Below are 890,199 nucleotides of genomic sequence, written 5' to 3' on the forward strand. Positions count from 1 at the left end.
AAAAGGGCCGGAAGCAATATCGCTATCACCCCGATTTTCGCGCCGCGCGCGAGGATGAGAAATACAATCTCTGCGCCGCCTTCGGCCGCGGGCTCCCCAAGCTGCGGGAGCGGGTCGAGGCTGATCTGAAGCTGCGGGGCCATCCAAAGGAGAAGACGATCGCCGCGATCGTCAAGCTGCTGGACATCGCGCACCTGCGCATCGGCAATGAGACTTACGCCAAGAGCAACAAGAGCTTCGGCGTCACCACATTGCGCGATCGCCACGCCCAGATCCGTGGCAGCACGCTGAAGCTGCAGTACAAGGCCAAATCCGGCAAGCTGCGGATGCTGACCATTACCGACGGCAGCCTCGCCCGCTTCGTGAAGCGCTGTCAGGATCTGCCCGGGCAGAAGCTGTTCCAGTATATCGATGATTGCGGCGAGGCACGCCCGATCACATCCTCGGACGTCAACGCCTACATCAAGGAAGCGATGGGTGAGGATTTCACCGCCAAGCACTTCCGCACCTGGGGAGCGAGCGTGATTGCTTTTGAAACCTTGGCGCATGCGAAGAAGGACATCAGCCTGAAGACGCTGCTCGCGCCGGTTACGGAGCGCTTGGGCAACACGCCCGCGATCGCCAGGAAGTCTTATGTTCATCCCGCGCTGATCGCCTTGATCAAGGATGGGCAGGAAGCGTTCCGCACAAGCTTGAACCTGCCGCGCACCACGCGCTGGCTCAGCCGGGCCGAACGCGGCTTGATCGCCTTTCTAGAAACGGGCGAGAACGGCAGCACGCAACAGGCGGCGTGACTTCCCGTCTCCACGCGGCGCCGTCGCGTGCGACGCTGACGCCCGCCGGATGCAGCACGCGCACTTTCAATCGCGCTCGACATGGCGACATGTCCTGGCGCACTGCCCAGTGAAATCATCGTAGAAGGATCGGATGACAGCCAAGAACAGCGCGGCACCATTGCCGAAAATCTCTTCCGACGACGTTCAACAGCAGATCTCCGCATTCTGGAATTCCAGTGTCGAGTGGTTCAGCGCGCACTGGCTGCAGATCGCGATCGCCCTGGCGATCGGCACCACCATCGCGCTCGCTCTCCTGTGGCTTCGCGGCCTGGGCCCCCGGCTGGCCCGTCGATCGCACACGGGCATGGGCTGGTCGGCCGTGTTCGGGCGTGCGATCGCGCGCACCAGCACCTTCTTCATCGTGATGGTCGCCGCGCAGCTGGTAACTGGTTATGCCGATCCGCCTGCCATCGTGGCGAAAACGATCAACTTCCTCTTCACACTGGCGGCGGTGTTCCAGGCGGCGACCTGGGCACGTGAGCTGATCCTTGGCGCGATCGAGCATCGCACCCGTGCCGAGAATTATTCCGGCGAAGCGCTGATGAACGCCATGGGTCTCATTCGCCTGCTGGTCACCATCGCCGTGTTCGCGATTGCACTGGTCGTCGTGCTGGACAACCTGGGCGTGAACGTCACGGGCCTAGTCGCTGGCCTTGGCGTCGGCGGCATTGCCATTGGTCTGGCGGCGCAAGGCATCTTCGCCGATCTGTTCGCCGCGCTGGCGATCATCTTTGATCGACCGTTCCGTCGCGGCGATGCGATCACTTACGATGCAAGCTCCGGCACCGTCGAGGAAATCGGCCTCAAGTCCACCCGTATCCGGGGGATCAACGGGGAGCAGCGGATCATTTCGAACCGCAACCTCCTCGACAAGGAGATCATCAACAACACGCAGCGGGAACGTCGGCGGACCAAGCTGCCCATCGGCGTGGCTTATGAAACCGATCGCGACGTGCTGAACCGGCTTCCGGAGATATTGAAGGAAGAGGTTGAGCAGAACGGCCAGGTGTTCGTGCGCGCCGGCTTTGTCGCCTTTGGTGCGTCGTCGGTCGACTTTGAACTCGAATTCGATACGCCGGCGGCGGACTATCAGACCGCTTATGATGCGCGGCATGCCGTTGGCCTCGCCATTTACCGCCGCTTCGATGCGGAAGGGGTATCAATCCCCTATCCCACGCAGACGACCTACACCGCCGCGCCCGATGGTGAGCTCATCATGCCCTATCCTGACGTGCAGGCGGTGCATGAAGTGTCGCCCCAGGCAGCGCAGCGGCGCTGATCTCCCCCATCAATGCAGCAGGGTGTGAAGCAGGTGAATGGCCTCGGTCTCCCTCTTCACACCCAGCTTGGCGAATAAAGATCGCAAGTGACTGCGCAGGGTTTCCCGGGTGATGGCGCGCGCGGCGCATATTGCATCCCTTGCGCGGCCAAGGCGAAGCATCACGGCAATCTCCGCTTCCGCGACGGTCAGCCCGTACGTCTCGCGAAGGAGAGCGACATGCGCCGCGTTGTCCGCGCCGGGATGGTTGACGATCAGGATCGCATAGGGCGCAAATCCCATGTTCCACTCGCGTGCGGGCAGGCGGTGGATCTTCAAGGTCAACGCGCCGGCGGGGTCAGGAGCTGCCACGCTGGTGGCAGCCAGCCGCCCCGTCATGACGTCATTCGTCGCCTTCGCCAGCAGGCGCTGAACCGCGGGCGACGGTGATGCGACATGACCATCGACCAGCATGAGCGTACCATTGGCGAGAAGATCTTCGGCCGCCCGGCTCGTCCCGCGCACGGCCATGGAGCGATCCAGCACGAAGCACGCGATGCTCATCGCCTCCAGTGCGCCGGCGACCAGTTTATAGCCCTCCCGCTCCAGCCCCAGCTGGAGCGCAACCGCAGCTCCCGCGGACGAACACACGCTCGCAAACAGGGCGCGCGTCTCCGTGGTTGTGGCCCCGTTCCGCTGGGACCGGAGTAAAGCGAAGCCGACAAGGCCATCCGGTTCGACGATCAGGTTGGTCTGGCAGCCAAAGGGGATCCGAAGATCACTGCAGAGATCGAGATAGGCATCATCGACCAGCCGTGGCTTGATTGCGTCGTAGCTCTCTTCCCAGGCGATGGTGCGCAATGACTGGGAAACGCCGGTCGCCACGCGATAGTTGGTCGACGGGGTTATAAGTTCCGCGCGATCGGCCAGCGCGTGGGCGGCAGCGTCCATGTCGCTGACCCAATTGAATCCCAGGGAAAAGTTCGGACCGACCCCAATGAGTTGGGCGTGGTCCGATCCCGTTTGCTCTGCCAGTTCTTGCAGGACATCAAGCCAACGTCCGGGCTCAATTGCTGCCCCCAGGAACTGATCCGCCAATCTCGATGGCTTTGCCACACGCCCCGCCCCCGGTTGTTTTCACCGATGGTTAACTTAGCGGCGGTGGCAAGGAAAGCGGCGCTGCCAATCTGTTGCGCCCCGGCAAACTATTTGTGGTTGAAGATTCGGTTCATGAATGCATTGGCCGCTTCACCAATGGCGTCTGCCACGCGACTTGCATCAGTGCCGCCCGCGCCTGGCGCGCCGCAGGCGGAATCTGGCTTTGCCGCGGGCTCGGCATGGCGGTTCTGGCGAGCCGCAGCCGCGGCGGCGACCGTCGCGGCCATCGCCAGGCCGGAAGCGAGCGCCTGACGGCCAGCCGGACTGTTGGCCTTTTCGATCAGGGCTTCACCGGCGCGACGTGCCTCCTTCGGCACTTTGACACCACCGATCTCCTTCGGGATTCGAAAGCCGCTCTTCTTGCCCTTTTTCGCCATCGCCGTCCTGCCACAAGGTGTATGGGCAATATAATACACGCTTCAGACCGTTCAATAGTCCCGGATCTTGCCCCGGGCTGCCTTGACGGTGCTTCTGCCCTTCTTTTCGTCGAGCCGCTTCGCCTTGGCCGCGCGGCTCGGCTTGGTCTTCACGCGGCGCGCCTCGCGTTCCTCCGCTTTGACGAGCAATTCGGCCAGACGCTCGCGCGCATCGGTGCGATTGGCTTCCTGAGTGCGAAAGCGCCGCGCGGTGATCACCAGCGTTCCCGATGTCGTCAACCGAGATCCCGCCAGCAGCTTTAGCCGCCTGTAGGTTTCCGGATGCAGTCCAAGACGAAAGACATCGACGCGTAGCTGGCATGCCGTGGCCACCTTGTTGACATTCTGTCCACCGGGCCCGGAGGCGGCGAGGAAGCGCTCCTCCAGCGCCTCCTCGGGCACGTCAATCATCGAAGCCCACATCCCTGAACCGCGCGGGCCATGGCGCCTGCGCAGCGGCATCCGACTTGCCGGGACGCGGCACGATCAGCTCCGCCGCATGCAGCATCATGCCGGAACGGTGCGCACGTCCGTAAACCGGATCGCCAAGCACCGGCACGCCGAGACCTTCGGCCGCATGGACCCGGATCTGGTGCGTCCGCCCGGTCGCCGGACGAAACTCGACCAGCGCTTGCCCGTCCTGCACCTTGATCAGGCGCCATGCGGTGCGCGCCGCCTTGCCCCCCGGATCGTGGCGCATTCGCCAGCCCTGTTCCGCCGTGGATGTCTTCGCAAGCGGCATGTCGATCTCGCCCGCCTCGCCGCCGCCCGGCACGCCGTCCAGAATGGCGAGGTATCGCTTGATTACGGCGCCGCTTTCGAACGCCTGCTGGAACCGGGCATGCGCCTTGGGATTGCGCGACAGGAGCAGGCAACCGCTCGTATCCCGATCCAGTCGGTGGACGGGTTGCGGCCACCGGCGAAAACCAAAGGTGAGGTTCGAAAGATGATTTTCGAGGCTGATCGCGCCGTCGCGCGGCCGATCGACCGGCAGGCCCGCCGGCTTGTCGATGATCAACGCCTCGCCATCGAGGAACAGCACCTGATCTCCAATCATGCCGCTGCCCTTGCCATCACCAGCGTCCGGAGGCCAGAGTGACAAGGATGCGTCGTCACATTCCGCTCCTCATCCTCTTTGCCGCCACCCCCGTTCAGGCACAATTGTGCAACGGCGTCAGCGTCTCCATCGGCAAGGATGGGCGGGCGCTCGGCCATTTACCCTATGGCGATGCCGCGCCGGGAACATTGGCCGCCGCGCCCGCCTATCTTGCCGTGGGGCCATGCCGGTTGCGGCCTGAAGTGATCGCTGATCTGCAGCGGTTGATTGCCGCGGCGGCCGGCGACCCTGCGGTACAGGGCCGCCTGTACGCCTTTTCCTGCCACCGCTCGCTGTCGCATCAGCAGAGCACCTTCTGTCGTACGCGCGAAAGCGAAAGCGGGGTCGACCGGGCGATCTCGGCCGCTCCTCCCGGCCATAGCGAACATGCAACCGGCTATGCGCTGGATTTCACCGTCCGTCCGGCAGATGGCTGCCCCGACGCCGAAGCCTGCATGGCCGCCAAGCCGGCGTTCCGCTGGCTCGCTGCCAATGCAGCGCGCTACGGTTTCGAGATGTCGTTCCCGGCCAGCAACAAGCAGGGCGTGAAGTGGGAACCGTGGCACTGGCGCTGGGTAGGCGTGTCTCGCGCGGCGCCCGGGGCGGCGCGTGCGCGTTTCCTGTTCGCACGCGCGCGCCGGGACTTCGCTGCCAATCCTGCGGTCGATCCGGCGCCAGTGATCGTCCCGCCCGCCGTCGTCCCCACGCTTGCGCCCGCACCTGCCGAGGAGCCGACAAAAGGCAAACGCAAGAAAAAGGACCGGCGCCGCGATCGCAGCGATCGCTGATCGCAGTTATCGTCCGAGGAGGTGGTCCGTCACACCGCCTCTCACGGACGAAACGATCGGCCTCGGCCCATCCTCATACAGGTGAGCCGCGGCCGATCGATCGAGGCATCGGGGATCAGGCGGTCAGCTTGGCCGCCGTTTCGGCAATCCGCTTGCCCTGATAGCGGGCACCGCCCAGGTCGATATCGCTGGGCTGCCGGCTGCCATCGCCGCCGGCGAGAGTCGTTGCGCCATAAGGCGAGCCGCCATGGATCGCTTCCATGGTCATCTGGCCATGATAACCATAATCGAGGCCGACCACCGTCATGCCGAAATGAAGCAGGTTGGTGATGATCGAGAACAGCGTCACTTCCTGGCCGCCATGCTGGCTGCCGGTCGAGGTGAAGGCGCCGCCCACCTTGCCGTTCAGCGCACCACGCGCCCACAGACCACCGGCCTGGTCAAGGAACGCCGCCATCTGGCTCGGCATGCGCCCGAACCGCGTCGGCGCGCCGATGATGATCGCGTCGTAATCGGCCAGCGCATTGACGCCTTCGATCTGAGGGTGAGTTTCATCAACCCGAAAGCCTGCTGCAGCGGCAACTTCCTTGGGCGCCGTTTCCGGCACGCGGCGTACATCCACCTGGGCGCCGGTCTCACGCGCGCCTTCGGCCACGGCCTCGGCCATCGTCGCCAGGTGGCCGTAGGATGAGTAATAGAGAACAAGAACCTTCGTCATCGCGCATCTCCGTTGATTGGCCCTCTCGGGCGAAATGTTGGTCCGTCGCCGCGCCGCCCTCAACAGGCGGCGCGGTATCGATCACTCTGCGTCGACAAGGACGAGTTCGGCGTCCTCGGCGGCCAGGATGTCATAAGATCCGCCCTCCAGGGCGACGCCGTCACGGGTCGACACGGCCTTGCCGTTCACGGTCACGGCACCGGTCGCGGCGACGAGATAAGCGTGGCGACCTTCACCGACGACATGAGTGACGCGCTCGCCCTTCTTCAGCGTCGCGCCCAGCACCCGCGCATCGGCGCGGATCGGCAGCGCATCATTGTCCTCAGCGAACCCGCTCGCCAGCGTGACGAAGCGCCCAGAGCGGTCGCCCTTGGGAAACGGCTTCGCACCCCAGCTTGGGCTGCCGCCGCTGCTGCGCGGATGGATCCAGATCTGGAACAGCGTCGTGGGCTCGCTTTCCAGATTGTATTCGGCGTGGCGAACGCCGGAGCCGGCGCTCATCACCTGAACGTCGCCTGCGCCGGTGCGCCCCCGATTGCCCATCGAATCCTGATGCGTGATCGCACCGCTGCGAACATAGGTGATGATCTCCATGTCGCTGTGCGGATGCGGTGGGAAGCCGGCCTGCGGCGCGATCGTGTCGTCGTTCCAGACGCGGATCGCGCCCCAGCCCATGCGGGCCGGATCATGATAGCTCGCAAAGCTGAAATGATGTCGCGCATCCAGCCACCCGTGATCGGCATGCCCAAGGCTGGCGAACGGTCTGACGTCGATGTCGTTGCGGGTGTCGGTCATGATAAACCTCCGTGTGTTGAAGCGAAGGTAGGATCACAGCCGATCCACATAAACAGAAACGATTGAAACTGATTGTTTCTAGTAATAAGCTGCGCTCGGCATCAACAACAAGAGTCGCCGCCATGCGCCTTCCGGACCTCGAAGCCTGGGCCATCTTCGCCACCGTGGCCGAGCACCGCTCCTTCACCGGCGCTGCCGAGGCGCTCGGGCTGAGCAAGGCGACCATCTCCAAGGCGATTTCGCGGCTCGAGGCGGATCTTGGCCAGTCGCTGTTTCACCGCACCTCGCGTCGACTGGCGCTGACGGAGGCCGGCCGCCCCCTCGCGGAACATGCCGCCATGATCCTTGCTTCGGCCCATGCCGCGGAAGAAGCCGCGCGCGACGGGGCGCTGGATCCGGTGGGCAGGATCCGGCTTGCCGCACCCATGACCTTCGGCGTCAGCAATGTCGCTCCGCTTCTCACCCGCTTTCTTGGCGATCATCCCGGCATCGAGGTGGAACTGCATCTCTCCGACGCCCGCGTCGATATCGTCGCTGAGGGATTCGATGTGGCACTGCGCATCGCGGACCTGCCGGACAGCTCGCTTCGGGCGCGGCGCCTGTGCTCGATCCAATCCTATATGGTCGCTGCGCCCTCCTATCTGGAACGTCACGGCATCCCGACGCACCCTGGCCAGCTCGGCGAACACCAGCTGCTCGGCTATACCAATCTGGTCGGGCCGTGGCGCTTTCGCGGGCCGGGCGGCGCGGAAATTTCCGTCAAGGCGCAGGGCCCGCTCGCCGCCAACAGCGGAGAGGCACTGGTGCCGGCGCTGGTCGGCGGCCTGGGGATCGCTCGCCTTCCCGCCTTCATCCTCGGCAGCGCGCTGACCGATGGATCGGTGGTGGAGCTGATGCCCGACTGGCGGCCCGAACCGATCGGCCTGCACCTCCTGACCCCGCCCAGCCCGCTGCGCCCCGCCCGTGTGGAAGCGCTCATCGCTTACCTCAGCGATCATCTGCGGGACTGAGCGGCCGGATCAGAACCGTGCCGACAGCGTGATGCCATAGGTGCGCGGATCACCGGGCTGGCCCACGATCAGGCCGGTCGATCCCGATTGTGTCGCCAGCAGCTCGAAATAGTCTTCGTCAAAGGCGTTGCGCAGCCATGCGAAGACATTCAGCCCGTCATCGTTCTTGAAGCCCAGCCGGAAGTTCGACAGCGCATAGCCATCCACCCAGGTGTAGCGCGACGGCGACGGGTTGGACGAGAAGCGCGAACGATAGCTGCCGTCATAGCCGATATACACCTGCCCCGAGACGCCGCCGAGCTCGGTGGGAATGCCGTATTCAGCACCATAGCTGAACGCCCATTTCGACACGCCAGGCAGCACCTGGCCGGAAATGTCGCAAGACTGCGGGCTGATCCCGCCCGGCGTACCCGGCGCACTTGCCGCCTGCCCCGCCGCAGCGGTCGTGCCGCCCGACAGTTCCGGCGGGCACGGCGCATCCACGAAGCGGACGTATTTCGCGTCCGTATAGGCGCCATTGAGGTACAGGTTCAGGTTCTCGACCGGGCGGAACGCGCTGTCCACCTCCACGCCGCGCGTGCGCACCTTGCCGGCATTGGCCAGATAGCCGCGAAGTACGCCCACCTGCTGGTTGTTCACCGTGGCCTGATAATCATCGATCTCGGTCCAGAATGCCGCGATGTTCACCGTCGCGCGGCGATCCCAGAATTGGGTCTTCAGCCCCAGTTCGAAGTGATTCACAGTCTCCGGATCGATCGACTGAACCGCCAGGATCGGATTGTTGGCGCCGTCGAGCGGCAGGCCGGAAAGGTTGATGCCGCCTGACTTGTAGCTGTGCGCATAAGTGGCGTAATAATTGATATCCGGTGCGAATTCATAAGCGACGGTGATGTCGCCCGAGATATTCCAATTGTCGAACTCGGGACTGTAGCTTTGCGGAGCCAGCACGCCGCGCTGATCGTTGGTCAGCGTAGTACTGCCGCTGCCATTGGTAACGGTGGCAACGTAATCGCCCTCCTTCTTGTCGTAATTTACCCGGAGGCCCGGCGCGATCTCCAGCTTCTCCGTCGGTCGCCAGGTCAGCTTGCCGAATAGTGCCGCCGAGGTGTTCTTGAACCCGATCTCGTTGCGCGAGGTAAGCCCGTTCAACACCGCCGGGTTGCAGGCCGCCGCCGTGGCCGTCGCGCAGCCATTCGGGCCGAAGGGCGGGTTGCCGGGATTGAGCAGGAAGCGGCTCGCCGCCGGACCCTGCACCTGCAACCCCTGTGTATCCACCGTCTGGTAGAAGTAGAAGGCGCCGACGGTGTAATCCACTGCTCCCTTGGTGTCCGAGGCGAAGCGCAGCTCTTGCGTGAACTGACTCTGCTGCGACGGGTTGGCCGACACGGTCGTTATCGGAAGGCCAATGAAGTCTCGGTCGTTGGACGGATTCCAGTGCCAGAAGCGCCACGCCGTCACCGATGTCAGCGTTCCCGCGCCTAGGTTCCAGTTGGCCAGCGCTGATGCGCCTCCCAATTCCTGCTTCGCCTGAAGGTCGGTGTCCACGTCCGTTCGCCGGTCGAACGGATCGGTTGATGGCGGCGCATAACCGAAGGCTGCGGCGAGCGCCGCATATTGGCGCGAAAGCGGGCGCTGGGTGGCGCCGACGCGTGCATAATATTGCACACAGCAATTGGGGTTCTGCCGATTGTAGTCGGCATAGAGCGTCACATCGAAATTCGGCGCCGCCTGGAACAACATCTGGCCGCGCAGACTGATCTTGTCCTGGCTGTTCTGCCACTCGCGCTGCAGCGTGTTGTAGATCGTGCCGCGACGGGTGGTGAGCGAACCAGAAACACGCGCGGCGACCACATCGTCCACCAACGGCCCGGATAGCGAGAACTTGCCCTGGAAGAACTCGTAATTGCCCCCTGTCACTTCCGCGCGCGCTTCCGTCTCGAAGCTTGGCTTGCGCGTGGTGATGTTGATCGCGCCGGCCGTCGTGTTCTTGCCGTACAGCGTGCCCTGCGGACCGCGCAGGATCTCGATCCGCTCCGTGTCGGTAAAGTCGAACGTCGCCGAGGCGATGCGGCTGTAATAGACTTGGTCGACATAGATGCCGACGCCTTGTTCGATCCCGTCGTTGGTCAGGCCGAACGGCGCGCCCAGACCGCGCACGTTGGCGGCGGAATTGCGCGGGTTGGTGGAATAGAATTGCAGGGAGGGCTGAAGCTGCGTCAGGCGGTTGACGTTGTACGCGCCCGTTTCCGCCAATGCGGTGCCGCCGATGACGGACATGGCGATCGGCACGTCTTGCACGGTTTCTGCCCTGCGCCGGGCCGTTACGACGATATCGCCTCCGGCCTGTTGCGCCGGCCCCAATCGGCCAATCTCGTCGGCAGGCTCCCCATTCTGCCCGTCGGGCGCCTGGCTGGCCGGATCGGCTGGCACTCCGCTTGGTGATTGGACCGGCTGATCGCCAGCTGGCGCCACCGCGGCCTGAGCGAGAATGAAGGCAAGCGTTATCGACATGATCCACCCCTATTTAGATCATGCACCTTCTCCCATCGATTAAGTAGGTAATCAATACTCCATCAGCTTAGGGGATTTTGATTCGGGCCTCTTGAAAAGTCACTTGACCGCACCAGATTTCTTTGCGTGCGGCGCCGCGTACGGGCCGCACAGCCGGTGACGTGGCACTATGCACGCCGCCGCTTTTCAACTCGCTCACTGGAGGAATTGAAGATGCGTCTGGATCTCACCCCCTATCGCCGTTCGACCATCGGCTTCGATCGCCTGTTCGACCTCATCGAGGCGAATAGCCGTTCGTCGACCGAGAACTATCCGCCCTTCAATCTCGAGCGTCTGGCCGAGGATCGCTACCGCATCACGCTTGCCGTGGCGGGCTTCTCGCGCGACGAGATCGAGATCACTGCGCAGCAGAACCTTCTGCTTGTCGCGGGCAAGAAGGACGACAAGGCGACCGGCCCGAACTTCCTGCATGTCGGCATTGCGACCCGCAGCTTTGAGCGCCGTTTCGAACTCGCTGATTTCGTGTTCGTTGAGGATGCCCGGCTGAACGACGGTCTGCTCGTGATCGATCTGGTACGCGAAGTGCCTGAGGCGATGAAGCCGAAGAGCATCTCGATCAAGTCCGGCCAGAAGCCGACCGTGGTCGAGGACAAGCGTGACGAGAACGAGGCACAAGCCGCCTAACTGCTCGGCGCCTCTTTGCTCCCTTTCGAGGCGTCGTGGGGCGTCCGGGCCAGTGGCCCGGGCGCCTTCATTTTAGAAGCGAAAGTTGCCCCGGACGCACCTACCAGGGGCATGATCCTGGAGCCGGCTTCACTTGCCCCGGTCAGATAACGTCGTGGCTGATGCGCCGCTCGCGCTCCACTCGTCCGGCATCGCCATGGCAAGCGCGGCGACGTGCATCGCCTGAACGATGCCGCCCGTTCGGGCGATCGCCATAGCCTCTTTCACGGGAAGCGCGATCAGGCGCAGCCGCTCGGTCGGCTCGTCCTTGGGCTTCGCCAGCTGCCGAACGCCCCTGGCGAGCAGGGCGTAGCAGCGGTTGGACTGATTGGCCGGGTTCGGCGCCAGCGTTGCGACAAGCGTCCACTCGCCGCCACCATAGCCCGTTTCCTCCAGCAGCTCGCGCTGCCCGGCGGCGATCGGGTCGGCATCGTCGGGATCGACGGCACCGGTCGGCAGCTCGCGACTCGTGATGCCCCAGCCATGCCGATACTGGTCGACCAGCAGCAGCCGATCGTCTTCATCGACGGCGATCACGATCGCCCAGTCGGGATGTTCGGTGACGAAGAAGGGCGCAATCCGCACGCCCTCTTCCGTCACGCAATCGTCCGCGCGCACCCGCAGCCACGGATCATCGATCACGCGCCGGGAGGATTCGACCCGCCAGGGCGGCAGGTCGCCCTCCGATGGCTCAGACAAGCCGGCTCTGCTTGACGGCGGCGCCGATGAAGCTGGCGAACAGCGGGTGCGGATCGAACGGCTTGGACTTCAGTTCGGGGTGAAACTGTACGCCGACGAACCACGGGTGATCGGGCCGCTCCACGATTTCCGGCAGCGTTCCGTCGGGTGACATGCCCGAGAAGACGAGCCCGCCCTTCTCCAGCGCTTCCTTGTACCCGGTATTCACTTCGTAGCGGTGACGGTGACGTTCATGGATCGTCGTGTCGCCATAGATCGAGGCAACCACGCTGTTGCCGTCCAGCTTAGCCTCATAGGCGCCAAGCCGCATGGTCCCGCCCAGATCGCCTTCCGCCTCGCGCTTCTCCAGCCCGTCGCGACCCATCCATTCGGTGATCAGGCCGACAACCGGCTCCGGCGTGGGGCCGAACTCGGTCGACGAGGCGTTCTCGATGCCAGCGAGATCACGCGCACCCTCGACGCACGCCATCTGCATACCAAAGCAGATGCCGAAATAGGGGATCTCCCGCTCACGCGCGAAACGGACGCTGGCGATCTTGCCTTCCGCGCCCCGCTCGCCGAACGCACCCGGTACCAGGATTGCGTCGCACGGTTCGAGCTGCGCCGCGATCTCCGCATCGTCATTCTCGAACAGCTCGGCGTCGATCCAGCGGATGTTGACCTTCACCTTGTTGGCGATGCCGCCATGGACCAGCGCTTCGTTGAGCGACTTGTAGGCGTCCTGCAGGCCGACATATTTGCCCACCACGCCGACCGTCACTTCACCTTCCGGATTGGTCAGGCGATCGACGATCTGCTCCCAGCGGGTGAGATCCGGCGGCGAGGACGGAGTGATTCCGAATGCGCGCAGCACTTCCGAATCGAGCCCCTCGCCATGATATTGCAGCGGCACGGCATAGATGCTCTTCGCATCCAGCGCGGGGATGACCGCGGTCTCGGGCACGTTGCAGAACAGCGCGATCTTGGCGCGTTCGGACGGCGGAAGCGGCTGTTCGCAGCGGCAGACGAGAACGTCAGGCTGCACGCCCAGCGCCGCCAGCTCGCGCACGGAATGCTGCGTCGGCTTGGTCTTCAGCTCGCCCGCAGCGGCGATATAGGGCACCAGCGTCACGTGCACGCTGATCGCATTGCCGCGGCCGACTTCGTTCTTCAGCTGCCGGATCGCTTCGATAAAGGGCAGCGATTCGATGTCGCCCACCGTTCCGCCGATCTCGCACAGCACGAAATCCAGGTCGTCGGTCTGGTCCCGGGCGAATGCCTTGATGGCGTCCGTCACGTGCGGGATCACCTGCACCGTCGCGCCCAGATAATCGCCGCGCCGTTCGCGCTGAATGATCTGCTGGTAGATCCAGCCCGACGTGACATTGTCGCTCTGCCGCGCCGCGACGCCGGTGAAGCGTTCATAATGGCCCAGGTCGAGATCCGTCTCCGCCCCGTCGTCGGTCACATAGACTTCGCCATGCTGGTACGGGCTCATCGTGCCCGGATCGACGTTCAGATAAGGATCGAACTTGCGGATTCGCACGCGATATCCGCGTGCTTGCAGGAGAGCCGCGAGGCTCGCCGCCATGAGACCCTTGCCAAGCGAGGAGACCACGCCGCCGGTGATGAAAATGAACCGCGCCATGGGAATATCGGATTACCCTCGAACAAGCATGATAGACAAGCGCCCGCGTACACGCGGGCGCAACGAAACCGGCGAACCGGAGTGAATTAACGGGCGAGCGGAACGCCGTTGTCGGCCGGCGCGGTCTGGTTCGCCGCTGCTGCAGCTGCCGCCGCCTCCGCACCGGAAAGTGCCGCGTCATCGGCCTGCGGCTGCGGCGCCGTCTGGCTCACCGGCGCCGTCCGCTCCAGCGAGGTGTCGACATTGGTGCCCCCGCGCGTCGCCGCCAACACGGCCAGCGCGATCGACAGGACAACGAAGAGTCCGGCAAGCACGGAAGTCGCGCGCGTCAGGAAATCGGCGGCGCCGCGGGCCGACATCAGGCCAGAAGGGCTGCCGCTGCTGGTCAGGCCGCCGCCTTCCGACCGCTGCATCAGGATCACCGTAACGAGTGCGGCTGCGATGATCGCCTGAACGACGAGAAGGAAGGTGAACATGCTGGACCCGATATGATGCCGACCCTGCCGGCGGATGCGCGCACATAGGGCGCAGCGGCCCGGCGATCAACCATTGGTCGATTTCGTGACAGTACTGAAACCAGCCGGGCAGGTGGACGTTATCTGACGCGAATGGCACGCATCAGCGGCCGTGTTTTCCGGATGACGCATCGTGGCAAGCTTGGCGAATTCCGATCTGAGTTCATGGATGAACACCCTGGTGGACTATGTCCGCTCGGGGGAGCCAGATCTCACCAATCGGCAAATGGCATTGTTGCTGGTGGTTTATCTGAAACCGGGGCCCCATACGGTGCGCGGCCTGGCCCGCATATTGAACGTTTCCAAGCCGGTCGTGACACGCGCCTTGAACAGACTTGGTGCGCTCGGCTATCTGCGCCGCCAACGCGATGATAGCGACAAGCGCAACATCTTCGTCGCGCGCACTTCCGAAGGGGCAAATTTTCTTGAGGAGTTCGGCCAGTTTCTCGGCGACGGCGACCAGCCCGTCCCCGCTCGTGCCACCGCATAAGACGTTCGCGCTTGTCGGAAGATCGCGCGTGCTTGATCCAACGCGTCATGCGGTACGCGGCGACCTAGCAGACGTCCGCCTCGCCGATCAGGTATTCGCGCCGCATTACGCCGCCCCCCTGTCCCGCACCGTTGCGGCTGCCGCGCCCATGCACGCGACCCGCGCTGCCAATTCAGACGTATTGGCAACCCTGTCACCCGGCGACTTGTTCGAGCTTCTGGATGTCACAGGCGAGCTGGCCTGGGGCGTCGCGCCGGCAACAGGCCTGGTCGGTTACGTCCGGGCAGACGCGCTTCGTGTTGATGGCACCGCGAAGCTCGGAGACAAGGCATGACGGCCGGCATCTTCATCGATGGCGCGGCGGGCACCACCGGGCTGGAGATTCGCGAGCGGCTGGAACAGCGCACGGACCTGACGTTGGTGACGCTGCCAGAAGAGAAAAGGAAGGACGCCGGCGCTCGGCGCGACGCTATCAACGCTGCCGACGTCGTCATTCTCTGCCTTCCCGATGATGCCGCGCGTGAGGCCGTGGCGCTGATCGACAATCCCGAGACCCGCGTGATCGATGCGTCGAGCGCGTTCCGCGTCGCGGATGGCTGGACCTATGGCTTTCCCGAACTCGGCTTCGACGTCGCAGGGGCCGCGCGCGTGTCGAACCCGGGCTGCTATCCCACGGGCTTTCTGGCGCTGGTGGCACCGCTTGTTCGCGCCGGCGTGCTGCCCGCCGACTGGCCCTTCACCGTCAATGCCGTGTCCGGCTACTCCGGTGGCGGCAAGGCGCTGATCGCCCGATTTGACGAGCAGCCTGATCTTGCCTTCCGCGGATATGGCTATTCGCTGGGCCACAAGCATGTGCCGGAAATGCAGCGCCACGCCGGATTGGTTCACCCGCCCCTGTTCGCGCCATCCGTCACTCGGGCGTTCCGCGGCATGATCGTTGAGGTGCCCGTTCCGCTCGCCGCCGTGCCGACCGCGCCCACGCGCGCGGCGATGCTGGACGTGCTGCACGCCACGTTCGATACGGCACCCTTGGTCACCGTTCACGATGACCAGCCGGACGAACTGATCATGAGCGCCCACGCCGCGCCCAACGATCGCCTCGACCTGTGGGTCTTTGCCGATCCCGATGGCCGCCAGGCGCGTCTGGTTGCGATGCTGGACAATCTCGGCAAGGGCGCGTCCGGGGCTGCGGTGCAGAACCTGAACCTGATGATCGGCGCCGATCCACTCGCCGGTCTGGTCTACTGACCGGGCAAACGACGTGATCCGCCGGCTTCGATAGCCGCAGCGACAAGCCAGAAGGAGGAGCCCCCATGCAGCGCAATCCCGTGGGCAAATTACTGTTGTTCGGCGCGACGGGCGATCTGGCCCAGCGCATGTTGCTGCCGTCGCTCTACGGGCTTCATGCCGACAAGCTGCTGCCGGACGGACTGACCATCACTGGCACCGCCCGGTCCGACCATGACGACGAGAGCTTTCGTGCCTTCGCGAAGGATGCGCTGGAAGAGTTTCTTCCCAAGGACCGCAAGGATCCGGATGCGATCCAGTCCTTCCTGGCACGCCTTCAATACCAGGCGCTCGATGCGACTACGCTGGAAGGCTATGACGCGCTCGCCGCGAAGGTCGGGGATGTCTCCGGCGGGCTGGCTATCTTCCTCTCCACCGCGCCGTCGCTGTTCGAACAGGTGATCCGCGGGTTGGAAAGTGCGGGTCTCGCCGGTGAGACGGTGCGCATCGGGCTGGAAAAGCCGCTCGGCTACGATCTCGCCTCCAGCCGCGAGATCAACGATTGTGTCGCCACCGCCTTTCCGGAAGACCGTACTTTCCGCATCGATCACTATCTCGGCAAGGAGACGGTGCAGAACATTCTCGCGCTGCGCTTCGGCAACTCCTTCTTCGAGCCGGTGTGGAATGCGCAGGGGATCGACAATGTCCAGATCACCGTCAGCGAGACGGTCGGGCTGGAGGATCGCGCAGGCTATTACGATGGGGCGGGCGCGCTCCGCGACATGGTGGCAAACCATATCCTGCAGCTCGTCGCGCTGATCGCGATGGAGCCGCCGGCGCGCTATGACGTGACCGAGATCCGCGACGAGAAGGCCAAGGTTTTCCGCTCGCTGCGGCAGCTGAAGCCGGAGGAAGTGCCGCAGAACAGCGTGATCGGTCAATATGTCGGCGGCGCGGTGAAGGGTGAGATCGTCAAGGGCTATGACGAGGAGCTCGGCAAGGATTCGAACACCGAAACCTTCGTGGCGCTGAAGGCGCATGTCGATAATTGGCGCTGGCAGGGCGTGCCCTTCTACCTGCGCACCGGCAAGCGGATGCCGACCCGTCGCAGCGAGATCGCGATCCAGTTCAAGCCGGTGCCGCACTCCATGTTCTCGGGGCGCGGCGGATTGCTGCAGCCCAACATGCTGGTGATCCGCCTCCAGCCCGAGGAATATATCCAGCTGCTGGTGATGGCGAAGGAGCCGGGCCTTGATCGTGAGGGCATACGCCTGCGCGAAGTGCCGCTGAACCTCAGCCTGGACGCCGAATTTGCCGGCAAGCGCCGCCGCATCGCCTATGAGCGCCTGCTGCTGGACCTTATCGAGGGCGATCAGACGTTGTTCGTCCGCCGCGATGAGGTGGAGGCGCAATGGACCTGGATCGACGCCATCCGCGAAGGCTGGAAGGCGAACGATATGAAGCCGAAGCATTACAGCGCCGGCACCTGGGGTCCGGCCGCCTCGATCGCGTTGACCGAGCGCGATGGCGTGACCTGGCAGGACGATTGATGGTCTCCCTCTCCCCGCTGGCGGGGAGAGGGTGGCCGACCCCGGCGAAAGCCGGGGGAGGTCGGGAGAGGAGCAGTGTCGGAGCGCGACGCTCGTAACTGCCCCTCTCCCCGACCCTCTCCCCGCAAGCGGGCAGAGGGAGAAAGGAAATGGAATGAGCGACGAAATCGAGTGGTGGGAATATGATGACGCGGCGGAAATGGCGGAGGCTGTCGCCGGCGATGTGCAGTTCATCATCGAAAGCGCGATTGATGCGCGCGGCGCTGCGGTTATCGCACTGCCGGGCGGCAAGACCCCTGTGCCAATCTATCAGAAGCTCGCCGGCGCGAAGCTTGACTGGAAGCGCGTGACGATCCTGCCGACCGATGAGCGCGTCGTGCCGCTCGGCGATCCGCTCAGCAACGTCACGATGATCGGCAAGACCTTCATTCCCAAGGGCGCGCGCGTCATCCCGATCGTCCCGCAGGCGACCGCCGACTATAAGGCTGCCGGCCGCTCGGCGGACGCGCTGATGCAGGACCTGCACTGGCCGCTCGACCTCTGCTTGCTCGGTGTCGGTGGCGACGGCCATACCGCATCGATCTTCCCCGGCCCGGACTTCGACGAGGCGCTGAACGGCCCACGCGAACGCCGCGCGCTCGGCGTCATGCCGGAGCCGCTGCCAGAGGAAGCGCCCGTCCCCCGCGTCACGCTGTCGCGCGCCGGCATCATCTCGGCCAAGGCGCTGATGATCGCCGTCACCGGCGCGAAGAAGCGCAAGGTGCTGGAAGATGCCATCGCCCAGGGTGCCGGATCGCCATATCCGATCGGCCGCGTGCTGGCCGACGCCGAATTGCCGGTGGATATTCACTGGGCGGAGTGACCTAGCCGATCTGTGTCTTCCCTCCCCGTTCGGGCTGAGCCTGTCGAAGCCCGTGTCCGGAACACGCCCTTCGACAAGCTCAGGGCGAACGGAGTAGAGTATCCTTATGCCGTTGCACTCTGTCGTCTCCGCCGTCACCGATCGCGTCATCGCTCGCTCGCGCGAGGGCCGCACGCGCTACCTCGACCTGCTAACCCGGGAGCGGGACCAGTGGATCGGCCGCCCGATGCTCGGCTGCGCGAACCTTGCGCACGCTTATGCCGGCACGGAGGAGGACCGCCCTGCGATGAAGGCAGGCGGCGGCATGAACATCGGCATCGTCACGGCCTATAACGACATGCTCTCCGCCCATGCGGTCTATTACCGTTACCCTGAACAGATGAAGGTCTGGGCGCGCGAGGTCGGCGCGACCGCGCAGGTCGCTGGCGGCGTGCCGGCGATGTGCGACGGCGTGACGCAAGGCTATGCGGGAATGGAGCTGTCGCTGTTCAGTCGCGACACGATCGCCCTCTCCACTGCCATCGCGCTCAGCCACGGCACGTTTGAAGGCGCTTTGCTGCTCGGCATCTGCGACAAGATCGTTCCCGGCCTCCTCATGGGGGCGCTCCGCTTCGGCCACCTCCCCATGCTGCTGGTGCCTGGCGGCCCGATGCCTTCGGGCCTGTCGAACAAGGCCAAGGCCGCCGTGCGCGAGCGCTACGCCACCGGCGACGCGGACCGGGAGGAGCTGCTCGACAGCGAGATCGCCGCCTATCACACGCAGGGCACCTGCACCTTCTTTGGCACCGCCAATACCAACCAGATGATGATGGAGGTGATGGGGCTCCACGTTCCCAACGCCGCCTTCGTCAATCCGGGTACGAAGCTGCGCCAGGCACTGACCCGCGCCGCCGTTCACCGCGTCGCCGAGCTTGGCTGGCGCGGTAACGACTATCGCCCGATCGGCCATTGCGTCGACGAGCGCGCGATCGTGAACGCGGCCGTCGGCTTGCTCGCGACCGGCGGCTCGACCAACCATTTGCTTCACCTCCCCGCCATCGCCCGCGCCGCTGGGATCATCATCGACTGGGAGGATCTCGATCGCCTCTCCAGCGCCGTGCCGCTCATCGCGCGTGTCTATCCCAATGGCGCCGCCGACGTGAACGGCTTTGAGGAAGCAGGCGGCATGGCGTTCGTCATCCGCGAGTTGATCGCGAGCGGGCACCTCCATGGCGACATCCTCACCGCCGGCAGCCAGTCGCTCACCGATGCCTCGGCGAAGCCGACACTTGATGGCGACGCCCTCGTCTGGCGCGATCCCGGCCCGAGCGGCGACGACACGATCCTGCGCACTCCCGCTGATCCCTTCTCGCCCGATGGCGGCATGCGCATCCTCGCCGGCAACATCGGCCGCGCCTGCATCAAGGTTTCGGCGGTGGAGCAGGACCGCTGGATCGTGGAGGCTCCTGCCGCGGTCTTCTCCGACCAGGCAGAGGTGCTTGCGGCATTCCAGGCTGGTGAACTCGATCGCGACGTGGTCGTCGTGGTCCGCTTCCAGGGCCCGCGTGCCAACGGCATGCCGGAACTGCACAAGCTCACCCCGCCGCTCGGCGTGCTGCAGAACAAGGGCTTTCGCGTTGCGCTCGTCACTGACGGCCGCATGTCCGGCGCGTCGGGCAAGGTGCCGGCGGCGATCCACGTCTCGCCCGAGGCGCTCGGTGGCGGGCCGATCGGCCTGATCCGCGACGGCGACCTCATCCGCGTCGATGCGGAGGCCGGCACGCTGGAGGCACTGGTCGACGCGGCTGTATGGGCCGCACGCGCACCCGCCGACGCACCGCCACCCGCCGACGGCTTCGGCCGCGAGCTGTTCGGCATGTTCCGCGGACTCGCCGACGAGGCGGAACGCGGCGCAAGCGCGGTGCTGGCAGGCGCTGGATTGTAGAGAAGCGAACGCCCTCTCCCCTGCCGGGGGGAGGACAGGGAGAGGGGCAGTCAAAAGCCTCTGAACGCATGGGCCGGATGCGAGGGGCTGCCCCTCTCCCCGGCCCTCTCCCCTGATGGGGAGGGGGAGTAGAAGATGGAAGTCGTATCAGTAGACATCGGCGGCACGCACGCCCGCTTTGCCATTGCGGAGGTCGAGAACGGCCGCGTCGTCTCGCTCGGCGAGCCGGTCACGCTCAAGACGGCCGAGCATGCCAGCCTGCAAACCGCGTGGCAGGCGTTCGAGAAGAAGCTCGATCGACCCGTTCCTAAGGCGGCTGCCATCGCGGTCGCCTCGCCGATCACCGGCGATGTCATCCGCTTGACCAACAATCCCTGGGTGATCCGCCCGTCGCTCATTCCCGAGCGGCTGGGGGCCGAGACTTACACGATCATCAACGACTTCGGCGCCATCGGCCACGCCGTCGCACAATTGCCGGAGAGCGATTTTGACCATCTCTGCGGTCCGGACACGCCAATCCCGGCAAAGGGCGTGACCACCATTTGTGGTCCCGGCACCGGGCTCGGCGTCGCTCAGGTGTTGAAGACCAACGGCAGCTATCACGTCCTCCCCACGGAGGGCGGGCACGTCGATTACGCCCCGCTCGATCCCATCGAAGACGCAATCCTGAAGCGCCTCCGCCGCACCTTCACGCGCGTCTCGACGGAGCGGATCTGCGCTGGCCCGGGGATCGTCGCCATCTATGAAACGCTGGCCGAGATGGAGGGCCGCTCGGTTCCGACCCGCGAGGACAAGGCGATCTGGACCGAGGCGCTGGAGGGCACGGACTCGATCGCGCTCGCCGCGCTCGATCGCTTCTGCCTCGCGCTTGGCGCGACCGCCGGCGATCTCGCGCTGGCGCATGGCGCCAATGGCGTGGTGATCGCCGGTGGTCTCGGACTGCGCATCAAGGACAAGCTGATCCGTTCCGGCTTCGACCAGCGCTTCGTCGCCAAGGGCCGTTTCCAGTCGATGATGGCCGGCATTCCGGTCAAGCTCATCACCCACCCGCAGCCGGGCCTCTTCGGCGCCGCCGCTGCCTTCGCCCAGGAGCATACGGCATGACCACCATTGCCGATATCATGCGGACCAGCCCGGTCATCCCCGTACTCGTCATCGATGACGTGGCCAGCGCCCGCCCGATGGCGGAGGCGTTGGTCGCCGGCGGGCTGCGTGTTCTTGAAGTCACCCTGCGCACCCCTGCCGCCCTCGACGCCATCCGCGAGATGAAAAAGGTTTCGGGCGCGATCGTTGGCGCGGGCACGGTCGTCTCCGGCGAGCAGTTCAGTCAGGTCATGGACGCGGGCGCCGAGTTCATCGTGTCGCCCGGCCTTACGGAGCGACTGGCCGAGCCCATCATCGCCAGCGGCGTACCCTTCCTTCCCGGTGTCGCCACGGCGGGCGACATCATGCGCGGCCTTGATCTGGGGCTCACCCACTTCAAGTTCTTCCCCGCCGAAACCTCCGGCGGGCTGAAGGCGCTGAAGGCGCTCGCCGCGCCCTTCCACCAATGCCGCTTCTGCCCCACTGGCGGGATCACCGAGGCAAGCGCGCCCGATTGGCTGGCCTTCGCACCGGTGCTGTGCGTCGGCGGGAGCTGGGTCGCGGGCGGTACGCCGACAGAGATCGAGGCAAAGGCGCGAGCAGCGGCGGCGCTGCGGGCGTAAGAAGTTCTACGTCGTCCCGGCGCGAGGCCGGGACGACAAGGTGATCAAAGCAACGTCAATCAAATACGTCCTGCCGGGCTGGTCCTGGCGTCCGGTCTTCCGAATAATCAAAGGTCTGAAAGACAAAGACTCTGAATGCCGGGACGAGCCCGGCATGACGTAGCGCCAAAAGCCTACTCCGCCGCCTCGCTCGTGATCAGCTTGGTCAGCGGCCGCGCGCCTTGTTCGCTCACCGGCGGCGCCTCGATGCTCTTGCCCGCCGTGTCGATCTTCAGCGCCTCGAAGCGCCGAGCCTGCGTCAGCACCTGCGATTCCAGGCTGCCGACGAACTGGTTGTACGCGCCCATCGCCGTGTCGAGGTTCTTGCCGAGTTTCGCGACATGCCCGCCCATCACCGACAGGCGCGCATACAGATCCTTGCCGAGCTGCGCGATCTCACGTGCCTGTTCCGCCAGCAGTTCCTGCCGCCACACCGCCGCCACCGTGCGGGCGATCGCGATCAGGTTGGTCGGCGTGGCCAGCAGCACTCGCCGCTCGAAGGCATAATCCCAAAGGCCCGCATCATGCTCCAGCGCGGCGGAGAGGAAATGCTCGCCCGGCACGAACATGATCACATAATCGGGCGCATCGTCGAACTGGCTCCAGTAATTCTTGGCGCCCAGCCCGTTGACGTGCGCGCGCATCGCCGCGGCATGCGCCGTCAGCCCCGCTACGCGCTCGGCCTCATCCACTGCGCCGAACGCATCCTGATAAGCGTTCAGCGAAACCTTGGCGTCGATCACCAGCGACTTGCCGCCTGGAATGCGCACGATCACGTCGGGCCGCAGCCGCCCGCCTTCGCCATCCGCCACCGACACTTCGGTCGCGAAATCGGCGTGTTCGGAAAGGCCGCAGCTTTCCAGCACGTTGCGCAACTGCTGCTCGCCCCAGCGGCCCCGCGCCTTGGGTGCATTGCGCAGCGCGTTGACCAGCTTGGCGGCCTCGCTGCGCACGCTCTCCTGGCCAACGCGCATTTGCTCGATCTGGCCGCGCAACTCGCCAAAGGCGTCGCGCCGCTCGGCCTCCACCTTCGCCACGCCATCCTCGTACTTCTGAAGCCGCTCGCTCACCGGCTGAAGCATCGCCCGCAGGTTCGCGCCTGCCACTTGCTCCGATTCGCGAAACCGCTCGTCCGCCCGTTGCAGGAAGCGGTCCTGCGCCTCGGCCAGCAGCTTCTGCCCCACCTGGCTGAACTGCGCAGCCAGCGCGTCTTTCGCCTCGCGCAGCTCGCTTAGCCGCGCATCGAAGCCGCGCGCCTCGGCCTCCAGTCGCGCGATATCCGCACGCGCAGCATCCCGATCGAAGCGAAGGTCGGACAGTTCCTGCCGCAAGCCATCGGCCGCCTTCGCCCTTTCCTCGGCGCCGGCCAGGTCGACGATCGCCTTCTTGAACTCATCGGCGCGCGCATCGCGCTCGGCCCGGATCGCCGCCATGCCTCGCTGCGCCAGCCACCAGCCGACCGCCAGCCCGAGCAGCAATGCGACCACGACGAACAATGCTGCAATCGGCTCCACGCTTCCTCCTCATGAGAACGAAGCGCGAACCTAACCCCCGCCGGCGTGCGGGGCAAGCATTGTCAGGCGGCGTTCTTGCGCGCCTTGGCCAGCTTCTTGAGCAGCATGTCGCGCTTCAGCCGAGTGATGTGGTCGATGAAGAGCACGCCGTTCAGGTGATCGATCTCATGCTGCATGCAGGTGGCGAGCAGACCGCTCATCTCCTCCTCATGCCGCTGTCCATCGAGATCCAGCCAGGCCACCCGGCAGCGCGCCGGGCGCTCCACCTCGGCATATTGCTCCGGGATCGACAGGCAGCCTTCCTGATAGCGCGACAGCTCGTCGGAAACCCACAGGATCTCCGGATTGACGTACGTCACGGGGTTGCGGACTGCCTCGGGCTTTTCCTCGTCCTCGGTCTCGCGTTCCTGCAGGTCGATCACCACCACTCGGCGGGCAACGCCCACCTGGATGGCGGCAAGGCCGATGCCGTGTGCGGCGTACATGGTTTCCGTCATGTCGGCGGAAAGCTGGCGGACCTCCGCGTCAATCGCGGCAACGGGCTCGCACATCAGGCGAAGGCGGGGATCGGGGATCTCGACAATGGGAAGAACGGCCATTGCGAGCAGATATTGGCACCTCCCCGCCGAATCAAGCGGCAGGCGACGGCCTGTCCTCCCCTCAGTTCTCAGGCGACAGGGCGGCGCGCGCGCAGCGCCTGCGCCAATGTTCCCTCGTCCAGGTAATCCAGCTCGCCACCGACCGGCAGGCCATGCGCCAGCTGCGTGATCCGCACCGGAAAGCGCTCCAGCCGCTCCACGATATAGTGCGCGGTGGTCTGCCCCTCCAGCGTCGCGTTCATCGCCAGGACCACTTCGTCCACGCCGCCGCCCTCAACGCGCTGCACCAGCCGATCGATCGACAGATCCTCCGGCCGCACGCCCTCCAGCGCCGACAACCGGCCGCCCAGCACGTGAAACCGGCCGGGAAAGAGCCGCGATCGATCCAGCGCCCACAGGTCCGCCACTTCCTCCACGACGCACAGCGATCGCGCATCGCGGCGCGGGTCGGTGCAGATCGCGCATGGATCGGTCGTGTCCACATTGCCGCAGGTCGAGCAGGTCGCCAGCCGCTCCTCCACCGCCTGCAGGGCGGCGAGCAGCGGCACCAGCGCGCCCTCGCGTTTCTTCATGAGGTGCAGCACCGCCCGCCGCGCCGAACGTGGGCCCAGGCCGGGCAGCCGCGCCAGCGCGCCCGTCAGCGCCTCGATCTCCTGCGATGCCATCGCGGGAACAGATAGGGGGTTGCGCCGGGCCGCGCCAGCGCGTTGAAGCGCGGCCCATGCGGATCGTCTTCATGGGAACGCCCGAGTTCGCGGTGCCGGCGCTCGACGCGCTCGCCGCTGCGGGGCATCAGATCGTCGCGGCTTACAGCCAGCCGCCCCGCCCAGGCGGCCGGCGCGGTCGTGCGCTGGTCCCCTCACCCGTGCATCAGCGCGCGGAAGCGCTGGGCATCGAAGTCCGCACGCCGGTGTCGCTGAAGAACGCCGAGGCGCAGGCGGCGTTCGCCGCACTGGACGCGGACGTGGCAGTGGTCGCCGCCTATGGCCTGATCCTTCCCCGCCCGATCCTGGATGCGCCGCGTCACGGCTGCCTCAACCTTCACGGCTCGCTCCTCCCGCGATGGCGCGGCGCCGCCCCGATCCAGCGTGCGATCCTTGCCGGCGATGCGGAGACCGGCGTCGGCATCATGCAGATGGAGGCAGGGCTGGATACCGGCCCCGTCCGGCTGGAAGGCCGCACGCCAATCGCCGGCAAGACCGCCGGTGAACTGACGGCCGAACTCGCCAGCTTGGGCGCCCGCCTGATGGTGGACGTGCTGGCCGATCTCGACAGCCACCCGCCGGTGCCGCAGCCCGATGAAGGCGTCACCTATGCGGCCAAGATCACCAAGGATGAGATGCGCCTCGATTTCGCGCAGGACGCCGCCGCGGCCGAGCGCCAGATCCGCGCCTTCAACCCGCCAGGCGCCTGGCTGGAGGTGAACGGCGAACGTCTGCGCATCCTCGCAGCCGAGGTACTTGCCGACTCACCCGTCCCCGTTCGGGCTGAACCTGTCAACGCCCATGGGGCCGAAGCGCGCCCCCTTCGACAGAGCTCAGGACAGGCTTCGACAAGCGCAGGGCGAACGGAACAGGAAGGCAGCACCCCGGTCGCGGGCACCGTTCTCGACGACCGCTTCACCATCGCCTGTGCCGCTGGCGTCATCCGCCCTGCCTATGTCCAGCGCGCGGGCCGCGGTGTCATGACGGTAGACGAGCTGCTGCGCGGCTTTCCCATCCCGCTCGGCACCCGCCTGTGACTCGCTTCGCGCTGACGGTGGAATTCGACGGCCGCCCCTTCATGGGCTGGCAGCGGCAGGATCACGGCCCCAGCGTCCAGCAGGCAATCGAGGACGCTGCTTTCGCCGTCACGGGAGAGCGCACAGCCGTTCATGCCGCCGGCCGCACCGATGCCGGCGTCCACGGCGCCGCGATGCGCGCGCATCTCGACATCGAAAAGCCGATTACCGCCTTCCGCCTTGGCGAGGCATTGAACGCGCGCCTGCGCCCTAATCCCGTCGCGATCCTCGCGTGCGAGGAGGTGCCGGGCGATTGGCACGCCCGCTTTTCCTGCCTGGGTCGCGCCTACGAATATCGCATCGTCAACCGCCGTGCCCCGCTCACCTGGGAAAAGGGCCTCGCCTGGCAGGTCGCCCAGCCGCTCGATGCCGCCGCCATGCATGAAGCCGCGCAGCTGCTGGTCGGCCGCCATGACTTCACCACCTTCCGCTCGGCCCATTGCCAATCGGCCAGCCCGCTGAAGTCGCTCGACGTTCTAAGCGTCGCAAGGTCCGGCGACCGCGTATCCGTCGTGGCGGAGGCAAGGTCGTTCCTCCACCATCAGGTCCGCTCGATGGTCGGCTGCCTCGCGTTGGTTGGTCTCGGCCGCTGGTCGATTGCCGACATGGCCGACGCCCTAGCCGCCGCCGACCGCACCCGCCTCGGCCTGAACGCCCCACCCGACGGCCTGTTCTTCATGCGCGCTCGCTACCCGGACTGAGCGACTCCCAACCGGCTTGAACAGTGAAAGCCGTTCGTACTGAGCTTGTCGAAGTACGTGTTCAAGGTGACTGCACTCAAGGCACGCCCTTCGACAAGCTCAGGGCGAACGGATAGAGAAGCTCAAAGCCCTCACCCCGTTCAATACGCCAGCGCACATCCATCGGCTCGCATCTCGCTCGCCGCGGCATAGACTCGCGTGTCGCCATCCATGCGGTGCTCGACGCATTCGTACCGGCCGAAGCCCCCGTCTGGATTACCGAGCTGCCAGCCGATCTCGGCCAGCCGCTTGCGGGTGGCGTCCGGCACGCCGCTTTCCAGCCGCAGCCGGCCTGCCACGCCCAGATCCGGATCATCCTCGCCCATCGACTGCGACGATCCTTCATGGTGCCAGCGTGGTGAATCGCCGGCGGACTGGATTTCCAGCCCATAGTCGACGCGATTGACGATGATCTGCGTCTGCCCCTGCGGCTGCATGTCCCCGCCCATCACGCCAAAGCTCATCCACGGATCGCCGCCGCGTGTGGCGAAGCCCGGGATGATCGTCTGGAACGGTCGCTTGCCCGGCGCATAGATGTTCGGGTGCCCATCCTTCAGGCTGAACAATTGCCCACGGTCCTGGAACATGAAGCCGAGCCCATCGGCCACCAGCCCCGATCCCATGCCGCGGAAGTTGGACTGGATCATCGACACCATCATCCCGTCCTTGTCGGCACAGGAAAAATAGGTCGTGTCGCCCTTGCTTGGCGCCTGCCCCGGATAGACCGGCGTCAGGATGCGGTCAGGCCGGATGAGCTTGGCGCGCTGCGCGGCATATTCCTTGGAGATCAGCCAGTCGACCGGCACCTTGGAGAACTTCGGATCGGCATAGAAGCGCGCGCGATCCTCATAGGCGAGGCGCTTGGCTTCGGCCTGCAGATGGATCGACAGTGCCGATTGGAAGCCCGCTCCCTTCAGGTCGAAATGCTCCAGGATATTGAGCATCTGCAGCGTTGCGATGCCCTGCGTGTTGGCGCCCAGCGCGTGCACGGTGGTGCCGCGATAATCGGTGCGGTTCGGCTCGATCCATTCGGAGCGGTGCGCCGCCAGATCCTCATACCGCAGCCAGCCGCCGATCTTCTTGAAATAGCGATCGATCGTGCGCGCGAGATCGCCGGTGTAGAAGGCGTCCCGACCGCCTTGCGCGATGACGCGATAGGTGCGGGCAAGATCGGGATTGCGAAACACCTGCCCCGCCTTCGGGCCTTTGCCGTCCGCCATGCCCCAGGTCTTCAGCGCATTGGCCGTTTCCTCCACGCCGTTTCCGGGACGCGCGAAATTCGCCATGCTGCGGCGGATGTAATAGGCGATGATGTCGGGCACCGGCGTCCCCGCCTCCGCCATGGCGATTGCCGGCTCGAACAGCGTCGCCCAGGGCAGCTTGCCGTAGCGCTGGTGCATGGTCCACCAGCCGTCCACCGTTCCGGGCACCGACACGGTAATCGCGCCCAGCGGCGGCAGAACGCCGTTCTTCGCGCGCGACCGCACGGTTTCCAGCGACAGTCCGCGCGGGCTTGCGCCCGATCCGGCCAGCCCTACCACCTTCTTCTGCTTCGGGTCCCAGATCATCGCATAGACATCGCCACCGATGCCGTTCGCGGTCGGCTCCAGCAGGCCGAGGCACGCATTCATGGCAATGGCTGCGTCTACGGCCGATCCGCCACGCTTCAGGATGTCGATGCCGGCTTGGGTGGCGAACGGATGCGCCGTGCCTGCCGCGCCATTCATCCCGTAAACCGCCGTGCGCGAGGCGAAGCTTGCCCCCACCGGCCGATCGCCGCCATGCACGTCTGGTCGGATGAACCGGTCCTCGCCGGCTGCCCAATGCCCCGGCAGGTCCGCGCCCTTCGCCGTTGCCGGCTGTGGTGCTCCGCCCTGCCCTGGACCCTCGTTGCCCTGCGCGCCGCCGCCCGTTCCCTGCTGCGCCCTCGCAAGCGTTGGCGCCATGGCAAGCGCGGGCAAGGTGGCGACAAAGGTCCGACGACGCATGAAAGGGCTCCTGTTTCAGGCCCTTGTTGCGGCAAAACCGGCCAGCGACAAGCGCGCGATCACCGGTCGTGCCGCGCGGGCCTGGCGCGTCACGCCGTCGACTTTCCATTTTTGGCGGATGGGACGGACGACCGTCATCCAAAATGAATCAGCAGAAAGCCGCCATCCGTTGCTCCAGCCGGTCGGCCACGGACCGGCGGATCGGCTGCCCTTCGCGCACCTTGCGCCATGTGTTGTAGCTGATGCCGAACTGACGCATCAGCACCTCGTCGGTCTGCCCGGCGATCTCTCGCTTCATCAGCGACACTGCCCGTTCATCGACCGGGCGCATCCCGGCCTTTGCCCCGGGCGGGGCGATGTTCAACTCCATCGTGGCGACCCTCGTCTTCGTCCTGTGATCCCTGGCCTGCGCAGCCGGCATCAGGATCATGCCGTTCGACATGCTTGCCGAACTGCGACCAAGCGTCGCGGTGGCCGGCCACCCCCTCACCGCCTCCAACAGGCTTTCCGACCATAAAAATGAGTTCCGTTGGAGAACGCAACCATTAAATTCGTTCGTTTTGATCTTTGTTTGGCGAGTTTGCGCTGCCTTTGGAATGATGATTGCTCGTTTGAACTAAGCGGACGTGAATGGCACCGCGGCTACTGCTTCTTCAATCCCGGCGCACCATCACCAAAGGCCCTGCGCCGGCGCCCCGAAGCAGCTGAAATGCAGCAAGGATCGCATCTCCACCTGCGGCACAAGCTTGCGATTTAGCGGCAAAAAATTGCGGTCACGGCCACATTGTGTAAACTTTCCCGCGGCGACGGAGCCATCCAGGGGGCCAGATGACGGAAAAGACCAGGATCGACGCGTTCGACACGCGTATCCTCAAGATACTGACGAACAACGGGCGCATCTCATGGCGTGAACTTGCCACCGAGATCGGTCTATCTCTCACGCCGACGCTCCGCCGTGTTCGCCGTCTGGAAAGTGATGGCTTCATTCTCGGCTATACGACACGGTTGAATGAACGTCGTTTAAGCGGCGCGATAGAGGCGATGATTTCGGTAACGCTTGATCGTCAGTCGGATGAAGCGCTGTCGATATTCGAACGCAGTATCCAAGATGTTGAGGAAGTCACCGACTGCTATCAAATGACTGGGGATTACGACTATCTGCTTCGCGTGGTGGTCAACGATCTCGATCATTTTCAGGTCATGCTCGGCACGCTGTCCCGCATTCCCATGCTCTCGCGAATCAACTCAAGCTTCGTGCTCAAGACGGTCCTGAGGCGCACGGCCAAGGTCACATGACTTCGGCCCCGTCGCCAGCGCCGTAGCCGGTTCTGCTTACCCCCCGTAACGGCGCCACCCTCGCTACGCCCGTCCTCCCGCGAACTCGTGGCTTGGTATCTTTGCACTAACCCGGGCAAATCGCCCGGCTCTGTCGCAGATGGGTCGCGACAACGCCGCGGCCGTACACATTGCGCCCGGCCGGTGCCCCGCTGGAACGAACCCGCTCTCTCGGGCAATGCACGGTCATGACGCTCACCGATCTCGCCACGCGCACCTATAATCATAGTTTCCGGCTCGATCCGATCGTGCGCAGCCTGCTCGACACCGACTTCTACAAGCTGCTGATGCTGCAACTCATCCAGTCGCGGCACGCCGCAACCCAGGTCACATTCTCGCTGATCAACCGCACCCGCTCGGTGCGTCTGGCCGAGGTGATCGACGAGGCCGAGCTGCGCGAGCAGCTGGATCACGCACGTTCGCTGCGCTTCACGAAAAAGGAACTGATCTGGCTGGCCGGGAACACCTTCTACGGCGTGGAGCGGATGTTCCGTCCCGACTTCCTCGCGTGGCTGGCGGAGTTCCAGCTCCCGGAATATGAGCTGCGCACCGTCGACGGGCAGTTCGAACTCACTTTTTCCGGCCCTTGGGCCGCCACCACCATGTGGGAAATTCCCGCCCTCTCGATCGTCAATGAACTCCGGTCCCGCGCGGCGCTGAGGCATCGCGGGCGCTTCGCACTTGATGTTCTTTACGCCCGGGCAAAGGCGCGCCTGTGGCAGAAGGTCGAGCAGTTGCAGCAGCTCCCGGACCTTGCATTGTCCGATTTCGGCACCCGCCGGCGCCATGGCTTTCTCTGGCAACGCTGGTGCGTGGAAGCGCTGAAGGAGGGACTTGGCAGCCGCTTCATCGGCACGTCCAATGTCCTGCTCGCCATGGACGCCGATCTGGAAGCGATCGGAACCAATGCCCATGAACTGCCCATGGTCGCGGCGGCGCAGGCTGAAGGCGATGAGGAACTGCGCCGTGCGCCCTATCGCGTGCTTGAGGAATGGCAGGAGGATTATGCCGGCAACCTGTTGATCGTCCTGCCGGATACTTTTGGCACGACATCCTTTCTGCAGGCCGCTCCGCCCTGGGTCGCGAACTGGACGGGTTTCCGGCCCGACAGCGCACCCCCGATCGAGGCGGGCGAGCAGATTATCCGCTGGTGGCGGGACATGGGTCAGGACCCCCGCGGCAAGCTGCTGATCTTCTCGGACGGCATGGACGTCGATTCGATCACGGCGACCTACCGGCACTTCCACGGCCGCGTGAGGATGAGCTTCGGCTGGGGCACGAACCTCACCAACGATTTCCGCGGCTGCGATCCGCAGGGGGATGCGGCGCTCGCCCCGCTGTCGCTGGTGTGCAAGGTGTCGCGGGTGAATGGCCGGCCAGCAGTGAAGCTGTCCGACAATCCGGAGAAGGCGACCGGCGATCCGGTGGCAATCGCCCGATATCTGCGCGTGTTCGGAGATGCCGGGCGAGTGGCGCAAGCGGTGCGGGTCTAAAGCCACCCGAACCGCCCACCCCGAGCGAGCGACGGGGTCAGAAGCTGCGCGGCATCCCCAGCACATGCTCCCCGACGAAGCTCAGGATCAGGTTCGAGCTGATCGGCGCCACCTGATAGAGACGCGTCTCGCGGAACTTGCGCTCGACATCATAATCCGCCGCAAAGCCAAATCCGCCGTGCGTCTGCAGACATGCATTGGCCGCCTTCCATGACGATTCCGCCGCCAGGTGCTTCGCCATGTTCGCCTCCGCCCCGCATGGCTGGTGCGCGTCGAACAGCCGGCACGCCTCATAGCGCATCAGGTCCGCCGCACGCACTTCCATGTACGCCTGCGCGATCGGGAACTGCACACCCTGGTTCTTGGCGATCGGCCGGTCGAACACCACCCTCTCGGACCCATATTGCACCGCTCGCTCGACGAACCAGTATCCGTCGCCGATACATTCCGCCGCGATCAGCGCGCGCTCCGCGTTGAGCCCGTCCAGGATGTAGCGGAATCCCTTGCCCTCTTCCCCGATCAGGCTCTCGGCCGGCAGCTCCAGATCGTCGAAGAAGACTTCATTGGTCTCGTGATTGACCATGTTGCGGATCGGCCGGATCTCCATGCCCTTGCCGATCGCCGCCTGAAGATCGACCAGGAAGATCGACAGGCCATCCGCCTTCTTCTTCACTTGGTCGAGCGGCGCGGTGCGCGCGAGGAGGATCATCAGATCGGAATGCTGGATGCGGCTGATCCACACCTTCTGCCCGTTCACGACGTAAGTGTCGCCGCGGCGCTCGGCGCGGGTCTTCAGCTCGGTCGTATTCGTGCCGGTGGTCGGCTCGGTCACCGCCATGGATTGCAGGCGGAGCGCGCCGCTCGCGATATCGGGCAGGAACCGCTGCTTCTGTTCGGCCGATCCGTGCCGCAGCAGCGTGTTCATGTTGTACATCTGACCATGGCAGGCACCCGAATTGCCGCCGGCCCGATTGATCTCCTCCATGATGATCGACGCTTCGGTGAGGCCGAGCCCGGCGCCGCCATAGCTTTCGGGGATCAGCGCGGCCATCCAGCCTGCCTTGGTCAGCGCCTCGACGAACGCTTCGGGATAGGCCCGCGCCTCGTCGACCTCCCGAAAATAGCTGTCGCCGAACTCGCGAACCAGCGCGCGCACGGCATCGCGGATCTCGGGAAAATCGTTGCGGGCGGCGGGGATCATGCGCGGGCCTTTCTGAGCGAAGGAGCGTGTTTGTGGTCAAGCGCGGCGATCTCATCGGCAAGCGACTGCAGCCCGGAGACGAGATCGTGATATTCGGCGTCGCTGCGCGAGCCGGCGAAGATGGAGGCGGATACGCACAGGGTCGATCCATCGTCGGGCAGGCTCACCGCCACCGATGTGATGCCCGCGTAGCTCAATCCGTCATCCACGCCATAGCCCAGCCGGACCGCCTCGGCGACTTGCGCGGCATATGTGGCGAAGTCGATTGGTCGCTGCCATCGCACTGCGGCGAAGCGCCGGGCGAGCTCGTCGCGCCCGGTCCGCTGCGCCGCCGCCAGCGCGCGACCAACGGCGCCGCTGCCGATCGGCTGGCGCTGCCCTTCCTCCATATGGATGCGCGTGGCGGCAACGCTCTGCCCCAGCGCCACCAGTTGCAGCCGATCCCGCCCGACAACGCGCCACAGCCCAACAGGGGCGTGCCAGGCGCGCGCCGCCCGCTCGAGCACCGGCCGCGCGCGGGTGATCAGGCGGTTCGCGCGATCAAGGTCGCCCGCGGCGATGTCCGACCAGGGTGGCTGAAGTGCGTATCTCTTCCCCTCGCCCAGCGACAGCACGCCTTCGCCCACCAAGGTCCGCAGCAGGCCCAGGCAGCTCGACGGGCTGATCCCGCAGCTTTGCGCCACTTCGGACAGGGTCATCGCGCCGCCATCGGCCAATGTGCGCACGATCGCGAACGCATGGACGACGGAAGGCACCGGTGAGCTCATGACCCATCCATAAACTTCATCTGACTGAAACCGCAATGCGCCATCTTGAAATCATACCGGCACCGCCGTAACCCCTGCCGGACAAGGATCAGGAGGCGGAGCGTGGGCATTCTCGACGGAAAGGTCGTCGCAATCACCGGCGCGGGGCGCGGCATCGGCCGTGAAATCGCATTGTTGTGCGCTGCGGAGGGTGCCGCGGTCGTGGTCAACGACCCGGGCGTCGGCGGCGGCGGTGAAGGCGGCGAAAGCGGCCCCGCCGAGCAGACGGTCGCGGATATTGTGGCCGCCGACGGACAGGCGCACGCCAATCTCGCCAGCGTGTCCGATCCGGCGGCGGCGGCGACGATCGTCGAGGATGCGGTGAAGCGTTTCGGCCGGATCGATGCGGTCGTGAACAATGCCGGCATTCTGCGTGACACCATCTGGCACAAGATGAGCCATGAGGATTGGCGCGCCGTGATTGACGTGCACCTTCACGGTGCGTTCAACGTGTCCAAAGCGGCGACGCCCTATTTTCGCGAGCAGCAGTCGGGCAGCTTTATCCACTTCACCTCGACCAGCGGCCTGATCGGCAACATCGGTCAGGCGAATTACTCCGCGGCGAAGCTGGCGATCGTCGGCCTGTCGCAATCGATCGCGCTCGACATGGCGCGCGTCGGCGTCCGGTCGAACTGCATTGCCCCCTTCGCATGGAGCCGCATGACCGCCTCCATCCCGGCCGAAACGCCCGAGGCGAAGGAGCGCGTCGCCCGGCTTCAGACGATGAGCGCGGACAAGATCGCCCCACTGGTCGCCTTCCTCGCGTCCGATGCGTCGAAGGATGTCAGCAACCAGATCTTCGCCGTGCGCAAGAACGAGATCGTGCTCTTCAACAAGCCGCGTCCGGTGCGCTCCATGGTCAAGCTGGAAGGCTGGAGCGCCCAGGCAATTGCCGATGAGCTGATCCCATCCTTCCGCCCCAGCTTCGCGCGTGCCGACGAGGTATCGGCTCACGTCTTCCCCTACGATCCGATCTGAGGACCAAGCCCATGTCCACCCTGAACCCCGGCATGGATGCCGAAACGTTCGAGCAGTTCATCGACCAGTTGCGCCGCTATGTGCGCGATCGGCTGATCCCTTCCGAAAAGGAGATCCTGGATACCGATCGGATCCCGGATGAGATCCTGGGCGAGATGCGCGACATGGGCCTCTTCGCCCTCACCATCCCCGAAGAATATGGCGGGGCTGGGATGAACACCTATCAATACACCCAGACGATCCGCGAACTCGCTTATGCCATGCCGTGCTTCCGATCGATCATCTCGATCACGGTCGGCATGGTCAATTCGGCGCTCCGCAATGGCGGTACGGAGCAGCAGAAGGCCGAATGGCTGCCCAAGATGGCGGCCGGCATGATCGTGTCCTTCGGCCTGACCGAGCCGGGCTCGGGCAGCGATTCAGCCGGGATGCAGACCATGGCAGTGCGGTCGGGCAACGGCTGGGTGCTGAACGGCACGAAGCGGTACATCACCAACGCGCCCGACGCCGAGATGGCGGTGATCATGGCGCGCACGTCGAAGGAGGCGCTGCCCAAGAACGCACACGTCTCCGCCTTTATCGTGCCGATGAACACGCCGGGCGTCAGCGTCGGCAAGTCGGACAAGAAGATGGGCCAGGCCGGCACGCATATCGCGGACATCATCCTGGAAGACGTGCACCTGCCCGCCGAGGCGCTGCTCGGCCTAGACGAAGGCAAGGGCTTCGTCACCGCGATGAAGAGCCTCGACAATGGCCGCCTGTCCGTCGCCGCCGCCTCCATGGGCTATGCCCGCCGCGCGGTGGATTCCGCGCTCCGCTACGCCACCGAGCGCAAGGCGTTCGGGGAGCCGATCGCGAACTTCCAGTTGATCCAGCAGATGCTCGCCGAAAGCGAGATCGAGCTCTACGCATCGGAAACCATGCTGGAGGATTGCTCGCGTTTGGTTGACGCTGGCCGGCCGGTTCTGCGCAAGGCAGCGGCGACCAAGGTGTTCGCGTCGGAGGCCTGCGGCCGGATCGTCGATCGCGTGGTGCAGATCTACGGCGGCGCTGGCTATCTCGCCGAATATGATGCGGAGCGTTTCTTCCGCGATGCGCGCGTCTATCGCATCTACGAGGGCACGACGCAGATCCTGCAGCTCCAGATCGCCAAGCACATGCTACGCGAGTTCAACGCCGGGGTGAACTGATCCATGTATAACCTCCTCCCCGGCCTGACCGTGATCGAGGCGTCGTCCTTCGTCGCCTCGCCCACCGCGGGGCTCTATCTGGCGCAGATGGGGGCGGAGGTGATCCGCGTGGACCAGATCGGCGGCGGCCCCGACTTTCGCCGCTGGCCCGTCACGCAGAACGGCGACTCGCTCTATTGGGAAAACCTCAATCGGGCGAAGAAGAGCCTGGCGCTCGATCTCGGCCGACCGGAAGGGCGCGAGCTGTTGCAGGCGTTGGTGCGCGCCACCGGCCAGTTCGTCACCAACTTTCCGGTGAAGGGCTTCCTGTCGCACGAAACGCTTGCCGAAGGTCGCCCCGATCTCATCACCGTGCGCGTGATGGGCTGGGCGGACGGCAGCCCGGCGCTCGATTACACCGTCAACAATGCGGTCGGCTATCCCATGCTGACCGGTGCGGGGCCGGATCCGGTCAATCATGTGCTGCCCGCGTGGGATCTGCTGACCGGCGCCTATGCCGCTTTCGCGCTGATGGCGGCGCTGCGGCGGCGGGATGCGACCGGCGAAGGCGGAGAGATCCGCATCCCGCTGTCGGATGTCGCGATCGGCACGGTGGCGAACCTTGGCGGCATTGCCGAGGTGATGGACACCGGCACCGATCGCCCGCGGCTCGGCAACACCGTTTTCGGCCTGTTCGGGCGCGATTTCACCACCCGCGATGGCAAGCGCACGATGATCGTCGTCGTCACGCACCGCCAATGGGCGAACCTGATCGCCGCTCTGGGTCTCGGCGACGCCATCGCACAGGTGGAGGCGCAGCGCGGCGTCAGCTTCGCCAAGGATGACGGCCTCCGCTTTACCCACCGGGATGCGCTGTTCCCGCTGTTCGAGGCCGCGATCGCCGCGCGCGATCATGCGGAGCTCGCCGCTGCCCTCGACGCGGGCGGCATCGTCCACTCCGCTTATGGCACCATGGCCGATGCCGTGCGCGATCCACGCCTCGTCACCGAAAACCCGATCTTCGGCACGGCCGATGATCCCAGTGGCACGCGCTATCCCGCCGTGGGTGCGTTCGCGACGCTGCCGGCCGAGCAGCGCCGCCCCCCTGCCCCCGCCCCGCGCAACGGCCAGCACAGCGAACAGGTGCTCGCCGAGACGCTTGGCCTGTCATCGGGCGAGATCGGCCGCCTCTTCGACGCGGGCATTGCCGGAAGTTCTGATCGCTAAAAGAAAAGTGATTGTTTTGATCCGGGCGGAGCGGTTGCGCCGCCACGCGAACAGGTCAATCACTATGACCTGTTTTCGCAAAAAGAGTTGTTCGTGACCAAGCACTTCCTTCTCGCGCTCGTCGCCACTTCCGCCCTCACCTCTCCGCTTGCCGCCCAAGACAAACCCGACGCAAAGCAGCCCCCCGCCCGCCCTCATGCCGAGGTGGTGAAGGCCGAGGCCGAAGCCGCCTGGGCCAAGGCGCCGGTAGAGGAAACCGAAACGCGCTCCCGCGACAGCGTCACCATCAATGGGAAGCGGTACAATTACATCGCTTCCGCCGGCACGCTGACGACGCGCGACAATGAAGGGAAGCCGACCGCTTCCATGTTCTACACCGCCTACACGCTGGACGGGACGAAACCGGGTACGAAGCGACCGATCACCTTTCTGTTCAACGGCGGTCCCGGCTCGCCGTCCTTCTGGCTGCGCATGGGTTCGTTCGCGCCGATCCGCATCCGCACCACCAATCCCGAATTCGTCCGCCCCGCGCCTTACGACGTCGGTCCCAATCCGGATTCGCTGCTCGACAAGACCGACCTTGTCTTCCTCGACGCGATCGGCTCCGGCTATTCGCGCCCGCTCGGCGATGCCAAGCCGGGTGATTTCTACGGCGTCGACGAGGACGTCGATGTCTTCGCCCGCGCGATCATGCGCTATGTCACCAAATACGGCCGTTGGATGAGCCCGAAGTTCGTTCTGGGCGAAAGCTACGGCACCCTGCGCGCCGGCGCGCTTGCCTATCAGCTTCAGGACCGCGGCATGGCGCTGAACGGCGTGATGCTGCTCAGCTCGATCATGAACTACGGCTATCGCCAGCCGGGTCTCGATCAGGTCTATCTCAACTACCTGCCCAGCTACGCTGCCACCGCATGGTACCATAACCGTCTGCAGAACCGTCCCGCCGACGTCGCCACCGTCGTCGCACAGGCCCGCGCCTTTGCCACCGGGCCGTATATGAGCGCGCTCGCCAAGGGTCAGCTGATCTCCCCGCAGGAGCGTGACCAGGTCGCCGAGCAGATGAGCCAGCTGATCGGTATCAGCCCCGGATATATCAAGCAGAACAATCTTCGCATCGATCTGGCGCGCTTCCGCAAGGAGCTGCTGCGCGGCTCCAATCGCACCGTCGGCCGCTTCGACTCACGATATCTCGGGATCGACAGCGACGCCGCCGGCGAGCGCCCCGAGACCGATGCATCGTCCGATGCGATTTCGGGTGCGTACATCGCCTCCTTCCAGGATTACCTGCACGCAACGCTCGGCTACCAGACGGAGCTGCCCTACCGCCTGTCCGCCCGCGACGGCGCCGGCTTCAAGTGGAACTGGGCGCACAAGGCACCGGGCGGCGGCTATGGCAGCCAGAACAATCCCAACACGGCGGTGGATCTCGCTGCCGCGATGCGCACCAATCCCTATCTGAAGGTGCTGTCGCTCAACGGTTATTACGACATGGCGACGCCGTTCTTCGGAACGGAAAACGATCTTGGTCACATGATGCTGGAGCCGGCACTTCAGGCGAACCTGAAATATACCTACTATCCCGCCGGTCACATGACCTATCTGAATCCGGATGCGCTCCGCCAGATGAAGCAGGATCTCGCGGGTTGGTATGACGAGGCGGTCAGCGATGCGCGCTATTCCACCCCGCCCGTCGCACCCATGGCTCAGGCAGCCACCGGTCCCGGCGAGACGCCGAACTGAACACCAGCGGCAGCGCGCGAACTTGGCGCGCTGCCGTCCGGCTTCCTGTCTCAGGGATCGCGCGAACTCGGCTACGGTTCGGCGCGTCACCCGTCTCTTGAATGATGGCGAACCGGCAGGCTACGAAAGCAGCCGGACACGCGAACACCCCGGTCGGGGAAGATCGTCGCGGCTGACCGGGGAGGCGCGCATTGTTCCAGAAGAATCAAGTCGTTCACGTCCCCATCGGCCCCGGTCACGCTGAACGCGGTGCAAGCCGCGCCGGATACGCATCATGAAAAATCTGAAGAAAACCGAAGGCGAAGTCGCCGTCTCGACCACCCCGCTTCCGGGGCGCGGCGATCTGCCCGCGCGCGATCTGTTGCTTCAGGCCGCCAGCGAGTTGATGATCGAACTCGGCACGCCGGATGTCTCGCTTCACGCCATTGCGCGGCGCGCGGGCGTCACCGCGCCGCTGGTGAAATATTATTTCGGCGGCAAGGAGGGCTTGCTGCTGGCGCTGGTGGAACGCGACACCGCCCGTTCCCTCGCGCAACTGGAGGGGCTGCACGCCACCAATCTCGATCCGCTCGCCAAGCTGAAGCTGCACATCAGCGGGATCGCGCGCACCTACAGCCGCTATCCCTACCTTGTCGGGCTGCTCAACCATCTGTTGCGCGAGTCGCGGACAAAAGCCTCCGAGCGTATCAAGACAAGCTTCGTCACCCCGCTGATTGAGGCGCAACGCCGGCTGGTTCAGGAAGGGATCGCCGCCGGACAGCTTCGCCCGATCGATCCAGACAAACTCTATTACATCATCGTCGGCGCGTGCAATTACCTGTTCTCGTCCCGCCTCGTCTTCGCGAACATCATGGGCGATCATCTGAGCGGCCCCGAGTTTGAACGGGAGTTCGCCGCCACGGTGATCGACGTCATCCTGAACGGTGTCCGGGCCTGACGCGGCGGTTTGCGCCACTCGTTCATGGCACCGTCGAGGTTCGGTACAGGAGGCGCTGAGGTGAAGGTTCACCGTTACGTCATTGATCTCGAATGGACCGGCAACACGGGCCAGGGCACCCGAAGCCTGTCCGCCTATGAACGTAGCCACCGCATCTCCGCTGGCGCAAAGCCGCCGATCGCCGGATCGTCCGATCCGTCCTTTCGCGGCGATCCGCGATGCTGGAACCCGGAGGAGCTGCTGGTCGCGTCCGTTTCGGCATGCCACGAACTTTGGTATCTGGGGCTGTGCGCCGACGCTGGCGTGATCGTCCACGGCTATACGGATCAGCCGGAGGGGATCATGGTCGAGGAAGCCGGCGGCGCCGGCCAATTTCAGTCGGTTACCCTACGCCCGCAGGTCGTCATTGCCGCATCGTCGGATGCGGTGCTCGCCGCCGCGCTGCATGAACGGGCGCATGCGATGTGTTTCATCGCACGCTCGGTGAATTTTCCCGTCAGCATTGAGCCCAGCATCACCAGCGCAATCGCCAGCGGCTGACCGCCACCGCTTCCAAGCGGTTCGGCGCATTCAGCCGGGATCACGCACGCCTGAGCCGCCGGCGCGCGCCTCACCGTCAAGGCGCCCGGTTGATCCCGCAGGATCACCGGCGCGCCATGCCGACCCGTCTCAGTCCTTCTTGGCGGACAGGTGCTTGCTGAGATGCTTGTTCATCTCGAACATGCTCACCGACTTCTTGCCGAAGATCTTCTCCAGCTTATCGTCCGCGTTGATCTGGCGCCGGTCCTTGGCGTCCTGAAGATCGTTCTTCTTGATATAGTCCCACACCTTGCTGACGACTTCGCTGCGCGGCAGGTCATTCTTGCCGACGATCTCTGCGAGTTCAGGCGAGGGAGTGACCGGCGCGGTGATGCCGCCGCGTGCGCCGCCGGCCGGCTTGCCAGTGGCCTTCACCTTCTTTTCCGCCGCCTTGGTCTCGTCCTTGCCACGCTTTTCTGCCGTCCGCGCCATGGGTCTCTCCTCTATCTGCCCGGATCCTAGCATCGGATAGCCGGCAATCCAGCGTGTTTAAGCGTCATGGCTTGGCGAAGTTCCGCAACACGGCTGCAATCGGCTGCAGATATTGTCCTGAACCGCTGGCTCGATTGCTCGTTTGCCGATCATGGCGCTGCTTCCTGCCGCTTCTGTCCAGCCCGCTCCCCCGCTCGAATGGCGGCCGCGCCGGCTGCTCCTCACGCGCGCGGCGCGTGACTTCGAACATGGGCGCGGCATCGCCGAACGCGCAGCGCGCCTCGGCGTCGAAATTGTTGAGCTCGCCGGCGATCGACTCGCACTTGATCTCCCGCCTGATCCGCGCCGTGCCTATGCTGCGGCAAAGGCGACGCTGGCTGTGGTCGTCGCGCCGCCATCCAAGCGCCGCCTCCAACCGATCGCGCCCAGCGCCGACTGGCGGGTCGACCTGGCCGAGGGGTGCCCGGCGCATTGCAGCTATTGCTATCTCGCCGGCTCGCTGAAGGGGCCGCCGATTACCCGCGTCTACGCCAACGTGGAAGAGATACTCGCCGGCCTGCCTGCATATCTCGGGCAAGGCACGGTCACATCGCGTAGCAGGGCACGCGCGATCGAGGGCACCACCTATGAGGCGTCCTGCTACACCGATCCGCTGGCGCTGGAGCCGCTGACCGGCTCGCTCTCGGCGGCGATACGCTGGTTCGGCCAGTGGGACGCGCCGGCCCAGCTTCGCTTCACCACCAAATTCGCGGACGTCGCGCCCCTGCTCGCGCTCGACCACAATGGCCGCACGCGGATGCGGGCATCAATCAATCCCCGAGCCTTCGCCCGTTTCGAAGGGGGCACCGCGCCGGTGGCATCGCGGCTCGAGGCGCTCGGCCGGATGGCGCGCGCCGGTTATCCTGTCGGTCTCACCATTGCCCCGATCATCGCTGCGGATGGCTGGCAGGACGCCTATGGCGCGCTGATTGACGACGCTGCCGCCGCGCTCGCCGACATCCCCTCGCTCGATCTTACCATCGAACTGATCACCCACCGCTTCACCAGCGGGTCCAAGGCGGTGCTGCAAAGCTGGTATCCCGGCGCGGCGCTCGACATGAGCGATGACCGGCGCGTGACCAAGCGGACGAAGTTCGGCGGCGAGAAGCAGGTCTACGACACGGCGACGATGCGGCTGCTCCGCACCTTCTTCGAGGATCGCATCGCCCGTGCCCTGCCGGCAGCCCGGATCCTCTATTGGACATGACGACCTTCTTCACCGCCGACACGCATTTCGGCGATCACCGCACCATCAACATCTGGCGGCGTCCGTTCGCCAGCGTGGCCGAGATGAACGCGCTGCTGATCGAGCGCTGGAACGCCACCGTGGCCCCGAACGATATCGTCTGGCACCTGGGCGATGTGGCGCGGCGGGCGGCCGATGTGCCGGATCTGCTCGCCGCATTGAACGGCACCAAGCACCTCATCCGCGGCAACAACGATCCGGACGGCACTTTGCAATCGGCCGGCTGGGCAAGCACGGCCGATTATGCCGAGCTGGTCGTGGACGAACACCGGCTCGTTCTCTGCCACTATCCCTTTCGCTCCTGGAACGGCCAGCATCGTGGCGCCCTCAACCTTCACGGCCACAGCCACGGGCGGCTCGCGCCGATGCGTCGCCAGTTCGATGTCGGGGTCGACGTTCATGATTTCGCGCCGGTCACGCTCGGCGATCTGCTGGCAAAGCCCGACCGGCGGGAACGCGGCGGCAGTCCGCCCGTTCGAGCCACCTCATCATAACGGACCTCTCTCCTGGAATGTCTCAATCCCCTGATGCGGAAACCACCGCCTTGCCGCCGTTCGGCGAACTGCCGCCCTCGCCGATGAGCATCGCGGAAACCGCAGCAGGGGTCGCGCCGCTGCTCGCCGCGCATGACGTGATCGTTGCCGTGGCGGACGAGACACGCGCCCTGGCGCTGACCCGGATGCTGGCAGCGATGATGCCGGACGCGCATGTCCTGTTCTGCCCGGGGACGGATGCCCTGCCCGGCGACGATGCCCCGCCCTCACCCGCCAATGTCGGCCAGCGCGTCTCCGCGCTTCGCGCCATCCGCCAGAACAGCGCCGGAAAGAACCGCGCCCGTATCGCCCTTGTCACCTCGGGCGAGGCGCTCGCCCGCGCCTATCCCCCGCCAGCGGCGTTCGATGCCAAGCCCCCGTCCGTCGCGGTTGGTGAGCCATGCGATCTCGCCCAATTGCACGACGAACTGATCGCGCTCGGCTATATCGTCGACGAGCGGGTGGACGAGCCAGGTGAGGTCGCCCTGCGCGGGCAAGTGCTCGACATTTTCCCCGCGGACGCGGAATCGCCGCTCCGCATCGAGGTGGCGGACGGCGTCATTGCCAGCCTGCGCTTCTACGATCCCTCCGACCAGCGCAGCATCGAGGATGTGGATAGCCATGAGCTAGGGCGCGTGGCCGAACCGCCGCTCGATGGGCAGCGGGTGACGTTGCTGGATCATCTACCCAAGGCGGTGATCGTCATCACCGATCGCGCGGACGAACGTCGCCGGCGCCTGCTCGCGCTCAGCAGCGATGCGGCAAAGCGCAAGAGCCGGCGCGCGGCGCAAGACATCGTGGACGACGCCGCCTGGCAAAAGGCGCTGGACGGGCGCGAAACGCAGGGGCTGGATCAGCAGGGCGAGCCGCCCGCCCGCTTCGTCGAACAACGCGGGCCGCTAGCAGCTTTCGCAAAGGAGGCAAAACAGGTTCTCGCCGCGGGCGATCGCGTCGTCCTGATCGGCGGCGAGCGCGACCTGCGCTTCCTGACACGGCGGATCGAGAAGCGGCTGGACATTGCCGCCCTCGCCGCCAGCGACTGGTCCGAGATCCTGTCGTCGCCAAAGGGCACTTTCTGCACCCTTACCGCGCCGGCGGATCGCGGCTTTCGCCGGGACGGCATCTTCGCCATCGCTGCCGCCGATCTGCTCGGCAGCCGGGCGGAGCGCGAGGATGGCGCCGCACATCGCGTCGATCTGTCGTTCGTGCAGGGGGCCGAGATCCGCGTCGGTGACACCGTCATTCACGAGGATCACGGCATCGGCGTCGTAGCCGGGATCGAGGCGCTGCCGAATGGCGACGGCACGGGCGGCGATACGATCAAGCTGACCTATGCCAAGGACGCCGTTCGCCTGGTGCCCGTGGCGGAGGCGGATCGGCTGTGGCGCTATGGCGCGGAGGATGATGCCGTCACGCTCGATACGCTGGATGGCCGAACCTGGCACGAACGGCGCGGCAAGATTGCTGAGGCCATCGCCGATACCGCGCGCCAGCTCACCGCCCTGGCGGCCGAACGCGAAACCCATAGCGCGCCCGTGCTCGATCCCGCGCCCGCCGCCTATGAGCGGTTCGCCGCCGGCTTCCCCTTTTCGGAAACCGCCGATCAGCTGACCGCGATCGAGGCCGTGCGCAGCGATCTTGCCTCGGGAAAGCCGATGGATCGCCTCATCATCGGCGATGTCGGCTTCGGCAAGACGGAGGTGGCGTTGCGCGCCGCCGCCATCGCCGCCCTCGCTGGCAAGCAAGTGGCGCTGGCCGCGCCCACCACCGTCCTCGCGCGGCAGCATCTCGAAAGCTTCACCGCGCGCTTCGAGGACGCCGGCATCGCCGTCGCCGGTCTCTCTCGCCTGACGAGCGATGCGGAAAAAAAGCGGGTGAAGGCCGGCCTGGCGGACGGCAGCATTCAGGTGGTGATCGGAACCGGCGCGGTCGCCGGCAAGGGCGTGAAATACAAGGATCTCGCCCTCGTCATCATCGATGAGGAGCAGCGCTTCGGCGCCGCCGACAAGAACAAGCTTCAGGATCTCTCCGCCGGCCACATCCTGACGCTGTCGGCAACGCCTATCCCGCGCACGCTGCAATCGGCGCTGGTCGGGTTGCGGCAATTGTCGGTGATCGCCACCCCGCCCGCCCGGCGCCAGCCGATCCGCACCGCCGTCTCCGACTTCTCGCCCGATACGCTGCGCGGCGCCCTGCTGCGCGAGCGCGCGCGCGGCGGTCAGAGCTTCGTCGTCGTGCCCCGCATCTCGGACATGGCGCCGCTGGCCGAACAGCTCGGCAAACTGGTGCCGGAGCTCGAGCTGCTGCAGGCCCATGGCAAGATGCCAGCCGCCGAGATCGACGAGACCATGGTCCGCTTCGGTCGCGGTGATGGCGACGTGCTGCTCGCCACCAACATCATTGAGGCGGGGCTGGACGTGCCGCGCGCCAATACCATGGCGATCGTCCACGCCGATCGCTTCGGCCTGTCGCAGCTTCACCAGCTGCGCGGCCGCGTCGGGCGCGGGCACCGCCGCGGCCAGGTACTGCTGTTCACCGATGCCGATGACGCCATTTCACCGCGCACGCTGAAGCGGCTGCGCACGCTGGAGGCGTTCGATCGGCTGGGCGCCGGCTTTGCGATCAGCGCGCGCGATCTCGACATGCGCGGTGCCGGCGACCTGCTGGGCGATACGCAGGCCGGGCATATGCGGCTGATCGGTGTGGAGCTGTATCAGCAATTGCTGGAAGATGCGCTGCGCACGGAGCGCGGCGAGACCGTGGAACGCTGGACGCCGGAATTGCAGCTCGGGCTGGAAGGACGCCTCCCGCCCGAATGGATCCCGGAAGAGGATCTGCGCATCACTCTCTACGCCCGCCTCGGCCGGCTGCGCAGCGATGCGGAGCTGGACGCCTTTGAGGCAGAACTGGAGGACCGGTTCGGCGAGCTTCCGGAGGATGCGGCCCTGCTCATGTCGATCGCCCGCGTGCGGGAGCGTGCGCGCGGGCTAAACATCGCCCGGATCGATGCCGGGCCCGCCGCCATCGCCCTGACGCCGCGCAACGGCAGCAAGGGCGCGGCGCAGATCGATGGTCTGGTCGAAAAGGACGGACGCTTCCTGCTCAAGGAAGCGCTGGAAGAGCCATCCGCCCGGCTGGAACGGCTGGCGGCGCTACTCGGGTAGCACCGCCCCGCACTGCACCGTTTCAGGTTGCCCCCCTCACGGGTTGCCCTTGCCTCCATGGGCGCCGACGACGGTTCCGGTGGAGAAGCTTACGTCATCGGCCGCCAGCGTGACGTATAGTGAGGCAAGCTCGGCCGGCTGCCCGGCCCGGCCCAGCGGCGTGTCCTGTCCAAACTCGCCCATCTTGCCCGGCAACTGGCCGCCCGCCACCTGAAGCGGCGTCCACACCGGGCCTGGCGACACGGCATTCACCCGAATGCCCTTCTTCGCCAGCTGCTTCGCCATGCCCTTGGTCAGGTTCAGGATCGCCGCCTTGGTGCTGGCATAATCGATCAGCTCCTCGCCAGGATCATAGGAGTTCACCGACACGGTGTTGATGATCACGCCGCCAGGCGGCAGTGCGGGGATCGCTGCCTTGCTGAAGCGAAAGACATGGTAGACGTTCGTTTCATAGGTGCGGACGAACTGCTCGTCCGAAATCTCCATGATGTCGGCCTTGCTCTGCTGATAAGCGGCATTGTTGACCAGAATGTCCAGCCCGCCCAGCGCGGCGATCGCCTTGCGCACCGTCTCCTCGCACGCCTTTTGCGTCCGGATGTCCGCCGGCAGCAGCACGGCCTTGCGCCCGGCCTGTTCGATCAGCGCCTTCACCTCGCGCGCGTCCGGCTCTTCCGTGGGATAATAGTTGATCGCGACATCTGCCCCCTCGCGGGCAAAGGCGATCGCCGCGGCGCGGCCGATCCCGCTGTCGCCGCCGGTGATCAGCGCGCGCCGTCCGGCCAGCTTGCCCGATCCGCGATAGCTTGTTTCCCCATGGTCGGGGCGCGGGTTCATCTTGCTGGCGAGCGCTGGCCATGGCTGCCGCTGCTCGGGGAAGGGTTCCCGGCGATAGCGGGTGCGCGGATCGCTCAGCATCGGGCGCCCTCCCGCCTGCCCCTGTGCCGCGGCGGGCGTGGACGCCGCCGCCAGCCCGAGAACCGCGCCGCCCAGCAGGCCGCGTCGCGAGCTTTCGAATTCACTCATCCACCATCTCCACCATGAATATCGGTTCAGGTGAGGGACGCACCGACGCTGCCGGCGTTCCGGCCGGCCGGACGCAAGACGATAATTATCCTGTGATGATGGGCACATGGCGCTCCGCGCTCGACTTCGCGGGGCGATCGGCGGAAAGGGCAGCAGCCCTTGCTTACCACAACCAACGAGACTGCTGTGTCCGATCGTATCGCATCCGCCGCTCTCCGCTCCCGCGTCACTGACGCCGACACCGCCGCCGCGCTGATCCAGCCGGGCGAGACGGTCGGCATGAGCGGCTTCACCGGTTCTGGCTACCCCAAGGCGGTGCCGCAGGCGCTTGCCCGTCGCATGGCGGCGGAACGTGCCGGCGGACGTCCGTTCCGCGTCAATCTGTGGACCGGCGCTTCGACCGGCCCGGAGCTGGATGGCGCCCTTGCGGCCGTGGATGGCGTCGCCCAGCGGCTTCCCTATTCGTCCGATCCCGTGGCGCGGGAAAAGATCAACCGCGGCGAGATCGACTATCTCGACATGCATCTCAGCCAGGTCGCACCAATGGCGTGGGAAGGGGTGATCGGCACGCTCGACACGGCGGTGGTGGAGATCACCGGCATCAAGGCCGATGGTTCGCTGATCCCCTCCTCCTCGATCGGCAACAACAAGACGTGGCTCGATCGCGCCAAGCGCGTGATTCTGGAGGTCAATCGCTGGCAGAACCCGGCGCTGGAGGGCGCGCACGACATTTACTACGGCACGCGCCTGCCGCCGGAGCGCGTTCCCATTCCTCTGGTCCGCCCGGATGATCGCATCGGCTCTCCCTATCTCTCCTGCGATCCGGACAAGATCGTTGCGATCGTCGAAACGGATGCGCCGGACCGCAACCTTCCCTTCGCCGCGCCGGACGACACCGCGCTCGCGATTGCCGGCCACATCATCGAATTCCTCAGTCATGAGGTGAAGCGCGGCCGCCTTCCGGCCTCGCTGCTCCCGATCCAGTCGGGCGTGGGCAATATCGCCAATGCCGTGCTTTCCGGGCTGGTCGACGCGCCGTTCGATCCGATGACCGCCTATACGGAGGTGATCCAGGACGGGATGCTGGACCTGCTCGACGCGGGCAAGCTTCGCATGGCCTCGGCCACGGCCTTTTCGCTCAGCCCGGCGGCCGCCGATCGCCTCAATGCGAACATGGCCTCTTATGCCAGCCGCATGATCCTGCGCCCGCAGGAAATCAGCAATCATCCCGAACTCGTCCGCCGGCTCGGCTGCATCGCGATGAACGGCCTGATCGAGGCCGACATCTATGGCAACGTCAATTCCACGTTGGTCATGGGCTCGCGCATCCAGAATGGTATCGGCGGCTCGGGTGATTTCGCCCGCAACGCCTATGTCTCGATCTTCATGACGCCTTCGACGGCCAAGGGCGGCCGCATCTCCGCCATCGTGCCGCAGGCGAGCCATGTCGATCACATCATGCAGGACGTGCAGGTGATCGTCACCGAACAGGGCCTGGCCGATCTGCGCGGCCTCAGCCCGCGGCAGCGCGCCGCGGTGGTGATCGAGCGCTGCGCGCACCCGAGCTATCGCCCGCTGCTCGCCGATTATGCCGCGCGCGCACGGGGCGGCGCTTATGGCCTGCATGCGCCCGCACTGCCGGGCGAGGCGCTGTCCTGGCATCAGCGCTTCATGGAAACAGGCACCATGCTTCCCGCCTGACCCATACGGGCCTCCCGCCAAGGGGTGGCGACACCGCAGGGGAAGTACCTACTCGGTCGCTCCACAGAGCGCGTCATCCCGGCCTTGTGCCGGGATCGACCGTTCCGCCAATCCACGGCCGGAAATTGGCGGAACGATAGATGCCGATAAGGCTCGGCAGCAGCTCACCCGTCGCCCTACCTTCTTCTCGCCCCGCCCGGCGACGTGACGCGAACCAGCCGGTTCAGCTCCTAGCCCTTCTTCAGCGCGTCCGGCTTGTGAACCGCTTCCTTGCCCGACTTGTCGCTCTTCACGCGATATTGCGGATCGTCCTTTGACGCCTTGGCCGTATGACCACCGGCCTTGGTGGTGCTCGTCTCCTTGCGCACCACCTTGCCGGAAGTCTCGCCCTGCGGCGTGTCCCACTTCACATGGTCGCCGGCTTTCAGGTTCTTTGTCATGACACGCTCTCCGATGCGGACGTTGCCGCCCGGCTCCGAACGCGCCGATCGATCGCCCGGTTGCGCGGCCGCCACGCCCATCGGCAAAGATCGCTCGCGGGAACGTCATCGCTGCCAACTTGTTCGATCAGAACGATGAAAGGGAGGGATGATGCCAGCAACGAGCCCCACGACGACACCGGCGGAACGCGGTCGCCAGGCCCCTACCCCTTGGGCCATCCCCCCGCGCGGCTGGAAGGATGTCGTGCTGCGCAGCTGGCGGGAATCGGGGCAGGACAACATCAGCCTCGTCGCGTCCGGGGTCGCATTCTGCGGCATCCTCGCGATGGTGCCAATGCTCGGCGCCATTGTGCTCAGCTACGGGCTGGTCGCGACACCCGAGACGGTGATGAACAATGTCCGCTCGCTCACCTCGCTGATGCCGGCAGACGCCGCTCGGCTGATCGGCGAGCAGCTCGCCAATGTCGTCTCCACCTCCGATGGCAAGAAGGGATTCGGCCTGCTCATTGCGCTTGGCATCGCTCTCTACGGCGCGATGAAGGGCGCCACGGCGATCATCACCGCGCTCAACATCGCTTATGATGAGGAAGAAACGCGCGGCTTCGTGAAGCTGAACCTCATCGCGCTGGCGATCACCGCCGGCGGCGTTCTGGTGGCGGTGCTGGCGGTGGTCGCGATCGCCGCCATGGGATCGCTGAAGCACCTGTTTCCCACGCTGCCCGCGCCGGTGCTCGTCCTGAGCAACATCATTTCCCATCTGGTCATGGCCGCCGTGGGTGCCGCCGCCGCGGCGACGCTATATCGCTTCGCCCCCAATCGCGAAGGCGCCAAATGGGTCTGGCTCACCCCCGGGTCGGTCTTCGCGGCGCTTTCCTGGGTCCTGATGACATTGGGCTTCGGCATCTATGTCGCCAATTTCGGCAGCTATGACGCCACTTATGGCTCGCTTGGCGCGGCGGTGGTTCTGCTCACCTGGCTGTACCTGTCGGCCTATGTCCTGCTGCTGGGGGCGGAGTTCAACTGCGAGCTGGAGCGCCAGACCGCGCAGGATACGACCACCGGCGCGGCCCAGCCGATGGGCACGCGCGGCGCCTATGCCGCTGATACCGTGGCGAGCGGGCCGGAACCGCAGTCGAAGCCGGCATTGGGCAGCACCACGCGCACCCCGGCCAGCGATCCCCATCCCGCCACCGGGCCGGCGAGGACCGGCCTTGCCGTCAGCAGCAATCTCGATCGGGCGCTCCGCATCGGCTCCATCGGCAAGGTCGGGCTGCTCCCCTCGCTTTTCGCCACGCTTGGCCTGACCATGATGGGCAAGCGGAACAGGACGGCGCTCGGCATCACCTTCATGGCCGCGGCCGGCGGGCTGAAGTGGCTCAGCCGCCCCGACGCGCGGTCCACGACGTCGACGCGGGGATAAGCGCCCCCGCCGCGAGTCCGGCAGGGTCAGTCGGCGTGAGACGCCACGATCGCGCGGCTGACATCGCCCATCAACCGCATCCGGCTCGGGATCGACTGGCGCGTGCTCGCGATCATGACGGCCACCGCATAACGGTGGCCATTGGGGGCGACGAGCAGCCCCACGTCGTTATAGCCGGTCGACAGGCTGCCCAGATCCTGCCCGGTCCCGGTCTTGTGCGCCAGCGTCCAGCCAGGCCGAAGCCCCGATTTCAGCCGCAGCGGCCCGGTCCGGCTGGCCCGCATCAGCGACAACAGCTTGTCGGTCGAGGCCGGGCTGAGCAGCTTCCCCTGCGCCAGCAGCGCAATGCCCAGCGTCACGCCGTTGGCCGACGCGCCATCTTCGGGATCGGCCAGGTACCGGTCCAGCGCCCGGCGCCGCGCCTCATAGCTCATTGCCGCCCGCGCCTGGAGAAAGCCCCAGCCCCCCGCCCATTCCGGCCGCCAGGTCAGCCCGGCCGTGCGCGCCTGCAGCAGCCGTTCGCCGGGGCCGAACGTCACCCCGGCGACATCCTTGTCATCCAGCATCCTCCGAACCGCCTCCGGCCCGCCCACGCGCCACAGCAGCACGTCGTTCGCCGTATTGTCGCTCCGCGTCATGGCGCCCTGCAGCAAGGCGCCAACCGTGGTTCGATACCCGTCACTGTCCACCAGCGGTCTGATCGGCTGGTGAAACACGGTGAGGTCAGATTTGCGCACCGTAACAGGATCGCTCAGGCTCATTCGTCCCCGATCAACCGCATCCATGACGGTGATGCCGACCCACAATTTGCTCACGCTCTGCTGCGGGCGCGGCTTGTCCCCGGCCCAATCGACCGTCCAGCCTTCGTCGATGTCCCGAACCGAGATCCCCACGTCGCCGCTGAAACCGCGCCCCAGCGCCTGGACGGCGTTCAGCAGCGCGGCTGGCGGTTGCGGGCGCGCTACCGACACGCGCGGCGGCGGCGGCGGCGCTGGTTGGCGAACGGTAACGGGCTTTGCAGCGGGCGCCGAGACGGGCGGCGCGGCAGGAACACAGGCGGCGATGACACTCAGCGCGGCGATCGCGCTGAGCCGGCGGACGAACGTGGCGGACATGTTACTCCCTTTGCCCACCTGCTAAGCGCCAGAGCCTGCAGGAGAAAGGCCGCCGGCTCAGCCTGTCGCGATTAGGCCGTCATCCATCGCAGAAGCTAAAGCGGCGCTCGCGAGCCACGCGCGGGTGTCGACAGGGGTGAGCGCCGTCAGCGCCGCTCCAGCACCAGCGACTGCACCGCGCGCGCAAATGGGCCACGCACGTCCGACAGCCGCGTCATCGCCAAACCGGCGCCATCATCACCGGCCCAGGTTTCCGCATCCGAAAACAACCACTCACCCACGGGCGCGCGGGCGAAGTTGACGGTCAAATCCGCATTGATGAACGTCCACTCGTCAAACGGCAGAACCGGCGCGATACCGTTGGAGAAATCGGCCACCGCCATCGCCCGCGCCACGGGGGACAACGGCTCTCCCTCGATCAGGGCGCGATGCTGGCGGAACCACACCTGCCCCGGGCCGAGCTGACGAAAGCCGCCCCGGATCCGTCGCAGGTCGAAATTGGCACCAAAGTTCACCGCGCCGGGCAAGCTGTCCCGAAACTGGTCATCTTCCGCCACGTTCTCGGGTGAACCGGCGACCTCCGGCATGGCGGCACCCGCCGGAACGGGCTCTTCCGCCATCCGCACGCGCAACACATTCGCGCGGGTGACTTCCTTGCCGTCGTGCAGCAATTTGACCTGTAAGAGCTGAATCTTGCGCCCGTCGCGGATCACCTCGGTTGCGATATCAAGCCGCGCCACGGGGACGGGCCGCAACAGCTCAACCGTCACGCGTGCGACCCGCATCGGCGCTGCCGTCGGCACCTGCTCGGCCGCCCAGGCGACCAGCGCGGAGGGCGCGCCACCGTGCTGCAATTGCGGATGCCACGGGCCGGCCGCATAGGCCGTCGCGAAAAATCCGCTTCCCTGTTTCACGAAGATGGCGTCGTTCACTCGCGCATGTCCTCTTTCCTGGGCGCTTCTCACCTACTGGCTGGACGCGCGCGTGCAACGCGCATTCGACCGACGCCTTTCCTGGTGGCGCGGGTCCGTTGTCAGATTCGCGCGTTGCCACCGCCTCGGTCCGCCGCGCACACCGCCCTTGGTGCACCGCACAAGATAACGCTCACTTAGCGGACAAAGTGTCCGTTATGGCTCGCCTCTAGGTGCAGAACTGTGTTGCGAGGCTTTCAGCGTTGCGACATCTGGCTCGAGTCACGCCCTAGATGGTTCCAACGCGCGCCGAATGATATCAGCGCGGCTGTTCTCTTCAGGGAAGCGCAAAAAAGTATAACGGGTATGAGAATTCTGAAGCTCACCATTACGTAAACGCGAGCAACATGGACCCTGTCACGTCGTGTCAGCAATAAAGCCTGACTCGACAGTATCTTTTCATTACTAAGTCCAATACCGTGTAACCCCGTACTTCCCGGCTGGGGTTTCATTCTGTAGGAAGAGTTATGACTGACAGGCCAGACGACGACAGCACCCTCTTGGCAACTGAGCTAACCATCGCATGGCTGGCCAATCCGAACACGCGCGTAAACCCGGACGATGTGCCCGGGGTTCTTGCGTCAATGTATGAAGCAGTGCGCACCTTGGGTAAGACGTCAGCTCCCGATGAAGGTGACGCCGCCGACACCCCTGAATACAAGCCTGCCGTCAGTGTCCGGAAATCCCTGGCCGATCCGGACTTCATCGTTTCGCTGATCGACGGGAAGAAGTATCGCAGCCTGCGCCGCCACTTGAACGCGCATGGTCTCTCTCCGGAAGATTATCGCCAGCGTTATGGGCTGAAGCCTGATTACCCGATGGTCGCGCCGGGTTATTCCGCCGCCCGTCGTGATGTGGCGAAGAAGCTTGGTCTGGGCCGCAAGCCGGGGACGAAGATCAACAAGTCACCCGATCAGCAGGCGTCTACCCGGCGCGGACGCAAGCCGAAGGGCGAAGAGGCCGGCGGCGAGGAATGATTTCGTCGTGATCGGGCCGAAATCGATCTTTCGGCCCGATCGACTTCTCAGGCACCGGATTATGGTTGTTCAGTCCGCCTGACGAGCGACAGGTCGTAGCCAAGCTCGCGCGCTCGCGTTTCCAGCATCGCGATCACCGACGCGTCCGGATGGCGCGCTCGGGTCAGCGCCCAAAGGTAACGTCCCGAAGGTTCGCCCACGATCGACCAGTCATAGCGGTCGCCATGATCCAGCACCCAATAATCACCTTGGAACGGGCCGAAGAAGGATACCTTCAGCTTGGCATTGCTCGCTGTGTCCACGACTTTTGCTTTGCCGGTTGATGATTTTTCCTTGCCGTTAATACCGCCCTGCCGCCCGCGATTGACCACGCGGATCGTTCCGTCACCATTGCGCGCATAATCGGCCGTTACAGCGTCCATTCCTCTCTGGAACGACGCCTCATAGCGAAACTGTTCATACCAGCGGCCAAGATACCGCTGTAAATCCACCGGCTTGGCGGGCTCGGGGACGGATCTGTTACCGACCGGGCCAGCACGTTGTATTGCCACGTATGCCGCTATCAGCGCCGGAACGCCGATCGCTGCGGCGGCAATGACGACCTTTCTCATCATCCTTCCTTATCTGTCGCTCCGGACACCTTCCCGGCGATGCGGCAATCCAACGCGCGAATGGCTCGCAACGTTGCTGTTGACGCCTCCCTGATGCTGGGTGACGCTACGGCATGGATCTGACGCTCTCCCCCGCCGAACAGGCGTTCGCCGCTGAAATCCGCCGCTTCTTCAGGGAAGAATATCCGCAGGACGTTCTCGCGCTGCTGCGCGACGGGCGAAAGCTGACGCGGGAAGATCACGTCCGATCGCAACAGGCGCTCAACGCCAGGGGCTGGCTCGGCGTCGGCTGGCCGGCGGAACATGGCGGGCCGGGCTGGTCCCCGGTTCAGCGTTACCTGTTCGAACAGGAGCTCGAACTGGCGGGCGCCCCGTCGATCATCCCGATGGCGGTGATCTATATCGGCCCGATCATCTGCGCATTCGGAACGCCGGAACAGCAGGCGCGCTGGCTGCCGGACATCCTGAACTCGCGCGCCATGTGGGCGCAGGGCTATTCGGAGCCTGAATCCGGGTCCGACCTTGCATCCCTGCGGATGAGCGCGGTGCGCGACGGCGGCGATTATGTGCTGAACGGCACGAAGATCTGGACGTCCGGCGCGCATTGGGCGGATTGGATCTTCTGCCTCGTGCGCACGGAGAAATGCGAGCGCAAGCAGGACGGCATTTCGATGATCTGCGCCGACATGCGCACACCGGGCATCACCGTTCATCCGATCATCTCCATCGACGGTTCGCACGAGCTTAATCGCGTGGAGTTTGAAAATGTGCGCGTGCCGGCGGCGAACATGATCGGGGAGGCTGGCAAGGGCTGGCATTACGCCAATGTGCTGCTTGCCGCAGAGCGCGTGTCCTATGCGCATATCGGCCGCAAACGCGCCGATCTGGCCGAGCTGCGCCGCGTGGCGGCAACCATGCCCGGCAGTTTCGCCGACACCATGGCGCAGGAGCCGTTGTTTGCGCGCCGCGTGGCGCTGGCGGAGATCCGCCTGAACGCCGTCGAGCTCTCCGTCCTGCGCGTCCTGTGCGGGGAGGCCGCGCCCGCCGCCGTTTCCGCCTTGAAAATCGCCTGTACCGAACTGGCGCAGGAGATCACCGAATTGTGGGTCGAGCTGGCCGGACGCGACCGCGCCGTGGTCGCCGATCGCACTGCCGCGGACTGGCGGGGGACGGCGCCGGAGGTCGCCGGCTTCGCCGTGCCGCGCACCGCATCCTATCTCTTCGAGCGGGCGCAGACGATCTACGGCGGCGCGACCGAGATCCAGAAGACGATCGTCTGGAAGGCGCTCGACCGCGCCAATGCCGCGCTCGCCTGACCCGGCCGGCCCGTCACTCATCCGATCCGATTGGAACAATGATGATCAAGATGATCTTCTGCCTTCGCCGCCGGGCAGAGCTCAGTCAGGCGGCGTTCCAGGCCTATTGGCGCGATCGCCACGCGCCCTTGGTGGCGGAGGTCGCGCCGTTGCTGCGCATCCGGCGCTATGTGCAAAGCCACAGCTTCGATGACCCGCAACTTGCAGGGCCGGTGGCGGCGCGCGGGGCCATTGTGCCGCCTTATGACGGCGTCGCCGAACTATACTGGGACAGTATCGAGGATCTCACCGCCGTGAACGACAGCAAGGAAGCGCGCGAGGCCGGCCGCCGGCTGCTGGAGGATGAACGCAACTTCATCGACCTGTCGCAGTCGCCCTTGTTCTGGGTCCGCGAAAACCACGTCATCTGACCGGGCGAAAGAACCGGCTGTTACAAGCATCAGGAGAGGCGGCATGGATTTCAGCTTCACGCCCGAACAGGAACAATTGCGCGCCTCGCTGGCCGCCTATCTGCGCAGCCATCACGATTTCACCACGCGCCAGGCCGGCGTTGCTTCCGACGATGGCCGCACCCCTGCGATCTGGCACGATTTCGCCGACCGGCTCGGCCTGTTCGCCCTCGCCGGTCCCGATGCGCCGGATCCGTTCGATCTGCTGGTCGTGATGCAGGAGCTCGGCGTTGCTCTGGTGGCCGAGCCGTTCCTCGAAACGGCGGTCACCAGCGCGACGCTGCTGCGCGAAAGCGGCACGCCCGCCGCGGCTGCCCTGTTGCAGCGGATCACGGCCGGAGACGCCGTGGTCGCCTTCGCCGATGGCGAGCGAAATGGTCGCCTCGCCGCCGCCCCGGCGCTGACGCGCGCTTCACCCTTTGCCGGCGGCTGGCATCTGCACGGCGCCAAATCCATGGTCATGGCCGCGCCCTGGGCCACCACCTTGCTGGTCAGCGCCGCGACGCCCGAAGGCGCGGCAGTCTTCGCGGTGGAGCCGGGCAGCGCCGGTGTCACCCTCCACCCCTATCGCACCATTGACGGTCGGCGCGCGGCGGACATCCACTTCGCCGATGCGGTGGTGACGGCGGAACAGATGATCGCTCCGCCGGCCACGGCGCCAGCCGCGATCGACGCCGCCACTGACGCAACCATCGTCGCCCTCGCCGCGGAGGCGCTCGGCGTGCTTCGCCGGATCCTTGACGACACGATCGCCTACACCCGCGAGCGCCGGCAGTTCGGTCAGGCGATCGCGGGCTTCCAGGCACTCCAGCACCGCATGGTCGACATGTTCATGAAGATCGAGGCGGCCACCTCCGCCACCTACCTTGCGACGATGAAGCTCCACGCGCCGGCCCGCGAGCGCGCGCTGGCGATCTCGGGTGCCAAGGTGCTTGTCGGCGAGGCGTGCCGGTTCGTCGGCCAGAATGGCGTCCAGCTTCACGGCGGCATGGGCATGACGGAGGAACTGGCCGTCGGCCATTACTTCAAGCGCGCCACCGTGATCGAGGGGCTGTTCGGCACCAGTGACGATCACCTCGCCCGCTACATGTCCGTCGCTGCCACGCCGTCAGCACCGGAGGGCGTGGCCGCCGCCTGATCGCGGCGCGCGATGGCCGCGAACCGTGTTCTACCGCGCTTCGGCCAGGCCGAATGCAGGCTCAGCCCGCTCTCGCGCCCGCCACCTTCCGGCGCGACGGCAGCGACGCCAGCTCGCCGGCGCCGCCCGCGGCTGACGGCATCTCGCCGTGGCTTTGCCGCTTGGCCCGGTGCAGCGCCATGTCGGCTTCTTCCAATAGGTCGGCGAGCGTGCCGTCATGATCGTCGGATGTCGCCATGCCGATGCTCGCGCCGACATGCACGTTCTGGCCCTCCACCAGATAGCCGTGGCCGGCGATTGCGTCGCTGATCCGCTCCTTCAGCTCCAGCGCCTCGTCGCGCCCGATATTCTCGGCGACCAGCACGAATTCATCCCCGCCGATCCGCGCCACGCGCACCTTGCTGCCGCCAATCTCCTGCAGCCGCTTGCCCACCGCGACCAGCACCGCATCGCCGGCCTTGTGCCCCAGCGTGTCGTTGATGGTCTTGAACCAGTCGAGATCCAGGTACAGCACCATCAGCCCGGCTTCGGCCCGCCCTGCCCGCTCTTCGGCCCAGCGTGACAGGCCGTTGCGGTTCAACAGGCCGGTGAGCGGGTCGTGCCGCGCGTGATGGTCGTTGATCATTTCGGCGCGCATCGTGCGCACCAGCAGCCGGTTCAGCTGAAAGGCTGCCGAGCTCATGCTGACGAGATAAAAGGGGATCTGGAACAGCGCCAGCAGCAGGATCGGCTGGCCGGAAAAGATCGCGGCGATCGCGCACGGCCCCAGGCTGAGCGCGATCATGACGGCGACAAGCCGCGGCGCAGCGAAGTTGCGGAAGCAGATCCCGCCCACCATCGCCGCCGCCGACAGGCAGGCGAGCGTCGCCGCAACCCAGTCGCCGCTCAGCACGCACATGAAGGTGCCGTAACCGACGCTCGCGGCCCACAATACGGCCAGCGAGATATAAAGGTCGGTCGGGCCCCGTCTTCCCTCCCGAACGGCCTTGCGTCCGAAGTAGAGCGTGGGCAGGCGAAGCGCCGCCAGCAGCACTTCCATCGCAACCCACAGATAAGCGGCCGGCGTCTGCATCCGCACGGCGACCAGCGCGGACACCGCAATGGTGTTCAGCACCCCACCGGCGAAGATCGGCAAGGTATTGTACAGGCTGCGCAGCAGCGTGAGGCGCGTGCCGTCGGGAATATCGCCACCCGGATCCACCAGCCAACGCGTCAGGGACCATGCGGGCAATTCGCGCCCAAGGCCTGAACGTCCGTTCATATGCAGATCCGCAACATCGATTTCCCCCTGTGCGGTTCTGTACAAGATCATCGTTAAGGGAAAGTACCGAAGGGCGGGCGCGAGCCTGCACAAATCGAAAACTCACCGTTGACGATCTTACCGACAACCGCTATTTACAGCATTGTCAGTAGGGAGTCACTACCATGGCCGCTAAGCTTCCCCCTTTTCCCGGCAGCACCGGTCGGCGCGACTGGAACACGGCGTTTGACGCGATCAAGAAGCTGCTGAACAACGGCGATGATACCGTCCAGGTCTTCCGCATCATGCGCGCCCTGAATGTCGGCAGCACGGAATCGGGCTATGCAAGGTTGCTCGGCACCGAAGAAGGCGGGCGGATCGCCCGCGAACAGGCCGAACTGGCGGAGCGTTTCTCTGACCGCACCTGGGTCAACGGGTTCGCACCGGGAACGGTGGGCGCCGCCTATCGCGACTTCCTCGACAGCACCGGCTATTCGGCGGACGGGCTCGTCGCGGTCAGCCGCGAAGGCAACGACAATGTCGAGATCGACCATCCGTACGCCTGGTTCGGCCGGCGCACGCGCGACATTCACGATATCTGGCACGTCCTCACCGGCTACAAGGCGGACGAAAGCCTTGGCGAGGCGGCGCTGGTCGCCTTCAGCTACGCGCAGGTTGGCGGTGCCGGCTGGGCGTTCATCGGCTCGGCGGCAGCGCTGAAGAGCCTGCGCGTCACCAAGGGCACGCTGTTCGCCCGTGCGGTCGCAGAGGGCTATCAGCGTGGCAAGGCGGCCAAGTGGCTGGCTGGCGAGGACTATATCAAGCTCATGGATGAGCCGCTCGGCGCCGCGCGCAAGCGTCTCGGCCTGACGGAGCCGGTGCTGTACAAGCGGGCACAGGCGGAGCTTGGCGAGGAGATGGCGTCCTATCTCAGCCAGCGTCGCGATGACGCGATCGAGGCGCAGCCGCTCGCTGCCTGATGTCTTCGGGAGGGGAGATCGGCTTCCCTCCCGCCTCGTTACCCGGCCGCCGCTCTGCGGCAGCTACAGGCTCACCTCCCGCACAGGGGGTCGGACGTTCGGGAAGCCGAGATGGCGGGATCGCCCGCCTCATCATGAACGACGGGCCTTGTCCGGCAGAGCGGTTCGCCCCTGCCGCTTTGCGGGTCGCCGAATGCGCCCGACGGCTCCGGCGTTCTTCAATGCTTCTGCCGCCGCGGCATCCACCAGTCTCCCGCGATCCGGTCAGCGATCCGGTATCGCTCCGCTTCTTCCAGAAGACGCATGGCCTTGCCCAGGCTGCGCGCCTCCCGGGCGCGGCGTTCCAGGTCTTCCCAGCGTTCAGCCACAAAACCTCTCCACTTCGCATCCGTACTGGTCATTGTTCACGACCAAGCCGGTCCAAATCGAGATGCGTGCGACGAATTGTCGACGTTCTTGCACACGATTATCAAACGCCCGATGCTTGCAGCGGTGCCAACCACATCACGTGTTCTACGCTTCGAACAGCGACGGATCTTGGCGCGGCATTCCGATTGTTTGCTCGCTCCAATGCCGCTCCGACCAGGTCATGCCTCTGAATTTACAGGGCGAAGCGTCTCGAACGGGCACTATCGCTGGCACCGGCCCACTTCCGCCCGGCTTTGACCCGCACTACAGCCGCCGCCGATGATCCGCCGGCTCGTGCTGACCAATGTTCGCAATCACGCGACACTCACGCTTTTGCCCGGGCCGGGTTTTGTCCTGCTCACGGGGCCGAACGGCGCCGGCAAGACAAATGTGCTGGAGGCGGTGTCGCTGCTCGCGCCCGGCCGGGGCTTGCGCCGCGCGAGCCTCGCAGATGTCGCCCGCCGCGAGTCGCCCGGCGGCTTCGGCATTGCCGCGGCGCTTGATGACGCCACCGACATTGCCACGGGCACGCTGGCGAGCGCGCCGGAACGCCGCGTGGTGCGCATCAACGGGGCGACCGCCGCCGCCAATGCGCTCGCCGAATGGCTGTCCGTTCTCTGGCTCACCCCCGCCATGGATCGCCTGTTCGTGGAGCCCGCGGGCGAGCGGCGCCGCTTTCTGGACCGGCTGACGCTTGCGCTCGCGCCGGCTCATGCGACCGAGACGAGCCGGTATGAGGCGGCCATGCGCGCGCGCAACAAGCTGCTGGCGGAGCCCTATCCCGATCGCGAATGGCTGTCCGCGCTGGAAGCGCAGATGGCGCAGCATGGTGCCGCCGTCGCCGCCGCGCGGGCCGAGACGGTGGCGGCCCTCTCCACCCGGCTCGATCAGGCATCGGACGCGGACTTCCCGCGCGCCGCGCTGGCGCTTGAGGGCGGAGGCGAAGATGCCGACTCGCTGCTCGCCGCCCTGCGCGCCGGGCGCCAGCGCGATGCCGCCGCCGGCCGGACGCTCGTCGGGCCGCACCGCGCCGACCTACAGGTACGCCATCTCGACAAGCACATTCCGGCGGCACAGGCCTCCACCGGCGAACAGAAGGCGCTGCTGCTGGCGATCGTGCTGGCTCACGCCGAACTCATCGGGGAGCGGCGGGGGCAGAAGCCGATCCTGCTTCTGGACGAGGTCGCCGCTCACCTCGATCCGGCGCGGCGGGCGGCATTGTTCGCCCGGCTCGCTGGACATGCGCAGGTCTGGATGACCGGCACGGAGCCAGCCCTGTTCGCCGCCATTGGCGAGGACGCGACCCGCCTCGCCCTCGGCTGAGCACGCACCGGCGCGCCGGTCGCAAAGCGGCTGGACGGGCCGGCTGGCGGCGCTACGATCCGGGAATGGAGAGAGAAGCACGGCGACCGGCAAATGCCGGCGAGTGGCGACGCGGCTGGCCAGTGGTCGCCGCGGCCATGATCGGCATCGGGACCGGGCCGGGGCTGTTCCAGAACCTGTCCAGCCTGTTCATCGTCGGCCCGATCGCGGAGTTCGGCTGGAGCCGCGGCGATATCGCCACCGCTGCCGGCCTTGGCCTTCTGGGCGGGCTGGCCGTTCCCTTTCTCGGCCGGCTGGCGGACCGGATCGGCGCCCGCGCGATCATCCTGCTGGCGATGATCCTTCTCGGGCTGGTCTACGCCGGCATGGCGTCCCTCGGCGGGCCGCTGTGGCAATATCAGCTGCTGATCTTCGGCCTCGCGCTCACCGTCCCCGGCACCAGCGCCATCGTCTACGGCAAGCTGATCGCGCAGCGCTTCCACGCGCATCGCGGCATCGCGCTTGGCGTCGCCACGTCCGGCATCTCCGTCTCCTCGCTCGCGCTCGCGCCGGTTCTGGGCTCGGTGATCACCGCCTACGGCTGGCGCGCCGGCTTTCTCGCGCTCGGCGCCATCGTCTGCGCCCTTGCGCTTCCCGCCGTCCTCCTCCTGCTCCGCCGCGAGCATATCCATACCACGCGGCCCGATCCGGGCGAGACCGCCCCGGCTCAGGTCGAGGGCGTCACCGGGGCGGAGGCGCGCCGCGACAGCCGCTACTGGCGACTGGCGCTCACCGCCGCGCTGATCAACGTCGCCAGCGTCGGCCTGGTCACGTCGCTGGTGCCCTTCGGCATGGATCGCGGCCTTGGCGCGACCGACGCTTCGCTGCTGGTGACCAGCTTTGCCGCAAGCCAGGTGGTCGGCCGGCTCGTGATGGGCGCGCTGGTCGATCGCTTCCGCCCGCAGCTGATCGCCGCCGCCTTCGCCACCGTCTCGGCCCTCGCCTTCGTGGTCTTGCAGACCGCCACGCCGGGCCTCGCGCTGCTGGTGGCTGCCGTGTTCTTCGCGGGGCTGATGAACGGCGCGGAGCATGATCTGCTGCCCTTCCTCGCTGCCCGCCTGTTCGGCCTGCGCGCTTATGGCGAGGTCTATGGCCTTCTCGTGATGGTCTCGCTGTTCGGCACGGCGACGGGCGTCACCGCCTTCGGCCGGCTCCACGATGCTACCGGCAATTACGATGCGGCGCTGGCGATGGCCGCCGCTGCGCTGGCCGGGGCCGCGCTCCTGTTCCTCACCTTGCGCGAACGCCCGCTCCCCCACGTTCAGGTTCAGGCGCACCCGGCGTAAGCGCCTGCTCCCCCGGCCCTGGCGCACGCGCAGCCCGTGTGCGCCCCTCCTCAATCGTCCCGGGCGCAGCCGGCGAACAGGACGCGCGGCGCCGGTGCCTGAGGCGGCATCCGGCAGGAACGGAGAAGGCGCGAACCCTCCCATTTCGCTTCCGTTACACCGCTGCCATGCCTATATACTCGTCATGGCAGATCAGCAGAATTCCAACGATTACGGCGCCTCCTCGATCAAGGTGCTGAAGGGCCTCGACGCCGTCCGCAAGCGTCCCGGCATGTATATCGGCGATACCGACGACGGCTCGGGCCTCCACCACATGGTGTTCGAGGTTTCGGACAATGCGATCGACGAGGCGCTGGCCGGCCATTGCGACCGGATCGACATCACGCTGAACGCCGACGGCTCGGTCAGCGTCACGGACAACGGCCGCGGCATTCCCACCGGTATCCACCCGGAAGAAGGCGTCTCGGCGGCCGAGGTCATCATGACCCAGCTCCACGCCGGCGGTAAGTTCGAGAACACCTCGGACGACAATGCCTATAAGGTCTCCGGCGGCCTCCACGGCGTCGGCGTCTCGGTGGTCAACGCGCTCTCCGAATTCCTGGACCTGACGATCTGGCGCGACGGCGAGGAGCATTACATGCGCTTCGCCCATGGCGATGCGGTCGCCCCGCTCAAAGTCGTCGGCCCGGCGGAGGGCAAGAAGGGCACGCGCGTCACCTTCCTCCCCTCCCCCGCCACGTTCAAGATCACCGAGTTCGACTTCGACAAGCTCGAACACCGCTATCGCGAGCTCGCCTTCCTCAACTCCGGCGTCCGCCTGTTCCTCACCGACGCCCGCCACGAGGAGCCGAAGACGGTTGAGCTCTATTACGAGGGCGGCATCGCGGCGTTCGTGAAGTGGCTCGATCGCACCAAGGCGGCGCTCTTCCCGGAACCGATCGCGATCGCCGGCCAGCGCGACGATATCGGCATCGACGTCGCGCTGCAGTGGAATGATTCCTACTACGAGAACGTTCTCTGCTTCACCAACAACATCCCGCAGCGGGACGGCGGCACCCACCTCGCCGCCTTCCGCTCGGCGCTGACCCGCACGCTCAACGCCTATGCCGACAAGTCGGGCATGCTGAAGAAGGAGAAGGTCAGCCTCACCGGCGACGACATGCGCGAAGGCCTCACCGCGATCGTCTCGGTCAAGCTGCCCGATCCGAAATTCTCCTCGCAGACCAAGGACAAGCTCGTCTCGTCCGAGGTCCGCCAGCCGCTCGAAAGCCTGCTTGCTGACAAGATGGCCGACTGGCTGGAGGAAAACCCGCAGAACGCACGCCAGATCATCCAGAAGGTGATCGACGCCGCCGCCGCGCGCGAGGCCGCGCGCAAGGCGCGTGACGCCAGCCGCAAGACGGTGATGGGCGCGATCGGCGGCCTGCCCGGCAAGCTGCACGACTGCCGTGAGAAGGATCCCGCCAAGTCCGAACTGTTCATCGTGGAGGGCGATTCGGCCGGCGGCTCGGCCAAGTCGGGCCGCAACAGCGAATATCAGGCGATCCTCCCGATCCGCGGCAAGATCCTGAACGTCGAGCGCGCGCGCACCGATCGCATGCTCTCGTCGAAGGAGATCATCTCGCTGATCCAGGCGATGGGCACCGGCATCGGCCGCGACGAGTTCAATCTCGAAAAGCTCCGCTATCACAAGATCGTCATCATGACGGACGCGGACGTCGACGGCGCGCATATCCGCACGTTGCTGCTGACCTTCTTCTACCGCCAGATGCCCGATCTGATCAGCGCCGGGCATCTCTATATCGCGCAGCCGCCGCTCTATAAGGCGACGCGCGGCAAGGCCGTGGAATATCTGAAGGACGAGGGCGCGCTGGACGATTACCTCGTCCGCAACGGCGCCGGCGGCACCACGCTCGACGGCATCGGCACCGGCGAGCCCTTGTTCAACCTCGTCGACCACGCCCGCCGCATGCGCACGCTGATGCGCTACGTGCCGCGCCGCTACGATCCGGTGATCATCGAGACGTTGGCGCTCGGCGGCGCGCTCGACCCGCAGATCGCGCCGGAAGAACGCGCCGCCCGCCTCGCCGAGGTGACGCGCCGGCTCGACCAGGGCGATCCCGAGGCGCGCTGGACGGCGCAGATGACCAGCGAGGGCGGCTTCCACTTCCAGCGCTTCTGGCGCGGCGTGACCGATCATCACATCGTCGAGGCGGCCTTCGTCTCCTCGGCCGAGGCGCGCAAGCTCCACACCCTCGCCGCCGAGCACGCCGACCTTTACGTGCACGCGCGCAAGCTCGTGTCGCTGAAGCAGGCCGACCGCGCCGAGGAACCCACTCCCGCCACCACGCTGGACGGCGCGATCGAGGGCAATGAGGCGGACGGAGACGACGATGGCGCGCTGGTGATCGGCAAGGGCGAAACCCTTGTCGCCCGCCCGTCACAGCTGCTGGAAGCCATCCTCGCCGCCGGCCGCAAGGGCCTCGCCATCCAGCGCTACAAGGGCCTGGGCGAAATGAACGCCGAGCAACTCTGGGAAACCACCCTCGACCCCAACAACCGCTCGATGCTGAAGGTAGCGATCGACCAGGCCGACGTCGCCGACGAGATCTTCACCCGGCTGATGGGCGATGTCGTGGAACCCCGGCGGGAGTTCATTCAGGAGAATGCGCTGAGCGTGGCGAACTTGGACGTTTGATAGGATGCGGGGCGGCTGGGCCGCCCCGCATTGAAACAGATCATCGACCAGAAGAGCAAGAGCGTCCTCTAAGCTACTATGCGGCTACAGGGGCGGGCATCCCGTTCCACTCTCGCCTGTCTACCGGACTTAGGTCGAATACCGCGGCGCTGCTGCCGTCGACAGCGGCGGCACCGGTCCTTGAGTGGCTCACGACAGTCGCAATCCCCCTGCTTCAAGGGGCCGGGCTGGTGGCGCTACTCGCCGAACCGGGGGCGCTCGCGCCCACGCGGGCGAGTTAAACGGTCTAGAGCCCACCGCCCCTGCCGGCAGCCCGTCGCCTCACCCCAACACCAAGCCAACCAGCACTCCCCCACCACAACACGCCCCACGGGGCGCCTGTCCTACAAGCACACCCCCATGGCATGATGCACCCAGGTCGTGGTCCTCTCGCCGCGTCCGCAGCGAAGGCGGGCAAAGTTGATACGTCGCGCGCGAAAAACACCTTTCTGTGCGCCATCTTTGTCAACTTTGGCGCGCCCGCGGCGTCAAGCGCGCGCCGGCGCAGCACGGTTCGTCCGCGCCACCGGCGAAGAAAGGCACGAACCGCTACGCGACGCGCACGGGCGCTGGCCGTCCTCCGCCCCGCGCGCGTCAGGCGAGGGAGAGGATCAGCAGCGGCGCGCAGCTCAGGCCGACGTACAAAGCGAACCGGCCCCAGCCGCAGGTCGGCGCGCTGAACAGCTGGTGGAGCGGCAAGCGCGCGATCATGCCCGGCGCTCCGCCATCGGCTGCGCACGCGTTGCGGCGGCGGGCGTCGCCTCGGCCTGCGCCAGGCCATGCTGCTGGCCCACCGCCTCGCCCACGATCAGCAGCGTCGGATCGGTATCGCTCACCGTTTCGACCAGGAAGGACAGCGCGGAGAGGCGGCCGCGCAGCACGCGCTCGGTGGGAAGCGAGGCGTTCACCACCACCAGCACCGGGGTCGCCGGGTCGCGCCCGGCCGCGATCAACTGGCGCATCACCGTGCCGGCGGCGGTGCGGCCCATATAGATGGCGAGCGTCGCGTCCGGCGTGGCCAGCGCCTGCCAGTCCATGTCGAGCGGCGCATCGGCGCGGGCGTGCGCCGTCACGAAGGTCAGCCGCCGGGCAAGGCCGCGCAGCGTCAGCGGCGCGGTGGCGGCCGCTGCGGCGGCGCTGGCGGCGGTGATGCCGGGGCAGATGCGCACCGGGATGCCGGCGCGGGCGCTAGCCGAAAGCTCCTCCGCCGTGCGCGCGAAGATCGCCGGGTCCCCGCCCTTCAGCCGCACCACCCGCTGGCCGCTCCTGGCCGCCTCCACGATCAGCGTGTCGATCGTCGCCTGGTCCTTGGAATGCCGGCCCGATCTCTTGCCGACGCTCACCCGCTTTGCGCCGGGCGGGATCAGGTCCAGGATCGCCGGGCCCACCAGGGCGTCGTGGAACACGATCTCGGCGGCGGCGATCAGGCGTTCGGCCTTGCGCGTCAGCAGCTCGGGGTCGCCGGGGCCTGCGCCGACCAGCCAGATCGTGCCGGGCGGGAAGTCGTCATGCGGCATGGGTATTCTCCGACTGGAGGAGGCGCGCGAGCGCCGGGCGGCAGGATCCGCAATTGGTGCCGGCGCCGATCGCCGCGCCGACGGCTGCTACGTCGGTAAGCTGGCGCTCGCGAATGGCGGCAAGGATGGTGCGAAGGCCAAGGTCGAAGCAGGTGCACACGATCGGCCCCCGGTCGACCGTCACGCCGGCGGGCCGCCCTGCCAGCAGCGCGGCTGCGGCAGCTGGCGGTGCTTCGCCCAGCTGCTTGATCAGCCAGTCGCGGGTCGGCAGCTCGCCCCGCTCGGTCACGAACAGCGCGGCGGCAAGGCGCCCGTCCGCCAGGATCGCTATCCGCCGCGTGCCGCGGGCATGGTCCACCGCCTCCACCCGCTCGCCGCCGGGCAGGAAGCGATCGAGCCGCGCCGGATCACCATCTCCGGCCAGTTCCCACAAGCTCCCCGCCGCCACCGTGATGCGGGTTGCCCACAGGCAGTCGAACGGGCGCGCCGGCTCGCCCGCGAACAGGGCAAAGCCGCGCCACCGCGTCGCCACCGGCGCGATCGTGGCGGGCGTGGACTTGAACCCCGGCTGCCCCGATTCCGGATCGGTCAGCGGACGCGGCAGCATCCCGGTCCGCCCGCCGCTGGAGGTGTGGTCGGTCCAGTGGATCGGCACGAACAGCTCGCCCGGGCGCTGGGCGTCGCTGATGGTGGCGCGATAGAGGCTCTCCCCCTGCGGCGTCGCCACGCGCGCCAGGGCGCCATCGCAAATGCCGATCCGCGCCGCATCGTCGGGGTGGATCTCCACCAGCGGCTCGGCGCGGTGGCGGGCGAGCTTGGGGGCAAGGCCGGTGCGCGTCATCGTGTGCCAGTGATCGCGATAGCGGCCGGTATTGAGCGTCAGCGGCCACTGGCTCAGCGGCTGAGCGATCGGCTTCTGCGCCACCGGCACCAGCCGCGCGCGCCCATCGGGCGTGGGAAAATGGCCATCGGCAAACGGCGTTCCGCCCCATCGGAACGGCGCCATCTCGTCGTAGCCGGCATTGCCGCCGCCGCCCTGCCCCGGCAGGGCGAACAGCCGCGCACCGTCATTCCGGTAGTTCGCCAGCCGGACATGCTCACGCCAGATGTCGGCGGGCCGATCATAGGCGAAGGCGGATTTCCAGCCCATCCGCCGTCCCACTTCCTTGACGATCCACCAATCGGGCCTTGCCTCTCCGGGCAGCGGGAACAGCGCGCGCTGGCGGCTGATCATCCGCTCCGAATTGGTCACCGTCCCGTCTTTCTCCCCCCAGCCCGCCGCGGGCAGCCGGACATGGGCAAAGCCGCCAGTATCGGTCTTTTCCATCACGTCCGACACGACGACGAACGGGCAGGTGGCGAGCGCGTCGCGCACCCGCGCCGCATCCGGCATCGACACCGCCGGGTTCGTCGCCATGATCCACAGCGCCTTGATCCGACCTTCGCCCACCGCGCGAAACAGATCCACCGCCTTCAATCCCGGCTTCTCGGCGATCGCGGGCGAACTCCAGAAACGCTGCACCAGCGCCCGGTTCTCCGGCGCGAAGTCCATATGCGCGGCAAGCGTGCTCGCCAGCCCGCCAACTTCGCGCCCGCCCATCGCGTTGGGTTGGCCGGTGATCGAGAAAGGCGCAGCGCCGGGCTTGCCGATCCGCCCCGTCGCCAGATGCAGGTTGAGGATCGCATTCACTTGATCGGTGCCCGCCAGCGACTGGTTGATGCCCTGGCTGAACATGGTGACAGTGCGCGGCGTCCCCGCGAACAGCTCGTAGAAGCGCCGCACCTCCGCCGCCGGCACATCGCACGCACGCGCCACCGACCACAGGTCGAAGCTTTCCAGCCCCGCCCAGAAGTCCGCCGGAACAGCGACGTGATCGGCCAGAAAGGCTTGGTCGAGCACGCCTTGGTCGCGGCACCACGCCAGCGCGCCGTTCATCAACGCGACGTCGCTGCCTGGCCGGATTGGCAGGTGCAGATCCGCCTGCTCCGCCGTCTCGGTGCGGCGCGGATCGATCACCACCAGCTTTGCGCCCGCCTCGCAGCGTGCACGGATCCGCTGATACACGATCGGATGGCACCAGGCGGTGTTCGACCCCACCAGCACGATCAGGTCCGCCGCGTCCAGATCGTCATAGCTGGCGGGCACCACATCCTCGCCAAAGGCACGCACATGGCCGGCCACTGCGCTGGACATGCACAGCCGCGAATTGGTGTCGATGTTCGCCGATCCGATAAAGCCCTTCATCAGCTTGTTGGCGACGTAATAATCTTCTGTCAGCAGCTGACCCGAGACGTAGAAGGCAACGCTGTTCGGCCCGTGCTGCGCGATCGTGTCGCGAAAGCGCTTGGCGACAAGGTCCAGCGCCTTGTCCCAGGAGGCGCGCTTGCTGCCGATCGTCGGATGGAGCAGCCGTCCCTCCAGTCCCACGGTCTCGCCCAGATGCGTGCCCTTGGAGCACAGCCGCCCGCGATTGGCGGGATGATCGGCATCACCCGCGATCCGCACGGCCCGCTCGCCGGTCACCGTTGCGCTGATCCCACAACCCACACCGCAATAAGCGCAAGTGGTGCGGATCGCCGAAAGCCCACTCCCCTCCGGGGAAAGGGTTGGGAGAGGGGCAGTCACGAGCGACACCGTATCGGACTGCCCCTCTCCCCAGATGGCAGAGGGAGATCGGCCTCCACCGTCACGCCGCCGCCTTCAGCGTGCTGGCGCGGCAGATCAGCACGCGCCCGCCCGTCACCTTCACCGGCACCACCGGCGTGCAGCCCTTGTCCTCGCCCAGCGCCTCGCCGGTCGACAGGCTGATCCGCCAGTTGTGCAGCGGGCACGCCACCGCCCCGCCGTGCACAATCCCCTGGCTTAGTCGCCCATGCTTGTGCGGGCAGCGATCGAGCAGCGCGAACACCTTCCCCTCGCCGGTGCGGAACACCGCGATGTCGTCGCCGCCCGCCACCTGCACCGTCCGGCTGCCGCGCACCGGAATTTCGTCGACCCAGCCGATATCGAGCCACTCGCCGGTCATGCCATTTCCTCCTGCTTCACCGGGATGGGCTGAAAGCGCGCCATGGGCGCATGCTGCTCACGCTGCGCGCCCTCGACGCGCGCCGCCCAGGGATCGTCCTGCATGAATTGTTGCGAGAAGAAGAACCGCCGCGCGAGCTCGGCCCGCGGCTCCGCATCGGGCAACAGCCGCTCCTGGATGTGCGCCAGCCCGACGCGCTCGATCCATGGCGCGGTGCGCTCCAGATAGCGCGCCTCCTCGCGGTACAGCTGGATAAAGGCGGCGCACATCTCCATCGCCTCCGCCTCGGTCGCGACCTTGCAGAGGAGGTCGGTCGCACGAACCTTGATCCCGCCATTGCCGCCGACGTGAAGCTCGTAACCGCTATCGACGCACACCACGCCAAAGTCCTTGATCGTCGCCTCGGCGCAATTGCGCGGGCAGCCGCTCACCGCGATCTTGAACTTGTGCGGCATCCAGCTGCCCCAGGTGGCGCGCTCGATCTTCACGCCCAGCCCCGTCGAATCCTGCGTGCCGAAGCGGCACCATTCGCTACCGACACAGGTCTTCACCGTGCGCAGCGACTTGCCGTAGGCGTGGCCGGATACCATCCCGGCAGCGTTCAGATCGGCCCAGACGGCGGGCAGATCCTCCTTGCGGATCCCGAAGATGTCGAGCCGCTGGCCGCCCGTCACCTTCACCATCGGCGCGTTGAACTTCTCCACCACGTCGGCGATCGCGCGCAGCTCGCGCGGGTTCGTCAGGCCACCCCACATGCGGGGCACGACTGAATAGGTGCCGTCCTTCTGAATGTTGGCATGCATCCGCTCGTTGACGAAGCGGCTCTGCTGATCGTCGACATATTCGCCCGGCAGTGCGCAGAGCAGATAATAATTGAGCGCCGGCCGGCAGGACGAGCATCCGTCGGGCGTGGTCCAGTGCAGCTTCTGCATGACTTCGGGGATCGACCGCATCCCCTGCGCCACGATCTCGCGGCGCACGTCGTCATGGCCGAAGCTGGTGCATTTGCACATCGTCTTCGGCCCGGCTTCCACTTCCCCGCCGAGTGTCAGCGACAGCAAAGTCTCGACCAGCCCGGTGCACGATCCGCAGCTCGCCGATGCCTTGCACCCCGATCGCACCGCATCCAGGCTGTGCGCGCCCTTGCCGATGCACGCGACCACCTGCCCCTTGGAAACGCCGTTGCAGCCGCAGATTTCCGCATCATCGGAAAGCACCGCAACGGCTGCCTTAGGGTCCGCCTGCCCACCTCCGGAGGCAAAGGCCTGGCCGAAGATCAGCGCGTCGCGAATATCGGCGACGCTCTCGCCCCGGCGCAGCAGGTCGAAATACCAGTTTCCGTCCACCGTATCGCCATAGAGCACTGCCCCGACGATCCGGTCCTCCTTCACGACCACGCGCTTGTAGATGCCACGGCTCGCATCGCGCAGCACGATGTCCTCCGCACCGTCGCCGCCGCCGAAATCCCCGGCGGAGAAGACGTCGAGCCCCGCGACCTTCAGCTTGGTCGAGGTCGGCGCCGGCCGGTATCCGCTGGGCGCCTCGACCAGCCCGTCGGCCAGCGCGCGGCACATGTCCCACAGCGGCGCGACCAGGCCATAGACTTGACCCTGATGCTCCACACACTCGCCCACCGCCAGGATCGCGGGGTCAGACGTCACCATGTGATCGTCCACCTTGATCCCGCGGCCCACCTCCAGCCCCGCCTCACGTGCCAGCGCCACCGATGGCCGGATGCCGACCGCCATCACCACCAGATCGGCCGGGATCTCCGTCCCGTCCTTCAGCCGCACCGCCTCTACCCTTCCGTCGCCGACGATCTCGGCGGTATCCGCGCCGGTCAGGATCGTCTGCCCGCGCGCCTCCAGCGCGGTCTTGAGCAGCCACCCGGCGGCTTCGTCCAGCTGCCGCTCCATCAGCGTCGGCATCAGGTGGATCACCGTCACTTTCATGCCGCGCAGGCTCAGGCCATGCGCCGCCTCCAGGCCCAGCAGGCCTCCGCCGATCACCACCGCGCTCCCGCCCTTCGCTGCGGCGGCAAGCATTGCATCCACGTCGTTCATGTCGCGAAAGCTGATCACGCCCGGCAGGTCCTTGCCCGGCACCGGGATGATGAAGGGATCGGAGCCGGTCGCGATCAGCAGCCGGTCATAATCCATCACGATCCCGCCGCGCGACGTGACGATCTGCGCCTCTCGGTCGATCGCAATCACCGGATCGCCGGACACCAGGGTGATGCCGTGATCATCATACCAGTCACGGCCGTTGATCACGATGTCGTCGAAGGTCTTCTCCCCCGCCAGCACCGGCGAGAGCATGATGCGATTGTAATTGACCAAGGGCTCGGCGCCGAAGATCGTCACGCGATAACGCGCGGGATCGCGGGCGAGCAGTTCCTCCACCGCGCGGCATCCCGCCATGCCATTGCCAACGACGATCAAGTGCGGCCGCGTGTCGGCCTCCGCAATGCGGATCGGTTCGTGTTTCATCGCAGGGTCCAGTCCAGTTGAAGCCAGAATTTGCTGGTGTCGGTGAACAGCCGGTCGGCGTTGAAGGCGGCGTAGCGAACGCTGGCGGTCGTCCGCCCCAGCTTCGCTTGCGCCAGCAGATCGATCTCGTCGCCATAGCGGCGCACCATCCGGTCGCTCTCGAACCGGTGATAGGTCGCGCCGACGCTCACCGCCTTCAGCGCCCCGATCGCCTTCCAGCCCCAGCCGGCGGAAGCGTAGAGATCGCGCACGCCATCTGGCGGGGTCGTCAGGAACTTGTCGGCCCAACCCTGAAACTTGAACGCGGTGGCAAGCGGCGTCTGAAAGCTGGTCAGCGCCGTGCCGCGATCCGCGCCCAGCACTTCATAGCCAGCGCCCAGCCGTGGCCCGTTCAGGTCCACCGCGACATCGGCCAGCCAGTAATCGGCCTGATAGTTGTTGGGATTGCGCTGCCAGTCCGACTGCCGCGCCCAGCTGGCCTGGTAGCTCAGCTTCGCCGGCCCGATCGGCTGCGTTCCGACCAGCCGCACGCCATAGGTCTGGCTGGACAGGCGATAGCCCTGCACCGCCGCCTCGTCCTGATCGACCAGATAGGCAAAGCCGGTCAGTGTTCCGACAGGCGAGGTCCAGGCGAGGTTCGCCAGCACATTGTCGCCCGACACCGCCTGCTGCCGCGCGCCCCCGCCATCCACGCCCCAGATCGTGCGTACGCTCCAGACGTAGCTGAGGTCGGCCTTCAGCCCGGCGAGCGGCGTCACCTCGGCGCGAACCGCGTCGAACGTCTGGCCGTTGTTGCGAAACGCGATGGCGCCGACGAAGCGCTCGTCGTCCAGCGCGATCCGCTGACGCCCCACGGTGATCGTCGCCGGCGCGCTGCGATACTGGAGCTGCGCCCGGTACAGCGCCACGTTCTGCGGGTCGGCGATCAGCGGGCGCCGTGTCGCACTGCCGCTGAGCCCGTCATAATAATCGCCCGAGATCGCGAGGTTGCCCTGCGCCTCGGCGAGCGCCGACCAGCGCCGTTCGCTCACCTGAGCCCCGGCGCGGACGCGGGCGGTAAAGGCGTTCGCGTTCTCGGGCAGGCCATCCTGATCGGCATGTTCGTAGCGCAGCCTGGCCTCGGCCAGCGGCGCGATCGTCTGCGCCGCGGCCGGACTCGCCAGAAACGGCAGGAGGGCGAGCGCCGCGCGCATCAGATCCGCACGCCTTCCGCCGCACCCCAGCGCGCGCGCCAACCGGTCTTGACCAGCGCCAGGCCGATCAGCGCCGCCAGCGCAAGCCCGGCGAAGATCAGGAAGCCGGGGGCGAAGCTGCCCGTCCACTGCTTGGCGAGGCCCAGCGAAGAGGCGAGATAGAACCCGCCCACGCCGCCTGCCATGCCGACCAGCCCGGTCATCACGCCAATCTCCGCCGCGAACCGCTGCGGCACCAGCTGGAACACCGCGCCGTTGCCGACGCCCAGCGCCAGCATCGCGATCACGAAGCAGGCGAGCGCCGCAGTGAAGGTCACCGACAGGCTCACCCCCACCAGCGCCAGGGCAGCGAGCGCGAACACAGCGGTCAGCGCCTTCACCCCGCCGATCGCGTCGGCCAGCGCCCCGCCCATCGGCCGAACCAGCGACCCTGCGAACACGCACGCCGCGGTGGCATAGCCGGCCTGGATCGTCGTCAGCCCGAACCGGTCGGTGAAGTAGATCGGCAGGCTGGCGGCCAGCCCGACGAAGCCGCCGAAGGTGACCGAGTAGAAGCCCATCAGCCACCAGGCATCACCCTGCTTCAGCGGGCTGAGATATTCCTTGAAGCTTTTCGGCGCAGGCGCACCCGGCGGGTCCTTCGCCATCGCCATATAGGCGACGAACACAATCGTCAGCGGGATGCAGGCGAGCCCCAGCACCGCATTCCAGCCGAACATCTTGGCCAGTGCCGGCGCGAACAGCGCTGCCAGCACCGTTCCCGAATTGCCCATGCCGGCCAGGCCCATCGCCTTGCCCTGATGCTCGGGCGGGTACCAGCGGCTGGCGAGCGGCAGCGCGATGGCGAAGCTTGCCCCGGCAAACCCGAGGATCACGCCCAGCACCAGCGTTCCGGCAAACGTCGTGACCCCCATCGCCCAGGCCGCGAACAGCCCCGCGATCACGATCAACTGGCTGATCGCGCCCGACCGCTTCGGCCCGATCCGGTCCACCAGCAGGCCGTTGACGACCCTGAGCGCCGCGCCCGCCAGCGTTGGCACCGCCACCATCAGCCCCTTTTGCGCCGGGCTGAGCGCCAGCGCCTTGGCGATGTCGGGCGCCAGCGGCCCCAGCAGCACCCACACCATGAACGCCAGGTCGAAATAGAGGAAAGCGGCGATCAGCGTCGGCGTATGCCCGCTTGACCAGAACCCGCCATCGCTTTGCTTCTTTGCCTCCCAGAACGCCGTCGCCATCGCCCGTTCTCCAAACGAAAAAAGCCGCCAGAACGGCGACCCTTTCGGGTGCGTCCTGGCGGCTTCGTTGCCTAAGTGCGGATACGGGCGTCTGCCCATCCGCCAGCGAAACCTCCCCGGCGCTGGAGAGGCGTGTCGCTGTTATCTCGTGCCCGGCATCATTGCCGAACGATTGACAAGCTGCCTGATTCGCTCGCTTGGCACAAGCCCCTTTCGCAACCGCAGCACATCACGGCAGCGTTGCTAGATAGCCTGCGATATCGTCCGGGTCGAAAGCGCGCCCATCGAAGAAGCGGTCACTGCCAAGCACGAGCCGGCCCTGCGTCGATCCCGCGCCGATCGGTTCATGCAGCGCGCCTTCCAGCTTCGAACTGGCGTTGGGCAGCGGCGCGTTCGATCCGGCGAGCGCGGCGCGATACAGGTCCGGGCGAAACACCGATTGCGCCCGGGCCGCATCCTCCTCGCTGAACGCCATCCCGTCCCAGCGGACCATCTGCGCGTACAGCCACGCCGCCTGGCTGCGCCACGGGAAGTTCGCCGCCTCGCGATGCTGGAACATGAAATCGGGATAATGAACCGGCGTTCCGCCCGGTATCAGGCGAATGCGATCGGTGATTGCGCGCAGGACCGCATCCACCGGTGCGTCGAGATATTCGGGCCGCGCAAGCAACGCCGCGCTGTCCGCCACGGTTTCGGGGCGGACGAAATGCTCCGCCGCCGCATGGAGCGCGCGAGTCAGCGCCGCGACGGCGTCAGCGCGCGCCTCGGCCACTTCTGCGCGCAGTGCCAGCACCTTCTCCACCCCGCGCCGCCAGATCTGCGCGGTGGCGAGCGCGATCCGGCCCACTCCGCGATCCACCGCGATCGAGTTCCACGGCTCGCCGACGCAAATGCCGTCCACCTCGCCCGCGGCCAGCGCATCGGCAGCGAACGGCGGGCTCGTCACGGAAATCGCCACGTCCTCGTCCGGCCGTATCCCAACCCCTGCGAGCCAGTAGCGCAGCATGTAATTGTGGCTGGAATAACGGTGCACCACGCCAAAGCGCAGCGGTCGCCCTGCAGCACGCCGCTCCGCCGCCACCGCCTTCAGCGCCGCCCCGATCACCATCGGATCGCCCAGCCGATCGCCCAGCCCGCATGCCTCGCCCAAGGCGGTCGAAAAGGTGATCGCATTGCCGTTCAGCCCGAGCACGAACGGCACGGTCATCGGCACGGCGGGACGATCACGCCCCAGCGCGGTTGCGATCGCCAGCGGCGCGAGCAGATGCGCCGCGTCCGTATGACCGTAAAGCAGCCGGTCGCGCACGGTGGCCCAGGTCATGTCGCGCACCGGTTCGATTGCGACGCCCTCGGCCGCGGCAAAGCCCAGTTCGTGCGCCAGGATCGGCAGCGCCGCGTCCACCAGCGGAAGGAAGCCGATGCGGAACGTCTCGCTCATGACAGATCCCCCATCAGCGCCTCGCTTGTCACGATCGCCTCCGCCACTTCGGCAATGCGACGGTTCGATTTCATCGCATGGCCACGCAGCAGCGCGTAGGCGGCTGGCTCGTCCAGCCCGCGCCGCTTCATCAGGATCGCCTTGGCGCGATCGATCGTCTGCCGGTCGGCCAGCGCCGATTTCGCTTCCGCCAGCTCGGTCTGAAGCCGCGAGAACGCCTGGAAGCGCCGCACCGCTAGGTCGAGCACCGGCTTGATCCGCTGCCGCGCCAGCCCGTCGACGACATAGGCCGATACGCCCGCATCCACCGCCGCCATGGTCGCCTGCGCGTCCGACTGGTCGACGAACATCGCGATTGGCCGGTCCAGCGCACGCGACATGGCAAAGAAATCCTCGAGCAGGTCGCGGCTCGGATTCTCGAGGTTGATCAGCACCACTTCGGGTGCGCTTGCCTCGATCTGCGCCACCAGCGGCCCCGTGGGATCAATGACGACCAGATCGTCCAGCCCGGCGTCGCGCAGCCCTTCGGAAATGATCGCCGCCCGCGTCGTGCTCGTGTCGATGATCGCGATCCTCACGAATTTGGTCGTTACAGGATCGGTGATGCGCTCGCCAGTGGCTGGCCGGCCGCGGTCTCCGCCGCAATGTCCAGGAACCGCGCCAGCGTGGCCGGCACATAATCCTGGCGCCAGGCTATGCCCGTCTCCAGAACCGGCGGCGCATCGCGCAGGTCGGCATAGCGCACGCCCGTCCGCGCCAGGTTGCGCAGCGACGCGGGCACCAGAGAAATGCCCATGCCCGCTGAGACCAGGCTGATGATCGTCTGCATCTGAATGGCCTCCTGCACGATGCGCGGCGTGCCGCGCCACGCGGCATGATAGCCGGTCACCAGATCGTGAAATGCCGGCGCCACCCGGCGCGGAAAGATGATGAGCGGTTGGCCGACCACCGTCTCCGCCGAAACATGGCCGTCCACCAGGGTGATCCGTCCATCCGCGATCCAGGCTTCCGGAATGGCCGCGATCAAGGGCTCTGACACAAGCTGGCGATAGGCGAGGCCCGGCGGCAACACGCGGTCCGCCGGCGCGATGATGATCCCGGCGTGCCCCTTTCCGTCACGAAGCGCGGTGATCTGCACATCGCTCGTCGCCTCCGTCAGCGCGATCTCGATGTCGGGAAAGAGCGCGGCGTAGCGCCGCACCAGCATGGGAAGGATGCTGTAATCCGCCGTGCTGACGAACGATAGCTCCAGCCGGCCGGCCTCCCCCTCCCGCAGCCGCCGGGCGATCTCGGGCAGGCCGTTCACCCGCTCCAGCGCCGCCTCCACATGGGGCAGCCACTGCGCCCCGAATGGCGTCAGCGCCACGCTCCGCTTCGTTCGGGCGAACAGCGCCGCGCCAAGTTCACGCTCCAGCGCCTGGATCGATTGGCTGAGCGGCGGCTGCGTCATCCCCAGCCGTTCCGCCGCACGGCCGAAGTGCAGCGTCTCGGCCACCGCCGTGAAATGGCGAAGCTGGCGAAGGTCCATGTGATATGCTCTCCGACCTAGAACGAGCGGATTAGGATATTTCCCATCCTAGCGTAACTGGCCTATCCTGCGCGCTGATTAACTGCCGAGACCTGTGCCATGCCCGCTTATCGTTCCCGCACCACCACCCACGGCCGCAACATGGCGGGTGCCCGCGGCCTGTGGCGCGCCACCGGCATGAAGGACAGCGACTTCGGCAAGCCGATCATCGCGGTGGTCAACAGCTTCACCCAGTTCGTGCCGGGCCACGTCCATCTGAAGGATCTCGGCCAGCTTGTCGCGCGGGAGATCGAGGCGGCGGGCGGCGTTGCGAAGGAATTCAACACCATCGCGGTCGATGACGGGATCGCCATGGGCCATGATGGCATGCTCTACAGCCTGCCCAGCCGCGATCTGATCGCGGACAGCGTCGAATATATGGTGAACGCGCACTGCGCCGATGCGATGGTCTGCATCTCCAATTGCGACAAGATCACGCCGGGCATGCTGATGGCGGCGCTGCGCCTCAACGTGCCCGCGATCTTCGTCTCGGGCGGGCCGATGGAGGCCGGCAAGGCCGACATTCGCGGCCAGACGGTGGCGCTCGATCTGGTCGACGCCATGGTGGTCGCCGCGGACGAAAGCTACACCGACGAAGAGGTGAAGGTGATCGAGCGGTCGGCGTGTCCGACCTGCGGTTCCTGTTCGGGCATGTTCACCGCCAACAGCATGAATTGCCTGACGGAGGCGCTCGGCCTGTCGCTGCCCGGCAACGGCTCGGTGCTGGCGACCCATGCCGATCGCGAGCAGCTGTTCCGTGAGGCCGGGCACACCATCGTCGATCTCGCGCGCCGCTGGTATGAACAGGATGATGCCTCGGCGCTGCCGCGCTCGATCGCCAGCTTCGCCGCGTTCGAAAATGCCATGAGCCTCGACATCGCGATGGGCGGCTCGACCAACACGGTGCTTCACCTGCTCGCCGCCGCCTATGAGGGTGAGGTCCCCTTCACCATGGCCGATATCGACCGCCTGTCGCGCCGCGTGCCGTGCCTGTGCAAAGTCGCGCCCGCCAAGCAGGACGTGCACATGGAGGATGTGCACCGTGCCGGCGGCATCATGGCGATCCTTGGACAGCTCGATCGCGCGGGCCTGCTCGATACCAGCCTGCCGACCGTGCACGCCCCCACGCTCGGCGCGGCGCTCGACCGCTGGGACATCAGCCGCACCACCAGCGACAGCGTGCGCCAGTTCTTCAGCGCCGCACCCGGCGGCGCGCGCACGACCCAGGCGTTCAGCCAGAGCAACCGCTGGAAGGAGCTCGACACCGATCGCACCGCCGGGGTGATCCGCGATGCCGAGCATCCTTTCTCAAAGGACGGCGGCCTGGCGGTACTCTACGGCAATCTCGCACCCGAAGGCTGCATCGTGAAAACGGCCGGCGTGGATGAAAGCATCCTCACCTTCCACGGCACGGCGCGCGTTTACGAAAGCCAGGATGCGGCAGTCGCCGGCATTCTCGGCAATGAGGTGAAGGCGGGCGACGTGGTGGTGATCCGCTACGAAGGGCCAAAGGGCGGACCGGGGATGCAGGAGATGCTCTATCCGACCAGCTATCTGAAGTCGAAGGGCCTGGGGAAGGCGTGCGCCCTCATCACCGACGGGCGCTTTTCCGGCGGCACCTCCGGCCTGTCGATCGGCCATGTTTCGCCCGAGGCGGCGGAGGGCGGGCTCATCGCGCTGGTCGAAACGGGCGATCCGATCATCATCGACATCCCCAATCGCGGGGTCCGGCTCGACATCGATCACGCAACGCTCGCCGCCCGCCGTGAGGCGATGGAGGCCCGCGGAAAGGCCGCCTGGAAGCCTTTCGGCCGCAAGCGCCACATTTCCCCCGCCCTACGCGCCTATGCCGCCCTCACCACCAACGCCGCCCGCGGCGCAGTACGCGACGTCGCCCAGATCGAGCGGGATTGACCAGCCAACCGGCTGCCACCCCGGCTCGCCGCCTCAACGCGGGCCGGCTGCGGTCAGCACCGCCGTGTTCCCCTGCCGCGAGGATGCCGGGCGCGCCAAGCCATTGGCGCCCGGCAGCCATTGGCTGAGATCACGGTTCAGCAACACCTCGAGCGCCTCGACCTCGGGCGCGTAATAATCGCGAAGCCGCGCGCGCAAATCGGCTGTCATCGGCGGATAGGCCATCGGCTTGGCCAGCAGGCCCCGCACGCTCTCGAACATGCGGGTTCCACGCAGCGGCTTCACCAGGTTCTTCGCCGGCTGCGCCAGGCGGCGGATCGCCAGCGGCAGCAGCGGCGCGGCGCCATCGTTGACCTTGCCTGCCGCCGGCGCGCGCCCCTCATTCATTGGTGACAGGCCAAGGTGGCGACACGTGTCGTCAAGCACCTGGGCCGGCGTCGCGCGGACGTCCTCGAACAGGAACACCAGCATCTGCCGCCGGTCGAACAGCGACAGCCACCGGCGCAGGTGCGTGCCGTAGAGCCCGTTATCCAGGAACCGGCGGAAGGTGGCAGTCGCCGGGTTGAGATACTCTTCCGGACCGCCGCGGATCGTGCCGCGCCGGTAGAGCATGCAATAATCCGAATAGGCACGGTCCACCGGATCCCTCAGCTGCGCGATCAGCGGAATGGCCGGCAGGACGCGCGCGATGCGCTCCGCCGCATGCGGGTCGGCCAGGTAATCGGCGGATTTCTCGCCTACCAGCTGGCCCGGCCGCGCCTCGGTGAAGAACTCGGCATACCAGTCCGGCCCGCGCTCGAACTCGCGGCTGAAATAATGCGGCTCGGGATCAGGCAGATAGACGTCGGGATGGTTCTGGATCTGCACGTTCAGCCAGGTGGTGGCGGCTTTCACCGCACCCACGATCATGAAATCCGGCACCTTGGTCCGGCCTGCCTGGTCGTTCATCGCACTCTTCCTTCGCCTGTCACCCGCCGGGCCGCAGCGATCCGCCTCGGTCAAAGAAATGCCTGACCTTTGGCGATCACCGGATCCGCCTTGCTCTTCGCCTTTGCGCGCTGCGCAATCCGCTTGATCAGCCCGTCCCACCGGGTGATGATCCGTTCGGGCATGAAGCGCTCCATCGCCTGTTTGCCCGCTGCCCCCATTTGTTCGCGCAGCAGCGGATCGGCCATGGCGACGGCCAGTTGCTCAGCCAGCCCCTCCACGTCCTGATCCGGCGCCAGCAGGCCGGTGCGGCCATGGTCTATCATCTCGGCTGGGCCCCATGGGCAATCGAACGCGACGGTTGGAATGCCCGCCGCCATCGCCTCGCCCACCACGATGCCCCATCCTTCATAGCGGGAGGAGAGAACGAACAGGTCCGCCTCCTTCGTCCAGCCGCCCGGCTCGCGGGTCACGCCCGGGAAGCTGACGCGCATCTCGAGCCCCAGCGCCGCACGCTGCTGTTCCAGCGCGGCGCGCAATGGCCCCTCGCCCCAGATGGTCAGCCGCCAGTCGGGAAAGCGCGGCGCAAGCCGGGCGAACGCCTGCAACAGCAGATCGAAGCCCTTCTGCTCCACCAGCCGCCCCACCGCGACGAGATTGCGCCCGTTGGCGTCGAACGTGCGAACGCTCCCCCTCGCCACCGCGTGATTGGGAATGACCATGTCGGTCCGCTGCGGCGTGGGGCTGAAATAGGATGCCGCGCCCCGTGTCATTGTGACGAGCGCGTCCGATCGCGCATAGGCGTATCGGCGAATGGCGCTCCATGTCGCGCCCACCTTCTGCCGATCGGGATTGTTCCGCTCGGACACGATCACCGGAATGCCCAGCGCATCGGCGGCCAGCGACGTGAGCACGTTGGTTCTGGTCAGAAAGGAAACCACCACCTCGGGCCGATGGTCGCTCAATTCGCTCTTCAACAGCCGATATCGCCGCAGCATTCCCAGGCTGCGGCCGATCAGGTTTCGAGGCGGCGGCGCCTTCCCCAGGTTGATCAGGCGAACGTCGGGGTTCAGCGCGTAATAAGGCTGTTCGTCGAACGGCTGGAAACAGGCGAGCCGGACCTGCACGCCCTGATTGACATAATGATTAGCCAGCATCGACACGACATGCTCGGATCCGCCGGCGCCGAGGCCCGGCATGACGAAGGTCAGCCGCGATAGTACGAAACTGTCCGATCGACTGATCGGCGCCTTGATGAGCAGCACGGATCGCACTGCTTATGCTCGATTCGTGGTCGATGCGTTGACCCTCAGTTCCGCCCGCCAGCAGCAATGATCATCGATCTCATGACATGATGCGGGCATGGCCGGTGTTGTCCTGCGGAGGCACCCTCAAGTGCGCTGGTGGTCGATCGTCTTCATAGCGGCCGGTCCGGAACGGGCGTATTGCGCAACGGAGTAACGTGTTCGAAACTAAATTGCCTGCCGATCGGCACCCGTTGGCGCGGCTAATCCGGACGTATGCGTCGCTGAGAGATTTTGGTTATGCCAAGCGCTTGGTTGGCAGTGCACGACGCTAAGTGGCGATGCCGCAACATCCCGTTGGAGTATAACCTTTGGGATGAGGGCACGGATGATCGCGACCGGCCTGTCCCGCCACTCGCTTATCGCAGATGCGCCCGTTTGACGGATTGATGCGCCCCTTTGACGGATTTCACCGTCACCGCCGTCCGCGCCGGACCCGCTGACGTGAGGACACCGATCGGCGCGGCAGGAAAAGTGTGGCTCATCAACAGCATTCGTGAGGAAATCGACGGCGGCGCGCGGCACGCAGGCCGCTGTCGCGCGTTCCCCCGCGATGCCGCCCTTGAGCCCGTCGCCACCCGCCGCATCCGCCCCCTTCCCGCACCTGTCGACCGCTGCTCCGATCACCCGCGACGCACGGCTGCAATTCGTTGATGCGGCGCTCGACGGGACGTGGCGTCGCGGCTGGGCCGAGCGCCCACCGCTCGATCCGGCCGCTCTGATCCGCAAGGCGACGGACAAGGTTGGCGAGGCGCCGGACCAGCACGGCGATCGCGCATGGCGGGATCGGCTAGAGCTGCTCTGCGCCGATCTGGAGCAGGTCGCGGACCTCACTCCCCTGGGGCGCACGATTGCGCACGGCCAGCTTGTTGCCGCGCTCTGCAATCGCATCCGCTTCCAGGCGCTCTGGCGGGCGCGTCCTCAGATTGCGGAACAGCCGATCGTCGCCCCGATCATCATCGTCGGGCAGATGCGGTCTGGCACGACGCGGATGCAGCGCCTGCTCGCCTGTGATCCCCGGCTGGCCTTCACGCGCTTTTACGAAAGCTGGAACCCGCTGCCGCGCACCGGCGACCGCGGCTGGATGGATGATCGCAAGCTGCGCGGCTGGCTGGGCACGCTTACCGTCCGGCTGCTCAACCCTTCGTTCGACACAATCCATCCGACGCGCTGGGACGCGGCCGATGAAGAGATCGGGCTCCAGAGCGTCTCGATCTTCGGCTCGGCGTTCGAGGCGCAATGGCGCGTGCCGGGCTATACCGCAGCGCTCGAGGCGGACGACGGGATCGCCGCTTATGCGGAATTCCGCCGCCTCCTTCAGACGATTGCCTGGCTTCGCCGCGACACCGGCTTGCGCCCCTGGATCCTCAAGGTGCCGCAGTTCAGCCAGGATCTCGCCGCCGTGCTTCGCACCTTCCCCGATGCGCGCCTGATCTGCCTCAGCCGCGATCCGCAGCAGGTAATCGCCTCCTCGGCTTCGCTGGTCCGCAATCAGATGGCGATCCAGTCCGCCTCTGCCGATCCCGCCTGGATCGGGCGGGAATGGACGCGCAAGGTCGCGCTGCGCGCGCAGCGCATGGCCTCAGCCCGGTCAGGCAGTCACGCGCCTCAGGTGGACGTCGCCTTTGATGATGTGGAGCAGGACTGGCGCGGCGAAATCCGGCGCGTGTACCGGATGCTCGGCCTCTCGCTACCGACTGAGGTCCTCGCCCGAATGCAGGATTACGCCTGCCGGACACGCACGGGAAGCCACGCCCGCCACCGCTATCGCGCCGAAGACTTCGGCCTGGCGCAGCATCATACGACCCCAGCCACCTTTGATGCCTCGCGCTGCGCGGTCCTCGCATGCGGGCAGACGCATCCCTGCGCCCTCCACCCGGCTTGACTCACGCCGCCTCCCGTTTCGGCATTCGCTCCCGGAACTAGCGCGCGGCCTCGATCCGCGGCTAGGCTGCCCGCCGATAACAGCACAGGAGAGCGGACCATGCCCTATTCACCCTTTGACCTCAGCGGGCGTGTCGCGCTGATCACCGGCGGCAATGGCGGGATCGGCATCGGCATGGCGGATGCGCTGGCCCAGGCCGGGGCGGACGTAGTGATCTGGGGCAACAATCCGGCGAAGAACGCTGCCGCGCAGGACCGCCTGTCCGCGTACGGCACTCGCATTCTGATCGAACGGGTCGATGTGGCGGACGAGGCGGCGGTGGACGCCGGGGTGGCCCGCGCCGTGGACATGATGGGCCGGCTCGATTTTGTCGCCGCCAACGCCGGCGTCGGGGAGGGCGCCGACAGCTTCGACACGATGACGACCGAGCTGTGGCGCCGGGTGATGGCGGTGAACCTCGATGGCGTGTTCTGGACTCTGCGTGCTGCGGCACGCCACATGGTCGCACGGGCGAAGGATGGCGATCTCGGCGGCTCGCTGCTCGCCACCTCATCCACTTCGGCCGTGCATGGCGCGCCCCGCAACCAGGCCTATGCCGCTACAAAGGGCGCACTGCTGCCGATGATGCGCGGGCTGGCGGTGGAATATGCCCGCTACGGCATTCGCGCCAATGCCATCCTGCCGGGCTGGATCGCGACGGACATGACCTCGCGCGCGCAGGGCAATGATCGTTTCAACGAAAAGGTCATCTCCCGCGTGCCGATGCGCCGCTGGGGCGAGCCGGAGGATTTCGGCGGCCTTGCCGTCTATCTCGCCTCGGATGCGTCGAGCTTCCACACCGGAGACACCTTCACGATCGACGGCGGCTATACCATTTTCTGATCGCCAATCGCCGCTGCCCGGCAGCACGGCCGATCGTCTCCGTATTCAGGCCGAAATGCGCCGGCCCCGCACCGAAGCCAGGCCGCCTTGCTCCGCTGCGCACCACCACGCGGCCGGTGCGCGGGAGGGTGGCGAGCGAGCGCGTCATCCCCTACATGCCGGCGCATGACCGAAATCACCGTCGCCGCGCTTCAGCTCGCTTTCTCCGCTGACATGGATGCGAACATCGCCAACGTGTCCCGCCTCGTGCGCGAAGCCGCCGGCAAGGGCGCTCAGGTGATCCTGCCGCCCGAGCTTTTCGAAGGCGAATACTTCTGCCGTGTCGAGGATGAAGGCCTGTTCGCCAACGCCCGGCCGACGGCGGAGCATCCTGCGGTACTTGCCATGCAGTCGCTGGCATCGGAGCTAAAGGTCTCTATTCCCACCAGCTTCTTCGAGGCGGATGGACCGCACCATTATAACAGCCTCGCCATGATCGGCCCTGACGGCGCGATCCAGGGCGTTTATCGCAAGAGCCACATTCCCGATGGCCCAGGCTATGAGGAGAAGTTCTACTTCCGCCCGGGCAACACGGGGTTCAAGGTCTGGGACGGCCCGGCCAAGCTTGGCGTCGGCATCTGCTGGGACCAATGGTATCCGGAAACCGCCCGGGCGATGATGCTGATGGGCGCACAGGTGCTCTTCTATCCCACCGCCATCGGCAGCGAGCCGCACGACACCTCGCTCGACACCGCCCGCCTGTGGCGCCGCGCCATGGTTGGTCATGCCGTGTCGAATGTCGTGCCGGTGGTCGCCGCCAACCGCATCGGGACGGAACACGGCCAGACCTTCTACGGCACCAGCTTCATCTGCGATGAGCGCGGGGACATTGTGGCAGAGCTGGGGCGCGACGAGGAAGGCGTGATCACGGCGACTCTCGATCTTGATCGCGTCAAGCGTCACCGCGCCGCCTTCGGCTTTTTCCGCGATCGCCGGCCCGAGCTTTACGGACGGCTTACGGCCGACATCTAAGATTGCGCCTCAGCTTTGTCGGCTGAGGCTCGCGGCCAGTTCCACATGCGTTGACCAGCGGAACTGGCCGACTGGCTGGATCCAGTCGATCCGCCATCCGCCTTCAACCATCATCTTAACATCACGCGCGAAGCTGCTCGGATTGCAGGAAACGTAGGCAACGCGCGGCACGCGTGAGCTGGCGAGCGCCTGCGCCTGTTCCTTTGCACCGGCCCGTGGCGGATCAATCACGATCGCGGCGAAGCGGTCCAACTCGGCCGGCGTCAGAGGGCGGCGATACAGGTCGCGATGTTCGGTGAAGATCGGCCGCTGCGCACGGGCGGCCCCCGCCTTCAGCGACATGATCGCCTCCCGCCCCGCTTCCGCTGCATAGACGCGGCCCGGCATGGCAAAGGCAAAGGTGCCAAGGCCGGCAAACAGATCCGCCACGACCGGCGCGTCCTTCACCACGGCCTGCACCGCCTGCACCAGCGCTGCCTCGCCCTCACGCGTTGCCTGCAGGAACGAGGCCGGCGGCAGCGGCACTGGATTGCCGCTCAGCGTCACCGTCACCCCTTCGGGTTCCCAGCGCACTTCCGGCCCATAGCCCTCATCGAAGGCCATGCGCGCCAGCCGATTGGCCTCGGCGAAGGCAGTGATCGCCTCGGCTGCGGCCAGCCCCTCGGGCAATATGCCGTTGACCAGAAGATCCACACCCTGATCTGCCAGCGTCAGGTGCAAGTCCAGCCGCCGCTTGGGCCGCAGCACGTGGATCAGCCGTCGCAGCGGCGCCACCAGCGCGAAAAGCTCGGGCGCCAGCACATGGCATTCTGCCAGATCAACGATCGCGTGGCTCTTCTCGACCGCGAAGCCAACGCGTCCTGACGGCTCCGCATGGAGCGTCGCACGCCGACGCGTGCGCGGCGGAGACAGGGCCGGCTCCCGGATCTCCGCCGACAGCCCCTGCCCTGCCAGCGCGCCAGCGATCCGATCGACGATGAACTGGCTCCAGGCGGTATCGTCGAGATGCTGCAACTGGCAGCCGCCGCATTCGGGAAAGTGCCGGCAGGGCGGCACCTGATGGTGTGGCCCGGCCTCGATGGCGCCGTCCGCGCGCACTTGATCCCCCGGTGCGGCGAACGGCACGTGCCGCCCATCGCCAGTCACACCTTCGCCGCGCGCAGCGACACGCAGGATCGTGGAAGCCTCGGTCACAAACAAGCTCCAACGGCTGCAGGTAGATGGGCGATCAGATCATCGGCGATAAAGCTTGGACCGCTTAACCGTGCTGCTTCAGCATGTAACCACACGCCGTTCACAGCAGCAGTGAAGATGTCCGCACCGCCGGCAAGCTGCGCCGCCACCACGCCGGACAGGACATCGCCGGTGCCAGCGGTCGCTAGCCAGCTTGGTGCATGCGCATGGACGGCAACACGGCCGTCCGGAGCGGCAATCACGGTATCAGGCCCCTTGAAAACAATGACGGCATTGGCTCGGCGCGCCGCCTCCTGCGCACGAGAGATCTTGCTTCCCCCCGTCTCGCCAAACATCCGGCTGAACTCGCCCTGGTGCGGCGTCAGGATTGTCGGGACTGCGGCGGGCGCGTCGCTCAGAAGGTGAAGCGCGTCGCCGTCGATGACGAGCGGGCGCCCGCACGATAGCGCCACGTCCAGGCGTTCGCGCGCCTGTTCGTCCCGGCCCAGACCGGGCCCGACGATCACCGCCCCCACCCTTTGGTCGGACAGACTGTCCTCGCGCAATCGCTGCCGGACAATTGCATGCGGCAAGCGATCGGTGGCGCTGCCGAGCAGCCGGACATAGCCGGCCCCGCTCCGGCTTGCGCCCATCGCCGCCAGCGCCGCGGCGCCCGGCATCCGTCCCGCGATCACCGCAACAAGGCCACGCGAATATTTGTGCGCGTCGCGTCCCGGTACATGAAGCACCGGCGCGTCCGCCACCCTCACCGCGCTCTCGACGGGAACCCCGATATTCAGAAGCCGCACCTCCCCGCACAAGGCAGCGGAAGGCTGCAACACATGCGCCGGCTTCACCGCACCTAGCGCAAGGGTGAGGCTCACTGGCGGCAGGTCGGTAAGAATGGCACCGTCATCGGTGGAGACGCCGCTTGGCACATCGATCGCGATCGGCAATCGCGCCGCGTCGATCAGCTTAGCCAGCGCCGCCGCCACCTCCCCGCCGAGCGGTCTGCTCATGCCGATCCCGATCAGGGCGTCGACCAGGATCGGAGCGGGCGCGCTGTCGGTCAGACGCTCGACCGGCCCGCTCCAGCCGGCACGCGCGGCCGCCGCAGCTTCCGTCCCCGGATCGGCGATTGCCGTGACCCGGACGGCCTGCCCTGTGCGGCGAAGCGCCGTCGCCACCACATAGCCGTCACCGCCATTGTTTCCTGGCCCGCAAGCCACCAGAATCTCGGCACCGGCCGCCAGCCGCCGCACCTGCTCCGCGACTGCCTCTCCCGCTCGCGTCATCAGCGCCTGTGCCGGCGTGCCGCTGGCCATCACCGCCGCCTCTGCCGCGCGCATCTCGCGCACGGACAGGATCGGCTGGCCATCAATCCTGATCATTTGCCCATGTCGCTTCGAAGCGCGGGCAGGCGATAATGATCGTTCCCGATCGTCACTTCGATTTCATCCTGATCCACCAGCGTCACCTCGGCGGGCTCCGCGCCATCCGCCGCCGCCACTCCACGGCCGTCCTGCGTCACCAACAGCCGGCGAAAACCGCCATCGGGATGCCGCATCGTCAACACCAGCCCATGATCCGTGCGCGTTCGGTCGACGCTGCACACCCGCGTGAAGTCGGTCGCGCCGCCGGGCGCACATTCGACCCATTCGTCGTCCACGGCATCGCGCTCGGAACTGGCGTTCACCTCAGCCATTGCCTGCCCCTGGGTCACCGCCTGCTCACACGCACCCGCGGTCAGCAGCAGTGACAGGGCGAGCATCCGCACGGGAATGTCCGATACAGCCGTCCCGGCCTGGGCCTGCTCGCTCACGTCCCGATCCGATATCCCGCCGCCGTGCCGCATCGCATGAGCCTCCTGCCAGCCACCAAGGCGCCCCGCCAGAGTGGCGATCGGAAACCGGCCGTCAAGCGAGCGCGTCGAGCGCCTTCTCCACGCCGTCCAGCGTGAACGGCTTCTGCAGGATCGGCCGCCCGCGAAACTCTTCCGCGATCATGTCGTCCGCACCGCCGGTCGCGAACACGAATGGCACCTGCCGTTCGGCCAGCGCGGCTGCGATCGGCCAGCTCTTTTCGCCACCACGCAGATTGACGTCGAGGATCGCGCAATCGAACCCGCCCGCCTCCACCAGAGGAAGCGCCGTCTCCACGCAGTCAGCCGTTCCGGCACACTGGCGGTCGAGCACGTCGAGAAAATCCTCGAGCATCATGGCGATAAGCGGCTCATCCTCGACGAGCAGGACGCGGTTGGTCATGCCGCGCCCTTAGAGGTAACACACTGATCCCGCAACGGTCCGCAATTCAGGCAGCTAGCCTGTTATTCGCGCTGGCCGAATGCATCGCGTGCCGCCTCGGCCAGTTGCTGGACAGAGAAGGGCTTTGGAATGAACGCCACATTCTCCAGATCGATCGATCGGCGCAGCTGTTCCTCCGCATAGCCGGACATGAACAGGATCGGCAGGTCCGGGTAACGCAGGCGGATCCGCCGGGCCATGGTCGGCCCGTCCATCGCCGGCATCACCACATCGCTGACCAGAAGGTCGGGGCGCGGGTTCTTCTCGATCAGCTCGAGCGCCACTTCGCCATTCTCGGCGGTCAGAACGGTATAGCCCTGCCGCGTCAGCGCGCGCTCCGCCACTGCGCGGACCATATCCTCGTCTTCGACCAGCAGCACCGTGCCCGTGCCCCAGACATCAGCGGGTCGTTTTTTCGCGACAACGTTGCGCGGTGGCACGACTTCGCCTGTCGCGTGGACCGGCAGGTAGATGGTGAAGGTCGCACCAAGGCCGGGCTTGGAATCGGCGAAGATATAGCCGCCGGACTGTTTGACGATGCCGTAGACGGTGGAAAGGCCAAGCCCGGTTCCCTTGCCGACCTCCTTGGTAGTGAAGAACGGCTCGAATATCTTGGGCAGCACGTCCAGCGGGATGCCCGATCCCGTGTCCGAAATTTCGAGCGCGGTATATTCGCCTACCGGCATGATATCCGGCCCGCGGCGGCGGATCTCATTGATGGTGGCCGAGCGGGTCTGGATCGTCAGCTTGCCGCCACCGTGCGGATATTTGGCCAGCATCGCATCCCGGGCATTGACCGCAAGATTGACGACCACTTGCTCAAGCTGGCCCGGATCGGCGCGCACCGGCCCCAGGTCGCGCCCGTGTCGCACCTCCAGCGTCACCGTCTCGCCCAGGAGCCGCTTCAACAGGTTCGACACTTCGGAAACCACGTCCGGCAGTTGCAGGATCTGCGGGCGCAAGGTCTGTTGGCGGGAGAAAGCCAGCAACTGCCGGGTCAGCCCGGCTGCGCGGTTGGAGTTGTTCCGGATCTGCTGGATATCGTCATAATCGCTGTCGCCCGGCGAGTGGCGCATCAGCATCAGGTCGCAATGGCCGATGATGGCGGTCAGGATGTTGTTGAAATCATGCGCCACGCCGCCGGCTAGCTGGCCCACGGCCTGCATCTTGGTCGCCTGCGCCACCTCGCGTTTCAGCCGCGTTTCCTCGCCATTGTCCTTGAGGCTCAGCACGACGGATGCGTCGCCAAGTCCCCGCGCGCCGGCAATCGACAGCACCACGGGCTCTTCGGGATGGTCGCGCAGACGGACGGCCATGTCCGCCACATGCGCCGCCCCGCCCCCGGCAAACCGGCGCACGGCATCCGCCACGGCCGCCTTGTCTTCCCGCACGACGAGATCGCCGGGATAGAGTGGCGGCGCATTCCGGTCGACCGACGCTGCCCGAACAAAGGCATCGTTCATCTCGATGAACCGGCCGTCGCGATCGACCAGCGCGATACCCAGCGGCATCAACTGCACCAATGTGCGAATATGCGCCGCCGCGCCATTGCCGTAGCTGACCGGCGTTTCATCTTCGTCCAGCAGCGCGACCAGGATGGGGGCGCCTTCCACATCGGCGAACGGCACCTGCACGAGGCGCAATGGATTGCCGTCCATCCCCTCCCGCTCGAACCGGATCAGCCCCCGACTGTCGGTCGCCAGGAACCGGGCGAAGTCCGCGCCTTCGGCCGGCGCATCCGCATGGCCCATCGCGCGCGCGCGCAACACCGGGTCCGCGGCAAGGACGCGCCCGTCGGTGGTCAGCAGGGCCGCCATGATGCCCGATCCCGCCAGCCGTTTCCCCAGCGCGCCGGACAGCGCCTCCGCCAGCGCTCGGCTGCCATCGGATTCGATTGCCGAAGCCGCTCGCCATACCAGCAGATCCTGTTGCTGGCCGGTGCGTGACACGTCGATGGCGATGGCGCGCCCGGCCACCTCGGCATGGTCGACACGCGCGCGCCCATCGCGCCATGCGGCGCGCCCCGCCGCGGCAAGGGCCCCTACCCCCGCTTCGCCGATCGGCAGGCCCGGCGGCGTCGGAAGGCCGGCAAACATCTGTTCGAACCGGTCGTTGGCACAGACGAGCCGGCCGGCACGGTCAGTGACCGCAATCGCGTCTGAGCTCTCATCGGCCAGGGCGCGCACCAATTGCCAGTCGATTTCGGGAACGGGCGACGGCGCGATCGGCGCCAGCGCCCGCCAAGCGACTGCCGCCCCGCCGACCACGATCCCTGCTGCCAGGAATCCGATCGCCACCACGGGATCCCCCAGCAGCCACAGGATGAAGACGGCGGCGGTGAGGCCCGCCGCCATGGCGATCCCCAGCGCCCCTTCGGAGGACAAGCGGTGAGCACGAAGGAAAGGAAGCGTCGCCATTCAACGGCCCTTTATCCCCGCCGCACGCGCGTCAAGCGTCGTGCGGCGGGGAAGCGATCACCAGATGCGAACGCGCTGCTCGTCGTTGAGATACAGCTTCTGCCCCGGCCGCGCGCCGAAGGCCTCGTACCAGGTATCAACATTGCGAACGATATTGGCGCGCTGCATGCCCGGCGAATGCGGGTCGGACAGCAGGATCTGCCGCAGGATCGGATCGCGATATTTTGTCCGCCATACCTGGCCATAGCCCAGGTAGAAACGCTGCGCGCCGGTGGTGCCGTCGATCACCGGCGCCTTCTTGCCGCCGAGCGACAGCCGATAGGCGTCATAGGAAACGATGATGCCCGCCAGATCGGCGATATTTTCGCCCAGCGTCAGCGCGCCCTGAACATGCTGCCCGGGCAGAGGCTCATATGCGTCATATTGCGCCACCAGACGATCGGTGAACGTCTTGAAGCGGGCGACATCCTGTTCGGTCCACCAGTCCGCCAGCTTGCCGGTCGGATCATATTTGCGCCCCTGATCGTCGAAGTGATGGCTGATCTCATGGCCGATCACGGCACCGATCGCGCCATAGTTCACCGCCGGATCGGCCTTGGGATCGAAGAACGGCGGCTGCAGGATGGCGGCCGGGAACACGATCTCGTTCATCGTCGGATTGGCATAAGCGTTGATGGTCATGGGAGTCATGAACCATTCGCCGCGATCGATCGGCTGGCCGATCTTGTTGAGATTGCGCTGGAACTCGAATTCATTTCCCCGCGCCACGTTGCCGACCAGGTCGTCGCGGCGGATCTCCAGGCCGGCATAGTCGCGCCACTTGTCCGGATAGCCGATCTTGGGGGTGAAAGCCGCCAGCTTGGCCAGCGCCTTTTGCTTGGTCTCAGGCGCCATCCATTCCAGGTTCTTCAGCCGCTCGCCCATGGCGGCGATGATGTTGCGCACCAGCGCATCGGCCGCGGCCTTGGACTCCGGCGGGAAATACCGCGCCACATAAGCCTGCCCCAGATCCTCGCCGAGCTGGCTGCTGACAAGATCAACGCCCCGCTTCCACCGTGCCTGCTGCTCGGGCGCCCCGGTCAGCTCCGTGCCATAGAAGGCGAAGCGGGTCTGGTCGAAGTCCGTGGAAAGATAACGGGCATAGGTCGACAGGGTGCGCAGCAGCAGATGATCCTTCAGCACCGGCAACGGTGCCTCAGCCCATGCCTTGGCCTCGCCCACGAAGGCGGTCGGCTGCGCCACGATCAGCGGCGCCTCGGCGGGAATGCCAGCCGCCTGGAAGAAGCTGGTCCAGTCATAGCCTGGCGCGCGGGCGACAAGCTCCGCGAACGTCATCTTGTTATAGATCTTGTCCGCATCGCGGCTGTCAACGCGGGTCCAATGCGCCTCGGCGATCGTCTTCTCGAGCTGCATCACCGCCGCCGCGCGAGCATCGGCGTTCGGCTCCCCGGCAAGTGTCAGCATTTTCGCCAGATAGGCCTGATACGCCGTTCGCGTGGCCGCCAGCTTGGCATCGTCCTTCAGATAGTAATCGCGATCCGGCAGACCGAGCCCGGCCTGGTTGAAGAAGACCGCATAGGTTTCCGGGTCCTTGTCGTCCTGATTGACGAACAGCGCGAAAAGGGAGTCGACGCCCCGCCGCGCCATTCGGCCGGCTTCCGCCGCCAGCGCTTCCTTGGTCGGAGCGGCCTTGATCGCCGTCATCCACGGCTTAACTGGCGTCACGCCCTTGGCATTCACCGCCGCTTCGTCAAGGAAGCTGGCGTAGAAATCGCCCGACTTGCTGCCGGCCTTCGCCTTCTGCTCGTCCAGGATTGTGCGGGTCTGCTCACGCGACAGGTCCTGCAGGCGGTGAAACATGCCATAGGACGAGCGATCGGCCGGGATCTCCGTGTTCTTCTGCCACGTGCCGTTCGCATAGGCATAGAAGTCATCGCCCGGCGGAACGCTGGTATCGCGTCCAGCCATGTCGAACCCGAATGTTCCAAGCGCCGGCCCGGTGCGCTCGGCCGCCTTGGCGGAGGCAGCGGCAGCATCGCCGGCGGGCGCCTTGGCCCCGCGGGGCGCCGCGGTCTGCGCCAGGGCGGCGGCGGCGGTGGTAGAAAGAATCGCAGCAATCAGAAACGACGGACGCATGAATTGGCCTTCGCGTAAGTGAAGGCACGTGTTTTATATAGTTAAGACGCCTCGTCAATGTGGTCCCGCCGATGACGATGGCGCCATTTTCGAGCAATCCACAGTCTCCAGCCCAGCGCCGAAAGACCATAACCCGCCAGCGACAGAACTGCCGTCACGATCAACAGTCCCAACGCCGTCGCCGGCGCAGCATCCGACATCAGCCACTGCATCCATCCGGATTGCGCGGCATCCTGCGCCGCCTTGCTCACCGGATCGCCGGGCAATGCCTGGTCCAGATGCAGCGCCCATTTGCCGATCCAATAAGCCAGCACCCAGAGCGGGGGCGTGGTGACGGGATTGGTGATGAAGGTCGTCAATGCCGCCGCCGGGATATTGGCGCGGGAGGGCAGCGCCAGCATCGCGGAAAAGGGGATCTGCGCCACCGGAAACAGGATACCCGTCACCATGCCCAGCGCCACGCCGCGCGGCACGGAGCGCCGGGTGAATCGCCACAGTTCCGGCGCCAGCACGCGATGTGCCACCGGGCGGAGCAGCCGGCTTTTTTCCAGCGATTCGCGGGTCGGCAGATTGCGATGGCACCACGCCGCGAGACGCTGCCAGATGGTCAGCGCACGCGTCGTCATCAGCCGCGCTCGCGCATCAGGCGGCCGGCCTCACGCTTCCAGTCGCGCTCCTTGATGGCGTCACGCTTGTCGTGCGCCTTTCTGCCCTTCGCCAACGCCAACTCCACCTTCGCCCGCCCCTGGCTGTTGAAGTAGATCATCAGGGGCACCAGCGTCATACCTTCGCGCGCCACCGCGCCGTGAAGCTTTCTAACTTCGCGCTCATGAAGCAGGAGTTTACGGGGCCGCTTGGGTTCGTGGTTGAAGCGGTTGCCGTGGCTGAACTCGGGAATGTTGGAATTCACCAGCCAGACGCCGCCGTCGCTCACTTCGGCATAGCTTTCGGCAATGGATCCCTCGCCGAACCGCAGGCTCTTCACCTCCGTGCCGGTCAGCACGATCCCCGCTTCATAGGTGGTGTCGATCGAATAATCGAAACGCGCGCGGCGGTTTTCGGCGACGATCTTCTTCTTGTCGAAGGTGGCTGGCTTGGGACGTGGCATGGACGGGGCGATGTAGGCGGTCGAGCGCCTCGTGGAAAGGCTGGGTGTTCAGCGTTTCTTGCCGCCGATCGGGATGCGAAGGCGGATCATCGCCCGATTGATCGGTGCGCCCTGGGCATCGCGCGCTTGCTCCACTTCCGCCGCAACCGTGCCGACCCCGGCAATCGCCGCCTCCGCCTTTGGCGGTGCGCGCTCGGCAACGAAGCGCTCGGGCAAAGGCTTCAGGCGGAACCGGTCATTCGGTCGCGCACAGACGACGATTTCCGCGCCCGGCTCCGGCGTCGGACAAGGTCGCTCGTCGGCACGGCGGGCGGGAACGGATGCCGGCGGACCAGCAACCTGCAGCGCGAGCATCCACCAACCGGGCACCCTGGTCCCCCGACGATTACCGCCGAAAGCTGGCGACAGATTGTGTCGGGATCATGGCTCGCTCAGCTGCCCTGCACGGCCTTCGATCGACCAGCGATCAGCTTGCGCACTGCCTGTACCGCCACGAACATTGCCGTGACCGCTCCGAGACCCGCCCAAACATATTCGCCATTCAGGGAACAGGCCATCAGCATTGCGGCGAAACCAAAGGAAAGCGCCAATCGCCCCCATGACAGGCTGGCAAGCGCGGTGCGCCTGGCTTCAGCACGCGTCCGGCTTGGTCCCACCACCGCCCTTCTCTCGAAGCGGCGGGCCGGCGATCGCCAAAGCCACCACCAGCCGAGGACATACAACCCGATGATTGTTCCGGCCCCTGCCCAGATCAGAAAGTCGGACGGAGCAGTGTCGAACTGAGGAACAGCAAACGCCATCACGGCGGCAACGGCAAACAGGCCTGCCAGCATCGCCCAGGACACCCACTGCACGCCGCGAAGAAAGGTGGCGAGTTCCTCGTCGCGTTCCTTCTCCGTCACGCGAACCGGAGCGGCCGTCGGCGCCGTGCGAAAGAGGTAGCCGCCCGCATCAGGTTCAAAGCGTTTGAGAAATGCCTCTTGCGCCTGTTTCGCGGAGCGCCTGAAGATCATTGCGTGAGGCCGGCCCTCTGCAATCCAGCATCGACGGCAGCGCGGCTCAGCTCGCCGGGCCAGGTCATCGGCAGGCGCAACGCGTTCGGGAAATCGGGGCGGACCTTGGTCATGGCATACTTCACCGGGCCCGGAGAGGCGTCGGTGAACAGCGACGTATGAAGCGCGAACAGCCGATCGTGCAGCGCCAGCGCCTCCGGGCCGGTGCCCGCCGCCTGGAACTCGGCGCACAGCCGCGGCGCCACATTGGCCGTCACCGAGATGCAGCCCACCCCGCCCAGAGCGTTGAACGCCAGCGCGAGATCGTCATTGCCGGAAAGCTGGCAGAAGCCGTCGCCAAGCGCGGCGCGATGCTGCGATACGCGCTGCAACACGCCCGACGCGTCCTTCACGCCCACGAACACCTTGGGATAGGCCTCGACGATGCGGATCAGCGTTTCGGGCAGGATGTCAGTCACGGTGCGCGCCGGCACGTTGTAAAGCACCACCGGCAGGCCCGCGGTGGGCGCCAGCGCGGCGAAATGCTGGAAGATCCCTTCCTGAGAGGGCCGGTTGTAATAAGGCGGCACCATCAGCGCGGCGTCCGCGCCGGCTTCCTTTGCCGCCGCGATGTTCGCCGCCGCCACCCGCGTGTCGTTCGATCCGGCGCCAGCGATCACCGGCACGCGCCCACGCACCTGCTCCACGCAGATCTTCACGATGGCGAACTGCTCGTCCTTGGTCAGCGTCGCCGCCTCCCCGGTCGTCCCGCAGGGAACGAGCGCCGTTGAGCCCTCGCTGATCTGCCATTCGATCAGCTCGCGATAGGCGTGCTCGACGAACCGGCCGTCGGCGTCGAACGGCGTGACGAGCGCCGGAATCGATCCGGAAAACATGTGTTGCTCCTGAAACGGGGTGTGGTGCGTTGGGTCGTTCAGGACAGATACGGGTAGCCCGGCTATTCTGTCCACAATGGTGACTGGATTGAGGGCAGGGGCATTGATCGCACTGGCATTGGGTATGGGGGCGGCGCTGCTCGTCGCTCAGGATCAGGACGAGGCTGCGCGGACGCGGTCCGCCAATGTGATGGCACAGGGGCAACCCGCCGCCATGCCGCAGGCGACCAGCAATTCGGATCTGGCCGCCGCGCTCGCGCAGTGGCGCGCATTGCAGCAGACCGATTCGCTGCCGTTCGACAGCTATGCCGGCTTCCTGATGGCGCATCCGGGCTGGCCCAACGAAGCCGCCAACCGGCGCGCGGCCGAGCGGCAGGCGGGCAATGGCTATGCCTCGCCTGCGAATGTCGCTGCCTTCTTCCGCCGCTACCCCCCACTCACCGCGGCTGGCGCGGTGGCACAGGCCAGGGCGCTGCAGGCGACGGGCGCGACCGCCGAGGCCTATGAGGCGGCGCGCAATGCCTGGCGTCGCGGCGCGCTGGCGCCCACCGATGAATCCATGATCCTGACGGGCTTCGCCGGTGCATTGCGGCCAGAAGATCACGATGCGCGCATGGACGCCTTGCTGTGGCAGGGATCGACCAGCAATGCCGCGCGTCAGATCGCGTTCACCTCCCCTGCCCGCCGCGCATTGTTCGAGGCGCGGCTCGCCTTCCGCACTGATGCGGAGCGCGCCTCCAGCCTTGCCGCCGCGAACGACGCCGCTGGCGCGTCCGACGCTGGCTATATCGCCGACAAGGCGACCTGGCTGCGCAACAATGGCGCGAGTGCCAGCGCCCGCTCCTGGCTGGCGCGCGCGCGGCAGCCCGGCATGGCGCGCCCCGGCGATGTGGAGGAATTCTACGAGGTCCTGCTCACCAATGCGCGCGCGGCCTCGTCCGACAATCAGCACCAGCTCGCCTATGACATCGCCCGGCAGGTGGACGACGCCTACCCCGCCGGCACCGACGTCTCGAAGAAGCCCTATGGTGAGCGTGATGATTACACGAGCCTCGTATGGCTCGCCGGGCAGACCGCGCTGAAGCAGCTGAGGCGACCGGCGGACGCGATGACGATGTTCGATCGTTATGGTCGCGGCAGCCAATCGCCGCAGACCCGGGCGAAGGGCTTCTATTGGGCCGGCCGCGCCGCGGAAGCGGCCGGGCGCACGACCGATGCCACCGCCTTCTTCAATCGCGCCGCCGGTTATCGCGATCAATTCTACGGCCAGCTGTCGCTCGAACATTTGCGCCGGCCGCTCTCGGCACCGCGCGATGTCACGGCGCCGGCGATCGACCCGACAACGCGGCAAGCTTTCTTCGGCCAGGAAACGGTCCGAGCGGCGCAGTTCCTCGGCTCCATTGGCCAGTATCAGGATCAGACCGCCTTTGTGCGGACCATCGCCGCCAATGTCGAAAGCGATGCCGATCACTTCCTCGCCGAAGAGCTGTCGCGCTCGCTGCGCCGGCCGGACCTCGCCGTGATCGTTGGCCGCAAGGCGATGCAGAACGACCAGACGGAATATAGCGCCATCGCCTTCCCCACTGTGTCGGTGCCGCCGGGGTACGACAGCCAGTGGACCATGATCCATGCGATCGCGCGGCAGGAAAGCCAGTTCGACCGCGCCGCCATCTCCTCCGCCGGCGCGCGCGGGCTAATGCAGCTGATGCCCGGCACGGCGCGCGAACAGGCGGGCAAGATGGGCCTCCCCTATGATGCGCCGCGCCTGCTCACCGACACCAGCTACAATACGCAGCTCGGCTCCAGCTATTTTCAGCGGATCTTCGGCATCTATGGCAGCTATCCGCTGGCGATCGCCGCCTACAACGCCGGGCCGGGCAATGTGAACAAGTGGCTGCGCGCCAATGGCGATCCGCGCACCGGCGCGATCGACATGGTCGAGTGGATCGAGGCGATACCTTACATGGAGACGCGCAACTATGTGCAGCGCGTGCTGGAAAATGCGGTGGTCTATGATTTGCTGAACCCGCCGCGCGCGAAGAGCCGGGGCCCGGCGAACCTCAGCTGGTATCTGGGGCGCAATCGCGCGGGATGATGGGCTGACCTCTCCGTTCTCACGACGGGGAGGTCGCGGAGCCGGCGCCGGTTGGCTAAGGGCCGCTGATGGATCGCCCGAACTACATCACCCCGGCCGGCTATGCGGCATTGCGGGCCGAATATGACCTGCTTTTCGCCACTGAGCGCCCGGCGCTGGTCGAAACCATCGCCTGGGCGGCCGGAAACGGCGACCGTTCCGAGAACGGGGACTATATCTACGGGCGCAAGCGGCTGCGGGAGATCGACCGGCGGCTGGGCTTCCTGTCGCGGCGGATGAAGGCGGCCAAGGTGGTCGATCCGGCACAGGCGCCCGACCGCACCCGCGTCTTCTTCGGCGCCACCGTCACCATTGCCGATGAGGATGACAACCACCGCGAGCTGACCTTGGTGGGCGATGACGAGGCGGATGCCGGCAAGGGGCTGATCGGCTGGAACGCGCCCCTCGCCCGTGCGCTGCGCGGCGCGGCGATCGGTGACCTGCGCCGCGTGGCACTGCCCGCCGGCGAAAGGGAATATGAGGTGATTGCCATCACTTATCCCGCAGCCTGACGAAACCTCTGCCCCTGCCCCCTCGTTGTTTCGGGCACGAAGGAGATCGATCATGGCAGAGAATAGCCGCACCACCACCGCCCGCGATCATGACGACAAGGACGTGATCGAAGGGATGATCCCGGCCGGCGAGGCACAGACCGGCACCAGCGGCGGTGCGCTGGCCCGCGACATCGGCTCGAAGGCGGATCTGAAGCAGGTGGACGACCCGGACGGCACTACCCGCGCCACCAAACAGGATGACATCGACGCCGATGTCGCGCTGCCCAGCGACCGGCGCGGCAGCAACGGCTGATTGACGCCGGCGCCCCCAGCGCCGATGGCGCTGGGGCATGGCGAGCGACGACACCCCCACCCGCAACATCGCGCTGCTGATCGACGCGGACAATGCCAGCTGGCACGCGATCGACCCGGTGCTCACCGTTCTTGCCGAACTCGGCACGGTCAACATCCGCCGCGTTTACGGCAATTGGTCCAAGCCGGCGCTGAGCGGCTGGCGCGAGATGACGATCAAGCACGGCATTGAGCCGCAGCAGCAGTTCGACATCACCAAGGGCAAGAACGCCACCGACATGAAGATGACCATCGATGCGATGGACCTTCTGTTCCGCGGGCGGGTCGAGGGCTTTGGCATCATGTCCTCGGACTCGGACTTCATGCCTCTGGCGACGCGGCTGCGGCAGGATGGCCTGCCCGTTTATGGCTTCGGCCAAGCCAAGACACCCGAAGGCTTCAAGCGCGCCTGCACCCGCTTCATCGACGTCGACAAGCTGATGGCGGCGGAGGCGGACGAAGCCAAGCAGACCCCGCCTCCGGCTCCTCCCCCGGTAAAGGATCCGCCCACCGGAGCCGCGTCCAGCGCGCGAAGCAAGGAACCGGAACCGGCTTCCCCGCCGGTGCCGGCTGCAACGCAAGAGCCGGCGGCGCCGGCCGCCCCTGCGTCCATCGACGAGGAACTGGTGAAGCTTCTGATCGACGCTTATTCCGCGGTTAAGCGCGATGAAAAAGGCTTCGTCAGCCTGTCCGCCATGGGGCAGCTTGCGGCGAACCGCTCAAGCTTTGACGTGCGCAACTATGGCTACAAGCGCCTGTCGGACTTGATTGCCGCCGTCCCCAATTTCAATACCGAGCGGCGTGAAGACGGCCGCGTTTTCGTGCGTAGGGTGCGTTGATGAAGAACAAGATCGCTTATCTCCTGCCGCTGATCGCCATCTCGGCTGCCGAACCACCCCGGACCGATCCGGCCAAGCTGTCGGCGATGGTGAAGGAGCTCGCCTCCGACCCGTTTGGTGGCCGTGCCCCCGGTACAGATGGCGAGAAGAAGACGATCGAGTGGGCGATCGCCCGTTTCAAGGCACTGGGGCTGGAGCCGGGCGGGCCGGACGGCGCCTGGACGCAGAAAGTGCCGCTGATCCACACTCGCCTGGGCGACGGACCGGTGATGTTCGGCGCGACCAAGCTTGTTCAGGGCACCGACGTGGCGCTGACCACGGTTCGCCCGGATGCTGCGGTCTCGATCGCAGACGCGCCGCTCGTCTTCGTCGGCTACGGCGTCAGCGCGCCCGAAGCGCAGTGGGATGATTTCAAGGGCGTGGACCTGAAGGGCAAGATCGCCGTCTTCCTTGTCAACGATCCCGACTTCGAGGCACCCGCCGGGGTCGATGCCAAGGGCCGCTTCGGCGACAAGCGCATGACCTATTACGGTCGCTGGACCTACAAGTACGAAGAGGCGGCACGTCGCGGCGCAGTTGGTGCGCTGATCGTCCACGACACCGCCGGCGCAGGCTATCCCTGGTCGACCGCCAACGCCTCAAACGGCGAGAATTACGATATCGTCCGCGGCCCCGAGGACCAGCGTATCGCCCTGCAGGGCTGGCTGTCCGCCGAAGCTGCCGATCGCCTGTTCACCGCCGAAAAGCTGGATCTCGCCGCGCTGCGCTTGCAGGCCCGCTCCGCCGCCTTCAAGCCCGTCCCGCTCAAGGCGCGCTTCACGGCGCAGCTCCCGGTGGCGGTCGATCGGATCGAGAGCGCCAATGTCATCGCCAAGATCCCTGGCCGGGTAAAGCCGGCCGAGACCGTGCAGTTCGCCGCGCATTGGGACGCCTATGGCGAAGGCCCGCCCGATGCGCAGGGCCGCACCATCCGCCCCGGCGCGAATGACGATGCGCTCGGCGTTGCCGGGGTGATGGAGCTCGCCCGGCTGTTCAAGGCTGGCCCTGCGCCCGACCGCACGCTCGTCTTCGCCTTGTGGACCGCCGAGGAACGCGGCCTGCTCGGCTCCGAATGGTTTGCCACCCGCCCCACCGCGCCGCTGGAAAAGACCGTCGCCAACCTGACGCTCGACATTCTTCAGACAGCCGGTGAGGCGAAGGACGTGATCCTGGTCGGCGCCGGCCAATCCTCGCTCGAGGATCTGCTGACCGACGCGGCGCGCGCGCAGAACCGCGTCGTCACGCCGGAGACCGCCAGCGAGCGCGGCCTCTTCTACCGCGCAGACCACTTTTCGGTCGTGCGCCGCGGCGTTCCCGCGCTGCAGCTGATGGCACTCGGCGGCGCGAGCGACATGCGCGTCGGCGGGCGGGAAGCGGGGCAGAAGTGGCTCGACGCCTACATGGCCTGCTATCACAAGACCTGCGACGCTTGGGCGCCGGACTGGAACTTCACCGGCGCGGCGCAGGATGTCGACCTGTTCCACACGATGGGCCAGCGGCTCTCCAAGGCAGGAGTCTGGCCCGAATGGCGCCCCGCATCGGAATTCCGCGCCATCCGCGCCAAGAGCGCCGATCAGCGCCAATAGCCAACACAGCTAGATCTCATCCACCCCGGTTGAAGCGCCTCGCCGGCGAAGGCCGCTCTGCATCGAGATGAGTTGACCAAACTCTAATGAAAAGGCCCGCCGCGGCATCAGCCGGGCGGGCCTTTTCCTTGATCCACCGTCACCCCGGCCAGCCAGGGTGACGATCAGGCCGGATCAGCGCGTCAGCTTCTTGTAGGCTAGGCGCGTCGGGCGGTCTGCCGCGTCGCCCATGCGGCGGCGCTTGTCCTCCTCATACGCCTCGAAATTGCCCTCGAACCATTCGACGTGGCTGTTGCCCTCAAACGCCAGAATGTGCGTGCACAGGCGATCAAGGAAGAAGCGATCGTGGCTGATCACCACGGCGCAGCCCGCGAAGCTCTCCAGCGCCTCTTCCAAGGCACGCAGCGTTTCCACGTCCAAGTCGTTGGTCGGTTCGTCGAGCAGCAGGACGTTGCCGCCCTCCTTCAGCATCTTGGCGATGTGCACGCGGTTGCGCTCACCGCCGGACAGCTGGCCGACCTTCTTCTGCTGGTCCTGGCCCTTGAAGTTGAACGCGCCGACATAAGCGCGCGTGCCCAGCTCCTGCTTGCCGAAACGAAAAATGTCGAGACCGTCGGAGATTTCCTCCCAGACGTTCTTGTTCGGATCCAGCGCGTCGCGGCTCTGGTCGACATAGCCGAGTTTTACCGTCTGGCCGACCTCGATCGTGCCGCCATCCGGCTGTTCCTGCCCGGTGATCAGCTTGAACAGGGTCGACTTGCCGGCGCCATTCGGGCCGATGACGCCAACGATGCCGCCAGGCGGGAGCATGAAGTCGAGATCCTCGAACAACAGCTTGTCGCCATAGGCCTTGGTCAGCCCCTTGGCCTCGATCACCTTGCCGCCGAGGCGCTCGGGAATCTGGATCAGGATCTGCGCCTTGCCGATTGCGCGGTTTTCCTGCTTCTCCACCAGCTCGTCAAAGGCGCGGATACGCGCCTTGCTCTTGGTCTGGCGCGCCTTGGGGGTCTGGCGCATCCAGGCGAGTTCGTCCGCGATCGCCTTCTGGCGGCCGGCCTCCTCGCGCTCTTCCTGCTCCAGCCGCTTGGCCTTCTTCTCCAGATAACCGGAGTAGTTCGACTCGTAGGTGTAATAACGCCCGCGATCCAGCTCGAGCACCCAGTTCACGACATTGTCGAGGAAGTAACGGTCGTGCGTCACCAGGATGACGTTGCCGGTATATTCCTTCAGGAAGTTCTCCAGCCAGCTCACGCTTTCGGCGTCGAGGTGGTTGGTCGGCTCGTCGAGCAGCAGGATGTCCGGCTTTTCCAGCAGCAGGCGGACCAGCGCCACGCGGCGCTTCTCACCGCCCGACAGGTTCGTGACCGGAGAATCGGACGGTGGGCAGCGCATCGCCTCCATCGCCTGCTCCAGCTGCGAATCGAGGCTCCAGCCGTCGGCCGCGTCGATTTTCGCCTGAAGGTCGCCCATCTCCTCCATCAGCGCGTCGAAATCGGTGTCGTCCTTGGGATCGCCCATTTCGGCCGAGATGGCATTAAACCGATCGATCATGCCAACGATCGGGCCCGCACCCATGCGCACATTCTCGATCACCGTCTTGTCCGGATCGAGCTGCGGCTCCTGCGGCAGATAGCCGACCTTAACGCCTTCCGCGGCCCAGGCCTCGCCCTGATATTCGGTGTCGATCCCGCCCATGATCTTCATCAGCGTCGACTTGCCCGACCCGTTCGGGCCGATGATCGCGATCTTCGCGCCCGGCAGGAACTGCAGGTGAATGTTGTTGAGCACCGGCTTGTTGGCGCCCGGGAAGGTCTTGGTCAGACCCTTCATGACGTAGGTATACTGGACGGCCATGGGTCGCCTGTCGCTCCGTAGACTGGAATGGCTGAGAATTGTGGGCGGGCATGTAATGATGCGACAGGCCGTTGGCAAACTTGGCGCGGCAACTTACGCGAGCTTCATGATCAGCCGCCTCACCCTCGCCGCCGCCCTTCTCGCCACTTCAGCGCCCGTCCTGGCCCAGCGCGCCGCACCGCCGGCGCCCGTTCGGGTGGATCCGCAGGTCGCCGCCCTGCGCGATGCCGCGCTGAAGGACGACGTGGCCTATGACATTGTCGAGGGCATGACGACGGAGGTGGGCCAGCGCCTCGCCGGAACGGAGGCGGAGGCGCGCGCGCGGGTCTGGAGCGCCGCAAAGCTGAAGGCACTTGGCTTCAAGAACGTCCGCATCGAAACCTATCGCATGCCCGTATGGATGCGCGGCGAGGAGCGCGGCGAGATCGTGGCGCCTGTTCCGCAGAAGCTTCATCTCGCGGCGCTCGGCAATTCCGGCGCCACACCAGCAACTGGCCTAGAGGCCGATGTCGTGATCTTCGCGAGCTATGGCGATCTCGCCGCCGCGCCGGACGGCAGCCTTGCGGGCAAGATCGCCTATGTCGGCAATGCGATGATGAAGACGCAGGACGGCTCAAGCTATGGCCAGGCCGGTGTCGCCCGCTTCGCTGGCCCGGCCCTCGCCGCCAGGAAGGGCGCGGCCGCCATCGTGATCCGCTCGATCGGGACGGATACGCATCGTCTGCCGCACACCGGCACGACCAATTTCCCCGAAGGCACCACGGCCATTCCCGCCGCCGCTCTGTCGGTGCCCGATGCCAAGCTGATCGAGGCCCTGGCGAAACGTGGCAAGCCGATCCGCATGAAGCTGCTGCTGACGCCCCGCCAGGTTGGTGAGCAGGAATCCGGCAATGTCATCGCCGAAGTCCCGGGCAGCGATCCGAACGCCGGCATTGTCCTTGTCGGCGGCCATCTCGACAGCTGGGATCTCGCGACTGGCGCGATTGACGACGCCAGCGGCGTGGCGATCACCGCCGCCGCAGCGAAGCGGATCCTCGACAGCGGCAAGCGCCCCCGCCGCACCATCCGCGTGGTCTGGTTCGGCGCGGAGGAAGTCGGCGGCTTTGGCGGACGCGATTATGCCGCGCGGCACGGTCAGGAGCGCCACGCCCTTGCCGCCGAAAGCGATTTCGGCGCGGACAAGGTCTGGCGGCTGGGCGTGACTTTGCCCGATACGGCCAAGCCAATGGGCGACCGTCTCGCCGCGGCGCTGGCGCCGCTCGGGATCGTGCGCGGCAATGGGCCGGGCGGCAGCGGCGCCGACATCGGGCCCACCGTGGCGCTTGGCGTCGCCGGCGTTGACCTGAACCAGTCCGGTCTCGACTATTTCGATACGCACCACACCCCCGATGACACGCTTGACCGGGTCGATCCCGAGAATCTGCGCCAGAATGTCGCCGCGTGGACGGCGATGCTGGCCGTTGTGGCCAATGCGCCGGAGGAAATCGGGCCGGTTGAGCGGCAAAAACGCTGAAACGGTTCGTCGCGAACCTTGCTGTGAGATGAATTTCCGATTGACCCACCGGATTGGTGCGGTATTTGCCGGGGCTCGCGACGGCAAACGGGTCGGCCGCGAAACGAATTAATGCTTGGGAGCATTCGAATGAAGAAGATCGTTCTGATCGCTGCCGCCGCCGGCCTGATGTCCGTGGCTGCTTGCTCGAAGTCGCCGGAGGCCGCCGCGGTCGAGAACAACGCCGACATGATGGCCGACAACATGGAAATGATGGCGGACAACCTGGAGGATCTGGCTGACAACTCGGCGAATGCCGTTGCTGCCGAGGGCCTCGAGAACGCTGCCGACAACATGGAAGACGCTGCGGACAACGTCCGTGACGTCGCCGAAGAGCGTGCAGACAACCTCCAGTAAGGCGGTTGCGGGCTGAATAGGCCCGTTCTTCTGAAGAAACAGGCGCTCCTGCCGTTGGCGGGGGCGCCTTTTCTTTTCCAACAGTTCCCGCGCGATTGGCATTGCCGGCAACGCCCGCAGCTTATAGTCAGTCGCGACGCGGGGGCCTGTAGCTCAACGGTTAGAGCTGGCCGCTCATAACGGCTAGGTTGCGGGTTCGAGTCCTGCCGGGCCCACCGCGTCTTCACTTGCGCAAGGCCGCAACAACGCCTAGCGAACGCGAGCGTCGGGGAGTGGCGCAGTCTGGTAGCGCGCCTGCTTTGGGAGCAGGATGTCGCAGGTTCGAATCCTGTCTCCCCGACCATCCGCATCTAAGTCTCTGATTTCGTGTCTTAACGACGGCGATTAGGGACGGTTGTACCCCCGACTGTACCCCTCGCTGTACCCCCTGGGGTGGCGGAATGGGTTTCTCGAACGTGGCGCTGCGCGGCAGCAGCTACTGGTGGCGGAAAAAAATGACGGTCGCCGGCGTGCAGTTAACGCTGGCGTTACCGATCGGCGCAATGAGCTACAAAGACGCGCGGGTTATCGCCTTGCGCCTGGGTTCGGCCGCGGAAGCGTTGCGCATGGGATATGGTCAGTCGTCGTCGGGCGTCAGCCCCGATCAGCTCAAGCGGGTGTTCAGCGACGCCCTGCGCTGGCAATTGCAGCGCATCCTTGAGGATCAGGGCGGTAGCCAAACTCCTGCGGGTGATCATGCCACGATGAACTCGCTTTACGCTGAGGCATGGCGCTTCCTGTCCAGACACGGGATTGCGGCGAAATGGACGCTCGACGAGTATAACCGCTTGGTCGATTCGGGGTGGAGCCCCGCCAGTGCGAAGTCGATCGGCGACCTGGTGTTCAATCTCCAGACCGGAGTGCCTGTCTCGCACGTCCAGATGGATGCCTACGTCACCACCTTTGGGATCGCGGCGACAGACGGCAATTTGGATAAGATGCGGCGAACGGTGTGCGCTGCCAATGCTGCGGCTTGTCGCGAGGCAACCGCGCACCTGTCGTTGGACGCGGATGTCGCCGCCGACTGGATTGACGACGCGTTGATGGATGACGCGCCGTTCGCGTGGGAGACGCCGTCAGCGCCTGCCGAGCCATCCCCGCACCTTGTGCCAATGGCGACCGATGCGTCAGAACCAGCGCATACGTCTCCCATCCCTGATCCAGTCAAGCCGAAGAAGCGCCTGCTTGATGCCGCCGAAGAGTGCATCGCCGCCTACGAGCGGGAGAAAGCGTGGAGCGCAGATACGATGAAGCAGGTGCGCACTGCCATCCGCCTCTTCGATTATGCCTGCGGCGGAGACGTGCACATCGAGGACATCGGGCAGCGGCACGTCTCCGCGTTCATCGAGCTCTGCCAAAAGCTGCCGAACCGCTGGGGGCGGACGAAGGCGGAACAGGCGGGCGGCATCGCTGCCAGCCTGGAACGCGCGACGACCATGCCCGCGGATGAGCTCGGGACGTCGCAGGATACCATCAACAAGCACCTCACCTGGATAACGTCCGTCCTGAAGCACGCCGCGGGTGCAACCGAGGCGGAAGGTCATCGCCCTGCCCAGCCGATCACGTTCGAAACCGCTCGTCAGGGTGTGGGCAAGAAGAACCGCAAAGCGCGAAAGCGAGACCGCGACAAGCGCATCAACTGGACCAAGGAAGAGGTACGGCGGCTCTTATCCGCCCCCATGTGGACGGGATCTGCCGCTATCGACAAGCGCTTCGAATCCGGCGACCAGATCATCCACGACGCCTGGTACTGGTTGCCGTTGATGCTACCGCTCTATGGTGGCCGCAGTTCGGAACTGGCTGGATTGGCGTTGACTGAGGTTCACGAAGACGAGCCAATCCCATATCTTCAAATCGATTATACCGAGGACCGCGCGCTCAAGAACGTCCAATCGGTTCGCAAGCTGCCGATCCACCCTGAACTTATCCGCTTGGGCTTTATCGATTACATTCGAGAGATTCGTGCGGCCAAATGCAAAATGCTTTTTCCCGAGATGGACTCGCCTAACGCGAAGACCTTCGCCAGCACCTTTTACAAGAGCATCTTTGAGCCGTGGCGAACATGGGCGTTCCCGGAAGGAACATCAGCGCGTCGCCGGGTGCGTGGCGCATGGAAGGACAAGGACGTCCACAGCTTTCGTGGAACTGCAACGTCGATGCTAAAGGGCGTGGTCCAGGACAGTGTGCGCTGCGACATCTTCGGCCATGAGGGCGACACGGAAACGGCTCGCACTTACGACGAAGAGGCGGAACTCTCGATCAAGCTGGACGCGCTGAACTTCACCACACCCTTCACGCAACATATAACCGCGAACCTGCCGATACGGATCAGGCCGAAGGACCGGCTCCGCCATGGCGTGCGCGCACCAAGACAGAAGAGTCGACTCGGGCGACCGGAGGTCTAACGGCCTTCGAGCATCAATGCGGAGTGCCCGAATGGTCGAGGCGGCCGACATAGGCCGGCCGCCCGTTTGCTCACGCCGCCAGCGCCAGGTCGTTGATCTCGACCTGACCGGTGACATCGACCCCCCGTTCCACCAGGCGCCGGAGCCGCGTTTCGGCCCGAGCGATCCCCTCGTCTGTATCGGCCGGCTTCTTGTCCACGTGGATGATCTCGCCCGGCGCGAGACGGAAGCCGCCGCGCACATGCGGCTGCGGCAGGATCACCGCGCGCGACCCCGTGCGCGGCAACCACAAGCGGCAGTCGACCTGCGACCAGCAGATGTTGCCGCGCGCGACGATGATTGAAAGGTCGGTCATGCGGACGCTGTCGCCTGTCCCCTCGAAGGCAAGGTGCAGCATGTCGACGTTCGTCTGCTTGGCGATCTGGCCAAGCTGGACACGCGCCGATAGATCGAGCGCACTGCCAGCGAGGATCGCCACCGACGGCTTCAAACGGCGGCTGCCGAGCAGCATCGAGGAAACGGCGGCGACGTGGGCGCGGATGATGTCGTTGTGATCGTTGGTCATTGGCTTCTTCCATTTTCGTCCCCACCATCGGGGACACCTTCACCCACCCTCCCCTTCGCCCCCGGCAGGTGGCGGGAGCCTTCACGCGGCTCCCGCCTTCGCTTCAGCGTCCGCGGAACTGCGGCGCCCAGGCTTCGTGGAATCCCTGCCACTCCCGCTGGAAGCTGGTCTGCGCGTCCTTGGCGGTGAGATCGCGGTGCAATTCCGCCCATCCCGACGCCCGGTGAACCCGCGCGAGCACGATGCAATGCGCATGCGGGCGCCGCGCCGACAGCTCGTCGCCCGGGCTGTGCACCACGGTCATGCTGGTTAGCCGCCGCTCCAGCGCGAGGTGCTGAAGCGCATAGGCACCCACCAGCGACAGGATGTCGGCTGCCTGCCAATCGTGCGCGAAGCGCATCGTCAGTACGACCGCCAGCAGCTTCTGGTGCGGCTTGATCTTCGCGTCATAGCTGTGGAAGATCTGCTCGAGCGCGTCCGGCTCGAGCGCCACACCGGGCGCCGGCACCACCCGGCTGGTCGTGCAGGTGATCGGCCACAGACCATCCGGTCCCCATGCGGCGTCGACAGGTCGGCTAGGTTGCAACTTGGCCCGCGCCAAGTCAGCGGTGAGGTTGCGTTTCCCTTTTGCCTTGGGACGTAGCAGCGCCAGACCAAAGTCGGGCATGGAGCCGAGCGGATCGTCGTAGAGCATCGTGTCCACGGCGGCCGGGCTGATCCACGCAAGCGGGGCGCCCATCACAGCTCCCCCCACACCGCGGCGAGATAGGCATCGCCTCGCAGCAGCCCCGCGGCGAGATCATGGTCGCTGTAAGTCGGCGGCTCGATCCTGGCACGGAGCCGTCCCCCATTCAGCTGATAGAAGACCTCGACTTCCTCGGTCTCGGCGGGATCGGCCACCAGCCACGGCTCGTTGTAGCGCGACAGCCACAGACGGCGACCATGATGCCAGTGGTTGCCGTCGCCCCGCCAGTGCCCGACCGCGCAGTACAGCGTTCGCGTGCCTTCGGTCGACGCCTTGACGACAAGCGCATCACAGCGCGCTTCGCGCATAGCGCGGCCGACCAGCCGCAGATCGCCGCAGGACGGCTCGATCGACGGCACCAGCAACAGCTCGGCCTGCGTGACATGGAGGTAATTGCGAAATCCCGGCGGCAGGAGCAGCGACGACGATCGGTCGATGGTCCAGGCGGCCAGATCCGCCAGGGCAAGCGCGCCGGAGAGCACGCGGGCCTGGGCGAGCTCGTGCTCGCGGGTAACGATAAACATGGTAGGTCCTTCATCTGCGCGAAGGGCGGCGGGCTGCACGCCGCCCCCGCGCACGATCATTTCGCCTTCACGGCACAGCCGCAGGCTTTCTCCAAACCTTTTACGGCCGGCCCGGCCGCCCCGCCCTCCTCGTATTCGAGGTTCGCGCAGCATCGCGTTCAGCGTTCCTGACCGCGCTTGCTGCTCACCGATGGCGTTGCGTCGACAGCAGGCCCTTTCGGTCTCGCGATCTGAGCGCCCGCTCTTTTGCTCTCGCCTTCGGCGAGTGCAAGGAGGCGGCCCTTTACCCTGCCGGCATCCTGGACCCGATCGCTTGCCTGCGGCGCCGCCGTCGGAGCGGCATTCGTCCCCAATACTGATCGCGAGCCGGCTTCGACTTGCTCGTTCGCCTGCGTATCCGCCATGCCGTCGATCAGGCGATCGCGAACGCCGAGCGTAGTAGCGATGCGGTAGATGCGCGCCATCACCTCCGGCGCGGCGCGCGCCACGATCGGCCCATCTGTGCGCATCAGCGACAGCTTGAGCGCCGCCCGAAGCGCGTCGTCGCTGTCGATCTTGACTGAGATGCGTGGTCCTTTCTCGACGAACGCCGGCGGTTCGCGCCGACGCGCATAACGGACACCGCCGGGCATAAGCTGCGGATAATAGCCGTCGATCGGCTCCTGCAGGTCGATGTGCGGCGGCGGCGTCGACTTGTGCTCCAGAGTTGCGTTCTGTTCGAATCGCCCAGGAACGCTGGATCTCCGAAGAACACCAATCTTGGCCGCATCAGGCCTAATGCTTGGGGATTGCGGCACGCCTTCGTTCCCGCCCGCAAGGGCGCGCAACTGCCGGATCCCGGCTGGCCTCCCTTCCGTCGTTGTTAGCGCTTTAGCCGACGACAGCGCCGGGATCGTCGCCAACGCCGGTATGCGTTGCACCGACATCGCCGCACCGTCGACAGTGTCCGCGAGCTTGGCCCAGTTGGCGTGCATCGCGGCGACCAGACGCTGCATCTTACGCCTCCATGTCGCGAACGACGGCATCCGTTTGCGCGCTAAGGATGCAAGCTCAACCCGACGACGATCATGCAACAAGTCGAGCTGCGGCCGGCGAACGGTTTCGTCGTAGCGAGCGTAGAAAGGGCGACGCTGATCGGCCTCCAACTGCTCCGCTTCTGCTCGGCGCTGCGCCATCAACCGGCTGCGTAGCTTTCGCTCATCGAGCTTATAGCGCTGCTCGATCGCGACACGTTCGCGCGCCTTACGCGCTTCGTGGGCGGCGTGACGTTCCCGCTCTTCTTCGTAGCGTATCTGCTGCCCGGTACGCGCTTGCGCTGCTGGCGACGGTGACACCGTACGGCGCTCCCACCAGTCCGCGAACACTGGCGTTTCGGGATCGCGCCGCTTGTCGAGCGCTGACATGCCATATTTCACCGTTCCGGTATCGAACGCCGATGCGGCAACGGCGTTCTGCTCATTGGCGAGATCGTGGACGACGATGCCGCGCAGACGCGGGCCGCTTTTCGATGGTGCAAACACGGGCCGCACGCCGAGGCCAAGGGCCACAAGGATTCTCTCGCGCTGATCCCAATTAGGCGCGTCCAGCGCGGCACGAACCTGCACTGCGCGATCAACCAGGCTGTCTCCGACCCGTTCGACACGATGTTGCTGCTGACGATCGGACGCTGGCACCTTGCCCTTCTTGCCCTCCTCGCGCGCTGTACGGGCATCTTCGGGCGTCGCCAATTGTCGCAAGCCATGCTGCTTCTCGAAGTCGCGGCAAAGGTGCTGCAACCGAAGCAGGGCGTGCGCGTCATATGATTTCGACTTGAACTCCCCCGGCGCCATCTGCACCATCTGGTCGACCGACAATGCACGCGGACCGAGTTCGGGAAACGACGCATCTGCGACGCGGAAGTGCAGCTTGGGTGTTTGCCCGGTGTTGGCGCTTACAGCGCACCAGAACACGTGGATGTGATCGTACGGCTTGTCGTGGTGCCGAACGACGACACGGTGATGCCCGGCCATCCCGAACTCCGCTTCCGCCTCGTCGACCAACTGGAGCCAAAGGGCATCGGTGAGCTTCCCGTCTTCGATCGCGGCGGAGAACGTGACGTGCTTGACCGGCTTTTTACACCGGCTGCTCAGCCTGGCGATCATCTCCATCTGCGCGATGTGGCTGTCGAGCGGCACGCCTAACGGTTCGAGCACATCGTGGGCGCGATCCTCTACCAGGTAGCGCTTCAGCCCTGCAAAGTCGCTGCCGGCCATGACCTTCGGGATCATCGCCAGTTCTCCATCTGAGTCCTGATCGCGACGATCTCGTCATACGCATGACGGAAGTCGCCCTCAGCCTTCTGAAGCTGCGACAACGTGCCCGACGATGCAGCCCGATCGTCAGCACGGGCGCGAAGTTGGTTTATCGAACGGGCGATCTGGTTGAGGTTGTTGCCGATGGCCGCGATTTGTTGGGTCAGTTCGCGCGTCGGTATGATCCTGCTGTGATCATAGGCGATCAGGCGGCGCAGCACGTCGGCCTTGCCGCAGCCCGATGCCGCGGCGATCTCCTCCAGCCGCTGCGCTTCCTCGGGCGACCAGCGGATGGTGTACATCACCTGGCGCTGGCGTGTTTCGCTGCCACGTTGTCCCGGCATTTCATTCTCCTCGGGCGAACGGCACGAAGGGGCCCGGGGTGTCCCCGGCGAGGAAGGCCAGCGATGCCGTTCTGCGACAAAGCGACAGCGCCAGAGCAGGACGGCCCGAACCGCCCGAAGGGCGGTGCGGTATTCGCTGGCCAGCCCTCGCTACCTGCTTCCTTTTTTCCGTTCTGCTGCTTCCTGCGCGGGTGCGACGCTGGAGCGTCGCAAGCCCGGCAGTTTACGTTTCGACGTGTTGGCGCGAGCAGCGGTTGCACGCGACCGTGCGCCGCTGCTCGCGTTTGTAGCGACCGCTAAGCGCCGTCGGTCACCTGCTCGGCGCCCCGCTTGCGGCGTCGCGGCGGCACCACGACACCAGTCTCGACTGCCGCCGCAGCGCGTCGCGACTTTCGGGTTGTATTAAACGCCGAGCGGAGCTGACGCTCACTCGCGCCAATCTCTTCCAGCCACTTCGTGACCTTGTCGTTGCGCAGCAGCTGATTGATCGAGACGACCTCGCCGTCCTTCATCAGCCCCTCAACGAAGGCAGTGACGAGATGGATCGGCGACACGGCCTTGTACTGGCGCGCAAGTTCCTCACCGAACTCGCGCGCGACCTTCATCGTATAGAAGGCCGGTTCTTTGGCGTCGCCCGTGACGGGCGCAACGCTGTCCTTGTCCATTGTAATTCTCCCGTGATCAGATTTGGCCGATGCACGACCAGGATCACGGAGCGGCCCACGCCTCCGGCGGATGGCGATTGAACGACACGACCGGCCGCACGCGGCGGCGAAGATCGAACGCGGTTCGTGCGTGAGACAGCGCGTGAGTGCGACGGACGATCGCGCGCTCGAACAGCACCAGCACAACGCCGAGCAGCGTCGCGATGATGGATCGAAGGGCGGACAGAACGACGCTCATGATTGAAATGATGGAACGATTATGGACGTCGAGCAAGTGCGGATTCGCGGCGTGGCCTTGACAATCAAGAGCGAGCACCGAAGCGTATTTGTTACGCCGTTTAACTGACTTGGTCATCAAGCCCTAGCAATGTCAGTGCCGTGCACGCATCGACCCGGATCGATGCCGGTTAGCCCACCTCGAATAGGTCCAGGCGCCCGCGCGCCCACGGCGCGCCGTCGTCCCTTCCTGCGCCTGACCGTCAGGCCCTCCTCCCGGTAGAGCCGCTGTGTCTTCTTGCGGTTGATTGTGACGCCATCGCGTCGCAGCAGGATGTGCAGCCGCCGATAGCCGAACCGGCGACGCTGGCCGGCAAGCTCGCGCAGTCGCGTCCGCAGACCTTCGTCCCCGTCTCAGCACGAGCGGTAGCGCATACTCGTCCGGTCGCCCCCAATCACGGCGCAGGCGCGCCGCTCGCTCATCCCGAACCCAGCCTGCAACCGCGCGACCGCCTCCCGCTTGGCGGCCACGCTCACCACTTTTTTGTCAGCAGGTCTTTCAACCCCGCGTTGTCCAGCATGGCCTCGGCCAGCAGCCGCTTGACCCTGCCGTTCTCGTCTTCCAGCGCTCGTAGCCGCTTCGCCTCGGACACCTCCAGGCCGCCATACTTGGCCTTCCAGGCGTAGTAGGTCGCGCTCGACATCCCGTACTTGCGGCACAGCTCCGTCACCACCGCGCCCGCCTCAGCCTCCTTCAGGATGCCGATGATCTGCTCTTCCGAAAACTGCTTCCGATTCAATCCGCCCGTCCCTTCAATGGGCCGGTCTCTAGTTCCAGGTGGATGAAGAAATGGGGGTCACGTCACAGCGCTAAGCAAAGACGGAATGATCGACAATAACCATAACGTAGAACCGATGATCGGCACATCAGCCATGCCAGTCTGATTCTTGAGCCGATAGACCGGTGAGGTGTATGCGATCGTGAGTCTGCTGATCCGGAGTAACGGCCAAAGCACTTACATGAATGACCATTGCTGCGGTGCATCATAGCAAGTAGCCTGACGCTTGTCCTTAATCCGAGCATCGGAAATCATCATGCCGACCGCCCGACCTCGAATCTTGTGCATCCATCAGGGCGGCGAGCTGTACGGCTCGGACCGCAGTTTTCTTCAATCGGTCCAGGCCTTGCGGCAGGGCTGGCCCGACGCGACGATCGACGTGTTACTTGCAACGGATGGGCCGCTGCACGATCCGCTATCAGCGGTGAGCGACACGGTGCGAGTGCGCGATCTGTGCGTGCTGCGGCTGGCAAACCCAATTGCGACGGGGCTCAAATCCAGCGTTGCCTTACCCTATTACCTCGGCCGGGCCGCCGCGGATCTCGCGCGAGCCGATCTCGCCTACGTCAACACGACCGTAATTGCCGATTACATGCTCGCGGGACGAGTGGCGCCGCACAAGACGGTGATCCACGCGCGCGAGATCCCGAAGACCAAAGCTATGCCCGTTGTCCGCTCGCTGGTGCGCGCGAGCGGTGCGCGCGTGATCTTCAATTCGCAAGCGACGCGCGACGCGCTCGCGCTTCCGCTGACCCAGCCGCAGGTCGTGATCCACAACGGCGTGGACGCCATCGCGGACGCACGCCTGCCCGATCTGCCGAGCGCCTTCACGCCAGACCGTCCTCTGCGCATCGCGTTGTTGGGGCGAATCAACGACTGGAAGGGGCAAGATCTGTTGGTGGACGCAATCGCACGCCTGCCGCGCGACGCGCAGGTACGTTTGCGCGCGCGGATCGTCGGCAGCACCTTTCAGAATGTAAGCGCGCCGGTGGAGGCCCTGGAGCAGGCGATCGCCGCCGGCGGGCTGGCGGACGTGGTGGCGCTGGAGCCGTTCCGCGACGAACCGGGCGAAGTGTATCGCTGGGCAGACATCTGCGTCGTGCCATCTCGCCTGCCCGAGCCGTTCGGACGCGTCGCGATCGAGGCCATGTCTTATGCCCGTCCGGTGATTGCGGCGGCTCATGGCGGGCTGGTGGAGATCGTGGAGCACGGGCGGTCGGGCTGGCTGGTCGCGCCCAACGACGCCGATTCGCTGGCCGCGGCCCTCGCGGAAGCAATCGATGACAGCGGCGCGGTTGCACAGCGTAGCCACGGTGCGCTGGAACGGTTTGCCGGTCATTTCTCGGCCGCGACGATGAGCAGCCGCCTACAGGACGTGCTGGGTGGTTGGATCCCGCGACTTTGTACGTCGGCCGCGGCATGATCGCGCGCGATGCGCTGGTGCTGTCGGCCGCAACGCTGAACTTGGCCGCCGCGCCGCCCGACATGCTCGCAACGCCCACGCCGGTACTGGCACAAGCGTATGCCAATTATAAGTTCGCTGGCCCTGCTCCGCTGCCGCTGCGCGAGGCACGGCAGGATTGGGATGGCTTGCGCGCCCGAGTGGCACGCGAGCCCGCGGTAGCACGCTGGGTCGCAGCCCGCCAGCGCGCGCTTGATTCGTGGATGGCACTTCCGCGGGACGATGCAGCATGGATCGCTGGCTGGGGCCACGACCTAATCGATCCCCAGACTGGGCGGCCTCTGCATTGGATGTACGACATGCCTGAGCCACCACGGGGTAGCGCGGCAGCGGACAAACTCCACGGCGCCTGGGTGTATAATCGCCGATCGAATAACATTCGTGCCACCCAGGAAGCAGCGCGGCTGTGGCGGCTGACGGGCGACACGCGCTATCGCAACTGGGCAGCGGCCCAGCTGGATTTCTATGCCGCCAATTACATGCGCTGGCCGGAACGGCTGAAGTATAAGGCCTACTCCCGCATGATGGGCCAAAGCTTGGACGAAGCGACCAACGGCATCATGCTGGCGGATGCCATGCAATTGCTGGGCAATCTCGTGGCGCCGGACCGGCGCCGGCAGTGGCATGAGGAATTGTTCGCGCCATTGCTCGCCAACCTGGAACGGTCCAATCTGGGCCGCAATAACATTTCCGTCTGGCAGGCGAGCGCTGCTGCGGTGCTGGCGATGGCGCTGGACAACAAGGCGGCGCTGGATCGTGCGCTCAATGCCGAGAACGGCGTGCGCGCGATGTTGCGCAAAGGTGTGCAGGCCGATTTCACCTGGTTTGAACCATCTCTGGGCTATACGAATTACACGCTACGCGCACTCTCTGCGCTGTTCTTGCAGGCAAGCCTGAACGGACGCGGCGACAATTTCGTACGCGAGCGTTTGCTTACGCAGGATATGATTGCCTCGTTGCTAGCAGTGCGGTTCGCGGACAAATCGGTGCCGGCGCTGGGCGACACCTCCATTCGGCAGGCCGGCGTTGATCCCGGTTTGCTGGCGCTCAGCCAACAGACGATGCCGCTGCGTGTGGGTGAATTGCCGCTTTCATGGGAGACACTGCTTGATCCGGTGAAGTCAGCGCGATTGCCGGAGGAAACGGCATCACGCGTATGGAAAGCAGCGCAATTCGCGATGCTGCGCGCTGGCGGGACCGAGTTGTTCACCCATTGGGGACAGCGCAATGCCAGCCATGCGCAGCAGGATGCCCTGTCATGGGAAGCCCACATCGGCGGCACCACAGTAACACGACCCGCTGGCGTTGCGAATTACGGCTCACGCCTGTTCCTTACCTATCTGCGCACCGCAGCGGCGCACAACATGCCGGTGATCAATGGCGCAGGCCAGCAGAAGCCCGGCCCAGGCAGGCTTATCGCGCACGACACCAACGTGCTGACGGCACAGGCGAGCGGTTTCGCAGCGGGCGCGCAAGTGACGCGCCGCGTGATGGCGAGCGCGGCTACCGTCGAGACAAGAACGAATATTCGCCCGCAAGGCGGCGGCAATCAGCGGCTGGGCGAAATCTTCCACACTCAATGTGACGTAACGCCCGAATTACCGCTCCGGCCCTCCGCCGTCCCGAAAGGCGACGGGTTCAACTGGTGGCAAGAGACGCGCGCGTCTGAACCATCGACCAACTGGCGCGCGATGCTGACCTGCGACGGCGTGAAGGTCGGGTTAGTGTGGCACGCCGATAGGGTGGGCCGTGTGCGTGTGTCACGCGGCCCCGATGCGACAGGCGCGCTAAACCGAACTGCGCTTTATTTCGAGACGGATGCGCCGGCGCTAACGACGATGTTACGGCTCACTCGGAGGTAGTGCCAGCACCTCGGCAATCGCGGAGGGGCCGAAAACACGCTGCATCATTGCCGCGCGATCCGTTCCCCCACCGCCTGCGCGGGCTTCTGTCACCGCGGCAACCGTCGCAGCCGCAAACGTCTCCGCTTTGTCGGCGACAGTCAGTTGTGCGACGACATCGGCAGGCAGGCCGCGCGCGCCTTTGGAAGTGGTGACGACTGGGCGGCCTGTCGCCAGCATGTCTACCGTTTTTATGTTGACGCCGCTACCATGCAAAATTGGGTTCAGCATGACGCGCGCGCCGGCGAACAACGCAGCGGCTTCGGGCGGATCGGCCACCAGCGGGATACTCAGCTTCGCCAACCGATCCGCCAGCGCTTTGCCGGGGCCGCGCCCGGCAATGGTCAGCGTCACGTCCGGCAGGACAGAGACGACCCGCGGGTGAACGTGGGCAAGATACCAGTCTAGCCCTTTGAGGTTGTTTGGCGACGATAGGCTCCCCAGGAACAGTAGGTCCACCGTTCGCGCAACCTCCGGCCCGTCCGCCACTGCGAGAATCGCAGGATCGGCAAGCGGCGGCAGCCAGCGTCCGTTGGTTAGGCCGGTGTCGCGCCAATACCCAAGATCGTCGGCGGAAATGTCGTGGAACAACGTCGCATCGCGCATCAGCGCACGCTCGAACCGCTTCATGCCCAGCACATTGGCGGCAATCAGGAGCCTGCTCTTACCTGTAGCGAGGCGGGCTTGTTCCGCTAAATAGCGATGCTCGACATTGTGAGAGCGGTACAGCAGCGGCACCCCCAGTTGCTCGGCCAGCCAGCGGCCGAGTGCGCCCGCATGGATGCCGTCCACCCAGACCGCGTCTAGGGCGTGCATGCGCGCGCTAATGCGGGCGAGCAGCGCTGCCCGAGCCTCGGCGGACGGCCAACGGCCCGCCACCTGCGACGGGAAACGCAACATATTGGCGACGCGGCGTGCGCCGCGGTCCACTCGCAAAACATCTAGCGATGCCGTTATCGCGCGCGCCTGCGCCAGCTCAGTTTCGCCAAGTACTGGGTCCAGCCGTCCGCCGGTCCACGAAATCGCGTGAACTTCATGCCCCAGCGCGCGCATTGCGACGAGGCGGCGCGAAATGTCCGAGCGCATGCCGTTGTTAGGTGGGAAGGGAAATTCTTGAAGGAGGGCTAATAGGCGCATGGTCAGCTCGGCACCTTTACCCGGCCGGTCAGCGCATTGAAGGCGCCGATGGCGCGACCCGTACGGCCCTTGACCAGCGCACGGCCCGCTTCGTCGAGGATGCCGAGGGTAACCTGTGGCAACTGCCCGGCCGCGAAACGGCGCGCGGCGCGCAGGCGGCTGCGGTAAAGGAAGCCGACCGAGCGGGCCGAAATGCCGTCCGGCGTGGAACCGGCGGACGACCCGACCTTATGGTACACGCGGCTGGCGAGTGCCAGCCCGGCGCGGAAGGCCGGCCGGCCGCGCAACACCCAATCGGCCTCCTCATAATAAAGGAAATAGCTTTCCTCCATTAGCCTGACCGATCGGAGGAAGGTCCCGGTCGCCAGCATGGACGCGCCGATGGGATACAGCAGTTCGTGCGCGCGCAGTGGATCGGCGGCGACCGCTGCATCCACCGCATCGGCGCGCCGGCCCTTCCCCAAATGCCGTCCGCGGAATGTGCGCAAATCGAGCGCTCCAGCATAGGCCTGCAACGTGTCGGGGCGGTGATATTCGATCATGGTGGAACCGATCAGGCCCAAGCCCGGATCGGCCGTCGACGCATTTACCAGATGCTTCAATGCGTCGGCCGGGACCACCGTGTCGTTGTTGAGCAGCCAAGCATGGTCAATCCCACGCGCTAGTGCCCAACGCAGCCCGACATTGTTACCGCCCGCAAAGCCCAGATTGCCGCCTGTATCGACGAGAACCAATTCCGCGGCATCGTCATCGTCGCCCGCTTCGGCTGCTCCACGATCGAGCGTTTTGACCCCGCGCGGTAAGCGCGGCGCCGCGAGCGGAACCGGACTTGCCGGGTCGACCGCAACGAATGCGTCGCCCCGCGCCCACGCAGCGATCCGTTCCAGCGAGCCGTCGCGCGAGCCGTTGTCGCATACGACGATCCGATACGCGGCATAATCCAGCGCCAGGCAGCTCTGGATGCAGGCAATCGTGTCCTGCCAGCCGTTCCAGTTGACCAAGACGATAGCGACCGACGGCGCGGTCATGCCAGTCGCTTTCCACGCGAGCGGCGGAACGTACCCCATAAGTTGCGCAGCAGCTCCTTGGGCGATGTCTTCGCGGAAAGGCGCGACAGTGCCAGATGGGCGTAACGCGGACCTTGTCGCCGCGCCGCCCATACTGCGGCGGAGCGCGCCAGCGCGTTGCGCTTGCGCGTGACCTGATAGGGCTGCATGCGCGCAATCTCGCTAACGTCCAGCGGATCGACGGCGATTGCGCCACGTGCTTCTGCCGCTGCGATCAGCCGGACGCCGGCCTCCGTGCGAGCAACGATCAGGCTGCGGCCATCGCGCTCCTCGAAATCGGGATAGCCATCTTTGCCGTACCACGCATCCGCGCAGGCCACGTCGGCAAATTCGCCGGTTCCGTCAGGGCAGATCTTGCAACGGAACTGAAGGTGCTTGTTAAGGATGCGGCCCCAGCTGGCCTCATAGGTCATGCTTTCTTCACTGCCGTCACGGCGGCGGGCGCGGGCGAGGCCGGGCCAGCCGTCGCCGCGATATTGGAACTGGGCGACATCATCGTGCTCGACGCCAAGCGCATCCAGCACCGCTTGGGTGCCGCGGCGGCTGGGCACCCCGGCACAGAAAAAGGCAAGCTTGTAGGGTATCAGCGCGTCGATCCTAGGATCGCGCTTCGCCATGCGGCGCAGCGTGGCGACATCGCACGGCTTGCCGATGAAGGCGAATGGACGACCGGCGGCTAAATATGTTTCCAGATCGGCCAGGGGCGAGGAAGGCGCGTACCGAGAGCCGGCGGCGGCGATGACCTCTTCGCGCGAGCCTCGGCGCGTTGTCACATTACCGATGGCATCAGCCGGGTCGGCACCGGTTGCCAGAACGAAATCGATCTCACCCGTTTCCAGTAGATGGATCGTCAAGGCGGACAGCACCCCACCCGAGGAGCCGCGGAAGCGAACCTGCGGATCTGTGGCGTAGCCGGTGGCCAGCCGCCGGATCGGCCCCCAGAGATCGTGATAATCGGGACTAGTCGCGTCATGCGCGAGCGCACGGCCAGCGCAGACAGCGTCCAGCGTTTCGCGCTGCGCGGCGTTGAGCGGCACGGGGCGCGGGCGCAGATATCCCTCAGCGCTCATCGCAATTTCCAAGCCGGGCGCCCGGATCGCCGCGACGCAACCGCCACAGCCGAAACATAGGCCATTGTCGAGGATGCCGGGCAAGTCAGCCATGCGATGCTACTTCTTGCAGAATCGCCGCCAGCCTAGCCTCATATTGGTCCAGCCGTTCCCGAGCCATCGAAAGCCCGGGCTCAATCGCGGCAGCAAGCGCCGCGCGATCCTCATAGCCCTGCACCACCGTGGCAAAAGCAGCGTCGGTGTCCAACGCGCGGCCATCAACGTAATGGGGATAGCCGAGCGTGCCGAACAAGCCGTTGAACTTGCGGCTATAGGCGATCGGCACCACCGGAACCTGCGCCGAGAAAGCACCGATGCATGCATGCATCCGGCCGCCGACGACGAAGTCCAGCCCAGACATATAACCTTTGGCCGCACTGGCACTGGCGAAATCGGGCGGCACCACCAGCTGGGGATATCGCGAGGTCAGCTCAGGGATCACGGTGCGATCGTCGTCATTGCCGTCAAAAGCGACCACATGGGGGATCAGGTGAACCTCGGTATCCGGCTTGGCCGACCAATGCTCGATGAGGCGATGGGTAAGCGCAGGGTAATCGATGGTTAGCCCGAACTCGTTCGCGCGCCGATAGCCACCGCGGTACAGTAGACCCGAAACGTTCATGCCCAAGCGGCGCTTCACGCCGTCGCGCGGGCGCCGGTCAAAGGGAAGGCGGAAGGCAACGTCGATGAACTCACCCGTCTCAGTCGTCAGCTTACAGCCGCGCAGAAAGTCGGACGATAGCGAATCGCGGGCATATACGGCCCGCGCACGGTTCATGATCGCGGTGGCGACGCGTCGGCGCCAGGGCGTGTCGAACGGTCCCATGGTCTGCGGCGCGAGCACCAAAGGCTTGCCAAGTGCAAGCGCCGCCATTTTCGTGCCCGCATGAAAGGCGAAGCGCTTGCCGCCGTAAATATCGGTCCAGCTGTCGCCCTCACCTATATCGACCACCACATCTGCGGTGCGCAACACCTTCAGGAAATCCGAGCGACCGGTGGCGATCGCCTTCGGGCTGGGCATCGGGCCAATGGTGACATCCGGATCGATGGTGGTGGGATCGACGCGATTGACCGCACACAGGGTGGTGAAGCGCACCTCCCGGCCGATGCGCGCCGCCGCGCCACGAAGGATGGCAATGTTGGAGCGGGTCAACGCATCAACGCCTAGATTACCATGACCGATTGCGTGCCACGGCAGCGCGACGTGTATAGGGATGGTCATGCCTGTGCAGCTCGCTTGCGGGCGGCGAAATGCGCCGCAGGATCGAAGATGAGGCCGGGTTGCTCGCGCGCCATGACGCGCAGCTCGTCGGGAGTCTTTTCCCACCATCGCGTTTGCTCGATGGCGGCGATGGTGGCCGCGTCGAAGCGCATCCGCAGGAGGCGCGCCGGATTGCCACCGACGATGGCGTAAGCCGGCACAGGCCGCGTCACCACCGCGCCAGCCGCGATGGCGGCACCGCGCCCCACCTCGCGAACACTCGGGAGCAGGACCGCATTGTGGCCGATCCACACGTCGTCGCCGATCGTCATCGGCACGGGTTCGATCATGCTGCGGTCCACGACGCCGAGCGTTTCGTTGTAGAGATAGGCAGTCAGGCCGATAAAGTCGACGCCGTGGTTACGCAGGTAGATTTGCGTGCTGGAGGCGAAGGAGCAATATCGCCCGACCGTAACGCCGGACGGCACGCGAGATAGGTCGAAGCAGCCGTAACTATAGAGGCCAACATGGACGCCGTGGGCGGCGAACCGCGCCCGCAGCGGCTCGCTGGTGAGCTGTTCCTGCTGCGTCAGTTGACGACGCAAACGTCGACGTAATTTGGTGACGATCGACATGGTCACATCCTTCCGGCAAGCAGCGCGAGCAGTAATGCCGTTAGCGGCAAACCGACGAGGCTGGCTATCACCGCGGTGTCGCGTCGATCACTACGCAAAAGGCTCAATCCGAGTACGGCGAAATTGACGGCACCGATCAGCGCTAGTAGCCATGCCGCGACGCGCAGATGAGCGCCAGGCAGCAGCAGCACCGTGGCCACGACGAACGCGGCGGCTGCGGCTATCTGACTAACGATGCGCGGCGTAATGCGGTTGAGCGCAACCAACTGAATACCGAAGCCCGCGGCGGCGAAGCGCAGCAGCGCGTACGCCCCGAAGCCTGCCCACAGCGGTTGTAATGAGGCGTAGCGATCACCGTATAAGTGTGTCGTGATCAGCGGGCCGACAAAGGTGAATGCCAGCCCGGCGACGAGCGCCAGCCCTGCAAACTCAATCGTTACGCGCCGCGACAGGCGGCGGAACGGCTTGAGTTCGGGCTGGGCCGCGGCGCTCGAGAGGGCCGGCATGTAAACGGTGGAGAGCACCACGGCGAACGGCACGATCACCTGCACCAGCCGCGCACCCGCCTGGTAAACGCCCATTTCATAGGAGCTCAGCAGAAGCGCGAACAACAGGACGTCGATTTGACTGGTCAGTACGGTAAGGATATTATCTACGGCATAGTTCGCACTGGCGTGCAGCGTGGCGCGCATCTCCGCGACGCTGCGACCCATGCCTGCCAGAGGCCCCAGCCAGCATCGAAGGCGCCATTGCACCGCCGCGAGATAGAACAGGCGCGTGGCGAGGAAAACGCCCGCCGCCGCGCTGACGCTGCCGGTCCATGCGGCAACCCCGCCAGTGCCGAGCAACATCACGACGCTGGTAGAAACGACCAGTGCAGCCTCCACCTCGAACCGGCGGTGCGCGCGCGCGACCACCATGGACAGGTCCGCGAAGGAGTAGGCGAGCGTGCCCATAAAGACGCAGGCATAGATCGGCAGCTGGGTGACCGGGACCGCAAACGCGGCGGCAATGATCGCCACGAGGAGCGCCGCCAGTGCGAGCAACACCTTCACAGCCAGCGCATCACCGACGATACGCCCCGCGTCGGGCGGTGCGATCGACGCCCGGCGTAGCGCGGACGTGGCAAGCCCATAGTCTGTCGCGAGAGACACGAACGTGGCATAGGCCATGGCCGTGGCAATGACGCCAAACTGCGTCGGCCCCAGATAGCGAGCAAGCACCACGAAGGTCAGCAGTCCCAGCCCCATGCGAGCTATGGTCGCGACCAGCATCATTGCCTTGTCGCGCTGCCGTGTTCCTGTGTCGTATGACGGGTTAGCCGTTGCCGAGGAAGTCATGTGGCATTTCGCTGACACAGAAACGCGAATCTGATTTGCTCAATGGCGCTGCGCACGGCCCCCTGCCTTCCCCAATTCCGTAGTTTTTTAATTGATGAGTTGTGCATTGCAAGGTGAAGCTCGGCGTCTCGCCTATTCACGAATCGAACTTACGCGGGCCGCCGCCGACTTGCTGAGCCGCCGGGAGGCCATTCTCCCAGAATAAGAAATGAAATAACCGAGAGATAGGAAGACCAAGACCAAAGCATCGTCGATCGCGATGACTGACAAACCTAAGGCGCAACCGGCAATCAGCGCCGCAAAGGACGCCAAAAGGCCGCGTTGCCATGATTGTCGCTCACGAAGCGCCAGGAGTAGGCCGTGCAGCGTTATGACCACCAACATTATAGTATAAAGCGTGACGCCAGCATATCCGCTATCAACGGCGGCAACCACATAGGCGCTGTCCACGGTGATAATATCGTTGCGGCCTTCTACTCCTGCATATTGCCCGGCCATGCCGCTTCCATAGCCGCCAAGTGGTCGACTTTGCAGCGCGGAACCTGCCAGTTCCATCTGCAGCTCACGTATCTCTGTGCTGCCCGACTCTCGAGAGTTTGTGCCCGTGGTAAGCGCCATAACACGATCCAGCACGAACGGCGAGCTGACTAGCGCCAACATAGTAAACGCCATGAAGCCCAGTGTGCGGCCTTTGTTGCGCACGTCCAGTGTGTAAGCGCCGAAAAACATGCCTAGCGCCACGCCCAAAACGAGGAACGGCGAGCGCGATTGACAAATTATGATGCCGATCCCGATACACGGCAGAAGCATTACACCAGCGAGGCGCCACCGTCTCGAACCGTTTAATGCAAAGGCGACCGCTAGCGGGGCAAGCATCGCCATTACCTGCCCATACACGATGGGATGGGCAAAAACCGCTTTGATGCGAAAACTGTTCGCATCAGACGACGCCGCATTGATCCCGCTGAGGACCTTCTCGTCTGCCGCCGAGAAGGTGCTGAGCCCAACAAGATCAAGGAACGGCGTACCAGTCGCGAACTCTGCCAAACCGGCAATAGTGGCGACGAATGCGCTGATAATCAGCACGTACGGAAAGGCGCGATAAGTGGGCGCGTCGCTCATGAAGATGGCGCCGATCAGCAGCCATGATGCCGCGAACACAATATCGTTTAGCGTCAGCCACAACGACAAGCCGGGATCAATGCCGTTGGCGTCGCAGATCAGCCGCCAACCATAATATGCCCCTACCGCTGTAAGCGGCACGATAGTTCGCGGCAAGCCTCGTAATAGGGTTGGCTGCCAAGCTGAGATGAAGACAAATAGGAAGAGGCCATAGGCGAGCAGGATAAGCGTGATGAGCGTGAACCCGCTGACACCCCGTCCCGCGAGGCTTATATAAAAATATCGCGGCCAAACGATCGCGATGATGACGCCGAGAAGGAAAAGCAAACGGGCAGTCGTACGCATCACATGTTTTCCCTGCGTCGCCTGTCCGGAGCCGCTACGTTCGTGACCCCTTATCGGCAAGGTTTGGCCACGGCCATGGAGTTCCTAGCCCCGGAGGGACACTCAACCCTTTGAAAGCAATGTTTCATACTGCGCCAGTACCTGTTCCCAGGTGAACTCCTCTGCCCAGCGTGCGCGGGCAGCAGCGCGCAATTCGTCGCGATATTCGGCGTTGCCGACCAGGCGTGCGATGTGCGCGGCACATTGAGCTTCACCTTCAAAGAATAGCCCAGCCTTGCCGATCACCCAGCGGTTGAATGAATTATCATGCGCAATCACTGCGTTACCGGCCCCCAACGCTTCCACCAGCGAAGGATTGGTTCCGCCGACGCGGTGGCCGTGAAGATAGGCAATGGAGTAGAGCCGCAGCGCCGCCAGCAATGGTTTATCGTAAACCGCGCCGGGAAAGACTACTTCGTCGCTGGCGGCATCCTGCACCGCAACAAGATAAGGATGGCTCCGGCCGTACGTCCCCAAAACTGCTAACTTGGCTCCGCGAGGCGCGGCGGAGAAGGCGCGCACGATTTCCAGTACTGAATTCTCCGGCACCGGTCGCGCGATCAGGGTAAAGAAGCGGTCCGGCTCAAGTCCTAATGGCGCCAGCAGCGACGCATCCGCCTTCGTCACCAGATCACCACCATAGGGGATCATGGTGATCTGATCAGTGTGTACTCGCGTTGCAAGATGCTTCGCGATCACCGGATGGTCGGCGATCAGATGGGTGCCCGCCTTCGCTGCCAAACGTTCGTTAGCCCAAAGGAAAGCACGCGCGGCAAAGCCGTACTTGTCGCGCTTCCATTCCAGTCCGTCCATGTTGATGAAATTGGTGCGTCCCCGCATCCGCAGCCAGGTGGAAAGAAAACCCGTGTTATAGCCAAGCGTCAGGATGGTGCCCGGCACTTTCTCGACATCAGCAATGCACTTCATATCGAACTCGATCGTGCTTACCGACCCACTCCGTTTCACCGGAATGTGAATGCGACTAATTCCTTCCCATATGTCTTGCTCGCGTTTTCCGCTATCGCTTCCCTGACAATAGACGGTGATGTTCCATCCACGATCGCGTAGAAATATAACGAGACGTTCGGCAAAGGTCTCGAAGCCGCCATGCGCTGCCGGAACCCCTCTAATGCCGAGAATCACAAGATTACGTCCCTCGTCTTTCAGCATTAGAGATCCCTTGTGCTTTTCCGGCGCGTATAAGCTTTAGATTTCGAAGCCCAACGACCGGCGATCGCTGACGGCTGATAAGGTCACCTTCGATGGCGACGCGTGCGTTACCAACGCGCGAAATCATCGTCCACTCTGCTGCATTGCAAAATAGAGTCTGTGTTTGAATTCGTATGTGTAGACAAAGCTGAGCCTAACAGCGGCGTATGGAGGCACGTTACGTTGCTGTACACCCTCACGGCTCCGAAGATTGATGCGGATGCGCCCGAATTAATGACCGTCCACAGCGTTGAGGATCGCACGCCCATACGCCGTCTTCTTGAACCGCTCGCCGGCTGCCCGCGCCTCGTCCTTGCCGATAAAGCCTTGCAGATAGGCGATTTCCTCCAGGCACGCGATCTGGATGCCCTGGCGGTGCTGCAGCGTGCGGACGAACTCGCTCGCTTCGAGCAGGCTGTCATGCGTGCCGGTATCGAGCCAGGCATAACCGCGCCCCATCTGCTCGACGAAGAGGTCGCCGGCCTCCATGTAGAGGCGGTTGAGGTCGGTGATTTCTAGCTCGCCGCGTGCGCTCGGCTTGAGGTTGCGGGCGTATTCCACGACGCGATTGTCGTAAAAATACAGGCCGGTAACCGCATGGTTCGACTTGGGATTTTCGGGCTTTTCCTCCAGGCTGACCGCACGGCCATCTTCGGCGAGTTCGACCACGCCATAGCGCTCGGGATCCTCGACGCGGTAGCTGAACACCGTCGCGCCCTGGGTGCGGTTCACCGCGCTCGCGAGCAGGTCGGTGAGATGCGCGCCGAAGAAGATGTTGTCGCCCAGCACCAGCGCGACATTGTCGTCGCCGATGAAGTCCGCACCGATGGTGAAGGCCTGCGCCAGCCCCTCGGGCTTGGGCTGTTCGGCGTAGCTGATCTGGAGCCCCAGCGCGCTGCCGTCGGCGAACAAGCGCTTGTAATTGTCCAGATATTCCGGGCTGGAGATGATCAGTACCTCGCGGATGCCGGCGAGCATCAGCACCGACAGCGGGTAATAGATCATCGGCTTGTCATAGACCGGCAGCAGCTGCTTGTTCACCGCCAGCGTCGCCGGGTGAAGCCGCGTGCCCGAACCGCCCGCGAGAATGATGCCCTTCATGAGCGGTTCTCCATTTGGGTGTCTCCGATCAGTTCGTCGAGAATGTCGCTCAATGCGTCCTGCCACGGACGCGGCTGGATGCCGTAAGCCGCGCCGATCGCGGCATGGCTGAGCAGCGAATTGGCCGGGCGGCGTGCCGGTGTCGGATAGTCGCTGGTGGGGATGCCCTTCACCTCGGCCGATGCCCCGCCGCGGTCTGCGCTCTGCGCGAAGATCTCGCGCGCGAAGCCCGCCCAGGTGGTCGGCCCGGCATTGGAGAAGTGGAACGTGCCGGTCGGCGCGGCCTCGTCCTCAACTAGCCGGACAGTGATCGTCATCAGCGCCTGAGCCAGATCCGCAGCGCTGGTCGGCGTGCCGTGCTGGTCCTCGACCACCGTCAGCATGTCGCGCTCGGCGCCGACGCGCAGCATGGTCTTCACGAAATTGTTGCCGTGCGCCGAGACGACCCAGGCCGTCCGCACGATCACATGCCGCGCACCCGAGGTGCGCACCGCCAGCTCGCCGCCTAGCTTCGACGCGCCGTATACGCCGAGCGGCGCGACGGGATCGTCGACCTCCCACGCGCCCTGCTTGTCGCCGGCGAAGACATAGTCGGTCGACACCTGGACCAGTGGGATGTTTGCCTTGGCGCACGCCTCGCCGAACGCGGCGGGGGCCATGGCGTTGACCGCCCAGGCGGCGACGACGTCGCTCTCCGCCTTGTCGACCGCGGTATAGGCCGCGCCGTTGATCACCGCGGCCCATTCGCGCCCATTGTGTCCGGCTGCCACCTTGGCGGCGATCGCGGCGGTGTCGGTCAGGTCGAGGTCGGCGACGTCGATCGCGACGACCTCATAGCCGTCGGGCCAGGCGCACCGCTGCAGCTCGGTGCCGAGCTGGCCGTTCCCGCCGGTGACGAGGATCGCCTTCATGCGGCCACGCCGCGGCGCTGCGCCGCACCGCGCTCGACGATCGGGCGCCACCAGGCCTCGTTGTCGAGATACCAGCGCACCGTCTTCTCGATGCCGGTCTCGAACGTCTCCTCAGGCCGCCAGCCAAGCTCCTGCTCGATCCGTGTCGCGTCGATCGCATAGCGCTTGTCGTGCCCCGGGCGGTCGGCGACCGAGGTGATCTGGTCGGCGTACGGCTTACCGTCGGCGCGTGGGCGAAGCTGGTCGAGGATCGCGCAGATGGTGTGCACCACCTCGATATTCTGCTTCTCGTTGAACCCGCCGACATTGTACGTCCGGCCGAGCTCCCCGCGCTCGAACACCGCCTGAAGCGCGCGGACATGATCCTCGACGAACAGCCAGTCGCGCACCTGATCGCCCTTGCCGTAAACCGGCAGCGGCTCGCCATCCAAGGCCTTGGCGATCATCAGCGGCACCAGCTTCTCGGGGAAGTGGTACGGGCCATAGTTGTTCGAGCAATTGGTGATCAGCACCGGCAGCCCGAAGGTATGGCCCCAGGCGCTGACGAGGTGGTCGCTGCCCGCCTTGCTGGCCGAATAGGGCGAGCGCGGATCGTAGGGCGTGTCCTCGGTGAATAGGCCTTCCTCACCCAGCGAGCCGTATACTTCGTCGGTGGAGATATGGTGGAAGCGGAACCGCTCCTTGGTGTCGCCTTCGAGGCTTTGCCAATAGCCGCGCGCCTCGGCCAGCATCGTATAGGTGCCGACGACATTGGTCTGGATGAACGCGGCCGGCCCGTCGATCGAGCGGTCGACATGGCTTTCCGCGGCGAGGTGCGTGATGACGTCGGGCTGGAACTCGGCGATCGCGGCGCGGACCGCCTCGGCGTCACAGATGTCGCCCTGGACGAAGCGATAGCGGTTGCTGTTCGCCACCCGCTCGACCGTCGACAGCGTGCCGGCATAGGTCAGCTTGTCGAAATTGAGCACCTCGTATTCGGTGTTCTCGATGAGGTGCCGGACGAGCGCCGAGCCGATGAAGCCGGCCCCGCCGGTGACGAAGATACGCATGGAGTGTTTGGTCCTTCAGGCGAGCGGGGCGAGCGGGTTGCCGTCATAGGGGAAGGGGCTGTCGAAATCAGCGAGGCCCGGCAGTTTGCGATCCTTTTCCGACAATTCGAGCATCGTGCCGGCGGGGATCGGCCAGTCGATCCCGACCGAATCCCAGCGGATCCCGCCATCATGGTCGGGCGCATAGGTGTCCGAACATTTGTACGTCACCTCGCAATCCGCCTCCAGCGTCACGAAGCCGTGCGCGAAGCCGATCGGAATGAACAGCTGATGCCCGTTTTCGGCGGTGAGTTCGGCGCCGACCCACTGGCCGTAGGTCGGCGAGCCCTTGCGCACGTCCACCGCGACGTCGAAGATCTGCCCGCGGATGCAGCGCACCAGCTTGTCCTGGCCCCGAGGCAGCGTCTGGAAATGCAGGCCACGCAAGGTGAACGCGGGCACGGACAGTGAGTGATTGTCCTGCACGAACCGGCACGTGATGCCGAGCGCGGCGAAGGCGGGTTCCGAATACACTTCGGTGAACCAGCCACGGGCATCCTCGAAGCGCCTTAGGGTTATGAGCTTTGGGGACGACATAACACGCTTCTTAGCCTCTATATTGCAGCGCCGCAAACAATCTGCTGCAATTAAGGACACTAAATGGTTCACGCTCAGCTTGATGGCATGACCCATCTACGCACGATACAGCTAGCAGAAAGCAAAAAACGCTTAATATGATATTTAAGGGTAGTTACACTTCGTGACAAGTCGAACTAAAACGCGAGCTTTTGAGGCGCGGTCAGCGTGAAGGGTCAACTGGTCTAAGCCAAGGTCATCATCAGCACCTCGCTCTTTGCAGTGATGGCGGCAGCAAAGTGCCTCGCCGCGGATTAAGCGGTGGCCCTCAAGCTTAGATATATGGCGATGGGCATACTATCAGTGATTTTTTGGTGCGCCGCCAGTTATATACCGCGCTTCGTAGCTTCACGTTCTGGTTGGCAGGCAACCTTCTCAAGTAATCGTCACACCCCGCCGGTCTACTCCGGCGGCTGCGACCCAAATTCCGCCGTATCTCCAGATTTACGAGCAGATTTGCTGGGGCGGCAGGATTCGAACCTGCGAATGCCGGTACCAAAAACCGGTGCCTTACCGCTTGGCGACGCCCCACCGGAGCGCGCGCTTATATGACTCGCCGCCGATAACTTAACCATTGATAGCGTTCGCTTCGTTCGGCGTGCCGTCTCCGGCGCAGAGGGATCTGCGCTAAGCCGCGACGGGGTGAGACCGACCAGGACGGCAGCGAGGCAGGCAACGATCGACAATCTCACCCCATGCCTTCCAGAACGCATACCTGAAGCTGGGGACCACCAAAGCTCTGCTAATCGTCGAAGAAAGGGTTTTCGATGCCGCAACCGCCTAACCATCCAGTAGCGCTTGCTTACTTGTACCCCTGCTTGTACCCCTCACTGTGCAACACGCAGACAGACGGGTTGTGCGGTGACGCGAAATCAATGACTTAGCGCGCGATGTTAATAGGTCTGGAATCCTGTCTCCCCGACCATTCGGCGCCGTTTCAGCCGCAACCGCTCGTCGCGGATCTCACCCTGCCGCCTGCAGCACCTCGGCCAGTGTCGCCGGCGCATAGCCCAGGCGATCGAGCTCCTCGAACATCACCTTCCACCATGTCCAGAACCGCGACAGGTCGTTCGCGTCGCGAACGTAGGGCGTGTGTCCGGGCACCAGGCTCGGCGAGTGGAAAGATAAGGTGAGCAGGCGCAGATCGTCGCGCGCCGCCATGCGCACCGCCGCGCAGGCCTCCCCGATCGATACACCTTCGGGCGTAAGCGGCACGCGGGAGAGCAGCCGCGTCCTCGCCAGCAGGCCGGGGCCGCGCGGTACGTGGTCAGCAACCCGCTGCCAGCGGCGCCCGGCCGCGCGGAGCGCTCCCGTATAGACCGTGGTCAGCGGCAGTTCGATCAACGGCTTGCTCGTCGCGCAGCGGAACGCACCGGGGCCGATCGCGGAGAAGTCTGGCCCGCCTTGCGCGCTGTAATCATGATGGGATCGCACGGAGGTATCGAGCCGGAATCCCCTGCTCGCCAGCAATTCGAGCGTGTGTGGACCCAGGCCATAGCGTCCGGCGCGGAATGCCAGCGGCGCTTGACCGAATGCCTCTGTGATCGTGCGGGTTAGCACATCCAGCTTCGCGGCCTCGAGTGCGGGTGGCAGATTGCCGGCAAAGGAGAGACGCGCGCTGATCTCCTCGTCATGCGGCGGGTTGACCCATGGGTGCAGCTGCGCACCAATGGCCGAACGGCCATCCGCGATCAGGGTTCGCAGGATCTCTGCCGCGCGTGCATCCGCCGCGACAGGATGGTCGCACAGATAGCAGGGATAGACGCCGCGGCTGCCGAATCGCCGGTGCATGTCCGGCAAGGCGGCGATCGCCTGGACCGATCGCCCCTCGCGCGAGAAGGGTGCGCCCCAGTCGAATTCCTCTTCGGTATCGACAAAGACGATGAACCGCTTGCCGAAGGTGGCCGGCCAGCGGATCTGCTGGTCAGGCGCGGGCGGCGGCATGCGCCAGCCCGCCGCGCCGCCCACCCGCATGGTCAGTTTGCGATCGCTTGCCCCATCGCCCCGATGGCGGCGGGAAGCGTGACCGTCACGTGATCGGGCGCCAGCGTCAGCCGGCCGCCCAGTTGCGAGGCAAGACTGAACGACAGGCGAAGCGCAAAGCCGGTGCCGAGCAGCGGTGCGCCGGGCATCTGGCTTTCGCCCTCCACGTCCAGGTTCAACAGGCGATCCGCAGGCAGGCTGGCGAGCGCCTGTGGGTAGGTCATGCTGACCGATGCCTCCGCCAGTCCGTTCCACGAAACGGACACGGCGATCACTTCCCCGCCCTGCGCCGCCGACACCAGGGTGGCGATCAAGCGGCCAAGCAGGCGCTCGGTCGCGCGCTCGTCGCAGGCGAGCGCAGGCGTTCCATCGATCGGCGCCAGATCCACCGTGCAGTCGCGCAAGGCCGCCAATCCCTGAACGTCGGCGGTGATGCGCTGGAGCAGGCGGCCCAGATCCACCACGTCGGGCCGCAGCTCAAGCGCGTGGCCCTCGATCCGCGCGGCGAGGTCGAGATCCTCGATCGCCGCCACCAGATCCGCGGCGAGCACACGTATCGCCGCGGCCCGCTCGCGATACGGAGGCGCCACCGGCCCTAGCAGCTGCGTCTCGATCAGTTCGGAAAAGCCGGCGATCGCGTTGGTCGGCGTACGCAGTTCGTGCACCAGCCGTCTCAGCCCCTCGGCGTTGCCGCGGTCGGCGACCGGTGCGGCGGTCTGATCGATACGCGGCCGGTGCGCCGCGCCCTGATAGCCGATGAACTGGCCACCCGCAGGGTCGAAAAGCGGCACGCCGGAAATGCGCCATTCGCCCGCGACACGCTCTCCCCCGTCCAGCACCAGCCGGGCATTGGTGAAGCCGGTGCGCCCTCGAAACGCGCCAAGCACGATGCCATCAACCTGGGCGCCTTCCCCGGCCTGGTTCGACACCAGCCGCAAGCCGATCAGCGCTCCTCGCGGCGCGCCATCGGTCCAGCGGATCGTCCCGTCCGCATCGGTCTGGAAACGAAAGTGGTCGATCGCGGGCGCGGCAGTAACGGGCGCCGGCACGGCACGCTGCTGCTGAAAGTTCGCGATCCGGTCGACCAGCTCGGCAATGTCGAACCCGCCCGTGCCGGTGAGTTGCCGATCGGTCGCAGAGAGTTCCACCGGATCCGCTGCGTTTTCCAGCCCCGGAGCCGCCGGCGCCGGATCGGCAGCATCCCGGGCCTCGTCCACTACCGGAATCGCCGAAGGCGCGGGCGTATAGGCCAAAGTGAAGTCGGTGGAGCCGAAGCTCGCCAGCGCGCGCTCCACGTCGGTGCCCAGATCCTCCCGCCGCCGAAGCGCGGCACGGCCGCTCGGCCCCAGTTGCGGGATCAGCGAAATCCATTGCGCCGATGACAAGCGCGCAGCACGCAGCGCGGCAGACGCAACGCCCGGCTCGTCCTCGGCAAACAGGGCGATCAGCGCTTCGGGCGGCTGTCCCAGCGCAAGGCTGCGCGCCACGGCGGCGCGTACGTTCACCGGCACCTGATCGCGCAGCAGGCGCAATCGGCCAAGCGTTTCCTCATCCGCTGCCACGCGCCCGCGTGCGATCAGGTCCGCGAGCTGCCGAAAGGTCGCCTGCGCGCCAAAGGCAGTCGTCGCGTCCGCGGCCAGCACCGTCTTGAGGCTATCGTCGAACCGCACCTACTGCCCTATTCTCTGCTGCGATCAGACCGCTTGCCGGCATCGCTGGTAGCCGACCCATACTACCGGGAAAACAAATGAATCGTCACCAAGGTGGCATTCAGACAATTGCGTTGCCGCGCAACTATCCTATAGGTGCGGCCATGTTCGTGAATGAATTGCTGCGCGCAGCCGGGGTTTTCTGTGCTTGACCGGATCGATCGACAGATCCTCGCCCTCTTGCAGGAAGATGGCCGGATGACCAACGTCGATCTGGCGGAACGGGTCGGGCTGACGGCGCCGCCCTGTCTGCGCCGGGTCCGGTCGCTGGAACAGGCTGGCGTGATCCGCGGCTATCACGCGGATTGCGAGCCGGCGATGCTGGGCTTCCCCATCACCGTCTTCGCCATGGTCAGCCTGCGCAGCCAGGCCGAACACGATCTTGCCGCCTTCGAGCGCCATGTGGCGGAGATACCGGAGGTCCGGGAATGCCACATGCTGAACGGCGAAATCGACTTCATCTTGAAGATCGTCGCGTCCGATCTCGAATCATTCCAGCGCATTCTCACCACGCATCTGACCGCCGCGCCCAATGTCGCCAGCGTGAAATCGTCGCTGACGATCCGCACTGCCAAATCCGCGCCCGGCGTGCCGATCGTCGTCGGCAACGACTAGGCCTCACCTAACCAGCTTCCAACCGCCCCCCGGTTAGGGCGGTCATAACGCCACTGTCCTGGCTGGCGCGCATTCTCGTGGAGGCGCGCGCCAGACCGCGCGCCTCCGACGATCAACATCGTTGAACGGTAACTCGCGCTGAAAGCCTGCTCCGGCCCGACTCAAAGAAAAGGGGCAGCCGAAGCCGCCCCTCCCCTTTCACCATTGGCTGATCGCTCAGGCCGCCGGCGGATTGTCGAGATACAGCGTCCAGAAGGATGCGATCTCGGATCGCGGCGCGGCCTTCACCTCGGCAAAGGCGGTCTTTGCCGCTGCCTTGTCGCCCGACCGCGCCAGCGCGATGCCCAGGTGCGTGTTGACGATGTCGGCGTCCACGCCGCCCTTCTGCAGCGCCACGCGATACATCTCGATCGCCTTGGCCCAATTGCCCATGCCGAGATACGCATCGCCCGTGTTGAGCGCGATGCGGCCATTGGCGCCGGCCTTCGCCTTGGCTTCCACCGGGGCGAGCGAGCCTTCGCTGGCGATGCCCTGCGTGGCGAGGCGCATCAGGTCGTTGGCCGACTGGCTGCTGGCCGGGATCTTGCCGGCGGCCTTGCCCTCTTCCAGCACCGTCTTGGTCTCGTGCGGAAGGCCAAGGTCGTGAGTCCACTGCGCATAGGCTTCATAGTCGTACTGATCGGCCAGCGACTTGCTGGCGCGCATCAGGCGATACACGTCGACCTTCTGGCTCTTGTCCAGCGTCACGGCGCTCTGCTGCGTCATGCCATAGGTGACGAGGCCATCGCGCCAGTTCTGCGCCGTCGGATAAGCGACCAGCCACTTCTTGATCCAGTTGGCGGTCTGCGGGCCCATGCGCTTCTTGTTGGTCTGCGCGATGGCGTACTTGTACAGGTCTTCGCTCGGCTTCTGGCCGGCCGCGACCTGCGCGTCGATCGCCTTCTCCAGCTCGGCCGTGCCGCCAGCGACGTCGCCCGAGTCCATCTTCAGCTTGACCATCTGCAGCGGCAGGTTCGGGTCGTTATAGCCGAGCTGCTGCGCGCGCTGGAAATAGTTGATCGCGCCGGCGCTGTCCTTGGCGTTCGCCGCCATCACGCCAAGCTGGTAATTATACTTCGCCACGTCGACCGCAGGGGTCTTGGGATTGGCGATCAGCGCTTCCAGCGGTGCCTTCAAGCCCTGGTCGCTGACCTGCTGGTTGGTCGCGCGCGCGTCCTGCAGCTTGGTTGCTTCCGCCTGCAGCTGAAGCGCGGCGACGATGTAGCGGTCGTCATCCGTCTTGGCCGCTGCCTGCGCGGCGGTCAGCTGGGTGGAGGCGGTAGCGAAATCCTTCGCCGCAATCGCCTTCTGGGCGCCGGCGGCGGCATTCTGCACGTCCTTGCTGAGCTTCAGGGACGGCGCCTTCTGCTCTTCCTTGTTCTTCTGGGCCATCGCCGGCGGCGAAACGGCGATGCCTGCCGCGCCAGCCATCAACGCGGCCGCGAAGGCAACGCGGGAAATGCTCTTCATGGAAACTGCTCTCCTCTTCGGGCGTGAACACTTGAACTCGCGCTTAGTGCCCTCGCGCCGCTCCATCAAGGAAAGGCGCTGAACGGACATTGAACGTAACCATCTGCGCGCCTAGCCCGTTTTCATGAAAACGGTAATCATCGGCGCCTCGGGCGGAATTGGTGGCGCGCTGGCGGATGCGCTGGCGGAAGAGGGCTCGGCGGTGCAGCGCCTCGCGCGCCCTCAGCTCGACGTGACGGACGAATCCTCCATCGCGCGCGCTGCCGCAGCCGCCGGCACGCCCGATCTCGTCGTGGTGGCCACCGGCCTGCTTCATGATGGCGACCACGGACCGGAAAAGGCGCTGCGCGATCTCGATCCCGAATGGCTCGCGCGGCAATATGCGGTGAATGCCATCGGCCCCGCGCTCGTGGCGAAGCACTTCCTGCCGATCATGCCGCGCACCGGGCGCTCGATCTTCGCCGTGCTCTCCGCGCGCGTGGGCAGCATTTCCGACAACCGGCTTGGGGGCTGGTATGGCTATCGCGCGAGCAAGGCGGCGCTGAACCAGTTCGTCCGTACCCTGGCGGTGGAGGACAAGCGCCGCAACGATCGCGGCATCGTCGTGGCGCTGCATCCCGGCACCGTCGATACGAAGCTGTCGCGGCCGTTCCAGCAACAGGGTCGCGATCTGTTCAAGCCGGATCGCGCAGCCGTTCAGTTGCTCGACGTTCTCGACGGACTGAAGCCGCAGGACAGTGGAAAGCTGTTCGGCTGGGACGGCCTGGAAATCGCGCCCTAGGCCGCTTGCCGAAGGCCATAACCCCTCACGCGCGCGCAAGCACGCGCGCGTGACATTTGGGTTGCAGCCTCCTAGAGCGGATCGATCACGAAACCCACAGTGAAAGTAGCGTTTTGACCGACGAGACCGTCCTCGCCGACCCATCGGACATTGCCCCGATCTCGATCGTCGAGGAAATGAAGACCAGCTATCTCGATTACGCGATGAGCGTGATCGTGGCACGCGCGCTCCCCGACGTTCGCGACGGGTTGAAGCCGGTGCACCGGCGCATCCTCTATTCGGCGAACGAAAGCGGTTTCACCTACAACCGGCCCTATCGCAAGTCGGCGCGCATCGTCGGTGACGTGATCGGTAAATATCACCCCCACGGCGATACCGCGATCTATGACGCTTTGGCGCGCATGACGCAGGATTGGTCGATGCGCGCGCCGCTGATCGACGGCCAGGGCAACTTCGGCTCGATGGATCCCGATCCGCCCGCCGCGATGCGTTACACCGAGGCGCGCCTCGCCCGCGTCGCCGATTACCTGCTCGACGATCTCGACAAGGACACCGTCGATTTCCAACCGAACTATGACGGCTCGGAAAGCGAGCCCTCGGTTCTCCCGGCGCGCTTCCCCAACCTGCTCGTCAACGGCGCTGGCGGCATCGCGGTCGGCATGGCGACCAACATCCCGCCGCACAATCTCGGCGAGGTGATCGACGCCTGCCTCGCGTACCTCGACCGCGCGGTGAACGGCGGCGAGCCGCTCACCACCGAGGAGCTGATGGAGATCGTGCCGGGTCCGGACTTTCCGACCGGCGCCGTCATCCTCGGCCGTGCCGGCGCGCGAAGTGCGTACGAGACGGGGCGTGGCTCGATCATCGTCCGCTCGCGCTACAAGATCGAGGAAGGCCGCGGCGACCGTCGCTCGATCGTCCTCACGGAAATTCCGTACCAGCAGGGCAAGAACGCGCTGGTCGAGAAGATCGCCGAAGCCGCCAAGGACAAGCGGATCGAGGGCATCGGGGACGTCCGCGACGAATCGAACCGTGAAGGCGTGCGCGTTGTCATCGAGCTGAAGCGCGATGCGACGCCCGAAGTGGTGCTGAACCAGCTGTGGCGCCACACGCCCGCGCAGGGCAGCTTCCCCGCCAACATGCTGGCGATCCGCGGCGGCCGCCCGGAAATGTTGGGCCTGCGCGACATTATCGCCGCCTTTGTCCAGTTCCGCGAGCAGGTGATCACGCGCCGCTCGAAATTCGAGCTGGCGAAGGCGCGCGACCGGGCGCACATCTTGCTGGGCCTCGTCATTGCGGTCACCAACCTCGATGAGGTCGTCCGCATCATCCGCGGCTCCGCCTCGCCGGCCGAGGCGCGCGCCGCGCTCATGGCGCGCGAATGGCCGATCGCGGAGATCGCCGGCTATATCAAGCTGGTCGAGGCGGTCGAGACCGAGATCACCGGCGACACCTATCGCCTCACCGAAATCCAGGTCCGCGCGATCCTCGACCTGCGCCTCCACCGCCTCACCGCGCTGGGCCGCGACGAGATCGGCGATGAGCTGAAGACGCTGGCGGATTCGATCGCCGAGCTGCTCGCCATCCTCGCCGACCGGGTGAAGCTCTATGCGGTGATGCGCGAGGAATTCACCGAGATTCGCACCCTCTTCGCCACGCCGCGCCGGACCGAGATCGCCGCCGCCGCCGACGGGATCGACGACGAGGATCTGATCGAGCGCGAGGACATGGTCGTCACCGTGACCATGCAGGGCTATATCAAGCGCACGCCGCTGGAGGCGTTCCGCGCCCAGGCGCGCGGCGGCAAGGGCCGCAGCGGCATGGCGACCAAGGACGAGGATGCCGTCACCAGCCTGTTCGTCACCTCGACGCACACGCCCGTGCTGTTCTTCTCCACGTTGGGCCGCGTCTATCGCATGAAGGTGTGGCGCCTGCCCGAAGGCAGCGCGAACACCCGCGGGCGCCCGATGATCAACCTTCTGCCGCTCCAGCCGGGCGAGACGATCTCCACCGTCCTGCCGCTGCCGGAGGACGAGGCGGAATGGGGCAAGCTCCACGTCATGTTCGCAACCGCGCGCGGCAGCGTGCGTCGCAACGCGATGGATGCCTTCACTAACGTCCCCTCGAACGGCAAGATCGCCATGAAGTTCGAGGGCGACGATGCCGATGATCGCCTGATCGGCGTCGCGCTGCTGGAAGAGAATGACGACGTCCTGCTGGCGACCCGCCAGGGCAAGGCGATCCGCTTCCCGGGTGATGACGTGCGCGAGTTCCAGAGCCGCAACTCCACCGGCGTGCGCGGTATGCGCCTCGCCTCCGGCGACGAGGTGATCTCGCTCTCGATCCTGCACCGCACCGGCGCTCTGCAGGAGGAGCGCGAGGAATATCTGCGCTTCGCCCCCTGGAAGGCGACCGAGCGCGAAGGCGAGCCGCAAATGCCGATGGATCGGTTCGAGCATCTGCGCGCGCGCGAACAGTTCATCCTCACCGTCTGCGCCAACGGCTATGGCAAATTGTCCTCGGCGTTCGAATATCGCCGCACCGGTCGCGGTGGGCAGGGTATCACCAACATCGACAACATCGGCCGCAACGGCCCGGTCGTCGCCAGCTTCCCCGCAAGCAAGAACGACCAGCTCATGCTCGTCACCGATCAGGCCAAGATGATCCGCATGCCTCTCGCGAGCCTGCGCGTCATTGGCCGCGGCTCGGCCGGCGTTCGCCTGTTCAACGTGGCGGATGACGAACATGTCGTCGGCTGCGCGCGCATCGACGAAGAGCCCGAGCCCGAGAATGCCGCCGAGGAAGCGGTGGCCGCGGAACTCTCCGGCCCGGAAACCGCTCCCGATACCGGCGCAACAATCGGCGATGACGCCGCCGCCGGCCCGGAGGATGGACAATGAGCAAGCCGATGACTGCCTATAAGGTGCTGACTGGCGAACAGATGGCCGCGCTGGAACGCGACGGCACGTTCGCCGGCGCGCCGGTCGATGTGCAGGACGGCTATGTTCACCTGTCCACCGCCGCGCAGCTCACCGAGACGGTCGACAAGCATTTCGCGGGGCAGGATGATCTGCACGTCGCCGCGGTGGACCTCGAGGCGCTTGGCGAGAAGATCCGCTGGGAGGAGAGCCGTGGTGGCCAGCTCTTCCCGCACCTCTACGGTGCGCTCACCCTCGACACGTTGATCGCCTACAGCCCGCTGGAGCGCGAGGACGACGGCACCGTTCGCCTCCCCGTCACTGGCTGACCGGCACGCACGCACACCACCGGCGGTATGCGTGCGGTCGCCCGGGGCCAGTCATCCCATCAGCCAGGCCCTCACCCGTCCCTCCAGCACCGCCATCGGCAGCGCGCCGCCGGAAATGACGAAATCGTTGAACGCGCGCAGGTCGAAGGCCGGCCGTCGCTGTGCCTCGTCGCGGAGGCGGGTGATCGTCGTATGCCCGATCATATAGCCGCAGGCCTGTCCCGGCATGACGATATACCGGTCCACCTCGCCCTGCGCCCCTGACCGCGACGCGAAGCTGTTCTCGTACAGATAGTCGACCGCTCGCGCGCGGTCCCAACCCCGCAGGTGAATGCCGGTATCCAGCACCAGGCGCGCCGCGCGCCACAGGTGACTGAGGAGGTAGCCGATCCGTCCTTCCGGATTGTCCCGGTACATGCCCAGTTCGTCCGCCACCTGTTCGGCATACAGGCCCCATCCCTCGGCGAACCCGCTGAAGAACCACCCTCGCCGATACAGCGGCAGTTCGCCCGATTCGAACTGGAGGCCGTTTTGAAACAGGTGCCCGGGCGCAGCCTCATGAAAGGCAAGCGTGGGCAGCGTATAGCGCGGCCAGTCCGCCGTATCGCGCAGGTTGATGTAGAAGACGCCGGGCCTGCTACCATCCGGCGCGCCCGGCTGCGCGATGCCGAACGGCAAGCCCTCCTCCATCTCCGCGGCGAGCCGGCGAAATTCATAGCCGGTCTTTGGCATGTGATTGAACGCCTGTGGCAATCGCGTCTTCACCGCGTCCAGCTGATCGTTGAGGTAGGCGATCACCGCGGCGCGCCCGGCATCTGTGTTGGGGAAGGCTTGGCCGGGCGATGCGGCAAGCGCAGTGGCACGTTCCTTGATGGTGCCTCTCGACATGCCCTGCTTTCTGAACGCCTCCTCGATCTGCGCGCGGATGTTCGCCACCAGGTCCAGCCCCGTCCGGTGCACCTCGTCTGCCGACAGGGTCGACGTGGTCTGATAGCGCAGACAGGCGTCGTAATAGGCCCGCCCGTCAGGCAGCCTCCCGACGCCGGCCTGGTCGACCGCACGCGGAAGAACGGACTGAAGCATCGCAACCTGCCGCGCCAGCGCAGGACGGATCTGGCGGGTGAAGATCGCCTGCGCGCGCTCGGCATAGCCGCTCAACCCCTTGGCGACGGCGCGCGTGCCGATCGAGCGGACCAGGCCTTCGTCCGACGGATCCACGTCGCGCACCTTGCTCAGGATCGCAATGGTCTGCTCCACCACGAAGGTCGGCGCCACGATCCCACCGGCCGCATTGCGCCGCACGTGATCGGTTTCCGCGTCGAGCACGGCAGCAAGCTGCCCCATGCGGGCGATAAAGGCCTCCGCGTCGGCACGATCGTTCACAGGATGCACGTCGCGAAGGAATTGCGCCGTATCCATGTAATTGGTGCCCAGCGGCGTCGGGCCGTAGGGCCCGGGCACGCTGATCGAGTCACTGTGATAGGGGAAGGCGTTCACCGCGGCGCGCGATTCGATCTGGAAGATCGTCACTTCGCGCTCCAGCCGCTGCTCGGGGGACAAGCCCGCTTCCGCAATCGCCTTCAGCTCACGCAGCTGTCGCTGTTCCAGATGGTTGATTGCCTCAGCGCCGGACGCGCTATGATCGTGCAGGCGGGCGCGCAGCGATGCTCGTGAGCCAGTGTCGATACCCATGAAGGTCGCGAGTTCTGGACTGAGCGACAGGCTCTCTTCAAACTGCCGTGCAAGCAGCTCGGACAAGTCCAACCCGGCGCGAGGCTGCGCCATCGCCGGCATTCCCGCGATAAGCGCCCCCGCGCCCGCGCCGACGACCACGTCTCTGCGGCTGATGATCCTCGTCATGTTTCCCCCTCCCCCAAGTCAGGGAAACTGTGCCAAGTCGCTCGGCATGGGTCCATGGCGGCGTGCGCGCGCGTCTCCCACTACGGCACAGGGTCACGCGAACAGATCGATCACCTCGGCCCCCTCGCCCTCCGCCTGCAACAGCAACGTCCGGTGGCAGTGGCACGGATCCCGCTCGTAACAGAGCAGCGCGGATGGCTTTTCCGCCGCCAGATCGCGCATCTGGGCCGCCGCCACCTGCGTCTCCGGAAGGGCAAGCTGCGCGTCGTACACCGCGCGCAGCGTCGCGACATCGCCCTTCTTCGCCGCATCGCGCCCGCGCTTGGGGGTGCCGAGCGCCTTCAGGTGCACGTAATCGATTCCCGCGGCTTTCAGGGAGGCGGCGAGGATCGATTTGGAGAAACCCGGTCGCCGGGAAAGCGGCAGCGCCCTGACGTCGATCACCCGTTCGACGCCTGCGTGGCGCAGGGCGGCGATGAACGCGTCCATCGTCACGCCTTCATAACCGATGGTGAAGATCGCCACGCGCCCGCTCCGGCGACGAGTCAGGAGCTATGGTCGGCGATGATCCGCCAGCCTTCCTTGCGTCGCTCGAACAGCAGGGTCGTCAGCCCGCTCTGCGCATCGCCGCTCGTCGGGGTCAGCGACCAGCGCGCCACCAGCAGCATGTGGACGTTGCTGATCGTCCGCCAGGCGACGGGCTGGAATGCCAATCGCCCGCGGCTGTTCGATCCATCGGCGAAGCTCTTGGCGTAGCGGCTGGCGATCGCCTCTTTGCCGCGCGCCAGCTCCTTGCCGGAGGAATAAATGGCGTCATCGGCATAGACGGCCATGAAGCGTTCCAGCGAACCGCTGTTCCATCCGCCGGCACTGGCCGCCATCTCCGCCTCGATCGCTGCTTGCGGCGTCATGGCAGCGGCCGCCGTCGCCGCTATGGCGACCGGCGCCAGCAGTGCATGGATCATGCGCGATTCTCCTCCACCAGCGCCGCCAGGGCCCGCTCATCGAGCGGCCCCGCGCACAGGAAGCCCTGATAGAGCGTACACCCCTCCGCGGCGAGCAAATCACGCTCTGCGGCATTCTCCACGCCCTCCGCGATCGTCTGCAAGCCAAGCGCGCTGGCGATGGCCAGGATCCCGCGCACCACCGCGCGGGCGCGCGGCGCGCCCGTGATGTCCGTGGTCAGGCTGCGATCGACCTTCAGATAATCCAGCGGCAGTGCTTTCAGATAGGCAAGGCTGGAATAGCCAGTGCCGAAATCGTCGATGGCAACCCGAAGCCCCTTGGCGCGCAGCTGTTCCAAGCGTTCGGCAGCGAGTGGCAGGTCCGTGACGAAGCCGCTTTCGGTCACTTCCGCCGTCACCCGGCCGGGGGCAATCCTGGCGCGCTCCACAAGGTCGAGGAAGTGGCACACGAAATCCGATCGCGCCAGATCCGCCGCGGTCACGTTCACGGCCACGCGCAGGCTGGCGAGCGGACCCTGCCACGCCGCCGCCCGCGTCAATGCTAGCGATTGAATATGCTCCGACAGGGCGAGCCCCAGCCCCGCGCGATCCGCGGCCGAAAAAAGGGTGTTGGCCCCCAGCACGCCGTGGATGGGATGCTCCCAGCGCGCCAGCGCCTCGACGCCGGTTATTCGGCCGCTATCCAGCATGACCTGCGGCTGGAACAGGATGTCGATCTCGCGGCGATCGATGGCGCGGTGCAGGTCAGCCGCCAGGTCCAGCCCCGCCGCGGTTCGGCGGCACGGCGCGAAGCGGACATTGGCCCCGTCGCCCACCGCCGCCATCGTCAGCGCCTCACTGGCGCGTGCGACAAGCGATCGTGCTGATTCGCCAGTGTCCCGATGCGCAACACCGATGCGTGCGCCGAGCCGGGCCTCTGCCCGGCCAAGCGTGAAGCCGCGGGCAAGCGCGCCTTCGATGGCGGCGACACGCGCGCGTGCTTCCTCACCGCTTTCCCGCACGGCGACGACGAAGCGGGCGCCCTGATCGCGTTCGATTACTGCGGCCGCGGGCAGCACAGCCGCCAGCCGCGCCGCCGCCTCGCGCAAGAGCTGATCACCGGCCTCGCGCCCGAATGCGGCGTTTACCGTATCGAAGCGGGTAATCGCGACCACTGCCACGGTCGCGGGTGCGGCCGGATCGCCGGCGCCAAGGAACCGCGCCACCGCGCCCTCCGCCATCTCGCCCGCCCGCCGCATCCGTCCCGTGCCGCGCAGACGCCGCGCATATCGGCCGGCAAACCGCAGGGCGAGCGCCAGTGATCCGGTCGCCGCCTCGCTCAGCCAGACATGGGTGGCCCCCGCATCATAGGCCGCCGCGGCGCCGGTTTCGTCGACCACGATCGCCAGCAGCGCCTGCCGCGCGCTTGCCGCAACCGCCTCTGCCTCGGCGACCGGACGCGGATCGGCGCGCGCATCCACCAGCAGCACCTCGGCCCATTCGGCACCGGTACGCGTGTTCGCCGTCGCCACCAGGGGAGCAAGCGCCTCGCTGCCCTCGGCCAATGCTATTTCCACGATCTCGCCCGTCATCATGCCCACACTTGGGACCGTATGAGCGGCCGGGTCAGGCAGCAACTACGGAGCTGCCCTTGCCGCTGGCCTCTTCAGCCCCTAGCTGTTCCGTTATGGGAGCTACGCCCGACGCCTCCGCCCTTGTTGACGGTTTTGGCCGGGCGATCCGCTATTTGCGGATCTCGGTCACCGACCGCTGCGATCTTCGCTGCCGTTACTGCATGGCGGAAAAGATGACTTTCCTGCCGCGCAGCAAGCTGCTGGCGCTGGAAGAAATTGCGATCATCGCAGAACGGTTCATCGATTTCGGGGTGCGCAAGATCCGCCTGTCGGGCGGCGAGCCGCTTGTCCGGCGCGATGTGGTGGAGCTGGTGCAGCGTCTGGGCAGCCGTGTCGGGCACGGCCTGGACGAGCTGACCATGACTACGAACGCGACGCGCCTTGCCGATCATGCCGAGGCGCTGGCCGATGCTGGCATCCGCCGCCTGAACGTCAGCCTCGACAGCCGCGATCCTGCCTCGTTCCGCTACATCACCCGGCATGGCGACGTGGATCAGGTGCTCGGCGGCATCGCCGCCGCCAAGCGCGCCGGGCTGGCCGTCAAGATCAACATGGTCGCGTTGAAGGGGCTGAACGAGGACGAGATCGCCCCCATGCTCGATTGGTGCATCGGTGAGGGGCATGATCTGACGCTGATCGAAACCATGCCGCTTGGCGCCATCGATGAAGATCGTACCGACCGCTTCGTGCCGCTTACCGCCGTTTTCGATCGGTTGTCGGCAAGCCATCGACTTGAACGCGACGTGGTCGGCACCGGCGGCCCAGCGCGCTATTGGCGGGTGAATGGCAGCCGCACCCGGCTTGGCCTCATCTCGCCGCTTACGGCCAATTTCTGCGACGGCTGCAACCGCGTCCGCCTGACCACGGAGGGCCGGCTTTATTCGTGCCTCGGCCATGACGATCAGGTCGACCTCAAGGCGGCTTTGCGCGATGGCGGCGTGGCGGCGCTTGATGAGGCCATCCGTCTCGGCATCGCCGGCAAGCCGGCGCGGCATGATTTCCGCATCGAGCGCGGCGCCACACCGGCGGTTTCCCGACACATGAGCGTGACGGGCGGATGAGCGGTTATCAGCGGCGGGCATTGGTCGCCTCGCCAACCGCCCAGGCCCAGGCCGCTCGCGCCAGCCTTGCCGATGCGTGGGACTGGTGCACCATCGAGGAGGCCGATGTCGTCATCGCGCTCGGCGGTGACGGCTTCATGCTGCAAACGCTGCACACGCTGCTGGACATGCGGCGCGCCAATGTGCCCGTGTTCGGCATGAACCTCGGCACCGTCGGCTTTCTGATGAACGAATGGCGCCAGCATGATCTGGAAGAGCGTCTTTCCAACGCCCGCGCCTTCAAGGTGACGCCGCTGCTGATGACCGCGACGGGCATCGACGGCCGTGTCCATACGATCCCCGCGATCAACGAGGTCTCCCTGCTTCGCGAGACCCGGCAGACGGCGAAGCTGGAGGTGCGGGTCAACGACCGCGTCGTGCTGGAGGAGCTCGCCTGCGACGGCATCCTCGTGGCGACTCCGGCGGGTTCGACGGCTTACAACCTGTCCGCCCACGGTCCGATCCTGCCGCTCGGCTCCGCGATGATCGCGCTGACCCCGATCAGCGCCTTTCGCCCGCGGCGCTGGCGCGGCGCCATCCTGCCCGACAAGGCGCGGGTCGCCCTGCGCGTGCTCGATCCCGGCAAGCGCCCGGTCTCGGCGGTCGCAGACCAGCGCGAGATCCGTGACGTGGCGCAGGTGGACATCTCGATCGATCGCGCGCGTGAACTGACGCTGCTGTTCGATCCCGAACATGCGTTGGACGATCGGATTACAATGGAACAGTTCGTCGCTTGATCGCAGGCCCCGCGCGCCAGAGCCATGGGCGCGCCGATCAGGCCATAACCGGCCGAAAACTTCCGGGATCGGCCCGATAGCGGCCGTACGCACGCCTCCCCTGCCCATCCGAAGGCCGGAAGGAATGGGAATAGCGCGTCCAGATTGGAAGGTCCCTGGCTCCCCGAGTTGGATTCGAACCAACGGCCGCTCGATTAACAGTCGAGAGCTCTACCGCTGAGCTATCGGGGAACGCTGCGGGAGGCGCGTCTTTAGCCGGTATTTTTGGCGGTGCAAGCCCCGAAAATGAAAAAGGGGACGGCCAGCGGCCATCCCCTTCCTTTTTCGCGCGCTGGCGCGGGTTCAGGCGGCGTCGAAGCGACGGCCGGCCTCTTCCCAGTTCACCAGATCCCACCAGGCCTTCAGATAGCCGGGGCGGTCGTTCTTGTAGGTGAGGTAATAAGCGTGCTCCCACACGTCATTGCCCAGGATCGGCGTGCCCTTGTCCTTGGCATCGTCCATCAGCGGATTGTCCTGGTTCGGGGTCGAGGTGACCTTCAGCGCGCCGGACGAATCCTTGATCACCCATGCCCAGCCCGAGCCGAACTGGCCCGCGCCCTTGGTGTTGAAGTCTTCCTTCAGCTTGTCGAGCCCGCCATAGGCGTCGATCGCGTCCTTCAGCGCGCCGGTCGGCTGGCCGCTCTTCGACGGGCTTGTCATGATCTTCCAGAAGAAGTCGTGGTTCCAGTAACCACCGCCATTGTTGCGCACCAGCGGCGGCAGCGACGAGATCTGGCCCAGGATCTCCTCGATCGACTTGCCTTCCAGCTTCGGATCGGCGGCAACGCCCTCGTTCAGCTTGGCGGTATAGGCTGCATGGTGCTTGTCATGGTGGAAGGTCATCGTCTCCTTGGAGATGACCGGCTCCAGCGCGTCATAGTCGTAGGGCAGCGGCGGAAGTTCGAATGCCATGATGGGATCCTCCTTGTGGGGCTCGCGAAAGGAACGCGACGTCGCCCAAATGGCTCCGGCACGCTCGTTACGCAACCGGTGCGATCGGAAGTACGTCGGCCCGCCTGCAAGGCGTGCGCGAACGAGCTCCCACCCCGGTCCGGGCTAACCCGCCGCCCCGATCAGATCGTGTCGCCGAAGCGCATGGCGCAGTTGGTCGTAGCTTAGCCCCAGCGCATCCGCTGTCGCCCGCTGATTGTAGCGGTTGTCCGCCAGGGCGCGCGTCAGCAGTTCCTTTTCGAACAGCGCCACGCGGCTCTTGAAGTCGGACGGGCCGACGTCGCACGCCGCCACCTCGTCCCCCTCGCTCGTCGCGGCGCGCTGCTCCGGTGGCGCAGGAGCCAACGGCGCCGATGCCGCGACGGGAGCCGCCGCAGCCGGCGCACCGGTACTGCCCGGTCGATATGGCGACTGGAAGGGGTCGAACTCGATCGCCTCGATCGGCCCGTCGCGTTCCCAACGGTAGACTGCGCGCTCCACCACGTTGCGCAGCTCGCGCACATTGCCCGGCCAGCGATAATCGCGCAGCGCGTCCTGCGCCGGTGGCGAAAAGCCGTGCCAGCGATCCCAGCCCATTTCCGCCGCCATCCGCCGGCCGAAATGGTCGGCCAGGATCAGGATATCGCTTTTGCGCGCGCGCAGCGGCGGCAGCGTCACCACCTCGAACGACAACCGGTCCAGAAGGTCGGCGCGAAACTCGTGCCGGTCCACCTTGTCGGGAAGATGCTCGTTGGTCGCCGCGACGATCCGCACGTCCACGCGGAGCGGTCGGGAGGCGCCGATCCGAGTCACCTCGCCATATTCCACCGCGCGCAACAAGCGCTCCTGCGCGCCCATGGAGAGCGTGCCGAGCTCGTCGAGGAACAATGTGCCCCCGTCGGCCTCCTCGAAGCGACCGGCCCGCGTCTTGGTGGCACCGGTGAAGGCGCCCGATTCATGGCCGAACAGTTCCGCCTCGATCAGCGTTTCGGGCAGCGCCGCACAATTCATCACAACCAGCGGCTGGTCCCATCGCGGGCTGAGCCGGTGAAGCCGCTCGGCCACCAGTTCCTTGCCGGTTCCGCGCTCCCCAATCACCAGCACCGGCCGATCCAGCGCTGCTGCACGGCTGGCACGCTCCAGCGCGTCGAGGAACGCGCCCGACTGGCCGATAACCTGACTTGTCCGCTCCGCCATCGCCTGTCGCCCCGTTCACCTAAGCTTTGGCGCATCTCGCCAATGCTTGGCAAGACGTGTCTGACCCTCACAAATCACGCCGACGACCTGGCCATGCCAGGCTGATTTGGCCTTAAGTGCTTGTAGCAAGCCGACTTCTCTCGAACGCACCGGCGCACCCCAGCCATTCGCTTATGGTCGAAACAAAATTGGCACGCCCCATGCAAAGCAGTCGGCATAACCGCCCAGAGCGGTGGAAATCACCAGGTTCAGCAAGGAGACCCGCCATGACCCAGTTCGCACAGCTCGGCCGCAACATCGCCGCCATCGCCTTCGCCGTCGTGTTCAGCACCACCATGGTGATCGGCGCCGTCGGCCCGGCGGGCGGGGCCGCCCCCATCGTTCGCGCGGTGGCGTGAACGGCGCCGCCGGGGCGGGTCTTCCCTCGCTTCGCCCCGGCGGCAAGCCTATAAAAGGGCATCACCAGGAGTTTCGTTGATGGGCATCTTTTCCCGCACCCGCGACATTGTCGCCGCCAACATGGCGGAGCTGCTCGAAAAGGCAGAAGATCCGGCCAAGATGATCCGCATGATCATCCTGGAGATGGAGGAGACGCTGGTCGAGGTGCGCGCTTCCGCTGCACGGACGATCGCCGACATCAAGGAGATGCGGCGCCACATGACCAAGCTTTCGGAGATCGAGGCGAACTGGACGGAAAAGGCGGAACTCGCCTTGTCCAAGGATCGCGAGGATCTTGCCAAGGCGGCACTCATGGAGCGCCAGAAGGCGACGGACATGATCGAGCAGCTTCGGGCAGAGGTGGCGGTTCTCGATGATACGCTCCGCGGCTCGGAAGAGGACATCGCCAAGCTGCAGAACAAGCTGCGCGAGGCCCGCACCCGGCAGAACAACATCGCGACGCGGCTGGAGAGCGCCAACAACCGCTCCCGCCTGCGCGAGATGTGGAACGGCCCGCGGACGCACGACGCCTTCAGCCGCTTCGAGATGCTGGAACGCAAGGTGGACGAGGCGGAGGGGCGCGCCGATGCGCTTGGCCTGGGTGCCCTGCCCAAGAGCCTGGACGAGGAAATCGCCGAGCTGAAGGCCGCCGACAAGATCGATGCCGAGCTCGCCGCGCTGAAAGCGCGCCTGAAAAAGGATAATTGAGATGGAAGAGGTATTCGTACCTGTCCTTGTCGTCGGCATCCTCTTCATCGGGTTGCCGTGGCTGATCATGCACTATGTGACCAAGTGGAAGCAGGCGCCCGGGTCGATGACGACCGAGGATGAGGCTTTGCTCGATGAGCTCCACTCGCTCGCCCGCCGGCTGGAGGATCGGGTCAATACGGTGGAGCGCATCGTCGCCGCCGACAATCCCGATTTCCGCCCCGGCATCGCCGATTATCGTTCGGAACCCGATTACCGGCTTGAAGACCGGAACCTGAGGAGGAACTGATGGCCGACAACAGCCGCACCAAATTCTACCTCAACCGCCAGGATCGCAAGTGGAAGGGCGTCTGCGCCGGGATCGCCGACTATACCGGGATCGAGGTGCTTTGGGTTCGCATCGGCATGATCCTGCTGACCCTCGCCGGCGGCTTCCCCTGGACGCTCATCGCTTATCTGCTGATCGGCTGGATGGCGAGCGATCGCCCCGCGGATCTCTACGGATCGCCGGAAGACGCGAAATTCTGGCAGAATGTGCGCTCCAATCCGAAGCGCACCACGGCTGAAGTCCGCTCCAAGTTTCGCGAACTCGATCGCCGCCTGGCGGATATCGAAACTCATTACACCAGCCGCAATACGCAGCTTGCCGACGAGATCGAGCGCCTGCGCTGATCGATAGCAGCCTTCGGGAGAGGCACCATGGATTTCCACGGACCGTTCTTCGTACTCGCCATCATCGCGATTTCATGCGGGGCCTGGCTGATCAACAACTGGATCCGCGCGAAGCATGGCTATTCGATCAGCGACGATTGGGGCCGCAACATCGGCAAGGAAACGCCGGAAGCCGCCCGCAAGGTCGAGTTGCTGACGAACGAGAATGAGCGGCTCACCGGCATGGTGAGCCGGCTGGAGGAGCGGATCGCAGTGCTCGAACGCATCGCCACCGACCCCGCCACCCGCACCGCGCACGAGATCGAACAGCTGCGCAACCGCTGAGAGGAAAGGATTGCCATGACCGCTGCCGAAAAGATCCAGTTCTTCTCCGCCCTTGCGCCGGTGATCGCCACAGTGGGCGTCGCGGGGATGTTCGGATGGGTCGCCACCACCTGGATGCGCATCAGGAACGGTTATCCGCTCGATGGCCAATGGGGTCAGGCATACCCGAAGCGGGATGACGAGACGATCGAGCGGGTGAAGCTGCTGACACAGGAAAACGGTCAGCTTCGCGCCGAGCTGGGCGCGATCAAGGACCGGCTCCAGAACGTCGAGCGCATCGTCACCGACAGCGGCCACATGGTCGCGCAGGAAATCGAGCAACTGCGCACCCGCGCGAACTGAGGAGCAGGCACATGGGCAAATACGGCTTCGTCCTCATGTTCTTCATGATCGTTGTCGGCCTGCCAGTGATCTTCGGCGTCGCCTCCGACATGTTCCGCCGCTGGCTGAAGCACAAGGAGCGGATGGCGGAAGCGCTGAATGCGCAGACGGCAGAGAAAGCGGCGCAATATGCCGCACATACCGAGCGGCTGGAGCAACGGGTGCGGGTGCTGGAGCGGATCGTCACCGACAAGGGGATCCATGTCGCGGACCAGATCGAACAGCTGCGTGATCTTCCCCCGGCCAATCGCCCCAACTGACCCGAACTTTCGATAAGCAAGAGGATCTGAAATGCCCTGGTCTATCGTCTTCATGATCCTCGGGATCGTGCTGATCACCTCGCTGGCGCGGGTGTCCAAGGAGAAGTACCGCGCCATGGGCCGGGTCGGCGAAGGCGAGGCGCTGCCCCACGACGTGGTCGCCGCCCGCGACGAGATCCGGCAGCTGCGCGAGCGCGTGGCGGTGCTGGAACGGGTCATCACCGACAACCACGGCAGCGTCGATCTGAGCCGTCAGATCGAAGAACTGCGCGACCGCTAACGTCCGAACAAGGGAGCAGACATCATGTCCGACCCGAGCTTCTATCTCATCATGGCAACCGCCGCGCTCGCCGGCCTGGCGATGCTGATCTCTGCGGGGCTTGCCGGCTGGCGCGGCTGGCTCCGGCTGAAGGAGCAGGAACTGCGCCAGGATGCCGACGCGCGCACGCCGGTGCCGACCAGCGCCAGCGCCCGCATCGAGATCGCTGACCTGCGCGAACGGATCCGCAAGCTGGAGGCGATCGCCGCCGGGGTGGACCTCTGATCCACCCGCCAAGCCCGCATCTGGTTGCCGCCTCTCGGGCAAGCGGCTAGTCGCAAAGGCGATGCCAGAGACCTCGCCCGACCTCGCCGATATCCGCGACGAATATGAGTTCCTCGACGCCGACGATCGCTACCGCCTTCTCATCGATCTCGGCCGCGCGCTGGAGCCGATGCCAGCGGCGCTGAAGACCGATGCAACGCTGGTGCGCGGCTGCTCCGCTTCCGTCTGGGTCTATCCCACCCGCAGCGATGACGGCACGCTCCACTTCCTGGCCGACAGCAATGCGGCAATTACCAAGGGGATTATCGCCCTGGTCCTGAAAACGGTGCAGGACCGCGCCCCCGCCGACATCGCCGCCACCGACATCGCCGCCGCGCTCGCGCCCTTCGACCTCAAAAACCAGCTCAGCTCCAACCGGACTCAGGGCATTCCCAACATGATCGCGCTGATCCGCGAGACGGCGGCGCGTTACCTGTAACTGCCGTAAGAGCATGATCCTGCCAGTCTGATCCGTCTCCCCGGCAAAGGTCGGGGCTCAGTTGCGGAACAGAGCTGGCCCGCGAAGCGGCTGTTGCCAATTCTTTCCTCGCTGGCTCCCGGTCTTCGCCGTGGAGGTGTTTCCAGAAGCCTGCCTCGATCACACTCTAGCGCGCAGCTTCCGCGGTCAGCCGCCGGGCCAGCGCACGCTCTGACGCGGCACCATAGGCACGGCACGCGCCCGGCCGCGTCAGGAACCGCTCGGTCGCGCCATCCTGATCGGCATGGGCGCTGATCAGGATATCGCAGGGGATCGTCCGCATGACCTCGTGGCTGCGCCGAAAGCCCGCCACGACCGTCTCACCGGCCGCTGAGGTGTAGCGATATCCATCGGCGGACACCGGGTTCAGGCTGGAGGCAAAGACCAGCGACTTGCAGTTCTTCCCCTCGCACGACTGCCAGCTCCAGCTCATGCTGCCGGCCGTATGCCCCGGCGTCGCGCGCGCGGTGATCGCCACATTGCCCAGCCTCAGCACCTCGCCGTCGCTCATCGCCCGCACCGTTGCGAGATCCGGTGTCACCGCCGGAAAGCGACTATCATAGCCAAGTTGCGGATCATCCGCGGCCAGGCGCCCGGTTCGCAGCCCTTCTGCACCCCGCGCGCTCGCCACCACCGTGGCGCCGGTATCCCGCGCCAGCGCCGCAATGCCGCCGGCATGGTCGAAATGCGGCTCCGTGCTGAGAATATATTTGATGTCGCGCGGCCTGAAGCCGAGCCGGGAAACATTGGCGAGGATTGCCGGCGCCGCTTGCGGCAGCGCGCCGTCGATCAGGATCAGCCCCTTGCCCGTATCGATCAGCGCCACGCTGAGCCCGCCGAAGCCAACAAGATAGCTATTGCCGAACACCCTGATGGGGGGCCGCGGCGCCAGCCAGGTCGACTCTCGCTCGACAGCCAGCGGGCGCGTGAGCGGGTCGTCCCGCCCCTGCGCCGCCGCCGTGCACAGGAGGGCGGCCGACGCTGATATGACGCTGCGGATGAACATGATCGCATCTCCTTCGCCGCGACCATGATCCGCCCCGGCCGGCGCCACAAACGGTCTTAGCTCGACAGAGGCTTGAGAAAATTCGATGACAGCGCATGGATCGCGCCCAATTGCCGCTCAACGCCCTGCGCGCCTTCGATGCGGCCGCGCGGCATCTGAACTTTACCCGCGCCGCAATCGAGCTGTGCGTCACGCCAAGCGCGGTCAGCCATCATGTGGCGCAGCTTGAGCAACGGCTCTCGACCCGCCTGTTCAACCGGCTCCCCCGTGGCTTGGCGCTGACCGACGACGGCCATGCGCTGGTCCCGGTGGTCGCCGATGCGTTCGACAAGGTGGCGGCAACGCTGGATCGCTATTCAGGCGGCCGTTTTCAGCAGGCGCTGAACATCGGCGTGGTCGGCACCTTTGCCACCGGCTGGCTGCTGGAGCGACTGGACGGCTTCACCGCATCGCATCCGCACATCGACCTTCGCGTTTCGATCAACAACAATCGGGTCGACCTTGCCGGCGAGGCGCTGCACTTCGCCATCCGCTTCGGCGATGGCGCCTGGCACGGCACACACGCCGAACCGCTGCTCGATGCGCCGCTCGCCCCATTGTGCACGCCGGCCCTGGCGCAGCGGCTGCATTCCGCATCGGATCTGACGCGCGAGACGCTTTTGCGCTCGTATCGCGTGAACGAATGGGCCGGCTGGTTCGCGGCTGCCGGTGTCGCAGCCCCGGCCCCGCGCGGCGCGATGTTCGACAGTTCGGCGGTCATGGTCGCCGCGGCGGCGTCCGGCCTGGGGGTCGCGCTCGCGCCGCCCGCGATGTTCACTCGCGATCTCGCATCCGAGCGGCTAGTGCAGCCCTTCGCCACCACGGTCGACGCCGGCCGCTACTGGCTGACCCACCTTTTGTCGCGAAAGCTCGACCCCGCCATGCAGGCGTTCCGCGACTGGCTGCTCGCCGAGGCCCCGCGCTGACGTCGCTACCCGCCCGGGCTCTGCCTAGCCCAGTCGTTCCGTCAACAGCGCCACGTCTGCCCCTGCCGGCACCACCAGCCATTCGTCGGGGCGCCGCGTGTCGATCACCACCACCGCATTCTTCGGGCAGATGCCGAGGCACTTCACCTCCGCCACTCCCATGTTCGCCTTGCGTCCCTTGCCGAAGCCGGGCTCGCGCCGCAGCGCCTTGGCTAGCCGGTCACGCCCCTTCGGGCCAAAGCCGCCATCCACCTTCTTCGAACATTTGGCGCAGACCAGCACCGCGCCGCGCCACTGCGCCCTCGCCTTCTTCAAGCCGGCTTCCAGGTCCGCCGCTCCTCGGCGGCACGCAGCACCTCATAGGCGGCCTGGATCGCCTGAAAGCGCTTGGCCGCGTCCTTGTCGCCCGGCCGCACATCGGGATGGTTGGTCTTCGCCAGCCGCCGCCAGGCAAGCCGCACATCCTCGAACGTGGCGTCCGTTTCCAGCTCCAGCACCTCCAGCGCGCGCATCTCGTCGCGCGAGCGGCTGCCGTCGCCTGACCCAGCCCAGCTCTGATAGCGCGACTGTTCATAGCCTGAGGCATCGCGCCGCTCGGCCTGCTCGCGCGCGGCCGCCTCTTCGGCGTCCAGCCCTTCGAAGTAGTTCCAGCCGCGATTATATTCGGCCGCATGCGCCTGGCAGAAATACCAGCGCTCCGGGCTGTTGGGCGATTTGGGCGCCGGGCAATTCCCCGGCTCCTCGCAGCCGTGCCGGTCGCACAGCCGCACCTTGGTCGCCTCGCGCGCTGCGCCATATTCGCGCCAGCGGGGAAAGCCCCAGTCATTGGATCGGGAAGAACGCGCCATTCCCCGCCATCTAGCGATTGTAGGCCCGCGGTTAAAGGTGACACCAGAGGGCCTGTAAGCCGGGTTCTGTCCACCCTTTCGGGATGGGCGACCATTCCTCTTGGCGCGCCGTTGCCGACGCGCTCCAGCAACCAACCCGGGCAGCAGGTGGGAACACACCCCGGAGCTTTCGCCCCATGCCGCCCCTATTCGGTCTTGCTCCCGGTGGGGTTTGCCATGCCGCCGCCGTTACCGGAAGCGCGGTGCGCTTTTACCGCACCCTTTCACCCTTGCCCGGCCGAAGCCTTCATCCGAAGATTGGGCGGTCTGCTCTCTGTGGCACTTTCCCTGGGGTCACCCCCGGCGGGCGTTACCCGCCACCGTTGTTCCATGGAGCCCGGACTTTCCTCGGCGCGGCATAAGCCACGACGCGGCCGCCCGGCCCTCTGGTGTGGGCACGGGCTGTAGCGTGACGGCGGCGGAATGCAAACGGGCGGTTGTGCGACGGCGGATCTTTGAGTGGCAAGCGAACGCCCAGGTCTTGCGCCAACTTGAAGCGCCTCCCCGCCATCTCAGCCCTGCTTGCCGCCACGGCGACGCCGACCGGCCGCAACCTCGATTGAGGTTGGGAAAGAGCATGCAGAGTCCAGCCATTCTTGTGATGTTCATCCCATACGGGTTAGGCGAGCCCCCAATGGATTATTTGGGCAAGACGATGACAATGCGTTCGAACCTCGGCTGGAGCCTGCTCGGCGGAATGGCACTTGCCATGTCCGGCTGCGCCACGCCGCCCGCTCCCGCGCCGCTGCCACCCATTATCCAGGCGCCCCCTCCGCCGCCGCCTACGATGCCGGCCGGTGGCTATATCGGCATGAAGAGCGCGACCAAGCGCGCCGACGGCAAGTATGTCACGCCCAATCTGGACAATACCGATCAGGCCGCCGTCTGGCACTTACGCAACGCGTTGAACGTCGCCGCGCTCGGCTGCGACCAGGCAGGTGGCGGAGTCCTCGAGCATTATAATGCGTGGCTCAGGACGCGCGCCGCCGTGATCGACCGCTACTACCAGGCCTATATTCGCGAATGGCAGGCGCCCGGTTGGTGGGACTGGCAGCGTGTCTATGACGACAATCAGACGCGCATCTACAATTTCTATGCGCAGCCGGCGATGCGGGCGGCCTTTTGCGCCGTGGCACGCGAGGAGGTCGCGCAGGTCGCCCAGGTCGCCGATGATGATCTGCCGACCTTCGCCAGAGCGGCGCTGCTGCGCCTCGACCGCCCGTTTGTCGAATTCTATGCGGCTTATGACGCCTGGCGTGATTATTATCAGCCAGCCCCGCCATTGGTAGTCCCGCCACCGGTGGTGCAAGCCAGCGAAATACCCGTCGTGGTACCGCCACCCGTGGCGCAAGCCAGCGAGATACCCGTCGTGGTACCGCCACCCGTGGTGCAAGCCAGCGAAATACCCGTTGCGGTGACCCCGCCGGCCGCCGCCGAGACGCTGAGCGAAATTGAGCCGGTCGCGGCCGACACCGAGACACCGCCGACTCTCGCACCCGGCGACCCCCCGATCCCCGCGCCTCCCTCACCCCTCTGATAGGCCGCCGATTTCGGCACGTCAGTGGCCAGAAGGAAGCGCGGATCCGTCGATCATAACGGCGCCCCGTTGGCCGGGTGCGTGCTCCCGATCTGCGCCCCCGCACCACATGCTTTCCTCCGGCTCCATCTGCCAGCTTTCGTGGCCGTTTCGGACGGCCAAAATGGGTGGTAAGCGGACTGGCGGCTGCGGAGCGGGGGGAAAATAATTGGCCATAGGCTAAGATGCTAGCCGGGTAGAAGGCATCGATAAGTCGTTTACGACTGCGCGTAGTGTGCGGTTTGGGGCAGCGTTCGTCTGTGGGTCACATCCCAAGTCAGCAACGTAGATGTGATCAAGGCCGGGGCCAATCCAGCGGATCGAGATCATACCAGCATCGGTAACCTGCGGCGTGTCGGGCGGACAATTCTCCGATAGGAACCGCTTAGACGTTTCAGCCGTCGGACCCGAAGTAGGCTTGAACGCTGCGATACGGTCCAGCAATTGATCGTAGACAATACGATCGATCTTGAACGACGAAGGTGATTGCCCTTCCTTCTCGACGTGAACGACAGGCTCTCCGCTGCCATCCGCGTCTACTGCGACGCTCAAACCAGAGGTTCGCACTTCTACACTGGTGACCTGCGCGTTCGTCTTATCCGATCCGCACGCGGCGACGATTGCCGCTAGAACACAAATAACCAATGGCCGCATTTGGGAAGTATGCGGATGTGCCCGAATGGCGGCAAGTGGGCGGGAGCGGAATGTCGCAGATCGGTGGGCTTGGGTGGTTAGCGGTCGTTCCGATTTCTTGGATGGCCGAGAGCGGCGGCGGCTCCTGTGAGACACCCATCAAGCGCCTCGCGTTCGCGCGGGCTGAACGGCTCACCACGGCGGGAGTAAGCTCGTATCAGCCGCCGGCTCCCCTCGTCTGAAACATCGACGATGACGTGACGGACCGGATTGTCGAAACGCGCCGCTCGTCCTCCCGTGTCAGGCGGCTTCCGGTGACGCAGAGTGAGTCCGCCACCCCAATTCTGTCCAAGACACCAGTTAACCCAATCAAGCCGCTTCGATGTTGAGCCAGTGAACGCGAGACGGGAGGGAGCAGGATCTGCCGGTGCGCTGTGCCACGGAAGGAAGAACAGGATCGTGAAGAGGAGCAGCCCGCCCGCAACGAACCACGGCGTTGCCTGGTTAAACGGCACTGGTCCGCGAAACGCATAAGGGTCGGGCCGCATCGCTTGACGATACCATCGCGCTATACCCGCGCAACGTCTGCTTTTGGGCGGAAGCTGCCACCCGAACAATGTCATCCCCGCGAAGGTGGGGATCCATAAACTTTGTCTTCGCGAGAGATCCACACGTCACGTTCACGGATTCCCGCCTACCGGGGAATGACGGCACGCATCAGTCGCACCCGACCAGGTGCCCTCCAGAACTCGAAGCAGAAACTTTCCTCAATCATCCCCCTGCGGCTTCGGTAACAGCAGCGCGAGGAGGATCATCCGGCATTCCGCATCGATCTCGCCATCGATCAGTTCCGGGCGGAAGCGCCGCTGAAAGGCGATGATCGCCGCCATCTTGTCGCTCACGTCATAGCCGAAGCGCTCCAGCGCCAGCAGGAACGCGGCCTCCCCCCACATTGGGTCCATCAGGTTCTTCGTCGGCCGCGGCAGCGCCAGCCGCAGGCGCGCCAGTCTGCCCCAGGGGAACAGCTCGCCCGGATCGCGCTTCCTCGCCGGGGCGATGTCCGAATGCGCCACGATGTTGCCGCGCGTGATCTCGTACCGGTCCTTGATCTCGTGGACCAGGCGGATCACCGCATCGACCTGCGCGTCGGGAAAGGCGCGATAGCCGAACTCATGCCCGGGATTGACGATCTCGATCCCGATCGAGGCGGAATTGACGTCCTCGATGTCGCGCCAGTGCGAGCGGCCGGCATGCCAGGCGCGCTTTTCCTCCGGTACCAGCCGCGCCACCGTGCCGTCCTCGTCGACCACATAATGCGCTGAAACCTTCGCTTCAGGATCGCGCAGCCGGGCAAGCGCCGACGCCGCATCCACCATGCCGGTGTAGTGAAGCACGATCATCGTGATCGGCAGCTTACGGTCGTCGAAATTCGGCGATGGCGCCTCGATTGGCGTCATGGTTACTCCTGCGGCCCCGCGGTAGGTTGGCCGACCCTAGCACCGCAGGCTGCCGCCCGGCTATGGCTATGCCGATCCGCCCCCGTCGGTCAGTTCATAGAGGCCGCGAAACCTCTTGCTCGGCGCGAAGCGGCTTGACTGGCCGATCACCGTCTCACCCGCGCCAAGCATCAGCAGGCCGCCCGGCCGCAGGCTCCGCGCGATCGCGTCGAGCACGCGCGGGCGCAGATCCGGCGCGAGGTAGAACAGGACGTTGCGGCAGAAGATGCCGTCGAACCCGCCGGCGGGCGGTGGGTCCAGCACCAGGTTGCTGCGCCGCCAGATGATCCGGCGGACCAGTTCCTGCTGCGCCACCCAGTCCGAGCCATCCTGTTCGAACCAGCGCAGCATCCGCCGGATCGGCAGCCCGCGCTGGATCTCGAACTGCGAATAGCGGCCGCTTCGGGCGCGGCTGATCGCCAGCGCCGACACATCGGTCGCGACCAGCTCGTGCACGACGTCGCGCTCCCGGAGCGCCATTGCCAGCGACAGCGGCTCCTGCCCGGTCGAACAGCCGGCGCACCAGATCCGCGGCGTGCCGGTCGCGACGGCGGTGATCGCCTCGGCCGCCGCCTCGATGGCGCCAGCGTCGCGGAAGAAGGATGTTTCCTGGTTCAGCAGCGCATCGACGATCCGGTCGGCCAGCGCGGTATCGCTGCCATCGCGTACAACCGCCATCAGCTCGTCGATCGAGCCCGCGCCGCGTTCGGCGGCGATCGGCTTCAGCGCCGTATCGATCCGCCACGCGCGGTTGGCGGCGATCCGCTGCCCGGTGCGCGCTTCCAGCAGCGCGGCGAGCGCGGCGAGCGTGATGGCGCTTGCCTCGCCCTGCCCAGGGAGCGGTGCGGGAACCGGTGCGGGGCGGGCGCCACGGTTGCCGATCACAGCGCGGCGCTCTGCTGGCTGGCGATGAAGCGCCCGATCGCCTCCGGCGTCTGCACGGCATGGGCAAGACCCGCCGCCGCCACGGCGCCCGGCATGCCCCACACCACGGAGCTTGCCTGATCCTGCACGATCACCGTGCCACCCGCGGCGCGCACGCGCCTTGCCCCGGCAAGGCCATCGCGCCCCATGCCGCTGAGCACCACCGCCAGCAGGCGCGGCCCGAAGCAATCGGCGAAGGTTTCGAACATCGGATCGACGGATGGCATGTTGCCGTTCGCCACCACGGCGCGGCTCAGCCGGATCGCAGTTCGTCCGCCCGGCAACGGCGTCGCCGTGACATGCGCGTTGCCTGGCGCGACCAGGATCGCGCCTTCGCCAAGCACCATGTCGTCCGCCGCCACGTCGCACCTGCGCCCGGTTGCGGCCGCCACCTGCCCAGCGAAATAAGGGATGAAGCCGGCCGGCAGATGCTGCGTAATCACGATTGGCTTGCGGAACCTGGTCGGAAGCGCCTGCAACAGGCTGTTCAGCGCATGGATGCCGCCTGTCGAGGCGCCGATCGCGACCACGTCGAAGTCATGCGGCGCGGTCGGCTGCGGCGCCGGGGCCCGCACCACCGGCTCCGACCGTTCTGCAAGGCGCACGAGCTTTTCCGCCAGCGCCGCCGCAAAGCCGCCGGAGGTGACGCTTCGTCCGGGCTTGACCAGCGTATCCGCCGCCCCCAGCGCCAGCGCCTCGATCGTCGCGGCCGCCCCTTCGCCTGCCGCCGATGAGACCACCAGCACCTTGGCGCCCGCTCCCGCGGCGATGATGTCCGGAAGCCCGGCCAGGCCATGAACGCCTGGCATTTCGAGGTCCAGCAGGATGACGTCCACCGTTTCCGCCGCCAGGAACCGCAAGGCGCTGGCGATGTCCGCCACCGCAGCGGCAACCCGGCACGCGGCCGAGTCCTCCACCATCCGCGTCAGCACGGCGCGCGCGACCGCCGAATCGTCGACGATCAGCACGTGCGGGCGTGCGCTCGCCGGCGCCGCTGACAGGGCCTGGGGCCGTGACATGGCGTTCAGGCGACGCCGACGATCTGGAGCTTGCTCGCCAGTGTCTCGCGGTCGAACGGCTTCATGACATATTCGTCCGCCCCCGCCTCGATCGCTGCGCGGATATGGGCCATACCGTTTTCCGTGGTGCAGAACACCACCTTGGGGCGCGGCGAAATGTCGGTTTCGCGAAGCGCGCGCAGGAAATCCATGCCGCTCATCACCGGCATGTTCCAGTCCAGCAGGATTACGTCGGGCGTGCTGGAGAAACAGGCGTCAAGCGCCTCCTGACCGTCACCCGCTTCGGACACGGAGAACTCCAGGCCCTCCAGGATGTGTCGCGCAACCTTTCGGATCACCTTCGAATCGTCAACGACGAGACACGACCTCATTTTTGAACCTCATCATTGCCTGTCCCATCCATTATGGCGGGAAAAGCGTAAGAACGGTGTTAACCGGCCGCGACAATCGTCCCGATGAGGCGGGCGATATCGATCACCAGTAGCGGCTCGCCCCCACGCTCGGCCGATCCGGTCGTCACTTCCGCCCAGCGATGGCCAAGCGAGAGGCCCGGCGGCACTGCCTCCACCTCCAGCGGCGCCACGTCCTCCAACGTGTCGACCAGCACGGCATGATGGTGGCCATCGACCACGGTGATGATCGCGCGGCGCGCATCGTCGGCCGGGGGCGGCAAGTCCAGCAACCGCCAGGTATCGATCACCGTCACCACCCGGCTGCGCAGCGCGGTCAGCCCGCGTACCGCCGGATGCGCGCGCGGCGCGTCGATGATCACCGAGATATCCACCACCGAATCCACCGCATCGGCCGGAACCGCGATCGCGCGGCCGCCGACATGCGCCAGCAGGTGAAGCGTGTCGGTCATCGCGCCGCTCCTGCCTTCAGCGCACTGGCCAGCGCGGCCGAATCCAGCAGCGGCCATCCGGTGTTCGGATCCCGCGCCAGCCTCACCACCTGCCCGCTCGCCGGAACATCGTCGCCGATCCCCAGCGTCACCGTTGCGCGCTCACCCGGTGCCAGTTGGCGCGCCACGCGATAGCCCGCGGCTTCGATCAACGGGCTCAGCATCGCCTCCATCCACGCGCTGTCCGCCCCCTGCATCAGGCAGATCGGCGGCGATCCCGCGGTCGACGCCCGTGGCACGGCGATGTGCAGCGGATCCATGACTTCGATCGGCTCACCGTCGATCACCAGAATGCCGCTAACGCCAGGATCCGCCGATGGCAGGAGCTCCTCGGTGAAGGTGACGATGTCGAGCGCCCGCCGCACCAGATAGCCGGTCGCTGTGTCGGCACCCGGCAGCATCAGCACGGCGAGTTCCCCGTCCGTCGGCGGCTGGTCGGCGTCCACGGACAAAGCCACCAGATCCTCGCGCGCGGTCGCCCACCATCGACCGCCCGCGTGGCGGAGGGATGCCGCGTGCACCGCCTCGATACGCTCCACTGCTACAAGCGGAATCATGCGCCGATGCCCGTCAAGCGCCTCGAACAACAATGCCGAGGTGCCTTCCGCCACCGGCTCCTCCGGCTCCGCCTCCACTTCCACGGCGCGCTCGAAGGAAACGCCGGCAGCCGCCGCCACGCCTGCGCAATCCAGCAGCAGCAGCGGCACGCCCGTATCCGGCAGCATCTGCCCGGCATAAAGACCGGCCGCCATCACCGCCGGCGCAACCGGCTTCACCACCAGTTCCTGCGTGTCGTCCACGCTGTCCACGCCTAGCGCGAAGCTGCCGCTGGACAGATTCACGATCATCAGCATGTCGCCCGGGCCGTCGCTTGTCCCCAGCACCTCGCCCAGCTGCACCACCGGCAGGCGGCGACCACGCACCGTTGCCAGTAGGGCGTCGCCCACCGTGTCGATCCGCACGGCTTCGGACTGAACCGCCAGAATTTCCTCAACCGCCTGCCGGGGCACGGCATAGCGGCTATCGCCTGCGCCGATGATGACGGCTGACAGGATGGCCAGCGTCAGCGGCACCTCGATCGTCGTCGTCAGACCACGGCCGGGGATGTTGTGCAGCCGGATGCTGCCGCCGATCTGTTCGACGTTGGTGCGAACCACGTCCATCCCGACGCCGCGTCCCGACGTCGCCGTCACGTCGTCACGCGTCGACAATCCGGGCTCGAAAATCAGGTCGAGGCGCGCCCGCTCGCTCAACGCGTTCAATTCTGCCGCGCGCGCCGGCTCCTGCTCGATGCGCTTTTTCACCAGCCGGGCGGTATCGATGCCGCGCCCGTCGTCGCATATCTCGACAATGATCCGATTGCCCGACTGCCGGGCAACGATGGACAACCGCCCCGTTTCCGCCTTCCCGGCGCGCCGCCGTGCCTCGGGTGCCTCGATGCCATGGTCGATCGCGTTGCGCACGATATGCACCAGCGGATCACGCAGCAGCTCAATCATCTCGCGATCAAGCTCGACCTCCGCGCCATCGATGGACAGCGACACCTGCTTGCCCAGCGTGCCTGCCGTGTCGCGCACCAGCCGCGGCAAGGCGGAAAAGAGCGATTCGATCGCCTGCATCCGGGTCCGGGTGACGGTGTCACGCAGTTCCGATACGGTCAGCGACAGGCGGTCAATGGCGCTCTCGAGCGACGGATCGCTGCTTTCGCGCAGTCGGCGGGCAAGCTCGTTGCGCGCCAGAACCATTTCCGACACGCCGTTCATCATCCGGTCGAGCAGGTCGACCGACAGGCGTATGCTGCGCGTCGCAGCGCGTGGTGCGGTCACGTTTGCGGCATTGGCGGTCACCAGCTTCAGCGGCGCCGCGGCCGACTTTCCCTCGAGCGCCGCGAGCAGCAGTTCCTCGCCGCTGTCATCCAGCCCGGCACCCGCATCGATCGCCTCGACGATCTCCCCGATCCGATCGATGATCGCGAGTACCGCCGATACGAGCTGCGGATCGGGAGACCGCTCACCCGACCGCACCGTCTGAAGCACGTCCTCTGCCGCATGGCTAAGCCGTGCGAGCCTCGGCAGGTCCAGAAAGCCGCAACTGCCCTTTACGGTGTGAACGAAACGGAAAATGGCGTCGAGCCGCGCCCGGTCGGACGGATCGGCCTCCCACGCGACGATCTCGCCCGACAGGGCGCCGAGCGTCTCGCGCGTTTCCGCGATGAATTCCTGCAGCAGATCGTCCATTGCCCGCCGGCCATGGACCGGAACGGGTAAATGCCTGGTTTACTGTGGACGCATCGTAGCGCCGAACAGCAGCACATTCTCCGCCGGGGCGCTGATCATCACGCGCCCGTCCGCCGCCTTTACCATTTCGTGCACCAGAAAGGCCGCCGCCGCGCGCGGCGTGATCGCGTCCGATGCCCGCCCCTCGACCAGCGTGGATCGCAGTTCTTCGTCCAGGGTGATGCGCGGGCCTTCCACCTTCAGGACGATTTCGATCGCCGCGTCATTCGTCTCGCTGCCGATGTCCAGCGTGCCGCCACGCACCAGCGAGTCGCCGGCGATCATCGCCAGGTTCAGCAGCACCTTGATCGCCGTCTTGGGCAGCATCGGCTCTTCCACCAGCCAATTGACCTGAAGCCGCTTGGTTTCGCCGAACAATCCCTCGATCGCCTGTTGCGCCTCGCGCGTATCAACCGCCTCGCCGAAGCCACCGGCCGCGCCAAAGGCCAGCCGGAAGAATTTCAGCTTGGCCGCAGACGTCCGCGCGCTTTCCGCCAGCAGTTCCATGCACCGCTCGCGCATCGCCGGATCGGTCTCGTCGGCGAGCAGCTCCAGCCCGTTGTTGAGCGCCCCGATCGGCGACAGCAGATCGTGGCACAAGCGCGAGCAGAGGAGGCTTGCGAACTCAACGGGATCGATCGTCATCACTGCTCCATGACTCACCCGAGTCTAGGGCGCAATGGCGAGCGCGACCGGATCAAAGCGGCCGTGCACCGCTCCGTCGCTTGATGCCCGCCACGCGGTCAGGTCCGATCCTGCCACGATCAGCCAAAAGGCACCATCGGCCGCCGCCTGGACGGCATCGGTGGCCGATGGTGCGGCGATGCCGGACGGGTGGGAGTGGTAATGACCGATGACCTGCGGCCCGCCTGCCCGTGCCCGGCGCAGCGCGCGGAACAGGGCGGCAGGATCGATCTCAAAATGAGTAGCCGGTGTTGGATGGACGTTCGCGCATGGCTCAATGGCGTCCACGTCGTTATCATTGCCCAGAAGCAGCCCGCAGGTTTCGACCGGAAAACGCATCGTTTCCGCAATGATCCGGGCAGCCAGCGATCTTGAAATCCGGAGCGTCATATCCATCTACTACACCTAATGGACCGGGGGGTTTCCGTCATTCAAGCGATCATCGCTCCAGCTGCCGATGGCTGGCGGCTGGATCGCGCCCTTGCGGATGCCGTGCCTACCCTCTCGCGCGAGCGGCTCAAGGTTTTGATCAACGCCGGTCATGTCGAACGGGATGGCGTGCTGGTGCGTGATCCGGCGAAGCGCGCATCGGCGGGCGAGGTGTTCGCCGTCGCCGTGCCCGCGCCCGCGCCGGCGCACAACGAGGCGCAGGACATTCCGCTCGTCGTCGCCTTTGAGGACGATCATCTGATCGTGATCGACAAGCCCGCCGGGCTCGTCGTCCATCCCGCGGCCGGCAATCTCGATGGTACCCTGGTGAACGCGCTGCTGCATCATTGCGGCGGTTCGCTTTCGGGGATCGGGGGCGTGGCGCGGCCGGGGATCGTCCATCGGATCGACAAGGATACGTCCGGTCTGATGGTGGCCGCCAAGACCGACCGCGCGCACGAAGGGCTGGCGAAGCAGTTCGCGGCGCACTCGATCGACCGCCGCTACAAGGCAATCGTCGGCGGCTATCCCGTGCCGCCCGCCGGCACCGTGGATGCGCCCCTCGCCCGCTCGCCGCATAACCGCAAGAAGGTGGCGATCGTCGCGAACGGCAAGCGTGCCGTCACGCATTACCGCACCGAACATCGGCTGCGGGAGGCTGCGCTGGTCGAATGCCGGCTGGAGACCGGCCGCACCCATCAAGTGCGCGTCCACATGGCCTCGATCGGCCACGCCTTGCTGGGCGACCCGGTCTATGGTAGAACAAAACAAGCTCACAAGCGTCAACTTGATGAACTTTCATTCTGCCGACAGGCGCTTCATGCCGCCCGGCTCGGCTTCGTTCATCCGATCACAAGTGTCGCTTTGTCGTTCGAAAGCGTGATGCCTGCAGACATGCAGGAACTGTTCAGTCAACTCGACGTATAGGGTGAAAGCGCCTCGCTGTTGCGCGACAGGCGTTTCCCCGGAAAGGGAGATTGTAATACCATGGCAAGCGGCAACGTCCCTGCGACGATCCCCGCACTCGGCGGCGAGCAGAGCCTCAACCGCTATCTCGCCGAGATCAAGAAGTTCCCGATTCTGGCGCCCGAGCAGGAATATATGCTCGCTAAGCGTTTCCAGGAGCATGGCGATCCGGAGGCCGCGGCGCAGCTCGTCACCAGCCACCTGCGTCTCGTTGCCAAGATCGCGATGGGCTATCGCGGCTATGGCCTGCCGGTGTCCGAGCTGATCAGCGAGGGCAACATCGGCCTGATGCAGGGGGTGAAGAAGTTCGAGCCCGATCGCGGCTTCCGCCTCGCCACCTATGCAATGTGGTGGATCCGCGCGTCGATCCAGGAATTCATCCTGCGCTCGTGGAGCCTCGTGAAGATGGGCACCACCGCCGCGCAGAAGAAGCTCTTCTTCAACCTGCGCCGCATGAAGGCCCGGCTCGACGCGTTCGAGGACGGCGATCTCACGCCGGAGAACGTGCAGAAGATCGCCACCGATCTCGGCGTGACCGAGGCGGATGTGGTCAGCATGAATCGTCGCATGGCGATGGGCGGCGATACGTCGCTCAACGTCTCGATGCGCGAGGATGGCGAAGGTCAGTGGCAGGATTGGTTGCAGGATGATTCGCCCCTGCAGGATCAGGTGGTCGCCGAGGCACAGGAAGCCGACGTGCGCCACGACATGCTGGTTAGCGCGATGGACAACCTCAACGATCGCGAAAAGCACATCCTGACCGAACGGCGCCTGACCGACGATCCCAAGACGCTGGAGGAACTGAGCCAGGTCTATGGCGTCAGCCGCGAACGGGTTCGCCAGATCGAGGTGCGCGCCTTTGAGAAGCTGCAAAAGGCGATGATGAAGATCGCAGGCGAAAAGCGCCTTCTGACCGCCTGAGGATCGACAACCGTGCTTCGAATCGGCGAAGCACGGTGCGGTCCGGTGCGAACCCAGATGCGGACGGGGCATTGATGCCGCACTCGCCGCATCTGTGATCCTGTCCTAAGACCCTTATCATGTGGCGGGACATCAAGCAGCTTTATGCCGACAGCGCGGCGTTCGCGCAGGCATTGCCGATCCTCTTTTCCATCCCAATGCTCATCGAATTCGCGCAGCACGTGGTGGAGATCGACATCGGCTTTTACCGTCACGGCCTCACCGCCGCCGCCGCCTTCGATCAGCGGCGCCTCGCACTGGGCTTTGCGAAGGTGCTGGCGCTTCTGCTTCCCGGTTATTGGTTCGTACGCTTCATCGCGTCACGCCGCGACGCCGGTTTTGCGAAGCGGATCGAGCGTCCTGCGGCCACTCTGTTCGCGGTGCAATTCGGCCTCCAGGCCATGTTTCAGTGGCTGGCGCTGTTCGGCCCGCCATTCGGCATAACGTTGGGGCTCGGACCGCGACTGTCGAACTACGCGCAGCTGGCAGCCACGATCGGGGTCAGCGTCATCGGCGTTTATCTCAGCGCCTGGCTCGTCGCCTGGCCACTCGGCAATCCCCGGATCGGCCCGTTGCGGTCGATCGCCATCATGGCGGGCAGCTTTTGGCGAACGGTCGGTTATATGGTGGCGGGTACAGTGCCGCTGATGTCGCTCCACTATCTGCTCGGCTACGGTGCGCTCGGCAGGCCTGAGCCGCTAGTCTGGGCGATGATGGCTGTTGACGCGCTGGTGGTCGGGGTGCTCGCGCTCACCACAAGTGGCGCGGTGTACCTTGGCGCTCGTCATGCGTCCGAACGCCGGAATGTCGACCTAACAGGGCGAGCAAAGGCCGCTGAGTTCGGACGTTGATCAGCGGCGATGTTCTCGGAAATAATGATCGCCTGGTACGCAGCAGGGTGCGACCCCGAAGGGTGACACGGCGTTGAGCACAGGCGCAATTGCTGCCATTCGCAGTGGTTCGGCGCGACAGGCGATGCGCTGAGGAAGAGGATTGATCGTGGCGTTCGGCGATATTGTTCAAGGCAGCCTGCAGGACTTTGTCAACATCGACCGCTTCGACACGGAATTGTGCGTCTTCATCCATATTCCAAAAACCGCAGGCTCGTCGCTCTCCACGGAACTGGATCGCATGCGACCACCCTATCACAACATCCATCGCAAATACTTCTACGGTGACACCGTCACGTTTTCGCGCATTGAGGATGAAATCGCAGCGGTGATCGACAGCGGTGCTCTTGCCGACGCACGATCCTGTTCGGGCCACTTTTCCTGGACGCTCGCCGCACCGATTCGCGCCGCACGACCTGATGCGCGTGCCTTTACCTTCCTGCGGGATCCAGTGAAGCGGGTGATATCGGACTATCGATATTCACGGACTCCGACCCACCCGACCTACAAGGAGACGATCGAGCGTTTCCCTACCATCGAGAGCTATATCGAAGCGCCCGAAACCCAGGACAAGATGGCCCGCTTCCTCATGCCCGGCGATGTTCGCACGCCTCATGAGATCGATACCTTCATCAGCACCAATTATGCTTTCGTCGGTCTGCTCGAAATGTATCCGCTATCCTTTAACATCCTGTCCCTCCTGCTCGGACATGATCGGATGCCGTCCGAGCACAAGCGCAAGACGGAAAACACCGTCGACAATGCGGTGGATGAGACGCCTCGCCTTCGCGCGATGATCGCGGAATGCAATCAGCGGGATACAGTCTTGTACGACATTGTTCGCCACAAGTTGCTCACGGTGCGGGATGATTGGCGCGCTATGCGGGAGCAGAGCCGCCCCGCGGCCTGATCCCTTTCCTATTCAGCCAGCGCTCTGTATCGCAAACCTGACGGGCCCAGCGGGGCGATACCGGCGAGTTTATCATGGGTTTGATACGTTTCGATCCGTCGTCCGATTACGTGATCTTCTTCGCCAGCATGCTGGTTCTGCTGATCGTCACCACCATCGCGCTTGAGCGGGCCTCCCCCAGCCGTCGAAAGGCACGGCGCCGCGTTCGCCGTGGGCATGGCGATCAGGTCGGCGAGCTCATCGACTGATCAGCGACCTTCCTGCCGCCCCGACGCAGTCCGCCGACATCTCCGCTCCGACCGCTCGCCTGGCACGGATCGAGACGATCGATGCCGTGCGTGGTGTTGCGGTGATGGGCATCCTCCTGCTCAACATCGTCAGCTTCGCCCTGCCGCGCTACGCCTATGTGGATCCGACCTTCTATGGCGGGGCCACCGGGGCGAACTGGTGGGCCTGGGCCGCGACCTTCGTGATCGCCGATGGTAAGATGCGCGGGCTCTTCACGATGTTGTTCGGGGCCTCGACCGTCATGATTGCGGAGCGCACGCTGGCGCGGCGCCGTTCACCGGTGCAACGCCATTATGCGCGCATGATCAGCCTGTTCGCGATCGGCATGGTCCACGCCTATCTGATCTGGTCGGGCGACATTCTGGTGCTCTACGCGCTGTGTGGAAGCATCGTGTTCGTCGCATGGAGGTGGGACACCTCACGTCTCCTCGCCATCGCAGCTCTGCTGATGGCGTGGCAACTGGCCAACGGCGCGCTGGATTTTGCCGCGGCCCGTTACTTTCAGGAGCGCGCAGCAGCTTCCGACGCACCGGCCTCCGTTCGCGCCGAATGGGCTAAGTATCGCAGCGGTCTGGATCAGCTGCGCGCGGATCGGTCGGCCGAGTTGCAGGCATTCCGTGGCGGCTGGGGTGACGTGCTGCCGATGCGGATCGCCATGACGGCAGAGGCGCAACGGACGGCGCTCCCCCGCACGATGCCTGAGACGATCGCCTTCATGCTGCTGGGCATGGTCCTTTTTCGCAGCGGCTTCTTCAGCGGCCTCTGGGCAAGCGCGGCGTACCGATCCGTTCTCCTGTTCGGATATGGTATCTGTCTGCCGTTATATCTGCCGCTCATTCAGTGGATCGATGGCACCGCGTTTGACCCCATCACATTGCTGCTTTCGGAGCCGCTCCACCTTGTTCTCCTGCGCCCCGGTGTCACGCTGGCCCACGCTGCCCTCATCATCCACTTCGCCCAGCTAAAATCTGGGCGCCGGATCGTCGCAGCGCTAGTCGCAGTGGGTCGCACCGCATTCAGCAACTATCTGGGCTCCAGCCTCATCGGCACATTTCTATTCTGCGGGTATGGGCTAGGCTGGTTCGGTGAGCTTGATCGCTGGCAGCTCTACCCGGTCGTTCTTGGTATTTGGGTATTGATGCTTCTCTGGTCGCCCTGGTGGCTTCGGCGGTTTTCGTTCGGTCCCTTCGAGTGGCTCTGGAGGTCGATGTCGGAGGCCCGCTGGCAAGCAAATCGCAATTGATCGCACGTCCTGTTGCGAACCACCCGCAAAAGCTCTTGCGAGCTCCTCGCACTAGCGGTAGGTGATGAGACGCAAGAAGGAGTGGTTCATGGTTGTCTGCGTTTGCAACGCCATTCGGGAATGCCAGGTTCGTGAAGCCGCCCGCGCTGGATCTACAACTGCCTGCCAGGCTTACCAATCACTCGGACGTCAGCCAAAATGCGGCCAATGCACGCCGTTTGCGCGAGCGATTATCGATGAAGAGCGTGCTGCTGCGTAACACTCGCAGCTTCTAAAATCGGCAGAAATCCGCCGTTTTTTCATTGCTAAGCCACGGTTCGCCACGGTAAAGACGTGGCTAACACGGAGGCATTGCAATGAAGGGCGACGCGCGCGTCATCGAGTTTCTGAACGAGACGCTGAAGAATGAACTGACGGCAATCAACCAATATTGGTTGCACTACCGCCTGCTTGAGCATTGGGGCATCAAGAAGCTCGCCGAATACGAGCGGCACGAATCCATCGACGAAATGAAGCACGCCGATTGGCTGGCGGAGCGCATCCTGTTCCTGGACGGCCTTCCGAACTTTCAGCTGCTCGGCCGCCTGCGCATCGGCGAAACGGTGGAGGAAGTGCTCAAGGCTGATCTCGCAATGGAGATCGAGGCCGTTGCACAACTCAAGGCCGCGATTACCTATTGCGAAGAGGTCAAGGACTTTGTCAGTCGCGACCTGTTCACGCGCATCCTCCTCAGCGAGGAAGAGCATGTCGATACGCTAGAACGGCAGTTCGAGATGATCGAGCGCATGGGCCTGCCCAATTACATTCAGCTCAACGCCGAGGCGGACAAGCCGCACGGCTGATATCGGATCTTCGCGCGGGCGTGAACGGCACGTCCGCGCGGAGCCGCCAATACGGCACCATCAAGCGCTCCTCGTCAGCCGCGGCCGAACCCGCCAGGCACGGGGCGTCTTCCAAAACCGGTAACGGGCCGACGAACCGGCGTCGGATCTGCTTCGCGGTCCAGCGCCGCCAGCGTGCTTGTAAACAGCGGCCGCAACTCGATCACATCTTCCAGCACCGCCTCCGGCGTGTCGCGGCTCTCCACCAGGTCCCGGGCCATGAATTCGATCTTTTCGGCCAAATCGGCCAGCGGAAAGGCGCCGAACTGACGCGCCTCTCCTTTCAGTGTATGAGCCGGAATCACGAGCCCCGCCGCATTGCCAGCGCGCAGCGCGTCCTCGATGGCAGCCACCGACTTTGTGCCATCCTCGCGAAAGTAACCGAGTATCCGGGGCAGATCAGCGCCAAGCTCCCCCTTGGTCTTTGCGAACGATGGCCAGTCCACCAGAGTGCTACCTTCGAACGACACGATCTTGCCCCCACAGCAGGTCACGAAGCAGCCGGACGCTTCCCCTTCACCAGCCTAACAGGCCATTGGTAAACAATAGATAATCAAGAACCGCCAAATGGATTTTTCGGCGCGCGAAGCGTCAATCGGATTGGAACTGCACCGAAGCCCAGATCGCGACGTAGCGAATTGACCAGATAGCGCTCATAGCTGGCGGGCAATTGATCGACCCGCGTGCCGAATACTACGAAGCTCGGCGGCCGCGACTTAACTTGTGTCACATAGCGCATCTTGATTCGCTTGCCGCCCGGCGCTGGCGGAGGGTTCGCCTCGATGGCGCGCTCAAACCAGCGATTAAGCTCGCCGGTCGGCACCCGGCGCGACCATGCCTCCCGCGTCTCGAAAGCCGCGGACAGCAACTGATCGATGCCGCGTCCGGTCATGGCGGAGACAGTGATCAGGGGCACGCCCTTCACCTGGCTAAGTCCGTCGCCCAGCGCCGCCTTGACGCCGTTGAACAGCGAAGACGGGTCCTGCGCCACATCCCACTTGTTCAGCGCGATGATCAGCGCCCGGCCTTCCTCCAGCACCCGATCGGCAATGCGCAGATCCTGCGATTCGAGGCCCAGAGTGGCGTCGAGCAGCAGCACGACGACTTCCGCGAAGTCGACAGCGTGCAACGCGTCCGCGACCGACAGCTTCTCCAGCTTGTCCTGAACCTTGGCCCGCTTGCGCATACCCGCGGTATCGATCAGGCGCACCGGGCGGCCCTGCCATTCCCAATCGATCGCGATCGAATCACGCGTGATCCCCGCCTCCGGGCCGGTGATCATGCGGTCCTCGCCAAGCATGCGATTGACCAGCGTCGACTTGCCGGCATTAGGACGCCCCACGATCGCAAGCTTCAGCGGCGCGGCGAGGTCGTCCTCGGCGCCGGCATCGAGCGCGCCTTCATCCTCGCGCTCGAGATAGGGCAGTAGCGCCTCGAACAGGTCGCCCATGCCCTCGCCATGCTCCGCGGAAAGCTGCACCGGATCGCCGAAGCCCAGTGCCATCGCCTCCAGAATACCTTGCTCGCCCGCGCGTCCTTCGGCCTTGTTGGCGACAAGAACGATTGGCGTGGTGGAGCCACGCAACCATCGCGCGATCTCCTCGTCCAGCGGCACCACGCCAGCGCGCGCATCGACCATGAACAGCGCCACGTCCGCCGCGGCTACCGCCGCTTCCGTCTGGAGCCGCATCCGGCCCGGAAGGGAATGGGCGTCATGATCCTCATAGCCGGCCGTATCGACGATCCGAAAATCCAGACCGAGCAGGTTGGCGTCGCCCTCGCGGCGATCACGCGTGACGCCGGGCCGGTCATCGACCAGCGCGAGCTTTTTTCCGACTAGGCGGTTGAACAGCGTCGACTTGCCGACATTGGGTCGGCCAACGATTGCGACGGTGGGAAGGCGTGTCATCGCGTGCCCCTACAACTCCCGCCGCAGTAGCGAAAGCAGGATCGCCCGAATTCGCGTGACCGCGGGTAAGGAGCGCGGCGCCACGCTCACGGCGTGGCGCACCGTCCATGTCAACGATAGGCTGACAACTTCCCGTCCTGATCGAGCACATAAAGCGTCTGGTTGGCCACGACCGGCGGCAGCGTGAACGATTTTGCTGCTTCCATCGTCACCTGCACGCTGCCGTCGGCGGGCGATGCGGCGACCAGCTCACCGCGCGAATTGGTCAGCCACAATCTGTCGCCGGCGAGCACCGGCCCGTACCAGGTATAGGCGCCCTTCCTCTTCTCGACGTTGCGATAGGCCTGCAACTGCCCAATCCAGCGAACCTTGCCATTTGCGCGAGACAGGCAGACCAGCCGCGCATCATCCGTGATGATGAACAGCCATTCGCCCGCCAGCCATGGCGTGCTGATGCTGGCGAAATTCTGCTCCCACAGGCGCTGGCCGGTCGCGATCTCTACCGCCACCATGCGACCGCCCTGCCCCACGGCATAGGCCCGGCCGTCCTCGATCACCGGATCAGCGTCGATGTCCGCCAGACTGGAAACGGAGGTCGAGATGCTCGTACGCGACAGGGCATCCTGCCACAGCGTGCGACCGTTTTCGTAGCGATATGCATTCAGCTCGCCCGAGGAGAAGCCGGCGACAATTGTGCCTGCGGCGGCAGCCGGCGCGGCAACGCCGAACACGCCCTGCGTTTCCACGCTGGCCGTGCCGGTCCACACCACCTTGCCGTCATTCTGGTCGAGCGCGAACAACTGATTGTCCTGGCTCAGCACGTATACCTGGCCGTTTGCCACGGTGGGCGCGCCGCGCAGCGGACCGCCAGGCTTCACCCGCCAGGCAATCGCTCCGTCCGCCACGTTGAGCGCAACAACGTCGCCCAGGCCATCCGTGGCATATACCTTGCCCGCATCATAGCTGACGCCGCCGCCAAAGCGCGCCGCCTCATTCTCCTCGCTCTCCGACAAGGCAACGGTCCACTGCGCCGCCCCCGTGTCCGCTGAGAAGGCATGGAGCCGCGCATCGACGTCGACCACGAAGACGCGCCCTTCCGCCACCACCGGCGCAGCGCCAAGCTGCTGGCGATTGGATCCGCCATCGACGCTTGCCGTCCACAACCGTGCCGGCGACCCGCCAAGCGCCAGATGGCCCATCGACTTGGCCGCGTTACCGCCTGGCTGGGACCATTCCGGATTGGCCACGGCAGCCGGCAGAAGGACCTGCACGCCGGCAAGCGAAGGGTCGACCTCTGCGGCATTTTCCGCTGCAAGGATGGGCACCCGATTACCCACCGTTGGCGTCTTCTTCGGGTCAGACTTGAATACGCCGCAGGCGCTGAGCCCCATCAACGCGGCAAGCGCAACAGGTGCGGCAATCGACTTCTTCATTGCTTGCTCACGTCCTCTTTCGTACCCGCGTCCGCCGGTACGGCATCGACGCCCAGTACGCCTGCCATCTGAACCGCGCGTTGACGAATTGACGGCGGCACCTGCTCGGCCTGGGCGATCTGCCCGAACAGCCGCCCCGCCAGATCCCGTCGGCCCTGCTTCAGATAGGCGAGCGCCACCAGTTCGCCGGCGCTGCCGAAATAGGCGTTCTCGGGCACGGCGACGCCGCGCAGGCGGGCCACGACCTGATCGGGCTTGATCGTGTCATATTCGGCCATGGTCTGGCGGACGAGCGCGAGCTGACGGAATGGTTCCGCCAGCGACTGATCGGCCGCGATCGCGCCAAACTTGGCAGCTGCGCCCTTCAAATCGTTTTTCTGGAGCAGCAGATCAGCCTGGGTGAACAGCGCCACGGCGCGATAGCCGCTCGAGTCCGACTTGGTCAGTTCGGCAATCTGGGGCGCGGCCTTTTCCGTCTGACCGGCAGCCAAATTGTCCCACACCAGCTGCAACTGCTCGCCCTCGCGGCCGGCCGCCTCGCGCTGCTGGTGTTGCCAGTAGAGATAACCGGCGAAGATCGCCAGGCCGAGCGCCACCAGCGCGGCGATCGCCAGGCCCCAGCGACGCCACAAGGCGGCCGCCTGCTCCTTGCGCAGTTCCTCGTCGACTTCGCGCAGGAACGCTTCGTTATTTTGCGGCGTTAGCGCCACGGCTTACTCCAACTTGGCGGGAAGGCGGCGGACCTTAGTCGCGCACGCGAGAAAACGAAAGCGGCTCACGCCTTGGGGGCGTAGGTCTGCTCCGCGGTGGGAAAGGAGCGGGCCCGCACATCCTCGGCATAGGTCGCCGCGCGCTCCGCGATATAGCCCGCCATGTCGCCATAGCGTTTGACGAAACGCGGTACGCGCTCGAACATGCCCAACATGTCTTCGGCCACCAGCACCTGGCCGTCGCATTGCGCCGACGCGCCGATACCGATCGTCGGCACGTCGATGGTGCGCGTGATCTCGATCGCGATGGGCTCCACCACGCCCTCGATCACCACGGAAAAAGCGCCCGCCCCGGCCACGGCTTGAGCGTCGCTGATAATCTTCTGCGCCTCGGCTTCCGATCGCCCCCGCGCGCCATAGCCGCCGAGCGCATTCACCGCCTGCGGCGTCAGACCGACATGCCCCATAACCGGAATGCCGCGCTCGGACAGGAAGGCGACGGTGGGCGCCATCGCCACTCCTCCCTCCAGCTTCACTGCCGCCCCGCCGGTCTGCTTCAGCAGCCACGCCGCGCTTTCGAACGCCTTTTCCGGGCTGGCTTCGTAACTGCCAAAGGGCATGTCCACGACCACCATGGAATGATAGCTGCCCCGCACCACCGCCGCGCCATGCGCCGCCATCATGTCCAGCGTGACCGGCACGGTCGATGGAAGTCCGTAGATCACCTGGCCTAGGCTGTCCCCCACCAGCAGCATGTCGCAATGCGGATCCAGGATCTGGGCCGTACGCACCGTATATGCCGTCAGCATCACGAGCGGCTCCTTGCCCTTGCGCTGGCGCACGGCCGGAACGGTCACTCGCTTCATCGGAGCAGCGACTGGTGTCGCGCGACTGGTCGAGCTGTCGATGGTGAAGGTGGTGGACATGCACAGGCGCTTAGCCGGTTCGGGCGAGACGATCCAGCCGCTCCCCGCGCAGCGCGCGCCGGCCCGCTCGCGTCCACGCGGTCCGCTCCCCCCAGCCGCAGCAGCGGCAGCGCAATCTTCTGCGGCAGGCAACGTTACTGATCCAGGTTACTGCGATTGCAGCAAAAACGGCGCTGCGCGAGAAAACTTCCGCGCAACTCACGGGTTCTTCTCCGCACGCAACATGGGGCTCGGCGGAGACTTCAGATTGTCGAAATCGGCCAACCGACCCGTTCGATGGGTCCAAGCAATGCTCAACTGGGAGCCGAAATGCGCATTCACCATCTGAATTGCGGCACCGACTGCCCACTCGGAGGCGCCCTGTTTGACGGGCGAAGCATCGGTCCGCTCGGCCAGATAGTTTGCCACTGCCTGCTCATCGAAACGGACACGCATGGTCTGTTGCTGGTCGATACCGGCTATGGACTTCGCGATGTAGCGCACCCGCATCGTCGCCCGGCGCCGCGCATCACTCTTCCTTGGCGTCTGATGCTCAACATCCGCCTGCATGAGCGAGAAACCGCGATCCGCCAGATTGAGGCCTTGGGCCACCGCGCATCGGACGTGCGGCATATCGTGGTGACTCACCTCGATTTTGATCACGCTGGCGGCCTTGAGGATTTCCCCAACGCAACCGTTCACGTGATGCAGCGGGAATATGACGACGCGACCGGCCCCCATACCGGCTTGGTAGCCCGCAACTGCTGGCGGACGCGGCAGCTTAACGATGTCGCGAACTGGCGCCGTTACGGCGCGCGCGGTGAGCCATGGTTCGGCTTCGATGCGGTGCGCGACCTGGAGGGCTTGCCGCCGGAGATCCTGCTTGTTCCCCTGCCCGGCCATACCTGGGGCCATGCCGGCGTCGCGGTTCGGCAGGATGAAGGTCGCTGGCTGCTCCACGCCGGCGACGCTTATTTCTACCGGGGCGAGATGCGCTCGGCCCGGCGCAAGTGCACACCGGGCCTGCGCGCCTACCAGCGCCTCATGGAAGTCGACGCCGACAGCCGAATGGGAAACCAGGCGCGGCTTCGCGCGCTGTCTGTGGAGCGCCGCGACGAGGTTACGATCACCTGCACGCACGATCCGGTCGAGCTGGAACGATGCCAGGCGGGCAATCCGCTGTGACGCAGCAAAACTCTTCAGCAAAGGAGCCGAGAAGTATGGCAAGCCGAGATGTTCTGCAGGAATTGTTCGTTACCGGGCTGAAGAACGCCCATGCCGTGGAGAAACAGGCGCTATCGATCATGACGCCCCAGGTGACCCGGATCGAGAATTATCCCGAGGTGGCCGACCGCCTTCGGCTGCACATCGAAGAAACCAATGGGCAGATCGCGCGGCTGGACGAAATCCTGGCCGAGTTCGACAGCAGCGGATCCGCGCTGAAGGACATGGGCCTCAGCATGTCGGGCAGCATGGCGGCGCTTGCGCATACCGTCGCTGGCGACGAGATCGTCAAGAACAGCTTCGCCAACTACGCCTTCGAGCATTTTGAAATCGCAGCATACAAGTCACTGCTGGTGATGGCGGAGGACGGCGGCTTCGCAAGGGCGATGCCCCTGCTCAAGCAATCGCTTGGCGAGGAGGAAGCGATGGCGCGCTGGATCGACGAACATCTGCCGGTCGTCACCCGCCGCTACGCCACCCTCTATGCCGAGGGCGGCTCTGCCAAGGCAAAGGTCTGATCCGTCACCGTCTGGGAAGCATAGAAAAAGGACCGGGCAATTCCTCGCCCGGTCCTCTGTTCTTTCGGTCAGATCGCGGCCGGATCAGACCCGCATCGGCATTAGCACATAGAGCGCCGGTGCCTTGTCATTCTCCCGGATCAGCGTCGGGGCTGCCGCATCGGCCAGATGCACCTCCACCAGATCGCCGTCGATCTGGCCCAGGATGTCCAGCAGGTAACGGCTGTTGAACCCGATCTCGAACGGTGCCGCGACATATTCGCCCGGCACTTCTTCGGCGGCCGTGCCGTTTTCCGGGCTGGTCACCGAAAGCGTGATCTTGTCGCGGTCGAGCGCCATCTTCACGGCGCGTGTCTTTTCGGTGGCGATGGTCGACACTCGATCGACGCCCTCCATGAAGGCGGACGGATCGAGCCTCAGGATTTTGTCGTTGCCGGTCGGAATGACGCGGCTGTAATCCGGGAAGGTGCCGTCGATCAGCTTCGAGGTCAGGATCGCCTGCCCAAGGTCGAAACGGATCTTGGTACTGCTCAGCGACACGCCCACCGAACCGTCGATCTCGTCCAGCAGCTTGCGCAGTTCGGCGACGCACTTACGCGGCACGATCACGTCGGGCATGTTCTCCGCGCCTTCCGGCCGCGGCAATGTAACGCGGGCCAGTCGGTGGCCGTCAGTCGCAGCCGCTTTCAGCACCGGCTGCGAGCCGCCGTCCTCGGACACGTGCAGGAAGATGCCGTTCAGATAATAGCGCGTCTCTTCGGTTGAGATCGCGAAGCGCGTCTTGTCGATGATCTGCTTCAGCGCTTCGGCCGGCATTTCGAACTGCGTCGGCAGTTCTCCTTCCGCGATCACCGGGAAGTCGTCGCGCGGCAGCGTGCCAAGCGAAAATCGCGCCCGACCGGCTACGATCGTCATTCGGCCTTCCGCCGCGGTGAGCGATACCTGCGCGCCCTCCGGCAGCTTGCGGGCGATATCGAACAGGGTGTGCGCCGACACGGTCGTCGCGCCCGGCTGATCGACCGCCGCGGCCACGCTTTCGTTGATCTGCAGATCCAGATCGGTCGCCATCAGGCGAAGCGATCCTTCGGCCGTCGCCTCGATCAACACGTTGGACAAAATCGGAATGGTGTTGCGGCGTTCCACCACCGATTGGACATGGCTCAGCCCCTTCAGGAGCGTTGCGCGTTCGATCGTCGCCTTCATCACTTCATCCCCCGGCCCGCCGGATTCGACCAGGGGCAACTCGCCTGTTTCCTAGCCAAACAGAAAGGGCCGGAGCAAGCGCCCCGACCCTCCTTTTCGCCAGATAGTTGTATCTGCCGCTCAGAAGCGGAAGCCAACACCTGCTGCCACCTGGTGACGGTCGGTGTCCACGCCGAACGTGCCGGTGCTGGCGCCATTCGGGTAGTTCAGGCGGGCGTCGCCATAGTTCGAATAGCGGTATTCGAGCTTGGCATAGGTGTTCGGCGTGAGCGACTGCTCGACGCCCGCACCCAGGCGATAACCGTCCAGGTTGAAGTTACGGCCGGTCTCGGTCGTCGTGTCGTTGCGCGTCAGGTCGAGACGGGCATTGGTATAGCCCACCTTGCCGTACACCAGCGTGCGCGGGGTCGCGAGGAAGCCGATGCGGGCACCGGCGTACAGATCGCGGCCCGCCTTCACGCGGCCATAGCCGAAATCACTGGGATCGTTCGGATCATTGTCGACGCGGCCGGTCGAGCCGGTGATTTCACCCTCGATGCCGACGACAAGATTGTTGAACGCCACATCATAGCCGATCTCGCCGCCATACAGGAATCCGTCGCTGCCCTGGTCTCCGTTGATCATCGAGTCTTCGGTTTCGCCCGGACGCAGGCCATCATAACCGAGGATCACGCCAGCGCGCGGGCCGGTGAACGGCCCGGCATCCTGCGCCGCCGCAGGAACAGCAAGAGCGGTGGTGGCGGCAAGCGTCGCCAGGATGAGGTTACGCATAATCAAACTCCATCTACTGTCCGCCATCAACCTCGGCGGGCAGGGCGGAAATGGGCGATCCGCCGGGATGTTGCATGAACGTCAGATAAACGGGCATTTTCGTTGTTTTTGCGCCACACTGCCTTGAACTCGGCAGCTGCTGGCCTATCGCGCGCAGCACGGTTTTGGAGCATTCGCTTCACATCGCCGGCGCACGCCCGCAATTTGACCGGCTTACCGATCCTCGATCAGCCCGCGCTGAACTCGTCGAAATACCCGTCCCAAGCAGGTGATCCGACAAGCCCAGCACGAACGAAGGCGGCGGCTCAGAAGCGCACGCCAACACCTGCCATCAGTTGATGGCGATCGGCATCGATGTCAGCGCCGTTCTGATCACCGTAGTGGGAGTAACGATACTCACCCCTTACGAAAAAGCGCGGCGAGATCGCATATTCCAGGCCCGCACCGAGGCGAAAGCCGTCTAGATTCTCGGAATCACGTGTGGCTTCCGTAGCACTGTTGTAGCGCGTCGTGACCCGTGCGTTCGTGTACCCGGCCTTGGCATAGGCCATCAGCTTCGGAGAGATCACATAACCGGCGCGAACACCGATGTAGAAATCACGACCGGCATCGGATCGCAGCCGGTCGCCGGCGGTAAGCACGTCACGGCTGCGATCGCGCACCGTCGAGTCCGTGATCTCGCCTTCCACGCCAAGCCGCGTCCGGCCCAGTGCAGCATCATAGCCGGCCGCCGCGCCATAAACGAACCCGTCATCGCCCTCACCGCCGCTGGAGATGTTGTCGTAACCGCCCAGCGCTTCGAGGCGGAAGCCGCTGAAGTCCGGCTTGTCCTGTGCGGCGCACGGGTTGGCCATCATCGCTGCAATGGTCGCGGTGGAGATAAGCAGAAGGCGCATCGAGGTTCCCTTTCTTTGTCGAACAACCGCCGGGTGGCGGCCTCGCCCCGCTTCCTTCCTTAGTCTCCACCGCGCCTGACACCCGGCCGCGCCGAAAGCCGTTGCTTTCGCGCCCGCAGCGACCAATGACGCACCCATGACGATGAGTCCTTTCGAGCGACGCGGTCGCGATTTCGTCGCCCGGCACGGCGAAACCGTCTTCAACGCCGCCCGCCGGCTGCAAGGCGACGCGCCTCACACTCCGCTCACCCGCGCCGGTTTCGCGCAGGCGGAAGAGATGGGACGCGCCTTGCGCGATTACTTAGGGCCCAAGCCGAAGCTCACCATGTGGGCATCCTCCGCGGGACGCGCCTTGCAGACGCTGGCGATCATCGCCGAGCATCTTGAGCTCGACTGGCACGACGCGCGGCACGATGATCGCCTGATCGAGATCGGCATGGGCGCGTGGGGCGGCCGATATTATGCCGACGTCATCGGCGAAGTAGGCCCCGTAGTGGACGAGCGCGGCCTCTTGCGGTGTGCGCCTGACGGTGAACGGTATGAAGCGATCGCGGCACGCGTCTCGGGGTGGCTGGGTGACACGCAAGACGACGATGGTGACCGCCTGGTCATCATGCATGGCATTTCCAGCCGCGTGATGCGCGGCGTGATGACCGGCGCGCCGGTCGATCCATGCGGCGCCCCAGTTCTTCCGGCGCATCCGCAAGGCACGGTAACTATGATTGAGCGCGGACGCGAAACGGTGGTGCACCTCGGCACCGGCTACGCCCCGGCCTGACCTCTTGCCGTTCGTCTGGTCGTTCGTCTGGGGGTTGGCCACTTTGCTCGCCGGGGATCGCGCGACGGTCGGCGTCTATGGTGCCTGGGGCGCCTTTCGTCAGGGGCAGCCGGCGCGCTGCTACGCTATCACTGCTCCGATCCGCGCGCGATCCGATGGCTTCGCGAGCGTCGCCGCGCGGTTCGGGCGCACCGGGCGACCGGCGATCTACATCCGCCTGTCCCGCCCCCGGGCGCAGGCGGCGCCGGTCACGCTTTCCATCGGGGATCGCCGCTTCACCCTCTCTGGTAATGCGGGCGCGGCTTGGGCAGCGGACGCCGCCACCGATCGTGCGATTATCTCTGCGATGCGCGGCGGACGCAGCATGAGCATTTCAGCCGTCAGCTTGCGCGGACGCCCTTTTGCGGACAGCTATGCCTTGGGCGGAGCGGCGACCGCGATTGACGCCGCCACGCTGGAATGCCGCCCGCGCTGACACCAGCCGATTTGCGCCGATCCATTGCCGTGGATGGCTGGAAATCGCCGGCATTTTCCACTATGTGCACGCGATGCAGACAGTGTCGGCCGCTCCCATGCCCATCCCGGGGCACATCGATCCCGTGCCCGTGGCACGCGCGATAACGCCGCGCGCGGACGGCCGCGTGGACCTTGTCGGTCTCTCCAAGACAGAGCTGCGGGAGGCGCTCGCCGCCGCCGGGCTGGAGTCCAAGCAGGCGAAGCTGCGCGCCAAGCAGATCTGGCACTGGATCTACAATCGGGGTGCCACGGACTTTTCGGTGATGACCGACATTGCCAAGGCGCAGCATCCTTGGCTGACGGAACGGTTCGTGATCGGCCGCCCGCAAGTGGTGGAGGCGCAGGTTTCCTCTGATGGTACCCGCAAGTGGCTGCTCCGCTCGGACGATGGGCAGGACTTTGAGATGGTGTTCATCCCCGATGCCGATCGGGGCACCTTGTGCGTGTCGAGCCAGGTCGGGTGTACGCTGAACTGCACCTTCTGCCACACCGGCACGATGAAGCTGGTCCGCAACCTGACCGCCGGCGAAATCGTCGGCCAGGTCATGCTGGCGCGCGATGGCCTCGGCGAATGGCCCAGCCAGCCCGAGGGCCGCATGCTCACCAACATCGTGATGATGGGCATGGGCGAGCCGCTCTATAATTTCGAGAACGTCCGTGACGCGCTGTCCGTGGTGATGGACGGCGACGGTCTCGCCTTGTCGAAGCGCCGCATCACCCTGTCCACCTCTGGCGTCGTGCCGATGATGGCGCGCGCCGGCGCGGAGATTGGGGTCAACCTTGCCGTCTCCCTCCATGCGGTCACCAAGCCGGTCCGTGATGAGATCGTGCCGCTCAACCGCAAATACGGCATCGAGGAACTGCTGCAGGCTTGTGCCGACTATCCCGGCGCCAACAACGCGCGGCGCATTACGTTTGAATATGTGATGCTGAAGGACAAGAATGATTCGGACGACGACGCTCGTGAGCTCGTCCGCCTGCTGCGCCACTACAAGCTGCCGGCGAAGGTGAACCTGATCCCATTCAATCCCTGGCCCGGCGCGAATTATGAATGCTCCACGCCGGAGCGGATCCGTTCCTTTTCGAACATCGTGTTCGAGGCCGGCATCTCCGCGCCTGTTCGCACCCCGCGGGGTCGTGACATTGACGCCGCCTGCGGTCAGCTGAAGACCGCTGCGGAACGCAAGAGCCGCGCTCAAATGGATCGCGAAGCCGCCGCGGCGGAGGCATGATCTCTGTCCCCCTCCCGGTTGCGTGAGGGGTTAGGAGAGAGTCTGTCGCGCAGGTCCTGGCAAGGACAAGCCCTCCTCCCGCCCTTCGCGAAAGCGGGAGGGGAGCCCTAGTCAGTCCTTCTTCTCTCCCCTAGGCGTCAGCTGCCCGGGGGTGATGAACCCGATCGGCTGGATCGACGCCGCGTCCTGCTTCAGCTTGGCCGCAATCTGCTCGTAGTCGCGCTCCATTTCCGACGTAACGCTCGCACGCGACTCCTCCAGCGCGGCGAGGAAGTGCGATTGACGCACTTCCTTCGTCTGAAGTGATTCGCGCAGCGCGATCATACCGGCGCGCCGCACCACATCCTCCAGATCCGCGCCCGTGAAGCGATCGGTGCGCTCGGCGATCACATCCAGGTCGACATCATCGGCCAGTGGCATCTTCTGCGTCTGAATGGCCAAAATCCGACGGCGCCCGGCGGCATTCGGCACCCCGACATAGATCAGCTCGTCAAAGCGTCCCGGCCGCAGCAGCGCAGGATCGACCAGATTGGGCCGGTTGGTCGCCCCGATCACGACCACGGACTGCAATTCCTCCAGCCCGTCCATCTCGGCGAGGATCGTGTTCACCACCCGCTCGGTCACCTGCGGCTCGCCAAGGCCGCCGCCACGCGCCGGCACCAGCGAGTCGAGCTCGTCGATGAAGATCACCGTTGGCGCCACCTGCCGTGCTCTGGCGAATAGCCGCGTGATCTGCTGCTCGCTCTCGCCATACCATTTCGACAGAAGGTCACTCGATTTGGTGGCGATGAAGTTCGCCTCCGCCTCGCGCGCCACCGCCTTGGCGAGCAGGGTCTTGCCCGTGCCCGGAGGCCCATACAGCAGGAAGCCCTTCGCCGGCCGAATGCCGAGACGCCGGAACGCATCCGGGTCCTTTAGCGGCAGCTCGACGCCTTCCTTGAGCCGCATCTGCGCATCGTCCAGCCCGCCAACATCCTCCCAGCGAACGGTCGGCGCCTGCACCATCACCTCGCGCATGGCACTCGGCTGGACACGCTTCAGCGCCTCCATGAAATCCTCGCGCGTCACCGCCAACGTATCGAGCACCTCGGGCGGGATCGTGCGCTCCTCCAGGTTCAGCCGCGGCATGATCCGTCGCACCGCCTCGATCGCTGCCTCACGCGTCAGCGCCGCCAGATCTGCGCCGACAAAACCAAACGTGGTCCGCGCCAGTTCGTTCAGGTCGACCTTGTCGCCCAGCGGCATACCGCGCGTGTGGATGCCCAAAATTTCCCGGCGCCCGCGCTCGTCGGGCACGCCGACAATAATCTCGCGATCAAATCGGCCTGGCCGGCGCAGCGCCTCATCGATCGCCTCTGGACGATTGGTCGCGGCGATCACGACCAGGTTCGCGCGCGCCTCCAGCCCGTCCATCAGCGTCAGCAGCTGCGCGACAACGCGCTTCTCGGCCTCACCCGACACCTGCCCGCGTTTGGGCGCGATCGAGTCGATCTCGTCGATGAAGACGATCGACGGCGCAGACTTGGACGCTTCCTCGAATACCTGGCGCAGCCGCCCTTCGGATTCGCCATAGGCCGAGCCCATGATCTCCGGGCCGTTGATCAGGAAGAATTGCGCGTCGCTCTCGTTCGCGACCGCGCGGGCAAGCCGCGTCTTGCCGGTGCCGGGCGGGCCATGCAGCAGCACGCCCTTGGGCGGATCGACGCCCAGCCGCTGGAACAGCTCGGGATAGCGCAGCGGCAGTTCGACCATCTCGCGCAGCTGATCGATCGTCGCTGCCATGCCGCCGATATCGTCATACGTGACGTCGGCGCGCCGTGCGTCGTTCGGCTCCTCATATTCGGGACGAAGCTCAACCTCGGTATTCTCGTCGATGTGGACGATACCCTTGGGCGCAGCAGATACGACGACAAGGCGGATCTCCTGCAGCGCATAGGCGGGCGCGTTGACGAACTGCTGCATGCCCGGCGGCATGTTCGCCACGCGCTGGTGGCCGGCGGTCGCCACCACGTCACCTTGCGCCAGCGGCCGGCCAATGAAGGTGCGCTTCAGCGCCACGGTGGAGCCCTGAAGCCGGAGGTTCTGCGCCGCCGGTGCGAAGACGACGCGAGTCGCCGGATTCGACTCCGCCTTGCGCACTTCCACGAAGTCGCCGGAGCCAACGCCCGCATTTGCGCGCTGCAAACCGTCAATGCGGACGATCGCTAGCCCCTCATCCTCCTGATAGGGACCAACGGCCCGTGCCGGCGTCGTTTTCTTGCCGATGATCTCAATCACATCGCCTTCGGTCAGCCCGAGCGATGCCATGAAGGCGCGTGGCAGGTGTGCGATGCCTCTTCCGCTGTCTTCCGGCCGCGCGTTAGCGACCTGCAGCTTCTGGGTCGTAGCGGGTTCGCCATCGGCCAATGCGCTTCTCCTTTGTGCGTCGAGGCTGATAGATAAAGGCGCGACGCGCGTTTTGGAGGGGGGCAGGACCGCTTTCCGGTGCTCGCTGGCCATATTCCGAAGGGCGCTTGTATTCTCGTGTGTTCTCGTCGGGCGACCCCGACCGAGGAGAGCGGCTTGCGGCTCCTACGTTTCGTTCGTCGGTCCAGCAGAGGTGACGACGCCGATCCTGCTATGGAACGGACAAAAAAAGGGGCCGGTCACGTGGACCGGCCCTGAAAGTTTTTAGGAGAGGATGCCTGAAAGGCACGCCTGATTTGGTTGATGCCGCCCCATTGTGCAAGTGCGAAGAAACGCACCACAATTGCATTTTCTGCAAATGTGGTTATCGCTATCATCGCTGATGGGCATCGAACGATCCGGTGCTCGGCGAAGGATCACTACTCCCATGCGCCGACTGCCGCCGCTGACCGCAATCGAGGCATTCGTTGCCGTCGCGCGGCTTGGATCGGTCAAGGCGGCTGCGGAGGAACTCGCGCTGTCTGCCCCGGCGCTCAGCCGTCGATTGCAGACGCTGGAACGTTTTCTCGGCCGGCCGCTGTTCGATCGTCGTCACCAGGCCATGGTCCTGAACGGCGACGGCGATCGTCTGCTGGCGCAGATCGCGCCGCTTCTCGATCAACTGTCCGACGCCGTCGAATCCATGACCAGCGCGGCGGAGGTCCTTCGGCTCCGGCTCGGCGTGTTGCCGCTGTTCGCCTCTCAGCGCCTTTTCCCACGACTGGCGGAATTGCGCTCCGCTCACCCAGAACTGCACCTCGACATCGATACCGGCGCCCATGGCATGGCGCGGCTGGGCGAAGGGTTGGACGCCGTGATCGCCCTGGCGCGCGATGTCGATCCTGGCCTCTATGCACGGCGACTGGACCGAAACATGGTCTATGTGATCGGTGCCCGATCATTGATCGAGCGGTCTGATCCCATCATCCATCCGCAGCAGCTCGCAACGCTCACCGCGCTCGTTCACCGCGAAATGCCGGATACGTTCGTCGCCTGGCGAACCGCTGCCGGCTTGCACGATATCGAGCCGCTTGCCGTCGACCATTTCGATTCCGGCGCGCTGATGCTGGAGGCCGCGGCTCAGGGCCTGGGCGTTGCCTTCATGCATGAAAGCCATTTTCTGGACGCCGGCGATCCCCGCCTCGTCCGGCTCTTCGATGTCGAGGTGGAAAGTCCGTACAGCTATTGGTTCGTCTGCCGCCCGCGCGCGCTGCAACTAAAGCAAGTGCGCATCTTCCGCGACTGGCTGATCACCACGCTGGGGTCCGAGGCGGTCTGACGATTGGGCGTCTCGACGCCCGTGAGAATGCTCTTGATGTACCGGTTGTGCGGGACGCCCGTGTCGTAACTGGCGCCCCGCGATCAACCTGGAATGCTTTCCGCTCAGGAAGCGCGCATGGTCACGATCTTGCCCGGCTGGCGCGGCGGCTCACCCTTGGGCAGCGCGTCGATAAGCTCCATGCCGCCGGTCACTTCACCCCAGACGGTGTACTGGCCATCAAGGAACCGCGCATCGTCGAAGCAGATGAAGAACTGCGAATTGGCGCTGTTCGGATCATTGGTCCGCGCCATGGAGCAGACGCCGCGCACGTGCGGCTCCTTGGAAAACTCCTGGCGAAGATTCGGCTTGTCGGACCCGTGCATGCCGGTGCCGGTCGGATCGCCGCCCTGCGCCATGAAGCCCGGGATCACGCGGTGAAACACGACGCCGTCGTAAAAGCCCTCATTCGCAAGCTCGGCGATGCGGTTGACGTGCTCGGGCGCCAGATCGGGGCGCAGCTTGATTGTGACGTCGCCGTCGTCCAGCGTCATCACCAGCGTGCTATACGTATCAGCCATGGCAGGCTCCTTCCGGGTCATCGGGAATGCGGCGCCCTACTCGCGCCCCGGCATGAACGCAAATCGCCACGGTTGGCACCGACAGACTGGCCGGCTAGAGGCGCGACAAGAGCAGGCAGCCGGTTGGGAGGCGGGCGATGAGCGATACCGAACTCCGCGGCGATGACCGTATCGAAGAAGGCGAGCGCCAGCTCGACGAGGATGATCGGCTGAAGCCGGAATTCGTCAACGCGGTGCTGGAGGCGGTCGAGGCTGGCCAGAGGGAGGAAGCCAAGCGGCTCGTCGAACCGCTTCACCCCGCAGATATCGCCGACCTGTTCGAGCTTACCCCGGAGGATCAGCGCGCACCGCTGGCTGCCGCGGTAGCCGACCTGCTCGACGGCGACGTGTTCGCCGAAATGAACGATTACGTTCGCGAACAGCTGATCGATGCGCTGGACGCACGTCAGGTCGCGGACATCGCCTCCGAACTCGATACCGACGACGCGGTCGCGATCATCGAGGATCTCGACGCCGAGGACCAGCGCGAGGTGCTCCGGGCGATGGAGCCCGATGATCGCGCCGCGATCGAAGAGGCGCTGAGCTATCCGGAGGAATCTGCCGGCCGTCTGATGCAGCGCGAGCTGATCGCGGTGCCCGAGCATTGGACCGTTGGCGACACGATCGATTACCTGCGCGGCCATGAGGAGCTGACCACCGACTTCTGGGAGGTTTTCGTGGTCGACCCGGCGCACAAGCCGGTTGGCACCTGTGCCCTCTCCTGGATCCTGCGCACGCCCCGCTCCGTCTCCATGTCGGACGTCATGAAACGGGAGCAGACGCTGATCCCGGTCGACATGGATCAGGAAGAAGTCGCGCTTCGCTTTCAGAAATATGCGCTGATCTCCGCCGCCGTGACCGATGGTTCCGGCCGCCTTGTCGGCATGATCACCGTCGACGATATCGTTCACATCATCCAGGAAGAAGCGGGCGAGGACGCGCTGCTGCTGTCGGGGGCCGGCGAAGGCGACATCAACGAACCGGTGATGGACAGCTACAAGGCACGCGTGCGCTGGCTGATCGCCAACCTGTTCACCGCATTGCTCGCCTCGTTCATCATTTCGCGCTTCGAGACCACGATTCAGCGGATGGTGGCGCTGGCGACGTTGATGCCGATCGTTGCGGGGGTCGGCGGCAATGCCGGTACGCAGACGCTGGCCGTCACCGTCCGCGCCATGGCGACTAATCAGTTGACGCAGTCGAACACCGCGCGCGCGATCGTGCGTGAAATCCGGGTCGCGTTGCTCAACGGCGTAACGGTGGCGCTGGTAATCGGAACCGGTGTGGCCGTCATCTTCGCGAACCCGATGCTGGGCGGCGTGATCGCCGCGGCGATGATGACCAACATCCTCGTCGCCGGTCTTGCGGGCGTCCTAGTGCCGGTGATGCTGGAACGGCTGAACGCGGACCCCGCCGTCTCGTCATCCGTGTTCGTGACGATGACAACCGACTCGATCGGCTTTCTGGCGTTCCTTGGTCTCGCGACTGCCTCTGGCCTCGTCGGCTGAGGCTCCCCACATGGCGGCTTCCATGCCGTCCCAAACTGAAGCTCCGCCCCCTCTGCCGCCGCTGCACATCACGAAGGTCGCCTTCGGCCACACCAGTGTCGATCTTCTCGCGTACCGCCTGAAGGAGCGCGGCGCCGACGGGCCTTTGTTCCTTACCACGCGCTACCTGCCCAAGCGGCACGAGGAAATCGCCGGCCGCGGCTCGCTCTTCTGGATCATCAAGCATCAGCTCGTCGCGCGCTCGCCGATCCTGTCGTTCGGTGAAGCGGAGGGCGGCCGAGTCGCGATCCACATCGACCCTGCGATCCGGCTGGTCGCCGCTCGGCCCAAGCGCGCGCATCAGGGGTGGCGCTATCTGGAGCATGCGGACGCACCGGCGGACCTGGGTGGCGACGGTACCGGCATGGCCGCGCTGCCGCCGGCCTTGCTCGGCAGGCTAGCCGAGCTCGGCCTGATTTAGATTAGCGTGCCGACCACATCCATGAAGCGCGACAGGCTGATCGGTTTCGACACATAAGCTTCGGCCCCGGCTGCGCGAATGCGCTCCTCGTCATCGCGCCCGGCATAGGCGGTCACCGCCATCACCGGGATAGACTGCAGGTCGCCGTCCTTTTTCAGCTCCAGGATCAGCTCATACCCGGTCACATGCGGCATCTGGATGTCCATGATGATCAGATCCGGTGAAAGCTCCCGGGCGCGCGACACGGCTTCCCGGCCATCGCGTACCGGTTCGGCGGCATATTCGTGCGCGCGGAGCAGGTCACAGAACAGCTTGAGGTTCAGTTCGTTGTCCTCGACAACGAGCACCTTCTTTGCCACGCGCGGTCATCCCCCCGATCTTGGCAGGCGAAGATAGGCAATGAATCGAGGCGTTTCAAACGAAGAACCGGCCGACGCGCTCGCCCTTCGCGCTCTTGCCTGGACGCTGTCCGATCCGGATCGCGCCGGGCGGCTGCTGTCGCTGACCGGGCTCGACCCGGATGATCTGCGCGCGCGGCTGACCGATTCGGCCGTGCTCGCCGCCTGTCTCCAGTTCCTGGAGGCGCACGAGCCCGATCTTGTCGCCTGCGCACAATCGCTCGACGTCCGGCCGGAGGCGCTGGTACGCGCTCGTCACCAATTGGAGTCGTTATGACCACAGGATCCGCCCGCCCGCTGCTCATCTCGGATTGTGATGAGGTGCTGCTGCACATGGTGCGGCACTTCGGAACCTGGCTAGACGAAGCGCATGAGATCGATTTCCAGCCGACCAGCTGGGAGCTGGGCCGCAACATGCGTCGTCGGCACGACGGTGCTGTTCCCTCCCGCGAGGAAATGATGGGTTTTCTCGACGGCTTCTTCCCGGGGGAAATGCACCGGCAGACTTTAGTGCCCCACGCGCGGGAAGCGTTGGCGCGCATCGCGGAGGTGGCAGACATTGTGATCCTGACCAACCTTCAGGATCAATGCCGCAGCCATCGAATCGATCAGCTCGCCGCCTTCGGCATCGAACATCGCGTGGAATGCAATCAGGGGCCAAAGGGCGGCCCGGTCGCCGCTCTCGTTGCGGAGCATGGCAATCCGGTCACCGTCTTCATCGATGATCTGCCCATGCATCATCAGTCGGTGGCGGAGCATGCGCCGGAGGTACACCGGCTGCACATGGTGGCAGAGCCGACCCTTGCGCCCGGCGTGCCCCCCGCCCCCGCGGCTCATGCCCGCATTGACGCATGGCCGGAGGCGCTCGCCTGGATCACGGATCGCTTCGCGGCAGGACAACCAGCGCAGCATTGACCCGCGCTGATCGCTGGTGTTGAAACTGCGCGCATGACTGACCGTATCGATCAAAAGCTCGCGGAGCTCGGCCTTACCCTGCCGACCGCCGCCGCCCCTGTTGCCACCTATGTCCCGGCCGTCGAGGCCGGAGGTCTTCTTCATGTCTCCGGGCAGCTCCCGTTCCGCGATGGCAAGGTCGTCACTGGCCAGCTCGGTGGCGATCTGGACGTTGCCGCCGGTCAGGAAGCGGCCAAGCTGTGCGCGCTGATGGTCGTCGCACAGACGAAGGCGGCACTCGGCGATCTCTCGCGCGTCGCACGCATCGTGAAGCTCGGCGTTTTCGTGAACTCGGCTGTCGGCTTCGGTGATCAGCCTGAGGTCGCCAATGGTGCGTCGGACCTGATGGTCGCGCTGTTCGACGATGCGGGCAAGCATGCCCGCGCTGCGGTGGGTGTCGCCGCTCTGCCGCGCAATGCCGCGGTCGAGGTGGATGCCATCATCGCGGTGGCGGGCTGAACTTCATTGCCGCTCCGCCGTTCGGCTTGAGCATGCGCTTTCCTGATCTCCGCTCACCATCCATCTCGCGTCCGTCGAATGGTGGTGAGTGGCGATCCACAGACCTTTTCGTTACCGGCGCCGCACCGCTCCCACATCGTCCAAGCCGGAGAGCGCGTCGATGGACATGAACGTCACCGCCCGTGTGGCAACCGGCGTCCGAGAGGTTCCCGCGCATCTGTGGGATGCCTGCGCGGGCGCCGCCAACCCCTTTGTCAGCCACGCCTTCCTTTCCGCGCTGGAGGAATCGGGAAGTGTCGGCGGCCGCACCGGGTGGCAGCCAGTTCCCGTGATCGTGGATGGTGCGGACGGCGCCCCCGTCGCAATCGCCCCGGCCTATGCAAAGTCGCACAGTCAGGGCGAATATGTCTTCGATCACGCCTGGGCGGACGCGTGGGAGCGTGCAGGCGGCGCCTATTATCCGAAGCTTCAGATCGCCGCTCCTTTTACGCCCGTGCCCGGCCCTCGCCTGCTGCTGCGCGATCCCGCGGCCGCCCCGGCGCTGATCGCCGCGCTGGAGGCTATGACCGACCAGCACGATCTGTCCTCCGCCCACGCCACCTTCGTGTTACCGGAGGAAGTGCCCGCTTTTGAGGCTGCCGGCTGGCTGATCCGCGAGGGCACGCAATTCCACTGGCGCAATGACGGGTTCGGCACGTTCGACGATTTCCTCGCCACCCTCGCCAGCCGCAAGCGGAAGGCGATTCGCAAGGAGCGCGCGGCGGCCGTCCAGGGGCTGGAGATCCGCCATCTGACCGGCGCGGAGATCGGCGCTCGCGAGTGGGACGCCTTCTGGACCTTCTACCAGGATACCGGCAGCCGCAAATGGGGCCGGCCCTATCTCACGCGGTCCTTCTTTCCCCTGCTAGGCGAGCGCATGGGTGATCGCCTGCTGCTGATCCTGGCGTATCGGAACGGTGAGCCGATCGCTGGCGCACTGAACCTGATCGGCGCGGATTCACTCTATGGCCGCTATTGGGGCGCGACCGAGGAGGTCCCGTTCCTCCATTTCGAGCTTTGCTATTATCAGGCCATCGACGCTGCGATCGCGCGCGGCCTCACGACGGTGGAGGCCGGCGCCCAGGGCGAGCACAAGCTCACCCGCGGCTATGCGCCAATTTCCACCTGGTCGGCGCACTACATCCCCAATCCGGGCTTCCGCCGTGCGGTGGCCGACTTTCTCGTGCGCGAACGCGCAGCGGTCGAGATGGACCAGCAGTTCCTCGAGCGGCTCACCCCCTTTCGCAAGGGAGATTGAGGCTAGCGAACAGGTTCGCGATCCGGCAGCGGCTGCAGGCCTGGGCCGGTCGTGGGCACCACTTTCGGCGGCACGATCTTGCCCGCGAGTTGGAACGACACGCCGATCACGGCGGCGTGGTTCATGTTCGCCTGGCCGTTCACCTGCCGCTGCCGCTGATTGAGGTAGCCAAGCTCGAACGCCGTGGTCGACGACACCGGATATTGTACCCCGATAAAGGTCCAAAGGTCATCATATCCCTTGCGCGCACCCCAGTCCGCGTCGGTGAGGTTCCAATAGAGCTCGGCCGAAACCACCCCTACCGGACCGCCGCTCTCCTTCCGGGTCAGCGGCGTGGCGAGAAGGATTTGTTGCGCGACGCGCAGGTTCCAGTCCTTGCCGGTCGATCTCTGGCGCTGCTCCACCCTGGTCTGCGCGCGAATACCCAACCGCCCGATCACTCCCAATCGATAGGACGCCTGCTGAAAGAAGCGGCTCTCATGCAGGTCGTGCGGCAGCCGTGCACCATCGATAAAGGCGTAAAGATAACCGCCGGACAGGATCAGCGACTCGCTCTTCCGCCATGAAACGATTGGGGGGATGATGGTTATCGGCGCAGTCGCAGCATTGCGTGTAGAGAAACGCGGCTGCATTTCCGCGGTCAGGAACACATCGTCCGCAATCGGGGCGGTGACCTGCACGCTGCCCCAGATCTGCCCCCCGTGGTTGGTGTCGGCTTCTGCAGCCGTCGAAAGGCACATCAACACCGCCGCTCCCGCGGCCACGCTTCCCTTCAAAGTGCGACCCTCCCCTTTGAGGGTCTGAACACATGATTGAAGAAGAAGTGCCGCGTCGCAGCAAATATTTTGCGGCGCAGCGCTCTCGTGCGGCTGCTACGATCTTGGCGGTGGCGGAAGTTGCAGCTGGCGTTCGCGAATCCGCCGGGCGCGCAGTTCCAGGAACCAACGCGGATACAGCTCCTCGTCGGTGATCTGCGGCGTCGGCCGGCTTCGGTTCACCGTCAGCAGCGCGCTTGCTCCGGTGGGAGACCGCCAGATCCGGTCCAGATCGCTGGCATAGCGCGGATTGAACGGCGGCGTGCGGATCAGCCAGACATAATCAAACGCCTCTCGCGGGAAGCGCGCGATGGAAAAGTCGATCGGCTTCCACCATTCGCGCGGGCACCAGCCAGGCGTCACGATCTCCGACGAATCATGCGCGAACATGCCGGCCGTCTTGTATCTTGCCGTCAGCAGTTGCGCGCCCGGCATGGACCATTGATCGTTGGTATAGGCCAGCCGCCGTACCAGCGCGATGGCGGGCAGATGTTCCAGACGGCTCATCTTCCATTCGTTGCGGCAGTTCGTTCCCACGAAGGACACCAGGCGCGCGCCCTCGGGCACCTTGTCCAGCGCGGCGAGTTCAGTGTCGTAATCGCGATCAAACAGCCAGAAGCTGGCGGCCGTGCCCGCCGTTCGCGCCAGGAAGAAACTCATGCCCAGCAGGGCGACGACACCGGCGTGGCGAACGGTCATGCCGACCCGCGGCCGGATCGCGATCAAGGCGAAGGCGACGACGAATGGCGCAAGACGCATGTCGGCATAGGCCGAGCCGAATACGATCCGTGGCAGCAGCAGATAGACTGCTGCGAGAAACAGCGCGGACAGGACGAGGTTGCGAGAATATTCGATCGCCGGGTCGCGCACGGCCCGAAACAGCACCAGCAGGAACACGGCGGTCGACGCCACATCCCAGAACTCCCACCGGTCGCGCAGGACCATCATCACCCAGGCGACCTTCGCCTGCCAGTTGAACCAGTCGGCCGTCTGGCCGGTAACATGGTCACCGGAACGCCAGAAGATCATCAGCACCATCGGCAGCGCCAGCGGGACGCAGCCCAGGCCCGCGCGGATCCAGCTTTCGACCCAATGACCCGATCCCGCATCCTTGCGCGCATCATGCTGGCGGATCATCTCGGCCGAGAAGGCGAGTACGCCCAGCACCCCCCAGCCGAAGGTGTGGCACAACCACAGCAGGCATGAGAGCGGCACGAAGACGATTGCGCGCAGGCCGATCCGGCGCAGACGCGCCATGCGCAACCACAAGGCGAAGAGGCAGAGCGCCACGCCCATCGACAGGGAGAAGTTCACGAATCCGAACTGGAACGGATAGCTATAGGCCAGCGGCAGCGCGAACATTGCGGTGGGCGGGATGCGTCCATGAACCTCGCGTGCGATCCACAGCAACCCTGCGGCGGTCAGCGCGGGAATCGTCATCACGATCAGCTTGACGCCAAGCTCCAGCCCGAACAGCGCGGCAAACGGCACCACCAGAAGGTCGATGCCCAGATTGCCGATCAGCGACCATTCGAAATTATACCAGTCGGCAAGCCACGGCGCCTGGTCCAGCGGCGTCAGCTGCACGCGATACCGCCCCATATGCCCGGGCAGGTCGACCAGCGGCGGAATCTCCGGCCACAGCAGCGGAACGATGGAGATCAGCGTGGCAAGCGCGACAAAGGTACGCGTCTGCCACCAACGAAGGGGCGCCCCCGATTGGTCCATCAAACCGTCTTACGGGCGGGGTGTCGCCAAGGGCAAGGGCCGAATGACACGCCATGCCTGCGCCGGCCCGCGAACCACAACTGGCTCCAGCCACGCAAACCGCTCGCCACGCTCCAGCCGCGCCCACAAGCCGTCGGGGAAGCGTTCGCGATAGTGATCAAGCTCGCCCAGCCCCGGGCACACCACCAGATAGTCCGCTTTGCTGGCGAAGATGATCTGCCGCGCCTGTGATGGCGTACCCGTGAAGGTGCGGATGATCAGCGTCATCGGCTCGGGAGAGCGATGATAGCCTGCACCAATCGCGCGGTGGTGAGTTGTGGAAACAATCTCCGGTCCGATGTCGACCGGTGAGAACAGCAGGCTCGGCGGCAGTTCGGCCACCGGCCTGATGTCGCTTATCTGCGCGCACGTCTGCCCGGCGTCTCTCAGCCGTGAAATCTCCTGCCACGCCGGGTCGCTGCTTCGGCTCCAAGCTAAGCCAGCAATGGCGAGGTAACCGGGCGAGGCAATGATCAACGCTGCCGCCGTTGCCACTACCTGCAGACCGACATTGGACAGTTGGCGGGCACGGATCAGCAAGGCCAGCAGCATAGCGGCGACGCCCGGTACTGCCAGTGCATTGGCCGTTGCTCCCGCACGATCGACGAACACCGTTACAGCGGTGGCCGCAACAAGCAGGACGAGCAATATTGCCCAACGTGGCCTGCACTCATCATCCGCCTTGCCCAGGCCTGCGGCGGTGGCGACCACTCCGACCACCGGCACTGCCATGGTCACGAACGCCTGGTAAAATGGCTGCTCCCAGACCGGTCGGCCCTCCAGAACGTTCAGATACCAGAATTCATAGGCGAGTGGCGGAAGCGTCGCGAACGGTCCGGCAAGGCACTGCGGTGCATAAAGGAACAGCACAGCGCCGGTCAGCCCGCCTGCGGCTGCAAGCGCCGCTAGGCGGAAGATCAACGCCGATCGTCCCGCGACCATCGCGATCGTGGTGCTCAAAGCAGCAAAGCTCAACGTCACCAGCCATGCCGGCGACATTGCATCGCAAGCCGTCGCGAAAAACCCCGGTCCTCGCGTCAGCAGGTGGAGAAGAACTGCGCCTCCTGCCAGGCTCCACATCAGCGCCAGCAAGAACGGCTTCCGCTCAGGCTGCCAGGCCCAGGCCGCCGCGGCAACGCCGGCGATGCTCACCGCTATGGGCAGGCCTTCAATAGAAATCGTCAGCAGTGCAGCCAGCGCCATCCCGGCAAGCGCGCCATTTCTCCATGTCGGTCGACGGAGAAGACAGAGGATCGCCCCTAGTGTCAGGACGATCTGCCAACCATGATGATCGATGCGCAACGGTCGCAGTTGGATCATCAACGGCAGGGTCAAAGGCGTGATCAAAGCGGCATAGCGTGCCGCTTCGAAGCCAGCGGTGCGGCGCGTAATCTGGGCGAGGAGCAGCATGGTTGCCAGCAGCGTCAGCAGCGGCACGACCGTCACCGTCAGCCGGATTGCCACCGGCTCCCCCAGCAAAGGCGTCGTAGCCACCAGCATCGCCGCTAGCGGAAGATCGACTAGGCGAGACCAGTGCATGGGAAAGGCACCGTGATTGAACCGGTGCTGCGCAACGTCCCACCAGCTCTGCCCGGCAAGCCAGTCGCGCACTTCCAGCAGCCGCATCGCATCATCTGGATCGTTGAAGCGAAGGATCAGAATGTCCTTCGCACCGATCATCACGAAGATAATCGCAGCGATCGCCCATGCCACAAGGACCGGCCGCAGTATGCCGGCATCGGCCACTCTGGTAGCGGCCGCGCCGCTCTGCGGCGCGCTAGACAAAGCCCGTTTCATCGCGTCCCCCGCGCCTCAACGCGTCATCTTTTCATTTCGAGAACGCCCACGCGGGACAGTCGAGCGCTCTGCCGTTGGCTTCGCCCCTCGCCGTCCCTCGCTTCAGGCCGCCTTCAGCCGCTCCGGCACCGCGCGCAGGCTGCCCAGCGCCGCTTGCTCTCCCTCGCGCCCGCTCTCGTGATATTCGGCGTCCTCGTTCACCGCCCAGATATCGTACACGCGCGCGCCGGCCTCAATGTTGCGGACCGTCAGCATGGCGGTCATCATCGCATGATCCTGGTTGTTGTAACGGTGCATGCCGTTGCGCCCGACGCAGTGAAGCGTCGGGTAGCGCGCCTCGATCTCCTGCCGCATCATCTCGACGTTGGCGGCATAATGTTCGTCATATACCGGATAGGCCTTTTCCTGTCGCACGACCGTGCCGCCGACGATCTGGTCCTCGCGGCACAGGCCGAGCTGCGCCATCTCGCGCGTTGCAAGCGCGACCAGTTCGTCGTCGCTGGACGCCCACAGCCCGTCCCCCTCGAAGCAGAAATATTCCAGGCCAACACACGCCAAGTCGGGATCCGGCACCATCTCCGGCGACCAGGAGCGGAAGTTCTGGACCCGCCCCACCTTCACCTTGGAATCATGGATGTAGATCCAATTGTCTGGAAAGAGATCCGGCGAGCGGATCATCAGCGCCACGGTCAGGAAGTCACGATATTTGAGGTTCGCGGCTTCTGGCAGCGTCGCCGGCAGCGGATGGAGCCGGCTCGCCAGTTCGCGCATCGGCGCGGATGAAATCACATGAGCGGCGCGAATTGTTACCGGCTCGCCGTCCTGATCGATCGCCGTGACCGTCCATTGCTGCGTCACGTCGTTGAAGGCGAGCTGCTTCAGCTTGTGCCCCATCAGCACGCCATTGCCATGACCGATCACCAGATCACGCGCGGCTTCCCACATCATGCCCGGGCCAAGCCGCGGATAGCGGAAGCTTTCCAGCAGCGTCTTCACCGCCATGCCGTCGTTCGGGCGCTTGTTGAGGCCGAGGCTACGCTTCAGCCCGTCCTTCACCGCGCCCCAAAGCGACAGGCCCTTGATCCGTTGCGCCGCCCAGTCCGCGCTCATCTCGTCACACGGCATGCCCCACACCTTCTCGGTGTAGGTCTTGAAGAAGATCGAATACAGCTTCCAGCCGAACGCATTGACCGTCCAGTCCTCGAAGCTTTTCACCTTGCGGTTCGGCAGCAGCTTCGCCTTGGCGAAGCTCGCCATGCACAGTGCCGAACGGAAGATGCCGAGGTTCCACAGCGCCTCGAACGCGCGCAGCGGATAGCTGTAGAACTTGCCCTCGTAATAGATCCGGCTCATTCGCGGCCGCTCGATAAAGTCGTTCGGAAGGATCTCGTTCCAGAGATCGACCACTTCCTGGGACTTCGAAAAGAAGCGATGCCCGCCGATGTCGAAGCGGTACCCATTATGCTCGACCGTGCGGCTGATCCCGCCGACATAACGCGGATCTTTCTCGATCACCGTTACTGAATAGCCGGCCTTGCCGAGCAGATACGCTGCCGTGAGGCCCGCCGGCCCTGCGCCGATGATCGCAACGTCAACCGCGCCGTTCGTATTCGCCATCTGTGTGCAGCCCCATAGCAGTGCGTATCGTGCAATGCCGGAGGATGGTTGAGCTGTGGTTAACGACGACGAGAACTGCTGGCAGGTTCAGCAACTTGCCAAACCTGTTTCATCGCTCCCGGCCTTTGATGCCTCAGCGGCTCGCCAGGTGCTGCAACGCCGGCCGATCGCGACCGTATACGTCGGAAACATATTTCACCCCACCCCCATCGGGACTGGCGGTAAAATACATCAGATAGACCGGGACCGGCTCTGGCACCGGCACGTGCTGCTCCGGCGCGGAACTGTCCGGTTTCAGCGGCTGGTTGAACAGCCATTCGCCCAGCCGCCCCGCATCCTCCAGCCGCACGCACCCGTTGGAAAAGTGCCGATCCGGCTTGGAAAACAGCTTCTTCTGCGGCGTATCGTGCAGGTAGATGCCAAGGTCGTTCGGGAACATGAACTTCACCGAACCCATTGAATTGCCCCGACCGGGAAGCTCGCGCACACGGGGCTCGACCGTTCCTGCCTCCACGCCCCGCCAGTCGATGGTCGATGCGGGGATCACGCGCGCCTCCGCAGTCCAGTCGGACAGCGCCTCATACCCCTGCCGCTCCAGCGATACGCCCGCCAGCACCTTGGGCGCGATTCGCTTGCGCACCAGATCGACCGGCACGTTCCAATAAGGATTGAGCGTGGCGTAACGCACCATGCCGGCCATCATCGGCGTCTGCGTCTCGGGCGTGCCGGCCACGACCCGCATCGTCCCCTGCTCGGCACCGCTGTCATAATACCAAAGCCTGGCGGCGGCGGCATCGACAACGATGTGGCGGGTCCAGGCGTCGGGTAGCAGGCGCGCGCGCTCAAGGTTCAGCCGCAGGATATCCCGCCGATCCACGATTCGCCGTCCCGAGCCGCCGTTGAGCGCCGTGATCGTCCGAGCGCCGGCGATCCCGTCGACCGGCAGCCCGTGCGCGGATTGAAACCGTCGCACCCGCGCGCGCAGCGCATCGTCATACTGGTCGCCGTCCGGCAGACCCAGCCGCGCCCGCAACAGCAGCACCCGCTCGCCAGTCATGCCGGGTTTCAAAAGCGGTCCGCCAGGCACCCGCACATTCGCGTCGCCCATGTCAGGATCGGCACTCAGCAACGCCTCGCGAAGCTGCGTGTAGAGCGGGCTCATCCAGCCAAGGTTGCGAACATAGTCCAGCGTGGACTTGGCCAGCGCAGCGCGGCGCAGAATGGCATCCGGTTTGGCTCGGGTCGGCTCCAGCGAGTCCTCGAGGTAGCTGATCTCGATCCGCGTCTCGCGCATGTCGCGCACCAGATCCGCCAGCGCGCCGCTCAGCGCGAGTTCGAGATGGGCAAGCGCGCGAAGGTCACCGCCTTCCGCCGCTTCGATGTATCGCCGCAGGCGATCCGGCGAATATCGATCCGGATCCAGGCCATCCACCTCAACCGTCTCGATCACGTCGACCAGCGCCCTCGCTTGTGGACCGGGCGCTTCTCCGACGATCCACAGCGGCCAATAGCCGCGTGCGCGATAGAATTCCTTCAGCTTTCCGCCGACCTGCTGGCGGATCTCCTGCGCGACCGCGTTGCCCTCGGCGGTCTTTTCAACGTCTTCCTGCGCGGCGGCGACACCTGGAAGTGCCGCCGTCGACGCAAGCAGGATGAGTGAGAGTGCCAGCCGGCCCGCGCGCCGGGCCGGCGCGCCGCGGCCGGCCAGCAACTTCAGCCTCGCTCGCCGCGCGGCGTGGGCGGCGGCGGGGGTGGCGGCGGCGTGGGGCACGGCGGCGCGGTGAAGGGGACGTAGGTGCCGTCCGGCGTGTAATAGCCGTCGACCATCCCGTCGCCGTCGCGGTCGGCAGCCACGGTTCCGGCCAGCGCACCGGGGCCAAGCGGCGGAGCCGGCGCTACCACTTCTTCCCGGTTGTTTGCACAAGCGGTGAGCACGGTCGCGCCGAGCAGCAGCGCGCCGATTGTTGCACCCTTCATCGCAATCTCCCTCGAACTAGGGGCCTTGAGCCGCCCCAGGCGAAAGAAGAACGCCGATCGAGGCAGGATCGTTCCTGAAGGGCAACGATCGGGCGGCGCGGGATGCGCCGCCGTGGAAACGGGGGCGGCTGATCGGCCTGCCCTTCCGGCCCCAGCGCCCCCATCATCCCGGCCGCGCGCCGGAACGACGGGTGACGCCATGCGATGAGTTAATCCCGGTCGCGACGGCCCAGCAGGCGCAGGCGAAGCGCGTTCAGCTTGATGAAGCCAGCCGCGTCGCGCTGGTCATAGGCGCCCTGGTCGTCCTCGAACGTCACGACCTTTTCGCTGTACAGCGAATGGGGCGACTTGCGGCCGACCACGCCGACATTGCCCTTGTAGAGCTTCAGCCGCACGGTACCGGTAACCTTCTCCTGGCTGTAATCAACGGCCGCCTGCAGCATCTCGCGCTCGGGCGAGAACCAGAAGCCGTTATAGACCAGCTCGGCATAGCGCACTGCCAGCTCGTCTTTCAGATGCGCCGCGCCGCGATCCAGCGTCAGCTGCTCGATCCCGCGATGCGCCAGGTGATAGATCGTGCCGCCCGGCGTCTCGTACATGCCGCGGCTCTTCATGCCGACGAAGCGGTTCTCGACCAGGTCGAGGCGGCCGATGCCATGCTTGCGGCCAAGCTCGTTCAGCTTGGCAAGCAGCGTCGCGGGCGAGCAGCCCTCGCCGTTCAGCGCCACGCCGTCGCCGCGCTCGAAATCGATGGTGATATATTCCGGCGCGTCGGGCGCATCCTCCGGGTTCACCGTGCGAGAATAGACGTAATCGGGCACTTCCTCCCACGGATCCTCCAGCACCTTGCCCTCGGACGAGGTGTGCAGAAGGTTCGCGTCGGTCGAGAATGGCGATTCGCCGCGCTTGTCCTTGGTCACCATGATCTGGTTCTGCTCGGCGAACTCGATCAGGCGGGTGCGGCTGGTGAGATCCCATTCGCGCCACGGCGCGATTACCTTGATGTCGGGCGCAAGCGCGTAATAACCCAGCTCGAAGCGGACCTGGTCGTTGCCCTTGCCGGTCGCGCCATGGCTGACGGCATCGGCACCCACCTGGCGCGCGATCTCGATCTGGCGCTTGGCGATCAGCGGCCGCGCGATGGAGGTGCCGAGAAGATACAGCCCCTCGTACATCGCATTGGCCCGCATCATCGGGAACACGTAGTCCTTGACGAACTCCTCGCGCAGATCGTCGATGAAGATATGTTCCGGCTTCACGCCGGCCTGCTCCGCCTTGCGACGCGCCGGTTCCAATTCCTCGCCCTGGCCGAGGTCGGCGGTGAACGTCACGACTTCGCAGTTGTAGGTCTGCTGCAGCCATTTCAGGATGACGCTGGTGTCGAGACCGCCTGAATAGGCGAGGACGACCCGGTTAATGCCGGCATCGCCGGCGGGGCGCTTGATGGAGGAGTCGGTCATGGCGCGCGCGTCTAGGATTAGTTGAAGCGCCCGACAAGGCTTACGGGGTCAGCCGTTGATCACCCGCGGTTATGGCCAGGCGCCATGTGCGCCTAATCTCCCTTCAGATCACCGGATCGTCAAAGGCGGCGACTTCCTGTTCATCGGGCTCGCGCAGCGCGAACCAGCAGTAGATGAACAGCGCGACGCACCCGATCCCCGCCACCAGATACGGCAGCGAATGCCACACCTCGTACAGCCCCACGCCGATCGAGGGCCCCAGCACGAAGCTTGCGCCGTTTATGCTGGTCACCTTGCCCGCAACCGAGCCCTGCGCTTGCGGCCCGACCGCCAGACTCGACCCCGCGGTGAAGCCCGGCCGCGTGAACCCGAAGCCCAGGCTGGCCAGCGCATAAGCGGTCGCGATGCCATAAAGCGAGCTGGCCAGCCCGGTAAGCGCCGTGCCCGCCGCCGCCAGCACCAGCCCGACGAGTACCAGCGCCCGCGGCGCGAGGTTCAGCGTCGGGATGATTCCCCATTGCGCCAGCAGCGCAGTGCCCGCCCCCATCATCAGCACGATCCCGGTGGGCTCCAGGGCAAGCGCCGGCGGCAGGTTGAGCCGATCGATCACCAGAAAGCCGATCGCCTGCCCGGTCATCGCCTGTGCATGGCCCATCACCAGCCCGGCAATCATCCAGGTGCGGATACGGCGGTCGAAATAGCTGATCTTTGCGCCGCCTTTTGGCTCGGTGGCGCTGCGCACGCTGGCGCCCGTCCCCTGCCCGCCGATGGACGGATAGCCGGTCGTGCCGCCGTGGGTTCCCCCGGCCATGGCACGGTCGTCGGGCAGCATCGCCCGGATCGTCAGGAACATGGCGACACCGAACAGGGTGAAGACGAATGCCGGCCCGGCCAGGCCGACCTCGATCTCGCCGATACTGCCCAGGATCAGATAGGGTGCGATTGCCGGCCCCAGGATGGTGCCTAGGCCGAAGGCGCTGGCAATCAGCGTAAGGGCGCGGGTTCGCTCCTCCCGCGTGGTGTCGCCGGCCACCATCGCCTGCACGGCCGGCGGCGCGGCCGAACCGAAGGTGCCGTAGATCAGGCGCCCCATGATGAAGAGGATGAATGCCGCCGTTCCGCTGATCCAGCCATTGATCCCGGCCGCCAGGAAGACACCGCATGTGGCAAGGCTGATGCAGAAACCGCCCATGCCCAGCAGGATCATCATGCGCCGGCCATGCCGGTCGGACCGGTTGGCCCAGAATGGCGCGGCGATCACCCAGAGCAGCGCCGATACGGAAAATGCCGCGGCGACCGCACTGTCGGCCACGCCCAGCGATCGGCCCAGCGCGGGCAACACTGATTGCAGCGCCGTGTTACCGGCGGCGATGGTCAGCATGACCATGAACATCAGGGCGAATCGTTTGTCGAAAGTCCGGCGTGGCCGTTTGCGCCGTCTCGCGGCGCTCCTCTCCTGTGCCGGATTCACTGTCATGGAACTTCGATTAGGCGCTTGGGGGCCGCGCGCAACCCCGCTATGGCAACTCTCTTGCTCGTGCCGCGTTCGGCATGGTTACGATCTTTCGGGGAGTTGTTGTTCCTTCATGTCAAGCTCCACCAGTGCGGCCCGCCGCGTGAAAACCCGCGCCAATGGCGTGCCCAAGCCGTGGCAGATGTTCTTCTCCGGCTTTCTGAAGCACCCCGTGATGGTGGGGTCCGTCATCCCCTCGTCGGCAAAGCTGATCGACAAGATGCTGGCGCCCGTGGACTGGGCAAATTGCAAGCTGTTCGTGGAATATGGGCCGGGCGTGGGCACCTTCTGCCGCCCGATCCTCGAACGGATGGCGCCGGACGCCTCGCTCATCGCGATCGACACCAATGTGGATTTCATCCGCTATCTCAATCACACCATCTCGGATTCGCGGTTTGAGGCGGTGCATGGTTCGGCGGCCGACGTGGAGACGATCGTGGCTGATCGTGGCCACGAATCGGCCGATTACGTCCTGTCGGGTCTCCCCTTCTCAACGCTGCCGCCCGGCGTCGGCCCGGCGATCGCTGCGGCCACGCACCGCGTCATCCGTCCGGACGGCGCCTTTCTGGTCTATCAGTTCAGCCCCAAGGTCCGCGACTTCCTGTCGCCGCACTTCGCGCGCATCGATCACGACATGGAATGGTGGAACGTACCGCCGGCCCAGCTCTACTGGTGCTGGAAAGACTGAACCGATCTCGGGCCGGCCACAGCCGGCCCTCCGCGCGAAATGCTCGCCAACGACTTACCGGCAGCCCAGGCCCGCATCGCGCCTTGATGGTCCGCCAGCGCTCCCGTGCGTCTGCAGCCGCTTCCGACGGCAGGAAAGCACCGCAAGGTCCTCGGCGTCATGGTCGCGCAGCAATGCGAGGCCCGCTCCAAGCCACACCGTGACGCCGGGCTCCTCCCGGCATCCAGGTGTCAGCACGCCCCCGCCATTTACGATGCGGAACAGCTCGGGTTCTGAGCCTGCAAGCACCGCTTGAAGTGCGCGCACCCGCGCCTGCCACAACGGGTATGACAGACGACCCTCACATGAGCCAAAAACCGTCCCAGGCGGCGGCGCCGCGACATCATCTGAAAACCAAAAAGCCCCGCAGGTCATCAAGACCGCGGGGCTTGTATATGGTGGGCGCGACAGGGATTGAACCTGTGACCCCACCCGTGTGAAGGGTGTGCTCTACCGCTGAGCTACGCGCCCGGTTGAAACCGGAAGCGGGCCTTTAGGGGGCGCTGCACCCCCTGTCCAGCCCGGATCGAAATTTATCAGTTAAGCGAATCCTTCAGCACCTTGCCCGCCTTGAACTTCGGCTGGCTGGATGCCTTGATCGTCATCGGCTCGCCCGTCCGCGGATTGCGGCCGGTGGATGCCTTGCGCTTGGTCACCGCAAAGGTGCCGAAGCCCACGAGACGCACTTCATCGCCCTTCTTCAACTGCGCGCTGATCGTATCGAACACGGCTTCGACGGCCCGGGTCGCATCGTTCTTTGCGAGCCCAGACACATTCGCAACCGCCGCGATCAACTCCTGCTTATTCATGCAACGACCCCCGTTTCGCTGTGCGGATATTCAAAAAAGTGGATTCGGCCGCGCAGGGCCGGTCGTACCAGTAAGACGGCTGGCCGGTTCAGTGTCAAACGAAACCACGGCGGCTGCGATGAACCGCCGTGGTTACCGTTACCTTACAAGTCGATAGACTTAATGATGAAGCTCGCCGCCGGCCGGTGCGATCGGCGCCGGAGGCTGTGCCGCCAGCTCGTCCGCATCGGTCCAGTCGATCGCCTCCAGCGGATCGGTAAGCGCCAGGCGAAGCACCTCGTCGACATGCGTGACAGGCACGATCTTCAGGCCGTCCTTGATGTTCTGCGGAATGTCCGCGAGATCCTTCTCGTTTTCCTGCGGAATGAGCACGGTGGTGATCCCGCCGCGCAGTGCCGCGAGCAGTTTTTCCTTCAGCCCGCCGATCGGCAGCACGCGGCCGCGCAGCGTTACCTCGCCGGTCATCGCCACCTCGCGCTTCACTGGCACGCCGGTCAGCGTGGAGACGATGCAGGTGACAAGGCCGATACCCGCCGACGGCCCGTCCTTCGGCACTGCGCCCTCGGGCAGGTGAACGTGGACGTCCTTGCGATGGAACAGGCTGGGCTTGATCCCATAGGACGGCGCGCGCGCCTTGATAAAGCTCATCGCCGTTTCCGCCGATTCCTTCATCACGTCGCCCAGCTTGCCGGTCAGCTTGATCGCGCCCTTGCCGGGCACCGTGACGCTTTCGATCGTCAGCAGTTCGCCGCCCACCTCGGTCCAGGCGAGGCCAGTGACGGCGCCGATCTGGTTTTCCTCTTCGGACAGGCCATGGCGGAACTTCTGCACGCCCGCGAACTCGTGGAGGTTCTCCGGCGTGATCGTGACGCTGGTCGCCTTGCCTTCCAGGATCTGGCGCAGCGCCTTGCGGGCGAGCTTGGCGATCTCGCGCTCCAGCGTACGTACGCCGGCCTCACGGGTGTAGCGCTGGATCAGCGCGCGCAGGCCCTCGGGCGTCAGCGTGAACTCGCCGTCTTTCAGCCCATGCGCCTCGACCTGCTTGGCGATCAAATGCCGCTCGGCGATCTCCACCTTCTCGTCCTCGGTGTAGCCTTCGAGCCGGATGATCTCCATGCGGTCGAGCAACGGCTGCGGCAGGTTCAGCGTGTTCGCAGTGCACACGAACATCACGTCGCTGAGATCGATGTCGATCTCCAGATAGTGATCGTTGAACTTGCTGTTCTGCTCCGGGTCCAGCACCTCGAGCAGCGCGCTCGCCGGATCGCCGCGAAAATCCTGCCCCAGCTTGTCGATCTCATCGAGCAGGAACAACGGGTTCGCGGCGCCCGCCTTGCGCAGGTTCGTCACGATCTTGCCCGGCAGCGAGCCGATATAGGTGCGCCGGTGGCCACGAATCTCGGCCTCGTCGCGCACGCCGCCCAGCGACTGGCGAATGAACTCGCGCCCGGTCGCCTTCGCGATCGACTTGCCCAGCGAGGTCTTGCCCACGCCCGGCGGGCCGACGAGGCACAGGATCGGCCCCTTCAGCTTGTTGGTGCGCGCCTGAACCGCGAGATATTCGACGATCCGGTCCTTCACCTTCTCCAGCGCATAATGATCCTCGTCGAGGATCGCCTGCGCGGCGGCGATGTCCTTTTTCAGCTTGCTCTTCTTGCCCCACGGCAGGCCGAGCAGCACGTCGAGATAATTGCGCACGACGGTCGCCTCGGCGCTCATCGGTGCCATGGTCTTCAGCTTCTTGAGCTCGGCGGTCGCCTTGGTACGTGCTTCCTTCGAAAGCTTGAGAGTCGCGATCTTCTGGGTCAGCTCGGCGACCTCGTCGCCCTCGCCTTCCTCACCCTCGTTGCCCAGCTCGCGCTGAATCGCCTTCAGCTGCTCGTTGAGATAATATTCGCGCTGCGTCTTCTCCATCTGGCGCTTGACGCGGCTCTTGATCTTCTTCTCGACCTGAAGGACGCCCAGCTCGCCCTCCATAAAGGCGAACACCATCTCCAGCCGCCGCGCCGGATCGGTTTCGATCAGCAGCGATTGCTTGTCGGCCACCTTGATCGAGATATTGCCCGCCACGGCATCGGCCAGGCGCGAGGCATCCTCAATCTCACCCAATTGCGAGGCGGTTTCCGCGGGCAGCTTGCGATTGAGCTTGGCATAATTTTCGAACTGGTCGATCACCGAACGCATCAGCGCGGAAATCTCGGTGCTTTCCGCCGTGACCTCCTCGATCGAGGTTACTTCGGTGGTCATGTAGGTGCCGGCATCCACCAGCCCGCCGAGCCGTCCGCGCTGCTTGCCCTCCACCAGCACGCGTACCGTGCCGTCGGGCAGCTTCAGCAGCTGCAGCACGGTTGCCGTCACGCCGATGTCGTAAAGATCGTCTGCCTTGGGATCGTCTTCGGCCGGGTCGAGCTGCGCGACGAGGAAGATCTCCTTGTCGGCAGCCATGGCCGCTTCAAGCGCCGCCACGGACTTGTCGCGCCCGACGAACAGCGGCACGATCATGTGCGGAAACACCACGATGTCACGCAGCGGAAGAACGGGGAAGGTCTGGGTCATGAACACTCCGGTGCCGCTTCGAACAGGCGGCATGCTTCTTTTATATGGGGTGCGCGGCGTTTCCATCAATCATCGCGCAATGATCATGGAGCAAAGCGCCCATTGATCGCATTTTAGGACCACATGATCTCTCCATCCCTGTGGCTGGCCGCCCTGCTCCTCCCCCCGGTATCGGCGCCCGGTCCGGCCGGCCTGCCACAAAAGGGCGAGCCGCCACTCACCGCACAGACGCAGATCTCCGGCGGCCCGCGCCCATCGGAGCAAACGGGCGTGACCTTTGACCATGCCGACCTGTCGATCGAGGTACGCCCGAAGCAGCGGCGGATCGAGGGATCGGCCACCCTGTCCTTCACCGCGCGCGCGCCGCTCGCCCGTCTCGTCATCGATCTGGACCGGAACCTGCCGGTGTCCGCCATCGCCATCGACGGGCAAGCGCTGCCAAAACGCGCCTGGTCGAACCCCGATGGGCAGTTAACCATCGCGCTTCCCCGCCCGCTCGCCGCGGGCGAGAAGGTCAGCGCCCGGATCGACTATGCCGGCACGCCGCATGTCGCGGTCAATCCGCCCTGGGCCGATGGCATGGTCTGGAGCACCACCGCCGATGGCAAGCCATGGGTGGCCAGCACGACCGAGGGCTATGGCTGCGATCTGCTATGGCCCTGCCTCGATTTCCCTTCGGGCGAGCCGCGCGCCGTCGATCTGCACATTATCGTGCCGGCCGGGCTTAAGGCGCCTTCCAACGGTCGCCTCACCGGCGTCGAAACCTTTCCCGATGGCCGCACCCGCTGGAATTGGCAGGCGCGCCAGCCCAACACCTACGCCATCTCGCTGGCGGTCGGACCCTTCGAGGAGATCACTGGCACCTATCAGAGCCGCTACGGCAACAAGATTCCGCTCCACTATTGGCATCTGCCCGGCAAGGAAGAGCAGGCGCGCGCGCTCTTCGCCGAATTCGCCCCTACCCTCGATTTCTTCGAAGAGATGATCGGCCCCTATCCCTTTGCGGACGAGAAGCTCGGCGTGGTCGAGACGCCGCACATGGGCATGGAGCACCAGACCATCAACGCTTACGGCAACAAATACGCCAAGGCGCCGGAGGGGTTCGACTGGCTGTTCCAGCACGAATTGAGCCACGAATGGTTCGCCAATCAGATGACGGTGGCGAACTGGGACGATTACTGGCTCCACGAGGGGTTCGCGCAATATATGCAGCCGCTCTACGGCCAGTGGCGCGAAGGCGACGCGCGCTACCTCGTCATGCTGGAAGCACAGCGCAATCGCATCACCAACATCGCGCCCGTGGTGCGCGACAAGCTGCTGACCGAGGAAGAGGTGTACGAGCCCACCAAGGGCGGCGCGGGCACCGACATCTATTTCAAAGGCGCCTGGACGCTCCACACGCTCCGTTGGCTGATCGGCGACCGTGCCTTCTTCGCCGCCACGCGCCGCCTCGTCTATGGCCGCCCCGATCCCCAGCCCGGCAACTTCACGCCGCGCTACGCCTCCACGCGCGAGTTCGAGGCGTTGGTCAGGGAGGAGGCCGGCCGCGATCTCGACTGGTTCTTCAACGCCTATCTACGCCGCGCCGCTTTGCCCGAACTGGTGGAGACACGCCAAGGCGACCAGCTCACGCTGGAATGGCGCGCCGGCGGCCCGTTCGCGATGCCGATCGAGGTGAAGGTCGGCGACCGCATCGAAAGGCTGACCATGGATGGCGGCCGCGGCGTGCTGACCATACCCGCCGGCGCCCATGTCGTGATCGACCCAATGGCCCGCGTCCTGCGGCGATCGGTCGCGGTGGAACAATTGCAGGCGTGGCAGGCCCGACAGACAGCGGCCGCTCGCCCATAACATTCATCAATCCGCAGAGACACCGACAACGGGGACCGCCGCATCCCGTACAATTCAACCGCGTGTGACGAGAGCAGCGGCAGTGCAAAAGCTATTGCTTAGCTTCGCGCGACTTCGACAGTATTTTGCGCAGATTGGCAATTTGGGTGGATATCTCAGGCTCGCCACAGATTGCTCGATCGAATGGGTTCGGCGCATGCAGGCGAATACATGCTGATGCCACCTGTTGCCGCGGAATCATGTCGAGCGGTTCGACGCTCGCATCGCCACGCCTGATCACCGTGCGCAGCTTGGAAAGGTAGCCATTCCAGCCACGTTTCTCATCGATCCGCGTAAGCATTTCCTCAGCCTCGCGCCTCAAGCGTTCCGCCTTGCCAAACTGCTTCATCTGACGGGCGGCATTCGCAGCGCGCGCCTGAAGCCATACCCTGTCTGTGGTGGCAACCGTGGCATCCAGCGCACGCACTTCGCTGATGAACGTGTCCTGGTACCGCTCCAGGCGCGGATCGCCCGTCTCGCCATCCTCTCCGGCCAACTCGCCTGGCGACACTTGCCAGATAGCGGAAAGGAGCAATCCGAGCGCCTGCGGCTTGGGCCGGCCCAGTGCCGTCGCGAGCCAGTAGGCACGATAATAGGTCGTATCGGCTTCGACCAAGCGTTTGTACTCGCCATTTGTTATTAGGCCAGCGAGCTTCTGTGTCTCTGCTTCTGAAAACTTGTCGAACGCGATTAGTTTATTGCTCGGGCATTCAGGAACAGGAAGCGGAAACGGCAGATAGCTGTATGGCCGACCATCGGGTCGCTCGCCGTAAGTGCTGTACATCGACGGCTGCCATGCGGCGAATTGCTCGCCGCCTACTGGACAAGTCATGTACTCCGGACCGCCATGAAGCGGCGGAACTGGCGCGGGCGGCGCGGCTGGAACAGCTTGCAGGAGCAATGCGATCGACAGCAACCTTCACCTCTTCGTCCGTACCTTCCGGCGGAGGTATGCCGTCACTTGCACCGGCACAACGCCGTCCCGCGCATGATCATCGCCACAGCCGCTCTTCCCACTTCACGCCGGTCCGCCGCCCCGCTTTTACCTCATCCGCCGCAACCCGCTGACTGGTCCGGAAGCGTGACATGCTTTCCCGAGCAAAGCCGCGAAGCCGATGCGCCTCGTCTAACAGCCCTCACCCGAACAACCGCTTCAGGCTCCGTTCCAGCATCACGAACTGCCACAGCGTCCGCCCATGCTCCTCGCGCCCGGCGCGGTGCGTCTCCGCCAGTGACCGCAGCACTTCCATGTCGAACCAGCCCGTGTCGGCAAGCACGCGCGATCGAGACAGCGCCGCCGCTTCCCCGGCTAGCGGCCCGCGAAACCAGTCGCTCACCGGCGTGACGAAGCCCATCTTGGGGCGATAGAGGATGTCGCGCGGCAGATAGCGTTCCATGGCTTTCTTCATCAGCCACTTGCCCTCGCCGTGCCGCAGCCGCATCGATGCGGGCAGGCGGGCGGCGAAGGACACCAGCCTATAGTCGAGCAGCGGCTCGCGCGCCTCCAGGCTCACCGCCATGCTGGTCCGGTCGGTTTTCGCCAATATGTCGCCGGGCAGCCAGATCTTCATGTCGGCATATTGTGCCCGATCGATCGGGTCGCGCGCCGGCGCATCGCGCATCGCCGCAACATAGCGGTCCTCGGCGCGATGCCCGTTCAGCGCGCGCCGAGCGGCATCGTTGAACAGCCGTGCGCGCAGCGCGGGCGTGGTCACACCGACCGACCGGGCATAGGCCTCCGCGCCATCGTCGGCGAGCGCCAGCAGCGTTGTCTTCGCCCGCAGCGGGCGCGGCGCCCAGTCGGCTTTGGGATAAAGGTCGCCCAGCGTGCCGAACACCTGGCTGCGGAATCGTACCGGCAACAGCGCGCGCACCCGCTCCTCCGCCGCCTGGAAGCGGTAGCGACGATAGCCGGCCATGATCTCATCCGCGCCATCGCCCGACAGCGCCACCGTCACCCTTTCGCGGGCGAGCGCGCAGACCTGATAGGTGGCCAGCGCCGACGCATCGGCAAACGGTTCGTCGAAAGCGGCGACCACGCGATCGATGAGGCCGAAATTCTCCGCATCCACCACACGCGTGTCATGATCCGTCCGGAACCGCTCCGCGACCGCTGCGGCATAGGCCCGTTCGTCATGGCCGGCTTCCGCAAAACCGATCGTGCAGGTGCGCACCGCCTGCGGGCTCGCCTCCGCCATCAGCGCGACCACCGCGGAACTATCGACGCCGCCGGACAAGAAGGCACCAAGCGGCACATCGGCCACCAATCGCGACCGCACGGCTTCGCGCATATGGGCGATCAGCTCTTCTTCCAATGACTTGGCGGAGCCTTTTGCCCGGTCGGCGAAGGACACGTCCCACCATTTCACTGGCGCCGGCACCGGCTTGCCGCGCTGCACCAGGAGGTAATGGCCGGCCGGCAGCTTGCTCACCCCCGCCACGATGCAGGCATCGTCCGGCACATAGCCGAACGCGAGATAGTCCTCGATCGCGCGCAGATCCGGCACTCGCCGCATCAGAGGGTGTGCCAGCAAGCCCTTGAGCTCGGAAGAGAAAGCCAAAGCTCCATCGGCCAACCGCGTATAGTGCAGCGGCTTCACGCCCATCCGGTCGCGCGCCATGAACAACTGCTGAGTGCGGGCATCATGGATGACGAAGGCGAACATGCCGTTCAGCCGTTCCAGCATCCCCGGCCCCCAGGCAGCCCAGGCGGCAAGCAGCACCTCCGTGTCGCCTTCTGTCCGAAAGACCCATCCTTTTGCGCCAAGTTCGGCCCGTAGTTCACGATAATTGTAGATGCAGCCATTGAAGAGCACGGAGCACGCGCCCGTCTCGTCATGCATCGGCTGGGGGGATCCCTCCACGTCGATGATTGACAGCCGCCGATGCCCAAGCCCGACGCCCGGCGCCGTCCACACGCCTTCCCCGTCCGGCCCGCGCACCGCCATTGCCTCCGTCATCGCGCGGATGCGTGCCGGATCCACCGGCTTGGGCGTCTCGGGATAGTAAAGGCCGGCCAGCCCGCACATCAGCGCATGATCTCGGCTGATACGCGGTCCAGCGCGCCGAGGTCCGCCCGGAACCGTGCCACCGCCCTCCTCGCATCATGGCCCGGCCGCTCTTCGGCGGAGAGATGCAGCGCCACCGCCCCCGGCTCCCCGCCGAGCAGCCGTGCCTTCAGCGTCGCCAGCTTGACCCTGACCGGGGCGCTCGTCACCGTCCCGTCCACGCGATACCAGGTCACCACGACCCGCTGCACCGGCCCGGGCGCCGTGATCCGCATCGCCGTTCCCCCGTCAATCGCCGGCGAGGACGCCACTCGCACCCAGCGGTCGCCCTCCCGCAGCACGCCCGTGCCATAGGAGATCACTTCCCTTCCCTCCTCCTGCCGCGCAAAGACAGCGACGGCGAGGTCCACTGCGTCGCCTCGATCATTGACATAGCGGCCGATCAGCCGGTGATCCGCGCTGGGATAGAATGGCGCCCATGGCGCGCGCGTGCTGAGCGGCGCGCGGCTCCAACCGGGCACCGCTGGCAGTTGAAGCTGCTGCGGCAAAGACTGCACACGCCCCCCGATCGCGGCCGCCCAGGAGACGAACAACGCCGGCGTTACGACGCACAGCAAGGCTGGATGGATCGGCCCAATGCGATGCTGCGGCGGAGCGGAAAAGCGGGCGGGATCGAAGGCCGCGTCATCGGGCGCGCGATCAAACCACCCCCACGCAACCGCCATCACCGCCGCCATGACCACGGCGAAGAACAGCCAGCCATAAACGAGGTGATCAAAGCCGGTCGCCGCCTCCAGCCCTAGAAATTGCGCTGCCCAGATGGTGCCGAACGCGCGTATGCCATTGGCGAGTATCGGCACCACAAGGGCAGCCGCCAGAAAGATCCCGCGTCGTCGCCATGAGCGGAAACAGGTGTTGGCCACCAGCGCACCAAATGCCAGCATCGACAGCACGAACTTGGAGCCGGAACATGCCTCGGCAACCTCGAAATAATAGGGCCCGGCATGGATCAGCACGCCTTCCACCGCTGCTGGCACGCCGGCGAGGTGGAGCAGCGGCATGACCATCGCCACCGTCACCTGCTGTAGCGGGGGCTCCAGCCATGCGCCGAACGGCACCGCAAAGAACGCGTAAGACAGCGGAAATAGCAGCGCGCGCGCAACATGCGGCCCCAGGATTGCCACCACGCTGCCCTGCAAGACGATCAGCACGCCGAAGTGCCGCGCACCCGCCACCCCGGCCGCTTCGCCCAGCAACCACCCGAACCCGCCCGCCGCAACCAAGGCAAGCCCCGGCCACCAGGCAGCGGGGTTCATCGCGCCGAGTTCGCGCCGCCGTATCCACACCAGCCAGCCGACCACCGGCAGGATAAACAGGCAATGGCCGTAGGTCGTGCTGGTCCACCACATCCGCACCAGATCGGCGACGTCACGGTGGAACAGCGCCAGGACGCACAAGCATGAAGCGCCAAGCGCGGCCAGATGAACGCGCCATCCAGCGGCGACCTCGTCAGCGCTTCGAAGCTGCACCGCAGGAGTCACTGGGCGCGATCCGCCAGACACAGGCCCAGCATGGCATCCAGCGGAGCAAGCCGCGCCTCCCAAGCGTAACGCTTGATCACCTGTTGCCGGGCCGCTGCGCCAAGGGCCGTCGCACCCGCCGGATCGTGCAGGAGCGCCGCAACGCAGTCTGCGAATTCCTTCGCGCCCGCCGCGGTCCGGATCGTCCCGGCATGATCGATCCCCTCGGCAGCGGCGTGGCTGGCGACCACCGGCCGGGCCATGGCCATGGCTTCCAGAACCTTGTTCTGCACGCCGCGGGCCAGGTGCAGCGGGGCGACCACCACATCCGCCGCCGCAAGCCAGCCGCGAACATCCGCGACCTCTCCCGTGACCGTCACTTGCGCACCCGCCAGAGCGCGGACCGCCGCTGTCGGCGCTCGCCCGACAATCGCGAAATGAGCGTTCGGCAACAGCGGCAGCACCGATTGCGCGAACCAGCTCACTGCATCCACGTTCGGCCGGTAATCCATCTGGCCGGTGAAGACGATCAACGGCCGTGCACATTGGACCGGAGCTGCGACGCCGGGATCATAATGGACGGTATCGATGCCGTTCTCCAGCACGCGACTTCCCGGCAACAGCGCTGCTTCCGGCGCGCTGACAAACAGAGAGGCAGACGCCCGCGCACTCACTGCCCGCTCATACGCGCCCAGCAGCCGTGCCTCGCGCCGCATCATCCAGCGCATCGGTCCGCTCGCATCCTCGGCATAGGCGGCGAACTTGGCCGAATCCAGATCAACGAAATCCATCACGATCCTGGGTCCGGGCACCGGGGCATATTGCGCCATCTGCCCGGAAAAGACGTACATCGCATCAATCTGATGGCGGGACAGAACATCCGTCACCGCCTCGCTCACGCGCCGATCGGCGAAGGCGGTCAGCGACACTGGCTTCTGCAGCGCCAGCGCTTCCGCCGCGGCACGAAGCTGGGGCTTGCTGCGCCTCACCAATGTGCAGGTTTCGACCATCGCGCGATGCTCGTCCGTCACCGCCGCATCATCATCGACGAACGAGATCAAATGAATGCGGGCCCGCGCCGCCAGATATTTGAGCACATTGAAACTGCGGATCCGGTCTCCGCGATCTGGCGGAAATGGCGCACGATGCGCCAGAAACAGGATATCCACGTCAGCCCAGCCCTCGGCTGATCCATGGACCGACAAGGTTGGCGACCGGCAACGGCAGCTTCTTCCAGCTACGCACCATCATCGCATATTTGGGGTTCTGCGGATTTACCTCGCGCACGGGTCCGTCAGACCATTTGGCGTAGCGCAGCGGCGTGCCCAGAAAGCCCCAGTTCTTTTTGAATGCGGCTGGCCCCGTGCCCGTCTTTGATCGCCCGAAATCGAAGTGTGTGCAGCCTCGTCCGCGTGCGTGCGTCATCAGCGCGAAGTACATCCGATCGTTGGCGCGCAGGTGACGCGCGGCCGCAACGCCGCCGCCCCAATAAGGAAACACCGTTCCCCCGAAATAAAGACTGAGGACGCTCGCGACCGCACGACCCTGGTGCCGCACCGTCAGAATATCCGCGTCCATCATCTCCAATACCGATCGGAACAGCGATCGCGGAAAGACCGGCGTTCCCAGGTTCCGGACCGATTCCGCATAGACGCGGTAATGCTCGTCGGCCAGGGCCAGCCCCCCGGTCACGACCTCCAGATCGGCGGACAGGGCCTTGCGCACCTCGGCCCGCTGCTTGCGCGGGACGGCGAGAAGCTCGGCACCCTCGTCCTCCGCCAGCGGCCGGACAAAGCCGAGATAGGTGTCTTCATCCACGGTCCAGCCGGCAGGCACCGGTCCGCCGCGCAATTCCACTGCGGGATAGCCGATCGCGCGCGCCGCGGCCGCCAGCGGCTCGACCCCTTCGCCCAGCACGCCGCCATCCACCGCGAAACCGGCCGAAACGAGCGCCGCACCGAAGAGGGGCGAACGCATCTCGCTGAGCGGCAGATAACCGACGATGTCGCCGGCGCGCTCCGCCACCAGAAAGCGCCCCCGCGGCCCACAGCCACGCTCCACCGCGCGCGTCCATGCGGTCAGGTGGAAGGGCGTGGCTTCGGGATGATTGGCAACGAACGCATCGATGCGAGCGTCCTCCGCCACTGCTTCACGAACGACCACTTCTCCGCCCGCAGCGGCAGGCGTCTTCACCCGCGCCGCTCCTGCATTGCCACCGCATCGACTCGGCCCCAGCTATGTCGCTTCAACAGGCCGCGCAGCTTGCCGCTCATCGCCCCCAACCGGCTGTAATGCCGCAGCCGGGACCGCATCGGCGCGTTGGAGACCCGTGGCTGGTCGGGATCCACCTCCCAGGGATGAAAATAGAACATGCCGCCATGGCCCGCGCCATTCGCCTGGCGCACCGCGAGATCGGTCAGTGCCGCGGGCAGCAGGCGAAAGAATCCGCCACCCACCGCCATCCGCCGCCGTCCGAGCTCGGCGACCGACACGGGCAATTCGATCATGTCGCTGTCGGATAGCGGCTGCCACGCGAATCGCGGGCTTTCGCGCCATCCGTAATGATCATGAGCGACGGGCGCGACGCTGGAGGAGTAAAGATACCCCTCTTCGGCAAGAACCGCGTGCGCCCAGGGGGTTCGCGTATCGATCGAGAAACTCGGCGCGCGATATCCGGTGACGGCAACGCCGCCCGCATCCTCCAGGGCGGCGCGCGCACGGCCGAGATCGGCGCGAAACTCTGCCGCGCTCATGGTGAAGACGCGCTGATGATCCCAGCCATGGCTCGCAATTTCATGGCCCGCGTCCACGATCCGGCGGATCAGCGCAGGGTGTCTGTGGGCCACCCAGCCCAGCGTGAAGAATGTCGCGGTCACGCCAAATTCGGCGAACAGATCCAGTACGGCGCTGGTATTGGTGACGACCCGGCTTTGCAGATCGCCCCACGACTGCTTGTCGATCGTGTTCTCGAACGCGCCGACCTGAAACCATTCCTCCACGTCCACCGACATGCCATTGATGATCGGCGCCGCGTTTGCGACATTTTCGCTACCGGGAACGATCATCAGGCCGCAGCGCCGCGCACCGCCTCCAAGCTGCCGCGCGGTGCCGGCGCGTCGCTTTCCACCCAGTCGACCAGCAGCGTCAGCATGCGGCGAAGCGCGGCATCCTGCTCCTTCACCTGCTGCTCGAGCCGGGCGATGCGACCGAGCAGTTCGGGATCGGATCCGGCCGGCGAACCGCCCTCCGTGGAACGCGACGGTTCCGGTGCAGCCTTCGGCACGGCGCGCACTGTCGGCGTAATGCCGGAGGCGCTGGGCAGATCCTTGGCGGCGTCCGCCCGCACGGCGTTGACCAGCGCAGCGTCGATCACCTTGGCATCGGTGATGGCGGCATGTAGCAGCACCCGCCCCATCAGCTGGTTCAGGCGACGCGGAACGCCGCCGCTCGCGCGGTGCAGGACAGGGAAGACATTGTCCGCGAAGCTCGGTTCGCCCTGCCACCCGGCGATGCCGAGCCGGTGCGTGACGTAGCTCGCCACTTCATCGGGTCCCATCGGCTCCAGATGATGAATGGCGATCACGCGCTGGCGCAGCTGCTCCAGCCTGTCCGATCCGTTCAGCCGTTCGCGAAACTCCGGCTGGCCGAGAAGGGATATTTGCAGCAGCGCTCGCCCGCCCGCCTGAAAGTTGGAAAGCATGCGCAGCTCTTCCAACGCCGACACGGGCAGCGCCTGCGCCTCATCCACGATCAGCAGGGTACGGCGGCCCGTGCGCGCGACGGCGTGAAGCCCGCGCTCCACCAGCGTCAGCAACTCCGCCTTGGATCGACCCGCCGGCTCGATGTTCAGCCCGGTTGCGACGACCCGCAGCAGGTCGTCGCCCTCGATCGCGGTCGAGACGATGGTGATGACGTTGAGGTTCGCCGGATCGATCTGGGCTGTGACATGGCCCACCAGCGTCGTCTTGCCCGCGCCGATGTCACCAGTGATGACGATAAAGCCTTCGCCCTGGGCCAGACCATAGCCGAGATAGGCCATTGCCTTCCGATGCGTGGCCGAATCGAACCAGTAACGCGGATCGGGCGTCAGCTGGAACGGCCGTTCGGTCAGGCCAAAATGTTCCTCATACATGCCGGGCGACCCCTTAGATTGCTGTCCGGTTAGAACGTGTAACGCGCGCCAAGCAGCGCCTGCGCCGACCATTGGCTATCAAAACCTTCTTGATCGAAGGTATAAAGGCCGAGCGACGCGACGGTGCCCAAACGGCCGAATTGGTGGGAATAGGTGCCGGTCGCGCCAAGATTGAACACGCCATTGGCCAGCGGCAGGCCGCTGTCATAGTAATTCGCGAAGAGGTTGGCGTCGACTTGCGACACCCGGCTCAATGCCCGCGACCAGAACAGCTGGGCGTAATAGCTCTCGTCGGTGACGCCGAGGGCGACGGTGCCGGGCGCGACATCCGGCGTGTTCAGCCGCCGATTGGCATATCCAAGGCCCAGACCATAAGCGGTGCGCCCACGCGTCGCGGAAATGACCCCGTCGACGCCGCGCGCTCTGTAGCTTGCGGTCGAGATCGACTGAAAGACGTTGTTCAGGCATCCCCCGGCATCGGCCCCGCCGGCCCCAGGATTGCCGCCGAAAATGCAGCCGTTGAACTGTTGCCCGAAGGGGTTGGCCGTGCCCTGGAATGCGGTTGGCAAGGTGCGGAGACCATCGCGCAGCTGCCGCCCGAACGTTTCGATCCCATCATAGACGACGATCTGCAGCCCACTGTCACGGGCGAGCTGCCAGTTCAGCGAACCAAAATAGGTCTCGCCGCCATAGCGGTAGCCGGCGTTTGCCTGCAGTTCGAAGCGCGGACTCGGACGCCAGATGACGCCTGCGTCATAAATCAGTCCGTCCGTATTGTAGGCGATCCGTTCCGGCGAGGCAGGGTCGGTGACGAACCGTCCGTTATCGTCCACCACCGGGTTGCCGCTGGCATCAAGCAGCGCATCGCGCTGGGAAGCCGTGATTTTTTCGTATCCCGCACCTGCGCGCAGAGCGACAGTGCGGCTCACCGGCATGGTCACGTCGCCGCGCGCGTAAAAACCCTCGTACGTCTGATCTAACTGCCCAGCTTCCTCACGCTCATACGCGCCGCTGACCGTTACCCCCACGGGCAGCACGGCGCCCACCGGCACGCCAGCGGATGCCTGGGCCAGCACGCTCTTCGAATCGTCGAAATAGTCGAGCCGCTGCTGGCCGGCTGCCAAGCCCGTCGACACCGGCGCTTCTACCTTGGTGTAGCCGCCGAACGCCGCGGCGGCGATCTCCACCGGCCCCGCCCTGGTGGTGAGACTGGGGCCGGCGTAGACCGAATATACCTGGGTCACATTGTCGACATTGCCAACGAAGCTGCCCGGCGCCGTCCCCCGAATGTCGGCCCGCGCTCGGGTCGCGACGGCACCACCTTCAACCGTAAATCCCGGCGCAAGCGTTGCTGATGCGCGAGCCAGGCCGGTATGCACATTGTCGTCGGCGATGCGGTCGTCCCACTGGATCCGGCGCTCGTAGCGGTAGCTTACCTGCCCTTCGACACGCCGCCCGCTGATCCCGGCATCGATGCCCACCGCCACCTGCGAATAGGTCAGCACCTCGTCGTTGCTGAGACCCACGTCGAGAACCTGCGCAACCTCGATATAAGGTGCGACGTAGCGATCGCGTGCCTGGACGCTGGTCGCAGCAAGAAGCATCACCAACGTGACGCTGCAACCCAGTGCCCTCTCTTGAAGCCTCAGCACGCTGCCTTCCTAACCGTAATAGCTTCCGAACCGGCCGCGGCCGGGCTCGTAGGATCGTGAATTCAGTACCAGGCTGATCTGCTCGCAACCGTCCAAAAGATTGACCGCCTCACGGATCTCCGCCTCGGTCGTCCGGTCCGCCCGCACGACCAGCATCACCTGTCCGACAAGCAGCGCCAGGACAGATGCGGGCGACGCGGCGAGCGCGGGCGGCGTGTCGAAGACGATGATGCGGCGCGGATCGTTCGCCAGCAGGCGCTCCACCACCTCCCGCGTACGCGCGCTCGCGAGCAACTCGGTATCCGAGTGGCTGCGTTTGCCCGCCGGGAGAAGTGACAATTGCGGCACGTCGGTGCGCACCACGAATTGTTCGGGATCAAGGCTCCGATCGGCAAGTATGTCGAGAAAGCCGGTAGAATCGTCCAGGCCCAGCGTCGCCATGACGTTCGGCTTCGCGAAATCGCCGTCGATCAGCAGCACCTCGACGTCGCGCTCTGCCGCCAGACTGATCGCAAGATTGATCGCGCAGAAGGTCTTACCCTCGCCCGGCTTTGCGGACCCGACGAGAATGGTCCGCGAACGCTCGCCCGCAGGCCCGGACGCGAGCGCGCGGGCGCCCAGAAGAAGCTGACGCTTCACCAGGCGGAATTCTTCCGCGAGCGCACCGATCGGCGCGCCGGGAACCAGCATGCCCTTTTCCGCCAGCATGGCCCGATCAACATGCGCGATCCCGTCAAGGAAGAGCACCGGATCTTCTTCGGGCTCCGCGCCAGCCCGCAACTCCGATGGGATCGCCATCAGGGTCGCGGCGGCTTCGCGCGACAGCGTTTCCGCGCCTTCCGGCGCCGGCGGCGCAGCCGCGATCAGGTCGAACGCAGGATCGTCTGCCGCCGCCTCGCTCTCCGTACGACCGAAATCTTTTGCAGGAGGCACCGGGGCTGTATCCGCCGCCATGCCGTCGATCTGCTGCTCCGGAGCATATGCCAGTGCCTGTACGACTGGTGCGGATTCCGCGATCTCGGGAGCGGAAACCTGCGCCGTATCGGGCGCGTCCCGCCGTCGCAGGTGCGCCCCGAAGTCATAGACCCGAGCCGCACGCTCGATGAGCGACTCATCATGCTTCTTGTCGGCGTTCGTCATGCTGCAAGACCCCGCTGAAGCATTTCGACGCCAAGCAGCGCCACATAGCCAACGGCGAGCGCCCCTACCCCACCGATGAACACTTTCAATTGCTTCTGCCGCAGCTCCGCTTGCTGACGCGTCAGCATTTCACCGATGGAGCCGATGACCGGCATCCCGGACATTTTTTCGAGCCGCTGGGCGGTCGGAAAGGTCGCCTGGACTTTGGACATGGCGAAGGCGCTTCCGATGCCACCGAGGATCCCGGCGATCAGCACGCCGGTCAGCAACAGCGGCCGGTTGGGCGCAGAGGGTGTGCGCGGCTGCGTTGGCGGATCGATCACGCTGAACTTGACCGCGTCGGTCTGCGACTGCGCCTGGCTGCGCAGGTTCACCTGCTCACGCTGCGCGAGAAGGCGGTCATATTGATCCTTCAGCACGGTATAATTACGCTCGATCTCGCCCTGCTGTGCGGCAACCTCCGGGTCCTCCGACAGCTTGGCCGACAACGTGTCGAGATCGGCCTGGAGCTGCTGCTTGCGCATCCGCAGCGCCGCGACATTCGCCTGCCGGTCGGCCAGCATCGACTGCAGCGAAAGATAGGCGGGATTGGGCACGCCGCCGGAAGCTGCACCCGAGGGCTCGCTCCGCACCGCGGCCTGCGCCTGGGTCAGCTGCGCCTTGAGGGCGATCACGTCGGGGTGATTGTCCGTATATCCTCGGCCGCGCGCGTCGGCGAGCTGCCCCTGGATCGCCGCCAGGCGGGCTCGCGCTGGCCCAACGCCCGCCGTGCCAGCCGCGCCAGCGATGCTTTGCGGCGTTGCCGCAAGCTGCCCCTGCAGCGCTGACAGGCTGGAGCTTGCCGCTGCCAGATCCCCGTCGACCTGGCTCATCTGCGCACGGGCCGCGCCGATCCGGTCGCTGACTGATCCGGTGCCGGGTAGCGATCCAAGATAGCGATTCTGGAAATCTGCCCGCTTCGCCTCCGCATCCTGCAGCTTGGCGCCCAGCGACTGCAACTGCCCGTCCAGGAACTGAAGCGTCTGGGTGCTCTGCGCGCGATCGTCCGACAGGTTCGTCTCGACGAAGATGTCGATCAGCTTCTGCGTAATGCTGGAGGCGAGCTTCGGCGTGGCCGCCGTGCTGACGATCTCAAAGAGATTGTCCTGCTGGGCGGTGATCTTGATCGCATTCTGCAGGCCCGCCGCCCGGTCGGCGACCTCCTGATCGGTGGAGGCGGTCTTCGCCAGATCGGTGCCGCGGACGACCTTTTGCAGGTTCACCGAAGAGGTGAGCGTCTGGCGAACGGTATCGATGTCACGCTGCTGATCGCCCATCGCGCTGGCATCGCCAACGGACGGCAGGACCGATCGCATCTGCACGAACACGCGCGCGCGGCTTTCATACCGGCTGGGAATCTGGCTGACGGCCAGCCAGCCAAGCAGGCAAATGGCCCAGGCGACGCCGAGCGCCAACCAGCGCCGGGTCCACACGGCATGAACCGCGATCCTGACCTCTTCGTACAGCCCGGTCACCAGCGCGCCTTCAGAACATGCTCTCGGGGATGATGATCACATCACCCGGTTCCAGCCGAACGTTCGCCTTCGAGTCGCCGTCCTTGAGCAAGCGATTGATGTTGAGCTGATATTCAGCCTGTTTGCCGGTGGCGCGATCATATCGGATCAGGCGCGCGCGGTTCCCGGCTGCATATTCGTTCAATCCCCCGACAGCGATCATCGCATCAAGCAGGGTCATGTTCGCGCGATAGGGCAGCGCTGCCGGCTTTTCCGTCGCGCCAACGATGCGCACCTGCTGGCTGTACGTGCCGGAGAAGCTGTCCACGATGACGCTGACGATCGGATCCTTGATATATTCCCGCAGCGCGAGCTTCATGTCGTCGGCGAGCATTGCCGGCGTCTTGCCGACGGCGGGCATGTCGTTGACGAGCGGGGTCGTGATGCGCCCGTCCGGCCGCACCTGCACCTTCGCGGACAGTTCCGGATTGCGCCACACGAAGACCTGGAGAGAATCGAGCGGGCCGATGATATATTCGTCACCCGGCTGTTCGCGCTGAGCGACGAACGCCGCTGGCGGCAATTCCGGTCGGTTGCTCGCGACGCTCGCGCATCCGGCCAGCATCGTCATAGCGAGCAGGGCTGCAGGCAAGGAAATGTACCCTCGCGATACGCGCATCAAATAACCTCCGTCAGGCGCAAACCATCGGTACAGGGAGGGTTATCCCCTACCGGTTTCTGCCAACTTCCTCTTGAAAGTAAGAGGTGAAGATAGCGTTAGGAGCGCCGAACAACCACCTCGGTGGGGGACGGGTGTCCCAAAAAGGCACTGGGGCTGGCCGTTGCGCCATACGCCCCCGCCAGAAAGATCGCGATCACATCGCCTACGTCTGCCGTTGGCAGGGCCACGCGATCTGCCAGCCGGTCGAGCGGGGTGCACAAGCATCCGACCACCGACACCTCATCCTGCGCTGTCGCTCCCAGCCGCTGGGCAACCGCAACCGGATAGTTTCGGCGCACGACCGTGCCGAAATTCCCGCTGGCAGCCAGTTGATGGTGAAGGCCACCGTCGACGATCAGGAAGGTTTCGCCGCGGCTGTCCTTTCGATCCACGATCCGCGTCAGGTAGACACCGGATTCAGCGACCAGCCACCGCCCCAGTTCGATGGCAAACGACGTGCCGGCCAAAGCAAGCGATGAAGCACGGATGTTCTCCGCCAGCGCATTGCCAATCGCATGGAGATCGATCGGCAAGTCGCCCGCGAAATAGGGCACGCCGAACCCGCCGCCCAGATTGACCAAAGGTGGCCGGTGCCCAGCTTCAACGCTCAGGCGCTCCGCCAGCATCAGCGTTGCCGCCTGCGTCTCGATCAACGCCTGGCTGTCCAACGCCTGGCTTCCGGCGAAGATGTGGAATCCCCGCCAATCGGCACCGGCGCGAACGACCTCCTTGACCAGCGCGGCCGCGCGCTCGGCATCGACGCCAAAGGGTGACGGTCGCCCGCCCATCTTCATGCCGGAGCCTTTGAGCTCCATGTCGGGATTGACCCTCACCGCCAGTCGCGGCGCGATGCCTAACCGGTCCCCGATGATGATCGCGCGAGCCGCTTCGCCCTCGGACTCGACGTTCAGCGTGGCGCCGGCGGCGATGGCGGCCTCGAGCTCAGCATCGCGCTTGCCTGGCCCCGCAAAGCTGATCGCGTGAGCGGGCTTAACCGCACATGCCTTCTGCAATTCGCCCGCGGACGCGACATCAAGTCCGTCGACCAGAGGTGCAACCACCTCCAGCAATCCGGGATGCGGGTTCGCCTTGATGGCATAATGAAGGTCGACTGCCGGGAACGCCGCGCGGAACGCATCGACCCGCGCCGCCACGATCGCCGGATCATAGACGAATAACGGCGAGCCGAACTCGGCGACCCAGGCGCTCGTAGCACGCCCGCCGATGATCAGCTCGCCGGTCTGCGTGGCGAACTCCGGCGGCAAGGGGCCGAACGGCTTGCTCATTCTTTTGGGTCCTGCGCCAGTGTCGTCCGCTCGCCATTTTGGTCGTGAACAAAGGCGCGAATGGCCGCGCGGTCCAGCTTGCCGTTGGCATTGCGCGGCAACGTCTGGAGCCAGTGGAACCGGGCAGGCTGCATGAAATTCGGCAGGTCGCGCCGCAATCGATCGCGCAGGCCACTTTCCCGTGCTTGATCCCCTCGCAGCACCAGCACAACGGCCTGGCCCAGACGCGTATCCGGCACGCCGACCGCGACCGCTTCCGCCGCCTCGCCGCCCGCCATCACCGCTTCCTCGAGTTCCCCGGGGCTGATCCGATTGCCCGCTGACTTGATCATCTCATCGTCTCGCCCGACGAAACGCAGCAGGCCATTTTTCTCCAGGATCGCACTGTCGCCGGACCAGACAGCGGTCCCCCCATATTGTGAAAAGGCCGGAGCAGGCCGAAACCGCTGCGCAGTACGCTCCGGATCCTGCCAATAGCCCTGCGCCACCAACGGCCCTGCATGGACCAGTTCGCCTGGCTCGCCGACCGCCGCTCGCGCACCGGTCGCGTCAACGATCATCACCTCGGCGTGCGGGATTTCCTGTCCGATCGACTCCGGGTGGAAGTCGACCAGGGCCGGATCGAGGAACGTTGACCGGAAGGCTTCGGTAAGGCCGTACATTGGATATAAATCCGCTTCAGGGAACCGCTGCCGCAAGGCGCGAACCATGCGAATGGTCAGCGCGCCGCCGGAATTCGTAAGGCGGCGCAGCCGGTTAGCGGCCGCGTCGGGCCAGTCCGTTTCGAGCAGTTGCACCCACAGCGGCGGCACGCCGGCAAGCGTTGTCGCGCCCACGCGCTCCACCGCTTTCACCACGTCGCGCGGCGTCAAATAATCTAGCGGGGCAACCGATGCGCCCGCGAGCCAAGTGGAGAACAATTGGTTCTGACCATAGTCGAAGCTAAGCGGCAACACGCCCAGAACAACATCATCGGCTGCAAGGCGCAGATAATGCGCGACACTGTTCGCCCCGAGCCAAAGGTTCGCATGGCTGAGCATGACGCCCTTCGGCCGCCCCGTGGACCCCGACGTGTAGAGAATGGCGGCAAGAGCGCTCGTGTCGCCCCCTGATCGCGGAAGATTGTCTCCAACCCCGGCGGCATGGTGAACGGCCACCTGGGCTACATCCTGCGGCTCCAGCGTCGCTGCGCGTGCAGGCTGGGTCAAAAGCAACCGCGCCCCGCTGTCTGCCAGGATATGGGCGACTTGAGCCCGCTTCAACAAAGGGTTGACGGGAACATGGATCAGCCCTGCCCGCGCCGCCGCCAGCGGCATCAGGCAAGCCTCCCTCGTTTTCGGAAGCCACGTGGCCACGCGGTCGCCAGCCGCCAGCCCCTGTCCTGCAAGCCGCTGTCCTGCCAGCCAGCCCGCCAGCCTGCCGACCTGCTCCTCGGCATCGGCATAGGTCAGCACGCCCGCACGATCGACCAGCGCCGGGGCACTGCCGTCGCCCATCAGGACATGATCTATTCGCCGGGGCGTCTCATCAACCGCAACCATCAGCCTGTCATAGCGCCGGGGCGTTGCGGATTTCATCCCCCCGGCTTAACGGCACTTAAGAATTTTGAGGGGACGCAGGTGATTCCGGAAGGCAAACCCGAAGTCGACGCAACCGTTCGCGCCGTGCTCAAGGACGTACTTGCCCTGTCTGACGAGCGTGTCTCGGCCTTTGATGATTCGACGCCGTTGTTCGGTGCGCTTCCGGAACTCGACTCCATGGCGGTCGCCGGCGTTCTGACCGAGATCGAAGATCGGCTCGGGATCGTTATCGATGATGATGAGGTCGATGGGGATATGCTCGAGACCTTTGGCGCTCTCACCACCTTTGCCGCCAGCAAGTCGCTGGTCTGAGCCATGGCGGGCGCGCCCGGCCCGCGCATCGATTATTATGATTGGGCCGGCGGACGCGAAATGATGCTCTGCTTCGGCCCGGAAAGCGGGCCGCGCGTGATGGCCGCATTGCCGCTGTTCGAAGAAGGCAACCGGACTCGCGCCGCTTTGGTCGACGTGCTTCGACAATTGGCGGCACGCGGGATCGGCGCTGCCCTCGCGGACCTGCCGGGCACCGGTGAAAGCCCCATCGAAACGAAAGATGCCGCCCTTCAGACCTGGAGAGACGCGTTTGCGGCCGCCTGCCGGCACGTGAGAGATCCGGTGCATATTTGTGCCTGGCGCAGCGGTGCGTTGGTCGACGGTGACGCTGATGCTGCCTCGCGCTGGTATCTGTCACCTCAAACAGGTGAGGGATTGGTCCGCGAACTGACGCGTGTGCGAGCATTGGCCGGCAGCGCCGACGTGGCAGGCAACATAGTGTCGGACGAGATGTTCGCGGCGCTGGCATCGGCGCAGCCCATGACGAGCGGCCCGCTTCGGGTGGTGCGCCTCGACAGTGACACCAAGGCGGCGGACCGGAAATTGGCCGGTCGGGCGCTATGGCGGGGCAGCGAGCCAAGTACCGACGCTGCTCTACAAAGCCTTGTCGCGGACGATCTTTTCGCCTGGATCAAAGCTCAGCCCGGATGATGATCTTCGTCATCGATCCGCGTCGCGGATGACCCGTAGATGACCGCTCGCCGTCACATCGCCTTTCCCGTTGCCGAAGAAATGCTCTTCGGCACGCTGGACCAAGCCATGGGTGGGACCGGTTTGCTGATCGTCACCGGCGGGAACGAGATCAGGGCTGGCGCCCATCGCGGCATGGCGCTTCTCGCGAGACGCCTCGCAACCACGGGAACGCCGGTGTTCCGTTATGACCGTCGCGGTGTGGGCGACTCGGGTGGGCGGAACGGCGGTTTCGAAAGCGCGCGCGAGGACCTTCTTGCCGCCGCCGCCATATTTCGGGCGAACGCGCCACAGGTGAAGCGCCTGGTCGGCTTCGGCAATTGCGACGCCGCGACCTGCCTCGCCTGGTGGGGTCGGGAAGCAGGCTGCGACGCGGTGATCCTCGCCAACCCCTGGGTCGTGGAGGGCAGCTCGACCCTTCCCCCGCGCGCCGCGATCAAGGCACACTATCTTTCTCAGTTGCGAAGCCCCTCCGCCTGGAAGCGGATTGCGACACGCGGCCTCTCGCCGCGCAAACTCATCGCCGGATTGCACAGGCTCGCTGTCCCCGAGATCGAAGAGGATCTTACCACTCGCACCATGCGGGCGATCACGGATTGGCACGGAGACGCAACGATCATTCTGGCCGAAAGCGATGGAACCGCCGTCGCCTATGCCGATGCGGCGCGGCGCGCGGGGATTGCCCCGCGCACCGTCACCATTCCCACCGGGTCACACAGCTTCGCTCGGCCGGAGGATGGCGAGGCCCTGGAGCACGCCATCCGGACCGTTCTTAGCGAGCTTTGATAAAGGCTCGCACGTCAGCGGAAAGCTTCCGCAAATCCTCATCGCGAACGTACATCATGTGGCCGGCATTGTACCAATGCCAGGTGATCCGGCCGTCGTTCGGAATCCCGGTCCGGCTGAGCGAATATTCAGCGCCGAAGAACGGCGTTGCGAAGTCGTAATAGCCCTGGCCGACGAACACGCGCAGCCCACTGTTCTCTCGCATGGCCCGGCCGATGTAAGGCGCGACGTTGACATATCCCGCCCCGCCGCGCGGGCCGCCGATCTGCCAGTCCCAGTCCCGAACGCCGCCGATCGACACATAGGTTAGGTCCGGCGAATATTTCAGCGTTTCGCGGGCATAAGCATTCATCGCTGCGGTATAGGCACCATCGATCGCGTAGAAGCTCGGATCATTGTCCGGCTCCTCACCGGCATTGTCGTAATCCTTGCCCAGGTATCGCGTGTCGAGACGACCGATCGTCTGCCCACGATCGCGCAATAGCTCCTTGTAGAAACGACCAGGCGCAAGCCGCAGATCGGCGCGCGCGAGATAGTCCTGCGACACCCCGGTGTAGCGCGAGAGCTGCGGCAGGACCGCCTGCCGTTCCTCGGCGCTCAGCGCATTCCCCTTCAGCAGGGCTGCGGCATATGGGCCGATGGCAAACGCCTTCGCCTCTGCAACGAACTGTTCCACCGTCGCCGGACGATCGGCAACCTTGTTGTGATACCAGGCCGTGGCCGCCATCGATGGCAGGTTGGTGATGTAGCCGATCTCGTTGCCCGGCGTATCTGCCGCCGCGCTCAGATCCAGAATCGAAGAGATGAGGATGATCCCGTTCACCGAAACATCGGTGTAGGTTCCTTCAAGCTCGTTGATGACGGCGGCGGACCGGGTCGTGCCGTAGCTTTCACCGCCGATGAACTTCGGGGCGTTCCAGCGTCCATGCTCGTTCAGCCACAGCCGGATGAAGGCCGCCATGGACTTGGCATCCTTGGTAACACCCCAATAATCCTTCGGATCGGTCTTCCCAAGTGCGCGGCTGAAGCCGGTGCCTACCGGATCGATGAAGACGATATCGGTAACGTCCAGCAGCGAATCGACATTGTCGACGATCGGATAGGGCGGCGCGCCATCGTCGCGCGCGTCCGACGGAATTACCACGCGCTTGGGCCCGAAAGCGCCCATATGCAGCCACAGCGACCCGGAGCCTGGCCCGCCATTCCACAGGAAGGTCACCGGCCGTTTCGGATCGACCGGCCCCTCCTTGATATAGCTGTAAGACGTGATGGCAGCGAGCGGCTTGCCATCCTTGTCCTTCAGGTACGTTTCACCGGCGATCGCACGATAGTTGATGCGCGTGCCACCGAAAGTTCCGCTGTGGCGGGTGATAGAAACTACCGGCGGCGGGATCACCGCATCATCGGCGCGTTCAGTCTTGGTCTCGGGCCTATTTTGTGCGGCAAGCGGCGCGGCAATGGCGGCGGTAACCGCCAGTACGAATTTCAGCTTCAAGCAACCCCCCAGATGTCTGTCGTGCCGGGCATCTTGCGATCCCCAACGATGCGCACCGTTGTGCACTCTGGCGTTTGCGACACCAGCGTCAACGGAACAAGCCCGGCCCGACGAATTGGGAACTTATTCGGCTGCCTCCGCCATCTTCTCGAAATCGGCTTCCGCCAGGAAGCGCTCCGCATCCAGCGCGGCCATGCAGCCGGTACCCGCTGCCGTGACGGCCTGACGATAGACCTTGTCCATCACGTCGCCGCACGCAAAAACGCCGGGAACGCTGGTCCGCGTGGAGCCGGTCTCGACCTTGATGTAATGGTCCTCATCAAGCTCCAGATGGCCACGGAACAACTCGGTTGCCGGGTGGTGGCCAATCGCGACGAAACCGCCCTCGACGTCCAGTCGGGAATGCTCGCCCGTCACAGTGTCGCGCAGGTCAAGTGCGACGAGCCCGGCATTGCCGCCGCCGTCGACGAACTCCCGAACTTCCTTGTTCCACAGAACCGTGACGTTCGGGTGAGCAAACAACCGTTCCTGCAAAATCCTTTCTGCACGCAGGCTGTCGCGGCGATGGATCAGCGTCACGTCATCGGAGTGGTTGGTCAGATACAATGCCTCCTCGACCGCGGTATTGCCGCCGCCGATCACCGCGACCTTTTTCCCGCGATAGAAGAAGCCATCGCACGTCGCGCAGGCGGAAACGCCCTTGCCCTTCATCGCCTCTTCGCTGGGCAGGCCCAGCCACTTCGCCTGCGCGCCGGTGGCCACGACCAGCACGTCGCCCTCGTAAACGTCGCCGCCGTCGCCGGTGAGGCGGAAAGGCCGGCGCGTCAGATCAACCGCGACGATCGTGTCCCACATCAATTGCGTGCCGACATGTTCGGCCTGCTTCTGCATCTGCTCCATCAACCACGGACCCTGGATCACATCCGCGAAGCCCGGATAGTTTTCCACGTCGGTCGTGGTCATCAGCTGACCGCCGGGCTGGATGCCCTGAACCAGAATCGGCTTCATCCCGGCGCGCGCACCATAGATGGCTGCGGAAAGTCCAGCCGGGCCGGACCCGAGGATGAGCATGCGAGTCGAATGTGTCGTCATGCGCCCGATGTAGGATGCGCGGTGGATCAAGGGAACCATTCGGCCAGGGCCCGCTTGCGAGCTCCGGGGCGGACGGGCATGTCCGAAGGCCGACACAGACTCGTGCTTCCGAAATCCTCCATCTGCCCGGAGGAGAGACAAAGGCTGCAATGACCGACTTCAGCTCCTTCCTCGCACCCGATCTGGGCCAGCCAGCACGCCTCATTCATGTCGTCCATCCGGATGATTTTGCCGAGTGGCTGGCACAGCAACCCGCCCGCAGCCGAACCGCCGTTGCCGCCAGCAAGGTGACGGGAAAGGCCGGCAACCGCGCCATTCTCCCCGGTGACACGGCGGAGGACTGGTCGATGCTGCTGGTCTGCAACGAAGCGGAAAGTTCGCCTTGGCGGATCGCATCCCTTGGCGATGGCCTGCCGGAGGGCACCTATCGCCTTGCAGCGGGAGAGCCCGGTGCCGCCATGCTGGGGTGGGCGCTCGCACAACACAAATTCACGCGCTACCGCACGACCGAACCACACGGCCCGCGCGTGCTGCTGTCCGGCGAACCGGCTCGTATCGAAGAGATCGTCCGCCTTGCCGAGGCGACCGCGTGGGTCCGTGACCTTGTCGACACAGGCGCGTCGGACCTTGGCCCGGCCGAACTCGAGGCAGTGGTAGAGGCGCTGGCGAAGAAGCATGGCGCTGCGTTCAGCTGCATCAGGGGTGACGCACTCGCCGAAGGCTATCCCATGATTCATGCCGTGGGGCAGGCCGCAGTGAAGAGCCGTGCCCCGCGGCTGATCGAACTTGAATGGGGCAATCCGGCGCATCCCCGGATCGCTCTGGTCGGCAAGGGCGTGTGCTTCGATTCGGGCGGCCTCGATATCAAGCCGTCCTCCGCCATGCGGCTGATGAAGAAGGACATGGGCGGCGCCGCGCACATGATCGCGCTGGCCAGCCTCGTCATGGCCGCCAAGCTGAAGGTGAGGCTGCACCTCCTGATCCCGGCAGTGGAAAACGCGATTGCCGGCGATGCCTTCCGACCCGGAGACGTGTTGCGCACGCGGCAGGGGCTGACCGTGGAAAACACCAACACCGACGCCGAAGGTCGCCTGATCCTGGCCGATGCGCTCACCAAAGCGGCCGAAAGTGCGCCGGAACTGATCCTCGACTATGCCACCCTGACCGGCGCGGCGCGCGTCGCTCTCGGACCGGATCTGCCGCCGGTCTTTGCCAATGACGATGGCCTGGCTGCGGATTTCCTGGAGGCGGCCGCGGCATCCCATGATCCGATGTGGCAATTGCCGCTGTGGGACGGATATGAGGACATGCTGAAGTCGGACATCGCGGACATGGTCAATGCGCCGGACGGCGGCTTTGCCGGTGCCGTCACCGCCGCATTGTTCCTCCGCCGCTTCGTCCCGAAGCAGATCGCCTGGGCTCATGTCGATACTTTCGCGTGGCGCCCCGCCGCCAAGCCGGGTCGGCCAAAAGGCGGCGAGGCACTTGGCCTTCGGGCAGCCTGGGGCGTGCTGAAGAAGCGCTACGGCTGAGGTTCGCGCCGTGGTAGGTTGCCGGACCGCCGAATGGGCCAGGAGACAACCATGCGAAATCTTCTGCTTTGCCTTTCCTTCGCTACCGCCAGTCCTGCGTTTGCCCAGGATGAATCAAGCCTGCGCCGGGCCGATGCCGCGCAGCATGAGGCAGCTCGTACCCGCAACGCCGATGCGCTGGCAGCGATGATGCACCCGATGTTTCAGGTGAACTCCCCGGAAGGGGAGATGTGGTCGCGAGAGAAAACGGTGAGCATGTGGCGCGACGGCGGTATCGGTCACGATCGGTTTGACCGCTTCGTGGAGACCACTTCGCTGGACGGAAACGTCGGCGTGGTCGCCGGGCGGGAGATCGTTCAACCCTCGGCAAACAGCGTCGCGGGCAAGCGCCGCGCCGACGGCGGGCGCGCCGTGGAACGCCGCTTCACCAACGTCTGGCTGTGGAAGGACGGCCAGTGGTGGTTCTTCGCTCGTCACGCCAATGAGCGGCCTTTCGTCGGATCGAAGCCACCAGCGGGCCGCTGAGCCACGGTCGGGCCTCGCCGTCGAGATTGGCAAGCTTAAAGTTCCGAATGCGCCCATAAGTTGCGCGCCATCTTCATCAGCTGAAGCCAACCCGGGCATCGGATCGCCGTATTCCGTTCAGCGATCCGATGCTTGAGCCTGTGATTGGATCAGCGGATGGCGGCCGTGATGATCGGGCCGAACTTCGCCGCCGTCAGGCTCGCGCCGCCCACAAGCGCGCCATCAACCTCCGCCGCGTGGAGCAGGCCGGCTGCATTCTCCGCCGTGACCGAACCGCCATACAGCAGACGAATGCCGCTGCCGCCGTCCGCCCCGAGCGCCTCCACCAAGGCACCGCGGATAGCCGCGTGCATCGCCTCCACGTCTTCAACCGTGGCGACCTTTCCAGTGCCGATCGCCCAGATCGGCTCGTAGGCGATCGCCAGCCATTGCCCGTCCGCGTCCGCCGGAAGAGACGCAAGGACCTGCGCCGTCACGACTTTTCCCGCTTCACCGGCTTCCCGCTGCTCCAGCGTCTCGCCCACGCACAGGATCGCGTCCAGGCCATGGCGGTGGCAGGCTTCCGCCTTTGCCTTCACATCGGCATTCGTCTCGCCCTGCGCTTGGCGGCGTTCCGAATGACCCACGATGGAGAAAGCGGCGCCGGCCTCCTTGATCATCGCAGCGGAGACGCAGCCGGTGTGCGGGCCGCTGTCGGCGCCGTGAACATCCTCGGCACCGATCGGAAATTCAGCACGCTGCGCAGCGGGTTGGATCAGGGTGGCGGGCACTGCGACAGCAACATCAACACGCGGGTCGATCGAATTCGCGATGGCGTCAAGCTCAGCCAGGGCCGCGAGATTGCCGTTCATTTTCCAGTTCCCAGCCACGAACTTGCGACGCATGCTCTCTCCCCCTTGTCGGTTGCGCCGTTGCGGTAACGAAGAGCCGCCCTTAAAGCGAGCGCCGTTCAACGGATTGGCGCTGCATGCTCGGGTTCTTTCGACGTATCATTCATTCGCGCTTCGGCATCATCATCACGATGGGCGTGCTGGGCGTCATCGCCCTGGCGTTCGCGCTGGGCGACATCACTGGCCTGCAAAGCGCCGGGGTCAGCGGCGCCACCGTCGCCAAGGTCGGTGGGGAGAGCGTTTCCGAGACCGATCTGACGCGCCGGGTGCAGGATGAACTGCGCGGTGCGCAGCAGCGCAATCCTTCCGTCGACATGAGCCAGCTTTTGGCCGCCGGCGGCGTGGAAAGCGTATTGGATCGGATGCTGAACGGCCTCGCGCTGCAGGAATTCGGCGAAGATCAGGACATGGTGGTAAGCCGTGCCCTGGTCGGCAGCGAATTGCGCAACATCCCCGCGCTTCAAGGGCCGACCGGCAAGTTCGACCAGACGATCTATGAGCAGGTGCTGGCCCGCAACCGCCTGACCGATGCGCAGGTGCAAGCCGATATCGCCCGCGAAACCATGGTGCAGTTCCTGCTTCGCCCGCAGATGGGCGCCAGCCAGGTTCCGCAGTCGCTGGCCCTCCCCTTCGCCTCGCTGATGCTGGAGCGTCGCGCGGGTCAGGTGGCGCTGATCCCTGCGTCCGCCCTCACTGCTGGCGGCGCGCCGACCGACGCGGAAATTCAGGATTGGTACAAGCGCAACGTTTCGCGATATTCGCTGCCAGAGCGCCGCGTAGCCCGCTACGCGATCGTGACGCCCGAAACGGTGAAGGCGCGCGCCATCCCGACCGATGCGGAAGTCGCCGCTGCCTTCAACGGCGACAAGGCGCGCTGGGCCGCCCGCGAGACCCGCTCGGTTTCGATCGTTACCGTGCTTGATCAGAAGGCAGCCGCCGCACTCGCGGACAAGATTCGTGCTGGCACCTCCGTGGCGGACGCGGCACGCGCCGCCGGCCTGGAGGCACGCCGGCTTGAGGCCCAGGACAAGCAGGCGCTGACCAAGGCAACCTCCGGTGCTATCGCCGAGGCCCTGTTCGGCGCGCAGCGTGGCGGCGTGATCGGCCCGGTGCGCGGACCGATCGGCTTTGTGGTCGGCAAGGTGGATGCCGTTGCGCAGGTGGCCGGCAAGTCTCTGGCCGAAGCGCGCCCGACCATTGTCGAGGAATTGACCCAGAAGAAGACCGCAGACGCCCTCGCCTCCATCCGTGACGGTCTGGAGGATGCGATCGCCGACAATGCCAACTTCTCCGAACTCGTTGCCGATCAGAAGCTGACGGCGCTGACCACGCCCGCGCTGACGGCAACGGGCGGCGACCCGGAAAAGCCGGCGGCTCAGCCAGATCCCGCGCTGCTGCCGATCCTGTCCGCCGCGTTCCAGTCCGAGGAAGGCGATGATCCTCAGGTAGTGCAAACGGCGGCCGATGGCAGCTTCGCGATCGTCGCGCTGGACCGGATCGTCCGCGCGGCACCGCGCCCGCTCGCTGCCGTGCGTGATCAGGTGGCGCAGGACTTTGCCGCCGATCGCGCCCGCCGTGCAGCCCGTACCGCGGCCAGCAAGGCGCTCGCCGCGATCAACGAGGGTACGGCAATTGACAAGGCGCTCGCCGATGCCGGCGCACGTGGCGGCAAGGTTGAGCGGGTGGTAGCAGCCCGTTCGCAGGTGAACGCGGACCCACGCGGCCCCAATCCGGTGCTGGCGCTGATGTTCAGCATGAAGGGCGGAACGGCCAAGATGCTGGAATCACCGACCGGTAATGGCTGGCTGATCGTGAAACTGGAGCAGATCACACCGGGCGACGCCGCCAAGATGCCGCAGGTCCTCGCCGCGACACGCCAGGACCTGGGCCGTGTGGTGGGCGGCGAATATGCTCAGCAATTCACCGAGGCCGTGAAGAAGGCGATGAACGCCAGTCGGAATCCCGATGCGATTGCCCGTGTGAAGGCCAGCCTCGCCGGCCAAGGTGGTTCCAATCCGTAACGCTGCCGCCCGTCAGGCGCTCGCGCAGGGGCGCCCGGCGCTGATATGGCGGCGCCGGATCGCGGATACTGAGACGCCGGTCGCGGCGGCGCTCAAGCTGATCGAACCGGGCCGCGGCGACTTCCTGCTGGAATCGGTTGAGGGTGGTGCGGTGCGGGGGCGGCACAGCCTGATCGGGCTTGCCCCGGACCTCGTGTTCCGCGCGCAAGGCAGTCGCGCCGCCATCAACCGCAGCTGGCTCGCCGATCGCGAGGCGTTCGAGCCTTGCGAAGCGCCGACACTAGCGGCGTTGCGCGATCTGGTCGCTTCTTGCCGCATGGACGTGCCGGAGGAGCTGCCTCGGGCGCTGGCGTGCCTGGTCGGCTATTTCGGCTATGAGACCATCGGCCTTGTCGAGGATCTCCCCGCGCCCAAGTCCGATCCTTTGGGGCTGCCGGACATGATGTTCGTGCGGCCAACGGTGATCCTGGTCTTCGATCGCCTTGCCGATGCCTTGTTCCTTGTCGCGCCGGTATGGCCGGACTCGAGCCGGACGGAGGATGCGATCGTCGCGGCTGCGGAGGATCGGCTCGACGCAATCGAAGCACGCTTGGAGAAGACCGCGCTGCCGCCGCGCGTGCGCGGTGAACCAGCAGATATCGCGCTGACTCCCGTGCTGCCCGAGGGCCGATATGGCGAAATGGTCAGGGCGGCGAAGGAGTATATCGTCGCGGGCGATATCTTTCAGGTCGTGCTTGCCCAGCGATTTACCACACCGTTCGCATTGCCGCCGTTTGAACTCTACCGCGCGTTGCGGCGGATCAATCCCTCGCCTTTCCTCTATCACCTCGACCTGCCTGGTTTTGCGCTGACGGGTTCGAGCCCCGAGATCCTGGTCCGAGTGCGCGATGGTGAAGTGACGATCCGGCCAATTGCCGGAACACGGCCGCGCGGAAAGACGGCGAGCGAGGATGAGGCAAACCGGAACAGCCTGCTTGCCGATCCGAAGGAGCGGGCGGAGCATCTGATGCTGCTGGATCTCGGCCGCAACGACGTTGGCCGCGTCGCCGCCGCAGGGTCTGTCATTGTGACGGACAGCTATACCGTCGAATTCTACAGCCACGTGATGCACATCGTATCGAACGTGGTCGGCCGGCTCGATCCGAAGCGCGATGCCATCGACGCCCTCTTCGCCGGCTTCCCGGCTGGAACGGTGAGCGGCGCGCCCAAGGTGCGGGCGTGCCAGATCATCGCCGAATTGGAAGGCGAGAAGCGCGGCGCCTATGCCGGCGGCGTGGGCTATTTTTCCCCTGACGGATCGATGGACTCCTGCATCGTGCTGCGCACCGCCGTCGTGAAGGATGGCACCATGCATGTTCAGGCGGGTGCCGGCATCGTCGCAGATAGCGACCCAGCCTATGAGCAGCGCGAGTGCGAAGCCAAGTCCGGCGCGCTTCTCGCCGCCGCCCGGGAGGCAATAGCGCAGGCGAGTGCTGGCGGATTCGGGCAGTGAATGCCCCCACCCACCAGCTGCTGATCTACGACCTGGCGCCTGATTATCTCAGCCGGCGCGGACAGTTTCGCGAGGAGCACCTGCGGCTGGCTTGGGAAGCGGCGGACCGAGGTGGATTGGTGCTGGGCGGGGCAGTTGGCGATCCCGTGGAATCGGCGCTGCTGCTATTTCGAGATCGCGCTAGCGCGGAAGCGTTCGCCGCGGCCGACCCCTATGTCTCGCAGGGGTTGGTCCGCTCATGGCGTGTCCAGCCCTGGCTCACCGTGGTGGGGGCCGATGCCGCCACGCCGCTGCGCCCCGGCACGGACGTGTAACGACCCTTTTCCCAGCGCCGTACCGTCGATAGGCTACTCCGATGCGCTTTCTTCCGCTTCTCGCCCTGCCCGTCGCGCTTGCGACTGCACCGCCCGCTTCGGCCCAGATCACCCAGCCCCTGGCCACTCCCGCCAACCCAGCGCCGGCTCCCGCGTCCTGGCCAACGAGGGAAGGCGACGTCACCCTGCCTTCGTTTCGGTTCAACACGGGCGAGACCATGGATGTGCGGATCCACTACACAACACTGGGCTCACCCCGGCGCGGCGCCGATGGGCGGATCGAAAATGCCGTGATGGTGCTTCACGGCACCGGAGGATCAGGCAAGCAGTTCCTGTCGCCGCAATTCGCCGACGAACTTTACGGCCCCGGCCAGCCTTTCGACATTCGCACGCATTATGTGATCCTGCCGGACAATATCGGGCATGGCGCTTCTTCCAAGCCATCCGATGGCAAGCGCATGGCCTTTCCCAAATATGATTATATCGACATGGTCGCGGCGCAGAAGGCCATGCTGGAGAAGCTGGGGGTCACGCGGCTGAACGTGATCCTGGGCACGAGCATGGGCTGCATGCATGCGTTCGTCTGGGGCGAGACCTTTCCCGGCTTTGCGGAGCGGCTCGCGCCCTTCGCCTGCCTGCCGGTACCCATTGCGGGGATGAACCGCATGTGGCGCAAGCTTCTGATCGATGCGATCCAGGCCGATCCGGCGTGGAACGGCGGCAATTATACCAGCCAGCCGGAGCAGGGCCTGCGCACCGCGGCGAGCCTGTCCATCATCGCAGGCTCGAACCCGTTGGCGCTGCAGACGCAATATCCCACCCGCGCCGCGGCCGAGACGTTCCTGGCACAGGCGTTCGCCCGCAACAGCGCCGGCCGAGACGCCAACGACTATATCTATCAGGTGGATGCGTCCCGAAATTACGATCCGTCACCGGCGCTGGAGAAGATCAAGGTACCGGTGCTTTGGATCAACTCGGAAGACGATTTCATCAATCCCGCTGGTTATGGCATCACCGAACCAGCCGCCAAGCGCATGCCGCGAGCCACGTTCCGGCTGATCAAGGCGACCCCGGAGACGAAGGGGCACGGCACGCATACTTGGGCGAAGTTTTGGAAGGCCGATCTTGCCCGGCTGATGGCGGCGCCGGCCGGCGAGCCGTAAGTCTGACCATATCAGCCCTCCACCCAGATGCAGCTCTGAGCGGTTCCCACTTACCCTGATCCGCTCGTTCTGAGCCAGTCTAAGACCGTGTTAGCGCTGGGGTTCTTCCTCCACGTCGATGTCGGTGCGGGTTTCCGGCGCCCCGGCCTCCTGCTCCCGGCGCGCCTGCTGCCGCTCCGCCGCCCACGCCTGGCCGGCCGCGACGCCGCATCCGGTCGCGCCGCCGGCACCCACCGGCGAGCAGGTATTCGGCAGGCCGCCGGCAACGCGCCCGACGCGGTCAACCGTCGCCGCGCGGTTCACCCAGCTCTGATTCTGCGCCGGCACTTCCGGTGGGCGACGCAATTGCTTGGGCACGCGAAACTGCTCGTTCGGATCGAGCCGGCTGCACACCACGATCTCGTCCGCTGCCGCCGTCGGGCATTTCTCATCCCCGGTTAGCGTCACCTGCCGAATCCGCTGCGGCGGCTGCCCGCTTTCCGCCTGCGACTGGGCCATGGCACTTGCGGGAACCATCGCCGCGAACACGGCAGCGGGCAGAACGAGAGAGCGAAACATGGAAGGCGACCTCCTGGGCAATCACACAACGATCGCAGCCGCGGCTTTTATCCCGCGTGAACGTCGCGTTCGCGCCTAGGCGAAATTACGCTCGCGCAACAGTCGTTGCGGGACGCGGGGGTTGCGCTATTGACCAGGCACATGATCCTGGTCGTCGACAATTACGACAGCTTCACCTGGAACCTGGTCCATTACCTCATGGAGCTGGGCGCCGAGGTACGCGTCGAGCGCAACGATGCGCTGACCGCGGCGGAGGCGCTGGCCTCCAATGCGACCGGCTTTCTTGTGTCCCCGGGGCCTTGCACCCCCAATGAGGCGGGAATCAGCCTTGATCTCGTGGCGGCCTGCGCGGAGGCGCGCCGCCCTTTGCTGGGCGTTTGCCTCGGGCACCAGGCGATCGGGCAGCATTTTGGTGGGCGCGTCGTGCGTGGCGGGCTGATGCACGGAAAGACGAGCCCGATCGAGCATGATTCGACAGGTGTCTTCGCCGGCCTGCCAAGCCCCTTCACGGCGACGCGCTATCACTCGCTCGTGGTGGAGGATGTGCCGGAGGTGCTGGTTCCCAATGCCGTGGCGGCGGACGGATCGGTAATGGGGCTGCGGCACCGCGAGTTGCCAATCCACGGCGTTCAGTTCCATCCCGAAAGCATCGCGACGGAGCATGGCCATGACCTGCTGGCGAATTTCGTCGCCCTGACCGGGGTTAAGGCGGGATCATGACCACCATCTCCCTGTTGCCCAACCCTTCCAGCCCCTTGTCGCGCGAGAGCGCGGCGCAGGCGTTCAGCGACATTCTGGACGGGCGCGCGACCGAGGAGGCGATCGCACGTTTCCTCATCGACCTGTCCGACCGCGGCGAGACATCGATCGAGATCGCCGAGGCGGCGCGCGCATTGCGGGACCGGCTGATCCCGATCAGTGCCCCGGCGGGTGCGATCGACGTATGCGGCACCGGTGGCGACGGGCACCACACGCTGAACGTGTCGACGGCCGTCAGCCTGGTGGTGGCCTCCTGCGGCGTGCCCGTGGCGAAACATGGCAACAGAGCGGCCTCTTCCAAGGCTGGTGCGGCCGACACACTGGAGGCGCTTGGCCTCGACATGGAGCGGGCAGGCGCGCTTGCCGAAGAAACGCTCAACGAACTGGGCATCTGCTTCCTGTTTGCAGCGAACCATCATCCCGCGATGAAGCGGATCACGCCGATCCGCCGGCAGATCGGCAAGCGCACGATCTTCAATCTAATGGGGCCGCTCGCCAACCCGGCGCATGTCACGCGGCAGCTGATCGGCATCGCCAGACCCGATTACGCGCCCGTCTATGCCGATGCGCTGGAGCAGCTAGGGACCGAAGCGGCATTGGTGGTTTCGGGAGAGGAAGGGCTGGACGAAGTATCGGGCGCGGGTCCGACCATCGCGGTCGCCATCGGCGCGGTACAGCTCGGCAATCGGATCGAACCGGAGGACGCCGGGGTCCGGCGCCATCCCATACACGCGATCCGCGGCGGCGATCCGGCGCACAATGCAACTGCGCTTCGGCAATTGCTGACCGGTACGCAAGGTGCCTATCGCGATGCAGTGCTGCTCAACGCCGCTGTCGCACTGACGCTGGTTGGTGAGCCGCTGGAAAGCGGCGCGCGCCGGGCGGCCGAGGCGATCGACAGCGGCGCTGCCAACGATTTGCTGAACCGCTGGATCGCCTGGGCATGACGATCCTGGATCGCATCCTCGCCACCAAGCGCGACGAAGTGGCGGCTCGGCGTAGCACGCGCTCCATCGCCGACCTCGACGCGCTTGCCCGCGAACAGACGGCGCCGCGCGGGTTCAAGGCAGCGCTGGACCGGGTTCGCCAGCAGGATCAGGCTGCGCCCAGTCCGCACTATGCGCTGATTGCCGAGATCAAGAAGGCCAGCCCGTCCAAGGGGCTGATCCGCGCCGATTTCGACCCGCCGGCGCATGCCCGCGCCTATGCCGAGGGTGGCGCGACCTGCCTGTCCGTGCTGACCGATCACGCGTACTTCCAGGGACATGAGGATTATCTGGTCGCCGCCCGCGCCGCGTGCGACCTGCCGGTCATTCGCAAGGATTTCCTGGTCGATCCCTGGCAGGTCGCCGAGGCGCGCGCGATCGGAGCAGATGCGATCCTCATCATCATGGCGGCGCTGGACGACGGCGCCGCCGCGGAGATCGAGGCAGCGGCGATCGAACGCGAGATGGATGTGCTGGTCGAAGTGCATGATGCGGCGGAGCTGGAGCGCGCGCTGGCGCTTCGCTCACGCCTGATCGGCGTGAACAATCGCGACCTGCGCGATTTTTCGGTCAGCTTCGACCGCACCTACGAACTGGTCGGACGCGCGCCCGCGGGCTGCACCTTTGTCGCGGAAAGCGGGCTGAACACGCGCGCCGATCTCGACGCGATGGCGGAGCATGATGTGCGCTGCTTCCTGATCGGCGAATCGCTGATGCGCCAGCCGGATGTCGCCGCCGCCACGCGCGCGCTGATTGCATGACGCGGCTCACGCATCTGGACGAGGCGGGCGCCGCGCGCATGGTGGATGTTGGCGGCAAGAACGAAACCGCGCGCGAGGCGGTGGCGGAGGGGCGTATCGCCATGTCCGCGGAGGCTGCGCAGGCGATCGCACAGGGGGCGGTGGCAAAGGGAGATGTTCTGGCCGTGGCCCGTGTTGCCGGGATCATGGCCGCCAAGCGGACCAGCGAGCTGATCCCGTTGTGCCACCCCCTGCCCCTGTCGAAGGTTACGATCGATCTGACCGTGGAGGCGGAAGGCGTCTCGGCTACCGCCACTGTCGCGACCACCGGCCGCACCGGCGTGGAGATGGAGGCGCTGACCGCCGTCTCGACCGCGCTGCTGACGATCTACGACATGGCCAAGGCGCTCGACAAGCGCATGACCATTGGCGGCGTGCGCCTGCTAGCCAAGCGTGGCGGGAAATCCGGCGACTTCGTCGCTTGAGCGGACACGCGCCGGGAAGCTTCTTCCCACCTCATGATGATCGCGGCGATCAGGCTGTTACTTGCGCCGCCGATCTGCCACTCGTTCGCGCATGAGTGACTTGCTTCCCGTCGCCGAAGCGCAGGCGCGCCTGCTTGCAGACAGCCCGGCGGTTTCGGCCGAGAGGCTGCCCATCACGCAGGCCTTCGGCCGCTGGGCGGCAGCCCCGATCACCGCCCGGCGAACGCAGCCCGCGCATGATCTGTCGGCGATGGACGGTTATGCGCTGCGCTTCGATGATCTACCGGGGCCTTGGCGCGTTATCGGGGAAAGTGCCGCCGGCCGGCCGTTCACCGGTTCGGTCGCGTCGGGCGAAGCAGTGCGGATCTTCACCGGCGCTGTAATGCCGGATGGCGCGGACACGGTGCTGATACAGGAAGAAGCCGGCCGCGAGGGTGAGCGGCTGATCCTCGGCGGCGAAGGGCCGCTGCGCCGGAGGGGCAATGTCCGGCGCCAGGGCCTCGACTTTACGGAAGGAGACACATTGGTCGCGGCGGGCGAGCGGTTGACGCCGGCGCGGCTGGCGGTGGCAGCGACCGGAGGCGCGGGCGACGTGGCGGTGCGGCGCCGCGTCCGTGTGGCAATCGCAGCGACCGGAGACGAACTGGTCGAGCCGGGCACGCCGTTCACGCCGAACGTGCTGCCGGAATCGAACCGGCTGCTGCTGCGCGCGCTGCTCGCTGACCTGCCGGTCGAGATCATCGATCTTGGCATTCTGCCGGATCGGCTTGAGGTGCTGCGCGATGCGTTCACCGGGGTTCAGGCGGACCTTCTGGTCACCACGGGCGGCGCCTCCGTCGGCGATCACGACCTGGTGCAGCCAGCCCTGCGTGCGGCGGGCGCCACGATCGATTTCTGGCGCATCGCGCTGCGCCCCGGCAAGCCGCTGATGGCTGGACGGCTGGGCGACATGGCGGTGCTCGGCCTGCCCGGCAATCCTGTTTCCGCGTTCGTGACGACCATCCTCTTCGTCAAGCCGCTGGTGGCCCATCTGGCCGGCGCGGCTAGGCCCTTCCCCATCACCACCCATGCCGTTCTTGGGGAGGACATCGCCGCGAATGGCCCGCGGACCGATTACATGCGGGCCGAATTCCGCGGCGGAGAGGCATTCGTGGCCAGCATTCAGGATAGTTCGATGCTGCTGACCCTGGCACGCGCAGGTTGCCTGATCATACGCCCTCCCCATGACCCGGCCCGACAGCGCGGCGAATCGGCGGAAATCCTGATGATCGCTTGACGCCACCTTTATCGTTCCTTAAAGGTTCCTCGTCTGTTCGCGGCGGAGGCGATGCGATGCTTACCAGGAAACAGCACGAGCTGATCTGTTTCATCAATGACCGGCTGGCCGAGACCGGCGTGTCCCCTTCGTTCGAGGAAATGAAGGAGGCGCTGGACCTCAAGTCCAAGTCCGGCGTGCATCGCCTGATCTCGGCGCTGGAGGAACGCGGCTTTCTGAAGCGTCTGCCCAATCGGGCCCGCGCGCTGGAAGTGCTGAAGATGCCGGAGCGGTCGGAGGCGAAGCCCTCGCCGGCGCCTGCCTCCACGCGGCGCATCGTGCCGGAGCCCGCCAACGACGTGGTGGAGGTGCCGCTGCATGGCCGGATCGCCGCCGGTGTTCCGATCGAGGCCATCGAGGGGGCGAGCACATTGCCGGTTCCCGCTGCCTTGCTGGGATCCGGCGAGCATTTCGCTTTGGAAGTTGCCGGCGACTCGATGGTCGAGGCCGGCATTCTTGACGGTGACTTCGCCCTGATCCGCAAGCAGGACGTGGCGCGTGACGGGGAAATCGTCGTGGCGCTGATTGAGGATAGCGAGGCGACGTTGAAGTATTTCCGGCGCGAGGGGGCGATGATCCGGCTGGATCCGGCCAACCGCTCCTATGATCCGCAGCGCTATGCGCCCGCCCAGGTGCGGGTGCAGGGCAAGCTCGCCGGGATACTGCGCCGCTACTCCTGATCCGGGTGGGATCCGGATGGCGTATGGAGACGAACGTCGGACCGGTCGAAACTCAGCGCGCGTGCTGACCGATGAGGGTCAGACCGAACGGGTGACAATCAGCGCGGGCGCTCTGCATTGATTGCTGCCAGCACCCACGGGTGAGTATCGCCGGCCCGGTGGACGGTACGGACATCCGCCGCCTCAAGCGTGATCGCCACGCCGCCTGTTTGAGCCAGCACTGCCCGGTCAAGGCGCAACCATCGAGGTGTGCAGCCACGCGGTAGCCAGCGCTCGCTGATGACGATGTCCGCCGATCGACAGGCGTCCAGCATGTCAGCGATCGGCACCAGATAGCTGCTTCTGGTCGCCAGGATCCGCCATCGCCGCCCTCCCCGCAACAGATCCGATCGGCACAGGTCCCGGCTGCATGCGGCATCGGCCTGATCCGACAGGGTGACGGGCTCTTCCTCTGCGCCCCCGGTCTCGGCCAGCATGTCGCGCGCATAATCGCCCACCCTGTCGCGTAGCAGCGCGATGCGTCCGCCGGGCAGTCGAAGCGCCACATGCCTGCCGTCTCCGGTGACCAATATATCGGGCGGCGGCGTGATCCCGGTCCAAAGCACACCGAACGCGATGGGAAGGAGGCCGAGGATACGCCAATCGGTTCGCCACAGCGCCAGCCACAAACCGCCAGCCACGATCAGCGCAAAGGCGGGGACGGGCATCACAGGGAGTGCGGTCGTAGCGCCGGGTGCCTGGGCGGTGACGTGAGCAATGAAGAGCAGCAGCGTCAGCGCTTGCCCGGCCAGCCACCAGAACGGCTCGCCCAGATGGAGCGCGTCGAGCAACAGGGCGGTTGCCTCAAGCGGCATGATCACGAAGGTCGTCAGCGGGATGGCGACCATATTGGCCAGAGCACCGTAAACGCCAGCCTTGTGGAAGTGAAAGACAGCGATCGGCATGAGCGCGATCTCCACCACGAGCCCGGTGAGCAGCAGCGAGCCGCCGCCGCGCAACAGTCGGCCGGGCCAGCCGTCTTCACGTGGCGCGAACCAGGCGCGTAGGCGGGGATGCTCGGCAAGCGCGATGATGGCGGTGACCGCAGCGAAGGAGAGTTGAAAGCTCGGGCCGGCAAGCGCCTCCGGCCACAGCAGCAGCACCACCATCGCGCCCGCAGCGACCAGCCGCAACGTCAGCGCCTCTCGCCCCAGCGCCATGGCGGCTAGCACCAGGAGGGCCGCAATGCAGCTTCGAACGGTGGGTACTTCGCCGCCGGTCAGCCAGGTGTAGCCGAGCGCCGCTGCTGCGCCGGCGGCGGCAGCGATCAGCGGCACCCGGCCGGTCAGCGCAAGCCGCATGTTGAGCGCCAGAAGGCGGCTGACCAGCAGCATGGTCAGCCCGACCGCCGCCGTGATGTGAAGCCCGCTGACCGACAGGAGGTGCGCCAGACCCGATGCCCGCATCGCCTCCTGATCCGGTTCAGCGATGCCGCCGGTGTCCCCCGTGGCGAGTGCGGCCGCGATGCCCCCTGCACTGCCGGCGAGGCGGGCCTGGATGTGCTGGGCCAAACGGGTACGCACCGGCGTTTGAGAGTTACCCCCTGACATCACCGTCACTGGCCCGAGCGTGCGACCGGTGGCGCCGATGCCCTCGAACCAGGCGACGCGGGCGAAATCATAGGCGCCGGGCACGGCGGGCGGCGGCGGCGGCATCAGGCGCGCGCGCAACGCCACGACCGCGTTGGGCGCCAGGTTCGCCGGCGCATCCCGATCCGCCACGTTCACCCGAATGCGTGTCGGCGCATGGAGCGGAGCGGCGTTTATCCATTGCAGGTCCGTCAGTCGCAGCCGCACCAGCCCGCGGGCTGGCAGTTGATCAATCTTTTCCACCCGAGCGGTCAGGCGGGCGATCGCCGGTCGCTGGAGCACGGGGGCGGCGGCGCGGTCCGCCTTTGTCCAGATCAAGGCGACGCCGATCGAGAAGGCGATGGATGCCGTGGCGATGGCGCGCCCGCCTCTTCCGCCACGCCCCACCGCCAGCGCCAGCAGCGCAGCCGAAAGGCCGGCGAGCAGCGCCACCCGCCACAGGCGGCTGTCGGGAAGGATGAACCAGGCGGCAACCCCTGCCCCGAGCATGACGGGCAACCAGAGCGGCAGCTGGTCACGCTCCGCCTCCAGGCGCTTCTCCAGCCATGCGAGCGCCGTTTGAAGCGCCGAAAGGTGCGTGCTAGGGGGCTGCGCGGCAGTTGTCGCCATGATCGTTTTCCAGCCTGGGAGCTAGCGCGCTTGAGCGCAACCACAGATACCGGCACGCCTGCTGTCGTAACCCGCTTTGCCCCGTCGCCGACGGGCTTTCTTCATCTGGGCGGCGCGCGTACTGCGCTGTTCAACCTGCTTTACGCGCGCCATCATGGCGGCCGCTTTCTGCTGCGGATCGAGAATACCGACCGCGCACGATCGACCCAGCCGGCAATCGAGGCGATCCTTTCCGGCATGCGTTGGCTTGGCCTCGATTGGGATGGCGAGGAGGTGTATCAATCCACCCGCGCCGCTCGTCACGCGGAAGTGGCAGAGGCGATGATCGCCGCCGGCGCCGCGTACCGCTGCTACATGACGCCGGAGGAAATCGACGCGATGCGCGCCGAAGCGCAGGCGAAGAAGCAGCCGCTGCGCATCCGCTCGCCGTGGCGCGATCGCGAGAACAACGACGCCGACGCTTCTTACGTCGTCCGCCTCAAGGCACCGACCGAAGGTGCGACGACGATCGAGGATCGCGTGCAGGGCAGCGTCACCGTGCAGAATGCCGAGCTGGACGACCTTGTCCTGCTGCGTTCCGACGGCACGCCGACGTACATGCTGGCGGTGGTTGTCGACGATCATGACATGGGCGTTACCCACATCATCCGCGGCGATGACCATCTCAACAATGCCTTCCGGCAGCTCCCCATCATCAAGGCGATGGGATGGCCGGAGCCGGTCTATGCCCACATCCCACTGATTCATGGCAGCGACGGCGCAAAGCTGTCGAAGCGGCACGGTGCCGTGGGGATCGAGGCTTATCGCGACGAGCTGGGCATCCTTCCCGAGGCGCTGGACAATTATCTCCTGCGTCTTGGCTGGGGCCATGGCGACAATGAGATCATCAGCCGCGACCAGGCGATCGAGTGGTTCGATCTGGGCAGCGTGGGCAAGTCACCCTCGCGGTTCGACCTGAAAAAGCTCGAAAACCTGAACGGCCATTACATCCGCAGTGCTGACGACGAACGGTTGGCGGCGCTGGTGTGCGGCCACCTCGGGCTTTCGCAGGACGACGATCGTCGATCGGTGATGGTCGCCGCCATGCCGGCGCTCAAGCCGCGAGCTGCAAACCTCAACGAACTGGCGGACGGCGCTCGCTTCCTTCTCGTCACTCGCCCGCTCGACATCGCCGCCGATGCGGAGCCGCTGCTTGCCGGCGATGCGCGCGTGACCTTGGCAAAGGTTCATGCTGCGCTTGACGCGGTGGCCAAGTGGGATACGGAGGCGCTTGAAGAAGCGGTGCGGCAGGTTGCCGAAGCGCAGGGCTTGAAGCTCGGCCAGGTCGCCCAGCCGCTCCGTGCCGCACTCACCGGCCGCCGGACCTCGCCCGGAATCTTCGACGTGCTCGCTCTGCTTGGCCGGGACGAAAGTCTCGCCCGCATCGCCGATCATGCCGCTGATCAAACGGCCGCCCAGGGGAAGGACCAAAACAATGACTGACGCCAAGCTGTCCCTCACGGATAAGGACTTCGGCTATCCGGTGCTGTCGGGCAGCGTGGGCCCGGATGTGATCGACATCCGCAAGCTCTACGGCCAGACCGGCGCGTTCACCTACGATCCGGGCTTCACCTCGACGGCTTCGTGCCAGTCGAAGCTGACCTATATCGACGGTGACGAAGGTGTCCTCCTTCACCGCGGCTATGCGATCGGCGATCTCGCCGAGAAGTCGAGCTTCATGGAGGTCGCCTATCTCCTGCTGAACGGCGAGCTGCCCAAGGGCGACGAGCTGAACAAGTTCGAGAACACGATTACCCGCCACACGATGGTCCACGAGCAGCTCGCGACCTTCTTCCGTGGTTTCCGTCGCGATGCCCATCCGATGGCGATCCTATGCGGTGTCGTTGGCGCGCTTTCCGCATTTTACCACGACTCGACCGACATCCACGATCCCACGCAGCGCATGATCGCGTCGCACCGGCTGATCGCCAAGATGCCGACGATCGCGGCGATGGCTTATAAGTATAGCGTCGGTCAGCCCTTCCAGTATCCGGACAACTCGCTGAGCTACACCGGTAATTTCCTGAAGATGACCTTCGGCGTGCCGGCCGAGCCCTATGAGGTAAATCCGGCGGTCGAGAAGGCGATGGACCGGATCTTCATCCTCCACGCCGATCACGAGCAGAACGCCTCGACCTCGACCGTGCGTCTCGCCGGCTCGTCGGGCGCCAATCCGTTCGCGTGCATCGCGGCGGGCATCGCCTGTCTGTGGGGCCCGGCGCATGGCGGCGCCAACGAAGCAGCGCTCAACATGCTGCAGGAGATCGGCACGCCGGATCGCATTCCGGAGTTCATCGCGCGCGCCAAGGACAAGAACGATCCGTTCCGTCTGATGGGCTTCGGCCACCGCGTGTACAAGAATTACGATCCGCGCGCGACGGTGATGCAGAAGACGGTGCGCGAGGTGTTCGACGCGCTGAAGGTCAACGATCCGCTGTTCGAAACCGCGCTGCGGCTGGAAGAACTGGCGCTCAGCGACGACTACTTCATCGAGAAGAAGCTGTTCCCGAACGTCGACTTCTATTCGGGCGTGATCCTGTCGGCGATCGGCTTCCCGACGTCGATGTTCACCGTTCTGTTCGCCCTTGCGCGCACCGTCGGCTGGGTCGCGCAGTGGAACGAGATGATCACCGATCCGGACCAGAAGATCGGCCGTCCGCGCCAGCTCTACACTGGCCCGACCGCCCGCGACTACGTCTCGCTCAACGAGCGCTGAGGTGCGGCGCTGGCGCCCGGTGCTGATCGCGCTGGGCGCCGCGCTTGCCCTGGTCGGCCTGCTCTTCATCGGCCAGGGGCTGGGATATATCGGTTGGCCGCGATCGAGCTTCATGCTCGACCAGAGAGTTTGGGCCGATCGCGGCGCCGGGGTCGCGGTGATCGGACTTTTCATGATTCTTATTGCACGGCGGGCGCGCTGAGGCCCGATCCGCAATATCTGAATATCAGAACGGCAGCTCCAAGGCCTTGAGCGTAAGCAGGCCTGGACCGTCGTTGCTCATTTCGACTTCTTGACGCTTAGATGCGGCTTCAACGCTTGAAGACGTAACTCACGCCGAACGTGAGCAGCAGCGCATCATAATCATAGGCGTCACGATCCGCATCGCGGCGCTGATAAGAAGCATCGAGGCGCAGCCGGACACGCGAACGTAGATAGTCGAAACGCAGTGTGGCCGAGTCGATCGAGTCGTTGCTGATCGCCAAGCCCGGCTGGATCGCTGTTATCTCGAAATCGCGCGCTCGCCGCGACAGGGACGCGGTAGCGCGGAGCAGCGGTGACACGGCATAGGTGACCAGGCCGCCATAGCTGGTCTTGCGAACGAAGTTGGCGAAGAACCCCGGCGTCGATTCAATTGCCCGTTCGGTAGCCAGCGCCAGCATCAGCCGGTCACCAGCACGCAGCGACGCCGACAGGTTCCACGTCAGGCCATCGAACCGCTCGCTCGATCCGAGGGAAGCTGGAAGCGCCGCATCAGCGTAGCTGAGTGACCCGACGAGCTGCAATTGCGCGCCGAGCCGGCGATCGAAGCGAAGTCCGGCGCTGGTGAGCTGGAACCGGTCGCCGCCAAGCAGGCCATTTGCCGGACGTTGATCATATTCGAAATCGAGCCGCTCGACATAAGCCGTGATGATGCCGACACGTGGATTGACGTAGCTCAGCCCGGTGCCTGCGCCCGTGATCTCCACATTCTGAGCCCTGCGCCGCGACGCACTATTGTCGATCGTGGTGTAGCGGACGAAGCCGGTCGGGCGAATTCCAAGGTCCGGCCCGCAGGTAAGCGCAGCAGCCGCATCCGCCCTGGTCTGCACGTTCACCGTCGATGCGACCGACGCGAGTGGGTCGATCGCAAGATCAGCAAGATCGCTTTGCCGCCGAACATAGCCGAGTTCCGGATTTAGTGCGCAAATCGCGAACGGCAGCTTTGCTCCGAATGCCGCATCCACGCGTTCGCGATTCAACCGGTCGTTGCGCACATATGCCTCGTAACCAAGGCTGGCACGCGCCGTGAAAAGGGCCTGCCCGCTCGGCAGCGCCAAATCGACCGCCAACGTGGGCGAGAGGCGAATGTCCTCTTTTTCAACCCCCCGCCGCAGGGCAGCGGCTTCATTTCCCCGAGCAACGTTGGTGTCGTACAGCAGATCGTTCGAAACTGAGAGGGTGAATGCCCGGGCAGGCGCCTCAAACGTGCGGCCGCGATCAACCTCCACCTGTGCTGCAGCGCCGGTGGGGAGGGCGGCGGCCAGTGCGGCGATGAGCCTCGATTGCCAGCCGGAAGCGAGGGTCACGCGCTTTGCTCCGCCGCTGCCATCGCACGTCGGCCGCGCGTCCGCCGTTGCAGCACCCGCCGCATCGTGCCGAGGAAGTTATGCCCGGAATCCCATAAGCGCCCCAGCCGAGCCGCTGCAAAGATATCGAGACTGCGCATGATCGGCACCGGCTGGAACGATGCGCGCACTGCGGCCGTACGGGCAGCGATCATGCGTTTGCGCTGCGCCTGGGCCGGTTGCATCCACTCCACCTCTTCGATCGCGAGCGGCGCCGTTTCGATCGCGCCGGCCGCCTCGGCAGACCGCAGCAATGCTTCCCCTGCTGGTGTGCGGGTGATGATGAGGCTGCGCCCGTCCTGCTCCTCGAACGTGGGATATCCGGCCGCATCGCCGTACCACGCATCCGCACAGGCGATGTCCGCCACGCCGCCGACCGCATCGGGGCAGATCTTGCATCGGAACTGCACTTGCCGGCTGAGGTGCCTGCCCCAGCTATCGGCATAGGACATTTCTCCCGACCTGCCGTCCGCCGTGCGTGCAACGGTCAGCCCCGGCCACCCTTGTCCTCGATAGCGGAATTCGGTGACCTCCTCCGGCGCAAGGCCCATGAAGCGCAGGATCTCGTCCGTCCCGGCGCTGCCCGGCAGGCCGCCACAGAAGAACGAGAGTATGATCGGCACATGGCTGGCGACCCGCGTGTCATAGCGGCCGAGCTGGCGGAGCGCGGACACGTCGCAAGGCTTTCCAACAAAGGCGAAGCGCCCGCCCTCGGACAGCGCCTGCTCGATCGCCACCAAGGGGGATGAGGAGGCATAGCGAGAACCAGCCCCCGCAAGCACCTCTGCCCGCGAGGAAGACCACCGGATCCGGTTGCCAGTGGGCCGCGACGGATCCGCCTCGACATGGAGCACGCGATCGACCTGGCCGGTATCCAGCGCGTGGATCAACAGCGCCGAAAGCGCGCCGCCCGACGCTCCGGCGAAACGGGTTTGCGGATCGCTTGCGGCGCCCGTCAGCACTTGTCGCCATGATCCCCAGAACGGATGCCGCTTGGCCGTTTGCGGCCAGGGCGACACGATCCTGCCGGGACAGGATCCCGCGATCCGCGCCTCCGCACCGCGGGTGATCGGGCGATGTTGGCGCGGCCGGGCGAAGCCGCGGTCGGAAATCATCGTAATCGCGCCCGCCGACACGCCTGCGCACAGGCCGCAGCCAGTGCACAGATCGGCCGCCAGAACACGCGCGACGGTTGGAGAGACGGTCTTCACGTCCGCGCACCCACCGCGGTAAATGTGGTGCGCAGAACGTCGCGATAGCCTTGCAGCAGGCTGCGGACCCGCGCCATTCCCGCCGCTTCGGCCGTTGCCAAGGCATGTCGGTCAGTGAGCGAGCGCAGCACCAGGGCGATCGCCTGGTCTTCGTTCATCCCGCTCACCGGGATCATGGTATCGTAATCAAGCAGCCCGAACAGCCCACCGAATTTGCGGCTATAGGCCACCGGGACGACCGGCACGCCGGATGAAAATGCCGCGATACACGCATGCATTCGCGCCCCGATCAGCAGATCAAGGCTTGAGATGTGACTTTTCGCCGCTGACGGCGTGGCGAAGTTCGGCACGCGGATTGCGGCCGGGAACTCGGCAGCGAGACGATCGCACAAGGCACCGTCATCATCCGAAGGGTCCCTGTTGCTGGTGGCATGGGGAACAAGGTGAACCTCCACGTCATCGCGCGAACACAGATCGGTGAGCAGGCGACGGGTGAAGCGCGCATAATCATAGCCGAGTCCGAAGCGGTTGCTGCCCTGCTCTGCTTCGGTGAACAGCAGACCGGAGGGGTTCACGCCGATGCGAAGCAGCGGCCCGCCGCGCAAGTGCGACCGGTCCTCGAACGGAAGCTCGAACGCGACATCGACGGCAAGATGCACGTCGGTGCCCGGCGCCATCCGACGGGCAACGTCGCGGGAAAGCTCGTCGCGCGCAAAGATGGCACGGCTGCGCCCCATGACGAAGGACGCGGCCCGCGAATAGGCGCGCTTTGTGAAAGGGCCGATCGTCTGCGGCGATAAGATCAGCGGCTTGCCGCGGGCGAGGGCGAGCAGCTTGCTGATCAGGAGAAAGGAAAAGCGGCGCGGCCCATAGATATCGGCAAAGCTGTCCCCTGCCCCGATATCCAGAACGCAATCAACATCCGCCATCGCCCGCCAGAGGGCGCCACCGGGGCGAAGCGCCCGCCAGTCGATCGGCACACAGCGCGCCCCCGGCAGAGGAATGACCGGCTGAGCTTCATCCCGCGCACCCATGATCACGAAGCGCGGGGAGAGGCCAATCTCCTCCGCCACCTGCGCCGCGATTGTCAGATTGGCCACGGTGAGCGCACCGACACCAAGGTTGCCGGAATTCAGTGAGTGCCAGAGCAGACCAATCGTAATCGGCCGCCCTTCATGCGCCGCCTCACGTTGGTTCGCGCCAACTGTCGCCCGGCCATGCATCGCTGTGCGCCCCCGTCACCTGGCGCGGGGCAGCGGCTCGTGCCGCGGCTATCTCGCGCTCTGGTGCACGTGTTTGCCGAAAGTCCGGCGCAGATGTTCGGATTACAACCGCTTTCGACCAATCTCGCGCCGAGCAGCGGGCAGACGTGGCCGACAACGTCAGGTCAGCCCGTCCAAACAGGCGCTCGGGATCAGTCTGCTGACGAAGGCGCCACCATCATTCCCACTCGATCGTGCCCGGCGGCTTGGACGTATAATCGTAGGTCACGCGGTTGATGCCCTTGACCTCGTTGACGATGCGCGTCGCCACCCGCGGCAGGAAACCACCGGGAAACTCAAACGCCTGCGCCGTCATGCCGTCCGTCGATGTCACGGCCCGCAACGCCAGCACGCTGTCATAGGTCCGGCCGTCGCCCATCACGCCGACCGACCGAACGGGGAGCAGCACGGCGAAGGCCTGCCAGATGGCATCGTACAGGCCGGCGTTGCGGATCTCTTCGAGATAGATCGCGTCCGCCTTGCGGAGAATGTCGCAGCGTTCGCGCGTCACCTCGCCGGGAATGCGGATCGCAAGGCCGGGCCCGGGGAACGGATGGCGGCCAACGAAAACATCGGGCAGGCCGAGCTCGCGTCCGAGTTCGCGGACCTCATCCTTGAACAGCTCGCGCAGCGGCTCGACGAGCTTCATGTTCATGCGCTCGGGCAGCCCGCCCACATTGTGGTGGCTCTTGATCGTCACCGAAGGCCCGCCGGTGAAGCTGACGCTTTCGATCACATCCGGGTAAAGCGTCCCCTGCGCGAGGAACTCTGCACCACCGATCTTGCGCGCTTCGTCCTCGAACACTTCGATGAATGTCTTGCCGATGAACTTCCGCTTGGCCTCGGGATCGGTCACGCCGGCGAGGCCGCTCAGGAACAACGTCTCGGCGTTCACGTGGACCAGCGGAATGTTGTAATGACCGCGGAAGAGGCTGACGACCTGCTCGGCCTCACCACTGCGCATCAGGCCGTGATCGACAAATACGCAAGTCAGCTGATCGCCGATCGCCTCATGGATCAGCACCGCGGCCACGGCCGAGTCGACCCCGCCGGACAAGCCGCAGATCACCCTGCCCTTGCCGACCTGCGCGCGGATCTCGGCGATCTTGGTCTCGCGGAACTCCGCCATGGTCCAGTCACCGGTCAGGCCGCAGACATGGCGCGCGAAGTTCTTGATCAGCTTCGCGCCGTCCGGCGTGTGGACCACCTCAGGATGGAACTGCATGCCATAATACCGACGCTGCTCATCGGCCGTGATGGCAAAGGGCGCGCCCGCCGAGGATGCAACGGGAGCGAAACCGGGCGCCAGATCGGCCACATGATCCCCGTGGCTCATCCACACCTGGTGCCGTTCACCTTCGCGCCACAGGCCGTCGAACAAGCCGCAGGCCGTATCCACCTGGACGAACGCTTCACCGAACTCGCCGGAATAACCCTTCTCAACCCGTCCGCCGAGCTGAGTGTTCATCACCTGCTGGCCGTAACAGATGCCGAGCAGAGGCACACCGCTGTCGAACACCGCCTGCGGCGCGCGCGGGCTTCCTTCGTCAACTACCGAAGCTGGGCCGCCGGAGAGAATCACGCCTTTTGGCTGCATCCGCTCGAAGGCCTCGGCGGCGGACTGGAACGGCGCGATCTCGCTGTACACGCCTGCTTCGCGCACGCGCCGGGCGATCAGCTGCGTGACCTGGCTGCCAAAGTCGATGATGAGGATGCTGTCGGAGTGTTCCATGGCGGGCCTGTAGCGGCGCGGAGCGATTCCCGGAAGGGGCAGCGTGCGCCTCCTTCACCGTCCCCTGTGAAGCCAGACATGCGAAAGGGGCCGCCCCGTTTCCGAAGCGACCCCTTTCCTGTTTACGACGCGACGCTCAGGCGGCTTCGTCGAAATCCTCGTCGTTCATTACCGGACCGGAGTCCTGGCCCTTGGCGGACACGTCGCGATCCACGAACTCGATGATCGCCATCGGCGACGCGTCCGACGCGCGGATGCCGGCCTTGATGACGCGGGTGTAACCACCGTTGCGATCGGCGTAGCGCGGCGCCAGCACGTCGAACAGCTTCACCAGCTGTGCATCGTCAAGCAGACGGGCATGGGCGAGACGGCGGTTCGACAGGCCGCCCTTCTTGCCCAAAGTAATCAGCTTCTCGATGTACGGGCGAAGCTCCTTCGCCTTGGCGAGCGTGGTGGTGATCTGCTCATGCTTGATGAGCGCGGCCGACATGTTGCGGAACAGGGCGGCGCGATGCGCGGAAGTACGCTGAAGCTTACGACCGCCTACACGATGGCGCATGGTATTTCCTTCTCGTTCGTCAGGGGGCCGTTTGACGGAACCCCAAGCCGGGTGGGACGCGCGGGCCACCCAAATATCGTCACTCCGGCCTCAAGCCGAAGTCCCGCTTAACCTTTAGCCGGGTGGCGCCGCGACCAAGCCGCGCCGCCAATCAGGCTCGACATCGCCGAGCCACCGGCCAGGCCAGCTTCGCCCCCGGCGCAGCATTGCTGCACCGGGGATGAAATCAGCCCATGATTTCCTGCTCGAGCTTCTTGGCCATTTCCTCGATGTTTTCCGGCGGCCAGCCCGGGATTTCCATCCCCAGCCGCAGCCCCATCGAAGACAGCACTTCCTTGATTTCGTTCAAGGACTTGCGGCCGAAGTTCGGTGTACGCAGCATCTCGGCCTCGGTCTTGCCGACAAGATCGCCGATATAGATGATGTTGTCGTTCTTGAGGCAGTTCGCCGAACGGACCGACAGCTCCAGCTCGTCAACCTTCTTGAGCAGGTAACGATTGATCTGCTGCGTGTCGCTCGCCGGCTCGGCTCCTGCCGCGGGAGCAGCAACGCCAACCGGCGCAGAGCGCGTGACGGCCGAGTCGTCGAAGTGCACGAACAGCGCCAGCTGGTCCTGAAGAATGCGGCCGGCATAGCCAAGCGCGTCTTCCGGCGTCACTGTGCCGTCGGTCTCGACCGTCAGCGTCAGCTTGTCATAGTCGAGGTCCTGGCCAACGCGGGTCGGATCGACCTTGTAGCTGACCTGGCGCACCGGCGAATACAGTGCGTCGACCGGGATGAGGCCGATCGGTGCGTCTGCCGGACGGTTCACCGTCGCGGGCACATAACCCTTGCCGGTGTCGGCGGTCAGTTCCATGTTGAACGTCGCGCCCTCGTCGAGGTGGCAGATCACCAGCTCCGGGTTCATCACTTCGATGTCGCCAGAGACTGCGATATCGCCAGCCTTCACCTCTGCCGGGCCAGTAGCCGACAGCTGCAGACGCTTCGGGCCCTCGCCCTGCATCTTGAGCGCAATCTGCTTCACGTTCAGGACGATGTCGGTGACGTCCTCGCGAACACCCGCCAGGCTCGAGAACTCGTGCAGCACGTTCTCGATCTTGATCGACGTGACGGCCGCGCCCTGCAGGCTCGACAGCAGCACGCGACGCAGCGCGTTGCCGAGCGTCAGGCCAAAGCCACGCTCCAGCGGCTCGGCAACGAAGGTCGCCTTGCGCTTGCCATCGCCGCCCTTCTTCTCGAGCGCGTTGGGCTTCTTAAGTTCCTGCCAGTTCTTTGCGTTGACGGACAAGGCTCGTGTCCCCTGATGTTGGGCCAGTCGTGGGGCGCGACCAGCCGGGAAAATAAAGGGCACCCCGACTCGTCAGCCGGGGGCCAGAAATCATCAGACGCGGCGGCGCTTCGACGGACGCACACCATTGTGCGGGATCGAGGTCACGTCGCGGATCGACGTGATCTGAAAACCAACCGCCTGCAGCGCGCGAAGCGCCGACTCGCGGCCCGAACCCGGACCCTTCACCTCGACCTCAAGGGTACGAACGCCGTGCTCGGCGGCCTTCTTGCCGGCGTCCTCGGCGGCGACCTGGGCGGCATAAGGGGTCGACTTACGCGAACCTTTGAAGCCCATCATGCCGGCCGACGACCAGCTGATCGCATTACCCTGCGCGTCGGTGATCGTGATCATGGTGTTGTTGAAGCTGGCGTTGACGTGCGCCACGCCTGCGGTGATGTTCTTGCGCTCGCGACGGCGAATACGCTGCGGTGCCTGTGCCATTTGGTAATCCTGACCTTTGTTTCAAGCGGAGGCCGGGAGGCGTGACGCCTGCGACCGGCCCTCGACCGAAGAGAAAGCGTGAACGCTTACTTCTTCTTGCCTGCGATCGGCTTCGCCTTGCCCTTGCGGGTGCGCGCGTTGGTGTGCGTGCGCTGGCCGCGGACCGGCAGGCCCTTGCGGTGGCGCAGGCCACGATAGCAAGCGAGGTCCATCAGACGCTTGATGTTCATCGCGGTTTCGCGACGCAGGTCACCCTCAACGGTGTAGCCGGCGTCGATGGCTTCACGAATCTGCAGCACTTCCTGATCGGTCAGGTCCTGCACGCGGCGCTCCGGCGCGATCGAAAGCTTTTCGGTGAGTTCCTTGGCCTTTGCCGGGCCAATGCCGTGAATGTACTGCAGCGCAATCAGGACGCGCTTGTTGGTCGGGATGTTGACACCCGCGATACGTGCCATGAAACTTTTCTCCTCGTGCTCCACGGGGTGCGGCATGGTTCACGCACCCCATCTCCTCGCAAGATTTCCACCACGCAGGAAAGCGGCAAGCGCGCAAGACGCTGCCGGTACCCGATTGATGGAAGGGCGGTCAACTAAGCAGGCGCAAACGCGATGTCAAGCGTCCGGTTCCGTCTCGCTGTCGGACGTTTGCCTCACCGCAACGACTTGAGCGCAGCCGCCTTCAACCGCTGCAACTGCAAGGTCAGAACCTGATCTACGAGCGGCGCCAGCTTCTCCGATCCGGCGCGCAGATGTCCGCTGACGAGATAGGTCATCTTGACCTGCGTTGTCCCCGTCTCCTGGGCGAGCAGCTCGAACGTGAGCACGCCCGTGACGGCCTCGGCCTGGAGCGGACCCAGTCCGCCTTGCAACCGCAGAACCTGGGAGGGCTGGATATAGATGACCCGGGCGTGCTCGACACTTCCACTGCCCGGCAGCCGCTCGCAAAAACAGCCGCCGGCTTGCGCGCCCAGACTGAGGTTTGCCGAGTCGCCGGAATAGGTGTGCTCGGGCTCCCACCAGAGCGCCGGCGACTGCAATGTCGCCCACACCCGCTCCGCAGGGGCGGCAATGGACACGACAGCGGCCGTCTCAAAGCCGCCCGGATGAACCGCGATCACATCGCCTCGCGCCTGCCCCGCGGCCGTGGACAGCGCCGCGGCCGCAATCGCGCACCCGAGTCTCGTCTGCATCCTCGTCCCTCCCGATGCACGGGATATACCGGACGACGTTATCTACCGTCGAGGATCGCCTCGATCGACCGGGTCACTTCGGCGATGTCCGCCATGCCGTCGACGCGGCGCACCAGCCCGCGCGCCTCGTAGATCGGCAGAATCGGCGCGGTCTTGGCGCGATATTCCGCCATGCGGGTGCGGACCGTTTCCTCATTGTCGTCGGGGCGACGCTTGAACTCATGCGCGCCACATATGTCGCAAGTGTCCGCGACCTTCGGCTGCTTGAACGTGTCGTGATAGCCCGCGCCGCAATTGGCGCAGGTGAAACGACCAACAATCCGCTCCACCAGCGCATCTTCATCGACGGCGAGCTCGATCACATGGTCGAGCGTACGGGACCGCTCCTCGAGCAGAAGGTCAAGCGCATCGGCCTGCGCTGCCGTGCGCGGATAGCCATCGAAGATCGCGCCTTCACCCTGCACCAGGCGATCGAGATTCTCCCCGATCAACGCCGAGACGATCGCGTCGGAGACGAGCTCGCCCGCATCCATGACGGCCTTCGCCTGGAGACCGACCGGTGTGCCGGCCTTCACCGCAGCCCGCAACATGTCCCCGGTCGACAGCTGAACCATGCCGCGCTCCGCGACCAACCGTTCGGACTGAGTCCCCTTGCCCGCCCCCGGCGGCCCCAGAAGAATGATGTTCACGCGAAAACGCCTCCCCTGTGTGTGTTGTCGGCCCGCCTCAGCGCAGCCGGCCACCCTTCAGTTTCGCCTTCTTGATGAGATCGCCATATTGATGCGCCAGCAGATGCGACTGGATCTGCGTGACCGTGTCCATGGTGACGTTCACGACGATCAGCAGGCTCGTCCCGCCGAGATAGAACGGGATGGACAGCGCCGACACCAGATATTCCGGCAGTAGACAGATCACCGCCAGATAGGCCGCGCCGATCACCGTGATACGGGTGAGGACGTAATCGAAATACTGCTCGGTGTTCTTGCCCGGACGGATGCCCGGGATGAACCCGCCGTAGCGCTTCAGATTCTCCGCGGTCTCTTCCGGGTTGAACACGACCGCGGTGTAGAAGAACGAGAAGAAGATGATGCCGGCACCGTAGAGCAGCATGTACAGCGGGCTGCCGTGCTGGAGCCACTGATTGAGCGAGATGATCGTATCGCCCCACCAGCTCTCGCCCGACACGCGATTGCCGGCGAACTGCGTGATCGTCAGCGGAAGCAGCAACAGCGAGGAGGCGAAGATCGGCGGGATCACGCCGGCCGTGTTGATCTTCAGCGGCAGGTGGCTCCGGTCCGCCTGCACCCCGCGCGCGGTCTGACGCTTGGGATATTGGATCAGGATGCGGCGCTGCGCGCGCTCCATGAAGCAGATGAAGAGGATCAGACCGACCACCGCCAGGATGATCGCGATCACCACCGCCGGGCTCATCGAGCCGGTGCGGCCACCTTCGAGGAGGTTGACGAGCGTCGTGGGCAGGTGCGCAACGATGCCGGCCATGATGATCAGCGAAATGCCGTTGCCGATCCCGCGGCTGGTGATCTGCTCACCGATCCACATCAGGAACATGGTGCCGCCGATCAGCGAGATCACCGCAGCAACGCGGAACAGCATGCCTGGCTCGACAACCGCGCCCCCAGCCTCAAGGCCGGTCGCAATCACATAACCCTGGATCGCCGTCAGCAGCACCGTGCCGTAGCGCGTGTACTGGTTCAGCTTCTTGCGCCCGCTCTCGCCTTCCTTCTTAATCGCGGCGAGCTGCGGCGACAGCGAGGTCGCGAGCTGCACGACGATCGACGCCGTGATGTACGGCATCACGCCGAGCGCGATCAGCGAGGCACGCTCCAGCGCGCCGCCCGAGAAGGTGTTGAAGAAATCAAGCACGCCGCCCTTGGTCTGCTGCGCCAGCGCGGCAAGCCCGGTCGGGTCAATGCCGGGCAACGGCACGTAGCTGAGCAGACGGAAGACGATCAGCGCACCGATCGTGAACCACAGCCTCTTCTTGAGATCGGTGGCCTGCGCGAACTTCGCGAGGCTGAGATTTTGCGCCATCTGGTCGGCTGCGGATGCCATAATAGCCTTGGGCCTTGGTCTGAAACAGAAACGGCGGAGAAGGTGCTGATGCCCCCGCCCCGCCGCTCATATAGTCGCGCTCGAAGGCTTGTCTAACCCACCGAGCAATTTCCGCTCCGGCAATGCCAGGAGCCCAGTCGCGAGCGGCCCGTAACTGGACCCCGGCGGTGGCCGGGGTGGCAGCTACGATTACTTGCCCTGCTTGGCGGCCTTGTCGGCGAGCCGCGCCTCGCGCGCCTTGCCCTTCTTCGCGGCAGCCTTTTCGGCAGCAGGAACAACCTCGATCACCGAGACGGAGCCACCCGCCTTCTCGATCGCCTCACGGGCGCTGGCAGACACGCCGGCGACGGTGAAGTTCAGCTTGGCCGTCAGCTCGCCCTTGCCGAGCACGCGCACGCCATTCTTGCCACCGCGTGCGAGGCCAGCGGCCTTGAGCGCTGCGTGATCGACGTCCGTTGCCGTCAGCTTGCCCGAATCGACAGCCTTCTGGATCGCGACGAGGTTCACCTCGGCGTAGTCCTTGGCGAAGATGTTGTTGAAGCCACGCTTCGGCAGGCGCATGTGAAGCGGCATCTGGCCACCCTCGAAGCCCGCGATGGACACGCCCTCACGGCTCTTCTGGCCCTTCTGGCCGCGACCACCGGTCTTGCCCTTGCCAGAGCCGATACCGCGACCGACGCGGATCTTGCGATGACGGGCGCCTTCGTTGTCCCGCAGTTCGTTCAGTTTCATGTGTGCACTCGCTTTCGCTGTTTTCGCGCTGAATAAAGGAAGGGGGGCCGATAGCCCCCCATCCGCATTTTGTCACTAGTCAGGTGAGGACGTTCAGTCCTGAACCTCGACCATGTGCTGCACCTTCCGGATCATGCCACGAACCTCGGGGGAATCCTCGAGCTCCGCAACCCGGTGCATCTTGTTGAGGCCCAGGCCGATCAGCGTCGCGCGCTGATCCTTGGTACGACGGATCGGCGATCCGGTCTGCTTGACCTTGATGGTTGCCATGTCGGCTTACTCCGTGACGGCCGCGGCTTCGGCAGCGGCGGTCTGCGCATCAGCGCCATGGCCGCGACCGAGCAGGTCGGCGATCTTCTTGCCACGACGCTGCGCAACCGACTTCGGCGAAGTCTGGCTGTTCAGCGCCTCGAAGGTGGCGCGGATCATGTTGTACGGGTTCGACGTGCCGATCGACTTGGTCACCACGTCGGCGACGCCCAGCGATTCGAAAATCGCACGCATCGGACCGCCGGCGATGATGCCGGTACCCTGCGGCGCCGAGCGAACGGTTACGCGGCCTGCACCGAAATGGCCATTGCCATCATGGTGCAGCGTGCGGCCTTCCTTCAGCGGAACGCGAACCATTGCCTTCTTGGCAGCGGCCGTGGCCTTGGAAATCGCTTCCGGCACTTCGCGCGCCTTGCCGTGGCCGAAGCCCACGCGGCCCTTGCCGTCACCAACGACGACCAGCGCTGCGAAGCCGAAGCGCTTACCGCCCTTCACCGTCTTGGACACGCGGTTGATGTGAACGAGCTTCTCGATCAGCTCTTCACCGCCCTCGTCCCGGTTGCGGTCATCACGACGGCCACGGCCGCCATCACGTCCGCCGCGACCACCACGGTCACCGCCACGGCCGCGACCACCGCGACCGCGCGGAGCCTCACCGGCACCGGCATTCGCCTCAGGCGCCGTCGCCTGCACTTCGGTGTTGTTCTCGTCAGCCATGTCTTAGAACTCCAGTCCGGCTTCGCGCGCGGCTTCCGCCAGCGCCTTCACCCGGCCGTGAAAGAGGAAGCCGCCACGATCGAACACGACCTGCGTGACGCCAGCCGCCTTCGCGGCCTCGGCGATACGCTTGCCCACGGCCGAGGCCGCATCGACGTTCGACGTCGCGCCCTCGTGGCCCTGCAGGGTCGAGGCGGAGGCGACGGTGCGACCCTGCGCATCGTCGATCACCTGGGCATAGATGTGCTTGCCCGAACGATGAACCGACAGGCGCGGACGCCCACCGCTGCGCGCACGAAGCGCCGTACGGTTGCGGCGACGCCGCTTCTCGAAAAGCGAAAGGCCCTTGCTCACTTCTTCTTTCCTTCCTTACGGAAGATGAACTCGCCGTCGTACTTGATGCCCTTACCCTTGTACGGCTCGGGCTTGCGCCAGCGGCGGATCTCGGCGGCCAGCTGGCCCACCTTCTGCTTGTCGGCGCCCGAGATCTCGACCGTGGTCTGATCCGGGGTCTTCACCTCGATGCCTTCCGGCACGTCGATGTCTACATCGTGGCTGTAGCCGAGCTGAAGCTTCAGCTTCCGGCCCTGCGCCGAGGCGCGATAGCCGACGCCGGTGATGACCAGCTTCTTGGTGAAGCCCTCGGTCACGCCGGTAACCAGGTTCTGCACCAGCGTGCGCTGCATGCCCCAGAAGGAGCGCGCCTGCTTGGAGTCGTTCGCCGGCTGAACCGAAATACCATCGGACTGGATGTCGTAGGTGATCAGGTCCGACATGGTCAGCGAAAGGGCGCCCTTGGGCCCCTTCACCGACAGCTGGTTGCCAGAAACGGTGGCGGTGACGCCAGCCGGAACCGGAACCGCCTTTTTACCAATGCGGCTCATCAGAACACCTCCGCCAGCACTTCGCCGCCGACGTTCTGCTCACGTGCTTCCGCATCGGAAAGCACGCCGCGCGGCGTCGAGACGATGGTGATGCCCAGGCCATTCATCACGCGCGGCAGGTCCTGCGACCCGCTGTAGATGCGACGACCAGGCTTCGAGACGCGGGCGACATGCTTGATCGCCGGCTGGCCCTCGAAATACTTCAGCTCGATACGGACGCCCTTCACGGGGCCCAGATCTTCCTCGCTATAGCCACGAATGTAGCCTTCGCGCTGAAGCACGTCGAGCACGCGGGTCCGCAGCTTGGAAGCCGGCGATACGACGCTGTCCTTGCGCGCGCGCTGGCCATTGCGGATGCGGGTGAGCAGGTCACCCAGGGGATCGGTCACTGCCATCTTCGTGATCCTTACCAGCTCGACTTCGTCAGACCCGGGATCAGGCCCTTGTTGGCCAGATCACGCAGCATCACGCGGGCGAGGCGGAACTTGCGGTAGTAAGCGCGCGGACGACCGGTGATCTCGCAACGGTTGCGGACGCGGGTCGGGTTCGCGTTGCGGGGCAGCTCGGCCATCTTGAGCCGCGCGATGAGACGCTCGGTCTCATCCAGCGACTTGTCGTTCGCCTGCGCCTTCAGCTTCGCATACTTGCCGGCATATTGCTTCACGAGCTTCTTGCGACGCTCGTTCTTGTTCACGGAACTCAGTTTCGCCATGGACTTAAGCTCTCTCGTTCAATTCGTTGCCAAGGGGCTCACGCCGCCTTCTTCTCTTCATCCGCCTCATCCCGCGGGAACGGGAAGCCGAACAGACGAAGCAGCTCGCGCGCTTCCTCGTCGGTCTTGGCGGTCGTGGTGACGATCACGTCCATGCCGCGCACCTTGTCGATGCGGTCATAGTTGATCTCCGGGAACACGATCTGTTCCTTCAGGCCGCAGGCATAGTTGCCACGACCATCGAAGCTCTTCGGGTTCAGGCCGCGGAAGTCGCGAACACGCGGCAGCGCGATCGTGATAAAGCGGTCGAGGAACTCGTACATGCGCTCGCGGCGAAGGGTTACCTTCACGCCGATCGGCATGCCTTCACGCAGCTTGAACTGCGCGATCGACTTCTTCGCCTTGGTGATCACCGGCTTCTGACCAGCGATCAGCTCCATCTCGGACGCAGCCTGCTCGACGCGCTTCTTGTCCTGGGTCGCCTCACCGACGCCCATGTTCAGCACGATCTTCTCGATCCGCGGGATCTCGAGCACGTTCTTGTAGCCGAACTTCTCGACCATCGCCTTGACGATCGTCTCGTCATACTGCTTGCGCAGGCGGGGCGTGTAGCCATCAGCCATCGATCTTCTCCCCGGTCTTGACCGCAACACGAACCTTCTTGCCGTCCTGCGTCTCGAAACGGACGCGCGTCGGCTTGCCATCGGCAGTGACGTGAGCGACCTTCGAGATGTGCAGCGGCGCTTCAAAGCGGTTTAGGCCGCCCTGCGGGTTCATCTGCGACGGCTTGGTGTGACGGGTTGCGACGTTCACGCCGGCGACGACAACCTTGCCGTCCTTCGGCATGGCGGCGGTCACGGTGCCGGTCTTGCCCTTGTCCTTGCCGGACAGAACGATGACCTGATCACCCTTCTTGATCTTTGCGGCGGCCATTACAGCACCTCCGGAGCCAGCGAGATGATCTTCATGTGCTTCTTGCCGCGAAGCTCACGCACCACCGGGCCAAAGATACGGGTGCCGATCGGCTCCTCGTTCTTGTTGACCAGCACAGCGGCGTTCGAATCGAAACGGATGGTCGAACCGTCCGCACGATGAATGTCCTTGGCGGTGCGAACGATGACGGCGCGGTGCACGTCACCCTTCTTCACCTTGCCGCGCGGCTGCGCTTCCTTGATCGACACGACAATGATGTCGCCGACGCTGGCCGTGCGGCGCTTGGAACCACCAAGCACCTTGATGCACTGAACCCGCTTCGCACCGCTGTTGTCAGCGACGTCGAGATTGGACTGCATCTGGATCATTGATCCGCTTCCTTCTCGCTATGGGGTGGATACCGACCCAACCCCGCCTTAAAAAAATGACCCCGGCCGCGGCTCAGCGCGTCCAGGGGGAGCGGCCCGTTAGCCGCTCCACAGGAAAAAGGCAAGGCCCCGCGGGGCTGCACCTTTACCTGCTCTCGATCGCCCCTGCCCCTCGACTGGTCTCCGGCTTTACCCGGACCCTGGCCGATACTGACAAAAGCGCCCTGGTCTTCGACCCGGGCCTGCGGCTTACGCCGAGGCCGGCTCGTCGATCTCGACCCGCTCCGGCGTCGCATGGGTGTTGACCCGATCGACGACCTTCCAGGTCTTCAGCTTGGAGATCGGCGCGGTCTCTTCGATGCGCACGGTCTCGCCCTGCTTGTACTCGTTCGCCTCGTCATGGGCGTGGTACTTCTTCGAACGGCGGATGATCTTGCCGTAGAGCGGGTGCTTCACCTTACGCTCAACGTTCACCACCACCGTCTTGTCGCCCTTGTCGGAGACGATCAGCCCGGTCAGCACGCGCTTCGGCATGGCTGTGGTCCTCTTACTTGCCGGCGGCAGCGGAACGCTGCGCCTGCAGGGTCTTGATGCGGGCGATGTCCTTGCGGACCTCGCGCACGCGGCTCGGCTTCTCGAGCTGGTTGGTCGCCGCCTGGAAGCGCAGGTTGAACTGCTCGCGCTTCAGGTTGCCCAGCTGTTCGGACAGTTGGTCGTCCGACTGGCCGTTGAAATCGGTCTTGTTTGCCATCTCACTCGCCTCCGAGGTGCGACGTGTCGCCGAGGCGCGCCACGACCTTGGTCTTGATGGGGAGCTTCATTGCCGCGCGCTCGAACGCCTCGGCAGCGAGCGGCCCCGGAACGCCGTCCAGCTCGAACAGGATACGGCCCGGCTTGACGCGTGCCGCCCAGAACTCCGGCGAGCCCTTACCCGAGCCCATGCGGACTTCGGCCGGCTTGCCCGACACGGGCACGTCCGGGAACACGCGGATCCAGAGGCGACCCTGACGCTTGATGTGACGCGTGATCGCGCGGCGAGCCGCCTCGATCTGACGCGCGGTGATGCGCTCCGGCTCCATTGCCTTCAGGCCATAGGACCCGAAGTTGAGCGCGGTACCGCCCTTGGCGTCGCCGCTGATGCGGCCCTTGAACGCCTTGCGGAACTTGGTGCGCTTTGGTTGCAGCACTTCTTCTACTCCTTAGCGGCGGTCATCGCGCGCAGGGCGCACGCCGGAGGTCTGGGCCTCCATCATCAGGCGATCGGTCGCCGTCGGATCATGGCCCAGGATCTCACCCTTGAAGATCCAGACCTTGACGCCGCACACGCCATAAGCGGTGTGGGCCTGCGCCTCGGCATAGTCCATGTTCGCGCGCAGCGTGTGCAGCGGAACGCGGCCTTCGCGATAGCTTTCCGAGCGTGCGATCTCGGCGCCGCCGAGACGGCCACCGCAAGCAACGCGGATGCCATCGGCACCCAGGCGCATCGCGGACTGAACCGCGCGCTTCATGGCGCGACGGAACGCGATACGGCGCTCCAGCTGATCGGCAATGCCCTGCGCGACGAGCTTCGCGTCGACTTCCGGCTTGCGGATCTCGACGATGTTCAGCGAAACGTCCGAGCTGGTCATCGCGCCGAGCGTCTTGCGCAGCTTCTCGATGTCCGAGCCCTTCTTGCCGATGATCACGCCCGGGCGCGCGGCGAAGATGGAGATGCGGCACAGCTTGGCCGGACGCTCGATCACCACCTTGGAGATCGCGGCCTGCGGCAGCGTCTTCAGGATGTACTGACGGATCTTCAGATCCTCCAGCAGCAGGCGACCATAGTCGGCGCCGTCGGCGTACCAGCGGCTGTCCCAGGTGCGGTTGATCTGCAGGCGCAGACCGATCGGGTTGCTCTTGTGACCCATTAGGCTTCTTCCTGCTCGCGCACGACGATCCGCAGCCGCGAGAACGGCTTCAGGATACGGGTGGACTTGCCGCGGCCGCGCGTGGCGAACCGCTTCATGGTGATCGACTTGCCGACCGAGGCCTCGGCGACGACGAGTGCGTCAACGTCGAGGTTGTGGTTGTTCTCGGCGTTGGCGATGGCCGAAGCCAGCACCTTGCGCGCGTCAACCGCCATCGCCTTCTTGGAGAAGGCGAGGATGTTCATCGCGTCAGCAGCCGAACGACCGCGGATCAGGCCAGCGACCAGATTCAGCTTCTGCGCCGAACCACGGATCTGCGTGCCGACCGAGAGCGCTTCCTTCTCGCCGACCTTGCGGGGGGACTGAGGCTTGCTCATCAGCGCTTGCCCTTCTTGTCAGCGGCGTGACCCGGGAAGTAGCGCGTCGGCGCAAACTCACCCAGCTTCATGCCAACCATCTCTTCGTTCACCGACACCGGCACGAACTTGCGGCCATTGTAGACGTTGAACGTCAGGCCGACGAACTGCGGGAGGATCGTCGAACGACGCGACCAGGTCTTGATCGGACCTGCGCGGGTGCCCTGATCCTGCGCCACCTCTGCCTTCTTCAGCAGATGAAGGTCCACGAACGGACCCTTCCAGACGGAGCGAGCCATTACTTCTTCCTCGCGTGACGGCTGCGGATGATCATCTTGTCCGTCGCCTTGTTGTGGCGGGTGCGCGCACCCTTCGTCGGCTTGCCCCACGGGGTGACCGGGTGACGGCCGCCCGAGGTGCGGCCTTCACCGCCGCCGTGCGGGTGGTCGACCGGGTTCTTCGCGACGCCACGGGTCAGCGGACGCTTGCCCATCCAGCGGGTACGACCCGCCTTGCCGAAGTTCTGGTTCTGGTTGTCGGGGTTCGACACCGCGCCAACCGTGGCCATGCAATCGCTGCGGATGTAGCGCTGCTCGCCCGAGTTCAGGCGAACGATCACCAGCCCGCGATCACGACCAACGACCTGCACATAGGTGCCAGCCGAACGCGCGATCTGACCGCCCTTGCCCGGCTTCATCTCCACGTTGTGGACGATGGTGCCGACCGGCACCTGGCCCAGCTCCATGGCATTGCCCGGCTTCACGTCGGTCTTCTTGCCGGCAACGATCTTGTCACCGACACCAAGGCGCTGCGGCGCGATGATATAGGCCTGCTCGCCATCGGCATAGCTCACCAGCGCGATGAACGCGGTGCGGTTCGGGTCATACTCGAGCCGCTCCACCGTCGCCTCGGCGTCCCACTTGCGACGCTTGAAGTCGATGTAGCGATACTTCTGCTTGTGGCCGCCCGCGATGCCGCGGCTGGTCACGTGACCCTTGTTGTTGCGACCGCCGCTCTTGCGCTTGCCCTCGGTCAGCGCCTTTACCGGCGCGCCCTTGTGCAGACCCGAACGGTCGATCAGCACCAGCCCGCGCATGGCGGGGCTGGTCGGGTTATAATGCTTGAGTGCCATCTTACTTGGCCCCCTCGGTGACGTCGATCGACTGCCCGTCCTTGAGCGTGACGATCGCCTTCTTCATGTCCGACCGGAAATAGGGCTTGCCCTTCCAGCGCTTCGTCTTGCCCTTCTGGACGATGGTGTTCACGCCAACGACGCTGACGTCGAAGATCGCTTCAACCGCCGCCTTGATCTCCGGCTTGGACGCGCCCGGCGCGACCTTGAACACAACCGCGTTCTGCTCGGAGAGAAGGGTCGACTTCTCGGTGATGTGCGGCGCGACGATCACGTCATAGTGACGGTTGTCGATCGCCTTCTGCTGCTTAGCCATTGAAGCGAGCCTCCAGCTTCTCGACCGCAGCGCGGGTCAGCACCAGCGTATCGGCCTTGATGATGTCATAGACATTGGCGCCAACCGCCGGCAGCAGGTCCACGCCCGGCAGGTTGTAGCCTGCGCGGAAACCCTCAGCCGTCTCGGCGTCGATGACGAGCGTGCGCTTGCCAACGTTCAGCGTCTCGAAATGGCCCTTCAGCTCCTTGGTCTTGGAGACCTGGAAGCCGTCCAGAACGATCAGCGAGCCAGCCTTGGCATGGCTCGAAAGAGCCATCTTGAGGCCGAGCGCACGAACCTTCTTGTTCAGACCCGGGTTGAAGTCACGAACGCGCGCACCGTGAGCCTTACCACCGCCGATGAAGACGGGAGCGCGGCGATCACCGTGACGGGCCACACCGCCGCCCTTCTGGCGACCAAGCTTCTTGCCCGAGCGGGCGACGTCCGAGCGCTCGCGCGTGCCACGGGCAGTGCCGCGACGCTTCTCGAGCTGCCAGGTTACGACGCGGTGCAGGATGTCGGCGCGCGGCTCGAGGCCGAAGACCTCGTCCGACAGCTCGACGTCCGCCGCTTCATTCCCGGCGAAGGAGGAAACCTTGACCTTCACGTTCAGCCCTCCTGGCCGTCGGTCGCTTCGGGTGCCGGAGCAGCCGCTGCGTTGTTGCTATTGGCAGCCTTCAGGCCGGCCGGACGCGGCGCGTCGGCATGCGGCTTCAGCTTCACGGCGTCCTTGACGAACAGCCAGCCGCCCTTCGAGCCAGGGACCGAGCCCTTGACGAAGATCAGGCCGCGCTCGACGTCGGTGCCGACGATCTCGAGGTTCTGCTGGGTGCGGTTCTTGTCACCCATGTGGCCGGCCATCTTCTTGTTCTTGAAGACGCGACCCGGATCCTGGCGGTTACCGGTCGAACCGTGCGAACGGTGGGACACCGACACGCCGTGCGTTGCACGCAGACCGCCGAAGTTCCAGCGCTTCATGGCGCCGGCAAAACCCTTACCCTGGGTACGACCCTGGATATCGACGAACTGGCCAGCAACGAAGTGATCGGCCGAAATCTCCGCGCCGACGTCGAGGAGGTTTTCCTCGGTCACGCGGAACTCATGGACGATCGCCTTCGGCTCAACTTCGGCCTTGCCGAAGTGGCCGCGCTGCGGCTTGGCGACATTCTTTGCCTTGGCGACACCTGCACCAAGCTGCACGGCCGTATAGCCGTCACGTTCTGTTTCGCGGCGAGAGACGACCTGAAGCCCTTCCAGCTGCAGGACGGTGACCGGCACGTGGCGGCCGTCGTCCTGGAACAGGCGGGTCATGCCCATCTTCTTCGCGATCACGCCGGTACGCATGATCCGTAGCTCCTCAACAGAGGCACCCATGGGCCCATCCCACAGGTGCTTGTGACGCCCCCTTCAAGGGAGCATCCCATTTCCAACCCGGTATAAGCGAAGCGTGCCCCCGTCCCGGGCTGGTCGCCCCTTGGTAGAGGCAGACGGGAGACGCTGTCCCAGCCATCGGGATGGCTGGCGGTATCTCTTGCTCTAGGTGCCCTTCTCGGGTCCTACGCGTTTCCATACCTGCGGAAACGACAAACCCGCGGGACTCACGTCAACCGCGGGAGGCTGGCCATTACGCCAGCTTGATCTCGACGTCAACGCCTGCCGCGAGGTCGAGCTTCATCAGCGCGTCGACCGTCTGCGGGGTGGGCTGAACGATGTCCAGCATGCGCTTGTAGGTGCGCACCTCGAACTGCTCGCGGCTCTTCTTGTCCACGTGCGGGCCACGGTTGACCGTGAACTTCTCGATTCGCGTCGGAAGCGGGATCGGACCACGAATAAGGGCACCGGTACGTCGGGCGGTGTCGGCGATGTCGCCGGTCGCCTGGTCGAGCACACGATGATCGAACGCCTTCAGGCGAATGCGGATGTTGCTGTCCATAATCCCTACCGATGCGAAAGAGCGGGCCACGTGAACGCGGCTCTTGCTGTTCGTGAAAACTTGCGAAGGCGCGGCCAATAACCGCGCTCTCATAAAAAGGCAACCGCCCGACACACCTATTGGCGTGCCGGGCGGCAGCTTTGCGGCGAACCGCAGATCTTAGGAAAAGATCTTACTTGGTGATGCCGCTGACGACACCGGCGCCGACGGTACGGCCACCCTCGCGGATCGTGAAGCGCTGGCCCACGTCCATGGCGATCGGCGCGATCAGCTTGATGCCGAGAGCGACGTTGTCGCCCGGCATGACCATCTCGGTGCCCTCAGGCAGCTCGACGGTGCCGGTCACGTCGGTCGTGCGGAAGTAGAACTGCGGACGGTAGTTGGCGAAGAACGGCGTGTGACGGCCGCCCTCTTCCTTCGACAGCACGTACACTTCCGACGAGAAGTCGGTGTGCGGCTTGATCGAGCCCGGCTTGCAGAGCACCTGGCCACGCTCCACCTCGTCGCGAGCGACGCCGCGGATCAGCGCGCCGACGTTGTCGCCGGCCTGGCCCTGGTCGAGCAGCTTGCGGAACATTTCCACGCCGGTGACGGTCGTCTTGCGGACTTCCGGGTGGATGCCGACGATCTCGACTTCCTCACCAACCTTGATGATGCCGGTCTCGACGCGGCCCGTAACCACCGTACCGCGACCCGAGATCGAGAACACGTCCTCGATCGGCATCATGAACGGCTTGTCGAGCGGACGCTCCGGCTGCGGGATGTAGTCGTCAACGGCCTGCATCAGCTCGAGAACGGCGTCCTTGCCGAGCTTGTCGTCCGAACCCGAGAGCGCGGCGGTTGCCGAACCCTTGATGATCGGAATGTCGTCGCCCGGGAACTCGTACGAGGACAGCAGCTCGCGAACTTCCAGCTCGACCAGCTCGAGGATTTCCTCGTCGTCGACCAGGTCGACCTTGTTCATGAACACGACCATCGCCGGCACGCCGACCTGACGGGCGAGCAGGATGTGCTCGCGGGTCTGCGGCATCGGGCCATCGGTTGCCGACACGACGAGGATCGCGCCGTCCATCTGCGCCGCGCCGGTGATCATGTTCTTCACATAGTCGGCGTGACCCGGGCAGTCGACGTGCGCATAGTGGCGGTTGCCGGTCTCATACTCGACGTGCGCGGTCGAGATGGTGATGCCGCGGGCGCGCTCTTCCGGCGCCTTGTCGATGTTCTCAAAGTCGACCTTTTCCGACAGACCCTGGTCAGCCAGAACCTTGGTGATCGCTGCGGTCAGCGAGGTCTTGCCATGGTCGACGTGACCGATGGTGCCGATGTTCAGGTGCGGCTTGGTCCGCTCAAACTTAGCCTTAGCCATTGTTGTCCTACCTTCTGGATTTCCACTTGAGCCGCACGAGGACTCGCCGTGAAGGCGGCCCCATAGCGGCTGAATTGCGGTTTCGCAAACCCTCTCCGCCACCCGACGACGCCGGATGGCGGAGAAACGGGTCAGGCCATCTTGGCCTTCACTTCGTCAGCAACGTTCTGCGGCACTTCATCATAGTGCGAGAACTGCATCGAGTAGCTGGCGCGACCCTGGGTGAAGGAGCGCAGCTGATTGACGTAGCCGAACATGTTCGCGAGCGGCACCATCGCCGTCACCGCCTGCGCGTTGCCGCGCGTGTCGGTGCCCTGGATCTGGCCACGACGCGAGTTCATGTCGCCGATCACGTCGCCGAGATAATCTTCCGGCGTCACGACCTCGACCTTCATCACCGGCTCCAGCAGGGTGATACCCGCCTTGGCCGCCGCTTCGCGCATCGCGCCGCGGGCACAGATTTCGAAGGCCAGCGCCGACGAGTCGACGTCGTGGTACGCGCCGTCGGTCAGGTGAACCTCGAAGTCGATGATCGGGAAGCCGATCAGGTGACCCGTTTCCGCGGTCTCCTTGAAGCCCTTCTCCACCGACGGGATGTACTCGCGCGGAATGTTGCCGCCCTTGATCTCGTCGAAGAACTGGTAGCCCGAACCGCGCTCACCCGGCACCAACGTCGCCTTCACGCGGCCGAACTGGCCGGAGCCGCCCGACTGCTTCTTGTGCGTATAGTCGATGTCGACCTTCTTCTTGAGGTATTCGCGATAAGCCACCTGCGGCGCACCGACGTTTGCCTCAACCTTGAACTCGCGCTTCATGCGATCGACGAGGATCTCGAGGTGAAGCTCGCCCATCCCCTTGATGATCGTCTGGCCCGATTCGTGATCGGTCGACACGCGGAACGACGGATCCTCGGCGGCCAGACGATTGAGCGCGATGCCCATCTTCTCCTGGTCGGCCTTGGTCTTCGGCTCCACCGACAGCTCGATGACGGGCTCGGGAAACTCCATGCGCTCAAGGATGATCGGCTTGGCCGGATCGCACAGCGTATCGCCGGTCGTGGTCTCCTTGAGGCCCGCGATCGCGACGATGTCGCCAGCGCGCGCTTCCTCGATGTCCTCACGCGAGTTCGCGTGCATCAGGAGCATACGGCCGATCTTTTCCTTCTTGTCCTTCACCGAGTTCAGATAGCTGCCCTTGGTGAGGACGCCCGAGTAGATGCGGGCGAAGGTGAGCGAACCGACGAACGGGTCGTTCATGATCTTGAACGCCAGCGCCGAGAACGGTGCCTCGTCCGAAGACGGACGCTCGTCCGGCGTCTCGCCGTCGAGCTTCACGCCCTTGATGGCGGGAACGTCGAGCGGGCTCGGCAGGAAGTCGACAACCGCGTCAAGCAGGGGTTGCACGCCCTTGTTCTTGAACGCCGAGCCGCAGACCACCGGCACGAAGGACATGTTCAGCGTGCCCTTGCGGATCAGCTTCTTGAGCTCGGCCGCGGTCGGCTCGGTGCCCTCGAGATACGCCTCCATCGCCGCATCGTCCTGCTCGACGGCCAGCTCGATCAGGTCGCTGCGATACTTCGCCGCCTTCTCGGCCATGTCGTCAGGGATCGGCTGATATTCGAACTTCGCGCCCAGCGATTCCTCGAGCCAGATGATCGCGCGGTTCTCGACCAGGTCGACCAGGCCCTTGAAGCCGCCTTCCATGCCGATCGGCAAATACAGGACGGCCGGCTTCGCGCCGAGACGATCGATGATCGACTGCACGCAGAAGTAGAAATCGGCACCGGTACGGTCCAGCTTGTTGACGAAGCACATGCGCGGCACGCCGTACTTGTCAGCCTGGCGCCACACCGTCTCGGACTGCGGCTCCACGCCGGCAACGCCGTCGAAGCATGCCACAGCGCCGTCGAGCACGCGCAGCGAACGCTCGACTTCGATCGTGAAGTCGACGTGGCCCGGGGTGTCGATGATGTTGATCAGGTGCTCGGGGCCCTTGCCCTCTTCGGCCTTCCACTTGCAGGTGGTGGCAGCCGACGTGATCGTAATGCCGCGCTCCTGCTCCTGCTCCATCCAGTCCATCGTCGCGGTGCCTTCATGCACTTCGCCGATCTTGTAGGACTTGCCGGTGTAGTAGAGGATGCGCTCGGTCGTCGTCGTCTTGCCGGCGTCGATGTGCGCCATGATGCCGATGTTGCGATAGAGTTCGAGCGGATGGCTGCGGGCCATGTCGGGCTTTCCTTAGCGATGTGGGGAGCAGGCCCTCGGCCGGCTCCCCACGATATAGTTCAGGTGCGTTGCGCTTCCAAGACGGAAGCCGCAGCCATTACCAGCGGTAGTGGCTGAAGGCGCGGTTCGCTTCGGCCATGCGGTGCGTGTCCTCGCGCTTCTTCACCGCGTTGCCGCGGTTGTTCGAAGCGTCGAGCAGCTCGCCCGACAGACGCGCATCCATGGTGTTCTCGCTGCGGCCGCGGGCCGCGGCGATCAGCCAGCGGATCGCCAGTGCCTGCGCGCGCTCCGGACGAACCTCGACCGGCACCTGATAGGTCGCACCACCGACACGGCGGCTGCGGACCTCGATGCCCGGCTTGATGTTGTTCAGCGCGTCATGAAACACGCCCAGCGGGTCACGCTTGGCGCGGGTCTCGACGGTGGTCAGCGCGGAATAGACGATTCCTTCCGCGACGGACTTCTTGCCGTCCAGCATCACCGAATTCATGAACTTCGACAGAACCTCATCCCCGTAAACGGGATCAGGCAGGATTTCCCGCTTCTCGGGACGACGACGACGTGCCATCTGATATCTTCCTTCTAAACTTCAGCCGTATTGGTCGAACGTAAAAAGCCGACCGGCTTACTTCGGACGCTTCGCGCCGTACTTGGAACGGGACTGGCGACGGTCCTTGACGCCCTGCGTGTCGAGCACGCCGCGCAGCACGTGGTAGCGCACGCCCGGAAGGTCGCGCACACGGCCGCCGCGGATCAGCACCACCGAGTGCTCCTGCAGGTTGTGGCCTTCACCCGGGATGTAGCTGATGACTTCGCGCTGGTTGGTCAGGCGAACCTTGGCCACCTTGCGGAGTGCCGAGTTCGGCTTCTTCGGGGTCGTCGTATAGACACGGGTGCAGACGCCGCGCTTCTGCGGGTTCTGCTCCATCGCAGGGACCTTGCTCTTGGCCTTCTGCGGTTCGCGGCCCTTGCGGACCAGCTGGTTGATCGTCGGCATTGAAGCCTTCACCTTTCGTCTAGGTTACTTTGCTGGAGCCCTGACAGCACTTGGAATACGAAAAGGACCTTGGGGCGGCCGCATGTCAGCCTCCCGGGTCCTCTAAGCATCCAGCAATGTTCAAGCTTGCCCGGACGGGCGGACCCGACGCGAACGGGGGCGCCTATACGCGGGGAGTCGCGGAGGGTCAATGGTGAGGACGGGGCACCTCCCACTCTCGTTCGCCCCGATCAACGCTGAGCGACGTGCCACACCCAGAAGCGCTTGCTGCCCATGCCTTGACGGCGCTCATCTCAAACGGAAGGGTTCAGCGCTCAGCCGATCGTCGTCAGCAGCGTCTTCTCGAACCGGGCGGCATCCTCCACCTGCGGCGAATGGCCAAGGCCCTCCAGGCGAATCAGCGTGCCCCTGGGCATCTTGCGCACGGCATCCGGCGCGACCAGCGGGATCGCTTTCAGGAACTGCTGCAGCGAGGCCGGCGCCTGGGCACGGCCGAACGCCGTCTTGTCCAGCGTGCCGACGATCACGGTCGTTGCCGGCTTGATGCGATAAAGCTCGTGCGCGACCGGCTGGGTGCGGATCATTTCGCTGGTCTTCGCCTGGGCAAGCGCCACCGTGTCTCGCCCCTGCCCCGCATACATGCCCGCGAGCATCCACACCCAGCGATCGTACGGCGCCTTCCAAGTGTCGTGATAATAGTTCTTCTGCTGATACGCCTTGATCGAGGCGTAGCTGGTCTTCTTCTCGCCCGCCCAGAGCGTATCCACATCGGTGTAGGGCACGCCCTCTTCGGAGCGGTCGACCAGCCCCAGGGGGTTGACCAGCACCAGGCGATCCACCGCTTCCGGGAACATGATGGCATAGCGCATCGCCAGCATGCCGCCCATCGAGTGGCCGACCACCGTCGCCCTGGCAACACCGCGTGAGGCGAGCAGGCGCTTGGTGTGCGTTGCCAGCATGGCGAAGCTGTATTGCGCCGCGCGCGGCTTGGAGGATTTGCAGAAGCCGATCTGGTCGGGGATGATCACGCGATAGCCCGCGCCGGTCAGCGCACGCGCCGTCGAGCCCCAGGTGGCGCCGCAGAAGTTCTTGCCATGCAGCAGCACGACGGTGCGTCCGTTGGGTCGCTGCGCCGCCAGATCCATGAACGCCATGGTCGCGGGCTGGCCCGCCACGTCAACGGTCATCGTCTGCACCGGCCAGGGATAAGTGAAGCGCTCGAGATTGGGACCGAAATCGGGTTCGGGAGGGGTCGCGCCCATCAGCATCGCCGCGCCCGCCAATGCACCGATCACCTGCCATGCCCGCATCGTTTCGCGCCCCCTTTGCTCAAGCTTTACGCCCGTTAACCACGTTTTGCGGCTGGTGCTATGGCTTGAGCGGGTCGTGGCCCCAATTCATAAGTGAATAGCGCCAGTTGCTATGCTCCTTGTCCTCTTCCGGGCCACCCTGCGCCATGTGGCGGTGAACATAGCCCACCACCTTCTTCATGTGCGCATAATCATCGTCGGTCAGATCGGCCTTTTTGGTGCGCTTGATCGCGACGATCCTGCGGCCAGAGGCATGGCCGACGCTTTCACCCTCACCCTGCCCGTCCTCGCCCTTCCAGCCGACGCGCTTGGACTCCGCCGTGTCGAGAAATTTCTCGATCTCGGCCGGCGGCATGTTCACCGCCTCGTTGAAATCCTTGTAGATCTGCTCGCGATCATTGTCGGCCATCGGCATGCTCCTTCACGCCGATGAACCGACGAGGACAGCTCCGGGTTCAGTCGACCCGCGCGCCGCCCTTGATCACGGCAACCGGGCGCTCCAGCACGGTCACGTCGGCGAGGGGATCGCCGGCCACCGCCACCATGTCGCCGTAGCGGCCGATCGCAATCGCACCGACGTCTCTGCTGCGGCCGAGCGCCTCGGCAGCGGTGACGGTGGCAGCGCGGATCGCCTGGAGCGGCGTCATGCCATATTGGACCATGACGCGGAACTGCTTGCCGGCATCCTTGTGCGGCATGACGCCAGCGTCGGTGCCGAACACCATCTTCACGCCGGCCGCATTGGCCTTGCGGAAATTGTCGCGCTGGATCTGCGCCACTTCGCGATCCTTGCGAAGATTGTCCTCCAGCACGCCATTCTTCGCGCCTTCGGCCTGGGTATATTCGGTGTTGTAGATGTCCATCGACAGATAGGCGCCGCGCTCCTTGGCAAGGCGGATGCCTTCGTCGTCGATCAGGCTGGCGTGCTCGATCGTGTCGATGCCGGCGCGGATCGCGGCCTTGATCCCAGCGGCGCCATGCGCATGCGCGGCGGTCTTCAGCCCCCATTGATGCGCCTCGTCCGCGATCGCGCGCAATTCGCCCTCGGACAGCTGCTGCTGGCCAGGCTCGGTATTGTGGCTGAACACACCGCCGGTTGCGCAGACCTTGATCACCTCGGCGCCATATTTGCGCTGCTGACGAACGTGGGTGCGCAGCTCATCGGGCGTGTCGCCGACCGCCTTGCCGCGCTGGTTGAAGCTGGGCGGAAAGAACGTGCTGTCGCAATGCCCACCTGTCGCCGACAGGGCATGCGCCGCGGGCACGATGCGCGGGCCGATCATCAGCCCCTCCTCGATTGCCTGCTTGTAGGCGACGTCGTTGAAATTCTCCGAGCCGACGTTGCGCACGGAGGTGAAGCCGGCGCGCAGCATCGCCGCCGCATTGCCGACGCCCTGCACTGCCCAGAAATTGTCGGTGAACTGCAGCCCCGTATAGCCACCGTATAGCGGCGTGCTGTCGAGATGGACGTGCATGTCGATAAGGCCGGGGACAAGCGTCACGTCGCCGAGGTCGAGGCGCTTGGCATCCGCCGGCGGCGTGCCACCGATGGCGGTGATGCGCCCATCAGTGACGGTGATCATCGGTCGCTGGACGATGGCCCCCTTCTCGACATCAAGCATCCGGGCGGCGGTCACAACCACCGTCTCGGCGGCAGCAGGAACGGCCGCCATGACAGCAGCGGCGGCAAGCAGCATCGACTTCAAAGAACACCCCCCATGGCGTCCATGACGCGGTGATACTCACTCGCGGCGCGGACGATATCAACGAAGAACCCGATCCACATCGCCATCAGCAACGCGGTGGAAACCAGATAGGCGAAGAAGCGCCATTGCACCTTCTTCGGCCCGATGTGGATAAAGCTGTGGATAACCCGTGCAAGAACGAACAGCCATGCAAGCGTCACCTGAATGTAGTTGGCCTGCGCGGTAAGGATCAGCAGCGGAACCAGCGCAAAATAGAGCACCGGCATCTCGAACAGATTGGCCAGATTGTTCGCCGGCATCTCGACCGGCCGGAAGTAGCGCAGCGCCGCCTCGCCGTTCACGAAATCGTCAGCCCGCGGCGGGTTGCGACGCATATGGCTCATGCGCTGGAAGAAGAGCGTGAACCATACGGCGAAGACCAGCGCCACCAATGCAAATGTCGGCCAGAGAATGTCGAGTATCGCCATATTTCGCCCCCTTTGGTGCTGAAGCATGGCGCGGATTGGGGGCGCGGGGAAGAGGCTCGTGCCGTTGATCAGGGTCGTGCGGGGCGGCCGCGCCAAACGCCACGCCGTTCCGTCCTTGCGCCGGGATCCAAGGTACCGCCCAGCCCGGAGGTCGTGTGAGACCCTGCCCTCACCTCCCCGTCATGCCGGCCCCCTCATGCCGGCCTTGTGCCGGCATCCAGCGTTCGGCGAACACCCCCATAATCTGATGTGCGGACGGCTGGGTGCCAGGACGAGCCCGGCATGACGATCGTGGCTTGGCGATGTCGTGCGACTTGGTGAAGCTGGCGCCCACAGAACTTCGCGTTCCGGCCCACCACCGGCACGACGCTGCCACGCTTACTTAAGCGGGACGATCACCTCGTCAGGGTGCGCGACGTTCAGTTCGCGGCGCACCAGTTCATCGACCATGTCTGGATTGGCATGGCGCGGATCGAGCAGGGCGACGCGGTTGCGCAGCTTCTCGCGCTTATGGTCGAGCGCCGCATAATAGAGCTCACGCTTCGCCACTTGGCGCTTGTAATCCCCGAACGCTAGCAGGCCGTTCGCGCCAAGCACCTCATAGCCGCCGAAGAAGGCCATCACCAGCAACGCCGCCGCCGGCCATGCGGCCCGCTTGAGGACGGCGGGAAAGGATGAGGGCTTGCGGCGGTTCACTCTTAGATTCTCGCCGAAAGCCCCCGTGAATTCAAGGGATTTCAGCGCGTGCGCAGCACATCCCGGCCAGCATAGGCAGCAACCGTTCCCAGCTCCTCCTCGATGCGGATGAGCTGGTTGTATTTCGCGAGCCGGTCCGACCGCGCGAGGCTGCCCGTCTTGATCTGCCCGCAATTCGTGGCCACCGCGAGATCGGCGATCGTCGCATCCTCGGTCTCGCCCGAACGATGGCTCATTACGGCGGTATAGCCGGCGCGCTCGGCGACCCGGATCGCCTCAAGCGTTTCGGACAAGGTACCGATCTGATTGACCTTCACCAGTAGCGAATTGGCGAGCCCACGCGAGATGCCGTCCCGCAGGCGCGCCGGGTTGGTCACGAACAGATCGTCGCCGACCAGCTGGACCTTGCCGCCCACTGCATCGGTCAGCGCCTTCCAGCCCTCGAAATCGTCTTCCGCCATGCCGTCCTCGATCGAAAGGATCGGATAGCGCGCGACCAGGTCGGCGAGATAATCGGCCATGGCGCCCGGTTCGAGCGTGAGGTTCTCGCCGGAAATGACGTACTTGCCGTCCTTGAAGAACTCGGTTGCGGCGCAATCGAGCGCCAGCATGACGTCCTCACCCGGGGTGTAACCAGCCTTTTCGATCGACTGCATGATGAAGTCGAGCGCGTCGGTGGTGCTGGCCAGGTTCGGCGCAAAGCCACCCTCGTCGCCCACAGCCGTCGCGAGGCCCTTTTCGTGCAGGCCCTTCTTCAGCGTGTGAAAGATTTCCGAACCGCAGCGAACCGCCTCAAGGATGCTGTCCGCACCCACCGGCATGATCATGAATTCCTGAAAGTCGATCGGATTGTCAGCATGTTCGCCGCCATTGATGATATTCATCATCGGCACCGGCAGGACATGCGCGCCGACCCCGCCGACGTAGCGATAGAGCGGCAGGCCACGCGCGTCCGCCGCCGCCTTCGCCACCGCCAGGCTGACGCCCAGGATCGCATTGGCGCCCAGCCGCCCCTTGTTCTCGGTGCCGTCCAGCTCGATCAGCGCAGCGTCGATCTCGATCTGGTCCTCGGCCTCAAGCCCGCGGATGGTGTCGGCAATCTCACCGTTCACCGCCTCGACCGCATTGTCCACGCCCTTGCCGAGCCAGCGGCTCTTGTCGCCATCACGCTTCTCGACCGCTTCGTGTGCGCCGGTCGATGCGCCCGACGGCACGGCTGCCCGACCGAAGCTGCCGTCCTCCAGGAACACGTCGACTTCCACCGTGGGATTACCGCGGCTGTCGATGATCTGACGGCCCTGCAGGTCGATGATTGCGGTCACGTAATGATCCTTCTACGATGGCGAAGACGGGTTCGCCATGCCCGATAACGAGCCCGGAGCGCTGCGGCAATTCGGGATGGAACCCCGATGCGCACAGCGGGGTTTTCCCGATCGATCAAGGAAGGATTCTTCGATGGCCGACGACACCCCCAAGCCAATGACCGACAAGGACGTCGCGCCCGTGGTCGCCGATCCGTTTGCTGCGACGGACGCGCTCCAACCGAGTGACCCGCTGAAAGGCAAGGACAGCGACGCCGGCGATCCACTGGCAAACCCTTCGACCGCCAGCACGAGCGCCGGCGGCGGGAGCAGCGGCCAGACGGGCGGCACCACCAACGACGGTGGATCAACGTCCGCTCGCCAGGCGCTCAGCGACGGCATCGTCAAGCTGAAGAGCGAAGCCGGCGATCGCGCGCGCACCTATGCCGATCAGGGCAAGACCAAGGCGACGGGCGCGCTCGACCAGCTGGTGTCGATGCTCCACGATGCCGCCGGTCAGGTCGATGAAAAGCTGGGCGAGCAATATGGGCAATATGCCCGCAGCGCTGCCGAGCAGGTGCAGGGTTTTTCGTCCTCGCTGAACGACCGCAGCGTTGAGGAGCTGCTGGACGACGCCCGTGATCTCGTGCGCAAGAGCCCGGCGGCGGCGCTTGGCGTCGCGGCAGCGGTGGGCTTTGTGGCGGCCCGCCTTGTCTCTTCCGGGCTCGACCATCGCGACAAGGCATAAACCTGATGTTGCTGGAAAGAGCCGGCGCACAGGACACGGGTATCAGCCAGCTTGTATCGCAGCTCGCTGGCGACGCGAAGGAGGCGGCGCAGGCTGAGGTCGCGTTGGTCAAGGCGCGCGCCGGCTTTGCCGTTACGCGCTACAAATGGGCTGCGGTATATTTCGGCGCGGCCGGCGTGCTGGCATTTGCCGGGCTCATCGCGCTGTTGGTGGGCCTCATCATGTCACTGGCCACCCTGATTGGTCCGGGATGGGCCACGTTGGCAGTGGTGCTGGGCGTATTCGGCATTGCGGGCGTGCTCGGCCTGCTGGGCAAGGCGCAACTGGCGCGGAAGGTGAGGTCTTGAGCAGCGATCCGCAGGCGGCAACCGTCGCCCTGGCAGAGCAGCGGGCGGCCGCCGCGCGCGAGCGACTGACGGACAGCCTCGCTACCTTGCAGGCGCGCCTCAGCCCGCGCGTTGTGGCGCGCGACGCCGTCGAAAACCTTCAGGAAAGCGGGGAGAAGGTGCTGCGTGCCGGTGTTCAGCGCGCCCGAGCTCATCCGGATCACATGGTCTGGGGTGCCGCGCTGGTGATCGCCTGGCTCGCCCGTCGACAAATTGCGGCAGCGCTTGGCCGAAAGCGGCCGAAACAGGCCGAAACCGCCGCGCAGCTAGCGCGTTCAATCCCCGGTGACTGGCCGCAGATGGCCGAGAGGAACAACAGATGACCGACGCTCATAACAAGACAGCCGGCACGAACGGCGGCAACGACCAGCAGGAAACGCTGCGCGACCGCGCGACTCACGCTTATGAGAACGCCGTCGCGCGCGCCGGAGAGACCGCCGATCACTCGCGCGAGGCAGTGCGCGACGCCGCCCACCAGGCGGGTGACTTCGTGGAAAGCAACCCCCTAGGCGTCCTGGCGGGCGGTCTCGCACTCGGTGCCCTGGTCGGTGCACTGCTGCCCCGCAGCGAGCGCGAAAAGCAGCTGCTAGCGCCCGTCGGCAAGAAGGTCGGCATGGCTGCGGTTGCGGCGTTTGCGGCCGCCAAGGAAGCCGGAAAGGGCGAGCTCGAAGAGCTTGGCCTGACCAAGGACGGCGCGCAGGAGAAGGCAAAGTCGCTGCTCCAGGGCGTCGCTACGGCAGCGTCGCATGCCGGTAGTGCGGCGGCAGAGGCCGGACGCGAGCATATCAAAACGGCGCATTGAAGGGTTCAAACCCGGGCGCCTAGACAGTAAGGGAGCCGCCATGAGCAAGCTTCACCTCGTCTTCGGCGGTCGGGTTTCCGACCCACGCACCCTTGATTTCGCCGATCTGAAATCGATCGACATCGTGGGTGTGTTTCCAGATTTCGCGTCGGCTGAAAAGGCATGGCGCGCTGCCGCGCAGCGCACCGTCGATGACGCGGAAATGAAGTATGTGGTGGTGCACCTGCACCGCCTGCTCGAACCGGACCTGCTGAAGCCCGCTGCTCAGTAAGTTCGGCTCAGAAGGCGCCGTTCGCCTCGCGGCGAACAACGCGCCCTACGGCTCACACCTAACATCCCGGCCCAGGGCCGGGATGCACATTCTGAAGAAACCTGCCGCCTCTCCGACGGGCAATGATCGCTGCGGCGGACCGCGGCCTCAGATGAACTCGATCTTTGAGACGACGTAATAGCGGTCGCCAGCCGGCACCGACACCTCCACCTCGTCCTCGACGCTACGCCCGATCAGCGCGCGCCCCATGGGGGAGTTGTAGCTGATCCGCCCGGACTTGGCATCCGCCTCGGTCTGACCGACGATCTGATACTTGATCGGCTTGTCGTCCTCATCGAGCAGCGTGACGGTCGCGCCGAATACCACCTTGTCACCGGACAGGTCGCGCGGATCAATGATTTGCGCACGCGACAGCTTGTCCTCGATATCGGCGATGGTCGCCTCGATCTGGCCCTGCCGCTCCTTGGCGGCATGATATTCGGCGTTCTCGGACAAATCGCCATGGGCACGTGCTTCCTCGATCGCATCTACGATCTGAGGCCGTTCGATCTTCAGCCGTTTCAGTTCTGCATTCAGCTTCTCATAGCCTTCCTGCAGCATCGGCATCTTCTCGACGGTCGCCATCGCGCCTTATCCTTCGTCCAAACCTTGAACCCCGAGCGACCCTTCCGGGTCGCTTCGCACGTCGTCGTAAATTGTCGGGGGTCAATTGTGCGGTTGCGAATAATAGGATTGAAGCGGCCGTACTTCAAGGTTTCGCGTGGCAGATCCAATTGCCTTGGCCGCCTGCAGGCTGGCCTGCGCGGTCGTGAAGTAGGGGATCTTCTGGTTTACCGCAGATGCACGGATCGGCTGGGAGTCCTTCAGGCTCTGCCACCCTTCCGTCGTGTTGAAGATCAAGCCGATATCGCCGTCCTTGATCCGGTCAACGATGTGCGGCCGACCCTGCGCGACCTTGTTCACCAGTTCCACCGGCAGCCCAGCGCGCTGCAGGTGATCGGCGGTGCCGCCCGTCGCGACGATGGTGAAGCCGGCATCGACCAGCTCACGGATCGCCGGGACAATTGCCGCCTTGTCGCCGTCCTTCACGCTGACGAACACGGCGCCGCTGGTCGGCAGCACGTTGCCGGCGGCAAGCTGTGACTTGGCAAAGGCGGTCGTGAAATCGCGATCGATCCCCATCACTTCGCCGGTGGACTTCATTTCCGGCGAGAGCACCGGATCGATCCCGGGGAAGCGGTTGAACGGGAACACCGCTTCCTTCACCGCGACATAATCGATGTGGCGGTCGATCCGCGGCAGATCCTTCAGCTTCTCGCCGGCCATTACGCGCGCGGCGATCTTGGCGATGGGCGCGCCGATTGCCTTGGCGACGAACGGCACCGTTCGGCTGGCGCGCGGGTTCACCTCGATGAGGTAAACCTTGCCGTCCTTCACCGCGAACTGGATGTTCATCAGGCCGCGCACGCCAAGGCCACGCGCCAGCGCCTCTGCCTGACGCTCGATCTCGGCAATGATCTCGGCCGGCAGCGAATAGGGCGGGATCGAACAGGCGCTGTCGCCCGAGTGCACGCCGGCTTCCTCGATATGCTGCAGCACGCCAGCCACCACGACATCGTCGCCGTCGCAGATCGCGTCCACGTCCACCTCGATGGCATCGCGCAGATACTGGTCGATCAGCACCGGCGCGTCGCCCGACACCTGCACCGCGGTCTGGATATAATCCTCCAGCTGCTGCGGCCCGTCTACGATCTCCATCGCGCGCCCGCCCAGCACGAAGCTGGGCCGCATCAGCACCGGATAGCCGACGCGCTCGGCCACGGTCAGCGCTTCCTCGCGGCTCCGGGCGATGCCGTTCTTGGGCTGGAGCAGGCGAAGCCTGTCGACCAGCGCAGCGAACTGCTCGCGATCTTCCGCCAGGTCGATCGCGGAGGGCGACGTGCCAAGGATCGGGATCCCCGCCGCCTCGATCGCGCGTGCCAGATTGAGCGGCGTCTGCCCGCCGAACTGCACGATCACGCCGACCAGCTCGCCCTTCGACTGTTCGACATGCAGGATTTCCAGAACGTCTTCGGCCGTCAGCGGCTCGAAATAGAGCCGATCCGACGTGTCATAATCGGTGCTAACCGTCTCCGGATTGCAATTTACCATGATCGTCTCGAAGCCCGCATCCGCCAGCGCGAAACAGGCGTGGCAGCAGCAATAGTCGAATTCGATCCCCTGCCCGATCCGGTTCGGCCCGCCGCCCAGGATCACGATCTTGCGCCGTTCGGACGGCAGCGCCTCGTTTTCCGGCTCGCCGAAGGTCGGCGCCTCATAGGTCGAGTACATGTACGGCGTCTTGGCGTCGAATTCCGCCGCGCAGGTGTCGATGCGCTTGAAGACGGGGCGCACGCCGAGCTTGTGGCGATGCTCGCGCACCTCCTGCTCAGTCACGCCGCCCGTCATGGCCTTCACCGCCTCGTGGATGAGGCCGGACCCTTGCGCGATACCGCGGCGCATGCCCCGGAGGTTGGCGGACTGAAGTGCAAGCCAGGCCAGGCGCTTGTCGGAAAAGCCCATCGCCTTCAGGCGGCGCATGCCAGCCGAATCGATCGGCAGGCCGTTGCGGCAAACCTCTTCCTCCGCCCGCACGATCTCTTCGATCCGCTCCAGGAACCAAGGATCGTATTTGGCGATCGCGTGCACCTCGGCGACGGTGAAGCCCTCCCGCAGCGCCTGGGCGGCGACGAGCAGGCGGTCGGGCGAAGCCACGGCAAGCGCCGCCTCGATCTCGGCTCGCGGCGCACCAACCAGCCGCTCGACACGGTCGAAGCCGCTGAGGCCCGTCTCCAGACCGCGCAGCGCCTTCTGCATCGATTCCTGGATGTTGCGCCCGATCGCCATCACTTCGCCGACGCTCTTCATCGCGGTCGAGAGCACGGCCTCCGCGCCCTTGAACTTCTCGAAGGCAAAGCGCGGAATCTTGGTGACGACATAATCGATCGTCGGCTCGAACGACGCTGGCGTCGCCCCGGTGATGTCATTCTCGATCTCGTCGAGCGTATAGCCTACCGCCAGCTTCGCCGCGACCTTGGCGATCGGGAAGCCGGTTGCCTTGGACGCCAGCGCCGAGGACCGCGACACGCGCGGGTTCATCTCGATCACGATGAGGCGGCCGTCCTTCGGATTGACCGCGAACTGGACGTTCGACCCGCCCGTCTCCACGCCGATCTCGCGCAGCACCGCGATGCTGGCGTTGCGCATGATCTGATATTCCTTGTCGGTCAGCGTCAGCGCCGGCGCGACGGTGATCGAATCGCCCGTGTGGACGCCCATCGGATCGACATTCTCGATCGAGCAGATGATGATGCAATTGTCCGCGCGGTCGCGGACCACCTCCATCTCATACTCCTTCCAGCCGAGCAGCGACTCCTCGATCAGCACCTCGGTGGTCGGCGAGGCATCCAACCCCTTGCGCACGATCTCCAGGAATTCCTCGCGGTTATACGCGACGCCGCCGCCGGTGCCGCCCAAAGTGAACGACGGCCGGATGATCGCCGGCAGCCCGGTGACCTCGAGTCCGGCGAGCGCCTCCGCCTCGGTATGCGCGACTACCGAACGGGCGCTTTCCAGCCCGATCTTGTCCATCGCATCGCGGAACTTCTGCCGATCCTCGGCCTTGTCGATCGCCTCCGCATCGGCGCCGATCATGGTAACGCCGAACTTCTCCAGCGTGCCGTCGCGGAACAGCGCCAGTGCGGTGTTCAGCGCGGTCTGGCCACCCATCGTCGGGAGGACGGCGTCGGGCCGCTCCTTTTCGATGATCTTTGCCACGATCTCCGGCGTGATCGGCTCCACATAGGTGGCGTCGGCGAGCTCGGGATCGGTCATGATCGTCGCCGGGTTCGAATTGACCAGGACGATGCGATAGCCCTCTTCCTTCAGGGCCTTGATCGCCTGCGTGCCCGAATAATCGAACTCGCACGCCTGGCCGATCACGATCGGACCCGCGCCAATGACGAGGATGGAGGAGATGTCGGTGCGCTTGGGCATTATGTCTCTCTTGGTCCTACTCGGCCGCCCCTGCCCCGGCGCCGATCGGCGTCAGGCTGGCTCCCGAAATCTTCTTCACTTCGGCGGCGATGCAAGCGGCGGCACGTTCGGCAGCCGCCACTGGCATGTCGCCCGGCAATTCCATCGTCACGTCAGAGGCGGAGGTCGCTCTCAGCCGCGCTCCGTCCACCCCGCAGGTGTTGGGGATCGACGAAAGCCGCGCTTGCAACTGGTGCTGGTTCGCCGGAGCCGCCTGCGAACAGCCGGCCAAGGCGAGGATCAGCACCGGGGCGGCAAGCCGGCCCGGCCCGATCACCGCAGCGATCCGACAAACCGCTCGAACAGATAGAAGCTGTCCTGCGGCCCTGGGCTTGCCTCGGGATGGTATTGCACGCTGAACGCGGGCTTGTCGGTCAGCTCCAATCCGGCGTTGCTGCCGTCGAACAGCGAGACGTGCGTCTCACGCGCATTGGCCGGCAGGCTGTCGCGCTCGACCGCAAAACCGTGGTTCATGCTGGTGATCTCGACCGCGCCGTCGGCGAGGCGCTTGACGGGATGATTCGCACCGCGGTGGCCCTGGAACATCTTGGTCGTGCGCGCGCCAACCGCGAGGCCGAGCAGCTGGTGGCCGAGGCAGATGCCGAACATGGGCTTCCCGGTATCGAGCAGCTTCTGGATCACCGGCACGGCATATTCACCGGTCGCAGCAGGATCGCCTGGACCGTTCGACAGGAAGATGCCGTCGGGGTTCAGCGCCATGATCGCGTCGTAATCGGTCTCGGCCGGTACCACGGATACCTTCGCCCCGGCCTGCACCAGATTGCGGAAGATGTTGTGCTTGCTACCGTAATCGATCGCGACGACATGGGGGCGGTGCTCCCGGGCACGTGCTTCGACAGGCTCAGCACGAACGGAGTTAAGAGGATCATCCTTCTCCTCCGTTTGTCCTGAGCTTGTCGAAGAGCGTGTTTCATAACCGAACCCCAGCCGCCAGATGCCGCCGCTGCGATCCTCACCCCACGTACCGTGCGTCTCGCGGGTCACTGCCTTGGCGAGGTCCATGCCCTCCAGCCCCGGCCATTCGCGCGCCATCGCCAGCAGCAGATCAAGGTCAAACTTGCCCTCCGCCGAGTGCGCGATCACGCCGTTGGGTGCGCCGCCACTGCGGATCCGCCGCGTCAGCGCGCGCGTGTCGATTCCGGCCAAGCCAATGCGCGCGTGACGCTTCATCCAGCCGGACAGGTTCTCCGCCGCACGGAAGTTTGACGGCGCGGTCGGATCCTCGCGCACGATCATGCCCAGAGCGTGCGGCTCGTCCGCTTCCACATCATCGGGATTCGCGCCGACGTTGCCGATATGCGGAAAGGTGAAGGTGATGATCTGACCGGCGAAGCTCGGATCGGTCATGATCTCCTGATAGCCGGTCATGGCGGTGTGAAAGCACACCTCGCCGACGGCCTGACCCTCAGCGCCAAAGCCATGGCCCCACAATACGTCGCCCGATGCGAGAACGAGGACGCCGGTGGCGCCATCGGGTTGAGGCGCGTGCGAGGGCTTGGCGTCGGCCATGGGGGCGGGCACTCCTGGGTAAGCGGCGATGTACGTTAAGAGCGGCGCGCTAAACCCCACCCTCGGCCACGTCAATCTGATATGGGCGGGCGCACCATGATTCGAGACGATATCAAGCAAGCCCAGATCGCCGCCATGAAGGCCGGCGACAAGGAAACCCGCGCCGCGATCGGCCTGATCCAAGCCGCGATCAAGAATCGCGACATCGAGGCCCGCACCGCCACCCAGGCGCCCGACGACGATTCGCTGGTCGTGGAGGTGCTCCAGAAAATGAAGAAGCAGCGGATCGAATCGATTCAGATGTTCCGCAGCGGCGGCCGCGAGGAACTGGCGGCGGCGGAAGAAGCGGAGGTCGCGGTGATCGACCGCTTCCTGCCCAAGCAAATGGACGAGGCGGAAACGTCGGCGGCGATCGAGGCGATCAAGGCGGAAATCGGCGCTTCGGGAATGAAGGACATGGGCCGGGTGATGGCCGAGCTGAAAGCGCGACACGGAAACGTCCTGGATATGTCCAAGGCAAGCGGGTTGGTGAAGGCGGCGTTGGCTTGAGGGTGGGTTAGCGTCTGGGACACGTGCTTCCGACAGGCTCAGCACGAACGGGTTTCTTTTGGCGTCCCACCTCCTTGTCGTGCGCTCCTCTCCCCGTTCGCCCTGAGCTTGTCGAAGGGCGTGTTCCACGCGCCGCCCTCTCGACCGGTCCAACACTATCTGGCAGACAGGCGGGATGCCGTTCTGGGCCTACCTGCTCCGCTGTTCGGACGGCAGCTTCTATGCTGGGCATACGGATGCATTGGAGCACCGCATCGGCCAGCATCAGATCGGGCGTGGCAGCGACTATACGGCGCGACGGCAGCCCGTTTCGCTGGTGTGGTGTCAGGATTTCCCCTCGCGGCTTGAGGCCGAGCGCCGCATCAAGGGATGGTCTCGGGCGAAGAAGGAAGCGCTCATCGCTGGAGATTGGGAACGGGTGTCGCAACTGGCTGTGGCGTATGGGGCACGTCCTTCGACAGGCTCAGGACGAACGGAATTAGATTTGGCAGCCCCCTCGCCCGTTCGTCCTGAGCTTGTCGAAGGACGTGCCAAGCAGACCGAACAACCATGTCCCTGACCCCCGCCTTCCTCGACGAGCTCCGCGCGCGCACGTCGCTCAGCACGCTGATCGGCAAGACTACCAAGCTCACCAAGGCCGGGCGCGAGTATAAGGGCTGCTGCCCGTTCCATAACGAGAAGACCCCGTCGTTCTACGTCAACGACGACAAGGGCTTCTACCATTGCTTCGGCTGCTCGGCGCATGGCGACGCGATCCGCTGGATGACCGATCAGCGCGGTCTGCCGTTCATCGATGCGGTGAAGGAACTGGCGCAGGCCGCTGGCATGGAGATGCCCGCGCAGGACAGGCGCGCCGCCGAGCGGGCGGAGCGGGCGCAGTCGCTGCATGATGTGATGGCGGCGGCGGCCGATTGGTTTCGCCAGCAGCTCGACGGACTCGAAGGCGCGCCCGCGCGCGACCTGCTGGAGCGGCGCGGTATCTCCGACGCGACGAAACGCAATTTCGGCTTCGGCTTCGCCCCCGACGCCCGCGGCAAGCTGCGCACCGCGCTCAAGCAGTTCGGCGATGCCATGCTGATCGAGGCCGGGCTGCTCATCAGTGTCGAAGGCAAGGAGCCGTATGATCGCTTTCGCGGCCGCCTGATGATCCCGATCCGCGATGCGCGAGGGCGTGTGATCGCCTTCGGCGGGCGGATCATCGGCGATGGGGAGCCGAAATATCTGAACTCCCCCGACACCCCGCTCTTCGACAAGGGACGGACGCTCTACAACCTCGATCGCGCCCTGCCTGCCGCGCGCAAGGCCGACCGGGTGTTCGTGGTCGAGGGGTATATGGATGCGATCGCCCTGGCACAGGCGGGGATCGGCGAAGTGGTCGCGCCGCTCGGCACCGCGCTGACCGAGCATCAGCTTGAACGACTGTGGCGGATCGCCGACGTGCCGACCCTTTGCCTGGACGGCGACAATGCCGGACAGAAGGCGGCGATGCGGGCGGCTCACCGGGCCCTGCCGTTGCTCGCGCCCGGCCGCAGCCTGCAATTCGTGACCTTACCCGACGGGCAGGATCCGGACGACCTGATCCGGGCAAAGGGCGCGGGCGCCCTCGAGGCGCTCGTCCGGGAGGCGTCGCCGCTGGTCGATCGCCTGTGGGCGCACGAGCTCGCCGCAGAACCGCTCACCACGCCCGAGCAGCGCGCCGGCTTTCGCGCGCGCATGGGTGAGCTTGCCAAGACGATCGGCGATCCGGTGGTGCGATCGGAATATCACGCCGAATTTCGCCGCCGATATGACGAACAATTCGGCAATCAGCGCCGTCCTTTCGAGCGCGGCCGCTCCTTCGAGCCGCGCCAGCCGTTCGTGCCGCGCCGCCCGGGGCAGAAATGGACGCCGCCTCCCGCCCCCGTCACCGAAGATGCCAAGGCGCTCCATGCTGCCGGCAATATCGATCGTGTTCTCGCCAAGGCCGTTCTGGCTGGGCTGATCCGCCACCCCGTGGAGATTGCCCGCCATATGGAGGTGCTGGGATCGCTTCGCATGGCGGACGGCGCACTTGGACGGCTGTTCGAAGCTGTGGTCGATGTCGCCTTGGAGGATCGGGAGCTTGATAGCAGCCGCCTTGTCACCATATTGGCCGACAGTGGCTTCGAGGCGGTCGCTCGCGACCTGCTGAGAGCAGATAGAATGCCCTATTCCTTCACGCAGCCGACGGGGGATGTGACGCGCGCCAGGGAAGACCTTGACGAAGCGATCGCGATCCTTGTCGCCCGGCCTGAGGTGGATGCGGCACTGGCTGATGCAACGTCCGCCATGCAGGCGCGCTTCACTGACGAGGCGTTTGAACGGCAGGTGGCGTTGTTGAGAGAGAAACAGGCGCTGGAGCTTCGGCTTGCAAATCTCGTTCAGTCGAACGAAGACGCCCGCGCTTTTGATTCCGAGGACGATTGATGGCGAAGGTTAACGGTAGCGGTGCAGATGAAGGCGCAGAAGTGGCCGATGCCCCGCTGATCGACCTCAATGACGCGGACATCAAGAAGATGATCGCCCGTGCGAAGAAGCGCGGGTACATCACCTACGAACAGCTGAACGCCGCTTTGCCGCAGGATCAGATGTCGAGCGACCAGCTCGAGGACATCATGTCCGCGCTCAACGAAATGGGCGTGAACATCGTCGAGAACGAGGAACAGGGCGAGGACGGCGAGGAACAGGAGCAGGCCGAGGACGAGGTCGAAGCCGTCGACGGCGAGCCGGACAATGCGCCGGTTCCTGAAAAGAAGAAGGAAACGGTCGACCGCACCGACGATCCGGTGCGCATGTACCTGCGCGAGATGGGCGCGGTGGAGCTGCTGTCGCGCGAGGGCGAGATCGCCATCGCCAAGCGGATCGAGGCCGGCCGCGACACGATGATCATGGGGCTGTGCGAATCGCCGATCACCTTCAACGCGATCATCGACTGGTCCACCCAGCTCAACGAAGGCACGATGCAGTTGCGGGAGATCCTCGATCTCGATGCGATGCTTTCCAAGGGGCCGTCGGCCGAGCAGGTCGAGGGCGCCGAGGAAGACGATAACGGGGAGATCAGCGAAAAGACCGCCGGCGCCAGCTTCAAGGAAGAAGACGAGCCCGAGGAAGCGTCATCGGACGATGACGACGACATGACCGAGCGCCGCGCGCCGCGGCCGTCAGACGATGAGGAAGAGGACAACACCCTCAGCCTCGCGCAGATGGAGGAAACGCTCAAGCCGATGGCGCTTGAGAAGTTCGCCAACATCACGTCGATCTACAAGAAGTTCTCCAAGATGCAGCAGGGCCGGCTCGACGCCATGGGCGGCGGCACCGAGCTGACCACGGCCGACGAGCGCAAGTATCAGAAGCTGCGCGAGGAACTGACTGCGGAAGTCGAAAGCGTTCAGTTCCACAACGCGAAGATCGAATATCTCGTCGATCAGCTCTACAGCTACAACCGTCGCCTCACCGCTCTGGGCGGGCAGATGCTGCGTTTGGCGGAGCGCCACAAGGTCAGCCGCAAGGATTTCCTTGATCGCTACATGGGCCATGAGCTGGACGATACGTTCCTCGCCACGGTCAACGGGCTCGACAAGAAGTGGACCGCCTTTGCCACCAACGAGGCGGGCACGGTGGAGCGCATCCGGACTGAGATCGCCGAGATATCGCAGCAGACCGGCATGGCGCTTGGCGAGTTCCGTCGCATCGTCAACATGGTTCAGAAGGGCGAGCGCGAGGCGCGCATCGCCAAGAAGGAAATGGTCGAGGCCAACCTGCGCCTCGTGATCTCCATCGCCAAGAAGTACACCAACCGCGGCCTGCAGTTCCTGGACCTCATCCAGGAGGGCAACATTGGCCTGATGAAGGCGGTGGATAAGTTTGAGTATCGCCGCGGCTACAAGTTCTCGACCTATGCGACGTGGTGGATCCGCCAGGCGATCACGCGCTCGATCGCCGATCAGGCGCGCACCATCCGTATCCCGGTGCACATGATCGAGACGATCAACAAACTGGTCCGCACCAGCCGCCAGTTCCTGCACGAGCAGGGCCGCGAGCCCACGCCCGAGGAAATGGCGGAGCGCCTCTCCATGCCGCTGGAGAAGGTGCGCAAGGTGATGAAGATCGCCAAGGAGCCGATCTCTCTCGAAACGCCAATTGGCGACGAGGAGGATTCGCACCTGGGTGACTTCATTGAGGACAAGAATGCCGTCATCCCGGTGGATGCCGCGATCCAGGCGAACCTCAAGGAGACGGTTACGCGCGTGCTGGCGTCGCTCACTCCGCGTGAAGAGCGCGTGCTGCGCATGCGTTTCGGCATCGGCATGAACACCGATCACACGCTGGAGGAAGTAGGCCAGCAGTTCTCGGTCACGCGCGAGCGTATCCGCCAAATTGAGGCAAAGGCGCTGCGCAAGCTGAAGCACCCGAGCCGCAGTCGGAAGATGCGCAGCTTCCTCGATCAGTAAGTCTGCCTCTGAAAGCGTTTAGATAGGCGGGAAGAGCAATCTTCCCGCCTTTTTTCGTCACCGGCGCCGTCAGCGGATGACCAGGAGTGGCGCCGTCACAAGCGGTTGGCTTGTGGCGCGACGGCTGGAGTGGGAGCTCGCCGCCGCGCCACGTGCACACCGGTTCAGTGGAGGGGACCATCTCCACTCGAACCGGACCGAACCGTCCAAAGGACGCTTTCGGTGGCAGTGAAAGCGGCGGACCGGCGGGGGACGAGAGCGGGTCGGCGCGTTCACTGGCAAGGAGAACGGGTAAACCGCTCTCCCATGCAGAATTATTCGTCGCGAAACCTTACGATTTGACGGCGCGGCGGTGCCGGCCAATATCAGCAAATACGTAAAACTTAGTCAGCGAAGTATCTCGGCGCTGACGAGATATCTGCACCGTTTTGGCAGCGATCTCGCATTTACGTTCCCTGCTCATGCCAATTCGGCATGATCTACTTGTCCGGCACGATTCGGTCCCACAATCTGTAACCATGGCCAAACACGCTTCTCAAACCGCCGGGATCGAACAGCAGGTGACGGCGTCGGATCTCGTCCGCCACTTCGGGATCTGGCAGGATCGGGCGACGCGCGCGCCTGTATACATCCTTCACCGTGGACGGCCACGACTGGTCCTGACCTCGCTGGACGTCATGGATGCGCTATGTGCGCCCCATACCAGCAAGCCTGTCAACGGCAGCCACCTCAAGACGTTGCTGGAAGCCGTTGCCGAGATGATCGTCCTGCTTGGGCCGGATTACAATGTGGTCGGCGCCAGTCGCGGTGCCCGCGGGTATTTCGGTGACTTGGTGGAGAATGGCGCACCGTTGACCGGCCTGTGCGCGCCTTCCGACGAGGCACTGCATACGGCCGTGATGCGTGTTTCCGAGTCTGGCCTGTCCGAAACGGTCGAATGTCGCTCCGCCCGATTTCCCGATCGCCTGTTGGCCTTCACCATCAACAGCGGCCCCGGCGGCAGCGTTCTGCAGGTTCAGGACGCGACGGCGCTGGAGGAGCGCCAGCATTGGCGCGACCGGCACGAGTCCCTCTTCCGGGCCAGCGAGGCTGCCGGGGGTGCGGCGGCGATCGTCAACCTGCGTGGCCGCATCGATTATGCCTCACCAAAGCTGGCGTCCCTCACCGGCGCAACCGTGGAGGCGCTAACGGCAGCCCGCCTCGTCTCGCTCGTCACCGTGGGAGATCGCAGCCGGCTGGGCGATGCGTTTGAGGCGGCGATCGATCAGCGATCACCGCAATCGCTGGAGGGCTCCGTCCTTGTCGGCGGTGCCGCCTTGCGCCGTGTCATGATCGGCCTAGCGCCGCTGCTCAGCGCCGGCCATGTCGTGGGGGTGACGGTCGTGATGAACGCCTCGGAAGCTTAATGAGCTGTTAACCTTGTTGTGACACCCACCGGTCCGGACTTCACCGGGAGGGCAATGAAGCGTGGCGTCGAATGCGGGAGTTGAAGGCAATCGCTGGTCGCTCGATCAAATCGTGGATCGAGAAGGAACGCTGTCCTGCAATCATGCCGTTGCGATCTGCACCTCTAGCGTCGCGACGCGGGATCTTGCGGATGCCGTCCATGCCTTGTGCCAGCTTCACGGATCTCCGCCGGGGATTGTCGAGCTGGCGTCGCGGGCGGACAGCGCAGCTTCGGCTATCCCCTGGCTGGCGGAGGCTGCGGCCGTTTTGGACCAGGAACGCAACCTTCTGATCACCCTTACGGCCGCAGTGGGGCCGATCCCGTCCACGCCGCGTCATGCGCAATCGGAAGCGGCGATCAGCGCACAGCGTCACGCCCTGGGCATATTGGCGCAATCGAGCCGTGCGGGCTGCGCAATCGGAGCCGCATTGGCTCTGCTTCTGGAATGGCATGCAATCCGGCAGATATTGGCGGCCGCGGCCCGGCGGACCGGCGTCGCTCTGTTGCCGCACAACCTGCCCACCCGTGACGCGCTTGTCGTCGCTGCACAGAGCATCGCCACCAATCCTGCGCACGGTCGTGCGCTCGCCTTTGGCGCCGAGCAACTCGCGCTGCAGCATCATGGGCTCTGGCAATTGCTTGCGGCCCGTGCGGAGGCACGCAACGCGCTTTGATAGCGTTCGACGGCAAGCTGCTTGCACCTGCCGAAATTTTCCCGCATCCCAAACCGGATATTCGAACGAGACGGGATGAGGGCATGAAGCGTTTCGAAGGCACGCAGAGCTATGTCGCGACTGACGATCTGAAGGTCGCGGTAAATGCCGCCGTCATGCTGCGACGGCCGCTGCTGGTGAAGGGCGAGCCGGGCACGGGCAAGACCGTACTCGCTTACGAAATCGCCAAGGCGACCGGCGCGCCGCTGATCGAGTGGAACGTGAAGTCCACCACCAAGGCACAGCAGGGCCTGTACGAATATGATGCTGTCGCCCGTCTGCGTGACGGTCAGCTCGGCGACGAGCGCGTTCACGACATCTCCAACTACATTCGGAAGGGCAAGTTGTGGGAAGCGTTCACCGCGCCGCAGCTTCCCGTCCTGCTGATCGACGAAATCGACAAGGCCGATATCGAATTCCCAAACGACCTGTTGCAAGAACTCGATCGCATGGAATTCCACGTCTACGAGACGAAGGAGACCGTGCGAGCCGCCGAGCGGCCGATCGTTGTCATTACCTCGAACAACGAAAAGGAGCTTCCCGACGCTTTCCTGCGCCGTTGCTTCTTCCACTATATCAAGTTCCCGGATCGCGAGACGATGCAGGCCATCGTCGATGTCCACTTCCCCGGGATCCAGCGCATGCTCGTAAGCAAGGCGATGGATATCTTCTACGAGGTTCGGGACGTGCCGGGGCTGAAGAAGAAGCCGTCGACCAGTGAGCTGCTCGACTGGCTGAAGCTGCTCCTGCACGAGGATATGCCGCTTGAGGTGCTGCAGAATCGCGATCCGACGAAGGCAATTCCGCCGCTGCATGGCGCGCTGCTGAAGAATGAGCAGGACGTGATGCTGTTCGAACGGCTCGCATTCATGGCCAAGCGACAGGCGAACAAGGGCTGAGCCGCTGCGCCGATGATCGCTAGGGCTCTGCCGCTGCGATCATCGGTGATCACATAGGCAATGGGTGGCGGGCGCCATTCCTGCCCGCCTCGAACTTTCCTATGGTGGTCGCCACTCGCGCCGCTACACAAGCCTGTGTTTCTGGCCTTGCTCCTTGCCGCTGCCACCGCCGCAGCGCCCCTGCCCCCCATCTCGCCCGCCGCGCAGCCGCGGGGGAGCTCGGCGCTGGCGCCGGATGCCGAAAGCCGCTGGGTTCCCTTCGATCTTACCCCTGGCAACCAGCTGCGCTTTTCCGTCGAGATCGACGGGCGCGCCGCCACCGCCATCCTTGACACCGGCGTCAGCTATTCGGTGCTGTCGCGCCGCTTTGCGGAACGAGCGGCGCTGAAGGTTACCTCCGGTGGCAGCGCCACCGCGATCGGCGGCATCGTGTCGATCGGCTGGACGGCCACGCGGAAGGTAAGCTTCGGTAGCCTGACGCGACAGGGCGGTGGCCTGGCCGTGGCCACCCTCCCCGCGCTGGCGACCGGTAGCGCGGAGCCGGTCGACCTTCTCGTCGGCCGTGATCTCATCGAGAAATTCGCACTCGATCTCGACTATGCCGGCCGCCGCTTCCGCCTGTTGCCCAGTGGGCGGATGCCATTCCGCGGGTTCACGGCACCTTTGACGATCTCCCGCGATCGCCTGGTCTATGTCAGCGCGCTCAGCCTTGGCGCCGCTCATCTTCAGCCGATGATTGTGGATACAGGCGACGGATCATCCGTCACCGTCACCGATGCGGGATGGACAGCGGCGAAGATCGCCGGGGTACGCACCACCACCACCATTTCCTTCGGCCTGGGAGGAACGGTCACCAGCACCATTGGGATCGTGCCAACGCTCCGTCTCGGTGAGCTGACGGCGCGCAACGTGGAGGTGCGGGTAGAGCCCGCCGGGGGTTTTTCCGAGACGATCCAGTCAGCCGGAAGGATCGGATCGGGCTTCCTCCAGAACTATCGCGTGCTTCTGGATCCGGCCGCGCGTCGCATGATCCTGGCGCCGGGAGCCACCGCTGATCGGCCGCCCCTGCGCTCCACCAGCGGCTTGCTGGTCGGAATCGATCGTGATCGTCTGCGCGTCCTCCACGTCATGCGCGGCGGCCCTGCGGAGCGGGATGGCTGGTCGGCGGGGGAGACGATCTGCGCGATCGACGGTCAGCCGATCCCGCGTGATTACGCGACCAACCCCCTTGCCACCTGGTCCGCGGGCACACCGGGCCGCATGGTCCGGCTGCGCTTGTGCGATGGCCCGGAGCGGCAACTGACGCTGCAGCATTTTTACTGACCTGGCCGCCGCTCGCCCTCACTGGCGAAACGCCCGGTTGAACTGATCGATCAGCGGCTTCACCAGATAGCTCATCAGCGTGCGCCGCTGGGTCTGCATATAGGTTTCCACCGGCATGCCGGCCTTCAGGGTCAACCCGCCCAGCTTGCGCACCTCGGCTTCCGGCACGCGCAGACGTATCTGATAAAAGGGCGCACCGGTCCTCTCGTCGCTCTTTCGATCCGCGCCGATGTAGAAAACATGCCCCTTCAGCTCCGGCGTGGTCTGGGCGCTGAATGCGGAAAAGCGCATCCTTGCCTCCTGCCCGACGTGAAGCTGGTCGATGTCGGTGGGATTCACCGCGACATTCACGATCAACGGCTCGAAATCAGGCACGATCTCCATGATTGTTTCGGCCGGAGGCACTACGCCGCCGATCGTTTGATAAGCCAGATTGTCGACCACGCCATCATAGGGCGCGCGCAGCAGCGAGCGTTCGGACGCATCGCTCGCGGCAATGGATCGCACGCGTTGATCGCCAAGCTGCGTCACGACGCCAGCCAGCTCCTGCCCAGCCTGCACGCGGGCGTTGCGTTCCGCCTCGATGGCCGACTGGCGCAGTTCCGCGATACGGGCTCGCTTTTCCGCGATCCGCGCGCGCAGCGCCGCAATGCTCCCGTTCAGCTCGGCCGCCGTCCGTTCGAGCTGGTTGACCCGTGCCACCGTGACGAGCTGGCGGGCGTATAGGCCGCGTAGCGCCTCCAGTTCCGGAGTGAGAAAGGTGCGCTGGTTCTCCGCGCCCTGCAGCTGTGCGCCGGTCGCCGCGACATCCTGCTGCGCCTGATAGATCCTCTCGCGAATGGCGTCCTGCTCCGTCGCGCGAAGCGATCTACGCGCGGCGAACAGACGATCGGCCTCCGCCATGGCCATCCGGGCTGAGCCCTCGCCGCTGGCGACAAGCGCCTGCGGATAATGGATCGCCGCGGCTCCGTCGCGCTCCGCGGTCAAGCGCGCCTGCGCCGCCAGTAATTGCTCCAGCGACTGGCCTAGAGTCGCCGCACTGTCGCCGCTCACGCGATTGTCAAAGCGCATGACCGGCTGGCCCTTGCGGACCCGGTCCCCCTCTCGGACGTACAATTGCGCGATCACGCCGCCGCTCGGATGCGCCACCCGCTTGACGCTGGATTCAACTGATAGCCGGCCGTTGCCGATCACGGCCCCGGTCACCCTGATCACCGACGTCATCATTGCGATAATCAGAACCAGCACCAAAATCAGGATCACCGCCTGGCGCAGGCTGCGATCAAGCGCCCGTTGCGGATCATGCGAAGCAGTCGGTTCGAACAGCGACGATCCGGATAGATCCAGGGCGATTTCTCCTGACATGGCCATCACTCCACCAGCGGCGCATCGGCCAGCGTTTCCCGGGGCTCGGCAAAGACTGACACGCTCGCCAGGCGTTCCGCCTCGCGCCGCTGTCGCTCGACCATCTTTCCGCGCACCTCTTCCGTCGTGCCAAATTCGAGCACGCCGCCATGCCGCAAAACAAGAACGTGGCTGGCACTATCGATGATCGACGCCGCATCTCCCGTAACGATCGTCACGGCGCCTCGCGCCCGCAGGCGGGCGAGGCAGCGGCGCAGTGCGAGATGGCCGTCATTGTCCTGAAAAGAGGCTGGATTATCCAGCAACACGAGAAAGGGCTCGCCAAACAGCGCGCGCGCCCAAGCGATCCGTTGCTGCAGCGACAGCGCCAGCGGCAGCGCCCCCGGCTCAGCGATCATCGTGTCATAACCATCGGGCAAGCGGACGATATCGTCATGCACGCCGGCCACCTGCGCCGCGCGGATGATGGCCTCGCCAGGTTCGGACCCGAAGCCCGAGATGTTCTGCGCGACGGTGCCCCGCAGCAATCCGGGAAGCTGCGGGAGATAGCCAACATGCTGGCGCAGCGCAGCGCGGTCCCACTGGTTCAACGCCGCACCGTCCAGCCGGACATCGCCGGACGCATTGGGGATCTGACCGACTAGCGCTTCCAACAGCGTCGACTTCCCGCCTGCCGCCGGCCCGATCACCGCCACCACATCGCCGGCCGTGGCATTGAACGTCACGTCTTGAAGCGTCAGTCGCCGCGTTCCGGCTACCGGCACGGTAAGGCCGCTCACATCAAGCTCTCGCGCCGGTCGGGGCAACGCGACCATGGCGGTGGCGGCATTGGGTTCCGCCTCCGCCGCGAGCAAAACCTTCCACTCCGGCGCTGCGAACATCAAGGTCGGAAGATGAGCCGCGAGGCGACGCAGCGGCTGAAAGACAAGACACGTCATCAGCAATGTGACGGCAAGCCCGCCGATGCTCGCGGCGTCGCTGGCAACGATTGACGTTGCCGCCGCCGCCGAACCGGCGAGGGAGAAGCCGGCCAGAAGATTGATGGCGCCAAGCGCCCGTCCCTCCGCCGCAGCAGTCTCGGCATCTGACAGCGCGACCGTGCGTCGGTGGGAGCTCGCGACCGCCATCGCCCGCTCGTACAATCCGAGCTGCCCGAGATGTCGGCGATTGGTCGACACGATCAACGCCGCGCCATCGCGCGTACGGCGAGCCACATCGAGCCGGCCGAAGCGTCTGACGGCATTCGCCTCGATCGACAGGATGGCTAGGCCGAGAACAGCTCCGACCAGCGGGATTGCCGCTATCCAGCCGCCGATCAGGGCCAGGCCGCCGATCACGAGCGGGATTGCCGCAGCATCGACGAAAGCCGCCGCGCCGCCGCGGAGGAGAGCCTCGCGCAGAGCATCCTGCTCAATGTGGTTCAGTCGTTCTCCGGCCGCGTCACAGGCCGCGGCCAAGGCCGCGAGCGCCTGTCGTCTTGTCTGCAAGACATACGCGTGACCAATCACGAGCACGCCTGCCATGGCCGCCAGCCCCGCCAACGTCTCTCCGCTCCTTCCAGGAAGCGCGACGTCCAGCAGCAGCATCACGTACAGACAATAGCCTGCCAGGATCACCCACATCGCCAGGGTAAGCAGGGCCACCGACATGGCGGCGGTTCGGCCTGACGCGCGAACGGTCTGGCTGCTCCGGGCGCTTCCGGTCAGGACGGGCTTCAGCAGCCGCGACATGCATGATCCTTCGCTATCCCGCGCCTCAAGATCGGGCTTGGTCGCGGGCTGTGACAATGCGAAGAGGGACGCCACACAAATGCAGCGCCCCTCCCGCCGGGGGACCTGATTGTGACTTAAACGGGCGAGAGCTCGCTCACGAAGGCGTTGTAACCCTGGCTGATGCGGATGGTCTGCGTACACCCAGCGCCATTGTCGAAGCTGATCATCAGGAGATCCGCCCCGACGTTGCCGGTGAAGGTGATGCGCCCTCCCGAGGCCTCACATGCGGCGGCAAGCCCGGCAAAGCTGGAGATGATCGCCGAGTCACCAGCGGCAAAGCCGTTCAGGCCAGCCGCGTCCGTGCCGAAAAGGCCATTGTACTTGCCGAAGACGAGCAGGTCGCCATCAGCGAAGTTCAGATCGTAGATCGCGTCTACATCCGTCGGATCTGTCAGACTGCCGATCTGGTCGCCAAAGAACCGGAACTGATCGCCACCAGCGCCGCCCCAAAGCTTGTCTTCGCCCGCGCCGCCGATCAGAATGTCAGCGGTTTTACCACCACGAAGAACGTCATTGCCGTCCCCACAGGTGACCATTGATCCGGAAACGGATGCCCGCAGATCATCGTCTGTAGCATCGTTTCCAGCGACATAATCCACCATGTTACCCTCCTGAACCATTAACGTGAACGGCCTTCCCGCTCGAGGACGCGGCACCTACCGAGTCTTCAACAACACTACGCCGTTGAGTTAAATGCCGACCAGAGAGGGACGTATCGATAACGGACGCAACACTTCGTCAATTACGCTTCCTGACGTTTTCTGGGACGATATTTGATGTATGTTCCCTATTTTGCTTGTGTTCCTTGGAGAATACTGTCCGGCTGCGGACCGTAGGATAGGGCTCGTCCATCCCGCAGCGTCAGAACATTGTCCACCGCCACCAGAACGGAGGGTCGGTGTGCCACCAGCACCACGATGGCCCCTCGCGCTTTGACGGAGCGGATCGCTTGGATCAGCGCTGCCTCACCGACCGAATCCAGGTTCGCATTGGGCTCGTCGAGGAGGATCAGGAACGGGTCGCCATAAAGCGCGCGGGCGAGCGCAATTCGCTGCCGCTGCCCTCCTGACAGTCTCCTGCCGTCGATCCCGACCTCCGTATTGTAACCGTCGGGTAGCGCCTGGATCATGTCTCCAACGCCAGCCTGCTCGGCGGCAGCGATGATCCGCTCCGGGGTGCTGGACGGATCGAAGCGGGCGATGTTCTGGGCGATGGTCCCGGGAAGGAGCTCCACGCTCTGGGGAAGATAGCCGATACCGCGGCCAAGCACTTGGCGCGGCCATTGGGACATCATCGCCCCGTCCAGCCGCACCGCGCCGCTGAGCGGCGGGAGGCTTCCCGCCAGCCCGCGCAATAGCGTCGACTTGCCCGAGCCGCTCGGCCCCAGGATCGCTACGGCTTCACCGGCATAGGCGAGAAAGCTGATGCTCCACACCAGCGGCTTGTCGCTGCCAGGCGGCGCTAGGGTCAGGGCTTCGGCGGAAAGCGACTGCGATGGCGGGGGCAGCATCTGGACAGGCTGCCGTTCTCCATCGAACGCCATGATGTCGCCCAGTCGCCGCCAGCTCTGGCGGGCAGCGACAAAGCCGCGCCAGTTCGCGATGGTCGCCTCGATCGGCGCCAGCGCGCGCGAGGACAGGATCGAGCTGGCGAAAATGACGCCGCCGCTCGCCTCTCCACTCAGCACCAGCAACGCGCCGACGGTCAGCACGCCTGATTGCAGGAAGAGGCGGAACATCCGGCTGGCGGTGACCAGAGCGCTGGCCTTGCCGCTCATCGTCACCTGCGCGTCGCGATAGGCTCCGTTGGCCTCGCGCCAGATGCCTTGCAATTGCCCCTGCATTCCCATGGCGTGGATCGCCTCGGCATGACGGCGGCTGGTATCAATGGCTTGCTGGCGATTCCGGTTCAGCCGGACAAGCTCCGCCATGGTTGCCTGGGTGGCGCGTTCAGACAGCAGCGTCAGCGCGATCAGCACCCCCGCCCCCAGCAGCACCGTTGCCCCTAGCCATGGATGCAGCAGGAACAGCACGCCAACGAAGAACAGCACCCATGGCAGGTCGACCAGTGCGACGGGTCCCGGCCCGCCCAAAAAGCCGCGAACCTGATCGATGTCCCGGATCGGTTGTCCCGGATCCTGCGCCGGATAAAGCCGGGCCAGCGTGACCACCACGTCGTGCGCCTTTGCTTCCAGCTGCAGGTCCACGCTGCTCGCCAGATGGATCAGCAATTGCCCGCGCAAGGCATCGAGCAGGCCCTGGAACACGTAAGCCGCGATGACCATCAGCAGCAGCCCGATCAGCGTCGGTATGCTTCTGCCGGGGATAACGAAGTCGTAGACCAGCATCATGTAAAGCGAACCGGCAAGCAGCAACACGTTCAGAAATGCGCTGACGATCCCTATGCCCAGAAAGGTCCGGCGTAGCAGCGGCATGATTGGCGCGAGTCGATGATCGGAACCGCCGGCGAAGTTGCTCTTCATCATGTTTCGCCGAAATCCGCAGCAAGGTTCACGTGCACACTGATTGCGCTTGCACCAGTGATAAACGCCCGGAACGGATCTCCGGGCAAGATACGCTGCCAGCAGTGCCGCCATTTCGGACACTTCTATTCACATCCAGGCAACCGAAGGCGCTATGCCGTTACGGCAATGATCGCCGACGAACGAAGCAGGTTCGCGCGATACTTCGGGGGAGTAAAGTCACCGTGCTTCGTCTGCTCACATCTATTGGTGATATTGCACCCTGGGCCTCCACCCTGCATCGCCGTGATGGCGACGGCGATCGCAGGGGTTTGCGACTTGCCTTGTGCGCGTCAGGCGGCGGTCATGTTCGGCAGCTACTGGATCTCGAGGATGTTTGGCGCCCGCACGACTTCTTCTTTGTCACGGAAGATCTTGCGCTTGGCCGCTCCATCGCCGATCAATATTCGACACACTTTGTTTCCCATTATGCTCTCGGCCAGGCACGTCTTGGCGCCCCCTTTCGGATGCTGCTGGCCGCCATCCGAAATCTCCTTCAGTCGTTCCTGATCGTCATGCGCCAGCGGCCGGATGTGGTTCTGACGACCGGCGCTGGCTCCATGTTCTTTGTTCTGCTTTTCGCGCGACTGGCGGGCGCGAAGGTCGTCCTTGTCGACAGCTTTGCCCGTTTCCGGGCGCCCTCCGCCTTTGCGCGTATCGCCGGTCCGCTGGCCCATGTGCGCGTGTCGCAATCGGCCGCCGCTGCCGATCAATGGAAGGCGACCAAGACGTTCGACCCGCTTCATGTGCTGACTGGCGAGCGGCCCGTAAAAGAGCCTCTGGTCTTCGCCACCGTCGGAGCGACCCTTCCTTTCGACCGGCTGGTGCGCATGGTGGAAGATGCCAAGCGCGAGGGCGTCCTGCCGGAGCGGGTCATCCTCCAGATCGGCGAGTCAGCCTATGAGCCGCGCGGCGTCGAGGAGGTACACGCCTCCATTCCGTTCGGTGAGGTGAAGGACATTTTGCACCGGGCTGACATCGTCGTCTGCCACGGCGGAACGGGGTCGTTGATCACGGCGCTGCAAAACGGTTGCCGGGTCGTTGCCGTGCCTCGCCTGTTCGACCTTGGCGAACATTATGACGACCACCAATTGGAGGTCACTTCCGCCTTTGCGGAGCGCGGGCTTCTCGCCGTGGTGGATCAGGATCAGGATTTCGCCACGGCGCTCGCCAAGGTTCGTGCAACCACGCCGGTGATGGCGACGACAGAGCCGGCTGCCCTTCGCGAATATCTGGGCGGCCTTCTCGCGCGCTGGTCACCGCGACCCCGGCGCTCTGCCGACGCGGTGTTCAGTTCCGAGGTGCAGCGTAGCTAGTCAGAGCGCCCACGGCTGCGCTTTTCGCGCGCCACAGCGAGCGCGCGGCTGCAACCGAGTCCGATCCCAAGCCCTCCAATCGCCCTTGCGCCAGGCGGGTAAGGCCGAATGCGGCCACCGCCACCGGAAGTATGCAAGCTGCGCCTATTGTTACCACCGGAACGGTAACCAGAGCAGACAATGGGCGCTGACGAGCGGGCGCTGCCAGACGCGCAAGGTCCTTCATCAGGCCGGTGCTTGCTTGCTGTTCCATCAAGTCCACCGATGAGCGAATGCCCGCCGTCGCGCAACATCGTAGTTTCACAGGGGAGCTTTGTGACGGTTCGGTGATGATTTCGTTCCTGAGCTCTCCCCGACGAGGGCGAAACCTTTGCACGGCCCACTCCTTCATGCCGGACGTGCCGGCCTCCAAAGCGCCGCAGACCTCAGTACTGGCGTTTTTGGGATAATGGACTTTAGCATGAGCCCTTGCTGAGCAACGCGGCAGGCGACCTGTGGTGACGTGAAAGCATTCACAAAGGCTCCACAAGAAGGCTTCAGAGAGACGCACTCCCCTAGATTGCCCCCGACAATCGCCAGAGCTGTAAATCGGGTGACGGTCCACCCCGCGAGGAGCGCCCCAGACTACGCCGCCGCGCCGCCGCCCTCGCGCCGCAGACGCCGCTCCACACTATGCGCCGAAAAAGCCTCGCCGCACCGCCAGCGACCGCAACTCCTCTTCGCGCCCGGGTGCCAGCTTCGCCATGCGCTCCTGAAAACCTGCCACGATCGCCTCCCCCGCCCGGTCAGGTGTTCCTGCGTCAAACGGCGGCGCCGGATCATATTCTAGGCTCAGCTGAACGGCCTGGGCATGCGTCTCCCCCCGGATCAGCGCGGTGAGCGAAAGCGCGAAATCGATTCCGGCCGTCACGCCGGCGCCGGTTACCCGGTTGCGATCGATCACTACCCGCTCCGCCACCGGAGTCGCGCCGAACAGGGGAAGCATGTCCCGCCACGCCCAATGCGATGTGGCGCGATATCCCTGCAGCAGTCCCGCTGCACCAAGGATTAGCGACCCTGTACAGACGCTGGTCACCCAATCGGCGTCGGCGCCGATCTGCTTCACCCAATTCATCGCGTCGTCATCCGCGATGACAGCGTTCACCTCGATACCGCCGGGAACGCAGAGGATATCGGCTGATTGAACCGTATCGAATGTTGCCGTCGGCACGATGGCGAAGCCGGCATCCGTCATCACCGGATCGATCGTGCGCCAGACAAGATCCAGTCTAGCGTCACCGCCTAGGCGGGCCAGCACCTGAGCCGGTCCGGTCAGGTCAAGCTGGGTGATCGAGGGAAACAGCAGGAATGCAATGCGCATCGGGCCTCTCCTTGCCGGAAGTGACATGCCCAGGCGCGCGGCAGCAAGGCCGTGCTCCCCTGCGGTGCTCCGCATTTGCGCCAGTCACACGGCCCGCCGCCAGAATAAGCGTGTGGGACCGCTCTGATCAATAGCCCGGTTGGGCGGAACTGCCTGCCTACTCCGCAGCTCCCCCGTTCGCGACGCACGGCGTTGCCAACTCGTCCGCCGCGTGGCGCCGATCAATAGGGGCTGAGGTCGGGTGTGGCCGCCTTGTCGCGCGCCTGCGATTCGGTCTTTGCCCGCCGGGCATTCTGCACGAAGCACCCCGTGCCGCCGCCGGCTCCAACGGTCGTACAGGTGCCGATACCGACATTCCCGACATCCTGGTTGCCCTTCTCACGCGCCGCCCAGCTTTCGTTCTCGGGCGTGATCTCCAGCGTCCGCACTTCCTTGGGAATACGAAACTGCTCCTGGGCACTGCGCCGCTGGCACACGACGATCTCTTCGCCGTTGCTATTCGTGGGGCAGCGTTCATTCCCGTAGAGTACCACCACGCCATTCACTGGAGCGTTGCGGGAAGTTTCGGCCGAAATCGTCTGACGGCTGGAGCGCGGCGCACCCGGCAGCGCCACCGGCTTCGACGGGGGTGGCAGGATCACGACCTTGGACGGGGGCACCACCGCCTGACTCGCTTCCTGCGCCGAAAGGGGAGCCGCCATGGCCAGCATGGCGAGCACCGATGATCCGATCAATCGCATGCGGTTCATCCTCTCAGATCCGCTTGGCCGTCGCGATCGCAACCCGACAGCCAAGCCGGATCGCCGCCGACAGCAGCGGATAGGCCGGCGCATCCTCCGCGCCGCTGGCAAGCGCCGTATCGCGATGTTCCAGCTCCTCGGCCTGGAATTCGGCGATTGCGGCACTGAGTTCAGGCTCTTCCGCGCCAAGCTCCACCAGCTGATCGGCGTAGTGCTTGTCGATCTCCGTTTCGACAGCGGCGGTGCAGGCCATCGCTGCCTCCGGCCCGATCGCTGCGGTAACGGCGCCCAGCGCAAATCCGGCCACGTCCCAGAAGGGCTGGAGCAAGGTGGGCCGCACGCCGCGTTCTGCCATCAGGCGATCGAAATATTGGCGATGCCGCTCTTCCTGCAGCGCCATGCCGGCGATCTCGCGTGCCAGCGGTGATCGGTGTCCCATGATGGCAAGCTGGCCGGCATAGATGCGCGTGGCCCCATATTCGCCTGCCTGATCGACGCGGATCATGGACTTGGTGTCATGGCGGCGGTCGCCCGGTTTCCAGTTCATCGCACCCTTCCGATCAGCCACAGGATCGCCGCCGCGCCGCCCAGCGACAGGATCGCGTTATACCCGGCCAGAGAAACGCCCAGCAAAGTCCATTGTGCCGCATCGCACCGGATGACGGGCGCCGCGAGCAACCGCCGGAGCATCTCGTCGGTCGATACGCCATCGCCGGTCGCCATGGTGGAGCAGGCGGTGATGCCCTGCCACCAATGATATTCGACGCCGGCGTGGAACACGCCGATCAGGCCGGAGACGGCGATCAACGCCGCCGCCACGATGATCATCGTCACCTTGCTGGATCGGCCCGGCACGATGAAGGCGAAGCCAGCGGCCAGCACCGCGGCATAATGCGGCCAGCGTTGCCAATGGCACATCTCGCACGGCACCAGGCCGCCGATCAGTTGCGATCCCCAGGCTCCGGCGAGTAGCAGCAATGGCAGCAGCAGCGCGATGAACCGCGCGCGTGATTGGGTCGAGCTCACTTGGCGGCAAGATCCTTCTTCATCGATGCCGTCACCGCCGCCACCTGCGTCGGCCCACCCAGTCGGGCGACCGTCTTCAGCGCATACCAGAGCTGGAAGTCGTCGATGCCGTCCTTTTCCAGCGACTCCGCCGTGGCGGCGAAGCGCGGATCATCCTTGGTATCCTCTTCAAGGATGCGGTCGTCGGCCTTCACTTCGTTGATCAGATGGCGCCGCAGGTCCGCCTCGCGGAACACCGGGCGGGACTTGTAATCGGGATCGCTGATCTGCGGCACGGCGAGATCGGGCTCAATACCGCCTTCCTGCACCGATCGGCCCGATGGCGTGTAGTAACGCGCGGTGGTCAGCCGCAGCGCGGTGGTCGGCCCGAGCTGGAGCAGCGTCTGCACCGATCCCTTGCCGAAGGTGCGCTCGCCCATCACGAGCCCGCGGTGATGATCCTGGATCGCGCCGGCAACGATTTCGGAAGCGGATGCGGTGCCGCTGTCGGTCAGCACGATGATCGGCAGACCATGCGCCATGTCGCCGGGCTTGGCGTAATAACGCTCGACGTCGCCCTTTTCGCGGCCGCGCTGCGAAACGACCTCGCCGCTTTCTAGGAACACGTCCGCCACTTCGATCGCCTGAGTCAGCAGGCCGCCGCCGTTGGAGCGCAGATCCACCACATAGCCGAGCGGCCGATGGCCCAGCGACTTTTCAATCGCGATCATCGCCGCGCGCGTGTCGGCACCGGTCGTTTCGGAGAAGGTGTTGATGTTGACGTAGCCGACGTCGCCCTTCACCTCCCATTTCACCGGCCGCTGCACGATCAGCTCGCGTACCAGCGAAAGCTCGATCGGCTTGTCGCGGCCCGGCCGCACGATGGTGATGTTCAGCTTCGATCCCGGCTTGCCGCGCATCTGCGCCACCGCCTCGTCCAGCGTGCCGCCGTAGATTAGCTTGCCATTTATGTGAGTGATATAGTCGCCGGTCTTCACCCCGGCCCGCCATGCCGGCGAATCCTCCTGCGGCGCGATCACCTTCACCGCGCCATCCTCCAGCGAGACGGTCAGGCCCAGCCCGCCGTAATTGCCCTCCGTCTGGATGCGCAGATTCTCGAAGTCGGATGCGTCGACATAGCCGGAATGCGGATCGAGCGCCGCCAGCATGCCGTCGATCGCGCCCTTGATCAGCTGCTCGTCGGTCACCCGGTCGACATAGTCCGCCTTGACGCGATTATACACGTCCATGAAGCGTTCCATCTCGCGATAGGCGCTGGCGTCCACGGCGGCCATTGCGCCGGTGGTAAGCGGCGCCAGCGCGAGCGTCGCGGCCAGAGCAGTGGCGGATAGCAGCGGAAACTTCATGTGGGTCACGTCCTCGGGCGAACCGGATTGATCGCCTTTAGCGGCTTTCGCGTGGCCGATCAAAGCGCAGGCGACGTGAACGGGGGCTGAGCGGGCAAGATCCATCTGTCGCCTCCCGAATTTGAGGCGAAAACACGGTCACCCGATTAGCGCCGTCATGTCGATAGGCCGGCCCTGTCGCCGCAATTCGACCGTCACCAGCGGCTCGCCGTCCACCGGCGCCCGCCCGACCGGCTCGCCCGCCGCCACATAGGCACCGCGCTTCACGAGTGCCTGGCCGATGCCGGTGACCACGCTGTTCCAGCCCTGCCCATGGTCGATGATGACGATCGTTCGATAGTTGCGGAACGGCCGCGAAAGGATCACCCGGCCCGCCGCCGGCGCCATTACGGTCGCTCCGCTCCCCACGGCGAAGGTCAGCCCGCGCGATCGCACGCCATTGTCGGACACCTCACCAAAGCCCGTCACCAACCGCCCGCCAACCGGCAGACGATAGGCCGGCGCGCGCGCTTCCGGAGCGATGATAGAACGCGGCGGTCCGGGCAGCGCGACCAGCTCTTCCAGCGTCGCTTGAGTCTGACCGATCGCCGCCATACGGTCGATGATATCGCGCGCTTCCTCGCCCAGCGCGATCGCACGGTCGGATTGCGCCAGCGCGTCGCGGTTGAGCTGCACCGCCGCACTCGCATGGCGCGCGCGCACCGCCGCCAGCGCGCGGCGTTCGGTCACGAGATCGCGCCGGCTCTGTTCCAGCCCGCTCGCCGCCTGCGCCGCCGCCGTCCGCAACTGCCGGCTTTGGACCAGCTCCTCCCGCAGCCCGGCCGTTTCGCGCCGGATCGCGGGCAAGGTGCTGCCCAGCACCGCACGAATATGGACCAGATCCCTCACCGACCCCGGCTGGACGATCGCCGCCGCGACCGGCCGGCGTGCCAATGAGGATAGCGCCGCCACCAGCCGTGCGACAGGCGCCTGTCGTTCACCCAATGCGGCACGCTGCCGCTGCAGCAGTTCCTCCACGATGGCGACGCGCGCCCGCGCCGCGGCGACGGTTGCCTCCGCCCGGTCGATCCGCGCGCCCACGGCGGCTTCCTCCGCCTGCGCCTTGCCCACTGCGTCACGTTCGGCCTCGGCCTGCCGCTGAAGATCGGACGCGCGCGCGGCGGCCTGCACCGCCTCCGCCTTGGCCGCCTTCAGCCGCGACCGCTCGATCGACAGCGCGTCGGGCGCCGTCGTCGCGCTGGCGAGCAGCATCGCCGCGCCCGTGAGCATCGCTGTCCGCCCCACCCGCATCGCGGATCAGCCTTCGCGATGATAGGGGTGATTGGCAAGGATGGAGGTGGCGCGGAACAATTGTTCCGCCAGCATGGCGCGCGCCATCATATGCGGCCAGGTCGCCCGGCCGAACGACAGCAGCAGGTCCGCGCCCGCCCGCTCGGCATCGTCAAAGCCATCGGCAGCGCCGATCATGAAGCGCGCCTCGCGCACGCCATCATCGCGCCACCGCTCCATTATGCGGGCGAATTCCACCGAGGACAGCACCTTGCCGGTCTCGTCCAGCATGATGCGCCGCGTCGCGGGCGCGATCTCCGGCATCTTGCCGCCGCGATCGGGCAATTCGGTCACGCGGGTCGGCCAGGCAATCCGCTTAAGATAGCGGTCCACCAGTTCGGCTTCGGGCGAACGACCGATCCGCCCGCGCGCCACGATATGCAGGATCAGATCAGGCGTTCCCGGGGGACGGCACGGCCGGCGCGTCACCGAACGACCACATGCGCTCCAAATTGTAGAAGGAGCGGACTTCGGGTCGGAACAGGTGGACGATCACGTCGCCGGCGTCGATCAGCACCCAGTCGGCGGTCGGCAGACCCTCGATCCGCGGCGACTTGCCCGTCTCGCCCTTGATCTTCTCGGCCAGCTTCTGCGCCATGGAGGCGACCTGCCGGGTCGATCGACCGCTGGCGATCACCATGTGATCGGCGATCGATGACTTTCCCGCGAGCGGGATCGAGATGGTGTCGGCGGCCTGGTCATCGTCCAGACTGTCGAGGACAAGCTTATGCAATGCGGCGACGCTGTCAGCGTCGGTCGATCGATAGGCGTTGGCGGAAGCGGGCAAGTTCACTCCTGGGTGAAAGGTCTGGCTGCTGATATGGGAAGCGCATGGCGCTCATGCCAGGCAGGATCTGCGGCGCGAAGCTGCGTCGCGGATGTCGGGTCAGGGCGGAAACGTAACAGCACCAGGGCTGGAACACTCCACTCAGTCCAGTTCTTCGCCTGGCGTGCGGGCCTCTGGAAGCGCCGCAGCCAACCCATCGCGGGTGCCGCGCGGGCAGCAGCATCATAGCCTGGACGCGCGATCACCGCAATCGGAACCGTACGGGCGATCCGTCGCCACGCGCGCCAGCGGTGAAACTGGCCCAGATTGTCCGCGCCCATCACCCACAGGAAACGATGCCGGGGATAGCGGCGCACCAGCGCGGCCAACGTGTCCACGGTGTAACGCGTGCCGAGCCGCGATTCGATGTCGGTCGGCCGAATTCGGGCGGCGCGCGCGATGCGGCGGGCCGAGGCGAGTCGCGAAGCCAGCGGCGCCATGCCCGCGGCGGGCTTCAGCGGATTGCCCGGCGACACCAGCCACCACATTTCGTCGAGATCCAGCGCCTCGATCGCCGCCAAGCTGATCCCGCGATGCCCCTTGTGCGCCGGGTTGAACGAACCGCCGAGCAGGCCGATGCGATGCGGGCGGCGGCTCATGGGCGAAGCCCTCGCCACGCTTCGTCATCCCGAACGTGATCCGGGGTCCGATTCTCCGCAGGCGCTGCCGCTCGCGCCGCCTGCATCACCGTTCGAGGCACCATGGATCCCGGATCAAGTCCGGGATGACGGAGGAGGCAAGGCCCTCCTCCACCCGGTCTCGCCACGTAGCGGATCGTACGCCTGGGAAACTCTGCTCCATATAGACCTGCAACAGGTTGAAGAATCCGCCAAGCAGGCCGATGCGATACGGGCGGCGGCTCATGGGCGCCCCCCTCGCCAAACTTCGTCATCCCGGACTTGATCCGGGATCCAATTCTCCGCAAGCGCTGCCGCTCGCGCCTCCTGCCCCACCGCTCGGGGCGCCTTGGATACCGGATCAAGTCCGGCTGCGGAGAAGGCAAGGCCACGCTCCAACCGCTTTCGCCACGTAGCGGCTTGTCGACTTCAGAAACTCTGCTCCGCATATACCCGCGACAGATCGCCGCCCCAGGCGCCGTTGTAACGATCAAGCAACTGCTCCGCCGGTACCTTGCCCAGCCTCACGATCTCGCGCAGCGGATCGAGGAAGCCGGTCTCGTCGTCGCCGGCGCCATTGACCCGCGCGCGCGCCGCCAGGCCGCGGCCGGCAATATCCAGCACCTCGCCCGCGATATCGCGCAGCGTGCCGCGCCCCGGCACCGGCGCATCAAGGCCCAGCCGGGGCGCAGCGTCACGTAGCGCCTGACGCTCGTCGATCGTCCAATGCTTCACAAGGTCCCACGCTGCATCCAGCGCACCCTGATCATAGAGCAGCCCCACCCAAAAGGCCGGCAGCGCGCAGATGCGGTTCCACGGCCCACCGTCCGCGCCGCGCATCTCCAGGAATGTCTTGAGCCGCACTTCGGGGAAGGCGGTGGAAAGGTGATCGTTCCAGTCGTCCAGCGTCGGCAGCTCGCCCGGCAGGACCGACAGTTCGCCCTTCAGGAAATCGCGGAAGCTGAGCCCCGCGGCATCAATGTACCGCCCGTCGCGGTAAACGAAGTACATCGGCACATCGAGCATATAGTCGGCATAGCGTTCGTACCCGAAGCCATCCTCGAACACGAATGGCAGCATTCCCGTGCGCGCCGGATCAGTGTCCGACCAGATGTGGCTGCGATAGCTGAGGAAGCCGTTCGGCTTGCCTTCGGTGAAGGGCGAATTGGCGAACAGCGCCGTCGCCAGCGGCTGCAGCGCCAGGCCAACGCGGAACTTCTGCGCCATGTCCGCCTCGCTGGCATAATCCAGGTTCACCTGGATCGTGCAGGTGCGCAGCATCATGTCGAGGCCCATGCTGCCGACCCGCGGCATATGGCGCAGCATGATGGCGTAGCGGCCCTTGGGCATGATCGGCAGCTCGCTCCGCGCCTTGTCCGGCCACATGCCAAGGCCCAGAAAGCCGATGCCCAGCTTCTCGCCCGCGGCCTTCACCTGATCGAGGTGGCGTCCCGTTTCCGCACAGGTCTGATGCAGATTGTCGAGCGGCGCACCCGAAAGCTCGAACTGCCCCGCTGGCTCCAGGCTGACCGAGCCGTCCGCGCCGGTCAGCGCGATCAGGTTGCCGCCCTCTTCTACCGGCTTCCAGCCATGCTGCTGCAATTCGATCAGTAACGCGCGAATACCGCCCGGCTCGCCCCAGCTCGGCGCATGATGATCGGCGCGGGAATACACGAACTTCTCGTGCTCGGTGCCGATCCGCCAGCGTTCCTTCGGCTTCTCGCCTCGCGCGAAACTGGCAATCAGCTGCTCACGCGACTCGATGACAGGCGAGTTGCTGTCCGAAACGGTTTTCGTCGTCATGGCGCGCCCTTAATGGGGGATTGCTGGCGGGGCTAGATGCTGTGGAGCAGCGCCGGATCACCAGTCGCCGGCGTTCGCCATCCAGATCGCGACAGCCGCGGCCGCGGCGGTATCCGCCCGCAGGATGCGCGGCCCCAGCCCCATGCCAACGGCCTGCGGCAGCGCGCGAATGGCCGCGCGCTCGCCATCGTCGAAGCCACCTTCCGGGCCGATCAGGATCGCCGCCGGGCCAGGCTTCATCACCTCGCGCGCCGGCGTGCCGCCAAGCTCGTCTGCGAAGTAAAGCACGCGGTCGCCCGACCAGTCCCGCAGCAATGCCGAAAGCTTCACCGGCTCCGCCACCTGCGGCAGGGCGGTACGCCCGCATTGCTCCGCCGCCTCGATCATATGAGCGCGCAGCCGCTCCACCTTGGGACGATCCACCACCGTCCGATGCGTGATGACGGGAACAAGGCGTGCCACGCCCAGTTCGCACGCTTTCTCCGCCATCCAATCGACGCGTCCTTTTTTCAGCGGCGCGGCGACCAGCCACAGGTCGGGCACCGCTTCGCGCTCCGCTAGCTTTTCCGTGACGTCCACCGTCACATCGCGCCGGCCCGCCTGCGCGACCGTCGCCAGCCATTCGCCCGAGACATCGTCGAACAGGCGCACCGGATCGCCCGCCTTCACCCGCATCACACCGGCCAGGTAATGCGCCTGTGGTCCGTCGATGCGCAGCGGCCCCGCGACCAGCGGCTCCTCCACGAACAGGCGGGGTGTCGAGCGGGGCGGCCAGGCGGGAGTGGCGATCATGGGCGTGGGCCTTTACGCCGCCCGCGCGCGATCAGCCAGCGCGCGATGAGAAACAGGATCAACCCGAAAAACGCGATCAGCAGCACGATCCCCGTCACCACCCCCGCTACGCGGAGGATGGCGTAGAAGAGCGCCTCCACGAAGCGGCCGATGGCGACGGACAGGTGGATCATTCAGCGCACACGTCGCCACGTCTGCGATTTGCACCCGAAGTTCGCGAAGAGGCACCCGGTGCCGACGATCGTGTTGCGGTCGACCTGCTCGATCGTGCCGTCGAACGTCTGCCCGATATCAGGTACATAGACCTGACCGTACCACAGCCCGTCCTCGCCCTCGCGGAAATCATGGAACAACTGCGTGCCGACAAGCTGGTCCGTCCCGCCGGCTGCGGCATCCGCCCTCGCCTTCGCGCTTGCCTGTGTCACCGTGCCGCAAAGCCCTCGGCCGCAGCGGGCCACCTTGATCCGCACGCTGTCCGCCGCGTTACGCCACAGTCCCTCCCACCCGCCGGTGCGCTGGGCGCTGGCGGGTACGGCGATGAGCATGATGGCGGCAGGGACAAGAAGGCGCATTGCTGACATGGTCCTTGCTGAACTCCCCTGGCGTGAAATGCTTCCACGTCGGGCGTACGTGCTTCGCGCCCAGAACGGCCTTGTCGATTGGCCATAGCAAAGCGCTGTGGCGAAACCACGGCAGCGACGGTACGCAGGCCGGGTGACGCCCGCTCCCGATATCACGCCCGACAGCGAACACCGTGGCCTTGTCGCCGCTTTGCCCGCCAGCATCCGCCCGTTCGCCTTGCTTGCTCGCTTCGATCGACCGATCGGCTGGTGGCTGCTGTTCTGGCCCGGTGCCTGGGCGGTCGCCTTGGCGGGCAGCGCCGTGGAGCGCTGGACCTTGATCATCTGGTTGCTGGTCGGCAGCATCGCCATGCGCGGTGCGGGGTGCGTCTATAACGACATCGTCGATCGCGATCTTGATGCCAGTGTCGCGCGCACCCGCTCGCGCCCGATCGCCTCGGGCGCAGTGTCGGTGAAAGCCGCCTGGCTCTGGCTGCTCGTCCTGTGCCTCATCGGCCTTATCGTCCTGCTCCAGCTTCGCCTCGATACCGCCATCCTCGCGATCGCAAGCCTCGCGCTGGTCGCCGCCTATCCGTTCATGAAGCGCATCACGTGGTGGCCGCAGGCGTGGCTCGGCCTCGTCTTCTCCTGGGCCGCACTGGTCGGCTGGCTGGAAAGCTGGGGCACGCTCACGGCGGCCGGCCTGCTTCTCTATGGCGGTACGATCTTCTGGGTCATCGGCTATGATACGATTTATGCGTTGCAGGATCGGGAGGATGATGCGCTGATCGGCGTGCGCTCCTCCGCCCTGCGCATGGGCCGCCATGTCCGCGGCGGCACATTCATCTGCTATGCGCTCGCGCTGTTGCTCTGGGCCGCCGCCTTCTGGCTGCACCGCCCCGATCCACTGGTCTGGCTCGCGCTCCTCCCGATGGCGCTCCATCTTGTCTGGCAAGTTGCCACGCTGCGGCCGGATGACGGCGCCGGCGCCCTCGCCCGCTTTCGCGCCAACCGCTTTGCCGGGCTGCTGATGTTCCTCGGCTGCGTGGTCGTGGGAACGCCTTTGTAAGGATCTGGCCGAAAGCGGCCGATTTTCTCCGCAGCCAGGCCGAAAGTTGCACACTAGCAACCGGAGCATCCGCCCCCTAAGTCGTTTCCATGCTGACCCCGACCCAGGCGCAGGATCGCGCCGCAGATATCGTCGCTCGCGCCAAGAAGGCCGGCGTCGACGCCGCAGATGCCGTTTTCGCCGCTGACGCTTCCACCGAAATCTCCGTCCGCTTGGGCAAGCTGGAGGATGTGGGCCGCTCCGAAAGCGAGGATCTGGGCCTGCGCGTATTCATTGGCCAGCGTTCGGCCAGCGTCTCCACGTCCGATCTTTCTTCCGAGGCGCTGGACGCCCTGGTCGAGCGCGCCGTCGCCATGGCGCGTGAGGCGCCGGAGGATCAATGGGCCGGGCTCGCGCCGCAGGACCGGTTGATGCACGGCGCCCCGCCGCTGCTGGATCTCGACGATGGCGGCGAAGTGGCGCCGGCCGACCTGCGCGAGGCTGCGATGGCAGCCGAGGAGGCGGCCCGCGCCGTCCGCGGTGTCACCAACAGCGAGGGCGGCGGCGCCAGCGCCTCCCGCAGCGTGTGGGCGCTCGCCACCAGTCACGGGTTCAGCGGCGCTTATTCGGCCACCGGCTATGGCATATCCGCCAGCGTGATCGCGGGTGAAGGCAGCGGGATGCAGCGCGATTACGGCTTCCATTCCGCGCGCCATCGCAATCGGCTGGATGCGCCGGATGCGGTCGGCACCCTGGCAGGCGAGCGCGCGGTCGCGCGGCTCAATCCCGCCCGCATGGAAAGCGCAGCGCTGCCGGTGGTGTTCGATCCGCGCGTCGGCGCCGGGCTCCTCGGTCATCTTACCGGAGCGATATCGGGTCAGGCGATCACGCGGCGCACCTCCTTCCTGCTCGATTCGCTCGGCAGCGCGGTCTTCGCGAGCGGCATCACCATCTCCGATGATCCGCACCGCCCACACGGGCTTCGCTCCCGCCCCTTCGATGGCGAGGGCCTGCCCGTTTCGCCCTGCGCCGTGGTGGAGGATGGCGTGTTGCAGACGTGGTTGCTCGACAGCGCCTCTGCCCGCCAGCTTGGCATGGCACCGACGGGCCATGCCGCGCGCGGCGTGGGCGGCGCGCCGGGTGTCAGCACCAGCAATTTCTACATGCACCCCGGCCATGTTCCGGTGGCGACCCTGATCGGAGACATCGCACGCGGGGTGTATGTCACTGAACTGATCGGCCAGGGCGTGAACGGTGTCACGGGCGATTACAGCCGAGGCGCCGCCGGCTTCCTGATCGAGAATGGCGAAATCACAGCGCCGATTGCCGAGTTCACGATCGCCGGTAATCTCAGGGACATGTTCGCTAATCTGACCCCGGCGAACGATCTCGAGTTCCGCTATGGCACGAACGTGCCAACGGTTCGGATCGATGGGATGACCGTCGCCGGTGGATGATCTGGCGAACTCGGTCGCGAAGATCGCGCGCGAGGCGGGGCAACTCGCCATGGCGCGCTTTCGCACCGATTTCGCTCGTTGGGAAAAGGTGCCGGGAAGCCCGGTGTGCGAGGTTGATCTCGCCGTCGACCAGATGCTGCGGCAGCGCCTGTCCGCGCTCCTGCCCGATGCCGGCTGGCTTTCGGAGGAAACGGCCGACAATCCTGAGCGACTGTCACGCCATCGCATCTGGGTGGTCGACCCGATCGACGGCACGCGCGACTATATTCGTGGACGCGCTGGCTGGGCAGTATCGGTCGCGCTGGTCGAAGATGGTCGCCCCGTCATCGGCGTTCTCGATGCGCCCGTACGCGATGAGGTGTGGCAAGCCGCTGCCGGTCACGGCGCGACGCTCAACGGGCGGCCACTCATCGCCAGTCAACGCGATGCCTTCGCCGGCGCCCGCGTTCCCACGGACGCGCTGCCCAAAGCCGACCGGGATCTGACCATGGTCGAAAAGCCAAACTCCATCGCGCTGCGCATGGCGATGGTGGCGGATAATCGCGCGGACCTTGTCGCTACGCTGCGCTGGGGCAATGAATGGGACATTGCGGCGGCCGCCCTGATCGCGATCGAAGCAGGCGGCGCCGTCACCGACGCGCTCGGCGCGCGCCTCGCCTTCAACAAGCCCGACCCCTGCGCCTTTGGCGTGATTACCAGCAGCCGCGGCATCCACCAGGCGGCGCTGGACCGGCTATCGGTCCGCGCCCGCGCGATCCTTGAGCCGGTGCCCGGCACCTGAGCCGGCGCGGGCGGCAGGCCCGCGCCGAGCCCTCATTTCTGGCAGGCCACCACCGTGGCGATCACGCTCAGCGTGTCCTGCGGATCGCGAACGCGCACGGTATCCAGCCCAAGCTCTTTTGCCGGATAGTCGTTTCCACCCGGGAAGATCGCGTCGCCGACGAACATCATGGCGTCCAGCGGAATGCCGCTCTCGTCGCGCAACCGCTTGAGGCCATAGGCCTTGTCCACGCCCTCCTGCGTGATGTCGATCGACGTTGCCCCGCCCATATTGATCGACAGGCCCGGCAGGCGCTTCTTGAGATCGGCCTGGATCACCTTGCGCTTCGCGAAATCGGGATCCCACACTTCCTTGGCATGGATCGGCGCCTGTTGGCCGAGCGCGGAAAAGGTGATCTGGCTGCCACGGTCCTCGATCCGTTCGCCCCAGGTCTGTTCGGGAACGAAGCCCGTGGCTTCCAGCGACTCGTCGAACGCCGTCAGGATCTGCTGCTTCTGCTCGTCGGAGAACAGTTCGGCATATACTGTGCCCCACTGGCCCTCGCGAAAGGTGTACAGCTTGGTGCCGGTCGTCGGCATCAGCCACAGGCGGGAGCGATCCGCGTGGTCGGGCAGCCGGCTGGCGACCTGCTTGTCGAACTGCGGCCAGTCCCCACCCGAAATTACCGCGACGTGCGCGACAGTCAGCAGATCGGCCAGTGCTTCGCCCATATCGGGCTGGATCGCCTGCTTGCTCTCGGCCAACGTACCATCGAGATCGAACGCCACCAGTTGCTTCACATCATTCTCCCCAAAATGAATTTGTCGATCGCATGAGCCACGCCGTCCGCATCGTTGGCGAGCGTCACATCCGCCGCCTGCGCCTTCACGTCGTCGGGCGCATTGTCCATGGCAATCGCCCGCCCGGCGCGCTCGAACATGGCAAGGTCGTTCGCCTGATCACCGATCGCGATCGTACGATCGAGCCGCACGCCAAGCGCATCGGCCAGCCGCGCGATTCCCTCTCCCTTGTTCGCCGTCGTTGCCGTTATATCGAGATAATAGGTCTGTGATTTGACGATCGTTGCTGCCCCGTCGTGCGCTGCCACGATCCGATCGCGCAGCGCATCGAGCACCGCCGGTTCATCGCAGACGAAGGTGATCTTGTCGGCACGGTCGAGCAGGTTGGAAAAGCCGCTGCAAATCCTGGGTTCCTGGTTGGACGCACGTCGCTCGCTCGGCACATGCGATCCCGTGTCCGATGTGGCGAACCATTGGTCGTCAGCGAAGACCCAGATGTCCACTGGCTCATTCTGCGCCAACGCCAGAGCACCGCGCGCGACCGCTTCGTCGACAAAATGGCGGCACAGGATCTCACCACCGCGGCGAAACACGAGGCCGCCGTTGAACGCGCCCATCGGCACGTCCAGCGACAGCTCCTCGGCGAGCGGCGCGAGCCCGGACATTGGCCGCGCGCTGATGATGGTGAAGCCGAAACCCGCCGCCTGCAGGCGCTGCACCGCCTGCAGCGTGCCGGGTGTCAGGCGTTTCTCTTTGTCGACCAGCGTGCCGTCGACGTCGCTGATAACCAGCGTCACGCAAGCGCGCTCATTGCGGGATCTCGACATGGCCGCCGAAGCCGTAGCGCATCGCCGACAGCAGCTTGTCCCCGAACATTTCGTCGATTCGGCTGCGATAGCGCGCGAACAGCGCCGTGGTGAGCACCGCCACGGGCGTCGCCTGCTCCATCGCCGCCTCGATCGTCCAGCGGCCTTCGCCGGAATCGGCGACCTTGCCGGAGAATTGCTCCAGCTGGCGGACCTGCGCCAGCGCAGACGCGGTGAGATCAAGCAACCAGGACGAGATCACCGAGCCTCGCCGCCACACTTCGGAAATCTCGGCGAGGTTGAAGTCAAACCTTTCGTCTTCCGGTAGATGCGGGACGTTGCGCCCCCACAGGACGTCGAAGCCTTCGGCATAGGCCTGCATCAGGCCATATTCGATGCCATTGTGCACCATCTTTACGAAATGGCCGGCCCCGGCGCGGCCAGCATGGATATAGCCCTTTTCCGCACGCGGATCGCATGCTTCGGATCGGTTGGGGGTGCGTCCCACGCTGCCGATGCCGGGTGCCAACGTGTCGAAGATCGGGTCCAGCAAGTCGACCGTCTCCTTGTCGCCCCCGATCATCATGCAATAGCCGCGCTCCAGCCCCCAGACGCCACCGGAAGTGCCCACATCGACATAGTGGACGCCCTTTTCGGCCAGCGACTTGGCGCGCCGCACATCGTCCTTCCAGAAGGTGTTGCCGCCATCGATGATGATATCGCCCTCGGCGCATTGCTGGCCGCACAGCACTTCGATCGTCTCCTCGGTCGGTGCGCCCGCGGGCAGCATGACCCAGTAGATCGCCGGCGCATCCAGCTTGCTCTTCATGTCGACCAGCGAATCGGCGCCGATCGCCCCCTCGCCCGCCAAATCCGTCACTGCATCGCTATTGCGGTCCCACACGACCACTTCATGGCCACCACGCATCAGCCGACGCGCGATGTTGCCGCCCATGCGGCCGAGGCCGATGATGCCGATCTTCATACTTTCAGGCTCCACGTGAAGTTGCCATCGGGGCTGATCCTGCCGAAAGGCGCGCCGCAAGCAACATGGCTCGTGGCACGCTCTTCGTCAGGTGAAAGGCGAACGGTGGAGGGCGGGCTTCCGTTCCGAAGCCAAATCAAGCGTCAGCGGGATGCTTTGCCTGAATGGAGCCGAGCAGATCGTCGAACGACTTGCTGAAGGAGGCCACACCCTCTTCGACCAGCCGCTCGGTTACGCCCGCAAGATCGAGCCCAAGCCGCTCGGCATCGGCCAGCACCTTGCGCGCACCCTCAACGTCCTGCGTCAGCGAGACGGCCGAGGTGCCGCGCTCGCGAAAGGCATCCATCGTCTTGGGCGGCATGGTATTCACCGTATCCGGCCCGATCAGCGTGTCGACATATAGCGTATCGGGATAGTCCGGGTTCTTCGTGCCGGTCGATGCCCAGAGCAGCCGCTGGGGCTGCGCACCCTTGGCCGCCAGCGCCTGCCAGCGATCCGAGGCGATGAAGTCCTGATACCAGGCGTAAGCGAGCTTGGCGTTGGCGATCGCCACCTTGCCCTTCAGCGCCTTGGCCTCCTCGCCGCCAGTGCCACCGTCGATCGCCTTGTCGATCTCATTGTCGATGCGGCTGATGAAGAAGCTGGCAACGCTGGCAATCTGGTCGACCGGCTCACCGCGCTCGACGCGCTGCTCCAGCCCCTCGACATAGGCCATCGCCACCGCCTCATAAGATTGCTGCGAGAACAGCAGCGTCACGTTGACGTTGATGCCCTTTGCAATGGTGGCCGCGATCGCGGGCACGCCGGCGGGCGTTCCCGGGATCTTGATCATCAGATTGGGGCGGTTAACCGCCTTCCACAGCTTCTCCGCCTCCGCGATCGTGCCGTCGGTGTCGTTCGCGAGATACGGCGAGACTTCCAGGCTGACATAACCGTCCTTGCCGTTCAGCCGGTCGTATACCGGCCGCAGCGTGTCGGCCGCCGCCTTGATGTCCTGAATGGCGAGATGCTCGTAGCGGTCCATCGCCGCCGCCGCCGGGTGCGCCTTGTCGAACGCGGCAAGCGTCGCGTCATACGCGGTGCCCTCGCCCATCGCCTTCTGGAAAATCGTAGGGTTGGAGGTGACGCCAGTCACGCCATCCTCGGCGACCAGCTTTTCCAGGCCGCCGTCCTCCAGGAACTTGCGATCGACGAAGTCGAGCCACACGGCCGTACCGAGGTTCGCGAGATCGTTGAGCTTGCCCATCTGTCCTGTCTCCGTCCGTTCGTGTCGAGCGAAGTCGAGACACGTTGGCGTATGATAACGCCGGCCCGTCCGATCCCGATCCTTGACTTCGCTCGGATCGGACGGGGGTGTCCTTAGCAGTTAGGCAGCCATCACCGACTTCGCCACCTTCACCACGTTATCGGCGGTGAAGCCGAACTTGTCGGCAAGCTTCGCAATCGGCGCGGAAGCGCCGAAGGTCGACATGGTGATCGTCTTACCGGCAAGTCCGACGTAGCGATCCCAGCCGATCTCGCCCGCCATCTCGATCGCAACACGCGCGGTAATTGCCTTGGGCAGCACGCTTTCCTTGTACGCGTCGCTCTGCTTCTCGTACCGGTACCAGCTCGGCATCGAGACAACGCGGCTCTTCACACCTTCCGCAACCAGCTTCTCATGCGCCTCAATCGCCAGGCCAACCTCACTGCCCGTAGCAAGCAGGATCACGTCGGGCGTGCCCCCATTCTCCATGGCGCTGTCAGCCAGGACATAGCCGCCCTGCTTCACGCCATCGGCACTGGCATATTTCGACCTGTCGAGCGTCGGCAGGGCCTGGCGCGACAGCACCAGTGCGGCAGGCTGCTTAGGCGTCTCGACGATTGCCCGCCATGCCGCCGCCACCTCGTTCGCATCGCCCGGACGGAACATGTCCAGCCCTGGGGTGGCGCGCATCATCGCCAGCATTTCGATCGGCTGGTGAGTCGGCCCGTCCTCGCCCACACCGATTGAATCGTGCGTGAAGATCCAGGTGGTGCCGAGCTCCATCAGCGCCGACAGGCGCACCGGCGGGCGCATATAGTCCAGGAAGACGAGGAAGGTGCTGCCATAGGAACGCAGCCCCGACAGCGCCATGCCGACCGCCACCGAGCCCATCGCGTGTTCGCGCACGCCGAAGTGGAAGTTGCGACCGGCGTAGTCGCTTGCAGAGAAGCTCGCCTCGCCCTTGATGTCGGTCTTGGTCGACGGCGCGAGATCGGCCGAACCGCCGATCAGCCACGGCATTGTCTTGGCGATGGCGTTCAGCACCTTGCCGCCGGCATCGCGGCTGGCGAGGCCCTTGGCATCTGCCTCGAAAGTCGGGATCTCCGCGTCCCAGCCATCGGGCAGCGTACCGTTGATGATGGCATCGACTTCCTTGGCCAGATCGGCATGGTCGGTGCGATACTTCTGAAGCGTCGCCTCCCACGCCTCGCGCAGCGGCACGCCGCGGCCGGCGACCGCCTGCTCGAACCGCTGTTGCACCCCCTCCGGCACGTAGAAGCTCTTGTCCGCCGGCCAACCATAGGCTTCCTTGGTCAGGCGAACGTTGTCTTCGCCCAGCGCTTCGCCATGCGCCTTCTCGCTGCCGGCCCGCGGCGAGCCCCAGCCGATCACCGACTTGACGATGATCAGCGTCGGCTTGTCACTGGTGGCGCGGAACTCTTCAAATGCCTTGGTCAGCGCCGCGACGTCGTTCGCGTCGTCCACATGGATGACGTGCCAGCCATAAGCCTCGAAGCGCTTTCCCACATCCTCGTCGAAAGCGAGATCGGTGTCGCCCTCGATCGAGATCTGGTTGCTGTCATAGATCCAGCACAGGTTCGACAGCTTCAGATGGCCAGCGAGGCTCGCGGCTTCCGAAGCGACGCCCTCCATCATGTCGCCGTCGCCGCACAGCGAATAGACGTCGTGATCGAACAGCGTGAAACCGGGCTTGTTGTAACGTGCCGCCATCCACCGCTCGGCGATCGCCATGCCGACCGAATTGCCGCAGCCCTGGCCAAGCGGGCCGGTAGTCGTCTCCACGCCGACCGTGTGGCTATATTCCGGGTGACCCGGCGTCTTGGAGCCGAGTTGGCGAAAGGCCTTGATATCGTCCAGACTGACGGCGGGCGCGCCGTCCGGCTGCTTTACGCCGGCTAGGTGCAGCAGCGAGTAAAGCAGCATGGAGGCATGACCGACCGACAGAACGAAGCGGTCGCGGTTCGGCCAGTTCGCCTGTGCCGGATCATAGCGCAGGAACTTGGTCCAGAGCGTGTGGCCGACCGGGGCCAGCGCCATCGGCGTTCCGGGATGGCCGGAATTTGCCGCCTGCACCGCATCCATCGACAGCGTACGGATCGTGTCGATCTCCAGGCGCTCTGGCGTGCCGTCCTCATGAACGTTCGCGGGATTGGCGGTGTCGGTCATCGGGGGCCTCGCTGATATGGGATCGAACGCCCGGGCGTGTGCCCGGTTGCCGAGTCGCGGCCCCTCTAGTCGCTCCATTCGCCGCGTTCCAGTCGCGCGACGATTCTACACTTCGTGCAGCGACCATACAGGTTCGTCGCGTCAGCTTTGTCAGCGGCAGCTTGGGAGAGGCATTTCGTGGATCCGGTCATCAGCATCGCCAGCATCATCGCCATGCTGTTCGCCGCGGCCGGGCTGATCGTCACCTTGCAACCGGGAAGCGTGCACTGGCGCTGGCTGGCCATTGCGGCTGGCCTGATCCTGCTCAACGATCTGCTTCTGACCAACGCCTATGGCCTAGTCCCGGATGTGTTGCCGGGTCGCTGGAACTGGCAGGGAAAGGCGCTGGCGCTTCTCGCCACCCTGGCGATCGCCGCATTGCCCGGACTCGGCTGGCGGAAGGCAGGAATTACGCTGCACCAGGTGTCTGGCAGCCTACGCGCCGCCGTCCCCGTGGCGCTCACTTATTGCGCCTTCTTCCTCGCCATTGCACCCCTCTTCCCCGACGATCCACCCAATGGCGAGACAATCGCTTTTCAGCTGACCATGCCGGGCCTGGAAGAAGAGCTTTTCTATCGCGGCCTGCTCCTGCTCGCGCTCGACCGCGCCTTTACGGCGCGCAAGCGGCTGATGGGCGTCGACTGGGGCTGGGGCGCAATTGTCTCCTGCACGCTGTTCGGCCTCACCCACGCCTTTGGCTATGCCAACGGCAGCTTCAGTTTCGATCCGATCTACATGACCCTCACCGCCGTGCCGTCACTGATCGCCGTGTGGCTGCGCCTGCGGACGGGAAGCGTGCTGATCCCGGTGCTGCTGCACAACTTCGGGAATGCGATCGGCCTGATGGCTTAGATCGCAGAAGGCGCCTTTTTGCTAAGTTCGCGATTGTGGAAACGTCAGAAAAAGCTACCGCGGCAGCGATGCAATCGGATTTTCGATGATTAGGGCCGCCGAGGACGGGTGCGCGGAGCATGCTCTAGTTGGATGCGCGACGTACATTGCCATTTCCACTCTAGCGTTCGGCGGCTTGATACAGCCAATTACGGTTTCTTTCTTCGCCGCGAGATTATCTGCGCCGTATTGGCCGTTAATAGTGCTTGCGTGCTTGTCGATGGGTTTGGCGGCACTTTTCCTACCGTCCAGACTCTCGATACTGCGCATTCCTGGTTTTTTGACGGTTTCCCTGTTTGGTTCCCTTTTCCTTGTCGGGATCTATGTTGATCATCGTAGGAACCAATCTTTCATAGCCTTTCACGCCGATCACTCTTTTCAAAGGACGTTTCTCCAGTCTGTGCGCGATGCTTCATCCGGACTTCAACTCTCGATACACGGCGGCGCAATGAAGAATTGCGTTCCATTTGGGTACAGCTATCGAAGGATGAATTTTTATCGTCTCCCTCCTAATGTAGCAGTCAATGTTCTTCCGCGCGATTGGCTTGCGAGGTGCCGTATCGTCAGGAGATGACGTCTTCTTTGTCTATCTTGAATTTGAGTTACCCGCCTCAGCCGATGATTGAACGTAAACTACTCTGGCTCGATTTATTTGTTGATGCCTGGTCCGGCCTGAAGATCATTTATAAGCACGCACGATCGGACCTGGCTCTTAAGCACTCGCTGTTCTGACCTGATATGCTTTGGCGTTTCTGCCGCGATGCCAAGATCCGTCTTTGAGGTGTTAAGTGAGACCCTCATGAATCTAGCGCTATTATCGATACTGCCGGGGTCGGGAGTGGGTTGGTCGGTCCTGTCGATCTACGTCCAATGTTCGTAGACCTCCCACTCACCTTTGTTTTGGAGGCGGTTTGGTTCTTTTGGCGGGCGCGAAAGAAGGCATGTTAATGGCGGTCCTGCGCTTTAGAGCATCCGCTCCCCGTCCACCTGAGCCATTGGTAGCCATTCAAGGTCCGACGATACGAACCGCCCGCTCCAACTTCGAAACACGGCCGTCGCTTGCAACGTAAGCGGCATCAACCTCATCAAGAAACAGCCCATGGCCAAGGACGCCGGGTATGGCGGCGATCGATACCGCCAGTCGCCGCGGATCGCTGAGATCGCGAAAGCGGCAATCCGCCACTAGGTTTTCATTGTCCGTCAGATAGTCCGGACGCACCGTTACCGCCGCGCCGAGCGCCTCCAGCTGCGCGACAACGAAGCCGCGCGCGAATGGCAGCACTTCCACCGGCACCTTTGCGGCACCGATCGCATCGACCCGTTTCGTTCCGTCTGCGATCACTACGAAGCGCCGTGCCGCCGCCGCAACCGCTTTCTCCCGCAGCATTGCGCCGCCGGCACCCTTGATTGCCCAGAGCCGCGCGTCGATCTCGTCCGCGCCGTCGATGGCGAGGTCTACCGACGTGCATGCCGCAAAGTCGATGACCGGAATGCCTGCCGCGCGCGCCGCTCTCGCGGTCGCCTCGCTGGTCGCGACTGCCCGGATATCAAGCCCGCCCGCAGTCCGCCGGGCCAGTGCCGCAATGGCAAAGGCCGCGGTGGAGCCGGTGCCCAGGCCGACGACCATGCCGTCGCTGACCTCCTGCACCGCCGCCTCCGCGGCCAGCCTCTTGTCATCATCCGTGCTCATGCTGCGTCATAACGCAGGCAGGCACGGATGGGCCAACGGCGTGTCAGCCGTACTTCTGCTCCGCCCACCACGGGAAAAAGTCCGGCATGTTGCTCGACACCTTGTCCGGATAGGCCGGCGTGCGCTTCTCGAGAAACGAGGTGACGCCTTCCTTCGCATCGCCCGAGCGGCCGCGCGACAGGATTGCACGGCTGTCGATCTTGTGCGCGTCCATCGGATGCTGGAAGCCAAGGCCGCGCCACAGCATCTGGCGCGTCAGCGCGACCGAGACCGGTGCCGTATTGTCCGCGATCTCGCGCGCCAGTGCGTTCGCGACGGCCAGCAGCTCGCCGCCCGGCACCACCTGCTTCACCAGCCCGCCGTTCAGCGCTTCCTGCGCGTCGAACACCCGGCCGGAATAGCACCATTCCAGCGCCTGGCTGATGCCAACGACGCGCGGCAGGAAGAAGCTGGACGCCGCCTCCGGTACGATGCCGCGGCGGGCGAAGACGAAGCCGAACCGTGCCGTGTCGCTGGCGATGCGAATGTCCATCGGCAGCTGCATGGTGGAACCGACACCGACGGCGGCGCCGTTCACCGCCGCGATCACCGGCTTCAGGCATTCGAAGATGCGCAGCGTCAGGCGACCACCACCGTCGCGCGCCTCTTCCATCTCATAGGTCAGGCCACCCTGCCCGCTGCCATGATCCGGACGATCGGAGCGCTTGTCATAGTCGAACGTCTTGGCCCCTGCCGACAGGTCGGCGCCGGCGCAAAACGCGCGGCCAGCCCCCGTCACGATCACGCAGCGCACGTCATCGTCCGCGTCAATCTTGTCGAACGCGTCGATCATCTCGGCCATCATCGTGCCGGTGAACGCGTTCAACTTGTCCGGTCGGTTCAGCGTGATCGTCGCGACACCGTCCTTCAGGTCATAGATGATCTGCTCGTACGCCAAGCTGCCTCTCCTTGTCGTGCCGCCCCTCCGGCAGCTCCGATGTGACCATAACATTATTTATGGTGGCGGAGGCAAGCGAGTCGCGCGCCTGGCAGTGCCGTAGCGGCATTTTCGAAGTTCGGGTTCGCTCCAGACGCTCTTGTCCCCCAGCGGTTTCCATTACGCGGTCAACAAGGGTTGCAGCGGCCGCGCCCTCGCGCCTACAGGTGCGCTGCACCCGCGAACGGGGTGCGGAAGCCAAGGGGAGTCTTCGTGACCGCAGACGAGATGAAGGCCGCGATCGGCAAGGAAAGCGTTTCCGAATGGGTCGAGGTAACCCAGGAGATGATCAACAAGTTCGCCGACGCGACGGGTGACCACCAGTTCATCCACATTGATCCGGAACGCGCCAAGCAGACGCCGTTCGGCACCACCATCGCCCATGGCTTCCTGACGCTGTCGCTGCTGCCGCTTCTGTCGGCGAAGAATCCGAACATGCCGCGTCTCGATGGCGTGAAGATGGGCGTGAACTATGGCGGCAACAAGGTTCGCTTTCTTGCGCCGGTCCCCTCGGGCTCGCGCGTGCGCGGCCGTTCCAAGCTTACCGAATTTGATGAAAAGCGCCCCGGCCAGTACCAGTTCACCACCGAAACCACGATCGAGATCGAAGGCAGCGAGAAACCGGCAATGATCGCCGAGTGGATCACGCAGGTCTTCACCTGATCCCTCTTACTCGCCGCCCTCCCCGGGAAGCGCCGCCCGCATCCACGGGCGGCCCGGCAACCAACCATACCCAAGGACAATAAACATGCGTTCCGCCGTCATCGTCTCCACCGCCCGCACCCCGATCGGCCGTGCCTATCGCGGCGCCTTCAACAACACGCTGTCCCCCACCCTCGCCAGCCATGCGCTCAAGGCCGCCGTGGAGCGCGCCGGGATTGACGGCGCCGAGGTCCAGGACGTGATCATGGGCTCCGCGCTTCAGCAGGGCGCACAGGCGACCAACATTGCGCGCACCTCGCTGCTCCGCGCCGGCCTCCCCGTGTCCGTCTCCGGCATGTCGCTTGATCGCCAGTGCGCCTCCGGCCTGATGGCGATCGCCACCGCCGCGAAGCAGATCATGGTCGACAACATGGACGTGGCGATCGGTGCCGGCGTCGACAGCATCAGCATCGTCCAGACGCCGCAGATGCGTGTGCAGCCCGACCCGGAGCTGGTCGCAATGCACAAGGACATCTACATGCCGATGCTGCAGACCGCCGAAGTGGTGGCCAAGCGCTACGGCATCAGCCGCGACGTGCAGGACGAATATGGCTTCCAGTCGCAGCAGCGCACCGCCGCCGCCCAGGCAGCCGGCAAGTTCGACGACGAAATCGTCGCCGTCACCGCCAGCATGGCGATCACCGACAAGGAGACAAAGGAAGTCTCCTACAAGGAAGTGACGCTGGCGAAGGACGAGGGCAATCGCCCGGACACGACTCTGGAGGGCCTGAAGTCGCTGAAGCCGGTGCTCGGCCCCGATCTGAACATCACGGCAGGCAATGCCTCGCAGCTCTCCGATGGCGCCTCGGCCAGCGTGCTGATGGACGAGAAGCTCGCGGAGAAGAAGGGCCTTACCCCGCTTGGCCGCTATGTCGGCATGGCGGTCGCTGGCACCGAGCCGGACGAGATGGGTATCGGCCCGGTCTTCGCCATCCCGAAGCTGCTCGAGCGCTTCAACCTCAAGATGGACGATATCGGCCTTTGGGAGCTGAACGAGGCGTTCGCGGTGCAGGTGCTGTATTGCCGTGACAAGCTGGGCATCCCCAACGAACTGCTGAATGTCAACGGCGGCGCGATCTCGATCGGCCATCCTTATGGCATGTCGGGCGCACGCATGACCGGCCACGCGCTGATCGAGGGCAAGCGTCGCGGCGCGAAATTTGTCGTCGTCACGATGTGCGTCGGCGGCGGCATGGGCGCAGCGGGCCTCTTCGAGGTTCTCTGACCGTCTGTTTTCCCGGCGCGGGTCTGCCGCCGGCCTGGCACATGAAGGAAAGCTCCGGTCGCGCAGGCGGCCGGGGCTTTTTTTTTCCGAGCTCCCCGTCGACGGTCGGACCTGCCTAAGTGGCCGATCATCAGGCGGTTGGCGCCATCAACGCAACCAACCACCGCCGCCCTCGTTCTCCAGCCAAATCCAAAGCAGGAGACGATGACATGGCCGATCACGACAGCCCGCAGGAAGTTGCTGAGACGTTCCTCCGCAAGCTGGAAGAAAGTCCGTTCGTGATGATCGGGCTGATGGACGGCGAACATTCAGAGCCGATGAACGTCAAACTTGACGAGACTCAGCCCAACACTCTGTTCATCTTCTCCGCTCACGACAATCGCATTGCCAAGGGCGGCAAGGCGATGGCGCAATTCGTCGGCAAGGGTCATGATTTCTTCGCCTGCCTTGCCGGTCAGGTGTCTCAGGAAACCGATCAGGCGACCTTTGATCGTCTCTGGGACAACCGCGTGGAGGCATGGTTCCCGAACGGCAAGGCGGATGCCCGGCTGAACCGCTTCGATGTCTCGTCCGCCGAACTGTGGGAGACGGATGTCGCGCTGAGCGGCCGGGTTAAGATGCTGTTCGGCGGCACCATCGACGCGTCCGAATCGTCCAGCCATGCCAAGGTGGGCTCGATCGGCTGATTATCTGGCCAGGGCTTCCGCTTGGCAGCAAGCGGAAGCCTTGCTCTCGAGAAAAGACCAGGCGTTTGCGTGATCAATTTCGTCACGCCGGACTTGTGCCAGCATCTCAGGTGCGGATCAGCGCAAGATGTTGAGTGATGGAACACCGAAGCCTGACATCAGGCGGCACTTCGCAAGAGCCTGATTGCACCCGCGCCACGGCGGTTTTGTGCAGGGTCCAAAGCTCCGCGACTTAACAGCTCGGCGTCAGCGGCAACGTACACGCCGAGACAAGCCGGAGAAATTGTTTTGGGCGTGCTGACGCGCCGCCGTCGAGAACTGGGCAAACTGATATGTCGACCTGCCTTCGGGGCGAGCTTTCTCGCCCAGGTGACGTCGCGCAACGCTCGGAAGCCGCAGAAATGCTCCGCCTATTCTCGTGTATGCGGCCTCAGCGGTCAGCCTCTCTTCGCTACTGCCTCAATCGTGCGCCGCGATCCACTCCTCGACTACGGGCGCGATCCGCTCGCGCCACTTGGATCCGTTGAAGATCCCGTAGTGGCCGACACCCTCGGCCATGTAGTAACGCTTCTTGTCCGCCGGCAGATTGCTCGCCAGCGTCAGCGCCGCCTTCGTCTGGCCCAGTCCGGAAATGTCGTCCCGCTCACCTTCTACGGCAAGAATGCCGATGTCGGTGATCGCCGCAGGATCGACCGGAACGCCGCGGTGGGTCATGGTGCCGCTCGGGAGCGCATGGGTCTGGAAGACCTTGTCGATCGTCTGCAGGTAATATTCCGCCGTCATGTCGCAGACGGATCGATATTCATCGTAGAAATCCTTGGTCGCGTCTGCGCTTTCGCCGTCGCCCCGCACCAGATGTTTGAACATCTCCCAATGGCTCATCATGTGATTGCCAAGGTTCATCGACATGAAGCCGGTGAGCTGCAGGAAGCCGGGGTACACCTGCCGTCCGGCGCCTGGGTACATGGCGGGAACCGTCGCGATCACATTCTGCTCAAACCAGGAATGCGGCCGCTCGGTCGCCAGTTGGTTGACCGCGGTCGGCGCCTCTCGCGTATCCACCGGCCCGCCCATCATCGTCAGCGTCCGTGGCCGGCATGGATGCTGCCTCGCGCTCATCAGGCAGGCAGCGGCATAGGACGGCACTGATGGCTGGCAGACCGCCAGCATGTGCGCGCCCGCGCCGATCGTCTCCAAAAATTCGATAAGATAATCAATATAGTCATCAAGATCGAAGCTACCCTCCGCCACCGGCACCAGCTTCGCATCGGCCCAATCGGTGATGTACACGTCGGCAAACGGCAGCATCCGCTCTACCGTGCCGCGCAACAGGGTCGCGAAGTGGCCCGACATTGGCGCCACGATGAGCAGCCGGGGCCCACCCTCAATCCCCTCGCGCACGAAGCGCTTCAATTGGCCGAAAGGCTTATGGAGCACCACTTCCTCACGCACCGGAATGGTTCGGCCGTCGACCTCGACATGATCGAGTCCAAAGCTCGGTTTTCCGCGCGGTGCCGCAGCATGAGCAAACACCTCAAGCGCCGACGCGATGATCTGCCCGCCACCGAAATAGGTGAACGGGTTTGCCGGATTCTGCAACATGCCTGCGCCAAAATTGGCCATTGCACTTGCCGTTGCGAGCAGTGAGCGTTGGAACTCATAGGCATCGTAGAGCATCGGGTATCCTGTAGCGCAGGAGGATGACGGCATCATATAAGTATTGTGCACCTGCACAACGAGGCGCGTTGGCGATTACTTCATGACGGTGGCGATTGAGCCACACTTCACCCGCTGCTAGGGCCGCCCGCATGGCCAGCAACGCGGCGGTAGAGCCGCCTTCAACGCGCCGGATCGGCAATCTCGCTCTCGTCTGGCGCCATGCAAAGCGATACCCAGCGCAGATCGCTGCCGCCTGGACGGCGCTTGCGATCACCTCAGCCGCAACGATCGCGATCCCCTACAGCTTCAAACGCGTGATTGATCGCGGTTTCGGGGCGAACACGGGCGAGGCGGTCGCCGGCGCGTTTCATTACATGCTGATGATCGTGGCCGTGCTCGCGATCGGCACGGCGGTGCGCTTCTACTTCGTGTCCTGGCTTGGCGAGCGGGTGGTGGCCGACATTCGCCGCAGCGTGCAGCGCCACCTCCTGAGCCTCAGCCCGCGCTTTTTCGAAGAGAACCGCCCCTCGGAGATCGCCAGCCGCATGACGGCGGACACAGCTCAGATCGAAATGGTGGTGGGCACCACCGTATCAGTGGCCCTGCGCAACGCCTTCACCGGCCTTGGTGGCCTTGTCTATCTGTTCGCCATCTCGCCGAAGCTTGCCGGCCTGTTGTGCCTCGGCATTCCGCTGATCATCCTGCCGATCATGCTGCTTGGCCGGCGGGTGCGCAATTACTCGCGCACCTCGCAGGATCGTGTCGCCGATGTCGGCGCCATGGTCACCGAGACACTGGGGGCGATGAAGATTGTTCAGGCGTTCGGGCAGGAGCGCCGCGAGGCGGAGCGGTTTGCCGGCGCGGTGGAGGCGACCATGAGCGCGGCCGAGCGTCGTATCCTGCTGCGCGCCATCATGACCGCGATCGTGATCGGCCTCGTCTTCGGTTCAATCACGCTGGTGTTGTGGGAAGGTGCGACGGACGTGGCTGCGGGGCGGCTTTCCGGCGGTTCGATCGCTGCCTTCGTGCTGACCGGCGGTATTGTTGCCGGGGCCTTTGGCGCGTTGACGGAAGTCTATGGCGAGCTGCTGCGCGGCGCCGGCGCTGCCAGCCGGTTGGCCGAACTGCTGTCGGAGAAGCCCGAGATCGCCGCACCCGCCCGCCCACGTACTCTGCCGGAGCCGGCGCGCGGTGCGGTGACGTTCGAGCATGTCGAATTCCGGTATCCGACGCGGCCCGATACCGCCGCGCTGCACGACTTCTCGCTTCAGATCGCCCCGGGAGAAACAGTGGCGCTGGTCGGGCCGTCGGGCGCGGGTAAGACGACCCTGTTCCAGCTGCTCCAGCGCTTTTACGATCCCGCCGAGGGGCGTCTTGCGATCGACGGCGTGGACCTGCGCGAGGCGGACCCGGCGGCCGTGCGCGCGCGAATCGCCATGGTGCCGCAAGAAACGGTGATCTTCGCCGCGTCGGCCCGCGACAATCTGCGTTACGGCCGATGGAAGGCCGATGACGATGCATTGTGGGCCGCCGCAGATGCAGCGAATGCCGCCAGCTTCCTTCGCGATCTGCCGGATGGCCTCGACACCTTCCTCGGCGAGGGCGGCGCGCGACTGTCAGGGGGCCAGCGTCAGCGGGTGGCGATCGCCCGCGCGCTGCTGCGTGATGCGCCGATCCTGCTGCTCGACGAGGCGACCAGCGCGCTTGATGCCGAAAGCGAGCGACTGGTGCAAGAAGCGCTCGAGCGCTTGATGGCCGATCGTACGACGCTGGTGATCGCGCATCGCCTGGCAACAGTACGCGCGGCTGACCGGATCGTGGTAATGGATGGCGGACGGATCGTCGAACAAGGCGATCACGCGGCGCTGATGGCACGCAGCGGGCTCTATGCCCGACTTGCCAGCCTTCAGTTCAGCGAAGCGGCATAGGAGACGGAAGTGATGGCGAGCGAGTTCGACGTGATCGTCTATGGCGCAACGGGCTACACCGGGCGCCTCGTGGCGGAGTATATCGCCCACGCCTATCCCACCGGCGTTCGCTGGGCGATGGCCGGCCGCTCGCTCAGCAAGCTGCAGGACGTGCGCGCCGAGATGGGGATCAGCGCCGACCTGCCGCTCATCACCGCCAACTCGAATGACCCCGCCTCACTGCGCGCCATGTGCGAGCGGACCACCGTGGTGATTTCCACCGTCGGCCCCTATCAGCTTTACGGCAGCGATCTGGTTGCCGCCTGTGCCGCCACCGGCACCGCTTATGTCGATCTATGTGGCGAGCCGGGCTGGATGCGCCGCTTGATCGATGCGCATCATGAGGAGGCAAAGCGCACCGGCGCGCGCATCGTCTTCTCCTGCGGATTCGACTCCATTCCCTTCGACCTCGGCGTACTGACACTGCAGGAGGCCGCGATCGCCCGGTTCGGCCAACCCGCGCCGCGAGTGAAGGGTCGCGTTCGCGTGATGAAGGGCGGCTTCTCCGGTGGCACCGCCGCCAGCCTCAAGGCGACGTTGGCCGCCGCGGCGAAGGATCCGTCGCTCGTCCCGCTGCTCGCCAGCCCGTTTGCGCTCACGCCAGGGCACAGCGGGCCTCATCAGCCGACCGGCATGATTCCGGAGTTCGACTCCACCATCAACTGCTGGGTCGCACCCTTTGTCATGGCGCCGATCAACACCAAGAACGTGCACCGAACCAATTTCCTGCTCGGCGGCCGCTACGGCGATGATTTCGTGTATGACGAGATGATGGTTGCCGGGCTGGGCGACATGGGCAAGGCAGCCGCGGAAGCCATCGCCAAGCTCAACCCGTTCGCCGGTGATAGCGGCCCCAAGCCAGGCGAGGGTCCCACCAAGGAAGAGCGCGAGAACGGTCATTACGACGTGCTCTTCATCGGCTTGATGCCGGACGGCACGCGCATCGATGCAGTGGTGACGGGGGATCGCGACCCCGGCTATGGCTCAACCAGCAAGATGCTCGCTGAAAGCGCGCTGTGTCTGGTGCAGGATGTTGCGGGTGATGGCGGCATCTGGACACCCGGTGCCCTGATGGGCCCCGCACTGCGCAGCCGGCTGGAGAAGAACGCCGGCCTCACCTTCACCGCCTGCTGAGTATCGGCGGTTCGATTAAGTGCGACGCGGACTCAGGTACAACTGCTCGGGGATCCTTGCCGGGCCAAGCTTATAGACTGCCGCTTTTCGCCTGTGACGCTATTTTGGCGAGGGAGGCGTTCCAAATGTCAGTGACGAGGCTCGCGACCCCGATCATCGTCCAATCGCGATCGCACCCGCCGCTGCAAAGCCGGCTACAGCGATCGCGCCCAGCACGCGTGCCAGCTCTTCCTTGCGGAAATTGATGAGCGCACGCTCGTCCAGCCAATAGCGCCCCTCACTCTCCGTCACAACGGCGCCGAACTTCACCATTCTCGCCAGCAGCCGGCGATCGCCACGCGCGGTCGGCATGTAGGTAGTCGCATTCGCAGGCTTGATGGCACCGGCCCGGCGAAGGCGCTCAACGATCCGGTTCTGCGAGCGCGTCGAATAGCGCTCCGCCGCGCGCATCACGATATTCGCCACCTTACTTCCTCCGCCCCTGATGCCTGATGTTGCCCGGCCGCCCGCGTCGCTTTAGCACCCGCGGCGCGCGTGCTTCGCGCTCGCCGCGCCGCGCCGGGCGCGCGCCCTTACCTTCCGGCAGTTCGAAGCGCAGCGCACCTGAGACCGGGTTTGAATCCGCCAGCCGGAGCTTCAAACGCTGGCCGAGCACATATTCGTCGCCACTGGTTTCGCCCACCAGACGCATGGCGGCCTCATCATAGCGGAAATACTCGCCGCCCAGGTCGCTCACCGGCATCAGGCCGTCGCCACCGACCCCCTCGACCGTGGCGAAGAAGCCGAAGTTTTGTACGCCGGTGATCCGCGCATCAACGATCTCGCCCACCCGCTCGGCGAGGAAGGCCGCGACATAGCGGTCGATCGTCTCGCGCTCGGCCTCCATCGCACGGCGTTCCAGCTTGCTGATCGTCTCGCCCAGCCGCTCGAAATCCTCATCGCCGTTCAGCCCGCCCGGACCGAGACCATAGGAACTGGTCAGCGCGCGATGGACCAGCAAGTCCGCATAGCGGCGGATGGGCGAGGTGAAATGGGCGTAGGAACCGAGCGACAGGCCGAAGTGGCCGTGATTGCCAGGGCCATAATAAGCCTGCGTCTGTGTACGCAGCACCTGCTCCATCACTTGGGGACGGAAATCCGCGTCGCCTACCCGCTCGAGAATGTTATTGAAGGTGGCGGGCTTGATCACCTGCCCCAGTGCGAAGGGAATATCGAAGGTCTCGAGATAATCCTTCAGCGCTGCCAGCTTCGCGCGTGTCGGCGGCTCGTGCACGCGGTACATCACCGGCGCCTTCTTGGCCTCCAGCGCCTTGGCCGCCGCGACATTGGCGGCGATCATATAATCTTCCACCAGCCGATGCGCGTCCAGCCGCTCGCGGGGCGCCACTGATAGCAGCCGCCCCTTTTCGTCCAGCGCGACCTGCCGCTCCGGCAGGTCGAGTCCCAGCGGCTCCCGCTTGTCGCGCGCCTGGGCCAGAGCGCTCCAGCAACCCCATAGATTATGCAGCGCCGCCATCAAATGCTCAGGCAACGCGGCAGTGTCGGCATCCCCGTCGATCGCAGCCTGCGCATCCTCATAAGCGATGTTACTCGCGATCCGCACCACCGCGCGCGTGAAGCGCCAGGATTTCAGCGCGCCATTTTTGGTGATCTGAAGGTGGCAAGCCATGGCCGCGCGATCCTCGTCCTCCTTCAAGGAGCAGACATCAGCGGACAGCACTTCAGGCAGCATCGGCACGACGCGATCCGGAAAATAGACCGAATTGCCACGGCGTCGTGCCTCACGATCAAGTGCGGAGCCTGCGCGCACGTAGAAGCTCACGTCCGCGATCGCGACCACCGCACGCCAGCCATCGGGATTGCCGGGATCATCATCCGGCGCGGCCCAGATCGCGTCATCATGGTCGCGCGCATCGGCGGGATCGATCGCCACAATCGGCAGGTGCGTCAGGTCCTCGCGTCCGTCCCCCAGCGGCTGACGCGCGACCCGCGCCGCCTCGTCCAGCGTCTCCTGATCGAACACATGCGAGATCTCGTGCCGATGTATCGCGATCAGCGAGAAGCTACGCGGGGCGAACGGATCGCCCAGTCGCTCCACCACCCGCGCCGTGATCCGCGGCGGGCGGCCCGCCCGTTCCGCCAGCACGAGATCGCCGGGCTGTGCCCCGCCAGCGTCTGAAACGGCATATTCACGCCGCTCCTTCTTTTCCACGCCTTGCAGCCACAGCCGATCGCCCTCGCCGCGCAGTACGCCGATCATCTGCTCCGCCGCTGGCGCCAGCGCCTTAATCGGATGAGCGATCCAGCCGCTGCCAGCTTCTTCCGTCCGCGCCAGCACCCGCGTGCCGACGCCGATCTCCCCGCGGCGGCGCTCCCGCACCCGTACCCGCGGCGGCGGCGTCTCGGCTTCCCACTTTTCCGGCGTGGCCCAGATGTTGCCGCCGTCATCCACGTCCACCACGCGAAGCACGGTAACCTTGGGCAGCCCGCCCATCTTGTGAAAGGCGCGGCCAGGGGCGCTGTCGATCAGGCCCTCGTCGCTCATGTCCTTCAACAAGGCCTTGAGGCCGATCTTCTCCTGCGCCGTCAACCCGAACGCGCGCGCGATCTCGCGCTTGCCGGCCGGGACATCGCTGGTCGCGATGAAGTCGAGGATCTGCTGGCGGCTCGGCAGCCCGGCCTTTGGTTTGCGCATCATCGACAGATAGGGGCTTGCAGGCGCCCCGTCACCCGCCCGCTCGCCCGCAAGCGCCTAAGCGTCGATCGCTTCCTCATCCATGCGCGCCGCATTCTCCTGAATGAAGGCGAAGCGGTGCGCCGGGTTGGTGCCCATCAGCCGGTCGACCAGGTCCTTCACGCCAGCCCGCTCCTCATATTCCTGCGGCAGGGTGATGCGGATCAGGCTGCGGCTCGCAGTGTCCATCGTCGTTTCGCGCAACTGCGCCGGGTTCATTTCGCCCAGTCCCTTGAACCGGGCAACTTCCACCTTCTTGCCCTTGAACACCGTCGCTTCGATCTCGGCGCGGTGCGCATCGTCGCGCGCATACAGCGACTTGGCGCCGACCGTCAGGCGATAGAGCGGCGGCTGCGCGAGATACAGATGCCCACGGCGAACCAGATCCGGCATCTCCTGAAAGAAGAACGTCATCAGCAGCGTCGCAATATGTGCGCCGTCGACATCCGCGTCGGTCATGATGACGACCCGCTCATACCGCAAATTGTCGGGCCTGCATTCTTTGCGGGTCCCACATCCCAGCGCCTGGATCAGATCGGCGATTTCCTGGTTCGCCAGGATCTTGGCGCTGGTCGCGCTGGCGACATTCAGGATCTTGCCGCGGATCGGCAGGATCGCCTGCGTCTTGCGATCGCGCGCCTGCTTGGCGCTCCCGCCGGCGCTATCGCCTTCCACGATGAACAGCTCGGTGCCTTCGTTGCTGTCGGTGGAACAATCGGTCAGCTTGCCTGGCAGGCGCAGCTTGCGTGAGGAGGTAGCGGTTTTGCGCTTCACCTCACGCTCTGCCTTGCGCCGCAGCCGCTCGTCCATCCGCTCCAGCACATAGCCGAGCAGCGCACGCCCACGATCCATATTCTGGCTCAGCCAGTGATCAAAATGGTCACGAACGGCCTTTTCCACGAGCCCTGCGGCCTCGGGCGACGTCAGCCTGTCCTTGGTCTGTGACTGGAACTGCGGATCGCGAATGAAGACGCTGAGCATCAATTCGCTGCCGACCATCACGTCGTCCGCGGTCAGTTCCTTGGCGCGCTTGTTGTTCACCAGATCGCCAAACGATCGCAGCCCGCGCACCAGCGCCTGTCGAAGGCCCTGCTCGTGCGTGCCGCCGTCAGGCGTCGGGATGGTGTTGCAGTACCAGCTGTAGCTGCCGTCTGACCACAGGGGCCAGGCAACCGCCCATTCGACCCGCCCCGCCTCGTCGTGGAACTCCTGCGACCCGGAGAAGAAGTCAGCCGTCGCACACTCGCGGCCACCGACCTGTTCGCGCAGGTGATCGGCAAGCCCACCGGGGAACTGAAAAACGGCTTCGGCCGGCGTATCGTCGCTGATCAGCTCCGGCGCGCATTTCCACCGGATCTCGACTCCGGCGAACAGATAGGCCTTTGATCGCGCCAGTCGGTACAGCCGCGCAGGCTTGAACAGGAGGTCCGGGCCGAAAATCTCCGTATCCGGCACAAAACTCACCAAAGTGCCTCGGCGATTGGGCGCTGCGCCTACCGTTTCCAGCCTGCCAAGCGTCTTTCCCTGGCTGAACTTCTGCCGGTAGAGCTGGCGATCACGCGCGACTTCCACCACCGTGTCGGAGGAAAGCGCATTCACGACGGAGATGCCCACGCCGTGCAGACCGCCGCTGGTTGCATAGGCCTTGCCGGTGAATTTGCCGCCGGAATGCAGGGTGGAAAGGATCACCTCCAGCGCGCTCTTGTCCGGAAACTTCGGGTGCGGATCGACCGGAATACCGCGGCCATTGTCCACGATCGTCAATCGGTTACCGGCTGATAGCGTGACTTCGATGCGGGTGGCATGGCCCGCCACCGCCTCATCCATGGCATTGTCCAGCACCTCGGCCGCGAGGTGATGCAGCGCGCGCTCGTCGGTGCCGCCGACATACATGCCCGGCCGCCGTCGCACCGGCTCCAGCCCCTCAAGCACCTCGATGGAAGATGCGTCGTAATCGGCGGAAGTCACTGGAGCGCGGAACAGATCTGGATCAGCCATACCCCCATATAGCAGCGCACCGCCGCATCGCGAGGTATTGAATGCCGCCCATGTGAGCGCAGCGCCGCCCCACACCTAGCGCTCGGAACCACTTACAAAAAAAGCCACACCAAACCCGCGGTCTGGTGTGGCCTGATCTGCAAACAGAATTTGTGAGCGTCAGCGCATCCGCGGCCCGCCGAACGGAAGTGGAGCCGCACGACGATCACGCCGCGGCAACTGCGCCTGATAGGCGTGACCGCAATGTTCCACGCAATAAGGGAAACCCGGGTTCACCTTATCGCCGCAGAAGTGGAAGTCAGGCTCGCCCGGGTGTCCGAGCGGCCATTTGCACACCTTGTCGCTCAGATCGAGGAGACTGGTCTTTCCCGCGATCTCCGGTGACGGCTTCGCCGGCACGAGACGACGCGGCGGCGCCGGCGCGATCGGTGGCTGCTGCTCACCTGGCGCCTGACGCACGAAACCGCCCGGCCCGACAGACCGAACCATGCGCTGCGACTCAGCGGGCCGCTCCGGCTCCAGCGGAGTCGTGATGGTGATCGGCTTGGGCGCCGACACTTGCGTGACCGCCGGCGGACTTGCCGGCGCAGCAACTGGCGGCGGCGGCGGCGCGGGCGGTGGCGGCGCAGGCGGAGCGCTTACCTGTTCTGCTGCGGGAGCAGGAGCAGGAGCAGCCGCCGATGCGGCTTTCGCCTCCGCGTCCTTCGGAACGACAGGTGACGGGCGCGACTGCAGGCCCAAGCGATGCGCCTTGCCGATCACCGCATTGCGGCTGACCCCGCCCAGCGCCTCCGCGATCTGGCTGGCGGTCTGCCCGCCTTCCCACATCTTGCGCAGTGTATCGATCCGTTCCTCGGTCCAGGACATGGGCCTTGTCGTTCCTTCACTTCTTACGCCGGTTGCAGCAAGCGGCGGCAGCGACTACGCGATCAAGCGATGAGCAGCCACCCCCCAATTGGCCAACAATCCGGCGGCCAGGACAATTCCTTGGTCAGGAACGCGCCAGGCGTCCCGTCAATTCGGAACGTCAATTGGGGCGGCCTGAAGACCTTATATGTGAAGGAGGTGCGTCGCTTCTTCAAGGTCCAGCTGCAAACGATCTGGGCGCCGGCGATCACCACGCTGCTCTATCTCGTTATATTTACCGTCGCCCTGGGCGCCCGCGGAGAGGTGCACCTTGGCGGAGCGATGGTTCCCTTCGCCGACTTTGTGGCTCCTGGTCTCATCGTCATGGGCATGCTGAACAATGCCTTTGCGAATGCCAGTTTTTCGCTGCTCGTCGGCAAGATCCAGGGCACGATCGTCGATTATCTGATGCCTCCGCTGTCCACGGCCGAACTGCTGGTGGCGCTTACCGGCGGAGCGGTGACGCGTGCGTTCCTGGTTGGGCTGACGGTGTGGCTCGCGATGGCGCTCTGGCCGGGCGTAAACGTCGTCCCCGCCCATCTCGTTGCCGTCATCTGGTTTGGTCTGCTTGGCTCCGTCTTCCTGGCGCTGATCGGTGTGCTCACCTCGATTTGGGCGGAGAAGTTCGACCACGCAGCCGCGGTGACGAATTTCGTCGTTGCGCCGCTGACCTTGCTGTCGGGCACCTTCTATTCGGTGGATCGACTGTCGCCAGTGTTCCAGGCGATCAGCCATGCCAATCCCTTTTTCTACATCATCTCGGGCTTCCGCTATGGCTTTCTCGGCATCGCGGACTCACCCGTCGTCCTCGGCAGCGCAGTGGTGCTCGCGCTCGACGTCGCGCTTGGCGTTCTATGCTATGTGCTGTTGCGTCGCGGGTGGCGCCTGAAGAATTAAGGCGCCATCGCCCGCGGTGCGGTCGGCTTGGTCAAAACCCGTCCGGCATCGTCACAGGGCCGACGACACGCACATATTCGCGGATCGCATACCGATCGGTCATGCCGGCGATGTAATCCGCGATATGTCGGCTGAAGGCAGGCTCCTCGTTGGGGAGGCTTGCACGCCACTCAAGCGGCAGCGTCTCGGGGTCATCATGAAAGGCCGCGAACAGGCCGGCCACGATCTGATGCGCCGCCGCCGCAGCCTCTAGCTGCTTGGGATGGTGATAAAGGTTCGCGTACATAAAGCGTTTCAGGTCGCGCTCGGCGATGCGCATCGCATCCGAGAAAGCCACCAAGGCCTGACCGGCGTTGCGAACGTCACAAACCGTGCGCACCTTCGACAAAGCGATACGGCGCCTGGTCTCCTCAAGCAGATCGTTCACCATCACGCCAATCTGGCTGCGGACGAGCTCCCTCGCCTGTCGTCGCTCGCTGACGTCGGGAAACAAGCTTCGCACACGATCCCAACCCTCGCAAACAAGCGGAACCGTGAGCAATTGATCGACGCACAGGAGCCCGGCTCGCAATCCATCGTCGATGTCGTGATTGTCGTAGGCGATATCATCGGCCAGCGCTGCAACCTGCGCTTCCAGGCTGGCGTAGGTGCCTAGCTCCAGCTCCGCTTCGCAATCAGCCTCTGCCAAGGCCCAGCCAGGATGACGTGCGGGACCGTTGTGCTTGGCCAGCCCCTCCAGCGTCTCCCAGGTCAGGTTCAAGCCGTCGAAGCGCGGATAGGCCCGCTCGATGCGCATCAACGTCCGCAGCGTATGGCCGTTATGGTCAAAGCCGCCCGCCCCGGCCATGGCAGCTTTCAGTGCATCTTCGCCGGCGTGACCGAAGGGGGGATGGCCAATATCGTGGGCCAGGCACAGCGCTTCCGTCAGATCCTCATTCAGACCGAGCGTGCGCGCGATTGTTCGCCCGATCTGCGCAACTTCAAGGCTGTGGGTCAGCCTGACACGAAAATGGTCGCCGTCCGGGGCGAGAAACACCTGTGTCTTGTGCCTGAGGCGACGGAAGGCGATCGAGTGAATGATGCGGTCGCGGTCGCGCTGGTAAGCGTCGCGCGGACCACGCTCGCCTTGCCCGCCGGACTTGCTTTGTTCTTCGTAGAGGCGACCTTTGCTATGCGCCGGGACAGAAGCCCAAGGCGCAAGCGTCGTCACTTTGCCGGCAACCTCACCATCTTCTGCCCGCTCTCACTGGTGAATGAGAACGCGGAAACCCCTTGCTTGGAGAGCGTGTTGATGAACTCGCGCGCTTCCCCATCAGTCTTGAACGGACCCGTCACCAGCCGGTTCGTAAACCGAAGAGGCGTCGTATAGGCGGCCTTGCCCTTCAACGCCGGCGCCTTCTCCTGAGCGGCGGCCCAAGCTTTGGGAAGATCTTCCTTGTTCGCACCGCCAGCGACCTGCACCCAAATCCGCGACGGATCCGCCTTGGCGGCTTTGGCAGCCTCAGCCGCTTTCTTCGCCTCGGCGGCCCTTTTCTCGTCAGCCTGCTTCTTGGCGGCAGCTGCTTTCGCATCGGCAGCCTTGCGCTTCGGATCGACCGACGATCTTTCCTGTTCGCTGCCGGACTTGCTGTCGCGAGCGGCGTTTGAGGCCAGCTTGGTGCCGCCAGCCTTGGGCTCGGGCTTGTTCTGAGCAGCAACGGTCTCGGTTGACGAAGCCCGCCGGGCGCGGGTCGCTTCTTCGGCTCGCTCCTGCTGAGCGAGCCGCTCCGCCTCGGCCGCCTTGCGCGCCGTTTCTGCCGCGGCGATGCTGCTCGCCGTGGCAACCGTTCCGCCGGGACTCGGCACGTCCGCTGCTGACGGCCGGGTCATCGGCTCTGGTTGACGAATGGGCGCCACACCCAATTCGGCGCCCGGGATAGAGATGCCGGCCATGATCCGGGCGAGGATCGTATCTTCGGTGAGCGCTGGGCCTGACGATCCGGTCCTTGCCGTCGGCGAAGAGGTCACCACCTCCGTTCGCGGAGCGACACTGGGGTTTGCCGATGATGGCACCACAGATTCGACGCTTGGAGCAGTCGCGGCGACGATCGAGGCTGCGGGCGCGGAACCCGTGGCTTGCGCGGCCGACAGCGGCACGGCGGCGGCGGGCGTCGATGATGCTACAGTCGGCGCGGGCGGGTTGGTCGATTCACGTACTGCGGCCAGTGTATCGCCAGCCGGCGTGGCCATCCTGTCCTGCGCGCGTGATTGGGCAAGACCCGCTGATGGAAGCGGGGTTCCAACCCGCGAAGATGCCGACGGCGTGCTAGCTGTGCTGACCGACGCCGCGCCGCCCGTCCGATTGGCCGTATCATCTGCCGCCCCAGGCACGGACTGCACCACCGCCCTGGGCGGAGCGAAAGCAACACCGGCATAGCGGGGTGGCTGAAACGCGGTTGGCTCATTAACGGGCTGTCGCACGGCAGTCGCCATCGGCGGCTGGCCAACAGCGGTTGCAACAGGCGGCTGTGGCACCACCGGCGCGGTGACGGCAGCGGCCGTGCGCGTGTCACTCCGGCCCGCCCGGCGCGCCCGCTGCTCGGCACGTGCTGCCTCGCGCCGCCTGCTCGCCTCGCTCCGCGCGCTTCCGCGATCTGCAGCCGGAGGTGGCGCGCTGGGCGTAGCGACGGCGGCGGTCTGAACCGGGCGGTCCGGCTCGGGTGCCAAGGGTGGCAAGGCGGGCACCATCCGCGCGTCGGCAAGCCGCTGCGGCGTGGGGCGCAGTTCGCCAAAATGAACGGCGAAGGCCCGATCTGCCGCCGGCAAGGTCGCGAGCCGGGTGAAGAAGGGAGCCAGCGCGGCGCCCATTCCCTGTGGCATCATCGTGCCGGCGATCTTCTGCGCGCCCGGCACGTCACCCGTCATCGCGAGTACGAATGCTCGGACCCGCCAGGCGCTGCGATCATTGCCGCGCACCTGATCGTCGATGATCTCGAGCGCCTCTTTTTGCTTGCCGGAAATCCCGAGAGAAAGGGCGTAGCGACGCTGCACCTCTTCCGTCCCGCCCGACCGCAACGCCACACGATAATCGCGCTGGGCGCGCTCCTGTTCGCCGATCAGATCATAGGCCAGGCCACGATCACCGGCGAAGGTACGCGGGTCGAGCCCGTATCCGACCGCCTGATCGAAGTAGCGCAGCGCCTCACCGGGGCGCTCCTGGGTCACAAGGATGCGCGCCATCCCCGCCTTAACCCTGCCATTCATGGGATCGACGTTCTCGGCGCGCTTCAACAGGGAAGCGGCAGCATTGACGTCACCAAGCTTGAGCGACAGCTCGGCAGCCTCGATCAAGGCGGCAAGATCGCGCGGATTGGCGCCGAGCCGCCGCATCGCTCCCGCAAGCGCATCAGCGTCCGGCGTCGGACGCGGCACCATCGGCGCTTGCTGGCCAGGATAGCTCTGCGCGAATGCGCCCGGCGCACCGACAAGCGCGGCCGCAAGGATCAAGGGACGGGCGATCAACATGGATGTTCGCGTTAAGACGAGGCGGGATTAACCAGCAATGATCATGGCGCGCCGACGCGCCGAGCCGCACGCGGCGGCCGACGAACGCCGGCCGCCGTCGCTCACCTCTTGCTTACTGATTGTTCTGACGGTGCAAAAAACGAGGGATGTCGAGTGCATCCTTGTTTTCTTCTTCCGCACCACGCTGTGCTCCGCGGGAGGCATTCTGCATCCGTTCGAACAGCGTGCCGCCAAGCTTCACGCGCGGCTGCGGAGGCACCTCGGCGCCGCCCTCCCCGCCCGACAGCCAGCGGCGCCGGGGTGCTTCGGCAGACTCGTCGTCGCCAAAAACCCGCGGCTCTTCCGGCTGTGCCGGCTTGGAAGCCGCGTTTGCCGATTGCGGTGCCGGCACCATCGTGTCGCTGCCGAGCAGCAGCTCGTCGCCTGGCGCTTCCTCGACTTCACGCGCGGCAGCCGTCGGCTGAACGCTCGGCGCGGCGCCGGGAGCAGGCACACCGGCGGACATTGCGCCGGCTGCCGCGCCCGTGGGCTGCGGGCTCGGCACGGGTGTCGCCGGCGCAGCGGGCGCCGGTGCGGCGGCGGCAGGTGCAGGAGCTGCAGGGGCGGCTTCGACGCGGCGAGGCGCGGAGAAGCTGAAGGCGCGAGCAGGTTCGGCGGCGGGTGCCTCCGTACGCTCCACGGCCTCTATACCCGTTGCCACCACCGACACACGAATGCGTCCTTCCAGCTCCGGATTGAACGCGGAGCCCCAGATGATGTTGGCTTCCGGATCGACCAGCTCGCGAATGTGATTTGCGGCTTCGTCCACCTCGAGCAGGCGCATGTCCTCGCCGCCGGTGATGGAGATGATCACACCCTTCGCGCCCTGCATGGACACGCCATCCAGCAACGGATTCGCGATCGCCTTCTGAGCCGCGATCAGCGCACGGTCATCGCCGTCTGCCTCACCCGTGCCCATCATGGCCTTGCCCATCTCCTGCATCACCGAACGCACGTCGGCGAAATCGAGATTGATGAGGCCCGGCATGACCATCAGGTCGGTGATGCCGCGAACACCTTGCTGCAGCACTTCGTCGGCGAGCTCGAACGCCTGCTTGAACGTGGTGTTGGCGTTGGCGATCAGGAAAAGGTTCTGGTTCGGAATAACGATCAGCGTGTCGACGAACTTCTGCAGTTCCTCGATGCCCTGCTCGGCCGAATTGCCGCGGCGCTTGCCTTCGAAAGCGAACGGCTTCGTCACCACGCCAACGGTCAGGATGCCCATGTCGCGCGCGGCCTTGGCGATGACCGGTGCGGCGCCCGTGCCGGTGCCGCCGCCCATGCCCGCCGCGATGAAGCACATGTGTGCGCCTTCGAGCAGCTTGGACACCTGATCGATGGTTTCCTCGGCCGCCGCGCGACCGATCTCCGGACGACTGCCAGCGCCCAGGCCCTGGGTGATCTTCGCACCCAGCTGAATCTTCTGGGGCGCTATCGACTGCTTCAGCGCCTGCGCATCAGTGTTGGCGACGAGAAACTCGACGCCCTGCACGTCCGCCCGCATCATGTTGGCGATTGCGTTGCCGCCAGCACCGCCGACGCCGATCACCGCAATCTTCGGGGTAAGTTCGTCAACGTCCGGCGCAATGAATTCGATGCCCATCGCCAATTTACTCCGTCATTTCGGGCACGAAACACTGGCCCGCCATCGCCATTAAACTTAGTGCAACATTGAAACGCCCGGTGCCAGCCGAAAAGCGGCTCCGCCCGATCAATAATTTGCCTTCGCCGCCTGAAACAAACGCCTGAGCGCGGTCAGACCCTTTTGTCGCACGACCATCTGCTGCTGCGGCACCAGACCGCGAAGATCCACCGGATCGGACGCGGCAAAAAAGGCAAGTCCCGCCAGTGTCGCAAAGCCGGGTCCGCCGTGCGCGTCGGGAAGCCCCGTCAGCCCGCGCGGCCGACCGACCCGAACGGATCGCCCGAGCACCTGCTGCGCATAGTCCGCGATGCCCTTCAACTCGGCACCGCCGCCCGTCAACACTACCTGACGGCCGACCGCGCCTTCGAACTTCAGCTCCTGCAGCGCCGCTTGCACTTCATTGATCAGATGCTCCAGCCGAGTGCGGATTACGCTGATCAACGCCGCCTTCGTGATCTGCATGGGATCGGCATCGTCGTCCGCCCGCCCCGGACGGATCGCGATCATCTCGTGATTGTCGCGCGGTGACGCATTCGCCGAACCGTGGAAGCACTTCATCCGTTCGGCCTGGCCCCGAGTAGTGCCGAATGCGGACGCAATGTCATCCGTGATGTCGCACGAGCCGATCGGAATGGATTTAAGACCGACAAGCATGCCGCCGGCAAAAAGGGACACGTTGGTGATGCCAGCGCCAATCTCCACGAGTGCGACGCCGAGATCGCGCTCCTCCTCGCTGAGGCAGGCCAGTCCCGTCGCAACCGGCGACGCGATGATCGACTTTACCTCCAGATGGGCAGAACGGACCGTCAGGTCGAGGTTGCGAACCGGCGAACCGTCAGCGGCGATCACATGAATGTGAACGCCCAGCCGGTCGGCATGGAGACCCAGTGGCTTCTTCACGCCCGTCAGCCCGTCGAGCGTGTAAAGCGCCGGCTGCGCATGCAGCACCATGCGCCCCTGCGGATCGATGGCCTGGCGCCCTTCCTGCAGCAAAGCATCAATATCCTGCTGCTCGATACGATGGCCGTTCAATTCGACTTCAATGAAGGCTTCATCGCTGACCAGCCCACCGGCAGAAAAGCCTGCCCAGACATTCTCGATGTTGAAGCCAGCAATCCGCTCGGCCTGAGCCACTGCCTCGCGCACGGCCAGTTCGGTGAGCGCCATGTCGGCGATATAGCCGCGCTTCACGCCCTTTGATTCGCGCTGGCCCGTTCCCAGCACGATCAGCTCGCCGCCATCGCCCCGCTGCGCGATCATCGCAGACACCTTGGACGTGCCGATATCCAGCGCGGTGATGATTCCTTCCGGTGCTGCCTTTGCCATGCCCCTGTTCCCTGTTCCTGCCCCGTGCGCCGTCTCAGACTTCGTCTATTCTCGCAAAGCGAGCACTTTGCGTCGCCGCTCCCGCCCCAGTCGCCGGGACCGCTTGTTCCATGTCCGCGCCCGGCTTGCGCGCCACCAGCTTGGCAGGATCGCGCATGTCGAAGCGCAGCCATCCCTTTCCAAGCAGCGAACGGGCGCCGTCGAGCTCCGCAAACTTGACCAAAGCTGCGGCAGCATTGTCCTGTGGCAGAGCCAATGTCTCGCCCGTGTCGAACGTGATGTCCCAGCGGCGGTTGCCCACCCAGGCGGCCGCCTTGATCCGCGGCTTCAGTGCCGGCGCAGCGGCCAGCAGCCGTTGGTACGCGGCCTCCTGCCGATCGGCGCCCGGACCGATAACCAGTGGCAGATTGGGCATGCGGCTGGGGTCGACTGGCTCCAGCGGCACGCCCTTCGCGTCAATCAGCGTCAACGCACCGCCATTCTGCCAGATCGCCGCTGGCTCACGCTCCACGATATGGATGAGCAGCCGATCCGGAAGACGACGCGACACATAGGCATCGGCGATCCAGCCATAAGCCAGAAGACGCTGGCGGATCAGTTCGAGATCCACCCGCAGCATGGCCTTGGGCTGTTCCTCCAGCGCAACGGCGTACACGGTCTCACGGTTCATCCGCTTGATGCCCGTGATATCGACCTGTTCGACACGCAGCCCGATCTGCCCGGTCGTGTCCGCAAGAGCCGTACCGATCGCCGCTGGAACGCCGAGCCAGGATGCCGTGCCGAGCACCACCGCCCCGCCGATGCCAAGGATCGACCAGGTAACCGCACGGCGAACCGCCGCCTCACTGACCGGCATTGCCGCAAGCAGGCGATCACCCAGCGACTTCTTCGGTGCCGTGCGGCGCACCGTCGGTCGCCGCTGCGGCGCGCCACGGGCTACTGAGCGGCTCATTTGTCGTCCCTCAGCGCTTCATCGACGATCGCCTGAACCAGTTCGGGATAGGTGATGCCCAGATACCGGGCTTGTTCAGGAACAAGGCTAAGCGGAGTCATGCCGGGCTGCGTATTCACCTCTAGAAGAAAGAGCCCCTCGACGCCTCGCTCATCGTCCCACCGGAAGTCGGCTCGACTGCTTCCCTTGCAGCCAAGCAGCTGATGCGCCCGCAACGCCAGCGTCTTGCACGCTTCCGCGATGTCGTCCGGGATGGGCGCTGGGAAAATGTGGTCAGTCAGGCCGTCAGTATATTTCGCGTCATAGTCGTACCAGCCCGACTTGGGACGAAGCTCCGTGACGCCCAGCGCTCGGTCACCCAGCACCGCAGTCGTCAGCTCGCGGCCACGCACATACGGCTCGGCGAGAAGCTGGTCGAACTCCTGCCAAGGCCCTGCCGCGTCCTTGTTGATCGGATTGCCGTAATTGCCTTCATCGGTAACGATCGCGACGCCGACCGACGACCCCTCGTTCACCGGCTTCAGCACATAGGGACGCGCCAGCGGATCGCCCTTGTACAGATCCTGCGTGCTGACAATCCGCCCGCCGGGCATGGGTATGCCGTGTGGCACCAACGCTTGCTTCGTCAGCACCTTGTCGATGGCGATCACCGAGGTTGCGAGCCCGCTATGAGTGTAGCGCAGGCCCATGATGTCCATCAGCCCCTGGATCGAGCCGTCCTCACCGGGGGTGCCGTGCAGGGAATTGAAGACGAGGTCTGGCTCCGCAGCGGCGAGCTTGGCCGCAATGTCGCGGTCCATGTCGATCCGAGTGACGCGGTGTCCCAAGGACTCCAGCGCATCCGCGATCCCGGCTCCGGATGAAAGCGACACGGCGCGTTCGGCCGACCAGCCGCCCATCAGAACGACGATGTGAAGCCCGCTCGCCTGCTCAGCCACGCTCACCTCCAAGGATTGCGACCGGCGCAAGGACAAGCAGGCTGCACGGGATCTCGTCAGCGCAAGCTGCAACCACGCGCCGGCAAACCGTGGCAGCTGTTGCAACGCGGATCACGAGGCAACTCCCACGCGCTGGATCTCCCACTCAAGCGTCACCCCGCTTTTCTCCTTCACGCGCGATCGCACGTCTTCGCCCAGTGCTTCGATGTCCGCGCTCGTCGCGCTGCCGAGATTGAGCAGAAAGTTCGTGTGCTTCTCGCTGACCTGCGCATCGCCGCGGCGAAGCCCGCGGCATCCTGCTTGGTCGACCAGCTCCCAGGCCTTGTGGCCGGGCGGGTTCTTGAACGTCGACCCGCCCGTCTTGGAGCGCAGCGGTTGGGACGCTTCCCGACTGGCAGCGATACGATCCATTTCCGCCTTTATGGCATCGGGCTCGCCCGGCCGACCGCGGAACGTGGCGCTTACGACGATCGCGTCTGCCGGCAGCTCGGAGTGTCGGTACGTGTAGCCGAGCGCGTCTGCCGAAAGCTTCCGCATTTCGCCGTCGCGAAAGACAACGGTGCATTCGACCAGCACGTCGGCCGTCTCGCTGCCATAGGCACCGCCATTCATTCGGACGAACCCGCCCACGGTGCCGGGGATGGAGCGCAGAAATTCAACGCCGGCAATACCCGCGTCACGCGCAGCGGACGATACAAGGATGCCGCTCGCGCCGCCTCCGCAGCGGAGCGTCGTCGCATCAAGCCGTTCAACGGTGGCGAATGGTTTGCCGAGCCGCACCACGACGCCTGGCACGCCGCCATCCCGCACGATCAGGTTCGAACCGAGGCCAAGCGCCATCACGGGGATGGACGGATCGAGACGCTCCAGAAATCCAGAAAGATCATCCGCATCGGCCGGCTCAAACAGCCATTGCGCCACGCCACCCGACTTGAACCAAACCAACGGCGCGAGCGGCGCCGCCGTCGTCAGGCGACCGCGAGTGGAAGGAACGGCCACTGCGTTCATCGGCGCGCCTCGATGGAAGGCGCCAGGCCCGCAGCCCATTTCGTGATGTCGCCCGCTCCCAGGCAGACGATCTGGTCCTGCGCCCGAACGTCCCTGGCCAGCGCTGCAGCGAGCTCGTCCGCACTTCCCACCGATGCCACCGAACGATGCCCGCGGCGCTTCAGCCCCTCAACCAACGCGTCGGCGTCGACCCCTGGCACCGGAGCCTCGCCCGCCGCGTAAACGGGAGTTACAAACACCTGATCCGCGTCGTTGAAGGCGCCCTGGAAATCATCCATCAGATTGCCCAGGCGCGAATAGCGATGCGGCTGGACGACGGCGATAACGCGTCCTTGCGCCGACTCCCGCGCCGCGGCCAGCACGGCGCGGATCTCGACCGGATGGTGGCCATAATCGTCGATAATCACGGCACCCGCAACTTCCCCGACCTTGGTGAAGCGCCGCTTAACCCCGCCAAACTTCTGAAAGCCCTGCTGGATCGTCGCGTCATCGATGCCGAGTTCCAACGCCACGCCGATCGCGGCCAGGGCGTTCTGCACATTGTGCCGCCCGGGCATCGGCAGATCGATATTCTCGATCGAGCGAACCGTTCCGTCCCGATGACGGATAAGCGCCTCGAAACGGTTGCCGCCCGGATAGGGCGCAACGTTGACGCCGCGCACGTCAGCACTGGCGGCAAAGCCGTAGGTGACGATCCGACGGTCGCGAACGCGCGGGATCAGCGCCTGCACCTCCGGATGATCGAGGCACAGCAATGCCGCACCATAGAAGGGTACGTTCTCAACGAACTCGACATAGGCATCCTTCGCCTTTTCGAAGCTGCCGTAATGGTCGAGGTGCTCAGGATCGATGTTGGTGACGACGGCGATCGTCCCATCAAGGCGAAGGAAGCTGCCATCGCTTTCGTCCGCCTCCACGACCATCCAGTCGCTGTCACCAAGGCGGGCGTTCGAGCCGTAGCTATTGATGATGCCGCCATTGATCACCGTGGGATCCACGCCGCCGGCGTCGAGCAGCGCCGCCACCATCGACGTGGTCGTGGTCTTCCCATGGGTACCCGCGACAGCAACGGTGGATTTGAGGCGCATCAGCTCGGCCAGCATCTCGGCACGCCGCACCACCGGGATCCGCTGGTTGAGGGCCGCTTCCACCTCGGGATTGCCGCGCTTCACCGCGGTGGAGATCACCACCACGGCCACGCCGTCTACGTTCGAGGCGTCATGCCCGATCGTCACCTTGATGCCGCGTGCGCGCAGGCCCTCAACGACATAGCCCTCCGCCACGTCCGAGCCCTGCACGCTATAGCCAAGATTGTGCATCACCTCGGCGATGCCGGACATGCCGATGCCGCCAATGCCGACGAAGTGGATCGTGCCGATATCCGTCGCGACGCCCCTCACGCAAAGGCCTCCTTCGGCTTGGACACGCCCACCGGCAGCTTCGCAACGGGCGCATCGAGACTTTCGACCAGATCGGCCAGGTCGCGTGCCGCTTCGGGCTTTCCGCAGGCGCGAGCGCGGCCGGCCGCATTCTCGAGCGCCGCGGGATCAAGCCCCAGCTTCTGCATCTGCTTGGCAAGCTCGCTGGGCGTAAAGGCGGTCTGAGGGATCGTGCGCGCACCACCCGCGGCCGTAATCTCGCGCGCATTGGCCGTTTGGTGGTCGTCCGTGGCCCCGGGCAGCGGCACCAGGATCGCCGGTCGGCCGGCTGCCGTCAGCTCGGATATGGTCGACGCGCCCGCCCTTGCGATCACAAGGTGCGCCCATCCGAGTTGCTCAGGCAGATCGGGCAAGTAGGTCGCGAGATCGGCAGCAATCTCGAGCTCCGCATATTTCGCCCGCGCCGCATCGATGTCCTCGATGCGTGCCTGATGCGTCACCTGCAGCCTCCGCCGAAACGCGATCGGCAGCATAGCGAGACCCTCCGGTACTACCTTCGACAGGATGTTGGCGCCCTGCGAACCGCCGGTAACCAGAACGCGGAAGATGCCGTCTTCCTCCAGCAGCGGATAAGGTCGGGCTCGCAGCGCCAGCACGGCGTCCCGAACGGGATTGCCGACATGGTGGGCCTTTCCGACGTGCTTCTGCTTCAGCCGCTCGGTCTGGGCATAGGAAGTGGCGATTGCGTCCACGCGCCCCGCCACCAACCGGTTGACCCGCCCGAGAACGGCATTCTGCTCGTGCACGGCCGTCGGGATCTTTTCCGCGAAAGCGGCCGCCAGCGCGGGGAATGCCGGATAGCCGCCAAAGCCGATCACGGCCGCCGGCTTGAACGTACGATACAGTTCACGCGCCATCGCACGGCCGCGCCACATCTCACGCGCGGCCCGCGTCCAGCCGAGCGGACCGCCTGCCAGCCGACCGGCCGGAAGGACATGGGTCTGCACGCCATCGAACAGTCCGGGAAAACGGACGCCGCGCTCGTCACTGACCAACGCAACCCGATGACCCCGGCGCATCAACTCTTCCGCCAGGGCGGCCGCCGGAACCATGTGCCCACCGGTCCCGCCCGCGGCGAGCACAAAATGCCGAGCGCGGCTCATGCGGCGCTCCCCCAGCGGGCAACATAGGGGCTGCGCAACAGGAACGGATTGCGGCGCGTGAAGGTAAGCAAAAGGCCCATGCCGATCGACAACGCGATCATCGACGAACCACCATAACTGATGAACGGCAAAGTCATCCCCTTGGACGGCGCCAGACCCGTGTTCACGGCCATCGAAATCAGCGCCTGCAACCCGAACTGCGTTGCCAACCCCGAAGCCGCCAGCAACTTGAAGCTATCCTGCTCGTCCAGCATCTTCACGTAAACACGCGCGACAATGGCAAGAAACAGCACGGCGATCACCATACAGGCGATCAGGCCGAACTCCTCGCCGATGACGGAGAAAATGTAATCGGTATGCGCCTCCGGCAAACCGAACTTCGATGTCCCGGCGCCGGGCCCGGTTCCCGTCCAGCCCCCAGAGGTGAGCGTGCGGTGCGCCGCATCCGTCTGGAAATGCGCGCCTTCCGCTTCGTTCGGATCGCGAAAGAGGAAGCTGTCGATGCGGGTACGTGCGGTGCCATAGAACATATAGGCGGCGCCCACTCCGATCGGCGCCATGGCGAAGAAGGCTGCCAGCGTCTTGGTCGGCGTACCAGCGATCACCAGCAGGGCCATCCAGACAAGACCGAACACCATGGTCTGCCCGAAATCGGGTTGAAGCATCAGCAACGCCCCAACTGTGGCCGTCATGCCGAAGGTGATCGCCGTGAGCGGCAGCCCTTCTTCCTTGGTGCGCAATGACAGCAGCCACGCAACGGTAACGATGAAGCACGGTTTCAGGAACTCGGACGGCTGAAACTGCGACACGCCGATGCCCAGCCAGCGCTTGGCCCCGTTCACCTCCACGCCGATGCCCGGGATCAGCACCAGCAGGAGCATGAAACCGAACAGGCCCGCCCCGATGACGGCGGCGCGACGCGCGAGGTTCACCGGCACCATCGAGATGCCGATCAGCACGGGCAGCGACACGGCAACCCACATCACCTGCCGCCAGAAATAATAGAGTGGCGGAAGCTTCAGTTGCTCACCCGAATAACGCATTGCCGTTGCCGGCGATGCTGCCGCCACGGATAGAAGGCCCACTGCGATCAGTGCGAATGTCAGCAGCAGCAGCACACGATCCGTGTCCCAGAACCAAGTGCCGAGTGGCGAGCGATCGCCACGACCGCCCCGGTCCTTGAGGCGCCCGCGCAGACCCTGAGTGGTCGCGTGATCCGTCAAGACAGTTCCCCCACTGCTTCGCGAAACGCCTGCCCGCGATGCTCATAATCGCGGAACTGATCGAACGAAGCCGCCGCCGGGGACAGCAGGACGACATCGCCGGGCCGTGCCTGCCGAGCCGCGCTCTCCACCGCCGCCGCCAGCGTGCCCGATTCCTCTACCGCCACCTGTTCCGCCAGCACTCGAGCGAACACTGGCCCGGCAGCGCCAATGGTGTAGGCGCGCGCGACATGGGCAAGGTGCGGCAGGCAGGCATCCAGATCATCGCCCTTCGCCTTGCCCCCGACGATCCAGTGCACACGATCAAACGCCGCAAGCGCAGGCGCGGCGCTTTCCGGGTTCGTCGCCTTGCTGTCGTTGATGAACGCCACCCCATTCACCTCTGCCACCTTTTCCATTCGGTGTGGCAGGCCGGTGAAGCTTTCCAGCGCGCGATCGATCGCCTGCTCGTCCACGCCAAGCGCACGAACGGCGGCAATGGCGGCGAGCGCGTTCTGGGCGTTGTGCGGCCCCTGCAGCGAGGGCCAGCGGGACTGATCCATGCAGACGCCGGGCGCGATCTTGGTGAGGTGTTCTCCGCGCGTAGACAAGGAGCGGGCGATCTGCGCGGAGGATGCATCCCCGATCCCGATCACCGCATCGTGCGTTGCCGACTGCATGGCAAACAGCCTGGCCTTTGACGCAGCATAGGCTTCGAAGCCGTCGTAGCGATCGAGATGATCGGGGGTGATGTTGAGCAGCACGGCGACGTCGCAATCCAGCCCGTACGTAAGATCGATCTGGTAGCTCGAAAGCTCCAGCACATAGACGCCGATGCCCTTGTCGTTCGGGAGCAGGGGCTCCTGACCAAGGATGGGAAGGCCGATGTTTCCGCCCATGCGCACGGGGCGGCCCGACGCTTCCACGATGTGCGCGATCAGCGCCGTCGTCGTCGACTTTCCGTTGGTGCCGGTAATACCGACCACCTTGTGCGGCGGGAGATGCGCCCGGGCCTCGGCGAACAGCTCGATGTCGCCGATGATCGGCACGCCCGCCGCGCGCGCCTGCGCGGCGATCGGATGGGTGTTCAACGGAACGCCCGGCGAGACGACCAGGCCTGCAGCGCCGCCGAGATCCAGCGTGGTGATGTCGTGTATGATGACCCCGTCGATCTCCTCCGCCCGCTCCCGCGCGGCGGGATCGCTATCCCAGGCGACCACATGCGCACCGGCCGCGGCAAGCGCGCGCGTCGTTGCCAGGCCGGAGCGTGCCAGCCCCAGCACGGCATAGCGTTTGCCGGCCCAGGCGGGAGAGATGATCACCGCAGCTTCAACGTCGACAGGCCGGCGAGCGCCAGCACCAGGCTGATGATCCAGAAACGGATCACCACCGTCGGCTCGCTCCAGCCAAGCTGCTCGAAATGGTGGTGGATCGGCGCCATGCGGAACACGCGCTTGCCGGTGCGCTTGTACCAGAACACCTGGATGATGACGCTCATGGCCTCCACCACGAACAGGCCACCGATGATGCCAAGAACGATTTCATGGTGCGCCACAACCGCGATGGTGCCCAGCGCTCCGCCCAGTGCGAGGCTGCCCGTATCACCCATGAAGACGGCGGCCGGCGGAGCATTATACCACAGGAACGCGAGGCCCGCGCCGATCATGGCGCCGCAGAAGATCGCCAGGTCCCCGGCCCTGCCCACATGCGGAATACCGAGATAATCGGCGAATTTCACGTTGCCGGCCAGGTACACGATCAGCATAAACGCCACCGATGCGATGATCACCGGCATCGTCGCCAGGCCATCCAAGCCATCGGTCAGGTTTACAGCATTGCCAAAGGCGACGATCGTGAAGGCGGCAAAGACCGGAAAGAACCAGCCGAGCTCCAGATAGACCTGGTTCGTGAACGGCAGATAGAGCCCCGTCCCGTTCTCATAGCTGATGATCCAAGCGGCAATGCCAGCGATGGCAAATTCCAGGAGGAGACGAACCCGCCCCGGCACGCCCGCCGTGCTGGCCTTGCGCACCTTGTCGTAATCATCGAGGAACCCGATCGCGCCGAAACCCAGGGTGACGAAAAGGCACGCCCAGACGAACGGATTGCGCAAATCCATCCAAATCAGGACCGACAGCGCCAGACTGGTGAGGATCATCAGCCCGCCCATCGTTGGCGTTCCACGCTTTGCCAGATGCGTCTGCGGGCCATCCGCGCGGATCGGCTGCCCCTTGCCCTGGCGGACCCGCAACCACCCGATGAACTTGGGGCCGATGATCAGGCCGATGAACAACGCCGTCGCGATCGCCCCGCCGGTGCGAAACGACAGATACCGGATAAGATTGAATATACCCGGGAAACCGAGCTGCTCGGCGATCCAGTACAACACTATGCCATGCCCCCGGCGAGCGCCGCGATCACGCGCGACAGCCCGACCCCGTTTGATCCCTTGACGAGTACCGCATCACCCGGCGCGAGCATTCCGGGAAGAACCTCCAGCGCCGCTGCGGCGGTGGGCACATGGACGAATTCCAGCCGCCCCTCAAGCGCTTGTGCAAGCGGCGTCATCGCTTCGCCGACAAGCAGCGCCACTTCGACGTGCGCCGCCTCAAGCGGCTCCTTCAATGCTGCGTGATAGTCCGGGGATGAAGCGCCCAGCTCCCGCATTTCGCCCAGCACAGCGACATGCCGGCCGGGTTCGGCGGCCAAGACCGAGAGTGTCGCCGCCATGGATGCCGGATTGGCGTTATAACTTTCATCGATCACCAGCGCCTGGCCCTGCTTGACCGGCGCGACGAAGCGCGCCCCGCGGCCGGGCAGGCCGCCCAGATCGGCAAGGGCGAGCCCCGCAAGCCCGAGGTCGCCGCCGACTGCATCCACGGCCGCGAGAACCGCCAGGGCGTTCGAAACCCAATGCGCGCCGGGCTGGCCGACGGTGAAGCTCAGCTCCCGCTCGCCCACCTTTGCGGAGACGAAGGTGCCTCCGGTGCGGACGGGCATGGTCTCGATCGGGCGAACGTCCGCCTCACGTGCCGTACCGAACGTCATGATTCGTGCGGCATATGGTTTTGCTGCGGCAATCAGGCGATCGCGATGAGGGCTGTCATAGGGCACGATCGCAATGCCGCCGGGCTCCAGCCCGCGAAAGATCTCCCCCTTTGCGTCGGCAATCGCGCTTTCATCGGGGAAGAATTCGGTGTGCGCCGGTGCGATCGCGGTGACGATCGCGACATGCGGACGCACCAGGGTGGTCAGGTGCGCAAGCTCGCCCGGGTGGTTCATCCCCATCTCGAGCACGCCATACCGGGTCGAAGCCGGCATCCGCGCAAGGCTGAGCGGGACGCCGGTGTGGTTGTTGTAGCTTTTGACGGAACGGTGCGTGGAACCGGGCGCGCTTCGATCCAGCGCCGCGAACAACGCCTCCTTGGTTGAGGTCTTGCCAACCGATCCGGTCACACCGATGATCTTTGCGTCCGTGCGCGCACGGGCCGCACGACCGAGATCCTCGAGCGCGACAAAGGTGTCCGCCACCTGCACGTGCGGCCCGGCAGCCTGGTCCGAGACAAGGGCTCCGGCGGCGCCCTGCGCATAGGCCTGCTCAAGGAAGCAGTGACCGTCCGTGGCCTCGCCGCGCAGGGCAATGAACAGGTCGCCCGGGCCGACTTCGCGGGAGTCGAATGCAACGCCCTTTACGTCAAAGTCGGCCGAGACATGACCGTGAGTGGCGGCGGCGATCGCGTCGGAGGTCCAGAGATATGGCATGGGGGTCTATAGCACCGGCAACGAGGCGATCGCACGCGGATCGCGGTGGAACTTGCGCATAATCTGCCAAGCGGCAGCGAACGTCACCCGCAACCGGCAGTAGCCGGGTGCCGCCCCGAGATGGAGCGCAGGATGGCGTCGCGCGCGCTGCTTCAACGCAGCCCGCTCACAGTCTCGCCCGTCACCAGTTCATATCGCAGGCCGAGGGTACGCCGCTCGCGGGGCGGCTTTGCACCTTCGCTGACGATAGGCTTCGACGGCACAACGAACTTACGCTTCACCTGCCACCTCCCTGGCTACATTGACGTCATCGAACGGGAGCACCAGATCGCCGACGATCTGCCCCTGTTCGTGCCCCTTCCCGGCGATCAGCACGATATCGTCTGCGTTCGCCTCCCGAACCGCGCGCCGGAGCGCCTCGCGCCGATCCCCGCATTCAATGGCGCCCGGCGCGCCCTTCAGGATCTCGGCGCGGATCGCCGCCGGCTGCTCGCTGCGGGGGTTATCGTCAGTCACGATTGCGAGATCCGCATGTGCGGCCGCGATCTGCCCCATCGGCTCCCGCTTTCCCTGGTCACGGTCCCCGCCGGCACCAAACACTAGGATGAGACGGCCGGCCACATGGGGCCGCAGCGCGGCGATGGCCGCCTCCAGCGCATCGGGCGTGTGCGCGTAATCGACATAGACCGGCGCGCCGCTCGGCGCGATTACCGCGCGCTCCAGCCGCCCGCGCACCGGCTGCAACCGTGCAAGCCCGGCGATCGTCTGGGCAGTGTCGCCGCCCGTGGCGATCACTAGGCCCGCCGCAATCATCGCATTGGCGGCCTGATAGGCACCGATCAGCGGCAGGGTGACGCGATGTTCCACTCCCCCGGCCAGGATCACCAGGCCTTGCCCCAGCAACGTCGGGTCGCGTGAAATCAACCGTAGGTCGTCCCCGTGCTCGCCAACCGTCAGCAGGCCGTTGCGACGGGCGCGCGCCAGATCGACGACGCGTTCCGAATGCGGATCGTCCACCCACACGACCACCGTGCCGTCGGGCGCGAGGACTTCGGAGAAGAGGCGCAGCTTGGCGGTGAAATATGCCGCCATGTCACCGTGATAGTCGAGATGATCACGACTGAGATTGGTGAACGCCGCAGCCGAGACGTGGAGCCCTTCCGTGCGGTACTGGGTCAGTCCGTGGCTGGATGCCTCGAACGCGAGATGGGTGACGCCCTCACGCGCGAGTCCGGCGACATTGGACAGGAAGGTGACCACGTCCGGCGTCGTCAGCCCGGTACCTACCCGTTCATCGGACGTGGTGACGCCCAAGGTGCCGATCGACGCTGCTGAATGGCCCGCCATTCGCCAGAGCTGGCGGGCGAGCTCAACGGTGGAGGTCTTGCCGTTCGTGCCGGTCACCGCCACGCACGTGGCGGGAAACGGCGCAAAGAAGCGCGCCGCCAGATCAGCAAAGCAGGCGCGCGGATTGTCTGCCGCGATGTGCGCGGCGCCCTTCACCTCGGCCTCGTGCCGGGCCACCACGGCAATTGCACCGGCGGCGATCGCCGCGGGGATGAAGTCTTCGCCGTTGACCCGTGCGCCCTCGAACGCACCGAACACATTACCCGGCGCGACCTTGCGATGATCGATCGCAAAGCCGGTCACCGTTGCCACTTCGCCGTTCCCGGTGAGCTCGCCGAGCTTCATTCGGCATCCACCTTCTTGTTGCCGGGCGCGTGCCAGAGCAGGCTTTGCAGCTCGCGAACATCGATGTCCCGCTGCGCGTCCGGAATGACCCCCAGCATCGCGCCGGTACGGCTGATGACGCGGCTGACGACTGGCGCGGCGGTATAGGCAGCCGTGGTCTGGAAAAGGTTTGCCTCCACGCGCTTCGGGCTGTCCATCATGGTGAGCACGACATAGCGCGGTGCATCCATCGGGAAGGCCGCGGCAAAGGTCGAGACGTTGCGGTTGTGCGCATAGCCGCCCTTTTCGGCCGCTTCGGCGGTGCCCGTCTTGCCGCCGACGCGATAGCCGGGTGCCTCTGCCTTTCGCCCGGTCCCGTCCGTCACAATCAGACGGAGCAGCTGCCGCATGCGGGCACTGGTCGTCTCGCTGATCACCCGGCGGCCCTTCGGGGCCGCGCCAGGTGCGACTTTCAGCAGAGTCGTCGGCCGCCAGACGCCGCCATTGACCAACGTCGCATAGGCATTGGCAAGGTGAAGCGGCGTCACGGCGATGCCATGCCCATAAGCCGTCGTCATCACCGTGGTGCGGGCCCAGAAGTGCGGCCACAGCGGGCGCCCTTTCTCGACCAGCTCGATATCGGGCTTGGTATCGAAGCCGAGCTTGCGGAACATGATCTGCATCCGCTCGGCGCCGATCTCATCCGCAATGCGCGCGGTGGCTATGTTGGACGAGTGGATCAGCGTTTCGGGGATGTTGAGCCAGCGGTTCTGCGCATGGTCGTCCTTGATCCGGAAACGACCCACCTGCAGCGGGGCGGTGGCATCGAAACGCCGAGACATGTCCGTGACCACGCCATTGTCGATGGCGGTCGCCATGGCGATCGGCTTGAAGGCAGAGCCCAGCTCGTACACGCTTTGGGTGACGGTATTCCGAAGCTGCTCGATCCCGGCCATGCCGACCCGGTTGGGATTGAACAGGGGCAGCGACACCATCGCGATCACTTCGCCGGTATCGACGTCGAGCACCACGCCGGCGGCGGCGCGCGCCTGCATGCTCGCCATCGATTGGCCAAGCTCGCTTTCCATCGCCGCCTGAACGCGGCTGTCGATCGACAGGATCACTGGCTTACCGGACATGGCCGGGTTCAGGAGGCGCTCGTCCAGCGCCCGCTCCATGCCCAGCCGGCCATGAACGGTCGGATCCTTCCGTGTCGTGCCGATGTAGCCGAGCACATGCGCCGCCAGGGTGGATTGCGGGTACAGGCGCTGCGTTTCGCGATCGAACACGATGCCTGGCTCACCGATGGCATTCACCGCCTGAACCAGCGCCGGAGACGCCCGGCGGTTCAGGTAGGTGAAGTTCACGTCCTTGGTGATCAGGCGATAGAAATGATGCTGGTCGCCGATATCCGGCATCAGGTCGGCCAGCTTCTTCGCAATATCGCTGCGGTCGCCCAGCAAGCGACGCGGATGGACACCGATCGTCCACGCGTCGATCGTTCGTGCGAGTTGCTGCCCATTGCGATCAACGATGTCGCCGCGCGGCGCCGTGCTGATGGCGGCGGTCCGCTGCGGTCCGCCATCGAAGGCCAGCATCGCCAGGCGCGCGATCACCAGCAGGATCGCCGCCCCGAACAGCAGCAATAGCACCATGAGGCGCATGTGCTGGGTCGCAAGCAGCGCCTGGCGCTGTTCGCTTACGCGCGCTGGGCGCGCTGCCCGGGCGACCATTGTGGTCAACGCAAGCGGCCCCGCTCGCTGCGAGCGCCGCTCATCAGATCACCAAGCGTCGCGTCGCTGAGCAGCGACTTGTCCAGCATCGCGACCGCGTGCGCCTTGCGGATGGAAGCGGTCGGCGCACCCGCTGCGGTCACTGACGCCTTGATGATCGCGGGACGAGCCGGCTCCGTCACCGCAGCCATCACCTTGACCGCCGAAGGGCGCGGAGCGGCGGGCCTGGCGGCGACCTGAACCAGAGTAGCCGTCGATGCGGCGGGCATCTCCTCAACTACGGCGGGCGCGATCTCAGCAGGGCGAGCAGGAACGATCAGCTGAGCGGTCTGAACGTCACCCTCGCCTCCTCCGGGCAGCAACGATCCCGGGCGGAAGCTGATGGCGGCAAGCTGCGCTTCGTCGCGCACGAACTGCGAGGCGGTCGGCGCGACCAGCGCCAGCGTATCGCCGTTCCAGCGCTCGAGCTGGGCGAGATTTGACCGCACGTCGAACTCCGTCTCGAGCGCGCGGATATCGCGCTCCGCCGAGCTGATCTTGGCGTCGATCTGCGCCAGCCGCTTTCGCTCAGCGGCCACCTGCAGGCTGACGAGATAGAAGCTCAGCGACACGATCACCACGCCGCCGAACCACCCAAGTCCTTTCAGTCGATACGCCGCCGTCATTTACTCGTCTCCACTCGCAGCCCGCCCCGCCACATCTATTTCGTTTTCGCCCCATGCCGGCGCAGCCGTCCGGCGCGCCGCCCGCAGGGTCGCGGATCGGGCACGCGGATTGCGCGCCACCTCCGCCGCCGTCGGACGCACCGCCCGCCCGAGAACCTCAAATGTCGGCTGGCGCGTATCCACGGCCGCCGGCCGATGACGCGATCCCGCCGGCGTTCCGCCGCTCCGCTCGCGAAGGAAACGCTTGATCATGCGGTCCTCCAGCGAGTGAAAGCTGACGACCGCCAGCCGCCCGCCCGGCGCGAGCGCCCGCTCCGCTGCGGCCAGCCCGGCCGCCAGCTCATCAAGCTCGCGGTTCACATGAATGCGCACCGCCTGAAAAGCGCGGGTCGCCGGATCCTTCTTGTCATGCGGCCGATGGCCCAGAGCCTTGCGTACCACGCGGGCGAAATCGCCAGTCGTCGTTAGCGGCCGTGCCGCCACGATCGCGCGCGCCACCCGCCGCGACTTCGGCTCCTCGCCATAGCGCCACAGCACGTCCGCGATGTCCGCCTCATCGGCATTGTTGAGGAAGTCGGCGGCGCTTTCCCCTTCCTGGCTCATCCGCATGTCCAGCGGACCGTCCTGCTGGAACGAGAAGCCGCGCGCCGCCTGGTCGAGGTGCATGGACGACACGCCGATATCCATCGTGATACCGTCCACCGGCGCTGCGCCACGCGCGGCCAGCTCCCGATCCAGCCGGGAGAACTCCGATGCCACGAGGATCAGGCCAGCCTCGGACGTTTCCAGCTCGCGCCCTGCCGAGATCGCGTCAGGATCGCGATCAAAGGCGAACACGCGCGCGCCGAGCCCCAGCAATGCGCGGGTATATCCCCCGGCACCAAAGGTGGCATCGACCATGGTTTCGCCAGGCGCAGGGGCGAGCGCCGTCAGCACTTCCTCCAGCAGGACCGGGATGTGAGGCGCGCCGCTCACAGCGCGATGCCCTTGTCGCGGCACATGATGGTCGCGTGACGCTTCACCATCTCGTCGACGCCATCGTGCGCGATCAGCGCACGGGGATCCCAGATCATGAAGCTTTCATAATCGCCCAGGAAGAACGCGATGTCGCTGATGGTCGCCAGTTCGCGCTCGGCCGCGGGCAGGATGAAGCGGCCGCTGCCATCGAACGGCACAGGCTCGACCGACGCGCCGCGCATGCGGGGCGCGTAATAAGCAGCGGAGCCGGTGTGCGTGCCGGCCTCGTTCTGGCGCTGGATCAGCTGGTTCTTGGCGAATTCGATATAGCCGCGATCATGCGCGATCAGGCAGGGGAAATCGGGGTGGACCCCAACCAACACGGTGCCGCCATCCTTGCCGTCAGGCCGGGGCGCATTCTGGGCGAGGGCCGCCCGTAGGGTGCTGGGAATGGCGACACGGCCCTTGTCATCGACAAGGCCGACCCCCTTCCCAAGATAATCCACCCGTTCCGACACGCCCACCTCGCACAAGGCGCGCAAGAGACCCTGTCCCGAAAAGCGGCCTTCACCGCCCTCCGGCTGTCGCAACTTGCAGACAACAGTGGTCCTGCCCCTCTGTCGCTAAACAAGTACCAGCGACCGTCGGGGATGGGAAGGGAAATTCGGGGAAAATCGGGGAAACGAACTCAGCCTGGCGAGAATCTTCCACTCTCGGCCAGACAGTTTGCCCAGCGTTCATGATCAGTTCCGCCGGCAGCGAACGAAAACTCGGCCAAACAGCGCCGGAACGGGGCGCCCGCCCATGATTTCCCCGAGCATCCCTGAATCATTGCGGCATCTCGGCGGGAGCAGGAGTCGGCTCAGCGGTGCTCGGGGCCACGCCGAGCTGTGCAAGTGGCTCGTTGTCGGCGTCGTCGATCGGCGAGGTCGTGTTGACGGCCGTCATGTTGGCGACCTCGGCCGCGCTGGTCGCGGCCGAGGCAGGCTGCTGACGGTTCGCGGCGCTGAACAGCGCGCTGGCCAAGCCGATCAGAAGGATCACAGCGGCGAGGCCGACCATGCCGACCCGAACGCGCTGCATCGCCTGGCTGGAGGTTGCGCCTTGCTTCATCACGTGCCGCGACTCTAACGCGGGGTCACGCACTTGTCGAATTTTGCTTGTCAAGACCGTGCCGACGCCAATCCCTTCGACTCGCGCCAGGTGGGGTTGTAGAGCGTGGACAGGTACCGAAAGCCGGTGTCGCACAGGATCGTGGCCACTCTCTTGCCGGGCCCCAATGCCTTGGCGAGGCGGACCGCGCCGGCGACGTTGATCCCGGATGACAGCCCAAGGCAGAGCCCCTCCTCCGACAGCAGTCGGTCGACCCACTCCAGGCCCTCGGCATCCGAAATCCGGAATTGTGTGTCGATCGGCGCACCCTCGAGGTTCGCGGTGATGCGCCCCTGACCGATGCCCTCGGCAACGGACGAGCCCTCGCTCTTCAACTCGCCATGGGCATAATATTCGTAAAGCGCCGCGCCATGCGGATCGCTGAGCGCGATCGTGATGCCTTCATCCTTTTCCTTGAGGCCGAGCCCAACCCCGGCAATGGTGCCACCAGTACCCGCGGCACAGGTGAAGCCGTCGATCCGTCCGTCCATCTGCGCCCAGATCTCCTCTGCCGTACCGACGATATGAGCGCGGCGATTGGCGATATTGTCGAACTGGTTAGCCCAGACGGCGCCGGGCGTTTCCTCCGCGATGCGGCGGGACTGGTGCACGAAATGACAGGGGCTGGAATAAGGCGCCGCCGGCACCGTTACGAGCTCGGCGCCGAGCGCCCGCAGTGTCTCCATCTTTTCCTTGGATTGCGTGTCCGGCATCACGATAATGGTGCGATAACCCTTGGCGTTCGCCACCAGCGCCAGGCCAATGCCGGTATTGCCGGCCGTCCCTTCCACAATAGTACCGCCGGGCTGAAGAGCGCCACGCGCCTCCGCATCCTCGACGATGAATAGCGCCGCGCGGTCCTTCACGCTGGCGCCGGGATTAGCAAACTCACACTTGCCGAAGATGTCGCAACCTGTTGCCTCACTAGGCCCCTTGAGGCGGACGAGCGGTGTGTGACCAATGAGCGAAAGCGTATCTGGAGCAGTGTGCATGATCTATAGATGGCCCGGCGGGCTCGACCCGGCAACCGCAGCTTGCTCTTTGCGACCCGATAGTCTTGCTACTCACACCTGCATCGGACGGTATTCAATCACTTACGCACGATTGTCAGGCAAGCCGCCCAGGTCGAGAGGCGAAGAAGCGTGACGTTGAAATCCTCTTTCCCGCCCGTCGTCGCGCCCGATGCCCGCGTACTCGTTCTTGGCAGCCTTCCGGGCGAACGAAGCTTGGCCGAACGCCGTTACTATGCACATCCCCAAAATCAGTTCTGGGACCTCATGGGACCGGTCGTGCGCCTCGACCTCACGATGATGGGCTATGAGGCGAGGCTCGACGCGCTCCGGGCGGCGGGCATCGCCTTGTGGGACGTCGTCGCGCGCGCCCGGCGGATCGGCAGCACGGACGCGACGATCCGGGACGCGGCTGCGAACGACCTTCCGGGCTTGCTTGATCGGCTGCCAGAACTGCGCGCGGTCGCCTTCAATGGCGGAAAAGCGCTGTCGCTGGGCCGACCTTTGATCGCGGAGCGGGGTCTTGCGGTGCTTGCCCTGCCCTCGTCCAGTCCGCTCCACACGATCGGGCGCACCGCCAAACAGCCGGCATGGGACGCGATCGCCGCCTACCTCGACTGAAAATGCTCGAGAAACGCATCGGCATATAGCGTTGACCACAACCTGCGGCGGCGCCGGATAACTGCAGAAGCTGACGAGACGCGCTCCGCTCACCCTCCGAAGGGCTCGACCCGCCGAGTGTGGCTTGCGCGGAACCGGTACGCGGCGGCCTCGTTGCCATGTTGAACAATCACGAGGAGTGACCATGCACCGTTACGCATTTCTGCTGCTTGCTGCGGCCACGCCGCTTGCCGCCAATGCGCAGGACACCCAGGCACCCGCCCCTGCCGCTCCTGCAACCGCCGCGGCAGCCCCGGCGGCCGGCGCTGCGCCCACGGTCGGCGCCACCATCTATGACGCGCAGGGCGGCACCGTCGGCACCGTCGCCTCCACGGACGGCACCAATGCGGTGGTCGACACGGGCACCGTCAAGGCGGCAATTCCGCTCAGCTCTTTCGGAAAAGGGCCCAATGGTCCGGTACTTGCCATGACCAAGGCAGAGCTGGAAGCGGCAGCTGGACAGGGCGCCGCGCAGGCCGCGCAGAGCTTCCAGTCGCAGCTGACGACGGGCGCCACCGTATACGGCGTGGCCGGCACGTCGCTCGGGACGATCAAGGCCGTGGAAGCGGAATTCGTGACGCTCACCACGGCGAAGGGCGACGCCCGGCTGCCGATCGGATCGTTCGGCCCGGGCCCCAAGGGCGTGACGATCGGCATGACCGCCGCGCAGCTTGACGCGGCAATGGCCCCCAAATGAACGAACGGCCGCGGGGCAGATCAGCCCCGCGGCCTTATTCTACGGCCTGCTTTCAGAGCAAAACAGGCCGGAACCGGAGATTTACGGCCAGCATTGTCGGACGTCGCGCGTTCGGGAAGGCGCGGCGCCGTCAGTCAGTGCCTCAGGCGACCGCTTTTGCCTCTTCCAGCGCCACGCGCACTGCCGACAGCGCCTCATCGGCCTTGTCACCATCCGGGCCGCCGCCCTGCGCCATGTCGGGCCGCCCGCCGCCGCCGTGGCCACCGACCGCCGCCACGGCGCGCTTCACCAGATCGACCGCATTGTAGGTAGCGACCAGATCATCCGTGACGCCAACCGCGACGGTCGCGCGGCCATCGTTCACCGCGACCAGCGCCGCGACACCCGAGCCGATCCGCTTCTTGGCATCGTCCACAGCGCCGCGCAGACCCTTGGCCTCGAAGCCGTTCAGCACTTGGCCGACAAATGCCACGCCGCCGACACTTTCCGGACCGGCCGGCGCACCACCGGCGCCGCCGCCCATCGCCAATGCCTTCTTGGCCTCGGCAAGCTCACGCTCCAGCCGGCGCTTCTCCTCCAGCAGCGACGCGACGCGGCCCGGCACCTCATCAGGCGTGGTACGCAGCGCAGACGCGGCCTCGCGCAGCTTGTCGTCGCGAGCCGAGAGATAGGCACGCGCGGCCTCGCCGGTCAGCGCCTCGACCCGGCGGACGCCAGACGAAACCGCACCTTCGCCGATCACCTTGAACAGGCCGATGTCGCCCAGCGCATTGACATGGGTGCCGCCGCAAAGCTCGATCGAATAGGTTTCGCCGCCATCCGCGGTGCCCATCGACACGACGCGAACCTCGTCGCCGTACTTTTCGCCGAACAGCGCCATCGCGCCCATCGCGATCGCATCGTCCGGCGTCATCAGCCGGGTGGTGACGGCGCCGTTCTGGCGGATCTTGGCGTTCACCGCAGCTTCGGCATCGGCCAGTTCCTCGGCGCTCATCGCACTTGAATGGCTGACGTCGAAACGCAGGCGATCGGGCGCAACAAGCGAGCCCTTCTGCGCGACATGGGTGCCGAGCCGCTTGCGCAAAGCCTCATGCAGCAGGTGAGTGGCGGAATGGTTGGCGCGGATCGCGGCGCGGCGGGCGACGTCGATCGCGAGCTTCACCGTATCGCCGACCTTGATCTCGCCGGCGCTGAGCGTCGCGTGATGGACCCAGAGCTTGCCGAGCTGCTTGGACGTATCGCGCACTTCGGCAGCCAGGCCATTGTCGCTGCCGATCGTGCCGGCATCACCGACCTGCCCGCCACTTTCGCCATAAAAGGGCGTCTGGTTGACGATCACGTCGACCTCGTCGCCGGCCGCCGCCTTCTGCACCCGCGTGCCATCCTTGACGAGCGCAAGCACCACGCCCTCGCCCACATCGCTGGCATAGCCGGTGAACTCGGTCGCGCCGACTTCCTCGGCAAGGTCGAACCACAATTCGTCGGACGCCTTGGCACCCGAACCCTTCCACGCAGCACGAGCGGCGCGCTTCTGCTCGGCCATGGCGGCGTCAAAGCCGAGCCGGTCGACGCCGAACGACTGGGCGCGCAGCGCGTCTTCCGTCAGATCATAGGGGAAGCCGAAGGTGTCGTAGAGCTTGAACGCGGTTTCGCCCGGCAGCACGTCGCCCGGCTTCATGCCCGCCGTCGCCTCGTCGAGCAGCTTCAGGCCCTTGTCGAGCGTCTGGCGGAAGCGCGTTTCCTCCTGCTGCAACGTCGCCTCGATCAGCGGCTGGGCGCGGACGAGTTCAGGGTAAGCGGCGCCCATCTCGGCGACCAGCGCCGGCACCAGGCGGTGCATCAACGGCTCCTTGGCGCCGAGCAGATGCGCATGGCGCATCGCGCGGCGCATGATGCGACGAAGAACGTAGCCGCGACCGTCGTTGGCCGGCAGCACGCCATCGGCGACGAGGAAGCCGGACGTGCGCAGGTGATCGGCGATCACGCGGTGGCTCGCCTGATTGTCCCCGGTCGTCGGCGTATGGGTCAGCGCCCCCGACGCGGCGATCAGCGCCTTGAACGTGTCCGTATCATAATTGTCGTGCACGCCCTGCATGACGGCTGCGATCCGCTCCAGCCCCATGCCGGTGTCGATGGACGGGCGCGGCAGATCGCCGACGATCGTGTCGGCTTCCTGCAGGAATTGCATGAAGACGAGGTTCCACACCTCGACGAAGCGGTCGCCATCCTCGTCCGGCGAGCCGGGAGGGCCACCAGGGATATGATCGCCATGATCGTAGAAGATTTCACTGCACGGCCCGCACGGACCATCCGAGCCCATCGCCCAGAAATTGTCCTTGGTCGGGATGCGAATGATGCGGTGATCGGGAAGACCGGCGATCTTCTTCCACAAATCGAATGCCTGATCGTCGGTGTGATAGACGGTTGCGGTCAGCTTATCGGCGGGGAGCCCCCATTCCTTGGTCAGCAGCGTCCAGGCGTGGGTGATCGCCTGTTCCTTGAAGTAATCGCCGAACGAGAAATTGCCGAGCATCTCGAAGAAGGTGTGATGCCGGGCGGTATAGCCGACATTGTCGAGATCATTGTGCTTGCCGCCCGCGCGCACGCACTTCTGCGCGCTGACCGCGGTGGAATAAGGGCGGGTCTCGAGCCCGGTGAAGACATTCTTGAACGGCACCATGCCCGCGTTGACGAACATCAACGTGGGATCGTTCTGCGGCACCAGGGGCGCCGAGGGCACGATGCTGTGCCCGGCCGAGCCGAAGTAATCGAGGAAGCTGCGGCGGATGTCATTCGTCGAGGTCATGACCCGCGACTTAATAGGGGATGCGCGCGGTGACTAGCGTTTGTGTTCGGGCGGGATGTCGTGCGCGCGTGGTTGGGGCAGATGACGGTGCTGCCCTTCTCCCTAGGCCGTCACGGATGCGCGGCTCAGCCCTTGGCCGCGGCGCCTAGGATCGGGGCATCGACTGCTGACGCTGCCCAACCCGACAGACATCATGCTCGAGCCGCCGCATCGTGGTGGTGGAATAGGCGACATCGTCCTCGGCATCGCATTGCGTGCCAGCCTTGTTCCGAAACTGGCCCCGGCCTTCGCCGGGGAGGCGGATCAAACTGGCTGGATCACGCAGTAGCGGCACGGTGGACGCTGAACGCACTCAGCATGACGCCATATTGTGGGATGGGCCGCTCAGCCTTCGGCGGCGCCGCCCGCGATCGGGGGCAGCGTCTGTTGATGCTGAACCACCCGCCAGACATCATGCTCCAGCCGCCGCATCGTGGTGGTGCAATAAGCGACATAATCCTCGCCATCGCGGTGAGCCGCTGCCTTGTATGCGATGGTGATCAGCCCTTCCTGCGGGCGCATCACCTGCTGTTCGCTGAAGTCGACATCCGACCAGCGGGGTGTATTCGCCACCGCCTCGATCGCGGCGTCTGACTTGTACACGAAGGGTTGCGCCGGCAGCACCATGACGCATTCATCATCGACCAGCTCGCGATAGACATCCGCGTCGCCGGTCCACAGGCTCTTCTCGAAGCTCCAGATGCGTGCGTCTTCCATGGTCCGTCATCTCCTCTTGGCCCAAGAGCGAAGCGCCGCCGCGATCGTTCCCTGCACGATGATCAGCGGGCGGCTGGCCCGGCCGTTCCGCTTGCGGCACAAGCGAACGCATGTCCCTTTTTGCCTTTATCGGTGCGGCCGTGGCGGAGATTGCCGGCTGCTTCAGCTTCTGGGCATGGCTGAGGCTCGATCGGTCGCCGTGGTGGCTGGTGCCCGGTGTCGCCGCCCTGTGCCTCTTCGCCTATCTGCTGACGCTGGTGGATGCCGATCACGCCGGCCGCACCTATGCCATTTACGGCGGCGTCTATATCGCCACGGCATTGGTGTGGCTCTGGCTGGCGGAGGGCGTGCGGCCGGATCGCTGGGACTTGACCGGTGCCGGTATCTGCCTGGTCGGTGCGGCGACCATCCTGTGGGGGCCGCGCAGCTAGAGCCAGATTCACCTGATCCGGACCAGCGCCCCGGCCTCCGCTGGGGCGCCGGCATTGCTTGTTTCAACTCAGGTAAATTTGGCAACAGCGGTCTGTGACGGCGGGAGCAGGGCCGTAAAGTGCGGCGCTGTCGCCACATATCGGCCGTTTTGGCAAGGCGATCGCGACGCCATCGGTGCTGCGCGATTGATGCGCGGGCTTGACCTAGCCCCGGCAATCCCCTTCACCGTGCAAAACAGCCGTCGCCGTCCGCCGCATGCCTGCCGAAGAGCCGCATCCTTCCCGAAGGAGCGCCGACAGGGTGCAATCCAGGGATGCGGCGGTTCCACGATGACGGAGCATACATGGCCAAGCGGCTGACCCTGTATATCATGATCGGCCTGGTGGCGGGAATCGTGCTCGGCCTGTCGCTGAACGGGCTGATCGACGATGGCTCGCCGGCCGCCGCCGCCCGGCTGAGCGAGATCGCCGGCTATTTCTCGATCGTCACGGCGGTGTTCCTGCGGCTGATCAAGATGATCATCGCGCCTCTGGTCTTCGCGACCCTCGTGGCGGGCATCGCGCATATGGGCGACACCGCGGCGCTGGGGCGGATCGGCATCCGCGCGGTCGGTTGGTTCATCTGTGCCAGCCTGGTCAGCCTCACGCTCGGCCTGTTCCTCGTGAACCTGTTTCAGCCGGGCGTCGGCCTCGATTTCCCGATCCCGCCGGTGACCGAGGCAAGCGGGGTGGAAAAGGCGGCCTTCAACCTGAAGGACTTCTTCACCCACGTCTTCCCCGCTTCCGGCATCGACGCGATGGCGAAGAATGAGATTCTCCAGATCGTGATCTTCTCGATCTTCATCGGCGTCGCCATCACGGCGGTGGGCGAGAAGGCCGCGCCGCTGGTGCGCGGGATCGAGGCGCTGGTGCAGGTGATGCTGACCGTCACCAATTATGTCATGCGCTTGGCACCCCTCGCGGTGTTCGCCGCGGTGACCGGCACGTTGGCCGAGCGCGGACCGTCGATCATCGGCAATCTCGCCTATTTCATGGGCACCTTCTACCTTGGCATGATCATCCTGTGGCTGCTGCTGATCGGCATTTGCTACGTGATCGTTGGCCGCCGCACGACCTTGCTGGTGCGCTATGTGCGCGAGCCGCTGCTGCTCGCCTTCTCCACCGCGTCGTCCGAAGCGGCCTATCCGCGCACGCTGGAGGCGCTGGACAAGTTCGGCGTGCCGCCGCGCATTGCCAGCTTCGTGCTGCCGCTGGGATATAGCTTCAACCTCGACGGCTCGATGATCTACATGACCTTCGCGACGATCTTCATCGCGCAGGCCTATGGCATCGATCTCAGCCTCGGGCAGGAGATCACCATGCTGCTGGTGCTGATGATCACCAGCAAGGGGATCGCCGGCGTGCCGCGCGCCAGCCTGGTGGTGATTGCGGCAACGCTTGGCTTTTTCAACATCCCGGAGGCCGGGCTGCTGCTGATCCTGGGGATCGACCATTTCCTCGACATGGGCCGTTCCGCCACCAACGTCGTCGGCAATGCGGTGGCGAGCGCGGTGATCGCGAAATGGGAGGGCAAGCTCGATCCGCTCGAGCCGGATGCCATCGAGGGCCCCGCCGCGCCGAGCGGGCATGGCCCGGCGCATGCCACGGACAGCCTGCACGACACGCCGTCGCTCGGCACGGCCGACCGGCACGCCTGAGCGGGTGCGATATGCCGGGGTGAAACGGGCGCGGCAGGCGACGGCGGCGGGCGCCTGACGAGCGCCGCGCCCTTCCCTCCCGCGCGCGTCAGGCCCTTCGCGGCTCAGGCATAATCATACAGTCCTCCCGCGCGCAGCGCCGCCTGATAGGCCGGGCGAGCGTGGACCTTTTCCAGCCAGGCAATCGTCGCGGGACGGGAGGCATTCAGGCCGGCACGAGTGCGTGCCGCCTCCAGCGGAAAGCTCATCATCACGTCTGCCGCGGTGAGCGCATCGCCGGCGAACCATTGATGCCTGGACAGATGCGCCTCCACGAAATCGAGATGGGTCTCGATCCAGGGGCGGATCCGCTTCTGCGCCGTCTTGCCGAACAAGGGCACGCGGCTGAGCACCAGGGTGACGAGCAGCGGCGGCATCAGCGAGCCTTCGGCATAGTGAAGCCAGTAGCGGTAATCGAGCGCCGCCGTCCGGTTCGCCGGCGCACCGAGCCGACCGTCGGCCTTGTCGACCAGATATTCGACGATCGCGCCTGTTTCCGCGATCACGCGCCCGCCATCGCCGCTGTCCTCGATCACCGGAGACTTGCCGAGCGGATGCACCTTGCGAAGCTCCGGCGGGGCGAGCATCGTCTTCTTGTCGCGTTCGTAGCGGCGCACTTCATAGGGGAGCGCCAGTTCCTCCAGCATCCACAGCACCCGCTGCGACCGAGAATTTTCCAGATGGTGAACGATGATCATGTGGCTTTCCCCCGCGCGTGCGCCGTGACGATCCAGGCAGCGGCGGGAAAGTCCAGCACCTCCCCCGTCACCTGTTCGGCAAGCACAACGCGCAACCGCTCCAGCAGTGCCGGGCGGTCGGCATCAGCGGCTTCGGCAAGCGCGCGGGACACGGGGCCGATGCGCCGGAAGAAATCGGCAGCATCGCCGGCGGCGTCCCGCCCCTCGCCGGCACGATAAAGATAATCGGTGGGCGTCAGCGCCACATCGACGAAGCCGGCGTCCAGCAGCAGCCGTTCCACCCGATCAGGATCGGCAAAGGCAAAGGGACCGGGAGCGTAGCCGATCGGTGAATCGAGCCGGCCGCCGATTGCCGCGATGGTGCGCGAGGCCCAGGGGTTCTCTGCCGCGCCACGGAAGCAGGAGAAGACCAGAGGCGCTCCCGGGCTCAGGGCCGCCGCAATGCCGCGGAAGGCGGCGGCGGGATCATCGAAGAACATGACGCCGTGACGCGAGACGGCCAGGTCAAACGGGGCATGGGCATCCAGCGCCTGCGGCACCATGCCGGTGGCGAAGCGCAGATTATCCAGCCCATGCTGCGCCGCCCGCTCCTGCGCCACGGCAATCAGGGCGGCGGAAAGATCGACACCCAGGATGTCGAGTCCAGGGCGTGCCGCAGCCAAGGCGAGGCTGGTGACCCCGGCGCCGCAGCCCAGATCGACGGCATGGCCGGTTTCGGGAGCGAGGGCGAGGATAGCGGCGTCAAGCTGGCGCGAGAGCGCGGCGAAGCTGCGATCCGTACGGCGCCACTCGGCGGCCCAGACGTCGCCGACACGAGTCTGCCAGTCAGGAGCGGCGGTCATGAACATGGTCCTTTCATTGTCGAAACGGATGTGCCGTGCCGACTGGCAAAGGGAAAGGGCAGCGACGGTGACGCGGATGTCGTGGCTGTCGGGCATCGTGGGAGCGCGCCCATCCCGATGGGCCGGCTTGTAAGGCCCGCGGCGTCCAGGAGCGCGGACGAGATCAGTCCTTTGCGCATGCGTGGCCAAAAAGAATGGCTGCGGAATAGCTTGCGAAGATCGCATGTGGTCGGACCAGCGCGTGCGGTCTGCCATTTGGTGGATCTTATGATCCGGGGAAATCGGCGCAGGGCGCCAGAGCCCGCTGACGGCGGAGAACGGGACGCCCACCCGCGTTATCGCGCAAATGCGCGCGGGATCGGTCGAGTCTCCGCCACTTTCTTACGTGGGCAAGGGTTCTCCGCCGCAGATCCTCAGCGGCCTTGGGGATGGCGGGCCAAGCCCGACATGAGGAGGTGGGATCTGCAACGTCGCGCCTACGAGGGCGGTGATTTAGATCTGATGCTTCGGACGTCGCGCCTGCTCTTTTGTAGCAACGCACCGCGATGCGGCCTGCTGATGAGAGGGCCCGCAACAAACAAAGGGCCGATCACCTGACGGTGACCGACCCTTCATGATGTCTGCCGCGGGCGGCGGATCAGATGTCGTCGTCTTCCGACGGACCAGCCATCAGCTCCTCGCTGAGGCCTTCCTGGCGCATGCGGATGGACCGCTCCAGACGCTCTGCGACTTCCTTGTTCTCCCGCAGGTAATTCTTCGCATTCTCCCGGCCCTGGCCGATGCGGATCGAATCATAGCTGAACCAGGAACCGGACTTTTCGACGAGCCCGGCCTTCACGCCAAGGTCGATGACCTCGCCGAGCTTGGAAATGCCTTCGCCGAACATGATGTCGAACTCGACCTGCTTGAACGGCGGCGCGACCTTGTTCTTCACCACCTTCACGCGGGTCTGGTTGCCGGTCGCCTCGTCACGATCCTTGATCGAGCCGGTGCGGCGCACGTCGAGACGCACGGAGGCGTAGAACTTCAGCGCATTGCCGCCGGTCGTGGTCTCGGGCGAGCCGTACATCACACCGATCTTCATGCGGATCTGGTTGATGAAGATGACGAGGCAGCGCGAACGGCTGATCGTGCCGGTCAGCTTGCGCAGCGCCTGGCTCATCAGGCGGGCCTGGAGGCCGACGTGGCTGTCGCCCATCTCACCCTCGATTTCCGCACGCGGCACCAGCGCGGCGACCGAGTCGACCACCAGCACGTCGATGGCGTTGGAGCGCACCAGCGTGTCGACGATTTCCAGCGCCTGCTCGCCGGTGTCGGGCTGGGAAACGATCAGCTCATCAATGTCGACGCCAAGCTTCTTGGCATAGCTGGGATCAAGCGCGTGTTCCGCGTCGACGAACGCGGCCATGCCGCCCGCCTTCTGCGCCTCAGCAATGGCGTGTAGCGCGAGCGTGGTCTTGCCCGAGGATTCCGGGCCGAAGATCTCGACAATACGGCCGCGCGGCAAGCCGCCGACGCCAAGCGCAATGTCCAGCCCGAGGCTGCCGGTCGACACCACCTCGACCTTCATCGCCTCCTTCTGGCCCAGCTTCATTGCCGAGCCCTTGCCGAACGCGCGATCAATCTGCGCGAGGGCGGCGTCGAGCGCCTTTTGACGATCCGAGTTCGCGCTTGCCATGTTGTTCGGGATCACCTTCAGATTGGCGGCCATTGATAAGCCCTTTCGCTAAAGCAAGCGCGCGAACCGTTCAACGCGTGAACGCCATGTATTACCTTTGTTCCGATGGAACAAGAGTGGAACAGAGGTATTTTGTTGGACGAAGCGCTTTAGCTAGGGTTTGATCCAGCCAGATTGATCCGCCTCCCCGACGAAGGCAGGGGCCCAGTTGCGCGACAAAGCTGGCGGGCACACCGGATTTTGCCAACGCTTTCCCACCTAGCCCCCGGCCTTCGCCGGGGAGGTGCCTCCAGGAGCCTGGGTCAATCCCTAGACATGCCCCCGACGCCATCGGCCTGCAAAGCATGAGCAGTCATGTACGCTGAGCAGTGGATCCCGGCACAACGCCGGCACGACACAGCTGGCGGGCGCTATAGGCGTCGCACAGGCCTCGCACATGGCGTGGGTGACGAGCCCCCAGCCGACGTCAGGGCGCGCTAGCGACCGTGGTGGTCGATGCGGGGGATACGGCGGCATTGGCAGCAACCGTGTTCCCCGCCGGGCGATTGGCGATGCGGATCGCCGGATCGCCCTTCATGCCAGGAAAACGCGGCCACATGCCCTGCGCGAGTGCAGCGCGGCTGACCGACTGCTTGCGCCCGGTCTGCCCCTCATACATCCAGTAATTGCGCATGACGGTGACGACATAGCCACGCGTCTCCCAATAAGGGATGCTTTCGATGTAAAGCAGCGGATCGCCATTGTCGCGAACCAGCGAGTTCCACTCGCCGACCGGCTTCGGCCCGGCATTATAGGCAGCGATCACCTTGGGCAGCAGGCCCTGGGTCAGCCCCATGTCACGCAGTTTTTCCAGGTGCCGCTGACCGATGTCGATATTGGTCGACGGGCGGGTCAGCGCCGACTTGTCGACCGATATGCCGCGCTCGCGCATGTAATCGGTCGCGGCGGCGGGCATGATCTGCATCAGGCCATAAGCGCCGGCCGGCGACACCACCTTGTTGCGGAAGCCCGATTCCTGCAGCGTATGGGCGTAGACCAGTGCCTTGTCGATCCGCCAGCCGGTGTCGGGCGTCCAGTTCGGCGTGGGATAACGCGTCTCCGCCGTGGCGACGAAACCCTGCGGGCAGTTATGCGCAAGCCAGACCACGCTCGCCGGCAGGTTCATCTGCTCCGTCACGCGCATCAGGCTGGCGAACTCCGTCGCCGGGCCGATCTTCGCCTGCTGACGGATCACCTGATCGGCGGCCTCGGTTTCGCCGATCTCCGCCAGTGCCGCCGCGACGCGTACATTCGGCCGACGCTCCAGGTTCGCCCAGTCGCTGGTCACCTTCTGCGGCTTGACCGCCGCGGTCTGCATGCCGAGCGACTGGCGCGCCAGCTGGCCGTAGAAGGTCTCGCCATATTGCGCCGCACTCTTCAGCCGCGCCTCGATCCGGTCCGGACGGCCGCAGGTCATGTCTGCGCGGCTCGCCCAGTAGAGGCCGGCGGCGCGCATGTCGGTATCGCCGGCACTGGCCGAGACGGACTGGAAGCCCTCCGCCGCAGCGGCGCAATCATTCTGCCGCCAGGCCGCGAGCGCGGAGGTCCAGCGCGCATGGGTGGCCCAATCGCCCTGCCCTGCGGCCGCCTTGTCTCCCAGGCGACGCGCATCGCCGTCCAGCCCCTGAAGGAAATAGATCCACGCCACGCGCGATTGCCATTCGGTGGTCGCTTCGGGCGTCAGGCCGCCGGTGGACTCGAGCAGGGCCTCGGCCTCCCGCCCCATGTCGCCTTTCACATACGGCTGCATGCGATCGGCGAGGTCGGCGGCGATCGCATCGCTGCGGGTGGCCTTGGCACGAACGCGGATCGGGGCGCCGTCCTGCCAGATGAGCCGCTGATGCACGGGAAGCTGCGGCAGCTCCGCGGCACCGCGCACCTTGGCAAGGCGGGCAATCGCCTCCGCCTGCGGCAGTTCCGGCGCCTCGGTCAGGAGGCGGACGAGCGGGTCGAGCTCGATACGGGGCGAGCCCTTGGCCGTGTAGAGCTCGGCGCGGGCGTAGCTGTGCAAGGGCCCGGGCGCCATTGCGTCCAGCCCGATCTGAGCGTCCTGCCAGCGCTCTTCGCGGATGGCGGCGAAGACCGCGCGATACTGGGTACGCTGCTCGGCGGTGAGCTGCGAAGGGAGCGAGGGCATGGCCGAAGTGGCGGCACCACGCGCCGCCGACGGCTCGGCAGCAGCCACCGCCGGCGTCATGGCAGCGATGGACACGGCGGCAAGCAACACCCGGTTCACTTCAATCCCCCCATCAACATCTGCAAATCTTTCCAAGCCTCGGCCTTCAGGGCGGGGCGCTCCAACAGCATGCGCGGATGGAAGCTCGCCACGACCTCGCCCTGACTGTCCTTCTTATGGTTAAGCGCGTGCAAACGTCCGCGCGCCTGCATCACATTCGCCGACAGAATGGCACGGCTCGCCGCATCACCCATCACGAGCAGCCGCCGCGGCGCCGCAAGAGCGACGTGATGGCGCGCGATGTCCGCGAGCTGGCTCTCCATGTCCCGCGGCAGACGACCGGCTGCCGGACGGGCGGCACACAGGCTGGCGAGATGGACATCGGCGCGGCTGCGACCGATCGCCGCCAGCATGCGGTCGAACAGGCGACCGGCAGCTCCGCCGAGCAGCGAATCAGACGAATCGCGCTCGGGGCAGTCGATCAGGATCATGATGTCGGCGTCCGCCGGGCCGGTCGCCGGGATCAGTGGCACGCCCCAGCCTGCCTCCGGCGCAGCGCTGCCCGTGCGCCATGTCAGCAGCTCGGCAATGGCGGCCGGCATCGCGACGTTCGGCGACGGCGCCGCCTCGCCCGCGCGGGCCGCCGGGGCGAGTGATGCGAGGGCGGGCGATAGCGGGGCGAGCGGGGCCACGAGCTCCGCCGGCTCGGGCGTGAGCCAGTCGAACGGTTCGTCGCCAACCAGCACGTCCACGCCGGCATCGCGCCACCATTCCATTGCGCTTGCCGCGGCTTGCCGCCATTCGATGTTCTGGTCTGCCCCCATATATCGGCGACTAAGCCTTATGGTTGACGTGGCGGTCAATTCGCTCGACAGCCGTGAAAGACGGAACGTTGCCGGCATGCGCCCGAACGCGGGGGCGATGGGCGGGTTGGCAGATGGAGAGAGTAATGAGCGAACGCGAGTCGATGCCGTATGATGTTGTGATCGTGGGTGCGGGGCCGGCGGGCCTCAGCGCGGCGATCCGGCTGAAACAGCTCGCGGCGGAGAAAGAGGCCGACATTTCGGTCTGCGTGCTTGAAAAGGGCAGCGAGGTCGGCGCGCACATCCTGTCGGGCGCGGTGATCGATCCGCGCAGCCTGGACGAGCTGCTCCCCAACTGGCGCGAGGACGGCTGCCCGCTGGCCGAAGTGCCGGTGACTCAGAACATCCACTGGGTGCTGACGAAGGGCGGCAAGTTCAACCTCCCCCACCTGTGGACCCCGCCGTTCCTGCACAACAAGGGCACCTATACCGGCAGCCTGGGCAATCTGTGCCGCTGGCTGGCCGGCAAGGCCGAAGAGCTGGGCGTCGAGATCTTCCCGGGCTTCGCCGCGGCCGAGATCCTGTTCAACGAGGATGGCAGCGTGAAGGGCGTCGCCACCGGAGACATGGGCGTGGCGCGCGACGGCACGCACAAGCCCGACTATCAGCCGGGCCTCGAGCTGCACGCCAAATACACCTTCTTCTCCGAAGGTTGCCGCGGGCACCTGTCTAAGGAGCTGATGCGCATCTTCGACCTGCGCGCCGATTGCGACCCGCAATCCTATGGCCTTGGCATCAAGGAACTGTGGGACATCGACCCCGCGCTGCACGAACCGGGCAAGGTGATCCACACGCAGGGCTGGCCGCTCAGCGAGAGCGAGACAAACGGCGGCGGCTGGATCTATCACCAGGCGAACGGACAGGTCAGCCTCGGCCTCGTCACCTGGCTGAACTATTCCAACCCCTACGTCTTCCCGTTCGCCGAGATGCAGCGGTGGAAGACACACCCGGAGATTGCCGCGCTGCTGAAGGGCGGCAAGCGCGTCAGCTATGGCGCCCGCGCGATCTCGGATGGCGGGCTCCAGTCGATCCCCAAGCTCGTGTTCCCGGGCGGCGCGCTGATCGGTGACAGCGCGGGCTTCCTTAACGTTCCGCGGATCAAGGGCACGCACACGGCAATGAAGAGCGGCATGATGGCCGCCGACGCTGCTGCGGATGCGATCCTGTCGCAGCGCCAGAGCGACGAGCTGACCGCCTATCCCGCCGCCTTCGACGCCTCATGGGTGAAGAAGGAGCTGTCGATTGTCCGCAACGTCGCGCCGCTGGTGAAGAAGTTCGGTGACTTCATGGGCTCGGGCATTGCCGGCATCGCGATGTGGATGGAGCATTTCGGCCTGAAATGGCCGTTCACCATGAAGCAGCATGCCGACCACGAGACGCTGTGGCGCAAGGATCTGGCGAAAAAGATCGACTATCCCAAGCCCGATGGCGTGCTGACCTTCGATCGCCTGTCCTCGGTGTTCCTGTCGAACACCAATCATGAGGAGGATCAGCCGATCCACCTGACGCTGAAGGATCCCAATGTCCCGGTCGAATACGACCTGCCGCTCTATGACGAGCCGGCACAGCGTTACTGCCCCGCCGGCGTGTACGAGATCGTTGGCGAGGAAACGGGCGATCCGAAGTTCGTGATCAACGCGCAGAACTGCGTCCACTGCAAGACCTGCGACATCAAGGACCCGACGCAGAACATCAACTGGGTAGTGCCCGAGGGCGGCGGTGGCCCGAATTATCCGAACATGTAAGCTGACCGGCGCGGCGGCGGCCGGGCTGGCGCTGGGCCTGGCGTCGATGCCCGCCCGGGCTTCGACGCCGGACCTGCTCGCCTATATGCAAGCCCGCGCGGCGGATGGCGACGGGGCGGCACAGGTGGCCGCCGGTCGCTACGCCGATGCGCTAGCCGCAACGCCGGGCGACGCTGGCGTCGCGGCCTATGCCTATCGTCAGGCGATCGCGGCCGGCGACCTGAAGCTAGCACTCGACGCGGCGGTGACGCTGGGGACGGCGGCGCCGGCAGATGCCGATCTGCTGATCCTCGCCAGCGCGGCCGCGCACGACGATCTGGCAGCGGCGCAAGCGGCGATCGGGCGCCTGCGCACCGGGCAGCTCGCCGTTCTGGCGCAGCCGCTTGCCGCCTGGCTGGCCTTCGCGCGCGGCGAGGATCCGCTGCCGCTGCTCGCCGCGGCGCGCGAAGACACGGTGGCGCGCCGCTTTGCCAGCGAGACGCGGGCCCTGATCCTCATCGCGCAGGGCCATGACGGCGAGGGGCTGGCGACACTCCGCGCCGTGCTGGGTACCGGCCAAGCAAGCGAAGACATCAGGATCATCGCGGCGCGGCTGCTGATCGGCATGGGAAAGGTGGCGGATGCGCGCACCCTGCTGACCGGGGACGCCGCGCCGATCGCGGCGCTGCGCGCACAGCCCGGCACAGGCAGCAAGCCGTCGCTGGGCTTCGGCATGTCCGCGCTCCTCACCCGCGTGGTGACGGACCTGATCGTCGGGCCGCCCGGCCCGCTGCCACTCGCCATGGCGCAGGCGGCCGCCATCGCCGATCCGGCCAACGATCGCGCACGTCTGCTGCTCGGCTATGCGCTTGGCCGCGCCGGTGAGACGAACCGGGCGCTCGCCACGTTGGCGACGATCGGCGACGACAGCCCCTATGCCCAGGCGGCGCGCGGCGGGCGGATCCAGATACTCGCCGGCGCCGACCGCACGGACGAGGCGCTGACCGACGCCGCCGTACTGGCGAAGAGCGGAAATCCCGCCGCTTTGCAGCGCTACGCCGATCTGCTGATGAGCGCCGACCGGCCGGCCGAGGCCGCCCCCGTTTATCGCCGCATCATCGATCAGGCGAAGGGAGCGGCCGACTGGTCCGTCTGGCTGCAATATGGCGCCGCGCTGGACGAAGCGGGCGACTGGCCGCGTGCGCATCGCGCGCTGCAGGAAGCGGTGCGGCTCGCACCGGAGGAGCCGCTGGCGCTCAACTATCTGGGATATGCGCAGATCGTGCATGGCGAGCCGGTCGGCCCGGCGCAGGCGCTGCTGGAGAAGGCGAGTCGGCTGAAGCCAGAGGATGCCGCGATCACCGACTCGCTGGGCTGGGCTTATTATCTTTCCGGGGAGCCGAAGCGCGCATTGCCGCTGATCGAGCGTGCCGCCGCTGCCTCGCCAACCGATATCGAGGTGAATGAGCATCTTGGCGACGTCTACTGGGCCATCGGGCGACGCTTTGCCGCCCGTTACGCCTGGCGCGCCGCGAAGGTGGCGGCGGACACGGAGAGCGCCGAGCGACTGTCCGCCAAGATCGCCAACGGGCCAGCGCCGCGCCCATGACCCTTCAAACTGCGATCGTGGAGCCGGCCCCGGCCAAGCTGAACCTTGCGCTGCATGTGCGCCGGCGCCGTGCCGACGGCTATCACGACATCGAAACCCTGTTCGCATTTTGCCGTGACGGGGATCAGGTGACGCTGGTGGATGGCGCGGCGGACCGGTTCCGCATCACCGGGCCATTCGCTGCGGCGCTGGGCGGCTCGGCAGCCGGAGGCGCTTCGCCCGCTTCCGCCGACGACAATCTGGTGGTTCGCGCGCTGCAAGCGTTTCGCGCCGTTTTCGCCGTGGACCAGCCGCATGACATCACGCTGGAAAAGAACCTGCCCGTCGCATCTGGGATCGGCGGTGGATCCGCGGATGCGGCGGCCACGCTTCGGGCGCTTGCCCGGCGGCATGGCATCCCCACAGATGACCCGCGTCTGGTAGACATCGCCGCCGGTTTAGGCGCCGACGTACCGGCATGTCTGTCCGGCCAAACGGCTTTCGGCACGGGCAAGGGCGACGCGCTGGTGCCACTGGGTTGCTGGCAGGGAACACCCGTCCTGCTGGTCAATCCAGGAGTCGGCGTATCAACCGCCGCCGTTTTTCGCGGATGGGACGGCGTGGATCGTGGGGCGCTCGATCCAAACAGGCCCGAGAACGGCCGCAACGATCTGGAACCCCCTGCCCGCACGGTGGCGCCAGTGATAGCAGACGTCGTGGCGTTGCTGGAAACGCAGCCGGGCGTGACGCTGGCGCGCATGTCGGGCTCGGGCGCGACCTGCTTCGCGCTGTTCGAAGAGGCGGCGGATCGCGACGCCGCCGGCCGCGCCGTAACGGCAACATGTGCGGATTGGTGGCAGCTGGCGACGACGCTGGCATGATCACGCTGGACCGAATGGGCGCCGTCACCCGCCTGACGATGAACCGCCCGGAACGCCGCAATGCCATGGGCACCGCGCATTGGCTGGCCTTCGCCGAAGCGGTGGCACAGGTGCCGCGCGATGCGGCGGTGGTGCTGCTCAGATCCGCAGTGCCGGGCACATTCTCGGCCGGCGCCGATCTTAAGGAGATTGCCGGGCTGGCCGATGCGCCCGAGGATCGCGCGCCGTTCCGTCTGGCCCTGCGCGCCGCCGCCGACGCGCTAGTGGATCTGCCCATGCCGGTCGTCGCTTCAATCGAGGGTGGGTGCCATGGCGCCGGCTTCGCGCTGGCGCTGGCGGCGGACCTGCGGATTGCCAGCCCGGCGGCGCGCTTCGCCATCCCGCCCGCGAGGCTCGGCATCGGCTATCCCGCAGAGGATCTTGGCCGTTTGAGCGCCCTGGTCGGCCCGGGACAGGCCGCGCGGCTGCTGTTCACCGCCGAGACGATCGATGCGACCGAGGCGCATCGCATCGGGCTGGTGGAAGCGATCGGCGACGGGGCGGTGGTGGCGGACGCGATCGCCGCCAATGATCCGGCCGCACTCGTCACGCTGAAGGCAATGCTGCGCGATCCTGCCGATCCCAAGCATGGCCGAGCCTTTGAGGACAGTTTCGGCAGCGCGCGTTTCCGCAGCGGGACGCAACGCTATCGTTGATCGCGAGCGGCGGCCGCGCGATATCATGACCATGCCGATCGATCAGTCCCTGCCGTTCATCCCAGTCCGCATTGCCGTGCTGACCGTATCCGACACACGCGGGCTGGCGGAGGACCGATCCGGCGACGCGCTTGTGGCGCGATTGTCGGATGCGGGGCATGTGCTCGCCGATCGCCAGATCCTGCGCGACGACACCGACATGATCGTTGCTCGGCTGCATGCGTGGATCGAGGACGAGTCGGTCGATTGCGTGATCACCACCGGCGGAACCGGCGTCACCGGCCGCGACGTGACTCCCGAGGCGGTGGAGCGAGTGGCGGACAAGATGATCCCGGGCTTTGGCGAATTGTTCCGCTGGCTATCCTATCAGACGATCGGCACCTCCACCGTGCAATCACGCGCCTGCGCCTGCGTAGCGCGCGGCACCTATATTTTCGCGCTGCCGGGATCGACCGGCGCGGTGAAGGATGGCTGGGACGGGATCTTGCGCGATCAGCTCGACAGCCGGCACCGGCCCTGCAACTTCGTGGAACTGATGCCGCGGCTGATGGAACGATAGAGCGCGCGCCGCTTGCTGCGCGACTCGGCGCGCAACGGCTGGACGATCTCACTTCCTGAAGAGCCTGACACGCCCTCATCGATGAGGAAGGCTCTCACGGCTTTGATCTCTGGTCGGGGCGACAGGATTCGAACCTGCGACCCCCACACCCCCAGTGTGATGCGCTACCAGGCTGCGCTACGCCCCGACCGAGACGCGCGCCCCTACGCGGCGCGCGCCCAATATGCAAGCGGCGATCAGATCAGCTTGCGCCAATGCTGCCCGTCCCAGGCGTCGATCGACATGGCGCTGGGCGAATGATCGCGCAGCGCACGGCCGAATGCCTTCTGGTGATCGGCCTGGCCGTGAGCGGCGAGCGCCTCGGGGCTGGCCCAGCGCTCGGCGACGCGCACCAGATCGGGGTCGGCCGCGTCAAAGGCGAAGCTATATTCCTCGCATCCCTCCTCGGTGCGCACCTTTGCCGCATGTTCGGCCATCAGGTTCGCGGCCTTGGCGCCCTCGCCGGCGCCCAGCTTGATCGTGCCCATCACCAGGATCGTCATTCACCTCTCCTCTTCACCGTGCCCGTTCGACATGAACTGTCATGGGCCAGTCGACACCTCACGTACCTGCGCCGGCGAGTTGCGCCAAGGGCGCAGCGATGTTAGCGGCGCAGGCTTCCTGTGGGGCTCGTTTCCGGGCGCCATGACCCATGTGCACGCAAGGACGGCATGTTCATTTCCCCAGCTTATGCCCAGACGGCGAGCGGCGCCGGAGCGCAGGGGGGCCTCGCCGGCTTCCTCAGCCTCGCGCCCCTCGTTCTCGTCTTCATCGTCTTCTATTTCCTGATGATCCGCCCGCAACAGCGCCGGATGAAGGCGCTGCAGAATGCCGTCGCCGCCGTGAAGAAGGGCGACACGGTCGTCACTGCCGGCGGTGTGGTCGGCAAGGTGACCAAGGTCGAGGAACAGTTCGTCGAGGTCGAGATTGCGCCGAACACCCGCATCAAGGTCGTCAAGGCGACGCTCGCCGAGGTGACGGCGCTCGGCTCCAAGCCGGCGAACGACTAAGAACTGGGCCGCCAACATGCTCGATTTCCCGCGCTGGAAGGTCGCCTCGATCTGGCTCACGATCGCCGTGCTGTGCGCGCTGGCCATCCCCAGCCTGATCCCGCAGCGCATCACCGATCAATGGGGTGTCAACCTGCCCCGCATCAATTTGGGGCTCGACCTCGCCGGCGGCAGCTATCTGCTGCTGGAGGCGGACGTGAACGACGTTGCGTCCAATCGCCTGGAGGCGATGCGCGAGCAGGTGCAGACGGAAATGCGCCGACAGGATCCGCGGATCGAGATCGGTGACATCTCGACGCGTGGCGGCCGGCTGTCCTTCCTGCTGCGCGATCCCTCGCAGGTCGATGCCGCACGCGAACGGCTGCTCGCTATCACCGGCGGCGGCGTCGGCATGACCGGCCAGCGCGAGTGGGACATCCAGGTGGTTGATACCAGCCGGCTGGTGCTCACCCCCACCCAGGTCGGCCTGAACCAGGCGGTGGACACCGCCATGGGCGATGCGACGGAAGTGGTCCGCCGCCGAATCGACGAACTGGGCACGCGCGAGCCGACGATCATTCGTCAGGGTTCGAACCGCATCGTGGTGCAGGTTCCCGGCCTGCAGAACCCGCAGGCGCTGAAGGACCTTCTGGGCAAGACCGCGAAGCTCGAGTTCAAGCTGGTCGACGAGACGGCGACGCCGCAGCAGCTGGCGAGCAAGCAGGCGCCGGCCGGCAGCCAGATCCTCGCCTATCCCACCAATCCAAGCGGCATTCCGCTGATCGCCGTGAAGCGCTCCGCCATCATCTCGGGCGACCAGCTCAGCGATGCGCGGATGGAATTCAGCCAGCAGACCAACGAGCCGCAGGTCGCCATCACCTTCGACAGCCAGGGCGGGCGCAAGTTCGCGCGAGTGACGCAGGAGAATGTGAACAAGCCGTTCGCCATCATCCTCGACAATCAGGTGATCTCCGCCCCGAACATCAACGAGCCAATCACCGGCGGGCGGGCGCAGATCTCCGGCAGCTTCACGACGGAAAGCGCCAATGCGCTGGCGATCGCGCTGCGTTCGGGCAAGCTTCCGGTGGCGCTGAAGGTCGTGGAGGAATCGACCGTCGGCCCGGACCTGGGCGAAGAGTCGATCCGCGCCGGCATCCTGGCCTCCGCCGTGGCGGTGGCGCTGGTCGTCGCCTTCATGCTCGTCACTTATGGCCGCTTCGGCGTCTATGCGAACCTCGCCGTGGTCATCAACGTGTTCGTCATCGTCGGCGTGCTTGCGCTGATCGGCGGCACGCTGACCCTGCCGGGCATCGCGGGCTTCGTGCTGACGATCGGCACCGCGGTGGACGCCAACGTGCTGATCAACGAGCGCATTCGCGAGGAGCGGCATCGTGGCCGCTCGGTGGTGCAGGCGGTTGAACTGGGCTATTCCGAAGCCAGCCGCACGATCTTCGAGGCGAACATGACGCACGCGATCTCTGGCATCATCATGTTCCTGCTCGGCTCCGGCCCCGTGAAGGGCTTTGCCGTCGTGCTGCTGATCGGCATCGCCACCAGCGTGTTCACGGCCGTGCTGTTCACCCGCATGCTGACAGCAGGCTGGCTGCGCCGCACCAAGCCGAAGACGATCAACATATGATCGCCCTGCCGACCGCCTCCCTTGTCCCTGCAGACGCAGGGACCCCTGATTCCCGACGCGCGGCCCCCGTTCAGGGCCTGACGCGTCGCGCTTCCCGCCGCGGCGGGAATGACGGAAGATTGCCATGCGCCTGCTGAAACTCGTCCCTGACCATACCAACATCGATTTCGTCCGGCTGCGCGGCTGGGCGTTCGGGCTCACGCTGATCCTGTCGGTGCTCGCCATCGGGATCACCTTCGCCAAAGGCCTGAACTTCGGCGTCGACTTCGAAGGCGGGCTGATGATCGAGGAACGGTTCGCATCGCCGCCGGATCTCGATCGCCTACGCGAGGTGGTAGATGCGCAGGGGCTGGGCGAAGCGTCGCTCCAGCAGTTCGGCGATCCGCGCACCCTCACCATTCGCCTCCCCGTTCAGGAGGGCGCGGACGAGGGCGCAACCAACGCCGCCGTGAAGAAGGTGGAGACGGCCATCTCCCAGGCGTTCCCGGGCGCGACGTTCAACCGTTATTCCACCATTTCCGGCAAGGTCTCGGGCGAGCTGATCCGCAACGGCGTGCTCGCCGTGGTGCTGGCCGTGCTGGGCATCGGCCTGTTCGCGATCGTTCGCTTCGAATGGCAGTTCGGCGTTTCCACCATCGCAGCGATCGTGCACGACCTGCTGATGACGCTGGGTTTCTTCGCGCTGACGCAGTTCGAATTCGACCTGAACATCGTGGCCGCGGTGCTGACCATCATCGGCTATTCGATCAACGACAAGATCGTCATCGACGATCGCATCCGCGAGAACATGCGCCGCTATCGCAAGATGGACATGCGCGAGATCGTGAACCTGTCGGTCAACGAAACGCTGCCGCGCACGGTGATGACCTCCGTCACCATTCTGCTGGCGCTGGGCGCGCTGCTGTTCCTGGGCGGCCATGTGCTGCGCGGCTTCACCGCGGCGATGATCCTGGGCATCGTGGTCGGCACCTATTCGTCGATCTATGTTTCATCCTCGCTGCTCATCACCCTTGGCCTGCGCGCAAACCCGGCGCCGGAGAAGGTCACCCGCGGCGGCATCGACAATGCCGAGCGGATCGTACCCCGCGGGGAGTGACGCGGCCGTGAAGATCAACCGCGATCGCGATGCCGGCGGACCGGTCGTTCGCGGTTTCACGCGCACCGGCTTTCGCCTGGACGATGCGACGGTGCTCGATGCGGTGCTGATGACCGTGAGCGAGGCGCAGACCTGGACGCCGCCCGCCCTGTCGGATCTGGACGAGGCAGCGCTCGCGGCTATCCTGACCCCTGCGCCGGAGTTCATTCTGATCGGTACCGGCGCCACCCTCGCCCGCCCGCCACGCGCGCTGGTGAATGCTCTTGAAGCGCGCGGTATCGGGGTGGAGGCGATGGACAGCCGCGCCGCCGCCAAGGCGTGGGGCGTGCTGCGCAGCGAAGGGCGGCAGATAGCCGCAGCGCTCTATCCGCTTGGCGGCTGAGAGCGGCCGCCCACTGGCTCTTCGCATAGCGAAAGCGTCCGAAGGACGGCTTGCCCCCGACTAGAGCCAGTCCCTTCCCCCGCCCCGCCAATAGCCCTACCCCCAGACTGAGGGAGAAAGAGGCGATGGCGACCGACAAGGGGACCGTATCTTTTATCGTTGATCAGCTGTCCGGGGCCGGTGATGTCACTGCGAAGCCGATGTTCGGCGAATATGGCCTTTATTGCGCCGGCAAGCTGGTGGCGCTGATCTGCGACGGGCAGCTCTTCATCAAACCAACGCCGGGTGGGCGGGCTTTAGTGCAGGAGTGCATGGAAGCAGCGCCGTATCCTGGAGCCAAGGCTTGCCTGCTGATCGATCTCGAGCTTTGGGACGATCGCGACCTGCTGGCGGCGCTGGTCGAGGTCACCGCGGCGGAGCTGCCGGCTACCAAGAAGCGGGCGCCTCGCAAGGCCAAGTCGGCGTAGCGAGCGCCCCACCCCCCGTCCGGAGGAGGGGCGCCGTGCGTCAGGCTGCCGCAGGCCGGCGGGCGAAGATGCCGAAGCCGGCGATCACGGCGTAGCAGATCACCGGCAGCACCAGGGCGAACGCCAGGCTGCCGGAGGCATCGGCGAGCGAGCCATAGAGCGGCGGGACCACAGCGCCGCCGACGATGGCGGTCGCGATCACGCCCGAACCCTCGGCAGCGCGTTTCCCCAGCCCTTCCGAAGCGAGGCTGAAGATGGTCGGGAACATGATCGAGTTCGCAAGCCCGACCGCGATCAAGGCCCAGCCGGCCGCCACACCGCCCATGTTCGCCGAGAACAGGATCAGCGCAATTGCCGCAGCCCCTGCCGTCGCCAGCACCTTACCCGGCGAAACGACGCGCAGGATGCCGGAGCCGATGAAGCGGCCCAGCAAGGCGCCACCCCAATAGAAGGGGACGTAATTGCCCGCAGTCTCAAGCGGGACGTTCCACACGGTCGGCTGCGCCAGATAGACCACCAGGTTCGACCCGATCGCCACCTCCGCGCCGACATACAGGAAGATGCAGGCGACGCCGAAGGCGAAGCGCGGGCGCGAAAGCAACGTCAGCGCATGGAAGATCGAGCCGGTTTGGTCCTGCTCCTCCTGAAGCCGGTTACGGCGTGTCCAGACCACTCCGGCGATGACGAGCAACGCCACTGCAAGGCCGATATAGGTGTGGACGATCGCCCGCGAGGCCTCGATCCGATAGGCGTCGAGCGCCGGGCCGCTGAGCGTCGCCGCACTGACGCCGGCGAGGCTGCCGAGGATCAGCGTGGAGCCGACGCGCGGGAAAATGGTGGTGCCAAGCGAATTGAACGCCTGGGCGAAGGTCAGGCGGCTGTGCGCTGTGCGAGGTGGCCCCAGCAGTGAAATCAGCGGATTCGCAACGACCTGGACCACCGTGATCCCAGCGCCCAGCACGAACAATGCCAGCAGGAACATGGCAAAGGTGGCAGAGCTCGACGCCGGGATGAAGAGCAGGCAGCCGACGGTCATCAGGACCAGGCCGAGCGTCGCGGTGCGCATATATCCTGCCCGCCGAACTACCGCCGCGGCCGGAAGCGAAAACAGCAGATACGCCAGGAAGAACGCGGAATTGACCAGATTTGCCTGGGCGTGGCTGAGGGTGAAGAGCTCCTGCAGCTTCGGCATCACGATATCGTTCAGGCTGGTGATGCCGCCGAAGATGAAGAACAGCGCGAACACGAACCATCGCAGATCGGGCGCATCGACATAGGTGCCGTCCGCTCCTGCCGTTTCCTGAGCCGCGTTGTTGGCGTTGGTCGCGCCCTGGGCAAATGCCATCAAGAAAATCCCTTTTCGAGAACGCATAAGCGTTTACCTCGAAAAGCTCGCGGGGCAACGCGTCAGGCGTGGCGCGCGTACCACCATTGCACGGTAGCGGGAAACGGGGTCCAGACACCCGTCCTGATCCCGGCGTAGCGCAGCGCATCACCGATCCACGCATTGCAGGTGTGGAACGCCGTATAGCGGCCTTGTGCTTGATAAAAGGCGTCATTGCCGAAGTAGCCGAGGTAGCGCCTGCCGCCCCGGACTAGCGATGCCTGAACATAGGCAGCAAGACGGCGATATTCGGCCGGGCGGACGATCAGGCGGCGCACCGTCCGGTCCGACGCCGGCGCCGGCACGTGATCGACATGCACCAGCGTGTCATTGCTGCCCCAAGCCGCAGCCAGCACCGTGCGGAACCTGAGATCGGCCCAGGTCGGCGTTTCAAGATAAAAGTCCCGCTCGCCCCAGCCAACGGCAATATGATCATGGCCGGCATAGCGGCCATCCCTCAGGTCACTGCCGGGGAAGATCGGCCGCCAGTCAACGCCAGCCGCTCGCTTGGGCATGACGAGTCCGACATGAATGCCGTTCGACTCCACGAACAACGTCACGCCTTGCTCCGGCTCGCTCCAGGCCTTGTTCGAGGGGATTGCGCCAACGATCCACCCGGTGATCGGATAGGCAGCGATGAGGCTGAGAAAGGTTGCGGCGATGTCGAGAAAGCGGGAACGGCGCACCGTCTTAGCGTAGCAGCGGGATGGCTCCGGAGCCATGACGGCATGGCGATGGAAGTTTCGCAGAGGTTTCGTCCTGCCGAAGGTACTTCTGCCTCGAGAAATCAGCGCGATTTCGGGGCCGGGCAAGCACGATCCTTCCCGGAAGGCCGCTCAGCAAAAAGGCCGCGTCCCGGTGGGCGCGGCCTCGATGTTCTCGCAGTGACCAGAAGCTCAGTTCGGGCGGCCGATCCCCGCGATGGTGCGGTTGATCAAAGTCCGGTCCGCATCGGCGCCGTGACGTTCGGCAATCAATGCCGCGGCAGCGCTGGCAGCCGCGGCAGCCGTCTTCGCACGAACCTCTGCCAGCGCGGCGCGCTCGGCAGCGGCGATCTTGTCCTCGGCCATCTTCGCACGGCGCATCACCAGCTCGTCGGCATCCGACTTCGCCTTGGCAATGATCACTTCGGCCTCGTGATTGGCCTGCGCGGCCATCTCGCCGGCGGTCTTCTCCGCGTCGGCGATCTTGCGCGCATATTCATCACGAAGCGCTTCAGCCTCGGCGCGAAGCGTCTTGGCTTCGTGGAGCTGGCGGCGGATGTCGGCAATCTGACGATCCAGCCCGCCGACGATCAGTGCCGGCACCTTCTTCCAGATTAGGATCGCGAACAGCACGATCATCGCCAGCGACACCCAGACGGTGCCGTTCAGACCAAGCAGCTCCGGATCGACATGGTGGTCCGGCCCGCCCTCCGCGACGCTGGTGCTCAGCGCCTCGGTGCCTTCGGCGCTCATGCCTTCTGCCTCTGCGGCATGCGCGAGGTTCTGCGCCACCTGGGCAGAGCCGCCAGCCGCGGCAGTCAGGATGATGAACTCAGCCATGTGCCATCGCCGCTTTCACAGCGCCCCTTGCTTCGTCCGCCGACACCTGCACGCCCGAAACGCGCGCCACGATGTCCTGCGTGGCTTCCGCCGCAACCGCCTCGATCTCGTCGAGCGCGCGCTGCGTGGCTGCCTTGATATCCGCCTCAGCCGCCGCAATCCGATCAGCCTGCTGCTGGCCAGCAGCGTTCAGCGTCTCTTCGCTTGCCTTGGCAGCACGCTGGCGTGCCTCCGCGACGAGCGCCTGAGCCTTCTCGCGATTGGCCTGGTCGCGCACGCGCCAGTCCGCCTCAACCTTGTCGGCTTGGTCGCGCGCCGCGGAAGCGGCAGCAAGATCCGCAGCGATCGAGTGATCGCGCGCATCGATCGTCTTCTGCACCTTGGGCAGCATGCCGCGACCCACGATGAAGAACACGGCACCGAAGGTGACGACCAGCCAGAACAGCTGGGACGCCCAGGTTGCGGCAAGTTGGGAGATCTGAGGCATCTTGAACCCTTAACCTCCCGTCCGTTCGCACCTTGCCGGCCCGAACACCGCACCACGCGGGGCGGAATGGGCCGGGGCCGCGCGAACGGCGGAGGATCCGTATCGTGTTAGGCGACGAAAACCAGGATCATCGCGACAACGAACGAGAGCAGACCGAGAAGCTCGGCACCGGCGAAACCGATGAAGAGACGGCCCTGCTGTGCGTCGGCCGCACCCGGGTTGCGCAGCGCGCCCTCGAGGAACTTGCCGAAGACGTTGCCCACACCGAGCGAGGCGAGGCCCGCACCCACAGCGGCCAGACCGGCGCCGAGCAGCTTTGCGGCTTCTGCGTCCATTTCAGTAACTCCCTATCAAAATCAAAAGGTTGGATTGAACAATACGAGACTTAGTGCAGATTGACCGCGTCGTTCAGGTAGAGCGAGGTCAACAGCGCGAAGACATAGGCCTGGATCCCGGCGACCAGCAGCTCCAGCGCGGAGATGCCGACCATCAGGCCGAAGGAGGGAATACCGACCAGCAGGCCGATTCCGGCACCGGCATTGCCAGCGTTGATCACGAAGCCCGCCAGCACCTTCAGCAGCACGTGGCCGGCCGTCATCGCGACGAACAGTCGCAGACCAAGGCTGAACGGGCGCACCATGAACGAGACGAACTCGATCAGCGGGATGACCGGCAGCAGCCACCAGGGCGTGCCATGCGGCACGAAGAGGCTGAAGAAGTGCAGGCCGTGACGCCAGAAGCCAACCACCAGAACGATCGCGAACGAGAGGATCGCGAGAATGCCGGTGATGGTGAAATGGCTGGTGAAGGTGAACGGATGAACGCCGACCACACCCAGCGGCAGGAGGCCAAGGACGTTGGCGAACAGGATGAACATGAACAGCGAGAAGACGTAGGGAACGTAACGCTTTCCCTCCGGCCCGATATTCGATGCCAGCATGTTGTCGATGAAGCGGACCACGCTTTCGACCATCACCTGACCACGGGTGGGGATAAGCTTGCCCTTGGTGCCGAGCGCCATGAAGGCAATCAAGCCCACCGCAGCCACCGCCATCCACATCGCCGAATTGGTGAAGGCGATGTTGTAGCCGGCAATCTGCCAGTCCTGGGTGCCGAACAACGGCTCAACCAGGAACTGGTGCATCGGATCGATCTTGCCGCCGCCTTCCGCCACGCCTGTTTCCCTTAACGAAAGCGCCCGATTACTTCGGGCGCTGGCTAGAAATCCGAATGATGTTTCTGAACGCGACGATCGTCCCGAGGGCGAGCATCACGAGCAGACCCCAGGGCTGCGTGCCCGCGAATCGGTCGATCACCCAACCGATCAGCGCGCCGCCGACCATCCCGCCGATCAGTTCGGCCAAGACGCGGTTTCCGAGGCGATAACCGCCGTCGGATTCCGCCTTGCCCGCCCCTGTCCGGTGCGCCTCGTCCGCTTGCGCCGCCTTCAGCCGCTCATCGAGCGAGGTGAGACGTGCATCGGTGCCGAGGGTGTCTGGTCCGGGCTCGTTTTCTGCCATCCAAGCATCCCCCAGTGTTTTTGGGCAGGCGCAAGGAAGCCAAGTGGCGAGCCCGCCAAGGCACGGCTCGGTTAGCCGGGGGGTCGGGGGGTGTCAACACTCCCGCAACCTCGTGTTCATGTTGCCGAAACATGGGAAAGGCTTCGCGAGCGTCGCGGCGGTGGCCCACTCCTTCCGGGCTTGTGCCGGTGTTCGGCGCGCCTTCAACTCGCCAGGCGCGACTGTGGAACAGGCGAGATGCCGGCGCCTAGCCGGCATGCCCGCGACGGCGTTAACAGGCGCTCTGACTGATGGAAATCAAACGCACCGCGGGTCGCGAGTCGGCGCGCCGGCACCGCGAGTCGCCCATTCCCCCGACGGGGTGCGATACTTTTCTCCGGACGCCGTCTGCTGGATAAGATTGCAGCCGCTGGTGAAGGCCAATTGCTCCACGGTCGCGCCCGACGCCTGCGCCTTTTGCGTATAGGCCGCCTTGCGCTGAATGTTGATCGCGTTGACCAGCGCGCGCAGGTCCGCCGAGCCGGCCCCCACCACGCCGAGATAGCCGTCCGGCTGCTCGCCCACCTGCCCCGCGGCACGCGCGGCGGCATAGGCCGGATCACGCTGCGCGAACGCGGCGGCCGACACGCCCGTCAGCGCTATCGCCGCAGCTGCCATCACCATCGTTTTCGTACGCATCGTCAAAAGATCCCCGGGTTCTGCTTGATCAGCGACTTGGCCTCGTTGTCGAGGCGATACACCACTTCCTGCGTGACGCTGATGTTGAGGTTGATCACGATCGGCTTGTCCGGCGCGGCGACGTTGACGCATCCGCCTGTCACCACACCCAGTCCGATCGCCAGCCTCTTCATCATCACCACCAACGTCGTGCGCCCCTGATGCTTCGTCAATGTTTCGCTCCTGGCATAATATCGCTTGCGGGCGGCTGAATGGTTGGCGGTGAGGCGCGCTTGTTCTGTTCCTCGAGCAACGCGGGCAGGTTGCGGTCGATCAGGCGCTTGGGATCATAGAAGCTGGCGGCCGAATCGATCAGGCCGCGGAAGGGTGCCTTGATGCGGACGTTGAACACGAACGGCAGCTTCTGGAGGCGGCGGACGAGGAAGTTGGACTTGGCCCCCTCCCCCTGGCTGACGCCGGCGAAGCGCACCTCGGTCACCATCTCGCCGGCGAGCGGCCCGTTCATGACGATCTGCAGGTTGCGGTAGCGCAGTGAGCGGAGCGCCTGGAAGGCGATGTTGCCCCAGGTGCCAAGATCCTTTTCCGTCAACTCGCCGAGATAGGCGAGGCTGCCGCCGCCTTCGCGCACGACGAGCGTGCCATTCTCGATCCGGCCTCCCGATTGATCGAACACCATCGGCAGCTCGCCATCGAACACGCCGGTCGCGTCGAGGTTCTTGAAGTCGAACTGCGTGAGGAACTGGCGCGCCTCGGCACCGTCGACGCGAAAGGTCATGCGGCGTTCCTGCGGCGATGAGAAGTCGAGCAGGGTCGGCTGAAGCGTCAGCGTGCCACCCGCAAAGGGCCAGCGGCCGCCGTTGACGCGAATCTTCAGGTCGCGGAGCAGCTGGTACTCGATCCGACCGTCGGTGACGGCGACGCCGGGATTGATCTCCGCGACCGTGGCAATCTGGTTGGGAGCGGATTCGAGGCCCAGCAGGTCGGTGAAGCGCACCTCGCCCTTGACGCCGGTGACCGGGCCGAAGGCGGCGGCGAGATCGAGCTTTTCGGTGCCGAAGGTGCCAGTAGAGGTAACCCCTCTTGGCGACCAGGCGATATCGCCCTTCCCGGCGACACGGCCCTTCACGTCAGCGATGACGCCGAACGTGAGCCGCGTGAGCTCCTCAGGCTGGAAACCATCGCCGAAGGTGATGCCGGGAACGGCGAGGTGCGCGGCGCCTTCCCCGCTGGCAAGCGCGTGGCGAATGGTGACATCGGCGACCTTCACGCTCTTGGCGGGTTCGTAGAGCGTGCCCTTGGCGGTGATCGCATTCCCGGCGAGGGTGAGCGCCACGGCACGCGCCGCCAGCGTGTTGAAGCGCGGGCTGTCCGCCGCGTCGTTCACCGCAAGTGCGCCACCGAGTGTGAGCGCGCCACCTTGAAAACGCCAATCGCCAGCGGCGTCGGAAAGGAGCAACGGCACGTTGCCGATCTGCCCAGCACCGCCCGCGAAGGTGCCGGCGATCGCGCCCCGCGCGACACGGCCGTCCAGGCTGGCGAAGTCGAGGCGGGTTACGCTGGCCGGTCGGCCGATCCGGGCGGTGACATCGCCGAGTGCAAAGGCAGCGGCGGCATGGCGCCACTCCACGCTGCGACTGGCGAGAGCGAGTGGCGATCCGCCCAGCGTACCGTCCAGCTTGACGCCGGCGGCGCGGACGCCGCCGCCGATCCGGCCACGATCGAAGCTGAACATGGCGCCATCGATCGGGCAGAGGGTCACTGCCGTATTCGCCAGTGCCAGGCCCGAGAGTGTCAGCCTGTGGACGCTCGCCGGAACGCAGGTCGAGTTCGCCGACACCCGACCATTATCTACACGCAGGGTGAGCGGCAGGCGCATCGTGTCGATCGCGCCACCGCTCAGCGGACCCGATAGCGTCGCGACGGTGGCGAGCCGCACGCTCCCCGCGGGAGTGGCGGTGAAGCGCATGGGGGTCAGCGCAAGACTTGCGCCCTTCGCTGCGTAGCGGGCGATCGTCGCAGTGCCCTCGACCTGGCCACCGGGGTGTGACTGGGTGAGTGCGATACGGCCGGTGGGTAGCCCGCCGCCGCCGAAGCGCAGCGTGCCATCGGCGCGAAATCCGCCCCGCTCACCCAGAATCAGTCCGGCACCCTCGCCGAAGCTGGCGGAGGCGCCTGTTGCGGCCCGCACCGTCGCGCTGCGCATTGTTATGAGCGGGCGGTCGCCGGCGGTGCCGAGCGCGAGGTCGGCGCCCAGATCGAACCGCTCCGCCGCTTGCGCCAGCGCCGTGGCGGCAGCGCCGGCGAGCGGCTCCAGCGGCGTGCCCGCTGCGCTTGCCGCTGCGCTGACCACGCGGGCACGGGCGGGCGCCGACACAGCCATGTCGCTGGCGTCGACCCGCCCCGCGGCCAGTGCACGTCCGGCGGCGACCCGCCAGGTGCCGGAAAAGGCGAGCGTCTTGGCGCCTATACCGCTCGCTGCCATTCTCTCGCCGCGCAGTTGCGCCTCGCCTTGAGTGCGCTTGGCCGACCCTTCGAACCCGATCCGCCCGCCGAGCGCCGCCAGCCTCGCCCCAGGCGCGACGACCGCCGCCGTCTGCAGCGCAGCCGACCCCTGCCATTGGTCCAGCGCCGGGCTCAGCGCGACGTCGATGCGCGCTTCGGGACGGGCGACGCGGGTGTCACCGCAAGCGAGCGCGGCGAGGCGAACGGGGCCGGCGATCCGCGGGGCGGCATCGCGCACCGTAAGCTTCAGAAAGGCGGTTGGGCGGCGGGTGGTGCAGCTGCCAACAGACAGGTCGCCGCTGACCGCCGCGAGCGTGCCGCGGAAGCCATCATCGAGCCGGCCCCGGCCCGAAAGGCGCAGGCCGACGACGCCTAACGGCGTGGTGAGGCGCATGCGCGCATCGTTCACGGACAGGTCGATCGCCGGGAGCGCGAAGGGCTTCCCCGACGGTGCCGGCAGCAGCCGATCGAGTGCGCCGAGCGAGACTTTCCCGTCGACCAGCGCGCCGCGCAGCCGCACGCGGCCGGCGCGCACCGCCGTGACACGCGGGCGACCGGCGATCGAAAGGCGCGTCTCGACCCAATCGGCGACGAGATCGGGGTTGGCGGGATCGCCGATCACCACGTTCGTCAGTCGCTGGCGCTGAAAGCCGAGATCCTCGATTGCGTAACGTGCGGGAACGCCGCTGGCAGCCAGACTGCGGTCAATAAATCGGCTGGCGATCGGCACACGGGCAGACCACAGGGCTAGCAGGGCAGCGATGATGAGCAGCGCCAGGATCAGCAGCACACGCGCGAGGCGGCGGCGGCGTGGGCTCCGGTCCTCCTGTGCGGCTGTCACCTTGCTCCTTCCGGTGCGCGAAAGAGCGGTCTCTCTAAGGAGGAAGCGCAGTGGTTGGAAGCCTCACCCCCCGTCGTCACGCCGGACTTGTCCCGTCATCGCGCACGCGTGATTTCAATTGTTGCACCCTCGAGCACGGGCGCGAGCGACAGCGCCGGTGGAGAGTTCGGTTCCGGAGCGAGGCCGGGATGACGAGGCCCAAGAGCTGATTGCACCCGCCACCCTCCCCGCCTAGCCTAAGCCGCATGGCCGACAGCGATCCCGCCGCCACCGACAATCACGGCCATCGCGCGCGGCTGCGGGAGCGCTTGCTGCGGGGTGGTGGCGAGGCGCTGCTCGATCATGAGCTCATCGAATATCTGCTGGCCCTGGCCATCCCGCGCCGCGACACCAAGCCGCTCGCCAAGGCATTGCTGCTCGAGTTCGGCGGGATCGGGGGTCTGCTGACCGCCGATGCCGAGGCGCTGATGCGCGTCTCCGGCATGGGCGAAACGAGTGCGGCGGCGATAAAGATCGCCCAGGCTGCGGCGATCCGGCTGGTGCAGGCGGAGGTGGCGGCGCGTCCGGTGCTGGGCAATTGGCAGGCCCTGCTCGATTACCTGCGCGCCGACATGGCGCATCACGTGATCGAGCGGGTGCGGGTGCTGCATCTCAACAGCCGAAACATGCTGATCCGTGACGAGGTGATGAGCGAAGGCTCGATCGACCAGGCGCAGGTGCACGTGCGCGAGGTGATCCGGCGGGCCATCGACCTGGGTTCGGCAGCGATCATCCTGGTGCACAATCACCCCTCGGGCGATCCCTCGCCGAGCCGGGCGGATATCGAGGTAACCAAGGCGATTGTCGATGCGGGCAAAGGGCTTGGCATAGCGGTGCACGACCATCTGATCGTCGGAACCAGCGGGCATGTGAGCCTGCGGGCGAAGGGGCTGATGTAGCGCCACCTCGTCATCCCGGGCCTATCCCGGCATCACGGTTTCGCGCGCCTCGCGCCATTGATTTCGCGGATGGCTGGACCCCGGCACATGGCCGGGGTGACGAAATGCTCGGCTCAACGCTGCGCGTTCTTTTCCGCTTTTTCCTCCGCCGCGGTCTTCGGTTCCGCCATCTGCGGCGGTTCTGAGGTCATCATCGAGCCTTCGAGCGCGATATCGAGCTTGGCATCCTCGTCGAGCGGGTTGCCGTCTTCATCGGTCTTGGCAAGCGGATCGGTCTGGGCGGGGTTGAGCGGGGGATTGGGCATGATCGTCTCCTTTCACGCATCAACGGTCGGGCCGACCGGCCCGTTCCGGTCATTTCGCGTGATAGAAATCGTACACCTGCTGCGCGACGCCCGCGCTGACGCCGGGTGCCTTTTGCAAATCGGCAAGACTGGCGTTGCGTACCGCACGTGCGGTGCCGAAGTGCATCAGCAGCGCCTTCTTGCGTGCCGGGCCGATGCCGGGCACCTCGTCGAGCGGGCTCGCCCCGATCGCCTTGGCGCGCTTCTCCCGATGCGCGCCGATGACGAAGCGGTGGACCTCGTCGCGCAGCCGCTGGAGGTAGAATAGCACGGGCGAATTGACGGGCAGCGTCAGCTCGCGCCCGTCCATCAGGTGAAACACCTCCCGCCCCTCGCGGCCGTGATGCGGGCCCTTGGCGACGCCGACCAGGCACACGTCCTCGATGCCGAGATCCTCCAGCACCGCCTTGGCGGCGTTCAGCTGCCCCCGCCCGCCGTCGAGCAGGACGAGATCGGGCCAGGTGTCGCCGTCGCGATCGGGATCCTCCTCCATGGCGCGGGCGAAGCGGCGGGTGAGCACTTCGCGCATCATCGCGAAATCGTCGTCGGTCGCCGCCTGCTTGATGTTGAACTTGCGATACTGGCCCTTGCGGAAGCCCTCCGGTCCGGCGACGACCATCGCGCCGACCGCATTGCTGCCCTGGATGTGGCTGTTGTCGTACACCTCGATCCGCTGCGGCGGCTCGGCAAGTTCGAACAGGTCGGCGACCTCGCGGTTGAGCTTCGCCTGAGTGGTGCTTTCCGCCAGCCGCCGCTCCAGCGCTTCCTTGGCGTTGCGGCAGGCCTGCTCCATCAGCCGCTTGCGCGTGCCGCGCTGCGGCACCTCGATCGCGACCTTGCGCCCCGCGAGCGTCGTCAGCGCTTCCATCAGCACCTCCACGTCGGGCAACGCCCGATCCACCAGCACCGTGCGCGGGGGTGGCACTTCCTCATAGAATTGCGTCAGGAACAGGGTCAGCACCTCCTCCTCGCTCACCTCTGCGGTATGCGCGGGGAAGAAGCTGCGATGGCCCCAATTCTGCCCGCCACGGATGAAGAAGGCCTGGATGCCGATCACGCCTTCATGGCTGGCGAGCGCGAAGATGTCCGCGTCCCCCACCCCTTCGGCGTTGATGAACTGCGTACCCTGAATGAAGGTGAGCGCGCGCAGCCGGTCGCGCAGGATCGCGGCCAGTTCGAAGTCCATCGCCTCCGCCGCCGCCTGCATCTGCGCGCCGAGCTTTGCCTGCACGTCGGTGGTCTTGCCGGCGAGAAACTTCTTCGAATCCGCCACCAGCTCGTCATAGCCCGCCTTGTCGATGCGGCCGACGCAAGGCGCCGAGCAGCGCTTGATCTGGTACAGCAGGCACGGCCGATCACGCGTCTTGAAGAAACCGTCGGTGCAGCTCCTGAGCAGGAACAGCTTTTGCAGCGCGTTCAGCGTATTGTTGACGCTGCCGGCGCTGGCAAAGGGGCCGTAATAATCGCCCTTGGCGCGGCGCGCGCCGCGATGCTTCTGGATGCGCGGATAATCATGGTCCTGCCGTAACAGGATGAACGGGAACGACTTATCATCGCGAAGGAGAACGTTGTAGGGCGGGCGGTAACGCTTGATCAGCTGCGCCTCGAGCAGCAGCGCCTCCGCCTCGTTGTTGGTGGTGACGATCGTCATCGACCGGGTCTGCGACACCATGCGCTGAAGCCGCTTCGACAGGTTCTTGACCTGCGTGTAATTGGTCACCCGGCTCTTCAGCGCGCGCGCCTTGCCCACGTAGAGCACGTCGCCCTTGGCATCCTGCATCCGGTACACGCCGGGCTTCAGCGGCAGCGTGCGAACGACATTCCGGATCGCCGCCACGCCCGCCTCCAGATCGGGCTGGTCGCTGCCGCGGATCGCGAACGTGGCTTTTTCTTCGTTGAACCGGTCGGGGGGGCCGTAGGAACCTTGCATCGTGCGCGCGATCTAGGGCCTGGCGGCCGATATTTGAATGTCCTGCCTTCTCCGTTGGTCCCGAGCATAGTCAGGGGAAGGTCCGCAGAGGGTGATTGGAGGCTTGTTCCTCGACTTCGATCGGAACGAACGGCGACTGGTGGGAACGCGCTGGCCTTTGCGCGTGTTGAGCGGGCATGACCCAGAAACGCGACAGCAGCGGCCGCTTCAAGGCCGATCACACCCAACGCAACGTCGTCATCGGCACGGCGACGGCGATCGGCGCGATCGCAACGGGCCTTGCCAGCGCGATCCACTTCGGCCTGTTCGACCGCTTCTTCGCGCCTCAGGACGGGCACAAGGTGCCGGATCTGGAGGGCGACAAGCACCCGGGACCGCACGACCGCGCCGTGGACCATTTCCGCCCCGATCCCACTGCGCCGGTGCCCGCATCGGAACGTGAGGCGCTGCGCCCGGCTACCGGCCCGGCTCCGGGCTTTTCGGCAAACCGTGGTGACCTGCGGAGCGAGCCGTCGGCTTAGTTCCTGCGGGCGAGCCGAGCCTGTCGAAGCTCGCATCCGACATCTCGGCACGAACGGCGGATGATGAGCGCAGGCGTTTCCCGGTCGTGCGGGACCTCTGCAAATCTTTTCGGTCGCGTCACAAGCTACGTCATCCCGGCCTTGTGCCGGGATCCACCGTTTCGCAGGACCGACAGCTTAAGGTCTGCGGCACGGGGAATGCCGGGACAAGCCCTGCATGACGATCTTACTTGCCGGGCGCCTTTACGCCGCCATTCCGGTCGAACGCCTTCACCCCGCCGATCCACGTCTGCTCCACGCGCGTGCCGCGCAGCGCCGCCGGATCTGCCGTCAGCGGATCCCGATCGACGATGATGAAGTCCGCCTTCTGGCCAGGCGCCAGATTGCCAAACTTCTGCTCCGCGAAGCCCGCATAGGCAGCGCCGCCGGTGAACGCCCACCAGGCCTGTTCGCGCGATACCGCCTCTTCCGGACGCCACCCGCCCGGCGGTTGCCCCTTTGCATCCTGGCGCGTGAACGCGGCTGCCCAGCCGTCCCATGGATCGGGCTTCTCGACCGGAAAGTCGGAGCCGAAGGCGAGCTTGCCGCCGTTCGCCAGCACCGATTTCCACGCATAGGCACCCGCCAGCCGCGCCGGCCCTAGCCGCGCCTCCGCCATGGTGCGATCGCCCGTCTGGTGCGTCGGCTGCATCGAGGCGATCGTGCCGAACTGCCCGACGCTCTTGAGATCCGCCGGATCGAACACCTGCGCATGTTCGATCCGCCAGCGGCGATCGCCGGTATAGGTCGCGCTCAGCACCTGAATGGCATCGAGCACCTGGGCATTGGCCTTGTCGCCGATCGCATGAACGGCGAGCTGGAAGTTATCCATCGCCGCACGGCTCATCTGGTTCTGCAGCTGGGTGTCTGAAAGGAAGCTCAGGCCCCTTTCGCCCGGCGCATCGGCATAAGGCGCCTTAAGCGCCGCGCCGCGCGAGCCGAGCGCGCCGTCAAGGTAGATCTTCACCCCGCCCATGCGCAGCCGATCATCGTAAAGCCATGGCGTCGGCCCCTTGCCGCCGATCCGGCTCGCCGTCTCCACGCCCGCACCGTAGCTCATGATGCGCACCCGCAGCGCGCCAATGTCGGCCATGCGGCGATAGCTGAGCCAGTCATCGATAGTCGTGCCCATATCGGCCACCGCAGTGATGCCGTTCGACAGCAGCTTCTGCTGCGCCTCCAGGAAAGCCGCGTCGCGCTCCTTGGGCAGCGGCTGCGGCACCGCGCGTTCGATCAGCTGCATGGCGGCGTCGACGAAAACGCCCGCCGGCGCATTGCCGGCCTTTTCGATCCGGCCACCCGGCGGGGCAGCGGTCGCGGCCGTCACACCCGCCTCGCGCATTGCCATGCTGTTCGCCCAGCCGGCATGGCCATCCGCCCGCTCCAGCCACACCGCATGGCCGGGAGCGACATCGTCCAGGTCCGCCGCAGTGGGAAAGCGCCCGAGGCCCCACGCCTCCTGGTTCCAGCCGCGCCCGGTGATCCACTTGCGATCGGGATTCGCCTGAACATAGGCGATGATCATCGCCTTGGCCTCGTTCAGCGAACGGGCGCCGGACAGGTCCAGCGACAGCGCGCCGAAGCCCAGGCCCATGACATGGCCATGGGCATCGATGAACCCGGGCAGCAGCGTCTTGCCGCCCATGTCGATCCGCCAATCGTAGAGCGGCTTGCCGGCATTTTTCTTCAATTCGCGGCGACTGAGCTTCGGCGGCTCCTCACCCGGGGGCACCAGCCGCGTGACCTTGCCAGCCTGATCGATCAGCACCGCCTTGAAGCGGATCACCCGGCCGTCCGCGGTCGGCGCCAGACCGTTGACGTTGTCGACAATGCCATCCGCGGTGGCCGGCGAGGCGAGGAGCGCGGTGGCGAGGAGGAAGGCGCGCTTCATCGCGGCAGCCTCCGCACCAGCGCGCTGGTATCCTGGCGGCCACCCTCCATCTTCTGCACCTCGGCGTAGAATTGATCCACCAGCGCCGCCACCGGCAGCACCGATCCGTTCCGCTTCGCTTCGTCGAGCGCGAGGCCCAGATCCTTGCGCATCCAGTCGATCGCGAAACCGAAGTTGAACTCGTCCTTCGCCATGGTCGGCCAGCGGTTCACCATCTGCCAGCTTTGCGCCGCGCCGCCGGAAATCGCCTCGAAGACCTTGTCGAGATCGAGCTTGCTCGCCTGTGCGAAGCGCAACGCTTCGGACAAGCCCTGGAGCACGCCGGCGATGCAGATCTGGTTCACCATCTTGGTCTGCTGGCCGGCGCCGGCGCCGCCGACATGGACGATGCGCGCGGCATAGGCCTCCATCACCGGCTGCGCCTTGGCCATCGCGTCCGCGCTGCCGCCGCACATGATCGACAGCTGGCCCTTCTCGGCGCCCGCCTGTCCGCCCGACACCGGCGCATCCACCGCCAATGCGCGGCTTTCGGCCAAGCGCCGGGCGATGTCCGCTGAAACCGTGGTGTGGTCGATGAAGACGGCGTCATCGCGCATCGCGGCAAAGGCACCGTCATCGCCGAACGTCACCTCGGCAAGGTCCGCATCATTGCCGACGCACGTCACCACGGCATCCGCCCCGCGCGCCGCCTCCGCCGGCGTATCCGCCACGGGAAGGCCGGTCGCCTCCGCTTTTGCACGGGTTCGATTGTAAACGGTCACGTGATGGCCAGCCCGCGCGAGATGCCCGGCCATGGGGGCGCCCATCACGCCAGTGCCGATGAATGCGATCTTCATAACCCAAGCGGATAGGGGCAGTTTGCACGCGGCGCCAGATGCTCCTAGGACGCGGCATCGAACCTGGATCAGTGATCCCGTTCGGGCCGAGCCGTCGAAGCCCTGCCCTTCTTCGCCGAAGAACAGACAGCCGTTCGACAGCCTCGGTGCGAGCGGCTTGGGACCTTGGCTTATGGCGACTGCGGCACAACCGACGACAACCGAAACTCTCCCCGTCTCGATCGAGGACGTCCGTGCCGCCCACGCCCGAATCCGCGATTCGATCGTGCGCACGCCGACGCTGGTCAGCAAGACGCTGTCCACGCTGGCCGGCGCGACCATCTATCTGAAGTTCGAAAACCTGCAGTTCACCGCCGCGTACAAGGAGCGTGGCGCGCTGAATACGCTGCTGCTGCTCGACGCGGAGGCCAAGGCGCGCGGCGTCATTGCCGCCTCCGCCGGCAATCATGCGCAGGGCCTCGCCTATCACGCCAACAGGCTGGGCGTGCCGGCCACGATTGTGATGCCTACCACCACCCCGACGGTGAAGGTGGTGCAGACCGAGGGCCACGGCGCCAGTGTCGTGCTTCACGGCGCGACTTTCGACGAGGCTTACGCCCATGCCCGCGTGCTGGAGGCGGAGCGCGGCTATACCTTCGTCCACCCGTTCGATGATCCGCGCGTGATCGCGGGCCAGGGCACGGTGGCGATCGAGATGCTGGACGAGGTGCCGGCGATCGACACTTTGGTGGTTCCGATCGGCGGCGGCGGGCTCATTTCCGGCATGTCGACCGTGGCGCGGGCGGCCGATCACCCAATCGAAGTGATCGGCGTCCAGGCTGAGCTGTTCCCCTCCATGTACAACAAGCTGCGGCATACCGACCTGCCCTGCGCTGGCGATACGCTGGCGGAAGGTATCGCGGTGAAGCAGCCTGGCGGCCTTACCGCGCAGATGGTGGAAGCGCTGGTCGACGACATCGTGCTCGTCACCGAACGGAGCTTGGAGGAATCGGTCAGCCTGCTGCTCCAGATCGAGAAGACCGTGGTTGAAGGCGCCGGCGCGGCGGGCCTTGCGGCGGTGCTGGCCAACAAGGAGCGGTTCGCCGGCAAAACGGTGGGCATCGTCCTTTGCGGCGGCAATATCGATACCCGGCTCCTCGCCAACGTGCTGCTGCGCGATCTTGCCCGATCCGGCCGTCTTGCTCGGCTGCGCATCCGCCTGCAGGATCAGCCCGGCGCGCTCTACAATGTCGCCCGCATCTTCGATCAGGAGCGGGTCAACATCCTCGAGCTCGCGCATCAGCGGATCTTCACCAACCTTCCGGCGAAGGGACTGAGCCTGGACGTGGAGTGCGAAACGCGGGATCGCGCGCATCTCGATCGCCTGCTCTCCGCGCTAGATACCGCGGGCTACAAGGTGAGCCTGATCGAGCTCGCCTGATCAAGCTTGCCTGATCGGGCAGCCGGTTTGCCCCAATTCGGGTCAAACCGGCCAGGTGGAAATTTCTGGCTAGGCCTCTGCCTCCGAAAACCGCATGCAACATCGTGGCGGCGGCTTTTCAGCCATCACGTCAGGATCCATATTCGTGACGGGGACGCGATCAACCAGCGCGTCGGTCTGGGGATGTGCCGGCGGTGACTGCGCCTTTTCGTTTTCCGCGTTTTTTCGTGACCAGTCCGGCGCCCTGCCCGTATCTGCCCGGGCGGCAGGAACGGAAGGTATTCACCGAACTATCCGGTCCGCATGCCATTGAACTGAACGATGCGCTCGGCCGCATCGGCTTTCGCCGCAGCCAGTCGGTCGCCTATCGTCCCTCCTGCGTCGGCTGCACCGCCTGCGTGTCCGTCCGGGTCGTAACCAACGAGTTCGAGTCCAATAGCTCGCAGCGCAAGCTGGTCCGCCGCAACGACGATCTGGAAATCACCGCCTGTCGGCCATGGGCCACGGAGGAGCAGTTCCAGCTGCTGCGCCGCTATCTTTCCCATCGCCATCCCAGCGGCGGCATGGCGGGCATGGAGGAGCAGGATTATGCCGACATGGTCGAGCATTCGCCGGTCAATTCGGTGGTGGTCGAATATCGTGAACCGGCCGTCGGCGACCGTCCGGGCCGCCTGATCGGCGCGTGCCTGACCGACCGTCAGGCGGACGGGCTGTCGATGATCTACAGCTTCTTCGATGCGGAGCCCGGCGCGCGATCAGGCCTCGGCAATCTCATCATCCTTGATCACATCCTGCGCGCCCGCGCGGCCGGCCTGCCCTATGTCTATCTTGGCTATTGGGTGAAAGGCGCGGCGCGCATGGCGTACAAAACCCGCTATCGTCCACTTGAAAAACTGGGGCCGCAGGGCTGGACGCTGATGGCCGATGAGGACCTCGCCCCCGCGATCGAGACGAGCGAGCTCGCCTGAACGCGCCGATCAATCGTCGCTCTGCACCGTAACGTCGACCTCCAGCCGCTCCGCCCCTTCGCCAAGGCGCGATCCGGCGACAGGGGCGGCACCGGCGGCATCCAACGCGACCGCCACGCGGACATGATGCTCCTCCGGCGACAGGCCGAGCGACGGGTCGAAGGCGATCCAGCCAAGATCGTCGACATGCGCCTCTGCCCAGCCGTGCGGGGTCGGCCGGTGATCGCCCGCCAGATCGCAATAGCCCGAGACATAGCGCGCAGGCGCCCCTGCGGACCGCGCAGCAGCGATGAATACCTGAGCCATGTCGCGCGGGGTCAGTGCCTCCAGGGCGAAGGCGTCAGCGGCCGTGCGGCCTGGAACAGGGCGCCCGTGATCATCGGCGAAGCGCGCCCGCACAGCACGGTTCAGCCGGTGCAGGGCCGCAATGTCACGTCCGCCACCCTCTTTCGCAGCGAATTGGGCGATGGCCGCGTCGGACGCCGTTGATGGCGTTGTGCGCAGGAAGAAGCGCGGCGGCAGCAGTTCCGCGGCGCCGTGCAACACGCCGCTGGACGAACTCGTCACCACTTCACCGGAAACGGTCAGCTCGATCCGCTCGATCGCACCCTCGCAATAAAGCATCGTCGTGGCATTGCCGAAACCGTCACGGTGCCGGGTCATGCGCGAATCGCAGTCCACCGTGACATGCCATTCGGCAACCGTCTGATCATGCGTGTCGCCGGGCGTCATGCGCAGCAATTGCACGATCCTGCCCTGCGGCGCGGTGAAGGCGTAAACCGTGCGATGATCGATGGTCAGCCGCATCAGTGGAACTTGAACTGGCGCGCTATGGCCGCGTGAAGCTGATCGTTCTCGGCGATCAGCGCCTGCAGATGCTGGTGCAGGCCGGATACGATCACGTCGCTGGCACGCGTCTTGGTCGCGCGGGCGTGCCGGCTACGCGCCATGCGATCCGCCTCGCCATTGGTGCCCGTCCGCTTCGCCAATTGCGTCAGCACTTCCGTCACCTCCTCGATCGCGCCCGCCACGCTGCGCGGCAGTTCGCTGCGTGACAACAGCAGGTCGATGACATGAGCCGGGACCAGCCCGTCATTGTAGAGCCAGCGATAGGCGGTGACTGCAGAGACCGTCTGGAGAATGGTTGTCCACTGATCCCGGTCAACGGTGCCGCCGACTTGCTCGCCTTTGGGCAGCAGCAGGTGATATTTGACGTCAAGAAGCCGCGCGGTGTCGTCCACGCGTTCGGTCGCTTGGCCCAGGCGGATGAACAAGGTGGTCTGGTTGCGCAACATGCGATGCAGCGCCCCCTCGAACCCGCGGGTTTCCGCCTTTACCGCATCGACAAGCGCGAGCGTGCGATCGGGATCAGCACGATTGACCCGCTTGTCGAACACCAGCCAGGCGCCGTTGATCGCCGACCAGGATTCGCGCGTCAGCGCCGTTCGCACGGCTCGCGCGTTCATCCGCGCCATGTCCAGGCAGCGAACGATCGAGCCCGGGTTTGAAGAATCGCTCGTCAGAAACCGCGACACCGCCTCTCGCGTCAGGCTCGCGCCGGTCGCCTTGAACGCCGCTTCCGTGTCCGTCACCGTCAATGCGGACAGCCATGCCGCTTCCCCAGCGGGCCGGGCGGAGAGAACATCAAGGCGGATCGTCGCCTCGACCAGCCTCGCGATGAAGTCGGCGCGTTCGATGTAGCGACCCAGCCAGTAGAGCGAAGACGCAGTCCGGCTCAGCATCGGCCAGCACCGACAGCAAGGGGCACGGGCGAAGCGGGCTGCTCGGGATGCGGGTAAGCGACGCCGGCAGTATGCGCGCGGGAGCCACTCACAGGCTCTGCTCCTGCGTCATCCCGTTCTCGCCCATTGTCTGCGTCTGCCTGTTGCCGCCATCGAGCAGCACGAAACTGTCCTTCGTGCCGCCGCCCTGCGAGGAATTCACCACCAGCGACCCTTCGCGCAGGGCCACGCGGGTCAGGCCGCCGGGCACCACCTGAACGCCCTTCGCCCCGCTGAGCACGAAGGGACGAAAGTCGACATGTCGCGGCGCCACGCCGGCCTCGACCAGGGTCGGCACCGTGGAAAGCGCCAGCGTCGGCTGCGCGATGTAGCGATGCGGCTCCGCCTCCAGCACCTCGCGGAATTTCGCGATTTCGCCCTTGGACGCGGTCGGCCCCACCAGCATGCCATAACCGCCCGAACCATCGACCAGCTTCACCACCAGTTCGTCCAGGTGATCGAGCGTATAGCGCAACGCTTCCGGTTCCCGGCAGCGCCACGTCTCCACGTTGGGCAGCTTGGCCTCGCTTCCCGAATAGAAGCGGACAATCTCCGGCATGTAGCTGTAGATCGCTTTGTCGTCCGCGATGCCGTTGCCGGGCGCGTTGATGATGGCGACGTTCCCGGCGGCATAAGCTGCGATCAGCCCCGGCACGCCCAGCATCGAATCGGGTCGGAATACGAGCGGGTCGAGGAAATCGTCATCCACCCGCCGGTAGATGACGTCGACTTTAACCCGGCCGGCGATCGTGCGCATGTAAACCACGTCGTCGTCCACAACGAGATCGGCCGCCTCGACCAGTTCGACGCCCATCGAGTCCGCGAGGAAGCTGTGCTCATAGTAAGCGGAATTATAATGGCCCGGCGTCAGCACGACGCAGGTGGGGTTCTGGCCGCAACCGCGCGGACTGACCGAGCGCATCGTCTCGAGCAGCCGATCCGGATAGCTGTCCACCGCCGCCACGCGAAACTGACCGAACAGCTCCGGGCATAGCCGAACCATCGCCTCCCGGTTTTCCAGCATGTAGCTGACGCCCGATGGCGTTCGCGCATTGTCTTCCAGGACGAAGAACTCGTCCGGGCCGGTACGAACCAGATCGATGCCGCAGATGTGCGCCCAAATGCCGTGGGGCGGACGGATGCCAACGATTTCCGGCCGAAACTGCGGATTGAGGAAGATGAGATCCTCCGGCAGCACCCCCGCCTTCAGGATTTCCTGCGCGCCGTAGATATCGTCCAGAAAAGCGTTGATCGCCTCTACGCGCTGAACCAGCCCTTCAGACAACCGAGCCCATTCGTCGGCCAGAAAGACGCGCGGGACGATATCGAACGGGATGATGCGCTCGCTTGCATCATTGTCCCCGTACACGGCGAAGGTGATGCCGAGCTGCCGAAACGTGGCTTCGGCTGCCTCCTGTCGGCGGCGCAGTTCGTCAGCCGGCGTATCGGCGAGCCATTGGGCCAGGCTTGCAAGTTCAGGGCGGCTCCCGCCGCCTGTGCCCATGATCTCGTCGAAAGCCCGAATCCCCATCAGACGGTTAACGCCTCATCGATCGTTTCGGATGCATGCTGCTGTAGATTGTTGCAGCGCACAAGCATCTACCATCCAAAAGCGTTGCGCCGGCGTTTTTTGGATGAACGGTAGATCGTCCGGAAGAGGCAGGCGACGCCCGTGGGCGCCGCCCGCGTCGACGGTCAGTCGGCGTATTTCACTGAACAGCCATAAGGGCGCGCCTCTGGCACGGACACCTTCTTGCCGGCCTTCACCTCGGTCAGCGCCACCAGCAGGTGATTGCGGGCGCCGGGGATGTCCGCCTTGTCCGCGGTGGGTTTGTCGTCGATCCCGCCCTGGTAGACGAGTTTGCCCGACGCATCGATGAGATACATGTGCGGCGTGGTCTTTGCGCCATAGCCTTTGCCGACCCGGCCCTGCGGATCGAGGAGGTACGCCGTCGGCTGCGCCTTTTCCCGTGCGACGAACGCCTTGGCTTCCGCGCCGTTCATATGTCCTTGCTTGCCCGGCGCCCCAGAATTGATCGTCAGCCAGACGGCGCCCATGGAGCGCGCCTTGGCCTGGGCAGCCTGCATGTTGCCGCTGTCATAGTGTTTCTGGACATAGGGGCAGCCGGGGTTGTTCCACTCCAGCACCACCGGCTTTCCCCGAAACTGCGAAAGCGTCACGGCCTGACCGTTCGCATCGACGAGGCGGAAATTGCCGGCCGGCTGACCCGTGACCTGATCGGCGCTGGCCGGGATTGCCGCCATGGCGGCGATGGTGAATGGGATAAGCAGACGCATCCTACCTCTCCTCAGTTCGTCATGCCCCCTCCGGCAGAGCCGCGAGCATGCCGCTGGTCAGCAATTGCGGCAAGACCTTTGGCCGATCCGCGCCCTGCGGGTACCACAGATAAAGCGGCACGCCGGCGCGGTTGTGGGCTTCGATGAACCGGCCGAGCACCGGGTCGCCATCCGTCCAGTCACCGACCAGCACCGCAACCTTGCCTTCGGCAAAGGCCTGTCGCGCGGCGTCAGTCTCGATCGCCGCCTTTTCATTGACCTTGCAGGTGAGGCACCAGTCGGCGGTAAAATAGGCGAAGACCGGCCGCCCTTCAGCGCGCAGTGCAGCCAGTCGCTGCTCGCTGAACGGCTCGGCGCCGGCAAGCTCCATCGGCGCCGCGTCGGCCGGCGCTTGCGGGCGGACCAGCACGACCGCCAAGGTTGCGAGCGCCAGCGCGGGCATTGCTGGCCACCATGTGCGCTCCCGGCCGGATTGTTGCCGCCGACCGGTCCACCACAGGCCGAAAGCGGCCAATAAGGTCGCTGCGAGGCCCAAGGTCATGCCGTTCACGCCCGCCTGCCGGCCGAGCACCCATGCCAGCGCCAGCGCCGTCACGAACATCGGCACCGACAATATCCGGCGCAGCCGCGCCATCCACGGCCCCGGCTTCGGCAAACGGCGGCGCCATGCCGGGATGAAGCCGATCGCGAGGAATGGCAAGGCAATGCCCAGCCCCAGCCCGGCAAAGATCAGCAATGCGGCAAGCGGCGGCAGCACCAACGCCGCACCCAGGGCCGCGCCCATGAAGGGCCCGGTACACGGCGTCGCGACGAACGCCGCCAGCGCACCCGTGGCAAAGGCACCGCCAGTGCCGGCATGGCTGGCGAAGCGCGGCGTGGGCAGTTCGAATAGACCGGCGAGGTTCAGGGCGATGCCGCTCACGAGCAACAGCAGGACGCCGATGACCCGCGGGTCCTGGAGCTGGAACGCCCAACCGACGGTCGCCCCGCCCGCCCGCAGCGCCAGCAACAATCCGCCCAACGCAAGGCACACCAACACCACGCCTGCCGTATAGGCCAGCGCCTCCCGCCGCGCGGCGCCTTCCGTCTCGCCCGAGCGCGCCAGACCAAGCGCCTTGAGGCTCAGGATCGGGAAGACGCACGGCATCACGTTCAGCAGCAAACCGCCTAGTACGGCGCCGACAAAGGCGAGCATCGCACCGCCAAGAGGAAATTCCTCGCCCGCAGTGCTGGCGGCAGCGGAGACGGTGCCTGGCGCCGCGGTGAGCAGAAATCCCTGCCCCCCACCGGTCGCCAGCACGCCTTTGATGGCGCCTGTCGCGGGGCTAGTGGCGGCCTTGCTGGTGAGAATGATGCGGTCACCATCGCGCACCGCATTCTGGGGTGCGGCATAGTCCACGGCGCCGCCCGCGAGTGGATAAAAGTAGATGTCCTTGGCCTCGGCACCGGCAGGAAAAGGCACGGCCAGTCGAAACTGGCCATTGGCCGACTGCCATGTCGCCGCGGCACCGAGCGCCCGCGGCAGCTTCTGTCGCCACGCGTCGAAGCGCGCGCGCGTTGTCTCCTCGCCGGCACCGTCACCCACGGTGAGCTCGGTCGAGAGCGTCTGGGTCTCCGGCACGCAGATCTCGGTCGTGCATACGAGATAGTCGATCTTTACCGCGATCGGCAGGCGGGTACCGGGCGCGAGCCCAGGCGGGATCGTGAGGTCCACGAGCTGGGCGAACGGCGCCTCATAGACATAGTTCATCAGGCCGCCGACGATCAGCCGTTGCGGCACGGGGTAACGCAGCGCACCGGCGCGCACCCCTTTCGGGAGCGTCCACTTCAGCTGCGTTTCCACTCCGGCATCGCCAGGGTTCTGCCAATAGCCATGCCAATGCGGCTCAGGCCGCGAGTCGAACGCCAGCGTCACCGTGCTGCCCGCCGCCGGACGCACATTTTCGGCGACCAGATCGATGGCGACATGCCGCGTCTGCGCCGCGCTGAGCGGCGACAGCAATGCCATCACCGCGAAAAGAAACGCCGTTACCCACGCTTGCCTAGCCGCCATGGCACAGACATACCGCGCCCGCTCCCGCTTTGCATCAAGGTCCGTCATGAAAGCTTTGCTCGCCTCCTTGCTCGCCTCCATCGCGCTGCCGCTCTCCGTCGCACCCGCCGCCGCGCAGGAGGCTGCGCTGGAGTCGACGCAACCTGCGGCGCCGGCCGTGCCCACGACGCCGAGCACGCCGCCCAAGCTGATCATCGCGATTTCAGTGGATCAGTTCTCCGCCGACCTCTTTGCGCAATATCGCAATCGGTTCACCGACGGCTTTGCCCGCTTGCTGCAAGGCGCAGTGTTCCCCTCGGGCTATCAGAGCCACGCGAACACCGAGACCTGCCCGGGCCATTCCACCATCCTGACCGGCATGCGCCCCGCGCATACCGGCATCGTCGCCAACAACTGGATCAACCAGAAGGCCCCGCGCGCCGACAAGGAGGTCTATTGCGCCGAGGACGAGCGGATCCCCGGCACCGATCACTCCACCTACAAGCCTTCTGATCTGCACCTGAAGGTGCCGACGCTGGGCGAGATGATGAAGGCCGCCAATCCGGCAAGCCGAGTCGTGTCCGTCGCAGGCAAGGATCGCGCGGCGATCATGATGGGTGGGCACAAGATTGACGAAGTGTGGTTCTGGGGCGGCAACGATTTCGTCTCCTATGACGGACGACCAGTTCCTCCGGCGGTTCAGCGCGGCCGGGAGGCTGTGGCCAAGCTGATCGCCCAGCCGCAGGAGCCGCTTCCCGTTCCCGCCTTCTGCCGCCCGCTGATGCAGCCGATCGAAGTCGGTGGCCAGACGATCGGCAATGGCCGGTTCGCGCGCGCTGCCGGTGACACACGGGCCTTCCGGGCATCGCCCGCGCTGGACGGCGCGGTCTTCGCGATTGCCGCCGGGCTGATCCAGGACATGAAACTGGGTCAGGGCAGCGCGCCAGACATCATCTCGATCGGTGCCTCAGCAACCGATTATGTCGGTCACGGTTTTGGCCCGGGCGGCGGCGAGATGTGCCTGCAGATGGCAGAGCTCGACAAGACGCTTGGCGGCTTCTTCGCAGTTCTCGACTCTTGGGGCCTCGACTATCAGGTCGTGCTGACCGCGGATCATGGCGGCCACGACATGACCGAGCGGCAACAACAGCGTGCCATGCCGGGTGAAAGCCGCGTCTCGGCCGATCTTTCGGTGAAGGCGATCGGAGAGGCGATCGGCAAGCAGCTCGGCATCGCCGGCCCGGTCCTGCTCGGCTCGGAGGGCGATATCTACGTTGCCGATTCGGTGCCGGCAAACCGGCGTCAGGCAGTTATCGCCGAAACGGTAAAGCGGCTGCGCGCCTTTCCGCAGGTTGCTGCGGTCCTGACGCGCGAGGAGATCACCGCGGCAGCCATTCCGGCCACCCCACCGGAGACCTGGACGCTCGCTCAGCGCGCGCACGCCTCTTATGATCCGGAACGCTCCGGCGACCTCCTGCTCATGCTGAAGCCGCGTGTGGTAGGAATCGCGAAGCCCGGGCCAGGCTATGTCGCGACGCACGGCAGCCCGTGGGATTATGATCGGCGCGTTCCGATCCTGTTCTGGCGCAAGGGCATGGTCGGCTTCGAACAGCCGCAATCAATCGAAACGGTGGATATCGCACCCACCCTCGCGGCGACGATCAATCTGCCGGTTCAGGGGCTCGACGGACGATGCCTCGATCTTGACAGCGGGCCGGGCGACACCTGTCGCTGATCTGATCCGATGAGCGGCGCGCGCTGATCATCTACATACAACCATTTACGAGATAACCCGCATGGTAGACGGCGACGCCGTTTGCTATGCGGTTCGTTGGGTGTCGGTTGTACTGAATCGGTGGACGCACACGGCGAGCGTCACCTAGGGTCCGTCCACTCCTGAAATAGTGGACATTCTCCTCAAAAGAGCGGACGCTCGCCAAGCTGGATCAGCCGAGGCGTCGTATCATGCGAACCGCGGACCTGAAGACGGCGAGCGACGCTGACTGGGCAGAAGCGCACCGCCGCGAGAAGATCATCCGCCCACTAGCTGCCCTGGCCCGCGTCCCGGGCAACGCAGCCGCCGAAGCGCTGGATCATCTCGGGCTCGGTCGCGCCCGTTTTCACGAACTTCTCCAGCTTTATCGGGCGTCGCCAGTCGCCGCCTCGCTGTTGCCGCGCCCACGGGGCCGGGAGAGGGGAGAGCAGCGGCTTTCATCTGCTGCCGAGCAGTTGATCTCCCGAGGCATCGCGGAGTGTTACCTCACCCTCGAGAAGCCAAGTGTCCAGGCGCTCCGCCGCTGGCTCCGACATGAGGGGCAGAAGATCGGGCTGAAGGTGCCCAGCACCAAGGCGATCCAAGCGCGATTGGACAGACTGGCTCCCAAGACCGTCATGGCGCGCAGGCAAGGGTCGAAGGCCGCTGCTGACAAATGGGAGCCGACGCGAGGCGTGTTGAACGCCAGCTACGCGCTGGAGCTCGTCCAATCGGACCACACGCTGGTCGACGTGATCGTCGTCGACGATCTGTATCGCAAGCCAATCGGTCGGCCGTGGCTCACCCTGATGGTTGATATCGCGAGCCGCACGGTACCGGGGTTCCACCTCGATATGCTCGCACCCTCGGCCGTGTCGGTCGGCATGTGCATGCGTCAAGCCGTTCTCCCCAAGGCCGATTGGTTGGCCGAGCGCGGCATGAAGGCACCTTGGGACAATCAGGGTCTCATGGATCGGCTGCATCTCGACAATGCACGCGAGCACCGCTCCGATGCTTTGAAACGTGGTTGCCGTGCCCACTCGATATCGATCGAATACCGCCCGGTGCGTCGCCCGCACTTCGGTGGCCACATCGAGCGGCTGATCGGGACGGTGATGGGCACCGTCCATCTTCTGCCCGGCACTACCTTCTCCAATGTCGCGGAGCGCGGCGATTATGACTCCGAGGGTGAAGCGTGCATGACGCTGGGCGAGTTGGAGGTCTGGCTCGCCGCGCAGATCATCGGTCCATACCACGCCGAACGGCACCGCGGGATCGGCATACCGCCGGCGCTCGCTTGGGCCGAGGCGATGGACCGCCGACCGGAGCTGGGCCGCCTGCCGGTGGATCGCGCCACGTTCCTGTTTGACTTCCTGCCTTGCGAGCTGCGTGCAGTGACCCCGCACGGCATCGAGCTGTTCCACACGCATTATTGGCATGATGCGCTGTCGTGCTGGTACACGCGATCCGGGCAGACGATGCCAGTCCGCTGGGATCCGCGCGACCTTTCCCGCATCTGGCTCGAGCTGCCGCACGGTGAGCACCTCGAGGTGCCCTACCGCGACTTGCGGCGTCCCGCGATCACCCGCTGGGAACAGAGGGAGGCGGTTCGCGCCTTGCGCGAGCGCGGCCAGCAGGCCGTAGACGAGACGCTGATCTTTCAGGCGGTAGAGACGCAGCGGCTGATCGTCGCGGAAGCGGCTCACAAGACCAAGGCAGCACGGCTCGCACTTCAGAAGACTAAGGCGGCGCTGAATGACGCGCGCCGGGCCAGGAGCAGCGGCAAGCTCCCGCTCGAGCAGGGTAAACCTGCCACTCTGCCAAGGTCGACAGATAATGGGGCGAGTGATCGGCAGGCGCTTCCATATCTGGTGGAGGAGATGCCCCGGTGAGCGATCTGTCCCATCTCGCCGAGGGGTACCGCGAGCGCGCGATGTGGGCCGACAAGGAGCGGATCGCCTGGATCCGAATGGATCGGTGGCTCGGCTTTCCCAAAGCAGAGGTCGTGCGCAAGACCTTGGACGGTATGCTGCGCTACCCGCCGCGCACCCGTATGCCGTGTCTGCTGATCTACGGGCAGACGGGGATGGGCAAATCTCGCATCGTCGAGCGCTTCGAGGCAGAAAACCCGAGGGGCTTCAACGAGGCGACAGGCACGGCGACGATCCCGGTTGTGGCCGTTCAGCTGCCGCCGCAGCCGACCGATGGCGAGTTCTACGGCGAGGTTCTCGAGAAACTCGGCGCCGGCTTTGCGGGTCGCGGCGATGTTCAGCGAGCCCGGCAGCTCACTCGCCGGCTCATGGGGCAGGTGGGGGCTCGGATGCTGATCCTGGACGAGATCAACCACATGCTGGCCTGCACGCCGCGCCAGCAGCGTGTCTTCCTCAACACGCTTCGCTATCTAGCCAACGACCTGCAGATCCCGCTCGTCTGCACCGGCAACCACGAGGCGCGCGCGGCGCTGCTCACGGATGCGGCACTGGCCGAGCGGTTCGACGCGGTCGAGCTTGTCCGGTGGCAGAACGACGAGCCGTTTCGGCTGCTGATGGTCACGCTCGCTGCGATCCTCCCTTTACGCAAGCCATCTCAGCTGGAGGAAGAGCGATGCCGCACCGCCATCCTCGACCTCAGCGATGGGAACACCGGCCGCATCTTCCGGCTCGCCGAAACGCTGGCCGTACGAGCGATCGAGAACGGCACCGAGCGGATCGAGGTAGGAGACCTCGACGCCGACGATCTCGTGCTCCCCTCCGTCAGCATGAAGGCGTTGGCTCAGCGCCGCGGCCGCGGGCGAGCGAAGGCGGCGGTCGCTTGAGCCGTGGCTGGGTTGGCGCTGCCGATCGCGCCCCGTCCTCGTCCCGACGAGTTGCCGTCGTCCTGGCTCGGGCGGACCGCGGCCTGCTACGATGTATCGGTCGCCGAGTTCCGGCAGGTGCTATGGACGGCCGGTCCGAGCATGAAAGCGCGGCCGGATGTCGAGTGGGATCCGCACGAGGCGGAAAGCGTCGCAGCCGGTCTGCGGGTCGCGTTGGAGGTCGTGCTCAGCCTCGGGCTCAAGCGCCGCTGGCGGGGGCTCGCGGTGGACTGGTTGCCAAGCACTGACGGCTCCGGCCGAGCGCGAGGTGATCTCGATCTGGCCTGGTGCCACCATTGCCTTGCCGAAGCGCACGAGGCTGGCGGAGCTTATCTCGAAGCGGAGGCGGCGCTGCCGCTCGTCTTCTGTCATCGTCATGGCGCTTGGCGTCAGGATTATTGTCGGCGCTGTCGGCCAAAGCACGCGCCGCGGTTCACCTGGCCGAGCAGCATCGAGTTCGTGTGCGGAGACTGCGGCACGCCGCTCAGGGCGAGCCGCTGGGAGCAGCCGACACCAGCGGCTTATTTCGAGCCGGAGGAGACGGCCGCGGCGCTTCCAATCCTACTTGCGTTCGACGGGGAGGTTCGTAACGCGTTGCTCGGCCATCCCGCATGCTTGCCAGGGATGGAGCCTGTGCCCGCCCGCCAGTTCCTCACCGTGCTGCGCGATCTTACCCGAGCGCTGCTGGCGCCAAGCGCCCTCAAGACCAGTTACATCAACCTGTTCGACTGCCCCTTGCTTCCGATCATGCCGGAGCACAAACCGCACACATGGGGCGAACAGCCTTATTATGAGCTTTCGCCATCCGGTCGAGCTCACGTTCTGAGCGCGGTGGCAGCGCTCCTCGCCGACGAGCCCGTCAGCCGCCTGATGTCGGGCGCACATCTGCCTTTCCGCGAGCGCCTCACGCTGGAAAAGCTGCTCAACTATGTGCCTCGCTGGGTACAGGCATTGCTGATCCGAAGCAGTGCGGGCTGGCCTGCGCGCCTGCGCGTCCGCGTCGATGCCCATCAGCGACAAACGGGTATGGACGCGAACGACGTTCTGGCGCAGTTTAATGCGTGGCGGGCCGAGCGCGAGCAACGGCAACGCGAACGCACGTCGCTGATCGGGTAGTTTCGGCGGCGATAGGGCAGTAAGTCCCTCCAGCAACACGCTAATCAGCCAGTTCGATAATATGTATTATGTAAAGTCGAGGGAATTTTCCTGAGGCTTTCTTTGTTCCCGATCCCTCTGAATGAGGATGCGTTACCTCACACTCCGCTATATCCTGGCTCTGTCTGCATCGCGGACAAGAACGGATGCATCGGCGCGCGTTCACGCTTTAACTATGATTTGGTTCCGGCGCTTCCCTCAAGTTTTGGGTTCGCCTAAACTGGAAGCAGGCCGTGCAGTGGTTAGCCCGTTGAGATCACCGGACGAGCCATCCCGAATGAACGCCTCTCTCGCCATCAGCATGCCCGAGTTGAACATGGCCGAGCGCACCCGGGCGTTCGCATGGGACCGCACGCCCCTGGGTCCGCGCAGCACTTGGCCGGCGGCCCTTCGCATCTCGGTCGATGCCATGCTTGCCTCGCTCCATCCCATGTGCCTGATCTGGGGGTCGGAGCGCATCCTGCTCTACAACGACGGTTATGCCCCCATCCTGGGCAGCCGGCACCCCGACGCGCTTGGTTACCCGACCGCGGAGGTATGGCCCGAACTATGGCCTGACCTGGAGCCGCTGATCGAGGGGGTGTTCCGGGGCGAAAGCGTCGCCTTCCGGGATCAGCCGCTCACCATGACCCGCAACGGGTTCACGGAGGAGACGTGGTACGACTTCGCCTACTCGCCCGTCTGGGACGACGAAGGCGAGGTCGCGGGCCTGATGAACATCACCTCCGACAGCACCGCGCGCGTGAAGGCGAAGCGCGAGCGCGACGCCGCGACCGCCGAGGCGCAGGAAGCGGCGGTGTTCATGCGCAGCGTGCTGGCCGCCTCGACCGACTGCATCAAGGTCGTGGAGCTGGACGGCACGCTCTCCTTCATGAGCGAAGGCGGCATGAAGACGATGGAGGTCAGCGACTTCAACGCCGTCGCCGGATGCCCCTGACCGAACTTCCTCAAGGAAGGCGGACCCGCCTACGCGAAGGAGGCGATCGAGGCAGCCAAGCGGGGCGAAACCACGCACTTCGAGGCGCCGGCCGATACCTACCTCGGCACCGCCAAGCATTGGTCCATCTCGGTATCGCCCATTCCCGGGCTGGATGGGGAGACCGCCCGCATCCTGTCGGTGTCGCGCGACCACACCGCCCTGGAGCAGGTGCGCCAGCAGCAGCAGCTCCTCAATGGCGAGCTGGCGCACCGCATCAAGAACATCCTGACAATGGTGCAGTCGATCGCCAGCCAGACGATGCGCGACGCGCCCTCGCCGGAGGAGGCATCGGCCGACTTCGCTCCCGCCTCGCCTCCTTGGGGCGTGCGACCGACGTGCTGACCGCATCGTCATGGCAGGAGGCTGGGCTGCACGAGGTGCTGGATGCCGGCCTGACGGCGGTCGCCGGGCAACGCGACCGGATAAAGATGGAAGGCCCGCGCATCCGGTTGAACTCCCAAGCCGCTCTGGCGTTGACCTTGGCCCTGCATGAATTGGCGACCAACGCCACTAAGTATGGAGCGTTGAGCAACGAGACGGGCACGGTGATGATCCAGTGGCAAGTGAGGGATGAGGAAGGTGGCCCCCACTTCTCCTTCCTCTGGCAGGAGCAGGGCGGTCCGCCGGTGTCGGCGCCGACCCGCCGGGGGTTCGGCTCCCGCATGATCGAACGCTCGCTACGTGGCTATTTCCGGGGCGATACCACGTTGAGCTACCCGGTATCTAGCGCCGAGTTCCGGATCGAAGCGCCGCTGGCAGGTGCCGGCGAGGCGATCGGCGCATGACCATCGAGCAAGCCGAGCGGGCGCGAGCCATCCTGATCATGGAGGACGAGGCGTTCATCCGCTACGACCTTGTGGACTTCTTCGAGGATCGCGGCTTCGAGGCCGAGAATGCCGACCAGGCGATTGCGCTGCTGGAAGCGAACGCCACGATCTGGATCGTGCTAACCGACGTTGCCATGCCCGGATCGATGGATGGCATGAAGCTCGGCCACTATGTCCGCGACCGCTATCCCCCGACATTGCTGGTGGTGGTGTCCGGCATCGTGAAGGTGCACCCGTCCGAGCTGCCGACGCGGGCGGCGTTCATTCCCAAGCCTTTCGATTTACGATCGATCCTACGCACGATCGACCGTTTAGCGGCGTAATGGAAAGTGAAGGGGCTTGCTGCTGCCTCCATGGCGACAGCGTCCGTGGATATTCCTGGCGCATCCATTCGGTTATGACACCAACCAAGCGGCGGTGGTTCTCCGAGAATGATGCGTTTCTGCGGCTCGTTTCCGGCGAGCAGCTTCACAGGCGTATTTTGGTAGTTTGGAGGAAATGGCGCTTGCACACCAAGCTGAACCCGCAGGTGCCTTCCTGCGCTATCGGGTCATCCCTGCTCGTTGAAAGATGCTCTCGATGCTGCGGGTCAAGGCGCCTGGCCACTGTTTGCTCGATATTGCCAACTCCACGACGATCTCCGGCCAATGTGCCAAGATTGGGGTACGCATTGGGATCGAGCGAGCCGACCGCTTCAGGCTGCCAGACAGCGATCGGCCGCGCGCTTCGTCCGCCAGCTTTGCAGCAGTTCGATCTGTCTCGTGTGCACCTCGTCGATAGATGGCGGCTCGGCCTGACAGATCGCATCGTCCGCAATGATCTGAGGTTCTGATCCGGAAGCCTCATCGCGGCTCGCGTGATCCATGAGTGCGCGCAGCATCTGCCGCCCCCTTACCACGCGGCTCTTGATTGTGCCGACAGGAACCTGCTCGATCGTGGCCGCTTCTTCGTAGCTCAAGCCCTCGATTCCAACGAATTGAATGCACCGCTGCTGCTCGGGCGTCAGGCGTGGCCACAGGCGGCGAACATCGCTCAACGTCACGACCGACTCCTGGTTTGACGCCACCGGAACGTCGTTGAGTTCGGCAGTCTCGCCCACTTGTACCGTGCGTCGACGACGTACATGCGACAGAAACGAATTGCGAAGAATACGGAAGGTCCACGCCTTCATGTTCGTACCGGCTTCAAATGATGCGCGGCTGCGCCACGCCTTCAGCACGGTTTCCTGAACAAGATCCTGTGCAGCATCAGGATTTCTGGCTAGCGATCGTGCATAGCTTGCCAGCATGGGCATCAGGTTGCTCAATGCAGCGCCGAAATCAGCCCAGTCCTCGGCAAGTGGATGTTGTTCGTAGTCCGGCTGTTCCACACGCAAGGCCCTCGTTCGATCTAACCAGGGTGCGGTTTATACACCAGCCGGTTTACTTATAGAGAACACCCCCTCCCCCTGGATTGTTCCGTCGTTCACAGATGAAGCTCGAGGGGCGGTCTCAGCGCGCGCTAGACGGAAGGCAGAAACCGTGAATCCGTCACATCGGGCGATGGCAGGTCAGCGCCTCCGCCTGCTCGCGAACCAGGCCCAGCTTGCGGGCAATACCGCTGACGCCATCAATATCGTGCCGACAACATCATGGTCACGCTGAAGGATCGCGCCGGCGACCAGCATTCCGGCAGACAGGACGTTGGGATCGGCGCGCCGGAGCGAGGCCGGGGGTGAGACTGCGCGTTTGTGCAACTCGATCGGCAGCGCGCCCGACCGTGCGACACGCTCCGCGAAGGTCACCAAATCGGGGGATACCGCGGCCAGCCGGCCAAGGCTTGTCGCCAGCCGCCGTCCGCCCCGCTTGAGTCCGGCCGGGCCGATCCGCTCGCGCAGAAGTTCGCGCGCGATCGGCGCGGCGCGCGCGGCGATGTCGAAGCCGGGATCGAGCCGTCGCACGAACCCTTCGGCGATCAACAGGGTGCGCAGCAGCAGGGCGAGATCGGGCGGCAGCGCCAGCCGGTAGGTTCGCAGCAGCGCGAATACACGGCCGAAGATGTCGGCTAGCTCGATCTGCTGGAGTACCGCCCCGCGGAATCGCCCAGTGAGCGCGTCGAGGTCGCGGGCCAGCGCCTGACGATCGACATCGGTTTCGCCGGACCATTGCAGCAGCACGTCCGTGACCGACCGCGTATCCTCGCTTGCGATCGCAAGGATGAGCGTGACGACCTCGTTCCTCCGGGCGGGGCTGAGCACGCCGACCGCGCCGAAGTCGATGAACGCGAGCGAGCGATCGGCAAGGACAAAGACGTTGCCGGGATGGGGGTCCGCGTGGAACCGGCCGTTGAAGATGATCATCCGCAGCACGGCATCCGCGTAGCGGCCGGCGACCTCCACGCCCCCCTCCTGCGCCCCGTCGATAATCTCGCGGACTGGCACGCCGTTGAGCCGCTCCTGCACGTTGATCCGGCGCCCGACCTGATCCCAGTAGAAGGCGGGCGTGCGGACGCCGAGCGGCTGCAGGAAGGCCCCGATGCTCTCGCAGGCTGCCGCTTCGGCACTGAGGTCCATTTCCTGCGACAGACTCTCCGCGAAAAACCGGAGCAGGTCGTCAGGTTTGAGGCGCCGTATCTCCGGCGAGTGCCTCGCGGCAAGCCGCGCGATGCGGCGGAGCAGCCGAAGGTCGGCATCGACTCGTTCCGCGATCCCCGGCCGGCGTATCTTGACTACGACTTCGGTTCCGTCGCGAAGGGTGGCGGCATGAACCTGCGCGATCGACGCCGCGGCGATCGGGTCGCGGCCGAAGCTCGCAAACACGTCCTCGATCGGGGAGCCGAGCGCGGCCAGGATCGTCGGCTCCAGCGCCTCGAACGGCAGCGGTGTCACGCGATCCTGCAGCGTTGCCAGCGCACGCACCCATTCCGGCCCTAGCAGGTCTTCACGGGTCGCGAGCACCTGCCCCAGCTTCACCGCGACAGGTCCAAGGTCCCGCAGCAGCGCGACGACCCGCTCGGGCGTACAGACGTCTGCCGGCTGCTCCGAGCGACCTGGCAGCAGACCCAGGCGAGCGGCCAAGCCGTTCAGCCCGTGGCGGCCCATGATCTGGATGAGTTCGGCAAGGCGCGCGCGCTCACCGAGTTGAGGCTCGTCGTCGTTGACGAGCATCACATGGTCCCTTTGTCGACGTGCCGCGGACGGCAGCCGTCGAGAAACAGATCAATCACGCGCAAGATACGTTCGCGAGCTGCATCGTCGTACGCGGGAGGAGACAGCCCGAGCGCCGCGCGGCGCATGGGCGCGACGACGACGAGCGTGACGAACTGCTCGGCAGCGAACACCGGGTCCGCCAGCGACAGCTCGCCCTTGGCATCGGCATGGGCGAGGATGGAGGCCACCCATTGGACAGCCCGCTGATAGCCGAAGTCGTGGATGTTCGCCGCGAGCGCAGGAAAACGCACCGCTTGGGCAATGACGACGCGTTCCATCGAGGCGATCCGAGGCGTCAGGAGCCACTCGAGCAGGCGATCGGCGATGACGCGAAGGCGCGATGCAATGTCGGGTTCGTCGCTGCCGGAGGGTTCGAGCGCGCGCAGCTGCGTATCGATCTCGTCCAGGATGACAGCCTCGAACACGCGAGCCTTGCTGCCGAACCGCGCGTACAGGGTTCGCTTGGAGATGCGCGCCTGTTCGGCGATCATGTCGGCACTGGCGCCGTCGAAACCGTGCTGGAAAAACAGCTCGCGGGCGCTCTTGAGGATATGCGAAGTCAGTCGGAGCGCGTCCTCGGTCGTCGGTCTGCCCATCTTCCCTGGGCGCCGGCTCTTCTTCTCGTCATCGCTCAATCTCGTTCTCCTGGAGCGAGGGTAGCGCGATCCGGACCCGTTGACGAGGATCACGCCGGGACGGTCGGTTCCTCGCCTGCCAGCCCGCTCTCCGACCAGAGTTGTCCTATCGTGTCGCGGTCGATCACTGCCGCGACCCCGGCTTGTAGGTCGGGAGGGACGGTGCACCCACACCCAGCCCTTCCTGATCGAGGCGAACGGCCGTATCTCTGACAGCGCCTGCCTTCTTCCTTGCTGAACGAACGGTTTCACGCAGTTGGGCCTCTTTCACGGTCGCGCTGCGGATCGTGGGTCGAACAGCCTCGACGCGAGCCGTGAGACGCACGGCTCCGCCACGGGCATTCAGCAACGCACGGTTCGCCCTGGCGAGGACGGTTGCGCGGCTTTCTACCACAGCGCTCCCCAACCGTTCGGCGCTTTCGCCGGATCGCTGCAAGGCGTCCCCCAGGGCCACGACACGCCCGCGGGCGCCGGTAAGCGCGTCAGATGCCGCTCCAGCCTTGTCTGCCCAGCCTGCGGAACTCTCCGCGAGCGCCGCCAGCCGATCGCTGGCCCGCTGCTGTTGGGCGGCATCGAGGTTGCGCGACACGGAGTCGACTGTCCGGCTGATCTTGTCCACGAGCGCGACTGGATCCCCTCCCCCGCCAAGAAGCCCACCCTCCTTGGCGGGGATGATGGGAAGCTCACCGACCCTCGTCGCGACGATCGGGGATGCACCGGACTTTGCGCCGTCGAGACTGATGTTGGCCGTCCCTGCCAGTGCGGATCGCGCGATCGTTGCCTTGACACCTGTGACGATGGGGGTTCCCGGTTCGAGGCTGATGGTGACGAGAACCGCTGAGGGATCAGCTCCGTCAAACCGTATGGACGTGACATGGCCCGCCGGGACGCCCGAGAACGTCACTGGTGATCCCTTTTCCAGGCCGGCGACGCTCCCGGTGAAACGGATGAGATACGGGTTTCCGTCTCCACTTCGCGCATCGAAAAGCCAAAGGGTGAAGACGAGAAGCGTGCTCAGCAGAAGGCCGGTGACCGCGAGCACAAGGAATTTGTTGGATCGCGTTTCCATCGCAGGATGCAGACGTTAAGGCGAAGAAGTTTGTAAGTAAACCGTACCGTTTTCCTGTGCTTGGCTTGTGGACGCGGCGGGGAACAGGAATCGTCTGGGCAGGGAGGGGTTTTATGGTTGGAGACTTGAGCTTGCGACCGGGCGACATACCGTGGGGCAATCGGCTGGGCCTTGAGCTCGTTTCGATCGGCGACGGGCTCAGTTCGCTCCGGGTCGATTGGCACGCGGAGCTGGCGGACGAGGAGGAGGCGCTCGCGACCGGTGTGTTGACGAGCCTCATCGATCAGGCCTGCGGCGTTGCCGTGATGTCTCGATTGGGCAGACGGCTGGCGATCTCCACCCTTAACCTGAAGGTGGACCATGTGCGATCCGCCGAGGCGAGATGCCCCGCGACGGCGTGGGCTCACTGCTACGACGCGACCGAGCACCGTGCGTTCGTACGCGCCGAAGTCTGGGATACAGATCCGTCTCACCTGATCGCGACTGCCCAAGGCGTCTTTTCGATCAATCGGGCTGTCGCCCCATGAACGAAGGCGCGATCGGGGCCAGTACCGGGCGGAACGGCTTTGCGAAGCTACTCGGTACCATGATGACGCAAAGCGGTGAAACGTTCACGCTGATCCCCACGGAGGAGCTTGTCGGGAATCCCATTCTGCCCGCCTTGCATGGAGGCGCGATCGCGTCCTTTCTTGAGCTGGCCGCACAGCTTGCTCTCTCCCGCACACTCTCGCCAGGGCAGTCCTGCCGGCTGATCAGCATGAACCTTCAATTTCTCGCCCCGGTCAGACTGGGCGCAGTCAGCACGACGCCGACGCTGGTGCGCGTAGGGCGTCGTGTCGCAGTGGTGCATGCCGAAGGCGTCGAGCGAAACGGAACCGGAAAACTGTGCCTTGCGCAGCTGGAATTCGCCGTCGGACAATCCTCCGGAGACGAGGATCACACCCGACATTCCTGATTGGTTCAGCGGGCCGATCTCCAGAGAGCAAGGATGCTTCTGAGCGCCGTCGCGAAGGCGAGCGGCTCATCCAGCATCAGGTGATGGCGCGCGTTGGGCACCGCGACGATCGGGATCGCGCCGGCTCCCAGTTCGCGCAGATATGCCGCGGAATCCCTGCCGAAGAGCGCGCTGTGCTCGCCGTAGATGATTGCCAGCCGACCGGGCGCCGCGGCGACACGGCGACCCATCGTCATCCATTCGTCCGCCGAGTTGCCGCGCGCGAACACCGCGGGCGAGAACTTCCACGTCCACGCGTCCCCGTCCCGCCGGAGCGAATGATAGGCCATGTAGTCCATCAGGAACGGCTCACCCGCGGGCTGTGGCGGCGCGAGCACGTAGCGCGCGCGTGCGGTCGGGTAATCGGGATACCGGCTGGCGGGCTTGTTCGGGTCGCCCGAGCCGGGGCTGCCGCGTCCGCCACGCCAGTAGGCGGCAAGCGCCTCCGGCCGCATGATCATCAGGTCGCAGATGATCGCGCCCGCGAACCGTTCGGCCGCGATCGTCATCGCGGTCACCGCGACCCCCGCGCCGAAGCTGTGGCCGATGATCACGGGCGGCGCAGCACCGTCGAACAGCCCGGTCGCCTCCGCCACCGCGATCATCTCGCGCCCGCGGCCGTCACCATCGATCCCCACGCGCGCGTCGCTGTCGCCCATGCCCGCAAGATCATAGGCGACCACATGGTAGTCCGCGGCGAGCAACGGCGCGATAAACGCCCAGCAGCGCGCATGGGCAAGAAAGCCGTGCGCCATGAGCACGCCCGGCTTTGCGCGGTCGCCCCAGCGCAGGTAGTGGATCTGCGCGCCCTCTACGGTGACGAAGCCTTCTTCCCGCGGAACGGCCAGCGCATCGACGAACCAGTCCGGCAGGTGCGACCCGTCCTCGGCCCATATCGGGTCGATGTCCGACGATCCGGTAGCCTCGGCGGCGCTCATGCCGACAGCCGGAAACCGCTATAGCCCGCCTCGGCGACCGCATCGCAGATCTCGGCATAGCCGACCACAGACGGATAGTTGAGTAGCTGACGCGGTTTGCCTGGGATGTTCGCTCCCATGTACCAGGAATCGGCCCTGGGAAAGAGCGTCATGGCGGCGATCTCGTCGATGTGGCGCGCCCATGCCGCGTGCGCGTCCGGCTCGGCCTCGAAGCGGGACCACCCGCCCGTGCGCAGATGCTCGAGGAACCGGACGACCCAGTCACCCTGCACCTCCGCGGCAGTCGGACCATTGGAGAAGCCGGACGGGCTCTGCGGGCCGTAGAGGAACACCATGTTAGGGAAGCCCGAAACCGCGTAGCCGAGATGCGTGCGTGCGCCTTCGCCCCACGCGTGCGCCAGCGTCGCCCCGCCGCGCCCGCGAATGTCCATCTGCATCAGCCCTCCCGTCACTGCGTCGAAACCGGTCGCGAGCACCAGGACGTCGTGTCGGCGCTCACCGACGCTCGTGGCTATGCCGTCGGGCAGGATCCGTTCGATCGGCTCTTCCCGCAGGTCGACGAGTTCGACGTTCGGCTGGTTGAAGATGTCGTAATAAGTCTGCTCGAGCGACGGCCGCTTGACCCCGAACGGATGCGGCGGGTCGCTGGGTGCGAGCTTCTCCTGCAACGCTGGGTCGGTGATCCGCTCGCGCACCTTGTCTCGCCAGAAATCGTAGGCCAGCCGGTTGGCGCGCTCGTCCACCAGGATGTCGGCGTAGTTGCCGACCCAATAGTGGAAGCCGCCCGCCGCCCACAGCCGCTCGAACGCCGCGGTGCGCTCCTCGCTTGACACCTCGAGCGCGGACTGGTCGAGCCGCAGGATCTCGAACCCGCCGCTGCTCAGTCGGCGTTGACGGAAGATCTCGGGGTAACCGGGCTTGGCCTGCTCCTGCTCAGCCGCGGTCAATGGGCGCTGGCGCATCGGCAGAGCCAGTATAGGTGTGCGCTGGTAGATCGTCAGCTGCGCAGCCTCGCGTGCCGCCTCCTGAGCGACCTGCACACCGCTCGCGCCGGTCCCGATGATCGCGACGCGCTTGCCGCCAAAGTCGATGCCCTCCTGCGGCCAGTGGGCGGTGTGGTGGGCCGGGCCGGCAAAGCTGTCGAGTCCCGAAAGTGACGGGATGTACGCCTTGGCCGCAAAGCCGGTACACGGTAGCAGATAGCGGGTGGTCAGCCGCTCTCCATCGGCGAGTTCCACTCGCCAGAAGCCGGCATGTTCGTCGAACACGGCGGAGCGCATCCTGACGCCGAGCGTCATTGCAGGCCAGAGGTCGAGAACGTCGCAGGCATGTCGGAAATAGCGACGCAACTCGCGCCAGCCTGGGAAGCGTTCCGACCAGGTCCAGTCGCGCCACACCCGCTCGTCCGAGAACTCGTAGATCGGAACATGCGAATCGACTCGCGCGCCAGGGTAGCAGTTCCAGTACCAGATGCCGCCCGGCTCCGCCGCCGCATCCACCAGCCGAACGTTGAAGCCGTTCTCGCGCAACTTCCCGAGCAGGTAGATCCCGCTGAAGCCCGCGCCGATCACCAGCGCGTCGATGTCGGGCACGCCCGTCATCGCGCAGCGACTGCCGCGACGGCGATGTCGGTCGCCGCCTTGTAATCCGCCTTGCCGTTCGGCGCGCGCAGCGGTCGGTCCGTGACGACGATCGCTTTGGGCGTCTTGTAGCCGGCGAGCGCGGCGCGCACGTGAGCGCGCACCGCCGCCTCGTCTACTGTCGCCCCCGGTGCGGCATGGACCACCGCCGTCACCGCCTGGCCCCATTTCTCGTCGGGCACGCCGACCACAAGCGCGTCCGCGACCGCTGGATGCGTCTTCAGCACCTCCTCCACCTCTTCCGGATAGACCTTCTCACCCGCCGTGTTGATGCACACGCTGCCGCGCCCGAGCAGCGTCAGCGTCCCGTCCGCGGCAACGGTGCACCAGTCGCCAGGCATCGAGTAACGGACGCCGTTGATGGTGCGGAACGTCTTCGCGCTTTTCTCCGGATCCTTGTAGTAGCCGATCGGGATCGCGCCCTTACGCGCGATGAAACCGGGCGTGCCGCTGCCCGGCACGACCGGCCGGTCATGCTCGTCGAACACGTCGCACAGCCCGCCGATGGTGAAGCGTGCGGTCGCCGTCTCGCCCGCCGCGCTGGTGACCGACAGGCCGAACCCCAGCCCTTCCGACGCGCCGAAGCTGTCCATCAGCACGACTTGCGGGATGTGCCGGATCAACCCAGCCTTCACCTCGCGGCTCCACATCACCCCGGATGAAACGATCGTGACGAGGCTGGACGTGTCGTAGCGCCCGGGCGCGGCATCCAGCGCGGCCAGCATCGGCTTGGCGAAGGCGTCGCCGACGATCGCGATCGATTCGACGCGGTCGCGATCGACCGACCGCCACAGCTCGTCGGCATCGAACGATTCACCGCCGAGCGTCACGATGCAGCCGCCGCTCATCAGCGTGCCGATGGACGTGATGAAGCCGGTGCCGTGCATCATCGGGCAGGCGGGCATCGTACGCCGGCCCGGTCCGTCGCGCGCGGTCAGCGCCGCGGTTTCTGCAAGGTCGGCGGGCGTCGGCCCCATCAGCCGCTGCGCGTCGAGTTGCGCCTCGCGCATGTCGGTGTGCCGCCACATCACGCCCTTCGGCATCCCCGTCGTGCCGCCGGTGTAGATGAACAACTCGTCGTCGGGCGAGCGCGCGATGCCGAGCGGCGCGCCGTCGCCCTCCCGCGCGAGCGCCTCGTAGGGCAGCGCGAACGAGGCGCGCTCCGCCTCAGGACCGATCTCCACGAAGGTATGCACCTTGCCGAGCCGGCCGTGCAGCTCCTCGATGCAGGCGCGGAACTCGGCGCTGTAGACCACGACCTCGCTGTCGCTGTCGTCGAAGATGTAGAACACCTCGTCGGGCCGATAGCGGTAGTTGATGTTGACGTGGGTCAGGCGTCCCTTGAAGCACGCCGCCATCAGCTCGCCGTATTCGGGCCGGTTGCGCATATAGAAGGCGACCTTGGCGCCCGGTCCCGCGCCCCGCGCACGCAGCGCCCGCGCGATGTTGTTTGAACGGCGCGCCATCTCGGGCCAGGTGATGACCCGGTCGCCGTGGATCAGCGCGGGGGCGTCGTGGGGCATTACGGGCTCGATCGCGTCGAGGATGTCGCCCAGGTTCCACTGCGTCATGCCTGCTGCTCCTCGTCTCAGGCGGCGCGTTTGCCCCAGCCCTGCAGCGCGGCCGCCTCCGCGCGCACGATCTCCGGCCCGCCGAGCAACTGCCGGTCGAAGCCGATGCGCTTGAACCAGTAATGGAGGCCGAGCAGGTCGGTGAACCCCATCCCGCCGTGGACCTCCGTGGCGGTACGCGCGACGAATCGGCCCACCTCCCCGGTGTGAGACTTGGCATGACATGCCATCAGCAAAGCCTCATCCGGGACCGCGTCGAACGCATGCGCCGCGTACCAGACGAGCGATCGGCACGGCTCCAGCCGCGCCGCCATCTCGGCGCACATGTGCTTGACCGCCTGGAAGCTGCCGATGACGCGCCCGAACTGCTCGCGCTCCCCGGCATAATCGACCGCCCGCGCGATCATCACGTCGCCCGCGCCCACGCTGTCCGCCGCGAGCAGCACGCGGCCCGCGGCGACAAGCCGGTTGGCGGTCCCGCCGTCGTCCTCGCCGAGCGGCTCGGCCGCGACGCCGTCGAGCCGCAACTCTCCCACCGACCGCGTGAGGTCGATCGTGGACAGCGGAAGGCGTTCGAGCCCGTCCGCCTCGCCGGCGACCAGATGCAATTGGCCGCCCTGGTCGGCGATGACAAAGGCATCGGCGTCGGCGCTGTCGAGCACGAACAGCGCGGAGCCGCTGAGCGTGCCGTCCGCGGCCGTGACGCCGCCGCCGTCGCGACGGTTGACGACCTCGGTCAGCCCGACGCCGAAGCGCGCGCTGCCGTCGGCAATGCGCGGCAGCCAGCGCGCCTGCTGCGCCGGCGTGCCGGCAAGCCGCAGCGCAAGCGGGGCGAGGACGCAGCGCGCCACGAACGGCACCGGCGCCACCGCTGCGCCGAGCGCCTCCGCCACTACTAAGGCATCGAGCAGGCCCAGGCCGAGGCCGCCGTGCTCCTCGGGCACCATGATGCCGGAAAGGCCAAGCTCGGACAGCGCCGCCACCACCGCCGCACTGACGGCATGGCCGCCCTCCGCGACCTCGCGGACGTGATCGAGCGGGCAATGTTCGCGCAGCAGCCGATCGACCGCGTCGCGCAGCATCCGCTGCTCGGGGGAAAGACCGAAATCCATCTATGCCGCCCCCGCCTTGGGTGCGCGCGCGTGCTCCAGCTTCGGCTCGCGCGGCATGCCGAGCCCCCGCTCGGCGATGATGTTCTTCTGGATCTGCGCGGTGCCGCCGCCGATGATGAGGCCGAGCTGGAACATGTAGTTCCACTGCCAGCTTCCGCCCGCCCGCTCGCGCCGGCTGCCGCCGTACAGCAGGCCGAGCTCCCCCATGGCGTCGATCGCCAGCGCCGAGATCTGGTGCGCCAGTTCGCACGACTGGAGCTTGACGATCAGCTTGGCGAGGCCGCCGGGTTCGCCCTTCAGCGAATTGGACAGCAGCCGCAGGCCGTTGAACTTCATCGCCGCGACTTCGGCCTGCAGCGCCACCAGCCGGTCGCACAATGCCGCGTTGTCGATCGCGCGCACGCCGTCGATCCGTTCATCGTGCATCAGCTGCACGAGCGCGGCGAGGCGATTCTCCAGCGCCGCCGGGTCGCCCAGCATGCCACGCTCGTAACCGAGCGTGGCGTTGGCCACCATCCAGCCCTGCCCGCGCTGGCCGACGATCTGGTCCACGGGCACGCGCACGTCGGTGAAGAAGGTTTCGTTGAACTCGGCGTGGCCCGTCATCGTGCGCAGCGGGCGCACCTCGATCCCGGGTGTTTTCATGGAGAAGATGAGGTAGCTGATCCCCGCATGCTTGGGCGCGTCCGCTTCCGTCCGCACGAGGCAGAAGATCATGTCCGCCTGATGCGCGGTGCTGGTCCAGATCTTCTGCCCGTTGATGACGAACTCGCCGTTCTCCTCGCGCGCGCTGGTGCGCAGCGCCGCCAGATCAGAGCCCGCGCCCGGTTCCGAATACCCCTGGCACCAGACGATCTCGCCGCGCAGCGTCGGCGCGATCCAGCGGCGCTTCTGCTCCTCCGTGCCGAGCTCGAGCAGCGTCGGAACGAGCATCGAGATGCCCTGGTTCGACAGCCCGCCCGGCACGCCCGCCGCGGCGAACTCCTCGGCGATGATGCGCGAGGTGAGGATGTCGGGTTCGGCGCCGAAGCCGCCATATTCGCGCGGAATGGTGCGCGCGGTGTAGCCGTGTTCGAGCAGCAGCTGCTGCCACGCGACCGCGTCCGCCCGGGCGCGCTGCGCCGCGCCGGGCGCGGCCGGGGCACGGTGGCGGTTCTCGGCGATGAACGCGCGCAGCTCATCGCGGAACGCCTCGTATTCCGGGCCGTAACTCAGGTCCATCGGTTCACGCTCCTGCAGCTGGTGTGAAGACGGGCAGCCGAAACCCGTCGCCGATCGTTTCGAAGGCCAGCGCCACCGGCATGTCGAGCGCGAGCGTGGCAGGGTCGGCGCCGGTCAGCCGGGTCGCCATGCGGACGCCCTCGTCCAGCTCGACCACCGCCGCTACATACGGCACGTCGGCCGCGAAGGCGGGGTGAAGCGCCTGGTGCGTCACCGTCCAGGAAAACAGCCGCCCGCGCCCGCTGCTCGGCTCCCAGGCGAACGACGGCGAGCCGCAGCGCGCGCACATGTAGCGGGGCAGGTGGCGCCACGTCCGGCACTCGCCGCACCGTTGGAAATGGAGCGTGCCGCCCTGGCAGCGCTGCCAGAACTCCTGCTCTACCGGATCCTGCGGGTGCGGCAACGGCTTGGGCGGCGAGACGGCGGGTGCCCGCAGCTTGGGCGCAATGTCGTCGTCGTTCATGCGAACCTCCGCAGGATGGCGATGCTGCCGTCGCCCAGGTCGCCCCAGCCGGTGACGAGCCCCGTCTGTGCTCCCGGCACCTGGCGCTCGCCGCAGTCGTGCCGCAGCTGGCGCACGGCCTCGACGACGTGGTTGAGCCCCCACACGTGCGCCTCGCTCAGCAGCCCGCCATGGGTGTTGAGCGGAAAGCGCCCGCCGAGCTCGATCTGCCCGTCACGCACGAAGTCGAGCGCGCCGCCCGGCTCGCAATAGCCCATCGCCTCCAGCTGGAGCAGCACGACGTAGGTGAAGCAGTCGTAGACCTGGAGGAAATCCATCTCCTCGCGGCGCACACCGGCCATTTCGAAGGCCTTGGGCGCGGCGTAGCTCAGCCCGATCTTGAACGGATCCGGGCGCGAGGGGATATCGTCCGCGGGATAGGGATGCCCCTCGGCGGCGCCTGCGATTGTGACGGGCACATGCGGCATGTCGCGCGCGCGGTCGGTGCGCGAGACGACGACCGCGCACGCGCCGTCGGTCTCGAGGCAGCAGTCGTAGAGCCGGAACGGCTCCGACACCATCCGGGCGTCGTGGTAGGTTTCCCAGTCGAGCGGCCGGCCGTAGGTGAACGCCTTCGGATTGAGTTGCGCATGCCGTCGGCACGCCATCGCCACCGCCCCCATGGCTTCCGGACCGACGCCGTGGAGCTGCGAATGCCGGGTCGCCAGCCAGGCATACATCTGCACCGGCAGGAACACGCCATAGGGCATGTAATACCCGCGGATCGTGTTGGTCAGCGTGTTCATGTTCATCGGCCGCGTGGGCGGAGCGCCCGGCTTGGGCCGCAGCGCGGAGAAGCCGTTCCAGCCGAGCGTGACGAGCACGTGGTCGCACAGCCCCGCCGCGATCGCGATCGCCGCATGCTGGAGCGCGGTCGTCGGACTCGCGCCGCCCATGTGGACGGTCGCGGCGTAGCGCAGCACGTCGTTGCCGAGGTTCGCCGCCAGTTCCTCCGACGTGGTGTAGATGGGCGGCGGCACCATGCCGTCGATGTCGGACGGGCGCAGCCCCGCGTCCGCGATCGCGCGCCGCGACGCCTCCAGCATCATGTCCACCGCGGTGCGCTCGGTGCCCTTGACGTAATCGGTTTCCCCGACGCCGGTGATCGCCGCCTTGTCCGAGAAGGTCATATCTGTCCCTCCTGTACCAGCCGCGACCCTCAGCGGAGGCCCGCCGCGCGGCCGAGCGCGCGCTCGGCATCGGCGACGAGGTCGCGCATCACCTCGGCGGCGGGGCGCACGGCGTGGATCAGCCCCATGCCCTGCCCGGCGAAGCCCGGGATGATGTCCTTGCGCTTCGCACGGATGCCCGACGCCATCACCGGACCGGCGATCATCGACTGGTATGGCATCGGCAGCGGCTCCTTGCCCGCCGCCACCCAGGCGTCGGCCCACTTGCTGCGGATCATGCGGGCAGGCTTGCCCGTGATCGAGCGGCTTACCACGGTATCGGCATCGCCGCTGTCGACGATCGCTTCCTTCTGGAAGTCCTCGATCCCTGCCTCCTCCGTCGCAAGGAACGCGGTGCCGACCCAGGCGCCCTCGGCGCCCAGCATGAAGGCCGCGGCCACACCGCGCCCGTCGGAGATGCCGCCAGCGCCGAGCACCGGCACCCGGTCCCCCACGGCATCGACGACCTGCGGGATGAGCGAGATGGTGCCGATCGGCGAATTATGCCCGCCGCCGTCGTGCCCCTGCGCCACGATCACGTCGATGCCCGACTCCACCACCTGCAGCGCGTGCTTCACCTTGCCGACGACCGCCATGACGACCGTGCCGTTGGCGTGGAGTCGATCCATCCACGGCCCCGGATTGCCGAGCCCCGCCGCGTAGACGGGCACCTTCTCCTCGACGACGACCTCCATCTGGGCCTCGAAGAACTCCTTGGAGAACAGCGCCGCGCCGCCGTTTGCCGCACCCTCCGTGACGGCGCGGCCGGAATCACGCGCGACGATCTCCAGCCCCTCGCGCTCCATGAAGTCGCGCGTGAACGCCTGATAGTCGGCGAGCACCGCGCGCGGGTCCGCCGGCGCGGCCCCGGTTTGCGGCGCCGAGCCGCGCCGCACCGAGGCGGGCAGGAGCGTGTCGACGCCGAACGGCTTGTCGGTCAGCGCGCGCGTTTCGCGGATCCACGCGCGGAGCTGCTCGGGTGAGCACGCTGCCGCGCCGAGCACGCCCAGCCCGCCCGCGTTGGACACCGCCGCCGCCAGTCGCGGGACGCTTGCCCCGCCCATGCCGGCCAGGACGATCGGATAGTCGATGCCGAGCATCCCGCAGATTCGGCTGTTCAGGGCCATTGTCCGTCTCTCCCACATCGTTCTCGTTGCTGATCTACTCCGGCGGCTACGCCTCGAACGCCTGGGTCCAGCGCACCTTCTGATCCATCAGGTCGGGGCTGCGCCGCCCGAGATACTCCGCCGATCCCTCGACGAGCCGTTCCATCTCGCGCCGCGCCGTGACCGCGTCGCGCAGCCGCACCGCATGGACGACGCGCGCGAGGCGACGAACCTGGTTCTCGCGCTCGTGCTCGGAATAGCCGAGCTGGCGCGAAAGGTCGCGGGTCAGCAGATGCAGCGCGGACGTGAGCAACCCGAACAGCGGATTGCCGCTCGCCCATGCCAGAAGGTCGTGGAAGCGCCGGTTGGTTTCCTCGAACAGCATCGATTCCACCTGCTGCTCGAGATCGGCGAAGCAGCTTGCCAGCGCCATCAGATCCGCCGCCGTTGCGCGCCGGGCAGCGTGAGAGGCCGCCCGCGGGGCCAGCGCCTCGCGCAGCTCGATCAGCGCGCGCAGGTCGGTGCCGACGAAGTGCAGTACGAGCGCAAGCGAACTCGTGAAATCGCCAATCTGCGGCCGCGCGACCACCGGCCCGCCGCCTCGACCGGGCTGCAGGTGGAGCACGCCCTGCAGTTCCAGAAAACGCAGCGCCTCACGCAATGTGGCGCGGGCGACTTCGTACCGCGCGAGCATGTCGTGCTCCGGAGGCAGCCGGTCGCCGACCTGGCGTGCGTCGGCCTCGATGTCGTGCACGATCGCCTGCGCCACGCGAAGCGCGCGCTTGCCCCTTGCGAACGAGAGCGCCTCGCCCTGCTCATCCACGTCCGGCATCAATGAATCCTTATCATGGTTTTATGTTGCTCCACTGCTTTATCTTTGTCCAGCGGCAAATTGCTGCCGTCGCCGGCTTGCAAGGCTATTAAAAGGGTATAATGTTAAAGCGCGGGAGGGGAATTGATGACCGACAACGCAGCCTGGATGGAAACCGATGGATATATCGCCATCATCCATCTCAACCGACCCGCGGCGCGCAACGCGCTTGATCCGCAGATGCTGGTGGAACTGGCCGACTGCTGGAGCAGGGTGCGCGACGCCGCCGAGATCCGCGTCGCGGTCGTGACCGGCACCGGCGACGCCTTCTGCTCGGGTGCCGACCTCGGCCGCCTTATCCCGCTCGTCAGCGGCGGGCGACCGCCGGAGGACGAGTGGGATCGCCGCGTGCTCGCTGACCGCGATATTCTCGGCACCGCGCTGCTGCGCACATTTGACGTCGTCAAGCCGGTGATCGCCGCCATCAACGGGCATGCGATCGCAGGCGGCATGGAACTGGTCCAGGGTACAGATCTCAGGATCGCATCGAGCGCCGCGCGCTTCGGCGTGCAGGAGGTCAAATGGGCGATCTTCCCGGGCGGGGGATCGACGGTGCGACTGCCGCGCCAGCTTCCCTTTGCGCGCGCGATGGAATTGCTGCTCACCGGCGATCTGATCGATGCCGGAACCGCGCTCGACTATGGCTTCCTCAACCGCGTCGTTGCGCCGGAGGAGGTGCTGCCTGCGGCGCTCGACTTCGCGCGACGGATCGCCGCCAACGGCCCGATCGCGGTGCAGGCGATCCGCGCGTCGGCGCGCGCCTGTATCGGGCGGCCGGAGAGCGAAGGCATGAACCTCGAGTCGGGCTTCGCCGCGCCGGTGTTCCGAACTGAAGACGCGCGCGAAGGTCCGCGCGCCTTCATGGAAAAGCGTACACCCGTTTTCAAGGGACGTTGAGATGGTTGACGAGGCATCCTCGGGTATCGCGAACGGGCTGGCGGGCGCCGCATTGCAAGGCGCGCTCTCGATCGCGCCGTTCCACGCCTGGCTCGGGCTTCGCGTCGAGGACGTGACAGACGGTGTCCTTCACCTCAGCATGCCGTGGCGCGACGAGATCGTATCGAATCCGCGGATCCCGTCCGTGCATGGCGGCGTGCTCGCCAGCCTGATCGATCTCGCCGGCATGTATGTCCTGCTGACGAGGACGCGTGCGGTCAGCGCCACCGCGTCGCTCCACGTCGATTATCACCGTCCGGCAAGCGGCGGCCCGCTTCACATCCACGCGCGCGTCGTGAAGATAGGACGGACGCTGTCGGTCGCGGACAGCGAGGTGCGCTCGCCCGACGACGTGCTGCTCGCCAGCGGTCGCGGTTCGTATCTCATGCGGGACGGCGGCATCGCGACATGACCGTGCAGAGAATAGGAGAGATCATGAGCATCGAGACCGCGTCGGCGGACGCCAGGCGCACTCCGGCCGAGCCGCGACCGGCCGGCACCATCCTGCTGCTGCGGGATGTGCCCGAATATCAGGTGCTCATGGTGCGACGACACCACCAGATCGATTTCGCCTCGGGAGCGCTGGTGTTCCCGGGAGGCAAGATGCACCCCGGTGACGACGATCCGCGCTGGCGCGATCACGTAACCGGGTGGGACGAAATCGACGCGACCCAGCGCGCGCTGCGCATCGGCGCCATCCGCGAGGCGTTCGAGGAAGCGGGGATCCTGCTGGCCAACTATCCCGACGGCCGCGGCTTCTCCAGTGTATGCGACGCCGAGGCCCGCCGGAAGGTCGATACCGGGGAACTCGCCTTCCTCGATGTCGTCGCCGGATTGGGGGTGAAGCTCTCGCTGACCGCCCTGACCGTTTTCGCCCGCTGGATCACTCCAGAAATGATGCCGAAGCGGTTCGACACCTGGTTCTACGCTGCCCCCGCTCCGGCCGACCAGGTCGCGATCTGCGACGGACATGAAACGGTCGATGCCGAGTGGATCGCGCCAGAGTCGGTCCTGGACCTCGCCCGAAGCGGCGCCCGAACCGTGATCTTCCCCACCTTGATGAACGTGAAGCTGCTGGCCGAGGCCGAGAGCGCAGCGGATTGCCTCGCCCGAGCGGAGGCACGTCCGCTGGTCACCGTGCTCCCGCAGATCGAGACACGGGACGGAGAGCGCGTTCTGACCATTCCGCTCGATGCTGGCTATGGTGAAGTCACACAGAGTTTGACTGAGCTCAGGGCCTGACATCCCAGGTTCCGACTATTGCAGAACCTCCCCATGCCGCTCTGGCAAAACAGAGCGGCCTTTTCTTGGGACTTTGGCCTGACACCTGGAAGTTGCCGAAGGCCGACGTTTCGCGTCGGCTGGCGCCCGGCCAGATCGAGATCAGGATCTGCACATACCGACCGTCACATCTTGGGTGGCGGCGAGACACAATTCGAACGTGGTTTGGCCAGCGTCGGATTAGCTTCCCGACGCGACTCATTCGGGCGTCATATGTGCGACGCCCGGAATGTCTGTAGCGTTACTCTCGAGCTCCGACTATGCTACGGTTCGGTTTACATTTGACGGGACGGCAGGGTGGCTGACGATCGGGCTGAGAACCACGAAAACAAAGTGAGACATGACGACCCGGACGCGAATTTTCACCCAGAATCCAGGTCGGAGGACGGTTCCGAGGAGATGAATGGCGAAAAGAAGCCGTCGCTTCTCGAGCGCTACCCCATCATTCGCTACGTCCTCATCGCCGCGCTTGTCGCCGGCATCATCGCGGCTATCGTTTGGTACATGAATTACCGCGCGAGCGGCCAGTTCCTGCAGTCGACCAACAACGCCTATGTGCGCGCGGACTTCGTGACCGTCTCGCCGAAGGTGGGCGGCTATGTCGAGCGTGTTCTCGTCGCCGACAACCAGCCTGTCCGTCGCGGTCAGCTGCTCGCCGTGCTCGATCCTCGCGACTACCGCGCCAATGTCGAAGAGGCGCAAGCCCAGATCGCCGCAGCCGGCGCCAACATCACCACTGCGCGCCGGACACTTGATGAGCAACAGGCCACGGTCGCCCAGGCGGCCGCCCAGGTCGCGAGCGCCGAGGCTGCCGCCGCAGCGGCAGAGAACGAGGTAAGACGCTACGAACCGCTCACCCGGACAGGGGCGGAATCGCGTGAGCGGCTGGCAAGCCTGGTGCTTCAGCGTGACCGGGCTGCCGCGGAGCTGCGCGCGCAGCGAGCGGCCTACCTCGCCGCCCGTCGCAGTGTTGCAACCCAAGCGGCTCGCATCGGTCAGGCGGAGGCGCAGCGTGGCACCGCGCAGGCGCAGCTTGCGCGCGCCTCGACGGACCTCGGGGCCGTCGAGATCCGCAGCAGCATCGACGGCGTTGTCGCCGACAAGGCCGTCCGGGCTGGGCAATATGTCCAGCCGGCGACCCGGCTGATGTCGGTGGTGCCAGTCGATCAACTCTACATCGAGGCGAACTTCAAGGAAACTCAGGTCGCGCTGATGCGCGTCGGGCAGCCCGTGACCATCAAGGTGGATGCACTGGACGGTGCCGAACTGCGAGGCCGGGTCGCCAGTTTTTCTCCGGGGACGGGCGCGCAGTTTTCACTCATCCCGCCCGAGAACGCGACCGGGAACTTCACCAAGATTGTCCAGCGCGTGCCCGTGCGGATCAGCATCGAGGCGGGTCCGGAGGCGCGGCGGGTGCTGCGTCCCGGACTGTCGGTGGAGGTGACGGTCGACACGATCGGCGCCAAGGGAAGCCGGGAACGAATCAAGCAGGAAACCGAGCGGCTGAAGCGCGGCGAGACGCAGGGCGCGCGCTGATGGCGGCGGAACGCGCCGGCCTGCGCGACTGGCTTGCCGTCGCTGCAGGCACGATCGGGTCGTTCATGGCGCTTCTCGACATCTCGATCGTCAATGCGGCCCTGCCCACAATCCAGGGCGAAATCGGCGCGAGCGGCACCGAGGGCACCTGGGTCGCGACCTCCTATCTCGTGGCGGAGATCGTCATGATCCCGCTAAGCCCCTTCCTGGTGCGCCTGTTCGGTCTGCGCAACTTCCTGCTGGGCGCGGCGATCAGCTTCACCGGCTTTTCCGTCGTGTGCGGCATCTCGACGACGCTGCCGATGATGATCGCTGGCCGTGTGGGCCAGGGCTTTACCGGTGGTGCGCTGATTCCGACTGCCATGACCATCATCGCGACGCGGCTGCCCCCGTCACAGCAGCCGATCGGCACCGCCGCGTTCGGCGGCACCGCGATCCTCGGCCCGGTGCTCGGGCCGATCATCGGTGGTTGGCTCACCGACAATTACAGCTGGCATTATGCCTTCTTCCTCAACGTGCCGGTCTGTGCCGGGCTCGTCCTGCTCCTGCTGTTCGGGCTCAAGCACGAGAAGCTGCGGCTCGACCAGCTGCGCCATGCCGACTGGTTCGGGATCGCGGGGCTCGCGATCGGCTTGGGAGCGCTCACCGTCATGCTGGAGGAGGGACAGCGCGAGATGTGGTTCGAGTCCGCGATGATCGTGAAGCTCGCGATCGCAACGGTGTTCGGCTTTGCGCTCATCACGATCGGACAGGTCCGCTCCGCGCATCCGGTTCTCAAGCTGTCGCTGATCTTCAGCCGGTCGTTCGGCAGCGTCTTCGTCCTCAGCCTTGTCATCGGCGTCGTGCTCTACGGCGTGACCTTCCTGATCCCGCAATTCCTCTCGTCGATGGCGGATTACAGCGCCCTGCAATCGGGCAAGGTGGTCTTCGTCTCCGGCATCCCTGCCCTGATGCTGATGCCGTTCCTGCCGCTCGCGTTCAAATATCTCGATGTCCGGCTGGCTGTCTTCGTCGGGATGACGCTGATCGGCGTCAGTTGCGCCATGGATTGGCACCTCACCGCACAATCGGCGGGGGGCGATCTGAGGGATTCCCAGCTCGTCCGCGGCTTCGGGCAGATCTTCGCCATGATGTTCCTTAACCAGGCCGCGATCAGCGCCGTGGCGCCCGAGGATGCCGGCGACGCGTCCGCGCTGTTCAACGCGGGACGGAACCTTGGCGGATCGATCGGCCTCGCCCTGATGGCGACCCTCCAGGACCGGCAGACTTTCCTGCATTTCAATCGGCTAGGGGAGACGGTGTCGGCCAACGCGGCGACCACGCAGGAGTGGTTCGCGAAGGCCATGTCCATGCCGTCCGGCGAAGCGGGCGCCTATAGGCAGCTTGCCGGGCAGCTCCTCGAGCAAGCTACCGTCATGGCCTATAACGATCTGTTTTTCGCGCTCGGCGTCGCGATTGCGATCACTACCCCGCTGGCGCTGTTCCTCCGCCCGATCTCCTCCGACACGCAGATGGCGATGCACTGATGAAGCGACTTAGCTGGGCCATTCTGCCCGCCCTCCTGACCGGCTGCGTCGTCGGACCCAATTATGGAGGCCCGCCGGGCGTCGCGAGCGGCGAGCGTCCCGGAACGACATTTCGCCGCGCAGATCAGGTAGTCACGTCACCGCAAGCCCCTGTTGCGCGCTGGTGGGAAGGCATGGGCGATCTGCAGCTCACGACGCTGATCAACCGCGCGCTTGCCTCAAATCCCGACGTGGCGATCGCGGAGGCGCGCATCCGCAAGGCGCGCGCCAGCTTGCGCGAACAGCGCGCGAACCAGCTGCCCACCGTCTCGGCGTCGGGCACTGCGATCGTCGCCGATCTTCCCGCAGGCTCGCTCGCGCTGCCGACGCAGGGCGAGCAATCCGATCGTATCAGGGCCGAATTCTACAATGCCGGCCTTGATGCGTCGTGGGAGATCGATCTCTTCGGCGGACGGCGCCGCGCGGCCGAAGGTGCCGAGGCCCAGGCTCAGGCGGCCGAAGCCAATAGAGCTGATGCGCAAGTTCGTCTCTCGGCGGAGGTGGCCCAGAACTATGTGACCTTGCGCGAACTCCAGCAGCGCCTGATCCTGGCGCGCCGCTCCGCGCAGCTTCAGCAGCGATCACTCGCCCTGCTGCAACAGCGCGAGCAGCGCGGCGCCTCATCGCGCGACGAGGTGGTGCGTCTGAAGACCGAGCTGACTCGCACGGAGGCGGGACTGTTGCCGCTTGAGGGACAGATCGCGACCACGCTGGACCAGCTTGCCCTGCTCACCGGCGACGAGCCCGGTGCGCACGACGCGGCGCTCTCCGCGCCCGCTCCGATTCCGATGATCCCCGGGACTGTCGCGATCGGCGATCCCGCCGCCATGCTTCGGCGCCGCCCAGACATTCGCGCGGCCGAGCGGCAGCTGGCGGCATCGAACGCAAAGATTGGCGTCAACATTGCCCGGCAGTTCCCTTCGGTCAGTATCATGGGCATCATCGGCCTGGGTGGTCCCAATATTGCCGATGCGGTCGATCCTGACAGCGTAGCGGGTCTGCTGCTGCCGCGGATCAGCTGGAGCTTCCTTGACTTCGGCCGCAATCGTGCCCGGGTCGAACAGGCGCGGGCCGACCGTGACGAGGCTGAAGCACAATATCGGAAGGCTGTTCTCGGCGCGCTGTCCGATGCGGAAACCAGCCTGACCCGCTTCGGCAATCAGCGACGTAACCTGTTTTCGAGCATCGCGAGCCGGGATGGTTCCAGGCAGTCGGCGACCTACGCCAAGCAGCGATACGAGCAGGGGGCGATCCCGCTGACCACATCCATCGAGGCCGAACGCGCGGCGCTGGCTGCTGATCAGTCGGTCCTGGAAGCGACGGGTGAACTTGATCGTGCATTCATCGCCTTGCAGAAGGCGATAGGACTGGGATGGAGCCAGCAGTGACGGTCTTGCAGCCATGCCAGGGAGGGGCCTGACCGCGTGACGGCGCCGCTTCTGCCGCCACCTGCCCAGTATCTGCGTGATGACGCGATCAGGGGAGGGATGGACCTGATGTTCTTTGCTCACCGATCCCATCTGGCTCATGTCGATACCGAGCTGGCTAAGCAGAACCTCGGGCGGGCACACCACCGCGTTCTTTATTTCTTGGGGAGGCATCCCGAAATTTCCGTCAGCGAACTCCTGGACGTTCTAAGCGTCACCAAGCAATCGCTTGGCAGGGTCATGAGGGACCTCATGGATCGCGGGCTCGTCTCCGGACGGGTCGGGGAGCGCGATCGTCGTCAGAAGCTGCTTTCTTTGACCGATAAGGGACGAGCGCTAGAAAACGCGCTTTTCGAGCATCTCAGGAGCAACATGGCGAACGCTTACCAAGCGGCAGGAGAAACAGCCGTCACGGGCTACTGGATTGTTATGCAGCAGCTCATGCGCGCCGAAGCACGGGAGCAATTCCGCCGGCTGCACTCCAGACAGTGATCGCCGCAAACAGATGCCGGACCAGGTCGAAGGGGGGCTTCATCGACCTGGCCCGGCCGGTTTCACCTATCCTGCAAGCCCGGAGGGGGTAAGGGACTTGCCAGTGGTGAGCTCGTTCTCCAGCACCGGGACCGCAGTGCCGGCGACCTGCTGCAGCGCCGGATCGGTTCCATCCTGCGCGTAACCCTTGTGCACGGCCCATGCGGCCTGCTGGACCTGCGCGGACTGGGTCAGATACAGATTGTCGAACGCGCTTTTGGGCGCCTTCTGGAGCAGCTTGAGCAGGGCGGCTCGGTCGGCGGACAGGCTCGAGGGCGGCGCCTTTATCGTGCGCTGATCGTTCTTCAGCGCCGCAAGTAGCGCCTGGTGGCTGCTCTGCGTTTCCGCCAGCACGCGCTTGGCATAGGCCTTGACGTCATCCCGCTGCGCGCGTGTCGCGGCGAGCTGCGCGGCCTTGATCTGGTAAAGGTTGGCGTCGGCCGCCGCGAGCACGTAATTGGGTCCGCTCTGGCTCGCGATCGGCGAAACGCCGACGTCGGCGCTGGTCATCGTTCCCGAAGTGGCGGGCGAAACGGCCTGCGCCAACACTGGTATCGGCGCCAGGGTGAGCAACGCAGCCACTATCGCAGTCTTCATTGAGATCCTCCATTGGTGTTGTGAGGCGTTGACCGAAATCAACGAGCTGAACGATAAGGAAACGGAACGGTTCCCTTTCTCTAAACTCGTTTGGTGAACCCACTGGATGGATGGCCGCTCGGACGGCTGGAGGTGCGCGGCGATGAAGAACACGACGGCCAGGGGGACCGTTCCCGCGCCGGCAGCGTCAAAAGCTGAAGCGCCAGGCCGGACTGCCGGGTCCTTCTTGCGCAGGAGCGAAGTCTCGAGTGCCTCGATCGCATCCGTCCTGCTCTGCGTCGCCTGCCTCGCTGGCTGCGACCGAACGCCTCGCCAGGCGCCGCCGCGAGCGACGGACACGATCAACGTGCCACCGCAGACGTCCACCGTCGATGTGCCGATCGTCGCGGACCTGGACAAGCTGGCCCGAAGCCTCGAACAGGCGATTCCACGTCGCCTCTGGTCGATCGACAAGCCGGGGCAGACCTGCCTTCCGCCGAAGAAGGTCAAGATCCTCTTCGCGAAGATAAAGACGCCCGCCATCCAGTGCCGCATCACCGGCACCGTCGTCCGAGGGCCGCTGGTGCTGGAGGGCTCGGGAAAAACGATCATTGTCACCATGCCGCTTCACGCCGCGATCAGCGCGCGCGACGTGGGAGGCGTACTCAGCCGGGAAACGGCCGAGGCGGACGCCCGCGTCCGGGCTGTGATCAGGCTCGACATCGCCCGCGACTGGTCGCCGCGCGGCACGGTGTCGATCGCCTACGACTGGACCGACGAGCCCCACGTCGACTTCCTTGGCCAGCGCATCGAGTTCACCAGCAAGGCTGACGCCAAGCTCGCCGGCGTCGTCGCGCGCCTGGAGCGTTCGCTGCCGCAGGAACTCGGCAGATTGCAGCTGCGCGAGCAGGTCGCGCAGGTCTGGGGGTCGGCGTTCACCTCCGTCCAACTGAACCGGGCGAACCCGCCGGTGTGGATGCGGATCACGCCCCGGCAGTTGAGCTACGGAGGCTACACCATCTCGCGCAACCGGGTGAACCTGGCTCTAGGGCTGACGGCAGTTACGGAGACGTTCGTCGGCGACCGGCCACCTGATCCGCAGCGCCGGCCGCTCCCCGACATGACGCGCACGCAGCCCGGACCCGGCCGCATCCTGTTCGCCATACCCGTCATCGCCGACTATCGTCAGCTGGAGCCGGTCCTCGCCAAGGCATTGGTGAAGCGGTCGCGCCGCCCCTTCGAAGTGCCCGGTGTCGGGGCCGTGCGCGCGCAGTTCCACCAAGTGACCATCTACGGCACGACGGGCGGCAAGATCGCAGTCGGGCTTCGCTTCAGCGCGGCAGCCGAAGGCGGGGAGCCTTCGCGGGGCACGATCTGGCTTACCGCCACGCCGCGCAACGCCGTCAACGATCGCCGTGTCGCGTTCGACGATCTCACCGTCGCCAGTGTGACCGACTCGGTCCGGACAAGCCTGCTGCTGAAGCTTGCCAACACTCCCGGCATATCTGGCACTGTGTCAGCCGCGCTGACCCAGAATTTCGAAAAGGATTTCGACAAGCTGTTCGGCAAGATCACCCGTGCGATCGACGAGAAGCGTATCGGCGACCTGATCGTGCGCGCCCGCATCACGGACGTGCGGACGGGCCAGCTGAAGGCGGCGGGGCAAGGCGTCTACCTGCCGGTATGGGGGCGCGGCACGGCCACGATCGGCCTTGCGCCACGGCGGGCCGGAAATTGAGATCTCTGCTGCAGCCTTGACGCCTGCTTGATCGTCCCAGCGGCAACGCTGCAGCCTCTTTCGATCTTGGCAGAACTATTCAAAGGTCAAATCAAATCATCCGGCTCTGTCTCACGGTATCGTCGGACGCGCATCGCTCTGCTTGGTCGCCCGGTGGAGGGCTGTGACGCGCTTGACTTGTGCGATGCTGCAACCCGCCAGCGCCGCCGTTTTCGCTATGCTCATCCCAGCCTCACGAAGTGAGACGATGCGGCGATGATGGGCCAAGTCTGGTTTTCGACCGGTGTAGCGTCCCTCCCGCTTGGCGATCGCTATGCCTTCCCGCTGCCGCTCGCGGCGCAGTTCGTAATCATCGCGAGCGGTCTGAAGCGCAACCCTCAGTAACATGTCTTGAATTGCCTCTAGGACGATGCGCGTCACCCCGCCATTGTCCTCGGCAAGATCGGTAAGATCCACGATTCCTGGTACGGCTAGCCTCGCTCCCTTGTCGCGGATAGCGGTGACGAGCCTCTCCGCCTCAGCCAGCGGCAGGCGACTGATCCGATCGATCTTTTCGGCGATAACCACTTCGCCCATTTGCAGGTCGGCTATCATGCGAAGCAACTCGGGCCTGTCAGGACGCGCGCCGGAAGCCTTCTCGCGATAAACAGCTGCGACATAATACCCCGCGGCACGCGAGGACACGACCATCGCCTCTTGTCGTTCAAGATCCTGCTCGTCGGTGCTGACGCGCAGGTACACGCGAGCAGCGCGGACTGTCGTACTCATGTTGGCTCCGTTGGGTATACCCAATTGCGCCACCGCTGCGATCACCGGCTCTGAATAGCAAGCGCGGATCCTGTCGAGCCTAGCTCAGCAAGCCAAGCCTAAGTGGCTACCGCACGCAGACATGAACGGCCACCGATCACCAAACGCGTCGAAAGGTCCTGCTTCGTGCTATCCCTGTGCGCCGGTATTCGGTAAGGGATGGTGATTGGGTCAGCTAAGCAAGTTTGGTGCAGATGGAAGCACAGAGAGTTAAGATTGTAGACGGTGGTAAACTCGTGATTCCGGCGGCTATGCGCCGTGAGCTCGGGATCACCACGGGTGACACCGTTCTCGTCGATGTGGATGATGGCGAGTTGCGGGTACGATCCGTGCCTAAGGCACTTGAACGTGCTCGCGCCATCCTGCGCAAGTATGTGCCTGCTGGGGTCGGGTTGGCTGACGAGCTGATTGCGGAGCGTCGGCGTGAGGCGGAGCGTGAGTAGCAAAGTCGTACTCGACGCCTCCGCCCTGCTCTGCCTTCTGAACGATGAACCCGGGGCGGATCGGATAGTCGACGTGCTCACCCGTAGCATCATCGGAACGACCAACCTCGCCGAGGTCGTCTCCAAGCTCCGGGACCGAGGACTGCCGCTCGACGAGGTGCGTGAGGCGCTTGGCGGGCTGCACCTCGATGTCCGGCCGCTCACTCCTGCCCAAGCGCTCATCGTAGGCGACCTTCGGCCAGCGACGAAGGCGCTTGGCCTGTCGCTTGGCGACCGGGCATGCCTTGCTTTGGCGATCGACCTGCAAGCCGAGATGCTCACAACGGACGGCCCACTTGCGAGCGCCGAGGTCGGCATCAGCATCACCAATGTGCGACCGCTTGCAGAGTAGTCGCAGATTCGTACTTTTGGGTACTGTTCGGCAGGTTGCCATGCTGTCCGCAATCTAACCAGACGAAACAATAAGAACGTCTAAAGAAGATGGCAGAACCGATGAACGAGAAGCAGGCGCGACAACTCCTACGAACGGCTAACGAGGATGAGCCAGTCCTGCTGACGCCCGCCATTCTACAGAAGCTCGACCTGAGCGATGTTCAGGACGGCTGCGGGTTTCAGGTTGGTCAGATCAAGGGTGGTGTCCACCACTTAGATTGGAACGGAGCCGTCCACCGGCGCGGTAGTGCTCTGGTTGGGGAGGCCGATCATACATGGACACGGAAATATTGGTACTCGCCTATTGGTCTCGAGCAATACCTCGACCTGGTTAGGCGAGCGGTCGAGGCCCGGCAGAAATCTTCCGGCGACACCGAGGTGTCCTACCAAGACGATGACGGCGCATATGTGGCGTTGCGCTTCGAGATTGCGACGGCAGAGACGAACCTTTCTAAGGCTTACCTTGCGGTCCGCAGGGTCGCAGAGCAAGTAGAGGAGGCCGCTTCGGATGCAGCAGACGAGGTAGGGAAGCGCATCGCTGAGGTGGCGGCGCGCCTTTCCGGTTGGGGAAGCCTGACTCTCGACGCGCTGGTAGATGCGGTGGAGAACGCGTCGAACAATCAAGCTAAGGGTCGCTCGCTTGAAGAGCTATGCGCTCGCCTTTTCGAAACCGTGGCGGGGATGACCGTTACCCAGCGCATCCTCACGGAGACCGAGGAGATCGACATCTCCCTCATCAACGGCAGCGATGAGGCCCGGTTGAAACGTGAAGGAGCAATCATCCTTGCCGAGTGTAAGAACTGGTCAGGCAAATGCGGGAAGAACGAATTCGTTGTGTTTCGATCGAAGCTTGAGAACCGCGCTCAACGAGCGACTCTCGGCTTCTTGATTTCATGGAACGGGTTCGCCGAGACGGTCACGAAGGAGATGCTGAGGGGAAGCCGCGAAGACTTACTAATCGTGCCGCTAGCGGGGGATGACCTTCGTCGGGCTGTACGTGACAGCGACTTCACCAAAGTCATGCTCCGAGCATGGGACGCGGCGGTCGCTATGTAGCGGTATCTAGGCCGACACTCCCGCGTATCGACCGTCGGGCGCGACTGAACACATCGAACGGCTTAACGTCCGCCGTATCAGGCGCAAATCCACCATTTTGGGATGCCTTCAGAAGAGGCGGTTTCGTCCACTGTTTCGGGGAAACCTACATTGGGGATGAGATGCGTGTCGCATCCAGGGCCCCCGACCCAGCGTCCGACGACCCAAGAACATTCAGGATCGCAGCATCGAACGCCGGCCGAAGCTTTCGGAGAGGTGTTATGAGGTCGATCATGACCACTGCGGCCTGTGCCGCGCTATGCTTTGCCGTGCCCCCGGCGCTCCACGCCCAGGGCCAGACTTCACCAGACGTTGTCTATGCGCCCAACGTCGGACCGCATCATTTGACATTGGTTCAATGGTCGGGCCGCGTGAGCCAGGAGATTGAAAGCCAACTTCAATATCCCCGCATTCCGACCCCAGAAGAGGCGGGGAGCGGGATCGTTCACGTCAAATTCCGCTGCAGCCCTAGCGGTGCTGCCGATCAGGCTACTGTGATGAAGTCGTCCGGCTCCGGCTGGCTGGATCAGGCCGCGCTTCGTGCCGTGAAGCGGCTGAAGAACCTGCACCCGCTCGCCACCGGCGCGAACCCGGATCAGAAATATGTCGCGCTTATCCTATTCTCCACGTCTCCGCGAGAACACGCACGGCAACTGGCCATGATCAACGAAGAAGCGAAACAGCGTAATGCATGGTTCAAGGGCGGCACGCAGACCGCCAGCATCATGCTGGCGCCCGACGAGAGTTGAGAGGCAAGGCTGGGCGCTGGCGGTGGCAATGCCGTCGCGCCCTGTCCTGGCGGCTTATTGAAAGCAGTGAGTTTGCATCCGTCAGGGGCGGCGCACTTCGTATGCCCGTATGCCGGTGCCAAGACGATTGGCGCCGACGGCGAGTTGTTCACCACTGACGTTTGCAATGAATGCAGGGCTCTTTTCCTGGTTCGGCGCGAGACGCGCGTCATTGTCGTCGATCTTGAGCCCGGCGGACGAATATTTACGCTGCTCGGCCGCGACAACGATAAGACCGCTCCAGTTTTCCTTCTGCGTTCCCTGAACGAACGTGTTGCGCGCGATCTCGCCCGTGGCGCCTTCCGGCAGGTCGATCATGTAATTGGTGCGGCTTCCCGCTGAATCGTCGAAGCTATTGTCGGTGATCGTCACCTGCGGCACGCGTAGCTTCACATAGTGGCCACCGCGGCCTCGCTCGAAGCGGGAATTGGTGATCGTCACGCCGCCGCTGTTGGCGAGATAGATGGAATGGGCGCAATCCTCCGTCTCGTGGCATTGGCCAAGCCCGGAGAAGGTCGAGCGATCGACCGTGACACGGCTCGCGTCCTCCGTACCGCCCAGGATGCCTTCCTGGCTGTCGAGGAACATGGCGTTGCGGACGGTCAGATCACCGATCTCGATACGGATGCCCGCCCCATTTCCGTCAGGCACGCGAATGCCACGGAACACCAGCCCGTCCACGACCGAGCCGTTGCCGCGAAGGACCAGGGCGGCCTTGTCCTCGCACGCTCCTTCAAAGATTGCCGTTCCGGCTTGTCGCGCCTTGAAGGTGATCCGCCCTGCCTGCTGCACCGCGCATTCGCGATAAACACCCGGTGCGATCAAGACGGTGAAATCCTGGCCACGATTGGCCTGCAACGCCTCGTCGAGGGTCGCAAAACCCTCCCCGCTTTCCTGCACGACGAACGGCGCCGCCCCGTTCTGTCCGCTCACCGGTACGGCGGCGATCGCGACAGCGAGAAAGACGGGGGCAAAACGCATGGGGAGGAATCCTTTCATGCCCTCCTGACGCGGCGAACCCGGGCGCGAAAGTGTCAAACGCTCCATCTCTCGGCCGAACTGCTCGGAACGGGCTACCGAGGCCACCTATTGTCCCGTCGCGGCACGCTTCCACTGCGTCGCGTTTCCTGTTGCAACTGACTTAATCGGGCCGCACAAGCGTGACGAAACACGTCCATTAGGCGGAGAGGCACAATGCAAAGCTATCTGAAGCATTATATCGATGGCGCCTGGGTCGACAGCGAAGGTGGCAAGCGCCACGAGGTCATCGATCCCGCCACCGAGCAGGCAACCACCGAGATCACGCTGGGCACGGAAGCCGACGTCAACAAGGCAGTCGCCGCCGCCAAGAAAGCCTTCAAGACCTGGGCGGATTCCTCAGTGGAAGATCGCATCGCCCTGCTGGAGCGGATCATCGCGCTCTACAAGAAGCGCATTCCCGATCTCGCCGCTGCCACCAGCCGCGAAATGGGTGCCCCCATCTCATTCGCAAACATGGCGCAGGCGCCGGCTGGCCTCGGACATTTCATGGGCACGCTGGCCGCGCTCAAGGAGTTCACCTTTTCCGAACAGGCGGGCAAGGGCGCGCGCGTGGTGCATGAGCCGATCGGCGTCGTTGCCATGATCACGCCGTGGAACTGGCCGCTGAACCAGATCTGCGCGAAGGTCGCGCCTGCACTTGCCGCCGGCAACACCATGATCCTGAAGCCGTCTGAAGAAGCGCCGACCAACGCGATGATTTTTGCCGAGATCCTGGACGAGGCCGGCGTGCCCGCTGGCGTGTTCAACCTCGTCAATGGCGATGGTCCAACGGTTGGCGCGGCTCTCTCGGCGCACAAAGACGTCGACATGGTGAGCTTCACGGGTTCGACCCGTGCGGGCATCGCGGTGGCGACCGCCGCTGCCGCAACCGTCAAGCGCGTCCATCAGGAGCTCGGCGGCAAGGCGCCGAACGTCGTTCTGGAAGGCGCGAAGCTGGGCGAAGTGCTGCCCCCGACGCTGGCCGGCGTGATCGCCAACACCGGCCAGAGCTGCATCGCGCCAACCCGCCTGCTGGTTCACAAGAATCAGGTGAACGAGGCCGAAGAGGTCGTGAAGGCCATCATGGAAGCGACTCAGGTGGACACCCCCGAGAAGGAGGGTGCACACATTGGACCGGTCGTGAACAAGGCCCAGTTCGAGAAGATCCAGACCCTGATTCAATCCGCACTCGACGAGGGCGCACGGCTCGTCACCGGCGGCGTTGGGCGCCCGGATGGGCGCAACGCGGGCTATTACGTGAAGCCGACGGTTCTCGCCGGCGTCACGCCGGAAATGCGGATCTACCGCGAGGAAACGTTCGGGCCGGTCGCCACCATCACCACCTATGAGGATACGGAACAGGCGGTGGAGATGGCGAACGATACCGATTACGGCCTTTCCGCCACGATTTCAGGCGACCCGGCCGAGGCGGCGAAGATCGCTGGCAAGCTACGCGCGGGACTCGTGACCATCAACTCCTGGGGCCCCAACGGCGCGACGCCATTCGGCGGCTACAAATCCTCCGGCAACGGTCGCGAGGGCGGGAAATGGGGACTGACAGACTTCATGGAAGTGAAGACCATCGTCGGCGAAAACGCCGCCTGATTGGAAAACCAACAGCGGGCGCCCTGAAGAGGGCGCCCGTTTTCATAAGGGGAGAGGGAAAATGATCGTTAGCGTTCTGTATCCGAACCACGACGGCGCCAAGTTCGACGCCGGCTATTACAAGGCGAAGCATGCCGAACTGGCACGCGAGATCTGGAACCCCGACCGGGTGGAACTGATCGAAGGGCAGGCCCCGGGCGGCGGCGCTGCGCCGTTCGCGTTGATCGCCCATTTCCACTTCGCATCGCCCGAGGCGATGGGACAGGCCATGGCCAATCCGCGGATCGGCGAGCTTCAGGCGGATGTGCCGAACTTTACGGACATCACCCCGACGATCATGGTCGGCCGCACGCTCTGATCTGATGACGGCACGCGCGCGCCTCACCACAGGCGTCGCGCGGCCCTGTGCAGGTGCGCCGCGCTCTTCAGCGCTCGTGTCAGGTTCCTTGCGAGCGCGTCCCGCACCTGAGAAGCGGCGAGTTCGCTTCACTCCGGCTTCGATATCGCCAACCGAGCACCTCGGACCAGTTCTGCGAAACCCAGGGCACGGTCGGTCGCGAACGCTTACGAGCAGTTAGAGTGAACTCAGCAGTGGGTGCTCAACGGCGTCTCGCCGGGAGAGAAGTTGTTCGCGGCACGTAGGTCGACAAGCTCAGTGCCGACGAAGGCCAGGATCCAAATCGATCCAGAATAATCACAGCGCCGACCATACGAACGCCAGGTCCAGCTAAGATCTTATCGTCGGGGCAATCCGCAGCCCCGACTCGGCGCAACATCCGAACCTAACGGCCGCTGTGCGGCGGCAAGGCAGATCGCATATTCCGACGAGAGCACTAAAGGGATCTAGCCGGCGCCGCTATCCGCAGCGCCGGATCAGCACTCTTTTAGATCAGCGGCCAGCGGGAGCTTCGGCGCCAGGAATCGCCGCCCCGGGAGCACCGCCCATAATCTGCTGCTGCTGCAGCTGGCGAAGCACCGCCTCCGGCAGGAAGTCGATCAGTTCGACATCGAAGACGAGCGTCGAGTTTCCGGGGATCGGCCCCTTCGTCTCGGCACCATAGCCGAGCTCCGGCTTGATCCAGAAGCGGTACTTGGCGCCCTTCGGCATGAGCTTCAGCCCTTCGGAGAAGCCCTTCACGACGCCGGTTACGGGAAACGGCGTCGGCTGCTGCGACTTGTCGAAGGTGGTGCCGTCAAGCAGCTTGCCTTCGTACATCACCAGCGCAACGTCGGTATCGGTCGGCTTCGGGCCAGACCCAGCCTCCAGCACCCGATATTGCAGGCCGGAAGCCGTCGTCACCACGCCAGCCGCACGCGCATTACGCGTCAGGAAATCGTCACCCTGAACTGCGAGCGCCGCCGCCGCCACAACCGCGGCGATGATGCCGGCGATCAGCCAAAGGACATAGCTGCGCTTGACCGGCGCGATCGGAACGGCGGTGACGGACGACATGGCGATCCCTCGGTCATGACCAGGCGCGAATCACCGCGCCTGGATTGCAGCGAATGTTGATAAAGTTGATGCAGACGCGCGGGTCTTACCGTGCGCCGTCACGCTCCGCACGCTTGCGCTCCAGCTTGCGGGCGCGGCGAACGGCAGCGGCACGCTCACGTGCGCGCTTTTCCGACGGCTTCTCGTAATGCCGGCGCAGCTTCATCTCGCGATACACGCCTTCACGCTGCAGCTTCTTCTTGAGCGCGCGCAGGGCTTGGTCGACGTTGTTGTCGCGAACGATGATCTGCATAAAACCGACACTTCTCCGAGATCTGAAACAGCCCGATTCCGCAAAACGGAAACGGCGGCAGCGAGCGTAGCCCGCGCCGTGAACCCGCTGCGTCTACCACTCCGCCGGTGTCCGCGCAACCCGCCGCGCTGTGGCGATTGCGTCACAGCACGCGCCACGCCTTTGCGCGCAGGCGTGGCGGCGGTAGAGCGCGCTTCATGACGACGCTTTCGCTCTACGACAGCCTTTCGCGCTCGCTGCGCGCATTCAAGCCCCTCGACCCGGCGAAGGGCGTACGAGTCTATTCCTGCGGGCCAACCGTCTACAATTATGCCCATGTCGGCAATCTGCGCGCCTATGTCTTCACGGACACGCTGTCGCGCGTGCTGACGTGGAAGGGTTATGACCTCACCCATGTCATCAACATCACCGATGTCGGGCACCTCACCTCCGACGCGGATGCCGGCGATGACAAAATGGAGGCCGCGGCCAAGCGCGCCGGCAAGGACATCTGGGCGATCGCGCGCCATTACACCGATGCGTTCAAGCAGAATCTGGCGGATCTCAACATCCGCAATCCCACACATCTGCCGTTGGCGACCGATCACATCGCCGAGATGATCGACTTCGCCGCGCAGATCGAGGCGAAGCATTGCTACCGTCTCGACAGCGGCCTGTATTTCGACGTGACCACCGTTCCCGAATACGGGCGGCTCGCCCGATCGGCGGATGATACCGGCGAGAGCCGGATCGATCCGGTCGCCGGCAAGCGTCACGCCCAGGATTTCGCTATCTGGCGCACGTCGGCGCCAGGTGAAAATCGACAGATGGAGTGGGACTCGCCCTGGGGTCGCGGTGCGCCCGGCTGGCACCTGGAATGCTCCGTCATGAGCAAGAAATATCTCGGCGAATCATTCGACATCCACACCGGTGGCATCGACCACCGCGAAATCCATCATCCCAACGAGATCGCGCAGAACCAGGCGCATTGCGGCTGCGCCGATAGCGGCGCCGCTTTTTGGATGCACAACAACTTCCTGGTCGAGCGCGCCGGCAAGATGAGCAAGTCGTCGGGCGAGTTCCTGACGCTACAGGCGGTGATCGACCGCGGGTTCCACCCCCTGTCCTACCGTATGCTGTGCTTGCAGGCGCATTATCGCAGCGAGCTGGAGTTCTCCTGGGAAAATCTGGCCGCCGCTCAGGTGCGGCTGAAGCGACTCGTGCAGGCGGTGGAAGGCCTTCGTTCCCGAGCGGATGCGCCGGCAAAAGGCTCCGCAGCAGGGTACCGCGAACAGCTCGATACCGCCGTCTCGGACGATCTCAACACGCCAAAGGCGCTGCCGGTGCTTGATGCCCTGATTGCGGACAAGAAGGTGTCGCCGGCAGACCGGCTTTCCGCGTTGACCGATTTCATCGAGATACTGGGCTTACCGCTCGACACGATCACGCGCGAAGATCTTCGCGTCCGACCGGCTTCCGCCGCCATCGACGAGGCTGCGATCATGAGCAGGCTGGCCGAGCGGCAGGACGCCCGCGCGCGAAAGGATTTCGCCGCTTCCGACGCGATTCGCGACGAACTCGCCGCGGCCGGCGTCGAGGTGATGGACGGCGACCCGATCGGTTGGGACTGGCGCACCACCGCGACCTGACACGCGACAGCGCGAACGCACGAGCAGTTAGCGCAGCGGTGCATCCCGCTGCGCCAGGATTGGCGGGACGTAAGGCTGTTCGCCCTTGGGAATGGCCGCCGCAGCGGCTTCGATCGCTGCGATCCGGCGCCTTGTGGCGGGATGCGTCCGGCTCCGGAACAGCCCTCCGTCGATGTCGCCGCCATGCTCCCGCCAGAAGCGGGCGGCCGAGGCGGGATCATAGCCGGCATTGTGGAGGAGGACGACGCCAAGCGCGTCGGCCTCAAGCTCCACCGCCTGACCAAGCTGTGCATTGCGCCCGAGTTCGCCGAGCAGCCCGCCCTGCACGCCGGCAGCTTCAAGGCGGACACGATGCTTCAGGATGACATGCGCCAGCTCATGGGCGACGATGACGGCGGTTTCTTCATCACGGTACCGTTCGAAAAACCGCACTCCGATCTGAATGACCTTGCCGTCTGACTGGGCAGTCATCTTCGGCCCCAGCACCACCTCGAACCGGCCGCGACAGCCTCGGGGAGCCGTCATCTCTATCTCGTGGCGACTGCCATTCCGAACCAACGTCGCGCTAACCGGGCTTTCCTGTCGCTCCAGCACGTCGAGCGCAGCGTCGCGGTCCGCGCTGGACGGCGGCGGCGCGTTTGCGACGAGTGGCTCCGATCCAAGGGCGGCCAGCCCGTCATTGGCGCGGATGCCGGCCGCCGCTGCCGGGGAGCCGGGCACCACTCCCTCCACCGAAATGGGCAAAGGGAAGCCGAACACCTGGCGCGCGGCGCCCTGTGACGCGGCGTCATATTGGGTGCGGGCGTGTAGAACCATGCCGCTTGCCGGCACGGTATCCCGGCACAGCCTCGCGTTCGACGTGACCAGCCGATGCGCGATGGTGGCCAGGCGCAGGTCGATGGCGCGCAGCGCCTCCAGGCTGGCGGTGTCAGGTTCGGCAGGTGCGGCGGGGGCCGAAGCGGCGAGAGCAATGGAAAGAAGAGCGATCACATCAACCCGATAGGCGAGCCGGGCACGCCGCGCTATCAATCGTGGTCATGAAGGCCGTTTTACCCGCAATCGCCCGTCCGCTGCTCGAACCGCAGCTTCCGTCGGATCTGGAGATCTCTTGGTGGTCGAGCCCGGCCGATGCAAAGGCGATGATCGCCGATGCCGAGATTGCCTGGGTCGACATGCAGCCGACAAAGCTGACTGAAGAGACACTGCGCGCCGCCGGAGACGGGCTGAAGTGGGTTTCGACCATTTACGCCGGCTTGGACGCCTTCCCCTTGGACGTGCTGCGCGCGCGTGGGGCGACGCTCACTAACGGCGTGGGCATCAACGCCATTGCAGTGGCCGAATATGCCGTACTGGGCGTGCTCGCAGCCGCCAAACGCCTGGATGAGGTGATCCGCGCGCAGGACCGGGCCGAGTGGCTGCGCGATTCGCCGGGCAAGATCGAGCTCGCCGATACGAAAGCCATCGTCATCGGATATGGTGCGATCGGCCGTCTGATCGGTGAGCGACTGTCGGCGTTCGGCGTCGAGGTCACGGGCGTGACCCGTTCCGGCAGCAATGGCACGCTTACCCCCGACAAGTGGCGGACGCAGCTTGGCGCATTCGATTGGGTGATACTCGCAGCTCCCTCCACTGGAGAGACCAAGTCAATGATTGGTGAGCCCGAGCTTGCGGCGATGAAGCCGGGCGCGTGGCTGATCAACATCGCGCGCGGCGACATGATCGATGATGATGCCCTGTTGTCAGCATTGCGCGACGGGAAGATTGGCGGTGCGTTCCTCGACCCGACCAATCCGGAACCGCTACCGTCCGATCACCCCTTGTGGACGGCTCCGAATTGCATGATTTCCATGCATCTGTCCGGACGCAGCCAGACCAAGATGTTCCAGCGCGCTGGAGCCATGTTCCTGCGCAACCTGGCCGCATACCGTGCTGGGCGGCCGATGGAGAATGTCGCGGATCTCGACCGCGGCTATTGATCAGCCGATCAGACCATCGTCATCGGCCGCAAGCACGCGGCCCATGGCATCAAACAGATTGTCCATTGCGACCGGCTTGAAGATCACCTCGTCAGCGCCAGCGGCGAGGCAGCGCTCGCGCAGATCGATCGCCGTATCAGCGGTAACAACGATGATGGGAACGCGCGCCTTCTGATCCGAGCGGGCGCGGATGTGGCGAATCGCCGTAATCCCATCCATGCCGGGCATTCGAAGATCGACCAGGAGCATGTCGAACTCCTGATCGTCCAGCAGCCGCAGCCCTTCCTCTGCGCTTTCCGCCTCGATCATGTCCGCCCCGGCCACGTTAAGCATGTCGCGGACGACACGGCGGTTCATCCTATCGTCCTCAATAAACAGGACGTTCATGGCCGCAGGCCAGACAGGCAGGCTAATCGTTCCATTGCCACCGTGATTATTGTCTCAAGCGGCGCGGGAAACAAGAGCCGAGACGTTAGGTTCGTCGCTAAACACGGCCTGGACTAGCGCTTCTTTGCCAATCGGCTTGGTGATGAAGCGAGACACGCCTGCTTCGGCCAGCCGCGTCTGTTCAAGCGGCTCCAGACGCGGCCCGAGCAACGCGATCCGTGCGTCCGGCGCTGCCTCAGTCAGCGCACGCACAGCCGCCACCATGTCATCGCTCGCGCGCAGGGTCTGATCATCCAGAAGCAGCGTTGCGGGCTGCTGGGCTTGCAGCGCGTCCCGGGCCTCATCGGCAGTGGCGGCGAAGGTCACTGCCCCGCCTACGGGCGACAACAACGCCTTGAACATGGCCCGCGTGATCGGATTGCGATCCAGAACCAGCACGCCTGCGCCCGACACCGCTTCCGCTTCATCCGCGATGGCCGGTTCATAGGGCAGGTCAAGCACGAACGTTGCGCCATCACCCTCTGCGCTGACAACCGTCACGTCTCCGCCCATCGCGCGGGAGAGATTGCGGCAGATCGACAGGCCGAGCCCGGTGCCGCCGAACTGGCGAGTCGTTCCGGCATCCGCCTGACGAAACGCCTCGAAGATAATCTCGTGCTTGTCCGGCGCGATCCCGATGCCCGTATCTGCGACAACCAACCGCCACCGATCGTCCACAATGCTGGCAGATACGCTGACATGACCGCTCGCGGTGAACTTCACCGCATTGGAGAGCAGGTTGAAAACGATCTGCCTGAGGCGCGTGGCATCTGCCATCGCGCAAGCCGGCGCGTTTGCCAGATCAAGGGAGAAGCCGATCCCCTTGGCACGTGCCTGATCCTCCCAAATCCGCGCTGCGTCCAATATCGTGCGCTTGATGTCGGTCGGCGCTTCCTCGATCGTCATCCGTCCGGTTTCGATCTTCGCCACATCCAGAATGTCATCGACCAAAGCGCGCATCGTCATGCCCGCACCATGAACGACGGACAGTCGATCGCGGGTCGGCAGGTCGGTTTCCGGATCAGCGAGCATCACCTGCGTCATGCCAAGGATGCCATTCAGCGGCGTGCGAATCTCATGACTGGTGGTTGCCAGAAACTCGGTCTTTGCTGCCAAAGCCTTGCCCAGCGCCGTGTTGGTGCGCGCCAAGGCGTTGCGGCTCCGCCGGATCGTGACGATGCCAATCACGAGCATGGCGATGATGAGCAACGTGCCCAGAAACAGCCATTGCTGAGTGCGGGCGCGGGACCGCTCCAGCTCAACCGTCTTTTGCAGATCGGCCGCCTTCAGTTGCGCAATGCGCAGATCCTGATTGGCAAAGTCGAACTGCGCGTTGGCGATGGCTGCGCTGTTGGACCGGGCGGTCGCCGTTGCCTGATCGTCCAGCCGCTTCAGCGCCGCGAGATGCTGAACCGCAAGGTCACTGCGGCCAAGCTTGGCATATATCTCATAAGCAACCTCGTGCGACGAGCGATCCGGTGGCAAAGTGTTCTCTAGATCCTTGCCGCTGAACCGTTCGGCGATCAGGCGCTCGGCCCTGTCGATGTTCCCACGTTCAAAGGCCGACTGGGCTGCAAGTGTGATAAAGCCGTCGCGATGCGCCGCCGCCTCCGGCTTGCTGGATAGGGCAAGCCCCTCGGCTATCGTCCGATCCGCGGCCGCCAGATCGCCCTTGGCGAGTAGAACCTCCGAGATATTGATCAGAACCTGGGCCTGCAGTGCCGGGCTCTTCATGTCCCGCGCAAAGACCAGTGCCTTGCGCAGTTCGGATTCGGCGCGGCTAAGGCGATTAAGCTCTCGCAGCGCCATACCACGGCCGTTGTGGATCGCGAGCGACAGGCCCGGATCGGCGCGGTAGGCGGCCATCGCCTCGTCGTAGTAGCGGAGCGCTCCCTCATAGTCGTTGCCAGTGGCATGGACCAAGGCGATCATTATCAGAGATTTGGCGCGACTCCTTGTGTCGCCAAGGTCTCGAAAATAATCATGAGCGCGGCGAAGGTCGGAAAGTGCGCGACCGATCTGCCCGGTCGCGTAAAGCACTCCTCCCTCTGAAAGCAGAATATCCGCATGCAGTTGGGTTCCGGGTGCGATTTTTTCCGCTGTGCGACGGGCACTCGACAGTGCCTCGGCCGCTCGCTGCGGTTCCATGACGCGGCTGTGCGCCTCCCCCATCAGCCATAGCGCGGTTGCTTCCATTTGAAGCGAGCGTGCGCGGCGCGCGTACCCCAGTGCAGATCGAGCCTCCGCGACAGCAGCTGCTGGGTCGGTCAACATGCGCGCCTTCACTGCGGCCGCAAGAGCCTCGAACCTTGGATCATTGATCCGGGAGGCAGGCGCTGCTGCAGCGAGAACCAGCGGCACCGCGATAAGAAGCAGGCAACTCCGCCAGATAGTGATCACCCGCGCTTCCAAGCGGTAGCCAAGGTGTTGAAGGTCGCGCGACTGTCTTGCGACACGAAGTGATGCCGATCTTCATCCAGGAAGGAGGTAAGCGCCTCCAGCGAGATCGGGCGACTGATCAGAAAGCCTTGAACCATATCGCATCCCATGACGGTCAAGAGCGCAAGCGCCGCATGAGTTTCTACGCCTTCCGCCACCACCTCCATCTCGAGTGCATGCGCGAGATCGATCGTGGAGCGTACGATTAGCGGGTCGCGGTTCGAGCTCGTCAACTGGGTGACGAACAGCTTGTCGATCTTCAGCTCACGGGCGGGCAGTTGCTTCAGATAGGCCAGACTTGAGAGACCGGCGCCGTAATCGTCGATCGCGATGACGATCCCGATATCGGCAAATCGCTGAAGGTTGGCGATGGCCGAAGCAGGATCACGGATGACCGACGTTTCGGTGACCTCAAAGCCAAGCTTCGCATCCGCCTCGGCAACCATGTGACACGCGGCGTCCACAAATGCCTGATCGCCGAGCAACTGGCCCGAAATGTTGATGAAGATGCGCAAATCGTGTCCGGCGGCAAGCAGTCGACGCTGGTCCTTGATCGCGCGCTCGATGGTCCAGATCGTGAGCTGATCGATGAGACCGCCATCTTCCGCGACGCCGATGAAGTCCCCCGGCAGGATCAGCCCGCGCGACGGATGCTGCCACCGCACCAACGCCTCAGCGCTGCCGATCTCCTGCCGCCGCACGTGGATCTTTGGCTGATAGGCAAGGAACAACTGGTCCTCGGCGATGGCGAGTTTCAGTTCTCGGGAGAGCGACCTGCTTTCGCGCGCGTCAAGCCCCGCCACATCATGTCGGACGGGCATGTGCGCCGCGCGCGCCTCGGCAAGTGCGGCCTCGGCCTCCTCGACTAGACGCACTTCATCGAGATGCGCCGCAGGTCCTGCCGCTGCCCCGAAACAGATCTCGAGCGCGTAGATCTCCCCATCCAGAACGAACTGCTCCTCGCAAGCGCCCCGAAGCAGGTCCAGCGTCTGGTCAAGTTCACCCGCGTCCGCCCCTTCGAACGCAAGCTCCAAGGTGGTTCGGCCAACCACCGTCAACCGCACGTCCGGCGCCGCTTGGGACAGTCGGGACGAGACGTCGGCGACTAGCAGGTCGCTACGTGCGCAACCCAGATAACGGCGAACCGCGGCGAAGTTCGCGATTTCCGCCAGGATAAGGAATCGCCAGGCCGGCCGCTGCGCCACTGCGGCGGATAAGCTCGTCAGCGAGCCGCGCCGCACGACGGGAGCCTTCACGGGATTGATGCCGGAACCGACCATATTGGTTCGAATACTAGGCAGGTTTGAAGATACCCTTAATTCACCGTTCGGCAATGCGGCAGCAGTGCTTCCCTTAATAAACTCTCTTGAAAGTTGGTAAAGGGAACGTTAACTACAAACCCGCGTCCGGTGGACGTGAAAACTAGGGAGTTCAAGATGCTCGCTTTCATTCTCGCCCTGATCTACGGCGGTTCGGACATTAAGCCCTGGTAAAGGGTGCCGACCACCCAAAGAGCGCGGACAAGGCTGCGGCTAGGCGGCGTTTTTCCGAGCAACACGGGTGGGTTCGCCGAGTAAATCAGTTAAAAGTTCAACGTTGCTGCCGCGCAGCTACCGAGAACAGAAAACCCCCGCTCCAGATGCTGGACGGGGGTTTTCTTTCGAGCCTTACAGCCGGCCAAGCTCGGAAGAGCAGATGAATCAGGCCAAGCTGCGCGCCACCGCTTCATTGACGATCTTTCCAGCGCGCACGTTAAGACCAGCACCCAGACCCGGATCTTCTTCGCACGCAGCGATGCCTTTATCGGCAAGCGCCAGACCATAAGGCAACGTCGCGTTGTTCAAGGCATGACTGGATGTCAGCGGCACAGCACCTGGCATGTTCGCCACACAATAGTGAATTACGCCGTCCACTTCATACGTGGGACTGGCGTGTGTGGTGGCATGACTGGTTTCAAAGCAACCACCCTGATCGATGGCGACATCGACCAGCACCGCCCGCTGCTTCATACTGCTCAGCATGTCACGCGTAACAAGTTTCGGAGCGGATGCCCCGGGGATCAGCACCGCCCCGATCACCGCATCGGCTTGCGCGATCTCCTGCTCGATCGCCTCTAACGTCGAAAAGCGAGTCCGGATTCGCCCCTGAAACAATTCGTCCAGTTCCCGCAGGCGGGGCAGCGACCGATCGATCACCGTTACGCTTGCGCCCAGCCCCACCGCCATTCGCGCCGCATGGGTTCCGACCACTCCGCCGCCAAGCACGACGACTTCGGCCGGCGACACGCCCGGTACGCCGCCGAGCAGAACGCCGCGCCCGCCATTAGGGGCCATCAGCGCCGATCCAGCTGCCTCAATCGCCAAGCGGCCCGCAACTTCGCTCATCGGCGCGAGCAGCGGCAGCCCACCGCCGCGATCGGTCACCGTTTCATAAGCCACGGCGGTGACGCCTGAGGCCATCAGGCCTTTGGCCTGCTCCGGATCGGGCGCCAGGTGCAGATAGGTGAAGAGGATCTGATCCTCCCGAAGCTGGATCCACTCGCTTGGCTGCGGCTCCTTTACCTTCACGATCATCTGTGCGGTCGCGAAGACCTCCTGCGCCGTCGGTACGATGGTGGCGCCGGCCTGCTTATAAACCGAATCGTCCGCCGCAATGCCGGCGCCCGCTCCCGTCTCGACCAGCACCTGATGGCCACGGGCCACATATTCGCGAACGGCGCCTGGAGTAAGCCCGACTCGATATTCGTGATCCTTGATTTCCTTCGGCACGCCGACGCGCATGCGGATCTCCTTGTCATAAATCAGACCATCAAAAGGTAAGACGGGCCACAACGCCAACGGGGGAAGCTGCCGTTCCGGCAACCTCCCCCGCGTGGTTCATCTACCGTGAACCGCCAGCCCCGACCGCGGCTGCTTCAGCAGCCGCCTCAGGCCCAGCCACAAACGCCTTAGATGTCGTCGCCAAGCGCGCCCTTGACCTTGCCCATGAACTGCTGGCCCTTGCCCTTCATCTCCTGGCCGGCGCCTTCCGCTTCCAGGCGATCGTCGGCTGCCGTGCGGGTGGCCGGATCCTTATCCGCCATCGCCTGCTTGGTCTTGCCGACAGCCTCGTTCACATTGCCCTTAATCTTGTCGACCAACTCACCCATGATGTCCTCCGTTTTACCCTGAAGGAACGGGGTGGCGCACGCGATGTTCCCTCACGCCCGGGGATGGGCGGCGCGATAGACGTCCAGTAAATGTGCCGCATCCACGGCAGTGTAGATCTGCGTCGATCCAAGGCTTGCGTGGCCGAGCAGTTCCTGAAGTGAGCGCAGGTCGGCGCCCCTTCCCAGGAGATGGGTGGCAAAGGAATGCCGCAGAGCGTGCGGCGTGGTGCGATCCGAAAGGCCAAGGTTCGCCCGTGCAGCCCGCACCGCGGCGCGCACCACGCCGGGCGACAATGGCCCGCCGCGAACGCCGCGAAAAAGTGGCGCGTGACGTTCGATCGGCCATGGCGCGGTCGCCGCATAAGTCTCAAGCGCTTCGCGGACCTGGGGCAGCAGCGGCACGATCCGGACCTTGCCGCGCTTGCCGGTCACGGTGATCGTCTCGCCGAGCGGCAGGGCGGCACCCGTCAGCGACAGGGCTTCGCCGATACGAAGCCCGGCACCATAGAGCAGCAGCAGCAACGCCCAGTCGCGCTTGCCCGCCCATTCAAGCCGCGCGCCATCGCTAACCTCCTCGGCAAGGGCGACGACCTCATGCGGCGCAATCGGACGGGGCACACCCTTGCGGACGCGTGGTCCTTTCAGTCGTGGAGCACTTCCCTCGCCATTCGCCCACTCGAGGAAATCGCGCACTGCAGAAAGCTCCCGTGCGGCCGAGGCGTTGCCCAGACCATCGCCCCGCCGATGCGCCAGATATGCCCGCAGATCAGCCGGGGTCACCGTGGCCAAAACAGCACGATCGACCGGTCCACCTGCATGGCGACACATGAACGACAGGAACCGCACGGCACTCGCGCGATAGGCGCGTACGGTGTGCTCGGATCGGCGCAGGGTGCGGGAGAGATGCGCGGCGTACAAGATGGGCAAGTCATCCACCCGCCTCTTCTATCACCGGCTTCCCTCCGAGTCGCCTGCGCCCCATATGCGTATCCGCATGTCCCGTGCTCGCGTTCTCGTCCTCAATTCCGCGCTTGGCCCACTCGACTATCGCGTGCCCCATGGCATGTCGGTGGAGCCGGGCTCGATCGTCGTTGCGCCGCTTGGTCCACGTCAATTGATGGGCGTGGTGTGGGAGCCGGAGCGACTGCCTTCGGACGCCGAGGTCGGCGACAACCGGTTGCGCAACCTGCTGGCAGTCGCAGATGCGCCGCCACTCCGCCCAGCGCTGCGACGGCTCATCGAATGGACGGCGGACTATTATCTCGCGCCACCCGCCTCGGTTGCCCGCATGGCGCTATCCTCGACATCCGCACTGGAAGGATCGCGTCACGTCGTCGAGTATCGCGCGACCGGGCACGTACCGGCACGCATGACGGCGCAACGCGAGCAGGCATTGGAACGGATCGGCGATCGCCAGGGTCTGATCCGCGAACTCGCTGCCATCGCTGACGTATCGGACAGCGTGATTCGCGGGCTGGTGAAAGCGGGCGCGATCGAGAGCGTCGAGGTGGACATCGACAGCCCCTATCCGCTGCCCCGCGCAGAACATGCGCCGCCGATCCTGTCTGAAGATCAACGCGCAGCCGCTGACGTACTCATCGCCGATGTCGCTGCCCGGGCCTTTCGTCCCACGCTGCTCGACGGCGTCACAGGATCCGGCAAGACCGAAGTCTATTTCGAAGCAGTGGCGGAGGCGCTTCGCCAGGATCAGCAGGTGCTGGTGCTGCTGCCGGAGATCGCGCTTACCGAACCGTTTCTCAAACGCTTTCACGACCGCTTCGGCTGCGAGCCGGTGGCCTGGCACTCGGGGCTCCGGTCGACGCAGCGGCGGCGCGCCTGGCGGGCGATCGCCAGCGGGGAAGCACGAGTGACGGTGGGCGCGCGCTCGGCGCTGTTCCTGCCTTATGCCAGGCTCGGGCTGATCGTCGTCGACGAGGCGCACGAGACCAGCTTCAAGCAGGAAGACGGCGTTCACTATCATGCCCGCGATGTCGCGGTGATGCGGGGCAAGTTCGAAAACTGCCCCGTCATTCTCGCCTCCGCCACGCCGGCGATCGAGACCCGCCAGCAGGTGACGCTCGGCAATTACAATGAGGTCAAGCTGCCCGGGCGTTTCGGCCCGGCCGAGATGCCCGCGATCGAGGCGCTCGATCTCCTCGAGCACAAGCCGGATCGCGGCCGGTGGCTGGCGCCGCCACTCGTCGCAGCCTTGGAGGAGACCCTTGCGAGGGGTGAACAGTCGCTGCTCTTCCTCAACCGTCGCGGCTATGCGCCACTGACGCTGTGCCGGCATTGCGGTCACCGTTTTCAATGCCCGAATTGCACCGCGTGGATGGTCGAGCATCGGTTGACTCGCCGTCTCGCCTGCCACCATTGCGGGCATATCGAGCCTGTTCCGCGTGCCTGCCCGGAGTGCAGCGAGGAGGACAGCCTTGTCGCCTGCGGCCCCGGCGTGGAACGGATTGCCGATGAAGCGACCGCGCTGTTTCCCGAGGCGCGCGTCGCGGTCGTCACCTCAGATACGATCTGGTCACCGGCAAAGGCGGCGGAGTTCGTCGGCCGGATGGAAGCCGGGGCAATCGACATCGTTGTCGGGACGCAGCTCGTAACCAAAGGCTACCATTTCCCCAACCTGACGTTGGTCGGGGTGGTGGATGCCGATCTCGGGCTGGAAGGCGGCGACCTGCGCGCGGCCGAACGAACCTTTCAACAAATTCGGCAGGTTTCCGGTCGCGCTGGCCGCGGCGAAAAGCCTGGCCGCGTGTTCATCCAAACGCACTCGCCCGGCGCACAGGTGATGCAGGCGCTCGTCACTGGCGATTCGGAAGCTTTTTATGAAGCGGAGACCGACGCCCGGCGCGATGCGGGCGCGCCGCCTTTTGGTCGATATGCAGCGCTCATCATTTCCAGTGAGGATCAGGCTGCGGCCCAGGAAACCGCTCGCCTGATCGGGCGAAGCGCGCCTGAAGTTGAAGGCATGCATGTTTATGGTCCGGCACCGGCGCCGCTGGCCATGTTGCGCGGGCGGCACCGCTTTCGCCTGTTGGTTCATGCCCGGCGCGCACTGGACGTGCAGGAGGTCATTCGCGGCTGGTTGGGTGCGATCGACTGGCCGTCTAAGGTGCGTGTCGCGGTGGACGTGGACCCCTACAGCTTTCTTTGACCGTGTTAGCGCGATGGGCGCTTTCGATTGCAGCCCGTTGGTTCACCGACGCTGGACGCGGAACATCCGCACCTGTCGCAGGTGCTTCCCGTCAACCTCGCGGCCGGCGGAGCACGATGTAGAGCGCGCCTTGTCCGCCATGTCGCGGATGGGCGCCGCGGACGGCCGCGATCGATCCCGCGTGACGCGATCCGCCCAGCCAGTCCCCGATCGCTGCACGGATTGCCCCTCGCGCATGCGGACGTTCGCTTTCCGGCCGGGGAGGCTTGCCCGTCACCAGCAGGATCACGCGATCACCACGGGCGATCGAGCGGGCGAGCGCGCCGTCCAGAAGGTCATGCGCAGAGTGCAATGTGTGCCCGTGGAGGTCGATCGTCGCATCCGGCGTCACCAGCCCGCGACTGAGCTTCTTGTCCCAGCCGCCGTCCAGCGTGATGCCCGGCACCGCTTTGGCCGGCGGCTCAGCTCGCTTCTTCGGCTGCGGCACCGGCCGCAGCGCAGCCTGAGTGGAGGAACGCTTCGCAGGCTCGCTGGTCGGTACCGGCCTGGGCACGGTGGCCGCCACCGCGCGTAGCGGACGGACCGTGGCCATCACCCGCGCCCAGAGCGCGGCTTCGTCGGGATTAAGGCCGCGCGACACCAAGCCGAGCCAGCGTGCCGCTGGGCACCAGCAGGAAGGCGGTGCCACGGGCGCTCATTCCACCTGCAATGGCGCGCGCCTCGTCGCCAGCGCCCCAGAAGGTGTCGAAGCGATTGGTGCCCTTGATCGCGCCGCCAGTGTCCTGCGCCACCCACAGCCCGGTTGCGTCCGTGCGGTCCATCGACAGGAACACCGGCGCGCCCAGCGGCACGAAGCGCGTGTCTGCCGCCACCGTCGCGCGATCCGAAACCGGCAAGCCCATCGCGCCGAGCGGCGGTCCGTCGAGCACGCGGAAAAAGACGTAGCTCTTGTTTTCGCGCATGATCGCCCGGCCTTTTTCGGGGTGGGCGTGAAGCCAGGCGACGATGCCTTGCATGCTCGCCTCGCCGCGTCCGATCAGACCACGATCGAGCATCAGCTTGCCAATGCCAGTGTAGTCGCGGCCGTTCTGGCTGTCATAGCCAATCCGCAGGACATCGCCGTCAGGCATGCGGACGAGCCCCGAGCCCTGCACCTGAAGGAAGAAAAGCTCTACCGGATCAACGGCATAGCCAAGCACGCGGGCCTTGCCGGTGAGCGCGCCTTCCTCGATCATGGTGCGGTCGTAATAAGGCACGAAGCTTGCCCCCTCGACCCGGCCGCGGATTTTCTTGCCCTTCAGATCGGTCGAGAACTGACCGAGGTCCACGTCCACCAGATCGCTCGGACGAGCATAGATCGGTGCGTAACCGGAGCGAAATGAGCGCGATCCGGCGATTTCCGGAATATAATAGCCAGTCGCGAACGCTTTCCCGTCGCCCACCTGCACCGTTTCGAACCAGCGGGTGAAGAACGCCCGCGCGTCCCCGCCGCGCGCCGCCGCGTCACAGGCCGGCTTCCAATCGGCCCCGCGGGTCAGCCCGGTCGGATCAGGGCGGCGCACCAGCGATGGGCAACTGATCCGAAAGGCAGCCAGCGCACGTTCGGCGGCATCGCCAGTGATCGGCAGACTGGAGACAGACGGTCCGGATACCAGGCCGGCGGTGACAGCGGTGACGGCGCCGGCAACGGCCGCGCTGGGCACAGGAGCGATTGGTGTGTCAGGCGTCGGCTGACGAACCGGGCCGGCCGGCCGTGTCGGTACAGCCGGCCGCGGAGCCGTTCCAATCCCGGAGGGCGACGGCGGCACCACCGTGCCGACACATGCGGATAACGAGAGCGCCGCAGCCAGCGCTATCCCCCCACGACGAAGCATCATTCCCCCGATCTTCAAGCCGCGCCCGATCTCAAGCCTGGCCGACCTTCAAGCCCTGACGATCAAGCCTTGATGGTCAAGCCTCGTCGGTATCCGACAGCTTCCAATTTGGATCGCTGCTACGCAGGGTACGGGCAAAGGTCCACACGTCATGGGTTTCAACCGCATCGCTGGTGGAGCCAGCGATGACATTGCCCTCCGCGTCGCGCGTGACGGCGGCGATCAGCGCATCGAAGCGCACCGTAATGCGGGCATCCTTCCCCTGAAGCGACGCACCAGTGATGACGGCGCGCTCGATCGAGACCAGCCGATTGTCCAGCACGTCGCCCGTCTCGTTACGCTGCGCAATGGCTTCGCCGAAGGCACGGCCCACATCCGGGGAAACAAGGTCGCGGAGCGCCTCTTCATCGCCCTTCCAAAATGATTCCAGGATCATTCGATAGGCACCCTGTGCGCCATCCATGAACCGCGCGACATCAAAGCCCGGCTCGACGGCAATGATCGCGCGGACGCCCGGCTCGGCATTGCCCTCGAACGGCTTTACTACCGGCTCACGCGGCTCACTGGTCTTCTCCACCGCACGCGGCAGCGGAGCCGGCACGGGCCGCTCCTCCGCGGGCTTGGGCAACGGTTCATGCCCCGTACGCTTGCCCAGCACCGAATACAGCCGGAGCGCAAGAAACGCGGCAACCATCGCGAGAAGGACTATATAGAACACCCGGCCTCCGATACGCTAAGGTTCCAACATAGTCGCCAACGCCCGACGTTTCAAATGGGTGCGGGTGCCCCTTGGCAGCGGCGTTGAAACCGGTCGGGTCGCCTGCTAGGCGCCCACGCATCGTGCGCGGCCCATGCCGCGCCCTTCTCCCTCAAGGAACGACGACATGGACGAGCAGGATACTGGCGCCGGTTTCGGGACCACGCCGCAGCCGAACGGCGAAGATACGACGCCGGCGGTCGGCCTGATCTCGCAATATGTGAAGGACCTGTCGTTCGAGAACCCGAACGCCCCGGCGGTCTTCCAGAACCAGCAGGGTCCGGAAATCAACGTGCAGTTCGATATCGCCGCCAATCAAGTGGGCGAGGACGCACATGAGGTAACGCTGAAGATCGAGGTCCGCGCCGAGACGCAGGGCCGCGTCACCTTCCTGGTCGAGTTGGCCTATGCCGGCCTGTTCGGCGTGCGCAACGTGCCGCTGGACGCGCTCCAGCCGTTCCTGCTGGGCGAGGCGCCGCGCCTCCTCTTCCCGTTCGCGCGCCGCGTAGTGGCGGACACGATCCGCGACGGCGGCTTCCCGCCGCTGCTGCTGGAGCCGATCGACTTCAACGCGCTCTACCTGCAGCAAGCCGAGCAGCGCGATGCGCAGCTGCAGGCCGGGAATTTCGGTCAGGCCTGAGGGCGGGTTCCACTTACTTGTAAGCCGAACGGTTCCTCCCCCCGTTCGGGCCGAGCCTGTCGAAGTCCGTGTTCCGGACACGCCCTTCGACAAGCTCAGGGCGAACGGGGATCCTGGTGAACGGGGCGTAGCAAGATGAATCTCACCCGCGCGCTTGGTTCGGTCGGTGGGCTGACGCTTGCCAGCCGCGTGCTCGCGCTGGCGCGCGATACGCTGCAGGCGAGCTATGTCGGTGCGGGGTTCGCCTCCGACGCATTCTTCGTCGCATTCCGCCTGCCCAACATGTTCCGCGCGCTGTTCGCGGAGGGTGCGTTCAACGCCGCGTTCATCCCCCTCTTCAACAAGAAAATCGCCGAGGGCGGCGGGGCAGAAGGCGGCGGCACGGCGGCCGGGATCGACTTCGCCGAGCGCGCCCTTGCCCTACTCTTCCCGGTGCTGGCGGTGTTCACCGCGGCGATGCTGGCCGCGGCGTGGCCGATCACCTGGGGCCTGTCCGGCGGGTTCGAGCGGCAGCATCCGAGCGCGGCGCAATTCGCCTTTGCCGTCACGCTATCGCGCATCACCATCCCCTATCTTCTGCTGATCTCGCTTGCCTCGCTGCTGGGCGCGATCCTCAACTCGCTCGGGCGCTTCTGGGTCAACGCGGCGGCGCCGATCCTGCTCAACGTCGCGATGGTCGGCGGGCTGCTGTTCTTCCACGGCGCGGACCCATATGAGACGGCGCGGTCGCAGGCGGTGGCGGTCACTGTCGGCGGGGCGATGCAACTCGCGTGGCTGTGGTGGGCATGCCGGCGCGCGGGCGTGAGCCTGAAGCTGCGCATGCCGCGGCTCGACGACGACGTGCGGCGCCTGCTGAAGCTGATCGTGCCGGCGGCGACCGGCGCGGGGGCGGCGCAAATCAACCTCGCCATCTCCACCGCGCTTGCCGGCGGGCTGCTGTCCGCCGGGTCGATCTCGGCGATCTATTACGCCGACCGGCTCAACCAGCTGCCGCTGGGCATGATCGGCATCGGGCTCGGCACCATCCTGCTCCCCGTCATCTCGCGCCAGCTGGCCGAGGGGCGCGAAGCGGAGGCGGTGGAAACGCAGAACCGCGGGCTGGAGCTGGCGCTGTTCCTCACCCTGCCCGCCACCGCCGCCTTCGTCTTCGCGGCCGAGCCGATCGTGCGCGGGCTGTTCCAGCATGGCGCGTTCGATGCGTCGGACACGACGCGCGCGGCGCTGGCGCTCTCCGCCTTTTCGATCGGCCTGCCCAGCTATGTGCTGGTCAAGGTGCTGACGCCGGGCTTCTACGCGCGGGCCGACACTGCGACGCCAGTGCGGCTGGCCTTGTGGTCTGTGGCGGTCAACCTGGTCGGCAACCTGATCCTGATCCCCCTGCTCGGCCGCTACGGCATCGGGCAGATGGGGCCACCGCTCGCCACTGCGCTAGCCTCGACGATCAACGTCGCCTCGCTCTACCTCGTGCTGGCACGGCGCGGGCATCTGGCGCTCGACGCACAGGTGCGCCGCCGCGTGCCACGGTTGGCGTTGGCCGCCGCAATGATGGGCGCGACCCTGCTCCTGATCGCGCCGCCAATCGACCCGTTTATGACCGGCTCGCTGCCGGTGCGCGCCGCGGCGCTCTGCGCGCTGGTCGGCGCGGGCGTGGCGGTCTATGGCATCGCCTGCGTGGTGACCGGCGCCTACCGGCTGTCGGACCTGCGCGCCCTCCTGCGTCGCAAGAAAGCAAGCTGATCATTATGCGCGTCATTTCCGGCATCAAGCCCACCGGCAACCTGCACCTCGGCAATTATCTCGGCGCGGTGAAGCAGTGGGTGGCGATGCAGGAGGAGATCTTGGGCCAGGGCGGCGAGACGATGTATTTCATCGCCGACCTCCACGGCCTGACCGAGTTCATCGCGCCGGCCGAGCTGCGCGCCAACACGATCGAGATGACCGCGACCCTGGTGGCGGCGGGGATCGATCCGGAGCGCTCGATCCTGTTCAACCAGACGCGCGTGCCGGCGCATAGCGAGCTGGCGTGGCTGCTAAACAATGTGGCGCGGGTCGGCTGGCTGAACCGGATGACGCAGTTCAAGGACAAGGCGGGGAAGAACCGCGAGGGCGCGTCGGTCGGGCTGTATGACTATCCAGTGCTGATGGCGGCGGACGTGCTGCTGTATAACGGCACGCATGTGCCGGTGGGCGAGGACCAGAAGCAGCATCTGGAGCTGGCGCGCGATATCGCGACGAAGTTCAACCAGGATTATGGCGTGGAGCTGTTCACCCAGCCCGAGCCGCTAATCAGCAAGGCCGCACCGCGGATCATGAGCCTGCGCGATGCGTCGGCCAAGATGTCCAAGAGCAACCCGTCCGAGCAATCGGTGGTGAAGCTGGTCGATTCGAACGACGCCATCGCGGAAAAATTCCGCAAGGCGAAGACCGATCCCGACGCGCTGCCCGATACGTGGGAGGCGCTGGACGGTCGCCCGGAGGCAAAGAACCTCGTGACCATCTTCGCCGCATTGGCGGATCGCACGCCGGAAGACGTGGTGGCTGAGTTCGCCGGTCAGGGCTTCGGACAGTTCAAGCCTGCGCTCGCCGATCTGGCGGTGGCCAAGCTCGGCCCGATCCGCGACGAGATGCTCCGCCTGCTGAACGACCGCGGCGCGATCGATGCGATCCTCGCCCGCGGCGCGGAAAAGGCCCGCGATCTCGCCGCGCCGGTGCTGGCCGAGGCGCAGAAGGCGATGGGGCTGCTGGCCTGACTGGTATCCAGCGGCCGGGGTTTTCGCCGTGGTCGCGGATCCGGTGACGATTGCCGATGGTAACCCTTTGTGTAACGCTGACGCCTTGCCAGCGTGAGTTCGAGCCATTCTAGACGCCCTTCGCCGACTTGGCCGATCAAAGCGCCCGCCCGCCACCGCCCGGGGTGAACGCATCTATGCGATCGGCGACGTGCACGGCTGCGTCGACCTGCTGAACGCGCTGTGGGCGCGGATCGTGGCGCATCAGGCCAGCTTGCCGGCCGTACCGACTACGCACGTCGTGTTCCTTGGCGATATCGTGGATCGTGGGCCGGATTCGCGCGGCGCGCTGGAGTGGCTGGATCGCAAGCGCCATGAGGTGCCGCGCATCACCACGCTGCTCGGCAACCATGAGGAAATGCTGCTGCGGACGTGCGACCGCGATCCGATGACCTTTGCCAATTGGCTGCGGAACGGTGGCACTCAGGCGGCGGCCAGCTTCGGCTTGCCCCCCTTCGACGGCGCGGATGCCGGCGCCTATATCGAGGAAGTGCGCGCCGCCGTGTCGCCGGAGTGGCTGGAGTGGATCCGCCGCTGGCCGCTGACGGCAGTGTCAGGCGACTATTTCTTCTGCCATGCCGGCATCCGCCCGGGGGTTGCTCTGCGCAAGCAGCAACGCCGCGACCTGCTGTGGATCCGCGAGGAGTTCCTGGACGATCCGCGCGATCATGGCGCCGTGATCGTGCACGGGCACACGATCTCGCCGCGCGTGGAAGTGCTGCCCAATCGCATTGGAGTCGATACCGGCGCCTATGCCAGCGGCGTTCTCAGCGCCGTTTATCTTGAAGGCACGACCGTCGAGGTGATCGCGACGGACCAGTGAGCGTTCTCAGGCGCGTTCCAGCACATGATAGCCGATTTTCGGCTTCATTGCGGCCTTCACCAGTTCGATGCCGACTTTTTTCGCGCCCCGCACCAGCCCCTGCGCATCGCCGGTTTGCACCGAGATGCTCCGCCGACGGACTTCGCTGACCTTCCTCAGTCCGTTGTGCGCCGCGAGCCAGTCGATCGTCTTTTCGGAAAAGGCGTTGAGATGCTCCAGCGGCTGGATTGACGCGAACGCTTCGACCTCGCCCGGGATGGCCTTGGCGCCGCCGCTGGCGAACATGGCCTCGGTCGGAAGCCCCTTGCTCTTGAGCAATTGCTCCAGCTTGCCGCGATAGGGGATCGCGGCCTTGAACAGCCCGCCCGCCGCCACCGCCCGCGCCAGCCGCGCGAAATCGCGACCCGGATGGACGAGATGCTCCAGCACCTGTTCGGTATGGACCAGATCGAAGGTCATGCGATCCACATCCTCGTCTTCGATCACCTCGAGGCCGAGCGTGCGCGCAAGCTGCTTCTTGTCGTCGCCGATCTCCGTCACATAGACGGTCGCGCCCATGCCGCGCGCCACGCGCGCCCAGCGGCCCTGGCCGACGCCGAAATCGAGCATGGTGATGTCGGCTGGGTGCTTGCCGATCCGCTCGAACAAAACGGTGAACTCACCCGCGATGCGGTGGAACTCGTCCAGGGTGAGCAAACCGCGCTCATATTCGTCCAGAAAGCCAGGAGAGATCATCTGCGTGTAGATGACCTCCAGCATCGCATCATTGGGCGTCTGCACCTGAAACAGGAGATCGCAGGTGGCGCACTTGTCGACCTCGAATGGCACGCCGGCGAGCAGCGACCAATCGATCACCCCCTGCCGGCCAAAGTTCGATTGCACCAGCGCACGAACCGGATCCTCGTCATAGCGAGCGGTGTAGATCCGATGCGTATCGGTTCCCGCGCAAACCGGGCAGGCGCTGCGGGAAGTGAAACCGGGTGTCGCGGTCGGCTGTAGCATGGAAAGGCCGGCCTCCTTTGGGGAATGGTTCGCGTACAGCGTCGCGCACGCGCGCTGTCAAGGAAGCGCTGTCCCTTGCGCGGGCATCGCACGCAACTGGCGCCGCGCGGCACGCCGGACGAGCACCAGATCGACCAGCCATCCAAGTGCCATCGCCGCGATCGTCCACACTGGCGCCAGGAACACCAACGCAATCGCAACGGCCGCCACATTCACCAGCGAGGACCAGATCACCGCCCGCGCCAGCTGACGAAAGCCGCCGGCCGCCTGAACCATGATGTTGGCGGGAACCTGCAGCAGGATCAGCAAGGTGATCGACATCCAGGACAGGGCCGCCGTGCGGATGACGCCCAGATCATAACTGGCGGGAAAAACCAGCTGCGGTGCGAAGCGCAGGATGCCGAGTGCCAGCACCACCATGGCGAACCATGCCAGCATCAACACCCAGAAGAACAACCGCATGGTGCGGCGCAACTCCGCCGTATCACCCGCTGCGATCAGCCGCGCCATCTGTGGCCGTTCATATTCGCCAAGAGCGTTTTGCACCACATTGAGCGGACGGAGCAGCAGGGCCGCGCCCGCCAGCGGCGCCATCGCCGCCGCTCCGGCTCCAAGGGTGACCAGATAGACGTGCGTGTTGGCGGCGGCCTCCGATGCCAGGACGCCAAGCAGCGCCCAGCGCGACTGATGGCGCCATATGCCTTGATAGACGTGCCACGATTGGCGGCCGGGCCAGGTAAACAATCGCGACAGGTAAGGCGTGCCGAACGCCAGGAGGCTCAGCGCCGCGCCGAGCGCCAGCGCGCCGTAGCAGGCCGTTTCCGGCTGCAGACGGACGACATAGGCCGCCCCGCCGAACGCCACCAGCGTCAGCGCGCCATAGCTGATATCTGAAAGTGCGGTGCGCCCTGCGCGATCATTCGCATAGGCCCATGCCCGGCCCACCCACCGCAGGATCATCAGCGCGGTATAGATACCGTAGCAGAGCGCCGCCGGCGTCGGCAGCGCCATGAAACTCGCCAGAATGCCAAAGCCAATGCCGGCAACTGCTGCCGTGATCATTGCAGCGCTAAGGATCGAGGCGGCAGCATGGCTGCGCTCCTGCTCGCCCGGCGCGGCAATGGTCTGAAGCGGTGCCCCGAAAAGCGCCATCGCCAGCGCGACGGTGAACTGCGCCGCGACGAACAGGAACGTGAAGGTGCCGAACGCCGCCGGTGTTTCCAGCCGAAGCATCGCGAAGGACAGCAGGAAATGCGTTCCGGCAAGCACAACCGGTCCAATCCCCGCAAGCAGGTATCGGCGGAACCTCAGAAGATACCATGTGCCGGCATTCGTCGACGAGGGGCTGGCCACCAATGCTCCTTACCCGAACCGGCGAACCCGGGTGGTGGCGAATGCGATCGTCCCAATCAAGGGCCTTAGCAACAAAGCGTTACCCACCCTGCTGTTGCAGATACCAAGGATTTGACGCAAATCTCCCGCGCGACACCGGGGGGCGTCGTGCACGAGCGGGGCTAAGGGAACAGAAAAAAATGGCGCGGCGGTTCATCGTTCACGTGGGCGCGCCCAAAACAGGTACGTCGGCGTTCCAGGAGTGGGCCGTTGCCAATCGCGCGGCACTGATTGAAGCCGGATTCTTCTATCCCGAGACCGGCGCCACGCATCGGGGCAATCATGCGGCGCTGGTCAGCGCACTCGGCGGCGCGATCGAGGACGAGAAGCGCCGCGCTCACCTCTTCCGCCTGTTCGAACGTGAGCTTCAACCGCACCCGGACGCCGCCGTAATCCTTTCCGCCGAAACGATGACGACGCTGCGCTTCCTACCCAACATGCCGCGGCTGAACCGCGCGCTTGGCGAATACGGCGACGAAGCAACGGTGGTGCTGGTCGTGCGGGATCAGGTGGAGTGGCGCAATTCCTGCTATGCTCAAGCGCGCGAGATGATGACACGGCTGCCGCGCTTTCGCGACTATGTCGCGGTCGGCAAGCATGGCCCACGTGGCGGCAACTGGGATTTCCTGGAGGAAAAATACCGCGAGGCCGGGTTCGACTTCGCAACCCTCGCCTTTGACAAGCGCGTGCGTGACCGTGGCATCGTTAACGCAATGACATCGCTTCCCTGCCTTGCAGGCCTGGCCGGCATTGCCGGTGGCGACCGGACCGAGACCAATCCCAGCGCGGGCGCTTTCGCGTTGCTGGTGGCCGAGCAACTTCGCACCGCGCTGGGTGAACAGGCTACCGCCCTGCCGATGCATATCCGGCAGAAACTGGCCGCCATGATCGCCAAACACGCCCACGACCGACCGCAGATGCGGTTCAACGGGTTCGACACGGCCATGGCGGAGGAGATGCGCGCCATGTATCGTGACGGCAATGACGCCTTCGCCCAGCGTCATTTCGGCGCTTCATGGGATGAATTATTTCCGCCCAAGCCGATCCAATATGTTTCGCGCGATGCCCTCGACGAGCTGGATGCGCCCGATCGTCGCGAGATCAGCATCATCGCCGGCCAAGTCATGATCGAGGCGCTGGAGTCCGGGCTCCTGCACCTTTCCGCCAACCCTCCTGCTAATACCTGAACGGAGCTGACCGATGCTGGTCACTAACACATCCGCCATTGCGGATCTTCTCGCCTGCCCGATCTGCGGGGGCAATCTCCGGATGGACGCCGGCGAGCAGCTCCGCTGCGAAGAAGAACGCTGCCGTCATCGGCAGTCCTCCTTTCCCAGGCTCGGCGGCAAGGACGTATTGATCGACTTTGACGACAGCGTGCTTGATCGCGAGACGACGCTCGCCAGCGGCGCCACCAGCGTGGTCGGCCGTGGTCGATGGCGGGCGCTGCTCAGCCGCGTGATCGACGGTTCGAACCGTTATACCTCCACGCTGGCCAACATGATGATCGAAGGGGTGCAGAAAGACGCCACCCGCCGCCGCCCGGTGATCGTGGTGATGGGTGCGGGAGAGATCGGACATGGCTCCGAACCGCTGTACGCGTCGCCCGACGCGGACATCATCGCGTTCGACATCTATGCGTCCCCGAACATCACCTTTGTGGCGGATGCCCATGCGATCCCGCTGCGCGATGGCGTGGCGGATGGCGTCTGGATTCAGGGTGTCCTGGAACTGGTGGTCGATCCACGCAAGGTTGTGGCGGAGGCAGGCCGCATCCTGAAGCCGGGAGGCCTGATGTTCACCGACACGGCCTTCATGTGGCCGGTCTGCGAACAGGCCTATGACTTCAATCGCTGGTCCCCTAGCGGACTGCGCTGGCTGTTCCGCAACTTCGATGTGCTGGCCGCCGGACAATCTACCGGGCCGGGCACCATGACGGTGCTGGCGATCCGCTATCTGTTCCAGTCTTTGCTGCGCAGCACCAAGTTGGGACAGATCGCTGCTTTCCCGTTCGTGTGGATCAGGCTGCTGGATTACCTCTGCGGCGACCGGCGGGCGCTGGACGCTTCCGTGGGGATGTTCATTTTCGGGCGAAAACGCGAGCAGCCGATCGGGATCGATGATCTACTAAGCTATTATGATCAGCAGCCGAAGCTCAAGAAGAGCATGCGCAAACTGGCGCGCGATCCTGTTGCCCGTCAGACGCTGCTGAATGCTGCAGCGCAACCTGAACTCAGATCAGCGCGGGAATAGCGATCAAGAGCCACAGGAGCGTAGCAAGGCCCAGCCAGATCCCAAGGTTCCAAGTCTCGACGGCCCGTTCCGCAGTGAAACGCGGGCGACTGAAGCGTCGGGCCTCGTCTTTATAGGACATCACGAAACGAACCTGCTTCCTATCCTTGTTCATCGATACCGCCCCAACATCCTTCAACCATTCTAGGAGCGATTTCCCCTCGGCGTTCGAACGCGCCGAATATTTTCGCGCCAGTCCAAGATTAGCAGCGCTGACCAGCGGGTCATTGGCTCTTCCGGCGCACCGAACGCTCGCTGCGCCATCCTCTCCAACTATCTGGGTTTACGCCCTTCTTGTCGTATTAGTACGCGCAAAGGGAACTTCTGTTCCGCTGGCGTTCATCAGTGGCTATCGGCGGCTTTTTTGAACCAAAATGGATACGTGTTTTGCGCTTGACCAAGGCGTCGCGCCAAGCAATGCAATGTCACACAAGAAGAGACGGTCGGCGGGGGGCAAGTGCCGGATGGCTGCCGTTCCGAAAGTGCTTCTCAGGGGGAACAGCAAAGGAGGGCATGTTATTCCATGTCCGACATCTTTTCGTCGCAGGATTGGCTCAGGCCAGTAGAAACGGACACCGCGCCCAGTGAGGACAAGCGGTCCAAGCGACTGTTTTTTTATGCCGCTTTGCTGACGGGTGATATTCTTTCACTCGGAACTGGCTTTGCGATCGGGCGCACGCTCGCCGATGTTCGCGGATTGCCGGCGGAAAGCTTCGGCCTGGTTGCGGCGGTATTGCCGATTTATCTCCTGCTGGAGTCGCGCGCCTATTCGGCCACGACGCTGGAACGCTGGCGCTCGTCTGCGTGGATCGCCTTCGCCAATCTATCGACCGCGTTCCTCATCACCATCTTTGTCGCCTTCCTGCTGAAGGAAGTGTCTCCGATCTCGCGGCTTAGCACCGGCTTCAGCTTCGTCTTCTCGGCGACGCTGCTCCTGCTGACCCGCAGCCTGATCGGTTTGTGGAGCGAGCGCGTGTTTCGCGGCGCCGCTCTCAGCCGCATGCTGATCATCGACGGCGTCAACATTCCCTTGCCAGAGGGGCTGAAGATCGTCTCCAGCGAGCCCGTCGAAAAGACGGAGACCACCATTCATCCGTTGGCGCTGGATCGCCTCGCCCGGCAGCTGAAGGGCATCGACGAAGTTTATGTCGCTTGCCCGCCCTCGCGCCGCGCGAATTGGGCAATGGTGCTCAAGGGAACCAGTGTGAAGGCGCAGCTTCTCGTGCCCGAACTGGATACGATCGGCGTTATCGGGAACAAGCACTTCGCCGGGATCGCTTCGGTGCTGGTTTCCGGCGGTGGACTGAAGCTGCGCGAACGCCTCCTCAAACGTATGCTGGATCTGATGATCGCCGCCCCGGCGCTGCTGTTTCTGGCGCCGCTGCTACTGCTCGTCGCGCTGCTGGTGAAACTGGACAGCCGCGGCCCGGTGCTGTTTGTCCAGACCCGCGTGGGCAAGGGTAACCACCTGTTCGCCATGTACAAGTTCCGGAGCATGCGTCAGTCGGATTGCGACAGCGACGGCAACGTCTCCACCATGCGCAACGATGATCGCGTCACGCGGATCGGCAAGTTCATTCGGGCAACGAGCATCGACGAACTGCCGCAGCTGCTCAACATCGTACGCGGCGACATGAGCTTTGTCGGCCCGCGCCCGCATGCTATCGGCTCGCTGGCCGGCGACAAGCTCTTCTGGGAAGTCGATCAGCGCTATCACCATCGCCATGTCTGCAAACCGGGGCTGACCGGGCTTGCACAGGTACGCGGTTTTCGCGGCGCGACTCACCGGCGCGAGGATCTGGTGAACCGGCTCGACGCTGACCTTGAATATGTGAACGGTTGGAGCCTGATGCGCGACGTGATGATCCTTTTCGCCACGTTGAAAGTGGTGGTTCACCGCAACGCCTTTTAAGCGGCGCTCAGTAGTCCGCCAGCAATCGCGCTGCGATCCGTCTCCAATCGAGGCGGGTAGCCGCAGTTTCAGTCGCCCCCTTGCTCAGCCGCTCGCGAAGCGCACGGTCATCGGCGGCGAGCGCCAGTGCGGCAGCGAGCGCGCCTGGCTCGTCGGGCGGCACGAGCAGGCCGTTGCTGCCATGCTCCACGAGATCGACCAGCCCGCCGACCTCTGAGGCGATCACGAAACGTCCGCTCGCGAAGGCGGCCGCCAGCACGCCGCTCTGGCTTGCCTCCTTATAGGGAAGCACGACGCAGCTCGCCGCACCGATCATCTCGATCAACGATGCGGCCGGCACGAACATGTTCCTGACCGTTACGCCCGGCAGCCGGTGCAACCGCGGCTCCAATCGATCCATTTCCGGACCCATCCCCGCAATGTCGACCCGAATGCTCCGCCCCGAGCGCGACAGATGCTCAAGCGCCTCTGCCAGCGTATCCAGCCCCTTGTACGCCTCCATGCGTCCAAACATGAGCACGCGGCAGTCATCCGGCAGCGCGTGCGGCTCAGGCGGCGGCAGGAGGACGCCGTGTTCGGTCAGCCGGACCCGATCGTCCGCCCGATCCGTGCCGAGATACGCCCGCTGATACTGATCCGCACAGGCCGGCCCATGCAGGAACAGTCGATCGACGCGTGCCCGCGTGAAGCGGCGCAGCGGCGCCAGGCGCGCCGCAACCCGTGCGTCCCGGCCGGCGTGGGGCACGGGATCATGGATGGTGAGGGCGGTTCGCGTGGCCTTCCCGGTGGCCATCATTGTCGCCCCCGCGAAAGCCGCCTTGATGAAGCCGGACGGTTCCTGCCAATGCAGGACGTCTGGGCGAAAGCGGCGAATGGTCCAGAGTAGCCGGGTCAGTTCGGCCGCCGAAGCAAAGCCATTGTGCCTGATCGAGAGCCGGGGATGCGAAGGCATGTTCCGCCCGGCGAACTCTCCGCCAAGCACATCCGTGTTGAGTATCAGCAGCATTTCGGCATGATCCGCCAGTGCCACCGACAAGCGCAGCGCATATTCCTCGAAATGCGGCGCGACCATCACGATGCGGCGGGGCTTTTGCATCAGCAGCCTTGCCGATTGCGGCTCGCCAGCGTCTCTTCGGCGGACGAGATCACCTGTTCCGCGCACACCTGCCATCCGTAATCGGCGCGGACGGCACGCGCCGCCGTCCTGCCTTCCTGCCGCAATGCCTCGCACGAACGCGCCGCCAGCCACGCCGCGGCGTCCTCCACCGTGCTGTCGTGCGCTACATGGCCACCGTACAGTTCCACCATGGACCGCGCCCCAGCCATGTCACCGACGACCGGGACAACGCCCATGGCAAGCGCCTCCAGCACGATCAGCGGAAAGCTGTCGAGCGTCGAGAGATGCGCCAGAACGTCCGCTTGGCTCAGCCGGTGGATCAGCTCCGCTTCATCGACCCATTCGACCAGCTCGACGGCATCATCCAGCTGGTGCGCGGCGATGGCGCCGCGCAGGGCGGCCATGGTGCGGGCGTCCGAGCGCCCGATGATCTGCGCCGATACGGCGATGCCTTTCTCGCGAAGAGCGGCACAAAGCGCCACCGCGCGAAAGGTCCCCTTCCCTTCCGACAAACGACCGGCATGGACCAGTCGCAGCACCTGCCCACTGCGGTCCGGCAATGGTGTTGCAAGGCAAGCGGGAGGAAGGAAGGTGCGGACCAGTGATCGCGGCACGCCATCAGGAAGCGTGATCTCGCTCTCCTGCTCGACAAACAGGAGCGCCAGGCGATCCGCGCCGCGCAGCAGGGCGCGGCAGGTGCCGCGCAAGGTGGGAACGCGCTGCAACCGTGCATTTGCGCCAAGATGCGGCGTAACCATCACCGGCAGGCCAAGCGCGCGCGCCTGCCACAGAAATGCGAGGTCCGCGATCGCGCTCCACTGCAGCCAGACCAGATCGATGTTCGCGCCGGTCGCTCGCGGTAGGACGCCAAGGCGTCCGGCGGCGCGGGGCAACTGCCGCGGCGTTAGATAGGCCGTGTCGGTCGTCTGCCACTCCGCCGTCCAGCCGGCATCCGCCGCGTTCACCGCCTCCGTCGCGCGGGAGCAATAGGATTCCAGCCCGCCCCAATGCGCGTGCGAGCCCCCCAGCACCAGCATACGCCGCATCCCTGCCATCCCCCTTGGCAGCGCCGGCTCAACGTTGCCGAGCGAGCGGCAAGGTCACGCGGGGCGCTCTCCCGCCCGCCACATCGCTGGCGGTGGCCATCCACAACCATGCCAGAGCGATCAGCAGGAACACCTGGCTCAGCGAATCCCGATCGAACAGCATGGACTCGGTCAAATTGTGGCCGAGGCAGAAGATGAAGGCCGCAGCGGCAAGCGGCCGCACGGGATGATCCCCGCCGCGCAGCAGCCGCTGCGTCGGCCAGACCAAAGTGGCAAAGAGCACCAGCAGCGTGCCCGGCAGACCGATCTGCACCAGCAGATCGAGATAGCCGTTATGGCCCTGGCTGATCTCCGTCACCCAGCCCTTGGCATATTGGAAGATCGGCCCTGTAGGCCCCAAGTCCCAGAAGGAGCCATAGCCGGCGCCGAACAGCGGGTAATCAGCATAAAAGCGGATCAGGGCGGTCCAGATCTGAGTGCGTCCGGTGAAGCCGGCCGGGTCGGTCAGCATTTCCAAATAGGGGCTGTTATCGATCGCCATGCTGACGAAGAGCAAGGCGGGAATGGCGAGCAGCACCCATGCGATCCCTGCTGGGGCCAACCGCTGCCGCCCCTTCGTCTGCGCCAGCCAGGTAAACAGGCCACCTACGACCAGGCTTGCCACCACCATGATTTGCGACGTCTGGGAATCGGACAGGTAGAGGAACACGGCACTTGCCGCGATCACGCCGATCCGCAGCGCCAGGTGCACTCGCTCCGCATAAAAGGCGAACAGCAGGATCGTCATGGCACAGGTCAGACCAGCGTAGTTCTTCTGGATCATGATCCCACGCCAGTCGCCGGAGAGATCTCCGTCGAGCCCATTCGGATTTACCGGGTGTATGCCCAAGGAAGGATCGGTCAGCGCCACCACGAAATTCGCCACCAGCGTGATCACCAACGCGCCCCGCACCAGCAGCACCGATCGTTCCAGATCGAGCTTTCGAACCAGCGCAAAGGTGGACCAAAGCACCAAGGAAGTGAGCACCAGCCGCCGCAGCCCCACCGCAGGCTCGATTGCCCAGACGAGGCTGAGCCAGCACCAGCCGATCGCCACCAACAGCGGCCATGGCACAACCAGCAGGCGCTCCGGCCGCCGCCACGGCTCCAGCGCGATGAGCGACGCCAGCGCGATCAGGAGGTATCCCGCCATGCGGATCTGGCTTTGCAGGCCGTAATTCTCGCTGGTCATCGAGGGGCCGAGGATCGTCAACGCCAACAACGCGGTGAAGCCCGCGGTGGCGATCCAATCCGTCCAGGCCCGCGCCTCCGCCGTCCGGGCGTTCAGCGGTTTTCGGCGGCGGCGCGCGAGCAAGGGTGCGGCATGATCCGGCGGTTGAACGGCGTCAGACAAGACGAGAGCCCTTTGCTGCGAACAAGCGGTGCTGCTCGCCGATGAACGTCGCAACGGCGCTGCGCAAGCGATCCCGCTCCGGCAGGTCGCTCACCGGCTCGGGCATGGGCAGGCGCTGCGCCACCAACGCGGCCAGTTCCGCTTCATCGCAGGCGCAATGAATGCCCGGCCGTCCGCTCAGTGCGCGCACCGTAGCGAGCTGATGGTCATTGCGATGCTCATCCAATGCGCCAAGGCGCGGGAAGAGGATCAGCGGCTTGCGATGCTTCTGCGCCATCACGATCGTGCCGATGCCGGCGTGCGACACGATACGCGTACATTGCTGTACCAACCGCTCGAACTCGATCGGGCCGACCACCTGCTGCGATCGCATGTGGACCGGGTGGTAGGCGCCGCGACCCGTCTGGGCAAATACCGGCTCGTCCAGCGCGGGTGCCAGGCCATCCATGATCCGCACGAAGCGATCAAAGGGCAATTGCGTCCCCACCGTCACCAGGATCACAGAAGCGCGCCCTTATATTCGCGGGAGGCGGTCTCCAGGTGTTTCCACTGCGTGTACCAGCGGGTCGCGAACGGACGCGCCAAGGCGCCGCTGAGCGACGGCCGGTCCGACGCCGCGATGCTGTCGATCCACACCGTTCGCGCGCCCGTGAGCCGACCGAAGATCAGGCAGAACAGGCCCGGCAGCGCCCCGGTGGTCACCACCACATGGGGGCGTAGGCGCCAGACAAGCCGGGCCGAAGCGATCATTGAAGACAAGGCCAGCCGCGGCTCGTCGCGGTTGGCATCCGGCAGCAGATGCACCTTTTCCACCCCGTCGCGAACGGCAAGCTCGCGATTGGTCGTCGCGAACACGACCCGCCCTTCGCTCAGCGCCGGACGCAGAAGCATCAGTTCTTCCCAATGCCCGCCGCCGGAGGCGATTGCGAGCACCGTGAATTGGGATGGCTGTCTATTCGACACCGACCGTACTTCTGCCCCCGACCGGCGCCCAACGCACCCAGATTGTGATCCCTGCCCTCGACACAATTTGAGGGCGCATTAAGCTCCAGATGGGTACGCGAGCGATCATGCTATCGCAAGCGCGGCGGTATGGGTGTGCGGTCCGTCGCTGATCTGAATCGAGCGGCTTCGCACAGGTCTCCATGCCGCATTTGGTGAACAGGGCGCAGGTATTCTTCGATGCAGGTAGTGAAGGATTTCTGGCGCTGCGGCATCGTGGCCGCCGATGCGATCAGCATCGCGCAAGCCGGCACGCTCGATATCGCGCAGATACGCTGGCTGCCGAACCGCTCCAGTCTCCGCTATCTGGCCGATCCGTTTGGCCTGTGGCGGGAGGGACGGCTGCATATCTTCGCCGAAAGCTTCAGCTACCGCACGGGGCTTGGCGAGATCGACGTTCTGGTGCTCGACGAGGATTTCTCCATCCTGGACCAGCAGGTCATTCTCCGAGAGCCTTGGCACCTTTCCTACCCCTTCGTCTTCGAAGCGGACGGCGAGACCTGGATACTGCCCGAAGCGCATGAATCCGGCGCTCTGTGGCTCTATCGGGCGGTAGATTTCCCGTTCCGGTGGGAGCGGACAAAGCAGATCGCGTTGGATCATGTCCCGTTGGATGCATCGTTGATCCGGCACGAAGGACACTGGTGGTTGTTCTATGCGCCGGCAGATCCGCCCGCGGGGCGCTTGACCAGCCTGTGCGCGGCCCATGCGCAGCAGCTGGATGGACCGTGGCACCCCCATGCGGCCAATCCGATCCTGATCGACGACGGGGGGCTTCGCCCGGGCGGTACTCCATTTGTCATGCAGGACATGGTTCACCTGCCGGTGCAGCGGTGTGAGGGCAGCTATGGCACCGGCCTGCGCCTGCTCCGCTTTGATCAACTGACGCCCGCGCGCACGGCAACCAGCTTTGCCGGCGCGCTCGCCGCGCCAGCCGTGGCGGCACCGTTCATCCATGGCTGTCATACACTGTCAGCTGCGGGTCCCGTGTCACTGATCGATGTGAAACAGATGCGCTTTTCCGCACCCGCGCTTGCCGCCTGGCCGGAGCGCTGGCTCCGGCGCAGGCAGGCACGAACGAGCGTTCAGTTCGCCTGATAGTAATCAGAATATTGCTTGGAGTAGTAATATAGCCCGCCCACCGCCTGGGCCGACGGATCGACCTGCGTGTAGAGCGCGCCGACCGGATTGCTCCCGTCGCTACGCAGCCAGTTCAGCGATGAAACCGCCGCTGCCACAGGGGTGCTGTTCCACTTGATCACCAGCGTGGTGGCATCGGCAAGCACCGCAAGAAAACGTCCGTCCGCCAGACCCATCAGCGGCGGGAGGTCGAGCACGATCTGGTCGTACCGTTCCCGCAACGCGGCCAGAAGCTGCTCCATACGGCCCTCTCCGAAGAGGTTCTCGGCCGAGAAATACGGGCTCAGCACGAGGATCTGATCAAGGTTCGGCACATCACCGGGATGGATCGCTTCGTCGACGCTTGCCTCGCCATGCAGCACTTCAACAAGGCCAACGGCGGGCACCGGCGTGCGCACGATCTGGCGCACGGCAGCACGGCGGATGTCGCATTCCACCAGCAGCGTCTTGGCGCCAGCGGTCGCCAACGTCCGGGCGAAGGCTACGGCGGACGTCGTCTTGCCCTCTGCTGGGAGGGATGAGGTGATTGCGATCACCTTCGGGGAACGGGTTCCCTTCACCCCCAACACCGCCGCCCGAGCAATGCGATAGGATTCGGCGAACATGGACGTCGGCCGCTCCAGCATCAGATCGGCCGGGTTCTGGCCCTTGGACACCTTGGGCACCACGGCAAGCACCGGAATGCCGAGTTGGTCCTGCACCTCCTCCACCGAGCGGAAGCCGCCGCTGGTCATCTCCATCACCGCAATGGTGCCCGCGCCCGCCGCCAGCGCCACGAGAAGCGACAGGGCGTAGAGCAGCGGCTTGTTCGGCGAGGTCGGCCGGGGCTGCGGCTCGGCCCGGTCGATCACCTCGGCCTGGGCGATGGACAGACGAGCGGCCTGTGCACTCTCCAGCGACATCTGCGACATCTTGTCGTACAGCGCCCGCTTGGCCGCCGCTTCTCGCTCCAGGCTTGCGGCCGTTACCGAATCGCGCGCGCTGCGCTCACGCTCACGCTCCAGCTGCGTCAGCGATCCGCGCAGACTGTCTGCGCGCGCTTCCGCGGCAGACGCCGTCGCCTGCAGCGCGCCGACGACGCGTCGCGCCTCCGCCTGGATCTGGGCATCGAGCGCGGCGAGCTGATCGCGAACGCGGATGCTCTCCGGGTGACGCTCGCCATAGCGCGCCTCCACCTCGCCGCGGCTGCGCAACACCTCTGCCCGCTGACGACGCAGGTCGGCAATGACAGCCGATCCCAGAACTTCGGAAACGGCGTCCAGCCCGCCACGGGCGACCTGCGAGCGGGCGGCCGCAAGGTTCGATCGCGCCGCAGCCGCATCCGACTCGGCTGTGGCGAGGCTGCTGGCAAGCGGCGCCACCTGCTGATCGTTGATCGTGCCGACAGTGCTGTTCGCAACGCTGCTTTCCACGATGCCGGCGCGCGCGCGATAGTCCGCGGCGCGTGCTTCGGCTTCGCTTGCCTGCTTACCCAATTCCTCAAGCCGCTGCTGGAACCATTCGCTCTGGCGCTCGGCAGTGCCCACCTTGTTGGTGGTGCGGCTCTCGATATAGCCGTCCGCGAAAGCGTTCGCGAGCTTCGCTGCCTTCAGCGAATCGACGGACGTGAAGCGCACGTTCAGAACGTAGGTCAGCTTCTCGCGATCGACCTGGAGATGCGACAGAACGGCCGCGGCCAGCGCGTTCTCGCGCGTTTCCGTGGTGCCGATGTTACCGATGTTCCCCTCAATCTCCTTGGTGAACTCCGGATCCCCTGACAGCCCGTAGGCGCGGACGATCGAGCGGGCGAGATCGAGCGAGCGGATCGCCGTCACCTCCGTTTCGATCGCCTCCGGCGTCAGTTCGGCGCGGGTCGCCTGCGCGTTATTGGCAAGGGGGTTGCGTGACGGATCCAGCCGCACCTTGGCCGTGGACGTATATTTCGGCGTCATGAAGGACACGGCGAGCACGCCCACCAGGAACACGGCGGCCGCTACCGCCGCCAGAACCTTCCAGCGCCGGCGGATCGTGTCGCGCACGACGCTGATGACGTCTGCCAGGCGCGCCTCATATTCGTCGGCTTCGTGTCTGACTTCCATGCTCGTCTGGCCTCGGTCTTGAGCCGGTGCGGCTCGAAGGGTTGTTACATGTGGTAGGTGAGACCCGCCTCGAGCCGTCCCTCTCCGGCGTCATTGCCGGCCTGAACGCCGCGTGCATCCCGCTTGGAGTAGCTCAGCGCCCCCTCCAGCGTCATGCGGCGGGAGATCAGGTAACGGGCGCGCGTGGCGAGCCGATAGGTCGAATTCTTGCGGTCTTCGTTGATATACGTCTGCAGGGCATATTGCCCTTCGGCGGACAGGATCAGGTTGTTGAGCAGCTCATAGTCGCCGCCCAGCGTGATCCGATTGTCCCAGAACGGTCGCGGGGTCAGGTTGCCGAAGGTGGAATCCTCCACCGTGCGTCGTGCCCCTGTGGTGATGGTGAGTCGCTCTGACGGGAACAGTTCCACGCGAGCTTCCGCAACCGGACCATTGACGCTGTCAATGCCAGACGTGCGATAATCGCGAATGCTGTAGCCCAGGCTGACCGTCCCGCGCATGCGTCCCGCAAGGTCGATGTTGAGGCCGCCGATCGCGCGCACCGCGTTCGAGTCCAGCGTACCGGCGCTCGCGATGTCGCCGTCGAACGCCGTGCCAATATAGCCGACCTGCGCGAACAGGGAGACGCTGGGCGTACGGGCATATTCGAACTGCCCGGTGATCCGGCTGACGTTGCGGTTACGGTTCTCCTGGTCTCGCAGTGCGCCGTCGGTGAGCCGGACGGGGGCGAAGCGGAAATCCGAGTAATCCGCCACCACGAAGCTGCGCACCCGGCCGCTCGTATATTCGCCGCGCACTGACAGAAAGTCGCGGCGGAAGCGTGAAAGCGCCGCTACGTTCGAGGCGACTTCGCCTGAAAACTGGTTCTCGAAGCTCTGCGACGCGTTCGCCTCGGCAGTGATGGTGAAGGCGCGGCCCAGTTCCACTTCGCTACGTGCGCCGAGATTCCATTGCCGCTCATTGCGCCTGCTCTCGCCGACATAATTGCGGAGGAGCGCCGAGCCATTGAGTTGCAGCGAGTGGCGGGACCAGATCGACGCGACTCGCAGCGATGGCTCGAGCGAGGCGTAAGGCGCCTCCACTTCATTCTGCTGCGTCAGATAGGCATTGCTGGTCACGCCCGCGCTGGTTTCCAGGCGCGGAAAGAACATCAGCCCGCCGACATGGACCCCGGTGGGCGTATAGGAAGGGCGAGGCCGTGCCTCCACGCTGACGTTGCGGTCGCGATCAAAGCCTTGGGGAATGGCAGACTGGATGATCAGACCATCCTGCGCGTGCGCAACGGCGGGTGCGCCGGCAACCGCAAAGGCCGCCAGCGCAAGCGCGGGACGCTGACGCGCCACAGCCGTATCGCGCTTTCTCGACACCCCCCGGTCAGACCTTAGAAGAACCGCTCACCAATCCGGATCGTGTCGCCGGGATAGACGATCAGTTCCGGCGTGAGGCGATAATTCATTTCTGAGGTTTCGCCCTGCCGGCGGATTCGAACCACGTCCCGGTTGGCGCGCGGTGTGAAGCCTTTGGCCAGCGCCACCGCGTTCATGGCGGTCAGGCCGGTCACGTAAGGATATTGTCCCGGTGTCGAGACCTCGCCCAGAATGTAGAAGGGGCGGAAGACAACAACTTCCATCGCGACCTTGGGATCACGCAGATAGCCGTCAGCGAATCGCGTGCGGGCGTCAGCCGCGATCGCCGCCACCGGCTTGTTCAGCGCGGGAACATTGCCGATCAGCGGTAAGGAGACGGTGCCGTCCGGGTTCACCCAGAACTCGCCCGTCAGGTTCGGCTCGTTATAGACCGTCACCTTCAGCTTGTCGCCAACACCAAGGCGATAGTCGTTCACGGCTGACGCCGTCGCTACATAGCGGTCTCCCGAGGAGAGAACGGGTCCGTCGCCCTTCTCAGCGCAGGCAGAGAACAGGAAGGTAATCGCAAGCAGGAACGCCGGGCGCAGGAGCATGAAGCCTCGAGAAGTTGGAGACGGCGGAGTTTTGCTTGGCATGTCCCGGCAAGGGACGCAATGTGCGTACGCCATTCGAACGTTCTAACGGCATCGTTAACCAATCACCGTTGCAGCTAATCCTCAATAGTCGCGCGACACGCGAATGTTGGCGCTCTGCCGTCCAAGCGTGGAAATGCTGGACAGGAGGGACAGCCATCTCGTCACCTGAAATTCGACGCGGGTGGCGGAATAGCCCTGCCCGTCCGTGACGATCTCTGCATACAGGCGTCGCGAAACATATTTGCCTGCCGCCACCGACGTGCCCTGCCCGGTTTGCGGGTCAGCCGGCAGGATCCGCAATCGATCAAGACCGGCGGCGCGCCGCACCACATTGATCGGGTTCAATCCGCCGGAGCCGTCCTGCAACGCCGCCACCGCGGCGGCGAGCTGCAACGCCTCTGGCGCCGACAGGTTGGTGATCGACGTGCCGAACAACAATCGTGACAGCAGCTCGTCCTGCGGCAAGGCGGGCGTGCTGGCAAAGGTGATTTCCGGTTTCAGTGCCACGCCCGTTACCCGGATCGACGCCTTGAGACCGGTGGTGTCGGCATCTGCCTCGATATCCAGCGCGGGATTGGCCGGCACCTCGCCTGCGAACCGGATGACACCGCGCGCAAGGTCGAATTCGCGCCCGGCAAATTCGTAATCGCCCCGAATCAGATCCGCGCGGCCGTTGATCGCCGGATTGTCAGGCGTGCCGCTAATGGCGACATCGGCCGACCATTCGCTGGTCAGGCCAAGGCCGGTGACGACAAGCTGGTCGGCAGCGCGCGCCTTGATATCCAGCCGCCACGGCGTGTCCCGCTGGTCGGGATCGTCCGTGCCGTCCGGTTGGTTGATTTCACGCACGGCGAGCTTTGGAACCGCGCTGGCCGCCGTTGCCTGCCCCAGGCGGTAACGGCTGCGGTTCAGCCGCACGGTGCCCGAGATGGTGCCGCCCTGCCCGCTGGACTGAAAACGCAAGGGGCCAGTGACGGTCGCCGCTATGTCATCGCGATTGATCATGACGGCGTGATCGGCATTGACGTTGAGATCCAACCCAATGCCGCCGCGCGCAGCGAAGTCGAACCAGCCGGCGCCGGCAACCTTGCCCTCGCGCCCCGCCGAAGCGGCGAACCGGTCGATCGCGAGGCGGGATCCGGCAAAGCGCCCCTCCGCCTCCACGTTGCGCAGCACCGTTCCGGTTGTCGCGCTTTCGATCCGGGCGCCGACTGCCTTCACCGACCCGCGGATAACCGGATCGAACAATGTTCCGCGTACGTCCGCGGCGATTGCCACAGGGCCAGACAGTTCGAACAGCTCCACCCGGCTCAACCGCCAGAGCGTGTCTGCCGGGCCGCTATATCGCAATTGGGCAAACAAGTTCGCGCGGGTGAGCCGGGTCACAAGGTCGCCGTCACCCAGCCGCAACAACGCCTGCCCGCGACCGATGGTCTTTCCTCCGGCGGCGGCAACGACGCGCAGACCGGCGCGATCTGCGGTCAGAACGCCCGCCAGCCCCATGTCGATGGGATCGGAGGACGCCAGCAGCCCCGAGCGTGTCAGGCCACGCACCGTCATGTCGATTCGCCCGGTCGGCGCAGCGCCGGTCCGGCTGACATAGCTCAGCTTGCCCGAGGCGCTGCCGCCGAGGCCAAGCCCGGGATAGCCGATGTCGAGCACGGCGAGCGGCATCTTGGCCAGTGTGGCGTCCACCGCGTTTTCCGATGGCGTGAACCGTCCGGAGATGGTGCCTTCACCGCCTGCAAAGGTCAGGGTTGTAGGGGCAAGGCGCCAGCCTTCGCCGTCGCGCGTCAGCACCGCCGGACGCTCCAGCCGCAGTGGCCGCCGATCAACCGTGCCCTGCGCAACGATGCTGTAGCTGTCCGGCGCAACATCGATCACGCTTTGAATGTCGAAGGCTCGCCCCCTCGACCCGGCGGCCGAGGCGCGGATCTGGCCTATGCCGTCGCGGAGCCTGGCATTGCCGGCGACGCGCGCGATGCTGAGCGCGCCGCGTCGCAGCCCGACGCCGCTGAACGTCGCGTCAATGCTGGTGCCGGCGGGATTGAGCAACGCCACCAGCTGAAGCCTTCCTTGCCGGATCGTCGCTTCACCGGCGAGTCGTGCCGCGCGCAGGCCAAGGTTGGCTTCGATCCGCTGCACGCTGTCAGCCGGGCGCAGCAGCACCTCTCCGTCAATGCCGCCGCCCGCAACGGCAAGCCGCCCGTCGAAGCCGTCATCGGTGATGCCGATCACCCCAGCGGCGTGCGTTCCGCTGACATCAAGGCGGCGCACCGCGATCTGGGCATCCTGCCCCCGTGGCAGAAGTATTCTACCCTCACCGTCGAATGGCCCGAGGCGCGAGCGCCCCGCGGCCGTGAAGGCAAAGCCCGACGGATCCGGATCGAGGTGCAAGCGAACGTCTCTCAGGCCAAGCGCCTGGTTGGGACGTTGAAAAACCAGGTCGAGCTTCGGCCGCTCGATCCTGCCATCCAGTTGCAGCGTCACCGGACCATAAGTCGATTGCTGCCCCGCCCCCGTGAAAACGAAGGTGCCGTCCCGCCGGCGATAACCGTTGCCCGTCATCCGAATCGACGGGCCGGTCAGCACCAGATTTCGAAAGTGCAGGATACCGTCAGGGCTACGCTCAAGGCCGGTCACGATCCGCGGCAGTCCGCCCGCCAGGTTGCGGAAGAAGCCATTGTCGAGCCGCACCATCTGGGCCGTGCCGGTGCCGATCACTCTGGTGCCGCGGCCACCGGGACCCGGTACGACGCGAAGCCTTGAATTTACGTCAACGACGCCGAGCCCCGGAATGAGATACCGCCCCAATGCGCCGTTCAGCCCTACCTGATACTGGCCGGTGCGCAGATCGAGCACCAGGCTGATGCGGCCCGACAGCTTGTCCGAACGGAGGCGAAGGTCGTCGCCAGTGACGGTGGTGGCAGTGACGCGAAGTATCCCGTCTACCGAAAGGTTGCGCAGGATGCCCCCTGCCACGTCGCCTACGCCCGTCACCCGCTGAGCCGTGAAGCGCGCGGGCAGCAGCACCGGCGAGCGCGACAGGCGTCCCTTGCCGGCCACCCGCGCGCCTTCAAAGCCGGTGTTGTCGAAGGCGAAGCGCGGGGCAGTGATGCGGTAATCGAAGGCGGCGGTCGCAAACGGGCCGTCCAGCACCGCGCGCAGTTTCACGTCCCGTCCGGTCATGTTGGGGAACAACGCGGCCGGGCGAAGCAGCCGCGCCTGAATGCGAAGATTGCGCCATGCATTGCCCGCGAGATCCGCCGTACCGCTCGCCTGGGCCACGAGCGCTCTGGACCGGAGCGACAGCGTTCCGTCGAGCCGCCGGTTGGCCAGGGTCGCTGATCCATTCACCAGCACGCGCGGCGCGGTCAATCGCTGCAGCTTGCCCCTGGTGAGGCTCGTTGGCGCCAGATTGCCGGTGAGGGTATAGGTTCCTGCGCGATTGCCAAGTTCGAGGTCAGCGACCCGCGCGCCAGCTGCTGAGGCGATGGCGCGACCCTGCCACGCCGCCCAATGCCCCTCGCCGCTCACATCGACAGCCAGGGCGCGGCGGATGCCGCTCACCCGCGCCAGCACGCCGTTCGCCGCCCCGCGCGCCCGTATATCCATGTCGAAGCGATTACGGTCAGGCGCGGCGTCGATCATCAGGCGAAGAGCGTCGCTGCCCTCCACCATTGCATCGATCGCAACCAAGGCGCGGCCGTCGCGAATGTCCGCTCGACCCGTCAGCCGTCCGTTGCGCATGACCCCCGTGACCGCCGGTGCGACCGCCAGTCGCTCCACCGCGAGCCGACCTATGATGATGTCGAAATCGGGCAGGATGGGCGAGGCACGACCCGTCGGACGGGTGCGCGGAAGTTTCGCCAGCATGGCCACGGGAATGCGCAAGGAGCGGATGTCGAGGCGATCGGAAAGCCAGGCGAACGGCCGCCAGTCCAGCTCTGCACGGGGCGCCGCGAACACCAGGCCCTCGGGATCATGGACCCGAACGTCGCGGAGCACCGCCGCGCCGTAGAGCGAACCGTCGATCCGCCCGACGGTGAAGCGGAGGCCGTTATCCGGTCGGGCCGAATTGATCCGCTGCGCGACCCAGCGGTGGCCGATATCGGTGTCGATGATCCACAATGTGGCCGCCAGCACAGCCATCAGGGCCACCAGCCCGCCTGCGATCCACCGCCACCAGCGCATCAGAAGGCCTGGCCCAGCGAGACATAGACGGCAACCCGGGAATCGCCCGCCTGAGGGTTCAGCGGCGTGCCCACGTCCACGCGGATCGGGCCGAAGTTGCTGTAATAGCGCACGCCCACCCCGGCGCCGTAGCGCAGGCCGGAAAAGTCGGGAAAACCAGCGGTGTAGATATTGCCGGCGTCGAAGAACGGCACCACGCCGAAATTGCCGAATGCCTTGATCCGGCCCTCGATCGCAAACTCGGCCAGGCTGCGTCCGCCGATCGGATCATTGTTCGGATCGCGTGGCCCGATCGATTGATAGCCATAGCCGCGCACTGACGCGCCGCCGCCCGCGTAGAAGCGTCGCGACGGCGCAATAGCGTCGCGCGGCGCACCCAATATGGTTCCCAGTCGGACGCGCCCGGCGAGCACCACTCCGTCGCGCAGCGGCGTATAGGCGCTGGCGTCCATCTGCATGCGGGCATAGCCGAACGCCGCGCCCTGCAGCGACAGTTCCGGGCTGAAGCGTCCACCCAGCCGGAACCCGCGCGACGGGTTCAGCAGATCGTCCGAGCCGTCATACGTCAGGCTGGTGGGCGCGGCCGCGATGAAGAAAGTTCGCCGCCGCGGTTCGCCGGTGGAGACGATGACGTCCCGCTCGTCGGTCGCGACAAGCTCTGCACCGAGCGACCAAGTCCAGGTCTTTTGGAAAAAGATGTTCGTCTGACGTTCAAGGCTGCCGGAGACGGAAAAGGTATTCGCCTCATAGGCATCGCGGTTGGTGTGTGCGGCAGCGATCTGCCCGGTGAGCACCCGATCCCGGCCCTGAAAGTTGTTGCGGCGGAAGGTGACGGCGCCCAGTTGCTCCTGTGTGCCCAGCACCGTGCGGATCGTCAGTGCACCTTCCGGGGGAAACAAGTTGCGATGGGTCCAGCTCGCCTCGACGCGCGCGCCTTCGCCGGTACCATAGCCTATCTCGCCGGCGATGGTGCGGGGGGGCGCCGGCTCCAGTCGGACATCAATATCCACCGTCTCGGGCGTGGCACCGGGCACCGGCTTTACCTCGGCGACGGACACCAGCCCGGTTTGCACCAGCGCGCGGCGGAGATCGGCCAACGCCGGCTCATAAAAGGGCTGTCCCGGCGAAAATCGAGCGATCTCCTGCACGTGTTCGGCCCCGAAGACGCGGTTGCCGGCGTTCGTGCGGATCTGCCCAAACACGCGCGATGTTCCGGGTGCGACATTTACGTCGAGCGTCGCCGTTTGCGCTTCCCGATCAATCGTCACCATCGGTTCGCCGATCGTTGCGAAGGGAAAACCCTGCTCTCCCACCTCGAGCCGCAGCTTCGCCTCGCCGGCAGCGATCCGGTCCGCGTTCACCGGATCCTGCGCCTTCACGCCGAAAGCATCGCGCAGTGCGGCCGCCTTGTCGCCAGCGGCCTCGACCCCCGCGATCGTCACGTCCGTCAGGCGGTAAATCGCGCCGGGCGTGGCGCCGAGAACCACGGTCGGCCGCCCTTCCACCGTTTCCAGACGGGGCTCGACCTCCGCGTCATAATAGCCTTCCGCGCGCAGCAGCGTGACCAGCAACGCCGCATCTTCGCGCGCGCGCCGGTCGATCTGCGCCGCGTTGGCGGGCTCCTCGTCATTCTGATCGAGCACCGACAAGGCCGCGAACCGCTCGCGCAGCAGCGGCGTGCCGGCGGCGTCCAGCCCCTCGATGCGCCAAGCGTAGCGCGTCTCGCCGATGGTCGGTGCGGGCCCCTGCCCTATCTCCGGCGCTTCGGTGCCCAATTCCGGCCAAGCGACGCCGATATCCGGCATGTCGGCGAGCGGCGCCGTCGGGTCCAGCGCCGGCTCCGGCGCGGGCACGACGCTCTGTTGCGCCGCAACGGGCTGCGCGGCGAGGAACGCGATCAGACCTGCAGCGCCGATCGGCCCGCCCCGCCCGTACATTCGCATTGCCCTAAGCCCTTGCTTGCCCAGCGGCAATGGCACTGCGCCTCAATGCACCGTGCCGACCGGCAGATCCGTCTCAAGCAGGCGAACCAGCCGACCTAGCTGCCGCCATCGGCAGAAGTGCACGACATTCCCTACTGCCCGGCTGCGGTCGGCGCGGATCGCCGCTTCATCCGCGGCATAAACACCAAAGTCGCGGATCAACGACGAAGCCTCCGCCACCATGCGGCGATCGGCGAGATAGAGATGGGGCAAGGGCAGCCTGCGTTTCGATGTGATGCGACGAACCCTGCCCGAGAAACATCCTCCGGCCGGTGAACGGCCAGGGTTAACGATGCGATAGTGGCAATACGCCGCCGCCCGTGCCAAAGGCCCGCCGCATGTCCGATCCCGATCAGCGCTCCAATTCTGCGGGTGGCTTCCTGCTTGCCGTGTCCCTGATGGTCGGCACGATCATGGGCCTTCTGCTCGGGCAGCCGTCGGTTGGCTTTCTAGCCGGGCTTGCCATCGGCTCGATCGCCGCCGTGTCGCTTTGGCTCAAGGGTCGGGGCTGAGCCGATCGCTCAGGGCTGGCGCAGCAACAGCTTAACCCGGCCGATCACCACCGCCGCATCGGCGTGGCAGCGGATCGGGGCGTAATCCGCATTGTCGCTGATCAACAGGAGGTCAGCGCCCGCGCGCTGGATCCGTTTCACCAGCAACTCATCATCGCGGCGAACAACGAAGATCCCGCTGCCGACCAGCCGGGTGTCGGCCCGGTCCACCAGCAGTCGGTCGCCCGCGAGGATCGTCGGCTGCATCGAATCACCGGACACGTCGATCAACGATGCATGCGAGGCCGCGACCCCGGCCTCCCGCAACATGTGCGCCGTAAAGCTCTCGCGCCGGATCGCACGCTCATGTCCCACCGACAGCCCGCGACCGGCTGACGCGGCTACCGACAGATAGGGTACGGCGACGACTGCTTCACGCGGGGCGGCGCCAAGCAGGGTTTCATCCACGCCAAGGAACCGCGCCAGGGTCTGGCGGTCCTGCTCAGCCAGCCGCCGAGGCGTCCCGCGTCGCACGAACTGCTGCAGATAGGCCATGTTCCGACCGATCAGGCGCGAAAGCTCCGACAGGCTGACGCCCTGCGCCGTTGCCAATCGCTCCAGCGTCTGACCCACCGTTTCTGCCATGGGCAGACCATAGTCTAGGAAATTTCCTAGACAAGTTGGAAAACTTGCCGGAACAAACAGCGAACACGAAGACTCGAGAGGCTGCCATGTCGCTGTTGATCAGGATCGATCGCTATCTTCGCCGGACGGGCGTACCGCCCTCCACCTTCGGCCGACGAGCCGTGAACGATCCACGACTTGTGCGCGATCTGCGCGCCGGACGGATGCCCGGCGCTCGCATTTGCGCGCGGGTCGAGGCCATCTTGCAGGAGGCCGAATGATGCGCGCGCCAGACACGGCAACATTGCTGGCGCGAGCGCTCGCTGCGTCGGCAACGCTTCATGGCCTGAACGTCGCGGTGGAGGAGCGCGGGGCGAGGCGCTGGCACAGCGCCACGTTCAGCGGCCAAAAACATGCGCTGACGCTGACGGCGTTGCCAGGCGGCACCGATGCCAAGGCTTGGCTCGCAGGTCTCTGCAAAATGGACGTGCGACTGCCGGGCGAACTGCTGGCGGGGATCAGCATTATTGAGGAAGGCGAGTGCGCCGGCGGCTGCCGCGCGGAAGTAGAGGCTGTGACCGTCGAACTCGCCTGAGCGCAACGAACCGGTCAGCGTCGCGCCATCCGCCGCAGCATCGACAACGTGTCGTTCAGGCTTTCCGGGGGCGGCGGTGAAACCGAAACCGGCGTTTCGGCAGGCACGGATGCCGGTGCAGGGGAGACAGAGGGGCTGGGTTCCGGTGACTTGCGCTGCCTGGCGCCCCGTTCCAGCCGCTCAAGAAGACTGATCAGCGAATCGCCGCTCCCGACCGCCGGTGAGCGCGCCGGCTCGACTCGCGGCTCGGCGTTCCCGCCAGTCTGCGGATCCGGCTGATCCAAGCGCGGCTCTTCCATAGCGCGAACGTCGTCATTCTTCGTCGGTGCATCAAGCCCGACAGGCGGGGAAGATTGAACCGATGCCGCCGTAATCGTTTCCACCGGGGGCGGCGCGAGCGGCGGCACCGCGCGCACCGGATCGCGCGGTACATCGGGGATGGCCACCGGGTCGAAGGCCGCGAGCAGCTGATCGAGATCCTGTGGCAAAGCCTGTTCCCCGGCACGCGCGGAGGAGCGGGTTACGGCAGGCATCGCAACCATCGGCAACGGCGGTCCGAGATCCTCCTCCGCCCGGATCGGCGGGCGGGGCGCTGCGTCCGGATGCGCATCGGCGCGGCGGATCGTCGGCATACGAAGTGCTATGTCGGGACTGGCCAGCGCCGGCTTGCGCTGAACTCCAATCAGAAAGGCGCGCCGGCGCAGCGCGAAAGCGGCTAGTGCCACGAACGGAATGAGCACCAGAAGCGCCAGCAGCATGCGGCCGATCGCCCCGATGGGCGGCGTCGCGGCGGGCAGAACACGGGGCAGAGCGAGGCGCCACATCAGCACGTCGAGCATGGCCTGCGGCATGGCGGCTACCAGCGTTGCCACCACGACGCCGGCGGCCAGCACGATGCCCGGCCACATCAGCCGCCTCATTTCCGTTCCGCGGTGTTCTGCCGCCATTACGTCACCCTCTTGCCGCGGCTGCCACCAGCCGCTGGTACACAGGCTCGTATCGGGAAATATTTGAGGACCAGTTACGCTCGCGCTCCACAAAGGCGCGGGCGCGGGCGCGTCGATCGTCCCACCCGCTGCGATCGGCGAGCAACCGGGCCAGCGCCTGCGCGATGGCCGCCGGATCATCGGCCGCGAAGAGCGTGCCGGTGTCCCCGTCGCGGATCAGCTCGCGATGGCCGCCCACGTCCGACGCCGCCACCAGTCGGCCCTGTGCCATGGCCTCCAAGGGCTTCAGCGGGGTGACAAGATCGGTGAGACGCATCTTCTTGCGCGGATAGGCCAGCACGTCGACGAGGCTGTAGTAACGCTCCACCTCCTGATGCGGCACACGGCCGACGAAGCGGATGCGCCCAGCCACCGGAGACGCCGCCGCCTGCCGGCGAAGCGCTTCTTCCATCGGCCCGCCACCAACCAGCAGCAACTGAGCCTTCTCCCGTTCCGCCACCAGCGCTGGCATCGCGGCAATCAGATCATCGAGCCCCTCATAATCGTAGAAGCTGCCGATGAAGCCGATCACCTCACCGTCGAGCCCCAGCGACTCGGCCAACGCCGTGTCACGCGGAAGCGGATCGCCGAACAGCGCCATGTCGACGCCGTTGGGCGACACCATGATCCGTTCCGGCGCCACACCGCGCGCCAGCAAATCGCGCTTCAGCCCCTCGCAGATCACCGCCACCGCATCCGCGCGCTTCACCGCCCAGCCTTCCAGTGCGCGAGTCGCACGATAGCGCAGCGAGCCTTCCGTGCCGGTGCCATTGCCCACCGCCGCATCCTCCCAGAAGGCGCGGATCTCATACACCAAAGGTACGCGCAGACGCCGCGTCGCGCGCAATGCCGCCAACGCATCCAGCACCGGCGAGTGCGCGTGGATGATGTCCGGTCGAAACTTTTCGGCCACTGCGGTGATGCGCCGACCGAAAGCGGCCACCTCCGCCATTTCGCCCAGCGGCGCGGGCAGTTGCGCCGAGCGCGATGTGCGGTGAAAGGTTATCCCGTCCACCACCTCCACCGGCGGGGCATCATGATGATGACGCGGCCCGGTGACCGCGGCGACATCCCACCCGCGTGCCAATTGCGCCTTCACGATCGCCCGGGTGCGAAACGTATAGCCGCTCTGCAACGGGAGGCCGTGATCGAGTACGTGAAGGATGCGCATGGTCGCCTGCTGCCATCACGGCGCTTAACGGCACGTCAACTGCCCGTGCTTAGGCGGGTGATGCTTTCGGGAGCTTCGAACCCAAGTTTATGATCGACAATCTGGCACTCGGGATCAGCCATGGGCTGCTGCTGCTGGCGGCATGGCTGCTGCTGCGCCGGGACGATCTCGATTCGGAAGGCGCCCCGCCGGAGCGGCCCGCAAGGCCGGGGCGACAACCGCGTGCGTGATCTTGCCTTTATCGGATTTCTCGTCGCGTTGTTCGGGCTCGGTTTCCGTCGGCCGTTCATCTTCGTGCTCGCCTATGTCTACATCGACATCGTCTCACCGCAGCGGATCACCTATTATCTGCTGAACAGCGTGCCGATCTCCGCGATCGCCGCCGGCCTTGCCATGCTGAGCTGGCTGGTGGCGGACGACAAGAATGACACTCGCTTCGCCCCGCGCCAGGCACTGATCCTGCTGCTCCTTCTCTACTGCGGGATCACTACCCGCACTGCCGACTTCCCGATCGAGGCCGCCGGCAAGTGGGAATGGGTGTGGAAGAACCTCGCCTTCGCGGCGTTCCTGCCTCTCACGCTGCGCACGAAGCTGCGGATCGAGGCGTTGCTGCTGTTCATCGTGCTGTCCGCCAGCTCGATCATCATCGTCGGCGGCATCAAGACGCTGGCTTCGGGGGGAGGCTATGGCGAGCTGAACCTGATGGTGGCCAACAATTCGGGCCTGTACGAAAGCTCGATCATCTCGGCCGTGGCCATCTCGCTCATCCCGGTGATCCTCTGGTTCGCCCGCCACGGCACCATTTATCCGCCCAGCCGCCTGGTCTGGCTGTTTTGCGGCGCGCTGGTTTTCGCCTGCCTGCTGATCCCGGTCGGCACGTCGGCGCGCACGGGGCTGCTCTGCATCGCGTTGCTCGCCGCGCTGATGCTGCGCGAGGTGAAGCGGCGCATGCTCTACCTTGCCGCGCTTGGCCTTGCCGGCATGGTCGCGATCCCGTTCCTGCCCAGCGCGTTCAGCGAGCGGATGGGGACGATCAAGACCTATCAGGCCGATGAATCTGCCTCCACCCGCATCGCCGTGTGGAAGTGGACGTGGGATTACGTGAAGGATCACCCGTTCGGCGGCGGCTTTGACGCCTATCTGCAGAACCGCATTCGCTACGATACGGTGCAGGTCGCCGGCGAAGGGGCGAACCGGACGGTCCAGCGCAGCCTGACGGTGGACAAGAGCCGGGCGTATCATTCCAGCTATTTCGAGGTGCTGGGCGAACAGGGCTATTTCGGCCTTGCGATCTGGCTCCTGATCAACGCGATCGGTGTGTTGCGCATGGAAGTGCTTCGCCGGCGCTACCGGGAGGGCGAGTTCGCCTGGGCCGGCAGCCTCGCGGGGGCGCTGCAGCATGCGCATCTGATCTATCTGCTGGGCGGCGCCTTCGTCGGGATCGCGTTCCAGTCGTTCCTTTACATGGTGATCGGCGCGCAAATCGGGCTCGACACCTATCTTTCTCGGCGGCGCAGCGAGACCGCGTGGCGACCGATGCGGCGCGAGCGGCCCGCTCTCGCGGAAAACTAGGTTCCCGCCCGACACGTCATCCTGGACTTGATCCGGGATTCATTCATCAGCAAGCGCCGAGCAAAGAGGCTCCAGCGCCAGCGCTCGCGGCAGGATGGATCCCGGCGCAAGGCCGGGATGACTGCAGCGGCGAGTGAACCGCGCCAACGAGCGCCTTCTTGCGACCGAATCGCGAAAAGCGGCATCGTCAAGCCTTTTCGCACCCTGCCCGGTTTGACACCTTCCCCCGCCCCCCGACCGCTGCTATCGCCGCCGCCAACGCTTCACATCGCCCGTCCGGGCGCGCCCGCGCGAGGGTTTTGTCACCCCCGCTTCCCCGCCGCGCCCGAGCCGGGCCGCATCTATGGGGAAAGGACCCGCATGACCGCCATCGGCCACGATACGTTGAAGGCCCGCCGCACGCTGCAAGCCGGCGGCAAGTCCTATGACTATTATGCGCTTGAGGTTGCCGCCGAAAAGTACGGCGATATCTCGCGCCTGCCCTTCTCCATGAAGGTGCTGCTGGAGAATATGCTGCGTTTCGAGGACGGCAAGACCGTCACCGCGGCAGACGTGCAGGCGGTGATCGACTGGCAGAAGGAGCGCCGTTCGGACCGCGAGATCCAGTACCGCCCGGCGCGCGTGCTGATGCAGGACTTCACCGGCGTGCCCTGCGTGGTCGACCTCGCCGCAATGCGCGACGCGATCACCAAGCTTGGCGGCGACGCGGCCAAGATCAACCCGCAGGTGCCCGTCCACCTCGTCATCGACCACTCGGTGATGGTCGACGAATTCGGCACGCCCAAGGCGTTCGAAGATAACGTCGATCTCGAGTATCAGCGCAATTCGGAGCGCTACGAGTTCCTGAAATGGGGTTCGAAGGCGCTCGACAATTTCAAGGTCGTGCCGCCGGGCACCGGCATCTGCCACCAGGTGAACCTTGAATATGTCGCGCAGGCCGTCTGGACCTCGACCGAGTCGGGCGAGAACGCTTCGGGCGGCACCGCCATCGCTTACCCGGACACCTGCGTCGGCACCGATAGCCATACCACGATGGTCAACGGCCTGGGCGTGCTCGGCTGGGGCGTCGGCGGGATCGAGGCCGAGGCCGCGATGCTCGGCCAGCCGGTGTCGATGCTGATCCCCGAAGTGGTCGGCTTCAAGCTGACCGGCGCGTTGCGCGAGGGCATCACGGCGACCGATCTCGTGCTCACCGTCACGCAGATGCTGCGCGCCAAGGGCGTGGTCGGACGCTTTGTCGAATTCTACGGCCCGGGCCTTGACCAGATGACGCTGGCCGATCGCGCGACGATCGCCAACATGGCGCCGGAATATGGCGCCACCTGCGGCTTCTTCCCGATCGACACCAAGACGATCGATTACATGACGCTGACCGCCCGCCCGGCCGAGACGATCGCGCTGGTCGAGGCTTATGCCAAGGCCAATGGCTTCTGGCGCGACGCAAATACGCCGGATCCGGTGTTCACCGACACGCTGGAGCTCGACATGAGCTCGGTCGTTCCGTCGCTCGCCGGCCCGAAGCGTCCGCAGGACAAGGTGGCGCTGGATAGCGTGGACGACGTGTTCAACGGCGATCTCGTCAAGGTCTATGACAAGGCCGAGCCGAAGCGCGTCGACGTGGCCGACCGTGGCCATGACATCGGTGACGGCGACGTCGTGATCGCCGCCATCACCAGCTGCACCAACACGTCCAATCCCTCCGTGCTGGTCGCCGCCGGCCTCGTCGCCCGCAAGGCACGCGCGCTTGGCCTGAAGCCCAAGCCCTGGGTCAAGACCTCGCTGTCGCCGGGTTCGCAGGTCGTCACCGACTATCTCGAGAAGGCCGGGCTGCAGGACGATTTCGATGCCATGGGGTTCAACCTCACTGGCTATGGCTGCATGACCTGCATTGGCAACTCGGGGCCCCTTCCCGGCCCGATCAGCAGCGCGATCAACGACAATGACCTGGTCGTCGCATCGGTCCTGTCCGGGAACCGCAACTTCGAAGGCCGCGTGTCACCGGATGCGCGCGCGAACTTCCTCGCCTCGCCGCCGCTGGTCGTCGCTTATGCGCTGAAGGGCAGCGTCACCACCGACATGAACCAGACGCCGATCGGCGAAGGAACGAACGGTCCGGTGTACCTCAAGGACATCTGGCCTTCGAACCAGGAAGTGTCGGACCTGATGACCGCGAACATCGATGCCGGCATGTTCCAGAGCCGCTACGGCAACGTCTATGCCGGTGATGCCAAGTGGCGCGCGATCGAGGTGACGGGTTCCGACACCTACAGCTGGCCGGCATCGTCCACCTACATCGCGAACCCGCCCTATTTCGAGGGCATGGAGATGACCCCGGCGCCGGTTACCGACATCATCGAGGCGAAGCCGCTGGCGATCCTCGGCGATTCGATCACCACCGACCACATCTCGCCGGCCGGCTCGATCAAGGCCGACAGCCCGGCGGGCACGTGGCTGATGGAGCGTCAGGTCGCCAAGGCGGACTTCAACAGCTACGGCTCGCGCCGCGGCAACGACAATGTCATGGTCCGCGGCACCTTCGCCAACATCCGCATCAAGAACGAGATGGTGCCGGGGATCGAAGGCGGCATGAGCCGCTATGGCGCGGAAGTGATGCCGATCTACGACGTTGCGATGCGCCACAAGGCGGATGGCACGCCGATGGTCGTCGTCGCCGGCAAGGAATATGGCACTGGCTCCTCGCGTGACTGGGCGGCCAAGGGCACCAACCTGCTCGGCGTGCGTGCGGTGATCGCGGAAAGCTTCGAGCGTATCCACCGCTCGAATCTCGTCGGCATGGGCGTTCTGCCGCTCCAGTTCGTCGAAGGCGTGACCCGCGAGACGCTGGGCCTGACCGGCGACGAAACCTTCACGATCCACAATGTCGCTGGCCTGCGCCCGCGCCAGACCGTGACCGTCACGCTCGCTCGCGCTGATGGCAGCACCGAGACGTTCGAGACGCTCTGCCGGATCGACACCGTCAACGAGCTGGAATATTTCCTGAACGGCGGCATCCTGCAGTACGTGCTGCGCAACCTGGCGGCTGCCTGAGCCGCCTCATCCCCTTTGCCGCGAGGCTTGAGCGGTAAGGGGGAATTGTTTCTTTCGTTACCTCTTGCCCCCGTTTATGTCGGGGGCAAGAGGAGTTTCGATGCAGGCCACACTCGATTTCGCGCTCGGTGAAAACGCGGAAATGATCCGCGACACGACGCGCCGCTTCGCCGACGAAAAGATCGCTCCGCTCGCCGCGAAGATCGACACCGACGACTGGTTCCCGCGCGACGAGCTCTGGCCCGCAATGGGCGAACTCGGCCTCCACGGCATCACCGTCGAGGAGGAACATGGCGGCCTCGGCCTCGGCTATCTCGAACATGTCATCGCCTGCGAGGAAGTGAGCCGCGCGTCGGCCTCGATCGGCCTCAGCTACGGCGCGCACTCCAACCTGTGCGTCAACCAGATCCGCCGTTGGGCCTCGCCCGAGCAGAAGGCCAAATACCTCCCCAAGCTGATCAGCGGCGAACATGTCGGCAGCCTCGCCATGTCGGAGGCGGGCGCGGGCAGCGATGTCGTCTCGATGAAGCTGAAGGCGGAAAAGACCGACGCGGGCTATGTCCTCAACGGCACCAAATTCTGGATTACCAACGCCGCTTATGCGGATACGCTGGTCGTCTATGCCAAGACCGGCGAGGGTAGCCGCGGCATCACCACCTTCCTCATCGACAAGGACATGCCCGGCTTCTCGATCGGCCAGAAGATCGACAAGATGGGCATGCGCGGCTCCCCCACCGCGGAGCTCGTCTTCGACAATTGCGAAGTGCCGGACGAAAACGTCATGGGGCCGCTCAACGGCGGCGTCGGCGTGCTGATGAGCGGCCTCGATTACGAGCGCACGGTGCTCGCGGGCATTCAGCTCGGCGTTATGCAGGCCTGCCTCGACGTGGTGCTGCCGTACCTGCGCGAGCGCAAGCAGTTCGGCCAGCCGATCGGCGCGTTCCAGCTGATGCAGGCGAAGGTCGCCGACATGTACGTCGCGCTGAACAGCGCGCGCGCGTACGTCTATGCCGTCGCGCGCGCCTGCGACGCCGGTCAGACGACGCGCTTCGACGCCGCTGGCGCGATCCTGCTGGCGAGCGAAAACGCCTTCAAGGTCGCGGGCGAGGCGGTGCAGGCCCTGGGGGGCGCCGGCTACACCAAGGACTGGCCGGTCGAACGTTTCCTGCGTGACGCGAAGCTGCTGGATATCGGCGCCGGCACGAACGAGATCCGCCGCATGCTGATCGGCCGCGAACTGATCGGAGCGGTGTCGTGAGGGCGTTTCTAAATTTTCCCCGAGCTTCGCTCGGGGAGGGGGACCGCCGGCCGCAGGCCGGTGGTGGAGGGGCAGTCACGACCGCTCCGTATCTGCCCCTCCACCATCCGCTTCGCGGATGGTCCCCCTCCCCCAGCAAGCTGGGGGAGGAATGATGACCGGCCCCGTCCTCACCACCGCCCTCTCCCCCGCAGACGCAACCTTCCAGGCCAACGCCGCCCACAACCGCGCCCTCGCCGAGCAACTCCGCGCCGACGTCGCCCACGCCGCGCTGGGCGGCAACGCCAAGTCCCGCGAGCGCCACACCGCGCGCGGCAAGCTCCTCCCCCGCGACCGCGTCGAGCGCCTGCTCGACCCCGGCTCGCCGCTGCTCGAAATCGGCCAGCTCGCCGCCCACGACGTTTATGGCGAGGACATCCCCGGCGCGGGCCTCATCACCGCGATCGGCCGCGTCTCCGGCCGCCAGTGCATGATCGTCTGCAACGACGCGACGGTGAAGGGCGGCACTTACTACCCGCTCACCGTCAAGAAGCACCTGCGCGCGCAGGAAATCGCCGAGGCGAACCGCCTCCCCTGCATCTATCTCGTCGACAGCGGGGGCGCGAACCTGCCGCATCAGGCCGAGGTGTTCCCCGATCGCGAGCATTTCGGCCGCATCTTCTTCAACCAGGCGAACATGTCGGCCAAGGGCATCCCGCAGATCGCCTGCGTGATGGGCAGCTGCACCGCGGGCGGTGCGTACGTGCCCGCCATGTCCGACGAGACGGTGATCGTCCGCGAACAGGGCACGATCTTCCTCGCCGGTCCGCCCTTGGTGCAGGCCGCGACGGGCGAGGTGATCAGCGCGGAGAATCTCGGCGGCGGCGACCTCCACGCGCGCAAATCGGGCGTGGTCGATCACCTCGCCGAGAATGACGAGCACGCACTCACCATCGTGCGCGACATCATCGCCACTTTGCCGCCAGAGCGCGAGGCGGACGTGAACCTGCGTCCATCGAAAGCGCCGAAATATGCCGCAGAGGACCTGTACGGCATCGTGCCGCAGGATGTGCGCGCGCCCTATGACGTGCACGAGGTGATCGCGCGGCTGGTCGACGGCAGCGAATTCCACGAGTTCAAGGCGCTCTATGGCAGCAGCCTCGTCTGCGGCTTCGCGCATATCCATGGGCAGCCGGTCGCGATCCTCGCCAACAACGGCGTGCTGTTCAGCGAGAGCGCGGTGAAGGGCGCGCATTTCATCGAGCTCGCCTGCCAGCGCCGCGTGCCGCTGCTGTTCCTCCAGAACATCTCCGGCTTCATGGTCGGCGGGAAGTACGAGGCGGAAGGGATTGCCAAGCACGGCGCGAAACTCGTCACCGCCGTGGCGACGGCAAGCGTGCCCAAGATCACCGTGCTGATCGGCGGCAGCTTCGGCGCGGGGAATTACGGGATGTGCGGCCGGGCGTATTCGCCGCGCTTCCTGTTCACCTGGCCCAATTCGCGGATTTCCGTAATGGGCGGCGAACAGGCCGCCAGCGTGCTGGCCACGGTCCACCGCGACGCGGCCAGCTGGACGCCGGAAGAGGCGGACGCCTTCAAGACCCCGATTCGCCAGAAATACGAGGACGAGGGCAACCCCTATTACGCCACCGCCCGCCTGTGGGACGACGGCGTGATCGACCCCGCGCAGACCCGCGACGTGCTGGGCCTCGCGCTCGCGGCGTGCCTCAACGCCCCCATCCGAGAACGCCCGCAATTCGGCGTGTTCCGGATGTGATGGCCACGACGGATGCGCATTCATTCCTCCCCGAGCTTCGCTCGGGGAGGGGGACCGCCCCGCGTAGCGGGGTGGTGGAGGGGCAGACGCGCAACGCAAGCTTGAACCACCCCCGTCACGACAGCATCCAGATCCCCCAGCACATCGCGAGCGGATACGCGCAGCGTCACAATCCCACGCGCCTCAAACCAGCTGTCACGCCGCGCATCGACCACAGGCTGCCTCCCGCGCCCATGCCCCTCGCCATCCACCTCGATCGCCAACCGCGCATCGCTGCAGAAGTAATCGAGAACGTAATCCCCGCTCGGATGCTGCCGCCGAAACTTCAACCCGCTGGGCCGTCCCCGCAACACCTGCCACAGCATCACCTCGGGCAAGGTCATCTCGCGTCGCAGTCGACGCGCCCGCCGCGTGACCCCGTGAAAAGCCGTCGGCGCATCGTCGCGAAGCATTGTGTCTGCCCCTCCACCACCCCGCTGCGCGGGGCGGCCCCCCTCCCCGAGACAAGCTCGGGGAGGAATTGAAAGCAAGCCCCATGACGCCTCTCCTCCTCCCCTTCCTCCTCGTCCTCCAGACCACCCCGGTCGCGCCGCTGCCCAAGGGCACCGCGCTCCCGCCGCCCGCTTCAGAAGAAGGCCAGGTGATCGCCCCCGTGCAGCGGATGTTCGACGCGCTCGCCGCGAACGATTCCACCGCCATCCTCGCCGAGGTTCGCCCGGACGGCCGCGCTACCGCGGTGGTCGAAAAGCCGGACGGCAGCACCACTGTCACTACCAGCGACTGGCCCGCGTTCGCCAACCGGCTCGGCAAGCCCGGCCCGAAGCTCGCCGAGGCTTTCACCGGCATGCCCGCGATTGAGATCGACGGGAACATCGCGATGGTCTGGGGCGGCTACACCTTCACCGTCGACGGCAAGCCCAGCCATTGCGGTACGAACAATGTCGATCTGGTCCGGGACGGCGGCCGCTGGCGGATCAACAACATTACCTGGACGCAGCGCACCACCGGCTGCGCCCAATGATTGCTGTCCCGCCGTCCACGCCTACAGGTATTTCCGAACCCATGATCACTGCCCCCGCACGACATGTTGACCCGCTATGGAGAAACACGCGTCAGAGCCTCGACTTCCTAAATACCTGCGGTGACGCGGCATGATCGGCTCGCTCCTGATCGCCAATCGCGGTGAAATCGCTTGCCGCATCATCCGCACCGCCCGCGCGCTCGGCGTACGGACCATCGCGGTCTTTTCCGATGCGGACGCCGAGGCGTTGCACGTGCGCGAAGCGGATGAGGCGGTGCACATCGGCCCCTCGCCCGCGCGCGAATCATACCTCGTGGGCGCCCGCATCATTGCTGCCGCGCAGGATACCGGCGTTGAGGCGATCCACCCCGGCTATGGCTTTCTCAGCGAGAATGCCGATTTCGCGCAGAGCGTGATTGACGCTGGCCTCGTCTGGGTTGGCCCGCGCCCCGCCAGCATCCGCGCCATGGGGCTGAAGGATGCCGCCAAGAAGCTGATGCAGGAAGCCGGCGTCCCGACGACGCCAGGCTATCTCGGCGACGACCAAACTCCCGAACGTCTGCATCGAGAGGCGGATGCAATCGGCTATCCGGTGCTGATCAAGGCAGTCGCCGGCGGCGGCGGCAAGGGCATGCGCCGCGTCGATGCATCGGAGGACTTCGCCGACGCGCTTGCCTCCTGCCGGCGCGAGGCAGCATCCAGCTTCGGCGACGATCGCGTGCTGATCGAAAAATACATCCTCTCGCCCCGCCATATCGAAGTGCAGGTGTTCGGCGACAGCCACGGCAATGTCGTTCACCTGTTCGAACGTGATTGTTCGCTTCAGCGCCGCCACCAGAAGGTGATCGAGGAGGCCCCAGCCCCGGGCATGGACGCGGCCACGCGTCAGGCGGTCTGCGCCGCGGCAGTGAAGGCGGCGCAGGCGGTGGATTATGTCGGCGCGGGCACGATCGAGTTCATCGCCGACGCCTCCGAGGGCCTCCGCGCCGACCGCATCTGGTTCATGGAAATGAACACTCGCCTCCAGGTCGAGCATCCGGTTACCGAGGCGATCACCGGTCAGGATCTGGTCGAATGGCAGCTGCGCGTCGCCAGCGGAGAGCCGCTGCCGCGCCGGCAGGACGAGTTATCCATCACCGGCTGGGCGATGGAAGCGCGGCTCTATGCCGAGGATCCGGTGAAGGGCTTCCTCCCCTCGATCGGGCGGCTCGATGCGCTCGACCTCGGGGATGCGGTGCGCGTCGACACCGGCGTCGAGCAGGGCGCGGAGATCAGCCCCTTCTACGATCCGATGATCGCCAAGCTGATCGCGCATGGCGAGACGCGGGACGAGGCGCGCGAGCTGCTCGCCGATGCGCTCGATGAGGCGGTGATCTGGCCGGTGCGCACCAATGCCGGCTTCCTGGTCGAGGCGCTCGATCATCCCGATTTCGCGGCCGGCAACGTCGATACCGGCCTGATCGCGCGCGAGGGCGATGCGCTGATGCCGAGCGCGCTGCCAAGCGAGGAAGCGCTGATCGAGGCCGCCGCCGCGCTTTCGCCGGACCTGCCGATGGCAGGCTTTCGCCTCAACGCACCCGCGCGTCGCGAAGGCCGCTTTCTCCTTGCCGGCGAACCGATCTCAATCGACTTCACCGACGCTCCCGACGTGGAAGTGCCGGAACCGCTCGACAGCGTGCTCATCACCGAAGGCGGCCAGACGTGGGAGCTCGCGCCCTTCCGCGCGACCGGCGCCACCGGCGGCGCAGCCGCGGACGGCGCGATCCTCTCGCCCATGCCCGGCCGCATCATCGCGGTCGAGGTCGCGACCGGCGCGGCGGTGGTGAAGGGCCAGAAGCTGGTTACGCTCGAGGCAATGAAGATGGAGCACAGCCTCGTCGCCCCGTTCGACGGCACAGTGGCGGAGCTGAACGCCGAGACCGGCGGACAGGTGACCGAAGGCACATTGCTCGTGAAGGTGGAGCGGCAGGAGGGCTGACCTTCGACCCGACCTACTGCAAAGGCGGCAGAAATCGCGGCAACGCCACACCCGCTTCGTCACCCCGGCCTTGTGCCGGGGGCCAGGGCTCCGCAAGCCTCGACGTCTAGGTTTGCGGCCAGGTGGATGCCGGGACAAGCCCGGCATGACGGGTATTATCCCAGCCGCGAGAGCGCCGCTGTCAGCCGCTCCGCTTCCGCCGCCTTCTCGGCATGGTCGGCACGCGCCTTTTCCACTGCCTCGGGCTTCGCGCGTTCGACGAAGCTCGAATTGTTGAGGCGCCCGGCCAGCCCGTCACGGTCCTTCTCCGCCGCCGCAATCGCTTTGGCGAGGCGGGTGCGTTCGGCGGCAAGATCGATCACGTCGCCCAGCGCGATGCGGAAGGTGGCTTCGTCCACCACCACCTGCGCGGTGCCGCCCGAGACCTCGCCTGGATCAATCCGCGCGAGGCGGGCGATCGTGGCTGCGTTGCGCGTCAGGCGCGCCTGCGTCTCTTCTTTGGCGTCCGCCACCGCATAAGGCAGGCGCGCGCCTGGGGGCACGTTCAGGTCCGTACGGCTGGAGCGCACCTCGCTCACCAGCCGGATCAACCAGTCGATCTCCTGCCCGGCCGCCGGATCGATCGCGCGCGCGTCCGCCATGGGCCATTGCGCGACGATCAGGTCGTGCTCGCGCGGCGCGAGCGCGTGCCACAGTTCCTCGGTGATGAACGGCATGAACGGGTGCAGCACGACCAGGATCTGGTCGAGCACCCAAGCCGCGACCGCCTTCGTCTCCTCGTCGATCGAGCCCTTGATGAGTTCGAGATACCAGTCGCAGAACTGGCTCCAGACGAACTGGTAGATCGCATTCGCCGCGGCATCGAAGCGATACTCGCCGAGCGCCAGGTCGACCGACTGGATCGCCTTGATAGTCTCGCCGACGATCCACTTGTTGACCGGATGAGTGGCGGCCGGCGGCTCCAATGTGGTCGATCCGCCGATCCCGTTCGACTGGCAGAAGCGGCTCGCGTTCCACAGCTTGGTCGCGAAGTTGCGGTACCCCTCGACGCGCTTCTCATCCATCTTGATGTCGCGGCCCTGGCTTTCCATCGCCGCCATGAAGAAGCGCAAAGCATCGGCGCCATATTTGTCGATCAGGCCGAGCGGATCGACGGTATTGCCCTTGGACTTGGACATCTTCGCGCCGTCCGCCGCGCGGACCAGGCCGTGCAGGTATAGCGTGCGGAAGGGCACGTCCTTCATGAAATGCATGCCCTGCATCATCATGCGGGCATCCCAGAAGAACAGGATGTCGAAGCCCGAGATCAGCACGTCATTGGGGTAGCGGCCGCCGAGCGTCGGATCGGTGTTGTCCGGCCAGCCCATCGTCGCGAACGGCCAAAGGGCAGAGGAGAACCAGGTGTCGAGCACGTCGGGATCGCGCCAGAGTGCAACAAGACGAGCGTTACCTTCCATCGCTGTTGCATTCACGCCAGCGATGACGTCCGGAAAGACCGCAACTTCTCGAGTTTCACCATAATAGTGATTTGCAAGGCGCAGAGCGGCCTCTTCCGTCTCAGCGACGAACGCTTCGAAGTTGCCGGAGGCAAGATCGTAGGTAAGCGATCCGTCACTTTCCTTCCTTGGCCCAAACCACGCCGGGATCTGGTGGCCCCACCACAATTGGCGGCTGACGCACCACGGCTGAATGTTCTCCATCCAGTTGAAGAAGGTCTTTTCCCACGTCTTGGGCACCAGCCGGATCGCGCCGGACTGCACCGCCTCGATCGCCGGCTGCGCCAGCGTCTTGGCATCGACATACCATTGGTCGGTCAGCCACGGCTCGATAACGACGCCGGAGCGATCGCCGTACGGCGTCTGGATCGTGCGCGGCTCTGCATCATGCTCCACGCCTTCCTTGTCGACGTGGGGCACGAGCACGCCGTCGGCCTTCAGCCGGGCGACGACCGCCTTGCGCGCGTCGGCGCTGGACAGCCCCAGGAACTCCGCCGGGATCAGGCCGTCCGCGGTCTGCGTGACATTCGCCTTGGCATCGAGCATGTTGAGCATCTCGCCCGCCTTCATGCCGGCGCGCTTGCCCACCTCGAAATCGTTGAAGTCGTGCCCCGGCGTGATCTTCACCGCGCCGGTGCCGAGCGACGGATCGGCATGTTCGTCGGCAATCACCGGGATCGGGCGGCCGGTGATCGGCAGGCGGATCTGCTTGCCGATCATGTCCTTGTAGCGCTCGTCCTCGGGATGAACCGCAACAGCCATGTCGGCGAGCATCGTCTCAGGACGCGTCGTGGCGACGGTGATCGTGCCCGACCCATCGGCGAGCGGGTAGCGGATCTGCCAGAAGCTGCCCTTCACCTCGCGCGTCTCGACCTCAAGGTCGCTGATGGCAGTGCCGAGGCCTGGATCCCAGTTCACCAGCCGCTTGTCGCGATAGAGCAAGCCCTGGCGGTGAAGCTCGACGAAGACCTTGAGCACGGCCTTCGAGAAGCCCTCGTCCATCGTGAAGCGCTCGTTGGCCCAATCCATGGAGCAGCCAAGGCGGCGCAACTGCCCGGTGATCTGACCACCGCTTTCCGCCTTCCACTCCCACACCTTGGCCACAAATTCCTCGCGACTGAAGTCGGTGCGCTTTTGCTGCTTGAGCGCCATTTGCCGCTCGACCACCATCTGGGTTGCGATGCCGGCATGATCGGTGCCGACGACCCAGAGCGCGTCCTTGCCCTTCAGTCGCGCGTGGCGCGTCAGGATGTCCTGGAGCGTATTATCCAGCGCATGGCCGATGTGGAGCGAGCCGGTGACGTTGGGTGGCGGATTGACGATCGTCCACGGCTCCGCATGCGGGCGCTCAGGGCGGAACGAGCCGTTCTCCTCCCAATGGCTGTACCAGCGGGATTCGATTGCGGCGGGGTCAAAGGTTTTCGGCAGTTCGCTCATGGCACGGCTCTACTCAGCCAGCCCGAAGCTGCAAAGCCACTGAGCAACGTCGAACGTGGCTAGTTTGGGAAGCGTGCATTACGCTGTCCGGCAGAAAAAAAAGAGGAAGGCGCGATGCTGACGGTTCATCATCTCGGAATCTCACAATCCGACCGTATCGTCTGGCTCTGCGAAGAACTGGGCATCGAATATGACCTGCGCCGTTACGAGCGTGATCCGGTGACGCGGCTTGCACCCGAGGTCTATCGCGCCCTTCATCCGTTCGGCACTGCGCCGGTCATTACCGACGAGAAGTTCGTGCTCGGCGAATCGGCCGCCATCGTGGAATATCTGATCGCCACACGCGGCGGAGAAGCGCTCGCCCGGCGCGCGGGCGATCCCGACTTCGCCGATTACCTGTTCTGGTTCAACTTCGCGAACTCATCCATGATGCCGGCATTGATGACGTCGATGGTGGTTGGTCTGCTTGGCGGCGGCGACCGCGCCCGGCCACTGCTGGCACGAGGCGATCGCGCTTATGCCATGATCGAGGCGCGGCTGGGGTCGGTGCCCTATCTTGCGGGCCAATCCTTCTCCGCCGCGGATATCATGATGCACTTTCCGCTCACCACGGGGCGCGTGTTCGCACCGCGGGACATATCGGGGTATCCGAACATCCTTGCCTATCTACAGCGGATCGCCGCCCGACCCGCCTATGTGCGCGCCATGGCAAAGGCGGAGCCGGATTTCACGGCGCCGCTCACCTGAACGCTGGTCGGCGCCTCAGCGGCAGCGCCTCAACGCAAATCCGTCAGCGAGCCTGTCGGGTCCACTGATCCATCCAGCCGATCACCTCGCGGTACCATTGCCGCGAGTTCTTCGGCTTCAGCACCCAATGATTTTCGTCCGGGAACACGACGAGGCGCGACGGAATGTCGCGCCGCTGGAGCGCCGTGAAGGCGGCCAGCCCCTGAGTATAGGGGATACGGAAATCCTTTTCGCCGGTGATGACGAGTTGCGGCGTCTTCCACTTGGCGACGTGGTTGACCGGGTTCCATTTCTCGAAGGCCTGCGGGTCCTCGTAATAGGTCTTGCCGCCGTGCTCCCACTCGTCGAACCAGAGTTCCTCGGTTTCGTACGCCATGGCGCGCGCGTCGAAGACGCCGTCGTGCTGGACGATGCACTTGAACCGATCGGGCCACTGCCCTTCGATCCAGTTCATCATATAGCCGCCATAGGAAGCGCCGAGCGCGCAGGCATTGTCCCCATCGAGCCAGGTGAACTTCGCGGTTGCAGCGGCCAGACCCTTCTTCAGGTCCTCCAGCGGCCAGCCACCCCAATTGTTGCGGATCGCATCGGTGAAGGCCTGGCCATATCCCGTCGATCCGTGGAAATCGACCGCGACAAGGCCGTAACCGGCGCCCGCGAACACCGCCGGGTTCCAGCGATAGGACCAGCTGTTGTTGCTCGAACCCTGCGGCCCGCCGTGAACCATATAGGCGACCGGCACCTTGCCGGTGCTGCCGGTCGGCTTCACCGCATAGCCCCAGACGGTATCGTTGTTCGCGCCGGTAAAGCTGAACCGCTCCACCACCGGCATGTCGATGCCGGCGAGTTTGGCGGCGTTGACGCTGGTCAGCCGCTGCGGCGCGGTGCCCGTGCCAACACGAAAGAAATCTGCCGGGGCGATCAGCGAATCCAGTGCAACGACCGGCCCGGTCGGCGTCACCGCCACCGCGCCGACATGGCCCTGCTGCGTCAGCCGCTTCACCTCGCCGGTCTGCGCATCGACGCGGAACAGCGGCGTTTCCTGCGTGTCGTCGGCGGTGACATAGACCGACTTGGAATCTGCGGCCCAGGCGATTGAGCCTACGGATCGGTCCCACCGTTCTGTCAGCGAGATCACCCGGCCGCTCGCGAGATCCCGCAGCATCAGCACCTGCCGATCCGCTTCATAGCCGGGACGGCGCATGGCGAACCAGGCTAGCGTGCGACCGTCGGGCGAGACAGTCGGCTGGTTATCGGTCGCCTGGTTCTCGGCGGTGAGGTTCACCGGCGCGGTGCTGCCATCCGCCGGAACCGCGAAAATGTCGAGGTTGGTCGAGGTTGGCTCGATGCGGCCCGCTTCGCGCATGGCGAAGTAGATGGTCTTCCCGTCCGGGCTCCAGGACACTTCCTCCGCGCCCCCGAACGGCTTGGAAGGCGTATCGCCGACCAGTGTGCCGACGATCGCCTGGCCATTACCCGGCGCACCTGAGGAGCCGAGCGGCAGGACGAAGAGCTGCGATCGGGTGCCATCAGCCCAGGTGTCCCAGTGGCGAACGAACAGCCGGTCATACGCCCGGCCCGAACCTGCATCGGCGCGCTTCTTCACCATCGGCAGCTCAAGGCTGGAGGCGCCCGGTCGACGATCGGCCCAGATGACGATCTTGTCACCGGTGGGCGCCACCTTGAACCCGTTGAACCCGCCAGCGAAGTTGGTCAGCTTGCGCGGCGTGCCGCCGGTGACGGGCACGGACCAGATGGCGTCGCCCGCAGTGTAATAAACGGTGCTGCCGACGATCTGCGGATCGTTTTCGTCCACTGCGGGATCGGCCAGCAGGCGCTGCGGCACCGCCCCCTTGCGTGACAGATCCAGCCGCCAAAGATCGTAGCGGCCGCGATTGGCGTCCATGTCGGTCTCGCGCTGCGCCCACACCATCCAACGCCCATCCGCCGATACGGCAGGCGCGCCGACGCGGCTGAGCGTCGTAACATCCTCGATGGTCAGCGGGCGGGCGGCAGCCGGGGCCGAGACGACAGCGAGCGCGATCAGGCTCGCGGAAAAGGGCATCCTCATGGGAATGCGGTAAAGCAGATCGTTACTGATGCGACAATCGCCATGTCGGCGCCAGCTTGCGCTCGGAACGTCGGGTGCAACGCGGCAGTGCGCCGGCGAACGTCACCCCTATCGTCAGGAAGCGCCGCGAGTCAGCTTCGCGATTTCGCGCGCGACGATCGTTTCCACCATGTTCGGCAGATTGGCGTCCAGCCATTCGCGCAGCATCGGTCGCAGCATCTCGCGGACCAATCCTTCCAGCGTTCCGTCGCTCTGCGGCTCCGGTTTTACCAGCAGTCGCGAAAGAGCATCGATGGCCCCACGGGTCGCCTGCGCGGTTCGATCCGACAGCAGGGTCGCGGCGGCATCCGCGTCCAGCTTTGCCGCCTCGGGTTCGGCAGGTGCTTCGGCCCGCGCCTGAACCGGTGGCATGGGATGGCTCAGTTCGAGCACTTCCTCGGGCGCCGTATCCTCGTCCCGCTCTTCAAGTGCAGCGGGCAATGCAGGGCGGGCAGCGTTCGCGCGACGCTGTCGAATTGGCCGGTCATCACCTTCCTCGGCGATGATGCGCTTGATGGAGGAGAGAATGTCCTCCATCGACGGCTCGGCGCTGACATCCCCCATGCGCGCAGTCCACCCCATCCAGAAAGCCGCCGACGATCAGCGGTTTGGTGTGTTTTCACCTGTGGTCAATGCCGGGCTCCTGTCAACCTTGCTGCTGTCGAGCGCGGGATCGAGCGGACGCGTAACTGTGGCATTCTGGGGCGCGACGCCGCTGGTGGACGACGAAATCGCGGTTGGCGTCTCGCCATCGCCGAAGTCGGAGAAGCGGTTGCGAACAGCGTTGTAGTTCTCCGCCGAGTTATACAACGGGCCGCCCTCGAGCCCCAGGTCCTGCGCTTCGGCCTGCCCCATCGCCGCCAGCAACGCGAAGCCGGCGACATAAGCGTCGCGCCGCGCGGTTACGAGCGTCACCTGGCTGTTCAACAGTTCCTGCTCGGCGTTGAGGATATCAAGGATCGTGCGATTGCCGACGCTATTCTCCGCCCGAACGCCTTCAAGGCTGAGCCGGTTGGCGGCAACCGCCTGCTCCGATGAAGCAATCACCTCCAGCGAGGAGCGCCAGATAGCGAACGCAGACCGGGCCGAGGCGATCACCTGACGCTCCGCGGCGGTCGCATTTTCGATCGCCTGCGCACGCGTCGCCTGTGCCTGACGCACCAGTGCCGCCGGACGCCCGCCCTGGAAAATCGGCAGGCTGACGTTCAGCCCGATGCCAGCCGAGGTGCCCGATTGCCCGACGCCCAACCCGGTGCCGCTGCCGAGCGATCCCAGATAATTGACGTAATTTCCGGTCGCCCCGACCCCCAGGGTCGGCAGGCGGCTCGCACGCGCCACGCGCACGTCAAAGGCGGTCGCGTCCCGCTGCTTCAGCGCCGCGAGCAGGGTGGGATTGTCACGGATCGCCACATCGACGGCGCCATCTGCCGTCTGCGGCAAATTCGGGAGCGCCGGCGGCGGCGCGAGCGTGCCGGGCGCATCGCCGACCAGCCGGACGTAGTTCTCACGGCTGGCGATCAGCGTGGCTTGCACCCGCTGCAACTGCGCGCGAGCGAGGCTCAACCGCGCTTCCGACTGGGCGACATCGGTGCGGGTCAGGTCGCCCACCTGAAAGCGATCGCGGCTCGCCTGAAGATTGGTTTCCAGCACGCGGACGTTCTGCGCGTTCAGCCCGACGATGGCCTCGTCTCGGATCACGTCATTGTACGCTGCCACCACTTCGGAGAACAGCGACGCCTCCGTGCCCCGCAGCCCGAACTGGCCGGCTTCGACCCGCGTCTCTGCCGCGCGGACGGAGTTGCGAACGGCGCCGCCCGAATAGAAGGGTACATTTAGCGCAAGCTGCGCCTGCGCCGCGCGAGCCGGCGTGGTGAAGGAATTGCCGCTGCGCAGGTAGTTTTCGTTCAGCCCCGCGTTGGTGGACACGGTCGGTCGACCGGCCGCCCGCGCGATCGGTACATTCTCGTCCACTGCACGCTGCTGCGCCCGACTTGCCGTGATTGTCGGGTTTTCACGATAGGCGCGCGCCAGCGCCTCTCGCAGTGTGTCGGCGTGGGCTGGCGATGCACTCAGCGCAAGAATCAGGGCGGCAGAAGCGACACGGGTCATTGCGGCTCTTTTCAGAAGGTGAAGCGTGTCGGTTTGGCGAAGCCGGGCAACAGACAGCAATTGACATCGGCAAAGTCGATCATGGCAAAGCCGCCTTCGCTTCTCCGCCCGGTAGCCAGCCTGGTCACTCCATTGTCGTTCAGGCCACCGACGATCCGCCCGCCGGTCCGCACCTGCGCCACCAGTTGCTCGGGAAGCTGCTCCACGGCGCCATCGATGATCATCACGTCATAGGGGGCGCCTTCGGGGTGGCCGGCCTCCAGAGGGCCTTCGACAATCGCGATCCGATCGCTCGTGCCGAGCGCCGCGCGCGCCTGCGTGACGAGCGCCGGATCAACTTCCACCGCGACAACGGAGGCTACCAGCTCCGCCAGGACCGCAGCCGTATAGCCCGTGGCGGCACCGATCAGCAGGACGCGATCGCTCGGCAGCAAGCGCGCCTCGGTCAGCAGGCGACCGGTGGCGATCGGCAGGTTCAGCGATCGACCGCCGCCAAGTGCGACCAGATCGTCGCGATAGGCAAAAGGCGCCTTTTCCTCAGGCACGAACCGCTCACGCGGGACCACGGCCATCGCCGCCACGACACGCGCATCCGATACCGCATTGGTGCGAAGCTGGCTTGCCACCATCGCTGTGCGCATGGCGGCAAAATCCGGTTGGCGTTCCATCGTCATCGTCATCTTCTCACCTGTCGCACGACTGTTTTATTGTGGCAATACACTTGTCATCCAGAGTGGCGCTTTATCGCGCGCCGGCACGGCCGCCAACGTAGAAACTTGACACGCCCGCTCTGTCGCCGCATCTGCCCGCCCTCACTTCCATCGAGGCCCGATGGCGGAGTGGTGACGCAGAGGACTGCAAATCCTTGCACCCGGGTTCGATTCCCGGTCGGGCCTCCACCTTCTTGTCGCTTTTCGCGCCAGGGCTGCTCAATTTCGCAAAACGAGAAGGTTGCGCAATTAGCCCGCGGCGCGCTGTGGGAAAACCACCGGTCGATGCCGTCGACCATCAGCGATGACTCGAAGGCAGCGGAGCGTATATCGTGAGCGAGGGCTTGTGCCTTGCGACGAAGCACATGGTGCAGCCTGCGACGACTCCGCCCGTCCGCGAAGTTTTTAAATGCGACGAGATGGCACAACCGGCCCCCAGCGCACACTGTTGGCTCAGAGCGCGCGTATGCGGCGACTCGCCATGTCGGTCGCCATCGTTCGCCGAGCATGGAAAAACGTCGGACGAACGCGCGCATGATCACCGGGGACGCTCGGGCGGCCTGGAGGTCCGCAAACGCCCTACTGCGATCCGAGTAGGCACCGCACGAGCCGCGGACATGTGGGTCGATCGTATGTCCCGCAGGAATAGCTGCAAATTCCACGACGCATGACCATCATGGAACAATCGTTACAACGCCAAATCTGCCTGCCGCTTGATCGGAGCCTCGGTGATGGATGGCATCTTCGCGGTGGTGGTCACCGCCGGTGAAGCCATGGCGAGTTGCAGCGCATCGGCGGTAGCCGCCCAGGTTTGCGCCATAAGCGCCGGTTCGTCGTTCAGCTTGATGCCATAGCTCGGCACGATCGTGCGGATCTTTGCCTGCCACGCCGGGGTCGCGAGCTGCGAGCCGAACACGCGCTTCAGGAGATCGAGCATGATCGACGGCGCGGTCGAGGCGCCCGGCGATGCCCCTAGCAGCGCCGCGATGCTGCCGTCCTTAGACGCGACGATTTCAGTGCCCAGCTTCAGCACGCCGCCCTTCGCGGGATCGCGCTTGATGATCTGCACGCGCTGCCCCGCCTGCCACAGCCGCCAGTCGCCGTCTCTGGCGTTCGGCAGATACTCGCGCAGCGCGTCCATCCGGTCCTCCTGCGACATCATCAGCTGGCCGGCGAGATATTCGACGAGGTCGAAATCGTCCCAGCCCACCGCCACCATTGGCCGAAAATTGTCGAGCGTCACCGATTTGGGCAGGTCGAAATACGATCCTTCCTTCAGGAACTTGGTCGAGAAGGTCGCGAACGGCCCGAACAACAAGGTCTGCTTGCCGCCGAAGAAGCGCGTATCGAGATGCGGCACCGACATCGGGGGCGAGCCGACTGCGGCCTTGCCATAGACCTTGGCGTGGTGACGGTTCGCCAGCGCCGGGTTTTCGGTAACGAGGAACGAGCCGCCGACGGGGAAGCCGGCATAATCTTCGCCCTCCGGGATGCCAGACGCCTGCAGGATCGGCAGCGCCCCGCCGCCCGCCCCGGCGAAGACGAAGCGCGCGTTGATTACCTGATCCGTCCCGGCTTTGGCGTCATAGGCGACGACGCTCCAGCGCCCGTCCGACCGGCGTTCCAGCTCACGCACCTCATGACCGGTGGTGAGCCGGAAGCCCGGGGCGCGCCCAAGTGCCGCGATATACTGCCGCGTCACCTCGCCCCAGTCGACATCGGTACCGAGCGGCGAGCGCGTCGCGGCGAAAGGCGTGGCGGGAGTTGCGGGAGCGCGGCCCTCCATCATCAGCGGCGCCCATTGCGCGATCGTCTCCGCGTCGGTGGTAAAGTCCATGCCCGAGAACAGCGGGCTCGCACCGAGCGCGGCGTGGCGCTTGCGCAAGAAGTCGACATTCTCCTCGCCCCAAACCAGATTCATATGCGGCGTCGAGTTGATGAAGGTCCGCGGCTTCGCAAGGACGCCGGCCTTCACCTGATGGCTGAGGAACTGGCGGGTGACCTGGAATTGCTCGTTGATATCGATTGCCTTGGCGATGCTCACCTGCCCCTTGTCGTCCATCGGGGTATAGTTGAGCTCGCACAGCGCCGAATGGCCGGTGCCGGCATTGTTCCAGCCGTTCGAGCTTTCCGCCGCGACCTTGTCCAGCCGCTCTACCATCTCGATCGTCCAGCCCGGCTCCAGCTGGCGCAGCAGCACGCCAAGCGTGGCGCTCATGATCCCGCCGCCGATCAGCAACACGTCCACGTCGCGCGCCTGCCCTGCGCTCGTGGAGCAGCGCGGTAGCATCGCCGCGCCGCCCACCACGGCCGCCCCGCCGAGCAGGCCGCGGCGGGTGAAGCGGGGTAGACGGGACGCGCGCTTGGGGTCGGACATGAAGGAGGCCTTTCGGATCAGAAGCGGAAGCTCAGCCACCCGGCCAGGAAGTCGGAGCTGCGGTAGCCGGCGTTGGTCAAAGCGGGGCCGGCGGCGAGATGCTCGTAGCGGCCGGTGAAGGAGAGGCGCGGCGTGATCGGCCAGATGACTTGCAGTCGCGCGACATCGGCGGTCTTGCGATCGCGCACGTTCTGGGTACCGGCGAACGGCTGGCCGTTGGCGCGATAGACCGCGTCGCGCACATCGTCGCGCCAGGCGAGTTCATACTCGGCGGTGACGCGCACCTTGCCGACCGGCGTAAAGCTGACGTTCGGCGCGACGGCGATCAGGTTCGAGGGCGTCAGCGACAGCTGGTAACTGTAATAGATGTTGTTGCCGAACGGCGCATAGGCGTTGCGTAGCTTGCCGTCGCCATAGCCCCCGCCCCCGCTGGCATAATCGACATGGACGCCGACGCGCGGCGCGGTGCTACCGTCGCCAATGCGATAGGTTTGCGCGATAAATGCCTGCCACGCATCGATCCGCTGGTCGCGATAATGGCCCCATTGATGGTTGACGGTCCAGTCGAGCGCGAGCGGCCCGACATCGCCCCACAGACGCGCGCCGCCGTAGAAGCGCGTCGCCGGCCCGATCCGCCCGCCCCAGGCGCCTACGTCATTGCGTCGTCGCCAGAAAAACGGGTCGAATTACAGCTTCGAACCACCGAACAGAGTGGACGGCAGCACCGCGCCCAGAGTCACGCCCGAAAAGCGCCGCGCGGGATCATTGACGTCGTCATCCACGCCGAGATCGCCATAGGCAGTCGGCTTCAAATCGAACAGATCGACACGGAAATGACTGGTCCGCGCCCAGGCGCGCACACCGTTCAGCGTATAGCGGATCGTATTGTTGTCGCGTTGCGACGTGAGCAGGTTCGATCCGTCGGTAAATTCCTGCCGCCCGTAGCGTGCACCGAGCGCGACGCCCGCCGCATCGCCCTTCGCCTCGACGAAATATTGCTGGAACACCAGATCGTTGCGCAGCGATGTCGAGGGAGTGCCGAGGTTGCGCCCCGCGATCCCGCCATGTGCCACTTCTCCGTAGAAGCGCAGATGCGGCCCGACGTGCAGGTCCGCCCCGCCCACCAGCCGCGTGATGTCCTGCCGCTGGTGCGAGGTTTCGCGCAGGTTCGGGTTGCTCGTCATGTTGACGCGAAGCCGCGCCTCTCCCGAGAGCGTCAGATAGACGTCGCCATCGTCATCGAGCGGCAGGAATTTCAGCCGGTCCAGCGGATCGTCGCGCTTGGCGGGATCCTGCATCACGCGCCAGTCCTCGGCCCAGCGCGATAGGTTGTAGCCGTTGGTGGTCGCCCCGTCGCCCGCCGCAGCGGCAGGATATTCGTTGGCAGCCGGTGAGGCCGCGGTCTGCGCCGTGGCGGCCGTCGCAAGCAGGAGGGGCGGCAGGAACGCGCCGAAACGATACATCATGGTACGAACTTTCACGCGGCCGGGACGGCATCGGCCGAGAGTTGATCGACGGGCGTTGCTTCCCCGGCGAGCGCGCGACGCAGTTGCTCGCTGTCGAGCCGCCCCTCCCAGCGCGCCACGACGATGGTCGCCACCGCATTGCCGATGAAGTTGGTGAGGCTGCGGCATTCCGACATGAAGCGGTCCACGCCCAGGATCAGCGCCATCCCCGCCACCGGCACGCTAGGCACGATCGACAGCGTCGCCGCGAGTGTGATGAACCCTGCGCCGGTCACCCCGGCCGCACCCTTGGACGAGAGCATCGCGACGCCGAGCAGCAGCAATTGCTGCCCCAGCGTGAGATCCACGTTGCACGCCTGCGCGATGAACAATGCCGCCAGCGTCATGTAGATGTTGGTGCCGTCGAGGTTGAATGAATAGCCGGTCGGCACGACGAGGCCGACGACCGATTTGGGGCAGCCTGCGCGTTCCATCTTCTCGATCAGGCTAGGCAGCGCGCTTTCCGAGCTGGAGGTGCCGAGCACCAGCAGCAGTTCAGCCTTCAAGTAAGCGATCAGGGAAAAGATCGAGAAGCCCGCCCAGCGTGCGACCAGCCCCAGCACCACGACCACGAACAGGATAGAGGTCAGATAAAAGGTGCCGACCAGCATCGCGAGATTGGCGAGCGTGCCGACGCCATATTTGCCGATCGTGAAGGCCATCGCGCCGAACGCACCAATCGGGGCTGCCTTCATTAGGATCGCGACGACCTTGAACACGACGAGCGACACCTGCTCCAGCGCCGTCGTAACGCGTTCCGCCCGCTCGCCGACGATCGCCAGGCCGACGCCGAACAGCACCGCGACGAACAGCGTCTGGAGGATGTTGCCTTCGGTCAGCGCCGAGAGGAACGTGTCCGGGATGATGCCGACCAGGAAGCCGGTCAGCGTCGTCTCATGTGCCTTGGCGGCAAAATCGGAGACCTTGCTGGTATCGAGTGAGGCCGGATCGATGTTCAGCCCCGCGCCCGGCTGCACGACATTGGCGACCACCAGCCCGACGATCAGCGCCAGCGTCGAGAAGAACAGGAAGTAGGCGAATGCCTTGCCCGCCACACGGCCGACCGCGGCGAGATCGCGCATCCCCGCGATACCGCTGACGATAGTGAGAAAGATCACCGGCGCGATGATCATCTTCACCAGCTTGATGAAGGCGTCGCCAAGCGGCTTCATCGCCTCGCCGGTGGCGGGCGCGAAATGGCCGAGCAGCACGCCCGCGACGATCGCCACCAGCACCTGCACATAGAGGTGCTGGTACCAGGCTTTCGCCGCGGGGGGCGTCGTCGAGAGTTCGGTCGTTGTGATCATGGGCTTTCAAATCCTCTCGCTGCGGGACGAATCCGTCCGGCCTCTTCACGGGCGGTTGGGATTCAAGAATTTTGCTCGCGGCCGACATGCGGGCTGGCACGATTTCGCACTTTCACTTAAGTCTATGTAATGGTGTATTTTTTTCTGCCTTAGCAAAGATCAGAGCGGACACTAAGGGCAGAATTCGACACATGTCTGATCGGAAAAGTGCAAAAAGTTGCATATGAAACCTCAGCCGCTATGGGCGGGCGGATGAGCGTCAATTGGCGATCAAGCGGGCTGCGCTGGGCGATCGGCACGATCGTGCTGGTCGTCGCGCTGGCGCTGCTCGGTGGGCAGCTCGCCGAGCGTCGGACGCTTGCGGCATTGCGCGCCCAGGCGGCAATTGATGCGCGGCTGCGCGCGGTGCTGCTTGACAGCGAACTTGCCCGCTTCCGCTTGCTGCCGCTCGCGCTGGCCGATGATCGAGACGTCGTTGCCGCCATCTCCGGTGCGCCTGATGCGCGCACCGCGCTGGATCGCAAGCTGGAGGCGCTGGCTGGCGAAACCGGCGCGCCCGCTATCTATGTCGTCTCGCCCGAAGGAATAGCCATTGCGGCGAGCAACTGGCGCACGGCAAGCAGCTTCGTTGGCAACGACTATCGCTTCCGCCCCTATTTTCGCGAAGCGCAGGCGACTGGCGCAGGCAGCCAATATGCGATGGGCACCATCAGCCATCGCCCCGGCCTGTATCTCGCGCGCCGTACGGTCAGTCGCGGGGTGATCGTGGTAAAGCTGGAGTTCGACCGGATCGAGCGCGAATGGGCACGCGCCGGCGGCATCTCGATAGTCCGCAACCCGCTCGGCGTCGTCTTCGCGACCAGCCGCCCCGAATGGCGCTTCGCCGCCAGTGGCCCGCTTCGAACTGCCGACAAGGCTCGCATCCGCGCCGAAACGCGCGTCCCCGCCGCCGCACTCGCCCCGCTCCCGCTCCGCCCGATCGCCGATGGACGGCTACGCGGGGCGGGCGCGACTTATGTGGCGCAGGATGTGCCCGTGGCGCAGCGCGGCTGGCGCCTGACTTTGCTCCACCCGGTTGATGCCGAGGTCGCAAGCGCCCGTCGTGCCACCGCGCTGATCGTCGCGATGGTGACGTTCGCACTCGCCGCCTTTGCCTTTGCCTTGCGCCAGCGCGCCACACTCGCCCGCCGCCGCACTGCCGAGCTGGAGGAGGCGGTCGCCGAGCGCACTGCCGCGCTACGCCGCGAAATGACCGAGCGCGCCGACAGCGAGGCGCGCGCCGCCGACCTGCGCGAGGCGCTGCGCCAGGCGAACCGTCTCGCCTCGCTCGGCCAGATCACCGCCAGCGTCGCGCATGAGACCGCACAGCCGGTCGCCGCGATCCGCACTTATGCGCAGAGCAGCGATATCCTGCTCGGCCGCGGCGCGATTGATGAGGTGCGCGGCAACCTTTCCGCGATCGCCCGCCTCGCGGACCGAATCGGTGCGGTGACGGCGCAGCTGCGCGGCTTCGCCCGACGGCGCAGCGACGAGCTGCGCCCCATCGCGATAGCGGAGGTGATCGACGGCGCAGTGTTAATCCTGAAGGACCAGCTGCGCGCCGCCACGCTCGACCGGCCAGATATCGATCCTGGCATGACGGTCATCGGCGGCAAGGTTCGCCTCGAACAGGTGCTGGTAATCCTGATGCAGAACGCGCTTGAAGCGATGGCCAATCAGGATGATCGCCGTATCACCCTGACGCTCGCCATGGATGAAGGGGCCATCCGGCTCATTGTTGCTGACAACGGCCCCGGCATCGCGCCCGAGATCGCTGAACGCCTATTCACGCCATTTGTCACCAGCCGCCAGCAGGGCCTTGGCCTAGGCCTCGCGATCGCACAGGATATCATGGAGGAAATGAGCGGCGCACTGCGCCTGATGCCGTCATCACGCGGCGCTTGCTTCGAGATTGCGATGCGTCGCGCATGACTGACACGCCGCCGCTCACGGTTGCGCTCGTCGACGATGACGACGACCTGCGCCACGCCACCACGCAATTGCTGACACTGCATGGTTTCGCCGTAACCGCCTATTCCGATGCAACAACCGCCCTTGCCGCGATCGGTGCGGACTTCGTGGGCGTGGTCGTCACCGATGTGCGCATGCCCGGCATGTCAGGCATCGAATTGTTTCGCACGCTCGCCGCGCGCGACGCCGAGCTGCCGGTCATACTGATCACCGGCCATGGCGACGTCACGATGGCGGTCGACGCGATCAAGGCTGGCGCGTGGGATTTCCTCACCAAGCCGTTCGACCCTGAGGCTCTGGTTGCGGCGGTCTCGCGCGCCGCCACGGCGCGTCGCCTCGCGCTGGAGAACCGCCGACTGCGCATCGCTGCCGAAACCCCCGGCGACGACGCGCTGATCGGCGACGCTCCCGCGATCCGCCGGTTGCGCGCCATGATCCCGATCCTCGCCGACGCCGCGCTTGATCTGGTGATCGAGGGGCAGGTCGGCACCGGGCGCGAGCATTTCGCGCGCCTCGTCCACCGCGCCGGCCGTCGAGCGCGCCACCGGTTCCTGAAGATCGATTGCGCGACAGTGGCGCCCGAACTGGTCGAGCGCGACCTGTTCGCGCGCAGCGGCGCGATCGCGCGCGCCGATCGTGGCACGCTCTTCCTCGACAATCTCGGCATGGCAAGCGCTGACCTCCAGCACCGCCTTGCCCGACTCGCCGAGACGCGCGCGGTAGCGCTTGACGCACGCGATCCCGATGCGGTCGACATCCGCATCATCGCCGCGATGGACGAGGGCGCGCGCGACACTGTCTCGCCGGCGCTGTTCCACCTGCTCGCAGGCGTGCCCGTTCGCATGCCGCCACTCGCTGAGCGCACCACCGACATCCCGCTGCTCTTCGCCCATTTCGCGGCAATCGCCGCGGCGCAGCATCGTGTTCCCCTGCCCCCGCTTGCCGACCATGCCCACCGCCTTGCCGCGCGTGACTGGCCGGGCAACGTGCTCGAATTGCAGAAGGCCGCAGAGCGCATCTGCCTCGGCCTCGAAGACGAGGTCGGGCAGGATGACATCGCCCCCATGGACCCGTTACCCGCCCGCCTCGACGCCTTCGAGCGCGCCGCGATCATTGATGCGGTAACGGCGGCAGACGGCGAGATCGCACTGGCGATCGAGCGTCTCGGGCTGCCGCGCAAGACGTTCTACTATCGCGTGAAACGCCTCGACATCGACTTGCGGGCACTGCGCGGCAAGCGTTGATCGGCCAAGCGAACACACACAGTGCTGAAGTCGTCCCGAATGTCTTCAGTCATCGGCCTCCGCAAAAACCTCTTCGTCGGCGCGCTAACATCGCCGGGAGGCTCGGTCGTTTGGCGAAGCGTTTTCATCAGAGGCCGCGCGCAACAAAGATTGTGCGACCTTGTTCGCTATGATCCGACTGAAAGTAGCTGACATTCGCTCCCTCTGTTATGGTGTGGCCGCCGACGCGAGGACGAATAGATGAGCGAGCCGAAATCGAGTCGATTGGACAAGCGCTTGTTGATGGCCGGATGCGTCGTGGCGGCGATTGGTTACGGTTTGCTGCTTACCGCTGTGGTGCAGCCGGTCTTGAATTGGTTCATGACCAACGCTCGGATCGATACGGCAGTGAACTTTGCTTGGGTGTTGAGTTTCGTGATGCTTGACCTTGCAATGATCGATACCGGACGCAGGCTCAGGCAGGCGTATCGTGCCGGGATGCAAAGCGGGTTCTGTCCGCAGCGTTCCATTTCGTCGCGGCAACTCCGACTAAGCTCGATCTCGGACGCCCCCAGATGAGCGAAGAGGTGTGTGCCGGCCGGGCCACGTAGCTGCGCAGCCCGGGCAGAACCGACATTTTCTCGATCAAACCGCATTAGCGAGGGCGATTGCGACACGGCGTCAAATGAGCGCCGCCGTTCCCGCTTGGCCCCGCTCCAAACCGCGCGGAGTGCATCTATCGCGACGTGTTCGAACCGATCCGGCAGCATCTGTCGCACGTTCGCAGCAAATCACTGCTACGAAGATCGCCGGCAGTGGCGGTGCATTTTGCGGCGCCACAGGAACGGAGGGCGTCATGCGCGATGTGGATGGCGATTCCCAATGGCTCGTTCGCGCACACCATTGGCTGGTTCTTGGCTTTCTGCTCGGCGGCGCCAGCGCGTGCATGCTGTTTTGACTTCGGCTACTGGGCGCGCGCGCCTGTACCGATCGTGACAGGCGCGCACGGGCGACAACTACGGCTCGGCAGCAGGCCTGTTTTATGGGGCGGCTCCCAGCCAGTCTGAACCACTGTTTTCAATCGTGCTGAACTTGTCCAAGTGCGACAGGCTCAGGCGAGCCGATCAAGATGATGGCAAACGGCTCCCGCGAGCAAGGCCGTCATCCCTCCGGGCGGCCTTGGCCATCAATCCCGGCTGCGTGTCGGCCGCAGCTCACGCGCCAGGACTTGGATCAACGGCAGGTCCGCGGGCGGCATCGCCAGTCCGGCCAGCGAATCAACATCGACCCACGCGGCGTGCTGGGCTGCTATAGCGAACGGCGTCCCGCTCCATTGATCAATACGGTACAGAAGAAGCACGAGGTTGCGATCGGGTGAGGGCACGGTGGTGAAGGAAAGCGGCCGCATCGCGCCTTCGTCCACCATGATGCCAAGCTCCTCGTACAGTTCGCGGACGAGTGCAGCCTCGGGCGTCTCGCCTGCCTCTACCTTGCCACCCGGGAACTCCCACAGGCCGCCATGCTGCTTCGCAATCGGCCGCTGCTGGACGAAGACGGATGCGTCCGGCGCCACCAGCGCCGCGGCAACCACAAGAATTGTTTGTAGATTCGCGTTCTTCGCAGCGGTCATGTCGACCTTTCGTTAAGCCTGTCGTGCGATCAACCGCGACATGTACCGAGCCATGGCCTTGATCAAACCCGCGCTTGCGACCTGCCGGAAGCTTCTCCGCAGCCGCAAGGGCGCAACGGCCGTGGAATATGGCCTCATCGCCGCCCTGATCGTGATCGCCATGATCGCGAGCTTCAGCGGCGTGGCCGACATCACCATCAACATGTGGAACAAGGTAAGCGACCGGGTGGTTCATGCGCGTTGATGGCGCCGCCCCGGCCTTAAATGTTTTTCAACCCGCATGTGTGATTGACGGGGATACCGGAGCGGGGAGCACCTTGGCCGGTCGGGTGACTGAAGCTTTTCATTATCGGAGATCGAACATGCAGAAGATGCGCGCTTTCATTAAGGATTCCAAGGGCGCGACCGCCATCGAGTACGGCCTCATCGCCGCGCTGATCGCCGTTGCCGCCATCACCGCCATGGGCACGCTGGGCAACCAGCTGTCGACCACGTTCACCACCGTGTCGGGCAAGATGAACACTTCGGTTCGCTGATACGTCTGACTGGTCCGGCGATTTCCGCCGGCTTGGGAACCATCAAGGGCGGCGAGCAGGTGCTCGCCGCCCTTTTTGTTGGTCAGCTAAGCGCGCGGCCCATCGCCAGGAACTTCTCGCGCCGTTGGCGGCGCAGCGTCTCGGCATCAAGGGTGACGAGCTCCTCCAACGACTTCTCGATGGCATCACCCAGCGCACCGATCGCGGCAGACGGGCTGCGATGCGCGCCGCCCAGCGGCTCGGCCACGATGGTGTCGATCACGCCAAGCGACTTCAGGTCCTGCGCGGTCACCTTCATGGCTTCCGCCGCCTCTGCCGCCTTCTCCGCCGTACGCCAGAGGATCGAGGCGCAGCCTTCGGGTGAGATCACCGAATAAACGGCATGTTCGAACATCAGCACGCGATTGCCGCTAGCCAGCGCTATTGCGCCGCCGGAGCCACCCTCGCCCACCACGGCCGATACCAATGGGACGCCCACGGCGAGGCACGCCTCTGTCGATCGTGCGATCGCCTCAGCCTGGCCGCGCTCTTCTGCCTGGAGGCCGGGAAAGGCACCGGACGTATCCACCAGAGTGACAACCGGAAGGCCGAAACGGTCCGCCAGCGACAGCAGACGCACTGCCTTGCGATACCCCTCCGGCTTGCCCATGCCGAAATTGTGCCGCAGGCGGCTGGTGGTATCGTCGCCTTTTTCGTGCCCCATCACCAGCACGCGGCGGCCGCGGAAAGTGGCGAAGCCGCCCAGGATCGCCTGATCGTCGCCGAACGCGCGGTCGCCCGCCAGCGGCACGAACTCCTCGAACAGCCCGGCGACATAATGTTTGAAGTGCGGCCGTTCCGGATGGCGGGCGACCTGCGTCTTCTGCCATGGCGTCAGCTTGGCGAAAGTATCGCGCAGCAAGCGGTCGGACTTCGCCTGAAGCTTCGCGACTTCGGCCGCAATATCGACGCCGCCCTCCGCACCCGTGTCGCGCAGCTCATCGATCCGCGCCTGGAGTTCCGCAATCGGCTTTTCGAAGTCGAGAAATGTCGGCATCGTGCGCAGCTAGGCGCGCGGCTTGGCCGCGTCAACGAGCGGGTGTCGCTCATTGACCAGGGCGACCAAGCGCGCGCGATCCACATGAGTATAGATTTCCGTGGTCGCGATATCGGCATGGCCCAGCATGGATTGCAACGCCCGAAGATCCGCCCCGCCTTCCAGCAAGTGGGTGGCAAAGGCATGGCGGAGGACATGGGGGCTGATCCGATCGGGCGGGATGCCGGCTTCTGCGCCGAGCGACCGGACGATCTGGAACAATCGCACGCGGGAAATGTGCGACTTGCCCGAGGGGAACAGATGCGGCGACTCGGCGGCGACATGATCCCGCCAGGCCGCTACCGCCGCCCGCGCACGGTCGGAGATCGGCACGAGACGCTCCTTGTCGCCTTTCCCCTTCAGGATCAGAAAGGGTCGATCGGGATGAATGGCGTTGCGCGGCAGGGACACGAGCTCGGTCGCACGTAACCCCGAACCATAAAGCAGCTCCAGCAGCGCCGCGTTGCGGAGATCGGCCGGCAGAGCGGGATCACGCGCCAGCCGCTTGGCCGCGACGAGGAATAGCTGCTCCACGTCATGATGGCTGAGCGTCTTTGGTAGAGGCCGGTGGATGCCGGGCTTGGGCAGCGCCCGGCCGGGGTCGTCGGGACGCAGCCCCTCGTCATGAAGAAAGGCGAAAAAGCGCCTGAGCGCCGCGGACTTACGCGCCACGGTCGCCCGCGCAAGACTGGCCCATTCCTCACCAAGCCGCTCTACTGCCGCCGCATCGGCCGTGGCGAGCCTGCCGCCCAGCACCTCGGACGCGAGCAACAGATCGCTGCGATACGCGCTGATGGTATTGCGGGCGGCGCCAAGCTGCGCCGCCATCATCTCCAGGAAGCGATCGATAAGGGCAAGATCGCCCGCCACGATCAGGCCCGCGACACCGCCTCGGCGGCGATCATCCGCGCCTCGCCGCCAAGTCCCACCGCGCGCAGCGCCGCAACGATCCGGTACAGGGCAGCGGGTGGAACGTGGCGCCAGCTTTGCGCCTGCATGCCGATGCCCGCCAGCAGGAGAACAGTCGCGGGTTGCCGCTCGCTCACGGCGCGATCAAGCGCGCGTGTCCAGCTGTTCGCGGCACCGATGCGCACGTCCAGCGCTTCCGCGCCACTTTCGATGTCCTGCGCGGAAAGGCGGCCAAGCCCCGCCAGACCGGCAAAGAACAGCTTGCGCTTCAACGCGGCATCGCCCGTCCCAGTGTAGGAGGCAACCGCCCCGTAAGACAGGCGCGTATTCGCCTCTGGATCAGACAATTCGAGCAGCGCCCAGGCGTCGCCCCCGTCATCGACCTGCCCGCGCCAGCGTTGCGCGGTACGGTCCAGCCCGGCGGACAGCATCGCCGCCACGATCCGGTCAGCCTCGGCGCGCCCATCCCCGGGACGGATGCGCGCCGCGGCCCGCGCAGTCAGGATAAGCCGGGCGTAACGGCCCTGCGGGCTCTCGCCACCATCCCACAATTGGGCAAGAGCCCGCATACGGGTCGCGACGTCCGCACCGACATAGGCCGCCCGCAGATCGGATGCGATCGCGCCAAGTGCTGCCGGCGTTTCCTCGCCGGCGTCCAGCGCTGCGTAAAGGTCGATCAGCGCCGCGTTGGAGATGACGCCCATCGCCGCCGCGGACTCAGCTGCCCGTGCGCGGTCCGCGATCGGAATGGCCGGCGCAAGCGCCCGCCACCCGGTCACCTGAGATCCGACCGTCTGGTACAGCTCATCCGAAATCGGCACGCCGGTGGCCGTCGCCAGCCCGAACCGCCACGTCGTCAACTGGACCACCGAATCCCATTCGATCGTCACGGCCTGACGACTGTTCAGCCCCGCGCCGACCACCTTTTGCGCCAGCGCGAGATCAACGCCGCTTGCCACCCGCTGACGCCGGGCAGCGTCCATCAGCGGCTTGGCGCCGCCTTCCGCATTGCTCAGCGCCGCACACATGGCGCGGGCAAGAACCCAACCGCGCTCGCTGTTGCCCGCGCCCTCTGTCAGCGGACACAGCCCCGCCGGATCCGCCGTGGCGAGCATCGCCTGCATCGCCACCTGCCGATACTTCGGCGTGGCATTGGCAGTGTCGACGCTCTGCAGAACGCTTCGCGCCGCAACCGATTCGCCCATGCGCAGCAGCAGCCACGCGCGCTCAGCCGCGAAATCGGCGCCGTGCAGCCCCTCAGGGGTGCTGACCCGAGAGGCAAGCGCCCGCCGCAGCGAAATGGATAGCCAGCGCGATGGCAGCGGGGCTGACAGCCGCCGCATCAGCCCCTGCAGATAGCCGCCGTCCGCCGCGCCAAAGGCACCGGGCAAGAACCCGCCGTCAGCCGGCCCGACTGGCCCAACGAGCGCAAGCGAGCGCCGCGCGAAAAGCGGCATCTCATATTGCGCCAGCTCCTCATCGCTCGGCCCCGTGGGCGTTGGCGTCGGGGTGGGTGAAGGCTCCAGATCCGGCAACTCGAGCGGCGTACCCGGCAGCGGCTGCACCACCGCGCCATTTGGCTGCGCCACCGGCGGCGGTGCCGGCGCGACCGGTTCGCCGAAGCCGGGCGGCAGCAGCGATTCGGGTGCCTGGCTATTCTGGGCGACCGCGGCTGCGGCGAGTGAAGCGGCGGCGGCAAGCGCCGCGATCAACCTAGCTCGCGAGATTGCCAAGCTCGACCGCCTTTTCGACCTGCGTCGTCGGCTGCTCCGTCGCGCTGCCCGCGAGAAAGAACAACCCGCCGACCACGACGACCAACAGCACCACAAGCGTGACGATCAACCGCGACATGTTTCAACCCTGCACGGCGCGGGCGGACCCACGCTAGTAAACCGAAATCGCCGAGCCTTGTGCCCGGGGCGCTGACGCGCTGTATAGCCCACGAACTCATGTTGCAAAGCCCCACCGCCCCCACCCGTAATCGCAAGAGCCGCTGGCAGCGTCAGCCGATCGTGCTCGTCGGCCTGATGGGCGTGGGCAAATCCACTGTCGGAAAGCGCCTGGCGCACCGGCTTGGCCTGCCATTCGTCGATGCCGACAACGAAATCGAAGAAGCGGCCGGCATGTCGATCGCGGACATCTTCGCGCAGTTCGGAGAGCCTTATTTCAGGGATGGGGAACGCCGCGTCATTCAACGGCTGATCGACGGCCGGCCGAAAGTGATCGCCACCGGCGGCGGTGCCTTCGTCAACGACGCGACCCGCGCGCTCATCCTTTCCGACGCGCTCGCCATCTGGCTGGATGCCGATATCGACGTGCTGGTGGAGCGGGTCCGCCGCCGCGACACACGCCCGTTGCTGCGCGGAAAGGACCCCGCCAGCGTGCTGCGCGAGCTCGCCGCGGTGCGCAATCCGCTCTACGCCCAGGCGCATATTCGCGTGCCAAGCAACAACGCCCCGCATGAAGCGACGGTGCGTGCCATTCTGGATGCCATCGGTTACGGGGCCCCATGACGATTGTTCCGGTGGCGCTGGGCGCGCGCAGCTATGACGTGGTGATCGAGGCCGGGCTGCTGACCCGTGCAGCCGAACTGCTGGCTCCCATCTCGCGCGGTCGGCCCATGCCGATCGTGGCGGATGCGAACGTCGCGCCGCATCTCGATACGTTGCGCGCGTCGATGGCGGCGGCGGGCATCACGGGCGAGGCGATCATCATCCCCGCTGGTGAAGCATCGAAAAGCTGGGCCACGTTGGAGCGCCTGACCGATCGGCTGCTGGAACTCGGGGTGGAGCGTGGCGATCATGTCATCGCGCTGGGCGGCGGCGTCATCGGCGATCTTGTCGGCTTCGCTACCGCCATCCTGAAGCGCGGCTGCGGCTTCGTTCAGATCCCGACGACGCTGCTGGCGCAGGTTGATTCATCGGTCGGTGGGAAGACCGGCATCAACGCGCGCGCGGGCAAGAACCTGATTGGCGCATTTCACCAGCCCAAGATGGTGCTGATCGACCCGGCCGTGCTGGACACGCTGCCGCTGCGGCAGCTGAAGGCGGGCTATGCCGAAGTGGTGAAATACGGCTTGATTGACGATGCCGCGTTCTTTGGCTGGTGCGAGGAGAATGGCGCCGCGCTGCTCACCGGCGATGCCGCGGCACGCGAATATGCCATCGCGCATTCGGTCAGCGCAAAGGCGCGGATCGTCGGCGAGGACGAATTTGAGACGACCGGGCGACGCGCGCTGTTGAACCTTGGCCATACGTTCGGTCACGCCTTGGAGGCGGAAGCGGGCTTTTCGGACAAGCTGCTGCACGGCGAGGCGGTCGCTGCCGGATGCGCGCTGGCCTTTGGCTATTCCGCGGCACATGGGCTATGCCCCGCCGAGGATGCGCTGAGGGTGGCCGCGCATTGGCAGGAGGTCGGGCTGCCCGACGGGTTGGCTGCCGCGGGGATCAACGTTTCGGCCGAGCAGCTGGTGGAGCACATGCGCCATGACAAGAAGGCGAGCGGCGGGCAGATCCCGTTCCTGCTCGCCCGCGGTATCGGCCAGACCTATCTCGACAAGCAGGTCTCGCTGGAGGACGTCCGTAGCTTCCTGGCGCTCCAGCCGCGCTGATGCCGAATGGTGTCGCCAAGCGTGACTTGCCGACGAAGCTTTGCCCGGCCTGCCAACGCCCCTTCGCCTGGCGCAAGAAGTGGGCAAAGGTCTGGGAGGACGTGATTTACTGCTCGGACGCTTGTCGACGGCGCCGGTAGGTAGGTAGGCAGCCCGGCGTCGCTTCGCCTCGCCGGTTTAACCGCGAGTCGCGATCCAGGCGAGCCAGAGCCATCCGGCGATTAGCAGCGTTCCGCCGATCGGGGTGATCGCCCCCAGCCAGCGCGGCGCGCCCAGCGCCATGAGGTACAAGGTACCGGCGAACAGCGCGCCGCCTGCCACGAACAGCCACGCCGGCCCCCGCGATTCGAGGCGCAGGGCGGCAATGGCGGCTACGGCGTGGATCAGTTGATACTGGCCGCCGGTGCGGAGCCATTCCACGGCCTGGCCGCTGGCGCCATGCGCGCCGAAGGCACCGGCGCCAACCGCCAGCGCGCCAGACAAAGCGGCAAGCATCATCAGCCAATTCATCGATCATTCCCCCAAGGCTGCTGCTCGGCCACCAGCGCGCGAGCCGCCCGGATATCGTTTGCTTCCAGCTGGATACGCAGCCGCTCCTTGTCGCGGGCGCGATACATATCCTCCGCCCGGTCGATGTCGGCGCGGTCGATGCCGAGCCCCTCCATCGCCGCACGCGCCATCTTCACCGCCGATTCGAGCACTTCCCGGACGACAAGGTTGGCGGGGCCGTTCTTCATCCGGATCAACGCACGCCGGTCGAATGCCCGGACATAAATGGCCGCGTTCGGAAAGGCTTCATGCACGGACTCGATCACTTCGGCCGTCACCTGATCACCATCGGCGCAGAACAGGATCATTTCGGCCTCGGCCGCGCCCGCCTGGCGCAACAGGTCGAGCCGGGTGCCATCGCCATAATAGACCTTGGCGCCAAACTCCCCCGCGATGTCGATCATCTCGATATCGGTATCGATCAGCGTAACCGGGATGTCCTGGGTGAGCAGCATCTGGCCGACCGTCTGGCCGAACCGGCCATAGCCGACGATCACCGCATTGGCGCCATCGGCCTTGGGCCCCTCACGCTCGCTTTGAACGATGGGCTGCTCGCGAAAGCGGCGGGTCAGCGACATCAGGAACGGTGTGGTCGCCATCGACAGCGTGATGATGGCGCCGAACAGCGATGCGGCCTCCGGCGCGATGAGATTGGCACCGGTCGCCTGGGCAAACAGGACAAAGCCGAACTCGCCGCCCTGGCTGAGCAACACGCCAAGCGCGAGCGCTGAGCGCCACGACATGCGAAAGGCGAGGCCGATCAGGAAGATCACCAGCGTCTTGGTAGCGATCAGCGCGAGCGCCATGGACAGAACGAACAGCGGTCGCTCGGCGATCGCCGTGAGGTTCAGCATCATGCCGATGGTGAGGAAGAACAGGCCAAGCAGGATGGAACGGAACGGATCCACGTCCGCTTCCAGCTCGTGGCGATAAGGGCTGTCGGCCAGCATCACGCCGGCGATGAAGGCCCCGAGCGCGGTCGACAGGCCCAGCGCCTCCATCAGCGCCGCGCTGGCGATGACGGTGAAAAGCGCCGCGAAGACGAACATTTCCCGCTCGCCCATGTTGCCGATGCCGCGGAACAGCGGACGCAGGATGAACCGGCCGGCAGCGATCAGACCGGCAATCGCCGCGACCGTATAGAGCACCAGCATCCATCCCGGCGGGCCGCCCGCGTCCGCGGGATTGCGGCTCATCGCGGCAATGATGGTAATCAGGGGAATGATCGATAGATCCTGGAACAACAGGATCGAAAAGGCGCGCTCCCCGAAGGGCGTCCGCAAGCGCCCCGATGATTGCAGCATCGGCAGCACCTGCGCGGTGGAGGAAAGCGCGAGCGGCAGGCCCAACGCAAACGCCGCAGGGATGGAGAAGTGCGCAAACAGCGCGACGATCGCGGTGATCGCGATGCCGCAGGCCACCACCTGAAGCAGCCCAAGGCCGAAGATATCTTCCTTTAGCCGCCACAGCCGGGATGGATTGAGCTCCAGCCCGACGACGAACAGCAGAAGGGTGATGCCGAGTTCGGCCACCCCGAGCTTCGATTCGGCGTCGCCGACCAGACCAAGGATCTGCGGCCCGACCACCGCGCCGGCGACCAGATAGCCTAGCGTCGCACCAAGGCCGAGGCGTCGGAACAGCAGCACGAAGCCTAGCCCCGCACCTAGCAGAATCACTCCATCGCGCAGCAGCGATCCCGTGGCGGCGTGCTCCATCAGATCCCCTTTGCCGTGTCGCGGGCCCGCTCGGCCGCTTCGGCAGCAGCCTCGAAGGCAAGCCGGATCGACGCGTGGCGGGCGTGATAATCAAGCGCTGGCGACAGCACATCGAGGCCAGGCCAGTCCGGCAGCTCGCCCTCCTGCGCCAGCCAGGCCGTGAGCGCGTCTCGCGCCGCCGCCAGCTCCGCCGGCGTCCGGCCGAGCACATGGGCGGCGAGCAAAGAGGACGATGCCTGGCCGAGCGCGCAGGCACGAACCAGCATGCCCGCTTCGCTCACCCGGCCATCCGCCCCGAGATTGACGTCCACCGTCACGCGGCTGCCGCAGATCGGCGACCGCCGCTCGCTCGTCCCCTGCGGCTCCGCCAGCCGTTCGTCGATCGGATTGTCGGTCGCCAACCTCAGGATAGCGTCGTTGTAGAGCGTGTCGTTCATGCCGGTCGCCCTCCGCCGAAAGAGAAACCCTCGCCGAACACGGGCTGCCCACGCCGGCGTCGATCGACAAAGTCTGCGATCGCGTTGCTCGTGACGTTGAGGAGCGGATAGGTTCGTGCCTCCTTGATCCAGGCCGGGCGCCGCGTCGGGCCGCCGCCGATCGTATCGAGCACCAGCACCACCAGCAGAAAGGCAAGGCTGGCGATGATCAGCCCCTTCAGCGCGCCAAAGCCGAAACCCAGCGCGCGATCGACCGGGCCCAACACCGATTTGCGCACCCGATCCCCCAGCGCACGCGCCACCATCCGCCCAAGGAAGTAAGTGACGCCGCAGAGCAGCACGAAGGCCAGGACGGCCGCGCCGGAGGCGGTGCCGATCGGCCCTGCCAGCACCTTCGAAAGCGGAAGGTGGAAGATCTTGACCGCAAAGATCATCGCCACCCAGGCGAACAGCGCCAACACCTCCGTCACGAAGCCGCGCTTCAGGCCGAGAAGCGCACTGCCCGCGACGACGGTCAACACCGCAATATCAAGTCCGTTGAGGTTCATTGTTGCCGATCTAGGCCATGATGGTGGTGATGAGAACAGGGCGCTCCTGCGGGGACGGCGATTGCCCGACCTGCCCGCATCGCGCTGCGGAGAGCGGATGCCGGATCAGAGCACAGGTATGTGACACGGCTGCGGCGGGCCAGCATGGCGGTTCGGCGGAGGGAATCACCCTCGCCCGAGCAGATGGTCCACCAGCCGGCCAAGCGTGGAGAAGCCGGCAAGCCGCAGATTGCCCTTCTCGCCTGCCATGGACGCCGGAACCAGGGCCTGGCCGAAACCAAGCTTGGCCGCTTCCTTCAGCCGCAATGCGCCATGCGCCACGCTGCGCACCTCGCCTGACAGAGCGATCTCGCCGAAGGCGATGGCGTCCGCCGGCACCGGGCGTTCGGACAGGGCCGAAACCAGCGCCGCGGCCACCGCCAGATCGGCGGCAGGATCCTGCACGCGATAGCCGCCAGCGACGTTGAGATAGACTTCCGCCGAGGAGAAGCTGAGGCCGCAGCGCGCCTCCAGTACGGCGAGGATCATGGCAAGTCGGCCGCTGTCCCACCCCACCACGGCGCGGCGCGGGGTGGCACCGCTGGCGAGGCGAACGACCAGCGCCTGGATCTCCACCAGCACCGGGCGCGTGCCCTCCAGCGCCGGAAACACCACCGTTCCCGTCACGCTTTCGTCACGCTGGGTGAGGAACAGCGACGACGGGTTCGTCACCTCCGCCAGCCCCTCCGCCTGCATCGCGAAGACGCCGATCTCGTCCGTGCCGCCGAAACGGTTCTTGATCGCGCGCAGGATGCGATATTGATGGCTGCGCTCGCCCTCGAAGCTGAGCACGGTATCCACCATATGTTCCAGCACGCGGGGGCCGGCGATCGTGCCGTCCTTGGTGACATGGCCGACCAGCACCAGCGCGGTACCACGTTCCTTCGCGAAGCGGATCAGCTCCTGCGCCGAGGCGCGCACCTGGCTGACGGTGCCGGGTGCACCCTCGATCAGATCAGAGTGCATCGTCTGGATCGAATCGATCACGAGCAAGGCGGGCGGCTTGCCTGCGCCAAGCGTGGTAAGGATGTCCCGCACCGACGTGGCGGAGGCGAGCCGGACGGGCGCCTCGCCGAGCCCGAGCCGGCGCGCGCGCAATCGCACCTGATCCGCCGCCTCCTCACCCGACACATAGGCGACATCCGCGCCGGCAAGCGCCATCCGCGCCGCGGCTTGAAGCAGCAGGGTGGATTTGCCGATGCCGGGGTCACCCCCGATCAGCGTGGCGCTGCCCTCCACGAATCCGCCGCCCAGCGCCCGGTCCAGTTCCGCAATGCCGCTGGGTAGGCGAGCCGGCAGCGGCACTTCGGCGTCCAGCGCCATCATGGTGACGGAACGGCCGCCGCCCTGAAGATTGTGCTTGGCCTGAAACGGCGTAACGATCGCCGGCGCTTCCTCCACCAGCGTATTCCATTCAGAGCAGTCGACGCATTGCCCCTGCCAGCGTGACGTGACCGAGCCACAGGACTGGCAGACGTATCGTTTCTGCGGCTTCGCCATCATTCATTCCCAAAGCGCCAGCGGCCCGACCTTTTCGCGACAGGATGGAACGCGAAGTGGCACCATCTCGGCCTAACGCAAGAACAACAAGGGAACAATCCCGCCATGCGCAGCCTCGCGGGCGGGGTCGGGCACGCAGGGGACATGTTTCGCCGGTCATCCGGACAAGCACCGGTTTAGCGCGCCACTTGCCGACCATGCCATCCTCATCGCCGTTTTCGGGTCATCGCACCGCGTTCAGGACAGCTTTACTGCAATAAAATATCTCTGGAGCACTCCCCTGCCTTGACGCTCCATGCTGCATCGGCGAAGTCGCGGGACGTTATGAAGAGCCCCTTCCCCTTTGCCGCCGCGGCGCTTTTCGCGCTTGCCGCATGTAACTCCAATTCGGAACCCGAGGTTCTGGATTCCAACCCGGATCCGATGGCCTCGGAACTCGCCAACGCCGGTTCCATTGAACTGCCGCCCGCGATCAAGGCCGACAAGACGATGCGCTGCAGTGACAACAGCCTTGTCTATCTGACCTTCTTCGAAGGCGACAAGCAGGTGGTGGTGCGCACCGAAAAGGGCGGCACGCCGACGACGCTGACCGCGCCGACCGCGGGCGAGCCGCTGACCGCCGAAGGCGGTTGGAAGCTGACCGGCGACACGGCAAATGTGAAGGTCGAGCTGCCCGGCAAGGGCGCGCTTTCCTGCCACGAATAACTTCGTTCATTTCTGCCGTCGCGCCTTTGCAGGGGCGGCGGCACCTACCTATCATGCGCGCCAGCCATGACGCGCCATCGTTCCTATGACGTGCTCGATCCGGCATCCGTGCTGGGCGCTTATGCCGTTGGCGTGTTTCCGATGGCCGATGCCCGCGATGCGCCGGGCGTCTATTGGGTAGAGCCGCGGCGACGCGCCGTCCTGCCGCTGGACGGCTTTCACCTGTCCCGATCCCTGCGCAAGACGCTGCGTTCCGAACGTTTCAGGCTGACTGCCGATACGGCCTTTCAATCGGTCATCGCGCTATGTGCCGAAGCGGCCAGCGACCGGCCGGAAACCTGGATCAACCCGTCGATCGAGCGAGTCTTCCTGGAACTGCACGCTGCCGGCTTTGCCCATTCGATCGAATGCTGGGAGGGGCATCGCCTGGTAGGCGGCCTCTATGGCCTGGCGATTGGGCGCGCCTTTTTCGGCGAAAGCATGGTGAGCCGAACCGCCGACGCATCCAAGACCGCGCTGGCGGCGCTGGTGGCGCGGCTGCGCTTTGGCGGCTTCACCCTGCTGGACTGCCAGTTCATGACCGATCATCTCGCCTCGCTCGGCGCGATCGAGATCGACCGGGAGGACTATATGGCGTTGCTAGGCGACGCGCTGTCGGAGGTGCTTGGGCCATCCTCGGCACGCGGGGGCGGCTCCTGGCGTACCCCGGGGGCTGATTTCCGCGCGCTGGACGGTGGTGCGAGCACGTCGGTTTCCGGCCCCTTGTCCGGGAAGGACATCGTGCAGCTCTTGGGCCACACATCATAAATGGGGTGCTGCACCACGTTGAGCGTCGGCCGCTCCTTGTAGAGCCAGCCAGAAAAGGCCCGACGCCACTTTTCGTCGCTGCCGCGCACGTCGAGCTGGAGGAATGCGCCGGTCAGCTGCTCCTGCTCCCACGGGGCGGTACGCTCGCAGGCGCGCAGACGCACCACCGTGTCCCCCACACGCAGCGCCTGCCCCGGCTTCATGGTGAGATCGCGGCTGACGCCGTTGCGCTTGTTGAGCAGGCCGATCACGGCGCTGCGCTGCGCCATGGGCGTGCTGCCGGCATCCACCGGCGCTGCATCGCCCTCCACCGTCACGACATCGGACGGCGTATCGTCGTCCGCGGCGTTGGGCACCTGCTGGCTGGTCGCGGGCCGCGTATCGTCACCATCGCCGCCAAGCCAGCGCGCGCCTTGCCACGCACCAACCCCAAGCAATGCGGCAACGGCAAGCGCGCCGGCCGCGACCGCCGGCTTCACGCGTCGGGGCTCCACGCCTCGTAATCACCGGTCGCAGACTGGCGGTGACCGCCCTTTTCCAGTGCGCCGGTCGGCCGATACGCCTCCGGGGTGCCGGTCAGGTTCGGCCGCGCCGGCTTCTGCCACGCACGCGGCGGCGGCAGCGCACGCTCGGGCGCCGCATCCACATGGCGGTGCAGCCAGCTGAACCATTCCGGCGGCACGCGGCTGGCATCGTTCGCGCCATTGTAGATCACCCAGCGGCGCGGATTGCCCGCCGTGTCGCTGCCGCCCTCGTAATAGACGTTGCCAAGCGCGTCCTCGCCGATGCGCGTCTTGCCGCGCAAGCCGAACCAGGTGCCGATGGTGGCGCCGTTCCACCAGGTGAAGGGGTTAAGGTTGATGCCCATGTCGCCCGGCGCTTAGCGTCTGGCGCGCGCGGCTTCAATGGCATGTGACTCGAAGACGACCGGCAGAAGGCGCAACTCTCGCGGGACGGCGATGTCGACGGCCGGAAGCATACCCCAACGCTCGTGGAGCCAGCCCCCCCCCCCCGCCCAGCCCCCAAGCGGCGGGGGCGCCGCCGCTCACTTTGCCCAGGTGACCTTGTCGCCTTCCGCAATACCGAGCTCGGCCGAGCGGCCGCCGTTCAGCTCCAGCACCGCCGCGACCGGTTCGCCCGAAGGAACCTGCGCTTCCGAGAAGGGCACGGTATTCTCGGCGATGCGCGCGATGGTGCCATCGGCACGGATGAAGATGATGTCGAGCGGAGAGGGCGTGTTGCGCATCCAGAAGCTCGCCTCCCGCGGGCCGCCGCCTTCGGGCGGATAGGGTGCGAACAACATGCCGCCGTCCTTGGGAATGTCCGTCCGGTACATGAGGCCGCGCTGCTGCTTGGCGACCGTGTCGGCGATTTCCACCCGGAAGACGTGCCGTCCATTCGCGCTGGCGATGGTCACTTCGGTAAGCGGCGCCTGTGCCGCCTCATTTCCCGCAGTCGCCGCCGCATCGCGACCGGTACAGGCCGACGCGCCGATCAGCAGCGCCAGCGCCGCCAGGCCGTGAAGCTTCATTGGTTCAATTCTCCCGTACGACGCTGACCGCCATCGGCCCCTTGCGCCCGTCAACCACCCGCGCGCGCAGCCGCTCCTCGGGCAGGATCTCCGCGATGTCGCCGCGGCGCAGCGTTTCCATATGCACGAAGATATCGCCCGGCGCGCCATCCCGCACGAGAAAACCATATCCCTTCAGGCGATTGAACCACTTCACCGACACCGGCTCCCAATCGCCGGCTTCGTCGATCAGCGTCAGCGGGTCGACCCGGTTGACCGGCCGGGGGGCGGGCTCAACGGCGGTGGAGGTGTCGATCGTCAGGATTTCGCGCGCCTGATAGCCGCGCTCGCGCCGGATCGCGACGGCGCTGATCCGGGTGCCTTCCGGCAAGCTACGGCGGCCAAGCGGCTGAAGAACGGAAAAATGAATCAGCACATCGCCGATCTCCGCCTCATCGGGCACCAGGAAGCCGAAGCCGCGGGTCACGTCGAACCACTTCAGCGTGCCCGCAACGCGCACGCCATCATCCTCGCTCAGCAAGGCGCCAGTTTCATCACCGTCCTCAGGCGGGTCGCTGCGCATGTTCATCCATTCCCCCGGAAAAACACGCTAGCATGGTTGTCGCGCTGCACAACACGCAGAGTGGATACCGGTATCATTGATCGCCCTCCGGCACCTCTCCCGGTGCCGCCTGAACGATGCGCCGGGCGAGGGTGAAGGAATGACCTGCACGCAACATGGCCGCGATCTGCCGTTCGCGCGTGCGATCATCGGCCGGTACCTGCGCAAAGGGGCCGAAGCGGCGGCGGCGGGCAAGCGCCAGGGCGCTCGACAGGGCCTCGGCCGCGCTTTGCTCCAACACGGGCGCGGCATCGTCTTCCTCCACATGGGCCGCGCGCAGCGCCTGGGACACCCGTCGCACGCCATAGCCCCGGCGGGTGAGCGAACGCGCCCGCGCTTCGGCGAACAAACCGTCGTTGATGTAACCCAGGCCCGCCATCCGGTCCGCAAGCTCGGCCGGATCGACAGGGGCGCCGGTCCATCCCCGTTCCCGCACCTTTCGCGCAAGATAGCTCGCCAATTTGCCGCGCGTGGTGGCAAACCGCTCGACATAGCGCAACGCCAGCGCCTCCAGCTTGGCGGCGTCCAGCGGCGGCGGAGAGCGTCGATCGTTGGTCATCCGCCTTCTTGTTGCCACAGTGACATTGGAATTTGAACGTGGCGTTCTATCAGATGCCCGGCCCGGCACGTGGCCGTCCTGATAAGCGTCGGCGCCCCCGAGGCACCACGAGCGAGATTTTGAGCAAAACAAACATGACGAGCGCGACCCCGATCCCCACCCCGAGCAGCGATTCGAAGCCGCGCCGATTCGCCGACTTCGCCACGCTTGGCGAAGCGCTCGACTATGCGGCGCAGGGCGAGCGCGGGCTGAACTTCCACGATGCGCGCGGCACGCTGGTCCGCCCGTACCCGTTTCGCGAGCTGCAAACCGACGCGAAGGCGGCGGCGTTTCGCCTGATCGCCGCAGGGATCGCGCCTGGCGACCGCGTTGCGCTTGTTGCGGAAACCAGCGCGGAATTCGCCGCATTGTTCTTCGGCACCGTCTATGCCGGTGCCTGGCCGGTGCCGCTCCCCCTTCCGACGTCGTTTGGCGGCAAGGAATCCTATATCGACCAGCTTCGCGTGCAGCTGCAAAGCTGTGATCCGGTGATGCTGATCTATCCGCCGGAACTGTCGGAAATGGCCGGCGCCGCCGCGGCCGCGACCGGCACGACGGGCGTCGACTGGGGCGATCTGCTGTCGCGCGCGGCGGAGCCTGTGGCGCTGCCCGCGGCCTCTGGCGACGATATTGCCTATCTGCAATATTCCAGCGGCTCCACGCGCTTCCCGCATGGCGTAGCGATCACCCATCACGCGCTGCTGAACAATCTGGCGGCACATGCGCACGGCATGGAGCTGATCGAGAGCGACCGCTGCATTTCGTGGCTGCCCTGGTATCACGACATGGGTCTGGTCGGCTGCTTCCTGTCGCCGATCGCCAACCAGGTGTCGGTCGATTACCTGAAGACCGAGGATTTCGCGCGGCGCCCGCTCGCCTGGCTCGACCTCATCAGCCGCAATCCGGGCACCTCGATCAGCTATTCGCCGACCTTTGGCTACGATATCTGCGCGCGGCGCATGTCGAGCCAGACCAAGGCCGCCGACCGGTTCGACCTGTCGCGCTGGCGGCTCGCGGGCAATGGCGCCGACATGATCCGGCCCGACGTGATGCAGGGCTTCGTCGACGCCTTCGCGGATGCCGGTTTCCAAGCACGCGCCTTCCTCCCTTCTTACGGCCTCGCCGAGGCGACGCTCGCCGTGTCGATCATGCCGCCGGGCGAGGGCATTCGCGTTGAGCTGGTCGAGGAGACACAGCTTTCGGGCGTGCCCGCCGGGCAGGATCGTCCGCAGCGCTATCGCGCGATCGTCAATTGCGGCAAGCCGGTGCGCGACATGAAGGTGGAGATCCGCGAGGAAGACGGCACGCCGCTCCCCGAACGCGCGATCGGCAAGGTGTGGTGCAGCGGCCCATCGGTGATGGTCGGCTATTTCCGCGATCCCGAAGCGACCGACGCCTGCATGAAGGGCGGCTGGCTCGACACCGGCGACATGGGCTATCTCTCGGATGGCTATATCTACATCGTCGGTCGGGCGAAGGACATGATCATCGTCAACGGCCGCAACCATTGGCCGCAGGACATCGAATGGGCGGTGGAGCAGCTCCCCGGCTTCAAGCAGGGCGATATTGCCGCCTTCGCCATCACCACCCCAGGCGGCGAAGAGACGCCGGCAGTGCTGGTGCAGTGCCGCACCTCCGACGATGAGGAGCGCAGCCGCCTGCGAGACGAGATCCGCGATCGCGTGCGTGCGGTGACCGGCATGAACTGCGTAATCGAGCTGATCCCGCCGCGCACGCTGCCGCGCACGAGCTCGGGCAAGCTGAGCCGCGCCAAGGCGCGCAATCTGTATCTGTCGGGCGAAATCAAGCCTTACGCCGTCGCTGCCTGAGGCGCAGGGTTTGACCAGCGGCGGGGACATCTCCGCCGCCGCTTGCCATGCCCGATGGCGAGCACGGCGCAGCACACGGTTTCAGTTGAAGCTCACCCGAGCTGATCAGGACTACCCTTCCGGCGAAGGGTGGGCTTAGCCGCAAGGCAGTGGGAACGTGCGCTGCGCATGCCAAGTCTGTCGCCTGACCAGGCGACGGTCTTTTCAGAATTCTTGCGAAACTCTGCACGTCGTGCCTCGTCCTGGCATCCACCAAGCCGCAAACGTCAAACCTTTGGGTGCGCGGTGCAGTGGAACCCGGCAATGGGGCCGGGATGATGCGGATTATCGGCGCCGCCGAAGCGGTTCGCAAAGCTCCCAACTTGGGTCCGAAAGCCGATCACGATCACTGGAGCGCGCCGCCCGCCCGCGTTCAGGCGGCCTGCGCTTCCGTCGTACGCCGCCGCGCGCGTGCCTTGGCGGTCAGCACGATATGCCCGCGCTTTTCCTGCACCCAGCCTTGCCGGGTCAGGGCGTCAAGCGTCTGCTGACAATCCCCGCGCGAGATCATCAGATGCGGGCCTGCCGCCCGTGCCGAACCCAGGATGCGTTCTAACAGCTCAGCGGTGAGCCAAGCGCCGTCGTCTTGCTGACCCAATGCGACCCCCCCAAGGGTTTACGGCATGGTGGATATTATGGGGTAGGTGGACAGTGAGTCTTGACGCACGTCAAGCGATTCTCCGCGCTGGCGTGACTAAGCGCGCGGAATCCTCGTTGAATCGTGCGACGGAGGCGCCGCGACGATCGTCAGGCCGCCAAGGGCAGCATCTGGGCATCGCCGTCGCACAGCCAGCGGGCGCATTCCGGCCCCAGTTCCGCCCGCGCCCGCGACTCGTAAGCGGCGCTTTCGCTGACCGTCAGGACATCGCGCCAGCGGCCGTTCGTACCCTTGTTCATGAAGGATCGAGTGCCGTTCTCAAAGATCGCGCCGGCCATCGGCACAACGGCCTCTCCATGCCGCCGCATCCAGTCGAAGGTGCAATGCTCCACCTGCACGGGGAAGCGCGCCTCGTCGACGGCGATGCCGAGGAAGGCGGCAATCCGGCGCATCTCGCCCGGAAGATCACGCTTCAGATCTTCGAAATGCAGCATCAGCACGTTCGGGAGATGGCGGATCGCCCACCAGCTGCGCACATTCTCCCACAGGGACCAGAAAGGCGCGCCGTCCTGCGCAAACCAGGTGCGCCAGAAGGCGTGGACGTCATCGCCCGCCGGCGGGATCGGCGGCCCGACGCGGCCCGGCGTATCGTTGATCAGCGACAGCGCCTCGGGCGTGAAGGCGCGATAGTGGTTGTACAGGCTCCACGCCACGTCGCGCCCATCGCGGCCGACATAGATATATTTGGCCCGCGGCGAGAAGACGAGCGCGTCGACCGGCAGGTGCGTCTTCAGGAAACGGCGGTGGGACTGCGCTTCCAGCATCGGCAGCAGCACGTCCCGGCCGGGAATGCGCATGTCGACCCAGGGCGACAGCTCGGCAACGGCAAAGGCGGCGTCGCCGCCGGACAGCAGCTGGGCCACGATCTGCTGGGTCCAGGTTGTCCCCGACTTGCCGTAAGTGGAAACGATGATGTCGTCGTCACGAAAGGTGAAGTCGTTCCAGATCGTGGAATCGAAATGATGGTTCTGAAACTCGCGGGTCTTTACCGGCAGTGCGAAAGCATGGGTCATGATCGACTTCCCCTTGAAAGGAACGTCGATGGCTAATCATGAAGCGCGGCCAGCGTCAAAGCGACGCGATTTCACTTAATCGCGCCGCTTCAAATACTTGCACGTCGGTCGCAGCTTGGTCGCTGCTTATTGCGCCCGGTTTGCGACCAGATCGTCGACGACGCCCGGATCGGCCAGCGTGGACGTGTCGCCAAGGCTCTCCACCTCCCCTTCCGCGATCTTGCGCAGGATGCGGCGCATGATCTTGCCCGAGCGGGTCTTGGGCAGGCCAGGCGCGAACTGGATAGCGTCGGGGCTGGCGATCGGCCCGATTTCGCGGCGCACCCATTGGCGCAGCTCCGCCGCGAGGTCGTCGGACGCGGCAACGCCCGAGTTGAGCGTGACATAGGCGTAGATACCCTGTCCCTTCACGTCATGCGGCATGCCCACCACGGCCGCCTCCGCCACCTTGGGGTGGAGAACCAGCGCACTTTCCACCTCGGCGGTGCCCATGCGGTGGCCGGAAACGTTGAGCACGTCATCCACCCGGCCCGTGATCCAGTAATAACCGTCCTCGTCACGGCGGCACCCGTCGCCGGTGAAATATTTGCCGGGATAGGTCGTGAAATAGGTCTGGAAGAAGCGGTCGTGATCGCCCCAGACGGTGCGCATCTGCCCCGGCCAGCTCGCGGTGATGCACAGATTGCCGCTGACCGCGCCGTCCAGCACCTGGCCGTTCTCGTCCACCAATTGCGGGTGGACGCCCGGCAGCGGCTTGGTGGCGGAACCGGGCTTGAGATCGGTCGCCCCGGGGAGCGGGGCGATCAGCGCGCCACCGGTCTCCGTCTGCCACCAGGTGTCGACGATCGGGGAACGCCCCTCGCCCACCACTTCATGATACCAGCGCCACGCCTCCGGATTGATCGGCTCGCCTACCGTGCCGAGCAGCTTCAGGCTCTTGCGGCTGGTCGCCTTCACCGGTGCGTCTCCTTCCTTCATCAGCGCGCGCAGCGCCGTCGGCGCGGTGAACACGGTATGCACCTGATGCCGGTCGACCACCTGCCAGATGCGGCTCGCGTCCGGCCAGTTGGGCAGCCCTTCGTACATCAGCGTCGTGGCCCCGTTCGCCAGCGGGCCATAGATCACATACGTGTGCCCCGTGACCCAGCCGATGTCGGCCGCGCACCAGAAGACGTTGCCCGGCCGGTGATCGAACACGAGATCATGGGTAAAGCTGGCCCAGAGCAGATAGCCGCCGGTGGTGTGCAGCACACCCTTGGGCTTGCCCGTTGAACCGGAGGTGTAGAGGATGAACAGCGGATCCTCCGCCTTCATCGGCTCGGGCGCGCAATCGGCCGATACGTTGGCCGCGGCCTCGTGATACCAGACATCGCGATCATGCATCGGCACCTCGTCACCCGTCGCCTTGATGACGATTACCTTTTCCAGGCTGGGCGCACGCGGCGCGGCGGCGTCGACATTGGCCTTCAGCGGGATCCGCTTGCCACCACGCCGGCCGCAATCGGCCGTGATCACCACGCGCGAATCGCAATCCTGGATGCGGCCGGCCAGCGCGTCGGGCGAAAATCCGCCGAACACAACCGAATGAATTGCGCCGATCCGGGCGCAGGCGAGCAGCGCGAAGGCAGCCTCGGGGATCATCGGCAGGTAGATGGTGACCCGGTCGCCCTTGCCGACGCCCTCCCCCTTCAGGACATTGGCGAAGCGGCAAACCTCCTGGTGGAGCTGCGCATAGGTGTAGCGCCGGGGCTCCTCGCCCGGCTCGTCCGGTTCCCAGATGATCGCGGTCTGATCGCCGCGGGTCGCCAGGTGGCGGTCGAGGCAGTTGGCCGCGACGTTGAGCATGCCATCCTTGAACCAGCTGATCCCGAAGTCCGCCTCGTCGAATGACCATTCGCCTGCGACCGTCGGCGTCTTGATCCATTCGAGCCGCTGCGCCTGTTCCAGCCAGAAGGCGTCGGGATCAGCCGCTGCGGCCGCGTACATCGCCTCATAAGCGGCGAAATCGACCTTCGCCTCGGCGGCCCATTCGCTGGGCACGGGGTACAGCAGCTGCTCGGCCATGCATCATCTCCTTTTCCCGCCTGATGGCCGCGGGAAAGGAGGGTTGGCAACCGTCTTGGACGCGAAATCGCCCGCGACCGTCGAACGTCGCGGCATCACGTCAGGTCAGCGGATCTGCTCCAGCACACCGTCGATGACGAACTGCACCGCAAGCGCGGCCAGCAGCACGCCCAGCAGGCGCGTGATCACCGCCTCGATCTTGTGGCCCAGCAGGCGCATCAGCGGCCCCGCGGCAAGCAGCGCGGCGAGCGTCAGGAGCAGGATCGTGGCGAGCGCCGCCAGCACGACCAGCGATCGCTCCAGACCGTCGTTGCGCGCCATCAGCAGCATGACGCTGGCGATCGAGCCCGGCCCGGCGATCATCGGCATCGCCATGGGGAAGATCGAGACGTCTTCCGCCTCCTCCGGCGTGATGCTCGCAGCGCGATCCTCGCGGCGCTGGGTGCGCTTCTCGAACACCATTTCCAGCGCGATGAGGAACAGCATGACACCCCCGGCGATCCGGAACGACGCCAGCTCGATGCCAAGGCCCTTGAGCAGCTTTTCGCCGAACAGCGCGAAGACGAGGAGGATCGCCGCTGCCACGCCGACCGCCCGGATGGCCATGGTCCGGCGCTCGGCGATGCCGGCGCGGCTGGTCAGCCCGGCATAGATCGGCGCGCAGCCGGGCGGATCGATCACCACGAAGAAGGTGATGAGGGCGGAGATATAGAGTTCGATCATGAACGCTTCGGCCGCGGCGCGGGGACCTGATCGTCGATCACCGTTTCATAGCCAGTGCCTGTCCACAGCTGCACGGTGAAGCGATGTCCGCCCTCCGGCGCGACGCGCCAGTGCCACCGCAACGTGGCATCGGCGGAGACGCCGCCTTCATCGTCCGCTTCGGCATCGTGGGCCGGCGTTCCCGTGCAGGACGCCTGGCGCACCACCGGCTGTGCCATCCGAGCACGCGCGGCGGTCAGGTCAGCGCCATGGTCGAGCAGGAAGCGCCATGCGCCATCAGCCTGCCTGCGCCAGATAGTCGAAAAGTAGCTCGATCGGTCGCCGGGCCACAGCGCCCCGCCCGTATTCGCCGCGGTCGCGCCATCGCAGGAAACGAAGCTGGCGGTCGGCCACCAATCGACCGCCACCGGCGGATCCGGCACATCCTTCAGCGCGACGGCGACCGGATTCGGCGGCAGAAAGATCGCGTCCTTCGCCGCCCACTTCCGAAAAGCAGTCCACTGCCCCAGCTTCTGCGCGTCGGCGGCAAAGGCGCGTTCCGCATCTACCGCGGTCTGGGGCGCGGCACCCGCCAGCAGCAGAGCGAGCAGCACGCTCATATGTCCTGCGACAGGGAGACGCGCTCGCGGCGGGCGGCGGATACCAGGGTATTGCGCAGCAGGACCGCGATGGTCATCGGCCCCACTCCGCCGGGCACCGGGGTCATCGCGCCCGCCACCTCGGCGCAGGCCGGGTCGATGTCGCCGACCAGTCCCGTCTCGGTCCGATTGATACCCACGTCGATCAGGGTGGCGCCCGGCTTGATCCAGTCCGGCTTCACCATGCCCGCGCGGCCCACGGCGGCAACGACGATATCGGCCCGCTTCACCACATCAGGCAGATCACGGGTGCGCGAATGGGCGACGGTGACGGTGCAGCTGTCGCCGATCAGCAGCTGCGCCATCGGCTTGCCGACGATGTTGGAACGCCCGATAACCACCGCATCCTTGCCGGAAAGATCGCCCAGCACGTCGCGCAGGAGCAGGAGGCAGCCGAGCGGCGTGCACGGCACAAACCCCGGCAGGCCAGTCGCCAGCCGCCCGGCATTCACCGGATGGAAGCCGTCCACGTCCTTGTCGGGATTGATGCGCGTGATGATCGCGCTTTCGTTCAGGTGGCGCGGCAGCGGCAGTTGCACCAGAATGCCATCCACTGCCGGATCGGTGTTCAGCCGGTCGACCAGCGCCTCCAGCGCTTCCTGGCTGGTATCCGCCGACAGCCGGTGTTCGAAACTTTCCATGCCGGCGGCCACCGTCGCCTTGCCCTTCGAACGGACATAAACGGCGGATGCCGGATCTTCCCCCACCAGTACCACGGCAAGCCCCGGCTTGCGCCCCGCCTTGTCCATGATCTCCGCCGCGCCTTCGGCCACGCGTGCGCGCAGGCCGGCGGCAAATGCTTTTCCGTCGATGTTCCGTGCCGTCATGCCTGCTGGCCATAGAGGCTCGCAGCGATGCGCGCCAGCGCGGCGGGCTCGCCCATGACCAACAATCGCTTCAGCCGCGCCGTCTCGCCGCCGGTGATGCGTACCGCGCCGCGCGAGACGCCGAATGTCTTGGCCACCAGGGCGATCAGCGCCACGTTGGCGGCGCCATCGACCGGCGGCGCGCTGACCCGCGCCGCGAAATGTTCGGGCGGGCCAGGCTCCAGCGCGTCGCGTCCGCCGCGCGGCGTCAGGCGGACGGCGATGGCAAGGCCGTTATCGCCGATCCGCCACGCGCTCAGATGCCGCCCATCACGACGCTGGCCTGCACATTGTTCAGGATGATGGTGAGGACCGCGATCGCGATCAGCACCACCGCCGGTGCGAAATCGATGCCGCCCGTCTGCGGCAGGATGCGGCGGATCGGCCGGTACATCGGCTCGGTCAGGCGATCGAGGCCTTGATACAGCGAGCGGACGAAGTTGGACTGCATGTTGACGACGTTGAACGCGACCAGCAGCGACAACACGAACTGGATGACGATGACCCACCAGACCACGTTCAGCAGGACCTGAAGGATCTGGACGATGGTGAGCATCAACAAGGGCAATCTCCGTTCGGGTGTATCATTCCGTTAGCACAGTTGGGCACGAAGCGTGGGCCGATCAAGCCTTGCGGATCAGCGTGCCGGCCCCGCGGCGGGTGAAGATTTCCAGCAACATGCCGTGCGGCACCCGGCCGTCGAGCACGACCGCCGCGTCGACGCCCGCTTCGACCGCGGCGACGCAGGTTTCCAGCTTCGGGATCATGCCGCCCGAAATGGTGCCGTCGGTGCGCAGTCCGGCGACGTCCTGCGGCGTCAGGTCGGTCATCAGCTCGCCCTGCTTGTCCAGCACACCCGCGACGTCCGTGAGCAGGAAGAACCGCTTTGCGCCCAGGGCGGCGGCGATCGCGCCCGCCATGGTGTCCGCGTTGATGTTGTAGGTGTGCCCATCCGCCCCGATGCCGATCGGCGCGATCACGGGAATGATCCCGTCGCGGCTCAGCGTGTCGATGATGCGGCGGTCCACCGCCACCGGCTCGCCCACGAAGCCAAGGTCCACCTTGCGTTCGATGCCCTGCAGCTGATCCGGCTCGCTGCGGCCGACCTTCTCGGCCTGCACGAGCCCGGCGTCCTTGCCCGAGATGCCGACCGCGCGGCCACCGGCGGCGGCGATCCAGGAGACGATCTGCTTGTTGATCGATCCGGCGAGGACCATTTCCGCGATATGCGCCGTCTCCGCGTCGGTCACGCGCAGCCCGTCGACGAAGCGCGATTCGACGCCCAGCCGCTTCAGCATCGATCCGATCTGCGGCCCGCCGCCGTGAACGACGACCGGGTTGATGCCGACCGCCTTCATCAGCACCACATCCTCGGCGAAGTCGCGCTGCGCCTCGGGATCGCCCATCGCGTGCCCGCCGTATTTCACGACAAAGGTCGCGCCGGCATAACGCTGAAGATAGGGCAGTGCCTCGACGAGCGTCTCGGCCTTGGCGAGCAGTTCGGGCGAAGGGGTGTGATCGGTCATGAGCGGGCCATTAGCATAAGCGCCCGGCAGCGAAACCTGCCGCTCCGTTCGCGCGAAAATGACTTCCCTGACCTTCGTGCTGGGCCTGTCGAAGCACGTGCCCCGCAAGACACGCTTTTGACGCGCCCTTCGACAAGCTCAGGGCGAACGAACCTATCTGTCCAGCCGCCGGCCCAGCGCCACGAAGCCGTAGATCAGCGGCGGCACCAGCACGATCGACAGCACGACCTTGGCGATCATCTGCCCGATCAGCAGCTCACCGATCGGGAACACGCCGTAGAAGGCGATGGTCACGAACAGCAACGTGTCCACGATCTGCGACAGCACGCTGGCGACGGCTGACCGCAGCCACAACAGCCGGCTGCCCTCGCCGCCCTTCAGCGCAGCGAAGATGGTGACATTCAGCGTCTGGGACGTGCCATAAGCGACGATGCCGCCCAGCCAGATGCGCGGCGTGCCCGTCATCATCAGGTCGAATGCATTCAGGCGCTCGGGCTCCATCGCCGGCGAAGCGGGCGCGGCGAGCACCACCAGCGTCAGCAACAGCGACACGATCAGCGGAATGAACCCGATCTGCACCAATCGATTGGCGACATGCCGCCCATGGAGCTCCGCGATCGCGCTGGATGTCGCGACCAGCAACAGAAAGGCGAAGATGCCCGCCTCTACCGCCAGCGGGCCAAGCGCGACCTGCTTGTTGCCGAGCACGCCGGCGATGCACACCATGCCGCCGTAAAAGATCGAAAAGGCGAAGAGCGAGCGCGCGATCGGCGCTGGGACAGGCGATTCCATCGCCAGCCGGTAGCATCGGGAACGGCATTCACGGAAGCATTTCTGTCATGCCGGCCGGCCCGAAAACGGCCGCCCCGCGCGCGATAACGCGCGCAAATGCCACGCCAGCGCTTGTCGAAGCGCCGACCCTTTCTCTATGATGCGACGCGCAAAAAATTCGGCAGGGCTTGGCGAGCTCCGCCCGCGAACGGGGGTTGTCCGCACTTGAGCCGTCTTCTCATCGGCATTGCCGGTATTCTGGTCATTCTCGGTCTTGCCGTTGCCCTGTCCACCGATCGGCGGGCGATCCGCCCACGCGTCGTCGCCAGCGCCTTCGCGCTGCAGGTCGGCATCGCGGTGATGGTGCTCTACGTCGACTGGGGCAAGCGCGTGCTGTCCACGCTGTCGGCCGGCGTGTCCAACCTGCTCGGCTATGCCAAGGCGGGTGTGGACTTCCTGTTCGGGCCGCTCGCCTCGCCCGCGATCGGCGGCAACAGCTTCGCCATCGCCGCGCTGCCGGTGATCATCTTCTTCGCCAGCCTTGTCTCGATCCTCTATTATCTCGGCGTCATGCAATTGATCGTCCGCTGGCTGGGCGGCGCGATCGAGAAGGTGATCGGCGTGTCCAAGGTGGAAAGCCTGTGCGCGGCGGCCAACGTCTTCGTGGGCCAATCCGAATCGCCGCTCGTCATCCGCCCCTATCTGGCGGGGCTGACGCCGTCCCAGCTGTTCACGGTGATGACCAGCGGCATGGCGGGCGTCGCGGGCACGATCCTCGCCGCTTACGCCTCCATGGGCATCCGCATCGATTACCTGCTCGCTGCCAGCTTCATGGCCGCGCCTGGCGGCATCCTGATGGCGAAGATCATCATGCCCGACCGCAGCATGCCGCCCGAAGGCGAGCTGCCGCTCGGCGACCTGCCCGACCCCGATATCGAGATCCGCGTTTCCGAAGCGCGCATGAACGCGCATCCCGCCGCGCTTCCCGTCGAGGAACCGGCCGGCGAGCCGATGCCCGAAGCGACGCATGACGAGGAAAAGCCCGCCAACCTCATCATGGCCGCCGCGCAGGGTGCGCAGACCGGCGTGCGGCTCGCCGTGGCAGTCGGCGCGATGGTGCTGGCATTTGTGGCGCTGGTGGCGCTGGCGAACGGCATCCTCGGCGGGATCGGCGGCCTGTTCGGGCGGCCGGACCTCAGCTTCCAGATGCTGCTCGGCTATCTCTTCGCGCCGATCATGTTCCTCATCAACGTGCCGTGGGACGAGGCGCTGCGCGCTGGCGGCATGTTCGGCCAGAAGATCGTGCTCAACGAGTTCGTCGCCTATATCGACCTTGGCAAGCAGGCGGCGGAACTGTCGCCCCGCACCGTTGCGATCGTCACCTTCGCGCTGTGTGGCTTTGCCAATTTCTCCTCCATCGCGATCCAGATGGCGGTAACCGGCAACCTCGCGCCCAATCAGCGGCCGATGATCGCCAAACTCGGCATCCGCGCGCTGCTCGCGGGCAGCCTCGCGAACCTCATGTCCGCCGCGCTGGCGGGGCTGCTGATCGGGTAATCGACGCTGGTCGGCGACCAGCACAGCGCCCCAGGCGGTCCGTCACCCTGAGCTCGTTTCAGGGTTCAACGCAACCAAAGAGGCGACGTTGCCGGTTGAAAAAGGATGCTGAAACAAGCTCAGCATGACGACTGTGACCGCGGCTTTACGCCCAGTGGCGAACATCGGTGAAGCGATCTATCGAGTCAAAATGCTGACGTTCACACACCTGGAGAGGAGCATCCTCGATGCGATTTGCCTGGTGGAGCGTCCTTCCATTCCCGGGCTACAAGAGATTCTTTCCACGGCAACCGTGGTTAGTCGCGACAATACTGGTCACGGCTTTTACACAAAGTTTCGAACGGCGCCTCTCCAAGATGAACGTTGGGAGAACATGATTCCCGGCCCGATTGCCCGAATGCTCGACATGGGCGAAGACGCCTTGATGGGCTTCATCCTGTGGTGTTCGGAGCAGGGTTCGAACACTCTAGAGGGATTTCAACTCGGAGACTCAGCCGGCGACACCGTCGATCTAAAGACCCGCGACCTCGGGGCGCTTCGGTTCAGCGATATCGGCTACTAAGCCAAGTAGCGGTATTGACCGCTAACCAACCCGATCTGGTCGCCCATGACCGACGGGCTGCCTCCCAATTGCGGACATCCCGCTTTTCTGTAGGTTGTTGTGATGGATCGATGGCGGAAAGCTGATCGCGTTGCGGAGCGTGTCGTCTGGGCGGCAGTCGCTGTCGCCTGCGGTATGGCCGTTTGGGCAATCTCTTACGGCGATTGGTCGTTCAACCCTTCGAAGGATGACGACTTTTGGGGCTGGGCCAATGCAATCGTCGGCTTAGCCGCGCTTGCTGCGTTAAGTTGCTTCGCGCTCTACAAGGCCGTCTTGGCGCGATCGAAAGTGTAAAATCGATAAGGCCCACTTGCGAACATTCCGCCGCCGGATGCAGGAACGGCGATGACCTTTGAAACCCTGCTGATTGCTGGCGCGAACTTCGGCTTCATTGTGGGATTGGCCTTCCGCAGTGCCAAGCTTGGGTGTGCGGCCCTATGGATGATGCCCATCGCCACGATGGCCTACTTCAACTGGTGGCAGAACGCTCATTCGGGAGACTTACGATCGACCAGCGGGTTGGCCTTGGTGTTTGTTGCCCTGCCGGGGTCCAGCATCGGCGCGATGGGAGGGTCTTTGATCGGCCTCGCGATCCGGTACGGAATGCGCGAAAAGCGGAACGGCAGCTAACCACCCAAGTCGGCCGCTCGTTCGAAATCACCGACCATCGCTCGCCAGACGCCGGGTGATCACCCCCGGCCCAACCGCATCCGCTTGCGCAGCCCGCCGGGCATCCAGCGCGACGCGAACGCCAGCCGCCGGGCCGTCTTGCCCACCAGCGTGTGCAGGCGGTCGCCGTGCACCGCCGTCCAGGCCGCTTCCGCGACCGTCTCCACCGGAGTGAACTCCAGCCCCGCCTCGACCACCGTTTCGCGCACACTGCGGTTCGATCCGCCCACCGCCGCGGTGAGCAGCGGCGTGTCGATGAAGCCTGGCATCAGGCTGCGCACGCGAATGTTCTCGCCCGCCCACTCGCCGTCCAGCGCTTCGGTCAGGCCGCGTACGGCGAACTTCGTCGCGGAATAGATCGCCGCTCCCGCCGTGCCGTAGATCCCCGCCGCCGAGGCCGTGTTGAGCAGGCAGGAGCCGGGCGTCGCCGCGAGATAAGGATAGGCCAGCCGCGCGCCATAGACGACGCCCTTGATGTTCACGTCCAGCGCGCGGTCGATCTCCTCCAGCGAGGCGGCGCCGAACGGCCCTCCTACTGCCACGCCGGCATTGTTGAACAACACGTCCAGCCGCCCGCCGCTCGCTTGCGTGAATTCGGCCAGCACTTCCTCCCAATCCTCGGGCGAGCGCACGTCCATGACATGGCTGGTGGTCCGATCGGCCGGCAGCATCGCCGCCGTCGCCTTCAGCGCCGCCTCGTCACGGTCGGCAAGGCCGACCCGCCAGCCGCGTTCGGAGAACAGCCGGGCGACCGCGCGACCGATGCCCGAGCCGCCGCCGGTGATCAGGATTGTCTTCATGGCCCCGCTCCTTTGTTTGACCTGGAGCGCGGCATCCCGCATCCTCCCGGTCGATGCCAGTGGAATCGCGTGGCCCTGCCGTCGGCTTCCACGACGTGACCAAACGGTTTGGCGCCGCCGCTCCAGCTGTCGATGGCGTGTCCCTCGGAATCGAACCGGGCAGTTTCGTGGCGTTGGTGGGTACGTCCGGCTCGGGCAAGTCTACTCTGCTGAAGACGATCAACCGGCTGGTCGAGCCGACAGCCGGCGAGGTGACCATCGACGGCGAGGATGTTCGCCGGCTTCCCCTCCCGGCGCTTCGCCGCGGCATCGGCTATGTCTTTCAAAATGTGGGTCTATTTCCTCATCTCACGGTGGCGGAGAATGTCGCGCTGCCACTGCGCCTTGCAGGGCAGCGGTCGGATGATCGCGTCAGCGAGCTGCTCGAGCTAGTTGAGCTGCCGCTCAGCCTGGCCACGCGCCTGCCGGCCGCGCTGTCCGGCGGGCAGCGCCAGCGCGTCGGTGTCGCGCGCGCGCTGGCCGCAGGGCCGCGCCTGATGCTGATGGACGAGCCGTTCGGCGCGCTCGATCCGGTGACGCGCGATTCGCTTGGCAAGGCGGTGCGGGCGCTACACGCGCGGCTCGGGCTCACCACGGTGATGGTCACGCATGACATGGCGGAGGCCTTGCTGCTGGCCGATCGCGTGCTGGTGATGCGCGACGGGCGGATCGTCGCGGACGAGACGCCGGCCGGGCTGCTGGCCGGCGGCGGCGGGGATGCGGCACAGGCGCTGGTCGCCGTGCCCCGCCTGCAGGCGCAGCGCCTGGCGGACCTCGCCCGATGAGCGATGCCTGGGGCCGTGTGCCCGTTCTCGCGGCGCAGCATCTCACGCTCGCCATGGCGGCCATCGCGCTGGGCGTCCTGATCGCCGTGCCGCTCGGCTTCTGGTCCGCGCGCCGTCCGTTCGCGGCGCGGCTGGCGCTTGGCGGCGCGAGCATCGTGCAGACGATCCCCAGCCTTGCGCTGCTGGCGTTGTTCTATCCCGTGCTGCTGTGGATCGGCGGCGTGCCGGCGCTCGGCTTCCTCCCGTCGCTTCTCGCGCTCACGCTATATGCCGTGCTGCCGATCCTGCGGAACACGGTGACGGGACTGCAGGGGCTGGATCCGGCGGTGATCGAAGCCGCCGACGGCATCGGCATGACGCGCTGGCAGAAGCTGCGGATCGTCGAGGCGCCGTTGGTGCTGCCGGTGCTGACCGCCGGGATCCGCACCGCGGCGGTGTGGACGATCGGCGCGGCGACGCTTTCCACCACCGTTGGCCAGCCGAGCCTCGGCGACCTCATCTTTGCCGGGCTTCAGACACAGACATGGCCGCTGGTGCTGGCGGGATGCATTGCCGCCGCCGCGCTCGCGCTGGCAGTGGATGCGCTGCTGGGTCTGGCCGAATACGGCCTGGCGCGCCGCCGGCGCTGGCTGACGATGGCGGCGCTGGCGATCCTGGCTGGCGCCACGCTGGCCGCGACCGCCCCGCTCTGGCGCACCGGCAGTGACCGCGTCGTGGTCGGGGCCAAGAACTTTTCGGAGCAGTTCATCCTGGCGCGGCTCATCGGCGATCGGTTGCGCGCGGCCGGCTACGAGGTCGAATATCGCGACGGGCTCGGCTCGGCAGTCGCCTTCGGGGCGGTCGCGAGCGGGGCGATCGATGTTTACGTCGATTACGCCGGCACGATCTGGACCGGACAGATGAAGCGCACGGATGCACCGCCGCGCGACGCACAGGTGCGCGCCATCGCCGGCTGGGCGAAACGCACGCATGGGGTGACACTGCTGGGGCCGCTCGGTTTCGAGAATGCTTATGCGTTCGCGATGCGTGCGAGCGAGGCTCAGAGGCTGGGAATTGCGACGCTTGGCGATCTCGCCGCCCGCTCGCCGCAGCTACGGCTCGGCTCCGACCTGGAGTTTCTGGAGCGGCCGGAATGGGCGGCGGTGCGGCGCGCCTATGCGATGCGCTTCGCCGAGGCGACGCCATACAGCCCGACCTTCATGTACCGTGCGCTGGCGAGCGGCCGGGCGGACGTGATCAGCGCCTTTTCCTCCGACGGGCGGATCGCGGCGGACAAGCTGCGCGTGCTCAGCGACCCGAAACAGGCGATCCCCGGCTATGACGCGATCCTGCTGATCGCGCCACGCCGCGCCAACGACGCCCGGTTCACCGATGCACTACGCCCGCTGATCGGCGCGATCGACGTGGCAGCGATGCGCGAGGCGAACTACATGGTTGATCGCGACAGTGACAAGGCGACGCCCGAGGCCGCGGCGAACTGGCTCGCAGAGCGGATCGGCCGATAATCTTCTATGCACCCCGGCGAAGGCCGGGGCCCAGGTGGGGAACGCAAATCGTGCACGCTGCGCGTCGTTACGCGCCCTTTCCCAACTGGGTCCCGGCCTCCGCCGGGGAACATACGCTCTTCATGAGCGAAGGTTTTACTCCATCGTCAGGACGATCTTGCCCACATGATCGCCCGCCTCCATGCGCCGGTGCGCTTCCGCCGCCTCGGCCAGCGGGAACACCTTGTCGATCACCGGCTTCAGCCGCCCCGCCTCGGCGTGCGGCCATACGGTGCGCGCCAACTCGTCGGCCACCATCGCCTTGAACCCCAGATCGCGCGCGCGGAGCGTGGAGCCGGTCAGCGTCAGGCGGCGCATCATCACCTCAAAGATCGGGATCGTGGCCTTGGCCCCGCCCTGCACCGCAATCGAGACATGCCGGCCGTCTTCCGCCAAGCATTTGAGATTGCGCGGAACATAGTCTCCGCCAACCATGTCCAGCACGGCGGTCACGCCCTTGCCGCCAGTGATTTCCTTCACCCGCTCGACGAAATCCTCGGTCTTGTAGTTGATGGCGTGATCAGCGCCGAGCGCTCGGGCCGCCGCGACCTTGTCGTCCGAGCCCGCCGTGACGATGATCGTAACGCCGAAGATATTGCACAAGGCGATCGCCATGGTGCCGATGCCGCTGGTGCCGCCGTGGACCAGCACCGTATCGCCTTCATTGGCGTAGGCGCGCTCGAACAGGTTGGTCCACACGGTGAACAGGGTTTCGGGCATCGCTGCCGCTTCCACCATGGACATCAGTTCCGGCACGGGCAGGCACTGGCCGGCCGGGGCGGCGACATAATCGGCATAGCCGCCGCCGGCCACCAATGCGCAGACCGGCTGGCCGATCATCAGCGACGCCACGTCGGGCGCCATCGCCACCACGTCGCCCGACACTTCCAGACCATAGATGCTGGGGGCGCCCGGCGGCGGCGGATAGACGCCCTTGCGCTGCATCACGTCGGGCCGGTTCACACCCGCTGCGGCGACTCGGATCAGCACCTCGCCCGGCTTCAGCACCGGCACGGGCCGCTCCACCAGGGTCAGCACCTCCGGGCCGCCATGTGCTTCGGGATCGATCGCCCGCATCATCGCCGGAATGTCGTTCATCGCCGTTTCCCCCACACCAAGCATCGGCAAATGCATGGGGCGGCCTTATTGACTTCGCACCCGCAGCGGTCAACGATGCGCCTCATGGATCTGGATGATATCCTTGGGTCCCGGCCCGACGATCCCTTGACCGCCTTGCTGCGAGAGGATCTCGATCGCCTGTCGGTGGCTGAGCTGGAGGCGCGGATCGCCGCGCTGGAGGGCGAAATCGCCCGCAGTCGCAAGAAGATCGACCATGCGGTGAATCATCGCGCCAGCGCGGACGCCCTGTTCAAGCGATGACCCGCGCAGCATCGGCTGGCCGCGATGCCATATGCCGATGCGGGGCCACGACGCCCTTCGGCCTGCTGCTTGATGCCGGCGGGTCCAATCACGACATTGTAGGAAAGGGCCGGACGCCTGCCCCCCAGACGTCGCTCCACGGCCCGGTTGGAGTATCCTGAATGCCATCCTTTGCCAGCGCTCTCGAGACCACGCTGCACAAGGCGCTCGAGGCTGCGTCCGCGCGGCGCCACGAATATGCCACGCTTGAACACCTGCTGTTCGCGCTTGTCGATGACGAGCATGCCAGCCAGGTGATGACGGCGTGCGGCGTTGATCTCGGCGAACTGAAAACCACCGTCGCGCATTATCTCGACACCGAGCTTGGCGCATTGAAGGTCGATCAGCAGACCGACCCCTCTCCCACCAGCGGCTTCCAGCGTGTGGTGCAGCGTGCGATCCTGCACGTCCAGTCATCCGGCCGCGACGAAGTGACCGGCGCCAACGTGCTGGTCGCGCTCTTCTCCGAACGCGAAAGCTATGCCGTCTATTTCCTGCAGCAGCAGGACATGAGCCGGCTGGATGCCGTCAGCTATATCAGCCACGGCGTCGGCAAGGGCGCGTCCGCACCGGAAGCCTCCACCCCCAAGGGCGCTGAGGACAAGGAAGAGAAGAAGCCGGTCGAAAAGGGCGCCAAGGGCGAAAGCGCGCTCAAGCAGTTCACCGTCGATCTCAATGAAAAGGCGCGCAACGGCAAGGTCGATCCGCTGATCGGCCGCGGGCCGGAGGTTGACCGCACGGTGCAGATCCTGTGCCGCCGCTCGAAGAACAACCCGCTCTATGTGGGCGATCCGGGCGTCGGCAAGACCGCCATCGCGGAAGGACTCGCACGCAAGATCGTAGAGGGCGACGTGCCCGACGTGCTGAAGCCCGCCGTCATCTACTCGCTCGACATGGGCGCGCTGCTTGCCGGCACGCGCTATCGCGGCGACTTCGAGGAGCGGCTGAAGCAGGTCGTCAATGAGCTGGAGAAGCTGCCGCACGCGGTGCTCTTCATCGATGAGATCCACACCGTCATCGGCGCCGGCGCGACCAGCGGCGGCGCGATGGATGCGTCTAATCTGCTGAAGCCCGCGCTGTCGGGCGGCACGATCCGCTGCATCGGCTCGACCACCTACAAGGAGTTCCGCAATCACTTCGAGAAGGATCGCGCGCTGCTGCGCCGGTTCCAGAAGATCGACGTGAACGAGCCGACGATCGAGGACACGATCAAGATCCTCGCCGGCCTGCGATCGGCTTTCGAGAGCCACCATGACGTCAAGTACACGCCCGACGCGATCAAGTCGGCCGTGGAACTCAGCGCGCGGTACATCAACGACCGCAAGCTGCCGGACAAGGCGATCGACGTTATCGACGAAGTTGGCGCGATGCAGATGCTCGTGGCGCCGTCCAAGCGGAAGAAGACGATCACCCCCAAGGAGATCGAGCAGGTCATCGCGACGATGGCCCGCATCCCGCCGAAGAGCGTGTCGACCGACGACAAGAAAGTGCTGGAGACGCTCGAGACCGATCTCAAGCGCGTCGTGTTCGGGCAGAACAAGGCGATCGAGAACCTGGCCTCGGCGATCAAGCTCAGCCGTGCCGGCCTGCGCGATCCCGAAAAGCCGATTGGCAACTACCTCTTCACCGGCCCCACTGGCGTCGGCAAGACGGAGGTCGCCAAGCAGCTTAGCGTCATCATGGGCATCCCGCTCCAGCGGTTCGACATGTCCGAATATATGGAGCGCCACTCGGTCTCGCGGTTGATCGGTGCGCCCCCGGGCTATGTCGGCTTCGACCAGGGCGGTCTGCTCACCGACGCGGTCGACCAGAACCCGCATTGCGTGCTCCTGCTCGACGAGATCGAGAAGGCGCATCCGGATCTGTTCAACATCCTCCTGCAGGTGATGGACAACGGCCGCCTGACCGACCAGCACGGCAAGACGGTCGATTTCCGCAACGTCATCCTGATCATGACGACTAATGCGGGCGCAAGCGACATGGCGCGCGAGACGCTCGGCTTCGGCAATCTCTCCCGCGAGGGTGAGGACGAGCAGGCCGTGCAGCGGCTGTTCACGCCGGAATTCCGCAACCGTCTCGATGCGATCGTGCCGTTCGGCTACCTCCCGCCGGAGGTCGTCGCCCGCGTGGTGGACAAGTTCATCCTCCAGCTGGAGCTGCAGCTGGCCGATCGCGACGTCCACATCAAGCTTGACGAGGAAGCGCGCAAGTGGTTGACCGACAAGGGCTATGACAAGCTCTACGGCGCGCGTCCGATGGGCCGTCTGATCCAGGAAAAGATCAAGCAGCCGCTCGCCGAGGAACTGCTGTTCGGCAAGCTCGTCCATGGCGGCGAGGTCGTAGTGAAGCTGAAGGACAATGCGCTGACGTTCGAAATCGTCGGCGCGGCGCCCAAGAAGCCGCGCAAGAAAGGCGGCAAGGCGAAGGTCGAAGCGGAGTGATAGAAAGGGCGCTGGTCGCGAGACCGGCGCCCTTCTTGTTTGGCAAGCCGCTCTCCGCGCATGAGCCGTCGCACCGGACTTGATCCGGGATCCATCTATCCGCGAACGCTGCGGGACGTAACGGCGGATAGCGTCCGCGGCACCACGGACCCCGGATCAAGTCCGGGGTGACACGGTCTGAATGGTGCTGCGGTTAGCGCAAGACGTCATGCCGGGCTCGTCCCGGCATCCAGACCTCCAGGTACGCAACGACTGTGGGCAGCGCGGAACGCTGGATGCCGGGACAAGCCCGGCATGACGATCAAGATGGCTGTAGCGGCCTCGACCTTACGGCATTCACAGCGCTATCATGCGCCTCCCCGCGAGAACTCACCCGCGCGGCGAACCCTCGCTTTTGCTCACCCACTGCGGCCCATTGGCACGGCAAGCGGCACTGATCACCGGGAACGACAGGTCGGTATTGCGCGCCAATGCCGCCGGCAGATCAGCCTGGCATTGCTGCACGGTGGCGTAGCGAACCGGCTCAACACGCGCCTCAGCGCACGCCTGCTGGTCGTCGCCGCAGCCCATGATCGCCAGCACGAAGAAAATCGGTTGCATTCCCGCCTCCACTCTGCCTATTCAACGCATTGGCTTCGCCGGGTGTTCCGACGTTAACGCTCTTTTGACGGTCCGCCCGCCCATTGCGCTGGCGCGGCCGCACCCCGACATAGGTCGCAATGCCACCGTCCGATCCTACCGGGCGCAGCGTTGATCGCCCGCTTGGGCCGACGCTTCGCCGATTTCTCCCCTATCTCTGGCCCGCCGATGCGCCGGGCATGAAGCTGCGTGTCGTCGGCGCCATGGCGCTGGTGATCGTGTCGAAGCTGGTCCAGGTTTATGGCGCGCCTTTCGCGCTGCAAGGCGCCGTCGACGGAATGGCGACGATCCCGCGCTCGCCAACCACGCTCGTGGTTCTGCTGGTGCTGGGCTATGCGGCCGCCCGCTTCGGCGCCACCTTGTTCGACAATCTGCGCAACACGGTGTTCGAGAAGGTCGGGCAAGAGGCGACGCGCCGCCTTGCTGCCCAGGTGTTCCGCCACCTGCATGACCTGTCGCTCCGCTTCCACCTGGAACGGCGCACCGGCGCGGTCACCAAGGTGGTCGAGCGCGGCACCAAGAGCATCGACACGATGCTCTATTTCCTCCTGTTCAACATCGCGCCGACGGTGCTCGAGCTCAGCCTGGTGCTCGGCATTTTCTGGGTGAAGTTCGGCTGGCCGCTGGTCGCGGCTACGGTCTTGATGGTTGCCGTCTACATCTGGTTCACCCGGATGGTGACGGACTGGCGCGCGAGCTTGCGCGAACGGATGAACGATCTCGACACCGGCGCGGTAGCCCATGCCGTGGATTCGCTGCTGAACTTCGAGACCGTGAAATATTTTGGCGCCGAGGATCGCGAGGCACGGCGCTACGATGCAGCCATGTCCGCTTATTCCCGTGCAGCGGTGAAGTCGGAAAACAGCCTAGCCTGGCTGAACATCGGCCAGGCGGCGATCACCAACCTGATGCTGGGCGCCGGCATGGCGTTCGTTGTCTGGGGCTGGGCGCAGGGCCGCTTTTCGGCGGGTGACGTGGTGCTGGTGTCGACCCTGCTCTCGCAGCTCTTCCGCCCGCTTGACCTCCTTGGCATGGTCTATCGCACGATCCGCCAAGGCGTGATCGACATGGGGTCCATGTTCGATCTCGTCGACACGCCATCCGAAGTGGTCGACGCGCCCGGCGCGCGGGCGATCGAGGTCAGCAGCGGGCACGTCCGCTTCGAGAATGTGCGCTTCGGCTATGAGCCTGAGCGCGACATATTGAAGGGGATCGACCTTGATATCCCCGCCGGCGCAACGGTCGCGGTGGTCGGCCCATCGGGCGCGGGCAAGTCCACGCTCGCGCGGCTGCTCTACCGCTTCTACGATCTTACCGGCGGGCGGATCACGATCGACGGCCAGGATATCGCCGCCGTATCCCAGGCGTCACTGCGCGCTGCGATCGGCATCGTGCCGCAGGATACGGTGCTGTTCAACGACACGATCGGCTATAATATCGGCTATGGCCGCGAAGGTGCCGGCGAGGCCGAGATCCGCGCGGCGGCGCGCGGCGCGGCGATCGCCGGCTTCATCGAGGCGCAGCCCGACGGTTATGACACCCGAGTCGGCGAACGCGGCTTGAAGCTGTCGGGCGGCGAAAAGCAGCGCGTGGCAATCGCGCGTACCCTGCTCAAGAATCCGCCGGTGCTGATCCTGGACGAGGCGACGAGCGCGCTCGACAGCCGGACGGAAGCGGACATCATGGCGACGCTGGAGGCGATCGAACGTGGCCGCACCACCATCGTCATCGCCCATCGCCTGTCCACCGTGGTTCATGCGGATAAGATCGTCGTGCTGGAGGCCGGCCGCGTGGTCGAGCAAGGCACCCACACTGATCTGCTCCGCGCCGGCGGCACCTATGCCGAATTATGGGCCCGCCAGGCGAACGAGCGGCGCGAGGCGGAGGAAGAGGTCGCCGAGTAGCCCCCGCGGACGTCAGGCGAGGAGGTCGCGATACGCCGGATGCTTGGCGATGAACGCGGCCACGAACGGGCATTGCGCCACCACCCTCAGCTTCTGATCGCGCGCGCTGTCCAACGCCGCGCGGATCAGCTTGGAGCCGACGCCCCGCCCCTCGATCTCCCTGGGGACGACCGTATGGGTGAAGACGATCCGATCGCCTTCCCGCTGATAGGCAGCGACCGCGCGATGGCCGTCCAGGTCCAGCTCGAATTCCTGTTCGGCCCGATTGTCTCGTACATTGTTCATGAGATGATCCTAGCCGATCGCGGCGCCGGATGCACCGGAACTCCGCCGGTTGCCGCTGCGATCCAGCGGGCCTAGAGCCAAGCGGAATGGCTGTTGATCCCGTTCCCGCCCTCCAGAAGCTGTTTGGTTTCCCCGATTTCCGCGGTGTGCAGCGCCAGGTGGTGGATCGGGTGCTGGCCGGGCAATCGACGCTCGCGGTGATGCCGACCGGCGCCGGCAAGTCGCTGACGTATCAGCTTCCTGCCACCATGCTGGACGGCACTTGCATCGTCGTGTCGCCGCTGATCGCATTGATGCATGATCAGCTCCGCGCCGCAGAGGCGGTGGGGATCCGGGCGGCCACCCTCACCAGCGTCGACGAGAACAAGGCCGAGACGCGCGGCCGTTTTCTCGATGGCACGCTGGACCTCTTGTACGTCGCGCCGGAACGCGCCTCGACCGCGGATTTCCGCGAGCTGCTCGATCGAGGGCGTGTCGCGCTGTTCGCCATCGACGAGGCGCATTGCGTCAGCGAGTGGGGCCATGATTTCCGGCCCGATTATCGCCTGCTCCGACCATTGCTCGACCGCTACGGCGATGTGCCGCGGCTGGCGCTGACCGCCACTGCCGACGAACACACCCGCGCCGACATTCTCGAACAGCTCGGGATCGGCGCGGACGGAATGATCGTCGCCGGCTTCGATCGGCCAAACATTCGCTACGCCATTTCCACGCGCGACAATACGACGCGGCAAATCGCGGACCTGATCCGCGACACGCCCGGCCCCGGCATCGTCTATGCCCAGACCCGCGCCGGAACGGAGAAGCTGGCCGACGCGCTGCGCACCGCGACTGGCCGCCCGGTGCGCGCCTATCACGCCGGGCTGGACCCTGAGGTCCGCCGCCGCAACCAGGCGAAGTTCGTCGAAAGCGAGGACATGGTGATCGTCGCCACGGTCGCCTTCGGCATGGGGATCGACAAGCCGGACGTACGGTTCGTGGCCCACGCCGGCCTGCCAAAGTCGATCGAGGCCTATTATCAGGAAACCGGCCGCGCGGGGCGCGATGGCGATCCCTCCGTCGCGCATCTCTTCTGGGGCGCGGAGGATTTCGCCCGCGCGCGTCAGCGTATCGCCGAGCTGGATCCGCAGCGCCAGCCGGGCGAGCGTGCCCGCCTCAATGCGCTGGGCGCGCTGGTCGAGACGGCGGGATGCCGCCGCCGCATCCTCCTGGCGCATTTCGGAGAGCATCCGCCCGAACGCTGCGGCAATTGCGACAATTGCCTGTCCCCGCCCGCGGCGATCGACGCGACCGAGACGGCACGCAAATATCTCTCCGCCGTATTCCGAACGGGGCAAAGCTTCGGCGCGACCTACATCGAAACGGTGCTGACCGGAAAATCCTCCGACCGCAGCCTGATGAACGGGCATGAGGCGCTGTCGGTATGGAACATCGTGTCGGGCGATGAAGCGGCGCTGCTGAAACCGGTCGGCCGCGCGCTCCTGCTGCGCGACGCGCTGCGGACCAATCCGCACGGCGGGCTCGAGTTCGGCCCTGCCGCCCGCGCGCTGATAAAAGGCGAGGACACGCTGTCGCTGGTGGTTCCGCCCAAGCGCGAACGGCGGCGGCGCGGCGGCGACGCAACACCCAATCCGGTCGGCGATGCACTGTTCGAGGCGCTGCGCACCCGCCGGCGCGAGCTGGCGCAGGAGGCCGGCGTGCCGCCCTATGTGATCTTCCATGATTCGGTGCTGCGCGAAATGGCAGCGCGACGCCCCGGCTCGCTGTCCGCGATGGCGCACCTCACCGGAGTCGGACAGCGCAAGCTGGATGCCTATGGCGAGGCGTTCCTCCGCGTGATTCGCGAGAACTAGGCCCCTCCCAATATCGCGCGTCACCCCCGCGCAGGCGGGTACCATAGGCGAAGGTCCACCGGAGGAGCGGCGACCGCAGCGGCCCTGTATCGCCGCTTTTGCGGCAATTACGGAGAGGGGTAAATTCAGCCGGCGAACCGGTTCTCCCCCGCGCCAACCTGCGCTATCTGCGCATCATGCTCGACATTCGCCGTATCGATGATCGTATCTCCGTCGCCCCGCAGATTGACCCGGAAGATATCCCCGCGATCAAGGCGGCCGGGTTCGTCGCCATCGTCAACAATCGCCCGGACGGCGAGGAAGATGGCCAGCCCGGCGGCGATGCGATCCGCGCCGCGGCGGAGGATCATGGCCTGTCCTATACCGCGATCCCGATCACCCATGCCGGTTTTTCGATGCCGCAGGTAACCGCGATGATCGACGCGCTGGGTGCCGCGAACGGCCCGGTGCTGGCCTATTGCCGCTCGGGCACGCGCTCCTGCAACCTGTGGGCCTTGTCGCAGGCCGGGCTTGGCGGCGATGCGGACGCGCTGACTGCCAGCGCACTCGGTGCGGGCTATGACATCACGGGCCTGCGCCCGCTGATGGACGCGGTGGCGCCTCCCAAATGATCGGGATCCTGGCGGGCGCGGCGCTCGCCACGGTGATCGCGCTGGGCACTGCGGCCTTCTGGCTGCTGCGACGCGGCGGGGGGAGTCGCCTCCATACGCCCGAAGAGGCAATGCAGGCCGCCGGCGAAGCGCTCACCGGCTTCGTCCCGCTCTCGGCAGCGGTTGGGCGCGATGGACAGGCGGCGCTCGTCTTCGGAGAAGGCCTGCGGGTCGCGGTCGTCAAGATGCGCCGCGCCGAGGCGGCGGCGCGCGAGATCGTCTGGGGCGATGTGCGCGCCACGCGCGAGGGGCTTTTGGTGGCTACCGGGGACTGGCGGCTCGGCACGGTGCTGATCGCGGAAGTCGACAATCTCGATGTCCGCCGCCTCGCACCGCAACTGACCCGCGGCTGATCCGCCCACGCGCCGGATCAGGTCACCAGCCGCTGCAACGCCGCCAGCGTATCCGCCTCCGCCGCCGGCTTGTCCGTCCGGATGCGCGAGATCCGGGGAAAGCGCATCGCCACGCCCGACTTGTGCCGCTTGGACGCGTGGATCGAATCGAACGCCACTTCCAGCACCAGCGTCTTTTCCACCTCGCGTACCGGGCCAAAGCGGTTGAGCGTGTGCGTCCGCACGAACTTGTCGAGTTGCCGCAGCTCCTCGTCAGTGATGCCGGAATAGGCCTTGCCCACCGGCAGCAGCTCGCCGTCCTCGGTCCAGCACCCGAACGTATAATCGCTGTAAAAGGACGATCGCCGCCCGTTGCCGCGCTGCGCATACATCATCACGCAATCGGCGGTCAGCGGATCGCGCTTCCACTTGTACCACAGGCCAGCGCGCCGACCGGGTACATAGGGCGCGTCCCGCCGCTTCAGCATCACGCCTTCGATCGCCGCATCGCGCGCGCCGGCACGGATGCCTTCAAGCTCGGTGAAATCCTCTGCCTCGATCAGCGCGCTGACGTCGAAGCGGTCCGGGTTCAGCCGCTCGGCGAAGAGCTCCAGCCGCGCCCGGCGCTCATGCCACGGCAAAGCGCGCAAATCCTCCGCCCCGTCGAACAAAATGTCGTACAGGCGAACGAAAGCGGGCGCCTCGTCCAGCATCTTGGGCGAAACCACCTTGCGGCCCAGCCGCTGCTGCAGCGCGTTGAAGCTCGCCGCGCCGCCGCCTTCCTCTAGCGTGCCGCCCTGCGCCTCGCCGCGCACCAGTAGCTCGCCATCCACCACGCCATGTTCGGCAAAGGCGGATGCGACATCGGGAAAGGCGCGGGTCACATCATCGCCGGTGCGGCTGTAAAGCCGCGTCTCCCCGGCCAGATGAACGATCTGCACCCGGATGCCGTCCCATTTCCATTCCGCGGCATAATCGGAAAGGTCGACGCGCAGGTCCTCCAGCGGATGCGCCAACATGAAGGGGCGGAACACCGGCACATTGTCCGCCGTCGGCTGCTCGCCGCGCCCCTCGGCCCAGGCGAACAGGCTGGCGTAGGGCGGCTCGATCCCGTGCCACACCTCCTCCACCGCATCCACGTCGATGCCGAACGCATCCGCCAGCGCCTGTTTGGCAAGCCGCGCCGAGACACCGACGCGCAGCGCGCCGGTCGCCATCTTCAGCAGCGCAAAGCGCTCCTCGGCATCCAGCACGTCCAGCATCTGCGCCAGCGCGCCCGGCGCCTCGCTGCGCGACAGGTGCATCAGCCGGTCGATCACCCTCGCTACCGACAGCGGCTCCGGCTTGTCGGGCAGATCCGGCGCCGGCCACAGCAGGGCGATGGTTTCCGCCGAATCGCCTACGAAGTCGCGGCTCATGCGATACAGCACGGGATCAACCCGTTCCTCGATCAGCCCCCGGATCACCGCCGGCTTCACCCCGGCAATGTCGAGGTCGCCCGTCAGCGCCGCCATCGCCCAGCCGCGGTCGGGATCGGGCGTGGTGCGGAGATAGTCTCCGATGAGCTTCAGCTTCGCATTGCGCGAGCGGGTGTAGATCAGCGAGTCGAGTAGCTGCGCGAAGGCGTGCATGGATGGTGCAACGCTTGGCGTGGCCGATGCGCTCCGGCTAGCGAGCATTGATGACTCGCGCGCTCCGCACCACGCTCCTGATCCTGTTGCTGACCGCTATCGCCGGCGTCGGGCTGATCGTTCATGCCTGGCGCGAGGCGCATGGCCCTGCCGTGGTGCGGCGCGGCTCAATCGCACTTCCCGATTGGCCCGCCGGCGCACCGCCGATCACGGTGGCGCTGGCGAGCGACATTCATGTCGGTGGCGGCGCCATGTCGCCCGCGCGGCTCGTGCGGGTGATGGATCAGATCGCGGCCGAACGCCCGGACCTCGCGCTGATCGCCGGTGACTTCATCCATGGGCATGAGGCGCAAACGGCGCACGCGGCGGCGCCGGCGCTCACCCGGGCCTTCCGACGGCTCCGCCCGCCGCTCGGAACGATCGCCGTACTCGGCAATCACGATAATGACAGCGATCCGGCCGGCGTGACGGCCGCGCTTCGCCGCGCCGGCGTCACCGTGCTGGAAAATGCCGCGGTGCGCCGCGGGCCTTTGGCGGTAGGGGGCGTGGGCGACGACTATAGCGGCCATGATCGATTGGCGGAAACGGCGCGGCAGCTACGCGCGCTTCCCGGCGCGCGCCTGCTCCTTACGCACTCCCCGGATCTCGCACCGGAAATGCCCGCTGACATATCGTTGCTGCTCGCCGGGCACACGCATTGCGGCCAGGTGGTCCTGCCGCTGGTTGGCGCCTTATGGATACCGGCGCGCCATGGCCGGCGCTACGCCTGCGGGATCGTCCGAGAGGGGCAGCGAACGGTGGTGGTCGGTGCCGGCCTCGGTACCAGCATGTTGCCGCTGCGGCTGGGCGCGCCACCGGACGTTTGGCTGCTTCGGCTGCACGGCACGCAGCGGCCGGCGCCCCGCGCCAGCCGCTGAGCATATCGGGCGCGCCTCAGGCCTTGCGGCTCGCCTCGAACAGGAACCAGGCACGCTCCTCCGCCTGATCGGTCCATTCGTCCACGATGCCGCTGGTGGCATTGTCCTTCGCCGCATCGGCGGCGTCCTTCACCACGCGGAAGCTTTCCACGAGCTTCAGATTATCATCACGCAATTCGCTCAGCATCTCGCCCGCCGGGACGAAATCGCGATCATTGTCGGTGATCGTCTGGCGACGCGAAATGTCCCCGATCGAACGCAGCGTCACATTGCCCGTCTTGCGCACACGCTCCGCGATGGCGTCGGTCACACCCAGGATCTGCGTCGCCTGATCGTCCAGCAACAGGTGATAATCCCGGAAATGCGGGCCTGAGACATGCCAGTGGAAGTTCTTGGTCTTGAGGTACAGCGCATAGCAATCCGCCAGCGCGGCGTTCAGCGCGTCGGCAACCGATCGGGTGTCGTTGCGGCGCAGATCGGACGGGGTCTTCAGGTCGGGGGCAATATCGGACACGGTTGGGCGCTCCAGAAATTAGGCTTCGTTGCGTTAACGGTTCGATCGCGGAATCGCTCCCAACGCATCCGACCTCCCGCCCAAATTTGGCTCAGATCAGCCGCATCGCTGACAGGCCGATGACGATCCCCGCCACGCCCAGCATAAGCGCGGAGACAAGGCGGATCGCGCGCTGCGGCAGCGCAAGCCATTGGCGTTCCCCCATCAGCGTCGCGGGGATGGTGATCGCCAGCGCACCGATCGTCCCGCCAACCGCCGCCAGCCAGGGCAGCTCGCTCCGCGCGGCGAGCGCCAGGACGATGAACTGCATCCGATCGCCGAAGATCATGATCGCCAGGCCGAGCGTGCTCGTGCCCGGTGCTCCCAGGCGCCATCCCTCCAGCCGGTCGGGCGATCGGGAGCGGATGGTGGTGCTCAGCGCGGCCAGCACCAGGGCGAGCGCCAGTAGCAGCAGGCACGCTTCCTGGGACAACAGCGGGGCAAGGATAATCGCCCCCACCACACCCAGCGTGTAATTGCCGGCGAGCGCGACCGCCGTGGCGCCGATCACGACCGCCGGTACGCGAAACCGGTCGGCGAGAATCGCCGCCAGCCACGGCGTCTTGTCGCCGGCCTGGCATATCGCGCCCAGCACCAGGGCTGCCATCAGCGCGTCCATGGGCGCCGATCAGATCCGGCGTGCGCCGCCCGCCGATCGCAGCGCGGCGAGCACATCCCTGCCTTGTTGTTGCTCACGCATATTCCCCTTATGCAGACGCCATGCGGCACGGGCTACTCGGGCGTCGGTTCGCTCGTGCGGGATCGGCATGAAGGTGCCGTTAAAGCCGCCCTCGGCTTGACTTTCCGACGATGATCCTGCATGCGCCCGCCTCTGAAAGCGGCGCGCCCACGCTCGCCGCTATTTTTTGTTTCGCTTCAAGAACAGGATTCGCGGGTCATGGCAAAGCCGACCACCGTCAAGATCAAGCTCGTCAGCTCGGCTGACACCGGCTTCTTCTATGTCACCAAGAAGAACCCCCGTACCAAGACGGAAAAGCTGAGCTTCAACAAGTATGATCCCGTCGTGCGCAAGCACGTCGAGTTCAAGGAAGCAAAGATCAAGTAATCCGACGTGATCGGCGAACGCGCACGAACTGCGTTCGCCGACGGTATCGGATTGCTCCCTTGCGTCGGCGCCGACGGTGATTCGTGCTCAGTCACGGTCCGCTGAATCGGCCTGACGAACGCAGGCGCTTCACGCGGAACGGCATCAGCCCCGCCTGATCGGACGATCGGGCGGCTGTGGCTATTTGCGCGTCCCGCAGACCACTGGCCCGCCCGCCGCCGCGCGCACGGTACATTTCGCCGGCCCGGTGATGATGACCCTGCCCAACCCGGTCGTGGTGACCTGCGCGGTTTGACGCGCCATTGCCGTGGTTTCACCCAGGCCGTTCAGTTGCACCGTCAAATCTTTCACCGCCAGTTTGGCCGCGTCGATGGTACCGGTTCCGTCGCTGCTCAGCCGCGCCCGATTCGCCTGCCCGGCGACCGTCAGCGCCCCGGAGCCCAGCAGCGATGCGGTGAACTGATCGGCCTCGATCCGGTCGATCGTCAGGCTGCCGGCACCATGGACGGCGACCGCCACCTGCTGCCCGGCCATGCGATTGACGGTGGTGCGCGCCCCGGCGGACACTGCCAGATTGCCTAGGCGCGGCGTGGAAAGGGTGATGATCGCCGCCGCGGCATTGGCCTTGGCGAATCGCTCGCCCCAACCGCCCGAGCCCATCCGAACGGTTAGGGTCGCGCCATTCACCGCGATCGCGACCCGCTCGATCAGGTCGCGATCGCCCTTGATCGTCGCGCCCGGCGAAGCGCCGGTGACGATCCGCACCTCAAAGGGGCCGTCAACGCGTACCCGCTCGAAACTGCCGACGGAGACGACCCGATCCGCCGCGGCCGCTGGCACAGCCGCCAGGAGCAGCAGAAGACATAAAAAGCGCGCGATCATGGCGCGGTCAGTCGCACCAACCACCAGCCGCGCGCAAGGGCTCAGCCGCCGCAGCGCACGTCGCCAGCGCCGACCTTGGTGATCTCGCACTTCGCCTGCGGGCCGAGGTCAACATCGCCCGCTCCCATGATGGCCACTTTGGCGGGTCCGTTCACCACCGCGCGGATGTTGCCAGCACCCGCGATGTTCACATCGGCACTGGCGGCACGCAGCCCCGCCGCCTCCACGTCGCCAGAGCCCGCGATGTTCACCGCCAGCGCATCCGCTTCGCCCGCCGCCTTCGCACTGCCAGAGCCGGCGATCGAAAGCTCAAGCTGGTCGACGCCCACTCGGCCGAGGTCCAGCGTGCCCGAGCCTGCAATGCTGCCGTCGAACTTGGCGCCCTCGATCCGGTCCACCGCGATGTCGCCTGATCCTGCCAGCCGCGCCGCCTCGATGCGCGGCATGGTGACGTAGATCTTTACCGAGCCCGAGCTCCAGTTGATCCCGCTGCCCTGCCGGGTGATCAGCAGACGGTCGCCATCCTTGGCGATCTTCACGCGCGAAAGCACGTCGGGCTCGCCCTCCGCCCGCACGGAAAATCCGGTTCCGACGCGAACGTCCACGTCGTCAGGTCCGCGCTGGTCGATGCTGGAAAAGTCAGCGACGGCATAGCTGCGCTCGTTTCCGCTGCCGGTGCCGGCAATGCTGGGCGTATCGTCATCGCCCGACCAGACGCCACATGCCGCCAACGGGATCAAGAGAGCCAAAGCCGAACCGCGCATAACATCCTCCTGTGTATTGCTACACTAATACACGCAGCGGCGTTCGGCAAGTCTCAGCCGCCGCAGATCGCCCGGCCGCTCCCTGCGCGTCGCACGGTGCAGCGCGCGCCCTTGCCCAATTCGACCACCCCACTGCCGGCCAGCGACACGGTGGCGGGACCATCGACCAGGGCGCGCACGCGGCCCGATCCTGCCGCGGAAACGGTGGCGCTTCTTGCCCGGAGATCAGGCGCGGCGAACCTGCCGGATCCGCTATTGCGCACTGTCAGGCGCTCGGCGCGGCCCGCGGCTGAAATGTCGCCCGATCCGCCGATCGATACCGCCAGGTCGCCCACTGCCACCGTGCCGAGCGACAGGCTGCCCGATCCGCCCACGCTGGCGCGCAGGCTCTCACCCGTCACCCGGTCCACCGTCATCCGGCCGGAGCCCCCGATGCTGGCACTCGCCAGTCGGGGCATGGTGATGCTGACGCGGACCTGCTGATCCGCCGCCGAGCGGTTGTTGCGCCAATTGTTGCGCGGGCGAATGCTGAGCGCGCGCCCTTCGCGATCGATCTTCAGGCGCGCCACCGCCTCTGCCGGCCCGTTGACACGCACCGACCAGGATGGGCCGACCCGCACGTCCACCGTGGCCGAGGTGCCAAGCCCGACACTGTCGAAATCGCCAACGCGATAGATCAGCGCATCCCCCTCCCGCTGCCCGGCGATTTCTTCTGCCTGGGCGCCCGTTGCCGCGACGCCAAGCATGAGGGTGAGCAGATAGGCCGTCGGACGCATGATCATCTCCCTGGTGTATTTGCCGTCTAATACACCTTGCGAACTACAGATGTAAACACAAGAAGGCGACGGGCACGAAAAAGGGGCGGCCCCAGCGGGACCGCCCCTTTTCGATCAGACGATCAGGTGCAGGAGCCAGAAGCTCCCGCGCGGCGTCAGGCCGGCACCTTGTCCTTGTTGTAGATCGCCGCAGCCTGGCGGAGGATCTCGAGGATCTTCTCCTGCGCGGCCGGCTCGTCGATCTGCTCCATCGCGGCAAGCTCACGGGCGAGACGGCTGCAAGCCCCCTCGAAGATCTGCCGCTCGGAATAGCTCTGCTCGGGCTGGTCATCGGCACGGAACAGGTCGCGGACCACTTCGGCGATCGACACGAGGTCGCCCGAGTTGATCTTCGCTTCATATTCCTGCGCGCGGCGCGACCACATGGTGCGCTTGACCTTGGGCTTGCCCTTCAGCGTTTCCATCGCTTCGCGCATCGTCTTGTCCGACGACAGCTTGCGCATCCCCACGCTCTCGGCCTTGTTGGTCGGCACGCGGAGCGTCATTTTTTCCTTTTCGAAGCGCAGCACGTACAGTTCGAGCTGCATGCCGGCAATTTCCTGTTTCTGCAGCTCGATCACACGGCCGACACCGTGCTTCGGGTAAACAACATAATCTCCGACGTCGAAATGCAGCGCCTTGGCAGCCATAGGAACCGGATCCTCCGGGTTGAATCACGCCATCGGCACAACCATACGGACGTTTCCGCCCGCCTGAGCCCATCCATCATGACGTGAAGGGTTAGCGTCTCCAGCGGACGCGCTAGGTCAATGCGTCCGTCGCGGGAGTATATAGCAGAGTTGCAACAATATTACCAGCGCAGATGAGTCAGTATCGCTGGCATATCTGCGCTTTCCCATGGTCGTGCATGGACCATGCGGTTCACTCGGCTGGATCGGCCGGCGGGATCGACATGTATCAGCCATCAGGCTGGCACTGCGCAGCCCGCCGATCAATGGCGGGCTTTACCTATGGAAATGAGGCGGCCGGGCAGCCGCCGCTCAATCCCCGGTGCCGGGTTCGGCGGAGAAATACTTGTCGTACTTGCCTTCCTCGCCCTTGTGCTCGTCGGCATCGGCCGGCGTCTGGTCGAGCTTGCGCGTGACATTGGGCCACTGGCCGGAGAAGGTGGCGTTCAGCTCCAGCCACTGTTCCAGACCGTTTTCCGTATCGGGCAGGATCGCCTCGGCCGGGCATTCGGGCTCGCACACGCCGCAATCGATGCATTCGCTTGGATTGATGACGAGCATGTTCTCGCCCTCATAGAAGCAGTCGACCGGACACACCTCGACGCAATCCATATATTTGCAACGGATGCACGCGTCGGTGACGACATAGGTCATGGCCGGCAAAACTCCTTCGATCGGCAGACTGGGGGCCGCTGCTATTCGGGCCGCCTGCCAGCGTCAATCGCCGTCGCTCTTCTGCGATTCGTTCGCGGCGACCGCGCCTGCTTCCAGATCACGATAGCACAGCCGCGCCTCGGGCGCAGGTCCGCGGCGCTGCGGCAGGGCCTCCACGCGCAGGACGTGCACCGATCCCGCCTTGAAGAAGGTCAGCACATTGCCGATTCGCACCGGCGCATGGGCTCGGTCGACGGGCCGCCCGTTGATGCGCAGCCGCCCGTCCACCGCCATTGCCTGCGCCACCTCGCGCGTTTTGGCGAGTCGCGTGAACCACAAGAAACGGTCCAGGCGCATGCTCGCCTCAGTCAAAGGCCAGCTCCGCCAGCGCGGCAAAGGCGTTGTCGGGTCGCGGCCGCGCCACCTTGGCCGCCGGTCGCCCGCGCCATGCCCAGCGGCCTTCCGTAGCGGGGCGGAAACCCAGTTCCACCATCAGCCGCGCAACCGTCCCCGGCTCCAGCCCGATGGAGGTGGCGAGCGCCGGATCGGGCAGGAAGGGCGCACGCGCACCTTGGCCCTTGGGGCGGGCATCATGCGCCGATCGCGCGATCCGCTCCACCAGGTCGACGCGCACCGCCTGTGCCCCCAGCGGGCGAAAGCCGGCGGCAAGCGTCGCACCGCGCGCGCCGCGCGGCAGCACCGTCGCTCCCTCGCGCGGCGCATCGGGCACCTGCGCGCCCGCCGCCGCTAGCACCGCCTCGCGCCACGCGCGCGCGCGCTGTTTCAGCATTCGGGGATCGAACAGGTCAAGCGCGCCGATCGTCACGCCTGCCTTGCGCAGCCGGTGCCGGTCGTGCGGCGTCAGCGCCTCCACCGCGCCGCGCACCGGCAGCCGCTGCGCCAGCCCGCCGCCAGCCTCGATCGCGGCGGCGACACTGCGCAGCGCGGGCGTGGCCGCCGCATCGCGCGCCATCTCGGCCAGCGTCGCCAGCACGGGAAGCTGTGCCTTCACGGCATCATCCACCCATGCCTGGATTCGCGCAGTCACCGAGCGGCGCAGCGCGGGGTCGAGGCAATCGAGCGCCTCGTCCAGCTGAACGGCGGGCCGCGCCAGCGACCGCCCGCGCACCAGTCGGGCGACCGGATGGTCCTGCCAAATGACGGTGCCGCCGTCGGTCAGCGCGAAGGCCGCATTCTCCGCCTGGCTCAGCGCCTGGCCACGCGTCGCACGCTCGCGCGTCAGCTGCTTTTCCGCCGTCGCCAGCAACAGGCGCTTGTCCGACGCGCGCGCATCGGGCGCCACGACGAAGCGAAAGCCCTGGAGATGCCCGATCGAGTGCGTGTCGATCGTCACTTCGCCCTCGGCGCCGATCTCCACCGGCAGCGCGCCCGCGCCAGCACCGATCTGTTTCATCAGCACGCTGGTTCGCTTGTCTACGAAGCGCTGCGTCAGGCTGGTGTGCAGCGCATCGGACAGCCGCTCCTCCACCGCCATGGTGCGCGCCGCCCAATGCTGCGGATCGGCCAGCCAGTCACCTCGCTGCGCGATATAGGCCCAGGTACGGATCGCGGCGACGCGGCCGGCGATGATCTCCACATCGCCGTCCACCCGGTCGAGCCGCGCCACTTCGTCGGCAAACCATTGGTGCGGCAGATATCCTTCGGAAAGATGCCCGAACACGCGGGCAACGAAGCGGGCATGCGGCTCCACGCCCAGCTTTTGGAAATCGGGAATGCCGCATACCGCCCACAGGCGATCCACCTGCCCGCGCGCCTGTGCCCGGATCGCCGGATCCTCGGCCAGCCGGCGCAGCACGGCAAGGTCGACCGATTCGGGCGCGGCGCGCAACGTCTCATGCTGCGGCGGCGCGCTGAGCGAGGCGAGCAGCGAATCGATGCTCGACAGGTCAGGATCGCCATCGCGCCAGAACATCCAGTCCAGCGTGGGGAAGCGATGCGCCTCGATCGCCAGCACCTCCTCGGGCAGGAACGCTTCCGGCCCCTCCTCCGCCACGGCTCCGAACGTGCCGTCGCGCTGGTGCCGGCCCGCGCGCCCGGCGATCTGCGCCATTTCGGAAATGGTCAGCCGGCGCCGGCGCCGTCCGTCGAACTTGTGCAGCCCGGCGAACGCCACATGCGCCACATCCATGTTGAGGCCCATGCCGATCGCATCGGTCGCGACCAGGTAATCCACCTCGCCCGCCTGAAACATGGCGACCTGCGCATTGCGGGTGCGCGGGGAAAGCGCGCCCATCACCACCGCCGCCCCGCCGCGCAGCCGGCGCAGCATCTCGGCGACGAGATAGACCTCCTCGGCGCTGAAGGCGACGATCGCCGATCGCCGCGGCAGCCGGCTGATCTTCTTCGCCCCGGCATAGGAAAGGTCGGAAAAGCGCGGTCGCTCCACGATCTCCACGCCTGGCACCAGGGATCGGACCACCGGCTTCAGCGCGGCCGAGCCGAGGATCATGGTTTCCTCGCGCCCGCGCGCGTGCAGCAGCCGGTCGGTGAACACGTGCCCCCGCTCCGCGTCTGCGCCAAGCTGCGCCTCGTCGATCCCGACAAAGGCGACGTCGCGATCCACCGGCATGCTTTCGGCCGTGCACAGGAACCAGCGCGCGTCCTTCGGAACGATCCGCTCCTCGCCGGTGATCAGCGCGACGCGGTTCGCGCCCTTCATGGCCACCACGCGATCATAGACCTCCCGTGCCAGCAGCCGCAGGGGAAAGCCGATCATTCCCGATGAATGCGCGACCATCCGCTCGACCGCGAGGTGGGTCTTGCCGGTATTGGTCGGCCCCAGAACCGCTGTGACGCGGGCATTGTCGTGGCGAGCCATGGTGGGGACAACATCGGGCGACAGCCGCCGCGAATCAACCATTCCCTTCCGGCGCAGGTGCCGAACGGTTCGGCGCAACGCGGCCGCTAAGCCGCCGGGTTAATTTGACTTTAGGGTCTTGCCGCCACAACGCTCGGGCCTGCGCCGGGGGTGGATCGGCGAATTGTTGCGTTTGGGAGCGCTCATACTCGCCGTGTTCTTGCGAGAGCAGCCTGGGTTGGAACTGGCCGGTGGCGCGGGTGCGCGCGGGTTCGGCCGTGCCGTCGCGCCGACGCGCAATCTGTCCTGGCGCGATCATCTGCGCAGCACGCTTCATGAGGTGGAGTGGGTTCCCGATCTCGGCGCCCGCATCGGCAGCGGCACGTGGTGGCGCGGCCTTGCCACGTGCACCGGCCTGATTGCCGCCGCATTGCTGACCGCGCCGGGCATTCAGCCGATCCCGGGCTTCATCACCACCACCATGACCTCGGCGGAGCGGGAGGAAGCGCGCACGCTCTCCATCGCGCCGCTCGGCCTTGGCGCTTCCACCGGCCGGCGCATGGCCGCCAACGATCTGGTCCGTCCTTTGGCCGAGACGCCGGAGCGGCCGATCATCGAACTCACCGCAACGCTGGGCAGCGGCGACAGCTTCGGCGCGGCGCTGCAACGCGCTGGTGTCGGCCGTAGCGATGCGGCGCGCGTTGCGGATCTGGTCGCGGGCGAGGTGGCGCTGGGCGATCTGAAGCCGGGCACCGTGCTCGACCTGACGCTTGGCCGTCGGCACGATCGCCGCGCCGCCCGGCCGCTGGAAAAGATCGCCTTTCGCGCGCGCTTCGATCTCAACCTCGCCGTGCATCGCCAGGGTGACGGGCTGACGCTGGAGCGGCGCCCGATCGCCATTGATCGCACGCCGCTGCGCATCCAGGGGCTGGTCGGCTCCAGCCTTTACCGCTCGGCCCGCGCCGCCGGCGCGCCCGCCAAGCTGGTCGAAGCCTATATCAAGACCATCGCCGCCCGCACCTCGATCGGCGCGATCGACGCGAGCGACCGGTTCGACATCATCGCCGATCACGCCCGCGCCGCGACCGGAGAGGTTCAGGTCGGACAGCTGCAATATGCCGGGCTGGATCAGGGCCGAAAGAAGCTGCGCCTCGTCCGCTGGGAGGATGGCGACGGCAATGGCGGCCAGTTCTGGGATGCCAACGGCCAGTCCGAGCGCCGCGGCTTCATGGGCATGCCGGTCGCCGGTCGCGTCTCCTCCACTTACGGCATGCGCCGCCATCCGCTGCTCGGCTTCCTGCGCATGCACAAGGGGATGGATCTCGCCGCCCCGCACGGCTCGCCGATCTACGCTCCCATTGAGGGCCGCGTGGTGATGGCCGGCCGCAACCGCGGCTATGGCAATTTCGTGAAGCTCAATCACTCGGGCGGCGTCTCGAGCGGCTATGGCCATATGAGCCGCATCGCCGTGCGCCCGGGCCAGTCGGTGTCGCGCGGCCAGGTGATTGGCTATGTCGGCTCCACCGGCCTGTCCACCGGCCCGCACCTTCATTGGGAAGTGTGGAAGAACGGCAAGACGGTAAACCCGCGTTCCATCTCCCTGTCGAGCGTCGCGACACTCTCCGGCCAAAAACTGCGCGCGTTCAAGGCAAAGGTTGCGAACCTGCTGGCGGTACCAGCGGCGAACTGACGCGCGGGCGCAAGCGCGCCTGCCCGCACCGCCAGACGTAGCGCTGACGCCGCCCAGTCCCGTCATTCCCGCGAAGGCGGGAATCCATAAACGCAGCGCCCGCTTCTCTCGTGAGGTCCATAGTTTATGGATCCCCGCCTCCACGGGGATGACGATGGAGAGAGTGGCAGAAGTCGCCCAATAGCGGACGAAGAAGAACGTGCTACGCTACAGCTATGACCATAGAAGCCATGCTCATTGCCGGGGTTGTTGTCGGGTTGCTGATCGGGCTTTTCTCGCCGAACGGGCGCGTTGGCTGCACCATCCTATGGATCGTCCCTATCGCCATGATCGCTTACGTCGCCTTCTGGCAATGGCAGCATCCTGAAAGTTTGCGTTCGACCAGCGCGCTGGATTTCATGTTTGGACCCCTGTGGCCCAGCCTCGGTGCGAGCGCGGGCTACGTGGTTGGTGGCGGCCTGCGCTTTCTCGTTCGCCGCTCAACGGGGACGGGCAGCTAACCTCCCGATCGCGGTTATCCGGAAATCAGTAATCCTCTCCCGAGAATCCCGCTACACCGCCTGCCCGGCCGCCCAGCCGCTCGCCCAGGCCCATTGAAAGTTATATCCGCCCAGCCAGCCGGTAACGTCCACCGCCTCGCCGATCACGTGCAGCCCCGGCACTCGCCGCGCCTCCATCGTCTGCGACGACAGGTCCGCGGTAGATACCCCGCCCACCGTCACCTCGGCCTTGGCGAATCCCTCGCTGCCGTTCGGCTCAAACCGCCACGCCGCCAGCCGCTGCTCCGCGGCGGCGAGCTTCGCATCAGGCAGGTTCGCCAGCTCGCCGCCGACGCCCAGCTGCTGCGCCAGCGCGTCGGCCAGCCGCTGCGGCATCGCGCCCGCCAGCAGCTTCGTCACCCCCGCACGCGGCGTCGCGCGCTTGGCGGCGCGTAGCCACCCCTCGTCATGCCCCGGCAGCAGATCCACCGTGATCGGCTCGCCATGCCGCCAGTATGAGGACACCTGCAGCACCGCCGGCCCGGAAAGCCCGCGATGCGTGAACAGCATCGCCTCGCGAAACTGCGCCTTGTTGCTGCGGGCTACCACCTCGGTCGCGACCCCCGCCAGCGCGCGGAACGGATCCTCCCCACTGAGCGTCAGCGGCACCAGCGCCGGCCGCGGCTCCACCACTTTCAACCCAAAGCGCCGTGCCAGATCGTAAGCGAAGCCGGTTGCCCCCATCTTGGGGATCGAAGGCCCGCCCGTCGCGATCACCAGCGCCGCCGCGCTGGCTTCCCGGCCGCCATAGGTCACGCGAAACCGCCCGTCGGCGTGATCGACCGCACCGATCGCCTGCCCCAACGCGATATCGACATGCCCTTTGTCGCATTCGTCCAGCAGCATGGCGACGATCTGCCGCGCGGAGCCATCGCAGAACAACTGCCCCAGCGTCTTCTCATGCCACGCGATGCCGTAGCGCTCGACCAGCGCCAGGAAGTCTGCCGGCGTGTACCGGGCGAGCGCGGAGCGCGCGAAATGCGGATTGGCCGACAGGAACCGGTCGGGCGCGGTGCCGATGTTGGTGAAATTGCACCGCCCGCCGCCGGAGATCAGGATCTTCTTGCCGGCCTTTTCGGCATGATCGATCACCAGCACGCGCCGCCCGCGCTGCCCCGCCACGGCGGCGCACATCAGCCCCGCCGCGCCGGCGCCCAGCACGATTGCGTCATAGTCGGTCATGGGAGGGGCCTTCAGGCTCTGCCGGCATGTCGCTCAGGCCGGTATGGACGGAATGGCGATACAGCCTAGTGCAGCTTGGCGATCGACAGCCCGTCCTTCTTCGCCTGCTCCTTCACCGATTCCTCGCTTCGGGTCAGCGCCTTGGCAATCGCCTTCAGCGCCATGCCTTTCTTGGCGAGCGTGTGCAGCTTCTGGATCTCGTCCGGGCGCCAGGGCTGGCGATGTCGTTCAAAGCGTTCGGCCATGGGACCTCCTACCCTATCCCATGCATCATCGTCATCCCCGCGAAGGCGGGGATCCATAAACGCTAGCGTGGCGACTCTTGCGAAGACATGCGCGTCTGGATTCCCGCCTCCGCGGGAATGACGGCAGTGGACTGATCACCGCTCGCGCGTCGCCGCGAACCGCACCTTGGAGTAGCGATCGGCGATATAGCCCACTTCCCAAGCGCTCTTGGCGAGGAACACCGGGTTGCCGTCGCGATCCTTGGCCAGCGCGCCACGGTTCAGGTCCATGAAGTCCTTCAGCGCCGCGGGGTCCTCCGCGGAAATCCAGCGCGCGGTGTCGAACGGCGACGCCTCCAGATTCGCGCCCACCTTATATTCCGCCTCCAGCCGCGACAGCAGAACGTCGAGCTGCAGCTGCCCGACCACGCCGATGATCCAGTTCGACCCGATCTCCGGATAGAACACCTGGATCACGCCTTCTTCGGACAGATCGTCCAGCGCCTTGCGCAGCTGCTTCGTCTTGGTCGGATCCTTCAGCGCCACGCGCCGCAGGATTTCCGGCGCGAAGTTCGGCAGGCCAGTGATCCGGACCCCGGGCCGCTCGCTCAGCGTATCGCCGACCCGCAACGTACCATGATTGGGGATGCCGATGATGTCGCCCGGAAACGCCTCGTCAGCGATCTCGCGGTCCTGCGCGAAGAACAGGATCGGCGAATGCACCGCGATGGGCTTGCCATGGCCGGTCGGCGTCAGCTTCATGCCGCGCTTGAACGTGCCCGAGCACAGCCGCATGAACGCGATCCGGTCGCGATGCTGCGGATCCATGTTCGCCTGCACCTTGAAGACGAAGCCGGTCACGTCCTTCTCGCCCGGATCGACGGGCGCCGGCTCGGCCGGCTGCGGGCGCGGCGGCGGCGCATAAGCGGCCAGCGCCGCGATCAGCTCCGCCGGGCCGAAATCCTTCAGCGCCGACCCGAAATAGACCGGCGTCAGGTCGCCGGCGCGATAGGCTTCACCGTCGAATGCGGCATAGCCGGCCTGCGCGAGCTCGATCTCCTCGGCGACCTGCTCCGGCAGCGCGGGCGCTTCCTCGGTCCGGCCCTGGAAGGTGCGGCTGTCGCCATCGGGGCGGCTGATGCGATTGGTCTTGAGATCCAATATGCCCTCGAACGTGCCGCCCATGCCCACCGGCCAGCTCATCGGGCACACGTCCAGCGCCAGCACGTCGGCGATCTCGTCCAGCAGCTCGAACGGAGAGCGCCCCTCGCGGTCCACCTTGTTGACAAAGGTGATGATCGGCACGTTGCGAAGTCGGCACACCTCGAACAGCTTGCGCGTCTGCGCCTCGATGCCGCGGGCCGCGTCGATCACCATGACGGCGGAATCGACCGCGGTTAGCGTGCGGTACGTGTCCTCGCTGAAATCCTCGTGGCCCGGCGTATCGAGCAGGTTGAAGAACACGCCGTCCTTCTCGAACGTCATCACGGAGGACGTGACGGAGATGCCGCGCTGCTGCTCGATCTTCATCCAGTCGGATCGGGCACGCCGGTTCTGCCCGCGTGCCTTCACCTCGCCCGCCAGGTGGATCGCGCCGCCGACGTACAGCAGCTTCTCGGTCAGCGTCGTCTTGCCGGCGTCAGGGTGCGAGATGATCGCAAAGGTACGGCGGGGGGATGGCATGTCAGGTCTCTAGTGAAAAATCGGGACGGCGTCACAATCCCCGTCGGTGCTGAGCTTGTCGAAGCACGTGCCCCAATCGGTGCCGTGTGTGACGCGCCCTTTGACAAGCTTGGGACGAACGGGTGAGAGTTAAGCGCTAGCTCCGGGGCGTGGCGCGCCCGGCGATATAATCACTTACCGCCGCAAAGGTAGCGTCCAATGTGTCGAACGCTTCCTCGCGCTCGAACAGGTCGCCGACACGCGACGGCAACGAGGGGCTGAGGCCCGTCGCACGCTCCACCGCTTCCGGAAATTTCGCCGGGTGCGCCGTCGCCAGCGTCACCATCGGCACGTCCAACTTCTGCCGCCGCGCCGCGGCCAGCGCGATCGCCGTGTGCGGATCGATCGTCTCATTGGCATGTTCGTGCGCCCAGCGCATCGCGCCGGCCATGCCATCGCCACCGACGCTGGCGCTGATCAGGTGAGTCGCCGCGCCGCTGTGCTGCGCTTCCGTCAGCCGCATCGCCTTGCTCGCCTCGAAGCCGCTCATCTGCCCCGCCAGCGCCACGCCGTCACGCCCGCCAAGGTCGAACAGCAGCCGCTCGAAGTTGGAAGACACCTGAATGTCCATCGACGGGGTGGCGGTCGGCACGACCTCAGCCGAGGAATAATCCCCGGCGGACAGCGCACGATGAAGGATGTCGTTGACGTTGGTGGCGACCACCAGCCGCGCCACCGGCAGCCCCATCTTGGCCGCGACATAACCGGCGAACACGTCACCGAAATTGCCGGTCGGCACGCTGAACGCGATCTCGCGCTCCGGTGCGCCCAGCCGGACGGCGGCGTAGAAATAATACACCACCTGCGCCATCAGGCGGGCCCAGTTGATCGAGTTCACCGCGCTCAGGCGGAAACGGCGTGAGAATGCCGCATCGTTGAACATCGCTTTCACCAGCGCCTGCGCCGTGTCGAAATCGCCGCGGATTGCGATATTGTGGACGTTCGGCGCGCGCACCGTCGTCATCTGCCGCCGCTGCACCTCGCTCACCCGCCCGGCGGGATGGAGCATGAAGATGTCGATGTTCGCGCGGCCCGCCACCGCATCGATCGCGGCGGAGCCGGTGTCGCCGCTGGTCGCGCCAACGATCGTCAGCGGCCCCTCACTGTCGCCGGTCAGGAACCGTTCGAACAGCAGGCCCAGCAGCTGCAGCGCCACGTCCTTGAACGCCAGCGTCGGGCCGTGGAACAATTCAAGCAGCCATTGATCATGATCGAGCTGCTTCAGCGGCGTGACGGCGGCATGCGCGAACCGCCCGTACGCCTGCTCACACAGCGCGCGCAGCTCCTCACGGCTCAGCGCCTCGCCCACGAAGGGCGCCATCACCGCCACCGCCGTGTCGACATAGGACAGGCCGGCCATGCCAGCGATCTCATCACGCGACAGCGTCGGCCACGTCTCCGGCACATAGAGCCCGCCGTCCGACGCGAGCCCGGTCAGCGTCGCGCCGCGAAAATCGAGGGTCGGGGCGGCTCCACGGGTGCTGATATAGCGCATGGACGTGCCGGTTAGCTGCGCCGCCCGCCGGATACAACCACGCCTGGCTATCGCGCACCAAAGCCGGCCTTGATCACGCGGCAAATCCGGCCCGATCGCCCCGATGCGCCTCCAAGTCGAAGGCCAGGGCATCACGCCGAGGCAGCAACACCGCTCTTCCATTTGCACCCGGCACGCAAAGCACGCCTGCGGGGATGTAGAGCGCTCAGGTGGCGAGCTCCCCGGACGACGCGCGCAAGCTTCGCACCACCCACTTCGTCATGCCGGCCTTGTCCCGGCATCCAGGGTGCCGCAAACTCACCCGCCGTTGGGTTCGCGGGCCAGTGGATCCCGGCACAAGGCCAGGATGACGCAGCTCCTGTGGCAGCCAGAGAGTTTCGCAAAGGCCTCACACAAGATACGGGTGGAGGGCGGCGCGCGGTGTTTACTGTCGCAGTACTTGGGCCAGCGCCTCGACCCTGAGGTGAAGTCAAAATAAAACGAGGTCGCCGGCCCACTCCCCTTCGCGTCGAGCATGTCCCCCGAGCCGAAAGCGCTCCCCCGCGCTACAGCACGGCCTGCTCAAGAATAAACGCCCTCAGCGCCCCATTCGCCGCCGCAGCGCCACGACATAGATCACGCCGGCCAGCCCCGCGAAAAACAGCCATTGCCCGGCATAGGCCAGGTGATTGTTGGGCACGAGGCCGACATCGGGCCGCGTATTGGCCGCCAGCCCCGCTGCCGGCGTGTCAGCCACCAGCAGCATTTCCTGCGGCACGCGGCGGAACAGGCGGGAGATCATCGGCGTCGCATCGGGCGCGTGGCTGATCCAGCCGCGCACCGCCCCGCCCGTCCAGCGCACTTCCTTGAACGGATCGCGCGTCGTGCCAAGCTGCACCTTGATCGCCGGTCCGCCCGCGTCCGTCCGGCATTCGGCGATCAGGCGATAGCCAGCGCTGCCCGCCCCGGCCCGGCTGATGCCCTTCACCTCGCGACACAGGGCCGCGCTGCGGCGGAACAGCAGGCGATCGTCCGGTGCCCTCGGAAAGGCGACCGGCGGCTGCGCCGGATTGGCGGCAAGCTGCGCCAGCTGCGCTTCCTTCTCGGGCAGGCGCACCAGCCCCTGCCACAGCCCCAACGTGATCATCACGGCCACGGCCACGACCACCAGGATCGTCGGCAGAACGGGAATGCGCTTCATCGGCGGATCCGGCCTTCCGCGGCGCGGTTGCGATATTCCAGTGCGAGCAGCCAGCCCTTTGCGACGCGCAGGCTCAGCAGCACGCCGCCCAGCGTCACCGGTGTCCAGATCAGCATGTGAAGCCACAGAGGCGGCGAGACGCTCAGCTCCAGCGCGATCGCGCCGATCGTCACCAGCGTGCCGAGGATGAGCGTCAGGAACGCGGCCGGCCCGTCGCCGACATTGAAGGCCGCGATGTCGAGCCCGCAGGCGCGGCATCGGTCGGCGAACCGGATCCACCCGGCAAACAGGTCGGGGGCGCCGCAGCGCGGGCACAAACCCTTTACCCCGCAATCGAAAGGACGCGGCTCCCCCTTGTGGAGAGCCGCGCCCGTCTCGTCAGTCACTTCGATCAGCCGCCGTGGACCGGCGCGCCCCAGCCGCCCCAGATGTAGATGGAGACGAACAGGAACAGCCACACGACGTCAACGAAGTGCCAGTACCAGGCCGCCGCTTCGAAGCCGAAATGCTGCTTGGGCGTGAAGTCCCCCTTATAGGCGCGGATCAGGCAGACGATCAGGAAGATCGTCCCAACGATCACGTGGAAACCGTGGAAGCCGGTCGCCATGAAGAAGGACGCGCCATAGTTGATGCCCTTGAACGGGAATGGCGCGTGCATGTATTCATAGGCTTGGATGAAGCTGAAGATCAGGCCGAGAACGACCGTCAGCCACAGGCCCTTCAGCACGCCATCGCGATCGCCCACGCCGATCATGCCCCACAGGCCGCGCTTCTCGCCGCCACGCTGATCGTGAATGAGCGCATGGTGCGCCCAGGTCACGGTGGTGCCCGAGGTCAGCAGGATCAGCGTGTTGAGCAGCGGCAGTTCGAAGGCGTTGATGACTTCGAGGCCCTTGGGCGGCCACTGCGCCGCGATCGCCGCCGTTTCGCTCGCCCGCTCGACCGCGCCGTCGACGAAGGCAATCGCATCGGGGAAGAGGGCGAAGTCGAAATAGGCCCAGAACCAGCCCACGAAGAACATCACTTCGGAAGCGATGAACAGGATCATGCCATAGCGGAAATGCAGCTGCACCACCGGCGTGTGATCGCCCGCATGCGCTTCCTTGATGACGTTGCGCCACCAGCAGAACATCGAGAACAGCACCGCCGCCAGGCCGGCCAAGAACAGGAACCCGCCGCCGTTCGGCTTGCCCACGTGCCCGCCGTGCATCCACATGATGGCGCCGGAGGCCATCGCCAGCGCCGAAAAGGAGCTGATCATGGGCCAAGGATCGGGAGGCAGAATATGGTAGTCGTGGTTCTTGGCGCCGGCCATCGGGCTCTTCCCCTATAGAAACTCGAATTTTCGTCCGCTTAACTCGCCGCCTTGTCGGAATCTACCGGGTAAAACGTGTAGCTGAGCGTGATCGTCTCGATATCCCGCGTGTCGGGATCCTCAAGGATTTTCGGATCGACGTAATAGATGACGGGCATGCGCATGCTCTCGCCCGCCTTCAGCGTCTGCTGGGTGAAGCAGAAGCATTCGATCTTGGTGAAATATTTGCCGGCCTGCTCGGGCGTCACGTTGAACGTCGCCGTCCCGGTGATGTCGGTCGCCGCGCGATTCGTCGCGTTGAAGAAGGCCATGCTGCGGGCGCCGACCGCCACCGTCTGGCTCGATTGCTCGGCGGAGAAGCGCCACGGCAGGCGGGTGTTGGTGTTGGCGTCGAAATCGACCTTCATCTGCGCGTTCACCGCGCCCGGCGCCGCCGCGCCGCGCTGCGTCGTGCCGGCAAAGCCAGTCACCTGGCAGAACAGGCGGTACAGCGGCACGCTGGCAAAGGCGAGGCCGGTCATGAAGAAGATGCTCAGCACGGCAAAGGCGGCGGTGCGCCCCTTGCTGGAAAACACCCGGATCATCGCGCCGCAATGCCCTGCTGGATCTTCACCAGCGAGATGGCGAAGACGAGGATCACAAAGGCACCCAGCAGAACCGCCATCACGATCGCGCGGCTCTTCTGTCGCCGCCGCACCAGATCTTCCTCGTCCTGCCTCATGCCATCCACCGATCGACCACCAACGCCCCGAACACCACGAAAAGGTACAGGATCGAATATTTGAACAGCGCCTTTTCCGGCAGCATGGCGTCATCCGTGCCCGTCGTGCGGGTCGCGACGCGCAGCGCCAGCACGCCGAACCAGCCGGTCAGCAGCAACGAGGCCACGCCATAGATCGGCCCCGTCAGCCCCAGCGGCCATGGCGCCACCGCGGCCAGCGCCATCGGCACCGTGTAGAGCCCGATCTGACGCCGCGTCACCTTTTCGCCGGCGACCACCGGCAGCATCGGCACGCCGGCATTGGCGTAATCGGTCTTCACGAACAGCGCGAGCGCCCAGAAGTGCGGCGGCGTCCACAGGAACACCAGCATGAACAGCAACACCGGCAGCACCGCGACCTCGCCCGTCGCGGCGGCCCAGCCGATCAGCGGCGGAAAGGCGCCCGCCGCCCCGCCAATCACGATGTTCTGCGGCGTCCGCCGCTTCAGCCATACGGTGTAGATGAGGACGTAGAACAGGATCGAAATGGTCAGGATCGCGGCTGCGGCAAGGTTCAGCGCCAGCCCCATCAGAATGACCGAAAAGGCGCCCAGCCCCACGCCGAAATGCAGCGCCGACTGCTTGTCCATCCGCCCGGCGGGCAGCGGCCGCGCCGCGGTGCGCTTCATCATCGCGTCGAGATCGGCCTCATACCATTGATTGAGCGTCCCCGCCGCGCCCGCGCCCAGCGCGATGCACAGGATCGCGGTGAAGCCCAGCACCGGATGGATCGAACCCGGCGCCGCCAGCATCCCGCACAGCCCCGTGAAGACGACAAGCGTGAGCACGCGCGGCTTGGTAAGCGCAAGAAAGTCCCGCCAGTCGGCTGGCGGCAGGAGGGGCGTTGCAGGTGTCATCGGTTGAACAGTCGCCATAGTCACTTGCGATACCGGGGGAAAGGGGAAGCATCACCCCCCACCAACGTCATTCCGCCCTTGCGCCGGGATCCAAGTCGCCGCGTACTGCGGGGTCGGAGGGGCAGACGACAGTGCCTGCGGAGACATGGCTCCCGGATCCAGTCCGGGATGACGCAGCGACTTCGGCCGCCATCCCCACCAACCCCGTCATTCCCGCGAAGGCGGGGATCCATACACGCAGGGCTCGCGAGAGAAGCAAAGGTCAGCGCCATAGGTTCCCGCCTGCGCGGGAATGACAAAGGCGATCGCCTAAATCGGCCCCTCACCCGTGCAGCACGTGATCCCGATCGCGCACCGTCCGGGCCGTATTCGCCGGATGCTCCCCATCCTCATAGCCGAAGGCGATGCCGAACAAGAGCTTCTGGTCATCGCCCACGCCCAGCTCGCGGTGGACGATCTCGGCATGGTGGCTCAGCGCCCCTTGCGCGCAGGAGGCGAGCCCGTTGGCCGTCAACGCCAGCATGAACGACTGCGCATACATGCCGCAATCCGCCGCCTCGCGCATCCCCGCCCAGGCCGGGATGAACAGGAACATGGCGTGCGGCGCATCGAAGAAGCGGAAGTTGCGCAGGAACGATTCGGTGCGCGCCGCGACATCCTCGCGCGCCACGTTGGTGGCGGCGAACAGCGCCTTGGCCGCATCGATCTGCCGCCCGCGATAATGGCCCGGATAGGCGCCGGTCAGCGGAAAGTCCGGCGTGATCTTGGTCCCGGTCTTCGCCGCATCATGCAGCACGGTGCGCATCCGCTCGGCTGCATCGCCGGACACGACATGCGCCGTCCACGGCTGAACGTTGCAATTGGAGGGCGCGAGCTGCGCCATATCGAGCACGCGCTCCAGCAACTCGGCCGGCACCGGATCCTTCTTGAATCCGCGCACGGAGCGTCGTTCGCGCAACAGGCCCTCCAGCACGTCGCTCTCGTTCACCCGCTCAACTGCCCCCGCCACTGCTGTCGTCGCCATTGCCCGCTCCTAAGTCACTCGTTCGAATCTCCTTGCCTCAGCCCCGCGCGGAAGTCACCATCACCGGCAAAAGACGAACAATGGAGAGGTGCGATGTACGACCTGATCATTCGGGGCGGCACGATCGTCGATGGATCGGGCTCGGCCCCCTATCGGGGCGACGTGGCGATCACCGGCGATCGCATCGTCGCAGTGGGCGCGGTGTCCGGCGCGGCAAGGCGCGAGATCGACGCGACGGACAAGCTCGTCACCCCCGGCTGGGTCGATATCCACACCCATTACGATGGCCAGATCACCTGGGCCTCGCGCATGGACCCCTCCTCGACGCTCGGCGCGACCACCGTGGTGGTCGGCAATTGCGGCGTCGGCTTCGCGCCCGTCCGTCCGCAGGATCACGACACGCTGATTCGCCTGATGGAGGGTGTCGAGGACATTCCCGGCGCCGCGCTGCACGAAGGGCTGTCGTGGCAGTGGGAAAGCTTTGGCGAATATATGGATGCCATCGACCGGCTGCCGCACGACATCGACGTCGCCGTTCAAGTGCCGCACGGCGCCTTGCGCGTCTATGTCATGGGCGAGCGCGGCGCGAACCGCGATCCCGCCACGCCGGAGGAGAATGAGGAAATGCGCCGCCTCACCGCGGACGCGATCCGCGCCGGCGCGCTCGGCTTTTCCACCACCCGCACCATGGTTCACCGCACCGCCGACGGCGATCTCACCCCCACCGTCCGCGCCGCGCGCGAGGAAATGGAGGCGATCGCCCGCGGTATCGCCGATGCCGGCTCGGGCGTCCTTCAATGGGTGTCCGATTTTCAGGAAATGGACGAGGAATTCAGCCTCGTCCGAGATCTGACCAGGATCGCCGGCCAGCCGCTCAGTTTCTCGATGGTCCAGGCCGATGTGGTGCCGAACCAGTGGCGGGAGTTGACCAAGCGGCTCGATGCTTCCGTCGCCGAGGGCTATCCCTTGAAGGCGCAGATCGCCGGTCGCCCGGTCGGTCTGATGCTCGGCCTTCAAGGCTCGGTCCACCCCTTTATCAGCCGGCCAAGCTATCGCGAGATTGCTGATCTGCCGCTGGCGGAAAAGGTCGCCCGGATGCGCGATCCCGAATATCGCACGCGCCTGATCGCCGAGATGCCGGAGAAGGATCATCCCTTCGTCAATTCGGTCGCCGGCGCGCAGCACAAGATGTTCCGCATCGGAACCCGCGTCGACTACGAGCCCGATCCCTCGACCAGCCTCGCCGCCGAGGCCGAGCGGCTGGGCGTCCACCCCGACGAACTCGTCTATGACGCGCTGCTGGAGGATGAGGGCCGCGCCTTCCTCTTCTTCCCGATGCACAATTACGTCGAGGGCAATCTCGACAACGTGCACGCGATGATCACCAATCCGAACACGCTGTCGGGCCTGTCCGATGGCGGCGCGCATGTCGGCGCGATCTGCGACGTCAGCCTCCCCACCTTCATGCTGACCCACTGGTGCCGCGATCGCACGCGCGGTCCCCGGCTCGACCTGGCCGAAACGGTGAAGCAGCAGACCCTCGATACGGCCAGGGCGGTCGGCCTCGATGATCGCGGCCTGCTCGCCCCCGGTTATCTGGCGGACGTCAACGTGATCGACTTCGACGCGCTCGAACTCGGCAAGCCGTACATGGTGTACGATCTCCCCACCGGCGCCCGCCGCCTGATGCAGAAGGCGGTCGGCTACCTCGCGACGATCAAGTCGGGCCAGGTGATCTACAAGGATGGCGCGCCGACCGACGCGCTGCCGGGCAAGCTGATCCGCGGGCGGCAGCCGGCTCCCGCGCCGGAAGCGATCGCGGCATAGAATGCTACGCACCACCAGATATGCTCCGTCATCCCGGTCCTGTGCCGGCGCCCAGCGCGCCGCAAACTCCCACGCTGACGAAGCGCTGCATCGTAGATGTCGCGACAAGCCCGGCATGATGAAGTTGATGACGTCCGGGCACCGGTCGCGTCCCTCCGTCCGGATGTTGCCTGAGGCGGAGCGGCGCCTCACATCCTCCGTCATCCCAGCCTTGAGCCGGGATCCATCTGTCAGCGACCGCTGTCGCTCGCTATTCCAGCTACGGCGCTCGCAGCACCTTGGATCCCGGCTCAAGGCCGGGATGACAGCTCCTCTTTGGCTTGCGGCGGGTCCAACATGACCCCCCTCATCATCGAGGCCGCGCTGAACGGCGCCACCCCCAAGTCCCGCAACCTCAACGTGCCGATCACCCCGGCGGAGCTCACCACCGAGGCGCTCGAGGCGATGGAGGCCGGCGCCGCGATCATCCACACGCATATCGAGCGGATGGACATGACCGGCGACGCCGCGGTTGATCGCTACATGGCGGCCTACGCGCCGATCCTCGACCAGCGCCCCGACGCGATCCTCTGGGGAACCGTCGCCACCGGCCCCGACGTCGAGGCGCGCTTCGGTCATTACCGCGGCCTCGCCCGCGCTGGCGTGCGGATGGGCGCGTTCGATCCCGGCTCCGTGAACCTCGGCACGCATGGCGCGGATGGCCTGCCGGGCGCGTCGGTGCTTTACGCCACCACCTATCGCGACATCGCCTGGCTCGCCGACCTGCACGATCAGGAGCGACTAGGCCCCGCCATCGCCATCTATGAGCCCGGTTGGCTGCGCACCACGCTCGCCTATGAACAGGCCGGGAAGCTGCCCGCGGGCGCCTTTGTGAAGCTTTATTTCGGTGGCCGCTACAACTTCCTCGATGGCAAGCGCAGCAACGTCACCTTCGGCCTGCCCCCGACCGAAAAGGCGCTCGACGCCTATCTCGAGATGCTGGAGGGCTCCTCGCTTCCCTGGGCCGTCGCCGCGATCGGCGACTGCGTGGTCGAGACGGGCCTCGCCAGGCTCGCGATCGAGCGCGGCGGTCATGTCCGCGTCGGGCTGGAGGATTTCGGCGGCGAGCGTCAGCCGGGCAATCTGGCGCTGATCGCCGAGGTGGTGGCCTTGGCGAAAGAGGCCGGTCGTCCGATCGCCACGCCCGTTGACGCTGCCCGAATCCTCAACCTTCCCATGAAATCCGACCTGTTCAGCAAGAGCAGTTCCCCGGCGAAGGCCGGGGCCCAGATGGGAAAGCGCTGATGACGGCACGACACGCCAAATATGTCCTCCAACTGAACCCCGGCCTTCGCCGGGGAACAGAGCACGACGTCGGCCACGAACGGACCATGACCTAGGAGTCCCCCCATGTACGACCTGCTTGTCAAGAACGGCACCATCGTCGACGGCACGGGCGCCCCGCGCTTCCGCGGCAACGTCGCGGTACAGGGCGACACGATCGTCGCCGTGGGCGAGGTATCCGGCCCCGCACGCGAAACGATCGACGCGGATGGCTGCATCGTCACCCCCGGCTTTGTCGACATCCACACCCATTATGACGGCCAGGTCTCCTGGGACAATGTGCTCGCCCCCTCTTCCATCAACGGTGTCACCTCCGCCGCCATGGGCAATTGCGGCGTCGGCTTCGCGCCCGCCCGCGCCGACAAGCATGACTGGCTGATCCAACTCCTGGAGGGCGTGGAGGATATCCCCGGCACCGCTCTGGCGGAGGGGCTGACGTGGAATTGGGAAAGTTTCCCTGATTATCTCAATGCCTTGAGCCAGCGGGAATATACGATCGATCTCGGCGCGCACATGCCGCACGCGGCCTTGCGTGCGTACGTCATGGGCGATCGCGGCGGCGACCATATGGAACGCCCCACCGCCGGCGAGGTCGACCGCATGGCGCATCTCACCGCGGAGGCGATGGAGGCGGGCGCGCTCGGCTTTTCCACCTCGCGCACGCATGCGCACCGCAGCCGCGACGGGCTCAACATCGGCACGCTCACCGCCGAGGATCCCGAACTGCTCGGCATCGCCGCTGCCCTGCGCAAAACGGGCAAAGGCGTCATCCAGCTGATTTCAGACGCGTATCTCACCGCCGACGATGATTTCGCCGCCGCCGAGCTGCAGCTGATCCGCCGCCTTGCGCAGACCAGCGGCCGCCGCGTCTCCTTCACCGTTCAGCAGACCGACGACGCGCCCGACCGGTGGAAGAGCATCTATCGCGAGATTGACGCGATGGTCGCCGATGGCCTGCCGGTCAGCGCTCAGGTCGCGCCCCGCCCGATCGGCGCGATCCTCTCCTTCGCCTCGACCACCAACCCCTTCGTGGTCGCCCCCACTTACCGCCGCATCGCCGCGGAGAGCGCCAGCATCGATGCCCGCCTTCAGGCGCTCGCCGATCCCGAGGTACGCGCCGCGATCCTCGCCGAACATGCCGGCTTCCACGCCAGCGAAGGGTTCATCGCCCTCATCACGCGCGGTTTCTCGCGCATGTTCCGCATGACCGATCCGGTCGACTACGAACCGCACGAGAGCCAGTCGATCGCTGCCGAGGCAGCCCGCGCCGGCATCGATCCCGCGGCCTACGTCTATGATGCGCTGATGGAGGAAGGCGGCCGGCGCCTGCTCTACATGCCGCTGATCAACTATGCCCGTGGCAACCTTGATGACGTACACGGCATGATGACCGGCGATCACGTGCTCTATGGCCTGTCGGATGGCGGCGCGCATTGCGGCACGATCTGCGACGGCAGCTTCCCGACCACCACGATCGCGCTCTGGTCGCGCGGCAGCAAGTCCGGCCTCAGCACGCCGCTGGAACGGCTGGTCCAGGGCTATACCCAGCGTAACGCGCGCCACGTCGGCTGGCATGATCGCGGCGTGCTGGCGCCTGGGCTCCTCGCCGATCTCAACGTCATCGCGCTGGATGACCTGCAACTCGCGCCGCCGGAAATCGTGCAGGATCTGCCCGCCGGTGGCACCCGCCTGCTGCAGCAGCCGCGCGGCTATCGCTGGACGGTAAAGTCCGGCGTACCGACCTTCCAGCAGGGGCAATGGACTGGCCGCACGCCCGGTCGCCTGCTGCGTGGCGAACGCGCCGGCGCCTGATATACCGGCCGGGCCGGCAGACCGTCGCCGGCCCGCACGCGCGGACACCAGCCTTCGCGGAGAGCCGGCCTGAAGATCGCCACGTACAATGTGAACGGCGTCAACGGCCGCCTTCCCGTGCTGCTCCGCTGGCTGGAGGACACCGCGCCAGACATCGTGGCGCTGCAGGAGCTGAAGGCACCGGACGAACGCTTCCCCGAAGCGCCGCTGGCGAACCTTGGATATCAGGCGCTCTGGCACGGCCAGAAAAGCTGGAACGGCGTCGCGATCCTCAGCCGCGTTGGATCGATCCACGAGACACGGCGCGGCCTCCCCGATGATCCCGACCCTTCGCAAAGCCGCTATCTGGAGGCGGCGGTGAACGGCGTTCTCGTCGCGGCGCTGTACCTGCCGAACGGCAATCCCCGGCCCGGTCCCAAGTTTGCGTATAAGCTCGCCTGGTTCGACCGATTGATCGATCATGCCGCCGCCCTGCTGGCCAGCGGCGCCCCGGTGATCCTGCTTGGCGACTTCAACGTGATGCCGACCGAGCAGGATGTGTACAAGCCCGAACGCTGGCAGGAGGACGCGCTCTTCGCGCCCGAGATACGCGATCGCTACGCCGCCTTGCTGGCGCAGGGCTGGACGGATTCGCTGCGCCATCTCCATCCCAAGGAGACGATCTACACCTTCTGGGATTATTTCCGGAACGCCTGGGGGCGCAACGCCGGGTTACGCATTGACCACCTGCTGCTCAGCCCCTCGCTGGCGCCGCGCCTCACCGCCGCTGGCGTCGATCGCGAGGTGCGCAGCTGGGAAAAGACCAGCGACCACGCCCCCACCTGGATCGAACTCGCCGATCCTGGCCGAAAGCGCGCCGCGCGCTAGACGATCGTCCAACGAACTTCCCAGCCGCGATCGTCATGCCGCGCCAGCCCCGGCATTCGCGCCGCAGACCTCAAGCGATCGAAGGTGCGGAACAACGGACCGGGGCACGGGTCTGTCCCGAACGATGCCGGAGAGGTTCTGAAGACACCGCATCTGATCCGTCCAGCGCCGGCGCGGCGAAAGACTCCGCTTGCCCTTCTCGCCGAACGCCGCAAAGGCACGGCCGCACGATTGCGTTCGCCAAGGCCAAATGCCGGCAAGCAGTCGCTCCGTCCCGTTCGGGACCATTGATCATACAGCCCGGATTGCCTCCATGAACGTCGACCAGTTCGATTTTGACCTGCCCCAGGACCGCATCGCCCTCCGTCCCGCTACCCCGCGCGATTCCGCCCGAATGCTGGTCCTCGATGGTGACGCGACGCGCGATCGCAGCGTCGCCGATCTGCCGGGCGAGCTGCGCGCCGGCGATCTCCTCGTCTTCAACGACACGCGGGTGATACCGGCGCAACTCGAAGGCACGCGCGGCGCGGCAAAGATCGGCGCCACCTTGCACAAGCGCGAGGGGCCGCGCCGCTGGCGCGCCTTCATCCGCAACGCCAAGCGGCTGCGCGACGGCGACCCGATCGACTTTGGCCAGGGTGTGACTGCCCTCGCCTCCGATCGCGCCGAGGACGGCAGCTTCGCTCTGGACTTTGCCGGTGACGAGCCGGTCGAATTGCTGCTCGAGCGCGCCGGTCGCATGCCGCTTCCGCCCTATATCGCTGCCAAGCGCGCGTTGGATGCGCGCGATGCCGATGATTATCAGACGATGTTCGCGCGTGAGGCCGGCGCGGTTGCCGCGCCCACGGCGGCGCTGCACTTTACGCCGGGCCTGATGGCCTCGCTGGAGAGCGCCGGCATTTCGCACGCGACGCTAACCCTCCATGTCGGCGCGGGCACCTTCCTGCCGGTCAAGGCGGCGGATACCGCCGATCACCAGATGCACGCCGAATGGGGCCGCATCGACCAGGCCACCGCCGACCGGCTGAACGCCGTGCGCGCCAGTGGCGGCCGCGTGATCGCGGTCGGCACCACCTCGCTGCGCCTGATCGAGAGCGCGACCGGCGAGGATGGGCTGGTGCGCCCGTTCGAAGGCGACACGTCGATCTTCATCACCCCCGGCTATCGCTTCCGCGGAATCGACGGCCTCGTCACCAACTTCCACCTCCCCCGCTCGACTCTGTTCATGCTGGTCTCGGCGCTGATGGGGCTCGAGCGGATGCAGGCGGCCTACGCCCATGCGATCGCGCACAATTACCGTTTCTACTCCTACGGGGACGCATCGCTGCTGCTCCCGTGATGCCTCCCGCACGCTCCTGCGATCTGTTCATGCCGGGGTAAGCGCCCGCCCGGCACGGCTGTCGCGGCGGCTTCTTGAACGGTCGATCTTCCGCTAGGGGCAGGCACTTGCGCCGAAGCGGCGAGACGCGGCGCAAGGCTTGCGGTCGCATTCAGGGAGTTGGAATGTCGCGCGTTTTCGATCGCCGCCAGTTGCTGCGCGGCGCTGGCCTGGCAGGGGGAAGCCTGGCTGTGTCGGCTTATATGCCGGCATGGGCGAAGCCCGTTTCATCGGGCATCGCCGGCCCGCTGCCCACCGTATCCGGCGAGGACATCACCTTGCGCATTGCGCACCAGACGATGGTGATCGACGGGCGCCGCAGCCATGCGATCGGCATCAATGGGTCCGTTCCTGCCCCCCTGATCCGCCTGCGGGAGGGGCAGAACGTGCGGCTCCATGTCGAAAACGCGCTGGACGAGGACAGCTCGATCCATTGGCACGGCCTTATCCTGCCGTTTCACATGGATGGCGTGCCCGGGGTCAGCTTCCCCGGCATCAAGCCGCGCTCCACCTTCACCTATGAGTTCCCGGTTCGCCAGTCGGGCACCTATTGGTATCACAGCCATTCGGGGCTTCAGGAACAGCTTGGCCTGTATGGTCCGATCGTGATCGACCCCAGCGGTGCGGATCCGATCCAGGCCGATCGCGAGCATGTCATCGTCCTGTCCGATCACAGCCCGATGCACCCGCACCTCATCTTCAAGAAGCTGAAGCAGCAGGGCGGCTATTTCAATTTCCAGAAGCAAACGCTTGCCGGTCTTCTGGCCGGCAAGGATCAGCCCGCCGGTGAGCGGCGGCGGTGGGGTGCGATGCGGATGGACCCCAGCGATGTCGCGGACGTGACGGGCAGCACCTACACTTATCTGGTCAACGGCCATGGCCCGCAGGACAATTGGACCGGGCTGTTCCGTCCCGGCGAGCGCGTTCGCCTGCGGCTCATCAACGCATCGGCCATGACCACCTTCAACTTCCGAATTCCGGGGTTGAGGATGACGGTGGTCCAGGCGGATGGCCTTTCCGTTCAGCCGGTGACGGTGGACGAGATGCAGATCGCCGTCGCCGAAACCTATGACGTGATCGTGCAGCCCGCCGAGGACCGGGCCTATGCGATGGTCGGCGAAAGCGTGGATCGATCCGGCATGGCGCGCGCGACGCTGGCGCCACGGCCCGGCATGGTCGCGGTGGTGCCACCGCTGCGCCGCCGCCCGCTGGCCGACATGAAGGACATGGGGATGGGCGGCATGGACCATGGGTCCGCCGGTCGCATGGATCACCCGCCGCAACCCGGCGCGTCGACGCCAGCCGCGCCTTGCGCGCCCGAACATGCGGCCATGGGCCATTGCTCGCCCGCTGCGGCTCCCGTCGCGGACGATGGTGGAAAGCAGCACCTGCAGCACCTGCAGGGGGCCGGCGATCACGGCGCGGTCGGCATGAATCATTCCATGCGTGATTTCTCCGTCGCGCCGGAGGTGAAGAAGACGCCAACGGTGCAGACCATCTCGCCCATGCCGGTGGACCGTATGGGCGAACCGGGCCAGGGCCTGGAGGATGTCGGCCACCGCGTGCTGCTCTACACCGATCTGAAGGCGGTGGAGCGCAACCCAGACGTTCGCGCGCCGGATCGCGCGCTGCGCATCCATCTGACCGGAAACATGGAACGCTATATGTGGGCGTTCGACGGCGAGAAGCTGAGCGAGGTCAGGAAGCCGATCCCCTTCCTGCAGGACGAACGCGTGCGGGTCACGCTCGTGAACGATACGATGATGGGACACCCGATCCACCTGCACGGCCATTTCTTTGAGCTTGTCACCGGCCACGGCGATCATGCCCCGCGCAAGCACACCATCCAGGTCCAGCCCGGCGGGACGGCCACCTTTGACGTGACGACCGATGCCGTCGGCGACTGGGCGTTCCACTGCCACATGCTATACCACATGCATGCCGGCATGATGCAGGTCGTGTCGGTGCGCCCGCGTGGGGAGCGGGCGGCATGATCGCGCTTCTTCTCGCCACCGCCGCGCTGGCCGGTAGCGGCGCGCCGGCGCAAGCGGCCGATCACCAGCATCATTCGCATGGAAGCGCGCCCGCGCCTGCGCCGGTGAAGCCTGCGCCGTCCGAACAACCGGCGCCCAGCGCACCATCCGCCAAGGCGCATGGTGCGCATCACGCCGCTCCCGACACACCCGCCGTGCCGGTCGATACGTCCTGCACGCCGGAGCATGCCGCGATGGGCCATTGTTCGCTCAAAACGGCCGAAACCAGGCCGAATGAGGCCGACGACGCCCCGGCTGGCACAGCGCTCGCGGCCGGTCATGCCCCGGCGCCGGCGGCGCCTGATGCCACCTATGCTGATCGCGTCTGGGGCGCGGACGCCATGTCCGCTGGCCGCGCGACGCTGCGGCAGGAGCATGGCGGCATGTCCTTCGCGCAGGTCATGCTGAACCTCGCCGAAGTCCAGATCCGCGACGGCGCGGACGGTTATCGCTGGGATGGCGAATTCTGGTACGGCGGGGATGTGAACCGCCTGACGGTGAAAACGGAGGGCGAAGGCACCTTTGGATCAAGCGCCGGCGGCGAAGTGCAGGCGCTCTACAGCCGCGCGGTGGGTCCGTATTTCAACCTTCAGGCCGGCCTGCGCCAGGATGTCGGCTCCGGCCCCAGCCCGACCTATGCCGCGATTGGTGTGGAGGGGCTGGCTCCTTACTGGTTCGACGTGGAGGGCGCCGTGTTCCTGTCGGATGACGGCGATGCCTTTGCCCGCCTCGAAGGGTATTACGATCAGCGCATCACCCAGCGCCTGATCCTGCAACCGCGCGCCGAATTCAATCTCTCCGCCCAGGATGTACCATATCGCCGGCTCGGGTCTGGCCTGACGGACGCCGAGGCGGGCCTGCGGCTACGCTACGAAATCGTGCGTGAGTTCGCGCCTTATGTGGGCGTTTCTTGGGAACGGCAATTCGGCGACACCGCGCGTTTCTCGCGTGCGAACGGCGATGACACGGGCGGGTTCAGCTTTGTCGCGGGCATTCGAGCGTGGTTCTGAACCGTCCCTCCGCGGGCCTCTCTAATCTTCTGATCGGCGCGCCAGCGACCCCGCCGCCAGCCTAGATGACTACCTCGTTCATCAGCGCCTGGGCCTCCGATCCCGCCCAGTCCATCGCGCCGCTCACGCGCCACACTTCTCGCCCCTCGGCATCCAGCATGATCGTGATCGGCAGATTGGCTTTATAGGCCATGCTGAGCCCCAGATCGGGGTCGACATAAGCCGTCAGATTGTCGAGCTTCCGCTCCGCGAAAAACGGCTCGACCTTCTCGCGTTGCATGTCCTGGCTGACGGTCACGACGCGCACCTTCCCGCGCATCGTTCCAGCGGCGGTGTTCAGGCTCGGCATCTCCTTGATGCACGGCGCACACCAGGTCGCCCAAAGGTTCAGCAACACCGGCTCGCCGCGAAAGTCAGCCAGCGTGACCTTCTTGCCCGCGGGATCGAAAAACGCGAGCTGCGGCGCCGCTTCACCCTTGTGGGACCGATCGACGCCGCCGACCGGTGCTGCCGGCTTCGCGCCGCCGGGCGCAACCTCGTCGGAGGTCAAAACGGCGGCGTCAGCGACGTTCGCTTGCTCCGGCGCAGGCGTTTGCCTATCGCATGCCGCGGCCGCCAGCGCGGCCCCGAGGAGAAAGACAGTTCCCGAGCGCGATGGCATGAGCAGTTCCAACCAGATGTGGGGCGGCCGGTTCGCCGAAGGCCCGGCCGCGGTGATGCGCGAGATAAATGCCTCCATCCCCTTCGACAAGCGGATGTGGCGACAGGATATCCGCGGCAGCCAGGCGCATGTCGCCATGCTCGCCCGGCAGGGCATCGTGGCAGGCGAAGACGCGGCGGCAATCTCGAAGGGGCTGGAGCAGGTCGCCGACGGCTATCAGCGGAACGGCGTTGCCGAAGACCTGACGCTTGAAGACATCCACATGCAGACGGAGGCGCGGCTGGCCGAGGCGATCGGCCCGGCGGCCGGCCGGCTTCACACCGCGCGCAGCCGCAATGACCAGGTCGCCACCGACTTCCGGCTCTGGGTCCGTGACGCCATCGATGAAACGCTTGCCGCTCTCACGGCCTTCCAGCGTGCGCTGCTGGATCGCGCGGAGGAACACGCCGCCAGCGTGATGCCGGGGTTCACGCACTTGCAATCGGCGCAGCCGGTGACCCTGGGGCACCACCTGATGGCCTATGTGGAGATGGCGCGCCGCGACGTCGCCCGCTTTGCCGATGCACGCGTGCGGATGAACCGGTCGCCGCTCGGCTCCGCCGCCCTCGCCGGCACGGGCTTTCCGGTGGACCGGCACGCCACGGCCGCCGCGCTCGGCTTCGACGGGCCGACGCGCAATTCGCTGGACGCGGTATCCGATCGAGACTTCGCGATCGAATACCTTACCTGCGCCGCGCAATGCGCCCTTCACCTGTCGCGTCTCGCGGAAGAGTTCGTGCTATGGGCATCGCAGCCGTTCGGCTTTGTCAGCCTCAGCGACCAATGGTCCACCGGCAGTTCGATCATGCCGCAGAAGCGCAATCCGGACGCGGCCGAGCTGGTCCGCGGCCATGCCGGGCGGATCACCGGCTGCCTCGTCAGCCTGATGGTGACAATGAAGGGGCTTCCGCTCGCTTATTCAAAGGACATGCAGGACGATAAGCCGCCGGTCTTCGAATGCCACGACCTGCTCGGCCTGTGCCTCGCCGCCATGACGGGCATGGTGGAGAGCGCGACGTTCCGTACCGATCGGATGCGGGCGGTGGCGGAAAGCGGCTTTGCCACTGCCACCGATCTCGCCGATTGGCTGGTTCGCGAGGCGGGCGTACCCTTCCGCGAGGCGCATCACATCACCGGCCGCGCCGTGGCGCGTGCCGACGCGCTGGGCGTTCGGCTGGACGAGCTTCCCATCGATGATCTGGTGGCGATCGATAGCCGGATCGACGCCCGTATCTTCGACGTCCTGTCCGTCGATGCATCTGTCGCCAGCCGCACCAGCTTTGGCGGCACCGCGCCGGAAAACGTGCGCGCCGCCATCCGCGAAGCACGCGAAGCGCTCTCGTGAAGCGCGCAGTTCTCGTGCTGGCCATGTTGCTCGCCGGATGCGGCGCGGCACGCGGCCTCAAACCGGCCGAGGGAGAGCAATTGCCCGTTGCGCCCTATGGCGCCACGGCGACGCCGACGCCAGCAGACCTGCTCAAGGCTGAACCGCAGGCACGGCCCGGCCGCAGCGACGAACTTCTGCGCAACTCCGAGGAGCGGCGCAGCGATGAATTTGACCTCCCGCCAAGGTAATCAATGGATCATTTTGCCCTCGTTGACGGAGAGCTTCACTGCGAAGCGGTTCCGCTGTCCCGCATCGCTGCGGAAGTTGGAACGCCCGTTTATGTCTATTCGGCCAACACCCTGCGGCGGCACGCGCGCGTGTTTCGCGACGGGCTGAAACCGGCCGGACGCGTTCATCTGGCCTATGCGATTAAGGCCAATCCGAACATCGCCGTGCTGAACGTTCTCGCGCGCGAAGGCTATGGCGCCGATGTCGTGTCGGGCGGTGAGATGGCGCGCGCGCTCGCGGCCGGGATGCCGGCCGAGGACATCGTGTTCTCCGGGGTCGGCAAGACCCGGGCCGAGTTGGTCAAAGGCATCGAGGCCGGAATCGGACAGTTCAATATCGAACTGGAAGAGGAAGGTGTCGTTCTAGCGCAGCTTGCTGCGGCGCGCGGAACGAAGGCCCGCGCGGTCCTTCGCGTGAACCCGGATGTCGATGCCGGCACCCACGCCAAGATCTCGACCGGCAAGCGCGAGAACAAGTTTGGCGTGCCGATCGACGAAGCGCCGGCGATCTTCGCCCGCCTGTCCAAGCTCGACGGGCTCGATCTGCGCGGCGTTGCCATCCACATCGGCAGCCAGCTTCTGGACCTGTCGCCGCTGGAAGCAGCCTATACCCGCATCGGCGCCTTCGTTGCCGAGCTTCGTGCGGCGGGGCACACCATCACCCACGTCGATCTGGGCGGAGGGCTTGGCGTCAATTACAAGGCCGGCGACGTGCCGCCCGATCCCGCCGATTTCGGCGCAATGGTCGCACGCGTCACCAGGGATTGGGACGTCACCTTGATGTTCGAGCCCGGACGCGTGATCGCCGGCAATGCGGGTGTGCTGCTGACCGAGGTGATCTGGGTGAAACCCGGCGTCACGCACCCCTATGTGATCGTTGATGCCGCGATGAACGATCTGGCACGCCCTGCGCTCTACGATGCCTGGCACGATTTCGACGCCGTACGGCCCAGCGGAGAACGGATGGTCGCGAGCATCGCCGGCCCCGTCTGCGAAACCGGCGATACGTTCGCGCGCGATCGTGAGATTGATCTGGTGAAGTCGGGTGATCTCGCCATCTTCAGAACGGCCGGCGCCTATGGCGCCACCATGGCCTCGACGTACAATTCGCGCCCGCTCGTGCCGGAGGTGCTGGTCGATGGCGATCGCTATGCCGTGGTCGCGGATCGCATCTCGGCGGAAACGATCCTCGCCGCCGAGCGTGTCCCGGACTGGCTGTGAGCCTGCATAGCCTGCCAATCTTCGTGCGGCTTCAAGGCCGCCCGGTGATATTGGCAGGCGACGGTGAAGCAGCCTTGGCCAAGCGGCGCCTGCTGGAGCGTGCCGGCGCCATTGTCGTGCGCGAGGATGGCACTGCCTGGGCCGCAACCGGCGCGCCGCATTCTCCAGTGTCCGCCGATGACATCCGCAGCACCGACGGGCCGGCCGCGCCGCGCCTGGCGATAGTCGTGGACGATGAAGCCGCGGTCGCGCGACTGAAGGCACGCGGCATCCTGGTGAATGCCGTCGACCGACCCGACCTTTGCGACTTCACCCTGCCGGCCATCATCGATCGTGCACCCGTGATCGTCGCCGTCGGTACGGGAGGTGCGTCGGCCGGTCTTGCCGCAGCGCTACGCCAGCGTCTCGAGGCGCTGCTGCCGACGAGCCTCGGCGGCCTCGCCGATGCGCTGTTCGCGGCGCGTTCGGCGTGGCGAGCACGCTACCCGGATGGGCCGGCTCGTCGCCGGGCGATCTCAGCGGCGCTTGCGCCAGGCGCGATCTACGACCCGCTTTATCCCCAAAGCATTGCCGGCACGCCTTCGGATGACGTCACCGGATCGCAGGACGCGTTGGTATCGATAACGCTTCTGTCCGGTGATCCCGACGAACTCACGCTCCGTCAGGCGCGATTGCTCGCCAACGCTGATCGCGTGACGCACGGGCGAGACGTCCCCCTCGCCATCCTCAATCGCGCCCGTGCCGATGCCGACCGAATGCCATGCGACCAAGCGCCGAACGGCCTGCCCGGCCTCACGGTCGATGTGAGGATGGCGTGAGCGGCTTTGCCTATCGCATTCAGGACGGCTCTGCGTCCCGGACCAGCGTTCAGGATGCGCTGACCGGCGCGGGCGACATGGTCTGGGTTCACCTGACCACCACGGCGGAACATGCGCAGGGCTGGCTGCGCGGCGCGGCAAGCCTCCCCGACTATGTCGTCGATCCGCTGACGGCACAGGAGACCCGCCCTCGCTGTGACGCGCTGGATGACGGAGCCTTTGTGAACCTGCGCGGGCGGACGGAAGAAGAGTTGGATCCGTCGGACATGCTCGCATCGGTCCGTATCTGGGCCGAACAAGGCCGGGTGATTTCCGTGACCCGCAAACACCTGCTCGCGACGGATGCAGTTGAGAAAGACGTCACGGAGGGCCGGGTGCTCGACCCCGGAGACATCATCACCGCCTTCGCAACGGCCATCACGGCGGATCTCGATCCCGTGGTGGCGGATCTCGGGGACGATCTCGACGATTGCGAGCAGCAACTCGATGCCGCGCATGCGTTCGCGTTGCGCAAAAGCGTGACGCGAGTGCGCGTGGAGGCGATCAACTACCGTCGCTTCCTCAATCCGCAACGCGCGGCGCTTGAAAAGCTCGCTTCCATGCCGGCAAACTGGCTGGGGACGGACGATCGCGCCCATCTGGCGGCGGCGGCTGATCGTGCCGCGCGCATGGCCGAGGAGGTCGAGGCGATCCGCGAACGTGCCAGCCTGATCCATGAAGCGTTGACGGATCTGCGTGCCGAACAGCTGGATCAGCGCAGCCTGATCATCTCCATCGCCGCGATGGTGTTCCTGCCGCTCACCTTCATCACCGGCCTGTATGGAATGAACGTGCAGGGCCTGTGGTTTGCAGAGCAGCCATGGGCGTTTGACGCAATCGCCGGCCTTTGCGTGGTTATTGCGGTCGCCGTGACGGGTTGGTTCGTCGCCCGGCATTGGCTGCGATAACCGGCAGACCATCTGCTCGATCGCTGATACCGGCTCCCGGCGTCGGGCTGCTCAGGCGGCGCGTGCCATTCGCCAAGCGTCCGCAATCTCGCCCAGCATGTCGGCGACCTGCCGGAAGGGGCCTCCGTCATGTCCCAGGCTGGCCTCGATCACCTGCTTGCGCGCGCCCGCATAAACGCGCGCCAGAGTGGCGGACACTTCGGCGCCGCGTTCGAAATCGAGATTGGCCTCCAGCGCGAACAGGATCGCCGTCGCACGGGTGACCCGCTCGCTTTTCACCGCGAACTTCTTGTTCTCCGCAGCCCAGGCGGCGACCCGAAGTGCGTGGCATAGCTCCTCGTAGAGAAGCTGCACCAGCCCGGCGCCATCCACATTGGCGGTTCGCCCGGCCAAGTCGATCTGACGATAGGTCTGCGCGGGATCGCGCGACAAAACAGACGCATAGCCCATCAGTCGTCGCCGTTCGTCCACGCCTTGATCTGGTTTTCCATGAACGTCTGGGTCGATTTGTACGCCGCCACGCGGGCATTCATGGACGCGAACTGCTGCGTCAGTCGCGTCGTCATCTTCTCTTGCTGAAGCGTCAGCTTGTCCTGCTGCTCGGACAGGTCGCTCTGCGCCTGATTGTATCGCGTCGTCGATGCGCCCAGCCCATATAGCGTGCTGGTCGCGTTGAGCTTGATCGAATTCATCGCGGCAAGGACGCCGGATCCGTCGGAGGAATTCGAGAACATCGCCTCGAGAGCGCCGGGGTTGCTGGCAAGCGCCTTGGTAAGCGTGTCGCTGTTCACCGATAGCGTGCCGTCGCGGTTCGTCAGCACGCCGATCTGCGCCAGTGTACGCGGCGTATCCGCCGCCGCACCCGGCAGCAAGTTGCGCAACGTCAGTCCCTTCAGGCCACGCAGCATGTTCTGCGCGCCCGTGTCGCTGCGCAGGTCGCCGGTGATCGGGTCCGTCTGCTTCTGCAGCTCGCCAAGCACCTGATTGAAGGTAAAGACGAAATCCTCGACCGCATTCGTCAGCGCGGTCGTGGGCGTGGAAGAGGAAAGCGTCACCGGGCCGGAGGAGGTAGCCAGCAGATCGAGCTTCACCCCTTCCACCAGATCGCTGACGCTGTTGCTCGCCCGCTCCACCGTGATGCCATCGACGTTCAGAACGGCATTGCCGGCCTTGCCCGTGATGTTCATGCCAGTGGCGTTCGGCCCTACGTTGAACTGAGAAAGATTGCCCGAGGGATCGTTGGTCGCTTCAAGGGTGAAGGCCTTGGCCTCCCCTGTTTCTCCCTTCAGCGAAAGAAAGGCGCGGCCATCGGCATCCGTTACCACCGATGCCGTGACGCCGGCCTTCTTCGCATTGATCGCCGCGGCGATGCTGGTGAGCGATCCGTTGGTGATGTCGATCGCGATCGTGTCTTCGGCCCCGTCGCCGTTGGCGTCCGTCCCCGTCACGCCGGTCATGGCGCCATCGGCATCATAGCTTGCCGTACCCAGCTTCAGCGTGAACGTGCCGGAGCCGATAACCTCGCTCTTGGATGCCACGCTTGCACTGGACACTGCGGTCTGCGCCGTGGCCAGTCGGTCGACCTGGATGCTAGCCGTCAGGCCCGTAAGTTTGGCGCCGGAGATCGCCGTTGCGGAGAGTACCGACCCGTTGCTGCTCACCGGCTGCGACTGCAGCGTGCCGCCCTTCACCAGCGCTTCCAGCGCCGCGGTAAAATCGGTGATTGCGCTCTTCAGCGTCGACACACCGGACAGCTGCGCCGTCAGCTTCTCGGACTTGGCGGTGAGCGCCGCGCTCTTGGCGGCAAATTGCGCTTCGACCAGGCTTGTGACCAGCGTGCCGGTGTCGACCCCCGACCCGGTGTCCAGCGAGGTAAGCAGGGCGCTCGCCGCCGACTTCGTGACGCTCGATGTGGTCGCGGTTGTGGCGGCGGTGCTGGAGACGGTTGTCATGACATGAAGGTAAACGACCGTTTGAGCCCCAGCTTTAGCGCTGCTGCTGTATGCCAGTCGCTCGCGATACAGCCGCCGGACGGGCCCTTAATGGAGGGCGGCGCCATTCTCGTCGAAGCGCGCGCCGAGCGGTACCTCGATCGACGGCAGCGGCGCGGTGCCGCCCATGCGTTCGTTCAGGCCGAAGACGAATGCGAGCACCGTGGCGATCGCCATGTAGAGATCGTCACGGACTTCCTGGTTCTCGCGGCTGGTATAGTAAACCGCGCGGGCCAGCATGGGGTATTCAAGAATCGGAACGGCAAGCTCGCCCGCAAGTTCGCGGATCGCGAGCGCGGTCGCGCCGCGCCCCTTGGCCACCACCACCGGTACCTGATCCCGCCCGCGATCATAGCGCAGCGCAACCGCGAAGTGCGTCGGATTGGTGAGCACCACATGCGCCTCTCCGACAGCGCGGCGCGTGGAGCGGGAGAGCATCGCGTGTTGGCGTGAACGGATCTGCGCCTTGACCTCCGGATTGCCCTCGCTCTCCTTGTGCTCGTCCTTCTGTTCCTGCTTGGACATGCGCAGTTTCTTCATGCGCTGAAGGGCCTGCAACGGAACGTCAATGAAGGCGATCGCAACCAGGCCCATTGACATCACGATCATCAGCGTCGTCAGCGTACCGCCCAGCGCATCCACCGCGGCGCCCAGATTGGCGCGCGCCAAGCCCAGCGTCGTGCGCGCGGTGCTCATCAGCAGCCACCCGCCGATCGACCCCAGCAGCGCCACCTTCAGAAGCGATTTGCCCAGTTCGATCCAGCCGTTCATGCCGAAGATGCGCTTCAGCCCCGATGCGGGATTGATGCGGTTGCCCTTGGGCGCAAGCAGGCCGGCATTGAACTGGAGCGAGCCGAGCGCGGCCTGACTGAGCACGCCAGCGGCCATCACGATCGCGAACAGCGTGCCGAACGCCGGCAGCAGCTTCCACCCTGCGGCGGCGAGCGGCCGGAGCGGCTGGAAATCCTCCACATCGCTACGCGTGAACTGGAAGCTTTCGGCCATCACGCCCTTGCAGGCGGCGACCAGCGAAGGCCCGAAGAAGACGAGCCACGCCACACCCGCAAGCGCGACCAGCGCCGTGGCGAATTCTCGCGACTTGAGAACGTCACCCTTCTTCCGCGCGTCCTTGAGACGCTTGGGTGTCGGGGCTTCTGTCTTTTCGCCGAACTCGTCAGCCAAGTACCAGGCTCCGTGCCGCTTCCAGGCCTTCGCGTACGACGACCATCATGTAATCGCCCATTGCCGGAAAGGCGGCCGCCATCGCGATCACGCCCACGGCAAGGCTTGCCGGCAGGCCGATCGAGAAGAGGTTCAACGCCGGTGCCGACCGCGAGATCATACCGACCACCAGATTAAGGCAGAGTAAAAGAAAGCCGACCGGAAGGGCGAGCAGCAGGCCGGCGAAGAAGGCGTAGCCGCCGAACAGGGCGATATCGCGCAGCTGCCCTGGCGCGAGCCATGCGGCGCCCGGCGGCAGTGCGGTGTAGCTGCGTGCCACTGTTTCCACGAGCACCAGATGGCCGTCGATCGACAAGAAGAGCAGCGTCAGCAGGATGGACAGGAACTGGCCGATGGCGGGCGACGATCGGCCCGAATTGGGGTCGATCATGTTGGCAAATCCGATCCCCATCGATCCGCCGATCACCTCGCCCGCGATCAGCGGCGCCGCAAAGGCGATCTGGAGGATGAAGCCGAGCGCCAGGCCAACCATCGCCTCGGCGGCGATGGCAAGGAAGGTGGCAAGGGCGAACACCTGCGGCGGCGGCGTCACGTCGTGCATGCCCAGCACCAGCACGCCGACGGCGCCGGCAAGCACGACACGCACCTGCAACGGCACGGACACGTTGCCGAAGACCGGCGCCGCGACGAACGCCGCGCCCACCCGCACCATGACAAAGATCAATGCCCAAAGCTGGGGCTCGATCGAAAGGCCAAAGCCTAGCACGGCCGATGCTCCAGGCCGCATCGGGCGCGTTCATTCAGCCCGGCCAGGATTGCGCCCCCGCCCACCGGGTCAGCGGACCAGATCGGGAATGCGCTCGAAGATCGAGACGGTGAAGTCGCTCAGCAGCCCCAGGATCATCGCACCGAAGATCACCAGCGACAGGCCGACCACGATCAGCTTCGGTACGAAGCTCAACGTCTGCTCCTGGATTGAGGTCGCCGCCTGGATCATGCCGAGGATCAGGCCGGAAACCAGCGCCGGGATCAGGATCGGCGCGGCGGCGAGCGCGAGCACCCACAGGGTCTCGTTCGCGACGGTCAGGAAATAGTCCGCGTCCACCATTGCTTCGTCCGATCCAGTTTCACTCGTTCGCCGCGGCCAGCGCCCAGCCGCACGTGCCCTGTCCGGTTAGGGCGCGAAGCTGTTGGCGAGACTTCCCATGGTCAGCGCCCAGCCATCCACCAGCACGAACAGCAGCAGCTTGAACGGAAGGGAAATGATCGTCGGGCTGAGCATCGCCATGCCGAGCGCCATGAGCACCGTCGCCACCACCAGATCGATGACAAGGAACGGCAGGAAAATGAGGAAGCCGATCTGAAACGCGGTTTTGAGTTCGCTGGTCACGAAAGCCGGCAGCAGCACCGAGAACGGAATGTCGTTGGGGCTGGCATAGGGGCCGGACTTCGCCATCTCCGCGAACATCGTCACATCCTTCACGCGCGTCTGCTTGGCCATGAAGGCATGCAGCGGCGCGCCCGCGGTCTTGATCAGGTCGGTGCCCCCGATCTGTCCGGCGGCATAAGGCTGAATTGCGGTGGTGTTGATCTGGCTGATCACCGGCGCCATCACGAAAAACGACAGGAACAGGCTGAGCCCGATGAGGACCTGGTTCGGCGGTGTCTGCTGCAGGCCCATCGCCTGGCGCAGGATCGACAGCACGATGATGATCCGCGTGAAACTCGTCATCATCAGAAGGATGCCCGGCAGGATGCTGAGCAGCCCCATGATGATGAGCACCTGGAGCGACAGCGACATGGAGCCGGAGCCGTTCGGGCCGCCACCAAGCTGGCCGAGCGCGCGGTCCACCGCATCGCCCGCCCCTGGCGCGGCGGGAGCGGCCGGCGCGACCTGCGCGAACGCAGGCATCGCCACCATCAAGGCTACCAGAAAGGCAAGGCCGATCAGCAGCACCTTGTACCAGGAGAACCCGGCTGAGGGGCTGCGCTCCACATCGCGGAACAAGGCAGGGCCACTGCCGACCCGGGTCACACTCACGATACGGACCTTGGCGCGTCGGCTCGGTCGACCAGCGTCACACCGCCACGACCCACTGATACGAGCAGGCGCTTGCCCTCGAATTCAACAACCGCCAGCCGCAGGCCCGGCGAGATCATCATCGTCTCCTTGACGTTGATCAAGCGCGCTTCCGCACGCCCCGGCATCCGGCTTTCCAGGCGTCGCCAAAGATACAGGCAGCCGATCATGAGGCCGCAGACCAGCGGCAGCAGGACGATCAGCTTGAGAATATAGGACCACATCATGAGCGTGGATCAGCCGCGCTTGTCGGGATTGACCAGTTCGGTCATGCGCACGCCGAAGCGATCGCCCACCGTCACCACCTCGCCGCGCCCGATCAGCGTGCCGTTCACGAACACGTCGAGGAGTTCGTTAGCCTGTCGGTCCAGCTCGATGACGCTTGATTCGCCGAGTGCCAGCAGTTCGCGCAGGGTGAGCTGCGTCGAGCCGATCTCCACCGTCAGCTTCACGTCCACGTCCTGCAACAGGCGGAAATTCGCCGCCAGCGCGCCGTCGCCAAGATCCTTGGGCGGGAAGCCGCCGCTCATGTCGTTCACTGGGTCAATCCTTCGAGAGAGGCGAGCGAGGTCAGTTTGATCGCGGCATGGCCATTGGAAGTGCCAACGGTGCCGGTGCCGAGACGATCGTTGCCGACCATCACCGGCACGTCCTTGCCGAAGCTGATCGGGATTACGTCGCCCGGTTGCAGCGCCATCAGCCGCGACAGGCGGATCGTCGGCTCGGCGAGGACTGAGCGGACCGGAAAGCGGATGTTCATGGCCGCCCGCGTCAGCGCGGTCTGCCACGCTGCGTCCTCGGCCGCCGCTTTGGCGACGACCTTGCCGGTCAGCGCGGTGCCATGCGGCTTCAGCGCGGCGACCGGATAGACGAGATCAATGTACGACGGCTTCGCGCTGCCAGGCGCGATGCCGAAACGGGTGACGATCAGGGCATCCTCGCCATCGAAATTCGACAGCATGGACGCGTTGGCCTCGCACCGCCCCACCGTGAAGCTGACGCGGGCGAGCGGCTCCCACGCGGCCGTCAGCGGCACCGCGATCATCTGCCCCAGGCGACCCACCATCGCCTCGGCGGCAGGAGAAAATTCAACCGGCATGTCCACCGGCGCGGCGCCGGTGCCGCCAAAGAAGAGATCGAGCAGTTCGAGAACGAACCTGCCGTCCAGCACCAGCAATGCCGTGCGATCGTCCATGCCCAGCGGCAGCCAGGCGGTCAGCTTGTCCGGGCGCTCCGCGCGATAATCGGCGAAGCGCTGCACCGCGAGCGGTTCGGCCCAGGCCCGCACTTCCTCGCGTAGCAGCGGCTCGAACACGCCGCGCAGCCCCCGCGCAAGACGCGCGGAGAGATGCTGCAGCGTGTGCAGGTCGCCGAACGGATTGAGCTTCGCCTGCCCCAGGCCACCCGTTTGGAGGGCCTGCGGTCGGGCGCGCTCTCGCCGTTCGCGAGCAAGTTCTGGCTTGGCGTTAACCATATGCGGTCACTGAACAACGAAATTGGTAAAGTAGACGTTACTAACGCCGCCAAAGCCCTCTTTCTGTTCCAGCGTATTGTTGATCGCTACGGTCAGCCGCTTCGCCAGCGCGGCCTTGCCCTGGGAGGAAAACACCTGGTCTTCCGTGGTGTCACCCAGCGCCATCAGGATGGCGGAGCGAATCGCGATATCATTGGTCTTGATGTGCTGGATCACCGTATCGTCGTACGGCGTCGACACCGCGATACCCACCTGCAAGAAGTGGATCGAATCCTGGAGATTCGCGGTAAACTCTTTTTCGAGCGCGAAATAATTGGAGGCGTAGCGATCGCCGCCAGCGCCCTCCGGCGTCGGCTTGCCGGCGTGGCCCGAATCGTCGCCGCCGGCATCGCCGCCGTGACCACCGCCCGATCCGCCACCCTCTTCCGGGCGCTTCTGCTCGCTCTTGGGAACCAGCTTCGGCTTGCCTTCATCCGCCGCATGCGCACTGGCGCCGCCCATCACGCCGGCGCCGGCAGCATAAAGGCCCGCCCCAACGCCGCCGCCGATCAGCACCACGCCGCCGACCGCGATCACCAGGATCTTGCCGATCTTGCCCTTCTTTTTGGGCGCGCCTTCGGCCGCGCCCTTGTCCTTGTCACTCACTGCTCATCGCCTTTCGCCGTTCACGCGATTCGTTCGTCGGAGAGCGCGGCCTCGTCTTGCGCCGCGACGCGCCCAGCTCGATTGGTGGAAAGCGGCGCCGACGAGGGCGCGCGCTGATGCTGCTGCTGCTGTCCGCCATCGCCCTGCCCGCCATGACCGACCTGCCCCGCCTGTGCGGAAAGCTTCAGGCCCTTTGCCTCGGCCAGCTCGGCCAGCTTGGGCTGTGCGTCGGCGAGCAACTGACGCGTTTCGGCCTGCTGCGCGTTGAAGTGGACCGCGACGGCATCACCATCGCGCCGCAAGGTCACGTCGATCGTGCCGAGCTTGTCCGGCACCAGGCGGATGCTGGTATCCACGGCGTTCATCGCATCGCGCAGCATTTCGATCCGCTCGATCATCTTCGTCGGCCATGCCTCATGCGCCATGTCGAGCGCGGCATGGCGCATGCCTTCGATCGCACCCACGGCATGGGGCGCCACGTCAGTGGTCGGCACGACACCGGCGATCAGCACGTCTGCCGGACTGGCCGGACGGTCATCACGCGCGGCGCGATGAATGGCGGCAGCGAACACCTGAGCGGCCGGCGCAACCTGCCCTGCGGCGACCAGCTGTGCCGCCGGTGCGGCTTGAAGAACGCCACCGCCCGCGACGGAAAGCGTCGGAGGCACCACCGGCCGATCCTTGCCGGCGCTTGTCGCCGTCGGCACTTCGCCGCGAACGAGCGGCACCTGCACCTGCGGCAAATGCGGCTTTGTAACGCCTGACGGTTCAGCCATGCCGGTGCGCTCGGCAGCCGGTGGCAAAACCGGCGTTGTCACCACCGGTTGCGGCAACGGGGACGGGGCGGACGCCACCGGCGCGCGCGCCTCTGCGCCGTCGGCGGCCGCGAGGCCCTGTTGCACCATCACCGGCGTCGCAGCTTCTGCGGCCTGGGGTGTCGTCGGCAACCCGGCAGAAGGGACAATGGTGGCAGGCCGGGTACCCATCCCGATCGCGGCGACTGGTTCTGCGTTCACCGAAGCGGCGCCAGGTACGGCAGGCTCAAGTCCAGACACCGGCAATGCCAGGCTGCGCACGGGGGCGATTTCCTCACCGGCAACGGACACGGACGCTAACAGCGCCGAAGGAGTGGCTGCGATGATGGTGCTCACGACCTCCGCCGGGCCACGGACCACCGCCGGTACCACGACATCACCGTACAAAACTGTCTCGCCTGGTGCAGAATTTTCGGCCAGCGCGATGGACGAATACGGCTCGAGGCTCGTGGACAAAGCGTCGGCAAGCGGCTGCCCCAAGCCCGGAAGCGGCTCAAGCGTGTCGACAGCCATGAGCGGCGCGGCGAACGGCGCCGGCGTCAGCGGCGGACAGGTGACCAGCCAGACGGGAGGCGTGATCCAGCCGGCGACCGCCGCTTCCTCACCCTCGGCCAGCTCCTTGCCGGGTGTTGCCGGCAAGTTGCTGCCGCTTTCGCCATCACCTTGCCGCGGCATGACGGGCGCCACACCGGCCGGCAGCAACGCCGCAAAATCGACCGCAGGCGAGCCAACGCCAGGCACTATACCCGGCACACTTGGCATGCCCGATGTCGCCGGAATGTTGGAAAGAACGGGAATGGGCAGCATGGCGGTGGTCGGAATCTCGTCGCTTTGGTCCGACCAACCGTTCAGCAAGGATCGTGCCGAACCGTTCGCGTGATCGGACGGGTGGGCGGCGCATCCTGCAGCGCACGAATGGCACGCAGCGCCGCCTCCGCCTCGCCCCGGGCGATCAGCTTTTCGACAGCGCTCTGGTCGCGCTTCGCCGAGCGGGTAGCTTCCGCGGCGCGATCCGCCTCGACGGCTGCGTTGCGGACGCGATTTTCCACCACCTCGGCGTTGCGGTGCAGCTTTTCCCGGTAATGCGCCATGGCGGCGAAGGAGACGGCAGCGCCCGTGCCCTGCCCCGGCGTAACGGCGGAGGCGAGCTGGGCAATGCGCTGCGACAGCGCGGTTTCGCTGGCGACCTGTTCATGCGCGCGCGTTTCCGCCGCGCGCGCCATGCCAAGCTGAAGCGTGCGGACGCGATGCAGCCGCTGCAGCTTCTTGTTATCCATCGCCGAACACGCCGGTCAGCTCCATCACCGCATCATCCAGCGAGACGCTGGCGTCGGCGTCCTGGCGGATGAATTCCATGACGGCCGGGTGATAGGCGATCGCCGCGTCGATCGCGGGATCGGCACCGGCGCGATAGGCGCCCATCAGCACGAGGTCGCGGTTTTCCTCATAGGTCGCGAGATGACGGCGCAGCACGCGCGCGGCCTGGACGTGCGGCTTTCCAGCGATGTCGGTCATCACGCGGCTGACCGACTTCGACACGTCGATCGCGGGATAAACGGCATGTTCGGCCAGCGCGCGGCTCAGCACGATATGGCCGTCGAGGATCGAGCGGGCGGAATCGACCACCGGATCATTGCCGTCATCGCCGTCCGCCAGCACCGTATAGATCGCGGTGATCGCGCCGCCGGTGTTCACATCGGTACCGGCGCGCTCGATAAGGTTGGGCAGCATGGCGATCGCCGACGGCGGATAGCCGCGCGCGGAAGCGGGCTCGCCCAGCGCAAGGCCGATCTCACGACCGGCATGGGCGACGCGGGTCAGCGAATCCATGATCAGGAGCACGTTCTTGCCCTCGTCGCGGAACGCCTCTGCAATGGCGGTCGCGCGCAGTGCCCCGCGGATGCGCAGCACCGGCGAGTGGTTGGCCGGTACGGCGACCACCACCGAACGCTTGCGCGCCTCGCCCGCCACCTTGGTTTCGAGGAAGTCGGCGACTTCGCGGCTTCGCTCGCCGATCAGGCCGATGACGATCACGTCGGCCTTGGCCGCACGCACCATCATGCCAAGCAGCACCGACTTGCCGACGCCGGAGCCGGCCATGATGCCAACGCGCTGCCCCTTGCCGATCGTCAGCAGGCCGTTGATCGCGCGCACGCCGACGTCCAGCGGCTCCAGCACGCGGCCGCGATCGAGCGGCGACTGGAGCTTGCCGGCAAGCGGCCAGCGCGTTGCCCCGCGGATCGGCCCCAGCCCGTCGATGGGATGGCCGGCACCATCGACCACTCGGCCAAGCAGCGCATCGCCCACCTCTGCCTCGCCCGGCGCACCGGTCGGGCGAACCGGCATCTGCGGAAGCAGCGCGGCCGGCCCGCCAAGGTTCATCAGCAGCGTGCGGCCGTTGCGAAAGCCGATCACCTCGGCCTCCACGCCCACGGCCGCGTCCCCGATGCGACACACCGTCCCGACCGGCAGCGTCAGGCCAACCGCCTCCATCAACAGGCCATCATAGGAGGCAAGCCGACCGGCAACCTTGGGCGCGGGCCGGAAATCGGCATTGCCCAGCGCGTCGAGGTAATCGGCGGTGAAGCGATTGAGCATCTGCGACCTTTGGTAAAATCACTCCCGGTGAGGCCGGGATCCAGTTGCGAGCGCCAGGAGAAATCCCGCGGATTGCCGGGACGGCGCCCGACCGTCAGCCGTTGGGTACGGCAACCTTGTCGAGCGCGCGGGTCAGCTGTTCCAGCCACAGCTCCGGCCCATCCTCGACGATGGTCGAGGCGGCCTCAAGGACGAAGCTGCCGCGGGCGAGATTGCCGTCACCGACCGCAAAGATCGTCTCCGGCAACCGGCCTTCGAGCAGCGGCACGTCAGCCGGATGGACGCGCAGGATCGCACTTTCCGACGCATCGGCCAGCAGGTCCGACGCCGCTTCGACACGGCCGGCAAGCAAATCGGCGGAAATGCCAGCCTCGCCGACCAGCCGGGTGACGAGATGAAGAACCGTTTGGCGAAGCTGCCGCGCAATGCGCTCGCGATCGATCCGCTCATCGGATTTCAGCGCGGCGGCGATACCCTCGATCAGCGCCAGATCGCGCTGCGCCAAGGCCTCATGCTCGGCTCGCGCGGCGGCATAGCCGGCGTCGAACCCGGCCTGGTGCGCCTCCGCCAGCGGGTCAATCGCCGGCCCCTCGGCCATCGCCGCCGCAACCGGATCGAGCGTTGGCGGCTCGGGCTCAGATGCGGGCGCCGCATTCGGCGACAGATGCGGTTCCGGTGACGCCGAAAAGGCCTCTTCGATGCGGGCGATCAGGTCACCGGGCGCGAAGCCGGCGGGCCGATCGGCGAAGACTCGCTGCAGCCGGACCGCCGCATCGTCCTGACGCGGCGCAAAGCCGGCGACGAACACATTTGCCGCTGCTTCAGACATAATCGTCCTCGCCCCCGCCCATCATGATCGTGCCGTCTTTCGCCAGGTTGCGCGCGATGGCGATGATCGCCTTCTGCGCTTCCAGCACTTCGCTGAGCTTCATCGGCCCGCGTGCTTCCATCTCGTCGCGGATACCGTCCGCGGCGCGCGCCGACATGCAGCCGAGGAAGCGACCGCGCGCCGCCTCGTCCACGCCCTTCAGCGCACGGGTCAGGATGTCGCCGTCGATATTGCGGATCAACGTGCCAAGGTTCTTGTCGTCCATGTCGAGCAGATTGTCGAAGACGAACATCGCCTCCTCGATCTGCTTCGCCGTTTCCTTGTCGAGCTTGAACAGCTTGGGCATCACGCGCTGCTCGGTCGCCTTGCGGGCGCCCTGAAGGATCTTGGCCGCCTCGCGCGTGCCGCCCAGCTTCACCTGCGTGCCCTGGGCAGCGCTCACCGCGCGGCTGCCGATCATGGTCTTCAGCGTTTCCACCGCCTCCGGCGTGATCGGGCCAAGCTTCGCGATACGGTGCAGGATCTCGGGCTGCGCGGCATCGGGCAGCAGTTCCAGCACCTGCGCGCCGATCGACGGATCAAGGTTCGCGATCAGCAGGGCGCAGACCTGCGGATGCTCCTTCTCGATCATCGCGGCGATGTCAGTGGCGTCGAGCCAGTCGAGCAGCTCAATCTCGCACGCCGCCTCTGGCGGGGTAATGCGGGCGAGAACGCTCTCGGCCTTTTCCTGGCCAAGCGCGCGGTGCATCACCGCCTCGATCTTTGGCTTCGGATCAAAGGTGATGCCGGTGCGCTCGCGCGCACGGCCCACGAAGTCGTCAAGCACGCCTTCCACGTCCGCCTCGCTGACGTCCGCGACGGTGTACATGGCGCGGCCAAGCTCGCGCACCTCGTCGGGCTCCAGCTTCTGGAGGATCGCCGCAGCTTCCTCTTCGCCGACCAGCATCATCAGCACCGCGGCACGCTCGGTACCAGTAAAGGTGCGAAGCGCGACGTCGGTCACTGCGCGCTTGCCTTCATCATGTCACGCACCGCCAGCGCGGCGCGGGCGGGATTGTCACGGGTGAAGCCGCGCACCTTCCCGATCCGCTCATCATAATTGCGGCTCGCCTCGATCTCGTCGAGCGTGACCGGCGGCGTGACGGCGATCTCGGCGCGAAGGGCAGCGCCCTCCCCGTCTTCGCCACCGCCGTCGGCGGAAAGGCCGAGCGCGCCACGCACCGGCGCTTCTGCTTCTTCCTTCTTCTTCATCAGCGCCTTGGCAAGCGGGCGCACGCCAAGCAGCAGCACCAGCAGCGCGATCACGATCGCGGTGACATTGCGCGCAATCACCGGCATCCAGCTGTTGTCATACCATGCCGGGCCGTCGCTGCCCGCTTCCGCCTCACCGGCGAACTTGCGGCTGATAACGGTGACCTGATCGTTGCGCGCCTGGTCATAGCCGACCGCGGAGCGGACCAGCTCGGTGATCTGGTTGATCTCCATCGCGGTGCGCTTGCCCTTCTCCGGCTCGCGCAGCAGCACCGCGACCGAGAGGCGCTTGACCCCGCCCGGCGCGGCGCGCGTCACGGAAACTTCGCGGCCGAGATCATAGGACCGGGCGAACTGGTCGGATTGCTTGTTCGGATTGGGTGCGGGGCCACCGGGAACGGCCTGAACCGGGCGGCCATCGGCACCAAGCGCAGCCTGCGGCTGCTGCAGCGTGGCGGCGGGCGGCGGCGTGTTGCTGAGCGCACCGGGGATCCCGCCGGGCGCCTGGCCATCCGCTGCCTGCGTGCCGGTCCAATTGCCGGTCTCGGCGCGCAGCGCGCCTTCCTTGTCATAGCTTTCGCGGGTGGCCTGCGTCTCGTCCATGTTGACGTCGGCCTGCACCTCGGCGGTGAAGTTGCCCGCACCGACAAGCGGCGTGAGCAGCTGCATCAGCTGCGTGCGATACTTTTCCTCTACCTGCTGCTGCAGAGCAATGCGCTGCTCGGTGCCGCTCTGCCCCTTGCCGCCCGCCTTGGAGAGCAGGCCGCCCATCTGATCGACGATCGTCACCGCCTCCGGCTTCATGCCCGGAACGGAGGAAGCAACAAGGTTGATGATCGACTGGACCTGCGCTTCGCTGAGCGCACGGCCACCCTGCAGCTTCACCACCACGGAGGCGGAAGGCTGGGCATTGTCGCGCACGAACACGCTCGCCTCCGGCATGGCGAGATGTACGCGCGCCTCGGTGACGACGTCGATCTCCTGGATCGACCGGGCAAGCTCGGTCTCGCGCGCCTGGCGCAGGCGCTCACCCTCGACGGCGCGGCTGACACCCATCGGCAGTTGATCGAGGATCGCATAGCCGCCCGGCGCCGCCTTGGGCAGGCCCTGTCCGGCAAGCAGCAGACGGGCGCGGGAATAATCTTCCTCGTTCACCGTCACGGCATCGGTCGCATCGTCGATGTGGCTGTCGATGCTGGCAGCGGTCAGCGCCTGAGTGACGGCCGCCTTGTCGGCATCGGGCAGGCCCGAATAAAGCGTCTTCTGCGGCGCCCCGGACAGCGCGGACCAGGCAAGCGCGGAAGCGCCGATCAGGCTGACCATCAGCGCCATCGGACCGGCGCGGCGAACCGCGGGCTGCGCGAAGACACCCTGGATCTGCTTCAGCGGATTGGCGAAGCGTTCCGGGATGACGGCGTTCGAAGGGGCAAGTGCGTTAGCCATATCAGACCGGCATGCTCATGATGTCCTTGTACGCGGACAGGATCTTGTTGCGGACTTGCAGCGTCGCCTCGAAGCCGACCGACGCCTCCTGGCGGGCGAGCATCACCTTGGCGATGTCCACCGTTTCGCCGCGCTCATAGGCTTCGGAAAGTGCCGATGCCTTGTTCGCCTGATTGTTCACCGATTGGAGCGCGGTCTCCATGGTCGCGGCGAAGCTGCCGGCCTGCTGTGCGCCGGACGCGGGCGCACTTGGCGCCGCCGACACCGTCGCGTTCGCCCGGCTCAGCGCGGCGTTACGCTCCAGGATCTGGGCACGAAGCGCCATCACCCGGTCGATCCCGCCTACACCACCAACACCACTCATGCCGTCAGTCTCCGATCATGCGGCGCGGCGATTTCCTCGCCTTGCTCGCGTGCCTTCGCGAGACGGTAACGCAAGGTTCGTTCCGAAATGCCGAGACGGCGCGCAGTTTCGATACGATTTCCGCCGCACGCCTTCAAAGTCTCCCGAATTGCGGCAAATTCGGAGAGCTGAACGACCGCGCCAAGCGTGCCGGAACTGGCGGCTGCCGGCTCGCTCGCGAACACCGCGGGGCGCGGGGCGCTGGCGCGATCGAACACGATATGCTCGGCCTCGATCGTATCGCCGCCGCAGAACAGCAGCGCGCGCTGGATCACATTCTCCAGCTCGCGGACATTGCCCGGCCAGTCATGACCGGTCAGCTTGGCGACCGCCTCGTGCGAGGGCCAGGGCACGACCGCGCGCGATCCGGCATGGCGCAGGATCATGGTCGCGGCGAGTGCCGGCACGTCCTGCGCGCGTTCCGCCAGCGCCCGCGTGGTCAGCGGAAACACCGACAGGCGGTAATAAAGGTCCGAGCGGAAGCGTCCGGCGGCAACCTCTTCCTGCAGATCGCGGTTGGCGCAGGCCACCACCCGGACGTCGATCGGCACCGGATGGGTTGCGCCGATCGGCACGACTTCGCGCTCCTGGAGCACGCGCAGCAGCTTGGCCTGGAGTGGAAGCGGCATTTCCGCCACTTCGTCGAGCACGATGGTGCCGCCGTTCGCTGCGCGGAAAAAGCCGTCGCCGCCAGATGACGCCCCGGTGAAGCTGCCCTTCACATGGCCGAACAGCATGGCCTCCAGCATGGTTTCCGGCAATGCCGCGCAGTTGATGGCGATGAATGGGCCGTCACGGCGTGTGGAATTGCGGTGAATGGCGCGGGCCAGCACTTCCTTGCCGGTGCCCGTCGGGCCATTGATCAGCACGGTGATATCGGCTTCCGCCACCCGCTCGGCGAGCGCGTAGAGCGCCAGGCTCTCCGGGTCGGCAGCGGTCGGCAGTTCCGGGCCGCCGGCCAGCGCCCGGACAAAGGCGTTGCCGACCACGGCATCGGCGTGATCGAACGTCAGCCGTGCCGGCGCGCCATCGCGGAACGGCACAATCTTGCGCTCTCCGCGGCCCAACACGACGGTGCGCGACGGCACGGGCGATGCCTCGCCCTCCGTCACCAGCCACGCCGTGTCGCCCTGCGGGCGGCCCGTCGGCGCGGTCGTGGAAAAGCCTTGCGCCCGCAAAGAGGAAACCAGAGCAACATGGGCATCAGCAACCATTTTGGATGGAACGACCGCGCGCATTCAAACTTCCCCTGTGAACGATTCCGTCCGTAGTGGTTCATTGGTTAACGGCCTGTTTAACCGGCAGCCGCCCGGCGGAATTCTGCCGGCACGTTGCCGCGCCACCACAAGGGACGCGGGCGCGCGCAGGGGAGCTCATGGATCGGGGCAGCGGCTTGCCGGCCGGCGGCAAGATCCGGCCAAGATTTGCCGGTTACCGGCCGGTCTGCTCCGGCAGGCGCATCGGATCGGCCGAAATCGCGTCGGATCGGCCAAAACAATGCCGTCCGGCGCGTCGATCAAAAAACGCTAAACCCCTGCGCCAGCCTGCCGTTTCGTAGCTCGACGGCTCGGCCCTCCGCTCTGGGGGCGGCGGGAGACCGTAGGCACAAAGGAACGAACCCATGACCGTTATCAACAGCAACATCTCGTCGCTGCGCGCCAGCAACGCGTCGGCGAAGGCTCAGACCTCCCTCTCGACCGCCATGGAGCGTCTGTCGACCGGCAAGCGCATCAACTCGGCCAAGGACGACGCCGCCGGCCTCGCCATCGCCAGCTCGATGACCGCCCAGATCCGCGGCATGAACCAGGGCATCCGCAACGCCAACGACGGCATCTCGATGGCGCAGACCGCCGAGGGCGCGCTGGACGAGGTGAGCAACATGCTCCAGCGCATGCGCGAACTGACGGTACAGTCTTCGAACGGCACCTATCAAGAGTCGGATCAGGAGAACATCCTGTCCGAGATGAAGGCGTTGAACACCCAGATGACCAACATTCTGGAAAACACCACCTTCAATGGCAAGAACCTGTTTGACACCGCGACCAACGAGATCACGATCCAGGCCGGCGCTACGGCAGACGATGCTATCACCATCACGTTTGATCAGCTGACTGCCGATACTAACATCACTGCTGTTGCCACGCTTGCTAACGGGACGACGGCGCCTGCTAATTCTGACCTCGCCACGTTCGACGCGGCTCTTGAGGCCGTGACGAAATCCCGCGCAAACTTGGGCGCGGCTCAGAATCAGCTTGAGTCCGCGGTCAATAACATGACGTCGAACGCTACCAATCTGGCGGACGCACGCAGCCGCATTGAAGACGCCGACTTCTCGGAGGAGTCGACCGCCCTCGCCAAGGCCCAGATCCTCAGCCAGGCGTCGACTGCGATGCTGGCGCAGGCCAATCAGTCGCAGCAGGGCGTGATGAAGCTTCTCGGCTAAGCCGAAAGCGGCACCGGCACCGCCCCCATCTGGGTGCCGGTGTCACTGCGCAGGAACGCACGAACGGCCGGTTCCGCATGGAGCCGTGCCGCGCAAGAACCCCGGTCGCCGATTGGCGGCCGGGGTTTTCGCATCACATGGCGTTCAGCATGTCCAAATGGTGCTTCACCACCGGGGCAGTCTTTGCGGCGACCGTCTTCAGCGGCGCGGCGCTGCCGGACTGGGCGTATCCCGAGTGCAGCGCCAGCGTCTTCTGGTGCGCCGTCTTCTGCTGCGTGACGTACAACTGATCGCGTACCGCGCCGCTCGCTTGGCGCAGTTCAGCGACCATGCGCGACTGTTCCGGCTCGAGCGCCGGCGGCGGCGGCGTGAGGCCAGCCTGCTTGGCGGCCATCTTCACGTCGTTCGTGCTCTTGGTGTGATCCTTGACCATCATCTGAGCGAATTCTCGCACCTTTGCGTTCTTGCTCGTCTGCAGCACCAGATTGCTGGACGTGCGCTCGTAAAGATCGCTCGCCCCTGCCTTTTTCACGAAATCCGAAGGCGATGTCGCCTGCGCCACGGCAGGACCGGCAATGACCATTGCGGCGACCATGGCAAAACTCGATACTAGCTTCACTTGCATCCTCCTGCGATCAACAGCACTCGATCCGGAAAGGACTTTCCCGGTCAAGGGCAGTGCTTGCCGAACATTAGGGACGCAGACGAGTTCCGCTCAGCTTACAACAACTGATATAAATCAACTACTTTACGGCGCATCGCCCGCCAGAATGCGATAGTCGATCGGCTTGAAGCTTCCGCCGTTGGACGAATAAGCGGAACAGGCCGTCAGGCCGATGACGAGGTCCATGGCCGCGCGGAACACGATCTTGTCGCCCGCCTTGCTGATCGGCGGCAGCACTCTAAGCTTCCCCGTTTCGCCATTCACCGGCACGTTCATGAAGCAGTTGAACGCGCATGGGATCATGTCTTCGGTGATGCCGTAAGGCGCCAGCGCCTCGGCGAGGTTGCCGAAGCAGCCGCGGTGGAGCGGCTTGTCAGGATAGAAATGCCGGAACGTGTCATAGCTGCACGGCGTCAGCAGGAAATCGTGGCGGCCGACATCATCGGCGACGATTTCCAGCATGGCACGCGACCGGTTGGAATAAAGCGTGTGCCCGGTCGTGAGATAGATCGTCTCGGCGTAATCGAACGTGCGCCCCGAAGAGATCGCCTCTCCCATGTCATCGGCGTTGAAGGCCAGGAGGTCGGACACCTGCACGCCTCTCGGATCGATCACCTCAAGCAGCGCGCCCTTCGGCAGCCGAAAGGCCGTGCCGCTACGCTCCGGGATACGGATCGCCTCAGTCATTCTGGCCGTGATAGTGGAAGGGGCAGGTCCAGGTCTCGTCCACGGCGCGGCCACTATATTGCCGTGCCTCGCTCGCCTCGCCGTGCCGGGCGAGCATCGGATTACGCGTACCGGCAAGCGCCTCGTCGCGCACCAGGATCTTTTCGCGCATGCTCTCATACAGGCCGTCCGCACGCAGCCGTTCGAACTGGTCGTGCAGGTTGAAGACCAGCGCCGGCTTGGCGAAGCGGCGCGCCGGGCGGCTGGAATTGGGGTGCAGGCCAACGACGAAGAAGGCCTCGCCGCCGAAGCTCAGCGAAAAGTGCACATCCTGGGGATCGGGGCTGACGCGCGCGTCATATTCCTGGCCGCGCCACACGTCCTTGTCGGACAGCGATTGAATACGGGCCCACAGCGCCTTCTCGAACTCCGCCTCGCTCAGCGTGTCGGGGCCATTGAAGACCACGGCAAAGCTTCGATAGAGCGCCGGCTCCTCGCGATAGGCCTCGGCAAAGCGCATCAGACCGTCGTGAATGCGCAGGTCATCCCAGCCACTGTCGATGCGATTGCAGGCGAGGACGTTGAGCGTTCCCTTGGCCAAGGCGGCCTTGGCGCCGACGCAGGGGAAGAGGCGATCCTGGACATGATCCTGGAGCAGCCGCTCGAAGCGGTCCTGATCCTCATGGCGCCAGGGGAACAGGGGTGTCTGGGGCTGTGGCATGGGCCCGGTTTACGCGTGAGGGGTACGGTCCGTTCCCGGGATTCAGTTTGATCTGCGTTAGATGCGCCCGTCTTCCGCGACCCTTCCCGCCCGCCTCAGGCGCTCAGCCGCGCAGCATCGCCTTCTTCAGTCGTGCATGGGCGGAAGACTTGATCTGGCAGACGCGCGCTGCGCCGACGCCAAGCACCGCGCCGATCTCCTCCAGGTTCAGTTCTTCGACGTGATACAATTGGATCACCATCTGCTCGCGCTCCGGCAATGCTGCGATCGCGGCGACCAGGCGGTCACGCATCTGCCCATTGGCCAACTGGTCAAAGGCGCTCGGCTCGTCGCTGGCGAACCAGGGCTGATCGTCGGCATAGACCTCATCGATCGAGTCGAACCGCACCGCCTCCGCGGTGGCATAATCGGCGCGCAGCTTGTCGATGCTGATCTCAAGGTTCGCGGCGATCTCGCCTTCCGACGGGGCGCGGCCGAGCTCCCCGGTCAGCGCCTTGATCGCGCCCTGATAGGCCCGGCGACGCTTGATCGCGCCGCGGGTCATCGCGGCATGACGGCGCAGCTCGTCAATCATCGCGCCGCGCAGCCGCGTGGCAAGATATTGCTTGAGCGTCACCTGCCCGCGATCCTCAAACGACGCGGCGGCCTCGACCAGCGCCACCAGGCCGACCTGCACAAGATCCTCCACCTCCACCGCGGTCGAGACGCTGCCATGGACGTGCCACGCCAGCCGGCGCACCAGCGGCAGATGTTCACGCACCAGCGCCCCCTCGACGCGCGCGCGCTGGCGCGGCGAATAGGTCAGCGGCGTCGCGTCGGCGAAGGCGGCGCGCATCGGCATCGCGCTCATGCCGCCACCGCCATCTGCGGCTGGCCCGCGCCAATTGCCGGATGCGTATCGTTTGCGCCGATCACGGCGACGACTTCGACGGCCTTGTCCTCGGGGACTTCAAAGAAGCTCATGACGGGGGTGTCCGGCAGACAGGTTTTGACCAATTTGCGGATCGCGACACGGATCGCGGGCTGAACGACGAGCGCGAAGGGCTTGGCCTCGGCGATCATCGGCTGGGCGGCGCGCTGCAGCGCATCGACGATGCGGCGGCCAAGTTCGGGTTCGACGACATGGCGACGCGACGGATCGGCGCGCATCGCCTGGCCGAGCAGCCCTTCCAGGCCACCCTCCAGCGTCATCACGCGCAGCGGCTCGCGCACGCCGCACAGTTTCTGGATGATGAGCGGCCCCAGTTCCGGGCGAATCAGCTCGACAATTTCCTCGGCATCTTGCGTGCGCTGCGCGACAACAGCGATGGCAGACGCGATGCGGCGGAATTCCTTCAAGGTGATGCCTTCGTTCAGCAGCGACTTCAGCACACTGGTGAGCGTCGTCAGCGACAGCGGCATGGGGCACAAGGATGCGACGAGCTGCGGGCTGCGCTCCTTCAGACCATCGAGCAGCGCCTGCACCTCGTCCGCGCCGAGCAGATCGGCCGAGTTCGCGCCTAACGCATGGTTCAGGTGCGTGGCGATCACGGTACCGCTGTCGACCACCAAATAACCAGCGCCCGTCGCCGCATCGGCGTCGCCCGGCGCGATCCAGGTCGCGTCGAGGCCGAAGGTCGGATCCTTCGCCTTCTTGCCCTGCAGTTCGCCGAAGCCGGTGCCGGTGTCGAGCGCCAGCATCTCGTCCGGCGACACCTGATCCTCGCCGACGACCACGCCGCCGACCAGCAGGCGATAGGTGTAGGGGGCAAGGTTGATATCGTCGCGCACCTTCACCTGCGGCACGACGAAGCCGAGTTCCTTGGACAGCTGGCGCCGCACGCCGGTGATCCGGCCCATCAGCGGCGCGCCCTTGCGCTCATCGACCAGCGGCACAAGGCCATAGCCGATGTCGAGGTTGACCATCATGCCGTCGGTCACTTCCTCCCACCCGATGCGCGACTGGTCGACCGGCTCGGGCGCAGCGACTTCCTCAACCGGCGCGGGGCGCTGTGCGATCTTGTTGAGCTTCCACGCGGCGAAGCCGGCGATGCCCGCGGCTGGCAGCAGCACCAGATGCGGCATGCCCGGCAGGATGCCGAGCAGGCCAAGGATGCCCGCTACCGGCGTCCAGGTGCGCGGGGAGCCGAACTGGCTGCCAATCTGGCCGGCGAGATCCTTTTCGCTCGACACGCGCGTCACGATTGCAGCGGCGGCGATGGAAAGCATCAGCGCCGGAAGCTGCGCGACCAGCGCGTCGCCGATCGCCAGCAGCGTATAGGTCTTGGCGGCGTCGGCGATCGACAGGCCGTGGCTTACCGGACCCAGGATCAGGCCGCCGACGATGTTCGCCGCCAGGATCAGGATCGCGGCGATCGCGTCGCCCTTCACGAACTTGGACGAACCATCCATCGAGCCGTAGAAATCGGCCTCGGTGGATACTTCGACGCGGCGCTTCTTGGCATCGTCGGGCGTGATGAGGCCGGCGTTCAGATCGGCGTCAATCGCCATCTGCTTGCCGGGCAGCGCATCGAGCGTGAAGCGCGCAGACACTTCGGACACGCGCCCCGCGCCTTTGGTCACCACGATCAGGTTGATGATCATCAGGATCGCGAAGACGAAGATGCCGACGATATAGTCGCCGCCGATCAGGAAGCTGCCGAACGCCTCGATCACATGGCCGGCCGCTGCCTCGCCCTCATGTCCATGGACCAGCACGACGCGGGTCGACGCGACGTTGAGGCCAAGGCGGAACAGGGTCGTGAATAGGAGAACGGTTGGAAAGGACGAGAAGTCGAGCGGCTTTTGCGCGTTCAGCGCAACCATCAGCACCGCGAGGCTGATCGCGATGTTGGCGACGAAGAACACGTCGAGCAGCGCCGCCGGGATCGGCACCACCATGACGAGCACGAGCAGCAGGATCGCGGCGGGCAGCGCCGCCTGGCGCGAGTTGGCGAGCAGCTTCATGCGATCAGGCCCCCATGCTCGCGAGCATCATATAGGCGAGCCGCGCATTGTCTGGAGAGGGGCGCAGCAGGTTGGCGGTCTGCACTCGTGCGGCGGGCGTGTCGCGCCCCATGGCGGCGCTTGCCCAATTCATCGCATCGGCCGCGGACTGGTTCGCGCCGGTGATGACGGTGGCACCCTCCATGTCGAGCATCTGTGCGGCAAATTGCAGACGCGGCAAATCGTTGCCGGCATTGCCGGTGCTGCCGGCAGCGCCCGCCCCGTCGCCCAGCTTCGCTCCGAACCGTTCATACACTTCGGAAAGGGAGCGGGCGGAGCCATCGCGATTGAAGAAGACGTTGCGATTCGCACCGGCAGCGGCGGGGAACATGCTGGCGGCGGTGCGGTCGGGCGACACTTGCATTGCCCGTAGGAACTGCTTGGCACCGCCCAGCCCCAGGAAATGCGCCATGTAGAGGTCGGTGCCCGTCGCTTCGCGGCCGAGGCTCGCCTCCAGCGCATCCTTGTTGTCGCTGGCATGTTCGGCCGCCATCAGGGAGGCGGCCTCGGGATTGTTGCGCAGGTCCAGGATCGCGCGGCGCATTCCGGGATCGCTCACGGTCAGGCGGCCGGAGGACGTGCGCTGGATGCTGTTCGCGGCCCAGCCCATGCCGTGTTCGGCGCCATGATCCTTCACCACGGCAAGCCAGGATTGTTCAATGAACTGGTAGAGGCCGGTAGCCGAGGAGGTGCCGGCACGCGCGGAAGCGTTGAAGCCGCTCTCCACCTTGGCCTGACCCATCAGATAGTCGAAGTCGATGCCGGTACGGGCGGCGGCCTGCTTGATCGCAGACTGCACGCGCCCGGCGACGGTATAGACGGCGTTGATGGTCATCGTTGCTGTGCGCACTTCCCTGTTTCAGGAGTGCCATCAGCAAGAGGTGTGCCAATCCTCCCCGCCGCGGGGAGGGTCAGTTACGCGTAGGCCACGGGGCCGCGACGATAGGCATTGCCGCCCTCGCCGGTCAGAAGTTGCAGGCGGCGGCGGACATTTGCCGCCATCAGGTTCACATAGATGCGGCAGGTGTCGTTTAGCCGGTCCGCCTCGTCCGCCAGCTCGCGCAGCTCCGGCCCGGCCGGCCCGCCGCCCATGCCGCGCAGCGTCTCGATGGCGGTGAGCTTCGCCGATGTCGCCTTTTCCAGCCCCGCCACGTCGTTGGTCTTCAGCGCGGTGATCTCGCTGTGCAGCGTTTCGATCACGCGGATCAGGGCGTCACGCCTTGTCATGCGACATCCATTCGTAGCGGGCTGCGATCAGCGCGTCCGCGATCTTGGTGGGGGAAAGAGGATAGCGGCCCTCGGCGATCGCCTGCTTGATGTCCTGGACGCGCTGGGCATCCACCGGAGCTGCCGTCGCCAGCTGGGCGGCAACGGTTGGCGCCGCCGCGGCCGCCGCCTGCTTCGTCACGCCCGCAGGCTGAGCCGGCGCGGCCACCCGCGTGACCGCGGAAACCTTCCGATCCGTGGGCTTGGCCCCGATTGAGTCGATCATGAAAACACCTGCTGCGCCTCGATCCCGACGGGATAAACGGCAGCGGCATTCCCCGCTTTAGGACTTTTTTCACTCAACCCATCCCGGCAGCGTCGCGCGGCCCGGCGCCAGCGCCACCGCCTGCACCGGCATCTTGCCGCTGTCGACGCGCACCATCAGCCGCTGGCCCTCCGCCGCATCGGCTAGGGCGATGCCTTCGCGCGTGATCGAGAAGCCGTCCGAACCCGCCTCGATCACCAGCGGATCGCCGCGCTTAATGATTTTTTCGGCCGCCGGCGCCGGTGCCGCCGCCGCGGCGCGCGCGACCACCGCCTGCTGTGCCGGCATCCGGATCGGAACGAACAGTCGCCACTCCGGCGAAGCGCAGGACACGACAACGGCGTCATGCGCGTCGGTCCGCCACGACAGGGCTACCGTCGGGCATTGCTTGAGTCGCAGCCGCCCGTCGATGGCGGCGCGCGGGCCGCCGTCCTCACCGATCGACTTGCCGGCAAAGGCGGCAACCGCCTTGTCGAGCGCGGCGGTATCCTGATGGGGGGCGGCAGCAAGCGCCAGAGCGAGCGCGATCACATAGTATCTCCGGTGAACGACAGGGTAACCACTACCTGTCGGCGCGACGGCCGGTCGGCAGTGACGATGACGAGGCGGCCGGGCGCGACGGTCGCAAGCGCCGCAGCAACCGCGCGGGCGCGATCCGCCGCGAGCACGGCAGCGCTACGCGTGGCGGGATCGACGTCCGCCGACGAGCCATCGACCGACGCCGTGACACGCAGGGAAACGCGCGGATCACGGGCCGCCTCGCGCGCCCAGGCAAGCAGGCTATCGGGGGACGATGGCAGAACCGCCGACCCGGCGGCGAAATTGAAGATTCCCGCCGCCGCCACCGGCAACGGATCAGCGGCGCTCTTCGCCGGCGCCGCGCCGAAGCCTGCCCGCAGGCCGCTGATCAATGCCTTGCGATCGAGCTGCTGATTGGCCTGAAGCAACACAAAGAAGCCCACGAGGAGCAAGGCCAGGTCGGCAAGCGTGATGAGCCACAGCGGGCGGCCCGGTGGGCTGGCGGGGAACTCGTCGGCGAACGTCATGCCGCCGCGCCCGACCTTTCAACAGCCCAGTCGGCGGGCGCCTCTACCGTGCGATGCATCGGCGTTACGCTGGCGCTTCGTGGCTGTTCACGCGCTGCCAGCGCGACCAGCGGTGCTTCCAGCCGGACGCGCTCGAATGCCTCGGCGCGTGCTGCGACACGCAGTCGGGTAGCGACGGGCATGGCGACAAGGTTGCCGAGTAGCGCGCCGTACAGCGTCGCCAGCAGCGCAACCGCCATCGCCCCGCCGATCGCCTGCGGGTCCGTCATCTGAACGAACATCGCCACCAGGCCGACAAGCGTGCCGACCATGCCCGTTGCCGGCGCGGCTTCCGCCATGCCGGCCCAGACATCGGCAGCGGCGACGTGCCGCTCGATCCGTGCGCGGCGCAGGTGCTGGAGATGCGCCTCGACGTGCTGCGGGCCGAATCCGTCGACGATGTCGGCTATGGCAGCGGCGACATCAGGGTCGGCAATAACCGACTTGTCGAGCGCGACGGCGCCGTGGCGGCGAGCGATGCGGCCCAGGGCGGCGATCTGCTGCAGCAGCGGATCGGCCGAGAAGCGGCGACGCGGCAGCGAGCGCAAGGCAACGATCGCTCGTCCCAGATCGCGTGCCGGCGTGCGCAGGATCGCGGCGAGGATCGTGCCACCGCCGACGATTGCCAGCGCAACCGGATCGAGAAAGGTGGCAAGGTTCATGCGCGGGCCCCGAGGTTCATGCGCGGGCTTCTGCAAACGCTGGGCCAGTTTGGTTAAGCGCCTGCTCGTCACCTCCCGTTCGTCCCACATCAAGTCGAGGGACGAACGCACCTTCGTCATGCCGGGCCTGTCGCGGCATCCAGGGTGCCGCGCATCTCTGGCCGGCGTGGCGTCGCCCGTTCCGTTGACCCGCTCCCCGGCAATCATTGCCGGCCGCCCGGCAAGCCTTTGCCGCCCTGCCCTGCCGCCGGCGGCAACGCGCGTCGGCAAGCCGTTCTGGCACGCCCCTTGCTGATCGTTCCGCGCACAGGAGGTGCGGGAGTTCACATGGCCAACGGCAATCTGTTCGGAGTTCACGGTGCGGCGCTCGAGGTCCGGGCGCAGCGGATGAACCTGCTCGCCTCGAACATCGCCAATGCTTCGACGCCCAATTTCAAGGCGAAGGATATCGATTTCACCCAGGCGCTCGCTTCGGTCGAGCGGCAGGGCGGGATCGATGGGGCGACGCTGTACCGGACGCCGGACTCGCCCTCCATGGACGGCAACACGGTGGAGCTCAGCAAGGAGCAGACCGCCTTCGCCGAGAACGCCGTGCAGTATCAGACCACGCTCTCGTTCCTGAACGGCCGCATCAATCAGCTCACCCGCGCGCTGAAGGGAGAATAACCCATGGCGAACCAACCACTTTCCATCTTCCAGGTCGCCGGGCGGGCGATGTCTGCGCAGCTCGTGCGGATGAACACCACGGCGTCCAATCTCGCCAATGCGGGCGCGGTCAGCGGCTCGTCCGAGACCGCCTATCGCAGCATGAAGCCGGTGTTCCGCACCGAATTTGATCAGGCGACCGGCATGGCCACGGTCAATGTCGAGCGCGTGGTCACGGCGGGTGAGGAGCCGATCAAGATCCGCGATCCGAACAACCCGATGGCCGATGAAGAGGGCTTTGTTTACCAGTCCGCCGTTGATGAAACGCGCGAGCTGGTCGACATGATGGAGACCGCGCGCTCCTATCAGAACAACGTGGAGGTGATGAACACCGCCAAGTCGTTGATCGTCGACACGCTGAAGCTGGGGCGCTGATAGATGGCCTCCTCCTTCGACAGCACGATCGCCAGCCTCGGGCTCAGCAGCACGGCGAACACCACCGCAAACACCGCGACGAGCAAGTCGACCTCGCTCGGCCAGGCGGATTTCCTGAAGCTGATGACGGCGCAGATGAAGAACCAGGATCCCTTCGATCCGGTCGACAATACGCAGATGGTTGCGCAGATGGCGCAATTCTCCTCGCTCGCCGGTATCACCGAAATGTCGTCCACGCTGACCGCGATCGCGGAAAAGCTTGGCGCGACCAGCCTGCAGGATGCGGTAAGCTATGTCGGCCGCACGGTGCTGACCGAAGGCAATGTCGCCCTTGGCCGATCTGCGGGCGGCATCGCCGGCGCGATCGAGCTGGAGGGGGACGCGAGCAACGTCACCGTCTCCATCTCCGATGCGAACGGCCAGCTGCTGCACACGGCCGATCTCGGCGCGCAAAAGGCCGGCACGATCTCCTACGATTGGGATGGGCTGGATACGGCCGGCGCGAATGCTGGCGCCGGTCCCTTCTCCGTTGTCGTGAGTGCCACCAGCGGCACGCAGGCGATCGGGGCCACCAGCCTCGTCTGGGCGCCCGTCACTTCCGTTTCGACGACCACCGGTTCGCCGGTCCTCACCCTCCCCGGCATTGGTGAGATCCCCGCCAGCGCCGTCCGCCAGATCGGCTGATCCCCTTCACTCCAGCCTTGCCGCTTTTTCAGGAGTTTTCCGATGTCCTTCTACACTTCGCTTTCCGGTCTTCAGGCTGCGCAGACCGACATGTCGACCATCTCGCACAACCTCGCCAACGTCTCGACCAACGGATTCAAGAAGAGCCGCAGCGAGTTCACCGACATCATGGCGTCTAACTTCACCAGCGATCCGCGCCGGCTGGTCGGGTCGGGCGCGGCACTGGCGCAGAACAAGCAGATGTTCGGCGCGGGCAGCCTCGTTACCACCGGCTCGTCTCTCGACCTGGCGGTGGCCGGTGACGGCTTCTTCGCGGTGAAGACGACGGCCGCCGGCGGCAGCACGACCGCTTATACGCGCAACGGCAGCTTCGGCGTCGACACGAACCGCTACATCACCGACGCGCAGGGCAGCCGCCTCCAGGCCTTCGCGGTCGAGACGGACGGCACCGTTCCGGGCGCCGGCACGCTGATCGACGTCCGCGTGCCGATGACCAGCGGCACGGCCACCGCGACCGGCAGCGTCACGTTGAAGGCCAATCTCAACAGCGGCGCGGCCGCTTCGGAAGCGGAATTCAGCCGCACCAATCCGGCGAGCTATGCCAGCGCGACCAGCACCACCATCTATGACGCGGCCGGCAATTCGCAGACGCTGACGAACTATTTCGTCCGCAAGGAGCCGAGCGATGCGGCCAGCACCGCCAGCGAATGGACCGTGCACAGCTTCGTCGGCGACGTCGAGATGAACGAGGGCGGCACGGACATCGCCTTTGACGCGGACGGCAATCTGCTGGGCAGCGCGACCCTGACGCTCGCCTTCCCTGACGCGGGCGACACAACGCGCGCGCCGATCAGCTTCGACCTGACCGGTTCCACCGCCACCAAACAGGCGTTCAACGTCACCTCTCGTTCGCAGGATGGCACCGCGCTGGGTGAGTTCGCAGGCATCACGGTGGACAGTGCCGGCATCATCACCGCCAGCTATTCGAACGGTGATGCGGTGAAGCTGGGCAAGGTCGCGCTGGCGAACTTCGTCAACCCGACCGGCCTGCGCCAGAACGGCGGCCAATATTGGAGCTCCACCGGCCTGTCCGGCACCGCCACCATGGGCGCGGCGAACGAGAACGGCTTCGGCAAGCTGATGTCCGGCACGATCGAGGGATCGAACGTCGACATCACCGAGGAACTGGTCGAGCTGATCGCTGCGCAGCGCAACTTCCAGGCGAATGCCAAGGCGCTCGATACCTCAAGCCAGATCTCGCAGACGATCTTCAACATCCGCGCGTGATTCTGGCCTGACTCTTGCTCTTCCCCGTTCGGACTGAGCCTGTCGAAGCCCGTGTGCCGCCGGCACGCCCTTCGACAAGCTCAGGATGGACGCAGGAAGGATCGAGGACCGAGTAAATGGACAAGCTGGTCTATACGGCGGCGACGGGCCTCAAGGCGCACATGGCGGCGCAGGCCGCGATCGCCAACAACATGGCGAACGCGTCCACCACCGGCTTCCGCGCCGATCGTGTGGTTTTCGATCGTATCGAGCTGAAGGGTGGCGGCGCGCGGTTCGACGCGCGCGCGCCGGCGGCGCAGGAAGTGACGGACGCCGACCGCAGCGTCGGCGCGATGATCCAGACCGGCCGCAACCTCGACGTTGCGCTGACCGACAGCGATACTTGGCTCACCGTGCAGTCGCCGGACGGAACGGAGGCCTATACCCGGCGCGGCGACCTCACCGTTACCGCATCGGGCACGCTGCAGACGGGCGACGGCTATCTGGTGATGGGCTCCGGCGGCCCGATCACCATCCCGCCCTATAGCTCGCTGTCGATTGGATCGGATGGGTCCATCTCCATCGTTCCGCAGGGCGGCTCTGCCACCGACACAACCGTGGTCGACAAGCTGAAGCTCGTCTCGGATCGGGGGTCTTCGACGGTGAAGGGCCTCGACAATCTGATGCACGTACGCGGTGGCGGTGTGCTGCCGGAGAACATGGACGCCAAGATCGCGTCCGGCACGCTCGAAGAGAGCAACGTCAACATGACTCAGGTGCTGGTCGACATGATCGAGAACCAGCGAAGCTACGAGGTCCAGGCCAACCTGCTGAAGGAGGCCAAGACCATGGACGAAGGCGCCGCCTCCGTCATGCGGATGCCGGGGTAATCGATAACCACCGTTCGTGCTGAGCCTGTCGAAGCACGTGCGCCACGATCACGCCCGCCCAGAACATGCACTTCGACAAGCTCAGTGCGAACGGATTGAGGGATAGAACGCCATGACCACCGCCGCCATGCACATCGCGCGCACCGGGCTCGACGCCCAGGATACGCGCATGCGGGTGATCTCGAACAACCTCGCGAACGTGAACACCACGGGGTACAAGCGTGATCGCGCCTCGTTCGAGACGCTGAGCTATCAGGTGATCACCGCCCCGGGTGCGCAGTCGACACAGGAAACGAAATACGCCACCGGCCTGAACCTGGGCACCGGCGTGCGCGTGCAGAGCAATGCGCGGATCGACACGCAGGGGTCGCTCAACACGACCGGCAACAGCCTCGACATGGCGCTGGACGGCGACGGCTATTTCCAGGTGCAGCTGCCGGGCGGCCAGCTTGGCTATACCCGCGCCGGCAATTTCTCGCGCTCGCCCGAGGGCCTGCTGATCACCAGCGAGGGGTATCAGGTGATGCCGGGCATCAACGTGCCCGAGAACGCCACCGCGATCACCATCGGAATGGACGGCACCGTCTCCGCGACCATCCCGGGTCAGGCGGAAGCATCCAACCTCGGCCAGATCCAGGTGGCGAGCTTCCCCAACACCGCCGGCCTCCAGTCGATCGGCGACAATTACCTGGTCGAGACCGCCGCGTCGGGCACCGCCAACATGGGCGTGCCGGGCGAGGACGGGCGCGGCAAGATCCGCCAGGGCATGCTGGAGGCGTCGAACGTCAACGTCGTCGAAGAGCTGGTCGACATGATCGAGACGCAGCGCGCTTATGAGGTCAATTCCAAGATGATCTCGGCGACCGACGACATGCTCAAATACGTCAACCAGAACATCTGATGACGGATCGAACGATGCGTGTTCTCGCTCTTGGCGCGGTGGCGCTGCTGGTCTCGGCACCGGCGCAGGCTGGGCTGTTCGGCAAGAAGAAGCCGGCGGAGGATTTCACCGCCGTGCATCCTCTGCCCGTTGCCGCGCCCGCCCCGGCACCGGCAACCGGTGCGATCTTTCAGGTGGCGGACGGCTATGCCGCGCTGCACGAGGGCTGGCGCGCGCGGCGCGTCGGCGATCCGCTGACCATTGTGCTGGTGGAGCGCACCGCGGCGTCCAAATCCTCGACCTCCAAGCTCGATTCGGGCGGCGGCTTCGGCCTTACCCCGCCGACCACGGGCCCGCTCAACCTGTTCAACACCACCGACGCCAGCGCCAGCGGCACCCGCAACTTCAACGGCACGGGCACCGCCGGCCAGGCCAATTCGCTCTCGGGCGAGATCTCGGTCACGGTGGCGCAGGTCTATCCCAACGGCACCATGCTGGTGCAGGGCCAGAAGCGCGTGACGCTGAATCGCGGCGACGAGTTCATCCAGATCAAGGGCCTGGTGCGCACTGCCGATGTCGACCGCGACAATCGCGTGCTCTCCACCCGCGTCGCCGATGCGCAGATCGCCTATACCGGAAAGGGCGACGTCGCCCGCGCCGGACGGCAGGGCTGGCTCAGCCGCTTCTTTCAGGTGGTGAGCCCGTTTTGATGGCCCGCCCGCGCCTCTCCTCTCCCGTCCGTGCCGAGCTTGTCGAAGGACGTGTCACGGGCGCTGGTGTCTGGAGCACGGGCTTCGACAGGCTCAACCCGAACGGAGGGGGGCGCCGGAACTCCTCCCCCGTTCGTCCTGAGCTTGTCGAAGGACGTGCCACGTGGGCTGACGCCCGGGGCACGAGCTTTGACTGGCTCAGCCCGAACGGGGGATGGGGTATGGCAAAGGCATCCACTTATCCCGCATTAACCACGCCTCCGCTAGCCCGAGCATCATGACCATGATCCGCACCCTTCTCGCCTGCATCGCCGCGCTCCTCGTCGCGACGCCCGCCGCGGCCGACCGGATCAAGGATCTCGGCGGCTTCCAGGGCATCCGATCGAACCAGCTGACCGGCTATGGCGTGGTCGTCGGGCTGCCCGGCACGGGCGACGACAATCTCGAATATACCGTGCAGTCGATGAAGGCGGTCGCCTCGCGCTTCGGCCTCCAGCCGCCGCCCAATGCGAACCAGGGTTTGAAGAATGCCGCGGTGGTGATGATCACCGCGGAACTCCCGGCATTCGCTAAGCCCGGCCAGCGGATCGACATCACCGTTTCCTCGATGGGCAAGGCCAAGTCGCTGCGTGGCGGCAGCCTCATCATGGCCCCGCTGCTCGGCGCGGACGGGCAGATCTACGCCATGGCGCAGGGTAATCTGGCCGTCGGCGGTCTCGGTGCCGAGGGAAAGGACGGCTCGCAGATCGTCGTGAACACGCCGTCGACCGGCCGTATCCCGGAAGGCGCGACGGTGGAGCGCGCAGTGGCGACCGGTTTCGCCGATTCGCCGAACCTCACCTTCAATCTCCAGCGCGCCGACTTCACCACGGCGCAGAACGTTGCAGCCGCGATCAACCAGAAGCTTGGATTTGGCGTGGCGCAGGCAGTGGACGCGGTGTCAGTCGCGGTACGTGCGCCGATGGGCGCGGACGTGCGCGCCACGCTGATGTCGACGATCGAGAACCTCGACGTCGTCTCTGCCGAGCCGCCCGCCAAGGTGATCGTCAACGCGCGCTCAGGCACCGTGGTCATCAATTCCGCGGTGCGCGTCGGCCCTGCCGCCGTCACCCACGGCAAGCTCACCGTCCGCATCGACGAGAACCAGCGCATCAGCCAGCCGGCTCCCTTCAGCCAGGGCCAGACCGCAATGGAGCGCAAGTCCGGCGTCAATGTCGAGGAGGAAAACCGCCCGATGTTCCTGCTCGCCCCCGGGCCGAAGCTGGCCGATATCGTCAAGGCGGTGAACGCCATCGGCGCCTCGCCGGCCGATCTGGTCGCCATCCTCGAGGCGCTGAAGGAAGCCGGGGCGCTGAAGGCGGAGTTAATCGTCCTGTGAGCACCATCACTCCAGCCACCGCCCCCGCCTCCATTTCCGGCGCGACAGGCCTCGACACTGGTCTGAAACGCACCGCAACGAAGGAAAACCTCGCCGCCGCCGGACAGCAGTTCGAAGCGGTCTTCACGTCCATGATGCTGAAGTCGATGCGGCAGGCGAAGCTTGCCGAGCCATTGTTCGACAGCCAGGCGATAGACACGTTCCGCGACATGCAGGACCAGAAACTGGTGCAGCAGATGGCGCAGCACACGCCGCTCGGCATCGGCAAGGCGATGACCGAGTTCCTGTCGCGTGCCTTATCCGCCACACCGCCGGAAAATTCGACCTCCAGCCCGGCAAGCGGGGAACCGGCCGGCATTTCTCAATCCGACCTTAACCAGACGGCGGGCATCAAGCCCGCGTGAGCGACCTTCTTTCCATCGGCGCGTCAGGCGTACGCGCGAATCAGGCTGGCCTGGCCGCGGTGTCCGAGAACATCGCGAATGCCGGGGTGTCCGGCTATTCGCGGCGCACGATCGAAACCAGCGAAGTGGTCAGCATCAGTGCCCGCACGGGCCTGACGACCGGCCATGGCGTGTTCGTGACCGGGGTCACCCGCGCTGCGGACCAGTTCAAGGCGGCCGCGGTGCGCTCCGCCGGTGCCGATCTCGCCCGAACGGAAGCAGGCGGCGTATGGCTGGACCGGATCCAGTCTTCGCTGACCGGCTCGGCACTCGACACCCGCCTCACCGCCTTTTTCAATGCCGCCAAGGGCGTGGCGGCCGATCCCACCGCGACTGCGCCGCGGGCGGTCATGCTGGAACAGGCACAGGCGCTCGCCGCCGCCTTCACCTCGACCGGCGCCGCGCTCGCCACCGCAACCAGCGAGCTCGACGCGACGGCCGATCAGGCAGTGGCCGATCTCAACGGTTTGTCCGCCGCCCTGGCAAAGGTGAACGACGGGCTTGGTCGCGCGCCGCCGAACTCTACCGGTGCTGCCAACCTGGCCGATCAGCGCGACGAGATATTGGAGCGTATGAGCGCGCTGGTCGATGTCTCCGCCAGCTTCGACGCGGCCGGCCGCGCCACCGTTCGGGCCGGGATCGGCACCGGCGCGGTGCTCGTCAGCGGGACGCAGGCGTCGACGGTAAGCTACGCCCGCAATGCGGAAGGCGCGGTCTCGATCGCGGTGCAAAGCGGCGCCGACGTCGCGATCCTCGCACCAGGGGGCGGAGCGATCGGCGGGATTGTCGACGGCGCGCAGCGGATCGCCGCCGCGCGCACCGAACTGGCCGAGATGGCGACCGCCTTTGTCGCCGGGGTGAATGGTGTTCAGGCCGGGGGGCAGACGCTGGACGGGGCTGCGGGACAGCCGCTGTTCGCCGTCGGCGCCTCGCCCACCGATATCAGCGTTGCCATGACCGATCCGCGCGGCATCGCAGCGGCCGCGCCGGGCGAAGGCAATCGCGGCAACGGCAACATGGCCGCGCTCGAAAGCCTGCGCAGCAGCGCTGGCTTCGAAAGCGGGTTGAGCAACATGGTATCGAGCAACGCCGCCGCCATTCAGGCGCGCGGCGTGGTTGCCGATGCCCAGTCGGCCATCCACGACAGCGCGATCACCGCGCGCGATGCCATCTCCGGTGTCGACCTGGATCGCGAGGCGGTCGACCTGCTGCGGTTCCAGCAAGCCTATCAGGCGTCGAGCCGGGTCATTTCGATTGCCCGTGATACCTTCCAGACCCTGCTGGATATCGGCTGATGAGCGCCAATCTCTCTACCAATCTGTTCTACAACCGCTCCACCGCGTCGATGCAGAAGCTGCAGGCGCAGTTCGACCGGCTGAACGAACAGGTGTCCACCGGCAAGAAGCTGCTGGCCCCGTCGGACGACAGCGTCGGCTATCAACGGCTGCAAGTGATCAACCGCGCCAACGCCGATGGCGTTCAGGACGCGGCCAATGTCCAGCTCGCGCAAGCGACGCTGCAACAGGCCGGTACCAGCCTGTCGCAGATCGCCCAGCAGTTGCAGCGCGCGTCGGAACTGGTGATCCAGGGCAAGACGGGCACGAACTCCGCCTCCGCGCAGGAAGCGATCGCTACCGAGCTGGAGGGCATTCTTCAATCGGTCGTCTCGCTGGCGAACGGCAAGGATGCCCGTGGCATGCCGCTGTTCGGCGGCAAGGATGACGCTGCTGCCGTAACGGCGGGCGCGGGCGGCACGCTCGCTTTTGCCGAGGGCAAGGCACCGGCGGTGCCGATCGGGGATGGCCAAAGTGTTGAGGTCACCGTCAACGCCGGTGATTTCCTGGCGGTGAAGGACGGCGGCGATCTCGGCAGCGCCATCGCGGCCATGGTGGCCGCGCTCCGCGCCGGCGAGGCACTGCCGGAAAGTGCCGCCGATACGCTGGCGACCGTTAGCGATCAGGTGACGGCGACACAGGCGTCGCTAGGCGCGCGCGAGGTGCGGGTCGATCTTCAGGCGGCGCAGATCAAATCGGCCGCTGATGATCGCGAGATCACGCGATCGGGGATCGAGGATGCCGATCCGACGGAGACGATCGTCGAACTGCAAAAGACCATGACGGTCCTGCAGGCGACTCAGGCAAGCTTTTCCAAACTCTCCAGCCTTTCGCTGTTCGATTATCTTAGATGATTGAGGGCCTTGCGAGGCGGTCCAGCCGAATTTTCCGGTAAAGAATCAGCCCAGTTGTCCGTTTAACATTTCGGATAACGCATCTCCCGGGGATTATCATGTTCGCCGCCATCGGCCTCGTCGTACTCATTGCCATGGTCTTCGGCGGCTTTGCCTTCACGGGCGGTGCGCTTGGGCCGGTGCTGCACGCATTGCCTCACGAGATGCTGATCATCGGCGGCGCTGCAGTGGGCGCGCTGATCATCGGCAATTCCGGCAAGGAACTGAAGGCGATGGGCGGGGGTCTCGCCAAGGTCTTCAAGGGGCCGAAGTACAAGAAGCAGGATTATCTGGACGTCATCTTCCTGGTGTCCAAGCTGATGAAGATGCTGCGGATGGAAGGCCCGATCGCGCTCGAGCCGCATGTGGAAGATCCCAAATCCTCTCCGGTTTTCGCCGAATATCCCCGTCTGGTGGCCGATCACACGCTGGTGAACCTGATCGCCGACACGCTTCGCCTGGTCGTCGTGTCCTCCGGCACGCTGGACGTGCATGCGGTCGAGGACGTGATGGACAATGCCATCAAGACCCACCACCACGAGGTGGAAGGGCCGCACACCACCTTGTCCTCGTTGGCGGATGCGCTGCCCGCACTCGGCATCGTCGCGGCGGTGCTTGGCGTGGTGAAGACCATGGGCTCGATCGATCAGCCGCCGTCGGTACTGGGCGGCATGATTGGCTCGGCTCTGGTCGGCACCTTCCTTGGCGTGCTGCTCGCCTATGGCATCGTCAGCCCGCTCGCCTCGCGTCTGAAGCAGGTGATCGATGCCGATGCGGCGATCTATCACGTGGTGAAGCAGATCATCATCGCCTCGCTGCACGGGCACCCGCAGCCGCTGGTGATCGAGGCCGCTCGGTCGGGCATCGCTCACGTCAACCAGCCCGGCTTTGCCGAGGTGTTCGACGGGCTGAGGGGCAAGTAAGTGGCCGCACGCGCGCCGCACGGAAGCAATCAGCCTCCAAAGATCATCGTCAAGAAAGTCTATATCGAGGGTCACGGCGGCCATCACGGCGGCGCGTGGAAGGTCGCTTATGCCGATTTCGTGACGGCGATGATGGCCTTCTTCCTGCTCATGTGGCTGCTCGGCGCCACCACGGAGAAGCAGCGGAAGGGCATCGCGGACTATTTCGCGCCGACGATCCTCAACACCAAGTCGCTGGGCATCGGCGGCAGCGGTCTGCTGGGCGGACAATCGGTCACGTCGAGCGAGAAGACCGGGCCGCATGACGGCAACTCCCGCATGCCGACGATCGTCTCCAAGGCGGAAGGCTCCGGCGGCCCGCAGATGGGCACTGGCAAGAAGGGGTCGCTGCGCAGCGCCGAGGCGATCGCCGCGGAGGATCGGCGGAATTTCGCCAAGCTGAAGGCGCAGGTCGAACGACAGCTGAAGGAGCGCAAGTCACTGGCGGCGCTCGCCAAGCACATTCGCTTCACCATGACGCCGAATGGGATGCGGATCGATCTGGTGGACGATGCGAATTATTCGATGTTTGCGCTTGGCACCACCTCGCTCGAGAAGGACGCTTCCGCGCTGATCGGCATGGTGGCGGAGGGCATCCGTGCGACGCAAAACCCGATCATGATTCGGGGTCATACCGACAGCCTGCCCTACGGTGATCCGCGGGCGATGAACAACTGGATGCTCGGAACCGCGCGGGCCGAAGCCACGCGGCGACGCCTGGCGCAGGGCGGAATCCCGGAGAACCGATTCTATCGCATCGAAGGGGTAGCCGATCGCGAGCCGATGATCGTCGAAAATCCGATGGACCCGCGCAACCGGCGCGTCGCCATCACCCTTCTGTATCGTGAAGGAGCATTCGGACAATAGTCTGTCCGTAGTGAATGCTTTTAAGCCGCCCGGCGATACTTGGCGGCCGCCCCTCAACCGGGTAGAGACCACGTCTTGTCCCGGGGGGGATCTGTGCTTTCATTATCGTGTTTCAGGGGAGGAAAGGTAACGTCAGCGGCTGTGGTTCTCGCTGCCCTTACGCTGGCTTACCCCGCGCCCGGACAGCAGGCACCCGTCACCAATGCCGAACCTCTGCTGCCTGCGCACACTGGCGATCCGATGGCGATCCGTGCGGAGGACGATCCGCTGCTGGAACTCACCCGCCGCACCGCTTCCGTGGAAACGCTGCGCCAGATCGTTGACGCAACGCTTGCGCGTGCGCCCGAAGCGGCGGAGGCCAGCGCCAACCGCGATCAGGCCGATGCTGCGCTTGGCGAGGCCAAATCGGTCCGTCGGCCGACCGTCGATGTCACCATCACCAGCTACAAGGTGCTGTCCCGCAACTTCGGGAACAACATCGAGAACATCATCGAGGAATCGCGTCCGGGCCGCCGCACCGATCAGCTGCTGACGGTGGACCAGCTCCTGCTGGATGGCGGGAGTGCGAATGCTCGCATCGGTGCCGCGCGGGAGCGGCTGCGCGCGGCGGAAACCGACATTCTTGGGGCGCAGGACCGCGTCGCGCTGACGACGCTCGCTTCCTGGTATGACGTATTCACCTATCGCGCGCTGGTGGCGCTTTCCACGTCATTTGCCGCCAGCCAGCGCGAGTTGCGGGTCATGGTGCAGGAACGCATCCGGCGCGGTGCCTCGGCAGAGGCGGACATCGCACGGGTGGACAGTTACATTGCCTCCGCCGATGCGCGGCTCGCCCGCTTTCGCCGGCTGGAGGCGCAGGCCGCGGCGCGGTTCCAATCTTTGACCGGCGCGCCGCCTCCGACGGGTCTCGCCCGCGCGCCCTTCATCGGCCAGGCAACGGTCAGCAAGGATCTGGCGATGGCTCGAGCCGTGAGCGTACCGGCGGTACGCTCCGCCCGATCCGTCGCAGAAGCCGCCCGGAACGATGCGCGCGCCGCGCGGGCCGATCGATTGCCTACGCTTGCCGCCGGAATCGATGCGGGCCGCTACGGCATTTACGAAACGCCGCGCGATTATGACGTGCGTGCTCGCCTCACGCTGCGCCAGCGCCTGTGGGGCGGCATCGAGGAGCGCGATCAGCAGGCGCAGGCCCGCGCCCGCTCGGCTGAGGCGCGCGCCAATCGCGTCCAGACCGAGGCCGCGCGCGACGCCGAAATCGCCTGGTCCGATGTGCAGGCGCTGGAAGACCAGCGCCGTGCACTGGAGGCAACCTATCTCGCGAGCCGCCGGTCACGCGACACGATCGCCGAGCGGTTTCGCGTGGCCTCGGGAACGCTGTTTGACGTGATCGGCGCCGAAGACAGCTATTTCGAGACGGCCGTCGGCTATCTACAATCCGTTACCGAGCTTGATGCCTCACGCTATGTCCTGCTCTCCAGGACCGGCCAGCTCTTGCCGACGCTCGGCATCACCGATCCATCCCAAGGACGCCAGCCATGAGCGACCATACGCTCGTTCCCGATCCCAAGCCGCGCTTCGCGCCCTGGCTGCTCGAACCGATGGTCGAGAACAAGCACACCTATTTCAAGGTGGCGGCAGCGGCGGTGCTCATCAACGTCTTCGCGCTGGTGACCTCGCTGTTCTCGATGGTTATTTACGACCGCGTCATTCCCAACAATGCGATGTCGAGCCTGCTGGCCTTGTCGATCGGCTTTGCCGTCGTCATCGTCTTCGACTTCTTGTTGAAGATGCTTCGCGCCTACTTCGTCGACATCGCCGGCGCCGATATTGACCATCAGGTCGGCGATCGCGTGTTTCGAAAACTGCTGGCGATCCGGCTGGACCACAAAAAGGGGTCGACCGGTGCGCTCGCCGGGCTGATGCGCGAGTTGGAGGCGCTGCGGGATTTCTTCGCCTCCGCCACCATGACGGCACTGGTCGATTTTCCGTTTCTGATCCTGACCGTGGCGGTAATCTGGGCGATCGGCGGCAAGGTCGTGATCGTCCTGCTGATCATCATCCCGATCGTGCTGCTGACCGCCTGGGCGACCAATCCGGCACTGGAGCGGCTGACGGCCAAGACGCTGCGAGAAGGCCTCTCCAAGCAATCGGTGCTGGTAGAGACGATCGGCGGGCTGGAAACCGTCAAGGCGTCAGGCGCGGGTCCGATGCTCACCGATCGCTGGCTGAGCGCGGTTCGCCAGCAATCCGATTCCTCGCTTCGCCAGCGGCTGATCTCCAGCATCGGCATCACCGTTGCCGGCTCGGCCAGCACGATCAGCTATGCCGCGGTGGTGATCGTCGGCGTGAACCTGATTGCGGCGCGCGAGCTGACGTCCGGTGGCCTGATCGCCTGCTCGCTCCTGGCCGGCCGCGCGATCGCGCCGCTTGCCCAGATTTCGCAACTGCTCGCCCGGCTATCGGCGACCCGCACGGCCTATCGCCAGATCAACGCGATGATGGAACAGCCGAGCGAGGGCCCCGCGGGGGAGCCGCTCCAGATTGCCGCGCTGTCGGGCAAGATCGAGTTCCGCAACGTTACCTTCCGCTACCCCGGTGGCGCCGAGCCGGCGCTTCAGGGCATCTCGTTCACCATCGAGCCCGGCGAGCGCGTCGCGCTTCTCGGGCGCGTGGGATCGGGCAAGTCGACGATTACCCGGCTGATCCTGGGGCTGTACCCGCCCGAAGACGGGCTGGTGATGGTGGACGGCACCGACCTGCGCCAGATAGACCCCGCGACGCTGCGCGCCCAGATCGGCGTCGCGATGCAAGACAGCGTGCTGATGACCGGTAGCGTCCGGGAAAATATCAGCCTCGGTCGCACCAACGTGGATGATGTCGAACTGCTGCGCGCCTCGACCCTGTCGGGCACGCACCAGTTCATGGGACAGATCGCCAACGGCTATGACCTGAAGCTCGCCGATCGCGGTGAAGGCCTGTCGGGCGGCCAGCGCCAGTCGATCGCCATCGCCCGTGCGCTCGCCGGCAAGCCGCCGATGCTGGTGTTCGACGAACCATCGGCCAGCATGGATGCACAGACCGAGCAAGGCCTTATCGAGCGGCTTCAGAACGAGGTACAAGGACGCACCATGGTGCTCGTGACGCATCGCCCGCCATTGCTCCAGCTCGTCCAGCGCATCATCGTCATGGAACGCGGCCGGATCGCTATGGACGGCCCCCGCGACAAGGTGATGCAGCAGCTCACCCGGCCCAAGGTGGCTTGACATCATGTCCCAGCCTCCCGCCCCTGCCTCCACCCCCGTCGCCCTGGCACCTGCGCCAGCCGCTCCGACCCGGCTTGAAGACCTGACGCAGCGGATCAAGCCGCGGCAGGCCTCAAACCTGCTGCTCTGGGCGATCCTCGCCTTTTTCCTGATCTTCGTCATCTGGGCGTCCTGGGCGACGCTCGACCGTACGGTTCGGGGGCCGGGCCGTGTGATCGCCAGTTCCCAGTTGCAGACCGTCTCCAACCTCGAAGGCGGCGTGGTGCAGGAGATCCTGGTGCGAACGGGCCAGGTCGTGCGCATGGGCCAGCCGCTCGTCCGGCTCGACCCTACCGCCACCGGTGGCGAGCTCGGCTCTGGTGAGGCGCAGGCTGCCGCCCTCCAGGTAAAGATCGCGCGTCTCAAGGCAGAGGTGCTTGGCCGCGAGCCGGTCTATCCCGCCGCCACCAACGCGATCGTGGCGGAGCAGATCGAGATCGAAAAGGCCCTGCACACGGCCCGGATGCAGGAACTGGCCGGCATCACCGGCGCCTATGGCGCTCGCGGCGTACAGGCGACCCGCGCGGTCGCGGAGGCACGATCGGCCCTCGACGCACGCCAGAGTGCGCGGGACGCACGGGCGGTGGAACTGGCGACGATCAAGCCCTTGGTGGACAAGGGCATCGAGCCACGCCTCTCGCTGACACAGGCGGACAGCGCGGCGACAGTGGCGGCGAGCGAGGCGGCACAGGCCTCAGCGTCGCTGGCGCGCGCGCAGGCGGGAGTGGCCGAGGCGAATGCCAGCCTTGCCCAGGCGCGGCAGGATTGGCGCGCGCGCGCTGCCGACGAACTGGCGAAGGCGCAGGCGGAACTGGCCGCGCGCTCCTCGACCATCCCGGCGCTGGCGGCGCGGGTGGAGCGCACCACCGTTCGCGCCCCGCTCGCCGGCCGGATCAACCGCGTGCTCGTCACCACCGTCGGCGCCGCAGTGTCGCCGGGGGCGCCAATTGCGGAAATCTCGCCATCGCGTGACACGCTCCTGATCGAGGCGCGGATCCGGCCGGAGGATATTGCGCGGGTGCGCACCGGCCAGCATGCCCGGATCAACATCACCGCATACGACAGCTCGATCTACGGCTGGATCGACGGCAAGGTGGAGTCGATCTCGCCCGACGCGATCGTCGATGAACGCCAGCAGGTGAGCTATTACAACGTGTTCGTGCGCACCGACACCAAGGGCCTGCTGGACCGCCGCACTAACAAGCTGTTGCCGATCGGCACCGGCATGACGGCAGAAGTGAACCTGCTCGGCGATCCGCGCACGGTGATGCAATACATCCTGACGCCGATCACCCGACTGTCGGAACGCGCATTCCGGGAGTGAGGGGCGGAGTGCGCAGGACGCGCTCACTGTTCTCACCGTTCGTCACCCCGGCCCTGTGCCGGGGTGGGTCGCTTCGCGAATGCTGTGGCTTGAGGAATGCGGCCTGCTGGATGCCAGGCCAGGTCGGCTAACGCAGGTCTTTCACCTTCGCCAGGCTAAGCGCGAGCACCTGCATCCTTACGGCTCATCGCGGTAGATCGCCACGGTTGGCGCGCCACCCGCACTCACCCGTCCACGATACATGCCCGGCGTGTTGTAGCTCCAGGCGGTGATGCCCGCCGGCGTGTTGACGATCACGCCGCCGTCGCCGCCCAGCGCCTGAACCTCCGCCATCACCGCGTCCGCGGCGGCTTGCGCGCTTTCGCCTTTGAAGCGGATTCGGGCGCAGATCTCATGCGCGACGCCTTCGCGGATGAAATATTCCCCGGCTCCCGTGGCGGAGACGGCGCAGGCGCGGTCGTCGGCATAGGTGCCCGCACCGATGACAGGCGCATCGCCAATCCGGCTCCAGCGCTTGCCCGTAATCCCGCCCGTCGATGTCGCCGCGGCGACATGACCGTTAACATCGCGCGCGACCGCGCCGACTGTGCCATATTTGCGATCGACATCGATGGCCGACAGGTTCTTCGCCTTCAGCGTCTCCAGCTGCCGCCGGCGCTCGGGTGTGGCGAACCAGCTCGGATCGGCCTGTTCCAGCTTCTGCGCGCGGGAAAAGGCATCCGCACCGGCACCGGCCAGGAACACATGGTCGCTCTTTTCCATGATCGCGCGGGCCAGGCTGACCGGGTGGCGCGTGGCGGTGACGCCGGCAACCGCACCGGCGGCGCGCGTGCGGCCGTCCATGATCGCCGCGTCCAGCTCGTTGTGCCCGTCCCAGGTGAAGACAGCGCCGCGGCCCGCGTTGAAATGCGGATCATCTTCCAGCACGTGAATCGCAGCTTCCACTGCGTCGAGCGCGCTGCCGCCCTTGTCCAGCACCGCCGAGCCCGCCGCCAGCGCGCGGTTCAGCGCCGCCCGTATTGCCTTGTCCTGTTCGGGCGAAAGCTTGTCGCGCTCGATCACGCCAGCGCCGCCGTGGATCGCCAGCGACCAGCGCGGTGCGTCTTGCGCGGCAGCCGGCGTGGCGAACAGCGTGGCGAGGACGGGGAGGATGAGGCGCATGGGATCTACTTTCGTCAAACAACGGCAGGACGTGGATCGGGAACGTCGGCGCGTCGGCGGTGCAGCCTCAGCCCGATCAGCGGGCGCAGCCAGGCGATACGCCGGCCGCCGAGATAGAAGGCCCAGCACCCCGCCACCGTCGCCGCGACCATGATCACGAAGTCAAGCGCAAGCGGCAGACCCGCCAGCAGCAGCCAATAGGCGACCACGACGATGATCGTCTGGTGGATGATGTAGAAGGGAAACACGGCTTCGGTCAGCATCGGGCGCCAGCGGTGGTCCCGGTTCCAGAAATTTTCGGCGATGCCGATCAGCGCAGCGATCGCCATCCAGCCCTCCACCCCGCGCGCAAGGCTGAAGATCGTGCCAAACGGTCGCGGCGTGACGCGATATTCGGCGAACGTCACCTGCACGCCGGCAACCACCAAATAGGCAACCACCGCCAGCGCCGCCGTCACCTTCCACCAGCGCGCAAAGGTGGCGATCACCCGCTCGCTGCCGGCCATGGCGAACCCGAGTACGAACATCGGAAAGTAGGTCGCATGCGCCACCCAATCGCCGGCCAGCGCATGCGTCTCGCGCGCGCCGGGGAACAGCAATCCGCTGACAATCATCAGCCACGCCATTGGCAATACCAGTGCGCCGACCCCGCCGAACAGCAGGTCGAACACGCGCTGCGCGCGCCGCCGCACGCCTGCCGGCGACACCGCCAGCACAGCGGTAAACAGCAAGGTGTAGATCCACAGATAGACGACGAACCACAGGTGATTCCATGTCGGCAGGTCGAGCCCCGCCAGCTTGCGGAAGCGGAAATATTCGCTCGCCCAGAACGGCAGGAAGCCGCCCTGATACCCATGCTGTGTGGTCAGCTCCACCCACGGTTGCGGCGGCACGATCACCGCCATGCCGAAGACCAGCGGGATCAGCAGCCGCGCAGTGCGGTTGCGCACGAACGGCCACGGCCCCGGATGGCGCACGAACAGCGCGCGGCTGGCATATCCCGACACCACGAACAGCAGCGACAGCCGCCACGGGTTGGACAGCATCATCGGCACCGTCACCCATTGTTCGGCCCCAAGCTTCGCGTGAAAGCCCCACGGCACGAACACCATGCCGATATGATACAGGATCAGGATCGCGAACGCTCCGATGCGGAGCCAGTCGAGGCCATAGTGCCGCTGCATTCCGTGCGCCTAGCAGGTCACGGTTCGGGTGAACACGACCGGTTCGCCCTTACCCGATCAATCCGCCAACGTCGCAGGCGTCCTTCGCCCCGCATCCTCGGCACCGCTCACCGCTTGATGCGCAGCTTGCCGAGGAAATCCTTCTTGCCGATGGCCACGCCCTGCGCCCGCAGGATCGCATAAGCGGTGGTCGCGTGAAAATAGAAGTTGGGCTGGGAGAAGGAGAGCAGGAACTGCCCGCCGGTGAACGGCAGCCGCAGCTCCCCCATCGCGAACTGCGTATCGCGCTCAACCAGCGCGCCGAATTCGGCGCGGTCCACTCCCTGAAGGGTCGCGATCGCGTCGGCGATCACCGCATGAAGCCCGGCGAAATCGGTCGGCCATGGCTTCATGTCGGGCGAAAAGCTGCCGCCGCGCACGCCCTCGATACCGCCGATCGAATGCACGGCACAGCTTTTCACCTGATAGCCGAAAGGCAGCATGTCGGGGGCCAGCCGGGCGTCGATCAGCTCGGCCGGCAACATGCCGCGATCATTGGCGAACGACTCGGCCTTGGCGATCAACCCGTCCAGCGCACCCAGGATCTGCAAATTCGACGGGATCACGGCGTCGTAAAGCGAAAGCGTCATCGTCCTGCCCCTAAGTTCCGTTTATCTCTGGAAGTCGCTATATCGCTGGCGAAGCCGTTAGGAAGCCCCACATGTCCGTTCGTCCCTGGCGCGATATTCACCGCCGCCAAAGCCGCCAGATCATGGTCGGCAACGTCCCCGTCGGCGGCGACGCGCCTGTCACCGTTCAGACCATGACCAACACGCCGACCGACGATGCGCGGGCCACGATTGACCAGATCCGCCGGTGCGAGGATGCGGGCGTCGACATCATCCGCGTCAGCTGCCCGGATGTGCCCTCGACCGCCGCGCTGAAGCAGATCGTGCGCGCCGCCCGCGTGCCGATCGTCGCTGACATCCATTTTCACTACAAGCGCGCGCTGGAAGCGGCGGATGCGGGCGCTGCCTGCCTGCGCATCAATCCCGGCAACATCGGGTCGGCCGAGCGCGTCAACGAAGTGATCAACGCCGCCAAGGCGAATGGCTGCTCGATCCGCATCGGCGTCAATGCCGGCAGTCTGGAAAAGGACCTGCTGGAAAAATATGGCGAGCCCTGCCCCGAGGCTTTGGTCGAGTCGGCGCTCGATCACATCAAGCTGCTGCAGGACCGCGACTTTCACGAATTCAAGGTGGCGGTGAAGGCGTCCGACATCTTCCTTGCCGTCGCCGCTTACCAGCAGCTCGCCGAGGCGGTCGACTGCCCGTTGCACTTGGGCATCACCGAGGCGGGCGGCTTTGTCGGCGGCACGGTGAAGAGCGCGATCGGCATCGGCTCCTTGCTCTGGTACGGCATCGGCGACACGATCCGCGTCTCGCTCTCGGCCGAGCCGGAAGAGGAAGTGCGCGTCGGGTTCGAGATCCTGAAGGCGCTTGGCATTCGGAACCGCGGTGTGCGCGTGGTCAGCTGCCCAAGCTGCGCGCGACAGGGCTTCGACGTGATCCGGACCGTCCAGACGCTGGAGGAACGCCTTCAGCATATTCGCACACCCATGTCGCTGTCGGTACTCGGCTGCGTCGTGAACGGCCCGGGCGAGGCGCGCGAGACGGACATCGGCCTCACCGGCGGGGGTAACGGCAAGCACATGGTGTACCTGTCGGGCGTGACCGATCACGTCGTGCAGGACGAGGGCATGATCGACCATATCGTGCGCTTGGTCGAGGCTAAGGCGGCGGAAATCGAGGCTGCAGGCGAGGCGGTGAAGGTCGCCGCCGAGTAAAGGCAATCGCCTGGAGGCTCACCGGGGAGGGGTGCTCGTTTTCACGTCCCCGGCGTTCGCGAGCATCACGAAACGCTTTGATCGCCCTGCAAGCCGCGTCAGCCCGGCCTTGTGCCAAGATCCACTGTTCCGCGAATTGAACGCTTCGTGGCTTTGCGGCGCGGTGAATGCGGGACAGGCTTGGCATAGCAGGACGCTCTTATTCAGCCCGCTGAAAAGCGATCCGCGTGGTTGAAACCCGCCTGTCCATCCGATAGGTCCGCGGCGACAAGGAGAGCGGAAAATTCAGCGGCCGCATCTCCGATCATGCAGGAGTTGACGCCATGACCCCCAGCACCGGCCTGCGCCGCGCCGCCATTGTCGCCCCGATCCGCACTGCCGTCGGCAAGTTCGGCGGCAGCCTGTCCTCCCTCACCGCCGGCCAGCTCGGCGCAACGATCCTCAAGGCATTGATGGAGCGGACGAAGGTCGATCCGAGCCGGGTCGATGACGTTGTCTTCGCTCAGGGCTATGGCAACGGCGAAGCGCCAGCGATCGGCCATTGGGCATGGCTCGCCGCCGGTCTGCCGATCGAGGTCCCGGGCTATCAGCTCGACCGCCGCTGCGGCTCCGGCCTTCAGGCGGTGATCGACGCCGCGATGATGGTGCAGACCGGCGTCAGCGATGTGGTCGTCGCCGGCGGCTGCGAAAGCATGTCCAACGTCGAACATTACACCACGGACATCCGCAAGGGCGTGCGCGCCGGCAACCTCACCATCCACGATCGCCTGACGCGCGGCCGGCTGATGAGCCAGCCCGTGGAGCGGTTCGGCGTGATCAGCGGCATGATCGAAACGGCCGAAAACCTCGCCAAGGATTATGATATCTCCCGCGAAGAGGCCGATGCTTACGCCGTCCGCTCACACCAGCGCGCCACGGCTGCGTGGGAAAAGGGCCTGTTCGCGGACGAGCTCGTTCCCGTGTCGGTGCCGCAGAAGAAGGGCGAGGCGATCGTGTTCGATCACGACGAGGGCTACCGCCCCGACGCGACGATGGAGAGCCTGGGCAAGCTGCGCGCAATCGAGGGCGGCGTCGTCACCGCCGGCAACGCCAGCCAGCAGAATGACGCCGCGGCCGCCTGCCTCGTGGTGGCTGAGGACAAGCTGGAGGAACTCGGCCTCGAACCGATCGCCTGGTTTCACAGCTGGGCCGCGGCGGGCTGCGATCCCTCGCGCATGGGCATCGGCCCGGTGCCGGCGGTCGAGCGGCTGTTCGCGCGCAACGGCCTGGGCTGGGACGACATCGACCTGGTCGAGCTGAACGAAGCGTTCGCGCCGCAGGTGCTGGCCGTGCTCAAGGGCTGGGGCTGGAGCAAGGACGACAGCCGCAATGAAATCCTGAACGTGAACGGGTCGGGCATCTCGCTCGGCCACCCGATCGGCGCGACCGGCGGGCGCATGCTCGCCAATTTGACGCGCGAGCTGGTGCGCCGCGACGGCCGTTATGGTCTGGAGACGATGTGCATCGGCGGCGGCCAGGGCATCGCCGCGATCTTCGAGCGCGCGTGACCAGGCTGGCCGACGCGCTGGCGGCGGCGCAGCGCTACCGCGACGACGCCCGCGCCGCTCTTGCGGCCCGGCTCGACGCCGCACCGATCGACACCGAGCAACGTGCGGCGCACGGCTTCGCCTGGGTTGCAACCACCGTCGCGGCGCTGGAGGCGGTGGCTGACTGGGCAGCGCAAAACGCGGGCGAAACGAACGCGCTCGTCGCCCGCCTCGCCTTTCACGAAGGCATCGCCCAGCTCGCCGGTGGCTTGCCGATGGGTCAGAACGAACTGTTCCGCCCCGCCGACCTGGGCCTGGGTGTCACCGCGCGCACGCTTGCGGACGCCTGCGCCGACCTGCTCGACCAGGACGCCGCCGCCGATCGCCGCGCGCTGGTCGAGCGGCTCGCTGCTGGCGAATGGCCCAGCGAAACGCTGCACGATGCCGAGCTGGACGCGATCCGCGACCAGTACCGCCGCTTCACCGATGCCGAGATCCTGCCCCATGCGCATGGCTGGCATCTCGCCAATGCGCTGATCCCCGACGCCACTGTTGCCCGCATGGCGGAGCTCGGCACGTTTGGCGTCTGCATTCCCGAGGCGTTCGGTGGGCTCGGCCTGTCGAAGCTCGTCATGTGCATCGTCACCGAGGAATTGTCGCGCGGCTGGATCGGTGCCGGCTCGCTCGGCACCCGGTCGGAAATCGCCGGGGAGCTTATCGCCGGTTCCGGTACTGACCCGCAGAAGGCCGAATGGCTGCCGAAAATCGCCAGCGGAGAGGTACTCCCGACCGCGGTCTTCACCGAACCGGACGTCGGCAGCGACCTTGGCTCGCTCCAGACGCGTGCGCGCCGCGATGGCGATGGCTGGCGGATCGACGGCGCCAAGACATGGATCACCCACGCCGCCCGCTCGGATCTGATGACGCTGCTCGCCCGCACGCTGCCGGATGCGAAGGGCTATGCCGGGCTATCCATGCTGCTGGTTCCCAAGTCGCGCGGTACGGAGGCAGAGCCCTTTCCCGCCTCAGGCATGTCGGGAAGCGAGATCGAGGTGCTCGGCTATCGCGGAATGCGCGAATATGCACTGTCCTTCGATGGCATGGCCGCCCCGGCCGACGCCCTGCTCGGCGACGAGGAAGGCCAGGGCTTCAAGCAGCTGATGCGCACCTTCGAGGGCGCCCGCATCCAGACCGCTGCGCGCGCCGTCGGTGTCGCCCGCCGCGCGCTGGAACTCGGCCTTTCCTATGCGCTCGATCGAAAGCAATTCGGCCGCGCGATCATCCACTTTCCGCGCGTGGCCGACAAATTGGCGATGAGCCTCGTTGACCTTATCGCCGCACGCGAGCTGACCTATGCCGCCGCACGTGCCAAGGATTCCGGCAAGCGCTGCGACATCGAGGCAGGCATGGCCAAGCTGCTCGCGGCGCGCGCGGCGTGGAGCAATGCCGATGCGTCGCTTCAGATCCACGGCGGCAACGGTTACGCGCTGGAATTCGAGATCAGCCGCATCCTGTGCGACGCGCGCATCCTTAACATCTTCGAGGGCGCGGCCGAGATTCAGGCTCAGGTGATCGCGCGCGGGCTGGTAGCGCAGCGCAACTGACGCCCTCTTGCGCGACAGCCGCTGATCGCGCCAAGACGCCGGCACCGTGCAGATCAAGCGGCTGCGCCTTTCGGGCTTCAAGAGCTTTGTCGACCCGGCCGATCTCAGGATCGAGCCGGGGCTGACCGGCGTTGTCGGTCCCAACGGTTGCGGCAAGTCGAACCTTCTCGAAGCGCTCCGCTGGACGATGGGCGAGAACAGCGCCAAGTCGCTGCGCGGCGCGGGCATGGAGGATGTGATCTTCGCCGGCACCGCGACCCGCCCGGCCCGCGACTTTGCCGAAGTCTCCATTCTGGCCGAGATCGCCGGCGCGGAGACGGAGGTCGTGCGGCGGATCGAGCGCGGGGCGGGCAGCGCTTATCGCATTGATGGCAAGGACGTACGCGCAAAGGATGTGTCGCTGCTGTTCGCCGATGCCGCGACGGGCGCGCATTCCCCGGCCCTTGTCAGCCAGGGCCGGATCAGCGCGGTGATCGCTGCCAAGCCGGCGGACCGGCGCGCGATGCTGGAGGAAGCGGCCGGGATCGCCGGCCTGCACGTCCGCCGCCGCGATGCCGAGCAGAAGCTGCGTGCCACCGAGGCAAACCTCGCCAAGCTGGACGAGGTGATCGCCGAACAGGAAAGCCGCGCGGCCGCGCTGCGCCGTCAGGCCCGGCAGGCGGAGAAATATCGCCGCCTATCGGATCAGATCCGCACGGCAGAAGCGCGCATGATCTTCGCGCGCTGGCGCGAGGCGGCCGCGGCGGCAGATGCCGCCAAGGCAGAGGCGGCGCTGGCAGAAGCGCGGGTCAGCAAGGCAGCGGAGGCGCAGCGCGCGGCGGCAGCCTATCAGGCGCAGGCGACAGATGCGCTTGCCAATGCGCGTGCGCAGGCGCTGGCCGCACGGGATCGCAGCGGCGAGGTCGGACATCGGCTGGCCGGGCTGCGCTCCGATCTTCAAGCGATGGAGCGACGGCTGGCCGAACTGCAGCAGGCCAGCCGCAGGATTGCGGATGATCGCGCGCGCGAAGGCGCTCTGGCCCATGATGCCGCGGAGGCGCTCGCCCGTCTCGAAGAAGAGCGAAAGGCGCTGGATGCGGCGATCACTGATGCCGCAACCAAGCTGCCTCACCGCGAAGCCGCGCTGGTTGAGGCAGAGCGGCTGGCCCGCGACGCCGAAGTTGCGCTGGCGCAGGCGCTGTCGCGTCAGGCGAGCGAGTTGGCGGATGCGCGTGTGGCGCAAGCCGCCGCATCCGCCGCCCGCGCACGTTTCGATCGGGCTGAGCGCGAGGTGGCGGAAGTGGAAACGCACCTCGCCCGGCTGAGTGACGCCGCACCGATCAAGGCGGAAATGCTGGCGGCTGCAGAAGCCGCGAGCGCCGCCAGCCACGCTGCGGAAGCAGCACGGGCGCTACAGGCTAAGGCCGAACAGGAGGAACGCACCGCCAACGCGGCCAAGGACGAGGCGCAAGCAGCGCGCGCCGCCGCCCGGGCGAACCTTTCCGCACTGGAAAGCGAAGCGGGCGCGCTGCGCCGGTCGACGGAGCGGAAAGGCGGCCGCGAACGGCTGCTGGACCACCTACGTCCGGGGCCGGGCTATGAGCGGGCGCTGGCGGCGGCACTGGGCGACGATCTGGAAGTCGGCCTTGATCCGAGCGACACGGCATTCTGGGCCGCGCTGCCGGATCAAGAGACTGGTAGCGACGTACCGACTGAAACCACACAGCCTGCCTTGGCCGATCGGGCGCATGCCTGCCGCGATGATCGCCTGCTGTCGCATGTCGATGCTCCCGCGCTGCTGGCGCCGCGGCTTGCCCAGGTCATCGTCCTCGATGAGGACGACGGTCGTCGGCTCAAGGTGGGTGAGCGGCTGGTGACAAGGGCCGGCTTCCTGCGGCGCTGGGATGGCTATGTCGCGCGGCAGAGCGGCGCGGCGGCGGCGGAACGGCTCGAGCGCCTCAACTGGCTTGCGGCCCTGGGCGCGGCATTGCCCGACGCCCGCGCCGCCGTCGCTGCCGCCGACCAGGCATTCTCCGCCGAAGAAACGCGTATTTCCGCGGCGCGGACGAAGGCACGCACCGCGCGCGAGGAGCACAACCGTGCCGAGACGTCGGGGCGTGAAGCCCGATCGCGACAGGACCGTGCTGCCGCTCAGCTTGAACGGCTTGCGGGTTTGCGCGCCGATCTCGACGCGCGTGCGGCCCGTGCGTCAGGTGACCGGGATGAAGCTGGCCGCGAGCGCACGGCGGCCGAGCAGGCGCTGGCGGCACTTCCCGATACCAGCGCCACCGGCGCGCTCGTCCTCGCACTCCAGCGCGAGGCCGAGCAGCGGCGGCAGGCTGTCGCCGATGCACGGGCTGCCCGCAGCGCGACGGAGCGGACCGCTGAGGAAGCGCGCCACCGCCTCGCGGCTGCGCAGGCCGATGTGAAAAGCTGGCGCTCGCGCGCAGGCGATGCCGCACGTCGCATCGCGGACATGGGCAAGCGCGAAGCCGAGATCACGGCCGAGGCCTCGGCGCTCGCCGAGCGTCCCATGACATTGTCGGCGGGCATCGAGGCGGCCGACATCGAACATCGCGAGGCACGGGCTGCGGCTGACGAGCAGGCGAAAGCGGAACGCGACGCCGAATTGAACCTGCGCAAGAGCGAGGAAGCGGCTCGCCTCGCCAGCGAGGCGCTCGCCGAGGCGCGGGAAGCTCGCGCCGGTGCCAGCGCACGCGCGGAAGGGCAGGAACAGCGCCGGATCGAACAGGGCCGGATCGCCGGCGAGCGGTTCGAATGCCCTGCCCCCGTCCTGCCGGAGCGGGTCGGCTTCGTCAGCGCAGAGGTTGGCACACCGCAGGAGGAATCGGCTACACTCGACAGGCTCATCCGTGACCGCGAGCGGATCGGACCCGTCAATCTGGTAGCCGAACAGGAACTCGCGGATTTGGAAGCGGGAGCGAGCGGCAATGCGGCGGAACGGGCGGAACTTGGCCTCGCCGTCAACCGCTTGCGCGGGTCGATCGGCACGCTCAACCGAGAGGGGCGGCAGCGGCTGCTCGCCGCATTCGAAGCCGTGAACGGGCACTTTCGGCGGCTGTTCACGACACTGTTCAACGGTGGGCAAGCGCATCTGGAGCTTGTCGACTCCGATGATCCATTGGAAGCGGGGCTTGAGATCATGGCGCAGCCGCCCGGAAAGCGGCTGCAATCGCTGACATTGCTGTCCGGCGGCGAACAGGCACTGACGGCGGTCGCGCTGATCTTCGGCCTGTTCCTCACCAACCCGGCGCCGATCTGCGTGCTGGACGAAGTGGATGCGCCGCTGGACGATGCCAATATTGAGCGCTTCTGCGACCTCCTCGATCGGATGAGTCGGGAAACGCAGACGCGCTATCTGATCGTCACCCACAACGCCGTGACGATGAGCCGCATGCATCGCCTGTTCGGCGTGACGATGATCGAACGCGGCGTCAGCCGGCTGGTATCAGTCGACTTGCAGGCGGCGGAGACATTGCTGGCGGCGGAATGACGGCGCATTTCAGTCGATCTGGTGACCGCCGCCCTGTGCTGAGATCCCGCCCTTGCGCCCGCCGATCATGACCCAATCGGCTGCCGGGGAGCGAACGGCATCGACAATCACCCACAGCATCGGCACCGCGCGGAACGCGGCTGCGGCGGCGATATGCGCTTGCGTCACGCCGGGGCCGCCACCGCTTGCGGAGGCGAAGAACCAGAACTCGGCCCAATAAGCGAGCACATCGCCGGCGGCGAACCAGGCGATCGGCCAGAGCCGCCGACTGGTCAGCAGAAGAAACGGGAAGAGCCAAAGGTCGAACTGCGGCGAGTATACCTTGTTGGTGAGCAGAAACCACGCGAGCACCGGCGTGAACAACACCCACAAGTGATCGCGATGACGCCGCCAGCCGAGCGCGACAATGGCGCCCGCGCCGCCGGCGAAGATCAGGAATGACCAGAGGTTGCGGGTCGCCAGGTCGGTGTTCCACCAGCCTTGCACCGCCATGATTTCCCACACGGACGCCGCCGTGCCGACGCGTTGACCGCTGAACGTGTAGAACTCCGCCCAGTTATCGAACGCTCTGAGCGCGATCGGAAGGTTCACGGCCGCCCAGAAACAGATTGCGGCCAGCACCAGGCCGCCTGCGGCACGAAACCGGCCCAGCCAGCTACGGTTCCGGCCAGCTAAGGCAGCGATCCCAAGCAGCGGCAGGAGAAGGACGGGGAACAGCTTCGCCGCCGTGCCGATCGCCGCCAGAGCGGCGGCGGACGCCTGCTCGCCGCGTCGTGCCGCAAGGATCGCGGCGACCGCAAGAGCGACGGCCAGCATGTCCCAATTATGGCCGAGGTACAGGATCAGCGGCGGTGCGGCCGCCCAGCACCAGCGGCGGATTGCCGGCACGCTCGCGCGATCCATCATCCGCAGGACGGCAAAGGCCAACGCCGCATTGACGGCGGAGACGACAAACAGGAAGTCGGCGGCATCCGCCCGGGTGCCGGCCAGCAGGCGCGTGATCAATCCCTCCAGCCAGATCAGCATGCCGGTGAGCACCGGATATTCCATTTGCGCCTCGATGTACGGCAACTGCCCCGCCGCAACCCCGCGCAAACCCCAGAACGGCACCGCATCCGAATAGCAGCCGGTCAGATACTGCTCATCGGCGGCCCAAGAGGCGCCGCAATGGCCCTTGAACGCCCAGCCCGCGACGCAGGTCAGCGCCAGCAGCACATAAGGCCCCGATCGACGAAAGCGCAGATCCCGCATCAGCTTTCTTTACCGTGCGATCACCGGAAGGTCGACAATCGGCAGAGGAGAACTTATGTAGAACGGATGGCGCAGCTCGACGTTCGACAGAAGCTGGAAATCCTTGCCGATGCGGCAAAATATGACGCATCCTGCGCGTCATCCGGTACCGCGAAGCGCAACTCTCGCGATGGCAAGGGGATCGGCTCCACGGAGGGCATGGGGATTTGCCACGCCTATGCACCGGACGGCCGCTGCATCAGCCTGCTCAAGATTTTGCTGACCAACAGCTGCATCTTCGATTGCCATTATTGCATCAATCGCAAGAGCTCGAACGTGCGGCGCGCGCGCTTCACGGCGCAGGAGGTGGTCAACCTCACGCTCTCCTTTTATCGCCGCAACTACATCGAGGGCCTGTTTCTCTCCTCCGGGATCATCCGCTCGTCAAATTATACGATGGAGCAGATGGTGGAGGTCGCGCGATCGCTGCGCGAGGATCATCACTTCCGCGGCTATATCCACCTAAAGACGATCCCCGACGCTGATCCCGAGCTGATCCATCAGGCGGGGCTCTATGCCGACCGTGTGTCGATCAACGTCGAGCTGCCGACCGAAAGCGGGTTGAAGCGTCTCGCGCCGGAAAAGGACAACGCTCGTATCGAAGGCGCCATGGGGGGCATGAAGTCGTCCATTCTCGATACGCGCGACGCGACGGCGCGCTACAAGTCAGCGCCACGCTTCGCGCCGGCGGGCCAATCCACCCAGATGATCGTCGGCGCGGACGCCGCGACGGACGGCGATATCGTCACCAAGGCAGCGACGCTCTACAACCGCTTTGACTTGCGCCGGGTATATTATTCCGCCTTCAGCCCCATCCCGGATGCATCCGCCGTCCTGCCATTGCAGCGTCCGCCATTGATGCGCGAACACCGGCTGTATCAATCGGATTGGTTGATGCGCTTCTACGGTTTCCAGCCAAAGGAAGTGGTTGCGGCCGCTGACGATGCGACGGGGATGCTGCCGCTCGATATCGACCCGAAGCTCGCATGGGCGCTGAAGTTTCGGGACAGCTTTCCAGTCGATGTGAACCGCGCGCCGCGCGAGCTGCTGCTGCGCGTTCCGGGACTTGGGACAAAGGCAGTGGCAAACATCCTGACGAGCCGGCGCTGGCGGCGGTTGCGGCTGGATGATGTGGCGAGGCTGACGGTCTCCATCGCCAAAATTCGCCCGTTCATCGTGACGGAGGATTGGCGGCCCGTCGCGCTATCCGACAAGGCGGAGCTGAAGCCATTAGTGGCGCCAAAGAAGCAGCAGCTTGAACTGTTCGCCGCATGAAGGACGTACGGTCTCGCTAAGGAGTCGAGGTCGGCGGCGCAGATGCGGTTAAGTGCCAGCCCGCTTTGGCGCCGCCGGAGTTATTCGGGTCAGGTTCGCGCGTTCACACGAGCCCCAGACGATCCATTCGCCACGCGAGCCTTGCGCGCGCCGCGCACGCTATCCCAAGCGAAGATCGCGCATCCGGTCCAGATCAGTCCGAAGACAAGGACGTGGAGCGGGCGCAATGGTTCACCGAACACTGCGACCGCGACAATGAACTGGAGCGTGGGCGCGACATATTGGAGCAGCGCGAGGGTGGAATAGGGCAGCCGCCGGGCTGCGGCGGCGAACATCAGCAATGGCAGCGCCGTCAGGGCGCCAAGCAGCACGAGGAGCACGTCCGTCGACAGGGCAACACCCATCGCCCCCGTTCCTGCCCGGCCGATCATCAGCACATAGCCAAGCGACAGGGGCGCCAAGACCATCGTCTCGACAAGGAGGCCGCCCAAGGCATCGATCGCCACGATCTTGCGGACCAGGCCGTAGAAGCCGAACGTCACCGCGAGCGAGAGCGATATCCACAAGGTATCCAGGGCGACAAAGGCCATCGCCGCCACGCCGGCGGAAGCAATCGCGATCGCCACGCCCTGCCATTTGCGCAATCGCTCGCCGAGCACCACCACACCCAGGCCCACGTTGAGCAATGGATTGATAAAGTAGCCCAAACTGCCGGCCAGCGTGTGCCCGTTGTTCACCGCCCAAATGTAAATCAGCCAGTTGATCGCGATCAGCGTTGCGCTGCCGGCCAGCATGACGAAGGTCCGCGCGCTGATCGCGGCACGGATCGCGCGCCAGCGCCGCATAGCGCTGACCACGATGATCAGAAGCACCAGCGACCAGATCACCCGGTGCGCCAGCACTTCGAGGGCGGGCACCGCCGCAAGCAGGCGGAAGTAGAGCGGCAGGACGCCCCATGCCGCATAGGCACCAAGGCCAAGCAGCAGGCCGCCGCGCGAAGCGTGTTCGGTCAAGCGGCGGCCCTTCTCTGATCAGCGTTCGCTGAGATAATAACGGTCAGTTGCCGCGAGCTGGTCGTCCAGCTCATAAACGATCGGCTGGCCGGTCGGGATCTCAAGCCCGGTGATCTCGTCATCCGGAATGTTCGACAGATGCTTCACCAGGGCGCGCAGCGAATTGCCATGCGCGGAAATCAGCACGCGTTGCCCGTCCTTGAGCGCGGGGGCGATCCGTTCTTCCCAATAAGGCAACACGCGGGCGATCGTGTCCTTGAGGCTTTCGGTCGCAGGAATGTCGATGCCGGCGTAACGCCGATCGTTGGTGAGGTCATAGGCACTGCCCTGCTCGGCGGCAGGGGGCGGGATATCGAAGCTGCGGCGCCAGATATGCACCTGCTCGTCGCCATGCTTGGCGGCCGTCTCTGCCTTGTCGAGCCCGGTCAGCCCGCCATAATGACGCTCGTTCAGGCGCCAGTGCTTCTCCGTCGGCAGCCACAGCCGCCCCATCGCCTCGAGCGCAAGGTTCAGCGTCTTGATCGCCCGCGTCTGCAGCGAGGTGAAGGTGAGATCGAAGTCGAGGCCCTTTGCCGCCATCAGCTCGCCGGCGGCCTTTGCCTCGGCGGCGCCCTTTTCCGTCACGTCCACGTCCCACCAGCCGGTGAAGCGGTTTTCCAGGTTCCAGGCGGATTGGCCGTGGCGGATCAGGACGAGCTTGGGCATGATTCCTATTTCTCCCGTTCGCGGCCTACCGTACGGCGCGCTGGCTTTTCCATAGTCGAGGCGCTGATAGAGAGAAGGTGAGCCCTTCGACAAGCTGCGGGGCAACCTTTGAGAGGAGAGAGTGATGGCGATCGTTCGGCAGACCATGATTTATGATGGTCCGGGCGGGCCGTTCGAGGGCGTGATCGCCTGGGAAGACGAGGTGGAAACGCCGCGTCCCGGCGTGCTCGTCTGCCCCAACATCCTGGGTCAGAAGGAATCGGACAACAAGAAGGCCGAGGACCTGGCGAAGCTCGGCTATGTCGCACTTGCCTGCGACGTTTATGGCCAGGGCAAGCGCAAGACGCGCGAAAGCGACAATGTGGCAGAATATATGAACCTGCTGGACGCGGATCGCGGATTGCTGCGCGATCGGCTGTCCGCCTCCCTGGCGGCGCTGCGCGGTTTTTCCGCCGTGGATCCAGCGAGGCTCGCGGCGATCGGTTTCTGCTTCGGCGGCAAGTGCGTCCTCGACATGGCGCGCAGCGGTCAGCCGATCCTGGGCGGGGTGAGCTTCCACGGCGTGTACGACCGGCCCGATTACTCGAATGCCTCACCCATTCAGGCGAAGCTGCTTGTCTGCCATGGCTGGGAGGATCCGCTGGCCACGCCCGAGCAGATGGTGGCGCTCGGCCGCGAACTGACCGAGGCGAAAGCGGATTGGCAGATCCATGCCTATGGCAATGCGGGCCATGCATTCACTGATGCCGCGCTTACGCGCCCGGCCGCGCCGGGCGTGGCCTATGAGGAACGAGCCGATCGGCGCAGCTGGAAGGCGATGAGCGACTTTCTGGCCGAACTGTTCGTGTAAGCCGGGTCCGGCGGCGGATGCGTCCGTCGCCGCTCCTTCGCCGAAGGGCGGGCGATCCCCTCGCCTATTCCGCGGCGTCGCGATCCTCGCTGCCGACATCGCCAGGCAGCGCCCAGTGAAGATCATTCTTTCCGAGCACACGGCCATCGTGGCTGAGGACGGCGACTTGCTGGATCGGCCGGTTGTCGCGCGCGTCCACCAGGATCGGGAACGCCGGGCATCCGGTTTCCCAGCGCTCGCCCCATTGCCGCAGAGCGATCATCGTCGGCAGCAGCGCATAGCCCTTGTCAGTCAGGCAATAAGCGATCTTGCGCCGGTCCTCGGCCAACGACTGGCGTTCCATGATGCCGTGATCGACAAACCTGCCGAGCCGATTGGCCAGAATGTTGCGGGCGATCCCCAGCTCGGACTGGAATTCCTCGAAATGGCGTAACCCGTTGAAGGCGGCGCGCAGGATCAGAAAGGCCCATCGTTCGCCCATCGCCTCCAACGCTGCGGGAAGACTGCATTCTCCCAACGGTTCCCGCAACTTGTCCATCGATGCTCCTCTTGCGCTGACGCTAACCCATCCAGCGGCCCAGGCCGAATAGAAAATAAAAGTTGCAAGTTGCAACTCGCAAAAGCGAGTTGCCTATTGAAACTCGCATTTGCAGCATTTAAATGGAACCCATTAGGTTTTTGGGAGTGACTTCCATGATTCGCATCTTTGCCAAGTCGGTCCTCGCCTCTGCCGCGATCCTTGCCGCAGCTGGCGTTTCCGCAGCCCCGCGTGCGACCTATGTCGCGACACCGGTGGCGGCCCCCACCAAGAATCACCTGATCACGCGCGACACCGCGTGGCAGGTTCGCGATGGCGCCTATGTCGCCACCAATGCGCCGGTTCGCGAAATGATCGCGTGCCAGCTGGTCGCGCAGAATGCCGGCGCGCTCACCAGCTTTTCGGTGAACGGCGAGGCTTTCGACGGTGCCGAGCTCGAATCCTGCAACGCCAAGGCGAAGGGCGGCAAGGCGATGGTCACCAAGGCTGCCGCCACCCAGGTGCCTGCCAACTGATCGGCACTCCCGCCGATAAACGGAAGAGGGCCTGCATCGACGGATGCGGGCCCTTTTTTATGGCTAGTCCTTTTTTGTTGCAAAGAATCTTCCGCCTGCTCAGATCCTAGCCGTGCTGCGGCAATATGAACTTGTAGATCGGGTCCTTGAGTATGACCCGGACGCCGACGAGGCGCTGCTCAATCGCGCCTATGTCTTTTCCGTCAACGCTCATGGCACGCAGAAACGCGCCAGTGGGGATCCCTATTTCAGTCATCCGATCGAGGTGGCGGGCATCCTGACCGAGCTTCACCTCGACGATGAGACGATCGCCACCGCGATCCTTCACGATACGGTCGAAGACACGGTCGCCACCAGCGAGCAGATCCAGCAACTGTTCGGCGACAATGTCGCGCGGCTGGTTGAGGGGGTTACCAAGCTCAGCAAGATCGAGGCGCAGACCGAGAGCGAACGCGCGGCGGAGAATCTGCGCAAGTTCCTGCTCGCCATGTCCGGCGATATCCGCGTGCTGCTGGTGAAGCTTGCTGACCGGCTTCACAACATGCGGACGCTTCACTTCATCAAATCGGAAGAGAAGCGCCGCCGCATCGCGCGCGAGACGATGGAGATCTATGCACCGCTCGCCGAGCGGATCGGCATGTACGAGTTCATGAAGGAGATGCAGACGCTCGCCTTCCAGCAGCTCGAACCCGAGGCTTATGAGTCGATCTCGCGACGGCTGGAGCAGCTGAAGTCAGGCGGCGGCGATCGCATCTCCAAGATCGCGTCCGGCTTGAAGCTGCTGCTGTCCCGCCACGGCGTCGAAGTGGAGGTGAGCGGCCGCGAGAAGCATCCCTACAGCATCTGGCGCAAGATGCAGGAGCGGCACATCAGCTTCGAGCAATTGTCGGACATCATGGCGTTTCGCGCCATCGTGAAGACGGAGGATGATTGCTACGCGGCGCTGGGCCATATCCATCGCCGCTGGCCGATGGTGCCGGGCCGCTTTAAGGATTATATCTCGACGCCCAAGCGCAACGGCTATCGATCGCTGCACACATCGGTGATCCATGCCGAGAACCAGCGCGTGGAAATCCAGATCCGCACGGAGGAAATGCACGCGGAGGCCGAATTCGGCCTGGCGGCGCACTGGGCCTACAAGCAAGGTGCCCGGGTGAGCCCGCAAACCCAGCACAGCTGGATCGCCGATCTCGTCGAGATCCTGGACACCGCCGGCAGCCCCGAGGAGCTGCTCGAGCATACCCGCATGGCGATGTACCAGGATCGCATCTTCGCCTTCACGCCAAAGGGCGAACTGATCCAGTTGCCCAAGGGCGCGACCCCGATCGACTTCGCCTATGCCGTTCACACCGACCTGGGCGATCAGGCTGTCGGCGCGAAGATCAACGGCCGCGTCGTCCCGCTGCGCACCGTGATCGAGAATGGCGATCAGGTGCAGGTGCTGCGTTCCCGGGCGCAGACGCCGCAGCCGAACTGGATGAACTTCGCGATCACCGGCAAGGCCCTGGCGGCGATCCGCCGGCATCTTCGGCAGGTGGAGCGCGAGCAGACCATTGCGCTGGGTCGCAAGCTTTACGACGACATCGTCGCCCGGCTTCCCGCACCGCTCGGCAATGATGCGCTCACCCATGCACTCAAGCGGCTGAAGCTGGCGGATGATGCGGCACTGATGCAGGCCATCGCCCGCCGCACCCTGACCGATGCGCAGGTGATGGAGGCGTTGATGCCAGGCTCGGCCGGCGCGGATGTCGCCCACGCGCCGCCGCAATCCTCGGCCATTTCGATCGACGGCCTGGCGCCTGGTGTCGCCTATGAGCTGGGCGAATGCTGCCATCCGGTGCCCGGCGACCGCATCGTCGGCCTGCGCCGACCCGATGCATCAATCGAAGTGCATCGCATCGATTGCCCTACGCTGGCCGAGCTCGCCGACCGGTCGGAAGAGGAAACCGACTGGCTCGACGTGAAATGGGGCAACAAGACCGAAGGCGCGACGGCACGTATCTCGGTCGAGGTGAAGAACGAGCCGGGCGCCCTTGGCGTGCTGGCGACGATCATCGGGCAGCACAAGGCGAATATCATCAACCTTCGTCTCGACACGCGCGACACGCAATTTCACACCAACATGATCGACGTTGAGGTGCATGACGCGCACCAGCTGATGCGCCTGCTGGCGGCGCTGCGCGCGGCCGATGCGGTGAATTCGGTGGAGCGGGTCTGACAGCGGATTGCCCCGGCTCCACTTGCGGCACCCTCGCTGCCGTGACTAGGATCGCCGCATTACCTCTGTGAAAGGCACAAGCCCTTGGATCGCCGTACCTTCCTCGCGTCTGCCAGCGCCGCCTCCGCTTTCGCCCTCGTTCCCGAAGCGCTCCGCGCCCAGCAGTCGGCGGTCACACCCGCCAATCCTGCCGACGCGAAGCTGAATGTGCTGTTCGACAAGGTGTTTGCGCAGACGCTCCAGCGCGCGCCCGAGCTCGCCACCTCGCTTGGCATGGACAAGGGCCCGAACGCCGCGCTCAAGAACCAATTGTCAGACGGTTCACCCGCCGGGAAAGCTGCCGCACGCGCCGATCTGAAACAGGCCATCGCCGCGGTTCGGGCGGTCGACCCGGCGCCGCTTTCGGCACGCTCCAAGCTTGATCGCGAGGTGGTGCTCTATTCGCTGGAGACCCGGGCAATTCCCTATGACCGGTTCAAGCTGGATGGCGTGCAGCGGCCCTTCACCATTTTCCAGCAGGGCGGCAGCTATTTCTCGACGCCCGACTTCCTGAATTCCGCGCACACCATCAACAATGCAGACGATTGCGAAGCCTATCTTGACCGGCTCGGCGCCTTCGCCAAGCGGCTGGATCAGGACACGGCCGACCAGAAGGAGGAGGCAGCGCGCGGCTATCTCGCGCCCGACTTCTCGCTCGACCTGACGCTGGTTCAAATGGCGAAGCTCCGCTCTTCCGCGCCGGGCGAGAACGGCCTCGCGCAATCGGTGGCAAAGCGCGCTGCGGCGAAGAACATTGCCGGCGACTGGCAGGCCCGCGCCGCCCGTATCGTTGAGGCCGACATCTATCCCGCGCTCGACCGCCAGATCGCGCTTATGAAGTCGCTGCGACCGAAGGCGCGCAGCTCCGCCGGCATCTGGGACGTACCACAGGGCGAGGCGATCTATGCCGCCGCCCTGGAACAGGCCACGACCACCAAGTTCACGCCCGAGGAAGTCCATAAGATGGGGCTGGATCAGGTGGCGGAGATCAGCGCGCAGCTTGATGCCATCCTGAAGAAGCAGGGACTGACCAAAGGCAACGTCGGCGCCCGGCTGAACGAGCTGAACGTCCGCGCTGACCAGGTGTACCCGGATACCGCGGAAGGTCGCGCGGCGCTGATCAAGAGCCTGAACGAAGGAAATGCGGCGCTTACAGCCAAGCTCGCCCAGGCCTTCATCAACCCGCCGAGCGAGCCGCTGGACATTCGCGCGGTGCCGGTGGAGATCCAGGATGGCGCCTCCAACGGCTATTACAGCCGCGCCGCGCTCGACGGGTCGCGCCCGGCGATCTACTGGATCAACCTGAAGAGCGTCGGCGATTGGCCGAAATACTCGCTGCCCAGCCTCACCTATCACGAGGGCGTACCGGGCCATCACCTGCAGATTTCGATCGCGCAAAAGTCACCGCAGCCGCTGCTGCGCAATCTCAGCTTCTTCAGCGCCTATTCGGAAGGCTGGGCGCTCTACGCGGAGAGCGTGGCGGACGAGCTGGGCGGCTATGCTGACGATCTGGAGCGTGCCGGTTTCCTGCAAAGCTATCTGTTCCGCGCCGCGCGCCTGGTGGTCGACACGGGCCTTCATACCAAGCGTTGGACGCGCGAACAGGCGACCGACTACATGGTCCAGACGGTCGGCTTCGCGCAGCCCCGATCGCAGCGCGAAGTGGAACGGTACTGCACCCAGCCGGGCCAGGCGTGCAGCTACAAGGTGGGTCATGCGGCCTGGATGCGCGCGCGCGAGCGGGCGCAGCAGATCCGCGGCGATCGCTTTGACCTGAAGCAGTTCCACGAGGTGCTTCAATATGGTGCCGTGCCGCTGACCATCCTTGAACGCCTGGTGGAGGAACAAGCGCGCGCCTGAGCGCGCAACTTCCACGTGATTTCGTGCGGGGCGGTCTGTAGATCGCGGCGATCATGCACCGTCCCGCACTCTCCATCGTCGTACCCTGCTACAATGAAGCAGCGACCCTGCCCTTGCTCCACGAGCGCGTTTCCGCCGCTGCGGTGGCGGCCGTGGGCGAGGATCATGAGATCATTCTGATCAACGACGGCTCGCGCGACGACAGCTGGGCGATCATGCAGCAACTGGCCGCCGCCGACCCGAAGTTGGCGGCGATCAACCTGTCCCGCAACCACGGACACCAGCTCGCGCTGACCGCCGGTCTGGACCTTTGTTCGGGCGAGCAGATCCTGATCATCGACGCCGATCTTCAGGATCCGCCCGAACTGGTGGCGGAGATGCGCCATACAATGGAGCGCGAGGGCGCCGATGTCGTCTATGCCGTGCGGCGCAAGCGGGCTGGCGAGACTTTGTTCAAGAAGGCAACCGCCGCGGCTTTCTATCGGGTTCTCGATCGGCTGACCGACACGCCGATCCCGCTCGACACCGGTGATTTTCGCCTGATGACCCGGCGCGCGCTGGATGCACTGCTCGCCTTGCCCGAACAGGCGCGGTTCATCCGCGGCATGGTCGCCTGGATCGGCTTTCGCCAGGTCCCGTTCCCCTATGACCGCGCGGAGCGACATGCCGGCGAGACCAATTACCCCCTGTCCCGAATGCTGCGCCTCGCCTTTGACGCCGTCACCGGGTTTTCGACCGCACCGCTTCGGTTCGCCAGCCATGCGTCCGTGGCGCTGGCCGGCGCGTCGCTTCTGCTGCTGGTCTACATCCTGTGGGGCTATTTCACCGGCAGCCCGGTGCAGGGCTGGACGTCCACCATGCTGGTGGTGACGGTGCTCAGCGCCGTTCAGATGTTCGTGCTGGGCATGATCGGGGAATATATCGGGCGACTGTACATCGAATCGAAGCGCCGCCCGCTCTATCTGGTCGCGGACATCGCCGGCACGGTGCATCGCCGGTCGACCCTGGGCTTCCAGGCAGCCCGCACCCGCATTCCGCAGAGCGAGATGGTGGACGAAGACCGCGCATAACGACGGCCGTCGCCCACCGCGACGGTCAGGCCGGCTCCGCGAGGGTCAGGATCGAGACACCCGGCGGCATCGGCACGCGCCCAACCAGGTGGCGCTCGATGCGGAAGATCGTCTCGAACAGCGCGTTCAGCGGGCGCGGCGGCGGCGTGTCGTCGCTGTCATCCCGGCCGGTGATCCGGCCGACGATGCGCGCGCCCGCCGCAAGCGGGAACAGCAGCGAATTGAAATAACCGAGTTTCTGCGAGCGCAGCCCGGCAGCAGCGATCACCTTTTGCAGGCTGTCCTTTGAATAGCGGCGATGGTGGTGGTTCACCACGTCATGGGCGCTCCACATCCATTGGTGCGCCGGCACGGTGATGAGGATCTTGCCACCCGGCGCCAATCGCTCGCGCATCGCTTGCAGGGCGGCCACGTCGTCTTCGATATGCTCGACCACGTCCAGAACCGCGATCAGATCATAATGTCTCGCGGGAACGCCGGGGAGTGTCGGCAAGGGCGCGGCGCCGACCGGTTTGCCCAGGCGCTTGCCGGCGACATCGCGCGCGGCCGGATCGATCTCGATCGCGTCCACGGTTCCGAACTGGGCCAGCATCGGAAGGTTATGGCCGGTGCCGCAGCCAATTTCGAGGATGCGCGCATGCTGCGGCAGTGCGGCCTCCCGCGTCAGAAAATCGGCCAGGATGTCGCGCCGGGCGCGATACCACCAATGGGTGGAATCATGCTCGGCCATGCGATCGTACACGCGGCGGTCCATATCAGGCGAATACCCACAAACGATTGAGTGCAAAGGTGACAAGCGGCGTGACGAAAACGATCGGGATAAGTGGCCACCACCATGGGCCGGCAAACATCGCGTCATCGGTGAGCAGCCACACCCAGAAGGTGTTCACACCATAGCTGACCAGCGACACGGCGAAGAACTTCGGCATGGAGCTTGTTGCCGCCGTGCCATGGCCGCGAAAGCTCCATCTGCTGTGGAGCACATAGCCGGCGATCATCGCCACCAGGTAGCCGCAGACATTTGCCACCTGTTCGGAGGTGAGGCGAAACGCGGCAAGCGGCGAATAGACCGCGGCATAGCAAACCGTCGCCAGCCCGCCCGCTATTCCGAAGCGAACCAGCTGCCAGAAGGTCTCCTGCATCCTCGATGCATGTCTTTCCCGGATTGCGTCCACGCCTTGCCCTTTGTGCCACCTCGGCTAGAGGCGAGCGCCACGAACAGCCCGCTCGGGCTGAGCCTGTCAAAGCCCTGCCCTTTTCCGCGGCCGAAGAGAAGTGGTGCCTTTCGACTAGCCTGAGCGAGCAATTCAATGTGGCGGGCGTCTAGTGCCCCGGCGCCGGCGAGGGAAGCCCCGTGAACATCCGACTGACGACGCTTGCCAACGAGCTGGACCGGCACTGGATCAAGCTAACCACCATCGCCTGGCTTGTGATCGCGATCTTCTACGTCTGGAAGCGCTGGGCGGCGATCCACTGGCTGTCGCTGGGCGATACCGACGACAATATGCGCCTGATGCAGGTGCGTGCCCTGCTCGATGGGCAGGGCTGGTATGATCTGCGCAACTACCGGCTCAATCCGCCGGCGGGCTTCAACATCCACTGGTCGCGGATCGTCGATCTTCCCATCGCGGCGCTGATCTTGCTGCTGCGGCCGTTCGTGGGCGTGGCGGAAGCGGAAAGGCTTGCCTGTGGCATCGCGCCGCTCCTTCCGCTGGGTGCGGTGCTGGTGGCGCTGGGTGCCACGGTCCGGCGGCTGGTCACGCCGTTGGCCTGGCCGCTGGCGATTGTCTTCATGATGAGCTCGACCGTCGCGCTGTCGATGTTCATGCCCGACCGGATCGATCATCATGGCTGGCAGCTCGCCATGTTGAGCTTGACGGTGGCGGGGCTGTGCGACCCCAAGGGCGCGCGTGGCGGCGCAATCGTCGGGAGCGCCAGCGCGGTATCGCTGGCGATCGGGCTGGAAATGCTGCCTTATTGCGCCATGGCCGGCGCCATCATCGCCCTGCGCTGGGTGGGGGAAGCGGCAGAGCGGCCGCGCCTGATGAGCTACGCGCTCGCACTGGGGGGCGGATGTGCCGCGGGCTATTTGATCTTCGCCTCGGAGGCGAACCGCGTGATGCGGTGCGATGCGCTGACGCCGATCTGGCTCAGCGTCTTTGTCGCGGCGGGTGCGGGGCTGGCGCTGCTGGCGCTGCTATCGCCCGCGGATCGGCGGATCCGATTGTTGCTGGCGGTGATCATCGGCGGGGCGATCGCGGGCGCATTCGCGGCGATGTTCCCGCAATGCCTCGCCCGCCCGGAGCAGGTTTCGGACGAGCTTTACACCAGTTGGCTCAGCAACGTGCGTGAGGCCAAGCCGATCTACCGCCATCCGTTCCGCACCGCCTTTCCGCTGGCCGCGCTACCGCTGATGGGACTAATCGGTGCCGGCGTCGCGACGTGGCGGGCGCGGCGGAGCGCCGGCTTCGTTGGCTGGGCCTGCGTCAGCCTGTTCGCGCTGTTCTCCGTCGCCATGCTGCTGTGGCAGGTGCGGGCCGGCGCCGCGGCGCAGATCATGGCGATCCCGGGTGTCACCGCGCTCGCCTTTATCATGCTGCCATGGCTGATGGCGCAGCGGTCCGTGGCCGTGCGGCTGTTTGCCGGGATCGCCGTGTTCACGCTGATTTCCGGTTCTTTTTCAACGATCATGCTGCGGACGCTGCCGATCGACCGGCCCAAGCCCTATGTTCAGCGGGTCAACCGGGCGACCGGGCGATGCATGACGATTCCGGCGCTTCAGCCGCTAAACCAAATTCCGCGGGCGACGATCTTTACCTTCGTGGATCTGGGGCCACGGCTTATCACGCTGACGCACCACAATGCCATCGCAGGGCCGTACCACCGGAATGGCGAAGCGATCCTGGACGTGCAGCACGCGTTCAAGGGAACACCGGAAAAAGCGCGCGAAATCATGAAGAAGCACGGCGCGACGCTGATGCTGGTGTGCCCGAACATGGCCGAATCGACCGTCTATCGGGACCGCGCGCCGGGCGGCTTCTACGACCGGCTGGCGCATGGCGAGCGGTTCGACTGGCTGACGCCGGTGCCCCTGCCCAAGGGTTCGCCGGTGCGGCTGTTCCGGATACGGTAACGGGCAAGGTCCGGCCGGCGCACGGCCGCAAACCGGAGCGTTCCGGCCGCTTTCGGCCCGGTTCCGGCCAGTACGCCCGCGATCAGCCCGCGGGCAGGCTGAGCACGAAGCGCGCGCCCTCGCCCGGCGCGCTATCCACCGTCAAATCGCCCCCCATCGCCCGCGCCAGCCGGCGGGCGATGTAGAGCCCCAGCCCACTGCCGCCGGGCTCACCGGGATCGACCCGTTCGAACTTGGCGAAGATCCGCTCCTGATCCTCCAGCGCGATGCCTTTGCCCTGATCGGCGACGATCGCGTACACGCGGTCGCTGTCCCGTTGCAGCCGAAGCCAGACGATCGCGTCGCGCGGCGAATAGCGGACGGCATTGCCGATCAGATTGACCATGATCTGCAAGGTGCGGCGGAATTCGCCATGCGCCGGCATCGCCGTTTCCAGATCGCCGCGATCGATCGTCACCCCGGCGTTGGCCGCGCGTACCGACAGGAGGCCCGCGGCCCGGCGGGTCACGTCCGCAAGGTCGATGCCCTCATTCTCGACGGTGAAATCCTCGCGCTCGATCGCCTCGATATCCGACAGATCGTCGATCAGACCCATGAGGTGCCGGCCCGCGCTGGCGATATCGGCGGCGTAATCGGCATATTGCGGATCAATGTCGCCATCCACGCCAGCGTTGATGCTGTCCGCGTTGGCGACGATCCGGCTCAGCGGGCGGCGCAGGATCGTGTCGAGCCTGTGATTGAACAAGCTGCCGAAGCGTGCCTCGGGCAAGGGCGACAGCTTCGGCTGGCGATAGGTGGCGCCGACGAATCCGCCAAAGCCGCCGGCACGATCCAGCCGGACATGGCCGGACAGCAGCACCGGCAGGCCGCTGCCGTTCAGAATGGCAGGCTGATCGCTGAAGTCGTCCAGCGACCCCATCGCCTCCAGCAGGGGCACTACACCGTCCGCGTTGCTTTCAAGCGCCAACAGCCCGGTCAAAGGCTGCCCGATCACGGTCGCCGGATCGATCCCGGGGCACGCACCCGGATCAACCAGCATGTGCCGCACGCGAAGATGGGCATCCACTTCCCACGTCCAGTCACCGCCGGGTGGGGGCGGAACGGCATCGGCGACGGTGACAGGCTTCCACGCCGGCCGCTCGCGAACGGCCGACAGCGCAAGCGTCACACCGTCGCCCGCCGGAATCGCCTGCGCCCAGCAATCAAGGTCCTGATCCGCATCTGCAATCGTCACCGCGCGCGAGATCGGAATGGCGAGCCGCCGTGCCAGCCGTGCGAGAGCGGCCAGCGGCGGTGCGGCCAGCCGCTGGCCGAGCGCCCCGCCGGCACGCTCGTTCATCGCGGCGAAGCGCGGATCGGCCTCGACCAGTCGGTCGCCCTCATCCAGCCGGGCCGTGAGCGCGGGACCGTCGATCACCGCATCACCGCATTGTCCAGCGCCCGTACCGCGGACCGGAATTCGGCCGGCAGGGCGAGCAGCGCCAGGCTGTCCATCGCCTCATCCGGCGCGACCTGAGCGATCGCATCAAGCATATCGGCCAATGTTTCGATGTCGCGGCGCGGGTCGGCATCCGCCAATAAGAGACCGATCCGCGCAATCGCAACCCGATCGAGGTCCGCAGCACGCAGGGCGAGCCAGAGCCCCTCCCCATGCACATCAAGCACCAGCGCCCGCACTTCCCGATCATCAAGCGCCAGCGCCTGTGACAGGAGGGTGATGAAGAGCAGGAGATGCCCCTCCTCCAGTGCCCGGATCAGATGATCCGGCAGCGCGGCAGGCGCGCGGCCAAGCGCCGCGGCCAGCCGGTCGGCCGCCACATCGGAGCGGTCCTGATCATTCTGCGCCGACATGCTGCGTTGCGCCGCCTTGGTGATGGCACGATCAACGGCGGTGCGGGACGGCGCAGCGACCGCCCAGCGTTCCCGAAGCGCGGCCGCCACCCACCAGATGAGCCGTTCACGGAGCATGTCCGGCAGATCCGCCACCCGCCCGGAACGCCGGAGGCTTTCCGCATCGAGATAAGCGCGGGCAGCGCCGGCGAGCGCCCGATCCGGACTGCCGGCAAGGTCGTGCAGCCAAGGCGTCGCACCCGCGGCGCCGCGGGCGAGCAGGGCCGCACTCAGGTGATCCTGACGCACTTGGGCGAACAGTTCCGCCATCAATGCGCGATCGCGCAGCAATCCTGACTCGCGCAAACGGTGAACCAGCGCCGCTGCCCCCACATCGCGTGGCGGCGTGGTGGTGCAGAACCGGCCAAGATGATCGCCCAGATGATCCGATGCACGGGCGGAAAGATCCTGCGCGATAGTCTGAACCGTGGCGCGCAGCATCGCCGCCGTGGCGGTGCGGGTTCGATCATCCAGCCGGTCTTCCTCCGAACGGAAGTAATCATCTATGACCCCCGCCAGGCGAACCTCGGCGCGCGACGCGGCGGCCGCGGCACGCGCGAAAAGCGGCGCCGAATCCGACTTGTTGACCTCCGAGGTGCCGCTGTGATCGACCGACATGAAAGCGCATTAGCGCGCGGCACGTTAAAGGGCTGCTAAACTGGCGCGCGAAGTGTCTCAATTGCGAACGCCAGCGTCACGGTAGCGTACAAGGCCGCGCAGACGAGGCCGAGGAACGGCACGCCGAGCACCGTGCCGACCGCGATCACGACGAGATAGGCGGGCGCATCACCCCACCAGTTCGGACGGCCTGCGCGCATCGCGCGATGCCCCAGCGCGCCCGCCGCAACGAGCGCAAGGGCGAGCACCCGGGCCGTCAGCTCACCCGTTTCCGCATCGAGTGCATGCCCCAGGAGCAAGGCGGACAAAGCGGGCAGCCCGAGCCCGAGCCCGCCCATCGCGCGCGCCAGAACATCTTCATCGCGCAGCCAGGCGAAGCTGGCCGCCAGCGCCGCGAGCGCCGTGGTGAACACGCCGAGCAGCAGCCCGATGGTGAGCTGCCCCGTCCAGAGCGCCACCAGACCAGCAACGCCCGACGCCGCCGTTACGCCGGCCATCACGCCGGTGGGCATATGCCGGCGCATCAGCCATGGCATGACCGCCCGCGCGAGCGGCCGGACCAGCCAGCGATTGAACCAGCCCGGCCGTGCGGCGAGCGTCGCGCCAACCACGGCGCGGCTGCGCGTCTCCAGCGTCTCCCGCCGCGATTCGATGCCATGGCCGGTCCGCGGCTCGCCCTCCGGGAGGACGAGGCGAAGCGCACCGGCCTGGGCGGCGACATGAAGCAACGACGATTGAACATCGTAATCGCGGGGCATGGCGGCGACCTCGGTCAGTCGCTTGCTGTCGAGCCGCGCAAGGCCCGCCCATGCATCGCCGCCGCCGATCAGCTCATAACCGGCATCGCCCTCGCCTTCCGGAACGACCAGCAAGGTATCGCCCTGCTCCTGCGCCAGCGGGCCGACCACGGCCTCGGTGGTGATGAGGCCATCGGCAACCACCAGCAATTGCGCCAGCGGATGCAGCCGCGCGGCCGCCTCCCCGGCGCTGCGCACGGTATCGACCGTTACGCCGCGCCGCCCGATCCGCGCCACCGCCCCCAGCAGCTCGGGCGTCAGCCGCGCCACGACCACCACGATCTGCGACACGCCGGCGGCGATGAGCAGGCGCGCCTGATATTCGATCACCGTCATTCCGGCGAACGGCAGCGTGGCGGCAAGCGCGCCCATCGGCTCGTCCGCATCCCGGACGGCAAAGATCAGCCCTGCGAGCATCGCGCGCTGTTAGGGGCTGTCCGGACGCTGGGCAATCACCAAGCGGGCACCAAGCGGGCACCAAGCGGGCATCACGCGGGCGCCGCGATCGCGACGGGCCGTGCGGATCTTACAGACGCGCGACCGCCTGTCGCAAGCGCCGGATCATGGCGGGATCGCCGACCGGGCGGCGCGTCGCCTCCGTCGCCAGGGCCACGAGCCGGACGGCGCCGAAGCTGGCGGCGAGCCCCTTCAGCCGCCACGCCGCGGCGCGCCAAGCCTCCTCATCCCGGGCGCCTTCGATGGCGACCAGCCCGCGCCGCGCGCTTTCCACGAATGCCGCGCGCAGCTCCGCAATCAGTGCCGGGTCATCCCCCACCGCGGCCGCCAATGCGGCGTGGATTGCTCCCGGATCGATCGCCATTCGCACGACGCTACGACGAAACGCTTAATCGCAAGTTGCCGCTATTTGCTTTGAGCAGGGGGATTTCATGGTACATCTCGCCCCATGACTGGGGGGCAGACGATAATCGACATCCGTACGCGCGACGCAAGCGAGATGAACGACACCAGCGCACCGGACGTGCGGGCGGAAACGGTTGAGCATCCCATCCCAGCGGAGCAGGACTATCACGCCGAGCCGCAGGCGCCACTGCCACCCGCACGCAGCGAAACATTGGGCCCGATCGTATTGGTCGCCCTGTCGGCGGTGTGGATCGGCGTGCTGCTGTGGCTGGGCCGGGGGCAGTTCGCCACCATGGGGCCGCTGGACATCGCCCAGTTCGGCGCCGCGCTGGTCGCCGTGCCCGCGCTTGCCGGCATCGTCTGGCTGATCCTGCTGCGCACGAGCTGGGCGGAGGCGCAGCGCTTCGCGGCCACCGCCCATGCGATGCGCGAGGAAGCGGCGGCGCTGGAATGGCTGGTCTCCTCGCTCGCCGGCACGCTGGAGCAGAACCGCCAGCAACTGGCCGAGCAGGCGCGGCAGATCGGCGCCATCGGCAACGAGGCGAGCACCCGGCTGGCGACGATCGGCCGCAATCTTTCGGAGGAGATCGACCAGGCGGACGTTCACGCCCGGTCGCTCGCCGAAGCGGCAGGACAGGCGCAGAACAGCCTGTCGGCGCTGCTGGACGCCATGCCCAAGGCGCAGGCGGATGCCGAAGCGCTGATCGGCCGGATCGAACAGGCGGGCGTGAAGGCCGGGGAACAGGCCGCGGCGCTCGAGACGCAGATCGCCGCGCTGGCGGAGCGCGGGCGCGAGGCGGAAACGGTGGCGGGCGACGCGGCGAAGTCGCTGGCCGGGCACATGACACGCATGGAGGCCACCAGCGAAACCGCGGGCGCGCGGCTGGAAGCGGTGACGGGCGACATGTCGGCGGCGGTCGATGCGCTGCTCCAGCGCACGGCCGATGCGGTGGAGGAATCGCGCAAGGGGCTGGCCGCGCAGGCCGATGCGCTCTTGGCGATGGTCAACACCAACCAGGAAGCGCTGAACAGCGCCGCGCGCGAAAGCGCCGAGGCGCTCGCCGAGCGCGTCAGCCGGATCGAAGGCGTGATCGAGCGCATCGCCGAACGGCTCGACAGCCAGCGCGCGGCGGGCGACGGGCTGGTCGGCGATCTGGAAGGCGGCATCGCCCGGGTCGAGGACCGGCTGCAGAAGCTGCACCATCAGGGGGTCGAACGGTCGCAGATCCTGGCGGCGTCGATCAGCGCGCTGGGCGGATCGGCGGATGCCATGACGCAGGCGCTCGCCGCCGGCGATGCCATGGCGAACAAGGCGATCTCGACGACGGAGGCGCTGCTGATCGCGCTGGACGCGGCGGCGCGCGAGATCGACGAAACGCTGCCGGCGGCCGTGGACCGGCTCGATTCGCGCGTGGTCGCGGCCAAGCAGGTGGTCGCGGCGGCCAAGCCGGAGCTGCTCGCACTCGTCACGGCGGCGGAAAGCACCCATTCAGCGATCGAGGCGATCGCGCAGGTGATCGCGGACCAGCGCGGCAATGTGGACATGCTGACGGGCAATCTGCTCGACACGCTGGCGACGGGCCGTGCCAAGGCGGACGCGATGGGGCAGATGGTGGACGAGGCGGCGGACCGGGCGAATCGCTTTGCCGAGGAAGCCGCGCCGCGCCTGATCGAAATGCTGCTGCGCGTGCGCGACACGGCGAGCCAGGCGGCCGAACATGCCCGCGACGTGCTGGCCCGCGTCATCCCCGAGGCGGCGGACGCGCTGGGCAAATCGGGCGCGGACGCGCTGCGCCGGGCTGTGAATGCAGGGCTCGATACCCAGATCCACCAGATCGCCAATACCGCGGAGATCGCCGTCAAGGCAGCCTCGCAAGCGGCGGACCGGCTGGACGAGCGGCTGAAGGAGATCGAATCGCTGTCGGCGACGGTGGACTCGCAGATCGAACTGGCACGCACCGCGCGCGAGGAACAGGAGCTGGAAAGCTTCGCTCGGCGCGCCTCGCAGCTGATCGAGGCGCTGAACTCGGCATCGATCGACATCACCCGCAGCTTCTCGTCCGACGTCGCGGACAGCGCCTGGGCGGCCTATCTGAAAGGCGATCGCGGCGTCTTCACCCGCCGCGCGGTGCGGCTGCTGGAAGATGTCGACCAGCGCCAGATCGCCACGTTCTATGACGAGGATGCGGAGTTCCGCGACCAGGTGAACCGCTACATCCACGATTTCGAGGCAATGCTGCGCGTGATCCTGACCCAGCGTGACGGATCGCCGCTGGGCGTGACCCTGCTGTCGTCGGACATGGGCAAGCTGTACGTGGCGCTGGCGCAGGCGATCGAACGGCTGCGGTAAGCGCGGCGGGCGGCTTGTGCTCTGGGGCGGGCTGGTCCGGCAGGTAGCGTGCCGGCCACTACACCCGATGCGCGAGCAGAACCGTGAAGCCTGAACCCTGAACCCGCGCGCCGGACCGGGGTCAGGCGTGCATGCTGCCGGCGGGGTTTTGCCAGAAGCCTGACCTCCGCACGGGCGAGCCGCAAGGGCTGGATCGGTCGGGGGCTCCGCCCCTTCCCACGCCCGGCGGTCAGCGGATCAATATTTGGTCATGTCGATCATGTCCGGCGTGATCCAGCCGTAGATGTAATTGGCGTAGAACAGCACGAACAACACCGTGGCGACGATCGTCACCCGCAGCGCGACCTTGCCGGGGGCGAAGTCGTGCGGCGCGCTGTCTGCCTGGCCGGCGACCCGCTCCGTCCCTGCCTCCTCGCTGGTGCGCACCCCGAAGGGGAGCACCAGGAAGACGGAAAAGGTCCAAAAGAGGATGTAGATCGCCAGCGCGGACGTCCACCTCATGGCGCGTCAGACCTCCAGCAGCAGAACGTCGACGATCGGCTTCTTGCCGGTCCAGCGGGTGGCGCAGCGGCGCACCGCGAGGCGCACCTCCTCACGCAGCCGATCACGGTCGCGCGATCCGCCCTGCACCACTTCCGCCGCGGCGTCCTCCGCCTCGGCGATGAAGGCGGCGCGCTCTTCCTCCACGGGGATGCCCTGCAGCCGGATCTGCGGCGCACCAGCCAGCCGACCGCGATTGGTGACCGCAACGGCCACGGAGACCTGGCCGTGAAGACCGATCCGACGCCGCTCGTTGATGGTCGCCCCATCGGCGGGCAGGATCACGTCACCATCCAGCACCAGCCGCCCGACCGGCGCATGACCGATCTTTTCCGGCGCGCCGGGCGCGAGCCGCACCAGATCCCCATCCGTCTGCACGATCGTCTGCGGGATACCGCGCGACAGGCCGAAGCGGGCCTGCTCCATCAGGTGGCGCATCTCGCCATGAACCGGGACCAGCACGCGCGGGCGCAGCCAGCCATAGATCTGGGCGAGCTCCGGCCGCCCCGGATGGCCCGACACATGGACGTGTGCCTGCTTCTCCGTGATCATCTCAACGCCGCGGCCAGCCAGGATGTTCTGGATGCGGCCAATCGCCACCTCGTTGCCCGGGATCTGCTTGGAGGAGAAGATCACGGTATCGCCGGCATCCAGCTTGATCGGGTGCGAGCCCTCGGCAACGCGCGACAGGGCCGCGCGGGCCTCGCCCTGACCGCCGGTCGCCACCACCAGCACCTGATTGCGCGGCAGCCGCATCGCCTCATCCGGCGTGATCGTGTTCGGAAAGTTCTTCAGATAGCCGCAGGCGCGCGCGACCTTGATGATGCGATCCAGCGAGCGGCCGGCAACGCACAAGGCGCGGCCGGTCTCTTCCGCGACTTCGCCGAGCGTCTGCAGGCGCGCCGCATTGGAGGCGAAGGTGGTGACGAGCACGCGCCCGCGCGCCTTGGCGACGGCATCGGCCAGGCCGACCCGGACCTCGCTTTCGGAGCCCGATGGCTCGGCATTGAACACGTTGGTCGAATCGCACACCAGCACGTCGACGCCAGTGTCGCCGATCGCCGTCAGTTCGGCAGCGGTGGCAGGCGTGCCGATGACCGGCGCGGCATCAAGCTTCCAGTCGCCGGTGTGGAACACACGGCCAGCCGGCGTGTCGATGATCAGCGCGTTCGCTTCCGGAATGGAGTGCGACATGGGCACGAACTGGAAGTCGAACGGGCCGACCTTGAAGCGCTCGCCCGGCATGATGACGCGCAGGTCGATCCGGTCGGCAATCCGCTCCTCTTCCAGCTTGTGGCGGATGAGGCCGGCGGTGAACGGCGTGGCATAGAGCGGCACGCCGAGATCGTCGGCAAGATAGGGCAGCGCGCCGATATGATCCTCATGCCCGTGGGTGAGGACGATACCGCCAAGCTCCTCCAGCCGATCCTCGATAAAAGCCAGATCCGGCAGGACCAGATCGATGCCGGGATATTGATGGTCGGCGAAGGTGACGCCGCAATCCACCATCACCCAACGGCCCCGGCAGCCATAGAGGTTCACGTTCATCCCGATCTCGCCGGAGCCGCCAAGGGCGCAGAAGAGAAGTTCGTCTTTCTTGGAAATCGTAGTTGTCCTTAGTCGTCGCCGCCGACGCGAGACGGCGGGGAAGGCGCAGATGCGCCCTGATGTTCATGGCTTCAGTGTCTGGGGGAAGCCCCTGCCCCAATCTCTTGCGTCATCCCGGACTTGATCCGGGATCCATCCCTCCACGAGCGCTGTGGGCTCAAGCAGAGCGAAACGCTCGCGGCGCCTTGGATCCCGGCGCCAGGCCGGGATGACGTTGGTTCTTCAACCGAAATCTCACCGACCGATATGGGCGCGTTCCCACATGATCGCCAGCCCCTGGATCGTGAGATCCGGCTCGATCGCGTCGAACACGTCGGTATGCTGCTCGAACAGGGTTGCGAGGCCGCCGGTGGCGACAACCTTCGCCGGGCGGCCGATTTCCGCCTTCATCCGCGAGACCAGCCCTTCGATCATCGCGATATAGCCCCAATAGATGCCGATGTTCATCTGATCGACGGTGTTGCGGCCGATCACGCCGACATTCGCCTTGGGCGCCTCGATCGCGATGCGCGGCAGCTTGGCGGCGGCGTTCACCAGCGCATCCAGCGACAGGTTGATGCCGGGCGCGATGATCCCGCCCTTGTAGGCGCCGTTGAAGTCGGACACGTCAAGCGTGGTCGCGGTGCCGAAATCGATCACGATCAGGTCGCCGGCGTGAATGGCATGGGCAGCGATGGTGTTGACCGCGCGATCGGCGCCGAGGTTCTGCGGCTCGTCCACGTCGAGCGCGACGCCCCATTCGACGGGCGGGCGACCGGCGATCAGCGCCTCATGCCCGAAATACTTGCTGGAGAGCACTTCGAGGTTGTGCAGCGCGCGCGGCACGACGGTGGAGATGATCACGCCCTCCACATCGCTGCGCTGATACCCCTCCAGCGTCAGCAACTGGCTGAGCCACACGGCATATTCGTCGGCGGTGCGGCGCGCATCCGTGGCGATGCGCCAGCGGGTCTTGATCTCGCGCCCGCCTTCCTTGCCCATGGCCACCAGCGCAAAGACGACGTTCGTGTTCCCCGCATCAATCGCGAGCAGCATTGACCCCTCCCTCATACCAGGAACACATCGCCGGCATGGATGACATGCACATGCCCATCCGCCAAGCGCAGCCGTAGCGCGCCGTCCGCCGCAAGGCCATCATAAGCGCCGGTGATCGTGCTGCCGTCGGCCAGATTGGCATTGAGCCGCGTCCCGAGCGCATGGGCCTGCGCCTGCCAGCGGGCAACGACGGGCGCGAGCCCCTCCGTGCGCCAGATCCACAGCCAGCGGGCGAACTCCACCGTCAAATGCTCGTACAGCTCGGCCGCCGAGTGGATCCAGAGGCGGCCGGCGAGGCTGGCCGTCTTGCGCCCCTCGATCGAAGGATGGGTGGTGAGATTGACCCCGAAGCCCGCGACGATCGCATCGCCGGTGCGTTCCAGCAGGATGCCGGCGAGCTTGGCGCCGTCCAGCAGCAGATCATTGGGCCATTTGATCGTCACCGCCGGACAGCCCAGCGCGGTGACGGTTTCGGCCAGCGCGACCGCGCAGACCAGCGCGAGCGAGGCCGGAGATGGATCCTCCGGACGGACCCGCACCAGCGTGCTGGCGTAGAGATTGCCGGGTGGGGAGCGCCAGTCGCGCCCCTGGCGGCCCCGCCCCGCCGTCTGCCGTTCGGCCCGCAGCCAGGTGCCTTCTTCCTCACCCTGCGTGGCTAGGGCGAGGAGATCGGCGTTGGTGGAGCCGGTTTCGGCGACCGTCAGGATGCGCGTCAGGGCGGCGGCCCTCAGAACAGGGCTTGCGCCGCCGCCATCGTCCATCCGCCGAGCAGCGGAATGGCGAGATATCCGAGCGGCGACACCGCGACGGCAGCCACGGCGATCAGCCCGCCTTCGAGCTTGTCGCCCTCACCAAAGGTGCCGGTCGGCTCGTCGAAGTACATCGTCTTCACGACGCGCAGGTAATAATAGGCACCGATCACACTGGCCGCGATGCCGACCACGGCGAGCGGGAAGAGGCCGGCACGGACCGCCGCATCGAACACCGCGAACTTCGCCCAGAAGCCGAACAGCGGCGGGATGCCCGCAAGGCTGAACATGAAGATCGCCAGCGCCGCCGCGAGGCCGGGGCGCGTGCGCGACAGCCCGGCCAGCGCGCTGATCGTCTCCACCGGCGTGCCGTGCGCATCGCGCATCTGGAGCACGACCAGGAACGAGCCGAGCGTCATGACGACATAGATCGCCATATAGGTCAGCACCGCGGCGATCCCTTCGGGCGTGCCGGCGGCAAGGCCGATCAGCGCGAAGCCGACGTTGTTGATCGACGAATAGGCCAGCAGGCGCTTGATGTTCGACTGCCCGATCGCAGCGACCGCGCCGAAGATGATCGAGGCGAGCGCCGCGAAGATCACGATCTGGCGCCACTGCACCTCCGCCGGGCCCATCGCCTCGATCGCGACGCGGGCGGCGAGGCCCATGGCGGCGACCTTCGGCGCGGAGGCGAAGAAGGCGGTGACCGGCGTCGGCGCGCCTTCGTAGACGTCGGGCGTCCACATGTGGAACGGCACGGCGCTGATCTTGAAGGCGATGCCGGCGAACACGAAGACGAGGCCAAACATCAGGCCGATCGACTTCGCCTCCCCGCTCAGCGGCGCCGCGGCATAGGCGCCGGCGACCTCGTAGAACATGGTCGAGCCGGTGAAGCCATAAACGAGGCTGATGCCGTAGAGCAGGATGCCGCTGGCGAGCGCACCAAGCACGAAATACTTGAGCCCCGCCTCGGCCGAGCGCTGATCCTGCCGCATGAAGCTGGCGAGAACGTAAGCGGCAAGGCTCTGCAGCTCGAGGCCGACGTACAGCGTCAGCAGGTCCCCGGCGGATACCATGATGCCCATACCGATGGCGGAGAGCAGGATCAGCACCGGATATTCCGGGCGCAGATCGTCCCCTGCGGTGCGCGCGAAGAAGGTCGGCGCCAGCAGGATGGCGACCGCGGCGGCGACGTAGATCAGCACCTTGGAGAAGCCCGCAAAGGCGTCGGCGCGGTACATGCCGTCAAAGGCGGACAGGCCGCTGGTGGCCGGGCCGATCAGCGCCAGGCAGGCGCCGGCGAGGACCGCGACGGCGGCCCAGGAGACCGCGCGGGTCGAGGACGGCCCGCCCCAGGCGGCGACCAGCATCAGCGCCAGCGCACCCAGCGCCAGCACGATTTCGGGAAGGGTCATCGCGACCTGCGATGCGTAGTCCATCAGTGCGCCTCCCCATGGGCGTCAGTATTGGGCGCGGAATGTCCCTCGGCGTGGGCGGCGGGCACGATCCCGGTGCCGGGCGTCGGGCGCGAGTCCCCGGCCGGCTGGGCACGCTCGATCCGGGCGAGCAGCCGCTCGGTATCGGCGCGCATCGGCGCGATGAAGCTTTCCGGATAGACACCCATCCACATCACCACCGCCGCGATCGGCGCCAGCAGCCAGAGTTCACGGCTCGACAGATCGGGCATGGCGCGAACCTCGTCCGACTTAATCTCACCCCACACCACCCTGCGGTACAAATACAGCATGTACGCCGCGCCGAGGATGATGCCGGTCGTGCACAGCAGCGCGATGGTGGTCGACACCTGGTACGTGCCCATCAGCGCCAGAAGCTCACCCGGGAAATTGCTGGTGCCCGGCAGGCCGATCGAGGCCATGGTGAACAAGAGGAACAGGATAGCGTAGCGCGGCATGTTGTTCGCAAGGCCGCCGTAGCGGGCGATCTCACGGGTGTGCAGGCGATCGTAGATCACGCCGACGCACAGGAACAGCGCGCCCGAGACGAGGCCATGGCCGAGCATCACCAGCATCGCGCCCTCGATGCCCTGCGCGTTGAAGGCGAACAGGCCGATGGTCACGATCGCCATGTGCGCGACGGACGAATAAGCGATCAGCTTCTTCATGTCCGACTGCACCAGCGCGACGAGGCTGGTGTAGATCACCGCCACCGCGCTGAGGCCGAACACCAGCCACACCAGCGACGACGAGGCTTCCGGGAACATCGGCAGGCTGAAGCGCAGGAAGCCGTAGCCGCCGAGCTTCAGCAGCACGCCCGCCAGGATCACCGACCCCGCGGTCGGCGCCTGCACGTGCGCGTCGGGCAGCCAGGTGTGGACCGGCCACATCGGCATCTTCACCGCGAAGGAGGCGAAGAAGGCGAGCCACAGCCAGGTCTGCACGTCGGCCGGGAAGTCATAGTTCATCAGCGCCGGGATCGACGTCGTGTCCGCCGTGATGCTCATGTAGAGCATCGCGATGAACATCAGCAGCGAGCCGAGCAGCGTGTACAGGAAGAACTTGTACGATGCGTAGATGCGGTTCGCCCCGCCCCAGATGCCGATGATCAGGAACATCGGAATGAGGCCGGCTTCGAAGAAGATGTAGAACAGGAAGATGTCCTGCGCCGCGAAGGTGCCGATCATCAGCACCTCGGTGAGCAGGAACGCCGCCATATATTCCGGCACGCGCTTCTCGATCGCCTGCCACGACGCGCCAATGCAGATCGGCATCAGGAAGACGCTGAGCGCGATCAGCAGCAGGGCGTAGCCGTCGATGCCCAGCGCCCAGGCGAAGCGGCCAAACACGGGCGCATATTCGACGAACTGCCACTGGGCGCCGCCCACGTCGAAGCTGAGCCACAGGATCACGCCGAGCGCGAGATCGGCCAGCGTTGCGGCGAGCGCGAGCCAGCGGGCGCTGCTTGCGGACAGGAAGAGGCAGGCGACCGCGGCAATGGCCGGGATCGCGAGCATCACGGAAAGGATCGGGAAGGATGTCACGACTTAACGTCCGTTCGCCCTGAGCTTGTCGACAGGCAGGAAGCCTGCGGATGAAACACGGGCTTCGACATGCTCAGCCCGAACGGTGTGGAGATGGCGCCGGTCATCCTGCGATGACCCAGGTGGCCGCGGCGGTGAGGCCGATCAGCATCACGAACGCATAGGTATAGACATAGCCCGTCTGGATCCGCCCGGCGACGCGGCTGGACAGCGCCACCACCCAGGCCGAGCCGTTCGGCCCGAAGCGGTCGATCGTGCCCTCGTCACCCTTGTGCCACAGCAAACGACCGATCGCGAAGGCGGGGCGGACGAAGAGCAGATGATAGAGCTCATCGAAATACCATTTGTGCGCCACGAAATCGTACAGGACGTCGAACGTCGTGGTGAAGCGCTTGGGCAAGTCGGTGCGCCAGATGTAGGCCATCCAGGCCCCCACCAGGCCGATGATCATCACGATCGTCGCGGCGAGCTTCACCAGCAGCGGAACTGCATGCATTTCGTGCATCAGATGTTCGTTGAAGAACAGGCTGCCGCGCCAGAACGTCTCGCCCGCCTCCGGCTCGATGAACCAGTGATGGAAGACGAAGCCCGCGAACACCGCGCCCAGCGACAGCACGATCAGCGGGATCAGCATCACGGCCGGGCTTTCGTGCGGGTGGTAACCCGCCGTGCCGGTCGGCACTTCATCCGCATCAGCGCCATGGGCGTGCGGCGAATGGCCGGCATCCTCATGCGCCATCCCGCCATGCGCCTCTGCGGCATGATCGTCCGCGTCATGCACGGGATCATGATGATGCGCATCATGAACGGCGTGCTGGATATGCTCCGACCCGGCCCAGCGCGGCTTGCCCCAGAAGGTGAGGAACATCAGGCGCCAGGAATAGAAGCTGGTCAGCAGTGCCGCGAAGGTACCGACCCAGAAGGCGCCCTGCCCGCGGCCCGATGCCCAGGCCACTTCAAGGATCGCGTCCTTGGAATGATAGCCGGCGAAACCGCCAACGCCATAGATGCCGACACCCGTGATCGCCAGCGTGCCGAGCAGCATCGCCCAGAAGGTGATCGGGATATGCTTCCGAAGGCCGCCGTAGAAGCGCATGTCCTGCTCGTGGTGCATCGCATGAATGACCGAACCGGCACCCAGGAACAGCAATGCCTTGAAGAAGGCGTGCGTGAATAGGTGGAACATCGCCGCGCCATAGGCGCCGACGCCGGCGGCGAAGAACATGTAGCCGAGCTGCGAACAGGTCGAATAAGCGATCACGCGCTTGATGTCGGTCTGCGTCGTGCCGATCGTCGCGGCGAACAGGCAGGTCGCGGCACCGATGCCGGTGACGACCATCAGCGCGGTCTGCGACGTTTCGAACATCGGCGACAGACGGCACACCATGAAGACGCCCGCGGTGACCATGGTCGCCGCGTGGATCAGCGCCGACACCGGGGTCGGGCCCTCCATCGCATCCGGCAGCCAGGTGTGCAGGCCGAGCTGCGCCGACTTGCCCATCGCGCCGACGAACAGGAGCAGGCACAGCACCGTCATCGTATCGAAGCGGTAGCCGAGGAAGCCAATGGTCGAGCCGGCCATGCCGGGCGCCGCTTCTAGGATCGCGGGGATCGAGACGGTATCGAACACCAGATAGGTGCCGAAGATCCCGAGCATGAACCCAAGGTCACCGACGCGGTTGACGACGAACGCCTTGATCGCGGCGGCCTGCGCGCTCGGCTTCTTGAACCAGAAGCCGATCAGCAGGTAGCTCGCGAGACCGACGCCTTCCCATCCGAAGAACATCTGGATGAGGTTGTCGGCCGTCACCAGCATCAGCATCGCGAAGGTGAACAGCGACAGATAGGCGAAGAAGCGCGGCTGATCAGGGTCCTCGCTCATATAGCCCCAGCTATAGAGGTGAACGAGTGCCGAGACGCTGGTGATCACCACCAGCATGACGGCGGTCAGCGCATCCACGCGCAGCGACCAGGATGCGTCGAACGTGCCCGAGGTGAGGAAGTGCAGCACCGGCGTGACGCTTGCTTCGAGGCCGCCGGTCATGAAGCCGATGAAGATCGGCCATGACAGGGCGCACGACACGAACAGCGCACCGGTGGTGATGCCCTTGGCGACGGTGCCGGGGATCGACTTGTTGGCGAAGCCGGCGACGATCGCTGCCAGCAGCGGCAGGAAAACGATGAGAAGAATGGAGTTCACTTCGCCTCACCCACCATCGTCATTCCCGCGAAGGCGGGAATCCATACGCGCAACGTCGCGGCTCCTTCGACACGGTAGAGGTTATGGATCCCCGCCTGCGCGGGGATGACGGTCGCGAAAGGCACCGGCATCACCCCTTCATCCGGCTGGGATCGTCAACCGAGATCGAGCCCCGGCCGCGGAAGAAGATGACGAGGATCGCAAGCCCGATCGCCGCCTCGCCGGCGGCGACGGTCAGCACGAACATCGCGAACACCTGGCCGACGAGATCGTTCAGCGCCGCGCTGAACGCGACGAGATTGATGTTCACCGCGAGCAGGATCAGCTCGATCGCCATCAGGATGACGATGATGTTCTTCCGGTTGAGGAAGATGCCGAGCACGCCCATCGTGAACAGCAGCGCCGCCACGACGAGATAGTGGATGAGCCCGATCGACCCGTTCACAGCTGCACCCCCTGTCCGATTTCCGGCCGCATGTTGCGCGTCGCATCCTGCGGCCGGCGCGCGACCTGAGCCGCGATATTCTGTGGGCGGACGCCCTGCCGCTGACGATGGGTCAGAACGATCGCACCGATCATCGCCACCAGCAGCACGAGGCCCGCGCCTTCGAACACGAACAGGTAGCGCGTGTAGAGCAGGTTGCCGATCGCCTGGATGTTCGGGATGGTCGGATCAACCGGCGCACCGCGGCGCGCGAGATCCACACCGCCCGCGCTCCATGCGCCGACCGCGATCAGGATCTCCGCGACCAGCGCCACCGCCAGCACCAGCCCGATGCCGAAATAGCGCACAAAGCCGGCGCGCAGCTCCGCAAAATCGATGTCGAGCATCATGACGACGAACAGGAACAGCACCGCGACCGCGCCGACATAGACGATGACGAGGAGCATCGCGATGAACTCGGCTCCGACCAGCACCATGAGCCCGGCGGCGTTGAAGAACGCCAGGATCAGCCAAAGCACGCTGTGCACCGGATTGCGCGAGCCGATCGTCATCGCGCCGGAAACCAGCACGACGATCGCGAAAATGTAGAAGGCGATGGCCTGGATCATGCCGCCACCCCGGGGAAGTGTTGAATCATCGCGCGCCGCCTATCGGTATGCCGCATCGGCGGCAAGGTTCGCCGCAATGGCGCTTTCCCAGCGGTCGCCGTTATCCAGCAGCTTGGCCTTGTCGTAGAGCAGCTCCTCGCGCGTCTCGGTCGCGAACTCATAGTTCGGGCCTTCGACGATCGCGTCCACCGGGCAAGCTTCCTGGCAGAGGCCGCAATAGATGCACTTCGTCATGTCGATATCGTAGCGCGTGGTGCGGCGGCTGCCGTCCTCACGCGGTTCGGCCTCGATCGTGATCGCCTGTGCCGGGCACACCGCCTCGCACAGCTTGCATGCGATGCAGCGTTCCTCGCCATTGGGATAGCGGCGCAGCGCATGTTCGCCGCGGAAGCGCGGCGACACGGGATTGCGCTCGAACGGATAGTTGATCGTCGCCTTGGGCTTGAAGAAATACTTCAAGGTCAAAGCGTGCGCCTTCACGAATTCCCAAAGGGTGAAGGCCTTGATCGTGGAAGCGATACCCATATCAGATCCCAACCCGGTTCAGCATCAGAACGCCGGACACGAGGAATACCCAGAACAGCGAGACCGGGAGGAACACCTTCCAGCCCAGCCGCATCAGCTGGTCGTAGCGATACCGCGGGACGGTGGCCTTCACCCAGCTGAAGCAGAAGAAGAAGAACAGGATCTTGGCGAACAGCCAGATGATCCCCGGCACGTAATAGAGCGGCGCCCAATCGATCGGCGGCAGATAGCCGCCCCAGAAGAGCGTCGCGTTGAGCGTGCACATCAGGATGACGTTGGCATATTCGCCGAGCCAGTAGAGCGCGAAGCTCATTGACGAATATTCGGTCTGGTAACCCGCGACGAGCTCCGATTCCGCCTCGGTCAGGTCGAACGGTGCGCGCTGAGTCTCGGCAAGCGACGAGATGAAGAACATCACCGCCATCGGGAACAGCAGCGGATTGAGGAAGAAGCCGTTGATCGGCGTGTTCAGCACGCCGCGCTGCGCCTCGACGATCGAGGTGAGGTTGAACGAGCCCGCCCACATCACGATCGAGATCAGGATGAAGCCGATCGCGACTTCGTAGCTGACCATCTGCGCCGCGGCGCGGATCGCCGAGAAGAACGGATATTTGGAGTTCGACGACCAGCCGGCGAGGATGATGCCGTACACGCCGAGCGACGAGGCCGCGAGAACGTAGAGCAGACCGACGTTGATGTCGGCGAGCACCACGCCAATGTCGAACGGCACCACCGCCCAGACGATCAGCGCCACCGTGAAGGTGATGATCGGCGCGAGCAGGAACAGGCCGCGGTTCGCCGCTGCGGGGACGATCGTCTCCTGCAGGAAAACCTTCAGGCCGTCCGCAAACGACTGAAGCAGGCCGAACGGACCGACGACATTGGGGCCGCGACGCAGCGCCATCGCCGCCCAAATCTTGCGATCGGCGTAGATGATCATCGCCACCGCCAGCATCAGCGGCAGCGCAATGACGAGGATGCCGATCAGCGTGGAAAGGAACCACGCCCAGCCATAGGGCAGACCGACGGTGGTGTTGAAAAAGGCGGTCATTCCGCGGCCTCCGCGAAGGTTTCGCCGTGGACCAGTTCGGCCGAGCAGCGCTGCATCGTCGGCGAGGCGCGGCAGATCGCGTTCGTCAGGTAGAAGTCCTTGATCGGATAGCCTTCCAGCACGCCCTCAGCGCGCGTGTCGAGCGACGGCGGGTTCCAGGCGTAGGTCACCAGGCCCTCGTTCGCGAGATCGGGGCAATCGAGCGCCATGGCGGCGCGCAATTCCTCCAACGTGTCGAACGGCAGCACAGTGCCGAGCCGCTCCGACAGCGCGCGCAGGATCGTCCAGTCCTCACGCGCGTCACCCGGCGGGAAAACCGCGCGATTGCCACGCTGCACGCGGCCCTCGAGGTTCACGTAAGTGCCCGACTTTTCGGCATAGCTCGCACCCGGCAGCACCACATCGGCCGCGGCGGCGCCCTTGTCGCCATGGTGGCCGATATAGACTTTGAAGCCGGCGAACTTGGTGAAGTCCGCTTCGTCGGCGCCCAGGAAGAAGGCGAGCTTCGCGTCCTTAAGCGCTGAAATACCATCCTTCTGCGCATAGCCGAGCATGAGCCCGCCCATGCGAGCGGCGGAGAAGTGGACGACGTTATAGCCGTTCCAGCCATCGCGCACGAGGTTCAGCGACTTGGCGAGCTCCAGCGTGGCACCATGCGCACCCTTGAGCGCCGCGCCGCCGACGATCACCGCCGGACGCTCCGCCTTGCCGAACGCTTCGGTCAGCGCCTCCGGCAGATTGCCGAGCACCGACAGGTCGTTGCCGAGCCATTCCACCTTGTAGGTCAGCTCGGTCTCGGGCCCGATCGCCCACACCTTCGCACCGCGCTTGATCGCCTTGCGGATGCGCGTGTTGACGAGGCTCGCCTCCCAGCGGAGGTTGGTACCGACCAGCAGGATCGCGTCCGCGCGCTCGATGCCCGCGATGGTGGAGTTGAAGTTCACCGCCGCGAGGCTCGACGTGTCATAGGCCATGCCGGTCTGGCGACCTTCGAGCAGCGACGAGCCCATCGACTTCAGCAGCGCCTTGGCCGCGAACATCGTCTCGCAATCGACGATGTCACCCGCGACGGCAGCGACGCTGTCACCGGCGGTCTTCGCCACGTCCGCGATAACGGCGAACGCCTCGTCCCAGGTCGCGGACACGAGCTTGCCGTCTCGGCGCACATAGGGACGATCGAGGCGGCGGCGGACCAGGCCGTCGACGGCGTGACGCGTCTTGTCGGTCGCCCACTCCTCGTTGACGTCCTCGTTGATGCGCGGAAGCGCGCGCAGCACCTGGCGCCCGCGGCTGTCGAGGCGGATGTTCGTGCCGACCGCGTCCATCACGTCGATGGTGAGCGTCTTCTTCAGCTCCCAAGGCCGCGCCTCGAACGAATAAGGCTTGGAGGTGAGCGCGCCGACCGGGCACAGATCCACGACGTTGCCCGACAGTTCGCTCGTCACCGCCTCTTCGAGGTAGGAGGTGATCTGCATGTTCTCGCCGCGATAGATCGCGCCGATCTCCTCGACGCCCGCGACTTCCTCGGCGAAGCGGATGCAGCGGGTGCACTGGATGCACCGCGTCATCACCGTCTTCACGATCGGGCCCATGTACTTTTCGGTCACGGCGCGCTTGTTCTCGCCGAAGCGCGAATGGCCGCGGCCATAAGCCACCGACTGGTCCTGCAGGTCGCACTCGCCGCCCTGATCGCAGATCGGGCAATCGAGCGGGTGGTTGATCAGCAGGAATTCCATGATGCCCTCACGGGCATGCTTCACCATCGGCGAGGTGGTGAAGACTTCCTGATTGTCCGCCGCCGGCAGCGCGCACGACGCCTGCGGCTTGGGCGGCCCCGGCTTCACCTCGACCAGGCACATGCGGCAATTGCCGGCGATCGACAGCCGCTCGTGATAACAGAAACGCGGGATTTCCTTGCCAGCCGCCTCGCACGCCTGGAGCACAGTGGCTCCGGCGGGCACCTCGACCTCGATCCCGTCTACCTTAAGCTTGGGCATTGTTACGTCCAGTGGATTGGCCCGCAGTGACGGCGCTCGTCACGCGGCGATACAGCGCGCCGGCGACCAGCGAGCGGACATGGAACGGCTTGATCGACAGCTTCACATCCTGCGGCACGCAGGCCTGGAGCGCCGGTCCGAGCGCCTGGAAATGCTGCAACTCCTCCGGTGTCTCCGGCTGAGCGCGCAGCATCTGCGCGGCGATATCGGGGCGGGCGCGGACCGCGCAGTCAACCACGCCGTGATGCATAGAAGCATTCGGAGACAACACCACGCGGACCGGCGTGGTTGGAGGCACCGTCGCCGCCTTCGCCAGCAACGCGCCGCCGTTCTCCGTGAGCAGCGCCTCAGCAATGGCACCTTCGACAGCTACCGGATCCAGCGTCGCCGAACGCGATCCGCTCAGGCAGGTAATCATCGATTGGCGGAACGCGTTCATCGATTTGCGCTCGGCCGGGTCAGTGCTGCTCGCCAGAACATAGCGCTGCGCACCCCCGCGGTTCAGACGCAGCGCGCACTGCGCCATTTGACGGCTGCGATCGGTCTGAGACATCATCTGCGTCGAACGGCCGAACGTGCCCGGCGGCGTCTGCGCAGCCAGGGGCACGGCCAATGCCGCCGTTGCCATCGCAACAGGGACGCAGATGCGGTTCACTCGGCCGCTTCCTGCATCGGCGCCAGCGTGCCGCCCTTACGTTCCGTGATCCGCCGTTCCAGCTCGGGGCGGAAGTGGCGGATGAGGCCCTGGATCGGCCAGGCCGCGGCGTCGCCAAGCGCGCAGATCGAATGGCCTTCGACCTGCTTCGTCACCTGCTGGAGCATGTCGATCTCGCCGATCTCGGCGTCGCCGGTGCGCAGCCGCTCCATCACGCGCCACATCCACCCGGTACCCTCGCGGCACGGCGTGCACTGGCCGCAGCTCTCGTGCTTGTAGAAATACGAGATGCGGCTGATCGCGCGGACGACGTCGGTGGACTTGTCCATGACGATGATCGCCGCGGTGCCGAGGCCCGAGCCGACCGCCTTCAGGCCGTCGAAGTCCATCGGCGCGTCCATGATCTCCTTCGCCGGCACCAGCGGCACCGACGAGCCACCCGGGATCACCGCGAGCAGATTGTCCCAGCCGCCGCGAATGCCGCCGCAATGCTTCTCGATCAGCTCGCGGAACGGAATGCTCATCGCTTCCTCGACCACACAGGGCTTTTCCACGTGCCCGCTGATCTGGAAGAGCTTGGTGCCCTTGTTGTTCTCAGCGCCGAAGCTGGCGAACCAGTCCGCGCCGCGCCGCAGGATCGTCGGCGCGACCGCGATGCTCTCGACGTTGTTGACGGTCGTCGGGCAGCCGTAGAGGCCGGCACCGGCCGGGAATGGCGGCTTCAGGCGCGGCTGGCCCTTCTTGCCCTCCAGGCTCTCGATCATCGCAGTTTCTTCGCCGCAGATGTAGGCCCCGGCGCCGCGATGGACGAAGACGTCAAAGTCATAGCCCGAGCCGCAGGCGTTCTTGCCGACCAGCCCGGCGTCATACGCCTCCTGCACCGCTGCGAAGAGCGTCTCCGCCTCGCGGATATATTCGCCGCGAATGTAGATGTAGGCAGCGCGGGCGCGCATCGCGAAACCGGCGACCAGCGCACCCTCGATCAGCTTGTGCGGATCGTGGCGGATGATCTCGCGATCCTTGCACGAACCAGGCTCGGATTCGTCGGCGTTGATGACCAGGAAGCTCGGCCGCTCGGGGCTTGGCGTCTTAGGCATAAACGACCATTTCGTGCCGGTCGGGAAGCCTGCGCCACCACGGCCGCGCAGCCCCGAGGCCTTGATCACGTCAATGATCTTGTCCTGCCCGAGATCGAGCAGCGCCTTGGTATTGTCCCAATCGCCGCGCTGACGGGCAGCCTGCAGCGTCCACGGCTGATAGCCATAGAGATTGGTGAAGATGCGGTCCTTGTCCGTCAGGGACGTGATCACGCTCATGCGCTCGCTCCCACGGCAGGGGTGTTCCATTCGGAACGATAATCGTGATTCTCGTTCACCATCGCGGTCAGCGTGGTCGGGCCACCGAGCGGCTCCACCGTGTGGCGACCGGGCTCCTGCGTGCCCGCCTTGGGCTGCTCGCCACGCGCCAGCGCATCGAGGATCGCGAGGGTGCGATCGTAATCGAGATCCTCGTAATTATCGTCGTTGATCTGGACCATCGGCGCCGAGGCGCAATTGCCCATGCATTCCACCTCGGTCAGCGTGAACAGGCCATCGGGCGTGGTCTTGCCCTTGGTCAGGCCACGGTTCTTGCATGCCGCCAGCACATCATCCGACCCACGCAGCATGCACGGCGTCGTCCCGCAAACCTGCACGTGATAGCGGCCGACCGGCGCGAGGTTGAACATCGTGTAGAAGGTCGCGACCTCGTACACGCGCATGTACGGCACGCCGATCTCGCGTGCGACGAACTCGATCACGGGCACGGGCAGCCACCCCTGCGTCTGCGTCTCCGCACCAACCTGGCGCTGCGCCAGATCAAGCAGCGGGATCGACGCGGACTGCTCACGGCCGGCCGGATAGCGCGCAAGAATCGCGTTGCGCTTCTCGCGACTGTCGTCGGTCCACTGGAAATTGCCCCAGCGGGCGCGGGTTTCGGCCTCGTCAGGGATCTGGGGTGCGTCAGCCATCAGCGGTCACATTCACCAAAAACGATATCCATCGCGCCGAGGATGGCGGTGGTGTCCGCGAGCATGTGGCCGCGGCTCATGAAGTCCATTGCCTGCAGATGGCTGAAGGCGGTCGGGCGGATCTTGCAGCGGTACGGCTTGTTCGTGCCGTCCGACACGAGGAACACGCCGAACTCGCCCTTGGGGCTTTCCGTCGCGACATACACTTCGCCCGCGGGCACGTGATAGCCCTCGGTATACAGCTTGAAGTGATGGATCAGCGCTTCCATCGACTGCTTCATCTCGGCGCGCTTGGGCGGCACCACCTTGCGGTCGAGCGAGGCGATCGGGCCTTCCGGCATTTCGGCGAGGCACTGCTTCATGATCCGCGCCGACTGGCGGACCTCCTCCACGCGCACCATGAAGCGATCATAGCAATCGCCGCGCGTGCCGACGGGGATCTCGAAATCCATCCGGTCGTACACGTCATACGGCTGCTGCTTGCGCAGATCCCAGGGGATGCCGGCCGCACGGATCATCGGGCCGGAGAAGCCCCAGCGGATCGCATCGTCGCGGCTGACCACGGCGATGTCGACGTTCCGCTGCTTGAAGATGCGGTTGTCGGCGACGAGGCTGATCGCATCCTCGAACAGGCGCGGCAGGCGCGTGTCCAGCCACTCGGCGATATCGGTCAGCAGCTTCAGCGGCACGTCCTGGTGGACGCCGCCCGGCCGGAAGTAATTGTGGTGCATGCGCGCGCCGGTCGCGCGCTCGAGGAAGCCGTAGCAGTCCTCGCGGATCTCGAACAGCCACAGGTTCGGCGTCATCGCGCCGACGTCCATGACGTGCGAGCCCAGGTTGAGCATGTGGTTCGAGATGCGCGTCAGCTCGGCAAAGAACACGCGGAGGTATTGCGCGCGCAGCGGCACTTCGAGATCGAGCAGCTTCTCGATCGCGAGCACGAAGCTGTGCTCCATGCACGCCGGCGAGCAGTAATCGAGACGATCGAAATAGGGAATCGCCTGCGCATAGGTCTTGTATTCGATCAGCTTCTCGGTGCCGCGATGGAGCAGGCCGACGTGCGGATCGATCCGCTCGACGATCTCGCCATCCAGCTCCATGACGAGCCGGAGCACGCCGTGCGCGGCGGGGTGCTGCGGGCCGAAGTTGATCGTGTAATTCTGGATCGCGACATCGCCTTCGGTGTCGTGCGCGCCGTCCAGCGCGCCGACCGTCTTGGCGACGGCCGGATCGACCTGCGGATCCACGGTGTCGATTACGGGAGTTCCGGTCATTGGTTCTGCCCTCCCTTGCCGGGCACGACATCAGGGTCGGCGGGCTTCGGGTTAGCGTCGGACGATGGCTTGCCGGCGCCCGTCTCAGAGGTGCTGGTCGCATCCTCCTTGGCGTAGGGCTGGCTCGGCGCGTCGGCCGGCTTCTTGTCCGACTGTGCGTCGTCGGCCTTCTGGATCTTGTCGGCGTTGAGCGGCGTGGGCGCGCCCTTCGCCTGCGGCAGCGCAGCGCCCTTCTCGTCGCCCGGCAGCACGTATTCCGCGCCTTCCCACGGGCTGGTGAAGTCAAAGGTGCGGAAATCCTGCGCCAGCTTCACCGGCTCGTACACCACACGCTTCGCTTCTTCCGAATAGCGCAGCTCGACATAGCCGGTCAGCGGGAAGTCCTTGCGCTGCGGATGGCCGCGGAAGCCATAGTCCGTCAGGATGCGGCGCAGGTCCTGGTTGCCGGAGAACAGCACGCCGTACATGTCGTACACTTCGCGCTCATACCAGCCGGCGACCGGCCACATGTCGGTGACCGACGGCACCGGCGTATCCTCGCTGGCGGCGACATGGACGTGCAGGCGATGGTTGCGGGTCAGCGACAGGAGGCAATAGACCACCTCGAACCGCTCCACCCCGCGATCGGGATAGTCGACGCCCGCGATATCCATCAGCTGCTGATATTCGAGGCCAGGCGTGTCGCGCAGCGCGGTCAGCGCCGCGATCAGGTGATCGCGATGGACGTGGAGCTGGATCTCACCGACATGCGCAAAGGCATCGACCAGCCCCTGCGGGATGGCCGCGCGCACCGCGTCGAGCGTCGCGTCGTTGAGCTCATAGGCCCATCGGGGTGCCGGCGCCCTCACCGTTCGATGCTCCCCGAGCGGCGGATCTTCCGCTGCAGCTGCATGATCCCGTACAGCAATGCCTCGGCGGTCGGCGGGCAGCCCGGGACATAGATGTCCACCGGCACCACGCGATCGCAGCCGCGCACGACGGAATAGCTATAGTGATAATAGCCGCCACCGTTGGCGCACGAGCCCATCGAGATGACGTATTTCGGCTCCGACATCTGATCGTACACGCGGCGCAGCGCGGGAGCCATCTTGTTGCAGAGCGTGCCCGCCACGATCATCACGTCCGACTGGCGCGGGGAGGCGCGCGGCGCCGCGCCGAAACGCTCCAGATCATAGCGCGGCATGTTGACGTGGATCATTTCCACCGCGCAGCAGGCGAGACCAAACGTCATCCACCACAATGAGCCGGTGCGGGCCCATTGGAACAACTCCTCCGTCGAGGTGACAAGGAAGCCCTTGTCGGTCAACTCGCCGTTCAGGTCGTTGAAGAAGCCCTGATCGGGCTGGATGATGCTCGACGCACTGGCGTCGCGCTGGAGTTCGACGGGGCCGGAGTGCATGGTCATTCCCAATCCAGTGCGCCCTTCTTCCAGGCGTAAACGAGCCCGAGCGCCAATTCACCAATGAAGATCATCATGCTGATCCAGGCGGTCCAGCCGAGATCGAACACGCTGACTGCCCAAGGATATAGGAAGGCGGCCTCGAGATCGAAGATGATGAACAGGATCGCAACCAGATAGAATCGCACGTCGAACTGCGCGCGGCTGTCTTCGAATGCGGGGAAACCGCATTCATATTCGCTCAGCTTTTCCACCGTCGGCTTGTGCGAACCGGTCAGGCGCGACACGGCCATGGGTAGAAATACGAATGCCGACGACAGAACCAGCGCGACCGCCAGGAACATCAGAATCGGCAGATATTGCGACAGGTCGACCATGACGCTCTCTCTGGGACTTCTCCCGCACGTGCGAACGGGATTTCGGGCGCCGCTTTAGGCCCGCTGAACCGAGGGGGCAAGGCATCGGACCCGTGAGAATCACTCGCAAGTTCACGGGGGTGGCCGGGGTTCCGGGCATCCGCTAGCAACCACGACCATGACAGCGTTGAGCCAAGTTGAAGAACGCGCGGTCGCGGCTGCAAGCGCGTCGCCCATGCTCCTGCGCACGCGCACCTGGGCGGCAGTGAACAGCGGCACGGGCAACATCGCCGGGCTCGCCACGATGGCGGGGATGCTGGCGGACGCCTTCAGCGCGCTGCCCGGCGCGCTCCGGCTGGTGGAGCCGGTCGCGGCGGAGCGCGTGGCAGTCGACGGAACGGTGTCGGCGGTGACACACGGCCGTCACCTCCACCTGTCCGTCAGGCCCGATGCGGCGCGCCGGTTGCTCCTGACGGGCCATATGGACACGGTCTACCCGGCGGATCATCCATTCCAGGTGCTGACCGATCGGCCGGACGGGACGGTCAACGGCCCCGGCGTGGCGGATATGAAGGGCGGGCTTGCCGTCATGCTGGCGGCGCTGGAGGCCGTGGAGGCGGCCGGATGCCCGATCGGCTATGACGTGATCATCAATTCCGACGAGGAAACCGGCTCCTTCTCCTCCGCCGGGCTGATCGAAGACGCCGCCCGCGGGAAGATCGCCGCCCTTACCTATGAGCCAGCCCTGCCCGACGGCACCCTGGCCGGCGCGCGTGGGGGCACGGGCAATTTCTCGATCGTCGTGCGCGGACGCTCGGCCCATGCCGGGCGCAATCCGCAGGACGGGCGCAATGCCATAGTCGCCGCCGCCGCGCTGGCGCTGGCGCTGAACGCCGCCAAGAGCCCGCGTCTGTCGGTGAACCCGGCGCGGATCGACGGCGGCGGCCCGAACAATGTCGTACCGGACCTGGCGGTGCTGCGCGTCAACTTCCGCCCCGCCGACGCTGCGGAGATCGCGCGCGCACAGGCAGCCATCGACGCCGCCGTGGCCGAGGTCGCGGCGGCGCACGATGTGCAGATAGAGGTGCATGGCAGCTTCAACCGGCCGCCCAAGCCGATCGACGCTGGCGCGGCACGGCTGTTCGGCCTGGTGCAAGCGGTGGGCACGGACCTGGGCGTGCCCATTACCTGGCGCGACACGGGCGGGGTATGCGACGGCAACAACATCGCCGCCGCCGGCACGCCGGTGATCGACACAATGGGCGTGCGTGGCGGCGCGATCCATTCAGCGGACGAATATCTGATCGTCGACAGCCTCGCCGAGCGCGCTGGACTGTCGGCCGTCACCATCCTGCGACTGGCGGAGAACGGCTTGTGACTTTCGTGGTTCGCGCGGCGCGCGACGAGGATCTGGCGCACCTTTACGAGATGGCGAAGCTGACCGGTGGCGGCTTCACCAACCTGCCGCCGGATCGCAGCGCGCTGCGCGCCAAATTGGATCGCAGCCATGCCGCCTTCGGCCGCGACGAGCCAAGCGTCGAAGACGAGCTGTTCGTCCTGATCCTGGAGAATGTCGCCACGGGCGAGGTGCGCGGCACCTGCCAGATCTTCACCCAGGTCGGACAGCGGCACCCCTTCTACAGCTATCGCATCAGCATGCTGACCCAGCACAGCCGCGAGCTGGACCGGACCTTTCGCGCCGAAATGCTGTCGCTGACCACCGATCTGGAAGGATCAAGCGAGGTGGGCGGCCTGTTCCTGCACCCGGGGGAGCGCGCAGGCGGGCTCGGCCTGCTGCTGGCGCGCAGCCGCTACCTGTTCATCAGGGCGCATCGCCAGCGGTTCGGCGAGCGCATCCTGGCCGAATTGCGCGGGGTGATCGACGAAGCGGGCGGATCCCCGTTCTGGGACGGGCTGGCCGGGCGCTTCTTCGGCATGAACTTCCAGGATGCCGACGCCTTCAATGCGATCCACGGTCATCAGTTCATTGCCGACCTGATGCCCAAGCATCCGATCTATACCGCCATGCTGTCCGAAACCGCGCGCGCCGCGATTGGCCTGCCCCATCCGTCGGGGCGGGCGGCGATGCGGATGCTGGAGAATGAAGGGTTCGCGTTCGAAAAATATATCGACATCTTCGATGGCGGCCCGACCATGACGGCGCGCATCGACGCGGTGCGATCGATCCGCGAAGCCCAGGAGGCGCGCGTTGGCGCGGTGGACCGGGATGGCGGCACCGAGGCGTTGGTGGCGCACGGGCACCTTTCCGATTTCCGCTGCGCCTTCGGCAACGTGCGCGGCGACGGAGAAACGGTGGTGATCGATCCGGATTGCGCCCATGCGATCGGCGCGACCGACGCGTCGCGGGTGCTCCACGTGGCACGGATCTGATCGGCGACGCCACGGCAAATCGGGACACGAAAGCCTTCATGATGCAGGAAATCAACTTCGACGGCATCGTCGGGCCCAGCCACAATTACGCCGGCCTCAGCCCCGGCAATCTGGCCGCCACCCGCAACGCCGGCGCCACGGCGCATCCGCGCGCCGCGGCCCTGCAGGGAATCGCCAAGATGCGCGCCAATCTGGCGCTGGGGCTGCCGCAAGGCATCCTGTTGCCGCACGCCCGCCCGGATCATGCCTGGCTCGCCGCGCTCCACCTGGATTACGCCGGCGCCCCTGGGCATTTGAAGGCGCGCGCCTTCTCCGCCTCGCCGATGTGGGCCGCCAATGCCGCCACCGTCTCGCCCGCGCCAGACACCGGGGACGGCCGCTGCCACCTCACCGTCGCGAACCTCGTCACCATGCCCCACCGCAGCCATGAATGGCCGGCGACGCTGGCGCAGTTGCGGCTGGCCTTCGCCAATCCGCATTTCGCGGTTCACCCGCCCGTACCCGCCCCGTTCGGCGACGAGGGCGCGGCCAATCACATGCGGCTTTGCGCGCGGCACGACGCGCCCGCCGTCGAGGTCTTCGTTTATGGCGAAAGCGGCGGCCCCTTCCCTGCCCGGCAGCATCGCGATGCCTCGGAAACGGTCGCCCGGGCGCATCGGCTTGATCCCGGTCGCACCCTCTTCGTGCAGCAATCGCCCGAGGCCATCGCCGCGGGCGCCTTTCACAATGACGTGGTCGCCGTGGCGAACGAACGCGTCCTGTTCGCCCACGAACAGGCCTTTGCCGATCGGCAGGGCTTCTTCGCCGACCTCCGCCGCCTGTTGCCCGAGGTGGAAATCGTGGAAGTGCCGGCCGACCGTGTCAGCCTGGCCGATGCCATCCAATCCTATCTGTTCAACGCACAGCTGGTCACGGCGAGCGGGGGTACGCAGACGCTCATCGTTCCGGCTGAAGCGCGCGGCAATGCCGCGGTCTGGTCATGGCTGCAGGATCACCTTGCCGGCAATGGCCCGATCCGCGCGGTTGAAGTGGTGGACGTGCGCGAGTCCATGGCGAACGGGGGCGGCCCCGCGTGCCTGCGGCTACGCGTTGCCTGCGACCCGGCGCTGGTGGATCCGCGATTCCTGGTCGACGCGGCAAAGCTGGACCGGATCGCGGATGTCATCGCCGGGCACTGGCCCGAGGCGATCGCCCCCGATGCGATCGGCGACCCGGGCGTGATCGCGCAGGTGGGCCGTGCGCACCGCGCGCTCTACGAAGCGCTCGACCTTGTCGGATTGCTTAACAGTTGACGGTGGCCGGCCGGCGCCAAGTGGCGGAAATCCGCCACTGGCCCGGCACTTGCTTCGTTAACGATATGTTTACCAAGATCGCCCGGCTCTTCACGATCAAGACGAAGTTCGAGGCGTTCATGGTGATCTATGGCCTGGGCCTGGGCGCGACGGAGCGCGGCGTGCACTATCTCCACGACTATCCCGGCGTCGGCGGCTGGCTGCTGTTTTCCGTCTGCCCGATCGCGGTTTTCATGGCGGGCGGGCGCATCCTGGAATCGGTGGAGCGCAACGGCGGCTGAGGGCGGCGCACGCAAGCGGTGGTCGCTCTGCCGGACTGTCGGTCGATCTTACAGCCCGGCGGGGCGGGAGATCCGGTAGGTCACGGTGCGGCGCCGGGGATCATCCACGGCGAACAGCGGGTGATCGAAGTCTGACGCGGGATCATGCGCCATGCCGAGCCGCTCCATCAGCAAGCGGCTTTTCGCGTTGCTCTCGGCAGTAATGGCCACGATCGCGTCTTCTGTTCGGTTCGCCCAGCCCCAGGCGATCGCGGCAGCAGCCGCCTCGCGCGCATAGCCGGTCCCCCAGAACGGCACCGCGAGCATCCAGCCGATTTCCAGCATGCCCGCGATCGGGGTGTGCGGGGCCCCCGGCTTCAGCCCGCAAAAACCGATCGTCGCCCCACCCTCGCGGAGCACCAGGGCACGAAAGCCGAGCGGCGCGTAAGAGGCGTGGCGCGCGATCGCCATGTCGCTTTCCGCCGCATTCTTCAGCGGCCCGAGATCGGCCATGACCGCCGGATCCGCCCACATGTCGTGGAGCGGCGCGCGATCCTCCGCCTGGGGCACACGCATCAGCAAGCGGCCGGTCTCGATCGCCACCGGAGCAAGAGACGCGTCAGCCATCAACCGAGCAAGCGTGCGGCGTGCACCGCGTGATAAGTGAGGACGCCCGAGCAACCCGCGCGCTTGAACGCCGTCAGCGTTTCCAGGACCATCGCGTCGCGATCCGCGGCGCCGGCCGCCACCGCCGTCTCGATCATCGCATATTCGCCGGACACCTGATAGGCGAACACCGGCACCTCAAACCGCTCCTTCACGCGGCGCGCGATGTCGAGATACGGCAGGCCGGGCTTGACCATCACGCTGTCCGCCCCCTCCGCCAGATCGAGCGCGACTTCGCGGAGGGCTTCCTCCGCATTGCCGTAATCCATCTGATACGTCTTCTTGTCGCCTTTCAGCAGGCCGCGGCTGCCGACCGCATCGCGGAATGGGCCGTAAAAGGCGCTCGCATATTTGGCGGCATAGGCCATGATCTGGACATTGTGGTGGCCGGTCCCTTCCAGCGCCGCGCGGATGGTGCCGATCCGGCCATCCATCATGTCCGACGGGGCGACGATATCGGCGCCGGCCGCCGCCTGATTGAGCGATTGGCCGACCAGCGCCTCGACCGTCGCGTCGTTCAACACATAGCCGGCCGCATCCACCAGCCCGTCGTGGCCGTGCGCGGTATAAGGATCGAGCGCGACATCGGTGAGGATGCCGATATCCGGGACCGCATCCTTGATCGCACGGATCGCGCGGCACATCAGATTGTCGGGATTGAGCGCCTCGCGCCCATCCTCCGTGCGCAGCGCCGCCGGCGTGTTCGGAAAGAGCGCCAGGCAGGGGATGCCGAGCGCCCGTGCCTCCTTCGCCCGCGCGACGATGAGGTCGACTGACCAGCGCGACACGCCCGGCAGGCTGGCGATCTGCTCCTCCGTATCCTGCCCTTCCGTGACGAACAGCGGCCAGATCAGATCGGCGGGCGTCAGCGTCGTTTCGCGATGCAGCCGCCGGCTCCAGTCGGCGGCACGGGTGCGGCGCATGCGCAGCGCGGGAAAGGAAGCGTGCATGGCGCTGCCTTGCGCCCGCGATACGCCCCGCGCAAGCGTTACGGGGGCGAATCGGCCTGCCGTGCGTTGGGGCGGCATGAGCGAGATCCGGTCGGCCGCGTTGATCGTCAACGCCAAGTCACGCAAGGGACAGAAGCTATTCCGGCGCGCGTGCAAGCGGCTGGAAGAGCTGCCTTTCACCGTCGACGCCCATGCCGTTCAGAAGCCCAAGCACCTGGAACGGACCGTCCGTCATGCGCTGTCGAAGAAACCGGATCTAGTGATCCTTGGCGGGGGTGACGGGACGGTCAGCGGTCTGGTCGATCTGCTGCTTGGCGAAGACGTGATCCTTGGCGTCCTGCCGCTTGGCACCGCCAACAGCTTCGCCCGCACCCTTGGCCTGCCGCTGGACGTGGACGGCGCGATCGAAGTGCTGGCGACGGGCGTGCCGAAGCGGATCGACCTGGGCATGATCGACGGCGACTATTTCGCCAATTGCGCGGCGATGGGCCTGTCGCCGCAGATTGCCGAAACGGTGCCGCACAATCTGAAAAAGGTGCTTGGGCGGATCGGCTATCTAGGTTGGGCCGGGCTACAATATCTGCGCTTCCGACCATTCATCCTGACGGTGGACGACGGAACGGAGGAAAAGCGAATGCGGGTGGTGGAGGTGCGCATCTCCAATGGCCCGTATCATGGCGGCACCTGGCTGGTGGACGAGGCCAAGGTCGATTCGGGGCAGATCGTGGTGCAGGCCGTCACCGGCCGGTATCGCCGCACGCTGCTGAAGAACTGGTTTGCCAACATCCTTGGCCTTGCAGCACGGCACCAGGACACGGTCACCTTCTCCGGCCGTGAGCTGAAGATCGACACCCGCCCCAGCCTGCCGATCTCGATCGACGGCGAAGTGCTAGCGCACACACCGGTACGGGCGCGGATCGCGCCGGGAGCGATACGCGTGATGGTGCCGCGCGAGGCGCAGCAGCAGGCGGGCTGATCGGGCAGCGCCCAGGCGGTGGCTAGACCGCCGGCTTGAGCGTGCCGGCGGGCTCGATATCGGCGTGGCTCCGCTCCTCGCAATGCTCCTCCGGGACGAGCAGGCCGCCCTCCCGCCAGCGGCCGAAGCGGTAATAGAGCGCCGCCAGCAGGGCGTTTGCCCCTGACCCCACGGGAAAGCTCCACCACAGCGCATCCGACCCGATCAGCGGCAGCAGCGCATAGGCGACCCCAAGCCGAACGGGGAACATGGCGACCGTCATGATCAGCAGCGGCCCCCAAACGGCGCCATTGGCGCGGATCACGCCGAACAGCACCATGGTCGCGCCGAACATGATGAAGCCCCAGGTCGCCAGCAGGTTGATATGCTGCGCGATCGGCACGACCGGGCTGCCGCCCGGAATGAACAGGCCGATGATCACCGTGTCGAACAACAGCACCAGCGCCACCGTCGCGCCGGTGATGAGGATATTGTAGATGAGGCCGGCACGCGTGATCCGCGCGACGCGATCCCAGCGGCCGGCACCGATATTCTGCGCCGCCATCGCCGACACGGCAGCGCCGATCGCCATGGCGGGCATCTGAACATAGCCCCAGAGCTGCTGCACGATCCCATAGGCCGCGACGGTATCGATGCCGCTGCGATTGACGAGCCCGACCATTGCCAGCGCCGATACCGACAGGACCAGCATCTGCGCGCCGATCGGCACGCCCTTGCCGACGATCGTACGCACCAGTTCGCGCTCGGGAAGGATGTAGCGGATCTCCGCGCCCTTCAACCGCAGCGGCAGATCGCGCCACGCGATCCACGCCACCAGCGCGCCGAGCGCGACGATATTGGCGATCAGGGTAGCCGTGGCGGAGCCGGCGATGCCCATGCGGGGAAACGGCCCGATGCCGGCGATGAGCAGCGGGTTCATCACCGCATCGACCAGAACGGCAAGCCCCATGAACCACAAGGGCGTGACGGAATCGCCAGTGCCCCGCAGACCCATGAACATGAGCACGAGCAGCATGGACGGCGGCAGCGCGAGAAAGATGACGCGCAGATAATCCAGCGCCGGCTCGAACGCGTCCGGCGGAGTGGCGAGGACGACGAGGATTTCAGGCGCGAAGATCCAGCCCAGCGTGCCCACGATCACCGATCCGGCGAGCACCAGCCCGATGGCGGAGCCAAAGGCACGTCGCGCCGCCTCCACATCGCGCCGGCCCCAGCTCTGGCCGACGATGATGGTCGCCGCCATCCCGAAGCCGAACACGGCGCCGAACATCAGGAACATGATGATATTGGCGTTGGACGTGGCGGCCAGCGCGCCTTCGCCCAGGAAGCGGCCAACCCAGATCGTGTTGATCGAGCCGTTCAGCGACTGCAGAACATTGGATGCCAGAGTGGGAAGCGCGAACATCAGCAGCGCCGAGCCGATCGGACCTTTGGTCAGATCGCGCTGCCCGGCACGGCCATGAACCTGGGTGATCGGTTCGTCCATGTCGCCCCCTCCTAAGCTCTTGCGCCGGCTTGTTGCCGGTTCTCACCCCTGCATGCGGCACGTCCAACCGGGCGACAAGGTGAATTCACGTTCGACAACCCGGCTGTTTGCTGGCGCGGCGACCGGAACCAGAGGGAGAAAGGGGGCGACATGGCTTCGACGGAAGGTACGTGCGCCGGCATCTTCCTTGTGCAGCCGAGCGGAAGCGGCACGGACCGGTCGACCGGCGCCTAGCTCTCGATCCGTGCCACGCCCAGGCGCGGGATGTCGATCGCAGGGCACCGGTCCATGACGACCTTCAGCCCCGCCGCTTCCGCACGCGCGGCCGCCTGCTGGTTGATGACGCCCAATTGCATCCAGACGAATTTCGCGCCGGCGGCGATCGCCTCATCCACCGCATCGCCCGCCGCTTCCGACCGGCGGAAGATATCGACCATGTCGATCGGCTCGCCGATCTGGGAAAGCTCGCGAAAGACATATTCGCCGTGAACATGCTCCCCGGTGATCTGCGGGTTGACCGGGATCACGCGATAGCCGTGCGCCTGCAATTCGCGCATCACGCCATAGCTCGGGCGATCGGGACGGTCCGAAGCTCCGACCAGCGCGATGGTGCGCGTTTCCTCTAGCAGCGCCTTGATGTCGGCATCGGCGGTCAGGGGCATGATGGGCCTTTCGACACGTGGGTGGACCCGTTCACGGCATCCCGTGCAAAGGAGCCGTTCGCCGGGGTCCGCTCGTGCCGCAGCCCTGATGCATACGGCACGACCGGTCCTTTGCTAACGCGCGCCGCCCCCGCCGGTTTCAAGCCAGTCGGCAACCCGCCCAGCAAGTGGGCGGAAGATCGCGTCGTCCGCCTCGGCAGCCGGCGGACGCCCGGCATCGGAAGCGGTGCGGATGCCGATGGTCAGCGGCACACGACCCAGAAACGGCACGCCCAGATCGCGCGCCGCCGCCTCCGCGCCGCCCTGGCCGAACGGGTCGGACGCCTCGCCGCAATGCGGGCAGACATAGCCGGCCATGTTTTCGACCAGACCGATGATCGGCACGCCCGCCTTGTTGAAGAGATCGATCGCGCGCGTCGCATCGATCAGCGCCAGATCCTGCGGTGTGGAGACGATGACCGCGCCGGCGGGGCGATATTTCTGGATCATCGTCAGCTGCACGTCCCCCGTGCCCGGCGGCAGATCCAGCACCAACGTGTCGGCGGCGCCCCAATCGGCCTCCACCAATTGCCCCAGCGCACCGGCGGCCATCGGCCCGCGCCAGGCGATCGCCTTGCCCGGCTCGATCAGTTGGCCCATCGACAGCATCGGCACCCCATAAGGCGTCGACACCGGCAACAGCACCTTGTCCTTCGCCTCCGGCCGCTGCCCTTCCGCCGCCATCAGGCGCGGCTGCGAGGGACCGTAAATGTCCGCATCGACCAGCCCGACCCGGCGACCATGCTGGCGAAGCGCAATCGCTAGGTTCGCCGCGAGCGTGGACTTGCCGACACCGCCCTTGCCGCTGGCGACCGCGATGAGCTTTCGGCTGGCGCGCTCCGCCGTTACCACCACCCGCGCGGCCGGGCCCGCCGCCATGCGGACGGCCGCCTCCAGCGCATCCCGCGCCTTTGCGTCCAGCCCCGTGGCGTCCAGCACCACGCCGACCCGCTCACCCTCGACCCGCACCGTGGCGCGCGCGCCGGCAACGGCGGCTACCGCCTGTTTCACGTCATTCTGATCCATGACCACGGGCCGTTACGCCCTTCGCGGCCGAGTGGGCACTGTTTTTCGCAGACAGGACACCTATAAAGACTGACATGACCATCCTGCCACAGTGGCTGCGCCGACCTTCGATCCTGATGAACGACTCCTCCAACGGACCCTGGGGCGGCGGCGGTGGCGACGACAATGGCGGTGCGCCGCGCAACCCCTGGGCGGTGCCGCCCAGCGGTCGAAAGGGCGCGGCCAAGCCGACCGCCCTGGACGAGTTCCTCAAAAAGGCGCGCGGCGGCGGCTCTGGCGGTGGCAGCGGCGGCCCGCAGCTGCCGCTCGGCACCAATCCGCGCAACCTGTGGCTGATCGGCCTGGCGCTGGTGGTGGCCGTGTGGGTGATCTTCACCTCGCTCCACCAGATCGGGCCGCAGCAGCGCGGCGTGGTGACGTTTCTGGGCCGCTATTCCGGCATGCTGGAGCCGGGCTTCCGCCTGACGCTGCCGGCGCCGCTGGTGGCGGTGCAGAAGGTGGACGTGGAAGCGGTGCGCGTGGATGAATTTCCGCGCGACGGCAGCGAAAACGTGCTGACGGGCGACCAGAACATCATCGACCTGGCCTATACCGTGCGCTGGCGGGTGGATAATCCGCGCGACTTCGTCTTCGAGATCAAGGATCCGGTGGAAACCGTGCGCGCCACGGCCGAAAGCGCGATGCGCGCCGTGCTGGCGACGACCACGCTGAACCAGGCGATCGGCGCCGGCCGGACCGACATCGAGGCGCGGGTCGCGCAGATGATGCAGCAGATCCTGAACGATTATAACGCCGGCGTGCGCGTGCAGGGCGTGTCGATCCGCCAGGCGGCGGCACCGGCCAGCCTGATCGACGATTTCAACGCGGTGACCGCGGCGCAGCAGGAGGCGGTAGCCAATCTCAACAACGCGCGCAGCTATTCGCAGCAGGTGATCGCGCGGGCGCAGGGCGAGGCCGCGTCGTTCGACAAGGTGTACGAACAATATCGTCTTGCGCCCGAAGTGACGCGCCGCCGCATGTATTACGAGACCATGGAGGCCGTGCTGGCCAAGACCGACAAGACCATCGTGGAAACGCCGGGCGTCGCCCCGCTGCTGCCGCTGGATCGCGCGCGCAAGCTGCAGGAACCGCAGGTTGACGTTGCCCAGCCGCAGGGAGGCGCACGATGAGCGGCGTGACCCGTAATCCGGTTGCCATCGCCTTTCTGGCGCTGGCCGCCGCGATCCTCGCCGCCATGACCTTCGCGATCGTGCCGGAGACCAAGCAGGCCGTCGTGCTGCGGCTCAACAATCCGGTGGGCCAGCCGGTGAACCAATATCAGCCCGGCCAGGTGATCGGTCGTACGGGCGCCGGCCTGATCGCGCGCATCCCGTTCATCGACAAGATCGTGTGGGTCGACAAGCGCGTGCTGGACGCCGATCTCGACAATACCTTGGTGCTTTCCACCGACCAGCTGCGGTTGAACGTGGATGCCTTTGCGCGCTTTCGCATCGTCGATCCGCTGCGCGCCGTGACCTCCACCGGCAGCACCTCCAACACCGAGGAGCGTGTCGCGGATCAGCTTCGCCCGCTGCTCGGCACGGCGCTGCGCAACGAGCTTGGCAAGGTGCCGTTTGCGGTGCTGCTGAGCCCGGAACGCGGCAAGGTGATGGATGCGATCCAGGCGTCGTTGCAGCGTGACGCCCGCCAATATGGCGCCACGATCGTGGACGTGCGCATCAAGCATGCGGACCTGCCCGACGGCAGCCCGCTCGACAGCGCGCTGCAGCGGATGCGCACCGCGCGCCAGCAGGAGGCGAACACGATCCGCGCCCAGGGCCAGAAGCAGGCGCAGATCGTTCGCGCCGAAGCCGATGCGACCGCCGCACGTATTTATGCCGAGGCGTTCAGCAAGGATGCGGGCTTTTATGACTTCTACCGCGCGATGCAGTCCTACCGGCACACGTTCGGCGCCGACGGCGGCCCGCGTCCGGAAGGGTCGACGAGCATTATCATGAGCCGCGACAATGCCTATCTGAAGGAATTCAACGGCCGTTAGGTCGGCAACGAGGACGCGCCTGGTTCATTGAACATTCAAACGCCGTTCATCGACCGGGCGGCATTATCCAACGGTTAGGCCGGACCCGGCCAAACGAGAGGAACATGACGATCGTGCGTTACGCCTACGCCCTCACTGGTGCCCTACTCCTTGGCGGCACGGCCGCCTCGCTTGCGCTGCAAAATCCGGCAACAGCGCAAAGCGCGCAGAACGAGCCGGGCTCGATCCAGGCCACTGCGCCGCGCGCCGGCGCGCCGATGAGCTTCGCCGACATGGTGGCGAAGCTGCAGCCGGCTGTGGTGAACATTTCCACCGACCAGCGCGTGACGGTTGCGCAGCCGGCAAACCCGTTCTCCGGCACGCCCTTCGCCGAATTCTTCGGTCAGTTTGGTGGTGGTCGCGGCCAGAATGGCGCGCCCGTCACCCGCGAGGCGCAATCGCTGGGGTCGGGTTTCATCATTTCGCCGGACGGCTATGTCGTCACCAACAATCACGTGGTCGCGCCGGGCAACAGCCGCGCCACGGTGGAGGCGATCCGCGTCACCCTTCCCGACCGCAAGGAATATGTGGCCAAGCTGATCGGCCGCGACGCCGCATCCGACCTCGCGCTGCTGAAGATCGATGCCAAGAGCCCGCTGCCGTACGTGAAGTTCGGCGACTCGGCGCGTGCGCGCGTCGGCGACTGGGTGGTGGCGATCGGCAATCCGTTCGGCCTGGGCGGCACGGTGACGGCGGGCATCGTTTCCGCCGTTCACCGCGTGACCGGCCAGGGCGGTGCCAATGACCGCTTCATCCAGACCGACGCCTCGATCAACCAGGGCAATTCGGGCGGGCCGATGTTCAACCTGAACGGCGAAGTGATCGGCATCAACAGCCAGATCTTCTCCCAGTCGGGCGGCAACATCGGCATCGGCTTCGCCATTCCGGCGGAGGACGCCAAGCCGATCATCGACACGCTGATGAAGGGCAAGGCGGTACAGCGCGGCTATATCGGCGTCAGCATCCAGCGCCTGACGGACGATATCGCGGCGGCGCTGAACCTCCCGAAGGATTCGGGCGAGATCATCGCCCGCGCCGAGCCGGGTGGCCCGGCCGCCAAGGCTGGCCTGCGCGCAGGCGACGTGGTGACGCGCGTGAATGGTACGCAGGTGACGCCCGATACGACGCTGTCGTACCTGGTCGCCAATGTGCCGCCGGGCGAGCAGGCGAAGCTGGATGTGATCCGCGATGGCCGCCCCACCAGCGTGACGGTCACCACGGCGGTTCGCCCGGCCGAGGAGCAGCTCGCCCAGCAGCTCGGCAATGACGACAGCTTCTCCGAGAATGATGAATCGGAAACACCGGCGGCCGGCGATGCCAATGGCATCGGCGTGACGGTGCAGCCGCTCACCCCGGCGATCGCGCGTCAGGTGGGTGTCGACTCCACCGTGCAGGGTGTCGTGATCAGTGCGGTGGATGCGACCAGCGACGCCGGCCAGAAGCTGCGTCGCGGCGACGTGATCGTATCGGTCAATTCGGTGCCGGCGCGCACGCCGGCCGATGTCGCCCGCGGGGTGCAGCAGGCCAAGGCCGCCGGCCGCCCGCAGGTGTTGCTGTCGGTGGTCCGCGGTCGCAACCCGGCCGTGTTCATCGCCGTCAAGCTCAAGTAAGCGCGATAGCAGCGAACGGATATGGGGGCCTCGCACCACGGTGCGGGGCCCCTTTTCTTTGCCGGTCAGCAGGCGGCGAACGGCTCGACATGAGCGGGCGCGAGATCATAGAAAAGATCAAGGGCGGGAGGGTGACATGGGCGACACGATCTTCATCGGCGCAGGCGAGAACGGCGCCAATCCGCAGCAGCTGAACCTTCGCCTGGCCAATCGGCACGGCCTGATCGCGGGCGCAACCGGCACCGGCAAGACCGTGACCGTGCAGGGCATCATCGAAAACCTGTCCGCCGCAGGCGTTCCCTGCTTCGTCGCCGATGTGAAGGGCGACCTCGCCGGGCTTGCCATGCCGGGCTCGCCGCTCGCCAAGGCGCACACGGCCTTTGCCGAGCGCGCGAGCGCCATCGGCCTTTCAGATTGGCACTACGCCGAGGCGCCGGTGCAATTCTGGGACCTGTATGGCGAAAAGGGCCACCCGATCCGCACCACCATATCGGAAATGGGCCCGGTGATGCTCGCCCGGTTGTTGGGGCTGAACGAGGTGCAGGAAGGCGTGCTCACCATTGCCTTCCATGTCGCGGACGAAGACGGCCTGCTGCTGCTCGATCTTGATGACCTGCAGGCGATGCTGGCGCATTGCGCGGAGCGTGCACGCGAACTCACCAGCACCTACGGCAATGTATCGAAGCAGTCGGTCGGCGCCATCCAGCGTGCGCTGCTGCAGCTGCGCAGCCAGGGCGGCGAGCGTTTCTTCGGCGAGCCGGCACTCGACCTTGCCGATTTCCTGCGCACCGACGACAGCGGGCGCGGAGTGGTGAACATTCTGGCCGCGGACCGGCTGATGGCCGCGCCGAAGCTCTACGCCACCTTCCTGCTGTGGCTGCTGTCGGAATTGTTCGAAACCCTGCCCGAAATCGGCGATCCCGATCGCCCGAAGCTGTGTTTCTTCTTCGACGAAGCGCACCTGCTGTTCGACGACGCCCCGCCAGCGCTGGTCGACAAGATCGAGCAGGTGGTGCGGCTGATCCGATCCAAGGGGGTCGGCGTCTATTTCATCACACAGAACCCGATCGACATTCCCGATACGGTGGCGGGGCAGCTCAACAACCGCATCCAGCACAAGTTGAACGCCTTCACGCCGCGCGATCAGGCGGCGGTGCGCAGCGCGGCCACCACCTTTCGCGCTAGCCCCGGGATTGACGTGGCGGCTGCCATCACCGAGCTGAAGATCGGCGAGGCGCTGGTGTCCTTGTTGCAGCCGGACGGCGCGCCCTCCCCTGTTACACGCTGCCTGATCCGTCCGCCGGCCAGTCGCGTGGGACCGATAACGGCAGAGGAGCGCAGCATCCTGCTGAGCACGGACGCGGTCGGCGACCGATATGATCAGGCGGTGGATCGCGAATCCGCCGAAGAACTGCTCGCCGCGCGCACTGCGCAAGCCGTGCAGGAGCGCGAGCAGGCAGAGGCGGGCAAGGCAGCGGACGGGCGTGACAAAGCGGACGCCAGTGCGGCCCGCGCTGCCGAGCGCGAGCAGCGCGCCTCCCCGTGGAATCAGGCCATCGCCTCCGCCACCCGCGCGGCCGGCTCCTCGATCGGGCGCCAGGTGGCCAATGAGCTGGGCAGACAGGTATTCGGCTCCGGCCGCAAGAGGGCGAGCGGCGGATTGATGGGCTCGATCGTGCGCGGCGTGCTGGGCGGGTTGTTTCGCGCCCGGTAAGGCAAGAGTAGCGGCTTGGGACCGCCAGCGCGGTCGTTGCAATCGCAACAACTGCTTTGGTCTTGCCGATTTGCGCGCTAGGTTGATTCCTTTAGGGGGGCCCCGTTTCCCCCGGCATCGTACCATCGGGGAGCGTATTCTTGCCCATCATCCCGTTGATCGCATTCGGCTTCCTTGCGATCCTGTTGGCCGGCGGTGTCGCCGGCGTCGTCAAGAAGGGCCCGGAATTCCTGGGTCATCCCAAAGGGCTGTACGTCCTGTTCTTTGCCGAAATGTGGGAGCGCTTCTCCTATTACGGCATGCGGGCACTGCTGATCTTTTATCTGACCAAGCACTGGCTGTTCGATGACGGCAAGTCCAACCTGATCTACGGTGCCTATACCAGCCTGGTCTATATCACCCCGGTGCTGGGCGGCTATCTGGCCGATCGATTCCTGGGGCAGCGCAAGGCGGTGACGTTCGGCGCCGTGATGCTGACGCTGGGGCACCTGCTGATGGCGGTGGAAGGCGATGGCGGCCAGGGTTCGGCGGCGATCAACATCTTCTGGCTGGCGCTGGCCTTCATCATCGTGGGCACCGGCTTCCTGAAGGCCAACATCTCGGTGATCGTGGGCCAGCTCTATCCGCTGACCGACACGCGCCGCGACGGTGCGTACACGATCTTCTACATCGGCATTAACACCGGCGCGGCGATCGGCACGATCATGGCTGGCTGGCTGGGCGAGACCTATGGCTGGGCCTATGGCTTCGGCGCGGCGGGCGTCGGCATGCTGGCGGGCCTTATCGTGTTCATCCTGGGCAAGCCGCTGCTGCTGGGCAAGGGCGAGGCGCCCCGGCCGTTGGCGGCGCGAACCGAATGGTCGCTCTATGGCGTCGGCCTCGCTTCGGTCGCGGTTATCTGGGCCCTGGTGCAATATCAGGATGTTATCCAGACGCTGCTGATCATTTCCGGCATTGCCATGCTCGGCTACGTGCTGTTCGAGAGCTTCAAGCTGGAGCCGCATGCGCGCGACCGGATGTTCGCGGTGCTGTTCCTGATCGCGCTGAACCCGGTCTTCTGGGGCCTGTTCGAACAGGCTGGCGGCAGCCTCAACCTGTACACCGACCGCTATGTCGATCGTGGCGGCGTGCCGGCGTCGCTGTTCCAGTCGATCAACCCGATCTACATCGTGCTGCTCGGCCCGATCTTCGCCGGTTTGTGGGTTTTCCTGGGCAAACGCGGCCTCGAGCCGTCGGCGCCGGCCAAATTCGGCCTTGCGCTGGTTCAGGTCGGCCTGTCTTTCCTTGTCTTCGTCTGGGGCGCGCAGAGCGTCGGCCTGGAAGTTGCGACGCCGGTGTTCTTCGTGTTCGCCATCTACTTCCTGCAGACCACCGGTGAGCTTTGCCTCTCGCCCGTCGGCCTCAGCGCGATGAACCGACTGGCACCCAAGCACCTCGCCAGCCTGATCATGGGCGCCTGGTTCTACATGACCGCAGTCGGCAATTTCGTGGCCGGCAAGATCGGCGAAGCGACCGGCGGCGAAAGCGGCGAGATGACCAAGGAGGCGACCCTGGCGGTTTATTCCACCATCGGCTGGTGGACGATCGGCATCGCGGCGGCCGTCCTCGCGCTCAGCCCGCTGGTGCGCCGCTGGATGCACCTCGACACGCTGCGCGATGACGTGGATCATGCCATGGCGGGCGAGGCGGAACTCGCCCAGCCGGAGGCGGCCGGGCTGGATACCCGCGGGGAGACGCGGCACTGAGCGCGTTCCGCCACCACGCACAAACCCGCCGCTCCGGAACACACCGGAGTGGCGGCGAGGAGATCAAGGCCTAGGATCAACCGGCGGGAGAGGCACCGATGGGTAATGTCGTGGCGGCAGCACTGGCGTTCGTAGGAACCCATTTCCTCCTGTCGCACCCGCTGCGACGACCGATCGTGGGTGCCGTCGGCGAGAGGGGCTTTCTGGGCATCTACAGCCTGGTTGCCGCGGTGACGCTCGGCTGGCTGGCGCTGGCCTATCGCACCGCGCCGCCCGCTGTGCCGCTCTGGCCGGTCGGCGACATTCTGTGGGCAATCGGCACCCTGCTGATGCTGGCGGGCGCCATCCTGTTCATGGGATCGCTGATCCGCAACCCGGCCCTGCCGCAAGCCGCGGCGGGCAGCGTGCCCGAGGCGCGCGGCGTATTTGCGATCACCCGCCATCCGATGATGTGGGGATTTGCCCTGTGGGGCGTGGTCCACATCCTCGTCTTTCCCGACCCGTCGAACATCGTGCTGGCGCTGGCGATCATCGTGCTCGCGCTGGTCGGCGCGCATCTGCAGGACCGGAAAAAGGAGCGGCTGCAGCCCGACTTCTGGCGCGAGTGGGAGCGGCGGACGAGCTATTGGCCGTTTGCCGCCATTGCCGGCGGTCGCGCGCGAATGGGCAAGATCGGCATGCATGCGCTGGCCGGCGGGACGGTCGTATGGCTCGCGGCGAGCTGGGCGCATATTCCGCTTGCGGGGTGGCCGGCGGGCATCTGGCGCTGGATCGCCTGAGCTAGCGGTCGAGCGCCGCGAGATCCGCCGCGGTGTTCACGTTCGGCGGCACCGTCGGCAGTGTCACCGCGCGTGCGTTCACCGCTGACGCCCAGCGGCGGACGGCGCGGGGCTGATCCGTCGCCAGCCAGGTGGCGAGATGATCCGTCAGCGTTACGGGCCACCAGCCGAGCACGGGAAGCGCAGCGACATAGGCTGCGCCCTCCCCGCCCAGCAATGGCACGAGATCGGACGGCAGCACCGGCGCGTCGCAGGGCGCACTCAGCACCACCGCATAGCCATTCGCCCGTGCCCAGCGCAGTGCGCCCGCAATCGCGCCGAGTGGTCCGAGGCCAGGCACGGGATGATCGGGCACGCTGACCAGCGGGCCGTGCAGACGGCCCACCACCACCAGCGTGTCGGCCTGTGCCGCCAAAGCGGTGGCGACATGATCGATCAGCGGCACGCCCTGAAGCAACGCCATCGCCTTGTCCGAGCCGAAGCGGCTGGCAGCCCCACCCGCCAGGATCGCGCCGACAATGCCCTGCGCCTTCGTCACCTGCATATTCCCGCTCCAAACGCCACATGCCAAAGGGCCCGGCGATTGCTCACCGGGCCCAAGGTACGCGCCGTTACATCCGGCAGAAAGGGTTAGCGGCAGACCACCTGGCCGCGATCAACGGAGCTACCCAGCAGAGCGCCGGCACCCGCACCGATCAGCGCACCCAGCGTGTTGGACCCGCCATTGGCCAGCAGGCTGCCGAGCACACCGCCACCGATGCCGCCGATGATCAGGCCCGTGGTGCCATCCGAGCGGCGGCAGTAGTAACGCCCGTTATAGCCGCGATAGACCCGGTCGTTGCGGCTCAGGCGACGCTGCTGATAATAGCGGCCGTCGCGATAGAAATTGTCGGCGTAATAACGGCGCTGACCCGGGGGAAGGCGGTTGTAATCGAAGCTGCGCCACTGCTGGCGATCGCGGCGCCAGTCCTGGCGGGCGTCCCGCACATCACGGCGATAATCCCGCTGCGCGTCGCGCACGTCGCGCCGCGAGTCTGCGCGCCGCATATCATCGCGGTAATCGCGGCGGGCATCGCGGATGTCCTCGCGATACTCCCGGTTGGCCTGCGCCTGCACCGGAAGGGCGGTGACAGTCGTCGCGGCCAGTGCGGCGGCAAGAATGATACGCATGGAACAACTCCTCACTGACTATGCCGCAACAACCTTCGATCAGCGTGGTAAGTTGCGTGAACGAAAAACTACGTCTCGTTCATCTTACCGAAAGTCACGCGTCCAGCGTGATTGACAGAGTAATTTCAGCATTCAAGAGCTTGGAAACAGGACAGTTCTTTTTGGCTTCCGCGGCAATCCGGTCAAAGTCGTCCGGCGAGATTCCCGGAACTTTGGCGTGGAGATCCAATGCCGATTTGGTGATGGTGAAACCTTCACCATCTTTTTCCACCGTCACCTTGGCACTGGTTTCCAGTGAGCCGTCATGGTGTCCGGCGCCCGCAAGCGCGAAGCTGAGCGCCATGGTGAAGCAGCTGGCGTGTGCGGCGGCGATCAGCTCTTCGGGATTGGTGCCGGGTTCGTTTTCGAACCGGGTGGCGAAGCCATATGGCTGTTCGCTGAGTGCACCCGACTGGGTCGACACCCAGCCCTTGCCATCTTTTCCCAGACCTTCGTACCGGGCGGAACCATTGCGTGTCGGCATTGATCTTCTCCTCACGCGTGCGGGGCGCGACCATCACGATCGCGCCCCGACATCAGATTGATTGAACCGTGATTAGCGGCAGCGACGTTCGCTCGTGCCGCGCTCCACTTCGCGGCCGGCCAAGGCGCCGACCGCAGCACCGCCGAGCGTGCCGAGCGTACGGTCGCCGCGGGTGTCGATGGTGCGGCCGAGCAGCGCGCCGGCAACGCCGCCGACGATCAGGCCGGTGGTGCCATCGGGCTTGCGGCAACGCCAGCGGCCGTCATTGCCCTTCCACTCCCGATACTTGTAGCGGCGCTGCGCATCCGCATCGGTGGTGGTGACTACGAGGCTCGGCAGAACCATCGCGGAGGCGCCGAGCGCCAGCATCAACTTACGCATTTTACACTCCCTCAAAAAGAATACGGACGTCATGAAACAGGTACGCGACCGTAACGTGCGCTACTGACGCAGGTTGCATGAACCTGACACAACGTCGCGTTCATCTCGGGACAGCGGGGATGCGGGGCTTGGGCCTGCCGATTGGAGGTTGAAAGTTCGGTCCGACCCGACCGGTTTCGACGGGCATGGCCCGATGCCTCCGTTCGCACCGGGATTGGCGAGGCGCGCCTGTCGACTAGCCCAGGGTAAGCGGGGCTGGTGGGGTCGACTGGGGTCAGTTGCGAGGCGAACTGGCGGGCGATGCGGCAATCATTGCCACTTTCCGAACTGGACCCTGGCCTTCGCCGGGGTCCAGGCCAGGTCGGTCAAATCCGGGACTGCGGCAGCGGGTGAAAGGCGCCGCTTGCGCCTCCCCCCGCATTCGCCGTTCAGTCGCGCAAAAGTTCGTTGATGCTGGTCTTGGACCGGGTGCGCTCGTCGACGCGCTTCACGATCACCGCGCAATACAGCCCAAGGTTGCCGCCGCCGGTCGAACCGGGCACGACCACGGCATAAGGCGGCACCTCGCCGATGAACGTCTCGCCCGTGGCACGATCGATGATCTTGGTGGAGGCGCCCAGATACACGCCCATCGACAGCACGGCGCCCTCGCCGACGCGCACGCCCTCGGCCACTTCGGAACGCGCGCCGATAAAGGCGCCGTCGCCGATGATCACGGGATCGGCCTGGAGCGGTTCAAGCACGCCGCCGATGCCGACGCCGCCCGACAGGTGCACGTTCTTGCCGATCTGCGCGCACGATCCGACAGTCGCCCAGGTGTCGACCATCGTGCCCTCGCCGACATAAGCGCCGATGTTGACGAAGCTGGGCATCAGGATCGCGCCCTTGCCGATGAAGGCGCCGCGGCGCGCCACGCTGCCGGGAACGGCACGGAAACCGGCGGCGCGGAACTCGACCTCGCTCCAGCCGGAAAACTTCGACGGTACCTTGTCGAACCAATGGCCCGCGCCCGGGCCATTATCGATCAGGGCATTGTCGTTCAGGCGGAAGGACAGCAGCACGGCCTTTTTCAGCCACTGATTCACGCGCCAGCCACCATTGCCATTAGGCTCCGCGACGCGCGCCGAACCGGAATCGAGCAGCGCGAGCGCACGATCCACCGCGATCCGCACCTCGCCCGCCGTGGTGAGGCCGATCTGCGCGCGGTCTTCCCACGCCGCGTCGATGATTGCTTCGAGGTCGCTCATGCCGATTCCAATATTCCTTCAAGCCACGCCGTCAGATCGGGCGTGGTATAGTCGATGAAGCTGCGGTCCGGATCGGCGGCCTGTTCGGAGCCATTGTCGACCCAGACGGTGGTCATGCCGATCGCCTTTGCCGGCGCAAGATTGCGCGCCATATCATCGGCGAACAGCGCGGTCGCCGGATCGATCGACAGCGCCGCGCACAGGCCCGCATAAGCGGAGGGCGCGGGCTTGGGGGCCAGATCCATGGCGTGGATGTCGTGGATCGCCTCGAACGATTCGCCCAGGCCCAGCCGTTCCAGCACCCGCGTCGCGTAAGGCGCATCGCCATTGGTGAAGACGACCTTGCGGCCGGGCAGCTTGGCAACGGCGGCGGCGAGCGGAACATTCTCCTCCAGCACGTCCATCTCGATATCGTGCACGAAGGCGAGAAAGTCGTGCGGATCCACGTGATGCTCCGCCATCAGCCCGGCGAGCGTCGTGCCGTGCCCAAGGAAATAGGCCTTCTGGATACGCCGCGCCTCGACCCGGTCCACTCCGAGCAGCCGGGCGATATAGTCCGTCATCTTCACGTCGATGCGTGCGAAGAGATCGGCGCTGGACGGATATAGCGTATTGTCGAGATCGAAGATCCAGGCGCGGACATGGGCGAGATCCGGGGGGATACCTGGCGTCATGCCGCGCTGGTTACGAAGCGGGGCGAGGTTCGGCAAGCCAATCCTCCCTTGTCCGTGCGAAGAGGAGATTGGCGGCGCAAGAAGCGGCACTGCCCGGCATAGCAGAGCTTGGGCAGAGCGAAGCGCGGGCTGGTTGCGAAGTGCAACTCGCCGGCCCACATCCCTGGCATGACCCGATATTCGCTGCTCGATCTCGTCCCCGTCGTCGAAGGCGGCACCGTCGCCGGCGCGCTCGCCAATGCGGCCGACCTGGCCCGCCATGCCGAGGCGCATGGCTTCAACCGTTACTGGGTTGCCGAACATCACGGCATGGAGGGGATCGCCTCCGCCGCGACCGCCGTCGTCATCGCGCATGTCGCGGCGGCGACGCGTACCATTCGCGTGGGCGCGGGCGGGATCATGCTGCCCAACCATGCGCCGCTGCAGATTGCGGAACAGTTCGGCACGCTGGACGCGCTGTTTCCCGGACGGATCGATCTTGGCCTGGGCCGTGCGCCGGGCAGCGACCAGCGCGTGGCGCGTGCGATCCGCCGCACGCTGGACAGCGATCCCAACGCTTTTCCGAACGATGTGGTGGAGCTGCAGAGCTATTTCGCCAATGACGGGCGGACCGGCATCGTCGCGACGCCGGGCGCTGGGGCGAAGCCGGACCTGTGGATCCTCGGCTCCTCGCTATTCGGGGCGCAGCTCGCCGCGATGCTCGGCCTGCCCTATGCCTTTGCCTCGCACTTCGCGCCGGATGCGCTCGATCAGGCGATGGACATCTACCGCCGCGATTTCCGCCCCTCGGCGCAGCTCGATCGGCCCTATGCAATGGCGGGGTTCAACGTCTTCGCGGCCGACACGCGGGCGGAGGCCGAGTTGCTCGCCAGTTCGCAGCAGCAGCAGTTCGTGGCGCTGCGCACCGGCAATCCGGGCAAGATGAGGCCGCCCGTTCCCGGCTATCGCGAATCGCTGCCTCCGATGCACGCGCGCATCCTGGATTCGGTCCTGTCATGCAGTGCCATCGGCGACCGGGACGATGTGGCAGCGGGGATCGCCGCTTTCGTGAAGCGCACCGGGGTGGACGAGGTGATGCTGACGAGCAGCATCTACGATCACGAGGCGCGCAAGCGCAGCATCGCCATCGCGGCCGAGGCGATGCGGGTGCCCGAGGCGGCGTAACCGCCGCCGGCGACCGGATCACGCAACCCAGCGCGGTCCAGCGTGATCCGGGCCGGTTGTTCGTTCAGGCCGCCGCGCGCACCGCATCCGGCTTCGCCCGCAGGCCGAGCAGATGGCAGATGGCGAAGCTCAGCTCGGCGCGGTTCAGGGTATAGAAGTGGAACTGCTTCGCCCCGCCGGCATACAGCTTGCGGCAAAGCTCCGCCGCGAGCGTCGCCGAAACGAGCTGACGCGCGGCGGGCAGATCATCGAGCCCGGCGAACAGCCGCCCCATCCACGCCGGAACCTCCGTCCCGCACATCGCCGACATGCGCTGAACCGCCGCGAAATTGCTGACTGGCATGATGCCGGGCACGATCTCCACGTCCATCCCGGCCGCAGCGACGGCATCGCGGTAGCGGAAGAACACGTCCGGCGAGAAGAAGAACTGACTGATCGCGCGGGTCGCCCCGGCGTCGATCTTGCGCTTCAGATTGTCGAGATCGGCCGCAGCGTCCGACGAATCGGGATGGCATTCGGGATAGCAGGCGACCGAGATCTCGAACGGGTGAAGCCGACGCAGCCCCTCGACCAGCGCGGCAGCGTTTTCATAGCCACCCGGATGCGCCGCATAGCGCTCCCCCGCGCGCGGCGGATCGCCGCGCAGGGCAACGATGTGACGGACGCCGGCGGACCAATATTCGTCCGCCACCGCATCGATTTCGTCGCGCGTCGCCTCGACACAGGTCAGGTGCGCGGCGGCCGGCACGGCGGTTTCGCGGGCGATCCGCGCCACGGTGGCATGGGTGCGCTCGCGCGTGGAACCGCCCGCGCCATAGGTGACCGACACGAAGCGAGGGCCGAGCGGCGACAGCGTCGCGATCGAATCCCACAAGGTCGCTTCCATCGCTGCCGACTTGGGCGGGAAGAATTCGAAGCTGACGTCGATATCGCCCGCCACATCGGCGAACAGCGGCGCTTCAAGCGCGTGGCGCGCTTCTTCCAGCTGATTGATCGAAAGGGTCATGCCGCCTCTACCTCGTGAATTGTGGCACGCGGCTGTTTCATGCCGCCGGGTGCCGGCTTGCGCCCAAGCCAGATCTTTACGGTCAGTTCGCCGCCCTCCAGCGTCTCCGTCTGCTCGACCGTGAGGCCCGCAGTGTCGAACCAGCCTTCGATCTGCGCATCCGAAAAGCCGAGCCGGGTGTGCGCATCCTGGGCGCGCAGCTCCTCCCGATCATGCGGCGCGAAGTCCGCGATCAACAGCCGCCCGCCAGGGGCCAGTGCGCGGGCGGCCTCAACGATCGCCGCGCCGGGCTGCTGCGCATAATGGAGCACATGGTGAACAATCGCCACGTCGGCGCCGGCATCCGGCAGCGGCAGCGAATACAGATCCGCCTGGCGCAGCTCCGCATTGGCAAGGCCGCGCTCGCCGATCTTGGCCCGCGCGATGCGCAGCATTTCCGAGCTGCGATCGATACCTAGCGCCGTGCTGGCGCGCGGCGCGAACAGCTCGATCATCCGCCCCGTGCCGGTCCCGATATCGACCAGCCGGCCGAGCGGCGCGTCGCCCAGCAGCCGCTGCATGGCAATCTCCACCTCGCTTTCCGCAACGTGAAGCGAGCGGATCGCATCCCATTCGCTGGCATGCGCCTCGAACCATTGCGACGCCGACGAGGCGCGGTCCGCACGGACGGCGGCAAGGCGGGCGGCGTCGGTTGCCCCCTCCGCATCGGCGAACTCGCCATCCAGCGCGTCGATCGCCGCCAGCACCGGATCGACCAGACGGCGCGCACCCAGCGCCACGAAGACCCAGCTGCCTTCCTTGCGACGCTCCGTCAGGCCCGCATCGCACAGGATCTTCACGTGCCGGCTGACACGCGGCTGACTTTGCCCGAGCACCAGCGCCAATTCGCCGACCGACAATTCCATCGACCGCAGCAAGCGAAGGATGCGGAGCCGCGAAGAGTCCGCCAAAGCACGAAAGGTTTCCAACGCCTGGGTCACGCGAATAGATATAAAGATATCTTTATATCTCGTCAAACAAAGAGACATGCTGGCATGGGAAGCGGATCGGCGGAAATCGTTGCGGACCCAAAACGCCTGCGCGACGTTGGAGGCGCTGACGCCGCTTGCGGCATCGCGTAATCAAGAGGGAGAGAGTTGATGAAATATTTTGCCATCGCCGGCCTTGCCGCCGCCGTTGCCCTGGGCGCGTGCAGCCCGAATGCGCAGAACGAGACGGCCGAAGCGGCCAATGCCGTCGGTTCGGACGTGAGCGCCACCACCGACGAAGCGGTGGACGATGTGGATGCGGCAACCGATCAGGCGCTCGGCTCGGCCGAAGCCGCGCTGGATAACGCCGGTGAGAGCGCCGAGCGTGGCGCGGAGCGGGCCGGCAGCGCCATCTCCAACTCGGCCGATCGCGCCGCTGACGCCACCGGCGAGGCACTGACCGATGCTGGTAACGAGCTGAAGAACTGATGATCCTTGCCGGAAGGGGAGCGCGATGCGCGCTCCCCTTGGCATTGCTGCTTGCCGCCTGCTCAGGCGAGCCGACGGCGCCCGGCGCGCCCACGGCGGACGAAGAGCGACAGCTGAACGAAGCGGCGGCCATGCTCGAGGCCAACAGCGTGACGCTGGACAATATGGACGACGGAGCCGTGAAGTGAAGCAGCGCTTGGGATCGTCCGACCTGGAAATCGCGCCATTGGTGCTTGGCGGCAACGTCTTTGGCTGGACGGCGGATCGGCAGGCGAGCTTCGCCGTGCTCGACGCCTTTGTTGCCGGCGGCGGCACGATGATCGACACCGCCGATGTCTATTCCGCCTGGGCACCGGGCCATCAGGGCGGCGAGTCCGAAGCCGTGATCGGCGAGTGGCTGAAGGCGTCGGGCAAACGCGACCAGGTTCTGATCGCCACCAAGGTCGGCATGTTGCCCGGTGAGGGCGGCGAGAAGCTGGCGCCCGCCCGCATCGCCGCGGCATGCGAGGCATCGCTGAAGCGCCTTGGCACCGACCGAATCGACCTGTATTTCGCGCATCAGGATGATGAGGCGACGCCGCAGGAAGCTGCGCTCGAAGCGTTCGCCCGGCTGGTCGATGCCGGCAAGGTCCGCGTGCTGGGTGCCTCTAACTTCCACGCGGCGCGGCTGAAATCCGCCAATGAGAAGGCGCGTGCGGCCGGCCTGCCCCGCTATGACGCGCTCCAGCCCGAATATAATCTGGTCAGCCGCCACAAATTCGAAGGCGAGCTGCAGGATTATTGCGTGGAGCAGAATGTCGGGGTGACGCCTTATTACGGGCTCGCCTCCGGCTTCCTCACCGGCAAATATCGCTCGCGCGAGGATCTGTCCAAAAGCGTGCGCGGCGGCCGTATGTCTGAATTGCTCGACGGCAAGGGCGGCAAGGTGCTGCACGCGCTGGACGCCGTTGCGGGAGAGACGGGCGCAACGCTGGCGCAGATTTCGCTCGCATGGCTGATCGCGCAGGACGGCGTAACCGCGCCGATCGCCAGCGCGACCAGCGTGGCGCAGATCGAGGAACTGCTGCCGGCAATGACGCTGGAGCTCTCGCGCGAACAGCTCGACCGGCTGACAATGGCGGGTACCTGACGTTGCAGCATGAGGTCCGGGAGGTCGGCGCACTGGTTGCCGGCGGGTGCAATGGCGTCGGCGGCACCGGCCTGCTACGCACGTTAACCGTGTCGCATCAGTCCAGCGCAACCATCGGGGCCTAAGGCAGGATCATGTCGTCCCGCCTTCGCCTTCTGCTCGCCGTGCTGGTGGTCGCCATCGGCGCATCGGTCTTTTACATGATCCGCGCGCCTCAGCAGCCCGCGCCAGCGGTACAGGCGCGGGCCAATGATGCGAAGTCGGAGGACGCGCCGGCCGTGGCACAGGCGGCCGTCGCCGCGGCGCCGGCCTCCGTCGCGGGGCCAGAAGCCGATCCTGACGCTTATACGGTCAAGTCGATCCTGCCGATCGACGGCCCGCTGAAGATGGGCGATCATCATTGGGACGAGAGCGCCGCGCCTGCGACCGGTACGATCGTCATCACCGTCGATCTCGCCGCGCAGGTGCTCAGCGTCTTTCGCGATGGGCATGAAATTGGCGCGGCGGCGATCCTGTTCGGCGCGGATGCGAAGCCGACGCCACTCGGCGTCTATCCGATCACGCAAAAGGACAAGGATCACGTCTCCAACATCTATGATGCGCCGATGCCGTACATGCTGCGCCTGACCAATGACGGCGTCGCGGTTCACGCCAGCAATGTGGCGGACGGCTATATGACCCATGGCTGCATCGGCGTGCCGCTGCCGTTCGCCAAGAAGCTGTTCGAGACGGTGAAGCTTGGCGACAAGGTGATCATCACCCGCGGCGAGACACTTGAGCTAGGCCAGGCGGTGAAGGCCGCCGCCTAGCCCCGCAATTCAATCACCGGCGAAGGTCAGCGCGGTGATCCGGCGTTCCCGCTCATTGATCGTCAAGGCTCGACCTGCCGGGGCGGCGGCGCGCTGCGGGCATGATGGACGAAAGCACTGGCGGCAGCCGAGCCCGATGGGCATCGCCGCGCCGGCAAGGTCGAAGCCGCGCGCCGCCGCCAGCGTTCCGGCATGTTCCGCCGCCACCCCGATCCCGATCGCGAATTCGGCCGAGACCAGCCCGTATCGCTGCCCCTGCGGCGTGACGGTGCGCGCCATGGTCAGCCAGCGTTCGCCATCCTCCAGCTCGACCAATTGGACCGCAAGGTGCCCGGGTCGGTCGAAGGCGTGGTGGAGGTGCCACAGCGGGCAGCGCCCTTCCGCCTCGACCAGCGCGGCGCCGCTCGCGCCCGCATAGCGCTTTGACGACTGGCCCGCGCGATCGACGCGGATCATGAAAAAGGGCAGGCCGCGCGCGCCGACCCGCTGAAGCGTCGTCAGCCGGTGCGCGACATGTTCGAACCCCGCTCCGAAGCGACGCTGGAGCAGCTCGATATCATAGCCGGTGGCCTCGCAGGCGCGCAGGAAGCGCGCATAGGGCATGGTCACGGCGGCGGCGAAATAGCTGGCGAGATGACGCCGGAACAGCCGGTCCGCAGCGATCTGGCCGAAGCCGGCGCCGGTCACCAGCGCATCGATCTCCGCCCGCGCCTCGATCAAGGCCAGCTGGAAGGCGGCGGCGAAGGTGCGGCTGGCGGGATCGAGCAGTTCCGACAGCTGAAGCTGGCGGGCGTGAAGGTCTAGCCGGCGCAGCACATCGGGCATCACGTCGACGGGAAGGATGCGGATCGCGAGGCTGTGCTTCACCCGCAGCCGTTCGGAAATGGCGCCGTAGAGATCGCCGGCGCCAAGCCGCAGCTCGTCCGCCAGCGCCTCCGCCGCGGCGTCGAGATCGGGAAAGTGGTTGCGCCAGCGCCCGATCTCGCGCCGGACAAGCGCTACCGGATCGTCGGACGGCGCAGCGGTGGCGCCGCTCTGCCCCGCGCGGTCGAAGGCGCGCGCGAACGCCTCGGCCCCGCCGGGCGCAGCGGCCAGCCATTCCTCCAGCTCGTTGCGGTCGATCTCCAGGTCGGCGAACATCGGGTCGGCCAACCGCCGCCGCATTGCATCGCGCCCGCCGCCCGGCTCCGCCGCGGTCAGCGCGCGCGGATCGAAGTCGAAGGTCTCCGCCAGCTTCACCAGCAGGGTCGCCGACACGGGGCGCTGATTGCGCTCGACCAGGTTCAGGTAACTAGGGCTGATCGCCAGCATCTCGGCCATGGCGGCCTGGCTCAGCGCCTGCTGCCGGCGCAACCGCCGCACGACATGCCCCGCCATCAATTTGCGCTCTGCCATTGCCGGACCGTGACGGCCCGCAAGCAACATGTCAATTCTTTACAGAAAGACAAACTTGCGATCGGTGATGAGCGACCCGCTGACACGGATTGCTGCTGCGTGTTCGTTGAGAATCACCGGTCCATGTTGTTCATATGATCGCAGTTGTAAGCATTCACACAGGAGAACGACCATGGACGCTACCCCGCAGCGCAGCCGCGCCGTTTTCTCGACCGAGGACTTCGGCCTCATGAAGGAAGCGATCGGCGAGTATATCAAGAAGATCGCCGACGACCCCCGCTCGGCGAAATTCTCGAACCTGTACCACCGTCTCGGCCGCCTTGGCTGACCGATCACCCGCCTGATCCACCCCTTGCTGCGGGACTGATCCCGCGTGCCCCCATTCGCGACAGGAAGAATGATGACCTACCAGGAACAGACCAGCGCAATCGGCCAGCTCGTCGCGAGCTACAAGGGCACGTGGGACGGGATCGATCCGGAGTCGGTGGCGCGCATGCGGCTGCAGAACCGGTTCCGCACCGGGCTCGACATCGCGCGCTACACCGCGGCCATCATGCGCCGCGACATGGCCGCTTATGATGCGAACCCGGCCGAATATACCCAGTCCCTAGGCTGCTGGCACGGCTTCATCGGCCAGCAGAAGCTCATCTCCATCAAGAAGCATTTCGGCAGCACCAAGGGACGGTATCTGTACCTCTCCGGTTGGATGGTCGCGGCGCTGCGCAGCGAGTTCGGCCCACTGCCCGACCAGTCGATGCACGAAAAGACCAGCGTTCCCGCGCTGATCGAGGAACTCTACACTTTCCTGAAGCAGGCTGACGCGCGCGAGCTGGGCATGATGTTCCGCGATCTCGACAAGGCGCGCGAAAGCGGCAACGAGATCGAGGCGCAGCGGCTGATGCAGGCGATCGACAATTACGAGACCCATGTCGTGCCGGTCATCGCGGATATCGACGCGGGCTTCGGCAATGCCGAAGCGACGTATCTGCTTGCCAAGAAAATGATCGAGGCGGGCGCCTGCGCGCTCCAGATCGAGAACCAGGTGTCCGACGAAAAGCAGTGCGGCCACCAGGACGGCAAGGTGACGGTGCCGCACGAGGACTTCCTCGCGAAGGTCCGCGCCTGCCGCTACGCCTTCCTGGAGCTGGGTGTCGACGACGGGATCATCGTGACCCGCACCGACTCGCTCGGCGCCGGCCTCACCAAGCAGATCGCCTTCTCCAAGGAGAAGGGCGACATCGGCGACCAGTATAACGCCTTCCTCGATTGCGAGGAGGTGGCCGACCTTTCATCGCTGCGCGGCGACGTGGTGATCGAGCGCGACGGCAAGCTGATGCGCCCGAAGCGGTTGCCATCCAATCTCTTCCAGTTTCGCGAAGGGACCGGAGCGGATCGCTGCGTGCTCGATTGCATCACCAGCCTGCAGAACGGCGCGGACCTGCTGTGGATCGAGACCGAGAAGCCGCATATCGAGCAGATCGCCGGCATGGTCGATCGCATCCGCGAGGTGATCCCGAATGCGAAGCTGGTGTATAACAACAGCCCCAGCTTCAACTGGACGCTGAACTTCCGCCAGCAGGTGTTCGATGCCTGGGCCGCGGCGGGCAAGGATGTCTCCGCCTATGACCGGGCAAAGCTGATGAGCGTCGATTATGACGATACCGACCTCGCAGCGGAGGCGGACGAGAAGATCCGCACCTTCCAGAAGGATGCGGCGGCGCGGGCTGGCATTTTCCACCACCTGATCACGCTGCCGACCTATCACACCGCGGCGCTGTCGACCGACAATCTCGCCAAGGAGTATTTCGGCGAGGCGGGCATGCTCGGCTACGTCAAGGGCGTGCAGCGCAAGGAGATCCGTGAAGGCATCGCCTGCGTGAAGCACCAGAATATGTCGGGTTCGGACATCGGCGACGATCACAAGGAATATTTCGCCGGGGAGGCCGCGCTGAAGGCCGGCGGCGTCCACAACACGATGAACCAGTTCGCGGCGTGAAGCGGGTGCCGTAGCGATCGCTGCGGCACACCCGGATCCTGCCGGGCCGCACCGCCACCAAGTTCCTGGGGAGGAAGGATGCCCGTCGGTGGTTCGCCACCGGCGGGTGTTTCCATGTCGACCCGGCAAACCAACGGGTTGAGCGGTCCGCCGGAGAATGACAGAACCACCCGCATGACGCGTCTAGTCGCCGCCCTTGCCGCGCTCCTGCTCTCGCTGGCGGCGCTGCCCGCCCATGCCGCCGTGACCATCACCTTCTGGAGCCATGAGTTCGGCAATCACTTTCCGCACGCCTTCTTCACGCTGCGCGGCACGCCCGATGCGGGGGGCGAGCCGGTGGACCTCAATTACGGCTTCACGCCCAAGGCGATTTCGCCCGCGATCCTGTTTGGTCCGGTGCAGGGCCGCATCGACATTGCCAAACGCGGCTACATGGAGGGGAGTGACGCGCAATTCTCCCTTGTCCTGACCGACGCGCAATATGCTGACATCCTGCGCCTCGTGACCGAGTGGGACGAAAAGAAGGGCGATGGCACCTATCGGATGAACACGCGCAATTGCGTGCACTTCGCGCAGGAGGCCGCGCGCCGGGCCGGGCTGACCCGGGTGGATTTCCCCGCGCTGATGAAAAAGCCGCGCTCGTTCCTGAAGGCGGTGGCCAGCGCCAATGCGGCGCAGGTGACCATCATCGACCGACACGGCAAGCAATATCTGGCGGCACTGGAAAGCGAGAAGCGCGCGCTCGAACCAAGGGCGATGATCGCCACCAATGCGCCTGCACCGGTGAAGTAGCCACCAGTCTCCGATCAGGACGTCGCCGGCACGAGCTCGATCACGTCCACCAGCGATTCAAAGGCGGGCAACGGCAGGACCAGCCGCCAGCGCGCCTCCCCGACACGATCCACGAAGCCTGCCATGTCGCGATCCTCGTCGCGGCCATAGGCCATGGCGCGGGTCTCATCGCCCAGCATCAAGGTGCCCAGGAACACTGGCCGGCCGCCCGCATCGGGAAAGATGCGCCCTACCGGACGCTGCGATCCGCTGATCTTTTCGAAGCGAAGGAGGGCACCGTCGCGATCGATGCGACAGGTGAAGGGCGGATAGGCGATGTAATCGAGCATGCCGGCGCTCTTCGCGCCCAGCTTGAACACGCGGCAGCGATATTGCCCTGGTGGGGGCAGCGGATCGGCAAGCCGTGCATCGGGAACCAGCAGCGCCCCTTGCGCGGCGATCGCCGGCCCGGACCCGCCAGCACGCGCCCGCTCCAGCGCCTCCAGCAAGGCTGAGCGCCATTTGCGTAGGCGATCACGATCGGCGAGCGTCGCGACCGTCCGCCAGTCCAGCGGCGGCGCGACAGGCATTCGCGCGCCTGCCACGGCGGGCGCGGGACGTGCGCCCTGCGGCGCCGCCTTTCGCCCACCACAGCCTGCGAGCGTCGCCGCCGCGGTCAATGCGACCAGCACCTGCTTCATGCCGACGACCCTTCCCTGTTGCCGAAGGGCTAGCCCGCGATCAGGCGGTGGTCCAGCCGCCATCCATGGAAAGGTTCGCGCCGGTGATCGAGGCTGCCTCTTCGCGGCACAGGAACAGCGCAAAAGCGGCGACCTGATCCGGCGTCACGAACTTCTTCGTCGGCTGGGCGGACAACAGCACGTCATTGATCACCTGATCACGGGTGAGGCCGCGCGCCTTCATCGTATCGGGAATCTGATTTTCGACCAGCGACGTCCAGACATAGCCGGGCGAGATGCAGTTGACCGTGATCCCGTCGGTGGCCGTTTCCAGCGCCACCGTCTTGGTCAGGCCGACCAGGCCGTGCTTGGCAGCGACATAGCCCGACTTGTTCGGGCTGGCCACGAGGCTGTGGGCGGAAGCCGTGGAGATGATCCGGCCCCAGCCGGCTGCACGCATCAGCGGAACGGACGCGCGCATCACGTGAAAGGCGCTGGTCAGGTTGATGGCGATGATCGCATCCCATTTGTCGGTCGGGAAGTCGGCCACCGGCGCGACATGCTGGATGCCGGCATTGTTGATGACAATATCGGGCCCGCCAAGCTCGCCATGGCAACGCGCTACCATGGCTTCGATCATTTCCGGTCGGGTCATGTCGGCCGGGTCGTGCAGCGCGGGCGCGCCGCTCGCCTGCGCCAGTGCGGCGCACTGCTGCTCGATCGCATCGGCCTCCCCGAAGCCGTTGATCATGACGGCCGCCCCTGCCCCCGCCAGCGCACGCGCATAAGCCGCGCCGATGCCGGAGGTGGAGCCCGTGACCAATGCGGTCTTGCCCTTCAGAAACATGATCCATCTCCCTATCAGCGGGCCCGCCGGCCGTGCGCTTGCCGTCAACGCCGTGGGTCACCGCGAACATAGGCAATCAACCCGCGTCGATTGCAACCGGCCTTCATCTTCGCGCATTCATGCCGGATCGGTAACGAAGGAACACCGCCATGCGGCTCGACGATTTCGACAAGGACATCAATGTCGAGGATCAACGCGGGCAAAGCTTCGGCGGCGGCGGCGGTGGCGGCCTGCTGCTCGGCCTGCTGCCGCTGATCGGCAGCCGGTTCGGCTGCGGCGGCATCGTGGTGGTCCTGCTGATCTTTGCGGTGTTCGGCGGCCTCGGCAATATCGGCGGGCTGCTGACCGGCGGTGACAGCGCTCCCTCCACCCAAGTGAGCCGAAACGGCGCGGGCAGTGCCGGCGGCGGCGGCGCGACGGCCGCCTGCTCGGTCGACGCAGCAACGCGATCGACCTGCAACGCCTTCTCCTCGGCGGAAAATACGTGGGAGCGGCTGTTTGCCCAGTCCGGCCAGCGATTCCAGGCGCCCAAGCTGGTATTTTACGGCGGGCAGGGCATGTCCGGCTGCGGCGCGGCCTCGTCGGCCATGGGGCCGTTCTACTGCCCGTCGGACCAGGGCGTGTATATCGACACCGGCTTCTTTGACGAGCTGGTCCAGAAATACCGCGCAGCCGGCGATTTCGCGCAATATTATGTGGTGGCGCACGAATTTGGCCATCACATCCAGACGCTGACCGGCGCTTCCGAACAGGTTCGCCAGGCTCAGGCGCGGGGCAGCCGCGAAGAGGGTAACGCCCTGTCGGTGCGGCTGGAGCTGCAGGCGGATTGCTACGCCGGCGTGTGGGCGGCGCAGAACCGCGACCGGCTGGAGCCGGGCGACATCCAGGAGGGGATGCGCGCGGCCGAGGCGATCGGTGATGACACGCTCCAGCGCGAAGCTCAGGGCCGTGTGGTGCCCGAAAGCTTCACGCATGGCACCTCGGCGCAGCGGCAGGCGTGGCTGAACCGCGGGCTGCAAAGCGGCGATCCGGCGGTCTGCGACACGTTCAGCGGCGCGATCTGATCACGACGAATCAGAGGGCGTCGTCGGGATCCCGCTCGACGCCCCCGGTTCGGATCAGATGCGCACCAGCATCTTGCCCTTGTTGGCGCCGGTGAAGAGACCGAGGAAAGCGTCGGGCGCGGATTCCAGTCCCTCGAACACCGTTTGTTCGCGCGTGAGACTGCCGTCCTTCAGCCAGCGCCCCATGTCCTCATAGAAATCCGCCGCGCGGGCGAGATGATCGCCGACCAGGAAGCCCTTGATCGTCACCCGCGCACCAATCACCTTCGCCAGATACTTCAGCGACTGCGGCTGGCCTTCATTGTAGATGTCGATCATGCCGCAAATTGCGAAGCGCGCGTTCATGCGGGCGGCGAGCAGCGCTGCATCCAGGTGATCCCCGCCGACATTGTCGAAGTAAACGTCAATGCCCTCGGGCGCTGCCTTGGCAAGCGCCTGCACCACGTCGCCCGACTTATAATCGATCACCGCATCGGCGCCGAGCGACCTTACCCAATCGCACTTTGCCGCCCCGCCGGCCGAACCGATCACCGTCATGCCCTTCGCCTTGGCGATCTGGACGACGGTCGATCCGACCGCGCCAGCCGCCGCTGACACGAAGACGATGTCCCCTGCCCGCGCCTGTGCGACATCCAGCAGCCCGAAATAGGCGGTCATGCCGGGCATGCCGAACTGGCCCAGAAATGCCTCGTCCGGCACGTCGAGCCGCGGCAGTGGTTGCACCTGGCCGGCCGGCAGCACCGCCTCTTCGCGCCAGCCGAGCATGTGCTGAACCTTGGTGCCGACCGGCACCTTGTCGGATCGGCTTTCCACCACTTCGCCGATCGCGCCGCCCTGCATCGGTTCACCCAAAGCGAATGGCGGGACGTAGCTTTTCACGTCATTCATCCGCCCGCGCATGTACGGATCAACCGAAAGCCAGTTGTTCGCAACGCGCACCTCGCCATCGGCAAGCGGGGCCGACGGCTGGTCGATCAGGGCGAAATCACCCGACTTCGGCATCCCCTTGGGGCGCGAGTGCAAGGTCCAGGCACGCGGCATCATTCTCTCCCATCTTGTCCGGCTTGACGCATTTATGCCCGAGGGGCGGGCCCAACGCAAAGAGCCCGGGCGTCATGCCCGGGCTCCCCGCTCGCCTGGCCGCAGAGGGAAACGGCCGGCGGTTGGCTGGTGAAGATCAGTAGGTGCCGGAGAAGCTGCGATCGAGGTTCGTCCGGCGCTGATTGTCGTCCTGGTCACCGCTACGCTTGTCCGTGCGATCACCATAGCCAAACAGGGCGGAGCTATTCTCCTCGTCGCGCCAATGCTTCTTCGCTTCGTCCGCCGTCTTGGACAGTGTCACGTTCGTGTCCACGCTGGAGATCCAGCTCGACGGGATCGAATGATGATGCCCTTCGGCCTCGGGATCGTTCTTGGTCAGCAGGATGCGATCACCCCGCACCTTATCCACGGTGCCGACATGCGTGCCGTCCGAGCCGACGACATCCATATGCTCTTTCACCTTGTTCAGCGAATCGCGCTGGGTCTGGCGGGTCGTGCGCCAGGACGAGAATTCATTCTCGAACTTGCTGCGGTTCTCTCGGCGATACTCGTCATAGTCGCGGTCGAGCGCCGCAATCTGGGTACGGCGCCAGGAGCCATAATCGGAATCGCGATCATATGCGTTCTGGTCGCCATAGTTGCGCTCATCATAGCGCATGTCGGCCTCGCGGCGGCGCTCCGCCTCGTCATCGCCGAACCAGGAGCGCACTTCGTCTCCGGCGCGGGCGAAGAAGCCGCGATCGTCATAATCATAGCCCTGCGGGACCCCGCGATAGCCGCCGCGCTGGCGATTGCCGCCGCCGCCACCCATTCGCTGCCGCTGGCCGCCGAACTCGCGATCCCGGAAGCGATCGCCCGTGTCGAACCGGCGCCCGCCACCATAACCACCGCCGCGTGAATCATCGGCGCCATATCCTGCGCGGCCGTAGCGCTCGCCCGAGGACTGGCCATAACCGGACTGGCCATAACCGGATTGCCCGTAACCGGATTGGCCGTAGCCTAAGCCGCCGCCACTGCGCTCACCCCAGTCGCGGGTGTTGTTGTCGCGATCGCTCCAGCCGCGACCACCGCCGCGCCGACCGTAGGACTCGCCCGACCCATAGCCGCGGTCCTGATCGCTGCGCTCGCCATAAGGCACGAAGTTGCGCGTGTAATCGCGATCATCGTCGTCGTCGTCATGGCCGCGGTTGCGGCCGCGATCCAGGGCGCCGGCAGCGCTATATTCGCGCGCGCTGGAATAGGTGTAATCACGCCCCGAGCCAAAGTCCCGGCCATAGTCCTGCTGGTCGCGTCGGCCACTATAATCGCCGCGCGAATTACGGTCATAGCCCATGTCCAAACTCCTTCCGTCTGCGGACAGCGCCGGGCTGTGTCGCCCGGTCACGATGCTGTTTGAAAGGCTGACCGGGGCGAATGTTCCCCCTCAAACGGGCCGTTTTCGGCCAGACGATCGTTCCCGTCGCCGAGCCACCGGCGGATCATTTCAGCCTGCGACGAGAAGCCGTTGCATGAACGCGAAGCGCAAGCTAAGGGCGACGCTCCCGGCTTCGCCGGGGTCCGGGCGGGGCCGTAGCTCAGATGGGAGAGCGCTGCAATCGCACTGCAGAGGTCAGGGGTTCGATTCCCCTCGGCTCCACCAGCCCGCCCCTTTATGCTTCAGTCTTGCTCGCTCACCCCGCACCGCTCGTCTCGTGAAGAAGCGGGCGGCGCCCTTCTTTACCGGCAAGCGGCACGCAGCCGCCTCATTCCGCACGAGGGCGTCCCGGTTCGCCGGTGACGTCAGGCTCTTGCGCGGGGGCGGCGAAGACCGAGCGGTAGACGAGACCACCGACAATGCCGCCCAGAATGGGTGCGAGCCAGAATAGCCAGAGCTGCTGGATCGCCAGCCCGCCGACCACCAATGCCGGGCCAGTGCTTCGTGCCGGATTCACCGAGGTGTTGGTGACGGGGATGCTGATGAGGTGGATCAGCGTCAGGGCGAGGCCGATCGCGATCGGGGCGAACCCAACCGGCGCACGCCGATCGGTCGCGCCGATGATGACGAGCAGAAACCCGGCGGTGAGAACGAGTTCGATGGTAAAGCCGGCGGCCAGACTGAAGCCGCCGGGCGAGGCGCTGCCATAGCCGTTCTCGGCCAGACCATTTGTGGCGAGATCAAAGCCCGGTGCGCCGCTGGCGATCTGGTACAGCAGCCAGGCGGCCGCGATCGCGCCGACGACCTGCGCCAAGACATAAGGCGCGATATCCTTCGCCGGGAAGCGGTTGCCGGCCCAGAGACCGAAGGTGACCGCAGGATTGAGGTGACAGCCGGAGACTTGCCCAACCGAATAGGCCATCGTCAGAACGGTCAGGCCAAATGCAAAGGACACGCCAAGCAGCCCGATGCCTACGTTAGGGAAAGCAGCGGAAAGGACGGCACTGCCGCACCCGCCGAAGACCAGCCAGAAGGTGCCGACAAGCTCGGCCCCCATGCGTCGTCCCAGATCCGGCATCTTGCTCTCCCGCAGCCTTTCGTCGCCGGGACCTGAGGCTAGGGCGTCTTTGTCGTGGCAATATCGGGGTTAGCCCGCCCTGACGAAAGAAACTGCCCGTAGGGCAAAAGGCTGAGGCGCCCGTCCATGAGCAATGGCGTGCCCGGCAACGATGTTTCCACGACACACCTGGCGCTTCCGGATCGGGACTAGAATTCGTGCTGGTAGGACACGCCCAGCCGGGTGTTCTGCCCGAAAGTGTTGGTGACGTAGCTTGCCCTGGCGGACACGGTATCCTTGCCGGTGAGATGATAGGACAGACCGCCAGCCGCCGCGAGGCCGGAGAAGTCGTTCGTCCCCTTCGAAAAGTTCGCACCGGCGATCAGCGTCAGCCGCTCGGTCAGCGGGCGGATCGTGAACACGCCGAGATAGGCGCTGTTGCTGCTGACCTCGATCGGGATGCCTTCCTGCTGATCCAGATCGGTCACTGCCTGCCGGCCATTGGTATAGGTGTAGCCGAACGGCACGAAGATCTGCCACTTGCCCGTTTTCAGGCCGGCCCGTGCGAGGGGCACGAAGCCGCCCAGCGAATAACGGGTCTGCTGGATGCCCGAGTCCAGCTCGCTTCGCCCGGCGGCAAAAGTGACGATCGCGATCGGGAGGAGATAGGACGCACCCAGCGACCATTGGCCCGACTTTGCGATGCGCCCGTTGAACTTGAACTTGGGGCCGACGGCCATCGAGCCGGACACTGAAAGCTCCCCGGCAAAGGATGCGCCGACCTTGGTGGCGATCTTGGTCGGATCCTCGGCCGCCTTCTGCTCCTGCTGCAGCTCCTGCTGCTGCCGCTGCTGCTCTTCCCGTTGAGGCGGACCATCCTGCGCGCGGGAAGAATGCGGCACTGCCAGCGTGAACGAGGCGACAGCGACGACGATCAGCCTCAGCCAGACCTGCTGTTGTGAGGGAAGCAAATGCACGAACCGGCTCTCCTTCCCGTCAGCGGCATGTTGCCCTCCTGAATATCCGGCTGACTTCACCCGCCCAACAGGGGAAACTCCCGCCTTTCGCCAGGATCATTGCCGAGGCGGATGAGCGGTGAGTGGGCGACGCTTGCGGAACGGGGGCAGTCCGGCGAGTGGGTCCTCCAACGGACGGTCGCACTTTGCTGCGTCGCGGCGTGACTTTCCTGCCCGTGCATCGTTAAGTCGCTTGTATGAGTGACGATCTGCCCGAGGCGATTCCCGCCGCCACCCTCATCATCTTTCGCCAGGCAAGGAATGGCCCGCCAGAATTGTTGATGGTGGAGCGGGCCAAGGCCATGGTGTTCGCCGGCGGCGCGATGGTGTTCCCTGGCGGCCGGATCGATCCCGGCGATCATGCGCTGGCGGAACTGACCGGCGGGGACGAGGAGACGGCCGCTCGCATCGCCGCGGTTCGCGAGACCATCGAGGAGGCGGGCCTGCCGATCGGCCTTTCCGAGCTTCCCAGCGCGGAACAGCTGGCGCAGATGCGCGCCGCCCTGCACGGCGGCGCAACGCTGGCAGAGGCACTGGCGGGGGCGGATGCGACGCTTGATCTGGCGCAGCTCGTGCCCTGGGCGCGGTGGCGGCCGGCGCACCGCAACATGCGGATCTTCGACACGCGCTTCTATCTGGCGGAGCTTCCCGTCGATGCTCCGCACGCGACGGTCGACCAGACGGAGAACGTTCGGCTGGTCTGGGCGACGGCGCAGCAGGTGCTGGCGGATGCCGATGAGGGCAAGCTCGAGGTGATTTTTCCCACCCGCCGCAACCTGGAGCGGCTGGCGCTGTTCAGCAGCTTTGCCGACGCGGCGGCGCATGCCCGCGAAACGCCGATCCGGACGGTCACGCCCTGGTCGGAGACGCGCGGCGATGCGGAGCATCTCTGTATCCCTGACGATTGCGGTTATCCGGTCACATCGGAGGTGATCGCGAGCGCCATGCGCGGCTGATGCCGCCGCGCAAGCGCACGCGCGGGCGCGTGCGTCATGTCCTTCGCTGGATCGTGTCACTGGCGGTGGCGGCGTTGCTGGCGCTGCTCGCTTATGGCTGGCTGCGGCAGCATCCGGAGGATACACCCTGGGCACCGCTCGATCTGGCGCGACCGATCGGCATGTTCACCGGGCGGAAGCTGGCCGCGCTGGGCGAGGACTTCCCGCAATGCCGGGCGCTCCTGGACAAGGCGGGTGTGGAATATGTCGCGCTGGCCGAACTGCGCGAGGGCGCTCGTTGCGGCTATGCCGATGGCCTGCGCTTCGCCGCGGATGACCCGCGCATCACGCCATTCATCCCGGCCCGCCTGGGGGTCGCCTGCCCGGTCGCGGCGGCGCTGGCGCTCTGGCAATGGGAGGTCGTGCAGCCCGCCGCCGAACGCCATTTCCGCATGCGCGTGAGCGGGATTGAGCATCTGGGCAGCTACAATTGCCGCCGCCTCTATGGCCGGAGCAGCGGCGATTTCAGCCAGCATGCCACGGCCGATGCCGTCGACATTTCCGGTTTCCGGCTGGCGGACGGACGCCGGATCACCTTGGTCGCCGACTGGAGGACAGGCGGCGCAGAGGCCGCGTTTCTTCGCGAGGTTCGCGATGGGGCGTGTCGCGTCTTTGCGACCGTTCTTTCACCCGATTACAACGCGGCCCATCGCGATCACCTGCACCTCGACCAGGCCGATCGCGGCGCAATGGGCTGGCGGTCCTGCCGATAAGACCGATCGCTAAAGCTCTCAGTGCGGCAGGGCGCCGGCTTCGACCTTCTCCACCCAATAGGGGTAAAAGGCCGGCTGGCGCGAGGACCAGCCCGAAGCCGTGGCCGCCGCCTCACTGATCGACTGCAGCAGCTTGCGCCGCAGCTCGGGGTGAAGATGCGGGAGCGCGGCTGCTGCACAGAAAGCGCCGGGAAGCCACGGGCGAACCGCCGCACCGATCAGTCGTTCATAGAGGAAGCGGTAGGCCGAAAAGCTGGAAATCCGCTCCTGCCCGAGATCGAAGGCGCTGACGGTGGTGAGCGGCCCCAGAAACCGCTCAACAGCGTCGAGGCCGCTCTCGTCAGGAACAAGCGCGCGGATTTCCGGCAGTCGCATATAGTGCCGCGCCTGCGCACGAATGCTGGCCGCCTCCACTACATCGCGCGACCAGCGGGCCATGGCATCATCCCGGTCCAGCCCGATATCGAGGCTGCGCCTGATGTAGCGCTGCGTCGAGGCGTTGAAGCCCGCGAATTCCTTCATCTCTGCCAGCGTCATCACGCCTTCCGCTGGCTTCATCCTGGCACTCATCGTGACTACCCCGCCCGCATTGCCGAAGCCGGGCCGTGATGCACCAGGATGATTGTCGTGATCCCGGGCGCCCATGGCCGACGCCCAATACGATCATGACCAATGCCGCGCCGCAACATCAGATGCGACGAACGGATTCCGTTTGTTACGGAATGATGTTACGTGCGTCTTTCACGCAACAATCAGGCATCCCGCTGGCGCTCTGCTTCCTCGTCATAGCCCGACGACGGTGCCGGATCGGCGCGCGCCGGCTGCGTGGTGGACGGGGGATCGGACGCGTCCATGGATTCATCCAGCCCGGCATCGAGCTGCGCATCCTTGCTCTCGGGGTGCTTGTCGAGCCGCTTGGAAATCGATTCATCGCGGCCCGCATCCTGGGACGGCGGTTGTTGGGTCGGCATGACGCTCTCTCCTACTGAAACGGTTGCTCAACGAGCAATGAAGCTCGCCTGTTCCTTGTTCAGCCGTCCGCAGCCAACCGACGGACGGTCACCGTTTGCGCGATCAACTGCGCCGTGCCGAAGATGGTCATGAAGGCGATGTCGGTCGCGTCTCGCCCAACCGCGACCCGGGCCATGTCAGCGCAGGTGGCCATGCCGGTCGCATCGACCAGCCGCCAAGCGCCGCCCAGCCACAATTCCGCAACGGCGTGAAAGTCCGGCGGATCGACGCCGGGTGCATATACGGCCACGCACCGCGCCGGGATCTCCGCCGCTCGGGCAAGCGCGACCAGCAGATGAGCATAATCGCGGCAGACGCCGCGCCGCTCGGCAAAGGTCGCCAGGGCGCCGCCCCGCGGCTCCGTCGCCGCAGCGCTATATTCCAGTGATTTCTGCACCCAGTCGACGAGCGCCAGTGCAAGCTCCCCACCCGACAGCCCGGCGAACTGCCGCCGAACGAAATGTTCGAACCGATCGGACTCGCAATAGCGGCTGGGCAGGAGATAGCCGATCGTCTCGGGCGGGAGAGCCGAGACCGGCGTGGGGGCAAAAGCGGCAAGGTCGACGGCGGGGCGATCGACGTCGATGATCGCGTGGTAATCGGCCACCAGGCGGCGCTCGCCGCGTGCCCAGCAACGCTGCCCGATGCCCTCCTCCCCCATCACGGCGCGGATCGGATGATCCGACCGGATCAGGAGGGACTCCACCTCGATCCGCTGGTCAGGCAGCGCGGCGGCCTCGACCTGGAGCAGAACGTCGGCGGGCTCAGGGAAGGCATAATCCAGATGAACGTCGATCGAGAGGCGCATCGCTTGTTCCTGCGCCGGACTGGCCCGGCCACCATGACACATTCACTCAAGCAACATGCGTCAGCCATGCCGGCCGCTGTCGCTCACCAGCCTGCCTCCCACCCGTCCGCGTCGACATGCGGGGCCGGCACGCAGGGCAAGAAAAAGGCCCGGCGGGGTAACCCGCCGAGCCTCATGTCTCAGCCTCTCGATCGCTTATTCGCGATTGCCGAGGAACGAGAGCAGGAACTGAAACATGTTGATGAAGTCCAGATAGAGCGACAGCGCGCCCATAATCACGGCCTTGCCCATCATGTCCGTGCCCGCGACATAGGCGTACATTTCCTTGATGCGCTGCGTGTCATAGGCCGTCAGACCGGCGAACAGCAGGACACCGATCGCGCTGATGCCCATCTGCAGGGCCGGGCTCTGCAGCCACAGGTTCAGCAGCGACGCCACGATCAGGCCGACGACGCCCATGATCAGGAACGTGCCGAAGCCCGACAGGTTACGCTTCGTCGTGTAGCCGTAAAGGCTCAGCGACAGGAACGCGACCGAGGTGGCGAAAAACGTCGTGGCGATCGAGGTACCGGTGTAGACGAGGAAGATCGTCGACATCGACACGCCCATGATGGCGGCGAATGCCCAGAAGATCGCCTGTGCCGCGCCGGTCGACAGCCGGTTGATGCCAAAGCTCAGCACCATAACGAACGCCAGCGGCGAGAACATGACGATGTATTTCAGGATGCCGGGCGCAAGGAAGATCTGCGCCGCCAGGCTTTCACGCCCGCCACTGGCGAACAACAGCGCGACGATGCCGGTAAGCAACACGCCGGAGGCCATGTAGTTATACACCGACAGCATATATTTGCGGAGACCCGCGTCATATGCCGTGCCACGCGTGCCCGGTACGCTCGCGCCGAAGGCATTCGCCGTCGGACGGGGGTCGGACCAGTTAGCCATTGTCAGTTTGCTCCTTCGTCCGGCAAATGGCCGGATACGTCTTCGAATATCGCGCGGGTGACCCCAAAGTTCAAGTTCGGGCCGTCCGGGCAACAGTTCGTCACAATAGAATGGGTTCGCCGATGCATCGCTTGTTCGTGGCGCTCCGTCCGCCTCCCGAGATACGCGATGCGCTTGCCGATGTGATGGACGGTGTGCCCGGCGCCCGCTGGCAGGACGACGATCAGCTGCACGTAACCGTGCGCTTCATCGGCGCCGTGGATCGGCCGGTTGCCGAGGATGTCGCGGCCGCCCTGGCGGGGGTCCACGCCCCGGCGCCGGATGTGACCCTGTCGGGGGTCGGGCAATTCGGCCAGCGCGGGCGCAGCGACGCGCTTTGGGCCGGGATCGCCCCGCACGAGCCGCTCGCCGCACTTCACCGCAAGGTTGATCAGGCACTGGTACGGGTTGGGCTGGAGCCGGAACGACGTGCCTATCTGCCCCACCTCACGCTCGCGCGCCTTTCCCGCGGGCTGCACGTCGGCCCGGAGGTGGACGCCTGGCTCGCCCGCAACGCTGGCCTGACCAGCCCTGCCTTCACCTTCAATCACCTGGTCCTCTACGAAAGCCACCTTGGACGAAGCGGCGCGAGCTACGAGCCAATCGCCCGCTGGCCCCTCGCCTGATCGTCTGTTAGGCCACGGGCAAAGAACCAAATGAGGGGAGCAGGATGAACACGACCGCGGACGGTGAATATCGCGCCACAGGCTACGCCTGGTACGTGCTCTCGATCCTCTTCGTGGTGTACATCCTGAACTTCATCGACCGGCAGGTGATTTCGATCCTGGCCGAGGACATCAAACGCGATCTGAACCTCCGCGACGAGGATCTGGGCTTTCTGTACGGCACGGCGTTTGGCGTGTTCTACGCGCTGTTCGGCATTCCGCTGGGGCGGCTTGCCGACAGCTGGCACCGCGTGCGGCTGATCAGCGTCGGGCTTGCACTCTGGTCGACCATGACGGCCCTGTCCGGCTTGTCGCGAACCGGCGGGCAGCTTGCCGCCGCGCGGATCGGCGTGGGCATTGGCGAGGCAACCGCCAGCCCTTCGGCCTATTCGCTGATTTCCGACTATTTCCCGAAGAAGCTGCGCGGCACCGCTTTGTCGATCTACTCGGCCGGTATCTATGTCGGCGCGGGGATCTCGCTCTTCATCGGCGGGCTGATCGTCCAGAGCTGGAACGCCGCTTATCCGAACGGCGGCCCGTTCGGCCTTGCCGGGTGGCAGGCCGCGTTCCTCGCCGTCGGCCTGCCGGGGATCATCATCTCGCTGTGGATCGCGACGCTGCGCGAGCCGGTGCGCGGGCTTTCCGAAGGGTTGGCACAGCCGCCGCATCCGGCCCCCTTCAAGGCGTTCTTCGAAGAATTGCTGACGATCGTTCCGCCGTTCACGCTGATCGGCGCCGCACGCCTCGGCACGCGAACCCTGGTGCTGAACCTGGTCGCGGCAGTCGTGGCCGCGGGCGCGATCGCGCTGCTCGTCGCTTTCGGAGAACCGCTGCCGCAATGGGTCGCGGTGGGCCTTGGCTTCTACGCCGTTTTCTCCTGGGCGAGCGCGCTGCGCCATCGCGATCCGGCGACATTCGCCCTGATCATCGGCACGCCGGCGTTCCTCTGCACGGTGGTGGCTTATGGGCTCAATGCCTTTCTCAGCTATGCCGCCGGCTTCTGGGCCGCTCCCTATGCGATGCGCGAGCTTGGCGTTGCGCCGGCGGAGGCGGGGCTGATCCTGGGCGGCATGGGTGCGGTTTCCGGCTTTCTGGGCGTGACGGTCGGCGGCATTCTGGGCGACAGGCTGCGACAGCGGAACGCCGGCGGGCGGCTGATCATGGTGGCGCTGGGCGCCGTGCTGCCGGTTCCGTTTCTCGCCATCGGCTTCACCACCGACACGCCCATCGTGCTCTACGTCTGCCTCTTCATCGCGCAATTCACCGCGAGCTGGGGCCTGGGCAATTCGGCGGCCACGACGCAGGATCTGGTGCTGCCGCGCATGCGCGGGGCGGCGACTGCCACCTATTTCATCGGCACCACGCTGCTCGGCCTGGCGCTTGGGCCGTATCTCGCGGGCCGGGTGTCCTCGCTGACGGGGAGCCTGTCGACCGGCATGCTTTCGCTGCTCGTCACCGTACCGATCACGCTGGGCGCCGCGATCGCTGCGTACCGGCTCGTTCCCGCCGCCGAAGCCAGCCGTGAGGATCGCGCGCGGGCGGCTGGCGAGACCGACTTCACTTGATCCGCCTGATCCTGCGGGTGGCAGCGCTGGTGCTGGCGCTGCTGCTCGCCGTGCCGCTCCACCTGCTCTGGCGACTGGTGCGGCTGCCGTCCCCCTGGCCCAAGTGGTTTCTCGGCAGCGTTGCCCGGATCATCGGCGCGCGGCGGCGTACGATCGGTACCCCGCTGCGGCGCGACGTGGTGTTCGTATCCAATCACCTCAGCTGGATGGACATTCCGATCCTGGCCGGGCGAAACGGCAGCGCCTTTGTCGCCAAGGCGGAACTGCGGGCCGTGCCGCTGGTGGGATGGCTGTGCACGCTGAACGGCACCATTTTCGTGCGCCGCGAGGATCGCATGGCGGTGGCCGACCAGATCAACGCGCTGCGCGACGCGCTGGCCGAGGCTTGGGCGATCACCATCTTTCCGGAAGGCACCACGGGTGACGGAAAGGCGCTCCTCCCCTTCAAGGCGGCGTTGCTCGCGGTGCTGGATCCCCCGCCGCCGGGCGTGATGGTCCAGCCGGTGCGCATCGACTATGGTCCGGCAACGGCGGAACTCGCGTGGGTTGGGGACGAGCCCGGCACATCCCACGCCCTGCGCGTGCTCCGCCGGCGCGGCAGCTTTGCCGCCACCATCCACTTCTGCGATCCCTTCGACCCGCACGACTTTCCGGGGCGCAAGGCGATCGCCGCCGAGGCGCGCGCGCGGATCGCCGCCGCCGGTGGCGAAAGGTGCCCGTCTTCGCTATAGGCGCGGCCCCATGAAGCCTGCCCCAAAGACCTTTGCCGTCAAATCCTTCGGCTGCCAGATGAACGTCTATGATGGCGAGCGGATGGCGGAACTGATGACCGCCCAGGGCATGACCGCCACCGCCGATGCCAATGACGCCGACCTCGTTGTCCTGAACACCTGTCATATCCGCGAAAAAGCGACCGAGAAGGTGTTTTCGGATATCGGCCGCCTGCGCAAGCATGGGCGCGCGCCGATGATCGCGGTGGCCGGCTGCGTGGCGCAGGCCGAGGGTGAGGAGATCGTCCGGCGCGCCAAGGTGGATGTGGTGGTCGGCCCGCAGGCCTATCACAACCTCCCCCGGCTGGTGGCGGAAGCCGCGGCCGGCACCGCATCGGTCGACACGGATATGCCGGTCGCGTCCAAGTTCGGTGCCCTTCCCGCGCGGCGGAAAGTCGGACCAAGCGCGTTCCTCACCGTGCAGGAAGGGTGCGACAAGTTCTGCACCTATTGCGTGGTGCCTTATACGCGCGGCGCCGAGGTCAGCCGGCCGTTCGCCGCGATCGTCGATGAGGCGAAGGCGCTGGTCGATGCCGGCGCGCGCGAGATCACGCTCCTTGGCCAGAACGTCAACGCCTGGACGGATGGCGAGGATTTCGGCCTGCACGACCTGATACGGACGCTGGATCGCATCCCCGGCCTCGCGCGGATCCGTTACACCACCAGCCACCCCAACGACATGGCTCAGGGCCTGATCGACGCCCACCGGGACGTCGAGAGCCTGATGCCGTTCCTGCACCTGCCGGTGCAGGCGGGCAGCGACCGGGTGCTGAAGGCGATGAACCGCAGCCACACGCGCGATTCCTACCTGCGCCTGCTTGATCGCGTTCGTGCGGCGCGCCCGGACATTGCGCTGTCTGGCGACTTCATCGTCGGCTTTCCGGGCGAGACAGACGCCGAGTTCAAGGAGACGCTGCGTCTGGTGGACGCCGTGGGCTACGCCCAGGCGTTCAGCTTCAAATACAGCCCGCGCCCCGGCACCCCCGCCGCCGACATGGCCGATCAGCTGCCCGAAGCGGTGATGGACGAGCGGCTGCAGCAGTTGCAGGCGGCGCTCAATCGCGATCAGCACGCGTTCAACCAGGCAAGCATCGGGCGCAGCTGCGACGTGCTGATCGAACGGCGCGGCAAGCTGCCGGGGCAGATGCTGGGCAAGTCGCCCTGGCTGCAGTCCGTGCACCTGTTGGGTGATCATGCAATCGGCGATCTGGTCTCCGTGACACTTGCCGAGGCAGGCCCCAACTCCCTGAGCGGCGTACCGAAATTTTCTTTCGCCGCGTAGGGCCAAGTTGTTGACAGGTTGCGCGTAACGCGAGAGGCTCTCACGCATAATAACAGATGAGGGTTTCGCGTTACGTCAGCACCGTTGCCCAACGAATGTTGATTCCACGGCAACTCCCACAAATGATATCTTGTATCACGATGGGCCGCCACTTTGCTGGCGGTGCTTGGCTTAGGCGATGCCTTGTCCTGTTATTTGCCAACAGGGGAGACCATCAAGATGTCAGTAGTGGAAGCGCCAGAAGGCGCGCAGTGCCAATGCCCCGCTTGCGTCGGCGGCGAAGCACATCCCGAGGGCAAGATCTGGGATGACGGCCGCTGGGTGGATTACGCGTCGCTCGATCCCGATGCCGGCGGCACCTATGCCGACAAGCCGATCTGGGATGTTGATACGATCTCGGCCAATCTGAACCGTTCGGGCTATGACTGGTACACCAACAATTACGGCGAGCTGGACGACGGCGTTCTGAACTTCGGGTTCTGGAAGAACTACGCCGAGCTTGCCAACAGCTATTACGTCAACATCTTTGGCACAGTTTCGTTCGACGAAGCTTACTATCGCGACGCTTTCTCGGCGTTCGATGTCGACCAGAAGATGGTGGCGCGTCGTTCCATGAACTTGTGGGACGACCTCATTTCTATCTCGTTCCAGGAAACTAAGTCGGGCAGCGCCGACATCACTTTCGGCAATACGAGCACCGGCGGCGCGCAGGCTTATGCCTATCTGCCGTTCGGCGACGTCGACGACGCAGCCTACAACGAGGCTTACAGCTTCGAGGAAGTCGGCCGCCTGGGCGGTGACGTGTGGATCGACGGCTTCGTCTCGTCGAACTTCTTTCCGCTGACGGACAGCTATTACGCCGTCACGACGATGATCCATGAGATCGGCCATGCCATCGGGCTCAGCCATCCGGGCGACTATAACGCGACCGATGATGACGATGGCGACGGCGTGCCTGATCCCATCACTTATGCCAATGACGCCTTCTTCGCGCAGGATTCGCGTCAATATTCGATCATGAGCTATTTCGACGCTTATGAGACGGGCGCACAGCACATCGACTTCACGCTGGCGAACTTCGCCTATGCGGCAACGCCGCTGGTGCATGACATTGCCGCCATCCAGGCGATCTACGGCGTGGATACCACGACGCGCACCGGCAACACGACGTATGGCTTCAACTCGAACGCCGATCGCGACGCTTATGATTTCACGCTCAACACGCGCCCGATCGTCACCATCTGGGATGCCGGCGGCCGTGACACGATCGACTTCTCGGGCTGGGACACGCCGTCGATCATCGACCTGAACGAAGGCGCGTTTTCCTCCGGTGGCGGCGTGATCGAATTCCCGTCGCTCGAAGAGGTCAACGCCAATCGCGCAGCGCTGGGTTTCGCGCCGCGGACCCAGGAGCAGTACGATTATTATGTCGCGCTGCGCGACGAACTGGGCCTCGAGAACGGCCTGTTCACCGACAACGTCTCCATTGCTTACGGCGCGGTGATCGAGAACGCCGTTGGCGGCGGCGGCGACGACCTGATCGTGGTCAACAGCGCAGCCAATCGCGTGGATGGCGGTGCCGGCCTCGATACGGTGAGCTATGAAACGGCGACGGCAGGCGTGACCGTGTCGCTGCTCAACGGCGTGGGTTCGGCCGGCGCGGCGGGCGACCGCTTCACCAGCATCGAGGGCGTGATTGGCTCTGCCTTCGCCGATCGACTGACCGGCGATGCGGCCACGAACATCCTGGAAGGCGCCGCGGGCGACGATCGCATGATCGGCGGCGGCGGCCGTGATGCGTTCGTTTTCAAGTCCGCTGAGGGTGGCACGGGCGTCGATCGCATCACCGATTTCGATCGGGACGACATCATCGTCACGGACAAGGCGCTGGCTGATCCCAATAATGATGGCGTCATCCGGGTGGGCAGCAACGGTTCGCTCGTGATCGACGCCGAGACCGGCTCGCGCGTGATCCTGCAGGGTCTCGAGCATGACGGCGGGATCGAGTTCCTGGGCGAAGAGGACGGCCTGTTCTTCTATGGCTATGCCGGCGAAACCGAGACGCTGATGAGCGTGACCAGCGCGTTTGCCGCCGGTCGCGTCTATGAGGCGCCGGTGTCGTTGGAGCAGATCGGGCTCGCCTCCCCTGCGGCGAGCACGCCTGCTGCCGTCAACCCGAGCGCGTTCGATCTTGATGACGTGCGCCTCGCCAGCGGTTCGGCAACGGGCGGCGCCAGCGTGGCCACCGGCTTCGAACCGGCGCTCTCGTATGCGCCGGTGTCACCGGTCCATGCGCTGGACGTGATCAACTGCGTCATCGTCTGATCTGACGAACGACGGCGCCGGGTCGATTGCGGTAATTCCGCAACGATCCGGCGCCGTTTCCGTTTGTCGGCAGGATGGGACTTACACTTCGCCGATTGCGCTGCCACATTGGCGAGGCATGACGCACCTTCAGGGAGCCAGATGAGCCGAAAGCCCGTACCCGCCCAAGCGGGCGATCGCAGCAGGGTCGAACTGACCTTCGACCGGCCTCAATTGCTCAGCGCATTGTTCGGCCAATATGATCGAAACCTGGTGGCGCTTGAAAACCGGCTCGGCGTTTACATCACCGCGCGCGGCAACCGCGTGGGGCTGGAGGGAACGGCGGAGCAGGTCGCCCTGGCCCGCGATGTGCTGAACGATCTCTATGTCCGCATACAGCGCGGCGAGGAGGTGGATGCCGGCCTGGTCGACGCCTCGATCGCGATGGCGGCCGAACCCACCCTTGATGGCATCATTTCCGCGGAAAAGTCTGGCGGTGCACCGCCGATCATGATCCGCACGCGCAAGAAGACGATCGTGCCGCGTACTCCGGCGCAGGCGCATTACATGCGCGAGCTGGTGCACAACGACATGATCTTCGCGCTCGGGCCGGCCGGCACGGGCAAGACCTATCTCGCCGTGGCGCAGGCCGTCGCGCAATTGATCACCGGCAGCGTCCAGCGCCTGATCCTCTCGCGTCCCGCTGTCGAGGCCGGGGAGCGGCTCGGCTTCCTGCCGGGCGACATGAAGGAGAAGGTCGATCCGTACCTGCGTCCGCTGTACGACGCGCTGTATGATTGCCTTCCCGCCGAACAGGTCGAGCGGCGGATCGCCAGCGGGGAGATCGAGATTGCCCCGATCGCTTTCATGCGCGGACGGACGCTGGCGGATGCCTTCGTGATCCTTGACGAAGCGCAGAACACGACGCCGGCGCAGATGAAGATGTTCCTCACCCGCTTCGGCCAGAACAGCCGCATGGTGATCTGCGGCGACCCCAACCAGACCGATCTTCCCGGGGGCGTAGCGGCGAGCGGGCTTGCCGATGCGACCATGCGCCTGGAAGGCGTGGAGGGGATCGCGATGGTGCGCTTCAGCGCCGCCGATGTCGTTCGCCACCCGATCGTCGGCCGGATCGTCGAGGCATATGAGGGCCGGGACGCTTGAGGCGCCTGATGCCCGGCACGCCTGCCTGCCAGCGCGCGCCTCTGGCCGGCACGGTGCTGCCCGCGGCCGAACGCAGGCCATGCTGCTCCAAAAGCGGCCAACTGATGCACGGGAATCATCCATGATCGATATCGCCCTCCTCCAGGAAGAGCCCTGGCCCGACGGCGGCTGGGAACGGATCGCGACCGCTGCGGTTCGCGCGGCGATCGGCGCCACGCCGTTCGGCACGCTGCTCGACACGCGTGCGACGGTGGAGGTGAGCATCCGCCTCACCTCGGACGGCGAGGTGCAGACGCTCAACGCGCAATATCGCGGAAAGGACAAGGCCACCAACGTCCTCTCCTTCCCGATGGTGCAGCCGGACCTGATCGATACGGTCAGCCAGAATTCCGACGATGGCGAGGTCCTGCTGGGCGATATCGTGCTGGCGCACGGTGTCTGCGTGGCAGAAGCGGCTGAACGCGGGATCAGCGTGGAGGACCATCTTGCCCATCTGATCGTGCATGGCAGCTTGCATCTGCTCGGCTATGATCACATGAGCGACGACGAAGGGGATGCGATGGAAGCGATCGAGCGCGACGCGCTCGCCACGCTCGGCATTGCGGATCCCTATGCCATACGAGAGGACTAAGTGTCCGAGGACCGAAGTAGCGCCGGAAACGGCGAGCCGAATGAAGGCAGTATCTGGCGCGGCCTGCGCACCCTGATCTTCGGGGATTCCGAGGAAGCGACGCTGCGCGATGTCCTGGAGGCGGCGATTGACCGCCACGAGGAAGATCCCGGCCCGGAAACCAAGGGCGACCTGACCCCGCTCGAACGGCAGATGGTGCGCAACCTGCTCCATTTCAGCGAGCGGGATGCCGGCGACGTGGGCGTGCCCCGTGCCGACATTATCGCGGTGGAGGAGCAGACCACCTTTGACGAGATCGTGCACGTCTTCGCCGATGCAGGCGTAAGCCGGCTGCCGGTGTATCGCGAAAAGCTCGATACCATCGTCGGCATGGTCCATATCAAGGACGTGTTCGCCATCCTCGCCAGTGACGGCCCGCGCCCTTCGGACATTACCAGCCTGATCCGCCAGCCCTTGTTCGTGCCGATGAGCCGGGGCGCGCTCGATCTGCTCGCCGATATGCGCCAGACGCGCGTTCACCTGGCCGTAGTGCTGGACGAATATTCTGGCACCGAGGGGCTGGTGACGATCGAGGATCTGATCGAGGAGATCGTTGGCGAGATCGAGGACGAGCATGACGAGGCGCCCGAAATCATGCTCGTACCGCTCGACGGCGGCGCCTGGGAGGCGACCGCCCGAGTCGAACTGGAGGATGTCGGCAAGGTCGTCGATCCGCGCCTTGCCGAGGCGGAGAGCGATGTCGACACGATCGGCGGTCTGGCCGCCGTGCTGGCGGGACGCGTGCCCGAACCCGGCGACTGTATCGACCATCCCAGCGGCTGGCGCATCGAAGTGATCGATGCCGACGAACGCCGGATCAACCGCGTTCGCCTTCACCCGCCAGTGCCCGAACCTGAGGAGGAGTAGCGAGCTCCTCCCGTCAGGCGGAGGTCGACCGGGGCCGGAGCGCCGCGCCGCGCCGCGGGAAAGGCGGTAGATCGCGCGAAGCCACAATCCCTGCCGCTTTCCCAACTGGCCCCGGCCTTCGCTGGAGAGACGGATCAAACCCTAAACGTTACGATTCCTGCCGGGCGTAGATCAGGCGACGCTGGTTCGCGCTCCTTCCCGGTTGCATGGCGGGAGGAGCAAAGGCGTCAGCGGAAATTGTCGGCGTAGCTTTGCAGCTTGAGCTTCTTCTCAGGCGCCGGCACCACGACATAAGCGATGCCCTGACGTTCGGCATAATCCTTGGCGTCGTCCAGCGTCGCGAAGCCGAGGCGAACCTGCCCCTGAGTGTCGCCGCTTCCGGCCCAGCCCATCAGCGGATCGGCGCGCTGCGCTTCGTTCGGCTCGAACTCGAGCTGCCAGAGATTTGTGCGGTGCTTGCCCGATTGCATGGCGTTTTTCGGGCGTTGAAAGATACGGGCGGTCGGCATGGCATGTCCTTTATCGTGATCCGCGCGCTCTTGCATCGGCATTTTTTGTTCGCAGCGTAGCCGAGGCCGCGGCGGGTTCGTCGGGCCAGGGGTGGCGGGGGTAACGGCCACGCATTTCCTTTGCGACCGCGCTCCAGCTACCCGCCCAGAAGCCCGGAAGATCGCGGGTCGTCTGGATCGGGCGGCCGGCCGGCGACGTGAGCGACAAGACGAGCGGCACGCGATCTGCGCCAACGAGCGGATGGTCCGAAAGGCCGAACAGCGCCTGAACGCGAAGCTCCACCCTTGGGCCGCCTTCCGCCGCGTAGTCGATCGCATGGGTGCTGCCGGCCGGGCTGGTGAAGTTGGCGGGCGCGATCCGCTCCACGCGCTGCAGATCTTCCCAGGAAAGCAGGTTGCGCAGCGCGTCCGTCAGCGCGCCAGGCGCAATCGCGTCCAACCTCCGCTTGCCAGTGACGAGCGCCGGCAGCCAATCGTCCAGGCGGCCGAGTAGGGCTTCATCGCCGAACGGCAGGCCGGCGTAGATCGCCCGCTGGCGAAAGGCGCGTGCGCCGTCGCTCCAGGGCAATAGCGACAGGCCGTAACGCCGCACCCCTTCGATCAACGCCGCCTCGATCGTTGCCGGCGGCGCATTGGGATCCGGTGCGCTGGCCAAGCGGATGGCACCCAAGCGACGTTCTCGCATCGGGCGGACGCCGCCGGTCTCGGGATCGAAATCAGCCAGATGATGCGTTTCGATGCGGTCGCCGAAAAGGGCCGACACCGTTTCCTCATCAATGGCAACGGCGGAAAGGATGCGCGCGCCCGCCGCCATGCCCTGCGTCTCTGCGACCGCCAGCCATTCCTCGCGCGCGAGCGAGGACGCAGGATCAAGCTTCAACCCGCGACCGCCGACCGTGGCCCAGCGCTCTCCCGATGCATCCCGGCGCCTGGCGATCCGATCCGGGAAGGCCAGCGCCACCGCCACTTCGGCGCCCCGGGCACTCGGCGACAGCGATGTCGCGCCCTCGGCAGATGCTCGCGGAACGCTGCGGCTCCACCGTTCGGCGAGCTGCTTTGCCGAACGCGATTTGGGCGAGCCATCGCCTCGCCAGCGACGCAACCGCAGTTCGAGATCCGGATCGTTGCCGCCCAGCCCGCGCTCGCTCAACAACACGGCGACTTCGGCCGCGATAACGGAAAGGCCCAGCGCGCCGGCGCGAAGCAGCATGTGGGCAAGGCGCGGCGGCATCGGCAAGCCGGCGATGGCGCGGCCGTGCTGCGTGGGGCGGCCGTCGCCGTCGATCGCCTCGAGGGTCAACAACCTGGCGCGCGCCTCGGCCACGGCTGCCTCGGGCGGAGGATCAATCCAGGCGAGATCCCGCGGATCGGCCACCCCCCAGACCGCACTGGCGAGAACCAGTGCGGAAAGATCCGCCTCCATGATTTCCGGTGGATCAAACCGTGGCAGGCCAGCTGTCGCCGCCTCTTCCCATAGGCGATAGGCCGTGCCGGGGCCTTGCCGTGCCGCGCGGCCCGCGCGCTGCGTGACGGACGCCTGACTGGCGCGCTCGGTCACCAGCCGCGTCATACCGGCGGCACGGTCATAGCGCGGACGACGCGCCAGCCCCGAGTCGATCACGATACGAATGCCGTCAAGCGTCAGGCTCGTTTCCGCGATCGATGTCGCCAGCACCAGCTTGCGGCGGCCATCAGGCTCCGCGCGAATGGCGGCGCGCTGCGCTGCCGGATCGAGGCTACCGTGCAGACGGTGCAGCACGACGCCGGGCATTCCGTCGAGCCGCTCCGCCGTCCGCTCGATTTCCGCGACGCCGGGCAGGAACGCGAGCACGCCGCCCTCCGCCTCGCGCACCGCTTGGCGCACGGCCGCGGCGACCGCATCCTCGATCCGTTCATGGCTGCGGCCGAGATGAACCAACGACAGCGGCCAGCTTCGCCCCGCGCTTTCGATAACAGGCGCGCTTCCCAGCAGGGTGGCGAAGCGCGCGCCGTCCAGGGTCGCCGACATGGCAAGGAGGCGCAGGTCCTCCCGCAGGCCCGCCTGAGCATCGATCGCAAGGGCAAGGCCGAAATCACCGTCGAGACTGCGTTCGTGAACCTCATCGAACAACACGGCAGAAACGCCGGCAAGCTCGGGATCGCGCTGGATCCGGGCAGTGAAGATGCCTTCGGTGACAACCGTGACGCGCGTCTCGGCCGACCTTTTGGTGTCCAATCGGGTGGCATAGCCAAAGGTCTTGCCCACTGGCTCGCCGGCCAGGGCGGCCATCCGTTCAGCGGCGGCGCGCGCGGCGAGACGGCGCGGGGAGAGCAGCAGCACTTCGCCGCTGCACCAGGGCTGGTCCAGCAGGGCGGGTGCAACCGCTGTCGTCTTGCCGGCACCCGGCGGGGCGACCAGAACTGCGGACGATCGCTCCCGCAAGGCCGCGAGCAGCTCGGGCAGAACGGCATGGATCGGCAAGTCGCTGGCAGCCATCATTCGCGCTCTGTGACAGGCACCTGCCCGAAAATGAACCCGTCACACGCCGGGACCCGCAGCGTCAGTGTAGCGCCCTCACTGCGCGTGTTCGCAGGCACTCATCGATCCGCGCCTCGCTGCCGCCGGGCTGCCGCTGCACCACGGAGGGCACGTCAACCGGCACGCCAGGCCGAGTGGAGGCGAAACGCGACGGATCATAGCCGGCACAGCGCAGGATCGCCGACAGCATCAGCGGCGGCGTGTCACGCGCCTCATAACTCAGGCGGAACGTGCCCCAGTGGATCGGAAGCGCCCGCCCCGGCGCCATGCGGTGGAACACCCGCACCGCATCGGGCGGCCCGATATGGCTTCCCGATCCCAGCTGCCCTGGCGCGAAACGAAAGGCGCCGATCGGCAGCAATGCCAGTCGCACGGGACCATAAGAGGCCGCCCCGCGCGGCCATTTTCCGTCACCAAGCCCCGTATCTCCGGCAAAGAACAGATTGCCTCCCGGAAGGCGGACGGTGAAAGCGGACCAGAGCGCGCGATTGCGATCAGTGAACCACCGGCTTCCCCAATGGTGATTGCGGGTGACGATCACCTCCACACCGGAGCGAACGCTCACCCGCTGGCCCCAGTCCAGCGCTTTGGCAGATACGCCCGCCTGGGCGATCACGCTGTCGTTCCCGAGGCTCGTGAGGATCAGCGGACGATCGCGATCCCAAAGCCGCTTCAATGTCGATGTGTCGAGATGATCGTAGTGGTTGTGGCTGACCAGGACCAAGTCGATCCTCGGCAGATCGTCAAACCGGATGCCGGGCGCCATGACCCGTCGAGGACCGAATCCCAGCGGCCCCGCATTCTCCGACCAGATCGGATCGGTGAGGATGTTCAGGCCCTGCGTCTGCACCAGCACGCTTGCATGACCGATCCAGGTCGCCACCATGCGATCCCCTGCCACGCGCCGCGCCGGCACCGATGGCGTCACCGCCACGTCTTGCGGCCATGGGGGTCGCCCGTCACTGCCCGTCAGGAACCGCCAGAAGAACCCAGATCGGCTGCCGCCGCTCGGCACGCGCGCCGTGTCTTCCCCATCGGGATTGAAAAAGCGCTGTCCGTCAAAATGCGCGCTGACAGGTCCGCGGTAATAAATGCGATCCAGAAAGCGAGGGATGATCGTCACCGCCAGACCGGCCGCAATGAGGAGGAACAGCACCGCGGTGGCGGCAAGCTTCAGGAACCGCGCCAATCAATGCCCCTCGCGTTCTTGTATCTCAGGAACCACACCAAACGCATGGCGGCGCTATTCAGCGCATCAGTTCTTCGCGCACACGGTTGGCCTGCATTGATTTGCTGACTTCGATCATGAAGCAGGCGAGGCTTGCGATCAGCAGAACCATGGCGAGGATGAAGGCGATCGCCACGAGCTGCCCGATGTGAAGGCTGGCGAGCACCGCCACGAACAGCGTCGCGACCACCGCGCAGGTCATCACGGCCGAACTCACCGCCAGGAACAGCGCGCGATTGATGATCGTCATGCGACGGTCAAGCAGCCGTAACTCCCATGCATGCCGCGCCCGATCGGGACCCGTGGTATTCGGGAACAAGGCTTCGATGGTGCGTGCCCGATCGATCACGCGGGACAATCGGCCGGCAAGCACGTTCAGAAGTGCACCAATACCAGCGAGCATGAACACCGGGCTGAGCGAAAGCTGGATCGTCTGCGCGATCGTCAGCACTTCGGGGGAATAATCCATCAGCTGGAATGTGGCGCGCCTGCCGCATGGCAGCAAGTTGCAAGATGATGGTAAGAGGATTTGATTTAAGGCCAGCTCATGTCGAAGCATTGGTCCCCTGGCGCGCTACACCGTTTTTCCGGTTCTGCGCAGGCGTGCGTGGTGGAGGGGCTTCCGCAAGCCATTGACGACGTTGCCGAAGCGGCGCCGGCGAGCCACGGTTTTCTGCGCCGAGCGTGGTTCGACGCGGCGCTGCAGGCCTATGGCGGGCGTGCGAGGACGCTGATCGTCACCCGGCACGATCGGCCGCTTCTGGCATTGCCGATGCACGACATCGGCCCACGTTTCCTGGGGCTGTCGGCGATTTCCGGGTGCTTTTGGCCATTTCGCAGTTTCCCCGCAGCGGCCGGGATCGATGACACGGCGCGCGACGCTGCGCTGGACCAGCTGGCCCGCAGCGTCACTGCCCTGCGCATCGGCCCCGTCTATGATGGCGACGCATCGGCCGCGCCATTCATCGCGGCCGCGCGGAGCCGCGGCTGGGCAGTGCTGAGCCGCACGGTCGCGACCAGCTTCCTGCTCGACATGGCGGCGGCACGGGTGGCGGGAACCTGGCCGCGCAATTCCACGCTGCGCAAGAACCGCTTCCACGAAAAGCACCTGGCAGAGCACGGAGCCTTGCAATGGTCGTTCCTGTCGGGAGCGGACTGGCCGGCGGCGTTCGACGATCTCGCCAATATCGAATGGGCCAGCTGGATCGCCACCCGCACCGACGGGCGTGACGCCAAGTTCACGCGGGCCGGCCATGGCGCCTTCTGGCGCGCTGCCGCGGCCGATCCGGTGATCGCAGACATGTTCCGCGCGGCCGTGCTGACGGTGGACGGAAGGCCCGCCGCCTTCTCCTTCGACATCGACGCCGGCGAGCTGAAATACGCAATCGCGAACAGCTACGATCCCGCCTTTGCCAAGCATTCGCCGGGAAAGCTGCTATATTACCGCAATCTGGTCCACGCGCTGGAGCGCGGCATCACGCGGGTGGACTGGGGCGCCGGCGACAGCGGTTACAAGCGGACGATCGGCGCCGAAGCAGGCCCGGCAATCCGTGACTGGCTCCTGCTACGTCCCGGCATGCCGGCCGCCCTGGCGCCGGTGGTCAGTCTGGCGTGGCGGGACCGATAAGGATCGCCTCCACCGCATCGATCATCCCGTCCAGCGCCACTGGCTCACCCCAATAAGGGTGGTCGGGGCCCGCGCCCGAATCACGCGCGGCCTCTCGCCCGGCGAGCAGCGTCCGAAGCGACAGGCCGGCGAACAGCAGGCGCTGGTTGACCAGGGCGTGCGGCAAGTGATCGAGCAGCCGGTGGAAATGCGCCAGGCAGCGCACATAGCCTTCCGAATGCTCACCCCCGGCCCATTCATCGAACATCTGCCGACGCTCGGTCTGCATGCTGGTCATGAAGCGGAAGTAGGTTTCACCCTCCCCTGTTTCGCCCGTCAACGACGCATTGGGCACGACCAAAGCCCGCACCACATCCCGCAAGCTGAGTTCGCCGCGGGCCTCGGCATCGTCGAGCATGCGCATGCGCGATCCGTCGATCAGATCGGCCCCCTCCACCACCAGTTCGCGCAGCAGATCGTCCTTGCTGCCGAAATAATAATGGACCGCAGCGGCGTTGCGCTGCCCGGCCGCTTCCACGATCTCACGCATGCCGACGGCGGCGATGCCGCGTTCGGCAAAGAGCCGGCGCGCCGCGCGCTTCAACTCGTTTCGGGTGGTGCCGCCACGGCCGGCGGATTGGGGACGCGCAAGGTTCATGCGGCGAGAGCATCGGCCAAGCCGCCGCGCGGTTCAAGTCATCCGGCTTAGATTGACGCTCGCCGCTGCCCGCTTATGGTAAAGCAGACGACTTATAAGAGCGGGAGAGGGATCGTGGCGACCTTGGCGCACGACCGCGAGGCTTGGGCGGAACTGATCGACCTCGACGCGCTGGCGCGCTGGATGGACGGCAAGCGCCTGGGTGAAGGACCGATCGTTCATGCCGAAACGCTTGGCGGCGGCACGCAGAACATCCTGCTGCGGTTCGAGCGCGCCGGCCGCACCTACGTGCTGCGGCGCCCGCCGCGCCGCCCACGCCCCGAAAGCGATGAGGTGATGCGCCGCGAGATGAAAGTGCTGGCCGCCCTAGCGGGATCGGATGTGCCGCATCCCGGCTTCATCGCCGGCGAAGGGGATCCGGCGATCCTCGGCACCGCTTTCTACCTGATGGAGCCGATCGACGGCTTCAACGCCACCGTCGGCCTGCCCCCGCTGCATGCTGGCAGCGCCGCGGTGCGGCGGCAAATGGGCGAGGCCATCGTGGACGGCGCGGTGGCGCTGTCGCGGATCGATCCGCATGAGGCCGGGCTGGACGATCTGGGGAAGCTGGACGGGTGGCTGGAGCGGCAGGTGCCGCGCTGGCGTGCGCAGCTTGACGGCTATGCCAAGTTCGAGGGCTGGACCGGCTATGCCGCCCTGCCGGACGTGGATGCGATCTGCGGCTGGCTGGAGGCAAACCGCCCCACGACCATGAAGCCGGGCCTGATCCACGGTGATTATCATCTGGCTAATGTCATGTACCGGCCCGATTCGCCGGCCCTGGCGGCGATCGTCGATTGGGAGCTGGCGAGTCGCGGCGATCCCATGCTCGACCTCGGCTGGCTCACCGCCACCTGGCGCGACCCGGACGAGCCGCACCAGCGCGTTTCGGTGACCCCGTGGGAGGGCTTTCCCACGCTTGGCGAGATTGTCGATCGCTATCTGGCGGCCACCGGACGGACCGCGGCAGAGGCGCGGTGGTATACGGTGCTCGCGCCGTTCAAGCTGGGCGCGATCCTGGAGGGAAGCCATGCGCGCGCGTGCGCCGGCCTCACGCCCAAGCCGATCGGCGATCAGCTGCACGCGCACACCATCTCGCTGTTCGAGCGCGCATTGCGGCGGATCGACAAGCCGCTGATGTGAGCGAAGCGGGCGGCGCACGGCGAACCGGCGCGCTGCCTTATTTCGCCAGCAGCTCCTCGGTGCGGGTCAGCGCCGAATGCGCGCCGGGTTCCACCGGCACGTTCGTGGCGAAATAGGCGATCCCGGTTCCGCCCGCCCGGTCGACCCACAGGCCGGACCGCAGGCCATAAGCCTCTCCGGCATGACCGATCCGGGGACGCCCGTCGCCAACCGGATCGTCGCGGCACGCCGGCAGCGGTGTTGCCGTGAAGCTGACGGCCAGCCCGTAGCGGCAGTTGAACCCGCCTGCGCGGACGCCGCCCTCCGCCTCTTCGTTCTGAACGCCATTGCTGCCGTTGAACGTCCACTCCGGTGTTGTCAGCAGCGTCATTGACGCCGGCAAAAGCAGCCGCACGCCATCGACCGCGCCGTCACCGAGCAGCAGGCGGCCGATCTTCGCCAATCCGCGCATCGAGATGCGCAAACCGCCCTGGGGCGAAAAGTGGCTGCCGTTCGTACCCGCCCGCCATGTCGCCAGATCGCACGAGCCATTCCGCGCCGGCGTGACCGGGCAGCCCGCAACAAAGCCGGGATCGTCACGAACGGCCTTGCCCTGATCGTACAGGACGACCGCTTGCGATTTCGACGCCGGGCTGCATGTTGTCCAGTTGAAACAGGCGTCAAGCGCGAGTGGCTGGAGGACGAGCCGCTGCATCAGCCGGTCAAACCGCTCACCCGTCGCCCGCTCCATGACGGCAGCGACCACGGGGAAGTTCAGATTGGTGTAGCGGAAGAAGCTGCCGGGTGGATGCTGCCCGTCCCACACCTTGGGTTCGGCCAGCTTGTCCTGCAGCCGATCGTCCAGCGTCAGCAGATAGCCGCCGGCGTCGGTGAGGCTCGACCGATGCGACAGCAGCAGCCGAAGCGTGATCGGCTTATCGGGATAGGCCGGGTTGCGCAGGCGCCAACCGAGCTGCGCCGAGACGTCGGCGTCCAGATCGAGCACGCCCTGCTCCACTAGGCGCATCACGCCGATCGCCGTCACCAGCTTCGAGATCGACGCGATACGGACCGGATCGTCCGCGGTGACCGGCCGGCCAGTCTCGACATTCGCCAGCCCGCTCGTCCGGACCTGCACCTCACCTGTCCGATCAAACGCGACCTGAACGGTGGCAACCGGCATGGTCGCGGCGGCAAGCGCGAGCAGCATTACGCAACATTCTCCATGGCTCAACCCTCGCAAGCGAAGATCACCTTGGCAATCGCCACCGCGACAAAGAAAACGGTCGACTTAATTGGGCGCTGCGCTACGCCATGCCGATGCTGCCGTCTGAGCAGCGACCGGGAGGGGACCGCCAGATGACTATCCTTCTGCACCAATATGACAGCTCGCCATTTTCCGAGAAGGTGCGCATCTGCCTTGGCATCAAGCAGCTTTCCTGGGCGGCGGTGGATCAGCCGGTGATCATGCCGAAGCCCGACCTGCTTGCACTCACGGGCGCGTATCGCCGCATTCCAGTGATGCAGATCGGCGCGGACATCTATTGCGACAGCGTGCTGATCGTGCGCGAACTGGAACGCCGCTTTCCCGAGCCGACGCTGTTCCCAGCCCGCACCCCCGGCATCGACCAGGCGCTGGCGCAATGGACGGACCGGTCCTTCTTCCAGGCGGCAGTGGCGGTGATCTTCGGAGGGCTGGGTGACGCCGTGGATCCGGCATTCAAGAAGGATCGCGAACAGTTGAGCGGGCAGCCGTTCGATCCCGCCGCCATGCGAGCCGCCGTGCCGCACATGTCGGGTCAGTTGCGCGCCCATGCGGCGTGCATCAGCGAACAGCTTTCCGACGGTCGCCAGTTCCTGTCCGGCGACCGGCCCGGCCTGGTCGACGCCACCTGCTATTACAACCTGTGGTTCGTTCGCTCCTTCCATGCGCCCGGCGCGGCGGCATTCGAGGGCCTGCCGGGGCTGGATGCTTGGTATGACCGCGTGCACGCCATCGGCCATGGTGATCGCGGAACGGCCAGCCGGGAAGATGCGGTTGACGCCGCGCGTGCCGGGACGCCGCTCGAAGCATCCGTACTGGCCGAAGATGCGGCGCTGGCCGGTAGGGAGGTTGCCGCAGCGGCGACCGATTACGGGCGCGATCCGATTCGCGGCACTCTGGTCGGATCGTCGCTGCACCATTGGTCGATCGCCCGGGAGGATCCCCGCGCCGGCGGCGTGGTGGTTCACGTGCCCCGATTGACCTTTGCGCTCTCTCCGGTGCAGTGACCGAACAAAGCGATCCCTGACGACGCAGTAAAATGACTCCATTTTGGCAGGCGAGCGCAACGATCAGTAAACTCTAACAGATCATAAGTGCCATCGTGAGCTCACGATCAACCCAACGCCCCACGCCAGTTTCGCTCCGGCAACTGCTCGGCATCAGTGAGGGCGACGATCCGGTTTTCTGGAGCCGCTTGCGCGCGACCCAGTTGTTTGCCGGTCGACGGCTGGCGCTTCTTCTCCTCGCGGCGAACCTGATGGGTGGCATGGCCGTGACCCGGCTGTTCCAGAATGCCGTTCCGATCTGGTGGCTCGCCGCCTGGTTGGTGACATTGATGGCGGTGGCGGGCGCCATTACCGTCCGCCGGCTGCGCACCCGGCACCTGGAGGAAGGCTATGCCACCCTCCAGGAGCTGCGCGACACCGCGCTCGAAGGGCTCGCGCTGGCGGCGATGTGGAGCTTTCCGCCGCTGGTGTTCGCGTCCAAGGCGCCGGCGACCACCTTCAACCTGTGGATGATCCTTGCCGTCCTGATGGCGGCGGCGGCCTTCGCGCTAGCGCCGCTGGTGCTGGCGGCCCTTACCTTTATCGGCGGCGTGGCGTTCACCGCGGCCCTGCTCCTCCTGCTGCAGCAGCAATTCTTCGCCGCGACGGCAACCGTTCTTCTGGGCGCATTGCTCATCACCACCTGCCTCGCGCGGGCGCGGTTCCTGCTGATGCTGCGCGGGTTCGAGATGAACCTGTCCGATAGCCATGAAACGGTGAGCCTGCTGCTCGGCGAATTCGAGGACAGCGGGGCCGACTGGCTGTGGGAAACCGATTCGCAGCGTCGGCTGTGCAAGGTGAACACCCGCTTTGCCCTCGCGCTCGGCAGCACACCAGAGCAGCTGGAGGGGATGCCCGTGCTCCAGGCGCTCGCCGGGGCAAGCTGGGAGACAGGCGATTTCGCGCCCGCGCTTCGCCTGCTGGCCGACAAGCTGAAGCGGCGCGAAGCGTTCCGCGACCTCTCCCTGCCGGTGACGGTGAACGGCGAGCAGCGCTGGTGGGAAATCACCGCCAACCCGCGGCTGGACGAACGCGGCCAGTATGTCGGGTTCCGCGGCGTCGGTTCGGACGTGACCGAACAACGCGCGACGGCCGACAAGATCAACCGCATGGCCCGCTTCGATGCGCTGACCGGCCTGCCCAATCGGCTGTTCGTGAACGAAGCGCTGGCGCGCGCGCTGACCGAGGCGGAACGCTGGGGCAGCCGCGCGGCCTTCATGATGATCGATCTGGATCGCTTCAAGGCGGTGAACGACACGCTCGGCCACCCGATCGGCGACCGTCTGCTCGGCCGCGTGTCCGAGCGGCTGGCGGAGCTGATCACGGAAAACGAACTGATCGGGCGGCTGGGCGGCGACGAATTCGCGGTGGTCATGAATGATGCGACGGACGCCAGCCGAGTCGAGAAGCTGGCGCACCGGATCATCGAAACGCTGTCGCGCCCTTATGAGGTGGACCAGCACACCCTTTACATCGGCGCCTCCGTCGGCGTGGCCACCTCACCGCGCGATGGGCGCACGGCCGAAACGCTGATCCGGTCGGCCGACCTTGCGCTCTACCGCTCCAAGGATGCGGGCGGCGGCGTGTTCCACGCCTATGAGCCGCAACTCCATGTCGACGCGGAGGAGCGGCGCGTCCTTGAAATGGCGCTGCGCAAGGCGCTCGAAAAGGGCGAGCTCCACCTCGATTACCAGCCTGTGGTGGATGCCGGCAGCGAGCGGCTGGTCGGTTTCGAGGCGCTGCTACGCTGGAACAGCCCCGAGTTCGGGACGATTTCGCCAGCCAAGTTCATCCCGATCGCGGAAGAAACGCGGCTGATCGGCCCGATCGGCGAATGGGTCGTGCGGACCGCTTGCGAGGAAGCCGCGCAATGGCCCGATGACGTGCGCGTCGCGGTCAACGTCTCGCCGGAGCAGTTGCACAGTCCCAAGTTCGTGGCGGCGGTGGCGCAGTCGCTGACGGACAGCCGAATCTCCCCACACCGACTGGAGCTGGAAGTTACCGAAAGCGTGTTCCTACGCGAGGCGACGGCCGCATTGCAGGCGCTGGAGCGGATCCTGGAACTGGGCGTGCGGCTGAGCCTTGACGATTTCGGCACCGGCTACTCCTCGCTCGGCTATCTTTCCCGGACCCGTTTCTCGACCATCAAGATCGATCGCAGCTTCGTGACGGGCGCGTCCAAGGGCGTGCCCGAAGCCCTCGCCATCATTCGGGCAGTGGTGGCGCTGGCCAACAGCCTGGGCATGGCGACCACGGCAGAGGGCGTGGAGACCGTCGACGAGCTGACGCTGATTCGCGCCTTGGGCTGCTCCAAGATCCAGGGCTATCATTTCGGCCGCCCGCTTCCCGTCGCGGAAACGCGCGCCATCGCGCTTCGCAACAGATCGGCCATTCGCGCGGCTTGAACAGCGCGCCGAGCACCGCTAAGGGCGGTGCTGCTGCAGGGGTGTAGCTCAGCTGGTTAGAGCGTCGGTCTCCAAAACCGAAGGCCCTCGGTTCGAATCCGAGCTCCCCTGCCAGCCTCTTCGCGGTTTGGCCGACCGGCCTGGCATTGCCGCGGGTCAGTGTTCTCATTCACGCCTGACCGGAAGACGAATGAAGGCTTTAACGCTCATCGCCGCATCCGCCCTTGTCCTGACGGGCTGCGATTCGGCTTCCACAACCATTCCGGTCGCCTCCACAGAGGAACAGGCCAACCCGGACGTCGCGCTGTGCACGGGGCTTACCTCCGCCAGCGAGAGCGGCAACAGCTCGCTGCGGGCCGCCTTCGTCTCGACGCCCGAAGGCCGCGATTATGGTGGCGGGGTGATCCGCCAGTTGGTCGATGCCGGCGGCTATCGCTTTGCCGGTGCGGAGATGGTGGGCAACACCTGCTACGCCTATGCCGAGGCGCAGGGCGAACAATGGGGCAAGCCGTTCAACCTGGCGTGGCGGTGCCCGGTGAAGATGCTGACCGACAATCCCGCCGAGCCCGGCAAGACGGTGCTCGACGTGGTCGAGGATCGCGAATGCGACTTCGACGTCCAGCGCGGCGCGGCCAAGGTTCGCGACGTCGCGGTGGAGATGATTCACCAATAACGGCGACGTCACGGGCGAGAAAACGCTCTGCCCTTGCTCTTGCACCTGTGCAACGCTATCTCGCCGGTCGCATCCGACAGCGCGGACGGCCAATTCACCGTTTCCTTACGAGGGAAGCGGTAGAGAGGGCATGCCCCGCTTCCGGTTTGAACGAATAAAAGGCAAGGCACGTGGCGAAGACGTCCCCGATCGAATTCATCAACCAGGTTCGCGCCGAGACCAAGAAGGTCGTCTGGCCGACCCGGCGCGAGACGATCATGACCGGCGTCATGGTGATGATCATGACGACGATCCTGGCGCTCTTCTTCCTGGGCGTGGATTCGGCGTTCAACGCGATCGTCAACGCGCTGCTGAGCCTGGCCAAGTAACGAAAAGGACGCGTCCCCACATGGCACGCTGGTACATCATCCACGCTTATTCCGGATTCGAGGGCAAGGTTCGCGACGCGATCATGGCCGAAGCCAGCCGCATGGGCCTGGAACAGCTCGTGGAGCGCATCGAGGTGCCCACGGAGACGGTGCAGGAGGCCCGCCGCGGCAAGAAGGTGCAGGTCGAGCGCAAGTTCATGCCGGGCTATGTTCTGGCCAAGCTCGACATGACCGACCAGGTCTATCACCTCGTCAAGAACACGCCGAAGGTGACGGGCTTCCTTGGCTCGTCCGGCAAGCCGCAGGCGATCAGCGAGGCGGAAGCCGCTCGCATGCTGAACAGCAAGGAAGAGGCCGCTGCCGCGCCCAAGGCGAAGGTCAAGGTCGATTTCGAGATCGGCGATGCGGTCAAGGTTCTGGAAGGCCCGTTCGCCAGCTTCAACGGCACCGTCGAGGAACTGGATTTCGACAAGTCGAAGGTGAAGGTGTCGGTGTCGATCTTTGGCCGCGCCACGCCGGTCGAACTCGATTTCGAGCAGGTCGAGCGCAGCAAGTAATTCCATCCGGGGAGCGCATGGCCGCTCCCCGCTTCGCTTCCGGCGCGCCGCACCTGTGGCCGACGTCACGCCTCCGGGCGGGAACGCGCCATCTTTTCCAGCCAGGGCCGGAGCACCAGCGCATTGGCATCGACCAGCGTGTGCAGCAGGGCCACCAGCCACAAGAGGCCGGTGGCGAGATACAGCCACACCAGCACCGCACCAACAAGGGCGACGGCGCTCATGCCAAGCGCCCCCTGATAGCGATGCGCCAGGGTGAAGGCGGCCCAGCCCGTGAGGCAACCCGCCACACCACTGCCGGTGACAAGAGCAGCGAGCAGCGGGATCAGCAGGCGGAAGAACATTTCCTCCCCCACTCCTGCCGCAGCGGCAAGCAGGAGGGCGGCGCCGGCTTCGCGCCGATTCATGGCAATCGCAGGCGAGCGGTACATCCAGCCGAGGCGCAGCCAGCCACGACGCGCCATCACGATCGCAGCGATCGCGCCCAGCACGAAGCCGCCCGCGATTGACCAGGCGATCTCTGCCACGGCCGCCATGCCGAGCGGGCTGACGTGCAGTTGCGTGGCCGCGATCCGAAGCTCGCCGGGCAACATGATGAGCGCGTCCAGCCGACCCAGCAGCGCAAGCGCGACCAGCGCCGTGGCGCCGTACATGATGGCGATGCCGAGCGCCCAGCCGAGGGTAGCGCGCGGCCGGGAAGCGGCATCGCCGCGGACCGCCCAGGCGATGCGCGCCGCCAGGCTCCGCTTCGTCCGCCAACCGTGAGCGAGCAGGCCGAGCGCGGCAAGGAGCAGCGCTGCGGCCAGCATCAATTATTCCGCATCAGCGGTCGAGCCGATGCTCACCCTTCACCCAGCGAACCGTGCCGGACGACGCGCGCATCACGACGCTTTCGGTCGTCATCGTCTTGCCGCGCCGCTTCACGCCTTCCAGCAGCGAGCCATCGGTGACGCCGGTGGCGGCAAAGATGCAGTCGCCCTTCGCCAGCTCCTTCAGGTCATATTGCTTGTCGAGATCGGTGATGCCCCACTTGCGGGCGCGGGCACGCTCGTCCTCGTTGCGGAACAGCAGCCGCCCCTTGAACTGGCCGCCGACGCAGCGAAGCGCAGCACAGGCCAGCACGCCTTCCGGTGCCCCGCCCGAACCCATGTACACATCGATGGTGGTGTCCGGATCGGTGGTCGCGATCACGCCAGCCACGTCGCCGTCGCCGATCAGCACCACGCCGCAGCCGATTGAGCGAAGCTCCGCAATCAGCTTTTCGTGACGCGGACGATCCAGCACGCAGGCGATAATCTCGTTGGGGCGGACGCCCTTGGCCGCTGCGATCGCCTCGATATTCTGCGTCGGCGTCTTGTCGAGGTCGATCACGCCGTCGGGAAGGCCCGGGCCTACGGCAAGCTTGTCCATATACACGTCCGGCGCGTTGAGCAGGCAGCCTTCCTCGCCGATCGCCAGCACGGCAAGGCTGTTCGGCCCGGCCTTGGCGCAGATGGTGGTGCCCTCGAGAGGATCGAGCGCGATGTCGATCCGGGGACCGGTTCCTTGCGCCGCGCCAACCTTTTCACCGATGAACAGCATCGGCGCCTCGTCGCGCTCGCCCTCGCCGATCACCACCGTGCCATCGATGTCGAGCGTGTTCAGCGCCTCGCGCATGGCCTCGACTGCGGCCGCATCGGCAGCCTTTTCGTCACCGCGACCGATCAGGGTGGAAGCACCGATCGCCGCCGCCTCCGTCACGCGCACCATCTCGAGCACCAGGACGCGGTCGAGCACCTTGCTGGCTGTCGGCATTCAATCCCCCAAAGTCTTTGTTTCAGTGGAGCGATAGGCGGCTCACGTTGCGGTGTCGAGACGGCGCTTGCCGCTGCGCGGCGGCGGCGCGACAAGCGGGTGCATGGCGAAGCTGAAGGTCTATCGAACACCAGCCGGGTTTCACGATGCCTATGTCGCCGCACCCAGCCAGAAGGCGGCGCTGGCCGCGTGGGGCAGCGATGCGAACCTGTTCGCACGGGGGCTAGCGGAGGTGGTGAGCGATCCCGAGCTCACGCGCGAACCGCTCGCCCATCCTGGTGAGGTAATCCGTGTGGCCCGCACCATGGCCGACACGGCCGAGGATTCTCCAAGGCGGAAGCGACACCGCGTCGAAACGGCTGTACCTCGCGAGGAGGCGTCGTCACCAAAGGCTAAGGCCATGCCCAAACCTAGGCCTAAGCCTAAGCCTAAGTCTAAGCCGAAACCAAGCCGGGCAGGTCTCGACAGGGCCGAAGCTGCGATCGAGGCGGCGGAAGGACACTTTGCCGAAGAACGTGCGAAGCTGAAGCGGGAAGAGGAAGCGCTGGCGGCGCGGCGCCGCACGTTGGACAAGGAACAGGCGAGCGAGCGCACCAGGCTCGATCGAGCGCGGATCGCCGCGCGCGATGCTTATGAGGCCGCGCTGGAGGAATGGCGCGGGGAGTGAACTGTCCGAAATTGGACGGTGCTTGTGCGAAAACGGACAAGGCCGTTGGAGAGGGCGCGACTGATGCCGGCCCGGGCGTCACTGTTAACGGCCGACGGGCGCGGCTTCTTCCACTTGGCGTGGTGCTTGCTTACGGCAATTGACCGGAGTGTCCTGGGAGAGTGAAGTTATGCGTGTCGCACTGGCTGCCGTAGTGGCAGCCGCCGTTGTTGCGGCACCTGCCCTGGCCCAAAGCGTCGATGCATCCGGCCGCACCACATATGATGCGGCCTTCTTCCAACGGTTTCAGCCGGCGAATGCCCTGGAGGTCGTCCGCCGCGTTCCCGGCTTCACGCTGGAACAGGTCGAGGAAGACGTGCGCGGATTCGGCCAGGCGGCCGGCAATGTCGTCATCAACGGCCAGCGCCCGTCATCCAAGAGCGATACGATCGAAGTCGTGCTCGCCCGCATCCCCGCGACCCGCGTGGCGCGGGTCGAGGTGGGCCCGGGCACCCTGTTCGGCGCCGAATATAGCGGCAAGGCGCAGGTCGTGAACCTGATCCTCACCGGCGAAGGCGGGCTGGCGGGCACGGCGACGGGCACGCTGCGCCGCCAATATGACGGCAAGCTGTTTCCCGAGGGCAGCGTTTCGACGCTGCTGCGCCGGGGCAATTCGACGTTCAATGCCGCGATCGGAGTCAATAACGAGCAAACCAGCGAGGAAGGCTATGACACGCTGCGCGCCCTCCCCTCCGGCGAGCTTCTGGAATATCGCCGCAAGATCAACACCATCGAAGATCCGAACGCATTCGTGTCGGGCTCCTGGGATTACAAGGCAGGACAATTCGAAACGGCCCGCTTCAACGCGCGCTACGCCTTTGACCGGTTCCGCCTGAGCCAGACCAATCAGGTTCTGCCCACGGGCGGCACGGCGCGGGACGACCGGCTGACGCAGCGGTTCCATTTCGACGAATGGGAAATCGGCGGCGACGTGCAGCGGCCGCTGCTCGGCGGCGGGGTGAAGCTGATCGGCCTCGCCACCCGGCGGGATCGGATCGATCGCGAACTGTCTCTGCTGCGCGTGCGGAGCGATGTGATCGGCGGCAATGAGCAGCAGGTGCGCAGTCAGCGCGACGAGGCCGTGTTGCGCGGCTTGTGGACGCGTCCGGACTTTCATGGCTGGTCGGTGGAAACCGGCGTCGAAGGCGCGCTCAATCGCCTGCGCAGCAAGGTCGATCTGTTCGGCTTTGGCGCGGAGGGCGCCCGGACCCGCATCGACCTGCCGGTGGATGATGCGGTCGTCACCGAATATCGGGCGGAAGGTTTCGCCAATGCCAGCCGTTCGCTGACGGCAAAGCTGCGCATAGACCTGGCGCTGAACTACGAGCTCTCGCGGCTGACGGTGGATGGTGATGCCGACGCCAAGCGCTCGCTCCACTTCTGGAAGCCGAAGCTGAATGTCGACTGGCGCCCCGGCGATGGCTGGCGGGCGCAGGCGTCGATCGCGCGCACGGTGGCACAATTGCGCTTCGAGGACTTTATCAGCGCCGCCGAACTCGCCAACGAACGGGTGAACGGCGGCAATGCGGAACTGGTCCCGCAGCGTTCCTGGGAAGCGCTGGCCACGGTCGAAAAGCAGGTGCTGGGCGATGGGCTGGTCAAGCTGGAGCTCGGCTATACCCGGACTGCCCTGGTGCAGGATCGCGTGCCGACGCCCGAGGGGTTCGACGCCCCCGGCAACCTTGGGGACGGCACCAGCAAGATCGCACGCGCGACCTTCGACGTGCCGGTTGCGCGGCTTGGCATCAAGGGCGGGCGGATCTCAGGGCGCCTGAGCTATGTCGGCACTTCCGTCGAGGACCCCTATACCGGTGAGCAGCGGCCGTACTCCGGCGCCTCCCCATTCGTTTACGAAGTGAACTGGCGCCAGGATCTGGGCGATTTTGCCTGGGGCGTCGGCTTCGCCGGAGACGATCCGTACACCTTCTATCGTCGCAACGAGCTGGACACGCTTTACCCCGGCAACCCCTATATCACCGCCTTTGCCGAGTACCGGCCGACCCGCAGCACCACCGTTACGCTGAGCGTCGACAATTTGGGCGACTTCAGCACCCGGCGTGGACGGTTGTTCTTCGATCCCGACCGCCGCACGCCCGACCCGTTCCGGGTGGAGGATCGCGTGCGCAATCAGCACATCCTGCCTTATCTGACGATCAAGCATAATTTCGGCTGAGCTGCGGCCGAGACGCTCGGCAGGTGCGGTCACGAAGCTGCGCGGAAGGGGACAGCCTCTCCCGCCGAGGCGGCGGATCTGATAGCCGCTTGCCCATGCCGCCCGTCGATCTTCTTCCGGTCCTCGCCCCCTGGTTCGATCTTGCGGGGCTGGCGGTGTTTGCCGTCTCCGGTGCGCTGGCTGCCGCACGCCGAGGGCAAACGATGGTGACGCTCGCTTTTTTCGCGATCATCACGGGCGTCGGCGGTGGCACGATGCGGGATCTGCTGATCGGCGCGCCGGTGTTCTGGATCGTCGACAGCCGTGCCGCAGCCGTGTGCCTATCGGCCGCGCTGGTGATCTGGATCACACCCGAACGCTGGTGGCGCGGCGCAGCGCTGGACTGGTTCGATGCGCTGGGGCTTGCCGCTTATGCCGTTTACGGTGCCGCCAAGGCGCTGGGCTATGGCGTACCGCCGGTGCCGGCCTTTCTGATGGGTGTCGTGACTGCCTGTGTCGGCGGCATCATCCGAGACGTGCTGGCTGGGGAGCCATCGATCCTGATGCGCCCGGAACTCTATGTCACCGCCGCGGCGCTGGCCTCAGCGCTGTTCGTCGGCCTGTCGTTGCTGGGAATGGAGGGGGCACCGGCCGCCGTTATCGCCGCCAGCGCCGGCTTCGCGCTTCGCGCAGCTGCCATCCGCTGGCAATTGCATCTTCCGGCCTATCGGCAGCGGCGGTAGCAGGCCACGCCCGGGTGCTTGTTGAGGGGACTACTGCAGGATCGTGCCGGCGCCGCAATCAGGCGCGGACCACGCCCACGTCGGCAAAGCGGCGCGGCTCCACCGGCGGCACCATGCTTTCGTTCAGCGCGCATTGCCAGAAACCGACGTCCAGCCAGCGGCCCTGCTTATATCCTACCTCGCGATAGATACCCGCGCGCCGAAACCCCACCGCTTCATGCAGCGAGATGGAATTGTCGTTGGGAAGCGCGATAACGCCGATCGCCTGGGTGAAGCCTTGCGCGCGCAACGTATCCACCAGCGCTTCGTAGAGCAGCCGACCCACGCCCTGCCGCTGCACCGAGCCGGACAGATAGATCGAGGTTTCCACCACATAGCGATAAGCGGCGCGCTCTCGAAACCGGGTCGCATAGGCATAGCCGACGACTGCCGCGTCATCGCCCACCCCCGATGTGGCCACCAGCCAAGGATAGAGGCCGTCCGATGCGGTCATGCGCTGACGCATCTGCCGCGTATCAGGCGCCTCGCTCTCGAACGAGACGGTGCCGGAGAGCACATAAGGCGCATAGATCGCCGCAATGGTGGCGGCATCGCCCGTCGTGGCGGGGCGGATGGCGATCATGATCAGGCGCCTCCTTCCGTCTGGGTTGGTCCTGATGTCAGACCGGTTTGCCCAATCGGCAGCAAAGCGCCGTGGTCGTCAACCGATTCCCTTGTCGCCGCCGTAGCACGACACGGGTCGGATCAGCGCTGCTCCACCGCGACCACCAAGTCCGAGATGCCGGCCGTGGACAGCGTGCCGCGCAGACGCGCGCGGCGTGACGGTGCGCCGGGCGGGCCCTGCAAGCCATAGATGCTGAGTTCGCCAGCACCGCCCACACGGCAGCGCACATCGATCGACTGCACATCGGAGAGCCGCGCCGCCATTCGCCGCGCTTCCGCCAGAGAGCCGCCGTCCACCGGCTTGCCACCGATCGCCAGCCGATCAAGCATTACACCCGCGCCCGACAGCGGCGTGGCCGTCACCTGCACCTCATACACGATTGCCTCGCACGCGAAGCGGCCGCTCAGCGTGCGCGGAGAGGCGGGCTGGACCAGCGGCGGCGTGGCGCCGGGCGCTGCCGCCTGCAGCGCCATGAACAGCGCGGCGATCACAGGCCGAAGCGGGCCAGCAGCAGATCCAGCAAGCGCGCGTCACCAGCCGTCACCTGGGTCGGACCAAGCGGCCCGCATTCAAGGCAGCGCGCCTGAATGCCGCCGGTGGTTGCCATGCGCCGAACGTCACCGGCGGCACGCGCCAACACCTGTCGCTGTTCCCACGCCATGCGGCCAAGCGCGTCGGTCGGGACACTGCCGCTTTCATCGTCGTCATTGCCGATCTGCTGCGCCAGCTGCGACGCCCAGCTCGGCTTCTTTTCAAGATATACGGGCTTTGCCTTGGCCGGATCGAGCTTGGCCCGCCGTGCCGCTTCCTGCACGGCATCATCCAGCGTGCCGAACCGATCCACGAGCCCGATCTGCCGCGCGGTGCCGCCTTCCCAGACGCGACCCTGCGCGATCTCGTCCACCCGTGCCACCGGGAGCCGGCGCGAGCGCGATACTTCCGACAGGAAGCGGCGATACACCTGCTCAATGCTCGACTGAATCATGGCGCCCGCCTCTTCGTTGAGGCCGCCGATGATGTCGGGCTGTCCGGCGAGCGGCGTGAGCTTCACTCCATCGCTGGTGACGCCGATCTTGGCGAGGCTGTTCTCGAAGCTGGGCAGAACGCCGAACACGCCGATGGAGCCGGTGATCGTGCCCGGATCAGCGAAGATCACATCGCCCGGCAACGACACCCAATAGCCACCGGACGCCGCCACCCCGCCCATGGAGACGACGATCGGCAAGCCCCGGCGTTTCGCCTCGAGCACGGCCAAGCGGATCCGTTCGGACGCCAGCACCGATCCGCCCGGCGAAGCCACCCGGACGACCAGCGCCTTCAGTTTTTTCTCGGCAAGCCCATCAAGGATGAACTTGGCGATCGTGTCGCCACCGGCGGTGCCAGGCCCGGCCTTGCCGTCGACGATCTCGCCGGCGACGGTGACCACGCCGATTTCGCCCTCGCCGGGAGCGGGGTTCGCCTGCACATACGCCTGGTAGCGGATCTGCTTGAACGAGCCCGCCGGCTTGTCCTCTTCGGCACCGACGATCTCGGCGACGCGGCGGCCGAAGGAGATGCGATCACCCAGCTTGTCGACGATCCCGCTGGAGAGGCTGGCCTTTGCGATATCGCCGCCAGCGGCCGCGACGATACGGCTCGGCTGCGTCAGCCAGCCGTCCACACGCGCCTTGGGCCGCGCCTGCGCGACAGCATTCTTCCATTGTTCAAACAAAGATCCGTACAGCGCCTGCGAGGCCGCGCGCGATTCCGGGCTTTCGTCCGCGCGGGTATAGGGCTCCACGGCCGACTTGAACTTGCCGACGCGGAACACGTGGGTGGTGACGCCCAGCTTATCGATCAGGCCCTTGTAGTAGAGGCGATTGCCGCCCGGCCCGCTGAGCACCACGCCGCCCAGCGGATCGACCCAGATCTCGCTCGCCGCCGCGGCGAGCCGATACGCACCGTCAGTATAGCCGGTCGCATAGGCGAGGACCGGCTTTCCGCTTTGCCGCACCCGCACCAGCGCTTCGGCCACTTCGCCGAGCGCGGCCGGATAGGCGCCGCCGAAGCGGTCCAAGTCCAGCACAACCGCCTTCACGCGGGTGTCGGTACGCGCGCTGTCGATCGCGTGAACCACATCGCGCAACCGATACTGCCGGCCGATCTGCTGGCCAGAGACAAAGGCGAGCGGGGGCACCTCTTCGGGCTGCTCGACGATTGGCCCGTCGAGATCCAGAACAAGCGCACCATCCTTGATCGAAGGCGTGCCGGGTCGTGAATTCAGCGCTGCGAACAACAGGGCAAAGAACAGCAGCATGGCCACGAGCACCAGCGCGTCCTTGATGCCGACCAGCAGTTTCCACGCGCCGCGTACAAGCTTCATCACCAATTCCCGGAAAGTCTTCTTAACGGTTTAACCGAAGGTGTATGGGTGGAGCAATACGGCTGATCAATTGATCCGGCTGGGCGGCTGATCACGCTCGCATCACCATCTGCCGCCTTTCCCCCGCTGGAGATTCGGCCTACCTCCCCCCGGCCATGGAGTTCGCCGCCGCCCCGCCGCTGACCGAAACGCGTCCGGCGAGCGACCGGGCCGAGCTGTCCGCGCTGCTGCGCCTGTCGGCACCGCTTGTCGGCGCGAACCTGCTGCAGATGGCGGTCAGCGCGGTGGACGTCATTTTCGTGGCGCGACTCGGCACCATTGATCTGGCAGCGGCGACGCTGGGCGTGTTCCTCTTCAACCTCAGCATGTATGCGCTGATCGGCCTCACCAGCGCCGCCTCTCCGCTGATCGCGGCGGAGCTCGGCCGGCGCCGCCATGCAGTGCGCGAGGTGAGGCGCAGCGTGCGCATGGCCTTCTGGGTTGGCGCCGCCGCGGCGTTGCCCGTCCTGCTGCTGCTTGCCCATGGCGAAACCTTGCTGCTGCTGGCGGGGCAGGATGCCGACGTGGCGCGCCGCGCCGGTCATTTCCTCGACATCATCCTGATCGGCCTGCTGCCCGGTGTCGCCGCCGGGATCATGCGGTCATCGGCGGCGGCGCTCAGCCGGCCCGGCTGGGCGTTCGCCGTCACTGGGCTGGCGCTGCTGGTGAGCATTGTCGCCAACTGGGCGCTGGTGTTCGGCAATCTGGGCGCGCCGGCGCTGGGTCTGGAAGGGTCCGCGATCGCCAGCGTCATCAGCCTGACTGCCATGACGATCGCTTATGTCGGGATCTTCCTGTTCGACCGGCGACTGCGCCGCTATCGCCTGTTCGGCCGCTGGTGGGCGGCCGAATGGCCCCGTTTTCGGGACATCGTGCGGCTTGGCGTGCCGATCATGCTGACCTGGACCTTCGAGGGCGCGCTGTTCGGCGGCGCCGCGATCCTGATGGGGTTGATCGGCGTCAACGAGGTGGCGGCCCACGCCGTGGCACTCAACATCGCGGCGATCGCTTTTCAGGTCCCCTTCGGCATCGCGCAGGCGGCGACCATCCGCGTCGGCATGGCCTATGGCGCACTGGACCGGGAATGGATCGCGCGGGCTGGCCGCGTCGCGCTGGTGATGGGGATCGGCTTCATGGGCATCACCGCCGGCGCGATGTGGGCCGCGCCCCGCCTGTTCGTCAGCGCCTATGTCGACGTGGAGGCCCCGGCGAACGCAATCGTGGTGAGGCTGGCGGTGCAGTATCTGGCGCTCGCCGCCATGTTCCAGCTGGTCGATGGCGCACAGGCGGTAGCGGCCGGCGTGCTGCGTGGGCTGCAGGACACGCGCGTGCCGATGCTGATCGCGCTGTTCGGCTATTGGGTGGTCGGTTTTGGCACCTCGATCTTCCTCGGCTTTCAGGCAGGATGGGCGGGCGTGGGCATCTGGACCGGCCTCGCGGTGGGGCTGCTGGCGGTGTCCATCCTGCTGATGTGGCGCTGGTACGCGCGCGAACGGCTCGGCCTCGTCCCGCGCACGGCCTGACCGACCGGTCCAAATTTTTGTGCGTCATACCGTTGACGCTATGATGAGCCACACACATATGGCCGGCGCTGGCACTCGATTCAGGCGAGTGCCAAAGAACAGTCACACCGCTCAAAAGAGGGTACAGCCATGAACTTCCGTCCGCTGCACGACCGCGTGCTCGTGCGCCGCGTCGAGGCCGAGGAAAAGACTGCCGGGGGGATCATCATTCCCGACACCGCCAAGGAAAAGCCGCAGGAAGGCGAAGTTGTCGCCGCCGGCGCGGGCGCCAAGGCGGAAGACGGCAAGGTCACGCCGCTCGACGTCAAGGCCGGTGACCGCATCCTGTTCGGCAAGTGGTCGGGCACCGAGGTCAAGGTGAACGGCGAAGACCTGCTCATCATGAAGGAATCGGACATCCTCGGGATCATCGCCTGATGGCGATGGGGCTCGGCATCATCGCCCGAGCCTCCGTTCGAATACTTCAACTGTTTCAACATTCGTTCATCTGAAAGGGTAGCCACATGGCAGCCAAGGACGTGAAATTCGGCCGCGACGCACGCGAGCGCATCCTCAAGGGTGTCGACATCCTCGCCGACGCGGTGAAGGTGACGCTGGGCCCGAAGGGTCGCAACGTCGTGATCGACAAGAGCTTCGGCGCGCCCCGCATCACCAAGGACGGTGTGTCGGTCGCCAAGGAAATCGAGCTCAAGGACAAGTTCGAGAACATGGGCGCGCAGATGGTGCGCGAAGTGGCCTCGAAGACCAACGACATCGCCGGTGACGGCACCACCACCGCGACCGTTCTCGCCCAGGCGATCGTTCGCGAGGGCATGAAGTCGGTAGCGGCCGGCATGAACCCGATGGACCTGAAGCGCGGCATCGACCTCGCCGTCGGCAAGGTCGTTGACGACATCAAGGCGCGCTCCAAGCCAGTTTCGGGTTCGCAGGAAGTTGCCCAGGTCGGCATCATCTCCGCGAACGGCGACCGTGAAGTCGGCGAGAAGATCGCCGAGGCCATGGAGAAGGTCGGCAAGGAAGGCGTGATCACCGTCGAAGAGGCGAAGGGTCTCGAATTTGAGCTCGACGTCGTCGAGGGCATGCAGTTCGACCGCGGCTACCTGTCGCCGTACTTCATCACCAACCCGGAAAAGATGCAGGTCGAGCTGAACGATCCCTACATCCTGATCCACGAGAAGAAGCTGTCGAACCTGCAGTCGATGCTTCCGATCCTCGAGGCGGTTGTGCAGTCGGGCCGTCCGCTCCTGATCATCGCCGAGGACATCGAGGGCGAGGCGCTGGCCACGCTCGTCGTGAACAAGCTGCGCGGCGGCCTGAAGGTCGCAGCGGTGAAGGCACCGGGTTTCGGCGATCGTCGCAAGGCGATGCTCGAGGACATCGCGATCCTCACCAAGGGCGAGGTTGTCTCCGAGGATCTCGGCATCAAGCTCGAGACCGTCACGCTCGGCATGCTCGGCACCGCCAAGCGCGTCACGATCGACAAGGACAACACCACCATCGTCGATGGCGCGGGTGATGCGGAGTCGATCAAGGGCCGCACCGAGGCGATCCGTCAGCAGATCGAAGTCACCACTTCGGATTATGACCGTGAGAAGCTGCAGGAGCGTCTCGCCAAGCTTGCTGGCGGCGTTGCCGTGATCAAGGTCGGCGGTGCGACCGAGGTCGAGGTGAAGGAGCGCAAGGACCGCGTCGACGACGCGCTGCACGCGACCCGCGCAGCCGTTGAAGAGGGCATCGTTCCGGGCGGCGGCACGGCGCTGCTCTACGCGACCAAGGCGCTGGAAGGCGTGAGCGGCGCGAACGACGACCAGACCCGCGGTGTGGACATCGTCCGCAAGTCGCTGACCGCGCTGGTGCGCCAGATCGCGCAGAACGCCGGTCAGGACGGCGCCGTGGTGTCGGGCAAGCTGCTCGACCAGAACGACACCTCGTTCGGCTTCAACGCGTCGACCGACACCTATGAGAACCTGGTGCAGGCCGGCGTGATCGACCCGACCAAGGTCGTGCGCACCGCGCTCCAGAACGCCGCATCTGTGGCTGGCCTCCTCATCACCACCGAGGCGACCGTCTCCGAGCTGCCGGAAGACAAGCCCGCCATGCCGGCAATGCCGGGCGGCGGCATGGGCGGCATGGACTTCTGATTTCGGACCGGGGCAGCGAAAGCTGCCCCGGACAGAAAACGGAAGCGTCCAGCAGCGGCTTCGCCGCTGCGCTTCTCAAGAAAGGACCGGATGCCCAGCGCATCCGGTCCTTTTTGCTTCTGGGCCGAGCCCAGACGATCAAAGCAAAGGCATAGGCCGGAAGTGAAGGGCGCTTGCGCATCCCGGCCACGACCCTATCTGCCGCCCCCATGGCTGCCCCTATTCTAGCGTATGAAGACCTTGGCCTCATTCAGGGCGCCGGCTGGCTCTTCCGCAACCTGAACTTCTATGTCGGCCCGCGTGACCGCCTGGCGCTGATCGGCCGCAATGGCGCAGGCAAGACGACCCTGCTGAAGCTGATCGCCGGGACGATCGACGCGGACGAGGGCCGGCGCACCATCGTGCCTGGCACCCGCGTGATCCTGCTGGAGCAGGATCCGAACCTTTCCGACTATGCCACGCTCGCCGATTATGTGCTGTCGGGCAGCGACGCGCCGCAGCACTTCGAGGCCGACGCCATTGCCGATCAGCTTGGTATCGACCTGTCGCGCGAGGCGGCGACCGCGTCCGGCGGTGAACGGCGCCGCGCCGCGATCGTGCGCGCGCTGGCGCAGGACCCGGACGTGCTGCTGCTCGACGAGCCGACCAACCATCTCGATATTGGTGCGATCGAATGGCTGGAGGATTGGCTGAGCCGCTTCCGCGGCGCCTTTGTCGTGATCAGCCATGACCGAACGTTCCTGACCCGGTTGACCAAACAGACCTTGTGGCTCGATCGCGGCAACATGCGCCGCGCTGAAGTCGGCTTCGGCGGCTTTGATGCCTGGACCGAGCAGGTCTATGCCGAGGAGCAGCGCGCCGCCGAGAAGCTGGATGCCAAGCTGAAGATCGAGGAACATTGGCTTCAGCGCGGCGTGACGGGTCGTCGGCGGCGCAATCAGGGCCGCCTGTCCAAGCTGAAGGAAATGCGCGCCGAACGCGCGGCGATGATCGGGCCGCAGGGCGCCGCTGCGCTGGCCATCGGCAGCGACGACAACAAGACCAAGGTCGTCATCGACGCGGAGCATGTCAGCAAGAGCTATGACGGGCGAACGATCATCCGCGATCTGACGTTCCGCGTGACTCGCGGCGACCGGATCGGGATTGTCGGCCGCAACGGCGCGGGCAAGACAACGCTGTTGCGCCTGCTGACCGGCGAACTGGCGCCCGACAGCGGGACGGTGAAGCTCGCCAAGACGCTGGACGGCATCGTCATCGACCAGCAGCGCAAGCTGATGGCGCCGGAGAAGACGGTGCGCGAGGTGCTGGCGGACGGTGGCGACTGGATCGACGTGCTGGGCGCAAAGAAGCACATTCACGGCTATCTCAAGGAATTCCTGTTCGACCCGAGCCTGGCCGAAGCCAAGGTCGGTTCGCTATCGGGCGGGGAGCGATCACGATTGTTGCTGGCGCGGGAATTTGCGCGACATTCCAACCTGTTGGTGCTGGATGAGCCGACCAATGACCTTGATCTCGAAACGCTGGACCTGCTGCAGGAGGTGATCGCGGATTACGAGGGCACCGTCCTGATCGTCAGCCACGATCGCGACTTCCTCGATCGCACCGTGACGGTCACGCTCGGCCTGGACGGGTCCGGCAAGGTGGATGTCGTCGCCGGCGGATATGAGGATTGGGAGCGGAAGCGGGCGCCGCAGAATGAGCGCAAGTCGGCGGCCAAGGCGACAGCCGCAACGCCGGCAGCCCCGCCACAGGCGCGGACCAAGCTGAGCTACAAGGACCAGCGTGACTTCGATCAGCTGCCCAAGCGAATCGAGCAACTGGACGCAGCGATCGCGCGCGACGAGGCGCTGCTGGCGGATCCGGAACTCTATGCCCGCGACCCGGGGGCGTTCGACCGGCTGATGAAGGCGATCAGCGCGGCGCGCGACGAGAAGGAAAATGCGGAGCTGCGCTGGCTCGAATTGGCCGAGATGGTCGAGGCGCTGGGGTAGGAGCGGCCGTCCAGCGGAACGGGACCGGAGAAATCCGGCCTTAAAGGCTTTTACCGGCCCGTCCCGCCAGATCGACGACATATTGCCAGGCGACCCGGCCAGACCGGCTGCCCCGCCTATTCGCCCAGAGCAGCGCATCCTGCGCATCGAACGGCAGGCCATGCCGCTCCGCATAGCCGCGGACGATGTCGAGGTAGAGCGGCTGATCGACGACGTGGAAGCCGAGGCTGAGGCCGAAGCGATCGGCAAGCGCCATGTGATCGTCCACCGCGTCGCGCGGGTTGATCGCATTTTCCTGTTCGTGAACGTCGCGCGGGATCAAGTGGCGGCGGTTGGAGGTGACGACCAGCCGTGCATTGGCCGGCCGCGCCTCCGCCCCGCCCTCCAGCAGGGAGCGCAGCGTGCGTGCGTCCGCCGCGGCGTCAAAGCCCAGATCATCGAGGAACAGGACAAAGGACCGGGGCACGGCCGCGATCGCATCGAACAATGCGGGCAGGCTATCCAGCCGATCTGCGGCGACCTCGATGAGCGCGAGCGGGCCACCGGTGGTCTGGACCGCGCCGACGCAGGCCTTGACCAGCGCGGACTTGCCCGTGCCGCGGGCGCCCCACAGCAAGACATCCTGGGCAGCATGGCCGCCGGACAGGCGCGTCAGATTGGCGAGCAGCAGATCACGCTGTACCTCCACCCCATGCAGCAGATCGAGCGGAAGCGGCGCAAAGGCACGGGCCGCCACCAGCACGCCATCCCGCCAGACATACGCGGGGTGCGCCAGCGGATCAGCCGCCGGCGGCGGGGGCGGCGCGAGGCGTTCCAGCGCGGCGGCAATGCGGGTGAGATCGTCCATAATCCGCTGCTAGGTGCCGGACGATCGCGCCGCAACCACCCGGCGCGGGGATCAGCGCTCGAGGAACTTTAGCAGCGCGATGGCCGGCGCGCGATCGGGAAAGGCGGGATCGCGCAAGGCCTGAGCGATCTGCGCCCGTGCCTCCTCCGTTCGCCCAGCCTCCGCCAGTGCCTGTGCAAAATGCCAGCGGATGCCGGCGTGCGCCGGGTTAAGCACGGCGGCCTTTTCCAGAAGCTGCAGCGCGGCAGAAACATCACCCCGTTCGTACAAGGCCCAGCCATAGGCATCACAGGCCGCCGGGTTCATCGGTGCGAGCCGGTAGGCGGCGCGGCCATGATCCACGCCGCTCGCGCCATCCCCTGCCCCGGCATAGGCATAGGCCAGCTGTGCCTGGACGAGGGCGTCCCGCCCGCCGACCCCGGCGTGCAGCCGCTCCAGCGTTTCGATGGCGGCAGGCCAGTCTCGCGCGCCGAGCTGAAGGTTGGCGAGCGCGCGGTGCGCGATCACGCTTTGCGGGTTTTGCGACAGGTACAGCGCGAGGGCGGACGCCGCCTGCCCCGCGGCGCCGGATCGATTGGCGGCCTCCGCCAGGCGCAGCATGGCGGGCGTGTCGAAGCGCAGATTGGCAGCCTGCTTGTAACGCGGGAGCGCGGCGCCGAACCGCTGCTGCACGGCCAGCACGTCGCCCGCCAGTGTCTGCGCCTCCGGTGCCCCCGGCGATGCGGCGGCAAGCGCGCTGGCGCGCTGCTCCGCTGCAGCGGATTGCCCGGCATCAAGGAGACTGCGGACATAGGCGACCGCGACCGCAGGATCCGCAGGCGCACCAGCCACGGCCGCAGCAAGGGCACCCGTGCCGCCATCGCTGGCAAAAGGCTCCGGATCGGCCAGCGTTGGCCGCGCCGCACGATCAAGGAAGCGCGCCGCCCAGTCCCGCTCCCCCGTCGCCTCAAACGCCCGTCCTGCGAGAGCCAGCGTATAGCTGTCGGCATCAGCGCGCACGGCGATCGGCCGCAGCACGTCAAGCGCGCCTCGTGCGTCGCCCGATCGCAGCAGCGCCGCACCGAGCAGGCGCCGCGCCACCAGGTTCATCGGCTGACGACCGACGATCTCCCGGAAACTGACCACCGCCTGCTCGTAACCCCCATCGGCGTAAGCGAGCATGCCGGTGAGCAGCACCACGCCGGGCATGGCAAGGCCGGCATCGCCCATGCGGCCGAGCAATGCGCGCGCCAGATCGCGCTTGCCGGCCCGGGCAGCCAGGACGGCCTGCAGATACAGCGCCTCCGGGCTGTTGGGCCGGGCGGCCAGCGCGCGGCGGGTTGCCGCGAGCATGGCACGATATCGGCCGGCATCGCCGGCGGTCGCGGCATATTGGATGAGCGCGGGCAGGTAATAAGCGTCGAGCGCCAGCGCCCGATCGAACCAGGGTAGCGCGGCAACAAGGCCGTAGCGGCTGCGCACCACTTCCCCCGCCAGCACGATCGCCGCCAGATTGGCAGGGTCCAGCTCCATGGCGCGGCGCGCGGCGAGATCGGCAGCGAGGATGTCGCCAGCGCCGAATCGGATGCGCCCAAGATCGGCCAAGGCACCGGCATTGTCCGGATCATCCGCCAGGATCGTGTTCAGCAATCGGGTGGCGCCGGGCACGTCGCCACTCACGGCCATGGCGCGGGCCCGGACGCGGGCGGCATAGCCGCGGTAGCGTGGAGCGGCGCGCGCTGCCTCTGACAGTGCGCGATCAGCACTGCCCTGCATCAGATAGGCATCGGCGAACAGGTGATGGAGCCGCGCGCGCGGCATGCCGGCGGCCACTGCGCGGTTCAGCGCGCCCTCGGCGGCCGCGCCATCGCCCACCAGCAGATAAGCACGGCCAAGCACCGCATTGGCGCGCGCCGCTTCCTGGCCGTCGGCCGCGACGAGCGCGTGATTGCGTGCCGCGCTGTAATTGCCGCGCTTCAGCGCCGCGAGGCTGGCGACCAGCGCCGCGCCCGGATCGGGCCGCGCGGCACGGCGGGCGACCAGCACGATCGCGGCCAGCACCAGCGCGGTGATGACCAGCATCGCCACCACGCGAGCCAGCCGCCACGATGGCGTGCCCGCCCGCGCGCGACGGCGACGCCGCCGCCCGCGCAGCAGCGGATAGCGCCCTGCTTCCTCAATCATGCAAGCCGTAGCTCTTCAGCAGATCATACAGGGTCGGGCGGCTGACGCCGAGCAGGCGCGCCGTTTGCGAGATATTGCCATCGGCGCGAGCCAGCGCATGGCGGATCGCCTGACGGTCGGCCGCCTCCCGCGCGGCGCGCAGATTGACGGCACCATCCTCGCCGGCCGCGAGATCCAGGTCGGCGGCCGTCACCGATTTCCCATCGGCCATGATGACGGCGCGCTTCACGCGGTTTTCCAGCTCCCGGACGTTGCCCGGCCAGTCATGCGCATCGATCGCCGCGCGCGCGTCGGAAGAAAGGCCGGATACCGCCGGGTTCATGGTCGCGGCGTAGCGCGTGACGAAATGCCTGGCCAGCAAGGCCGCGTCGCCCGGACGCCCGGCGAGCGAGGGAATGCGCACCACGATTTCGGCCAGCCGGTAATATAGATCCTCGCGAAAGGCACCGGCGGCGACCATGGCGTCGATGTCGCGATGGGTGGCGCAGACAATGCGGGTGTCGACCGCGATCGGCCGCCTGCCGCCGATGCGCTCGATCACCCGCTCCTGAAGAAAGCGCAGCAGCTTCACCTGCAACGCGAGCGGCACGTCGCCGATCTCGTCCAGGAACAAGGTGCCGCCCGCCGCCTGCTCGATCTTGCCCTCGGTGGTCTTCACCGCGCCGGTGAAGGCGCCGCGTTCATGGCCGAACAGTTCGCTTTCCAGCAGTGTCTCGGGAATGGCGGCGCAGTTGATCGCGACAAAGGCGCCACCGGAGCGACGGGAGGCGTCGTGCAGGCCGCGGGCGAGCAGTTCCTTGCCGGTGCCGCTCGCGCCGAGCAGCATGACCGACACATCGGCCGGGGCCACTCGCTCCACGGTGCGCATCACCTTGATCATCTCGGGCGCCGCCGTGATCAGCCCGCCGAGCGCCGGCCCAGTATCGCGCAGCGCGAGGCGGCGGTTTTCCGCTTCCAGATCATGGACGTGAAAGGCGCGCGCAACGATGTGGCCGAGCGCGTCAATGTCGATCGGCTTCTGGTAGAAATCCCATGCGCCATCCGCGATCGCCTGAAGCGCGCTCTCGCGAGCGCCGTGCCCCGAAGCGACGATCACCTTGGTTTCCGGCTTCAGTGACAGGATTTCCGCCAGCGCAGCAAAGCCTTCGCTGGTGCCGTCAGGATCGGGCGGCAGGCCAAGATCGAGCGTGACCACCGCCGGCTCCTCGGCGCGGACCATATCGACGGCACTGGCCCGATCGGCGGCGACCAGCACCTCATAGCCGTCATAGGCCCAGCGCAACTGACGCTGCAGCCCAAGATCATCCTCCACGATCAACAACTTGCGTGGAGCGTTCATGCGGCCAATTCCATTCCCCCGAGCGTCGACGGCGCCAGCGGCAGCGCGATCCGAAAGCTGCTTCCGGTGCCTTCGCGACTGACGACGCTGATCGAACCGCCCATCCCTTCGGCGAGCTGCCGCGCCTCGAACGCGCCGAGGCCGAAGCCGCCCGGTTTGCCCGACACAAAGGGGCGGAAGAGTTGATCGCGTACGAACGCCGTGCTCATGCCGCGCCCGTGATCGACCACCGTGATGCTGGCCTCGCCGTCCGCCGCGGACACGATCAGCTGCACCTCCGCACCGGATGCGCTCGCCTCGATCGCATTCTGGACGAGGTGGGAGACGAGCGTTTCCAGCGCGGCGGGATCGGCCAGCGCGCAGGCCGCCGCTTCGCCCGACGCGCGCACCGGATGCTGGGCCCGACGCCCGGCCGCGATCCGCTCCGCCAGCGCGAGCAGCGGGACGGGGCGGGCCTTTTCGGCACGGCTGGCATGATGCTGCGACAGGCGGGCGAGAAGAGCGTTCATCCGATCCGACGAATCGGACAGGGTCGCCACCATGTCGGCACGGAAGGCCGGGTTGTCGGCGTGCCGCTCGGCATTGCGCGCAACAAGGGTCAACTGGCTGACCAGGTTCTTCAGATCGTGCATGATGAAGGCGAAGCGGCGATTGAATTCGTCGAACCGCTGCGCATCGGCGAGCGCGGCATGGGCGCGCGCCTCCGCCAGATAGCTGGCGGCCTGGCGACCGGCGACGCCGAACAGATCGAAATCCTCCCAATCGAGCGCACGGTTCAGCGCCGGACGGGCAAGGACGATGGCGCCGGCCAGCTCGCCCAGGTGGATGAGCGGAACGATCACCCAGGCCTGGTCGTCGTTGCGCAGCCAAGCGGACACGCAGTCCTGATCGGCCGGCGTTGCCCCGCCGGCGCGCACCGCATCCAGCTCGATGATCCGCCCGGTGGCAGCGAGATGGGCGAAGAGCCGCTGGTCCGGCTGCTCGGGGGACGGCGCCTCTGGCCAGTTCCACACCGATGCGGGGCTAAGCGCGGCGCTGTCCGGCAGGAGCAGCAACCCGCCGGGAGAATCGGTCAGGTCCGCGACCGCCTTCACCACCCGCACATCGAGCGGCGCGGCCGCGCTGCCGGGCGCCCCAAGCGTCTCGGTGAAGCGCAGCCACTCACCGCGATAATCATAGCGGTGGCTGAACAGGTGCTTCGACACCAGCACGCGCGCCCAGGCGCGGGTCCAGGGCGTGGAGACGAGCGCCAGCAGGGCTGCTGTGGTGCCGAAGATGAGCGCGGTCTGCACCAGCCGGGCGTAGCTGCCGCCGACCGATCCGATGATCGCCGTCGCCAGCACGGTGACGGCGACGTACAGCGCCACCGCGACCAGCGCGAGCGACAGCAGCGCCAGGGTGCGCGATACCTGCATCTTGCGTTCGTCGCCGCGCGGCACGGCCAGGCTGAGCAGCGGCGTCAGTGCCACCATCACCGCGCCGCGCAGGTCCATGAGGCCGGCGGGCCAGTCGCCGGTGAGCCACGTGCCCCCGAACACCAGGAGATCGGTGAACCACATCATCGCGAGCGCCACGATCGTCATGCGTTCGCCGCCGTGCCGGCGCGGGTCGCTGCCCTGACGCAGCCGGTTGGCGAGGATCAGCGCGCTGGTCGCGGCCAGCATCTGCAGCAGAAGGCGAGTGTCGAGCAGCGCGGCGGCCGCAATCGGATCGCTGACGATCACCGAGCCCAGCGCGAGCAGGCAGCATGCGACGGTGACGATCGCCACCGCGGCGTAGATTGCACGCACGGCTGGCCAGGCGCCGTCAACCGGCTTCTGCCGGGCCAGCGCGTACATCAGCCATAGCCAGGCGAGATTGCGGACGCCTTCGGCGATCCGGGACGCCACGTCGCGCGCATCAAGCCCGGCCACCGCCAGCGCCCAGAGCGCCGTTGCGAGCAGCCCGGCCATGAACGGTGCGCGCGGCAGCCCGCCGCCGCCGCGCCGCTGCGACAGCGCCAGCGTGCCGAACAGCAGCGCCGCCAGCGCATGGGTCCACAGGGTAATCGGTGCGGCGTTCACCGCGCGCCCGAGGGCCAGAGCACGACCCGCAACGTCTGCAGCAGGATCAGCAGATCGAGGAAGGGCGAATAGTTCTTCGCATAGTAAAGATCATATTCCAGCTTGTGCCGCGCATCCTCAATCGAGGCGCCATAGGGATAATTGATCTGCGCCCAGCCGGTGATGCCGGGCTTCACCATGTGGCGTTCGGCGTAATAAGGCAGCTGCTGTTCCAGCTCCTCCACGAACTGCGGTCGTTCCGGGCGGGGGCCGACGAAGCTCATCTCGCCCTTCAGCACGCTCCAGCATTGCGGCAGTTCGTCGATCCGGACCTTGCGGATGAACCTGCCAATGCGCGTGATGCGGGGATCGCGCTCGAGGGCCCAGACCGCCTGGCCGCCCACTTCCGCATCCTGGCGCATGGAGCGCAGCTTCAGAATGTCGAACGGCTCATTGTAGAGGCCGACGCGGCGCTGGCGGTAAAAGGCGGGGCCGCGGCTTTCCAGCTTGATTGCCAACGCCGTGAGCATGATCAGCGGCAGCGTGACCATCAGCAAGAGGCCACTCGCCGCGATATCAAAGGCGCGCTTCGCCATGGCGGACAGCATGCGGCCCGACGCGAACCCATCGGAAAAGATCAGCCAGGAAGGATTCACGCTGGCGAGGTCGATCCGGCCCGTCTCGCGTTCCAGAAAGGTCGAAAATTCATTCACATGAACGCCCGTCGTCTTGACGCGCAGCAGATCCTTCAGCGGCAGCGCGTTGCGACGCTCCTCGATCGCCAGCACCACCTCCGTCGCGCCGCATTCCACCACGAAGGCGGCGAGATTGGGGATGTCACCGCGCGGCACGGCCTGCGCCACCGCCACCATCGGCTCGCCCATCGCGACATAGCCGGCAACCACGAAGCTGGCACCGTTCGCCCGCTCCAATGCGCCGAGCCGGGCAGCTCGGGGCCCTGCCCCCAGCACCACGATGCGGCGGCGGAACCGCTCACCGCCAAGCATTCGGCGGAACAGCAGCCGCGCCGCTACCAGCCACGCAATGGCGAATAGCATCGCGTAGAACAGGCTGGACCGCCACAAGGTGACGGTGGGCATGAAGAAATACAGCAGGCTGAGGAAGATAACGCCAAGGCATACCGCCACGATCAGCCGCATCACCGCCTGACGGACCGACACCAGAACATCCGCCTGATAGGCGCCGACCGCGACCATCGCGACGGCGAGCGGGACGGCAAAGGCGGCGAGTTGCGGCAGGCGTTCCCAGATCGGCTCCGGGATCATGTCGAGCTGAGCGGCGCGCACCAGCCACCCGCATTCCGCGGCGGCCAGCAGGAGCACGACATCGATCAGCCCGAGCAGGACGACCGCGTTCGGCACGTAATGTTTGAAAACCCTGATCATCGCCCGCGCTCGTCCCTATGGTGTAAGGGAAACCGACACGAGTGCTGTTACAGGAATTGGCAAAGAAAGTTTGAACAGCCCGCCGGATCGAAAATGCTCGTAATGCATTCAAGCACGGGGCATCTTCCACTTTCCTTCGCGCCTGCACTCCTGCGGCGCGTTCATGATGCCGTGAGGAGCTTGCGCGCATGACGTCGATCGTCCCCGTGATCCTGTCCGGCGGATCGGGCACACGGCTGTGGCCCATGTCGACGCCGGAGCGTCCAAAGCAGATGCTGGCGCTGACCGCCGAGCAGACGATGCTGCAGCTGACCGCCGCGCGCGCCTCCGGCGAGCGGTTCGACGCGCCCATCGTGGTGGCAAATGCCCGTCATGCCGACATGATCGAGGAACAGCTTGCCGCCGTCGGTTGCCGACCGCAGGCGCTGATCCTGGAACCGATCGGGCGCAACACGGCGCCGGCCATCGCGCTCGCCGCGCTTTGCGCCGTGGAGCCGGACGCCCCCCTGCTGGTCATGCCATCCGATCATGTGATCGAGGATGTGGACGCTTTTCGCGCCGCCGTTCAGGCCGCGCTGCCGATGGTGGAGCAGGGCTGGCTCGTCACATTCGGCATCACGCCGGACGCTCCCGAAACCGGCTATGGCTATATCAAGGTGGGCGAACCGATCGAGACGGGCGTGTATCGCGTCGATCGCTTCGTCGAAAAGCCACCCCGCGCCGCTGCCGAGGCGATGCTGGCAAGCGGCGACCATGCGTGGAACGGCGGCATCTTCCTGTTCCGCGCCGATGCGTTCCTGGATGCGCTGGCGCAGCACGAACCCGCCATGCTGGACGCCGTCCGCCGCTCGATCGCCGATGGCGAGCGTGCCGGCACGCACATCCGGCCGTCCGCTGTCGCCTTCTCCGAGGCGCCGAACGAGTCGATCGATTATGCGGTCATGGAAAAGTCGGATCGGGTCGCTGTCGTGCCGGTGTCGATGGGCTGGAACGATGTCGGCAGCTGGGACGCGCTTCACGCGATCAGCGCGTGCGACCCCGCAGGCAACGCAATCCGCGGCGAGGTGATCGCGCTTGATACCAACAACTGCCTGGCGCGCAGCGATGGCGTGCGCATCGCCATGGTGGGCGTGAGCGACCTGATCGTCGTGGCATCAGGCAACGACGTGCTGGTCCTGCCCCGTGGCCGCAGCCAGGAAGTAAAGATGCTCTTGGAAGCGATGAAGTCCAGCGGCGGCTCCGACGCAAGAAGCCCGGAGGCGGAGCTGGGCGCGCTCAAAGGGTAACCGTCAGCCCATCATTTATCGGCACATCGGCCCATTGCCCGGTCAGCTCATCGAGCCGGGAACGGATCGCCGCGATGTCCTCGGCCGAGATGGTCGCCGCCTCATGGCCGCGCGCCGCGCAGGCGCGCTCGTAGGTGGCGATCAGATCCGCCACCGGCACCCGCCCGCCCCACATTTCCGCCTGAAACACTTCCACCAGGCGCTCGACCGCTTGATCCTCCTGCGCGCCGCCGGTGTCGAAGCCGACCGCCTGCCCCTCAGCCACGAGCGTCAGAAAGCCGCGGTGCGCCAGCACGCTCTCCACCGCGACATGGATCATGTCATGGGGGATGATGCCCTGTTTCGGGCAGGCGATCGTTTCCGTGGTGCCATCAGCGCGGCTGATGGTGAGTTCGTCGTACTTGCCGCCGCGCTTTACGAAGGTGAGGTCCATGGGGAGGAACCTATTGCTGCTTGAGGACCGGCACCATCGTCTTTGCAGACGGGCATGGCCGCGCGGCGTCAGGGAAATTCTTCGTCAGGCTTCACGCGCGCCGCGCCGGCGCGAGCCTGTCAAGCGGACTGCCGGTCCAGCAAGGTGGCGGTGTCGAGGCCGAGAAGGTCGATATAGGCGCGAATGCGGGGCCATTGCTGGCTGACGAAAGAGTCGCGTTCGGCGATGCGGAGCCGCTCCGCGGCGCCGGGCAGCACGAACATGCCGACGCCGCGCCGCACCTCCACATAGCCTTCATCCTGGAACGACTGATAGGCCTTGGCGACGGTCAGCGGGTTCGCCCCATGCTCGGCCGCAAGCGCACGCACCGAGGGCAGCTGATCGCCTGCGCGGAAGTCACCACGCAGGATCCCCGCCGCGATCGTTCCGCGAAGTCTGATATAGACCGGGCTGTCTTCGTTGCTCAGCGCTGTCATGCTGCCTTAATACAGCAAATAACGGCCCAGGCCAGCCAAGAAGTGTCCGGATCGGTTGCCCGACCCGGCACGACGGGCGCGATCAGTCCAGAATGTGCATCCACAGCGGCTCGCCGGCCAGGCTTTGCGACCCGCGCAACCGCTCCAGCGCCGCTTCGATATGCGACTCGGGCGCCTCATGCGTGACGATGGCGACCAGCGCCGTTCCGTCGACAGGCGCCGCGCGCTGGATGAGGCTCTCGATCGACACGCCAGCATCGCGCATCGCCGCCGCGATTTCCGCCAGCACGCCGACCCGATCCGCCACGGTGAAGCGCAGATAGGCACGGCCGCGGCGCTCGCCAGTGGGTGCCGCCGGCGCTTCCGCCAGCGAGGCGACCGGCATCGCATAAGGCGGACCATATTCGCCGCGCGCGATATCGATGAGATCGGCGACGACGGCGCTGGCGGTCGGGCCGTCCCCGGCGCCGGCACCCTGGAACAGCAGGCGGCCGACGAAATTGCCCTCGGCGACCACCGCATTGGTGGATCCGGTGACATGCGCCAACGGGTGATCCGATGGGACGAGATGCGCATGGACGCGCTGGAACAGGCCGTTGGCGCCTGCCTCGGCCACGCCCACCAGCCGAACACGGTAACCGAGCGTCGCGGCCTCCGCGATGTCAGCCGCGAGGACATGGCGGATGCCGCTGATCGCAACAGCCCCGAAGGCCGGTCGCGTGCCAAAGGCGATGGAGGAGAGGATCGACAGCTTGTGCGCGGCATCGACACCATCGATGTCGAACGAGGGATCCGACTCGGCATAGCCAAGCGCCTGTGCTTCCGAGAGCACGTCGGCGAAGTCTCGGCCCTCGGCCTCCATCTTGCTGAGGATGAAATTGCAGGTGCCGTTCAGGATCCCATAGACGCGGCCGATGTCATTGGCGGCGGCGCCTTCGCGCAGGCCCTTGATCACCGGGATACCGCCGGCGACGGCCGCCTCGAACTTCAGCGGCACCTTGGCGGCTTCGGCCGCGTCGGCAAGCTCCAGACCGTGGTGCGCCAGCATGGCCTTGTTGGCCGTGACGAAGCCCTTCCCCGCAGCGAGCGTCGCGCGGGCCAGTGCGAGCGCAGGGCCATCCGCGCCGCCGACCAGCTCCACCACGACATCGGCATCGCAGCGCGCCAGTGCGCTGGTATCATCGATCCATTCGAAACCGCTGATGTCGACGCCGCGATCCTTGGTACGATCGCGCGCCGACACGGCAACGATCTCGATCGGCCGACCGGCACGCCGCGTGATCAGTTCGCGGTTCGCCTCCAGCACGCGGATCACCCCGCCGCCGACCGTCCCGAGCCCCGCCAATGCCACGCGCAATGCTGTCGTCATCTTTACCCCCTCATCGCGCAGGAGCGAGTAAGCACTTGGCGGTGCCGTGTCGACCTTGCGCGTGCACGGGACGGTAAAGATCCAAACACGATCTAATTTTTGGCCGTATCCCCCTTTTGGGGGATGTGCCCTGCGGTCGACTCCTGCCAATGATTAGCTGCGACCCAAGCCCGTGATTCCACGGGCAACCTGCCCGGCCCCTCTTCACGGAAGGGCCGGGCAACTTTTTTCGTAGCTGATCAGGCTGCCTGGGCGAACACCTGCTGCTCCGCTTCATTGGCCACCACGGCCGGCTGCTCGGCCAAGGGCGTTTCCTTGGCGACGTGCTGCGCGGCGCGTGGATTCGGGAAGGCGATCCGGGAGACCAGGACAACCAGCCCGAGCGCGAGATAGGTGACGACCACACCAACCGGCTGGATGACGAAGGCTGCGCCCAGCGCGAGACGCAGCCACAAGGGGTTGAAGCCGAAGTCTTCACCCAAGGCGTTGCAGATGCCGAGCAGGTTATCCTTCGGTGCGGTGAGCGGCTGGGCGGCGGTGGTCATTGCGATTGCTCCGGTCTGTAACGGCGTCGGCCGTTGATGCCGGGCGATTTGCAGCTTCCGTGCCAGACATGGTTTTCCTGCTTTTTTAGCTACTTGCCGAAGCTCGGCGCTTGGTCGCCATCCGCAACTGCCGGACAGGGCGCCAGATAGTGGCGATATTTGCCAACCCAGCGGGGTGCGCCGGGTGAGGATCGCATTGGCGCCGCATCCTTGATGTGCCAGCATGCCGCGATGACCATGCCGCCAAAACCTGTTGCCGAACTCACCCCGCGCGCCGTGCTGCTGGGCGGATTGATCACATTGCTGTTCACGGCGGCGAACGTCTATCTCGGCCTGAAGGTCGGGCTCACCTTTGCGACGTCGATCCCCGCGGCGGTGATCTCCATGGCGATCCTGCGCCAGTTCCGCGGCTCGTCCATCCTTGAGAACAATATCGTCCAGACCATCGCCAGTGCTGCCGGCACGCTGGCCGCGATCATCTTCGTGCTGCCGGGGCTGGTGATCATCGGCTGGTGGCAGGGCTTCCCCTTTCACCTGACAGCCGGGATCACGGCGCTTGGCGGCGTGCTGGGCGTGATGTTCTCGGTGCCGCTGCGGCGCGCGCTGGTGGTGGAGAGCGACCTTCCCTATCCCGAGGGGCGCGCGGCGGCGGAGGTGCTGGAGGTCGGCTCCGGCTCACGCGCGGGGGCGGCGGAAAGCGCGGCGGGGCTTCGCCTGCTGGTATCCGGTAGCGTGGCATCGGCCGGCTTCGCGATCCTGACCCAGATGAAGCTGGCGGCGGCGGAGGTCGGCACCTGGTTCCGGCTGGGCAGCGGCGCGACCGGGGCAGCGGGCAGCCTGTCGTTCGCCTTGTTCGGCGTCGGTCATCTGGTTGGCCTGTCGGTCGGCCTTGCCCAGCTCGTCGGCCTTGTCACCGCCTGGTTCATCCTGCTGCCGATCCTCACCGCGGCACAGCCGGCGGCGGGTGACGTGGAAAGCTGGGCGGGAGCGATCTTCCGCGAAGACGTGCGCTTCTTCGGTGCCGGCGTGATCGGCATCGCTGCCGTCTGGACGCTGGTGCGGATCGCGCGGCCGGTGGTCGGCGGTGTCACCTCGGCGCTGGCCGCCAGCCGGGCACGGCACGCCGGCGAAGCGCTGGCGCTGGAGGAGCAGGATCTGCCGATCGGCGTGGTAGCCGGCGCCGCACTGGCCCTGCTGCTGCCGATCGCCTGGTTGTTGTGGAGCGTCGCGAGCGCCGGCCCGATCGCCGGCTCTGCCGCAGTGTTGGTAGCGGGCGCGCTCGTCTTCGTCGTGGTGATCGGGCTGATGATCGCCACCGTCACGGGCTATATGGCCGGCCTGATCGGGGCCTCCAATTCGCCGGTATCGGGGATCGGGATCCTCTCCATCCTGGCCGCGTCCCTGCTGCTGGTGGGTCTGTTCGGGCGCGACCTGCCGGCTGACACGACTGCCGCCCTGGTCGCATATGCGCTGATCGTCACCGGCATCGTGTTCGGCATCGCCACCATCGCAAATGACAATCTGCAGGACCTGAAAACCGGGCAGCTGGTCGGCGCGACACCGTGGAAGCAGCAGGTGGCGCTGGTGATCGGCGTGATCTTCGGGTCGATCGTGGTACCGCCAGTGCTTGACCTGCTGAACACCGCGTTCGGCTTCGCCGGCGCGCCAGGTGCCGGGCCGAACGCGCTGGCCGCGCCGCAGGCCGGGCTGATCTCCTCACTCGCGAAGGGCGTGCTGGGCGGCGATCTCAACTGGTCGATGCTGCGCTGGGGCGCGCTGGCGGGCGTGATCTTCATTGCCCTGGACGAGGCGCTGGGCAAAGCGAAGCGCCTGCGCCTGCCGCCGCTCGCGATCGGCATCGCCATCTACCTGCCGATGGCGGTGATCCTGCCGGTGGTGCTCGGCGCGCTGATCGGCGCGGCCTATGATCGCTGGGCGGATCGCACCGCCAACCCGGAAGCCGCGCGGCGCATGGGAACGCTGACCGCGACCGGCATGATCGTCGGCGAGAGCCTGTGGGGCGTGGCCTTTGCCGGGATCGTCGCCGCCAGCGGGAGCGACACGCCGCTCGCGGTGGTGGGCGACGGCTTCGTGCCCGTCGCCCTGACCGGCGGCGCCCTGTTGTTCGTGGCGCTGATCGCGTGGCTTTACCGCGCCACGCGCCGCGCCGTCACATCAGCGCCAGCAGCTTAGAGATCTCCACAAAGGCGAAGCCGACCGAGCTGTCGGCGATACCATAAGGCATGAACAACTTGTCCCCCTGCCGCATCGCGCCGCAGGTATAGACCACGTTGGGCACATAGCCTTCGCGGTCCTGATCGGCGGCCGCCAGGATCGGCTCACGCGTGCGGCCGAGCACCTTGGACGGATCGTTCTTGTCGAGCAGCGCCGCGCCGATCGAATATTTGCGCATCGCGCCCACGCCATGGGTGAGCAGCAGCCAGCCCTCGTCGACCTCGATGGGCGGGCCGCAATTGCCGATCTGCACCAGTTCCCAAGGGAACACCGGGGTTAGGATAAGCTCTCCATCGTCCCAATGATCGAGCCGGTCCGACCGCAGCAGATACAGGTTCTCGCCATCCTGCCGACCGATGGAGAGATATTCGCCGTTCACCGTGCGCGGGAACAGCGCAATGCCCTTGTTGCGGGCGGCCGATCCGGTCATCGGCACCAGATCGAAAGCGCGGAAATCGCGCGTGCGCAGCAGTTCGGACTGGATGCTGGCGCCATTATAGGCCGTGTACGTACCGAGCCACTCCAGCGAGCCATCGTCATGGGTGAAGTGGACGAGGCGCAAATCCTCCAGCCCCTTCGACTGCGCCTCGGTGATCGGGAAGATCACCGTGCCCGACAGGGTGGAATCGCGGTTCCGATGCACCGTGACGGGGCCAGTCGGAATGTCCTGCCCGTCGATCCCGTGCGCGTCGGCCGCAGTGGCGAAGGGCGGTTCGGGCGCCAGCATCAGCTGATTGTCGCTGGTGATGATCCCTTCGCGGAAAGCGACGGAGGAGATATGGCCCTCACCCACCGCACGAAGGCTCATCAGGATGCGCTGCGACCCTTCGGTCATCCCGGACTGATCGGGATGCGGCACCGCGCTGGGGTTCATCAGCGCCGCGGCCGCATAGCTATATTCGTGACAGAAATAGGCGCCGATCAGCTGCCGCTTCTCATCATCGATGGCCAGGTTATCCAGCCCGTGAAGCTCGGCGATTTCCGCGAAGCGGGTCAGGAACACGCGGCGCGTTTGCCAGTGGCGCGCCTCGAAATCCTTGAGCACGGCAGCCAGCTGCTCGCTCGCCTGGATCGACGTCATAGCCAGAACGGCATCGATCATTCGTTGGGAACGGCTTTGCCCCTGACCGTTCATCGCCGATTTGGCGATATGGAACGGGCGCACCACGACACGCGACGGGTCGGCATGGAGCCGGAGCCGATGATTGAACAAGTCCAAGAAAAAGGCCTCGTATTGTCGTCCGGAAGTCGACGCGCCAAGGCAAGCGGGGCTTACGCGACAGCGCGCCCCGTTCCTGCCACGGCTTGCGCTGCCTTTGAAAGCCTAGAAATCGCGCAGTTCGACAATTGCAGCGCCAGAATGGACTCGGCGCCCTGATTTCGGTTCAAACCGGTGGGCATCAGCCCATCGAAACAGCCGCCATCCTGCACCGTGGCGAGCGGCAGATCGAGATCGTTCTGCCCGAAATACCAGCCATAGGCCCGCTCCGCCTCTGTCCGCCAACGTTCTTCGCCCGTGGCCGCAAAGGCGGCGCAGCACGCTTCAACCGTTGCCTGCGCTTCCAGCGGCTGCTGATCGAACGGCAGCGGATCGGCATAGGGCCGCCCAAAGCTTTCGGTGCCCACAGCGCGGAAGCGACCCTCCGGGCTCTTTTGCTGTTCGATGATCCAGGCCAGCGTCTCCAGGCCGGTATCCACCACATCCTGCCGGCCGATCGCCTGCCCGGCGCGGATCAGCGCCTCGGGCAGTCGGGCGTTGTCATAGGCGAGAACAATCTCGAACCAGACCCAATTGGGGCGCCGTGCGGCATCCAGCAGGGCCATATGCTCGTCCGGGAAGCGCGTGAGGATCGAATGCGCGAGCTGATGCCCGGGCGATGCCTCCAGCATGGCGGCCGCACCCAGCATGGCGAAGGATTGCGCGCGCGGACTGCCAAGCTCGAAGGCGAGGCTTGCCGTCATGTCGAACATCATCGTCGCCCAGTCGCGATGCTTGCGGCTGCGCGCGTCTCGCGCGGTGACGCCAAGCGCCCACAAGGCGCGACCGTTGGAATCCTCCGACCCCTCGTCCTCGCACCACGTCCGATCGAAGTTCATGAAGTTGCGGAAGCGGCGCTGTTCCGGGTTCCATGCGAACTGCACAAAGGACGCGTAGATGGTGGTCCATTTGTCCCGTGCAGCGTCGTCGAGGTCGTCCATCGCGCTCATCAGGATCAGCGCGCGTGCATTGTCATCGATGCAATAACCGTGGCGACGATCGGGCACGGAATAGATCGAATGCTGCAGCATCCCGGTCGAATCGCTCATCCGCTCCACGGCGGAGAGATCAGGCGCGTGAGGCTTGATCGGCCCGGAAGAGGCGATGCGCTGAGGGCGCCCGTCAACGATCGACGTAATCTCGTTCATTGCTCGCTCCGCCACACGTGACCAAGTCATCGTCCGGCCGCGCTCATAGGCGCGTGCGGACAGGCGTGAGCGGTTGCGCTCGCTGCCCAAAAGGCTGTTGATCTCACGCGCGAAAGCCGCCGCATCCCGGAAGTCGACCAGCACGCCATGTCCGTCGGCCAGGATCTCCGTGGCATGGACATAAGGCGTGGAGATCACGGCCTTGCCCACGCCCACGGCATAGGAGAGCGTGCCGCTCGTGATCTGTGCCGGGTTCAGATACGGCGTGACATAGATGTCGGCCGCCTGGAGATAGTCGATCAGTTCGTCCTGCTCGACAAAGGCATCAACGAAAGCGACGTTGTTTTCGACGCCGAGTTCGCGGGTCAGCGCCTTCAGGCCATCGCGATATTTCTCGCCTTCATGGGCGACGAGATTGGGATGGGTGGCGCCCAGCACGATATACATCGCATCCGGGTTCTGCTCCACGACGCTGGGCATTGCCTCGATCACCGTCTCGATGCCCTTGCCCGGCGCGAGCAGGCCGAAGGTGAGGATCACCTTGCGCCCCGACCAGCCGAAGCGCGGCTTCACCGTGGCGGGATCGGCGAAGGGGCGATCGGGCACGCCATGCGGAATGGTGACGATCGAGCGCGGATTGGCGCCATGGACCCGCGTCAGGATGTCCCGACCGCGTTCGGCCATGACGATGACCTTTGCCGCACGCCGCAGCAGCCCTTCCATCACCGCCCGCTCCTGCGCGCTCGGCTTTTCCAGAACGGTGTGCAGCGTGACGATCAACGGCAGATTGGTACGATCGAGCAGCGCCAGGATATGCTCCCCGGCCGCGCCACCGAAGATGCCATATTCGTGCTGGAGCCAGATCGCCTGTGCGCCGGACGTCTCGATCGCTCTCGCAGTTGCGATATAGGCTGCCCGATCATCCTGCGGGATCGTGCCAGTGACGCACGAGGGATAATCATAGCGACCGGGATGATCGTCCATCGCGTACACATCGACGGACAGATCCGGATAGCGGCTTTTCAGGGCGTTGAACGTATCGGTCGTGAAGGTCGCAAGCCCACATTTTCGCGGCAGAAAATTGCCGATGAGGGCGATGTGCGTGACGCTGTTGTTCTCGACCGCTTGGTTCATCCTCATATGCCTTTGCTACGGAAGAGCGCCCGTTAACATGGCGTTCAGCGTTACAACCCGCCTGACGCGGGTTGGTTGCGCAATCTGCTGCAATGCAGCGCTGAATTGTCCCGGAAAGCGTTCAGCCGCGCCCGCGGTAGGACGGAACCCCCTGATCGGGGACCCACAGGTCCGCAGGCGGCGCGCCGGTCTGCCAAAAGACGTCAATCGGGATGCCGCCGCGCGGATACCAATAGCCGCCGATTCGCAGCCACCGCGGCTTCATTTCCTCGACCAGCCGCTCACCAATGCCGACCGTGCAATCCTCATGAAAGGCGGCGTGATTGCGGAAGCTGCCGAGAAACAGCTTCAGCGATTTGGATTCAACAATGGTGTCGCCGGGCACGTAATCGATCACGAGATGCGCGAAGTCGGGCTGGCCGGTAACGGGGCACAGTGACGTGAATTCCGGCGACACGAAGCGGACCAGATAATTGCGGCCGAGGCGCGGATTGGGAACGTAATCGAGCACCGCCTCTTCCGGGCTGGCGGGAAGCGGGCTGTTCTTGCCGAGATGGAGTGTCATGCGGAGCAGATAGGGGCAGGCTCGCCGCGATACCAGTTCGCCGGCGTTGGTCCGCGCGTGTTTCGACAAGCGGGAATTGGAGGCTAAGAGAAGCGCATGGACCCACTTGTCTCCGCCCAATGGCTTGCCGCCGAGATCGGCGCGCGTGATCTTCGCCTTGCCGATTGCACCTGGTTTCTGCCCGGTGATGGACGGGACGCCGCGGCGGAATATCTCGCCGGGCACATCCCCGGCGCGGTCTTTCTTGACCTGGCGGAGATGACCGACACGGAAACGAGCCTGCCGATGATGCTGCCCGGACCGGAGAAGTTCGCCAGCCGGATGGGCCGGCTGGGGCTTGGCGATGGCACGCGGATCGTGCTGTACGACCAGTCTCCGCATCACACCGCGGCGCGCGGCTGGGCCATGTTGCGCAGCTTCGGCATCACCGATGTCGCCATTCTCGACGGCGGGCTGGATGCGTGGGGCAGGGCCGGTGGTGCGCTGGCGATCGGCGAGGAAGCGCCGCGGCCGCGGCACATCACGCCGCGCGATCGCGGCCGCGCCATCCGCGATCTGATGCACATGAAGGCCGTGCAGGCCAGCGGCGCCGAACAGATCGTCGACGCACGCTCCCCAAGCCGCTTTGCCGGGGCCGAAGCGGAGCCGCGCGCGGGCGTGACCCCCGGGCATATACCTGGTTCGACCAACCTTCATTACGCCCGCTTCTTCCGCGAAGATGGCACATGGAAGGACGTGGACGCGCTGCGCGCCCTCTTCAACGACGCCGGTATCGACCTCGAGCGGCCGATGGTGGCGACCTGCGGCTCAGGCGTGACCGCCGCGGTGATCGCCTTTGCCGCGCATCTGCTGGGGCGCGAGGTGCCGGTCTATGACGGAAGCTGGGCGGAGTGGGGCGCCGATCCCGCCACGCCGAAGGAGACCGGGGCATGAGCAAGGACCGGCCGATCGCCGATGCTACCCGTGTCGTTGCCGCCGGGCGGCGCGCGGAATGGACGCAGGGGATCGTCAACCCGCCGCTGTGGCGCGCCTCCACCCACCTTTATGACTCGGTCGCCGAGCTGCGCGCCAATGGTGCGCGCGATACCCACCACCGCCTGTTCTACGGCCGGCGCGGCAGCCCGACGCAATGGAGCCTGGCAGAGGCGCTGACCGAGCTTGAGCCGGGTGCGGAGGCGACTTTCCTCTACCCCTCCGGCGTGGCGGCGATCGCGGCGGCGCTGCTGAGCGTGCTCTCCCCCGGTGACGAATTGCTGGTGCCGGACGCCGCCTATGATCCGACCCGCGCCATGGCGACGGGGCTGCTGAAGCGCTTCGGCATCACTTCGCGCTTCTACGATCCGCTGATCGGGGCGGGCATCGCGGACCTGATCGGCGAGCAGACCCGCGCCGTCTTCATGGAAAGTCCGGGCAGCCTCACCTTCGAGGTGCAGGACGTGCCCGCGATCGTGGCGGCGGCCAAGGCACGGGGCGTGACCACGCTGCTCGACAACACCTGGGCCACGCCGCTGCGCTTTCGCGCGATCGAGAAGGGGGTCGACCTCGCGATCCTCGCCTGCACCAAATATGTCGTGGGCCATTCTGACGTAATGCTGGGCAGCGTCACCGCCGCGCCTTCGCACTGGCGCAAGCTGCGCGAGGTCAGCTTCCAACTGGGACAGGTGGCAAGTCCCGACGACGCCTGGCTCGGCTCGCGCGGCCTGCGCACCATGGCGGTGAGGCTAGCACAGCATGAGGCAAGCGCGCTCAAGATTGCGCGCTGGCTGGAGACCCGGCCGGAGGTGGACCGCGTTCTTCACCCGGCTTTGCCATCCTGCCCTGGCCATGAGCTTTTCGCGCGAGACTTCATCGGCGGCAGCGGGCTTTTCTCCTTCGTGCTGAAGGGCGGCGATGAGGCGGCGCGCGCGGCGCTGATCGACGGGCTTCACCATTTCGGCATCGGTTACTCCTGGGGTGGCTTCGAAAGCCTGGCGATCCCCGTCGACCCCGAACGCCATCGCAGCGCGACCCGGCCCGACTTTGCCGGGCCGCTGGTGCGATTGCAGATCGGGCTGGAGGATCCGGACGACCTGATCGCCGATCTGGCGGCCGGCCTCGGCCGGTTCAGCGCGGCACGGGGATGACGCCGATGGAAGCGTGGCTCGACGCGAACGGCCTGGCACTGCCATCGCGGATGGACGCGCTGGAGGTGGCGATCGCGGGGGCGCTGATCGTGCTGGCGCTTGCGCTGGGCGTCTTCGCGCAGCGCTCGTTCGGCGCGCGGGCGAGTCAGTTCTGGAAGACCCATGTCGCGCATCACGGCGAGGGTCTGTGGGAGCGGATGCCCGCCATCCTGCGACACGGCGTTGCCGCCTTGGCAACGTCGATCGTCATGTCGGCCTATCCCTGGTCCGCTTGGGGCGGGCTGCCGATCGGCCTGGCGCTGGGCAGCGCCGCCGCGCTGGCGGCGCATCAGGTGTTGCGTGGGCTCGGCATTCCGCGCTGGATCTCCTGGCTGGTGTCCAGCATCCTGTTCATCGCGCTCTTCAGCCGGGCGGTGGGCGGGCTGGATGCAATCACGGCCACGCTGGACGGCGTTGGCGTGGATGTCGGCCGACGCCGGCTGTCGCTGCTGGCGATCACCAGCGCGCTGCTCGTCATCGTCATCATCATCGCCATCGTTCGCTTGGCGAACCGGATCGTCAGCCACGCCATTGCGCGGACGACCACGCTGGACGCGACGCAGAAGCTGCTGGGTCAGAAGCTGGCCACCATCGCCATTGTCGTGGCGGCGTTTCTGTTCTCGATCGACCTGTTGGGCATCGACCTGACCGCCTTTGCCGTCTTCTCCGGTGCCATGGGCCTGGCGGTCGGCTTCGGCCTGCAGAAGACCGTCGGCAACCTGATCGCGGGCATCATCCTGCTGATGGACCGTTCGATCAAGCCGGGCGACGTGATCGTCGTCGGCGACAGCTTTGGCTGGGTCAACAAGATCGGGGTGCGTGCCGTCAGCGTGGTGACGCGCGACGGCAAGGAACATCTCATCCCGAATGAAAACCTGATGACGCAGGAGGTGGAGAACTGGTCCTTCACCAACCGCAACGTGCGCGTGCGCATCCCGGTGAGCGTCGCGTACAATTGCGACCTGAAAGTCGCGCAGGAACTGATGTTCGCCGCCGCTGCCGAGTCGCCACGTGTGCTTGCCAGCCCCAAGCCCAACGTGTGGCTGACGGGGTTCGGCAATGACGGGGTCGAGCACGAGATCCTGGCCTGGATCAGTGACCCGGAGAGCGGTGTCGGCAACGTCCGGTCAGACGTGCTCAACCGATTGTGGTGGAAGTTCAAGGAAGCGGGTGTCGCCCTCCCCTTCGCCCAGCGCGACATCTATGTGCGCAGCTGGCCGGGCGAGCCGCTGCCGGTCGGGCGCGACAGAGCGCCGGATGAACCGACGATTTAATGGCTTGGAAACTCAAGCCGTCCGCTGACGACGGAAAGGCTTCAGACGATCGTGGCGCCGGCAGTTGATCGTCCACGTTCGCTAAGGTCCGGATGGTAACCGAAACTGGCCATGGACGGAGCACGCCGGCCCGACCAGGCCGAGCCGGCGTATAGCCTTACTTGGGCGCGTTGGCGCGAGCTTCCTGCCCGTCGCCTTCCGGCGCGGCGATGATGTCGCGCGTGGTCTGGCCCTTGTCGATCACGTTGGTCTGGGGATCGCCCGCGGAGGAGCGGATGCCGTCATCAGCGGACTGTTCGCCCGCCGCCTGAAGCGCGGCGGCCTCACCGGCGCTGCGCGGCGCGCTGCCGAACAGCGCCTCCAGCGTCTGGGCCTGCGCCGCGCTGGCGGATTGCACGCGCGCCGCACCCGGCGTCGGCGGCACCAGCGCGAAATCGGGCGGGATGATCAGCGACGGCTGACGCGCCACCGCAAACTCGTCCGGACGATCGCGGTCGAGCCCGTTGCTCGCGCACCCGGCGAGCAGCACCGCAAGACCTGCGCCCATGACCATCGACTTACGCATTCACATTCTCCGAAGCCATCTTGTCCGGCTTTGCCGCCGGTTTATCGCGGATGAGCAGCGCGCGCACCAGCAGAATGAGCACGCCGATGGTGATCGCCGCATCCGCGACGTTGAAGACGAGGAACGGCCGCCATTCACCGAAGTGAAGATCGGCAAAATCCACGACATAGCCGAAGCGCACGCGGTCAACGATGTTGCCGATGGCGCCGCCCAGCACGAGGCCGAGCGCCAGCCTGTCTGCGCCCTTTTCCTCACGCCACATCCAGAAGGTCACGGCCGCGGCGATCAGGCCCGTCATCGCCACCAACGCCCAGCGTGCCGTTTCGCTTTCCGCGCGCAGCAGGCCCAGGCTGACGCCCATGTTCTGCACGAAGCGCAGATCGAAGAAGGACACGACCTCTCGTGAGGCGCCCAGGAAGTTGATGCCGAGCGGCCCGGTGACGAGCCATTTCGTCAATTGATCGACCAGGAACACCAACGCCGCGACGACGAGGCCGGCCGCGGGAGCGGCGCGCTTCACGCGGCCACCTCTTCGCTCACCACATCGGCGCAGCGGCCGCACAGCGCATTGTCTTCGGCCACTTCGGGCAGCAGGCGCCAGCAGCGGCCGCATTTGTGATAATCGGTTCGCGTCACGGTCACCTCATCGCCCGGCGATACCTTCGCCACGATGAACGCCTCGGCCAGTTGATCCACCGGCAGCGGCGTATCGGTGACGGTCACGTCCGCCTCCAGGCTGGAACGCACAACCTTTTCGCGGCGCAGCGGCTCGATCGCCTCGGTCACCCGCTCGCGGAGGCGGCGGACTTCCAGCCAGCGGGCGCTGACGTCCTCGCCCGCCTCCACCGGCAGTTCGGGCCAGTCGAGGAAATGCACGGAGCTGTCCTCACTTGGGAAGCGCGATTGCCACACTTCCTCCGCCGTGAAGACCAGCACCGGCGCCGCCCAGCGCACCATGGCGTGGAACAGCACGTCCAGCATGGTGCGATACGCCCGCCGCTTCACGTCATCCGACGCGTCGCAATAGAGCGAGTCCTTGCGGATATCGAAGAAGAAGGCGGACAGGTCCTCGTTGGCGAAATCGCTCAGCAGGCGGACGTAGCCGTTGAAGTCGAAGTCTGCGATCGCGCGGCGAAGCTGCTGGTCCAGCGCTTGGACAAGATGGAGCATGTAGCGCTCCAGCTCCGGCCACTCGGCGACCGGCAGCCTCTCCGCCTCATCGAACCCGTCGAGCGCGCCGAGCAGGTAGCGGAAGGTGTTCCTGAGCTTGCGATACTGGTCCGCGACGCCGGCCAGGATCTCCTTGCCGATGCGGTGATCCTCGGTGAAGTCGACCGACAGCGCCCACAGCCTGAGGATGTCCGCGCCATAATCGCGCATCAGATCAAGCGGGTTGATCGTGTTGCCGAGCGACTTGGACATCTTCATGCCCTTGGCGTCCATCGTGAAGCCGTGCGTCAGCACCGTATCATAAGGCGCCCGCCCGCGCGTGCCGCAGCTTTCCAGCAGCGACGACTGGAACCAGCCGCGATGCTGGTCCGAGCCCTCAAGGTAGAGGTCCGCCGGCCAGGACAGTTCCGGCCAGCGCCCGCTTTCCAGCACGAAAGCATGAGTACAGCCCGAATCGAACCACACGTCGAGAATGTCGGTGACCCGCTCATAATCCGCCGGATCGCGTCCCTCGCCAAGGAAGCCGGCCGCCGCCTCGTCAGTCCAGGCATCGACGCCCTTCGCGCGAAAGGCTTCGACGATGCGTGCGTTCACTGCGGGATCGACCAGCAGCTCGCCCGTCGCGCGATGGACGAACAGCGCGATTGGGACGCCCCAGGCGCGCTGACGGCTGATCACCCAGTCGGGCCGCCCTTCGACCATCGCGCCGATGCGATTGCGGCCCTTCTCCGGCACGAAGCGCGTCGCGGCGATCGCCGCCACCGCGCGATTGCGGAGGGTGTCGCCGGCGACACGCCCTTCGACAAGCTCAGGGCGAACGGTGCTTTCTTCCTCGTTCGTGCCGAACGAAGTCGAAGCACGTGTCCCAGCCGCATCGCCCGCAATCGGCTTGTCGACCGCGATGAACCATTGCGGCGTGCAGCGGAAAATCACCTTCGCCTTGGAGCGCCAGGAATGCGGATAGCTGTGCTTGAAATCGTCGCTGGCGGCGACCAGCGCGCCCGCTTCACGCAGGTCGGTGCAGATCGGCCCGTCCGATGCGACGAACTTCTTGTTGATGACGCTGCCCTGCCCGCCGAGCCATGCCCAATCCGGGCGGTACATGCCGCCCGCATCGACGGCGAAGACCGGATCGATGCCGTGCGCCTTGCAGAGGTCGAAATCGTCCTCGCCGTGGTCGGGCGCCATGTGGACGAGGCCGGTGCCGGCATCGGTGGTGACGAAATCGCCCGGCAGGAACGGGCGCGGCTTGGCGAAGAAGCCGCCCAGCGCATGCATCGGGTGGCGCGCGACGGCGCCGGCGAGCTTGTCGCCCGTGAACATCGCGAGCGCGGTAACCGTGCCGGCCGCGTCGCCCACCTTCATGACCACGGGATGGCCGATGCGCGCGCCGAAGCTTTCGATCAGATCACGCGCCACCAGCAGCGTGCGCGGCCCTGCCACCATGTCGTCGAACCGCGCGAGGACGTATTCGACCTCAGGGCCGTAGGCGAGCGCCTGGTTCACCGGGATCGTCCAGGGCGTCGTGGTCCAGATCACCGCATGCGCACCGACCAGCTCCGGCGCGTTCGGCGCCTCGGTGATCTCGAACGCGACGTCGATCTGCGTCGACACGACGTCCTCATATTCCACCTCAGCCTCGGCCAGCGCGGTCTTCTCGACCGGAGACCACATCACCGGCTTGGCGCCGCGATACAGCTGCCCCGTCTCGGCGAACTTCATCAGCTCGGAAACGATCGTCGCCTCTGCAGCGAAGTCCATCGTCAGATAGGGCTTGTCCCAATCGCCGTTGACGCCCAGCCGCTTCAGCTGTTCGCGCTGCGTGTCGACCCATTTCTGGGCATAGGCGCGGCATTCGGCGCGGAACTCCGCCGGCGGCACCTCGTCCTTGTTCAGCTTCTTCTTGCGATATTCTTCCTCGACCTTCCACTCGATCGGCAGGCCGTGGCAATCCCAGCCGGGCACGTACGGCGCGTTCTTGCCCAGCAGCGTTTGGGTGCGCACCACCATGTCCTTCAGGATATGGTTCAGCGCGTGGCCGATATGCATGTCGCCATTGGCATAGGGTGGGCCATCGTGAAGGATGAACTTCTCGCGGTCCGCTCGCTGCTCACGCAAACGCTGGTAGAGGCCCAGTCGATGCCACCGCTCCAGAATCGCGGGTTCCTTCTGCGGCAGGCCCGCCTTCATCGGAAAGTCGGTCTTCGGCAGGAAGACGGTGTCGCGCCAATCCTTCTGATCGGGCTCGCGTGCGGAGGTGGTTTCGTCGGCCATAGAAGCTCGCGCCCTTAGCGCGGGTCGCCGGGCAAAACAAACCACTGTGGCGTCGCGATCTGCAGCCGCGGCGGATCAATCGCCGGCGAGGATCTGTCGTGCGCGGTCGCAATCGGCGGCCATCTGTTCGGTCAACGCTTCGAGCGTGTCGAACTTGGCCTCCGGACGCAGGAACTCCACCAGTGCGACGTCGATCACCTGGCCGTATAGGTCACCGGAGAAATCGAACAGATAAGGTTCGAGCAATTCCTTGGGAGGATCGAAGCTCGGCCGGATGCCAAGGTTCGCGGCACCGCCAAAGACCTGGCCGTCTTCCAGCATCACGCGCACGGCATAGATGCCGTAGGCGGGGCGCAGGTAATTGCCGAGGTCCACATTGGCGGTCGGATAACCGATCTCCCGTCCAAGCTTATCGCCATGCCGCACCTCGCCGCGGATGGTGAAGGGCCGGGTCAGCAGCCGGGCAGCATCGCGCGGGCGACCCTCGCGCAGGGCAGCGCGAATGCGCGTGGACGAGACGGTATCGCCCTCCAGCGTGACCGCGCCGACAGTATCGGTCGAAAAGCCTTGCGCCTCGCCAAGGCTGGCCAGCATCGCAACATCGCCCGAGCGCGCCTTGCCGAAGGTAAAATCGGCGCCAGTGACGACCCCGGCGGCCCCGATCTGCGCCACCAGCTGCTCGGTGACGAACTCTTGCGCGGACAAAGCGGCGAGCGCCGCGTCGAAGGGGAAGACAAGCAGGGCGTCCACGCCCGCCGCGCGCATCAGTTCCGCCCGCTGCTCCAGCGTGGTCAGGCGGAACCATGGGCTGTCGGGCTTGAAGAAGCGCATCGGGTGCGGATCGAAGGTCGCGACCAAAGCCGGGCGCCCCTCAGCTCGCGCCCGCTCGACCGCGCGCCCGACCACCGCCTGGTGGCCGAGGTGAAAGCCATCGAAATTGCCCAGGGCAACGATCCCGCCGCGCAATGCCTGCGGCAGCGCCTCGCCCCTGTTCAGCCGGATGATCCCATGCCGCTCCATGGCAGCGGCGCATAGCGGCGCGCGCGTCAGCGCACCAGTGTCACGAAACTATAGGCCGGACGACCGGCATCGGCAGCATGTTCCTCACGCGCGACCTCGCGCCAGCCGGTGAAAGGGGGAACAATGGTGTCTCCTTCCGGTGCTGCATGGACCTCAGTCAATTCAACGCGATCGGCGCGATCAAGGAACAGCGCGAAGATATCCGCGCCGCCGATCACCGCGGCATCATCGCCCGCGAGCGCCAGCGCTGCCTCGGGATCGTGCGTCACCTCTGCGCCGTCGGCAGACCAGTCGCGATCACGGGTGAGAACGATATGGCGTCGCCCCGGCAACGGCGCGGGGAAGCTCTCGAATGTCTTGCGCCCCATGATCATGGGCCGGCCGATCGTCTGCGCCTTGAAGCGCTTTAGATCGGCCGGAAGGTGCCAGGGCAAGCCGCCGTCGCGGCCGATCACGCCATTGCTGGCGCGGGCAAGATGCAGCGAAACGGTCACTGGCCGTGCGTGCGCTCGGCCGATCCAAGCGCGACCGCACAAGCAGGCGGACTGCCGAACTGCAGCAGCATCGCTGCGAGCGTGGCGGTTGCGATGGTGATCAGATAATCCCGCATGCCAGCCTCCCTTCCGACGACTACGCTTGTAGTCATGGAGGCTGAACCGCGGGTGAACAAGCGGCTCATACCGCCACGGGCGCCTTTATATGGGCCTGCGCGGCATAATCGTGCAGCACGAAATCCTCGAGTTCATAGGCATCGATCGACGGCGGCTTGCGGACGATCTCCAGACGGGGCAGCGGCCCCGGCGTCCGGCCAAGCTGAAGCCGCGCCTGCTCCAGGTGATTGGCGTAGAGGTGGCAATCGCCCCCGGTCCAGATGAACTCGCCCGGCTCCAGCCCGCATTGCTGCGCCAGCATGTGCGTGAGCAAGGCGTAGCTGGCGATGTTGAAGGGCACGCCAAGGAAGATATCGGCCGAGCGCTGATAGAGCTGAAGCGACAGTCGCCCGTTCGCGACATAGGTCTGGAACAGGCAATGGCACGGCGCCAGCGCCATGGCGTGCAGGTCGCCGGGGTTCCACGCGGTCACGATCTGGCGACGGGAGGCGGGATTGGTGCGGATATCCCCGACCAGCCCTTTGATCTGATCGATGTGCCGGCCGTCCGCCGCCACCCAGTCGCGCCACTGCTTTCCATAGACCGGGCCGAGATCGCCCTGCTCGTCCGCCCATTCGTCCCAGATGCTGACCTTGCGATCCTGCAGCCAGCGCACATTGGTGTCGCCGCGCAGAAACCACAGAAGCTCCACGATGATCGAGCGCAGATGCAGCTTCTTCGTGGTCAGCACCGGGAAGCCTTGCGCCAGGTCGAACCGCATCTGGTGACCGAACACGCTGAGCGTCCCGGTGCCCGTGCGATCCATCTGCTGCGCGCCCGAATCGAGCACACGTTCCATGAGATCAAGATATTGCCGCATCGATCGGACGCTACAGCCGGCCCGCGCGACCGCCAAGCCATCGTGACCCGATCCGTTACGGCGCGGATGCCTTGCGCCGCCGATCGGAGGCAACGAACCCGTAACCATGCAGTGTTTCGATCCGGCAATCCGCGGGCATCTGGCCGCGATGGCACGCGCAGTGACCGAATCGATCGCGTTCGTCTTTCTCGACGAGCGCGGGAGCACGCTGGGGCTGCACCACATCCTCTCGAGCAAGGCCTCGTCGGTCGACGTGCCGCTGCGCACCATCGTGGCAGTGGCGATGGCGCATGATTCTCGTGCCATCGTGATGGCGCACAATCACCCGTCCGGAGATGCAGAGCCTTCGCCGGAGGACCTGCGCACCACGCGCCGGGTGGCGGCGGCGCTCGACAGCTTAGGGATACGGCTGGTCGACCATCTCGTGCTGGCCGGCGATTCCGTTGTCAGCTTTCGGGCGCGCGGGCTGCTGTGACTGGTTCATGCCGCAGGGGCGGATAGCTGCCGGCTCCGGTCGGGGCCCGACCGCCCGGAAGGTCGCGAAATATCCGCCGGCAGACGGCATCGGCGTCATCGTCACCAGCTGATAGCCGACAGCCGCGAATTCGCAGCGGAGCAGGGTTGGCGGTGTGCCGTGATTGGCCGTGGAGCGATCCGCATCGACCACCACCACCTGCCCGTTCGGGTGCAGCGCGGGACGCATCCGCCACAGGAACTCATAAGGCTCCTCGATCTCATGATACATGTGCACCATGAAGATACGATCGAAGCTCGCCTCCGGTAGCTTCGGATCGGAAGGCGCCCCCAACTTCACGCTCACGTTATCCAGCCGGCCACGCGCCACGCGTTCGGCGAGAGCATCGCGAACGGCCGGCATCACATCCTGCGCCAGCACGCGCCCTTCCTTGCCGACCTTCTGGGCAAGGCGCATGGTGTAATAGCCCTCGCCGGCGCCGATATCGGCCACCGTCATGCCGGGCTCGATCGCTGCGCGCGCCATCACCGTGCCCGCTTCGTTCAGCCGATCGCGCGCCTCCTCGTTGGACCAGCGCGAGGAAACAATGTTGGCGACCGGGCGATAGGCCTCGGGGAACGGCCCCGGCTCCTGCGGCTCGTCCTTGAGCAGCGGCTCCCCGCCTTCACACGCCGCCCCCAGCAACAGGAGCGCGGCGGCGGTGATGGAGCGCGCGATGGCCCGTCCCCGCCGCGCGCCGGAAGCAGCCGCGCCGCGGATCACCGTCGGCTGCCGTCCGGCACAGAAATGCGATCGAGCGCCGCCCATCCTCAGTCGACATCCTCCACGTCGACCGCTTCGCCGGTCACGCGCTGTGCCAGCGCAGCAGCCATGAAATCGTCGAGGTCGCCATCGAGCACGTCGCCCGGCGAGGTCGAGGTGGTGCCGGTGCGCAGGTCCTTCACCAGCTGGTACGGCTGCAGCACATAGGAACGGATCTGGTGGCCCCAGCCGATATCGGTCTTGGCGGCGTTGATCGTGTTCGCCTCTTCCTCGCGCTTGCGCAGCTCATGCTCGTACAGGCGCGCACGCAGCTGATTGTACGCTTCTGCCTTGTTCTTGTGCTGCGACCGCTGGTTCTGGCACGCCACCACAATCCCGGTGGGCAAGTGGGTGATGCGCACCGCTGAATCGGTCGTGTTGATGTGCTGCCCACCCGCGCCCGACGCACGATAGGTGTCGATGCGCAGCTCGCTGTCGTTGATTTCGATGTCGATCGAATCGTCGATCACCGGATAGACCCACACGCTGGAAAAGCTGGTGTGGCGGCGCGCCGAGCTATCATATGGGCTGATGCGGACGAGACGGTGGACGCCGCTCTCGACCTTGGCATAGCCATAAGCGTTCTCGCCCTTCACCAGCAGGGTGGCAGACTTGATCCCCGCCTGCTCGCCCGAGTGATAGTCGACCAGTTCGACCTTGTAGCCATGCCGCTCGGCCCAGCGCGTGTACATGCGCTGAAGCATCTCGGCCCAGTCCTGGCTTTCGGTACCACCGGCGCCGGCGTTGATCTCGACATAGGTGTCGTTCGCGTCCGCCTCGCCGGACAGCAGCGCCTTCACCTTGTCCTTCTGCGCGCGTTCGGCGAGCTCGGCGAGCGCCTTGGTGCCGTCCGAGGCCATTTCCTCGTCGCCCTCGGCCTCGGCCATCTCGATCAGTTCGGCCGTATCGCTCAGCTCGCGTTCGATGGTGCGCGTGGCGGTGATCGCCTCATCCAGACGGCGGCGCTCGCGCATCACGTCCTGCGCCGCCTTGGGATCGTTCCACAGCGTCGGATCCTCGACCCGCGCATTGAGTTCATCGAGCCGCCGCAGCGCACGATCCCAGTCGAGGCTGCGCCGAAGCAGCGCGAGCGCCTCGTTGATCGTATCCACATGAGCCTGCGCTTCGGCGCGCATCTTCTTTCTCCACTTCTCGCGTCATTTCAGCAACCTGGAGGCACGAAGGGCCGGGGCATCGCTGCCTGGCCGGACGGCTCCAGCCAAGGCTGGCATGACGGTATTTGGCTGGCGGACTTAGGACCAGAACGGCGGCAGGACAATGCCGCCGCCTGCCGATCAATAGATACCGCCTTCGCGCTGCAGGAAGTCGCTGTCGCTCGCCTGCGTCCTGGTGCCTGCGGCCGTGGGGACGGCGCTCGGCTGTGCGGTGGGCCGGCGCGGCGCGCGGCGCGCCTCCGCCTGTGGCTTGAACGCTTCCCAGATCACCGCGGGCTTTGGATCATTGTCGTTCGGGAAGGTGCCGAACACCGGCCGGCCGCTGCCCCGGTCGACCCGAACCATGCGGATGCCGGCAGGCGCGCGGAACGGCAGCGGATCCATGCCCTCATAGGCCTTTGCCGCCCATTGCTTGAAGATCGGCGCGGCCAGCGTGCCGCCCTGCGCGTAACCGCCCAGGTTCACCGGCGAATCATATCCGATGTAGACGCCGGCCACCATTTGCGGCGTGCCGCCGATGAACCATACGTCCTTGGGCCCCGAGTTGGTGCCGGTCTTGCCGAACATTGGCCGGTTCAGATCGCGCAGCACCGTGGCGGTACCACGCTGGATCACGCCCTCCGCGATATGGACCATCTGATAGGCGGACATGGCATCCAGGACCTGGCGCCCACGACGAACTGGGCGGGGCATCGCCTTTCCGTCCCAATCGGGCATGTTGCACCGATCGCAGGCACGCCAGTTTTCCGGCCAGATCACTTGGCCGCGACGGTTCTGGACATAATCGATCAGCGTCGGGGCATGCCAGCGCCCCTGATTGGCCAGCACGCCATAAGCGTTGACCATCTTCATCACCGTCGTCTCACCCGCACCCAGGGCGTAGGAGAGGTAGGGTTCATAATCCCCGATCTCCATCGCCTTCATCAGGCGAACGACATTTGCCATGCCGGTCTGCGCGGCGGCGCGCACCGTCATCAGGTTGCGCGACTGCTCCACGCCCCAGCGCATGGTGTGCGGCCCGGCGCCGCGCGAATTGGCGAAGTTGCGGAAGCACTTCTGCCCGAGGCGCGGCCCCTGGTCGACGCAGAAGGGCCCGTCGACGATGATCGAGGCGGGCGTCATGCCGTGTTCCAGCGCGGCGGCATAGACGATCGGCTTGATGGTCGAGCCCGGCTGGCGCATCGCCTGAGTCGCACGGTTGAACGACTGGAGCGAGGCGTCGAAGCCGCCCTGCATCGCCAGGATGCGGCCGGACTCCGGCTCCTGCACCACGAACCCGCCGGAGATCTTGGGCACGGACCGAAGGGCGAAACGGCTGCCCGATGGCGCGACCGCAATCACATCGCCCGGCTTCAGGCTGTTGAAGGCCGGCGTGCTGCCGCCGCGTACCGGCATCTGCGCGGCCGATTGCGGCAGAACGCCCTGATCGCCGTTCGCAAAGCCGATCTGCGCCTCGCCGCCATCGCGCGAGATTACGATGGCCGCTCGCCAATCAGCATGGTCAAGATTGATGTTGGTGTTGAGCAGCGCGACCTGCCAGCGATCGTCCTCGATCTCGACATGGCGCAGCGGTCCCGCAAAGCCGCGCCCGCGATCGTAACGCAGCAAGCCGTCGCGCAGCGCCTCGGCCGCAGCGGTCTGCACGCGACGATCCAGCGACGTGCGCACCCACAGACCACCGGAATAGACGCTGTTGGCACTGTCCCGCGCGGTTTCGCCGAAGCGATCGATCAGTTCGCGGCGGACCTCCTCGACGAAATAGCCGCCGACGCGCTCGAATTTGGGCACGCGCCGGATGATGGCGCCGATCGGCTGCGTCCGCGCCTCATCCCGCTGGGTCGCGGTGATGAAGCCATTGCGCTCCATCTCCCCAAGTGCCCAGTTCCGCCGCTCCAGCGCGCGATCGGTATCGCGGAACGGATCGTAGTTCGCCGGCCCTTTCGGCAGAATGGCGAGATAGGCCATTTGCGACAGCGCCAGCTCGTCCAGCTCCTTGTCGAAATAGGCATGGCTCGCGGCCTCGACGCCATAGGCATTCCGCCCAAGGAAGATCTGGTTGAGGTAAAGCTCCAGGATCTGCTGCTTGGTCAGCGTATCCTCGATCCGCCAGGCAAGGATCGCCTCCTTGATCTTGCGGGTCGGCGAATAAGCGTTGCCGATCAGCAGGTTCTTGGCGACCTGCTGCGTGATGGTCGAGCCGCCGCGGGCCCGCTGGCCGCTGCCGAGCTTCGACACATAGTCGATGACGGCGCCCGCGAGGCCGGGATAGTCCACGCCGTGATGTTCGAAGAAAGTCTTGTCTTCCGCGGCGAGAAACGCCTGCACCAGTGTCTTGGGATATTCCGCGAAGGACAGTTCGACGCGACGTTCCCGCGCATAGGAATAAACCGGTGCACCATCGATGCCACGCACGTTGGTGGGGAGCGGCGGCTCATAGGTACGCAACTGCTCCACCGACGGCAGATCGCGCGTGATGAAGAACCACCCACCGCCCAGGATGAGGAGGCCGATCGCCGCCAGCACGGCAAGCACCTTTACCCACCAATGGCGCCAAAGCCGCGACAGATGCTCGCCGACGCTGCCGAGGCGCCGTTGCGGCTTCATGGGTTCAGGAGGAGAGGACGCCATACGCGACGCCGGTGTTTAGGGAGCCCCCGTGCGGCTGGCAACATCAAGCCCATGCCGCCACGCCATCATTCGGCGCACCCCGCGGCCCGGCCGGCGACAAGCGCGCCGGCCGCAGTCCGTCGCGGTCTCAACGGGACGCGGTCTGGGCCATGCGGCGGGCGAAGTGAATGTCCACCGCCCGGCGAACGCTTTGCGCGATCCGCTCCCGCCCTTCTTCGCTGTCCAGAAAGGCCGCATCCTCGGCGTTGGAGATATAGCCGGTCTCGAACAAGATCGAGGGCATGTCCGGCGCCTTCAGGACAAGCAGCGATGCCATGCGGTGAAAGTTGCCTTTCACCGGAATGAGCGGCTTTGCCTCGCGGCCAAGCAGCCGAGCGAAGCCGGCGGACGCGTTCATCGTCTCGCGCTGCGTCAGGTCGATCAGGATGGACGAGACATCCTCGCTTTCATCAAGGTTCACGCCGGCGATGATGTCCGCCTTGTTCTCGCGCGCGGCAAGGCGCGCCGCTTCCTTGTCCGAGGCGATGTCGGACAGGGTATAGGCAGTGGCACCCGACGCCTCGACGTTGCCGGCGCTGTCGCAGTGGATGGAGATAAACAGATCCGCGCCAAGCTGGCGCGCCACGCCGAACCGCTCACGGTGAAGGATGTAGCGATCGTCATCGCGAGTGAGCGCCACGCGCACACGCCCCGATTCGAGAAGCTCGTCGCGGATCGCGCGGGCGATCTTCAGCGTCACGTCCTTCTCGCGCAGGCCGGTTTCCGGGTTGATCGCGCCGGGATCGTTACCGCCGTGGCCGGCATCGATCACCACCAGCGGGCGACTTTCATCTCCGCGCACCCGCGGCAGCACGCTCTTGCGTGCCGGCGGAACGGGGATCGACACCTTGTACCTGGGCTTCGCCTTTCCCCATTCGAACGGGAGAAAGCTTAACGGCGATGCGGCGCTGGCCGCTGCGAAACGGCGACCGTCCACCTGGCGCAAGGACAATTCCAGCGTGCGCCCATCATCCTGGAACTCGCCGCGCGACACGATCATCGGCTCCGCCAGATCTAGCACCACGCGCGCGCCATCCGCCCCGCGCCATCCCTGCCGGACGGCGGTGACCGCACCATCGCCGCCGCTCGCACGCCCCGGAGCCGCCCCGTCGATATCGATCGCGATCCGTTGCGGCGCATTCAGGATGAAGCTGGACGCGCCGCGCACCGCTTCATCGAAGCGAATGGTGATCCGCCCCTCCTGCACGTCCACACGCTGCACCGTCGCAGCCCAGCCAGGCGCGCCGAATGTGAGGCCAGCCAATATTGCGAGCAGCATCGACATGCGCCCCGCATGCCGCGCCGGCTGCCCGCTGGTCCAGCGAAAAGCCATGTTACGCCCTACCCTTTTTCCCTGTGGGACTCGGGTTACGCCCCTGCTGGTTCAATCGCAGTTGCGCATTGGGGTTAATAGCACGTTCGGCATGTTTTTGCCGACCGGCCGGCAAGGACGTTCCGGTTGCCCAATAACAAACGACTTGCTAGTCACCATGTTGATCGGATTGCGGGCCGTTGCGCCCGCTCCCGACCCACCGCCCAACCGGCCGATCGAGCCGGCGCGGGCAATCAGGTTGACGTACGCATGCCGCATATTCCCCCACCGCAGTTCCGACCGGCTTTCGCCGGCGGTGCGGGCGCGGGGCTGATCCAGGGCGTAGCGCCCGGACATGCGCAGCGGACGAAGGCATCGTTTATCACCATCCGCTTGTCCGCCCCAGATGGGCCGACAGCGCCTTTTTATCGCGCGACCCCGCCGCCCGGCGGCGCGAGTCGTGCGCGGAGACCTTATAATGACCATGCGCATGCTGATCGACGCACGCCACCGGGAGGAAACCCGCGTGGCCGTCGTCAAAGGAAATCGCATCGAGGAATTTGATTTCGAAAGTGCCGAGCGCAAGCAGCTCAAGGGGAATATCTATCTTGCCAAGGTGACCCGCGTGGAGCCGTCGCTCCAGGCCGCCTTCGTGGACTACGGCGGCAATCGCCACGGCTTCCTCGCCTTCTCGGAAATTCACCCCGATTATTACCAGATCCCCAAGGAGGATCGCGAGGCCCTGCTGCGCGAGGAGGCGGAGCATGCGGCCGAGGAAGCGAAGCTGCGCGCCGAGCAGGAGGCCGCGGAGGATGCCGATTTTGACGGTTCCGACGACGACGCCGACTTCGCGGAGGATGACGGCGACGCGGATGCCGATGCCGCCGACGAGGGCGAAGGCGATGCGGACGGCGATCGCCCCGCCTCGCCCGCATCGGGCATCAACGACGATCAGGTCGAGGCGCTGCGCCAGCGCCGCATGAACCTGCGTCGCCGCTACAAGATCCAGGACGTGATCCGCCGCCGTCAGGTGCTGCTGGTGCAGGTCGTGAAGGAAGAGCGCGGCAACAAGGGCGCGGCGCTGACGACCTATCTGTCGCTCGCCGGCCGTTATTGCGTGCTGATGCCCAACACGTCGCATGGCGGCGGGATCAGCCGCAAGATCAGCAACTCGGCCGATCGCAAGCGCCTGAAGTCGATCATGGCGGAGATGGAACTGCCGCCGTCGATGGGCTGCATCGTGCGCACCGCGGGGCTCAGCCGCACGCGCACCGAGATCAAGCGCGACTTCGATTATCTCGCCCGCCTGTGGGACGGCATTCGCGACAAGACGCTGACCAGTGCGGCACCAGCGCTGATCTATGGCGACAGCGACCTCATCAAGCGCGCAATCCGCGACATCTACAACAAGGATATCGACGAGGTGATCGTCGAGGGTGACGAAGGCTATCGCCAGGCGAAGGACTTCATGCGCCTGCTGATGCCCAGCCACGCCAAGCGCGTGAAGCATTACAGCGACCCGATCCCCTTGTTCCAGCGCAGCCATGTCGAGGACCAGCTCGCCGCAATGTACCACCCGGTGGTGCAGCTGAAGTCGGGCGGCTATCTCGTCATCAACCCGACCGAGGCGTTGGTCTCGATCGACATCAACTCGGGCCGCTCGACGCGCGAGCACAATATCGAGCAGACCGCGACCGCGACCAATCTGGAAGCGGCACAGGAGATCGCCCGTCAGTTGCGCCTGCGTGACATGGCCGGCCTCGTCGTCATCGACTTCATCGACATGGACAACAATTCCAATGTCCGGAAGGTCGAGAAGGCGATGAAGGAAGCGCTGAAGAACGATCGCGCCCGCATCCAGGTCGGCCGCATCTCGTCGTTCGGCCTTATGGAAATGAGCCGCCAGCGCCTGCGCACCGGCGTGCTCGAAGCCTCGACGCGCCCCTGCCCGCATTGCGAGGGTTCGGGCTTCGTCCGCACCGCCTCGTCGTCGGGCCTCAGCGCGCTGCGGCTGATCGAGGATGAGGCCGCGCGCGGCCGCGGCTCGCTGCTGACGCTGCGCTGCAGCCAGGAAGCCGCCTTCTATGTCCTGAACCGCAAGCGCGCCGATATCGCCGAGATCGAGGACCGCTATGGCGTGACGGTCGAGATCCTGCCGGACGGCGAGCAGGAAGGCGCGCGCATGTCGGTCGAGGCCTCCGGTCCGCCGCCGGCCTATGCGCCCAAGTTTGCTCCGCCGCTCGAGGAAATCGAGGAGGACTTCCCCGAGGAGATCGAGGAGGAGGAAGAGGAGGAAGCCGCCGACGAGGAAGCGCCCCGCGCCGAAGAGTCGCGTGGAGACGACGGCCGTGAGGGCGGTCGCAAGCGGCGGCGCCGTCGTGGTCGGCGGGGTCGCGCCAATGGCGAGGCAGGCGCCACGCCGGCCTCTAACGCTGACGTCAGCGAAGAGGACGAAGGCGAGGGCGAGGACGAGGTCGTTGAAACGGTCAACGCCGACGAAGACGCGGCTGGCACTTCCGAGCAGGACGATGCCGAGGCGACCGCGGAAGGCGAAGGCGGTCGCCGCCGTCGCAATCGTCGTGGCCGCCGTCGGCGCCGCGAGAATGGCGCGGAGGGTGAGGCCAAGGGCGGCGAGGCCGATCTGACGGCCGATGCGCAGCCGACGGCACCAGAGGCCGCGCCGGTCGTGGCAGAGGCGCCAGCGGTCGAGGTCGCTGCACCGGAGGTCAGCACCGCCGAGGCACCGGCCGAAGCAGCGCCCGAAGCGGAACAGCCGGCACCCAAGACGCGTCGTCGTCCGCGCGCCAAGAAGGTGACGGAAGAAGCGCCAGCAGCAGCCGCTGCTCCGGAGGCAGTTCCCGCCGAGGCCGCGCCTGCGCCGATCGCGACGCCAGGAATCGATGCGATCGCTCCCGCCACGGAGGAGGGCGCACCGGCCAAGCCGAAGCGCACCCGTCGCAAGAAGACGGATGCGCCGGCAGCGGAGGCCGCTGCCGAGGCAGCAGCGCCGGCCGCGGCCGCGGAAGCCCCTGCGAAGCCGAAGCGCACGCGTCGCAAGAAGGCGGACGCGCCGGCAGCAGCCGAGCCCGAAGCACCGGCCGTGGCCGAAACCAGCGCGACAACCAGCGACGCTGCGCCCGCGCAGAGCGCGGCAGCGGATGAAGCCGGCGAACCCTCCACCGGCGACGCTGCCGAGGAATCCGCCGCAACGCCGCGTCGCGGCTGGTGGCAGCGCACGTTCGGTGCGTGATCGGCGGATCGTGACGGCAAGCAAGTGAGCGACATGCGCCGGGCTTCAGCGATGGTTAAGCCGCCATCATGCTGGGTCCGGCGCATGCACGTCGCTTGCCGAACGATCCCGCTGCGGCCAAGCCCGTGATCGGTCGCTCCGCCACACTTCGCCTGCTGGCCACTGCGGCGCTGGCCAGCGTCTCCATCCCGCAGGCGGCGAATGCGCAGTCAATCCTGCGCGACGCCGAGACCGAAGCGCTGCTGGCCGACATGACCGCGCCGCTCATCACCGCGGCGGGGCTGCGGCCGAGCGACGTGAGGGTCGTTCTCGTCAACGACGATTCGATCAACGCCTTCGTCGCCGGCGGCCAGATCGTTTATGTGCATTCCGGCACGATCCAGGCGGCCAAGACGGCCAATGAAGTGCAGGGCGTGATCGCGCACGAGCTTGGCCACATTACCGGCGGCCACGTGTCGCTTGCCGGCCGCGGCGCTCAGGAGGCGACCGGAATTTCCATTCTCTCCATGGTGCTTGGGCTGGCCGCGATGGCGGCAGGCGCGGGCGAAGCGGGCGCCGGGGTCCTTGCCGCCGGGCAGCAGGCGGCCATGCACAAATATCTCGCCTTTTCGCGCCAGCAGGAGGCGTCGACCGACGCGGCCGGCGCGAAATACCTCAACGCCGCCGGGATCAGCGGCAAGGGATATCTCAACTTCTTCAAGACCATGCAGCAGATGGAATATCGCTACGGCATCACTCGCCAGGTCGAGTATATGCTCAGCCATCCCGTCTCGTCCGAGCGCGTCGCGGCCGTGTCGGAGACGCTGCAGGCCTCACCTGCCTGGAACAAGCCGCTCAATCAGGATTGGGAAGAACGGTTCAAGCGGGTTCAGGCGAAACTGGACGGATATCTGCTTCCACCCGCACAGGCGCTTCAGAAATATCCGGAAGGCACGCAGACCATCTATGCGCATTATGCGCGCGCTTACGCCTATCACCGCAGTGGATATCCGCAGAAGGCCGAAGCGGAGGCCGATGCCTTGGTCGCCAGCAAGCCGAAGGATCCCTATTTCCTCGAGATCAAGGGCCAGATCCTGCTGGAGGCAGGAAAGCCGCAGGAGGCCCTCGGCCCGCTGCGTGCGGCCACCGATGGTTCCCGCAACAGCCCTTTGATCGCCACCACTTTCGGCCATGCGCTGATCGCGACGGAGGACAAGGCGCATTATGACGAGGCCAAGCGCGTCCTGCGCACCGCCGTCGCGCGTGACGATCAGAATCCATTCGCCTGGTATCAGCTGGGCACCGTCTACGAGCGCACCGGCGATCCGGCGCGCGCCGCACTCGCCACGGCGGAACGCGCCAGCATGACGGGCGATCACCGCACCGCCGCGGTAAGCGCACGTTACGCCATGGCCGGCATTCCACAGAACACGCCGGACTGGATCCGGGCACAGGATATCGCGATGACATCAGGCCATTCCCTCGAAGACGACAAGCGCAAGCGGAAATGAACCGCCTGACCATTTTGCTGGTCGTGCTGCTGGGCGCGACCTTTGGCGCCGGCGGCATGTGGCTTGCCGAGCGTGCCGCTCCCGGATCCGCCGTCGCAGACAAGGCCGGGATCGAACGGGTGGTGCACGATTATCTGCTCGCCAATCCGGAAGTGATCCCGCAAGCGATGCAGAAGCTGCAGGAGCGCGAGAGCGGGCGCGCGGTTGCGGCCAGCCGATCCCGCATCGAGACGCCTTACCCCGGCGCGATGATGGGTAATCCCAACGGCGATGTCACGCTGGTGGAATTTTTCGATTATAATTGCGGCTATTGCCGCGCCAGCCTGCCAACCATCGAGCGGCTGGTAAAAAGCGATCCGAAATTGCGCGTGGTGTTCCGGGAGTTGCCGATCCTGGCGGAGGAAAGCCGTGATGCGGCGCGCGCGTCGCTTGCCGCAGCGGCGCAGGGTCGGTTCGCTGCCTTTCACCAGGCCTTGTACGAGGCAGGCCCGGTCAGCGCGCAATCGATCGCTGCCGCCGCCCGTGGCACGGGCGTAAACCTCACCAAGATCCCCGATGACGTTGATACGGAAATCGCCGGCAATCTTGGGCTGGCGGCGAAGCTCGGCATCAGCGGCACGCCAGCGTGGGTGGTCGGCGACAAGGTCCTGTCCGGCGCACTGCCATTCGATCGTTTGCAGGAGGCGATTGCCGAAGTGCGGACGGGGCAGGACTGATCCGGCGAGCGAGAAAAGCGTACGGGCGATGGAGTCGTAAGCGGTTCAAGCGTGTCGCAGGCGCCATGGGCGGTGCGACCTTTCCGCCCACAGCGGCGTTCCCCCTTGCGGACGTTCCCCAACGCCGCAGGTAATCGTGCTCCATTCTCTTCGTCGCTTTCTCCTCATTCTGCTGCTTGCCACGCTGACCGCCTCGCCTGCGGTCGCCCAGGATGCTTCCTCCAACACGGCCGCGCCAGCGGTACCGGCAGACCCGTTCGGTCGCGAAACGCCGCGGTCCGCGGTCACTGGCCTGATCGAAGCACTAGCGAAGCGCGACTATGATCGCGCCGCCAATTACTTCGACCTGCCCGTGCAGCAGGATCAACGTGTGCTCGGCGGTGCGACCGAGCTCGCCCGGCGCTTGCAGGGGCTGCTGGACAGCGGCGGATCGCTGATCCCGTTTGCCGGACTGGCCAATGAAGCCGGTGGCCGCATCGACGATGACCTGCCGTTCGACCGTGAACTGATCGGTGATCTTGGAGTCGGGGAAGGCGACGCCCCGATCCTGATGACACAGGGGGAAGTCGACGGCCGCCGCGTGTGGCGCATCTCGCACGACACCATCCGGCGGCTAATGGCGGTGCCGGCCACCACCGCCGCCACGAGCGCGCCAGCTGCCGAGATCACCGGGGTCAACGTCGGCGGCGCGCCGGTGGAGGATTGGGGGTTGCTGATCGGCGCCGCGATCCTGAGCTTCGTTGTGCTGCGCCTGCTGTCGACCGCCGTACTCGCCGTGATGCGACGGAGTATCTCGGACCCCGACGCCAACGGCTTTTACCGCTTCTTCCATGCCGCATTGCCGCCGTTCAGCCTCTTCTTGGCGGTAATCGCCTTTTACGGCTGGGCGGAGAAGGTGGAGGTCGCGATCGTCGCGCGGCAGACGCTGCTGCGCTATGCCGGCGGGGTCGCAGCGATCGCGCTTGTCTGGTTCGGCCTCAGATTGGTGGACGCGATCGCGGACGTCGCGATCGCCCGTGCGCATCGTGGGTCGCGACGCCAGGCAGTGTCGGTCGTCAGCCTGCTGCGCCGTGCGGCCAAGATCCTGCTGCTGGTGTTCAGCGTCGTGGCCGTGCTCGACACGTTTGGGATTGACGTGACGACGGGGATTGCCGCGCTCGGCATCGGCGGTATCGCGCTGGCGCTCGGCGCGCAGAAGACGGTCGAAAACCTGGTCGGCAGCGTCACCGTCATTGCCGATCGTCCGGTGCAGGTGGGTGATTTCTGCCGCGTGGGCGATGTGGTTGGCACGGTGGAGGATGTCGGCATCCGATCCACCCGCATCCGCACCAATGACCGCACGGTTGTCACCATTCCCAATGGCGACTTTTCCTCGCGCCAGATCGAGAATTTCGCGAAGCGCGACCGCTTCCTCTTCGCGCCGACGATCGGCATCGAATATAGCAACGCTGCCGACAAGGTGCGCGAGGCCGTCGCCATCATCGAAAAGGTACTGCAAAGCCATGACAAGGTGCTGCAGGATGGTCCGCGCGCACGCTTCACCGCCTTCGGTGAAAGCTCGCTGGATATCGAGGTCTTCTCCTACATCAATGTCAGCGACTTCGGCGAAAGCACGGTGGTCCGCCAGGAATTGCTGTTGTCGATCTATGAGGGGCTGACCGCCGCCGGGATCGGCATCGCCTTTCCCACTCGCACCGTCTTCCTGGCCAGTGTCGATGCGCCTGAGGCATCCTCAGGCCCGGTTGATCGTTCATGAGCGGCCTCTACCCCCGACAACACTCCCAACAAGGGCTCGACCTGATGGAAGCAGCGGACGTCTTCACCACGCTGGAGATCGAACTCAAACCCGATCCCTCGCGCACCGTGATCCGCCCGTTCAGCTTCGCCTATCCCGAACCGTTCGGCAACGATCGGCCCAAACGGATGCAGCAGGTCGCCGACCGGCTGTTGTCGCTCGACAAGCCCATGCGCCAGCGGATGCGCAACCTAATCGAAAAGCCGATGCATGAGCGCCATCGCAATGCTGACGCGACGTTCCTGCGCCGTTTCGACGATGTTGCCGGCGACCTCCAATTGCCGGGACAACTGGACGAGACGGACCGGCTGCTGATCGGCGCCTATTTCAGCCAGGAATATGCGTTCGAATCCGCGGCCTTGTTCAACCCCAGCATCATCCGTCTGCCCGACGCCGACATAGAGGATGACGAACTGCCCTTCCTCCTCTCGCTGCGCGGGATCGGGGAAGGACATATCTCGTCCGTCACCTTCCGCACTGGCCGGTGGAATGGCGGCAACACGATCGTCGTCGATGCAGCCAGCGAGCACGGCATGCCGCCGCGGCTCGACAAGGAACTGGACGGCTGGATGCGTTTGCTCTGCACCGACAGCGCGGACGTATCGGAAACCGTGCTGTTCCCCGTGCTGCCCAGCCAGCGATCCGGGATCGAGGACCTGAGGCTGGTCAACTTCACCGACGACGACGGCACGCAGAGCGTGATCGGCACTTATACGGCGTTCGACGGCATGACCGCGCGTGCCGAGCTACTGCGCGGCATAGACATGCGCACGGTGGAGATGCGCCCGCTGACCGGCAAGATGGCCGGGTACAAGGGCATGGCGCTCTTTCCGCGGCGGATTGACGGGCAGTTCGTGATGCTCGGGCGGCAGGACAACGAGAATATCTGGCTGCTGCGGTCTGACAGGCTGGAGCAATGGGACAGCGGCGAGCGGATCATGGGGCCGAAATATCCTTGGGAATTCGTTCAGATGGGCAATTGCGGCTCACCGATCGAAATCGACGAAGGATGGCTCGTCTTCACCCACGGCGTAGGCCTGGTGCGAGGCTATTGTGTGGGGGCCTGCCTGCTGGACAAGGCCGATCCCTGCAAGGTGCTGGCCCGAACTCCCTCCCCGCTCCTGTTCCCCAGCGCGGAGCAGCGCGGCGGCTATGTTCCCAATGTCACCTACAGCTGCGGTGCGCTGCTCCATCATCGGCGCATCCTGCTGCCTTATGCCATCGGAGACGAATTTAGCGCCTTCGCGGTCGGCAGTGTCGATGACCTGCTTTCGGTGATGGCGCCCGCCTAAGCGGCGCGGGCAGAAATGACCGCGTCACCGGGGTGCGAACGGGTCCGATGACGAGGCGGGAGCGTCCGGGCCGGTTGAGCTCTGCACGCGAACTTGCAAGCCGATGGATGACAGCGCCGCCGCCAGCCCCCACATGGGGCGCATGCGTCGCCAACCAAGCATCATCCGCGTCATCGACCTAGAGACCACTGGCAACGCCCCGCCCCAGCATGGGGTTTGCGAAATCGGATGGCAGGATGTCGCCCTGGGGGCGGACGGCCGCTGGGAGCTGTATGGCGAAGGCGGGCAGCGGCTGGTCAATCCGGGAAGGTCGATGCCGCCGATCACGCAGGCGATCCATCATATCCGTGATGAGGACGTGGCCGATGCACCATGGTGGCACGACGTCGCCCGCAACGTCCTTGACCCTTATCCGCGCCGCGTGGCGCTTGCCGCGCATCGCGCCGACTTCGAACAGCAATTCTGCACCCCCGCGCTTACTCACGGCGCGGAGTGGATCTGCACCTGGAAGTGCGCGCTGCGGCTGTGGCCCGATTCTCCCAGCTTCTCGAACCAGGTGCTGCGCTATTGGCGCAAGCCGGCAGGGTTGGATCACGAGCGGGGTCTGCCAGCCCACCGCGCCTTTCCGGACGCCTATGTCACGGCCCATCATCTGCGCGACCAACTAAACGAGGCAAGCGTCGCGCAATTGCTCGAATGGTCGAGCATTCCGGCCCTTCTGCCGCGCGTGCGCTTCGGCCCCGATCGTGGCAAGCCGTGGAACGAGATCGAGGAAGAAAGCCTCGTCAAGTTTCTGACCGATCGCGATCCCGATGTGCGGTTCACCGCCGAAACGGAGCTGGCGCGTCGCCGTGGCGGCGGGCTGGTCGGCCGCATGAGCGCGCAGGAACTGCTGCTTTGACTCAGGTCAAGGCAGCACCTCTGGCGTTTTTCCCGATCCGCTCCTAGACGCAGCAGCGATGGCCGGGGAACGGGGGCAAAGCTTCGCTGCGGGCGAAGGCAGGATTGGGCGCGTGCTGATTGGCTTCATGGCCATCGGCTTTCTCGCGCTGATCGCGGCTGGCATCGCCGCTGCCTGGGTGACGGGCGAGTTGGCGCGGCACAGCCAGGCCGTGTCCCATACCTATGAAGTCGAGCTGGCGATCGCCGACACACGGCGGCTGATCGAGCAGGGCGAGACGACACGGCGCGGCTTCCTGCTTTCGCCCGAGACGACCAGCTTTCTTGATTCCTATACCGATGCGGCAAACGCCTTGCCCCGCTTCGCCAAGAAGCTGCGCCAGCTCACCTACGACAATCCCCGCCAGCAATCGAACGTTCGCAAGTTGGAACAGCAATTGCGGGAACTGGTGGCGCTGCGCACGCGAAGCGTCGAGCTCATCGTCGACGGCAGGATCTCGGAAGCCAATGAGCTCTTCCAGGCGGAACTGAGCAGCACACGACTGGGCAACATCCGCAAGATCTTCGACGCCATGGCCCGCGAGGAGCGCAAGCTGCTGGCCAGCCGCGACGCGCAGCAGGAACGCAGCCTCAACCTGTTCTACACCGTGCTGGCGGTCGCGGGTATATTGCTGGTCGCCGTCGCGCTGGCATCACTGCTGGTCGTGGTGCGCTACACCACCGACCTCGCGCAATCGCGCGAACAGCTTCAGCAGCTGAACGAAAGCCTCGAAGCGATCGTCGTGGATCGGACGGCGGACCTGTCACGCGCCAATGACGAGATCCAGAGATTTGCCTATATCGTGAGCCACGACCTTCGTTCACCACTGGTGAACGTGATGGGGTTCACCGCTGAACTGGAAGCCGCAACGGCCGCGCTGCGCGAGATGGTTCAGCAGGTGCAACAGGACGCGCCCGATCTTCTTACCGAGGATGCGCGCCTGGCAGCGCAAGAGGATCTGCCCGAGGCGATTGGTTTCATCCGCACCTCCACGCAGAAGATGGACCGGCTGATCAACGCCATCCTTGCCCTGTCGCGGCAAGGCCGCCGCGTGCTTGCACCCGAGCTGCTCGACCTCACTCGCATGGTCGATCAGATCCGCGACTCCATGGCCCACCGGCTTGACGAGACCGGCGCCAGCATCGAGGTGGACGGCACCTTGCCGCGGCTCGTCAGCGACCGGGTGGCGATCGAACAGATCCTTTCCAACCTGATCGAGAATGCGGTGAAATACCGGCATCCCGATCGGCCCGTCGAGGTACAGGTCAGCGGCGGCACGGCTGGCGACCGGGTGTGGATCACCGTATCCGATAATGGCCGCGGTATCGATCCGCGGGATCATGAACGCGTGTTCGACCTGTTCCGCCGTTCGGGTGCGCAGGACCAGCCCGGCGAAGGGATTGGCCTGGCCCATGTGCGCGCCCTCGCCTATCGCCTCGGCGGTACGATTACCTTGCGCTCGGCGCTTGGCGAAGGGGCAACCTTCCGCTTATCGCTTCCGCCGACGCTGAGCCTGCAGGAAAAGTCTTGAGATGAACGCACATCAATCCGTCAGCATCGTGATGATCGAGGATGACGAAGGTCACGCCCGCCTCATCGAGAAGAATATTCGCCGCGCAGGCATTCTGAACGACATCAAGCACTTCCTCGACGGGACAAGCGCGCTCGACTACCTTTTCAACGCGCCCGAAGGCCCGATGCTGAACGGCCCCGCGCTGGTGCTGCTCGACCTCAACCTGCCCGACATGAGCGGGACGGACATTCTGGCGAAGATCAAGCAGTCGGAAGGGCCGGTGAAGCGCACGCCCGTCGTGGTGCTCACCACCACGGACGACAGCCGCGAGATCCAGCGCTGCTACGATCTGGGCGCCAACGTCTACATCACCAAGCCGGTGAACTATGAGAGCTTCGCGCAGGCGATCCGCCAGCTGGGTCTGTTCCTGTCCGTCATCCAGGTTCCCGACATCGAGGGATGAGCCAGATCGTGGCCCTGATCGCATCATCGCTTGAGGCCACGGTTCACGCACGCGTGGTCCGGTGCGATCCGGTCATGGTGGCCTGATGGACCGCATCCTCTACATCGACGATGATGAAGGCATCCGGCGCCTGGCCTCGCGCGCGCTCGCGCGCCGGGGCTGGGATGTCACCACCGCGGAAGGCGGCGAGCTCGGCGTGCGCATCGCCGCTGAGCAGAAGTTCAACCTAGTCGCCGTCGATCATTACATGCCGGGGATCGATGGGCTGGAAACGCTCGCCCGATTGCGCGAGCTGCCCGATCCGCCGAGCGTCGTCTATGTCACCGGATCGGAGGAACAGCGGGTTGCGGTCGCCGCATTGCGCGCCGGTGCATCGGACTATGTCGTCAAATCGGTGGGCGACGATTTCTTCGACCTGCTCGACGCATCCTTTCGCGCCGTGGTCTCCCATGCGCAGCTTGAGAAGCAGAAATCGGCGGCCGAGGAGTCGCTCCGCGTGTCCAACGCGCGGCTCGAGGCTTTGCTTGCCGAGGTCAATCACCGCGTCGCCAATTCGCTGCAGCTCGTGTCGGCCATGGTGCGGCTTCAGGCTGGCGCGCTCAGCGATCCAGGCGCCCGTGCCGCGCTGGAGGACACGCAGCGTCGGATCAGCGCCATCGCACAGGTGCACCGCCGCCTCTACACGGGCGGCGACGTGGAGCATGTCGACATGCGCGAGTATCTCGGCACTCTGGTTGATGAACTGGCGGAAACCTGGTCGACGGTTGATCGCCCGCGCGCGCTCCGGCTGGTGGCAGATGCAATCCGGCTGCCCACGGACCGCGCGGTCTCGCTGGGTGTCATCGTCACTGAACTGGTGAGCAACGCCTGCAAATACGCCTATCCCGCCGGAAGCGGCGAGGTGCGCGTCGCACTGCATCGGGAAGGCGAAGACGTGTTCCTGCTGGCGGTGGAAGATGATGGCGTCGGCATGTCCGGCGGCATCTCGCCGGGGGGCACGGGCGTCGGCACGAAGCTGATCCGCGCCATGGCGCAGAGCCTCCAGTCGAACGTCGAATATGATCCCGCGCACCGCGGCACCCGCGCCATTCTGCGTGCCGCCCTGGCCTGATCGCAACGCCCGCCGCTTTCGTAGCGGTGATGAAAATCGCTGCGTTTCAGCCTAGAAGGCCGGCCAGCCCAATTGAGGAGCCCGCAATGAAGACCCGTGCCGCCGTCGCGTTCGAAGCGAAAAAGCCGCTGGAGATCGTCGAGCTCGACCTCGAAGGGCCGAAGGCCGGCGAGGTGCTGGTCGAGATCATGGCGACCGGCATCTGCCACACGGACGCCTATACCCTTGACGGCCTTGATTCCGAGGGCATCTTCCCGTCGATCCTGGGCCATGAAGGCTGCGGCATCGTGCGCGAGGTGGGGCCGGGCGTGACAAGCGTCGCGCCGGATGATCACGTCATCCCGCTCTACACGCCCGAATGCCGCCAGTGTAAGTCGTGCCTCAGCCAGAAGACCAACCTGTGCACCGCCATCCGCGCAACTCAGGGCAAGGGGCTGATGCCGGACGGCACCAGCCGCTTCAGCTACAAGGGTCAGCAGATCTTCCACTACATGGGCTGCTCCACCTTCTCGAACTTCACCGTTCTGCCGGAAATCGCAGTGGCGAAGATCCGCACCGACGCGCCGTTTGACACCAGCTGCTACATCGGCTGCGGCGTCACCACTGGTGTTGGCGCGGTAGTGAACACCGCCAAGATGGAGCCGGGCGCGACGGTGATCGTGTTCGGACTGGGCGGCATCGGCCTCAACGTGATTCAGGGCGCCAAATTCGCCGGCGCGGCGCGGATCGTTGGCGTGGACATCAACCCGGACCGGGAGGAATGGGGCCGCAAGTTCGGCATGACCGATTTTGTGAACCCCAAGACTGTCAGTGACATCGTGCAGCATCTGATCGCGATGACCGACGGCGGCGGCGATTATACCTTTGACTGCACGGGCAACACCGTCGTCATGCGCCAGGCGCTGGAAAGCGCGCATCGCGGCTGGGGCGAATCGATCGTCATCGGTGTGGCGGAGGCCGGAAAAGAGATCGCCACGCGCCCATTTCAGCTGGTGACGGGTCGGGTCTGGAAAGGCTCGGCCTTTGGCGGCGCACGCGGCCGCACGGACGTGCCCAAGATCGTCGACTGGTACATGAACGGCCTGATCCAGATCGATCCGATGATCACGCACCGGCTGACGCTTGACGAAATCAACAAGGGTTTTGACCTGATGCATGCGGGCGAGAGCATCCGCAGCGTGGTGGTTTACTGATCCCTCTGGCTGTCAGCGAAGCGGGCGGAAGCGTGAAATGCAGCCGCCCCTCGACTCCCGCTCCGCCGGTGGGCATGACACTCCCCTAATCTAGGGGAGAGGACCGATGTTCAGCCACGTCATGGTTGGATCAAACGATATCGCGCGTTCGCGTAAATTCTACGATGCCCTGTTCGGCTCGCTGGGTGGAAACCCCGCGATCGAGGACGACAAGGGTCGCCTGATCTACATGTTGAACGGCGGACTGTTCCTGGTGACCAAGCCGATTGACGGCGAAGCGGCCACCCACGCCAATGGCGGCACGATCGGTTTCGCCATGTCCGGGCCCGAGCAGGCGGACGCCTGGCACAAGGCGGGCGTTGCGAATGGCGGCGAGGCGATCGAGGATGCACCGGGCGTGCGCTCGGCCGGGTTCGGCAACCTGTACCTCGCCTATCTCCGCGATCCGGACGGCAACAAGCTGTGCGCCATGCACCGGATGCCGTCCTGACATCATGATCCGCTAACATCGACGCCGGCTCGCCATATTCCACGGCGGCCGGCGTTCTACCTTCTGTTCATCCGCTGCGTGTCACGCCGCTGAGCGCCAGCTGCGCATCGATCGTGGCAATCAGCCGGTCGAGCGCTGCCTGGTCACGCGCCTCGGCGCGGGCGGTGAGCATGGATTGCGTGTTGGACGCGCGCAGCAGCCACCAGCCATCTGCCGTCGTGACGCGGGCGCCATCGGTGCGATCGACCCTCGCGCCATCCGCGGCGAGCCGCGCCAGCACTTCCTGCACCACCTCTTCGCGCCGCGCCTCCTCCACCGGAAAGCGCAGCTCGGGCGTGGCCACCACATCGGGAAAGGCATCGCGCATCGCAGCCAGCGTCTTGCCGCCGCCACCGATGGCGCGGATCAGCTGTATCGCGGCATAGAGCGCGTCGTCGTGGCCGCCCAATTCGCCGAAGAAGATATGCCCGCTCATCTCGCCGGCGATCGGGGCGCCGACCTCGTGCATCATGGTCTTGATGTTGCTGTGCCCGCTCTTCCACATCACTGGCCGGCCGCCGAGCTCCGCGATCCGATCGAAAAGCGTGGCGCTCGCCTTCACGTCAGCGACGATCGCCGCGCCCGGCTGGCGGCGCAGCACCGGCTCCGCCAGGATCGCAAGCAATTGATCCCCCGCGATCACCCGCCCTTCCCCGTCCACCGCGCCGATGCGATCGCCATCGCCATCGAAAGCTACACCGAAATCAAGCTTTTCGCGGGCGACGAGCGCCTTCAAATCGGCAAGGTTCGCCTCTTCGGTAGGATCGGGATGATGGTTGGGAAAATTGCCGTCTACCTCGGTGAACAGCAGGTGATGCTCACCCGGCAGGAGCTGGACGAGGCGCTCGATCGCCGGACCGGCGGCACCATTGCCCGCGTCCCATCCAACGCGCAGCGGGTAGAGGCGATCCCCCGCGATCAGGCGCGCGACATAATCCGCGAGCATCTCGACATCGCTGACGCCCCCAGCCCCGCTCTCCACCTCGCCCTGCTCCGAGAGCGCCGCAAGCGCCATGATGTCTGATCCGAAGAACGGGCGATGGCCAAGCACCATCTTGAAGCCATTGTCGTCGCGCGGATTGTGGCTGCCCGTCACCTGAATGCCGCCGTCCACCTCCAGGTGGCGCTCCGCGTGGTAGAGCATCGGTGAGGGGCCGACACCGATGCGGATCACGTCCACCCCGGCGGCGCGCAGCCCTTCGACCAAGGCTGCTTCCAGCATAAGTGAGGAGAGCCGCCCGTCGCGCCCGACGACAACGCGGGTACCGCCGCTCCGGCGAACGATCGAGCCGAAGGCGCGGCCGATCGCCGTTGCATCCGGCGCGTTCAACGTCCGGCCGACGGTGCCGCGAATGTCATATTCACGCAGGATGGACGAGGGAAGCCGGTGCCGCATCCCTTCTGCTTACGCGGCCTGCGACACCCTCGTCACCCCCCGAGCATTCGCCCGCGCGGCGCGCGTCCCTACTCGTACCGCAGTGCCCGTATCGGATTGGCACGCGCGACCTTGAAGGCGTGGCCGGCGATCGTCACCACCGCGATCGTCAGCGCCAGAACTCCCGCCAGCAGGAACGGCAGGGGCGTCAACGCCATGCGCGTGTCAAAGCTGTTCAGCCAATCGCGCATCACCCACCAGGCGACCGGCCAGGCGATGAGGTTGGCGACCAGCACCGGACGGCTGAACTGCCATACGAGCAGGCGAACGATGTCGAGCGTCCGCGCGCCCAGCACCTTGCGGATGCCGATCTCCTTGGTGCGGCGTTCGGCGGTGAAGGCGGCGAGCCCGAACAGCCCGAGGCAGGCGATCACGACGGCCAGGATCGCGAAGCCGGCGAAGATCTGCGCGCGGCGTGCCTCGGCCTTGTAGAGGTCCTCCACAATCGCCTCACTGAACTGCGCCTCGAACGGCACGTCGCTGACCGCCTGTTTCCACACCTGCTCGACGCCGGCGCGAACGGTGGCTGGATCGCCATCGTAGCGGATCACCATATGGGTCGTGCCTTCGCGCGTGCCGAGGAACACGATCGGGTCCAGCGGCTCACGTACCGAGCGGAAGCGCGAATCCTTCACCACGCCGACGACGGTGATCGGCATTTCCCCGACCTCCGGCCCCATGCCGAGCCGGAAGGTCTTGCCGATGATCTCCTGCGGCGTGCGCGCGCCCAGCTTGCGTGCGGCATATTCATTGATCACGACATTGGATCCGCGCGCCACCAGCGCCCGTGTTTCCTCCGGCGTCTCGGGGAAGGAAAGCGTTTGGTCGTCCATCGGGCGGGCGGGGTCGAACCAGCGGCCGGCGACGACCTCCAGCCCCATGGCATCGCGGAACCCTGTATCGACGCGGTAGCGGCCGAGGGACACCGGCTCCGACCGGCCGGGCACGAGCACGCCGGTGTTGCTGTTGTTCATGGTGGCAACGCCGATGTCCGTTCGGCCGACCGCGACGACCCCCGGCACGCGCCGCATGCGCTCGGCCAGTTGCTCGCCCCGGCCGATCAGCTGATACCGGCTGAGATTCTCGACCTGCAGGATATGATCGCGCTTGTACCCTGGATCGACCGACCGTGCGTACACCGTCTGGCCGTAGACAATGGCGGTGCAGATGATGAGGGCGATCGATATCGCGAACTGCCCTACGACGAGGATGCTGCGCAGCCGCCCGCTGCCCGGCGTTTCCGCCGAGGACTTGTTCGCCTTCAGCACGCTCGCCGGCTGGAACCGCGACAGAAAGAAAGCCGGGTAAAGGCCGCCGAGCAGACCGACGATCACCACCAGCGCCAGGGCGGGAAGCAGCATTCCGCTACCGCCGAAATAGTCAAAGGTGAGATCGGCATCGAGGAAGCTCGCGAAGGGTCGGATCAGCAGCTCCCCCAGTGCCAGCGCGATGACCACGGCGATCAGCGCGACCAGCAGGGATTCGCCGACGAACTGCGCGATCAGCTGCTTGCGCGTGGCGCCCAATACCTTGCGCAGCGCCACTTCTCGCGCGCGCTGGCCCGCCCTCGCGGTCGCCAGGTTGGTGAAGTTCACCACCGCCATGCTGAGGATCAGCACAGCGATCACGGCAAAGGTGGCGATGGTGCTGCGATCATTGCCCGGCGTCAGCGATCCGGACTGCGCCTTGCCAAGGTGCACATCGGCGATCAGCACCAGCTTCCAATCGGCGTCATCGCCCTGGTTGAAGCGATTACCGCCAAAATTCTCATCCGGGATATTGCGCTTTTCCCAGGCGGGCATCTGCGCATTGATGGCGCCAACGTCGCTGCCGGGTTTCAGCTTCACATAGACCCAGCCGGACTGGCAGCCCCAGCAGGTCAGAAACTCCCGCTCCTGCGCGAAATAGGACGGGAAATCGCGCCGGACCACGGCATTGATCTTTAGATGCGAATTCTTGGGCAGGTCGGCGATCACCGCGTTGATGCGGTAATCATAGGTCTTGCCCTTCTGGATCAGGCTGATCGTGCGGCCCACCACGTCATCGGTGCCGAACTGCCGCACGGCCTCCGATCGGGTGAGGATGGCAGTGTCCGGCGCATTGAGCGCGCCCTTTGATCCCCGGAGTACCGGCAGGTCGATCACCGATAGCAGATCGCCATTGGAGACGAGGTAATTCTTCGCCGTCGTGACCTGCCCGTCCTTCACGATCGTCGGGCTGCCGGCGAGAAGATAGACGGTGCTCTCGACCTGCGGGAAATCCTTCCGCATCCGCTCTTCGGCAACATAGCTGGCCATCTGGAGGAAGAACGGCGGTCCGTCGCGCGGATCGGCATACCAGGTCTGGAGCTGATAAGTGTTCTCGCCCCCCGGCACCCAGCGGTCAAAGCTGGTTTCATAGCGAATGAAGGCGAGGATCAGCAGGCACGCCGCCATTCCGATCGCCAGACCCAAGAGGTTGATGATCGAATACACGCGGTTCTTGGCCAGCGCATTGATCGCAACGGTGAAATAGTTTCGCCACATGGCGGGCGCCTCCTAGACGGATCGGGCGGGCTGAAGGGGGGCGGGCGCGATCATGCCGCGCGCCGGCGTTCCTGGAGAATCCGACCGTCCAGCATGTTGACCACGCGACTGGCGTAATCGGCATGGGCGGGCGAGTGGGTGACCATCACGATGGTCGATCCTTCCGCGTTCAGCTGCTGCAGCATGCGCATCACCTCCTCGCCATGATTGGTATCAAGATTGCCGGTCGGCTCGTCGGCCAGGATCAGCTTGGGCGTGGCAACCAGCGCGCGGGCCACCGCCACACGCTGCTGCTGGCCACCGGAAAGCTGGCTAGGGCGATGGCGGGCGCGGTGACCGATGCCCACGCGGTCCATCACCTCCTCCGCCCGCGAGCGCCGCTCCTTGGCGGAGACGTCGTGATAGAGCAGCGCCAGTTCGATATTGTCGCGCACGGTCAGCTCGTCGACCAGATTGAAGCTCTGGAAGATGAAGCCGATGTGCGCCTTGCGGAACGCCGCGAGCTTCGCCTCGCCCAGGCCGGCGACCTCCGTGCCATCGAAGACATAGGAGCCGCTGGTCGGGCTATCGAGCAGGCCGATGACGTTGAGCAGCGTCGATTTGCCGCACCCGGACGGTCCCATGATCGCGACGAATTCCCCCGCGGCGATATCCAGGTCGATCCCGTCCAGCGCCACCGTCTCGACGCTGTCGGTGCGATACAGCCGCATCACGTCACGCATCCGAAGCATCAAATATCCTTTCCTTGGGTGAGATCGAGCGCGTCCTTGTCGGCGAACCCGGTGTAGGGGGAGGTGATCACGCGCTCGCCCGGCGTGAGCCCGTCGAGCACCTCGACATGATCCTGATTGCGGCGGCCCAGCCGAACAGGGCGCTTCACTGCGGAGCGGCCATCGGGCGCCACCACGAACACCCAGGCGCCGCCCGTGTCGTTGTAGAAGCCGCCGTTCGGGATCAGCACCGCGGACGCAGGATCGCTGAGCGTCAGCCGCGCCTGCACCGTCTGGCCGCGCTGCAGCCGTTCCGGCTCCGCACCGACGAACTGAAGCTCGATCTGGAACTGGCCGTTCTGCACCTGGGGGAAGATCTTGGTGACGCGCGCCAGGTGGGTACGGCTGCCGGCATCGATCCGCGCCTTCTGCCCCACTTCCACACGGCCCAGGAAGAACTCATCCACGCCGGCCTGCAGCTTGTTGCGGCCGGGTGAATCGATCTGGCCGATCCGCTCGCCCGGCGACATCGACTGGCCGACCTGGATCGAGAAACCGGACAATTGCCCCGCGACCGGCGCGCGCAGGTTCAGCGCGTCGAGATTGGCGCGAGCCAGCTCCAGCCCCGCCTGAAGCGAGGCCGTTGAGGCGCGCTGCTGCGCAAGCTGGCCGCGTTGCAGCTTGTCATCCGTGCTGCGGCCCTGACGCACCACGGCGAGCCGCTGGCGCTCGTAGCGCAGCTGGTCGCCCGTGTCGGCGAACTGCCGGCCGGCGATGAAGCCACGCGCTGCCAGCGGCGCCTCGCGATCGAACTGGCGCTGCGCCTTTTCCAGCGCGAGCTGCGCCTCCAGCACGGCGCGCTCGTTCAGCACGCGGGTCTGTGCGAGCGAAAGCTCCTGCGCGCGCATGTTGTTGATCTGCTGCTCGACCTCCGTCTGGCGCGCGAGCGTCGACAGTTGCAGCTCCGCATTCGAGAGGATCGCGATCGGCTGGCCCGCGGCGAGCATGGTGCCATCCTCCACCAGCACCTTTTCGACCCGCCCGCCCTCGATCGCGTCGATATACACGGTAAGGAGCGGGGTGACTCGGGTGCGCAGCGGGATGTAATCCTCGAACGTACCACGCTGCACCGACGCGATCGTCAGCCTGTCGGCGGCGATCGACTGCGTGCTGCCGCGAGGCACGATCCACCAGATCAGCAGAGTGATGGCGATCAGCCCAAGTGCCGCACCGGCGATCACCCAGGAGCGCGGCAGACGCTTGCGCGCCACGACACGGTCCATGCCGCTGCCCGACACGGCGCGCGGCTCCGCCGGAAGGTCTTTCGGCATGTGCACGACGCTCATCGCGTCCGGATCCGAACGGAAGTGTGCGAAATCGGACGGTTCACATCGCCACCGCGATGCTGAGGTGCGGCGTCACGACCGAGAAGGAGATCGTCGGCGTTGAAGCGCTGGCGGGCGCTCGTGCGAGAGCGACACCGGCGACCACGACAGCGGCGAGCAACAGCAAACGGGGAAGGAGCACCTTGGTCATGATCGGCCCCTTGCAGGCCGCGTGCCAGTTGGCTCAACGCGTGTTGCCGAAGCGGCTTAGGTTCGATCGACAGGATCGGTGAAGCTAAGGGTATGGGCCGATCCGCACACCGGAAAATTCCCGACTTTTCGGATCCGCACGCCAAGAATTAGGATAGAGCGCCGGCATGAGAAACGGCGAAAATCAGCTAAGAGCTTGAGAAACTGTACTTTGCCCGGGCTGGCACAAGACTTGATTGTTCAAAGTCGAACAGTAGCTGTACGAGAGCGGACGGGATGGGGCCTGAATTCGATCGCTGCGTGATCGTCGACGATGACGACGATATCCTGCTGGCAGCGCGATTGCTGCTGCGGCCGCTCTTTCGCGAGGTGCTGACCGCGCGAACGCCGGAGGAGGCGCTGCCCGACATCGAGGAGCGCGCGCCGGACGTGGTGCTGCTGGACGCGAACTTCGCGCGGGGCGCGACCGACGCCAGCGAAGGGCTGGAGTGGCTCGACCGGCTGACCGCGATCGATCCGGAAATGGTGGTGGTAATGATCACCGCGCATGCCGGCGTGCATGTCGCGGTGGCGGCGATGAAGCGCGGCGCGACGGATTTCGTGCCCAAGCCATGGTCCAACGATCGTCTGCTCGCCACCGTCCGAACCGCTGCCGCGCTTCGCCGCTCCCGCAGCGCAGCGGGGGCGCCGCAGCCGGCGCCCGCGTCCAAATCCCCGTTGCTGGGGCATTCGCCAGCCATGGCGCGGGTCCATTCACTGATCGACCGGGCGGCGCCGACCGATGCCAATGTTCTGGTGCTGGGCCAGAACGGGACAGGCAAGGAAGTGGTCGCGCGCGAACTGCACGCCCGATCGCTACGCGCGACCAAGGTGCTTCAGACGGTGGATCTTGGCGCGATCGCCACCGAGCTGATCGACAGCGAATTATTCGGCCATGTGAAAGGTGCGTTCACCGACGCCAAGGCCGATCGCATCGGGCGCATCCAGGCGGCGGACGGCGGCACATTGTTTCTGGACGAGATCGGTAACCTGCCCCTTCACCTGCAACCCAAGTTGCTGACCGCGCTGGAGCAGCGGCAGGTGACGCCGGTGGGCGCGAACAAGCCGGTGAAGGTGAACATCCGGGTGATCGCCGCCACCAACATGCCGCGCGAGCGGCTGATGGACGAACGGCTGTTCCGCCAGGATCTGCTCTATCGCCTAAATACGGTGGAGATCGCGCTGCCGCCGCTGGCGGAGCGGCCCGAGGACGTGATCGAGCTGACCGAGCATTTCCTCGCCCATTATGCCGCGCGCTACGAGCGCCCCTGCCCGGTGCTGAGCGATGCCGCGCGCGTCGCGCTGATCGCGCATGACTGGCCCGGCAACGTGCGCGCGCTGCGCCATGCGGTGGAGCGCGCGACCATTCTCGCCGCCCGTCCTGTTCTTGAGCCCGAGGATTTCGGCCTGGAAGCGGGCATGCACCGCGCCGTCGCTCATCACCCGAGCAGCCCGCCGCCGGATCTGAACCTGGACCGGGTGGAACGGCGGCTGGTGGAGGAGGCGCTGCGCAAGCACGGCTACAACATCACGCTCGCCGCCGGCGAATTGGGGCTTTCACGGGCGGCTCTCTATCGGCGCATGGAAAAGCATGGGCTTTGACCGGCGCTTCACGCTGGGCCTGATCTTCCGCATATCGGTGCTGCTGCTGGCGCTGATGGCGGTGGTCTGGGCTTTCCGCACGCCGTCGCTGGTGATGGTGCGGGTGGTGACGATCGGCATTTCGATGCTGGCCGCGCTGACGCTGTGGCGGCATGTCGCGCGCACCAATCTGGAACTGGCGCGCTTCCTCGAGGCGGTACGGCTGGGCGATTTCGCCGCGCACTTTCCCGAGGCGGGCGGCGCCGGCTTCGGCACGCTGGGCGCGGCGCTGAATGACACCATCCGGCGCCTGCGCGAACAGCGCGGGCAGACGGATGCCGAGCTGCGGTACAAGGACGCCCTGATCGACGACATGCCGATTGCGCTGCTGACGATCGATGGCGGCCGCGTGGAGCCCGGCAACAAGGCCGCGCGGGCGCTCTTCACCCGGCACAGCGGCGTCAGGGCGGAAGATTACGCCACCTATGGCGCCACTTTCGCTCGGCGCCTGGCCGACGAGGATGCGGCCGGCGAGGAGATGCTGATCCTGAACCTGGACGGGCGTGCCAAGCGAACCCTGGTGCGTCAGGCGACGCTCAATCGCCTGGGCCGGCGGACCCGCGCCGTGGTGGTCCAGCCGGTGCAGGAAACGCTGGATGCCGTGGAAATGGCAGCGCAGACCGACATCATTCGCGTCCTGACGCATGAAATCCTGAACTCGCTGACACCGGTCATGTCACTGGCGCAGACGACTGCGACGCTGCTGTCTGATGAGCATGTCGATGCCGCCCGGATTGCCGACGCGCGCGAGGCCGCCAACACCTTGGCGCGCCGCACGCAGGGCCTCGGTCATTTCATCGACAGTTATCGCGTCGTCGCGCGCGAGCCGACGGTGGTGCAGCACGCGTTTCCGGCGACCGAGTTCGCGGAGGAACATGCCCGGCTGTTCCGCGCCGAATGGCCCGACGTGGCATTGCAGGTGAATGCCGATCCGCTCACCATTCACGGTGACCGGGCGCTGCTGTCGCAATTGCTGCTGAACCTGATGCGCAACGCCGCGCAGGCCGCCAGCGAGCACCGCCCCGACCCGCAGGTGACGCTGACCATCGCACCAGCCCGCCCGGTATTGATCGAGGTGGCGGACAATGGCCCGGGCGTGCCCGCGAAGCTGCGACAGGAGGTGTTCCTGCCGTTCTTCACCACCCGCGCGAAGGGCACGGGGGTGGGGCTGAACCTCGCGCGACAAATCGCGGTGGCGCATGGCGGCACGCTGGAGGTGCATGATGCGCCCGGAGGCGGCGCGCTGTTTCGCCTGCTCCTGTGATGCGCCTTCGCCCGCTCAGGAGGCACTGAGCGGGCGCCTCACGTCAGCGAAGCCAGGCGAAAGCGCTGGCGAGCCGGGCCGTGCCGCCACCCCGGAATATATCGCCATGCGCGAACACCACGCGCTCGGGTGCAAGCGCCATCATCCTCTCGACCGCCGACCGGACGGAATCGGCACGCATCCGCAGCGCCGATCGCAGGTGAAAGGCGGTGGTGCCCGCCGTTGCGCCCGTGGCCCGCATCACGGCCGCGGTGGCCGGGCGAAGCTTTGCCGGGTCGAGATTCTCTATGAGGTCGGTCAGCACCAGCGTGCGGCTCGGGTGGTGAAAAAACCATGCTTCCTCGAAGCCCCCACCGCCATGGACGATCCCCTGCTCAATGTCCGCATTCCACGCCAGCGGGCCACCCTCGACCAGATCATTGTCGATCCGCACGCCCGATTGCTGGACCTGCGATCGCTGGCGCAACGCCGGTACGGCCCAGGTGGTGGCATCAGGAAAGGCGCGCTGCCAGTCCTTCAGGAACGTCCAATGCGCCAGCGACGGCGCCACCAGGTGGCGGATCGGGCCGAGCGCACCGAGCGCCTTCGCCAGTGCCGGCGTATAACGCGTCGGCGAATGGAGCCACAGGCTGCCGTCCTTGAGGCGGATCACCGTCATGCGGATCGGCAGCTTCATGCCGAAGGCGCTGATCGGGCCACTGTCCACGATCCACAGATCATCGGCCAGCGGCTTGGGCGTGTCGAGCGGATGGTAGCCGATGTCCTCGTCTTCGCTGGCCGCGCCGCGGGCCAGGAACGCGCCGGCCGCGGTCAGGCCGATCGCAGCGACAGCTGCGCCCAGCCGCCAGCCACGGCTGGCGCGCGCGGGAGGCGTTGCTGCCCATTCCCCCGCCTCGGCCGCCGCGATCAGCGGAACGTGATTGCTGGCGGGCGCGAGTGGCGGCGATATGTGGCCGGCCTCCCCGCCGATCTCATTGCGGTGCATGGCGATCAGTTCCTCCCTCAATACGGGCTTCAGCGTCTTGCCGCTGGCATTGCGGGGAAACTCTTTGCTGCGCACCGCGATCCGCACCGGCACCTTGAACGGCGCGAGATGGCGTGCGGCATGGGCGATCAGCTCCGCCTCGCTAACGGCAGCCCCGGGTCGCAACTGCACCAGGGCGCCCACTTCCTCGCCCAGGATGCGGTGCGGCAGGCCGACCACGGCAGCGTCCATCACATCGGGATGGGCGACAAGGATGTCCTCGATCTCCACGCAATAGACGTTCTCGCCGCCGCGGATCAGCATGTCCTTCGCGCGGTCGAGCAGATAGACGAAGCCCTCCTCGTCGATGCGGCAGATGTCGCCGGTATGATACCAGCCGTCGGTGAAGCTCTGGCCCGTTGCGTCGGGATTGTCCCAATAGCCGGCGACGATATTGGGCCCGCGTATCCACAATTCGCCCGCCTGCCCGCGCGGCCGTTCGTTGCCGTCCTCGTCCACGACCTTCACGTCGCATACCGGCACCGGCATGCCGACGCTGTCGGGATGGCGAAGATAATCCTCCGCGCTGTTGGCGATCGACACGGAGGAGGTTTCCGTCGCGCCATAGCCCTGGCTCGGCTTGAACCACGGAAACAGCTCGGCAAATTTCAGCGTTAGTTCGGGTGCGATCGCCGCCCCGCCATAGCCATAGCTGTCGAGGCTGGAGAGATCGCGCTGGGCGAAATCGGGGGATTCCAGTACCTGCCACACCATGGCGGGCACGCCGGTGGTAGAGTTGACCCGCTCGCTCTCGACCAGTTCCAGGAACCTTTCCGGATTCCACTTGTGCATCAGGATCAGCTTGGCACCCGCGATCACCGTCGGGATCAGCATCGAATTGGTGCCGGTCACGTGAAACAGGGGTACCGGCAGCAGGTTCACCCGCTGCGGCGCGTCCGGATCCGGCACCGGCAGGGGATCGCCGCGCCGGATGGTCGCGCGAGCAGCGCCGAAGGTGATCGAAATGACGTTGGTTAGCACATTGCGGTGCGTGCCGAGGGCGCCCTTGGGCCGGCCGGTCGTACCGCTGGTGTAGAGGATGGTCGCGGGATCATCGGTATGGAGCCCGGGATCGGGCATCGGATCGTCGGGCAGATCGGCATAGCGATCGCGCGGGCCGATCAGCGCATCCAGCGGGACCGCCCTGGTCCCATGAGCGTCAGCGGTGCGCACCGAGATGAGGCAGTCGAGCGCCAGACCATCGACATAGGGCGCCAGCCGCTCCAGCCGCTCGCCATCGACGATCGCCACGCGCGCACCGGAATTCTCGATGCCATAGGCCAGTTCGTCTCCGAGCCCCCAGGCGTTCAGCGGCGTCACCACGGCGCCGATCGACATGCCCGCCCAGAAAGCGATTGACCATTCGGGCAGGTTGCGCATGGCCACCACCAGCCGGTCACCCTTGCGCACACCGAAGCGGTCGTGAAGCACCCGGCCAAGCTGACCCGCCGCGCGGAAATGCTCGCCATAGGTCTGGCGCTCGCCCTCGTAGATGATGAACTCGCGCGATCCCCAGCTTCGCGCCAGATCGAACACCTGGCGAAGGTCGTTCATGGCGTTGACATAGGTGCGCAAGGGAACGCCGCGGATCACCTCCTCACGCGTTTCGAACGGCGCGCCGGGCGCGGTCAGGACACGATAGGCTTCGGGCAGGTCAACCGCGGGCCACGGGCGATCGTTCACGATGACAGCAGGCTGCCCATCCATATCCTTATCCTCTCGCTGCGCCGGCTGTGCGGCCTTTGCAAAGATGAGTGTTGGATGATTGCCGCTAGGGCAAGGCCGAATCGGGGAATGGCTCATGCAATAACGGCGGGCGATCGGGGCTCCCCAGCCCGATCATCCCGCCGTTGTGCCACCGGCCGCGCAGCGGCCGGACGGATCAGAAGCGAACGCGCCCCGTGACGCCATAAAGGCGCGGCTGGCCGAGGAAGGCGCCATAGGTGCCGCTCTGCAGCGGCTGATCCACGATCACCTGATAATATTCCGAGTTCGTCAGGTTCTGCGCCCAGACCTCAAGCGACCATGCCTCATTCTCCGGCTCGATGCCGACGCGCGTGTTCAGTACGGCGAACGGCTCCTGGACCTTCAATGGATCGAGATTGGATCCGGTGTTGTAGCGCGACGACCATTTCAGCGAGGCCGAGGCGAGCAGGTTCAGATCAGCCGTGATCGGCTGCTTCGAGGTGAAGCCGCCAGTGACGTTCCACTTGGCCGCATAAGGCAGGCGATTGCCCGACAGGCGGGTGAGGTTCGGCAGCGGCGCAGGGAAGTCACCAAACTTCGTATCGGCGTAAGTGGCGCCGGCGTTCAGCGTAAGGCCCTGAATGCCCGTGTTGAACAGCAGGTCGAGATCCACGCCCTTTGACGTCACCTTGGGAATCGACGTCACCACGAAGCTGACACCGGTATAGGTGTTGAGCTGGAAGTCCTTGTAGGTCTGGTAGAAGCCCGCAAGGTTCGCCAGCAGACGCCGGTTGAACAGGGTCGTTTTCGTGCCGAGCTCGTAGCTTTCGACCTTTTCCGTCGCAAAGGACGTGTCGGGATTGAGCACGCCGGGCGAGAGTCGCGCACGATCAAGGTTGAAGCCGCCCGACTTGAAGCCGTTGGCATAGGCGCCATAGGCCATCACTTCGGGCGAGATGCGATATTGCAGCTTCGCCGATCCGGCCCAGCGGTTCTCCGGCCGTCGCTGTGAGATGGTCGCATCGTTGAAGGCGACATCCGCGGTCGGCGAACAGATCGCGGCGAGCGCGGCGGCCGGCAGGCGACGGGCGATCGCGGCCGCGCAGGCATTCCCCGGCGAGGTATTGGTGTAGTGCGACGTCGCGCGCTTGACCTCATCGGTGTAGCGGATGCCCAGCGTCAGATCGAGACCTTCGGCCAGGGTGAACGTATTGTCGGTGAACACCGCGAACGAGCTGGCACGATGACGGTGATAATCCCGCTGGCCCGTGTTGGCGACGAAGTTGGTGCCCACCGGTAGCCCCGTCAGCGCGGACACGGTGTTCGCGTTGGCGCCGCTCGACAGCAGCAGGCCGAAATAGCGCTCATAGTCCGAACCGAAGAAGGTGTTCTGGCGGCTGATCAGCCGCTCGTCGGCATAGAAGACACCAAGGATCGAGTTCAGCCAGTCGCTGCTGTAGGAAAGCCGGGCTTCCTGCGAGAAGACCTTGAACTGGTTCGAATTGCCTTCGGACTCGCGATACCACAGGTCGGCCGACGAATAGTCCACGTCGACGCCGCTGTTCGAACGATAGAAGCGATACGCGGTGATCGAGGTCAGATTGAAGCTGTCGCTCAGCTCCCAATCCACCTGCGCCGAAACGCCGCGGTCGCGAATGCGGAAGTCGGTCGGGCGATTGGCATAGGTGTTGCGATCGAACGGATCCCTGTTGCGCAGGGTGCCGGCATCTGATGCCAGTGCATCGACGAACGCCCCGGTGGGCCCGGTGATGCTGGGCGCGTTGACGCAGCAATCCTCGTCGCGTTCCGACCAGTCCCCGATCAGTCGCACATCGATCGTGTCGGTCGGGCGGATCAGCAGCTGGGCGCGGATCGTCCAGTTGTTCTCATTGTCGGCCTCCGTGCTGGTGCGCGGGCCAGCGCCGGTGCGCACGTTCCAGAAGCCGTCACGCTCACGCTTCAGCGCGAAGATGCGGCCGGCCACGGTATCGCCGATCAGGCCGCCGGTTGCTGCGCCAGACACCGTCCAGGCGTTGTAATTGCCATAGCTGCCGACGAATTCCGCCGACGGGTTGAAGCTGGGCGCGGCGGTGACGACGTTGATGACGCCCGCCGACATGTTCTTGCCGAACAGGGTTGATTGCGGGCCCTTGAGCACCTCCACCCGTTCCATTTCGCCCAGATCGCCGAAGGCGACGCCGCTGCGCGCACGGTACACACCGTCGACGATCGTGCCCACCGAGCTCTCGAGGCCCGGATTGTCGCCGACCGTGCCGACGCCGCGGATGCGGATCGAGGTTTGTGCCGGGCTGGTGGAGGAAGTGACGTTCAGGCCCGGCGTGATCGTCTGCAAATCCTTCACGTCGCGCACGCCCGCAGCCTCGAGCTGCTGCTGGTTCAGCACCGACACCACGATCGGCACGTCCTGCAGCCGCTGCTCGCGCTTTTGCGCCGTTACGATGATATCGCCGGTTTCAGCCTGCGGGCTACGCTCTTCGGCGGCGGCGCTGGTGGTGGTCGCGACGTCCGTTCCCACCTGCGCTTCCGACGATGGCGTCGCCGATGCGGCGTCTTGGGCAAAGGCTGGGCTGGCGGCCACCATGGCGGCGGCGAGTGCGAATACGGACGCAGTGTTACGCAACATGGTTGTTTCTCCCCTGAGCGGGCGCTGATCACGCCTCTCTTCCCGCCACCGTTCGCTGGTGCGGGTTGCGCTCCTTACAGGGGATTACCGCCCGATTGTAAGCTGCCAATTGTGTTAGGGGGCCCGGCGGCATTCGCCACCCGGCGGCGCGTTCCAGACGTCAGCCGGGCAGCCAGCGGGGGCCGCTGCTCGCCTGATCGTCCAGCGCGATCGGCGACGGGAGATGGATGAATTCCACCTGCATTCCCCAGGGCGCAACGCCAAACCAGCAGCGGTTGCCAGGCCCCTTCTCCTTGCCGCCAAGCTCGATCGGCCCTTCGCGCATCGTCCCTCCGGCATCGCGGAAGCGCGCCGCGGCTTCCTCCAGATCGTCGACGTACAGTGCGAAATGGTGGATCCCCATGTGACTCGGGGCATCGGCCGTGGCGCCATGCCCGCCCTCCACCTCGAACAATTCCACGTTCGCGCCGTCAGCGATCCGCATCATCCGCATGGCGATGATGCGCGTGCCCGGCTCCAGGCCGTTCTTGTCGCACATCTCGTCGCCCTCCTGCGACTTGCCGCCCTTCTCGATCAGCGCGTAAAGCGTCTTTGCGCCGAACGCCTGCTGGAAGAACCGCTCCGCCGCCTCGATCCCTGGCACCGTGATGCCGACATGTTCGATGCCCTTGATCACACCCACGTCCGTCTCCTGTATCGGCAAGAGAACGGCGCCGTGCCTGAGCGGTTGCGTAACCGTGGACGGTATGGCTTGAGCGGCGGGAAAAAGCGCATATATACTGATCGTTATGGAATCGACCGCTGCACCGTCCCTGAAGGGCCGTCCGCGTGAGTTCTGCGTTGACGAGGCGCTGAGCAAGGCGCTGGGCGTGTTCTGGGCAAAGGGTTATGAGGGGGCCTCCATGGCCGACCTCACTGACGCCATGGGCATCACCAAGCCGAGCCTTTATGCCGCGTTCGGCAACAAGGAAGCCTTGTTTCACAAGGCGCTCGATCTCTACGAGGCAGAAAAGCTCGCTTATACCCGCGAGGCGCTGAAGCAGCCCACGGCAAGGGCGGTGGCGGAGCATTTCATGCGCGGCGCGATCGAGGCGCAGACCAGCACCTGCGATCCCAAGGGATGCCTTGGCGTGATCAGCGCCACTGCCTGCGGCGCCGAAGCGGAATCGATCAAGGCCGATGTGATTGCCCGCCGCGCCTCATCGCAGGAGGCGCTGATCGAGCGCTTCCGCCAGGCGAAGCGCGATGGCGACCTGCCCGATCATGTCGAGCCTGAAAGCCTGACGCTGTACCTTTACGCCATCCTGCAGGGCATGGGCGTGCAGTCCGGGTCCGGCGCCTCACGCGAGGAGCTGGAACGTGTCGTGGAGACCAGCCTCATGATGTGGCCCACCGCCTGAGCGGTGGACCCGTGAGGCTGGGTCGACCCTGCCCACGCTGTGTTGGCCGATCTTTTCAATAGGCCGGCGGATCGCTGGCGGGAAAGGATTCGTCCAGCGCCTCGTCCACGCGGGACCAGCGCGCTGGCGGATCCCTGACTTCCTCCGGCCCGGCGTTGCGCACCTGAACGAAGCTCCCCTTCTCGCCCGGCAGACGCGTCAGTGCCGCCGGTGCAATATGGGCGTTGGAAGGCGCGGTCATCGCGCGGCGCGATCGACCTCGTCCGACGATATATCCGACGCCCAGCGCCACCACGAACCACGGCCAGGGCGACGGCGCGGCAGGCGGCGTTGGCGTTGCCGCGTTGGGATAGATCCGCGGCAGATCGGCATGGATCGGCTTCAGATCCGCTGGAATTGGAACGGCCTCCATGGGCGGCGGCGACAAAGCGGCGCGGACCGGCATTGGATCGGGCGGTGTGGCTTGAGCCGCCGCGGGATTGCCGGCCGTCTCATTATGCCGCGGGGGCGTCACGGCGCCATTGGATTCGGCAAAGGCGACGCCTGATTCCTCCTCCACCACGATCGTCGGCTGATCGGGGGGCGTCACCTCGCGCCGGTATTTGGTGTCGAGGCCCTCCGCAGCGCCTTCGCCGCGCAAGCCATTGTCCGCCGGTGCCTGATTGTTGGCGGGATCCGCCATGCCGTAAACGCGGGTATCCGGGTCTGCCATCAGCTTATCCTCTTCATCCTGTCTGACAAACCGATGGCGAGCCCGTGCGATCCCGATCGGCACACATGCGAAAGGGACGCGCGACGCCACGCCACGCCCGTGCGCCTGCGCGGCAGCATCGGGGCGACCGTAAAGGGATCAAGGTCTGGCAGACTAACGCAGCGGCCAGGTCCACATGACGAGCGGCGTCCCGACCAGCACGATCAGCAACGACAAGGGCGCGCCCAGCCGCGCATAGTCGCCGAACCGATAGCCCCCCGGGCCAAGCACCAGCGTGTTGCACTGATGGCCGATGGGCGTCAGGAAATCGCAACCCGCGCCGATCGCCGTCGCAATCAGAAATGCCTCGGGGCGATAGCCCAGGTCGTTGGCAAAAACGGCGGCGATCGGCGCCATCACCAGCACGGTGGCGGCATTGTTGAGGAACGGCGTCACCGCCATCGCCGCCACCATGATCAGCGCCACCGCGCCCCAGGCCGGCAGGCTGGTGGCCAGATCCGCCAATCCCGTGGCGATCAGGTCCGACGCGCCGGTGGTCCGCAGCGAATCACTCACCGGGATCAGCGCGCCGAGCATGATCAGGATCGGCCATTCGATCGCCTGATAGGCCTCTCGCGTCGGCAGCGCGCCGGTCGCCACGACGATCCCCGCCGCCGCGAAGAAGGCCACCGCCACCGGCACCAGCTCCAGCGCGGTGGCGGTCATGGCGGCGGCCAGCACGATCAGCGGCAGCCAGCTGCGTCCGCTGCTGCCCAGGCGCAAGGTGCGCTCGGCGAGCGGGAGCACGCCCAGATCCTGCAGCCGGTCCGGAATGCGCGCGAGCGAGCCCTGCAGGACGATCACGTCGCCCGCCGCCAGCTTCGTCTGCCCCAGCCGGCGCGCCAGCCGCTCGCCCGCCCGTGACAGGGCGATCAGGTTCACGCCATAGCGGGACTGCATCCGCAGCCGTTCGGCGGTCTGGCCGACGAGCATCGAATTCGCGCCGATCACGCCTTCGATCACGCCGATTTCGTCGCCCTCCTCCTCGCCGGTGAGTTCGCGATGCTCGCCCTCCAGCATCAGGCTGTCGCTGGCGATGACGCGTTCCAGCGCGTCGGGCTCGCCCGCCATGATCAGGATATCGCCCTCGCGAAGCTCGACATGGCGCGCCGGCACCGTGCGCATCCCGGCGCGCAGCAGATTGGTGATGGCCACGTCGCGATCATGCCGTTGCAGGAAATCGCCAACGGTCTCGCCGATCGCCGGCGATCCTTCGGGAATGCACGCCTCGGTCACATAGCCGCTGATATCCAGCGCATCGCCCATGGTGGCGGTCGCGCGCCGATCGCGCGGCAGCAGGCGATAACCGAAGCGCAGGAAGATCATCCCGACGATCAGCAGGCCAAGGCCGGTCGGCAGGTAATCGAACATGCTGAACGGCTGCCCGGTCATGTCCTGCCGCACACGGCTGACGATGATGTTGGGCGACGTGCCGACCAGCGTCATCAGCCCCCCGAGCAGCGAGGCGAAGGACATGGGCATCAGGAAGACGGACGGGCTGGTCTCGTTCTTCTTGGCCATCTGGAACGCGGCCGGCATCAGCATAGCCAGCGCCCCCACGTTCTTCACCAAAGCGGAGGCGACGCCCACCGACGCGGTCAGCAGCACGAGCTGAGAGCGGACCCGCTTGATCCGGCGCGATACCAGCGCGAGCGCGCGTTCGATCAGCCCCGAACGCTGCATCGCCGCCGACATCACCAGTGCCGATCCGACGATGATCACGATATCGTCCGAAAAACCTGAAAAGGCGTCCTCCGGCTTGACGATGCCTACCGCGAGCGCCGCCAGCAGCGCGAGGATCGCCGTCACGTCATAGCGGAAACGCCCCCAGATGAAGAAAGCCATCATGCCGGTGAGGACGGCCACCGACAGCCATTGCGGGGTCGTCATGCCCCCCGCCCTTCGGTCCCTGCCCTCACCACCTGTCGCTGCCGCGCAAACGCCGATTTCCCCGTCATGCCGCCGTAACGCGCCATGCGGGGAAAGGGACCATGAAAATCAGATCGTTGCCGCTTCGGGGCAACAAAGGAGACCGGAGGGCGCCCATGGCTGCAAGCGCCCCCCGGTCAAGCGAGCTTCAGCCTAGAACTGATAGCCAAAGCCCGCATTCGCACCGCCGTAACCCTGGCTGTCGATGGTGGCGCCGACGCGGAAGATCGAATGGCCATCGTTCAGGAAGGTGGATGCGCCGATCGCCAGTGCCGATTGACCGCGATAGGTGCCGCCGCCAACCGCCACCATCGATCGGCCCGGCTCGTTCGCCTGCGGCAGGCCCGCCGCCGCCAGCGCCGAAGAGGTTCCCGCGCTGAGATCGCGGCGAACCTCACGCAGGTTGAAATCCATCGATGACAGCGCCTGATTCAGCCGGGTGTCGGTATAAGCATTCGCCTGGTTCACCGCGGTCTGAAGCCCGCTTTGCAACTGGCCCACGTTGACCGCGTCGGTGGCAGACGTGCCCGCCGCCACGTTGCGCAATACCACCGCGCTGCCCGTGGTGTTGAACGTCACCGATGTACGCCCCTGATCATATTGCACCGAATTGGCGCCCAGCGTCGCGGCCTGCTGCGCCACCTGATTGGTGGCATAAAGCTGGCCACCATTCACCGCCTGCGTCGATCCGGCCGCCACCGTGCCAGCGGCCACATTGTTCAGCGCCACCGCCGCGGCGGGATCTGCCCCCGCCAGCGTGATGCTGTTGGTTCGCGCGCCGGCCGCGTCGCGATCATATTGGACGCTATTTGACGCCTGGGTCGAAACGGCGAAGAGTTGCTGGCCGTTCACCGCGTCCGTCGAGGTGGCGGAAACGGCGCCCCCGGCAATGTTGTGGAGCGCGACGGGCGCAAGCGTGTCGGCGCCCACCAACGTCACGTCGTTGGTCAGCGTCCCGCCGTTCGGCGCGGTCGGATTGTCGGGATTGCTATATTGCACGGGGCTGACGGTGCTGCCGACAACCAGGTTGCTGAAATTGGTGATCGCCGTGGTGTTGGCGCTCACCTGCGCGTTGGTGCTGGCGAGCTGATCGCCGTTCACCGCATCCGTCGACCCCGCCACCACTGCGCCGGCCCGCACGTTGCGCAGGCCCACCGCGCCGCCGCTGGCGCCCACCAGCGTCGCGTCGTCCGTCACGGCGCCGCCATTGGGCGTCGTCGGCGCGGCCGCATCGGCATAGCGGAGCGGCTGATTGGCGAGGCCAGCGCTGATATTGGCGATCTGGGTAGTGTTCGCGTCCACCTGAGTCGTCAGATTCGTGATCGCACCGGTGTTGCCGGCGACCGCCTGGTTCGTGGCGAACAGTTGGTCGCCGTTTACCGCGTCGGTCGATCCGGCGGCCAGCGTTCCCGCCCGCAGATTGTGCAACCCGACGGGCCCGCCGCTTGCCCCGGCGAGGGTGGCGTCATCGGTGACCGTTCCGTCGTTCGGCACCGTGGGGCTGCCGGGCGAGGAGTAGCGGACGGCTCCCGCCGATCCGTTGCCCAGCGTGGCGATGGCGGCGGTATTGGCCGCGACCTGTGCATTGGTGGCAAACAACTGACTGCCATTCACCGCTTCGCCCGACGTGGCCGTGAGCGCGCCGGGGGCAACGTTGGCAAGGACGGTGCCAGCGCCGCCCGCCAGCGTCACCCGGTCGCGGGCGGCGCTGTCATATTGCACCGCGACGCTGCCCAACGCCCCCAGCTGGGCCGAAACGCCGTCCACCTGCCCGACTGTTGCGGCGTCCGTGGGCGCGGTGCCCGGTGCGACGTTGGTCAGCTGGCGCTCTGCGCCCGGCGCGCCGATCGACACTTCGCCGGCGGAATTCTGCAGGCCGGTCAGCCCCGTCGCCGTGTAGCCGGCCAGGGCACCTCGCGTCGCCGTGGTGCCGGCGCCAAGCGCAACGCTGTTCGCCGCCGTCACGCTGCTGTTGGTGCCAAGCGCGATACTGCCGGTCGCCCCAGCTTCGGACCGGGCATTGTTGCCAAAGGCGATGGCATTGATGTCGCTGGCAAATGCCGCCGCGCCATCGGCGCCCAGGCCAGTGATCTGGTTGCCGCCGATCGCGACGCCCGCGGGCGTATCGAGCGTGATCGAATCGGAAGTCAGCCGGCATTGGTCGGTCGGGCCGACGATGGTGCCGTCGGTTGCAAGCGCCTGGAGCGTGATGGGAGCCCCGCTCGCCGCCTGGGCCAGCAACCCGGTCGCGTTCAGGCTGAGATCGGGCAGCAACACGCCAAGCACCGGAAGATCGAGAATGCTGTTCACCGTGGTCTCGATCGGCGTCGCGATGCCGGTGATCACCGGTGACAAAATGTCGGTCACTGCTGATCGCGGCAGGCTGACGTTCGAACAGGCGCTCACCACCCGTTGCTGCGCCTCGGCCTGCTCCGCAAGCGTCATCGCCAGCAGAATGGGTGCGCTCAGCACGGTACGGGTCAAAAGCCGCGCTACAATGTTGGAGCGCGGATGTTTCTTGCCAGCCATGTCATCCTCCTGTTTTGACCGGCGGTTCACGCCGGACGACGGAGAATGGTGGAGAGCGCTCAACGCGCTGTTACATAGGCATGTACATATTTCGCGCGGCGAACTGCCTCACGTGAAGCGCGAAAAAGCACAGAAGCGGGGCACAATGCTGCAATCTGGCATGTAGACGCTGTAATATACTTCAATTCGTGGGGCGCCGGTCATCGTGACAAGTGGATCCGCCTCTCACAGGACGACAGATGCAGCCTCTTTATCGCCCAGGTTTTGCACCGCACGGCCACCAACGCGTTTAATCCTGAGTTCGTCGGAGTACGCGCCCGAGGACACGCTCTCCGACAAGCTCAAAACGACGCCGGTGGTCGATATCGGTAGTGGCCAGCGTCACTCGGCCGCGCGCGCCTGCTCCTTCGGATAGGTCGGACGGCCGATCCCCACGTGATAGAAGCCCGCGCGCTCCGCCTCATCGGCATGGTAGACGTTGCGCAGGTCGACCAGCACCGGCGCCGCCATTCGCTCGCGCAGACGCGCCAGATCAAGCGCGCGGAACTGGTTCCACTCCGTCACGAGCACCACGGCGGATGCCCCCTCGGCAACGGCATAGGCGTTGTCGACATAGGTCACGTCCGGCAGCATGGTGCGCGCCGCATCCATCCCCTCCGGATCGAAGGCGCGGATCCGCGCCCCCGCGCTGATCAGCCCCTGCACGATGTCGATCGACGGCGCGTCGCGCATGTCATCGGTGTTGGGCTTGAACGTCAGGCCAAGCAGGCCGATCGTCCGCCCGTGCACGCTGCCGCCGACGGCGGCGATCACGCGCGCCGCCATCGCCTTTTTGCGCTCATCGTTGATCGCGGCGGTGGTCTCGATCAGCCGCACCGGCGAACCGAAGCTCTGCGCCGTCTTCACGAGGGCCATCGTGTCCTTGGGAAAACAGGAGCCGCCGTAACCCGGGCCGGCGTGGAGGAACTTGGTGCCGATCCGATTGTCCAGCCCGATGCCGCGGCTGACATCCTGCACGTCCGCACGCACTGCCTCACACAGGTCGGCGATCTCGTTGATGAAGGTGATCTTCATCGCGAGAAAGGCATTGGCGGCATATTTGATCAGTTCGCTGGTGCGCCGCGCCGTGAACAGCACGGGCGAGCGATTGAGGTAAAGCGGGCGATACACTTCTTCCAGCACCTGGCGGGCACTTTCGTCTTCCACCCCGACGACGATCCGGTCCGGGCGCTTGAAATCCTCGATCGCCGCGCCCTCGCGAAGGAATTCTGGATTGGACGCAACGGCGAACTGCGCGCCCGGATTTACCTCGCGGATCAGGCGTTCCACCTCGTCTCCCGTTCCGACCGGCACTGTCGATTTGGTGACCACGACGGTGAAGCCGCGCAGCGCGGCGCCGATTTCCCGCGCCGCGGCATAGACATATGACAAGTCGGCATGGCCGTCGCCGCGCCGCGCCGGCGTGCCGACGCCGATGAACACCACGTCGGCATCGCCGACCGGGCCGGTGAGGTCGGTGGTGAAGGACAGACGGCCCTCCGCCACGTTGGTCGCAACAAGCTGCTCCAGCCCCGGCTCGTAGATCGGCACCCCCCCGCTCTTGAGCAGCGCGATCTTGCCCTCATCCTTGTCGACGCACACCACGTCATGCCCAAAATCCGCGAAACAGGCCCCAGACACCAGGCCGACATAACCGGTGCCGATCATTACGATGCGCATTCCTGCTTTCCCCCTGTCGAACGTGACCACGGCCGATTGATCCGCGCGGCGCAGCGCGCGTGCATGCCGCAGGCCGGGCCACCCGATGCCGGCCGGTGGTGGTTCTAGCAGGGTCAGATTTGCAGTTCGGCTTCGGTGAAATGCGTAGGTTGTTACGTGTCCGCAGCGATCGAGGTGCGAGAAGAGAGCTGCTGCGTGCGCGTTTGGGTCAGCGGGATTGGTTCTGGTGCGAGCGGGTTTCCCCATTGTGGCCGAAATCAGCCGAGAAGGCGATGCGCAATGCCTCCGACAGGCTGCGCACGCCCAGCTTCGACATCAGATTGGCGCGGTGGATCTCCACCGTGCGCGGGCTGATATCGAGGTCGTAGGCGATATATTTGTTCGGCAGCCCGCGGGTCAGGCCGCCAAGCACATCGCGTTCCCGCTCGCTGAGCCGCGCGATCAGGCGCCGCGCCTGTTCCTCGCGCGCTGCAGCGGTGGACACATCGGCCAACCGGTCAAACCCCTCGCTCAAGGCGTCGATCAGCGCCTCGCGCTCGGGCGGCTTTTCCAGAAACGTCAGCGCCCCGGCGCGCATCGCCTTCACCGCCACCGTGATATCGCCATGCCCCGTCAGGACGATCACGGGCAGGTTGACGCTGGCCTGCTTCAGCTGCTGCTGCACCTCCAGGCCGCTCATGTCCGGCATGCGGATGTCGAGCAGCACGCATCCGGGATCAATCCGCGCCACCGCATCGACAAGGGCGGTGGCACTCCGCCAGCTGCGCACGGCATAGCCCTCCGCCTCCAGCATGAAGGCGGTGGCAGCCCGGACTTCCTCCTCGTCATCGACGAGGTGAACCAACTTATTCTCCATGCCCATACCCCACTTTACGGCACAAGGTGAAACGGAAGCTGGCGCCGCCGCCCGGCGCGGCACCAGCCCAGATACGGCCGCCATGCGCCTCGATAATGGTTCGGCAGATCGACAGGCCCACGCCCAAACCGTTCCGCTTCGTGCTGACGAAGGCGTCGAACAATTGCTCGGCCATGCCCGGCTGGAAGCCGGCGCCGCAATCGTCGATGCTCACCTCCACTTCCTCCGGCCGCACCGCGACGTGAACGGTGATGAGCCGGGCGTCGCCGTGGCGGATCGCCTCCACCGCGTTGCGCACGAGGTTGACGACCACCTGCTGGATCTGCACGCGATCGGCGAAGATCTCGGCCGGCGGCCCCGGCTGGAAATCCAGCGTGACCTGCGCTTCCTTGACCACGCCCGTCACCAGCGAAAGGCCGCTGGCGATCACCTCATTGGCCTGTTCCACCGCCAGCAGGGTTTCGCCGCGCGACACGAACTCGCGCAAATGGCTGATGAAGCGCCCCGCCCGCACCGCCTCCTTCGCCGCGGCGGCAAGCCCGACATCGATGCGCGGGTCGTGCGGCTCCCCGGAACGTGCCAGCAGGCGACGGCACCCTTCGATGTAGCTCGCCATGGCGGTCATCGGCTGGTTGAGCTCATGCGCCAGGGTGGAGGCCATGGTGCCCATCGCCGTCAGCCGGGCGCCGTGCAGCACTTCCATCTGAAGCGATTCCACCATCGCGCGCGTCTTTTCCTGCTCCGTCAGGTCGCGCACGAACACGGTGTAGAGCCGGCGCGAACCGGCCGAGGCGGTGCCGATGGTGAGTTGCGCGGGAAAGGAGCTTTCATCCACTCGTTGCGCAAAGACGCGGCGGGTGGTGGCCTGCAGTTCCGGCGCGTGCTCCGCCGCATTGGTGAAGAACATCGCCACGTCGGCATGCCATTGTTCGCACCACAGCATCGACGCATGCTGGTTGATGACGTCCTTTTCGTCATAGCCGAACATCTGCTCCGCCGCCGGGCTGAACAGCTGGATGTGACCCTGATCGTCCAGCAGGATGGTCGCGTCCGGCACGGCGGCCAGGATGAAGCGGAGCTGGTTTTCCCGCAGGCGAACGGCCTGTTCGATCTGCAGCTCCACCGTGATGTTGCGGATCACGACGCCAAAGCCGCGGTGATTGCCTTCCGCATCGCCAATCGAGGTGATCGTCAGCTGGCCAGGAAAGCGGCTGCCGTCGCGCCGCTGGCATTCGCCGGTCTTCTCGTAGCGGCCCGCCTCGCGCGCCCGCGTCAGCCAGACCTGCGCGGCATGGGCATTGGCGCCGGGCGCGAACAGCGAAAGATCGCGGCCGATCGCCTCCCCGTCACGCCACCCCAGCACGTGCGCAGCGCCCTGATTCCAGTGAACGATATGCCCGCCCGGATCGAGCATGCAGATGGCGCAATCCGCCGCACTGTCCAGCAGCAGCTCGAGCTCCAGCGCGGCGCGAGTCAGGCGATTGGCCTCATTCTCCGCCTCGCCCCGTTGCAGGATCGCCCGGATCCCCACCAGGCCAAGCGCGACGGAGCACAACAGCAGCAGCGTCAGCGGCGCGCCCTCGCGGCTGACATCCTGCCATTCGCGCAGAAACGCGGCGTTGATGGCAAAGGACGTCAGGACGGTCAGCAGCGCCAGCCGCACCCCGCCGAGCCACCAGGCAAGCAGCCCCGCGGCGATATAGACGAGGTAGTAGAGGTTCTGCGGGAGGAACGGCTCGAGCAACAGCCGCCCCGCCGTCGCCACCAGGAGCAGCCCGACGACGCCTACCATGCGCCAGGTCATCAGCGTATCGGTAAGCAGGTTGCGCATTTCACCGACCAGCCCGGTTGGCGGAAAAGACGGCAGCCACGAACGCAGCGTTTCACGCCGGAACGATGATGACAGCGCCGAACTGCGCACCGAAGCCCGCGGCCCCGCCTTGCCAAGCAAGCTCAGCATAAGCCCTCCTCCTTCGCCGAAATGCGCACGACGAACCGTGATGCGCTTCCGACGGCCGGAGCAAAGCCCGGCAAGACCCTGTAACTGGCGCGACCTTTTTTCTGCTCTCTACCTAGCTGAACTTACATATATTTCAAGAAGTAGGTTCATATCAAAGGTATTACACGCGCTCCATTGCGAACTCCGGCGGATGCTGGCGCTCGGCGTAGGACGTTATTAAGCACTTGCGCGTTTTATATTGTTGCTTGCTGCCTTTGGAGTGAGAGCCGGATCCGCTGACCTGCTTCATGGCTGCGATTGAGTTCTTCACCCGAGATCGCCAGATCAGCGATGTAAAACTTGTATAAACGGGGACAGGAGCAGCACTCGCGCAGCCCGCCACGACATTACTGTTCGTGTCTCCGAACTGTTCAGTGTGATCGACCGCAGCAAGCAGCAGTCATACCAGCCCTTTGTTGATCGTTGGATTAACAGATACAGTAGCGATCCCCGTTTGGTGCCCCTGCACAACATGCCATAGACCTCAGCACGATATGGTAACGGCGGCTACGCGTAACACTATACGTAATTGCCGCAATGGACAGCATCGAACGATGTTGTAGCATCCAAAACGAATAGAGCTTTATTATCCATCCGGGAGCGACAATGAAGATCAGCGTCGTCATTCCCACGCATCGCCGATCAGAGCTTTTGTCGCGCGCGATCAGCAGTGTGACCGCACAGGTTCGTCCCGCAGACGAAATCATCATCGTGGATGACGCAGACGATTCGGCCAGCCGAATGGTGGTGGAGCAAGCAGCGGCAACCGGTTCGGTGCCGATCCGCTATGTCCGCAACACCAGCTCGCCGGGCGCGTGCGGGTCTCGCAATCTCGGAGCCTTTGTCAGCACCGGCGACTGGGTGGCGTTCCTCGACGATGATGACGACTGGACGCCTGACTTCCTGGAGCAGCTTGCCCGGCCGGCAAGCGCGGGCACGCCGCTCGTCCTGTCCGGCCTGGTGCGGCACGAGGCGGGCCACGCGCCCGTCGTGAGGGCCAGCCCGGAAGGGCTCACCGCCGCCACCGTGCTGGCGCACCGCAGCTCGATGACAGGCAGCAATTTCCTGATCCGGTCGGATCTGTTCTGCGCAGTGCGCGGCTTCGATCCGTACATGACCGTGTTCAACGATTGGGACTTGTTCATCCGCCTGATCAAACATGGCGCCAGCTATGCGGTGGTGCCGCTGCCGCTCGCGCACTGGCGCGAACATCCCGGGGAGCGCATTGCAACGCCGTCGCTGCGCCGGGCCGACGGCCTCTCGCGGTTCCTCGCCCGGCACGGCTGCGGTCTTCCCCATGCGATGCGGCGCGAATTGCGCACGACGATGCTCGGCATCCGCCGCGCTCATGTTGACGCCAGGTGGCGTTATCTCGAGCTCAGCGTCGCGCTGGCGCTGGCGCATGGCCCGCGTGAATCGCTTTCCCGGCTGCGCGGCAGGCGCGCCGCCCTCGCCTGAACGCGCAGCACCGGTTCGCTCAGGCGCCATGCTCCGCGGCAGGGCGCAGGCCGGTCCGGCCCATGGTGCTGCGTGCCAATATCCATAGCCGCCACAGCCCCGCCCGCCCCTCCGCCGTCGCCGCCTGTCCCAGCGTCGCGAGAAGGTAGGAGAGCGCGATGGCCACGCCGAGCAGCGATAGCGGATCCAGCGTGTCGCGCAGCGCCAGCACCGCGATCACGCACAGGCCCGCGCCCAGCAGCGTGGGCAGCAGAACGGCATAGAGATCCCGCGCGGCAACCGGCGTGCCGCGCGTCGCCATGCGGTACAGCACGGGGATCCGCAGCACCTCGGACACCGCATAAGCAGCGGCGACGCCGGTTGCTCCCCACGGCAGGCCGACGACAAAGCTCGTCACCGTCAGAACCGCCGATATCACGCCCCAGCGCACCATGGAGCGGGTGCGCCCACAACTGATGAAGAGCCAGCCCGTCGCGTTCGACACTGGTTGGATCGCGGCCGTCAGCGACAGCCAGGCAAAGATCGGGCCGGCGTCCCGCCATTGCTCGCCCAGCAGCAGCACGATCACGGTGGTGCTGCACACCGACAGGGCGACCGCGCCGGGAACGATCACCATGACCAGCGCACGAACCGCCAGCAGGTACATGCCGCGATACGCCTCCGGTCGGTCCAGCGCCCGGCTCAGCGTGGGAAGCATGATCTTGCCGAGTGGTTGGTTGATCGTCTGCAGCGGCATGAGCATCAGGCGATAGCTGCGGTCGTACAGGCCCAGCTCCCCTGCCCCCCAACGCTTGGCGATCAGCAGATTGTCGAGGTTCCGGCAGACGAAGTTCAGGAGGTTGAAGCCGGTGATGTCCACGCCCATCGCCAGCATGGACCGCGTCGCCCGCAGATCGAGCCGGTGCAGGGAGGGACGCCACCGTTCGTACCACCAGGCAAGGGCGCTTCCGGCCGCGACCCCGGCGAGCATGCCGAAGAACAGCGCCCAGTAAGTGCGCAGCCACCATGCGAGCGCGATGGTGGCGGCCAGCTGGGTGACGGCATTTACCGTTTCCACCGCGCTCAACGCACCAAAGCGCATGTGACGGTTGAGCAGGGCCAGATGCTGGGAGGCGATGCCGGTGGCGATTACGGTGAGGCCGCTTGCCGCCATGAGGCCAATCGCCCGATCATCCTCGTAGAACAGTCCGACGAGCGGCGCGATGAGGATGAACAGGGCGGCGATGATGATCGTCGCGATGATGTTCAGCCAGAAGGTGCCGTTGATCTCCTGCGCCGAAATCGTGCGGCGCTGGATGATCGCTTGGTTCAGCCCCAGGTTCTGGAAGATCAGGATGAACCCCATCACCGGCGCGACCATCGCCATCACGCCATAGTCGGCGGGGGTGAGCAGCCGGGCGACAAAGATGCTGGACGCGAAACTGGTCACGATCCGCACTGCCTGCGATGCCCCGAGCACCGCGGCGCCACGCGCGGCGGCTCGGCCGGCCGGTGCCTCAGCCATGTCCGGGTGCCCAAGGGCGTGCGCCGGCAAGGATGATCGGTTCTCGCAATGTCACGTCCTGCGGCGAACCCCAGGCCTCCCGCGCGTCCAAGGCCCCGCTATCGTCATTCACGCTGCGCCGCGCTTGGGCGTAGCAGAAGCCGTAGCAGGCCCACATCAGCGCCGCCGTCTTGATCGACAGCAGGGCATTGCTGATCGGCAGGCATAATACGACGAAGAGCATGAAACCGTGCTTGCAGATGCGCCCCGCCCGATCATCGCCCAGGCTCGTCAGCGTCAGCACCAGCCACAATCCGATTGCCACGAACACCGATTGGCGCACGATGAAATAGGCAAGGCCCGCATCCTCCATGCCCACGCGCTTTTCACTGACACCCAGCAGGTGGGTGATGTCCAGCCGGCCGAATGCTTCCAAGGCATAACGCAACCGCCCCGCAAATGTATCGCCGGTCTCCGTCAGAAGGCCAAGCTGCGCCGCAATGACCAACGCCAGGATGCAAACCGGCAGATACAGCACGCTGAAGCGCTCGGGCAGGTGCCGCGCGATCGGCAGGAATGCCAGCAGGAGCAGGCAGACGCTGAGCGACAGCCGCCCGTCGCAGATGACCAGCAGCATCAGCGTGGATACGATCAGCCCGATCCGCAGGAGGTTGGACAGGCGCGACCACAGCATGGCGGTGGCTATGGCAACGACAACCGCCCAATTGCCCAGTGAGACCGGCTCCAGGAACAAGGATGATCCGCGATGGAGGCCGGACCCGGCCAGCAGCAACCGGCCCTGCGGCCGCTCCGAACTGATGAACAGGTCGCCGCCGGCCCAGAAATCCGCTTCCGAAAATCCGCGGGTGTTCATGTAGTAATTGGCGATGCGGAAGGTAGCGCCGAAATGCTCCGGGTTCGCCACTTCCCAGATGCCGGCAGCCAGCACCAGCGCCTGCACCGTCACGATCGTCACGATCAGGGTTCGGGGGCTGAGGCGGGTGCCGAGCAGGATGAAGGCCGGCACCAGCAGCACGTCGCCCAGGCTCTTGGCATCGAATTGCGACCGTATGGCCCCCGTAAGTACAGACGCTGCGACGAGCGCCAGCACCACGGCGATCCAGCGGTAGGGCGGCGCCTCCGGCTGGGCCATGCCAAGGATCAGGGCGCCTGCCACGATCGCCCCCTGCACCGATGCCACCAGCCCGGCGCTGAGCGGAAGCCCATATGCGCCGCCCAGGGCCAGCACCGGATTGAACAGCACGGTGGCGGCGAGCAGCACCGCACAGCTGATCTGGATCACGCCGCGATCATGCGCGGTCGCCTCAACCATGGATCTCCTCCATCAGGTGCCGGGCGACCTCGCTCCAGTCGCCGATCGGCTGCGGGCGGCGCGCCGCCGCGGCCGCGAGCAGCACGGCAGGCGCGAGGCTTTCGGGCTGATCGGGATCATAGCCGAAGCGCAAGGGGCTGCCGTCCAGTGCGAAGCGTGGGCAGACGGCGGGAAGGCCAAGTGCCCCATATTGCAGGAGCTTGAGACTGCTATCCGCCAGATATTCCGCGGCCGGGCCAAGGCGATACGGGGCCAGGCCGACATCGGCATGTTGCAGATACGGCAGCGTCTGGGCGAACGGCATCTCGCCGTATTGGCGCACATTGGGGCCGAATTGCCCGGCAGGCGTGCCGATCAGGTGAAATGTCCATTGCGGCAGCGCGTCGGCCGCTTGCCGCACCGCCTCTGCATCGAAGAGCATCGAGCCGACCGACACCACATTGTTCGCCGTGTCATAGGGGTTGGGCGTCGGCGCCTCGATCTGCTGCCGGTCCACGCCGTGCCGCACCAGCAGCTTGCGCGCGGGGAAATGCTGGAAGTGGGGCAACATGCCCCGCGCAACCACCACCACCAGGTCCACCTGTGCCGCGTCGCGATCAAGGATGCGCTGGACACGGGGGTGCACGCCGGCCGTGTCGAGGAGATCCGCCGCCCGATAGACGATGCGCGCGTGCGGCGCCTGCGTGCGCAATCGGCGGATCAGCACGGGCGCGATACCGGATTCGACGATGATCGTATCCGCGGCCGCCGCCGCCGCGTCGAGATCGCGGCCGGGAAGATGCGACCACAAGTCGTAGAGCCAACCGGTGTGGCCGCTGATCAGCGGCAGATCCACGGCATGCCAGGGCGTCTTCCACAACAGCGCGCGAACCCCGTCGCGCTCCTCCCACCGGTTCGCCCGGTCGGCAAAGGCGCAGCGGCGGTCCTTGCGCAGGTGCGACAGCCAGCTGAAGCCCACCGACACGAAGCTTACGTCATGCCCCTGCGCCGCCATCGCCTGCGCCAGGAAGTGGATGCTGGCGCGACGACCGGTGCGATAATCGTGGCGCGATACGATCAGCACCCGCCGCGCGCCGCCCGCCGGACCAGCCCCAGCCCCAGCCCTAGCCCGAGCCCTAGCCGCAGCCGCCCCAGCCGCCGCAGCCACAACCGACGCCGGGTCGACGCAGCCGTCGGGATCGGTCGCCATGATCACGCCCCGCCGGCAGCGGCGCTGGCGGGCGGACGTTCGGGCATGCGCCAGTGGCGCGGGTCGACATGGTGCACGCCGGCCGCCGCTTCGCGCACCAGCCCCGCCAGGAAGCGGATGTTGCCGATCGTATAGCGCCGGAGCAGGCGCCGCGGATCACTCAGTGCCCGGTGCACCCATTCCAGCCGCGCCGCGCGCACCCATTCCGGCGCGCGCTGGGTCGCCTCCGCGGTAAAGTCGATGAACCCGCCAACGCAGATCACGGGACGGCCAAGCGCCTCCACATTCCGCGCGGCCCAATGCTCCTGATACGGCTGCCCCATGCCCACCAGCACGACATCGGCCCCGGCCATCCTGATCCGATCGCGCAGTTGCGGCTCGTCTTCCCGCCCGAAAAAGCCGTGCACGCTGCCGACCACTTCGATGTTCGGATAGCGCCGCATCAGGACCTTGCCGGCGCGCGCCGCGATCCCTGGCGCGCTGCCCACCAGATAGACGCGCAGCTTGTGCTCGGCATGCGCCAGAAAGGACGGCAACAGATCCGTGCCGTTCAGATTGGCCGGGAAGCGGCTGCCGTAGAGGATCCGGCTGGCGATATCGAGGCCGACGCCATCGTTCAGCACCAGCGCCTGCGACATGGCCGAGACCAGGGAATTGTCGTCGCGCGCGGAGGTGACGGTATGGGCGTTGCAGAACGACACCATGGTCGGCTGATGCCGGTCAACGATCGTCTCGAGCTGCGCGATCGCGGTCGGCTCGTCCATCGCCTGCACGGCAATGCCGCCGATCCAGCGCCGTTCCTGCCCCAGCAGCTCCTTGTACACCGAGTCGATGCACGCGGCGGTATAGGGCCAGGTAAAGGTGGCAAGCGCCGCCGCGCGCTCCTCGGGCGGCGGCAGGCGCAACGCACCGGCGGCATGGCGCCGGGCAAAGGCGGCGGCGCTCGCCGGGTCCTCGAAGTCGATCAGATCGCCGAAGTCCAGCCGGTCACGCGTCCGGCGATGCGCCGGAATGTCGCTGAGGATCGGATACAGCCCCGCAGCCGCCGCCTCCACCGCGGCGAGACCGAAGCCTTCAAATTCCGAGCTGGACGCGAAGACGCCTGCCCGTGCGATCAGCCCGCGCAGTTCAGCGTCGCTGGGGCTGACATGGATTTCCGTCCGGTCGCCGACGCCCAGTTCCTGCGCCACCGTGCGGAGCGCGTCGGGCTCAACCCCCATCGGCCGCCCAGCGAACAACAGCCGCCAGTCGCCATCGACCCCCGCCAGCTGCGCAAACCAGCGCAACAGGCGATCGGGCCGCTTGTTGGGGGCCAAACGGCCAAAGGAGATGATGGTCTTAGCCCCGGGTGCCGCCACATCCGCGAAGCGGTCCACCTCCACGCCATTCTCCACGGTGACCAGGCGATCGCCGCAGACCGGTTCGAACAACGCGGCATCGGCATGGCTGCACGCGATCACCGCGCCATAGCCTTTCAGCGCATGGCGGGTGACGTGCCGAAAATACCATTGCTTCAGCGCGCGCGCGTTGGGCGTGTGGAAAAAGCCGCCATGCGTGCTCAGCACCATGGGCTTGCGGTGGATGAAGCCGGCATGCGCCAGAAAGTCGGCGAAGAAGTCCACGGCATGGACGTGGATCAGATCAGCGTCGCGCACGTGACGCAGCACGCCGGGGGCCAGCGGATATCGCTTGCTGCCGCGATAGCCGACGCGGTGCACGTCAACCCCGTCGATCACTTCATGCGCGGCCAGCATTACGTCGGGCGCATCGAACAGCCGGTTGAGCGTGATCACCGATGGCTCGTGCCCCTCCCGGCGCTGCTCGCGCACCAGGCACTGAACGTAGTTTTCCAACCCGCCGACGCCTGGGGAAAATTGTCGCACGACATGAACGATGCGCATCTTGCGTCTCCTTGGAAGGCGCGTCAGGCGACGAGAAACGTTCCCAGCAATGGCGTGCCCTGCATGCGCAGCCGCCCGATCACCTCGCCGACACAGCTGACGGTTGAGTGATCCTGCCGCAGCACCACGATGGCGGCCTCCGCCGCTTCGGACAGCGGGCAATCGGCACTGGTATGGCTCGCGTCGATCAGCAGCAGATCGAAATCGTCGATCAGCGGCTGGAGAAAGCGATGCGGATCGACGGCGCCACCGGTGTTCGACGGGTCCGCTCCCCCCACCGACAGCAGGAAGAGGTCCGGTACCGCCGTTTGCTGAATAAAGGCGCCAAGGTCGGCCACGTCCCTCAGCGGCGCGATGGCTGCGCCCGGTTCGATACGGAACAGGCGCGGCTGCACGGCCTGTCCGTTGCTGGTATCCACCAGCAGGGTTCGCCAGCCCGACCGCGCGCTCGCGACTGCCAGGTTGAATGCGGTAAGCGCCGTCTCCGGCTCCGCTTCCGCGCTCAGCAGCACGATCGCCTTTGGCGCCCGCCCATCGTTCAGCCGGGCGGTCGCGATCATCGTGCGCAGGTTTCGCGTCGCCTGCGCCAGCGCGTCGGTAGGTTCAGCCGCGCCGGCCGATTGCTGATCCATTTCGCCCCATGAAGGGGCTTGCGCTTCGCTCTCGGCCTCGGGCGGCAACGGCCCCGCGGATCGATAGCTTGGCTCCAGGGTCCGAAGTCTCATGCCGTCGTCGCTCCCGGTAGCGCTGGTGGAGTGTGACCGATGCGGACCACGCCGACCACCGGCGCGCCGCTGAGCGCGCGGAGCGCGCCCACGCTCCGCACCCTGGGCCGACGAAATTCGAGTGCCGCCGCCACACCAACGGCAAGCAGCACGCCGAAGATCAACGACAGCAGAAAGCGGATCGCGATATTGGGGCTGCTCGGCAGCATCGGCGGTTCGGCGCGATCGAGCTCGCGCACATTGGTGGCGGGCAGGGTGCTGCGCAGCCGCATGGAGGCAAGCTGCTGCATCACCGTATCATATTCGCGCCGCGCCGACGCCGCGTCGCTTTCCAGCACCTCCAGCGTGCTGCGGTCCTCGGACAACGCGAGCATGCGTGCACGCTGCTGCGCCAGCAGCTGGCGGATCTGCGCCTCGCGCGAATTCGATGCCGCCTGCGCGGCGCCAAGCGCGCTTGAGGTCTGGCCCGTCTCGCTGGCGAGCTTCGCACGCAGCTCGCCCAGTTCGGCACTGGCGGCGCGCATATTGGGGTGGTTCGCGCCCAATTCGCCGCTCATCTGCTGGATCTGCGCGGATTTGGTGGCGATCTGCGCGCGCAGCCCTTGAATCACCGCGCTTTGCTGCACTTCGGCCAGGTTGGCGCCGCCGACGGAGGCGCGCGCCCGCGCATCGGCGGCCTGCGCCTCCGCCGTCGACAATTGCGACGACAGTTCGCCGAGACGATTGCTCTCCGCATCGATCGAGCCGGTCGAGATGATGCCCCGGTCACGCTGGAAGTTCGACAGAGCGGTCTGGCTTGCCTCCAGCTTGTGCCGGGCCTCGCCGATCCTCTTCTCGAACCAGGAGGCGTAAGTTCGGGCAGGGTCCGTGCTCATCGCCAGCCGCTCAGCCGCATAGGCGGTGGCGAAGGCATTGGCGATTTGCGCCGCCTTCGCGGAATTGGACGAGGTGTATTTGATGACCAGCAGATTGTCGGTCGGATTGGTGACGACCTCCAGCCCGCCCAGGAGCCGCTTCGCCACCCATCCCCGCAGGCTCTGGACGCCGCCGGTCTCCTCCATCCAGCTTTCCCGGACGACAGGATCGTTGAGCTGGCCGATCATCTCCGCGACGCGCGCCGCGATGGGCGCGCTTGCGACGATCTTTGCCTCTGTCGCCAGCGCCGAGGCGGCTTTCGACGGCTGATTGTTCGATGAGTCCACCGGATCGGGAACTCTGGAATCGATCAGCAGACTGGCCGAGGCGACATAGGATCTCGGCGTCAGGGCGATCCAGATGGCGGCCAGCAAGCCTGTACCGCCGATAATGGCGAGCATCAAACGCCAGCGCTGTACGATGCCGCGTAGAAGATCAGGAAAGGGCATGGAGGCGCCTCATCTCGATGCGGATGTGGGAGTGACGTAAGGGTCCGGCGCGGCGTCCGATTGCGCTGCATGGGTCGCCAGCAGACCAAGAAAGAATTGCGGGGCGACGCTGTCCCTGAAGACATGGCAACCCGATCCGTCCGGCACCAGCGCGGGGCCGAACCGTGCGATCGCCGGTGCGGCATCCTCGCCGATCACTTGCTGCAGGCGGGAATGGCTGACGACGTCCTCGACTGCGGCAAGCCGGGCAAGGGCCGCGAGCGCGGTCAGTTGTTCGGGCGGGCCGGTGACGAGATCACGGAACAGGTCCGCGTCTTCGGCGCTCAGGCGGGACCAGTCCTCCGCCGCAGTGACGATTCCGGCGAGCGCAGCGGCTCCCGACACCTGTTCCGTTCCCTCCCGCAGCGTCCGCAGCACCGCATGGGCGCAGAACAGCCGCGCGTGATAGGGTGAGCCGCAGGCGAGATCGAGGATCAACTGCTGGCTGTCGTCGTCAAACGTAATGCCGATCTTCTGCCCGCCGTTCTGGATCATCTCGCGCACGGACTGGGCGTCGATCCGGCCCAGCGGAAAGGCGGACAGGTGACGCCGCAGCGAGGGGTGATCGGTGACGAGGTGGCGCAGATCCCGGGCGATCCCGACCAGCATGATCTGCACCGGGATGCTGGCATCCGACAGCATCTTCAGCAGCGCCGCCGTTTCGGCGCGCACTTCGGGATCGCTCACCCGATCATATTCGTCGAGGATCAGCACTGTTCGCCCGCGGCTGATGAGCGACAAGGCTTCCACCACCTCGCGCACGCCGCTCTCCGGCCCGATCGCGCGGGCGCGCTGGCGGAAAGTCGCCAGATCGCGCTGCGCGATGGACCCGTCGGGCACGTCGCTCAGGTACAGGGCCATAAGCGCGCCGAAGCTCTGGTGCGGCTCGCAGGCGGTGTAGATGATGGTCATGCCCTGCTGGTCGGCATAGTCGGCGAAGACCCGCACCAGTGACGTCTTGCCGGAGCCCCGAGCGCCATAGATCAGCGCATGCTGGTGCCGGTCGACCACCGCTTCGAACAGCGCCTCCAGCATATGGGTGCGGCCATAAAGGTCGCGGCGGCTGGCGATCGGCTGCGTGCTGTTGAAGCTGGCGTTGACGGCCTGCCGGCGCGGATCGGCGAGCCCGGCCAGTTCGCGCGCGGTTCGGATCGGCCGCGGCGCGGCGATCGGCGCCTCGCTGCGCGGCACTTGCGATCCCTTTGCTGCCGACACGCCCGGCTGTGACTGGGGGATGGCCGGGCGGGCAGGCTGGTGCCCGTTCAGCGCAACCATCATCCGGCGCAGCCAGTGAACCAGTCGCGACCAGGTGCCGGAGGTCTGGGGGAGATCGAGTGCCATTCAGAACAGCTTCTCGTTGACGTAGAAAACGTCGCCCGGCTGCGCCTTGGCGTCCAGCGGCACGCGATCTTGCGAGGTGGCGCCGCGGGTCAGCGTCACCCGCTTGCGCGACCCCGCGAGGGTCGGCCCACCCGCCTCTGCCAGCGCCTGCATCACCGTCATGTCGGATCGCAGGGCGATGCGGCCGGGCTTGTTGACCTGGCCGTAGACGAAGATGACCGGGGCCGGCGGCACGAACAGCGTGTCCCCCGCAACCAGCGGCTGCGCGAGCCCGACGCCCGCCGGATCGTCGGTGCGCACGCGCTGGTCCGGGCGACCGGCACGCTTGATGATCACATAATCGGCGGCGTCGCCGCGCGTCCCGCCGGCCCGCGCCAGCGCCATCGCCACGGTCAGCGGCCGGTCCAGCGGGTAGATGCCCGGCGTGTTCAGGCTGCCGAAAACGGTAACCGCGTTGCTGACGAAGTTCACCACTTCCACGTTCACTACGGGGTTGGTGTACAGCTTGCCCGCGCGAAGCCGGCTCGCGATCGTGTCGGCGAATTCCCGCGTGGTCTGCCCGCTGGCCGGCACGTCGCCCAGCATCGGCACGGTGACGCTGCCGTCTTCCTTGACCCGCGTCTTCACGTCGATCGGATGGGTGCCGAAGACGGAGATCTGCAGCTCGTCATTCACCCCCAGCCGATAAGCGGCATCCGCCACCGCCGAAACGGGGGCAGGCGCCGGTGCGCCGGCGTTGGCGAGTTGCTGCGGCTCCCCCGGTAGCAGCAGGAGCAGGAGCGCGAAAGGGAGAGGCATCACGACTTCTCCAGTCAGAAGCGAAGGGACAGCGATGCCGCCCCCGACGTTGATACGAAGCGGTAGTAGCTGAGCGGCGCATCACGCTCTTCATGGCGGACGGACAATGCGGCCCGCAGGCGTCTGGTCACGTCCACCGAATAGCCGGCGAACACGCTGTACGTGGTGTCGCGCTCCCGCGGGAACGGCGTGTCCACGATCAGCTGGCCGCGGAACGAGCGCCGCAGATACCGTCCGCCGAGCCGCACCTGCGACCGCGGCGACGGGCGGTAGCTGGCGTTGATCCGCGCTTCCGTCTGGATCGTATAGGCGGTGGCGATGTTGCTCTGGTTGGAAACGTCGCGGGAAAACTGGATATCCGTCTCGATCGCGGGTGCCGGGCGGAATTCCACGCCCGTGCGAAAACCCAGCCCGCTGAACGAGGACCAGCTTTCGTCCTCCGTCTCGACGCGGACGTAATAAGCGCTCGCGCGGAACGAAATCCGCGGCGCCACGGCGCGGCGGAATTCCAGTCCGGTGCGGAATGTGTCGGTGCGATCGTTGAGATCCACCTCCTCGCGAAGCTCGGGCCGATTGAAGCGTTCGTAGCTGGCGACCAGCAGCACGTCGCCGAGGCTGGGCAGCGAATAGCCAAGCGCCGCCTCGACGTAATCGTCGTCCAGATTGTAGACGCGGCGCGCATCCGCACTGTTGGTCACGCGGGTGACGCGCCCCGCGAGCCGGGGATAGAGCCCCGCCGGCCGCCGGCATGCCAGCGAAATCTCATAATCCGTTCGTCGCTCGGTATTGCCGATGATCACGCCCTGGTCGGAAAGCTGCGACTGGCCCCAGTTCAGCCGCACGCCCGGCCGGATGGTGCAAAAGGCACCGACCACGATGTTCACGTCGCCGCCCAGGTCGATCCGCTCCCGATCGAGAAAGGTGTTGCGGTTGTGGAAGTCGTAGCCCGCGGTCCCGCCGATGGTCAGCTGGTGCCGCCCCCCGATCAGCCGGCGAACATCGATGTCGAGCTGCGGCGTAATGCGAACATCCTCCCGATCGCCCGGCGCGCGCTCGTCGTTCAGTCGCAGCATGTTGGTATCGAAGGTGGAGACCACGCCCGCCCGCACGTCGAGCGTGTCGGGCAGCGTCTGGGCGGACGCGCTGGCACTCGCCAGGACGACGCCTGCCATTGTCAGCATCGCCGATCCGCGTTTCCTCATCGCGACGCAACCCGCACGAAGCGGCCGAGAACGGCCATTTGCGGCTTGGCTCGCCCGTCGGACGCGGGCTGCACGTTCATCGGGTATTTGCCCCACCAGTCCCCCCCTGCCCAATAGGCCCAGCCCATCCACACGTCGGGCGCGCGCTGCACGGCGCTCAGCAGGGACGACAGCGCCGCGAGGCACGCGTCACTGTCGCCGGCGCCGAACTCCCCAAGGAAACCCCGTTGTCGCTGTTGCCGCAGCCAGCGTGTCGCCGGTTCCAGGCGCCGCGCCGCCGTTGCCGGATCCACGCACTGCGCCTGCGTCCCGGAATGATCCCGGTCGACATACTGATGCATTTCGAACGCGAAATTGCCGCCGGGGTCGCGGAAGTTGGCGAAGGCGGCAGCGTTCGATGCCTCCCCGCCCTGCGTCCAGCTATGCGCGCCCGTCCAGTTGCTGCCGGGGACGAGGATCAGGTTGCGCGCGCCGGTGCGCCGGATCGCCCGCACCGACCGATCCGCGATCGCTCGCCACGCACGCGGCGTGATGTCGTGCGGCTCGTTCATCAGGCCAAAGGCGATGCGCGGATTGCCGGCGTAATGGCTGGCGAGATTGCTCCAGGTGCGGGCCAGCCGCTCGGCGCCGCCGTCCATTTGATCCAGCCGCGTGCCGCGCAGCCGGCCGTAATTGTGCAGATCAAGAACGATGATGCGAAAACCGGCGAGCTGCGCGAACGCACGATCCAGGCGTCTCATCTCGGCTGGATCAAGCGTCCCGTCCGGCTGTTGCTCGATCCGCTCCCACAATACCGGCACGCGGACGATCTGCATTCCGCTTTTCAGAAATGGCGAGGCGGTCTTCGCGGAAGGGTAGATGTAATCCTTGCCATAAGCGCCCGGCTTTCGCCGCGAGTTGAATTCCCCTCCTGCAAGGTTGATTCCCGCCAGGGGCGCGGCGACGCGCGCACTTTCGGCGACAACAACATCAGAGCCGGAAAAATCCAGCATGCAGGCGATCGCCGCGAGCGCGGGGAGGCGCATCATCAGCCCCACCATCGGACGCCCGACGGAGCAGATCCTGCGGACGAAGCATACATGCGGTCGAATGACCTGCTCGCGGCGATCTGCGAGACCACGGCATTGCTTCCCATCCTTGCCGCTCCCGACGCTTGCGCGGCAGGGCACATCCCCGCCATCTTCCTGCCTGAGGAAGGTCGAGCGCAACGCTGCCAGAATACGGCCACCCTATCACTAAGGAGAAAGGCTTAGGTGGGCGCCGCACGGCAATAACTGAGCAACACCAAAGCGCCCGTTTTCAGCATTTTACCGATTCGGATATTTACAGGCTTCCGCTATCCTCCCTTCCCAGTTGCCCGCAGGTCCATCGGGCCTCGTTCACCTTTGAAACGGCGGATACCGTAGGGAAAACAGCCTGACCGCGCCGCTTGTTCGACATGCAGGAACATTGGCGCCGATCATCATGCCTCTCCTTACGGCTGGTAAACGTCTCCCGCGGCAATCCGGCAATCATCGCTGCATGAAGGGCCACTGACAGGCGACGACGAACCGGACAGACGCAAACGCGTCGTCCCTAGACCTTTGGATGTATGCCTATGACGACATAGGGTCCTGAGCGGCGCAATAAGGATAGTTCCTGATCAGGCTAGTCGCTCTACCTAGGCACCATTCCGGGCTGAAGCCTCTCTGCCAAATGAAATATGCCCCGCCGCGATGGTTCACCGGCTCCTTCCATGCGGCACATGAGCATCAATTCATCCGCCCTGCAGCAGCCGTTCGCCAGGGCTGATCTTCTGCACCGCGCGCGTGCATCCGCACGGCGGCGGGTGGACGAGGTGCGCCAGCAGATCTGGGCCCGTTGGCCGGTGTGGCGCGGCGGTGCTCGCCCCCACAATCTGCCGGGCGAGCTGATCATTTCCGTCACGTCCTATCCCAAACGTTTCCGTTCCCTGCACTACACGCTTCGATCGCTGCTGGAGCAGGATGTGCGTGCGGATCGGACGATATTGTGGGTGGCGGATCAGGATCGGGATGCGATCCCGCGTGCCGTCTGGGGATTGCGCGCCCGCGGGCTGGAAATCCGCTTCACCGCCGATGTCCGGTCCTACAAAAAGCTGGTTCCGGCGCTGGAGGCATTTCCAAACGCGTTCATCGTCACCGCGGATGACGATATCATCTATCCGCCCGACTGGCTCGGCGTGCTGGTGGACGCCTATGATCGTTCCGATCCGTGCATCATCTGCCGCCGCGCGCACCGCATTGGCTTCGCGCCGGACGGCTTCGAACCCTATCTGACGTGGCAGCTCAACCTGGACGACGGGTCTGGCTTTGCGCCGGCGGAGGATCTGCTTGCGGTCGGGGCGGGCGGGATCCTTTATCCGCCGGGCACATTGCACGCGGACGTGCTGCGCGCGGACATGTTCATGCGCCTCGCGCCACAGGGGGATGATCTGTGGTTCTGGTGGATGGGCCGGCGTCTCGGCACCCGGACCAAATGCGCCGGTGAGATGCGAGAATACCGCTACGTCGCGGGCACGCAGGAAACCGGTCTGTGGGGTGAAAACAGCCTGGGCGGCAACGATCGTCAGCTTGCCGCGCTCGTTGCCGCCCTGGGCTATGATCAGGTCCGACCGGGGCAAGCCGAATAGAGTTCGGCCAGCCTCCGGCAAACAACATTCCCGGACCCGGCAGCCGGCCTGATCAGACCGCCGCGGCGACCCGCGGGCGCGTCGCGCTATGCCCGCCCGCGCGATACAGGATCTCGGCCGCCTGTTCGGATGCGATCCCGGCCGAACCGGTATTCACCGATACGAAAACGCCGCCCTGGTGCAGGCGATCGCCATAATAGCGGGCATCGTCATCGCTGACGCCGTGATCGGTCATTACCTTCTCCAGCCCGCCGGCGGCACCGCCCAGTGCCGCACCCGTGACTGCGATGCCCGGCACCACCGAAGACGCGATCGCGCCGGCCGCGGCCAGCGGGCCGACACCGGGAATGGCCAGTGCCGCAATCCCCAGGATCGTGCCGATACCGGCGCCCGCCGCAACCTTGCCGATAAATTCCTTGCTTCCGGCGCCGCTGCCGTCATCGGTGGCGCCGTCGCCATCATGCCGGGCGACGATCGAGATCGCATCGTCACTGACACCGCTCCGCCGGAGTTCGGCGACGGCGCGCTCGGCTTCGGCCTGACTGTCAAACACCGCTGACACAAGATTGGCGTTCATCATTCCTCCTATCGCGGAGCATTCCGCACAGCCCGGAATGAAAGCCAATCAACGCATGTTCCGTTCCAACAATTCATGGTTATCAAGATGTTAACTATAGTTGAGTTACCGTTGGTTCAACTCACCCTCACCAGATCATCGCCAGCACAAGCACGAGGCTGGCGACGAGCGCCCCTCGCAGCCATTTCGCCAGGGTATCACGCGTGGTCACGATCCACGCGCTCACGAGCAACGCCGCCATGCCGATCCAGAAGATTGCGGCGAGCGGCGCGTCGTTGCCGAGGAGCTTGCGCGCGATGAACGTCACCGCCAGCATCAGCGGTGATCCCCAGACCACGGCGTCCCACAGAGATCGCAGGCGCGGCTGCTCGACGCCGCGCCGCTCGCGCTTGCCCAGCCAGATGTACGTGCCGGTGGCGCAGATGGCGGTCAGGACCAGGCCGAATACCAGGTAAGCCAGCTTGATCGGCAAGCCGCCGAAATTTCCGAAGTGCAGCCGGTAGTTGGACGCGGCCGCCTGCTGGCCCAGCGAGCCATCGGCAAGGCCGGCGACACCGTGGAATTTGCCGGCTCCGTCGAAGGTATAATATTCGCCGAAGATCAGTCGCCGCTGATGCTCGCCCAGAACCTGGATGTGCTGCCCCGCCGTGCCCGGGTCGTGCAGGGTTACATAGGTCAGTTCGGCCTGGGGATAATGTTGCCGCATATAGCCAAGCGCGGCAGCGACATCGGGCGCCGGCGCGGCCGTCTTGTCGGGCTTTCCCTCCTCGCCGAAGATCGGCGCATACACCGCCTCCAGATCACCACCATAGCTCGTCGTGGCGACACCAAAGGCTGTGACATAAGCGACGCCGATCAGCGCGCCGGTGAATGCGATCGCCACGGTGAAGGGCAGGGTCCAGACGCTCAGGCGATTGTGCCAGTCGGCCAGTCCGATACCGCCCTTGTCGCGCGCCCTCAGTCGGAAGGCGTCCCGGAAGATGCGCGGATGCGCCACCACGCCGGACAGCGACAATGCCAGCATCATCACGCCAAGCCCGCCGACAATCGTCAGGCCCCATATGGCGGGCAGGTTCAACGTATAGTGGAGCGCGACGAGAAAGTCGGACCAGGCGATCTGTTCGGCACCCGCAATCCTGCCCGATGCATCGACGTGAACGGCCTGGGTATCGGTGGTGATCGTTGCCCGCGGCAGCGGCGCCACCGGCAGGTGGACGTAAAGGTGCGTGGTGGGCGGCTTGCCTTTCTCCGACGCCATCACCGCCTCCACCGCGCGCTGCACGGCGGCGGGCGAGATGGCGGACATCTCCGGAGCGTTCGGCTGCTCGATCCGCTGCCATTCCTGATAGAAGACCGCCACCGCGCCCGACAGGCTGACCAGGTAAAGGAGCGCGCCAGCGACAAGGCCGATCGCGGCATGCGCCGACAGCGCCTGCTTCACCGTGGCATTCTCAGGGGCCAAATTCATCCGATTACTTCCAGGATCAGGCCAATTGCGGCCAAAGCCGCCCAGATCAGCAGCATTTTGATCTGCGCGCGGCGCGTGTTTTCCATCAGCAAGGCATAGCCGAGGATGGTCCAGGCCAGCGGCATCGCGGCCAGCGCCAGCACATTGGCGTCCGCCTCGCCCATCCCTGCGAAGAGGCCAAGCGCACGCAAACCCACTGCGATTCCAGTGGAAATCAGCGCCGCTGCGACGGAAACGATCAGGAACGTGACGATGCGCCGCCCAAGCTGGAGCGGCTCATCCGCCTCCGGCAACATCCGCACCCGCCGGTTCGACGCCCTCCCCACCGTCCCCGCAGGAGCCACCAACCCCGCCTGCCCCAGACACAGCAGCGCGGCCGCCATTGCGGCCATTGCGGCGAGGGAAATGCCCCAAGCTCCCGAGTGCAGAGCCGCGAGAACACAGCCAAGCAGGATGGCAACCCAGCCGACGCTGTTAAGGCTCATTGAGCGGCGTGGCCTCGCCCAGGCAAGCCGCAGGACGGCGACGCCGGCGACCGACGCTGCTGCCCCGCCCATCAGCAGAAGCTCAGCGGCCATTCGACGAGCCTCGATAGCAGGCGATCACGCTGTGGAGGCTCACGCTGGCACTTTGCCTTTTCCCTATAATGAAACCGGATTGAGGGCGCTTGTTGTGGCTCAAGCCGTCGCGCTCATACCAATGCTACAAAGAATGTGAATGTCTCGCAATATCATCGACCCGGCAGGATGTTCCTTTCACCCCCTCTGCTTCACTACCCGCACCCTTGAGCCCTCGCTTGACTTAAGCGCCGGACCCAAGCAACATTGTTACATGCTCGCGCCTGCGACCTATCTGCGGTTCCGCCATCACGCCGGCCAATTGGCCGCACGCCTCTAGCCCCGGCTCACCCGACGTAACTGGCTGAGCCCGGGGTAAATCGATCGACCTTCCGGTGCGCGGCCATGCGCGCCGACCTCGACAAGTGGCAGGCACATCATGACATCATGCTCCTCTTTCTGCGGAGAGACGTTTCGCTCTTCTCCCCCGACGCGCTTTCGACGGGGGATCGGCCGATGATCGAAGAGATCGCGCGGCACCGTTGCACCGGGCGCGGCGGCATGCCGCGCTACGTGATCGAGCATCGTCCGGTCTTCACCACCCACGGTGAGGGCGACACAAGCCTGTACCGGGGCGCGAGCCGAGCATCGCTGCCCGATGGAGAGCCCGTGCGTTACGTTGACGAGCGCACGTTCGCGGTCATTGCGACTGGCGAGATGCTGGTTCACGACCTCCATCGCTGCGGATGTGCACCGGCGCCGAAAATTACCAGCATCGCTGCCGGATCATGCAACAACTGATCGGACAACCGATCTTGACGCCGCTACAAGCTTTCTGACCTTTGCTCACCGATGATCAGCAGCGCCTCGCACGAACGAAGGCGCATCGAGAGGAGAGAAGCAGTGGACATAGAGGTCGTAGCGGAAGGGTTGCTGTTTCCTGAAGGCCCGATCGCCATGGCGGACGGCTCGGTCCTGCTGGTCGAGATCAAGCGACAGACGCTCACACGGGTGCGCCGCGATGGCACCACTGACGTGATTGCCCAGCTTGGTGGCGGCCCGAACGGCGCTGCGATCGGGCCGGATCGCGCCGTCTATGTCTGCAACAATGGCGGTTTCGAGTGGATCGAGCGCGAGGACGGCATGCTCGCGCCGCACGGCACGCCGGCGGATTACGAGAGCGGGTCGATCCAGCGCGTTGACCTTGCTACCGGCAACGTCACCACACTTTATACTTCGTGCGACGGCCGTGCCCTGCGCGGGCCGAACGATCTGGTGTTCGATCACGAAGGCGGCTTCTGGTTCACCGATCTGGGCAAGAGCAACGGCGACACGACACAGGTTGGTCATTTGCTTTACGCTCGGCCGGACGGCTCGCAGATCGTGCGGGTCCGCGAGGGCATGGTGACTCCCAACGGCGTTGGCCTCGCGCCCGACGGCAAGACGCTCTATGTCGCGGAGACGACCACCGGCCGCCTGTGGGCGTTCGATATTGCCGGTCCGGGCCGTCTGACAACGCCGCACGACAGGTGGGCAGCGGGCAAGGTGTACGGACCGCTCCCTGGTTACCAGCTCTTCGACAGCCTCGCAGTGGAAGCGGACGGCCATGTCTGCGTCGCCACGATCGTGAACGGCGGGATCACGGCCTTTGACCCGGCCGATGGCTCATGGGAGCATTTCGCCTTCCCCGATCCGATCACCACCAACATCTGCTTTGGCGGGGACGACATGCGCACCGCCTGGATCACCTGCTCCGGCTCCGGCAGGCTCTTCAAAGCGCGCTGGCCCCGTCCGGGCCTGAAACTCGCCTTTAACGCCTGAAAGCTGCGCTGGCGGATACGCTGTCCGCCGGCCCATCAGCAATAGGCGACCAGACTATCTTTCGAGCACCAGTTCGCCAGTGGCAAGCCGCTCCCGCAGCTCGCGCTTCAGCACCTTGCCCGAGGCATTCTTCGGCAGTTCGTCGACGAACACAATTGCGCGCGGTTTCTTGTAGCTGGCGATATGTTCGCGGCAAAAACCGATGAGGTCGGCTGCACTGGTCGTCTCGCCAAGACGGCAGGAGACGACCGCTACCACCTGCTCGCCCCAGGTCGGATCCTCCGCGCCGATCACCGCCGCCTCGCGGATCGCGCGATGTCGGTAAAGCACTTCCTCCACCTCGCGCGGATAGATGTTCTCGCCGCCAGAGACGATCATGTCCTTCTTGCGGTCGACGATCCACAGATATCCGTCGTCGTTCCAGCGACCGACATCGCCGGTGTGGAACCATGGGCCCGTGAACGCCTTTGCCGTCGCCTCCGCGTTGCGCCAATAACCCGAGAGCACCTGGTCGCCACGCACCAGGATCTCGCCCTCCGTGCCGGGCGGCGCATCCCGGCCATCCTCCGTCACCACGCGCACTTGCGAGAGCAGCATCTGCCGCCCGACCGAGTTCAGAATCGGCAGCCCGTCGTCGAGCGCGCGATCATGTTCCTCCGCCGTCAGCACCATGACGTTGCCGGCAAGTTCGGTCATGCCGAAGCCGGTTGCGAAGCGCACGTTGGGCCATCGCTCCCGGGCACGCAGCAGCACCGCGGCGGGCATCGCCGACGCGCCATAGCCCATGTTGCGCAGCGAGGAGAGATCGTAACGGCTCATCGAGGGATGATCGAGCAGCATGGCAATCATCGTGGGTGCGGCCGATGTCGCCGTGACGCCATGACGCTCGATCGTCGCGAACAGGGTCTCGGGATCGAAGTTCTGCATCAGCACCACGGCTTGGCCGCGCAGGTGCTGGATCAGCAGCGCATAGCCGGCGACATGGTACATCGGGAAGGTGAGCATATAGACGGGCTTCGCCACCTCCCCGTCATCCCGGTCCCAGCTGACGAGCGCGTTCATGACCGCGCCAAGCACGTTGCGGTGGCTGAGCATCGCGCCTTTCGGCAGCCCCGTCGTGCCAGAGGTGTAGAGCAGCCAGGCAAGATCATCGTCGTCGACGGCCACCTCCGGCGCTTCTGGTTGCCCTGAAGCGAGCAAGGTTTCGAACGCGAGTGAACCAGGGACAGGCGCCCCGATGCTGATGATGGTACGCACATCGATGCGGTCGCGGATCGCCTCGATCGCGCCCATGAACTTGTCCTCAACGATCAGCACGGTCGGCTCCGCATTGCCGATGATATAGGCAAGCTCTGCCGGGCTCAGCCGATAATTGAGGAAGGTGAGCGCCATACCGGCGCCCGGCACCCCATAATAGCATAAAGCATATTCAGGGCAGTTCTCGGCCAGGATCGCTACCCGGTCGCCGGGCGCAGCGATCCCGAGCAGCGCATTCGACAGTCGCCAGCAGCGATCGCGCAGCTGGCTGTAGGTCATCGCTTGATCCTGGAATTGCACCGCCACGACATCGGGCGCATGATGCGCGGCAGTGGCAGGAATATCTCCCACCAGCATGATTGGCCCTCTCCTCTCGCCGGTCGATCCCCAGGTCGCCGGCTCTTCTGAAAAGCTATCATGTTCTATTTTCCGGCACGCGGATAGTCGGCCGTTGCACCGGTTGTATTGAGGGCCGCGGGCCGGCTGTTCATGGCCGCGAAATGCCGGAGGCGGTCATGCAGCGGCGATTGTTTGAAATTGGTGGTCAAGCCCTTAGGCTCCGCCGCGAAAAAGAGCGGAGAGATCAAACATGACAACCTGCACCGCCGCCGTCGCGCATGGCCCACATGCCGATTTCGTCCTGGAGGAGCTGTCTGTGCAGCAGCCGCGGGCGGGCGAGGTCCTGGTCAAGGTAGCAGGGGTTGGATTGTGCCACACCGATCTCGTCTTCCGCGATCAGATCGCGACCTATCCCTTCCCCGCCGTCTTCGGCCACGAGGGCGCCGGGGTGATCGAGGCGATCGGTGAGGAGGTAGAGGGCTTTACCGTTGGCGACCAGGTGATCATCGGCTTCTCTAGCTGCGGCACCTGCCCACGTTGCGAAGAGGGCTTGCCGAGCTACTGCCGCAACTTCGTTCCGCTCAACTATGCCGGCATGCGCGTGACGGACGGGTCGCAGGCATATGCGAATGGCGATACTGCGGTTGCCTCACACTTCTTCGGACAATCCACCTTTGCGACCCACGCGATCACCCGGGCGCGCAACTTGGTGAAGGTGGAGAATAGCGCCGCGCCGCTGGAGGTGCTGGGAACGCTTGCTTGCGGGTTTCAGACGGGCGCCGGGGCGATCATGCGCACCTTTGCCTGCCCTGCCGGGTCCAGCCTAGTCGTGTTTGGCGGGGGCCCCGTCGGGCTCGCCGCCGTAATGGCCGCGAAGCTACGCGGTTGTGCTGCGATCATCCTGGTGGAGCCGATGGCGAACCGTCGGAGCATCGGCGCGGAACTGGGCGCAACCCATGTGATCGACCCGAACGACGGGGATCTGGCAACTGCGATCCGCACCATCGTGCCGGAAGGAGTTGATTTCGCCTTTGACACCACGGGCAATGTGGCGGTGATCGAGGCAGGTATGGCGTCGCTTGGCAGTCACGGGGCTATCGGGCTGGTCGGCGTTCCACGCGAGTCCGGCGCATCCATCTCGGTCAACATCAGCGCGCTGATGACACCGGGCCACCGGATCTATGGCATCATCGAAGGTGACAGCGACCAGCAGGGCTTCATTCCAGAGCTGATCGCGCATCATGCGGCCGGGCGCTTCCCGTTCGATCGGCTGGTGCAAACCTATTGCCTCAGCGAGATCAACGAGGCCATTTCGGCGCAGGCACGGGGCGATTGCATCAAGGTGGTGCTGATCCCGTAACTTCTGTTATGCGGCAAGCAATCAGAATCGGGAGAGTGAGGCAATGAACTTCGATAGCGACTATCGCATGTTGATCGGCGGCGAGCTGGTAACCGGCGCCGCGACGCTCGACGTGGTCAATCCGGCGAACGAGGAAGTGATTGCCAGCGTGCCGGACGCAACGCGCGAGGATCTGGACAAGGCGATCGCGGCTGCGCGCAAGGCGTTCCCCGGATGGGCCGCGACGCCGATCGGGGAACGCAAGGCAAAGCTGGCGGCACTCGGACAGGCAATCATGGCGAATGCCGATCCGCTGATGCGCCTGCTGACCAAGGAGCAGGGCAAGCCGCACACGGAATCGCAGGGCGAGGTGATGGGCGCCGGATATTGGCTGATGGCTGCGTCCCAGCTCGACCTGCCCGTTACCGTGAATGAGGATTCGGAAGAGCGGTACAGCGAGACGCGTCATGTACCGCTTGGGGTGGTCGGTGGCATCGCGCCGTGGAATTTCCCGATGATCCTGGCGATGTTCAAGGTCGGCCCCGCGCTGCTCGCCGGCAATACGATGGTACTGAAGCCGTCGCCCTTTACGCCGTTGTCGACGCTGAAATTCGGTGAGCTCGCCGCTGAGCTTCTGCCGCCGGGCGTGCTCAATGTCATCACCGGCGGTGACGATCTCGGCCCCTGGATGACGAGCCATCCGGGTTTCGACAAGATCAGCTTCACCGGATCAACCGCGACCGGCAAGCGCGTGATGCAGTCCGCCGCGCCGACGCTGAAGCGCGTGACGCTCGAGCTGGGCGGGAACGACGCAGCGATCGTGATGCCCGACGTGGATGTCGAGAAGGTGGCGGAGGAGCTGTTCTGGGCGGCCTTCCGGAACAATGGCCAGATCTGCATCGCCACCAAGCGCATGTATGTTCACGAGGACATCTACGATCAGCTGCGCGACGCGCTGGTCGCCTATGCCAAGACCGTGAAGGTGGGCGACGGATCGGAGCAGGGCACGCAGATCGGCCCGATCAACAACAAGCAGCAATATGCCCGCGTGCTGGAGCTGATCCAGGACGCCAAGGACAAGGGCTACAAGTTCCTGGTGGGTGGCGAGAAGGCCGAGGTGCCGGGCTATTTCGTGCCGGTGACGATCCTCGACAATCCGCCTGAGGATGCGCGGATCGTGCAGGAGGAGCAGTTCGGCCCCGTTCTGCCGCTCCTGAAGTTCGATGACCTGGATGACGTGGTCGCCCGCGCGAACGCGACTGACTATGGCCTAGGCGGCTCCGTCTGGGGCAATGACGAGGACAAGGCGTTCGAGATCGCCCAGCGCATCGCCAGCGGCACCGTGTGGGTCAACGAGACGCAGCATCTGTCGCCCATGGCAGCGTTCGGCGGCATGAAACAGTCCGGCGTCGGCGTCGAAGGCGGGATCGAAGGCCTGCTGGAATATACCAACGCGCAGACGATCGTTCGCAAGAAGCGCAAGGAAGCCGTCCCCGCCTAACCTGCGAAACAGAGGTGCGCGGGCGCCCCGTACCGGGTTGTCCGCACACCGCCTCCTGGCCAAGGAATGCTATGACCGAACTGCTCGGCACCTGGACGCTCATTTCCTGCGTGAGCCAGAGAGGCGACAAGGAAAGAAGCACCTTCGGCGATCCGCCTGCCGGGCAGCTGCAATATACCGATGACGGCCGCATGTCGGCGTTCCTGATGGATCCTGACTGGGCTGCTGCGGGCGATCCGCGCGCCGACAGCTTTACCCAGTTCTTTTCCTATGCCGGCTCTTGGCAACGTGAAGGCGACCGGGTGATGCACGACATCCTCTTCGCCTCCCAGCCGACGCGGGTGGGCACACGCTTCGTTCGGCTGATCGTCCCGGTGGACGACGATACGATCGAGCTCGTCACCGAGCCCGAGGTGTCAAAATCCGGCCAGACCTACGTCACGCGGCTAAGGTGGAAACGCGTCCCTGCCGGTAAATGATTAGGCTGGGGGTGAGCTCAGATGGTCGGTCGCATCAGCTCTGGCCCGCATTGGAAAGCGCTGGTCCACGACAGCTGCGACCATACAGGTCCTTTTGAGAAAAGGGCATCAAGCGACGCCGAAAGCGCGACGCTGTCGACGGCGGATTGGCCCATGCGGGATGTGCTGCGTTCGTCTGCGCGTCGTGTTGGACACGAGAGCGCCTTCGCGTGGATGCTACCAATGGTTGCGAAAGGCGATGATGGCAGGGGCAGGATTGAGCCGCTGTAGCTCTCAAGGTCGCCTGATTGCATAAGTTTGTTGTCGACAACAACCTCAGCGACCTCAGCGAACCCATCTCTCCGTCCCTCAGCGCCCAAACACCGGTGCGCGGTCGAAATCCTCTTTCCCGAACGGCCGATCGGTGAAGAGATAACCGTAATAGAATTCGCGCAAGCGGCGGTGGAAGTTGCGGATGCGATCCTGATAGGCGAGCTGCGCCGTCAGGTCCGTGTCCGCCAGCCGGGTGAGCAGCGCCTGCACCCCGACCGATGGCAGCACCCAGCCGAGCGCCCGCGCCGCCGCATCGCGCCGCTCCAGCCCGGCGCGATAGGCATGTACCTGCGCCGCCACGCTTTCATCGCCGTTCTGGTGAAACGCGAGATACCATTTGTAGTGGAATTCCGGCCCGAGTGGCGCCGATCCGGCCCAGCGCGGATGACTGGCATAGAACCGCCGCATCGTTTCCTCGCGCGGGATGTCCCAGGCGTGATTGACGCGTTCGCGCTGCGCCAGCGCGATCTCAGCCCCTTGCGTGATCGGCACCGCGCGGTTGATCGCGACATGCGCCAGCGTCGGCGCGATCAGCACCAGCACCAGCCAGCAGGCGGCAAGCGTCGCGGCGTTGGCCACCGAGGTCCAGCGCAGCCGCCCGATCAGCGCGGCGAGACCGATCCAGAACAGGAGGTAGGCGGCAATGACGAGCAGGATCAGCAGGATCGCCCCCGCCCCCACGCCGGACGATATGGCGGCAACGGCAAACGGCACCGCCAGCACCGCCCATAGCATCGTCAGCCGCAGCAACGTACGCCGCCGCATCAGCCCCGCCCCGCCGCGCGGCAGCGCGGTCAGCGTACGCAGCCGCCCCGCCTCGCGCTCGCCCGAGACGAGATCGTGAAACAGCGCGATGACGAACAACGGCGCCAGGAACACCAGCACGAAGGCAAAATCGAAGCGGCCGGGCAGCGCCAGTTCCGGGTTGAACGTGTCGCCATCATAGATCTGCGCCTCCAGCCCCAGCGTCCGGACGCGCAGGATGAAAGGCGACACGTCGCGCATGCCGAGTGCGGCAAAGGCGAGCGGCGACGGTGCGTCCCAGGTGGGATGGAAGCTGTAATAGGCCGCGCTGCCCGCATCCTTGGTCCGGTCGACATAGTCGGCGACGGCGCCGATATCCTCCGCCTGCGCAGCCGGAATGGCGGCGATCGCGTCGCGCTGGCGCGACACTTCCGCCATGCCCGCGGCAAGCGCCGCAATCGAAAGAACCGCCAACAGGACCAGCGTGATAACGGTGAGGCGGGCGCGCAGCAGCAGGCGCAGTTCGTGGCTCCAGAGGTTCAACGGCCCTCTCCCAACTTGCGCGCGGCCCGGGCGAGCAGCGCTGCGGCGACGGCCAGCCAGCCGAGCACGATGGCCAGCCCCGGCAGGGAGCCGGCGGCGAGCATGGCGCCGCTGGGCGCCTGATAGGCGAAGTCGGGCATCCGTCCCCAATTGCTGGCGGACACGCGCTTGCGCCGGTCCGCATCGGCGTCGGTGGCGGTGTCGTCGCCATAGCTGACCGCCTCCGCCTGCATCCGGTTGAGCCGCTGGACCAAGGCGTAGCGATAGGCTTCGGCCTGCTCCAAGAAGCGGCGATGGCCCGTGAAATCGGTGCCCGCCGCCGCCATCGACAGCGAGCGGAGTGCGATCGCCGGGCTCAGCATGCCGACCGCCTCGACCAGCGCATTCTGCCTGTCCTGCGCGTGGTAGCTTTGCCGGGCGTATTGGTCGAACAGCTCGGACGTCAGACGCTCGCCTTCCATGCCGAGCAGGCCCTTGTAGTTGAGCGGCAGATCCTCAATGCGGGTGACGCCGTACTTGGCCAGTACCGATTGCTTGAACGCGGCGAAGTGCGGATCGTCGGGATTGTGGCTGTCCCCCATGCGGCGCAGATCGCGCGCGATCGCGACATCCGTCTGAAGCCGGTTCTGGAGCGGCACCGCGGCGCTCGCCACATCGGGCGCGACGCGCGGCAGCAGCACGACCGCCACGGCCCATAGCGCGACCAGCGCCAGCAGCGCGTCCCGGCTGCGGCGGACCAGCGCCGAAACGAGCACAATCAGCACCACCCAAAGGGCGAGATACGCCGCATAGCCGAGGGCGATCACCACCATCGGCAACGCCAGCGCGCCGGGCTGGCCGGCAATGGCGAGGAAGCCGATCATCGCCGGCAGCCCCGCGAACAGCGCGACGGCGCCGAGTGCCAGCAGCTTGCCGCGTACCACCTGCCCCCGCGATGCCCCTTGCAGCATCAGGACGCGCATCGTGCCGCGCTCCGTCTCCCGCGCCAGAGCGCCATAGCCGAGGAAGATCAGAAGCAACGGCGCGACCACCTGAAGCACGAAGGCTGGCGTCAGTTGTCCAAAGCGGACCAGAAGCGAGCTTTTCCGCACGTCACCGAAATTGGCGGTATTCTGCCGGTGCCCCTCCAAAAACATGCTGCTGCCGGTGAACGCATCGACGCCGGGATCGAAGGCGGCGAGCGGGCCGAGCGGGCGGAAGATGAAATGGCCGTAATGGACCACGCGGTGCGGGTGGCGATCGGGCTGTGCGTCGAACGCGTGCTGCGCCTCATGCTGGTGACGGGCGCGCAGATCGGCATTGGCGCGCTGGTGCGACCAGGAGCTGAGCACGGCGACGAGCGTCAGCAGCACCAGCAGCGCGAAGGCGATCACCGCGACCCGGTTGCGCAGCATCAAGCGCAATTCGTCGCGGGCGATAAGACGTGTCACGCTCATGCCGCGAGCCGCTCCGTCGCTACCACGAAGCGGGCGTGAAGCGCGCGCACGTCGAACCGCTCCGCGCCGCTCGCGGCGACCTCCTCGACGATGCGACCGGCCTCAAGAAAGCCGATCCGGTCGGCGACATCGGCGGCAGAGAGAAGGTCGTGCGTCACCATCAACACCGCGGTGCCGCGATCGCGCACTGCGGCGACCAGCGCGTTGAAATCGGCCGTGGCGCGCGGATCTAGGCCAGAGGTCGGCTCGTCAAGCAACAGCACCGGCACTTCGCGCAACAGGGCTACCGCGATCGCTACCTTTTGCCGCATGCCCTTGGAAAATCCGCCGAGCCGCTGATCCCAGGCGCGGTCCTGCAACCCCGCCGCCGCCAGTGCATCGGTAATGACACGGCGATCCTTGCGCTCGTCGGACAGGGCCAGGAGATAGTCGGCATTCTCGACGGCGGTCAGATGCTCGTACAGCGCGACATTCTCCGGCAGATAGGCGATCCGCCGACGCGCACCGTCCGGATCGGCGCCGGGATCCACTCCGTCCACCAGCACCGTGCCGGACTGCGCGCGCACGAAGCCGAGCAGCGTCGCCAGCGTGGTCGACTTGCCCGCGCCATTGCCGCCAAGCAGCGCAGTGATGCTGCCGGCGGGCACCCGCAGCGACAAGCCGTCGAGCACGCGATGATCGCCATAGGCCAGGGTCAGGCCGTCGATCAGGATCGGAGCGGGCGGTGGCGTCATCTCTACCTCGTCGGATGCTATGGGCCGCCACCTGCCGCATCGCAGCGGATAAGACAACATATCATTGACGTTGTTACAACATCTCGTCATCAGGCACATGAACAGGCCTGTCGCGCGCAGCCGAAGGGTCGGGATCAGTCTCAAGGGGAATAACTCACGTGCGTTTATCCGTGCGCGCGGCGGCGCTCGCCAGCGCCCTGCCGCTTGCCATCGCCATGGCATGCTCACCCGCCGCGGCGGAGATCGAAGCCGAAGCGCCGGCGGAGGAAGAGCGCGAGGCGATCACCGTCACCGGTGTGCGCCAATCCTATCGCGGCGACTTCGCGCTGAAGGAAATCCCGCAGGCGATCGCCACAATCGACGAGGCGGTGATCGAGGAGAACAACATCCTCCGCCTCACCGACGCGCTGGACTTGAACGCCTCCATCTCACGGCAAAACACGCTTGGCGGATTGTGGGACAGCTTCGCGGTGCGAGGGTTTGCCGGCGACGAGAACCTGCCCAGCGGATACCTCGTCAACGGCTTCAACGCCGGGCGCGGCTACAGCGGGCAGCGCGACGTGGCCGGGATCGAGCGGGTGGAGGTGTTGAAGGGACCGGCGGCCGCCGTGCTCGGGCGCGGCGAGCCGGGTGGTTCGATCAACCTCGTCACCAAACAGGCGGAACTCGGCCGAACCTTCGGCACCGCGTCGCTCCAGTATCGCAGCTTCGATACGGTGCGGACGGAGGGCGATGCCAATGTCGCGCTGACCGGCAACCTCACCGCCCGGCTGATCGGGTATGCAGAAAGCGGCGACACCTTCCGCGACACGGTGGAGCAGAAGCGCTGGGGCTTCCTGCCGTCGATCGGCCTGGGCATCGGCGATAATACGCGCCTCACCTACGATTTCGAATGGACGCGGGTAGAAGTGCCGTTCGACCGCGGCATCGTGGTGCTGAACGGCGACTTTGACACGGTGCCGCGCTCCCGTTTTCTGGGAGAACCGAGGGATGGCGACATCGTGGCGCGTGCCACCGGGCACCAGCTGCGCCTGCAGCATGATTTCAGTGACCGCTGGAGCTTGTTGTTAGGAGCGAGCCATCGTGACACGACGCTGAGCGGCTTCGCCTCCGAAGCGGAGACCGCGAGGGCACGGCAGAAGCTTTTCATCGATGGCCGTTCGCTGTCGCGGCAGCGTCGCTCGCGGGACTTCTCATCGGAACATAGCGTGGTGCGTGCCGAGCTCGCCGGGCAGTTCGAGACGGGCACCTTGCGCCACCGTGTCCTGATCGGAGCCGACTTCGACTACTTCGACTCGTCGCAGCTGAGCGCCCGCTATCGCGGCCCGGTAACCACGGCGGCGACCAGCGATGCGGCAGGCTATGCGATCGACCTGCAGAACCCGGTCTACGGCCGATCCAGCCCACCGTCGCTGACGCGCTTCCTCGACCGCCTCGATACGCAGCGCACCATGGGCATCTATGTGCAGGATCAGATCAGCCTGACCGATCGGCTGCAGGTTCGCGTCGGTGGCCGTTATGACGATTTCCTCCTGCGCGTGAACAACCGCCTGAACAACACGCTGGGCCGCCGTCGGCGGGGCCGGTTCAGCCCGCAGGCCGGCATCGTCTATGAACTGAACGATCCGCTGTCACTCTACGCGGCTTATGGAGAGGGCTATCGCGGCAACATCGGCGCCGATGCAGCCGGCAACGTCTTCGAGCCTGAAACCAGCAAGTCGATCGAAGCGGGCGTGAAGCTTTCCACGCTGGCGGGCCGCCTGAGCGGAACGCTGGCGGTGTTCCAGCTCGAAAAGTCCAATGTCCTCGCCACGGACACGCTCAACTCCGGCTTCTCGGTGGCGATCGGCAAGGCCCGCAGCCGCGGCGTCGAACTGGACCTGAATGGCAAGCTGCCGGGCGACGTCGATGTGCTGCTGAGCTATGCCTATACTGATGCCGAGACACGGTCCCGCGTGCTGGACCCGAACTTCGCCTTCCTGATCGAACCCGGCGATCCGCTCATCAACATTCCGAAACACAATCTGAATGTGCAGGCGATCAAGCACTTCACCTTCGGGTCGCGTGCGGCAAGCCTGGGTGCCGGGGTGCAATATGTGGGGAAGCGAAGCGGCGAGACCGGGACCGCCTTCATGCTGCCGTCCCATACCTTGGCCCGCGTCTTCGGGCAGGTCGACGTGATCGATGGGCTGGAGCTGTTCGGGTCGGTCACCAACCTGTTCGACGAGCAATGGTATGCCAGCAGCTTCTCGCCGCTCTGGGTGCAGCCGGGCAGCCCGCGCACCGGGACGATCGGCCTGCGCGCCACTTTCTAACAAGAGGGATCTCATGCGTTTGACCACCAAGGCGGCGGCCGGCCTTGTCCTGCTTGCCGCTCTTCCTGCCGTTGCCCAATCCGTGCAGCCGTCCCCCGCCGTGCTTCCCCCCGCCCTCCCGTGGTCCGGCGCCAGCGAACGACTGGTCGTCCCGGCTTCGGATCCGTGGAGCACCCCCGCCGAGCGCGCCGGCTTCGCCACCACGCCGCGCTACACGGAGGTGCGCACGTGGCTGGAGAAGCTCGCCGCAGCTTCCCCGCTGGTCACCGTGGAGACGTTCGGCAAGACCGGCGAAGGGCGCGACCTCGTTTTCGTGCGCGCCAGCAAGGGCGGCGCGGGCAAGCCGGTCGTCCTGGTGCAGGCCGGCATCCATTCGGGTGAGATCGACGGCAAGGACGCCGGGCTGATGCTGCTGCGCGACATTGTCATGCGCGGCAAGGATGCGCTCCTCGACAAGGTCGACCTCGTCTTCGTCCCGATCCTCAACATCGACGGGCATGAGCGGATGAGCGCGTGGAACTTCCCCGCGCTGCGCGGCCCGGCGCAGAAGGGCTATGTCCGCAACGCCCGCAACATCAACCTTAACCGGGATTATGCGAAGGCAGATGCGCCGGAAACGCGCGCGATCATCACGCTGCTGCGCCGGCTGGACCCGATCCTCTATGTCGATTGCCACGTCAGCGACGGCTTCGACATGCAATATGACGTGACCTTCACCTATGCGGGCTGGGGAACCTACGCCCGCCATCGCGCCACGGCCGACTGGCTACAGACCCGCTTCGGCCCCGCTGTGACCGCCGCACTGGAGAAGGCCGGACATGTGCCGACCATCTATCCCAGCCCGATCGACACGCGCGATCCCACCAAGGGCATACGCTATGCCCCCGAAGGGCCGCGCTATTCGACCGGTTATGGCGATTTCATCGGCGTGCCGACCGTGCTGGTCGAGAACCATATGCTCAAGCCGTACCGTCAGCGAGTGCTCGGCACCTATGTGCTGCTGGAGGAAGCGCTGCGCCTTGCCGCCATCGATGCGGGCCGCATCGCAACCGCCAAGGTAAGAGATCGCGCCAGCCGCCCCGCCGAACTGCTGACGCAGTGGAAGCCCGCTGCCGAGCCGATCGGCTGGGTCGAAAAGTTCAAGGGCGTCGCGTTCGAGACCTATCGCTCGCCGGTTACCGGGCGCGACGAGCAGCGCTGGCTTGCCAAGCCGATTACCTTCCGCATGCCGATCATCGGCCAGACGCCGACTGAGAGCGTGCGCCTGCCCCGCGCTTGGTGGGTGCCCGCCGCCCAGACCGAGGTGATCGACCGCCTGCGGCTCCACGGCATCCGGTTTGAGACGCTGGGTGAAGCGCGCACGCTGAAGTTGGATCGCGTGCGGCTGGTCGATCCGGTGCCTCAGCCTGCCAATGACGGCCGAACCGCGCTGAAATCGGGTTTTGCGCACGAGCAGACCCGCGAAACGCTGGTACCGGGTACGATCCGCATTCCCTATGATCAGCCGCTCGGCCTGCTTGCCGCCGCGCTGCTGGAACCGGAGAGCCAGGATTCATTCCTCGCCTGGGGCTTCTTTCCAGAGATGCTGTCCCCCGCGCCTGGCGCGGAGGCGTTCGTGCTGGCGCCCACCGCCGACGCGTTGCTCACCCGCGATCCCAAGCTTAAGGCCGCCTTCGAGGCAAAGCTGGCCGCCGACGCTGGTTTCGCGGCCGATCCCGACGCGCGGCTCACCTGGGTAATAGAACAGGCGGCCGAACGCGATCCGTTCCGCTGGACCTATCCGGTACGCCGGGAGCTCTGATCCGCTCACAACGGGGCCGCTCACGGCACCAGCTCGAACCCGCCGCGGCATCGGAGGCGAGACGATATAGGAGCGGACATGCTGAGGCGCGTGCTCAGTCCAACGCTCGTCACGCTCTTGTTAGACCGGAAGCCGAGAAGGCGATGTTGAAGTCCAAGCTAGCAACAAGTGGCAAACACTCCACACGTCATCATCCCACCCCACTTGGCCCTGCAGTGCCTCTTCGAGGAGAAGGTCGGCAAGCTTTGCGGCACTGAACAACGAGACAGCTCGCTGCAAAGTCCCGGAAATCCGGTCGACGCTAATGGAGAGCGTCGCGTTTAACGCCGACGGCGCGCAGGGTCGCGCGGTTTGAGGTGGTGGCGGAGGTGGCGGACCGGATCGTGTTGGCGACAAACGAAAACGCCGCCCTTTGGGGGCGGCGTTTGTGGTTTTATGGCGGTGGTTGCGGGGACAGGATTTGAACCTGTGACCTTCAGGTTATGAGCCTGACGAGCTACCGGGCTGCTCCACCCCGCGTCACCTTTAGCTGAGC

838 protein-coding genes, 10 tRNA genes, 1 other RNA gene, 4 pseudogenes and 1 riboswitch (1 of these 854 only partly in view) are annotated in these 890,199 nt (G+C 65.7%); of the genes and pseudogenes, 341 read left to right on the plus strand and 512 right to left on the minus strand.

All coding sequences use genetic code 11. The features are described from left to right. Positions 1 to 794, plus strand: partial view of a DNA topoisomerase IB gene (locus BMX36_RS06720; protein ID WP_082746224.1) — the 3' portion only. It extends 157 nt beyond the left edge of the window; only the last 794 of its 951 coding nucleotides appear in the window; its start codon lies beyond the left edge, outside the window; the stop codon is at positions 792 to 794. A gap of 133 nt (positions 795 to 927) precedes the next feature. After that, positions 928 to 2,115, plus strand: coding sequence for a mechanosensitive ion channel family protein (locus BMX36_RS06725; RefSeq protein ID WP_093064085.1), 1,188 nt, complete (start codon positions 928 to 930; stop codon positions 2,113 to 2,115). A 9-nt stretch (positions 2,116 to 2,124) separates the two neighbouring features. Here BMX36_RS06725 and BMX36_RS06730 read toward each other — a convergent pair whose 3' ends face one another. From BMX36_RS06730 to BMX36_RS06745, 4 genes are all read right to left on the minus strand, one after another. Beyond that, positions 2,125 to 3,045, minus strand: coding sequence for a helix-turn-helix transcriptional regulator (locus tag BMX36_RS06730; protein WP_093064086.1), 921 nt, complete (start codon positions 3,043 to 3,045; stop codon positions 2,125 to 2,127). Positions 3,046 to 3,299: 254 nt separating this feature from the next. Continuing rightward, positions 3,300 to 3,629, minus strand: coding sequence for a hypothetical protein (locus BMX36_RS06735; protein WP_066779737.1), 330 nt, complete (start codon positions 3,627 to 3,629; stop codon positions 3,300 to 3,302). A gap of 51 nt (positions 3,630 to 3,680) precedes the next feature. Then, a complete protein-coding gene (gene arfB / locus BMX36_RS06740; protein WP_093064087.1) occupies positions 3,681 to 4,079 on the minus strand; it encodes an alternative ribosome rescue aminoacyl-tRNA hydrolase ArfB in 399 nt (132 codons plus the stop codon). Next, positions 4,072 to 4,725: an RluA family pseudouridine synthase gene (locus tag BMX36_RS06745; RefSeq protein WP_093065326.1), complete on the minus strand. Its 654-nt coding sequence runs from the start codon at positions 4,723 to 4,725 to the stop codon at positions 4,072 to 4,074. Before BMX36_RS06745 ends, arfB begins: the two co-directional genes overlap by 8 nt. A gap of 47 nt (positions 4,726 to 4,772) precedes the next feature. Between BMX36_RS06745 and BMX36_RS06750 the strand changes: the two genes are divergently transcribed. After that, the gene (locus BMX36_RS06750) at positions 4,773 to 5,552 is read left to right on the plus strand and encodes a M15 family metallopeptidase (RefSeq protein ID WP_093064088.1); all 780 of its coding nucleotides are present in this window, start codon (positions 4,773 to 4,775) and stop codon (positions 5,550 to 5,552) included. A 115-nt stretch (positions 5,553 to 5,667) separates the two neighbouring features. Here the strand turns inward: BMX36_RS06750 and wrbA are convergent, their stop codons facing one another. Then, a complete protein-coding gene (gene wrbA, locus BMX36_RS06755) occupies positions 5,668 to 6,270 on the minus strand; it encodes an NAD(P)H:quinone oxidoreductase (RefSeq protein ID WP_093064089.1) in 603 nt (200 codons plus the stop codon). Positions 6,271 to 6,351: 81 nt separating this feature from the next. Continuing rightward, complete coding sequence (locus BMX36_RS06760) at positions 6,352 to 7,065, minus strand: pirin family protein (protein WP_093064090.1); 714 nt, start codon at positions 7,063 to 7,065, stop codon at positions 6,352 to 6,354. Between the two features lie 122 nt (positions 7,066 to 7,187). Here BMX36_RS06760 and BMX36_RS06765 point away from each other — a divergent pair, with 122 nt between their 5' ends. Next, complete coding sequence (locus BMX36_RS06765; RefSeq protein ID WP_093064091.1) at positions 7,188 to 8,075, plus strand: LysR family transcriptional regulator; 888 nt, start codon at positions 7,188 to 7,190, stop codon at positions 8,073 to 8,075. A 9-nt stretch (positions 8,076 to 8,084) separates the two neighbouring features. Here BMX36_RS06765 and BMX36_RS06770 read toward each other — a convergent pair whose 3' ends face one another. Beyond that, complete coding sequence (locus tag BMX36_RS06770) at positions 8,085 to 10,586, minus strand: TonB-dependent receptor (protein WP_093064092.1); 2,502 nt, start codon at positions 10,584 to 10,586, stop codon at positions 8,085 to 8,087. A 213-nt stretch (positions 10,587 to 10,799) separates the two neighbouring features. Between BMX36_RS06770 and BMX36_RS06775 the strand changes: the two genes are divergently transcribed. Next, positions 10,800 to 11,270: an Hsp20 family protein gene (locus BMX36_RS06775; protein WP_066779785.1), complete on the plus strand. Its 471-nt coding sequence runs from the start codon at positions 10,800 to 10,802 to the stop codon at positions 11,268 to 11,270. 129 nt (positions 11,271 to 11,399) lie between these two features. Here the strand turns inward: BMX36_RS06775 and BMX36_RS06780 are convergent, their stop codons facing one another. The 3 genes from BMX36_RS06780 to secG all read right to left on the minus strand — a co-directional run bounded on the left by BMX36_RS06780 (position 11,400) and on the right by secG (position 14,111). Beyond that, complete coding sequence (locus BMX36_RS06780) at positions 11,400 to 12,008, minus strand: NUDIX hydrolase (protein ID WP_093064093.1); 609 nt, start codon at positions 12,006 to 12,008, stop codon at positions 11,400 to 11,402. After that, positions 12,001 to 13,635 carry a CTP synthase gene (locus BMX36_RS06785; protein WP_093064094.1) on the minus strand — a complete coding sequence of 545 codons (1,635 nt, stop codon included), beginning with the start codon at positions 13,633 to 13,635 and terminating at the stop codon, positions 12,001 to 12,003. Before BMX36_RS06785 ends, BMX36_RS06780 begins: the two co-directional genes overlap by 8 nt. Positions 13,636 to 13,721: 86 nt before the next feature. Continuing rightward, entirely contained in the window at positions 13,722 to 14,111 is a 390-nt protein-coding gene (secG, locus tag BMX36_RS06790; protein WP_093064095.1) for a preprotein translocase subunit SecG, read from the minus strand. 208 nt (positions 14,112 to 14,319) lie between these two features. Here secG and BMX36_RS06795 point away from each other — a divergent pair, with 208 nt between their 5' ends. The 8 genes from BMX36_RS06795 to eda all read left to right on the plus strand — a co-directional run bounded on the left by BMX36_RS06795 (position 14,320) and on the right by eda (position 21,909). Beyond that, complete coding sequence (locus tag BMX36_RS06795; RefSeq protein ID WP_066779756.1) at positions 14,320 to 14,640, plus strand: MarR family transcriptional regulator; 321 nt, start codon at positions 14,320 to 14,322, stop codon at positions 14,638 to 14,640. A gap of 28 nt (positions 14,641 to 14,668) precedes the next feature. After that, the gene (locus tag BMX36_RS06800) at positions 14,669 to 14,974 is read left to right on the plus strand and encodes a hypothetical protein (RefSeq protein ID WP_093064096.1); all 306 of its coding nucleotides are present in this window, start codon (positions 14,669 to 14,671) and stop codon (positions 14,972 to 14,974) included. Next, entirely contained in the window at positions 14,971 to 15,888 is a 918-nt protein-coding gene (gene argC / locus BMX36_RS06805; protein ID WP_093064097.1) for an N-acetyl-gamma-glutamyl-phosphate reductase, read from the plus strand. The genes BMX36_RS06800 and argC overlap by 4 nt, the downstream gene beginning before the upstream one ends. 65 nt (positions 15,889 to 15,953) lie before the next feature. Continuing rightward, positions 15,954 to 17,417, plus strand: a complete 1,464-nt coding sequence (zwf, locus tag BMX36_RS06810; RefSeq protein WP_093064098.1) for a glucose-6-phosphate dehydrogenase — start codon at positions 15,954 to 15,956, stop codon at positions 17,415 to 17,417. 154 nt (positions 17,418 to 17,571) lie between these two features. Then, positions 17,572 to 18,279 carry a 6-phosphogluconolactonase gene (gene pgl, locus BMX36_RS06815; protein WP_093064099.1) on the plus strand — a complete coding sequence of 236 codons (708 nt, stop codon included), beginning with the start codon at positions 17,572 to 17,574 and terminating at the stop codon, positions 18,277 to 18,279. Positions 18,280 to 18,385: 106 nt separating this feature from the next. After that, positions 18,386 to 20,203, plus strand: a complete 1,818-nt coding sequence (gene edd, locus BMX36_RS06820) for a phosphogluconate dehydratase (RefSeq protein WP_093064100.1) — start codon at positions 18,386 to 18,388, stop codon at positions 20,201 to 20,203. 135 nt (positions 20,204 to 20,338) lie between these two features. Continuing rightward, positions 20,339 to 21,307 carry a glucokinase gene (gene glk, locus BMX36_RS06825; protein ID WP_093064101.1) on the plus strand — a complete coding sequence of 323 codons (969 nt, stop codon included), beginning with the start codon at positions 20,339 to 20,341 and terminating at the stop codon, positions 21,305 to 21,307. Beyond that, positions 21,304 to 21,909 carry a bifunctional 4-hydroxy-2-oxoglutarate aldolase/2-dehydro-3-deoxy-phosphogluconate aldolase gene (gene eda, locus BMX36_RS06830; protein ID WP_093064102.1) on the plus strand — a complete coding sequence of 202 codons (606 nt, stop codon included), beginning with the start codon at positions 21,304 to 21,306 and terminating at the stop codon, positions 21,907 to 21,909. The genes glk and eda overlap by 4 nt, the downstream gene beginning before the upstream one ends. A 173-nt stretch (positions 21,910 to 22,082) precedes the next feature. On the opposite strand, the gene rmuC is transcribed toward eda, so the two are convergent. The 3 genes from rmuC to recR all read right to left on the minus strand — a co-directional run bounded on the left by rmuC (position 22,083) and on the right by recR (position 24,726). Continuing rightward, positions 22,083 to 23,462: a DNA recombination protein RmuC gene (rmuC, locus tag BMX36_RS06835; protein WP_256210683.1), complete on the minus strand. Its 1,380-nt coding sequence runs from the start codon at positions 23,460 to 23,462 to the stop codon at positions 22,083 to 22,085. 62 nt (positions 23,463 to 23,524) lie between these two features. After that, entirely contained in the window at positions 23,525 to 24,061 is a 537-nt protein-coding gene (gene def, locus BMX36_RS06840) for a peptide deformylase (RefSeq protein WP_066774871.1), read from the minus strand. Positions 24,062 to 24,129: 68 nt separating this feature from the next. After that, positions 24,130 to 24,726 carry a recombination mediator RecR gene (gene recR / locus BMX36_RS06845; protein ID WP_066774875.1) on the minus strand — a complete coding sequence of 199 codons (597 nt, stop codon included), beginning with the start codon at positions 24,724 to 24,726 and terminating at the stop codon, positions 24,130 to 24,132. Between the two features lie 56 nt (positions 24,727 to 24,782). On the opposite strand from recR, the gene fmt reads away from it, so the two are divergent. After that, the gene (gene fmt, locus BMX36_RS06850) at positions 24,783 to 25,802 is read left to right on the plus strand and encodes a methionyl-tRNA formyltransferase (RefSeq protein ID WP_093064103.1); all 1,020 of its coding nucleotides are present in this window, start codon (positions 24,783 to 24,785) and stop codon (positions 25,800 to 25,802) included. Further along, a complete protein-coding gene (gene truA / locus BMX36_RS06855; protein WP_093064104.1) occupies positions 25,799 to 26,542 on the plus strand; it encodes a tRNA pseudouridine(38-40) synthase TruA in 744 nt (247 codons plus the stop codon). Before fmt ends, truA begins: the two co-directional genes overlap by 4 nt. A 140-nt stretch (positions 26,543 to 26,682) precedes the next feature. On the opposite strand, the gene BMX36_RS06860 is transcribed toward truA, so the two are convergent. Next, complete coding sequence (locus tag BMX36_RS06860; protein WP_093064105.1) at positions 26,683 to 28,569, minus strand: gamma-glutamyltransferase family protein; 1,887 nt, start codon at positions 28,567 to 28,569, stop codon at positions 26,683 to 26,685. A gap of 148 nt (positions 28,570 to 28,717) precedes the next feature. Then, the gene (locus BMX36_RS22075; protein WP_256210684.1) at positions 28,718 to 29,059 is read right to left on the minus strand and encodes a hypothetical protein; all 342 of its coding nucleotides are present in this window, start codon (positions 29,057 to 29,059) and stop codon (positions 28,718 to 28,720) included. Positions 29,060 to 29,397: 338 nt separating this feature from the next. Between BMX36_RS22075 and BMX36_RS06870 the strand changes: the two genes are divergently transcribed. Together BMX36_RS06870 and pncB are read left to right on the plus strand one after the other, a co-directional pair. Beyond that, entirely contained in the window at positions 29,398 to 29,865 is a 468-nt protein-coding gene (locus tag BMX36_RS06870) for an Lrp/AsnC family transcriptional regulator (protein ID WP_066774886.1), read from the plus strand. Between the two features lie 227 nt (positions 29,866 to 30,092). Further along, a complete protein-coding gene (gene pncB, locus BMX36_RS06875; protein ID WP_093064106.1) occupies positions 30,093 to 31,397 on the plus strand; it encodes a nicotinate phosphoribosyltransferase in 1,305 nt (434 codons plus the stop codon). A gap of 37 nt (positions 31,398 to 31,434) precedes the next feature. Here the strand turns inward: pncB and BMX36_RS06880 are convergent, their stop codons facing one another. Both BMX36_RS06880 and BMX36_RS06885 read right to left on the minus strand, forming a co-directional pair. Continuing rightward, positions 31,435 to 32,598: an acyl-CoA dehydrogenase family protein gene (locus BMX36_RS06880; RefSeq protein ID WP_093064107.1), complete on the minus strand. Its 1,164-nt coding sequence runs from the start codon at positions 32,596 to 32,598 to the stop codon at positions 31,435 to 31,437. Continuing rightward, on the minus strand, positions 32,595 to 33,365 hold the full coding sequence (locus BMX36_RS06885) for an IclR family transcriptional regulator (RefSeq protein ID WP_066774891.1): 771 nt from the start codon (positions 33,363 to 33,365) through the stop codon (positions 32,595 to 32,597). The genes BMX36_RS06880 and BMX36_RS06885 overlap by 4 nt, the downstream gene beginning before the upstream one ends. A 108-nt stretch (positions 33,366 to 33,473) precedes the next feature. Between BMX36_RS06885 and BMX36_RS06890 the strand changes: the two genes are divergently transcribed. The 6 genes from BMX36_RS06890 (at position 33,474) to BMX36_RS06915 (ending at position 39,995) form a co-directional block, all read left to right on the plus strand. After that, complete coding sequence (locus BMX36_RS06890; protein WP_093065329.1) at positions 33,474 to 34,382, plus strand: SDR family NAD(P)-dependent oxidoreductase; 909 nt, start codon at positions 33,474 to 33,476, stop codon at positions 34,380 to 34,382. Between the two features lie 11 nt (positions 34,383 to 34,393). Beyond that, positions 34,394 to 35,572 (plus strand): acyl-CoA dehydrogenase family protein, encoded by a 1,179-nt coding sequence (locus BMX36_RS06895; RefSeq protein WP_256210685.1) that lies wholly within the window; start codon positions 34,394 to 34,396, stop codon positions 35,570 to 35,572. Between the two features lie 3 nt (positions 35,573 to 35,575). Further along, on the plus strand, positions 35,576 to 36,778 hold the full coding sequence (locus BMX36_RS06900; RefSeq protein WP_093064108.1) for a CoA transferase: 1,203 nt from the start codon (positions 35,576 to 35,578) through the stop codon (positions 36,776 to 36,778). Positions 36,779 to 36,871: 93 nt separating this feature from the next. Beyond that, complete coding sequence (locus tag BMX36_RS06905) at positions 36,872 to 38,518, plus strand: S10 family peptidase (RefSeq protein WP_093065332.1); 1,647 nt, start codon at positions 36,872 to 36,874, stop codon at positions 38,516 to 38,518. Positions 38,519 to 38,792: 274 nt separating this feature from the next. Then, positions 38,793 to 39,455, plus strand: a complete 663-nt coding sequence (locus BMX36_RS06910) for a TetR family transcriptional regulator (RefSeq protein WP_093064109.1) — start codon at positions 38,793 to 38,795, stop codon at positions 39,453 to 39,455. A gap of 60 nt (positions 39,456 to 39,515) precedes the next feature. Further along, positions 39,516 to 39,995 (plus strand): OsmC family protein, encoded by a 480-nt coding sequence (locus BMX36_RS06915; RefSeq protein ID WP_256210686.1) that lies wholly within the window; start codon positions 39,516 to 39,518, stop codon positions 39,993 to 39,995. Positions 39,996 to 40,124: 129 nt separating this feature from the next. Here BMX36_RS06915 and BMX36_RS06920 read toward each other — a convergent pair whose 3' ends face one another. Beyond that, positions 40,125 to 40,466, minus strand: coding sequence for an SWIB/MDM2 domain-containing protein (locus tag BMX36_RS06920; RefSeq protein WP_177179040.1), 342 nt, complete (start codon positions 40,464 to 40,466; stop codon positions 40,125 to 40,127). Between the two features lie 151 nt (positions 40,467 to 40,617). Here BMX36_RS06920 and BMX36_RS06925 point away from each other — a divergent pair, with 151 nt between their 5' ends. From BMX36_RS06925 to BMX36_RS06935, 3 genes are all read left to right on the plus strand, one after another. Further along, positions 40,618 to 41,712 (plus strand): SPL family radical SAM protein, encoded by a 1,095-nt coding sequence (locus BMX36_RS06925; RefSeq protein WP_093065336.1) that lies wholly within the window; start codon positions 40,618 to 40,620, stop codon positions 41,710 to 41,712. Next, complete coding sequence (locus BMX36_RS06930; protein WP_093064111.1) at positions 41,709 to 42,245, plus strand: metallophosphoesterase family protein; 537 nt, start codon at positions 41,709 to 41,711, stop codon at positions 42,243 to 42,245. The genes BMX36_RS06925 and BMX36_RS06930 overlap by 4 nt, the downstream gene beginning before the upstream one ends. 83 nt (positions 42,246 to 42,328) lie before the next feature. Continuing rightward, the gene (locus tag BMX36_RS06935; RefSeq protein WP_093065338.1) at positions 42,329 to 45,448 is read left to right on the plus strand and encodes a helicase-related protein; all 3,120 of its coding nucleotides are present in this window, start codon (positions 42,329 to 42,331) and stop codon (positions 45,446 to 45,448) included. A 36-nt stretch (positions 45,449 to 45,484) separates the two neighbouring features. On the opposite strand, the gene BMX36_RS06940 is transcribed toward BMX36_RS06935, so the two are convergent. Continuing rightward, positions 45,485 to 46,471: an SDR family oxidoreductase gene (locus BMX36_RS06940; RefSeq protein WP_093064112.1), complete on the minus strand. Its 987-nt coding sequence runs from the start codon at positions 46,469 to 46,471 to the stop codon at positions 45,485 to 45,487. A 186-nt stretch (positions 46,472 to 46,657) separates the two neighbouring features. On the opposite strand from BMX36_RS06940, the gene BMX36_RS06945 reads away from it, so the two are divergent. Beyond that, entirely contained in the window at positions 46,658 to 48,172 is a 1,515-nt protein-coding gene (locus BMX36_RS06945; RefSeq protein WP_066774949.1) for an acetyl-CoA hydrolase/transferase family protein, read from the plus strand. Positions 48,173 to 48,402: 230 nt separating this feature from the next. Here BMX36_RS06945 and BMX36_RS06950 read toward each other — a convergent pair whose 3' ends face one another. After that, complete coding sequence (locus BMX36_RS06950; RefSeq protein ID WP_066774952.1) at positions 48,403 to 48,612, minus strand: hypervirulence associated TUDOR domain-containing protein; 210 nt, start codon at positions 48,610 to 48,612, stop codon at positions 48,403 to 48,405. Between the two features lie 151 nt (positions 48,613 to 48,763). Between BMX36_RS06950 and BMX36_RS06955 the strand changes: the two genes are divergently transcribed. After that, positions 48,764 to 50,032, plus strand: coding sequence for a YihY/virulence factor BrkB family protein (locus BMX36_RS06955; protein WP_256210687.1), 1,269 nt, complete (start codon positions 48,764 to 48,766; stop codon positions 50,030 to 50,032). Between the two features lie 26 nt (positions 50,033 to 50,058). Here the strand turns inward: BMX36_RS06955 and BMX36_RS06960 are convergent, their stop codons facing one another. Beyond that, the gene (locus tag BMX36_RS06960) at positions 50,059 to 51,147 is read right to left on the minus strand and encodes a serine hydrolase (RefSeq protein ID WP_093064114.1); all 1,089 of its coding nucleotides are present in this window, start codon (positions 51,145 to 51,147) and stop codon (positions 50,059 to 50,061) included. A gap of 146 nt (positions 51,148 to 51,293) precedes the next feature. Further along, a complete protein-coding gene (locus tag BMX36_RS06965) occupies positions 51,294 to 52,079 on the minus strand; it encodes a thioesterase family protein (protein ID WP_093064115.1) in 786 nt (261 codons plus the stop codon). 506 nt (positions 52,080 to 52,585) lie between these two features. On the opposite strand from BMX36_RS06965, the gene BMX36_RS06970 reads away from it, so the two are divergent. Continuing rightward, positions 52,586 to 53,095 carry a Ros/MucR family transcriptional regulator gene (locus BMX36_RS06970; RefSeq protein ID WP_093064117.1) on the plus strand — a complete coding sequence of 170 codons (510 nt, stop codon included), beginning with the start codon at positions 52,586 to 52,588 and terminating at the stop codon, positions 53,093 to 53,095. 59 nt (positions 53,096 to 53,154) lie between these two features. Here the strand turns inward: BMX36_RS06970 and BMX36_RS06975 are convergent, their stop codons facing one another. After that, positions 53,155 to 53,706 carry a lipocalin family protein gene (locus BMX36_RS06975; protein WP_093065340.1) on the minus strand — a complete coding sequence of 184 codons (552 nt, stop codon included), beginning with the start codon at positions 53,704 to 53,706 and terminating at the stop codon, positions 53,155 to 53,157. 113 nt (positions 53,707 to 53,819) lie between these two features. Here BMX36_RS06975 and BMX36_RS06980 point away from each other — a divergent pair, with 113 nt between their 5' ends. Genes BMX36_RS06980 through BMX36_RS06990 form a run of 3 tightly spaced genes read left to right on the plus strand, consistent with a single transcriptional unit; the run spans position 53,820 to position 56,609 of the window. Next, complete coding sequence (locus tag BMX36_RS06980; RefSeq protein ID WP_093064119.1) at positions 53,820 to 55,022, plus strand: acyl-CoA dehydrogenase family protein; 1,203 nt, start codon at positions 53,820 to 53,822, stop codon at positions 55,020 to 55,022. A gap of 41 nt (positions 55,023 to 55,063) precedes the next feature. Further along, positions 55,064 to 55,432 carry an EthD domain-containing protein gene (locus tag BMX36_RS06985; protein ID WP_093065342.1) on the plus strand — a complete coding sequence of 123 codons (369 nt, stop codon included), beginning with the start codon at positions 55,064 to 55,066 and terminating at the stop codon, positions 55,430 to 55,432. Between the two features lie 43 nt (positions 55,433 to 55,475). Next, positions 55,476 to 56,609 (plus strand): acyl-CoA dehydrogenase family protein, encoded by a 1,134-nt coding sequence (locus BMX36_RS06990; protein WP_177179041.1) that lies wholly within the window; start codon positions 55,476 to 55,478, stop codon positions 56,607 to 56,609. Positions 56,610 to 56,670: 61 nt separating this feature from the next. On the opposite strand, the gene BMX36_RS06995 is transcribed toward BMX36_RS06990, so the two are convergent. Continuing rightward, complete coding sequence (locus tag BMX36_RS06995) at positions 56,671 to 57,870, minus strand: GGDEF domain-containing protein (protein WP_093065344.1); 1,200 nt, start codon at positions 57,868 to 57,870, stop codon at positions 56,671 to 56,673. Positions 57,871 to 58,034: 164 nt separating this feature from the next. Between BMX36_RS06995 and BMX36_RS07000 the strand changes: the two genes are divergently transcribed. Next, complete coding sequence (locus BMX36_RS07000; protein ID WP_066774918.1) at positions 58,035 to 58,829, plus strand: Coq4 family protein; 795 nt, start codon at positions 58,035 to 58,037, stop codon at positions 58,827 to 58,829. Between the two features lie 218 nt (positions 58,830 to 59,047). On the opposite strand, the gene BMX36_RS21655 is transcribed toward BMX36_RS07000, so the two are convergent. Beyond that, positions 59,048 to 59,197, minus strand: a complete 150-nt coding sequence (locus tag BMX36_RS21655) for a hypothetical protein (protein WP_177179042.1) — start codon at positions 59,195 to 59,197, stop codon at positions 59,048 to 59,050. 319 nt (positions 59,198 to 59,516) lie between these two features. Here BMX36_RS21655 and recF point away from each other — a divergent pair, with 319 nt between their 5' ends. The 3 genes from recF to gyrB all read left to right on the plus strand — a co-directional run bounded on the left by recF (position 59,517) and on the right by gyrB (position 64,583). After that, positions 59,517 to 60,560, plus strand: a complete 1,044-nt coding sequence (gene recF, locus BMX36_RS07005) for a DNA replication/repair protein RecF (protein WP_093064123.1) — start codon at positions 59,517 to 59,519, stop codon at positions 60,558 to 60,560. Between the two features lie 65 nt (positions 60,561 to 60,625). Next, positions 60,626 to 61,885 (plus strand): MFS transporter, encoded by a 1,260-nt coding sequence (locus BMX36_RS07010; protein WP_093064125.1) that lies wholly within the window; start codon positions 60,626 to 60,628, stop codon positions 61,883 to 61,885. Positions 61,886 to 62,069: 184 nt separating this feature from the next. After that, positions 62,070 to 64,583 (plus strand): DNA topoisomerase (ATP-hydrolyzing) subunit B, encoded by a 2,514-nt coding sequence (gene gyrB, locus BMX36_RS07015; RefSeq protein WP_093064127.1) that lies wholly within the window; start codon positions 62,070 to 62,072, stop codon positions 64,581 to 64,583. Between the two features lie 746 nt (positions 64,584 to 65,329). On the opposite strand, the gene cobA is transcribed toward gyrB, so the two are convergent. The 9 genes from cobA to BMX36_RS07060 form a co-directional block, all read right to left on the minus strand. After that, positions 65,330 to 66,139, minus strand: a complete 810-nt coding sequence (gene cobA / locus BMX36_RS07020; RefSeq protein WP_093064129.1) for a uroporphyrinogen-III C-methyltransferase — start codon at positions 66,137 to 66,139, stop codon at positions 65,330 to 65,332. After that, a complete protein-coding gene (locus BMX36_RS07025) occupies positions 66,129 to 68,765 on the minus strand; it encodes a nitrate reductase (protein ID WP_093065346.1) in 2,637 nt (878 codons plus the stop codon). Before BMX36_RS07025 ends, cobA begins: the two co-directional genes overlap by 11 nt. 61 nt (positions 68,766 to 68,826) lie before the next feature. Continuing rightward, the gene (gene nirD, locus BMX36_RS07030) at positions 68,827 to 69,165 is read right to left on the minus strand and encodes a nitrite reductase small subunit NirD (protein ID WP_066779955.1); all 339 of its coding nucleotides are present in this window, start codon (positions 69,163 to 69,165) and stop codon (positions 68,827 to 68,829) included. Beyond that, on the minus strand, positions 69,162 to 71,654 hold the full coding sequence (gene nirB, locus BMX36_RS07035) for a nitrite reductase large subunit NirB (protein WP_093064131.1): 2,493 nt from the start codon (positions 71,652 to 71,654) through the stop codon (positions 69,162 to 69,164). The genes nirD and nirB overlap by 4 nt, the downstream gene beginning before the upstream one ends. Next, positions 71,651 to 72,847, minus strand: a complete 1,197-nt coding sequence (locus BMX36_RS07040) for an alginate export family protein (protein WP_093065348.1) — start codon at positions 72,845 to 72,847, stop codon at positions 71,651 to 71,653. Before BMX36_RS07040 ends, nirB begins: the two co-directional genes overlap by 4 nt. Beyond that, positions 72,847 to 74,082, minus strand: coding sequence for a nitrate/nitrite transporter (locus tag BMX36_RS07045; RefSeq protein WP_093064133.1), 1,236 nt, complete (start codon positions 74,080 to 74,082; stop codon positions 72,847 to 72,849). Before BMX36_RS07045 ends, BMX36_RS07040 begins: the two co-directional genes overlap by 1 nt. A 229-nt stretch (positions 74,083 to 74,311) precedes the next feature. Continuing rightward, the gene (locus BMX36_RS07050; RefSeq protein WP_093064135.1) at positions 74,312 to 75,520 is read right to left on the minus strand and encodes a CmpA/NrtA family ABC transporter substrate-binding protein; all 1,209 of its coding nucleotides are present in this window, start codon (positions 75,518 to 75,520) and stop codon (positions 74,312 to 74,314) included. Further along, a complete protein-coding gene (locus BMX36_RS07055; RefSeq protein ID WP_066781076.1) occupies positions 75,517 to 76,098 on the minus strand; it encodes an ANTAR domain-containing response regulator in 582 nt (193 codons plus the stop codon). Before BMX36_RS07055 ends, BMX36_RS07050 begins: the two co-directional genes overlap by 4 nt. A gap of 11 nt (positions 76,099 to 76,109) precedes the next feature. Further along, positions 76,110 to 77,048 carry a LysR family transcriptional regulator gene (locus tag BMX36_RS07060; RefSeq protein WP_093064137.1) on the minus strand — a complete coding sequence of 313 codons (939 nt, stop codon included), beginning with the start codon at positions 77,046 to 77,048 and terminating at the stop codon, positions 76,110 to 76,112. A 99-nt stretch (positions 77,049 to 77,147) separates the two neighbouring features. On the opposite strand from BMX36_RS07060, the gene ilvD reads away from it, so the two are divergent. Beyond that, positions 77,148 to 79,001 carry a dihydroxy-acid dehydratase gene (gene ilvD / locus BMX36_RS07065; protein ID WP_093064139.1) on the plus strand — a complete coding sequence of 618 codons (1,854 nt, stop codon included), beginning with the start codon at positions 77,148 to 77,150 and terminating at the stop codon, positions 78,999 to 79,001. Between the two features lie 33 nt (positions 79,002 to 79,034). On the opposite strand, the gene BMX36_RS07070 is transcribed toward ilvD, so the two are convergent. Further along, complete coding sequence (locus tag BMX36_RS07070) at positions 79,035 to 79,949, minus strand: sulfotransferase family protein (RefSeq protein WP_093064141.1); 915 nt, start codon at positions 79,947 to 79,949, stop codon at positions 79,035 to 79,037. A gap of 50 nt (positions 79,950 to 79,999) precedes the next feature. Further along, on the minus strand, positions 80,000 to 81,193 hold the full coding sequence (locus BMX36_RS07075) for a glycosyltransferase family 4 protein (RefSeq protein ID WP_231731885.1): 1,194 nt from the start codon (positions 81,191 to 81,193) through the stop codon (positions 80,000 to 80,002). Positions 81,194 to 81,728: 535 nt separating this feature from the next. Here BMX36_RS07075 and BMX36_RS07080 point away from each other — a divergent pair. The 3 genes from BMX36_RS07080 to aguB all read left to right on the plus strand — a co-directional run bounded on the left by BMX36_RS07080 (position 81,729) and on the right by aguB (position 85,010). Then, entirely contained in the window at positions 81,729 to 83,117 is a 1,389-nt protein-coding gene (locus tag BMX36_RS07080; RefSeq protein ID WP_093064143.1) for a sulfotransferase family protein, read from the plus strand. 99 nt (positions 83,118 to 83,216) lie between these two features. Next, on the plus strand, positions 83,217 to 83,999 hold the full coding sequence (locus BMX36_RS07085; RefSeq protein WP_093064145.1) for an SDR family NAD(P)-dependent oxidoreductase: 783 nt from the start codon (positions 83,217 to 83,219) through the stop codon (positions 83,997 to 83,999). 165 nt (positions 84,000 to 84,164) lie between these two features. Next, complete coding sequence (aguB, locus tag BMX36_RS07090; protein ID WP_093064147.1) at positions 84,165 to 85,010, plus strand: N-carbamoylputrescine amidase; 846 nt, start codon at positions 84,165 to 84,167, stop codon at positions 85,008 to 85,010. A gap of 9 nt (positions 85,011 to 85,019) precedes the next feature. Here the strand turns inward: aguB and BMX36_RS07095 are convergent, their stop codons facing one another. The 11 genes from BMX36_RS07095 to dapA all read right to left on the minus strand — a co-directional run bounded on the left by BMX36_RS07095 (position 85,020) and on the right by dapA (position 96,035). Next, complete coding sequence (locus tag BMX36_RS07095; RefSeq protein ID WP_093064149.1) at positions 85,020 to 86,204, minus strand: class I SAM-dependent RNA methyltransferase; 1,185 nt, start codon at positions 86,202 to 86,204, stop codon at positions 85,020 to 85,022. Then, on the minus strand, positions 86,201 to 87,574 hold the full coding sequence (locus tag BMX36_RS07100; protein WP_093064151.1) for an NAD(P)H-hydrate dehydratase: 1,374 nt from the start codon (positions 87,572 to 87,574) through the stop codon (positions 86,201 to 86,203). The genes BMX36_RS07095 and BMX36_RS07100 overlap by 4 nt, the downstream gene beginning before the upstream one ends. After that, entirely contained in the window at positions 87,571 to 88,005 is a 435-nt protein-coding gene (locus BMX36_RS07105) for a hypothetical protein (protein ID WP_256210688.1), read from the minus strand. Before BMX36_RS07105 ends, BMX36_RS07100 begins: the two co-directional genes overlap by 4 nt. 94 nt (positions 88,006 to 88,099) lie before the next feature. After that, positions 88,100 to 88,447 (minus strand): response regulator, encoded by a 348-nt coding sequence (locus tag BMX36_RS07110; protein ID WP_066781061.1) that lies wholly within the window; start codon positions 88,445 to 88,447, stop codon positions 88,100 to 88,102. Positions 88,448 to 88,509: 62 nt separating this feature from the next. Beyond that, the gene (locus tag BMX36_RS07115; RefSeq protein ID WP_093064153.1) at positions 88,510 to 90,903 is read right to left on the minus strand and encodes a response regulator; all 2,394 of its coding nucleotides are present in this window, start codon (positions 90,901 to 90,903) and stop codon (positions 88,510 to 88,512) included. Positions 90,904 to 90,960: 57 nt separating this feature from the next. After that, the gene (locus BMX36_RS07120) at positions 90,961 to 93,039 is read right to left on the minus strand and encodes a M13 family metallopeptidase (protein WP_177179044.1); all 2,079 of its coding nucleotides are present in this window, start codon (positions 93,037 to 93,039) and stop codon (positions 90,961 to 90,963) included. A gap of 41 nt (positions 93,040 to 93,080) precedes the next feature. After that, a complete protein-coding gene (locus BMX36_RS07125) occupies positions 93,081 to 93,665 on the minus strand; it encodes a DUF2062 domain-containing protein (protein ID WP_066781058.1) in 585 nt (194 codons plus the stop codon). Continuing rightward, positions 93,665 to 94,147, minus strand: coding sequence for an SsrA-binding protein SmpB (gene smpB, locus BMX36_RS07130; RefSeq protein WP_066781057.1), 483 nt, complete (start codon positions 94,145 to 94,147; stop codon positions 93,665 to 93,667). The genes BMX36_RS07125 and smpB overlap by 1 nt, the downstream gene beginning before the upstream one ends. Positions 94,148 to 94,195: 48 nt before the next feature. Beyond that, positions 94,196 to 94,516 (minus strand): hypothetical protein, encoded by a 321-nt coding sequence (locus BMX36_RS07135; protein ID WP_143058525.1) that lies wholly within the window; start codon positions 94,514 to 94,516, stop codon positions 94,196 to 94,198. 62 nt (positions 94,517 to 94,578) lie between these two features. Then, positions 94,579 to 95,160 (minus strand): phage holin family protein, encoded by a 582-nt coding sequence (locus BMX36_RS07140; RefSeq protein WP_093064155.1) that lies wholly within the window; start codon positions 95,158 to 95,160, stop codon positions 94,579 to 94,581. Next, a complete protein-coding gene (gene dapA / locus BMX36_RS07145; protein WP_093064157.1) occupies positions 95,157 to 96,035 on the minus strand; it encodes a 4-hydroxy-tetrahydrodipicolinate synthase in 879 nt (292 codons plus the stop codon). The genes BMX36_RS07140 and dapA overlap by 4 nt, the downstream gene beginning before the upstream one ends. Before the next feature lie 76 nt (positions 96,036 to 96,111). On the opposite strand from dapA, the gene BMX36_RS07150 reads away from it, so the two are divergent. The 5 genes from BMX36_RS07150 (at position 96,112) to BMX36_RS07170 (ending at position 101,478) form a co-directional block, all read left to right on the plus strand. Continuing rightward, positions 96,112 to 98,130, plus strand: a complete 2,019-nt coding sequence (locus tag BMX36_RS07150; RefSeq protein ID WP_093064159.1) for a lytic transglycosylase domain-containing protein — start codon at positions 96,112 to 96,114, stop codon at positions 98,128 to 98,130. Positions 98,131 to 98,198: 68 nt separating this feature from the next. Next, complete coding sequence (greB, locus tag BMX36_RS07155; protein ID WP_093064161.1) at positions 98,199 to 98,681, plus strand: transcription elongation factor GreB; 483 nt, start codon at positions 98,199 to 98,201, stop codon at positions 98,679 to 98,681. A gap of 52 nt (positions 98,682 to 98,733) precedes the next feature. Then, positions 98,734 to 98,976, plus strand: coding sequence for a hypothetical protein (locus BMX36_RS07160; RefSeq protein WP_066781046.1), 243 nt, complete (start codon positions 98,734 to 98,736; stop codon positions 98,974 to 98,976). Between the two features lie 37 nt (positions 98,977 to 99,013). Beyond that, positions 99,014 to 99,853, plus strand: coding sequence for an NYN domain-containing protein (locus tag BMX36_RS07165; RefSeq protein ID WP_093064163.1), 840 nt, complete (start codon positions 99,014 to 99,016; stop codon positions 99,851 to 99,853). Next, positions 99,853 to 101,478, plus strand: a complete 1,626-nt coding sequence (locus tag BMX36_RS07170) for a M28 family peptidase (protein ID WP_093064165.1) — start codon at positions 99,853 to 99,855, stop codon at positions 101,476 to 101,478. The genes BMX36_RS07165 and BMX36_RS07170 overlap by 1 nt, the downstream gene beginning before the upstream one ends. Positions 101,479 to 101,652: 174 nt before the next feature. On the opposite strand, the gene ettA is transcribed toward BMX36_RS07170, so the two are convergent. Next, complete coding sequence (ettA, locus tag BMX36_RS07175) at positions 101,653 to 103,332, minus strand: energy-dependent translational throttle protein EttA (RefSeq protein WP_066781040.1); 1,680 nt, start codon at positions 103,330 to 103,332, stop codon at positions 101,653 to 101,655. Positions 103,333 to 103,438: 106 nt separating this feature from the next. Between ettA and BMX36_RS07180 the strand changes: the two genes are divergently transcribed. The 5 genes from BMX36_RS07180 (at position 103,439) to BMX36_RS07200 (ending at position 107,685) form a co-directional block, all read left to right on the plus strand. Further along, positions 103,439 to 104,845 (plus strand): M20/M25/M40 family metallo-hydrolase, encoded by a 1,407-nt coding sequence (locus BMX36_RS07180; protein ID WP_177179045.1) that lies wholly within the window; start codon positions 103,439 to 103,441, stop codon positions 104,843 to 104,845. A gap of 129 nt (positions 104,846 to 104,974) precedes the next feature. Continuing rightward, a complete protein-coding gene (locus BMX36_RS07185; RefSeq protein WP_066781039.1) occupies positions 104,975 to 105,241 on the plus strand; it encodes a hypothetical protein in 267 nt (88 codons plus the stop codon). Positions 105,242 to 105,383: 142 nt separating this feature from the next. Next, positions 105,384 to 105,456 (plus strand) — tRNA-Ile (locus tag BMX36_RS07190). A gap of 51 nt (positions 105,457 to 105,507) precedes the next feature. Continuing rightward, positions 105,508 to 105,584: transfer RNA gene (locus tag BMX36_RS07195), tRNA-Pro, on the plus strand. A gap of 97 nt (positions 105,585 to 105,681) precedes the next feature. Next, positions 105,682 to 107,685, plus strand: coding sequence for a site-specific integrase (locus BMX36_RS07200; protein ID WP_093064167.1), 2,004 nt, complete (start codon positions 105,682 to 105,684; stop codon positions 107,683 to 107,685). A 70-nt stretch (positions 107,686 to 107,755) separates the two neighbouring features. Here BMX36_RS07200 and BMX36_RS07205 read toward each other — a convergent pair whose 3' ends face one another. From BMX36_RS07205 to BMX36_RS22080, 8 genes and pseudogenes are all read right to left on the minus strand, one after another. After that, entirely contained in the window at positions 107,756 to 108,250 is a 495-nt protein-coding gene (locus BMX36_RS07205) for a hypothetical protein (RefSeq protein ID WP_093064169.1), read from the minus strand. Between the two features lie 103 nt (positions 108,251 to 108,353). Further along, complete coding sequence (locus BMX36_RS07210) at positions 108,354 to 108,989, minus strand: hypothetical protein (RefSeq protein WP_093064171.1); 636 nt, start codon at positions 108,987 to 108,989, stop codon at positions 108,354 to 108,356. Next, positions 108,989 to 109,519: a hypothetical protein gene (locus tag BMX36_RS07215; RefSeq protein ID WP_143058526.1), complete on the minus strand. Its 531-nt coding sequence runs from the start codon at positions 109,517 to 109,519 to the stop codon at positions 108,989 to 108,991. Before BMX36_RS07215 ends, BMX36_RS07210 begins: the two co-directional genes overlap by 1 nt. A gap of 158 nt (positions 109,520 to 109,677) precedes the next feature. Further along, complete coding sequence (locus BMX36_RS07220; RefSeq protein ID WP_093064175.1) at positions 109,678 to 111,786, minus strand: relaxase/mobilization nuclease domain-containing protein; 2,109 nt, start codon at positions 111,784 to 111,786, stop codon at positions 109,678 to 109,680. Continuing rightward, complete coding sequence (gene mobC, locus BMX36_RS07225) at positions 111,783 to 112,154, minus strand: plasmid mobilization protein (protein ID WP_093064177.1); 372 nt, start codon at positions 112,152 to 112,154, stop codon at positions 111,783 to 111,785. Before mobC ends, BMX36_RS07220 begins: the two co-directional genes overlap by 4 nt. 296 nt (positions 112,155 to 112,450) lie before the next feature. After that, the gene (locus BMX36_RS07230; RefSeq protein ID WP_093064179.1) at positions 112,451 to 112,819 is read right to left on the minus strand and encodes a hypothetical protein; all 369 of its coding nucleotides are present in this window, start codon (positions 112,817 to 112,819) and stop codon (positions 112,451 to 112,453) included. A gap of 43 nt (positions 112,820 to 112,862) precedes the next feature. Further along, positions 112,863 to 113,177, minus strand: a complete 315-nt coding sequence (locus BMX36_RS21310) for a hypothetical protein (RefSeq protein ID WP_177179046.1) — start codon at positions 113,175 to 113,177, stop codon at positions 112,863 to 112,865. Positions 113,178 to 113,248: 71 nt separating this feature from the next. After that, positions 113,249 to 113,835: pseudogene (locus BMX36_RS22080) on the minus strand (transposase); the annotation flags it as partial. 295 nt (positions 113,836 to 114,130) lie between these two features. Between BMX36_RS22080 and BMX36_RS07245 the strand changes: the two are divergent. Together BMX36_RS07245 and BMX36_RS07250 are read left to right on the plus strand one after the other, a co-directional pair. Further along, positions 114,131 to 115,297 (plus strand): glycosyltransferase, encoded by a 1,167-nt coding sequence (locus BMX36_RS07245; protein WP_093064183.1) that lies wholly within the window; start codon positions 114,131 to 114,133, stop codon positions 115,295 to 115,297. Further along, entirely contained in the window at positions 115,294 to 117,198 is a 1,905-nt protein-coding gene (locus tag BMX36_RS07250) for an alginate lyase family protein (RefSeq protein WP_143058528.1), read from the plus strand. The genes BMX36_RS07245 and BMX36_RS07250 overlap by 4 nt, the downstream gene beginning before the upstream one ends. Here BMX36_RS07250 and BMX36_RS07255 read toward each other — a convergent pair. The 15 genes from BMX36_RS07255 to BMX36_RS07325 form a co-directional block, all read right to left on the minus strand. After that, positions 117,178 to 118,323 (minus strand): glycosyltransferase, encoded by a 1,146-nt coding sequence (locus BMX36_RS07255; protein ID WP_177179048.1) that lies wholly within the window; start codon positions 118,321 to 118,323, stop codon positions 117,178 to 117,180. The genes BMX36_RS07250 and BMX36_RS07255 overlap by 21 nt on opposite strands. 53 nt (positions 118,324 to 118,376) lie before the next feature. Beyond that, entirely contained in the window at positions 118,377 to 119,402 is a 1,026-nt protein-coding gene (locus tag BMX36_RS07260; protein WP_093064189.1) for a glycosyltransferase, read from the minus strand. Next, entirely contained in the window at positions 119,399 to 120,604 is a 1,206-nt protein-coding gene (locus BMX36_RS07265; RefSeq protein WP_093064191.1) for a Coenzyme F420 hydrogenase/dehydrogenase, beta subunit C-terminal domain, read from the minus strand. The genes BMX36_RS07260 and BMX36_RS07265 overlap by 4 nt, the downstream gene beginning before the upstream one ends. Continuing rightward, entirely contained in the window at positions 120,597 to 121,772 is a 1,176-nt protein-coding gene (locus tag BMX36_RS07270) for a polysaccharide pyruvyl transferase family protein (RefSeq protein WP_177179049.1), read from the minus strand. Before BMX36_RS07270 ends, BMX36_RS07265 begins: the two co-directional genes overlap by 8 nt. Beyond that, the gene (locus tag BMX36_RS22085) at positions 121,769 to 122,386 is read right to left on the minus strand and encodes an LbetaH domain-containing protein (protein ID WP_093064195.1); all 618 of its coding nucleotides are present in this window, start codon (positions 122,384 to 122,386) and stop codon (positions 121,769 to 121,771) included. The genes BMX36_RS07270 and BMX36_RS22085 overlap by 4 nt, the downstream gene beginning before the upstream one ends. Positions 122,387 to 122,388: 2 nt before the next feature. After that, positions 122,389 to 123,726, minus strand: a complete 1,338-nt coding sequence (locus tag BMX36_RS07280) for an oligosaccharide flippase family protein (protein WP_093064197.1) — start codon at positions 123,724 to 123,726, stop codon at positions 122,389 to 122,391. A 132-nt stretch (positions 123,727 to 123,858) separates the two neighbouring features. Further along, entirely contained in the window at positions 123,859 to 125,193 is a 1,335-nt protein-coding gene (locus tag BMX36_RS07285; RefSeq protein WP_093064199.1) for an O-antigen ligase family protein, read from the minus strand. Positions 125,194 to 125,295: 102 nt separating this feature from the next. Then, complete coding sequence (locus tag BMX36_RS07290; protein WP_093064201.1) at positions 125,296 to 126,402, minus strand: DUF1972 domain-containing protein; 1,107 nt, start codon at positions 126,400 to 126,402, stop codon at positions 125,296 to 125,298. A gap of 270 nt (positions 126,403 to 126,672) precedes the next feature. After that, the gene (gene rfbA, locus BMX36_RS07295; protein WP_093064203.1) at positions 126,673 to 127,542 is read right to left on the minus strand and encodes a glucose-1-phosphate thymidylyltransferase RfbA; all 870 of its coding nucleotides are present in this window, start codon (positions 127,540 to 127,542) and stop codon (positions 126,673 to 126,675) included. Continuing rightward, positions 127,539 to 128,453 carry a dTDP-4-dehydrorhamnose reductase gene (rfbD, locus tag BMX36_RS07300; RefSeq protein WP_093065358.1) on the minus strand — a complete coding sequence of 305 codons (915 nt, stop codon included), beginning with the start codon at positions 128,451 to 128,453 and terminating at the stop codon, positions 127,539 to 127,541. Before rfbD ends, rfbA begins: the two co-directional genes overlap by 4 nt. Further along, entirely contained in the window at positions 128,450 to 129,502 is a 1,053-nt protein-coding gene (gene rfbB, locus BMX36_RS07305) for a dTDP-glucose 4,6-dehydratase (protein ID WP_093064205.1), read from the minus strand. The genes rfbD and rfbB overlap by 4 nt, the downstream gene beginning before the upstream one ends. A gap of 15 nt (positions 129,503 to 129,517) precedes the next feature. Next, entirely contained in the window at positions 129,518 to 130,078 is a 561-nt protein-coding gene (gene rfbC, locus BMX36_RS07310; RefSeq protein ID WP_093064207.1) for a dTDP-4-dehydrorhamnose 3,5-epimerase, read from the minus strand. Positions 130,079 to 130,576: 498 nt separating this feature from the next. Next, positions 130,577 to 130,648 (minus strand) — tRNA-Gln (locus tag BMX36_RS07315). 432 nt (positions 130,649 to 131,080) lie between these two features. Then, positions 131,081 to 132,091, minus strand: a complete 1,011-nt coding sequence (locus BMX36_RS07320) for a polysaccharide deacetylase family protein (RefSeq protein ID WP_093064209.1) — start codon at positions 132,089 to 132,091, stop codon at positions 131,081 to 131,083. 2 nt (positions 132,092 to 132,093) lie between these two features. Then, positions 132,094 to 133,770, minus strand: a complete 1,677-nt coding sequence (locus BMX36_RS07325) for a sensor histidine kinase (RefSeq protein WP_093064211.1) — start codon at positions 133,768 to 133,770, stop codon at positions 132,094 to 132,096. Between the two features lie 153 nt (positions 133,771 to 133,923). Here BMX36_RS07325 and BMX36_RS07330 point away from each other — a divergent pair, with 153 nt between their 5' ends. Continuing rightward, positions 133,924 to 134,424 (plus strand): Lrp/AsnC family transcriptional regulator, encoded by a 501-nt coding sequence (locus tag BMX36_RS07330; protein ID WP_093064213.1) that lies wholly within the window; start codon positions 133,924 to 133,926, stop codon positions 134,422 to 134,424. 216 nt (positions 134,425 to 134,640) lie between these two features. Here BMX36_RS07330 and BMX36_RS07335 read toward each other — a convergent pair whose 3' ends face one another. Continuing rightward, complete coding sequence (locus tag BMX36_RS07335) at positions 134,641 to 135,933, minus strand: tetratricopeptide repeat protein (RefSeq protein ID WP_066780996.1); 1,293 nt, start codon at positions 135,931 to 135,933, stop codon at positions 134,641 to 134,643. Positions 135,934 to 136,057: 124 nt separating this feature from the next. Here BMX36_RS07335 and BMX36_RS07340 point away from each other — a divergent pair, with 124 nt between their 5' ends. From BMX36_RS07340 to BMX36_RS07350, 3 genes are all read left to right on the plus strand, one after another. Further along, positions 136,058 to 136,714, plus strand: coding sequence for an SDR family NAD(P)-dependent oxidoreductase (locus BMX36_RS07340; protein WP_093064215.1), 657 nt, complete (start codon positions 136,058 to 136,060; stop codon positions 136,712 to 136,714). Positions 136,715 to 136,827: 113 nt separating this feature from the next. After that, a complete protein-coding gene (gene gyrA, locus BMX36_RS07345; RefSeq protein ID WP_093064217.1) occupies positions 136,828 to 139,614 on the plus strand; it encodes a DNA gyrase subunit A in 2,787 nt (928 codons plus the stop codon). After that, positions 139,611 to 139,961 carry a DUF952 domain-containing protein gene (locus BMX36_RS07350; protein WP_093064219.1) on the plus strand — a complete coding sequence of 117 codons (351 nt, stop codon included), beginning with the start codon at positions 139,611 to 139,613 and terminating at the stop codon, positions 139,959 to 139,961. The genes gyrA and BMX36_RS07350 overlap by 4 nt, the downstream gene beginning before the upstream one ends. A 51-nt stretch (positions 139,962 to 140,012) precedes the next feature. On the opposite strand, the gene BMX36_RS07355 is transcribed toward BMX36_RS07350, so the two are convergent. The 4 genes from BMX36_RS07355 to BMX36_RS07370 all read right to left on the minus strand — a co-directional run bounded on the left by BMX36_RS07355 (position 140,013) and on the right by BMX36_RS07370 (position 144,357). After that, a complete protein-coding gene (locus BMX36_RS07355) occupies positions 140,013 to 141,821 on the minus strand; it encodes a DUF885 domain-containing protein (protein WP_093064221.1) in 1,809 nt (602 codons plus the stop codon). Positions 141,822 to 141,914: 93 nt separating this feature from the next. Next, a complete protein-coding gene (locus BMX36_RS07360) occupies positions 141,915 to 142,346 on the minus strand; it encodes a DUF488 domain-containing protein (RefSeq protein ID WP_066780983.1) in 432 nt (143 codons plus the stop codon). Between the two features lie 20 nt (positions 142,347 to 142,366). Further along, positions 142,367 to 142,786 (minus strand): YybH family protein, encoded by a 420-nt coding sequence (locus BMX36_RS07365; RefSeq protein ID WP_093064223.1) that lies wholly within the window; start codon positions 142,784 to 142,786, stop codon positions 142,367 to 142,369. Further along, positions 142,783 to 144,357 (minus strand): EAL domain-containing protein, encoded by a 1,575-nt coding sequence (locus tag BMX36_RS07370; protein WP_218142143.1) that lies wholly within the window; start codon positions 144,355 to 144,357, stop codon positions 142,783 to 142,785. Before BMX36_RS07370 ends, BMX36_RS07365 begins: the two co-directional genes overlap by 4 nt. 95 nt (positions 144,358 to 144,452) lie before the next feature. Here BMX36_RS07370 and moaA point away from each other — a divergent pair, with 95 nt between their 5' ends. Both moaA and BMX36_RS07380 read left to right on the plus strand, forming a co-directional pair. Then, positions 144,453 to 145,460, plus strand: coding sequence for a GTP 3',8-cyclase MoaA (gene moaA / locus BMX36_RS07375; RefSeq protein WP_093064227.1), 1,008 nt, complete (start codon positions 144,453 to 144,455; stop codon positions 145,458 to 145,460). Then, positions 145,457 to 146,236 carry an NAD kinase gene (locus tag BMX36_RS07380; protein ID WP_093064229.1) on the plus strand — a complete coding sequence of 260 codons (780 nt, stop codon included), beginning with the start codon at positions 145,457 to 145,459 and terminating at the stop codon, positions 146,234 to 146,236. Before moaA ends, BMX36_RS07380 begins: the two co-directional genes overlap by 4 nt. Before the next feature lie 156 nt (positions 146,237 to 146,392). On the opposite strand, the gene BMX36_RS07385 is transcribed toward BMX36_RS07380, so the two are convergent. The 3 genes from BMX36_RS07385 to pspF form a co-directional block, all read right to left on the minus strand. Continuing rightward, a tRNA-Asn gene (locus tag BMX36_RS07385) sits at positions 146,393 to 146,467 on the minus strand. 111 nt (positions 146,468 to 146,578) lie between these two features. Further along, a complete protein-coding gene (locus tag BMX36_RS07390; RefSeq protein WP_093064231.1) occupies positions 146,579 to 147,187 on the minus strand; it encodes a superoxide dismutase in 609 nt (202 codons plus the stop codon). 144 nt (positions 147,188 to 147,331) lie between these two features. Further along, positions 147,332 to 148,402: a phage shock protein operon transcriptional activator gene (gene pspF, locus BMX36_RS07395; RefSeq protein ID WP_093064233.1), complete on the minus strand. Its 1,071-nt coding sequence runs from the start codon at positions 148,400 to 148,402 to the stop codon at positions 147,332 to 147,334. 266 nt (positions 148,403 to 148,668) lie between these two features. On the opposite strand from pspF, the gene BMX36_RS22090 reads away from it, so the two are divergent. The 10 genes from BMX36_RS22090 (at position 148,669) to BMX36_RS07440 (ending at position 152,207) form a co-directional block, all read left to right on the plus strand. Further along, a complete protein-coding gene (locus BMX36_RS22090; protein ID WP_256210689.1) occupies positions 148,669 to 148,800 on the plus strand; it encodes a hypothetical protein in 132 nt (43 codons plus the stop codon). A gap of 79 nt (positions 148,801 to 148,879) precedes the next feature. Beyond that, entirely contained in the window at positions 148,880 to 149,548 is a 669-nt protein-coding gene (pspA, locus tag BMX36_RS07400) for a phage shock protein PspA (RefSeq protein ID WP_066780971.1), read from the plus strand. Position 149,549: 1 nt separating this feature from the next. Further along, positions 149,550 to 149,837, plus strand: coding sequence for an envelope stress response membrane protein PspB (gene pspB / locus BMX36_RS07405; RefSeq protein ID WP_066780969.1), 288 nt, complete (start codon positions 149,550 to 149,552; stop codon positions 149,835 to 149,837). Continuing rightward, positions 149,837 to 150,220, plus strand: a complete 384-nt coding sequence (pspC, locus tag BMX36_RS07410; RefSeq protein ID WP_066780967.1) for an envelope stress response membrane protein PspC — start codon at positions 149,837 to 149,839, stop codon at positions 150,218 to 150,220. The genes pspB and pspC overlap by 1 nt, the downstream gene beginning before the upstream one ends. A gap of 27 nt (positions 150,221 to 150,247) precedes the next feature. After that, entirely contained in the window at positions 150,248 to 150,544 is a 297-nt protein-coding gene (locus BMX36_RS07415; protein ID WP_066780965.1) for a hypothetical protein, read from the plus strand. A gap of 15 nt (positions 150,545 to 150,559) precedes the next feature. Next, positions 150,560 to 150,886 carry a hypothetical protein gene (locus BMX36_RS07420; protein WP_066780963.1) on the plus strand — a complete coding sequence of 109 codons (327 nt, stop codon included), beginning with the start codon at positions 150,560 to 150,562 and terminating at the stop codon, positions 150,884 to 150,886. An 11-nt stretch (positions 150,887 to 150,897) separates the two neighbouring features. After that, positions 150,898 to 151,185, plus strand: coding sequence for a hypothetical protein (locus tag BMX36_RS07425; protein ID WP_066780961.1), 288 nt, complete (start codon positions 150,898 to 150,900; stop codon positions 151,183 to 151,185). Between the two features lie 31 nt (positions 151,186 to 151,216). Next, on the plus strand, positions 151,217 to 151,465 hold the full coding sequence (locus tag BMX36_RS07430) for a hypothetical protein (protein ID WP_231731881.1): 249 nt from the start codon (positions 151,217 to 151,219) through the stop codon (positions 151,463 to 151,465). Positions 151,466 to 151,489: 24 nt separating this feature from the next. After that, entirely contained in the window at positions 151,490 to 151,729 is a 240-nt protein-coding gene (locus BMX36_RS07435) for a hypothetical protein (protein WP_066780959.1), read from the plus strand. 61 nt (positions 151,730 to 151,790) lie between these two features. Continuing rightward, positions 151,791 to 152,207 (plus strand): SufE family protein, encoded by a 417-nt coding sequence (locus BMX36_RS07440; protein WP_093064235.1) that lies wholly within the window; start codon positions 151,791 to 151,793, stop codon positions 152,205 to 152,207. 166 nt (positions 152,208 to 152,373) lie between these two features. Here the strand turns inward: BMX36_RS07440 and bla are convergent, their stop codons facing one another. After that, complete coding sequence (gene bla, locus BMX36_RS07445; protein WP_093065362.1) at positions 152,374 to 153,252, minus strand: subclass B3 metallo-beta-lactamase; 879 nt, start codon at positions 153,250 to 153,252, stop codon at positions 152,374 to 152,376. 95 nt (positions 153,253 to 153,347) lie between these two features. Here bla and BMX36_RS07450 point away from each other — a divergent pair, with 95 nt between their 5' ends. Beyond that, positions 153,348 to 154,217 carry a LysR family transcriptional regulator gene (locus BMX36_RS07450; protein WP_093064237.1) on the plus strand — a complete coding sequence of 290 codons (870 nt, stop codon included), beginning with the start codon at positions 153,348 to 153,350 and terminating at the stop codon, positions 154,215 to 154,217. Positions 154,218 to 154,241: 24 nt separating this feature from the next. Here BMX36_RS07450 and BMX36_RS07455 read toward each other — a convergent pair whose 3' ends face one another. The 3 genes from BMX36_RS07455 to rnpB form a co-directional block, all read right to left on the minus strand. Further along, the gene (locus BMX36_RS07455) at positions 154,242 to 154,532 is read right to left on the minus strand and encodes a hypothetical protein (protein ID WP_093064239.1); all 291 of its coding nucleotides are present in this window, start codon (positions 154,530 to 154,532) and stop codon (positions 154,242 to 154,244) included. Further along, positions 154,529 to 155,065, minus strand: a complete 537-nt coding sequence (locus tag BMX36_RS07460) for a J domain-containing protein (protein ID WP_066780951.1) — start codon at positions 155,063 to 155,065, stop codon at positions 154,529 to 154,531. The genes BMX36_RS07455 and BMX36_RS07460 overlap by 4 nt, the downstream gene beginning before the upstream one ends. Positions 155,066 to 155,104: 39 nt before the next feature. Then, an RNA gene (rnpB, locus tag BMX36_RS07465) (RNase P RNA component class A) lies at positions 155,105 to 155,494 on the minus strand. Positions 155,495 to 155,738: 244 nt separating this feature from the next. Here rnpB and BMX36_RS07470 point away from each other — a divergent pair. Further along, on the plus strand, positions 155,739 to 156,641 hold the full coding sequence (locus tag BMX36_RS07470; RefSeq protein WP_093064241.1) for a hypothetical protein: 903 nt from the start codon (positions 155,739 to 155,741) through the stop codon (positions 156,639 to 156,641). A gap of 1,439 nt (positions 156,642 to 158,080) precedes the next feature. Here the strand turns inward: BMX36_RS07470 and BMX36_RS07480 are convergent. The 8 genes from BMX36_RS07480 to BMX36_RS07515 form a co-directional block, all read right to left on the minus strand. Beyond that, on the minus strand, positions 158,081 to 158,770 hold the full coding sequence (locus BMX36_RS07480) for an N-acetylmuramoyl-L-alanine amidase (protein ID WP_093064245.1): 690 nt from the start codon (positions 158,768 to 158,770) through the stop codon (positions 158,081 to 158,083). A 66-nt stretch (positions 158,771 to 158,836) separates the two neighbouring features. Next, positions 158,837 to 159,622 (minus strand): CheR family methyltransferase, encoded by a 786-nt coding sequence (locus BMX36_RS07485; RefSeq protein WP_093065364.1) that lies wholly within the window; start codon positions 159,620 to 159,622, stop codon positions 158,837 to 158,839. A 68-nt stretch (positions 159,623 to 159,690) separates the two neighbouring features. Next, positions 159,691 to 160,752 carry a chemotaxis protein CheB gene (locus BMX36_RS07490; RefSeq protein ID WP_093064247.1) on the minus strand — a complete coding sequence of 354 codons (1,062 nt, stop codon included), beginning with the start codon at positions 160,750 to 160,752 and terminating at the stop codon, positions 159,691 to 159,693. 5 nt (positions 160,753 to 160,757) lie between these two features. Next, positions 160,758 to 161,123: a response regulator gene (locus tag BMX36_RS07495; protein WP_066780947.1), complete on the minus strand. Its 366-nt coding sequence runs from the start codon at positions 161,121 to 161,123 to the stop codon at positions 160,758 to 160,760. A gap of 59 nt (positions 161,124 to 161,182) precedes the next feature. Beyond that, the gene (locus tag BMX36_RS07500) at positions 161,183 to 161,614 is read right to left on the minus strand and encodes a chemotaxis protein CheW (RefSeq protein WP_066781080.1); all 432 of its coding nucleotides are present in this window, start codon (positions 161,612 to 161,614) and stop codon (positions 161,183 to 161,185) included. After that, complete coding sequence (locus BMX36_RS07505; RefSeq protein WP_093064249.1) at positions 161,611 to 163,890, minus strand: chemotaxis protein CheA; 2,280 nt, start codon at positions 163,888 to 163,890, stop codon at positions 161,611 to 161,613. The genes BMX36_RS07500 and BMX36_RS07505 overlap by 4 nt, the downstream gene beginning before the upstream one ends. 39 nt (positions 163,891 to 163,929) lie before the next feature. Next, on the minus strand, positions 163,930 to 164,574 hold the full coding sequence (locus BMX36_RS07510; protein WP_093064251.1) for a histidine phosphotransferase family protein: 645 nt from the start codon (positions 164,572 to 164,574) through the stop codon (positions 163,930 to 163,932). 24 nt (positions 164,575 to 164,598) lie between these two features. Further along, positions 164,599 to 165,009 carry a M67 family metallopeptidase gene (locus BMX36_RS07515; protein WP_371262825.1) on the minus strand — a complete coding sequence of 137 codons (411 nt, stop codon included), beginning with the start codon at positions 165,007 to 165,009 and terminating at the stop codon, positions 164,599 to 164,601. Positions 165,010 to 165,021: 12 nt separating this feature from the next. Here BMX36_RS07515 and BMX36_RS07520 point away from each other — a divergent pair, with 12 nt between their 5' ends. From BMX36_RS07520 to bfr, 8 genes are all read left to right on the plus strand, one after another. Next, a complete protein-coding gene (locus tag BMX36_RS07520; RefSeq protein ID WP_093064253.1) occupies positions 165,022 to 165,969 on the plus strand; it encodes an RluA family pseudouridine synthase in 948 nt (315 codons plus the stop codon). Positions 165,970 to 166,029: 60 nt separating this feature from the next. Then, on the plus strand, positions 166,030 to 166,929 hold the full coding sequence (gene rpoH, locus BMX36_RS07525) for an RNA polymerase sigma factor RpoH (protein WP_066780939.1): 900 nt from the start codon (positions 166,030 to 166,032) through the stop codon (positions 166,927 to 166,929). A 119-nt stretch (positions 166,930 to 167,048) separates the two neighbouring features. After that, positions 167,049 to 167,819, plus strand: a complete 771-nt coding sequence (locus BMX36_RS07530) for a hypothetical protein (protein WP_093064255.1) — start codon at positions 167,049 to 167,051, stop codon at positions 167,817 to 167,819. Positions 167,820 to 167,961: 142 nt separating this feature from the next. Continuing rightward, positions 167,962 to 168,768, plus strand: coding sequence for a sulfotransferase family 2 domain-containing protein (locus BMX36_RS07535; RefSeq protein ID WP_093064257.1), 807 nt, complete (start codon positions 167,962 to 167,964; stop codon positions 168,766 to 168,768). Positions 168,769 to 168,842: 74 nt separating this feature from the next. Continuing rightward, entirely contained in the window at positions 168,843 to 169,016 is a 174-nt protein-coding gene (locus tag BMX36_RS21660; RefSeq protein ID WP_177179050.1) for a hypothetical protein, read from the plus strand. An 86-nt stretch (positions 169,017 to 169,102) separates the two neighbouring features. Continuing rightward, a complete protein-coding gene (locus BMX36_RS07540) occupies positions 169,103 to 170,299 on the plus strand; it encodes a DUF418 domain-containing protein (protein WP_218142144.1) in 1,197 nt (398 codons plus the stop codon). Between the two features lie 88 nt (positions 170,300 to 170,387). Next, positions 170,388 to 170,558 carry a (2Fe-2S)-binding protein gene (locus BMX36_RS07545; RefSeq protein ID WP_082746307.1) on the plus strand — a complete coding sequence of 57 codons (171 nt, stop codon included), beginning with the start codon at positions 170,388 to 170,390 and terminating at the stop codon, positions 170,556 to 170,558. Positions 170,559 to 170,655: 97 nt separating this feature from the next. After that, entirely contained in the window at positions 170,656 to 171,141 is a 486-nt protein-coding gene (gene bfr, locus BMX36_RS07550; protein ID WP_066780928.1) for a bacterioferritin, read from the plus strand. Positions 171,142 to 171,215: 74 nt separating this feature from the next. Here bfr and BMX36_RS07555 read toward each other — a convergent pair whose 3' ends face one another. From BMX36_RS07555 to panB, 5 genes are all read right to left on the minus strand, one after another. Further along, positions 171,216 to 171,650, minus strand: coding sequence for an Hpt domain-containing protein (locus BMX36_RS07555; RefSeq protein ID WP_066780927.1), 435 nt, complete (start codon positions 171,648 to 171,650; stop codon positions 171,216 to 171,218). Between the two features lie 83 nt (positions 171,651 to 171,733). After that, complete coding sequence (der, locus tag BMX36_RS07560; RefSeq protein WP_093064261.1) at positions 171,734 to 173,089, minus strand: ribosome biogenesis GTPase Der; 1,356 nt, start codon at positions 173,087 to 173,089, stop codon at positions 171,734 to 171,736. A gap of 110 nt (positions 173,090 to 173,199) precedes the next feature. Beyond that, positions 173,200 to 174,522 (minus strand): outer membrane protein assembly factor BamB family protein, encoded by a 1,323-nt coding sequence (locus BMX36_RS07565; RefSeq protein ID WP_093064263.1) that lies wholly within the window; start codon positions 174,520 to 174,522, stop codon positions 173,200 to 173,202. Next, positions 174,519 to 175,232, minus strand: coding sequence for a tetratricopeptide repeat protein (locus BMX36_RS07570; RefSeq protein ID WP_093064265.1), 714 nt, complete (start codon positions 175,230 to 175,232; stop codon positions 174,519 to 174,521). Before BMX36_RS07570 ends, BMX36_RS07565 begins: the two co-directional genes overlap by 4 nt. A 65-nt stretch (positions 175,233 to 175,297) precedes the next feature. Continuing rightward, on the minus strand, positions 175,298 to 176,158 hold the full coding sequence (panB, locus tag BMX36_RS07575) for a 3-methyl-2-oxobutanoate hydroxymethyltransferase (protein ID WP_093064267.1): 861 nt from the start codon (positions 176,156 to 176,158) through the stop codon (positions 175,298 to 175,300). A gap of 309 nt (positions 176,159 to 176,467) precedes the next feature. Here panB and BMX36_RS07580 point away from each other — a divergent pair, with 309 nt between their 5' ends. Continuing rightward, positions 176,468 to 177,322 (plus strand): MBL fold metallo-hydrolase, encoded by an 855-nt coding sequence (locus BMX36_RS07580; RefSeq protein ID WP_093064269.1) that lies wholly within the window; start codon positions 176,468 to 176,470, stop codon positions 177,320 to 177,322. A gap of 35 nt (positions 177,323 to 177,357) precedes the next feature. Beyond that, the gene (locus tag BMX36_RS07585; RefSeq protein WP_093064271.1) at positions 177,358 to 177,879 is read left to right on the plus strand and encodes a ferritin-like domain-containing protein; all 522 of its coding nucleotides are present in this window, start codon (positions 177,358 to 177,360) and stop codon (positions 177,877 to 177,879) included. A gap of 84 nt (positions 177,880 to 177,963) precedes the next feature. Here BMX36_RS07585 and dnaN read toward each other — a convergent pair whose 3' ends face one another. The 3 genes from dnaN to BMX36_RS07600 all read right to left on the minus strand — a co-directional run bounded on the left by dnaN (position 177,964) and on the right by BMX36_RS07600 (position 180,749). Then, complete coding sequence (gene dnaN / locus BMX36_RS07590; protein ID WP_093065368.1) at positions 177,964 to 179,082, minus strand: DNA polymerase III subunit beta; 1,119 nt, start codon at positions 179,080 to 179,082, stop codon at positions 177,964 to 177,966. 120 nt (positions 179,083 to 179,202) lie between these two features. Beyond that, positions 179,203 to 179,853 carry an outer membrane protein gene (locus BMX36_RS07595; protein ID WP_066780246.1) on the minus strand — a complete coding sequence of 217 codons (651 nt, stop codon included), beginning with the start codon at positions 179,851 to 179,853 and terminating at the stop codon, positions 179,203 to 179,205. 305 nt (positions 179,854 to 180,158) lie between these two features. Then, a complete protein-coding gene (locus BMX36_RS07600; RefSeq protein ID WP_093064273.1) occupies positions 180,159 to 180,749 on the minus strand; it encodes an outer membrane protein in 591 nt (196 codons plus the stop codon). Positions 180,750 to 180,885: 136 nt separating this feature from the next. On the opposite strand from BMX36_RS07600, the gene BMX36_RS07605 reads away from it, so the two are divergent. The 3 genes from BMX36_RS07605 to rlmN all read left to right on the plus strand — a co-directional run bounded on the left by BMX36_RS07605 (position 180,886) and on the right by rlmN (position 183,275). Continuing rightward, the gene (locus BMX36_RS07605; protein ID WP_093064275.1) at positions 180,886 to 181,527 is read left to right on the plus strand and encodes a histidine phosphatase family protein; all 642 of its coding nucleotides are present in this window, start codon (positions 180,886 to 180,888) and stop codon (positions 181,525 to 181,527) included. A 4-nt stretch (positions 181,528 to 181,531) separates the two neighbouring features. Continuing rightward, on the plus strand, positions 181,532 to 182,002 hold the full coding sequence (locus BMX36_RS07610; protein ID WP_093064277.1) for an invasion associated locus B family protein: 471 nt from the start codon (positions 181,532 to 181,534) through the stop codon (positions 182,000 to 182,002). A gap of 97 nt (positions 182,003 to 182,099) precedes the next feature. Then, positions 182,100 to 183,275 carry a dual-specificity RNA methyltransferase RlmN gene (gene rlmN / locus BMX36_RS07615; protein WP_371262859.1) on the plus strand — a complete coding sequence of 392 codons (1,176 nt, stop codon included), beginning with the start codon at positions 182,100 to 182,102 and terminating at the stop codon, positions 183,273 to 183,275. A 111-nt stretch (positions 183,276 to 183,386) separates the two neighbouring features. Here the strand turns inward: rlmN and BMX36_RS07620 are convergent, their stop codons facing one another. Then, complete coding sequence (locus tag BMX36_RS07620; RefSeq protein WP_066780239.1) at positions 183,387 to 185,681, minus strand: CDC48 family AAA ATPase; 2,295 nt, start codon at positions 185,679 to 185,681, stop codon at positions 183,387 to 183,389. 427 nt (positions 185,682 to 186,108) lie between these two features. Between BMX36_RS07620 and BMX36_RS07625 the strand changes: the two genes are divergently transcribed. Next, positions 186,109 to 186,999: a LysR substrate-binding domain-containing protein gene (locus BMX36_RS07625; RefSeq protein ID WP_066780238.1), complete on the plus strand. Its 891-nt coding sequence runs from the start codon at positions 186,109 to 186,111 to the stop codon at positions 186,997 to 186,999. Between the two features lie 104 nt (positions 187,000 to 187,103). On the opposite strand, the gene BMX36_RS07630 is transcribed toward BMX36_RS07625, so the two are convergent. Then, positions 187,104 to 187,559 (minus strand): peptidylprolyl isomerase, encoded by a 456-nt coding sequence (locus tag BMX36_RS07630; protein ID WP_066780259.1) that lies wholly within the window; start codon positions 187,557 to 187,559, stop codon positions 187,104 to 187,106. A gap of 137 nt (positions 187,560 to 187,696) precedes the next feature. Between BMX36_RS07630 and mgtE the strand changes: the two genes are divergently transcribed. After that, on the plus strand, positions 187,697 to 189,106 hold the full coding sequence (mgtE, locus tag BMX36_RS07635; protein ID WP_093064279.1) for a magnesium transporter: 1,410 nt from the start codon (positions 187,697 to 187,699) through the stop codon (positions 189,104 to 189,106). Positions 189,107 to 189,128: 22 nt separating this feature from the next. Then, a complete protein-coding gene (locus BMX36_RS07640; RefSeq protein WP_093064281.1) occupies positions 189,129 to 189,566 on the plus strand; it encodes a DUF1489 family protein in 438 nt (145 codons plus the stop codon). On the opposite strand, the gene BMX36_RS07645 is transcribed toward BMX36_RS07640, so the two are convergent. Beyond that, a complete protein-coding gene (locus BMX36_RS07645) occupies positions 189,563 to 189,925 on the minus strand; it encodes a response regulator (RefSeq protein WP_093064283.1) in 363 nt (120 codons plus the stop codon). The genes BMX36_RS07640 and BMX36_RS07645 overlap by 4 nt on opposite strands. Positions 189,926 to 189,965: 40 nt before the next feature. Between BMX36_RS07645 and BMX36_RS07650 the strand changes: the two genes are divergently transcribed. From BMX36_RS07650 to BMX36_RS07665, 4 genes are all read left to right on the plus strand, one after another. Further along, a complete protein-coding gene (locus tag BMX36_RS07650; protein ID WP_093064285.1) occupies positions 189,966 to 190,241 on the plus strand; it encodes a DUF3572 domain-containing protein in 276 nt (91 codons plus the stop codon). Beyond that, positions 190,238 to 190,879 carry a hypothetical protein gene (locus BMX36_RS07655; protein ID WP_066780231.1) on the plus strand — a complete coding sequence of 214 codons (642 nt, stop codon included), beginning with the start codon at positions 190,238 to 190,240 and terminating at the stop codon, positions 190,877 to 190,879. Before BMX36_RS07650 ends, BMX36_RS07655 begins: the two co-directional genes overlap by 4 nt. A gap of 33 nt (positions 190,880 to 190,912) precedes the next feature. Beyond that, the gene (locus BMX36_RS07660; protein WP_093064287.1) at positions 190,913 to 191,377 is read left to right on the plus strand and encodes a RidA family protein; all 465 of its coding nucleotides are present in this window, start codon (positions 190,913 to 190,915) and stop codon (positions 191,375 to 191,377) included. 160 nt (positions 191,378 to 191,537) lie between these two features. Further along, positions 191,538 to 192,674 (plus strand): GNAT family N-acetyltransferase, encoded by a 1,137-nt coding sequence (locus BMX36_RS07665; RefSeq protein ID WP_093064289.1) that lies wholly within the window; start codon positions 191,538 to 191,540, stop codon positions 192,672 to 192,674. Positions 192,675 to 192,676: 2 nt separating this feature from the next. Here the strand turns inward: BMX36_RS07665 and BMX36_RS07670 are convergent, their stop codons facing one another. From BMX36_RS07670 to BMX36_RS07705, 8 genes are all read right to left on the minus strand, one after another. Beyond that, positions 192,677 to 193,414, minus strand: coding sequence for a DUF2490 domain-containing protein (locus BMX36_RS07670; protein WP_143058531.1), 738 nt, complete (start codon positions 193,412 to 193,414; stop codon positions 192,677 to 192,679). A gap of 132 nt (positions 193,415 to 193,546) precedes the next feature. After that, entirely contained in the window at positions 193,547 to 195,217 is a 1,671-nt protein-coding gene (locus tag BMX36_RS07675) for a hypothetical protein (protein ID WP_093064291.1), read from the minus strand. 9 nt (positions 195,218 to 195,226) lie between these two features. Then, positions 195,227 to 197,053 (minus strand): hypothetical protein, encoded by a 1,827-nt coding sequence (locus BMX36_RS07680; protein WP_143058532.1) that lies wholly within the window; start codon positions 197,051 to 197,053, stop codon positions 195,227 to 195,229. A 102-nt stretch (positions 197,054 to 197,155) separates the two neighbouring features. After that, complete coding sequence (locus BMX36_RS07685) at positions 197,156 to 198,670, minus strand: NAD(P)/FAD-dependent oxidoreductase (protein WP_093064295.1); 1,515 nt, start codon at positions 198,668 to 198,670, stop codon at positions 197,156 to 197,158. Positions 198,671 to 198,803: 133 nt separating this feature from the next. Further along, positions 198,804 to 200,381 (minus strand): L,D-transpeptidase family protein, encoded by a 1,578-nt coding sequence (locus BMX36_RS07690; protein ID WP_256210690.1) that lies wholly within the window; start codon positions 200,379 to 200,381, stop codon positions 198,804 to 198,806. Between the two features lie 2 nt (positions 200,382 to 200,383). After that, positions 200,384 to 200,647 (minus strand): hypothetical protein, encoded by a 264-nt coding sequence (locus BMX36_RS07695; protein ID WP_093064297.1) that lies wholly within the window; start codon positions 200,645 to 200,647, stop codon positions 200,384 to 200,386. 209 nt (positions 200,648 to 200,856) lie between these two features. Then, the gene (locus tag BMX36_RS07700; RefSeq protein ID WP_093064299.1) at positions 200,857 to 202,107 is read right to left on the minus strand and encodes an argininosuccinate synthase; all 1,251 of its coding nucleotides are present in this window, start codon (positions 202,105 to 202,107) and stop codon (positions 200,857 to 200,859) included. A gap of 103 nt (positions 202,108 to 202,210) precedes the next feature. Beyond that, complete coding sequence (locus tag BMX36_RS07705; protein WP_066781904.1) at positions 202,211 to 203,500, minus strand: MFS transporter; 1,290 nt, start codon at positions 203,498 to 203,500, stop codon at positions 202,211 to 202,213. 193 nt (positions 203,501 to 203,693) lie between these two features. Here BMX36_RS07705 and BMX36_RS07710 point away from each other — a divergent pair, with 193 nt between their 5' ends. Then, positions 203,694 to 204,308 (plus strand): class I SAM-dependent methyltransferase, encoded by a 615-nt coding sequence (locus tag BMX36_RS07710; RefSeq protein ID WP_066781903.1) that lies wholly within the window; start codon positions 203,694 to 203,696, stop codon positions 204,306 to 204,308. Between the two features lie 435 nt (positions 204,309 to 204,743). Here BMX36_RS07710 and BMX36_RS07715 read toward each other — a convergent pair. From BMX36_RS07715 to lon, 3 genes are all read right to left on the minus strand, one after another. Next, positions 204,744 to 204,818: transfer RNA gene (locus tag BMX36_RS07715), tRNA-Val, on the minus strand. Between the two features lie 65 nt (positions 204,819 to 204,883). Continuing rightward, complete coding sequence (locus tag BMX36_RS07720) at positions 204,884 to 205,156, minus strand: HU family DNA-binding protein (protein WP_088331639.1); 273 nt, start codon at positions 205,154 to 205,156, stop codon at positions 204,884 to 204,886. 159 nt (positions 205,157 to 205,315) lie between these two features. After that, complete coding sequence (gene lon, locus BMX36_RS07725; RefSeq protein WP_066781885.1) at positions 205,316 to 207,712, minus strand: endopeptidase La; 2,397 nt, start codon at positions 207,710 to 207,712, stop codon at positions 205,316 to 205,318. A gap of 123 nt (positions 207,713 to 207,835) precedes the next feature. Between lon and BMX36_RS07730 the strand changes: the two genes are divergently transcribed. Next, entirely contained in the window at positions 207,836 to 209,563 is a 1,728-nt protein-coding gene (locus BMX36_RS07730) for a M1 family metallopeptidase (RefSeq protein WP_093064303.1), read from the plus strand. Between the two features lie 91 nt (positions 209,564 to 209,654). Here the strand turns inward: BMX36_RS07730 and BMX36_RS07735 are convergent, their stop codons facing one another. From BMX36_RS07735 to BMX36_RS07795, 13 genes are all read right to left on the minus strand, one after another. Continuing rightward, complete coding sequence (locus BMX36_RS07735; protein WP_143058533.1) at positions 209,655 to 210,518, minus strand: hypothetical protein; 864 nt, start codon at positions 210,516 to 210,518, stop codon at positions 209,655 to 209,657. Positions 210,519 to 210,738: 220 nt separating this feature from the next. Next, complete coding sequence (locus BMX36_RS07740) at positions 210,739 to 212,631, minus strand: XrtA/PEP-CTERM system amidotransferase (RefSeq protein WP_093064307.1); 1,893 nt, start codon at positions 212,629 to 212,631, stop codon at positions 210,739 to 210,741. Then, positions 212,631 to 214,139 carry an exosortase A gene (xrtA, locus tag BMX36_RS07745; protein WP_256210691.1) on the minus strand — a complete coding sequence of 503 codons (1,509 nt, stop codon included), beginning with the start codon at positions 214,137 to 214,139 and terminating at the stop codon, positions 212,631 to 212,633. The genes BMX36_RS07740 and xrtA overlap by 1 nt, the downstream gene beginning before the upstream one ends. Positions 214,140 to 214,147: 8 nt before the next feature. Continuing rightward, entirely contained in the window at positions 214,148 to 215,299 is a 1,152-nt protein-coding gene (locus BMX36_RS07750) for a TIGR03087 family PEP-CTERM/XrtA system glycosyltransferase (RefSeq protein ID WP_093064309.1), read from the minus strand. 1 nt (position 215,300) lies between these two features. Next, entirely contained in the window at positions 215,301 to 216,323 is a 1,023-nt protein-coding gene (locus tag BMX36_RS07755) for a FemAB family XrtA/PEP-CTERM system-associated protein (RefSeq protein WP_093064311.1), read from the minus strand. Beyond that, positions 216,320 to 217,195, minus strand: a complete 876-nt coding sequence (locus tag BMX36_RS07760) for an XrtA system polysaccharide deacetylase (protein ID WP_256210692.1) — start codon at positions 217,193 to 217,195, stop codon at positions 216,320 to 216,322. Before BMX36_RS07760 ends, BMX36_RS07755 begins: the two co-directional genes overlap by 4 nt. After that, positions 217,195 to 218,262 carry an ExeA family protein gene (locus BMX36_RS07765; protein WP_093064313.1) on the minus strand — a complete coding sequence of 356 codons (1,068 nt, stop codon included), beginning with the start codon at positions 218,260 to 218,262 and terminating at the stop codon, positions 217,195 to 217,197. Before BMX36_RS07765 ends, BMX36_RS07760 begins: the two co-directional genes overlap by 1 nt. A 29-nt stretch (positions 218,263 to 218,291) precedes the next feature. Then, the gene (locus BMX36_RS07770) at positions 218,292 to 219,914 is read right to left on the minus strand and encodes a porin family protein (protein WP_256210693.1); all 1,623 of its coding nucleotides are present in this window, start codon (positions 219,912 to 219,914) and stop codon (positions 218,292 to 218,294) included. A 9-nt stretch (positions 219,915 to 219,923) separates the two neighbouring features. Further along, on the minus strand, positions 219,924 to 221,054 hold the full coding sequence (locus tag BMX36_RS07775) for an AAA family ATPase (protein WP_256210694.1): 1,131 nt from the start codon (positions 221,052 to 221,054) through the stop codon (positions 219,924 to 219,926). Continuing rightward, the gene (locus tag BMX36_RS07780) at positions 221,051 to 222,568 is read right to left on the minus strand and encodes an XrtA system polysaccharide chain length determinant (protein ID WP_093064317.1); all 1,518 of its coding nucleotides are present in this window, start codon (positions 222,566 to 222,568) and stop codon (positions 221,051 to 221,053) included. The genes BMX36_RS07775 and BMX36_RS07780 overlap by 4 nt, the downstream gene beginning before the upstream one ends. 10 nt (positions 222,569 to 222,578) lie before the next feature. Continuing rightward, positions 222,579 to 223,226 carry an XrtA/PEP-CTERM system exopolysaccharide export protein gene (locus tag BMX36_RS07785; protein ID WP_093064319.1) on the minus strand — a complete coding sequence of 216 codons (648 nt, stop codon included), beginning with the start codon at positions 223,224 to 223,226 and terminating at the stop codon, positions 222,579 to 222,581. Between the two features lie 98 nt (positions 223,227 to 223,324). Next, a complete protein-coding gene (locus BMX36_RS07790; protein ID WP_093064321.1) occupies positions 223,325 to 224,554 on the minus strand; it encodes a pyridoxal-dependent decarboxylase, exosortase A system-associated in 1,230 nt (409 codons plus the stop codon). After that, positions 224,551 to 226,095 (minus strand): AMP-binding protein, encoded by a 1,545-nt coding sequence (locus BMX36_RS07795; protein ID WP_093065378.1) that lies wholly within the window; start codon positions 226,093 to 226,095, stop codon positions 224,551 to 224,553. The genes BMX36_RS07790 and BMX36_RS07795 overlap by 4 nt, the downstream gene beginning before the upstream one ends. Positions 226,096 to 226,173: 78 nt before the next feature. Here BMX36_RS07795 and BMX36_RS07800 point away from each other — a divergent pair, with 78 nt between their 5' ends. From BMX36_RS07800 to BMX36_RS07810, 3 genes are read left to right on the plus strand one after another with little or no spacing between them, the layout of a single operon-like run. Beyond that, positions 226,174 to 226,446 (plus strand): acyl carrier protein, encoded by a 273-nt coding sequence (locus tag BMX36_RS07800; RefSeq protein ID WP_066781872.1) that lies wholly within the window; start codon positions 226,174 to 226,176, stop codon positions 226,444 to 226,446. 3 nt (positions 226,447 to 226,449) lie between these two features. Then, the gene (locus BMX36_RS07805; protein WP_093064323.1) at positions 226,450 to 227,118 is read left to right on the plus strand and encodes an alpha/beta hydrolase family protein; all 669 of its coding nucleotides are present in this window, start codon (positions 226,450 to 226,452) and stop codon (positions 227,116 to 227,118) included. A 39-nt stretch (positions 227,119 to 227,157) separates the two neighbouring features. Further along, a complete protein-coding gene (locus BMX36_RS07810; protein WP_093064325.1) occupies positions 227,158 to 227,943 on the plus strand; it encodes a hydrolase 1, exosortase A system-associated in 786 nt (261 codons plus the stop codon). On the opposite strand, the gene BMX36_RS07815 is transcribed toward BMX36_RS07810, so the two are convergent. Continuing rightward, complete coding sequence (locus BMX36_RS07815; protein WP_093064327.1) at positions 227,930 to 229,438, minus strand: S10 family peptidase; 1,509 nt, start codon at positions 229,436 to 229,438, stop codon at positions 227,930 to 227,932. The genes BMX36_RS07810 and BMX36_RS07815 overlap by 14 nt on opposite strands. A gap of 123 nt (positions 229,439 to 229,561) precedes the next feature. Further along, on the minus strand, positions 229,562 to 230,530 hold the full coding sequence (trxB, locus tag BMX36_RS07820) for a thioredoxin-disulfide reductase (RefSeq protein ID WP_093064329.1): 969 nt from the start codon (positions 230,528 to 230,530) through the stop codon (positions 229,562 to 229,564). A 149-nt stretch (positions 230,531 to 230,679) separates the two neighbouring features. On the opposite strand from trxB, the gene BMX36_RS07825 reads away from it, so the two are divergent. Next, positions 230,680 to 232,062, plus strand: a complete 1,383-nt coding sequence (locus tag BMX36_RS07825; protein ID WP_093064331.1) for a leucyl aminopeptidase family protein — start codon at positions 230,680 to 230,682, stop codon at positions 232,060 to 232,062. A 51-nt stretch (positions 232,063 to 232,113) separates the two neighbouring features. Further along, positions 232,114 to 232,587, plus strand: a complete 474-nt coding sequence (locus BMX36_RS07830; RefSeq protein WP_177179051.1) for a nuclear transport factor 2 family protein — start codon at positions 232,114 to 232,116, stop codon at positions 232,585 to 232,587. Between the two features lie 149 nt (positions 232,588 to 232,736). On the opposite strand, the gene tpiA is transcribed toward BMX36_RS07830, so the two are convergent. Further along, entirely contained in the window at positions 232,737 to 233,471 is a 735-nt protein-coding gene (tpiA, locus tag BMX36_RS07835) for a triose-phosphate isomerase (RefSeq protein ID WP_093064335.1), read from the minus strand. 83 nt (positions 233,472 to 233,554) lie between these two features. Between tpiA and BMX36_RS07840 the strand changes: the two genes are divergently transcribed. The 4 genes from BMX36_RS07840 to BMX36_RS07855 are packed head-to-tail and all read left to right on the plus strand — an operon-like array spanning position 233,555 to position 238,467. Continuing rightward, on the plus strand, positions 233,555 to 235,498 hold the full coding sequence (locus BMX36_RS07840; protein WP_093064337.1) for a peptidylprolyl isomerase: 1,944 nt from the start codon (positions 233,555 to 233,557) through the stop codon (positions 235,496 to 235,498). Beyond that, a complete protein-coding gene (gene trpE / locus BMX36_RS07845; RefSeq protein WP_177179052.1) occupies positions 235,482 to 236,990 on the plus strand; it encodes an anthranilate synthase component I in 1,509 nt (502 codons plus the stop codon). Before BMX36_RS07840 ends, trpE begins: the two co-directional genes overlap by 17 nt. Continuing rightward, entirely contained in the window at positions 236,987 to 237,304 is a 318-nt protein-coding gene (locus BMX36_RS07850) for a YciI-like protein (RefSeq protein WP_093064339.1), read from the plus strand. The genes trpE and BMX36_RS07850 overlap by 4 nt, the downstream gene beginning before the upstream one ends. Positions 237,305 to 237,345: 41 nt before the next feature. After that, positions 237,346 to 238,467 carry an alpha/beta fold hydrolase gene (locus BMX36_RS07855; protein ID WP_093064341.1) on the plus strand — a complete coding sequence of 374 codons (1,122 nt, stop codon included), beginning with the start codon at positions 237,346 to 237,348 and terminating at the stop codon, positions 238,465 to 238,467. A 90-nt stretch (positions 238,468 to 238,557) separates the two neighbouring features. Here the strand turns inward: BMX36_RS07855 and BMX36_RS07860 are convergent, their stop codons facing one another. Beyond that, on the minus strand, positions 238,558 to 239,025 hold the full coding sequence (locus BMX36_RS07860) for a hypothetical protein (protein WP_066781862.1): 468 nt from the start codon (positions 239,023 to 239,025) through the stop codon (positions 238,558 to 238,560). A gap of 141 nt (positions 239,026 to 239,166) precedes the next feature. Between BMX36_RS07860 and BMX36_RS07865 the strand changes: the two genes are divergently transcribed. The 6 genes from BMX36_RS07865 to lexA all read left to right on the plus strand — a co-directional run bounded on the left by BMX36_RS07865 (position 239,167) and on the right by lexA (position 243,990). Beyond that, positions 239,167 to 239,745, plus strand: a complete 579-nt coding sequence (locus BMX36_RS07865; protein ID WP_093064343.1) for an anthranilate synthase component II — start codon at positions 239,167 to 239,169, stop codon at positions 239,743 to 239,745. Then, positions 239,742 to 240,731 carry an anthranilate phosphoribosyltransferase gene (gene trpD / locus BMX36_RS07870; RefSeq protein ID WP_093064345.1) on the plus strand — a complete coding sequence of 330 codons (990 nt, stop codon included), beginning with the start codon at positions 239,742 to 239,744 and terminating at the stop codon, positions 240,729 to 240,731. Before BMX36_RS07865 ends, trpD begins: the two co-directional genes overlap by 4 nt. Next, entirely contained in the window at positions 240,728 to 241,531 is an 804-nt protein-coding gene (trpC, locus tag BMX36_RS07875) for an indole-3-glycerol phosphate synthase TrpC (protein ID WP_093064347.1), read from the plus strand. Before trpD ends, trpC begins: the two co-directional genes overlap by 4 nt. Then, positions 241,528 to 241,995, plus strand: coding sequence for a cyclic pyranopterin monophosphate synthase MoaC (gene moaC / locus BMX36_RS07880; protein ID WP_093064349.1), 468 nt, complete (start codon positions 241,528 to 241,530; stop codon positions 241,993 to 241,995). Before trpC ends, moaC begins: the two co-directional genes overlap by 4 nt. 91 nt (positions 241,996 to 242,086) lie before the next feature. Continuing rightward, complete coding sequence (locus tag BMX36_RS07885) at positions 242,087 to 243,271, plus strand: molybdopterin molybdotransferase MoeA (RefSeq protein ID WP_093064350.1); 1,185 nt, start codon at positions 242,087 to 242,089, stop codon at positions 243,269 to 243,271. Positions 243,272 to 243,327: 56 nt separating this feature from the next. Further along, the gene (gene lexA, locus BMX36_RS07890; protein WP_066781116.1) at positions 243,328 to 243,990 is read left to right on the plus strand and encodes a transcriptional repressor LexA; all 663 of its coding nucleotides are present in this window, start codon (positions 243,328 to 243,330) and stop codon (positions 243,988 to 243,990) included. A gap of 98 nt (positions 243,991 to 244,088) precedes the next feature. On the opposite strand, the gene BMX36_RS07895 is transcribed toward lexA, so the two are convergent. Continuing rightward, positions 244,089 to 246,227: a ComEC/Rec2 family competence protein gene (locus BMX36_RS07895; RefSeq protein WP_177179053.1), complete on the minus strand. Its 2,139-nt coding sequence runs from the start codon at positions 246,225 to 246,227 to the stop codon at positions 244,089 to 244,091. 30 nt (positions 246,228 to 246,257) lie between these two features. Between BMX36_RS07895 and gltX the strand changes: the two genes are divergently transcribed. Genes gltX through BMX36_RS07910 form a run of 3 tightly spaced genes read left to right on the plus strand, consistent with a single transcriptional unit; the run spans position 246,258 to position 249,184 of the window. Continuing rightward, a complete protein-coding gene (gene gltX / locus BMX36_RS07900) occupies positions 246,258 to 247,709 on the plus strand; it encodes a glutamate--tRNA ligase (protein ID WP_093064352.1) in 1,452 nt (483 codons plus the stop codon). Then, positions 247,702 to 248,982 (plus strand): citrate synthase, encoded by a 1,281-nt coding sequence (locus BMX36_RS07905; protein ID WP_093064354.1) that lies wholly within the window; start codon positions 247,702 to 247,704, stop codon positions 248,980 to 248,982. Before gltX ends, BMX36_RS07905 begins: the two co-directional genes overlap by 8 nt. 1 nt (position 248,983) lies before the next feature. Further along, entirely contained in the window at positions 248,984 to 249,184 is a 201-nt protein-coding gene (locus BMX36_RS07910; RefSeq protein ID WP_093064356.1) for a hypothetical protein, read from the plus strand. Between the two features lie 109 nt (positions 249,185 to 249,293). Here the strand turns inward: BMX36_RS07910 and BMX36_RS07915 are convergent, their stop codons facing one another. The 42 genes from BMX36_RS07915 to eno form a co-directional block, all read right to left on the minus strand. After that, entirely contained in the window at positions 249,294 to 250,550 is a 1,257-nt protein-coding gene (locus BMX36_RS07915; RefSeq protein WP_093064358.1) for a hypothetical protein, read from the minus strand. Next, positions 250,547 to 251,800: a Coenzyme F420 hydrogenase/dehydrogenase, beta subunit C-terminal domain gene (locus BMX36_RS07920; RefSeq protein ID WP_093064360.1), complete on the minus strand. Its 1,254-nt coding sequence runs from the start codon at positions 251,798 to 251,800 to the stop codon at positions 250,547 to 250,549. Before BMX36_RS07920 ends, BMX36_RS07915 begins: the two co-directional genes overlap by 4 nt. Continuing rightward, entirely contained in the window at positions 251,797 to 252,900 is a 1,104-nt protein-coding gene (locus BMX36_RS07925) for a polysaccharide pyruvyl transferase family protein (protein WP_177179054.1), read from the minus strand. The genes BMX36_RS07920 and BMX36_RS07925 overlap by 4 nt, the downstream gene beginning before the upstream one ends. Positions 252,901 to 253,240: 340 nt before the next feature. Next, on the minus strand, positions 253,241 to 254,794 hold the full coding sequence (gene guaA, locus BMX36_RS07930) for a glutamine-hydrolyzing GMP synthase (protein ID WP_093064364.1): 1,554 nt from the start codon (positions 254,792 to 254,794) through the stop codon (positions 253,241 to 253,243). A gap of 136 nt (positions 254,795 to 254,930) precedes the next feature. Further along, positions 254,931 to 255,353, minus strand: coding sequence for a 50S ribosomal protein L17 (gene rplQ / locus BMX36_RS07935; RefSeq protein WP_093064366.1), 423 nt, complete (start codon positions 255,351 to 255,353; stop codon positions 254,931 to 254,933). 226 nt (positions 255,354 to 255,579) lie between these two features. Then, positions 255,580 to 256,641, minus strand: a complete 1,062-nt coding sequence (locus BMX36_RS07940) for a DNA-directed RNA polymerase subunit alpha (RefSeq protein WP_066776726.1) — start codon at positions 256,639 to 256,641, stop codon at positions 255,580 to 255,582. A gap of 93 nt (positions 256,642 to 256,734) precedes the next feature. Continuing rightward, positions 256,735 to 257,124, minus strand: coding sequence for a 30S ribosomal protein S11 (gene rpsK, locus BMX36_RS07945; protein WP_019516037.1), 390 nt, complete (start codon positions 257,122 to 257,124; stop codon positions 256,735 to 256,737). Between the two features lie 86 nt (positions 257,125 to 257,210). Further along, positions 257,211 to 257,579, minus strand: a complete 369-nt coding sequence (gene rpsM / locus BMX36_RS07950) for a 30S ribosomal protein S13 (protein WP_066777085.1) — start codon at positions 257,577 to 257,579, stop codon at positions 257,211 to 257,213. Positions 257,580 to 257,773: 194 nt separating this feature from the next. Then, positions 257,774 to 258,313, minus strand: coding sequence for an SRPBCC family protein (locus BMX36_RS07955; RefSeq protein WP_093064368.1), 540 nt, complete (start codon positions 258,311 to 258,313; stop codon positions 257,774 to 257,776). Between the two features lie 38 nt (positions 258,314 to 258,351). Continuing rightward, positions 258,352 to 259,002: an adenylate kinase gene (locus BMX36_RS07960; RefSeq protein ID WP_066776732.1), complete on the minus strand. Its 651-nt coding sequence runs from the start codon at positions 259,000 to 259,002 to the stop codon at positions 258,352 to 258,354. Positions 259,003 to 259,039: 37 nt separating this feature from the next. Continuing rightward, entirely contained in the window at positions 259,040 to 260,386 is a 1,347-nt protein-coding gene (secY, locus tag BMX36_RS07965) for a preprotein translocase subunit SecY (RefSeq protein ID WP_093064370.1), read from the minus strand. A gap of 189 nt (positions 260,387 to 260,575) precedes the next feature. Beyond that, positions 260,576 to 261,118: a 50S ribosomal protein L15 gene (gene rplO / locus BMX36_RS07970; RefSeq protein WP_093064372.1), complete on the minus strand. Its 543-nt coding sequence runs from the start codon at positions 261,116 to 261,118 to the stop codon at positions 260,576 to 260,578. Between the two features lie 93 nt (positions 261,119 to 261,211). Further along, positions 261,212 to 261,388: a 50S ribosomal protein L30 gene (rpmD, locus tag BMX36_RS07975; protein ID WP_066776743.1), complete on the minus strand. Its 177-nt coding sequence runs from the start codon at positions 261,386 to 261,388 to the stop codon at positions 261,212 to 261,214. A 6-nt stretch (positions 261,389 to 261,394) separates the two neighbouring features. After that, on the minus strand, positions 261,395 to 262,105 hold the full coding sequence (gene rpsE, locus BMX36_RS07980) for a 30S ribosomal protein S5 (RefSeq protein WP_093064374.1): 711 nt from the start codon (positions 262,103 to 262,105) through the stop codon (positions 261,395 to 261,397). Positions 262,106 to 262,108: 3 nt separating this feature from the next. Continuing rightward, positions 262,109 to 262,459 (minus strand): 50S ribosomal protein L18, encoded by a 351-nt coding sequence (rplR, locus tag BMX36_RS07985; protein ID WP_066776749.1) that lies wholly within the window; start codon positions 262,457 to 262,459, stop codon positions 262,109 to 262,111. Then, positions 262,456 to 262,989 carry a 50S ribosomal protein L6 gene (rplF, locus tag BMX36_RS07990; RefSeq protein ID WP_066776752.1) on the minus strand — a complete coding sequence of 178 codons (534 nt, stop codon included), beginning with the start codon at positions 262,987 to 262,989 and terminating at the stop codon, positions 262,456 to 262,458. Before rplF ends, rplR begins: the two co-directional genes overlap by 4 nt. Next, complete coding sequence (gene rpsH, locus BMX36_RS07995; protein WP_066776755.1) at positions 262,989 to 263,384, minus strand: 30S ribosomal protein S8; 396 nt, start codon at positions 263,382 to 263,384, stop codon at positions 262,989 to 262,991. Before rpsH ends, rplF begins: the two co-directional genes overlap by 1 nt. 11 nt (positions 263,385 to 263,395) lie before the next feature. Next, positions 263,396 to 263,701: a 30S ribosomal protein S14 gene (gene rpsN / locus BMX36_RS08000; RefSeq protein WP_066776758.1), complete on the minus strand. Its 306-nt coding sequence runs from the start codon at positions 263,699 to 263,701 to the stop codon at positions 263,396 to 263,398. 38 nt (positions 263,702 to 263,739) lie between these two features. Further along, the gene (rplE, locus tag BMX36_RS08005; protein WP_066776763.1) at positions 263,740 to 264,324 is read right to left on the minus strand and encodes a 50S ribosomal protein L5; all 585 of its coding nucleotides are present in this window, start codon (positions 264,322 to 264,324) and stop codon (positions 263,740 to 263,742) included. After that, entirely contained in the window at positions 264,317 to 264,634 is a 318-nt protein-coding gene (gene rplX / locus BMX36_RS08010) for a 50S ribosomal protein L24 (RefSeq protein ID WP_066776767.1), read from the minus strand. Before rplX ends, rplE begins: the two co-directional genes overlap by 8 nt. After that, a complete protein-coding gene (gene rplN, locus BMX36_RS08015) occupies positions 264,634 to 265,002 on the minus strand; it encodes a 50S ribosomal protein L14 (RefSeq protein ID WP_066776773.1) in 369 nt (122 codons plus the stop codon). The genes rplX and rplN overlap by 1 nt, the downstream gene beginning before the upstream one ends. A gap of 249 nt (positions 265,003 to 265,251) precedes the next feature. Continuing rightward, positions 265,252 to 265,536: a 30S ribosomal protein S17 gene (gene rpsQ, locus BMX36_RS08020; RefSeq protein WP_046408562.1), complete on the minus strand. Its 285-nt coding sequence runs from the start codon at positions 265,534 to 265,536 to the stop codon at positions 265,252 to 265,254. Between the two features lie 13 nt (positions 265,537 to 265,549). After that, a complete protein-coding gene (gene rpmC / locus BMX36_RS08025) occupies positions 265,550 to 265,753 on the minus strand; it encodes a 50S ribosomal protein L29 (protein WP_066776776.1) in 204 nt (67 codons plus the stop codon). A 1-nt stretch (position 265,754) separates the two neighbouring features. Continuing rightward, positions 265,755 to 266,189, minus strand: a complete 435-nt coding sequence (rplP, locus tag BMX36_RS08030; protein WP_066776779.1) for a 50S ribosomal protein L16 — start codon at positions 266,187 to 266,189, stop codon at positions 265,755 to 265,757. A gap of 12 nt (positions 266,190 to 266,201) precedes the next feature. Beyond that, on the minus strand, positions 266,202 to 266,909 hold the full coding sequence (rpsC, locus tag BMX36_RS08035) for a 30S ribosomal protein S3 (RefSeq protein WP_066776782.1): 708 nt from the start codon (positions 266,907 to 266,909) through the stop codon (positions 266,202 to 266,204). Then, positions 266,909 to 267,286, minus strand: a complete 378-nt coding sequence (gene rplV, locus BMX36_RS08040; RefSeq protein ID WP_046408556.1) for a 50S ribosomal protein L22 — start codon at positions 267,284 to 267,286, stop codon at positions 266,909 to 266,911. The genes rpsC and rplV overlap by 1 nt, the downstream gene beginning before the upstream one ends. Further along, positions 267,286 to 267,564, minus strand: a complete 279-nt coding sequence (gene rpsS / locus BMX36_RS08045; protein ID WP_066776785.1) for a 30S ribosomal protein S19 — start codon at positions 267,562 to 267,564, stop codon at positions 267,286 to 267,288. The genes rplV and rpsS overlap by 1 nt, the downstream gene beginning before the upstream one ends. Further along, positions 267,564 to 268,397 (minus strand): 50S ribosomal protein L2, encoded by an 834-nt coding sequence (gene rplB / locus BMX36_RS08050; RefSeq protein WP_066776787.1) that lies wholly within the window; start codon positions 268,395 to 268,397, stop codon positions 267,564 to 267,566. Before rplB ends, rpsS begins: the two co-directional genes overlap by 1 nt. A gap of 1 nt (position 268,398) precedes the next feature. Continuing rightward, positions 268,399 to 268,713 carry a 50S ribosomal protein L23 gene (locus BMX36_RS08055; protein WP_066776789.1) on the minus strand — a complete coding sequence of 105 codons (315 nt, stop codon included), beginning with the start codon at positions 268,711 to 268,713 and terminating at the stop codon, positions 268,399 to 268,401. Then, on the minus strand, positions 268,706 to 269,320 hold the full coding sequence (rplD, locus tag BMX36_RS08060) for a 50S ribosomal protein L4 (RefSeq protein ID WP_066776791.1): 615 nt from the start codon (positions 269,318 to 269,320) through the stop codon (positions 268,706 to 268,708). The genes BMX36_RS08055 and rplD overlap by 8 nt, the downstream gene beginning before the upstream one ends. Positions 269,321 to 269,322: 2 nt before the next feature. After that, complete coding sequence (gene rplC, locus BMX36_RS08065) at positions 269,323 to 270,057, minus strand: 50S ribosomal protein L3 (RefSeq protein ID WP_093064376.1); 735 nt, start codon at positions 270,055 to 270,057, stop codon at positions 269,323 to 269,325. Positions 270,058 to 270,337: 280 nt separating this feature from the next. Next, on the minus strand, positions 270,338 to 270,646 hold the full coding sequence (gene rpsJ, locus BMX36_RS08070; protein ID WP_066776796.1) for a 30S ribosomal protein S10: 309 nt from the start codon (positions 270,644 to 270,646) through the stop codon (positions 270,338 to 270,340). A gap of 172 nt (positions 270,647 to 270,818) precedes the next feature. After that, positions 270,819 to 272,012: an elongation factor Tu gene (tuf, locus tag BMX36_RS08075; RefSeq protein ID WP_066776798.1), complete on the minus strand. Its 1,194-nt coding sequence runs from the start codon at positions 272,010 to 272,012 to the stop codon at positions 270,819 to 270,821. A 131-nt stretch (positions 272,013 to 272,143) separates the two neighbouring features. After that, entirely contained in the window at positions 272,144 to 274,237 is a 2,094-nt protein-coding gene (fusA, locus tag BMX36_RS08080; RefSeq protein ID WP_066776801.1) for an elongation factor G, read from the minus strand. A 97-nt stretch (positions 274,238 to 274,334) separates the two neighbouring features. Next, positions 274,335 to 274,805, minus strand: a complete 471-nt coding sequence (gene rpsG, locus BMX36_RS08085) for a 30S ribosomal protein S7 (RefSeq protein WP_066776806.1) — start codon at positions 274,803 to 274,805, stop codon at positions 274,335 to 274,337. 57 nt (positions 274,806 to 274,862) lie between these two features. Then, positions 274,863 to 275,234: a 30S ribosomal protein S12 gene (gene rpsL / locus BMX36_RS08090; RefSeq protein ID WP_029936467.1), complete on the minus strand. Its 372-nt coding sequence runs from the start codon at positions 275,232 to 275,234 to the stop codon at positions 274,863 to 274,865. 314 nt (positions 275,235 to 275,548) lie between these two features. Continuing rightward, positions 275,549 to 276,544, minus strand: a complete 996-nt coding sequence (locus BMX36_RS08095; RefSeq protein ID WP_093064378.1) for an alpha/beta fold hydrolase — start codon at positions 276,542 to 276,544, stop codon at positions 275,549 to 275,551. A 58-nt stretch (positions 276,545 to 276,602) separates the two neighbouring features. Next, positions 276,603 to 276,953 (minus strand): DUF3140 domain-containing protein, encoded by a 351-nt coding sequence (locus BMX36_RS08100; RefSeq protein WP_093065384.1) that lies wholly within the window; start codon positions 276,951 to 276,953, stop codon positions 276,603 to 276,605. A 46-nt stretch (positions 276,954 to 276,999) separates the two neighbouring features. Further along, the gene (locus tag BMX36_RS08105) at positions 277,000 to 278,241 is read right to left on the minus strand and encodes a Xaa-Pro dipeptidase (protein ID WP_093065386.1); all 1,242 of its coding nucleotides are present in this window, start codon (positions 278,239 to 278,241) and stop codon (positions 277,000 to 277,002) included. Between the two features lie 5 nt (positions 278,242 to 278,246). Then, positions 278,247 to 278,717 (minus strand): MAPEG family protein, encoded by a 471-nt coding sequence (locus tag BMX36_RS08110; protein WP_177179055.1) that lies wholly within the window; start codon positions 278,715 to 278,717, stop codon positions 278,247 to 278,249. A 378-nt stretch (positions 278,718 to 279,095) separates the two neighbouring features. After that, positions 279,096 to 279,413 carry an FtsB family cell division protein gene (locus BMX36_RS08115; RefSeq protein WP_371262831.1) on the minus strand — a complete coding sequence of 106 codons (318 nt, stop codon included), beginning with the start codon at positions 279,411 to 279,413 and terminating at the stop codon, positions 279,096 to 279,098. 41 nt (positions 279,414 to 279,454) lie between these two features. Further along, positions 279,455 to 280,735: a phosphopyruvate hydratase gene (gene eno / locus BMX36_RS08120; RefSeq protein WP_066776819.1), complete on the minus strand. Its 1,281-nt coding sequence runs from the start codon at positions 280,733 to 280,735 to the stop codon at positions 279,455 to 279,457. Positions 280,736 to 280,868: 133 nt separating this feature from the next. Between eno and BMX36_RS08125 the strand changes: the two genes are divergently transcribed. Genes BMX36_RS08125 through BMX36_RS08145 form a run of 5 tightly spaced genes read left to right on the plus strand, consistent with a single transcriptional unit; the run spans position 280,869 to position 282,921 of the window. Continuing rightward, positions 280,869 to 281,462, plus strand: a complete 594-nt coding sequence (locus BMX36_RS08125; RefSeq protein WP_231731724.1) for a hypothetical protein — start codon at positions 280,869 to 280,871, stop codon at positions 281,460 to 281,462. Positions 281,463 to 281,467: 5 nt separating this feature from the next. Next, the gene (locus BMX36_RS08130) at positions 281,468 to 281,809 is read left to right on the plus strand and encodes a phage holin family protein (RefSeq protein WP_093064382.1); all 342 of its coding nucleotides are present in this window, start codon (positions 281,468 to 281,470) and stop codon (positions 281,807 to 281,809) included. Further along, positions 281,806 to 282,171 carry a hypothetical protein gene (locus BMX36_RS08135; protein WP_093064384.1) on the plus strand — a complete coding sequence of 122 codons (366 nt, stop codon included), beginning with the start codon at positions 281,806 to 281,808 and terminating at the stop codon, positions 282,169 to 282,171. Before BMX36_RS08130 ends, BMX36_RS08135 begins: the two co-directional genes overlap by 4 nt. After that, the gene (locus tag BMX36_RS08140) at positions 282,168 to 282,650 is read left to right on the plus strand and encodes a DUF883 family protein (protein ID WP_093064386.1); all 483 of its coding nucleotides are present in this window, start codon (positions 282,168 to 282,170) and stop codon (positions 282,648 to 282,650) included. Before BMX36_RS08135 ends, BMX36_RS08140 begins: the two co-directional genes overlap by 4 nt. Before the next feature lie 40 nt (positions 282,651 to 282,690). Then, a complete protein-coding gene (locus tag BMX36_RS08145; RefSeq protein ID WP_066776830.1) occupies positions 282,691 to 282,921 on the plus strand; it encodes a DUF4170 domain-containing protein in 231 nt (76 codons plus the stop codon). A 147-nt stretch (positions 282,922 to 283,068) separates the two neighbouring features. On the opposite strand, the gene greA is transcribed toward BMX36_RS08145, so the two are convergent. The 4 genes from greA to carA all read right to left on the minus strand — a co-directional run bounded on the left by greA (position 283,069) and on the right by carA (position 288,525). Beyond that, on the minus strand, positions 283,069 to 283,545 hold the full coding sequence (greA, locus tag BMX36_RS08150) for a transcription elongation factor GreA (RefSeq protein WP_093064388.1): 477 nt from the start codon (positions 283,543 to 283,545) through the stop codon (positions 283,069 to 283,071). A gap of 81 nt (positions 283,546 to 283,626) precedes the next feature. After that, complete coding sequence (gene carB / locus BMX36_RS08155; RefSeq protein WP_093064390.1) at positions 283,627 to 286,956, minus strand: carbamoyl-phosphate synthase large subunit; 3,330 nt, start codon at positions 286,954 to 286,956, stop codon at positions 283,627 to 283,629. A gap of 16 nt (positions 286,957 to 286,972) precedes the next feature. Further along, positions 286,973 to 287,272 (minus strand): hypothetical protein, encoded by a 300-nt coding sequence (locus tag BMX36_RS08160; protein ID WP_093064392.1) that lies wholly within the window; start codon positions 287,270 to 287,272, stop codon positions 286,973 to 286,975. Beyond that, positions 287,269 to 288,525: a glutamine-hydrolyzing carbamoyl-phosphate synthase small subunit gene (gene carA / locus BMX36_RS08165; protein ID WP_093064394.1), complete on the minus strand. Its 1,257-nt coding sequence runs from the start codon at positions 288,523 to 288,525 to the stop codon at positions 287,269 to 287,271. Before carA ends, BMX36_RS08160 begins: the two co-directional genes overlap by 4 nt. Positions 288,526 to 288,621: 96 nt before the next feature. Between carA and BMX36_RS08170 the strand changes: the two genes are divergently transcribed. The 8 genes from BMX36_RS08170 (at position 288,622) to BMX36_RS08205 (ending at position 297,925) form a co-directional block, all read left to right on the plus strand. Continuing rightward, positions 288,622 to 289,074 (plus strand): GatB/YqeY domain-containing protein, encoded by a 453-nt coding sequence (locus BMX36_RS08170; protein WP_066777093.1) that lies wholly within the window; start codon positions 288,622 to 288,624, stop codon positions 289,072 to 289,074. Positions 289,075 to 289,249: 175 nt separating this feature from the next. Then, the gene (locus BMX36_RS08175; RefSeq protein ID WP_093064396.1) at positions 289,250 to 289,633 is read left to right on the plus strand and encodes a GIY-YIG nuclease family protein; all 384 of its coding nucleotides are present in this window, start codon (positions 289,250 to 289,252) and stop codon (positions 289,631 to 289,633) included. Then, on the plus strand, positions 289,624 to 291,519 hold the full coding sequence (gene dnaG, locus BMX36_RS08180; protein WP_093064398.1) for a DNA primase: 1,896 nt from the start codon (positions 289,624 to 289,626) through the stop codon (positions 291,517 to 291,519). The genes BMX36_RS08175 and dnaG overlap by 10 nt, the downstream gene beginning before the upstream one ends. Next, positions 291,519 to 293,543, plus strand: a complete 2,025-nt coding sequence (gene rpoD, locus BMX36_RS08185) for an RNA polymerase sigma factor RpoD (RefSeq protein ID WP_066776847.1) — start codon at positions 291,519 to 291,521, stop codon at positions 293,541 to 293,543. Before dnaG ends, rpoD begins: the two co-directional genes overlap by 1 nt. Before the next feature lie 518 nt (positions 293,544 to 294,061). Then, positions 294,062 to 294,949 carry a PAS domain-containing protein gene (locus tag BMX36_RS08190; RefSeq protein WP_093064400.1) on the plus strand — a complete coding sequence of 296 codons (888 nt, stop codon included), beginning with the start codon at positions 294,062 to 294,064 and terminating at the stop codon, positions 294,947 to 294,949. Between the two features lie 61 nt (positions 294,950 to 295,010). Then, the gene (locus tag BMX36_RS08195; protein ID WP_093064402.1) at positions 295,011 to 295,664 is read left to right on the plus strand and encodes a DUF6975 family protein; all 654 of its coding nucleotides are present in this window, start codon (positions 295,011 to 295,013) and stop codon (positions 295,662 to 295,664) included. 83 nt (positions 295,665 to 295,747) lie between these two features. Then, the gene (locus tag BMX36_RS08200) at positions 295,748 to 296,602 is read left to right on the plus strand and encodes an AAA family ATPase (RefSeq protein WP_066776858.1); all 855 of its coding nucleotides are present in this window, start codon (positions 295,748 to 295,750) and stop codon (positions 296,600 to 296,602) included. A gap of 135 nt (positions 296,603 to 296,737) precedes the next feature. After that, positions 296,738 to 297,925 carry an aspartyl protease family protein gene (locus tag BMX36_RS08205; protein WP_256210696.1) on the plus strand — a complete coding sequence of 396 codons (1,188 nt, stop codon included), beginning with the start codon at positions 296,738 to 296,740 and terminating at the stop codon, positions 297,923 to 297,925. 18 nt (positions 297,926 to 297,943) lie between these two features. Here BMX36_RS08205 and BMX36_RS08210 read toward each other — a convergent pair whose 3' ends face one another. The 4 genes from BMX36_RS08210 to BMX36_RS08225 form a co-directional block, all read right to left on the minus strand. Then, the gene (locus BMX36_RS08210) at positions 297,944 to 299,290 is read right to left on the minus strand and encodes an HlyD family type I secretion periplasmic adaptor subunit (protein WP_177179056.1); all 1,347 of its coding nucleotides are present in this window, start codon (positions 299,288 to 299,290) and stop codon (positions 297,944 to 297,946) included. A gap of 5 nt (positions 299,291 to 299,295) precedes the next feature. Next, positions 299,296 to 301,020, minus strand: a complete 1,725-nt coding sequence (locus BMX36_RS08215; RefSeq protein WP_093064408.1) for an ATP-binding cassette domain-containing protein — start codon at positions 301,018 to 301,020, stop codon at positions 299,296 to 299,298. A 116-nt stretch (positions 301,021 to 301,136) separates the two neighbouring features. Further along, positions 301,137 to 301,664 carry a calcium-binding protein gene (locus BMX36_RS22300; protein WP_143058535.1) on the minus strand — a complete coding sequence of 176 codons (528 nt, stop codon included), beginning with the start codon at positions 301,662 to 301,664 and terminating at the stop codon, positions 301,137 to 301,139. A 185-nt stretch (positions 301,665 to 301,849) separates the two neighbouring features. Next, the gene (locus tag BMX36_RS08225; protein ID WP_218142145.1) at positions 301,850 to 303,544 is read right to left on the minus strand and encodes a type I secretion system permease/ATPase; all 1,695 of its coding nucleotides are present in this window, start codon (positions 303,542 to 303,544) and stop codon (positions 301,850 to 301,852) included. Between the two features lie 224 nt (positions 303,545 to 303,768). On the opposite strand from BMX36_RS08225, the gene welK reads away from it, so the two are divergent. After that, positions 303,769 to 304,899, plus strand: a complete 1,131-nt coding sequence (gene welK / locus BMX36_RS08230; protein ID WP_256210697.1) for a beta-1,4-glucuronosyltransferase WelK — start codon at positions 303,769 to 303,771, stop codon at positions 304,897 to 304,899. 670 nt (positions 304,900 to 305,569) lie between these two features. Here the strand turns inward: welK and BMX36_RS08235 are convergent. The 14 genes from BMX36_RS08235 to BMX36_RS08295 form a co-directional block, all read right to left on the minus strand. Further along, a complete protein-coding gene (locus BMX36_RS08235; RefSeq protein WP_256210698.1) occupies positions 305,570 to 306,259 on the minus strand; it encodes a DJ-1/PfpI family protein in 690 nt (229 codons plus the stop codon). Positions 306,260 to 306,279: 20 nt separating this feature from the next. Further along, positions 306,280 to 306,357, minus strand: a riboswitch (ZMP/ZTP riboswitch). Between the two features lie 123 nt (positions 306,358 to 306,480). After that, positions 306,481 to 306,999, minus strand: a complete 519-nt coding sequence (locus tag BMX36_RS08240) for a hypothetical protein (protein ID WP_093065392.1) — start codon at positions 306,997 to 306,999, stop codon at positions 306,481 to 306,483. 13 nt (positions 307,000 to 307,012) lie between these two features. Further along, positions 307,013 to 307,546: a demethoxyubiquinone hydroxylase family protein gene (locus tag BMX36_RS08245; protein ID WP_093064416.1), complete on the minus strand. Its 534-nt coding sequence runs from the start codon at positions 307,544 to 307,546 to the stop codon at positions 307,013 to 307,015. Then, positions 307,543 to 308,025: a disulfide bond formation protein B gene (locus BMX36_RS08250; protein WP_066776882.1), complete on the minus strand. Its 483-nt coding sequence runs from the start codon at positions 308,023 to 308,025 to the stop codon at positions 307,543 to 307,545. Before BMX36_RS08250 ends, BMX36_RS08245 begins: the two co-directional genes overlap by 4 nt. Further along, a complete protein-coding gene (locus tag BMX36_RS08255; RefSeq protein ID WP_093065394.1) occupies positions 308,022 to 309,371 on the minus strand; it encodes a S41 family peptidase in 1,350 nt (449 codons plus the stop codon). The genes BMX36_RS08250 and BMX36_RS08255 overlap by 4 nt, the downstream gene beginning before the upstream one ends. A 138-nt stretch (positions 309,372 to 309,509) precedes the next feature. Beyond that, on the minus strand, positions 309,510 to 310,640 hold the full coding sequence (locus BMX36_RS08260) for a murein hydrolase activator EnvC family protein (RefSeq protein WP_256210699.1): 1,131 nt from the start codon (positions 310,638 to 310,640) through the stop codon (positions 309,510 to 309,512). 27 nt (positions 310,641 to 310,667) lie between these two features. Continuing rightward, positions 310,668 to 311,090, minus strand: a complete 423-nt coding sequence (locus BMX36_RS08265) for a 23S rRNA (pseudouridine(1915)-N(3))-methyltransferase RlmH (RefSeq protein WP_093065398.1) — start codon at positions 311,088 to 311,090, stop codon at positions 310,668 to 310,670. Position 311,091: 1 nt separating this feature from the next. Then, positions 311,092 to 311,493 (minus strand): ribosome silencing factor, encoded by a 402-nt coding sequence (rsfS, locus tag BMX36_RS08270; RefSeq protein ID WP_371262833.1) that lies wholly within the window; start codon positions 311,491 to 311,493, stop codon positions 311,092 to 311,094. Continuing rightward, entirely contained in the window at positions 311,490 to 312,125 is a 636-nt protein-coding gene (locus BMX36_RS08275) for a nicotinate-nucleotide adenylyltransferase (RefSeq protein WP_093064418.1), read from the minus strand. Before BMX36_RS08275 ends, rsfS begins: the two co-directional genes overlap by 4 nt. An 85-nt stretch (positions 312,126 to 312,210) precedes the next feature. After that, positions 312,211 to 312,390 (minus strand): hypothetical protein, encoded by a 180-nt coding sequence (locus tag BMX36_RS08280; RefSeq protein ID WP_093064420.1) that lies wholly within the window; start codon positions 312,388 to 312,390, stop codon positions 312,211 to 312,213. A 182-nt stretch (positions 312,391 to 312,572) separates the two neighbouring features. Further along, positions 312,573 to 313,946, minus strand: coding sequence for a glutamate--cysteine ligase (locus BMX36_RS08285; protein ID WP_093064423.1), 1,374 nt, complete (start codon positions 313,944 to 313,946; stop codon positions 312,573 to 312,575). A 57-nt stretch (positions 313,947 to 314,003) separates the two neighbouring features. Beyond that, on the minus strand, positions 314,004 to 314,738 hold the full coding sequence (locus BMX36_RS08290; RefSeq protein WP_093064425.1) for a 16S rRNA (uracil(1498)-N(3))-methyltransferase: 735 nt from the start codon (positions 314,736 to 314,738) through the stop codon (positions 314,004 to 314,006). Continuing rightward, the gene (locus BMX36_RS21665; RefSeq protein ID WP_177179058.1) at positions 314,735 to 314,911 is read right to left on the minus strand and encodes a hypothetical protein; all 177 of its coding nucleotides are present in this window, start codon (positions 314,909 to 314,911) and stop codon (positions 314,735 to 314,737) included. The genes BMX36_RS08290 and BMX36_RS21665 overlap by 4 nt, the downstream gene beginning before the upstream one ends. Beyond that, the gene (locus tag BMX36_RS08295; protein WP_177179059.1) at positions 314,912 to 315,310 is read right to left on the minus strand and encodes a DUF2147 domain-containing protein; all 399 of its coding nucleotides are present in this window, start codon (positions 315,308 to 315,310) and stop codon (positions 314,912 to 314,914) included. A gap of 142 nt (positions 315,311 to 315,452) precedes the next feature. Between BMX36_RS08295 and ubiA the strand changes: the two genes are divergently transcribed. The 3 genes from ubiA (at position 315,453) to BMX36_RS08310 (ending at position 318,584) form a co-directional block, all read left to right on the plus strand. Then, positions 315,453 to 316,367, plus strand: coding sequence for a 4-hydroxybenzoate octaprenyltransferase (gene ubiA / locus BMX36_RS08300; RefSeq protein ID WP_093064427.1), 915 nt, complete (start codon positions 315,453 to 315,455; stop codon positions 316,365 to 316,367). 89 nt (positions 316,368 to 316,456) lie between these two features. Next, positions 316,457 to 317,803, plus strand: coding sequence for a TldD/PmbA family protein (locus BMX36_RS08305; RefSeq protein WP_093064429.1), 1,347 nt, complete (start codon positions 316,457 to 316,459; stop codon positions 317,801 to 317,803). Next, positions 317,796 to 318,584, plus strand: a complete 789-nt coding sequence (locus BMX36_RS08310) for a 3'(2'),5'-bisphosphate nucleotidase CysQ (protein WP_093064431.1) — start codon at positions 317,796 to 317,798, stop codon at positions 318,582 to 318,584. Before BMX36_RS08305 ends, BMX36_RS08310 begins: the two co-directional genes overlap by 8 nt. Before the next feature lie 32 nt (positions 318,585 to 318,616). On the opposite strand, the gene BMX36_RS08315 is transcribed toward BMX36_RS08310, so the two are convergent. The 5 genes from BMX36_RS08315 to tkt all read right to left on the minus strand — a co-directional run bounded on the left by BMX36_RS08315 (position 318,617) and on the right by tkt (position 324,587). Continuing rightward, a complete protein-coding gene (locus BMX36_RS08315) occupies positions 318,617 to 319,363 on the minus strand; it encodes an HAD-IIB family hydrolase (protein ID WP_093064433.1) in 747 nt (248 codons plus the stop codon). Next, positions 319,360 to 320,160 carry a Cof-type HAD-IIB family hydrolase gene (locus BMX36_RS08320; protein ID WP_371262834.1) on the minus strand — a complete coding sequence of 267 codons (801 nt, stop codon included), beginning with the start codon at positions 320,158 to 320,160 and terminating at the stop codon, positions 319,360 to 319,362. Before BMX36_RS08320 ends, BMX36_RS08315 begins: the two co-directional genes overlap by 4 nt. 10 nt (positions 320,161 to 320,170) lie before the next feature. Beyond that, complete coding sequence (gene gnd, locus BMX36_RS08325; RefSeq protein ID WP_256210700.1) at positions 320,171 to 321,214, minus strand: phosphogluconate dehydrogenase (NAD(+)-dependent, decarboxylating); 1,044 nt, start codon at positions 321,212 to 321,214, stop codon at positions 320,171 to 320,173. A 76-nt stretch (positions 321,215 to 321,290) separates the two neighbouring features. Beyond that, positions 321,291 to 322,400: a transaldolase gene (tal, locus tag BMX36_RS08330; RefSeq protein WP_093064439.1), complete on the minus strand. Its 1,110-nt coding sequence runs from the start codon at positions 322,398 to 322,400 to the stop codon at positions 321,291 to 321,293. 120 nt (positions 322,401 to 322,520) lie between these two features. Continuing rightward, the gene (tkt, locus tag BMX36_RS08335; protein ID WP_093064441.1) at positions 322,521 to 324,587 is read right to left on the minus strand and encodes a transketolase; all 2,067 of its coding nucleotides are present in this window, start codon (positions 324,585 to 324,587) and stop codon (positions 322,521 to 322,523) included. A gap of 177 nt (positions 324,588 to 324,764) precedes the next feature. Here tkt and BMX36_RS08340 point away from each other — a divergent pair, with 177 nt between their 5' ends. After that, positions 324,765 to 325,478, plus strand: coding sequence for a CPBP family intramembrane glutamic endopeptidase, BDIM_20840 family (locus BMX36_RS08340; RefSeq protein WP_093064443.1), 714 nt, complete (start codon positions 324,765 to 324,767; stop codon positions 325,476 to 325,478). 1,045 nt (positions 325,479 to 326,523) lie between these two features. Here the strand turns inward: BMX36_RS08340 and rpiA are convergent. Both rpiA and BMX36_RS08350 read right to left on the minus strand, forming a co-directional pair. After that, on the minus strand, positions 326,524 to 327,207 hold the full coding sequence (rpiA, locus tag BMX36_RS08345; RefSeq protein WP_093064445.1) for a ribose-5-phosphate isomerase RpiA: 684 nt from the start codon (positions 327,205 to 327,207) through the stop codon (positions 326,524 to 326,526). Positions 327,208 to 327,250: 43 nt separating this feature from the next. Next, positions 327,251 to 328,144, minus strand: coding sequence for a crotonase/enoyl-CoA hydratase family protein (locus BMX36_RS08350; protein WP_093064447.1), 894 nt, complete (start codon positions 328,142 to 328,144; stop codon positions 327,251 to 327,253). A 267-nt stretch (positions 328,145 to 328,411) separates the two neighbouring features. Between BMX36_RS08350 and BMX36_RS08355 the strand changes: the two genes are divergently transcribed. The 3 genes from BMX36_RS08355 (at position 328,412) to BMX36_RS08365 (ending at position 330,796) form a co-directional block, all read left to right on the plus strand. Continuing rightward, positions 328,412 to 328,846 (plus strand): MaoC family dehydratase, encoded by a 435-nt coding sequence (locus BMX36_RS08355; RefSeq protein ID WP_066776932.1) that lies wholly within the window; start codon positions 328,412 to 328,414, stop codon positions 328,844 to 328,846. Between the two features lie 85 nt (positions 328,847 to 328,931). Beyond that, positions 328,932 to 330,110, plus strand: coding sequence for an acetyl-CoA C-acyltransferase (locus BMX36_RS08360; protein WP_093064449.1), 1,179 nt, complete (start codon positions 328,932 to 328,934; stop codon positions 330,108 to 330,110). A gap of 209 nt (positions 330,111 to 330,319) precedes the next feature. Beyond that, positions 330,320 to 330,796 carry a pyridoxamine 5'-phosphate oxidase family protein gene (locus tag BMX36_RS08365; protein WP_066776938.1) on the plus strand — a complete coding sequence of 159 codons (477 nt, stop codon included), beginning with the start codon at positions 330,320 to 330,322 and terminating at the stop codon, positions 330,794 to 330,796. 459 nt (positions 330,797 to 331,255) lie between these two features. Here BMX36_RS08365 and BMX36_RS08370 read toward each other — a convergent pair whose 3' ends face one another. Then, positions 331,256 to 332,473, minus strand: coding sequence for a polyhydroxyalkanoate depolymerase (locus tag BMX36_RS08370; RefSeq protein WP_093064451.1), 1,218 nt, complete (start codon positions 332,471 to 332,473; stop codon positions 331,256 to 331,258). Positions 332,474 to 332,604: 131 nt separating this feature from the next. Between BMX36_RS08370 and BMX36_RS08375 the strand changes: the two genes are divergently transcribed. Beyond that, positions 332,605 to 334,383 (plus strand): ABC transporter transmembrane domain-containing protein, encoded by a 1,779-nt coding sequence (locus BMX36_RS08375; protein ID WP_093064452.1) that lies wholly within the window; start codon positions 332,605 to 332,607, stop codon positions 334,381 to 334,383. Positions 334,384 to 334,395: 12 nt separating this feature from the next. Further along, entirely contained in the window at positions 334,396 to 335,556 is a 1,161-nt protein-coding gene (locus tag BMX36_RS08380; protein WP_093064454.1) for a saccharopine dehydrogenase family protein, read from the plus strand. 153 nt (positions 335,557 to 335,709) lie between these two features. On the opposite strand, the gene BMX36_RS08385 is transcribed toward BMX36_RS08380, so the two are convergent. The 4 genes from BMX36_RS08385 to BMX36_RS08400 all read right to left on the minus strand — a co-directional run bounded on the left by BMX36_RS08385 (position 335,710) and on the right by BMX36_RS08400 (position 341,155). Further along, the gene (locus tag BMX36_RS08385) at positions 335,710 to 336,021 is read right to left on the minus strand and encodes a hypothetical protein (protein WP_093064456.1); all 312 of its coding nucleotides are present in this window, start codon (positions 336,019 to 336,021) and stop codon (positions 335,710 to 335,712) included. A 1-nt stretch (position 336,022) separates the two neighbouring features. Further along, a complete protein-coding gene (locus BMX36_RS08390) occupies positions 336,023 to 338,254 on the minus strand; it encodes a ribonuclease R family protein (RefSeq protein WP_093064458.1) in 2,232 nt (743 codons plus the stop codon). Positions 338,255 to 338,308: 54 nt separating this feature from the next. Continuing rightward, positions 338,309 to 340,288: a DNA topoisomerase IV subunit B gene (gene parE / locus BMX36_RS08395; protein ID WP_066777117.1), complete on the minus strand. Its 1,980-nt coding sequence runs from the start codon at positions 340,286 to 340,288 to the stop codon at positions 338,309 to 338,311. 159 nt (positions 340,289 to 340,447) lie between these two features. Further along, on the minus strand, positions 340,448 to 341,155 hold the full coding sequence (locus BMX36_RS08400; protein WP_093064460.1) for a GcrA family cell cycle regulator: 708 nt from the start codon (positions 341,153 to 341,155) through the stop codon (positions 340,448 to 340,450). Positions 341,156 to 341,224: 69 nt separating this feature from the next. Here BMX36_RS08400 and BMX36_RS08405 point away from each other — a divergent pair, with 69 nt between their 5' ends. Further along, complete coding sequence (locus BMX36_RS08405) at positions 341,225 to 342,091, plus strand: ABC transporter permease (protein ID WP_066776957.1); 867 nt, start codon at positions 341,225 to 341,227, stop codon at positions 342,089 to 342,091. A 31-nt stretch (positions 342,092 to 342,122) separates the two neighbouring features. Here BMX36_RS08405 and BMX36_RS08410 read toward each other — a convergent pair whose 3' ends face one another. The 21 genes from BMX36_RS08410 to BMX36_RS08505 all read right to left on the minus strand — a co-directional run bounded on the left by BMX36_RS08410 (position 342,123) and on the right by BMX36_RS08505 (position 366,179). Then, the gene (locus BMX36_RS08410) at positions 342,123 to 343,301 is read right to left on the minus strand and encodes a deoxyguanosinetriphosphate triphosphohydrolase (protein ID WP_093064462.1); all 1,179 of its coding nucleotides are present in this window, start codon (positions 343,299 to 343,301) and stop codon (positions 342,123 to 342,125) included. Next, a complete protein-coding gene (locus BMX36_RS08415) occupies positions 343,298 to 345,595 on the minus strand; it encodes an SPOR domain-containing protein (protein ID WP_093064464.1) in 2,298 nt (765 codons plus the stop codon). The genes BMX36_RS08410 and BMX36_RS08415 overlap by 4 nt, the downstream gene beginning before the upstream one ends. Positions 345,596 to 345,707: 112 nt before the next feature. Beyond that, complete coding sequence (gene ftsZ / locus BMX36_RS08420) at positions 345,708 to 347,237, minus strand: cell division protein FtsZ (RefSeq protein WP_093064466.1); 1,530 nt, start codon at positions 347,235 to 347,237, stop codon at positions 345,708 to 345,710. 108 nt (positions 347,238 to 347,345) lie between these two features. Further along, positions 347,346 to 348,605: a cell division protein FtsA gene (gene ftsA / locus BMX36_RS08425; RefSeq protein WP_093064468.1), complete on the minus strand. Its 1,260-nt coding sequence runs from the start codon at positions 348,603 to 348,605 to the stop codon at positions 347,346 to 347,348. A 34-nt stretch (positions 348,606 to 348,639) separates the two neighbouring features. Continuing rightward, positions 348,640 to 349,557 (minus strand): cell division protein FtsQ/DivIB, encoded by a 918-nt coding sequence (locus tag BMX36_RS08430; protein WP_066776973.1) that lies wholly within the window; start codon positions 349,555 to 349,557, stop codon positions 348,640 to 348,642. Continuing rightward, positions 349,554 to 350,495: a D-alanine--D-alanine ligase gene (locus tag BMX36_RS08435; RefSeq protein WP_256210701.1), complete on the minus strand. Its 942-nt coding sequence runs from the start codon at positions 350,493 to 350,495 to the stop codon at positions 349,554 to 349,556. Before BMX36_RS08435 ends, BMX36_RS08430 begins: the two co-directional genes overlap by 4 nt. Before the next feature lie 111 nt (positions 350,496 to 350,606). Beyond that, a complete protein-coding gene (murB, locus tag BMX36_RS08440) occupies positions 350,607 to 351,503 on the minus strand; it encodes a UDP-N-acetylmuramate dehydrogenase (protein ID WP_093065404.1) in 897 nt (298 codons plus the stop codon). After that, positions 351,500 to 352,903 (minus strand): UDP-N-acetylmuramate--L-alanine ligase, encoded by a 1,404-nt coding sequence (murC, locus tag BMX36_RS08445; RefSeq protein ID WP_093064470.1) that lies wholly within the window; start codon positions 352,901 to 352,903, stop codon positions 351,500 to 351,502. The genes murB and murC overlap by 4 nt, the downstream gene beginning before the upstream one ends. Further along, the gene (murG, locus tag BMX36_RS08450) at positions 352,900 to 354,045 is read right to left on the minus strand and encodes an undecaprenyldiphospho-muramoylpentapeptide beta-N-acetylglucosaminyltransferase (RefSeq protein WP_066776982.1); all 1,146 of its coding nucleotides are present in this window, start codon (positions 354,043 to 354,045) and stop codon (positions 352,900 to 352,902) included. The genes murC and murG overlap by 4 nt, the downstream gene beginning before the upstream one ends. Then, positions 354,042 to 355,268: a putative lipid II flippase FtsW gene (gene ftsW / locus BMX36_RS08455; RefSeq protein ID WP_093064472.1), complete on the minus strand. Its 1,227-nt coding sequence runs from the start codon at positions 355,266 to 355,268 to the stop codon at positions 354,042 to 354,044. The genes murG and ftsW overlap by 4 nt, the downstream gene beginning before the upstream one ends. Then, complete coding sequence (gene murD, locus BMX36_RS08460; RefSeq protein WP_093064474.1) at positions 355,265 to 356,569, minus strand: UDP-N-acetylmuramoyl-L-alanine--D-glutamate ligase; 1,305 nt, start codon at positions 356,567 to 356,569, stop codon at positions 355,265 to 355,267. The genes ftsW and murD overlap by 4 nt, the downstream gene beginning before the upstream one ends. Next, positions 356,566 to 357,636, minus strand: coding sequence for a phospho-N-acetylmuramoyl-pentapeptide-transferase (gene mraY / locus BMX36_RS08465; RefSeq protein ID WP_093064476.1), 1,071 nt, complete (start codon positions 357,634 to 357,636; stop codon positions 356,566 to 356,568). Before mraY ends, murD begins: the two co-directional genes overlap by 4 nt. Beyond that, on the minus strand, positions 357,636 to 359,009 hold the full coding sequence (gene murF, locus BMX36_RS08470; protein WP_093064478.1) for a UDP-N-acetylmuramoyl-tripeptide--D-alanyl-D-alanine ligase: 1,374 nt from the start codon (positions 359,007 to 359,009) through the stop codon (positions 357,636 to 357,638). The genes mraY and murF overlap by 1 nt, the downstream gene beginning before the upstream one ends. A 152-nt stretch (positions 359,010 to 359,161) precedes the next feature. Further along, on the minus strand, positions 359,162 to 359,290 hold the full coding sequence (locus BMX36_RS22100) for a hypothetical protein (protein WP_256210702.1): 129 nt from the start codon (positions 359,288 to 359,290) through the stop codon (positions 359,162 to 359,164). After that, positions 359,280 to 360,701, minus strand: coding sequence for a UDP-N-acetylmuramoyl-L-alanyl-D-glutamate--2,6-diaminopimelate ligase (locus tag BMX36_RS08475; RefSeq protein WP_093064480.1), 1,422 nt, complete (start codon positions 360,699 to 360,701; stop codon positions 359,280 to 359,282). The genes BMX36_RS22100 and BMX36_RS08475 overlap by 11 nt, the downstream gene beginning before the upstream one ends. After that, positions 360,698 to 362,413, minus strand: coding sequence for a peptidoglycan D,D-transpeptidase FtsI family protein (locus tag BMX36_RS08480; protein WP_093064482.1), 1,716 nt, complete (start codon positions 362,411 to 362,413; stop codon positions 360,698 to 360,700). The genes BMX36_RS08475 and BMX36_RS08480 overlap by 4 nt, the downstream gene beginning before the upstream one ends. 5 nt (positions 362,414 to 362,418) lie before the next feature. Then, positions 362,419 to 363,078, minus strand: a complete 660-nt coding sequence (locus BMX36_RS08485) for a hypothetical protein (RefSeq protein ID WP_066777002.1) — start codon at positions 363,076 to 363,078, stop codon at positions 362,419 to 362,421. Continuing rightward, positions 363,079 to 364,053: a 16S rRNA (cytosine(1402)-N(4))-methyltransferase RsmH gene (rsmH, locus tag BMX36_RS08490; protein WP_093064484.1), complete on the minus strand. Its 975-nt coding sequence runs from the start codon at positions 364,051 to 364,053 to the stop codon at positions 363,079 to 363,081. Beyond that, positions 364,050 to 364,553 carry a hypothetical protein gene (locus tag BMX36_RS08495; protein WP_066777122.1) on the minus strand — a complete coding sequence of 168 codons (504 nt, stop codon included), beginning with the start codon at positions 364,551 to 364,553 and terminating at the stop codon, positions 364,050 to 364,052. Before BMX36_RS08495 ends, rsmH begins: the two co-directional genes overlap by 4 nt. A 310-nt stretch (positions 364,554 to 364,863) precedes the next feature. Then, positions 364,864 to 365,148: a hypothetical protein gene (locus BMX36_RS08500; RefSeq protein WP_066777125.1), complete on the minus strand. Its 285-nt coding sequence runs from the start codon at positions 365,146 to 365,148 to the stop codon at positions 364,864 to 364,866. Between the two features lie 50 nt (positions 365,149 to 365,198). Continuing rightward, positions 365,199 to 366,179 (minus strand): cysteine synthase A, encoded by a 981-nt coding sequence (locus tag BMX36_RS08505; RefSeq protein ID WP_093064486.1) that lies wholly within the window; start codon positions 366,177 to 366,179, stop codon positions 365,199 to 365,201. Positions 366,180 to 366,335: 156 nt separating this feature from the next. On the opposite strand from BMX36_RS08505, the gene BMX36_RS08510 reads away from it, so the two are divergent. Next, a complete protein-coding gene (locus BMX36_RS08510; RefSeq protein ID WP_371262835.1) occupies positions 366,336 to 366,818 on the plus strand; it encodes a DNA-deoxyinosine glycosylase in 483 nt (160 codons plus the stop codon). Positions 366,819 to 367,002: 184 nt separating this feature from the next. Continuing rightward, positions 367,003 to 367,554 (plus strand): hypothetical protein, encoded by a 552-nt coding sequence (locus BMX36_RS08515; RefSeq protein WP_066777012.1) that lies wholly within the window; start codon positions 367,003 to 367,005, stop codon positions 367,552 to 367,554. Positions 367,555 to 367,696: 142 nt separating this feature from the next. Here BMX36_RS08515 and alaS read toward each other — a convergent pair whose 3' ends face one another. Continuing rightward, a complete protein-coding gene (gene alaS / locus BMX36_RS08520; protein ID WP_093064490.1) occupies positions 367,697 to 370,360 on the minus strand; it encodes an alanine--tRNA ligase in 2,664 nt (887 codons plus the stop codon). A gap of 384 nt (positions 370,361 to 370,744) precedes the next feature. Further along, positions 370,745 to 371,116: a DUF4440 domain-containing protein gene (locus BMX36_RS08525; RefSeq protein WP_066777019.1), complete on the minus strand. Its 372-nt coding sequence runs from the start codon at positions 371,114 to 371,116 to the stop codon at positions 370,745 to 370,747. 110 nt (positions 371,117 to 371,226) lie between these two features. On the opposite strand from BMX36_RS08525, the gene BMX36_RS08530 reads away from it, so the two are divergent. Both BMX36_RS08530 and BMX36_RS08535 read left to right on the plus strand, forming a co-directional pair. Then, positions 371,227 to 371,547 (plus strand): YnfA family protein, encoded by a 321-nt coding sequence (locus BMX36_RS08530; protein ID WP_093064492.1) that lies wholly within the window; start codon positions 371,227 to 371,229, stop codon positions 371,545 to 371,547. 344 nt (positions 371,548 to 371,891) lie between these two features. After that, entirely contained in the window at positions 371,892 to 373,244 is a 1,353-nt protein-coding gene (locus BMX36_RS08535; RefSeq protein WP_066777128.1) for a dicarboxylate/amino acid:cation symporter, read from the plus strand. A 104-nt stretch (positions 373,245 to 373,348) separates the two neighbouring features. Here BMX36_RS08535 and BMX36_RS08540 read toward each other — a convergent pair whose 3' ends face one another. The 5 genes from BMX36_RS08540 to BMX36_RS08560 form a co-directional block, all read right to left on the minus strand. Next, complete coding sequence (locus BMX36_RS08540) at positions 373,349 to 373,981, minus strand: glutathione S-transferase family protein (RefSeq protein ID WP_093064494.1); 633 nt, start codon at positions 373,979 to 373,981, stop codon at positions 373,349 to 373,351. Continuing rightward, a complete protein-coding gene (locus BMX36_RS08545) occupies positions 373,978 to 374,919 on the minus strand; it encodes a class I SAM-dependent methyltransferase (protein ID WP_256210703.1) in 942 nt (313 codons plus the stop codon). Before BMX36_RS08545 ends, BMX36_RS08540 begins: the two co-directional genes overlap by 4 nt. 541 nt (positions 374,920 to 375,460) lie before the next feature. Continuing rightward, entirely contained in the window at positions 375,461 to 376,534 is a 1,074-nt protein-coding gene (recA, locus tag BMX36_RS08550; RefSeq protein ID WP_066777025.1) for a recombinase RecA, read from the minus strand. Between the two features lie 433 nt (positions 376,535 to 376,967). Next, positions 376,968 to 378,737, minus strand: a complete 1,770-nt coding sequence (locus tag BMX36_RS08555) for a lytic transglycosylase domain-containing protein (RefSeq protein ID WP_093065410.1) — start codon at positions 378,735 to 378,737, stop codon at positions 376,968 to 376,970. 35 nt (positions 378,738 to 378,772) lie between these two features. Next, a complete protein-coding gene (locus BMX36_RS08560; protein ID WP_093064496.1) occupies positions 378,773 to 379,540 on the minus strand; it encodes a uracil-DNA glycosylase in 768 nt (255 codons plus the stop codon). 125 nt (positions 379,541 to 379,665) lie between these two features. Here BMX36_RS08560 and BMX36_RS08565 point away from each other — a divergent pair, with 125 nt between their 5' ends. The 5 genes from BMX36_RS08565 to moaB are packed head-to-tail and all read left to right on the plus strand — an operon-like array spanning position 379,666 to position 385,026. Then, positions 379,666 to 381,324, plus strand: coding sequence for an electron transfer flavoprotein-ubiquinone oxidoreductase (locus BMX36_RS08565; RefSeq protein ID WP_093064498.1), 1,659 nt, complete (start codon positions 379,666 to 379,668; stop codon positions 381,322 to 381,324). Beyond that, positions 381,299 to 382,912 carry a tetratricopeptide repeat protein gene (locus tag BMX36_RS08570; RefSeq protein WP_256210704.1) on the plus strand — a complete coding sequence of 538 codons (1,614 nt, stop codon included), beginning with the start codon at positions 381,299 to 381,301 and terminating at the stop codon, positions 382,910 to 382,912. Before BMX36_RS08565 ends, BMX36_RS08570 begins: the two co-directional genes overlap by 26 nt. Next, positions 382,909 to 383,772, plus strand: coding sequence for a 4-(cytidine 5'-diphospho)-2-C-methyl-D-erythritol kinase (locus BMX36_RS08575; protein ID WP_093064500.1), 864 nt, complete (start codon positions 382,909 to 382,911; stop codon positions 383,770 to 383,772). The genes BMX36_RS08570 and BMX36_RS08575 overlap by 4 nt, the downstream gene beginning before the upstream one ends. Further along, on the plus strand, positions 383,769 to 384,467 hold the full coding sequence (locus tag BMX36_RS08580) for an enoyl-CoA hydratase/isomerase family protein (RefSeq protein WP_093064502.1): 699 nt from the start codon (positions 383,769 to 383,771) through the stop codon (positions 384,465 to 384,467). Before BMX36_RS08575 ends, BMX36_RS08580 begins: the two co-directional genes overlap by 4 nt. A gap of 31 nt (positions 384,468 to 384,498) precedes the next feature. Beyond that, the gene (moaB, locus tag BMX36_RS08585; protein WP_066777138.1) at positions 384,499 to 385,026 is read left to right on the plus strand and encodes a molybdenum cofactor biosynthesis protein B; all 528 of its coding nucleotides are present in this window, start codon (positions 384,499 to 384,501) and stop codon (positions 385,024 to 385,026) included. A 110-nt stretch (positions 385,027 to 385,136) separates the two neighbouring features. Here moaB and BMX36_RS08590 read toward each other — a convergent pair. Next, positions 385,137 to 385,213: transfer RNA gene (locus tag BMX36_RS08590), tRNA-Pro, on the minus strand. Positions 385,214 to 385,262: 49 nt separating this feature from the next. After that, positions 385,263 to 385,568, minus strand: a complete 306-nt coding sequence (locus BMX36_RS08595) for a putative quinol monooxygenase (RefSeq protein WP_066777043.1) — start codon at positions 385,566 to 385,568, stop codon at positions 385,263 to 385,265. A gap of 168 nt (positions 385,569 to 385,736) precedes the next feature. Here BMX36_RS08595 and yajC point away from each other — a divergent pair, with 168 nt between their 5' ends. The 5 genes from yajC (at position 385,737) to BMX36_RS08620 (ending at position 389,638) form a co-directional block, all read left to right on the plus strand. Continuing rightward, entirely contained in the window at positions 385,737 to 386,075 is a 339-nt protein-coding gene (gene yajC / locus BMX36_RS08600; protein WP_066777046.1) for a preprotein translocase subunit YajC, read from the plus strand. 16 nt (positions 386,076 to 386,091) lie between these two features. Further along, positions 386,092 to 387,693: a protein translocase subunit SecD gene (gene secD / locus BMX36_RS08605; RefSeq protein ID WP_093064504.1), complete on the plus strand. Its 1,602-nt coding sequence runs from the start codon at positions 386,092 to 386,094 to the stop codon at positions 387,691 to 387,693. A 124-nt stretch (positions 387,694 to 387,817) separates the two neighbouring features. Beyond that, positions 387,818 to 388,789, plus strand: a complete 972-nt coding sequence (gene secF, locus BMX36_RS08610; protein WP_093064506.1) for a protein translocase subunit SecF — start codon at positions 387,818 to 387,820, stop codon at positions 388,787 to 388,789. A 7-nt stretch (positions 388,790 to 388,796) separates the two neighbouring features. Further along, the gene (locus tag BMX36_RS08615; protein ID WP_371262837.1) at positions 388,797 to 389,171 is read left to right on the plus strand and encodes an Mth938-like domain-containing protein; all 375 of its coding nucleotides are present in this window, start codon (positions 388,797 to 388,799) and stop codon (positions 389,169 to 389,171) included. 125 nt (positions 389,172 to 389,296) lie between these two features. Then, on the plus strand, positions 389,297 to 389,638 hold the full coding sequence (locus BMX36_RS08620) for a TfoX/Sxy family protein (RefSeq protein WP_093064510.1): 342 nt from the start codon (positions 389,297 to 389,299) through the stop codon (positions 389,636 to 389,638). A gap of 40 nt (positions 389,639 to 389,678) precedes the next feature. Here the strand turns inward: BMX36_RS08620 and BMX36_RS08625 are convergent, their stop codons facing one another. The 10 genes from BMX36_RS08625 to BMX36_RS08670 all read right to left on the minus strand — a co-directional run bounded on the left by BMX36_RS08625 (position 389,679) and on the right by BMX36_RS08670 (position 398,594). Next, entirely contained in the window at positions 389,679 to 390,983 is a 1,305-nt protein-coding gene (locus BMX36_RS08625) for a sugar MFS transporter (protein WP_066777059.1), read from the minus strand. Positions 390,984 to 391,045: 62 nt separating this feature from the next. Beyond that, the gene (locus BMX36_RS08630; protein WP_256210706.1) at positions 391,046 to 391,708 is read right to left on the minus strand and encodes a TIGR02117 family protein; all 663 of its coding nucleotides are present in this window, start codon (positions 391,706 to 391,708) and stop codon (positions 391,046 to 391,048) included. Between the two features lie 210 nt (positions 391,709 to 391,918). Beyond that, on the minus strand, positions 391,919 to 392,566 hold the full coding sequence (locus BMX36_RS08635; protein WP_093064514.1) for a F0F1 ATP synthase subunit B family protein: 648 nt from the start codon (positions 392,564 to 392,566) through the stop codon (positions 391,919 to 391,921). Beyond that, positions 392,559 to 393,053, minus strand: coding sequence for a F0F1 ATP synthase subunit B family protein (locus tag BMX36_RS08640; RefSeq protein ID WP_093064515.1), 495 nt, complete (start codon positions 393,051 to 393,053; stop codon positions 392,559 to 392,561). The genes BMX36_RS08635 and BMX36_RS08640 overlap by 8 nt, the downstream gene beginning before the upstream one ends. Before the next feature lie 107 nt (positions 393,054 to 393,160). Then, positions 393,161 to 393,388: a F0F1 ATP synthase subunit C gene (locus BMX36_RS08645; protein WP_046409264.1), complete on the minus strand. Its 228-nt coding sequence runs from the start codon at positions 393,386 to 393,388 to the stop codon at positions 393,161 to 393,163. A gap of 50 nt (positions 393,389 to 393,438) precedes the next feature. Then, positions 393,439 to 394,227: a F0F1 ATP synthase subunit A gene (locus BMX36_RS08650; protein ID WP_066777072.1), complete on the minus strand. Its 789-nt coding sequence runs from the start codon at positions 394,225 to 394,227 to the stop codon at positions 393,439 to 393,441. A gap of 28 nt (positions 394,228 to 394,255) precedes the next feature. Further along, positions 394,256 to 394,573 (minus strand): AtpZ/AtpI family protein, encoded by a 318-nt coding sequence (locus BMX36_RS08655; protein ID WP_066777074.1) that lies wholly within the window; start codon positions 394,571 to 394,573, stop codon positions 394,256 to 394,258. A 297-nt stretch (positions 394,574 to 394,870) separates the two neighbouring features. Beyond that, entirely contained in the window at positions 394,871 to 395,251 is a 381-nt protein-coding gene (locus BMX36_RS08660; RefSeq protein WP_066777077.1) for a YdbL family probable chaperone protein, read from the minus strand. Between the two features lie 2 nt (positions 395,252 to 395,253). Then, entirely contained in the window at positions 395,254 to 395,463 is a 210-nt protein-coding gene (locus BMX36_RS08665; RefSeq protein ID WP_066777079.1) for a YnbE family lipoprotein, read from the minus strand. Next, positions 395,460 to 398,594, minus strand: coding sequence for a YdbH domain-containing protein (locus BMX36_RS08670; RefSeq protein ID WP_256210707.1), 3,135 nt, complete (start codon positions 398,592 to 398,594; stop codon positions 395,460 to 395,462). The genes BMX36_RS08665 and BMX36_RS08670 overlap by 4 nt, the downstream gene beginning before the upstream one ends. A 245-nt stretch (positions 398,595 to 398,839) precedes the next feature. On the opposite strand from BMX36_RS08670, the gene radC reads away from it, so the two are divergent. Beyond that, entirely contained in the window at positions 398,840 to 399,532 is a 693-nt protein-coding gene (radC, locus tag BMX36_RS08675; protein ID WP_093064517.1) for a RadC family protein, read from the plus strand. 113 nt (positions 399,533 to 399,645) lie between these two features. Here radC and BMX36_RS08680 read toward each other — a convergent pair whose 3' ends face one another. Both BMX36_RS08680 and uvrC read right to left on the minus strand, forming a co-directional pair. Beyond that, the gene (locus tag BMX36_RS08680; RefSeq protein ID WP_066780526.1) at positions 399,646 to 399,837 is read right to left on the minus strand and encodes a hypothetical protein; all 192 of its coding nucleotides are present in this window, start codon (positions 399,835 to 399,837) and stop codon (positions 399,646 to 399,648) included. A 49-nt stretch (positions 399,838 to 399,886) separates the two neighbouring features. Then, positions 399,887 to 401,806, minus strand: coding sequence for an excinuclease ABC subunit UvrC (gene uvrC, locus BMX36_RS08685; RefSeq protein ID WP_093064519.1), 1,920 nt, complete (start codon positions 401,804 to 401,806; stop codon positions 399,887 to 399,889). 176 nt (positions 401,807 to 401,982) lie between these two features. Here uvrC and BMX36_RS08690 point away from each other — a divergent pair, with 176 nt between their 5' ends. Beyond that, positions 401,983 to 402,327 (plus strand): hypothetical protein, encoded by a 345-nt coding sequence (locus BMX36_RS08690; protein WP_066780529.1) that lies wholly within the window; start codon positions 401,983 to 401,985, stop codon positions 402,325 to 402,327. Positions 402,328 to 402,553: 226 nt separating this feature from the next. Here BMX36_RS08690 and BMX36_RS08695 read toward each other — a convergent pair whose 3' ends face one another. Further along, on the minus strand, positions 402,554 to 404,257 hold the full coding sequence (locus tag BMX36_RS08695) for an amidohydrolase (RefSeq protein WP_093064521.1): 1,704 nt from the start codon (positions 404,255 to 404,257) through the stop codon (positions 402,554 to 402,556). Further along, positions 404,254 to 405,093, minus strand: coding sequence for an NAD(P)-dependent oxidoreductase (locus BMX36_RS08700; protein WP_093064522.1), 840 nt, complete (start codon positions 405,091 to 405,093; stop codon positions 404,254 to 404,256). Before BMX36_RS08700 ends, BMX36_RS08695 begins: the two co-directional genes overlap by 4 nt. Before the next feature lie 172 nt (positions 405,094 to 405,265). Between BMX36_RS08700 and BMX36_RS08705 the strand changes: the two genes are divergently transcribed. Both BMX36_RS08705 and BMX36_RS08710 read left to right on the plus strand, forming a co-directional pair. Further along, positions 405,266 to 406,513 (plus strand): threonine ammonia-lyase, encoded by a 1,248-nt coding sequence (locus BMX36_RS08705; RefSeq protein ID WP_093064524.1) that lies wholly within the window; start codon positions 405,266 to 405,268, stop codon positions 406,511 to 406,513. Positions 406,514 to 406,707: 194 nt separating this feature from the next. Next, positions 406,708 to 407,481, plus strand: a complete 774-nt coding sequence (locus BMX36_RS08710) for an arginyltransferase (protein ID WP_093065416.1) — start codon at positions 406,708 to 406,710, stop codon at positions 407,479 to 407,481. Between the two features lie 9 nt (positions 407,482 to 407,490). On the opposite strand, the gene BMX36_RS08715 is transcribed toward BMX36_RS08710, so the two are convergent. The 5 genes from BMX36_RS08715 to BMX36_RS08735 all read right to left on the minus strand — a co-directional run bounded on the left by BMX36_RS08715 (position 407,491) and on the right by BMX36_RS08735 (position 413,613). Beyond that, positions 407,491 to 408,288 (minus strand): transglutaminase family protein, encoded by a 798-nt coding sequence (locus BMX36_RS08715; protein WP_093064526.1) that lies wholly within the window; start codon positions 408,286 to 408,288, stop codon positions 407,491 to 407,493. After that, positions 408,288 to 409,223, minus strand: a complete 936-nt coding sequence (locus BMX36_RS08720; protein ID WP_066780538.1) for an alpha-E domain-containing protein — start codon at positions 409,221 to 409,223, stop codon at positions 408,288 to 408,290. Before BMX36_RS08720 ends, BMX36_RS08715 begins: the two co-directional genes overlap by 1 nt. Before the next feature lie 88 nt (positions 409,224 to 409,311). Continuing rightward, the gene (locus BMX36_RS08725) at positions 409,312 to 410,793 is read right to left on the minus strand and encodes a circularly permuted type 2 ATP-grasp protein (RefSeq protein WP_093064528.1); all 1,482 of its coding nucleotides are present in this window, start codon (positions 410,791 to 410,793) and stop codon (positions 409,312 to 409,314) included. A 164-nt stretch (positions 410,794 to 410,957) separates the two neighbouring features. After that, positions 410,958 to 411,560 (minus strand): thioredoxin family protein, encoded by a 603-nt coding sequence (locus tag BMX36_RS08730; RefSeq protein ID WP_093064530.1) that lies wholly within the window; start codon positions 411,558 to 411,560, stop codon positions 410,958 to 410,960. Positions 411,561 to 411,579: 19 nt separating this feature from the next. Continuing rightward, positions 411,580 to 413,613 carry a protein-disulfide reductase DsbD family protein gene (locus BMX36_RS08735; RefSeq protein WP_093064532.1) on the minus strand — a complete coding sequence of 678 codons (2,034 nt, stop codon included), beginning with the start codon at positions 413,611 to 413,613 and terminating at the stop codon, positions 411,580 to 411,582. Positions 413,614 to 413,659: 46 nt separating this feature from the next. On the opposite strand from BMX36_RS08735, the gene BMX36_RS08740 reads away from it, so the two are divergent. From BMX36_RS08740 to BMX36_RS08765, 7 genes and pseudogenes are all read left to right on the plus strand, one after another. Further along, positions 413,660 to 415,327, plus strand: coding sequence for an alkaline phosphatase family protein (locus tag BMX36_RS08740; protein ID WP_093064534.1), 1,668 nt, complete (start codon positions 413,660 to 413,662; stop codon positions 415,325 to 415,327). Positions 415,328 to 415,557: 230 nt separating this feature from the next. Beyond that, positions 415,558 to 417,237, plus strand: a complete 1,680-nt coding sequence (locus BMX36_RS08745) for a Mu transposase C-terminal domain-containing protein (RefSeq protein ID WP_093064536.1) — start codon at positions 415,558 to 415,560, stop codon at positions 417,235 to 417,237. After that, positions 417,234 to 418,160: a TniB family NTP-binding protein gene (locus BMX36_RS08750; protein WP_093064538.1), complete on the plus strand. Its 927-nt coding sequence runs from the start codon at positions 417,234 to 417,236 to the stop codon at positions 418,158 to 418,160. The genes BMX36_RS08745 and BMX36_RS08750 overlap by 4 nt, the downstream gene beginning before the upstream one ends. 12 nt (positions 418,161 to 418,172) lie before the next feature. After that, positions 418,173 to 419,315 (plus strand): TniQ family protein, encoded by a 1,143-nt coding sequence (locus tag BMX36_RS08755; protein ID WP_137862505.1) that lies wholly within the window; start codon positions 418,173 to 418,175, stop codon positions 419,313 to 419,315. Positions 419,316 to 419,631: 316 nt separating this feature from the next. Then, positions 419,632 to 420,291 carry a PAS domain-containing protein gene (locus tag BMX36_RS22105; protein WP_066780665.1) on the plus strand — a complete coding sequence of 220 codons (660 nt, stop codon included), beginning with the start codon at positions 419,632 to 419,634 and terminating at the stop codon, positions 420,289 to 420,291. A 300-nt stretch (positions 420,292 to 420,591) separates the two neighbouring features. Further along, a pseudogene (locus BMX36_RS22110) lies at positions 420,592 to 421,118 on the plus strand (HWE histidine kinase domain-containing protein). Further along, positions 421,115 to 421,483 carry a response regulator gene (locus tag BMX36_RS08765; protein WP_066780660.1) on the plus strand — a complete coding sequence of 123 codons (369 nt, stop codon included), beginning with the start codon at positions 421,115 to 421,117 and terminating at the stop codon, positions 421,481 to 421,483. The pseudogene BMX36_RS22110 and the gene BMX36_RS08765 overlap by 4 nt, the downstream one beginning before the upstream one ends. Positions 421,484 to 421,854: 371 nt before the next feature. Here BMX36_RS08765 and BMX36_RS08770 read toward each other — a convergent pair whose 3' ends face one another. The 4 genes from BMX36_RS08770 to BMX36_RS08785 form a co-directional block, all read right to left on the minus strand. Beyond that, positions 421,855 to 422,529, minus strand: a complete 675-nt coding sequence (locus BMX36_RS08770; RefSeq protein ID WP_231023664.1) for a sigma-70 family RNA polymerase sigma factor — start codon at positions 422,527 to 422,529, stop codon at positions 421,855 to 421,857. A 180-nt stretch (positions 422,530 to 422,709) separates the two neighbouring features. Next, positions 422,710 to 424,305 carry an ABC1 kinase family protein gene (locus tag BMX36_RS08775; RefSeq protein ID WP_085811333.1) on the minus strand — a complete coding sequence of 532 codons (1,596 nt, stop codon included), beginning with the start codon at positions 424,303 to 424,305 and terminating at the stop codon, positions 422,710 to 422,712. Further along, positions 424,305 to 424,982 (minus strand): TetR/AcrR family transcriptional regulator, encoded by a 678-nt coding sequence (locus BMX36_RS08780; protein WP_231023661.1) that lies wholly within the window; start codon positions 424,980 to 424,982, stop codon positions 424,305 to 424,307. Before BMX36_RS08780 ends, BMX36_RS08775 begins: the two co-directional genes overlap by 1 nt. A 124-nt stretch (positions 424,983 to 425,106) precedes the next feature. Continuing rightward, the gene (locus BMX36_RS08785) at positions 425,107 to 426,051 is read right to left on the minus strand and encodes an MlaD family protein (RefSeq protein ID WP_046408735.1); all 945 of its coding nucleotides are present in this window, start codon (positions 426,049 to 426,051) and stop codon (positions 425,107 to 425,109) included. Between the two features lie 113 nt (positions 426,052 to 426,164). Here BMX36_RS08785 and BMX36_RS08790 point away from each other — a divergent pair, with 113 nt between their 5' ends. Both BMX36_RS08790 and BMX36_RS08795 read left to right on the plus strand, forming a co-directional pair. Further along, entirely contained in the window at positions 426,165 to 426,578 is a 414-nt protein-coding gene (locus BMX36_RS08790) for a PaaI family thioesterase (RefSeq protein WP_046408736.1), read from the plus strand. Beyond that, entirely contained in the window at positions 426,575 to 427,006 is a 432-nt protein-coding gene (locus BMX36_RS08795) for a PaaI family thioesterase (protein ID WP_052742494.1), read from the plus strand. Before BMX36_RS08790 ends, BMX36_RS08795 begins: the two co-directional genes overlap by 4 nt. 5 nt (positions 427,007 to 427,011) lie before the next feature. On the opposite strand, the gene BMX36_RS08800 is transcribed toward BMX36_RS08795, so the two are convergent. From BMX36_RS08800 to BMX36_RS08840, 9 genes are read right to left on the minus strand one after another with little or no spacing between them, the layout of a single operon-like run. Beyond that, complete coding sequence (locus BMX36_RS08800; protein WP_046408737.1) at positions 427,012 to 427,983, minus strand: alpha/beta fold hydrolase; 972 nt, start codon at positions 427,981 to 427,983, stop codon at positions 427,012 to 427,014. Continuing rightward, the gene (locus BMX36_RS08805) at positions 427,980 to 429,584 is read right to left on the minus strand and encodes a flavin-containing monooxygenase (protein ID WP_046408738.1); all 1,605 of its coding nucleotides are present in this window, start codon (positions 429,582 to 429,584) and stop codon (positions 427,980 to 427,982) included. The genes BMX36_RS08800 and BMX36_RS08805 overlap by 4 nt, the downstream gene beginning before the upstream one ends. Next, positions 429,581 to 431,194: an acyl-CoA synthetase gene (locus tag BMX36_RS08810; RefSeq protein ID WP_046408739.1), complete on the minus strand. Its 1,614-nt coding sequence runs from the start codon at positions 431,192 to 431,194 to the stop codon at positions 429,581 to 429,583. Before BMX36_RS08810 ends, BMX36_RS08805 begins: the two co-directional genes overlap by 4 nt. 17 nt (positions 431,195 to 431,211) lie before the next feature. Further along, on the minus strand, positions 431,212 to 432,306 hold the full coding sequence (locus tag BMX36_RS08815; protein ID WP_066781966.1) for an acyl-CoA dehydrogenase family protein: 1,095 nt from the start codon (positions 432,304 to 432,306) through the stop codon (positions 431,212 to 431,214). Beyond that, positions 432,307 to 433,527: an acyl-CoA dehydrogenase family protein gene (locus BMX36_RS08820; RefSeq protein WP_093064542.1), complete on the minus strand. Its 1,221-nt coding sequence runs from the start codon at positions 433,525 to 433,527 to the stop codon at positions 432,307 to 432,309. 4 nt (positions 433,528 to 433,531) lie between these two features. Next, the gene (locus tag BMX36_RS08825; protein WP_046408743.1) at positions 433,532 to 433,990 is read right to left on the minus strand and encodes a Zn-ribbon domain-containing OB-fold protein; all 459 of its coding nucleotides are present in this window, start codon (positions 433,988 to 433,990) and stop codon (positions 433,532 to 433,534) included. Beyond that, complete coding sequence (locus tag BMX36_RS08830) at positions 433,987 to 435,159, minus strand: thiolase C-terminal domain-containing protein (protein WP_046408744.1); 1,173 nt, start codon at positions 435,157 to 435,159, stop codon at positions 433,987 to 433,989. The genes BMX36_RS08825 and BMX36_RS08830 overlap by 4 nt, the downstream gene beginning before the upstream one ends. Positions 435,160 to 435,188: 29 nt before the next feature. Next, the gene (locus BMX36_RS08835) at positions 435,189 to 436,325 is read right to left on the minus strand and encodes an NAD(P)H-dependent flavin oxidoreductase (RefSeq protein WP_046408745.1); all 1,137 of its coding nucleotides are present in this window, start codon (positions 436,323 to 436,325) and stop codon (positions 435,189 to 435,191) included. Between the two features lie 46 nt (positions 436,326 to 436,371). Beyond that, on the minus strand, positions 436,372 to 437,136 hold the full coding sequence (locus tag BMX36_RS08840) for a FadR/GntR family transcriptional regulator (RefSeq protein WP_046408746.1): 765 nt from the start codon (positions 437,134 to 437,136) through the stop codon (positions 436,372 to 436,374). A 126-nt stretch (positions 437,137 to 437,262) separates the two neighbouring features. On the opposite strand from BMX36_RS08840, the gene BMX36_RS08845 reads away from it, so the two are divergent. The 7 genes from BMX36_RS08845 (at position 437,263) to BMX36_RS08875 (ending at position 444,412) form a co-directional block, all read left to right on the plus strand. Continuing rightward, on the plus strand, positions 437,263 to 438,072 hold the full coding sequence (locus BMX36_RS08845; protein ID WP_046408802.1) for an enoyl-CoA hydratase-related protein: 810 nt from the start codon (positions 437,263 to 437,265) through the stop codon (positions 438,070 to 438,072). Position 438,073: 1 nt separating this feature from the next. Then, positions 438,074 to 438,523 (plus strand): PaaI family thioesterase, encoded by a 450-nt coding sequence (locus BMX36_RS08850; RefSeq protein ID WP_046408747.1) that lies wholly within the window; start codon positions 438,074 to 438,076, stop codon positions 438,521 to 438,523. Positions 438,524 to 438,546: 23 nt separating this feature from the next. Continuing rightward, positions 438,547 to 439,353 carry an NUDIX hydrolase gene (locus tag BMX36_RS08855; RefSeq protein WP_046408748.1) on the plus strand — a complete coding sequence of 269 codons (807 nt, stop codon included), beginning with the start codon at positions 438,547 to 438,549 and terminating at the stop codon, positions 439,351 to 439,353. 438 nt (positions 439,354 to 439,791) lie between these two features. Then, positions 439,792 to 440,928 carry an HlyD family secretion protein gene (locus BMX36_RS08860; RefSeq protein ID WP_046408749.1) on the plus strand — a complete coding sequence of 379 codons (1,137 nt, stop codon included), beginning with the start codon at positions 439,792 to 439,794 and terminating at the stop codon, positions 440,926 to 440,928. Further along, the gene (locus tag BMX36_RS08865; RefSeq protein WP_046408750.1) at positions 440,928 to 442,454 is read left to right on the plus strand and encodes a DHA2 family efflux MFS transporter permease subunit; all 1,527 of its coding nucleotides are present in this window, start codon (positions 440,928 to 440,930) and stop codon (positions 442,452 to 442,454) included. The genes BMX36_RS08860 and BMX36_RS08865 overlap by 1 nt, the downstream gene beginning before the upstream one ends. Further along, positions 442,454 to 443,881 (plus strand): efflux transporter outer membrane subunit, encoded by a 1,428-nt coding sequence (locus BMX36_RS08870; RefSeq protein ID WP_046408751.1) that lies wholly within the window; start codon positions 442,454 to 442,456, stop codon positions 443,879 to 443,881. The genes BMX36_RS08865 and BMX36_RS08870 overlap by 1 nt, the downstream gene beginning before the upstream one ends. Positions 443,882 to 443,917: 36 nt before the next feature. Further along, positions 443,918 to 444,412, plus strand: a complete 495-nt coding sequence (locus BMX36_RS08875) for a MarR family transcriptional regulator (protein WP_046408752.1) — start codon at positions 443,918 to 443,920, stop codon at positions 444,410 to 444,412. A 66-nt stretch (positions 444,413 to 444,478) separates the two neighbouring features. Here BMX36_RS08875 and BMX36_RS08880 read toward each other — a convergent pair whose 3' ends face one another. After that, positions 444,479 to 445,048: a DUF4142 domain-containing protein gene (locus BMX36_RS08880; protein WP_046408753.1), complete on the minus strand. Its 570-nt coding sequence runs from the start codon at positions 445,046 to 445,048 to the stop codon at positions 444,479 to 444,481. Between the two features lie 226 nt (positions 445,049 to 445,274). Here BMX36_RS08880 and BMX36_RS08885 point away from each other — a divergent pair, with 226 nt between their 5' ends. Beyond that, complete coding sequence (locus BMX36_RS08885; protein ID WP_052742496.1) at positions 445,275 to 446,765, plus strand: DUF4403 family protein; 1,491 nt, start codon at positions 445,275 to 445,277, stop codon at positions 446,763 to 446,765. Between the two features lie 111 nt (positions 446,766 to 446,876). On the opposite strand, the gene BMX36_RS08890 is transcribed toward BMX36_RS08885, so the two are convergent. Next, a complete protein-coding gene (locus BMX36_RS08890; protein WP_046408804.1) occupies positions 446,877 to 447,533 on the minus strand; it encodes a recombinase family protein in 657 nt (218 codons plus the stop codon). Between the two features lie 233 nt (positions 447,534 to 447,766). Between BMX36_RS08890 and BMX36_RS08895 the strand changes: the two genes are divergently transcribed. The 4 genes from BMX36_RS08895 to BMX36_RS21670 all read left to right on the plus strand — a co-directional run bounded on the left by BMX36_RS08895 (position 447,767) and on the right by BMX36_RS21670 (position 450,291). Beyond that, on the plus strand, positions 447,767 to 448,015 hold the full coding sequence (locus tag BMX36_RS08895; protein WP_093064546.1) for an AbrB/MazE/SpoVT family DNA-binding domain-containing protein: 249 nt from the start codon (positions 447,767 to 447,769) through the stop codon (positions 448,013 to 448,015). Further along, a complete protein-coding gene (locus BMX36_RS08900) occupies positions 448,008 to 448,406 on the plus strand; it encodes a type II toxin-antitoxin system VapC family toxin (protein WP_093064548.1) in 399 nt (132 codons plus the stop codon). Before BMX36_RS08895 ends, BMX36_RS08900 begins: the two co-directional genes overlap by 8 nt. Positions 448,407 to 448,507: 101 nt before the next feature. After that, complete coding sequence (locus BMX36_RS08905; protein WP_177179062.1) at positions 448,508 to 449,503, plus strand: restriction endonuclease; 996 nt, start codon at positions 448,508 to 448,510, stop codon at positions 449,501 to 449,503. 272 nt (positions 449,504 to 449,775) lie between these two features. Then, the gene (locus tag BMX36_RS21670) at positions 449,776 to 450,291 is read left to right on the plus strand and encodes an energy transducer TonB (RefSeq protein WP_177179063.1); all 516 of its coding nucleotides are present in this window, start codon (positions 449,776 to 449,778) and stop codon (positions 450,289 to 450,291) included. Positions 450,292 to 450,372: 81 nt separating this feature from the next. On the opposite strand, the gene BMX36_RS08915 is transcribed toward BMX36_RS21670, so the two are convergent. Then, positions 450,373 to 451,311 (minus strand): right-handed parallel beta-helix repeat-containing protein, encoded by a 939-nt coding sequence (locus tag BMX36_RS08915; protein ID WP_093064554.1) that lies wholly within the window; start codon positions 451,309 to 451,311, stop codon positions 450,373 to 450,375. A 213-nt stretch (positions 451,312 to 451,524) separates the two neighbouring features. Here BMX36_RS08915 and BMX36_RS08920 point away from each other — a divergent pair, with 213 nt between their 5' ends. Both BMX36_RS08920 and BMX36_RS08925 read left to right on the plus strand, forming a co-directional pair. Beyond that, positions 451,525 to 452,955 (plus strand): aldehyde dehydrogenase family protein, encoded by a 1,431-nt coding sequence (locus BMX36_RS08920; RefSeq protein WP_066780547.1) that lies wholly within the window; start codon positions 451,525 to 451,527, stop codon positions 452,953 to 452,955. A gap of 61 nt (positions 452,956 to 453,016) precedes the next feature. Continuing rightward, positions 453,017 to 453,313 carry an EthD family reductase gene (locus BMX36_RS08925; protein WP_066780549.1) on the plus strand — a complete coding sequence of 99 codons (297 nt, stop codon included), beginning with the start codon at positions 453,017 to 453,019 and terminating at the stop codon, positions 453,311 to 453,313. 531 nt (positions 453,314 to 453,844) lie between these two features. Here BMX36_RS08925 and BMX36_RS08930 read toward each other — a convergent pair. Both BMX36_RS08930 and rpsU read right to left on the minus strand, forming a co-directional pair. Then, entirely contained in the window at positions 453,845 to 454,408 is a 564-nt protein-coding gene (locus BMX36_RS08930; RefSeq protein ID WP_093064556.1) for an FKBP-type peptidyl-prolyl cis-trans isomerase, read from the minus strand. 85 nt (positions 454,409 to 454,493) lie between these two features. Continuing rightward, positions 454,494 to 454,700 (minus strand): 30S ribosomal protein S21, encoded by a 207-nt coding sequence (gene rpsU, locus BMX36_RS08935; protein WP_007404630.1) that lies wholly within the window; start codon positions 454,698 to 454,700, stop codon positions 454,494 to 454,496. A gap of 197 nt (positions 454,701 to 454,897) precedes the next feature. On the opposite strand from rpsU, the gene cysS reads away from it, so the two are divergent. After that, positions 454,898 to 456,328 (plus strand): cysteine--tRNA ligase, encoded by a 1,431-nt coding sequence (gene cysS, locus BMX36_RS08940; protein WP_093064558.1) that lies wholly within the window; start codon positions 454,898 to 454,900, stop codon positions 456,326 to 456,328. Positions 456,329 to 456,355: 27 nt separating this feature from the next. Here cysS and BMX36_RS08945 read toward each other — a convergent pair whose 3' ends face one another. Continuing rightward, on the minus strand, positions 456,356 to 457,318 hold the full coding sequence (locus BMX36_RS08945) for a M48 family metallopeptidase (RefSeq protein ID WP_093065421.1): 963 nt from the start codon (positions 457,316 to 457,318) through the stop codon (positions 456,356 to 456,358). A 47-nt stretch (positions 457,319 to 457,365) separates the two neighbouring features. On the opposite strand from BMX36_RS08945, the gene BMX36_RS08950 reads away from it, so the two are divergent. Next, positions 457,366 to 458,304 carry a D-2-hydroxyacid dehydrogenase gene (locus BMX36_RS08950; RefSeq protein ID WP_093064560.1) on the plus strand — a complete coding sequence of 313 codons (939 nt, stop codon included), beginning with the start codon at positions 457,366 to 457,368 and terminating at the stop codon, positions 458,302 to 458,304. On the opposite strand, the gene BMX36_RS08955 is transcribed toward BMX36_RS08950, so the two are convergent. The 6 genes from BMX36_RS08955 to BMX36_RS08980 form a co-directional block, all read right to left on the minus strand. Continuing rightward, complete coding sequence (locus BMX36_RS08955) at positions 458,305 to 458,691, minus strand: response regulator (protein WP_066780555.1); 387 nt, start codon at positions 458,689 to 458,691, stop codon at positions 458,305 to 458,307. It lies immediately after the preceding gene. 54 nt (positions 458,692 to 458,745) lie between these two features. Further along, positions 458,746 to 460,662 (minus strand): ATP-binding response regulator, encoded by a 1,917-nt coding sequence (locus BMX36_RS08960; RefSeq protein ID WP_371262839.1) that lies wholly within the window; start codon positions 460,660 to 460,662, stop codon positions 458,746 to 458,748. Positions 460,663 to 461,126: 464 nt separating this feature from the next. Then, positions 461,127 to 462,425 (minus strand): EAL domain-containing protein, encoded by a 1,299-nt coding sequence (locus tag BMX36_RS08965; protein WP_256210708.1) that lies wholly within the window; start codon positions 462,423 to 462,425, stop codon positions 461,127 to 461,129. Between the two features lie 444 nt (positions 462,426 to 462,869). Beyond that, positions 462,870 to 463,949, minus strand: a complete 1,080-nt coding sequence (gene ald / locus BMX36_RS08970) for an alanine dehydrogenase (protein ID WP_093065425.1) — start codon at positions 463,947 to 463,949, stop codon at positions 462,870 to 462,872. A gap of 167 nt (positions 463,950 to 464,116) precedes the next feature. Then, positions 464,117 to 464,317, minus strand: coding sequence for a CsbD family protein (locus BMX36_RS08975; RefSeq protein WP_066781377.1), 201 nt, complete (start codon positions 464,315 to 464,317; stop codon positions 464,117 to 464,119). 51 nt (positions 464,318 to 464,368) lie between these two features. Then, positions 464,369 to 465,253, minus strand: a complete 885-nt coding sequence (locus BMX36_RS08980) for a tyrosine-type recombinase/integrase (protein WP_177179066.1) — start codon at positions 465,251 to 465,253, stop codon at positions 464,369 to 464,371. 58 nt (positions 465,254 to 465,311) lie between these two features. Here BMX36_RS08980 and BMX36_RS08985 point away from each other — a divergent pair, with 58 nt between their 5' ends. Beyond that, positions 465,312 to 467,480 (plus strand): primosomal protein N', encoded by a 2,169-nt coding sequence (locus BMX36_RS08985; RefSeq protein ID WP_093065429.1) that lies wholly within the window; start codon positions 465,312 to 465,314, stop codon positions 467,478 to 467,480. Positions 467,481 to 467,571: 91 nt separating this feature from the next. Here the strand turns inward: BMX36_RS08985 and BMX36_RS08990 are convergent, their stop codons facing one another. The 3 genes from BMX36_RS08990 to BMX36_RS09000 all read right to left on the minus strand — a co-directional run bounded on the left by BMX36_RS08990 (position 467,572) and on the right by BMX36_RS09000 (position 470,072). After that, the gene (locus BMX36_RS08990) at positions 467,572 to 468,072 is read right to left on the minus strand and encodes a Smr/MutS family protein (protein WP_093065431.1); all 501 of its coding nucleotides are present in this window, start codon (positions 468,070 to 468,072) and stop codon (positions 467,572 to 467,574) included. 31 nt (positions 468,073 to 468,103) lie between these two features. Next, on the minus strand, positions 468,104 to 469,357 hold the full coding sequence (locus tag BMX36_RS08995; RefSeq protein ID WP_093064564.1) for a murein transglycosylase A: 1,254 nt from the start codon (positions 469,355 to 469,357) through the stop codon (positions 468,104 to 468,106). A gap of 73 nt (positions 469,358 to 469,430) precedes the next feature. Further along, positions 469,431 to 470,072 carry a Tim44/TimA family putative adaptor protein gene (locus BMX36_RS09000; RefSeq protein ID WP_143058537.1) on the minus strand — a complete coding sequence of 214 codons (642 nt, stop codon included), beginning with the start codon at positions 470,070 to 470,072 and terminating at the stop codon, positions 469,431 to 469,433. 166 nt (positions 470,073 to 470,238) lie between these two features. Here BMX36_RS09000 and secB point away from each other — a divergent pair, with 166 nt between their 5' ends. The 4 genes from secB to BMX36_RS09020 all read left to right on the plus strand — a co-directional run bounded on the left by secB (position 470,239) and on the right by BMX36_RS09020 (position 474,363). After that, positions 470,239 to 470,751, plus strand: a complete 513-nt coding sequence (secB, locus tag BMX36_RS09005; protein WP_066781381.1) for a protein-export chaperone SecB — start codon at positions 470,239 to 470,241, stop codon at positions 470,749 to 470,751. 135 nt (positions 470,752 to 470,886) lie between these two features. Next, on the plus strand, positions 470,887 to 472,488 hold the full coding sequence (murJ, locus tag BMX36_RS09010) for a murein biosynthesis integral membrane protein MurJ (protein WP_093064568.1): 1,602 nt from the start codon (positions 470,887 to 470,889) through the stop codon (positions 472,486 to 472,488). Positions 472,489 to 472,493: 5 nt separating this feature from the next. Further along, a complete protein-coding gene (trpS, locus tag BMX36_RS09015) occupies positions 472,494 to 473,501 on the plus strand; it encodes a tryptophan--tRNA ligase (RefSeq protein ID WP_093064570.1) in 1,008 nt (335 codons plus the stop codon). A 172-nt stretch (positions 473,502 to 473,673) separates the two neighbouring features. Next, complete coding sequence (locus tag BMX36_RS09020) at positions 473,674 to 474,363, plus strand: metallophosphoesterase family protein (protein ID WP_256210760.1); 690 nt, start codon at positions 473,674 to 473,676, stop codon at positions 474,361 to 474,363. A gap of 6 nt (positions 474,364 to 474,369) precedes the next feature. On the opposite strand, the gene BMX36_RS09025 is transcribed toward BMX36_RS09020, so the two are convergent. Next, positions 474,370 to 475,365: a class I SAM-dependent methyltransferase gene (locus BMX36_RS09025; RefSeq protein ID WP_093064574.1), complete on the minus strand. Its 996-nt coding sequence runs from the start codon at positions 475,363 to 475,365 to the stop codon at positions 474,370 to 474,372. Between the two features lie 57 nt (positions 475,366 to 475,422). After that, positions 475,423 to 476,718: a polysaccharide biosynthesis protein gene (locus tag BMX36_RS09030; RefSeq protein WP_143058538.1), complete on the minus strand. Its 1,296-nt coding sequence runs from the start codon at positions 476,716 to 476,718 to the stop codon at positions 475,423 to 475,425. 179 nt (positions 476,719 to 476,897) lie between these two features. Between BMX36_RS09030 and BMX36_RS09035 the strand changes: the two genes are divergently transcribed. The 3 genes from BMX36_RS09035 to BMX36_RS22115 all read left to right on the plus strand — a co-directional run bounded on the left by BMX36_RS09035 (position 476,898) and on the right by BMX36_RS22115 (position 480,961). Continuing rightward, complete coding sequence (locus BMX36_RS09035; protein WP_093064578.1) at positions 476,898 to 477,944, plus strand: hypothetical protein; 1,047 nt, start codon at positions 476,898 to 476,900, stop codon at positions 477,942 to 477,944. 13 nt (positions 477,945 to 477,957) lie between these two features. Beyond that, complete coding sequence (locus BMX36_RS09040) at positions 477,958 to 479,010, plus strand: class I SAM-dependent methyltransferase (protein WP_093064580.1); 1,053 nt, start codon at positions 477,958 to 477,960, stop codon at positions 479,008 to 479,010. 562 nt (positions 479,011 to 479,572) lie between these two features. Next, positions 479,573 to 480,961: a sugar transferase gene (locus BMX36_RS22115; protein WP_093064582.1), complete on the plus strand. Its 1,389-nt coding sequence runs from the start codon at positions 479,573 to 479,575 to the stop codon at positions 480,959 to 480,961. A 7-nt stretch (positions 480,962 to 480,968) separates the two neighbouring features. On the opposite strand, the gene BMX36_RS09050 is transcribed toward BMX36_RS22115, so the two are convergent. The 5 genes from BMX36_RS09050 to BMX36_RS09070 are packed head-to-tail and all read right to left on the minus strand — an operon-like array spanning position 480,969 to position 485,408. Then, complete coding sequence (locus tag BMX36_RS09050; protein WP_177179067.1) at positions 480,969 to 482,057, minus strand: glycosyltransferase family 4 protein; 1,089 nt, start codon at positions 482,055 to 482,057, stop codon at positions 480,969 to 480,971. Continuing rightward, positions 482,057 to 483,124, minus strand: coding sequence for a glycosyltransferase family 4 protein (locus BMX36_RS09055; protein WP_177179068.1), 1,068 nt, complete (start codon positions 483,122 to 483,124; stop codon positions 482,057 to 482,059). Before BMX36_RS09055 ends, BMX36_RS09050 begins: the two co-directional genes overlap by 1 nt. A 28-nt stretch (positions 483,125 to 483,152) precedes the next feature. Next, positions 483,153 to 484,517, minus strand: a complete 1,365-nt coding sequence (locus BMX36_RS09060) for an O-antigen ligase family protein (RefSeq protein ID WP_143058539.1) — start codon at positions 484,515 to 484,517, stop codon at positions 483,153 to 483,155. Then, a complete protein-coding gene (locus BMX36_RS09065; RefSeq protein WP_066781406.1) occupies positions 484,510 to 485,019 on the minus strand; it encodes a glycosyltransferase in 510 nt (169 codons plus the stop codon). The genes BMX36_RS09060 and BMX36_RS09065 overlap by 8 nt, the downstream gene beginning before the upstream one ends. Further along, positions 485,016 to 485,408 (minus strand): glycosyltransferase family protein, encoded by a 393-nt coding sequence (locus BMX36_RS09070; RefSeq protein WP_093065433.1) that lies wholly within the window; start codon positions 485,406 to 485,408, stop codon positions 485,016 to 485,018. Before BMX36_RS09070 ends, BMX36_RS09065 begins: the two co-directional genes overlap by 4 nt. A 291-nt stretch (positions 485,409 to 485,699) precedes the next feature. Here BMX36_RS09070 and BMX36_RS09075 point away from each other — a divergent pair, with 291 nt between their 5' ends. Next, the gene (locus BMX36_RS09075) at positions 485,700 to 486,617 is read left to right on the plus strand and encodes a glucosamine inositolphosphorylceramide transferase family protein (protein WP_093064590.1); all 918 of its coding nucleotides are present in this window, start codon (positions 485,700 to 485,702) and stop codon (positions 486,615 to 486,617) included. Here the strand turns inward: BMX36_RS09075 and BMX36_RS09080 are convergent. The 6 genes from BMX36_RS09080 to BMX36_RS09105 form a co-directional block, all read right to left on the minus strand. Beyond that, the gene (locus BMX36_RS09080; protein WP_093064592.1) at positions 486,605 to 488,737 is read right to left on the minus strand and encodes a GumC family protein; all 2,133 of its coding nucleotides are present in this window, start codon (positions 488,735 to 488,737) and stop codon (positions 486,605 to 486,607) included. The two genes, BMX36_RS09075 and BMX36_RS09080, sit on opposite strands and share 13 nt — an antisense overlap. A gap of 44 nt (positions 488,738 to 488,781) precedes the next feature. Beyond that, the gene (locus BMX36_RS09085) at positions 488,782 to 490,080 is read right to left on the minus strand and encodes an outer membrane beta-barrel protein (protein WP_218142146.1); all 1,299 of its coding nucleotides are present in this window, start codon (positions 490,078 to 490,080) and stop codon (positions 488,782 to 488,784) included. A gap of 38 nt (positions 490,081 to 490,118) precedes the next feature. Next, positions 490,119 to 490,697, minus strand: coding sequence for a polysaccharide biosynthesis/export family protein (locus BMX36_RS09090; RefSeq protein ID WP_066781416.1), 579 nt, complete (start codon positions 490,695 to 490,697; stop codon positions 490,119 to 490,121). A gap of 123 nt (positions 490,698 to 490,820) precedes the next feature. Beyond that, positions 490,821 to 494,891, minus strand: coding sequence for a translocation/assembly module TamB domain-containing protein (locus tag BMX36_RS09095; RefSeq protein ID WP_256210761.1), 4,071 nt, complete (start codon positions 494,889 to 494,891; stop codon positions 490,821 to 490,823). Positions 494,892 to 494,932: 41 nt separating this feature from the next. Continuing rightward, a complete protein-coding gene (locus BMX36_RS09100; protein ID WP_256210709.1) occupies positions 494,933 to 496,870 on the minus strand; it encodes an autotransporter assembly complex protein TamA in 1,938 nt (645 codons plus the stop codon). Positions 496,871 to 496,918: 48 nt separating this feature from the next. Continuing rightward, the gene (locus BMX36_RS09105; protein WP_093064602.1) at positions 496,919 to 497,128 is read right to left on the minus strand and encodes a hypothetical protein; all 210 of its coding nucleotides are present in this window, start codon (positions 497,126 to 497,128) and stop codon (positions 496,919 to 496,921) included. Between the two features lie 125 nt (positions 497,129 to 497,253). Between BMX36_RS09105 and BMX36_RS21675 the strand changes: the two genes are divergently transcribed. After that, the gene (locus tag BMX36_RS21675; RefSeq protein ID WP_177179069.1) at positions 497,254 to 497,427 is read left to right on the plus strand and encodes a hypothetical protein; all 174 of its coding nucleotides are present in this window, start codon (positions 497,254 to 497,256) and stop codon (positions 497,425 to 497,427) included. A gap of 9 nt (positions 497,428 to 497,436) precedes the next feature. On the opposite strand, the gene BMX36_RS09110 is transcribed toward BMX36_RS21675, so the two are convergent. Next, positions 497,437 to 498,051 carry a S24 family peptidase gene (locus BMX36_RS09110; protein ID WP_093064604.1) on the minus strand — a complete coding sequence of 205 codons (615 nt, stop codon included), beginning with the start codon at positions 498,049 to 498,051 and terminating at the stop codon, positions 497,437 to 497,439. An 86-nt stretch (positions 498,052 to 498,137) separates the two neighbouring features. Between BMX36_RS09110 and BMX36_RS21680 the strand changes: the two genes are divergently transcribed. Beyond that, a complete protein-coding gene (locus BMX36_RS21680) occupies positions 498,138 to 498,311 on the plus strand; it encodes a hypothetical protein (RefSeq protein WP_177179070.1) in 174 nt (57 codons plus the stop codon). Next, entirely contained in the window at positions 498,308 to 498,625 is a 318-nt protein-coding gene (locus BMX36_RS09115; protein WP_093064606.1) for a hypothetical protein, read from the plus strand. The genes BMX36_RS21680 and BMX36_RS09115 overlap by 4 nt, the downstream gene beginning before the upstream one ends. 14 nt (positions 498,626 to 498,639) lie before the next feature. Here the strand turns inward: BMX36_RS09115 and BMX36_RS09120 are convergent, their stop codons facing one another. Together BMX36_RS09120 and BMX36_RS09125 are read right to left on the minus strand one after the other, a co-directional pair. Continuing rightward, positions 498,640 to 499,533: a hypothetical protein gene (locus BMX36_RS09120; RefSeq protein WP_093064608.1), complete on the minus strand. Its 894-nt coding sequence runs from the start codon at positions 499,531 to 499,533 to the stop codon at positions 498,640 to 498,642. Positions 499,534 to 499,576: 43 nt separating this feature from the next. Then, on the minus strand, positions 499,577 to 500,782 hold the full coding sequence (locus BMX36_RS09125; protein WP_093064609.1) for a TIGR04063 family PEP-CTERM/XrtA system glycosyltransferase: 1,206 nt from the start codon (positions 500,780 to 500,782) through the stop codon (positions 499,577 to 499,579). A gap of 89 nt (positions 500,783 to 500,871) precedes the next feature. Between BMX36_RS09125 and BMX36_RS21685 the strand changes: the two genes are divergently transcribed. The 5 genes from BMX36_RS21685 (at position 500,872) to BMX36_RS09145 (ending at position 508,416) form a co-directional block, all read left to right on the plus strand. Beyond that, positions 500,872 to 501,012 carry a hypothetical protein gene (locus tag BMX36_RS21685; RefSeq protein ID WP_177179071.1) on the plus strand — a complete coding sequence of 47 codons (141 nt, stop codon included), beginning with the start codon at positions 500,872 to 500,874 and terminating at the stop codon, positions 501,010 to 501,012. Continuing rightward, complete coding sequence (locus BMX36_RS09130) at positions 501,005 to 502,354, plus strand: putative O-glycosylation ligase, exosortase A system-associated (RefSeq protein ID WP_093064611.1); 1,350 nt, start codon at positions 501,005 to 501,007, stop codon at positions 502,352 to 502,354. Before BMX36_RS21685 ends, BMX36_RS09130 begins: the two co-directional genes overlap by 8 nt. A 360-nt stretch (positions 502,355 to 502,714) precedes the next feature. After that, complete coding sequence (acnA, locus tag BMX36_RS09135) at positions 502,715 to 505,402, plus strand: aconitate hydratase AcnA (RefSeq protein WP_093064613.1); 2,688 nt, start codon at positions 502,715 to 502,717, stop codon at positions 505,400 to 505,402. A gap of 100 nt (positions 505,403 to 505,502) precedes the next feature. Beyond that, positions 505,503 to 506,660 (plus strand): isovaleryl-CoA dehydrogenase, encoded by a 1,158-nt coding sequence (locus BMX36_RS09140; protein ID WP_093064615.1) that lies wholly within the window; start codon positions 505,503 to 505,505, stop codon positions 506,658 to 506,660. A 154-nt stretch (positions 506,661 to 506,814) separates the two neighbouring features. Continuing rightward, positions 506,815 to 508,416, plus strand: a complete 1,602-nt coding sequence (locus BMX36_RS09145; protein WP_093065435.1) for a carboxyl transferase domain-containing protein — start codon at positions 506,815 to 506,817, stop codon at positions 508,414 to 508,416. Between the two features lie 20 nt (positions 508,417 to 508,436). On the opposite strand, the gene BMX36_RS09150 is transcribed toward BMX36_RS09145, so the two are convergent. Then, positions 508,437 to 508,868 carry an endonuclease domain-containing protein gene (locus tag BMX36_RS09150; RefSeq protein WP_093064617.1) on the minus strand — a complete coding sequence of 144 codons (432 nt, stop codon included), beginning with the start codon at positions 508,866 to 508,868 and terminating at the stop codon, positions 508,437 to 508,439. An 83-nt stretch (positions 508,869 to 508,951) separates the two neighbouring features. Between BMX36_RS09150 and BMX36_RS09155 the strand changes: the two genes are divergently transcribed. Next, entirely contained in the window at positions 508,952 to 509,437 is a 486-nt protein-coding gene (locus BMX36_RS09155; protein WP_093064619.1) for a nuclear transport factor 2 family protein, read from the plus strand. A 130-nt stretch (positions 509,438 to 509,567) separates the two neighbouring features. Further along, positions 509,568 to 511,415: an acetyl/propionyl/methylcrotonyl-CoA carboxylase subunit alpha gene (locus BMX36_RS09160; protein ID WP_093064621.1), complete on the plus strand. Its 1,848-nt coding sequence runs from the start codon at positions 509,568 to 509,570 to the stop codon at positions 511,413 to 511,415. Between the two features lie 155 nt (positions 511,416 to 511,570). On the opposite strand, the gene BMX36_RS09165 is transcribed toward BMX36_RS09160, so the two are convergent. Further along, positions 511,571 to 514,348 (minus strand): valine--tRNA ligase, encoded by a 2,778-nt coding sequence (locus BMX36_RS09165; RefSeq protein WP_093064623.1) that lies wholly within the window; start codon positions 514,346 to 514,348, stop codon positions 511,571 to 511,573. Positions 514,349 to 514,462: 114 nt separating this feature from the next. Between BMX36_RS09165 and BMX36_RS09170 the strand changes: the two genes are divergently transcribed. Further along, positions 514,463 to 515,095, plus strand: coding sequence for a glutathione S-transferase family protein (locus BMX36_RS09170; protein ID WP_093064625.1), 633 nt, complete (start codon positions 514,463 to 514,465; stop codon positions 515,093 to 515,095). Between the two features lie 43 nt (positions 515,096 to 515,138). Here BMX36_RS09170 and BMX36_RS09175 read toward each other — a convergent pair whose 3' ends face one another. From BMX36_RS09175 to BMX36_RS09190, 4 genes are all read right to left on the minus strand, one after another. Continuing rightward, a complete protein-coding gene (locus tag BMX36_RS09175; RefSeq protein ID WP_093064627.1) occupies positions 515,139 to 517,166 on the minus strand; it encodes a S9 family peptidase in 2,028 nt (675 codons plus the stop codon). A 114-nt stretch (positions 517,167 to 517,280) separates the two neighbouring features. Further along, entirely contained in the window at positions 517,281 to 517,769 is a 489-nt protein-coding gene (locus BMX36_RS09180) for a DUF2497 domain-containing protein (protein ID WP_177179072.1), read from the minus strand. Positions 517,770 to 517,805: 36 nt separating this feature from the next. Next, a complete protein-coding gene (locus tag BMX36_RS09185; RefSeq protein WP_066776466.1) occupies positions 517,806 to 519,314 on the minus strand; it encodes a TolC family outer membrane protein in 1,509 nt (502 codons plus the stop codon). 11 nt (positions 519,315 to 519,325) lie between these two features. Continuing rightward, on the minus strand, positions 519,326 to 519,994 hold the full coding sequence (locus BMX36_RS09190; RefSeq protein ID WP_066776464.1) for a protein-L-isoaspartate O-methyltransferase family protein: 669 nt from the start codon (positions 519,992 to 519,994) through the stop codon (positions 519,326 to 519,328). Between the two features lie 145 nt (positions 519,995 to 520,139). Between BMX36_RS09190 and BMX36_RS09195 the strand changes: the two genes are divergently transcribed. After that, positions 520,140 to 520,213, plus strand: a tRNA-Cys gene (locus BMX36_RS09195). 499 nt (positions 520,214 to 520,712) lie between these two features. Here the strand turns inward: BMX36_RS09195 and mqo are convergent. The 3 genes and pseudogenes from mqo to BMX36_RS09210 all read right to left on the minus strand — a co-directional run bounded on the left by mqo (position 520,713) and on the right by BMX36_RS09210 (position 525,213). After that, positions 520,713 to 522,401, minus strand: coding sequence for a malate dehydrogenase (quinone) (gene mqo / locus BMX36_RS09200; protein ID WP_093065439.1), 1,689 nt, complete (start codon positions 522,399 to 522,401; stop codon positions 520,713 to 520,715). Positions 522,402 to 522,418: 17 nt separating this feature from the next. Beyond that, a pseudogene (locus tag BMX36_RS09205) lies at positions 522,419 to 523,867 on the minus strand (alginate export family protein). A gap of 11 nt (positions 523,868 to 523,878) precedes the next feature. Next, positions 523,879 to 525,213: a dicarboxylate/amino acid:cation symporter gene (locus BMX36_RS09210; RefSeq protein WP_093064629.1), complete on the minus strand. Its 1,335-nt coding sequence runs from the start codon at positions 525,211 to 525,213 to the stop codon at positions 523,879 to 523,881. A 252-nt stretch (positions 525,214 to 525,465) separates the two neighbouring features. Between BMX36_RS09210 and BMX36_RS09215 the strand changes: the two genes are divergently transcribed. From BMX36_RS09215 to BMX36_RS09225, 3 genes are all read left to right on the plus strand, one after another. After that, entirely contained in the window at positions 525,466 to 527,184 is a 1,719-nt protein-coding gene (locus BMX36_RS09215; protein WP_093065441.1) for a sensor histidine kinase, read from the plus strand. Then, positions 527,181 to 528,467, plus strand: coding sequence for a sigma-54-dependent transcriptional regulator (locus BMX36_RS09220; RefSeq protein ID WP_066776455.1), 1,287 nt, complete (start codon positions 527,181 to 527,183; stop codon positions 528,465 to 528,467). The genes BMX36_RS09215 and BMX36_RS09220 overlap by 4 nt, the downstream gene beginning before the upstream one ends. Positions 528,468 to 528,707: 240 nt before the next feature. Then, entirely contained in the window at positions 528,708 to 529,025 is a 318-nt protein-coding gene (locus tag BMX36_RS09225; RefSeq protein ID WP_093064631.1) for a hypothetical protein, read from the plus strand. Positions 529,026 to 529,632: 607 nt separating this feature from the next. On the opposite strand, the gene BMX36_RS09230 is transcribed toward BMX36_RS09225, so the two are convergent. Continuing rightward, positions 529,633 to 530,076: a (deoxy)nucleoside triphosphate pyrophosphohydrolase gene (locus BMX36_RS09230; RefSeq protein WP_093064633.1), complete on the minus strand. Its 444-nt coding sequence runs from the start codon at positions 530,074 to 530,076 to the stop codon at positions 529,633 to 529,635. A gap of 52 nt (positions 530,077 to 530,128) precedes the next feature. Between BMX36_RS09230 and BMX36_RS09235 the strand changes: the two genes are divergently transcribed. Together BMX36_RS09235 and BMX36_RS09240 are read left to right on the plus strand one after the other, a co-directional pair. Beyond that, positions 530,129 to 530,320 carry a Flp family type IVb pilin gene (locus BMX36_RS09235; protein WP_066776406.1) on the plus strand — a complete coding sequence of 64 codons (192 nt, stop codon included), beginning with the start codon at positions 530,129 to 530,131 and terminating at the stop codon, positions 530,318 to 530,320. Positions 530,321 to 530,438: 118 nt separating this feature from the next. After that, positions 530,439 to 530,612 carry a Flp family type IVb pilin gene (locus BMX36_RS09240; protein WP_066776403.1) on the plus strand — a complete coding sequence of 58 codons (174 nt, stop codon included), beginning with the start codon at positions 530,439 to 530,441 and terminating at the stop codon, positions 530,610 to 530,612. A gap of 82 nt (positions 530,613 to 530,694) precedes the next feature. Here BMX36_RS09240 and BMX36_RS09245 read toward each other — a convergent pair whose 3' ends face one another. Genes BMX36_RS09245 through BMX36_RS21690 form a run of 4 tightly spaced genes read right to left on the minus strand, consistent with a single transcriptional unit; the run spans position 530,695 to position 534,447 of the window. Continuing rightward, positions 530,695 to 531,648 (minus strand): acetyl-CoA carboxylase carboxyltransferase subunit alpha, encoded by a 954-nt coding sequence (locus BMX36_RS09245; protein ID WP_066776400.1) that lies wholly within the window; start codon positions 531,646 to 531,648, stop codon positions 530,695 to 530,697. Between the two features lie 9 nt (positions 531,649 to 531,657). Further along, positions 531,658 to 532,557: a tyrosine-type recombinase/integrase gene (locus BMX36_RS09250; RefSeq protein ID WP_093064635.1), complete on the minus strand. Its 900-nt coding sequence runs from the start codon at positions 532,555 to 532,557 to the stop codon at positions 531,658 to 531,660. A gap of 2 nt (positions 532,558 to 532,559) precedes the next feature. After that, positions 532,560 to 534,329, minus strand: a complete 1,770-nt coding sequence (locus BMX36_RS09255; protein ID WP_093064637.1) for a hypothetical protein — start codon at positions 534,327 to 534,329, stop codon at positions 532,560 to 532,562. Continuing rightward, positions 534,310 to 534,447: a hypothetical protein gene (locus BMX36_RS21690; protein ID WP_177179073.1), complete on the minus strand. Its 138-nt coding sequence runs from the start codon at positions 534,445 to 534,447 to the stop codon at positions 534,310 to 534,312. Before BMX36_RS21690 ends, BMX36_RS09255 begins: the two co-directional genes overlap by 20 nt. A gap of 98 nt (positions 534,448 to 534,545) precedes the next feature. On the opposite strand from BMX36_RS21690, the gene BMX36_RS09260 reads away from it, so the two are divergent. From BMX36_RS09260 to BMX36_RS09270, 3 genes are read left to right on the plus strand one after another with little or no spacing between them, the layout of a single operon-like run. Beyond that, entirely contained in the window at positions 534,546 to 535,109 is a 564-nt protein-coding gene (locus BMX36_RS09260) for a shikimate kinase (RefSeq protein WP_093064639.1), read from the plus strand. Beyond that, on the plus strand, positions 535,106 to 536,206 hold the full coding sequence (gene aroB, locus BMX36_RS09265; RefSeq protein ID WP_093064641.1) for a 3-dehydroquinate synthase: 1,101 nt from the start codon (positions 535,106 to 535,108) through the stop codon (positions 536,204 to 536,206). The genes BMX36_RS09260 and aroB overlap by 4 nt, the downstream gene beginning before the upstream one ends. Next, the gene (locus tag BMX36_RS09270) at positions 536,206 to 536,346 is read left to right on the plus strand and encodes a DUF2256 domain-containing protein (protein ID WP_082745965.1); all 141 of its coding nucleotides are present in this window, start codon (positions 536,206 to 536,208) and stop codon (positions 536,344 to 536,346) included. The genes aroB and BMX36_RS09270 overlap by 1 nt, the downstream gene beginning before the upstream one ends. 37 nt (positions 536,347 to 536,383) lie before the next feature. Here BMX36_RS09270 and BMX36_RS09275 read toward each other — a convergent pair whose 3' ends face one another. From BMX36_RS09275 to radA, 5 genes are all read right to left on the minus strand, one after another. Then, a complete protein-coding gene (locus tag BMX36_RS09275; RefSeq protein WP_093064643.1) occupies positions 536,384 to 536,716 on the minus strand; it encodes a DUF423 domain-containing protein in 333 nt (110 codons plus the stop codon). Then, the gene (locus tag BMX36_RS09280) at positions 536,713 to 538,470 is read right to left on the minus strand and encodes a cation:proton antiporter domain-containing protein (protein WP_093064645.1); all 1,758 of its coding nucleotides are present in this window, start codon (positions 538,468 to 538,470) and stop codon (positions 536,713 to 536,715) included. The genes BMX36_RS09275 and BMX36_RS09280 overlap by 4 nt, the downstream gene beginning before the upstream one ends. Further along, positions 538,470 to 538,907 carry an iron-sulfur cluster assembly scaffold protein gene (locus BMX36_RS09285; RefSeq protein ID WP_093064647.1) on the minus strand — a complete coding sequence of 146 codons (438 nt, stop codon included), beginning with the start codon at positions 538,905 to 538,907 and terminating at the stop codon, positions 538,470 to 538,472. Before BMX36_RS09285 ends, BMX36_RS09280 begins: the two co-directional genes overlap by 1 nt. Then, the gene (locus tag BMX36_RS09290) at positions 538,904 to 539,455 is read right to left on the minus strand and encodes a CvpA family protein (protein ID WP_066776368.1); all 552 of its coding nucleotides are present in this window, start codon (positions 539,453 to 539,455) and stop codon (positions 538,904 to 538,906) included. The genes BMX36_RS09285 and BMX36_RS09290 overlap by 4 nt, the downstream gene beginning before the upstream one ends. Before the next feature lie 165 nt (positions 539,456 to 539,620). Further along, positions 539,621 to 540,994 carry a DNA repair protein RadA gene (gene radA / locus BMX36_RS09295; protein ID WP_066776413.1) on the minus strand — a complete coding sequence of 458 codons (1,374 nt, stop codon included), beginning with the start codon at positions 540,992 to 540,994 and terminating at the stop codon, positions 539,621 to 539,623. Positions 540,995 to 541,318: 324 nt separating this feature from the next. On the opposite strand from radA, the gene BMX36_RS09300 reads away from it, so the two are divergent. Both BMX36_RS09300 and aat read left to right on the plus strand, forming a co-directional pair. Beyond that, the gene (locus tag BMX36_RS09300) at positions 541,319 to 541,699 is read left to right on the plus strand and encodes a hypothetical protein (protein WP_066775688.1); all 381 of its coding nucleotides are present in this window, start codon (positions 541,319 to 541,321) and stop codon (positions 541,697 to 541,699) included. Positions 541,700 to 541,765: 66 nt separating this feature from the next. Then, complete coding sequence (gene aat / locus BMX36_RS09305) at positions 541,766 to 542,506, plus strand: leucyl/phenylalanyl-tRNA--protein transferase (protein ID WP_093064649.1); 741 nt, start codon at positions 541,766 to 541,768, stop codon at positions 542,504 to 542,506. A gap of 35 nt (positions 542,507 to 542,541) precedes the next feature. Here aat and BMX36_RS22370 read toward each other — a convergent pair. Beyond that, positions 542,542 to 542,709: pseudogene (locus BMX36_RS22370) on the minus strand (DUF2155 domain-containing protein); the annotation flags it as partial. Here BMX36_RS22370 and BMX36_RS22375 point away from each other — a divergent pair. Continuing rightward, entirely contained in the window at positions 542,629 to 543,009 is a 381-nt protein-coding gene (locus BMX36_RS22375; RefSeq protein WP_371262860.1) for a hypothetical protein, read from the plus strand. The pseudogene BMX36_RS22370 and the gene BMX36_RS22375 sit on opposite strands and share 81 nt — an antisense overlap. On the opposite strand, the gene BMX36_RS09315 is transcribed toward BMX36_RS22375, so the two are convergent. From BMX36_RS09315 to BMX36_RS09330, 4 genes are all read right to left on the minus strand, one after another. Next, positions 542,982 to 543,374, minus strand: coding sequence for an NADH:ubiquinone oxidoreductase subunit NDUFA12 (locus tag BMX36_RS09315; protein WP_066775681.1), 393 nt, complete (start codon positions 543,372 to 543,374; stop codon positions 542,982 to 542,984). The genes BMX36_RS22375 and BMX36_RS09315 overlap by 28 nt on opposite strands. 177 nt (positions 543,375 to 543,551) lie before the next feature. Continuing rightward, positions 543,552 to 544,037: a DUF192 domain-containing protein gene (locus BMX36_RS09320; protein WP_066778625.1), complete on the minus strand. Its 486-nt coding sequence runs from the start codon at positions 544,035 to 544,037 to the stop codon at positions 543,552 to 543,554. A gap of 4 nt (positions 544,038 to 544,041) precedes the next feature. Next, on the minus strand, positions 544,042 to 544,599 hold the full coding sequence (locus BMX36_RS09325) for a cold-shock protein (RefSeq protein WP_093065443.1): 558 nt from the start codon (positions 544,597 to 544,599) through the stop codon (positions 544,042 to 544,044). A gap of 73 nt (positions 544,600 to 544,672) precedes the next feature. Beyond that, on the minus strand, positions 544,673 to 545,197 hold the full coding sequence (locus BMX36_RS09330) for a regulatory protein RecX (RefSeq protein ID WP_093064651.1): 525 nt from the start codon (positions 545,195 to 545,197) through the stop codon (positions 544,673 to 544,675). Between the two features lie 134 nt (positions 545,198 to 545,331). On the opposite strand from BMX36_RS09330, the gene BMX36_RS09335 reads away from it, so the two are divergent. Next, positions 545,332 to 547,065 carry a fatty acyl-AMP ligase gene (locus BMX36_RS09335; protein ID WP_177179074.1) on the plus strand — a complete coding sequence of 578 codons (1,734 nt, stop codon included), beginning with the start codon at positions 545,332 to 545,334 and terminating at the stop codon, positions 547,063 to 547,065. Between the two features lie 412 nt (positions 547,066 to 547,477). Here the strand turns inward: BMX36_RS09335 and BMX36_RS21695 are convergent, their stop codons facing one another. The 10 genes from BMX36_RS21695 to BMX36_RS09385 all read right to left on the minus strand — a co-directional run bounded on the left by BMX36_RS21695 (position 547,478) and on the right by BMX36_RS09385 (position 555,384). Next, positions 547,478 to 547,615, minus strand: a complete 138-nt coding sequence (locus BMX36_RS21695) for a hypothetical protein (RefSeq protein ID WP_177179075.1) — start codon at positions 547,613 to 547,615, stop codon at positions 547,478 to 547,480. Positions 547,616 to 547,851: 236 nt separating this feature from the next. Continuing rightward, positions 547,852 to 548,775, minus strand: coding sequence for a sulfotransferase domain-containing protein (locus BMX36_RS09345; protein WP_093064653.1), 924 nt, complete (start codon positions 548,773 to 548,775; stop codon positions 547,852 to 547,854). 126 nt (positions 548,776 to 548,901) lie between these two features. After that, entirely contained in the window at positions 548,902 to 550,839 is a 1,938-nt protein-coding gene (acs, locus tag BMX36_RS09350) for an acetate--CoA ligase (protein ID WP_093064655.1), read from the minus strand. A gap of 105 nt (positions 550,840 to 550,944) precedes the next feature. After that, the gene (locus BMX36_RS09355) at positions 550,945 to 551,562 is read right to left on the minus strand and encodes a MarC family protein (RefSeq protein WP_066778613.1); all 618 of its coding nucleotides are present in this window, start codon (positions 551,560 to 551,562) and stop codon (positions 550,945 to 550,947) included. Continuing rightward, on the minus strand, positions 551,559 to 552,161 hold the full coding sequence (locus BMX36_RS09360; RefSeq protein ID WP_256210711.1) for a hypothetical protein: 603 nt from the start codon (positions 552,159 to 552,161) through the stop codon (positions 551,559 to 551,561). The genes BMX36_RS09355 and BMX36_RS09360 overlap by 4 nt, the downstream gene beginning before the upstream one ends. Further along, positions 552,158 to 553,027 carry a bifunctional methylenetetrahydrofolate dehydrogenase/methenyltetrahydrofolate cyclohydrolase FolD gene (folD, locus tag BMX36_RS09365; RefSeq protein WP_066778607.1) on the minus strand — a complete coding sequence of 290 codons (870 nt, stop codon included), beginning with the start codon at positions 553,025 to 553,027 and terminating at the stop codon, positions 552,158 to 552,160. Before folD ends, BMX36_RS09360 begins: the two co-directional genes overlap by 4 nt. Beyond that, positions 553,024 to 553,326, minus strand: a complete 303-nt coding sequence (locus BMX36_RS09370; protein ID WP_093065449.1) for a DUF167 domain-containing protein — start codon at positions 553,324 to 553,326, stop codon at positions 553,024 to 553,026. Before BMX36_RS09370 ends, folD begins: the two co-directional genes overlap by 4 nt. Next, on the minus strand, positions 553,323 to 553,622 hold the full coding sequence (locus BMX36_RS09375) for a YggT family protein (protein ID WP_066778606.1): 300 nt from the start codon (positions 553,620 to 553,622) through the stop codon (positions 553,323 to 553,325). The genes BMX36_RS09370 and BMX36_RS09375 overlap by 4 nt, the downstream gene beginning before the upstream one ends. Before the next feature lie 67 nt (positions 553,623 to 553,689). Next, positions 553,690 to 554,592, minus strand: a complete 903-nt coding sequence (argB, locus tag BMX36_RS09380) for an acetylglutamate kinase (protein ID WP_093065451.1) — start codon at positions 554,590 to 554,592, stop codon at positions 553,690 to 553,692. A gap of 153 nt (positions 554,593 to 554,745) precedes the next feature. Continuing rightward, positions 554,746 to 555,384 carry a queuosine precursor transporter gene (locus BMX36_RS09385; protein ID WP_093064657.1) on the minus strand — a complete coding sequence of 213 codons (639 nt, stop codon included), beginning with the start codon at positions 555,382 to 555,384 and terminating at the stop codon, positions 554,746 to 554,748. A gap of 204 nt (positions 555,385 to 555,588) precedes the next feature. Between BMX36_RS09385 and BMX36_RS09390 the strand changes: the two genes are divergently transcribed. From BMX36_RS09390 to BMX36_RS09405, 3 genes are all read left to right on the plus strand, one after another. Then, on the plus strand, positions 555,589 to 556,920 hold the full coding sequence (locus tag BMX36_RS09390) for a NupC/NupG family nucleoside CNT transporter (protein ID WP_256210712.1): 1,332 nt from the start codon (positions 555,589 to 555,591) through the stop codon (positions 556,918 to 556,920). Between the two features lie 124 nt (positions 556,921 to 557,044). Next, positions 557,045 to 557,482 (plus strand): hypothetical protein, encoded by a 438-nt coding sequence (locus tag BMX36_RS09395; RefSeq protein WP_143058541.1) that lies wholly within the window; start codon positions 557,045 to 557,047, stop codon positions 557,480 to 557,482. Between the two features lie 384 nt (positions 557,483 to 557,866). After that, positions 557,867 to 558,151, plus strand: a complete 285-nt coding sequence (locus BMX36_RS09405; protein WP_093064664.1) for a hypothetical protein — start codon at positions 557,867 to 557,869, stop codon at positions 558,149 to 558,151. A 59-nt stretch (positions 558,152 to 558,210) separates the two neighbouring features. Here BMX36_RS09405 and BMX36_RS09410 read toward each other — a convergent pair whose 3' ends face one another. Further along, the gene (locus BMX36_RS09410) at positions 558,211 to 558,990 is read right to left on the minus strand and encodes an SDR family oxidoreductase (protein ID WP_093065453.1); all 780 of its coding nucleotides are present in this window, start codon (positions 558,988 to 558,990) and stop codon (positions 558,211 to 558,213) included. A gap of 53 nt (positions 558,991 to 559,043) precedes the next feature. On the opposite strand from BMX36_RS09410, the gene BMX36_RS09415 reads away from it, so the two are divergent. Next, entirely contained in the window at positions 559,044 to 559,814 is a 771-nt protein-coding gene (locus BMX36_RS09415; RefSeq protein ID WP_093064665.1) for an ATP-binding cassette domain-containing protein, read from the plus strand. Beyond that, positions 559,811 to 561,319, plus strand: a complete 1,509-nt coding sequence (locus tag BMX36_RS09420) for an ABC transporter permease/substrate-binding protein (protein ID WP_093064667.1) — start codon at positions 559,811 to 559,813, stop codon at positions 561,317 to 561,319. Before BMX36_RS09415 ends, BMX36_RS09420 begins: the two co-directional genes overlap by 4 nt. Positions 561,320 to 561,454: 135 nt before the next feature. Here BMX36_RS09420 and BMX36_RS09425 read toward each other — a convergent pair whose 3' ends face one another. Further along, positions 561,455 to 562,456, minus strand: a complete 1,002-nt coding sequence (locus BMX36_RS09425) for an NAD(P)H-quinone oxidoreductase (RefSeq protein ID WP_177179107.1) — start codon at positions 562,454 to 562,456, stop codon at positions 561,455 to 561,457. Between the two features lie 84 nt (positions 562,457 to 562,540). On the opposite strand from BMX36_RS09425, the gene BMX36_RS09430 reads away from it, so the two are divergent. Together BMX36_RS09430 and clpA are read left to right on the plus strand one after the other, a co-directional pair. Further along, positions 562,541 to 562,738 carry a DUF1192 domain-containing protein gene (locus tag BMX36_RS09430; RefSeq protein ID WP_066777633.1) on the plus strand — a complete coding sequence of 66 codons (198 nt, stop codon included), beginning with the start codon at positions 562,541 to 562,543 and terminating at the stop codon, positions 562,736 to 562,738. 161 nt (positions 562,739 to 562,899) lie between these two features. Then, the gene (gene clpA / locus BMX36_RS09435; RefSeq protein ID WP_066777615.1) at positions 562,900 to 565,218 is read left to right on the plus strand and encodes an ATP-dependent Clp protease ATP-binding subunit ClpA; all 2,319 of its coding nucleotides are present in this window, start codon (positions 562,900 to 562,902) and stop codon (positions 565,216 to 565,218) included. Between the two features lie 369 nt (positions 565,219 to 565,587). On the opposite strand, the gene BMX36_RS09440 is transcribed toward clpA, so the two are convergent. Continuing rightward, positions 565,588 to 565,818: a hypothetical protein gene (locus BMX36_RS09440; protein WP_066777612.1), complete on the minus strand. Its 231-nt coding sequence runs from the start codon at positions 565,816 to 565,818 to the stop codon at positions 565,588 to 565,590. A gap of 119 nt (positions 565,819 to 565,937) precedes the next feature. Between BMX36_RS09440 and BMX36_RS09445 the strand changes: the two genes are divergently transcribed. Continuing rightward, positions 565,938 to 567,761: an ABCB family ABC transporter ATP-binding protein/permease gene (locus BMX36_RS09445; protein WP_093064669.1), complete on the plus strand. Its 1,824-nt coding sequence runs from the start codon at positions 565,938 to 565,940 to the stop codon at positions 567,759 to 567,761. A 12-nt stretch (positions 567,762 to 567,773) separates the two neighbouring features. On the opposite strand, the gene BMX36_RS09450 is transcribed toward BMX36_RS09445, so the two are convergent. After that, positions 567,774 to 568,046, minus strand: a complete 273-nt coding sequence (locus BMX36_RS09450) for a GNAT family N-acetyltransferase (RefSeq protein ID WP_093064671.1) — start codon at positions 568,044 to 568,046, stop codon at positions 567,774 to 567,776. A gap of 86 nt (positions 568,047 to 568,132) precedes the next feature. Between BMX36_RS09450 and recQ the strand changes: the two genes are divergently transcribed. The 3 genes from recQ (at position 568,133) to BMX36_RS09465 (ending at position 570,902) form a co-directional block, all read left to right on the plus strand. Beyond that, a complete protein-coding gene (gene recQ, locus BMX36_RS09455) occupies positions 568,133 to 569,899 on the plus strand; it encodes a DNA helicase RecQ (RefSeq protein ID WP_093064673.1) in 1,767 nt (588 codons plus the stop codon). 176 nt (positions 569,900 to 570,075) lie between these two features. Continuing rightward, on the plus strand, positions 570,076 to 570,510 hold the full coding sequence (locus BMX36_RS09460) for a protein tyrosine phosphatase family protein (protein ID WP_093064675.1): 435 nt from the start codon (positions 570,076 to 570,078) through the stop codon (positions 570,508 to 570,510). Beyond that, on the plus strand, positions 570,507 to 570,902 hold the full coding sequence (locus BMX36_RS09465; RefSeq protein ID WP_093064677.1) for a hypothetical protein: 396 nt from the start codon (positions 570,507 to 570,509) through the stop codon (positions 570,900 to 570,902). Before BMX36_RS09460 ends, BMX36_RS09465 begins: the two co-directional genes overlap by 4 nt. A gap of 17 nt (positions 570,903 to 570,919) precedes the next feature. Here the strand turns inward: BMX36_RS09465 and BMX36_RS09470 are convergent, their stop codons facing one another. Next, complete coding sequence (locus BMX36_RS09470; protein ID WP_093064679.1) at positions 570,920 to 572,512, minus strand: cisplatin damage response ATP-dependent DNA ligase; 1,593 nt, start codon at positions 572,510 to 572,512, stop codon at positions 570,920 to 570,922. Between the two features lie 50 nt (positions 572,513 to 572,562). Here BMX36_RS09470 and BMX36_RS09475 point away from each other — a divergent pair, with 50 nt between their 5' ends. After that, the gene (locus BMX36_RS09475) at positions 572,563 to 573,429 is read left to right on the plus strand and encodes a metallophosphoesterase (protein WP_093064681.1); all 867 of its coding nucleotides are present in this window, start codon (positions 572,563 to 572,565) and stop codon (positions 573,427 to 573,429) included. 16 nt (positions 573,430 to 573,445) lie between these two features. On the opposite strand, the gene BMX36_RS09480 is transcribed toward BMX36_RS09475, so the two are convergent. Together BMX36_RS09480 and BMX36_RS09485 are read right to left on the minus strand one after the other, a co-directional pair. Beyond that, positions 573,446 to 573,943, minus strand: a complete 498-nt coding sequence (locus tag BMX36_RS09480) for a Dps family protein (protein WP_093064683.1) — start codon at positions 573,941 to 573,943, stop codon at positions 573,446 to 573,448. Between the two features lie 91 nt (positions 573,944 to 574,034). After that, complete coding sequence (locus tag BMX36_RS09485; RefSeq protein WP_256210713.1) at positions 574,035 to 574,589, minus strand: TMEM165/GDT1 family protein; 555 nt, start codon at positions 574,587 to 574,589, stop codon at positions 574,035 to 574,037. 291 nt (positions 574,590 to 574,880) lie between these two features. Between BMX36_RS09485 and rpmG the strand changes: the two genes are divergently transcribed. Next, positions 574,881 to 575,048, plus strand: coding sequence for a 50S ribosomal protein L33 (gene rpmG / locus BMX36_RS09490; RefSeq protein ID WP_007407030.1), 168 nt, complete (start codon positions 574,881 to 574,883; stop codon positions 575,046 to 575,048). Positions 575,049 to 575,228: 180 nt separating this feature from the next. Here rpmG and BMX36_RS09495 read toward each other — a convergent pair whose 3' ends face one another. From BMX36_RS09495 to BMX36_RS09525, 7 genes are all read right to left on the minus strand, one after another. Beyond that, positions 575,229 to 575,930: a GIN domain-containing protein gene (locus BMX36_RS09495; RefSeq protein WP_093064687.1), complete on the minus strand. Its 702-nt coding sequence runs from the start codon at positions 575,928 to 575,930 to the stop codon at positions 575,229 to 575,231. A 41-nt stretch (positions 575,931 to 575,971) separates the two neighbouring features. Further along, complete coding sequence (locus BMX36_RS09500) at positions 575,972 to 576,694, minus strand: head GIN domain-containing protein (RefSeq protein ID WP_093064689.1); 723 nt, start codon at positions 576,692 to 576,694, stop codon at positions 575,972 to 575,974. Positions 576,695 to 576,747: 53 nt separating this feature from the next. Further along, positions 576,748 to 577,470 (minus strand): GIN domain-containing protein, encoded by a 723-nt coding sequence (locus BMX36_RS09505; RefSeq protein ID WP_177179076.1) that lies wholly within the window; start codon positions 577,468 to 577,470, stop codon positions 576,748 to 576,750. 155 nt (positions 577,471 to 577,625) lie between these two features. Further along, entirely contained in the window at positions 577,626 to 578,159 is a 534-nt protein-coding gene (locus BMX36_RS09510; protein ID WP_066777570.1) for a CarD family transcriptional regulator, read from the minus strand. Positions 578,160 to 578,510: 351 nt separating this feature from the next. Next, entirely contained in the window at positions 578,511 to 578,852 is a 342-nt protein-coding gene (fdxA, locus tag BMX36_RS09515) for a ferredoxin FdxA (RefSeq protein WP_066777567.1), read from the minus strand. A 63-nt stretch (positions 578,853 to 578,915) separates the two neighbouring features. Further along, complete coding sequence (locus tag BMX36_RS09520) at positions 578,916 to 579,209, minus strand: RNA-binding S4 domain-containing protein (protein WP_066777564.1); 294 nt, start codon at positions 579,207 to 579,209, stop codon at positions 578,916 to 578,918. A 7-nt stretch (positions 579,210 to 579,216) separates the two neighbouring features. Continuing rightward, positions 579,217 to 581,691: a helicase-related protein gene (locus BMX36_RS09525; RefSeq protein WP_093065457.1), complete on the minus strand. Its 2,475-nt coding sequence runs from the start codon at positions 581,689 to 581,691 to the stop codon at positions 579,217 to 579,219. Positions 581,692 to 581,908: 217 nt separating this feature from the next. Between BMX36_RS09525 and BMX36_RS09530 the strand changes: the two genes are divergently transcribed. Both BMX36_RS09530 and BMX36_RS09535 read left to right on the plus strand, forming a co-directional pair. Beyond that, the gene (locus BMX36_RS09530; protein ID WP_371262842.1) at positions 581,909 to 583,360 is read left to right on the plus strand and encodes a peptidoglycan DD-metalloendopeptidase family protein; all 1,452 of its coding nucleotides are present in this window, start codon (positions 581,909 to 581,911) and stop codon (positions 583,358 to 583,360) included. Positions 583,361 to 583,575: 215 nt separating this feature from the next. Beyond that, positions 583,576 to 583,860: a hypothetical protein gene (locus tag BMX36_RS09535; protein ID WP_066777554.1), complete on the plus strand. Its 285-nt coding sequence runs from the start codon at positions 583,576 to 583,578 to the stop codon at positions 583,858 to 583,860. A 51-nt stretch (positions 583,861 to 583,911) separates the two neighbouring features. Here BMX36_RS09535 and BMX36_RS09540 read toward each other — a convergent pair whose 3' ends face one another. The 11 genes from BMX36_RS09540 to BMX36_RS09585 all read right to left on the minus strand — a co-directional run bounded on the left by BMX36_RS09540 (position 583,912) and on the right by BMX36_RS09585 (position 593,658). Next, a complete protein-coding gene (locus tag BMX36_RS09540; protein ID WP_177179077.1) occupies positions 583,912 to 585,081 on the minus strand; it encodes a BaiN/RdsA family NAD(P)/FAD-dependent oxidoreductase in 1,170 nt (389 codons plus the stop codon). A 65-nt stretch (positions 585,082 to 585,146) separates the two neighbouring features. Further along, complete coding sequence (locus BMX36_RS09545) at positions 585,147 to 585,326, minus strand: hypothetical protein (protein WP_066778880.1); 180 nt, start codon at positions 585,324 to 585,326, stop codon at positions 585,147 to 585,149. 135 nt (positions 585,327 to 585,461) lie between these two features. Then, entirely contained in the window at positions 585,462 to 586,988 is a 1,527-nt protein-coding gene (locus tag BMX36_RS09550) for a peptide chain release factor 3 (RefSeq protein ID WP_093064697.1), read from the minus strand. A 136-nt stretch (positions 586,989 to 587,124) separates the two neighbouring features. Next, the gene (gene thrC / locus BMX36_RS09555) at positions 587,125 to 588,522 is read right to left on the minus strand and encodes a threonine synthase (protein ID WP_093064699.1); all 1,398 of its coding nucleotides are present in this window, start codon (positions 588,520 to 588,522) and stop codon (positions 587,125 to 587,127) included. Positions 588,523 to 589,099: 577 nt separating this feature from the next. Then, the gene (locus tag BMX36_RS09560; protein ID WP_093064701.1) at positions 589,100 to 589,702 is read right to left on the minus strand and encodes an SURF1 family cytochrome oxidase biogenesis protein; all 603 of its coding nucleotides are present in this window, start codon (positions 589,700 to 589,702) and stop codon (positions 589,100 to 589,102) included. After that, a complete protein-coding gene (locus BMX36_RS09565; RefSeq protein WP_177179078.1) occupies positions 589,699 to 590,088 on the minus strand; it encodes a DUF983 domain-containing protein in 390 nt (129 codons plus the stop codon). The genes BMX36_RS09560 and BMX36_RS09565 overlap by 4 nt, the downstream gene beginning before the upstream one ends. Before the next feature lie 5 nt (positions 590,089 to 590,093). Next, the gene (locus BMX36_RS09570) at positions 590,094 to 591,017 is read right to left on the minus strand and encodes a cytochrome c oxidase subunit 3 (RefSeq protein ID WP_093064703.1); all 924 of its coding nucleotides are present in this window, start codon (positions 591,015 to 591,017) and stop codon (positions 590,094 to 590,096) included. 38 nt (positions 591,018 to 591,055) lie between these two features. Further along, complete coding sequence (locus BMX36_RS09575; protein ID WP_066778872.1) at positions 591,056 to 591,601, minus strand: cytochrome c oxidase assembly protein; 546 nt, start codon at positions 591,599 to 591,601, stop codon at positions 591,056 to 591,058. Then, entirely contained in the window at positions 591,598 to 591,738 is a 141-nt protein-coding gene (locus tag BMX36_RS21700; protein ID WP_177179079.1) for a hypothetical protein, read from the minus strand. Before BMX36_RS21700 ends, BMX36_RS09575 begins: the two co-directional genes overlap by 4 nt. Further along, complete coding sequence (locus BMX36_RS09580; protein ID WP_093064705.1) at positions 591,735 to 592,634, minus strand: heme o synthase; 900 nt, start codon at positions 592,632 to 592,634, stop codon at positions 591,735 to 591,737. The genes BMX36_RS21700 and BMX36_RS09580 overlap by 4 nt, the downstream gene beginning before the upstream one ends. A 322-nt stretch (positions 592,635 to 592,956) precedes the next feature. Next, positions 592,957 to 593,658, minus strand: a complete 702-nt coding sequence (locus BMX36_RS09585; protein WP_093064707.1) for a nitroreductase family protein — start codon at positions 593,656 to 593,658, stop codon at positions 592,957 to 592,959. A gap of 93 nt (positions 593,659 to 593,751) precedes the next feature. Here BMX36_RS09585 and BMX36_RS09590 point away from each other — a divergent pair, with 93 nt between their 5' ends. From BMX36_RS09590 to BMX36_RS09620, 7 genes are all read left to right on the plus strand, one after another. Beyond that, entirely contained in the window at positions 593,752 to 595,485 is a 1,734-nt protein-coding gene (locus BMX36_RS09590) for an N-acyl-D-amino-acid deacylase family protein (RefSeq protein ID WP_093064709.1), read from the plus strand. A 336-nt stretch (positions 595,486 to 595,821) separates the two neighbouring features. After that, positions 595,822 to 596,769 carry a beta-keto acid cleavage family enzyme gene (locus BMX36_RS09595; RefSeq protein WP_093064711.1) on the plus strand — a complete coding sequence of 316 codons (948 nt, stop codon included), beginning with the start codon at positions 595,822 to 595,824 and terminating at the stop codon, positions 596,767 to 596,769. A gap of 105 nt (positions 596,770 to 596,874) precedes the next feature. Then, positions 596,875 to 598,620, plus strand: a complete 1,746-nt coding sequence (locus tag BMX36_RS09600; protein WP_093064713.1) for an N-acyl-D-amino-acid deacylase family protein — start codon at positions 596,875 to 596,877, stop codon at positions 598,618 to 598,620. A 69-nt stretch (positions 598,621 to 598,689) separates the two neighbouring features. After that, on the plus strand, positions 598,690 to 599,487 hold the full coding sequence (gene xth / locus BMX36_RS09605) for an exodeoxyribonuclease III (protein WP_093064715.1): 798 nt from the start codon (positions 598,690 to 598,692) through the stop codon (positions 599,485 to 599,487). A 313-nt stretch (positions 599,488 to 599,800) separates the two neighbouring features. Beyond that, positions 599,801 to 600,826, plus strand: a complete 1,026-nt coding sequence (queA, locus tag BMX36_RS09610; RefSeq protein ID WP_093064717.1) for a tRNA preQ1(34) S-adenosylmethionine ribosyltransferase-isomerase QueA — start codon at positions 599,801 to 599,803, stop codon at positions 600,824 to 600,826. A gap of 164 nt (positions 600,827 to 600,990) precedes the next feature. After that, positions 600,991 to 602,859 carry a copper resistance system multicopper oxidase gene (locus BMX36_RS09615; RefSeq protein WP_093064719.1) on the plus strand — a complete coding sequence of 623 codons (1,869 nt, stop codon included), beginning with the start codon at positions 600,991 to 600,993 and terminating at the stop codon, positions 602,857 to 602,859. Continuing rightward, positions 602,856 to 603,908: a copper resistance protein B gene (locus tag BMX36_RS09620; RefSeq protein WP_093064721.1), complete on the plus strand. Its 1,053-nt coding sequence runs from the start codon at positions 602,856 to 602,858 to the stop codon at positions 603,906 to 603,908. Before BMX36_RS09615 ends, BMX36_RS09620 begins: the two co-directional genes overlap by 4 nt. Before the next feature lie 61 nt (positions 603,909 to 603,969). On the opposite strand, the gene BMX36_RS09625 is transcribed toward BMX36_RS09620, so the two are convergent. Then, positions 603,970 to 604,458 (minus strand): TlpA family protein disulfide reductase, encoded by a 489-nt coding sequence (locus BMX36_RS09625; RefSeq protein ID WP_256210714.1) that lies wholly within the window; start codon positions 604,456 to 604,458, stop codon positions 603,970 to 603,972. Positions 604,459 to 604,585: 127 nt separating this feature from the next. Here BMX36_RS09625 and argH point away from each other — a divergent pair, with 127 nt between their 5' ends. From argH to BMX36_RS09650, 5 genes are read left to right on the plus strand one after another with little or no spacing between them, the layout of a single operon-like run. Then, entirely contained in the window at positions 604,586 to 605,953 is a 1,368-nt protein-coding gene (gene argH, locus BMX36_RS09630; RefSeq protein WP_093064723.1) for an argininosuccinate lyase, read from the plus strand. After that, a complete protein-coding gene (locus BMX36_RS09635; protein WP_231731995.1) occupies positions 605,950 to 606,183 on the plus strand; it encodes a hypothetical protein in 234 nt (77 codons plus the stop codon). The genes argH and BMX36_RS09635 overlap by 4 nt, the downstream gene beginning before the upstream one ends. Positions 606,184 to 606,186: 3 nt before the next feature. Beyond that, complete coding sequence (gene lysA / locus BMX36_RS09640; protein WP_093064725.1) at positions 606,187 to 607,443, plus strand: diaminopimelate decarboxylase; 1,257 nt, start codon at positions 606,187 to 606,189, stop codon at positions 607,441 to 607,443. A gap of 2 nt (positions 607,444 to 607,445) precedes the next feature. After that, a complete protein-coding gene (locus BMX36_RS09645) occupies positions 607,446 to 608,261 on the plus strand; it encodes a precorrin-2 dehydrogenase/sirohydrochlorin ferrochelatase family protein (RefSeq protein WP_093065463.1) in 816 nt (271 codons plus the stop codon). Continuing rightward, positions 608,258 to 609,208 carry a CorA family divalent cation transporter gene (locus BMX36_RS09650; RefSeq protein ID WP_093064727.1) on the plus strand — a complete coding sequence of 317 codons (951 nt, stop codon included), beginning with the start codon at positions 608,258 to 608,260 and terminating at the stop codon, positions 609,206 to 609,208. Before BMX36_RS09645 ends, BMX36_RS09650 begins: the two co-directional genes overlap by 4 nt. A gap of 51 nt (positions 609,209 to 609,259) precedes the next feature. Here BMX36_RS09650 and fliS read toward each other — a convergent pair whose 3' ends face one another. The 18 genes from fliS to BMX36_RS09740 all read right to left on the minus strand — a co-directional run bounded on the left by fliS (position 609,260) and on the right by BMX36_RS09740 (position 625,157). Further along, positions 609,260 to 609,658, minus strand: coding sequence for a flagellar export chaperone FliS (gene fliS / locus BMX36_RS09655; RefSeq protein WP_066780585.1), 399 nt, complete (start codon positions 609,656 to 609,658; stop codon positions 609,260 to 609,262). Beyond that, complete coding sequence (gene fliD, locus BMX36_RS09660; protein WP_093064729.1) at positions 609,658 to 611,160, minus strand: flagellar filament capping protein FliD; 1,503 nt, start codon at positions 611,158 to 611,160, stop codon at positions 609,658 to 609,660. The genes fliS and fliD overlap by 1 nt, the downstream gene beginning before the upstream one ends. 87 nt (positions 611,161 to 611,247) lie before the next feature. Continuing rightward, positions 611,248 to 612,381 carry an EscU/YscU/HrcU family type III secretion system export apparatus switch protein gene (locus BMX36_RS09665; RefSeq protein WP_093064731.1) on the minus strand — a complete coding sequence of 378 codons (1,134 nt, stop codon included), beginning with the start codon at positions 612,379 to 612,381 and terminating at the stop codon, positions 611,248 to 611,250. Next, a complete protein-coding gene (fliR, locus tag BMX36_RS09670) occupies positions 612,374 to 613,168 on the minus strand; it encodes a flagellar biosynthetic protein FliR (protein WP_093064733.1) in 795 nt (264 codons plus the stop codon). Before fliR ends, BMX36_RS09665 begins: the two co-directional genes overlap by 8 nt. Before the next feature lie 48 nt (positions 613,169 to 613,216). After that, positions 613,217 to 613,489: a flagellar biosynthesis protein FliQ gene (gene fliQ / locus BMX36_RS09675; RefSeq protein ID WP_066780588.1), complete on the minus strand. Its 273-nt coding sequence runs from the start codon at positions 613,487 to 613,489 to the stop codon at positions 613,217 to 613,219. Between the two features lie 66 nt (positions 613,490 to 613,555). Continuing rightward, positions 613,556 to 614,338, minus strand: coding sequence for a flagellar type III secretion system pore protein FliP (gene fliP, locus BMX36_RS09680; protein ID WP_371262861.1), 783 nt, complete (start codon positions 614,336 to 614,338; stop codon positions 613,556 to 613,558). Between the two features lie 80 nt (positions 614,339 to 614,418). After that, on the minus strand, positions 614,419 to 614,688 hold the full coding sequence (locus tag BMX36_RS09685) for a FliO/MopB family protein (RefSeq protein WP_066780590.1): 270 nt from the start codon (positions 614,686 to 614,688) through the stop codon (positions 614,419 to 614,421). 9 nt (positions 614,689 to 614,697) lie between these two features. After that, a complete protein-coding gene (gene fliN / locus BMX36_RS09690) occupies positions 614,698 to 615,000 on the minus strand; it encodes a flagellar motor switch protein FliN (RefSeq protein WP_066780591.1) in 303 nt (100 codons plus the stop codon). Beyond that, positions 614,997 to 615,935, minus strand: a complete 939-nt coding sequence (locus BMX36_RS09695) for a flagellar motor switch protein FliM (RefSeq protein WP_093064737.1) — start codon at positions 615,933 to 615,935, stop codon at positions 614,997 to 614,999. The genes fliN and BMX36_RS09695 overlap by 4 nt, the downstream gene beginning before the upstream one ends. Positions 615,936 to 615,941: 6 nt before the next feature. Further along, entirely contained in the window at positions 615,942 to 616,580 is a 639-nt protein-coding gene (locus BMX36_RS09700) for a flagellar basal body-associated FliL family protein (protein ID WP_093064739.1), read from the minus strand. Positions 616,581 to 616,600: 20 nt separating this feature from the next. Then, positions 616,601 to 618,250: a flagellar hook-length control protein FliK gene (locus BMX36_RS09705; RefSeq protein WP_093064741.1), complete on the minus strand. Its 1,650-nt coding sequence runs from the start codon at positions 618,248 to 618,250 to the stop codon at positions 616,601 to 616,603. Beyond that, a complete protein-coding gene (locus BMX36_RS09710) occupies positions 618,244 to 618,672 on the minus strand; it encodes a hypothetical protein (RefSeq protein WP_066774791.1) in 429 nt (142 codons plus the stop codon). The genes BMX36_RS09705 and BMX36_RS09710 overlap by 7 nt, the downstream gene beginning before the upstream one ends. Beyond that, entirely contained in the window at positions 618,665 to 619,993 is a 1,329-nt protein-coding gene (locus BMX36_RS09715) for a FliI/YscN family ATPase (protein ID WP_066774788.1), read from the minus strand. The genes BMX36_RS09710 and BMX36_RS09715 overlap by 8 nt, the downstream gene beginning before the upstream one ends. A 94-nt stretch (positions 619,994 to 620,087) precedes the next feature. Beyond that, positions 620,088 to 620,822 (minus strand): FliH/SctL family protein, encoded by a 735-nt coding sequence (locus BMX36_RS09720; protein ID WP_093064743.1) that lies wholly within the window; start codon positions 620,820 to 620,822, stop codon positions 620,088 to 620,090. Further along, the gene (gene fliG, locus BMX36_RS09725; RefSeq protein ID WP_082745886.1) at positions 620,815 to 621,825 is read right to left on the minus strand and encodes a flagellar motor switch protein FliG; all 1,011 of its coding nucleotides are present in this window, start codon (positions 621,823 to 621,825) and stop codon (positions 620,815 to 620,817) included. The genes BMX36_RS09720 and fliG overlap by 8 nt, the downstream gene beginning before the upstream one ends. Continuing rightward, positions 621,822 to 623,516, minus strand: a complete 1,695-nt coding sequence (fliF, locus tag BMX36_RS09730) for a flagellar basal-body MS-ring/collar protein FliF (RefSeq protein WP_066774777.1) — start codon at positions 623,514 to 623,516, stop codon at positions 621,822 to 621,824. Before fliF ends, fliG begins: the two co-directional genes overlap by 4 nt. Position 623,517: 1 nt before the next feature. Further along, positions 623,518 to 623,880: a flagellar hook-basal body complex protein FliE gene (fliE, locus tag BMX36_RS09735; RefSeq protein WP_093064745.1), complete on the minus strand. Its 363-nt coding sequence runs from the start codon at positions 623,878 to 623,880 to the stop codon at positions 623,518 to 623,520. Continuing rightward, the gene (locus BMX36_RS09740) at positions 623,877 to 625,157 is read right to left on the minus strand and encodes a sigma-54 interaction domain-containing protein (protein WP_093064747.1); all 1,281 of its coding nucleotides are present in this window, start codon (positions 625,155 to 625,157) and stop codon (positions 623,877 to 623,879) included. The genes fliE and BMX36_RS09740 overlap by 4 nt, the downstream gene beginning before the upstream one ends. 383 nt (positions 625,158 to 625,540) lie before the next feature. Here BMX36_RS09740 and BMX36_RS09745 point away from each other — a divergent pair, with 383 nt between their 5' ends. Further along, complete coding sequence (locus BMX36_RS09745) at positions 625,541 to 626,362, plus strand: flagellin N-terminal helical domain-containing protein (RefSeq protein WP_093064749.1); 822 nt, start codon at positions 625,541 to 625,543, stop codon at positions 626,360 to 626,362. A gap of 133 nt (positions 626,363 to 626,495) precedes the next feature. Here BMX36_RS09745 and BMX36_RS09750 read toward each other — a convergent pair whose 3' ends face one another. The 11 genes from BMX36_RS09750 to BMX36_RS09800 form a co-directional block, all read right to left on the minus strand. Further along, positions 626,496 to 626,981 (minus strand): DUF4142 domain-containing protein, encoded by a 486-nt coding sequence (locus BMX36_RS09750; protein ID WP_256210715.1) that lies wholly within the window; start codon positions 626,979 to 626,981, stop codon positions 626,496 to 626,498. 129 nt (positions 626,982 to 627,110) lie between these two features. Next, positions 627,111 to 627,713, minus strand: a complete 603-nt coding sequence (locus tag BMX36_RS09755; protein ID WP_093064753.1) for a DUF1989 domain-containing protein — start codon at positions 627,711 to 627,713, stop codon at positions 627,111 to 627,113. After that, positions 627,706 to 628,413 (minus strand): guanitoxin biosynthesis heme-dependent pre-guanitoxin N-hydroxylase GntA, encoded by a 708-nt coding sequence (gene gntA, locus BMX36_RS09760; RefSeq protein WP_093064755.1) that lies wholly within the window; start codon positions 628,411 to 628,413, stop codon positions 627,706 to 627,708. The genes BMX36_RS09755 and gntA overlap by 8 nt, the downstream gene beginning before the upstream one ends. Positions 628,414 to 628,516: 103 nt before the next feature. Continuing rightward, positions 628,517 to 629,263 (minus strand): sigma-70 family RNA polymerase sigma factor, encoded by a 747-nt coding sequence (locus BMX36_RS09765; RefSeq protein WP_093064757.1) that lies wholly within the window; start codon positions 629,261 to 629,263, stop codon positions 628,517 to 628,519. Further along, entirely contained in the window at positions 629,260 to 631,359 is a 2,100-nt protein-coding gene (flhA, locus tag BMX36_RS09770) for a flagellar biosynthesis protein FlhA (RefSeq protein ID WP_093064759.1), read from the minus strand. The genes BMX36_RS09765 and flhA overlap by 4 nt, the downstream gene beginning before the upstream one ends. A 4-nt stretch (positions 631,360 to 631,363) precedes the next feature. After that, entirely contained in the window at positions 631,364 to 632,233 is an 870-nt protein-coding gene (locus BMX36_RS09775; RefSeq protein ID WP_093064761.1) for a transglycosylase SLT domain-containing protein, read from the minus strand. Positions 632,234 to 632,313: 80 nt separating this feature from the next. Beyond that, positions 632,314 to 632,625, minus strand: a complete 312-nt coding sequence (locus BMX36_RS09780) for a flagellar protein FlgN (protein ID WP_093064763.1) — start codon at positions 632,623 to 632,625, stop codon at positions 632,314 to 632,316. Further along, positions 632,612 to 632,890, minus strand: a complete 279-nt coding sequence (gene flgM / locus BMX36_RS09785; protein ID WP_066774745.1) for a flagellar biosynthesis anti-sigma factor FlgM — start codon at positions 632,888 to 632,890, stop codon at positions 632,612 to 632,614. Before flgM ends, BMX36_RS09780 begins: the two co-directional genes overlap by 14 nt. Before the next feature lie 69 nt (positions 632,891 to 632,959). Then, positions 632,960 to 633,460 carry a flagella basal body P-ring formation protein FlgA gene (locus BMX36_RS09790; protein WP_093064765.1) on the minus strand — a complete coding sequence of 167 codons (501 nt, stop codon included), beginning with the start codon at positions 633,458 to 633,460 and terminating at the stop codon, positions 632,960 to 632,962. Further along, positions 633,457 to 633,975 carry a flagellar motor protein MotB gene (locus tag BMX36_RS09795; protein ID WP_256210716.1) on the minus strand — a complete coding sequence of 173 codons (519 nt, stop codon included), beginning with the start codon at positions 633,973 to 633,975 and terminating at the stop codon, positions 633,457 to 633,459. Before BMX36_RS09795 ends, BMX36_RS09790 begins: the two co-directional genes overlap by 4 nt. Beyond that, positions 633,972 to 634,676, minus strand: coding sequence for a motility protein A (locus BMX36_RS09800; protein ID WP_093064767.1), 705 nt, complete (start codon positions 634,674 to 634,676; stop codon positions 633,972 to 633,974). The genes BMX36_RS09795 and BMX36_RS09800 overlap by 4 nt, the downstream gene beginning before the upstream one ends. 327 nt (positions 634,677 to 635,003) lie before the next feature. Between BMX36_RS09800 and BMX36_RS09805 the strand changes: the two genes are divergently transcribed. From BMX36_RS09805 to BMX36_RS09880, 16 genes are all read left to right on the plus strand, one after another. Next, on the plus strand, positions 635,004 to 635,342 hold the full coding sequence (locus tag BMX36_RS09805) for a flagellar basal body rod protein FlgB (protein ID WP_066781120.1): 339 nt from the start codon (positions 635,004 to 635,006) through the stop codon (positions 635,340 to 635,342). Between the two features lie 3 nt (positions 635,343 to 635,345). Continuing rightward, positions 635,346 to 635,756 carry a flagellar basal body rod protein FlgC gene (gene flgC, locus BMX36_RS09810; protein WP_066781122.1) on the plus strand — a complete coding sequence of 137 codons (411 nt, stop codon included), beginning with the start codon at positions 635,346 to 635,348 and terminating at the stop codon, positions 635,754 to 635,756. A gap of 3 nt (positions 635,757 to 635,759) precedes the next feature. Further along, positions 635,760 to 636,440, plus strand: coding sequence for a flagellar hook assembly protein FlgD (locus tag BMX36_RS09815; protein ID WP_093064769.1), 681 nt, complete (start codon positions 635,760 to 635,762; stop codon positions 636,438 to 636,440). A gap of 42 nt (positions 636,441 to 636,482) precedes the next feature. Then, positions 636,483 to 637,727, plus strand: coding sequence for a flagellar hook protein FlgE (locus BMX36_RS09820; protein WP_093064771.1), 1,245 nt, complete (start codon positions 636,483 to 636,485; stop codon positions 637,725 to 637,727). A 116-nt stretch (positions 637,728 to 637,843) separates the two neighbouring features. Continuing rightward, positions 637,844 to 638,596 carry a flagellar basal body rod protein FlgF gene (locus BMX36_RS09825; RefSeq protein ID WP_093064773.1) on the plus strand — a complete coding sequence of 251 codons (753 nt, stop codon included), beginning with the start codon at positions 637,844 to 637,846 and terminating at the stop codon, positions 638,594 to 638,596. 112 nt (positions 638,597 to 638,708) lie between these two features. After that, positions 638,709 to 639,497, plus strand: a complete 789-nt coding sequence (gene flgG / locus BMX36_RS09830; protein ID WP_093064775.1) for a flagellar basal-body rod protein FlgG — start codon at positions 638,709 to 638,711, stop codon at positions 639,495 to 639,497. 14 nt (positions 639,498 to 639,511) lie between these two features. Continuing rightward, complete coding sequence (locus BMX36_RS09835) at positions 639,512 to 640,186, plus strand: flagellar basal body L-ring protein FlgH (protein ID WP_093065469.1); 675 nt, start codon at positions 639,512 to 639,514, stop codon at positions 640,184 to 640,186. Positions 640,187 to 640,460: 274 nt separating this feature from the next. Further along, entirely contained in the window at positions 640,461 to 641,564 is a 1,104-nt protein-coding gene (locus tag BMX36_RS09840; RefSeq protein WP_177179109.1) for a flagellar basal body P-ring protein FlgI, read from the plus strand. Then, a complete protein-coding gene (locus tag BMX36_RS09845) occupies positions 641,561 to 641,968 on the plus strand; it encodes a rod-binding protein (protein ID WP_256210717.1) in 408 nt (135 codons plus the stop codon). Before BMX36_RS09840 ends, BMX36_RS09845 begins: the two co-directional genes overlap by 4 nt. Next, entirely contained in the window at positions 641,965 to 643,302 is a 1,338-nt protein-coding gene (flgK, locus tag BMX36_RS09850; protein WP_066781134.1) for a flagellar hook-associated protein FlgK, read from the plus strand. Before BMX36_RS09845 ends, flgK begins: the two co-directional genes overlap by 4 nt. Continuing rightward, complete coding sequence (gene flgL / locus BMX36_RS09855) at positions 643,302 to 644,195, plus strand: flagellar hook-associated protein FlgL (RefSeq protein ID WP_093064777.1); 894 nt, start codon at positions 643,302 to 643,304, stop codon at positions 644,193 to 644,195. Before flgK ends, flgL begins: the two co-directional genes overlap by 1 nt. A gap of 98 nt (positions 644,196 to 644,293) precedes the next feature. Beyond that, on the plus strand, positions 644,294 to 645,157 hold the full coding sequence (motA, locus tag BMX36_RS09860) for a flagellar motor stator protein MotA (protein ID WP_066781138.1): 864 nt from the start codon (positions 644,294 to 644,296) through the stop codon (positions 645,155 to 645,157). Next, positions 645,158 to 646,063 carry a flagellar motor protein MotB gene (locus tag BMX36_RS09865; protein ID WP_093064779.1) on the plus strand — a complete coding sequence of 302 codons (906 nt, stop codon included), beginning with the start codon at positions 645,158 to 645,160 and terminating at the stop codon, positions 646,061 to 646,063. It begins immediately after the preceding gene. 240 nt (positions 646,064 to 646,303) lie between these two features. Next, positions 646,304 to 647,602, plus strand: a complete 1,299-nt coding sequence (locus tag BMX36_RS09870) for a TolC family protein (protein ID WP_218142147.1) — start codon at positions 646,304 to 646,306, stop codon at positions 647,600 to 647,602. Next, on the plus strand, positions 647,599 to 649,326 hold the full coding sequence (locus BMX36_RS09875; RefSeq protein WP_093064783.1) for a type I secretion system permease/ATPase: 1,728 nt from the start codon (positions 647,599 to 647,601) through the stop codon (positions 649,324 to 649,326). Before BMX36_RS09870 ends, BMX36_RS09875 begins: the two co-directional genes overlap by 4 nt. 4 nt (positions 649,327 to 649,330) lie before the next feature. Next, on the plus strand, positions 649,331 to 650,689 hold the full coding sequence (locus tag BMX36_RS09880) for an HlyD family type I secretion periplasmic adaptor subunit (RefSeq protein WP_093064785.1): 1,359 nt from the start codon (positions 649,331 to 649,333) through the stop codon (positions 650,687 to 650,689). Between the two features lie 177 nt (positions 650,690 to 650,866). Here BMX36_RS09880 and BMX36_RS09885 read toward each other — a convergent pair whose 3' ends face one another. From BMX36_RS09885 to BMX36_RS09895, 3 genes are all read right to left on the minus strand, one after another. After that, on the minus strand, positions 650,867 to 651,850 hold the full coding sequence (locus tag BMX36_RS09885) for an isoaspartyl peptidase/L-asparaginase family protein (protein ID WP_093064787.1): 984 nt from the start codon (positions 651,848 to 651,850) through the stop codon (positions 650,867 to 650,869). A 14-nt stretch (positions 651,851 to 651,864) separates the two neighbouring features. Next, positions 651,865 to 653,034 (minus strand): acyltransferase family protein, encoded by a 1,170-nt coding sequence (locus BMX36_RS09890; RefSeq protein ID WP_093064789.1) that lies wholly within the window; start codon positions 653,032 to 653,034, stop codon positions 651,865 to 651,867. A 107-nt stretch (positions 653,035 to 653,141) separates the two neighbouring features. Beyond that, a complete protein-coding gene (locus tag BMX36_RS09895; protein ID WP_093064791.1) occupies positions 653,142 to 653,663 on the minus strand; it encodes a DUF1993 domain-containing protein in 522 nt (173 codons plus the stop codon). Positions 653,664 to 653,734: 71 nt separating this feature from the next. Between BMX36_RS09895 and ispG the strand changes: the two genes are divergently transcribed. The 4 genes from ispG to smc all read left to right on the plus strand — a co-directional run bounded on the left by ispG (position 653,735) and on the right by smc (position 661,482). Next, complete coding sequence (gene ispG, locus BMX36_RS09900) at positions 653,735 to 654,859, plus strand: flavodoxin-dependent (E)-4-hydroxy-3-methylbut-2-enyl-diphosphate synthase (RefSeq protein WP_093064793.1); 1,125 nt, start codon at positions 653,735 to 653,737, stop codon at positions 654,857 to 654,859. A 323-nt stretch (positions 654,860 to 655,182) separates the two neighbouring features. Beyond that, positions 655,183 to 656,406, plus strand: coding sequence for an acetyl-CoA C-acetyltransferase (locus BMX36_RS09905; protein ID WP_093064795.1), 1,224 nt, complete (start codon positions 655,183 to 655,185; stop codon positions 656,404 to 656,406). 5 nt (positions 656,407 to 656,411) lie between these two features. After that, positions 656,412 to 657,989, plus strand: coding sequence for an acyl-CoA dehydrogenase family protein (locus BMX36_RS09910; protein ID WP_093065475.1), 1,578 nt, complete (start codon positions 656,412 to 656,414; stop codon positions 657,987 to 657,989). Between the two features lie 46 nt (positions 657,990 to 658,035). Continuing rightward, the gene (gene smc / locus BMX36_RS09915; RefSeq protein WP_093064797.1) at positions 658,036 to 661,482 is read left to right on the plus strand and encodes a chromosome segregation protein SMC; all 3,447 of its coding nucleotides are present in this window, start codon (positions 658,036 to 658,038) and stop codon (positions 661,480 to 661,482) included. Between the two features lie 9 nt (positions 661,483 to 661,491). Here the strand turns inward: smc and BMX36_RS09920 are convergent, their stop codons facing one another. Next, positions 661,492 to 662,733 (minus strand): glycosyltransferase 87 family protein, encoded by a 1,242-nt coding sequence (locus tag BMX36_RS09920; RefSeq protein WP_093064799.1) that lies wholly within the window; start codon positions 662,731 to 662,733, stop codon positions 661,492 to 661,494. Between the two features lie 66 nt (positions 662,734 to 662,799). Here BMX36_RS09920 and BMX36_RS09925 point away from each other — a divergent pair, with 66 nt between their 5' ends. Then, the gene (locus BMX36_RS09925) at positions 662,800 to 664,047 is read left to right on the plus strand and encodes a putative DNA modification/repair radical SAM protein (RefSeq protein WP_093064801.1); all 1,248 of its coding nucleotides are present in this window, start codon (positions 662,800 to 662,802) and stop codon (positions 664,045 to 664,047) included. 89 nt (positions 664,048 to 664,136) lie between these two features. On the opposite strand, the gene rarD is transcribed toward BMX36_RS09925, so the two are convergent. Both rarD and gpmA read right to left on the minus strand, forming a co-directional pair. Next, positions 664,137 to 665,060: an EamA family transporter RarD gene (gene rarD / locus BMX36_RS09930; RefSeq protein ID WP_093064803.1), complete on the minus strand. Its 924-nt coding sequence runs from the start codon at positions 665,058 to 665,060 to the stop codon at positions 664,137 to 664,139. A gap of 18 nt (positions 665,061 to 665,078) precedes the next feature. Next, a complete protein-coding gene (gpmA, locus tag BMX36_RS09935; RefSeq protein WP_066778243.1) occupies positions 665,079 to 665,765 on the minus strand; it encodes a 2,3-diphosphoglycerate-dependent phosphoglycerate mutase in 687 nt (228 codons plus the stop codon). A 124-nt stretch (positions 665,766 to 665,889) separates the two neighbouring features. On the opposite strand from gpmA, the gene BMX36_RS09940 reads away from it, so the two are divergent. Beyond that, entirely contained in the window at positions 665,890 to 666,615 is a 726-nt protein-coding gene (locus BMX36_RS09940) for a dienelactone hydrolase family protein (protein WP_093064805.1), read from the plus strand. A 64-nt stretch (positions 666,616 to 666,679) separates the two neighbouring features. On the opposite strand, the gene BMX36_RS09945 is transcribed toward BMX36_RS09940, so the two are convergent. Continuing rightward, complete coding sequence (locus BMX36_RS09945; protein ID WP_066778247.1) at positions 666,680 to 667,153, minus strand: winged helix-turn-helix transcriptional regulator; 474 nt, start codon at positions 667,151 to 667,153, stop codon at positions 666,680 to 666,682. 155 nt (positions 667,154 to 667,308) lie between these two features. On the opposite strand from BMX36_RS09945, the gene BMX36_RS09950 reads away from it, so the two are divergent. The 4 genes from BMX36_RS09950 to BMX36_RS09965 all read left to right on the plus strand — a co-directional run bounded on the left by BMX36_RS09950 (position 667,309) and on the right by BMX36_RS09965 (position 672,855). After that, a complete protein-coding gene (locus tag BMX36_RS09950) occupies positions 667,309 to 667,668 on the plus strand; it encodes a CC_3452 family protein (protein ID WP_066778249.1) in 360 nt (119 codons plus the stop codon). 112 nt (positions 667,669 to 667,780) lie between these two features. Beyond that, on the plus strand, positions 667,781 to 669,886 hold the full coding sequence (locus tag BMX36_RS09955; protein WP_066778250.1) for a RelA/SpoT family protein: 2,106 nt from the start codon (positions 667,781 to 667,783) through the stop codon (positions 669,884 to 669,886). 84 nt (positions 669,887 to 669,970) lie between these two features. Beyond that, positions 669,971 to 671,785, plus strand: coding sequence for a DUF885 domain-containing protein (locus BMX36_RS09960; RefSeq protein ID WP_093064807.1), 1,815 nt, complete (start codon positions 669,971 to 669,973; stop codon positions 671,783 to 671,785). A gap of 53 nt (positions 671,786 to 671,838) precedes the next feature. Then, positions 671,839 to 672,855 carry a glycosyltransferase family 2 protein gene (locus BMX36_RS09965; protein ID WP_093064809.1) on the plus strand — a complete coding sequence of 339 codons (1,017 nt, stop codon included), beginning with the start codon at positions 671,839 to 671,841 and terminating at the stop codon, positions 672,853 to 672,855. Between the two features lie 25 nt (positions 672,856 to 672,880). On the opposite strand, the gene BMX36_RS09970 is transcribed toward BMX36_RS09965, so the two are convergent. After that, entirely contained in the window at positions 672,881 to 673,609 is a 729-nt protein-coding gene (locus tag BMX36_RS09970) for a class I SAM-dependent methyltransferase (protein WP_093064811.1), read from the minus strand. A 1-nt stretch (position 673,610) separates the two neighbouring features. Continuing rightward, entirely contained in the window at positions 673,611 to 673,997 is a 387-nt protein-coding gene (locus BMX36_RS09975) for a GtrA family protein (RefSeq protein WP_066778258.1), read from the minus strand. Positions 673,998 to 674,209: 212 nt separating this feature from the next. Between BMX36_RS09975 and BMX36_RS09980 the strand changes: the two genes are divergently transcribed. After that, positions 674,210 to 675,988 (plus strand): AcrB/AcrD/AcrF family protein, encoded by a 1,779-nt coding sequence (locus BMX36_RS09980; RefSeq protein WP_256210718.1) that lies wholly within the window; start codon positions 674,210 to 674,212, stop codon positions 675,986 to 675,988. Positions 675,989 to 676,070: 82 nt separating this feature from the next. Here BMX36_RS09980 and BMX36_RS09985 read toward each other — a convergent pair whose 3' ends face one another. The 4 genes from BMX36_RS09985 to BMX36_RS10000 all read right to left on the minus strand — a co-directional run bounded on the left by BMX36_RS09985 (position 676,071) and on the right by BMX36_RS10000 (position 680,113). Next, positions 676,071 to 677,405 carry a sensor histidine kinase gene (locus tag BMX36_RS09985; protein ID WP_256210719.1) on the minus strand — a complete coding sequence of 445 codons (1,335 nt, stop codon included), beginning with the start codon at positions 677,403 to 677,405 and terminating at the stop codon, positions 676,071 to 676,073. Continuing rightward, positions 677,402 to 678,496, minus strand: coding sequence for a DUF2336 domain-containing protein (locus BMX36_RS09990; protein ID WP_093064813.1), 1,095 nt, complete (start codon positions 678,494 to 678,496; stop codon positions 677,402 to 677,404). The genes BMX36_RS09985 and BMX36_RS09990 overlap by 4 nt, the downstream gene beginning before the upstream one ends. Positions 678,497 to 678,531: 35 nt before the next feature. After that, positions 678,532 to 679,710, minus strand: coding sequence for a hypothetical protein (locus BMX36_RS09995; RefSeq protein ID WP_093064815.1), 1,179 nt, complete (start codon positions 679,708 to 679,710; stop codon positions 678,532 to 678,534). Positions 679,711 to 679,819: 109 nt separating this feature from the next. Continuing rightward, positions 679,820 to 680,113, minus strand: a complete 294-nt coding sequence (locus tag BMX36_RS10000; protein WP_093064817.1) for an Hpt domain-containing protein — start codon at positions 680,111 to 680,113, stop codon at positions 679,820 to 679,822. Positions 680,114 to 680,248: 135 nt separating this feature from the next. Between BMX36_RS10000 and BMX36_RS10005 the strand changes: the two genes are divergently transcribed. Further along, entirely contained in the window at positions 680,249 to 682,504 is a 2,256-nt protein-coding gene (locus tag BMX36_RS10005; RefSeq protein ID WP_256210720.1) for a coiled-coil domain-containing protein, read from the plus strand. Positions 682,505 to 682,741: 237 nt separating this feature from the next. Here the strand turns inward: BMX36_RS10005 and BMX36_RS10010 are convergent, their stop codons facing one another. From BMX36_RS10010 to ndhC, 20 genes are all read right to left on the minus strand, one after another. Next, the gene (locus BMX36_RS10010; RefSeq protein ID WP_066777432.1) at positions 682,742 to 683,005 is read right to left on the minus strand and encodes a DUF1467 family protein; all 264 of its coding nucleotides are present in this window, start codon (positions 683,003 to 683,005) and stop codon (positions 682,742 to 682,744) included. Positions 683,006 to 683,011: 6 nt separating this feature from the next. After that, the gene (locus BMX36_RS10015; protein ID WP_371262847.1) at positions 683,012 to 684,592 is read right to left on the minus strand and encodes a ribonuclease J; all 1,581 of its coding nucleotides are present in this window, start codon (positions 684,590 to 684,592) and stop codon (positions 683,012 to 683,014) included. Positions 684,593 to 684,886: 294 nt separating this feature from the next. After that, complete coding sequence (locus BMX36_RS10020; RefSeq protein ID WP_093064823.1) at positions 684,887 to 685,687, minus strand: type III pantothenate kinase; 801 nt, start codon at positions 685,685 to 685,687, stop codon at positions 684,887 to 684,889. 11 nt (positions 685,688 to 685,698) lie between these two features. Continuing rightward, entirely contained in the window at positions 685,699 to 686,448 is a 750-nt protein-coding gene (locus tag BMX36_RS10025) for a biotin--[acetyl-CoA-carboxylase] ligase (protein ID WP_093064825.1), read from the minus strand. Continuing rightward, entirely contained in the window at positions 686,415 to 687,875 is a 1,461-nt protein-coding gene (nuoN, locus tag BMX36_RS10030) for an NADH-quinone oxidoreductase subunit NuoN (protein ID WP_066781520.1), read from the minus strand. Before nuoN ends, BMX36_RS10025 begins: the two co-directional genes overlap by 34 nt. Further along, on the minus strand, positions 687,875 to 689,434 hold the full coding sequence (locus BMX36_RS10035) for an NADH-quinone oxidoreductase subunit M (protein WP_093064827.1): 1,560 nt from the start codon (positions 689,432 to 689,434) through the stop codon (positions 687,875 to 687,877). Before BMX36_RS10035 ends, nuoN begins: the two co-directional genes overlap by 1 nt. Before the next feature lie 103 nt (positions 689,435 to 689,537). Beyond that, positions 689,538 to 691,634 carry an NADH-quinone oxidoreductase subunit L gene (gene nuoL / locus BMX36_RS10040; RefSeq protein ID WP_066781524.1) on the minus strand — a complete coding sequence of 699 codons (2,097 nt, stop codon included), beginning with the start codon at positions 691,632 to 691,634 and terminating at the stop codon, positions 689,538 to 689,540. After that, positions 691,631 to 691,765, minus strand: a complete 135-nt coding sequence (locus tag BMX36_RS22120; protein ID WP_256210721.1) for a hypothetical protein — start codon at positions 691,763 to 691,765, stop codon at positions 691,631 to 691,633. The genes nuoL and BMX36_RS22120 overlap by 4 nt, the downstream gene beginning before the upstream one ends. After that, positions 691,765 to 692,067, minus strand: coding sequence for an NADH-quinone oxidoreductase subunit NuoK (nuoK, locus tag BMX36_RS10045; protein WP_082746336.1), 303 nt, complete (start codon positions 692,065 to 692,067; stop codon positions 691,765 to 691,767). Before nuoK ends, BMX36_RS22120 begins: the two co-directional genes overlap by 1 nt. Before the next feature lie 8 nt (positions 692,068 to 692,075). After that, positions 692,076 to 692,687, minus strand: coding sequence for an NADH-quinone oxidoreductase subunit J (locus BMX36_RS10050; RefSeq protein WP_066781526.1), 612 nt, complete (start codon positions 692,685 to 692,687; stop codon positions 692,076 to 692,078). Positions 692,688 to 692,726: 39 nt separating this feature from the next. Beyond that, complete coding sequence (gene nuoI / locus BMX36_RS10055) at positions 692,727 to 693,212, minus strand: NADH-quinone oxidoreductase subunit NuoI (RefSeq protein WP_093064829.1); 486 nt, start codon at positions 693,210 to 693,212, stop codon at positions 692,727 to 692,729. 1 nt (position 693,213) lies between these two features. Beyond that, positions 693,214 to 694,263: an NADH-quinone oxidoreductase subunit NuoH gene (nuoH, locus tag BMX36_RS10060; protein WP_066781531.1), complete on the minus strand. Its 1,050-nt coding sequence runs from the start codon at positions 694,261 to 694,263 to the stop codon at positions 693,214 to 693,216. After that, entirely contained in the window at positions 694,260 to 696,260 is a 2,001-nt protein-coding gene (nuoG, locus tag BMX36_RS10065) for an NADH-quinone oxidoreductase subunit NuoG (protein ID WP_093064831.1), read from the minus strand. Before nuoG ends, nuoH begins: the two co-directional genes overlap by 4 nt. Then, positions 696,247 to 696,915, minus strand: a complete 669-nt coding sequence (locus BMX36_RS10070; protein WP_143058543.1) for a hypothetical protein — start codon at positions 696,913 to 696,915, stop codon at positions 696,247 to 696,249. Before BMX36_RS10070 ends, nuoG begins: the two co-directional genes overlap by 14 nt. Further along, on the minus strand, positions 696,912 to 698,231 hold the full coding sequence (gene nuoF, locus BMX36_RS10075; protein ID WP_093064835.1) for an NADH-quinone oxidoreductase subunit NuoF: 1,320 nt from the start codon (positions 698,229 to 698,231) through the stop codon (positions 696,912 to 696,914). The genes BMX36_RS10070 and nuoF overlap by 4 nt, the downstream gene beginning before the upstream one ends. Next, positions 698,228 to 698,923: a complex I 24 kDa subunit family protein gene (locus tag BMX36_RS10080; protein ID WP_066781543.1), complete on the minus strand. Its 696-nt coding sequence runs from the start codon at positions 698,921 to 698,923 to the stop codon at positions 698,228 to 698,230. The genes nuoF and BMX36_RS10080 overlap by 4 nt, the downstream gene beginning before the upstream one ends. After that, a complete protein-coding gene (locus BMX36_RS10085) occupies positions 698,923 to 700,197 on the minus strand; it encodes an NADH-quinone oxidoreductase subunit D (RefSeq protein ID WP_231731916.1) in 1,275 nt (424 codons plus the stop codon). Before BMX36_RS10085 ends, BMX36_RS10080 begins: the two co-directional genes overlap by 1 nt. Then, complete coding sequence (locus tag BMX36_RS10090; RefSeq protein ID WP_093064837.1) at positions 700,194 to 701,045, minus strand: NADH-quinone oxidoreductase subunit C; 852 nt, start codon at positions 701,043 to 701,045, stop codon at positions 700,194 to 700,196. Before BMX36_RS10090 ends, BMX36_RS10085 begins: the two co-directional genes overlap by 4 nt. After that, the gene (locus BMX36_RS10095) at positions 701,042 to 701,596 is read right to left on the minus strand and encodes a NuoB/complex I 20 kDa subunit family protein (RefSeq protein ID WP_093065481.1); all 555 of its coding nucleotides are present in this window, start codon (positions 701,594 to 701,596) and stop codon (positions 701,042 to 701,044) included. Before BMX36_RS10095 ends, BMX36_RS10090 begins: the two co-directional genes overlap by 4 nt. A gap of 2 nt (positions 701,597 to 701,598) precedes the next feature. After that, a complete protein-coding gene (ndhC, locus tag BMX36_RS10100; RefSeq protein ID WP_066781545.1) occupies positions 701,599 to 701,973 on the minus strand; it encodes an NADH-quinone oxidoreductase subunit A in 375 nt (124 codons plus the stop codon). A 214-nt stretch (positions 701,974 to 702,187) separates the two neighbouring features. On the opposite strand from ndhC, the gene BMX36_RS10105 reads away from it, so the two are divergent. The 4 genes from BMX36_RS10105 to BMX36_RS10120 all read left to right on the plus strand — a co-directional run bounded on the left by BMX36_RS10105 (position 702,188) and on the right by BMX36_RS10120 (position 705,916). Further along, entirely contained in the window at positions 702,188 to 703,330 is a 1,143-nt protein-coding gene (locus BMX36_RS10105) for a hydrolase (RefSeq protein WP_256210722.1), read from the plus strand. Further along, positions 703,327 to 704,343: an arginine N-succinyltransferase gene (locus BMX36_RS10110; RefSeq protein ID WP_066781548.1), complete on the plus strand. Its 1,017-nt coding sequence runs from the start codon at positions 703,327 to 703,329 to the stop codon at positions 704,341 to 704,343. Before BMX36_RS10105 ends, BMX36_RS10110 begins: the two co-directional genes overlap by 4 nt. Positions 704,344 to 704,381: 38 nt before the next feature. Beyond that, positions 704,382 to 705,635: an N-succinylarginine dihydrolase gene (locus BMX36_RS10115; protein WP_093065483.1), complete on the plus strand. Its 1,254-nt coding sequence runs from the start codon at positions 704,382 to 704,384 to the stop codon at positions 705,633 to 705,635. A gap of 65 nt (positions 705,636 to 705,700) precedes the next feature. Next, positions 705,701 to 705,916: a hypothetical protein gene (locus tag BMX36_RS10120; RefSeq protein ID WP_066781851.1), complete on the plus strand. Its 216-nt coding sequence runs from the start codon at positions 705,701 to 705,703 to the stop codon at positions 705,914 to 705,916. 48 nt (positions 705,917 to 705,964) lie between these two features. Here BMX36_RS10120 and BMX36_RS10125 read toward each other — a convergent pair whose 3' ends face one another. Next, positions 705,965 to 706,522, minus strand: a complete 558-nt coding sequence (locus tag BMX36_RS10125; protein ID WP_093064841.1) for a GNAT family N-acetyltransferase — start codon at positions 706,520 to 706,522, stop codon at positions 705,965 to 705,967. Further along, a complete protein-coding gene (gene hemB, locus BMX36_RS10130; protein WP_093064843.1) occupies positions 706,522 to 707,511 on the minus strand; it encodes a porphobilinogen synthase in 990 nt (329 codons plus the stop codon). The genes BMX36_RS10125 and hemB overlap by 1 nt, the downstream gene beginning before the upstream one ends. A gap of 76 nt (positions 707,512 to 707,587) precedes the next feature. Here hemB and BMX36_RS10135 point away from each other — a divergent pair, with 76 nt between their 5' ends. Further along, a complete protein-coding gene (locus BMX36_RS10135) occupies positions 707,588 to 708,487 on the plus strand; it encodes a diacylglycerol/lipid kinase family protein (protein WP_093064845.1) in 900 nt (299 codons plus the stop codon). Positions 708,488 to 708,509: 22 nt separating this feature from the next. Here the strand turns inward: BMX36_RS10135 and BMX36_RS10140 are convergent, their stop codons facing one another. The 3 genes from BMX36_RS10140 to BMX36_RS10150 all read right to left on the minus strand — a co-directional run bounded on the left by BMX36_RS10140 (position 708,510) and on the right by BMX36_RS10150 (position 711,700). Continuing rightward, positions 708,510 to 709,973 carry an MATE family efflux transporter gene (locus BMX36_RS10140; RefSeq protein WP_093064847.1) on the minus strand — a complete coding sequence of 488 codons (1,464 nt, stop codon included), beginning with the start codon at positions 709,971 to 709,973 and terminating at the stop codon, positions 708,510 to 708,512. A gap of 230 nt (positions 709,974 to 710,203) precedes the next feature. Continuing rightward, the gene (locus BMX36_RS10145; RefSeq protein WP_093064849.1) at positions 710,204 to 710,635 is read right to left on the minus strand and encodes a CoA-binding protein; all 432 of its coding nucleotides are present in this window, start codon (positions 710,633 to 710,635) and stop codon (positions 710,204 to 710,206) included. A 114-nt stretch (positions 710,636 to 710,749) separates the two neighbouring features. Continuing rightward, complete coding sequence (locus tag BMX36_RS10150) at positions 710,750 to 711,700, minus strand: Mrp/NBP35 family ATP-binding protein (RefSeq protein WP_066775533.1); 951 nt, start codon at positions 711,698 to 711,700, stop codon at positions 710,750 to 710,752. Positions 711,701 to 711,774: 74 nt separating this feature from the next. On the opposite strand from BMX36_RS10150, the gene hflK reads away from it, so the two are divergent. The 6 genes from hflK (at position 711,775) to BMX36_RS10180 (ending at position 719,625) form a co-directional block, all read left to right on the plus strand. Beyond that, entirely contained in the window at positions 711,775 to 712,869 is a 1,095-nt protein-coding gene (hflK, locus tag BMX36_RS10155) for a protease modulator HflK (protein ID WP_066775531.1), read from the plus strand. Continuing rightward, positions 712,866 to 713,738, plus strand: a complete 873-nt coding sequence (hflC, locus tag BMX36_RS10160; RefSeq protein WP_093064851.1) for a protease modulator HflC — start codon at positions 712,866 to 712,868, stop codon at positions 713,736 to 713,738. Before hflK ends, hflC begins: the two co-directional genes overlap by 4 nt. 113 nt (positions 713,739 to 713,851) lie before the next feature. Further along, entirely contained in the window at positions 713,852 to 715,387 is a 1,536-nt protein-coding gene (locus tag BMX36_RS10165; RefSeq protein WP_066775545.1) for a Do family serine endopeptidase, read from the plus strand. A gap of 136 nt (positions 715,388 to 715,523) precedes the next feature. Further along, positions 715,524 to 717,101 (plus strand): helicase HerA-like domain-containing protein, encoded by a 1,578-nt coding sequence (locus BMX36_RS10170; protein ID WP_093064853.1) that lies wholly within the window; start codon positions 715,524 to 715,526, stop codon positions 717,099 to 717,101. Between the two features lie 185 nt (positions 717,102 to 717,286). Next, positions 717,287 to 718,846 carry a peptide MFS transporter gene (locus BMX36_RS10175; RefSeq protein ID WP_231731687.1) on the plus strand — a complete coding sequence of 520 codons (1,560 nt, stop codon included), beginning with the start codon at positions 717,287 to 717,289 and terminating at the stop codon, positions 718,844 to 718,846. A 98-nt stretch (positions 718,847 to 718,944) separates the two neighbouring features. Then, on the plus strand, positions 718,945 to 719,625 hold the full coding sequence (locus BMX36_RS10180) for an NnrU family protein (protein WP_093064857.1): 681 nt from the start codon (positions 718,945 to 718,947) through the stop codon (positions 719,623 to 719,625). A gap of 1 nt (position 719,626) precedes the next feature. Here the strand turns inward: BMX36_RS10180 and BMX36_RS10185 are convergent, their stop codons facing one another. The 6 genes from BMX36_RS10185 to BMX36_RS10210 form a co-directional block, all read right to left on the minus strand. Next, positions 719,627 to 720,169 carry a molybdenum cofactor guanylyltransferase gene (locus BMX36_RS10185; protein WP_093064859.1) on the minus strand — a complete coding sequence of 181 codons (543 nt, stop codon included), beginning with the start codon at positions 720,167 to 720,169 and terminating at the stop codon, positions 719,627 to 719,629. 86 nt (positions 720,170 to 720,255) lie between these two features. Continuing rightward, positions 720,256 to 720,795, minus strand: a complete 540-nt coding sequence (locus BMX36_RS10190; RefSeq protein WP_093064861.1) for a glycine zipper 2TM domain-containing protein — start codon at positions 720,793 to 720,795, stop codon at positions 720,256 to 720,258. Between the two features lie 94 nt (positions 720,796 to 720,889). Next, entirely contained in the window at positions 720,890 to 721,318 is a 429-nt protein-coding gene (locus BMX36_RS10195; protein ID WP_093064863.1) for an OsmC family protein, read from the minus strand. A gap of 72 nt (positions 721,319 to 721,390) precedes the next feature. Next, entirely contained in the window at positions 721,391 to 721,699 is a 309-nt protein-coding gene (locus BMX36_RS10200; RefSeq protein WP_066775515.1) for a glycine zipper 2TM domain-containing protein, read from the minus strand. 428 nt (positions 721,700 to 722,127) lie between these two features. Then, positions 722,128 to 722,946 (minus strand): 2,3,4,5-tetrahydropyridine-2,6-dicarboxylate N-succinyltransferase, encoded by an 819-nt coding sequence (gene dapD / locus BMX36_RS10205; protein ID WP_093064865.1) that lies wholly within the window; start codon positions 722,944 to 722,946, stop codon positions 722,128 to 722,130. Then, positions 722,943 to 723,608, minus strand: a complete 666-nt coding sequence (locus BMX36_RS10210) for a pyrimidine 5'-nucleotidase (protein ID WP_093065485.1) — start codon at positions 723,606 to 723,608, stop codon at positions 722,943 to 722,945. Before BMX36_RS10210 ends, dapD begins: the two co-directional genes overlap by 4 nt. A 180-nt stretch (positions 723,609 to 723,788) precedes the next feature. Here BMX36_RS10210 and BMX36_RS10215 point away from each other — a divergent pair, with 180 nt between their 5' ends. Beyond that, positions 723,789 to 724,784 (plus strand): LLM class flavin-dependent oxidoreductase, encoded by a 996-nt coding sequence (locus tag BMX36_RS10215; protein WP_093064867.1) that lies wholly within the window; start codon positions 723,789 to 723,791, stop codon positions 724,782 to 724,784. 64 nt (positions 724,785 to 724,848) lie between these two features. Here BMX36_RS10215 and metF read toward each other — a convergent pair whose 3' ends face one another. Both metF and BMX36_RS10225 read right to left on the minus strand, forming a co-directional pair. Further along, positions 724,849 to 725,790 carry a methylenetetrahydrofolate reductase [NAD(P)H] gene (gene metF / locus BMX36_RS10220; protein WP_093064869.1) on the minus strand — a complete coding sequence of 314 codons (942 nt, stop codon included), beginning with the start codon at positions 725,788 to 725,790 and terminating at the stop codon, positions 724,849 to 724,851. After that, the gene (locus tag BMX36_RS10225) at positions 725,787 to 726,770 is read right to left on the minus strand and encodes an ArsR/SmtB family transcription factor (protein WP_066775505.1); all 984 of its coding nucleotides are present in this window, start codon (positions 726,768 to 726,770) and stop codon (positions 725,787 to 725,789) included. Before BMX36_RS10225 ends, metF begins: the two co-directional genes overlap by 4 nt. 159 nt (positions 726,771 to 726,929) lie before the next feature. Here BMX36_RS10225 and BMX36_RS10230 point away from each other — a divergent pair, with 159 nt between their 5' ends. From BMX36_RS10230 to BMX36_RS10245, 4 genes are all read left to right on the plus strand, one after another. Next, positions 726,930 to 727,247 (plus strand): hypothetical protein, encoded by a 318-nt coding sequence (locus BMX36_RS10230; RefSeq protein WP_093064871.1) that lies wholly within the window; start codon positions 726,930 to 726,932, stop codon positions 727,245 to 727,247. Positions 727,248 to 727,285: 38 nt separating this feature from the next. Then, the gene (locus tag BMX36_RS10235; RefSeq protein ID WP_256210723.1) at positions 727,286 to 727,435 is read left to right on the plus strand and encodes a hypothetical protein; all 150 of its coding nucleotides are present in this window, start codon (positions 727,286 to 727,288) and stop codon (positions 727,433 to 727,435) included. Beyond that, a complete protein-coding gene (locus tag BMX36_RS10240; RefSeq protein WP_093064875.1) occupies positions 727,432 to 728,376 on the plus strand; it encodes an aldo/keto reductase in 945 nt (314 codons plus the stop codon). The genes BMX36_RS10235 and BMX36_RS10240 overlap by 4 nt, the downstream gene beginning before the upstream one ends. Positions 728,377 to 728,510: 134 nt before the next feature. Then, entirely contained in the window at positions 728,511 to 729,185 is a 675-nt protein-coding gene (locus BMX36_RS10245) for a L,D-transpeptidase family protein (protein WP_093064877.1), read from the plus strand. Positions 729,186 to 729,194: 9 nt separating this feature from the next. Here BMX36_RS10245 and BMX36_RS10250 read toward each other — a convergent pair whose 3' ends face one another. Continuing rightward, complete coding sequence (locus BMX36_RS10250; protein ID WP_093064879.1) at positions 729,195 to 730,580, minus strand: helix-turn-helix domain-containing protein; 1,386 nt, start codon at positions 730,578 to 730,580, stop codon at positions 729,195 to 729,197. A gap of 172 nt (positions 730,581 to 730,752) precedes the next feature. Between BMX36_RS10250 and BMX36_RS21705 the strand changes: the two genes are divergently transcribed. From BMX36_RS21705 to BMX36_RS10260, 3 genes are all read left to right on the plus strand, one after another. Continuing rightward, positions 730,753 to 730,908, plus strand: a complete 156-nt coding sequence (locus BMX36_RS21705; RefSeq protein ID WP_169715658.1) for a hypothetical protein — start codon at positions 730,753 to 730,755, stop codon at positions 730,906 to 730,908. A gap of 72 nt (positions 730,909 to 730,980) precedes the next feature. Next, positions 730,981 to 732,576, plus strand: coding sequence for an isocitrate lyase (locus BMX36_RS10255; RefSeq protein ID WP_093065487.1), 1,596 nt, complete (start codon positions 730,981 to 730,983; stop codon positions 732,574 to 732,576). 174 nt (positions 732,577 to 732,750) lie between these two features. Further along, positions 732,751 to 733,368 (plus strand): hypothetical protein, encoded by a 618-nt coding sequence (locus BMX36_RS10260; RefSeq protein ID WP_177179080.1) that lies wholly within the window; start codon positions 732,751 to 732,753, stop codon positions 733,366 to 733,368. A 14-nt stretch (positions 733,369 to 733,382) separates the two neighbouring features. Here BMX36_RS10260 and BMX36_RS10265 read toward each other — a convergent pair whose 3' ends face one another. After that, the gene (locus tag BMX36_RS10265) at positions 733,383 to 734,048 is read right to left on the minus strand and encodes a DUF4893 domain-containing protein (RefSeq protein WP_093064881.1); all 666 of its coding nucleotides are present in this window, start codon (positions 734,046 to 734,048) and stop codon (positions 733,383 to 733,385) included. A gap of 40 nt (positions 734,049 to 734,088) precedes the next feature. Then, on the minus strand, positions 734,089 to 734,874 hold the full coding sequence (locus BMX36_RS10270) for a 3-hydroxybutyrate dehydrogenase (RefSeq protein WP_093064883.1): 786 nt from the start codon (positions 734,872 to 734,874) through the stop codon (positions 734,089 to 734,091). A gap of 149 nt (positions 734,875 to 735,023) precedes the next feature. Here BMX36_RS10270 and BMX36_RS10275 point away from each other — a divergent pair, with 149 nt between their 5' ends. After that, positions 735,024 to 735,938, plus strand: coding sequence for a KPN_02809 family neutral zinc metallopeptidase (locus tag BMX36_RS10275; RefSeq protein ID WP_093064885.1), 915 nt, complete (start codon positions 735,024 to 735,026; stop codon positions 735,936 to 735,938). A gap of 54 nt (positions 735,939 to 735,992) precedes the next feature. Here BMX36_RS10275 and BMX36_RS10280 read toward each other — a convergent pair whose 3' ends face one another. Further along, entirely contained in the window at positions 735,993 to 736,979 is a 987-nt protein-coding gene (locus tag BMX36_RS10280) for an NADP-dependent oxidoreductase (RefSeq protein WP_177179112.1), read from the minus strand. A 136-nt stretch (positions 736,980 to 737,115) separates the two neighbouring features. Then, positions 737,116 to 738,312, minus strand: a complete 1,197-nt coding sequence (locus tag BMX36_RS10285; RefSeq protein ID WP_093064889.1) for a DUF2171 domain-containing protein — start codon at positions 738,310 to 738,312, stop codon at positions 737,116 to 737,118. 230 nt (positions 738,313 to 738,542) lie between these two features. Between BMX36_RS10285 and BMX36_RS10290 the strand changes: the two genes are divergently transcribed. Then, positions 738,543 to 738,618: transfer RNA gene (locus tag BMX36_RS10290), tRNA-Ala, on the plus strand. Positions 738,619 to 738,721: 103 nt separating this feature from the next. Here BMX36_RS10290 and aqpZ read toward each other — a convergent pair. Together aqpZ and BMX36_RS10300 are read right to left on the minus strand one after the other, a co-directional pair. After that, positions 738,722 to 739,471, minus strand: coding sequence for an aquaporin Z (aqpZ, locus tag BMX36_RS10295; protein WP_093064891.1), 750 nt, complete (start codon positions 739,469 to 739,471; stop codon positions 738,722 to 738,724). Positions 739,472 to 739,659: 188 nt separating this feature from the next. Then, positions 739,660 to 740,427, minus strand: coding sequence for a hypothetical protein (locus tag BMX36_RS10300; protein WP_143058544.1), 768 nt, complete (start codon positions 740,425 to 740,427; stop codon positions 739,660 to 739,662). Between the two features lie 236 nt (positions 740,428 to 740,663). On the opposite strand from BMX36_RS10300, the gene BMX36_RS10305 reads away from it, so the two are divergent. After that, the gene (locus BMX36_RS10305) at positions 740,664 to 741,422 is read left to right on the plus strand and encodes an NUDIX hydrolase (RefSeq protein WP_093064895.1); all 759 of its coding nucleotides are present in this window, start codon (positions 740,664 to 740,666) and stop codon (positions 741,420 to 741,422) included. Then, complete coding sequence (locus BMX36_RS10310) at positions 741,422 to 742,174, plus strand: extensin-like domain-containing protein (RefSeq protein WP_093064897.1); 753 nt, start codon at positions 741,422 to 741,424, stop codon at positions 742,172 to 742,174. Before BMX36_RS10305 ends, BMX36_RS10310 begins: the two co-directional genes overlap by 1 nt. 18 nt (positions 742,175 to 742,192) lie before the next feature. Here BMX36_RS10310 and BMX36_RS10315 read toward each other — a convergent pair whose 3' ends face one another. From BMX36_RS10315 to BMX36_RS10330, 4 genes are all read right to left on the minus strand, one after another. After that, positions 742,193 to 742,732 carry a hypothetical protein gene (locus tag BMX36_RS10315; protein WP_371262849.1) on the minus strand — a complete coding sequence of 180 codons (540 nt, stop codon included), beginning with the start codon at positions 742,730 to 742,732 and terminating at the stop codon, positions 742,193 to 742,195. Between the two features lie 194 nt (positions 742,733 to 742,926). Next, positions 742,927 to 743,145: a hypothetical protein gene (locus BMX36_RS10320; RefSeq protein ID WP_066775480.1), complete on the minus strand. Its 219-nt coding sequence runs from the start codon at positions 743,143 to 743,145 to the stop codon at positions 742,927 to 742,929. 59 nt (positions 743,146 to 743,204) lie between these two features. After that, the gene (locus BMX36_RS10325) at positions 743,205 to 743,993 is read right to left on the minus strand and encodes a transglutaminase-like domain-containing protein (protein WP_093064899.1); all 789 of its coding nucleotides are present in this window, start codon (positions 743,991 to 743,993) and stop codon (positions 743,205 to 743,207) included. Between the two features lie 195 nt (positions 743,994 to 744,188). Beyond that, positions 744,189 to 744,935, minus strand: coding sequence for a Bax inhibitor-1/YccA family protein (locus tag BMX36_RS10330; RefSeq protein ID WP_066775476.1), 747 nt, complete (start codon positions 744,933 to 744,935; stop codon positions 744,189 to 744,191). 122 nt (positions 744,936 to 745,057) lie between these two features. Here BMX36_RS10330 and thpR point away from each other — a divergent pair, with 122 nt between their 5' ends. From thpR to BMX36_RS10370, 8 genes are all read left to right on the plus strand, one after another. Further along, positions 745,058 to 745,600 carry an RNA 2',3'-cyclic phosphodiesterase gene (gene thpR / locus BMX36_RS10335; protein WP_093065489.1) on the plus strand — a complete coding sequence of 181 codons (543 nt, stop codon included), beginning with the start codon at positions 745,058 to 745,060 and terminating at the stop codon, positions 745,598 to 745,600. Positions 745,601 to 745,644: 44 nt separating this feature from the next. Further along, complete coding sequence (locus BMX36_RS10340; protein ID WP_093064901.1) at positions 745,645 to 747,204, plus strand: spinster family MFS transporter; 1,560 nt, start codon at positions 745,645 to 745,647, stop codon at positions 747,202 to 747,204. Then, positions 747,201 to 747,935, plus strand: a complete 735-nt coding sequence (locus tag BMX36_RS10345) for a lysophospholipid acyltransferase family protein (protein ID WP_256210724.1) — start codon at positions 747,201 to 747,203, stop codon at positions 747,933 to 747,935. The genes BMX36_RS10340 and BMX36_RS10345 overlap by 4 nt, the downstream gene beginning before the upstream one ends. A 10-nt stretch (positions 747,936 to 747,945) precedes the next feature. Beyond that, a complete protein-coding gene (miaB, locus tag BMX36_RS10350; RefSeq protein WP_093064903.1) occupies positions 747,946 to 749,256 on the plus strand; it encodes a tRNA (N6-isopentenyl adenosine(37)-C2)-methylthiotransferase MiaB in 1,311 nt (436 codons plus the stop codon). Positions 749,257 to 749,475: 219 nt separating this feature from the next. Continuing rightward, positions 749,476 to 751,581, plus strand: a complete 2,106-nt coding sequence (locus BMX36_RS10355; RefSeq protein WP_093064905.1) for a M10 family metallopeptidase C-terminal domain-containing protein — start codon at positions 749,476 to 749,478, stop codon at positions 751,579 to 751,581. A 141-nt stretch (positions 751,582 to 751,722) separates the two neighbouring features. Beyond that, positions 751,723 to 752,724: a PhoH family protein gene (locus tag BMX36_RS10360; protein ID WP_066780795.1), complete on the plus strand. Its 1,002-nt coding sequence runs from the start codon at positions 751,723 to 751,725 to the stop codon at positions 752,722 to 752,724. A gap of 121 nt (positions 752,725 to 752,845) precedes the next feature. Continuing rightward, positions 752,846 to 753,355: an rRNA maturation RNase YbeY gene (gene ybeY, locus BMX36_RS10365; protein ID WP_093064907.1), complete on the plus strand. Its 510-nt coding sequence runs from the start codon at positions 752,846 to 752,848 to the stop codon at positions 753,353 to 753,355. After that, on the plus strand, positions 753,356 to 754,261 hold the full coding sequence (locus BMX36_RS10370; RefSeq protein WP_093064909.1) for a hemolysin family protein: 906 nt from the start codon (positions 753,356 to 753,358) through the stop codon (positions 754,259 to 754,261). 227 nt (positions 754,262 to 754,488) lie between these two features. On the opposite strand, the gene BMX36_RS10375 is transcribed toward BMX36_RS10370, so the two are convergent. From BMX36_RS10375 to BMX36_RS10390, 4 genes are all read right to left on the minus strand, one after another. Further along, the gene (locus tag BMX36_RS10375; protein WP_066780799.1) at positions 754,489 to 754,770 is read right to left on the minus strand and encodes an ETC complex I subunit; all 282 of its coding nucleotides are present in this window, start codon (positions 754,768 to 754,770) and stop codon (positions 754,489 to 754,491) included. 10 nt (positions 754,771 to 754,780) lie between these two features. Next, the gene (hrpB, locus tag BMX36_RS10380; protein WP_093065493.1) at positions 754,781 to 757,246 is read right to left on the minus strand and encodes an ATP-dependent helicase HrpB; all 2,466 of its coding nucleotides are present in this window, start codon (positions 757,244 to 757,246) and stop codon (positions 754,781 to 754,783) included. Positions 757,247 to 757,310: 64 nt separating this feature from the next. Beyond that, on the minus strand, positions 757,311 to 758,477 hold the full coding sequence (locus BMX36_RS10385; protein ID WP_177179081.1) for an MBL fold metallo-hydrolase: 1,167 nt from the start codon (positions 758,475 to 758,477) through the stop codon (positions 757,311 to 757,313). Positions 758,478 to 758,535: 58 nt separating this feature from the next. Continuing rightward, a complete protein-coding gene (locus BMX36_RS10390) occupies positions 758,536 to 758,985 on the minus strand; it encodes a DUF2721 domain-containing protein (protein WP_093064911.1) in 450 nt (149 codons plus the stop codon). 78 nt (positions 758,986 to 759,063) lie between these two features. Here BMX36_RS10390 and BMX36_RS10395 point away from each other — a divergent pair, with 78 nt between their 5' ends. Then, a complete protein-coding gene (locus tag BMX36_RS10395; protein WP_093064913.1) occupies positions 759,064 to 760,143 on the plus strand; it encodes a GNAT family N-acetyltransferase in 1,080 nt (359 codons plus the stop codon). Here BMX36_RS10395 and BMX36_RS10400 read toward each other — a convergent pair. Next, on the minus strand, positions 760,118 to 760,780 hold the full coding sequence (locus tag BMX36_RS10400; protein ID WP_066780808.1) for a TetR/AcrR family transcriptional regulator: 663 nt from the start codon (positions 760,778 to 760,780) through the stop codon (positions 760,118 to 760,120). The genes BMX36_RS10395 and BMX36_RS10400 overlap by 26 nt on opposite strands. A gap of 114 nt (positions 760,781 to 760,894) precedes the next feature. Between BMX36_RS10400 and BMX36_RS10405 the strand changes: the two genes are divergently transcribed. Beyond that, positions 760,895 to 761,962 carry a phosphotransferase family protein gene (locus BMX36_RS10405; protein WP_256210725.1) on the plus strand — a complete coding sequence of 356 codons (1,068 nt, stop codon included), beginning with the start codon at positions 760,895 to 760,897 and terminating at the stop codon, positions 761,960 to 761,962. Positions 761,963 to 761,999: 37 nt separating this feature from the next. On the opposite strand, the gene BMX36_RS10410 is transcribed toward BMX36_RS10405, so the two are convergent. Then, positions 762,000 to 763,151: a serine hydrolase domain-containing protein gene (locus tag BMX36_RS10410; RefSeq protein ID WP_093064917.1), complete on the minus strand. Its 1,152-nt coding sequence runs from the start codon at positions 763,149 to 763,151 to the stop codon at positions 762,000 to 762,002. Positions 763,152 to 763,300: 149 nt separating this feature from the next. On the opposite strand from BMX36_RS10410, the gene BMX36_RS10415 reads away from it, so the two are divergent. From BMX36_RS10415 to nusG, 6 genes are all read left to right on the plus strand, one after another. Next, positions 763,301 to 764,212 carry a glutathione S-transferase family protein gene (locus BMX36_RS10415; protein WP_093064919.1) on the plus strand — a complete coding sequence of 304 codons (912 nt, stop codon included), beginning with the start codon at positions 763,301 to 763,303 and terminating at the stop codon, positions 764,210 to 764,212. A 95-nt stretch (positions 764,213 to 764,307) separates the two neighbouring features. Next, a complete protein-coding gene (locus BMX36_RS10420) occupies positions 764,308 to 766,656 on the plus strand; it encodes a putative bifunctional diguanylate cyclase/phosphodiesterase (RefSeq protein WP_256210726.1) in 2,349 nt (782 codons plus the stop codon). A gap of 37 nt (positions 766,657 to 766,693) precedes the next feature. Continuing rightward, positions 766,694 to 766,770 (plus strand) — tRNA-Trp (locus BMX36_RS10425). A 76-nt stretch (positions 766,771 to 766,846) separates the two neighbouring features. Next, on the plus strand, positions 766,847 to 767,329 hold the full coding sequence (locus BMX36_RS10430; RefSeq protein WP_093064923.1) for a hypothetical protein: 483 nt from the start codon (positions 766,847 to 766,849) through the stop codon (positions 767,327 to 767,329). A 170-nt stretch (positions 767,330 to 767,499) separates the two neighbouring features. Beyond that, positions 767,500 to 767,697, plus strand: coding sequence for a preprotein translocase subunit SecE (gene secE, locus BMX36_RS10435; protein ID WP_066780816.1), 198 nt, complete (start codon positions 767,500 to 767,502; stop codon positions 767,695 to 767,697). A 20-nt stretch (positions 767,698 to 767,717) separates the two neighbouring features. Then, positions 767,718 to 768,254 (plus strand): transcription termination/antitermination protein NusG, encoded by a 537-nt coding sequence (gene nusG, locus BMX36_RS10440; RefSeq protein WP_066780818.1) that lies wholly within the window; start codon positions 767,718 to 767,720, stop codon positions 768,252 to 768,254. Positions 768,255 to 768,319: 65 nt separating this feature from the next. Here the strand turns inward: nusG and BMX36_RS10445 are convergent, their stop codons facing one another. Together BMX36_RS10445 and glpX are read right to left on the minus strand one after the other, a co-directional pair. Beyond that, the gene (locus tag BMX36_RS10445; protein WP_093064925.1) at positions 768,320 to 769,063 is read right to left on the minus strand and encodes a CPBP family intramembrane glutamic endopeptidase; all 744 of its coding nucleotides are present in this window, start codon (positions 769,061 to 769,063) and stop codon (positions 768,320 to 768,322) included. Between the two features lie 13 nt (positions 769,064 to 769,076). Continuing rightward, positions 769,077 to 770,048, minus strand: a complete 972-nt coding sequence (gene glpX, locus BMX36_RS10450; RefSeq protein WP_066780822.1) for a class II fructose-bisphosphatase — start codon at positions 770,046 to 770,048, stop codon at positions 769,077 to 769,079. 103 nt (positions 770,049 to 770,151) lie between these two features. On the opposite strand from glpX, the gene BMX36_RS10455 reads away from it, so the two are divergent. The 3 genes from BMX36_RS10455 (at position 770,152) to BMX36_RS10465 (ending at position 773,649) form a co-directional block, all read left to right on the plus strand. Then, the gene (locus BMX36_RS10455; RefSeq protein WP_093064927.1) at positions 770,152 to 770,715 is read left to right on the plus strand and encodes a hypothetical protein; all 564 of its coding nucleotides are present in this window, start codon (positions 770,152 to 770,154) and stop codon (positions 770,713 to 770,715) included. A 169-nt stretch (positions 770,716 to 770,884) separates the two neighbouring features. Then, positions 770,885 to 772,927, plus strand: coding sequence for a TonB-dependent receptor domain-containing protein (locus BMX36_RS10460; RefSeq protein WP_093064928.1), 2,043 nt, complete (start codon positions 770,885 to 770,887; stop codon positions 772,925 to 772,927). A 95-nt stretch (positions 772,928 to 773,022) separates the two neighbouring features. Next, positions 773,023 to 773,649 carry a trimeric intracellular cation channel family protein gene (locus BMX36_RS10465; protein WP_093064930.1) on the plus strand — a complete coding sequence of 209 codons (627 nt, stop codon included), beginning with the start codon at positions 773,023 to 773,025 and terminating at the stop codon, positions 773,647 to 773,649. A gap of 58 nt (positions 773,650 to 773,707) precedes the next feature. On the opposite strand, the gene BMX36_RS10470 is transcribed toward BMX36_RS10465, so the two are convergent. The 3 genes from BMX36_RS10470 to sppA all read right to left on the minus strand — a co-directional run bounded on the left by BMX36_RS10470 (position 773,708) and on the right by sppA (position 776,675). Beyond that, positions 773,708 to 774,271 (minus strand): GNAT family N-acetyltransferase, encoded by a 564-nt coding sequence (locus tag BMX36_RS10470; protein WP_093064932.1) that lies wholly within the window; start codon positions 774,269 to 774,271, stop codon positions 773,708 to 773,710. A 122-nt stretch (positions 774,272 to 774,393) separates the two neighbouring features. After that, a complete protein-coding gene (locus BMX36_RS10475; protein WP_093064934.1) occupies positions 774,394 to 774,804 on the minus strand; it encodes a hypothetical protein in 411 nt (136 codons plus the stop codon). Next, entirely contained in the window at positions 774,801 to 776,675 is a 1,875-nt protein-coding gene (sppA, locus tag BMX36_RS10480) for a signal peptide peptidase SppA (RefSeq protein WP_093064936.1), read from the minus strand. Before sppA ends, BMX36_RS10475 begins: the two co-directional genes overlap by 4 nt. Before the next feature lie 155 nt (positions 776,676 to 776,830). Here sppA and BMX36_RS10485 point away from each other — a divergent pair, with 155 nt between their 5' ends. From BMX36_RS10485 to BMX36_RS10500, 4 genes are all read left to right on the plus strand, one after another. Next, a complete protein-coding gene (locus BMX36_RS10485) occupies positions 776,831 to 778,237 on the plus strand; it encodes an MATE family efflux transporter (protein WP_093064938.1) in 1,407 nt (468 codons plus the stop codon). Between the two features lie 129 nt (positions 778,238 to 778,366). Then, positions 778,367 to 778,654, plus strand: a complete 288-nt coding sequence (gene groES, locus BMX36_RS10490; RefSeq protein WP_066777169.1) for a co-chaperone GroES — start codon at positions 778,367 to 778,369, stop codon at positions 778,652 to 778,654. 86 nt (positions 778,655 to 778,740) lie between these two features. Next, positions 778,741 to 780,378 (plus strand): chaperonin GroEL, encoded by a 1,638-nt coding sequence (groL, locus tag BMX36_RS10495; RefSeq protein ID WP_093064940.1) that lies wholly within the window; start codon positions 778,741 to 778,743, stop codon positions 780,376 to 780,378. A 209-nt stretch (positions 780,379 to 780,587) separates the two neighbouring features. Further along, positions 780,588 to 782,369: an ABC-F family ATP-binding cassette domain-containing protein gene (locus tag BMX36_RS10500; protein ID WP_093064942.1), complete on the plus strand. Its 1,782-nt coding sequence runs from the start codon at positions 780,588 to 780,590 to the stop codon at positions 782,367 to 782,369. Between the two features lie 40 nt (positions 782,370 to 782,409). Here the strand turns inward: BMX36_RS10500 and BMX36_RS10505 are convergent, their stop codons facing one another. The 5 genes from BMX36_RS10505 to BMX36_RS10525 are packed head-to-tail and all read right to left on the minus strand — an operon-like array spanning position 782,410 to position 790,166. Beyond that, positions 782,410 to 783,216 (minus strand): ATP-binding protein, encoded by an 807-nt coding sequence (locus BMX36_RS10505; protein ID WP_177179082.1) that lies wholly within the window; start codon positions 783,214 to 783,216, stop codon positions 782,410 to 782,412. A gap of 51 nt (positions 783,217 to 783,267) precedes the next feature. Next, a complete protein-coding gene (locus BMX36_RS10510) occupies positions 783,268 to 785,379 on the minus strand; it encodes a tetratricopeptide repeat protein (RefSeq protein WP_093064946.1) in 2,112 nt (703 codons plus the stop codon). Next, entirely contained in the window at positions 785,372 to 786,718 is a 1,347-nt protein-coding gene (gene prsR / locus BMX36_RS10515; protein WP_093064948.1) for a PEP-CTERM-box response regulator transcription factor, read from the minus strand. The genes BMX36_RS10510 and prsR overlap by 8 nt, the downstream gene beginning before the upstream one ends. Continuing rightward, complete coding sequence (gene prsK / locus BMX36_RS10520; protein WP_093064950.1) at positions 786,715 to 788,781, minus strand: XrtA/PEP-CTERM system histidine kinase PrsK; 2,067 nt, start codon at positions 788,779 to 788,781, stop codon at positions 786,715 to 786,717. Before prsK ends, prsR begins: the two co-directional genes overlap by 4 nt. Further along, the gene (locus BMX36_RS10525; protein WP_093064951.1) at positions 788,778 to 790,166 is read right to left on the minus strand and encodes a TIGR03013 family XrtA/PEP-CTERM system glycosyltransferase; all 1,389 of its coding nucleotides are present in this window, start codon (positions 790,164 to 790,166) and stop codon (positions 788,778 to 788,780) included. Before BMX36_RS10525 ends, prsK begins: the two co-directional genes overlap by 4 nt. Before the next feature lie 245 nt (positions 790,167 to 790,411). On the opposite strand from BMX36_RS10525, the gene BMX36_RS10530 reads away from it, so the two are divergent. Beyond that, the gene (locus tag BMX36_RS10530) at positions 790,412 to 791,452 is read left to right on the plus strand and encodes a mannose-1-phosphate guanylyltransferase (protein WP_371262862.1); all 1,041 of its coding nucleotides are present in this window, start codon (positions 790,412 to 790,414) and stop codon (positions 791,450 to 791,452) included. Here BMX36_RS10530 and BMX36_RS10535 read toward each other — a convergent pair. The 4 genes from BMX36_RS10535 to BMX36_RS10550 all read right to left on the minus strand — a co-directional run bounded on the left by BMX36_RS10535 (position 791,442) and on the right by BMX36_RS10550 (position 794,275). After that, positions 791,442 to 791,885, minus strand: a complete 444-nt coding sequence (locus BMX36_RS10535; protein ID WP_093064955.1) for a hypothetical protein — start codon at positions 791,883 to 791,885, stop codon at positions 791,442 to 791,444. The two genes, BMX36_RS10530 and BMX36_RS10535, sit on opposite strands and share 11 nt — an antisense overlap. Positions 791,886 to 792,004: 119 nt before the next feature. Beyond that, positions 792,005 to 792,361 (minus strand): GntR family transcriptional regulator, encoded by a 357-nt coding sequence (locus tag BMX36_RS10540; protein WP_066780606.1) that lies wholly within the window; start codon positions 792,359 to 792,361, stop codon positions 792,005 to 792,007. 82 nt (positions 792,362 to 792,443) lie between these two features. Further along, positions 792,444 to 793,730 (minus strand): homoserine dehydrogenase, encoded by a 1,287-nt coding sequence (locus BMX36_RS10545; RefSeq protein ID WP_093064957.1) that lies wholly within the window; start codon positions 793,728 to 793,730, stop codon positions 792,444 to 792,446. A gap of 239 nt (positions 793,731 to 793,969) precedes the next feature. After that, entirely contained in the window at positions 793,970 to 794,275 is a 306-nt protein-coding gene (locus BMX36_RS10550) for a PspC domain-containing protein (protein WP_093064959.1), read from the minus strand. 231 nt (positions 794,276 to 794,506) lie between these two features. Here BMX36_RS10550 and BMX36_RS10555 point away from each other — a divergent pair, with 231 nt between their 5' ends. After that, a complete protein-coding gene (locus BMX36_RS10555; protein WP_093065497.1) occupies positions 794,507 to 796,468 on the plus strand; it encodes an OPT family oligopeptide transporter in 1,962 nt (653 codons plus the stop codon). Here BMX36_RS10555 and BMX36_RS10560 read toward each other — a convergent pair. The 3 genes from BMX36_RS10560 to queF all read right to left on the minus strand — a co-directional run bounded on the left by BMX36_RS10560 (position 796,446) and on the right by queF (position 800,615). Beyond that, positions 796,446 to 797,729: a glycoside hydrolase family 130 protein gene (locus tag BMX36_RS10560; RefSeq protein ID WP_066780615.1), complete on the minus strand. Its 1,284-nt coding sequence runs from the start codon at positions 797,727 to 797,729 to the stop codon at positions 796,446 to 796,448. The genes BMX36_RS10555 and BMX36_RS10560 overlap by 23 nt on opposite strands. 53 nt (positions 797,730 to 797,782) lie before the next feature. Further along, complete coding sequence (locus BMX36_RS10565; RefSeq protein ID WP_093064961.1) at positions 797,783 to 800,050, minus strand: glycosyltransferase family 4 protein; 2,268 nt, start codon at positions 800,048 to 800,050, stop codon at positions 797,783 to 797,785. 121 nt (positions 800,051 to 800,171) lie between these two features. Continuing rightward, complete coding sequence (gene queF, locus BMX36_RS10570) at positions 800,172 to 800,615, minus strand: preQ(1) synthase (RefSeq protein WP_093064963.1); 444 nt, start codon at positions 800,613 to 800,615, stop codon at positions 800,172 to 800,174. 96 nt (positions 800,616 to 800,711) lie between these two features. On the opposite strand from queF, the gene BMX36_RS10575 reads away from it, so the two are divergent. Genes BMX36_RS10575 through BMX36_RS10585 form a run of 3 tightly spaced genes read left to right on the plus strand, consistent with a single transcriptional unit; the run spans position 800,712 to position 804,051 of the window. Next, positions 800,712 to 801,548 carry a sulfurtransferase gene (locus BMX36_RS10575; protein ID WP_093064965.1) on the plus strand — a complete coding sequence of 279 codons (837 nt, stop codon included), beginning with the start codon at positions 800,712 to 800,714 and terminating at the stop codon, positions 801,546 to 801,548. Continuing rightward, on the plus strand, positions 801,545 to 802,738 hold the full coding sequence (gene metC, locus BMX36_RS10580) for a cystathionine beta-lyase (RefSeq protein ID WP_093064967.1): 1,194 nt from the start codon (positions 801,545 to 801,547) through the stop codon (positions 802,736 to 802,738). Before BMX36_RS10575 ends, metC begins: the two co-directional genes overlap by 4 nt. Positions 802,739 to 802,743: 5 nt before the next feature. After that, positions 802,744 to 804,051 carry a mechanosensitive ion channel family protein gene (locus tag BMX36_RS10585; protein WP_371262852.1) on the plus strand — a complete coding sequence of 436 codons (1,308 nt, stop codon included), beginning with the start codon at positions 802,744 to 802,746 and terminating at the stop codon, positions 804,049 to 804,051. A 157-nt stretch (positions 804,052 to 804,208) separates the two neighbouring features. Here BMX36_RS10585 and BMX36_RS10590 read toward each other — a convergent pair whose 3' ends face one another. The 6 genes from BMX36_RS10590 to BMX36_RS10615 all read right to left on the minus strand — a co-directional run bounded on the left by BMX36_RS10590 (position 804,209) and on the right by BMX36_RS10615 (position 810,550). Continuing rightward, on the minus strand, positions 804,209 to 804,616 hold the full coding sequence (locus tag BMX36_RS10590) for a DUF3035 domain-containing protein (protein ID WP_093064971.1): 408 nt from the start codon (positions 804,614 to 804,616) through the stop codon (positions 804,209 to 804,211). Further along, positions 804,609 to 805,136, minus strand: coding sequence for a signal peptidase II (lspA, locus tag BMX36_RS10595; protein WP_066780630.1), 528 nt, complete (start codon positions 805,134 to 805,136; stop codon positions 804,609 to 804,611). Before lspA ends, BMX36_RS10590 begins: the two co-directional genes overlap by 8 nt. Next, the gene (gene ileS, locus BMX36_RS10600; protein WP_093064975.1) at positions 805,133 to 808,060 is read right to left on the minus strand and encodes an isoleucine--tRNA ligase; all 2,928 of its coding nucleotides are present in this window, start codon (positions 808,058 to 808,060) and stop codon (positions 805,133 to 805,135) included. The genes lspA and ileS overlap by 4 nt, the downstream gene beginning before the upstream one ends. 75 nt (positions 808,061 to 808,135) lie before the next feature. Further along, complete coding sequence (locus BMX36_RS10605; protein ID WP_177179113.1) at positions 808,136 to 809,065, minus strand: bifunctional riboflavin kinase/FAD synthetase; 930 nt, start codon at positions 809,063 to 809,065, stop codon at positions 808,136 to 808,138. 41 nt (positions 809,066 to 809,106) lie between these two features. After that, positions 809,107 to 809,574, minus strand: a complete 468-nt coding sequence (locus BMX36_RS10610) for a dihydrofolate reductase (protein WP_066780634.1) — start codon at positions 809,572 to 809,574, stop codon at positions 809,107 to 809,109. Positions 809,575 to 809,755: 181 nt separating this feature from the next. Beyond that, positions 809,756 to 810,550, minus strand: a complete 795-nt coding sequence (locus BMX36_RS10615; RefSeq protein ID WP_093064979.1) for a thymidylate synthase — start codon at positions 810,548 to 810,550, stop codon at positions 809,756 to 809,758. Between the two features lie 106 nt (positions 810,551 to 810,656). Between BMX36_RS10615 and BMX36_RS10620 the strand changes: the two genes are divergently transcribed. After that, a complete protein-coding gene (locus tag BMX36_RS10620) occupies positions 810,657 to 811,025 on the plus strand; it encodes a JAB domain-containing protein (RefSeq protein WP_082746325.1) in 369 nt (122 codons plus the stop codon). Here BMX36_RS10620 and BMX36_RS10625 read toward each other — a convergent pair. The 5 genes from BMX36_RS10625 to BMX36_RS21320 all read right to left on the minus strand — a co-directional run bounded on the left by BMX36_RS10625 (position 810,948) and on the right by BMX36_RS21320 (position 817,337). Next, a complete protein-coding gene (locus BMX36_RS10625; RefSeq protein WP_371262854.1) occupies positions 810,948 to 811,787 on the minus strand; it encodes a class I SAM-dependent methyltransferase in 840 nt (279 codons plus the stop codon). The genes BMX36_RS10620 and BMX36_RS10625 overlap by 78 nt on opposite strands. A gap of 47 nt (positions 811,788 to 811,834) precedes the next feature. Next, on the minus strand, positions 811,835 to 812,962 hold the full coding sequence (gene prfB, locus BMX36_RS10630) for a peptide chain release factor 2 (protein WP_093064983.1): 1,128 nt from the start codon (positions 812,960 to 812,962) through the stop codon (positions 811,835 to 811,837). A gap of 159 nt (positions 812,963 to 813,121) precedes the next feature. Further along, positions 813,122 to 815,605: a penicillin-binding protein 1A gene (locus BMX36_RS10635; RefSeq protein ID WP_256210727.1), complete on the minus strand. Its 2,484-nt coding sequence runs from the start codon at positions 815,603 to 815,605 to the stop codon at positions 813,122 to 813,124. 151 nt (positions 815,606 to 815,756) lie between these two features. Continuing rightward, positions 815,757 to 817,001 (minus strand): N-acetylmuramoyl-L-alanine amidase, encoded by a 1,245-nt coding sequence (locus tag BMX36_RS10640; RefSeq protein WP_066781356.1) that lies wholly within the window; start codon positions 816,999 to 817,001, stop codon positions 815,757 to 815,759. A gap of 51 nt (positions 817,002 to 817,052) precedes the next feature. Then, positions 817,053 to 817,337, minus strand: coding sequence for a hypothetical protein (locus tag BMX36_RS21320; RefSeq protein ID WP_143058545.1), 285 nt, complete (start codon positions 817,335 to 817,337; stop codon positions 817,053 to 817,055). A gap of 121 nt (positions 817,338 to 817,458) precedes the next feature. Here BMX36_RS21320 and BMX36_RS10645 point away from each other — a divergent pair, with 121 nt between their 5' ends. The 11 genes from BMX36_RS10645 (at position 817,459) to BMX36_RS10695 (ending at position 831,233) form a co-directional block, all read left to right on the plus strand. Continuing rightward, on the plus strand, positions 817,459 to 820,230 hold the full coding sequence (locus BMX36_RS10645) for an Rne/Rng family ribonuclease (protein ID WP_256210728.1): 2,772 nt from the start codon (positions 817,459 to 817,461) through the stop codon (positions 820,228 to 820,230). 68 nt (positions 820,231 to 820,298) lie between these two features. Beyond that, positions 820,299 to 821,720, plus strand: coding sequence for a M48 family metalloprotease (locus BMX36_RS10650; RefSeq protein WP_093064986.1), 1,422 nt, complete (start codon positions 820,299 to 820,301; stop codon positions 821,718 to 821,720). Further along, complete coding sequence (locus tag BMX36_RS10655) at positions 821,717 to 822,436, plus strand: DsbA family protein (protein ID WP_093064988.1); 720 nt, start codon at positions 821,717 to 821,719, stop codon at positions 822,434 to 822,436. Before BMX36_RS10650 ends, BMX36_RS10655 begins: the two co-directional genes overlap by 4 nt. Before the next feature lie 136 nt (positions 822,437 to 822,572). Continuing rightward, positions 822,573 to 824,192 (plus strand): mechanosensitive ion channel family protein, encoded by a 1,620-nt coding sequence (locus BMX36_RS10660; RefSeq protein ID WP_256210729.1) that lies wholly within the window; start codon positions 822,573 to 822,575, stop codon positions 824,190 to 824,192. Positions 824,193 to 824,236: 44 nt separating this feature from the next. Next, positions 824,237 to 825,523, plus strand: a complete 1,287-nt coding sequence (locus BMX36_RS10665; RefSeq protein ID WP_093065503.1) for a glycoside hydrolase family 130 protein — start codon at positions 824,237 to 824,239, stop codon at positions 825,521 to 825,523. 142 nt (positions 825,524 to 825,665) lie between these two features. Further along, positions 825,666 to 826,424 (plus strand): exonuclease domain-containing protein, encoded by a 759-nt coding sequence (locus BMX36_RS10670; protein ID WP_066782263.1) that lies wholly within the window; start codon positions 825,666 to 825,668, stop codon positions 826,422 to 826,424. Positions 826,425 to 826,482: 58 nt separating this feature from the next. Further along, positions 826,483 to 827,994, plus strand: a complete 1,512-nt coding sequence (locus BMX36_RS10675) for a sensor histidine kinase (protein WP_093064992.1) — start codon at positions 826,483 to 826,485, stop codon at positions 827,992 to 827,994. A 1-nt stretch (position 827,995) separates the two neighbouring features. Continuing rightward, positions 827,996 to 828,439: a response regulator gene (locus tag BMX36_RS10680; RefSeq protein WP_066782256.1), complete on the plus strand. Its 444-nt coding sequence runs from the start codon at positions 827,996 to 827,998 to the stop codon at positions 828,437 to 828,439. Positions 828,440 to 828,524: 85 nt separating this feature from the next. Beyond that, complete coding sequence (locus BMX36_RS10685; RefSeq protein ID WP_066782257.1) at positions 828,525 to 829,550, plus strand: sensor histidine kinase; 1,026 nt, start codon at positions 828,525 to 828,527, stop codon at positions 829,548 to 829,550. 86 nt (positions 829,551 to 829,636) lie between these two features. Further along, positions 829,637 to 830,743, plus strand: a complete 1,107-nt coding sequence (locus tag BMX36_RS10690; protein ID WP_093064994.1) for an S-(hydroxymethyl)glutathione dehydrogenase/class III alcohol dehydrogenase — start codon at positions 829,637 to 829,639, stop codon at positions 830,741 to 830,743. Positions 830,744 to 830,849: 106 nt separating this feature from the next. After that, complete coding sequence (locus tag BMX36_RS10695) at positions 830,850 to 831,233, plus strand: VOC family protein (RefSeq protein WP_066782259.1); 384 nt, start codon at positions 830,850 to 830,852, stop codon at positions 831,231 to 831,233. Between the two features lie 67 nt (positions 831,234 to 831,300). Here BMX36_RS10695 and pgmG read toward each other — a convergent pair whose 3' ends face one another. From pgmG to BMX36_RS21710, 5 genes are all read right to left on the minus strand, one after another. Continuing rightward, complete coding sequence (pgmG, locus tag BMX36_RS10700; protein WP_093064996.1) at positions 831,301 to 832,668, minus strand: phosphoglucomutase/phosphomannomutase PgmG; 1,368 nt, start codon at positions 832,666 to 832,668, stop codon at positions 831,301 to 831,303. A 68-nt stretch (positions 832,669 to 832,736) separates the two neighbouring features. Then, on the minus strand, positions 832,737 to 835,232 hold the full coding sequence (locus BMX36_RS10705) for an ABC transporter permease (protein ID WP_093064998.1): 2,496 nt from the start codon (positions 835,230 to 835,232) through the stop codon (positions 832,737 to 832,739). Between the two features lie 50 nt (positions 835,233 to 835,282). Further along, a complete protein-coding gene (locus BMX36_RS10710) occupies positions 835,283 to 835,963 on the minus strand; it encodes an ABC transporter ATP-binding protein (RefSeq protein WP_066775170.1) in 681 nt (226 codons plus the stop codon). After that, positions 835,963 to 837,273 (minus strand): efflux RND transporter periplasmic adaptor subunit, encoded by a 1,311-nt coding sequence (locus BMX36_RS10715; RefSeq protein WP_256210730.1) that lies wholly within the window; start codon positions 837,271 to 837,273, stop codon positions 835,963 to 835,965. Before BMX36_RS10715 ends, BMX36_RS10710 begins: the two co-directional genes overlap by 1 nt. Before the next feature lie 55 nt (positions 837,274 to 837,328). Next, complete coding sequence (locus BMX36_RS21710; RefSeq protein WP_177179083.1) at positions 837,329 to 837,478, minus strand: hypothetical protein; 150 nt, start codon at positions 837,476 to 837,478, stop codon at positions 837,329 to 837,331. Positions 837,479 to 837,753: 275 nt separating this feature from the next. Here BMX36_RS21710 and BMX36_RS10720 point away from each other — a divergent pair, with 275 nt between their 5' ends. Together BMX36_RS10720 and BMX36_RS10725 are read left to right on the plus strand one after the other, a co-directional pair. Continuing rightward, a complete protein-coding gene (locus BMX36_RS10720) occupies positions 837,754 to 839,118 on the plus strand; it encodes a sigma-54-dependent transcriptional regulator (protein ID WP_093065002.1) in 1,365 nt (454 codons plus the stop codon). Beyond that, complete coding sequence (locus tag BMX36_RS10725; RefSeq protein WP_093065004.1) at positions 839,108 to 840,421, plus strand: sensor histidine kinase; 1,314 nt, start codon at positions 839,108 to 839,110, stop codon at positions 840,419 to 840,421. Before BMX36_RS10720 ends, BMX36_RS10725 begins: the two co-directional genes overlap by 11 nt. A gap of 43 nt (positions 840,422 to 840,464) precedes the next feature. On the opposite strand, the gene BMX36_RS10730 is transcribed toward BMX36_RS10725, so the two are convergent. The 3 genes from BMX36_RS10730 to BMX36_RS10740 form a co-directional block, all read right to left on the minus strand. Further along, positions 840,465 to 843,152 carry an AMP-binding protein gene (locus BMX36_RS10730; protein WP_093065006.1) on the minus strand — a complete coding sequence of 896 codons (2,688 nt, stop codon included), beginning with the start codon at positions 843,150 to 843,152 and terminating at the stop codon, positions 840,465 to 840,467. A gap of 175 nt (positions 843,153 to 843,327) precedes the next feature. Next, a complete protein-coding gene (locus tag BMX36_RS10735) occupies positions 843,328 to 845,775 on the minus strand; it encodes a TonB-dependent receptor (RefSeq protein ID WP_093065008.1) in 2,448 nt (815 codons plus the stop codon). Between the two features lie 160 nt (positions 845,776 to 845,935). Then, on the minus strand, positions 845,936 to 846,457 hold the full coding sequence (locus BMX36_RS10740) for a VOC family protein (protein ID WP_177179084.1): 522 nt from the start codon (positions 846,455 to 846,457) through the stop codon (positions 845,936 to 845,938). A gap of 106 nt (positions 846,458 to 846,563) precedes the next feature. Between BMX36_RS10740 and BMX36_RS10745 the strand changes: the two genes are divergently transcribed. Further along, positions 846,564 to 847,175 carry a TetR/AcrR family transcriptional regulator gene (locus BMX36_RS10745; protein WP_066782120.1) on the plus strand — a complete coding sequence of 204 codons (612 nt, stop codon included), beginning with the start codon at positions 846,564 to 846,566 and terminating at the stop codon, positions 847,173 to 847,175. A 55-nt stretch (positions 847,176 to 847,230) separates the two neighbouring features. Here the strand turns inward: BMX36_RS10745 and BMX36_RS21325 are convergent, their stop codons facing one another. The 6 genes from BMX36_RS21325 to BMX36_RS10775 all read right to left on the minus strand — a co-directional run bounded on the left by BMX36_RS21325 (position 847,231) and on the right by BMX36_RS10775 (position 856,919). Further along, the gene (locus tag BMX36_RS21325; protein WP_143058546.1) at positions 847,231 to 847,887 is read right to left on the minus strand and encodes a hypothetical protein; all 657 of its coding nucleotides are present in this window, start codon (positions 847,885 to 847,887) and stop codon (positions 847,231 to 847,233) included. A gap of 153 nt (positions 847,888 to 848,040) precedes the next feature. After that, positions 848,041 to 849,816 carry an SLC13 family permease gene (locus BMX36_RS10755; protein ID WP_093065010.1) on the minus strand — a complete coding sequence of 592 codons (1,776 nt, stop codon included), beginning with the start codon at positions 849,814 to 849,816 and terminating at the stop codon, positions 848,041 to 848,043. A gap of 192 nt (positions 849,817 to 850,008) precedes the next feature. Next, on the minus strand, positions 850,009 to 852,384 hold the full coding sequence (locus BMX36_RS10760; RefSeq protein WP_143058547.1) for a YadA family autotransporter adhesin: 2,376 nt from the start codon (positions 852,382 to 852,384) through the stop codon (positions 850,009 to 850,011). Between the two features lie 381 nt (positions 852,385 to 852,765). Continuing rightward, positions 852,766 to 854,103: a UDP-glucose dehydrogenase family protein gene (locus BMX36_RS10765; RefSeq protein ID WP_093065014.1), complete on the minus strand. Its 1,338-nt coding sequence runs from the start codon at positions 854,101 to 854,103 to the stop codon at positions 852,766 to 852,768. 208 nt (positions 854,104 to 854,311) lie between these two features. Continuing rightward, a complete protein-coding gene (locus BMX36_RS10770) occupies positions 854,312 to 854,959 on the minus strand; it encodes a response regulator transcription factor (RefSeq protein WP_093065507.1) in 648 nt (215 codons plus the stop codon). Beyond that, on the minus strand, positions 854,949 to 856,919 hold the full coding sequence (locus BMX36_RS10775) for a PAS domain S-box protein (RefSeq protein WP_093065016.1): 1,971 nt from the start codon (positions 856,917 to 856,919) through the stop codon (positions 854,949 to 854,951). Before BMX36_RS10775 ends, BMX36_RS10770 begins: the two co-directional genes overlap by 11 nt. A gap of 645 nt (positions 856,920 to 857,564) precedes the next feature. Here BMX36_RS10775 and BMX36_RS10780 point away from each other — a divergent pair. Then, positions 857,565 to 858,416 (plus strand): glycosyltransferase family 2 protein, encoded by an 852-nt coding sequence (locus BMX36_RS10780; protein WP_093065018.1) that lies wholly within the window; start codon positions 857,565 to 857,567, stop codon positions 858,414 to 858,416. A gap of 19 nt (positions 858,417 to 858,435) precedes the next feature. On the opposite strand, the gene BMX36_RS10785 is transcribed toward BMX36_RS10780, so the two are convergent. Genes BMX36_RS10785 through BMX36_RS10830 form a run of 10 tightly spaced genes read right to left on the minus strand, consistent with a single transcriptional unit; the run spans position 858,436 to position 870,819 of the window. Then, the gene (locus BMX36_RS10785; protein ID WP_093065020.1) at positions 858,436 to 859,920 is read right to left on the minus strand and encodes a lipopolysaccharide biosynthesis protein; all 1,485 of its coding nucleotides are present in this window, start codon (positions 859,918 to 859,920) and stop codon (positions 858,436 to 858,438) included. Further along, positions 859,913 to 861,232 (minus strand): polysaccharide biosynthesis protein GumE, encoded by a 1,320-nt coding sequence (locus tag BMX36_RS10790; RefSeq protein WP_177179085.1) that lies wholly within the window; start codon positions 861,230 to 861,232, stop codon positions 859,913 to 859,915. Before BMX36_RS10790 ends, BMX36_RS10785 begins: the two co-directional genes overlap by 8 nt. After that, complete coding sequence (locus tag BMX36_RS10795; RefSeq protein WP_256210731.1) at positions 861,225 to 862,421, minus strand: GumK N-terminal domain-containing glycosyltransferase; 1,197 nt, start codon at positions 862,419 to 862,421, stop codon at positions 861,225 to 861,227. Before BMX36_RS10795 ends, BMX36_RS10790 begins: the two co-directional genes overlap by 8 nt. A gap of 2 nt (positions 862,422 to 862,423) precedes the next feature. Then, positions 862,424 to 864,322, minus strand: coding sequence for a WecB/TagA/CpsF family glycosyltransferase (locus BMX36_RS10800; protein ID WP_093065024.1), 1,899 nt, complete (start codon positions 864,320 to 864,322; stop codon positions 862,424 to 862,426). A gap of 23 nt (positions 864,323 to 864,345) precedes the next feature. Beyond that, entirely contained in the window at positions 864,346 to 865,047 is a 702-nt protein-coding gene (locus tag BMX36_RS10805) for a tyrosine-protein kinase family protein (RefSeq protein WP_143058548.1), read from the minus strand. Beyond that, positions 865,044 to 866,411 carry a hypothetical protein gene (locus BMX36_RS10810; protein ID WP_093065027.1) on the minus strand — a complete coding sequence of 456 codons (1,368 nt, stop codon included), beginning with the start codon at positions 866,409 to 866,411 and terminating at the stop codon, positions 865,044 to 865,046. The genes BMX36_RS10805 and BMX36_RS10810 overlap by 4 nt, the downstream gene beginning before the upstream one ends. Before the next feature lie 9 nt (positions 866,412 to 866,420). Further along, positions 866,421 to 867,791, minus strand: a complete 1,371-nt coding sequence (locus tag BMX36_RS10815; protein ID WP_093065029.1) for an ATP-binding protein — start codon at positions 867,789 to 867,791, stop codon at positions 866,421 to 866,423. After that, on the minus strand, positions 867,792 to 868,589 hold the full coding sequence (locus tag BMX36_RS10820) for an SLBB domain-containing protein (protein ID WP_093065031.1): 798 nt from the start codon (positions 868,587 to 868,589) through the stop codon (positions 867,792 to 867,794). 14 nt (positions 868,590 to 868,603) lie between these two features. After that, positions 868,604 to 869,770, minus strand: a complete 1,167-nt coding sequence (locus BMX36_RS10825) for a porin family protein (protein ID WP_143058549.1) — start codon at positions 869,768 to 869,770, stop codon at positions 868,604 to 868,606. Between the two features lie 17 nt (positions 869,771 to 869,787). Next, on the minus strand, positions 869,788 to 870,819 hold the full coding sequence (locus tag BMX36_RS10830) for a glycoside hydrolase family 5 protein (RefSeq protein ID WP_256210732.1): 1,032 nt from the start codon (positions 870,817 to 870,819) through the stop codon (positions 869,788 to 869,790). Between the two features lie 716 nt (positions 870,820 to 871,535). Between BMX36_RS10830 and BMX36_RS10835 the strand changes: the two genes are divergently transcribed. Beyond that, positions 871,536 to 872,441, plus strand: a complete 906-nt coding sequence (locus BMX36_RS10835; RefSeq protein WP_177179087.1) for a glycosyltransferase — start codon at positions 871,536 to 871,538, stop codon at positions 872,439 to 872,441. Between the two features lie 52 nt (positions 872,442 to 872,493). On the opposite strand, the gene BMX36_RS10840 is transcribed toward BMX36_RS10835, so the two are convergent. The 3 genes from BMX36_RS10840 to BMX36_RS10850 form a co-directional block, all read right to left on the minus strand. Then, positions 872,494 to 873,018 (minus strand): hypothetical protein, encoded by a 525-nt coding sequence (locus BMX36_RS10840; protein WP_143058550.1) that lies wholly within the window; start codon positions 873,016 to 873,018, stop codon positions 872,494 to 872,496. A 127-nt stretch (positions 873,019 to 873,145) separates the two neighbouring features. Continuing rightward, the gene (locus BMX36_RS10845) at positions 873,146 to 874,486 is read right to left on the minus strand and encodes a PepSY-associated TM helix domain-containing protein (RefSeq protein ID WP_093065039.1); all 1,341 of its coding nucleotides are present in this window, start codon (positions 874,484 to 874,486) and stop codon (positions 873,146 to 873,148) included. Then, positions 874,483 to 875,064 carry a hypothetical protein gene (locus tag BMX36_RS10850; RefSeq protein WP_093065041.1) on the minus strand — a complete coding sequence of 194 codons (582 nt, stop codon included), beginning with the start codon at positions 875,062 to 875,064 and terminating at the stop codon, positions 874,483 to 874,485. Before BMX36_RS10850 ends, BMX36_RS10845 begins: the two co-directional genes overlap by 4 nt. A 384-nt stretch (positions 875,065 to 875,448) precedes the next feature. Here BMX36_RS10850 and BMX36_RS10855 point away from each other — a divergent pair, with 384 nt between their 5' ends. Both BMX36_RS10855 and BMX36_RS10860 read left to right on the plus strand, forming a co-directional pair. After that, positions 875,449 to 875,844 (plus strand): hypothetical protein, encoded by a 396-nt coding sequence (locus BMX36_RS10855; protein WP_093065043.1) that lies wholly within the window; start codon positions 875,449 to 875,451, stop codon positions 875,842 to 875,844. Positions 875,845 to 875,946: 102 nt separating this feature from the next. Then, complete coding sequence (locus BMX36_RS10860) at positions 875,947 to 876,864, plus strand: SMP-30/gluconolactonase/LRE family protein (protein ID WP_093065045.1); 918 nt, start codon at positions 875,947 to 875,949, stop codon at positions 876,862 to 876,864. A gap of 54 nt (positions 876,865 to 876,918) precedes the next feature. On the opposite strand, the gene BMX36_RS10865 is transcribed toward BMX36_RS10860, so the two are convergent. Beyond that, the gene (locus BMX36_RS10865; RefSeq protein ID WP_093065047.1) at positions 876,919 to 878,478 is read right to left on the minus strand and encodes an acyl-CoA synthetase; all 1,560 of its coding nucleotides are present in this window, start codon (positions 878,476 to 878,478) and stop codon (positions 876,919 to 876,921) included. Between the two features lie 232 nt (positions 878,479 to 878,710). On the opposite strand from BMX36_RS10865, the gene BMX36_RS10870 reads away from it, so the two are divergent. The 3 genes from BMX36_RS10870 to BMX36_RS10880 all read left to right on the plus strand — a co-directional run bounded on the left by BMX36_RS10870 (position 878,711) and on the right by BMX36_RS10880 (position 881,779). Then, positions 878,711 to 879,820, plus strand: a complete 1,110-nt coding sequence (locus tag BMX36_RS10870) for an NAD(P)-dependent alcohol dehydrogenase (RefSeq protein ID WP_093065048.1) — start codon at positions 878,711 to 878,713, stop codon at positions 879,818 to 879,820. A gap of 43 nt (positions 879,821 to 879,863) precedes the next feature. After that, on the plus strand, positions 879,864 to 881,300 hold the full coding sequence (locus BMX36_RS10875) for an aldehyde dehydrogenase family protein (protein WP_093065050.1): 1,437 nt from the start codon (positions 879,864 to 879,866) through the stop codon (positions 881,298 to 881,300). Positions 881,301 to 881,371: 71 nt separating this feature from the next. Further along, positions 881,372 to 881,779: a lipocalin-like domain-containing protein gene (locus tag BMX36_RS10880; RefSeq protein WP_093065052.1), complete on the plus strand. Its 408-nt coding sequence runs from the start codon at positions 881,372 to 881,374 to the stop codon at positions 881,777 to 881,779. 348 nt (positions 881,780 to 882,127) lie between these two features. On the opposite strand, the gene BMX36_RS10885 is transcribed toward BMX36_RS10880, so the two are convergent. The 3 genes from BMX36_RS10885 to BMX36_RS10895 are packed head-to-tail and all read right to left on the minus strand — an operon-like array spanning position 882,128 to position 885,548. Further along, positions 882,128 to 883,378: a DUF3526 domain-containing protein gene (locus BMX36_RS10885; RefSeq protein WP_093065054.1), complete on the minus strand. Its 1,251-nt coding sequence runs from the start codon at positions 883,376 to 883,378 to the stop codon at positions 882,128 to 882,130. Continuing rightward, positions 883,375 to 884,814, minus strand: a complete 1,440-nt coding sequence (locus BMX36_RS10890; protein ID WP_093065056.1) for an ABC transporter permease — start codon at positions 884,812 to 884,814, stop codon at positions 883,375 to 883,377. Before BMX36_RS10890 ends, BMX36_RS10885 begins: the two co-directional genes overlap by 4 nt. Beyond that, complete coding sequence (locus BMX36_RS10895; protein WP_093065058.1) at positions 884,811 to 885,548, minus strand: ABC transporter ATP-binding protein; 738 nt, start codon at positions 885,546 to 885,548, stop codon at positions 884,811 to 884,813. Before BMX36_RS10895 ends, BMX36_RS10890 begins: the two co-directional genes overlap by 4 nt. A gap of 215 nt (positions 885,549 to 885,763) precedes the next feature. Between BMX36_RS10895 and BMX36_RS10900 the strand changes: the two genes are divergently transcribed. Both BMX36_RS10900 and BMX36_RS10905 read left to right on the plus strand, forming a co-directional pair. Then, complete coding sequence (locus tag BMX36_RS10900; RefSeq protein ID WP_093065511.1) at positions 885,764 to 887,863, plus strand: TonB-dependent siderophore receptor; 2,100 nt, start codon at positions 885,764 to 885,766, stop codon at positions 887,861 to 887,863. 13 nt (positions 887,864 to 887,876) lie between these two features. Next, positions 887,877 to 889,664, plus strand: coding sequence for a M14 family metallopeptidase (locus tag BMX36_RS10905; protein ID WP_093065060.1), 1,788 nt, complete (start codon positions 887,877 to 887,879; stop codon positions 889,662 to 889,664). A gap of 442 nt (positions 889,665 to 890,106) precedes the next feature. Here BMX36_RS10905 and BMX36_RS10910 read toward each other — a convergent pair. Continuing rightward, a tRNA-Met gene (locus tag BMX36_RS10910) sits at positions 890,107 to 890,183 on the minus strand. Between the last annotated feature and the right edge of the window lie 16 nt (positions 890,184 to 890,199).

This window comes from Sphingomonas sp. OV641, assembly GCF_900109205.1.
Taxonomy (GTDB): Bacteria; Pseudomonadota; Alphaproteobacteria; order Sphingomonadales; family Sphingomonadaceae; genus Sphingomonas.

What these genes read in the sequence shown, in the direction of transcription:
- moaB (WP_066777138.1), top strand. Translation starts at nt 384,499, where the DNA reads ATGCCGATCGATCAGTCCCTGCCGTTCATCCCAGTCCGCATTGCCGTG.
- BMX36_RS09485 (WP_256210713.1), bottom strand. Translation starts at nt 574,589, where the DNA reads ATGGCAGCCCTGGTGCTGGGCGCGATATGCCAGGCCGGCGACAAGACG.
- BMX36_RS10285 (WP_093064889.1), bottom strand. Translation starts at nt 738,312, where the DNA reads ATGGGCTATGACCGTAATTCGCGCGGCGATTATAGTGGCCGACGCGAC.
- panB (WP_093064267.1), bottom strand. Translation starts at nt 176,158, where the DNA reads ATGTCCACCACCTTCACCATCGACAGCTCGACCAGTCGCGCGACACCA.
- BMX36_RS07255 (WP_177179048.1), bottom strand. Translation starts at nt 118,323, where the DNA reads ATGCGCTCGGACATTTCGCGCCGCCTCGTCGCAATGCGCGCGCTGGGG.
- BMX36_RS07440 (WP_093064235.1), top strand. Translation starts at nt 151,791, where the DNA reads ATGCCAGAGACCTCGCCCGACCTCGCCGATATCCGCGACGAATATGAG.
- BMX36_RS09180 (WP_177179072.1), bottom strand. Translation starts at nt 517,769, where the DNA reads ATGGGGGATGTCAGCGCCGAGCCGTCGATGGAGGACATTCTCTCCTCC.
- recQ (WP_093064673.1), top strand. Translation starts at nt 568,133, where the DNA reads ATGGCTGTTGATCCCGTTCCCGCCCTCCAGAAGCTGTTTGGTTTCCCC.
- BMX36_RS06950 (WP_066774952.1), bottom strand. Translation starts at nt 48,612, where the DNA reads ATGACAAAGAACCTGAAAGCCGGCGACCATGTGAAGTGGGACACGCCG.
- BMX36_RS08825 (WP_046408743.1), bottom strand. Translation starts at nt 433,990, where the DNA reads ATGAACGACGACGACATTGCGCCCAAGCTGCGGGCACCCGCCGTCTCG.
- BMX36_RS10825 (WP_143058549.1), bottom strand. Translation starts at nt 869,770, where the DNA reads ATGCTGACAATGGCAGGCGTCGTCCTGGCGAGTGCCAGCGCGTCCGCC.
- BMX36_RS09740 (WP_093064747.1), bottom strand. Translation starts at nt 625,157, where the DNA reads ATGCGCGCGGTCGTTCCATCCAAAATGGTTGCTGATGCCCATGTTGCT.
- BMX36_RS10680 (WP_066782256.1), top strand. Translation starts at nt 827,996, where the DNA reads ATGAACGCACATCAATCCGTCAGCATCGTGATGATCGAGGATGACGAA.
- BMX36_RS09875 (WP_093064783.1), top strand. Translation starts at nt 647,599, where the DNA reads ATGAGCGACCATACGCTCGTTCCCGATCCCAAGCCGCGCTTCGCGCCC.
- BMX36_RS10355 (WP_093064905.1), top strand. Translation starts at nt 749,476, where the DNA reads ATGTCAGTAGTGGAAGCGCCAGAAGGCGCGCAGTGCCAATGCCCCGCT.
- rplF (WP_066776752.1), bottom strand. Translation starts at nt 262,989, where the DNA reads ATGAGCCGCATTGGTAAAAAGGCGGTTCCGGTTCCGGCTGGCGTCACC.
- BMX36_RS07415 (WP_066780965.1), top strand. Translation starts at nt 150,248, where the DNA reads ATGGATTTCCACGGACCGTTCTTCGTACTCGCCATCATCGCGATTTCA.
- arfB (WP_093064087.1), bottom strand. Translation starts at nt 4,079, where the DNA reads ATGATTGACGTGCCCGAGGAGGCGCTGGAGGAGCGCTTCCTCGCCGCC.
- BMX36_RS07510 (WP_093064251.1), bottom strand. Translation starts at nt 164,574, where the DNA reads ATGACGATCGATCCCGTTGAGTTCGCAAGCCTCCTCTGCTCGCGCTTG.
- BMX36_RS10545 (WP_093064957.1), bottom strand. Translation starts at nt 793,730, where the DNA reads ATGACGACAGCATTGCGCGTGGCATTGGCGGGGCTCGGGACGGTCGGC.
- BMX36_RS08305 (WP_093064429.1), top strand. Translation starts at nt 316,457, where the DNA reads ATGCTGACCCCGACCCAGGCGCAGGATCGCGCCGCAGATATCGTCGCT.
- BMX36_RS09835 (WP_093065469.1), top strand. Translation starts at nt 639,512, where the DNA reads ATGCGTGTTCTCGCTCTTGGCGCGGTGGCGCTGCTGGTCTCGGCACCG.
- BMX36_RS07670 (WP_143058531.1), bottom strand. Translation starts at nt 193,414, where the DNA reads ATGTGCCTTTCGACGGCTGCAGAAGCCGACACCAACCACGGGGGGCAG.
- tpiA (WP_093064335.1), bottom strand. Translation starts at nt 233,471, where the DNA reads ATGCGTCGCAAGTTCGTGGCTGGGAACTGGAAAATGAACGGCAATCTC.
- pspC (WP_066780967.1), top strand. Translation starts at nt 149,837, where the DNA reads ATGGCCGACAACAGCCGCACCAAATTCTACCTCAACCGCCAGGATCGC.
- BMX36_RS08645 (WP_046409264.1), bottom strand. Translation starts at nt 393,388, where the DNA reads ATGGACGCAGAAGCCGCAAAGCTGCTCGGCGCCGGTCTGGCCGCTGTG.
- BMX36_RS09595 (WP_093064711.1), top strand. Translation starts at nt 595,822, where the DNA reads ATGACCCCCCTCATCATCGAGGCCGCGCTGAACGGCGCCACCCCCAAG.
- BMX36_RS07585 (WP_093064271.1), top strand. Translation starts at nt 177,358, where the DNA reads ATGGCAAGCCGAGATGTTCTGCAGGAATTGTTCGTTACCGGGCTGAAG.
- BMX36_RS09360 (WP_256210711.1), bottom strand. Translation starts at nt 552,161, where the DNA reads ATGAGCGTGCTGCTCGCTCTGCTGCTGGCGGGTGCCGCGCCCCAGACC.
- zwf (WP_093064098.1), top strand. Translation starts at nt 15,954, where the DNA reads ATGCAGCGCAATCCCGTGGGCAAATTACTGTTGTTCGGCGCGACGGGC.
- BMX36_RS07605 (WP_093064275.1), top strand. Translation starts at nt 180,886, where the DNA reads ATGACGATGAGTCCTTTCGAGCGACGCGGTCGCGATTTCGTCGCCCGG.
- BMX36_RS07230 (WP_093064179.1), bottom strand. Translation starts at nt 112,819, where the DNA reads ATGGACAAGGACAGCGTTGCGCCCGTCACGGGCGACGCCAAAGAACCG.
- thrC (WP_093064699.1), bottom strand. Translation starts at nt 588,522, where the DNA reads ATGCGCTATATCAGCACCCGTGGAGCCGCCCCGACCCTCGATTTTCGC.
- BMX36_RS09805 (WP_066781120.1), top strand. Translation starts at nt 635,004, where the DNA reads ATGGCCAACGGCAATCTGTTCGGAGTTCACGGTGCGGCGCTCGAGGTC.
- BMX36_RS09590 (WP_093064709.1), top strand. Translation starts at nt 593,752, where the DNA reads ATGTACGACCTGATCATTCGGGGCGGCACGATCGTCGATGGATCGGGC.
- BMX36_RS07185 (WP_066781039.1), top strand. Translation starts at nt 104,975, where the DNA reads ATGAAGAAGATCGTTCTGATCGCTGCCGCCGCCGGCCTGATGTCCGTG.
- BMX36_RS08795 (WP_052742494.1), top strand. Translation starts at nt 426,575, where the DNA reads ATGAACGAAGGCGCGATCGGGGCCAGTACCGGGCGGAACGGCTTTGCG.
- BMX36_RS10245 (WP_093064877.1), top strand. Translation starts at nt 728,511, where the DNA reads ATGTCGTCCCGCCTTCGCCTTCTGCTCGCCGTGCTGGTGGTCGCCATC.
- BMX36_RS08405 (WP_066776957.1), top strand. Translation starts at nt 341,225, where the DNA reads ATGAGCAGCCACCCCCCAATTGGCCAACAATCCGGCGGCCAGGACAAT.
- BMX36_RS09775 (WP_093064761.1), bottom strand. Translation starts at nt 632,233, where the DNA reads ATGACCATCAACGCCGTCTATACCGTCGCCGGGCGCGTGCAGTCTGCG.
- BMX36_RS10765 (WP_093065014.1), bottom strand. Translation starts at nt 854,103, where the DNA reads ATGCGCATCGTAATGATCGGCACCGGTTATGTCGGCCTGGTGTCTGGG.
- BMX36_RS22090 (WP_256210689.1), top strand. Translation starts at nt 148,669, where the DNA reads ATGACCCAGTTCGCACAGCTCGGCCGCAACATCGCCGCCATCGCCTTC.
- BMX36_RS09115 (WP_093064606.1), top strand. Translation starts at nt 498,308, where the DNA reads ATGATGCGCGCGCCAGACACGGCAACATTGCTGGCGCGAGCGCTCGCT.
- BMX36_RS06920 (WP_177179040.1), bottom strand. Translation starts at nt 40,466, where the DNA reads ATGGCGCGGACGGCAGAAAAGCGTGGCAAGGACGAGACCAAGGCGGCG.
- BMX36_RS10395 (WP_093064913.1), top strand. Translation starts at nt 759,064, where the DNA reads ATGTCGAAGCATTGGTCCCCTGGCGCGCTACACCGTTTTTCCGGTTCT.
- eda (WP_093064102.1), top strand. Translation starts at nt 21,304, where the DNA reads ATGACCACCATTGCCGATATCATGCGGACCAGCCCGGTCATCCCCGTA.
- BMX36_RS06730 (WP_093064086.1), bottom strand. Translation starts at nt 3,045, where the DNA reads ATGGACGCTGCCGCCCACGCGCTGGCCGATCGCGCGGAACTTATAACC.
- glpX (WP_066780822.1), bottom strand. Translation starts at nt 770,048, where the DNA reads ATGCCGACAGCCAGCAAGGTGCTCGACCGCGTCCTGGTGCTCGAGATG.
- BMX36_RS10315 (WP_371262849.1), bottom strand. Translation starts at nt 742,732, where the DNA reads ATGAAGCCAGCGGAAGGCGTGATGACGCTGGCAGAGATGAAGGAATTC.
- BMX36_RS07805 (WP_093064323.1), top strand. Translation starts at nt 226,450, where the DNA reads ATGGCGGGCGCGCCCGGCCCGCGCATCGATTATTATGATTGGGCCGGC.
- BMX36_RS07160 (WP_066781046.1), top strand. Translation starts at nt 98,734, where the DNA reads ATGGCAGAGAATAGCCGCACCACCACCGCCCGCGATCATGACGACAAG.
- BMX36_RS08655 (WP_066777074.1), bottom strand. Translation starts at nt 394,573, where the DNA reads ATGGCAGAAAACGAGCCCGGACCAGACACCCTCGGCACCGATGCACGT.
- BMX36_RS09235 (WP_066776406.1), top strand. Translation starts at nt 530,129, where the DNA reads ATGGCCTTGATCAAACCCGCGCTTGCGACCTGCCGGAAGCTTCTCCGC.
- BMX36_RS09240 (WP_066776403.1), top strand. Translation starts at nt 530,439, where the DNA reads ATGCAGAAGATGCGCGCTTTCATTAAGGATTCCAAGGGCGCGACCGCC.
- BMX36_RS08375 (WP_093064452.1), top strand. Translation starts at nt 332,605, where the DNA reads ATGGCCAGCAACGCGGCGGTAGAGCCGCCTTCAACGCGCCGGATCGGC.
- dnaG (WP_093064398.1), top strand. Translation starts at nt 289,624, where the DNA reads ATGTCCCTGACCCCCGCCTTCCTCGACGAGCTCCGCGCGCGCACGTCG.
- yajC (WP_066777046.1), top strand. Translation starts at nt 385,737, where the DNA reads ATGTTCATTTCCCCAGCTTATGCCCAGACGGCGAGCGGCGCCGGAGCG.
- ftsA (WP_093064468.1), bottom strand. Translation starts at nt 348,605, where the DNA reads ATGGCAAAGGCAGCACCGGAAGGAATCATCACCGCGCTGGATATCGGC.
- BMX36_RS10730 (WP_093065006.1), bottom strand. Translation starts at nt 843,152, where the DNA reads ATGGATGGGCAGCCTGCTGTCATCGTGAACGATCGCCCGTGGCCCGCG.
- BMX36_RS08560 (WP_093064496.1), bottom strand. Translation starts at nt 379,540, where the DNA reads ATGGGGGCAGACCAGAACATCGAATGGCGGCAAGCCGCGGCAAGCGCA.
- BMX36_RS08725 (WP_093064528.1), bottom strand. Translation starts at nt 410,793, where the DNA reads ATGGGGATTCGGGCTTTCGACGAGATCATGGGCACAGGCGGCGGGAGC.
- BMX36_RS21325 (WP_143058546.1), bottom strand. Translation starts at nt 847,887, where the DNA reads ATGGCAGACCCGGATACCCGCGTTTACGGCATGGCGGATCCCGCCAAC.
- moaC (WP_093064349.1), top strand. Translation starts at nt 241,528, where the DNA reads ATGACGCGGCTCACGCATCTGGACGAGGCGGGCGCCGCGCGCATGGTG.
- BMX36_RS08530 (WP_093064492.1), top strand. Translation starts at nt 371,227, where the DNA reads ATGTCCCTTTTTGCCTTTATCGGTGCGGCCGTGGCGGAGATTGCCGGC.
- BMX36_RS08130 (WP_093064382.1), top strand. Translation starts at nt 281,468, where the DNA reads ATGTTGCTGGAAAGAGCCGGCGCACAGGACACGGGTATCAGCCAGCTT.
- BMX36_RS09570 (WP_093064703.1), bottom strand. Translation starts at nt 591,017, where the DNA reads ATGGCCGGCGCCAAGAACCACGACTACCATATTCTGCCTCCCGATCCT.
- BMX36_RS07170 (WP_093064165.1), top strand. Translation starts at nt 99,853, where the DNA reads ATGAAGAACAAGATCGCTTATCTCCTGCCGCTGATCGCCATCTCGGCT.
- BMX36_RS09545 (WP_066778880.1), bottom strand. Translation starts at nt 585,326, where the DNA reads ATGGCCGAACGCTTTGAACGACATCGCCAGCCCTGGCGCCCGGACGAG.
- BMX36_RS08995 (WP_093064564.1), bottom strand. Translation starts at nt 469,357, where the DNA reads ATGATGCTTCGTCGTGGGGGGATAGCGCTGGCTGCGGCGCTCTCGTTA.
- BMX36_RS06930 (WP_093064111.1), top strand. Translation starts at nt 41,709, where the DNA reads ATGACGACCTTCTTCACCGCCGACACGCATTTCGGCGATCACCGCACC.
- BMX36_RS06880 (WP_093064107.1), bottom strand. Translation starts at nt 32,598, where the DNA reads ATGATCCCCGCCGCCCGCAACGATTTTCCCGAGATCCGCGATGCCGTG.
- BMX36_RS07285 (WP_093064199.1), bottom strand. Translation starts at nt 125,193, where the DNA reads ATGCGTACGACTGCCCGTTTGCTTTTCCTTCTCGGCGTCATCATCGCG.
- BMX36_RS21680 (WP_177179070.1), top strand. Translation starts at nt 498,138, where the DNA reads ATGTCGCTGTTGATCAGGATCGATCGCTATCTTCGCCGGACGGGCGTA.
- BMX36_RS10455 (WP_093064927.1), top strand. Translation starts at nt 770,152, where the DNA reads ATGGCGAAGCTGAAGGTCTATCGAACACCAGCCGGGTTTCACGATGCC.
- BMX36_RS08275 (WP_093064418.1), bottom strand. Translation starts at nt 312,125, where the DNA reads ATGAGCCGCCGCCCGCATCGCATCGGCCTGCTCGGCGGTTCGTTCAAC.
- BMX36_RS10555 (WP_093065497.1), top strand. Translation starts at nt 794,507, where the DNA reads ATGACCATGCCGCCAAAACCTGTTGCCGAACTCACCCCGCGCGCCGTG.
- BMX36_RS10870 (WP_093065048.1), top strand. Translation starts at nt 878,711, where the DNA reads ATGACAACCTGCACCGCCGCCGTCGCGCATGGCCCACATGCCGATTTC.
- hflK (WP_066775531.1), top strand. Translation starts at nt 711,775, where the DNA reads ATGACCATCCTGCCACAGTGGCTGCGCCGACCTTCGATCCTGATGAAC.
- BMX36_RS08140 (WP_093064386.1), top strand. Translation starts at nt 282,168, where the DNA reads ATGACCGACGCTCATAACAAGACAGCCGGCACGAACGGCGGCAACGAC.
- BMX36_RS09615 (WP_093064719.1), top strand. Translation starts at nt 600,991, where the DNA reads ATGTCGCGCGTTTTCGATCGCCGCCAGTTGCTGCGCGGCGCTGGCCTG.
- trpC (WP_093064347.1), top strand. Translation starts at nt 240,728, where the DNA reads ATGACGATCCTGGATCGCATCCTCGCCACCAAGCGCGACGAAGTGGCG.
- BMX36_RS06990 (WP_177179041.1), top strand. Translation starts at nt 55,476, where the DNA reads ATGGATTTCAGCTTCACGCCCGAACAGGAACAATTGCGCGCCTCGCTG.
- BMX36_RS09425 (WP_177179107.1), bottom strand. Translation starts at nt 562,456, where the DNA reads ATGAACGACATTCCGGCGATGATGCGGGCGATCGATCCCGAAGCACAT.
- BMX36_RS07365 (WP_093064223.1), bottom strand. Translation starts at nt 142,786, where the DNA reads ATGATCCATGCACTGCTGGCGCCGGTCGCCATAGCGGCGACGGCGGCC.
- BMX36_RS08575 (WP_093064500.1), top strand. Translation starts at nt 382,909, where the DNA reads ATGACCCTTCAAACTGCGATCGTGGAGCCGGCCCCGGCCAAGCTGAAC.
- BMX36_RS08765 (WP_066780660.1), top strand. Translation starts at nt 421,115, where the DNA reads ATGACCATCGAGCAAGCCGAGCGGGCGCGAGCCATCCTGATCATGGAG.
- clpA (WP_066777615.1), top strand. Translation starts at nt 562,900, where the DNA reads ATGCCATCCTTTGCCAGCGCTCTCGAGACCACGCTGCACAAGGCGCTC.
- hflC (WP_093064851.1), top strand. Translation starts at nt 712,866, where the DNA reads ATGAGCGGCGTGACCCGTAATCCGGTTGCCATCGCCTTTCTGGCGCTG.
- BMX36_RS09815 (WP_093064769.1), top strand. Translation starts at nt 635,760, where the DNA reads ATGGCCTCCTCCTTCGACAGCACGATCGCCAGCCTCGGGCTCAGCAGC.
- BMX36_RS07710 (WP_066781903.1), top strand. Translation starts at nt 203,694, where the DNA reads ATGTCAAGCTCCACCAGTGCGGCCCGCCGCGTGAAAACCCGCGCCAAT.
- BMX36_RS07840 (WP_093064337.1), top strand. Translation starts at nt 233,555, where the DNA reads ATGCTCGGGTTCTTTCGACGTATCATTCATTCGCGCTTCGGCATCATC.
- BMX36_RS07100 (WP_093064151.1), bottom strand. Translation starts at nt 87,574, where the DNA reads ATGATCAGGATTGATGGCCAGCCGATCCTGTCCGTGCGCGAGATGCGC.
- BMX36_RS06725 (WP_093064085.1), top strand. Translation starts at nt 928, where the DNA reads ATGACAGCCAAGAACAGCGCGGCACCATTGCCGAAAATCTCTTCCGAC.
- BMX36_RS08475 (WP_093064480.1), bottom strand. Translation starts at nt 360,701, where the DNA reads ATGAAGCTCGGCGAGCTCACCGGGAACGGCGAAGTGGCAACGGTGACC.
- BMX36_RS08690 (WP_066780529.1), top strand. Translation starts at nt 401,983, where the DNA reads ATGACCCAGAAACGCGACAGCAGCGGCCGCTTCAAGGCCGATCACACC.
- BMX36_RS10865 (WP_093065047.1), bottom strand. Translation starts at nt 878,478, where the DNA reads ATGCTGGTGGGAGATATTCCTGCCACTGCCGCGCATCATGCGCCCGAT.
- BMX36_RS10390 (WP_093064911.1), bottom strand. Translation starts at nt 758,985, where the DNA reads ATGGATTATTCCCCCGAAGTGCTGACGATCGCGCAGACGATCCAGCTT.
- bla (WP_093065362.1), bottom strand. Translation starts at nt 153,252, where the DNA reads ATGTTCATCCGCAGCGTCATATCAGCGTCGGCCGCCCTCCTGTGCACG.
- BMX36_RS07830 (WP_177179051.1), top strand. Translation starts at nt 232,114, where the DNA reads ATGCGAAATCTTCTGCTTTGCCTTTCCTTCGCTACCGCCAGTCCTGCG.
- ybeY (WP_093064907.1), top strand. Translation starts at nt 752,846, where the DNA reads ATGATCGATATCGCCCTCCTCCAGGAAGAGCCCTGGCCCGACGGCGGC.
- gyrB (WP_093064127.1), top strand. Translation starts at nt 62,070, where the DNA reads ATGGCAGATCAGCAGAATTCCAACGATTACGGCGCCTCCTCGATCAAG.
- BMX36_RS07335 (WP_066780996.1), bottom strand. Translation starts at nt 135,933, where the DNA reads ATGAAGAGCATTTCCCGCGTTGCCTTCGCGGCCGCGTTGATGGCTGGC.
- BMX36_RS10145 (WP_093064849.1), bottom strand. Translation starts at nt 710,635, where the DNA reads ATGCCCCTGACCGCCGATGCCGACATCAAGGCGCTGCTAGAGGAAACG.
- BMX36_RS08255 (WP_093065394.1), bottom strand. Translation starts at nt 309,371, where the DNA reads ATGAAGTTTCCGCTGCTATCCGCCACTGCTCTGGCCGCGACGCTCGCG.
- BMX36_RS09460 (WP_093064675.1), top strand. Translation starts at nt 570,076, where the DNA reads ATGCTCGACATTCGCCGTATCGATGATCGTATCTCCGTCGCCCCGCAG.
- BMX36_RS10840 (WP_143058550.1), bottom strand. Translation starts at nt 873,018, where the DNA reads ATGAACGCCAATCTTGTGTCAGCGGTGTTTGACAGTCAGGCCGAAGCC.
- BMX36_RS09230 (WP_093064633.1), bottom strand. Translation starts at nt 530,076, where the DNA reads ATGACCGCTGCGAAGAACGCGAATCTACAAACAATTCTTGTGGTTGCC.
- BMX36_RS10650 (WP_093064986.1), top strand. Translation starts at nt 820,299, where the DNA reads ATGCTGGGTCCGGCGCATGCACGTCGCTTGCCGAACGATCCCGCTGCG.
- BMX36_RS10755 (WP_093065010.1), bottom strand. Translation starts at nt 849,816, where the DNA reads ATGACGACCCCGCAATGGCTGTCGGTGGCCGTCCTCACCGGCATGATG.
- BMX36_RS10005 (WP_256210720.1), top strand. Translation starts at nt 680,249, where the DNA reads ATGAACGACACCAGCGCACCGGACGTGCGGGCGGAAACGGTTGAGCAT.
- ndhC (WP_066781545.1), bottom strand. Translation starts at nt 701,973, where the DNA reads ATGGTCGACCTGTCGCAATATCTGCCGATTCTGATGTTCCTGGCGGTC.
- BMX36_RS10645 (WP_256210728.1), top strand. Translation starts at nt 817,459, where the DNA reads ATGACCATGCGCATGCTGATCGACGCACGCCACCGGGAGGAAACCCGC.
- BMX36_RS07290 (WP_093064201.1), bottom strand. Translation starts at nt 126,402, where the DNA reads ATGCTGAAAGACGAGGGACGTAATCTTGTGATTCTCGGCATTAGAGGG.
- BMX36_RS10565 (WP_093064961.1), bottom strand. Translation starts at nt 800,050, where the DNA reads ATGAACCAAGCGGTCGAGAACAACAGCGTCACGCACATCGCCCTCATC.
- BMX36_RS07765 (WP_093064313.1), bottom strand. Translation starts at nt 218,262, where the DNA reads ATGTATGAGGAACATTTTGGCCTGACCGAACGGCCGTTCCAGCTGACG.
- BMX36_RS07390 (WP_093064231.1), bottom strand. Translation starts at nt 147,187, where the DNA reads ATGGCATTCGAACTTCCGCCGCTGCCCTACGACTATGACGCGCTGGAG.
- BMX36_RS10025 (WP_093064825.1), bottom strand. Translation starts at nt 686,448, where the DNA reads ATGGACGATGGCGGCGGCGCAAGCCCTGTTCTGAGGGCCGCCGCCCTG.
- BMX36_RS10725 (WP_093065004.1), top strand. Translation starts at nt 839,108, where the DNA reads ATGGGCTTTGACCGGCGCTTCACGCTGGGCCTGATCTTCCGCATATCG.
- BMX36_RS08955 (WP_066780555.1), bottom strand. Translation starts at nt 458,691, where the DNA reads ATGAACGTCCTGTTTATTGAGGACGATAGGATGAACCGCCGTGTCGTC.
- BMX36_RS08290 (WP_093064425.1), bottom strand. Translation starts at nt 314,738, where the DNA reads ATGATCGCCACTCCCGCCTGGCCGCCCCGCTCGACACCCCGCCTGTTC.
- BMX36_RS09890 (WP_093064789.1), bottom strand. Translation starts at nt 653,034, where the DNA reads ATGCAGCGGCACTATGGCCTCGACTGGCTCCGCATCGGAGCGTTCGCG.
- BMX36_RS10530 (WP_371262862.1), top strand. Translation starts at nt 790,412, where the DNA reads ATGTCGACGCCGGAGCGTCCAAAGCAGATGCTGGCGCTGACCGCCGAG.
- BMX36_RS07125 (WP_066781058.1), bottom strand. Translation starts at nt 93,665, where the DNA reads ATGACGACGCGTGCGCTGACCATCTGGCAGCGTCTCGCGGCGTGGTGC.
- fliQ (WP_066780588.1), bottom strand. Translation starts at nt 613,489, where the DNA reads ATGGTGGACGCGGACTATTTCCTGACCGTCGCGAACGAGACCCTGTGG.
- BMX36_RS07600 (WP_093064273.1), bottom strand. Translation starts at nt 180,749, where the DNA reads ATGCGCCTTCTGCTTATCTCCACCGCGACCATTGCAGCGATGATGGCC.
- BMX36_RS06885 (WP_066774891.1), bottom strand. Translation starts at nt 33,365, where the DNA reads ATGAGCTCACCGGTGCCTTCCGTCGTCCATGCGTTCGCGATCGTGCGC.
- BMX36_RS09275 (WP_093064643.1), bottom strand. Translation starts at nt 536,716, where the DNA reads ATGAATTGGCTGATGATGCTTGCCGCTTTGTCTGGCGCGCTGGCGGTT.
- BMX36_RS07495 (WP_066780947.1), bottom strand. Translation starts at nt 161,123, where the DNA reads ATGAGGTCGTGTCTCGTCGTTGACGATTCGAAGGTGATCCGAAAGGTT.
- fliS (WP_066780585.1), bottom strand. Translation starts at nt 609,658, where the DNA reads ATGGGCTATGCGTCTGTTTTGTCGCGCGATCCCGCGCAGACCTATCGT.
- BMX36_RS10280 (WP_177179112.1), bottom strand. Translation starts at nt 736,979, where the DNA reads ATGCCGCGTGCCTGGACCTTGCACTCGCGCCCCAAGGGGATGCCGAAG.
- BMX36_RS07060 (WP_093064137.1), bottom strand. Translation starts at nt 77,048, where the DNA reads ATGGACCTTCGCCAGCTTCGCCATTTCACGGCGGTGGCCGAGACGCTG.
- BMX36_RS08110 (WP_177179055.1), bottom strand. Translation starts at nt 278,717, where the DNA reads ATGGCGATACTCGACATTCTCTGGCCGACATTTGCATTGGTGGCGCTG.
- BMX36_RS09405 (WP_093064664.1), top strand. Translation starts at nt 557,867, where the DNA reads ATGACCTTTGAAACCCTGCTGATTGCTGGCGCGAACTTCGGCTTCATT.
- ilvD (WP_093064139.1), top strand. Translation starts at nt 77,148, where the DNA reads ATGCCCGCTTATCGTTCCCGCACCACCACCCACGGCCGCAACATGGCG.
- BMX36_RS09870 (WP_218142147.1), top strand. Translation starts at nt 646,304, where the DNA reads ATGGCGATCCGTGCGGAGGACGATCCGCTGCTGGAACTCACCCGCCGC.
- BMX36_RS08555 (WP_093065410.1), bottom strand. Translation starts at nt 378,737, where the DNA reads ATGACGCCGGCGGTGGCTGCTGCCGAGCCGTCGGCGGCGCGTGGTGCC.
- BMX36_RS08190 (WP_093064400.1), top strand. Translation starts at nt 294,062, where the DNA reads ATGGCCAAACACGCTTCTCAAACCGCCGGGATCGAACAGCAGGTGACG.
- BMX36_RS09345 (WP_093064653.1), bottom strand. Translation starts at nt 548,775, where the DNA reads ATGACCCATGCTTTCGCACTGCCGGTAAAGACCCGCGAGTTTCAGAAC.
- BMX36_RS10050 (WP_066781526.1), bottom strand. Translation starts at nt 692,687, where the DNA reads ATGATCCAGGCCATCGCCTTCTACATTTTCGCGATCGTCGTGCTGGTT.
- BMX36_RS07760 (WP_256210692.1), bottom strand. Translation starts at nt 217,195, where the DNA reads ATGATCGTTCCCGGTAGCGAAAATGTCGCAAACGCGGCGCCGATCATC.
- BMX36_RS07865 (WP_093064343.1), top strand. Translation starts at nt 239,167, where the DNA reads ATGATCCTGGTCGTCGACAATTACGACAGCTTCACCTGGAACCTGGTC.
- pgl (WP_093064099.1), top strand. Translation starts at nt 17,572, where the DNA reads ATGAGCGACGAAATCGAGTGGTGGGAATATGATGACGCGGCGGAAATG.
- BMX36_RS06860 (WP_093064105.1), bottom strand. Translation starts at nt 28,569, where the DNA reads ATGCGTCGTCGGACCTTTGTCGCCACCTTGCCCGCGCTTGCCATGGCG.
- BMX36_RS22105 (WP_066780665.1), top strand. Translation starts at nt 419,632, where the DNA reads ATGAACGCCTCTCTCGCCATCAGCATGCCCGAGTTGAACATGGCCGAG.
- BMX36_RS08580 (WP_093064502.1), top strand. Translation starts at nt 383,769, where the DNA reads ATGATCACGCTGGACCGAATGGGCGCCGTCACCCGCCTGACGATGAAC.
- hrpB (WP_093065493.1), bottom strand. Translation starts at nt 757,246, where the DNA reads ATGGCTGCCAGCGACTTGCCGATCCATGCCGTTCTGCCCGAGCTGCTC.
- BMX36_RS08145 (WP_066776830.1), top strand. Translation starts at nt 282,691, where the DNA reads ATGAGCAAGCTTCACCTCGTCTTCGGCGGTCGGGTTTCCGACCCACGC.
- BMX36_RS06765 (WP_093064091.1), top strand. Translation starts at nt 7,188, where the DNA reads ATGCGCCTTCCGGACCTCGAAGCCTGGGCCATCTTCGCCACCGTGGCC.
- BMX36_RS10135 (WP_093064845.1), top strand. Translation starts at nt 707,588, where the DNA reads ATGAGCGAGATCCGGTCGGCCGCGTTGATCGTCAACGCCAAGTCACGC.
- ald (WP_093065425.1), bottom strand. Translation starts at nt 463,949, where the DNA reads ATGCGCGTCGGCGTGCCGAAGGAAATCAAGGATCACGAATATCGAGTC.
- BMX36_RS09820 (WP_093064771.1), top strand. Translation starts at nt 636,483, where the DNA reads ATGTCCTTCTACACTTCGCTTTCCGGTCTTCAGGCTGCGCAGACCGAC.
- BMX36_RS09280 (WP_093064645.1), bottom strand. Translation starts at nt 538,470, where the DNA reads ATGGAGCACGCCGCCACGGGATCGCTGCTGCGCGATGGAGTGATTCTG.
- BMX36_RS09120 (WP_093064608.1), bottom strand. Translation starts at nt 499,533, where the DNA reads ATGTGGCCGGGCATCGTGCTGGCCGCCGGCGTCGTGGTGGCAACGCTG.
- BMX36_RS09080 (WP_093064592.1), bottom strand. Translation starts at nt 488,737, where the DNA reads ATGGAAGTCAGACACGAAGCCGACGAATATGAGGCGCGCCTGGCAGAC.
- BMX36_RS08240 (WP_093065392.1), bottom strand. Translation starts at nt 306,999, where the DNA reads ATGCGATTGATCGGATCATCGGTGCTCGCCATGCTGGCCATGGCGGCT.
- BMX36_RS08985 (WP_093065429.1), top strand. Translation starts at nt 465,312, where the DNA reads ATGTCCCGTGCTCGCGTTCTCGTCCTCAATTCCGCGCTTGGCCCACTC.
- metC (WP_093064967.1), top strand. Translation starts at nt 801,545, where the DNA reads ATGAGCAAGGACCGGCCGATCGCCGATGCTACCCGTGTCGTTGCCGCC.
- BMX36_RS09885 (WP_093064787.1), bottom strand. Translation starts at nt 651,850, where the DNA reads ATGCGCCTCATCCTCCCCGTCCTCGCCACGCTGTTCGCCACGCCGGCT.
- rplB (WP_066776787.1), bottom strand. Translation starts at nt 268,397, where the DNA reads ATGGCACTCAAGCATTATAACCCGACCAGCCCCGCCATGCGCGGGCTG.
- BMX36_RS08925 (WP_066780549.1), top strand. Translation starts at nt 453,017, where the DNA reads ATGATCGTTAGCGTTCTGTATCCGAACCACGACGGCGCCAAGTTCGAC.
- BMX36_RS07640 (WP_093064281.1), top strand. Translation starts at nt 189,129, where the DNA reads ATGCCGTCCCAAACTGAAGCTCCGCCCCCTCTGCCGCCGCTGCACATC.
- BMX36_RS09710 (WP_066774791.1), bottom strand. Translation starts at nt 618,672, where the DNA reads ATGGATAACAAGAAGCTGCAGCGGCTGCATCGCGTCCGCACGCTTCAG.
- BMX36_RS10805 (WP_143058548.1), bottom strand. Translation starts at nt 865,047, where the DNA reads ATGAGACTTCGGACCCTGGAGCCAAGCTATCGATCCGCGGGGCCGTTG.
- BMX36_RS08990 (WP_093065431.1), bottom strand. Translation starts at nt 468,072, where the DNA reads ATGGCCACGGTCCGTCCGCTACGCGCGGTGGCGGCCACCGTGCCCAGG.
- ileS (WP_093064975.1), bottom strand. Translation starts at nt 808,060, where the DNA reads ATGGCCGACGAAACCACCTCCGCACGCGAGCCCGATCAGAAGGATTGG.
- BMX36_RS21710 (WP_177179083.1), bottom strand. Translation starts at nt 837,478, where the DNA reads ATGACCAAGGTGCTCCTTCCCCGTTTGCTGTTGCTCGCCGCTGTCGTG.
- BMX36_RS10815 (WP_093065029.1), bottom strand. Translation starts at nt 867,791, where the DNA reads ATGGCACTCGATCTCCCCCAGACCTCCGGCACCTGGTCGCGACTGGTT.
- BMX36_RS07530 (WP_093064255.1), top strand. Translation starts at nt 167,049, where the DNA reads ATGTGGCGGGACATCAAGCAGCTTTATGCCGACAGCGCGGCGTTCGCG.
- trpD (WP_093064345.1), top strand. Translation starts at nt 239,742, where the DNA reads ATGACCACCATCTCCCTGTTGCCCAACCCTTCCAGCCCCTTGTCGCGC.
- BMX36_RS07355 (WP_093064221.1), bottom strand. Translation starts at nt 141,821, where the DNA reads ATGACGAGGATCATCAGCCGCAGAGACGTGGTCGTCGGCGCGGGCGCG.
- BMX36_RS10470 (WP_093064932.1), bottom strand. Translation starts at nt 774,271, where the DNA reads ATGATCGCCATCCGCCCCGCCACGACGGGCGATGCCGCCACCATTGCG.
- BMX36_RS09585 (WP_093064707.1), bottom strand. Translation starts at nt 593,658, where the DNA reads ATGGCGACGACAGCAGTGGCGGGGGCAGTTGAGCGGGTGAACGAGAGC.
- BMX36_RS10320 (WP_066775480.1), bottom strand. Translation starts at nt 743,145, where the DNA reads ATGCCGACCCAACAACCGCCGTCCCAGGATGCGGGCCGCGATGAATCG.
- BMX36_RS08170 (WP_066777093.1), top strand. Translation starts at nt 288,622, where the DNA reads ATGATTCGAGACGATATCAAGCAAGCCCAGATCGCCGCCATGAAGGCC.
- BMX36_RS08890 (WP_046408804.1), bottom strand. Translation starts at nt 447,533, where the DNA reads ATGAGTACGACAGTCCGCGCTGCTCGCGTGTACCTGCGCGTCAGCACC.
- BMX36_RS09150 (WP_093064617.1), bottom strand. Translation starts at nt 508,868, where the DNA reads ATGCTTCGCGACGATGCGCCGACGGCTTTTCACGGGGTCACGCGGCGG.
- BMX36_RS07675 (WP_093064291.1), bottom strand. Translation starts at nt 195,217, where the DNA reads ATGGACCAATCGGGGGCGCCCCTTCGTTGGTGGCAGACGCGTACCTTT.
- BMX36_RS10690 (WP_093064994.1), top strand. Translation starts at nt 829,637, where the DNA reads ATGAAGACCCGTGCCGCCGTCGCGTTCGAAGCGAAAAAGCCGCTGGAG.
- BMX36_RS08820 (WP_093064542.1), bottom strand. Translation starts at nt 433,527, where the DNA reads ATGGACCTGAGTTACGGCCCGGAATACGAGGCGTTCCGCGATGAGCTG.
- BMX36_RS10310 (WP_093064897.1), top strand. Translation starts at nt 741,422, where the DNA reads ATGCCGCCGCGCAAGCGCACGCGCGGGCGCGTGCGTCATGTCCTTCGC.
- BMX36_RS09540 (WP_177179077.1), bottom strand. Translation starts at nt 585,081, where the DNA reads ATGACCGACTATGACGCAATCGTGCTGGGCGCCGGCGCGGCGGGGCTG.
- BMX36_RS21675 (WP_177179069.1), top strand. Translation starts at nt 497,254, where the DNA reads ATGTCCGATCCCGATCAGCGCTCCAATTCTGCGGGTGGCTTCCTGCTT.
- BMX36_RS07320 (WP_093064209.1), bottom strand. Translation starts at nt 132,091, where the DNA reads ATGCGGGTGGGCGGCGCGGCGGGCTGGCGCATGCCGCCGCCCGCGCCT.
- mobC (WP_093064177.1), bottom strand. Translation starts at nt 112,154, where the DNA reads ATGCCGGGACAACGTGGCAGCGAAACACGCCAGCGCCAGGTGATGTAC.
- BMX36_RS10330 (WP_066775476.1), bottom strand. Translation starts at nt 744,935, where the DNA reads ATGGCTAACTGGTCCGACCCCCGTCCGACGGCGAATGCCTTCGGCGCG.
- BMX36_RS08960 (WP_371262839.1), bottom strand. Translation starts at nt 460,662, where the DNA reads ATGATCGCCTTGGTCCATGCCACTGGCAACGACTATGAGGGAGCGCTC.
- BMX36_RS10085 (WP_231731916.1), bottom strand. Translation starts at nt 700,197, where the DNA reads ATGACCGGAACTCCCGTAATCGACACCGTGGATCCGCAGGTCGATCCG.
- secY (WP_093064370.1), bottom strand. Translation starts at nt 260,386, where the DNA reads ATGGCATCCGCAGCCGACCAGATGGCGCAAAATCTCAGCCTCGCGAAG.
- BMX36_RS06985 (WP_093065342.1), top strand. Translation starts at nt 55,064, where the DNA reads ATGATCAAGATGATCTTCTGCCTTCGCCGCCGGGCAGAGCTCAGTCAG.
- tal (WP_093064439.1), bottom strand. Translation starts at nt 322,400, where the DNA reads ATGGGCAAGCTCAACGATCTCGCGAACCTCGGTACGGCCGTGTGGCTC.
- BMX36_RS10575 (WP_093064965.1), top strand. Translation starts at nt 800,712, where the DNA reads ATGGACCCACTTGTCTCCGCCCAATGGCTTGCCGCCGAGATCGGCGCG.
- BMX36_RS08365 (WP_066776938.1), top strand. Translation starts at nt 330,320, where the DNA reads ATGGCCGATCACGACAGCCCGCAGGAAGTTGCTGAGACGTTCCTCCGC.
- flgG (WP_093064775.1), top strand. Translation starts at nt 638,709, where the DNA reads ATGACCACCGCCGCCATGCACATCGCGCGCACCGGGCTCGACGCCCAG.
- recA (WP_066777025.1), bottom strand. Translation starts at nt 376,534, where the DNA reads ATGGCCGCCAATCTGAAGGTGATCCCGAACAACATGGCAAGCGCGAAC.
- BMX36_RS09560 (WP_093064701.1), bottom strand. Translation starts at nt 589,702, where the DNA reads ATGAAGCGCATTCCCGTTCTGCCGACGATCCTGGTGGTCGTGGCCGTG.
- dapA (WP_093064157.1), bottom strand. Translation starts at nt 96,035, where the DNA reads ATGTTTTCCGGATCGATTCCGGCGCTCGTCACGCCGTTCGACGCCGAC.
- BMX36_RS06960 (WP_093064114.1), bottom strand. Translation starts at nt 51,147, where the DNA reads ATGTCCGCCACGTTCGTCCGCCGGCTCAGCGCGATCGCCGCGCTGAGT.
- rfbA (WP_093064203.1), bottom strand. Translation starts at nt 127,542, where the DNA reads ATGAAGGGCATCATTCTCGCGGGCGGTTCGGGCACGCGGCTTCACCCG.
- BMX36_RS07855 (WP_093064341.1), top strand. Translation starts at nt 237,346, where the DNA reads ATGCGCTTTCTTCCGCTTCTCGCCCTGCCCGTCGCGCTTGCGACTGCA.
- BMX36_RS08625 (WP_066777059.1), bottom strand. Translation starts at nt 390,983, where the DNA reads ATGGCATTTGCCCAGGGCGCGACCAACGCCAACAACGCGGCTCAGGAA.
- BMX36_RS09450 (WP_093064671.1), bottom strand. Translation starts at nt 568,046, where the DNA reads ATGAACAATGTACGAGACAATCGGGCCGAACAGGAATTCGAGCTGGAC.
- BMX36_RS08295 (WP_177179059.1), bottom strand. Translation starts at nt 315,310, where the DNA reads ATGCGCCTTCTTGTCCCTGCCGCCATCATGCTCATCGCCGTACCCGCC.
- dapD (WP_093064865.1), bottom strand. Translation starts at nt 722,946, where the DNA reads ATGAGCGACCTCGAAGCAATCATCGACGCGGCGTGGGAAGACCGCGCG.
- BMX36_RS08745 (WP_093064536.1), top strand. Translation starts at nt 415,558, where the DNA reads ATGCGAACCGCGGACCTGAAGACGGCGAGCGACGCTGACTGGGCAGAA.
- BMX36_RS07110 (WP_066781061.1), bottom strand. Translation starts at nt 88,447, where the DNA reads ATGACCAACCGCGTCCTGCTCGTCGAGGATGAGCCGCTTATCGCCATG.
- BMX36_RS08055 (WP_066776789.1), bottom strand. Translation starts at nt 268,713, where the DNA reads ATGGCTAAGCAGCAGAAGGCGATCGACAACCGTCACTATGACGTGATC.
- BMX36_RS09720 (WP_093064743.1), bottom strand. Translation starts at nt 620,822, where the DNA reads ATGTCTGAAGCAGCGGCAAATGTGTTCGTCGCCGGCTTTGCGCCGCGT.
- BMX36_RS08790 (WP_046408736.1), top strand. Translation starts at nt 426,165, where the DNA reads ATGGTTGGAGACTTGAGCTTGCGACCGGGCGACATACCGTGGGGCAAT.
- BMX36_RS07705 (WP_066781904.1), bottom strand. Translation starts at nt 203,500, where the DNA reads ATGTTCATGGTCATGCTGACCATCGCCGCCGGTAACACGGCGCTGCAA.
- BMX36_RS08715 (WP_093064526.1), bottom strand. Translation starts at nt 408,288, where the DNA reads ATGCGGCTGACCATCGATCATCGCACGGTTTACGCCTTCACCGCGCCG.
- rplC (WP_093064376.1), bottom strand. Translation starts at nt 270,057, where the DNA reads ATGCGTACCGGCGTGATCGCGAAGAAGATGGGCATGACCCGCCTGTTC.
- BMX36_RS10215 (WP_093064867.1), top strand. Translation starts at nt 723,789, where the DNA reads ATGACCCGATATTCGCTGCTCGATCTCGTCCCCGTCGTCGAAGGCGGC.
- BMX36_RS10445 (WP_093064925.1), bottom strand. Translation starts at nt 769,063, where the DNA reads ATGCTGGCCGCAGCGCTGCTCCTTGCCGCGCTCGGCCTGCTCGCTCAC.
- BMX36_RS21695 (WP_177179075.1), bottom strand. Translation starts at nt 547,615, where the DNA reads ATGATCTCGCGCGGGGATTGTCAGCAGACGCTTGACGCCCTGACCCGG.
- BMX36_RS07545 (WP_082746307.1), top strand. Translation starts at nt 170,388, where the DNA reads ATGGTTGTCTGCGTTTGCAACGCCATTCGGGAATGCCAGGTTCGTGAA.
- BMX36_RS10855 (WP_093065043.1), top strand. Translation starts at nt 875,449, where the DNA reads ATGCGCGCCGACCTCGACAAGTGGCAGGCACATCATGACATCATGCTC.
- BMX36_RS10895 (WP_093065058.1), bottom strand. Translation starts at nt 885,548, where the DNA reads ATGACGCCACCGCCCGCTCCGATCCTGATCGACGGCCTGACCCTGGCC.
- BMX36_RS07215 (WP_143058526.1), bottom strand. Translation starts at nt 109,519, where the DNA reads ATGTTTATCGTTACCCGCGAGCACGAGCTCGCCCAGGCCCGCGTGCTC.
- lexA (WP_066781116.1), top strand. Translation starts at nt 243,328, where the DNA reads ATGCTTACCAGGAAACAGCACGAGCTGATCTGTTTCATCAATGACCGG.
- BMX36_RS10745 (WP_066782120.1), top strand. Translation starts at nt 846,564, where the DNA reads ATGGAATCGACCGCTGCACCGTCCCTGAAGGGCCGTCCGCGTGAGTTC.
- BMX36_RS09385 (WP_093064657.1), bottom strand. Translation starts at nt 555,384, where the DNA reads ATGGAATCGCCTGTCCCAGCGCCGATCGCGCGCTCGCTCTTCGCCTTT.
- BMX36_RS10170 (WP_093064853.1), top strand. Translation starts at nt 715,524, where the DNA reads ATGGGCGACACGATCTTCATCGGCGCAGGCGAGAACGGCGCCAATCCG.
- BMX36_RS08895 (WP_093064546.1), top strand. Translation starts at nt 447,767, where the DNA reads ATGGAAGCACAGAGAGTTAAGATTGTAGACGGTGGTAAACTCGTGATT.
- BMX36_RS08850 (WP_046408747.1), top strand. Translation starts at nt 438,074, where the DNA reads ATGGTTGACGAGGCATCCTCGGGTATCGCGAACGGGCTGGCGGGCGCC.
- BMX36_RS07140 (WP_093064155.1), bottom strand. Translation starts at nt 95,160, where the DNA reads ATGATCTTCAGGCGCTCCGCGAAACAGGCGCAAGAGGCATTTCTCAAA.
- BMX36_RS09925 (WP_093064801.1), top strand. Translation starts at nt 662,800, where the DNA reads ATGGCGCAGCTCGACGTTCGACAGAAGCTGGAAATCCTTGCCGATGCG.
- BMX36_RS21690 (WP_177179073.1), bottom strand. Translation starts at nt 534,447, where the DNA reads ATGTCGCGGTTGATCGTCACGCTTGTGGTGCTGTTGGTCGTCGTGGTC.
- BMX36_RS07000 (WP_066774918.1), top strand. Translation starts at nt 58,035, where the DNA reads ATGGCCGCTAAGCTTCCCCCTTTTCCCGGCAGCACCGGTCGGCGCGAC.
- BMX36_RS08370 (WP_093064451.1), bottom strand. Translation starts at nt 332,473, where the DNA reads ATGCTCTACGATGCCTATGAGTTCCAACGCTCACTGCTCGCAACGGCA.
- BMX36_RS10020 (WP_093064823.1), bottom strand. Translation starts at nt 685,687, where the DNA reads ATGCTGCTCGCGATTGATGCGGGGAACACGAACGTCGTCTTTGCGCTG.
- tkt (WP_093064441.1), bottom strand. Translation starts at nt 324,587, where the DNA reads ATGACCGACACCGCCAATCCCGCGAACGTTCATGAGGACGGCACGCCA.
- BMX36_RS09355 (WP_066778613.1), bottom strand. Translation starts at nt 551,562, where the DNA reads ATGATCGAACTCTATATCTCCGCCCTCATCACCTTCTTCGTGGTGATC.
- aguB (WP_093064147.1), top strand. Translation starts at nt 84,165, where the DNA reads ATGACCGAAATCACCGTCGCCGCGCTTCAGCTCGCTTTCTCCGCTGAC.
- rplQ (WP_093064366.1), bottom strand. Translation starts at nt 255,353, where the DNA reads ATGCGCCATCGTGTAGGCGGTCGTAAGCTTCAGCGTACTTCCGCGCAT.
- BMX36_RS09320 (WP_066778625.1), bottom strand. Translation starts at nt 544,037, where the DNA reads ATGAAGCTTCACGGCCTGGCGGCGCTGGCGCTGCTGATCGGCGCGTCG.
- BMX36_RS10715 (WP_256210730.1), bottom strand. Translation starts at nt 837,273, where the DNA reads ATGCCGAAAGACCTTCCGGCGGAGCCGCGCGCCGTGTCGGGCAGCGGC.
- miaB (WP_093064903.1), top strand. Translation starts at nt 747,946, where the DNA reads ATGAAGCCTGCCCCAAAGACCTTTGCCGTCAAATCCTTCGGCTGCCAG.
- BMX36_RS09520 (WP_066777564.1), bottom strand. Translation starts at nt 579,209, where the DNA reads ATGCGCCTGGACCGTTTCTTGTGGTTCACGCGACTCGCCAAAACGCGC.
- BMX36_RS09990 (WP_093064813.1), bottom strand. Translation starts at nt 678,496, where the DNA reads ATGTCGGTCGATCACAGCGGCACCTCGGAGGTCAACAAGTCGGATTCG.
- BMX36_RS10375 (WP_066780799.1), bottom strand. Translation starts at nt 754,770, where the DNA reads ATGCCGACCGCCCGTATCTTTCAACGCCCGAAAAACGCCATGCAATCG.
- BMX36_RS21685 (WP_177179071.1), top strand. Translation starts at nt 500,872, where the DNA reads ATGATCGACAATCTGGCACTCGGGATCAGCCATGGGCTGCTGCTGCTG.
- BMX36_RS09470 (WP_093064679.1), bottom strand. Translation starts at nt 572,512, where the DNA reads ATGCACGCCTTCGCGCAGCTACTCGACTCGCTGATCTACACCCGCTCG.
- BMX36_RS09325 (WP_093065443.1), bottom strand. Translation starts at nt 544,599, where the DNA reads ATGCGCAGCGACCCGCCTGAGGACGGTGATGAAACTGGCGCCTTGCTG.
- BMX36_RS08660 (WP_066777077.1), bottom strand. Translation starts at nt 395,251, where the DNA reads ATGCGTACGAAAACGATGGTGATGGCAGCTGCGGCGATAGCGCTGACG.
- BMX36_RS10250 (WP_093064879.1), bottom strand. Translation starts at nt 730,580, where the DNA reads ATGGCAGAGCGCAAATTGATGGCGGGGCATGTCGTGCGGCGGTTGCGC.
- BMX36_RS07150 (WP_093064159.1), top strand. Translation starts at nt 96,112, where the DNA reads ATGGTGACTGGATTGAGGGCAGGGGCATTGATCGCACTGGCATTGGGT.
- BMX36_RS10510 (WP_093064946.1), bottom strand. Translation starts at nt 785,379, where the DNA reads ATGATTGAGGAAGCAGGGCGCTATCCGCTGCTGCGCGGGCGGCGGCGT.
- BMX36_RS08840 (WP_046408746.1), bottom strand. Translation starts at nt 437,136, where the DNA reads ATGCCGGACGTGGATGAGCAGGGCGAGGCGCTCTCGTTCGCAAGGGGC.
- gntA (WP_093064755.1), bottom strand. Translation starts at nt 628,413, where the DNA reads ATGCCACAGCCCCAGACACCCCTGTTCCCCTGGCGCCATGAGGATCAG.
- secG (WP_093064095.1), bottom strand. Translation starts at nt 14,111, where the DNA reads ATGTTCACCTTCCTTCTCGTCGTTCAGGCGATCATCGCAGCCGCACTC.
- BMX36_RS09940 (WP_093064805.1), top strand. Translation starts at nt 665,890, where the DNA reads ATGGCGATCGTTCGGCAGACCATGATTTATGATGGTCCGGGCGGGCCG.
- rpsM (WP_066777085.1), bottom strand. Translation starts at nt 257,579, where the DNA reads ATGGCACGTATCGCGGGTGTCAACATCCCGACCAACAAGCGCGTCCTG.
- murG (WP_066776982.1), bottom strand. Translation starts at nt 354,045, where the DNA reads ATGAGCCGCGCTCGGCATTTTGTGCTCGCCGCGGGCGGGACCGGTGGG.
- metF (WP_093064869.1), bottom strand. Translation starts at nt 725,790, where the DNA reads ATGACCCTTTCGATCAATCAGCTGGAAGAAGCGCGCCACGCGCTTGAA.
- BMX36_RS10115 (WP_093065483.1), top strand. Translation starts at nt 704,382, where the DNA reads ATGATGCAGGAAATCAACTTCGACGGCATCGTCGGGCCCAGCCACAAT.
- BMX36_RS08775 (WP_085811333.1), bottom strand. Translation starts at nt 424,305, where the DNA reads ATGCTCGTCAACGACGACGAGCCTCAACTCGGTGAGCGCGCGCGCCTT.
- BMX36_RS10835 (WP_177179087.1), top strand. Translation starts at nt 871,536, where the DNA reads ATGAGCATCAATTCATCCGCCCTGCAGCAGCCGTTCGCCAGGGCTGAT.
- BMX36_RS10325 (WP_093064899.1), bottom strand. Translation starts at nt 743,993, where the DNA reads ATGCGCCTCTCGATCGACGTTCATCTGGATTATGCCTTCCCTGAGCCC.
- BMX36_RS07655 (WP_066780231.1), top strand. Translation starts at nt 190,238, where the DNA reads ATGACCACAGGATCCGCCCGCCCGCTGCTCATCTCGGATTGTGATGAG.
- BMX36_RS08285 (WP_093064423.1), bottom strand. Translation starts at nt 313,946, where the DNA reads ATGACGACGAAAACCGTTTCGGACAGCAACTCGCCTGTCATCGAGTCG.
- BMX36_RS09765 (WP_093064757.1), bottom strand. Translation starts at nt 629,263, where the DNA reads ATGAGCGCGATGCCGATGCGCGCCGCCTTCGCCGACGCGACGCCGCTG.
- BMX36_RS07895 (WP_177179053.1), bottom strand. Translation starts at nt 246,227, where the DNA reads ATGGCGACAACTGCCGCGCAGCCCCCTAGCACGCACCTTTCGGCGCTT.
- BMX36_RS10265 (WP_093064881.1), bottom strand. Translation starts at nt 734,048, where the DNA reads ATGAAGCAGGTGCTGGTCGCATTGACCGCGGCGGCGACGCTCGCAGGC.
- BMX36_RS10465 (WP_093064930.1), top strand. Translation starts at nt 773,023, where the DNA reads ATGCCGCCCGTCGATCTTCTTCCGGTCCTCGCCCCCTGGTTCGATCTT.
- BMX36_RS09185 (WP_066776466.1), bottom strand. Translation starts at nt 519,314, where the DNA reads ATGACCCGTGTCGCTTCTGCCGCCCTGATTCTTGCGCTGAGTGCATCG.
- BMX36_RS09270 (WP_082745965.1), top strand. Translation starts at nt 536,206, where the DNA reads ATGCCGAATGGTGTCGCCAAGCGTGACTTGCCGACGAAGCTTTGCCCG.
- BMX36_RS10485 (WP_093064938.1), top strand. Translation starts at nt 776,831, where the DNA reads ATGGAGTTCGCCGCCGCCCCGCCGCTGACCGAAACGCGTCCGGCGAGC.
- BMX36_RS09745 (WP_093064749.1), top strand. Translation starts at nt 625,541, where the DNA reads ATGACCGTTATCAACAGCAACATCTCGTCGCTGCGCGCCAGCAACGCG.
- fdxA (WP_066777567.1), bottom strand. Translation starts at nt 578,852, where the DNA reads ATGACCTATGTCGTCACCGACGCGTGCATCCGTTGCAAATATATGGAT.
- BMX36_RS07350 (WP_093064219.1), top strand. Translation starts at nt 139,611, where the DNA reads ATGAGCAAGCCGATGACTGCCTATAAGGTGCTGACTGGCGAACAGATG.
- BMX36_RS21670 (WP_177179063.1), top strand. Translation starts at nt 449,776, where the DNA reads ATGACCACTGCGGCCTGTGCCGCGCTATGCTTTGCCGTGCCCCCGGCG.
- BMX36_RS08810 (WP_046408739.1), bottom strand. Translation starts at nt 431,194, where the DNA reads ATGACGCAGTGGAACCTGGGCGACATCCTCGACGCGATCGAGCCCGTA.
- BMX36_RS06895 (WP_256210685.1), top strand. Translation starts at nt 34,394, where the DNA reads ATGTCCACCCTGAACCCCGGCATGGATGCCGAAACGTTCGAGCAGTTC.
- nusG (WP_066780818.1), top strand. Translation starts at nt 767,718, where the DNA reads ATGGCACGCTGGTACATCATCCACGCTTATTCCGGATTCGAGGGCAAG.
- BMX36_RS08500 (WP_066777125.1), bottom strand. Translation starts at nt 365,148, where the DNA reads ATGAAGCAAGGCGCAACCTCCAGCCAGGCGATGCAGCGCGTTCGGGTC.
- BMX36_RS08950 (WP_093064560.1), top strand. Translation starts at nt 457,366, where the DNA reads ATGAAGGCCGTTTTACCCGCAATCGCCCGTCCGCTGCTCGAACCGCAG.
- nuoH (WP_066781531.1), bottom strand. Translation starts at nt 694,263, where the DNA reads ATGACCGCCTTTTTCAACACCACCGTCGGTCTGCCCTATGGCTGGGCG.
- BMX36_RS10230 (WP_093064871.1), top strand. Translation starts at nt 726,930, where the DNA reads ATGAAATATTTTGCCATCGCCGGCCTTGCCGCCGCCGTTGCCCTGGGC.
- BMX36_RS09155 (WP_093064619.1), top strand. Translation starts at nt 508,952, where the DNA reads ATGACGCCTCTCCTCCTCCCCTTCCTCCTCGTCCTCCAGACCACCCCG.
- BMX36_RS07120 (WP_177179044.1), bottom strand. Translation starts at nt 93,039, where the DNA reads ATGCGTCCGTCGTTTCTGATTGCTGCGATTCTTTCTACCACCGCCGCC.
- flgC (WP_066781122.1), top strand. Translation starts at nt 635,346, where the DNA reads ATGGCGAACCAACCACTTTCCATCTTCCAGGTCGCCGGGCGGGCGATG.
- BMX36_RS10775 (WP_093065016.1), bottom strand. Translation starts at nt 856,919, where the DNA reads ATGCTGAGCTTGCTTGGCAAGGCGGGGCCGCGGGCTTCGGTGCGCAGT.
- def (WP_066774871.1), bottom strand. Translation starts at nt 24,061, where the DNA reads ATGGCCGTTCTTCCCATTGTCGAGATCCCCGATCCCCGCCTTCGCCTG.
- folD (WP_066778607.1), bottom strand. Translation starts at nt 553,027, where the DNA reads ATGACGGCACGGAACATCGACGGAAAAGCATTTGCCGCCGGCCTGCGC.
- carA (WP_093064394.1), bottom strand. Translation starts at nt 288,525, where the DNA reads ATGGCCGACGCCAAGCCCTCGCACGCGCCTCAACCCGATGGCGCCACC.
- BMX36_RS21660 (WP_177179050.1), top strand. Translation starts at nt 168,843, where the DNA reads ATGGGTTTGATACGTTTCGATCCGTCGTCCGATTACGTGATCTTCTTC.
- rpsJ (WP_066776796.1), bottom strand. Translation starts at nt 270,646, where the DNA reads ATGGACAGCAACATCCGCATTCGCCTGAAGGCGTTCGATCATCGTGTG.
- BMX36_RS10720 (WP_093065002.1), top strand. Translation starts at nt 837,754, where the DNA reads ATGGGGCCTGAATTCGATCGCTGCGTGATCGTCGACGATGACGACGAT.
- rpsE (WP_093064374.1), bottom strand. Translation starts at nt 262,105, where the DNA reads ATGGCTGACGAGAACAACACCGAAGTGCAGGCGACGGCGCCTGAGGCG.
- secF (WP_093064506.1), top strand. Translation starts at nt 387,818, where the DNA reads ATGCGCCTGCTGAAACTCGTCCCTGACCATACCAACATCGATTTCGTC.
- BMX36_RS06940 (WP_093064112.1), bottom strand. Translation starts at nt 46,471, where the DNA reads ATGAGTGAATTCGAAAGCTCGCGACGCGGCCTGCTGGGCGGCGCGGTT.
- BMX36_RS07665 (WP_093064289.1), top strand. Translation starts at nt 191,538, where the DNA reads ATGGACATGAACGTCACCGCCCGTGTGGCAACCGGCGTCCGAGAGGTT.
- BMX36_RS06900 (WP_093064108.1), top strand. Translation starts at nt 35,576, where the DNA reads ATGTATAACCTCCTCCCCGGCCTGACCGTGATCGAGGCGTCGTCCTTC.
- nirD (WP_066779955.1), bottom strand. Translation starts at nt 69,165, where the DNA reads ATGACCGGCGAGTGGCTCGATATCGGCTGGGTCGACGAAATTCCGGTG.
- BMX36_RS06925 (WP_093065336.1), top strand. Translation starts at nt 40,618, where the DNA reads ATGGCGCTGCTTCCTGCCGCTTCTGTCCAGCCCGCTCCCCCGCTCGAA.
- BMX36_RS09920 (WP_093064799.1), bottom strand. Translation starts at nt 662,733, where the DNA reads ATGCGGGATCTGCGCTTTCGTCGATCGGGGCCTTATGTGCTGCTGGCG.
- BMX36_RS10705 (WP_093064998.1), bottom strand. Translation starts at nt 835,232, where the DNA reads ATGTGGCGAAACTATTTCACCGTTGCGATCAATGCGCTGGCCAAGAAC.
- rplV (WP_046408556.1), bottom strand. Translation starts at nt 267,286, where the DNA reads ATGAGCAAGCCTCAGTCCCCCCGCAAGGTCGGCGAGAAGGAAGCGCTC.
- BMX36_RS07370 (WP_218142143.1), bottom strand. Translation starts at nt 144,357, where the DNA reads ATGACGGGCGAGATCGTGGAAATAGCATTGGCCGAGGGCAGCGAGGCG.
- BMX36_RS08225 (WP_218142145.1), bottom strand. Translation starts at nt 303,544, where the DNA reads ATGAAGAGCAACTTCGCCGGCGGTTCCGATCATCGACTCGCGCCAATC.
- radA (WP_066776413.1), bottom strand. Translation starts at nt 540,994, where the DNA reads ATGGCGAAGCCGCAGAAACGATACGTCTGCCAGTCCTGTGGCTCGGTC.
- smpB (WP_066781057.1), bottom strand. Translation starts at nt 94,147, where the DNA reads ATGCCACGTCCCAAGCCAGCCACCTTCGACAAGAAGAAGATCGTCGCC.
- BMX36_RS07070 (WP_093064141.1), bottom strand. Translation starts at nt 79,949, where the DNA reads ATGAACGACCAGGCAGGCCGGACCAAGGTGCCGGATTTCATGATCGTG.
- BMX36_RS09245 (WP_066776400.1), bottom strand. Translation starts at nt 531,648, where the DNA reads ATGCCGACATTTCTCGACTTCGAAAAGCCGATTGCGGAACTCCAGGCG.
- BMX36_RS07450 (WP_093064237.1), top strand. Translation starts at nt 153,348, where the DNA reads ATGGATCGCGCCCAATTGCCGCTCAACGCCCTGCGCGCCTTCGATGCG.
- BMX36_RS10675 (WP_093064992.1), top strand. Translation starts at nt 826,483, where the DNA reads ATGGCCGGGGAACGGGGGCAAAGCTTCGCTGCGGGCGAAGGCAGGATT.
- rlmN (WP_371262859.1), top strand. Translation starts at nt 182,100, where the DNA reads ATGCCCATCCCGGGGCACATCGATCCCGTGCCCGTGGCACGCGCGATA.
- edd (WP_093064100.1), top strand. Translation starts at nt 18,386, where the DNA reads ATGCCGTTGCACTCTGTCGTCTCCGCCGTCACCGATCGCGTCATCGCT.
- BMX36_RS06870 (WP_066774886.1), top strand. Translation starts at nt 29,398, where the DNA reads ATGACGGAAAAGACCAGGATCGACGCGTTCGACACGCGTATCCTCAAG.
- BMX36_RS06910 (WP_093064109.1), top strand. Translation starts at nt 38,793, where the DNA reads ATGAAAAATCTGAAGAAAACCGAAGGCGAAGTCGCCGTCTCGACCACC.
- BMX36_RS09430 (WP_066777633.1), top strand. Translation starts at nt 562,541, where the DNA reads ATGGATCTGGATGATATCCTTGGGTCCCGGCCCGACGATCCCTTGACC.
- BMX36_RS08800 (WP_046408737.1), bottom strand. Translation starts at nt 427,983, where the DNA reads ATGAGCGCCGCCGAGGCTACCGGATCGTCGGACATCGACCCGATATGG.
- BMX36_RS08535 (WP_066777128.1), top strand. Translation starts at nt 371,892, where the DNA reads ATGGCCAAGCGGCTGACCCTGTATATCATGATCGGCCTGGTGGCGGGA.
- BMX36_RS08430 (WP_066776973.1), bottom strand. Translation starts at nt 349,557, where the DNA reads ATGAGCCGCTCAGTAGCCCGTGGCGCGCCGCAGCGGCGACCGACGGTG.
- BMX36_RS08930 (WP_093064556.1), bottom strand. Translation starts at nt 454,408, where the DNA reads ATGTCGTCCGTCACCGCCGTTCCGATCGCGCCGGTCAAGCGCAGCTAT.
- BMX36_RS10095 (WP_093065481.1), bottom strand. Translation starts at nt 701,596, where the DNA reads ATGCACTCCGGCCCCGTCGAACTCCAGCGCGACGCCAGTGCGTCGAGC.
- rpsG (WP_066776806.1), bottom strand. Translation starts at nt 274,805, where the DNA reads ATGGCACGTCGTCGTCGTCCCGAGAAGCGGGAAATCCTGCCTGATCCC.
- BMX36_RS10850 (WP_093065041.1), bottom strand. Translation starts at nt 875,064, where the DNA reads ATGGCCGCTGAGCTTCTGCTGATGGGCGGGGCAGCAGCGTCGGTCGCC.
- BMX36_RS07775 (WP_256210694.1), bottom strand. Translation starts at nt 221,054, where the DNA reads ATGACGAACGCCGACAAGAAGCATGATGAGTCGCTCATCGAGCGTGCG.
- BMX36_RS09475 (WP_093064681.1), top strand. Translation starts at nt 572,563, where the DNA reads ATGACTCGCGCGCTCCGCACCACGCTCCTGATCCTGTTGCTGACCGCT.
- BMX36_RS08740 (WP_093064534.1), top strand. Translation starts at nt 413,660, where the DNA reads ATGAAAGCTTTGCTCGCCTCCTTGCTCGCCTCCATCGCGCTGCCGCTC.
- rplX (WP_066776767.1), bottom strand. Translation starts at nt 264,634, where the DNA reads ATGGCCGCCGCAAAGATCAAGAAGGGTGATCAGGTCATCGTTCTGTCC.
- BMX36_RS09575 (WP_066778872.1), bottom strand. Translation starts at nt 591,601, where the DNA reads ATGATCCGGGTGTTTTCCAGCAAGGGGCGCACCGCCGCCTTTGCCGTG.
- BMX36_RS10590 (WP_093064971.1), bottom strand. Translation starts at nt 804,616, where the DNA reads ATGCGTAAGTCGATGGTCATGGGCGCAGGTCTTGCGGTGCTGCTCGCC.
- BMX36_RS07210 (WP_093064171.1), bottom strand. Translation starts at nt 108,989, where the DNA reads ATGGGCGCCCCGCTTGCGTGGATCAGCCCGGCCGCCGTGGACACGATG.
- BMX36_RS07955 (WP_093064368.1), bottom strand. Translation starts at nt 258,313, where the DNA reads ATGCAGACGAGACTCGGGTGCGCGATTGCGGCCGCGGCGCTGTCCACG.
- BMX36_RS07340 (WP_093064215.1), top strand. Translation starts at nt 136,058, where the DNA reads ATGAAAACGGTAATCATCGGCGCCTCGGGCGGAATTGGTGGCGCGCTG.
- BMX36_RS10305 (WP_093064895.1), top strand. Translation starts at nt 740,664, where the DNA reads ATGAGTGACGATCTGCCCGAGGCGATTCCCGCCGCCACCCTCATCATC.
- gpmA (WP_066778243.1), bottom strand. Translation starts at nt 665,765, where the DNA reads ATGCCCAAGCTCGTCCTGATCCGCCACGGCCAATCCGCCTGGAACCTG.
- BMX36_RS22120 (WP_256210721.1), bottom strand. Translation starts at nt 691,765, where the DNA reads ATGCCGGTGCCTTTCGCGACCGTCATCCCCGCGCAGGCGGGGATCCAT.
- rplN (WP_066776773.1), bottom strand. Translation starts at nt 265,002, where the DNA reads ATGATCCAGATGCAGTCCAATCTCGACGTCGCTGACAACAGCGGTGCG.
- ispG (WP_093064793.1), top strand. Translation starts at nt 653,735, where the DNA reads ATGTCCGTTCGTCCCTGGCGCGATATTCACCGCCGCCAAAGCCGCCAG.
- BMX36_RS07660 (WP_093064287.1), top strand. Translation starts at nt 190,913, where the DNA reads ATGACTGACCGTATCGATCAAAAGCTCGCGGAGCTCGGCCTTACCCTG.
- pspB (WP_066780969.1), top strand. Translation starts at nt 149,550, where the DNA reads ATGGAAGAGGTATTCGTACCTGTCCTTGTCGTCGGCATCCTCTTCATC.
- BMX36_RS07720 (WP_088331639.1), bottom strand. Translation starts at nt 205,156, where the DNA reads ATGAATAAGCAGGAGTTGATCGCGGCGGTTGCGAATGTGTCTGGGCTC.
- BMX36_RS09505 (WP_177179076.1), bottom strand. Translation starts at nt 577,470, where the DNA reads ATGCGTCCGACGGCCTATCTGCTCACCCTCATGCTTGGCGTCGCGGCA.
- BMX36_RS07050 (WP_093064135.1), bottom strand. Translation starts at nt 75,520, where the DNA reads ATGAGCGAGACGTTCCGCATCGGCTTCCTTCCGCTGGTGGACGCGGCG.
- BMX36_RS21665 (WP_177179058.1), bottom strand. Translation starts at nt 314,911, where the DNA reads ATGATCCACCTGTCCGTCGCCATCGGCCGCTTCGTGGAGGCGCTCTTC.
- BMX36_RS09095 (WP_256210761.1), bottom strand. Translation starts at nt 494,891, where the DNA reads ATGGCTGTGCTGGCGGCCACATTGTGGATCATCGACACCGATATCGGC.
- BMX36_RS07695 (WP_093064297.1), bottom strand. Translation starts at nt 200,647, where the DNA reads ATGAAGGGTGCAACAATCGGCGCGCTGCTGCTCGGCGCGACCGTGCTC.
- BMX36_RS09220 (WP_066776455.1), top strand. Translation starts at nt 527,181, where the DNA reads ATGACTGACACGCCGCCGCTCACGGTTGCGCTCGTCGACGATGACGAC.
- aqpZ (WP_093064891.1), bottom strand. Translation starts at nt 739,471, where the DNA reads ATGCCGGATCTGGGACGACGCATGGGGGCCGAGCTTGTCGGCACCTTC.
- BMX36_RS10270 (WP_093064883.1), bottom strand. Translation starts at nt 734,874, where the DNA reads ATGTTTCTGAAGGGCAAGACCGCATTGGTCACGGGCTCCACCTCCGGC.
- BMX36_RS09535 (WP_066777554.1), top strand. Translation starts at nt 583,576, where the DNA reads ATGACCATAGAAGCCATGCTCATTGCCGGGGTTGTTGTCGGGTTGCTG.
- pspA (WP_066780971.1), top strand. Translation starts at nt 148,880, where the DNA reads ATGGGCATCTTTTCCCGCACCCGCGACATTGTCGCCGCCAACATGGCG.
- trxB (WP_093064329.1), bottom strand. Translation starts at nt 230,530, where the DNA reads ATGACGACACATTCGACTCGCATGCTCATCCTCGGGTCCGGCCCGGCT.
- lysA (WP_093064725.1), top strand. Translation starts at nt 606,187, where the DNA reads ATGGATCATTTTGCCCTCGTTGACGGAGAGCTTCACTGCGAAGCGGTT.
- secB (WP_066781381.1), top strand. Translation starts at nt 470,239, where the DNA reads ATGGACGAGCAGGATACTGGCGCCGGTTTCGGGACCACGCCGCAGCCG.
- BMX36_RS08565 (WP_093064498.1), top strand. Translation starts at nt 379,666, where the DNA reads ATGAGCGAACGCGAGTCGATGCCGTATGATGTTGTGATCGTGGGTGCG.
- BMX36_RS09110 (WP_093064604.1), bottom strand. Translation starts at nt 498,051, where the DNA reads ATGGCAGAAACGGTGGGTCAGACGCTGGAGCGATTGGCAACGGCGCAG.
- bfr (WP_066780928.1), top strand. Translation starts at nt 170,656, where the DNA reads ATGAAGGGCGACGCGCGCGTCATCGAGTTTCTGAACGAGACGCTGAAG.
- BMX36_RS07515 (WP_371262825.1), bottom strand. Translation starts at nt 165,009, where the DNA reads ATGGATATGACGCTCCGGATTTCAAGATCGCTGGCTGCCCGGATCATT.
- BMX36_RS10255 (WP_093065487.1), top strand. Translation starts at nt 730,981, where the DNA reads ATGACCTACCAGGAACAGACCAGCGCAATCGGCCAGCTCGTCGCGAGC.
- BMX36_RS10890 (WP_093065056.1), bottom strand. Translation starts at nt 884,814, where the DNA reads ATGAGCGTGACACGTCTTATCGCCCGCGACGAATTGCGCTTGATGCTG.
- BMX36_RS10150 (WP_066775533.1), bottom strand. Translation starts at nt 711,700, where the DNA reads ATGGATCAGAATGACGTGAAACAGGCGGTAGCCGCCGTTGCCGGCGCG.
- mgtE (WP_093064279.1), top strand. Translation starts at nt 187,697, where the DNA reads ATGAGCGATACCGAACTCCGCGGCGATGACCGTATCGAAGAAGGCGAG.
- BMX36_RS10015 (WP_371262847.1), bottom strand. Translation starts at nt 684,592, where the DNA reads ATGAACGTGAACCTCTATGGCTGCCGGGGCCGTTGGGTGATGGTGGAT.
- BMX36_RS08505 (WP_093064486.1), bottom strand. Translation starts at nt 366,179, where the DNA reads ATGCACACTGCTCCAGATACGCTTTCGCTCATTGGTCACACACCGCTC.
- BMX36_RS08730 (WP_093064530.1), bottom strand. Translation starts at nt 411,560, where the DNA reads ATGCGTCTGCTTATCCCATTCACCATCGCCGCCATGGCGGCAATCCCG.
- pncB (WP_093064106.1), top strand. Translation starts at nt 30,093, where the DNA reads ATGACGCTCACCGATCTCGCCACGCGCACCTATAATCATAGTTTCCGG.
- murJ (WP_093064568.1), top strand. Translation starts at nt 470,887, where the DNA reads ATGAATCTCACCCGCGCGCTTGGTTCGGTCGGTGGGCTGACGCTTGCC.
- uvrC (WP_093064519.1), bottom strand. Translation starts at nt 401,806, where the DNA reads ATGCAAGGTTCCTACGGCCCCCCCGACCGGTTCAACGAAGAAAAAGCC.
- BMX36_RS06995 (WP_093065344.1), bottom strand. Translation starts at nt 57,870, where the DNA reads ATGAACGGACGTTCAGGCCTTGGGCGCGAATTGCCCGCATGGTCCCTG.
- rpmD (WP_066776743.1), bottom strand. Translation starts at nt 261,388, where the DNA reads ATGGCAACCATCAAGGTCAAGCAGACCGGATCGCCGATCCGTCGTACC.
- BMX36_RS08235 (WP_256210698.1), bottom strand. Translation starts at nt 306,259, where the DNA reads ATGCGCATTGCATTCCTGCTGTTTCCCTCGATCACCCAGCTTGACCTG.
- BMX36_RS07790 (WP_093064321.1), bottom strand. Translation starts at nt 224,554, where the DNA reads ATGAGCAAGCCGTTCGGCCCCTTGCCGCCGGAGTTCGCCACGCAGACC.
- BMX36_RS09975 (WP_066778258.1), bottom strand. Translation starts at nt 673,997, where the DNA reads ATGCAGGAGACCTTCTGGCAGCTGGTTCGCTTCGGAATAGCGGGCGGG.
- BMX36_RS07265 (WP_093064191.1), bottom strand. Translation starts at nt 120,604, where the DNA reads ATGGCTGACTTGCCCGGCATCCTCGACAATGGCCTATGTTTCGGCTGT.
- BMX36_RS08390 (WP_093064458.1), bottom strand. Translation starts at nt 338,254, where the DNA reads ATGATGCGCAAACCAAAGGCCGGGCTGCCGAGCCGCCAGCAGATCCTC.
- BMX36_RS10695 (WP_066782259.1), top strand. Translation starts at nt 830,850, where the DNA reads ATGTTCAGCCACGTCATGGTTGGATCAAACGATATCGCGCGTTCGCGT.
- BMX36_RS09525 (WP_093065457.1), bottom strand. Translation starts at nt 581,691, where the DNA reads ATGGCTCGCCACGACAATGCCCGCGTCACAGCGGTTCTGGGGCCGACC.
- BMX36_RS09825 (WP_093064773.1), top strand. Translation starts at nt 637,844, where the DNA reads ATGGACAAGCTGGTCTATACGGCGGCGACGGGCCTCAAGGCGCACATG.
- acs (WP_093064655.1), bottom strand. Translation starts at nt 550,839, where the DNA reads ATGGCCGAGCAGCTGCTGTACCCCGTGCCCAGCGAATGGGCCGCCGAG.
- BMX36_RS10360 (WP_066780795.1), top strand. Translation starts at nt 751,723, where the DNA reads ATGAGCCGAAAGCCCGTACCCGCCCAAGCGGGCGATCGCAGCAGGGTC.
- BMX36_RS09140 (WP_093064615.1), top strand. Translation starts at nt 505,503, where the DNA reads ATGCAGGCCACACTCGATTTCGCGCTCGGTGAAAACGCGGAAATGATC.
- BMX36_RS07430 (WP_231731881.1), top strand. Translation starts at nt 151,217, where the DNA reads ATGCCCTGGTCTATCGTCTTCATGATCCTCGGGATCGTGCTGATCACC.
- rpsN (WP_066776758.1), bottom strand. Translation starts at nt 263,701, where the DNA reads ATGGCGAAACTGAGTTCCGTGAACAAGAACGAGCGTCGCAAGAAGCTC.
- BMX36_RS08245 (WP_093064416.1), bottom strand. Translation starts at nt 307,546, where the DNA reads ATGAACTGGAAACCGGGCGACCGCCGCCATGACACCAAGTCCATGATC.
- BMX36_RS08480 (WP_093064482.1), bottom strand. Translation starts at nt 362,413, where the DNA reads ATGGTCGCCCGGGCAGCGCGCCCAGCGCGCGTAAGCGAACAGCGCCAG.
- nuoF (WP_093064835.1), bottom strand. Translation starts at nt 698,231, where the DNA reads ATGAGCGTGATCACGTCCCTGACGGACAAGGACCGCATCTTCACCAAT.
- der (WP_093064261.1), bottom strand. Translation starts at nt 173,089, where the DNA reads ATGACACGCCTTCCCACCGTCGCAATCGTTGGCCGACCCAATGTCGGC.
- BMX36_RS06750 (WP_093064088.1), top strand. Translation starts at nt 4,773, where the DNA reads ATGCGTCGTCACATTCCGCTCCTCATCCTCTTTGCCGCCACCCCCGTT.
- BMX36_RS07180 (WP_177179045.1), top strand. Translation starts at nt 103,439, where the DNA reads ATGATCAGCCGCCTCACCCTCGCCGCCGCCCTTCTCGCCACTTCAGCG.
- BMX36_RS07200 (WP_093064167.1), top strand. Translation starts at nt 105,682, where the DNA reads ATGGGTTTCTCGAACGTGGCGCTGCGCGGCAGCAGCTACTGGTGGCGG.
- BMX36_RS07425 (WP_066780961.1), top strand. Translation starts at nt 150,898, where the DNA reads ATGGGCAAATACGGCTTCGTCCTCATGTTCTTCATGATCGTTGTCGGC.
- BMX36_RS21700 (WP_177179079.1), bottom strand. Translation starts at nt 591,738, where the DNA reads ATGAGGCAGGACGAGGAAGATCTGGTGCGGCGGCGACAGAAGAGCCGC.
- BMX36_RS08515 (WP_066777012.1), top strand. Translation starts at nt 367,003, where the DNA reads ATGCACCGTTACGCATTTCTGCTGCTTGCTGCGGCCACGCCGCTTGCC.
- moaA (WP_093064227.1), top strand. Translation starts at nt 144,453, where the DNA reads ATGGGAGCTACGCCCGACGCCTCCGCCCTTGTTGACGGTTTTGGCCGG.
- BMX36_RS09050 (WP_177179067.1), bottom strand. Translation starts at nt 482,057, where the DNA reads ATGCAAAAGCCCCGCCGCATCGTGATGGTCGCGCCGCATTTCGAGGAA.
- rpsQ (WP_046408562.1), bottom strand. Translation starts at nt 265,536, where the DNA reads ATGCCGAAGCGCGTGCTGACCGGGCTGATCGTCTCCGACAAGGGCGAC.
- BMX36_RS09580 (WP_093064705.1), bottom strand. Translation starts at nt 592,634, where the DNA reads ATGACACCTGCAACGCCCCTCCTGCCGCCAGCCGACTGGCGGGACTTT.
- BMX36_RS08095 (WP_093064378.1), bottom strand. Translation starts at nt 276,544, where the DNA reads ATGCGGGCATGGCAGGTGATCGGTGCATTGGCGGGCGCGGCGATGCTG.
- BMX36_RS08280 (WP_093064420.1), bottom strand. Translation starts at nt 312,390, where the DNA reads ATGAGCCGCCGCCCGTATCGCATCGGCCTGCTTGGCGGATTCTTCAAC.
- BMX36_RS10180 (WP_093064857.1), top strand. Translation starts at nt 718,945, where the DNA reads ATGGGTAATGTCGTGGCGGCAGCACTGGCGTTCGTAGGAACCCATTTC.
- BMX36_RS09800 (WP_093064767.1), bottom strand. Translation starts at nt 634,676, where the DNA reads ATGAACCTTGCCACCTTTCTCGATCCGGTTGCGCTGGCAATCGTCGGC.
- BMX36_RS07860 (WP_066781862.1), bottom strand. Translation starts at nt 239,025, where the DNA reads ATGTTTCGCTCTCTCGTTCTGCCCGCTGCCGTGTTCGCGGCGATGGTT.
- BMX36_RS08215 (WP_093064408.1), bottom strand. Translation starts at nt 301,020, where the DNA reads ATGTCGCGGCTGCTGAAGCCCGTCCTGACCGGAAGCGCCCGGAGCAGC.
- rpsS (WP_066776785.1), bottom strand. Translation starts at nt 267,564, where the DNA reads ATGGCTCGCTCCGTCTGGAAGGGTCCGTTCGTGGACCTTCATCTGCTG.
- BMX36_RS08865 (WP_046408750.1), top strand. Translation starts at nt 440,928, where the DNA reads ATGGCGGCGGAACGCGCCGGCCTGCGCGACTGGCTTGCCGTCGCTGCA.
- BMX36_RS10260 (WP_177179080.1), top strand. Translation starts at nt 732,751, where the DNA reads ATGACGCGTCTAGTCGCCGCCCTTGCCGCGCTCCTGCTCTCGCTGGCG.
- BMX36_RS10790 (WP_177179085.1), bottom strand. Translation starts at nt 861,232, where the DNA reads ATGGTTGAGGCGACCGCGCATGATCGCGGCGTGATCCAGATCAGCTGT.
- BMX36_RS10585 (WP_371262852.1), top strand. Translation starts at nt 802,744, where the DNA reads ATGGAAGCGTGGCTCGACGCGAACGGCCTGGCACTGCCATCGCGGATG.
- BMX36_RS08100 (WP_093065384.1), bottom strand. Translation starts at nt 276,953, where the DNA reads ATGGCCGACAATGATCGCGAGCAGATCTACAAGGATTTCAACGAGGCG.
- rpoH (WP_066780939.1), top strand. Translation starts at nt 166,030, where the DNA reads ATGGCAAGCGGCAACGTCCCTGCGACGATCCCCGCACTCGGCGGCGAG.
- cysS (WP_093064558.1), top strand. Translation starts at nt 454,898, where the DNA reads ATGACGACGCTTTCGCTCTACGACAGCCTTTCGCGCTCGCTGCGCGCA.
- BMX36_RS10735 (WP_093065008.1), bottom strand. Translation starts at nt 845,775, where the DNA reads ATGTTGCGTAACACTGCGTCCGTATTCGCACTCGCCGCCGCCATGGTG.
- BMX36_RS07825 (WP_093064331.1), top strand. Translation starts at nt 230,680, where the DNA reads ATGACCGACTTCAGCTCCTTCCTCGCACCCGATCTGGGCCAGCCAGCA.
- BMX36_RS08620 (WP_093064510.1), top strand. Translation starts at nt 389,297, where the DNA reads ATGGCGACCGACAAGGGGACCGTATCTTTTATCGTTGATCAGCTGTCC.
- BMX36_RS21320 (WP_143058545.1), bottom strand. Translation starts at nt 817,337, where the DNA reads ATGTCCGGGCGCTACGCCCTGGATCAGCCCCGCGCCCGCACCGCCGGC.
- BMX36_RS08870 (WP_046408751.1), top strand. Translation starts at nt 442,454, where the DNA reads ATGAAGCGACTTAGCTGGGCCATTCTGCCCGCCCTCCTGACCGGCTGC.
- BMX36_RS06955 (WP_256210687.1), top strand. Translation starts at nt 48,764, where the DNA reads ATGCCAGCAACGAGCCCCACGACGACACCGGCGGAACGCGGTCGCCAG.
- BMX36_RS10635 (WP_256210727.1), bottom strand. Translation starts at nt 815,605, where the DNA reads ATGAAGCCGCAACGGCGCCTCGGCAGCGTCGGCGAGCATCTGTCGCGG.
- secD (WP_093064504.1), top strand. Translation starts at nt 386,092, where the DNA reads ATGCTCGATTTCCCGCGCTGGAAGGTCGCCTCGATCTGGCTCACGATC.
- BMX36_RS07435 (WP_066780959.1), top strand. Translation starts at nt 151,490, where the DNA reads ATGTCCGACCCGAGCTTCTATCTCATCATGGCAACCGCCGCGCTCGCC.
- BMX36_RS09190 (WP_066776464.1), bottom strand. Translation starts at nt 519,994, where the DNA reads ATGACGATGACGATGGAACGCCAACCGGATTTTGCCGCCATGCGCACA.
- BMX36_RS10080 (WP_066781543.1), bottom strand. Translation starts at nt 698,923, where the DNA reads ATGGCTGACGCACCCCAGATCCCTGACGAGGCCGAAACCCGCGCCCGC.
- BMX36_RS07785 (WP_093064319.1), bottom strand. Translation starts at nt 223,226, where the DNA reads ATGCGCGTATCGCGAGGGTACATTTCCTTGCCTGCAGCCCTGCTCGCT.
- BMX36_RS08400 (WP_093064460.1), bottom strand. Translation starts at nt 341,155, where the DNA reads ATGTCCTGGACCGAGGAACGGATCGATACACTGCGCAAGATGTGGGAA.
- BMX36_RS07490 (WP_093064247.1), bottom strand. Translation starts at nt 160,752, where the DNA reads ATGTCACGGCCCCAGGCCCTGTCAGCGGCGCCGGCGAGCGCACGCCCG.
- BMX36_RS10640 (WP_066781356.1), bottom strand. Translation starts at nt 817,001, where the DNA reads ATGGCTTTTCGCTGGACCAGCGGGCAGCCGGCGCGGCATGCGGGGCGC.
- BMX36_RS09755 (WP_093064753.1), bottom strand. Translation starts at nt 627,713, where the DNA reads ATGACTGAGGCGATCCGTATCCCGGAGCGTAGCGGCACGGCCTTTCGG.
- murF (WP_093064478.1), bottom strand. Translation starts at nt 359,009, where the DNA reads ATGCCATATCTCTGGACCTCCGACGCGATCGCCGCCGCCACTCACGGT.
- BMX36_RS09620 (WP_093064721.1), top strand. Translation starts at nt 602,856, where the DNA reads ATGATCGCGCTTCTTCTCGCCACCGCCGCGCTGGCCGGTAGCGGCGCG.
- murB (WP_093065404.1), bottom strand. Translation starts at nt 351,503, where the DNA reads ATGAACGCAGTGGCCGTTCCTTCCACTCGCGGTCGCCTGACGACGGCG.
- BMX36_RS06795 (WP_066779756.1), top strand. Translation starts at nt 14,320, where the DNA reads ATGAACACCCTGGTGGACTATGTCCGCTCGGGGGAGCCAGATCTCACC.
- BMX36_RS09330 (WP_093064651.1), bottom strand. Translation starts at nt 545,197, where the DNA reads ATGACCAACGATCGACGCTCTCCGCCGCCGCTGGACGCCGCCAAGCTG.
- BMX36_RS08200 (WP_066776858.1), top strand. Translation starts at nt 295,748, where the DNA reads ATGAAGCGTTTCGAAGGCACGCAGAGCTATGTCGCGACTGACGATCTG.
- queF (WP_093064963.1), bottom strand. Translation starts at nt 800,615, where the DNA reads ATGACACTCCATCTCGGCAAGAACAGCCCGCTTCCCGCCAGCCCGGAA.
- fliR (WP_093064733.1), bottom strand. Translation starts at nt 613,168, where the DNA reads ATGCGGCCTGGAGCATCGGCCGTGCTAGGCTTTGGCCTTTCGATCGAG.
- BMX36_RS07680 (WP_143058532.1), bottom strand. Translation starts at nt 197,053, where the DNA reads ATGAAACGGGCTTTGTCTAGCGCGCCGCAGAGCGGCGCGGCCGCTACC.
- BMX36_RS10410 (WP_093064917.1), bottom strand. Translation starts at nt 763,151, where the DNA reads ATGCTGCTCGCGCTTGCCGCCGCGACCATGCCGGTTGCCACCGTTCAG.
- hemB (WP_093064843.1), bottom strand. Translation starts at nt 707,511, where the DNA reads ATGCACGCTTCCTTTCCCGCGCTGCGCATGCGCCGCACCCGTGCCGCC.
- BMX36_RS07045 (WP_093064133.1), bottom strand. Translation starts at nt 74,082, where the DNA reads ATGGCGACGGCGTTCTGGGAGGCAAAGAAGCAAAGCGATGGCGGGTTC.
- BMX36_RS06775 (WP_066779785.1), top strand. Translation starts at nt 10,800, where the DNA reads ATGCGTCTGGATCTCACCCCCTATCGCCGTTCGACCATCGGCTTCGAT.
- BMX36_RS09375 (WP_066778606.1), bottom strand. Translation starts at nt 553,622, where the DNA reads ATGCTCACCATCGTCCAGATCCTTCAGGTCCTGCTGAACGTGGTCTGG.
- BMX36_RS10190 (WP_093064861.1), bottom strand. Translation starts at nt 720,795, where the DNA reads ATGCGTATCATTCTTGCCGCCGCACTGGCCGCGACGACTGTCACCGCC.
- BMX36_RS07220 (WP_093064175.1), bottom strand. Translation starts at nt 111,786, where the DNA reads ATGATCCCGAAGGTCATGGCCGGCAGCGACTTTGCAGGGCTGAAGCGC.
- BMX36_RS10685 (WP_066782257.1), top strand. Translation starts at nt 828,525, where the DNA reads ATGGACCGCATCCTCTACATCGACGATGATGAAGGCATCCGGCGCCTG.
- BMX36_RS07040 (WP_093065348.1), bottom strand. Translation starts at nt 72,847, where the DNA reads ATGCGCGCGGCGCTCGCCCTCCTGCCGTTTCTGGCGAGTCCGGCCGCG.
- BMX36_RS08635 (WP_093064514.1), bottom strand. Translation starts at nt 392,566, where the DNA reads ATGGCTGAGTTCATCATCCTGACTGCCGCGGCTGGCGGCTCTGCCCAG.
- BMX36_RS09440 (WP_066777612.1), bottom strand. Translation starts at nt 565,818, where the DNA reads ATGCAACCGATTTTCTTCGTGCTGGCGATCATGGGCTGCGGCGACGAC.
- BMX36_RS10525 (WP_093064951.1), bottom strand. Translation starts at nt 790,166, where the DNA reads ATGATCAGGGTTTTCAAACATTACGTGCCGAACGCGGTCGTCCTGCTC.
- BMX36_RS10125 (WP_093064841.1), bottom strand. Translation starts at nt 706,522, where the DNA reads ATGGCTGACGCGTCTCTTGCTCCGGTGGCGATCGAGACCGGCCGCTTG.
- argC (WP_093064097.1), top strand. Translation starts at nt 14,971, where the DNA reads ATGACGGCCGGCATCTTCATCGATGGCGCGGCGGGCACCACCGGGCTG.
- dnaN (WP_093065368.1), bottom strand. Translation starts at nt 179,082, where the DNA reads ATGAAGGCGACGATCGAACGCGCAACGCTCCTGAAGGGGCTGAGCCAT.
- BMX36_RS10880 (WP_093065052.1), top strand. Translation starts at nt 881,372, where the DNA reads ATGACCGAACTGCTCGGCACCTGGACGCTCATTTCCTGCGTGAGCCAG.
- BMX36_RS08860 (WP_046408749.1), top strand. Translation starts at nt 439,792, where the DNA reads ATGAATGGCGAAAAGAAGCCGTCGCTTCTCGAGCGCTACCCCATCATT.
- BMX36_RS08355 (WP_066776932.1), top strand. Translation starts at nt 328,412, where the DNA reads ATGAAGGCCGCGATCGGCAAGGAAAGCGTTTCCGAATGGGTCGAGGTA.
- BMX36_RS09395 (WP_143058541.1), top strand. Translation starts at nt 557,045, where the DNA reads ATGACGACTGTGACCGCGGCTTTACGCCCAGTGGCGAACATCGGTGAA.
- BMX36_RS09290 (WP_066776368.1), bottom strand. Translation starts at nt 539,455, where the DNA reads ATGAACCTCAACGGACTTGATATTGCGGTGTTGACCGTCGTCGCGGGC.
- BMX36_RS09895 (WP_093064791.1), bottom strand. Translation starts at nt 653,663, where the DNA reads ATGACGCTTTCGCTTTACGACGCCGTGATCCCGTCGAATTTGCAGATC.
- BMX36_RS08525 (WP_066777019.1), bottom strand. Translation starts at nt 371,116, where the DNA reads ATGGAAGACGCACGCATCTGGAGCTTCGAGAAGAGCCTGTGGACCGGC.
- BMX36_RS08815 (WP_066781966.1), bottom strand. Translation starts at nt 432,306, where the DNA reads ATGGATTTCGGTCTTTCCCCCGAGCAGCGGATGCTGCGCGACGCGGTC.
- BMX36_RS10120 (WP_066781851.1), top strand. Translation starts at nt 705,701, where the DNA reads ATGTTTACCAAGATCGCCCGGCTCTTCACGATCAAGACGAAGTTCGAG.
- BMX36_RS09780 (WP_093064763.1), bottom strand. Translation starts at nt 632,625, where the DNA reads ATGACAAGGCGTGACGCCCTGATCCGCGTGATCGAAACGCTGCACAGC.
- BMX36_RS09210 (WP_093064629.1), bottom strand. Translation starts at nt 525,213, where the DNA reads ATGATCACAACGACCGAACTCTCGACGACGCCCCCCGCGGCGAAAGCC.
- rpmC (WP_066776776.1), bottom strand. Translation starts at nt 265,753, where the DNA reads ATGGCAAACAAGACCGATTTCAACGGCCAGTCGGACGACCAACTGTCC.
- rpsH (WP_066776755.1), bottom strand. Translation starts at nt 263,384, where the DNA reads ATGGCAGTGACCGATCCCCTGGGTGACCTGCTCACCCGCATCCGCAAT.
- BMX36_RS08545 (WP_256210703.1), bottom strand. Translation starts at nt 374,919, where the DNA reads ATGCCCGACAGCCACGACATCCGCGTCACCGTCGCTGCCCTTTCCCTT.
- BMX36_RS09550 (WP_093064697.1), bottom strand. Translation starts at nt 586,988, where the DNA reads ATGCCATCCCCCCGCCGTACCTTTGCGATCATCTCGCACCCTGACGCC.
- BMX36_RS09215 (WP_093065441.1), top strand. Translation starts at nt 525,466, where the DNA reads ATGAGCGTCAATTGGCGATCAAGCGGGCTGCGCTGGGCGATCGGCACG.
- BMX36_RS09415 (WP_093064665.1), top strand. Translation starts at nt 559,044, where the DNA reads ATGCCAGTGGAATCGCGTGGCCCTGCCGTCGGCTTCCACGACGTGACC.
- BMX36_RS08805 (WP_046408738.1), bottom strand. Translation starts at nt 429,584, where the DNA reads ATGACGGGCGTGCCCGACATCGACGCGCTGGTGATCGGCGCGGGCTTC.
- BMX36_RS10905 (WP_093065060.1), top strand. Translation starts at nt 887,877, where the DNA reads ATGCGTTTGACCACCAAGGCGGCGGCCGGCCTTGTCCTGCTTGCCGCT.
- BMX36_RS09495 (WP_093064687.1), bottom strand. Translation starts at nt 575,930, where the DNA reads ATGATCGCGCGCTTTTTATGTCTTCTGCTGCTCCTGGCGGCTGTGCCA.
- BMX36_RS09500 (WP_093064689.1), bottom strand. Translation starts at nt 576,694, where the DNA reads ATGCGCGGTTCGGCTTTGGCTCTCTTGATCCCGTTGGCGGCATGTGGC.
- wrbA (WP_093064089.1), bottom strand. Translation starts at nt 6,270, where the DNA reads ATGACGAAGGTTCTTGTTCTCTATTACTCATCCTACGGCCACCTGGCG.
- BMX36_RS10615 (WP_093064979.1), bottom strand. Translation starts at nt 810,550, where the DNA reads ATGCGGCAATATCTTGATCTCATGGAACGTGTGCTCGATTCGGGCGCG.
- BMX36_RS10540 (WP_066780606.1), bottom strand. Translation starts at nt 792,361, where the DNA reads ATGACAGCGCTGAGCAACGAAGACAGCCCGGTCTATATCAGACTTCGC.
- fliD (WP_093064729.1), bottom strand. Translation starts at nt 611,160, where the DNA reads ATGACAACCGTCTCCAGCACCGCCGCCACAACCGCGACCACATCGAGC.
- BMX36_RS08785 (WP_046408735.1), bottom strand. Translation starts at nt 426,051, where the DNA reads ATGGAAACGCGATCCAACAAATTCCTTGTGCTCGCGGTCACCGGCCTT.
- ftsZ (WP_093064466.1), bottom strand. Translation starts at nt 347,237, where the DNA reads ATGGGCATCGAATTCATTGCGCCGGACGTTGACGAACTTACCCCGAAG.
- flhA (WP_093064759.1), bottom strand. Translation starts at nt 631,359, where the DNA reads ATGAAGCTGCTCGCCAACTCGCGCCAGGCGGCGCTGCCCGCCGCGATC.
- greB (WP_093064161.1), top strand. Translation starts at nt 98,199, where the DNA reads ATGGATCGCCCGAACTACATCACCCCGGCCGGCTATGCGGCATTGCGG.
- BMX36_RS10780 (WP_093065018.1), top strand. Translation starts at nt 857,565, where the DNA reads ATGAAGATCAGCGTCGTCATTCCCACGCATCGCCGATCAGAGCTTTTG.
- BMX36_RS09945 (WP_066778247.1), bottom strand. Translation starts at nt 667,153, where the DNA reads ATGGACAAGTTGCGGGAACCGTTGGGAGAATGCAGTCTTCCCGCAGCG.
- aat (WP_093064649.1), top strand. Translation starts at nt 541,766, where the DNA reads ATGACGCGCCATCGTTCCTATGACGTGCTCGATCCGGCATCCGTGCTG.
- BMX36_RS08735 (WP_093064532.1), bottom strand. Translation starts at nt 413,613, where the DNA reads ATGGCGGCTAGGCAAGCGTGGGTAACGGCGTTTCTTTTCGCGGTGATG.
- fusA (WP_066776801.1), bottom strand. Translation starts at nt 274,237, where the DNA reads ATGGCCCGCAGCCATCCGCTCGAACTCTATCGCAACATCGGCATCATG.
- rpsU (WP_007404630.1), bottom strand. Translation starts at nt 454,700, where the DNA reads ATGCAGATCATCGTTCGCGACAACAACGTCGACCAAGCCCTGCGCGCG.
- greA (WP_093064388.1), bottom strand. Translation starts at nt 283,545, where the DNA reads ATGGCGACCGTCGAGAAGATGCCGATGCTGCAGGAAGGCTATGAGAAG.
- rfbC (WP_093064207.1), bottom strand. Translation starts at nt 130,078, where the DNA reads ATGTCGTCCCCAAAGCTCATAACCCTAAGGCGCTTCGAGGATGCCCGT.
- BMX36_RS07595 (WP_066780246.1), bottom strand. Translation starts at nt 179,853, where the DNA reads ATGCGTAACCTCATCCTGGCGACGCTTGCCGCCACCACCGCTCTTGCT.
- BMX36_RS07905 (WP_093064354.1), top strand. Translation starts at nt 247,702, where the DNA reads ATGACTGACGCCAAGCTGTCCCTCACGGATAAGGACTTCGGCTATCCG.
- BMX36_RS08360 (WP_093064449.1), top strand. Translation starts at nt 328,932, where the DNA reads ATGCGTTCCGCCGTCATCGTCTCCACCGCCCGCACCCCGATCGGCCGT.
- BMX36_RS07520 (WP_093064253.1), top strand. Translation starts at nt 165,022, where the DNA reads ATGGACCGGGGGGTTTCCGTCATTCAAGCGATCATCGCTCCAGCTGCC.
- queA (WP_093064717.1), top strand. Translation starts at nt 599,801, where the DNA reads ATGAACGTCGACCAGTTCGATTTTGACCTGCCCCAGGACCGCATCGCC.
- BMX36_RS09100 (WP_256210709.1), bottom strand. Translation starts at nt 496,870, where the DNA reads ATGTACGGGCGGGGCGGGCCGATCGGCGCTGCAGGTCTGATCGCGTTC.
- BMX36_RS10620 (WP_082746325.1), top strand. Translation starts at nt 810,657, where the DNA reads ATGCAGTGTTTCGATCCGGCAATCCGCGGGCATCTGGCCGCGATGGCA.
- ettA (WP_066781040.1), bottom strand. Translation starts at nt 103,332, where the DNA reads ATGGCCGTCCAGTATACCTACGTCATGAAGGGTCTGACCAAGACCTTC.
- BMX36_RS08210 (WP_177179056.1), bottom strand. Translation starts at nt 299,290, where the DNA reads ATGTCAGGAGAAATCGCCCTGGATCTATCCGGATCGTCGCTGTTCGAA.
- BMX36_RS07260 (WP_093064189.1), bottom strand. Translation starts at nt 119,402, where the DNA reads ATGACCGCGCCGTCGGTCGCTATCGTCTTGGTCAACTGGAACGGCTGG.
- BMX36_RS06785 (WP_093064094.1), bottom strand. Translation starts at nt 13,635, where the DNA reads ATGGCGCGGTTCATTTTCATCACCGGCGGCGTGGTCTCCTCGCTTGGC.
- glk (WP_093064101.1), top strand. Translation starts at nt 20,339, where the DNA reads ATGGAAGTCGTATCAGTAGACATCGGCGGCACGCACGCCCGCTTTGCC.
- BMX36_RS10460 (WP_093064928.1), top strand. Translation starts at nt 770,885, where the DNA reads ATGCGTGTCGCACTGGCTGCCGTAGTGGCAGCCGCCGTTGTTGCGGCA.
- BMX36_RS07330 (WP_093064213.1), top strand. Translation starts at nt 133,924, where the DNA reads ATGAATTGCTGCGCGCAGCCGGGGTTTTCTGTGCTTGACCGGATCGAT.
- BMX36_RS09075 (WP_093064590.1), top strand. Translation starts at nt 485,700, where the DNA reads ATGCAGGTAGTGAAGGATTTCTGGCGCTGCGGCATCGTGGCCGCCGAT.
- BMX36_RS10770 (WP_093065507.1), bottom strand. Translation starts at nt 854,959, where the DNA reads ATGGAGAATAAGTTGGTTCACCTCGTCGATGACGAGGAGGAAGTCCGG.
- BMX36_RS07165 (WP_093064163.1), top strand. Translation starts at nt 99,014, where the DNA reads ATGGCGAGCGACGACACCCCCACCCGCAACATCGCGCTGCTGATCGAC.
- BMX36_RS07740 (WP_093064307.1), bottom strand. Translation starts at nt 212,631, where the DNA reads ATGTGCGGGCTGGCCGGCCTTTACTATCCCGAGACGCCCAAGCCGGTG.
- flgL (WP_093064777.1), top strand. Translation starts at nt 643,302, where the DNA reads ATGAGCGCCAATCTCTCTACCAATCTGTTCTACAACCGCTCCACCGCG.
- BMX36_RS09175 (WP_093064627.1), bottom strand. Translation starts at nt 517,166, where the DNA reads ATGAGGATGCCCTTTTCCGCGAGCCTGATCGCGCTCGCTGTCGTCTCG.
- rpoD (WP_066776847.1), top strand. Translation starts at nt 291,519, where the DNA reads ATGGCGAAGGTTAACGGTAGCGGTGCAGATGAAGGCGCAGAAGTGGCC.
- BMX36_RS08700 (WP_093064522.1), bottom strand. Translation starts at nt 405,093, where the DNA reads ATGAAGATCGCATTCATCGGCACTGGCGTGATGGGCGCCCCCATGGCC.
- rpsL (WP_029936467.1), bottom strand. Translation starts at nt 275,234, where the DNA reads ATGCCGACGATCAACCAGCTGGTCCGCAAGGGCCGCGAACCGCAGAAG.
- BMX36_RS10550 (WP_093064959.1), bottom strand. Translation starts at nt 794,275, where the DNA reads ATGACCACCGCCGCCCAGCCGCTCACCGCACCGAAGGATAACCTGCTC.
- rplE (WP_066776763.1), bottom strand. Translation starts at nt 264,324, where the DNA reads ATGGCTGATGGCTACACGCCCCGCCTGCGCAAGCAGTATGACGAGACG.
- BMX36_RS06770 (WP_093064092.1), bottom strand. Translation starts at nt 10,586, where the DNA reads ATGTCGATAACGCTTGCCTTCATTCTCGCTCAGGCCGCGGTGGCGCCA.
- BMX36_RS10140 (WP_093064847.1), bottom strand. Translation starts at nt 709,973, where the DNA reads ATGGACGAACCGATCACCCAGGTTCATGGCCGTGCCGGGCAGCGCGAT.
- BMX36_RS07460 (WP_066780951.1), bottom strand. Translation starts at nt 155,065, where the DNA reads ATGGCGCGTTCTTCCCGATCCAATGACTGGGGCTTTCCCCGCTGGCGC.
- BMX36_RS08175 (WP_093064396.1), top strand. Translation starts at nt 289,250, where the DNA reads ATGCCGTTCTGGGCCTACCTGCTCCGCTGTTCGGACGGCAGCTTCTAT.
- BMX36_RS10340 (WP_093064901.1), top strand. Translation starts at nt 745,645, where the DNA reads ATGAACACGACCGCGGACGGTGAATATCGCGCCACAGGCTACGCCTGG.
- BMX36_RS10800 (WP_093065024.1), bottom strand. Translation starts at nt 864,322, where the DNA reads ATGCGCATCGTTCATGTCGTGCGACAATTTTCCCCAGGCGTCGGCGGG.
- BMX36_RS07420 (WP_066780963.1), top strand. Translation starts at nt 150,560, where the DNA reads ATGACCGCTGCCGAAAAGATCCAGTTCTTCTCCGCCCTTGCGCCGGTG.
- BMX36_RS08835 (WP_046408745.1), bottom strand. Translation starts at nt 436,325, where the DNA reads ATGGCCCTGAACAGCCGAATCTGCGGGATGCTCGGCATCGACTATCCG.
- BMX36_RS10430 (WP_093064923.1), top strand. Translation starts at nt 766,847, where the DNA reads ATGAAGGCTTTAACGCTCATCGCCGCATCCGCCCTTGTCCTGACGGGC.
- BMX36_RS09995 (WP_093064815.1), bottom strand. Translation starts at nt 679,710, where the DNA reads ATGCTCGCAGGGCTGATCTTTGCCGTCCGGGATGCGGACGAGCCGATG.
- BMX36_RS09040 (WP_093064580.1), top strand. Translation starts at nt 477,958, where the DNA reads ATGCTGGTCACTAACACATCCGCCATTGCGGATCTTCTCGCCTGCCCG.
- rpsK (WP_019516037.1), bottom strand. Translation starts at nt 257,124, where the DNA reads ATGGCACAGGCACCGCAGCGTATTCGCCGTCGCGAGCGCAAGAACATC.
- mqo (WP_093065439.1), bottom strand. Translation starts at nt 522,401, where the DNA reads ATGTCCGACCCCAAGCGCGCGTCCCGTCTACCCCGCTTCACCCGCCGC.
- flgM (WP_066774745.1), bottom strand. Translation starts at nt 632,890, where the DNA reads ATGATCGACTCAATCGGGGCCAAGCCCACGGATCGGAAGGTTTCCGCG.
- rplO (WP_093064372.1), bottom strand. Translation starts at nt 261,118, where the DNA reads ATGAAACTGAACGAACTGCGGGACAACGAAGGCGCCCGTCATCGCAAG.
- argH (WP_093064723.1), top strand. Translation starts at nt 604,586, where the DNA reads ATGTGGGGCGGCCGGTTCGCCGAAGGCCCGGCCGCGGTGATGCGCGAG.
- acnA (WP_093064613.1), top strand. Translation starts at nt 502,715, where the DNA reads ATGACCGCCATCGGCCACGATACGTTGAAGGCCCGCCGCACGCTGCAA.
- BMX36_RS08485 (WP_066777002.1), bottom strand. Translation starts at nt 363,078, where the DNA reads ATGACGGCGGCGTATCGACTGAAAGGACTTGGGTGGTTCGGCGGCGTG.
- BMX36_RS10820 (WP_093065031.1), bottom strand. Translation starts at nt 868,589, where the DNA reads ATGCCTCTCCCTTTCGCGCTCCTGCTCCTGCTGCTACCGGGGGAGCCG.
- BMX36_RS09880 (WP_093064785.1), top strand. Translation starts at nt 649,331, where the DNA reads ATGTCCCAGCCTCCCGCCCCTGCCTCCACCCCCGTCGCCCTGGCACCT.
- BMX36_RS09335 (WP_177179074.1), top strand. Translation starts at nt 545,332, where the DNA reads ATGACGAGCGCGACCCCGATCCCCACCCCGAGCAGCGATTCGAAGCCG.
- BMX36_RS10500 (WP_093064942.1), top strand. Translation starts at nt 780,588, where the DNA reads ATGGCTGCCCCTATTCTAGCGTATGAAGACCTTGGCCTCATTCAGGGC.
- argB (WP_093065451.1), bottom strand. Translation starts at nt 554,592, where the DNA reads ATGACCGATCACACCCCTTCGCCCGAACTGCTCGCCAAGGCCGAGACG.
- BMX36_RS09125 (WP_093064609.1), bottom strand. Translation starts at nt 500,782, where the DNA reads ATGCGCATCCTTCACGTACTCGATCACGGCCTCCCGTTGCAGAGCGGC.
- rpiA (WP_093064445.1), bottom strand. Translation starts at nt 327,207, where the DNA reads ATGAGCACGGATGATGACAAGAGGCTGGCCGCGGAGGCGGCGGTGCAG.
- BMX36_RS08105 (WP_093065386.1), bottom strand. Translation starts at nt 278,241, where the DNA reads ATGCTGCTTGCCGCCGCTGCTGTCATGGCGGCCGTTCCTGCTGCCGCC.
- BMX36_RS06760 (WP_093064090.1), bottom strand. Translation starts at nt 7,065, where the DNA reads ATGACCGACACCCGCAACGACATCGACGTCAGACCGTTCGCCAGCCTT.
- BMX36_RS07630 (WP_066780259.1), bottom strand. Translation starts at nt 187,559, where the DNA reads ATGGCTGATACGTATAGCACGCTGGTGATGACGCTGGACGACGGCGAC.
- rpsC (WP_066776782.1), bottom strand. Translation starts at nt 266,909, where the DNA reads ATGGGTCACAAGAGCAACCCGATCGGTCTGCGCCTGCAGATCAACCGC.
- BMX36_RS07500 (WP_066781080.1), bottom strand. Translation starts at nt 161,614, where the DNA reads ATGACCGACACGCTTCACCTGCTGGCGCATGTCGGCGGCCGCGCGATC.
- BMX36_RS07730 (WP_093064303.1), top strand. Translation starts at nt 207,836, where the DNA reads ATGATCTCTCCATCCCTGTGGCTGGCCGCCCTGCTCCTCCCCCCGGTA.
- nuoN (WP_066781520.1), bottom strand. Translation starts at nt 687,875, where the DNA reads ATGGACTACGCATCGCAGGTCGCGATGACCCTTCCCGAAATCGTGCTG.
- BMX36_RS09300 (WP_066775688.1), top strand. Translation starts at nt 541,319, where the DNA reads ATGAAGAGCCCCTTCCCCTTTGCCGCCGCGGCGCTTTTCGCGCTTGCC.
- BMX36_RS08720 (WP_066780538.1), bottom strand. Translation starts at nt 409,223, where the DNA reads ATGCTGAGCCGGACTGCGTCTTCGCTCTACTGGCTGGGTCGCTACATC.
- BMX36_RS10105 (WP_256210722.1), top strand. Translation starts at nt 702,188, where the DNA reads ATGCTCCTGCGCACGCGCACCTGGGCGGCAGTGAACAGCGGCACGGGC.
- BMX36_RS09145 (WP_093065435.1), top strand. Translation starts at nt 506,815, where the DNA reads ATGACCGGCCCCGTCCTCACCACCGCCCTCTCCCCCGCAGACGCAACC.
- prsR (WP_093064948.1), bottom strand. Translation starts at nt 786,718, where the DNA reads ATGAACGCTCCACGCAAGTTGTTGATCGTGGAGGATGATCTTGGGCTG.
- BMX36_RS06980 (WP_093064119.1), top strand. Translation starts at nt 53,820, where the DNA reads ATGGATCTGACGCTCTCCCCCGCCGAACAGGCGTTCGCCGCTGAAATC.
- BMX36_RS08920 (WP_066780547.1), top strand. Translation starts at nt 451,525, where the DNA reads ATGCAAAGCTATCTGAAGCATTATATCGATGGCGCCTGGGTCGACAGC.
- BMX36_RS22085 (WP_093064195.1), bottom strand. Translation starts at nt 122,386, where the DNA reads ATGTCGATCGTCACCAAATTACGTCGACGTTTGCGTCGTCAACTGACG.
- BMX36_RS10810 (WP_093065027.1), bottom strand. Translation starts at nt 866,411, where the DNA reads ATGCCCTTTCCTGATCTTCTACGCGGCATCGTACAGCGCTGGCGTTTG.
- trpS (WP_093064570.1), top strand. Translation starts at nt 472,494, where the DNA reads ATGCGCGTCATTTCCGGCATCAAGCCCACCGGCAACCTGCACCTCGGC.
- BMX36_RS09695 (WP_093064737.1), bottom strand. Translation starts at nt 615,935, where the DNA reads ATGGTTAACGCCAAGCCAGAACTTGCTCGCGAACGGCGAGAGCGCGCC.
- BMX36_RS09025 (WP_093064574.1), bottom strand. Translation starts at nt 475,365, where the DNA reads ATGCTACAGCCGACCGCGACACCCGGTTTCACTTCCCGCAGCGCCTGC.
- BMX36_RS09165 (WP_093064623.1), bottom strand. Translation starts at nt 514,348, where the DNA reads ATGAGCGAACTGCCGAAAACCTTTGACCCCGCCGCAATCGAATCCCGC.
- BMX36_RS09795 (WP_256210716.1), bottom strand. Translation starts at nt 633,975, where the DNA reads ATGACGTTCGCCGACGAGTTCCCCGCCAGCCCACCGGGCCGCCCGCTG.
- groL (WP_093064940.1), top strand. Translation starts at nt 778,741, where the DNA reads ATGGCAGCCAAGGACGTGAAATTCGGCCGCGACGCACGCGAGCGCATC.
- BMX36_RS10900 (WP_093065511.1), top strand. Translation starts at nt 885,764, where the DNA reads ATGGCATGCTCACCCGCCGCGGCGGAGATCGAAGCCGAAGCGCCGGCG.
- BMX36_RS06745 (WP_093065326.1), bottom strand. Translation starts at nt 4,725, where the DNA reads ATGATTGGAGATCAGGTGCTGTTCCTCGATGGCGAGGCGTTGATCATC.
- BMX36_RS08640 (WP_093064515.1), bottom strand. Translation starts at nt 393,053, where the DNA reads ATGCCTCAGATCTCCCAACTTGCCGCAACCTGGGCGTCCCAGCTGTTC.
- BMX36_RS10000 (WP_093064817.1), bottom strand. Translation starts at nt 680,113, where the DNA reads ATGGCGATCGATCCGGGAGCAATCCACGCCGCATTGGCGGCCGCGGTG.
- BMX36_RS09285 (WP_093064647.1), bottom strand. Translation starts at nt 538,907, where the DNA reads ATGAACGACACGCTCTACAACGACGCTATCCTGAGGTTGGCGACCGAC.
- prfB (WP_093064983.1), bottom strand. Translation starts at nt 812,962, where the DNA reads ATGCGCGCCGAAGCGCAGGCTCATGTGGATACGATCAACGAGGCGCTC.
- BMX36_RS06735 (WP_066779737.1), bottom strand. Translation starts at nt 3,629, where the DNA reads ATGGCGAAAAAGGGCAAGAAGAGCGGCTTTCGAATCCCGAAGGAGATC.
- BMX36_RS08680 (WP_066780526.1), bottom strand. Translation starts at nt 399,837, where the DNA reads ATGCCCAATCCCCCGCTCAACCCCGCCCAGACCGATCCGCTTGCCAAG.
- lon (WP_066781885.1), bottom strand. Translation starts at nt 207,712, where the DNA reads ATGACCCAGACCTTCCCCGTTCTTCCGCTGCGTGACATCGTGGTGTTT.
- BMX36_RS08905 (WP_177179062.1), top strand. Translation starts at nt 448,508, where the DNA reads ATGAACGAGAAGCAGGCGCGACAACTCCTACGAACGGCTAACGAGGAT.
- nirB (WP_093064131.1), bottom strand. Translation starts at nt 71,654, where the DNA reads ATGAAACACGAACCGATCCGCATTGCGGAGGCCGACACGCGGCCGCAC.
- BMX36_RS09420 (WP_093064667.1), top strand. Translation starts at nt 559,811, where the DNA reads ATGAGCGATGCCTGGGGCCGTGTGCCCGTTCTCGCGGCGCAGCATCTC.
- BMX36_RS08380 (WP_093064454.1), top strand. Translation starts at nt 334,396, where the DNA reads ATGGCGAGCGAGTTCGACGTGATCGTCTATGGCGCAACGGGCTACACC.
- BMX36_RS10760 (WP_143058547.1), bottom strand. Translation starts at nt 852,384, where the DNA reads ATGGCTGGCAAGAAACATCCGCGCTCCAACATTGTAGCGCGGCTTTTG.
- BMX36_RS10795 (WP_256210731.1), bottom strand. Translation starts at nt 862,421, where the DNA reads ATGGCGACCGATCCCGACGGCTGCGTCGACCCGGCGTCGGTTGTGGCT.
- aroB (WP_093064641.1), top strand. Translation starts at nt 535,106, where the DNA reads ATGACGATTGTTCCGGTGGCGCTGGGCGCGCGCAGCTATGACGTGGTG.
- BMX36_RS08915 (WP_093064554.1), bottom strand. Translation starts at nt 451,311, where the DNA reads ATGCGTTTTGCCCCCGTCTTTCTCGCTGTCGCGATCGCCGCCGTACCG.
- BMX36_RS07115 (WP_093064153.1), bottom strand. Translation starts at nt 90,903, where the DNA reads ATGGCGACGCTTCCTTTCCTTCGTGCTCACCGCTTGTCCTCCGAAGGG.
- BMX36_RS07810 (WP_093064325.1), top strand. Translation starts at nt 227,158, where the DNA reads ATGACCGCTCGCCGTCACATCGCCTTTCCCGTTGCCGAAGAAATGCTC.
- BMX36_RS08855 (WP_046408748.1), top strand. Translation starts at nt 438,547, where the DNA reads ATGAGCATCGAGACCGCGTCGGCGGACGCCAGGCGCACTCCGGCCGAG.
- cobA (WP_093064129.1), bottom strand. Translation starts at nt 66,139, where the DNA reads ATGCCGCATGACGACTTCCCGCCCGGCACGATCTGGCTGGTCGGCGCA.
- nuoI (WP_093064829.1), bottom strand. Translation starts at nt 693,212, where the DNA reads ATGGGTATCGCTTCCACGATCAAGGCCTTCACCCTTTGGGAATTCGTG.
- recF (WP_093064123.1), top strand. Translation starts at nt 59,517, where the DNA reads ATGATCCGCCGGCTCGTGCTGACCAATGTTCGCAATCACGCGACACTC.
- BMX36_RS07270 (WP_177179049.1), bottom strand. Translation starts at nt 121,772, where the DNA reads ATGACCATCCCTATACACGTCGCGCTGCCGTGGCACGCAATCGGTCAT.
- BMX36_RS09965 (WP_093064809.1), top strand. Translation starts at nt 671,839, where the DNA reads ATGCACCGTCCCGCACTCTCCATCGTCGTACCCTGCTACAATGAAGCA.
- BMX36_RS08845 (WP_046408802.1), top strand. Translation starts at nt 437,263, where the DNA reads ATGACCGACAACGCAGCCTGGATGGAAACCGATGGATATATCGCCATC.
- BMX36_RS07650 (WP_093064285.1), top strand. Translation starts at nt 189,966, where the DNA reads ATGAATCGAGGCGTTTCAAACGAAGAACCGGCCGACGCGCTCGCCCTT.
- BMX36_RS08705 (WP_093064524.1), top strand. Translation starts at nt 405,266, where the DNA reads ATGGCGACTGCGGCACAACCGACGACAACCGAAACTCTCCCCGTCTCG.
- guaA (WP_093064364.1), bottom strand. Translation starts at nt 254,794, where the DNA reads ATGGAACACTCCGACAGCATCCTCATCATCGACTTTGGCAGCCAGGTC.
- BMX36_RS22115 (WP_093064582.1), top strand. Translation starts at nt 479,573, where the DNA reads ATGTCCGACATCTTTTCGTCGCAGGATTGGCTCAGGCCAGTAGAAACG.
- BMX36_RS09445 (WP_093064669.1), top strand. Translation starts at nt 565,938, where the DNA reads ATGCCACCGTCCGATCCTACCGGGCGCAGCGTTGATCGCCCGCTTGGG.
- pgmG (WP_093064996.1), bottom strand. Translation starts at nt 832,668, where the DNA reads ATGCGGCACCGGCTTCCCTCGTCCATCCTGCGTGAATATGACATTCGC.
- pspF (WP_093064233.1), bottom strand. Translation starts at nt 148,402, where the DNA reads ATGGCGGAGCGGACAAGTCAGGTTATCGGCCAGTCGGGCGCGTTCCTC.
- BMX36_RS08975 (WP_066781377.1), bottom strand. Translation starts at nt 464,317, where the DNA reads ATGGGTGAGTTGGTCGACAAGATTAAGGGCAATGTGAACGAGGCTGTC.
- BMX36_RS08260 (WP_256210699.1), bottom strand. Translation starts at nt 310,640, where the DNA reads ATGCTCACGGGCGCGGCGATGCTGCTCGCCAGCGCGACGACGGCGCCC.
- BMX36_RS09950 (WP_066778249.1), top strand. Translation starts at nt 667,309, where the DNA reads ATGATTCGCATCTTTGCCAAGTCGGTCCTCGCCTCTGCCGCGATCCTT.
- alaS (WP_093064490.1), bottom strand. Translation starts at nt 370,360, where the DNA reads ATGACCTCGACGAATGACATCCGCCGCAGCTTCCTCGATTACTTCGGC.
- BMX36_RS09070 (WP_093065433.1), bottom strand. Translation starts at nt 485,408, where the DNA reads ATGCTTCTGCGTCCGGCGCTGAGCGAAGGGCGGGTCGTGTTCGCGACG.
- BMX36_RS10665 (WP_093065503.1), top strand. Translation starts at nt 824,237, where the DNA reads ATGGAAGCAGCGGACGTCTTCACCACGCTGGAGATCGAACTCAAACCC.
- BMX36_RS07470 (WP_093064241.1), top strand. Translation starts at nt 155,739, where the DNA reads ATGGATTATTTGGGCAAGACGATGACAATGCGTTCGAACCTCGGCTGG.
- BMX36_RS09160 (WP_093064621.1), top strand. Translation starts at nt 509,568, where the DNA reads ATGATCGGCTCGCTCCTGATCGCCAATCGCGGTGAAATCGCTTGCCGC.
- BMX36_RS06970 (WP_093064117.1), top strand. Translation starts at nt 52,586, where the DNA reads ATGACTGACAGGCCAGACGACGACAGCACCCTCTTGGCAACTGAGCTA.
- BMX36_RS10655 (WP_093064988.1), top strand. Translation starts at nt 821,717, where the DNA reads ATGAACCGCCTGACCATTTTGCTGGTCGTGCTGCTGGGCGCGACCTTT.
- BMX36_RS09685 (WP_066780590.1), bottom strand. Translation starts at nt 614,688, where the DNA reads ATGATGTGGTCCTATATTCTCAAGCTGATCGTCCTGCTGCCGCTGGTC.
- fmt (WP_093064103.1), top strand. Translation starts at nt 24,783, where the DNA reads ATGCGGATCGTCTTCATGGGAACGCCCGAGTTCGCGGTGCCGGCGCTC.
- BMX36_RS07085 (WP_093064145.1), top strand. Translation starts at nt 83,217, where the DNA reads ATGCCCTATTCACCCTTTGACCTCAGCGGGCGTGTCGCGCTGATCACC.
- BMX36_RS09260 (WP_093064639.1), top strand. Translation starts at nt 534,546, where the DNA reads ATGTTGCAAAGCCCCACCGCCCCCACCCGTAATCGCAAGAGCCGCTGG.
- BMX36_RS08695 (WP_093064521.1), bottom strand. Translation starts at nt 404,257, where the DNA reads ATGAAGCGCGCCTTCCTCCTCGCCACCGCGCTCCTCGCCTCGCCGGCC.
- BMX36_RS10830 (WP_256210732.1), bottom strand. Translation starts at nt 870,819, where the DNA reads ATGATGCGCCTCCCCGCGCTCGCGGCGATCGCCTGCATGCTGGATTTT.
- BMX36_RS09410 (WP_093065453.1), bottom strand. Translation starts at nt 558,990, where the DNA reads ATGAAGACAATCCTGATCACCGGCGGCGGCTCGGGCATCGGTCGCGCG.
- BMX36_RS07205 (WP_093064169.1), bottom strand. Translation starts at nt 108,250, where the DNA reads ATGACCAACGATCACAACGACATCATCCGCGCCCACGTCGCCGCCGTT.
- BMX36_RS06935 (WP_093065338.1), top strand. Translation starts at nt 42,329, where the DNA reads ATGAGCATCGCGGAAACCGCAGCAGGGGTCGCGCCGCTGCTCGCCGCG.
- BMX36_RS07480 (WP_093064245.1), bottom strand. Translation starts at nt 158,770, where the DNA reads ATGACGCCAATCGAGGCGCCATCGCCGAATTTCGACGACCGTAAGCTG.
- BMX36_RS07685 (WP_093064295.1), bottom strand. Translation starts at nt 198,670, where the DNA reads ATGGCGAATACGAACGGCGCGGTTGACGTTGCGATCATCGGCGCAGGG.
- BMX36_RS10275 (WP_093064885.1), top strand. Translation starts at nt 735,024, where the DNA reads ATGCGGCTCGACGATTTCGACAAGGACATCAATGTCGAGGATCAACGC.
- BMX36_RS09035 (WP_093064578.1), top strand. Translation starts at nt 476,898, where the DNA reads ATGGCGCGGCGGTTCATCGTTCACGTGGGCGCGCCCAAAACAGGTACG.
- BMX36_RS09970 (WP_093064811.1), bottom strand. Translation starts at nt 673,609, where the DNA reads ATGGACCGCCGCGTGTACGATCGCATGGCCGAGCATGATTCCACCCAT.
- BMX36_RS09055 (WP_177179068.1), bottom strand. Translation starts at nt 483,124, where the DNA reads ATGCGGCGTATGCTGGTGCTGGGGGGCTCGCACGCGCATTGGGGCGGG.
- BMX36_RS10785 (WP_093065020.1), bottom strand. Translation starts at nt 859,920, where the DNA reads ATGGCTGAGGCACCGGCCGGCCGAGCCGCCGCGCGTGGCGCCGCGGTG.
- BMX36_RS07795 (WP_093065378.1), bottom strand. Translation starts at nt 226,095, where the DNA reads ATGGTTGCGGTTGATGAGACGCCCCGGCGAATAGATCATGTCCTGATG.
- BMX36_RS10845 (WP_093065039.1), bottom strand. Translation starts at nt 874,486, where the DNA reads ATGAATTTGGCCCCTGAGAATGCCACGGTGAAGCAGGCGCTGTCGGCG.
- recR (WP_066774875.1), bottom strand. Translation starts at nt 24,726, where the DNA reads ATGGCATCGCAGGAGATCGAGGCGCTGACGGGCGCGCTGGCGCGGCTG.
- BMX36_RS07565 (WP_093064263.1), bottom strand. Translation starts at nt 174,522, where the DNA reads ATGAAGAAGTCGATTGCCGCACCTGTTGCGCTTGCCGCGTTGATGGGG.
- BMX36_RS09225 (WP_093064631.1), top strand. Translation starts at nt 528,708, where the DNA reads ATGAGCGAGCCGAAATCGAGTCGATTGGACAAGCGCTTGTTGATGGCC.
- tuf (WP_066776798.1), bottom strand. Translation starts at nt 272,012, where the DNA reads ATGGCTAAGGCTAAGTTTGAGCGGACCAAGCCGCACCTGAACATCGGC.
- BMX36_RS08880 (WP_046408753.1), bottom strand. Translation starts at nt 445,048, where the DNA reads ATGAAGACTGCGATAGTGGCTGCGTTGCTCACCCTGGCGCCGATACCA.
- BMX36_RS10875 (WP_093065050.1), top strand. Translation starts at nt 879,864, where the DNA reads ATGAACTTCGATAGCGACTATCGCATGTTGATCGGCGGCGAGCTGGTA.
- radC (WP_093064517.1), top strand. Translation starts at nt 398,840, where the DNA reads ATGGCCGACAGCGATCCCGCCGCCACCGACAATCACGGCCATCGCGCG.
- BMX36_RS07250 (WP_143058528.1), top strand. Translation starts at nt 115,294, where the DNA reads ATGATCGCGCGCGATGCGCTGGTGCTGTCGGCCGCAACGCTGAACTTG.
- BMX36_RS09315 (WP_066775681.1), bottom strand. Translation starts at nt 543,374, where the DNA reads ATGGGCATCAACCTTAACCCCTTCACCTGGTGGAACGGCGCCACCATC.
- BMX36_RS10505 (WP_177179082.1), bottom strand. Translation starts at nt 783,216, where the DNA reads ATGGACGATCTCACCCGCATTGCCGCCGCGCTGGAACGCCTCGCGCCG.
- sppA (WP_093064936.1), bottom strand. Translation starts at nt 776,675, where the DNA reads ATGAAGCTTGTACGCGGCGCGTGGAAACTGCTGGTCGGCATCAAGGAC.
- BMX36_RS07280 (WP_093064197.1), bottom strand. Translation starts at nt 123,726, where the DNA reads ATGACTTCCTCGGCAACGGCTAACCCGTCATACGACACAGGAACACGG.
- BMX36_RS10185 (WP_093064859.1), bottom strand. Translation starts at nt 720,169, where the DNA reads ATGCAGGTGACGAAGGCGCAGGGCATTGTCGGCGCGATCCTGGCGGGT.
- BMX36_RS06975 (WP_093065340.1), bottom strand. Translation starts at nt 53,706, where the DNA reads ATGAGAAAGGTCGTCATTGCCGCCGCAGCGATCGGCGTTCCGGCGCTG.
- rfbB (WP_093064205.1), bottom strand. Translation starts at nt 129,502, where the DNA reads ATGCGTATCTTCGTCACCGGCGGGGCCGGCTTCATCGGCTCGGCGCTC.
- BMX36_RS07700 (WP_093064299.1), bottom strand. Translation starts at nt 202,107, where the DNA reads ATGACCGACTCCTCCATCAAGCGCCCCGCCGGCGATGCCGGCATTAAC.
- BMX36_RS10670 (WP_066782263.1), top strand. Translation starts at nt 825,666, where the DNA reads ATGCGTCGCCAACCAAGCATCATCCGCGTCATCGACCTAGAGACCACT.
- BMX36_RS07625 (WP_066780238.1), top strand. Translation starts at nt 186,109, where the DNA reads ATGCGCCGACTGCCGCCGCTGACCGCAATCGAGGCATTCGTTGCCGTC.
- BMX36_RS10535 (WP_093064955.1), bottom strand. Translation starts at nt 791,885, where the DNA reads ATGGACCTCACCTTCGTAAAGCGCGGCGGCAAGTACGACGAACTCACC.
- rfbD (WP_093065358.1), bottom strand. Translation starts at nt 128,453, where the DNA reads ATGAAGGCGATCCTCGTCACCGGCGGGAACGGCCAGCTCGGCACCGAG.
- BMX36_RS21705 (WP_169715658.1), top strand. Translation starts at nt 730,753, where the DNA reads ATGGACGCTACCCCGCAGCGCAGCCGCGCCGTTTTCTCGACCGAGGAC.
- BMX36_RS07580 (WP_093064269.1), top strand. Translation starts at nt 176,468, where the DNA reads ATGCGCATTCACCATCTGAATTGCGGCACCGACTGCCCACTCGGAGGC.
- fliE (WP_093064745.1), bottom strand. Translation starts at nt 623,880, where the DNA reads ATGAGTGGTGTTGGTGGTGTAGGCGGGATCGACCGGGTGATGGCGCTT.
- BMX36_RS10010 (WP_066777432.1), bottom strand. Translation starts at nt 683,005, where the DNA reads ATGAGGTGGACGTCCGCGCTGGCGATCTACATCCTCTTTTGGACCTTT.
- thpR (WP_093065489.1), top strand. Translation starts at nt 745,058, where the DNA reads ATGCATCGCTTGTTCGTGGCGCTCCGTCCGCCTCCCGAGATACGCGAT.
- rpmG (WP_007407030.1), top strand. Translation starts at nt 574,881, where the DNA reads ATGGCAAAGCCGACCACCGTCAAGATCAAGCTCGTCAGCTCGGCTGAC.
- BMX36_RS10400 (WP_066780808.1), bottom strand. Translation starts at nt 760,780, where the DNA reads ATGAACCTTGCGCGTCCCCAATCCGCCGGCCGTGGCGGCACCACCCGA.
- BMX36_RS08830 (WP_046408744.1), bottom strand. Translation starts at nt 435,159, where the DNA reads ATGACCTTCTCGGACAAGGCGGCGATCACCGGCGTCGGGGAAACCGAT.
- BMX36_RS07505 (WP_093064249.1), bottom strand. Translation starts at nt 163,890, where the DNA reads ATGGACGATCTGCTGCAGGAATTCATCGCGGAAACGCGCGAGACGCTC.
- BMX36_RS08125 (WP_231731724.1), top strand. Translation starts at nt 280,869, where the DNA reads ATGGCCGACGACACCCCCAAGCCAATGACCGACAAGGACGTCGCGCCC.
- BMX36_RS08540 (WP_093064494.1), bottom strand. Translation starts at nt 373,981, where the DNA reads ATGATCATCGTTCACCATCTGGAAAATTCTCGGTCGCAGCGGGTGCTG.
- BMX36_RS10415 (WP_093064919.1), top strand. Translation starts at nt 763,301, where the DNA reads ATGACTATCCTTCTGCACCAATATGACAGCTCGCCATTTTCCGAGAAG.
- BMX36_RS09600 (WP_093064713.1), top strand. Translation starts at nt 596,875, where the DNA reads ATGTACGACCTGCTTGTCAAGAACGGCACCATCGTCGACGGCACGGGC.
- nuoG (WP_093064831.1), bottom strand. Translation starts at nt 696,260, where the DNA reads ATGCCCAAGCTTAAGGTAGACGGGATCGAGGTCGAGGTGCCCGCCGGA.
- BMX36_RS22300 (WP_143058535.1), bottom strand. Translation starts at nt 301,664, where the DNA reads ATGGTGGATTATGTCGCTGGAAACGATGCTACAGACGATGATCTGCGG.
- BMX36_RS09170 (WP_093064625.1), top strand. Translation starts at nt 514,463, where the DNA reads ATGCTGACGGTTCATCATCTCGGAATCTCACAATCCGACCGTATCGTC.
- fliF (WP_066774777.1), bottom strand. Translation starts at nt 623,516, where the DNA reads ATGGCTAACGCACTTGCCCCTTCGAACGCCGTCATCCCGGAACGCTTC.
- BMX36_RS08595 (WP_066777043.1), bottom strand. Translation starts at nt 385,568, where the DNA reads ATGACGATCCTGGTGATGGGCACGATCAAGCTGGGCGCCGGCGAGGGC.
- BMX36_RS07380 (WP_093064229.1), top strand. Translation starts at nt 145,457, where the DNA reads ATGAGCGGTTATCAGCGGCGGGCATTGGTCGCCTCGCCAACCGCCCAG.
- BMX36_RS10195 (WP_093064863.1), bottom strand. Translation starts at nt 721,318, where the DNA reads ATGCCGACACGCAATGGTTCCGCCCGGTACGAAGGTCTGGGAAAAGAT.
- BMX36_RS09465 (WP_093064677.1), top strand. Translation starts at nt 570,507, where the DNA reads ATGATCGGGATCCTGGCGGGCGCGGCGCTCGCCACGGTGATCGCGCTG.
- parE (WP_066777117.1), bottom strand. Translation starts at nt 340,288, where the DNA reads ATGGCTGATCCAGATCTGTTCCGCGCTCCAGTGACTTCCGCCGATTAC.
- BMX36_RS07885 (WP_093064350.1), top strand. Translation starts at nt 242,087, where the DNA reads ATGAGTGACTTGCTTCCCGTCGCCGAAGCGCAGGCGCGCCTGCTTGCA.
- groES (WP_066777169.1), top strand. Translation starts at nt 778,367, where the DNA reads ATGAACTTCCGTCCGCTGCACGACCGCGTGCTCGTGCGCCGCGTCGAG.
- BMX36_RS07010 (WP_093064125.1), top strand. Translation starts at nt 60,626, where the DNA reads ATGGAGAGAGAAGCACGGCGACCGGCAAATGCCGGCGAGTGGCGACGC.
- BMX36_RS08415 (WP_093064464.1), bottom strand. Translation starts at nt 345,595, where the DNA reads ATGTTGATCGCCCGTCCCTTGATCCTTGCGGCCGCGCTTGTCGGTGCG.
- BMX36_RS09905 (WP_093064795.1), top strand. Translation starts at nt 655,183, where the DNA reads ATGACCCCCAGCACCGGCCTGCGCCGCGCCGCCATTGTCGCCCCGATC.
- carB (WP_093064390.1), bottom strand. Translation starts at nt 286,956, where the DNA reads ATGCCCAAGCGCACCGACATCTCCTCCATCCTCGTCATTGGCGCGGGT.
- motA (WP_066781138.1), top strand. Translation starts at nt 644,294, where the DNA reads ATGTTCGCCGCCATCGGCCTCGTCGTACTCATTGCCATGGTCTTCGGC.
- BMX36_RS10710 (WP_066775170.1), bottom strand. Translation starts at nt 835,963, where the DNA reads ATGCTTCGGATGCGTGACGTGATGCGGCTGTATCGCACCGACAGCGTC.
- BMX36_RS07245 (WP_093064183.1), top strand. Translation starts at nt 114,131, where the DNA reads ATGCCGACCGCCCGACCTCGAATCTTGTGCATCCATCAGGGCGGCGAG.
- BMX36_RS09715 (WP_066774788.1), bottom strand. Translation starts at nt 619,993, where the DNA reads ATGCTCAATCGCTTCACCGCCGATTACCTCGACGCGCTGGGCAATGCC.
- BMX36_RS09090 (WP_066781416.1), bottom strand. Translation starts at nt 490,697, where the DNA reads ATGCTCCTGCGCCCGGCGTTCCTGCTTGCGATTACCTTCCTGTTCTCT.
- BMX36_RS09510 (WP_066777570.1), bottom strand. Translation starts at nt 578,159, where the DNA reads ATGGCTGCCAAGGCGCTGCATTTCGACGTCGGAGATTATGTTGTTTAC.
- BMX36_RS10200 (WP_066775515.1), bottom strand. Translation starts at nt 721,699, where the DNA reads ATGCGTAAGTTGATGCTGGCGCTCGGCGCCTCCGCGATGGTTCTGCCG.